Annotated in this window: 835 protein-coding genes, 12 tRNA genes, 1 other RNA gene, 12 pseudogenes and 2 riboswitches (2 of these 862 cut by a window edge); of the genes and pseudogenes, 403 read left to right on the plus strand and 457 right to left on the minus strand. The window is 62.5% G+C overall.

Annotated features, from left to right (window positions below; genetic code table 11):
• The 5 genes in view from P3R38_RS14280 to P3R38_RS14300 are tightly spaced (at most 29 nt apart) and all read right to left on the minus strand, a layout consistent with a single transcriptional unit that may run on beyond the window.
• Window positions 1–219: the start of a cyclin-dependent kinase inhibitor 3 family protein gene (locus P3R38_RS14280; RefSeq protein WP_277686317.1), read on the minus strand. The gene continues 285 nt to the left of window position 1, outside the view; only the first 219 of its 504 coding nucleotides appear in the window; it begins with the start codon at window positions 217–219; the stop codon falls past the left edge of the window.
• A gap of 4 nt (window positions 220–223) precedes the next feature.
• Complete coding sequence (arsH, locus tag P3R38_RS14285; RefSeq protein WP_238066185.1) at window positions 224–937, minus strand: arsenical resistance protein ArsH; 714 nt, start codon at window positions 935–937, stop codon at window positions 224–226.
• A 23-nt stretch (window positions 938–960) separates the two neighbouring features.
• The gene (locus tag P3R38_RS14290; RefSeq protein ID WP_238066184.1) at window positions 961–1,431 is read right to left on the minus strand and encodes an arsenate reductase ArsC; all 471 of its coding nucleotides are present in this window, start codon (window positions 1,429–1,431) and stop codon (window positions 961–963) included.
• Between the two features lie 14 nt (window positions 1,432–1,445).
• A complete protein-coding gene (locus P3R38_RS14295; protein WP_277686318.1) occupies window positions 1,446–2,729 on the minus strand; it encodes an arsenic transporter in 1,284 nt (427 codons plus the stop codon).
• A gap of 29 nt (window positions 2,730–2,758) precedes the next feature.
• Window positions 2,759–3,115 carry a metalloregulator ArsR/SmtB family transcription factor gene (locus P3R38_RS14300; protein WP_049695271.1) on the minus strand — a complete coding sequence of 119 codons (357 nt, stop codon included), beginning with the start codon at window positions 3,113–3,115 and terminating at the stop codon, window positions 2,759–2,761.
• A 177-nt stretch (window positions 3,116–3,292) separates the two neighbouring features.
• Here P3R38_RS14300 and arsN2 point away from each other — a divergent pair, with 177 nt between their 5' ends.
• The gene (gene arsN2, locus P3R38_RS14305) at window positions 3,293–3,787 is read left to right on the plus strand and encodes an arsenic resistance N-acetyltransferase ArsN2 (RefSeq protein WP_277686320.1); all 495 of its coding nucleotides are present in this window, start codon (window positions 3,293–3,295) and stop codon (window positions 3,785–3,787) included.
• Between the two features lie 179 nt (window positions 3,788–3,966).
• Here the strand turns inward: arsN2 and P3R38_RS14310 are convergent, their stop codons facing one another.
• Window positions 3,967–4,353, minus strand: a complete 387-nt coding sequence (locus P3R38_RS14310; RefSeq protein ID WP_277686321.1) for a GFA family protein — start codon at window positions 4,351–4,353, stop codon at window positions 3,967–3,969.
• Between the two features lie 240 nt (window positions 4,354–4,593).
• Between P3R38_RS14310 and P3R38_RS14315 the strand changes: the two genes are divergently transcribed.
• Entirely contained in the window at window positions 4,594–5,580 is a 987-nt protein-coding gene (locus P3R38_RS14315) for a LysR family transcriptional regulator (protein WP_177429950.1), read from the plus strand.
• A 19-nt stretch (window positions 5,581–5,599) separates the two neighbouring features.
• Here the strand turns inward: P3R38_RS14315 and P3R38_RS14320 are convergent, their stop codons facing one another.
• Complete coding sequence (locus P3R38_RS14320; RefSeq protein WP_058133611.1) at window positions 5,600–6,061, minus strand: RidA family protein; 462 nt, start codon at window positions 6,059–6,061, stop codon at window positions 5,600–5,602.
• A 208-nt stretch (window positions 6,062–6,269) separates the two neighbouring features.
• Here P3R38_RS14320 and P3R38_RS14325 point away from each other — a divergent pair, with 208 nt between their 5' ends.
• Window positions 6,270–6,956 carry a hydrolase gene (locus P3R38_RS14325; protein WP_084296595.1) on the plus strand — a complete coding sequence of 229 codons (687 nt, stop codon included), beginning with the start codon at window positions 6,270–6,272 and terminating at the stop codon, window positions 6,954–6,956.
• Window positions 6,957–7,123: 167 nt separating this feature from the next.
• Complete coding sequence (locus P3R38_RS14330) at window positions 7,124–7,504, plus strand: AraC family transcriptional regulator (RefSeq protein ID WP_104881656.1); 381 nt, start codon at window positions 7,124–7,126, stop codon at window positions 7,502–7,504.
• Window positions 7,505–7,849: 345 nt separating this feature from the next.
• On the opposite strand, the gene P3R38_RS14335 is transcribed toward P3R38_RS14330, so the two are convergent.
• Complete coding sequence (locus P3R38_RS14335; protein WP_277686322.1) at window positions 7,850–8,806, minus strand: DJ-1/PfpI family protein; 957 nt, start codon at window positions 8,804–8,806, stop codon at window positions 7,850–7,852.
• Here P3R38_RS14335 and P3R38_RS14340 point away from each other — a divergent pair.
• The 7 genes from P3R38_RS14340 to P3R38_RS14370 all read left to right on the plus strand — a co-directional run bounded on the left by P3R38_RS14340 (window position 8,805) and on the right by P3R38_RS14370 (window position 16,169).
• Window positions 8,805–9,923 (plus strand): SLAC1 anion channel family protein, encoded by a 1,119-nt coding sequence (locus P3R38_RS14340; RefSeq protein ID WP_256584495.1) that lies wholly within the window; start codon window positions 8,805–8,807, stop codon window positions 9,921–9,923. The two genes, P3R38_RS14335 and P3R38_RS14340, sit on opposite strands and share 2 nt — an antisense overlap.
• Before the next feature lie 76 nt (window positions 9,924–9,999).
• On the plus strand, window positions 10,000–10,326 hold the full coding sequence (locus P3R38_RS14345) for a multidrug efflux SMR transporter (protein ID WP_277686323.1): 327 nt from the start codon (window positions 10,000–10,002) through the stop codon (window positions 10,324–10,326).
• 271 nt (window positions 10,327–10,597) lie between these two features.
• Entirely contained in the window at window positions 10,598–11,104 is a 507-nt protein-coding gene (locus P3R38_RS14350; protein ID WP_104881652.1) for a sigma-70 family RNA polymerase sigma factor, read from the plus strand.
• Window positions 11,101–12,099: a FecR domain-containing protein gene (locus P3R38_RS14355; protein WP_277686324.1), complete on the plus strand. Its 999-nt coding sequence runs from the start codon at window positions 11,101–11,103 to the stop codon at window positions 12,097–12,099. The genes P3R38_RS14350 and P3R38_RS14355 overlap by 4 nt, the downstream gene beginning before the upstream one ends.
• 80 nt (window positions 12,100–12,179) lie before the next feature.
• The gene (locus P3R38_RS14360; protein ID WP_277686325.1) at window positions 12,180–14,588 is read left to right on the plus strand and encodes a TonB-dependent receptor; all 2,409 of its coding nucleotides are present in this window, start codon (window positions 12,180–12,182) and stop codon (window positions 14,586–14,588) included.
• 352 nt (window positions 14,589–14,940) lie between these two features.
• The gene (locus tag P3R38_RS14365; RefSeq protein WP_023380921.1) at window positions 14,941–15,543 is read left to right on the plus strand and encodes an NAD(P)H-dependent oxidoreductase; all 603 of its coding nucleotides are present in this window, start codon (window positions 14,941–14,943) and stop codon (window positions 15,541–15,543) included.
• Between the two features lie 2 nt (window positions 15,544–15,545).
• A complete protein-coding gene (locus tag P3R38_RS14370; protein WP_277687222.1) occupies window positions 15,546–16,169 on the plus strand; it encodes a TetR/AcrR family transcriptional regulator in 624 nt (207 codons plus the stop codon).
• A gap of 346 nt (window positions 16,170–16,515) precedes the next feature.
• Here the strand turns inward: P3R38_RS14370 and P3R38_RS14375 are convergent, their stop codons facing one another.
• Both P3R38_RS14375 and P3R38_RS14380 read right to left on the minus strand, forming a co-directional pair.
• A complete protein-coding gene (locus P3R38_RS14375) occupies window positions 16,516–17,307 on the minus strand; it encodes a substrate-binding domain-containing protein (RefSeq protein ID WP_277686326.1) in 792 nt (263 codons plus the stop codon).
• A 222-nt stretch (window positions 17,308–17,529) separates the two neighbouring features.
• Entirely contained in the window at window positions 17,530–18,336 is an 807-nt protein-coding gene (locus tag P3R38_RS14380; protein WP_023380924.1) for an outer membrane protein OmpK, read from the minus strand.
• A 636-nt stretch (window positions 18,337–18,972) separates the two neighbouring features.
• On the opposite strand from P3R38_RS14380, the gene P3R38_RS14385 reads away from it, so the two are divergent.
• From P3R38_RS14385 to P3R38_RS14410, 6 genes are all read left to right on the plus strand, one after another.
• On the plus strand, window positions 18,973–19,992 hold the full coding sequence (locus P3R38_RS14385) for an ABC transporter substrate-binding protein (protein WP_104883612.1): 1,020 nt from the start codon (window positions 18,973–18,975) through the stop codon (window positions 19,990–19,992).
• Window positions 19,993–20,033: 41 nt separating this feature from the next.
• Window positions 20,034–21,059 (plus strand): aromatic ring-hydroxylating dioxygenase subunit alpha, encoded by a 1,026-nt coding sequence (locus tag P3R38_RS14390; RefSeq protein ID WP_023380926.1) that lies wholly within the window; start codon window positions 20,034–20,036, stop codon window positions 21,057–21,059.
• Between the two features lie 66 nt (window positions 21,060–21,125).
• Entirely contained in the window at window positions 21,126–21,974 is an 849-nt protein-coding gene (locus P3R38_RS14395; protein ID WP_277686327.1) for an ABC transporter ATP-binding protein, read from the plus strand.
• A 10-nt stretch (window positions 21,975–21,984) separates the two neighbouring features.
• Window positions 21,985–22,788 (plus strand): ABC transporter permease, encoded by an 804-nt coding sequence (locus P3R38_RS14400; protein WP_277686328.1) that lies wholly within the window; start codon window positions 21,985–21,987, stop codon window positions 22,786–22,788.
• Between the two features lie 16 nt (window positions 22,789–22,804).
• The gene (locus tag P3R38_RS14405) at window positions 22,805–24,235 is read left to right on the plus strand and encodes an amidohydrolase family protein (RefSeq protein WP_023380929.1); all 1,431 of its coding nucleotides are present in this window, start codon (window positions 22,805–22,807) and stop codon (window positions 24,233–24,235) included.
• A complete protein-coding gene (locus tag P3R38_RS14410) occupies window positions 24,232–25,176 on the plus strand; it encodes a PDR/VanB family oxidoreductase (RefSeq protein WP_104881646.1) in 945 nt (314 codons plus the stop codon). The genes P3R38_RS14405 and P3R38_RS14410 overlap by 4 nt, the downstream gene beginning before the upstream one ends.
• A 120-nt stretch (window positions 25,177–25,296) precedes the next feature.
• Here P3R38_RS14410 and P3R38_RS14415 read toward each other — a convergent pair whose 3' ends face one another.
• From P3R38_RS14415 to P3R38_RS14425, 3 genes are read right to left on the minus strand one after another with little or no spacing between them, the layout of a single operon-like run.
• Window positions 25,297–25,647 carry a hydroxyisourate hydrolase gene (locus P3R38_RS14415; RefSeq protein ID WP_104881645.1) on the minus strand — a complete coding sequence of 117 codons (351 nt, stop codon included), beginning with the start codon at window positions 25,645–25,647 and terminating at the stop codon, window positions 25,297–25,299.
• Window positions 25,644–26,150: a nucleoside deaminase gene (locus P3R38_RS14420; protein WP_023380932.1), complete on the minus strand. Its 507-nt coding sequence runs from the start codon at window positions 26,148–26,150 to the stop codon at window positions 25,644–25,646. Before P3R38_RS14420 ends, P3R38_RS14415 begins: the two co-directional genes overlap by 4 nt.
• Before the next feature lie 59 nt (window positions 26,151–26,209).
• The gene (locus P3R38_RS14425) at window positions 26,210–27,547 is read right to left on the minus strand and encodes a nucleobase:cation symporter-2 family protein (RefSeq protein ID WP_104881644.1); all 1,338 of its coding nucleotides are present in this window, start codon (window positions 27,545–27,547) and stop codon (window positions 26,210–26,212) included.
• A gap of 183 nt (window positions 27,548–27,730) precedes the next feature.
• Between P3R38_RS14425 and P3R38_RS14430 the strand changes: the two genes are divergently transcribed.
• A complete protein-coding gene (locus P3R38_RS14430; RefSeq protein WP_277686329.1) occupies window positions 27,731–28,645 on the plus strand; it encodes a LysR family transcriptional regulator in 915 nt (304 codons plus the stop codon).
• Between the two features lie 201 nt (window positions 28,646–28,846).
• On the opposite strand, the gene P3R38_RS14435 is transcribed toward P3R38_RS14430, so the two are convergent.
• The 3 genes from P3R38_RS14435 to P3R38_RS14445 all read right to left on the minus strand — a co-directional run bounded on the left by P3R38_RS14435 (window position 28,847) and on the right by P3R38_RS14445 (window position 29,973).
• The gene (locus P3R38_RS14435) at window positions 28,847–29,065 is read right to left on the minus strand and encodes a hypothetical protein (RefSeq protein WP_023380935.1); all 219 of its coding nucleotides are present in this window, start codon (window positions 29,063–29,065) and stop codon (window positions 28,847–28,849) included.
• 222 nt (window positions 29,066–29,287) lie between these two features.
• Window positions 29,288–29,584 carry a DUF6555 family protein gene (locus P3R38_RS14440; RefSeq protein WP_023380936.1) on the minus strand — a complete coding sequence of 99 codons (297 nt, stop codon included), beginning with the start codon at window positions 29,582–29,584 and terminating at the stop codon, window positions 29,288–29,290.
• Window positions 29,585–29,658: 74 nt separating this feature from the next.
• On the minus strand, window positions 29,659–29,973 hold the full coding sequence (locus P3R38_RS14445) for a hypothetical protein (RefSeq protein WP_027906722.1): 315 nt from the start codon (window positions 29,971–29,973) through the stop codon (window positions 29,659–29,661).
• A 305-nt stretch (window positions 29,974–30,278) separates the two neighbouring features.
• On the opposite strand from P3R38_RS14445, the gene P3R38_RS14450 reads away from it, so the two are divergent.
• Entirely contained in the window at window positions 30,279–31,400 is a 1,122-nt protein-coding gene (locus P3R38_RS14450) for a mechanosensitive ion channel family protein (RefSeq protein ID WP_277686330.1), read from the plus strand.
• A 51-nt stretch (window positions 31,401–31,451) separates the two neighbouring features.
• On the opposite strand, the gene P3R38_RS14455 is transcribed toward P3R38_RS14450, so the two are convergent.
• Window positions 31,452–32,339, minus strand: coding sequence for a MerR family transcriptional regulator (locus P3R38_RS14455; RefSeq protein WP_277686331.1), 888 nt, complete (start codon window positions 32,337–32,339; stop codon window positions 31,452–31,454).
• Between the two features lie 147 nt (window positions 32,340–32,486).
• On the opposite strand from P3R38_RS14455, the gene P3R38_RS14460 reads away from it, so the two are divergent.
• The 7 genes from P3R38_RS14460 (at window position 32,487) to P3R38_RS14490 (ending at window position 37,996) form a co-directional block, all read left to right on the plus strand.
• The gene (locus P3R38_RS14460; RefSeq protein ID WP_023380940.1) at window positions 32,487–32,933 is read left to right on the plus strand and encodes a PAS domain S-box protein; all 447 of its coding nucleotides are present in this window, start codon (window positions 32,487–32,489) and stop codon (window positions 32,931–32,933) included.
• Window positions 32,934–33,039: 106 nt separating this feature from the next.
• Entirely contained in the window at window positions 33,040–33,462 is a 423-nt protein-coding gene (locus P3R38_RS14465; RefSeq protein ID WP_104881641.1) for a nuclear transport factor 2 family protein, read from the plus strand.
• Window positions 33,459–34,211, plus strand: a complete 753-nt coding sequence (locus P3R38_RS14470) for an SDR family NAD(P)-dependent oxidoreductase (protein ID WP_023380942.1) — start codon at window positions 33,459–33,461, stop codon at window positions 34,209–34,211. Before P3R38_RS14465 ends, P3R38_RS14470 begins: the two co-directional genes overlap by 4 nt.
• A gap of 6 nt (window positions 34,212–34,217) precedes the next feature.
• Window positions 34,218–35,465 carry an FAD-dependent oxidoreductase gene (locus P3R38_RS14475; protein WP_023380943.1) on the plus strand — a complete coding sequence of 416 codons (1,248 nt, stop codon included), beginning with the start codon at window positions 34,218–34,220 and terminating at the stop codon, window positions 35,463–35,465.
• Window positions 35,462–36,271: a DUF1365 domain-containing protein gene (locus tag P3R38_RS14480; protein ID WP_023380944.1), complete on the plus strand. Its 810-nt coding sequence runs from the start codon at window positions 35,462–35,464 to the stop codon at window positions 36,269–36,271. Before P3R38_RS14475 ends, P3R38_RS14480 begins: the two co-directional genes overlap by 4 nt.
• A complete protein-coding gene (locus P3R38_RS14485; RefSeq protein WP_023380945.1) occupies window positions 36,246–37,508 on the plus strand; it encodes a cyclopropane-fatty-acyl-phospholipid synthase family protein in 1,263 nt (420 codons plus the stop codon). The genes P3R38_RS14480 and P3R38_RS14485 overlap by 26 nt, the downstream gene beginning before the upstream one ends.
• Window positions 37,508–37,996, plus strand: coding sequence for a DUF2878 domain-containing protein (locus P3R38_RS14490; protein WP_023380946.1), 489 nt, complete (start codon window positions 37,508–37,510; stop codon window positions 37,994–37,996). Before P3R38_RS14485 ends, P3R38_RS14490 begins: the two co-directional genes overlap by 1 nt.
• Here the strand turns inward: P3R38_RS14490 and P3R38_RS25120 are convergent.
• The 4 genes and pseudogenes from P3R38_RS25120 to P3R38_RS14505 form a co-directional block, all read right to left on the minus strand.
• Window positions 37,997–38,116, minus strand: a pseudogene (locus tag P3R38_RS25120) (DUF2256 domain-containing protein); the annotation flags it as partial.
• Window positions 38,113–39,639, minus strand: coding sequence for a cryptochrome/photolyase family protein (locus tag P3R38_RS14495; RefSeq protein WP_023380948.1), 1,527 nt, complete (start codon window positions 39,637–39,639; stop codon window positions 38,113–38,115). The pseudogene P3R38_RS25120 and the gene P3R38_RS14495, both read right to left, overlap by 4 nt.
• A gap of 42 nt (window positions 39,640–39,681) precedes the next feature.
• On the minus strand, window positions 39,682–40,224 hold the full coding sequence (locus tag P3R38_RS14500; RefSeq protein ID WP_027906726.1) for a DUF3833 domain-containing protein: 543 nt from the start codon (window positions 40,222–40,224) through the stop codon (window positions 39,682–39,684).
• Window positions 40,225–40,226: 2 nt separating this feature from the next.
• Window positions 40,227–40,766, minus strand: coding sequence for a chalcone isomerase family protein (locus P3R38_RS14505; RefSeq protein WP_027906727.1), 540 nt, complete (start codon window positions 40,764–40,766; stop codon window positions 40,227–40,229).
• 195 nt (window positions 40,767–40,961) lie between these two features.
• On the opposite strand from P3R38_RS14505, the gene P3R38_RS14510 reads away from it, so the two are divergent.
• From P3R38_RS14510 to arsJ, 3 genes are all read left to right on the plus strand, one after another.
• Window positions 40,962–41,318, plus strand: coding sequence for a metalloregulator ArsR/SmtB family transcription factor (locus tag P3R38_RS14510; protein ID WP_027906728.1), 357 nt, complete (start codon window positions 40,962–40,964; stop codon window positions 41,316–41,318).
• Between the two features lie 130 nt (window positions 41,319–41,448).
• Window positions 41,449–42,453, plus strand: a complete 1,005-nt coding sequence (locus tag P3R38_RS14515; protein WP_277686332.1) for an ArsJ-associated glyceraldehyde-3-phosphate dehydrogenase — start codon at window positions 41,449–41,451, stop codon at window positions 42,451–42,453.
• 9 nt (window positions 42,454–42,462) lie between these two features.
• On the plus strand, window positions 42,463–43,695 hold the full coding sequence (gene arsJ, locus P3R38_RS14520) for an organoarsenical effux MFS transporter ArsJ (RefSeq protein WP_023380954.1): 1,233 nt from the start codon (window positions 42,463–42,465) through the stop codon (window positions 43,693–43,695).
• A gap of 45 nt (window positions 43,696–43,740) precedes the next feature.
• On the opposite strand, the gene P3R38_RS14525 is transcribed toward arsJ, so the two are convergent.
• On the minus strand, window positions 43,741–44,163 hold the full coding sequence (locus P3R38_RS14525; protein WP_023380956.1) for a DUF6691 family protein: 423 nt from the start codon (window positions 44,161–44,163) through the stop codon (window positions 43,741–43,743).
• Window position 44,164: 1 nt separating this feature from the next.
• Window positions 44,165–44,602: a YeeE/YedE family protein gene (locus P3R38_RS14530; RefSeq protein WP_023380958.1), complete on the minus strand. Its 438-nt coding sequence runs from the start codon at window positions 44,600–44,602 to the stop codon at window positions 44,165–44,167.
• Between the two features lie 483 nt (window positions 44,603–45,085).
• Here P3R38_RS14530 and P3R38_RS14535 point away from each other — a divergent pair, with 483 nt between their 5' ends.
• Both P3R38_RS14535 and P3R38_RS14540 read left to right on the plus strand, forming a co-directional pair.
• The gene (locus P3R38_RS14535) at window positions 45,086–46,261 is read left to right on the plus strand and encodes a DUF2252 domain-containing protein (protein WP_347176215.1); all 1,176 of its coding nucleotides are present in this window, start codon (window positions 45,086–45,088) and stop codon (window positions 46,259–46,261) included.
• Window positions 46,262–46,399: 138 nt separating this feature from the next.
• Entirely contained in the window at window positions 46,400–47,431 is a 1,032-nt protein-coding gene (locus tag P3R38_RS14540; RefSeq protein ID WP_023380961.1) for a hypothetical protein, read from the plus strand.
• Here P3R38_RS14540 and P3R38_RS14545 read toward each other — a convergent pair.
• From P3R38_RS14545 to P3R38_RS14555, 3 genes are read right to left on the minus strand one after another with little or no spacing between them, the layout of a single operon-like run.
• Window positions 47,428–48,342 carry a transporter substrate-binding domain-containing protein gene (locus P3R38_RS14545; RefSeq protein WP_023380963.1) on the minus strand — a complete coding sequence of 305 codons (915 nt, stop codon included), beginning with the start codon at window positions 48,340–48,342 and terminating at the stop codon, window positions 47,428–47,430. The genes P3R38_RS14540 and P3R38_RS14545 overlap by 4 nt on opposite strands.
• Window positions 48,339–49,670, minus strand: a complete 1,332-nt coding sequence (gene potE, locus P3R38_RS14550; protein WP_023380964.1) for a putrescine-ornithine antiporter — start codon at window positions 49,668–49,670, stop codon at window positions 48,339–48,341. The genes P3R38_RS14545 and potE overlap by 4 nt, the downstream gene beginning before the upstream one ends.
• Before the next feature lie 55 nt (window positions 49,671–49,725).
• Window positions 49,726–50,919: a cation:proton antiporter gene (locus P3R38_RS14555; protein ID WP_027906732.1), complete on the minus strand. Its 1,194-nt coding sequence runs from the start codon at window positions 50,917–50,919 to the stop codon at window positions 49,726–49,728.
• Between the two features lie 271 nt (window positions 50,920–51,190).
• On the opposite strand from P3R38_RS14555, the gene P3R38_RS14560 reads away from it, so the two are divergent.
• Complete coding sequence (locus P3R38_RS14560; RefSeq protein WP_023380966.1) at window positions 51,191–51,763, plus strand: phosphoribosyltransferase family protein; 573 nt, start codon at window positions 51,191–51,193, stop codon at window positions 51,761–51,763.
• A 1-nt stretch (window position 51,764) separates the two neighbouring features.
• Here P3R38_RS14560 and P3R38_RS14565 read toward each other — a convergent pair whose 3' ends face one another.
• Entirely contained in the window at window positions 51,765–52,655 is an 891-nt protein-coding gene (locus P3R38_RS14565; RefSeq protein ID WP_277686334.1) for a universal stress protein, read from the minus strand.
• A 68-nt stretch (window positions 52,656–52,723) separates the two neighbouring features.
• Here P3R38_RS14565 and P3R38_RS14570 point away from each other — a divergent pair, with 68 nt between their 5' ends.
• Window positions 52,724–53,713 carry a universal stress protein gene (locus tag P3R38_RS14570; protein WP_041925688.1) on the plus strand — a complete coding sequence of 330 codons (990 nt, stop codon included), beginning with the start codon at window positions 52,724–52,726 and terminating at the stop codon, window positions 53,711–53,713.
• A gap of 55 nt (window positions 53,714–53,768) precedes the next feature.
• On the opposite strand, the gene P3R38_RS14575 is transcribed toward P3R38_RS14570, so the two are convergent.
• Window positions 53,769–54,260, minus strand: a complete 492-nt coding sequence (locus P3R38_RS14575) for a BCAM0308 family protein (RefSeq protein WP_023380971.1) — start codon at window positions 54,258–54,260, stop codon at window positions 53,769–53,771.
• Window positions 54,261–54,415: 155 nt separating this feature from the next.
• Between P3R38_RS14575 and prs the strand changes: the two genes are divergently transcribed.
• Window positions 54,416–55,375, plus strand: coding sequence for a ribose-phosphate diphosphokinase (gene prs / locus P3R38_RS14580; RefSeq protein WP_027906735.1), 960 nt, complete (start codon window positions 54,416–54,418; stop codon window positions 55,373–55,375).
• A 15-nt stretch (window positions 55,376–55,390) separates the two neighbouring features.
• Here the strand turns inward: prs and P3R38_RS14585 are convergent, their stop codons facing one another.
• From P3R38_RS14585 to P3R38_RS14600, 4 genes are all read right to left on the minus strand, one after another.
• Window positions 55,391–56,281 carry a universal stress protein gene (locus P3R38_RS14585; protein ID WP_023380973.1) on the minus strand — a complete coding sequence of 297 codons (891 nt, stop codon included), beginning with the start codon at window positions 56,279–56,281 and terminating at the stop codon, window positions 55,391–55,393.
• A gap of 28 nt (window positions 56,282–56,309) precedes the next feature.
• Window positions 56,310–57,929, minus strand: a complete 1,620-nt coding sequence (gene groL / locus P3R38_RS14590) for a chaperonin GroEL (protein WP_023380974.1) — start codon at window positions 57,927–57,929, stop codon at window positions 56,310–56,312.
• Window positions 57,930–58,039: 110 nt separating this feature from the next.
• Window positions 58,040–60,322, minus strand: a complete 2,283-nt coding sequence (locus tag P3R38_RS14595; RefSeq protein ID WP_027906736.1) for a heavy metal translocating P-type ATPase — start codon at window positions 60,320–60,322, stop codon at window positions 58,040–58,042.
• A 5-nt stretch (window positions 60,323–60,327) separates the two neighbouring features.
• Entirely contained in the window at window positions 60,328–60,582 is a 255-nt protein-coding gene (locus P3R38_RS14600; RefSeq protein WP_027906737.1) for an Lpp/OprI family alanine-zipper lipoprotein, read from the minus strand.
• A gap of 197 nt (window positions 60,583–60,779) precedes the next feature.
• On the opposite strand from P3R38_RS14600, the gene P3R38_RS14605 reads away from it, so the two are divergent.
• Genes P3R38_RS14605 through P3R38_RS14615 form a run of 3 tightly spaced genes read left to right on the plus strand, consistent with a single transcriptional unit; the run spans window position 60,780 to window position 63,749 of the window.
• Entirely contained in the window at window positions 60,780–61,427 is a 648-nt protein-coding gene (locus P3R38_RS14605; RefSeq protein WP_023380977.1) for a BON domain-containing protein, read from the plus strand.
• 27 nt (window positions 61,428–61,454) lie between these two features.
• Window positions 61,455–63,296, plus strand: coding sequence for an ATP-dependent zinc metalloprotease FtsH (ftsH, locus tag P3R38_RS14610; protein ID WP_023380978.1), 1,842 nt, complete (start codon window positions 61,455–61,457; stop codon window positions 63,294–63,296).
• Between the two features lie 27 nt (window positions 63,297–63,323).
• The gene (locus P3R38_RS14615; protein ID WP_023380979.1) at window positions 63,324–63,749 is read left to right on the plus strand and encodes a potassium channel family protein; all 426 of its coding nucleotides are present in this window, start codon (window positions 63,324–63,326) and stop codon (window positions 63,747–63,749) included.
• 7 nt (window positions 63,750–63,756) lie between these two features.
• Here P3R38_RS14615 and P3R38_RS14620 read toward each other — a convergent pair whose 3' ends face one another.
• The 3 genes from P3R38_RS14620 to P3R38_RS14630 all read right to left on the minus strand — a co-directional run bounded on the left by P3R38_RS14620 (window position 63,757) and on the right by P3R38_RS14630 (window position 67,259).
• Window positions 63,757–66,132 (minus strand): phosphoketolase family protein, encoded by a 2,376-nt coding sequence (locus P3R38_RS14620; protein ID WP_277686335.1) that lies wholly within the window; start codon window positions 66,130–66,132, stop codon window positions 63,757–63,759.
• A 39-nt stretch (window positions 66,133–66,171) separates the two neighbouring features.
• A complete protein-coding gene (locus tag P3R38_RS14625; RefSeq protein WP_023380981.1) occupies window positions 66,172–66,636 on the minus strand; it encodes a CBS domain-containing protein in 465 nt (154 codons plus the stop codon).
• Window positions 66,637–66,698: 62 nt separating this feature from the next.
• Complete coding sequence (locus tag P3R38_RS14630; protein WP_027906740.1) at window positions 66,699–67,259, minus strand: Hsp20/alpha crystallin family protein; 561 nt, start codon at window positions 67,257–67,259, stop codon at window positions 66,699–66,701.
• A gap of 194 nt (window positions 67,260–67,453) precedes the next feature.
• Between P3R38_RS14630 and P3R38_RS14635 the strand changes: the two genes are divergently transcribed.
• Window positions 67,454–68,185 (plus strand): hypothetical protein, encoded by a 732-nt coding sequence (locus P3R38_RS14635; RefSeq protein WP_023380983.1) that lies wholly within the window; start codon window positions 67,454–67,456, stop codon window positions 68,183–68,185.
• On the opposite strand, the gene fnr is transcribed toward P3R38_RS14635, so the two are convergent.
• Window positions 68,160–68,891: a fumarate/nitrate reduction transcriptional regulator Fnr gene (gene fnr / locus P3R38_RS14640; RefSeq protein ID WP_049818693.1), complete on the minus strand. Its 732-nt coding sequence runs from the start codon at window positions 68,889–68,891 to the stop codon at window positions 68,160–68,162. The genes P3R38_RS14635 and fnr overlap by 26 nt on opposite strands.
• A gap of 120 nt (window positions 68,892–69,011) precedes the next feature.
• Complete coding sequence (locus P3R38_RS14645) at window positions 69,012–69,425, minus strand: hypothetical protein (protein WP_158664635.1); 414 nt, start codon at window positions 69,423–69,425, stop codon at window positions 69,012–69,014.
• Here P3R38_RS14645 and P3R38_RS14650 point away from each other — a divergent pair.
• From P3R38_RS14650 to P3R38_RS14660, 3 genes are all read left to right on the plus strand, one after another.
• Complete coding sequence (locus P3R38_RS14650; RefSeq protein WP_158664634.1) at window positions 69,396–69,992, plus strand: universal stress protein; 597 nt, start codon at window positions 69,396–69,398, stop codon at window positions 69,990–69,992. The genes P3R38_RS14645 and P3R38_RS14650 overlap by 30 nt on opposite strands.
• A gap of 110 nt (window positions 69,993–70,102) precedes the next feature.
• Window positions 70,103–70,672, plus strand: a complete 570-nt coding sequence (locus P3R38_RS14655; protein ID WP_023380986.1) for a GNAT family N-acetyltransferase — start codon at window positions 70,103–70,105, stop codon at window positions 70,670–70,672.
• A gap of 95 nt (window positions 70,673–70,767) precedes the next feature.
• On the plus strand, window positions 70,768–72,135 hold the full coding sequence (locus P3R38_RS14660; RefSeq protein ID WP_027906743.1) for an erythromycin esterase family protein: 1,368 nt from the start codon (window positions 70,768–70,770) through the stop codon (window positions 72,133–72,135).
• A gap of 18 nt (window positions 72,136–72,153) precedes the next feature.
• Here the strand turns inward: P3R38_RS14660 and P3R38_RS14665 are convergent, their stop codons facing one another.
• The 5 genes from P3R38_RS14665 to P3R38_RS14685 form a co-directional block, all read right to left on the minus strand.
• Window positions 72,154–72,813 (minus strand): alpha/beta family hydrolase, encoded by a 660-nt coding sequence (locus tag P3R38_RS14665; RefSeq protein ID WP_252189403.1) that lies wholly within the window; start codon window positions 72,811–72,813, stop codon window positions 72,154–72,156.
• Window positions 72,806–73,510 (minus strand): phosphoribosyltransferase, encoded by a 705-nt coding sequence (locus tag P3R38_RS14670; RefSeq protein WP_023380989.1) that lies wholly within the window; start codon window positions 73,508–73,510, stop codon window positions 72,806–72,808. Before P3R38_RS14670 ends, P3R38_RS14665 begins: the two co-directional genes overlap by 8 nt.
• A 61-nt stretch (window positions 73,511–73,571) precedes the next feature.
• Window positions 73,572–74,180: a hypothetical protein gene (locus P3R38_RS14675; protein ID WP_104881632.1), complete on the minus strand. Its 609-nt coding sequence runs from the start codon at window positions 74,178–74,180 to the stop codon at window positions 73,572–73,574.
• 55 nt (window positions 74,181–74,235) lie between these two features.
• Window positions 74,236–75,603 carry an MBL fold metallo-hydrolase gene (locus P3R38_RS14680; RefSeq protein WP_023380991.1) on the minus strand — a complete coding sequence of 456 codons (1,368 nt, stop codon included), beginning with the start codon at window positions 75,601–75,603 and terminating at the stop codon, window positions 74,236–74,238.
• A 2-nt stretch (window positions 75,604–75,605) separates the two neighbouring features.
• Entirely contained in the window at window positions 75,606–76,520 is a 915-nt protein-coding gene (locus tag P3R38_RS14685; protein WP_277686336.1) for a universal stress protein, read from the minus strand.
• Between the two features lie 187 nt (window positions 76,521–76,707).
• Here P3R38_RS14685 and P3R38_RS14690 point away from each other — a divergent pair, with 187 nt between their 5' ends.
• Entirely contained in the window at window positions 76,708–77,256 is a 549-nt protein-coding gene (locus P3R38_RS14690) for a GNAT family N-acetyltransferase (RefSeq protein ID WP_023380993.1), read from the plus strand.
• 27 nt (window positions 77,257–77,283) lie between these two features.
• Here P3R38_RS14690 and P3R38_RS14695 read toward each other — a convergent pair whose 3' ends face one another.
• Entirely contained in the window at window positions 77,284–78,210 is a 927-nt protein-coding gene (locus P3R38_RS14695) for a universal stress protein (RefSeq protein WP_023380994.1), read from the minus strand.
• A 372-nt stretch (window positions 78,211–78,582) separates the two neighbouring features.
• Between P3R38_RS14695 and P3R38_RS14700 the strand changes: the two genes are divergently transcribed.
• From P3R38_RS14700 to P3R38_RS14715, 4 genes are all read left to right on the plus strand, one after another.
• A complete protein-coding gene (locus tag P3R38_RS14700) occupies window positions 78,583–78,831 on the plus strand; it encodes a hypothetical protein (protein ID WP_027906748.1) in 249 nt (82 codons plus the stop codon).
• 2 nt (window positions 78,832–78,833) lie between these two features.
• Window positions 78,834–79,655, plus strand: coding sequence for a helix-turn-helix domain-containing protein (locus P3R38_RS14705; protein ID WP_104881630.1), 822 nt, complete (start codon window positions 78,834–78,836; stop codon window positions 79,653–79,655).
• Window positions 79,640–80,881, plus strand: coding sequence for a DUF4010 domain-containing protein (locus P3R38_RS14710; RefSeq protein WP_023380997.1), 1,242 nt, complete (start codon window positions 79,640–79,642; stop codon window positions 80,879–80,881). The genes P3R38_RS14705 and P3R38_RS14710 overlap by 16 nt, the downstream gene beginning before the upstream one ends.
• Before the next feature lie 93 nt (window positions 80,882–80,974).
• On the plus strand, window positions 80,975–81,514 hold the full coding sequence (locus P3R38_RS14715) for a type 1 glutamine amidotransferase domain-containing protein (RefSeq protein WP_023380998.1): 540 nt from the start codon (window positions 80,975–80,977) through the stop codon (window positions 81,512–81,514).
• Window positions 81,515–81,771: 257 nt separating this feature from the next.
• On the opposite strand, the gene P3R38_RS14720 is transcribed toward P3R38_RS14715, so the two are convergent.
• Genes P3R38_RS14720 through P3R38_RS14735 form a run of 4 tightly spaced genes read right to left on the minus strand, consistent with a single transcriptional unit; the run spans window position 81,772 to window position 85,391 of the window.
• Window positions 81,772–82,896 (minus strand): carboxylate-amine ligase, encoded by a 1,125-nt coding sequence (locus tag P3R38_RS14720; protein WP_104883587.1) that lies wholly within the window; start codon window positions 82,894–82,896, stop codon window positions 81,772–81,774.
• Between the two features lie 7 nt (window positions 82,897–82,903).
• On the minus strand, window positions 82,904–83,857 hold the full coding sequence (locus P3R38_RS14725; RefSeq protein WP_104881627.1) for a class I SAM-dependent methyltransferase: 954 nt from the start codon (window positions 83,855–83,857) through the stop codon (window positions 82,904–82,906).
• Window positions 83,857–85,167 (minus strand): iron-containing redox enzyme family protein, encoded by a 1,311-nt coding sequence (locus P3R38_RS14730; protein WP_023381001.1) that lies wholly within the window; start codon window positions 85,165–85,167, stop codon window positions 83,857–83,859. The genes P3R38_RS14725 and P3R38_RS14730 overlap by 1 nt, the downstream gene beginning before the upstream one ends.
• Before the next feature lie 38 nt (window positions 85,168–85,205).
• Complete coding sequence (locus P3R38_RS14735; protein WP_104881625.1) at window positions 85,206–85,391, minus strand: hypothetical protein; 186 nt, start codon at window positions 85,389–85,391, stop codon at window positions 85,206–85,208.
• A gap of 232 nt (window positions 85,392–85,623) precedes the next feature.
• On the opposite strand from P3R38_RS14735, the gene P3R38_RS14740 reads away from it, so the two are divergent.
• Together P3R38_RS14740 and P3R38_RS14745 are read left to right on the plus strand one after the other, a co-directional pair.
• Window positions 85,624–86,124, plus strand: coding sequence for a DUF4142 domain-containing protein (locus P3R38_RS14740; protein ID WP_023381003.1), 501 nt, complete (start codon window positions 85,624–85,626; stop codon window positions 86,122–86,124).
• Between the two features lie 110 nt (window positions 86,125–86,234).
• Window positions 86,235–86,615, plus strand: coding sequence for a hypothetical protein (locus P3R38_RS14745; protein WP_023381004.1), 381 nt, complete (start codon window positions 86,235–86,237; stop codon window positions 86,613–86,615).
• A gap of 63 nt (window positions 86,616–86,678) precedes the next feature.
• On the opposite strand, the gene P3R38_RS14750 is transcribed toward P3R38_RS14745, so the two are convergent.
• Window positions 86,679–86,921 (minus strand): hypothetical protein, encoded by a 243-nt coding sequence (locus P3R38_RS14750; protein WP_023381005.1) that lies wholly within the window; start codon window positions 86,919–86,921, stop codon window positions 86,679–86,681.
• Between the two features lie 187 nt (window positions 86,922–87,108).
• Between P3R38_RS14750 and P3R38_RS14755 the strand changes: the two genes are divergently transcribed.
• The 6 genes from P3R38_RS14755 to P3R38_RS14780 all read left to right on the plus strand — a co-directional run bounded on the left by P3R38_RS14755 (window position 87,109) and on the right by P3R38_RS14780 (window position 95,656).
• Complete coding sequence (locus tag P3R38_RS14755) at window positions 87,109–91,221, plus strand: CheR family methyltransferase (protein WP_277686337.1); 4,113 nt, start codon at window positions 87,109–87,111, stop codon at window positions 91,219–91,221.
• A 133-nt stretch (window positions 91,222–91,354) separates the two neighbouring features.
• Window positions 91,355–92,272, plus strand: a complete 918-nt coding sequence (locus tag P3R38_RS14760; protein ID WP_023381007.1) for a DUF72 domain-containing protein — start codon at window positions 91,355–91,357, stop codon at window positions 92,270–92,272.
• Complete coding sequence (locus P3R38_RS14765; protein WP_277686338.1) at window positions 92,269–93,042, plus strand: endonuclease/exonuclease/phosphatase family protein; 774 nt, start codon at window positions 92,269–92,271, stop codon at window positions 93,040–93,042. The genes P3R38_RS14760 and P3R38_RS14765 overlap by 4 nt, the downstream gene beginning before the upstream one ends.
• Window positions 93,039–94,244: a cardiolipin synthase ClsB gene (gene clsB, locus P3R38_RS14770; RefSeq protein ID WP_027906751.1), complete on the plus strand. Its 1,206-nt coding sequence runs from the start codon at window positions 93,039–93,041 to the stop codon at window positions 94,242–94,244. The genes P3R38_RS14765 and clsB overlap by 4 nt, the downstream gene beginning before the upstream one ends.
• Window positions 94,241–95,188, plus strand: a complete 948-nt coding sequence (locus P3R38_RS14775; protein ID WP_104881622.1) for a lysylphosphatidylglycerol synthase domain-containing protein — start codon at window positions 94,241–94,243, stop codon at window positions 95,186–95,188. Before clsB ends, P3R38_RS14775 begins: the two co-directional genes overlap by 4 nt.
• 39 nt (window positions 95,189–95,227) lie before the next feature.
• Window positions 95,228–95,656 carry a hypothetical protein gene (locus P3R38_RS14780; RefSeq protein WP_023381011.1) on the plus strand — a complete coding sequence of 143 codons (429 nt, stop codon included), beginning with the start codon at window positions 95,228–95,230 and terminating at the stop codon, window positions 95,654–95,656.
• Between the two features lie 49 nt (window positions 95,657–95,705).
• Here the strand turns inward: P3R38_RS14780 and P3R38_RS14785 are convergent, their stop codons facing one another.
• Both P3R38_RS14785 and P3R38_RS14790 read right to left on the minus strand, forming a co-directional pair.
• A complete protein-coding gene (locus tag P3R38_RS14785) occupies window positions 95,706–95,936 on the minus strand; it encodes a metallothionein (protein WP_023381012.1) in 231 nt (76 codons plus the stop codon).
• On the minus strand, window positions 95,936–96,397 hold the full coding sequence (locus tag P3R38_RS14790) for a hypothetical protein (protein WP_023381013.1): 462 nt from the start codon (window positions 96,395–96,397) through the stop codon (window positions 95,936–95,938). Before P3R38_RS14790 ends, P3R38_RS14785 begins: the two co-directional genes overlap by 1 nt.
• A gap of 153 nt (window positions 96,398–96,550) precedes the next feature.
• Between P3R38_RS14790 and ligD the strand changes: the two genes are divergently transcribed.
• From ligD to P3R38_RS14835, 9 genes are all read left to right on the plus strand, one after another.
• A complete protein-coding gene (ligD, locus tag P3R38_RS14795; protein WP_277686339.1) occupies window positions 96,551–99,019 on the plus strand; it encodes a DNA ligase D in 2,469 nt (822 codons plus the stop codon).
• Window positions 99,019–99,267, plus strand: a complete 249-nt coding sequence (locus P3R38_RS14800; protein ID WP_023381015.1) for a hypothetical protein — start codon at window positions 99,019–99,021, stop codon at window positions 99,265–99,267. Before ligD ends, P3R38_RS14800 begins: the two co-directional genes overlap by 1 nt.
• Window positions 99,264–100,304, plus strand: a complete 1,041-nt coding sequence (locus tag P3R38_RS14805; protein WP_023381016.1) for an acyl-CoA dehydrogenase — start codon at window positions 99,264–99,266, stop codon at window positions 100,302–100,304. Before P3R38_RS14800 ends, P3R38_RS14805 begins: the two co-directional genes overlap by 4 nt.
• Entirely contained in the window at window positions 100,301–101,056 is a 756-nt protein-coding gene (locus tag P3R38_RS14810; protein WP_023381017.1) for a PIG-L family deacetylase, read from the plus strand. Before P3R38_RS14805 ends, P3R38_RS14810 begins: the two co-directional genes overlap by 4 nt.
• A 9-nt stretch (window positions 101,057–101,065) precedes the next feature.
• Window positions 101,066–101,665 carry an SAM-dependent methyltransferase gene (locus tag P3R38_RS14815; protein WP_277686340.1) on the plus strand — a complete coding sequence of 200 codons (600 nt, stop codon included), beginning with the start codon at window positions 101,066–101,068 and terminating at the stop codon, window positions 101,663–101,665.
• A complete protein-coding gene (locus tag P3R38_RS14820) occupies window positions 101,662–102,321 on the plus strand; it encodes a glycosyltransferase (RefSeq protein WP_023381019.1) in 660 nt (219 codons plus the stop codon). Before P3R38_RS14815 ends, P3R38_RS14820 begins: the two co-directional genes overlap by 4 nt.
• A gap of 173 nt (window positions 102,322–102,494) precedes the next feature.
• Window positions 102,495–102,830: a stress-induced protein gene (locus P3R38_RS14825; protein ID WP_277686341.1), complete on the plus strand. Its 336-nt coding sequence runs from the start codon at window positions 102,495–102,497 to the stop codon at window positions 102,828–102,830.
• 134 nt (window positions 102,831–102,964) lie between these two features.
• On the plus strand, window positions 102,965–103,378 hold the full coding sequence (locus P3R38_RS14830) for a low affinity iron permease family protein (RefSeq protein WP_027906756.1): 414 nt from the start codon (window positions 102,965–102,967) through the stop codon (window positions 103,376–103,378).
• 134 nt (window positions 103,379–103,512) lie between these two features.
• Complete coding sequence (locus P3R38_RS14835) at window positions 103,513–104,370, plus strand: SDR family oxidoreductase (protein WP_027906757.1); 858 nt, start codon at window positions 103,513–103,515, stop codon at window positions 104,368–104,370.
• 225 nt (window positions 104,371–104,595) lie between these two features.
• On the opposite strand, the gene P3R38_RS14840 is transcribed toward P3R38_RS14835, so the two are convergent.
• The gene (locus tag P3R38_RS14840) at window positions 104,596–104,829 is read right to left on the minus strand and encodes a PLD nuclease N-terminal domain-containing protein (protein WP_023381023.1); all 234 of its coding nucleotides are present in this window, start codon (window positions 104,827–104,829) and stop codon (window positions 104,596–104,598) included.
• Window positions 104,830–105,022: 193 nt separating this feature from the next.
• On the opposite strand from P3R38_RS14840, the gene P3R38_RS14845 reads away from it, so the two are divergent.
• Window positions 105,023–105,526 (plus strand): CinA family protein, encoded by a 504-nt coding sequence (locus P3R38_RS14845; RefSeq protein WP_277686342.1) that lies wholly within the window; start codon window positions 105,023–105,025, stop codon window positions 105,524–105,526.
• Window positions 105,527–105,529: 3 nt separating this feature from the next.
• Here P3R38_RS14845 and P3R38_RS14850 read toward each other — a convergent pair whose 3' ends face one another.
• Window positions 105,530–105,943 (minus strand): cupin domain-containing protein, encoded by a 414-nt coding sequence (locus tag P3R38_RS14850; RefSeq protein ID WP_023381025.1) that lies wholly within the window; start codon window positions 105,941–105,943, stop codon window positions 105,530–105,532.
• Between the two features lie 37 nt (window positions 105,944–105,980).
• Window positions 105,981–106,724, minus strand: a complete 744-nt coding sequence (locus tag P3R38_RS14855; protein ID WP_023381026.1) for an SDR family oxidoreductase — start codon at window positions 106,722–106,724, stop codon at window positions 105,981–105,983.
• A gap of 242 nt (window positions 106,725–106,966) precedes the next feature.
• On the opposite strand from P3R38_RS14855, the gene P3R38_RS14860 reads away from it, so the two are divergent.
• The 3 genes from P3R38_RS14860 (at window position 106,967) to P3R38_RS14870 (ending at window position 109,962) form a co-directional block, all read left to right on the plus strand.
• Window positions 106,967–108,532, plus strand: coding sequence for a winged helix-turn-helix domain-containing protein (locus P3R38_RS14860; RefSeq protein ID WP_023381027.1), 1,566 nt, complete (start codon window positions 106,967–106,969; stop codon window positions 108,530–108,532).
• Between the two features lie 135 nt (window positions 108,533–108,667).
• On the plus strand, window positions 108,668–109,117 hold the full coding sequence (aroQ, locus tag P3R38_RS14865; protein WP_023381028.1) for a type II 3-dehydroquinate dehydratase: 450 nt from the start codon (window positions 108,668–108,670) through the stop codon (window positions 109,115–109,117).
• Complete coding sequence (locus tag P3R38_RS14870) at window positions 109,114–109,962, plus strand: shikimate dehydrogenase (protein ID WP_023381029.1); 849 nt, start codon at window positions 109,114–109,116, stop codon at window positions 109,960–109,962. The genes aroQ and P3R38_RS14870 overlap by 4 nt, the downstream gene beginning before the upstream one ends.
• Before the next feature lie 89 nt (window positions 109,963–110,051).
• On the opposite strand, the gene P3R38_RS14875 is transcribed toward P3R38_RS14870, so the two are convergent.
• Both P3R38_RS14875 and P3R38_RS14880 read right to left on the minus strand, forming a co-directional pair.
• Window positions 110,052–110,588, minus strand: a complete 537-nt coding sequence (locus P3R38_RS14875; protein WP_027906759.1) for a thioredoxin family protein — start codon at window positions 110,586–110,588, stop codon at window positions 110,052–110,054.
• Window positions 110,578–110,853, minus strand: coding sequence for a DUF2790 domain-containing protein (locus tag P3R38_RS14880; RefSeq protein WP_023381031.1), 276 nt, complete (start codon window positions 110,851–110,853; stop codon window positions 110,578–110,580). The genes P3R38_RS14875 and P3R38_RS14880 overlap by 11 nt, the downstream gene beginning before the upstream one ends.
• Before the next feature lie 1,375 nt (window positions 110,854–112,228).
• Here P3R38_RS14880 and P3R38_RS14885 point away from each other — a divergent pair.
• Window positions 112,229–113,085, plus strand: a protein-coding gene (locus P3R38_RS14885; protein WP_277686343.1) for an IS5 family transposase whose coding sequence is annotated in 2 segments (ribosomal slippage) — window positions 112,229–112,564 and window positions 112,567–113,085 — 855 coding nt in all. Because the reading frame shifts where the segments join, the coding sequence is not laid out codon by codon here.
• Between the two features lie 80 nt (window positions 113,086–113,165).
• Here P3R38_RS14885 and nikR read toward each other — a convergent pair.
• Window positions 113,166–113,591: a nickel-responsive transcriptional regulator NikR gene (nikR, locus tag P3R38_RS14890; protein ID WP_104881610.1), complete on the minus strand. Its 426-nt coding sequence runs from the start codon at window positions 113,589–113,591 to the stop codon at window positions 113,166–113,168.
• Between the two features lie 87 nt (window positions 113,592–113,678).
• On the opposite strand from nikR, the gene nikA reads away from it, so the two are divergent.
• From nikA to nikE, 5 genes are read left to right on the plus strand one after another with little or no spacing between them, the layout of a single operon-like run.
• Complete coding sequence (gene nikA, locus P3R38_RS14895; RefSeq protein ID WP_347176203.1) at window positions 113,679–115,253, plus strand: nickel ABC transporter substrate-binding protein; 1,575 nt, start codon at window positions 113,679–113,681, stop codon at window positions 115,251–115,253.
• Window position 115,254: 1 nt separating this feature from the next.
• Entirely contained in the window at window positions 115,255–116,196 is a 942-nt protein-coding gene (gene nikB / locus P3R38_RS14900) for a nickel ABC transporter permease subunit NikB (protein WP_104881608.1), read from the plus strand.
• Window positions 116,193–117,038, plus strand: a complete 846-nt coding sequence (nikC, locus tag P3R38_RS14905) for a nickel ABC transporter permease subunit NikC (RefSeq protein WP_104881607.1) — start codon at window positions 116,193–116,195, stop codon at window positions 117,036–117,038. The genes nikB and nikC overlap by 4 nt, the downstream gene beginning before the upstream one ends.
• Window positions 117,039–117,809, plus strand: a complete 771-nt coding sequence (nikD, locus tag P3R38_RS14910) for a nickel import ATP-binding protein NikD (RefSeq protein WP_104881606.1) — start codon at window positions 117,039–117,041, stop codon at window positions 117,807–117,809. It abuts the gene before it with no gap.
• Entirely contained in the window at window positions 117,806–118,621 is an 816-nt protein-coding gene (gene nikE, locus P3R38_RS14915; RefSeq protein WP_104881605.1) for a nickel import ATP-binding protein NikE, read from the plus strand. Before nikD ends, nikE begins: the two co-directional genes overlap by 4 nt.
• Before the next feature lie 114 nt (window positions 118,622–118,735).
• On the opposite strand, the gene P3R38_RS25125 is transcribed toward nikE, so the two are convergent.
• Complete coding sequence (locus P3R38_RS25125) at window positions 118,736–119,056, minus strand: DUF2946 family protein (protein WP_347176204.1); 321 nt, start codon at window positions 119,054–119,056, stop codon at window positions 118,736–118,738.
• A gap of 131 nt (window positions 119,057–119,187) precedes the next feature.
• On the opposite strand from P3R38_RS25125, the gene P3R38_RS14920 reads away from it, so the two are divergent.
• From P3R38_RS14920 to P3R38_RS14930, 3 genes are all read left to right on the plus strand, one after another.
• Window positions 119,188–119,592: a DUF2946 family protein gene (locus tag P3R38_RS14920; RefSeq protein ID WP_104881603.1), complete on the plus strand. Its 405-nt coding sequence runs from the start codon at window positions 119,188–119,190 to the stop codon at window positions 119,590–119,592.
• Between the two features lie 78 nt (window positions 119,593–119,670).
• Window positions 119,671–121,731 carry a TonB-dependent receptor gene (locus tag P3R38_RS14925; protein WP_277686346.1) on the plus strand — a complete coding sequence of 687 codons (2,061 nt, stop codon included), beginning with the start codon at window positions 119,671–119,673 and terminating at the stop codon, window positions 121,729–121,731.
• A gap of 108 nt (window positions 121,732–121,839) precedes the next feature.
• Window positions 121,840–122,292, plus strand: a complete 453-nt coding sequence (locus P3R38_RS14930; RefSeq protein ID WP_104881601.1) for a four-helix bundle copper-binding protein — start codon at window positions 121,840–121,842, stop codon at window positions 122,290–122,292.
• Window positions 122,293–122,581: 289 nt separating this feature from the next.
• Here P3R38_RS14930 and P3R38_RS14935 read toward each other — a convergent pair.
• Both P3R38_RS14935 and P3R38_RS14940 read right to left on the minus strand, forming a co-directional pair.
• A pseudogene (locus P3R38_RS14935) lies at window positions 122,582–122,808 on the minus strand (hypothetical protein).
• Between the two features lie 151 nt (window positions 122,809–122,959).
• The gene (locus P3R38_RS14940) at window positions 122,960–123,943 is read right to left on the minus strand and encodes a TerC family protein (RefSeq protein WP_104881600.1); all 984 of its coding nucleotides are present in this window, start codon (window positions 123,941–123,943) and stop codon (window positions 122,960–122,962) included.
• Between the two features lie 1,106 nt (window positions 123,944–125,049).
• Between P3R38_RS14940 and P3R38_RS14945 the strand changes: the two genes are divergently transcribed.
• The 5 genes from P3R38_RS14945 (at window position 125,050) to P3R38_RS14965 (ending at window position 129,596) form a co-directional block, all read left to right on the plus strand.
• On the plus strand, window positions 125,050–125,790 hold the full coding sequence (locus P3R38_RS14945; protein ID WP_023381041.1) for a response regulator: 741 nt from the start codon (window positions 125,050–125,052) through the stop codon (window positions 125,788–125,790).
• Window positions 125,787–127,073, plus strand: a complete 1,287-nt coding sequence (locus P3R38_RS14950; RefSeq protein WP_023381042.1) for a HAMP domain-containing sensor histidine kinase — start codon at window positions 125,787–125,789, stop codon at window positions 127,071–127,073. The genes P3R38_RS14945 and P3R38_RS14950 overlap by 4 nt, the downstream gene beginning before the upstream one ends.
• Window positions 127,074–127,219: 146 nt before the next feature.
• Window positions 127,220–127,840, plus strand: coding sequence for a ferric reductase-like transmembrane domain-containing protein (locus P3R38_RS14955; RefSeq protein WP_023381043.1), 621 nt, complete (start codon window positions 127,220–127,222; stop codon window positions 127,838–127,840).
• A gap of 14 nt (window positions 127,841–127,854) precedes the next feature.
• Complete coding sequence (locus tag P3R38_RS14960; protein ID WP_023381044.1) at window positions 127,855–128,349, plus strand: DoxX family protein; 495 nt, start codon at window positions 127,855–127,857, stop codon at window positions 128,347–128,349.
• 77 nt (window positions 128,350–128,426) lie between these two features.
• A complete protein-coding gene (locus tag P3R38_RS14965; RefSeq protein ID WP_277686347.1) occupies window positions 128,427–129,596 on the plus strand; it encodes a cupin-like domain-containing protein in 1,170 nt (389 codons plus the stop codon).
• Window positions 129,597–129,599: 3 nt separating this feature from the next.
• Here the strand turns inward: P3R38_RS14965 and P3R38_RS14970 are convergent, their stop codons facing one another.
• From P3R38_RS14970 to P3R38_RS15005, 8 genes are all read right to left on the minus strand, one after another.
• Window positions 129,600–130,298 (minus strand): putative DNA-binding domain-containing protein, encoded by a 699-nt coding sequence (locus tag P3R38_RS14970; RefSeq protein WP_023381046.1) that lies wholly within the window; start codon window positions 130,296–130,298, stop codon window positions 129,600–129,602.
• Window positions 130,279–131,124: a DUF692 domain-containing protein gene (locus P3R38_RS14975; RefSeq protein ID WP_277686348.1), complete on the minus strand. Its 846-nt coding sequence runs from the start codon at window positions 131,122–131,124 to the stop codon at window positions 130,279–130,281. The genes P3R38_RS14970 and P3R38_RS14975 overlap by 20 nt, the downstream gene beginning before the upstream one ends.
• Window positions 131,125–131,195: 71 nt before the next feature.
• Window positions 131,196–131,687: a hypothetical protein gene (locus P3R38_RS14980; RefSeq protein ID WP_023381048.1), complete on the minus strand. Its 492-nt coding sequence runs from the start codon at window positions 131,685–131,687 to the stop codon at window positions 131,196–131,198.
• A 172-nt stretch (window positions 131,688–131,859) separates the two neighbouring features.
• Window positions 131,860–132,417 (minus strand): DUF4174 domain-containing protein, encoded by a 558-nt coding sequence (locus P3R38_RS14985; protein WP_023381049.1) that lies wholly within the window; start codon window positions 132,415–132,417, stop codon window positions 131,860–131,862.
• Between the two features lie 229 nt (window positions 132,418–132,646).
• Complete coding sequence (locus P3R38_RS14990) at window positions 132,647–134,722, minus strand: NEL-type E3 ubiquitin ligase domain-containing protein (protein WP_277687223.1); 2,076 nt, start codon at window positions 134,720–134,722, stop codon at window positions 132,647–132,649.
• Between the two features lie 20 nt (window positions 134,723–134,742).
• Window positions 134,743–137,202 carry a DUF6543 domain-containing protein gene (locus P3R38_RS14995; RefSeq protein ID WP_277686349.1) on the minus strand — a complete coding sequence of 820 codons (2,460 nt, stop codon included), beginning with the start codon at window positions 137,200–137,202 and terminating at the stop codon, window positions 134,743–134,745.
• 80 nt (window positions 137,203–137,282) lie between these two features.
• Window positions 137,283–139,643, minus strand: a complete 2,361-nt coding sequence (locus P3R38_RS15000) for a DNA polymerase II (protein WP_277686350.1) — start codon at window positions 139,641–139,643, stop codon at window positions 137,283–137,285.
• Between the two features lie 343 nt (window positions 139,644–139,986).
• Window positions 139,987–140,907, minus strand: coding sequence for a LysR substrate-binding domain-containing protein (locus P3R38_RS15005; protein ID WP_023381052.1), 921 nt, complete (start codon window positions 140,905–140,907; stop codon window positions 139,987–139,989).
• Between the two features lie 162 nt (window positions 140,908–141,069).
• Here P3R38_RS15005 and P3R38_RS15010 point away from each other — a divergent pair, with 162 nt between their 5' ends.
• The 8 genes from P3R38_RS15010 (at window position 141,070) to P3R38_RS15045 (ending at window position 146,935) form a co-directional block, all read left to right on the plus strand.
• Complete coding sequence (locus P3R38_RS15010; RefSeq protein WP_023381053.1) at window positions 141,070–141,846, plus strand: YqcI/YcgG family protein; 777 nt, start codon at window positions 141,070–141,072, stop codon at window positions 141,844–141,846.
• Between the two features lie 2 nt (window positions 141,847–141,848).
• Window positions 141,849–142,475 (plus strand): LysE family translocator, encoded by a 627-nt coding sequence (locus tag P3R38_RS15015; RefSeq protein ID WP_104883579.1) that lies wholly within the window; start codon window positions 141,849–141,851, stop codon window positions 142,473–142,475.
• Between the two features lie 42 nt (window positions 142,476–142,517).
• Window positions 142,518–143,612 carry a hypothetical protein gene (locus tag P3R38_RS15020; protein ID WP_277686351.1) on the plus strand — a complete coding sequence of 365 codons (1,095 nt, stop codon included), beginning with the start codon at window positions 142,518–142,520 and terminating at the stop codon, window positions 143,610–143,612.
• A 158-nt stretch (window positions 143,613–143,770) separates the two neighbouring features.
• Window positions 143,771–144,466, plus strand: coding sequence for a sel1 repeat family protein (locus tag P3R38_RS15025; protein WP_277686352.1), 696 nt, complete (start codon window positions 143,771–143,773; stop codon window positions 144,464–144,466).
• Between the two features lie 76 nt (window positions 144,467–144,542).
• Window positions 144,543–145,244: an AzlC family ABC transporter permease gene (locus P3R38_RS15030; RefSeq protein WP_023381057.1), complete on the plus strand. Its 702-nt coding sequence runs from the start codon at window positions 144,543–144,545 to the stop codon at window positions 145,242–145,244.
• On the plus strand, window positions 145,241–145,555 hold the full coding sequence (locus tag P3R38_RS15035) for an AzlD domain-containing protein (RefSeq protein WP_023381058.1): 315 nt from the start codon (window positions 145,241–145,243) through the stop codon (window positions 145,553–145,555). The genes P3R38_RS15030 and P3R38_RS15035 overlap by 4 nt, the downstream gene beginning before the upstream one ends.
• Complete coding sequence (locus P3R38_RS15040; protein ID WP_027907061.1) at window positions 145,552–146,454, plus strand: AraC family transcriptional regulator; 903 nt, start codon at window positions 145,552–145,554, stop codon at window positions 146,452–146,454. The genes P3R38_RS15035 and P3R38_RS15040 overlap by 4 nt, the downstream gene beginning before the upstream one ends.
• Window positions 146,455–146,707: 253 nt before the next feature.
• Entirely contained in the window at window positions 146,708–146,935 is a 228-nt protein-coding gene (locus P3R38_RS15045; RefSeq protein WP_023381060.1) for a hypothetical protein, read from the plus strand.
• Window positions 146,936–146,969: 34 nt separating this feature from the next.
• On the opposite strand, the gene P3R38_RS15050 is transcribed toward P3R38_RS15045, so the two are convergent.
• The 5 genes from P3R38_RS15050 to P3R38_RS15070 form a co-directional block, all read right to left on the minus strand.
• Entirely contained in the window at window positions 146,970–147,449 is a 480-nt protein-coding gene (locus P3R38_RS15050) for a copper chaperone PCu(A)C (protein ID WP_277687224.1), read from the minus strand.
• A gap of 5 nt (window positions 147,450–147,454) precedes the next feature.
• Window positions 147,455–148,063 (minus strand): SCO family protein, encoded by a 609-nt coding sequence (locus P3R38_RS15055; RefSeq protein ID WP_023381062.1) that lies wholly within the window; start codon window positions 148,061–148,063, stop codon window positions 147,455–147,457.
• Between the two features lie 224 nt (window positions 148,064–148,287).
• Entirely contained in the window at window positions 148,288–148,872 is a 585-nt protein-coding gene (gene nfuA / locus P3R38_RS15060) for a Fe-S biogenesis protein NfuA (protein ID WP_027907063.1), read from the minus strand.
• Window positions 148,873–148,930: 58 nt separating this feature from the next.
• A complete protein-coding gene (locus P3R38_RS15065; RefSeq protein ID WP_277686353.1) occupies window positions 148,931–149,965 on the minus strand; it encodes an acyltransferase in 1,035 nt (344 codons plus the stop codon).
• 154 nt (window positions 149,966–150,119) lie between these two features.
• Window positions 150,120–152,429 carry a fatty acid cis/trans isomerase gene (locus P3R38_RS15070; protein WP_186598172.1) on the minus strand — a complete coding sequence of 770 codons (2,310 nt, stop codon included), beginning with the start codon at window positions 152,427–152,429 and terminating at the stop codon, window positions 150,120–150,122.
• Window positions 152,430–152,596: 167 nt separating this feature from the next.
• On the opposite strand from P3R38_RS15070, the gene metH reads away from it, so the two are divergent.
• The gene (metH, locus tag P3R38_RS15075) at window positions 152,597–156,304 is read left to right on the plus strand and encodes a methionine synthase (RefSeq protein WP_104883571.1); all 3,708 of its coding nucleotides are present in this window, start codon (window positions 152,597–152,599) and stop codon (window positions 156,302–156,304) included.
• A 130-nt stretch (window positions 156,305–156,434) separates the two neighbouring features.
• Entirely contained in the window at window positions 156,435–156,653 is a 219-nt protein-coding gene (locus tag P3R38_RS15080; RefSeq protein ID WP_023381068.1) for a DUF2970 domain-containing protein, read from the plus strand.
• Window positions 156,654–156,920: 267 nt separating this feature from the next.
• Here the strand turns inward: P3R38_RS15080 and P3R38_RS15085 are convergent, their stop codons facing one another.
• Window positions 156,921–157,997 (minus strand): ABC transporter substrate-binding protein, encoded by a 1,077-nt coding sequence (locus tag P3R38_RS15085; protein ID WP_023381069.1) that lies wholly within the window; start codon window positions 157,995–157,997, stop codon window positions 156,921–156,923.
• A 215-nt stretch (window positions 157,998–158,212) separates the two neighbouring features.
• On the opposite strand from P3R38_RS15085, the gene P3R38_RS15090 reads away from it, so the two are divergent.
• Window positions 158,213–159,865 (plus strand): nitrite/sulfite reductase, encoded by a 1,653-nt coding sequence (locus P3R38_RS15090; RefSeq protein ID WP_023381070.1) that lies wholly within the window; start codon window positions 158,213–158,215, stop codon window positions 159,863–159,865.
• Entirely contained in the window at window positions 159,849–160,343 is a 495-nt protein-coding gene (locus P3R38_RS15095) for a DUF934 domain-containing protein (RefSeq protein ID WP_023381071.1), read from the plus strand. Before P3R38_RS15090 ends, P3R38_RS15095 begins: the two co-directional genes overlap by 17 nt.
• 66 nt (window positions 160,344–160,409) lie before the next feature.
• Here the strand turns inward: P3R38_RS15095 and P3R38_RS15100 are convergent, their stop codons facing one another.
• The gene (locus tag P3R38_RS15100) at window positions 160,410–164,453 is read right to left on the minus strand and encodes a leucine-rich repeat domain-containing protein (RefSeq protein ID WP_277686354.1); all 4,044 of its coding nucleotides are present in this window, start codon (window positions 164,451–164,453) and stop codon (window positions 160,410–160,412) included.
• Window positions 164,454–164,648: 195 nt separating this feature from the next.
• Between P3R38_RS15100 and dkgB the strand changes: the two genes are divergently transcribed.
• From dkgB to P3R38_RS15115, 3 genes are all read left to right on the plus strand, one after another.
• The gene (gene dkgB, locus P3R38_RS15105; RefSeq protein ID WP_104881592.1) at window positions 164,649–165,452 is read left to right on the plus strand and encodes a 2,5-didehydrogluconate reductase DkgB; all 804 of its coding nucleotides are present in this window, start codon (window positions 164,649–164,651) and stop codon (window positions 165,450–165,452) included.
• A 156-nt stretch (window positions 165,453–165,608) separates the two neighbouring features.
• On the plus strand, window positions 165,609–166,790 hold the full coding sequence (locus tag P3R38_RS15110; protein WP_023381074.1) for an MFS transporter: 1,182 nt from the start codon (window positions 165,609–165,611) through the stop codon (window positions 166,788–166,790).
• 212 nt (window positions 166,791–167,002) lie between these two features.
• Window positions 167,003–167,467, plus strand: coding sequence for a DUF1348 family protein (locus P3R38_RS15115; protein WP_023381075.1), 465 nt, complete (start codon window positions 167,003–167,005; stop codon window positions 167,465–167,467).
• Here P3R38_RS15115 and P3R38_RS15120 read toward each other — a convergent pair whose 3' ends face one another.
• Window positions 167,468–168,754, minus strand: coding sequence for an ATP-binding protein (locus tag P3R38_RS15120; RefSeq protein ID WP_023381076.1), 1,287 nt, complete (start codon window positions 168,752–168,754; stop codon window positions 167,468–167,470).
• Between the two features lie 65 nt (window positions 168,755–168,819).
• A complete protein-coding gene (locus tag P3R38_RS15125; RefSeq protein WP_023381077.1) occupies window positions 168,820–169,527 on the minus strand; it encodes a response regulator in 708 nt (235 codons plus the stop codon).
• Window positions 169,528–169,693: 166 nt separating this feature from the next.
• Here P3R38_RS15125 and P3R38_RS15130 point away from each other — a divergent pair, with 166 nt between their 5' ends.
• The 8 genes from P3R38_RS15130 to P3R38_RS15165 all read left to right on the plus strand — a co-directional run bounded on the left by P3R38_RS15130 (window position 169,694) and on the right by P3R38_RS15165 (window position 174,249).
• Window positions 169,694–170,476: a VacJ family lipoprotein gene (locus P3R38_RS15130; protein WP_023381078.1), complete on the plus strand. Its 783-nt coding sequence runs from the start codon at window positions 169,694–169,696 to the stop codon at window positions 170,474–170,476.
• Window positions 170,469–170,717 (plus strand): hypothetical protein, encoded by a 249-nt coding sequence (locus tag P3R38_RS15135; RefSeq protein WP_023381079.1) that lies wholly within the window; start codon window positions 170,469–170,471, stop codon window positions 170,715–170,717. The genes P3R38_RS15130 and P3R38_RS15135 overlap by 8 nt, the downstream gene beginning before the upstream one ends.
• An 83-nt stretch (window positions 170,718–170,800) precedes the next feature.
• Window positions 170,801–171,193 carry a sulfurtransferase complex subunit TusD gene (tusD, locus tag P3R38_RS15140; protein WP_027907070.1) on the plus strand — a complete coding sequence of 131 codons (393 nt, stop codon included), beginning with the start codon at window positions 170,801–170,803 and terminating at the stop codon, window positions 171,191–171,193.
• A 1-nt stretch (window position 171,194) separates the two neighbouring features.
• Window positions 171,195–171,554: a sulfurtransferase complex subunit TusC gene (tusC, locus tag P3R38_RS15145; protein ID WP_023381081.1), complete on the plus strand. Its 360-nt coding sequence runs from the start codon at window positions 171,195–171,197 to the stop codon at window positions 171,552–171,554.
• A complete protein-coding gene (gene tusB, locus P3R38_RS15150) occupies window positions 171,554–171,850 on the plus strand; it encodes a sulfurtransferase complex subunit TusB (protein WP_023381082.1) in 297 nt (98 codons plus the stop codon). Before tusC ends, tusB begins: the two co-directional genes overlap by 1 nt.
• Entirely contained in the window at window positions 171,847–172,182 is a 336-nt protein-coding gene (locus P3R38_RS15155) for a TusE/DsrC/DsvC family sulfur relay protein (protein WP_023381083.1), read from the plus strand. The genes tusB and P3R38_RS15155 overlap by 4 nt, the downstream gene beginning before the upstream one ends.
• Entirely contained in the window at window positions 172,179–173,195 is a 1,017-nt protein-coding gene (locus P3R38_RS15160; RefSeq protein WP_277686355.1) for a glycosyl transferase family protein, read from the plus strand. The genes P3R38_RS15155 and P3R38_RS15160 overlap by 4 nt, the downstream gene beginning before the upstream one ends.
• A gap of 94 nt (window positions 173,196–173,289) precedes the next feature.
• Complete coding sequence (locus tag P3R38_RS15165; protein ID WP_023381085.1) at window positions 173,290–174,249, plus strand: glutathione S-transferase family protein; 960 nt, start codon at window positions 173,290–173,292, stop codon at window positions 174,247–174,249.
• A 32-nt stretch (window positions 174,250–174,281) separates the two neighbouring features.
• Here the strand turns inward: P3R38_RS15165 and cysG are convergent, their stop codons facing one another.
• From cysG to P3R38_RS15195, 6 genes are all read right to left on the minus strand, one after another.
• Entirely contained in the window at window positions 174,282–175,673 is a 1,392-nt protein-coding gene (gene cysG / locus P3R38_RS15170) for a siroheme synthase CysG (RefSeq protein WP_277686356.1), read from the minus strand.
• On the minus strand, window positions 175,674–176,954 hold the full coding sequence (gene serS, locus P3R38_RS15175) for a serine--tRNA ligase (RefSeq protein ID WP_023381087.1): 1,281 nt from the start codon (window positions 176,952–176,954) through the stop codon (window positions 175,674–175,676). It lies immediately after the preceding gene.
• Window positions 176,955–176,982: 28 nt separating this feature from the next.
• Complete coding sequence (crcB, locus tag P3R38_RS15180) at window positions 176,983–177,357, minus strand: fluoride efflux transporter CrcB (RefSeq protein ID WP_023381088.1); 375 nt, start codon at window positions 177,355–177,357, stop codon at window positions 176,983–176,985.
• Complete coding sequence (locus tag P3R38_RS15185) at window positions 177,354–178,679, minus strand: replication-associated recombination protein A (RefSeq protein WP_023381089.1); 1,326 nt, start codon at window positions 178,677–178,679, stop codon at window positions 177,354–177,356. Before P3R38_RS15185 ends, crcB begins: the two co-directional genes overlap by 4 nt.
• Before the next feature lie 12 nt (window positions 178,680–178,691).
• Window positions 178,692–179,315, minus strand: coding sequence for an outer membrane lipoprotein chaperone LolA (lolA, locus tag P3R38_RS15190; protein WP_023381090.1), 624 nt, complete (start codon window positions 179,313–179,315; stop codon window positions 178,692–178,694).
• 61 nt (window positions 179,316–179,376) lie between these two features.
• Entirely contained in the window at window positions 179,377–181,839 is a 2,463-nt protein-coding gene (locus tag P3R38_RS15195; RefSeq protein WP_277686357.1) for a DNA translocase FtsK, read from the minus strand.
• Window positions 181,840–182,187: 348 nt separating this feature from the next.
• Here P3R38_RS15195 and aat point away from each other — a divergent pair, with 348 nt between their 5' ends.
• The 3 genes from aat (at window position 182,188) to infA (ending at window position 183,954) form a co-directional block, all read left to right on the plus strand.
• Complete coding sequence (gene aat, locus P3R38_RS15200; protein WP_023381092.1) at window positions 182,188–182,868, plus strand: leucyl/phenylalanyl-tRNA--protein transferase; 681 nt, start codon at window positions 182,188–182,190, stop codon at window positions 182,866–182,868.
• A 56-nt stretch (window positions 182,869–182,924) separates the two neighbouring features.
• The gene (locus tag P3R38_RS15205; RefSeq protein ID WP_023381093.1) at window positions 182,925–183,632 is read left to right on the plus strand and encodes an arginyltransferase; all 708 of its coding nucleotides are present in this window, start codon (window positions 182,925–182,927) and stop codon (window positions 183,630–183,632) included.
• Window positions 183,633–183,735: 103 nt separating this feature from the next.
• The gene (gene infA, locus P3R38_RS15210) at window positions 183,736–183,954 is read left to right on the plus strand and encodes a translation initiation factor IF-1 (RefSeq protein ID WP_002553999.1); all 219 of its coding nucleotides are present in this window, start codon (window positions 183,736–183,738) and stop codon (window positions 183,952–183,954) included.
• A gap of 83 nt (window positions 183,955–184,037) precedes the next feature.
• Here the strand turns inward: infA and clpA are convergent, their stop codons facing one another.
• Together clpA and clpS are read right to left on the minus strand one after the other, a co-directional pair.
• Window positions 184,038–186,308 carry an ATP-dependent Clp protease ATP-binding subunit ClpA gene (gene clpA, locus P3R38_RS15215; RefSeq protein WP_023381094.1) on the minus strand — a complete coding sequence of 757 codons (2,271 nt, stop codon included), beginning with the start codon at window positions 186,306–186,308 and terminating at the stop codon, window positions 184,038–184,040.
• Window positions 186,309–186,338: 30 nt separating this feature from the next.
• Window positions 186,339–186,701, minus strand: a complete 363-nt coding sequence (gene clpS, locus P3R38_RS15220) for an ATP-dependent Clp protease adapter ClpS (RefSeq protein ID WP_013973290.1) — start codon at window positions 186,699–186,701, stop codon at window positions 186,339–186,341.
• 230 nt (window positions 186,702–186,931) lie between these two features.
• On the opposite strand from clpS, the gene cspD reads away from it, so the two are divergent.
• The gene (cspD, locus tag P3R38_RS15225) at window positions 186,932–187,189 is read left to right on the plus strand and encodes a cold shock domain-containing protein CspD (protein ID WP_023381095.1); all 258 of its coding nucleotides are present in this window, start codon (window positions 186,932–186,934) and stop codon (window positions 187,187–187,189) included.
• Window positions 187,190–187,323: 134 nt separating this feature from the next.
• Here cspD and icd read toward each other — a convergent pair whose 3' ends face one another.
• Entirely contained in the window at window positions 187,324–188,580 is a 1,257-nt protein-coding gene (gene icd / locus P3R38_RS15230; protein WP_023381096.1) for an NADP-dependent isocitrate dehydrogenase, read from the minus strand.
• A gap of 511 nt (window positions 188,581–189,091) precedes the next feature.
• On the opposite strand from icd, the gene P3R38_RS15235 reads away from it, so the two are divergent.
• The 11 genes from P3R38_RS15235 (at window position 189,092) to P3R38_RS15285 (ending at window position 202,032) form a co-directional block, all read left to right on the plus strand.
• On the plus strand, window positions 189,092–191,317 hold the full coding sequence (locus P3R38_RS15235) for an NADP-dependent isocitrate dehydrogenase (RefSeq protein ID WP_023381097.1): 2,226 nt from the start codon (window positions 189,092–189,094) through the stop codon (window positions 191,315–191,317).
• Window positions 191,318–191,452: 135 nt separating this feature from the next.
• Window positions 191,453–191,893: an NUDIX hydrolase gene (locus tag P3R38_RS15240; RefSeq protein WP_023381098.1), complete on the plus strand. Its 441-nt coding sequence runs from the start codon at window positions 191,453–191,455 to the stop codon at window positions 191,891–191,893.
• A gap of 58 nt (window positions 191,894–191,951) precedes the next feature.
• Window positions 191,952–193,076, plus strand: coding sequence for a tRNA 2-thiouridine(34) synthase MnmA (mnmA, locus tag P3R38_RS15245; RefSeq protein ID WP_027907077.1), 1,125 nt, complete (start codon window positions 191,952–191,954; stop codon window positions 193,074–193,076).
• Window positions 193,073–193,699 carry a high frequency lysogenization protein HflD gene (gene hflD / locus P3R38_RS15250; protein ID WP_023381100.1) on the plus strand — a complete coding sequence of 209 codons (627 nt, stop codon included), beginning with the start codon at window positions 193,073–193,075 and terminating at the stop codon, window positions 193,697–193,699. Before mnmA ends, hflD begins: the two co-directional genes overlap by 4 nt.
• 238 nt (window positions 193,700–193,937) lie before the next feature.
• Window positions 193,938–195,308, plus strand: a complete 1,371-nt coding sequence (purB, locus tag P3R38_RS15255) for an adenylosuccinate lyase (RefSeq protein WP_104882355.1) — start codon at window positions 193,938–193,940, stop codon at window positions 195,306–195,308.
• A gap of 81 nt (window positions 195,309–195,389) precedes the next feature.
• On the plus strand, window positions 195,390–196,556 hold the full coding sequence (locus P3R38_RS15260) for a cupin domain-containing protein (protein ID WP_277686384.1): 1,167 nt from the start codon (window positions 195,390–195,392) through the stop codon (window positions 196,554–196,556).
• Window positions 196,549–196,977 (plus strand): GNAT family N-acetyltransferase, encoded by a 429-nt coding sequence (locus tag P3R38_RS15265; protein ID WP_023381103.1) that lies wholly within the window; start codon window positions 196,549–196,551, stop codon window positions 196,975–196,977. Before P3R38_RS15260 ends, P3R38_RS15265 begins: the two co-directional genes overlap by 8 nt.
• Before the next feature lie 170 nt (window positions 196,978–197,147).
• The gene (locus P3R38_RS15270; RefSeq protein ID WP_277687225.1) at window positions 197,148–199,094 is read left to right on the plus strand and encodes a DNA topoisomerase III; all 1,947 of its coding nucleotides are present in this window, start codon (window positions 197,148–197,150) and stop codon (window positions 199,092–199,094) included.
• Between the two features lie 147 nt (window positions 199,095–199,241).
• Window positions 199,242–200,531, plus strand: a complete 1,290-nt coding sequence (locus tag P3R38_RS15275) for an FAD-binding oxidoreductase (RefSeq protein ID WP_277686385.1) — start codon at window positions 199,242–199,244, stop codon at window positions 200,529–200,531.
• Between the two features lie 14 nt (window positions 200,532–200,545).
• A complete protein-coding gene (locus tag P3R38_RS15280) occupies window positions 200,546–201,103 on the plus strand; it encodes an XRE family transcriptional regulator (protein ID WP_023381106.1) in 558 nt (185 codons plus the stop codon).
• 98 nt (window positions 201,104–201,201) lie between these two features.
• Window positions 201,202–202,032: an alpha/beta hydrolase gene (locus P3R38_RS15285; RefSeq protein ID WP_023381107.1), complete on the plus strand. Its 831-nt coding sequence runs from the start codon at window positions 201,202–201,204 to the stop codon at window positions 202,030–202,032.
• 90 nt (window positions 202,033–202,122) lie between these two features.
• On the opposite strand, the gene P3R38_RS15290 is transcribed toward P3R38_RS15285, so the two are convergent.
• Window positions 202,123–202,776, minus strand: coding sequence for an oxygen-insensitive NAD(P)H-dependent nitroreductase NfsB (locus P3R38_RS15290; protein ID WP_023381108.1), 654 nt, complete (start codon window positions 202,774–202,776; stop codon window positions 202,123–202,125).
• Window positions 202,777–202,879: 103 nt separating this feature from the next.
• Here P3R38_RS15290 and P3R38_RS15295 point away from each other — a divergent pair, with 103 nt between their 5' ends.
• The 3 genes from P3R38_RS15295 (at window position 202,880) to P3R38_RS15305 (ending at window position 205,319) form a co-directional block, all read left to right on the plus strand.
• Window positions 202,880–203,770: a LysR family transcriptional regulator gene (locus P3R38_RS15295; RefSeq protein ID WP_277686386.1), complete on the plus strand. Its 891-nt coding sequence runs from the start codon at window positions 202,880–202,882 to the stop codon at window positions 203,768–203,770.
• 84 nt (window positions 203,771–203,854) lie between these two features.
• Entirely contained in the window at window positions 203,855–204,685 is an 831-nt protein-coding gene (locus P3R38_RS15300; RefSeq protein ID WP_277686387.1) for an AraC family transcriptional regulator, read from the plus strand.
• Window positions 204,686–204,734: 49 nt separating this feature from the next.
• Window positions 204,735–205,319 carry a LysE family translocator gene (locus P3R38_RS15305; RefSeq protein ID WP_027907082.1) on the plus strand — a complete coding sequence of 195 codons (585 nt, stop codon included), beginning with the start codon at window positions 204,735–204,737 and terminating at the stop codon, window positions 205,317–205,319.
• A 64-nt stretch (window positions 205,320–205,383) separates the two neighbouring features.
• Here P3R38_RS15305 and P3R38_RS15310 read toward each other — a convergent pair whose 3' ends face one another.
• Together P3R38_RS15310 and calA are read right to left on the minus strand one after the other, a co-directional pair.
• Window positions 205,384–206,583 (minus strand): sugar transporter, encoded by a 1,200-nt coding sequence (locus tag P3R38_RS15310; RefSeq protein WP_027907083.1) that lies wholly within the window; start codon window positions 206,581–206,583, stop codon window positions 205,384–205,386.
• A 171-nt stretch (window positions 206,584–206,754) separates the two neighbouring features.
• Complete coding sequence (gene calA, locus P3R38_RS15315) at window positions 206,755–207,807, minus strand: vanillin reductase (protein ID WP_023381113.1); 1,053 nt, start codon at window positions 207,805–207,807, stop codon at window positions 206,755–206,757.
• A gap of 179 nt (window positions 207,808–207,986) precedes the next feature.
• Between calA and P3R38_RS15320 the strand changes: the two genes are divergently transcribed.
• Complete coding sequence (locus P3R38_RS15320) at window positions 207,987–208,895, plus strand: AraC family transcriptional regulator (RefSeq protein ID WP_104881588.1); 909 nt, start codon at window positions 207,987–207,989, stop codon at window positions 208,893–208,895.
• A 53-nt stretch (window positions 208,896–208,948) separates the two neighbouring features.
• Here P3R38_RS15320 and thpR read toward each other — a convergent pair whose 3' ends face one another.
• Window positions 208,949–209,491 (minus strand): RNA 2',3'-cyclic phosphodiesterase, encoded by a 543-nt coding sequence (gene thpR / locus P3R38_RS15325; protein ID WP_277686388.1) that lies wholly within the window; start codon window positions 209,489–209,491, stop codon window positions 208,949–208,951.
• A 169-nt stretch (window positions 209,492–209,660) separates the two neighbouring features.
• Between thpR and lpxO the strand changes: the two genes are divergently transcribed.
• The 4 genes from lpxO to P3R38_RS15345 all read left to right on the plus strand — a co-directional run bounded on the left by lpxO (window position 209,661) and on the right by P3R38_RS15345 (window position 214,089).
• Window positions 209,661–210,560 carry a lipid A hydroxylase LpxO gene (lpxO, locus tag P3R38_RS15330; RefSeq protein WP_023381116.1) on the plus strand — a complete coding sequence of 300 codons (900 nt, stop codon included), beginning with the start codon at window positions 209,661–209,663 and terminating at the stop codon, window positions 210,558–210,560.
• A gap of 52 nt (window positions 210,561–210,612) precedes the next feature.
• On the plus strand, window positions 210,613–210,957 hold the full coding sequence (locus tag P3R38_RS15335; protein ID WP_027907085.1) for a carboxymuconolactone decarboxylase family protein: 345 nt from the start codon (window positions 210,613–210,615) through the stop codon (window positions 210,955–210,957).
• 75 nt (window positions 210,958–211,032) lie between these two features.
• Window positions 211,033–211,602: an N-acetyltransferase gene (locus P3R38_RS15340; protein WP_023381118.1), complete on the plus strand. Its 570-nt coding sequence runs from the start codon at window positions 211,033–211,035 to the stop codon at window positions 211,600–211,602.
• 51 nt (window positions 211,603–211,653) lie between these two features.
• Window positions 211,654–211,860, plus strand: a riboswitch (cobalamin riboswitch).
• Between the two features lie 108 nt (window positions 211,861–211,968).
• Window positions 211,969–214,089 carry a TonB-dependent receptor gene (locus tag P3R38_RS15345; RefSeq protein ID WP_277686389.1) on the plus strand — a complete coding sequence of 707 codons (2,121 nt, stop codon included), beginning with the start codon at window positions 211,969–211,971 and terminating at the stop codon, window positions 214,087–214,089.
• Window positions 214,090–214,153: 64 nt separating this feature from the next.
• Here P3R38_RS15345 and P3R38_RS15350 read toward each other — a convergent pair whose 3' ends face one another.
• The 3 genes from P3R38_RS15350 to P3R38_RS15360 all read right to left on the minus strand — a co-directional run bounded on the left by P3R38_RS15350 (window position 214,154) and on the right by P3R38_RS15360 (window position 217,452).
• Window positions 214,154–215,047, minus strand: a complete 894-nt coding sequence (locus tag P3R38_RS15350) for a PA4780 family RIO1-like protein kinase (protein ID WP_023381120.1) — start codon at window positions 215,045–215,047, stop codon at window positions 214,154–214,156.
• A gap of 84 nt (window positions 215,048–215,131) precedes the next feature.
• Window positions 215,132–216,052, minus strand: a complete 921-nt coding sequence (locus tag P3R38_RS15355; protein ID WP_277686390.1) for a DUF2950 domain-containing protein — start codon at window positions 216,050–216,052, stop codon at window positions 215,132–215,134.
• A complete protein-coding gene (locus P3R38_RS15360; protein ID WP_202675436.1) occupies window positions 216,049–217,452 on the minus strand; it encodes a DUF3300 domain-containing protein in 1,404 nt (467 codons plus the stop codon). Before P3R38_RS15360 ends, P3R38_RS15355 begins: the two co-directional genes overlap by 4 nt.
• 230 nt (window positions 217,453–217,682) lie before the next feature.
• Between P3R38_RS15360 and P3R38_RS15365 the strand changes: the two genes are divergently transcribed.
• Window positions 217,683–217,934 carry a lipoprotein gene (locus P3R38_RS15365; RefSeq protein ID WP_023381123.1) on the plus strand — a complete coding sequence of 84 codons (252 nt, stop codon included), beginning with the start codon at window positions 217,683–217,685 and terminating at the stop codon, window positions 217,932–217,934.
• Here P3R38_RS15365 and P3R38_RS15370 read toward each other — a convergent pair.
• Entirely contained in the window at window positions 217,924–218,559 is a 636-nt protein-coding gene (locus P3R38_RS15370) for a glutathione S-transferase (RefSeq protein WP_023381124.1), read from the minus strand. The genes P3R38_RS15365 and P3R38_RS15370 overlap by 11 nt on opposite strands.
• Before the next feature lie 176 nt (window positions 218,560–218,735).
• On the opposite strand from P3R38_RS15370, the gene P3R38_RS15375 reads away from it, so the two are divergent.
• The gene (locus P3R38_RS15375; protein WP_023381125.1) at window positions 218,736–219,266 is read left to right on the plus strand and encodes a GNAT family protein; all 531 of its coding nucleotides are present in this window, start codon (window positions 218,736–218,738) and stop codon (window positions 219,264–219,266) included.
• 100 nt (window positions 219,267–219,366) lie between these two features.
• Complete coding sequence (locus tag P3R38_RS15380; protein ID WP_023381126.1) at window positions 219,367–219,684, plus strand: DUF2388 domain-containing protein; 318 nt, start codon at window positions 219,367–219,369, stop codon at window positions 219,682–219,684.
• 106 nt (window positions 219,685–219,790) lie between these two features.
• Here P3R38_RS15380 and glcC read toward each other — a convergent pair whose 3' ends face one another.
• Entirely contained in the window at window positions 219,791–220,555 is a 765-nt protein-coding gene (gene glcC / locus P3R38_RS15385; RefSeq protein WP_023381127.1) for a transcriptional regulator GlcC, read from the minus strand.
• Between the two features lie 222 nt (window positions 220,556–220,777).
• Between glcC and glcD the strand changes: the two genes are divergently transcribed.
• From glcD to P3R38_RS15405, 4 genes are read left to right on the plus strand one after another with little or no spacing between them, the layout of a single operon-like run.
• A complete protein-coding gene (gene glcD / locus P3R38_RS15390) occupies window positions 220,778–222,277 on the plus strand; it encodes a glycolate oxidase subunit GlcD (protein ID WP_027907088.1) in 1,500 nt (499 codons plus the stop codon).
• On the plus strand, window positions 222,277–223,329 hold the full coding sequence (gene glcE / locus P3R38_RS15395) for a glycolate oxidase subunit GlcE (RefSeq protein WP_027907089.1): 1,053 nt from the start codon (window positions 222,277–222,279) through the stop codon (window positions 223,327–223,329). Before glcD ends, glcE begins: the two co-directional genes overlap by 1 nt.
• Window positions 223,330–223,338: 9 nt before the next feature.
• Window positions 223,339–224,574 carry a glycolate oxidase subunit GlcF gene (gene glcF, locus P3R38_RS15400; protein WP_202675438.1) on the plus strand — a complete coding sequence of 412 codons (1,236 nt, stop codon included), beginning with the start codon at window positions 223,339–223,341 and terminating at the stop codon, window positions 224,572–224,574.
• Window positions 224,567–224,965 (plus strand): heme-binding protein, encoded by a 399-nt coding sequence (locus P3R38_RS15405; RefSeq protein ID WP_023381131.1) that lies wholly within the window; start codon window positions 224,567–224,569, stop codon window positions 224,963–224,965. Before glcF ends, P3R38_RS15405 begins: the two co-directional genes overlap by 8 nt.
• Before the next feature lie 25 nt (window positions 224,966–224,990).
• Here P3R38_RS15405 and P3R38_RS15410 read toward each other — a convergent pair whose 3' ends face one another.
• A complete protein-coding gene (locus P3R38_RS15410; protein ID WP_023381132.1) occupies window positions 224,991–225,566 on the minus strand; it encodes a flavin reductase family protein in 576 nt (191 codons plus the stop codon).
• 228 nt (window positions 225,567–225,794) lie between these two features.
• On the opposite strand from P3R38_RS15410, the gene P3R38_RS15415 reads away from it, so the two are divergent.
• Together P3R38_RS15415 and P3R38_RS15420 are read left to right on the plus strand one after the other, a co-directional pair.
• Entirely contained in the window at window positions 225,795–226,133 is a 339-nt protein-coding gene (locus P3R38_RS15415) for a hypothetical protein (protein WP_023381133.1), read from the plus strand.
• Between the two features lie 133 nt (window positions 226,134–226,266).
• A complete protein-coding gene (locus P3R38_RS15420; RefSeq protein WP_277686391.1) occupies window positions 226,267–227,700 on the plus strand; it encodes a PLP-dependent aminotransferase family protein in 1,434 nt (477 codons plus the stop codon).
• Here P3R38_RS15420 and P3R38_RS15425 read toward each other — a convergent pair.
• Entirely contained in the window at window positions 227,693–228,889 is a 1,197-nt protein-coding gene (locus tag P3R38_RS15425) for a CynX/NimT family MFS transporter (protein WP_104883559.1), read from the minus strand. The two genes, P3R38_RS15420 and P3R38_RS15425, sit on opposite strands and share 8 nt — an antisense overlap.
• Window positions 228,886–229,344 (minus strand): nucleoside deaminase, encoded by a 459-nt coding sequence (locus P3R38_RS15430; RefSeq protein ID WP_023381136.1) that lies wholly within the window; start codon window positions 229,342–229,344, stop codon window positions 228,886–228,888. The genes P3R38_RS15425 and P3R38_RS15430 overlap by 4 nt, the downstream gene beginning before the upstream one ends.
• A 207-nt stretch (window positions 229,345–229,551) precedes the next feature.
• Between P3R38_RS15430 and P3R38_RS15435 the strand changes: the two genes are divergently transcribed.
• Window positions 229,552–229,989, plus strand: a complete 438-nt coding sequence (locus P3R38_RS15435) for a carboxymuconolactone decarboxylase family protein (RefSeq protein WP_023381137.1) — start codon at window positions 229,552–229,554, stop codon at window positions 229,987–229,989.
• On the opposite strand, the gene P3R38_RS15440 is transcribed toward P3R38_RS15435, so the two are convergent.
• Entirely contained in the window at window positions 229,990–231,009 is a 1,020-nt protein-coding gene (locus tag P3R38_RS15440) for an AraC family transcriptional regulator (protein ID WP_023381138.1), read from the minus strand.
• A 169-nt stretch (window positions 231,010–231,178) separates the two neighbouring features.
• Here P3R38_RS15440 and P3R38_RS15445 point away from each other — a divergent pair, with 169 nt between their 5' ends.
• From P3R38_RS15445 to P3R38_RS15455, 3 genes are read left to right on the plus strand one after another with little or no spacing between them, the layout of a single operon-like run.
• Window positions 231,179–232,363, plus strand: coding sequence for an acetyl-CoA C-acyltransferase family protein (locus P3R38_RS15445; protein ID WP_023381139.1), 1,185 nt, complete (start codon window positions 231,179–231,181; stop codon window positions 232,361–232,363).
• Between the two features lie 13 nt (window positions 232,364–232,376).
• Complete coding sequence (locus P3R38_RS15450; protein WP_104883558.1) at window positions 232,377–233,225, plus strand: 3-hydroxybutyryl-CoA dehydrogenase; 849 nt, start codon at window positions 232,377–232,379, stop codon at window positions 233,223–233,225.
• Between the two features lie 12 nt (window positions 233,226–233,237).
• Window positions 233,238–233,819: a TetR/AcrR family transcriptional regulator gene (locus tag P3R38_RS15455; protein WP_023381141.1), complete on the plus strand. Its 582-nt coding sequence runs from the start codon at window positions 233,238–233,240 to the stop codon at window positions 233,817–233,819.
• A 250-nt stretch (window positions 233,820–234,069) separates the two neighbouring features.
• Here the strand turns inward: P3R38_RS15455 and P3R38_RS15460 are convergent, their stop codons facing one another.
• From P3R38_RS15460 to P3R38_RS15480, 5 genes are read right to left on the minus strand one after another with little or no spacing between them, the layout of a single operon-like run.
• A complete protein-coding gene (locus P3R38_RS15460; RefSeq protein ID WP_023381142.1) occupies window positions 234,070–234,447 on the minus strand; it encodes a response regulator in 378 nt (125 codons plus the stop codon).
• Between the two features lie 44 nt (window positions 234,448–234,491).
• Window positions 234,492–235,718, minus strand: coding sequence for a hybrid sensor histidine kinase/response regulator (locus P3R38_RS15465; protein WP_023381143.1), 1,227 nt, complete (start codon window positions 235,716–235,718; stop codon window positions 234,492–234,494).
• On the minus strand, window positions 235,688–236,287 hold the full coding sequence (locus P3R38_RS15470; RefSeq protein WP_023381144.1) for a chemotaxis protein CheB: 600 nt from the start codon (window positions 236,285–236,287) through the stop codon (window positions 235,688–235,690). Before P3R38_RS15470 ends, P3R38_RS15465 begins: the two co-directional genes overlap by 31 nt.
• Window positions 236,284–237,105 (minus strand): protein-glutamate O-methyltransferase CheR, encoded by an 822-nt coding sequence (locus P3R38_RS15475; RefSeq protein ID WP_023381145.1) that lies wholly within the window; start codon window positions 237,103–237,105, stop codon window positions 236,284–236,286. Before P3R38_RS15475 ends, P3R38_RS15470 begins: the two co-directional genes overlap by 4 nt.
• The gene (locus P3R38_RS15480) at window positions 237,102–240,569 is read right to left on the minus strand and encodes a response regulator (protein WP_277686392.1); all 3,468 of its coding nucleotides are present in this window, start codon (window positions 240,567–240,569) and stop codon (window positions 237,102–237,104) included. Before P3R38_RS15480 ends, P3R38_RS15475 begins: the two co-directional genes overlap by 4 nt.
• A 257-nt stretch (window positions 240,570–240,826) precedes the next feature.
• Between P3R38_RS15480 and P3R38_RS15485 the strand changes: the two genes are divergently transcribed.
• On the plus strand, window positions 240,827–241,177 hold the full coding sequence (locus tag P3R38_RS15485) for a response regulator (protein ID WP_023381147.1): 351 nt from the start codon (window positions 240,827–240,829) through the stop codon (window positions 241,175–241,177).
• 36 nt (window positions 241,178–241,213) lie between these two features.
• Here the strand turns inward: P3R38_RS15485 and cobF are convergent, their stop codons facing one another.
• Together cobF and P3R38_RS15495 are read right to left on the minus strand one after the other, a co-directional pair.
• Window positions 241,214–241,963, minus strand: coding sequence for a precorrin-6A synthase (deacetylating) (gene cobF, locus P3R38_RS15490; protein ID WP_027907094.1), 750 nt, complete (start codon window positions 241,961–241,963; stop codon window positions 241,214–241,216).
• A 271-nt stretch (window positions 241,964–242,234) separates the two neighbouring features.
• A complete protein-coding gene (locus tag P3R38_RS15495) occupies window positions 242,235–243,524 on the minus strand; it encodes an OprD family porin (RefSeq protein WP_023381149.1) in 1,290 nt (429 codons plus the stop codon).
• A gap of 357 nt (window positions 243,525–243,881) precedes the next feature.
• Between P3R38_RS15495 and P3R38_RS15500 the strand changes: the two genes are divergently transcribed.
• The 3 genes from P3R38_RS15500 (at window position 243,882) to P3R38_RS15510 (ending at window position 245,334) form a co-directional block, all read left to right on the plus strand.
• Window positions 243,882–244,241: a histone-like nucleoid-structuring protein, MvaT/MvaU family gene (locus P3R38_RS15500; protein WP_023381150.1), complete on the plus strand. Its 360-nt coding sequence runs from the start codon at window positions 243,882–243,884 to the stop codon at window positions 244,239–244,241.
• Window positions 244,242–244,466: 225 nt separating this feature from the next.
• Entirely contained in the window at window positions 244,467–244,994 is a 528-nt protein-coding gene (gene gloA, locus P3R38_RS15505) for a lactoylglutathione lyase (RefSeq protein ID WP_027907095.1), read from the plus strand.
• A 97-nt stretch (window positions 244,995–245,091) separates the two neighbouring features.
• Entirely contained in the window at window positions 245,092–245,334 is a 243-nt protein-coding gene (locus P3R38_RS15510; protein WP_104881577.1) for a hypothetical protein, read from the plus strand.
• A gap of 54 nt (window positions 245,335–245,388) precedes the next feature.
• Here the strand turns inward: P3R38_RS15510 and P3R38_RS15515 are convergent, their stop codons facing one another.
• Window positions 245,389–246,210 carry a shikimate 5-dehydrogenase gene (locus P3R38_RS15515; protein ID WP_023381153.1) on the minus strand — a complete coding sequence of 274 codons (822 nt, stop codon included), beginning with the start codon at window positions 246,208–246,210 and terminating at the stop codon, window positions 245,389–245,391.
• A 252-nt stretch (window positions 246,211–246,462) separates the two neighbouring features.
• Here P3R38_RS15515 and P3R38_RS15520 point away from each other — a divergent pair, with 252 nt between their 5' ends.
• The 3 genes from P3R38_RS15520 to pbpG all read left to right on the plus strand — a co-directional run bounded on the left by P3R38_RS15520 (window position 246,463) and on the right by pbpG (window position 249,022).
• Window positions 246,463–246,645: a hypothetical protein gene (locus tag P3R38_RS15520; protein ID WP_023381154.1), complete on the plus strand. Its 183-nt coding sequence runs from the start codon at window positions 246,463–246,465 to the stop codon at window positions 246,643–246,645.
• Window positions 246,646–246,863: 218 nt separating this feature from the next.
• Complete coding sequence (glsB, locus tag P3R38_RS15525; protein WP_023381155.1) at window positions 246,864–247,772, plus strand: glutaminase B; 909 nt, start codon at window positions 246,864–246,866, stop codon at window positions 247,770–247,772.
• A gap of 323 nt (window positions 247,773–248,095) precedes the next feature.
• Entirely contained in the window at window positions 248,096–249,022 is a 927-nt protein-coding gene (gene pbpG / locus P3R38_RS15530; RefSeq protein WP_023381156.1) for a D-alanyl-D-alanine endopeptidase, read from the plus strand.
• Window positions 249,023–249,077: 55 nt separating this feature from the next.
• On the opposite strand, the gene P3R38_RS15535 is transcribed toward pbpG, so the two are convergent.
• On the minus strand, window positions 249,078–249,512 hold the full coding sequence (locus P3R38_RS15535) for a hypothetical protein (protein ID WP_277686393.1): 435 nt from the start codon (window positions 249,510–249,512) through the stop codon (window positions 249,078–249,080).
• 199 nt (window positions 249,513–249,711) lie between these two features.
• On the opposite strand from P3R38_RS15535, the gene P3R38_RS15540 reads away from it, so the two are divergent.
• The 9 genes from P3R38_RS15540 to P3R38_RS15580 all read left to right on the plus strand — a co-directional run bounded on the left by P3R38_RS15540 (window position 249,712) and on the right by P3R38_RS15580 (window position 257,282).
• Window positions 249,712–251,040 (plus strand): SidA/IucD/PvdA family monooxygenase, encoded by a 1,329-nt coding sequence (locus P3R38_RS15540; protein WP_023381158.1) that lies wholly within the window; start codon window positions 249,712–249,714, stop codon window positions 251,038–251,040.
• Window positions 251,041–251,213: 173 nt separating this feature from the next.
• On the plus strand, window positions 251,214–252,413 hold the full coding sequence (locus P3R38_RS15545) for a PepSY domain-containing protein (RefSeq protein ID WP_023381159.1): 1,200 nt from the start codon (window positions 251,214–251,216) through the stop codon (window positions 252,411–252,413).
• Window positions 252,410–252,949, plus strand: a complete 540-nt coding sequence (locus P3R38_RS15550; protein ID WP_023381160.1) for a hypothetical protein — start codon at window positions 252,410–252,412, stop codon at window positions 252,947–252,949. Before P3R38_RS15545 ends, P3R38_RS15550 begins: the two co-directional genes overlap by 4 nt.
• Complete coding sequence (locus tag P3R38_RS15555; protein ID WP_023381161.1) at window positions 252,946–253,266, plus strand: hypothetical protein; 321 nt, start codon at window positions 252,946–252,948, stop codon at window positions 253,264–253,266. The genes P3R38_RS15550 and P3R38_RS15555 overlap by 4 nt, the downstream gene beginning before the upstream one ends.
• Before the next feature lie 11 nt (window positions 253,267–253,277).
• Window positions 253,278–253,847, plus strand: coding sequence for a DUF6162 family protein (locus P3R38_RS15560; RefSeq protein WP_023381162.1), 570 nt, complete (start codon window positions 253,278–253,280; stop codon window positions 253,845–253,847).
• An 18-nt stretch (window positions 253,848–253,865) separates the two neighbouring features.
• Window positions 253,866–254,768: a metal ABC transporter substrate-binding protein gene (locus P3R38_RS15565; protein ID WP_023381163.1), complete on the plus strand. Its 903-nt coding sequence runs from the start codon at window positions 253,866–253,868 to the stop codon at window positions 254,766–254,768.
• Entirely contained in the window at window positions 254,765–255,511 is a 747-nt protein-coding gene (locus P3R38_RS15570) for a metal ABC transporter ATP-binding protein (protein WP_023381164.1), read from the plus strand. The genes P3R38_RS15565 and P3R38_RS15570 overlap by 4 nt, the downstream gene beginning before the upstream one ends.
• Window positions 255,511–256,410: a metal ABC transporter permease gene (locus P3R38_RS15575; protein ID WP_023381165.1), complete on the plus strand. Its 900-nt coding sequence runs from the start codon at window positions 255,511–255,513 to the stop codon at window positions 256,408–256,410. The genes P3R38_RS15570 and P3R38_RS15575 overlap by 1 nt, the downstream gene beginning before the upstream one ends.
• 2 nt (window positions 256,411–256,412) lie before the next feature.
• Window positions 256,413–257,282: a zinc ABC transporter substrate-binding protein gene (locus tag P3R38_RS15580; RefSeq protein WP_027908140.1), complete on the plus strand. Its 870-nt coding sequence runs from the start codon at window positions 256,413–256,415 to the stop codon at window positions 257,280–257,282.
• 81 nt (window positions 257,283–257,363) lie between these two features.
• Here the strand turns inward: P3R38_RS15580 and P3R38_RS15585 are convergent, their stop codons facing one another.
• The 5 genes from P3R38_RS15585 to P3R38_RS15605 all read right to left on the minus strand — a co-directional run bounded on the left by P3R38_RS15585 (window position 257,364) and on the right by P3R38_RS15605 (window position 260,563).
• Window positions 257,364–258,431: a DUF1615 domain-containing protein gene (locus P3R38_RS15585; protein ID WP_041925514.1), complete on the minus strand. Its 1,068-nt coding sequence runs from the start codon at window positions 258,429–258,431 to the stop codon at window positions 257,364–257,366.
• Between the two features lie 11 nt (window positions 258,432–258,442).
• Window positions 258,443–258,994 (minus strand): hydrolase, encoded by a 552-nt coding sequence (locus tag P3R38_RS15590; protein ID WP_023381168.1) that lies wholly within the window; start codon window positions 258,992–258,994, stop codon window positions 258,443–258,445.
• 57 nt (window positions 258,995–259,051) lie between these two features.
• Window positions 259,052–259,771: an alpha/beta fold hydrolase gene (locus P3R38_RS15595; protein WP_277686394.1), complete on the minus strand. Its 720-nt coding sequence runs from the start codon at window positions 259,769–259,771 to the stop codon at window positions 259,052–259,054.
• Window positions 259,768–259,989 carry an MbtH family protein gene (locus P3R38_RS15600; protein ID WP_003256222.1) on the minus strand — a complete coding sequence of 74 codons (222 nt, stop codon included), beginning with the start codon at window positions 259,987–259,989 and terminating at the stop codon, window positions 259,768–259,770. Before P3R38_RS15600 ends, P3R38_RS15595 begins: the two co-directional genes overlap by 4 nt.
• Before the next feature lie 172 nt (window positions 259,990–260,161).
• Entirely contained in the window at window positions 260,162–260,563 is a 402-nt protein-coding gene (locus tag P3R38_RS15605; RefSeq protein ID WP_023381170.1) for a hypothetical protein, read from the minus strand.
• A gap of 260 nt (window positions 260,564–260,823) precedes the next feature.
• Here P3R38_RS15605 and purU point away from each other — a divergent pair, with 260 nt between their 5' ends.
• From purU to P3R38_RS15635, 6 genes are read left to right on the plus strand one after another with little or no spacing between them, the layout of a single operon-like run.
• Window positions 260,824–261,690, plus strand: coding sequence for a formyltetrahydrofolate deformylase (gene purU / locus P3R38_RS15610; RefSeq protein WP_027908144.1), 867 nt, complete (start codon window positions 260,824–260,826; stop codon window positions 261,688–261,690).
• Complete coding sequence (gene folD, locus P3R38_RS15615; RefSeq protein WP_023381172.1) at window positions 261,687–262,598, plus strand: bifunctional methylenetetrahydrofolate dehydrogenase/methenyltetrahydrofolate cyclohydrolase FolD; 912 nt, start codon at window positions 261,687–261,689, stop codon at window positions 262,596–262,598. Before purU ends, folD begins: the two co-directional genes overlap by 4 nt.
• Entirely contained in the window at window positions 262,580–263,821 is a 1,242-nt protein-coding gene (locus P3R38_RS15620) for an FAD-dependent oxidoreductase (RefSeq protein ID WP_023381173.1), read from the plus strand. Before folD ends, P3R38_RS15620 begins: the two co-directional genes overlap by 19 nt.
• 11 nt (window positions 263,822–263,832) lie before the next feature.
• Window positions 263,833–264,138: a sarcosine oxidase subunit delta gene (locus P3R38_RS15625; protein WP_023381174.1), complete on the plus strand. Its 306-nt coding sequence runs from the start codon at window positions 263,833–263,835 to the stop codon at window positions 264,136–264,138.
• Window positions 264,135–267,038 (plus strand): 2Fe-2S iron-sulfur cluster-binding protein, encoded by a 2,904-nt coding sequence (locus P3R38_RS15630; protein ID WP_027908145.1) that lies wholly within the window; start codon window positions 264,135–264,137, stop codon window positions 267,036–267,038. The genes P3R38_RS15625 and P3R38_RS15630 overlap by 4 nt, the downstream gene beginning before the upstream one ends.
• Window positions 267,039–267,041: 3 nt before the next feature.
• Window positions 267,042–267,647: a sarcosine oxidase gene (locus P3R38_RS15635; protein ID WP_104881512.1), complete on the plus strand. Its 606-nt coding sequence runs from the start codon at window positions 267,042–267,044 to the stop codon at window positions 267,645–267,647.
• Between the two features lie 156 nt (window positions 267,648–267,803).
• Here P3R38_RS15635 and tenA read toward each other — a convergent pair whose 3' ends face one another.
• From tenA to P3R38_RS15650, 3 genes are all read right to left on the minus strand, one after another.
• Window positions 267,804–268,481, minus strand: coding sequence for a thiaminase II (tenA, locus tag P3R38_RS15640; RefSeq protein ID WP_023381177.1), 678 nt, complete (start codon window positions 268,479–268,481; stop codon window positions 267,804–267,806).
• A complete protein-coding gene (locus tag P3R38_RS15645) occupies window positions 268,478–269,125 on the minus strand; it encodes a TenA family protein (protein WP_104883496.1) in 648 nt (215 codons plus the stop codon). Before P3R38_RS15645 ends, tenA begins: the two co-directional genes overlap by 4 nt.
• Window positions 269,126–269,203: 78 nt before the next feature.
• Window positions 269,204–269,309: riboswitch (TPP riboswitch) on the minus strand.
• 27 nt (window positions 269,310–269,336) lie between these two features.
• Complete coding sequence (locus P3R38_RS15650; RefSeq protein ID WP_177429841.1) at window positions 269,337–270,263, minus strand: LysR family transcriptional regulator; 927 nt, start codon at window positions 270,261–270,263, stop codon at window positions 269,337–269,339.
• Between the two features lie 231 nt (window positions 270,264–270,494).
• Here P3R38_RS15650 and P3R38_RS15655 point away from each other — a divergent pair, with 231 nt between their 5' ends.
• The gene (locus P3R38_RS15655) at window positions 270,495–271,484 is read left to right on the plus strand and encodes a zinc-binding dehydrogenase (RefSeq protein ID WP_104881511.1); all 990 of its coding nucleotides are present in this window, start codon (window positions 270,495–270,497) and stop codon (window positions 271,482–271,484) included.
• 84 nt (window positions 271,485–271,568) lie between these two features.
• On the opposite strand, the gene P3R38_RS15660 is transcribed toward P3R38_RS15655, so the two are convergent.
• The 6 genes from P3R38_RS15660 to P3R38_RS15685 all read right to left on the minus strand — a co-directional run bounded on the left by P3R38_RS15660 (window position 271,569) and on the right by P3R38_RS15685 (window position 278,611).
• On the minus strand, window positions 271,569–272,303 hold the full coding sequence (locus tag P3R38_RS15660) for a hypothetical protein (protein ID WP_277686395.1): 735 nt from the start codon (window positions 272,301–272,303) through the stop codon (window positions 271,569–271,571).
• Window positions 272,304–272,549: 246 nt separating this feature from the next.
• Window positions 272,550–273,791: a cytosine deaminase gene (codA, locus tag P3R38_RS15665; protein ID WP_027908148.1), complete on the minus strand. Its 1,242-nt coding sequence runs from the start codon at window positions 273,789–273,791 to the stop codon at window positions 272,550–272,552.
• Between the two features lie 4 nt (window positions 273,792–273,795).
• On the minus strand, window positions 273,796–275,013 hold the full coding sequence (locus P3R38_RS15670; protein ID WP_104883494.1) for a PucR family transcriptional regulator: 1,218 nt from the start codon (window positions 275,011–275,013) through the stop codon (window positions 273,796–273,798).
• On the minus strand, window positions 275,010–276,275 hold the full coding sequence (gene codB, locus P3R38_RS15675; RefSeq protein WP_023381184.1) for a cytosine permease: 1,266 nt from the start codon (window positions 276,273–276,275) through the stop codon (window positions 275,010–275,012). The genes P3R38_RS15670 and codB overlap by 4 nt, the downstream gene beginning before the upstream one ends.
• A 225-nt stretch (window positions 276,276–276,500) precedes the next feature.
• Entirely contained in the window at window positions 276,501–277,217 is a 717-nt protein-coding gene (locus tag P3R38_RS15680; protein ID WP_023381185.1) for a glycosyltransferase family 25 protein, read from the minus strand.
• Window positions 277,218–277,240: 23 nt separating this feature from the next.
• On the minus strand, window positions 277,241–278,611 hold the full coding sequence (locus tag P3R38_RS15685; RefSeq protein WP_277686396.1) for an oligosaccharide flippase family protein: 1,371 nt from the start codon (window positions 278,609–278,611) through the stop codon (window positions 277,241–277,243).
• 541 nt (window positions 278,612–279,152) lie between these two features.
• On the opposite strand from P3R38_RS15685, the gene P3R38_RS15690 reads away from it, so the two are divergent.
• A complete protein-coding gene (locus P3R38_RS15690; RefSeq protein WP_277686397.1) occupies window positions 279,153–279,776 on the plus strand; it encodes a hypothetical protein in 624 nt (207 codons plus the stop codon).
• A gap of 39 nt (window positions 279,777–279,815) precedes the next feature.
• Here the strand turns inward: P3R38_RS15690 and P3R38_RS15695 are convergent, their stop codons facing one another.
• Window positions 279,816–280,115, minus strand: coding sequence for a hypothetical protein (locus P3R38_RS15695; protein WP_027908150.1), 300 nt, complete (start codon window positions 280,113–280,115; stop codon window positions 279,816–279,818).
• Window positions 280,116–280,294: 179 nt separating this feature from the next.
• On the opposite strand from P3R38_RS15695, the gene P3R38_RS15700 reads away from it, so the two are divergent.
• Complete coding sequence (locus P3R38_RS15700) at window positions 280,295–281,296, plus strand: 5'-nucleotidase (protein ID WP_023381188.1); 1,002 nt, start codon at window positions 280,295–280,297, stop codon at window positions 281,294–281,296.
• Here the strand turns inward: P3R38_RS15700 and P3R38_RS15705 are convergent.
• A pseudogene (locus P3R38_RS15705) lies at window positions 281,235–281,430 on the minus strand (GlxA family transcriptional regulator); the annotation flags it as partial. The gene P3R38_RS15700 and the pseudogene P3R38_RS15705 sit on opposite strands and share 62 nt — an antisense overlap.
• 60 nt (window positions 281,431–281,490) lie before the next feature.
• Here P3R38_RS15705 and P3R38_RS15710 point away from each other — a divergent pair.
• Window positions 281,491–281,634, plus strand: a complete 144-nt coding sequence (locus P3R38_RS15710) for a hypothetical protein (protein WP_277686398.1) — start codon at window positions 281,491–281,493, stop codon at window positions 281,632–281,634.
• Complete coding sequence (locus P3R38_RS15715) at window positions 281,631–282,638, plus strand: zinc-binding alcohol dehydrogenase family protein (RefSeq protein ID WP_277686399.1); 1,008 nt, start codon at window positions 281,631–281,633, stop codon at window positions 282,636–282,638. Before P3R38_RS15710 ends, P3R38_RS15715 begins: the two co-directional genes overlap by 4 nt.
• A gap of 7 nt (window positions 282,639–282,645) precedes the next feature.
• On the opposite strand, the gene P3R38_RS15720 is transcribed toward P3R38_RS15715, so the two are convergent.
• Window positions 282,646–283,563, minus strand: coding sequence for a LysR family transcriptional regulator (locus tag P3R38_RS15720; RefSeq protein ID WP_277687226.1), 918 nt, complete (start codon window positions 283,561–283,563; stop codon window positions 282,646–282,648).
• 242 nt (window positions 283,564–283,805) lie between these two features.
• On the opposite strand from P3R38_RS15720, the gene P3R38_RS15725 reads away from it, so the two are divergent.
• Window positions 283,806–284,576, plus strand: a complete 771-nt coding sequence (locus P3R38_RS15725) for an SDR family NAD(P)-dependent oxidoreductase (RefSeq protein ID WP_277686400.1) — start codon at window positions 283,806–283,808, stop codon at window positions 284,574–284,576.
• A 106-nt stretch (window positions 284,577–284,682) separates the two neighbouring features.
• Here P3R38_RS15725 and P3R38_RS15730 read toward each other — a convergent pair.
• The 4 genes from P3R38_RS15730 to uvrY all read right to left on the minus strand — a co-directional run bounded on the left by P3R38_RS15730 (window position 284,683) and on the right by uvrY (window position 287,885).
• Window positions 284,683–284,758: transfer RNA gene (locus tag P3R38_RS15730), tRNA-Gly, on the minus strand.
• A gap of 64 nt (window positions 284,759–284,822) precedes the next feature.
• Complete coding sequence (gene pgsA / locus P3R38_RS15735; RefSeq protein WP_023381192.1) at window positions 284,823–285,383, minus strand: CDP-diacylglycerol--glycerol-3-phosphate 3-phosphatidyltransferase; 561 nt, start codon at window positions 285,381–285,383, stop codon at window positions 284,823–284,825.
• 33 nt (window positions 285,384–285,416) lie between these two features.
• The gene (gene uvrC / locus P3R38_RS15740; protein ID WP_023381193.1) at window positions 285,417–287,240 is read right to left on the minus strand and encodes an excinuclease ABC subunit UvrC; all 1,824 of its coding nucleotides are present in this window, start codon (window positions 287,238–287,240) and stop codon (window positions 285,417–285,419) included.
• A 6-nt stretch (window positions 287,241–287,246) separates the two neighbouring features.
• Entirely contained in the window at window positions 287,247–287,885 is a 639-nt protein-coding gene (gene uvrY / locus P3R38_RS15745) for a UvrY/SirA/GacA family response regulator transcription factor (protein ID WP_023381194.1), read from the minus strand.
• A 739-nt stretch (window positions 287,886–288,624) separates the two neighbouring features.
• Here uvrY and P3R38_RS15750 point away from each other — a divergent pair.
• The 12 genes from P3R38_RS15750 (at window position 288,625) to P3R38_RS15805 (ending at window position 303,518) form a co-directional block, all read left to right on the plus strand.
• Window positions 288,625–289,932 carry a UDP-glucose/GDP-mannose dehydrogenase family protein gene (locus P3R38_RS15750; RefSeq protein WP_027908154.1) on the plus strand — a complete coding sequence of 436 codons (1,308 nt, stop codon included), beginning with the start codon at window positions 288,625–288,627 and terminating at the stop codon, window positions 289,930–289,932.
• 184 nt (window positions 289,933–290,116) lie between these two features.
• Window positions 290,117–291,646, plus strand: a complete 1,530-nt coding sequence (locus P3R38_RS15755) for a glycosyltransferase (protein ID WP_277686401.1) — start codon at window positions 290,117–290,119, stop codon at window positions 291,644–291,646.
• Between the two features lie 32 nt (window positions 291,647–291,678).
• Window positions 291,679–292,842 carry a PilZ domain-containing protein gene (locus tag P3R38_RS15760; RefSeq protein ID WP_104881506.1) on the plus strand — a complete coding sequence of 388 codons (1,164 nt, stop codon included), beginning with the start codon at window positions 291,679–291,681 and terminating at the stop codon, window positions 292,840–292,842.
• Window positions 292,843–292,861: 19 nt separating this feature from the next.
• On the plus strand, window positions 292,862–294,313 hold the full coding sequence (locus P3R38_RS15765) for a sel1 repeat family protein (RefSeq protein ID WP_027908156.1): 1,452 nt from the start codon (window positions 292,862–292,864) through the stop codon (window positions 294,311–294,313).
• Window positions 294,310–295,764, plus strand: a complete 1,455-nt coding sequence (locus tag P3R38_RS15770) for an alginate export family protein (protein WP_277686402.1) — start codon at window positions 294,310–294,312, stop codon at window positions 295,762–295,764. The genes P3R38_RS15765 and P3R38_RS15770 overlap by 4 nt, the downstream gene beginning before the upstream one ends.
• Window positions 295,765–295,778: 14 nt before the next feature.
• Entirely contained in the window at window positions 295,779–297,206 is a 1,428-nt protein-coding gene (locus P3R38_RS15775; protein WP_027908157.1) for an MBOAT family O-acyltransferase, read from the plus strand.
• Between the two features lie 9 nt (window positions 297,207–297,215).
• Window positions 297,216–298,310 carry an alginate O-acetyltransferase gene (locus tag P3R38_RS15780; RefSeq protein ID WP_023381201.1) on the plus strand — a complete coding sequence of 365 codons (1,095 nt, stop codon included), beginning with the start codon at window positions 297,216–297,218 and terminating at the stop codon, window positions 298,308–298,310.
• A gap of 18 nt (window positions 298,311–298,328) precedes the next feature.
• Window positions 298,329–298,967: an alginate O-acetyltransferase AlgF gene (locus P3R38_RS15785; RefSeq protein ID WP_104881502.1), complete on the plus strand. Its 639-nt coding sequence runs from the start codon at window positions 298,329–298,331 to the stop codon at window positions 298,965–298,967.
• Between the two features lie 28 nt (window positions 298,968–298,995).
• Window positions 298,996–300,396 (plus strand): alginate biosynthesis protein AlgX, encoded by a 1,401-nt coding sequence (locus P3R38_RS15790; protein WP_277686403.1) that lies wholly within the window; start codon window positions 298,996–298,998, stop codon window positions 300,394–300,396.
• A complete protein-coding gene (locus tag P3R38_RS15795; RefSeq protein ID WP_277686404.1) occupies window positions 300,387–301,514 on the plus strand; it encodes a polysaccharide lyase in 1,128 nt (375 codons plus the stop codon). The genes P3R38_RS15790 and P3R38_RS15795 overlap by 10 nt, the downstream gene beginning before the upstream one ends.
• A gap of 3 nt (window positions 301,515–301,517) precedes the next feature.
• Window positions 301,518–302,972 (plus strand): right-handed parallel beta-helix repeat-containing protein, encoded by a 1,455-nt coding sequence (locus tag P3R38_RS15800; RefSeq protein WP_023381205.1) that lies wholly within the window; start codon window positions 301,518–301,520, stop codon window positions 302,970–302,972.
• Between the two features lie 162 nt (window positions 302,973–303,134).
• A complete protein-coding gene (locus P3R38_RS15805) occupies window positions 303,135–303,518 on the plus strand; it encodes a hypothetical protein (RefSeq protein WP_277686405.1) in 384 nt (127 codons plus the stop codon).
• Window positions 303,519–303,621: 103 nt separating this feature from the next.
• Here P3R38_RS15805 and P3R38_RS15810 read toward each other — a convergent pair whose 3' ends face one another.
• Both P3R38_RS15810 and P3R38_RS15815 read right to left on the minus strand, forming a co-directional pair.
• Window positions 303,622–304,053, minus strand: coding sequence for a GNAT family N-acetyltransferase (locus tag P3R38_RS15810; RefSeq protein ID WP_023381207.1), 432 nt, complete (start codon window positions 304,051–304,053; stop codon window positions 303,622–303,624).
• Window positions 304,043–304,429, minus strand: coding sequence for a DUF488 family protein (locus P3R38_RS15815; RefSeq protein WP_027908160.1), 387 nt, complete (start codon window positions 304,427–304,429; stop codon window positions 304,043–304,045). The genes P3R38_RS15810 and P3R38_RS15815 overlap by 11 nt, the downstream gene beginning before the upstream one ends.
• 128 nt (window positions 304,430–304,557) lie before the next feature.
• Between P3R38_RS15815 and P3R38_RS15820 the strand changes: the two genes are divergently transcribed.
• Window positions 304,558–306,174: an inorganic phosphate transporter gene (locus P3R38_RS15820; protein WP_104881496.1), complete on the plus strand. Its 1,617-nt coding sequence runs from the start codon at window positions 304,558–304,560 to the stop codon at window positions 306,172–306,174.
• 113 nt (window positions 306,175–306,287) lie between these two features.
• On the opposite strand, the gene P3R38_RS15825 is transcribed toward P3R38_RS15820, so the two are convergent.
• The 3 genes from P3R38_RS15825 to P3R38_RS15835 all read right to left on the minus strand — a co-directional run bounded on the left by P3R38_RS15825 (window position 306,288) and on the right by P3R38_RS15835 (window position 309,044).
• Window positions 306,288–306,983: a glutathione S-transferase N-terminal domain-containing protein gene (locus tag P3R38_RS15825; RefSeq protein WP_023381210.1), complete on the minus strand. Its 696-nt coding sequence runs from the start codon at window positions 306,981–306,983 to the stop codon at window positions 306,288–306,290.
• Window positions 306,984–307,056: 73 nt separating this feature from the next.
• The gene (locus P3R38_RS15830; protein ID WP_023381211.1) at window positions 307,057–307,554 is read right to left on the minus strand and encodes a PaaI family thioesterase; all 498 of its coding nucleotides are present in this window, start codon (window positions 307,552–307,554) and stop codon (window positions 307,057–307,059) included.
• Window positions 307,555–307,661: 107 nt separating this feature from the next.
• Window positions 307,662–309,044 carry an amino acid permease gene (locus tag P3R38_RS15835; protein WP_104881495.1) on the minus strand — a complete coding sequence of 461 codons (1,383 nt, stop codon included), beginning with the start codon at window positions 309,042–309,044 and terminating at the stop codon, window positions 307,662–307,664.
• Window positions 309,045–309,467: 423 nt separating this feature from the next.
• On the opposite strand from P3R38_RS15835, the gene P3R38_RS15840 reads away from it, so the two are divergent.
• Window positions 309,468–310,718 carry an aspartate aminotransferase family protein gene (locus tag P3R38_RS15840; RefSeq protein ID WP_027908163.1) on the plus strand — a complete coding sequence of 417 codons (1,251 nt, stop codon included), beginning with the start codon at window positions 309,468–309,470 and terminating at the stop codon, window positions 310,716–310,718.
• 3 nt (window positions 310,719–310,721) lie between these two features.
• On the opposite strand, the gene P3R38_RS15845 is transcribed toward P3R38_RS15840, so the two are convergent.
• On the minus strand, window positions 310,722–311,024 hold the full coding sequence (locus tag P3R38_RS15845) for a hypothetical protein (RefSeq protein WP_023381214.1): 303 nt from the start codon (window positions 311,022–311,024) through the stop codon (window positions 310,722–310,724).
• A 207-nt stretch (window positions 311,025–311,231) separates the two neighbouring features.
• Here P3R38_RS15845 and P3R38_RS15850 point away from each other — a divergent pair, with 207 nt between their 5' ends.
• Entirely contained in the window at window positions 311,232–311,657 is a 426-nt protein-coding gene (locus P3R38_RS15850; protein WP_023381215.1) for a hypothetical protein, read from the plus strand.
• Window positions 311,658–311,730: 73 nt separating this feature from the next.
• A complete protein-coding gene (gene fusA / locus P3R38_RS15855; protein ID WP_023381216.1) occupies window positions 311,731–313,845 on the plus strand; it encodes an elongation factor G in 2,115 nt (704 codons plus the stop codon).
• A gap of 111 nt (window positions 313,846–313,956) precedes the next feature.
• Here fusA and P3R38_RS15860 read toward each other — a convergent pair whose 3' ends face one another.
• Window positions 313,957–315,399: a SulP family inorganic anion transporter gene (locus tag P3R38_RS15860; protein WP_023381217.1), complete on the minus strand. Its 1,443-nt coding sequence runs from the start codon at window positions 315,397–315,399 to the stop codon at window positions 313,957–313,959.
• Between the two features lie 135 nt (window positions 315,400–315,534).
• Here P3R38_RS15860 and P3R38_RS15865 point away from each other — a divergent pair, with 135 nt between their 5' ends.
• The 16 genes from P3R38_RS15865 to nuoN all read left to right on the plus strand — a co-directional run bounded on the left by P3R38_RS15865 (window position 315,535) and on the right by nuoN (window position 334,430).
• Entirely contained in the window at window positions 315,535–316,299 is a 765-nt protein-coding gene (locus P3R38_RS15865; RefSeq protein WP_238346386.1) for a secretin N-terminal domain-containing protein, read from the plus strand.
• Between the two features lie 495 nt (window positions 316,300–316,794).
• Window positions 316,795–318,120, plus strand: coding sequence for an isocitrate lyase (gene aceA / locus P3R38_RS15870; RefSeq protein WP_023381219.1), 1,326 nt, complete (start codon window positions 316,795–316,797; stop codon window positions 318,118–318,120).
• A 307-nt stretch (window positions 318,121–318,427) separates the two neighbouring features.
• Window positions 318,428–319,081, plus strand: coding sequence for a lysoplasmalogenase (locus tag P3R38_RS15875; RefSeq protein WP_277686407.1), 654 nt, complete (start codon window positions 318,428–318,430; stop codon window positions 319,079–319,081).
• 393 nt (window positions 319,082–319,474) lie between these two features.
• Window positions 319,475–319,888, plus strand: coding sequence for an NADH-quinone oxidoreductase subunit A (locus tag P3R38_RS15880; RefSeq protein WP_011534614.1), 414 nt, complete (start codon window positions 319,475–319,477; stop codon window positions 319,886–319,888).
• A 10-nt stretch (window positions 319,889–319,898) separates the two neighbouring features.
• Window positions 319,899–320,576 carry an NADH-quinone oxidoreductase subunit B gene (locus P3R38_RS15885; protein WP_023381221.1) on the plus strand — a complete coding sequence of 226 codons (678 nt, stop codon included), beginning with the start codon at window positions 319,899–319,901 and terminating at the stop codon, window positions 320,574–320,576.
• Window positions 320,577–320,655: 79 nt separating this feature from the next.
• Window positions 320,656–322,437: an NADH-quinone oxidoreductase subunit C/D gene (gene nuoC / locus P3R38_RS15890; RefSeq protein WP_023381222.1), complete on the plus strand. Its 1,782-nt coding sequence runs from the start codon at window positions 320,656–320,658 to the stop codon at window positions 322,435–322,437.
• A 2-nt stretch (window positions 322,438–322,439) separates the two neighbouring features.
• Complete coding sequence (gene nuoE / locus P3R38_RS15895; RefSeq protein ID WP_003251433.1) at window positions 322,440–322,937, plus strand: NADH-quinone oxidoreductase subunit NuoE; 498 nt, start codon at window positions 322,440–322,442, stop codon at window positions 322,935–322,937.
• Entirely contained in the window at window positions 322,934–324,298 is a 1,365-nt protein-coding gene (gene nuoF / locus P3R38_RS15900) for an NADH-quinone oxidoreductase subunit NuoF (protein ID WP_023381223.1), read from the plus strand. The genes nuoE and nuoF overlap by 4 nt, the downstream gene beginning before the upstream one ends.
• 130 nt (window positions 324,299–324,428) lie before the next feature.
• The gene (nuoG, locus tag P3R38_RS15905; RefSeq protein WP_277686408.1) at window positions 324,429–327,143 is read left to right on the plus strand and encodes an NADH-quinone oxidoreductase subunit NuoG; all 2,715 of its coding nucleotides are present in this window, start codon (window positions 324,429–324,431) and stop codon (window positions 327,141–327,143) included.
• Window positions 327,140–328,147, plus strand: a complete 1,008-nt coding sequence (gene nuoH, locus P3R38_RS15910; RefSeq protein ID WP_023381225.1) for an NADH-quinone oxidoreductase subunit NuoH — start codon at window positions 327,140–327,142, stop codon at window positions 328,145–328,147. The genes nuoG and nuoH overlap by 4 nt, the downstream gene beginning before the upstream one ends.
• A gap of 11 nt (window positions 328,148–328,158) precedes the next feature.
• Window positions 328,159–328,707 (plus strand): NADH-quinone oxidoreductase subunit NuoI, encoded by a 549-nt coding sequence (gene nuoI / locus P3R38_RS15915; RefSeq protein ID WP_003251442.1) that lies wholly within the window; start codon window positions 328,159–328,161, stop codon window positions 328,705–328,707.
• Window positions 328,708–328,717: 10 nt separating this feature from the next.
• Entirely contained in the window at window positions 328,718–329,218 is a 501-nt protein-coding gene (nuoJ, locus tag P3R38_RS15920) for an NADH-quinone oxidoreductase subunit J (protein ID WP_023381226.1), read from the plus strand.
• Between the two features lie 3 nt (window positions 329,219–329,221).
• A complete protein-coding gene (gene nuoK / locus P3R38_RS15925) occupies window positions 329,222–329,530 on the plus strand; it encodes an NADH-quinone oxidoreductase subunit NuoK (protein WP_008096201.1) in 309 nt (102 codons plus the stop codon).
• Window positions 329,527–331,380, plus strand: coding sequence for an NADH-quinone oxidoreductase subunit L (nuoL, locus tag P3R38_RS15930; RefSeq protein ID WP_277686409.1), 1,854 nt, complete (start codon window positions 329,527–329,529; stop codon window positions 331,378–331,380). The genes nuoK and nuoL overlap by 4 nt, the downstream gene beginning before the upstream one ends.
• 40 nt (window positions 331,381–331,420) lie before the next feature.
• The gene (gene nuoM, locus P3R38_RS15935) at window positions 331,421–332,953 is read left to right on the plus strand and encodes an NADH-quinone oxidoreductase subunit M (RefSeq protein ID WP_023381228.1); all 1,533 of its coding nucleotides are present in this window, start codon (window positions 331,421–331,423) and stop codon (window positions 332,951–332,953) included.
• A 7-nt stretch (window positions 332,954–332,960) separates the two neighbouring features.
• A complete protein-coding gene (gene nuoN, locus P3R38_RS15940) occupies window positions 332,961–334,430 on the plus strand; it encodes an NADH-quinone oxidoreductase subunit NuoN (RefSeq protein WP_023381229.1) in 1,470 nt (489 codons plus the stop codon).
• A 43-nt stretch (window positions 334,431–334,473) separates the two neighbouring features.
• Here nuoN and P3R38_RS15945 read toward each other — a convergent pair whose 3' ends face one another.
• Entirely contained in the window at window positions 334,474–334,779 is a 306-nt protein-coding gene (locus P3R38_RS15945) for an ogr/Delta-like zinc finger family protein (protein WP_238546528.1), read from the minus strand.
• A gap of 201 nt (window positions 334,780–334,980) precedes the next feature.
• On the opposite strand from P3R38_RS15945, the gene P3R38_RS15950 reads away from it, so the two are divergent.
• Window positions 334,981–335,373, plus strand: coding sequence for a helix-turn-helix domain-containing protein (locus P3R38_RS15950; RefSeq protein ID WP_027908168.1), 393 nt, complete (start codon window positions 334,981–334,983; stop codon window positions 335,371–335,373).
• On the opposite strand, the gene P3R38_RS15955 is transcribed toward P3R38_RS15950, so the two are convergent.
• Genes P3R38_RS15955 through P3R38_RS15965 form a run of 3 tightly spaced genes read right to left on the minus strand, consistent with a single transcriptional unit; the run spans window position 335,370 to window position 336,364 of the window.
• Complete coding sequence (locus P3R38_RS15955) at window positions 335,370–335,732, minus strand: hypothetical protein (protein WP_023381232.1); 363 nt, start codon at window positions 335,730–335,732, stop codon at window positions 335,370–335,372. The genes P3R38_RS15950 and P3R38_RS15955 overlap by 4 nt on opposite strands.
• A complete protein-coding gene (locus P3R38_RS15960) occupies window positions 335,729–336,106 on the minus strand; it encodes a head completion/stabilization protein (protein WP_081669752.1) in 378 nt (125 codons plus the stop codon). The genes P3R38_RS15955 and P3R38_RS15960 overlap by 4 nt, the downstream gene beginning before the upstream one ends.
• Window positions 336,107–336,115: 9 nt before the next feature.
• A complete protein-coding gene (locus tag P3R38_RS15965) occupies window positions 336,116–336,364 on the minus strand; it encodes a helix-turn-helix domain-containing protein (RefSeq protein ID WP_023381234.1) in 249 nt (82 codons plus the stop codon).
• Window positions 336,365–336,593: 229 nt separating this feature from the next.
• Between P3R38_RS15965 and P3R38_RS15970 the strand changes: the two genes are divergently transcribed.
• Window positions 336,594–338,654 carry a TonB-dependent receptor gene (locus tag P3R38_RS15970; protein ID WP_277686410.1) on the plus strand — a complete coding sequence of 687 codons (2,061 nt, stop codon included), beginning with the start codon at window positions 336,594–336,596 and terminating at the stop codon, window positions 338,652–338,654.
• A gap of 11 nt (window positions 338,655–338,665) precedes the next feature.
• Here P3R38_RS15970 and P3R38_RS15975 read toward each other — a convergent pair whose 3' ends face one another.
• Window positions 338,666–339,730, minus strand: coding sequence for an AI-2E family transporter (locus tag P3R38_RS15975; RefSeq protein ID WP_023381236.1), 1,065 nt, complete (start codon window positions 339,728–339,730; stop codon window positions 338,666–338,668).
• Window positions 339,731–339,860: 130 nt separating this feature from the next.
• Between P3R38_RS15975 and yegQ the strand changes: the two genes are divergently transcribed.
• The 4 genes from yegQ (at window position 339,861) to P3R38_RS15995 (ending at window position 343,253) form a co-directional block, all read left to right on the plus strand.
• Window positions 339,861–341,195 (plus strand): tRNA 5-hydroxyuridine modification protein YegQ, encoded by a 1,335-nt coding sequence (gene yegQ, locus P3R38_RS15980; protein WP_277686411.1) that lies wholly within the window; start codon window positions 339,861–339,863, stop codon window positions 341,193–341,195.
• Window positions 341,196–341,313: 118 nt separating this feature from the next.
• A complete protein-coding gene (locus tag P3R38_RS15985; RefSeq protein WP_023381238.1) occupies window positions 341,314–341,742 on the plus strand; it encodes a DUF411 domain-containing protein in 429 nt (142 codons plus the stop codon).
• Complete coding sequence (locus P3R38_RS15990; protein WP_023381239.1) at window positions 341,742–342,179, plus strand: YqaA family protein; 438 nt, start codon at window positions 341,742–341,744, stop codon at window positions 342,177–342,179. Before P3R38_RS15985 ends, P3R38_RS15990 begins: the two co-directional genes overlap by 1 nt.
• Before the next feature lie 75 nt (window positions 342,180–342,254).
• Window positions 342,255–343,253: an alpha/beta hydrolase gene (locus P3R38_RS15995; RefSeq protein ID WP_277686412.1), complete on the plus strand. Its 999-nt coding sequence runs from the start codon at window positions 342,255–342,257 to the stop codon at window positions 343,251–343,253.
• Window positions 343,254–343,384: 131 nt separating this feature from the next.
• On the opposite strand, the gene P3R38_RS16000 is transcribed toward P3R38_RS15995, so the two are convergent.
• From P3R38_RS16000 to P3R38_RS16035, 8 genes are all read right to left on the minus strand, one after another.
• Entirely contained in the window at window positions 343,385–343,966 is a 582-nt protein-coding gene (locus tag P3R38_RS16000) for a DinB family protein (RefSeq protein WP_023381241.1), read from the minus strand.
• A gap of 12 nt (window positions 343,967–343,978) precedes the next feature.
• Window positions 343,979–345,085: a cell division protein ZapE gene (gene zapE, locus P3R38_RS16005; protein WP_023381242.1), complete on the minus strand. Its 1,107-nt coding sequence runs from the start codon at window positions 345,083–345,085 to the stop codon at window positions 343,979–343,981.
• A 71-nt stretch (window positions 345,086–345,156) separates the two neighbouring features.
• On the minus strand, window positions 345,157–345,549 hold the full coding sequence (rbsD, locus tag P3R38_RS16010; protein WP_104881487.1) for a D-ribose pyranase: 393 nt from the start codon (window positions 345,547–345,549) through the stop codon (window positions 345,157–345,159).
• A complete protein-coding gene (gene rbsK / locus P3R38_RS16015) occupies window positions 345,546–346,451 on the minus strand; it encodes a ribokinase (RefSeq protein ID WP_277686413.1) in 906 nt (301 codons plus the stop codon). Before rbsK ends, rbsD begins: the two co-directional genes overlap by 4 nt.
• 9 nt (window positions 346,452–346,460) lie before the next feature.
• The gene (locus P3R38_RS16020; protein WP_023381245.1) at window positions 346,461–347,483 is read right to left on the minus strand and encodes a LacI family DNA-binding transcriptional regulator; all 1,023 of its coding nucleotides are present in this window, start codon (window positions 347,481–347,483) and stop codon (window positions 346,461–346,463) included.
• A 4-nt stretch (window positions 347,484–347,487) separates the two neighbouring features.
• Complete coding sequence (locus P3R38_RS16025) at window positions 347,488–348,483, minus strand: ABC transporter permease (RefSeq protein ID WP_023381246.1); 996 nt, start codon at window positions 348,481–348,483, stop codon at window positions 347,488–347,490.
• A complete protein-coding gene (locus P3R38_RS16030) occupies window positions 348,480–350,033 on the minus strand; it encodes a sugar ABC transporter ATP-binding protein (RefSeq protein ID WP_027908172.1) in 1,554 nt (517 codons plus the stop codon). The genes P3R38_RS16025 and P3R38_RS16030 overlap by 4 nt, the downstream gene beginning before the upstream one ends.
• A 21-nt stretch (window positions 350,034–350,054) precedes the next feature.
• Window positions 350,055–351,011, minus strand: coding sequence for a sugar ABC transporter substrate-binding protein (locus P3R38_RS16035; RefSeq protein WP_027908173.1), 957 nt, complete (start codon window positions 351,009–351,011; stop codon window positions 350,055–350,057).
• Between the two features lie 318 nt (window positions 351,012–351,329).
• On the opposite strand from P3R38_RS16035, the gene P3R38_RS16040 reads away from it, so the two are divergent.
• Both P3R38_RS16040 and P3R38_RS16045 read left to right on the plus strand, forming a co-directional pair.
• Complete coding sequence (locus tag P3R38_RS16040) at window positions 351,330–352,418, plus strand: asparaginase (protein ID WP_023381249.1); 1,089 nt, start codon at window positions 351,330–351,332, stop codon at window positions 352,416–352,418.
• 181 nt (window positions 352,419–352,599) lie between these two features.
• Window positions 352,600–352,842: a DUF1654 domain-containing protein gene (locus P3R38_RS16045; protein WP_023381250.1), complete on the plus strand. Its 243-nt coding sequence runs from the start codon at window positions 352,600–352,602 to the stop codon at window positions 352,840–352,842.
• A gap of 38 nt (window positions 352,843–352,880) precedes the next feature.
• On the opposite strand, the gene P3R38_RS16050 is transcribed toward P3R38_RS16045, so the two are convergent.
• The 4 genes from P3R38_RS16050 to P3R38_RS16065 form a co-directional block, all read right to left on the minus strand.
• A complete protein-coding gene (locus tag P3R38_RS16050; protein ID WP_023381251.1) occupies window positions 352,881–353,306 on the minus strand; it encodes a hypothetical protein in 426 nt (141 codons plus the stop codon).
• An 88-nt stretch (window positions 353,307–353,394) separates the two neighbouring features.
• Window positions 353,395–353,967, minus strand: a complete 573-nt coding sequence (locus P3R38_RS16055) for an SPOR domain-containing protein (RefSeq protein ID WP_023381252.1) — start codon at window positions 353,965–353,967, stop codon at window positions 353,395–353,397.
• Window positions 353,968–354,108: 141 nt separating this feature from the next.
• Window positions 354,109–354,185: transfer RNA gene (locus P3R38_RS16060), tRNA-Val, on the minus strand.
• A gap of 793 nt (window positions 354,186–354,978) precedes the next feature.
• Window positions 354,979–355,055, minus strand: a tRNA-Val gene (locus tag P3R38_RS16065).
• A gap of 201 nt (window positions 355,056–355,256) precedes the next feature.
• On the opposite strand from P3R38_RS16065, the gene P3R38_RS16070 reads away from it, so the two are divergent.
• On the plus strand, window positions 355,257–356,540 hold the full coding sequence (locus P3R38_RS16070) for an FAD-binding oxidoreductase (RefSeq protein ID WP_023381253.1): 1,284 nt from the start codon (window positions 355,257–355,259) through the stop codon (window positions 356,538–356,540).
• A 78-nt stretch (window positions 356,541–356,618) separates the two neighbouring features.
• On the opposite strand, the gene P3R38_RS16075 is transcribed toward P3R38_RS16070, so the two are convergent.
• Complete coding sequence (locus P3R38_RS16075) at window positions 356,619–357,281, minus strand: peptidase C39 family protein (protein WP_023381254.1); 663 nt, start codon at window positions 357,279–357,281, stop codon at window positions 356,619–356,621.
• Between the two features lie 213 nt (window positions 357,282–357,494).
• Between P3R38_RS16075 and P3R38_RS16080 the strand changes: the two genes are divergently transcribed.
• On the plus strand, window positions 357,495–357,674 hold the full coding sequence (locus P3R38_RS16080) for a hypothetical protein (protein WP_023381255.1): 180 nt from the start codon (window positions 357,495–357,497) through the stop codon (window positions 357,672–357,674).
• Window positions 357,675–357,722: 48 nt separating this feature from the next.
• Here P3R38_RS16080 and P3R38_RS16085 read toward each other — a convergent pair whose 3' ends face one another.
• Both P3R38_RS16085 and P3R38_RS16090 read right to left on the minus strand, forming a co-directional pair.
• On the minus strand, window positions 357,723–358,475 hold the full coding sequence (locus tag P3R38_RS16085; protein ID WP_023381256.1) for a TerC family protein: 753 nt from the start codon (window positions 358,473–358,475) through the stop codon (window positions 357,723–357,725).
• 24 nt (window positions 358,476–358,499) lie between these two features.
• Window positions 358,500–358,739 (minus strand): hypothetical protein, encoded by a 240-nt coding sequence (locus P3R38_RS16090; RefSeq protein WP_023381257.1) that lies wholly within the window; start codon window positions 358,737–358,739, stop codon window positions 358,500–358,502.
• Window positions 358,740–358,874: 135 nt separating this feature from the next.
• On the opposite strand from P3R38_RS16090, the gene nhaR reads away from it, so the two are divergent.
• From nhaR to P3R38_RS16105, 3 genes are all read left to right on the plus strand, one after another.
• A complete protein-coding gene (gene nhaR, locus P3R38_RS16095) occupies window positions 358,875–359,768 on the plus strand; it encodes a transcriptional activator NhaR (RefSeq protein ID WP_277686414.1) in 894 nt (297 codons plus the stop codon).
• A gap of 128 nt (window positions 359,769–359,896) precedes the next feature.
• Window positions 359,897–361,108: a serine/threonine transporter SstT gene (gene sstT / locus P3R38_RS16100; RefSeq protein WP_023381259.1), complete on the plus strand. Its 1,212-nt coding sequence runs from the start codon at window positions 359,897–359,899 to the stop codon at window positions 361,106–361,108.
• 132 nt (window positions 361,109–361,240) lie between these two features.
• Entirely contained in the window at window positions 361,241–361,888 is a 648-nt protein-coding gene (locus P3R38_RS16105; RefSeq protein ID WP_023381260.1) for a DUF480 domain-containing protein, read from the plus strand.
• Window positions 361,889–361,893: 5 nt separating this feature from the next.
• Here the strand turns inward: P3R38_RS16105 and P3R38_RS16110 are convergent, their stop codons facing one another.
• From P3R38_RS16110 to P3R38_RS16150, 9 genes are all read right to left on the minus strand, one after another.
• Entirely contained in the window at window positions 361,894–362,082 is a 189-nt protein-coding gene (locus P3R38_RS16110; protein WP_277686415.1) for a hypothetical protein, read from the minus strand.
• Between the two features lie 129 nt (window positions 362,083–362,211).
• Window positions 362,212–363,774, minus strand: a complete 1,563-nt coding sequence (ahpF, locus tag P3R38_RS16115) for an alkyl hydroperoxide reductase subunit F (protein WP_277686416.1) — start codon at window positions 363,772–363,774, stop codon at window positions 362,212–362,214.
• A gap of 199 nt (window positions 363,775–363,973) precedes the next feature.
• Window positions 363,974–364,537 carry an alkyl hydroperoxide reductase subunit C gene (gene ahpC, locus P3R38_RS16120; RefSeq protein ID WP_023381267.1) on the minus strand — a complete coding sequence of 188 codons (564 nt, stop codon included), beginning with the start codon at window positions 364,535–364,537 and terminating at the stop codon, window positions 363,974–363,976.
• A gap of 257 nt (window positions 364,538–364,794) precedes the next feature.
• Entirely contained in the window at window positions 364,795–366,150 is a 1,356-nt protein-coding gene (gene gorA, locus P3R38_RS16125) for a glutathione-disulfide reductase (RefSeq protein WP_027908178.1), read from the minus strand.
• Window positions 366,151–366,247: 97 nt separating this feature from the next.
• Window positions 366,248–367,087, minus strand: a complete 840-nt coding sequence (gene galU / locus P3R38_RS16130; RefSeq protein ID WP_023381269.1) for a UTP--glucose-1-phosphate uridylyltransferase GalU — start codon at window positions 367,085–367,087, stop codon at window positions 366,248–366,250.
• Between the two features lie 49 nt (window positions 367,088–367,136).
• The gene (locus P3R38_RS16135; protein WP_277686417.1) at window positions 367,137–368,498 is read right to left on the minus strand and encodes a UDP-glucose/GDP-mannose dehydrogenase family protein; all 1,362 of its coding nucleotides are present in this window, start codon (window positions 368,496–368,498) and stop codon (window positions 367,137–367,139) included.
• A gap of 89 nt (window positions 368,499–368,587) precedes the next feature.
• Window positions 368,588–369,502, minus strand: a complete 915-nt coding sequence (locus tag P3R38_RS16140; RefSeq protein WP_104881480.1) for a c-type cytochrome — start codon at window positions 369,500–369,502, stop codon at window positions 368,588–368,590.
• Complete coding sequence (locus P3R38_RS16145) at window positions 369,499–370,149, minus strand: c-type cytochrome (protein ID WP_277686418.1); 651 nt, start codon at window positions 370,147–370,149, stop codon at window positions 369,499–369,501. Before P3R38_RS16145 ends, P3R38_RS16140 begins: the two co-directional genes overlap by 4 nt.
• A 145-nt stretch (window positions 370,150–370,294) precedes the next feature.
• Window positions 370,295–370,654, minus strand: coding sequence for a hypothetical protein (locus tag P3R38_RS16150; RefSeq protein WP_104881478.1), 360 nt, complete (start codon window positions 370,652–370,654; stop codon window positions 370,295–370,297).
• 161 nt (window positions 370,655–370,815) lie between these two features.
• Here P3R38_RS16150 and P3R38_RS16155 point away from each other — a divergent pair, with 161 nt between their 5' ends.
• The 8 genes from P3R38_RS16155 (at window position 370,816) to csrA (P3R38_RS16190) (ending at window position 376,562) form a co-directional block, all read left to right on the plus strand.
• A complete protein-coding gene (locus P3R38_RS16155; RefSeq protein ID WP_023381274.1) occupies window positions 370,816–371,118 on the plus strand; it encodes a DUF1883 domain-containing protein in 303 nt (100 codons plus the stop codon).
• A 7-nt stretch (window positions 371,119–371,125) separates the two neighbouring features.
• The gene (locus P3R38_RS16160; RefSeq protein WP_023381275.1) at window positions 371,126–371,296 is read left to right on the plus strand and encodes a hypothetical protein; all 171 of its coding nucleotides are present in this window, start codon (window positions 371,126–371,128) and stop codon (window positions 371,294–371,296) included.
• A 43-nt stretch (window positions 371,297–371,339) separates the two neighbouring features.
• Window positions 371,340–372,413: a nitronate monooxygenase gene (locus P3R38_RS16165; RefSeq protein ID WP_277686419.1), complete on the plus strand. Its 1,074-nt coding sequence runs from the start codon at window positions 371,340–371,342 to the stop codon at window positions 372,411–372,413.
• An 86-nt stretch (window positions 372,414–372,499) separates the two neighbouring features.
• Complete coding sequence (gene modA, locus P3R38_RS16170; protein ID WP_277686420.1) at window positions 372,500–373,258, plus strand: molybdate ABC transporter substrate-binding protein; 759 nt, start codon at window positions 372,500–372,502, stop codon at window positions 373,256–373,258.
• Entirely contained in the window at window positions 373,258–373,938 is a 681-nt protein-coding gene (modB, locus tag P3R38_RS16175) for a molybdate ABC transporter permease subunit (RefSeq protein WP_277686421.1), read from the plus strand. The genes modA and modB overlap by 1 nt, the downstream gene beginning before the upstream one ends.
• A 1-nt stretch (window position 373,939) precedes the next feature.
• Window positions 373,940–375,031, plus strand: a complete 1,092-nt coding sequence (gene modC, locus P3R38_RS16180) for a molybdenum ABC transporter ATP-binding protein (RefSeq protein ID WP_104881477.1) — start codon at window positions 373,940–373,942, stop codon at window positions 375,029–375,031.
• A gap of 57 nt (window positions 375,032–375,088) precedes the next feature.
• Window positions 375,089–376,111 (plus strand): DNA topoisomerase IB, encoded by a 1,023-nt coding sequence (locus tag P3R38_RS16185; protein WP_104883476.1) that lies wholly within the window; start codon window positions 375,089–375,091, stop codon window positions 376,109–376,111.
• A gap of 253 nt (window positions 376,112–376,364) precedes the next feature.
• On the plus strand, window positions 376,365–376,562 hold the full coding sequence (gene csrA / locus P3R38_RS16190; protein WP_023381281.1) for a carbon storage regulator CsrA: 198 nt from the start codon (window positions 376,365–376,367) through the stop codon (window positions 376,560–376,562).
• A 54-nt stretch (window positions 376,563–376,616) separates the two neighbouring features.
• On the opposite strand, the gene P3R38_RS16195 is transcribed toward csrA (P3R38_RS16190), so the two are convergent.
• The 4 genes from P3R38_RS16195 to P3R38_RS16210 all read right to left on the minus strand — a co-directional run bounded on the left by P3R38_RS16195 (window position 376,617) and on the right by P3R38_RS16210 (window position 379,956).
• A complete protein-coding gene (locus tag P3R38_RS16195; RefSeq protein WP_023381282.1) occupies window positions 376,617–376,970 on the minus strand; it encodes a response regulator in 354 nt (117 codons plus the stop codon).
• A gap of 3 nt (window positions 376,971–376,973) precedes the next feature.
• Window positions 376,974–378,419: an ATPase domain-containing protein gene (locus P3R38_RS16200; RefSeq protein WP_023381283.1), complete on the minus strand. Its 1,446-nt coding sequence runs from the start codon at window positions 378,417–378,419 to the stop codon at window positions 376,974–376,976.
• A gap of 5 nt (window positions 378,420–378,424) precedes the next feature.
• Window positions 378,425–379,585: a PAS domain-containing sensor histidine kinase gene (locus P3R38_RS16205; RefSeq protein WP_104881475.1), complete on the minus strand. Its 1,161-nt coding sequence runs from the start codon at window positions 379,583–379,585 to the stop codon at window positions 378,425–378,427.
• Window positions 379,586–379,665: 80 nt separating this feature from the next.
• Complete coding sequence (locus P3R38_RS16210; RefSeq protein ID WP_023381285.1) at window positions 379,666–379,956, minus strand: hypothetical protein; 291 nt, start codon at window positions 379,954–379,956, stop codon at window positions 379,666–379,668.
• A 201-nt stretch (window positions 379,957–380,157) separates the two neighbouring features.
• Between P3R38_RS16210 and P3R38_RS16215 the strand changes: the two genes are divergently transcribed.
• Both P3R38_RS16215 and P3R38_RS16220 read left to right on the plus strand, forming a co-directional pair.
• Window positions 380,158–380,242, plus strand: a tRNA-Leu gene (locus P3R38_RS16215).
• A gap of 102 nt (window positions 380,243–380,344) precedes the next feature.
• Complete coding sequence (locus P3R38_RS16220) at window positions 380,345–380,758, plus strand: DoxX family protein (protein ID WP_023381286.1); 414 nt, start codon at window positions 380,345–380,347, stop codon at window positions 380,756–380,758.
• A 1-nt stretch (window position 380,759) separates the two neighbouring features.
• Here the strand turns inward: P3R38_RS16220 and P3R38_RS16225 are convergent, their stop codons facing one another.
• The 3 genes from P3R38_RS16225 to sohB all read right to left on the minus strand — a co-directional run bounded on the left by P3R38_RS16225 (window position 380,760) and on the right by sohB (window position 382,480).
• Window positions 380,760–380,954: a hypothetical protein gene (locus P3R38_RS16225; RefSeq protein WP_023381287.1), complete on the minus strand. Its 195-nt coding sequence runs from the start codon at window positions 380,952–380,954 to the stop codon at window positions 380,760–380,762.
• Window positions 380,955–381,232: 278 nt separating this feature from the next.
• Window positions 381,233–381,306, minus strand: a tRNA-Cys gene (locus tag P3R38_RS16230).
• A 154-nt stretch (window positions 381,307–381,460) separates the two neighbouring features.
• A complete protein-coding gene (sohB, locus tag P3R38_RS16235; RefSeq protein WP_023381288.1) occupies window positions 381,461–382,480 on the minus strand; it encodes a protease SohB in 1,020 nt (339 codons plus the stop codon).
• A 198-nt stretch (window positions 382,481–382,678) separates the two neighbouring features.
• On the opposite strand from sohB, the gene P3R38_RS16240 reads away from it, so the two are divergent.
• The 4 genes from P3R38_RS16240 (at window position 382,679) to P3R38_RS16255 (ending at window position 385,828) form a co-directional block, all read left to right on the plus strand.
• Window positions 382,679–383,389: a histidine phosphatase family protein gene (locus tag P3R38_RS16240; protein ID WP_023381289.1), complete on the plus strand. Its 711-nt coding sequence runs from the start codon at window positions 382,679–382,681 to the stop codon at window positions 383,387–383,389.
• 52 nt (window positions 383,390–383,441) lie between these two features.
• Window positions 383,442–383,759, plus strand: a complete 318-nt coding sequence (locus P3R38_RS16245; RefSeq protein ID WP_023381290.1) for an SCP2 sterol-binding domain-containing protein — start codon at window positions 383,442–383,444, stop codon at window positions 383,757–383,759.
• 210 nt (window positions 383,760–383,969) lie between these two features.
• Window positions 383,970–385,037: a phosphotransferase family protein gene (locus P3R38_RS16250; protein WP_027908181.1), complete on the plus strand. Its 1,068-nt coding sequence runs from the start codon at window positions 383,970–383,972 to the stop codon at window positions 385,035–385,037.
• Window positions 385,038–385,060: 23 nt separating this feature from the next.
• On the plus strand, window positions 385,061–385,828 hold the full coding sequence (locus P3R38_RS16255) for an SDR family oxidoreductase (protein WP_023381292.1): 768 nt from the start codon (window positions 385,061–385,063) through the stop codon (window positions 385,826–385,828).
• Here P3R38_RS16255 and P3R38_RS16260 read toward each other — a convergent pair whose 3' ends face one another.
• From P3R38_RS16260 to P3R38_RS16270, 3 genes are all read right to left on the minus strand, one after another.
• Window positions 385,829–386,650, minus strand: coding sequence for a class I SAM-dependent methyltransferase (locus P3R38_RS16260; protein WP_104881473.1), 822 nt, complete (start codon window positions 386,648–386,650; stop codon window positions 385,829–385,831).
• Window positions 386,651–386,685: 35 nt separating this feature from the next.
• Entirely contained in the window at window positions 386,686–387,036 is a 351-nt protein-coding gene (locus tag P3R38_RS16265) for a hypothetical protein (RefSeq protein WP_027908182.1), read from the minus strand.
• A 68-nt stretch (window positions 387,037–387,104) separates the two neighbouring features.
• Entirely contained in the window at window positions 387,105–388,265 is a 1,161-nt protein-coding gene (locus P3R38_RS16270; RefSeq protein ID WP_277686422.1) for a diguanylate cyclase, read from the minus strand.
• Between the two features lie 226 nt (window positions 388,266–388,491).
• Here P3R38_RS16270 and P3R38_RS16275 point away from each other — a divergent pair, with 226 nt between their 5' ends.
• The 4 genes from P3R38_RS16275 (at window position 388,492) to P3R38_RS16290 (ending at window position 392,659) form a co-directional block, all read left to right on the plus strand.
• Entirely contained in the window at window positions 388,492–388,671 is a 180-nt protein-coding gene (locus tag P3R38_RS16275; RefSeq protein WP_023381296.1) for a hypothetical protein, read from the plus strand.
• A gap of 72 nt (window positions 388,672–388,743) precedes the next feature.
• Complete coding sequence (locus tag P3R38_RS16280; RefSeq protein WP_023381297.1) at window positions 388,744–389,127, plus strand: glycine zipper domain-containing protein; 384 nt, start codon at window positions 388,744–388,746, stop codon at window positions 389,125–389,127.
• 138 nt (window positions 389,128–389,265) lie between these two features.
• Complete coding sequence (locus P3R38_RS16285) at window positions 389,266–391,095, plus strand: SLC13 family permease (RefSeq protein WP_104883475.1); 1,830 nt, start codon at window positions 389,266–389,268, stop codon at window positions 391,093–391,095.
• Between the two features lie 139 nt (window positions 391,096–391,234).
• Entirely contained in the window at window positions 391,235–392,659 is a 1,425-nt protein-coding gene (locus tag P3R38_RS16290) for a GGDEF domain-containing protein (protein WP_027908185.1), read from the plus strand.
• Window position 392,660: 1 nt separating this feature from the next.
• On the opposite strand, the gene P3R38_RS16295 is transcribed toward P3R38_RS16290, so the two are convergent.
• Window positions 392,661–393,422 carry a TSUP family transporter gene (locus P3R38_RS16295; protein WP_023381300.1) on the minus strand — a complete coding sequence of 254 codons (762 nt, stop codon included), beginning with the start codon at window positions 393,420–393,422 and terminating at the stop codon, window positions 392,661–392,663.
• Between the two features lie 99 nt (window positions 393,423–393,521).
• Between P3R38_RS16295 and P3R38_RS16300 the strand changes: the two genes are divergently transcribed.
• Both P3R38_RS16300 and P3R38_RS16305 read left to right on the plus strand, forming a co-directional pair.
• On the plus strand, window positions 393,522–394,442 hold the full coding sequence (locus P3R38_RS16300) for a LysR substrate-binding domain-containing protein (RefSeq protein ID WP_023381301.1): 921 nt from the start codon (window positions 393,522–393,524) through the stop codon (window positions 394,440–394,442).
• Window positions 394,443–395,165: 723 nt separating this feature from the next.
• Window positions 395,166–395,351 (plus strand): hypothetical protein, encoded by a 186-nt coding sequence (locus P3R38_RS16305; RefSeq protein ID WP_277686423.1) that lies wholly within the window; start codon window positions 395,166–395,168, stop codon window positions 395,349–395,351.
• Between the two features lie 90 nt (window positions 395,352–395,441).
• Here the strand turns inward: P3R38_RS16305 and P3R38_RS16310 are convergent, their stop codons facing one another.
• A complete protein-coding gene (locus P3R38_RS16310; RefSeq protein ID WP_277686424.1) occupies window positions 395,442–397,604 on the minus strand; it encodes a methyl-accepting chemotaxis protein in 2,163 nt (720 codons plus the stop codon).
• Here P3R38_RS16310 and P3R38_RS16315 point away from each other — a divergent pair.
• Both P3R38_RS16315 and chrA read left to right on the plus strand, forming a co-directional pair.
• Window positions 397,519–397,776 carry a hypothetical protein gene (locus tag P3R38_RS16315; protein ID WP_277687237.1) on the plus strand — a complete coding sequence of 86 codons (258 nt, stop codon included), beginning with the start codon at window positions 397,519–397,521 and terminating at the stop codon, window positions 397,774–397,776. The two genes, P3R38_RS16310 and P3R38_RS16315, sit on opposite strands and share 86 nt — an antisense overlap.
• Before the next feature lie 151 nt (window positions 397,777–397,927).
• Entirely contained in the window at window positions 397,928–399,238 is a 1,311-nt protein-coding gene (gene chrA / locus P3R38_RS16320) for a chromate efflux transporter (RefSeq protein ID WP_277687227.1), read from the plus strand.
• Window positions 399,239–399,657: 419 nt separating this feature from the next.
• Here the strand turns inward: chrA and P3R38_RS16325 are convergent, their stop codons facing one another.
• The gene (locus tag P3R38_RS16325) at window positions 399,658–401,112 is read right to left on the minus strand and encodes a TrkH family potassium uptake protein (protein WP_023381306.1); all 1,455 of its coding nucleotides are present in this window, start codon (window positions 401,110–401,112) and stop codon (window positions 399,658–399,660) included.
• A gap of 183 nt (window positions 401,113–401,295) precedes the next feature.
• Complete coding sequence (locus P3R38_RS16330) at window positions 401,296–401,712, minus strand: RidA family protein (RefSeq protein ID WP_023381307.1); 417 nt, start codon at window positions 401,710–401,712, stop codon at window positions 401,296–401,298.
• A gap of 150 nt (window positions 401,713–401,862) precedes the next feature.
• Here P3R38_RS16330 and P3R38_RS16335 point away from each other — a divergent pair, with 150 nt between their 5' ends.
• Window positions 401,863–402,408: a hypothetical protein gene (locus P3R38_RS16335; protein WP_023381308.1), complete on the plus strand. Its 546-nt coding sequence runs from the start codon at window positions 401,863–401,865 to the stop codon at window positions 402,406–402,408.
• A gap of 42 nt (window positions 402,409–402,450) precedes the next feature.
• On the opposite strand, the gene P3R38_RS16340 is transcribed toward P3R38_RS16335, so the two are convergent.
• The gene (locus P3R38_RS16340; protein WP_023381309.1) at window positions 402,451–403,086 is read right to left on the minus strand and encodes a hypothetical protein; all 636 of its coding nucleotides are present in this window, start codon (window positions 403,084–403,086) and stop codon (window positions 402,451–402,453) included.
• 297 nt (window positions 403,087–403,383) lie between these two features.
• Here P3R38_RS16340 and P3R38_RS16345 point away from each other — a divergent pair, with 297 nt between their 5' ends.
• Window positions 403,384–403,923 carry a TetR/AcrR family transcriptional regulator gene (locus tag P3R38_RS16345; RefSeq protein ID WP_023381310.1) on the plus strand — a complete coding sequence of 180 codons (540 nt, stop codon included), beginning with the start codon at window positions 403,384–403,386 and terminating at the stop codon, window positions 403,921–403,923.
• A 47-nt stretch (window positions 403,924–403,970) separates the two neighbouring features.
• Window positions 403,971–404,954, plus strand: a complete 984-nt coding sequence (locus P3R38_RS16350) for an MDR family oxidoreductase (protein WP_277686425.1) — start codon at window positions 403,971–403,973, stop codon at window positions 404,952–404,954.
• Window positions 404,955–405,240: 286 nt separating this feature from the next.
• Here the strand turns inward: P3R38_RS16350 and P3R38_RS16355 are convergent.
• Window positions 405,241–405,328 (minus strand) — tRNA-Ser (locus P3R38_RS16355).
• A gap of 134 nt (window positions 405,329–405,462) precedes the next feature.
• On the opposite strand from P3R38_RS16355, the gene P3R38_RS16360 reads away from it, so the two are divergent.
• From P3R38_RS16360 to P3R38_RS16375, 4 genes are all read left to right on the plus strand, one after another.
• The gene (locus P3R38_RS16360; protein ID WP_023381312.1) at window positions 405,463–406,134 is read left to right on the plus strand and encodes a Bax inhibitor-1/YccA family protein; all 672 of its coding nucleotides are present in this window, start codon (window positions 405,463–405,465) and stop codon (window positions 406,132–406,134) included.
• Between the two features lie 115 nt (window positions 406,135–406,249).
• The gene (locus P3R38_RS16365) at window positions 406,250–407,629 is read left to right on the plus strand and encodes a uracil-xanthine permease family protein (protein ID WP_023381313.1); all 1,380 of its coding nucleotides are present in this window, start codon (window positions 406,250–406,252) and stop codon (window positions 407,627–407,629) included.
• 205 nt (window positions 407,630–407,834) lie between these two features.
• Entirely contained in the window at window positions 407,835–409,070 is a 1,236-nt protein-coding gene (locus tag P3R38_RS16370) for an MFS transporter (RefSeq protein ID WP_023381314.1), read from the plus strand.
• Between the two features lie 38 nt (window positions 409,071–409,108).
• The gene (locus tag P3R38_RS16375; RefSeq protein ID WP_027908192.1) at window positions 409,109–409,882 is read left to right on the plus strand and encodes a helix-turn-helix transcriptional regulator; all 774 of its coding nucleotides are present in this window, start codon (window positions 409,109–409,111) and stop codon (window positions 409,880–409,882) included.
• Here the strand turns inward: P3R38_RS16375 and P3R38_RS16380 are convergent.
• The 3 genes from P3R38_RS16380 to P3R38_RS16390 all read right to left on the minus strand — a co-directional run bounded on the left by P3R38_RS16380 (window position 409,867) and on the right by P3R38_RS16390 (window position 412,597).
• The gene (locus P3R38_RS16380; RefSeq protein WP_023381316.1) at window positions 409,867–410,838 is read right to left on the minus strand and encodes an aliphatic sulfonate ABC transporter substrate-binding protein; all 972 of its coding nucleotides are present in this window, start codon (window positions 410,836–410,838) and stop codon (window positions 409,867–409,869) included. The genes P3R38_RS16375 and P3R38_RS16380 overlap by 16 nt on opposite strands.
• A 15-nt stretch (window positions 410,839–410,853) precedes the next feature.
• Window positions 410,854–411,819: an ABC transporter substrate-binding protein gene (locus P3R38_RS16385; protein ID WP_277686426.1), complete on the minus strand. Its 966-nt coding sequence runs from the start codon at window positions 411,817–411,819 to the stop codon at window positions 410,854–410,856.
• A 127-nt stretch (window positions 411,820–411,946) separates the two neighbouring features.
• The gene (locus P3R38_RS16390; protein ID WP_023381318.1) at window positions 411,947–412,597 is read right to left on the minus strand and encodes a CerR family C-terminal domain-containing protein; all 651 of its coding nucleotides are present in this window, start codon (window positions 412,595–412,597) and stop codon (window positions 411,947–411,949) included.
• A gap of 94 nt (window positions 412,598–412,691) precedes the next feature.
• Here P3R38_RS16390 and P3R38_RS16395 point away from each other — a divergent pair, with 94 nt between their 5' ends.
• From P3R38_RS16395 to P3R38_RS16415, 5 genes are read left to right on the plus strand one after another with little or no spacing between them, the layout of a single operon-like run.
• Complete coding sequence (locus tag P3R38_RS16395; protein WP_023381319.1) at window positions 412,692–413,714, plus strand: efflux RND transporter periplasmic adaptor subunit; 1,023 nt, start codon at window positions 412,692–412,694, stop codon at window positions 413,712–413,714.
• A complete protein-coding gene (locus P3R38_RS16400) occupies window positions 413,714–415,474 on the plus strand; it encodes an ATP-binding cassette domain-containing protein (RefSeq protein ID WP_023381320.1) in 1,761 nt (586 codons plus the stop codon). The genes P3R38_RS16395 and P3R38_RS16400 overlap by 1 nt, the downstream gene beginning before the upstream one ends.
• Window positions 415,471–416,604 carry an ABC transporter permease gene (locus tag P3R38_RS16405; RefSeq protein WP_104883463.1) on the plus strand — a complete coding sequence of 378 codons (1,134 nt, stop codon included), beginning with the start codon at window positions 415,471–415,473 and terminating at the stop codon, window positions 416,602–416,604. The genes P3R38_RS16400 and P3R38_RS16405 overlap by 4 nt, the downstream gene beginning before the upstream one ends.
• A 1-nt stretch (window position 416,605) precedes the next feature.
• Window positions 416,606–417,721 carry an ABC transporter permease gene (locus P3R38_RS16410; protein ID WP_023381322.1) on the plus strand — a complete coding sequence of 372 codons (1,116 nt, stop codon included), beginning with the start codon at window positions 416,606–416,608 and terminating at the stop codon, window positions 417,719–417,721.
• A gap of 12 nt (window positions 417,722–417,733) precedes the next feature.
• Entirely contained in the window at window positions 417,734–419,230 is a 1,497-nt protein-coding gene (locus P3R38_RS16415) for an efflux transporter outer membrane subunit (protein ID WP_027908194.1), read from the plus strand.
• A 133-nt stretch (window positions 419,231–419,363) separates the two neighbouring features.
• On the opposite strand, the gene P3R38_RS16420 is transcribed toward P3R38_RS16415, so the two are convergent.
• The 14 genes from P3R38_RS16420 to P3R38_RS16485 form a co-directional block, all read right to left on the minus strand.
• Entirely contained in the window at window positions 419,364–420,059 is a 696-nt protein-coding gene (locus tag P3R38_RS16420; RefSeq protein ID WP_023381324.1) for a response regulator, read from the minus strand.
• Window positions 420,056–422,710: a sensor histidine kinase KdpD gene (locus P3R38_RS16425; RefSeq protein WP_023381325.1), complete on the minus strand. Its 2,655-nt coding sequence runs from the start codon at window positions 422,708–422,710 to the stop codon at window positions 420,056–420,058. The genes P3R38_RS16420 and P3R38_RS16425 overlap by 4 nt, the downstream gene beginning before the upstream one ends.
• Before the next feature lie 154 nt (window positions 422,711–422,864).
• The gene (gene kdpC, locus P3R38_RS16430; RefSeq protein WP_023381326.1) at window positions 422,865–423,416 is read right to left on the minus strand and encodes a potassium-transporting ATPase subunit KdpC; all 552 of its coding nucleotides are present in this window, start codon (window positions 423,414–423,416) and stop codon (window positions 422,865–422,867) included.
• A 10-nt stretch (window positions 423,417–423,426) separates the two neighbouring features.
• Window positions 423,427–425,481, minus strand: a complete 2,055-nt coding sequence (kdpB, locus tag P3R38_RS16435) for a potassium-transporting ATPase subunit KdpB (protein ID WP_023381327.1) — start codon at window positions 425,479–425,481, stop codon at window positions 423,427–423,429.
• Window positions 425,482–425,491: 10 nt separating this feature from the next.
• Window positions 425,492–427,186, minus strand: a complete 1,695-nt coding sequence (gene kdpA / locus P3R38_RS16440; protein ID WP_277686427.1) for a potassium-transporting ATPase subunit KdpA — start codon at window positions 427,184–427,186, stop codon at window positions 425,492–425,494.
• Between the two features lie 9 nt (window positions 427,187–427,195).
• Window positions 427,196–427,285, minus strand: coding sequence for a K(+)-transporting ATPase subunit F (gene kdpF / locus P3R38_RS16445; protein WP_041925515.1), 90 nt, complete (start codon window positions 427,283–427,285; stop codon window positions 427,196–427,198).
• Between the two features lie 141 nt (window positions 427,286–427,426).
• Window positions 427,427–428,479 carry an AI-2E family transporter gene (locus P3R38_RS16450; RefSeq protein WP_023381329.1) on the minus strand — a complete coding sequence of 351 codons (1,053 nt, stop codon included), beginning with the start codon at window positions 428,477–428,479 and terminating at the stop codon, window positions 427,427–427,429.
• Window positions 428,480–428,491: 12 nt separating this feature from the next.
• Window positions 428,492–429,295, minus strand: coding sequence for a DUF4892 domain-containing protein (locus tag P3R38_RS16455; protein ID WP_277686428.1), 804 nt, complete (start codon window positions 429,293–429,295; stop codon window positions 428,492–428,494).
• Between the two features lie 109 nt (window positions 429,296–429,404).
• On the minus strand, window positions 429,405–430,259 hold the full coding sequence (locus P3R38_RS16460; RefSeq protein WP_023381331.1) for an alpha/beta hydrolase: 855 nt from the start codon (window positions 430,257–430,259) through the stop codon (window positions 429,405–429,407).
• Complete coding sequence (locus P3R38_RS16465) at window positions 430,256–431,044, minus strand: alpha/beta hydrolase (RefSeq protein ID WP_023381332.1); 789 nt, start codon at window positions 431,042–431,044, stop codon at window positions 430,256–430,258. Before P3R38_RS16465 ends, P3R38_RS16460 begins: the two co-directional genes overlap by 4 nt.
• A gap of 88 nt (window positions 431,045–431,132) precedes the next feature.
• Complete coding sequence (locus P3R38_RS16470; RefSeq protein WP_023381333.1) at window positions 431,133–431,516, minus strand: hypothetical protein; 384 nt, start codon at window positions 431,514–431,516, stop codon at window positions 431,133–431,135.
• 98 nt (window positions 431,517–431,614) lie between these two features.
• Entirely contained in the window at window positions 431,615–432,073 is a 459-nt protein-coding gene (gene sixA, locus P3R38_RS16475; RefSeq protein ID WP_023381334.1) for a phosphohistidine phosphatase SixA, read from the minus strand.
• The gene (locus tag P3R38_RS16480; protein WP_023381335.1) at window positions 432,070–432,417 is read right to left on the minus strand and encodes a DUF4389 domain-containing protein; all 348 of its coding nucleotides are present in this window, start codon (window positions 432,415–432,417) and stop codon (window positions 432,070–432,072) included. The genes sixA and P3R38_RS16480 overlap by 4 nt, the downstream gene beginning before the upstream one ends.
• Before the next feature lie 36 nt (window positions 432,418–432,453).
• Window positions 432,454–433,479 (minus strand): NAD(P)H-dependent glycerol-3-phosphate dehydrogenase, encoded by a 1,026-nt coding sequence (locus tag P3R38_RS16485; RefSeq protein WP_023381336.1) that lies wholly within the window; start codon window positions 433,477–433,479, stop codon window positions 432,454–432,456.
• 336 nt (window positions 433,480–433,815) lie between these two features.
• On the opposite strand from P3R38_RS16485, the gene P3R38_RS16490 reads away from it, so the two are divergent.
• The 5 genes from P3R38_RS16490 (at window position 433,816) to fabB (ending at window position 440,737) form a co-directional block, all read left to right on the plus strand.
• Window positions 433,816–435,963, plus strand: a complete 2,148-nt coding sequence (locus tag P3R38_RS16490) for a TonB-dependent receptor (RefSeq protein WP_177325249.1) — start codon at window positions 433,816–433,818, stop codon at window positions 435,961–435,963.
• A complete protein-coding gene (locus tag P3R38_RS16495; protein ID WP_277686429.1) occupies window positions 435,963–436,853 on the plus strand; it encodes an ABC transporter substrate-binding protein in 891 nt (296 codons plus the stop codon). Before P3R38_RS16490 ends, P3R38_RS16495 begins: the two co-directional genes overlap by 1 nt.
• Window positions 436,850–438,781 carry an ATP-binding protein gene (locus P3R38_RS16500; RefSeq protein WP_277686430.1) on the plus strand — a complete coding sequence of 644 codons (1,932 nt, stop codon included), beginning with the start codon at window positions 436,850–436,852 and terminating at the stop codon, window positions 438,779–438,781. Before P3R38_RS16495 ends, P3R38_RS16500 begins: the two co-directional genes overlap by 4 nt.
• Before the next feature lie 208 nt (window positions 438,782–438,989).
• Window positions 438,990–439,505, plus strand: coding sequence for a 3-hydroxyacyl-[acyl-carrier-protein] dehydratase FabA (gene fabA, locus P3R38_RS16505; RefSeq protein WP_003251509.1), 516 nt, complete (start codon window positions 438,990–438,992; stop codon window positions 439,503–439,505).
• A gap of 11 nt (window positions 439,506–439,516) precedes the next feature.
• A complete protein-coding gene (gene fabB, locus P3R38_RS16510) occupies window positions 439,517–440,737 on the plus strand; it encodes a beta-ketoacyl-ACP synthase I (RefSeq protein WP_023381340.1) in 1,221 nt (406 codons plus the stop codon).
• Between the two features lie 112 nt (window positions 440,738–440,849).
• Here the strand turns inward: fabB and P3R38_RS16515 are convergent, their stop codons facing one another.
• Window positions 440,850–441,851, minus strand: a complete 1,002-nt coding sequence (locus P3R38_RS16515; RefSeq protein WP_277686431.1) for an amidohydrolase family protein — start codon at window positions 441,849–441,851, stop codon at window positions 440,850–440,852.
• A gap of 115 nt (window positions 441,852–441,966) precedes the next feature.
• Between P3R38_RS16515 and P3R38_RS16520 the strand changes: the two genes are divergently transcribed.
• A complete protein-coding gene (locus P3R38_RS16520) occupies window positions 441,967–442,830 on the plus strand; it encodes a pirin family protein (RefSeq protein ID WP_027908199.1) in 864 nt (287 codons plus the stop codon).
• 118 nt (window positions 442,831–442,948) lie between these two features.
• Here P3R38_RS16520 and P3R38_RS16525 read toward each other — a convergent pair whose 3' ends face one another.
• From P3R38_RS16525 to P3R38_RS16540, 4 genes are all read right to left on the minus strand, one after another.
• Complete coding sequence (locus tag P3R38_RS16525) at window positions 442,949–443,674, minus strand: dienelactone hydrolase family protein (RefSeq protein WP_023381343.1); 726 nt, start codon at window positions 443,672–443,674, stop codon at window positions 442,949–442,951.
• A gap of 59 nt (window positions 443,675–443,733) precedes the next feature.
• A complete protein-coding gene (gene htpG / locus P3R38_RS16530; protein ID WP_023381344.1) occupies window positions 443,734–445,638 on the minus strand; it encodes a molecular chaperone HtpG in 1,905 nt (634 codons plus the stop codon).
• Window positions 445,639–445,708: 70 nt separating this feature from the next.
• A complete protein-coding gene (locus tag P3R38_RS16535) occupies window positions 445,709–446,191 on the minus strand; it encodes a PaaI family thioesterase (protein ID WP_023381345.1) in 483 nt (160 codons plus the stop codon).
• On the minus strand, window positions 446,188–446,664 hold the full coding sequence (locus P3R38_RS16540; RefSeq protein ID WP_023381346.1) for a PaaI family thioesterase: 477 nt from the start codon (window positions 446,662–446,664) through the stop codon (window positions 446,188–446,190). Before P3R38_RS16540 ends, P3R38_RS16535 begins: the two co-directional genes overlap by 4 nt.
• Window positions 446,665–446,818: 154 nt before the next feature.
• Between P3R38_RS16540 and P3R38_RS16545 the strand changes: the two genes are divergently transcribed.
• The gene (locus P3R38_RS16545; protein WP_023381347.1) at window positions 446,819–447,103 is read left to right on the plus strand and encodes a hypothetical protein; all 285 of its coding nucleotides are present in this window, start codon (window positions 446,819–446,821) and stop codon (window positions 447,101–447,103) included.
• Window positions 447,104–447,170: 67 nt separating this feature from the next.
• Here the strand turns inward: P3R38_RS16545 and P3R38_RS16550 are convergent, their stop codons facing one another.
• The 11 genes from P3R38_RS16550 to sdhC form a co-directional block, all read right to left on the minus strand.
• A complete protein-coding gene (locus tag P3R38_RS16550; protein WP_023381348.1) occupies window positions 447,171–447,920 on the minus strand; it encodes a DUF599 family protein in 750 nt (249 codons plus the stop codon).
• A 214-nt stretch (window positions 447,921–448,134) separates the two neighbouring features.
• Entirely contained in the window at window positions 448,135–449,448 is a 1,314-nt protein-coding gene (gene brnQ / locus P3R38_RS16555; RefSeq protein WP_023381349.1) for a branched-chain amino acid transport system II carrier protein, read from the minus strand.
• A gap of 375 nt (window positions 449,449–449,823) precedes the next feature.
• On the minus strand, window positions 449,824–450,708 hold the full coding sequence (sucD, locus tag P3R38_RS16560; protein ID WP_023381350.1) for a succinate--CoA ligase subunit alpha: 885 nt from the start codon (window positions 450,706–450,708) through the stop codon (window positions 449,824–449,826).
• Entirely contained in the window at window positions 450,708–451,874 is a 1,167-nt protein-coding gene (sucC, locus tag P3R38_RS16565; protein ID WP_023381351.1) for an ADP-forming succinate--CoA ligase subunit beta, read from the minus strand. The genes sucD and sucC overlap by 1 nt, the downstream gene beginning before the upstream one ends.
• A gap of 172 nt (window positions 451,875–452,046) precedes the next feature.
• The gene (gene lpdA, locus P3R38_RS16570) at window positions 452,047–453,483 is read right to left on the minus strand and encodes a dihydrolipoyl dehydrogenase (RefSeq protein WP_023381352.1); all 1,437 of its coding nucleotides are present in this window, start codon (window positions 453,481–453,483) and stop codon (window positions 452,047–452,049) included.
• A gap of 92 nt (window positions 453,484–453,575) precedes the next feature.
• Complete coding sequence (gene odhB / locus P3R38_RS16575) at window positions 453,576–454,802, minus strand: 2-oxoglutarate dehydrogenase complex dihydrolipoyllysine-residue succinyltransferase (RefSeq protein ID WP_027908202.1); 1,227 nt, start codon at window positions 454,800–454,802, stop codon at window positions 453,576–453,578.
• A 42-nt stretch (window positions 454,803–454,844) separates the two neighbouring features.
• Window positions 454,845–457,676, minus strand: coding sequence for a 2-oxoglutarate dehydrogenase E1 component (locus P3R38_RS16580; protein WP_023381354.1), 2,832 nt, complete (start codon window positions 457,674–457,676; stop codon window positions 454,845–454,847).
• Between the two features lie 244 nt (window positions 457,677–457,920).
• Window positions 457,921–458,625: a succinate dehydrogenase iron-sulfur subunit gene (locus tag P3R38_RS16585; protein ID WP_023381355.1), complete on the minus strand. Its 705-nt coding sequence runs from the start codon at window positions 458,623–458,625 to the stop codon at window positions 457,921–457,923.
• An 11-nt stretch (window positions 458,626–458,636) separates the two neighbouring features.
• Window positions 458,637–460,409: a succinate dehydrogenase flavoprotein subunit gene (gene sdhA / locus P3R38_RS16590; RefSeq protein WP_023381356.1), complete on the minus strand. Its 1,773-nt coding sequence runs from the start codon at window positions 460,407–460,409 to the stop codon at window positions 458,637–458,639.
• Between the two features lie 3 nt (window positions 460,410–460,412).
• Window positions 460,413–460,781 carry a succinate dehydrogenase, hydrophobic membrane anchor protein gene (gene sdhD / locus P3R38_RS16595; protein ID WP_023381357.1) on the minus strand — a complete coding sequence of 123 codons (369 nt, stop codon included), beginning with the start codon at window positions 460,779–460,781 and terminating at the stop codon, window positions 460,413–460,415.
• Window positions 460,775–461,161, minus strand: coding sequence for a succinate dehydrogenase, cytochrome b556 subunit (sdhC, locus tag P3R38_RS16600; RefSeq protein WP_077068487.1), 387 nt, complete (start codon window positions 461,159–461,161; stop codon window positions 460,775–460,777). The genes sdhD and sdhC overlap by 7 nt, the downstream gene beginning before the upstream one ends.
• A gap of 352 nt (window positions 461,162–461,513) precedes the next feature.
• Here sdhC and gltA point away from each other — a divergent pair, with 352 nt between their 5' ends.
• On the plus strand, window positions 461,514–462,803 hold the full coding sequence (gene gltA / locus P3R38_RS16605) for a citrate synthase (RefSeq protein ID WP_023381359.1): 1,290 nt from the start codon (window positions 461,514–461,516) through the stop codon (window positions 462,801–462,803).
• A gap of 89 nt (window positions 462,804–462,892) precedes the next feature.
• Here the strand turns inward: gltA and P3R38_RS16610 are convergent, their stop codons facing one another.
• From P3R38_RS16610 to P3R38_RS16650, 9 genes are all read right to left on the minus strand, one after another.
• Entirely contained in the window at window positions 462,893–463,498 is a 606-nt protein-coding gene (locus P3R38_RS16610; protein WP_023381360.1) for an START domain-containing protein, read from the minus strand.
• Window positions 463,499–463,531: 33 nt separating this feature from the next.
• Window positions 463,532–463,786 carry a YkgJ family cysteine cluster protein gene (locus P3R38_RS16615; RefSeq protein ID WP_023381361.1) on the minus strand — a complete coding sequence of 85 codons (255 nt, stop codon included), beginning with the start codon at window positions 463,784–463,786 and terminating at the stop codon, window positions 463,532–463,534.
• A 132-nt stretch (window positions 463,787–463,918) separates the two neighbouring features.
• Window positions 463,919–464,398 (minus strand): hypothetical protein, encoded by a 480-nt coding sequence (locus P3R38_RS16620; protein ID WP_277686432.1) that lies wholly within the window; start codon window positions 464,396–464,398, stop codon window positions 463,919–463,921.
• A gap of 61 nt (window positions 464,399–464,459) precedes the next feature.
• Window positions 464,460–465,902 carry a PLP-dependent aminotransferase family protein gene (locus P3R38_RS16625; RefSeq protein WP_023381363.1) on the minus strand — a complete coding sequence of 481 codons (1,443 nt, stop codon included), beginning with the start codon at window positions 465,900–465,902 and terminating at the stop codon, window positions 464,460–464,462.
• A gap of 193 nt (window positions 465,903–466,095) precedes the next feature.
• Window positions 466,096–466,908: an OmpA family protein gene (locus P3R38_RS16630; protein ID WP_023381364.1), complete on the minus strand. Its 813-nt coding sequence runs from the start codon at window positions 466,906–466,908 to the stop codon at window positions 466,096–466,098.
• On the minus strand, window positions 466,905–467,258 hold the full coding sequence (locus P3R38_RS16635) for a DUF4398 domain-containing protein (RefSeq protein ID WP_023381365.1): 354 nt from the start codon (window positions 467,256–467,258) through the stop codon (window positions 466,905–466,907). Before P3R38_RS16635 ends, P3R38_RS16630 begins: the two co-directional genes overlap by 4 nt.
• A 9-nt stretch (window positions 467,259–467,267) precedes the next feature.
• Window positions 467,268–468,095, minus strand: a complete 828-nt coding sequence (locus P3R38_RS16640) for a transporter substrate-binding domain-containing protein (RefSeq protein WP_277686433.1) — start codon at window positions 468,093–468,095, stop codon at window positions 467,268–467,270.
• Between the two features lie 153 nt (window positions 468,096–468,248).
• Complete coding sequence (locus P3R38_RS16645; protein ID WP_023381367.1) at window positions 468,249–469,178, minus strand: FAD-binding protein; 930 nt, start codon at window positions 469,176–469,178, stop codon at window positions 468,249–468,251.
• The gene (locus tag P3R38_RS16650; RefSeq protein ID WP_023381368.1) at window positions 469,179–469,928 is read right to left on the minus strand and encodes an electron transfer flavoprotein subunit beta/FixA family protein; all 750 of its coding nucleotides are present in this window, start codon (window positions 469,926–469,928) and stop codon (window positions 469,179–469,181) included. It abuts the gene before it with no gap.
• 557 nt (window positions 469,929–470,485) lie between these two features.
• Between P3R38_RS16650 and P3R38_RS16655 the strand changes: the two genes are divergently transcribed.
• Window positions 470,486–472,150: an electron transfer flavoprotein-ubiquinone oxidoreductase gene (locus P3R38_RS16655; RefSeq protein WP_023381369.1), complete on the plus strand. Its 1,665-nt coding sequence runs from the start codon at window positions 470,486–470,488 to the stop codon at window positions 472,148–472,150.
• 73 nt (window positions 472,151–472,223) lie between these two features.
• Here P3R38_RS16655 and P3R38_RS16660 read toward each other — a convergent pair whose 3' ends face one another.
• From P3R38_RS16660 to P3R38_RS16675, 5 genes and pseudogenes are all read right to left on the minus strand, one after another.
• Window positions 472,224–473,900 (minus strand): hypothetical protein, encoded by a 1,677-nt coding sequence (locus P3R38_RS16660; protein ID WP_023381370.1) that lies wholly within the window; start codon window positions 473,898–473,900, stop codon window positions 472,224–472,226.
• Between the two features lie 125 nt (window positions 473,901–474,025).
• Window positions 474,026–474,142: pseudogene (locus tag P3R38_RS25130) on the minus strand (type II toxin-antitoxin system MqsA family antitoxin); the annotation flags it as partial.
• Window positions 474,143–474,229: 87 nt separating this feature from the next.
• Window positions 474,230–475,555 (minus strand): MFS transporter, encoded by a 1,326-nt coding sequence (locus tag P3R38_RS16665; RefSeq protein WP_023381371.1) that lies wholly within the window; start codon window positions 475,553–475,555, stop codon window positions 474,230–474,232.
• A gap of 69 nt (window positions 475,556–475,624) precedes the next feature.
• Window positions 475,625–476,110, minus strand: coding sequence for a response regulator (locus P3R38_RS16670; protein ID WP_023381372.1), 486 nt, complete (start codon window positions 476,108–476,110; stop codon window positions 475,625–475,627).
• Window positions 476,111–476,282: 172 nt separating this feature from the next.
• A complete protein-coding gene (locus P3R38_RS16675; protein ID WP_023381373.1) occupies window positions 476,283–476,756 on the minus strand; it encodes a sigma-70 family RNA polymerase sigma factor in 474 nt (157 codons plus the stop codon).
• 216 nt (window positions 476,757–476,972) lie between these two features.
• On the opposite strand from P3R38_RS16675, the gene P3R38_RS16680 reads away from it, so the two are divergent.
• The 3 genes from P3R38_RS16680 to P3R38_RS16690 are packed head-to-tail and all read left to right on the plus strand — an operon-like array spanning window position 476,973 to window position 481,535.
• Entirely contained in the window at window positions 476,973–478,151 is a 1,179-nt protein-coding gene (locus tag P3R38_RS16680; protein WP_104881459.1) for an efflux RND transporter periplasmic adaptor subunit, read from the plus strand.
• Window positions 478,152–480,116: a MacB family efflux pump subunit gene (locus P3R38_RS16685; protein WP_277686434.1), complete on the plus strand. Its 1,965-nt coding sequence runs from the start codon at window positions 478,152–478,154 to the stop codon at window positions 480,114–480,116.
• Window positions 480,117–480,119: 3 nt separating this feature from the next.
• Complete coding sequence (locus P3R38_RS16690) at window positions 480,120–481,535, plus strand: efflux transporter outer membrane subunit (RefSeq protein ID WP_277686435.1); 1,416 nt, start codon at window positions 480,120–480,122, stop codon at window positions 481,533–481,535.
• A gap of 101 nt (window positions 481,536–481,636) precedes the next feature.
• Here the strand turns inward: P3R38_RS16690 and P3R38_RS16695 are convergent, their stop codons facing one another.
• A complete protein-coding gene (locus tag P3R38_RS16695) occupies window positions 481,637–483,259 on the minus strand; it encodes a twin-arginine translocation signal domain-containing protein (protein ID WP_027908208.1) in 1,623 nt (540 codons plus the stop codon).
• A gap of 168 nt (window positions 483,260–483,427) precedes the next feature.
• Between P3R38_RS16695 and pvdM the strand changes: the two genes are divergently transcribed.
• The 5 genes from pvdM to P3R38_RS16720 all read left to right on the plus strand — a co-directional run bounded on the left by pvdM (window position 483,428) and on the right by P3R38_RS16720 (window position 491,326).
• The gene (pvdM, locus tag P3R38_RS16700) at window positions 483,428–484,780 is read left to right on the plus strand and encodes a pyoverdine-tailoring dipeptidase-like protein PvdM (protein WP_023381378.1); all 1,353 of its coding nucleotides are present in this window, start codon (window positions 483,428–483,430) and stop codon (window positions 484,778–484,780) included.
• Window positions 484,781–484,788: 8 nt separating this feature from the next.
• On the plus strand, window positions 484,789–486,069 hold the full coding sequence (locus tag P3R38_RS16705; protein WP_023381379.1) for an aminotransferase class V-fold PLP-dependent enzyme: 1,281 nt from the start codon (window positions 484,789–484,791) through the stop codon (window positions 486,067–486,069).
• A gap of 30 nt (window positions 486,070–486,099) precedes the next feature.
• A complete protein-coding gene (locus P3R38_RS16710; RefSeq protein WP_023381380.1) occupies window positions 486,100–487,020 on the plus strand; it encodes a formylglycine-generating enzyme family protein in 921 nt (306 codons plus the stop codon).
• Window positions 487,021–487,127: 107 nt separating this feature from the next.
• Window positions 487,128–488,777 carry a cyclic peptide export ABC transporter gene (locus tag P3R38_RS16715; RefSeq protein ID WP_023381381.1) on the plus strand — a complete coding sequence of 550 codons (1,650 nt, stop codon included), beginning with the start codon at window positions 487,128–487,130 and terminating at the stop codon, window positions 488,775–488,777.
• A 104-nt stretch (window positions 488,778–488,881) separates the two neighbouring features.
• Window positions 488,882–491,326 carry a TonB-dependent siderophore receptor gene (locus tag P3R38_RS16720; protein ID WP_023381382.1) on the plus strand — a complete coding sequence of 815 codons (2,445 nt, stop codon included), beginning with the start codon at window positions 488,882–488,884 and terminating at the stop codon, window positions 491,324–491,326.
• A gap of 83 nt (window positions 491,327–491,409) precedes the next feature.
• On the opposite strand, the gene P3R38_RS16725 is transcribed toward P3R38_RS16720, so the two are convergent.
• From P3R38_RS16725 to P3R38_RS16745, 5 genes and pseudogenes are all read right to left on the minus strand, one after another.
• Window positions 491,410–492,363, minus strand: a complete 954-nt coding sequence (locus tag P3R38_RS16725) for an alpha/beta hydrolase (RefSeq protein ID WP_277686436.1) — start codon at window positions 492,361–492,363, stop codon at window positions 491,410–491,412.
• A 62-nt stretch (window positions 492,364–492,425) separates the two neighbouring features.
• Window positions 492,426–504,266, minus strand: a complete 11,841-nt coding sequence (locus P3R38_RS16730; protein WP_347176205.1) for an amino acid adenylation domain-containing protein — start codon at window positions 504,264–504,266, stop codon at window positions 492,426–492,428.
• Window positions 504,263–510,736: a non-ribosomal peptide synthetase gene (locus tag P3R38_RS16735; protein WP_277686437.1), complete on the minus strand. Its 6,474-nt coding sequence runs from the start codon at window positions 510,734–510,736 to the stop codon at window positions 504,263–504,265. The genes P3R38_RS16730 and P3R38_RS16735 overlap by 4 nt, the downstream gene beginning before the upstream one ends.
• A 152-nt stretch (window positions 510,737–510,888) precedes the next feature.
• Window positions 510,889–513,951 (minus strand): annotated as a pseudogene (locus P3R38_RS16740) (amino acid adenylation domain-containing protein); the annotation flags it as partial.
• A 151-nt stretch (window positions 513,952–514,102) separates the two neighbouring features.
• Window positions 514,103–522,007, minus strand: coding sequence for a non-ribosomal peptide synthetase (locus tag P3R38_RS16745; RefSeq protein ID WP_277686438.1), 7,905 nt, complete (start codon window positions 522,005–522,007; stop codon window positions 514,103–514,105).
• A 166-nt stretch (window positions 522,008–522,173) separates the two neighbouring features.
• On the opposite strand from P3R38_RS16745, the gene P3R38_RS16750 reads away from it, so the two are divergent.
• Entirely contained in the window at window positions 522,174–523,145 is a 972-nt protein-coding gene (locus P3R38_RS16750; protein ID WP_023381388.1) for a siderophore-interacting protein, read from the plus strand.
• A gap of 84 nt (window positions 523,146–523,229) precedes the next feature.
• On the opposite strand, the gene P3R38_RS16755 is transcribed toward P3R38_RS16750, so the two are convergent.
• From P3R38_RS16755 to P3R38_RS16765, 3 genes are all read right to left on the minus strand, one after another.
• Window positions 523,230–524,621, minus strand: coding sequence for an aspartate aminotransferase family protein (locus tag P3R38_RS16755; protein ID WP_023381389.1), 1,392 nt, complete (start codon window positions 524,619–524,621; stop codon window positions 523,230–523,232).
• Window positions 524,622–524,799: 178 nt separating this feature from the next.
• Window positions 524,800–526,122: an ATP-binding protein gene (locus tag P3R38_RS16760; RefSeq protein ID WP_277686439.1), complete on the minus strand. Its 1,323-nt coding sequence runs from the start codon at window positions 526,120–526,122 to the stop codon at window positions 524,800–524,802.
• Complete coding sequence (locus tag P3R38_RS16765) at window positions 526,119–526,802, minus strand: response regulator transcription factor (protein ID WP_023381391.1); 684 nt, start codon at window positions 526,800–526,802, stop codon at window positions 526,119–526,121. The genes P3R38_RS16760 and P3R38_RS16765 overlap by 4 nt, the downstream gene beginning before the upstream one ends.
• A 178-nt stretch (window positions 526,803–526,980) precedes the next feature.
• On the opposite strand from P3R38_RS16765, the gene dsbD reads away from it, so the two are divergent.
• The 3 genes from dsbD to dsbG are packed head-to-tail and all read left to right on the plus strand — an operon-like array spanning window position 526,981 to window position 530,289.
• Window positions 526,981–528,693, plus strand: a complete 1,713-nt coding sequence (gene dsbD / locus P3R38_RS16770; RefSeq protein ID WP_023381392.1) for a protein-disulfide reductase DsbD — start codon at window positions 526,981–526,983, stop codon at window positions 528,691–528,693.
• Window positions 528,693–529,529: a TlpA disulfide reductase family protein gene (locus tag P3R38_RS16775; RefSeq protein WP_186598974.1), complete on the plus strand. Its 837-nt coding sequence runs from the start codon at window positions 528,693–528,695 to the stop codon at window positions 529,527–529,529. Before dsbD ends, P3R38_RS16775 begins: the two co-directional genes overlap by 1 nt.
• A 1-nt stretch (window position 529,530) precedes the next feature.
• Window positions 529,531–530,289, plus strand: coding sequence for a thiol:disulfide interchange protein DsbG (gene dsbG, locus P3R38_RS16780; protein ID WP_104883443.1), 759 nt, complete (start codon window positions 529,531–529,533; stop codon window positions 530,287–530,289).
• 212 nt (window positions 530,290–530,501) lie between these two features.
• Here dsbG and P3R38_RS16785 read toward each other — a convergent pair whose 3' ends face one another.
• Window positions 530,502–530,840: a phosphopantetheine-binding protein gene (locus P3R38_RS16785; protein ID WP_277686440.1), complete on the minus strand. Its 339-nt coding sequence runs from the start codon at window positions 530,838–530,840 to the stop codon at window positions 530,502–530,504.
• A gap of 360 nt (window positions 530,841–531,200) precedes the next feature.
• Between P3R38_RS16785 and P3R38_RS16790 the strand changes: the two genes are divergently transcribed.
• From P3R38_RS16790 to P3R38_RS16800, 3 genes are read left to right on the plus strand one after another with little or no spacing between them, the layout of a single operon-like run.
• Window positions 531,201–532,337, plus strand: a complete 1,137-nt coding sequence (locus P3R38_RS16790; protein WP_277686441.1) for a YcaO-like family protein — start codon at window positions 531,201–531,203, stop codon at window positions 532,335–532,337.
• Window positions 532,334–533,092 carry an ABC transporter permease gene (locus P3R38_RS16795; protein WP_049818824.1) on the plus strand — a complete coding sequence of 253 codons (759 nt, stop codon included), beginning with the start codon at window positions 532,334–532,336 and terminating at the stop codon, window positions 533,090–533,092. The genes P3R38_RS16790 and P3R38_RS16795 overlap by 4 nt, the downstream gene beginning before the upstream one ends.
• The gene (locus P3R38_RS16800) at window positions 533,092–533,802 is read left to right on the plus strand and encodes an ATP-binding cassette domain-containing protein (RefSeq protein WP_277686442.1); all 711 of its coding nucleotides are present in this window, start codon (window positions 533,092–533,094) and stop codon (window positions 533,800–533,802) included. Before P3R38_RS16795 ends, P3R38_RS16800 begins: the two co-directional genes overlap by 1 nt.
• Before the next feature lie 194 nt (window positions 533,803–533,996).
• Here the strand turns inward: P3R38_RS16800 and P3R38_RS16805 are convergent, their stop codons facing one another.
• Complete coding sequence (locus tag P3R38_RS16805) at window positions 533,997–546,950, minus strand: non-ribosomal peptide synthetase (RefSeq protein ID WP_277686443.1); 12,954 nt, start codon at window positions 546,948–546,950, stop codon at window positions 533,997–533,999.
• 339 nt (window positions 546,951–547,289) lie between these two features.
• On the opposite strand from P3R38_RS16805, the gene P3R38_RS16810 reads away from it, so the two are divergent.
• The gene (locus P3R38_RS16810) at window positions 547,290–547,820 is read left to right on the plus strand and encodes an RNA polymerase factor sigma-70 (RefSeq protein WP_023381396.1); all 531 of its coding nucleotides are present in this window, start codon (window positions 547,290–547,292) and stop codon (window positions 547,818–547,820) included.
• A gap of 106 nt (window positions 547,821–547,926) precedes the next feature.
• On the opposite strand, the gene P3R38_RS16815 is transcribed toward P3R38_RS16810, so the two are convergent.
• Both P3R38_RS16815 and P3R38_RS16820 read right to left on the minus strand, forming a co-directional pair.
• Complete coding sequence (locus P3R38_RS16815; RefSeq protein ID WP_023381397.1) at window positions 547,927–548,940, minus strand: GNAT family N-acetyltransferase; 1,014 nt, start codon at window positions 548,938–548,940, stop codon at window positions 547,927–547,929.
• A gap of 65 nt (window positions 548,941–549,005) precedes the next feature.
• A complete protein-coding gene (locus tag P3R38_RS16820) occupies window positions 549,006–549,806 on the minus strand; it encodes an ABC transporter substrate-binding protein (RefSeq protein ID WP_277687229.1) in 801 nt (266 codons plus the stop codon).
• Between the two features lie 163 nt (window positions 549,807–549,969).
• Between P3R38_RS16820 and P3R38_RS16825 the strand changes: the two genes are divergently transcribed.
• Both P3R38_RS16825 and P3R38_RS16830 read left to right on the plus strand, forming a co-directional pair.
• On the plus strand, window positions 549,970–550,521 hold the full coding sequence (locus P3R38_RS16825) for an exonuclease domain-containing protein (RefSeq protein ID WP_023381399.1): 552 nt from the start codon (window positions 549,970–549,972) through the stop codon (window positions 550,519–550,521).
• Window positions 550,522–550,598: 77 nt separating this feature from the next.
• A complete protein-coding gene (locus P3R38_RS16830; RefSeq protein ID WP_023381400.1) occupies window positions 550,599–550,883 on the plus strand; it encodes a pyrimidine/purine nucleoside phosphorylase in 285 nt (94 codons plus the stop codon).
• Window positions 550,884–550,987: 104 nt separating this feature from the next.
• On the opposite strand, the gene P3R38_RS16835 is transcribed toward P3R38_RS16830, so the two are convergent.
• A complete protein-coding gene (locus tag P3R38_RS16835; protein WP_104882349.1) occupies window positions 550,988–551,680 on the minus strand; it encodes an alpha/beta family hydrolase in 693 nt (230 codons plus the stop codon).
• A gap of 49 nt (window positions 551,681–551,729) precedes the next feature.
• Here P3R38_RS16835 and ccoN (P3R38_RS16840) point away from each other — a divergent pair, with 49 nt between their 5' ends.
• The 16 genes from ccoN (P3R38_RS16840) (at window position 551,730) to P3R38_RS16915 (ending at window position 567,528) form a co-directional block, all read left to right on the plus strand.
• Window positions 551,730–553,154, plus strand: a complete 1,425-nt coding sequence (gene ccoN, locus P3R38_RS16840) for a cytochrome-c oxidase, cbb3-type subunit I (RefSeq protein ID WP_277686444.1) — start codon at window positions 551,730–551,732, stop codon at window positions 553,152–553,154.
• A gap of 13 nt (window positions 553,155–553,167) precedes the next feature.
• A complete protein-coding gene (ccoO, locus tag P3R38_RS16845) occupies window positions 553,168–553,776 on the plus strand; it encodes a cytochrome-c oxidase, cbb3-type subunit II (protein ID WP_023381403.1) in 609 nt (202 codons plus the stop codon).
• Between the two features lie 5 nt (window positions 553,777–553,781).
• On the plus strand, window positions 553,782–553,973 hold the full coding sequence (locus P3R38_RS16850; RefSeq protein WP_023381404.1) for a cbb3-type cytochrome c oxidase subunit 3: 192 nt from the start codon (window positions 553,782–553,784) through the stop codon (window positions 553,971–553,973).
• Window positions 553,970–554,911, plus strand: a complete 942-nt coding sequence (ccoP, locus tag P3R38_RS16855; protein WP_023381405.1) for a cytochrome-c oxidase, cbb3-type subunit III — start codon at window positions 553,970–553,972, stop codon at window positions 554,909–554,911. Before P3R38_RS16850 ends, ccoP (P3R38_RS16855) begins: the two co-directional genes overlap by 4 nt.
• Window positions 554,912–555,515: 604 nt before the next feature.
• Window positions 555,516–556,958, plus strand: a complete 1,443-nt coding sequence (ccoN, locus tag P3R38_RS16860; protein WP_023381406.1) for a cytochrome-c oxidase, cbb3-type subunit I — start codon at window positions 555,516–555,518, stop codon at window positions 556,956–556,958.
• Entirely contained in the window at window positions 556,958–557,566 is a 609-nt protein-coding gene (gene ccoO, locus P3R38_RS16865; protein ID WP_023381407.1) for a cytochrome-c oxidase, cbb3-type subunit II, read from the plus strand. Before ccoN (P3R38_RS16860) ends, ccoO (P3R38_RS16865) begins: the two co-directional genes overlap by 1 nt.
• A gap of 5 nt (window positions 557,567–557,571) precedes the next feature.
• On the plus strand, window positions 557,572–557,769 hold the full coding sequence (locus P3R38_RS16870; RefSeq protein ID WP_023381408.1) for a CcoQ/FixQ family Cbb3-type cytochrome c oxidase assembly chaperone: 198 nt from the start codon (window positions 557,572–557,574) through the stop codon (window positions 557,767–557,769).
• Entirely contained in the window at window positions 557,766–558,743 is a 978-nt protein-coding gene (gene ccoP, locus P3R38_RS16875; protein ID WP_023381409.1) for a cytochrome-c oxidase, cbb3-type subunit III, read from the plus strand. Before P3R38_RS16870 ends, ccoP (P3R38_RS16875) begins: the two co-directional genes overlap by 4 nt.
• A 290-nt stretch (window positions 558,744–559,033) precedes the next feature.
• Window positions 559,034–560,449 carry a cytochrome c oxidase accessory protein CcoG gene (gene ccoG / locus P3R38_RS16880; RefSeq protein WP_023381410.1) on the plus strand — a complete coding sequence of 472 codons (1,416 nt, stop codon included), beginning with the start codon at window positions 559,034–559,036 and terminating at the stop codon, window positions 560,447–560,449.
• A 15-nt stretch (window positions 560,450–560,464) separates the two neighbouring features.
• Entirely contained in the window at window positions 560,465–560,992 is a 528-nt protein-coding gene (locus P3R38_RS16885) for a FixH family protein (RefSeq protein ID WP_023381411.1), read from the plus strand.
• Between the two features lie 122 nt (window positions 560,993–561,114).
• On the plus strand, window positions 561,115–563,559 hold the full coding sequence (locus P3R38_RS16890) for a heavy metal translocating P-type ATPase (protein WP_202675475.1): 2,445 nt from the start codon (window positions 561,115–561,117) through the stop codon (window positions 563,557–563,559).
• Window positions 563,560–563,572: 13 nt separating this feature from the next.
• Window positions 563,573–563,785: a cbb3-type cytochrome oxidase assembly protein CcoS gene (ccoS, locus tag P3R38_RS16895; protein ID WP_023381413.1), complete on the plus strand. Its 213-nt coding sequence runs from the start codon at window positions 563,573–563,575 to the stop codon at window positions 563,783–563,785.
• Window positions 563,778–564,461, plus strand: a complete 684-nt coding sequence (locus tag P3R38_RS16900) for a sulfite exporter TauE/SafE family protein (RefSeq protein WP_277686445.1) — start codon at window positions 563,778–563,780, stop codon at window positions 564,459–564,461. Before ccoS ends, P3R38_RS16900 begins: the two co-directional genes overlap by 8 nt.
• 161 nt (window positions 564,462–564,622) lie before the next feature.
• Window positions 564,623–566,005 (plus strand): oxygen-independent coproporphyrinogen III oxidase, encoded by a 1,383-nt coding sequence (gene hemN / locus P3R38_RS16905; protein ID WP_023381415.1) that lies wholly within the window; start codon window positions 564,623–564,625, stop codon window positions 566,003–566,005.
• 184 nt (window positions 566,006–566,189) lie between these two features.
• Window positions 566,190–566,924, plus strand: coding sequence for a Crp/Fnr family transcriptional regulator FnrA (gene fnrA, locus P3R38_RS16910; protein WP_015271145.1), 735 nt, complete (start codon window positions 566,190–566,192; stop codon window positions 566,922–566,924).
• A gap of 55 nt (window positions 566,925–566,979) precedes the next feature.
• Entirely contained in the window at window positions 566,980–567,528 is a 549-nt protein-coding gene (locus P3R38_RS16915; protein WP_023381416.1) for an adenine phosphoribosyltransferase, read from the plus strand.
• A 98-nt stretch (window positions 567,529–567,626) separates the two neighbouring features.
• On the opposite strand, the gene recR is transcribed toward P3R38_RS16915, so the two are convergent.
• From recR to dnaX, 3 genes are all read right to left on the minus strand, one after another.
• Window positions 567,627–568,229, minus strand: a complete 603-nt coding sequence (gene recR, locus P3R38_RS16920) for a recombination mediator RecR (protein ID WP_023381417.1) — start codon at window positions 568,227–568,229, stop codon at window positions 567,627–567,629.
• A gap of 89 nt (window positions 568,230–568,318) precedes the next feature.
• A complete protein-coding gene (locus P3R38_RS16925; protein WP_023381418.1) occupies window positions 568,319–568,654 on the minus strand; it encodes a YbaB/EbfC family nucleoid-associated protein in 336 nt (111 codons plus the stop codon).
• Window positions 568,655–568,718: 64 nt separating this feature from the next.
• Window positions 568,719–570,731: a DNA polymerase III subunit gamma/tau gene (gene dnaX, locus P3R38_RS16930; protein WP_277686446.1), complete on the minus strand. Its 2,013-nt coding sequence runs from the start codon at window positions 570,729–570,731 to the stop codon at window positions 568,719–568,721.
• A 125-nt stretch (window positions 570,732–570,856) separates the two neighbouring features.
• On the opposite strand from dnaX, the gene P3R38_RS16935 reads away from it, so the two are divergent.
• Window positions 570,857–571,624, plus strand: coding sequence for a transporter substrate-binding domain-containing protein (locus P3R38_RS16935; protein ID WP_023381420.1), 768 nt, complete (start codon window positions 570,857–570,859; stop codon window positions 571,622–571,624).
• Window positions 571,625–571,726: 102 nt separating this feature from the next.
• Here the strand turns inward: P3R38_RS16935 and P3R38_RS16940 are convergent, their stop codons facing one another.
• The 6 genes from P3R38_RS16940 to P3R38_RS16965 all read right to left on the minus strand — a co-directional run bounded on the left by P3R38_RS16940 (window position 571,727) and on the right by P3R38_RS16965 (window position 580,373).
• The gene (locus P3R38_RS16940; RefSeq protein ID WP_104883437.1) at window positions 571,727–572,230 is read right to left on the minus strand and encodes a hypothetical protein; all 504 of its coding nucleotides are present in this window, start codon (window positions 572,228–572,230) and stop codon (window positions 571,727–571,729) included.
• 231 nt (window positions 572,231–572,461) lie between these two features.
• Window positions 572,462–572,558: signal recognition particle sRNA small type (gene ffs / locus P3R38_RS16945), an RNA gene on the minus strand.
• A gap of 183 nt (window positions 572,559–572,741) precedes the next feature.
• Complete coding sequence (gene ligA / locus P3R38_RS16950; RefSeq protein WP_023381434.1) at window positions 572,742–575,072, minus strand: NAD-dependent DNA ligase LigA; 2,331 nt, start codon at window positions 575,070–575,072, stop codon at window positions 572,742–572,744.
• Between the two features lie 63 nt (window positions 575,073–575,135).
• Window positions 575,136–576,017, minus strand: a complete 882-nt coding sequence (zipA, locus tag P3R38_RS16955) for a cell division protein ZipA (protein ID WP_104881441.1) — start codon at window positions 576,015–576,017, stop codon at window positions 575,136–575,138.
• 204 nt (window positions 576,018–576,221) lie between these two features.
• Entirely contained in the window at window positions 576,222–579,710 is a 3,489-nt protein-coding gene (smc, locus tag P3R38_RS16960; RefSeq protein ID WP_277686447.1) for a chromosome segregation protein SMC, read from the minus strand.
• Window positions 579,711–579,713: 3 nt separating this feature from the next.
• Window positions 579,714–580,373 (minus strand): GntR family transcriptional regulator, encoded by a 660-nt coding sequence (locus P3R38_RS16965; protein WP_023381437.1) that lies wholly within the window; start codon window positions 580,371–580,373, stop codon window positions 579,714–579,716.
• A 269-nt stretch (window positions 580,374–580,642) separates the two neighbouring features.
• On the opposite strand from P3R38_RS16965, the gene xdhA reads away from it, so the two are divergent.
• From xdhA to guaD, 4 genes are read left to right on the plus strand one after another with little or no spacing between them, the layout of a single operon-like run.
• The gene (xdhA, locus tag P3R38_RS16970; RefSeq protein WP_023381438.1) at window positions 580,643–582,097 is read left to right on the plus strand and encodes a xanthine dehydrogenase small subunit; all 1,455 of its coding nucleotides are present in this window, start codon (window positions 580,643–580,645) and stop codon (window positions 582,095–582,097) included.
• Window positions 582,090–584,486 (plus strand): xanthine dehydrogenase molybdopterin binding subunit, encoded by a 2,397-nt coding sequence (xdhB, locus tag P3R38_RS16975; protein WP_277686448.1) that lies wholly within the window; start codon window positions 582,090–582,092, stop codon window positions 584,484–584,486. Before xdhA ends, xdhB begins: the two co-directional genes overlap by 8 nt.
• A 45-nt stretch (window positions 584,487–584,531) precedes the next feature.
• A complete protein-coding gene (gene xdhC / locus P3R38_RS16980) occupies window positions 584,532–585,377 on the plus strand; it encodes a xanthine dehydrogenase accessory protein XdhC (protein WP_023381440.1) in 846 nt (281 codons plus the stop codon).
• Between the two features lie 10 nt (window positions 585,378–585,387).
• Window positions 585,388–586,692: a guanine deaminase gene (gene guaD, locus P3R38_RS16985; RefSeq protein WP_277686449.1), complete on the plus strand. Its 1,305-nt coding sequence runs from the start codon at window positions 585,388–585,390 to the stop codon at window positions 586,690–586,692.
• A gap of 7 nt (window positions 586,693–586,699) precedes the next feature.
• Here guaD and P3R38_RS16990 read toward each other — a convergent pair whose 3' ends face one another.
• The 3 genes from P3R38_RS16990 to P3R38_RS17000 all read right to left on the minus strand — a co-directional run bounded on the left by P3R38_RS16990 (window position 586,700) and on the right by P3R38_RS17000 (window position 593,481).
• Complete coding sequence (locus P3R38_RS16990) at window positions 586,700–591,721, minus strand: DUF6543 domain-containing protein (RefSeq protein ID WP_277686450.1); 5,022 nt, start codon at window positions 591,719–591,721, stop codon at window positions 586,700–586,702.
• Between the two features lie 113 nt (window positions 591,722–591,834).
• Window positions 591,835–592,533: an aquaporin Z gene (aqpZ, locus tag P3R38_RS16995; RefSeq protein WP_023381443.1), complete on the minus strand. Its 699-nt coding sequence runs from the start codon at window positions 592,531–592,533 to the stop codon at window positions 591,835–591,837.
• A 192-nt stretch (window positions 592,534–592,725) separates the two neighbouring features.
• Window positions 592,726–593,481, minus strand: a complete 756-nt coding sequence (locus P3R38_RS17000) for a GntR family transcriptional regulator (protein ID WP_023381444.1) — start codon at window positions 593,479–593,481, stop codon at window positions 592,726–592,728.
• A 312-nt stretch (window positions 593,482–593,793) separates the two neighbouring features.
• On the opposite strand from P3R38_RS17000, the gene P3R38_RS17005 reads away from it, so the two are divergent.
• Window positions 593,794–595,113 (plus strand): NCS2 family permease, encoded by a 1,320-nt coding sequence (locus tag P3R38_RS17005; protein WP_238546561.1) that lies wholly within the window; start codon window positions 593,794–593,796, stop codon window positions 595,111–595,113.
• An 813-nt stretch (window positions 595,114–595,926) separates the two neighbouring features.
• On the opposite strand, the gene uraH is transcribed toward P3R38_RS17005, so the two are convergent.
• Window positions 595,927–596,280: a hydroxyisourate hydrolase gene (uraH, locus tag P3R38_RS17010; RefSeq protein ID WP_023381446.1), complete on the minus strand. Its 354-nt coding sequence runs from the start codon at window positions 596,278–596,280 to the stop codon at window positions 595,927–595,929.
• 397 nt (window positions 596,281–596,677) lie between these two features.
• Between uraH and puuE the strand changes: the two genes are divergently transcribed.
• The 7 genes from puuE to P3R38_RS17045 all read left to right on the plus strand — a co-directional run bounded on the left by puuE (window position 596,678) and on the right by P3R38_RS17045 (window position 603,716).
• The gene (gene puuE / locus P3R38_RS17015; RefSeq protein WP_023381447.1) at window positions 596,678–597,604 is read left to right on the plus strand and encodes an allantoinase PuuE; all 927 of its coding nucleotides are present in this window, start codon (window positions 596,678–596,680) and stop codon (window positions 597,602–597,604) included.
• Window positions 597,604–598,119, plus strand: coding sequence for a 2-oxo-4-hydroxy-4-carboxy-5-ureidoimidazoline decarboxylase (uraD, locus tag P3R38_RS17020; protein ID WP_023381448.1), 516 nt, complete (start codon window positions 597,604–597,606; stop codon window positions 598,117–598,119). The genes puuE and uraD overlap by 1 nt, the downstream gene beginning before the upstream one ends.
• A 107-nt stretch (window positions 598,120–598,226) precedes the next feature.
• Entirely contained in the window at window positions 598,227–598,730 is a 504-nt protein-coding gene (locus P3R38_RS17025) for an ureidoglycolate lyase (RefSeq protein ID WP_012315446.1), read from the plus strand.
• Between the two features lie 43 nt (window positions 598,731–598,773).
• Window positions 598,774–600,102, plus strand: coding sequence for a urate hydroxylase PuuD (locus P3R38_RS17030; protein WP_027907559.1), 1,329 nt, complete (start codon window positions 598,774–598,776; stop codon window positions 600,100–600,102).
• A gap of 198 nt (window positions 600,103–600,300) precedes the next feature.
• Window positions 600,301–601,656: a nucleobase:cation symporter-2 family protein gene (locus tag P3R38_RS17035; protein ID WP_104881436.1), complete on the plus strand. Its 1,356-nt coding sequence runs from the start codon at window positions 600,301–600,303 to the stop codon at window positions 601,654–601,656.
• 136 nt (window positions 601,657–601,792) lie between these two features.
• Window positions 601,793–602,578 (plus strand): outer membrane protein OmpK, encoded by a 786-nt coding sequence (locus P3R38_RS17040; RefSeq protein WP_104881435.1) that lies wholly within the window; start codon window positions 601,793–601,795, stop codon window positions 602,576–602,578.
• A gap of 355 nt (window positions 602,579–602,933) precedes the next feature.
• Window positions 602,934–603,716 (plus strand): outer membrane protein OmpK, encoded by a 783-nt coding sequence (locus P3R38_RS17045; RefSeq protein WP_104881434.1) that lies wholly within the window; start codon window positions 602,934–602,936, stop codon window positions 603,714–603,716.
• A gap of 96 nt (window positions 603,717–603,812) precedes the next feature.
• Here the strand turns inward: P3R38_RS17045 and P3R38_RS17050 are convergent, their stop codons facing one another.
• Window positions 603,813–604,727, minus strand: a complete 915-nt coding sequence (locus P3R38_RS17050; RefSeq protein ID WP_104881433.1) for a DUF808 domain-containing protein — start codon at window positions 604,725–604,727, stop codon at window positions 603,813–603,815.
• Window positions 604,728–604,859: 132 nt separating this feature from the next.
• Between P3R38_RS17050 and P3R38_RS17055 the strand changes: the two genes are divergently transcribed.
• A complete protein-coding gene (locus tag P3R38_RS17055; RefSeq protein ID WP_023381456.1) occupies window positions 604,860–605,471 on the plus strand; it encodes a TetR/AcrR family transcriptional regulator in 612 nt (203 codons plus the stop codon).
• 91 nt (window positions 605,472–605,562) lie between these two features.
• Here the strand turns inward: P3R38_RS17055 and P3R38_RS17060 are convergent, their stop codons facing one another.
• Window positions 605,563–606,003: a heme-binding protein gene (locus tag P3R38_RS17060; RefSeq protein ID WP_023381457.1), complete on the minus strand. Its 441-nt coding sequence runs from the start codon at window positions 606,001–606,003 to the stop codon at window positions 605,563–605,565.
• 257 nt (window positions 606,004–606,260) lie between these two features.
• Here P3R38_RS17060 and gcl point away from each other — a divergent pair, with 257 nt between their 5' ends.
• The 6 genes from gcl to P3R38_RS17090 all read left to right on the plus strand — a co-directional run bounded on the left by gcl (window position 606,261) and on the right by P3R38_RS17090 (window position 613,707).
• A complete protein-coding gene (gene gcl, locus P3R38_RS17065) occupies window positions 606,261–608,036 on the plus strand; it encodes a glyoxylate carboligase (protein WP_023381458.1) in 1,776 nt (591 codons plus the stop codon).
• A 54-nt stretch (window positions 608,037–608,090) separates the two neighbouring features.
• Window positions 608,091–608,873, plus strand: coding sequence for a hydroxypyruvate isomerase (hyi, locus tag P3R38_RS17070; RefSeq protein WP_027907562.1), 783 nt, complete (start codon window positions 608,091–608,093; stop codon window positions 608,871–608,873).
• A gap of 51 nt (window positions 608,874–608,924) precedes the next feature.
• Window positions 608,925–609,815, plus strand: a complete 891-nt coding sequence (locus tag P3R38_RS17075; RefSeq protein WP_023381460.1) for a 2-hydroxy-3-oxopropionate reductase — start codon at window positions 608,925–608,927, stop codon at window positions 609,813–609,815.
• A gap of 155 nt (window positions 609,816–609,970) precedes the next feature.
• Window positions 609,971–611,245, plus strand: a complete 1,275-nt coding sequence (locus P3R38_RS17080) for a glycerate kinase (protein ID WP_023381461.1) — start codon at window positions 609,971–609,973, stop codon at window positions 611,243–611,245.
• Entirely contained in the window at window positions 611,242–612,657 is a 1,416-nt protein-coding gene (pyk, locus tag P3R38_RS17085) for a pyruvate kinase (protein WP_023381462.1), read from the plus strand. The genes P3R38_RS17080 and pyk overlap by 4 nt, the downstream gene beginning before the upstream one ends.
• Before the next feature lie 174 nt (window positions 612,658–612,831).
• Window positions 612,832–613,707 (plus strand): urea transporter, encoded by an 876-nt coding sequence (locus tag P3R38_RS17090; RefSeq protein WP_277686451.1) that lies wholly within the window; start codon window positions 612,832–612,834, stop codon window positions 613,705–613,707.
• A 401-nt stretch (window positions 613,708–614,108) separates the two neighbouring features.
• Here P3R38_RS17090 and P3R38_RS17095 read toward each other — a convergent pair whose 3' ends face one another.
• Window positions 614,109–614,873: an RHS repeat-associated core domain-containing protein gene (locus P3R38_RS17095; protein ID WP_277686452.1), complete on the minus strand. Its 765-nt coding sequence runs from the start codon at window positions 614,871–614,873 to the stop codon at window positions 614,109–614,111.
• A 161-nt stretch (window positions 614,874–615,034) separates the two neighbouring features.
• Here P3R38_RS17095 and P3R38_RS17100 point away from each other — a divergent pair, with 161 nt between their 5' ends.
• Window positions 615,035–615,856, plus strand: a complete 822-nt coding sequence (locus P3R38_RS17100) for an ion transporter (protein WP_277686453.1) — start codon at window positions 615,035–615,037, stop codon at window positions 615,854–615,856.
• A gap of 217 nt (window positions 615,857–616,073) precedes the next feature.
• Entirely contained in the window at window positions 616,074–617,072 is a 999-nt protein-coding gene (locus P3R38_RS17105; RefSeq protein ID WP_023381466.1) for a sulfate ABC transporter substrate-binding protein, read from the plus strand.
• Window positions 617,073–617,094: 22 nt separating this feature from the next.
• Here P3R38_RS17105 and P3R38_RS17110 read toward each other — a convergent pair whose 3' ends face one another.
• Both P3R38_RS17110 and P3R38_RS17115 read right to left on the minus strand, forming a co-directional pair.
• Window positions 617,095–618,021, minus strand: a complete 927-nt coding sequence (locus P3R38_RS17110; protein ID WP_104881429.1) for a class I SAM-dependent methyltransferase — start codon at window positions 618,019–618,021, stop codon at window positions 617,095–617,097.
• A gap of 110 nt (window positions 618,022–618,131) precedes the next feature.
• Window positions 618,132–619,028: a DMT family transporter gene (locus P3R38_RS17115; RefSeq protein WP_023381468.1), complete on the minus strand. Its 897-nt coding sequence runs from the start codon at window positions 619,026–619,028 to the stop codon at window positions 618,132–618,134.
• 133 nt (window positions 619,029–619,161) lie between these two features.
• Between P3R38_RS17115 and P3R38_RS17120 the strand changes: the two genes are divergently transcribed.
• The 3 genes from P3R38_RS17120 to P3R38_RS17130 all read left to right on the plus strand — a co-directional run bounded on the left by P3R38_RS17120 (window position 619,162) and on the right by P3R38_RS17130 (window position 622,400).
• Window positions 619,162–619,599 (plus strand): Lrp/AsnC family transcriptional regulator, encoded by a 438-nt coding sequence (locus P3R38_RS17120; protein ID WP_023381469.1) that lies wholly within the window; start codon window positions 619,162–619,164, stop codon window positions 619,597–619,599.
• A gap of 523 nt (window positions 619,600–620,122) precedes the next feature.
• Window positions 620,123–621,655: an NCS1 family nucleobase:cation symporter-1 gene (locus P3R38_RS17125; RefSeq protein WP_277686454.1), complete on the plus strand. Its 1,533-nt coding sequence runs from the start codon at window positions 620,123–620,125 to the stop codon at window positions 621,653–621,655.
• Between the two features lie 16 nt (window positions 621,656–621,671).
• Window positions 621,672–622,400, plus strand: coding sequence for an aspartate/glutamate racemase family protein (locus P3R38_RS17130; protein WP_023381471.1), 729 nt, complete (start codon window positions 621,672–621,674; stop codon window positions 622,398–622,400).
• A 93-nt stretch (window positions 622,401–622,493) separates the two neighbouring features.
• Here P3R38_RS17130 and P3R38_RS17135 read toward each other — a convergent pair whose 3' ends face one another.
• The 10 genes and pseudogenes from P3R38_RS17135 to P3R38_RS17180 all read right to left on the minus strand — a co-directional run bounded on the left by P3R38_RS17135 (window position 622,494) and on the right by P3R38_RS17180 (window position 628,922).
• Complete coding sequence (locus P3R38_RS17135; RefSeq protein ID WP_027907564.1) at window positions 622,494–623,687, minus strand: D-amino acid dehydrogenase; 1,194 nt, start codon at window positions 623,685–623,687, stop codon at window positions 622,494–622,496.
• A 49-nt stretch (window positions 623,688–623,736) separates the two neighbouring features.
• On the minus strand, window positions 623,737–624,075 hold the full coding sequence (locus P3R38_RS17140) for an FKBP-type peptidyl-prolyl cis-trans isomerase (protein ID WP_023381473.1): 339 nt from the start codon (window positions 624,073–624,075) through the stop codon (window positions 623,737–623,739).
• 86 nt (window positions 624,076–624,161) lie between these two features.
• The gene (locus tag P3R38_RS17145; protein ID WP_104883428.1) at window positions 624,162–624,569 is read right to left on the minus strand and encodes a GFA family protein; all 408 of its coding nucleotides are present in this window, start codon (window positions 624,567–624,569) and stop codon (window positions 624,162–624,164) included.
• 75 nt (window positions 624,570–624,644) lie between these two features.
• Window positions 624,645–624,779, minus strand: coding sequence for a hypothetical protein (locus tag P3R38_RS17150; RefSeq protein ID WP_277686455.1), 135 nt, complete (start codon window positions 624,777–624,779; stop codon window positions 624,645–624,647).
• A gap of 144 nt (window positions 624,780–624,923) precedes the next feature.
• Window positions 624,924–625,538: a hypothetical protein gene (locus tag P3R38_RS17155; protein ID WP_277686456.1), complete on the minus strand. Its 615-nt coding sequence runs from the start codon at window positions 625,536–625,538 to the stop codon at window positions 624,924–624,926.
• Between the two features lie 385 nt (window positions 625,539–625,923).
• Window positions 625,924–626,652: pseudogene (locus P3R38_RS17160) on the minus strand (RHS repeat-associated core domain-containing protein); the annotation flags it as partial.
• Window positions 626,653–626,785: 133 nt separating this feature from the next.
• Entirely contained in the window at window positions 626,786–627,169 is a 384-nt protein-coding gene (locus P3R38_RS17165; protein ID WP_277686457.1) for an Imm10 family immunity protein, read from the minus strand.
• Between the two features lie 11 nt (window positions 627,170–627,180).
• Window positions 627,181–628,113 (minus strand): annotated as a pseudogene (locus P3R38_RS17170) (RHS repeat-associated core domain-containing protein); the annotation flags it as partial.
• A gap of 245 nt (window positions 628,114–628,358) precedes the next feature.
• A complete protein-coding gene (locus tag P3R38_RS17175; protein ID WP_277686458.1) occupies window positions 628,359–628,808 on the minus strand; it encodes a hypothetical protein in 450 nt (149 codons plus the stop codon).
• Complete coding sequence (locus tag P3R38_RS17180) at window positions 628,809–628,922, minus strand: toxin C-terminal domain-containing protein (protein WP_252189408.1); 114 nt, start codon at window positions 628,920–628,922, stop codon at window positions 628,809–628,811. It lies immediately after the preceding gene.
• Window positions 628,923–628,969: 47 nt separating this feature from the next.
• On the opposite strand from P3R38_RS17180, the pseudogene P3R38_RS17185 reads away from it, so the two are divergent.
• Window positions 628,970–629,144: pseudogene (locus tag P3R38_RS17185) on the plus strand (transposase); the annotation flags it as partial.
• Here the strand turns inward: P3R38_RS17185 and P3R38_RS17190 are convergent.
• The 4 genes and pseudogenes from P3R38_RS17190 to P3R38_RS17205 form a co-directional block, all read right to left on the minus strand.
• A complete protein-coding gene (locus P3R38_RS17190; protein WP_104881419.1) occupies window positions 629,141–629,722 on the minus strand; it encodes a hypothetical protein in 582 nt (193 codons plus the stop codon). The pseudogene P3R38_RS17185 and the gene P3R38_RS17190 sit on opposite strands and share 4 nt — an antisense overlap.
• Window positions 629,723–629,967: 245 nt before the next feature.
• Window positions 629,968–630,453 (minus strand): annotated as a pseudogene (locus P3R38_RS17195) (RHS repeat-associated core domain-containing protein); the annotation flags it as partial.
• 193 nt (window positions 630,454–630,646) lie between these two features.
• The gene (locus tag P3R38_RS17200; RefSeq protein WP_202675491.1) at window positions 630,647–631,234 is read right to left on the minus strand and encodes a hypothetical protein; all 588 of its coding nucleotides are present in this window, start codon (window positions 631,232–631,234) and stop codon (window positions 630,647–630,649) included.
• Window positions 631,231–631,806, minus strand: a complete 576-nt coding sequence (locus P3R38_RS17205; protein WP_277686459.1) for an RHS repeat-associated core domain-containing protein — start codon at window positions 631,804–631,806, stop codon at window positions 631,231–631,233. The genes P3R38_RS17200 and P3R38_RS17205 overlap by 4 nt, the downstream gene beginning before the upstream one ends.
• Window positions 631,807–631,883: 77 nt before the next feature.
• Between P3R38_RS17205 and P3R38_RS17210 the strand changes: the two are divergent.
• Window positions 631,884–632,480, plus strand: a pseudogene (locus P3R38_RS17210) (IS630 family transposase); the annotation flags it as partial.
• A 198-nt stretch (window positions 632,481–632,678) separates the two neighbouring features.
• Here the strand turns inward: P3R38_RS17210 and P3R38_RS17215 are convergent.
• From P3R38_RS17215 to ccmA, 16 genes and pseudogenes are all read right to left on the minus strand, one after another.
• The gene (locus P3R38_RS17215) at window positions 632,679–633,011 is read right to left on the minus strand and encodes a hypothetical protein (RefSeq protein WP_104881417.1); all 333 of its coding nucleotides are present in this window, start codon (window positions 633,009–633,011) and stop codon (window positions 632,679–632,681) included.
• Complete coding sequence (locus tag P3R38_RS17220) at window positions 633,012–637,688, minus strand: RHS repeat-associated core domain-containing protein (protein ID WP_277686460.1); 4,677 nt, start codon at window positions 637,686–637,688, stop codon at window positions 633,012–633,014. It lies immediately after the preceding gene.
• Window positions 637,689–637,738: 50 nt separating this feature from the next.
• Window positions 637,739–637,957, minus strand: a pseudogene (locus P3R38_RS17225) (type VI secretion system tip protein VgrG); the annotation flags it as partial.
• A gap of 81 nt (window positions 637,958–638,038) precedes the next feature.
• Window positions 638,039–638,557: an Hcp family type VI secretion system effector gene (locus P3R38_RS17230; protein ID WP_023382567.1), complete on the minus strand. Its 519-nt coding sequence runs from the start codon at window positions 638,555–638,557 to the stop codon at window positions 638,039–638,041.
• A 509-nt stretch (window positions 638,558–639,066) separates the two neighbouring features.
• Window positions 639,067–639,855, minus strand: a complete 789-nt coding sequence (locus P3R38_RS17235; RefSeq protein WP_023381486.1) for a PhzF family phenazine biosynthesis protein — start codon at window positions 639,853–639,855, stop codon at window positions 639,067–639,069.
• 50 nt (window positions 639,856–639,905) lie between these two features.
• The gene (locus P3R38_RS17240; protein WP_027908251.1) at window positions 639,906–640,844 is read right to left on the minus strand and encodes a 2-hydroxyacid dehydrogenase; all 939 of its coding nucleotides are present in this window, start codon (window positions 640,842–640,844) and stop codon (window positions 639,906–639,908) included.
• Between the two features lie 108 nt (window positions 640,845–640,952).
• The gene (locus tag P3R38_RS17245) at window positions 640,953–641,369 is read right to left on the minus strand and encodes a hypothetical protein (RefSeq protein ID WP_023381488.1); all 417 of its coding nucleotides are present in this window, start codon (window positions 641,367–641,369) and stop codon (window positions 640,953–640,955) included.
• Window positions 641,370–641,381: 12 nt separating this feature from the next.
• On the minus strand, window positions 641,382–642,563 hold the full coding sequence (ccmI, locus tag P3R38_RS17250; RefSeq protein ID WP_277686461.1) for a c-type cytochrome biogenesis protein CcmI: 1,182 nt from the start codon (window positions 642,561–642,563) through the stop codon (window positions 641,382–641,384).
• The gene (locus P3R38_RS17255) at window positions 642,556–643,032 is read right to left on the minus strand and encodes a cytochrome c-type biogenesis protein (RefSeq protein ID WP_023381490.1); all 477 of its coding nucleotides are present in this window, start codon (window positions 643,030–643,032) and stop codon (window positions 642,556–642,558) included. The genes ccmI and P3R38_RS17255 overlap by 8 nt, the downstream gene beginning before the upstream one ends.
• Window positions 643,029–643,565, minus strand: a complete 537-nt coding sequence (locus P3R38_RS17260; RefSeq protein ID WP_023381491.1) for a DsbE family thiol:disulfide interchange protein — start codon at window positions 643,563–643,565, stop codon at window positions 643,029–643,031. The genes P3R38_RS17255 and P3R38_RS17260 overlap by 4 nt, the downstream gene beginning before the upstream one ends.
• Window positions 643,562–645,535: a heme lyase CcmF/NrfE family subunit gene (locus P3R38_RS17265; protein ID WP_177429864.1), complete on the minus strand. Its 1,974-nt coding sequence runs from the start codon at window positions 645,533–645,535 to the stop codon at window positions 643,562–643,564. The genes P3R38_RS17260 and P3R38_RS17265 overlap by 4 nt, the downstream gene beginning before the upstream one ends.
• 11 nt (window positions 645,536–645,546) lie before the next feature.
• Window positions 645,547–646,002, minus strand: a complete 456-nt coding sequence (gene ccmE / locus P3R38_RS17270) for a cytochrome c maturation protein CcmE (RefSeq protein WP_023381493.1) — start codon at window positions 646,000–646,002, stop codon at window positions 645,547–645,549.
• A complete protein-coding gene (ccmD, locus tag P3R38_RS17275) occupies window positions 645,999–646,175 on the minus strand; it encodes a heme exporter protein CcmD (protein WP_023381494.1) in 177 nt (58 codons plus the stop codon). Before ccmD ends, ccmE begins: the two co-directional genes overlap by 4 nt.
• Entirely contained in the window at window positions 646,175–646,939 is a 765-nt protein-coding gene (locus tag P3R38_RS17280; protein ID WP_023381495.1) for a heme ABC transporter permease, read from the minus strand. The genes ccmD and P3R38_RS17280 overlap by 1 nt, the downstream gene beginning before the upstream one ends.
• Before the next feature lie 46 nt (window positions 646,940–646,985).
• The gene (gene ccmB, locus P3R38_RS17285; protein ID WP_008096270.1) at window positions 646,986–647,654 is read right to left on the minus strand and encodes a heme exporter protein CcmB; all 669 of its coding nucleotides are present in this window, start codon (window positions 647,652–647,654) and stop codon (window positions 646,986–646,988) included.
• The gene (gene ccmA, locus P3R38_RS17290) at window positions 647,651–648,283 is read right to left on the minus strand and encodes a cytochrome c biogenesis heme-transporting ATPase CcmA (protein WP_277686462.1); all 633 of its coding nucleotides are present in this window, start codon (window positions 648,281–648,283) and stop codon (window positions 647,651–647,653) included. Before ccmA ends, ccmB begins: the two co-directional genes overlap by 4 nt.
• Before the next feature lie 203 nt (window positions 648,284–648,486).
• Between ccmA and P3R38_RS17295 the strand changes: the two genes are divergently transcribed.
• The 3 genes from P3R38_RS17295 (at window position 648,487) to P3R38_RS17305 (ending at window position 653,222) form a co-directional block, all read left to right on the plus strand.
• Window positions 648,487–650,043 (plus strand): flagellar hook-length control protein FliK, encoded by a 1,557-nt coding sequence (locus P3R38_RS17295; protein ID WP_104881409.1) that lies wholly within the window; start codon window positions 648,487–648,489, stop codon window positions 650,041–650,043.
• On the plus strand, window positions 650,040–650,378 hold the full coding sequence (locus P3R38_RS17300; RefSeq protein WP_023381499.1) for an EscU/YscU/HrcU family type III secretion system export apparatus switch protein: 339 nt from the start codon (window positions 650,040–650,042) through the stop codon (window positions 650,376–650,378). The genes P3R38_RS17295 and P3R38_RS17300 overlap by 4 nt, the downstream gene beginning before the upstream one ends.
• An 81-nt stretch (window positions 650,379–650,459) precedes the next feature.
• Entirely contained in the window at window positions 650,460–653,222 is a 2,763-nt protein-coding gene (locus P3R38_RS17305; RefSeq protein ID WP_104883419.1) for a DUF6543 domain-containing protein, read from the plus strand.
• Window positions 653,223–653,256: 34 nt separating this feature from the next.
• Here the strand turns inward: P3R38_RS17305 and P3R38_RS17310 are convergent, their stop codons facing one another.
• From P3R38_RS17310 to P3R38_RS17660, 71 genes are all read right to left on the minus strand, one after another.
• Complete coding sequence (locus tag P3R38_RS17310) at window positions 653,257–653,652, minus strand: DUF2802 domain-containing protein (RefSeq protein WP_027908246.1); 396 nt, start codon at window positions 653,650–653,652, stop codon at window positions 653,257–653,259.
• A gap of 1 nt (window position 653,653) precedes the next feature.
• Window positions 653,654–654,133, minus strand: a complete 480-nt coding sequence (locus P3R38_RS17315) for a chemotaxis protein CheW (RefSeq protein WP_003254393.1) — start codon at window positions 654,131–654,133, stop codon at window positions 653,654–653,656.
• A gap of 40 nt (window positions 654,134–654,173) precedes the next feature.
• Window positions 654,174–655,079, minus strand: a complete 906-nt coding sequence (locus tag P3R38_RS17320) for a CheW domain-containing protein (RefSeq protein WP_023381502.1) — start codon at window positions 655,077–655,079, stop codon at window positions 654,174–654,176.
• Window positions 655,079–655,867: a ParA family protein gene (locus P3R38_RS17325; protein WP_023381503.1), complete on the minus strand. Its 789-nt coding sequence runs from the start codon at window positions 655,865–655,867 to the stop codon at window positions 655,079–655,081. The genes P3R38_RS17320 and P3R38_RS17325 overlap by 1 nt, the downstream gene beginning before the upstream one ends.
• A 92-nt stretch (window positions 655,868–655,959) precedes the next feature.
• A complete protein-coding gene (motD, locus tag P3R38_RS17330; RefSeq protein WP_023381504.1) occupies window positions 655,960–656,817 on the minus strand; it encodes a flagellar motor protein MotD in 858 nt (285 codons plus the stop codon).
• A gap of 3 nt (window positions 656,818–656,820) precedes the next feature.
• Entirely contained in the window at window positions 656,821–657,561 is a 741-nt protein-coding gene (locus P3R38_RS17335) for a flagellar motor protein (protein ID WP_023381505.1), read from the minus strand.
• Complete coding sequence (locus P3R38_RS17340; RefSeq protein ID WP_023381506.1) at window positions 657,561–658,694, minus strand: chemotaxis response regulator protein-glutamate methylesterase; 1,134 nt, start codon at window positions 658,692–658,694, stop codon at window positions 657,561–657,563. The genes P3R38_RS17335 and P3R38_RS17340 overlap by 1 nt, the downstream gene beginning before the upstream one ends.
• Window positions 658,695–658,739: 45 nt before the next feature.
• Window positions 658,740–660,980, minus strand: a complete 2,241-nt coding sequence (locus tag P3R38_RS17345; protein ID WP_277686463.1) for a chemotaxis protein CheA — start codon at window positions 660,978–660,980, stop codon at window positions 658,740–658,742.
• Between the two features lie 12 nt (window positions 660,981–660,992).
• Window positions 660,993–661,781 (minus strand): protein phosphatase CheZ, encoded by a 789-nt coding sequence (locus tag P3R38_RS17350; RefSeq protein ID WP_023381508.1) that lies wholly within the window; start codon window positions 661,779–661,781, stop codon window positions 660,993–660,995.
• 19 nt (window positions 661,782–661,800) lie between these two features.
• A complete protein-coding gene (locus P3R38_RS17355; protein WP_104881405.1) occupies window positions 661,801–662,175 on the minus strand; it encodes a chemotaxis response regulator CheY in 375 nt (124 codons plus the stop codon).
• A 103-nt stretch (window positions 662,176–662,278) separates the two neighbouring features.
• Complete coding sequence (gene fliA, locus P3R38_RS17360; protein WP_023381510.1) at window positions 662,279–663,019, minus strand: RNA polymerase sigma factor FliA; 741 nt, start codon at window positions 663,017–663,019, stop codon at window positions 662,279–662,281.
• The gene (gene fleN, locus P3R38_RS17365) at window positions 663,016–663,849 is read right to left on the minus strand and encodes a flagellar synthesis regulator FleN (protein WP_016393812.1); all 834 of its coding nucleotides are present in this window, start codon (window positions 663,847–663,849) and stop codon (window positions 663,016–663,018) included. The genes fliA and fleN overlap by 4 nt, the downstream gene beginning before the upstream one ends.
• 93 nt (window positions 663,850–663,942) lie before the next feature.
• Window positions 663,943–665,250, minus strand: a complete 1,308-nt coding sequence (gene flhF, locus P3R38_RS17370) for a flagellar biosynthesis protein FlhF (protein ID WP_023381511.1) — start codon at window positions 665,248–665,250, stop codon at window positions 663,943–663,945.
• Between the two features lie 11 nt (window positions 665,251–665,261).
• On the minus strand, window positions 665,262–667,391 hold the full coding sequence (gene flhA, locus P3R38_RS17375; RefSeq protein WP_023381512.1) for a flagellar biosynthesis protein FlhA: 2,130 nt from the start codon (window positions 667,389–667,391) through the stop codon (window positions 665,262–665,264).
• 219 nt (window positions 667,392–667,610) lie between these two features.
• Window positions 667,611–668,753, minus strand: coding sequence for a flagellar biosynthesis protein FlhB (gene flhB / locus P3R38_RS17380; protein ID WP_023381513.1), 1,143 nt, complete (start codon window positions 668,751–668,753; stop codon window positions 667,611–667,613).
• Between the two features lie 2 nt (window positions 668,754–668,755).
• On the minus strand, window positions 668,756–669,532 hold the full coding sequence (fliR, locus tag P3R38_RS17385) for a flagellar biosynthetic protein FliR (RefSeq protein WP_023381514.1): 777 nt from the start codon (window positions 669,530–669,532) through the stop codon (window positions 668,756–668,758).
• 7 nt (window positions 669,533–669,539) lie between these two features.
• A complete protein-coding gene (gene fliQ / locus P3R38_RS17390) occupies window positions 669,540–669,809 on the minus strand; it encodes a flagellar biosynthesis protein FliQ (RefSeq protein ID WP_023381515.1) in 270 nt (89 codons plus the stop codon).
• A 21-nt stretch (window positions 669,810–669,830) separates the two neighbouring features.
• Entirely contained in the window at window positions 669,831–670,598 is a 768-nt protein-coding gene (gene fliP / locus P3R38_RS17395) for a flagellar type III secretion system pore protein FliP (RefSeq protein WP_023381516.1), read from the minus strand.
• Window positions 670,598–671,038, minus strand: a complete 441-nt coding sequence (fliO, locus tag P3R38_RS17400; protein ID WP_041925711.1) for a flagellar biosynthetic protein FliO — start codon at window positions 671,036–671,038, stop codon at window positions 670,598–670,600. Before fliO ends, fliP begins: the two co-directional genes overlap by 1 nt.
• A 12-nt stretch (window positions 671,039–671,050) precedes the next feature.
• Window positions 671,051–671,515: a flagellar motor switch protein FliN gene (gene fliN, locus P3R38_RS17405; RefSeq protein WP_023381518.1), complete on the minus strand. Its 465-nt coding sequence runs from the start codon at window positions 671,513–671,515 to the stop codon at window positions 671,051–671,053.
• Window positions 671,516–671,562: 47 nt separating this feature from the next.
• Entirely contained in the window at window positions 671,563–672,531 is a 969-nt protein-coding gene (gene fliM / locus P3R38_RS17410; RefSeq protein WP_023381519.1) for a flagellar motor switch protein FliM, read from the minus strand.
• 9 nt (window positions 672,532–672,540) lie between these two features.
• Window positions 672,541–673,038: a flagellar basal body-associated protein FliL gene (gene fliL, locus P3R38_RS17415; protein ID WP_023381520.1), complete on the minus strand. Its 498-nt coding sequence runs from the start codon at window positions 673,036–673,038 to the stop codon at window positions 672,541–672,543.
• Between the two features lie 298 nt (window positions 673,039–673,336).
• Window positions 673,337–674,668 (minus strand): flagellar hook-length control protein FliK, encoded by a 1,332-nt coding sequence (locus P3R38_RS17420; RefSeq protein ID WP_023381521.1) that lies wholly within the window; start codon window positions 674,666–674,668, stop codon window positions 673,337–673,339.
• 72 nt (window positions 674,669–674,740) lie between these two features.
• A complete protein-coding gene (locus P3R38_RS17425) occupies window positions 674,741–675,088 on the minus strand; it encodes an Hpt domain-containing protein (RefSeq protein ID WP_277686464.1) in 348 nt (115 codons plus the stop codon).
• Window positions 675,089–675,148: 60 nt separating this feature from the next.
• Window positions 675,149–676,840, minus strand: coding sequence for a fused response regulator/phosphatase (locus tag P3R38_RS17430; protein WP_023381523.1), 1,692 nt, complete (start codon window positions 676,838–676,840; stop codon window positions 675,149–675,151).
• An 8-nt stretch (window positions 676,841–676,848) separates the two neighbouring features.
• Complete coding sequence (locus tag P3R38_RS17435) at window positions 676,849–677,154, minus strand: STAS domain-containing protein (RefSeq protein ID WP_023381524.1); 306 nt, start codon at window positions 677,152–677,154, stop codon at window positions 676,849–676,851.
• A gap of 132 nt (window positions 677,155–677,286) precedes the next feature.
• Window positions 677,287–677,739: a flagellar export protein FliJ gene (gene fliJ, locus P3R38_RS17440; protein WP_023381525.1), complete on the minus strand. Its 453-nt coding sequence runs from the start codon at window positions 677,737–677,739 to the stop codon at window positions 677,287–677,289.
• Between the two features lie 6 nt (window positions 677,740–677,745).
• Window positions 677,746–679,104 (minus strand): flagellar protein export ATPase FliI, encoded by a 1,359-nt coding sequence (fliI, locus tag P3R38_RS17445; protein WP_027908241.1) that lies wholly within the window; start codon window positions 679,102–679,104, stop codon window positions 677,746–677,748.
• Window positions 679,094–679,855 carry a flagellar assembly protein FliH gene (gene fliH / locus P3R38_RS17450; protein WP_023381527.1) on the minus strand — a complete coding sequence of 254 codons (762 nt, stop codon included), beginning with the start codon at window positions 679,853–679,855 and terminating at the stop codon, window positions 679,094–679,096. The genes fliI and fliH overlap by 11 nt, the downstream gene beginning before the upstream one ends.
• A gap of 161 nt (window positions 679,856–680,016) precedes the next feature.
• Window positions 680,017–681,036 (minus strand): flagellar motor switch protein FliG, encoded by a 1,020-nt coding sequence (gene fliG / locus P3R38_RS17455; protein WP_023381528.1) that lies wholly within the window; start codon window positions 681,034–681,036, stop codon window positions 680,017–680,019.
• Complete coding sequence (gene fliF / locus P3R38_RS17460; RefSeq protein ID WP_027908240.1) at window positions 681,029–682,807, minus strand: flagellar basal-body MS-ring/collar protein FliF; 1,779 nt, start codon at window positions 682,805–682,807, stop codon at window positions 681,029–681,031. The genes fliG and fliF overlap by 8 nt, the downstream gene beginning before the upstream one ends.
• A 16-nt stretch (window positions 682,808–682,823) precedes the next feature.
• Complete coding sequence (gene fliE, locus P3R38_RS17465; RefSeq protein WP_023381530.1) at window positions 682,824–683,156, minus strand: flagellar hook-basal body complex protein FliE; 333 nt, start codon at window positions 683,154–683,156, stop codon at window positions 682,824–682,826.
• Between the two features lie 107 nt (window positions 683,157–683,263).
• Entirely contained in the window at window positions 683,264–684,640 is a 1,377-nt protein-coding gene (locus P3R38_RS17470; RefSeq protein WP_023381531.1) for a sigma-54 dependent transcriptional regulator, read from the minus strand.
• The gene (locus tag P3R38_RS17475; protein ID WP_027908239.1) at window positions 684,640–685,857 is read right to left on the minus strand and encodes an ATP-binding protein; all 1,218 of its coding nucleotides are present in this window, start codon (window positions 685,855–685,857) and stop codon (window positions 684,640–684,642) included. Before P3R38_RS17475 ends, P3R38_RS17470 begins: the two co-directional genes overlap by 1 nt.
• A gap of 347 nt (window positions 685,858–686,204) precedes the next feature.
• Window positions 686,205–687,680 (minus strand): transcriptional regulator FleQ, encoded by a 1,476-nt coding sequence (fleQ, locus tag P3R38_RS17480; protein ID WP_023381533.1) that lies wholly within the window; start codon window positions 687,678–687,680, stop codon window positions 686,205–686,207.
• 166 nt (window positions 687,681–687,846) lie between these two features.
• A complete protein-coding gene (locus P3R38_RS17485) occupies window positions 687,847–688,143 on the minus strand; it encodes a hypothetical protein (RefSeq protein WP_023381534.1) in 297 nt (98 codons plus the stop codon).
• A 13-nt stretch (window positions 688,144–688,156) separates the two neighbouring features.
• Entirely contained in the window at window positions 688,157–688,552 is a 396-nt protein-coding gene (gene fliS / locus P3R38_RS17490; protein ID WP_027908237.1) for a flagellar export chaperone FliS, read from the minus strand.
• Between the two features lie 200 nt (window positions 688,553–688,752).
• Window positions 688,753–690,168, minus strand: coding sequence for a flagellar filament capping protein FliD (fliD, locus tag P3R38_RS17495; protein ID WP_277686465.1), 1,416 nt, complete (start codon window positions 690,166–690,168; stop codon window positions 688,753–688,755).
• Window positions 690,169–690,251: 83 nt separating this feature from the next.
• Complete coding sequence (locus P3R38_RS17500; RefSeq protein ID WP_023381537.1) at window positions 690,252–690,605, minus strand: flagellar protein FlaG; 354 nt, start codon at window positions 690,603–690,605, stop codon at window positions 690,252–690,254.
• Between the two features lie 70 nt (window positions 690,606–690,675).
• Window positions 690,676–691,530, minus strand: coding sequence for a flagellin domain-containing protein (locus P3R38_RS17505; RefSeq protein ID WP_023381538.1), 855 nt, complete (start codon window positions 691,528–691,530; stop codon window positions 690,676–690,678).
• A gap of 217 nt (window positions 691,531–691,747) precedes the next feature.
• Window positions 691,748–691,996 carry a hypothetical protein gene (locus tag P3R38_RS17510; protein ID WP_104881400.1) on the minus strand — a complete coding sequence of 83 codons (249 nt, stop codon included), beginning with the start codon at window positions 691,994–691,996 and terminating at the stop codon, window positions 691,748–691,750.
• The gene (locus P3R38_RS17515; protein ID WP_023381540.1) at window positions 691,993–693,285 is read right to left on the minus strand and encodes a 6-hydroxymethylpterin diphosphokinase MptE-like protein; all 1,293 of its coding nucleotides are present in this window, start codon (window positions 693,283–693,285) and stop codon (window positions 691,993–691,995) included. The genes P3R38_RS17510 and P3R38_RS17515 overlap by 4 nt, the downstream gene beginning before the upstream one ends.
• 53 nt (window positions 693,286–693,338) lie before the next feature.
• Window positions 693,339–694,283, minus strand: coding sequence for a ketoacyl-ACP synthase III (locus tag P3R38_RS17520; protein WP_023381541.1), 945 nt, complete (start codon window positions 694,281–694,283; stop codon window positions 693,339–693,341).
• 278 nt (window positions 694,284–694,561) lie between these two features.
• Window positions 694,562–695,614, minus strand: a complete 1,053-nt coding sequence (gene pseI / locus P3R38_RS17525; RefSeq protein WP_023381542.1) for a pseudaminic acid synthase — start codon at window positions 695,612–695,614, stop codon at window positions 694,562–694,564.
• A 3-nt stretch (window positions 695,615–695,617) separates the two neighbouring features.
• Entirely contained in the window at window positions 695,618–697,093 is a 1,476-nt protein-coding gene (gene pseG / locus P3R38_RS17530; protein ID WP_277686466.1) for a UDP-2,4-diacetamido-2,4,6-trideoxy-beta-L-altropyranose hydrolase, read from the minus strand.
• Window positions 697,090–697,815 carry a pseudaminic acid cytidylyltransferase gene (gene pseF, locus P3R38_RS17535; protein WP_023381544.1) on the minus strand — a complete coding sequence of 242 codons (726 nt, stop codon included), beginning with the start codon at window positions 697,813–697,815 and terminating at the stop codon, window positions 697,090–697,092. The genes pseG and pseF overlap by 4 nt, the downstream gene beginning before the upstream one ends.
• On the minus strand, window positions 697,808–698,989 hold the full coding sequence (gene pseC / locus P3R38_RS17540) for a UDP-4-amino-4,6-dideoxy-N-acetyl-beta-L-altrosamine transaminase (protein ID WP_277686467.1): 1,182 nt from the start codon (window positions 698,987–698,989) through the stop codon (window positions 697,808–697,810). The genes pseF and pseC overlap by 8 nt, the downstream gene beginning before the upstream one ends.
• The gene (pseB, locus tag P3R38_RS17545) at window positions 698,986–699,987 is read right to left on the minus strand and encodes a UDP-N-acetylglucosamine 4,6-dehydratase (inverting) (RefSeq protein WP_023381546.1); all 1,002 of its coding nucleotides are present in this window, start codon (window positions 699,985–699,987) and stop codon (window positions 698,986–698,988) included. The genes pseC and pseB overlap by 4 nt, the downstream gene beginning before the upstream one ends.
• 146 nt (window positions 699,988–700,133) lie before the next feature.
• On the minus strand, window positions 700,134–703,037 hold the full coding sequence (locus P3R38_RS17550; RefSeq protein WP_277686468.1) for a TIGR00180 family glycosyltransferase: 2,904 nt from the start codon (window positions 703,035–703,037) through the stop codon (window positions 700,134–700,136).
• Between the two features lie 54 nt (window positions 703,038–703,091).
• Window positions 703,092–703,826 (minus strand): cephalosporin hydroxylase family protein, encoded by a 735-nt coding sequence (locus tag P3R38_RS17555; RefSeq protein ID WP_023381548.1) that lies wholly within the window; start codon window positions 703,824–703,826, stop codon window positions 703,092–703,094.
• Window positions 703,827–703,832: 6 nt separating this feature from the next.
• On the minus strand, window positions 703,833–704,918 hold the full coding sequence (locus tag P3R38_RS17560; protein ID WP_027908233.1) for a class I SAM-dependent methyltransferase: 1,086 nt from the start codon (window positions 704,916–704,918) through the stop codon (window positions 703,833–703,835).
• Window positions 704,908–705,765 carry an NAD(P)-dependent oxidoreductase gene (locus tag P3R38_RS17565; RefSeq protein ID WP_027908232.1) on the minus strand — a complete coding sequence of 286 codons (858 nt, stop codon included), beginning with the start codon at window positions 705,763–705,765 and terminating at the stop codon, window positions 704,908–704,910. Before P3R38_RS17565 ends, P3R38_RS17560 begins: the two co-directional genes overlap by 11 nt.
• Before the next feature lie 5 nt (window positions 705,766–705,770).
• A complete protein-coding gene (locus P3R38_RS17570) occupies window positions 705,771–706,994 on the minus strand; it encodes a class I SAM-dependent methyltransferase (protein WP_027908231.1) in 1,224 nt (407 codons plus the stop codon).
• The gene (gene rfbC / locus P3R38_RS17575; protein WP_023381552.1) at window positions 706,991–707,551 is read right to left on the minus strand and encodes a dTDP-4-dehydrorhamnose 3,5-epimerase; all 561 of its coding nucleotides are present in this window, start codon (window positions 707,549–707,551) and stop codon (window positions 706,991–706,993) included. Before rfbC ends, P3R38_RS17570 begins: the two co-directional genes overlap by 4 nt.
• Window positions 707,548–708,630, minus strand: coding sequence for a CDP-glucose 4,6-dehydratase (rfbG, locus tag P3R38_RS17580; RefSeq protein ID WP_023381553.1), 1,083 nt, complete (start codon window positions 708,628–708,630; stop codon window positions 707,548–707,550). The genes rfbC and rfbG overlap by 4 nt, the downstream gene beginning before the upstream one ends.
• Window positions 708,612–709,385 carry a glucose-1-phosphate cytidylyltransferase gene (gene rfbF, locus P3R38_RS17585; RefSeq protein ID WP_023381554.1) on the minus strand — a complete coding sequence of 258 codons (774 nt, stop codon included), beginning with the start codon at window positions 709,383–709,385 and terminating at the stop codon, window positions 708,612–708,614. The genes rfbG and rfbF overlap by 19 nt, the downstream gene beginning before the upstream one ends.
• 316 nt (window positions 709,386–709,701) lie before the next feature.
• Window positions 709,702–713,283: a glycosyltransferase gene (locus P3R38_RS17590; RefSeq protein WP_277686469.1), complete on the minus strand. Its 3,582-nt coding sequence runs from the start codon at window positions 713,281–713,283 to the stop codon at window positions 709,702–709,704.
• 119 nt (window positions 713,284–713,402) lie between these two features.
• Window positions 713,403–714,977 (minus strand): flagellar hook-associated protein 3, encoded by a 1,575-nt coding sequence (locus P3R38_RS17595; RefSeq protein WP_023381556.1) that lies wholly within the window; start codon window positions 714,975–714,977, stop codon window positions 713,403–713,405.
• Window positions 714,978–714,990: 13 nt separating this feature from the next.
• Window positions 714,991–717,039 (minus strand): flagellar hook-associated protein FlgK, encoded by a 2,049-nt coding sequence (gene flgK, locus P3R38_RS17600; RefSeq protein ID WP_023381557.1) that lies wholly within the window; start codon window positions 717,037–717,039, stop codon window positions 714,991–714,993.
• A 12-nt stretch (window positions 717,040–717,051) separates the two neighbouring features.
• A complete protein-coding gene (gene flgJ / locus P3R38_RS17605) occupies window positions 717,052–718,221 on the minus strand; it encodes a flagellar assembly peptidoglycan hydrolase FlgJ (protein ID WP_023381558.1) in 1,170 nt (389 codons plus the stop codon).
• A 12-nt stretch (window positions 718,222–718,233) separates the two neighbouring features.
• On the minus strand, window positions 718,234–719,349 hold the full coding sequence (locus P3R38_RS17610; protein WP_023381559.1) for a flagellar basal body P-ring protein FlgI: 1,116 nt from the start codon (window positions 719,347–719,349) through the stop codon (window positions 718,234–718,236).
• A gap of 6 nt (window positions 719,350–719,355) precedes the next feature.
• On the minus strand, window positions 719,356–720,051 hold the full coding sequence (gene flgH / locus P3R38_RS17615; protein WP_023381560.1) for a flagellar basal body L-ring protein FlgH: 696 nt from the start codon (window positions 720,049–720,051) through the stop codon (window positions 719,356–719,358).
• Between the two features lie 53 nt (window positions 720,052–720,104).
• Window positions 720,105–720,890, minus strand: a complete 786-nt coding sequence (gene flgG / locus P3R38_RS17620) for a flagellar basal-body rod protein FlgG (protein WP_023381561.1) — start codon at window positions 720,888–720,890, stop codon at window positions 720,105–720,107.
• Between the two features lie 47 nt (window positions 720,891–720,937).
• Window positions 720,938–721,678 (minus strand): flagellar basal-body rod protein FlgF, encoded by a 741-nt coding sequence (flgF, locus tag P3R38_RS17625; RefSeq protein WP_023381562.1) that lies wholly within the window; start codon window positions 721,676–721,678, stop codon window positions 720,938–720,940.
• Between the two features lie 224 nt (window positions 721,679–721,902).
• The gene (locus P3R38_RS17630; protein WP_104881393.1) at window positions 721,903–722,088 is read right to left on the minus strand and encodes a hypothetical protein; all 186 of its coding nucleotides are present in this window, start codon (window positions 722,086–722,088) and stop codon (window positions 721,903–721,905) included.
• Window positions 722,089–722,139: 51 nt separating this feature from the next.
• Window positions 722,140–723,492 (minus strand): flagellar hook protein FlgE, encoded by a 1,353-nt coding sequence (gene flgE, locus P3R38_RS17635; RefSeq protein WP_023381564.1) that lies wholly within the window; start codon window positions 723,490–723,492, stop codon window positions 722,140–722,142.
• A 33-nt stretch (window positions 723,493–723,525) separates the two neighbouring features.
• A complete protein-coding gene (flgD, locus tag P3R38_RS17640) occupies window positions 723,526–724,236 on the minus strand; it encodes a flagellar hook assembly protein FlgD (protein WP_023381565.1) in 711 nt (236 codons plus the stop codon).
• A 15-nt stretch (window positions 724,237–724,251) separates the two neighbouring features.
• Window positions 724,252–724,695 (minus strand): flagellar basal body rod protein FlgC, encoded by a 444-nt coding sequence (gene flgC, locus P3R38_RS17645; RefSeq protein ID WP_023381566.1) that lies wholly within the window; start codon window positions 724,693–724,695, stop codon window positions 724,252–724,254.
• Window positions 724,696–724,697: 2 nt separating this feature from the next.
• Entirely contained in the window at window positions 724,698–725,105 is a 408-nt protein-coding gene (gene flgB / locus P3R38_RS17650) for a flagellar basal body rod protein FlgB (protein ID WP_023381567.1), read from the minus strand.
• Between the two features lie 388 nt (window positions 725,106–725,493).
• Entirely contained in the window at window positions 725,494–726,321 is an 828-nt protein-coding gene (cheR, locus tag P3R38_RS17655) for a protein-glutamate O-methyltransferase CheR (RefSeq protein ID WP_277686470.1), read from the minus strand.
• Window positions 726,322–726,373: 52 nt separating this feature from the next.
• Complete coding sequence (locus tag P3R38_RS17660; protein WP_023381569.1) at window positions 726,374–727,303, minus strand: chemotaxis protein CheV; 930 nt, start codon at window positions 727,301–727,303, stop codon at window positions 726,374–726,376.
• Window positions 727,304–727,367: 64 nt separating this feature from the next.
• Between P3R38_RS17660 and flgA the strand changes: the two genes are divergently transcribed.
• From flgA to P3R38_RS17685, 5 genes are all read left to right on the plus strand, one after another.
• On the plus strand, window positions 727,368–728,120 hold the full coding sequence (gene flgA / locus P3R38_RS17665) for a flagellar basal body P-ring formation chaperone FlgA (RefSeq protein ID WP_023381570.1): 753 nt from the start codon (window positions 727,368–727,370) through the stop codon (window positions 728,118–728,120).
• A 152-nt stretch (window positions 728,121–728,272) separates the two neighbouring features.
• On the plus strand, window positions 728,273–728,587 hold the full coding sequence (gene flgM / locus P3R38_RS17670; protein WP_023381571.1) for a flagellar biosynthesis anti-sigma factor FlgM: 315 nt from the start codon (window positions 728,273–728,275) through the stop codon (window positions 728,585–728,587).
• Between the two features lie 51 nt (window positions 728,588–728,638).
• Window positions 728,639–729,106 (plus strand): flagellar protein FlgN, encoded by a 468-nt coding sequence (locus P3R38_RS17675; RefSeq protein WP_023381572.1) that lies wholly within the window; start codon window positions 728,639–728,641, stop codon window positions 729,104–729,106.
• A gap of 80 nt (window positions 729,107–729,186) precedes the next feature.
• Window positions 729,187–729,930, plus strand: a complete 744-nt coding sequence (locus tag P3R38_RS17680) for a flagellar brake protein (protein WP_023381573.1) — start codon at window positions 729,187–729,189, stop codon at window positions 729,928–729,930.
• 178 nt (window positions 729,931–730,108) lie between these two features.
• Window positions 730,109–730,678, plus strand: coding sequence for a hypothetical protein (locus tag P3R38_RS17685; RefSeq protein ID WP_023381574.1), 570 nt, complete (start codon window positions 730,109–730,111; stop codon window positions 730,676–730,678).
• 46 nt (window positions 730,679–730,724) lie between these two features.
• Here the strand turns inward: P3R38_RS17685 and P3R38_RS17690 are convergent, their stop codons facing one another.
• From P3R38_RS17690 to bkdR, 3 genes are all read right to left on the minus strand, one after another.
• The gene (locus tag P3R38_RS17690) at window positions 730,725–732,065 is read right to left on the minus strand and encodes an MFS transporter (protein WP_277686471.1); all 1,341 of its coding nucleotides are present in this window, start codon (window positions 732,063–732,065) and stop codon (window positions 730,725–730,727) included.
• 129 nt (window positions 732,066–732,194) lie between these two features.
• On the minus strand, window positions 732,195–733,436 hold the full coding sequence (locus P3R38_RS17695) for a glutamine synthetase family protein (protein WP_277687230.1): 1,242 nt from the start codon (window positions 733,434–733,436) through the stop codon (window positions 732,195–732,197).
• A 234-nt stretch (window positions 733,437–733,670) separates the two neighbouring features.
• Entirely contained in the window at window positions 733,671–734,156 is a 486-nt protein-coding gene (gene bkdR / locus P3R38_RS17700) for a Bkd operon transcriptional regulator BkdR (RefSeq protein WP_023381577.1), read from the minus strand.
• Window positions 734,157–734,353: 197 nt separating this feature from the next.
• Between bkdR and P3R38_RS17705 the strand changes: the two genes are divergently transcribed.
• From P3R38_RS17705 to P3R38_RS17725, 5 genes are all read left to right on the plus strand, one after another.
• Window positions 734,354–735,586 carry a 3-methyl-2-oxobutanoate dehydrogenase (2-methylpropanoyl-transferring) subunit alpha gene (locus tag P3R38_RS17705; RefSeq protein WP_023381578.1) on the plus strand — a complete coding sequence of 411 codons (1,233 nt, stop codon included), beginning with the start codon at window positions 734,354–734,356 and terminating at the stop codon, window positions 735,584–735,586.
• Between the two features lies 1 nt (window position 735,587).
• Entirely contained in the window at window positions 735,588–736,646 is a 1,059-nt protein-coding gene (locus tag P3R38_RS17710) for an alpha-ketoacid dehydrogenase subunit beta (protein ID WP_023381579.1), read from the plus strand.
• Window positions 736,647–737,918 carry a dihydrolipoamide acetyltransferase family protein gene (locus P3R38_RS17715; protein WP_023381580.1) on the plus strand — a complete coding sequence of 424 codons (1,272 nt, stop codon included), beginning with the start codon at window positions 736,647–736,649 and terminating at the stop codon, window positions 737,916–737,918.
• Window positions 737,919–737,920: 2 nt separating this feature from the next.
• Entirely contained in the window at window positions 737,921–739,300 is a 1,380-nt protein-coding gene (gene lpdA, locus P3R38_RS17720) for a dihydrolipoyl dehydrogenase (protein WP_104881392.1), read from the plus strand.
• Window positions 739,301–739,524: 224 nt separating this feature from the next.
• Window positions 739,525–740,088, plus strand: coding sequence for a hypothetical protein (locus P3R38_RS17725; RefSeq protein WP_023381582.1), 564 nt, complete (start codon window positions 739,525–739,527; stop codon window positions 740,086–740,088).
• Between the two features lie 86 nt (window positions 740,089–740,174).
• Here P3R38_RS17725 and P3R38_RS17730 read toward each other — a convergent pair whose 3' ends face one another.
• The 4 genes from P3R38_RS17730 to phnN all read right to left on the minus strand — a co-directional run bounded on the left by P3R38_RS17730 (window position 740,175) and on the right by phnN (window position 742,801).
• A complete protein-coding gene (locus tag P3R38_RS17730) occupies window positions 740,175–740,897 on the minus strand; it encodes a TylF/MycF/NovP-related O-methyltransferase (protein ID WP_012315576.1) in 723 nt (240 codons plus the stop codon).
• Window positions 740,894–741,760: a hypothetical protein gene (locus P3R38_RS17735; RefSeq protein WP_023381583.1), complete on the minus strand. Its 867-nt coding sequence runs from the start codon at window positions 741,758–741,760 to the stop codon at window positions 740,894–740,896. The genes P3R38_RS17730 and P3R38_RS17735 overlap by 4 nt, the downstream gene beginning before the upstream one ends.
• 255 nt (window positions 741,761–742,015) lie before the next feature.
• Window positions 742,016–742,092: transfer RNA gene (locus P3R38_RS17740), tRNA-Arg, on the minus strand.
• Between the two features lie 121 nt (window positions 742,093–742,213).
• A complete protein-coding gene (gene phnN, locus P3R38_RS17745) occupies window positions 742,214–742,801 on the minus strand; it encodes a phosphonate metabolism protein/1,5-bisphosphokinase (PRPP-forming) PhnN (RefSeq protein ID WP_023381584.1) in 588 nt (195 codons plus the stop codon).
• A gap of 346 nt (window positions 742,802–743,147) precedes the next feature.
• On the opposite strand from phnN, the gene P3R38_RS17750 reads away from it, so the two are divergent.
• Window positions 743,148–743,474: an Arc family DNA-binding protein gene (locus P3R38_RS17750; protein WP_003254499.1), complete on the plus strand. Its 327-nt coding sequence runs from the start codon at window positions 743,148–743,150 to the stop codon at window positions 743,472–743,474.
• Window positions 743,475–743,564: 90 nt separating this feature from the next.
• Here P3R38_RS17750 and mgtE read toward each other — a convergent pair whose 3' ends face one another.
• The 22 genes from mgtE to acs form a co-directional block, all read right to left on the minus strand.
• On the minus strand, window positions 743,565–745,007 hold the full coding sequence (gene mgtE, locus P3R38_RS17755) for a magnesium transporter (protein WP_023381585.1): 1,443 nt from the start codon (window positions 745,005–745,007) through the stop codon (window positions 743,565–743,567).
• Between the two features lie 426 nt (window positions 745,008–745,433).
• Window positions 745,434–745,510: transfer RNA gene (locus P3R38_RS17760), tRNA-Arg, on the minus strand.
• A 72-nt stretch (window positions 745,511–745,582) separates the two neighbouring features.
• Window positions 745,583–745,659, minus strand: a tRNA-Arg gene (locus tag P3R38_RS17765).
• 73 nt (window positions 745,660–745,732) lie between these two features.
• A tRNA-Arg gene (locus tag P3R38_RS17770) sits at window positions 745,733–745,809 on the minus strand.
• A gap of 73 nt (window positions 745,810–745,882) precedes the next feature.
• Window positions 745,883–745,959 (minus strand) — tRNA-Arg (locus P3R38_RS17775).
• A gap of 75 nt (window positions 745,960–746,034) precedes the next feature.
• Window positions 746,035–746,125 (minus strand) — tRNA-Ser (locus P3R38_RS17780).
• A 72-nt stretch (window positions 746,126–746,197) separates the two neighbouring features.
• A complete protein-coding gene (gene csrA, locus P3R38_RS17785; protein ID WP_003254503.1) occupies window positions 746,198–746,386 on the minus strand; it encodes a carbon storage regulator CsrA in 189 nt (62 codons plus the stop codon).
• A 167-nt stretch (window positions 746,387–746,553) separates the two neighbouring features.
• Window positions 746,554–747,789: an aspartate kinase gene (locus P3R38_RS17790; protein ID WP_023381586.1), complete on the minus strand. Its 1,236-nt coding sequence runs from the start codon at window positions 747,787–747,789 to the stop codon at window positions 746,554–746,556.
• 85 nt (window positions 747,790–747,874) lie between these two features.
• Window positions 747,875–750,499: an alanine--tRNA ligase gene (gene alaS, locus P3R38_RS17795; RefSeq protein WP_277686472.1), complete on the minus strand. Its 2,625-nt coding sequence runs from the start codon at window positions 750,497–750,499 to the stop codon at window positions 747,875–747,877.
• Window positions 750,500–750,835: 336 nt separating this feature from the next.
• Window positions 750,836–751,843 (minus strand): succinylglutamate desuccinylase, encoded by a 1,008-nt coding sequence (gene astE / locus P3R38_RS17800; RefSeq protein WP_023381588.1) that lies wholly within the window; start codon window positions 751,841–751,843, stop codon window positions 750,836–750,838.
• A 10-nt stretch (window positions 751,844–751,853) separates the two neighbouring features.
• A complete protein-coding gene (locus tag P3R38_RS17805; protein ID WP_023381589.1) occupies window positions 751,854–752,141 on the minus strand; it encodes a hypothetical protein in 288 nt (95 codons plus the stop codon).
• A 14-nt stretch (window positions 752,142–752,155) separates the two neighbouring features.
• Window positions 752,156–753,505: an N-succinylarginine dihydrolase gene (astB, locus tag P3R38_RS17810; RefSeq protein WP_023381590.1), complete on the minus strand. Its 1,350-nt coding sequence runs from the start codon at window positions 753,503–753,505 to the stop codon at window positions 752,156–752,158.
• A gap of 23 nt (window positions 753,506–753,528) precedes the next feature.
• Window positions 753,529–754,992: a succinylglutamate-semialdehyde dehydrogenase gene (gene astD / locus P3R38_RS17815; RefSeq protein WP_023381591.1), complete on the minus strand. Its 1,464-nt coding sequence runs from the start codon at window positions 754,990–754,992 to the stop codon at window positions 753,529–753,531.
• The gene (astA, locus tag P3R38_RS17820) at window positions 754,993–756,021 is read right to left on the minus strand and encodes an arginine N-succinyltransferase (RefSeq protein WP_023381592.1); all 1,029 of its coding nucleotides are present in this window, start codon (window positions 756,019–756,021) and stop codon (window positions 754,993–754,995) included.
• A gap of 55 nt (window positions 756,022–756,076) precedes the next feature.
• The gene (gene aruF / locus P3R38_RS17825; RefSeq protein WP_023381593.1) at window positions 756,077–757,096 is read right to left on the minus strand and encodes an arginine/ornithine succinyltransferase subunit alpha; all 1,020 of its coding nucleotides are present in this window, start codon (window positions 757,094–757,096) and stop codon (window positions 756,077–756,079) included.
• 144 nt (window positions 757,097–757,240) lie between these two features.
• Window positions 757,241–758,461 carry an acetylornithine transaminase gene (locus P3R38_RS17830; protein ID WP_023381594.1) on the minus strand — a complete coding sequence of 407 codons (1,221 nt, stop codon included), beginning with the start codon at window positions 758,459–758,461 and terminating at the stop codon, window positions 757,241–757,243.
• A 488-nt stretch (window positions 758,462–758,949) separates the two neighbouring features.
• Window positions 758,950–759,930 carry a transcriptional regulator ArgR gene (gene argR / locus P3R38_RS17835; protein ID WP_202675504.1) on the minus strand — a complete coding sequence of 327 codons (981 nt, stop codon included), beginning with the start codon at window positions 759,928–759,930 and terminating at the stop codon, window positions 758,950–758,952.
• 99 nt (window positions 759,931–760,029) lie between these two features.
• The gene (locus P3R38_RS17840) at window positions 760,030–760,794 is read right to left on the minus strand and encodes an ABC transporter ATP-binding protein (RefSeq protein ID WP_023381596.1); all 765 of its coding nucleotides are present in this window, start codon (window positions 760,792–760,794) and stop codon (window positions 760,030–760,032) included.
• Between the two features lie 22 nt (window positions 760,795–760,816).
• A complete protein-coding gene (locus tag P3R38_RS17845) occupies window positions 760,817–761,515 on the minus strand; it encodes an ABC transporter permease (RefSeq protein ID WP_023381597.1) in 699 nt (232 codons plus the stop codon).
• On the minus strand, window positions 761,512–762,201 hold the full coding sequence (locus P3R38_RS17850) for an ABC transporter permease (RefSeq protein WP_023381598.1): 690 nt from the start codon (window positions 762,199–762,201) through the stop codon (window positions 761,512–761,514). Before P3R38_RS17850 ends, P3R38_RS17845 begins: the two co-directional genes overlap by 4 nt.
• 88 nt (window positions 762,202–762,289) lie before the next feature.
• Window positions 762,290–763,075, minus strand: coding sequence for an ABC transporter substrate-binding protein (locus P3R38_RS17855; RefSeq protein WP_023381599.1), 786 nt, complete (start codon window positions 763,073–763,075; stop codon window positions 762,290–762,292).
• A 535-nt stretch (window positions 763,076–763,610) separates the two neighbouring features.
• A complete protein-coding gene (gene acs, locus P3R38_RS17860; RefSeq protein WP_023381601.1) occupies window positions 763,611–765,572 on the minus strand; it encodes an acetate--CoA ligase in 1,962 nt (653 codons plus the stop codon).
• 417 nt (window positions 765,573–765,989) lie between these two features.
• On the opposite strand from acs, the gene P3R38_RS17865 reads away from it, so the two are divergent.
• The gene (locus tag P3R38_RS17865) at window positions 765,990–766,250 is read left to right on the plus strand and encodes a DUF2790 domain-containing protein (protein ID WP_023381602.1); all 261 of its coding nucleotides are present in this window, start codon (window positions 765,990–765,992) and stop codon (window positions 766,248–766,250) included.
• A gap of 58 nt (window positions 766,251–766,308) precedes the next feature.
• On the opposite strand, the gene P3R38_RS17870 is transcribed toward P3R38_RS17865, so the two are convergent.
• Window positions 766,309–767,868 carry a sigma-54-dependent transcriptional regulator gene (locus P3R38_RS17870; protein WP_104883411.1) on the minus strand — a complete coding sequence of 520 codons (1,560 nt, stop codon included), beginning with the start codon at window positions 767,866–767,868 and terminating at the stop codon, window positions 766,309–766,311.
• Between the two features lie 254 nt (window positions 767,869–768,122).
• Here P3R38_RS17870 and phhA point away from each other — a divergent pair, with 254 nt between their 5' ends.
• The 4 genes from phhA (at window position 768,123) to P3R38_RS17890 (ending at window position 770,998) form a co-directional block, all read left to right on the plus strand.
• The gene (gene phhA / locus P3R38_RS17875) at window positions 768,123–768,911 is read left to right on the plus strand and encodes a phenylalanine 4-monooxygenase (protein ID WP_023381604.1); all 789 of its coding nucleotides are present in this window, start codon (window positions 768,123–768,125) and stop codon (window positions 768,909–768,911) included.
• A gap of 39 nt (window positions 768,912–768,950) precedes the next feature.
• Entirely contained in the window at window positions 768,951–769,307 is a 357-nt protein-coding gene (locus P3R38_RS17880) for a 4a-hydroxytetrahydrobiopterin dehydratase (RefSeq protein WP_003254532.1), read from the plus strand.
• A gap of 264 nt (window positions 769,308–769,571) precedes the next feature.
• Window positions 769,572–769,700 carry a hypothetical protein gene (locus P3R38_RS17885; RefSeq protein WP_256583288.1) on the plus strand — a complete coding sequence of 43 codons (129 nt, stop codon included), beginning with the start codon at window positions 769,572–769,574 and terminating at the stop codon, window positions 769,698–769,700.
• A gap of 98 nt (window positions 769,701–769,798) precedes the next feature.
• Window positions 769,799–770,998 carry an MFS transporter gene (locus P3R38_RS17890; RefSeq protein WP_027908220.1) on the plus strand — a complete coding sequence of 400 codons (1,200 nt, stop codon included), beginning with the start codon at window positions 769,799–769,801 and terminating at the stop codon, window positions 770,996–770,998.
• A 107-nt stretch (window positions 770,999–771,105) separates the two neighbouring features.
• Here P3R38_RS17890 and P3R38_RS17895 read toward each other — a convergent pair whose 3' ends face one another.
• On the minus strand, window positions 771,106–774,126 hold the full coding sequence (locus P3R38_RS17895) for an FAD-binding and (Fe-S)-binding domain-containing protein (RefSeq protein WP_023381607.1): 3,021 nt from the start codon (window positions 774,124–774,126) through the stop codon (window positions 771,106–771,108).
• 152 nt (window positions 774,127–774,278) lie between these two features.
• Between P3R38_RS17895 and P3R38_RS17900 the strand changes: the two genes are divergently transcribed.
• Entirely contained in the window at window positions 774,279–775,163 is an 885-nt protein-coding gene (locus tag P3R38_RS17900; protein WP_023381608.1) for a LysR substrate-binding domain-containing protein, read from the plus strand.
• A 121-nt stretch (window positions 775,164–775,284) separates the two neighbouring features.
• Here the strand turns inward: P3R38_RS17900 and P3R38_RS17905 are convergent, their stop codons facing one another.
• The 6 genes from P3R38_RS17905 to P3R38_RS17930 all read right to left on the minus strand — a co-directional run bounded on the left by P3R38_RS17905 (window position 775,285) and on the right by P3R38_RS17930 (window position 781,704).
• On the minus strand, window positions 775,285–776,703 hold the full coding sequence (locus P3R38_RS17905; RefSeq protein WP_162144470.1) for an amino acid permease: 1,419 nt from the start codon (window positions 776,701–776,703) through the stop codon (window positions 775,285–775,287).
• A 638-nt stretch (window positions 776,704–777,341) separates the two neighbouring features.
• The gene (gene rluB, locus P3R38_RS17910) at window positions 777,342–778,406 is read right to left on the minus strand and encodes a 23S rRNA pseudouridine(2605) synthase RluB (RefSeq protein WP_023381611.1); all 1,065 of its coding nucleotides are present in this window, start codon (window positions 778,404–778,406) and stop codon (window positions 777,342–777,344) included.
• Between the two features lie 213 nt (window positions 778,407–778,619).
• On the minus strand, window positions 778,620–779,363 hold the full coding sequence (gene scpB, locus P3R38_RS17915) for an SMC-Scp complex subunit ScpB (RefSeq protein ID WP_023381612.1): 744 nt from the start codon (window positions 779,361–779,363) through the stop codon (window positions 778,620–778,622).
• Window positions 779,350–780,075 carry a ScpA family protein gene (locus P3R38_RS17920; protein WP_162144471.1) on the minus strand — a complete coding sequence of 242 codons (726 nt, stop codon included), beginning with the start codon at window positions 780,073–780,075 and terminating at the stop codon, window positions 779,350–779,352. The genes scpB and P3R38_RS17920 overlap by 14 nt, the downstream gene beginning before the upstream one ends.
• A 125-nt stretch (window positions 780,076–780,200) precedes the next feature.
• Window positions 780,201–780,830, minus strand: coding sequence for an L-threonylcarbamoyladenylate synthase (locus tag P3R38_RS17925; protein WP_023381614.1), 630 nt, complete (start codon window positions 780,828–780,830; stop codon window positions 780,201–780,203).
• A gap of 13 nt (window positions 780,831–780,843) precedes the next feature.
• Window positions 780,844–781,704: a PHP domain-containing protein gene (locus P3R38_RS17930; protein ID WP_023381615.1), complete on the minus strand. Its 861-nt coding sequence runs from the start codon at window positions 781,702–781,704 to the stop codon at window positions 780,844–780,846.
• A gap of 67 nt (window positions 781,705–781,771) precedes the next feature.
• Here P3R38_RS17930 and P3R38_RS17935 point away from each other — a divergent pair, with 67 nt between their 5' ends.
• The 6 genes from P3R38_RS17935 (at window position 781,772) to P3R38_RS17960 (ending at window position 785,893) form a co-directional block, all read left to right on the plus strand.
• Complete coding sequence (locus P3R38_RS17935; RefSeq protein WP_023381616.1) at window positions 781,772–782,365, plus strand: septation protein A; 594 nt, start codon at window positions 781,772–781,774, stop codon at window positions 782,363–782,365.
• A 1-nt stretch (window position 782,366) separates the two neighbouring features.
• Complete coding sequence (locus P3R38_RS17940; RefSeq protein WP_023381617.1) at window positions 782,367–782,666, plus strand: YciI family protein; 300 nt, start codon at window positions 782,367–782,369, stop codon at window positions 782,664–782,666.
• A 175-nt stretch (window positions 782,667–782,841) separates the two neighbouring features.
• Window positions 782,842–783,228 carry a hypothetical protein gene (locus tag P3R38_RS17945; protein ID WP_023381618.1) on the plus strand — a complete coding sequence of 129 codons (387 nt, stop codon included), beginning with the start codon at window positions 782,842–782,844 and terminating at the stop codon, window positions 783,226–783,228.
• Window positions 783,229–783,235: 7 nt separating this feature from the next.
• Window positions 783,236–783,913 (plus strand): response regulator transcription factor, encoded by a 678-nt coding sequence (locus P3R38_RS17950; protein WP_023381619.1) that lies wholly within the window; start codon window positions 783,236–783,238, stop codon window positions 783,911–783,913.
• Between the two features lie 162 nt (window positions 783,914–784,075).
• The gene (locus P3R38_RS17955; protein WP_023381620.1) at window positions 784,076–784,492 is read left to right on the plus strand and encodes a Spy/CpxP family protein refolding chaperone; all 417 of its coding nucleotides are present in this window, start codon (window positions 784,076–784,078) and stop codon (window positions 784,490–784,492) included.
• Window positions 784,493–784,552: 60 nt separating this feature from the next.
• Entirely contained in the window at window positions 784,553–785,893 is a 1,341-nt protein-coding gene (locus P3R38_RS17960) for a HAMP domain-containing sensor histidine kinase (protein WP_027908215.1), read from the plus strand.
• 85 nt (window positions 785,894–785,978) lie between these two features.
• Here the strand turns inward: P3R38_RS17960 and P3R38_RS17965 are convergent, their stop codons facing one another.
• Entirely contained in the window at window positions 785,979–786,536 is a 558-nt protein-coding gene (locus P3R38_RS17965) for a nitroreductase family protein (protein WP_277686473.1), read from the minus strand.
• A gap of 102 nt (window positions 786,537–786,638) precedes the next feature.
• Here P3R38_RS17965 and P3R38_RS17970 point away from each other — a divergent pair, with 102 nt between their 5' ends.
• Window positions 786,639–788,093 carry a TrkH family potassium uptake protein gene (locus P3R38_RS17970; RefSeq protein WP_023381623.1) on the plus strand — a complete coding sequence of 485 codons (1,455 nt, stop codon included), beginning with the start codon at window positions 786,639–786,641 and terminating at the stop codon, window positions 788,091–788,093.
• On the opposite strand, the gene P3R38_RS17975 is transcribed toward P3R38_RS17970, so the two are convergent.
• On the minus strand, window positions 788,050–789,111 hold the full coding sequence (locus tag P3R38_RS17975; RefSeq protein WP_023381624.1) for an AraC family transcriptional regulator: 1,062 nt from the start codon (window positions 789,109–789,111) through the stop codon (window positions 788,050–788,052). The two genes, P3R38_RS17970 and P3R38_RS17975, sit on opposite strands and share 44 nt — an antisense overlap.
• Window positions 789,112–789,266: 155 nt before the next feature.
• On the opposite strand from P3R38_RS17975, the gene P3R38_RS17980 reads away from it, so the two are divergent.
• Entirely contained in the window at window positions 789,267–789,578 is a 312-nt protein-coding gene (locus P3R38_RS17980; RefSeq protein ID WP_023381625.1) for a DUF962 domain-containing protein, read from the plus strand.
• A gap of 60 nt (window positions 789,579–789,638) precedes the next feature.
• Here the strand turns inward: P3R38_RS17980 and P3R38_RS17985 are convergent, their stop codons facing one another.
• Complete coding sequence (locus P3R38_RS17985) at window positions 789,639–790,445, minus strand: UDP-2,3-diacylglucosamine diphosphatase (RefSeq protein ID WP_277686474.1); 807 nt, start codon at window positions 790,443–790,445, stop codon at window positions 789,639–789,641.
• 127 nt (window positions 790,446–790,572) lie between these two features.
• On the opposite strand from P3R38_RS17985, the gene P3R38_RS17990 reads away from it, so the two are divergent.
• Both P3R38_RS17990 and P3R38_RS17995 read left to right on the plus strand, forming a co-directional pair.
• Window positions 790,573–791,340, plus strand: a complete 768-nt coding sequence (locus tag P3R38_RS17990) for an AraC family transcriptional regulator (RefSeq protein WP_277686475.1) — start codon at window positions 790,573–790,575, stop codon at window positions 791,338–791,340.
• A 143-nt stretch (window positions 791,341–791,483) separates the two neighbouring features.
• A complete protein-coding gene (locus P3R38_RS17995) occupies window positions 791,484–792,374 on the plus strand; it encodes a DMT family transporter (RefSeq protein WP_277686476.1) in 891 nt (296 codons plus the stop codon).
• Here the strand turns inward: P3R38_RS17995 and P3R38_RS18000 are convergent, their stop codons facing one another.
• Complete coding sequence (locus P3R38_RS18000) at window positions 792,375–792,656, minus strand: SelT/SelW/SelH family protein (RefSeq protein ID WP_023381629.1); 282 nt, start codon at window positions 792,654–792,656, stop codon at window positions 792,375–792,377.
• A 67-nt stretch (window positions 792,657–792,723) separates the two neighbouring features.
• On the opposite strand from P3R38_RS18000, the gene P3R38_RS18005 reads away from it, so the two are divergent.
• On the plus strand, window positions 792,724–794,910 hold the full coding sequence (locus P3R38_RS18005) for a patatin-like phospholipase family protein (RefSeq protein WP_023381630.1): 2,187 nt from the start codon (window positions 792,724–792,726) through the stop codon (window positions 794,908–794,910).
• Between the two features lie 61 nt (window positions 794,911–794,971).
• Here P3R38_RS18005 and P3R38_RS18010 read toward each other — a convergent pair whose 3' ends face one another.
• Both P3R38_RS18010 and recQ read right to left on the minus strand, forming a co-directional pair.
• On the minus strand, window positions 794,972–795,409 hold the full coding sequence (locus P3R38_RS18010) for a MarR family transcriptional regulator (protein WP_023381631.1): 438 nt from the start codon (window positions 795,407–795,409) through the stop codon (window positions 794,972–794,974).
• Window positions 795,410–795,547: 138 nt separating this feature from the next.
• Window positions 795,548–797,692 (minus strand): DNA helicase RecQ, encoded by a 2,145-nt coding sequence (recQ, locus tag P3R38_RS18015; protein WP_023381632.1) that lies wholly within the window; start codon window positions 797,690–797,692, stop codon window positions 795,548–795,550.
• 246 nt (window positions 797,693–797,938) lie between these two features.
• Here recQ and P3R38_RS18020 point away from each other — a divergent pair, with 246 nt between their 5' ends.
• Both P3R38_RS18020 and P3R38_RS18025 read left to right on the plus strand, forming a co-directional pair.
• Window positions 797,939–798,526: a YecA family protein gene (locus P3R38_RS18020; protein ID WP_023381633.1), complete on the plus strand. Its 588-nt coding sequence runs from the start codon at window positions 797,939–797,941 to the stop codon at window positions 798,524–798,526.
• 7 nt (window positions 798,527–798,533) lie between these two features.
• Window positions 798,534–798,899 (plus strand): YbaN family protein, encoded by a 366-nt coding sequence (locus tag P3R38_RS18025; RefSeq protein WP_023381634.1) that lies wholly within the window; start codon window positions 798,534–798,536, stop codon window positions 798,897–798,899.
• 194 nt (window positions 798,900–799,093) lie between these two features.
• Here P3R38_RS18025 and P3R38_RS18030 read toward each other — a convergent pair whose 3' ends face one another.
• Complete coding sequence (locus P3R38_RS18030) at window positions 799,094–806,737, minus strand: retention module-containing protein (RefSeq protein WP_277686477.1); 7,644 nt, start codon at window positions 806,735–806,737, stop codon at window positions 799,094–799,096.
• Window positions 806,738–807,204: 467 nt separating this feature from the next.
• On the opposite strand from P3R38_RS18030, the gene P3R38_RS18035 reads away from it, so the two are divergent.
• From P3R38_RS18035 to P3R38_RS18050, 4 genes are all read left to right on the plus strand, one after another.
• A complete protein-coding gene (locus tag P3R38_RS18035; protein ID WP_023381636.1) occupies window positions 807,205–808,578 on the plus strand; it encodes a TolC family outer membrane protein in 1,374 nt (457 codons plus the stop codon).
• A 77-nt stretch (window positions 808,579–808,655) separates the two neighbouring features.
• Window positions 808,656–810,791 carry a type I secretion system permease/ATPase gene (locus P3R38_RS18040; RefSeq protein WP_023381637.1) on the plus strand — a complete coding sequence of 712 codons (2,136 nt, stop codon included), beginning with the start codon at window positions 808,656–808,658 and terminating at the stop codon, window positions 810,789–810,791.
• 9 nt (window positions 810,792–810,800) lie between these two features.
• The gene (locus P3R38_RS18045; RefSeq protein WP_081669692.1) at window positions 810,801–812,153 is read left to right on the plus strand and encodes an HlyD family type I secretion periplasmic adaptor subunit; all 1,353 of its coding nucleotides are present in this window, start codon (window positions 810,801–810,803) and stop codon (window positions 812,151–812,153) included.
• Between the two features lie 548 nt (window positions 812,154–812,701).
• On the plus strand, window positions 812,702–812,995 hold the full coding sequence (locus P3R38_RS18050) for a DUF3757 domain-containing protein (RefSeq protein ID WP_023381639.1): 294 nt from the start codon (window positions 812,702–812,704) through the stop codon (window positions 812,993–812,995).
• 55 nt (window positions 812,996–813,050) lie between these two features.
• On the opposite strand, the gene P3R38_RS18055 is transcribed toward P3R38_RS18050, so the two are convergent.
• Window positions 813,051–813,671, minus strand: a complete 621-nt coding sequence (locus P3R38_RS18055) for a DTW domain-containing protein (RefSeq protein WP_023381640.1) — start codon at window positions 813,669–813,671, stop codon at window positions 813,051–813,053.
• 140 nt (window positions 813,672–813,811) lie between these two features.
• Here P3R38_RS18055 and P3R38_RS18060 point away from each other — a divergent pair.
• Window positions 813,812–814,225: pseudogene (locus tag P3R38_RS18060) on the plus strand (HlyD family efflux transporter periplasmic adaptor subunit); the annotation flags it as partial.
• A 52-nt stretch (window positions 814,226–814,277) separates the two neighbouring features.
• Here the strand turns inward: P3R38_RS18060 and P3R38_RS18065 are convergent.
• From P3R38_RS18065 to P3R38_RS18095, 7 genes are all read right to left on the minus strand, one after another.
• Entirely contained in the window at window positions 814,278–815,009 is a 732-nt protein-coding gene (locus P3R38_RS18065) for a proteasome-type protease (RefSeq protein WP_023381642.1), read from the minus strand.
• Window positions 815,006–815,803: a transglutaminase family protein gene (locus P3R38_RS18070; protein WP_023381643.1), complete on the minus strand. Its 798-nt coding sequence runs from the start codon at window positions 815,801–815,803 to the stop codon at window positions 815,006–815,008. Before P3R38_RS18070 ends, P3R38_RS18065 begins: the two co-directional genes overlap by 4 nt.
• Window positions 815,800–816,750: an alpha-E domain-containing protein gene (locus P3R38_RS18075; protein WP_023381644.1), complete on the minus strand. Its 951-nt coding sequence runs from the start codon at window positions 816,748–816,750 to the stop codon at window positions 815,800–815,802. The genes P3R38_RS18070 and P3R38_RS18075 overlap by 4 nt, the downstream gene beginning before the upstream one ends.
• Window positions 816,751–816,753: 3 nt before the next feature.
• Window positions 816,754–818,163 (minus strand): circularly permuted type 2 ATP-grasp protein, encoded by a 1,410-nt coding sequence (locus P3R38_RS18080; RefSeq protein WP_023381645.1) that lies wholly within the window; start codon window positions 818,161–818,163, stop codon window positions 816,754–816,756.
• A gap of 266 nt (window positions 818,164–818,429) precedes the next feature.
• Window positions 818,430–819,032: a DTW domain-containing protein gene (locus tag P3R38_RS18085; protein ID WP_023381646.1), complete on the minus strand. Its 603-nt coding sequence runs from the start codon at window positions 819,030–819,032 to the stop codon at window positions 818,430–818,432.
• A 76-nt stretch (window positions 819,033–819,108) separates the two neighbouring features.
• Entirely contained in the window at window positions 819,109–820,674 is a 1,566-nt protein-coding gene (locus P3R38_RS18090; RefSeq protein ID WP_023381647.1) for a PAS domain-containing methyl-accepting chemotaxis protein, read from the minus strand.
• A 139-nt stretch (window positions 820,675–820,813) separates the two neighbouring features.
• Window positions 820,814–821,707 carry a LysR family transcriptional regulator gene (locus P3R38_RS18095; RefSeq protein WP_023381648.1) on the minus strand — a complete coding sequence of 298 codons (894 nt, stop codon included), beginning with the start codon at window positions 821,705–821,707 and terminating at the stop codon, window positions 820,814–820,816.
• A 225-nt stretch (window positions 821,708–821,932) separates the two neighbouring features.
• Here P3R38_RS18095 and speB point away from each other — a divergent pair, with 225 nt between their 5' ends.
• Together speB and P3R38_RS18105 are read left to right on the plus strand one after the other, a co-directional pair.
• Window positions 821,933–822,883, plus strand: coding sequence for an agmatinase (speB, locus tag P3R38_RS18100; protein WP_023381649.1), 951 nt, complete (start codon window positions 821,933–821,935; stop codon window positions 822,881–822,883).
• 178 nt (window positions 822,884–823,061) lie between these two features.
• Entirely contained in the window at window positions 823,062–824,441 is a 1,380-nt protein-coding gene (locus tag P3R38_RS18105) for a sodium:solute symporter (RefSeq protein WP_023381650.1), read from the plus strand.
• A gap of 154 nt (window positions 824,442–824,595) precedes the next feature.
• Here P3R38_RS18105 and P3R38_RS18110 read toward each other — a convergent pair whose 3' ends face one another.
• Entirely contained in the window at window positions 824,596–824,724 is a 129-nt protein-coding gene (locus P3R38_RS18110) for a PA1414 family protein (protein ID WP_023381651.1), read from the minus strand.
• Between the two features lie 128 nt (window positions 824,725–824,852).
• On the minus strand, window positions 824,853–825,746 hold the full coding sequence (locus P3R38_RS18115) for a LysR family transcriptional regulator (protein ID WP_104881381.1): 894 nt from the start codon (window positions 825,744–825,746) through the stop codon (window positions 824,853–824,855).
• A 106-nt stretch (window positions 825,747–825,852) separates the two neighbouring features.
• Here P3R38_RS18115 and P3R38_RS18120 point away from each other — a divergent pair, with 106 nt between their 5' ends.
• On the plus strand, window positions 825,853–827,025 hold the full coding sequence (locus P3R38_RS18120) for an MFS transporter (RefSeq protein ID WP_277686478.1): 1,173 nt from the start codon (window positions 825,853–825,855) through the stop codon (window positions 827,023–827,025).
• Between the two features lie 62 nt (window positions 827,026–827,087).
• Here the strand turns inward: P3R38_RS18120 and P3R38_RS18125 are convergent, their stop codons facing one another.
• Complete coding sequence (locus P3R38_RS18125) at window positions 827,088–828,014, minus strand: DMT family transporter (RefSeq protein WP_023381654.1); 927 nt, start codon at window positions 828,012–828,014, stop codon at window positions 827,088–827,090.
• Window positions 828,015–828,251: 237 nt separating this feature from the next.
• Here P3R38_RS18125 and P3R38_RS18130 point away from each other — a divergent pair, with 237 nt between their 5' ends.
• Entirely contained in the window at window positions 828,252–828,527 is a 276-nt protein-coding gene (locus P3R38_RS18130; RefSeq protein WP_023381655.1) for a hypothetical protein, read from the plus strand.
• A 129-nt stretch (window positions 828,528–828,656) separates the two neighbouring features.
• Here the strand turns inward: P3R38_RS18130 and P3R38_RS18135 are convergent, their stop codons facing one another.
• Window positions 828,657–829,979 carry a DEAD/DEAH box helicase gene (locus P3R38_RS18135; RefSeq protein WP_023381656.1) on the minus strand — a complete coding sequence of 441 codons (1,323 nt, stop codon included), beginning with the start codon at window positions 829,977–829,979 and terminating at the stop codon, window positions 828,657–828,659.
• Window positions 829,980–830,124: 145 nt separating this feature from the next.
• Here P3R38_RS18135 and P3R38_RS18140 point away from each other — a divergent pair, with 145 nt between their 5' ends.
• The gene (locus P3R38_RS18140) at window positions 830,125–831,426 is read left to right on the plus strand and encodes a mechanosensitive ion channel family protein (protein ID WP_277686479.1); all 1,302 of its coding nucleotides are present in this window, start codon (window positions 830,125–830,127) and stop codon (window positions 831,424–831,426) included.
• A 56-nt stretch (window positions 831,427–831,482) separates the two neighbouring features.
• On the opposite strand, the gene P3R38_RS18145 is transcribed toward P3R38_RS18140, so the two are convergent.
• The 3 genes from P3R38_RS18145 to P3R38_RS18155 form a co-directional block, all read right to left on the minus strand.
• Complete coding sequence (locus P3R38_RS18145; RefSeq protein ID WP_023381691.1) at window positions 831,483–832,349, minus strand: carboxylate/amino acid/amine transporter; 867 nt, start codon at window positions 832,347–832,349, stop codon at window positions 831,483–831,485.
• Between the two features lie 278 nt (window positions 832,350–832,627).
• Complete coding sequence (locus P3R38_RS18150; RefSeq protein WP_023381692.1) at window positions 832,628–833,227, minus strand: FMN-dependent NADH-azoreductase; 600 nt, start codon at window positions 833,225–833,227, stop codon at window positions 832,628–832,630.
• Window positions 833,228–833,337: 110 nt separating this feature from the next.
• Complete coding sequence (locus P3R38_RS18155; RefSeq protein WP_023381693.1) at window positions 833,338–833,652, minus strand: hypothetical protein; 315 nt, start codon at window positions 833,650–833,652, stop codon at window positions 833,338–833,340.
• A gap of 48 nt (window positions 833,653–833,700) precedes the next feature.
• Between P3R38_RS18155 and P3R38_RS18160 the strand changes: the two genes are divergently transcribed.
• The 4 genes from P3R38_RS18160 to P3R38_RS18175 all read left to right on the plus strand — a co-directional run bounded on the left by P3R38_RS18160 (window position 833,701) and on the right by P3R38_RS18175 (window position 837,897).
• Window positions 833,701–834,624, plus strand: a complete 924-nt coding sequence (locus P3R38_RS18160) for a LysR family transcriptional regulator (RefSeq protein ID WP_023381694.1) — start codon at window positions 833,701–833,703, stop codon at window positions 834,622–834,624.
• Between the two features lie 13 nt (window positions 834,625–834,637).
• Window positions 834,638–835,450: an alpha/beta hydrolase gene (locus tag P3R38_RS18165; RefSeq protein ID WP_277686480.1), complete on the plus strand. Its 813-nt coding sequence runs from the start codon at window positions 834,638–834,640 to the stop codon at window positions 835,448–835,450.
• Entirely contained in the window at window positions 835,444–836,001 is a 558-nt protein-coding gene (locus P3R38_RS18170; RefSeq protein ID WP_023381696.1) for a peptidylprolyl isomerase, read from the plus strand. Before P3R38_RS18165 ends, P3R38_RS18170 begins: the two co-directional genes overlap by 7 nt.
• Window positions 836,002–836,064: 63 nt before the next feature.
• Entirely contained in the window at window positions 836,065–837,897 is a 1,833-nt protein-coding gene (locus P3R38_RS18175; RefSeq protein ID WP_023381697.1) for an ABC transporter ATP-binding protein, read from the plus strand.
• A gap of 23 nt (window positions 837,898–837,920) precedes the next feature.
• Here the strand turns inward: P3R38_RS18175 and P3R38_RS18180 are convergent, their stop codons facing one another.
• Window positions 837,921–839,048 (minus strand): GNAT family N-acetyltransferase, encoded by a 1,128-nt coding sequence (locus tag P3R38_RS18180; protein ID WP_023381698.1) that lies wholly within the window; start codon window positions 839,046–839,048, stop codon window positions 837,921–837,923.
• A gap of 262 nt (window positions 839,049–839,310) precedes the next feature.
• Here P3R38_RS18180 and P3R38_RS18185 point away from each other — a divergent pair, with 262 nt between their 5' ends.
• Entirely contained in the window at window positions 839,311–840,555 is a 1,245-nt protein-coding gene (locus P3R38_RS18185) for a putative porin (protein WP_023381699.1), read from the plus strand.
• 131 nt (window positions 840,556–840,686) lie between these two features.
• On the opposite strand, the gene P3R38_RS18190 is transcribed toward P3R38_RS18185, so the two are convergent.
• Together P3R38_RS18190 and hrpA are read right to left on the minus strand one after the other, a co-directional pair.
• A complete protein-coding gene (locus P3R38_RS18190) occupies window positions 840,687–841,808 on the minus strand; it encodes a beta-ketoacyl-ACP synthase III (RefSeq protein ID WP_023381700.1) in 1,122 nt (373 codons plus the stop codon).
• 198 nt (window positions 841,809–842,006) lie between these two features.
• On the minus strand, window positions 842,007–845,912 hold the full coding sequence (gene hrpA / locus P3R38_RS18195) for an ATP-dependent RNA helicase HrpA (protein WP_023381701.1): 3,906 nt from the start codon (window positions 845,910–845,912) through the stop codon (window positions 842,007–842,009).
• 480 nt (window positions 845,913–846,392) lie between these two features.
• On the opposite strand from hrpA, the gene P3R38_RS18200 reads away from it, so the two are divergent.
• A complete protein-coding gene (locus P3R38_RS18200) occupies window positions 846,393–847,757 on the plus strand; it encodes a glutamine synthetase family protein (protein WP_027907441.1) in 1,365 nt (454 codons plus the stop codon).
• A gap of 32 nt (window positions 847,758–847,789) precedes the next feature.
• Entirely contained in the window at window positions 847,790–849,097 is a 1,308-nt protein-coding gene (locus P3R38_RS18205) for an FAD-binding oxidoreductase (RefSeq protein WP_023381704.1), read from the plus strand.
• A gap of 85 nt (window positions 849,098–849,182) precedes the next feature.
• On the opposite strand, the gene fadD1 is transcribed toward P3R38_RS18205, so the two are convergent.
• Entirely contained in the window at window positions 849,183–850,880 is a 1,698-nt protein-coding gene (gene fadD1, locus P3R38_RS18210; RefSeq protein WP_023381705.1) for a long-chain-fatty-acid--CoA ligase FadD1, read from the minus strand.
• 328 nt (window positions 850,881–851,208) lie between these two features.
• Window positions 851,209–852,897: a long-chain-fatty-acid--CoA ligase FadD2 gene (gene fadD2, locus P3R38_RS18215; RefSeq protein ID WP_023381706.1), complete on the minus strand. Its 1,689-nt coding sequence runs from the start codon at window positions 852,895–852,897 to the stop codon at window positions 851,209–851,211.
• Window positions 852,898–853,123: 226 nt separating this feature from the next.
• On the opposite strand from fadD2, the gene P3R38_RS18220 reads away from it, so the two are divergent.
• A complete protein-coding gene (locus P3R38_RS18220; protein ID WP_277686481.1) occupies window positions 853,124–854,068 on the plus strand; it encodes an alpha/beta hydrolase in 945 nt (314 codons plus the stop codon).
• 33 nt (window positions 854,069–854,101) lie between these two features.
• Window positions 854,102–854,572: a MaoC family dehydratase gene (locus P3R38_RS18225; RefSeq protein ID WP_023381708.1), complete on the plus strand. Its 471-nt coding sequence runs from the start codon at window positions 854,102–854,104 to the stop codon at window positions 854,570–854,572.
• Between the two features lie 104 nt (window positions 854,573–854,676).
• Here P3R38_RS18225 and P3R38_RS18230 read toward each other — a convergent pair whose 3' ends face one another.
• The 7 genes from P3R38_RS18230 to P3R38_RS18260 form a co-directional block, all read right to left on the minus strand.
• Entirely contained in the window at window positions 854,677–855,915 is a 1,239-nt protein-coding gene (locus P3R38_RS18230; RefSeq protein ID WP_104881376.1) for an RNA polymerase sigma factor, read from the minus strand.
• Window positions 855,915–856,400 carry an SRPBCC family protein gene (locus tag P3R38_RS18235; RefSeq protein ID WP_023381710.1) on the minus strand — a complete coding sequence of 162 codons (486 nt, stop codon included), beginning with the start codon at window positions 856,398–856,400 and terminating at the stop codon, window positions 855,915–855,917. Before P3R38_RS18235 ends, P3R38_RS18230 begins: the two co-directional genes overlap by 1 nt.
• Window positions 856,401–856,421: 21 nt before the next feature.
• A complete protein-coding gene (locus P3R38_RS18240) occupies window positions 856,422–856,766 on the minus strand; it encodes a YciI family protein (RefSeq protein ID WP_023381711.1) in 345 nt (114 codons plus the stop codon).
• Window positions 856,767–856,810: 44 nt separating this feature from the next.
• The gene (locus tag P3R38_RS18245; protein ID WP_023381712.1) at window positions 856,811–857,236 is read right to left on the minus strand and encodes an SgcJ/EcaC family oxidoreductase; all 426 of its coding nucleotides are present in this window, start codon (window positions 857,234–857,236) and stop codon (window positions 856,811–856,813) included.
• A 103-nt stretch (window positions 857,237–857,339) separates the two neighbouring features.
• Window positions 857,340–857,816 (minus strand): GyrI-like domain-containing protein, encoded by a 477-nt coding sequence (locus P3R38_RS18250; RefSeq protein ID WP_023381713.1) that lies wholly within the window; start codon window positions 857,814–857,816, stop codon window positions 857,340–857,342.
• Window positions 857,817–857,957: 141 nt separating this feature from the next.
• Complete coding sequence (locus P3R38_RS18255; protein ID WP_027907438.1) at window positions 857,958–858,602, minus strand: LysE family translocator; 645 nt, start codon at window positions 858,600–858,602, stop codon at window positions 857,958–857,960.
• Window positions 858,603–858,730: 128 nt separating this feature from the next.
• Window positions 858,731–859,696: a threonine dehydratase gene (locus P3R38_RS18260; protein WP_277686482.1), complete on the minus strand. Its 966-nt coding sequence runs from the start codon at window positions 859,694–859,696 to the stop codon at window positions 858,731–858,733.
• A 91-nt stretch (window positions 859,697–859,787) separates the two neighbouring features.
• On the opposite strand from P3R38_RS18260, the gene P3R38_RS18265 reads away from it, so the two are divergent.
• The gene (locus P3R38_RS18265; RefSeq protein ID WP_277686483.1) at window positions 859,788–861,131 is read left to right on the plus strand and encodes a PLP-dependent aminotransferase family protein; all 1,344 of its coding nucleotides are present in this window, start codon (window positions 859,788–859,790) and stop codon (window positions 861,129–861,131) included.
• A gap of 67 nt (window positions 861,132–861,198) precedes the next feature.
• On the opposite strand, the gene P3R38_RS18270 is transcribed toward P3R38_RS18265, so the two are convergent.
• Entirely contained in the window at window positions 861,199–861,456 is a 258-nt protein-coding gene (locus P3R38_RS18270; protein ID WP_023381717.1) for a DUF2790 domain-containing protein, read from the minus strand.
• A 360-nt stretch (window positions 861,457–861,816) separates the two neighbouring features.
• On the opposite strand from P3R38_RS18270, the gene P3R38_RS18275 reads away from it, so the two are divergent.
• Window positions 861,817–862,206, plus strand: coding sequence for a GNAT family N-acetyltransferase (locus tag P3R38_RS18275; protein ID WP_051376143.1), 390 nt, complete (start codon window positions 861,817–861,819; stop codon window positions 862,204–862,206).
• Here the strand turns inward: P3R38_RS18275 and def are convergent.
• From def to P3R38_RS18290, 3 genes are all read right to left on the minus strand, one after another.
• Window positions 862,140–862,676 carry a peptide deformylase gene (gene def, locus P3R38_RS18280; protein WP_023381719.1) on the minus strand — a complete coding sequence of 179 codons (537 nt, stop codon included), beginning with the start codon at window positions 862,674–862,676 and terminating at the stop codon, window positions 862,140–862,142. The two genes, P3R38_RS18275 and def, sit on opposite strands and share 67 nt — an antisense overlap.
• Complete coding sequence (locus P3R38_RS18285; RefSeq protein WP_023381720.1) at window positions 862,673–863,632, minus strand: YihY/virulence factor BrkB family protein; 960 nt, start codon at window positions 863,630–863,632, stop codon at window positions 862,673–862,675. The genes def and P3R38_RS18285 overlap by 4 nt, the downstream gene beginning before the upstream one ends.
• A gap of 174 nt (window positions 863,633–863,806) precedes the next feature.
• Complete coding sequence (locus P3R38_RS18290) at window positions 863,807–863,986, minus strand: CsbD family protein (protein WP_023381721.1); 180 nt, start codon at window positions 863,984–863,986, stop codon at window positions 863,807–863,809.
• A 243-nt stretch (window positions 863,987–864,229) separates the two neighbouring features.
• Between P3R38_RS18290 and P3R38_RS18295 the strand changes: the two genes are divergently transcribed.
• Window positions 864,230–865,702, plus strand: coding sequence for a NosD domain-containing protein (locus P3R38_RS18295; protein WP_023381722.1), 1,473 nt, complete (start codon window positions 864,230–864,232; stop codon window positions 865,700–865,702).
• A 122-nt stretch (window positions 865,703–865,824) separates the two neighbouring features.
• Complete coding sequence (locus tag P3R38_RS18300) at window positions 865,825–866,205, plus strand: hypothetical protein (protein ID WP_023381723.1); 381 nt, start codon at window positions 865,825–865,827, stop codon at window positions 866,203–866,205.
• Here P3R38_RS18300 and P3R38_RS18305 read toward each other — a convergent pair whose 3' ends face one another.
• Complete coding sequence (locus P3R38_RS18305) at window positions 866,206–867,042, minus strand: S1-like domain-containing RNA-binding protein (protein WP_023381724.1); 837 nt, start codon at window positions 867,040–867,042, stop codon at window positions 866,206–866,208. It abuts the gene before it with no gap.
• Between the two features lie 134 nt (window positions 867,043–867,176).
• Between P3R38_RS18305 and P3R38_RS18310 the strand changes: the two genes are divergently transcribed.
• The gene (locus tag P3R38_RS18310) at window positions 867,177–868,040 is read left to right on the plus strand and encodes a DUF6279 family lipoprotein (RefSeq protein ID WP_027907434.1); all 864 of its coding nucleotides are present in this window, start codon (window positions 867,177–867,179) and stop codon (window positions 868,038–868,040) included.
• 16 nt (window positions 868,041–868,056) lie between these two features.
• Here the strand turns inward: P3R38_RS18310 and aceK are convergent, their stop codons facing one another.
• Entirely contained in the window at window positions 868,057–869,772 is a 1,716-nt protein-coding gene (aceK, locus tag P3R38_RS18315) for a bifunctional isocitrate dehydrogenase kinase/phosphatase (protein ID WP_023381726.1), read from the minus strand.
• A 214-nt stretch (window positions 869,773–869,986) separates the two neighbouring features.
• Between aceK and P3R38_RS18320 the strand changes: the two genes are divergently transcribed.
• The 18 genes from P3R38_RS18320 (at window position 869,987) to P3R38_RS18405 (ending at window position 887,283) form a co-directional block, all read left to right on the plus strand.
• A complete protein-coding gene (locus P3R38_RS18320) occupies window positions 869,987–870,865 on the plus strand; it encodes a DMT family transporter (protein ID WP_023381727.1) in 879 nt (292 codons plus the stop codon).
• 319 nt (window positions 870,866–871,184) lie between these two features.
• A complete protein-coding gene (locus tag P3R38_RS18325) occupies window positions 871,185–872,030 on the plus strand; it encodes an ABC transporter ATP-binding protein (RefSeq protein ID WP_023381728.1) in 846 nt (281 codons plus the stop codon).
• Window positions 872,031–872,061: 31 nt separating this feature from the next.
• Window positions 872,062–873,063: an ABC transporter substrate-binding protein gene (locus P3R38_RS18330; protein WP_023381729.1), complete on the plus strand. Its 1,002-nt coding sequence runs from the start codon at window positions 872,062–872,064 to the stop codon at window positions 873,061–873,063.
• A gap of 28 nt (window positions 873,064–873,091) precedes the next feature.
• Complete coding sequence (locus P3R38_RS18335) at window positions 873,092–873,868, plus strand: ABC transporter permease (RefSeq protein ID WP_023381730.1); 777 nt, start codon at window positions 873,092–873,094, stop codon at window positions 873,866–873,868.
• Entirely contained in the window at window positions 873,868–874,632 is a 765-nt protein-coding gene (locus tag P3R38_RS18340) for an SDR family oxidoreductase (protein WP_023381731.1), read from the plus strand. The genes P3R38_RS18335 and P3R38_RS18340 overlap by 1 nt, the downstream gene beginning before the upstream one ends.
• Before the next feature lie 14 nt (window positions 874,633–874,646).
• Window positions 874,647–875,186 carry a cupin domain-containing protein gene (locus P3R38_RS18345; RefSeq protein ID WP_023381732.1) on the plus strand — a complete coding sequence of 180 codons (540 nt, stop codon included), beginning with the start codon at window positions 874,647–874,649 and terminating at the stop codon, window positions 875,184–875,186.
• A 16-nt stretch (window positions 875,187–875,202) separates the two neighbouring features.
• Window positions 875,203–876,039, plus strand: coding sequence for an alpha/beta hydrolase (locus P3R38_RS18350; RefSeq protein WP_023381733.1), 837 nt, complete (start codon window positions 875,203–875,205; stop codon window positions 876,037–876,039).
• Window positions 876,040–876,044: 5 nt separating this feature from the next.
• Window positions 876,045–876,857: an IclR family transcriptional regulator gene (locus P3R38_RS18355; protein ID WP_027907431.1), complete on the plus strand. Its 813-nt coding sequence runs from the start codon at window positions 876,045–876,047 to the stop codon at window positions 876,855–876,857.
• A 1-nt stretch (window position 876,858) separates the two neighbouring features.
• Window positions 876,859–877,656, plus strand: coding sequence for an SDR family oxidoreductase (locus P3R38_RS18360; RefSeq protein ID WP_023381735.1), 798 nt, complete (start codon window positions 876,859–876,861; stop codon window positions 877,654–877,656).
• Complete coding sequence (locus P3R38_RS18365) at window positions 877,649–879,331, plus strand: thiamine pyrophosphate-binding protein (RefSeq protein ID WP_023381736.1); 1,683 nt, start codon at window positions 877,649–877,651, stop codon at window positions 879,329–879,331. Before P3R38_RS18360 ends, P3R38_RS18365 begins: the two co-directional genes overlap by 8 nt.
• A gap of 10 nt (window positions 879,332–879,341) precedes the next feature.
• Complete coding sequence (locus P3R38_RS18370) at window positions 879,342–880,145, plus strand: aspartate dehydrogenase (RefSeq protein WP_023381737.1); 804 nt, start codon at window positions 879,342–879,344, stop codon at window positions 880,143–880,145.
• A gap of 10 nt (window positions 880,146–880,155) precedes the next feature.
• A complete protein-coding gene (locus P3R38_RS18375; RefSeq protein ID WP_277686484.1) occupies window positions 880,156–881,646 on the plus strand; it encodes an aldehyde dehydrogenase in 1,491 nt (496 codons plus the stop codon).
• Window positions 881,643–882,611 carry a VOC family protein gene (locus tag P3R38_RS18380; protein ID WP_023381739.1) on the plus strand — a complete coding sequence of 323 codons (969 nt, stop codon included), beginning with the start codon at window positions 881,643–881,645 and terminating at the stop codon, window positions 882,609–882,611. Before P3R38_RS18375 ends, P3R38_RS18380 begins: the two co-directional genes overlap by 4 nt.
• A gap of 10 nt (window positions 882,612–882,621) precedes the next feature.
• The gene (locus tag P3R38_RS18385) at window positions 882,622–882,849 is read left to right on the plus strand and encodes a recombinase-like helix-turn-helix domain-containing protein (protein WP_023381740.1); all 228 of its coding nucleotides are present in this window, start codon (window positions 882,622–882,624) and stop codon (window positions 882,847–882,849) included.
• Window positions 882,850–882,869: 20 nt separating this feature from the next.
• Window positions 882,870–883,904, plus strand: coding sequence for an aromatic ring-hydroxylating dioxygenase subunit alpha (locus P3R38_RS18390; protein WP_023381741.1), 1,035 nt, complete (start codon window positions 882,870–882,872; stop codon window positions 883,902–883,904).
• Between the two features lie 8 nt (window positions 883,905–883,912).
• The gene (locus tag P3R38_RS18395; RefSeq protein WP_202675512.1) at window positions 883,913–884,872 is read left to right on the plus strand and encodes a PDR/VanB family oxidoreductase; all 960 of its coding nucleotides are present in this window, start codon (window positions 883,913–883,915) and stop codon (window positions 884,870–884,872) included.
• A 385-nt stretch (window positions 884,873–885,257) separates the two neighbouring features.
• Window positions 885,258–886,487: a hypothetical protein gene (locus P3R38_RS18400; protein ID WP_277686485.1), complete on the plus strand. Its 1,230-nt coding sequence runs from the start codon at window positions 885,258–885,260 to the stop codon at window positions 886,485–886,487.
• A gap of 325 nt (window positions 886,488–886,812) precedes the next feature.
• Entirely contained in the window at window positions 886,813–887,283 is a 471-nt protein-coding gene (locus P3R38_RS18405; protein WP_027907428.1) for a DUF4265 domain-containing protein, read from the plus strand.
• A gap of 4 nt (window positions 887,284–887,287) precedes the next feature.
• Here the strand turns inward: P3R38_RS18405 and P3R38_RS18410 are convergent, their stop codons facing one another.
• The 3 genes from P3R38_RS18410 to cysK all read right to left on the minus strand — a co-directional run bounded on the left by P3R38_RS18410 (window position 887,288) and on the right by cysK (window position 890,656).
• Window positions 887,288–888,169: a DMT family transporter gene (locus tag P3R38_RS18410; protein WP_104883394.1), complete on the minus strand. Its 882-nt coding sequence runs from the start codon at window positions 888,167–888,169 to the stop codon at window positions 887,288–887,290.
• A gap of 415 nt (window positions 888,170–888,584) precedes the next feature.
• Window positions 888,585–889,520 (minus strand): aspartyl/asparaginyl beta-hydroxylase domain-containing protein, encoded by a 936-nt coding sequence (locus P3R38_RS18415; protein ID WP_023381746.1) that lies wholly within the window; start codon window positions 889,518–889,520, stop codon window positions 888,585–888,587.
• Window positions 889,521–889,681: 161 nt separating this feature from the next.
• Window positions 889,682–890,656, minus strand: a complete 975-nt coding sequence (cysK, locus tag P3R38_RS18420; protein ID WP_277686486.1) for a cysteine synthase A — start codon at window positions 890,654–890,656, stop codon at window positions 889,682–889,684.
• 130 nt (window positions 890,657–890,786) lie between these two features.
• Between cysK and P3R38_RS18425 the strand changes: the two genes are divergently transcribed.
• The 3 genes from P3R38_RS18425 to P3R38_RS18435 all read left to right on the plus strand — a co-directional run bounded on the left by P3R38_RS18425 (window position 890,787) and on the right by P3R38_RS18435 (window position 894,080).
• Window positions 890,787–891,860 (plus strand): DUF748 domain-containing protein, encoded by a 1,074-nt coding sequence (locus P3R38_RS18425; protein WP_023381748.1) that lies wholly within the window; start codon window positions 890,787–890,789, stop codon window positions 891,858–891,860.
• Window positions 891,861–892,043: 183 nt separating this feature from the next.
• Window positions 892,044–892,889 carry a MoxR family ATPase gene (locus P3R38_RS18430; RefSeq protein ID WP_023381749.1) on the plus strand — a complete coding sequence of 282 codons (846 nt, stop codon included), beginning with the start codon at window positions 892,044–892,046 and terminating at the stop codon, window positions 892,887–892,889.
• A 12-nt stretch (window positions 892,890–892,901) separates the two neighbouring features.
• Complete coding sequence (locus tag P3R38_RS18435) at window positions 892,902–894,080, plus strand: VWA domain-containing protein (protein ID WP_023381750.1); 1,179 nt, start codon at window positions 892,902–892,904, stop codon at window positions 894,078–894,080.
• A 57-nt stretch (window positions 894,081–894,137) separates the two neighbouring features.
• Here P3R38_RS18435 and P3R38_RS18440 read toward each other — a convergent pair whose 3' ends face one another.
• The 4 genes from P3R38_RS18440 to P3R38_RS18455 are packed head-to-tail and all read right to left on the minus strand — an operon-like array spanning window position 894,138 to window position 897,816.
• Window positions 894,138–895,055: a biotin-dependent carboxyltransferase family protein gene (locus P3R38_RS18440; protein ID WP_277686487.1), complete on the minus strand. Its 918-nt coding sequence runs from the start codon at window positions 895,053–895,055 to the stop codon at window positions 894,138–894,140.
• Complete coding sequence (gene pxpB, locus P3R38_RS18445) at window positions 895,052–895,747, minus strand: 5-oxoprolinase subunit PxpB (RefSeq protein WP_023381752.1); 696 nt, start codon at window positions 895,745–895,747, stop codon at window positions 895,052–895,054. Before pxpB ends, P3R38_RS18440 begins: the two co-directional genes overlap by 4 nt.
• Window positions 895,744–896,523 (minus strand): 5-oxoprolinase subunit PxpA, encoded by a 780-nt coding sequence (locus P3R38_RS18450; RefSeq protein WP_027907425.1) that lies wholly within the window; start codon window positions 896,521–896,523, stop codon window positions 895,744–895,746. The genes pxpB and P3R38_RS18450 overlap by 4 nt, the downstream gene beginning before the upstream one ends.
• A 9-nt stretch (window positions 896,524–896,532) precedes the next feature.
• Complete coding sequence (locus P3R38_RS18455; protein ID WP_023381754.1) at window positions 896,533–897,816, minus strand: MFS transporter; 1,284 nt, start codon at window positions 897,814–897,816, stop codon at window positions 896,533–896,535.
• Window positions 897,817–897,945: 129 nt separating this feature from the next.
• Between P3R38_RS18455 and P3R38_RS18460 the strand changes: the two genes are divergently transcribed.
• Entirely contained in the window at window positions 897,946–898,857 is a 912-nt protein-coding gene (locus P3R38_RS18460) for a LysR family transcriptional regulator (protein ID WP_023381755.1), read from the plus strand.
• Window positions 898,858–898,917: 60 nt separating this feature from the next.
• Here P3R38_RS18460 and P3R38_RS18465 read toward each other — a convergent pair whose 3' ends face one another.
• From P3R38_RS18465 to P3R38_RS18475, 3 genes are read right to left on the minus strand one after another with little or no spacing between them, the layout of a single operon-like run.
• Entirely contained in the window at window positions 898,918–899,439 is a 522-nt protein-coding gene (locus tag P3R38_RS18465) for a DUF2937 family protein (RefSeq protein ID WP_023381756.1), read from the minus strand.
• Between the two features lie 9 nt (window positions 899,440–899,448).
• On the minus strand, window positions 899,449–900,222 hold the full coding sequence (locus tag P3R38_RS18470; protein WP_023381757.1) for a class II glutamine amidotransferase: 774 nt from the start codon (window positions 900,220–900,222) through the stop codon (window positions 899,449–899,451).
• A gap of 14 nt (window positions 900,223–900,236) precedes the next feature.
• A complete protein-coding gene (locus tag P3R38_RS18475) occupies window positions 900,237–900,734 on the minus strand; it encodes a hypothetical protein (protein ID WP_023381758.1) in 498 nt (165 codons plus the stop codon).
• Window positions 900,735–900,892: 158 nt separating this feature from the next.
• On the opposite strand from P3R38_RS18475, the gene P3R38_RS18480 reads away from it, so the two are divergent.
• Together P3R38_RS18480 and P3R38_RS18485 are read left to right on the plus strand one after the other, a co-directional pair.
• The gene (locus tag P3R38_RS18480) at window positions 900,893–902,935 is read left to right on the plus strand and encodes a S9 family peptidase (protein WP_277686488.1); all 2,043 of its coding nucleotides are present in this window, start codon (window positions 900,893–900,895) and stop codon (window positions 902,933–902,935) included.
• A gap of 117 nt (window positions 902,936–903,052) precedes the next feature.
• Window positions 903,053–903,520 carry a cyclic nucleotide-binding domain-containing protein gene (locus P3R38_RS18485; protein WP_023381760.1) on the plus strand — a complete coding sequence of 156 codons (468 nt, stop codon included), beginning with the start codon at window positions 903,053–903,055 and terminating at the stop codon, window positions 903,518–903,520.
• Here the strand turns inward: P3R38_RS18485 and P3R38_RS18490 are convergent.
• Window positions 903,517–903,795 (minus strand): hypothetical protein, encoded by a 279-nt coding sequence (locus P3R38_RS18490; RefSeq protein ID WP_023381761.1) that lies wholly within the window; start codon window positions 903,793–903,795, stop codon window positions 903,517–903,519. The genes P3R38_RS18485 and P3R38_RS18490 overlap by 4 nt on opposite strands.
• Before the next feature lie 131 nt (window positions 903,796–903,926).
• On the opposite strand from P3R38_RS18490, the gene P3R38_RS18495 reads away from it, so the two are divergent.
• Both P3R38_RS18495 and P3R38_RS18500 read left to right on the plus strand, forming a co-directional pair.
• Window positions 903,927–904,298, plus strand: a complete 372-nt coding sequence (locus tag P3R38_RS18495; protein ID WP_023381762.1) for a YajD family HNH nuclease — start codon at window positions 903,927–903,929, stop codon at window positions 904,296–904,298.
• 71 nt (window positions 904,299–904,369) lie between these two features.
• On the plus strand, window positions 904,370–904,840 hold the full coding sequence (locus P3R38_RS18500) for an RNA methyltransferase (protein WP_008095669.1): 471 nt from the start codon (window positions 904,370–904,372) through the stop codon (window positions 904,838–904,840).
• 24 nt (window positions 904,841–904,864) lie between these two features.
• Here the strand turns inward: P3R38_RS18500 and P3R38_RS18505 are convergent, their stop codons facing one another.
• Window positions 904,865–906,082 (minus strand): hypothetical protein, encoded by a 1,218-nt coding sequence (locus tag P3R38_RS18505; RefSeq protein ID WP_027907423.1) that lies wholly within the window; start codon window positions 906,080–906,082, stop codon window positions 904,865–904,867.
• A 41-nt stretch (window positions 906,083–906,123) separates the two neighbouring features.
• A complete protein-coding gene (locus P3R38_RS18510; RefSeq protein ID WP_023381764.1) occupies window positions 906,124–906,573 on the minus strand; it encodes a YcgN family cysteine cluster protein in 450 nt (149 codons plus the stop codon).
• 144 nt (window positions 906,574–906,717) lie between these two features.
• Here P3R38_RS18510 and P3R38_RS18515 point away from each other — a divergent pair, with 144 nt between their 5' ends.
• Entirely contained in the window at window positions 906,718–907,311 is a 594-nt protein-coding gene (locus P3R38_RS18515) for a nitroreductase family protein (RefSeq protein ID WP_023381765.1), read from the plus strand.
• A 76-nt stretch (window positions 907,312–907,387) separates the two neighbouring features.
• Here the strand turns inward: P3R38_RS18515 and P3R38_RS18520 are convergent, their stop codons facing one another.
• From P3R38_RS18520 to P3R38_RS18540, 5 genes are all read right to left on the minus strand, one after another.
• A complete protein-coding gene (locus P3R38_RS18520) occupies window positions 907,388–908,320 on the minus strand; it encodes a D-2-hydroxyacid dehydrogenase (protein ID WP_023381766.1) in 933 nt (310 codons plus the stop codon).
• A gap of 78 nt (window positions 908,321–908,398) precedes the next feature.
• Window positions 908,399–908,692, minus strand: a complete 294-nt coding sequence (locus tag P3R38_RS18525; RefSeq protein WP_023381767.1) for a YcgL domain-containing protein — start codon at window positions 908,690–908,692, stop codon at window positions 908,399–908,401.
• Window positions 908,689–909,822 (minus strand): ribonuclease D, encoded by a 1,134-nt coding sequence (gene rnd, locus P3R38_RS18530; protein WP_023381768.1) that lies wholly within the window; start codon window positions 909,820–909,822, stop codon window positions 908,689–908,691. Before rnd ends, P3R38_RS18525 begins: the two co-directional genes overlap by 4 nt.
• 124 nt (window positions 909,823–909,946) lie before the next feature.
• Window positions 909,947–911,584, minus strand: coding sequence for a phosphoethanolamine--lipid A transferase (locus P3R38_RS18535; protein WP_277686489.1), 1,638 nt, complete (start codon window positions 911,582–911,584; stop codon window positions 909,947–909,949).
• A 164-nt stretch (window positions 911,585–911,748) separates the two neighbouring features.
• Window positions 911,749–912,114, minus strand: coding sequence for a 5-carboxymethyl-2-hydroxymuconate Delta-isomerase (locus P3R38_RS18540; protein WP_202675518.1), 366 nt, complete (start codon window positions 912,112–912,114; stop codon window positions 911,749–911,751).
• Window positions 912,115–912,230: 116 nt separating this feature from the next.
• Between P3R38_RS18540 and P3R38_RS18545 the strand changes: the two genes are divergently transcribed.
• Window positions 912,231–912,467: a YdcH family protein gene (locus P3R38_RS18545; protein WP_023381771.1), complete on the plus strand. Its 237-nt coding sequence runs from the start codon at window positions 912,231–912,233 to the stop codon at window positions 912,465–912,467.
• A gap of 52 nt (window positions 912,468–912,519) precedes the next feature.
• On the opposite strand, the gene P3R38_RS18550 is transcribed toward P3R38_RS18545, so the two are convergent.
• Complete coding sequence (locus tag P3R38_RS18550) at window positions 912,520–913,704, minus strand: aminotransferase class I/II-fold pyridoxal phosphate-dependent enzyme (protein ID WP_202675519.1); 1,185 nt, start codon at window positions 913,702–913,704, stop codon at window positions 912,520–912,522.
• Between the two features lie 129 nt (window positions 913,705–913,833).
• Between P3R38_RS18550 and P3R38_RS18555 the strand changes: the two genes are divergently transcribed.
• Entirely contained in the window at window positions 913,834–914,295 is a 462-nt protein-coding gene (locus tag P3R38_RS18555; RefSeq protein ID WP_023381773.1) for an Lrp/AsnC family transcriptional regulator, read from the plus strand.
• A gap of 69 nt (window positions 914,296–914,364) precedes the next feature.
• Here P3R38_RS18555 and P3R38_RS18560 read toward each other — a convergent pair whose 3' ends face one another.
• A protein-coding gene (locus P3R38_RS18560) for an FdhF/YdeP family oxidoreductase (protein ID WP_023381774.1) crosses the window boundary here: on the minus strand, window positions 914,365–916,256 show its 3' portion. Its footprint extends 439 nt past the window's final position; only the last 1,892 of its 2,331 coding nucleotides appear in the window; its start codon lies beyond the right edge, outside the window — the gene reads right to left on this strand; the stop codon is at window positions 914,365–914,367.

A 916,256-nucleotide genomic window follows, 5' to 3' on the forward strand; every position in this document is an offset into this window, starting at 1 on the left:
CAATCCATGCTGCTTGGCCGCGATGCCAAGCTCGCCGACGCCGTTTTCCTGAAGCTCTGCGTCCGACATCAGCGTAACCAGCGCTACGGCACCGGCCTGCTTGAGCGTTTCCAGGCTTTCAGCGAGAGCGCTGCTCTGGGTGCCCGGACAAGGCGTGAAAATCAGTACGCCCGGAGCATGGGGCAACGATTTCAACGAGTAAGGATGCGACATGCTCATGACCTCAAATGGACCGAATATTGACTCTCTTGGATAGGTCTTCCGCCGACTCTTTGCGCTCGGAGTAGCGGTCTACCAAATAATCCTGGCGATCACGCAGCAGGAGCGTGAACTTGGTCAGTTCCTCCATTACGTCGACCAGTCGATCGTAGAAAGAAGACGGCTTCATGCGCCCGGCCTCATCGAACTCCAGGAAGGCTTTCGGCACCGACGACTGGTTCGGGATGGTAAACATACGCATCCAGCGGCCAAGCACACGCAGTTGGTTCACCACGTTAAAAGACTGAGAGCCTCCGCAAACCTGCATCACGGCGAGGGTCTTGCCCTGGGTTGGGCGAACGGCGCCCATGGCCAGCGGTACCCAATCGATCTGCGCCTTGAAGACAGCACTCATTGAGCCGTGACGCTCGGGCGAGCACCACACCTGCCCCTCGGACCATTGCATCAGCTCGCGGAGTTCCAACACCTTCTCGTGGGAGTCCGGAGCGTCATCCGGCAGAGGCAGGCCGGAAGGGTCGAAAATACGGGTTTCGGCGCCGAACTCTTCCAGCAGGCGCGCAGCTTCCTGGACCATCAAGCGGCTGAATGAGCGTTCTCGGGTCGATCCGTACAGCAGCAGTATGCGCGGTTTGTGCGTGGAAGGATCTTTCGGGGCCAGCCGCTCCAGCGACGGCAGATCAATCAGTTCTGGTTGGACATTTGGCAGGTGGTCGTTCATTTCGGTCTCCATTGATCCAGGGCCTACAGCGCACCGATGCGCGCAAGTTCGGCTTTCAGTTCGTCCTGGCTCAGTTGCGAGAAAGGCAGCGCAATGAAGGCGCGCACGCGCTCATCGATCTTCGCAAGTGTGGTCTGGAAGGCTTCTTCGATTTCTGCCTCACTACCGGTGACCGCCGTTGGGTCGGCCAGGCCCCAGTGGGCTTTGAGCGATTGACCGAAGAAGATCGGGCAGGCTTCGCCGGCAGCGCGGTCGCACACGGTGACAACGATGTCGGGAGGAGAGCTCTCGAAGGCATCCGAGGCCTTACTTGAAAGACTAGCGGTGGGGATACCGGCGGCTTCCAAGGTTTTCAGTGCACGCTCATTGACCTTGCCGCTTGGGAAGCTGCCCGAGCTCACAGCTTCCATACCCTCGGGGGCCAAGTGATTGAACAGCGCCTCGGACAGGATGCTGCGGCAGCTGTTGTGGGTGCACATGAACAAGACTTTCATCTGGTATCTCCGGTTCAAAAGCTCAGGCGGATGGCCAATGCGGCCAAGGTGGCAAGCAGGATCGGCAGCGTCAGGACGATGCCGGTGCGGAAGTAGTAACCCCAGGTGATGACGATGTCCTTGCGGGCCAGCACGTGCAGCCACAGCAAGGTGGCCAGGCTGCCGATGGGGGTGATTTTCGGACCGAGGTCACAACCGATGACGTTGGCGTAGACCATGGCCTCGCGCACGATGCCGGTGGCATCGGCGGAGTGGATCGACAAGGCCCCTACCAGCACAGAGGGCATGTTGTTCATGACCGACGACAGGCCAGCAGCGAGCAGCCCCGTCCCGAGGGATGCGCCCCAGATCCCGTAGCCGGCGAAAACATTGAGGATCTGCGTCAGGTATTCGGTGAGGCCCGCGTTACGCAGGCCATAGACCACGAGGTACATGCCAAGCGAGAACACCACAACCTGCCAAGGCGCGTCCTTGAGCACCTTGCGGGTTGAAATCACGTGCCCGCGCGCGGCGATCAGGTAGAGGATCAGCGCACAGGCAGCAGCGATGGCGCTGATAGGAACGCCCAGCGGCTCGATGGCGAAGAAGCCGACCAGCAACAGAGCAAGCACCCACCAGCCGGCAACGAACGTCGCCTTGTCGCGGATAGCGGCTTCGGGAGCCTTCAGTTGGTCGAGTTCATAGGTACGCGGCAGGTCCTTGCGGAAGAACCACAGCAGCATCCCCAGGGTGGCGGCGATGCTGACCAGGTTCACCGGCACCATGACCGAGGCGTACTCGCTAAAGCCAATGCCAAAGTAGTCGGCGGAAACGATGTTTACCAGGTTGGATACCACCAACGGCAAGCTCGCGGTATCGGCGATGAAGCCAGCCGCCATGACGAATGCCAGCGTCGCCGCTGGGGAGAAGCGCAGGGCCAGCAGCATGGCGATGACGATCGGGGTCAGGATCAGTGCCGCACCGTCGTTAGCGAACAGCGCCGAGACGGCGGCGCCCAGCAGGATGATGAAGGCGAACAGCTTGCGGCTGCTGCCATTGCCCCAACGGGCCACGTGCAATGCAGCCCACTCGAAGAACCCCGCCTCATCCAGCAGCAGGCTGATGATGATGACGGCGATGAAAGTGGCGGTAGCGTTCCAGACGATCTGCCAGACCACGGGGATATCGGACAGGCTCACGACGCCCGCCAGCAGCGCCACGCCGGCCCCCAGTGCGGCGCTCCAGCCCACGCCCAGGCCTTTGGGCTGCCAGATGACGAGAACGATCGTCACCAGGAAAATCAAAAATGCGATCAGCATGACTACAACTCAATCAGCGAAGGGAAGTCTCAAGCGCAAGCAACAGGGCTCTGCGGCCGCTCGCCCATTTCGGCAAGGCGCAATGCATCGGGGCTCAACCATTCCTGGTTCGCATCGACCACTCCCTTCAACATCGCGTCCACCCACTGCGGCAGTTCGGGGTGCAGTCGGTAGTACACCCACTGACCCTTGCGGCGATCCATCAGGATTCCCGCCTCGCGCAACTGGGCCAGATGCCGGGAGATCTTCGGCTGGCTCAGCTCCAGCGCGTGGGTAAGTTCGCAGACACAGAGTTCGCCTTCACGGGCGATCAGCAGGGTCATCCGGGCCCGGGTGTCATCAGCCAGGCATTTGAAAACGATGGGGGGAGTCAGTGTTTCCCGCATGTGACCTCCTGGGGAATGCGCGTACGGCCAATATCTGGAAATTCGAATATATGACTATTCAAATATGCGGTAAAGCAGATATTTACTATCGCTTCGCCTTACGGGATGTCATAAAACTGGAAAAAGCCCGCGCTCTGGGCCCTATACTGGGCGTCAATACCACCCCCAGAGACGCCAATGAACCAGTCTGATATTTCTGTCCGATTGCTTGGTACCGATCAAATCCAAGGCCTAGCTGCGTATCTGACTGCAGCGGGCTTGCCGACCCAAGACCTTTTGCAGCCCGGTCGAATGTTCTATTCCTTTCATCGGGGAGAAACGGAGCTGGGATACGGGGGCATTGAAGGAAGCGGTCGGACTCGTCTTATTCGCTCACTGGTTGTCGTACCGGCCCAGCGAAAGTCAGGGATCGGTACCCTGCTGCTCAGAGCACTTGAGCGAATAGCGGGAGCTGACGGAGCCCAAAGCCTTCATCTGCTGACCACAACAGCACCCGACTTCTTCGAGGCTCGGGGATATGAGCAGAGAGACCGATCCCAAGCCCCAAAGGAAATTTCCAGTTCGGAGGAGTTCAAAAGCCTCTGCCCGACGTCTGCGGTTTACATGGTGAAGGAGCTTGGCGACATAAACTCGGTGTCGCCACAGGTAACTCGCCTCCACGGACGTCAGTGAGTTCGTTCTCAGGTGTCCCAGGAAAGAGTCCTGCGCCCCCCCGAAAGATGTCGAACTGAATCGACCTCGGTTTCGTAGACTCCTCGAACGGCTGCAAAGGGTCGTTAGCAGTCATTCGCGATAGACCGCTTTCGACCCATAGCGGACGTTCACTATTGGCTGCATCCGGCACCATGCCGTCAGTCGCTTGCTGGCGTGTACCAATGGGCTGCGGCGTCAGCATGTACATGTTTTTGCTTATGGGGAATGAAGGGTGTGTCGAGCGTGCCCAAGGCTATCGAAACCCAGTCGGCAAACTCCCCGTGCGATCGTGACCAGAACAAGGTCGAACCACACTCCATGCAGAACTCACGCACGACCTTCTGTGAAGAGGCATAGGCTTTGATCTGGCTGGAACCTTCTAATACTCGAAGCGCGCTGCGAGGAACGCTGCCGTACGAAGCGAACAACGCTCCGTGCCCTTTTCGGCACTGGCTGCAATGACAATGACTTACTGCTTTAGGTGGACCGATTAGCTCGAATCTGACCTTCGCACATAAGCAACTCCCCTGATAGATCTCAGCCATACGCCCATCCGTGCACGCAAAAGAACGCCAGCTTAATCTTCCGCATCCGATCAGTCGACTGACTGCTATTGGCCGATTACTGCCCTGCACGAAGGGCCGCTATGGGTCGAAGGCGGACGCTCGCGATTGACTGCGTTCAAAATAAGCTGGCATATGTCTCGGATTGAATGAGTGTGACTTACTCCCAGAATGGTGGGCAGACTAATCCCCTTCTCGTATCATTGCTCCTCCTCATCTGGAATGATTTTCGTGAAGCCTTCACCTGGAAGTGTCTCGCCGACCCAATCGAATTCTAATGGACCGAAATGGGATGCCGGAGAAGCTGTAAGCCAGCTTTCCTGGGACGACTTGCGTATCATCAAAACGCTGAGTGACTGTAGCAACCGCGCGGCCACGGCCAAGAAGCTCGGCATCAATGTGTCCACCGTCTCGCGCCGGGTCGCGCAGGTTGAGAAGACGCTTGGGGTCGCGCTGTTCGATCATCGTAAGGCGGGGTATCTGCTGACTGCCGAGGGTACCGAACTGCGTGCACTGGCCGAGCGCGTTGAACTGGACATCGTCAGTGTCACCCGCAGGGTTTCTCGCGCCGGCCAAGGCCCGCTGGGGAAACTGCGAATCACCACCAGCGACTCGCTGCTGCTGTACTTTCTAACGCCGATCATCGCGGACTTCAAAGCCCTCAATGAGGGGATCACCGTTGAGGTATTAGTCGGCAACCAGACGTTGAGTTTGGCGAGGGACGAGTCGGACATTGCGATACGTGCGACCAAAAAACCGGCAGATACCCTAGTGGGTCGCAAGCTCGCCAACATCGCCTGGGCGCCGTATCGCAGCGTCAAGCAGGCAGCGATTGCCGACCCCTTCGCTGAGGGGCAGTCGTGGGTATCCTACTCGGGAGGCCTGTGCGGATTGAAGGCAACGAGCTACGTCGAATGTCGGGTGCCCTCTGAGTTCATCTCCTACCGCACCGATTCCGTGGCGGCTGCGAGCGCGGCTATTGCAGCAGGTCTCGGTTTTGGCTTCCTCCCCTGCATGCTGGGCGACATTACCCCAGGATTGGTTCGGGCAGGCCAAGTAGTTCAGGAGCTTCAGGATGAGCTATGGTTGCTTACCCACCAGGACATCAGGAAATCCTGGCGGGTGAAAGCATTCATGACGTTCTGCGCCGCTGCCGTGGCCGACCTCAAACCGCTGGTCGAAGGTCAGCAGGCCATCCCGGTTTCATAGCGGAAACCGGGAGCACCGTTCATTTGGCGTGGGCGCCGATGACAGCTCGACACACGATCTCAATCAGCTGGGGACGCTGGGCGAGCCGCGATACACCGATGATATTGCTGGCCGCCTGCGGGCGTTCTGTGCCGTAAGCTGCCTTACGCACCTTGCCGACGACCGCAAAAGCAGCGTCCATGTCCAGCACATATAGCGTTTCCTCAACGACATCCTGCATCGTGGCGCCATACAGGGCGAGCAACTTGGCAATGTTGTCGTAGGAAACCCGCATCTGTTCGCCCATTGACGAAAAATCGCTCGGACGACCGTCAGCATCTAGTGGCGCCGGCGCTACCAGGTTGCCTTCTTCGTCATGGTTGAACTGCCCCGAGATGAAAATCTCGTTCCCGACTCGCCGCGCCTGCGGATAGCCGTAGCCCTCTTCCCATGGAACGCCCCAGTAGGCGGTGTCGTCGTTGAAAGGTCGTGAAGCGGCCATTGGATTCTCCTTGGCGAAAAATGGATCGACGTGATCCGACTGGCCGAGATCCTAGCACCGGATTGGACGCTACCCGTGGTGCAGTTTTGCTCCCTCAAGAGCGCAACAATGCGCCACCGTTTCACTGAGTGTTTCGCTATCTTGTGCTGGCACTCGGCGACAACCCGCCGGGGAAACTCTCGCCACCGTTCAACAAAAGGGAAGAACAATGAGCAATCCACACACTGAAGTCCTGACCCCGCTCAACAGCCAACTGATCTTCATCGATCAGCAACCGCAGATGGCTTTTGGCGTACAAAGCATTGACCGGCAGACGTTGAAGAACAACACCGTGGGCCTGGCCAAAGCAGCCAAGATCTTCAATGTCCCCACCATCTTCACCACGGTCGAAACCGAGAGTTTCTCCGGCCATACCTACCCCGAACTGCTCGCGGTATTCCCTGATGCGCCGTTGCTGGAGCGCACCTCCATGAACTCCTGGGACGACCAGAAGGTTCGCGACGCGCTGAAAAAGAACGGTCGGAACAAGATCATTGTTTCGGGCCTGTGGACTGAGGTCTGCAACACCACCTTCGCACTGTCCGCCATGCACGATGCGGGCTACGAGATCTACATGGTTGCCGACGCTTCCGGCGGCACGACCAAGGAAGCACACGACTACGCCATGCAGCGCATGATCCAGGCGGGCGTAGTGCCAGTAACCTGGCAACAGGTGCTGCTGGAGTGGCAGCGCGACTGGAAAAACCGCGACACCTACGATGCGGTCATGGAACTGGTCAAAGAGCATTCGGGTGCCTACGGCATGGGCGTCGACTACGCCTACACCATGGTGCACAAAGCGCCAGAGCGTGTTCAGCACGGTCCTACCTTGGCGCCCGAGGCCGCATCGATCTGAGACCTGATCAGCCCCAAAGTTGATTTTATGCTCAACAAGCGGGGCCGGAACGAACCGATCCGGGCGATCAGTCATGACGGAGTGTTTGAAGCTTCAGAAGATGCTTCACCGAATAGTGCCGCCCGGATCAATTCATCTTCAGATTTTTTCAGGACGAGTTGATCTCCATGAACAGTGCTAAAGGCATCGTTATAGCCTCCGTCGCGATTAAGTCGACGGGGCGGCTTAAACCATGGCAAGTCAAAACGGCCAAGCAGCTGATGTTGGATCATCTGGATATCGGCATTTCGGTCACCGCACTTGCGGAAGCATGCGGACTGTCGCGCAGCTATTTCTCGCGCAGGTTCAAGGAATCCAGACAGGTCTCTCCTCAGCAGTGGTTGCGTGAGCAGCGGCTGAGGAAGAGTAAAGAACTGCTAGAGACATCGACGATGATGCTCGCCGAGATCGCCCTAGAGTGCGGCTTCTACGATCAGCCACATTTCTGCCGAGCGTTTATGAAATCCGAAGGCCTAACGCCTCAGGCATGGCAGCAACAGGTGGCTTAGCCGGAACTGTGTGCCGCTAAATTCGGCGTATACTGCCTTCGTAGATTTCGCTTGCTAGCTCTCCTTTCCGGCATAGATGTGGTACTAAGGTACTACGGTTCTCCAAGACAATTTCCTGAAGGACCGCTATGGGTCGAATGCAGCCGGTCGTGGGTGACCACTTTCGACCCATAGCTGCCGGTCAGATACTGAAGAATTCGGCCAGACGCGGACATTGAAATACTGGCCCGATACAGTTGAGTTCCGTGGAGCCAAGGCATCATTGAACGCACGTGTCGATGACTATCACAACGTCACATTGGCTGTTCCATCAGTACCTTTGGATTTTAACGGCCCCCTTCTACATCACATTGAAGAAAACCGCTTTCGATAGTCACTCGGACCGACCCCGAGACGGCGTGTGAAGGCTCTTCTGAAACCATCGGTATTGGCATAACCCACGGTGTCGGCCAGGCGCTTGAGGGATACGTCTGAATCCTCGATCAAGCGCCTGGCGGCATCGATGCGCGCCAGCTCCACGAACTCGGCCGGCGTCGTGCCGGCTTCGGCCTTGAAGGTCCGGGCAAAGTTACGTTCGCTCATGCCGGCGCGTGCGGCGAGGGTGGGGACGCTAAGGTCGGCCTTCAGATGCTGCACCACATAATCCTGCACATCCCTGATCACGCTGCGTTCGGCTGTCTGGGCGGCCAACTGCGCGCTGAACTGCGATTGCCCGCCCGGTCGTTTGAAGAACATCACCATCTCTCGCGCCACACTAAGCGCCAGTTCCCTGCCGTGATCCTCTTCGACCAGTGCCAGGGCTAGATCCATGCCCGCGGTGACCCCCGCCGAGGTGTAGAGGTTGCCGTCCTTGATGAAAATGCTGTCGGCGTCGACTTGGGTGTGCGGGTGCTCTTTGGCGAGTTTCGCACTGGAGTTCCAGTGGGTCGTGACACGACGGCCGTCGAGCAGGCCGGCGGCGGCCAACAGGAACGCGCCGCTGCACACCGAGCCAATGCGGCGCACCGTCGTGGCCTGTTTGCGCAGCCACTGCTGCAAGGCAGGGTTGAGCGCGATCTCGTCGATGTGCGGACTGCCGGCCACAAGCAAGGTATCGATCCTGCCTTTATAGGTTTCGAAGGTCTCGTCGATGGCTAGCTTCAAACCGCTTGAGCCTTTGATCATGCCTTTTTCGGTGGCGATCACTTCGACCCGGTAGGCCCGTGGATTGCCCAGTTGCTTGGCCGCCTCGGCAAAGACATCAGCCGGACCGACCACATCCAGCAGCTGCACGCGGGGGAAGGCAAGGAGGGTGATGCGCATGATGTCTGTACTCGTCGAAATAATGGCTGAATACGTCGTAACGCGGCTGTTTCGGCCAAAGCATGTTTGGCTGAAAATAACCTCAACAGCAAATTCAGTCAAACGGGAGACTGCCATGAACACTGCATCCACCCCTAACATCGCTGTGGCTCAATCGGTAACCATCAGCACGACTTCCATTAAAAACCTGCCCATCAATTTGTTTGGCTCAGTCATGGGCCTGGCTGGCCTGGGCCTGGCCTGGCGCTTAAATGGCCACTACTTCGGTATCGGCGGCCAGCTGGGTGAGGCGATAGGCGCGTTTGCCGGGCTGGTATTCGTGTTGCTGACCCTAGGTTACCTGACCAAATGGTTCAAACATCCTGAAGCGGTGCGGGGCGAATTCAATCACCCGGTTGCAAGCAACTTTTTCGGCACCGTCACCATCGCGTTGTTGCTGCTTTCAGCCGTGGCGGCGCCTCACAGCAGGCTGCTCGGCGAAGCACTGTGGATATTGGGCAGCGTACTGACCGTACTGCTCGCCGGCCTGGTGGTTTCGCGCCTGTTGTCGGGCGCGCAGGACCCCTTGAATGCAGTCCCCGCCTGGTTGATCCCGGGCGTTGCCACCCTTGATATCGCGGTCACCGGTGCGCATATGCCGATGGTCTGGGCTGCCGAGTTCAATATGTTTGCACTGGCCGTGGGTGCGGTGCTGGCACTGGTTTTCTACACCCGGATCTTCTCGCGCCTGGTCCATCAGGCCCCCCTGGCCAAAGGCATGGTGCCTTCGCTGATGGTCCTGATTGCACCCTTTGAAGTCGGTTTCCTTGCGTACACCAACGTGTTTGGCGAGATCGACCGGTTTGCCAGCGTGCTGTTCTACTTCGGCCTGTTCCTGTTCGTGGTGCTGAGCTTCAAAGTGTTCCGTCGCGATGTGCCTTTTGCCCCTTCGTGGTGGGCAATCAGCTTTCCCATCGCGGCCCTGAGCAATGCGGCGCTGAAATACGCACATGCCCAGGACAACACTGTGCTGATGGTCATCGCTGTACTGATCCTGCTGTTCCTCACCATGGCACTGAGCGTGCTGACTTTGAAAACACTGTCCAGCCTGGTGCGCGGCAGACTGTTGGCCAACTGACGTTTCATCTCCGTTTACCTCCCCTTTGGCGAGCCCTCGGTGGCTCGCCTTTTTTTGCCCTGAAAGGTCTCGCCCCATGACTAACACCGCCTCCTGGTTACTGCTGATCGTTGCCGGGTTCCTAGAGATTGCCTTTGCGATCGGACTCAAATCCGCCAATGGCATGGAGCGGCCCTGGTTGCTCGCCGGCACCTTCGCGGTTTTGGCCGGCAGCTTGTCTTTACTGACGATGGCCCTGCGGGTCCTGCCCGTTGGCACCGCCTATGCGGTGTGGACCGGCATCGGCGCCGCAGGCACGGCCCTCGTTGGCATGTATTGGTTGGGTGACGGGGTTTCGTTCTGGCGGTTCTTCTGGATTGGCTTGATCCTGCTGAGTGTCGCCGGGCTACACTGGGGCGCCTAATCAGGTCGAACCAACTTTCATACTTTATGAGAAAGGAAAATAGTCGACGGTTGGTTTGAAATGTCAGCAGCGGTTCATACTGAACAGAAAGCTTTGTGTCGATTTCTGTCTGTCGCAACGGGCAGCTAAGGGTCGTTTGCTGGTCTGAAAGCGTATAGCGACAGTGAAGGTATGACCGTCGCTACACGATCCTAAGCAGACATTCTGCGTTCTTGTCGGCAGCCCAATAGTCACATATGATACTACGTCTCATTTGCATCGACTCAAACTCATGGCATCCGTCGACAATGCTCAGCTCACGGCTCTTTACGAACAGCAACACCGCTGGCTGCGTCGCTGGCTGTATCGGCAATTGAGCTGCTCACACCGCGCCGCTGATTTGATGCAGGACACCTTCATGCGCCTGTTGCTCAGCAAAGAGGCGTTGGAAGTCCGACAGCCTCGACCGTTTCTGGCGAAGGTTGCACGCAGTGTCTTGTCAAACCACTACCGCCGCACACGCCTGGAAAAAGCCTATCTGGATGCAATTCAGACGGATGACGAAAACGTGCTGCCGGATCTGGCTACCCAATTGATTATTTTCGAGACGCTGGTTCGACTCGACGAAGCACTCTGCAAGTTGGATGTCGCCGTCAAAAAGGCATTCCTCTGGTCGCAACTGGATGGGCTCAGCCATGGGGAAATTGCCGAGCGGCTGGGTATTTCAATCGCTACCGTCAAACGCCACATCATCAAGGCAGGTGCGCAGTGCATGCTGGTCACGGAAGCGCTGGGATGACGATCACCGAAAACGCCTTTACCCCAGAACCCGCGCCATCACCGAAAATGTGCGAGGCGGCGATGGCGTGGTGGCTCGATATGCAGGAAGCTCACTTTGATTCACCCGCACAGGCCGCCTTCATGGCATGGCGTAGTGAACACCCCTTGCATGAGCTGGCCTGGGAAAGGGCCTTAGCCCTGGCTGCGCAGCTAGACTCAATACGTACCCAGGGCGATCCAAACCTTGCCCGACAGGCCCTGTTGCTTTCTTCTCAGGAAGGGTTGAGCAGACGACGGGCTATCAAGGGCCTGGCCCTGCTGCTTACCACAGGCGCGGGTGCATGGTTGGCCGGAGGCAGCGAAGTGGTTTCGCGCTTGAGCGCCGATTACGTCACGGGCGTTGGAGAGCAGCGACGCGTCGCGCTGAACGCCAATCTGTCGTTTGATCTCAATACCCACAGCGCGATAAATGTTCGTCATACAGATCATCGCTGGCACCTTCGATTACTCAGCGGCGAGATCCTGGTCGACACGGTTTTGAACCAGGCACTCTCCATCGAAGCCCCTCAGATCCGCGCGCAGGCGTCCTCGGCGCGCTTCACGGTACGCCAATTTGAGAATGGCTCGACTCAGTTGGCGGTCTATCGTGGCTCGCTTCAGGTAAAACCGGCAAAAGCGAGCACGTGGACTCCCTTGCAGGCCGGGCAACTGGCTCGTTTCGGGCCGCTCGGGCTGCTCGATCAGGATGCACTGCAAGCAAACGCTCCGGCCTGGGCAGAAGGCATGATCGTCGCCAACGGCCAACCGCTCCAGGCTTTCCTGGATGAACTGGGTCGTTATCGTCATGGGCATCTCGGGTGCGACCCCGCATTGGCCAACCTGCGTGTATGGGGATCCTACCCGCTGACAGACAGTGATCGAATCATCGATGCCATTGCCCAGACACTGAAACTGGATGTCCAGCGTTTCACTCGCCTATGGGTCAACTTGCGCGCCTTGCCAGCAACCGTTTGAACTATTTTCGTCTTCGATGAGCCGTTTTGATTTCTGGCGAGACTTATAGGCCAAACATCAAAAACATCGGGGAACTTCACATGCATCACCGCAGTATTTCGTCGTGCTACGCAACCCCGCTCGCCAGCACCCTGGGTTGCGCCGCGGCGGTTCTGATTGCCAGTTCATCGCCAGTGTGGGCAGCCGCCGATAGCAGCGTGCAACACTACGAAATCCCCGCGGCGCCACTGGGCACTGCGCTCAATCACCTGGGCCAGCAAGCCCATTTGTTGTTGTCGTTTCCCAATGAATTGATTGCCGGACAAACCATCCCTGGCTTGAAGGGTGATTACACGGTCGACGGTGCGTTACAGGCGCTGCTTGAGGGCAGCCAGCTCATAGCGGTGCGCCAGCCGGATGGGCGATACACCCTCCAGCGAGCGCCGGCCTCTAACGTGCTGGAGCTTCAAAGCATTTCAATTTCGGGCAAAGCGCCCGGGTCGACTACAGAAGGTACCGGGCTCTATACCACCTACTCATCCAGCAGTTCGACCCGTCTGAACCTGACCCCCAAAGAGACCCCGCAGTCGCTGACCGTCATGACCCGCCAGCGCCTGGATGACCAGCGCCTTACCAATCTAAGCGATACCCTCGATGCCACACCGGGCATCATCGTGTTGCGCGACGGGCTGGGTGCCGAATCCGATGGTTACTTCTCACGCGGCTTCGAGGTTCAGAACTTTGAAATCGATGGTGTGCCCACCGTCAAGCGCATGGACAATTACACCCAGAGCATGGCCATGTATGACCGGGTGGAGGTGGTGCGCGGTGCTACCGGCCTGATCAGCGGCCTGGGCAGCCCTTCAGCGACGATCAACCTGATCCGCAAGCGTCCGACCTCCGAGGCTCAGGCCAGCGTCACCGCAGAAGCGGGTAACTGGGACCGCTACGGAACTGGCTTTGATGTATCTGGCCCGCTGACCGAAACCGGCAACGTACGCGGTCGTCTGGTCGCCGACTTCAAGACAGAGCAGTCATGGGTAGACCGCTACAAACAGGACTCGCAGCTGATCTACGGCATTACCGAGTTCGACCTGACTGAAGACACCCTGCTGACGATGGGCTTCAGTTACCAACGCACAGACGTTGACTCGCCCATGCGCTCCGGCCTGCCGACCCGCTTCACCGACGGGTCTCGCACCAACCTCAAACGCTCACTCAATTCGGCTCAAACGTGGTCTTACAACGACCATGAGCAAACCAGTTTTTTCACCTCGATCGAACAGCAGTTCGCCAATGGCTGGAGCGGAAAGATCGAGCTGACCCACTCCGAAAACAAGTTTGATGAAGTCTTCAACTACGTCAACGGCAGCCTCAACCCGGACGGAAGCGGCACCACACAGTTGCCCGTGCGCTTCTCCGGCATCCCCCGCCAGAACAACATCGATGCCTACCTGACCGGCCCGTTCAGTCTGTTGGGCCGCGAGCATGAATTGATCGCCGGCGTGACCTTATCCAACTACTACGAGGACGTGCCAAGCTACGGCGGCTGGAAATACGACTATTCCGGCTCTCCGGCTGGCGCAATCGATAACCTGTTGAACTGGAACGGCGGCTCGGTCAAACCGGAATTCGACGTCACTGGCAAATCCACTGCCGACGAAACTCAATACGCCGCTTATCTCGCCACGCGCCTGCACGCCACCGACGATCTCAGTGTCTTGCTGGGTAGCCGCGTGATCGATTGGCATCGCGACACCGAGGATAAACCCTACAACGCCGAGCAAACCAAGACCAAGGAGTCGGAAACCGGTGTCTACATCCCGTATGCTGGCGTGGTGTATGACGTCAACGATACGTGGTCGCTGTATGCCAGTTATACGAAAATCTTCAACCCACAATCGTCCTGGGTTCGCGACATCGACAACAAACCACTGGATCCGATGGAGGGCACCGGATATGAAGTCGGCGTCAAGGGAAGCCACTTCGACGGCAAGCTGAACTCCAGCGTCGCGCTGTTCAAGATCGAGCAGGACAACTTGGCAATCTGGATCGATACTCCAGGCGGTAACACGTACAAGTCGGAACAGGGAACCACTACCAAAGGCGCTGAATTCACCCTGGACGGAGAGCTGGCCGAAGGCTGGCAGGCATCTGCCGGTTATGCCTATGCGGTCAGCACCGACGCTGACGACCAGCGTATCGTTACCACCCTGCCTCGCCACAGTCTCAAGACTTTCACCCGCTATCGCCTGCCGGGGATTCTGGACAAGCTCACCCTTGGCGGCGGTGTGAACTGGCAGAGCAAAACCGGTGCCGACCTGCACACCTTCACCCAGGGTAGCTATGCCGTCACCAACCTCCTGGCTCGCTACGACTTCAACCAGCATCTAAGTGCGTCAGTCAATCTGAACAACGTGTTCGACCGTGAATACCTCAGCTATGCCGGCGACCACGGTATGTACGGTGCTCCAAGAAACATCATGACGGGTTTCAAGTACAACTTCTGACGTTCGCGCGCTTCGTGCTGGGCGATGGGTCGATAGCAACGACCGCCTTACAGGCCGAGCATGGCATGCCTGCCAAGTTGGGTAAAAATGCCGGAGAGTGCGCAATGGACGGTGGGAGAGCAGGTTCGCCCACGAAGCAGGCCGCGCGGTGAATGGCGAGGGCTTCGCCCGTGTTTGCGGGTGAACCCGTTCCTACAAAGATTACTGCCGACCTCACAGACCTCTGCAGTATGAAAAATTCACGGAGTAGCATACCGAACTGGAAAAGCTACTATCAGTAGGTTACCTTTAGTAGCTAAAGCGCGGTCGCTTCTACATCGAGGACCACGCGTCCTCTGTCGGAGAACCGATCATGCACAGTTTAATCGTCGTCGCCCATCCCGATCCGCGTTCTTTGACCCATGCCATCGCCCAGCACATCGTCCACGGCATCACGGCCTCTAACCCACACAACAGCGCAGAGTTTGCCGATCTCGTCGCCGAGGGCTTCGACCCGCGTTTCAACCTGGCGGACCAAGCGCTATTTCACAAGCAGGCAGAGCCACCCGCCGACGTTGCTGCCGAACAAGAACGACTGGACCGTGCAGACGCTTTGGTCTTGGTCTACCCAGTCCATTGGTGGTCCTTCCCTGCCCTGCTCAAGGGTTGGATCGACCGCGTCTTCTCCCAGGGTTGGGCCTACGACGACAGCGACGGTAAGGTTGTGAAGAAGCTCAAGCGCCTTAACGTTCACCTGGTAGCCATTGGCGGCGCCGATGAAGGTACCTATACGCGGCACGGCTACACATCCGCCATGAAGACCCAGATCGAGCACGGCATTTTTGATTACTGCGGCGCACAGGTGCACAGTTCAAGCGTACTGCTTCCTTCGGAAAAGGGTTATCCGCAGGCTCATCTGGAAACAGCACAGGCCATCGGTGCCGGTATCTTCGCTTCACACACGCAGGGGCGTTGAGCATGACAACGCCAAGTGACGCACCTTCCCGTCGACGCCTGCCCAGAGCTGCACGCGCCCGCCAGTTGCTAGAAACATCCTGGATGCTGATCGCCGAAGAGGGCACGGATGCTCTGACCCTAGGTCGCCTGGCCGAAGCGGCGGGCGTAACCAAGCCGGTGGTCTACGACCACTTCGGTACCCGCGAAGGCCTGCTGGCTGCACTGTACGAAGACTATGACGCTCGCCAAACCGCCCTCTTCGACGCCGCGATCGCGGCGGCTGAGTCCACCTTGCAGGATAAAGCGACTGCCTTCGCCAGCGCCTATGTCGATTGCGTGATGACCCAGGGGCGGGAGATTCAGGGTGTGCTGGCAGCCCTGAGCGGTTCACCGAAATTGGCCATGTTGAAACGTCAGTATCAAAAGGCCCTGATCACGAAGTGCCTCGGGATTTTTGCACCTTTCGCCCAGCCTGCTGGTATTTCCAACGCCTACCTCTGGGGCATGTTGGGGGCGGCCGATGCATTATCGGATGCAGCCGTGGCAGGAGACATCACTCAGGCCCAGGCGAAGGAAGAACTACGACAAACGCTACTGGGCGGCATTGAGCGCAACACGCCGCAGAGTAGGCGACCGACCGAGTAGGTGTCATGACGATGCGGGCCGGTAACCGTCTCCTGCCAATCACGCTTACTGCCCGAGGTGCCACTGCGTATGACCCAGTGGGCGGTGCTTGAGAGGGTGCTCTGCTCCCAGGAGTGATCTTTCTGCTACTGCGCCACCTTGCCGGGCAATCCCGTTCCCCAGACTCCATCGCTTTGCGCGTTCAGGCGATCAATCCCAGTGGCAGGCCTTTCAAGGTAGCGGTCGCCCGGGTCGAGCATTCCAGGAAGGACCCGAGCGCACCTAGCGGCAGATCACATCATCTGCAGCAAACCGTCGAACCGCACTAATCGCGCACGCTACATGAAACCAGGCATCGCCCCTGGTTTCAGCCGGCGTTGTGAATCAATGGCTTCAGGCCGCTGTCCTCGATCGCCGCGTCCGCTTGTGGCGAGGCCAGGTAGTCCAGTAGTGCCTGGGCCGCGGCATGGTGCGGGCTCTTGCTGACGATGGCGCCCGAATACATTGTCATTTTCTGCGCCTGGGCCGGGATCAGGCCAACGATGTCGATGCCCTTCACGGGCTTGAGTTCGCTCAGTTGTTGGAAACCGATCTGCGCTTGGCCACGGGCAACCACGGCCCCGACCGGCTCGGCAGGGATCATGTGGGCTTTGGCATCGAACGCTGTGCCCAATTGCATGCGCGGGAAAAGAGTCTTGGAAAGGTACACGCCGCTTGCACTGTCGGAATAGGCAACCGACTTGCTGTCGAGCAGAACCGTACGCAAGCCCTGCAGGGTGCTGATGTCCGGCTTCGGTTCGCCTTTGCGCACAGCCATGGCAATGAAAGACTTGCCCAGGTCGACTCGGCTGGCCTTGTCCGCCTGGCCGTGGTCGACCAACTTATCGAGCGCCGATCCGACCATGAGCACGACGTCTGCCGGCTCGCCGCGAGCCAGTCGGTTCGGCACGGCTTGCGGGGTCTCGCCCATCGACGGAGCAGCCACGACGTTGAGCTTGACGCCGAATTTCTTTTCATACGCGGGGGCCACTTCGCGGATAGCGCCCATGATTCCGCCAGAACTGAGCACCGTCAGAGCCTCCCCCGAGGGCGCCGCGTCAGCCGCCGAGCAGGCGAACGTGGCCATCAACAGGACAGTGCAAGACAGCATCCGAAACATTGTGGGTTCTCCGCAAATTCATGAAAAACAGAACCTTACCGAAGTGCGGAGACAGCCATGGTTAATCAGTCGTTAAGAATGTTTCATATCCCAAGCCGTACGGGCGATGCGAACGTGAGTCGGCGCGCCGTCATCCTCGGCCACAGCGTTACCGATGCGCCGCCTGGACGGCGCTCGGTGCTCAGGGACATGCACAGGACGGCACTGGACCGACCCTGCTCTTCAGAAATGAACCTTGAGCAATGCGCTCAGCGCATTCTGGTCGGTTGCAAAGCCGTGACTGTCCTCGATCCCATACTTGTCCGACCAGTAATCCCACTCTACCCCCACGTAGAACTGCTTCGGGTTGTGCCCTAACGCCTTGCCAAGGTCGTACTTGATCTGCGGATTGAAGTGGAAACTCTTGGCTACATAGTCCGACGTGCCCTTGCGGCCAACGTCGTTCACATACCATTCCAGGTAACCATCGAACAGGATGTCCGACCGCCCCAACGGAAGGGTCATCGCCCAGGTCGGGTTGATCTGCCACTGCCCCGATGCCTTGCCGGTGATGCCGTCGGGCTTGCGATAGTAGGTGTTGAGCGAAAAGCGGTCGAATCCAGGCAGCAACAGGTCCACCGCTGGCCCCAACAGGTACCGGCGAATACGCCCCTCCCCGCGCTCGTAGGTGGCGGCAATCAGCACATCCTTGATCACGCCGTAACGCAGGTTCTGCCCGCTGACCTTGCCCAGCGACAAGCGCGGAGAAAACTCGCCATAGTAGGTATACCCATCACTGCCGGATAAACCGTTCGACCACTTGTTGTCGACGAACAGAAACACATCCCCCCAGCTCCAGCCGCTGGCATGTTCGAAGGTGACGGTCTGCTGGATGTCATTGCCGGTGCCATCGACCTTGTAGTTATGGCCGTAGAGATAACTGAGGCTGTTGTCGCTCCACATCAACGGGCCAGCCTGGGCGCTGGCGCTCGCCAGGGCGCAGACGGGCAGGAAGCTGTGGAAGAACCAGGCAAATGGGCTGAGTTTCATGGGCATCCCTTGGGTTGAGGTCGGTGAAATTCACCCGCAAGGGATAGGCGGACAGACCTCGTCTCTGGCCACGGAGCAAACCGTGGCGCCACCCCTGCCGGGTGTGCGGCGTGATGCCGCCAGAGCAATGTCCCATGCCATTTCCAGGCACTGACCGCTTCTACTCCCATGATCCCTAGCAGGGTACGTGCCAGCTAATCGAATACAGTAATACGCATGGATTGTGAGCAATAAATCCGACAAATGAATACTCACCAGTCACGATATTGCGCACTCAAATAGCGCTGGCGCATGCCTCGCTGCACCGTATCGATCCACTGCCCTGACCTCGCAACGCCCCGGCCAGGCTCCGCCAGCCCTGTTTCAGCGGCTCTCAGGAACTGGCACGCTTCTGGCTTCGTGTACGGTCGAGTAGAAGCGGTCAGTGCCGGTGGACGGCATGGGGCATTGCTCTTGCGCCTTTGATCAGGCGTACATCCGAGTGGATGTTTGCACGCGGCCAATCGGCCATGGGCAAGAGAACAATGTCAGCCGAGAACACTCACCCTGCTCCTGCCGCGTTGTTTCTCCACTCGGTCTTCTCGTTGAGGTGCCCACAGGCACCCTGCGGATTTCGAATCGAGGTGGAGAACAATCATGAAAAACCGCTTTGGCTTGACTCAACCGCTGCGCTCGCTGGCGGCAGCGCTCAGCGTGATGCTGGCGGGCACGTCCCTGGCCGTGGCCAACGACAAGGTCGTGCTGCTCACCTCCTGGTACGCCCAGGCCGAACAGGGTGGCTTCTACCAGGCCCTGGCCGAGGGTCTGTACGAGAAGGAAGGCCTGGATGTGACCATCCGCATGGGTGGCCCGCAGGTCAATGGCATGCAGTTGCTGGTCAGCAAACAGGCCGACTTCATCGTCAACTACGACCTGCAGATCCTCAAAAGCGTGGAACAAGGCCTCCCAGTGGTTGCGGTAGCCGCCCCCTTTCAGGGCGACCCACAGGGCCTGATGACCCACGCTGACATCCAAGGCCTCGACGCGCTGAAGAACAAGCAGGTGCTGGTGTCTACCTCCGGCCAGCAAACCTGGTGGCCGTGGCTCAAGGGCAAGTACCAGCTCCAGGACAACCAGGCGCGCCCCTATACCTTCAACCTGCAGCCGTTCCTCGCCGGCCCGGATACCACCCAGCAGGCCTACGCCAGCTCGGAGTTGTTCCAGGCAATCAAAGCCGGCCAGCAGCCGAATTTCTTCCTGTTCGCCGACGCAGGCTACCCACCCTACGGTTCCACCTTGGCCACCCGCCAGGACATCATCGATGAACATCCGCAGCGCGTCGCGGGGTTCGTCCGAGCCTCGCTCGAGGGCTGGAAGCGCTACCTGGAAAACCCCGCCGCCGGCAATGCGCTGATCAAGCGCGATAACCCCAACATGACTGACGAACTGCTGGCCTGGGGCCTCTCGACCCTCAAGCAACACCAATTGCTGACCCGCGGCGATGCCGCGACCCAAGGCATCGGCACCATGAGCGACGCCCGCTGGCAGGCCACCCGCGATTTCATGGTCGAGGCCGGCCTGCTCGGCGCCGCCGCACCGTGGCAGCAAGCCTACACCACTCGCTTCGTGGACGACCTGAGGGTGCTGCCCGACGCGCCCCAGGCCGCTAGCCGCTGAACGAATAACGACAACTTCAAGCCGTGTGAGGAAACTGGATCATGTTGGTCACCAAACAACCTGTATTGCGTCGCTTCTGGTACGCCCTGCTGCCCCTGACCGCCCTGGACGACGGGCCAAAGCCGTTCACCCTGCTCGGTGAAGCCCTGGTCCTGTGGAAACGCCCCGACGGCACGCCGGTGGCGATGCGCGACCGTTGCTGCCACCGCACCGCCAAACTGTCCAAAGGCTTTGTCAGCGAGGCCGGCAACATCGCCTGCGGCTACCACGGCTGGGAATATGACTGCACCGGCGCCTGCGTGAAGATCCCGCAGAACCCGACCGGCGCGATTCCACCCGGTGCGGCGGTCGAGACCTTCCACTGCCAGGCGCGATACGGTTATGCCTGGGTGGCACTGGACGATCCGCTGCAGCCGATCCCCGACTTCCCCGAGGACGGTGCCCCTGGCTATCGCCGAATCTTCCAATTCTACGAAGAGTGGAAAACCAGCCCGCTGCGGGTCATGGAAAACTCTTTCGACAATTCGCACTTCTCCTTCGTGCACAAGGCCAACTTCGGCCTGTTCGACCAACCGCAACCGGCCAGCTACGAATTTCGCGAGACCGACTACGGCTTCGAGGCCGAAACACGCGTCCCGATTCGCAACCCAGAAGAAAGCTTCGCCATCACCGGAACCCGTGCGCCGATCACCGAGCGCCATCTGATCAACCGTTACTACCTGCCGTTCTCGCGCCGCTTCGGCTGCATGTACCCCGATAGCGGCATTCACCACATCATCTACAACTGCGCCACACCCATCGACGATGGCCGCCTGATGCTCGTGCAATGGCTGTACCGCAACGACAGCGAAGAACAGTGCTCGACCCAGGCGCTCATCGACTGGGATGCGGCGATCACCGCCGAGGACCGCGACATCCTCGAAGCCACCGACCCCGACGCCTGTGTCGATACCCGTCGGCGCGTCGAGCTGCACATGCCCTCGGACAAGCCTGGCCTGGTGATCCGCCGGCAACTGCTGGGGCTGCTCGAAGCCCATGGCGAAAGCGAAGTGTTCGCCAGCCACTGACTACCTGTTCGACGCCCCGGTGCGCCGGGGCATACGCAACCGCTCAATGTCCCACGGGAGAGCGCCATGTTGATGCAGACCTTATCCGAAGCCAACGCCCGGCTGCAGGCCCCCATCGGTGCCGACGCCGTGAGCGCCGACACCCCGCTGTTCGCCAATCAGGTCGAGAAGACCTACAGCAATGGCACCCATGCCCTGAGCCGAGTCAAGCTGGCGATCCAGCGCGGCGAATTCGTGTCGTTGCTGGGCCCCTCAGGCTGCGGCAAAAGCACCTTGTTGAAGATGTTCGCCGGACTGGAACAGCCCTCCGCCGGCCACGTGCGCTGGTGGGGCAAAGAGGCCCCCGACAGCGACAGCCGCGGCACTGGCCGCCGCCTGGCAATGGTGTTCCAGGAAGCGACCTTGATGCCCTGGGCCAAGGTGCAGGACAACGTGCGCCTGCCCCTGGACCTGGCCGGCGTGCCGCGGGCCGACAGCCTGGCCAAGGTGCAGGCCGCACTTGAACGGGTAGGCCTGGGCGCGTTCGGCGAGGTTTATCCGCGTGAACTCTCAGGCGGCATGCAGATGCGCGCATCGATCGCCCGGGCGCTGGCCACCGAACCCAACCTGCTGCTGATGGACGAGCCGTTCGGCGCCCTGGACGAGTTCACCCGCAACAAGCTCGACAGCGACCTGCGCCAACTCTGGGCCGAGCGCGACCTGACGGTGGTGTTCGTCACCCACAGCATCTTCGAGGCGGTGTACCTGTCGTCGCGTGTCGTGGTGATGGGCGCCCGCCCCGGTCGGGTGATCGCCGATGTCGCCATCGACGGGCCACGGGAGCGCGACGAAGCCTACCGCACTTCCCCCGCCTTCATCGCCCAGTGTGCCCACCTGTCCCAGCTGCTGGCCAAGGCCAACGGCGAGCCTTCCTGAGAGCCCCGACATGAGCCGAACCTCTACGCCCTGGCTACACAACCCAGCCCTGTTGCGCATCGCCTCACCATTGGTGGTCGGCGCCGCGTTGCTCGCACTCTGGCAACTGGCGTGCATCGCCTGGCAGGTACCGGTGTACCTGGTGCCCTCACCCGCAGATATTGGCCGCACGCTGATTGCCGACGGCCCGATGCTGCTGGGTGCACTGTGGATGACCTTGAAGATCACCTTCCTGTCGTTTGCCCTCGCGGTGGTCATCGGCACCCTGGCAGCCTTCCTGTTCGTGCAGAGCCGCGTCGTGGAAGCCAGCCTGTTCCCCTACGCCATCCTGCTGCAGGTCACGCCAGTGGTTGCCATCGCACCACTGATCATCATCTGGTGCAGCGACACCACCCTGGCCCTGGTGATCTGCGCCACGTTGGTCGCGGTGTTTCCGATCATCGCTAACACGGTCCTGGGACTGCGCAGCGTCAACCCGGGGCTGCTGAACCTGTTTCGGCTCAATCGCGCCAGCCGCTGGCAGGTGCTGCTGCGTCTGCGTGTTCCCAGCGCGTTGCCATGCTTCTTCGCCGGCTTGCGGATTGCCAGCGGGCTGGCGTTGATCGGTGCAGTGGTGGCCGAATTCGTTGCCGGCACAGGGGGGACGGGCGCCGGGCTGGCGTACCAGATCCTGCAAGCGGGCTTTCAGCTGAACATCCCGCGGCTGTTCGCCGCCTTGGTGTTGATCGCGCTGACCGGCGTCGCGCTGTTCAGCCTGATGGCCGTGCTGGCTCGCCTGAGCCTTCGCCATTGGCACGAAAGTGAATTGGGCTAAGCCTATGGAGACCCACATGAAGCATTCAGACAGCTGGCTGATCCGCAACGCCAGCGCCATTCTCACCGGCCTGCGTGGCGTGCCAGCGCGTCATGCCGGGCCGGACATCCGCATCAGCCAAGGGCGTATCGCAGCCATCGGCACACTGCGGCCGGAGACAGGCGAACCCGTGCTCGACGCTACCGATTGCGTCGTCTATCCCGGCTGGGTGAATACCCACCACCACCTGTTCCAGTCGCTGCTCAAGGGTATTCCGGCAGGGATCGACCAAAGCCTTGGGGCGTGGTTGGGCGCGGTCCCGTATCGCTACCGCGGGCTGTTCGATGAGCACAGCTTCCGCTTGGCCGCACGTATCGGCCTGGTTGAACTGGCTCGCTCCGGCTGCAGTACGGTTGCCGACCACCATTACCTTTACCTGCCAGGCATGGGCTTCGATAGCGCACAGATCCTGTTCGAGGAAGCACAGCAGCTTGGCCTGCGCTTCGTGCTGTGCCGCGGCGGCGCGACCCAGGTGCGCCAGGCCGAAGGCCCGGCAAGTGCGGGGCCGGAGACCTTGGAGCAGTACCTGGATGACGTCGAGCGGTTGGTACGCACCTACCACGACCACGCCGCCGACGCCTGGCGCCGGGTCGTAATGGCGCCCACCAGCCCACCTTATTCGATGCCACCCGAGCACCTGCGTGAAACCGCCCGCGCCGCCCGCAAGCTGGGCATCCGCCTGCACAGTCACTTGAGCGAAACGGTGGAGTACCAGAACGAAGTCCAGCGTCGCCATCAGCTCTCACCGGTTGCCTTCTGCGCAGAACACGAATGGCTGGGGCCGGATGTGTGGTTCGCCCACCTGGTCAAGCTCAGCGCCGAGGAAATCCGGCTGTTGGGCGCGACCGGAACCGGCGTTGCCCATTGCCCCCAGAGCAACGGCCGGCTGGGCAGCGGCATTGCCGACATCGTCGCCATGGAAGCTGCTGGCATGGCGATCTCGATCGGTGTGGACGGGGCGGCCTCCAACGAAGCCTGCGACATGATCAGCGAAACCCACGCCGCCTGGCTTATGCAGCGGGCCAAGGGCGGCGAGCGGGCCTTGCCTGGTTACGCGGGCGGCACGCTGGAGGGGGGTGCCCATGTCGCCTGTGTGGAAGACGTGGTGCGCTGGGGCACGGCCGGCGGCGCCCAGGTGTTGGGGCTGGATGCGCTGGGCACGCTGGAAGTCGGCATGGCGGCGGACCTCGCCTTGTACCGGCTCGACCAGCCACGCTACTTTGGCTTGCATGACCTCGGAATCGCGCCAGTGGTCGGCGGCGGGCGACCGACGTTGCGGGCGTTGCTGGTCGGCGGCCAGCTGCGGGTGGAGAACGACGCCATCCCTGGCCTGGACCTTGCCGAACTGGGCTGCCAGGCCCGCGAGGCCGTGGTGCGCCTGCAACGGGCGGCGGGAGTACGCGCATGAACTGGACGTCCCTGCAAGTACGTGCCTTGCGCCTGGAAGCCGACGATGTGCTGGGTGTCGAACTGGGCACACCGGGCGGCGGCGCCCTGCCCTTCAGTTGGGCAGCCGGCGCCCACGTCGACCTGCGCCTGGGCAACGGCGTGGTGCGCCAATACTCCGTGGCCAGCCTGCCCGATGAGGGGCATCTGTACCTGGGCATCAAGCGTGAACCCACTTCACGGGGCGGTTCGAAATGGCTGCATGAGCACCTGCGCCTGGGTGCAAGAATAGAGGTAAGCGCGCCGCGCAACCTGTTTTCCCTGCAACCTGGCAACGGCCCGGTGACGCTGCTGGCGGCGGGCATCGGCATCACGCCGCTGCTGCCCATGTACCGGCAATGCCAGGCACAGGGGCGTGCGGTGCGGCTGCTGTATTTCACCCGGCACTTGCACCAGGCGCCCCTTGTCCAGCACCTGGGTCCGCACGTCGAGGTGTTCAGAGGCTTGCGCGCGGCGCAGATCCGTGACTGCCTGCATGAGCAACTGCCCGACTGGCAACATCAAGCCAGCGTGTACTGCTGCGGGCCTGCGGGGTTCATGGAAAGCGTCGAGCAGATCGCCCTGGCTCGCGGCTGGCCGGCTTCGGCGCTGCACCGCGAGCACTTCAGGCCGGCTGAGCCACTCGATCAAGCCGGCGCCAGCAGTGTGCTGGTTCTGCAGCGCAGTGGGCGTGAAGTCCAAGTGCACGCGGGCGAAAGCCTGGTCCAGGCTGCCGCGAGAGTTGGGGTGGCGCTGCCCATCTCATGCGGCATGGGTATTTGCGGTGCTTGCGTGTGCCGGGTCATCGAGGGCGAACCGCAACACCGTGACGAATGCCTCAGCGAGGCACAGCGCAACAGCGGTGAATGGATCGCGCCATGTGTCTCGGTCGCGCGGGGTCCGCACCTGGTGCTGGACGCCTGAGGCCGGGCAACCAGTGCCCGATAACCTGACATCCAACGGGTTGGCGAGGTTACAGGGGCGGGCGCACCCGCAATGCTCGATCGCCAACCCTGCCAGGCTTAAGCTTGGCAGCGATGCAGCTCAAGCGCCTCCACGAAAACAGCTGACACCCCAGGCGGTGATCTTGAAAGGCAGGTGATAGTGCGCCTGCGCCTCGCCGATGCCGAAGCGATACACCAACTCGTCCAGGAAGGGTATGGCGGGCAATTCGGTGCCGAGCTGGCGATAGAACTGCGCCACCTGCAGGCGCAGTTCGTAGACGCCGACGCCAAATCGCTCGTTCAGCGCAGCCAGAGCCGGCCACTGGCCGCGGGCGTCGATAATGCCTTCGGCAAACGCCGCCTCGCCAACTGCCCCGATGCTCACCCGCAGCCCATGCGCGGCGCGCCCGCTGGCGATGTCGACGACATGCACGGAAACGCCGCCGTTCATGACCAGAACCCTTGGTGAGCTCGCGCCGCCTCATCCTCCAGCACTGGCCCATGCACCTTCACGATGCGCTGACCACGGGCGAACACTTCGCGGCATGGCAACGAGAACGTAGGGTTTTCCGGGTGGGCGCCGGTCAAACCCAGCAGGGCATGCTCCGACAACGCATAGACTACCCTGCCGATACCGGTCCAATACACCGCCCCGGCGCACATGCAGCAGGGCTCGGCGCTGGTGTATAGCGTGCAGGACGCGAGTTGCTCAGGTGTCAGCAGCTTGGCTGCCTGCGCGGCCGCCACGAGCTCGGCATGCTGGGTCGGATCGCCCTCGGGGGGCATGGAATTGTTGCCAGCGCTGGCGATGATGCGGCCCTGGGCATCGGCGACGAGTGCGGCGAATGGATGTCGGCCATCCCTGCGCGATTGCTCGGACAGGCTGATCGACTGGCGCAGCAGGTCAAGGTCCAGCTCGGACAGGTCGGTGGCATGGGGGGTGGACAGCGTCATGGCGGTTGCTCCCTGAGAGGCAGTTGAAAGCGCGCCGACGGGCGCGCGTGAAGAAAGGCTCACTTGGCCAGTTTGGAGTCGATGGCGTCCTGAGTGCTTGTCTCGGCTTCACGATTGAGCAGCAGGTTGAGCACAATGGCACTGACTGCGGCGAGGAAGATGCCGCTCTCCAGCACCAGTTTCAGCGGACCGCTGACATGCTCGAACAGCGCCGGCATTGACATCGGCAATACGCCAATGCTGACCGATACCGCCACCACCAGGCCGTTGCGAGTCCCCTCGAAGCGCACCCGCGACAGTTCCTGGATCCCCGCCACGGTGGTCATGCCAAACATCACGATGGCGCAGCCACCGAGCACGGGTGTCGGCACGCTGGCGATCAGAGCACCCAGCTTGGGAAACAGCCCCATCAACACCATGATGGCGCCTGCGGCAGCGACCACGTAACGGCTCTTGACGCCAGAAAGCGCAATCAGGCCAGTGTTCTGGGTAAACGCGTTGTAGGGGAAGCTGTTGAACAACCCGCCCAGCATGGTCGACAAACCATCGGCACGAAACGCGTTGCCCAGGGTTCGCGGGTCGGCAGGCTTGCCGGTCAGCTTGCCGATGGCCAGGCAGTTACCGGTGGTCTCGGCCATGATCACCAGCATGGCCAGGAACATGATCAGCACCGGCGTCAACGAGAACTGCGGAACACCGAACGCCATTGGCGCACTGAGCTCGAACCACGCCGCCGCCCCCACCCGGCTGAAGTCGGTCATGCCGCATGCCGCCGCCGCCAAGCTGCCGACGATCAGCCCCAGCAGCACGCTGAGATTGCCGATGAAACCGCGAAAGCGGGCATGGATCACCAGGGTTATCGCCACCGTCGCCAGGCCCAGCAACAAGTTGGCCGGTGCGCCGAAATCCGGGGCACCTGGCTGACCTCCCCCGAGCCAGATCGCTGCCGCAGGCATCAGCGAGATGCCAATGACCGTGATGAGGCTGCCGATCACCACCGGCGGGAAGAACCGCAGCAGGCGGCTGAACAGCGGTGCTATGGCCATCGTGAGTGCACCGGCGGCGATCACCGCACCGAACACATGGGGTAGACCGAATTCCTTACCGATCATGATCATCGGTGCCAAGGCGATGAACGAGCAGCCCTGGATCAGCGGCAAGCGCGCACCGAAGCACCTCAGGCCGAGGGTCTGGAGCAAGGTCGCGATTCCCGAGGTGAGTAGGTTGGCATTGATCAACGTGACCACCTGGGCATGGCTCAGTCCCAGGGCGCTACCGAGAATCAATGGTACGGCGACGGCACCGGCGTACATCACCAGCACATGCTGCAGGCCGAAGGTGAACAGCTCCCGTGGAGGCAGTACTTCGTCCACGGGGTGGATCAGAGATTGGCTCATGTTGTGACGCTCCTGAAGTGCGGCTCTTTTTATTGTTGAAGGCGCCCGGAGTGACATGCAGCACAGGAAAGCATGGGCAGCTGTCGCCGATGTCGACGGGGAGCATCCTGTTAATTCAACGATGGAGCAAATGATTAACCATCGCTAATATCGATGGTTGGACCGTTTGGGAAGGATCAGGCGATGCGCTTTTCACTGGAACAACTTCAGGTGTTCGTCAGCGCCGTGCAGGCAGGCTCATTTTCTGCCGCGGCGCGGCGACTGGGGCGCACGCAATCGACGGTCAGTGCGGCGATCAGCAACCTGGAAACCGACCTTGGCGTGCAGCTGTTCGACCGCTCCAGCCGCATTCCTGGTCTGACACCCGCTGGCCACAAGCTGCTGCTGCGGGCCGAAGGCATCCTCGAACGCTGCTATGCCCTGGAGGGCAGCGCCGGCAGCCTGGCCGGCCAGGTCGAAGCGGCACTGACATTAGCCATCGAAGTCCCGTATGGCCCACTGATACCGCCGTTCAAGGGCTTCGACGCAGCGTTCCCCTTCGTCGATCTGCTGATCCGCCACCCGCTGCACGGCGATGTCAGCGAGATGATCCTCACCGGCGAAGCTGACCTTGGGGTGACATTCGCCCAGCCCGACTACCCGCCTGAGCTTGCCTTCCAGCAGTTGGGCAAGCTAATCATGACCCACGTCTGCCATCACCAGTTCGCCCTGGCGCGACAATCACCGGTCAGTTTCGCCGACCTCAACGCCCATCGCCGGCTGGCCTTCTTTGCCCATGCCGACAAACTGCCCAGCAGCGAGTATCTGCGTGCGGGCCAGCTATGGCGTGCGGAGAGCTACCTGGCACTGGTCGAGATGGTCTGCGCAGGGCTGGGCTGGGCGACCCTGCCGCGCCTGCTGGTGCAGCGCGAATTGGAGAGCGGCCAATTGGTGGAGTTACAACTGGAAGCCTACCCACACACCGACTGGCTGGTGGGGGTGGACCTGCTGTGGCATCGCAGCCGCCAAGCGGGGCCGGCGGCGAGCTACCTGCGCGAGCGCCTGCAGCACAGCAAGGTGTTCGAGCTGGATCGACTTGGGCGGGCAACGACTTTATAGAAGCGTGTCCGTGGGGTGGCGGCGGAAATCGCCTGCCGCTGAAGGCCAGGCGCTCAGTGCCCGCAACAGCGTCTGCACGAGCTGAGGTGAAGCCCCGATACGTCCCGCAACCGGGTATGCCACCTGGAGAACGCTGTCGCGTGGAGAACCTGGAACGGGGGCAACGGTTCATCTACGGGCACGACGCTGCTGGCGAACGGTCTATCCACTGCGCCGCTCGCCCGCGCAGGCGTGAGGCTTGATCATCAAGGTGAAACTGCCGGTCAACTTGGCACGCAGTTCCTTGGGCATGAAATAGGCGAAGTGGACGAGCCAGGTGCCATCACCCAGCAGATATGATTCTCCCCGGTAGTGTTGGACTTGTGATTCGCTGATGTCGATCAAGGTCGCAACTTCCTGGTTGGTGGGCTCGTTGGGCATGGTTGAAGCTCCTCCTCTGACTCACGCTGATGGCCCTGCATGAACAGCTGAGTGTCATACCTTCGTATTCGTTCAAAGGTTTTAGGCTCTGTGCGAAAAGCCCTGATACCGGGTGATGCTGCGTTGAACCAGCCTCGGAATGCTCATTTACAACCCGTAAAGGGGTTGCAACAAAAAAGCCAGGGCAAATCGCCCTGGCTCATCGTGCCCGTCTGCAAGGCTTCACGTGTCGGCAGTGCCGCTATTAGAGAACTTCTTCATATCGATAAGCGGCGCGACGAACTCCGGACCTTGCCCCGATACCCACCACCGTACGTTGGCGATACCGTACCGCTCGGCCATGGGCCGGCTGACCTTCTTGATCCTGTGCTGGCCAAACCTGGGGATGATGCCAACCCCCGCATCGCAGCTCGCCCAGTGCCAGGCCTGAGCATTGTCCATACGCTCCTGGCGGATGATGAACGTGCGAAACTCCCCGTGAAGCTCATATTCGATCACATACAACTGCTGTCCTGCCATTGGACTCTCCTCCTTCGATTCAAGCCAATGGAGCGAGTCGAGGCAGAAAAGATTCAGTTAATTTGACCGATTGGTCACTGTTGTTGGCCAAGCGAACCGCCAGCGGCCTCGGCCCTGACGGCATCACCTGCGACCGCGACTCGCCTGGCATATCCCACGCCCCATACCAATGCCCGGCTCATGGTTTCTCCGGGGCGTCGGCTGTAGACCCGCTCGCGCACCACCGAGCCATCGCGTCGATAGACACCAATGAACAACTGCGTTTCTCCCGTGCGTGACAGACGCGTCTGCACTTCCAGACAGGTGCCATCGTCGAGGGTCTCCTCATGGGCCTGATGATGCAGGATCGGGTCACACCACTGTCGATAGGTCTCGCCTCTGTGCTTCATCTGCTGGCCCTCGCCGCTGTTGTCGTCGGTAGATCCTCTGATCGGCGCTGCCGATCGAAAAAAATCGACGCCGTCGGACAACCGGCCAGGCCTCTACAAAACGACTGACGCTGTACAACCACCGGTCATCGGCCGTGCGCGAATGAGCCACCCCCTCTGCGTCCCGCCCGTCCTTCCCACTGAACGCGCCGAAACATTCGGCGCTATCGCTCGGTTGATGAAATCCAATCGACCTGTAGCGTCTGCCGGACGTCCAAGACAAGGAATTGCACACCTATCGATGGCAACCAGGAGGCGAGCCACTGATGAACGATCACATCATTGCACTGTTCACCGACACCACCGTATTCGGTATTTCCATTCTCAACGTGTTGTTGGCGCTGACCACCACCCTCGTGACCTTCCTGGTCGCCCGTGCGGCGATCAGCTTCCTGCTGCACCGGGTCCGGCGCTGGTCAATGCACGATGGCGCCTTGAGCCAAGTGCTGGCCAAGGTGCTGGCTGGCACCAGCAATTTCCTGCTGTTCCTTGCCTCCTTGCTTGTAGGCTTGAGCCTGCTCGACCTGCCCGAGCGCTGGCTCAGCCGGGTCAGCAGCCTGTGGTTCGTGGTCGCCGCCCTGCAGATTGGCCTGTGGGCCAACCGCGCCATAAGCCTAGGCCTTAGCCGCTACTTCGCACGCCACAGGGCCGATGGCCTGAACCAGGGCAGCGCCTTGGCCACGCTCTCGGCCTGGGGCGCGCGGGTGTTACTGTGGTCGGTGGTGTTGCTGGCGATGCTGTCGAACCTGGGCGTGAACATCACTGCCTTCGTTGCCAGCCTGGGTGTGGGCGGGATCGCGGTGGCGCTGGCCGTGCAGAACATCCTCGGCGACCTGTTCGCCTCGCTGTCGATCGCCGTGGACAAGCCGTTCGAAGTCGGCGACTTCATCGTCATCGGCCCGCTGGCGGGCACCGTGGAGCATGTCGGTCTTAAAACCACGCGTATCCGCAGCCTTGGCGGCGAGCAGATCGTCATGGCCAACGCCAGCATGATCAGCAGCACCATCCAGAACTACAAGCGGTTGCAGGAACGCCGCATCGTGTTCGAATTCGGCCTTTCCTACGACACACCCACCGAGGCGGTGAAGAAGGCGCCGGGCATCGTCGAAGAAGCGATCAAGGCGCAGGATCAGGTGCGTTTCGACCGTGCTCACCTGCGCGGTTTCGGCAAGGAGGCGTTGGAGTTCGAGTGCGTGTATATCGTCAAGGACCCAGGCTACAACCTGTACATGGATATCCAGCAAGCGATCAATTTCCGTCTACTGGAACGCTTCTCCCGGATCGGCGCCACATTCGCCGTTCCGGTACGGGCAATCAAGGTCACCGCCTTGCCAGAGGCCAACGTTGAGTCTGCAGGGCGCGAAGGCCGTGGCTTCAGAGGAGCCTGAATGCACAAGCCCCAGGGAAGGCGTCGCCAGCCAAGGCGTCTTCCCTCTCCGTCACAGGTCCAGCGCACCGCTGAGCAGCGCTTCCAGGACACCCGCCACATTGCTCTGACGCTCGTTCAGCAGGCACAGCGGAATACCCTGCAAAACCCCCAGGGAATCGTCCAGGCCCTCGCCCACCACCGCCAACGGGCAAGCGACGTCCATCTGCAACGACCGCAGGCGCCTGGCCAGCACAGGGGTAACAGGCTCCCGTACGGCAATCACCACCGCCGCGGGCTGGATCGCCGCGCACAGCAGGGCCAGTTCTTCGAGGGGTTGGCCACCACCGAGCACCTCGATGCGCTGGCGCTCGCCACTGAGCAGCAAACCGGTACTAAGCAACTCAAGCTCGGCATGGTCCTCCAAACCAGCCAGCAGGACCCGAGGGGCATCGGGCTGATTCATCTGCAGGCGCAGGAGTAGCCTGGCGCGCAGGAAGGTATCGAGGAAAAGCCACTGGCTGCGCTCCCCGAAACCACTACCGGATGCCAGACCACGCCAGACCGGCATCAGCACGTCATGCATCACGCTGGCCTTGGGAAAGAGCGTGAACAACTGGCCATGGATACCTTCCAGCGCCTGGCTATCGAATGTTCTGGTTGCGCGCACAACGGCCGTACGCCATTCATCGAAGGCATCGTCGCGCACAAGGCTGGTCTTGCTTTGCCCCGCGAGCATTTCGCCGACCTTGCTGATCGGCAGGCCATTGGCGGTCCAGCGCAGGATGTCGCGGATTCGCTGCACGTCCGTGGCAGTGTACAACCGGTGGCCGCCATCGGTACGTTGTGGGCGGATCAGGCCATGGCGCCGCTCCCAGGCACGCAAGGTAACGGGGTTGATGCCGGTCATGGTGACCACATCGCGCATGGGAAAAAGATCAGGTGGGGTGGCTTCAGTCATCGTGGGGCATCCGTGAGATAACACATTCTAAACCCCTGCACATCTTCTTGGGCGAGCATCATTGAGTCATCATTCGACGAACCGCACCGAAGCTCTCGACAGTAGAGCTACGCTGCGCATACTGAACATGAATCCGTGGGTGGCTAAATGATCAACGCAAAACTCCTGCAACTGATGGTCGAGCATTCCAACGATGGCATCGTCGTCGCCGAACAGGAAGGCGACGACAGCATCCTTATCTACGTCAACCCCGCTTTCGAACGCCTCACAGGCTATTGCGCCGCCGATATCCTTTATCAGGACTGTCGCTTCCTCCAAGGCCAGGACCACGACCAGGCAGGGCTCGTTGCCATCCGCCAGGCCATCGCCCAAGGGCAGCCCTGCCGTCAGGTGCTGCGCAACTACCGCAAGGATGGCAGCTTGTTCTGGAACGAACTGTCCATCACGCCGGTGCATAACGAGGCGGACCAGTTGACCTACTACATCGGGATCCAGCACGACGTCACGGCACGAATGGAAGCCCAGCAAAGGATCCGGGAACTGGAAGCGCAAGTCGCTGAATTGCAGGGCAAATTGGGCGAGCTCGAAGCTTGATACAAAAAAAGCTGTACAAGGACGTTGACTTGTACAATTTTAGACGTAGTCTTCAGCTATACCTGTACAAGATTCATTATCTGTACAGGCCTGCCTGGAGACTCGCATGTCCGCCTACCTGCAGCAATTCGCGCAACGCTTCGCGCGGCTCGACGCGCACAATATCGATGCGCTGGTAAACCTGTACAACGAAGAGGTCACTTTTCGCGACCCCCTGCATCAGATTCAGGGTCTTGAGGCACTGAAGGCCTACTTCTCCCAGCTTTACGCCAACGCGCAGGACATCCGCTACACCTTCACAGGCGCCGATGAGGTAGGGCCTGGTCAAGGCTATTTGCGTTGGACCTTGCAGTTCCGCCACCCTCGCCTGTCCGGCGGACGGCCGATCGCCTTGCAAGGTTGCAGCTACCTGCAATGGCAGGACCGGGTGCATCTGCATCAGGACTTCTTCGACGCAGGAGCCCTGCTCTACGAGCATGTTCCGGTCATGGGCGGCGCTATCCGCTGGCTCAAAGGCAGGTTGGCATGAGCCGTTGCTGGCTGACCGGCGCGAGCAGCGGGATCGGCGCCGAACTTGCGCGATGCCTGCTCGAACAGGGGCACCAAGTGGCACTCGGCAGCCGTCATGCCGAGCGGCTGTCACCCCTTGCCGAACAGTTTCCTGGCCAAGTGCTGCTGGCCATCGGCGATCTCGACGACCCACGCCAGGTAGCCCAGGTCGCCGCCTGCATCGAGCAGGCCTGGGGTGGCCTGGACATGGTCATCCTCAACGCAGGTACCTGCGAATACCTGGAGCCCGGCCGATACGACCCGCAGCTGGTCGAACGCGTGATCCGCACCAACTTCCTCGCGCTGAACCATTGCCTGGCAGCCGCCCTGCCCTTGCTGCGCGCTGGGGAGCGCCCGCACCTGGTGGTGATGGGCAGTTCGGTTACCTGGCTGGCCTTGCCTCGGGCGGGAGCTTATGGCGCATCCAAGGCGGCTGTACGCTACCTGGTGGAATCGCAACGCATCGACCTGGCGCGCGAGGGTATCGACGTGACCTTGGTGAGTCCGGGGTTCGTCGACACGCCGCTGACCCGCCGCAACGACTTCCCCATGCCCCAGATCTGGCCAGCCCAGCGCGCCGCCAGCCATATCGCCAAGCGCCTGCCCCGGCGCCCGCTGGAGATCAATTTCCCCGGCCTATTCACCTTTGTCCTGCGCCTGCTCGGTGCTTTGCCTGCGCGTCTGCGCCTGGCGATTGGCCGACGCCTGGCACGCCATGAACAGGAATGATGCCCCATGCGCATAGCGATCATCGGCAGCGGTATCGCAGGTTTGACCTGCGCCTACCTGTTGTCGCGCAAACACGAAGTGACAGTGTTCGAGGCCGAGCAATGGATCGGCGGGCACACCCATACCCTGGATGTGGACTGGCAGGGCCAACGCTATGCCATCGACACTGGCTTCATCGTCTTCAACGACTGGACCTACCCCCATTTCATACGCCTGCTCGGTCAGCTCGGGGTCGCGTCGCAACCAACGCAGATGAGCTTTTCGGTCCATGACCCGCTCACTGGCCTGGAATACAACGGTCACGACCTCGATACCCTGTTCGCCCAACGCAGAAACCTGTGGTCGCCGGGCTTCTGGGGGATGCTGCGCGACATCCTGCGCTTCAACCGGCAGGCACTGGCCGACCTGGACAACCAGCGCATCGATGCCTCCACCACCCTGGGCAGCTACCTCACGACCCATGGCTATGGGCAACGCTTCATCGAACACTACATCGTACCGATGGGGTCGGCCATCTGGTCGATGTCCCGCGCCGACATGCTCGACTTCCCGCTGCGGTTCTTCGTGCGGTTCTGTCGCAACCATGGCCTGCTGTCGGTCAACGATCGCCCGCAATGGCGGGTCATCCAGGGCGGCTCGCGTAGCTACATCGAGCCGCTGTGCCGACCGTTCGCCGATCGTATTCGCCTTGGCACCAAGGTCCACCGGGTCAGCCGCGACGAGGGGGGGGTGAGCGTTTTCACCAGCGCCGGCACCGAACGCTTCGAAAGCGTGGTGTTTGCCTGCCACAGCGACCAGGCCCTCGGGCTGCTGGAAGCACCCAGCGCCCAAGAGCGCGCCGTGCTAGGCGCCATAGGGTACGCCGAGAACGACGTGGTGCTGCACACCGACATCCGCCTGTTGCCGCGCCGCAGGAAAGCCTGGGCCAGTTGGAACTACCGCTTGGGCGGCGCCGAGCATGCCCCGGCCGCGGTCACCTACAACATGAACATACTCCAGGGTATCCAGGCGCCGGCGACCTTCTGCGTCAGTCTCAACCAAACCGCACTCATAGACCCGGCACACATCATCGCCCGCCTGCGTTACGCCCACCCACAATACAGCCTGGCCGCCTCCACCGCGCAGGCAAGGCAGGAACAGATACAAGGCCATCTGCACAGCTACTTCTGCGGTGCCTATTGGGGCAATGGTTTTCATGAAGACGGCGTGGTGAGCGCGCTGCAGGTGGCGCGCCACTTTGGAGAGCAGCTGTGAACAGCAGCCTTTGCCTGGGCTGGCTCAGCCACCGCCGCCTGGCGCCACGCCCCCACGCGTTCCGTTACCGGGTAGGCATGTTCTTGCTGGACCTGGACGAACAAGCCGCATGGCTGGGGCTGTCGCGCTGGATCGGACGCTGGCGCCTGGCCCCTCTGAGCTGGCGCGACACCGACTACCTGCCCGCCCTGACCCGCCAAGGTACACCGCTAGCCGAAGCTGCCCGCACATTGGTCGGTCAGGCCACCGGCCGCACACCCACTGGACACGTCCAACTGCTGACGCAATTGCGTTGCTGGGGGCTGTCGTTCAATCCGGTGAGTTTCTACTTCTGCCATGACCACGACGGGCAGCTGGCGGCGATCCTGCTGGAAGTCCGCAACACTCCCTGGCGCGAGCGCTACCACTATGTGCTGCCGGTAGAGGGCAACCTGGCGACGTCCTTCACCCTGGCCAAGGCCTTCCATGTGTCGCCGTTCATGCCGTTGAACATGGACTACCGCCTGCACTTTCGCCTGGCGGCGACGCAAGTACGCATTCACATGCAGAACTGGCAGGACGGCCAGAAAGTCTTCGATGCCGATCTCGCCCTGCAGCTTCAGCCCCTGGATAGGCGCGCACTGCGGAGGTACATCCTGACCTTCCCCTGGATGAGCTTGCGCACCGTCTCGGCCATCTACTGGCAGGCGCTGCGCCTTCTACTCAAACGCACGCCCATCCATGACCACACCGAACGCCAGGGCGACCTGGTACTCGGCCAACCCTGCGAGGACCCCAACCATGCCCAACCCCACTCTGAGCGTTAGCAAGTCCGCAGGCCTGGCGCCCTTGCTCGGCACATTGGCACGTAACGCCCTGCTCGCCCAATTGGGCAAGTTACGCCACGGCCACCTGCGGCTGCTCAGCCATGGGCGGCAGTGGAACTTTGGCGATGCCGCCAGCCCGTTGCAGGCCGAGGTGGAGATTCTCGATGACGCAGCCTGGGGCATGATCGCCGGGAATGGCTCGATTGGCGCCGGCGAGGCGTATATCCATGGCTACTGGCGCAGCCCGGACCTTGCACGGGTGACCCGCCTGTTCGTGGCCAACCTCGACGTACTGGACGCCCTGGAAGGTGGCCTGGCACGTCTTGGCCGACCAGCCCTGCGCCTGCTGCACCGGTTGAACCGCAACAGCCGGCGCGGTGCCCGGCGCAACATCCTGGCCCACTACGATCTGGGCAACGCACTGTTCGAGCAGTTGCTGGACCCGACCATGATGTATTCCGCGGCCAAGTTCGAGCATCCAGGGCAAACCCTGGAACAGGCGCAACTGAACAAGCTGGAGCGCATCTGCCAGAAGCTCGAACTCAGCCCGAACGACCACCTGCTGGAAATCGGCTGCGGTTGGGGCAGCCTGGCCATCCATGCCGCAACCCGCTACGGCTGCCGAGTCACCACCACCACGCTGTCGCAAGCGCAGTACAGCTATACCTTGCAGCGGGTCCGGGACCTTGGCCTGGAGCAGCGCGTGACCGTACTGCAAGACGACTACCGCGACCTGGTCGGCAGCTACGACAAGCTGGTGTCCATCGAAATGATCGAGGCCGTGGGCCACCGCTACCTACCGACCTACTTCCGCCAGTGCGCCGCCCTGCTCAAGCCCGACGGGCTGATGCTGCTGCAGGCCATCACCATCCGTGACCAGCGCTATGCCCAGGCGCGGCGCTCTGTGGACTTCATCCAACGCTACATCTTCCCCGGTGGCGCCCTGCCGTCGCTGAGCGTGATGCTCGACACCGCCAGCCGGCAGACCGCGCTCAACCTCGTGCATCTGGAAGATTTCGGTGTGGACTATGCACGCACGCTGGAGCATTGGCGCGACAACCTGCGCCAGTCACGCACCACGCTGGCCGCGCTGGGATACGACGACACGTTCCAGCGCTTGTGGGAGTTCTACCTGTGCTATTGCCAGGGCGGTTTCGAAGAGCGTGCAATCGGTGTATCACAATTGCTGTGGGCAGCCCCCTTGGCCCGGCGTGCGCCGTTGCCAGCACAGCCATGATGCCCAGCGCCTGGCTGGTGGCCAACGCCCTATGGTTGCAGGGCGGCTGGTGGCTTTGCGTGCTCGGCGCAAAATACCCGTGGCTGTTGCTACTGGTGCCGATCGGGCTGGCCGTGCACCTGTACCTGTGCGCGGACCTTGCCGCCGAGACCAAGGCGTTGTGGCGGGTCACACTGGCCGGCTGCGTCATGGACAGTCTGCTGGGATCGTTGGGCGTTTTCGATTTCGGCACCTGGCCACTGCCCCTGTGGCTGGGGCTTTTGTGGTTGGTGCTGGCCAGCGGCTTGCGCCACAGCTTGGCCTGGGCTGGCAGCCCATTCTGGCGTGGCGCACTGCTGGGTGCTCTGGGCGGCCCGGCGGCTTACCTGGGCGGTGCCGGGCTGGCTGATGTGGCGCTACCCTTGGGGTCACTGCCCACCGCGCTGTTGCTGGCCCCGATCTGGGCGCTGGCCTTCCCCCTGCTGGTGCGCATCGCCGCGTGGCGCTGACCTTCGGCAGCGCTGCGAGCAGTACCGCACCTGGTCCCAACACCGCGCCCAGCGCTTGCGCCAATCGAATGGGCGACCACACACCACGCAAACCTTGCTCGGCAATAAACCCTTCTTCATAGCGCCTCCCCGGCATCCAGCCGTGCCAACAACTCCTGGCCACGCTCCCACACCGCTTGGCGACGCGCCGGTGACATGTTGTCGAGGCTTCCATAGACCAGGCGCAGGCGCGGATTGGCAGATAGCTGGGCACGATGCCGAATCAGAAAATGCCAGTACAGCGCATTGAACGGGCAGGCATTCTCCTCCGTGACCTGCCCGACCTTGTAGCTGCAGGCCTGGCAATGGTTGGACATCCGCTGGATGTATCGACCACTCGCGCAATAGGGTTTGGAGCCCAGATAGCCGCCATCGGCGTGCATCACCATGCCCAAGGTATTGGGCAGCTCGACCCAATCGAACGCATCGATATACACCGCCAGGTACCACTGGCAAATGGCGTCTGGTGCGATGCCGGCCAACAGAGCGAAATTGCCAGTGACCATCAGCCGCTGGATATGGTGCGCGTAGCCAAGCCGCAGGGTCTGCCCAATGGCCTGCGCCATGCAGCGCATGCGCGTATCCCCGGTCCAGTAGAACGTCGGCAGCGCGCGATCGTTGCCCAGGTGGTTCAGCCCAGCATACTCGGGCATGCGCAACCAGTAGATGCCCCGCACGTATTCGCGCCAGCCGATCAACTGACGAATGAAGCCCTCAGCGGCATTGAGCGGTACCTGGCCGCTGCGCCAGGCGTGGTCGACATCCGCGCACAACTGCCGGACATCCAGCAGCCCGACATTCAGGGCCGCACTGATGCGTGCATGGAACAGGTACGGTTCGCCTTCGGCCATGGCGTCCTGGTAATCGCCGAATGCCGCCAGGCCAAAGTCGAGAAAATGCTGCCAGAGCTGCTGGGCCTGACCATGGGTCACGGGGTAATCGAAACCGTCCATGGCACCGTAATGATCATTGAAACGCTGCCGGACCAAGTCCACCACCGTTTGGGTGATCGCATCCTGGTCGAACTGCGCCGGAATCGGCCCGCGCAGGCCTCGCGGCAAGGATTTGCGATTGTCGGCATCGAAGTTCCACGAGCCGCCTGCCGGACTGCCGTCGGGCTCCAACAGCAGGCCACAACGCTTGCGCATGCCTCGGTAGAAATGCTCCATGCGCAGTTGCGTGCGCCCTTGCGCCCAGCGCGCGAATGCCTCGCGCGAGCACAAGAAGCGGGTATCGCGATGCCACACCAGCGGCAGCCCGGCATCGCGCAGCGCCTGTTCCAGACGCCACTCGCCGCATTCGGTCAGGTGAATTTCGCTCGCACCGAGCACCTTGCCCCAGCGCCGCAGCTCGCCGGCGATGCTGCCGCTGTTGCCTTCGGCATCCAGCTCGACGTAATGCACCTGCCACCCACGCTCGCGCAGGGCCTGGGCGAAATGACGCATGGCGCTGAAGATGAACATGATCTTGTGCGGATGATGCGGCACATAGCGGGCCTCCCCCTGGACTTCGGCCATGAGGACGGCGTCCTGGGTCGGGTCCAGCGCCGCCAGGCTCGCCAGGTCGAATGACAGCTGGTCACCGAGCACCAGGCCGAGACGCATTGCGTTGGTCACCATTGGCTGGCCATGGTCAGAGGCCCTTATTCAGTTGCAGGGAGCGCCTTCCGGCAGACGGCGGAAGAACAAGGTGATCTGCCCGAGTTCCACGCCCAGTTTGCTCATGCGCGAGCGATTGATCAGGGTGTCGTCGTCCATCAGGTACATCCAGTCGTCCAGGTCGACCTCCCAGTGCCGCCCGTCCACGGGCAGATCCAGCTGGTAGCGCCAGCGCAGCGCATTGCCCGCCACCTCGCCGCGGGCCTCGCCAATCACGTCCGCCGCGGTTCCGCGCCAGCGGCCAGGGCCGTCTGGCACGAGGGTCCAGACGCGCCGTTGACGCGTGCCATCGCTGTAAAGAAAACGCTCGTCGAGGATCAGCCGCTCACCGTCCCGCCGGCTGGCGATGCACACGTGAAAACGCTTGACCACTTCCCCGGAGCGCTTCTGGAACATGCCCCAGGCCTGCACCGGCTGCGAGAAGAAACTCGCCAGGTCTAATTTCGGCTGCTCCGAGGCGTAGCGCTCGACGCCAACATTGCCACAGCTACCCAATAAAACGCAGGCCGCCAACACCAGTGCCCTGTACATGCTCATGCTCCTTCGTCGTCGCTAACCTGCCCCAGCAAGCGCAGGCGCAGTCGAGGGTCTCTGGCCCGAGGGTCGAGCCATATCGCAAAGAACGCCCGCGCAAAGGCCGGGTCGGCGATTTCCCGGTGGAGCGTGCCGTCGACATAGAAGCGGCATCCCTCACCCGGCAAGTACAAACCGGTGATGCGCATTCCAGGGCGCACATCCACGAATGCCGTTTGAATCAGCTCGGCCCATGCAGCGATCTGCTCCGGCGTCACGGCCCCCGTGTTCAGTCGGCGAATCTCATCCATGCTGGCCTGGACCAGAGTTTCGCGGGAAATCGGTCGGTGGTAGAGCAGCTCCAGCGCAAAGGGCTGTCGCCAATCCTGTACAGGTCCGTTGGTCCAAAGCCTGGCGCTGTAGACACGCAACCCGAACCAGGTGAACTCACCGCTGCCCAGTCGCTGTGCCGTGGGCAGCGCTGTCCGCCAGTCGGCTGCTGCCGCTTGCAGGCAGATCAACAGGAACCACAGGCAGGTCCAACGCGCAGCGTGCGTCATGCTGACCTCCAGCTCACTCAATCCTGTACAAGAAGATACATTTGTACAACTTTACGAAGGAGATGTACAGCTTCTGACGAAACCTGCCCTCACGTCCGACTTGCAATACATCCGGAAAATCGTATATTCGGAAAATCATATACGCTCAGTGCACCCCTGCGGGCTGGCAGTGAAACCCAGCCACCGAGACACGCCATGACTGACCCGCTGTCACCCCTCCAGGTTTTCAAATGCCTCGCCGATGAGAATCGCATCCGGATGATGCTGCTGATCGCCCGCGAGCAAGAGCTCTGCGTCTGTGAGCTGACCTGCGCACTGGAACAAAGCCAACCCAAGGTTTCCCGCCATCTGGCGCAACTGCGCACCTGTGACCTGCTGGAGGACCGCCGGCAAGGCCAATGGGTCTATTACCGCCTGCATCCAGCGCTGCCCGCCTGGGTGCGAGAGGTACTGGCAATCACCCTCGAGGCCAATCGCGAATGGCTGAGTCGCACTGCCGATCGGCTGGACGCCATGGGGGATCGCCCACGGCGCGTCGCCACCTGCTGCTGATGCCATCGGATGGAAGAACCTCCTTCGCCTTCACCCTGAACAAGACCGACGTCCGCTGCATCGGTCATCGAGCGGCCATTGCCGCCCTACCCCTATGAGCGCTCTCTGAGCACAACCTGAGTACAACGACATGGCAATCAAAGTAGGCATCAACGGATTCGGACGTATCGGCCGCCTGGCGCTGCGCGCATCCTGGGAATGGCCAGAGTTCGAATTCGTCCGGATCAACGACCCAGCCGGCGACGCCAAGACACACGCCCATCTGGTCAACTTCGACTCGGTCCACGGCCGCTGGCACCGCGAAGCCAGCGCAGACGGCGACTCGGTGGTAATCGATGGCAAGCGCATCAAGGTCAGCGCGAACAAAACCCTTGCAGAAACCGACTGGTCCGACTGCGACCTGGTGATCGAGGCCAGCGGCAAGATGAAGTCGGTGGCCGTGCTCCAGGCCTATCTGGATCAGGGCGTCAAACGCGTGGTGGTGTGTGCGCCAGTCAAGGAAAAGGGCGCGCTTAACGTGGTGATGGGTGTCAACCAGCACGTGTTCGACCCGGCCCTGCACCGCATCGTCACCGCTGCTTCCTGCACCACCAATTGCCTGGCTCCGGTGGTCCAGGTAATTCATCAGCACCTGGGCATCCGCCACGGTTCGATCACCACCATCCACGACCTGACCAATACCCAAAGCATCCTCGATACGCCACACAAGGACTTGCGTCGCGCCCGGGCCTCAGGCATGAGCCTGATCCCCACCACCACCGGCTCGGCCACTGCGATCGCGGAAATCTTCCCTGAGCTGCGCGGCAAGCTCAATGGTCACGCCGTGCGTGTCCCGCTGGCCAATGCCTCGCTGACCGACTGTGTGTTCGAGGTTCAACGCGCGACCACCGCCGAAGAGGTCAATGCCCTGCTCAAAGCGGCTGCCGAAGGTGGGTTGAAGGGCATCCTGGGCTATGAAGAACGGCCATTGGTGTCCATCGACTACCGCACCGATCCACGCTCCTCGATCATCGACGCGCTGTCCACGCTGGTGGTCAACGGTACCCAGGTGAAGATCTACGCCTGGTACGACAACGAATGGGGCTATGCCAACCGTGCAGCAGAACTGGCCCGACTCGTCGGCATGGCGGAGTAGACAACGATCATGAAGGCGTTGTCAGCCCTGTCCGGGGACGTGCGTCAATACCTGCTGGTGACCGGCAATTACTGGGCCTTCACGCTCACCGACGGCGCGTTACGCATGCTGGTGGTCCTGCACTTCCATGCACTGGGCTATACGCCGCTGCAGATCGCGGCGTTGTTCCTGTTCTATGAGGTGTTCGGCGTGATCACCAACCTGACGGGGGGCTATCTTGGCGCACGCCTGGGGCTCAATCGCACCATGAACATCGGCCTGGGCATGCAAGTCGTGGCCTTGATGATGCTGACGGTCCCGGCGGCCGGGCTGACGGTGCCCTGGGTGATGGCTGCCCAGGCGCTGTCCGGCATCGCCAAGGACCTCAACAAGATGAGCGCCAAAAGTTCGATCAAGCTGTTGGTGCCGGACAGCCAGCAAGGCACCCTCTACCAGTGGGTGGCCATCCTCACCGGCTCGAAGAACGCGCTCAAAGGCGTGGGCTTCTTCCTCGGTGGAGCGCTGCTCGCGCTGCTTGGTTTCACCCACGCGGTGCTGTCCATGGCGGCCGTGTTGGCAGCGGTTTGGATCGGCAGTTTGCTCCTGCTGAAAAAAGACCTTGGCAAGGCCAAGGCCAAACCGAAGTTCCGCGACATGCTGTCCAAGAGCCGGGCGATCAACATCCTCTCGGCTGCACGGCTGTTCCTGTTCGGGGCTCGCGACGTGTGGTTCGTGGTGGCGTTGCCGGTCTATCTGAGCGCCACTTTCGGCTGGGACTTCTGGATGGTCGGCGGTTTTCTGGCCGCCTGGGTCATCGGCTACGGCATCGTCCAGTCGTTCGCCCCTTACCTCACCGGCAAGAAGCAAGGCCATGTGCCCGACGGCCGAGCCGCCTTCACCTGGGCCATCGCCCTGGCCGGGCTGCCCCTGCTCATGGCACTGGGCCTCACAGCCGGTGGCTCGGCCCAGATCGTGCTGCTGGGCGGGCTGATGTTGTTCGGCGTGCTGTTCGCGGTGAACTCATCGCTGCACAGCTATTTGATCGTGAGCTATGCCAAGGAGGATGGCGTTTCCCTGGACGTGGGCTTCTACTACATGTCCAACGCCCTGGGACGGCTGATGGGCACGCTGCTTTCGGGTTGGGTATTCCAGGCCTATGGCCTGGAGGCCTGCTTGTGGGTTTCCAGCGTTTTCGTCCTGGCTGCGGCACTCATCTCGGTCGGATTGCCAAGGCACGGCAACCGGGTACGACAGCACGACTGAGCGGCGCCGAACAGCGCAGGCTGTGGGGCCTGCGCTGTTCGGGTTCTACCGACGGGCGCGAATCGCTTCGATGCCATTGAACACCAGCATGCCCAGCAACATGGCTGCCACGAACAGCCAGGCCTGCCAATAACCACCCGGCAACAGCACCAGCGCAGGGCCCGGGCATACGCCAGCCAGCCCCCAACCAATGCCGAACAGCAGGCTTCCGCCTACCAGGCGACGGTCGATGTCGCGCCGGGTGGGCAACTGCATCGTGCCCCCCAACAGCGCCACCGACTGTCGGCGCGCCCAGGCCATCGGCACCAACGCTGCGCCAATGGCACCGACCATGACCAATGCAAGCGAAGGATCCCACTGCCCGGCCAGGTCGAGAAATCCAAGCACCTTGGCGGGATTCGCCATGCCGGACAGCAACAAGCCCAACCCGAACAGCAACCCTGCGATGAAACCAGTGATCCGCGTCATGTCACACACCCGCCAGAAGATGCCGAGCGACGAACACGGTGGCGAACCCGGCCGCCATGAAGCACAGCGTCGCCACTGCCGAACGGGGTGACAGCCGCGACAGGCCACACACCCCGTGACCGCTGGTGCAGCCGCCGCCGTAGCGAGTGCCCAGGCCGACCAGCAGCCCTGCGACCATGAGAACCCAGGGTGCACGGGTGAACTCCACGGCGGGAAGCGACACGAACACCTGCCACAGCAGCGGTGCAGCGATGATGCCCAGCAGGAACGCAGCTTTGTCGCCACGCCCCTCCCCTGACCGCTGCAACATCGAAGCCAGCAACCCACTGATACCGGCTATCCGCCCGTTGGCTGCAGCGAACAGCCCTGCGGCCAGACCAATCAGCACGCCTCCTCCGAGCGCCGACCATGGCGTGAAGGCATTCATGTCAACAAGCATCGCAACGCTCCAACTCAAGAGAAAGGGGTGGGCATGCCCTTATTCTAGCCCTGGGCCAGCAGGGTTGAAATCCGAGTCTGCGGCAGCCCGCCGTGGCTTGGGGATAGGTGAATTACTGCTACGCTTTTCAGAGGCTGGCCGGTAATCCTCGTTGCTGCATTGCCAGTTCAGCACCGATGAGTTCCATTGTCGTTCGGGCCCACCCTTTGCGCATGACCTTTGCTCAACAAAGGTGCCGACATGGCTGACTTCAAGAAGCATTCGACCAAGCGGTTGTCCAAGGTGAAAGACGACTTCCGTGAAGAAAAGAATTTCCATTCGCGCAAGGAGAGACTGGAGGCCGGTAAACGTCTGCGAGACGTCGTTCCGCGGGCGGCTCATGCAACGTGGAAATCCAAGCCCAGGCAGCGTGATCCCGTCGGTTTGCTCGAACTGTCCAACCGTGACCGCCATCCGGCACTGGTGCCTGTCCGTTATGGGCGAATGCTGCGCAGCCCATTCACCTTCTTGCGTGGCTCGGCCGGCCTGATGGCACGCGACCTCGCCCCGCTGCCTTGTACCGGCGTACACGTCCAAGCCTGCGGCGATTGCCACCTGCTCAACTTTGGCTTGTTCGCCACCCCCGAACGTAACCTGATCTTCGATATCAACGACTTCGACGAGACACTTCCCGCGCCGTGGGAATGGGACATCAAACGGTTGGCAGTCAGCTTTGCCGTCGCCGCCCAAGACAATCGGCTGAACGACAAAGAGGCCGGACAATTGGCCATGGCCTGCGTGGAGGCCTACCGCAAGCGCATGCGTGAATTGTCGGATATGAGCCCGCTTGACGTCTGGTACGACCGCCTGGACGCTCAGGCCATCATCGACATGGCCCCCAACGAGAAATACCGCAAGGCGCGCGAAGCATTGATGACCAGGGCCAGAACGCGGATCGGGGACTACCTGTATCCCCAGATCAGCGATGAAGTGGGCGGTAGGCGACGCCTGGTCGACCAGCCTCCGATCCTGTTCCATATCCAAGAAGCCGGTTTCGCCAAGCGCGTGAAGCTTGCACTTGAGGATTACCGCCGTTCATTGCTACCCGAGCGCAGAGTGCTCTACGACCGCTATCGCCTGGAGGACTTCGCAGTGAAAGCCGTGGGCATTGGCAGCGTGGGCACGTTCTGCTTCGTCGGCTTGTTCTTTTCGGCCGAAAACCATCCGCTGCTGCTGCAATTCAAGGAAGCCTGCCCGTCCGTGCTGGCGCCCTATGCCGGCAAAAGCGAGTTTGCCAATCAAGGTCAGCGAGTGGTTACCGGCCAGCGCCTTTCGCAATCCGCCAGCGACATTTTTCTGGGCTGGACCGAAAGCACCAAGGGCCGGCAGTTTTTCGTCCGACAGCTACGCGATATGAAGATGTCATTGCCAGTGGAAGGTGCGACCTTCGAGCAGATGAACATGTATGCGCAGGTGTGTGGCATGACGTTGGCGCGGGCGCATGCCAAGTCAGGGGACGCAGCGCTGATCAGTGGGTATCTCGGCAAGTCGGACGCCTTCGATCAAGCCCTTGGCAAGTTCGCACTGGCTTATGCCAAGCAAAATGCCATGGACTACGCGGCGCTGGTCAATGCCGAGAAAAAGGGCAGGATCAAGGCACTTCGCGAGGAAGACGATTGAGCACTGCCATGGCCTATGCCATGGGGGGTGACCTAACTGCATTCATCTGGATTCAAGAAGATGCATGACCCTCGTTTTCCCCCAGCGCGTTCAAGATCGTCTCGTTTCCACGGGGCCGTTCTCGTCGCGACCATACTGATGCTGACCGCCTGTTCAACCCTCGGTCCCTCCACCATCGAGCGCGACAGAAGCGATTACGCGACCGTCATAGCCACGACCTGGAAAGAACAGACCCTGTTGAACATCGTCAAGTTGCGTTACGCCGATGCCCCCGTCTATTTGGAGGTGTCATCGGTGATCAGTTCCACGGCCATCCAAAGTCAGGTGAACCTCAGCGCCAGTTGGTTCAGCGGTTCGCCCGCTGAGGGTAACAACCAGACCTTGGGCGCTTCAGGCCTCTACACAGATCGCCCTACCATCAGCTACACACCGTTGTCCGGCGAACGCTTCTCCCGTTACCTGCTCACGCCCCTTTCGCCAGCGGCTATATTCTCGCTCGTCCAGGCGGGCTATCCGGTCGATCGTGTGCTGCACCTGACCACGCGTGCCGCAAACGGCTTGTACAACAGGTCAACCTCCCCGTCTCGGCTGCGTGCAGCAGACCCAGAGTTCTATGCGGTGCTGGATGCGCTTCGGCGGATTCAGCGTTCGGAAAAGCTGGGCATGCGAATCAGCCAACGTGCCGGGACTGACAGTGAACTGCTGCTGATCGCCGACACCCGGTCGGAAATCGTCGAAACCGATCGCCGACTGGTGCGCCAGTCGCTGCACCTTCGACCCGACGCGGAGATACTGAAACTCACCTTCGGCTCGGTGCAGAGGGACGATACCGAGGTGGCCTTGCTGACACGTTCGATGTCGGAGATCTTCTCGGAGATCGCCGCCACCATCGAAGCCCCGCCCATCCATGTGCAAGAGGGTCGGGCAAACCCCGAACCCGCCCTTCCCAAGGTTTCCAACGAATGGGACACGCCACTGGTGCGTATCCATTCAAGCGAGCGAAAGCCAGACAATGCCTATGCCGCCGTGCACTACCGCGATCACTGGTTCTGGATAGACGATCGCGACCTGAAGTCCAAGTCCGAGTTCCTCTTCATTCTCGTGCTCTTGTCCCTCGCCGAAACTGGCGTAGCCCCGGAAACACCGGTCATCACGATCCCCGCCAACTAGTCAGGCAGCGGATACAGGCTTTGCAGCAAACGATCCTGCGCGGACAGGGGACCTAGATGGCGAACGAACAGGGCCTCGCCTTGTGGGCCCGAAAGTGCCTGGCTCAAGGCGGTATCCACCAACAAACGGAAATCGTCGTCTCCTCTTGGCATCGACAACGCCACCCGGCTCATGACGAACAAGTGATCCGGAACCCACAGCTGGTCGCGCTCAGCTTGCCGGGCCTGATAGGCCAGCAGGACCACCCTGTCTCCCAGGAGCGCGTCGACCTTGCGGTCGACCACCCGCTGCACCCCTTCCGCGTACGTCGACACTTCCTGGAGCGTGGATTGCAAACCAAGCTGGCGGATCCGCTCATGGGCCCAGCGACTGCTCAAGGTGCCACGCAGGACGGCAAAGCTGTGCTTGCTCAACCCCGCGTTGATCGTCGCGCGCCAGCGCGGGCTGGTGTCCTGCGCGCCACCGCTGAGGGGGCCGAGCAAGGTATTCGGTGCATCACGCCTGACCAGAGCCGCAAGGCCGGAAGTAAAGACCGCGATGGAAAAGTCCAAGGTGCCCCTTCTGGATAGGGTTTCCACCATCGGTGTACAGAGCAGGTCGACCTGCCCGTCACCCACGGTGCGAACAGCCTCCGGCTCTGCCAGGGAGCGCCAGCGTACCTGCAAGCCCGCGAGCCCGGGCGACTCCCGAAGGCGTGCGACGACTGCCTGGCAAAGGTCGATGGAGTACCCCTCCGGTGCCTGTTCGCTGCCAGATGAGAAGGGAGCGAACCCCTCCACGAATCCGAGATTGAGCACCTGCCCTTGCCTTAACCTGCTCAATACGTCCGCAGCGGCGACAGTGCTGTCTGCTACCGCGCACAACAGCAAACTGGCAAGACACCAACCGGTCGCTTTCAATGAACGCTTCATGGCGCACCTCCGATCATGTCCAACGCCTTGACGAAACGCTTGGCAATGAAACCGAACAGCAGGTAGCCCAGCGCCATGATCAGAGCGGCACCGAATACGGCTTCCAGGCCCGAGGCGTACAGTGCGTAGAAGCAATAGCACACCGCGACCACCATGACCGCGCTGTTACGGCGAAAAATGGCTGCCTGAACCTGGGCCTTGTACATGATCACCAACAGCCCGGTCAGCGAGGTGATGTAGGGAATGATGTTGGTCACGGCAGCCAGGTTGACCAGTTTGCTGAACTGGGCGCTGGCATTGGGCGAGAGCGTCGACAGGGCAATGAGGCTCTGCAGCACGGCGCAGGTCAGCATGCCTATCAATGGCACACCACGTGCCGTGGTGCGCGTGAACAGCGTTGGGAAAAGCCCCTGCCCGGCAGTCACTCTGGCGGTTTCAGCCAAGGTGAATTGCCAGCCGAGCAACGAACCCACACAGGCGATTACCGCCAAGGCCATGATGACATTGCCGACAGCGTCATTGAACATCTGCGCATAGACCAGGGCGAAGGGCGCGCTGGCGTTTGCAAGTTCCGGGTTCGGCACGATGCCCTGGATGACACTGGTCGAAAGAATGTAGATCACCGCTGCGCCAAGGGTGCCGAGCAAGCACGCCAGAGGCACATTGCGCTTGGGGTTTTCCACCGCGTCGGAGTTCTGCGCAGCCGATTCCATGCCCAGGAACGCCCACAAGGTCAGCGGAATACTGTTGGTAATGGCCTGGGCGACCGGCATTTGACCCGGGTTCCAGGCATCCTGGAAGGTCGCGGGGCTGAACCAGTGCCACCCGATCAGGCTTAAACCGGCAACCGGGACAATGACGCCCCACACGCTGACAGCGCCAATACGACCGGTAACTTCGGCTCCCCCCAGGTTGGACAAGGTGGTAAACCAGATCAACGTCACCGCTCCAACCAATAGCGGCCCACCACCAGTTCCAAGCCAGGGAATGAAAGGCGTGAGGTAGCCAACGGCAGAAATGGCGATGGCTACATTGCCAATCATCAGCGACAGGAAGTAAAGGTAGGAGCACAGAAAGAAAGCAGACTTGCCATGGGCTTGTTCACTGTAGGCAGACATGCCGCCCGATTGCGTGCAGTAGATGCCGCATTGGGCGAAACAGTAGGCGATAGCCATCGAGCCGATGGCCGTAATCACCCAGGACAGCAGCGAGACGGCGCCGATCTGCGCCATGCTTGCCGGCAGCATGATGATGCCCGAACCCATCATATTCACAGTGACCAGTGTCGTCAGTCCGACCAGGCCCATTTTCTTTGCTTTATCACGCATGGCTGCCACCTCCGCGAAAGCCTGTCGAAGAACCGATCGCTCATGTGCCACGCCTTCACTTTCGAGCCCTGCGCCCCAACCGCCGGGCACCGGGTGCAGCGCTTATGCCATGCAATATCACGCTGAGCACGACGCAGGCGATGGTCGTGGCGATGATCGTGCTGCCCTCTTGCAGCGGCGCATCGAGTACCAGCACGGCGAAGACGATAGACGCTAGACCACGCGGTCCGAACCAGCCAATGAACAGACGGCTCTCGGCAGCCAGCTCGCTGCCGGCCAGGCTCACCCAGACAGGCACCATACGCACCAGCGACAGGCTCAGCAGTGCATAGAACCATACCGAGGGCGACAGGATTTGCGAGGCCTTGGGCGCTACGTAGGCACCGAACACCACCCAGGTCAGCAGCGAAAGTGCTTCACCGCAGGATTCGCCGGTCTTAAGCAGCGGCTGCGTTTCCCGATTGAACAGGTAACCGGTCAACACACCTGCACAGAACGCTGCGATAAAGCCGCTACCGCCCATTGCCTGGGCGCTGGCGAAGCTCAGCAACGCCAGGGCGGGCATCACCAGTTGTTGCCAAGAGTCCATTTGCAGGCAGCGGCGTTGGGAAAGACGCAGCAGCCCTCCCACCACCAGCGCCAGCACTGCCCCCGTCAGTACGCCAATGCCCAACTCCTCCAGCAAGAAGTATCCCGCCAGGGCAAAGGGCATCGTCGAGCGACTTTCCATCAGCAATGCCAGCAGCAAGAGCAGAACCGGCACGCAGATGCCGTCATTCAGTCCGCTTTCGACGTTCAGGCTTTCACGCACATTGGCCGGCACCAGGGGGTTACTCACCACTGCCTTGCCAAGGGCGGCATCGGTGGGCGCCAGGATCGTCGACAACAGGGCCATTTCCAGCCAGGGCATGCGTGGAAACATCAGCCACGCAGCAAGCCAACCGGCGACCAGGGTCAGCGGCAAGCCAATCGTCAGCAGACGCAGTGGCAGGCTACGGTGAAGGCGCAATTGAGCCAGATCAGCTTGGGCAGCATCGCTGAACAGTACGATCGCCAGGGTAAGCTCGGCCAGCAGCCGAAGATCATGACGATCCAGGGAAAGGTTCAGCACCCCAAGCCCAGCGGGGCCTGCCACCAGCCCCGCCAGCAAGAACAACAGGGGGCCATTGATAGGTTTGGATTCGAGCGCGCCGGCCAGGTTGGCGTACAGCACCAGCAAGGCAGCCAGGACAGCCAGATTCTGATACATGACAACCCACCGTGATCGCCACGACTGTATGAATACGCTACCACTGCGTTCGTGGCGCGACGATCCAAAAGGCGGCGCAAGTTATCCTAGGTCAACAGTTGAGGTAATAAACCTGCAAGACCGCTGTGCATCAGGTGGTACCTGCCCCAAGGCCTTCGCCAGCGACCGCGGGGATCATCGTGGAAATGACCTGTGCTTGGCTTTTATCAAGTCGAGCAGGTGGCAGCGGTATAGGTTGCCAATGACCCTTGGCCGACCACGGAAAACAATCATGAACCGCCCCGCCCCCTCACGCGCTCGCCTGTATGACGAACAAGACCTCGACAGCGTGCTGCGTAGCATGGCGCAGCAGGCCCTGGCGTTCATGACTGCCCAACCCACGGTGCTGGTGGGGATTCAACGCCGAGGGGAGCCTTTGGCGCGCCGCCTGCAACTGCACTTGCACCGACTGACCGGGGCGGCGCCATTGCCACTCTACCCGATCAAGGTCAAGCGCTACGCCGACGACCTCAGCATCCTGCATGCCTATACGCAGCTTACCGAGAACCCTGAGTTGGCCAAACTGGATCTGGCCGATACCACCTTGCTGGTGGTCGATGACGTGCTGTACGAAGGGCACTCCCTGCTGCGTACCTGCGCCTACCTGGCTGAGCTTGGCGCGCGACGGGTATTCAGCGCGGTGCTCGTTGACCGTCACGTCTGTCACCAACCCGTGCATGCGCAGATCGTGGGTATACACCTGCAGGTCGCCGAGCAGGACATCGTCGAATGTCATGTGCCACCTTTCGAGGCGGATTTCAGCGTGGAAGTGGTTCGCCACGGCCGAGCTGGCGACACCGCCTGAATCAATCCGCGGACGCGGACCGGACCGTCAGAAGGCTGCACGGCGCATGGTTGAGGAGCCGTTCGGTGGTGTCGCCGATCAGCTTGGCCCAGCGCCTGGGCTGCACCACGCCGACCACCACCACGTCGATCTTCAGCGTGGCGACCAGAGACTGGATCACGCGCAGCGGCGCACCTTCGATGAAGTAGCGCTGCGCATGGACAATGCCATGGATATCGGCCAGCTCATCGAACGGTGCCTGGAGCGACTCGCGCACTTGCTCCGCCCAAGGCGCTGCAAGGTCGGGATTGGCCAGCATAGCCATGGGCAGGTCGTACGCCGACAGTAAATGGACCTGGCCGTTGCATGCGCTACCCAGTTGTCGACCTGCCTCCACCAGCGCATGGTTCAGCGCTTGCTGCGCAAGGTCCGCCTTGGCCACATCCACGGCGACCAATATGCTCGCGGGCATGGCCGGGGCCTCGGCAGGCACCAGTTGCAAAGGCACCTGACACGTATGCAGCAACGCACGGTCAACCGAGTACTTGTCGATCAGGCCACGTACCGGACTGGCGGAAAGCCCCTTGATCACCAAGTCAGGCGCACAACGCGCGATGCATGCCGGTAGGAGGTCACCCGCCGTGGCGGTTTCCAGCGCTTCGAAGGTGATGTGCAACCCTGTGGGCGCCTGCTCATCGAGCAATGCCTTGAGCCCGGAGGCGAAATGCGCGAATGCGGCTGACGGTTGGGCAGCTTGCCGCCCTTGATCGGGCACGCCACGTTCGGCGGGCGTATGGATGCCCAGTACATGCAACGAGGCACCTGACGCTTGAGCCAATGCCAGGGCCCGACGCAGCGCTGCATCGACCTGGACCTGGGTCATGACCAGAAGCATCCGACGGTACAGGCTCATCAGCCACCTCCTGGCGCGAATGGGGGTGCCGCACCGCTGTCATTATCGAAGCTGGCGGTCAGCCAATCTTGATAAATATCAAGGCCATCAAGCCCCACTGCGTCACCCTTGGCCTGAACCGGTGGGCCTTCATCGAGGCTGCCATCGCCGTGGAGGCCATCATGAATGCTTACTCGCGACTGCTACTGATCTGCCATCCAGACCTGCACCCCTCGCCTGCCCTGACGCGTGCCCAGGCGCTGGCCAGCACGACTGGCGCCACCTTGCACCTGGTGGTGCTCAGTCAACTCCCCTCACGTCTGGCCACCCTGGACCAAGTGCTGCGCGCCAATGCCCGCAAGCAGGACGCCGAGCACCGCAAGGCTTGGCTGGCCGACCAGGTGAAGGCGCTGGGCGAACTGGGCATCAGCGCCTACGCCGAGACACTGGACGATGAAGACCCGCTCAAGGATTTGATCCGGCTGGCCCAGTTGCACCGGGTAGAGATGGTGATCAAGGACATCAAGCACGAAACCGCCTTGAGCCGTGCACTGCTCACGCCTTTGGACTGGCAACTGCTGCGCCGTTGCCCGATCCCGCTGCACTTGGTGGCCCAGGCGCAGACCAACTTGCCAGCGCGCATACTTGTCGCCGTCGATCTGGTCGAGCACGACCCTGTGATCGACAAGCTCAACGACCACATCCTGCAATCGGCACAGGCCCTGGCACAGCGATGCAAGGCGCAACTGCATCTGCTGCAGGCCTATGAACCCAGTGCAAGCTTCGTTGCCTATGCCGCCGCCCCCGTCGCCTGGACTGACAAACTGGTCGAGGAAATGTCGGGTCGTGCGCGCGAGCGCATGGCAGCGTTCGGCGGCCGCTACGGCATCAAGCCAGATCATCTGCACCTGGTGAGAGGCGCTGCCCGTAACGTGGTCAGCGAATACGCCAACCAGCATGGCTTCGATGTGGTGGTGATGGGCACGCTGTACCATGAGGGGGTGAGCAAGGTGGTCGGAAGTACCACCGAGCAAACCCTGTACAAGGTTCACTCCAGCATTCTGGCGATCCACGGTTGAACGATCGCTCGCCTGGTTTCACCTCCTCCCTGGAGTGAAACCAGGCCAGGCGACCTCAGTCTCGATGCCAATCGACACTCAAGTACACATCGCTGTCGCTATAGCGGTAGCTGCACGCGCCATCGTAGGCGGCCTCCAGTTCATGACCAATGCGGTTGGCCAGGTGCGTGCCAGTGGTGGTTGCCACCAGTTGGCCCTGCTGGTAGTCGATCGCGATCAAGCGCTCAAGAACATGCGTCTGCCTTTCCTGTTGCTCCACGTTGTGCATGAGTTTGCGAATCTCCTCTTCATGCGCTGCCAGAAAACGGCCCGACACCCGCACTTGTCCGGCAGCGGCACGGTCTTCGATGCGCCGGCATGCCGGGCAGACGATCGACTCAACCGGCCCTGGCCCCGTCGCCCCATGGGCGTGCCACTCGCCTCCATGGTAGGCAGCGCCACATTGCGGACAACGCGCACTGCCAGCAGGACGATGCGCCGTGGCATAGGGGTCGAACGGATGCGGCTTGAACAGTTTGTCCTTGTGGCTTTTCTGGTATTTGTCCATTGGCGTACTCTCCGTGCAGGGTGTAGGGGGCGCAGGCCATTGCATGCTCTGACATGCCCAGTGTCCGCCCGCTGGCTATGCTCGACTTGATAATCGTCAAACCGCGCAGTGGCATGCCGCTTATGTTGCTGTGAACGACCTCTGGAGCGCAGGGCATGAATGACACACCACCGTTACTGTTCGCCTTGCAACGCAGCCAGGCCTATGGTCATGCCGTGGCGCAACGATTGGGCTGGAAGCTGTCTGCGCATGAAGAGCGCGACTACGAGGATGGAGAACACAAATGCTGGCCTGCCGAGTCGGTCGACGGTCGATCGGTCATCGTCTTCCATTCTCTCTTTGGTGACGCGCACCACAGCGCGCACGACAAGCTGTGCCGCTTGCTGTTCTTCTGTGGTGCGCTCAAGGACGCCGGTGCCCGCCAGGTGACGGCCGTCACGCCTTACCTGTGTTATGGCCGCAAGGACCGCAAGGTGGAGTTTCAGGACGCGACCATTACCCGCCATGTAGCCCGGCTGATGGAAAGCTGCGGCATCGACCGCGTGGTCGCGCTGGACGTACACAATCCCAGCGCCTTCGACAACGCCTACCGAATCCCGAGCTGGAACCTGCAATGCACCCAGCTATTCGCCCAACACCTGGCCCCGCTGCTCGGAGAAGAGGCTGTCACGGTCGTCTCGCCGGATATCGGTGGTATCAAACGCGCCGAGCAGTTTCGCCAGGTCCTGGCGGACCTGCTGGCGCGCCCGGTTTCGGTGGCCATGATGGAAAAGCATCGCCAGCCGACGGGCCTGAGCGGCGAACATCTGGTTGGCAATGTGGCAGGCAGCACCGTCATCGTGTTCGACGACCTGATCAGCACGGGGCAGACGCTGCTCCGCGCTGCCCACGCCTGCCGGCAGGCCGGCGCCACCCGCATACTGGCCGCAGCCACCCATGGCCTGTTCACTACAGGTGGCGAGCTGTTCGACAGCTGTGCGTTCGAACGAGTACTGGTGACCGACAGCATCTCGCCCTTTCGCCTACCCGTGCGATGTCTGGAACAGCTGGATATCGTCGATACCAGCGCCCTGGTTGCCGAGTTGCTTGCCTGCCGCCGGGGCTTGGACGCATGACTCCGGCGCCGGGCCTTACACCGCCAGGATATTGCAGGGAATCTGGTACAACACATGCTCCGTGGTGCTGCCGAACAGTCGGTCCAGTCCCCGGGCGAGCGGCCTGCCCATGACGATCACGTCCACCGGATGGGTTTCGACGTATTCGCTCAGCACCGCGACCGGGCGGCCCAGTATGAAGTGCCTGCGCTCGGCCGGAGCGCCATAGCGGTCAGCCACCGCCTTGAAATCCTCCTCCAGTGCCTGGCGCAGGGACTCGCCGACGTCGCCAATGGCCCAGGCGCCATATCCCATGTCGCCCATGTAGGCCATGGTCAGGTCGCACGCGAACAGCAGGTCCAGTTGCGCGCCGGTCTGCAACGCGAGCGCATTGGCCTGCTGGACGATGCTGTCATTGCGCGCCTGGCCCTCGGGCGATGGATCGGCCACGTCTACCGCCGCGACGATCTGGCGAGGCAAGGCCGGTCTGGCTGCGCCCAATAGGTAGACCGGGATCGGGCAATGCCGCAGCAACTGCCAGTCCAACGGGGTAAAGAAGGCCCGCTTGAGCACCGGTTCGCGCTCGACCTGCTTGAGCAGTACATCCGGCTGCATCTCCAGGGCATGTTCGAGAATATCCGCCTGCAGATCGCTGCTCCAGGCGACTTCCGTCGTCACTTGCACACCCGATGCCCGCAGCACCTGGGCCTGCGCTTCGAGCTGCGCCTGCTGGGATTGCAGGTAAGCCTGCCGCTCGCTCTGATGGTCACCTGTCTCCAGGAACCTGAGCTTGTCCAGCGATTCCAGCAAACCCACGATGTGCAGGCTGGCCGAACTTGACCTGGCCAGGGCGGCCGCCTGTTCCAAGGCACAGGACTGGCGCAATGCAGGGCGCAGGATCAGCAACAGGCGTTGATAGTGGCTCATGGTAGCCTCCGACGATCGGTTCGCCTGATCACTCAGGCAATGGGGGTTGCATCAAAGGTGCTGTCTTTTCCGGGATATCGGTCATGGTTGCCTCGGTCAGCAGCAGGATGCTGGCGACTGAGACTGCGTTCTCGAGGGCGATGCGTACCACTTTGGTGGGGTCGATGATGCCGGCCTCGTACAGGTCGACGTAAGTGTTGGCCGCCGCGTCGAACCCGATGCTGCCCGTTTCGGCGAGCATGCGTGCCACCACCACGCCCGCGTCCACCGCGGAATTTTCGGCAATCATCCGCGCTGGGGCCTCCAGCGCACGGCGCAGTATCTGCAAGCCGGTGCGTATATCACCTTCGCTGCCCGCCTCTTCAGCGAGCAACGCAGGCACCGCCTTGAGCAAAGCCAGGCCACCGCCAGGCACCATGCCTTCGGCGATGGCCGCGCGGGTGGCGGCCAGGGCATCATCCAACGCGTCCTTGCGCGCTTTCATCTCCGCTTCGGACGGTGCCCCGACGCGGATCACTGCCACACCACCCGCAAGCCTGGCCAGGCGTTCATGCAGTTTTTCCCGGTCGTAATCGCTGGTGCTGGCCTCGATCTGGGCGCGGATCTGCGCAACGCGGGTAGCCACCGCTTGCTGGGTGCCCTTGCCACCGATCAACGCCGTACTGTCTTTCAACACCACCGCACGGTGCACCTGGCCGAGCTGGGACAACTGCAACTGATCGAGATTGATGCCAAGCTCCGCCGACACCAGGGTCGCCCCCGTGAGCACCGCGATGTCCTGGAGCATTTCCTTGCGCCGGTCGCCATACCCAGGAGCCTTCACGGCCACCGCTCGCAGCACGCCGCGGATCTGGTTGACCACCAGCGTGGTCAAGGCCTCGCCGTCGATGTCTTCGGCGATCACCACCAGCGGCTGACCGCTTTTCGCCACTTGTTCCAGCAGGGGCAGCAGATCGTTGAGTGCGCCGATCTTGTGATCGCACAGCAAGACACAAGCATCGGTCAGCTCGACCTGCATCTTCTCGGTGTCGGTGACGAAGTAAGGCGACACATAGCCCCGGTCGAAGCGCATGCCATCCATGATTTCGACCACGGTTTCGGTGGTCTTGGATTCCTCCACGCTGACCACGCCTTCCACGCCGACCTTCTCCAGGGCATCCGCGACCAACTGGCCAATCAACGGGTCGTTGTGCGCCGATAACGTCGCCACCTGGGCTTTTTCCTTGGCAGTGCTGACCTGGCGTGACTGCGCCAGCAGCGATGTCATGACCAACGCCAGCCCTCTGTCCAGGCCTCGCTTGAGGTCGATGGCGCTGGCCCCGGCCACCACGTTGCGCACGCCGTCGGCCAGGATCGCGTGGGCGAGCACTGTCGCGGTACTGGTGCCATCCCCCACCGCTTCACCGGTGCGTTCGGCCGCCTGGCGCAGCATCTGGGCGCCAAGATTTTCCTCCGGGTCCTGCAGATCGACCCGTTTGGCGATGGTGACTCCATCGTTGCAGACGGTCGGCTTACCCCAACTGCTCTGCATCAGCACCGATTTCGATTTGGGCCCTAGCGTAACGCGCACGGCATCGGCGAGCTGGGTGGCGCCACTGAGAATTTTCTCCCGCGCTGCAGAGCGGAACAGCATTTTGCTGTGGGGCATGGTATTGCCTCCCGTGTAGGCCAGGGCATGAAACAGCTGCTGCCAGCATCCCGCTCCACCACATTGGGTGCTTGATTTTTATCAACCCTACAAGGCGCTGAACGCTGCGCTCAGCGTTGATCCAGGTACCGGTAAAGGGCCTCTTCCTGGTCGAAGTGCAACTTTGCCAAGGTGTCCAGGCGTATCAGCTGGTGCTGGATGTCATCTGCGCTCGGGCTCGCTGCCGCCTGACTGAAATCGTGGTTCATGCAGGACAGAAGATGGATGAGGCGGAAAATTTCCCGGTGGGTATGGCTCATCGCCGACAACGGGTCTTCGCCGGGCATGAAGCGGCTCAGCAGCGGGTACAGACGACGCTCGTCATCGCGCTCGTGGCGCTCCAGAAGGTCATGCAGCCCGGTGACCAGCCTGCCGAGGTCAGCCCGCGCCTGCTCGATGGGACGCTTGGCGAAGTCGCAGGCCATCTGGCTCAGTTCCGTCAGCAACCCGTCGAGTTGCCGATGCTCGTCCTGCAACCGATCCAGGTCCTCGACGGCAAGCCCGCTGCGTTGCCTGGCCGTCAACGGGCCTAGCGCACGCAAGGCGTTGACGATGATCAACAGGTCGATACCTTCCTGCAACACCGCCCCCAGCAATGCCGGCAGGTAGCCGGCGGCTGCAACCACCATCGCCAGCAACGACAGGCTCATCCCCACCCATACTCCCTGCCGGGCGATGTACACGGCATGCCGGGCGATATCCAGGGCCTCGACCAAGCGATCGAGCCGATCGACCAGCAACACCACACCGGCCGCCTGGGCGGAGGCCGTCACGCCAGAAGCCCCCATGGCAACCCCGACATCGGCCGCCGCCAATGCCGGTGCGTCGTTGATGCCGTCGCCGACCATCAGCGAGGGGGCCGTACGGCAGCCCTCCTGCACCAGGCGAATTTTGTCTTCTGGCGAGAGCCCTGAGCGAAGCTCGTCGATACCCGCCGCCAGCGCGACCATTTCCGCGGTTTCCGGGCGGTCACCGGTGAGCATGACCACCTTGTCGATCCCTCGCGCCCGCAGGCGTCGCAGTGTCTGGGGGGTTTCCCGGCGCAGGTCATCGGCCAGCCGCAGTACCGCTTTCAACTCACCGTCAACCGCCACGAAACTGCCGCTGTTGGCCAGGTAGTCCAGTTGCTGCAAACGCTCCTGTGCCCAGTGCCCATCGTCCTTCTCCTGCTGCACATAGGCCAGTGCACCCAAGCGTACAGCCTTGCCGTGCACAACCCCGGCGAGCCCCTGGCCGGGGCTTTCCTCCACCTGCTGGGCGGCGGTCAGCGTCACGTTGCGCAATCGGGCAGCATGAACAATGGCCTGGGCAATCGGATGGGTCGATGACTGGGCCAACGAAGCGGCCAGCTGCAGCATCTGCAAGGGCGCGCCCTGCCCCCTCACCTCGATCGACTGCAACTGGGCATGGCCACTGGTCAAGGTCCCGGTCTTGTCGAGGAACACCTGGCGCACGCCGGCGAGGGCTTCGAGCACCTCGCCGTCACGCACCAGTATGTTGCGCCGTGCAGCCCTCGAAATGCCTGAAATGATGGCAATCGGCACAGCCAGTATCAGCGGGCAAGGCGTGGCGACCACCAGCACGGCGAGCACCCGCTGCACATCGCCACTGGCCCACCACGCCAGCGCAGCCATCAGCAATGTCAACGGGATCAGCGCCAGTGCGTAGCGGTCGGCCAGGCGCACGAACGGTGCCCGTGACTGACGTGCCGCTTCGGCCAGTCGCACGATGCCCGCGTAAGTGCTTTGCGCTGCGGTACGGGTGGCCAACAGGAGCAGCGGCGCGCCTGTGTTGGTCACGCCGCTGGCCACCGGCTCACCGGCATGGCGGGTGACGGGCAACGATTCGCCGGTCAGCGCAGCTTCGTCCAGAGTCGCCTGCTCAGACTGCAAGTACCCGTCCACTGGCACGATTTCGCCCAGGCGCACCAGGACGCGGTGGCCAGCGCGGACTGCGTCGACCGGCACCTCACGCAAGCCCTCCTGCTCCTGAATCCAGGCCCGCTGTGGCGCCCGGTCGATCAGTGCGCGCAATTCGCGCTCGGCGTGACGCAGGCTGAGCGTCTCCAAGGCACGCCCCGTGGCCAGCATCAGCGCAACCACGGCGCCCACCAGCATTTGCTCCAGGGCCAGGGCCGCGCCAATCGACATCAGCGCGATCAGGTCGATGCCCGCCTCACGCCTGGCCAGGCGCTGGACCATTTCCACCGCCAGCACCACTGCCATGAGCGCGCTGCCGCCGGCCCAGATCAACGCCGCCCAAACCGGCTGTTGCGCGGCATAGACCAGCCCGCCCAACAGCAGGGACAGGACGCAGACCAGCAACAGGCTTGGGTCCAGCCATCGACGTGACATGGCCGTTACTTGCGTTTGGCCTGCTGGAGCAACTGCTGGACCTGTTCCTGGGCCTGTGTCGCTCTACGCAACGCCTCGTTGGCGGTCTGCTCGACCATATCGATGCGGTAGCACACCTGGTCGGCCCGCAAGCGCGCGGTCGCCGCGTTGTTCTCGGCCGACTCCAGCCGTGCGTCGTATTGCTCAGCGTGCCATGGCGTGCATCCCGAAACCAATACCAGCAGCAGGCTGGACAAGCCGGCAAGCAGATAGCGTTGCATGGTGGTGCCCTCGCGCATGCTCAAGACACCCCTAGTATCGGCACCGGCACTCACCGCAGCCTGACATTTATCAATCTCGCCAGGCGTACGGTAGCGCGCCGGTTTTGACCTTTGTCAATCGCGTGGTACCGCTGGAGGGTAGAAACATGGGCTGAGGGCATCTCGGCCCACCTTTCCAATGGATAGCGGAGACCATCATGAACGACCTTGATTTGCGCGACCTGGTGCTTGAAGAGTTGGCGTTTCAACCTGACATCAATGCCGCCAGCATCGGTGTGACGGTGCAGGATGGCGTGGTCACACTGTCCGGCCACGTCAGCAGTTATGCCCAGAAGATCAGTGCCGAGCGCACCGTCAAAGCCATGAAAGGCGTGCGTGGGCTGGCCGAGGAAATCGAAGTCCGACTGAACAAGCTCGAAGGTACTGCCGACGATACCATTGCCAGCCGCGCCCTGAAGATCATCGCCTGGAGCTCGGATGCCAATGTCGAGGGCATCAAGGTCACCGTTCACAAAGGCACGGTGACCTTGGAAGGCGAACTGGACTGGCAATACCAGAAGGAAGTGATCGAGCAAGCGGTTTGGCGTCTGTCGGGCGTGGTCGGCGTGCACAATCGCATCACCTTGAAGGCGCGGGCCAATGCCAGCGATATCCGCCATCGCATCGAACAGGCCCTCAAGCGCAGCGCCGAGATCCAGGCCGAGGGCATCCGCATTACCGTCAACGGCGGTGTGGTCCGGCTGGAAGGCAAGGTGCACTTGCTTCGTGAACGGGAAGTGGTCGAGCGCGCTGCCTGGGCAGTGCCTGGCGTAAGCAAGGTCGAAGACTACCTGTTGATCGCCTAGCCCGGCGGCCCACCAGGAGAGACGGTCATGAACAAAGATCAGCCCTGGACACTGTACCTGCTGGCAATCGGCCTGGCCGTGCTCGCCGCCATCCAGTTCGGCCTGTTCAACCGAGCGGCCGTTCAGACCATCTCCTATAGCCAGTTCCTGCAATTGCTCGAACAGCAAAAGGTCAGTGAGCTGCGGATCGAACATGACCGCATCCTGGGCACATTGCAGGAACCGATCGCCGGGCGTTCGGTGTTCTCCACGGTGCGGGTCGACCCGCAGTTGAGCGAGCAATTGGGCCGTACGGGCGTTACCTTCACTGGGGTAGCCGAGGACAGCAACCTGGCGAGCCTGGTGGGTTGGCTGATGCCGCTGATGATGATGCTGGCGCTGTGGTTCTTCCTGTTTCGTGGCGTGACCGACAAACAGGGGCTGGGCGGGTTGATGAGCGTGGGCAAGTCACGTGCGCGCGTCTATGTCGAGCGCGATACCAAGGTCACCTTCGCCGATGTGGCGGGCATAGACGACGTCAAGGGCGAGCTCACCGAAGTGGTGTCCTTTCTCAAGAACCAGGCGTTCTATGCCCGCCTGGGGGCGCATGTGCCCAAGGGCACGTTGCTGGTCGGCCCCCCTGGCACCGGCAAGACCCTGGTCGCCAAGGCCATCGCCGGAGAGGCGGCGGTACCGTTTTTCTCGATCTCCGGGTCGGAGTTCGTCGAGATGTTCGTCGGCGTGGGCGCGGCGCGGGTGCGCGACCTGTTCGACCAGGCCCGGCGCGCAGCGCCCTGCATCATCTTCATCGACGAACTGGACGCCCTGGGCAAGATGCGTGGTATCGGCAGCCTGGGCGGCAACGACGAGAAGGAACAGACCCTCAATCAACTGCTGGCCGAGCTCGATGGCTTCGATCCACGCGAAGGTGTCGTGCTGCTGGCAGCGACCAATCGCCCTGAGATACTGGACCCGGCGCTGCTGCGCGCCGGACGCTTCGACCGGCAGATCCTGATCGACCGCCCCGACCGCAAGGGCCGCCTGGCGATCCTTAAGGTGCACCTGCACAAGATCGTCTACAAGAACGACCTGGACTTGGAACGCATTGCCGAGATCACCCCTGGCCTGACCGGCGCCGACCTGGCCAACCTGGTGAACGAAGCCGCCATCGTCGCCACCCGGCGCGCCAGCCAATGGGTTGAGCTGCAGGACTTCACCGCTGCCGTCGAACGCCTGGTGGCAGGCGTGGAGCGCAAGGGCAACGTGCTGCGCGACGATGAACGCCAGGTTGTGGCGTACCATGAAATGGGCCACGCACTCGCGGCAAGCAGCCTGCCGGCGATGGACCCGGTGCACAAAGTGTCGATCATCCCCAGAGCCGCTGGCTCGCTGGGGTTCACGCTGCAACGGCCGACCGATGACCGCTACCTGATCAGCGCGCAGATGCTGCGCGACCGGATCGTCGTACTGATGGCCGGGCGGGCCGCCGAAAGCCTGGTATTCGGCCAGGTGTCCACCGGAGCCGCTGACGACTTGGGACGCGCCACCGACATCGCCCGCCAGCTGATTACCCGCTTCGGCATGAGCACGGAGCTGGGCCAGGCAGTGCTGGAGCGGCAGCAGGCCAGCTACCTGGGCGAATCGTTGTTGCGCCAGGAGCGCAAGGACTACTCGGAGCAGACCGCAAGGGAAATCGACCTGGGTATTCGCGGCTTGCTGGAGGAAGCCTACGCCCGTGCCCGGACGTTGCTCGAACAGCGACGTTCCGACCTGGACGCTGGGGCACGCCTGTTATTGGCCAAGGAAACCATCACCCCGGAAGAATTCCCCGCGCTGCTGCCCCTGGCCAAGGAGCCTGCCACCTATAATCTGGTCGATGCGGCCAAATGACAGACCGATCCAATCCGAGTACCGACCATGCTCACCGTCACATTGATCAACATGCTGGTGGTGATCCTGGTGGTGATCATCCACTACGAATGCCTGCTTCGCCTGAACGACTGGCTACCGCGGCTGAAGCTGTGGAGCCGGTTCCGGATCGTCGCTGGCGTGTTTGGCGCGCTGCTGGCCCATGCCTTGGAGGTCTGGTGTTTCGCCCTGGTGTATTACCTGATGGCCCACGCCGAGGGCTGGGGCACGCTCAGTGGCAACTTCGACGGCAGCTTGCTCGATTGCGTGTACTTTTCCTTTACCACCTACACCACGATAGGCTTTGGCGACATCGCCCCTACCGGTCATCTCAAGTACCTCACCGGCCTGCAAGCGTTGACAGGCCTGGTGCTGATCACCTGGACCGCGTCGTTCCTGTTCCTCGAAATGCAGAAATACTGGAAAGCCAAATAGCGCCGGTTCAGGCGTCTGGGTGCGGTGTCCAGTGCCATTGCGCAACCTCAGGCATGTCTTCGCCATGCTCGATCAGGTACAGCTTGTGCTTTTCCATGGTCGACCAGTAGCGGGTTCGCGCCCGCTCCACCTGCGCTTGCAGGCGAGGCACGCGTTCGAACACATCCAGCACCAGCTGGTAGCGGTCGAGGTTGTTGATGACCGCCATGTCGAACGGCGTGGTGGTCGCCCCTTCCTCACGAAAGCCATGCACATGGAAACGCTGCGGGTTGGCACGCTTGTAGATGAGGCGGTGAACCAGGGCCGGGTAACCATGGAAGGCGAAGATCACCGGCTGCTCTTCGGTGAACAGCGCATTGAAGTCACTGTCGGGCAAGCCGTGCGGATGCTGTAGCGGTGATTGCAGTGCCATCAGGTCGACCACGTTCACCACCCTGACCCGCAGGTCGGCGACGTCGTCACGAAGCAGGGTTACCGCCGCCAGCACTTCCAGCGTCGGCACATCGCCTGCGCAGGCGAGGACCACCTCCGGCAGGTCATCGTCATGGCTGGCCCATGCCCAACGCCCGATGCCAGCCTGGCAGTGCAGGTTCGCCGCCTGCCCATCCAGCCACTGCCACTCCAGTTGCTTGCCGGCAACGATCACATTGATGTAGCCACGGCTGCGCAGGCAATGGTCAGCCACGGACAGCAGGCAGTTGGCGTCCGGGGGCAGGTAGATACGCGCAAGATCGGCCTTCTTGTTCGCCAGAAGGTCCAGCAGACCTGGGTCCTGGTGCGAAAAGCCGTTGTGGTCCTGACGCCAGACATGCGAGGTCAGCAGGATGTTCAACGAAGCGATCGGCTTGCGCCACGGCACTTCGGCGGCTGTCTTGAGCCATTTTGCATGCTGGTTGATCATCGAATCGACGATGTGGATGAACGCTTCATAACACGAAAACAAGCCGTGGCGGCCGGTCAGCAGGTAACCCTCCAGCCAACCTTCGCATATCTGCTCGCTGAGAATCTCCATCACCCTGCCATCTGGACCGAGGTGGTCATCCTCGGCACCGTGGGGGTCCAGCCAGACCTTGCAGGTCGCCTCGAATACCGCATCCAGCCGGTTGGAAGCCGTCTCGTCAGGGCCGAACAGGCGGAAATCGCGGGACACCAGGCTGTTCTTGATCACGTCGCGCAAGTAGCTGCCCAGAACCCGGGTCGCCTCTGCGCGTACGCGTCCAGGCCCGTCCATCTTCACGCTGTAGTCGCTGAAGCGCGGAAGGTCCAGCGCTCGCAACAGCAGCCCGCCATTAGCATGTGGGTTCGCGCTCATGCGCCGCCGCCCGGTCGGGACCAGCGCGGCCAGTTCCGGCAACAACGCGCCCTGGGCATCGAACAATTCATGCGGCCGGTAGCTTTCCAGCCATTGCTGCAACTGCTGCAAGTGCAGTGGCTTGCGAAGGTCTCCCAGGGGCAGTTGATGGGAGCGCCAGGTTCCCTCTACCCGCTGCCCATCGACGAACGTCGGCCCCGTCCAGCCTTTTGGGGTGCGCAAGACCAGCACCGGCCACAATGGCCGGTCGATGGCTGGGCCCGCCTCGGTGTGCCGGGCAAGCCGCTGGATCTGGCAGATTTTCTCGTAGATCACATCCAGCGTCCTGGCCAACGCCCGATGCACCTCCATCGGTTCGTCGCCCTCGACGAAATAAGGATCATAACCGTAGCCATACATGAGGCTGGTCAACTCGTCCTCGCTGATCCTCGACAGCACCGTCGGGTTGGCGATCTTGTAGCCATTGAGGTGCAGGATCGGCAGTACCGCACCGTCGCGCGCGGGATTGAGGAATTTGTTGCAATGCCAGCTCGCCGCCAGCGCTCCGGTTTCCGCCTCGCCGTCGCCGATGACGCAGGCCACGATCAGCTGCGGATTGTCCAGGGCTGCGCCATAGGCATGGACCAAGGCATAGCCCAGCTCGCCACCTTCGTGCAGAGAACCCGGAACATGCGGGCCGACATGGCTGCCAATGCCGTACGGCCAGGAAAACTGACGAAACAACCGCGCCATTCCCTGCGCGTTACGTTCTATCGCAGGGTTCAGCTCGGTGTAGGTGCCATCCAGGTACGCCTGGGCAACCATGGCCGGGCCGCCATGGCCAGGGCCGGCGACGAACAACATGTTCAGGTCGTAATGGCGGATCAGCCGGTTCAGATGGGTGTAGATCAGGTTGAGCCCTGGCGACGTGCCCCAGTGCCCCAGCAACCGAGGCTTGATGTCGGTCAGCTTCAGCGGCGTGGCCAGCAAGGGATTGCCCTGCAGGTAGATCTGGCCAACGGTAAGGTAGTTCGCGGCCCGCCAGTAGGCATCCAGCCATTCCAGTTCCTCGGTGCCTGGAAAATCGTTCATGATCGCCCCCTCTGTCGATGGCGCGCACGCGCATGGGGTTCAGATGTCCCCGGCGCGGATATCTTCTTCCCGCCGGCTCTGCTGACGGATCAGCAACGTCAGCTCGTGCAGGTGGTCGGCCAACAGCCCCACCAAGTCGTCCGCGGTGACGATTCCGACCAATAGGCCAAAGTCATCGACCACCGGGATCCGCCTGATGTTGGCTCGCCGCATGTTCAGAATCACATCGAACAGGTCTTCGTTCTGGTTCGCGGTGATCAATGGACGTGGCAGCACGTCGATGGCCTGCAGGTCTTCCTGGTCAGGAGGGTTGCGGGCGATGATCCTCAGCGCAAGGTCACGGTCGGTGATCAGGCCGATGGGCCGGCAACGGTCGCGGTCGACAGGCTCGGCCAGCACCAGGTCCCCGACGTGGTACCGGCTCATCATCCGCGCCGCGGCGTAGATGGAAATGCTGGGGGGCGCTGTGACCACATCCCGGTTGCAGTATTTGCCAATGGACATGATGTTCTACCTTTTGGAATGCGAAGGCGGAGCGTCCCTGCTCCTGAAATCGGTCGGGTCAATCACTTGCTGCTTTTGATAGGAATCACTTTTTCAGGGTGAATCGCTTCGGCGCGCTTGGGCAGGTGCACCAGCAGTACGCCCTTGGCAAACTGGGCATTGATCTTTTCAGCGTCGACTTCACGGGGCAGTTGGAAGACCCGCTCGAAGCTGCCGTAATGCCGCTCCGACAGGTGGTACTCCTTACGCTTTTCGTCGACCTCTTCCTGCTTCTCGCCGCGAATCACCACATTGCCATTGACCAGCTTGATCTCGATGTCCTTGTCGTCCACACCTGGCAGTTCGGCACTGATGCGAAACTCATCGGCCAGTTCGCTGATATCCATTGCCGGCATGCCATGGGCGAACAGCTCACGGCGCCAGAACGGCTCGACATCGAATGGGGTGTGGCTGAACGGCATGCGCAATGGCCGGCGCCCGAAATCGTCGAACAGGCTGTCGATCTGGCGCCGCAGCTGCTGGAACGGCCGCCACAGGTCCGACGGCTCGGTGCCGGGTGGAGAAGCCTTGGCAGGTTGGGTGGCTGCGGGAGTGACAGGTACTTTCTTGGCTGCTTCGGACATGGCGACCTCCTCGAATGAGTAATGCCTCCCAGGGAGACACCTCGATCGTGCGCGGGCAGGCAACCCCGCGCTTGACCTTTATCAATCAGCGCGCTGCTGCCATCGCTTGTCGGTTTGATCCTGATCAAAGTCCCGTTCTGGCAGACGCCTAGCTTGAAAACAGTGCGGTCCATCCAGACACTATCGAGGCGACTATGGAGCGGGACGACGGCAAGCGTGTCCGCTTGCTGGAAACCTTCCCTGGCCCGGGTATTCAACAATGCCTGCGCCTGGCACAGTGCAGCCCGCAATTCACCGAGGCGATGCCAGGCCAGTATTGCCTGCTGGCCAATCGCACCGAGCGCTGGCCATGCAGCTACGTCAGCCTGCCCGGAGTGGATGGACGGTTCGTGGTGACTACCCACGGTGCGCACCCGCTGGGGCAGCCAGGCGAGCTGCTGGGGTATTCAGGCCCGTTGGGCAGCGGCTGGCCAGTGCCCTTGCAGAGTGCGCGCCTGCTGGCGATCACACGGGGCGAAGGGATATTGGCGCTATTGTGCATGCTCGATGAGGTCCGCTGCTGGCTGCCTTGGGTACAGGTGCGCTTGCTACACGAGGGCTTGGCGCTGGAGCACCTGCCCGCTGAATGCCGGCCATGGCTTCGCGCGCAAACGACGGCGCCGCGCGACCCCTCAAGCGGATGGATGCAACTGACACAGCAACTGCAAGCATTCAGGCCAGACACGGTCTACTGCTGCGCGCCGCCCCAGGTGGCTCGACAAGCAGCACGCCTGTGTTGGCAAAAGGGGATATCGCCACAGCGCATCTGGCTGCGGACCGACCATATGCCTCGGCCAACCTGGGGGGATCACTGTCCACTGGGAGGGCCGGTCCAGCGCTATGACAGGGTCCTGGCTGCGCTCAAGTGGGTTCCTCCAGCCGGCTGAGGTTCAGCAGGCTTTGCAAGTCGACCAGCCGAACTTCCCGCCCGACGCATTTCACGAACCCTGCCTGGGTGAAACGGCTGAACAGCCTACTGACGGTTTCCAGGGTAAGGTCCAGGTAGTTGGCGATATCGCCACGGGACATCGGCAGGTTGAAGACGTCTGCGCGCAGGCCGCGTTCGTGATAACGCGCCGACATGCCGAGCAGGAATATCGAAAGCCGCTGTTCGGCTCGGCCGTGGCAGCAGCGCAAGTGCTCATCCTTGCCCTGAATCCCCATGCTCAGCATATGCAACAGCTGGTAACGCAAGCCTGGGATCTGCCCCGACAGGTCGACCAGCTGATCCAGCCTGATGGAACACACCAGCGAAACCTCCAGCGCCAGGGCATAGCTTCGATAATGCCTTGCACCAATGGCGTCCAGCCCCAGCATCTCCCCCGGCAGGACGAAACCGGTAATCCGCTCGTTGCCCTCGGTATCGAGCAGGAAACTCTTGATCGCCCCTGAGCGTAGGGCGAACACGTGCTCCATCGGCTCATCGGCCTTGAACAGATACTCGCCCCTCTTCAACGGGCGGTTACGGCGCACGATTCGCTCCAGCTTGTCCACTTCGTCGGCACTGAGGCTGGCGGGCAGGCAAAGCCGGCTCAACGAACACGCAAGGCACTTCACATGGGGCCTTGCCCCCATATCCAGTGAGCCTGACATGACCATGCCTCCGCTAATGTGCATGGGGGGTATTAATACAAATTAGCTGGTTCCCCCGGCCTTTTCGCGCCCTCCGACCAAGGGTCACACCGTCCTGCTCAAGGCTTGATGAAGATCAAGTCAGGTCTGCGCGCTGCTCTCATGCTCGACTGTCGGCAGGTTGCAAGCAGCCAGTGCGGCTCGATCGATGCTCAGTCCAGACAGAAGGCCCCATTTATGAAAATCAATCACTTGCTTTTGATCGCCCCTTGCGATGATCGATACAGCCCGGCGGTTGAGCAAAGCGCCGAATTGGCAATGGCCTTGGACGCCAGTGTTTCGCTTGCCGCGCTGCGTGCCCCATCCCTTGGCGGGCAGAAACCGTCCGTCGAGTCGTACCTGAAACAGCGGGCCTCCCATCTTGCGTCCAGGGGCCTTCGTGTCAGTCCTGATGTCACGGTACTCAAACCCACGGCAAACGGCGTCGCGGCGCAAGTCACGCGCTGTGGCGCGGACCTGGTGGTCATGGACCATGCCGCCGACGAGGCGGCGCATCAGGCCAACCTGGACCTGCAACTGCTGGAAAAAGCTCCCTGCCCGGTGCTGTTCGCTCGCGAACAGGTGGCGCCCAACCTGGAGAAGCTGTTCGTCGCCGCGCCAGCAAGCTGCGAAGACCTCGACGAACGGGCATTGAATGCCCACGTCATCGAGGTAGCCAAGGCCGTATGCCAGGCCCGCAAAGGCAAGATGCACCTGTTTTCGGTCTACGACCAGGCGGCGCTGCTGCGCCATAGCGAGCACTACAGCCTGGCAGAAATCCCAAGGTACGAAACCTTGGCCGCCACGTTCAAGGCATTTGCTGGGCAGCTTGGGATACCGACGCTTCACCATCACCTGATCGTCGGCTCTTGCGCCCATACCCTCTGCGCCTATGCCAATCGGTGCGAATACGACCTGGTGGTGATCGCCAATGCCTATAACCTGCGCCAGCACGAGACACTGCGCTATTTGCTGAGCCACCTCACCTGCAGCCTTTTGGTGGTCAACGCACCGAACAGGGCAATGCAGCCAGCGACCCAAGCCTGGGCGAGCCTTGACGATCCGCTGTTGTTCCCTGCCTGACAGGTGACACCCGCTGGAGGGCAGGCAATTGACAACTATCAAGTCCGCGCAGGGCCAAGCGTCGAAACTGAAGCTCCATTGTTCATTCCCGACACACGAGGATTATTGCCATGGCTCCTACAGAACCCTCCCGCCAATACACCGCGCCCTCGTTTCCCAAGCCTGCGGGCGAGCATTGGATCGAAGCCCTCGACAATGGCACCCATGTGCTGATCAGACCGCTGCAAGCCAAGGACCGGGAGCGCGAGAGGGCCTTCATCGAACGGCTGTCACCGCAGTCGCGGCATTTTCGCTTCCTGTGCCAGATCAAGGAGCCCGGTGAGGCAATGCTCGACCAGTTGATGGCGGTCGACCAGGACCGCCAAGCGGCCTACGTCGCCCTCGCCCATGTGGACGGCGAGCTGCAAGAGGTGGGCATTTCCCGTTACGCCGCCATTGCCGGCAAGGATGAATGCGAATGCGCCGTGACCGTGCTCGACAGCTGGCAGCACCATGGTCTGGGTCGACTCTTGCTCAAGCACCTGACCGATCATGCCCGGGCCAAGGGCCTACGACAGATGTATTCGATCGACTCGGCCGCCAACCAGGCGATGCGTGACCTGGCCAAGGCGGCAGGATTCACCACCAGCACCGACCCGGATGACCCGACCCAGGTCATCCATCGCCTGAACCTGACCTGAAGCGTCGTTGCGCCAGCGCCTGGGGTGGCCACAGCGCTGCCCCACCCGCTCTTCGCCCCACGACCTGCGGCCACATCCGCACGAGGAGGGTATCCATGAACGGTAACTCGCGCAAACTGATGGAAATGCTCTACGGCAAGCAATACCAGGTCGACAGCGCGGAGATCGCCCCCCTGCTGCATCAATTCGCCGAACCCTTGCCCGACCTCGAGTCCCCCGCCTTCGCCGCGCTGTTCGATCGCTACGCCGACGCCCGTGTGGTGATGCTGGGCGAGGCAAGCCATGGCACCAGCGAGTTCTATCGCGCCCGTGCAGCCATTACCCGGCGGCTGATCGAACAGCACGGCTTCAACATCGTGGCCGTCGAAGCCGACTGGCCGGATGCAGGGCACGTTGACCAGTACGTGCGGGGCTTGGCTCATTCGGCATGGAAGCGCCATATATTCAGCCGTTTCCCAACCTGGATGTGGCGCAACAGCGAGGTCAAGGCATTCGCCCACTGGCTGCATGGGCATAATCGCCTGCTCGCCGTCGACCGCCGCGTGGAGTTTCGCGGCCTGGACGTCTACAGCCTGCGCAACTCCATTCACGAAGTGCTGGCCTTTTTGGACCGGACAGATCCGCACCTGGCCCGCGAAGCGCGCCGACGGTATGGTTGCCTGACGCCCTGGCAGGATGACCCGACACTGTATGGCCACTTCGTCGAACGGGGTGGCGTCATGCCCTGCGAGCAGCCTGTGGTCGAACAACTGAATGTGATGCTGGCCGATCAGCTGTCGGGCCTGATCCGCAATGATGAAGCGTTTTTCAATGCCACCCAGAACGCACGCGTGATCATCGCCGCAGAACAATACTATCGGGCGATCTACCGAGGCTCGACTGCCTCGTGGAACCTGCGCGACCGGCACATGTTCGATACCCTGCGCGCACTGCTGGAACATCGCGGGCCACACGCCAAAGCCGTGGTCTGGGCACACAACTCTCACATCGGCAACGCCGATGCCACGGAAATGGGCTGGAAAGGCCAATTCAACATCGGCCAACTGTGCCGCCACGCGTTTGGCCGGGACGCCGTGCTGATCGGCATGGCCACCGACCGCGGACAAGTGGCCGCCGCCAGTGACTGGGATGGCGACATGCTGATCAAGGACATCCGTCCTTCGCGGTCGGACAGTTGGGAGCACCAGTTCCGCCTGGCAGGCGTACCGGCTTCCTTGACCGACTGGCGAGACCCACAGCGCAAGGAGCTTCGTCGCATCTTGTCAATGCCACTGCTCGAACGCGCGATCGGCGTCATCTACCGACCGGAGAGCGAACGGCTGAGCCATTACTTCGAAGCAGTGCTGGCCGAGCAATTCGACGCCCTGCTTTGGATCGAACAGACCCAACCGGTTGACGCCCTGCCTCTGCCGAAACAACAACACCTTGAACCGGAGGACGAAACCTATCCGTTCGGCGTCTGAACATCCGGCCTGCAAGGCTCAAGGGGATGGGTCTTGCAGGTGGGTGACGAACCAGTCACCCGCCAGAACGGCGACTTCGGTCAGGGTGCCAGGCTCTTCGAACAGGTGCGAAGCACCTGCTACTACCTCCAAGCGATGCTCGCAAAGCAGCATCCGACTGGCCTGACGATTGAGTTCCAGGACCTGAACGTCCCTGCCACCAACGATCTGCAGGGTCGGGGCTTGTACCCGCTTGAGCGCTTCGCCTGCCAGATCGGTGCGCCCTCCCCGGCTGACCACCGCCGCCACCACCTCCGGGCGCTCGGCCGCCGCACACAAAGCCGCCGCTGCACCCGTACTGGCGCCGAACACGCCAATGCGCAAGCTAGCAAGGTCGGGGTCCTGGCCAACCCAATCGATGACATCCGTAAGCCGCTTCGCCAGCAGCGGAATATCAAAGCGCAGCGCGGCGGTCTGGTTGTCCAGTCGCTGCTCCTGCTCGGTCAAAAGGTCAAACAGCAACGAGCCGAGGCCGCGACTGGCGAGCACGTCCGCCACATACTGGTTTCTGGCGCTCAGCCGACCGCTACCGCTGCCATGGGCGAAAATGACCAAGGCCTGGGTGTTGGTGGGTAACCGTAGGTCCGCGAGCAGTTCGACGCCGGGCCATTTCATCGAGCGCAGCACTACCTCAGTCATCTTCAGCCTCCCCGCCACGGCCCCCGGACGACGCTGCGATCCCGGCCTTGTCCATCAGCGCCATGACCTCCTCGTCCGAGGTCTGCGGAAAGTCCTGGTACCAATAGCCGACCGAAACCATCCGATCGGGCACCAGCGGGCAGATCACCTCGTCCACTTCGCTCCACAGGGCCTCTAGCGTTTCCGGTGGCGCGACCGGCACCGCGACCACGATCCGCGCTGGCGATTGGGCACGCACCGCCTGGATGGCCGCCATCATCGAGGCCCCGGTTGCCAGGCCATCATCGACCAGGATCACGGTCTGGTCTTTGAGCCGAAGCGGAGGTCGGCCACCCCGATAGGCGCGCTCACGACGTCTCAGTTCCTGTGTTTCCCTGGCTATCACGCTCTCAAGCAGGGCCCGATCGACCGGATAGGCCCGCAATGCATCGTCATTGAGAATCTTCACCCCTCCCCCAGCGATCGCGCCCATGGCATATTCCGGGTGCGATGGCATGCCAAGCTTGCGCACCACCAGCAGGTCCAGGCGAACCTTGAGGGCGATGGCGACCTCGTAAGCCACCGGCACCCCGCCCCGTGGCAAGGCGAGCACGATTACATCAGCCCGTTCGGCGTATTGGCTCAACGGCGCCACCAGGCAGCGACCGGCTTCAGCGCGGTCGGGGTACAGGGTGCGACGCGCAAGATCATGTGACATGGAAACCTCCCGCGCCGAGACGGCGCCTGTCGTTTCACCTACTGGCAAGCACTACCACCCTTCAAGGCGCCGTCGCCCGGGCTTCTTCAGGTAGCAGGTCGAACTGCTCGAGACAGCGCTGTTCATCGTCCGCCGTCAACGCCTTGTATGCGCTCACTTCCCGCATCGGCGTTTCGAACAAGGCCAGGCGGATCACGCCATTGCGATCGAGGAACGTTTGCGCCAGGCAGGTACACACCGGCTTGCCGACCAGTGCCGTGAGCTTCTCATCCCCTGGGGTGTTCACCTGGGCCTGCAAGTTGTCTGCGCAATTCTCCACGATACGGTCCACCGAGCGCCCCGCCAGCCAAAGCGTGCCGCCAGCGAGCAACGCCAGCAGCAGCAACAGGCCTAAAAGAACATTCGACTCCTGGGTGACCGAGCGCAGGAAGGCAAGCCGAGCCTGCCAGCCCGTGGCCTGACCATTGAAAATGGTCTTGCCGACCGTGCGCTTGACGCCACGCTGCACCACCCAGCCCAACGCCACGCACAAGGCCAGCAAAGCCAGCAGCACGAACGGGTGTTGCATGGGCAGACGCCAGCTTGGGCTCAACGACCGGTAGGTAGCGGCCACCATGAGCAATGCCAAGATCGCCACGATCCACCCCAGGCTACCCCGTGGCCGATGCATCCAGGCCCGGAGTTTCGCCCTCGCTTGTGTTTCCATGACAGCCTCCCGGCCCACGCTAGCGCACTGGGTCAATGGCAACGGTTTCCTGGTACTCGGGCACGCAGACCTGCCAACCGAGCTCGATGCTGATCCGCCGTCGCAGCGTGTCGGCGGCATGGGGCTCGCCATGGATGACGTAGGTCTGGCGTGGCGGGCGGGCGAATCCGCGCAGCCACTCCATGATCTCGTCGGCATCGGCATGCGCTGAAAGGTTCTCCATGGCATGCACCTGGGCCCGGATGGGCACGTCTTCGCCATGCAGGCGGACGTTGTGTGCACCGGCGACGATATCAGCCCCGCGCGTACCACCGGCCTGGAAACCCGAGAACAGGATGCTGTTGCGTGGGTTGGGGGCCAACGCCTTGAGATGGTGCAGCACCCGTCCACCAGTCGCCATGCCACTGGCGGCGATGATCACCGAAGGTTCCCGCAGCTGATCCAGATGCCGGGACTCATCGACCGTACGGATGATATGCGTGCCCCTGCACATTGCCGCGCATTCCGTGGACGTCAAGCGATGCTCGCTTCTGAACTGCTGGTACAGGGCGGTTGCATCGGTGGCCATCGGGCTGTTGAGGTAGACCGGGATGTCGGGTATCAGGCCATCGCGCTTGAGCTTGTACAGGTAGTACATCAGCAACTGGGCACGACCGACGGCGAATGACGGTACCAACGTGATGCCATGGCGCAGGAGGGTCTGGTTGATGACCTGGGCAAGGTATTGCTCGGTTGATTCGGTTGGGTGCTGGCGATCGCCATAGGTGGATTCCACCAGCAGCACGTCTGCCGTCCTGATCAGTTCCGGCGCGCGCATGATCGGGTCCTGTGGCCGGCCAAGGTCCCCGGAGAAGACCAGCGTCTGGCCATCGACCTTGATCTGCACCGTTGCCGCGCCAAGTATGTGCCCGGCCGTGCGCAACAGCAGCTCCATGCCTTGCACGACCATGATCGGGTGATGCAACTCCACAGGGCGCAGCAGTGCCAAGGCGCGCTTCGCATCCTGCTCGGTGTACAGCGGGCGTGCCGGTGAATGCTTGGAGTAGCCGTGGCGGTTGGCATGCTCGGCCTGCTCTTCCTGCAATCGGGCACTGTCGAGCAGCAGGATCTCGGCCAAGGCGCAGGTGGCCGGGGTTGCGTAGATCGGACCGGCATAGCCTTCCCGTGCGAGCACTGGAAGATAACCACTGTGGTCGAGATGGGCATGGGTCAGCACCACCGCATCGAGTGCATGAAGCGCCGCCGGAAGCGGTTCCCAGTTGCGCAGGCGCAGTTGCTTGTAACCTTGGAACAGTCCGCAGTCGATCAGCACACGGCTGCTGTCGCGGGTCAACAGGAACTTGCTGCCGGTCACGGTCCCGGTACCACCGAGAAATGTCAGTTGCATGGCTAGGGCTCCAGGGTTTCGACCGCTTGAGGGTGAACCGCCAGGACACTGCACGGTGGACGGCTGACGATGCGCTCGGTGGTATCGCCCAGCAGCTTGTCCAGCCCTTTGGGCTGCACCACACCCATGACCACCGCGTCGATATCCAGCGCAGCGACCTGCTCGCGAATCACTTGCACCGGGCCACCTTCCATGAAATGGCGGCGATTCGCCGCGACCCCCTCAGTGTCCGCCAAGGTGTCGAACGGCTCCTTCAAGGCGTTGCGCATCTCATCGATCCACGCCTGGGTGACGTTCATGTCCGAGGCGAATACGCCGGCCAGGTTGTAGGCCGAGAGCAGGTGCAACTGTGCATCGCATTGCAGTGCCAGCGCCTGCGCGGCACGGATCAGCCCACGATTGAAGGATGCCTGGACCTCGGGGGTTTCGCTGAAGGAAGTGTCAACGGCGACCAGCACGCGCTGGGGCAGCGACACCGCTGCCGCCGGCACGAAGTGCGTGATGCCCTTCAGGCCCCGCATCAAGGCGCAATCCAGGGGCGTGCTGAACAGTCGCACAATGGTTGGCGTCGCTTCGCTGTCCTTGATGACCATGTCGGGCTGCAGTTCGCTGATGTAGTCGAGGGCCTGGCTGCGGATGTCGTCCGCCTGCAGGCTGTCGACCGTCAAGGCGACACCGCTGCCACGGTGACGCTCGACCAAACCTGCCAGCCGTACACGGTAGTGGTCGAACTGGCGCTGGATATCGGCCTCGTTCAATCGCTCTTCACGCAACAGGTGCTCCTGCGTCGGTTCGAACAAGCCCAGTACATGCACGCTGGCACCACTGACATGCGCCAGGGCCAGGGCCCTGCGCAGCGCGGCCGAATGCGGATCGACCTCGGTGAGCAGCACCAGCAGTTGTCGATATTGACCCATGGCGAACCTCCGGGCTTGCGCGGCTGGCGTGATGATGTAGGCGATTGTCCGGAGGCAGGCTGATGCGCGCTTGATGCAGATCAGAAAAACCACCTGCCGCGCCTGAACTTGACGATTGTCAGAACCGGCGCCGCCCAGCACGGTACAACGGCTGCAGCAAGCATCGACCAGGTAATCGGGAGGCGACATGAACAAGCAGCAGGCTGACCAGCCAGATACGGGCGAGCATTGGATCGAGAAGCTTTCGGACGGCGCTGCCGTACTGATCCGTCCGCTGCGAGAAGAGGACCGCGAAAGGGACCGCCGCTTTCTCAGCACGATCGCCTACGAAGCCCGACGTTTCCGCTTGATCGCTGGGCTCAGTGGCGGCGTGCCAAGCCTGGATGCGCAGCAAATGCCAGTGGATCACCACCAGCGCGAAGCCTACGTTGCCCTGGTCCATGCAGATGGCCAGTTGCACCAGATCGGGGTAAGCCGGTATGCCAGCGTGCCCGGCAGCCGCCTCTGCGAATGCGCCGTCGCCGTGGACGAACAATGGCAGCGCAAGGGGCTGGGCCGGTTGCTGATGCAGCACCTGATCGCAGCCGCCAAGCGCAACGGCTTTCACTGCATGATTTCCAGGGACCTGGCGAACAACTATGCCATGCACCGGCTGACCAAGGGCCTGGGCTTCAGCTCACGCTACTTGGGTGGCGATGTCAGCGAGATCATTCACGAACTTGACCTTCGCACCTGAAGACAAGGCCCTTTGGGGCCTTGTCTCTCAGCCTTGGGAATGCTCCGGTGAAATCACCAGCACGCTGCTGGACAAGCGATTCAACACCCGCTCGGCAGTGCTGCCGATGAACCAGCCGATGCCGTGATGGTGGTAGCTGCCCATGACCAGTACGTCGATATCGTTGTTCTCCATGAACAGCGCCAGCACCTTGGCCGGGTCTCCCAAGCGCAGGTGGCGGTGTTCGGCGGCGATTCCATTGCGCTCGGCAAGTGCCTGGAAGGCATCGCTTTGCGCCTCGTGCAGTGTCTGGGCCAGGTTGGAGTCGAACAGGAATGAATGCTCGCGGCTGCCGCCGGCGTCCAGGTACATCGACCCCATGTCGTAGGCATATAGCAACTCGATCTGGGCATTGCACTGTAATGCCAGCTTCAGCGCCTCGCTGATGATCTGGTCGTTGAAGCCCTCGAACTGGTCTTCCGGGCGCGACAGGTCCACGGCCGCCAGAATCTTGCGCGGCAGCGCATGGCTGGCCTGGTGAACCAGGTGCAGGGGAATGCGGGTTTCCCGCAGCAACTGAATGTCGAGCGAGGTGAACATTGCCCGTGCCCACCAGGGTTCATGCTCGAAGGCCTTGATCAGCATGGCGAAAGGCTGCTCGCGCAGGTGCACGAGTATCTCGTCCAGCGGATGCTGGACCCATACCACTTCGGTGGTGACCGTCACCCCATTGCGGCGCATCGACAGCGCTTGGGTTTCCAGCCATTCACGGTGTTGCTGTACATAGCCTTCGCGCATCACCGCCAGGGCCTGGTCGTTGACCAAGCCCGCGGTGGCAAGGCCTTCGAGGTAGTCAAACGCCACGATATGCAGGGCCATGCCCTTGGCCTTGGCCAGCGCCGCCGCACGGTCGTAGACCGGGGTGCGCCGCATCAGAGGCGAAGCGATCAGCAGAAGTCTTTGCGGGTTGTCCATGGCGCACCTCAGCGTTTGGGAAGTGTCCCTGGATCATCCCTGAACCGCCCTATGCGGACTTGACGTTTATCAACTGAACCACTGGACGGACAAACGGCGATGCCAGCTGCGCGAGAATTTGATGCGGATCAAAGCTTCCTGGCGTTTACGGCGCAACCTGACTCTATACCAACAACAATCATCGAACTCCCTGGAGGCGTGCCATGACGCTCATGACAACCTGCGAAGTCGGCCATGAATCATTCGCCAACCCGCCCAATGGCGTGACGAAAATGGCCAATACGCCCTGAACCACCCCTGTTGCTGGCAGGGATGCCTTCGTTTCGCATGGATTTGCAGTTGGTTTGCTCATGCATGCTTCTGGAGGCTTCCATGAACATCTACGTCGAAACAAGCCCTGAACAGAACCGCTGGTGGGTCCGCATGGACGACTGCCGGGTGAGCTTCACGACGCCCGACGAAGCGCAAGCCTTCGTCGATCGGCTTAACGCCCGTCTCAATGCACCCCATTCACGCGACATGCTTGCCGACTGGTCACCACGCCCCGGCATGGGCAGCACGGGTAAAGCCAATGCTCGGATGGCCACTCAGGCAGATCTCCGATGCGCGAAGGAGGCCTGAAAATGACTGGCCTACTGAACGTGACCTTGCTCGACCAACCGCCAGCGTCGAGTCCCGCGACGCCGATCCACCTGAAACCGCTCACGACCCTGTGCACCGAGTGCCGTGTCAGCGGGTTGTGCCTGCCCACCGGTCTTCCGGTGCAAGACAACAGTTGCCTGGGCGCCCTGATCGGCCCACGCCTGCGTGTTCGCAAAGGCGCCGCGCTGTTCAACGCCAATGACCCGCTGACAACGCTCTATGCCGTGCGCTGCGGCAGCTTCAAGACCAGCCTGAACAGTGCCGAAGGCCAGGGCGTGGTGATCAATTTCTGGATGCCGGGCGATGTGCTTGGCCTCGACGCCATCGCCACCGAACACCACGTATGCGATGCCATTGCCCTGGAAGACAGCGAGGTGTGCCCTGTCCCCTACCGCCGGCTGCAGGCCCTGGCACACGACTTTCCCGTCCTGCAGCAAAGCCTGAACCGTTTGATGAGTCGGGAAATCGTGCGCGAGCATGAACGGGTGTTGATGCTGTGCAACCTCACCGCCGAGCAGCGCCTGGCCAGCTTCCTGGTGGGGTTGTCACGGCGCTTCGTCAGCCGGGGCTATTCTGCCCACGGTTTCATGCTGCGCATGTCCCGGGAAGACATGGCCTCGTACCTGGGACTGCGGCTTGAGACCGTCTGTCGTTCGGTCGCCCGCTTGCGTGCGCTGGGTATCGTCAGCATGCGTGGCAGGCTTGTCGAGATACTCAATCTGCCAGCCTTGATAGCCCTTGAGCAAGGCGGCGCGGACGTCGCGCCCAAGGACAACCCGAAGGCGCCATGCTCGACGCGGTGAATATCAGCCACGGCGCCGTGGCATTGGGCATCGGCATGCTGGTGGGGCTTGAGCGCGAGCGCAAGAAAGGCCGCAATGAAGACCATGCCGCCGCCGGCCTCCGGACCTTCGCCATCACCGCCCTGTTGGGCTACGTCAGCATGTTGCTGGCCGGGCCCATGCTGGTCGGGTTCGCCAGCCTTGGCCTGGTACTGATGTTGTGCATGCATTACCACAAACATGCCGACAGAGACCCCGAAGTCACCAGCGAAATCGCCCTGCTGCTGGTGCTGACCCTCGGAGCACTGAGCCTCGAGGAACCAGAACTGGCCACCGCTGTCGGCGTGGTACTGACCCTGCTCCTGGCACTGCGCCGCGAGCTGCATCATTTCGTGCTCCAGCAACTGAACGAGCAAGAGCTGCGCGATGGCTTGATGCTGTTGACGATGGCGCTGGTGGTGCTGCCGTCGACACCGGACAGGTTCATGGGGCCGTATGGCGCACTCAACCCTCGCACCCTCTGTACGCTGGTCGTGCTGCTGATGACCGTCGGTGCGCTGGGGCACATTGCCTTGCGTCTGGTCGGCCCACGCTACGGCTTGCCCCTGAGCGCCATCGCATCCGGCTTCGCCTCGGGCACGGCGACGATTGCGCTGCTTGCCCATCAAGCCCGTCAACGCGTCGCTGCCGTAAAATCCCTGGCCGCCGCGGCCGTGTTGTCCAACCTCGCCAGCATCGCGCAATTCGCCTTGGTACTGGGCATCGTCGACCGCCGCCTGTTGAAACCTTTCATGGCCTCGATCGGGCTCGGTGTAGGGGTTACGGTGGTTTACGGAACCTTGTTACTGGCACCTTGGCGCAACGACCAAGGCGCGTGCCCGGCACCTCAGGGCGATGGCGCCTTCAACCTCTGGACAGCCTTGATCATCACCCTGGCGCTGGCCGGAATCGCCTTGTTCTCGGCATTCCTGCTTCACCACCTGGGCCACAGCGGCGTCAGTATCGCGGCCTTCCTCGGCGGGATGGGCGATGCCCACGCAGCCACCGCATCGGTAGCCTCGCTGGTTGTGGCAGGACAGCTGGGGACAGCCGATGTCGTGGTACCAGGGATGATGGCAGTGACGGGCAATAGCCTGACCAAATGCGTACTGGCGTTCAGCAATGGCGGCTTCGCATTCGCACGTTACCTCGCCCCGGCACAGTTGATCATTCTTGGCGCGATGTGGCTGGGGCTTTTAGTGACCTGACTTGTCGAACGCCACTCGGGCATTGCGCAGGAACTTTGCACCCGTCGGACAGGCCTCCTGTTCCAGGTCTATCGAAAAACGGAGATTATGACGATGAGTGCACCACTCAATGGCAAGCGCGTGGCCTTTCTGGTCACCGATGGATTCGAACAAGTCGAGCTGACCGGCCCCCGCGAAGCATTGCAAAACAATGGCGCCGTGGTCGATATCCTGAGCGACAAGGAAGGCACTGTGCGGGGCTGGAACCACGACAAGCCCGCTGACGAATTCGCCGTCGATGCCACCTTCGAGAATGCGCATCTGGATCTGTACGATGCGCTGGTGCTGCCCGGCGGCGTGCAGAACTCCGATACCATTCGGCTGATTCCCGGCGCGCAGAAACTGGTCAAAAGCCATCAATCGGCCAACAAGCCGTTGGCAGTGATCTGTCATGGCGCCTGGCTGTTGGTGTCGAGCGGTTTGGCCAAGGGCAAGCGGATGACCAGCTACAAGACACTGCAGGATGACATTCGCAACGCAGGCGGCACCTGGGTGGACGAAGAGGTGGTGGTGGATGGCAACCTGATCAGTAGCCGTCAGCCCGATGACATTCCCGCGTTCAACGACCAGTTGGTCCGCGCCCTGGCCGTTTGAGCTGCGCGTTGACACCGCCGCTGCAAGTGAATTGAACGTCGCGCGCGGCCCCATGACCTAAAGAGGTACCCATCCGCTACTGGAGGTACCTCGTCATGCACGATCCCAATGCCCCAGACCCATATGTCGATGACGTCCCCCACAACCCAGGTGAACCGATGCCTGCACCAGACTCCGAAACCGAGGCGCCGGACTGGCCAGAGGACCAAGTCCCGCCAGAAGAGCAATCCGATGGTTGAGTGACGGGTTCGCCGGCGTCAACCTGTGGCCGGCGTCATCTCGCCCACCACTTGGTCGACCACCGCCCGGAAGGCCTGGCGCCGGTCTCTCCCCTGGGCGAGGGCGCGCTCGAAGGCGGCCAGTTGGCGTTGAGCGCTACTGCCGTCCTGGAGGATACGCGCAGCGTGGCCGAATGCGTGCTCGGCATCCTGGGTGTCGGCGGGTACCAGGCCCTGCAGCTGTGCCAGCCAGCCATGGGCGGTCACCGGTTGCCTGTCGTGCGCGCCTATGAACATGCCATTGCCGCCATGGCGGAGCGCCCTCCAGTAGTTCTCCTGGATGATCCAACGTTGCTCGGGGCCGAGCGGCTGCCAATGCTGACGAACCCGCAGCGTCTGCTCTACCAGGTGACGGAACAGCCCGGCGATGGCCAGGCCGTCTTCCAAGCGTGGGCACGCATCACAGATGCGCAACTCGATCGTCGGAAATCGCCGCGACGGGCGGATCGCCCACCAGAAGTCGCCGTCTTCGGCAAGCCCGCCTATACCTTGGAGCAGTGTTCTGTAGCGCAGGTAGGCATTCCAGTCAGCCAGCGGCTCTGGCATGTCCATGTGCGGCCACTCCCCGCAGACCACGCGTCGGTAACTTTGGTAACCGGTCACTTGGCTGCACCAGAACGGCGAAGAGGTGGTCAGGACGAGCAACAGCGGCAACCAGCAGAGCATCTGGTTGATCAGCTGCATGCGGTCGATCTCCGGCGCCACCCCCACGTGCACATGCAGCCCCGAGAGCAGGCTACGGCGGGCGACCATTTGATAGTCGTCGAATACCTGGCGGTAGTGATTCTGGTCCCGGGCATGCTGGCGTTGCCACCGCGCGGTGGGATGGCTGGCAGCGCCATAAAGGGCCACCCCCTCCTGCGCCAGCGCGCTGCACAGATTGTGTCGACATTCGGTGAAATAGCTGCGCGCTTCATGCAGGTTGGCCAACACCGGTGAAGCGACCTCGATCTGGCTGTAGAACATTTCCTCGGCGAAATGCTCGCCCACCACTTCACGGCAACGGCGCGCCACTGCGTGCGACGGCCTGGCCAGGACGTCGCCACGGGTAACGTCGACCAGCAAGTATTCCTCTTCGATGCCGAACCCTTGCGCCCTGACCATCGTGCACTCAGGCGATGCGAGTCAGGGTCAGTGCTACTGCGGCGATGCGTTCGACATGCGCGTAGCCTGGTTCGAGCAGTTGCTCACCGAATACATCCGGGTCCAGCTCACGGTAATGCCAACTGAAGGCAGGCCCGGCCAGGCGTAGGCGCACAGCGTCCAGCAAGGCATCGCGACCGTCGACGATCGCGACCCCGGTGTACAGCAACAACGTGCCACCCATGACCAGGCGTTCGCGCGCCTGTTCGATGATGCGCAGGGAAAGCTCGGCTCCGAGCGCACCGCCACCATGGCGATAGGCGCGCTGCTGGGCGTCGAGCATGTAAGGCGGATTGGCAACGATCAGGTCGAAGTTCGCGCCGATGCCATCGAGCAGGTCACTGGGCTCGACCGACACGTTGGCCACCCCCGCCAGTGCAGCGTTGATGGCGGTATAACGCAACGCCAAAGGGTTGATGTCCACCGCGCAAACCTGCGCATGGGGGGCTGCACGGGCGATGATCAGCGCGCCGATGCCGGTGCCACAGCCAAGGTCGACCGCATGTTCCACGCGCCGGGGACTGTGCTGCAGAAAGTCCTGTATCACCTGGGCGAATCGGTAGCTATCGGGACCAAAGAACACCGCGTCGTGGCTGTCGGTCGGCCACGCGGAATGGACCAGCAACAGGTTGTCGAGGCTCGACCAACGCACCGCGCTGCGCAATAGCTCACCCTGCGCCTGCACCACACCAGCGGTTTTCAACTGGGCCAACTCGTCACTGCTGATCAGCGAGGCCGGGAACGGCCGGCTCCAGCCGAACACATCCCGCAGGTCGTGGGCCTGCTGGGCGGCGGTCCGGTCGTTGACGCGAGCATGGGTAGCTGGGGTCACGCAGGTGAAACGATAACCGTCGGCGCTGAGGCGCCGACCCAGGTGCAACAGTGCCTGGTCGGCATAAGCTTGGTTCTGGTCAAGCAACATCAGCACTCTCCTGCGTGGGTCAAGCCGGTGGCAAGGATGAAATCGCGGGTGGCGCGCAGTCCATCGGGCTCGGCGTGATGGTTACCGGACATCCGTTCGATCATGCACTCGACACGAGGCAGCCCTTGCGTGGCCGGCCCGCCCTCTTCCAAGGCCAAACCCTGCTCCCAGTGCCCCGGTGCGACGCGCCGATACGGCACGCCGGCCCTGTCACCGGCAATCCAGTCATGCCAGAGCTGCTTTTCGTAAGCGGTGAAAACCCCAAACATCGCGGCATGCGGTCCGTCGATCAAGGCCCAGAACCGGCTATTCGAAGGCGCCTCGCCTCGTTGCACCCACTGTTGCGTTTCAAGGGCGCGCAGGAAGCCGGGTAACGCGCTGGCATCGGCCAGCCATTGGTTGATGGTCCGACCTTGCAGGCGGCAACGGTCACTGTGCATGAACTGGCCGTATACCCGCTTGCGTTGCAAGGCGGCCAACAACTCCGTTTCCAGGTCGAAGGACGCAATCAGCGAGGCCGTGTCGAGCCCAAGATCGTTGAGACGATAGCCCCTGCGCACTCGCTCGTAGCAGGCTTTTTCCGACGGCCCCGGCATCAGCAGGAACAGGCTTTGCAATGCGCGACGAGCATGACCGCTGGCGGCATTGTCGATCGTGACGTGCAGCTGAAAGTAATGAGCATCGATGCCCAGTTCGGCCAACTCGTGGGTGGTGATCAGCAAGTGCAAAGGCGGCTGTTCATACCCCAGGTTGTAGCCAATGACCTCCGGCAAATACTGCTCGACGTTGCGCCCCAAGGCCAACTGCACCGCGCCTTGCAGGTACCGCGACGGGTCCAAAGGCAGCCCTTGGTCACAACCCAGGCGGCTCAGCAATCGCTGGTAGATCAACACATGGTTGCAGCGGGGGTCACCATCGCCCAGTTCTTCTAGGAAGGTACGGATCAGCCCATGGAACCGTGGATCTTGCCAGTGCTTGAGCGTTCCGTGCAGCCAAGCGCCATCCACCTCTTTGGTCGGGGCGACCTGTTGCAGGAACCACAGGGCCTGTGCCCGGTTGGCGAAGAACCGCCGTGGTGCGCCCTCACGCCGCTGCGCCAGGTAACGCGCATGCTCTGCGGCGACCCGGGCGGCATGATCGACCGACCACTGCGCCAAATCCGCGGGATCGTCCGGCAAATCATCGGTCATCGATATCGTCCGCTGAAGTTGACCGGCCAACCACTCCCGCGCGTCATAGCCACCCGACTGCAGCATTGCCGAGTACTGCCGCTGCGGATCGTCCGGCACAACCCGGACTGACTGCTGCATGATTTCTAATGGTATCAACCTCATGGGCCGCACCTCGCTCAGGGATTCTGGGGCTTGGTCTCGGGGCTCGGATGAGTGGTGGGTGTATCGGGTTGCTCCATCTGCAAGGACGGCTTGCTGGGGTCCGCATCCTTGGCGGGATGATCTGAATCACGGTCGAAACAGCCGCCGAGCAGCGTCAGGCTGGCGCCGAGCAGCACCGTGGGGAGCAGGGTGTATTTCATGTCGGGCTCCGGTTGTAGTTGCGAGGGTTCATAACGAACGAGTGCGCTCGACGCGGCTGGATTCGTTTTTTTTACCCTGCAGTGGATGAACGGCGCTAAATACCGGGGCGGGGTGCATCGGGAGGCGCGGGTAGCCATCACGATGATCGAAGAAAAACTAAACCTTCCCGCCCTCGCCTGGCTCAACCGAATGCGACATCGAGGTCGCGCCAACTGAACGAAGGAGTCAGACATGAGCCAACCCTTCTTGAAACTCGCAGGCGTCACGTTGTTGATGAGCCTTGCTTCGCTGCAGGTCCAGGCGGCCTCTTCGGACGATTTCGTCGACGCGGCGATCGAGGCAGGCATCGCCGAGGTGGTCACCAGTAACCTTGCCCAGGAAAAAAGCCAGAACGCCGACATCAAGAAATATGCCCAGCAGATGGTCACCGACCATACCAAGGCCAACCAGCAGCTGGGCGAAATCGCCCGCAAGCTTGACATCAGCGTGCCCGACGAAGCGGCGCTGACCGACAAGGTCAAAAAAATGATCCTCGAATGGCGCGAAGCGTCCTTCGACCGTTCCTATGTCAACAACCAGGTCGATGCGCACGAAAAAGCCGTGGAGCTGTTCAAGAAGGAGTCGACATCCTCCGACAAACCAGAGCTGAAGGCCTTCGCCAGCGAAAAACTGCCGACGCTGGAACATCACCTCGAGCAGGCCAAAGCTTTGCAGACGACTCACGGCAAATAACCCAGCCGACAGGCCAGGCGACGGTAGGCCCGACGCCAATGGGGCAGCCATCCTGCCCCATTGATCAACGGTTCTGTGACCTTGTATCACTCGAACGCGGAGAGAACAGCATGCCACGTGGAGACAAAGACAAATACACCGACACCCAAAAGCGCAAGGCTGAACACATCGAAGAGCGCTACGAGCATAAAGGCCTGTCCAAGGACGAAGCCGAGGCGCGCGCCTGGGCAACGGTCAACAAGCAATCGGGCGGCGGCGAAAAGCCAGGCGGCTCGGGCAAAGCCGCCTCGTCGAAGGCCCAGTCCACCGCCCGTTCGGATTCGGCCAAGCGGGCGGCGCAAACACGTCAGGGGCACTCACGTACATCGAGTACGTCGCTGAACACGCAAACCAAGCAGAGCCTTCTCAAGGAAGCGCGGAGCAAGAACATCAAAGGCCGCTCGACCATGAGCAAGGCAGAACTGGTCGAGGCGTTAGGCAAGCATGGTTGAGATGCTCGACGCACGTCGGCGGCCTGCTTGGGTTTGACGGATGCTGGCCAGCTCCTTGAGCGGTCATGCATCCGGATCGCTCACATGGGCCTGCACGGCATCTTCAAGCGCCCGCACGTGGGCTTCATCGGCCAGCGCCTTGAGTGCCAGCCAATCGTCCCAGTCGATGGCGCCATCGTCACGCAAGGCCTCGGCGGTGCGGACCAAAGCGTGGTGGTAGGCATCCGGCGACTCGGTGCGGTAGCTGGTGTCGTCGTACTGGGCGTACCAGGCTTCAAGCTCTGGGATGCTGCGTTCGATGCTCATGACAAGACTCCTCGGTGCTCATTGCAGTGAGAGTCCATCCGCCGGGCGACGTTCACCCGGATCGGGCGAGGATCGTCATCGCGACGTCGCCAAACCCTCGTCGCTCGGATGATGTGAAGCCTATAATCGCTGCCAATGCCCATGATTCATACAGGGACCCTACCCGGTCCGCACAAGGTTCGTGCCCATGAAGTCGTCCAGCAAGACTACACTCGCAGCACCGCACAACCCGGCGCTCAGCCCCAGCCATCTGGATTTCCCGGTCGTAGGCATCGGCGCATCGGCTGGCGGGTTGGAGGCGATCCAGACGTTCTTCCAGCACATGCCGGCCGACTGCGGCGTCGCGTTCGTCGTCGTATTGCACCTGTCGCCGGATCATCAGAGCCAGGCCGACCGCTTGATCCAGCGGGTCACCCGCATGCCCGTCTGTCAGGTGAGCGAGCCGGTGCCGATCGAGCGCAACCATGTCTATGTGATTTCTCCGGCCAACCGGTTGTCCACCAACGACGGCTACCTGCGCGTCAGCCCAGCCAGGCGCAGTCGCGGCGATCATGTCGCCATCGACCTGTTCTTCAGGGACCTGGCCGATGTGCACAAGGATCATGCTTTTTGCGTGATTCTTTCCGGTAGCGGCAGCGATGGCGCAGTGGGTTTGTCGCGAATCAAGGAGCAAGGCGGTGTGACCCTGGTGCAGGCACCCGACGATGCGCTGTACGCCGACATGCCCAAGGCGGCGATCGACACCGGCATGGTCGACCTGGTGCTTCCAGTGGCCCAGATCCCTGGGAAGCTGGTGGAACTGTGGCGCACGGCACGCGAGGTCAAACTGCCTGAAATAGACGACGACAGCCTGCCCCCTGCCCTGGGCGAGCGCTCAGGCGACCCACAGCAAAGCGATCCGCTCCTGGACGACATCCTGGCCCGTCTGCACGCCACCACCGGGCATGACTTCCAGCACTACAAGCGCGCAACGGTTTTGCGTCGGCTTGAACGGCGCCTGCATGTCACCGCGCAGACCGACCTGGCCGGCTATCGCGACTACCTGGAGCAACACCCCGAGGAGAGCCGTGCCTTGCTCGCCGACATGCTGATCGGGGTGACCAATTTCTTCCGCGACCGTGACGCCTTCGAGGCGCTGCAACAGCATGTGATGCCCGGCCTTAGCCATGACCAGAGCGGCGAAGATCCGCAGCGCGAAGTGCGCATCTGGTCGGCAGGCTGCTCTTCCGGCGAGGAAGCCTACAGTCTGGCGATGCTGGCCACCGAACAACTGGCGCGGGAGCAACGTAGCGCCAGGATTCAGGTGTTCGCCACCGACCTTGACGAACGCGCTATCAATGTCGGCCGCCTGGGTGTTTATCCTGATGCCATCGCCACCGATGTGCCTACCGCACGGTTACGCCAGTTCTTCATCAAGGAAGACCAGCACTACCGGGTGCGCAAGGACATCCGCGAAAAGGTCTTGTTCGCCCGCCATAACCTGCTGTCCGACCCACCCTTCTCCCAACTCGACCTGGTCGTGTGCCGTAACCTGCTCATCTACCTTGACCGGGAAGTGCAACACGAAATCCTGCGAATCTTTCACTTCGCCTTGCGCAAAGGGGGCTACCTGTTTCTGGGTTCATCGGAGTCGGCGGATGCGGCTGCCGATCTGTTCATTCCGGTGGACAAACGCCATCGTATCTTCAAGGCCAGGGAGGTGGAGCCTGCGCGTCGCACCGCCCGCCTGCAGGCGCCCGAGTCGCAGGTGGCGCGGGTCAAGACCAGGCCCGTTCGCAAGCTGTCCTATGCCGAGATCCATCACCGCGCACTGGCCAGGCGCACGCCACCAAGCCTGATCATCGACGCCGACGGCAACATCTTGCACATGAGCGAAGGGGTCGGCCGCTTTCTGCGCCACCCAGGGGGAGAACTCAGTCACAACCTGCTGAACCTGGTGCTGGTGCCGCTTCGACCGACCTTGCGCAGTACCGTGCTACAAGCCCAGAACACCGGCCAACTGGTCACCTCAGGCCCGGTCATCGTCGCTGTCGATGAGCAGCGTATCGAAGTAAAGATGCAGGTCCAGCCACACCAGGACGAGCCCAGCGGCAGCGAATGCCTGCTGGTCGTCTTCCAGGTGAGCGAAGCCGACGCGCACGGCCCGGCCATTGCCGAGCAGACCGACGGCATGGTGTTGAACACCCTGGAGCGCGAACTTCAGCGAACCCGCCAACAGTTGCAGGAAACCATCGAGCAGTCAGAGATCTCCAGCCAGGAGCTGACCGCTTCGAACGAGGAAATGCAGGCGATCAACGAAGAACTGCGCCTTGCCAGCGAAGAGCTGGAAACCAGCAAGGAAGAACTGCAGTCGATCAACGAAGAGTTACTGACGGTCAACTACGAGCTCAAGTCCAAGGTCGATGAAACCGACAAGATCAACGATTACCTGAGCAACCTGATCGCCTCCACCCAGATCGCGACAGTGTTCGTCGACCGCAGCCTGCGCATCCGTTGGTTCACCCCCCGGGCCACCGATATCTTCAGCATGCTGCCGGTCGATACCGGCCGCTCGCTGCTCGACATCACCCACCGCCTGGACTACCCAGGGCTGGCGGACGACGCGCGCGCGGTGATCGAGCGCGAGACCACGCTAGAGCGCGAGGTGATCGGCAATGACCAGCATTGGTACCTGGCCCGCCTGTTGCCCTATCGGGCCAATGAACAGAACGTCGATGGCACCGTGCTGACGTTCATCGACATCACCAAGAGTCGCGCTGCCGAAGAACGTTTGCGACAAGGGGAAGAGCGCATGCGCCTGGTCGCGGAGAGCACCCACGACTTCGCCATCATCCTGCTCGACGAACACGGCTTGATCATCGACTGGAACACCGGCGCTGCGCTGATATTCGGTTACGCCAAGGACGAAGTGCTGGGCCAGCACTTTTCGCTGCTCTTCACCGAGAAAGACCGCGAGAACGGGGTGCCGGAGCGTGAACTTCGCACCGCTCGCCTGCAGGGTCGCGGCCAGGACGAGCGCTGGCATGTGCGCAAGGGCGGCAGTCGCTTCTATTGCAGCGGCGAAGTGTCGCGCCTGAAGGGCAACAGCCTGCGCGGCTACGTCAAGATCGCCCGCGACCTGACAGGGCACAAGCGGCTTCACGACGAGCAAAGCAAGCGACTGGCCGAGTCGCAGGTCACCAGCCACATGAAGGATGAGTTCTTCGCGGTCATGTCCCATGAGCTCAAGCATCCGTTGAACCTCATCCAGCTCAATGCCGATATCCTGCGACGTCTGCCTCCGGTCAAGAGTACCAGCGCGGCGAACAAGGCCGTCAGCGTGATCTGCGAAGCGGTCGCCAGCCAGGCGCGTATCATCGACGACCTGCTCGATGTCGCACGCATACGTACGGGCAAGCTCAAGCTCCAGACCCGGCCGGTCGACCTGTGCGCTGTGCTGCAGGGTATCCACTCGGTGGCCTGCAGCGAACAACGCGGTTGTAGCGTGCGCCTGACGCTGCCAGCCAATGGCGCGCCGGTGTATGTCATGGCAGACAGTACGCGCCTGGAACAGATTATCTGGAACCTGCTGAACAACGCGCTGAAATTCAGCCCCGCCGATGGCGAGATCCTGCTGGTGCTCACGCAGTTGGACGAGCATGCGCAACTGCAGGTGATCGACCACGGCATTGGGCTTGCCGAAGAATCGCTGGAAAACATCTTCGAACTGTTCAGCCAGGCCGCCCCCACCAGCCATGGCCGCGAAGGCCTCGGCATCGGCCTTTCCCTGGTACGCCAACTGGTCGAGGCCCATGGCGGTAACGTGCGCGTACAGTCACCAGGGCTTGGCCAGGGCTGCACCTTCACCATCACCCTGCCGTTATGCGAATACACTCAGCAAACCCAGGAACAGGCTAGCGATGCAGTGCCTGAGGGGCGGCTCGCCGGTATCCGCATATTACTGGTGGATGACTCGGTCGATGTGTTGGATGTGATGGAGCAGTTACTGCTCATGGAAAATGCCGAAGTCGATGCCTACAGCGATCCACACCTGGCCTTGGCCTCAGCGGCGGATGCGCGATATGACGTGATCATTTCCGATATCGGCATGCCCGGCATGGATGGACACGCGCTGATCAAAGCACTGCGTGGCCTTGAGCATCTTCGCTACGTTCCGGCCATTGCCCTGACCGGCTACGGCGCCAGCGCCGATCAACACAAATCGCGACAGTCCGGCTTCGACCGACACTTGAACAAGCCTGTCGGTTACGAGGACCTGATCGAAACCCTTGAACGCCTGAACGGCGCGCAAACCCGCTGATCGCGCGGCTGGCGCCTGGCCTGTGCCGCACGAGTCTACCTGCTGTCCCGGCGGCCCGCTCGTCAATCGTGGTGAACCCTTGCACCCCACCACGGGTCGCTAGAGGTGAGTCCACGAATGCAGGGGAGCTGGCGTGAGCGAGATTCGCATTGGTATTTCCGGATGGCGCTATGGTCCATGGCGCAAGGACTTCTACCCCAAGGGGCTGCGCCAGGACGATGAACTGGCGTTCGCCTCGCGGGCGGTCAACAGCATCGAGATCAATGGCTCGTTCTATGCGTTGCAGACACCGGAACGCTATTGCCATTGGCGTGACCAGACACCGGACGGGTTCGTGTTCTCGGTCAAGGCGCCGCGCTACATCACCCATGTGCGCAGGCTGCGCGACATCGACGAGGCGCTTGCCAACTTCTTCGCGTCCGGCCCGTTGTTGCTGGGCGACAAACTGGGCCCATTCCTGTGGCAGTTTCCCGCCACGCTGAAATTCGACGCCCAGCGTTTCAGCGACTTCCTCGGCAAGTTGCCCCGTGATCGCAAGGCTGCCCGCGAATGCGCAGGGCAAGCTGCCGCGCGCCTCAAGGACAATGGCGGTACCGCCATTGGCGGCAATGCCCGGCTCCGTCATGCCGTGGAAATCCGTCACCCAAGCTTCCTGTGCGACACCTTCATCAACCTGCTGCGTCGACACAAGGTGGCCCTGGTAGTGGCCGACAGCGCCGGCAAATGGCCGTACGTCGAGGATGTCACCGCCGACTTCGTCTACCTGCGCCTGCACGGCGATGTCGAACTCTACAGCAGTGGCTACACCGCCAAAGCCCTGCGCCGTTGGCGCTTGCGTATCGAGGCCTGGGCTGCCGGTAGCCAGCCAGATGATGCCGAGCTGGTGATGCAGCGCGCACCGGCCAGACGCGCCTCTCGCGATGTGTACTGCTATTTCGACAACGACCAGAAGGTGCATGCCCCGTACGATGCGCGCCGCCTGCTGGGTAAACTCGGCCTGGACGGTGAGCTTGTGACCGAGCCTGGCGTCGAACCGCAGGTGCAGTCATGAACCGGACCCTACCTACCGCAAGCTGCGTGATCGACGAGGCGAGCGCGGTGCATCGCCTGACAGTGCTCACCCTGAACGTGCATAAAGGCTTCACCCTGTTCAACCGCCGCTTCATCCTCCCTGAGCTTCGCGAAGCCGTGCGCGCTACCGGTGCCGACCTCGTGTTCCTGCAAGAAGTGCATGGCAGCCATCAGTGGCATGCCGAGCGCCATCCAACCTGGCCGCAGGAACCCCAGTACGAATTTCTCGCCGACAGCATGTGGCCTGAGTTCGCCTACGGTCGAAATGCGGTCTATCCCCATGGCGACCATGGCAATGCCCTGCTGTCGAAGTTTCCGATCCGCGCCTACGACAATCTCGACGTGTCGATCCACGGCAACGAGCAGCGCGGCCTGCTGCATTGCCAACTGGAAGTGCCCGGCCATGAGCGAATGCACGCCATCTGCGTGCACCTGGGTTTGCGCGAGGAGCACCGTCAGCGCCAGGTCGGCCTGCTCCTGGGGTTGCTCGACAGCCTGCCAGCGGACGAGCCGGTCATCGTCGCCGGTGACTTCAACGACTGGCGACTGAGGGCCGATGCACTGCTGTCCGGGCACCTGGCCGAAGCTTTTGGCAAACCGGCGCGCAGCTTCCCTGCCCGCCTGCCGCTGCTGCGCCTGGATCGCATCTACCTGCGCAATGCCAAGGCCAGCGAACCGCGGGTGCTGTCCCGATACCCTTGGTCGCATCTTTCCGACCATGCCCCCCTGGTAGCGGAGGTGACCCTGTGAAACACACTTGGAGCGACGGCAACCACGTCGAACTGCTGATCAACGGCGAGCAATATTACCCTCGGGTGTTCGAGGCCATGGCCCAGGCACGGCACGAGATCCTGCTGGAAACCTTCATCATCTTCGACGACAAGGTCGGCCAGTCCCTGCGTCAGGCGCTGATCGACGCGGCCCGACGAGGCGTGCGGGTCGAGGTGGCGGTGGACGGCTATGGCACCGCCGACCTGCCCGATGACTTCATTTCCTCCATGACCGAGGCCGGGGTGCGCTTCCATGCGTTCGATCCCCAGCCCAAGCTGGCCGGCATGCGCACCAACCTGTTCCGCCGCCTGCACCGCAAGGTGGTGGTCATCGACGGTCAGCGCGCCTTCCTCGGCGGCATCAACTACAGCGCCGACCACCTGGGCGACTTCGGGCCGCAAGCCAAGCAGGACTATGCCGTGGAGGTCGCAGGCCCGGTGGTGGCGCAGGTGCATGCATCCAGTTGCCGGTTGCTTGCGCCCGTGCTCGAAAGCATCAGCCAGTTGCCCTCGGCCAGCCCCCCTGCCGGCACCGCCAGTGCCTTGCTGGTGGAACGCGACAACCGTCACCACCGCAACGATATCGAGGTGTGCTACCTGCAGGCCTTTCGCGAGGCCAAGCACCGCATCATCGTTGCCAATGCCTACTTCTTCCCCGGCTATCGCCTGCTGCGCGAACTGCGCAACGCCGCACGGCGCGGCGTTGACGTCACCCTGATTCTTCAGGGCCAACCGGACATGCGCTGGGTTCGTAGCCTATCGCGCCTGCTCTACAACTACTTGTTGCGCGACAATGTGCGCATCCGCGAGTACTGCCAGCGGCCTCTGCATGGCAAGGTGGCCTTGGTGGACGACCACTGGTCCACCGTCGGTTCCAGCAACCTTGACCCGCTGAGCCTGTCGTTCAATCTCGAAGCCAACCTGCTGATCCGCGATCGTGCGTTCAACCATGGCTTGCACGAGCACCTGAGCGAACTGGCCAGCAAGCATTGCAAGACCGTGACCCTCGAACGGATGGTACGCGGCTACTGGTGGCGTGCGCCGCTGATTTTCCTCGGCTTCCATATCACTCGCTACTTCCCGCGCATCGCCGGTTGGTTCCCGGCACACCGCCAGCGCCTGCAGTCCGTGCAAGTGGACCTCACGGCGCCGGTGGATTACCGCGGAGGCAAAACCGGATGAGCGGGCAACGTTGGAAGACCTGGGGCAAGCGTCTGTTGACGCTGCTGTTCGTGGTGCTGATCCCGGTACTGCTGTTCACCCTGGCGCGCAACCTGGACTGGTCCGAAGTTCGCCAGTCACTGCTGGCCTACCGGCCCTCGACCCTGGCCCTTGGCCTGCTACTGGCACTGTGCAGCTACCTGGTGTTCGCCAGCTACGACCTGCTGGCCCGTGCCTACACCGGCCACCACTTGCCAGCCCGACAGGTACTGCCAGTGGCGTTCGTCTGCTATGCGTTCAACCTCAACTTCACCACCTGGGTTGGCGGTGTGGCCCTGCGCTACCGCCTGTACAGTCGATTGGGACTGGATACGGCGACCATCACGCGCATACTGACCCTGGGCCTGCTCACCAATTGGATGGGCTATATGCTGCTGGCCGGCACGGTGTTCGCCTTGAGCCTGGTCAAACTGCCTGAAAGCTGGGCACTGGGTACCCTCGGCCTGCGCCTGGTGGGCGTGCTCATGGTAGCGATCGCGGTGGTCTATCTGCTTGCCTGCGCCTTCGCCAAGCGCCGGACGTGGCACCTGCGAGGGCATGAGATCGCCTTGCCGAGCCTGCGCCTGGCGGTGTGCCAACTGGTGCTCGGCGCCAGCAACTGGGCCCTGATGGCGGCGCTGATTCATCTGTTGCTGCCACCTGAGCTGTTCTACCCCTCGGTACTGGGTGTATTGCTGATCAGTTGCCTGGCCGGCGTGGTTGCGCATATTCCGGCCGGGCTAGGGGTATTGGAGGCGGTGTTCCTTGCCCTGCTGCACGGTCAACTCGGCCAAGGCACGCTGGTAGCCGCCCTGCTGGGCTATCGGACGTTGTACTACCTGATACCGCTGGTGCTGGCGGTGATCACCTACCTGATCCTGGAAAAGCGCGCCAGGACCCTGCGCCAGCAGGCCGGGCAGGCCTGAGGCAAGCGTCGATGGGCCGTCTGGCCCGGGAGGTACATCATGCGATGCTTATTGTGTGTGGCACTGCTGGGCGCCCTGGCCAGCGGAGATGCGCTGGCCGAAGGCTGCGAGGTGGTCACCCGGTCTTCCAGCGAAGCGGTCAAACCGGTGCAACAACGTACCTGCTACACCTTCGGCAACATGCCTTCCGAAGCGATTGCCTGGTCTTGCAGCAATGAAAGCAAGGAAATGCTCAACAGCCAGAAGCGCAAGGTCGAGCGCTGCAGCGACGGCAGCGTTGGCAGTTGCATCGCGCCGCTGACTCAGGAGACCTTGGCCAACCCGGACGCCGCGGGGCGCGATGAACCCTCGACCCGCCCGCAGGTGCCGAAGGATGCGCGGATCATCACCTACTACTACGACACCCCAAGCCTTGGCCAGGCGCGCAGTGACTGCGAGCGCAACAATGGTATCTGGCAGACTCACTGAGGTGATCAGGGCGGGGCGAACCGGTACACGGCTTGCCCCGCGCCGCGCCTCAAGGTGAGATCGGGTCGCTCGCCGGGAAGGTTTCATCCAGGGCGTTATCGACGCTGCTTTCCTTTGGCTGGGTGGCTTCGCCACATTTGCATTCGGCCACGCGGCAAGGCTCACCGTTACGGTGACCCGTCGCGCACGCTTCACAGCAGTAGGCCTTGCCATCCTGGACCACGGCATTGGCGTCGACGGTGCAGGAACAAGGGTTGCAGGAACAGCGTTGCTCGTTCATCAGGGCGCTCTCCGGTCGTCTTCAGGTGTGACTTCATCGGTCCACGGCTCGCCGTCCAAGGGTGCCGAGCGCGCCAGTTCAGCCTCGTCCAAACCAATGCCACCGCCAATTTCATGGGCCTGGACCTGACGCAAGGTCTTGTCCGCCGGGCCGCCCCCCGTCCCCGGCTCATGGGGATCGCGGGCGCCAGTTTCGTCCAGCAGCGTATCGGGGCTCAGGTCATCGAGGGTGACATTGTCCTCGTGCAGGCTGTCACTGAGGGCTTCGCCACCGGTCATGCCGCTTTCGGCGACGCGCCGGGGCGGATAGTCCTCGTGCACCTCCCGCGCCGGACGCTCGTCGCCGATGCGACCCCTGCGCTCATCGCGGCGCTCGCTGAAATCCAGTTCATGGACACTGCCCATACGGTCTTCGGTGTCGTCTATTTCGACCTGAGGTCTTGGGTCATCGGGTGTAGCCATGAGGGTTCTCCGTCTGTGGGCTTCATTCGGTCGACTACCCTCATGGGTAAATGATTCAGAGTTTCTGGCTGTGCGCGCCTCGCTTTTTTTGGAACTCCCCGTTCCTGCGCCCTCTCCCACTCTAGAGACCCGCGAATCGTTTCGGAGCCCGCCATGGCCAAGCCCCTGCAGGAGTACCAGCGCAAGCGCGACTTCAACGCCACCCCCGAGCCGGCTGGCAAGCGCGCACGCGCACGCCCCGCCCATGGGCTGCAGTACTGCATTCAGAAGCATGACGCCAGCCACCTGCATTATGACTTTCGCCTGGAACTCGATGGCACCTTGAAAAGCTGGGCGATCCCCAAGGGCCCCTCACTCGACCCCAAGGTCCGGCGCCTGGCTGTGCATGTGGAGGATCACCCGCTGGACTACGCCAATTTCGAAGGCCACATCCCCGAGGGACACTACGGTGCCGGGGACGTGATCGTCTGGGATCGGGGCATCTGGGAGCCCGAGGGCGACCCGCGCGAAGCCTATGCCAAAGGCAAGCTGCGCTTTGCCCTGCAAGGCGAGAAGCTGTCGGGTGTCTGGAACCTGTTCCGCACCCATCTGGCCGGCAAGAAAGAGCAGTGGATGCTGGTCAAGTCCCATGACGACCAGGCCCGCAGCGAAGCCGATTACAGCATCGTCGAGGCCCTGCCGGACAGCGTGCTCAGCGACCGTACCCTGCTGCCGCGGCGCCCGACCAACGCCAGACCCGCCAAGCCCAGGCGCAAGGCCAAACCCAGCGCCCTGCCGGACAAGCTTCAACCCCAGTTGGCCACCCTGGTCGATTCGCCCCCCAGCGGCGACTGGCACTATGAAGTGAAGTTCGATGGCTACCGCATCCTGGCCCGCATCGACGCAGACGATGTGCGCCTGTTCACCCGCAATGGTCACGACTGGAGCGCCAAGCTATCGCGCCAGGTCGAGGCACTCAAGGCGCTCGGGCTCGATTCGGCTTGGCTGGATGGCGAGATGGTAGTGGTCGACGAGAACGGCGGCACCGACTTCCAGGCCCTGCAGAACGCCTTCGACACCGAACACGACGACAACATCACCTATTACCTGTTCGACTTGCTGTACCTGAGCGGCAAGGACCTGCGTGAACTGCCCGTGCAAGACCGCCGGGCAACCCTGGCCAAACTGCTTGAGCACAACACATCGGACACGCTTAAGTTTTCCGAGGACTTCAACCAACCGGTCGACTCACTGCTCGCCAGCGCCTGCCGGCTCGGACTGGAAGGCCTGATCGGCAAACGTGCCGACAGCGTCTACATGAGCCGGCGCAGCAGCGACTGGATCAAGCTCAAGTGCAAGCAGCGCCAGGAATTCGTGATCGTTGGCTACACCGATCCCAAAGGCAGCCGTCACGGCTTCGGCGCCCTGCTGCTGGCCCTGCACGACAAAGACAGCGGCCAGTTGCGCTACGCCGGCAAGGTAGGCACCGGTTTCAGCGCCGCCACCCTGGCGAGCATCCGCGACCGTCTGAAACCACTTCAGACCGCCACGCCACCCTTGCCCAAGCCGCCGACCGGGGCCGATGCCCGCGGCGTGCACTGGCTAAAACCGCGCCTGCTGGCCGAGGTCGCCTACGCCCAGATGACCCGCAGCGGCATCGTGCGCCACTCGGTATTCCACGGCCTGCGCGACGACAAGCCTGCAACCGCCATCGACCTGGAGCGCGCCGTGCCCGCCAAGACCGCAACGACGGCTCAGCCGAACGGGCTGGGCAAATTACGCCTCACCCACCCCGAACGTGTCATCGACCCGACCAGCGGCACCACCAAACGCCAGATCGCGCAGTACTACGCACAGGTCGCCGACTGGCTGCTGCCACAACTCAAGGACCGTCCCGTGGCGCTGGTTCGCGCACCGGACGGTCTTGACGGTGAATTGTTCTTTCAGAAGAACGCCGGTCAGTTGCACATTCCCCATGTCGTCAGCTACAGCAAGGCCGAAGCCGGCCAGGCGGCGATGGTGCTCAACCGCGCCGACAGCCTGCTGGGAGCGGTGCAGATGAACATGCTGGAACTTCACACCTGGAACGCCACCGACAAGGACTTCGACCGCCCCGACCGCTTCGTCCTGGACCTGGACCCTGACCCGGCACTGCCGTGGAAAGCCATGCTCGAGGCCACCCAGCTGACCCTCACCCTGCTCGATGAGTTGGGCCTGAAGACGTTCCTCAAGACCAGTGGCGGCAAGGGCATGCACCTGGTCGTGCCGCTGACCCGCAGAGCCGGATGGGAGCACGTGAAGGAGTTCAGTCACGCTATCGTCGAACACATGGCGAACCTCTTCCCGGATCGGCTCAGCGCCGTGTCCGGGCCCAAAAACAGGGTGGGTAAGATCTTCATCGACTACCTGCGCAACGGCAAAGGCGCCACCACCGTGGCCGCCTATTCGCTGCGCGCGCGCGAAGGCCTGCCGGTGTCGGTACCGATCTGGCGCGAGGAATTGACGCAGCTCAAGGGGGCCAACCAATGGAACATCGGCAACCTGCACGAACGGCTGGCGCAGGTGGACGACCCGTGGGCCGAGATGAGCAAGACCCGGCAGTCGATCACCGCACGCATGCGCAAGCAACTGGGGCTCGCTTGATGGGGGGGCTGATCGACCTGCTGCAATGGCCGGCGATGCTGCTCACGCTCGCAGCGGCCTGGTGCATCGGCTCGCGCCAACCCCGTCGGCGACGCATGGGATTCTGCTGCTTCATTGGCAGCAACGTGCTCTGGGTGGCATGGGGCTGGCAGGTGCAAGCCTGGGCATTGATCGTCCTGCAGTTCTGTCTGTGCGCCATGAACCTGCGGGGGTGGAAGAAGAATGTGCAAGGAGGGAGCAGCCCATGAGTCTCGACCCGGATTTCGACCCAGGCCATCTCGACCGGCTGCTGCAGCGCTTCGGCGCACGACCGCGCCCTATCGACCTGGCAGGTTCGCTGCCAGCGCTGTTGCATGCCTTGCAGGCCGACCACCTGGACTTGCTGCCGCTCCCAGGCCAAGGCAAGACCCTGCAACGCTGGCAAGCCCTGGCGCGGGTGGCGGCTTGCGATCTAGGTCTGGCGAAACTCTACGAAGGCCATACCGATGCCCTGGCGATCCTTGCCGAATGTGGCGCGGCGCAGCTTACGCAAATGGGCATCTGGGGCGTTTGGGCGGCCGAACCGCCGAATGCCCGGACCCACATCGTCCAGCGCACTGGCGATCAGGTACGCCTGCAAGGCCGCAAGGCCTGGTGTTCGGGCGCGCTGCAAATCGACCGTGCGCTGATCACCGCCTGGGCACACGACCAGCCACAGCTGGTCGTCATCGAGATGGCGCACCCCAGCCAGCAGGTTCAGGCCGATCACTGGCAAGCCGTGGGCATGGCCCATACCGCCAGTGTCACCGTCACATTCGACGACTCGCCGGGGCTGGCCGTCGGCTTGCCGGGTCAATACCTGTCGCGACCGGGCTTCTGGCACGGCGGCGCAGGCATCGCGGCCTGTTGGTACGGTGCGGCCGAGGCGCTGGCCGAGTACCTGCGCGAACAGTGCCGCAAGCCTCGGCCCGATCCGCACGCCGACGCTCACCTGGGAGCGGTCGATGCCGCCTTGCAGGGGGCCCGCGCCGCGCTTCGCGAATGCGCGGCCTGGATAGACAGGCACCCCCAGGCCGACGCCAGCGTCGAGGTGCGCCGTACCCGCGCCCAGGTCGAGCAGGCGGTCGAACAGGTCATTCACCACGTTGGCCGGGCACTGGGCGCTACGCCGTTCTGTCATAGCAGCCACTTCGCCCGGCTCAGCGCGGACCTCCCGGTCTACCTGCGTCAAAGCCACGCCGAACGAGACTTGGCCGAATTGGGCCGGCAAGTGACCCACCTTCCGCCAGGAGCATGGCACTTATGAGCGAAAACTTGATTCAGGCAGCCTCCGGCACGCCGTGGAGTGAATGGCAGCATTCCGCGCACCTGGCACGCGCGAGCTGGCTGACGCCCGAGCAGCTGTGCCCTCCTGGCCGGCGCCTGGTGCTGCTGGCGCCGCATCCAGACGACGAAATCCTCATGGCGGGCGGGCTGCTGGCGAGCTTTCGCGGGCGCGAAAACGAGCTGGTGCTGATATCCGCCACCAATGGTGAGGGCAGCCACCGCGATTCCGCGTACTGGACCGAGCACCGCTTGCGTCACCAGCGCCCGCTGGAGAGTCGACATGCCTTGCAGCACCTGGACCTGGACCTCACCCGCCTTGACTGGCGACGGCTCAACCTCAAGGACGGAGCCCTGCCGCGCGATGAAGCCTTCCTGGTCAACCACCTGGAGCAGCTACTGGAACCCGACGACCTGTTGCTGACCACCTGGCGCGGCGACGGCCACTGCGACCATGAGGCCGCTGGCCGCGCCGGTGCGCGGGCAGCCCTGTCGCGCCGGGCACAACTGGCCGAAGCGCCGGTGTGGGCCTGGCACTGGGCCGAGCCTGACGACCCTCGCCTGCCCTGGCCTCGGGCGCATCGCCTGCAGGTGGACGAAGCACGCCTGGCACGCAAGCGGGAGGCCTTGGCCGCGCACGCCAGCCAACTGCAGCCCGATGGCGATCGTCCTCCAGTGCTGCCAGCGCCTTTGCAGACATGCCTACTGCAACCCTTCGAACTGCTTTTCCTATAAGGAGTCGCCATGAGCCTCGACGCGCAGTACTTCGCCGAGTTGTATGCCGCCAGCGATGACCCATGGGCCTTCCGCACCCGCTGGTACGAGCGCCGCAAGCGTGACCTGGTGATGGCCTGCCTGCCTCGCCAGTGCTACGCGCACATCTTCGAACCGGCCTGCGCCAACGGCGAGCTCAGCGTGCTGTTGGCCGAACGCTGCGCCAGCCTGCTGTGCCAGGACATCGACAGCACCGCCGTATCCCTGGCTCGCCATCGCCTGACGGGCGCACCCCACGCCCTGGTCGAACAGGGGCACTTGCCGGGCGACTGGCCAGGCGGGACATTCGACCTGGTGGTACTGAGCGAGATCGGCTACTACCTAGACCCGACCGACTGGCTGCAAGTGATCGAACAATCGGTGGCGAGCCTTGCCAACGAGGGGGGGTTGCTCGCCTGCCACTGGCGCCATCCTATCGCCGGTTGTCCGCAAGATGGTCGCGAGGTACACGCCCTGCTGGCCCGTCACCTACCGCTCTACCCCCTGGTGCGCCACGAAGAGGCGGACTTTCTGCTCGAATACTGGTCATGCCAGCCCAGCGTGGTGGACCTGCAAGAGCGCTGCCAATGATCGCCGTCATTGTACCCGCCCACAACGAGGCCCGGCGCCTGGGACGCTGCCTAAGGGCGATCAAGGCTGCGGCTGCACGCGCTGAAGCGGCTGGACTTGCCGTCGAGGTGCTGGTGGTGCTGGACCGCTGCAGCGACACCAGTGCGCTTATCGCCCACCGCCATGGCGTGCAAACCCTTGCACTGCAAGCCGGTAATGTCGGCATTGCCCGGCGAGCGGGCGCGGCGCGGATGATCGCCCGGGGCGCCCGCTGGCTGGCATTCACCGATGCCGACAGCCGCGTTCCGGAGCACTGGCTGGTGTCGCAACTGCAATGGCATGCCGATGTGGTCTGCGGCACGGTGCACATCGAGCGCTGGCACCCCTGGCACAGTCACGCGCTGCGCGAGCTGTACCGTAGCGGCTACCAGGCCCTGGAGGGTCATCGGCATATTCACGGAGCCAACCTCGGCGTGTGTACCGAGGCCTATCAGCACGTCGGCGGTTTCCAACCGCTACCGGCCCATGAGGATGTGCAGTTGGTGCTGGCGCTGGAAGCCAGTGGCGCGCAGATCGTCTGGACCGCAGAACACAGCGTGGCGACCAGCAGCCGGCGGGATGGCCGGGCGAAGGGCGGCTTCGCCGACTACCTCACTCGCTTGGAACGTCAGCTGTGATGACGGCGCGCCAGGGTCTGCGCAAGACCCCGGCTTTTACGACGCAACCCATTGAGCGCTGGGTATTTCGTGCACCCTGTCTGCTCGTTCGAAAGTGAGTGGAGCAATCGCCTGCTGCCTGATCTCACACGTAAACACAGTCTTTTCTGTGTGAACAAACGAGGTTCAAGACCATGGCTAACGAACAAGATAGAAGTGGACAGCAAGGTGGTACCTCCCAGAACGCCCAGGGCAGCCGCGCCAACGACCCTGGCCGCACGTCCGAGGCAGGACAAAAAGGTGGCCAAACGACCGGAGGCAGGCCTGAAGAGCGGCAGCAGGGCGGCCAGGGATCGTGGGAGGACAAACAGCGTGGCGACCTTGAGCGTGCGAGCGGTGCGAATCAGCAAGGCGCAAAAGGTGGGCACGGGGCCGACACCCAATCCGACAATCGTCGTCCCCAGGACATGGAAGACAACTCACAAACCGTCCAGGACGAAGACAGCGGCATGACCGACGACAACCGCTAAACCACGTAGGCCGAGGCGAAGGATCGCCTTGGCACTGGGCCTACGCATGACATGCCATCGCCGCACAGTCCGAAAAATAAGACTCAGCGCTCCCACGGAGGTCAGATTCTGTAGATCCTCGTGGAGTCAACACCATGAAATTCGCGCAGTTCTGCCAATGGCTTTCCCACCATGCCGGTAAACCGAGCACCTTCTTCACCGCTCTATTGCTGATCGCCCTGTGGGCTGCAACCGGACCATGGTTTCACTACAACGATACCTGGCAACTGATCGTCAATACGTCGACGACGATCATTACCTTCCTGATGGTCTTTCTTATCCAGAACACCCAAAACCGCGACAACGACATCATTCATGTGAAGCTCGACGAGCTCATCCGCGCCACGAAATCGGCTCAACGCTCGGTGCTGGACCTCGAGGACCTGGACAACCGGCAGATCCACAAGCTGCGCGAAGCTTACCAGGCCATGGGCTGCCAGGGTGAAAACGAAACAGACAGCCCTGAGGCGCCACCCCGGGATGCAGCTGGCGACGACGCGCAGCGCTGATCCCAGGCGCCGTCGCGCTGTAGCCGGCGGCCGGGGGAGTACCACTCGTCGAGTCGACTGCACATCGGAGCCAACGCGCCGCGGGCCGGTGTTTCGAACAGGTATGAGCCTTCTCAACCGCAGGAGTTTTTACCATGCACCCCTACCCTACTCCCCCCTTTCCCTCCCAACCGCAAAACGTGCCAGGTTCGCAACGAAAAATGGACCCGTATCCCGACTGTGGCGAGCAGTCCTATACCGGTCACGATAGACTGAGCGGGAAGGTGGCGTTGATCACCGGAGCCGATAGCGGTATTGGCCGGGCTGTGGCCATCGCCTATGCCCGCGAAGGCGCCGACGTTGCCCTCGCGTATCTCGACGAACACGAAGACGCCAAGGAAACCGCGCGCTGGGTGGAGAACGCCGGTCGACAATGTCTGCTGCTGCCGGGAGACCTGTCCCAAAAGCAAACTTGCCGTGACATCGTCGAGAAGACCGTCAAGCAGTTCGGTCGAATCGATATCTTGGTCAATAACGCGGCGTTCCAGATGTCCCACGAGACCTTCGAAGAAATCGACGATGACGAGTGGGTGAAGACCTTCGACACCAACATCACCGCCATCTTCCGAATTTGCCAGGCGGCCTTGCCTTCCATGCCCGAGGGCAGCTCGATCATCAATACCAGCTCGGTCAACTCCGACGACCCCTCGCCAAAACTACTGCCCTATGCCACCACCAAGGGTGCCATTGCCAACTTCACGGCTGGGTTGGCGCAGCTGCTCGCCAAGCGTGGGATTCGCGTCAACAGCGTAGCCCCAGGCCCGATATGGACGCCCCTGATCCCGGCCACAATGCCGGACGAAGCTGTCAGGAACTTCGGTTCTGGCTATCCCATGGGGCGGCCAGGTCAGCCTGTCGAGGTCGCACCAATCTACGTGCTGCTTGGCTCGGATGAAGCCAGCTACATCAGCGGGTCGCGCTATGCTGTCACCGGGGGTAAACCGATCCTGTGAGAAACGCAGGCTCGCCTTTGCGGCGAGCCTTGCCACCCAACCACAGGGCCCATTTCAGCGTTTGGGTCGACCCTGTCCACGCGCGGCTTTCTGAGCGGTGGAGTCGTGGGAGGTGCCCGTCGAGCCGTCTGGACGTAGTGCGTCGTTATCCCTCTCCTGCTCGCCTTTGGGGTTTTGCTGGGTGTCAGTGTTTTGCGACGGGTCTGCCTTGCTCATGCTGCACTCCTATCCCTTGCTGTGTTCGGGGGACGTTGGTCCGGTGCCGCGCTTGATTCCGCGCGGCCCGGCCACGCCCCAGAGGGCGAGCCCGACTATCGGCAGCGCCACGAGAATCAAGGACCACACCACCTTGGTCGTATCTGACTTGTCGCTACGAAAAACACTCACGATTGCCCAGAGGTCGACCAGCAGGATGATCACGGCGACGGCAATCCAGAAATAAGTCACAGGGGCATTCATGGCGCGCTCTCCTTCTTTGTGCGCAACTGGCCGCATCGCTGTGCAGCGATTGCTGCCTATTACACAGAGGAAGCCGCCAGTGGCAACAAGTTCAGGCCGATCCGTATGCAAGGGATGATCGGGGCCAACGAACGCTGAACCAAATAGCCCTGGATGGCGTCCACCGCACAACAACAGACGAGTCGATCCCCTGATGGAAACCGAACCTGTATTGGCCACGCTCGGCTATCTCAAGGATCATCGGTTGATCCTGACCACAGCTGAGTCCTGCACGGCGGGTTGCATGGTGGCCTTGTTAGCGGCAGTGCCCGGCACCGGAGAAGTACTCGAAAGCGGGTATGTGGTCTATTCCCCGACTGCCAAGAAACGCTTGCTCGGCGTCGCCCCCAGGACCATCGAACGATACGGCCTCACCAGTGAGGCAGTGGCATGGGAAATGGCCCTGGGCGCCCTGCGCGACAGCGACGCCAATGTGGTCATCGCCACCACTGGCGTGGCCGGGCCCGAGCCACAGGACGGTGTTGCGCCAGGCACCCTGTGCTTTGCCTGGGCATTCGCCGGGGAACCCGTGGCTGTTTTCACACGAACCCAGCGGTTCTTCGGAGATCGCTCCAAGGTCATGCAGCAAGGCGCGCTATTCGGGCTGACCCGGCTCGCGCACTACCACCAGCGCTGGCTTCGCGGCGAGCGCGCCTGAGGCTTACTTCTCGCTCGGCGTCACCAACACTGTCTCGCTGCTGTCGAGCACGAACACGGCCATCAGCTTGGCGGGCTTGCTGTCGCTGGCGTTGGCGCTGACACCATGAAACGCCCCTGGCGCCTCGTACCAGTTTTCACCGGGTTTGTAGACCTTGGCTGGTTCACCATTCACACTGCTGCGTACTTCACCTTCGAGCACCGTTGCATAGATGAACGCGGATTTCGGGTGTCGGTGGGCTGGGGACGCGGCGCCCGGGGCATAATCGACGATCACCCCGCGCATGCTCTTGCCCGGCACGTTCGGCAGTGGGTGGTCAAAGACCACGGTGACTTTACTGACCGGCCGTTCGGCGGCCAGTACCGGGGTGAGGGTCAGCGCGGTGAACGCGGCGACCAGGAGAGTGCGACTGAACATGGCGAAGCTCCTTCTGTTCGGTAGGGGTTGCATGGGTTCACTGGCGCGCCAGCCAGTCTTCAAAGCGTGTCTTGCCAAGCCGCGCCCCCTTGCCAGGGGTCAGCGACTTGTCATCGAGTTCGGCGCCGAAGTAGCGTGCGTGGACGTCCGCCACCACCTTGCGCGCATCGCCTTTGAGCCGCAGGAAACGGCGTACCAACTCATCCAGCGGAGTGGCTTGGGGACCGGCGATCTCCAGCGTGCCATTGGCTGGCGCCGCCAGCGCGACGTCGGTGAGCGCCTCAACCACATCGTCCGCCGCCATGGGTTGGAACAGTGCCGGTGACAGGCGAATCTCCTCACCCACCGCTCCCGACTGGGCAATGCCTTCGACGAACTCGAAAAACTGGGTGGCGCGCACCACGGTGTAGGGCACCCCAGACTGCTCGATCAGCGCCTCTTGAGCGACCTTGGCACGGAAATAGCCGTTTTCCGGCAACCGCTCGCTGCCCACGATCGACAGCGCGACATGGTGTCCGACCCCTGCCGCCTTCTCGGCGGCCAACAGGTTACGGGTGGACGTCTCGAAGAACGCGAGTACGGCCTGGTCCTCCCAGGACGGCGCGTTGGCGACATCCACCACCACATCCGCCCCGTTCATCGCTTCGGCCAGCCCCTCGCGGGTGATGCTGTTCACCCCTGTGCTCGGTGCTGCGGCGACGGCCTGATGGCCTCGCTCGCGCAGGCCGTTGACAAGCTTGGAACCAATGAGACCGGTGCCTCCGATGACCACGATTTTCATGGCGCTCTCTCCGCGTGCTCGACCGCAACCTTTGCCGTCGTCAGGCATGCAGTGTGTGCCGTCGCCGCGGCAAAAGCCTTGCTGGCAGGCTGGATTTGCCTCCAGGCACGCTTGAATTTGCGTCCAAACCGTTCAAACCGCGCCCAAGCATGTGCAGCCGGCGATGCGCTGCCGTATCATCGAACAACCCCCATGAACAGTCGCCTCGGACACCGAGCCTAGGGCGCGCGCGAGGACATCACGTGCCATTCGAGTTTGACGACTATGTGCTCGACGAGCAGCGTCGGGAGCTGACTCAGCGCGGACAGGCCGTGACCATCGGCCCGCAGGTGTTCGACCTGCTGCTGCAACTGGTCAGCCACCGCGACCGGGTGCTGGGCCGCGATGAATTGCTGGCCCGCGTGTGGAACGGCAAGATCGTCTCCGAGTCGACCATCACCAGCCATATCAATGCCGTGCGCAAAGCCATCGGCGATACCGGTGAGGAACAACGTCTGCTGCGCACCGTGCCGCGCAAGGGCTACCGCTTCGTGGCCCGGGTCCGCGAAGCCTGCAGCACCGAAGCGCCTGTTCCCACCGGGCCTGTGAGCGCCCCTGTCGGGCCCAGCCTCCCCGAGAAACCCTCGATCACGGTGCTGCCGTTCCAGAACCTCAGCGGCGACCCCGAACAGGACTACTTCGCCGATGGCATGGTCGAGGACATCATCGCCGCCCTGTCGCGCATCCGCTGGCTGTTCGTCATCGCCCGCAACTCAAGCTTCACCTTCAAGGGCCAGCGTGTCGACGTGCAACAGGTCGGCCAGGCCCTGGGCGTGCGCTACGTCCTCGAAGGCAGCGTGCGCAAGGCTGACAAACGGCTGCGCATCACGGGCCAGCTGATCGACGCCACCACCGGCGAGCACCTGTGGGCCGAGCGTTTCGAGGGACGGCTAGACGACCTGTTCGAGCTGCAGGACCAGATGGCTGAAAGCGTGGTGGGCGCCATCGCCCCACAGCTGGAACGGGCCGAGATCGAGCGTGCCAAACGCAAGCCGACCGACAGCCTGTGCGCCTACGATTACTACCTTCGCGGCACGGCGAAGCTGCACAACGGCACCCGCGAGGCCGTCGACCAGGCGCTGCCCTTGTTCTACCAGGCCATCGAACGGGACCCTGATTTCGCCTCGGCCTATGGCATGGCAGCCTGGTGCTACTTCTGGCGCAAGCTCAACGGCTGGATGGGTGATCGTACCCAGGAAATCGCCGAGGGTGCGCGCCTGGCGCGCCTGGCCGTGGAGCTTGGCCGCGACGATGCCGTGGCGCTCACCCGCGGTGGGCATGCCCTCGGGCACCTGGCAGGTGACCTGGACGGTGGCATCGCCCTGCTCGATCGGGCGCGCCTGCTCAATCCCAACCTGGCGCCTGCCTGGTTCCTGGGCGGGATGCTGCGGGTACTGCGGGGTGAGACGCAGACCGCCATCGACAACCTCAACCACGCGGCACGGCTGAGCCCGCTGGACCCCGAAATGTTCCGCATGGAGGTGGGCATGTCGTTGGCGCATTTCTTTGCTGGGCGCTTTGACGAGGCGGTGGAGTGGGCGGAGAAGGCACTGGGGAATCTGCCCAGCCTGCTTGCGGCGGTGGCCCTGCTGGCCGCCAGCCATGCGCTGAGCGGGCGCATGGACAGCGCGTACAAAGCCATGCTGCGCTTACGCGAACAGGACCCTGGGTTGCGGGTTTCGGCGTTGCGCCAGTGGATGCCAATTCATCGCGACGAGGACTTGGCACTGTTTGCCGAGGGCCTGAGGCTCGCCGGGCTGCCAGAATGATCGCCCGATCAGGGCATCGCGCGTTTGGGGTTCGATAATCGCACACTTTTCCACGCGGGGCAGCGCTTCGAATTGACGTAATTAACCACCTGGTACAAACATAAGCACATCCAAAAACAACAAAGTGATGCTGCTATGAAGCCCCTCATCCTGGTACTCAACGGCCCCAACCTGAACATGCTGGGCACCCGTGAACCTGCCCAATACGGTCGTGAAACCCTCGCCGACCTCGCCCAGGGTTGTGCTGACAGCGCCCAGGAACTGGGCCTGGACCTGGAGTTTCGCCAAACCAACCATGAAGGTGAGCTGATCGACTGGATTCATGCCGCCCGTGGCCGCTGCAACGGCATTCTGATCAATCCAGGCGCCTGGACCCACACCTCGGTGGCTATCCGCGACGCCTTGGTCGCCAGCGAATTGCCGGTAATCGAGGTGCACCTGTCGAATGTCCACAAGCGCGAACCGTTCCGCCATATTTCATTCGTCTCGTCCATCGCCGTCGGTGTGATCTGTGGCCTTGGCAGCCAGGGCTATCGCCTGGCCCTGAGTCACTTCGCGGAACTGTTGCAGGAGCAGGCAGCATGAATCAGCAAGCCATCCTTGCCGGACTGATCGGCCGTGGTATTCAACTGTCGCGCACCCCTGCCCTGCACGAGCACGAAGGTGATGCCCAAGCCCTGCGTTACCTGTATCGCCTGATCGACGCCGACCAGCTGGACGTCCAGGACAGTGCGCTGGCGCAATTGCTTGAGGCGGCGCAACTCACAGGCTTCACCGGCCTCAATATCACCTACCCGTTCAAGCAGGCGATTCTGCCACTGCTCGATGAGCTGTCGGATGAAGCGCGCGGCATCGGCGCGGTCAATACCGTGGTGCTCAAGGACGGCAAGCGGGTGGGACACAACACCGACTGCCTGGGCTTCGCCGAAGGTCTGCGCCGTGGGTTGCCCGACGTCTCACGACGCCAGGTGGTGCAGATGGGTGCCGGTGGTGCAGGATCGGCGGTGGCCCATGCCCTGCTGGGTGAAGGGGTCGAGCGACTGGTGCTGTTCGAGGTCGATGCTGCCCGCGCACAAGCGCTGGTGGACAACCTCAACGCGCACTTCGGCGCGGGCCGTGCGGTGGTAGGTACGGACTTGGCTAGCGCGCTGGCCGAGGCCGATGGCCTGGTGAATACCACGCCCGTGGGCATGGCCAAGTTGCCGGGCACCCCACTGCCTGTAGAGCTACTGCATGAGCGGCTGTGGGTGGCGGAAATCATTTACTTCCCGCTGGAGACCGAACTGCTGCGCGCAGCACGGGCGCTGGGCTGCCGTACGCTCGATGGCAGCAACATGGCCGTGTTCCAGGCGGTGAAGGCCTTTGAGCTGTTCACCGGGCGCCAGGCCGATGCGGGACGGATGCAAGCGCATTTCGCCAGCTTCAGCTGAATCGGCCGCCCCCTTCATCGTCGGCAAGCCGGCACCCGCGCCAACCCGGTAGGTGCCGGCTGCCGGCGATGAAAGCCGACACATTGCCATCAGCCCTTCTCATCCAGCAACGCCCTGATCACCCGCGCCTGACCGTCATAATCACCCTCGCCAAAGTGCACATGCCGCACCTGCCCCTTGCGATCGACGAAATAATGGGCGGGCCAGAACTGATTGCCCCAGGCATTCCAGACCTTGTAGTCGTTATCCACCGCAACCGGATACTCGATACCAAGGCTGGCAACCTTCGACTTGAGCGTCCCCACATCATGCTCGTAGTCGTATTCCGGGGTATGTACGCCCACCACGACCAGCCCCTGGTCGGCGTACTGGCGCGCCCATTCGTTCACATGCGGCAAGCTGCGCTGGCAGTTGATGCAGTCCCAGGTCCAGAAATCCACCAGCACCACCTTGCCCTTGAGCGCCGAGGCGTCCAGCGGTGGCGAGTTGAGCCACTGGTTGGCACCGGCCAGCGACGGCATGGCCCCAAGATCGTCATGGGTCCAGGGCTTCGCGGCTAGGCCCAGGCCTACCAAGGCCAGGGCCACACCGCCTATCTTCAGCCAGTGGCGCCGATCAATTCTCATGGCAACCGCCGGTAGCGTACGTACGGTACTGCACGCTCTGGTGCTGACCTTTCGAATCGAGGTAGTCCATGCGGGTGTTCACCAGGCCGCAGGCATTGCCCTGGTCGTCCTGTACCGACAGCACTTTCTTGATATCGAGCGTGTCGCCGTAGCGGTACTGCATGACACCGGCATCGCTCATCGGTGCCGTGGCGGCCTGGGCGGCGATAGTGCCGAGGCTCAGCACGGCGAACAGGCTGGCGCTGGCGAAGGTCTTGAAGTTCATGGCATCTCTCCTGTGCAACGTTCAGGTGTGGGGAGTGTTGCTCCCCGGTCGAGAGCCATTTCACCGCTGCCAGGTATCCTGGATGTGTCGTTGCACGTTGCTATATGCCTCTTCCTGTATCTGAGTCCGGTACAGTGACGCATTGAAAAATCAGATAAAACCCTTTAAATACATGATGTTAAGGAATAATCCAGCACCCGAGATGGGCGCCAATCTTGTACAAACGGATACAATGGCATCAGGACGTCACGTATGCATTTTGAGAAAGACCCTCGTCTGCTCTGCCATCTCCAATGCGTCATCGACTTCGATGCCTAGGCTCTGTGTGAAACGTCTTGAGACGAAGGTCAGGCAAGGCGAAAACAGCCGAGGAAGCGGAGTTTACGGGTTGTAAATGAGCATTCCGAGGCTGTTTTCAACGCAGCATCACCGAGTATCAAGGCTTTTCGTACAGAGCCTACGGGCTTGCTCCCGGGAGGACCGCGCTGAACGGCCCCTCCTGGGCCGCAGCGCTTGACGGGCATCCATGCCCGTCACCTCCCTACGCTCGGCCTACTGACGTCGCAATTTGCAGCGTCTGGGATATCGCGCATTAAAAGCAAAAGCGGAGCATGAAATACCAAATCCGAACAACAACAGCTAAACCAGCCGCACATTCAACATTAAAACTATAAATTCGAGGCGGACTTTCTTTTGCTTCGCTTTGCTCTTGCTTCTAGCGCGCGGTAGTTCAGGCGCCACCTAATGCGACTTCAGGAGGCCGAGCGCAGGGCTTGCGCAGGGAGGTGACGAGCATGGATGCCCGTCAAGCGCTGCGGCCCAGGAGGGGCCGTTCAGCGCGGTCCTCCCGGAGCAAGCCCGGAGCGAGGGAACCCCGGAGCGCAGCGCAGGGGCCGGATGATAGGAGCCAGACTTTTTTGGTTACTTTTTGGGGCGTCTGCCAAAAAGTGACCCGCTGTAAGAGCGGAAAGGTGATTGAGCGTCACCTTGGCAAATGGATATCCATTCGCCATGGAGGCGCTCATTCACCTTTTCGCCTTTACGGCGACCTACTTTTGCTCTTGGGCAAAAGTAGGCAAAAACCGCTGGCTCCTATCATCCGGCCCCTACGCTTCGCTTCGGGGTTCCCTCGCTACGGGCTTGCTCCCGGGAGGACCGCGCTGAACGGCCCCTCCTGGGCCGCAGCGCTTGACGGGCATCCATGCCCGTCACCTCCCTGCGCAAGCCCTACGCTCGGCCTACTGACGTCGCAATTTGTAGCGTCTGGGATATCGCGCATTAGGCTCTGTCTGAAATCCCAAGAAACTGAAATGTGGCCCCCGGAACAGCCGGGGTTCTGTACAGTCGCCGGCCATCTGCGGAAAGGAATTCTGTGATGGCAAAGCGTTATGAACTCTCGAATGAAGCGTGGGCAGTGGTCGCCGATCTCTTTACGGCAGCCCACGTCAGGGGCAGGCCCCGCAGCAGTGATCGCTTGATGCTCGATGGTGTGCTCTGGGTGCTGTGCTCAGGAGCAGCCTGGCGAGATATGCCCGAGCGCTTCGGGTCTTGGGCGACGGTCTATCACCGCTTCCGGGTCTGGCGAAACCGCGGAACATTCGATCAGATGCTCAGACGATTGCACCTCAGACTCAATGACAAAGGCTTGATCGATCCCCACACCTGGATGATCGATTCGACCGCTGTTCGAGCAACCCGTGCTTCATCTGGAGCGCGGAAAAAAGGGGGCCTGACGAGCCTACCGATCACGCTCTAGGCCGCAGTCGCGGCGGACTGACAACCCAAATTCATATGCTCTGCGATGCCAACGGGATACCGTTGCGCTTCCTTCTCTCCGGCGGCCAAGCCAGCGACATCAGCTATGCCCAGCCGTTACTTGATGATGTCAGCATCCCGACAAACCAGCGTGGTCGTCCACGCAAACGATGCAAATGGTTGCTGGCTGACAAAGGCTACGACGCCGAGGCCTTGCGCCGTTACTGCGATCGATATCGGATGCAGCCGGTCATTCCGCTGCGCTCAATGAAACACAAGCCCAAACCCGGCTTGCCAAGACTGTTTGACCGCCCAAAATATCTACAGCGCAACATCATCGAACGCATGTTCGGCTGGCTAAAAGAGAACCGCCGAATCGTCACGCGCTTCGACAAGCTCGCAAAAAGTTATGCCGCAATGGTCTCGCTGGCTTGTGTCATGCGGTGTATGCGACGGCTTTTTTCAGACAGAGCCTAGGGCCATAGGCATCACTGATGTCCGCTTGGGGTCGATAGCCGCCATTCGCGACTGACCGCTATCGACCTATAACTTTTCGCCTATTCGTCGGAGGGGCTCCGATAGGACTGCGGTGCTGGGATGAATTGCACCTGCCCATGTTCCACTCCACGCTCGACCATCAATTGGTGAGACAACTCGCCGATCCGCCCACTTGGGCCTTGAAGCACCGAGACTTCTAAGCAATGGCCGGCGTCCAGGTGCACGTGCAACGTCGAACGGGTCAGATCATGGTGGGCGTGCAAAGTCTGGTTCAGGCGCTTTGGCAGTTCACGCGTGGAGTGGTCGTACAGGTAGCTGACCACTGCCACACATGGGACATTTTCTGACAAAGCCTCAGCCTCGCGCAGGCCGCTGCGCAACAGGTCGCGAATGGCCTCCGAGCGCCCTTGATAACCCTGCACTTCCACCCGCCGATCGATGAGATCAAGCAGCTCTTCGTCCAGCGTGATGGTAATCCGTTGCATTTTGTTACTTCCAGTAAGATGATTTTGCGTAGACATCATACCCGCCGCTCTTTAGCCTACGGCCTCCGTCGAAGTGGGGAACGCAGTGTGAAGCAGCAGCCAGGCAAACGAAAGCCCGCCCTGTTGGGCACCTTTTTCCTAGCGGCGAGCGCCTTCGCTCAGGCCGCCGACACCACGGCGTCAAGCCCGAGATTGGTGTACTCCTGGCCCGTCAACGCTGGCCCGCTTGACCCGCGCGGCTACTCGCCCAATCAGATGTACGCCCAGGCGATGGTGTACGAACCGCTGGTTCGCTACACCCAGGCAGGTACTGTCGAGCCATGGCTGGCCACAGCCTGGAAGGTCTCCGATGACGGCAAGACCTATACCTTCACCCTGCGCGACGGGGTGCGCTTTAGCGATGGCTCCGCGTTCGACGCCGCTGCCGCAAAGGCCAACCTGGATGACGTGCTGGCCAACAGTCAACGCCACCGCTGGATGGAGCTCGTCAGCACCCTCGACTATGTGGATGCACCCGATCGTCTAACCTTGCGCCTGGTGCTCAAGCATCCTTATTACCCGACCCTGATGGAGCTAGCCCAGGTCCGCCCGCTGCGCTTCGGCGCGCCCACCGCCGAGCCTGGGCACCCCGTCGGTACCGGGCCTTGGGTACGTTCCGAATCACGTCTGGGTGAATTCGACCGTTTCGTGCGCAACCCGCTGTACTGGGGGCCGGAGCCGGCCTACGGCGAGGTCATGGTTAAGGTCATACCCGACCCCAACAGCCGTGCCCTGGCATTGCAGGCGGGTGAAGTGGAGTTGATCCAGGGCGCTGCTGGCGAAATCACCGCTGCCACCTTCGTGCGACTGGGTGAACTGGGCTACGCCACTGCGCTGTCGGCCCCACTTGCCACCAGAACCCTGGCCATGAACACCGGCCGTGGTGCCACCCGCGACCTAGCGGTGCGCCAGGCGATCAACGAGGCGGTGGATAAACAGGCGATCATCGACAAGATCCTTTACGGCCTAGAGCCCAAGGCCGACACGTTGTTCGCCAGCAACATGCCGTACGCCGACATCGGCCTGAAGCCTTATCCGTACGATCCGGCTCAAGCGATACTGGCACTGGAATCCGCAGGCTGGGCCCTCGCTCCCGGAGCGTCCGTGCGCAGCAAGAACGGCGAGCCGCTTTCGATCGAGCTGGTATTCCTCGGCACAAGCGCCCTGCAGAAGAGCCTCGCTGAAGTGCTGCAAGGCGAGCTGGCCAAGGTCGGTATCCATATCGAGCTGCGCGCCGTGGAAGAAGGCGCCCTGGTCCGCCGCCAGCGCGACGGTGATTTCGGCATGATCTTCGCCGACACCTGGGGCGCCCCTTACGATCCGCATTCATTCATCAGTTCCATGCGCTATGCCGGCCATGCCGACTACATGGCCCAACGCGGCCTCGCGATCAAGGACGAGCTCGATAAGCGCATCGGCCAGGTGCTGGCCAGCACCGACCAGCAACAACGGGCCGAGCAGTACCGTTTCATCCTCACCACCCTGCACGAACAGGCGGTGTATCTGCCAATCTCGCACCTCACCGCGATCAGCGTGCGTCGTGATTCGGTGGCCCACGTGCAGTTCGGCAGCACCCTGTTCGATGTGCCGTTCGAGGCCATGACACCCAAGCAGGAGCCCTGACATGCTGCGCTACATCTTGATGCGCCTTGTGATGCTGGTGCCGGTGATGTTCGGCGTGTCGCTGCTGGTGTTCGTGCTGCTGCACCTGGGCAGCACGGACCCGGCGCTGGATTACCTGCGCCTGTCGCACATCCCGCCAACCGATGCGGCCATCGCCGAAGTGCGCCACACCCTGGGGCTGGACCGGCCCTTGCACGCGCAATACCTGACTTGGCTGTGGAACGCCCTGCACCTGGATTTCGGAATTTCCTACCTCACCGGTCGGCCGGTACTCGATGACCTGCTGTACTACCTGCCCGCCACCTTGCAACTGAGCGGACTGGCCCTGGCCTGCACACTGTTGATGTCGATACCGCTGGGGTTGCTGGCGGCACGCTGGCAAGGCCGCTGGCCCGACCAAGCGGTGCGAGCGGTGACCTTCCTGGGAGTGTCGATGCCCAACTTCTGGTTGGCATTCTTGCTGATCGCGCTGTTCTCGCTGTGGCTGGGCTGGCTGCCGCCACTCGGGCGCGGCACGGCCGGGCACTTGATCATGCCGGTGCTGGCCATCGCGCTGATGTCGATGTCGATCAACGCCCGCCTGCTGCGCGCGAGTCTGCTCGAAGCCAGCGGCCAGCGGCATGTCACCTATGCCCGCGCCCGCGGCCTGCCCGACCGCCAGGTGTGGCGTGACCATGTGTTGCGCAACGCCTGGCTGCCCTTCGTCACCGCCACCGGCATGCACGTGGGCGAACTGATCGGCGGTGCGCTGGTGATCGAGACCATCTTCGCCTGGCCCGGCGTGGGCCGCTTCGCCGTCTCGGCAGTGCTCAACCGCGATTTCCCGGTAATGCAGTGCTTCACCCTGCTGCTGACCGGCCTGCTGATGGTCTGCAACCTAGTGGTGGACGTTTGCTATGCCTGGCTTGACCCGCGCAGCCGCCTAGAGGGCGCAAGCGCATGAGCGTTCTCTCGACGATTCGTCGACCGGTACTGGCCGGTCAAACGGGCCTACTCCTCGGTTCGTTGCTGGTCGGCTTGCTGGTAGTGCTGGCCGTGTTCGGCCAGTGGCTGACCCCGCACGATCCTGACCTGGTCGACCTCAGCCAGCGCTTGATGCCGCCAAACGCGAGCCACTGGCTGGGCACTGATCACCTAGGCCGCGACCTGCTTTCACGTCTGATCGTCGGCACCAGGCTGTCGCTAGGCAGTGTGATGCTGACCCTGGCGCTAGTCCTGGCCCTCGGGCTGGCCGTTGGCGGTGTGGCCGGCTTTATCGGCGGGCGCACCGACCTGCTGCTGATGCGCCTGTGCGACATGTTCATGACGTTCCCGACCTTGGTGCTGGCGTTCTTCTTCGTCACCCTGCTCGGCACTGGCCTGACCAACGTGATCGTCGCCATCGCCCTGTCCCATTGGGCCTGGTACGCACGCATGGTGCGCGGCATGGTGATCGCCCAGCGCGGGCGCGAATACGTGCTGGCCGCACGGCTAGCCGGCGCTTCGCGCTGGAGCCGCCTGCGCCAGCATGTGCTGCCCAACATTGCCGGCCCGCTGCTGGTGCTGGCGACCATGGACATCGGGCACATGATGCTGCACGTCTCGGGCTTGTCCTTCCTCGGCCTGGGGGTGACACCGCCGACCGCCGAATGGGGTGTGATGATTAACGACGCCAAGGAGTTCATCTGGACCCACCCGCAGTTGCTGCTGTTGCCGGGACTGATGATCTTCTTCTCAGTGATGGCTTTCAATCTGTTGGGCGATGCCCTGCGCGACCGCCTCGACCCGACCCGAGGGCACAACTAGATGACCCCATCGATCCTCGAAGTCCGTGGCCTGCGCATCGAGGCCCAAGCCGGCCTGCTGGTGCAGGGCGTCGACCTGCAACTGCGCCGCGGCGAAGTCTGCGCTCTGGTCGGCGCCAGTGGTTCGGGCAAGTCGCTGAGTTGCCTGGGCATGCTCGACCTCTTGCCGGCCGGCCTTGTGCGCACGCACGGCCAGTTGCTGCTCGACGGCCAGCCAGTGAGCGCCGCTAAGACACGCGGCCGCCTGGCCAGCCTGGTGCTGCAAAATCCGCGCAGCGCCTTCAACCCGGTACGCGACATGGCCAGCCATGGGCTAGAGACGCTACGCCTGCGCGGCACCACCGGTGCCGCCGCCCGCGAGCGCATGGCCGACTGCCTGAGCGCCGTGGGCCTGGCGGATCACGCGCGCATCCTGCAGGCGTTCGCCTTTCAACTGAGCGGCGGCATGCTGCAGCGCATGATGATCGCCCTGGCGCTGATGGCCGAAACCCCGTTCCTGCTGGCCGACGAGCCCACCAGCGACCTCGATGCCGTGAGCCAGGCGCGTTTTCTCGACCTGCTGATGGAGCTGGTCGAACGGCATGGCCTGGGCGTTTTGCTGGTCACTCACGACATGGGCGTGGTCGCCCGCTGCGCTGGCCAGGTGGCGGTGATGGAGGCAGGCCGCATCGTCGAATTTCAGCCCGTGCACGCACTGTTCGAGCAGCCTGCAAGCAGCACCGCCCGAACCCTGCTCGACGCCCATCAGACCCTCTCCGGGAGCTACCTATGAGCCTGCTGCACGCCCACCAACTGAGCCACCGCTACCGCACCGGCGGGCTATTGCGAAAACGCGGCTGGCTGCAGGTGCTCGATAGCATCGACCTGCAACTTCAGGCCGGTGAATCGGTCGGCCTGCTGGGCGGCAGCGGCAGTGGCAAGAGCACCCTCGCCCGCTTGCTGCTCGGGCTGGAAACGCCAAGCCAGGGCCAGGTGAGCTTCGCCGGGCAAGCCGTCAGTCAGTTGCGCGGCGAACAGGCACGAGCCTTCCAGCGTACCGTGCAGTTGGTGTTCCAAGACGCGCCGGGCGCATTCAACCCGCAGCGCAGCATCGCCTGGAGCATCGCCGAGCCCCTGCGTCACCTGAGCGATCTGGATGAAACCGCCCGCCACAGGCGAACTGTTGAGCTGCTGGAGCAGATGGGGCTGGACGCCGAACATGCCGAGCGCCTGCCCCAACAGCTCAGCGGTGGTCAGTTACAACGGGCCAACATCGCTCGAGCCCTGGCAATCTCGCCAAAGCTGGTGGTGCTCGATGAGGCGCTGTCGAACCTGGATCGCGTGCTGCAGCTGCAACTGCTGCAACTGCTCGATGCACTGCGTCGCGACCAGGGCACAGCCTTTGTGCTGATCACCCATGACCTAACCCTGGTGCGCTACTTCTGCCAGCGGGTTGTGGTGCTGGACGCAGGAAGCATCGTCGAGGACCGCACAGTGAGCGGAGATCTGTCGTTCGAGCATCCGACCGGCAGGCAACTGCAAGCCGCTGTGCTGCCTGAACGCCCGACAAAGACCTGCGCTCGGGTCAGCACATCTCTCGCATGAACAATTGAGCGCATTAGCGCTCATCACCAATGGGTCGAGAGCAGGCGATCAGGCTTGCAGAATCTGAGGAGATGCCCGACGGTTGGCCGAGGGCCAGGAATAGCGAAGCGGTGCCTAGCAACGCGACTCCTGGCCTCCGAGGTTTGCAGGTATGAGCCGCGGCCAGGTCAACGCAAAGAGTGCCAACAACACCACGATGGCGCATCTGCAAAGCGGACACGGGGCCTGCTCTGAGTTCAAAGAATCATGGCTGCCTGCGATGTCCTTCATCGGCGCAGGCAACGCGTTATGTTGAAGGGAACAAAACTGCCCGCCGGCGCCATGCAACGAAGGCGCACTAATCTGGCCATGGGCAAAACCGCACGACAATAGGTTAAAGAGGACGCAAGCATAGAGCGTCCAGGCAATCAACGGGCGTAAGCGGTAGCTGTTCATCGAGGGAATGTCGCATTGACAGACGGTTCCGAGCCACTTGAACAGCTCTGCGTCAAAATGGCGCGCCCCTGAACTTTTACAGATTTACGGCGATACGGCTTAATGCCCCCATCCCCGCTCAAGGACGATTCATGCGTTTGCGCATTCGCACCCAGCTGTTGCTCCTCGCCTGTTTTGCAGTGATGTTTAACCTGCTGGCGATGCCGCTCGACCGTGCGTTGCGGGAGTCTACCGTCGATGAGTCGCTGATCCTGGGCAGTTTTTGCAGCCTGCACGGTGTTCAGAGCCTGCCTAAGTCCTTGCTGGCTCAGCTCAAGCTTGATCAGTCCGACCTTTCCAATCATGCCGACATCAAATCGCAAGTAGGCGACTGCTGTTGCGGTCATGCTGGTCAGGCTGCTTTGCCAAACGATTATTTCAAACACCTGTATCCGCGCTTTTGGCCGGACACCTTACTCTTGGGCGAGGATCCAGATTTACCGCTGCCTCGTCAGCTATGGCCCGCCATTCCCCCGCGCGCATCCCCCTTGGCCTGATACGTCGCCATTTCACGCCTCGCTGCCCTTTAATTGGGAGCAGGCTGCACCCGACTGTCCAGCCAGGAACCGCTTTCAATGAATGCGTCCCGCACTACCGCACGCGCCGTCCTGCCCGTGCTTGCCCTAACCTGTGTCTCCACGCTTAGCCCGCTCTCACGCGCAGTGGCCGAAACGCTACCCAGTGAAAACTCTACCCTGACCTTGGGTGCCGTCACGGTTAGTGGCACATCTGCCGGCCCGCTGGCGACCAGCAGCGTGCTCAGCTCCGTGGACATCCTCGGTGGCGATATCATTGAAAAGATGCCCGTCGCCTACAGTTGGGAGCTGTTCAGTCGCGCACCGGGCGTCATGTTGACTGAATTCAACCAAGGTACGACTTCAGGCAAGCTGTCGTTCCGAGGCTTCAACGGCGAAGGCGAAGTCAACGCCGTGAAGCTTTTGATCGACGGGATCCCCAGCAACACCAACGACGGCAACATGCCTTTCATCGACTCGGTGTTCCCCATGGACATCGACAGCATCGAGGTGGTGCGTGGCACGAGCGATCCGCGCTATGGCCTGAACAACATCGCTGGTAACGTCAACATCAACACCCATACGGGCGGCAACTACAACAAAGCTCGCCTGCGCTACGGCAGCTTCAATACCCGGGAAGTGCAACTGGCGAAGGGCATCGAGACCAGCAACTGGACCCAGAACTACTTCTTCGCCCGCCAACTGATCGATGGCTACCGCGACCACGCCGATACCGAACGCTATAGCTTCAGCGGCAAATGGTTCTACACCCCAGACGATGCCAGCTATCGACTGGGTTTGATCGCCCGTCACTACGAAACCGAAGCTCAGGAAGCCGGCTACCTGACCAAGGATGATGCCCGCCATTACCCACGCATGAGCAACGACTACAACGCCACCGACAAGGGTACGCGGCGGATGAACCAGGTCAGCCTGCATTTCGATACTGAACTGGCTGACACCCTGTCCTGGTCGACCAAGACCTACGTGAATACCTTCGATGACCGGCGCTGGACGCAATATTGGCGCACCAGCTCGCAGCAAGAACGTGATGCCTACGAGACTCAGTATGGGGCGATCACGTCACTGACCTGGCGCCCGGAGGTGGACTGGCTGCATGCCTTTGCCCTCGAAGGCGGCAGCGACATGCAGAAGCAGGAGAACCGCAGCGAGCGCTATCGCACGATCAGCCGCGTACGGCAGGCGCAGACCCGTGACCAGGATTTCGATTTCAACACTGTCGGGGCGTATGTCCAGGCCGAAATCGAGCCGTTCGAGGCGCTGAAGATTGTCCCGGCATACCGCGTCGACAAGATCAGCGGCGATTTCACCAACAAGATGACCGGGCAGGATTCGGACATCAACGACTATGGGCTGATCAAGCAACCCAAGCTCAGTATTGTCTACTCGCCATGGAAGTTCGCCAGCGTCTACGCCAACTGGGGCCGGACCTTCCAGGTGGGTACTGGCGCCGCAGCTTACAAGGTACCGCCGCGCAACGAAGATCTGGAGCCCTCGATTAACGAGGGCTGGGAAACGGGAGTGAAGTTCACCCCGGCCAGTTGGATCGACGGGCGCGTCGCCTATTGGCGCCAGGATGCCACTGGGGAGGTCAGCCGTCGCTTGAACGATCCGAGTGGGGAATCCGACAACGTCGGCGAAACGCGCCGGTGGGGCTATGACCTGCAAGTGAATCTGCACCCGGACGAACGTGCCGAGGTTTGGATGTCGTATTCCTGGCAATACTCCAAGATCTTGGAGCCAAGCAGCGCGCTTCCAAGTAGCAAAGGACAGGAAATCGACCACGTTCCGCATCATCTATGGAACACCGGTATCAGTTATCAGGCCACCCCAGCATTGCAGTTGACCGCGTGGATGAATGGCCAGACTAACTACTACTTGGAGCGGGAAAACACACAAGGCACCTATGGCGGCTATGTCCTCATGAACATTGGAGCGTCCTACAGGCTGAGTAAGTCATTGAGTGTGGATCTTCAATTGAAAAACCTGACCGACCGTTACTACGAATACGTCTGGTACGACCCGGACGGGGCGGGCGCATCCTTGCATTCGCCGGGAGATGGCCGCGCAGTTTATGCAGGTTTAACGTTCGATTTTTGAGAGCCGGGAGCTTTCAGTTTTCTCATAATCATTCTATGTTTGGATCGGTCGGGGCAGCATGCGGAAGCTCCGGCGGCGCCCTGCCGACTCCATTCAAAGGAACGATCGATGCAACGACGTGAAATGCTGAAAGCTGTTGCGGGAACTGTTGCCGTGGCCATGACCACTTCTGTGATGGCAGCAGGGGAAAAACATGAGCACCACCACGAACTTGGGGCATCTGGCGGTAAGGACCATGCAGGTCTGATCAACACCAACGCGGATTGCTTGAAAACAGGGGAAGCCTGTCTTGCTCATTGCATAAGCTTGTTGGGTCAGGGCGACAAAGAGATGGCTGCCTGCGCTCAATCGGTTAGCGAGTTACTCGCCACCTGTGATGCTCTTTTGAAGCTGGCAGCTCAAAATTCCCAATTTACTCCAGCGATGGCTAGGGTCACCGCTGACGTCTGTGCCAGTTGCGAGAAGCAGTGTCGGAAATATGAGAATCAGCACGCAGAATGCAAAGCTTGCGCTGACTCGTGCGCGGCTTGCTTCAAAGAGTGCCAGGCAGTAGCGGCATGACACGTCTGTACATACGGTGATTGGCAATTGTTTGGCCGACTGCTGCCGCGAGGGAACGGCAGCTATGGGTCGATAGCGGCCATTCCTGCTCGGCCCTAGCGTATCTAGGCGGAGACCTTCGAAAGACGGTCATATTCACGGTCACACTGTTCGCCAGCTATTCGGGCACGGTCATCAGCTGTCGACAGTTCTCCCGATCACTCAGCCCGTGCGAGCAGGTCGCAGAGTACCCTGGCGGCGCGGGTGGCTATCGCACACTAGTTACAGTGCTGATCCGGCAATCGCTAACCTAGTGCCGTGGGGGCAAATCCTTCCCGGGAGCCTTCCCTATGGACACGGAACAGGTGGCCAGAAACCGACTCAACCAGTGGGCTCCGCCAGCAGCCAATGGCGCTCCACCTCTTCTGGATGAGCGCCATGGTCTTGGGCGTGGTGGTACTTGCGCATGGCATCAAAGGACTTTTGAATCAGCTGCTCGCCAGCCTCGACCATCCCTATAAAGCTGTGCTTATCCACGGTACCGCTCCGATCATCTGACCAGCGCATTATAGGACTTTCCTCGGCACTGTCCGGCGAATCCAGCATGGTCATTGCGCAAACTCTCTCGCTCAATGATCCACCCAAGCAAAGGGGCCGGAGGGTACTCTTGCACACTTTCAATGGAAAGTTAATCAGCCTCTTTAGGCAATTTAGTTTTCCAAAGCGAAACCACAACCCCACCCAGCAGAAGACCTATTGTCACGCTTAAAGATAGCTCTGCCGGGACTTTACCAACTATATCATGAAGGAAAATTTTTGCGCCAATGAATACGAGCACCAGTGCCAACGCATACTTCAGATAAACAAAACGACTTATCATGGCTGCCAGCGCAAAATAAAGGGCTCGCAAACCGAGAATAGCAAAAATATTAGATGTATAGACTATGAAAGGATCTTGGGTAATGGCAAATATAGCAGGCACACTATCAACAGCAAACACCAAGTCGGCGCACTCGATAAGAACAAGCGCAAGGAAAAGCGGCGTCACCCATAAAACATTTTTACCTCTTGCGTCTGGCAAGCTCACCAGAAAACTTTGCCCGTGCAGCTCCTTGGTAACGCGGAGATGACTACGCAAATACTTGACAAAACGGTTATTTTCTAGATCCGGGGCATGATCGACACGCGCAAACAGCATTTTTATACCCGTAAATACTAGGAAAGCACCAAACAAGTAGAGCACCCAACTGAATTTCGCGATGAGCGCCGCACCAAGGCCGATCATGATAGCTCTCAGTACGATCACCCCCATGATCCCCCAGAATAGGACCCTGTGTTGGTACTGCCGTGGTATAGCTAGAAAGCTAAATATTAGCGCGATCACAAAAACGTTATCCATGGACAAGGATTTCTCAATCAAGAAACCTGTCACATAGTCCATACTGGCATCGCTTCCCTTCTGGAAATAAACCCAAATTGCGAACAGCAGCCCCATGCCAATATAGCCTGCAGAGAGCATTAGGCTTTCTTTGACCCCAATCTCACGATTGCCGCGATGAAGAACTCCTAGATCAAGAGCCAACAGGGTCAAGACAACGGCAAAGAAAGACAGCCAGAGCCATAGATCAGTACCAAAAACATCTTGAGAGAGATAAGCACTGAGGGCAGACATAGGCCCCTCCTCGACAGTCGTAGTTTAACAACTATGACTCCGACATGGCGGCTGTTAACCGTCAGAGGGGCCCGGCGTCACGAGCCAATATTTTATCGAGGCTTTTAAGCTCGCAAGTAGAATTGATTTACAAAACATGTCATAACCAAATTAGATAATCTAAAGAAAATTGATAAAAACATTATCGAGATGGATTTTAATAGGGCGTTCCTATTAGCTATCCCCCCCCAATCGCACAGGCAGGGCTACCAGCTGAACTCTATGTATTTGAAGTGGAAGCCATCAACAGCCGCATCCGTTGTCCGGGTGGTTAATCACCGCTCTCAGCAAAAGGACATTTTCATGGAGGCCATGGCTAGGGTCTTTATGAAAAGTCTTGAGACGAAGGTCAGGCAAGGCTGTTTTCAACGCAGCATCACCGAGTTTCAAGGCTTTTCGTCCAGAGCCTAGCCCTTCTCACTGGCCAGCACCGGCAAGACATTCTCTCTTTCAGGTTCAAAGACGAGGTGGAGGGTTTCCTGCAGGTAGTTAAGTCGAAGACAGGAGCCAGGCTCAGGATCAGCATCACGCTGGGGCGCATAGGCCTGAGCCTAGTTGAGGTGATACGACGTTGTCGTGACAGGGTGGTTGCAAAGCAGCTGGCGCACCATCACCGAACAGTCGCTCGCGTCAAAGCGGGCGCAACGATCATGCCAGACACCATCAGCAAAGAGTTCGCGGCAGCTCGAGACCGGGCGGTAGCGAAGCTGGGTTTGGTACTGGGGAACAGCCCACCGCCATTCCATGAACAGGGGTCGTTGGCTGCACGGCTCCATGAACAAGAAGGCCGGGATGCCCAGCGGCGACTCGGACACCATATTGCCAAAATGACCGATATGTACCTCGATAGCCGGGGCTCTGCAGGGATCGATTTCGCCTGGTTTTGTATTTTAGTTTTGGGGATATATTGGGGGAAGATTTCTGGAGGCCAGTCAATCTCCTTTAAATTCAGTACCTTAAGCCAGTTACTGTATCTGGTACAGATACACTGCAATACAAAGCGCCGCAGGCAAGTACGCAAAGGCTCGGTACACTGCGCCCAACCCTTCTGAACAGGAACGCTTTAGATGGAACACGTCGATCACATCCTGGTCGTCGACGATGACCGCGAAATCCGCGAGCTGGTCGGCAACTACCTGAAAAAGAGCGGCCTGCGCACCAGCATCGTTGCCGATGGCCGGCAGATGCGCGCCTTCCTCGAAGCCAACAGCGTCGACCTGATCGTGCTCGACATCATGATGCCCGGTGACGACGGCCTGCTGTTGTGCCGCGAACTGCGTGCCGGCAAGCACCGCAATACCCCGGTGCTGATGCTGACCGCCCGCAACGACGAGACCGACCGCATCATCGGCCTGGAGATGGGCGCAGACGACTACCTGACCAAGCCCTTCTCCGCCCGCGAACTGCTCGCTCGCATCAACGCGGTGCTGCGTCGGACCCGCATGCTGCCGCCCAACCTGACCATCAGCGAAAGCAGCCGCCTGCTCGGCTTCGGCCAGTGGCGCCTTGACACCACCGCACGTCACTTGCTCGACAGCGAAGGCACCCTGGTGGCGCTCAGCGGCGCCGAGTACCGCTTGCTGCGGGTGTTCCTCGACCATCCGCAACGGGTGCTGAGCCGCGAGCAGTTGCTCAACCTTACCCAGGGCCGCGAGGCGGACATCTTCGACCGCTCCATCGACCTGCTGGTCAGTCGCTTGCGCCAGCGCCTGGGCGACGACGCTCGGGAGCCCAGCTGCATCAAGACCGTACGCAGCGAAGGCTACGTCTTTTCACTGCCCGTGCAGCTGCTCGAGTCACCCTCATGAAATGGCCCCGCACCCTGGCCTCGCGCCTGGCCCTGATCTTCTTCACCGGATTGGTACTGGCCTATGGGCTGTCGTTCAGCCTGCAGGCCTATGAGCGGTTCGTCAGCAGCCGCTCGATGATGCTCAGCAATCTGGAACAAGACGTCGCCACCTCGGTAGCCATCCTCGACCGCCTGCCTGCGGCCGAGCGCGCCAGCTGGCTGCCTCGCCTGGAGCGGCGCACCTACCGCTACCGGCTCGACCCGGGGGAGTCGGGCGAAGCGATGCCAACCGAGAACCCGCCGATGGCCGCCGATTCGATCGTAAAAGCCATCGGCCATGACTACCGCCTGACCTTCCAGGATATCCCTGGCCCGAATGCGCACTTCCAGGTCCATTTACGCCTGGCGGATGGCGCGCCCTTGACCATCGATGTCACGCCGGCACCGGTGCCCATGGCTACCTGGCTGCCAACGGTGCTGCTGATCCAGTTGCTTGTCCTGTTGCTGTGCACCTGGATGGCCGTGCGCCTGGCCATCGGCCCACTGACCCGCCTGGCCCAGGCCGTAGACAACCTGGACCCGGACAAACCTGGCGTGCAACTGGACGAAAGCGGCCCGCGAGAAGTTCGCTACGCCGCGGCTGCGTTCAACGCGCTGCAGGCGCGAATCGCCGCTTACTTGAAGGAGCGCATGCAACTGCTGGCCGCGATCTCCCATGACCTGCAAACCCCCATTACCCGCATGAAGCTGCGGGTCGAGGTCATGGACGATGGCGCCGATAAGGACAAGCTGTGGAGCGACCTCAACGCCATGGAGCATCTGGTGCGTGAGGGCGTCGCCTACGCCCGCAGCATGGACAGCAGCACCGAAGCGCCTTGCCGGATCAACCTCGACGCCTTCCTCGACAGCGTGGTGTTCGACTATCAGGACAGCGGCGCCCAGGTCGCCCGGCATGGCACCACCGATAGCCTGCTGGAGACCCGTCCCCATGCCCTGCGCCGGGTGCTGGTGAACCTGATCGACAACGCCCTCAAGTTCGCTGGCGCCGCAGAGCTGGAAGTGTCCCGCGAGGGCGGCAGTACGCTGATCCGCGTGCTCGATGACGGCCCCGGCATTCCTGCTGATGAGCTGGATGACGTGCTCAAGCCCTTCTACCGGGTGGAAGGCTCGCGCAACCGCAGCACGGGCGGCACCGGGCTGGGCCTGGCGATCGCCCAGCAGCTGACCCAGGCCATGGGTGGCCAGCTGACCCTGAGCAATCGCGCCTCTGGCGGGCTGTGTGCCCAAATCGAATTGAAGTGAGTCTGGCCAGCGCCCGCGCTGGCCCATGACTTTGCCCACGATCCAGATCGCTACAGTCCGATACACAAACGCCCCTTCACCGACACACTGCAGATACCCCCCGCCTTCACACTCTCGGCATACCACCACAACCGGGAGCGCCCTCGATGAAATCCCTCACCCTGCCCAGCGGCTGGAAGCTGTTCGCCGCCCTTGCCGGCCTGACTTTGGCCATGACCGCCGTGGTACTTGCCAGCCACCCCATTGGCTCGGATGGGCTGCGCAGCGCGATACGCGCCACTGCGCGCAGTTCGTTCGCGTTGTTCCTGCTGGCCTTCCTGGCGTCGACGCTGGTGACCTTCCTCCCCGGTAGTGGCAGCCGCTGGCTGATACGCGAACGACGGTTCCTGGGCCTGGCGTTCGCTTTCTCGCACACCGTGCATGGCCTGTTGATCTACCGCTATGCCCAGCAGTTCCCCGAGTTGTTCTGGGCCGGTCGCACGGTAACCTCCAGCCTTCCTGGCAGCGTGGGCTACCTGTTCCTGCTGCTGCTCACCCTGACCTCGTTCAAAGCGCCGATGCGCCTGTTGGGCGGGCGTGCCTGGAAAACCTTGCACAGCACCGGAATGTGGGTACTGGCGGGTGTGTTCTGCTTCTCGTTCTACAAGCGCGTCCCCCTGGGCGGCTGGTACCCGGTGGCATTCGCCATCATGTTCGCCGCCCTTGCCTTCAAGCTCACCGCCAAGCTGGCCCAGCGCCAACGCCGCACCACCACCGCCCTTTCCTGAGATGAGCCCTGACCATGACGACCCTGACCCGCGCCCTGACCCTTTTCGACCGTTTCGGTACCTGGAGCGCCGACCTGCCGCTGCGGCTGTTCCTGGCCTGGGAGTTCTTCGAGTCCGGCCTGGAAAAATTCAACGGCAGCAACTGGTTCGGCGACCTGCAGGCAAGCTTCCCCTTCCCCTTCAATCATCTGCCGGCGCAGTTGAACTGGCAGCTGTCGATGTGGGCCGAGCTGATCCTGCCACTATTGCTGCTGTTGGGCCTGGGTACGCGGCTGGCCTCGGCAGGCTTGATGGTGGTGACGGTGGTCGCCATCGCCGCCGTGCACTGGCCGGCGCACTGGTCGAGCCTGGCTGAACTGGCCCAGGGCTATGCCATTACCGACCAGGGCTTTGGCAACTACAAGTTACCGCTGATCTACCTGGTCGCACTGCTACCGCTGCTGCTCAAGGGCGCCGGACGGTTGAGCCTGGACCAGTGGCTGAGCCAGCGCTTTCTTCGCCACGCTTGAGTGCCACGCCCGGTCCCGATAAATTTCCCGGCGCGTCGCTCGTTTTCTGTTCAGATCAATGACCAAGAGAACGCGCCGTGGACCTGCAGACCCTTCTGGGCAAGCTGTTCGCCAACGCTGGGAGTGTCGGCCTGACCGGCACCTTCCAGTTCATCTTCGATGCCACTCACGCGTGCTGGTTCGAGGCCGGCGGCCGAGGCGGCAGTGGCCGTCATGCTGCCCCGGATGTCACCATCGAAGTGGCCACGCCCGACTTCATGGGCATCATGGGCGGCCAGGCCAATGTCGAGGAACTGTTCGCCACTGGCCGCCTCAAGATCGACGGCAATCTTGGCCTTGCCACTTTGCTGCCTCAGGCCATCGACATGGCGCTCAATGGCGTCAGCGCCCCCAGGGTCGAGGCCAACCGCCGTTACCCTCCACGTCCCCGTCTGAGCGATGCCCTTTCAGCCAGCCAGCCGCCCTTGCTCAGCGTGGAGCGTCGTGCGCACAGCAGCCTGTCGGTCGAGGCGTTCCGTGAACGTTACATGCTGCATGGCATTCCTGTGGTGATCAGCGATGCTTTGCAGGACTGGCCTTTGTTCACCATCGGTCGCCAGGCTTCGCTGGAGCTGTTCGCCAATCTGCAAGGCATCACCCGCCATGGCGACTACGTGAAGAAAACCTTCTCCACCGAACGCGACTTCCGCTCGACCTCGATGGCCGAATTCATCGCCAGCCTGGATGCACCCGCCCCGCCAAGCAGACACGGTCAGCCGCCGGCATACATGGGCAACAACATTCTGCCTGCGCAGTTGCTCGAACACATTCGCTATCCGCGCTACTTCAACGCGGCGCAGTTCATACCACCAAGGATCTGGATCGGCCCGAAGGGCACGCTGACGCCCTTGCATCGCGATGACAGCGACAACTTGTTCGCTCAGGTGTGGGGGGAGAAGTCGTTCATCCTGGCCGCTCCCCATCATCGCGATGCGCTCGGCTGCTGGGCAACATCGCCCGACGGGGGACTGGAGGGTTGCGATGTGGACCCAAAGGCGCCGGATCCGCAGCGTTTCCCGGGCTGCCAGGCGGTGCATTTCATGGAGGTGGTGCTGCAGGCGGGGGACTTGCTGTTCTTGCCGGAGGGTTGGTTCCACCAGGTGGAGTCTCGCTCCACCTCGCTGTCGGTGAACTTCTGGGTCGACTCGGGGCGCGGCTGGAGAAACTCGCCCTTGCCCGGAATGACCGGCCAGCACGCCCCCGTCTGAAGATCAACGAGTGCCTACGATCACACCTTGCTCGCGCAGTGAAGTGAGCAACGCCAGGCCTTGCAGGTCTACATCACCCAAGGCCTGAAGGCGCGCGCGGCCAGTGCCTGAAACCACGGCCAGCAGTTGATAGGCCATGGCTGTCAGCCGGGCGAAGCGCACCTGCAGGTCAGCATCGCGGTAGACCAGCAGCAAGGTTGGCGCGGCGGGCGCTTGCTGGGGCTGAAACGGCGGGCCGATCTGCTCTACCGGCCATTGATAGGCCAACACCCTGGCCGTGCAGGACAACAGCGGCTCACCTTCGAGCAGATCACCCCTGGCGTCATGCGGCGGGTCCTGTGCATCGCTGAGGTACAACTGCGCTTCGACCCACTCGTAATGGGCCAGCTCCAGCTGCCAGGGTGCGTCGAGTTCGATGCCTTGCAGATAGTCGATGAAGGCTTCGGCAATTTCGGTGAACAAGGGCGTCTGGCAGCGGTAGTTGGCATAGAAGTGATGCACCCGCGCATGCCAGGCGGCATCGCCCAATGTCTCCCTCATTACCGGGAAACTCCCCGCCAGCAAGCCCTCGATGGAACCGTAGAACAGATCGCGGTACACCTTGAGCCGCCTCGCCTCGATGCCCGGTGGTGGCGCATGCACCTTCGGGTCACGAAGATGCCGGGCCAGGCGCCATTGCTGGTCACGCAGCGTCTCGTTCATCACGGTCCTCCTGTGCTGCCTGTTGCACGGCGCGTACCCGCGCGGTTTCCGCCAGCAGCTCGGCCAGCGGCGGGTAGTTGAAATCCCGTTCCAGCAGCGTCGGTTGCGTACCGAAGCGCCGACAGGCAGCGTGAAACAGCGACCAGACAGCCTCTTTAACGGGCGCCCCATGGGTATCGACCTTGAGGTCATCCGCCTCGTCATAGTGCCCGGCCACATGCATGCCGGTTACTCGTGCCACCGGCAAGCCATTGAGGAAGCCCGCTGCGTCGTAACCGTGGTTACAGGCATTGACGAACACGTTGTTGACGTCGAGCAACAGGTCGCAATCGGCTTCATCGAGCACCGCATTGATGAACTCCAGCTCGCTCATGGCTTGGTAGGGCGCGGCGTAATAGCTGATGTTCTCCACGGCGATACGCCGTTGCAGGTGGTCCTGAACCTGACCAATTCGCGCGGCCACGTGGTGCACGGCCTCGTCGGTGAACGGTATCGGCATCAGGTCGTACAGATGGCCATCGTCGCTGCAGTAGCTCAAGTGCTCGCTGTACAACCCGACGTGGTAGCGGTCGAGAAACTGGCGGGTCTGGTCGAGAAAAGCACGGTCAAGCGGCAGGCTTCCGCCCAGGGACAGGGACAGACCATGGCAGGTGATCGGAAAGCGCTCGGCCAACCGTGCCAGCCCCTGGCCATAGGCCCCCCCGACACCGATCCAGTTTTCCGGCGCGCATTCCAGGAAGTCGACCGCGCCGTCTTCCATTACCAGCAGGTCGCGCAGCAATCCGCGACGCAGGCCCAGGCCGGCACGCATTGGGTTGTGATTCATGGCGGTCACTCCATAAGGCACGACGCCCGCCTGCCCGGCAGGGAGCGTCGTGGGTAACGCAAGGGTGAGGGTCAGGACTTGCCGGCCAGGTGGCTGAATAGCCCGTCAGGCATGGCCTTGCCGTTGGCCTGGTAGATCGACTTCAGATGATCGTAGGCTTCCTGCTCGGAGATGAAACCATCGTGGTTGCGGTCGATCTTGTCGAAGTCGGCGGCACGGTCCTTTGCCACCACCAGAAACTCCTGGCGCGAGACCTTGCCGTCGTGGTCGGTATCGGTTCGAGCGAAGGAGGCATCGCCACATTTACCCTCCCCGCATTTGCCCTCTGCCCCGGCCTTGGTGCTGGCGCCACATTTGCCCTCGCCGCATTTACCTTCACCGTGAGTAGCCTTGGCACTGCCACCACACTTGCCTTCGCCGCACTTGCCTTCGCCTGGGACCTTGGCTGAAGCCAGTTGATAACCCTGGGCCAGCGGTTCGGCCGCGAACGCAGTGCTGCCAAAGGCCATGCTACCGATCAGTGCAGCGCCGAGCAGTCCGAGAGTATTGCGTGCATGAGTCATGGTGTTGCTCCACTTGTGGTTGGGAAGTGGAGCCATTAAGCCGCTTGGATGTGTCGCAGGTGTATCACCACAATCTGCGTTTGGTATGAGAATGCGTCTGTTGCCGTGACAGATACACAGCGATACATTCAGACCCCGTCAGCTGGCGGCAGTCGAGGTCCGTGCAGGGTGGTCAGTCTTCCAGCGGCTTGGGGGGCGCCGCCGGCTTGGCCGGTTTCGCCGGCTTGCTGTCCTTGGCCTTGGGCTCGGGTGCAGCTGCAGCCGCTACCGGCTCCGGCGCAGTGATGGTCTTCTCGCTGGCCGGCAGGTCGTCGACGGCCTTGAGGATCACCTGTGGGTCGATCTTCTCGCCGGTGTCGTCGTCCTTGAGCATATGACGCTCGCCATCCTTGCCCACCAGAATGACCTTGGTCCCCTTGCTTGCCCCAAGCTTGAGCTCGCGGATCAGGGCCATGGTGGTCTGTTGCTCGAGGTTCTTGTCCTCGCGCTTGCCCATCATGTTGGCGACGCTGTACAGCACCAGGCCGCGTTCCTTGAAGGCAGCCTGGGTCGCGGGGTCCTTCAGTGCCTCGTTCAGCCCCCGCAAGGTCGGGTCGGCTGAACTCGGGGCAATGATCACCAAGGGCCGTGCCTTGCCCAGTTCCTTGGCCAGTGGCGCGTCGCTGTCGGCGGCGAACACAGGGCCTGTGACGGCGAGCAAGGTGGCGAGGGTCAGTGACCGGACGAGCATGCGCATCTCCTTAATGTTTCGATAAACCAATGACTACAGATCACGGAGAAAAATCCGATCCGGAGCCTAAACCAGTTCCAACGCCCAGTGGCCAAGGAAAAGTAACTGACAGTTTCCAGCCCTGCGTCAGACTCGGACGTCGAGCCCTTCAGAAAGTGCCGATACCCTGACTGAGCATAGTCCAAAGCCACGGGCGCGCAGGGGCTCAATGGTTTGCGCCGGGCCGCGGTCAGACGTCGATCCCGGGGTCTTCCGGGCCGATTTCCATGGCCCTGAGTGTGATGTCGAGCATCAAGGCGCGCCGGGCGGCACGCTGCTCCTCAAGGGTCGCATCCGACTGATCACGCCGCTGTTCATCAGTCAGCGTGTCATCGTCGAGCACCGTTTCAAGCCGTTGCCTGAATGGCTCGTCGACCGACGCGAAGCGATCAGGATAGGTGCGCTCCAAATGCTCTCGCCAGAAGGCACGATCCACCAGCGAGCGTGCGACGTCGTCTACGTTCTGCTCCCAGGCGAGAATCCTGGTTTCAGCCTCTGCCAAGGCTGCTTCATCGACGCCTGACAACAGGCGAAAGCTCATGCTACCCACCGTAATCGGCAAACCCAGCCGGTCGCGAAGACCAACCCGATAAGCCAGCCCGACCTCGCTCTCATCTGGATTGCCACCCCGTTGTTGCCGTAAGCGGATCTCCTGCGCGGCATACCGATCAACGGCATCCTGACGCCATAAACGCCTGCCCAGCGCGAGCAGACTGCGCTCTGGGTTTCCCCCGACCCGGGTCCGAGCACGCCAGGTCAGCACATTCAGCTCCAGGTTGCTCAGGCACCAAGTGGCGCCGTCCTGGCAACCCCACTCGTCATTGGCCACGACGAACAGTTCGTCACGCAGCGAGGCATCCATCGCCATCGCCTGCAGAAGGGCCAGCACCCGGTTTGCGAGGGACGGGGCATCGATGTGGAAATCGGCTGAATGCACCAACTGCTGCAGCACCCGGAACAACCGCTCCGACACGGCGCCCTGATCGACGGTTTCCCAGGCCGCCATCAGCAGGCCGCGTAACCGTGGGCCGATGGCATCCCCCCACACTTGACGTGCGTGAGCGAGCTGTTCATTGCGCAAGGCTTCGTCCACGGGTTCGGAAATATCCATGAGCGAAGCATGCAGACGCATCATTTCTGCCTCGCCCAGCGGGTTACCGGCCAACCTGATACTGCGCCGGGTACGGAGCGAGGCCTGGTAGAAGCGCTCGGGTATATGCCTGATGCGATTCTCACGCAGATCCACGTAGACCAGCTCATGGTTGAGCAGGCCGCTGGGAAACTGCCTGATGGCCGTGCTGCGCAAATTCAACCAGCGAAGTCGGGTCAACCCAGCCAAGGTGAACGCGCGCCCCAGCGGGTTGTAGGACAGATCGACGTACTCCAGGTTGCCACAGCTGGCCAGCATGGCGGATTGCGCCATATCGAGGACGATCTCGTTGTTGGTAAACGTGAGATGACGCAGGTGTTGCATCTGCAACAACGACTGCGGCAGGCGGGTCAGGTAGTTGCCGCCCAGGTCCAGGACCTGCAAGCGAGGGAAAGCCAATAGAAAGCTCGAAGGCAGGTCCTCCAGATCCATGCGCAGCAATGACATTTCGGAAACATGGGCAAAGCTGACCTGCGCCGGTATAGGCGGCAGCTCACCGAGCCTGGAGTTGTAGGTCATGATGCGGTAGTCCTGGTCGGTATTGAGTTGCGACTCGCCAACCGAAACCGTTCGACGCCAGCAGTCGATCATCGTCGTACGAAAACTGTCCCGATCCTCCCAGACATCACCCTCGACCTCGCCCACCCAGGCGCTCAGGGTGTTGCGCAAGACGGTCAGCTGCTGCTGCAGCGTGCTCAATACCGTCTCGACCCGGCGTCCGGACCGCTGCACATGAGTGATCCAGGCCTCCACCTGCTCATCGGTGAACGTGGGGTACAGCTCACGCAACATTGCACTGAGCGAACGATCGGCACCTCGCAATTCGCCCGAACTGCACCCGCCCAGGGGGTAGCCGAGGCGACCGTCGGCCAAGCGCAAGGGCAAGCGGGTCGCACCCGGGCGCAACGGACTGAGCAAGCGCTTGACCTCGGCTCTTCGCTGCGCTGCTTCAAGTCCCAGGATCACCCGAAGGTTGTGCGCGAAAGGTTCGGCGATTGCCATGGCTTCACGCTGACTCGCGCCATAGGCCCTGGCCATGACGTCGAACAGCTCCCCTGGCTCACCCAACAGCACGCCGTGGGTGTCGCGCAGTTGGAAGGCGCCGTTGGTGTGCACCAAGTCGAACGCTTGCTGCCCTAGCTCGTCGAGGCTAGCAATGGCCCCTGAAAATAACCCTCGAACAAGCGCCAGCGGATACCCTGCTCGCCACCTGGCAGGTGCTTGAGCATCCCCAGCGCGACGCGCGCCAGGTCTGCGTTTTGCGGTGTATCGATGTTGAATGCCTCGAACACCCGCGCGGTACGAATGCCCAGCACACAGCGCCGCGCCGCCTCAGCCAGACGCAATGGCACCCGGCCGTGCTCCAGCAGGGTTCGGCGGTCCTGTACGTTGGCTGCCTCGACAAGCGCTTGCGCGGCTCGCGGGTACAGCCCCGTGAAGACCCGGCGCAGCGTGGCGCTGCCCGGGCTTTCTACGGGCTGCTGGGCCTCGTACAAACGTCCCAGCAACAGCCGTCGCTGAGTCCAGGCAAGCTCAGCCAACGCTTGGTCGGACAGGCTTTGGGCGCCTGTCAGCCCGCGGGCCTGGTCCAGCACCATCGGATCGTCGACCACCTCACCACCACGCAAACGGTTGATCGCTCGTCGAATACGCTGGTCAAGGCCGATGCGCTGTGCACTGTCGAGCATTCCAGGCTCAGGCGCCAGGCCATAGACATGCAGGGCCCGTACATGGTCACCATCCATACCTTGGAACAGCAGTACCTGATCGATTTGTTCGTCGTTCAGTTGATTGAGCGGCTCACCCAGCCGGCGGAACATCCGATGGGTGTCGCGCCAGTCTGCCGGCTGCTCGCTCCAAAGTCGCCAGGCGCCGGCACCATTGCTTCGCAGGGCCGGGCCATGCCCGTTATGCGGACGCAACTGCCACTGCCCTTCGCCACCTTGCTCGACCACCGGATAATGATGCCCGTCCATCTCGATCCAGGCGTGATCGCCCAAGCGCCAGATGCCCTGCGCATCCCGGGTTGCCGCCGCGCCAGGCGATGTGCTGCGGTAGGGCATCAGGTCCTGCTGCCAGAGCTTGGTACTGCCGTTTTCCAATTGCGCGGGCACCATGGCATCGACCAGCGAAGAGCGCGTCCACAACCGCCGTACGACCACTCCCCCGACAGCCACGGCACCAATGGCCGCAAGGTCGATGGCCACGTTGGTCAAGTGGTCGAGCGCCTCCTGGTGGTCGCCATCACGCCACGCTTCGATACCGTGATAAACCTCGTCCAGCAGTTCCCACACGGCCACTGCCAGCAAGGCGGCACCGATGACAGGAACGAACAGACCTGCCACGTTGAGCAGTGTCCAGCCCTGTGCTGCCAGGCGTTCGTCATGGGCCCTTTGGACTTCACGATCGAGTTCGGCGACCGGCATGGCGATGACGGCGGCATCGTCCTTGATCTGGCGGACGCGGGCATGGGCGAGGCTATTGAACAAGGGTGCCGGGTAGGCGCGTAAGCGCGGCTTGAGGTCCAGCGTCGCCCATGCGGGCAAATCGGCGTAATCGGGAATGATCGTGGAGAAGAATGCCTGGCTGTCACGGCGGCGCACGAAGCGGGTGAAGAATCGCTGGTAGGACGGCTCACGCAGCCGATTGCCAAGCGCGCGCGCAAGCTCATCCATGCTTGCGAAGGCACTCCAGGCTGCCACCGGATCACCCGGGACATGCATCAGCAGACGCCGGGTCGTGTCCAGCAGCGGCCCCTGGTCGATGACTTGCAGCACGACGATCTGCTCCAGCTCGCACCCCAGCAGGCTCAAACGCCTGGCAACCACCAGATCGCCCGCCAGGCGCAGCAACTTGCCGTCGATGCACATGGCCACCAGCAACCTGAGCTCGCTGTCGTCCAGCTGTTGCTCCTGTCTGGCCTTGTAGGCGTCGACCAGCATGCTGAAGCGGCTGGCGTCACGCAGCAAGGCCTCCACGCGCTCGTCGCGGTCGCCGGGCGAAAGGATCGAGTCCAGGTGGCGTTGGTAGGCCTCACCCAGATCGAGCTCACGGCACAGGGCCGCGAACTCGATGGCCGTGGGCGGCTTCACCGAACCCTGGCGCGGCATCAGCAGACGGTTGCCCACCGGCTGGCCGCCTGCCAGCGCCTGTTCGGCGGTGAAGTTGCGCAGTGCGACCTCGAGCAACGGTTTTTCTTCGTACACCACTTTCGTCAGGTGCGCGCCTACCGGTTGCTCGTTGATGACAGGTTCGCGGCGCCCCTCCAGAAACCGCATGCGGCGCAGGTTAGCGGTGATGCCGTAACGGTCCTGCAATGCGGTTGCCAAGGCCGACTCGACGAAACCGTCGATATCCTGCAGGCGCGTCAGCAGTCTGTTCAGTTGCTGCCGGCAGGCAAGGCTCTGGGCCAATGCCTTGCCGATCTCGGGTAACTGTGCGACCGGCGCATCGCGCAGCCATCCAGGCAACCGCCTGCCAATGATTCCGTCCTGGTAGGCCCTGCTCGCCTTTCGATAGGTTTCGAAACGCTGGGCTTCGACCGTCACATTGTCTTGCGTGGCGGTTGGTGTGTGTGGCGATGGTTTCGTGCCCATGCTCGCGGCCTCGTGGTCGACAAAGACCGCCAGCCTAGGCAGCAAGGGTGTTTCAGGGCACTAGATAGGTAATACCCGCCTCAGAACAGCAGTAGCTGGCGATCGGTCAACGCCGAGAAGTCATCGCCGACAAAGGGCAGGATGGCGTCTGCCACGGGTTGAAGCTGGCGACTGAGGTAATGGTCGTAGTCGATGGGCGACTGCAGGTTTTCCAGCGGTTCCGGGCCTGCGGTGGTGATCACATAGCTGATCCATCCGCCATTCTGGTATTGCCGCGCGCGCCCCAGGCGGCTGTTGTAGTCGTCGGCCATGCGTGCGGCGCGCACATGGGGTGGCACGTTGCGCTGATAATCGGTCAGTGGCCGACGCAGGCGTTTGCGGTAAACCAGCAATGCGTCCTGCTCGCCTGCCAGGGTGCTTCGCACGAACTCCCGGACATACTCGCGATAAGGCTCGCCGCGGAAGATGCGCCCATACAGGGCCTGCTGGAATTGCTGGGCCAAGGGCGACCAGTCCGTGCGTACCGACTCCAGTCCCTTGTACACCACATCGTCACTGCCATCGGTGCGCTGGACCAGGCCGGCGTAGCGCTTCTTGCTGCCCTCGTCGGCACCACGAATGGTGGGCATGAGGAAGCGCCGGTAATGCGTTTCGAACTGCAGCTCAAGGGCACTCTCAAGGCCCATGGTCTCACTCAGGTGATGGCGCCACCACTGATTGACCTCAGCCACCAGCGCGCGACCGATTCGGGCCGCAGCCTCCTCGCCATGGGCCCCTTTGAGCCAGACGAAGGTGGAGTCGGTGTCGCCGTAGATCACGTCATAACCTCGCGCCTCGATCAACGCGCGGGTCTGGCGCATGATCTGATGGCCGCGCAGGGTGATTGACGATGCCAGGCGTGGGTCGAAGAAGCGGCAACCATTGGAGCCGAGCACGCCGTAGAACGCATTCATGATGATTTTCAGCGCCTGGGACAGCGGTGCATTGCCTTCACGCTTGGCCGCCTCCCTGCCCTGCCACACCCGCGCCACGATAGCCGGCAAACAATGCTGGCTGCGCGAAAAGCGCGCGCCCCGAAAGCCTTCCACCGAGTGTTCCTCGTCCGGCTGGCGCAAGCCCTCGACCAGTCCCACCGGGTCGATGAGGAAGGTACGGATGATCGAGGGGTACAGGCTTTTGTAGTCCAGTACCAGCACCGAGTCGTACAGGCCAGGGCGCGAGTCCATGACGAAGCCACCGGGGCTGGCTTCGTCCGGGCGACTGCCCAAGTTGGGGGCGACGAAGCCCAGGCGATGCATGTGCGGAATGTACAGATGACAGAACGCGGCCACCGACCCGCCACTGCGATCCACCGCCAAACCGGTGACGGACGAGCGCTCCAGCAGGAATTCCAGCAGCCGCGTATGGGCGAAGATGCGGGTGACCAGTTCGCAATCCTTGAGGTTGTAGCGCGCCAGCGATGGCTTGTCCTGGGCGAACATGCGGTTGATTTCGTCCATGCGCTGGTAAGGGGTCTCGATGGCCTTGCCCTCCCCTAGCAGAGTCTGGGCGACGTTCTCCAGGCTGAACGAAGGGAAACTCCAGGTTGCCGAACGCAGCGCCTCGATTCCGTCGATCAGCAGGCGACCGGGGGCATCGGCAAACACATGGCCCCGGCTGGCCTGGGCGCGCAAGCTCAGGACAGCGCCATTGCGGCCCAACGCCAGTGGCACGTCCAGTTGCTTGGCATGTTCGTGCAACAGCCGCAGGTCGAACTGCACCAGATTCCAGCCGATGATGGCATCGGGGTCGTGGGTGGACAACCACTGGTTGAGGCAGGTCAGCAGTTCGGTGCGGCTGTCGCAGTAGTGCAGGTCGAAGTCCAGGTCTTGAACATCGCCATTGGCTGGGCCGAGCATGTAGACCTGTCGCTGGCCACAGCCTTCCAGTGCGATGCTGTAGAGCTCGCCGCGCTCGCTGGTTTCGATGTCCAGCGAGACCAAGCGCAGGTTTGGGCGGTAGTCCGGCGAGGGTTTGAGCTGGGCGTCGCACAGGACCCCTTGAGCGTCGGGTTTGCCGGTGAACTGCACGGGAGCGGTGATGAAGCGCTCCATCAGGTAGCGCTCGGGGGGGCGTATGTCGGCCTCATGGACCTCGATCCCGGCGCTGCGCAGGCGTTGTTCCAGTTGCATCAGCTGGCGGTGCTGGCGGGTGTACAGGCCCATCACCGGTTGCTGCTCGAAGGTTCGCAGGTCCAGCGGTTTGAGTTCGACAGTCGTTTCATTGGCCAGCAGTGCGCGGGTGCGGTCGGCGTCTTCGCTGGCGATGAAGGCGATTGACGCCTGAGGGGCCAGGCGTACCTGGCGGGGGCCTTGTTCGGTAGCCAGCCAGAATTCCACGCAGGTGCCTTGGGGGGTGTCATGCCAGTGTCGGGTCAGGACGAAGCCCTGCTGCACATTCACTGCGTTGTCCTCAGAATGGCTGTTCGATTCAAGAGGTGATTCTACCTCCAGTCGCCGATGGGAGGTTCGACAACGGCAGAATTCGCGAGTGCGCACCCGTTCAAACACACCCGGTTGCGACTTCAGGAAGTTTAAAAGTGATGACGCGTCGCCTTGGCAAATGGATGCTCACGCATCCAGAAACCAACACGCCAGACGTCAGGTCACTAACGTAGGCGCGGCATTCAAACCGCGCGAGGGTCCAACCGCTGCCTCCGGTCTCCCGGCCTCCTGTCGTGGCAATCGGCTGAACCTGAACTTGCGCACACGAGAAGCAAAGAAGAGCAAGAGCGACACCGAGAAATCACCCGTATAGGTAATTGATATCCTTGTAGGCCAACGCTGGCACCTGCCCCAGCAGGAACTCACGCAGCTTGCCCATCTGCCGGGCCTTGGGACTCGCCTTGAGCCAGGTCATGTAATAACCATCCCCCGTCGCCACCGCATGCTTGAACGGCGTCACCAACCGCCCCGCCGCCAAGTCAGCACTGGCCAACACCAGGTCCACCACCGAAATCCCCAACCCTTGCTGCGCCGCGGAAATCCCCTGGTCGAGCGTATCGAACACCTGACCATGGTCGATGCTGATATCCAACGCATCCATACGCGCCAACCAGCGCCGCCAGTCTCGCCTATCCGGTGACGGATGAAGGAATTCACAGTGACGCAGATCCCCCAGGTCCGGCTGCGGGTTATCCAGGTAATCTGGGTGACACACCGGGATCAGCCACTCATCGAACAACTTGAAACTCTCGACATCGGCCGGAAAACGCCCATTGGCCAGCAAAATCGCGCAATCGTAGGGCTCGGAATAGAAATCCACCGTGTCGATGTCCATCCACACGCTCGACAATTGCACGCTGCAACTGTCATCGACCTTCTTGAACGCATCCAGCGCCCTCAGCAGCCAACGCACCGTCAAAGTCGATGGCGCTTTCAAACGCAGGCCATAGCGGTCCTGACGCAATAACGCACATGCATTCTCGATGATCTTGAAGCCAACCTTGAGCTCCTGGGCCAACAACCGCCCGTGCTCGGTCAGGCGCAACTTGGGACCTCGGCGCTCGAACAGGTCGCAGCCGAACATCGCTTCCAGGGTCTTGATGTGGTGACTGACCGCCCCTTGGGTCAAGGCCAGTTCCTCCGCCGCCCGGGTGAACGACCCGTATCGAGAAGCCACCTCGAACGCACGCAGCGCGTGCAAAGCCTGAATCCGTTCCGACATGGGGTCTTCCGAAGCATGAGTGAGACTAATAGTAGGTCATAGTTCCACGCGTTTTACAACCTGAGGGCCGTCTCAGAAAATGCAGGTAAATAACAAAGATAAACAAACAAACTGCCTGCATATGACTGGAACGTCCACTTATCTTAAACGCCTGGGGAAATCATGTTTACAGGTTATGGAAACTGCTATCGCCTGGATGCGCTAGACGCGGCCTCTGAACATGTCCGGAATTCGCAACACTGGACCTACACGACCATACAACACTTCAAAGGCGTCCTTGCCAACCCCGAATTTCCTTGCCTGTTCGGGCGCAAGGCAGTGGCTGCCGAAACCTGCCACATCCTCTTCGCACGCGCCGAATACCTGGCTGACGACATGGCCAAGGGGCTTGCCGACTATGTCGTGAACATCAAGCACGTGCCGGTCAAGCAACGCATCGGCAGCCCCCTGGTGGTGTTTCTCGAAACGGCCAGCGAAATGACCCTTGCCGAACAACAGGCCTTGGCCTGGAAAGTCTTGCGTGGCGTTCACGCGCGCGACCCTCACCCCTGGCCCCAGGCCATCCCGACCGACCCTGACGACAGCGGTTGGTCGTTTTGCTACGCCGGCATGCCGCTGTTCATCAACATGAACTTTCCCGGCCACCAGCAGATGAAAAGCCGCAACCTCGGCGCGCACATCACCTTCGTCATCAACCCGCGGGAAAACTTCGACGAAGTCGCCAACGCCAGTACTGAGAGCGGCAAGCGCATCCGCGCCCGCATCCGCGAACGCGTGCACCATTACAACGATGGCGTCGTACCCGACACCCTCGGCTTCTTCGGCCAGGACGACAACTACGAGTGGAAGCAATACCAGCTTCAGGAGCAAGGCTCGCTGAACCCACCACGCTGCCCCTTCCACGCCCTGGCAACCTCTGAATCATTGATCGAGAACTGACCGTGAATACCGCACTGACGCTGACCTACGCCCTGACCGTCCTGCTGCTGATCGCCACCCCAGGCCCGGTGGTGGCACTGATCGTCAACACTGCCGCGGCCTCAGGCTCGCGCAAGGCCATCTTTACCGCTGTCGGCACCAACTGGGCATCGCTGGTACTGATCGGCGCGGCAGCTTGGGTCATTCTGACCAGCGCCGCCATCGACAAGACCTGGCTCAGCGCCATGAGCCTGCTGGGGTGCCTGTTCATCGGTCATATCGCCGTGGGCACCCTGAAAGACGCGCTGCAAGCACCGGCTGCCGAGGCATCCGGCGAGGCATCCAAGGCTGGACGCGGAGGCTTGTGGCAAGGGTTCATGGTCGGCATTTCCAATCCCAAGGACATCATCTTCTTCATCGCCTTCTTTCCCCAGTTCATCCAGATCACCGAATCGTTCGGCAAGAGCATGGTGGTACTGTCGCTGCTCTGGGTGTTCATCGACTTCGCGGTGCTCAGTCTCTACATCTTCGCCATTGGCAAGATCGCCTCGCAGCGTAGCAACCGCCTCATCAGCTTGGCCTCGGGCGTCGCCCTGCTGCTGATTGCCACCGGTGGCCTGCTGTACAACCTCAAGGAGCTGGCCTCCTGACACAGGCGAGCCAACCCCGTCGCCCCAGAAAGAGGAATGCCCATGACGACGACCGACACAGCCAACGACGCGCCGGACATGCCCTCTTCCCTGCAGCAGGACTATCAGCATTTCCTGTTGATGGGTAACCAGCGAGCGCCGCACACCTTGCAGGTGCACGAGCGCGGCTATCGCTCGAGCACCATCAACACCGATGCACTGGGCTTTCGCTACAGCCATTTCGCTGGCAAGCGCTTCTCGGCGGCCGAACGTGGCCCGGCAGGACGTGTCAACCTGCTGGTCGGTGGCTCCGCCGTATTGGGCATTGGAGCCAGCTCCGACGAGCACACCGTGGCCTCGCACCTGTCGATGCTCACCGGAGAGGTATGGCTGAATCTGGCCAGTTGCGGACTCAACGCGAGCCAGGAACTGCTGCTGTTCCTCACCCATCAGCACCGCTTCGGGCAGATCGGCCACGTGGTGGTTCTAAGTGGCCTGAACACCTTGGCCCACGAAGGCTTGAGCGAAGTCCTCGACGGCCTGCTCGACCCACAGCATGCCAAGGCCCAGCAGGCATTTCTCGACAGTTTCAAGGAAGGGGTTCAGCCCCCGGCCTCGCCGACCAACCAGTCCTTGTGGCGCCGCCTGGGGCAAGCCCTGGCGCCGCGCAGACCATCTACCCCGATCAACTGGACACTCTCCTCGCCAGAAAAACGCATGGCCCGCGCCGCCGACACCATCGGCCGCACCCTGCGCCAATGGGAGCGCATGCTAGCCGACAGCCACGCCACGCTCACCTTCATTCTCCAGCCACTGCTGCCCTGGTGCCGGGACACGGTACCCGCTGGCGAGCAAGCAATGCTGGCAGCCCTGGAGCGTCGACCGGCGAACTTCGACAAGTTGTTGGAGGATGCATTCGACAGCCAACTGCACATGGCCTACTTCCGCCGTATCAAGCGCCAGGCCGACCCGGTTCCCTGCTATGACATGAACAGCATGCTCAGCAGCTCACCTGTATTCGCCGCCGAGCTGTTCGTCGATCGCCTGCACCTCAACGACCTGGGCAACAATGCAGTAGCCAAGGTGATCACCGCCAAACTTGGCCTGGCCCAGGAAAAACACGCTCCGCGCAAGGTCACACCGATCAAGCTCGTCTGACAGTTGCCCTTGGGCCTTCCGGCAAGCGCCTGGGCATGGCTAGAATACGTCGTCGTTCCGTTATGCCTGAGGCACCCTGTACCGGCCATGAACCTCGTAGTCCTGCATCAGACCCTGCCCGCTGGCCATGACCGCTGTTCGTCGTGCGAGGGCAGCCTGTGAGTCGCGTCCGTCCCCTGCCTGCGCTGTTGTTCGCCCTGTTACCGCTGGCCGCGCAAGCGCTCGATGTGCGCATCGATCCCCATGCCGACCTGCTCTATCGCCAGGCCCTGCCACTGCTCGAACAGGCCGATACCCAGGAAGACAACCCTAGCCACCTGCGCACCGCCCTGGGCAGCGACCCTGAGTTGACCCGCCAGGGCGAGGCCATGGCCCGCACGTTGCCGACGGCCGTGGCATTGCTGAAGAAGTCCGTGGAATTGGGCCACCCGGTGGCGCAGTACCGACTGGCCCTGTACTACATGACCTACTTGCCGGCAGCACAGATTCCGGATGCCGCCTGCCCATTGCTGGAGGACAGTCTCAAACAAGGGTTCGCCCCTCCTGCCTCGGCCATTGCCAGCTTGTGCGCGCCGTACAACACCAGCCCGACCTACCGCCAGGAGCTGGAAGCCATTCCCAGCATGGCCACGCTTTACGCACCCTACTACCCGCAACCGGCCTTGCGCCTGGCCTGCAATCGCAGCCAACCACAGGGCCTGCAGATGCAATGGGGGCGTCAGCGCGACTACCAGGCCGAGGTCTACCGGCTGTTGAGCGACCTGGATCCGCAGCAGCGTCAAGCCCTGTTGCAAAAGGCTATCGAGATCAATGGCTGCGCCACCGCCCAGCAGCGTTTGGCCAGCCACCGCTGACAGAGCAAGATCGTTCAAGCCATCGGCTCCCTCGCTCTGGCATGCTGGCCTGCCTAATCGACGTGTCGTCATCGCCATGCCCAGCAGCCTTCCCATTGCCCGTCAAGCCTTTCTCCACGGCGCCATCGCCATTCTCCCGCTGTCCCTGGCCGTGGCCCCGTGGGGGTTGCTGGCAGGCTCCATGGCCATCGAAGCCAACCTCAGCGCCTGGGAAGGCCAGGGGCTTTCGGCCATCGTCTTCGCGGGCGCGGCACAACTGGTGGCCATTGGCATGCTCAAGGGCGGCGCCAACCTGGCGTCGATCCTGCTCACCACCCTGCTGCTGACTTCTCAGCACTTGCTCTATGGCCTGTCCATGCGCCCGGTGCTGTCGAGTCAGCCGCTGCGCTGGCGGCTGGGTCTGGGCTTTCTGCTCACCGACGAGTTCTTCGCGCTGACCAGCCATTACGACCAGCAGCAGTTCAACCGCTGGTACGCACTGGGTGTGGGCCTGACCTTCTATATAGCGTGGAACCTGTTCACCCTGGCCGGGATCATCCTCGGCCAGAACATCCCGCACCTGGATCAACTGGGTCTGGACTTCTCCATCGTCGCCACCTTCGTCGCCCTGATTGCGCCGCTTGTACGCAGCCTGGCGACAGTCGTCTGTGTGGCGGTATCGCTGTTCTGCTCGGTGCTGTTCAGCTACTGGCAGTGGGAAACTGCGCTGGTGGCTGCAGGCCTGCTAGGCATGGCGGCGGGCTTTATTTGTCAGAAGTTTTCCGGAGGCCGCGCATGATCTGGTTGCTGATATTCACCATGGGCGCGGTGGTATTCCTCAACCGCTATGCCTTCCTGGAACCTCGCCTGCCCCTGCGCCTGAGCTCCAATGCCCGGCAGTTCCTGGGCTTCGCCGTGCCCGGCATGCTCACGGCCATCTGCGGGCCGATCATCTTCCTGCCCGACCACCAACTGGACCTGAGCCCGCTCAATCCTTACCTGCTTGGCTCGCTGGTGGCCATCGCACTCGTGCTCTGGACGCGCAGCGTATTGTTGAGCATGCTGGTGAGCATGTTGATCTTCTTTCTTCTGCGTAGCTGGCTGGCATGAGCAGACCCCTGCGCGAACAGACCCACCTCTGGCAAGCGCCTGCCCTGGGCGATGTGGAGATGCTGCATGCGCGGTATTTCCAGCAACGCTTTGCCCCGCACGTGCATGAGGGCTACGTATTTACCGTGATCGAGTCCGGGGCCCAGCGCTTCTGGCACCGAGGCAGCGAGCATCTGGCACCGGTCGGCAGCATGGTACTGATCAATCCCGATGAGCTGCACACCGGGGCCACCGCCCATGAAGCCGGTTGGCGCTATCGCGGTTTCTATCCGGAGCACGAGCGGGTCACCGGCGTGCTGGACGAGCTAGAGCTTGGCCGCCATGGCATGCCGCATTTCAAGGAAAGTGTGATTCAGGACCCGGCCCTGGCCTTGGCGTTCAGCCAACTGCACCAGCTGTCCGAATCCGGCGCCAGTGCCCTCGAGCAGCAAACCGCCTGGCGCCAGGCGGTACTGGCCCTGGTGCAGCGCCACGGGCAATGCGCCGAACCGGCAGCACCGGGTAATGAGCCACTGGCGGTGGCCCGTGCCCGTGAACTGCTGGAAAGCCAATTGGCCGCTCCACCGTCGCTCGAAGCGTTGGCGGCGGCGGTCAACCTGTCGCCATTCCATTTCGCCCGAGTGTTCCGCCAGGCCACCGGGCTGCCGCCCCATGCCTGGTTGAAGCAACGCCGCCTGGCCCGGGCGCGGGAATTGCTCAAGCGTGGCGAGACCGCCTCGGAGGTGGCGTTCGCCCTGGGCTATGCCGACCAAAGCCACCTGAGTAGGCAGTTCAAGCAGGCCTTCGGGGTGCCCCCTGGGACCTACCGAAAGGCATGCATCAGCTCAAATATGCCAGCAGAATCGCTCACAAGGCCAACTCGAATTGCAATGGATTCAGCAGATCCCGTCGAATCCTGACGGCGACACCAACCAGGCGCACGGCTCGCTCCTGCCGCTTGCTTTCCCACAGCATTCGACACAGCCCCCGCATGACCTGCGGCTGTAAAGCCAGGGCGGGCGCTTGGCACTTCGAAGGAGCGACACCCAAAAGCCGTCAACTGCAGCCGACCGCCACTGCAGCCCTTTTCTGCCGGCTCGGCGCCTCCCGCACAGGCAGCAGAGCCCCGTCAAGCCTCTGCTACACTAACAGAGCTAAATGGAGGGTCCTGCCATGTCCGAAAGAGAGCTCACCACCCTGCTGTCGCTGATGAACCAGCGCCAGGCCTGCCTCAGTAGCGCCTGCAAGGAGATTGCCGACTGGATCGACCGGCAGGGCGATATGCCCGCCGCTGGCAAGATCCGCGCCAGCCTGAAAGCCCTGGAAGCCGACGAAGCCCAGGTCCGCAAGACGTTGACTTCGTTAACGCTGGACCGGCCGTTGCCACGCTTTCGTAGCTGAATGAAGGGGGGCCGCATTGGCGGCCCCTGGGGAATCAGTGATTCATGTGCATGTGATCGTGCCCGCCCATCCCGGCGGTCAGCGCACGTACCTCGGCTTGCACCTGGACCGTTTCCCGGCTGCCCTTGGCATCCTTGACGGTCAGGGTCAGAGGCACCTTCTCGCCTTCCTTGAGCTGCTGGCTCAAGCCCATCAGCATCACGTGATACCCATTAGGGTCCAGGCTGATCGGCTTGCCCGCTGGCAGTTCGACCGACTTGACCTCCTTCATGCCCATCACATCACCGTTCATGGTCATCTCGTGCACTTGCACGGTCTTGGCCACGGGCGAAGCCACGCCAACCAGCTTGCTGTCGGCACTGGCGGTCAGGGTCATGAAGGCACCGGTGGACTGCTGGTGCGGCACACTGGCGCGTACCCACGCATCACTCACCGTGGTCTGAGCCAGAGCCGGCAAGGCGAGGCCCATCAATGCCAGCGTGGCCAGGCCGCGCTTGAACGGTTGCAGTGAAATAGCCATTAGCAAATCTCCATCAGGGTAACCAGGTCTTCGGCGCATTCCTGGGCGGTCAGGGAATGGCCCAGGCTCAGGCGTAGCGTGCCGCGCGTATCGTAGACATAGCTGGTGGACGAGTGAGAGACGGTATAGGTATCCCCGGTCGGGACCTTCTCGTAGAACACCTTGAATTCCTTCGCTACCGCGGCGATTTCCTCGGGGGTGCCGGTAAGCGCGGTGAACGACGGGTCGAACGCCTTGACGTAGGCATCGAGCACTTCCGGCGTGTCGCGCTCCGGATCCAGGGTAATCAGCACCACCTGGAACAGGTCGCGATCGCGGCCTTTGAGCAGCTTGCGGATTTGTGCGGCGCGCGCCAGCGTAGTCGGACAGACCGCCGGGCACTGGGTAAAGCCGAAGAAGATCATCGGCATGCTGCCGTAGAAGCTCGACAAGGTGACGTCGTTGCCACGGGTATCCTTGAGGCGGAACTTGCGCCCGAGGATTTCGTTGCTCATGTTCTTGCCGTACTTGAACTCGAGCCCCCGGGCCGGGCTGCAGCCTGCCAGCAGGCCGAGCCCGAGAACGCCCATCCCGGCGACGACCGCGCGCCGGGTAAACAGATCATTCATGGAACCATCCTTTACAGGGAAGGTGCCGGCCCTAGGGACAGGCCGGCCGAAAAACCGGGGCATTCTGGCATGACACCCCCAGGGCATCTACCCGACGTTGGAGGTGCAGGCCTGCAGCCCTTTAAATACGGGCTGCGGCCTGTTGTCGCAGGGGTTGAATCCGTAACAGTTTGTTGCTAGGGATCAAGGTTCTGGCAGCGCCAACCTGAATCGCCCGAGACGTCTCAGTAGTACGCGTTTTCTTTCTGGCTGTGGTCGGTCACGTCACGTACACCCTTGAGCTCAGGAATGCGCTCGAGCAGGGTACGCTCGATGCCGTCCTTGAGGGTGACATCCGCCTGGCCGCAACCCTGGCAACCGCCGCCGAACTGCAGCACGGCGATACCGTCGTCGACCACGTCCACCAGGCTGACCTGACCACCGTGGCTGGCCAGCCCCGGGTTGATCTCGGTCTGCAGGTAGTAGTTGATGCGTTCGTTGATCGGGCTGTCTTCGTTGACCATCGGCACCTTGGCATTCGGCGCCTTGATGGTCAGTTGGCCACCCATGCGATCGGTGGCGTAGTCGACCAGCGCGTCCTCGAGGAACGGTTCGCTGACCGAATCGATGTACGCGGTGAAGCTCTTGAGCCCCAGCGCGGTGTCGTCAGGCTTCTCTTCGCCCGGCTTGCAGTAGGCGATGCAGGTCTCGGCGTACTGGGTGCCCGGCTGGGTGATGAAAATGCGGATGCCGATGCCAGGCGTGTTCTGCTTGGACAGCAGATCGGCCAGGTAATCATGGGCGGCGTCGGTAATGGTTATAGCGCTCATGGAAGTTCCTCACAGACTTGCGGCCAAGTGTACGCCAACCTGGCCTTCGAACAAAGTCCTAGTAATTGACTCGGGAAAGCGCATATGCCTGGCTTTGCTCCCGTGGCGCCGCCAGCCAGGCGTGCATCCGTCGGTACAGGCCTCGCTCAAGCCACTGGTAGCTGAACCAAGACATTAGTCCAATGGACGGCACGCAGAAGGCGAAGACCAGGTAAGGGTTCAGCTTCAGCCGCTGGCTGACGAACCAGCCGCCGTAAAGCACCAGCACATGGATCAGGTACACCGAATAGGAGCAGTCGCCCAGCATCTTGAGCAGTCGATTGCCTTTGAACCAGGGCTCTAACGCAACGAATGCCAGCACCACCAGCGCGCTCGGCAGCCCCCAGTGCAGCAGGCGCTGGGAAGCGTCCAGGTGAAACAGCGCATACCCCGCCACCGCCAGTACTACCAGCGGCAGCCATCGCCCCTCGCGAATGAGTCCGCGGCGGTACAGCACACCCAGGCCAATACCGAGCAGGAACTCGTAGATGATGTCGTTGTTGTAGAAACGGCTGACGACACCCAATCGGCCCAGCAACTCACTCACCACCAGCAGCGCGGCGGCCACCAGCAACAGGTGGTGACGCTGGCGGGCCATAAACGCGAGGCCGAACAACGCGTAGAAGAACATTTCGTAATTCAGCGTCCAGCCAACGTTCAGGGTCGGATACAGCCCATAACCTCCCGGGTTTTCGGCCGGAATGAACAACAGCGACAACAGCAAGTGTTGCCATTGGAACACCTGGTGGGGCATCCATTGGCTGGCGACGAGTAGCAGCGTGGCCATCAGCGCCGTGTAGAACCAGTACGCCGGGACGATGCGCAGCAGTCGATTGAGCAGGAACTGCCCAGGGGCGATGGCTTTGTCTCGGGTTGAGAGGTAGATCACCAGGCCGCTGATCACGAAGAAGATGTCGACCCCCACGGCGCCTCGTTCGCTGAGCAGGCGGCCGACAGGGCCGGTGGCATGGAAGTCGAAGAAAATTTGCATGAAGTGGTGGCAGACCACCACCCAGGCGGCGAGCGCCCGCAGTGCCTGAAGCGAATACAGCATGAAATACCTGCGATCAGCCGGTGCATTGAGGCCTCGCCCGCCCGGCTCCCGCAGCACCTGCAGGAGCCGGCTTGTCGGCGATGGGGCTGCAAGCCAGCCCCTGGCCACCCGACCTTTGGGACCGCAGTGAGTCCGCAAAGGTCAGTCCGGCCGATCAGAGGTTCTCGTAGCGGTTCATGTCCAGTACGCCCGCCTCGACCGGATCGGTCTGTTCGATGAAGGTGTTCAGGTCATGGAAGTAGAACCAGAACCGCGGATGGCTACGCCGCACGCCCCAGCGCATGACGATGCGTTCGAACTTGGCCGGGTCGTCGCGTGCCGCCTCCATGTCCTCGACGAACTCCGGCACGTTCGACGCCGGGATGTTGAAGATGAAGTTCGGGTAGCTGCTGAGCACCCCCGGGTACAGGGTCAGGGTATCCAGACCTGGCTGGTAGCGGTACGCCTCGCCCAGCAAGAAGGCCACATTGCTGTGGGCCCTGTTGCGCAACAGGCTGTAGACCTGACGGCGGCCGCCCTCGCCTTCGATGCGCAGCATGGTCGCCTCGGGCAGTTGGTTGATCACCTTCAGCCCCGCCGCCGGACGCGACACCAGTCGGCTGAGCGACTGCTCTACATCGCGGAACTCGGCATCCATCTCCGGCCGTGAACAATAAGCGCCCTTGCAGCGGTTGATCGGGTCTGGCGCTGCGTTGAGGCTGCCGGTGCGCTGCAGCAGTTTCAGGCCAAAGTCGCGCGTCGGGTCGCGAGGGTCGAGTTTCAGCCCGCTTGGGGTGTCGGTGTCGATGTCCTCGTAGTCCATCCACATCTTCACCTTGCCGCTGTTCTGGTACCAGTTGCTGAGCACCTTGCCACGCTGATCGGCCGGCATCAGGCGCAGGAAGTTGACCTCGGCGCCGTTGCGGATCAAGTCGAAGTACAAGCGCGTCTGCAACTGGTGCGAGACGTTGCCAAACACATCGAAGTTGACCGCCAACTGATAATAAGTGCGCTCGAACAACGGGTAGTCGAACAGCCAGGTGGTCAGCGGCACATCGCCGATCAACCCCTTGGTCACCGAAGCACTGTCAAAGTGGCGGAAGATGGTCAGCAAGGCATTGTCGTTGCCCGCCCACAGGGTCGACCAACTCGGCGGCGCCATCTCGGCGTAGGCCTCGCGGCGCAGCTTTTCATATTCATTGCGCTTGTCCCGGTAGGCGTGCCACAGGGTGAGCACGCTGCCCACGTCATCGATCTGCCCAGGCATCGCCAACAGCGGCGTGGCTTCGCTGCGGTATTTGGCATCGGTGATGTAGCGGTCATGCGCTGGCTCCTGGAACAGCGCCCAGAAGTTGTCGCGGATCACGTCGGTGGCGATTTGCCCACGGCAAACTGGGCCGCGGATGAAGGTCCGCACGAAGTACTCGGCGTTATCCAGCATGAACTGATAGCGCGCCACCGCCGGAATCGCCTCGAAGGTCTCGAACGGGTTGGCCCGGTGACGTGGGCCGTAACCCGGCAGCGCGGTGGCATGCCAGTCGCCCGCGTAGAACAACTGCTTGACCCGCTTGAGCTTCTGCGGACCCATGGGGTACGTGATGTGGGTCTTGTGCACGATCACGCCCTGCACCGGCACCAGGCGGTAGTAGAAGTCGGTGCCCGGCGGGTCGTTGGGGCGGCGAGTGGCGATCAGGTCGACCGGCTGGCCGCTCGGCGTGCGCGAACGTACCCATTGGAAGAAGTGGCCTTGTTCGCCGCCGACGAAATAAATATGCGCGAGGAACAGGTGCTCGTACAGCCAACGACCCACCAATGCTTCGGTGGAACCGGGACGGTTGAGCAGTTCTTCCCACTCGGCGATCTGCCTGGCTTCGACCGGGCTGGGCTGGATCGGCTGGTATTCGACTGGCGCACCGGCGGCCAGCCAGGCGCGCATGGTCTGGTACTCCTGGTCGGTCAGACCGGTGACGGCCAGCGGCATGCCTTCCTTGGGATGCGCGCCGGCATAAGCGTCGAACTCATGGGGCAACGGGCACATGTTGGTGCGGTTGAGCCCAAGCACGATCTCGTCGGGCAATTTGGCATTGGGCGTGAGCGGGGTCTTGTGACCGAGTTCGAGCATTCGAGCCATCAGTGCGGCCTGGCTGCCCTGGTTGTCGAGCACCGAATAAAAGCCCTTCTTACGCCATTCGGCCTCGCTATGGGCGTCGTAGAACAGCCGTGTGGTGGGCACCGCCTTGCTCCGGTCGCCTTGGTACACCGGCACCTTGGAGGCACCGCGCACTGCACCTTCGGGGCTTTCCAGCTTGAGCTGGCACGCGGCGTCGTTGCACGCATGGCAGGCCACGCATTTCTCGGTGAAGATCGGTTGAATATCCCGGGTGTAGGAGATGCCCGGACTCGACTGGGGGCCCTGCCCAAAGGCTACGCCACTGACGAGCAGCGCGAAGCCACAAGCCAGGGCAATAAAACAGCGATGCACCATGTGCGCGAAATCCTGGTTACAGAAAGCCATCACGTTAGCCTGGTCGTCCTTGGATGCTCATCGACCCAACATGAACAGAATTCATGCAAATGGGCAGCGCGCCTAAAAACCGCGCAGCTTTGTTATGATTCGGCACCTTCTGATTTTTGCCCGACCAGGTAGTTCCTATGTCCGACCGCAGCGCTCGTCTCCAAGCACTCCAGAACGCACTCAAAGAGCGCATCCTGATCCTCGACGGTGGCATGGGTACTATGATCCAAAGTTACCGCCTCGAGGAACACGACTATCGTGGCACGCGCTTTGCCGATTGGCCAAGTGACGTCAAGGGAAACAACGATCTGCTGCTGCTCAGCCGCCCCGATGTGATCGCCGCCATCGAGAAGGCCTACCTGGACGCTGGCGCCGACATCCTTGAAACCAACACGTTCAACGCCACGCAAATCTCCCAGGCCGACTACGGCATGGAGTCGCTGGTGTACGAGCTGAACGTCGAAGGCGCCCGCATCGCCCGCCAGGTGGCCGACGCCAAGACCCTGGAAACCCCGGACAAACCGCGTTTCGTCGCCGGCGTGCTCGGCCCTACCAGCCGTACCTGCTCGATCTCCCCGGACGTCAACGACCCCGGCTACCGCAACGTCACCTTCGACGAGCTGGTGGAAAACTACATCGAGGCCACCCGTGGCTTGATCGAAGGCGGCGCCGACCTGCTGCTGATCGAAACCATCTTCGACACCCTCAACGCCAAGGCCGCGATCTTTGCCGTGCAGCAAGTGTTCGAAGAAGACGGCGTCGAACTGCCGATCATGATCTCCGGCACCATCACCGATGCCTCCGGCCGAACCTTGTCCGGCCAGACCACCGAAGCCTTCTGGAACTCGGTGCGACACGCCAAGCCGATTTCCGTCGGCCTGAACTGCGCCCTGGGCGCCAAGGACTTGCGTCCGTACCTGGAAGAACTGGCGACCAAGGCCGACACCCATGTTTCGGCGCACCCCAATGCCGGCCTGCCCAACGCGTTCGGCGAATACGACGAAACCCCGGCGGAAATGGCTGCCGTGGTCGAGGAGTTCGCTGCCAGCGGTTTCCTCAACATCATTGGCGGTTGCTGCGGCACCACCCCGCCGCATATCCAGGCCATCGCCGAAGCTGTGGCCAAGTACAAGCCGCGGGCCATTCCCGATATTCCCAAGGCTTGCCGCCTGTCGGGCCTGGAACCGTTCACCATCGATCGTCAGTCGCTGTTCGTCAACGTCGGCGAGCGGACCAACATCACCGGTTCCGCCAAATTCGCCCGGCTGATCCGCGAAGAGAACTACACCGAAGCGCTGGAAGTCGCCCTGCAGCAGGTAGAAGCCGGCGCCCAGGTGATCGACATCAACATGGACGAAGGGATGCTCGACTCCCAGGCTGCCATGGTCCGCTTCCTCAACCTGATCGCTGGCGAGCCGGATATCTCCCGCGTGCCGATCATGATCGACTCCTCCAAATGGGAAGTGATCGAAGCGGGCCTCAAGTGCATCCAGGGCAAGGGCATCGTCAACTCGATCTCCATGAAGGAAGGCGTCGAGCAGTTCAAGCACCACGCACGCCTGTGCAAGCGCTATGGCGCCGCCGTGGTGGTGATGGCCTTCGACGAAGTCGGCCAGGCCGACACTGCCGCACGCAAGAAGGAGATCTGCCAGCGCAGCTACGACATCCTGGTCAACGAGGTAGGCTTCCCACCGGAAGACATCATCTTCGACCCCAACATCTTCGCCGTGGCCACTGGCATCGAAGAGCACAACAACTACGCCGTCGACTTCATCGAGGCCTGTGCCTACATCCGTGACCACCTGCCTTTCGCGCTGTCGAGCGGTGGTGTGTCCAACGTATCGTTCTCGTTCCGCGGCAACAACCCGGTGCGCGAGGCGATCCACTCGGTGTTCCTCTACCACGCCATTCAGAACGGCCTGACCATGGGTATTGTCAACGCTGGCCAGCTGGAGATCTACGACGAGATCCCGCCTGTCCTGCGCGAGAAGGTCGAGGACGTGGTACTCAACCGTACCCCGCACGGCACCGATGCATTGCTGGCCATTGCCGATGACTACAAGGGCGGTGGCGCGGCCAAGGAAGTGGAAAACGAAGAGTGGCGCTCGCTGCCGGTGGAAAAACGCCTGGAGCACGCGCTGGTCAAAGGCATCACAGCCTTCATCGTCGAAGACACCGAAGAGTGCCGTCAACAGTGCGCGCGTCCTATCGAGGTCATCGAAGGCCCGCTGATGAGCGGCATGAACGTGGTCGGCGACCTGTTCGGTGCTGGCAAGATGTTCCTGCCCCAGGTGGTGAAGTCAGCCCGCGTGATGAAACAGGCGGTAGCCCACCTGATCCCCTTCATCGAGGCGGAAAAAGGCGACAAGCCAGAGGCCAAGGGCAAGATCCTGATGGCCACGGTCAAAGGCGACGTGCACGACATCGGCAAGAATATCGTCGGCGTGGTGCTGGGCTGCAACGGCTACGACATCGTCGACCTGGGCGTGATGGTGCCGGCGGAGAAGATCCTGCAGACCGCCCGTGAACAGAACTGCGACATCATCGGTCTATCCGGCCTGATCACCCCGTCGCTGGACGAGATGGTCCACGTCGCCCGTGAAATGCAGCGCCAGGATTTCCACCTGCCGCTGATGATCGGTGGCGCCACCACCTCCAAGGCCCACACAGCGGTGAAGATCGAACCCAAGTACAGCAACGATGCGGTGGTCTATGTCACCGACGCCTCCCGCGCCGTGGGTGTCGCCACCCAGCTGCTGTCCAAGGAGCTCAAGCCAGGCTTCGTCGAGAAAACTCGCCAGGACTATGAAGAAGTGCGCGAGCGCACCGCCAACCGCAGCGCCCGCACCGAGCGCCTGAGCTACGCCCAGGCAGTGGCCGCCAAACCGAAGTACGACTGGGCCGGCTACCAACCGGTCGTCCCGTCCTTCACCGGCGTCAAGGTGCTGGAAGACATCGACCTGCGCACCTTGGCCGAGTACATCGACTGGACCCCGTTCTTCATCTCCTGGGACCTGGCCGGCAAGTTCCCGCGCATCCTCACCGACGAGGTGGTCGGGGAAGCCGCCACCGCGCTGTACAAGGATGCCCGCGAGATGCTCGACAAGCTGATCGACGAAAAGCTGATCAGCGCCCGTGCCGTCTTCGGTTTCTGGCCAGCCAACCAGGTGGCCGACGACGACATCGAAGTGTACGGCGAGAACGGCCAGACGCTGGCCACCCTGCACCACCTGCGCCAGCAGACCATCAAGCCGGACGGTAAGCCGAACTTCTCCCTGGCCGACTTCGTCGCACCAAAGGACAGCGGCGTCACTGACTACATGGGCGGCTTCATCACCACCGCTGGCATCGGTGCCGAGGAAGTGGCCAAGGCCTACCAGGACAAGGGCGACGACTACAGCTCGATCATGGTCAAAGCCCTGGCCGACCGCCTGGCCGAGGCCTGCGCCGAATGGCTGCACGAGCAGGTGCGTAAAGAGCACTGGGGTTATGCCAAGGACGAGCACCTGGACAACGAAGCGCTGATCAAGGAGCAGTACAGCGGCATCCGCCCTGCCCCAGGCTACCCCGCGTGCCCGGATCACACCGAGAAGGCCACGCTGTTCCGCCTGCTCGACGGCAGCGCCATCGGCGAAACCGGCCCAAGTGGCGTATTCCTCACCGAGCACTTCGCGATGTTCCCGGCGGCAGCGGTCAGCGGCTGGTATTTCGCCCACCCGCAGGCGCAGTACTTTGCCGTGGGCAAGGTCGACAAGGACCAGATCGACAGCTACAGCGCGCGCAAGGGCCAGGAAGTAACCGTAAGTGAGCGTTGGCTGGCACCTAACCTCGGTTACGACAGCTGACAGTTCATCGCCGGCACGCCGGCGCCTGCAACGATGGCGCAGAGCCTGCAGGAGCCGACTTGCCAGCGATGAGGCCAGTACCTATCACCTACACTGTCCTTGTATGCCTCTGCATTGATCAGGAGCCCCCATGGACGATTCCAGCCAAGGCAAGCCGCCCACCTTCTGGCAGATGCTGCACAGCATCCTGGCCGCAGCGTTCGGCGTGCAGAGCGGCAAGAACCGGGCACGCGACTTCACTCACGGCAAAGCCAGCCACTTCATCGTGCTGGGCACGTTGTTCACGCTGGTGTTCATCCTGGTGCTGATCGGCCTCGTGCAACTGGCCGTGCACCTCACCGCCCGCTAAAACGCAATCCGCCCGCGGAAATCCCTTCCACGGGCGGCTCAGGTTGAGTCACGGTCTGAAGACTAAGGCTACTGGTGGCTGACCCAATATACGGCAGTGACCACCACCAGGACGATCAGGCAGAGGATCGCCCAGGCATCGACGCTGCTGTCAGCTTTGCGGACCTTGGTTGAGTTTCCCATTGCATTGCCTCTTGTAGTGGTTATGGGAATGCACTTCACAACCAGCAGTTAAGACGAGCGATGCCCTTCTCTCAAGCAGGGTTTTTCAATAGTCGACGGGTGACGCAAGAAACGGATACTGGAAACCGGCCGGGCGCCCTTCGGCGCTGTAACGCTGGAAATCGATCCCGTAGTCGTCCCGATCCAGCAGCTTCAGCCAACGCCGGGCCTTGTTCTCGTCGATCGATTGCAGCGCCGGCGCCCGGTACTCATGCAGGCCATCACGATCCATCGACACCCCTTGGGCATCATCATGCAGCATCACCATGGCCCAGCCGCCCAAGGTGAAGTGCCCGCCCATCAATACCCCCAGGCGTCCATCGATTCGTGCCCGCAGTGCCTCGGGGGAGCTGTTGATCGCGCTGAACACCACGTCCCGGCCCGGCTTGCGCCCAGCCGCTTCGAACGCCTGCATGGCGCCAAAAGCCATTTCGTCATTGGCTGACCAGACCAGCTTGATGTCCGGATATCGCTCAAGCAGCACCTGGGCCTGTTCGAAGGCACGCTGACGGTTCCAGCCACCGTACACGACCTGACGCAAGCGCACCTGGGGAAAGTCCGCCAACGCCCGGCGCATGCCCTGCTCGCGCAATTGCGAGGCTGGCGTGCTCTTGACCCCGGCGAATGCCACCAGGTCCACGGGCTCGTTGCTACGGGGCAGCAAAGCGACCATCTGGTGCAGCATCTGGTAACCGGCCTGTTCGTCATTGGCGGTTAGGGTACCCAACAGCTGTGCGTATTTCTCCGGCTGCGCCTTGATACTCTGGGCCTGGCTGGCGGTCAGGCCATTGTTGACCAGGAACAACTTGACCCCGGTGCCCTGGGACAGCCGGATGATTTCCGGCGCCACGTACTGCTCGTTGACCAGCACCAGGTAGTCGGGTCGCTGCGGCCCCTGGAGAATCGTCCGGGCCTGAACCAGCGCACGCTCGGCACTGCGCTCGCTGTACTCCACCCGAAGGGTCATGCCCAGGTCGTCGGCCGCCGCCTGCATGAAACGCGAATAGCTGGTCCAGAACGCTTCGCTGGACAGGCCTGGGTTGAGAAATACCACCGAAGCAGCCTGCGCACTGGCTACCAGCGGCAGGCTCAGGCACAGGCTTTGGCACAACGCCTTGAGCATGCGGTTACACCCGTCGAAACAAAGTCGCGAGTATAAACATGTCGGCGCACGGGCGAACAAATGCCAGTCAGTCTCACATAGTCCGTTTAGTTCTTTTCATATGCAAAAACATCACTTTAGCGCATAACTACAACCTGATATCGTTCCCCGGCTCCGAAACCGGAGTGCGCGGCCGTGCGCGCGAATAGCTGCATGCAGCCTGAGACAGGACTTTTATGTACGTATACGACGAGTACGATCAGCGGATCATCGAGGACCGCGTCAAGCAGTTCCGTGATCAGACCCGCCGCTACCTGGCCGGTGAGCTGAGCGAAGAAGAATTCCGCCCTCTGCGCCTGCAGAACGGCCTTTATATCCAACGTTTTGCCCCGATGCTGCGCGTCGCCGTGCCGTACGGCCAGCTGAACTCGACCCAGGTCCGCTTGCTGGCCAAGATCGCCCGCGACTACGACAAGGGCTATGCGCACATCAGCACCCGGCAGAACGTGCAGTTCAACTGGCCTGCGCTGGAAGATGTTCCAGACATCCTGGCCGAGCTGGCCACCGTGCAGATGCACGCGATCCAGACCAGCGGCAACTGCCTGCGCAACACCACCACCGACCAATTCGCCGGTGTGGCTGCCGACGAAGTCGTCGACCCTCGCCCCTGGTGCGAAATCATCCGCCAGTGGACCACCTTCCACCCGGAATTCGCCTACCTGCCGCGCAAGTTCAAGATTGCGGTCAACGGCTCGCAGGAAGACCGCGCGGCCATCGAAGTCCACGATATCGGCCTGGAGCCGGTGCGCAACGAAGCCGGCGAGCTGGGCTTCCGCGTGCTGGTCGGCGGTGGCCTGGGCCGTACCCCGGTGGTCGGTTCGTTCATCAACGAATTCCTGCCATGGCAGGACTTGATCAGCTACCTGGACGCGATCCTGCGCGTGTACAACCGTTACGGTCGCCGTGACAACAAGTACAAGGCGCGCATCAAGATCCTGGTCAAGGCACTGACCCCTGAGGTGTTCGCCGAGAAGGTCGAGGCCGAAATGGTCCACCTGCGTGGCGGCAGCACCACCCTGACCCAAGCGGAAGTCGACCGTGTGTCGCGCCACTTCGTCGACCCTGACTACAAGGCGCTGGAAAACGTCGACTACAGCGCACTGGACCAGGAGCACCCAGGCTTCGCCCGCTGGCGCTCGCGCAACACTCGCGCCCACAAGAAGCCCGGCTACGTGGCCGTGACCCTGTCGCTCAAGCCGACCGGTGTAGCACCAGGCGACCTGACCGACAAGCAGCTGGACGCCGTGGCGGACCTTGCCGAGCGCTACAGCTTCGGTTTCCTGCGTACTTCCCACGAGCAGAACATCATCCTTGCCGACGTCGAGCAGCGTCAGCTGCACACGCTGTGGATGGAGCTGCGCGAGAACGGCTTCGCCACGCCGAACATCGGCCTGCTGACCGACATCATCTGCTGCCCGGGTGGTGACTTCTGCTCGCTGGCCAACGCCAAGTCGATCCCGATCGCCGAGTCCATCCAGCGCCGCTTCGACGACCTGGACTACCTGTTCGACATCGGGGAAATCGACCTGAACATTTCCGGCTGCATGAACGCCTGCGGCCACCACCACGTGGGCCATATCGGCATCCTCGGCGTGGACAAGAAGGGTGAGGAGTTCTACCAGGTTTCCCTGGGCGGCAACGCCGCGCGCGGCGCGAGCCTGGGCAAGATCCTCGGCCCGTCCTTCGCCCAGGAAGACATGGCCGATGTGATCGAGAAGCTGATTGCCGTGTACGTGGAACAGCGTACCGAAGAAGAGCGCTTCATCGACACTTACCAGCGTATCGGCATCGACCCCTTCAAGGAACGCGTCTATGCAGCGAATCATTAAGAACAACCAACTCGTCGACGAAACCTGGCACCTGCTGCCCAAGGAAACCACCCTCGACGAGCTGACCAACTGCGACGACTACATCGTCCCCCTGCAGCTGTGGCGAGACCATGCCCACGTGCTCAAGGCCCGCGACGGTGGCCTGGGTGTGTGGCTGGACAGCGACGAAGAAGCCGAGGAGATTGGCGACGACGTCGACCAGTTCCAGGTCATCGCCCTGAATTTCCCGGCCTTCACCGACGGGCGCAGCTACTCCAATGCGCGCCTGCTGCGAGACCGCTACAAGTTCAAGGGCGAACTGCGCGCCATAGGCGACGTGCTGCGCGACCAGCTGTTCTTCATGGCCCGCTGCGGCTTCGATGCCTTCGCCATCCGCGCCGACAAAGACCCGGAAGATGCGTTGCAAAGCCTGAAGGACTTCTCGGTCACCTACCAGGCCGCCACCGACGAACCGCTGCCGCTGTTCCGCCGCCGCTGATTCGACCGTGTTTGCCACAACGGCCCGCCTCCTTGGCGGGCCGTTGCATTTCCGCAGGCCGCTTCTTCAAGCGTGGCTGCGGCCTTGTCGACTGAGCGTATCGAGTTGCAACTGGACGGCTTGCAACCGGGCCATGGCTTCAACATCCAGCGGATTACGAAAAAGATTCAGTCGGGTCGGGTGATTTCGAATCCACTGCAGCGCCTGCTGACTCAGATCGACGATCAGGTTCTCGGCAAGGTCGACATACAGGTCAGGATGACGTTCGAGGAAAGCGAGCGGCAGCTCGGTCAGGCCAGTGGCGCGCAACGACAGGTGGCTAAGGTGATCCAGGTTGCGCAGCGCGGGAACAGTGCCGATCGGGTTGCCCCCCAGGTGCAGGGTTCGCAGTGCACTGAACGCTTCCAGGCGCTGGGCACCCGGCCCATCTATGACGATCTGGTTGCCTGTCAGGTACAACTCCTGCAGTTTCCTCAAGCGCTCCAAACCCTCGGGAATGGCGGTCAGCTGGTTGTCACGCAGGTCCAGAACGCTCAGCTGGCTTAGCTTGGCGAGGTCCCCAGGCACACGGATCAAGCGGTTGTCGCCTACATTCAACTGCCTGAGTCGGCTCAGCTCTCCCAGCCCTTTTGGCAGCTCGGCAAGCTGGTTATAAGAAAGGTCCAGCTCGAGCAGCCCTGTCATCTGCTCGATCCCGGCAGGCAGACTTTCGAATCGGTTTCCACTGAGGCTCAGGTACTGCACGCGCACGAGTCTGTGAATCGAATCAGGCAACCGGATCAGTCGGTTGTCGCTGAGGTCCAGACGAGTCAACAGGGTCATCTGTTGCAAACCCTCGACATCAGCCAAGCGGTTGCGCTGTAGATCCAGCCGCGTCAACCGCTGCAGGCCCCCCAACTCAGGTAATGCAACCAGCTCGTTGTCGTTGGCGATCAACTCGGCCAGGCCGGTAAGTTGCCCCACACCGTCGATGGCCGTCAGTTTGTTGAACTGCAAATCGAGCGTGTTCAGATGCCTCATGCCATCAAGCCGGGGCACGCCGACCAGTTTGTTGCCGCCCAGTTGCAACTGGCGCAGGTTGGGGAAGCGACTCAGAAATGCGTCATCCAGCGACTTCAGGGCCACATTGACCAAGCTCAACCGGTGTATGTGCTTGAACGCGAGGTCCGCTGGCAGCTCTGGCCAGGTGCCCATGGGCAGGTTGCGCACCACCAGTTCGCTGACACCATGCGGCCCGAAAAACTCCGGTTCCCAAGCCTCGCGAATCAACTGCCCCGCTTGTTGCCGACTGCGGTACGCAGGGTCCAGGTACACGCCTCGCCAGGCCCTGAGGCTCGACTCCAGCCTATCCACCTGCCTGGCCAGTTCGCTGAAGGCAACCCAGATCGACTGCCCGGGCCTTCGCGCCAACTGGAAAATCAGCCAGTGGATGTCCGCGGCAGAGCGGTGCGGAAACAGGTGCCATACGCCGGCACGAATCGACTGGCGCGCCTGGGCAGCGCCGGCATTGACTGCCTCGCCCCTTGGCAGCCAGCCAATCTCCCCGCCACTGAGCGGATAGCCCAGCCGGCCATCACCCAGGCGTACCGGCGGACGCACTCCCAGAGCACTCGGCGCCATGCCCAGCAGGTGAGCGGCCCGCTCGCGTTGGTCAGAGGCCCTCAGGGCAAGGGCCTGGCTCAAGGACTCGGGCGAGCGGCCCGCCTCCCCCAAGTCATGTTTCTGGGCATCGACCAACTGCAGCCACAACGCTTTGAATAAGCTGTCGTCCACCTGCGCCGAAGGCAACCCGGTGCCATGGCCATCCACTGCCTGGTAGCCCTGTCCACGTTTGATGATGTAGCCCACCTGCGTGGCATCCTGGGCAGCGCTGCGCGCTCGAAGCTCTCCAGCGACGCCGCCCAGGCGAATTTCGATGCGCAGCGTGTCCGGCCAGGCTGACCAATGGTCAATCAAACCCAGTGCCAAGCGTTCGCTGTCAGGGTTGATCGCGTCCGCCTGGTAGAAACCGACACAAGCCCGATCCAGGCGGCTGTCGCGCAGCGCCCAACGCGCCTGGGTGGCCAGCGGCAACGGAACACGGCCGCTGTTGACCAGGGTTTCGATCTGCTGCGTGCCGGCGTGCTCGACGATTTCCTGCGCGGCGCGCGCCGACAAGCCCGGAAAATCCCTACGCAACAATTGGGCAGCTGGCGTCGGTGCGGCCTGCATCGCGGCGAAGTGCTGCTCGAACGCCTCGCCGATCAGGCCAGGCTGGCGCTCGTGCAACTGGTAGCGCTGCAAGGCATCCCACAAACGCGCAGGTGCAGGCGCATGCTCCAGGTGCAACTCGCGCAGCCGGTCCTCGTCGAAACCGGCAATATGCATGACCCGTTCGGCTGTCTGCCGGTCGAGTGTGGCCCATTCACTGCCCAACCGCTGCATCAGGTAGTGCGGATCCTGCCAGTCCCGTGGCGTTTCCAACTGATGGCGCCAGCCGCCCTCACCGTTATCATCGAGCCAGGGCGAGTACGCAGACGACCTGCGAGGGTGCTGGATGCGAAAACCGCCGTGCTCCTCACGTACCTGATAAGTCGCCTGCAGGGTACGCACCCTCGTCGTGCCCGCCACCTGGGTGCGTTCACCGACCGCCACGTCCTGATCAGGCACTGCGTAGCCCGGCAGGCTGGGGTCGATCAGCCGGACCTGCTCGCCAGCCGTCAGCACCGGAACCAGCCTGTCCACCTGGGCAGAACGCTCGATCAGCCTGGCCGCAACCTGTCCAGCGCCAGCCAGGGTAATGCCTGCGGCTACGTTTTCGGCCACACCCCACACATGCTTCAAGGCCCCTTCCCGGTCACCCAATTGCCAATCCTCATAGCCTTCGAAGACCGCATCGGCGATCTGCAGGGCCGCGATGCCCAACAGGGGCAGGCCCAGGGCTGGCACGAACAGGCTAGCCAGCCCCAGTACGTTCAGGCCTGCGTTTGCGTATTCGGACATTCGCTGCTCGCGTTCGGCCTTGGCCGCCTGCGCGCTAGGGACAGCCAGAAGCGCTGCATCGTCCAGCATCGTGTCCACGCGAACCTCGCGCAGATGTCGAAACAACGGCGCATTGATCCGGTGGCTGCGGCCATCGAGTTGGATCGCCCCATGGCCTGCGGCACTTCGGATCAAGCCATCGAGTGCCTGGACGAACCCTGGACGGTCGCGCTCACTGATGAACCGCGCGAAGAAGGCCGCATAGTCCGGCGCCTTGAAACGCCGCCCAAGCCCCTGCCAGAGGGCCGCCCAGGTGTCGAAGCGTTGCAACGCGCCATGCGGATCGTCCGGAACCCACAGCACTACCCCCTGCAGCGGCGCATCCGACTGGAGGCCATGGCGAATCTCGAATGCCACGCCACCACGCACTCGCTTGCCGAGCACGCGAAAGTCGAACGGCACGGCGCGCCCGGAATTCGGGCCGACGATGGGCGCCACCGAGATGATAGGCAACAGCGAGTAGTAGGTTGCCCGGTCGATTCCGCCACTGAGCAGGGCCAGGCGCACGGAGGCCTCCAGCGCCGCACGGGCGCCCTCTTCCAGCAAATGGCGCATGTCGGCCGGCCTCGCAATAACCTCATCGAGGTGGCGTTGATAGGCATCGCCAACATCCACCTCGCGGCAAAGCTGCATGAAGGCGGCAGGTTGCAGCGCCAACGGCTCATCCTGCGCATCGACGATCACCGAGGTGTGCAGCGCGCCGGACGGCGCTGTTTCGTGTTCGGCGAAATTCTGCAGCGCAGCCGCCAGTAAAGTCACCTCACTGACCTCTTCCACGCGCCGGCCCAATGCGCCCGGAGCGCCCTGTGCGGGAACCACGATCCGGGTGTGGCGCAGTTTGGCCCTGCGGACATCCGTTCGCGGCCACGCGCGCGCTGCCAATGCCTGCCCAAGCAGCGCTTCGCCGAAGGTATCCAAAGGCGCCACCCTGGCGAAGCGAGCCGCCAGTTGGTGCTGGATGCGTTGCTGTTGCAACAAACTCGTACGCAACCTGCTCAGATCATCCAGCGAGGCAGCGGTGAGCCATTCCGGCAACCTGCTGGCGATCAGGGAGTCGACATCGTGTGGTGGGGAGGGTTCGAAGGTCATGGAGGCGGTCCTTTGGGTGAAAACCCAAGCTAAACAGGCTACCGCTCCACCCAAGCACTACTTATGTGATGCACCGGCGATTCGTGACTGCAAGTCAAATATCCTTGGCCGCGCATGCCCTTAATCATTTCCCGGGAAACCCGCACACTGCTCGCCACTGGCAACAACGACGAACTTCATTGATCAGGAGCCTACATGAGCATTCCATCCTTCGGCCTCGGCACATTCCGTCTTACCGGCCAGGCCGTCATCGACTCGGTCACCTCCGCCCTGGAGCTGGGCTATCGGGTGATCGATACCGCGCAGATCTACAAGAACGAAGCCGAGGTCGGCGAGGCCATCGCCAAGAGCGGCGTACCTCGTGACGAGCTGTTCATCACCACGAAGATCTGGGTCGAGAACTATAGCGCTGAAAAGCTGGTTCCCAGCCTGCGCGAAAGCCTGAGCAAACTGCGCACCGCGTACGTCGATCTGCTGCTGATTCACTGGCCGGCCCCCGGCAACGGTGTCGAACCGAGCGAATACATGACGGCCTTGGCCGAGGCCAAGAAACTGGGCCTGACCCGCCAGATCGGCATCTCCAACTTCAACATCGAGCTGACCCGACAGGCAATCGAGGTGGTCGGCAAAGGCGAGATCGCCACCAACCAGATCGAACTGAGTCCTTACCTGCAAAACCGCAAGCTCGCGGCGTTCCTCAAGGAACAGGGTATTACCGTCACTTCCTACATGACACTGGCCTACGGCAAGGTCTTGAAAGACCCGGTACTGTCCGAGATCGCCAACAAGCACAAGGCCACCGTGGCACAGGTGGCATTGGCCTGGGCCATGCAACTGGGATATGCGGTGATACCGTCGTCCACCAAGCGCGAGAACCTGGCAAGCAACCTGCTGGCCCGCAGCCTGCGCCTGGACGATGACGATATGGCGCGCATCGCTACCCTCGAGCGCAACGGCCGAGAAGTCAGCCCGGACAACCTGGCGCCCGCCTGGGACTGAAACCAGCAGCGAGCTGGGCCGCGAAGCACGCTGCGCAGTGGGTGGCACGGGCAGTGCCCGTGTTCGCGGGCAAGCCCGTTCCTGCAGTGATCACGCTCGCTTTCAGACGACACCGTTTCACCTGCGATCTTCCCTATTTTCAAACCGGAGCTGCCGATGAGCACGCTTTCCTCCAAACGGGTTCTGTTCGCCCTCGCCATCGGCGCATTCGGCATCGGAACCACCGAGTTCACCCCCATGGGCCTGCTGCCGGTGATCGCTGACGGCGTTGGGGTCAGCATTCCCAGCGCGGGCATGCTGATTACCGCCTACGCCGTGGGCGTCATGGTCGGTGCACCGATCATGACCCTGCTGTTCAGCCGCTTCGGCAAGCGTGCCGCATTGATGGGGCTGATGAGCATCTTCACCCTGGGCAACCTGTTGTCGGCGCTGTCGCCGGACTACTACACGCTGCTGGCCTCGCGCCTGGTCACCAGCCTCAACCATGGTGCCTTCTTCGGCCTGGGCGCAGTGGTGGCCGCCAGTGTCGTACCCAAGGACAAGCAAGCGAGTGCCGTGGCCACCATGTTCATGGGCCTGACCATCGCCAACATCGGTGGCGTGCCCGCCGCCACGTGGGTGGGCCAGCAGGTCGGTTGGCGCATGGCCTTCGCTGGCACCGCCGTGCTCGGCCTGCTGGCGATGGCGACGCTGTGGTATGCACTGCCCAAAGGTGAACGCGGCAGTGTGCCTCACGTGCGCAAGGAGTTGGCAGTGATTGCCCGCCCCAGCGTGTTGCTGGCCATGGCCACCACCGTATTGGGCGCAGGCGCCATGTTCACCCTGTACACCTACGTAGCGCCGGTACTTTCCGAGTTGACCGGGGCCTCGCACGCCTTCGTCACCCTCGCCCTGGTGCTGATCGGCGTGGGTTTCACCTTTGGCAACAGCCTCGGCGGACGCCTGGCCGATTGGTCGCTGGACGGGGCGGCGAAAATCTTCCTGGGCGTGCTGGCCGTGATCATGCTGCTGATGCCCCTGGTGCTGGCCAGCCATGTCGGCGCCGCTGCCGCCCTGCTGATCTGGGGGGTGTTCACCTTCGCCGTGGTCCCACCGCTGCAAATGCGGGTGATGATCGCCGCCAGCGAGGCGCCAGGACTGGCATCGTCCATCAACGTGGGCGCCTTCAACCTGGGTAATGCGTTGGGTGCGGCATTGGGTGGGGCGGTGATCAGCGTGGATCTGGGCTACGCTGCAGTGCCCATGGCGGGTGGTTTGTTGGCAGGCGCCGGGCTGCTGCTGGTCTGGCTTGGCCAGCGTGGCAAGGCCGGCCAGGCCTCCCTGAGCGACGCCGCGTAAACCGCTGGCGGGGGCTGCGTTACCCGCGCAGCCCCGGCTGGTCATCCTCGCAAGCAACCGCGCATTATTCCACCGGCCGCAACTATGAAGTGCCGGTCGCGCGGATTCTCCGCCAGCGTGCGCAATAGTAGCCTTCATCGTGCCGATCGACGAAATGGCCACACATCGTCGCCAACAGATCCGTTCCTTCCCTTCATTAGAGGAATACCACGATGTCCCGTCCTCCACTGCCACCGTTCACCCAGGCCTCGGCCATCGAAAAAGTCCGTCTCGCCGAAGACGGCTGGAACAGCCGCGATGCGGCGAAGGTCGCGCTTGCCTATACCCCGGACACCCGCTGGCGCAACCGCGTCGAGTTCGCCACCAACCGTGAACAGGCCCAGGCCTTCCTGACCCGCAAATGGAACCGCGAACTGGAATACCGCCTGATCAAGGAGCTGTGGGCGTTCACCGGCAATCGCATTGCAGTGCGTTACGCCTATGAGTACCGCGACGACAGCGGCCAATGGTTCCGTGCCTACGGCAACGAGAACTGGGAGTTCGCCGAGGACGGGCTGATGCAGAACCGCCACGCCAGCATCAACGAAATGCCCATTGCCGAAGCGGAGCGCAAATTCCGCTGGCCACTGGGCCGTCGCCCGGACGATCACCCAGGCCTCAGCGACCTGGGGCTCTGATCAATCGATCGGCAACGTGACCCTGACCTGCAGCCCACCCTCTGGGCGGTTGGTCAGGGTTACGCTCCCCCCTTGCTCAAGCACGATCGCACGCACCGTCGCCAACCCAAGCCCCACCCCTCCGGTAGTCTTGTTACGCGAGCCTTCGATACGGAAGAACGGCGCGAAGACCTGCTCATGCAATTGCGGGGCGATGCCTGGCCCACGGTCGAGCACTTGGATTTGCAACTCATCAGCGCTCACGCGCAATTCAAGCCTCGGCTCCCGGCCATACTTGGCGGCGTTGTCGATGAGGTTGACCAGCACTCGCTTGAGCGCAATCGGCCGCCCGACGTAAACCCAGTGACGCGGGCCGTCGAAAGCTACCTCCACACCGGCATCCTTGTAATCGTCCACCACCGTCTGCAGCAACTCGCCCAGGTCGAATGCCGTGGTCTGCTCGAACCGCGCATCGTCCCTGAAGAACTCGAGTGCGGCGTTGACCATGGACTCCATTTCGTCCACATCCTTGAACAGCTTCGCCTGCAATTGGCTGTCTTCGACGAACTCGCCACGTAGTCGCATCCGGGTCAACGGCGCCCGCAGATCATGGGAAATGGCGGCCAGCAGCTGCGTGCGGTCATTGAGAAAATGCTTGAGTTGCGCCTGCGTGGCGTTGAACGCGAGTATCGCCTGGCGCAGGTCATGGGGGCCGACCACCGGAATGGGCGGTGCGTTGAAGTCCTTGCCGAATCGCCGCGCACCTTCGGCAAAGCGCTCCAGTGGACTTGCCAGGTAGCGGCCAGCCAGCACGGCCACGGCAACGCTGGACGCCAGCATCAGTACGAGGATTATCAGGTAGCGGGGCAACTCATCCAGCCCCCAATTGCGCGAGGGAGCGCGAAACACCACCCATGAACGATCCGACAACTCGATCATCAGCGCATAACCCTGCCCCGCCAGCTCGGGCGGCAGGTTCGGTGGCCCGTAGGCTTCGATCCTGGCATCGGGCCGACCCAGCAACGCACGCAAGATCGGCTCGCCCTCGGGAAAGCCTGCATCCCTCACCCTGGGGATACCCGCGTCGGCATGCCGCTGCAGCCATTGCACGCGGTAGGTAGTGTCACCGGCCGCTTGGGCAATCGTCGCGCGCTGCTCCACAGGCGCGACGTCGAGGATGCGAGTGACGGAAGCGATTCGCTCGATGATTCCGCTTTGCAGCAAGGGCGGTTGCGCCCAGGTTTCCAGCACGAGACTGAGCAGGCCACGCACGGCCAGCAGAGCCAGCATCGCGACCAGCGTCGTCATCGCGATCCAGCGGGTGATGGTGATGCGGGGACGCCACCCTTTCTGACGGTCTAGCGCCCTTGCCTTCACCGCCTTACCACCGTTGGCGTGAACAGGTAACCGACGTTGCGCAGCGTGCGGATGAGCGGTTCGACCTGGCTATCGGTCTCCAGCTTGCGACGCAAGCGACTGACCTGCACATCGACGCTGCGGTCATACGCTTCATGCGTCTCACCGCGCGCAAGGTCGAGCAGTTGCTGACGGCTCAGCACTCGCCGTGGGTGCTCGGCGAACACCAACAGCAATTCGAACTCGCCATTGGACAGCGGTATCATCACCTGCTGGGGAGAGCGCAGTTCGCGCCTCACCACGTCCAGCTGCCAGCCCGAGAATTCAAGAATCGTGCGCGAATTGCCCGCCGGCACCGGGGCTTCACCGGCACGGCGCAAGACCGCCCTGACCCGGGCCAGGAGCTCGCGAGCGGCGAACGGCTTGGTCAGGTAGTCATCCGCGCCCAGCTCCAGCCCTACCACGCGATCACTCAGCTCGCCCATGGCGGTGAGCATGATCACTGCCAACTGGTGCTCGGCGAGCAGTCGCTGGCACAACACCAGGCCGCTTTCGCCGGGCAGCATGACATCGAGGATGACCAGATCCGGTACCCGTCGCGCCAATGCCCGCCACAGGCCTGCACCATCGCTGGCCACCTCCACGTCATAGCCGTGCTGGCGGAGGAATTTCTGCAGCAGGTCCAGCACTTCGACATCGTCGTCGACAATCAGCAAATGACTCACACAAAGGCACCACGGGAATAGGCAAGATGGCGTATTTAAGACCATCCGACCGGTGCCGTCATATATTTCAACCCGGAAACAATGCATCAGGCCGGAGACAAAGCGGACATGCCCAGGCAAAAAAGCACCCGCAGCATCTGCACCCGTTCTCGTCAGGAATGCATCCATGTCTGCTTCTGTTTTGCTATCGGCATCTGCCCGCAGTGCGCTGCTGGCCCTCCTGTTGCTCAGCGCCGGGGGCTGTAGCCAACGGGCCGCTTCAACGACCCTCGCGTGCAGCGACACCCGCTACCAGATCAGTGACCCCGCCGAGCCGGCCAACCGCGCGGTGTTTGCCTTCAACCGAGGCGTCGATGACTACATCGCGGCGCCGGTCGCCCGTGGCTATACCCAACTGCCCGAGGCCGCCCAGCAGGGCGTGCACAACTTCGTCGCCAACTTCGGTGAACCCAAGGTATGGGTAAACGACTTGCTGCAAGGCAATGTCGAACGCTCGATGACTACCCTGTCGCGGTTCATCTTCAACACCACCTTCGGCCTGGCCGGCCTGATCGACGTTTCCGGAAAGATGGGCCTGGAGCGCCACAGCGCGGACTTTGGCCAGACCTTCGGCGTCTGGAGCATCGGTGCCGGGCCTATCGTGGAACTGCCGCTGCTGGGCTCGCATAACCTGCGCGACGCCACGGGACGCGTACTGAGCCTGGCCATCGACCCGTTCGGCGACAACAGCGACACGGTCCAAACCCTGAACACCGTTGCCATGACCGGTGGCGCAGTGGCAGGACGCGCCCAGGCGCTTGCGCTGACCGACGTGCTGCAAGAGGCGCCGGACTATTACCGCGCCGTGCGCGACTACACCGCGATGGTGCGCGCCCACTATGTGGCCGAGGGCAAGGCCGGCAAGCACATTGCGTGGGTTCCTAGCTGCCGGGAGCAAGGCGATGAGTGACCCAGCCAATGCGTCGATGTTGCTGTTCAGACGCCTGGAACGTGCCGCATCGGAGTCCGTTCTGCTGCATGAATTGCAAGCCAGGGTGTCCGACGATGGCCAACACCTGATCGTGAGCCGCTACCGGGAGCATCGCACCGCTCAAGGCCGTCCGCACTGCCGCGAGGTTCATCGCAGCGTGCCGATCACTGCACTGCTCAAGTGGATGGCCAAGCAAGGCGCGGTTTTGAACAGCCTCTAGAACCCGCCACAGGGCCCAGCCCGCCCCAACAGGTGCGGGCTGTTTTGCATTATCATGGCGTCATTCCTTTACACGAGTTGCCCATGAAATTCGCAATTGCGGTGTTTTCCCCGGCCCACGCGCCCTCCTCGCGTCGCGCCCTGCGCTTTGCCGAGTCGGTGTTGGCGGGCGGGCATGAAATTGTCCGACTGTTTTTCTACCAAGATGGCGTGCACAGCGCCTCGGCCAATATCGTCGCACCCCAGGATGAACTGGACTTGGCCGGCCAATGGCGCACCTTCGTCGAGCGACACCAGCTCGACGCCGTGGTGTGCATCGCCGCCGCCCTGCGTCGCGGCGTGCTCGACGATGCCGAAGCCAACCGGTACCAGCGTCCGGCGGTCAACCTGCCCAAACCCTGGGCATTGTCGGGCCTGGGCCAGTTGCACGAGGCCGCTCAGCTCGCCGATCGCCTGATCTGCTTCGGAGGCGACTGAGATGAGCAAGTCCCTGTTGATCATCAGCCGCCAGGCACCTTGGAGCGGGCCCTCGGCCCGAGAGGCGCTGGACATTGCACTGGCCGGCGGCGCGTTCGACCTGCCATTGGCCATGCTGTTTCTCGACGATGGCGTGTTCCAGCTCACCCCAGGCCAGCAACCGTCCACCGTGCAACAAAAAAATCTTGCCGCCAACCTGCAGGCCTTGCCGATGTTCGGTGTCGAAGCGCTTTTCGCCTGCGGCCATAGCCTGAACCGGCGCGGCCTGAGCGACCAAGCCTTGGCGCTGCCAGTGCAAGTATTGGAAGACGAGGCCCTTGCTGAACTGATCGCCCGTTTCGACCTGGTGGTGACCCTCTGATGACGACCCTGCATGTTATTGCCCACTCCCCCTTTGGCGATGACCGCCTGAACAGTTGCCTGCGCCTGCTGGGTGCCGGGGATGGCTTGCTGCTGTGCGGCGACGCGGTGTACGCCCTGCGCCCGGGCAGCGAACCCTATGCTGCGCTGCAGGCCAGCGGCCTCGGACAACGCCTGTTCGCCCTCGAAGAAGACCTGCAGGCGCGCGCCCTAGATAGCGACCTGGCCAAGCCTGTCGATTACCCGGCTTTCGTCGCGCTTTCGCTGGAATATGACAAGGTCAACAGCTGGCTATGAGTACCCTGACTGTCGGTGATCGCGACATCGCCCTGGACAAAGACGGCTTCCTGGTCGACCTGCAAGACTGGTCGCAGCCGGTTGCCGAAGCCCTCGCTAGCCGCGAAGGCATTTCCCTGACCGCGGATCACTGGGAAATCCTCGCTTTGCTGCGTCAGTTCTATGAGGAATACCAGCTGTCCCCGGCCACCCGCCCGCTCATCAAGTACACCGCGCTCAAGCTGGGCCCGGAGAAGGGCAACAGCCCGCACCTGAACCGCCTGTTCAATGGCACGCCCGCCAAACTCGCCGCCAAGCTGGCGGGCCTGCCCAAGCCGACCAACTGTATATGACCGAGCCGATGACCAACAGCCCGCGCCCACTCACTCTGCAAACCCCGGCCGAGCACCCTTTCGCCGAATTCGTACGCATTCTGGGCAAGGGTAAGCGCGGCGCCCGTAGCCTGACCCGTGAGGAAGCCCGCGCCGCGATGGCCATGCTGCTCGAAGGCCAGGTCGAGGACACTCAGCTGGGTGCATTCCTGATGCTGTTGCGGCACAAGGAAGAAAGTGCCGAGGAGCTGGCCGGTTTCACCGAAGCCCTGCGGGCACACCTGCAAGCACCCTCGATAGCCGTCGATCTGGATTGGCCCAGCTATGCCGGCAAGAAGCGCCACCTGCCCTGGTTCCTGCTGTCGGCCAAATGCCTGGCCCAAAACGGTGTGCGCATCCTGCTGCACGGCGGCGGCGCGCACACTGCCGGACGTCTGTACACCGAGCAACTGCTCGACCTGCTGCACATTCCGCTGTGCCGCGACTGGGCAGCGGTGTCCAGTGCCCTGGACCAGCAGCAACTGGCGTTCATCCCACTGCAAGACTGGGCCCCCCAGTTGCAACGCATGATCGACCTGCGCAACACCCTTGGCTTACGCTCACCGATTCACTCCCTGGCCCGGGTGCTCAATCCTTTGGGTGCCCGCTGTGGCCTGCAGAGCATCTTCCACCCCGGCTACCAGGCCGTGCATCGCGAGGCCAGCCGCCTGCTTGGCGACCATGCCGTGGTCATCAAGGGCGATGGAGGCGAAATCGAGGTCAACCCCGATGTCATCAGCCACTTGTACGGCACCTCCGCCGGCGAGGCATGGGACGAGGAATGGCCGGCACTCAGTGAGCGCCGTCATGTCAAGCCAGCCAGCCTGCAACCGGAACATCTAATGACGGTATGGCGGGGCGAGGCACAGGACAGCTATGGCGAAATGGCCGTGGTCGCGACGATGGCCTTGGCGTTGCGAGGGCTTGGACAATCGCGGGAGGAGGCCTTCGAAACCGCTCGCCACTACTGGACCGCGCGCAAACAATCGAAATAGCCGATCAAAGACCCCCAGTCTTTGCGCTATTTATTCGAACGTTTTCACCTAGACTGGGCTCCAACGACAAACACTTTGTTCCGAGGAGCTCAGCATGGGCCTTTTGATCGACGGCCGCTGGCACGACCAGTGGTATGAAAACGGCAAGGACGGCGCCTTCAAACGTGAAAACGCCCAACGCCGCAACGCGCTACCCGCTCCTGAAGCCGGCCGCTACCATCTGTATGTCTCGCTGGCCTGTCCATGGGCCCATCGCACCCTGATCGTACGCGCCCTCAAAGGGCTCGAACCCCTGATCGACGTGTCGGTGGTGAGCTGGCTGATGGGCGAAAACGGCTGGACTTTCGACGTCCAGAACGGCTCCACCGGCGATCACCTGGACGCACTGAGCTACCTGCACCAGCGCTATACCCAAGACGATCCGCATTACACCGGGCGCGTCACCGTGCCTGTGCTGTGGGACAAACAGCAAAAGCGCATCGTCAACAACGAGTCGTCCGAGATCATTCGGATCTTCAACACGGCGTTCAACGAACTGACCGGCAACCTGCTGGACCTGTATCCCGAGCCGCTGCGCCCGACCATCGACGCACTCAATGCCCGTATCTACCCTACGGTGAACAATGGTGTTTACCGCGCAGGCTTCGCCACCACACAAGAAGCCTATGAGGCTGCGTTCGACGATGTGTTCAATGAACTGGACGCCCTGGAAGACCTGCTAAGCCGCCAGCGCTACCTGGCCGGTGAGTACCTGACCGAAGCCGATGTGCGCTTGTTCACCACGCTCATACGTTTCGATGCGGTGTACCACGGCCACTTCAAGTGCAACCTGCGTCGTCTGGCCGACTATCCGAACCTGTCCAACTGGCTGCGTGAACTGTACCAATGGCCCGGCGTTGCGCAGACGGTGAACATGGAGCACATCCAGAAGCACTATTACATGAGTCACAAGACCATCAACCCGACAGGCATCGTGCCAAAGGGGCCGCTGCAGGACTTCAACCTGCCACACGATCGGCAACGCTTGGTGGGTAAAGGCATCTGGAAAGACTGAAATAACGGGGGCCGCTAAGCGGCCCCGGTTACTCAATCTTGCTGCGACCCTTCGAACCAGGCCAGCTTCTCACGCAATTTCACCACCTCCCCCACGATCACCAGGGTCGGCGCATGCACTTCGTGCCGGGCCACAAGCTCTGGCAGATCTGCCAGGGTGCCGGTGAACACCCGCTGATTTCGCGTAGTCCCCTGCTGCACCAGCGCCGCAGGCGTGCTGGCCGCACGGCCATGGCGAATCAGTTCGGCGCAAATGGTCGGCAACCCCACCAACCCCATGTAGAACACCAGCGTCTGGGCAGGCGCGACCAAGTCATTCCAAGGCAGGTTGCTGGTGCCGTCCTTGAGATGGCCAGTGACGAAGCGCACCGATTGCGCATAGTCACGATGGGTCAACGGAATACCGCCGTAGGCAGAGCAACCACTGGCCGCGGTAATGCCCGGTACTACCTGGAACGGGATACCCTGTTCGGCCAGCTCCTCGATCTCCTCGCCACCGCGGCCAAAGATGAACGGATCACCGCCCTTGAGCCGCAGTACACGCTTGCCCTGGCGGGCCAGATCGACCAGCAGGCGGTTGATCTGGTCCTGCGGCACGGCATGGTCGGAGCGGCGCTTGCCCACGTAGATACGCTCGGCATCACGCCGGCACATCTCGATGATCGCCGGGGCCACCAGACGGTCGTACAACACCACATCGGCTTGCTGCATCAGGCGCAAGGCACGGAAGGTCAGCAAGTCTGGATCGCCAGGACCGGCCCCCACCAGATACACCTCACCACCCTGCTGCACCGGCGCGCCCTCGACCATGGCCTGCAGCAGGCGCTCGGCCTCGGCGCCCTGCCCGGCCAACTGGCGCTCGGCGATGGGGCCTTGGAACACCGTCTCCCAGAAGCCCCGACGCTGATTGACATCCGGATACAAGCCCTTGACCTTGTCACGGAACCGCGCAGCCAGGCCAGCGAGTTCGCCATAGGCCGACGGAATCCAGGCCTCGAGCTTGGCGCGGATCAACCGCGCCAGCACCGGGGCATCGCCGCCACTGGAAACCGCCACCACCAGGGGTGAGCGGTCGACGATCGCCGGGAAGATCACCGTGCACAGCGCCGGGGCATCCACCACGTTGACCGGCAGGCTGCGTGCCTGGGCATCGGCCGAGACCTGGGCATTGAGCCCAGTGTCATCGGTCGCGGCAATAACCAGACGGCAGCCGTCCAGATCGCTCATGCGATAGCCACGCACCTGCACCTCGCCGCCACCTTCATGGGCCAGCGCGGCCAACTGGCTGTCGACCTCGGGCGCGACCACCCGCAGCACGGCGCCGGCATCGGCCAGCAGGCGCGCTTTGCGCAAAGCGATTTCGCCACCGCCGACGACCAGTACGCGGCCGCCTTGCAGCTTGTGGAACAGGGGCAGGAAATCCATTTAGCGGATGACCTCGACACCACCCATGTATGGCTTGAGCACCTCGGGCACGCGGATCGAGCCATCGGCCTGCTGGTAGTTCTCCAGAACAGCCACCAGGGTGCGGCCGACCGCCAGGCCAGAGCCGTTGAGGGTGTGCACCAGCTCAGGCTTGCCGGTTTCCGGGTTACGCCAGCGCGCCTGCATGCGTCGGGCCTGGAAGTCACCGCAGTTGGAGCACGAGCTGATTTCGCGGTACTTGTCCTGGCTAGGCACCCACACTTCCAGGTCGTAGGTCTTCACCGCACCGAAGCCCATGTCGCCGGTGCACAGCGCCAGCACGCGATAGGGCAGTTCCAGCAGCTGGAGCACGCGCTCGGCATTGGCGGTCAGGCCTTCCAGCGCTTCCATGGACTTGGACGGCTCGACGATCTGCACCATCTCGACCTTGTCGAACTGGTGCTGACGGATCATGCCGCGGGTGTCGCGGCCGGAGGCGCCCGCTTCACTGCGGAAGCAAGGCGTGTGGGCAACCAACTTGAGCGGCAATTGCTTGGCATCAAGAATCTGGTCGGCCACCAGGTTGGTCAGCGACACTTCGGCGGTAGGAATCAGGTAGAAGTCGGCTTCGCCATCGCGGCTGATCTTGAACAGATCTTCCTCGAACTTCGGCAACTGACCGGTACCCTGCAGGGCCGGGGCTTGCACCATGTACGGGGTGTAGTGTTCCTCGTAGCCGTGTTCACCGGTGTGCAGGTTGATCATGAACTGCGCCAGGGCGCGGTGCAGACGGGCGATCGGGCCACGCAGCACGGCGAAGCGGGCACCGGACAGCTTGGCTGCGGCTTCGAAGTCCAGGCCTTTGCTGATTTCGCCCAAGGCCACATGGTCCTTGATTTCGAAATCGAAGGCACGCGGCGTGCCCCAGCGGCGCACTTCGACGTTGTCTTCTTCGCTCGCGCCGACCGGTACGCTGGCATCCGGCAGGTTGGGGATGGTCAGAAGAATGCCGTCCAGCTCAGCCTGGATACCATCGAGTTCAGCCTTGCCAGCGGCCAGCTCGTTGGCCATGCGCTCGACATCGGCCATCAGCGGCGCAATGTCCTCGCCCTTGGCCTTGGCCTGGCCAATGGACTTGGAGCGGGCATTGCGCTCAGCCTGCAGTTGCTCGGTACGGGTCTGCACCGCCTTGCGGCGCTCTTCCAGTGATTCGATGCGCGCGACATCCAGGCTGAAGCCACGGGAGGCCAGGCGATCCGCCACTTCCTGAAGTTGGCCGCGTAACAGTTTGGCATCGAGCATATCGTTCTCTCGTTATGTTTAGGTTGGTTCAGAATCGAGTCAGGGACAGGCCGGCCCAGGTTGCGAGCAAGCCCCCCATCACGCTAATACCGGTATAGCCCAAGGCGAGCGGTACCTGCCCGCTTTCCATCAGGCGCACGGTATCGAGCGAGAAAGAGGAAAAAGTTGTAAGGCCGCCGAGGAAGCCGACAATCAGCCCGGCGCGCAGCTCGACCGGCGCCAGCGGCTTGTGCAGGAACAGGCCGTAAAGCAGGCCGATCAGCAGGCAACCTACCAGGTTGACCGCCAGCGTACCGAGATAGAAGTGCCGTGGCCAGTGGGCCGATACCCAGTTCGAGGTGGCGAAGCGCAGCAGTGTGCCAGCGATGCCACCCGCACTGACGGCGGCGATGAGTGCGATCATGGTTTTCTCCGCTGCCGTGGGCTGTTGCGATCCAGGTCAGCCAGATGGCGAAGCTTTTCGCCGATTTTCAGTTCCAGGCCGCGGGGCACCGGCTGGTAATACTGGCGGGGTTCAAGCTGCTCGGGGAAGTAATCTTCACCAGCGGCGTAAGCATCCGGCTCGTCATGGGCATAGCGGTACTCTTCGCCATACCCCAGTTGTTTCATCAGCTTGGTCGGCGCGTTGCGCAGGTGCAGCGGCACCTCCAGCGAGCCATGCTCGGCGGCCTCACGCAACGCCGTCTTGAAGCCCATGTAGACGGCGTTGCTCTTTGGCGCGCAGGCAATGTAGGTGATGGCCTGCGCCACCGCCAGCTCACCCTCGGGACTACCCAGGCGTTCCTGGACATCCCAGGCCGCCAGGCACAGGCTCAGCGCACGAGGGTCGGCGTTGCCGATGTCCTCACTGGCCATGCGCACCACCCGGCGTGCGATGTACAGCGGGTCGCAGCCGCCGTCGAGCATGCGCGCGAACCAGTACAGGGCCGCGTCGGGATTGGAACCACGCACCGATTTGTGCAGCGCCGAAATCTGGTCGTAGAACGCCTCGCCGCCCTTGTCGAAACGGCGACGGCTGTCGCCGAGCAGGCTTTGCAGCAGGTCGACACCGATCTCTCCACCGTCCTCTGCCAGGTCCGAGGCGTTTTCGAGGAAATTGAGCATGCGTCGGCCATCGCCATCGGCGGCCGCCATCAGCATCTTGAAGGCATCGTCGCCTACCCGCAGGTTGCGCTTGCCCAGGCCGCGCTCTTCACTCAACGCGCGGTCAACCAGCTTGCGCAACGCCGGCTCGTCAAGGCTCTTGAGCACATACACCCGCGCCCGCGACAGCAAGGCGTTGTTCAATTCGAAGGACGGGTTCTCAGTGGTAGCGCCGATGAAAATCAGCGTGCCATCTTCCACATATGGCAGGAAGGCGTCCTGTTGGGACTTGTTGAAGCGATGCACCTCGTCGACGAACAGGATGGTGCGCCGACCGTACTGCCCCGCCTGCTGCTTGGCCACCTCAACCGCCTGACGGATCTCCTTGACCCCGGCCAGCACCGCGGAAACCGTTTCGAAATGAGCATCGCAGAACTGCGCCAGTAACCGCGCCAGGGTGGTCTTGCCCACCCCGGGCGGTCCCCAGAAAATCATCGAGTGCAACGCACCCTGCTCCAGCGCCTCGCGCAGCGGCTTGCCGCGCGCCAGCAGGTGCTCCTGGCCGACGTACTCGTCCAGGTTCGCCGGACGCAGGCGGGCCGCCAGGGGCTGGGCGACGGGTTCGCTTCGAAACAGGTCCATGGCGGGCTCTGGTTACTCCTTGATGACGTCCGCGCCTTTCGGGACGTCGAACTTGAACTTGCTGTCCGGCACCGCCTGGTTGGCCTTCACCCCGTTGAACAGGATATTGGTGCGCTGGCCGACACTGTCGATCAGTTGCATGTCGTTGACCAAACCCTTGCGGAAAGAAATACGCAGGGAATCGAACAGGGTGTCCTTGGTCTTGGGCTTCAAGGTGAAGTCCATGACTTCGCCCTGCTCCTTGGAGGTGATGTCGAAACTCTGGCTGATCTTCGACACATCACCGGACAGCAGCAACGCCGGGGTCTGGTTCAGGCGCACGTCGAGCTTCTTGATGGTCGCCTGCTCAAGGTCAGGGTCCCACAGGGTGACGTTCTTGCCGTCGGAAACCACCACCTGCTCCTGGGGTGCGTCGGTGTGCCAGTAGAACAGGCCGGGACGTTTTACCGTCATCTTGCCGCTGGTTTCCTGCAGGCTCGTGCCACTGGCATCCAGGGTCAGCTGAGAGAAGTTGGCCTCGATGGTCTGGGACTTCTCCAGCAATTGGGTCAGACGCTGTACATCCTGCTCACCAGCGTAAGCCGACAGGGAGCCCAGGGTAAGGGCAGAAACCAACAGCATGCGAATCGCGCGCATGGGAATCCTCATTGAGCATTGAATAGGCCGGATGCCACCGTTGGCACCCGGCAAGGTGTGATCAATCGCGTGGGCCGCCCGGGGCAATCACTTCGCGGGAACCGTTGCTGTTCATCGGGGTGACGACACCGGCCATTTCCATCGCTTCGATCATACGCGCGGCACGGTTGTAACCGATCTTCAGCTTGCGCTGCACCGCCGAAATGGAGGCGCGCCGGCTCTCGAGCACGAACTGCACGGCCTCATCATACAAGGCATCGCTTTCCGAATCGTCACCGTCGCCGCCACCGCCGCCGCCTTCGAAGCCGCTGCCGGCTTCTTCGACGCCGTTGAGGATGTCGTCGTTGTAGTCCGGCGCCCCTCGGAGCTTCCAGGCCTCTACCACCCGATGCACTTCATCGTCGGAGACGAACGCACCGTGCACGCGGATCGGCAGGCTAGTGCCCGGAGGCATGTAGAGCATGTCGCCGTGGCCCAGCAATTGTTCGGCGCCACCCTGGTCGATGATCGTCCGCGAGTCGATCTTGCTCGATACCTGGAACGCCATGCGGGTCGGAATGTTGGCCTTGATCAAGCCGGTGATCACATCCACCGACGGGCGCTGGGTCGCGAGGATCAGGTGAATGCCCGCGGCACGTGCCTTCTGGGCAATACGGGCGATCAGCTCTTCGACCTTCTTGCCGACGATCATCATCATGTCGGCAAATTCGTCGACGATCACCACGATGGTTGGCAGGGTCTTCAGCGCTGGTGGCTCGTCGTCCATGCTCTCGCGACGGTACAGCGGGTCATGGATGATTTCGCCGGCTTCCTGGGCGTCCTTGATCTTGCGGTTGAAGCCCGCCAGGTTACGCACGCCCATGGCCGCCATCAGCTTGTAGCGCCGCTCCATCTCGGCCACGCTCCAGCGCAGGGCGTTGGCGGCGTCCTTCATGTCGGTGACCACCGGGCACAGCAGGTGCGGGATGCCTTCGTAGATCGACAGCTCAAGCATCTTCGGGTCGATCATGATCAACCGCGCGTCTTCGGGGCTGGACTTGAACAGAATCGACAGGATCATCGCGTTCACACCGACCGACTTACCGGAGCCGGTGGTACCGGCCACCAGCAGGTGTGGCATCTTGGCCAGGTCGGTGATCACTGGCTTGCCGCCGATGTCGTGACCCAGGGCCAGGGTGACCGGCGACTTCTGCTCATCGTACTGCGGCGTGGCGAGAACCTCGGAGAACCGCACCATCTGCCGGTTTTCGTTGGGGATCTCGATACCCACGGTAGTCTTGCCAGGAATGACTTCGACCACCCGCACGCTGGTTACCGCCAGGGAACGCGCCAGGTCCTTTGCCAGGTTGGCGATACGGCTGACCTTGACCCCGGCCGCAGGTTGAATTTCGTAACGGGTAATGACCGGGCCCGGGTGGATCGAGTCCACCGAGACTTCCACGCCGAATTCCTTGAGCTTGATTTCCAGCAGTTGGCCGACACCGGCCAGGGACTCTGGCGAATACTCGATCTTCTTCTGCTCGGCCGGGTCGAGAATGGAAATCGACGGCAAGGTGCCTTCCACGGCGCTGTCGACGAACAACGGCGCTTGTTTTTCCTTCATCACCCGCTTGCTCGGCTCTGCTGGCTTGGCCGGCGTTGGCGCAATGATCACCGGTGCCGTTGGCTGCTCGCGCGACACTGCGGGCTCACGCGCCAGCACGGGCCGAATCGGGGTCTCGTCGCGTTCGACGCTGCGCTCGCGCGGTTGCGGTTGTGGTTGTGGTTGTGGTTGCTGCGGTTTGGCCGGCTCGCGCTTCTCGGCGGCCATCGGCGCCACATCGAAGACTGGCTCGTCGACCTCACGCAGTTGCGCCACCAGGCGCTTGCGCTCGTTGCGGGCTTCCCACCAGCGATTGGCTGCGCCCTGCACCAGCTCGAACAGGTCAAGGGTGATCTTACCGGTCATGTCCATCACCTTGAACCACGACAGGTCGGTGAACACGGTCAGGCCGAACAGGAACAAGGCAATGAACATCAGCGTGCTGCCCTGCACATTCAACAGATTGCGCGCCAGGTCGCCGAGGCTTTCGCCCAAGGCCCCACCCGCGGAAAACGGCAGGCTCTCGGGCGGATGGAAATGGATATGCGCCAGCGCCGCACCGGACAGCACCAGGAACACCAAACCGATCAGGCGCCAGGAGAACAGCCAGCCGCTCCACTGCCAGGGCTGGTGGCGCTCACGGAAGATCTGCCAGGTCTTGATCGCCAGCAGCAGCGGGAAGATATAGGCGAAATAACCCAGCACCATGAACAGGATGTCGGCGAAGTAGGCACCGGCGCGCCCAGCGGCATTCTGCACCTGCTCGACGTTGCTGGTGTGGCTGAAGCCCGGGTCCGAGGTGTCGTAGGTCAGCAGGGCCATCCACAGGTACAGGCACAGGGCGCCGACAGCGATCAACGCACCTTCCTTGAGGCGGTAGTGCAGCTGCTGCCGCCACTGGGGCACTGGCAAAGGGGCTGGAGTTGCGGTGGATTTCTTCAAAACGCGTCTATTCCTGCGCGTGGTGCGCGTCCAATAGTGATCGGCCGGTCACTGGCCAATGAACCACTACTTTTAACATTACTGCCCGCCTGCCGCCATGGCGGCACGCCGTATGGCCGGCTTAGCGGGCGACTTTCGTATAGGTGCAATTTGAGCACGCATTTTCTTTCGTGACAAAGGCTTATGCTGTGTTTTTGCACAGGTGTGACAGCAAATGTGGTGGATGGTGCCGATGGGAACATGAATGTGTAGGAAATTACCGGCAGCCCAGCCAGACAGCGCTGGCATTGACCCCATACGCCTGGCGCGCCATGCTGCCCTCTCCCCTCCCCCACCGCACGATAGACCATGCTGACCTGGCTGACCCGCGACTCGCTCACCTTCCCTCCCCTGGAAAAGGCCCTGCATGACCCCAATGGCCTGCTGGCCGCCGGTGGCGACCTGAGCCCCGAGCGCCTGGTCCAGGCTTACCGACATGGCTGCTTCCCGTGGTACCAGGATGGCCAGCCGATCCTGTGGTGGTCGCCCGACCCCCGCACGGTGCTGTTTCCAGACGAGCTGCACATCTCCAGGTCCCTGGCCAAGCTGATGCGCCAAGGCCGCTACCAGGTGAGTTTCGACACCGACTTTCCTGCCGTCATCGCCGCCTGCGCGGCACCTCGGGATTATGCCGACGGCACCTGGATCACCGACACCATGCGCGCCGCCTACTGCGAACTGCACCGGCGCGGCATCGCGCACTCGGTGGAAGTGCGCCAGAACGGCGAGCTGGTGGGTGGCTTGTACGGCCTGGCCATGGGTCGACTGTTTTTCGGGGAGTCGATGTTCAGCCGTGCCGACAACGCCTCCAAGGTCGGTTTCGTGACGCTGGTCAACCACCTGCGCCAGGCCGGATTCGTGCTGATCGACTGCCAGATGCCCACCGACCACCTGCATAGCCTTGGCGCCCGCGCCATCAGCCGCGCCGAGTTCGCAAGCTACCTCAACCGCCACCTCGACCAGCCCAACAGCGCCACCTGGGTTCCCTAGGCGAGTTCTGCCAGCTGGCTTACACTTAAAGCAAAGTCTCACCGAGGGGGTTGATCATGACAGAGCTGGCGCGGTTGAAGTTTTATGCCACTCAACCCCACTCCTGCAGCTACTTGCCGGACGAGCAGGCGACAACGCTGTTCCTCGATCCCAGCCAGCCGATGGACGTGCATGTCTATGCCGACCTGTCGGAAATGGGGTTTCGTCGCAGCGGCGACCACCTCTATCGCCCCCATTGCCAGAACTGCAATGCCTGCGTGCCAGCGCGCATCCCTGCCGCCCGCTTCCTCCCCAATCGCCAGCAGCGGCGCATCCTGAAGCGCAACGCAGACTTGACCGTGACCGCGGCGCGCCCGGCGTTCAAGGAAGAGTATTTCGACCTGTACCGACGCTACATCGAAACCCGACACGCCGATGGCGACATGTACCCACCGAGCCGTGACCAGTTCTCCACCTTCCTGGTACGCGACCTGCCTTTTTGCTGGTTCTACGAATTCCGCCTGGGCGAACGCTTGCTGGCTGTGGCGGTATGCGACCTGCTACCCAACGGTCTGTCAGCCGTTTACACCTTCTACGAACCTGAGGAAGAGCGCCGCAGCCTTGGCCGATACGCCATCCTCTGGCAGATCACCGAAGCGCTTCGCCAGAACCTTGAAGCGGTTTACCTGGGGTATTGGATAAAGAACTGCAAGAAGATGAACTACAAGACCCAATATCGCCCTATCGAGCTGCTGATCAATCAGCGCTGGGTCACCCTCAACTGAAAGCATTGGCTTGACACACAGTTATCGGGCATAATCCACGCCACTTTTTTGCCCGGTGCAGTCATTGCGTCGGGCCAACACTGGATACCGAGGGCTTTACTGCATGTCGAAAGAAGACAGCTTCGAAATGGAAGGTACTGTCGTCGACACCCTGCCCAACACCATGTTCCGCGTGGAGTTGGAAAACGGGCACGTCGTAACCGCGCACATCTCCGGAAAGATGCGCAAGAACTACATTCGCATTCTGACTGGTGACAAGGTCCGCGTCGAACTGACGCCATACGACCTGAGCAAGGGCCGCATCACTTACCGTGCGCGCTAAGCTCAAGCCATGAAAAAGCCCGGCCATGTGCCGGGCTTTTTTGTACCTGCCAGTTTGGCAAGGGCCGCTGCGCGACCCCGCTTTCACGCCACCTCTGCCGTGGTCTCGAAGTCGAACACCAGTTCGCCATCGCGCAGGTCGATGTGCACGACACCGCCATGCTCGGCCAGCTCGCCAAACAAGATCTCCTCGGCCAGCGGCCGCTTGATCTTGTCCTGGATAAGCCGCGCCATCGGCCGCGCACCCATCTGCACATCGTAGCCGGTGGTAGCCAGCCAGCCGCGAGCGGCATCGCTGACTTCCAGCAGCACACGCTTGTCCTCCAGTTGCGCCTGCAGTTCGATGAGGAACTTGTCGACGATGCTCTTGATCGTCTCGTGGCTCAGGCGGCCGAACTGGATGATGGTGTCCAGGCGGTTGCGGAACTCCGGTGTGAAGCTCTTGCGAATGACTTCCATCGCGTCGGATGAGTGATCCTGGTGCGTGAAACCGATCGAGGCCCGCGCAGCGGTTTCTGCACCGGCGTTGGTGGTCATGATCAGAATCACGTTGCGGAAATCGGCCTTGCGCCCGTTGTTGTCGGTCAGCGTGCCGTGGTCCATCACCTGCAGCAGCAGGTTGAAGACTTCCGGGTGGGCCTTCTCGATTTCATCGAGCAGCAACACGCAATGCGGCTGCTTGGTAATCGCCTCGGTCAGCAACCCCCCCTGGTCGAACCCGACATAGCCAGGTGGCGCACCGATCAGGCGCGACACGGTGTGGCGCTCCATGTACTCGGACATATCGAAGCGTACCAGCTCGACACCCAGCGCCTTGGCCAATTGCCGCGCCACTTCGGTCTTGCCGACACCGGTCGGACCTGCGAACAGGAACGAGCCGACTGGCTTGTCCGGCGCCTTGAGGCCCGCCCGCGACAGCTTGATGGCCGTGGAGAGCGAGTCGATCGCCGCATCCTGGCCGAAAACGGTCAGCTTCAGGTCACGCTCGAGGTTGCGTAGCAGTTCCTTGTCGGAGCTGGTGACGTGTTTGGGCGGAATACGCGCGATTTTGGCGACGATGTCCTCGACCTGCGGCACATCGATGCGCTTGACCCGGTTGGCTTCCGGCTGCAGACGCTGATAGGCGCCGGCCTCGTCGATCACGTCGATGGCCTTGTCCGGCATGTGCCGGTCATTGATGTAGCGCGAGGCCAATTCGGCGGCGGCGCGCAGCGCTTCGTCGCTGTACTCGATGTTGTGGTGGCTTTCGAAGCGCCCTTTCAGGCCACGCAGAATGCCCACGGTATCTTCGACCGATGGCTCGGAGACATCGACTTTCTGGAAGCGCCGCGCCAAGGCACGGTCTTTCTCGAAGATGCCACGGAATTCCTGGAAGGTGGTCGAGCCTATGCAGCGGATGTCACCCGAAGACAACAGCGGCTTGAGCAGGTTGGATGCATCCATCACCCCACCCGAAGCCGCACCGGCACCGATGATGGTGTGAATTTCGTCGATGAACAGAATGGCCTGGGGACGCTTGCGCAGTTCGCCGAGCAACGCCTTGAAGCGTTTTTCGAAGTCGCCGCGGTATTTGGTCCCGGCCAGCAGCGCACCGAGGTCTAGCGAATACACCACGCTTTGCGCCAGCAGGTCGGGCACCTGGCCGTCGACGATGCGCTTGGCCAGGCCTTCGGCGATGGCGGTCTTGCCGACACCCGCCTCACCCACCAGCAACGGGTTGTTCTTGCGACGGCGAGCGAGGATCTGCGCAACGCGCTCGACTTCCTGCTCACGCCCTACCAGCGGATCGATGCGTCCGGCCCGGGCGAGTTCGTTCAGATTGCTGGCATAGGCATCCAGCGGGTTGCCCGAGGCCGACGTTTCGCCGCCCTCTTCGTCCTGCATTTCCTGGTCGTTCTCGGTGTGCGAACCATGGCCCGGCACCTTGGAGATGCCGTGGGCGATGTAATTGACCACATCGATCCGGGCCACGCTCTGCTGTTTGAGCAGAAAGACTGCCTGGCTTTCCTGTTCGCTGAAAATCGCCACCAACACGTTGGCACCGGTCACTTCGCGCTTGCCCGAGCTTTGCACATGGAACACGGCGCGCTGCAAAACGCGCTGGAAGCCCAAGGTCGGCTGAGTTTCGCGATCTTCGTCATTGACCGGAATCAGGGGTGTCGTGGAGTCGATGAACTCTTGCAGGTCGTGCTTGAGTTTGTCGAGATTCGCGCCACAGGCGCGCAGAACGGTCGCGGCAGCCTCATTGTCAAGGAGTGCTAGCAGCAGGTGTTCGACGGTCATGAACTCATGACGCTTCGAACGAGCCTCCTTGAAGGCCAGATTGAGGGTGACTTCGAGCTCGCGGTTTAACATAGCTTCACCTCATACCCAAGTGGTCGGCGATTAACCGTCCTTCTCGATTTCACAGAGTAGCGGATGCTGGCTTTCCCTGGCGTATTGGTTGACCTGCATGGCCTTTGTCTCGGCGATGTCACGGGTAAACAATCCGCACACTGCCCGCCCTTCGGTATGGACGGTCAGCATGATCTTGGTCGCCAGCTCGCGGTTCAGATTGAAGAACGTTTCGAGCACTTCGACGACGAAATCCATCGGTGTGTAGTCATCGTTGAACAAAACCACCTTGTACATCGGTGGCGCCTGCAGGATCGGCTTGGCTTCCTGAACCGCAAGACCTGAGCCGTCGTCCTCATTCGATTGCGGGCGATCCTGATTGAATGTTAGTCGAATCTCACTAGGTGCATGCATGGAAAGAATTTCATCATGATCGACAAGTTAAGGTTGTGGGTTGACCGCACAGGCCGCCAACAGCGCACGCGCCGGCTGACCTTGACTATCGGCAAAACGGTGTTACAACCAATAAGAACCCACCGTGGTCGATAAAGATCCGCGCAGTCAACCAGATTTTTCGCACGGTTCGTATGCGGATGAAGTGGATGATACTCCAGTGATGGAGTCCTTTGCAGAGGGACATAGGGATGGCAAGCGGTAAAGTCAAGTGGTTCAACAATGCCAAGGGCTATGGATTCATCAATGAGGAGGGCAAAGACGAAGATCTGTTCGCCCACTATTCGGCGATCCAGATGGACGGCTACAAGACGCTCAAGGCCGGACAGGCCGTGACGTTCGAGATCATCCAGGGCCCCAAAGGCTTGCACGCGACCAACATCAGCAGCGCTGGCGCCACCCCCTCACCCGGCATACAGACCACGACCGACGATACCGTGAATGCCTGACGCACCCTACTCTGCCGGTAGACGAACAAGCCGGCCGCTTCTTTGAACGGAAGCGGCCGGTTTTCATTTAACCATCCCCCTGCAGGAGCCGGCCCGGTGATGGTGCCGGCAGCCCAGCCCCCCAGGGCACAGCATTACATGTGCTTGATCATTTCATCACCGAAACCTGAGCTGCTCACCAGCGTCGCCCCCTCCATCAGGCGCTCGAAGTCATAGGTCACGGTCTTGGCCGCAATGGCGCCATTGGTGCCCTTGATGATCAGGTCGGCCGCCTCGGTCCAGCCCATATGGCGCAGCATCATTTCGGCCGAAAGGATCACGGACCCTGGGTTGACTTTGTCCTGCCCGGCATATTTCGGCGCAGTGCCATGGGTAGCTTCGAACATGGCCACGGTATCCGACAGATTGGCCCCCGGCGCGATACCGATACCGCCCACCTCGGCCGCCAGGGCGTCGGAGAGGTAATCGCCATTGAGGTTAAGCGTGGCGATCACGTCGTACTCGGCCGGGCGCAACAGGATCTGTTGCAGCATGGCATCGGCGATGGCGTCCTTGACGATCACTTCGCGGCCGGTCTTGGGGTTCTTGAACTTCATCCATGGGCCGCCGTCCAGCAGCTCGGCGCCGAACTCGTCCCGTGCCACTTCGTAGCCCCAGTCCTTGAAGGCCCCTTCGGTGAACTTCATGATGTTGCCCTTGTGTACCAGAGTCAGCGACTCACGGTCGTTATCCACCACATACTGCAAGGCCTTGCGCACCAGACGCTTGGTACCTTCCCTGGAGACCGGCTTCACGCCGATGCCGCAATCCTGGTCGAAGCGGATCTTGGTGACGCCCATTTCCTCCTTGAGGAACTTGATCACCTTGTTGGCTTCCGGCGAGCCAGCCTTCCATTCGATACCGGCATAAATGTCCTCGGAGTTCTCACGGAAGATCACCATGTCGACATCGCCAGGCTTCTTGACCGGGCTGGGCACGCCCTGGAACCACAACACCGGGCGCAGGCATACATAGAGGTCAAGCTGCTGGCGCAAGGCCACGTTAAGCGAGCGGATGCCGCCACCGACCGGGGTGGTCAGCGGCCCCTTGATCGACACCACGTAATCGCGCACCGCATCCAGGGTTTCCTGGGGGAGCCAAGTGTCCTGATCGTAGACCTGGGTCGCCTTTTCGCCGGCGTAGACTTCCATCCAGGCAATCTTGCGCTTGCCGCCATAGGCCTTCTGCACGGCGGCATCGACCACCTTGATCATCACCGGCGAGACATCCACGCCGATACCGTCGCCCTCGATGTAAGGAATGATGGGGTTGTCGGGAACGTTAAGCGAATGGTCGGCATTGACGGTGATCTTGGCGCCGTCGGTCGGAACCTTGATTTTCTGGTATCCCATGCTTGCACTACTCCGCTGTCGGGTGTGATTGGACATCATGCGATCCACTGAGCCTAAACCACATCCGCTGACCTGCAAGGCGTTGCGCGTGCGTCGACGAGACAGGGCACGTCGCCGGGCAGCCCGTTTCCCGCAAGAAATCCGCCGCACCGCACGGCCTTGCAGGCCCCGTACGAGCCTGCGGCAACACGCCACATTGCCCCTACGTCTTTGGTCTTATAAATGCGCAGATATCACTTCGCCTTGCTGAATAGCCCGCATGGTTTGGTATACTGCGGCGCGACCGTAGGGTCATCGGGGCGAACCCTTGGAAAAATGCGGCTCGCCCTTGGCCATCGACGGCCACTAAGCCTGGGTTGTTACCGCAGCTCAGCACTTGACGCTCGACTGATGCATCCACCATCACCGCTCGCAGCCTCTCGACTATCCGCTCATGGCGTTGCCAGGGCGATGCGCCTACCCTGCGCACCTCGAGACTCGAGTACGCTCAGCACATAGAGAGTTAACCCGCATGCCCACCCGTTCCAAGATCATCTACACCTTCACCGACGAAGCTCCCGCCCTCGCCACCTATTCCCTGCTGCCGATCATCGAAGCGTTCACCGCATCGGCCGATATCGCCGTCGAAACCCGCGACATCTCCCTGGCCGGCCGTATCCTCGCAGCCTTCCCGGAGCAATTGGGCGCCGAGAAGCAGGTAGGCGATCACCTGGCGGAACTGGGCCAGCTGGCCACCACCCCCGAAGCCAACATCATCAAGCTGCCGAACATCAGCGCCTCGGTACCGCAGCTCAAGGCCGCGATCAAGGAGCTGCAAGGCAAGGGCTTCAACATCCCTGACTACGCCGACGAGCCGGCCACCGAAGCCGAGAAAGAATCCCGCGCCCGCTACGACCGCATCAAGGGTAGCGCCGTGAACCCGGTTCTGCGCGAAGGCAACTCCGACCGCCGCGCCCCGCTGTCGGTCAAGAACTACGCACGCAAGCATCCGCACAAGATGGGCGCCTGGGCCGCTGACTCCAAGTCGCATGTTGCCCATATGACCCAGGGCGACTTCTACGGCAGCGAGAAAGCCGCACTGATCGAAGCTGACGACAGCCTGCGCATCGAGCTGGTCGGCAAAGACGGCACCACCACCGTCCTGAAAGAAAAGACCGCGGTCAAGGCCGCCGAGGTCATCGACTGCGCCACCATGAGCCGCAAGGCCCTGAAAGCCTTCATCGCCGAACAGATCGCCGATGCCAAGGCCTCCGGCGTACTGCTGTCGGTGCACCTGAAAGCCACCATGATGAAGGTCTCCGACCCGATCATGTTCGGCGTGATCGTCGAAGAGTTCTACAACGACGTGCTGACCAAGCACGCCACCGCATTGGCCGAAGTCGGCTTCAACGCCAACAACGGCATCGGTGACCTGTACGCCCGCATCAAGGACCTGCCCGCCGAGAAGCAAGCCGAGATCGAAGCCGACATCCAGGCCCTGTACGCCGTGCGCCCAGCCCTGGCGATGGTCAACTCCGACAAAGGCATCACCAACCTGCACGTTCCGAGCGACGTCATCGTCGACGCTTCGATGCCGGCCATGATCCGCGACTCGGGCAAGATGTGGAACACCGCTGGCGAACTGCAAGACGCCAAGGCCGTGATCCCGGACCGTTGCTACGCTGGCATCTACCAGGCCGTGATCGAGGACTGCAAGGCCAACGGTGCCTTCGACCCGACCACCATGGGCAGCGTACCGAACGTCGGCCTGATGGCCCAGAAAGCCGAAGAATACGGTTCCCACGACAAGACCTTCCAGATCAAGGCCGACGGCGTCGTGCGCGTGGTCGATGGCAAGGGCAACGTCGTTCTGGAACAGAACGTCGAAGCTGGCGACATCTTCCGCATGTGCCAGACCAAGGACGCGCCGATCCAGGACTGGGTCAAGCTGGCCGTCAACCGCGCCCGCCTGAGCAACACCCCGGCGGTGTTCTGGCTGGACCCGGCTCGCGCCCATGACGGCGTGATGATCGAGAAGGTGCAACAGTACCTGAAGGACCACGACACCTCCGGCCTGGACATCCGCGTCCTGGCTCCGGTCGACGCCATCAAGTTCTCCCTGGCCCGCATCCGCGAAGGCAAGGACACCATCTCGGTAACCGGTAACGTACTGCGCGACTACCTGACCGACCTGTTCCCGATCATGGAACTGGGCACCAGTGCCAAGATGCTGTCGATCGTGCCGCTGATGAACGGCGGCGGCCTGTTCGAAACCGGCGCCGGTGGTTCGGCTCCGAAACACGTGCAGCAACTGGTCGAAGAGAACTTCCTGCGCTGGGACTCGCTGGGTGAGTTCCTGGCCCTGGCCGCTTCCCTGGAGCACCTGGGCAACACCTACGACAACCCGCGCGCCAAAGTCCTGGCCAACACCCTGGACCAAGCTACCGGCAAGTTCCTGGACACCAACAAGTCGCCATCGCGCAAAGTCGGCGGTATCGACAACCGCGGCAGCCACTTCTACCTGACCCTGTACTGGGCCCAGGCCCTGGCCGCTCAGACCGACGACGCTGCGCTGCAGGCGCGCTTCGCCCCGCTGGCCAAGACCCTGACCGAGAACGAAGCGACCATCGTCGCCGAGCTCAACGCCGTTCAGGGCAAGCCGGCCGACATCGGTGGCTACTACGCCCCGGATGCCGAGCTGACCGCCAAGGTGATGCGTCCAAGCCAGACCCTGAACAGTGCCATTGCCGCCCTGTAAGGCTCGCTTGAAGTAACCACACAAACCCCGGCCACGCACCGGGGTTTGTGCTTTTCGGGTACACACCCAGAATCCGCAGGCGCCAGATTGCCGGCGAGGGCAGCGCAGCGGCCCCAACGATCGAAGGACCCCACCATGACCTGGCAACCCCACATCACCGTCGCCACCATCGTCGAGCACGAAGGCAAGTTCCTCCTCGTCGAAGAATTCAAAGCCGGCCAGCACGTCTTCAACCAGCCTGCTGGCCACCTCGAACCCAATGAGACCCTACCCCAGGCCGCCCTGCGCGAAACCCTCGAGGAAACCGCCTGGGAAGTCGAGCTGACCGGCGTGGTCGGCATCTACCTCTACACCGCCCCGAGCAACGGCGTAACCTACCAGCGCATCTGCTTCGCCGCCCGCCCCGTGCGCCACCACGCCGACCTGGCGCTGGACAGCGATATCGTCCGCGCCGTCTGGCTCACCCGCGAAGAATTGCTGGCCGACTCCACGCGCTGGCGCAGCGAGTTGGTACCACGCTGCATCGACGACTACCTGGCCGGACCACTGCACAGCCTCGACCTGCTGCGTGACTGACGTACGTGCGCGGGTTTGATAGAATCGGCGCTTTTCCCCCTGAAACACATCGGTAGCCATGACCAGCCCAGCACTCAAAGACCCCGCCAAGACCCGCGTCATCGTCGGCATGTCCGGCGGCGTGGACTCTTCCGTCTCCGCCCTTCTGCTCATGGAGCAGGGGTATCAGGTGGAAGGTCTGTTCATGAAGAACTGGGAAGAAGACGACGGCACCGAATACTGCACTGCCCGCGAAGACCTGGCCGACGCCCAGGCGGTGTGCGACCGTATCGGCATCAAGCTGCATACCGCCAACTTCGCCGCCGAATACTGGGACAACGTGTTCGAGCATTTCCTCGAGGAGTACAAGGCCGGCCGTACGCCGAACCCGGACATCCTCTGCAACCGCGAAATCAAGTTCAAGGCGTTCCTCGACTACGCCCTTTCCCTGGGGGCCGACCTGATCGCCACCGGCCACTACGTGCGCCGCCGCGATACCGGCGACCTCACCGAATTGCTCAAGGGCCTGGACCCGAACAAGGATCAGAGCTACTTCCTGCACGCGGTCGGCGGCAAGGAAATTGCCCGCACCCTGTTCCCGGTCGGCGAACTGGAGAAGCCCGAAGTCCGTGCCATCGCCGAGAAACACGGCTTGGCCACCGCCAAGAAAAAGGACTCCACCGGGATCTGCTTCATTGGCGAACGCCGCTTCAGCGACTTCCTCAAGCAGTACCTGCCCGCTCAGCCTGGCGATATCGAGACCACCGAAGGCGAGGTGATCGGCCGCCATCACGGCTTGATGTACCACACCATCGGCCAGCGCCAGGGCTTGGGAATCGGCGGCTTGAAAGATGCCGGCGACGAGCCGTGGTACGTGCTGCACAAGGACCTGGCTCGCAACGTGCTGGTGGTGGGCCAGGGCAACGAACATCCGTGGCTGTTCTCCCGCGCCCTGCTCGCCTCGGAAATCTTCTGGGTCAACCCGATCGACCTGAGCAGCCCGCGTAAACTCACCGCCAAGGTCCGTTACCGCCAGAGCGACCAGCAATGCACCCTGGAGCGCACCGAGACCGGCTACCGCGCAGTGTTCGACGAGCCGCAACGGGCTGTCACTCCAGGCCAGTCGGTGGTGTTCTATGACGGCGAGGTCTGCCTCGGCGGCGGTGTGATCGAAACCGCCGAGCCGTGGAGCCCGCGCGCATGAGCAACCTGCAGGAGCAACTGGTCGCCCTGGGCGGCGTGTTCCAGGCCGCGGTGCTGGTCGACCGCATCGCCCGCACCGGGCAGGCCAGCGAGGCCAACATTGGCTGCATGATCGGTAGCTTGCTGGTCCGCGACCCGAAGGACACCCTGGAAGTGTTCGGCGGCGACGACCTCAACCTGCGCGATGGCTATCGCGCCCTGGTCGGCGCCCTGGAGCGCGACCCCAGCAGCCTGCAGCGCGAGCCCCTGCGCTATGCCCTGTCGATGCTGGGCCTGGAGCGCCAGCTGAACAAGCGCGGCGACCTGCTCGACACCATCGGCAACCGCTTGCCCCAGATCCAGTCGCAGGCCGAGCATTTTGGCCTGGTCCACGAAAACGTCATCGCTTCCAGCGGCGCGTTGTACCAGGACACTCTGAGCACCCTGCGCCAGCGCATCCAGGTGCATGGCGACATGCGCTTCCTGCAGCAGGCCAGCAATGCCTCGAAAATCCGCGCCCTGCTGCTGGCTGGCATCCGCGCCGCGCGCCTGTGGCGCCAGCTGGGCGGGCACCGCTGGCAATTGGTGTTCAGCCGGCGCAAGTTGCTGAACGAACTGTACGACATGATGCGCAACCCTTCCTGAGGGGGGGGTTGACCGTTCCGGCCCTCATCCCGGCAAGCCAGCTCCCACAGGAACCGCACTCGCCTCGAGCGCGGTGCAAGTCCTGTGGGAGCTGACTTGCCAGCGAGAGGGCCGGAACAGGCAATACGCAATGCCGCACCTGATAAATGGCCTGACCTTTGGTCAGCCACCCGACCTGAGCGCATTTTTCATGTATGATATGCGCCCTTCCAAAAGCCTGACTGTCCGAGAACACCCCATGCAGCTCTCTTCGCTCACTGCGGTTTCCCCTGTAGACGGCCGTTACGCCGGCAAAACCCAGGCCCTGCGCCCTATTTTCAGCGAATACGGTCTCATCCGTTTCCGCGCCCTGGTCGAAGTCCGCTGGCTCCAGCGTCTGGCCGCCCACCCGCAGATCGGCGAAGTGCCGGCGTTCTCCGCCGAAGCCAACGCCCTGCTGGACAGCCTGGCCACCGACTTCAAGCTCGAGCACGCCGAGCGCGTCAAGGAAATCGAGCGCACCACCAACCACGACGTCAAGGCGATCGAATACCTCCTCAAGGAGCAGGCCGCCAAGCTGCCTGAGCTGGCCAAGGTCAGCGAGTTCATCCACTTCGCCTGCACCAGCGAGGACATCAACAACCTGTCCCACGCCCTGATGCTGCGCGCCGGTCGTGACGAAGTGCTGCTGCCGCTGATGCGTCAGATCGCCGACGCCATCCGCGCCCTGGCTCATCAGTACGCCGACGTGCCTATGCTATCGCGTACCCACGGCCAACCGGCATCGCCGACCACCCTGGGCAAAGAGCTGGCCAACGTCGTGTACCGTCTGGAGCGCCAGATCGCCCAGGTTGCCGCCGTACCGCTGCTGGGCAAGATCAACGGTGCCGTGGGCAACTACAACGCCCACCTGTCGGCCTACTCGCAGATCGACTGGGAAGCCAACGCCCGCGCCTTCATCGAAGACGAGCTGGGCCTGGTGTTCAACCCCTATACCACCCAGATCGAGCCGCACGACTACATCGCCGAGCTGTTCGACGCCATCGCTCGCTTCAACACCATCCTCATCGACTTCGACCGTGACGTCTGGGGCTACATCTCCCTGGGCTACTTCAAGCAGAAGACCGTCGCTGGCGAAATCGGCTCCTCGACCATGCCGCACAAGGTCAACCCAATCGACTTCGAGAACTCCGAAGGCAACCTGGGTATTGCCAACGCACTGTTCCAGCACCTGGCCAGCAAACTGCCAATCTCCCGCTGGCAGCGCGACCTGACCGACTCCACCGTGCTGCGCAACCTGGGCGTGGGCTTCGCCCACAGCGTCATCGCCTACGAGGCCAGCCTCAAAGGTATCGGCAAGCTGGAAATCAACACCCAGCGCATCGCCGCCGACCTGGACGCCTGCTGGGAAGTCCTGGCCGAGCCGATCCAGACCGTCATGCGTCGTTTCAACATCGAGAACCCCTACGAGAAGCTCAAGGAGCTGACCCGTGGCAAGGGCATCACGCCTGAAGCGCTGCTGACCTTCATCGATGGTCTGGACATGCCAGCCGAAGCCAAGGCCGAGCTCAAGCAGCTGACCCCGGCGACCTACATCGGCAACGCGGCAGCCCAGGCCAAACGCATCTAAGCTGAGCGTCGCGTACAACGCCCGGCTTGGCCGGGCGTTTTTATTCCCGTACGAAAATTACGTTTTTTCAATAGGTTGAACATGAATCCTGATACTCCACTGCAGCTGCTCGGCGGCCTCACGGCCCGCGAATTCATGCGCGACTACTGGCAGAAGAAGCCCCTGCTGGTGCGCCAGGCGTTCCCGGACTTCGAAAGCCCTATCGACCCCGACGAGCTGGCCGGCCTGGCCCTGGAAGACGAAGTCGAGTCGCGCATCGTCCTCGAGCACGGCGCGCACCCATGGGAGCTGCGCCGGGGCCCGTTCGAGGAGGAAACCTTCGCCGAGCTGCCGGAGAAGGATTGGACCCTGCTGGTGCAAGCCGTCGACCAGTTCGTTCCGGAAGTCGCCGAGCTGCTGGAGCACTTCCGCTTCCTGCCAAGTTGGCGTATCGACGATGTGATGATCAGCTTCGCCGCCCCCGGAGGCAGTGTCGGCCCACACTTCGACAACTACGACGTGTTCCTGCTGCAAGGCCACGGCCAGCGCAACTGGAAGATCGGCCAGATGTGCAACAGCGACAGCCCGCTGCTGCCGCATGCCGACCTGCGCATCCTCGCCGAGTTCGAGCAAAGCGGCGAGTGGACCCTGGAACCGGGTGACATGCTGTACCTGCCACCGCGCCTGGCCCACTACGGCGTGGCCATGGACGACTGCCTGACCTACTCGGTAGGCTTCCGCGCCCCGAGCGCCGCTGAGGTCCTGACCCACTTCACCGACTTCCTCGGCCAGTTCCTGCCCGACGAAGAGCGCTACAGCGACGCCGACGCGGAGCCTGCCAGCGACCCACACCAGATTCAGCACGATGCCCTCGACCGCCTCAAGGCGCTGCTCGACAAGCACATGGGCGACAAAGACCTGCTGCTGACCTGGTTCGGCCAGTTCATGACCGAGCCACGCTATCCGGAACAGGTCGTCGGCGAAGAGTTGTCCGAAGACGAGCTGATCGAGGCCCTTGAAGACGGCGCGATCCTGATCCGCAACCCGAGTGCACGCATGGCCTGGTCCGAGCTCAACGACGACCTGATGCTGTTCGCCAGCGGCCGCAGCTGCCCGCTGCCGGGCAAACTGCGCGAACTGCTGAAACTGGTGTGTTCCGCCGACGCGTTGCATATCGACAACCTTGACCAGTGGCTGCAGGACGAAGATGGCCTTATGCTGGTACAGCAGTTGGTCAAACAAGGAAGCCTGGGGTTTGCCAATGAATAAGATCAGCGTTCGCCTGGCCGACTGGCACAAAGACAACGCCGATATCCGCCGCATTCGTGAGGCGGTATTCGTCGCCGAACAGCACATCCCGCCGGAGCTGGAGTTCGACTCCGAAGACCAGGACGCCCTGCACTTTCTCGCCCTGGAAGGCGACTACCCGATCGGTACCGCCCGCCTGCTGCCCGACGGCACCATCGGACGCATTTCAGTGCTCAAGGACTGGCGCGGACTGAAGGTTGGCGATGCGCTGATGAAGGCCGTGATCGCCGAAGCGCAGAACCGCGACCTCAAGCAACAAATGCTCAGCGCCCAGGTCCATGCCACCCCCTTCTATGAGCGGCTGGGTTTCCGCGTGGTCAGCGAAGAGTTCCTCGAAGCGGGTATCCCGCACGTGGACATGGTCCGCGATTCGCGCGCCTGATGCACAACCGGCAGCGGCCCTATCACGGGTTTACCCGCGAAAGGGCCGCTGCCGGCCAAAGACATGCCTGCCCGACACAAAAACCTGTACATCCATCCAGATAAAGCTTGCCTGCGCGCCCTCGCTTGCGCATCCTAGTGCCCATCTTTCCCGATGAAGCGTTCCCGGCCATGCGCCTGTTCCTCTGTGAAAAACCCTCTCAGGCAAAAGACATCGCCAAGGTGCTAGGTGCCAATCGCAAGGGCGACGGCTGCTGGCAAGGCACCGATGTCTGCGTGACCTGGTGCATCGGCCACCTGCTTGAAACCGCACCGCCCGACAGCTACGACGCTCGCTACAAACGTTGGAACCTGGCCGACCTGCCGATCATTCCGGAAAAATGGAAAATGCTGGTCAAGCCCAAGACCGCCAGCCAGTTCAAGGCGGTCAAGCGCCTGCTGGGAGAAGCCCGGGAGCTGGTGATCGCCACTGACGCCGACCGTGAAGGCGAGATGATCGCCCGCGAGCTGGTCGAGCACTGTCGTTATCGGGGTCCGATTCAACGCCTATGGCTGTCGGCCCTGGACGATGCGTCGATTCGCAAGGCCCTGGCCCGGCTGCTGCCGGGCCAGGACACGTTCAGCCTTTATCACTCGGCACTGGGCCGCTCGCGGGCCGACTGGCTGATCGGCATGAACATGAGCCGGCTGTTCACCCTGCTCGGTCGCCAGTCCGGCTACCAGGGCGTACTGCCGGTAGGCCGTGTACAGACGCCGACTTTGCGTCTGGTGGTCGACCGCGACCGCAGCATCGCCGACTTCGTACCCGTGCCGTTCTGGTCCATCGACGTGCAGCTGGAACACGCCGGCCAGCACTTCAACGCCCAGTGGCGCGCTCCAGAGGATGCCTGCGACGATCAGGGCCGCTGCCTGAACCCGGCATTGGCACAACAAGCCGCCGCCGATATGGGCAACTCAGGCACCGCGCAGGTGCTGAAGGTAGCCACTGAGCGCGTGCGAGAAGCAGCGCCCCTGCCCTTCGACCTTGGCACGCTGCAGGAGCTGTGCTCGAAGAAGTTCGGACTCGGCGCCCAGGAAACCATCGACATCGCCCAGGCGCTGTATGAAACCCACAAGCTGATCACTTACCCGCGCAGCGACTGCGGCTACCTGCCCATGAGCCAGCACAGCGAGGCTCCGGCAATCCTCGCCGCGCTACAACGCGCCGACGCCAGTTTGGCCCCCTTGCAGCCATACCTGACGCCCCAGCGCCGTTCACGGGCCTGGAACGATGCCAAGGTCAGCGCTCACCACGGCATCATCCCCACCGCGGCCGCCAGCGACCCGTCCCGCCTGCCGGCCAAGTACAAGGCGGTCTACACGCTCATTCGTGCCCGCTATCTGGCGCAGTTCCTGCCCAATCATGAATTCGACCGCACCCAAGCCGAATTCGATTGCGCCGGCCACGCGCTGCGTGCCGTGGGCAAGCAGATCGTCGAGCCAGGTTGGCGCCGCGCCCTCCCCGAGGCACTGACCCCGAACAAAGGCCGCGAGGCGCCACCGGCCCAGGTGCTGCCAGTCCTGTCTGAAGGCCAGGTGTGCAACGTGCACGATGTGCAACTGAAGGATCAATGGACCCAGCCCCCCAAACCCTTCACCGAAGGCGACCTGATCAAGGCCATGAAGAACGTCGCCAAACTGGTCGACGACCCTCGCCTGAAACAAAAGCTCAAGGAAACCACCGGCATCGGCACCGAGGCGACCCGTGCCAGCATCATCCAAGGCCTGCTCGACCGCGGGTACCTGGTGAAGAACGGCAAGGCGCTGAGCGCCACCCCGGCAGCCTTCAGCCTGATCGACGCCGTCCCCCGCGCCATTGCCGACCCCGGTACCACGGCGATCTGGGAGCAGGCCCTGGACATGGTGCAAAGCGGCGAAATGAGCCTGGAGGAATTCGTCGCGCGGCAATCGGCCTGGATGGGCAAGCTGGTGCAGCGCTGCAGCGGCATGCAACTGACCATCAGCGGACCGGCGGCAGGCAAGGCAGCGACACCGTGGAAGAAGAAGCGCCGGAGCAGCGGGAAAGGCAAAGCGAGCGCTGGCAAACCGAAGCAGCCTCGGCGCAAGGCATCGACATAGCCGGAGGATTGATCGTTGCCTCCTCCTCATCGCCACCCTGCGTAAGAGCGGTAGCCGCGAATCTCCCATAAAAGAAAGCTGGCGCCGTGAAAAAATAATGCTACATTTTCATGAAAATAAGCACTATGAATTTCACGAGGCATCTGCATGTTCAAGCAATCCGCCCAGCATATTGCCAGCTACTACGCCCAGACCTTCCCCACCCCCATCCCCTTGCGCCCTACCCTGCAAGGCCAGCATGACACCGATGTAGTGATCGTTGGAGCTGGCTTCAGCGGCCTGCACACTGCCCTGCGCCTGGCCTTGGTCGGTAAGCGCGTGACCTTGCTCGAATCCAGTCGTGTGGCATGGGCTGCCTCCGGGCGCAACGGTGGCCAGGCATTGCTGGGTTGGTCGTGCGACATGCCGCCGCTGGAAAAATCCCTTGGCACAGAACGCGCACGTCGGCTGTGGGACAGCATGTGCTGGGCGGCAGAAGAGATGCGTGAACTGCCCCTGCGCCACGGTTTCGACATCGACTACCGGCCCGGCAGCCTGTGGGCGGCGGTACTGCCTCGCCGTGTGAAGATGCTGGAAGAAGCCCTGCACGAGGCCGAAGAAAAATGGGGCTACGACGGCTTGCGCCTGATTGGCCGCGACGAGCTGGCGCAGTGGATCGGCAGCCCGCGCTACCAGGCTGCGCTGTACGACGGCAAGGGCGCGCACCTCAACCCGCTCAAGCTCGCCCAGGGACTGGCCATTGCCCTCGAAGCCGCGGGCGGGGGCATCTTCGAACAAAGCCAAGTGGTCGACTACCAGCAGACCAACAACGGTTATCGCGTCCGCACCGAGCGCGGCGAAGTGCGGTGTGACGTGCTGGTGCTGGCCTGCAATGCCTACATCGACCGCCTCGACCGCACGCTCTCACGCAGGCTGTTGCCAGTGGGCTCGTACCAGGTCGCCACCGCGCCGCTTGACCCTGCACTTGCCGCATCGCTGCTGCCGCGCAACAGTTGCGTGATCGACAACCAGTTCGTCCCCGACTATTTCCGCCTCACCCCGGACCACCGCTTGCTGTTCGGCGGTGGCTGCACCTACCTGGGCGGCATACCCAAGGACGTGGCCAGCGCCACCCGCCCCTACCTGGAACGGGTCTTTCCTCAACTGACGGGCGTGACCATCGACTACGCCTGGGGTGGCCATATCGACTGCAGCATGCGGCGCACCCCGGACGTTGGCCGGGACGGCCAGCGCTACTGGCTGCAAGGTTTTTCCGGCCATGGTGTGCTGCCGACCCTGGCGGCGGCGAAAGCAGTCAGCGATGCGATCCTGGGTGACGATGACCTGTTGGCACTTTACCAGGGCATCGACAATGGCCGCTTTCCCGGCGGCGACACCCTGGCCGCGCCCCTGGAGGCAGCCGCCAAGGCGTGGTACCGGCTGCGGGACCATTTCTGAAGCGAGGCTGGCACATGAACATGCAGGATGAGATCGAGGGGCTTGCGATTCTGGTACGTGACCTGCGCAAGCACCGTGGCCTGACCCTTGACGACCTGGCGGCGAGGATCAACCGCTCGGTGGGCTTCCTCTCCCAAGTCGAGCGCGGGCTGTCGCGCCCCACCGTCGCCGACCTGACCGCAATCAGTGAAGCACTGAAGGTACCTACCACCTACTTCTACCACGTCAGCAAGCCCAGGGCGCTGGACTGGGTCACCCGCCCGGACGAGAGACGTACGCTGTATTACGCCGCCGGCATCACCGACGTACTGGTATCACCCAAGCTCAACGGTGGGTTCTCGATGCTGGACAGCCACCTGGCGCCAGGCGCCAGCAGCGGCGATGGGCATTTGAACGACAGCGCCGAACAAGGCGGCTTCGTGCTCGAAGGGGAGCTCACCTTGTGGCTCGATGGCCACGACCAAGCCGTCACCCTGCGCCCCAACGACAGCTTCCAGCTCCCCCCGCACAGCCAGTTCCGCTACGCCAACCTGTCCGACCGGGCGACCCGCGTGCTCTGGGTATTCCGATAAGTCACCGCCCCAAAATCTTCTATGCCTGGCGAAATCTCTCCTATTCTCAATGGTTCATTCGACTCTGCCTGATACACCCCTACGGAGGAGAAACAACCATGAGCTACGTAACAACCAAAGACGGCGTTCATATCTTCTATAAGGACTGGGGGCCGCGCGATGCACCCGTCATCCACTTCCACCACGGCTGGCCACTGAGTGCCGACGACTGGGACGCGCAAATGCTGTTCTTCCTCGCCAAAGGCTTCCGAGTGGTCGCCCATGACCGCCGTGGCCACGGACGTTCCAGCCAGGTTTGGGAGGGCCATGACATGGATCACTACGCCGCTGACGTGGCTGCGGTGGTCCAGCACCTGGGTATCCAAGGGGCTGTCCATGTCGGTCACTCGACAGGCGGCGGCGAAGTGGTGCACTACATGGCCAAGTACCCCCAGGACCCGGTGGCCAAGGCCGTCCTGATTGCCGCGGTACCCCCGCTGATGGTGAAGACGCCGGCTAACCCGGGCGGCCTGGACAAGTCGGTGTTCGACGGTTTCCAGGAACAGGTGGCCAGCAACCGTGCACAGTTCTATCGCGATGTCCCGGCCGGACCGTTCTATGGCTACAACCGGCCTGGCGTACAGGCCAGCGAGGGCGTCATCGCCAATTGGTGGCGCCAGGGCATGATCGGCAGCGCCAAGGCCCATTACGACGGCATCGTCGCCTTCTCGCAAACCGACTTCACGCAGGACCTCAAAGGCATCAAGCAACCGGTACTGGTCATGCACGGCGATGATGATCAGATCGTACCCTATGAAAACTCAGGGCCGAAGTCGGCAGAGCTGCTGCCCAACGGCACGCTGAAAACCTACAAAGGCTTCCCCCATGGCATGCCTACCACCCATGCCGACGTGATCAATGCCGACTTGCTGGCGTTCATCCAAAGCTGACGTGGCGGCCCTGCACGGGGTCGGGCTAGGCCCTGGCACCTGAACGCCGGCACCTCTGATGGGGCCGGCTTTCAGCGCTCAGGCTGCCGCTCAGAGGAAGGTAAAGACGGTCGAGGCTGGCAGACGCGACTTGTTCAACCCCGCATTGAAGTCTGCGTCGCTGCGATAGCCCAGGCTCAGCACCACCACGCTGGTGAAACCGCGCTCACGCAGGCCCAGCTCGGCGTCCATGACCTTGCTGTCGAAACCCTCGATCGGCGTGGCGTCCAGGCCATGTGCGGCGGCACCGAGCAGCGCGGTACCCAGGGCCAGGTAGGTCTGCTTTTCCATCCAGTGCTGCAGGTCTTTCTGATCGTATCGGTGCAGATTCACATAGTGGCGGCGGCTCTGGTTCTGCGCGGCGCGGGCCTGCTCGTCACGGAATCGACCATTGGCCGCTTCCTGATCGAGCACGGCATCGAGGTGCGCTTCGGTCATCTCGGTGCGGGTGCAGAAAACGATGACATGGGACGCATCGAGGATCTTTGGTGTGTTGTACGCAAACCCTCCCACCGTGCTCTTGGCCAAACGCGCCTTGCCTTCGGCGCTGTCGGCAACGATGAAATGCCAGGGTTGCGAGTTCACCGACGACGGGCTGTGACGCAATTGCTCAAGCAGCGCGTCGATGGTGGCCTGTGGGATCTTGCGCGAGGCATCGTAGGCTTTGGTGGTGTAACGGCGTTTGGCGAGCGCAACGGTATCCATGAATCGACTCCTGGTGGTGGCACGGGTTTGCCACGCATCTTATCTGTCCGTAGAAAAAGAAAAACAGGCACAATGCAGCAACACTTTCATCTTTGGAGTGAAAATGCTGCGTATCGCTGATCTGGAATTGTTCGTTCGCAGTAGCGCCTTGGGCAGCTTCACCGCTGCCGCCCAGGAGGCCGAAGTGCTGCCCGGGCAGGTGGCCGCCGCCATCAAGCGCCTGGAGCGCGAACTGGACGTACGTCTGTTCGCCCGCACCACCCGCAGCCTGCGGCTGACCGCCGAGGGTGAGCTGTACCTGCCCACCGCGCATACCGTCCTGGAAAGCCTGCGCCAAGGGCGGGACAACCTGCACGGCGCCCACAGTAGCCTGCGCGGTGTGCTACAGGTATCGGCGCCGTCGGACCTGGGCCGCAACATGTTGTTGCCATGGCTCACGGAGTTTCGCCGCGAACACCCCGACCTTAACTTGCGCATCCTCCTTTCCGATCAGCTCGCCGACTTCTACCGCGACCCGGTCGACGTGGCCATCCGCTATGGGACCAACGACGATGCCAACTACATCGCCTTGCCTCTGGCGCCTGCCAATCGCCGTGTCGTGGTCGCCTCGCCGGCCTATCTGGCCCACCATGGACGGCCGACCACACCCGAGGCGCTGCATCACCATGCGTGCCTCCTGTACCCACAACAAGGCCGGGTCTATGACAAGTGGCGCCTGGGAGATCGCACAGTACAGGTCAAGGGTTCGCTGTTCAGCGACGACGCCGACCTGGTCAGGCGCTGGGCGCTGATGGGCGAAGGCATTGCCTATAAATCGTGGCTGGATGTGCGTGCCAATGTGGCCGCCGGCGAGCTGGAGGTCCTGTTGCCCGACCACCCTGGTGAACCGACGCCGGTGCCCCTGGTATGCCCGCACCGCAAACAGCTGTCGCCTGCGGTTTCTCGCCTGCATGTGTGGTTGCGTGACCGGTTCGCGGCGCTGGACCCGCGATGACCTGACTTTCTGCACAAATGTTCTAAGCCGGGGCAGGACCTGCGAGTTACAGTGGCAAGCCTATTTCCACAGCAGCACCCGGCCATGAGCAATTGGATCGACCTCAAGCAGGACGCCGACACCGGCATCGAGTCGGTGCGTGCGCACTTCACCGGTCACGCCTACGACCCACACTGGCACGACACGTACCTGGTCGGGGTGACCGAGCAGGGTGTGCAACAGTTCAAATGCCGCCGCGAGCAACACAACAGCACGCCTGGGCAGGTGTTCTTGCTCGAACCCGGTGAATTGCACGACGGCCACGCGCCCACCGATGACGGCTTTACCTACTCGACCTTGTACCTGGACCCGAACTGGCTGGAAGCCGAAATGCGCGCGCTGTTCGGACAGGCCCCGGCCGGCTGCCTGCCCAGCTTCAAAGGCACGCTTTGGCGCGACGAGCACCTGTCCCTAGCCACGTTCCGCGCCTTCCAGGCATTGCACGGCGAAGAATTGCGCATGGTCCGCCAGACCGCTACGGATGACCTGCTCAGTTGCCTTACCCGGCACCTGCACTGGCGCAAACGGATCAACCCCGACCCGCGCCTGCCCCTGGTCGCCCAGGTGGCCCGCGACTATCTGCATGCCCATCTTGACCAGGACATCGGCCTGGACGACCTGGCCCATGTCTGTGCTGTCGACCGCTTCCGCCTGACCCGCGCCTTCAAGGCTGCATTCGGCCTGGCGCCGCACGCCTACCTGATCCAGCTGAGGGTGGCCCGTGCCCGGCGCCTGCTTGCCAAAGGCCAGACGCCAGCCGAAGTGGCCTCGACCTTGGGTTTCGCCGACCAGAGCCATCTCGGCCGCTGGTTCCGCCGCGCATATCGACTGACCCCGGCCGACTACCGTCGACGTTGCTCAAAGCTTCCAGACTGAAGCACCGCTGACAGCGAGGATGGTGCTCCGATTCATTGGAGTACTCGTCATGTCGTCGTCCCTGTTGCCTTTCATCCTCTTTGCCCTGGTCGCCAGCATCAGCCCAGGACCGACCAACCTGCTGATCCTTGCCCACAGTGCCCGCCTGGGCCTGCGAGCCAGCGTGGCGCCGATCGTAGCGGGGTGTGGCGCGGCCGCAGGGGTGGTGCTGATGGTCGGCCTGGGTTTGGGTGATTGGCTGACTCGCCACCCCCTCGCCCAGCAGTTGATGAGCTGGGCTGGAGTGATCTGGTTGAGCTGGCTGGCGTGGCAGATGCTGCGCAGCGCTGACGAACCGCTGCACAGTCTCACTGGCAAGCCCTTCAGCGCCTTCAGCGCTGCGTCGTTGCAACTGGTCAACCCAAAGGTGTGGATGATGGCGGTGGCGGTGATCGGCGTGTTCGCCGCGCCGTCACTGCCAGTGTGGCAGTTGGCGCTGGTGTTCCTGCTGGTTGCCCTGCCGTGCATGACCGTCTGGGCGATGCTGGGCGTGGGGAGCGCCCGCTGGTTGCATTCGCCGCAGCGGCTGCGTGGGTTCAACCGGGGACTTGCCGGGTTGTTGCTGGTGTCGGCAGGGTTGGCTGTCCTGGGTTGAGACTTACGCCCTCATAGCCGGCAAGCCGGCTTCAACCGATGCGGTGATGCCTTTACAGGAGTGCTCAGGCCCCCAGCGCTTCCCGGAAGCGCCGGGTGCTGGCCAGCGCCAGCAGCAACCCCGCCACGGCTACGCTACCGCCCACCAGGCCGATGTCCGCCACGCCCATCTGGCTGCTGACGATGCTGCCCAGCAGCGCCCCACCACCAATGCCGATGTTGTAGATGCCAGAGAACAACGCCATGGCCACGTCGGTGGCGTCGGAGGCCAACTTCAGGGTCTTAGATTGCAGCGCCAGACTGAAACTCAGGATCGCCACGCCCCAGAACATGCTCAACGCCGCGAACCCATAGAAGTTGCCCGACAGTGGCAGCAACAACAGCAGGCAAGCAGCCAGCAGGCTGATCGAGCCAATCAGGAAGCCATGGGGGAAGCGGTCGCTGTAACGGCTGAACAGCAGCGAACCGAACACGCCAGCGCCACCGAACAGCAGCAGTACCAAGGTGGTACGTTCGCCGCCGATCTGCGCCACATGCAGGGCGAACGGCTCGATGTAGCTGTAGGCGGTGAACTGCGCGGTAATCACCAAGGTCACCAACAGGTAGGTGATGACCAGCGCTGGACGCTTGAACAGAATCGGTAGGCTGCGCAGCGAGCCGGAGTTCTGGCTGGGCAACAGCGGCAACGACTTCATCAGGCATAGCATGGTCGCCAGCGCCACCCCGGCGATGCTGAGAAAAGTGGTGCGCCAGCCCAGCGCCTCACCCACCACGCGGCCCAGCGGAATGCCCAGCACCATCGCCAGTGTGGTACCGGTGGCCAAAAGCCCCAAGGCCTTGGCCTGCTGCCCCGGTGGCGCCACACGCACCGCCAGCGATGCGGTGATGGCCCAGAACACGGCATGGGCCAAGGCGATACCGATCCGGCTGACCAGCAACATGGCGAAACTCTGCGCCAGCCACGACAACAGGTGGCTGACGATGAACACCGCGAACACCATCAGCAGCAGACGCCTGCGCTCGATGTTGCGGGTCATCAGCATCATCGGCAACGACGCCAGCGCCACCACCCAGGCGTAGATGGTCAACATCAGCCCGACTTGCGCGGTGGTCATCTCGAAGCTGCGACCGATGTCGCTGAGCAATGCCACCGGGACGAATTCGGTGGTGTTGAAGATGAAGGCCGCCAATGCCAGGGCAATGACGCTCAACCAGCTGCCATTACCCGTAGTGGTGGGTAGGTGGGTAGGAATGGGTCCGTTCATGGGTGGATATCGTTACTCCGGAAACGAGGCAACAGTCGGCGCGCCTGGCACACGCGGGCACGGTGCTGACGTACGGTCTGTTATTGGAAGGAATGCCGGGCATGGTACGCGTCAGCCCAGCCCCTCACAACCACAGGCGTCCCAGATTCATCGCGCCGACCTGGGGTTCGATCAACCCTGCAGCGTCGCCATGTCGATGACGAACCGGTACTTCACATCACCGGCGATCATCCGCTCGTAAGCCTGGTTGATGTGACGAATATCCAGCAGCTCGATGTCGCAGCGGATATCGTGCTCGGCGCAGAAGTCCAGCACTTCCTGGGTCTGGGCTATACCGCCGATCAACGAGCCAGCCAGCACCCGACGCTTCAATACCAGGTTGGCCGCATGCAGCGCCGGGTCTACCGGTTCGATCAGACCGACCAGGATGTGCACGCCGTCGAACCTGAGGGTTTCCAGGTACGGGTTCAGGTCGTGCGGCACCGGGATGGTGTCGAGCAGGAAATCGAAGCGCCCGGCGGCAGCACGCATCTGCTCAGCATCGGTGGACACGATCACATGGTCGGCGCCTTGGCGGCGCGCCTCCTCGGCCTTGGCCTGGGAGCGGGTGAACAGCGTCACTTCGGCACCCAGCGCCTTGGCCAGCTTGATGCCCATGTGGCCCAGGCCGCCCATGCCGAGAATGCCGATCTTGTGGCCTGGGCCGACGCCGTGGTGCTTGAGTGGCGAGTAAGTGGTGATACCCGCGCACAGAATCGGCGCGGCACTGGCCAGGTCCATGCCCTCGGGAATACGCACGACGAAATGCTCGTCGACCACGATGCTGTTGGAGTAGCCGCCCATGGTATTGCTGCCGTCCACCCGGTCGGGGGTGGCGTAGGTCATGGTCGGGCCTTCCAGGCAGTACTGCTCCAGATCCTTGGCACAGGCTTCGCAGTGACGGCAGGAATCGACCATGCAGCCGACGCCGACCAGATCGCCCGCCTTGTACCGGGTAACATTCGCCCCCACGGCGGTCACCCGGCCGATGATTTCGTGGCCCGGCATCAGTGGATAGACTGCGATGCCCCATTCGTTGCGGGCCTGGTGGATGTCCGAGTGGCACACGCCACAGTAGAGAATCTCGATAGCGACATCGTCCGGGCGTGGGCTGCGACGTTGGAAGGTCATCGGCGCGAGGGGGCTGGTGGACGTCTGGGCGGCGTAACCGATAGCGGTGTACATACGGTACCTCATGGGAAGTGAAACGATTCAGGCGACGCATTCTGCGCGCCTCGAATCGCTGAGCCCACAACCGATTCTCCGGCATCCATGCCTGATTCTACGGAACTAACAGCCAAGCTCTGGCGCTAGACCGTCAATCTGCGATGATGCGACTGTCTGATTCTCTGCCCTGGTTCCTCATGCAACTGACCCGCCACGTCGACGCCAATGCCACCCTCTGCGCCCTGATCCGCAGACTGACCACACGCCCCGGTTTCGTACCCACCGCCCTGCCCCAGGTGAACGTCCTGAGCTGGGACCACTACGTGGCCAGCAGCCCGCAGATCTACGAGCCGAGCCTGATGATCCTGGCCCAGGGCAGCAAGCTTGCTCGCCTTGGGCCACGCACGCTGGAGTATGGCGCCGGCCATTACCTGGTGCAGGCGCTATCGGTGCCCTTTATGTGCGAAACCTTTGCCACTCCCGATGCGCCTCTGCTTGGCGTAGCCGTGGACATCGACCGCGCGGTGCTCGGTGAGCTGGTGCAAAGCATGGACCTGCCCCCCGACGCCACAGTGCAGGCGCAAACTCCGCAGTCGATGACGTCGGCGGCTTTGGATGCGCCGATGCGCGACAGCGTCGAACGCCTGCTGCAGTGCCTGCAAAACCCGCTGGACGCCAAGGTTCTTGGCCCGGCACGGGTACGCGAAGTGCTCTACACCGCCCTGCGCGGCCCCCAGGCCAATGTCCTGAGGGCACTGGTCGAACAGCAAGGTCACTTCGCCCGCATCGGCGCGGCCCTGGCCCACTTGCGCGAGCATTACACCGAGCCACTGAGCGTCGAAGACCTGGCGGCGTGCGCCAACATGAGCGTTTCGACTTTTCATGAGCATTTCAAGCGTTGCACCGACATGGCACCGATGCAGTACCTCAAGCGTCTGCGGCTGCTCAAAGCCCAGCAAATGCTGATCGGCGAAGGCCTTGGAGTGGCGCAGACAGCGCACCGGGTGGGGTACCAGAGCACCTCGCAGTTCAGCCGCGAGTACAAACGCCAGTTTGCCCGCAGTCCAGGGGACGAAAGTGGCCGCCTCCTGTCATACCCCGTTTAGTGCGTCATTTCTGAGGCAGCCATTTCGCGACGCCAGGCCGCGCCCACCGTGCTCTACAACAACGGCCACTCGGCCAGCGGCCAGTAGCGCCCCTTGCGTGACTCGTACAAGGTGAAATGCCGGGCCGCGATAAAGAACTCCGGGGCCACCGTCGCTTCAGGCAGCTGCCCGCGAAAATCCCGGGACAAGGTAAGGTGCGGCCGGTACTCGCGTGCCTGCTCCTGGAACCCCAGGGGCAGCAGTGCCTGCTGCAGGCCATACACCAGCTGACGGATCCCCGCAGGCGTTTCCTGAGGCTCCAACACCAGTGCATTGGCGCGGTTCCAGACCTGCAACCGGTCAAGCAGCAACCGCAGCGGCGCCTCGGGCCGCGCCAGATTGTCTACCACGGCGCAAATGGCAGGCACCTGTGCGGCGTCCACATCGCCAAGAAACAACAAGGTCAGGTGGAAGTTCTCGCTGGGCACCGGCTTGCCACTGCGCAGGTTCAGACCGCGCCGCCATTGGGCAATGTCACTGCGCTGGCTGCCTTTTACCGGTAGTGCGAAGAACAGTCGCTTGAACGGGGCGCCACTTGGGCGAACATCCTGGGGCATGGGATCTCCATAGGGCTGAATCCACTTGAAACGTTTGCGCAAAGCATGGGCCATTACACCTAAGTCGTCCTGATTTCACGTAACAATAAGTACAAAGTCCCTACATGATTGTTTATGCTGGCGTGCTAATGCCATGTCGCATGGCCATTTCTTCGACAAGTAAACGTCCATGAAAATTGCACTCGTACTCCTTTTCGTCTTCTCGATCGCCTATGTTCACCTGCGCGGTCGGGTACGCCACAAGCTGACCCGTCAGCTGGGCGACCACTCCAGTTTCCTCGCCCCGATCAATAGCTTCCTCTACCTGTTCTCCAAGCATCCAGCCAAGCCCTACCTGCCGGTCGAGGCGTTCCCGGAACTGCAACCGCTCAAGGACCACTGGCAGGAAATCCGTGAAGAGGCCCAGCAACTGCTGCATGCCGGTGCCATCAAGAAATCCGAGAATTACGACGACGTTGGCTTCAACTCGTTCTTCAAGACCGGCTGGAAGCGCTTCTACCTGAAGTGGTACGGCGAAAGCCACCCCTCGGCCATGAGCCTGTGCCCACGCACCACCGAGTTGCTCCAAGGCATCGGCACGGTCAAGGCGGCGATGTTCGCCACCCTACCGCCGGGTGCGAAACTGGTGCGCCACCGCGACCCCTACGCCGGCTCCTACCGCTACCATCTGGGCCTGGATACACCGAACGACGACGGCTGCTACATCGATGTGGATGGCGAAAAGTATTCCTGGCGCGATGGCGAAGCGGTGGTGTTCGACGAAACGTACATCCACTACGCCGCCAATACCACCGATCACAACCGCATCATCCTGTTCTGCGACGTCGAGCGTCCGCTCAAGTACCGCTGGGCGACCGCCTTCAACCGCTGGTTCAGCCGCAATGTCATGGCCGCCGCCGCCGCGCCGAACACCGCCAACGACAAGACCGGCGGCATCAACCGTCTGTTCACCCGCATCTACCGGATCCGTGAGCGCGGCAAGGCGCTGAAGAAGCGTAACCGTACCCGCTACTACCTGGAAAAGTGGGCCGTGGTCGCGGCACTGCTGCTGGTGTTCATCTATATCTGAAGGCTTGGACTACCCTGAAAGCTCCTGCCCAAACCCCAACAAGGTGAAGACGATGAGCATGATGGACTGGGACGCCTACCGTAAGCAGTTGATGGCCGGCATCGGCGATCTCAAGCAACTCTCCCCCGACACCGTGGCCGGCTACATGACGGCCAGCGGTGCGGGTGCCAAGACCAACCACCTGGACGCCAAGACTCGCGAGTTGATCTCCCTGGCCGTGGCGGTCACCACCCGCTGCGACGGCTGCATCGCCGTGCACTCGCAGCAAGCCGTCAAACACGGCGCCACCCGCGAAGAAATCGCCGAAGCCCTGGGCGTGGCCGTCGCCATGAATGCGGGTGCCGCGCTGGTCTACTCGGCCCGGGCACTGGATGCCGTTGGCAAGGCCGACAGCTGAGGCCTGGCGGCGCCGCCCTTGCGCGACGGCGCCGCGTTACTCAGACTGGGCACCTCAGCCCTTGCAGGAACCCGCATGATCCACATCCGCCCCATGACGCCCGAAGACTTCGAGCGCTTCTGGCCAACCTTCCAGGCCGTCATCCAGGCCCGCGAAACCTACGCCTACGACCCTGCCCTCACTTTCGAACACGCCCGGCAACTGTGGCTGGAACTGCCCCTGCATACCCTGGTTGCCGAAGCGAACGGCGAGGTGCTCGGTTCGTATTACCTCAAGGCCAACGCGGCAGGTCCCGGCGCCCATGTGGGCAACTGCGGCTATATGGTTTGCGAAGCCGCCCGCGGGCGCGGCGTGGCGCGGATGATGTGCGAGCACTCGCAAAAGCTGGCACGCCAGGAGGGCTTCCTGGCCCTGCAGTTCAACTCGGTGGTGGCCAGCAACGAAGTGGCCGTGGCGCTGTGGCGGAAACTGGGTTTCGAAACGGTCGGTCGCCTGCCCAAGGCCTACCGCCATGCCCGTCTTGGGCTGGTGGATTGCCTGGTGATGTACAAATGGCTGGCCGACGAACCGGTGGTGGAGAAACCGCCGCTGCTGATCGGGCGCAAGAACATCGAAGCCCGCGTATCACGCCGCCGGGGTCGATAGCGCCATCGGCAATACCGCGCAATCCATTGACGCAGAGCCGTTTCGATGGTCAGATGCGCGCCAGTTTCAGGTGCCCTGCGCCGCCGCGCGCAGGGTGAAACGGGAAGCCGGTGAGTCGAGCTACACGACAAGTCCGGCGCTGCCCCCGCAACGGTAAGCGAGCGAACCCTTCGAAATACCACTGTGCAAACGCATGGGAAGGTGAAGGCTTCACGACCCTCGCAAGCCCGGAGACCGGCCTGGAGCTTCACTTGGCAACCCGCGGTGGGCGGGCGCAGGCCGGTTTGCGCGTGCGCGCCTGCGTGCGTGGCTCACCTTTGCGTGTTTTCCACCGGGATCCATTCATTCCTGCAGCCGTGGAACGACATGTCCCGTATTTACAAGCTTCACACACTGGCGGCCTGCCTGGCCGTGACTTTTCCTGCCCTGGCCGACGAACGAAGTGCCCTGGCCCTGCCCTCCACGGCCATCACCGGCACCCACGATGACGCCGCCGTGGACCTCGCCACCCCGACCCAGGCTGGCTCGCGCCTTAACCTCAGCGCCCTGGAAACCCCGGCCAGCACCAGCAGCATCAGCGCACAACAGATCCAGCAGCGCAACAACCTCACCGTTCAGGATGCAGTCAGCCGCTCGCCCGGCATCTCCTTCATCGGTACCCCAGGCGACGGCGGCACCGGTCTCTCGGCCAGGGGCTTTACCGGGCATGGATCGGTGATGACCCTGTTCGATGGCACACGCCTGTACACGGGCGCGGGCACCCAGACTTTTCCGGTAGACCCGTGGCTGGTCGAGCGTATCGACGTGATCCGTGGCCCGGCCTCGGTGCTGTATGGCGAGGGCGCAACCGGCGCGGTGGTCAACGTGATCCCCAAAAAGCCATTCAGCGGCCAGGTGCAGAACCATCTGCGCCTGGGCTATGGCGCCTGGGACCGTCAGCAACTGGGCCTGGACAGCGGCGGCAGCATCAGCGAGCGCCTCAGCTACCGGGTGACCCTCAACCGCCAGGCAAGCAACGGCTGGGTCGACCGCACCGACTCGCGCAGCCTGGCCCTGGGCGCCGCGTTGCGCTTCGACGCCAACGACGACCTCAGCTTCACCCTGGCCCACGAGCGCGGCGATGCCGAGCCGGCCAACGACTTCGGCACACCCTTGATCGACGGCCACTACCGCTCCAGCCTGCGCAAGAAGAACTACAACATCGACGATGACGTGCAGCGCTACCGTGATGCGTGGACTCGTTTCACCACCGACTGGACCCTCAGCGACCACCTCAGTGCCAGCAACCAGCTCTACTACATCAAGAGCCGCCGCCATTGGCGCAATGCCGAGGCCTACAGCTGGGATGCCGACCGTGACCAACTGCTGCGCCAGAGCTACCTGCAGATCAAGCATAATCAGGAGCAGATCGGCGACCGCCAGACCTTCACGCTCGACCACCGCCTGTTCGGCTTGGCCAGCACCACCCTGGTCGGCGCCGAGTACAACAAGATTCGCTTCAACGTCGACAGCAACTCACCCTACGACGATGTCGGTGGCGACTACGTCGACCCATGGCACCCAACTGCGGCGACGTTCCACAGCAACTCGCCGCTGCGCCCGCAGACGCTGTCCACCACCCACACCTTCGCCCTGTTCGCGGAAAACCGCCTTCGGGTCACCGAGCGCCTCTCGCTGGTGACCGGCGTGCGCCGCGACCAGAACCATATCGACCGCGACAACCTGGTCGACGGCACCCGCAGCGACCACAGCCTGCAAGGCGGCAACTGGCGCGCCGGGCTGGTGTTCGCAGTGAACGATGACCTGTCCCTGTACGGTCAGTACGCCACCAGCGAGGACGGGGTGAACGATTTGATCAGCCTCAGCCCCGGCCAGATGCACTATGACCTGACCGAGTCGAAACAGACCGAACTGGGCCTCAAGCAACGTTTCTGGGAGGGGCGCGGCGAGTGGACCCTGGCGGCTTACCACATCGTCAAGAAAAAGCTGCTGGTGGACGACCCTGTCAGCCACGACAAACAACAAGCCGGCCAGCAGACCTCTGACGGGCTGGAGGCCAGCCTCGAACTGGCCTTGCCCCACCAGTGGCAGGTCTCGGCCAACGCCGCCGTGGTTCGCGCCACGTACGACGACTTCGATGACGTGGTCGGTGGCGTAACCCAGGACCGCGCCGGCAACCGCCCGGCCAACGTGCCGCGACGCACCGCCAACCTATGGGTGAGCAAAGGCTTCGGGCAGGCCGTGGAAGCTGGGCTGGGCTTGCGCTACGTCGACCAGCGCTACGCCGACAGTGCCAATAGCCTTCAAGTACCCGGCTACACCGTGGTCGACGCCAACCTGGGCTGGCAGGTGGTGCCGGACGTACGCCTGGGCTTGCAACTGAACAACCTGTTCGACCGTGACTACGTGTCCTCGGCCTACAGTGGCGAACAATGGCTGATGGGCACACCCAGGTCGTACTTCGCCACGCTGGACTACCGTTTCTGACCGCAGTCCCTCGACGTGACGCCAATGTCCGCCTCGCGGGTCGCCCACGTCGGCGATGATAACCCTACTGCATCCAGGGTGGCGTCGGTTCCACCGCGTTGAGCGGCCCGTGCTCCGCCTCGGCACGAGCCGCTCGGCGACGGGCATCGTCGAGCCGTGCGGCATCGATCTCGCGCAGCACGCCCTGGACGTCGGCGTCGTACTCATCGTCCTCGAACTGCCCGGTCAACGGGCTGTCGGGGCGTAATTCCCCGGCCTCGTACAGGGCCCACATTTCCTCTGCGTAACGGGTGCGCTTGAGCTCTGGTGCGAAGTGCCCGAAATAGCTGGCCATGTTCGCCACATCACGCTGCAGCATGCTGAAGGCGTGGTTGTTGGCGGCGGCGTCCACCGCTTGCGGTAGGTCGATGATCACCGGGCCTTGCGGCCCGAGCAGCACGTTGAATTCCGACAAGTCGCCATGCACCATGCCGGCACAGAGCATCAGGACGATCTGGCGGATGACGAAGGCATGGTGCTCGCGGGCTTCTTCCGGCTCCAGGTGAACATCGTTCAGACGTGGTGCAGCGTCACCGTCGGCGTCGGTCACCAGCTCCATCAGCAACACACCATCCTGAAAGTCGTAGGGCTTAGGCACCCGCACACCGGCATTGGCCAGACGGAACAACGCGGTCACCTCGGCATTCTGCCACGCGTCCTCGGCTTCCTTGCGGCCATACTTCGAGCCCTTGGCCATGGCCCGAGCCTGGCGACTGTTGCGGACCTTGCGGCCCTCCTGATACTCGGCGGCCTGGCGGAAACTGCGCTTGTTGGCCTCTTTGTAGACCTTGGCGCAGCGGATCTGCCCTGCGCAGCGCACCACATAGACGGCTGCTTCCTTGCCGCTCATCAATGGCCGCAGTACTTCGTCGACCAGTCCGTCTTCGATCAGTGGTTCGATTCGTTTTGGCGTCTTCATCAGGCTGGGTTCTTGGGTCCTGGCTGGCCGATCGGCCGGAATGGACATCCTCTCACAGGCTGATGCGTATTGCTTGGTTGTCTGCTACTGGCCAATCGCTGGCGTGCTGGCGCCTGCCGGGGGGGCCCCTACGTCGTCGGCGACCACCTGCCAACTGTCATCCGGATCGAAGCGCTTCATGGCCTTGGCCTCTGCCTCCCCATTCGGCCCAAGGTCCTTCTCGAACACCTGGCCGTCATGGCTGATCATGAAGCTCATCACGCCGGTATCGTTGTACTTCGCAGGCCAGGCGATCAAGGCAAAACCACGGCTCATCTGGTTGCCGATCAGATAGCTGTAGGCCCCACCCGGTGCCGAGGGTCCCTGGCCGTCGAGGATGCGGAAGTGATAGCCATACCAGTCGTCGCCCATCACGTCATTGCCGAACAGCGGCCCCAGCGGACTGACCTGGCCGTCGTTCTCGTCTTCCCAGAACAGCCCGTCATGCTTGCCTGGGGAACTGAAGATCTTTTGCGCGTATTCCAGCGCGCCGTTGCCGTTGCGGTCCTGGGAGGCGTACTCCATCTGTGCGTCGTGGTACGCCAGCACGGACTGCAGCGCGGCCAGTTCATTGCGACCAATGCGCCGTGCTCGAATTTCGGCGCTGCCGGCCTTCAGGTCGAACGTCCAACCCTGCGCGCCTTTTACCAGCGGGATGGGCAACGTCCAGTGCTGGCTGCCCACCGCCAGAATCGCGTTACGGTCTCCTTGCGCCTGGACACGGTGCTGCTCGCGGTACTGCTGCAAGAACGCGTCGACATCGCTGCGCTGCACACCCCCGCGGGGAATATAGGTACGCCAGTCATCCCCAAGAAGCTGCGCCAGACGCGCCTCATCGGCGTGCGTTTCGCCCAATGCCGCAACGAACGCCTCCACTGCCTTTTCCGGTGTGGGGAATGCCTGCTGCGCCATGGCCAGACCCGACCAGGTCAGGCCCAATGCCAGTACCGCTGCCTTTGCATTCATCGACGGCCTCCTGCGCTACGGCGCACGCCTGCACTGGAGGGCCGGGAAATCTGGTGCCCGGCCGCCCGCGAGGCATTGGGCCGCTGGGCGAAGCTCTGGCTGGTCCGCCCGCGGGTGGCTTGCAGGGTGCTGCGCGACGGCGAGCGAACCCCTTCGAAGGCATTGTTGCGCGCTCGTCCGGCGCTACGCTGCTGCAGGGCCCGCCCTTCACCAGGCCGGGCTTGGCCGGCGTCCCGGGTGTTGCGCAGTTCCTGCCTGCGATCATGGGCACGTGGCGCGTCCTGCCGTGCCTGCACCCGGTTACCCGGGCTGTTGCCCGCCTGCACCTCGCGTACCCGGTCGCGGGCTTCGCGATTGCTGGTGGCCGGGCGCTCGATGCCATGGCGATCCATCGACGCCCGGGCCTTTTCCCGCGCCTGCGCCCGCTGGGCATCGTCACCACGAAAAGCCGTGCGCTGGGCGGCACCGTCGAGCTGGCGGCCAAACTGCTCACGGCTACGGCTGTCTCGGTAAGGCACCCCGTCACGGTGCACGGCGTTGTGCTGCCATTTGTTCTGGTTGTTGGTGATGCGGTTGTTGGCGTTGATGTTGTTGTAGCGATTGACGTCGATGTCGATGTCGTTGTCGCCCCAGTCGCAATCACCCCACAGCGAATCGATGATCGCCACCCCCGCCCCGAACGCCAGCCCGGCGATCAGGGCGGAGCCAGCGTAATACAACGGCGATGGCGGGTAATAGACCGGTGGCGAGGCCGGGTAGGCCCAGGTGCCATAAGTCGTGCTCGGGTTGTAGCTGGGCACGTACACCACCTGCGGGTCGGCTGGCTCGATGATGATCGTGGTCGACGATGAACTGGCCGCTGGGGATGCACTGCCAGTGGCGGGCGCCGCCTGGACCGTCACGTTCTGGTACTGGTTGCTTTGCAGGTTGCCGGCGGCCTGGGCCTGGTGGCGCAAGCGCTGGACGCTGTTCATCACATCGTCGGGCTGGGCGAGGAACGCATCCCCCAGACGCTGCACCCACACCGGGTCCTGGCCAAGCGTGACGAGCACCTGAGGGAAGGCCACCAGTGCCTGAACACTGGGGTCCCAGGATTGCTTGGCCACTTGCCTCACAGCCTCGTCGCCCTGGGCCTTCGGATTGGCCTTGGACCAGGCCACCGCCTCGGCGACTTCGCCGGGGTAAGTGGCGGCCATCAGTACCTGGGCCAGCAGCGCGTCGGGGTAAAGCGCGAGGGGAGCGAGCATCTGGTCCAGTTGCGCCTGGGTGAACACCGCGTCCTTAGTCGCAGCTGCCGGCGTCGCAGGTTCAGGCGCTGGGGGATCTGCAGCCTGCAGGCGGTTGGGCAGGACGTTCAGGCACAGCACCATCGACACAACACAGCACATTGGAATGCGCATGGCATTTCCCCATGTGTTCGGCTTGCGTGAAAGGAGTGAACCGCCACTGGGCAGTTGGAGCGTGAATAAGGTTAGCAAAGCGCTCGTCGTCAGCAACAAGCGCGCGTTCTCTTGGTCCTGGGGTTGGCTCGATAGTCACTATCGACAATGCCAATTTCTATCGCGCGGCGCCGCTCAATAAGCTGGGGCCATCGACAAGACACCTGCCCCGCCGCCCCTGGAGCCGCCCAATGAAAGCCACGACCCGAATATTGATCACTGCCCTGAGCGCCCTCGGCGTGGCACTGCTTGGCGGCTGCGCCAGCCACCCGGAACTGCGCCCTTACACGGCGCAGGAAACCCTGCAACTGCAACTGGAGGCCCTACAGCGTCAAGGCCTTTCCATGGATGAGTACGAACAACGCCGTCGAGTGATTCTGCGCGCCGCCACCCCGCAAGCGGTGACTGAAGTGACCGGCGCGCAGCCTGCGATCAGCGGCTGACCGGCAGCGCCTTGGGCATCAACTCGTAGGGGTGCTTCCACCCTGGCAATGCCTTGATGCGCGCCTTCCAGGCTTGGATGTGGGGATAATTTTCCAGCTCGATGCCGGTGTCCTCAGGCATGTACACGTAACCCGCCAACGACAGGTCGGCAATGGTAACGCGCCCGCCCACCATGAAAGGGGTCTTTTCCAGGTGCGCATCGACCACGCTGTAGGCCGCCTTGGCCCGCTCGCGCAGGAAGTGGGTCACGTCCGTTTCACCGGTATTCTTCAGACAGAACAGAAAACGCAGCGCCGCGTAGTAGCTGGTGAACTTGTGGTTGTCGAATAGCATCCAGCGCCAGATTTCGCGTTTTTCGTCCTCGTTACGGGCAGCGAACTGGCCCGTGCGTTGCGCAAGGTAATCAAGAATCAGCGCCGACTGGGTCAACGTCTGCCCAGCGTGCTCGAGCACTGGTACTTCGCCCTGCTCGTTGACCTCGTCTCGCCAGGCCTGCTCACGGGTCTGGCCATTGAAGAAGTCGACGAATACCGGTTGCCAGTCCTGGCCGGTCAGTTCAAGCATCAGCGCAGCTTTGTAAGCGTTGCCGGATTCAGCGAAGCAGTGCAGCGTGTATTCGGACATGGCGGACCTTCATTTTCCCTTGAATGATCTGTGATCGGGTTCGCACCCGAGCCAGGGAGCAAATCATGCCCTGGTCGCCAGCGTCAATGCATCACTGATGCAATCGAGCCCACAGGTGAACCGTTGCGCCCGTTATGCTTAGATACAGCCCAGCACACTCCGCCAGGATGGCTCCGATGCCCTGCCCTTCATTGCCCCGCGCCGTCACCACTCAACGCACCCGGCTCAGTCGTCCGACCCCGGCCATAGCCTCCCAATTGCACAGGGCACTGCTGCGCAGCTACGCACTGCACCAAACCTTCCTGGCATGGGCCAAGGACGACTGGACGCTGGATGAAGTCCGCGACAGCCTGGAAGTGAGCGCCGAACAGTTTATCGACCCTGATGCTGAGAAACGCTACTTCGTGCTGACCCCGGACAACGCCGAAGTGGTCGGCTGCATCGGCCTGCGCCCCGGTCAGGATGGGTACGAGGTGGGTTACTGGGTCAGCCAGGACCACTGCGGACAAGGTTTGATGCGCGAGGCACTGGCAGGCCTGCTGGATGCCGTGGAGGTGCCGCTCTGGCTGACGACCGATCTGGCCAACAGCGCCAGCCAGCGCCTGGCCGAGCGTGTGGGATTCAGACGCGAGGGTTGCGTGCAAGTCGGACAGGCCCCTGGCACACCGCACGCGCTTTACCGCCGTCCGCCCACGGGTTGCCGCTGAGTCACTTGGCAGGATCGCCAACGGAACTACTGCCGGGCCCGCACCCTCTTAAGGATTGAGCGCCAACCCCTTTTGGCTGCACGCTTTTGGAGAACACGCTATGCGCAAACTACTCCTTGCCCCTGCACTGCTGCTCCTTCTGCCTGCCGGGGCTGCCCTGGCCAGAGTCGATGCCGGAGACGTCGCCACCTCGGCCGGTATCTCCGCGTCGCTGTATTCGACCTTCAAGGATGACAAACGCATCATCCCTGCCCGCGACGAGCTTTCGGCTTTTGTCGCCAGCGGTGGCGCGATTCGCGGCGCCTACGTGGAGTCGGCGCTGGAGCAGGCCCGCAAGGACCATCCAGGCCTGCAGGCCAGTGATGAAGAGCTGGCGCGCGCAATTCTGTCCCAGGATGACCCGATCGCCGAGCATTGATCGGCGCGGTGCGAACCCTGTAAGCGTCGGCTCGCCGGCGCTTGCGGGGCAGCCGGGGTCATCGCGGCCCACATAGCGCTCGAATCTCTAGAGGGCGATTCCACGCCTACCCCCACCCATCCATGCGCATGGTCGCCCGCACCAGGCGTTGTTCCTCTTGCTCGATCTCGCGCAGGCTGTCGCGTATGCCGTTGATGTGCTCGCGCGCCGCTCGCTGCGCCTGCTCGGGCAGTTGCTCCATCACGGCGTGGTATAGCCGCGCGTGTTGGCGGTCGATCTGACGCTTCTGCGCTGGCCGGCAGTACAGGTTGTTGACCGAGGCGAATACCGTGCTCAAGGTCAGGTCGCTGAGCGTCTGCAGGGTGTGCACCAACACCGGGTTGTGCGATGCCTCGCTGATGGCTCGGTGGAAGGCGTGGTCGCGGCGGGCGTGCTCGCGTGGGTCGTGGGCGTCAGCCGCCTCATGGGCCGCCAGCATCTCTTCGTAACGACGACGAATCAGCAGACGGTCGATCTCGGTGGCGCGCAGGGCCGCCAGGCGGGCCGACTCACCTTCCAGCAGCGCACGCACCTCCAGCAGGTCGAACAACGTACGCGGTTGCGAACTGAACAGATGCATCAATGGTGTACTGTTGGCCGAGCCGGTGAGGTCGGCCACGAACGAGCCACGCCCCTGTTCGGTGTCGATGATGCCACGCCCGCTCAAAAGACGCAGGCCCTCGCGCAGCGCCGAACGGGAACAGCCGAGCTTCTCCACCAGGCGTCGCTCCGACGGCAGCGCCTGACCGACCTTCAATACTCCCTCCACGATCAACCGCTCGACCCGCTCGGCCACCTGTTCGGCGACCTTGGCCTTGCCTTCAGTAATCATACGTATCCTCTGACTGGTAGGACCACATGTACTGCATGCCGCAATCTAGCCATGGAGCGCCACGAATCACCAGCTTTCGTGCGAAAAACTGGTAGGACCAGCTGCCCGAAGGCTCGACCGAACGCCTCCGTCGGCGCAGGCTGAAAGGGTGATGGGTTAACCGTGAGCGCGCGCCTGCCACAGGTGCGCGATAACAACAAGAATTGCCTCTGAGTGAGCCTGATGAGCATCCTTTACGACGAACGTGTCGATGGGGAACTGCCCGCCATCGACCTGCCTGCCCTGCTGTCGGCCTTGCGCGAGGCGCTACCCGACCTCGATATCCTGCACCGCGCCGAAGACCTCAAGCCGTACGAGTGCGATGGTCTCTCGGCCTACCGCACGCTCCCGCTGCTGGTGGTGTTGCCTGAACGCCTGGAACAGGTGCAAACCCTGCTCAAGCTCTGCCATGCATGGGGAGTGCCTGTGGTTGCACGGGGCGCCGGCACCGGGTTGTCGGGCGGCGCCCTGCCCCTGAGCAAAGGCATCCTGCTGGTGATGGCACGCTTCAACCGCATTCTCGAAGTGAACCCACAGGGCCGCTTCGCCCGTGTGCAGCCTGGGGTGCGTAACCTGGCGATTTCCCAGGCGGCGGCGCCCCATGGTCTTTACTACGCGCCGGACCCGTCCTCGCAGATCGCCTGCTCGATTGGCGGCAATGTCGCCGAGAATGCCGGTGGCGTGCACTGCCTGAAATACGGCCTGACCGTGCACAACCTGCTCAAGGTCGAAATCCTCACCGTCGAGGGCGAACGCCTGACCCTGGGCGGCGATGCCCTGGACAGCCCGGGCTTCGATCTGCTGGCCCTGTTCACCGGTTCGGAAGGCATGCTGGGTATCGTCACCGAAGTGACCGTCAAACTGCTGCCCAGCCCCCAGGTGGCGCGGGTGCTGCTGGCCAGTTTCAACCGCGTCGAGGATGCCGGTCGGGCGGTCGCCCAGATCATCGCCGCCGGGATCATCCCAGCCGGCCTGGAAATGATGGACAACCTGGCGATCCGCGCCGCCGAGGACTTCATCCACGCTGGCTACCCGGTGGATGCCGCCGCGATACTGCTGTGCGAACTCGACGGGGTCGAGGCAGACGTGCACGACGACTGCGAACGCGTCGCAGCCGTGCTACAACAGGCCTGTGCCCGCGAGGTACGCCTGGCCTGCGACGAGGCCGAGCGTGCGCGTTTCTGGGCCGGGCGCAAGAACGCCTTCCCGGCGGTGGGCAGGCTCTCGCCGGACTACTACTGCATGGACGGCACGATTCCGCGTCGCGAGCTACCACGGGTACTCAGGGGCATCGGCGAGTTGTCGCAGGAATACGGCCTGCGCGTGGCCAACGTGTTCCACGCCGGCGACGGCAACATGCACCCACTGATCCTGTTCGACGCCAACCTGCCAGGCGAACTGGAACGCGCCGAGGCCATGGGTGGACGGATTCTGGAGCTGTGCGTCGCGGTGGGTGGCTCCATCACCGGTGAGCATGGCGTGGGGCGCGAGAAGATCAATCAGATGTGCGCGCAATTCAACAGCGACGAAATCACCCTGTTCCACGCAGTGAAGGCCGCGTTCGATCCGAAGGGTTTGCTCAACCCCGGCAAGAACATCCCGACCCTGCATCGCTGCGCCGAGTTTGGGGCGATGCATGTGCATCATGGCCAACTGCCCTTCCCCGAACTGGAGCGCTTCTGATGAGCATGGATCGCGACCTCAGCCAGGACCTGCTGGAACAGGTCAACCAGGCGCTGAACCTAGGCAGCGCGCTGCGCATCCAGGGCAGCAACAGCAAGGCCATGCTTGGCCGAGCGGTGGCCGGCGAAGTCGTCGACACCCGTGGCCACCGTGGCATCGTACGCTACGACCCGACCGAACTGGTGCTCACCGCCCGCGCCGGTACACCGCTGCGCGAGATCGAGGCAGCGCTGTACGAAGCCGGGCAGATGCTGCCCTGCGAACCGCCGCACCTGGGTACCGAGGCGACCCTTGGTGGCATGGTCGCGGCGGGGTTGTCCGGGCCACGACGGCCCTGGGCCGGTTCAGTGCGCGACTACGTCCTGGGCATACGGATGATCACCGGCCACGGCAAGCTGCTGCGCTTTGGTGGTGAAGTGATGAAGAACGTGGCCGGTTACGATGTCTCGCGGCTGATGGCTGGCAGCTTCGGCTGCCTGGGCTTGCTGACCGAGGTGTCGCTGAAAGTGCTGCCACGTCCACGGCAATGCCTGAGCCTGCGGTTGCCCATGACCCGCCACCAGGCGCTGGCAGAGCTGGCCGAATGGGGCCAGCAACCCTTGCCGATCAGCGCCGCCTGCCACCACGGCGACGCACTGTACCTGCGCCTGGAAGGCGGCGAAGGTTCGGTGCAGTCGGCCCGTCAACGGCTGGGGGGCGAGGAACTCGATAGCCGCTTCTGGAGCGACCTGCGTGAACAGCGCCTGGGCTTCTTCGCTGCCCCAGCGCCGTTGTGGCGCGTGTCGCTGCCGATTGCCACCGGCGAACTGGAGCTGCCGGGCGAACAGCTGATCGACTGGGGCGGTGCGCAGCGCTGGCTCACCTCCACGGCCCCAGCGGCGCTGATTCGTGAGCAGGTCGCCCAGCGCGGCGGCCATGTCACAGGCTATGCAGCGGGCGATGACAGCAGCGCACCACTGCCCGCCGCGCTGATGCGCTACCACCGCACCCTGAAGCAACAGCTCGACCCCCAGGGGGTTTTCAACCCCGGTCGTCTGTACCCGGATCTGTGAGGCCACGCCATGCAAACCAACCTGAGCGAAACATCCAAGCGCCTGGCCCGCGCCGAAGAGGCCGAAAGCATCCTGCGCGCCTGCGTGCACTGTGGTTTCTGCACCGCCACCTGCCCCACCTACCAACTGCTTGGCGACGAACTGGACGGCCCGCGCGGACGTATCTACCTGATCAAGCAGGTGCTCGAAGGCGCGCCAGTCACCGCCAGCACCCAAGAGCACCTGGACCGCTGCCTGACGTGCCGCAACTGCGAAACCACCTGCCCCTCGGGGGTGAAGTACCACGATCTGCTGGACATTGGCCGCGCCGTGGTCGAGCAGCAAGTGCCGCGCCCCCTCGGCCAGCGCCTGCTGCGCCAGGGTTTGCGGGCGGTGGTGCCTCGGCCGGCCCTGTTCAAGGCCCTGAGCTGCACCGGCCAGGTGTTGCGGCCGCTGTTGCCGGCCACACTCAGGCATAAGCTGCCGGTGCATGTCGCCGATCCAGGCAAGCGCCCGGCACCACGCCATGCCCGCCGGGTGTTGCTGCTCGAAGGCTGCGTACAACCCGCGCTGTCGCCCAACACCAACGCGGCCGCGGCAAGGCTGCTGGACCGCTTGGGTATCAGCGTCGAGCCGGCGTTCGAAGCCGGCTGTTGCGGCGCCGTGGATTATCACCTCAACGCCCAGGAACGCGGCCTGGAACGCGCACGACGCAACATCGATGCCTGGTGGCCGGCCATCGAAGCAGGCGCCGAAGCCATCGTACAAACCGCCAGCGGCTGCGGCGCGTTCGTGCGCGACTACGGTCACCTGCTGGAAAAAGACCCACGCTACGCCGCCAAGGCCAGACGAGTCAGCGACCTGTCACGCGATCTGGTGGAGATCCTGCGCGACGAGCCGGTCGAGCAACTGGGCCTGTGCGCCGAACAGCGTCTGGCCTTCCATTGCCCGTGCACCCTGCAGCATGCCCTCAAGCTCGGCGGCGCGGTGGAGCGCCTGCTGACACGCCTGGGTTTCTCCCTCACTGCAGTGCCGGACGGCCATTTGTGCTGTGGCTCGGCTGGCACCTACTCGCTGACCCAGCCGGCATTGTCGCAACAGCTGCGCGACAACCGCCTGGACGCCCTGGAAAGCGGCAAGCCGCAGATCATCGCCACCGCCAACATCGGTTGCCAGACCCACCTCGACGGCGCCGGGCGCACAACCGTGCGCCATTGGATCGAAATCGTCGAAGCTGCCCTGAACCCGGAGACCAACCATGCATAGCAAGCCCGTGATCGGCCAGGCCGAAGTCCATCGCCTGCTCAGCGCCGCCCGGCAACACGCACAGGCCAACCAGTGGAACGTGACGATCGCCGTGGTCGATGATGGCGGCCACCCATTGGCCCTGGAACGCATGGACGGCTGCGCCCCGGCCAGCGCCTACATCGCCGTTGAAAAGGCCCGCACCTCGGCGCTGGGACGCAAGGAAAGCCGCGATTACGAGCAAATGGTCAACGGTGGGCGCACCGCATTCGTCACCGCGCCCTTGCTCACCAGCCTGGAAGGCGGCATACCGCTGAGGATCGACGGCCAAGTGGTGGGCGCCATCGGTGTGTCCGGGGTCAAGTCCGAGCAAGATGCCGAAGTGGCCAAGGCCGGGGCCGCTGCATTGTGACGGCGTCGTTGCCAGAAGCCAGACGTCAGTCCGGCACCACCACCGGCTCACCGATTGCGTAGAAATGCCCACCCGCCACGTAATGCAGGCTGCGCCACTGCGGGTCGGCATGCTCATAGGCCCAGTGCCCATCACGGAACACCCGATCGTCCGCCCAGGCTGCCACCACTTCACCGATGAACAGGTCATAGGTGTTCTGGTTGTGCGGCTCGTCGATCACCCGGCACATCAACCAGGCCGAGCAGCCCTGCACCAAGGGTGGCGCGTAGCCCTGGACATGGGCCAACTCGACGCCAATGCTGGCCAGCTTGTCGGGGTGGTCGAACAGGCTGCGCGTGCCGACTTCGTGGGTCAGCTCAGCCTGAGCAGCCGTCGGCACCTGGATCACGAACCAGCCACTGCCTTCTACCAATTGCCGGGTGCGGGCCGTCTTGTCGAGCACCACCGTGACCTTGGGTGGGTCGAAGTCCAACGCACAGGCCCAGGCAGCAGCCATGACGTTTTCCACGCCCGCATGGTGCGCGGACACCAGCACGGTCGGCCCGTGATTGAGCAGGCGATAAGCCTTGTTCAGGTCGACGGCTTGAAAATGGCTGTTCATCGGGACGCCTCGGCTATGCGATTTAGCGAGACATTGTGCCGCAGTGCCATAGGGCGGTACCAGCCTGACCGATGGCGCCAATAGCGATAAATTCGGAAATTTCCCACGGACAGAACGGATGTGCCTTACTTGTCGCAGCCACCCGGCGAAAACATGATCGGCACTGGATGACGAAGGGCCGCAAGGAACTGGTGGCCCGACCCCGCTCGCGATCCGAGGAGGTTCCCCATGCTGAAACACCTGCGCACCACCGCCGAACTGCGCAGCGCCCTGCGCGAACTGCTGGACCACGACATCAGCAACCCTGATGACGACCCGCACCTGTCCGGCGTGCTGTTCTTCTGCTCGACCGATGAACGCACCCGGCAACTGGTCGAACAGATCGAGCTACTGGCCAGTGAAGTGTTCTTCGATGCCAGTGGCCGCGCCATCAGCCACCGCATGAGCGCCGTCGCCGTGGAAGGGGTGCGCATCAAACAGAAGCGCAAGGCACCGGCTGACGAGACGGTGATCCGCATCGCCCTGCCGGACAAAAGGTACATCACCGTGAGCACGGCTCGATTCTAGTGTGGTGTTTCAGAAATACCACACTAGGTAACCCGCACGGTGGCGCTGCCATGCCCTGTAACAGCGATCTCGGGGTGCACGTTGACCAGCGGTATCCGCTATCCTGAGCAATTCTGCGCTGCGGACCCCCACCATGGAATTGCACATCCGCCTGGACGGCCGCAAAGGCTTGGCCGACCAGCTCTATCGACAACTGCGTGCCGGTATCGACAGTGGCCACCTGGCCGCGGGCACCCAGCTCCCCCCCTCCCGGCTGCTGGCCGAACAACTGGGGGTTTCGCGCAAGACCGTGGCCGAGGCCTATTCCCGTCTGACCTACGACAACTTGCTCAGCGGTGTAGTGGGTCGCGGCACCTTCATCACCCCACGGCAACCGGTGAGCGTGAGCGATACGCAGGCCATTCCCCTGGCCGCCGCCGACTCGCTGCAACGCTGGCAGCAGCGGGCCACGGTGCTAGCCAGGCGCACGCTGCAAGCGCCCTCGCGCTATGACTTCGTTGGCGGCGCCTCGACCAAGGCGCAGTTTCCCTTCGACCAGTGGCGCAGTTGCCTGAACTACGCGTTGCGTCGCAGCCAGCGCCATCCCGAGCGGCAATTCCCGGCCCAGGGGCTGCCAGAGCTGCGCGAAGCCATTGCCCACCACATCGCCTACGCCCGCGGCGTGCACTGCAGCGCGGCGGATGTGCTGGTCTGCAACGGCGCCCAGCAAGCACTGGACCTGATTGCCCGCGTGCTGGTCGAACCCGGCTGCCAGGTGGCCATGGAAGACCCCGGCTACCCACCCGCACGGCAACTGTTCCTGGCCCTGGGTGCCCGCCTGCAATCGGTACCGGTGGACGACCAAGGCATGTGCGTCGAGCAGATCGCCCAAGGCACGCGGCTGATCTACGTCACCCCTTCGCATCAGTTTCCGTTGGGCATGCCGATGAGCGAAGGCCGCCGTCAGGCTTTGCTGGCCCACGCCGCAGAGCTGGGTGCACTGATCATCGAGGACGACTATGACTGCGAATTCCGTTACCACGGACCGGCGTCGGACGCCCTGCAGCGCCTCGACCGACACGGTCTGGTGGCCTATGTCGGGACCTTCTCGAAAACCTTGCTGCCCGAGCTGCGCCTGGGCTACGCGGTGCTACCGGCCGCAGTACTGCAGGCGGCCTGCGTGGCCAAGCACCTGACCGACTGGCACAGCCCCACGCTGCTGCAGTGGGCATTGGCACGCTTCATCAGCGAAGGACACCTGAACAAGCACATACGCCGCTGCCACGACATCTACAGCGCCCGCCGCGAACGGATCCTGTCACGCCTGGAAGGCGACCTGGCCCCATGGTTCCGGGCCGTGCCCGCCAGTGCTGGTTTTCACCTGAGTGCGCTGGCGCAGCCGCAGGTCGATGTGGAGCTTCTGGCCAACCTGGCCCGCAAGGTCGAAGTAGGCCTTTACTCACTGGCCCCCTTCTACCACGAAGTCCCGGTGCGCCCTGGCTTGTTGATGGGCTTCGGTGCGATCGAGCTGCTGGACATCGACCCGGCCCTGGACCGGGTGGTCGATACCCTGCAACGACTCAGTTGACCGCAGGCGCCCGGTCGACCCGCTGCGCTCGGGCGATTGCGACCGAATAGCCGCGCGGGGCAAAACACAGGGTGACCAGCAGCATCGCCAGCACAGTGAGCGCCAGCAACGACCAGGACGCCTGGAAGTCACCGCTCACATCACGCAACCAACCGGTGATGTAGGGCACGATGCCGGTGATGATGAAACCGATCCCCTGCACGAAGGCTGCCAGGCTGCCCGCCTCGGCCGGAGTCTTCAGGTGCTCCAGGGTCAAGGTCAGGCTCAGGCTGAAGCATGCACCCAGGCCGAAGCCGATCATCGCCACCCAGGCCCCCATGGCCTGCGTCGGCGCCAGCAACAACCCCAGAAAACCGACCAATTGGATCGACAAGGCCATCCACAGCCCTGGGCGACGATCGAGCCAACGCCGCAATAGCAATGGCAGTCCCAAGGCACCGGCAACCTGGAAGAGGGTCATCAACCCGACCAGGTCACCACCGCCCTGAGCCGTGCCACCGTGCTCCAGGTGGTAGGCCGGCAGCCAAGCGACCATGCTGGTATAGCCACCATTGATCAGTCCGAAGTACAGCGCCAGCAACCAGGCCCGACGGTTGCTGAACCAGTGCCCGTCGGCGGTACTGGACCGTTTCGGTACAGCCTGGCGGGGGCGCAGCGAACCCCAGGCGAGTGCCGCCAGCACCGCGGGAATCGCCCACAACCCAAGGCCTGCCTGCCAGCGCCCGAAGTACTCACTCAGATGCGGCCCGAACACCGCCGCCAGCCCTCCTCCACTCATCAGCGCCGCCGAGTACAACCCCATGGTTGCCGCCAGGCGGCTGGGGAACCAGCGGTTCACCAGCCCCGGCATCATGCCCTGGACCACGGCCACGCCTAGCCCGGCAAGCACCGCACTGGCGACCAACGCGGCGGCGCTGTCCAGTTGCAGACGCCACAGGCAGGCCAAGGCAATGGCCGACAGCCCGACCAGCATGCCACCGTGCTCACTGAGCCAACGCCGCAGCCAAGGTTGCAGCAATGGCACCAGTCCCATGCACAGCACCGGCAACGCGGTCAGCAACGCAGCCTGTTGGTAGCCCAGGCCCGTGCTTTCGCGCATCGGTTCGAGCAACGGGCCGATACTGGTAAGGATGGGCCGCAGGTTCAACGCCAGCAGCACCACCAGCAACACGTTCAGTGCACCTCTCATTGTGTGCTGGCCTGCTTCCATTGTTGATAGAGGCCGGCCTCACCCGAGGGCTTGAAGGGGCGAAGCGGTAGACATTGCTGCTGCGGGGGCCGGGCCATCTGGGCATAGACAGCCGCCGTGGACAGTCCATAGGGCTCGCCTTCGTCATTGTCATAGGCGAACCAGGCTCGCTCGATGCCACACAGGTGCATGGCGGCCAGGCACATTGGGCACGGATGGCCGCTGGCATAGATCTGCGCACCGTCCAGGCGCGCTTGCCCCAAGGCCTTGGCCGCCTGGCGAATGGCCTGCATTTCGGCATGGGCGGTGGGGTCCTGGGTGCAGTGGATCTCGTTGACCGCACGGGCCACGACCTTGCCCTGGTACACCAGCACGGCGCCGAAGGGCCGGCCGCCGGCCTGGATATTGGCACGAGCCAGCTCAAGGGCTTCGCGCATGTAACGTTCTTCGGGCATGGACACGTACTCCTGATGCAAGACCCGGTCATTATCCCGGCAGACGCTTGCCGGCTGAAATGAAGAGATTGGATGCCTGCCAGTGGCTACCCAAATGGGGCCATTGGCCTCCCTTGAAAGCGCGGGATTGGCTATCGGGTGAGCGCACGGGCACGGCTAAGGTAGCTGCATGTCCACACCCCTTCACACTTGAATACGGAGACTGTCATGCAAGCGCGCATCGAATGGGCCAAGCACGCCCCGCAAGCCTACAAAGCCATGGTCGGCCTGGAGCAGGCCCTGGCCAACAGTGGCCTGGAAAACTCACTGCTGGAGCTGGTGCGCCTGCGCGCATCGCAGATCAACGGCTGCGCCTACTGCGTGAACATGCACGCCAATGACGCGCGCATGGCCGGCGAAACCGAAGCACGCCTGCAAACCTTGAGCGTATGGCGCGAAACCCGTTACTTCACGCCACGCGAACGTGCAGCACTGGCCTGGGTAGAAAGCCTGACCCGCCTCGCCGAACACGGCGCACCGCAGGCGGAATACGACGCGCTGTTCGAACACTTCGAAGCCGAGGAAGTGGCCAACCTGACGCTGGCGATCGCCACCATCAATGCCTGGAACCGCTTCGGTGTTGGCTTTGCGATGGTGCCGGCCTGATCACTCGGTTCTGGCTACCGCCAAGCGCGCCCGGTAGGTACCCGGGCTCTGCCCCGTCCACTTCTTGAACGCCCGGTGGAACGCACTGGGCTCTTGAAAACCGGCCTGCTCGGCAATTTCGGCAATGCTCAAGGTGCCGTCGCGTAGGCGCTCGAAAGCCATGGCGCGACGTACCTCGTCCTTGATCTGCTGGTACGAGCGCCCTTCGCGTTCCAGTTGTCGACGGAAGGTGCTGGCACTAATGCCTTGCTGATCGGCCAGCGCTGCCAATGTCGGCCATTGCCCGTATCCCCGCGCGCGCAGGTGACGGTACACCTCGGCCACCAGGCCGTTCTGGTTGCGAAAGCGAATCACCAGCCCCTGGGGCGCACTGCGCAGAAAGGTCTTGAGACCGGCCAGGTCCTGTACCACCGGCAGACGCAACCAGGCGCTGTCGAACTCCACTTCGGTACGGCCGCTGCCCAGGCGCAGGTCCGGCCCCCACAGCAACAGGTCATCTTCCTGGGCCGGGCGCGCCACCGAGAGCTCGGTTCGGTCGATGGCAATGCGCTGACCGGCCAGCCAGCACGACAGACCGATCATCAGCACCAGGTAGGTTTCCTCGGCGTACACCCGGGTCAAAGGGTCGACGATGCTCGACTGTACGCTGATCACCGCCCGGCCGCCGCGTACCGTCAGGCTGCCGTGCAGGTCACGCAGGAACAGACTGAAATTGGCCATGCACTGGCGCAAGGCCTTTTCCAGGTTCGGTTCCTGGATCAGCCCACGGCAGATCAGGGCAAAACTGCCCAGCGGCATGCCGTGGCTGTCGAGACGGAAAAACTCATCGTCGAGCAGTTGAATCAGCTCTAGCCACAGCTGCGCGAAAGCCTTGGCCGGCACCCGCGCCTGGGGTTGCCCGAGCAGCGCCGGGTCGATGCCCACGGCACGCAGACGCGCATCGCGTTCATCGGGGCGATCACGCAAGGCATGAAGCATGGCATTGAGAAAGTACACCGCGACCGAATCGCTCTCGCGCATGGCGTTTTTCGCTGTCTATGCTGAGTGGCAAAAAATGCCAGGTTGACTGAACAGTTCCGGCATAGGCTCAAGCCCGGCCTTTGCCTAGACTCGGACCTAACCGACGGATCACCGGCCATTCTCGCAGAGCCTGGCCCGGTCCCGCCATGCCTTCGCAATCGGAGCCCCTATGAGCAGCGCAGAAATCTACGTCGTCAGTGCCGTCCGTTCAGCCATCGGTGGCTTTGGCGGATCCCTCAAGGACCTGCCGCTGGCCGACCTGGCCACCGCCGTGACCCGCGCCGCGATCGAGCGCTCGGGCGTGGCCGCCGACCAGATCGGCCATTTGGTGATGGCCAACGTCATTCCGACCGAGGCACGTGATGCCTACCTCAGCCGAGTGGCTGCGCTGAACGCGGGCCTTCCCAAGGAGACCCCCGCGTTCAACGTCAACCGCCTGTGCGGCTCCGGCCTGCAAGCCATCGTCTCGGCGGCCCAGTGCCTGCTGCTGGGCGATGCCGACGTCGCCGTGGCCGCGGGCGCCGAGTCGATGAGCCGTGGACCGTACCTGCTGCCCCAGGCCCGCTGGGGCGCACGCATGGGCGACCTGCAAGGCATCGACTACACCGTTGGTGTGCTGCACGATCCCTTCGAGCACTTCCACATGGGCATCACCGCCGAAAACGTCTCGGCCAAGCACGGCATCACCCGCGAAATGCAGGATGAACTGGCCCTGACCAGCCAGCGCCGCGCAGCGCGTGCCATCGCCGAAGGCCGTTTCGCCAGCCAGATCGTCCCGCTGGAGCTGAAAACGCGCAAAGGCAGCGTGCAGTTCAGCGTGGACGAGCATGTGCGCGGCGATGTGACTGCCGAGCAACTGGCCGGTATGAAGCCGGTGTTCAAGAAAGACGGTACCGTCACCGCTGGCAACGCCAGTGGCATCAACGACGGTGCTGCCGGCCTGGTCCTGGCTTCCGGCGAGGCGGTACGGCGCCTGGGCCTCAAGCCGCTGGCGCGCCTGGTGGCGTATGCCCATGCAGGCGTCGAGCCAGAGCTGATGGGCCTGGGCCCAATCCCAGCCACCCGCAAGGTCCTGGAAAAAGCCGGCCTGAACGTCAGCGACCTGGACGTGATCGAGTCCAACGAAGCCTTCGCCGCCCAGGCCTGTGCCGTGGCGCGTGCGCTGGACTTCGACCCGGAAAAGGTCAACCCGAACGGCTCAGGTATCTCGCTTGGCCACCCCGTCGGCGCCACCGGGGCAATCATTGCCACCAAGGCCATCCATGAGTTGCATCGCATCCAGGGCCGCTATGCCCTGACGACCATGTGCATCGGCGGCGGCCAGGGTATCGCCATCGTCTTCGAACGCGTCTGAGGGAGCCAGGAACATGAGCATTGAACGAATCGCCGTGATCGGCGCTGGCACCATGGGCAATGGCATTGCCCAGGTTTGCGCAGTGGCGGGCTACCAGGTGCTACTGGTGGACGTTTCCGACGCAGCGCTGGAACGCGGTGTGGCGACCCTGAGCAAGAACCTCGAACGCCAGGTCAACAAAGGTACCTTGACCGCCGACCAGGCCCAGGGGGCGAAAACGCGTATCCGCACCAGCACCGACTACGCTCAATTGAGCGGTGTACAACTGGTGGTCGAGGCCGCCACCGAGAACTTGCAGCTCAAGCAACGCATCCTGCAGCAGGTGGCTGCCAATGTGGCTACCGATTGCCTGATCGCCACCAACACCTCATCGCTCTCGGTCACCCAGCTGGCCGCGTGCATCGAGCACCCGGAACGCTTCATCGGCGTGCACTTCTTCAACCCGGTGCCGATGATGGCGCTGGTAGAGATCATTCGTGGCCTGCAGACCAGCGACAGCACCTATGCGCAGGCCCTGGTAGTCACCGAGAAGCTTGGCAAGACGCCGATCACCGCAGGTAACCGCCCAGGTTTCGTGGTCAACCGCATTCTGGTGCCGATGATCAATGAGGCGATTTTCGTGCGCCAGGAAGGCCTGGCCAGTGCCGAGGACATCGACACCGGTATGCGCCTGGGCTGCAACCAGCCGATCGGTCCGCTGGCGCTGGCCGACTTGATTGGCCTGGATACCCTGCTGGCGATCATGGAGGCCTTCCACGAGGGCTTCAACGACAGCAAGTACCGCCCTGCTCCGCTGCTCAAGGAAATGGTCGCGGCCGGTTGGCTGGGCCGCAAGAGCGGTCGTGGTTTCTTCACTTACTGAGGAGCGAATGCCATGCCACCTGTCACTGCCGAAATGCGCTGTAGCAACTTTGAAGAGCGGCGTGACAGGGCCATGGCACTGTTTGCCGAGAAAGGCTTCGGGCAGGTCAGCATGCGCGAACTGGCGGCGCACGTGGGGCTGACCGCAGGCTCGCTGTACCATCACTTTCCCAGCAAGCAGGACCTGCTGTACGACTTGATCGAGGAGTTGTACGAGGAACTGCAGGCGACGCTGGACCTGGGCCGTCGGGCCATGGCCCGGGGAGCATCGGCGCTGTCGTGCCTGATTGCCGCGCACTGGGAGCTGCATGTGCAGCGGCCCATGCAGTTTCGCCTGGCCGAACGCGATTTCTGTTGCCTGAGCGAGGCGCAACAGGCGCGCTTGAACGTGCTGCGCAAGCGCTACGAGTCGGGTTTGCTGCGCTTGATTGCGCCTCGGGCAACGCTGTCGGGGGACGCCCTGGCGGCGACGGCCCACGTGCTGGCGACCTTGCTCAACCAGTTGCCAGCACTTTTGCAGGCATTGCCACAGGAGCAAGGGCTGGGGTTGATGGAGGACCTGCTGGTGGGGGGGATAGAGCGCACATTGCGCTAAGCGCTGTACGAAAAGCCTTGAAACTCGGTGATGCTGCGTTGAAAACAGCCTCGGAATGCTCATTTACAACCCGTAAACTCCGCTTCCTCGGCTGTTTTCACCTTGCCTGACCTTCGTCTCAAGACTCTTCATACAGACCCTAGGCTGCTGTTTTTGAGTTACGTGCGGGTCTCTTCGCGGGTGAACGCGCGCCCTCAGAGCTGCCACAGCCCTGGTGAGAGCGGGTTTCTCTACGCAGAGGCCCGTCGCATCAGCGCAAAAGCGCTTGGATCTGCTCGCGCAGCGTATCCAGGTCGAACGGTTTGGCCAGGATCGGCGCCTTGCGCGCGATCGGGCTTCCTGATTCGAGAATCTCCGCCGGGTAGCCGCTGATGAAGATCACCTTCAAGTCCGGTCGCAACTTCACCGCAGGCTCGGCGATCTCAACGCCGGAGATGCCGCCCGGCAGGCGAAAATCGGTCACCATCAGGTCCAGGTGCGGTTTGCTCGCCAGAATGGCGAACGCTTGCTCACCATCCTCGGCCACCAGCACGTGGTAACCCTCGCCTGCCAGGTAGTCGCGCAGGATCATGCGAATCGCCGGTTCGTCCTCGACGATCAGTACCACATCTTGTGCATCTTCACTCATGACAACGCCTTGAAATTCTTTAAGTTGGCCTTCTGACCCCTGGCTCAGGCAGAGGTTGCCCGCAGCGGGTCGTTTTGTTCGGTCGTACGCGCCAGCGGCAATTGCACACTGAAGGTGGCACCCTGGCCTTCCTCGCTTTCGACCAGGATCCGCCCGCCATGGGCCTGGACGATCTGCTCGGAAATGTACAGTCCCAAGCCCAACCCACCACTGGCCTGATGCGCGGCAACCCGCTCGAACTGGTGGAAAATCCGCTGCTGGTTGTCCGCACTGACGCCGATACCCTGGTCCTGTACCTGCACCCAGGCCATGCCGTCCTGAGCGTAGACGCGCACCTGCACGGGGCGCCGCTCACCATAACGCAATGCGTTGGACAACAGGTTGGCCACCACTTGCTCAATCCGAAATTCGTCCCACTCGCCCTGCAGGGGCTCGCAGCGCAGCAGTTCGATGTGAGTGTCCAGGGCAGCGGCCTGGGCCGCGAAGTTTTCGACCAACCCACGCACCAACTGGCTCAGGTCGAACGGTTTGGGCCGCAGCGACAGTTTGCCGGTGCGAATGCGCGACACATCGAGCATGTCTTCGATCAGCCGGATCAGACTGTTGATCTGCCGCTCGTCGCGCTCGACCATGGCCTGCAGCTTGTCGGCGGTAAACGCTTCGAGCTTGCCTCGCGCCAGGTGCATCTTGCGCAACTGGGTTTCGAGGATCAGGCCATTGAGCGGGGTGCGCACTTCATGGGAAACGATCGACATGAAGTCGTCGCGCATGCGCACCGCCCGCTCCAGCTCTACCCGGGCCGTTTGCAGCTGGGCCAGCAGCACCTCCTGCTCCTGGCGGCTGCGCTCGAGGGCCTGCAACTGGCGGTCGAGGACCTTGCGTTGGCGGAACAGGTCGACGAAGACCGAGACCTTGCTCTTGACCGCCAGGGTATCGAGCGGTTTGTGCAGGAAATCCACGGCACCGCTTTCATAACCCTTGAACGCGTAGTTCAGTTCACGACCCGCGGCGCTGACGAACACGATGGGGATGTTGCGGGTCTTGTCGGTGCCGCGCATCAGCTCGGCCAGTTCGAAGCCATTCATGCCCGGCATCTGCACATCGAGAATCGCCAGGGCGAATTCGTGCTCCAGCAGCAGCGACAGCGCCGCTTCAGCCGAACGGGCCTGGTGCACTTCACGATCGTCGCCCTGGATCAGGGCTTCGAGGGCCAGCAGGTTTTCCGGCAGGTCGTCGACGATCAGCAGTTTGGCGATGATGTTGCTTGACATGCGCTGGGTTCCAGGTTGGCGAGCAACTGCTCGATACCGCTCAAAGGAAGAATCAGGTCCGGGCGATGCAAAGCCAGTGCGGCTTCCGGCATCAACGCCACCTGTGCGTCATCGGGGTCCTGGACCACGGTCCGGCCTCCGGATTGTTTGATGTAGGCAAGCCCTTCGGCGCCATCTTCGTTGGCGCCGGTGAGCAACACGCCGAGCAGCCCGGCACCAAAGGCATCAGCTGCCGACATGAACAAAAAATCTATCGCCGGCCGCGAGAAATGCACCGGGGCTTCCTGGCTCAGCGACAGGCTCAGGTCACGTTCGACCGACAGATGGTAACCGGGCCCGGCGACATAGATCTGGCCGGGGCGGATGGTCTGCTTGTCGCAAGCCTCATGCACCGGCCGCTGCAATCGTCGTTGCAACACTTCAGCCAAGTGACTGTGGCGGTCACCCGGCAGGTGCAGCACGCACAAAATGGGTATGGCGAAGTTTTTCGGCAGTGCGCCAAGCACCTGCAACAGCGCCGTGACGCCTCCCGCCGAGGCCCCCATGACCACCGCTTGTACGCCCTTCATGATTTACGGTAGATCCGTTCGGGCTTGACCAGCGGCTCGAACCGGTCGCTGTAAGCCGAAAAGTCCACCGATTCCTTGCTGCCGAGCAACAGGAACCCCCGGTGACACAAGGACTCATGAAACAGGCCCAGGGCCCGGTCCTGCAATTGCTTGTTGAAGTAGATCAGGACGTTGCGACATGACACCAGCTGGGTTTCCGAGAACACGCTGTCGGTGGCCAGGCTGTGGTCGGCGAACGTCACGTTCTCGCGCAGGCTACTGTCCATGATGGCGTTGCCATAGGCTGCGGTGTAGTACTCGGAAAAATCCCGGCGCCCACCGGCCAGGCGGTAGTTCGCTTCGTACTCGCGCATGCTCTTGATCGAGTAGATGCCCTGCTTGGCCTTCTCTAGCGAGTGCGGGTTGATATCGGTGGCATACAGGATGGTGCGGTCGAGCAGGCCCTCCTCGCGCAGCAGGATGGCCATGGAGTAAACCTCCTCGCCTGTGCTGCAACCGGCGATCCACACCTTGATCGAAGGCCAGGTGCGCAGCAGCGGCACTACTTCGTTGCGCAAGGCCAGGAAGTGCTCGGGGTCGCGAAACATCTCGCTGACAGGGATCGTCAGGTACTGCAGCAACTGCATGAACATGCCGGGGTCGTGCAGCACCCGCTCCTGCAGCGCCGATACGGTCATGCACTCGAACTGGCGCAGCGCATGGAGGACCCGGCGCTTGATGGAAGCGCCGGAGTAATTGCGAAAGTCATAGCTGTACTTGAGGTAGATCGCCTCGATCAGCAGCCGGATCTCGATATCGGTGTTGCGTTCGCTAGTCAAATTCGCTCCAGTTGCGGCAGCCAGACACGAATCAGCGAGAACAGTCGGTCCAGGTCGATCGGTTTGGCCAGGTAGTCGTTTGCACCCGCCTGCAGGCAACGCTGCTGGTCATCCTTCATGGCCTTGGCGGTCACGGCGATGATCGGCAGCTTACGCCAACGCGGCTGCTGGCGAATCAGCCGGGTGGCTTCAAAGCCGTCCATTTCCGGCATCATCACGTCCATCAGCACCAGGTCGATGTCGTCGTGCTGCTCCAGGCGCTCGATGGCCTCACGCCCGTTGCGGCCGATCTCGACGATCGCGCCCTTGTGCTCCAGGGCACTGGTCAACGCGAAAATGTTGCGCACATCGTCGTCCACCAGCAACAGCTTGCGCCCCTCGAAGACTCTGTCGCGGCTGCGGGCAGTCTTGAGCATGCGCTGGCGTTCATGTGACAACTGCGACTCGACTTTGTGCAGGAACAGCGTCACTTCGTCCAGCAGACGTTCCGGAGAACGCGCGCCCTTGATAATGATCGAGCGCGAGTACTTGAGCAGGTCGGCTTCTTCCTCGCGCGTGAGGTTGCGTCCGGTATAGACGATCACTGGCGGGAAACTGCGGATGTCCTCGGCGGTCATGCGTTTGAGCAACTCGTTACCTTGCATGTCCGGCAGCTTCAGGTCGATGATCATGCAGTCGTAGATGTTCTCGCGCAACAGCTCCAGCGCTTCCTGCGCCATGGCCACGGCGGTGATCTCGACATCGTCGTCGCCGATCAACCGGGCAATGCTCTCGCGCTGCAGGTCATCGTCCTCGACCAGCAGGATGTGCTTGAGCTTCTGGGTCAGCTTGGCTTCCAGGCGGGCGAACACCTCCTTGAGTTCATCACGGCTGGTGGGCTTGACCGCATACCCCACCGCGCCCATGTGCATGGCCGCCTCGACCCGGTCTTCCACCGAGATGATATGCACCGGAATGTGCCGGGTCATGGCCTGTTCCTTGAGACGCTGCAGCACGGTAAGGCCGGAGTGGTCAGGCAGCCGCATGTCCAGCAGGATGGCATCGGGGATGTACTGCACCGCGAGCTCGAAGCCTTCATCGGCCCCCTGGGCCACCAGGCAGCTGTATCCGAGCTCGTGCGCCAGGTCGAAGAGGATGCGGGCGAAGTTCGGCTCATCCTCGATCACCAGGATGCAACGATTGTCGAACGGCGCTTGTCCACGGTCATCGTCGAACGCCGGTTTCGGGCGCTTCGGCGCGCTGGGTTGACTGACCTGGGGCGCAGGTGGCAGCGCATCCACCGCCGGGCGCAGGCTTTGCGGCTCGATCACCTGATCCTGGGCCTCATAGCGCTCAGGCAGGATCAGACTGAACACACTGCCCTGGCCTGGGCTGCTGTCGACGCTGATCTGCCCACCCAGCAGATGCGCCAGGTCGCGGGAAATCGACAGACCGAGGCCAGTGCCACCGTAGCGCCGGTTGCTGCTGCCATCGACCTGGTGGAAGGCGCCGAAGATCGCCTCTTGCTGATCGGCGGCAATGCCGATGCCGCTGTCGCGCACCGCGAAGACGATGCCGGTGCCCGCCTGGTGGCTGATGTCCAGGCTGACCTGACCGTGATCGGTGAACTTGATGGCGTTGGACAGCAGGTTCTTGAGGATCTGCTCCAGACGCTGGCGGTCGGTGAACACGGTGACCGGAACCGACGGCTCGACCCGCACGGCAAAGGCGAGGCCTTTGTTCTCGGCCAGCGGCAGGAACATACCTTTCAGGCCGTCTACCAGGCGCTCGACCTGGGTAGTTTCGGGACGGACTTCCAACTTGCCGGCCTCGACCTTGGCGATGTCGAGAATGTCGTTGATCAGGTTCAACAGATCGTTGCCGGCCGAATAGATCGATTCGGCGAACTTGACCTGCTCTTCGCTGAGGTTGCCCTCGCCGTTCTCGGCCAGCAGCTTGGCCAGGATCAGCGAGCTGTTGAGGGGCGTACGCAGCTCGTGGGACATGTTGGCGAGGAACTCGGACTTGTACTTGCTCGAGCGCTGCAGATCATCGGCACGGGCTTGAAGCTCCTGCTGGGCCTGGTTCAGTTCATCATTCTTGCGGTTCAGCGCGTCGGTTCGCTCGGACAGCTGTTCGTTGGTCTGTTCCAGTTCCGCCTGCTGGGTCTCCAGATACGCCTGGGACTCCTTGAGCACGCGGGATTGCTCTTCAAGCTCTTCGTTGGCGGTCTTGAGCTCTTCCTGCTGGACTTGCAACTCTTCATTGAGCTGCTGGGTCTCGGCCAGCACCTCCTGCAAACGTTGACGATAGCGGGCGCTTTCGATGGAGATGCCCAGGTTGCCGCAGACGCGATCGAGCAACTCGTCATCCCGCGTTTGCAGCGGACGCAAAAAGCCCAGCTCGATCACGCCGTTGACCCGGCCATCATCGCTGGTCGGCATCAGCAACGCACTGCGCGGCAGGCCGCTGCCCAAGCCGGAACTGAGACGGTAGTAATCGGCAGGCAAGTCGTCCAGGCGCAACAAGCGCCCTTGACGCACTGCCTGGGCCATCAGCCCTTCACTGTCGCCCAGCACCTGCTCGCGGGCCTGCTCCTCGGCATCCAGGCCGTAGCTGGCCACGCGGATCAGCCGCCCATGCTCGTCTCGCACGTACACCGCACCGACCACACTGCCCAGGTACCTGGCGAAAAAGCGCAGGATATTGTCGCCTAGCATCGGCAGGGTCAACTGCCCCAGCACCTGCTCGGCCAACTGGGTCTGGCCGTTGCGCAGCCAGGCCTGATGTTCGAGGCGTTCAGCCGAGCGCTGCTGTGCCAGCAGGTTATCGTTGTAACTGGTGGACAGCGAAAGCAGGTCACGCCTGCCCAGGTAGGCCAACAAGGCAGTGAGCCCGACGATCAGCAGCACGAACGCGGATATGGCCGTCACCGTGACGGTACTGACCTTTTCGTTGCGTGCCGAGCGCAACTGCTGTTCGGTGAGAATCAGGTCATCGAACTCCCTACGGATCTCGTCAGTGATGCGCTTGCCGCGACCACTGCCTATCAAGGCCTGGTAATTGCCCTGATCGCGACGCAACGCGATCATTCCACTGCCGAATTCGTTCCAGGCCTGCTGCAGGGCGATCAAGCGGTCGATGCGATCGACCTGCTGCGCGTTGTCCCCGACCAGTTCGCGCAAACTTTTCAGGCTACCCAGAACGCGTGGCTTGGCCACCTCGTAGGGATCGAGGAAACGTTCTTCACCGGTCAGCAGAAAACCCCGCATTCCAGTTTCCATGTCGATCGAGAGCTTGAGCGTTTCATTGGCATTGCCAATCACTCGGTCGGTATGCTCCACCCATTGCATGGCCGACAGCAGGTAGTTGATCACCGTGACGAAGGCCACGGCGCCCAGCAGGCCTACGCCCAAGGGCAGGCTGATGTTACGAGCCAACAGTTTGCGGAAACTTTTCTGGTCCATGGAGGCGGCCTGAGTCATGAGATAACGCCCGAGCAAAAATTAAAGTCCATTGAAACGGTGTAGCGGCCAGTTTCCATTATCTCCAGCCACTTTGCTCACCAGTTACAGCGAGTCTAACCAGCTTTGCCCAGTCTGGCAGGGCATTTAGCCAGTATTTGAAGGTGACGAACACGAATCGTTCCCTCCCATCGCGTCGGTCGGTATCCTCGGGGGAACTTCTATCATCGCCCGATGAACAGATATACAGACACTCCCCTCTCAACAGGACCTGAACCATGCCCCTATTGGTAGTCGAAGACGACGACATCGTACGTTTGCTGATCGTCGAAGTGCTCGACGAAATGGGCTACACCATCGTTCAAGCGGCAGATGCCACCGAAGCCCTGCGCGTGCTTGAAGATGACGGTCAGCCGCTGGATCTACTGATGACCGATGTCGGGTTGCCGGACATGCGTGGCGAAGATCTGGCGAAACAAGCCCGCAAGATCCGGCCCTCCCTGCCGGTGTTGTTCGCCAGCGGTTATGCCGAAAGTGTCGACGTGCCCGAGGGCATGCACTTGATTGGCAAGCCCTTCAGCATCGATCAGTTGCGTGACAAGGTGATGGCGATTCTGGGCGCGCCCTGACCTCGAATTCAAGGTGGCCGTCCAAGCGGCACCTGTTCAACATTCCCGACGCAGCAGATAGGTGTCCATGATCCACCCCTTGCGCATGCGCGCTTGTTCTCGCACTCGCACAATCTGCCCTTTGACCTGCTGCAGCGGGCCCGCGATCAGCAGCTGATCCTCGGTGCCCAAGTAGGCCCCCCAATAAATCGTCAGTTCGGGGTCATCGAGCGTGGCGAACGCGCACTGTCCATCGAGCATGACCACCACGTTGTCGATCCTTGCCTGTTCGGCCAGGCGTCTGCCTGGCAGCACTGTCAACGGCTCGCCGATACGATTGAGCGGAATCTGGTGGCTGGCCGCCAAAGCCTGAACACTGCTGATGCCGGGGATGACTTCCAGCGACAATGCCACACCGAGCTGGCGAACCCGGTCAAGGATGCGCAAGGTGCTGTCGTACAGGGTCGGGTCCCCCCACAGCAGGAACGCGCCGATATCACCTGGGCGCAATTGGTCGCGCAGTGTACGGGCATACAACTGCGCACGCTGTTCATGCCAGTCCTGTACAGCCGCGGCATAGTCGGTGGCTTGGTCATCGCGCTGCGGGTCATCCATCGACACAAGACGATAACTACCGGCCGCAGCGTGCTGCTCAAGGACACGCCTGCGCAACTGCACCAATTCATCTTTGTCCGCGCCCTTTTCAAGCACGAAGAAAACACTGGCGCGTTTGAGCGCATCGATGGCCTGCAGCGTCACCTGGCGCGGATCACCCGCCCCAATGCCAATCAGCAGGAGTGTATGCATCGTCTTTTCCGCCGAGTTTTCCACATGGTAGTGGAAAAACAAGGCCTGGAGGCAGTGCAAACTTTTCGGGCTATCTACTATGTCGACCTATTGGTCAGCCCACAAACGCCTTAGGCTCTGTACGAAAAGCCTTGATACTCGGTGATGCTGCGTTGAGAACAGCCCCGGAATGCTCATGTCCGGAAACTCAGCTTCCTCGGCTGTTTTCGCCTTGCCTGACCTTCGTCTTAAGACTTTTCACACAGCGCTAGAGCATCAGGCCCGTCGTACATCACCAGAGCGAGAAGTTGTAGCTCACAATCACCCGTGTCTCATCCATATCGCGCGCCCACTTCTCGTAGTTGCTGCGATAGGTGGAGTTTCGCAGGCGCACGCTGACATCCTTGAAAGTGCCGCGCTGTACCTGGTATTTGAGCTCGGTGTCGCGCTCCCATTCCTTACCCTCGGCATTGCTGCCTGGGACCTTGATGCTGTCACCGTTGATATAGCGGGTGAAGAACGTCAGCCCGGGCACACCCAGGGCTTTGAAGTCATAGTCATAACGCACTTGCCAGGACCGCTCCTGGGCGGCGGCGAAGTCATTGACCTGGGCGTAGTTGACCAGGTAGGGGTTGCTGCCGTCGAGGTACGGCATGGCGCTTTCGCCATACATCCGCTGCCAGCCGGCGCTGACCTTGTGTCCACCCAGGCTGTAGCCGAGCATGCCGCTGAAGGCGCGGTGGTCGATTTCGCCGGCGCGGGCATTGCCGATATCGTCGCTCTTGATCACCCGCAGGTCGGCCGACAGGCTGCCCACCGACAGGGGCTGGTTGGCCACTACGCCGAGGAAGTGCTGGCGATAGATGTTTTCCAGCTTGGACACCTGGTAGGTAGCGGTGACCCGGTCATTGAAACGGTAGTCCAGACCGGCCAGATCGAAGTGGTCGGCCTCGATATCGCAGGCATAACGCTTGTTCTTGCAATGCACGCGGATATCCTGCCGGTCGGTGGAGTCCCGTGCGGTGTAAGTGTTTAGGCGGGCCAGGGTGAACTTCAGGTCGCGCACTTCTTCGGAAGTCAGCATGAAGCCGTGGAACAGGGTCGGAAGCAGACGGCCATCGTTGTACTTGAGCAACGGCATATCGGGCATCATGGAGCCGTACTTGAGCACGGTATTGGATACCTTGACCTTGGCCGCGAGCCCCATCTTTGCATACTGATCGGCAGAGTGGCGTGGGTCGTGGCCAGAGGACGGCATCAATCCGCTGTTGCTGTCCGCCGGACTGGAATCGAGCTTGAAGCCGACCATGCCCAGCGCATCCACGCCAACACCAACCGGCCCTTGGGTATAACCGGACTGCACATTCAGGATGAAGCCTTGCGCCCACTCTTCACGCTTGGAAGCGCCCTGGCTGGAACTGCTGTGACCATCGCGAAAATCCCGGTTGAAGTAGACATTGCGTGCTTCGACCTTGGCACTGCTGTCTTCAAGAAAACCGGCGGCCTGGGCATCGACGCCGGCACACAGAAGAAACAGGCCGGCAACACGGCGCCCGGGGGCGAGAGGAAAAGGGGCAAACATGCGGGGGAACATCCAGAAATAAGGCGAAAACAATCCGCGAGCAACAAGCGACGCGGCAATGCGCAATGGCCAAACATTGGGCGGCCATCATCTGAAATGGTCACGTAACCGCTCTGGTACGCACCATTGGACCATGGTCTAAAAGGCCCCGCAGAGCACGCCAAAAGCGTTAAAGATCGCGGTTCAAAAAACGTGTAAAGTTCCCACCTTACTTATAAAAAGTTTGCGGTTTACCCACTAGCAACGGGTGCTACACTCGTTATCAGCGAACAGCTGATACCCACCCACGTGGCCGGCGTTTATCTTTCTCCCATGTTCGTCACGCCCCGCCACGAATGACGTACAGGAGTGAAAACAGTGTCCAGACTTGCAGAGTTTCGTGCTGCCGAAAAAGCGCTCCAGGAACAGATGGCTCAACTGGAGGCGCTGAAAAAGGATGCCGGCCTAAAACGCGAAATCGAATTCGAGCAGAAACTAGTCGGCCTGATGAAAAGCTATGACAAAAGTCTGCGCGATATCATCGCCATCCTTGACCCCAAAGCCGTTACCCGGGTTTCGAGCGCAGCGCCGAAACAGCAGCGCCGCCCCCGCGTGGTGAAAGTCTACGAAAACCCGCATACCGGCGAGCTGATCGAAACCAAAGGCGGCAATCACCGAGGCTTGAAGGCTTGGAAGGAGCAATACGGCGCCAGCACGGTGGAAAGTTGGGTGCGCTGATGAAACGTCCACGCGCCCTTCACGCTTTTTTCACATCGACTCCCCCAGTATCGAGACAGCTAAAGGACTAGCGACCCCATCACGCGCCCGCACATGCGGGCCTCTAATTCCAGCGCCCTGCCTCGTGCAGGGCGCTTTCATTTGCGCAATCGGTTCACTGCCGTATCATGACACCCTGTCTGTTTTTCGCTGGTGCCTAGCCGCCAGCCCGTCTCAGGAGTACCTATGAGCCTGCACGAACTGCACTCGCTGCCCGGCGTTACCGCCCGGCCAGACGCCGCTACCGCCAACTTCGTCTTCAACCACACCATGCTGCGGGTCAAGGACATCGAGAAGTCCCTAGACTTCTACACCCGCGTCCTGGGCTTTAGCCTGGTGGACAAGCGTGACTTCCCGGAAGCCGAATTCAGCCTGTACTTCCTGGCCCTGGTCGACCCGGCGCACATCCCAGCCGACGATGCCGAACGCCACCAGTGGATGAAGTCGATTCCAGGCGTTCTGGAGCTGACCCACAACCACGGCACCGAGAGCGACCCGGCGTTCGCCTACCACAACGGCAACACCGACCCACGCGGCTTTGGCCACATCTGCATCTCGGTGCCGGACGTGCGCGCAGCCTGCGAACGCTTCGAAGCGCTGGACGTTCCGTTCCAGAAGCGCCTGAGCGACGGGCGCATGAAGCACCTGGCCTTCGTCAAGGACCCCGATGGCTACTGGGTCGAAGTCATCCAGCCGACCGAACTCAAGGACTGATCTTTCGTCGGTTCGCGCTCGTCGGGCCGGGAACTCCCGGCACCTTGCTGTGGTATATGAAGGTAACGGCTTCACATGCCACAGCGAGGTAAGGACGATGCAAACCCTTCACTGTGAATACCGCGACCACACCATCACCGCCAGCGTGATGCCCCACCCCGACTCTCCCCTGCCCTACGCGGCCGGATGCCTGATCACAGATCCCGAAGGCCATACCAGCCGACGCATTTCGATGCCGATGAAGTTCTTTGCCGACCTGGACAACGCCCAGCATGTGTCACTGGCCCATGGCAAGGCATTGGTGGACCAGCGGCTGGATGAAGGCCACAAAGCATTTTGATCGAATGCCGGCTCCTGCAGGCGCGCGGGACGCCTGCGGGAGCTTGCCGGCGACTTAAAGGTCCCGCGCGTAAGCCACTGCTGCCTCGACCTGAGCCTTCGACGGTCTTACGCCCGTGTACAACACGAATTGCTCCAGCGCCTGCAGGGCGATGACCTCCAACCCAGTGATCACCGGCTTGCCCAATGCTTCAGCGCGGCGGATCAGCGGTGTGCGCGCTGGCATCGCCACCACGTCGAACACTCGCTCGGCCGCGGCGATGGCCTCTTCGGAAAATGCCAGTTGCTCAGCCTCGGGACCACCTGCCATGCCGATCGGCGTCACATTCACCAACATCGGAGGGCAGCGATCGCCCAGTTCGGCCAGCCAACGATAACCGCAGGCATCGGCCAACTGCCGACCGGCCTGCTCGTTACGGGCAACGAGGGTGCCCTGACGGAAACCGGCATCACGCAGCGCATGGGCCACCGCCTTGGCCATGCCGCCACTGCCCCGCAGCGCAAACGCCGTGCCGGGGTCGACCTGGTGCTGTTCCAGCAATTGCCGAACGGCGAGGTAATCTGTGTTGTAGGCCTTCAGGTAGCCCTTGGTATTGACCAGCGTATTGACCGACTCGATGACGGCGGCGGAAGGGTCGACTTCATCCACCAATGCCATGCAGGCCTCCTTGTATGGCATGGACACCCCACATCCACGGATGCCCAGCGCACGAATACCCGCCACCGCCGCCGGCAGGTCATCGGTGGTCATGGCCTTGTAGTAAAAGTCCAGGCCCAGTTGCTGGTAGAGGTGGTTGTGAAACCGCACGCCAAAGGTACCCGGTCGCCCGGCCAGGGAAATGCACAACTGGGTGTCTTTGCTGGGAGATGTCGCCATTACCGGCTCCTTACTCGTCACTGAATCGGTTATGCAGCCTAACAGAGACCTGTGGTGGCGTCCCTTACACAACCTTTACCGTCTCCCTGCGCTCAGCTGACAGTCGCCTGGGTCATAGTGGAGGTACACGCCCCCCTGAACCGTCAGGTCGCCGGTGATCGTTGATAAAGCTAATGACCACTATCGAGGAAGTTGATTTCAAACCTCTCTGGCTGCTGCGTAAGGTAGGGCCATGTTTTACAGGAGGTCCACATGGCCACTATCCAGATCATGTCCGTCGTCGGCAGCGCCGTCCCAAGCGCATTGCGTGAGCAAGGCCTGCTGGCCTGCTGGTACCTGGTACGCAATGGCGAAGCCGTCAGCGGCCCACTGATGACTCGCGCCTCGGCCCAGGCCCTGGCCCAGCGACTGCAAGCAGACACGCTGCTCGCCTGACCCTATTTGTTGTGCGTTGCTCCCTACGCCCTTCTGGCCCGCCTATGGCGGGCTTTTTTTGCCTTCATGGCCCGGCGGATGGGGTCACCTGCTTTCTGACACCTACAATGCCGATCGCTCGGGCCATTTCATCATGAATGTGTGATCTGTGCCGATGAGCCTGCGTCTGAAACGCTACCCCTCGCTTGTCGTCTGGGGAAGTGATTACAGGGCTTTCCATGCAAACGCTGTTGAACGAGATTCTCGACGAAGTGCGTCCCTTGATCGGCAAGGGCAAAGTGGCTGACTACATTCCCGCGCTGGCCGATGTGCCTGCGCAGCAGTTGGGCATCGCCGTCTATGGCAACGATGGCAGCTATTACTGCGCAGGTGACGCCCTGGTGCCGTTTTCGGTGCAGAGTATTTCCAAGGTGTTCAGTCTGGTCCAGGCGATTGGCCATTCAGGTGAAGCCATCTGGGAGCGTCTTGGCCATGAGCCCTCAGGTCAACCGTTCAACTCGCTGGTACAGCTGGAGTTCGAACGCGGGCGCCCACGCAACCCCTTCATCAATGCGGGCGCGTTGGTGATCTGCGATATCAATCAGTCGCGCTTCGCCGCGCCCACCTTGTCGATGCGCGACTTCGTACGGCGGCTATCGGGCAACCCCCGTATCGCCATCGATGCCCGCGTCGCGGATTCGGAGTACCAGTTCCGCGCGCGCAACGCCGCCATGGCGTACCTGATGCAGTCATTTGGCAACTTCCATAACGAAGTCGAGACAGTGCTGCGCAGTTACTTCAGTTACTGCGCACTGCAGATGAGCTGCCTCGACCTGGCCCGTGCCTTCTGCTTCCTGGCCAACGATGGGTTCTGCAAGCACAGTGGCGAGCAAATCCTGACCCGACGCCAGACCCAGCAGGTGAACTCGATCATGGCCACCAGCGGGCTGTACGACGAAGCGGGGAATTTCGCCTACCGCGTGGGCTTGCCTGGCAAGAGTGGCGTAGGTGGCGGAATAGTGGCGATCGTGCCGGGTCAATTCACCGTTTGCGTGTGGTCGCCGGAGTTGAATACGGCGGGCAACTCGTATGCCGGGATGGCGGCGCTCGAGTTGCTCAGTTCACGGATCGGATGGTCGGTGTTCTGACCCGCGGGTGGTGTCGCCTGGCCGTCAGGCTGGCCTGCGCCCCAAAGCTGCCTTGGCGTCAGCAGTGAGCGCTGCGGGAGCGCCGCCGACCTCGCAGGCCCCTTCGGGTCGAATAAGGCCGGTCGTGGATGTTCCATCGCAAACCGCACCGCCTACGCGCTTGGGGAAATCAAAAATGGCGTACCGGATTAAATTTCCTTCACGTTGCGCCCTTTAGATATAAGGCATTCGACAGCTGTTCAGCCATACTCCAAAATGCAGCGGTTTTTTGGGGGAAAACCCTTGCACAGCCAACGACATACCAACATTTAGTGAGCCTCAACGTGAAAACATCCCTGTCCATCCTCAGCCTGATGCTGTTGCTCACAGGAACCGCGACCCTCCCGTCGACCGCTGCTGCACAACCCCCGGCCCAGGTTCAACGCGACCCTTCCAAGCTGCACCTGGCCTCTGGCAGCGCCCTGCTGATCGACCTGAACACCAACCAGGAACTGTATTCGAGCCACGCCGACCGCGTGGTACCCATTGCCTCGGTGACCAAACTGATGACGGCGATGGTGGTGCTGGATGCCAAGCTGCCCATGGATGAAATGCTCACCATGACCATCGCCAACAACCCGGAAATGAAAGGCGTCTATTCGCGTGTGCGCCTGGGCAGCCAGCTCAACCGCCGCGAAACCTTGCTGATTACCCTGATGTCGTCGGAGAACCGTGCCGCGACCACGTTGGCCAACTACTACCCAGGAGGCTACCCGGCCTTCATCAAGGCCATGAACGCCAAGGCCCGTAGCCTGGGCATGGCGCACACCCGCTACGTCGAGCCAACGGGCCTGTCGACCCAGAACGTCTCGACCGCCCGTGACCTGGCCAAGCTGCTGATGGCTTCACGCAAGTACCCGATGCTGAGCGAGCTGTCGACCACCCGGGAAAAGACCGTGGCGTTCCGCAAGCCCAACTACACGTTGGGCTTTCGCAACACCGACCATCTGGTGAACAAAAGCAACTGGGACATCAAGCTGACCAAGACGGGCTTCACCAACGAGGCCGGCCATTGCCTGGTGCTGTTGACCCGGATGGACAATCGCCCAGTGGCCATGGTGATTCTCGACGCCTTCGGCAAGTACACTCACTTCGCCGATGCCAGCCGCATGCGCCAATGGCTGGAAACTGGCGCGGCCAAGCCGGCACCGGCGGTGGCCATGCAGTACAAGTCCGAGCGCCAGAACAAAGGGCGCGTGGCGGCAGACTGAGTATCGATTGGGCTGACAGCAGCAAGTCAGCCCTTTTCACTGCCAGCAACGCCCCTCAAGCCTGGGTGTTGACGATACCGCCCGCGCTGCTGCCACCGGTTTCCTGAAGCGCTTCGAGCAACTGTGCGGTGGCCCGCAGGATCTCACCATTGATCGTGGTGATGCTGGCCTGCTTGGCACTGGCCTGCGCAAGCTTGGCGCTCTCGTCCATATCCTTGGCCATGATCGCGGCCAGTTGCTTCTGCTGCTCGGCCAATTGCTTCTGCAAGTCCTTGATCATTTGACGCAGTTGCTTGATGGCAGCCGACTCGCCGCTGCCCTCGCCGCCCTGGGCCCCTTGCGCACCCTGCGCCTGGCCATTGCCGGTGATTTTTGACGTGTCGACCTGAGTGGTCGAGCGGTCCTCGGTTGCGGCTGTTTCGCTGCTTTGATTGGCAGCCTGGGCCTGAGCCGAAACGTTGTTGACGGTGACGGCGCTGATTCCGACCATGAGATTTCCCTGCCTTTGAAGTGGGTCCTTGGGTTGGCCTACCTATCGGCCCAGCGGCTCAGAACTTTAGGCCGGCGCGCAAACACCCTACGCCGCCTTAAGTAAATTCCTCCACACGTGGCTCGTTCCAACCCATGTACTCGCGCAGGAGCCGGAGCCCCGGCGGGCGTCCACATTCGACCATTATGGAATCGCAGCCATGAGCCAGTCTTCAAACCCGGAAACAATCAAAGACCTGATAGGCGTGGGCTTCGGCCCGTCCAACCTGGCCCTGGCCATCGCCCTGGAGGAGCTCGCCCAGACCCAGGGTCACGCCCTGGATGCCCTGTTCATCGACAAGCAGAAAGACTATCGCTGGCACGGTGAGACCCTGGCTACCCAGAGCGAGTTGCAGATCTCTTTCCTCAAGGACCTGGTGTCCCTGCGCAACCCCACCAGCCCTTACAGCTTCGTCAACTACCTGCACCAGAAGCAGCGACTGGCCGACTTCATCAACCTCGGCACCTTCTACCCCTGCCGACTGGAGTACAACGACTACTTGCGCTGGGCTGCCGAGCATTTCGCCACTCAGGCGGCCTATGGCGAGGAAGTGCTGCGCATCGAGCCTGAAGTGAATGCCGGTCGAGTCGAACACCTGCGTCTGGTGTCTCGCGATGCACAGGGCCGCGAATACAGTCGCCGCACGCGCGCGGTGGTGGTCGGCAGTGGCGGCACGCCAAAAATCCCGGAGAAATTCGGCGCGTTCAAGGACGATCCCCGGGTCTTCCACCACTCCCAGTACCTGAGCAGTCTGAACCAGCTGCCTTGCACCGAAGGCAAGCCGATGCGCATTGCGGTGATCGGCTCGGGCCAGAGCGCCGCCGAAGCCTTCATCGACCTCAACGACAGCTATCCGTCGGTCAAGGTCGACATGGTGCTGCGCGGTTCGGCACTCAAACCGGCCGATGACAGCCCGTTCGTCAACGAGATCTTCTCGCCGGACTACACCGACCTGGTCTACAACGAACCGGCCGACCAGCGCAGCAAACTCTTGGGCGAATACCACAACACCAACTATTCGGTGGTCGACCTCGATCTGATCGAGCGCATCTACGGCATTCTCTATCGCCAGAAGGTGTCCCACCAGTTCCGCCACAATGTGCTGTGCCGCCGCAATGTGGAAGCCGTGGTGGCCACCCGCGAGGGCATCGAACTGACCCTGCGTGACCTGGCCACCGGCCAGCAGCAGACCCACCGCTACGATGCGGTGATCCTCGCCACTGGCTACGAGCGCCGCTCGCACCGCGACCTGCTGGCACCCTTGGCTGGCTACCTGAACGACTTCAGCGTCGACCGCAACTACCGCGTACTGGCCAGCCCAGACCTGCAAGCCTCCGTCTACCTGCAAGGCTTCTGCGAAAACAGCCACGGCCTGAGCGACACGTTGCTGTCGGTGCTGCCGGCCCGCGCGGCGGAAATCGGCCAGTCGCTGTACCAGGACCTGGCCCGCCAGTACGGCAGGACACACGCGGCTGCCGCCAGCGCCTGAACCTCGCCATAGGCCTTAGCAGCCGGCATGTCGCCTCCGCGCGCATGCCGGCTCGTGTTTTCTGAAACATTTGCTTGCATTTAAATCTTCAGGATTTCGATTCTCATTCGTCCTTATTAATGCAGCCCTTTGGTTGGGCCTGTGCTCGACCCTCCTTTTCAGAAGACCGACCGATGGCCAAATCTCCCAAAAAATCCAAGTCCAGGCTGTGGTTCCTGGTACATAGCTGGCTCGCCCTGCCGATCTGGTTCTTCGTGCTGATCGTCTGCTTTACCGGCATGCTCGCCGTGGTCAGCCAGGAAATCGTCTGGCTGGCCAACCCGGACGTGCGCGCCAGCAAGCCCGATGACGTGACTGAACGCTTGAGCTACCAGCAAGTACTCGACGCCTTGCACAAAGCCGAGCCGGACATGGTGGTGCGCACGTTGCGCCAGCCGGACGGTGCGCACTTCGCACTCAATGCCTCGGTGGTCTTCCCGGACGGCACTAGCCCGACGCTTTACGTGAACCCCTATACCGGCGTGATCCAGGGCAAGAGCCCTGACTTCAATTTCGAGGCGTTCACCCGCGCCTTGCATGGCTGGTGGCTGGTGCCCTTCACCAATGGTTACAGCTGGGGCTGGTACCTGGTGTCGCTGCTGGGCCTGCCGATGCTGGCCTCGTTGGTGACTGGCCTTGTGGTCTACAAGAAGTTCTGGAAAGGCTTCTTCAAACCCATCCGCACCGGTCACGGCTCACGTATTTTCTGGGGTGATCTGCACCGCCTGGCCGGCGTGTGGTCGATCTGGTTCATCGCAGTCATCTCCATCACCGGCACCTGGTTCCTGATCCAGGCCATACTTGCCGACAACCACGTCACCGTATCCACCGAACCGGTGGTGCCGGTCATTTCGCGCGAGGATGTGCCACCCACTCGCGATGGCAGCCCGGCACCGCGCATCGACCTGGACGAAGCGGCGCGCATCGCCGGCCAGGCGATCCCGGGGCTGGATATCGATTTCATTTCACTGCCTGCCACCCACTACAGCCATATCAACCTGGGCGGGCGTGGCTGGTATCCATTGATGTACCAGACCGCGGCCATCAACCCGTACACCCGAAACGTCGACAGCCAGTTCCTGCTGGCCGACCGTTCGGCCCTGGAGTTCGTCACCGAATCCATGCGCCCCTTGCACACCGGCGACTTCGGCGGCCTGCCGATCAAGCTGATCTGGTTCTTCTTCGGCCTGGTTCTCACCCTGATGGTATTCAGCGGCCTGCTGATCTGGACCAAACGCACCGCCCAGGCCACCGCAGCCGCCCTCAAACGCAGCGAGCGCACGCCCCGCCTACACGCTGGCCACAACGACACCACTGCCGAGGTCCATCCATGAGCCAGGTCCATAGGGTGCCCGTCAGCCCGCTGAAGCAGTGGTGGCTGAAGTGGCGCTTTCACCTGAACATCCTTTTGATCCTCATACCGCTGGGCTTCATGCCCAAGTACTTCGCCGACGCCAAGCTGTTGCGTGGCGATGCCGGCCTCGGCGTCAACCCGATCAGCGCCATCCAGGTCGGCCCCTACACCGTCGACCTGGCCGAGTTGCGCAACGAGGCGCCGCGCGCCGACGGCCCCGCAGGCCACTTCAAGGCGTTCAATGCGGCCTTGTGCAAGGCGTGCATCGGGGACGTCAAGGCCATCTACCTGCGCATTGGCAAACCACGCAACCTGCGCGCCGCCGGCAGCATCTTCTTCGGCGCACCCTACCGCATGAGTACCAATCTGCCAGTCCCTGCCCGCACCCGCCCCGACGCACGGATCTGGATCACCCTCGAAGGCTGGGACGGCAGCATGCACCAAGGCTCCGTCGCGCTGGCCGACGCATCCCCCGCCACCGTGGCCTGGCTGAAGAAACAAGGAGGCAAACCATGAAACATACGATCCGCAGGCTCGTCCTGCCACTGATGGCCCTTGCCGCCGGGCCAGCCTTGGCGCACAACCCGATGTGCGAATGCGAAGAGGTCGCCGGCGGCCAGATCAAATGCACTGGAGGGTTCTCCGACGGCAGCGGCGCGCCTGGCGTGACGCTGGACGTGATCGGCTACGACGAACAGGTGCTGGTCGGCGGCAAGCTCGCGCAGGACTCGACCTTGACCTTCCAACGCCCCGATGGCGAGTTCTACGTGTTGTTCGACGCCGGTCCCGGCCACGTGGTGGAAATCGACCACGCCGACATCGCCCAGCCATGAGCAAGCCCTGCATGAGTCACGCCCAGGTAGTACGCCCGGCCGGTGCCGGGTACGAAACGCTCTACGTTCTGCTCGCCAGCCTGCTGATCGTGCTGCTGGCCTCCACGGTGGTGCTGATGCGCGGTGAGCGCGAGGACGAACAGGCCATCGCCCGCCATCAGATAGATGCCCGGCGTGACCTCACTGCCGCCGAACAGGGCATCTACACCGACCTGCGGGTGGCCTTCGACGAGATCCAACTGCTGCGCGAAGAAAACGCCGTTGCCCCGAGCGTCGACGACCTGGTCGAAGAGGGCCTACCGCCCTTCGTCGTCGATGCCGGCAGCCAAAGCCGTGGCCGCCATCACTGGCAATGGCTGCAAAGCGGCGCCTACCTGGGGCGCAGCCAAGCCCCGGAAATCGCCGGCAGCTTCCTGTTGATCCTGCCTGGCGACGCCGCCGGGCCATCCGATGTCTGGCTACGCCGCGACAGCACTGCCCTGCTCCCGGACGACCTAGGCCAGGCGGCCTTGATCGCTGCCGGCTGGCAGCAGGTGGTTAGCCACTACGACGCCGGGGTCACCCGCGAACACCGTCACTGAACCCAAGGAATCTCCCCCATGCTCCGCTTCGTCCTTGCGCTGCTCCTGGCCTGCGCCCTGCCAGCCCTGGCCCTGGCCGACAACGCCAAGCCGCTGCGCATTGGCATCACCCTGCACCCCTACTACAGCTACGTCAGCAACATCGTGGGCGACAAAGCCGAGGTGGTACCGCTGATTCCGGCGGGCTTCAACCCGCACGCCTACGAGCCACGAGCCGAGGACATCAAGCGCATCGGCACGCTGGACGTGGTGGTGCTCAACGGCGTGGGCCACGACGACTTCGCCGACCGCATGATCGCCGCCAGTGAAAAACCGGGCATCGCCACCATCGAAGCCAACCAGAACGTTCCGCTGCTGGCTGCCACCGGCATCGCTGCTCGCGGCGCGGGCAAGGTGGTCAATCCGCACACCTTCCTCTCCATCAGCACCACCATCGCCCAGGTCAACAACATTGCCCGCGAACTGGGCAAGCTCGACCCAGACAATGCCAAGCTCTATACCCAGAACGCCCGCGCCTACGCCAAGCGTTTGCGCGCCCTGCGTGCCGAGGCTCTGGCGCAGGTCACCGAGGCGCCCTCGGCGACCTTGCGCGTCGCCACCATCCACGCGGCCTACGACTACCTGGTGCGCGACTTCGGCCTGGAAGTGACCGCCGTGGTCGAGCCGGCCCACGGCATCGAGCCGAGCCCCGCACAACTGAAGAAGACCATCGACCAGCTCAAGGCCCTGGACGTGAAGGTGATTTTCTCGGAGATGGATTTCCCTTCTGCCTACGTCGAAACCATCCAGCGTGAATCGGGCGTTCGACTGTACCCGCTGACGCACATCTCCTACGGCGAGTACACCAAGGACAAATACGAGGTGGAAATGAAGCGCAACCTCGACACAGTGGTGCGGGCCATCCAGGAGAACCGCGCATGACCGCCGCCGCCACGCGCATGCCCGCCCGCGGGCCGCGCATCGAGTTCGTCGGCATCGACCTGACCCTGGGCCGTACGCGCATCCTCGAACAGGTCGCCTTCAGCGTCGCCGCTGGCAGCGTGCATGCCATCGTCGGCCCCAATGGCGGCGGCAAGAGCTCGCTGATCAAGACCTTGCTGGGGCAGATGCCGCACCAGGGCCAGTTGACCCTTCACTGGCCGACACAAGCCAACGTGATCGGCTACGTGCCCCAGGCGCTGGAGTTCGACCGAGGCCTGCCAATGACCGTGGACGACTTCATGGCCGCCATGTGCCAAAGGCGCCCCGCGTTCCTGGGCCTTTCGCGGCGTATCCAGCCGGCCATCGACGCAGCGCTGGCACAAGTCGGCATGCTCGACAAACGCAAGCGTCGCATGGGCGCATTGTCCGGTGGCGAGCGCCAGCGGGTGCTGCTGGCCCAGGGCCTGATCCCCGAACCCCAGTTGCTGGTCCTGGACGAGCCGATGTCGGCCCTCGACGAAGCGGGCATCCAGGTGTTCGAAGCGCTGCTACAGGGCTGGCGCCAATCCGGTACCACCGTGCTGTGGATCGAGCACGATCTGCAGGCCGTGCTGCGCCTGGCCGACCGGGTCACCGGCCTGAGCCGCCAGGTGCTGTTCGACGCCGCGCCCGCCCAGGCCCTGACCCCCGAGCGTCTTCTCAACCTGTTCTCCGTTCACCCGCGCAGCGAGAGCCTCGCCTGATGAGTTATGAAGCCTTCCGTCAACTGGTCCAGGACTGGGCCAGCGCCGGCTACCTGCCCGAGGCCCTGGCCTATGGGTTCGTGATCAATGCGTTACTGGCCGGTCTGATGATAGGCCCGGTGCTCGGCGGCCTGGGCACGCTGGTCGTGGTCAAGCGCTTCGCGTTCTTCTCCGAGGCTGTGGGCCACGCCGCGCTCACGGGCGTAGCCATTGGCATCCTGCTCGGCGAACCCTATACCGGCCCCTATGGCAGTCTGTTCGGCTACTGCCTGCTGTTCGGCATCCTGCTGAACTACCTGCGCAACCGCACCGGACTGTCGCCGGACACACTGATCGGGGTGTTCCTCTCGGTGTCCCTGGCCCTAGGCGCGAGCCTGCTGCTGATGCTGGCCGGCAAGATCAACGTGCACATCCTCGAGAACGTGCTGTTCGGCTCGGTGCTGACGGTCAGCGCCCACGACCTGCTGGTGCTGGGCATCGTCGCGGTGCTGGTGCTGAGCCTGGCCCTACCGCTTTACAACCGCATCATGCTGGCCAGCTTCAATCCGCAACTGGCCGCGGTGCGCGGGGTGGCGGTGAAGACCCTGGACTACCTGTTCGTGGTCCTGGTGACCTTGGTCACCGTGGCCTCGGTGAAAGTGATCGGGGCGATTCTGGTCGGTGCCCTGCTGGTGATTCCGGCCGCCGCCGCACGCCTGGTCAGCCAGTCGCTGAAAGGCTTTTTCTTCCTCTCGGTGCTGATCGCCACACTGAGCACCCTGCTCGGCATCCTGTTGCCGATCGTACTCGACCTGCCGGTGCCGTCGGGTGCCGCGATCATTCTGGTCGCCGGCCTGTGCTTCGCCCTCGCCGCGCTGGCCCGCGCCCTCGTCCCACGCCTGCAAGGAAACCCGGCATGAATCTGAATATCAAGCAGCTGACCCTGGCCATCGCCCTGGTGGGCCTGCCTTCGCTGAGCTTTGCCACCCAGGTGCTCACCACCTTGCCCGTGACCCACAGCCTAGCCGCTGCTCTGCTTGACGGCACCTCGGTGCAGCTCAAGCGCGCGGCTCCAGCCAACCTGCCGGCAAGCCGCCAGCCGTCGTACTTCAGTGGTCGTGGCGGTGCCGGCCTGCAGAAGGCCGCGCAACAGGCCGATGCGGTGATTGGCGTGCGCTCGATCTGGCGGGACGACCCGCTCTACCCAATGGCGCGGCGCAGCAATATCCGCATCGTCGAGATCGATGCCGCACGGCCAGTGGATGGCGCATTGCCGGGCATTGCCGTGACCGGCGATGAGGCCTATGCCGCTTATCCCTGGCTCAGCCCGACGAATCTTGGGCGCATGGCCGATGTGGTGGCCAATGACCTTGAGCGGCTCTCACCGGCTGACAAGGCGAAGATCCAAGGCAACCTCACCGCTCTCAAGCGCCAGTTGCTGGAGCTGACCGCCAGCAGCCAGACACGCCTGGCCGAAGTCGACAACTTGACCGTGGTCAGCTTGTCGGATCGCCTGGGTTATCTGGCCAGCGGGCTGAACCTGGACGTGGCGCAGCAGGCGCTGCCGCCCGAGGACAAGTGGGATGAGGCCACGCTCAAGGCGCTGGGTGAGAACCTCAAGACCCAGGATGTGGCTTTGGTGCTGCACCACCGCCAGCCGGAGGCTGCGGTAGCCGAGGTGATCAAGGCATCCGGGGCCAGGTTGCTGGTGGTCGACAGCGACCCGGAGGATGCCCTGGCGGGGTTGAAGGCCAGTGTCGAGCAAGTGGTGGATGCCTTGGGTCAGGGTTGAGGTTCGCTTCACCGGCCTGTTCGCCGGTACACCCGCCCCCGGGGTCGGCGCCACGGCCAGACTTTGGGGAGCGGGTTTGCCCTACCGCTTCATGCAGCGCTGGTAACGCTCATCCACACGACCTGCGAACCACGCCGTGGTCAACTTGCGGGTAATCTTCGGGCTCTTGAGCTCGATTCCCGGCAATACTGCACGCGGCACCGGCTTGCCGGCCGCCGCATCGGCCAGGGCGAACACGCCGCGGTACAACCGGGTGTCCTCGAAGGCCAGGCTGTCACCCTGCTCCAGTTGGCTGCGAATCTGCGGGTTGCGCAAGCCAAGCTTCGCCCCCAGTTTGCGCGCCGCCTGTTCGGTGGTTCCGGGCATGATCGCCCCTGGCGCCACCAGGTCGCCATCCAGCGCCAACTTCACCCCGGTTGCCCGGCTCAACGCTGCCTGGAAAGCGGCATTGCGGCTGGCGTACCAACCCGCATTGAAATCGGCGAAGCGGTACAACGGCCGCTCGTAGTTCGCTGGGTAGCCCAGCAGGTGGGTGATGCCGAAGTACAAACCGCCACGGCGGGTGAATACCTCCTGCCGGATCGTGCCTTCATAGCGGTAGGGGTAACCCTTGGCGTGCTGCTCGGCAAAGTCGATGCTCACTTGCATCGGCCCACCGGTATGCACCGGGTTCAGCCCGCCCAGCAGAGTCTTGCCCAAGGGCAGGCCGGCAATGAAATCATCGTACAGCGTGCTCAACTGTTTCTCGCTGCGTACCGCCAGCAGCCTCTGCTGATAGGTCTTGCCACTGCCGGAACTGGTATTCAGGGCACCGTCGACCAGCAGCTTGGGGATATGCAGACGCGCCGCGCGCCGGTCGATTTCTGCTCGGGCGATGCGCCCGAGGTTCGGCACCTGTGGGTCGGCATTGAAGGTCGACTCCTGCTCGGTGACGGCCAATACCGCGCACAGGTTGCTTTTGCTTGGGGCAATGCCCTGGGCTTCGAAGGCCACTTGGATATCCTGGGCCCACCCTTGCCGGTCCTTGGCTTGCGCCGGCAGCAGTCGCATCAACTGTGCTCGCACTTTGGTGGGGTCGGTTTCCACTGCTTCTTCGCGGCGCCCGGCGCAACCTTGCAGCAGGGCCAGCGCCACCAGCCCTGCCGCCATCAGCCGCGCGTTCAGGGCTGCTCACCGACCAGGTAGGTCTTGCTGATATGGCGAAACAAGGGATGGCTGGCGCTGCCCATCAGTTCGAACAGCACCATCTCACGGGTCACCACCTGCGCCCCGGCATCACGCATGCGCGCCAGGCCCGCGGCCTTGCTGGCCGGGGTACGGCTGTCGCAGGCATCCTCGACCACGAACACGTGCTTGCCCAGCGACAACAGGCCCAGCACGGTCTGTAGCACGCAGACATGGGTTTCCATACCACAGACGATCACTTGCTCGCGGCGCAGCAGGCTTTCCGGCAGGCACTCGGCAGCCACACAGGAAAAATGCGTTTTCTCCACCACCTGGGCTGCCGGTGCGGCAGTGGTGAGCGCTGCCAGGGTGTGCCCCAGGCCTTTGGGGTACTGCTCGGACATCACGATTGGCAATTGCAGCTCGGCGCTGGCCGCCACCAGCCAGCGCGCACGCGCTCGGGTGCCCTCGGGGTCGCTCATGGCGCCTATGAGCTTTTCCTGGATATCGACGACCAGCAGCGTGGCCTGGCGAGGGTTGATCAGCATTGTCGGCCTCTTGCCTGGGGAAAACCCTAGCCTCCCCCAGGCAAGCGATGACGTCAATCAGGCAGAACGCCGGTACGGCTCCAGCGACGCGGCCACCACACCGAGCACGCGGTGCTCGTGCTCATGGATGAAGAAGTGGCCGCCGGGGAACATTTGCAGCGAAAATTCCCCCGAGGTTTCACGGCGCCAGGCCCTGAGTTGCTCTTGCGTGGCCCGGTCGGCCTCACCGCCGAGGACGTGCAGCGGACATTGCAGCAGCGACCGCTGACGATAGGCATAACGGCCGCACAGCAGGAAATCATGGCGCAGGATGGGCAAGGTCAGGCTCATTAGCTCGGCGTTGGCCAGCACCTCCTGTGGAGTACCGTCGAGCGCACGCAGCTCGTTGATCAGCTCGGCGTCGGTCTTGGGTTCGGACCAGTGCTTGCCATCGTAGTCTTCGCGACGGGTCGGTGCCGCGGTACCGCAGGCGAACAACGCGCGTGGCGCCGGGCAGCCCAGCGCTTGCAGTTCATGGGCCAGCTCGAACGCCAGCAGCGCGCCCAGGCTGTGCCCCAGCAATGCATAGGGCGCGCTGGCGGCCGTGCGCTGCTCGGCCGCCAGTTGCCGGGCCAGCGCCTGCATGTCGGTCTGCAGTGGTTCACTCAGGCGCGCGCCACGGCCCGGCAGCTCCACCGGGCGCAGCTCAAGCCAAGCCGGCAACGTGCGCCGCCAGCGGCTGTAGACCATGGCACTGGCGCCGGAGTAAGGCAGGCACAGCAGCTTCATCCCGCTCACTGCGCCGCGGCTTCAGCCATCTTCTGACGTAGGCTCAGAGGGCGCATGTCGGTCCAGACCTCGTCGATGTAGGCCAGGCAGTCCTTCTTCAGGCCGCTCTTGCCCACGGCGCGCCAGCCGTTGGGGATGGCCTTGTAGTCGGGCCAGATGGAGTATTGCTCTTCGTGGTTGACCACTACCTGGAACTGAATATCGTCGCGGTCGAAAACGGAAGTCATTGCCTGTCTCCTTGAGTGATGAATGCCGATACGCACTTGGCGTGGGGCGGCTCTCAGGTAGACGTTGGAGCCGTTGGGAAAATTAGTCTGGGTGAGGCTGGAGCAGGCTGGCGGGAGTCCGCTGTTGGGCGGCACTCGATCTCGACAGCGCCGTGCGGCTCAAGACGACCCCTCAAGCGTTCCGCAACAGATCATGCGCATCCAGCAACCGGAACGCGACCTGCGGGTTACGCTCCAACCCCCGCCGAATCGCAGCCGGAATCGACTGTCGGGTCTTGCGGCACAACCCCACCTGCTCGTCCAGTTCGATGACGATACCGCGCATGGTGCGCACTTCGTTGAACCCAGGGGCGATGTGCACGCGAATGCCGAGGTTTTCGTACATGCGCTGCTGCAGGCGTTGCAGATCCTCCAGGTCCTTGAGGTTTTCCAGGCGCTCGAGCAGGCGTTTTTCTTCCTGGCGAGTGAGCAGCAGGATTCGCTGGGCGGCCTGGGGGTGATCGGCCAGTTGTTCGCGGCCACACACACAGGCGCCGGGGGGGCACGGTTGGCGTAATGGAGGGGTGTTGGTCATGGGGCAAGCATAGCCAGTTTTTGGTGTCGGCTGCACTGGGGATGTCGCCGGCCAGCCGGCGCCTGCCAGGGGCCACCTCGATCACCAGAGTTTCCCGTCAGGATAAAAAATTTCACAAACCTCTGGACCACCACCCACCTCTTCGCCTATAAATCGCCAAAAGGAAATTTATATTCCTGATAAGAAACACCGCTTCGCCAGCCGCGAGGCCATTTCGCCCTTGTGCCCGACCTGCCCCACCCCACCACGAGGACCTCGACATGCACCCCGCTCCCGACCATTTCATCCTGCGCGTCAGCTGTCCGGCCGTGTCCGGCATCGTCGCGGCGGTGACCACCTACCTGGCCGAGCACGGTTGCTACATCAGCGAGATGGCGCAGTTCGACGACGAAGACAATGGCCGCTTCTTCATGCGCGCCGTGTTCCGTTACAACACCGGTATCACTGGTGACACGCCGCAGCTGGAAGCGGGCTTCGCCGACGTGGCGCAGCGCTTCGCCATGGACTGGAGCCTGCACAGCAGCGCCCGCCCGATGCGCGTGCTGCTGATGGTGAGCAAGTTCGACCATTGCCTGAGCGACCTGCTCTACCGCCACGCCAAAGGTGAACTGGAGATGCAGATCACCGCCGTGGTTTCCAACCACCTGGACCTGCGGCCCATGGCCGAGCGCCAGGGCATCCGCTTCGTCTACCTGCCGGTAACCAAGGAAACCAAGGCCGAGCAGGAAGCGGCGCTGATGCGCATCGTCGAGGACACCGATACTGAACTGGTGGTGCTGGCGCGCTACATGCAAATCCTCTCCGACGACCTGTGCCGTCAACTCTCGGGCCGGGCCATCAACATCCACCACTCGTTCCTGCCGGGTTTCAAGGGCGCCAAGCCCTATCACCAGGCCTACCAACGCGGGGTCAAGCTGATCGGCGCCACTGCCCATTACGTCACCAGCGACCTGGACGAAGGCCCGATCATCGAGCAGGAAGTGCAACGTGTGGACCACGCCTACGCGCCTGACGATCTGGTCGCCATCGGCCGCGATACCGAAACCATCGCCCTGTCCCGCGCGGTGAAGTACCACCTCGAACACCGCGTGTTCCTCAACCACGACCGCACGGTGATCTTCAAATGAATGCCATCCCCAGCGTCAAGCTGATCGACGGCAAGGCCACGGCGGCGCGGGTGCTGGCCGAGGTGCGCGAGCAGGTCGACACCCTGCGCCAGGGCGGCGTGCAACCGGGCCTGGCAGTGGTGCTGGTGGGCATGGACGCGGCTAGCCAGGTGTATGTGCGCAACAAGGTGCTGCGCGCCGAGGAGGTGGGTATTCGCTCGCTGGAGCACCGTCTGCCAGGCGACACCACCGAGCACGAGCTACTGACCCTGATCGACCGGCTCAATCGCGATACGGCGATAAATGGCATTCTCGTGCAGTTGCCCTTGCCCGCGCATATCGACGAACACCGCGTCTTGCAGGCCATCAGTCCGCTTAAGGACGTGGACGGTTTTCACAGTGAAAACGTCGGCGGCCTGGCCCAGGGTCGCGATGTACTCACCCCTTGCACGCCCAGTGGCTGCATGCGCCTACTGCGTGATGCCTGTGGCCCATTGCGGGGCAAGCACGCGGTGGTGGTCGGCCGCTCCAACATTGTCGGCAAGCCCATGGCCGCCCTGTTGTTGCAGGCCGACTGCACGGTGACCGTGGTGCATTCGCGCAGCCGTGACTTACCGGCACTGTGCCGCGAAGCGGACATCCTGGTCGCCGCGGTCGGCAAGCCTCGGCTGATCGGCGCCGACTGGCTCAAGCCGGGGGCAGTGGTCATCGATGTGGGTATCAACCGCATCGAAGAGAACGGCCGCAGCCGCTTGGTGGGCGATGTCGACTTCGACGCGGCCCTGCCCCAGGCCGCCGCCATCACCCCGGTTCCCGGAGGCGTCGGGCCCATGACCATCGCCTACCTGATGAAAAATACCCTGCTCGCCCTCGACCTGCAGCAACAGGCCGCCCAACAGGAGCGCACCCCATGCCCTTCGCCCTGCTGAAATACGGCCTGAGCGCCGACTACCCGGTGGAGGTCGACCTGCCGCCACCTTGCGAACTCAAGCCACGTTACGACGTGGTGATCATCGGCGGCGGCGGTCACGGCCTGGCCATTGCCTACTACCTGGCCAGATACCATGGCGTGACCAATGTCGCAGTGCTGGAGAAAGCCTATCTGGGCGGTGGCAATACCGCGCGCAACACCGCGGTGATCCGCTCCAATTACCTCACCAGCGAAGGCGTGCGCTTCTACGCCGAATCGGTGCGGATGTTCCAGCACCTGTCGAACGAATTCGACTTCAACATCATGTATTCCGAGCGTGGCCAGCTCACCCTGGCGCACACCGATGCCACCGTGCGCGCCTTCCGCCAACGGGCCGAAGTCAACAAGCACTTCGGCGGGCGTACCGAAATGATCGACCGCCAGCAGATCCGCGAACTGGTACCGACCCTGAATCTCGACCCCGGCCACTTGCCGGTGCTGGCCGGGCTCTGGCACATCGACGGCGCCACCGCGCGCCATGACGCGGTGGCCTGGGGTTACGCCAAGCAAGCGGCCAAACGCGGCGTGGAAATCCATCAGTTGACCGAAGTGCAGGACCTGGTGATTCGCAATGGCCGGATCGAAGCGGTCAAGACCAACCGTGGCACCGTCCAGTGCGGCTGCGTGGTGCAGGCGGTGGCTGGCGCCAGCTCGCTGTTGATGGCAAAGGCGGGCATTCGCGCGCCGATCCACACCTACCCGCTGCAGGCGATGGTTACCCAGCCGTTCAAACCGTTCCTCGATCCGCTGGTCAGCTCGTCCGCCCTGCACTGCTATGTGCAACAGACCAGCCGTGGCGAGATCGTCTTCGGTGGCGGCTCCGATCCCTACCCGCTGTACAACACCCGCTCGACCCTGGACCTCAAGGAAAGCCTGCTGGCCCACGCCATCGAAATGTTCCCGTTCATGGCCAACGCCAAGCTGATGCGCCAATGGGCCGGTATGACCGACATGACCCCGGATTACAGTCCGATCATGGGCCTGTCGCCGGTCGAGAACTACTACCTGGATGCTGGCTGGGGCACCTGGGGCTTCAAGTCCACGCCCATCTGCGGCAAGACCATGGCCGAACTGGTCGCCAGCGGCGGCAAGGTGCCCGAACTGATCGCCCCTTTCGCCCTGGAGCGCTTCAGCCGCTTCCAGCAAGTCAACGAAATGGGCGCCACGGCGGCCAGCCACTAGAGGAACGCACGATGAAGATCCTGACCTGCCCCTTGAACGGCCCGCGCAACATCAGCGAATTCACCTACGGCGGCGAGTTCAAGCAGATGCCCGACCCAAGTCGCTGCAGCGACGCGGAGTGGGCCGACTACGTGTTCAACAGCGACAACCTTGCCGGGGTGGTCGTCGAATGGTGGCTGCACAACGCCTCCAGCTACTGGTTCCTGGCCGAACGTCACACCGTGAGCGACCAGGTACTGCGCACCTTCGATCCAAAGGACGTATTCGTCCGCCGCATCGACTTTGCCCCCACCGCCACGCCGGAGACCGCAGGATGAACAGCCTCACTCGCCTCCCCGCGCCCATGGGCCTGCTGATCGACCGCGACCGGCCCCTGCGCTTTACCTTCGACGGCCAGAGCTACCCTGGCTTTGCCGGCGACAGCATCGCCAGCGCCTTGCTCGGCAACGGTCGCTGGCTGCTGTCGCGCTCGTTCAAGTACCACCGCCCACGCGGCCCCTTGAGCCTGGCCGGGCAGGACGCCAATACCCTGGTGCAATTGCCCGACGAACCCAATGTGCTGGCCGACATGCAGGCCGCACAGGATGGCCAGGTGGTCGAAGGCCAGAACTTCAACGGCAGCCTGGACAACGACCGCGATGCCTACCTGGGCACATTCTCGCGCTTCATGCCGGTGGGCTTCTACTACCGTGCGTTCTACAAACCCAAGGGTATGTGGAAGGTCTGGGAGCCTCTGATCCGCAAGAAGGCCGGACTCGGCGTGCTCGACCTGAGCTTCAGGCCGCAGTACTACGACAAAGCGTATCTATTCGTTGACATCGCCATCATCGGGGGCGGTCCAGCCGGCTTGCGCGCGGCCCTGGATGCCGCCAACGGCGGGGCCAAGGTGCTGTTGATCGAGCAGCAGCCGGTGCTGGGTGGTTCGCTCACCTATGCCCGTTTCGACATCGCCGGCACCCGTGCCACCAGGCTGCGCCAGGAACTGCTGGCGGCGGTCGAAGGCCACCCGAACATCCAGGTATTGCTGGAGGCCACCTGCAACGGTTGGTTCACCGACAACTACCTGCCGGTGATCCAACACAAACGCATGTACAAGGTACGCGCTACTCGCTGCCTGGTGGCGGCCGGCTCGTTCGACCAGCCGGTTGTGTTTCGCAACAATGACCTGCCCGGTGTGATGCTGACCAGCGCGGCCCAGCGACTGATGAAGCTGTATGCGGTCAAGCCGGGCCAGCGTGCGGTGATCCTCACCGGGCATGACGATGGCTACCTGGCCGCGCTCGACCTGCAAGAGCAAGGCGTGGCCGTGGCGGCGGTGGTAGACATGCGCGCCGCTCCCGCCGATGCCACGCTGGCGGCCGAGCTCAAGCGCCGCGACATTGCCCTGCACCTTGGCAGTACCGTCTACGAGGCCCTGCACGAAGCCGGCATGCGCCATGTCAGCGGCGTGGACATTCGCCCCATCACCGGTCAAGGGAAGGTGAGCGAGCATGGCCTGCGCCTGGCGTGCGACCTGCTGTGCATGTCGGCAGGCTACATGCCGGTGTACCCGTTGCTATGCCAGGCCGGCGGCAAGCTGGCCTACGACGTAGGTCGCGACGAGTTCGCCATCAGCGGCCTGCCCGCTGGGCTTGATCTCGCAGGCTCGGTGAACGGCCGCCACCAACTGGACAACGTGCTAACCGACGCCTCGCGCGGCGCCGCCGAAGCACTGACCGCACTGGACCTGCCGCCCCCGGTGCTGCCGGCCTTCGTCGCCGAAGCCAAGGTCAACTTCCCCTGGCCGATCTTCCCGCACCCCAAAGGCAAGGATTTCGTCGATTTCGACGAAGACCTGCAAGTGCGTGACATCGTCAACGCCACCCGCAGCGGCTACCGTGATGTACAGCTGGTCAAGCGCTTCTCAACGGTGGGCATGGGCCCGTCCCAAGGCCGCCACTCGGCACTGCCCACCGCTCGCCTGGTGGCCCAGGCTACTGGGCGCAGCATCAGCGAAACCGGTGTGACCACCGCTCGCCCACCATTCCAGGCCGAGAAACTGGCGCACGTCGCGGGCCGTGCGTTCGACCCCTATCGCCAGACACCCATGCACCGCCGTCACCTGGAAGCCGGGGCGAAGATGATGCCTGCTGGCATCTGGCAGCGCCCCGCTTACTACGGCACGCCGGACCAGCGGGAGCGCTGCATGCAAGAAGAAGCCCGCCACGTGCGCGAGCAGGTCGGCCTGATCGACGTTTCCACCCTTGGCGGCCTGGATGTGCGCGGCCCGGATGCCGCCGAACTGCTCGAACGGCTCTACACCTTTGGCTTCGCCAAGCTTCCGGTCGGGCGCACCCGATATGCTCTGATGACCAACGAGCACGGCGTGGTGATCGACGATGGCGTCTGCGCACGCCTGGCCGACCAGCACTTCTACGTCACCGCCACCACCAGCGGCGTGGACCGCATCTACCAACAGATGCTCAAGTGGAACGCGCAATGGCGCCTGGACGTGGACATCACCAACGTCACCGCCGCGCTGGCTGCGGTGAACCTGGCCGGGCCACTGTCGCGACAGGTGCTGGCCAAGGTGTGCAACGATGTCGAACTGTCGGCCGAGGCCTTTGCTTACCTGGGCGTACGCGTGGGCACGGTGGCCGGCATCCCGGCGCGTATCCTGCGGGTCGGCTTCGTCGGCGAGCTGGGCTATGAAGTGCACGTGCCTGCGCGCCATGCTGAACGCCTGTGGGATGCGCTGATGCAGGCCGGTGCGGGGCTTGGCATCCGCCCGTTCGGTGTCGAGACCCAACGCCTGCTGCGCCTTGAGAAGGGCCATGTGATCATCAGCCAGGACACCGACGGCATGACCCACCCGGCCGAGATCGACATGCAGTGGGCGATCGGCCGCAAGAAGCCGTTCTTCGTTGGCAAACGCTCGATCGAGATCCTCGAAGGGCAGCCGCTCAAGCGCAAACTGGTCGGTTTCACCCTACCCAAAGGCAGCCCACAACCGCTGGAGGGGCATCTGGTGCTGGACGGCCAGGACATCAGCGGCAACGTCACCTCCTGCGAGTACTCCCAGACCCTGGGACAGATCATCGGCCTGGCCTACGCCGGGGCGCACCAGGCCACCCCCGGTATGCACATCCCGATCCGCGTGGAGGGCGGCGTGATGGTCAACGCCCTGGTGGTGCAACTGCCCTTCTTCGACCCCGACAACCAGCGCCAGGAGCTCTGATTCATGTCCAGCCTCAATGCCGAAGCTTTGATCGAACGCAGTCCGCAGGCCGGGCTGCTCAATACCTGTGCGCTGACCAACCTGACTGACCTGCCGCGCGTGGGCTTTCGCGGCAGCGACAGCGCAGCCTACCTGCAGGCGCGGGGCTATCGCCTCCCCGAGCGGCCCAACCAGGCGCTGCGCCAGGATGACGGAGGGTGGGTAGCTCGGTTGTCACAAAGCGAATACCTGCTGCTCGGCAGCCTTGCCGACGAAGGCGAGCGGGTCGCCGCCGAGGAGGCCAACTGGGCACAGGACGCCCGACGCAATTACCTGCTGCCGCGTCAAGACAGCCATGCCTGGCTGCAACTGTCAGGGCACCGAGGGAGCGCGGTGATGGCCAAGCTGTGTGGCGTCGACCTGAGACCGGAGGCGTTTCCCGTCGGGGCGGTGGCCCAGACATCGGCGGCGCGGATCAATGTGATCGTGATCAATGTTGGGAGCGCGACGTTGCCGGCTATGCACATCCTGTTCGACCGGGCATCGCTGGCTTACTTTAGCGGTGCCATGCTCGATGCAATGGATGAATTCGACGGCGCGATGGTGGCGCTGGGCGCGTTGCTGGATTGACCTCCCGGCAGCCCTCCCTGTGGGAGCGGGTTTACCCGCGAATTCGGCAGTGAAACCACTGCCCTTTTCACGGGTAAACCGCTCCTATCGGAATGGGCCGTGCCAGGTGATTTGGATGCAGCGCCAGATCCTGAGGCACTCCAACTGCGTCCCCGATTACAGTGATGCAGGTCGTGCGCCGTCCAGCCCCATCTGCCAGAAGTCGGCTTCCAGCCTAGAAGCTTGGGCGAAGATCGCCGCCAGCTCCGTGAAGCGTTGTTCAGTCATGCTGCGGGCAGCCAGTTCGTCCAGGTGCCTGCGCGCGCCCTGGGCAACCCCTTGGTAAGCCTCGCCGGCATACTCACCAATCCATTCGCGGTATGGGTGGCTGGCCATGTCGCCGATAGCGCCTGCCAACCGACTACCAATTTCAGCGTAACCGATCACGCAAGGCGCCAGCGCGACGTGCAGGTCGAGCAAATCGCCGGCCGCGCCGCAGTCCAGGACGAAACGGGTGTAGGCCACGGTCGCCTGGAGCTCCGGCGCCGCTTCGATATCAGCCTGACTAAGGCCCCAGCGCGCGCACAAGCGCACATGCAGGTCGGTTTCGTCGAGAATCGCCGCCAGCCCGGCCTGGGCGGCGCGGATGTCGGAAGGGCGACGGCTTTTATAAGCAGCCAGCGCCCAGGCGCGGGCGAACTGGATAAGGAACAGATAGTCCTGTACCAGATAGGTGCGGAAGGCCCCCTCCGACAACGTGCCGTCACCCATCTGGCGCACGAAGCTGTGATCAACGTAGCTGTTCCATTCCGGCAGTGCAGCGGCCTTGAGGCGGTCGAAGATATCCAGGCTCATTGTTGCTCCTCGTACACGGCCTCGAAGAAGGCCAGTTCCAACGCGACGGTGCGCAGGTAGAAATCGGCAGCCCGCTCAGCGTCCTGCGGGCCGACCCGGTCCAATTCGGTTTGCAGGAAGGCAACAAATTCACTGAACGCCGGGTTGTCGTGCAGGGTGATCCACTCGGCATGGACGAAATTCGCTGGAAGCGGCTTGGGTGCCTTGGTCGCCCAGTCCAGGTACAGGCCTTCGGCGACATTGAGCACTGCCAGCGCTGCGGCGTAAGAACGGGTGGCGGCGGCTTCGCGCATGATCGCCTTGAAGCCCGCGGTGGGCACGGTGTCGGCCGGTGCCTGGCGCTGCTCGGCGCTAACGTCCAGGGCCTCGAAAGCGCGCAGGAAATAGGTATTTTCGTCGCTGCTGATCATGCCGGCGAAACGCCCGAAACGCAGGCGGGCTTCGAAGGTGTCCGCCGTGGCGATGGCCGCGCCGAGCAAGGTCAGGAAGCTGTCGAGGAAGCGGTGGTCCTGTACCAGGTAGCGGACCATCACCACGTCCGGCAGGCTGCCGTCGCACAGTTGGGTGACGAAGCGGTGTCCAACGGCGGCGGACCAGGTCGGCTCGCTCTGACGGCGCAGGGTGGCGGTGAAGCGTTCGGTCATGGTGCTGTCCTTTCTAGGCTGACAGCGAGACCGGTGCAGTGATACATGGAACGACCTCGCAGTGAGGCCGGCAAAAAGGCAGGTCTGCAGTCCCATCCCTTCGCCGGCATGATCCGGATCAGGTTCGAAGGGTCACCGCGCCAGCGGTTTCTCAGCCCGTTGCCGGGCTCCCCTTGGTGGCGTCATGTATACAGCAGTGGTTGCGCCCGCATCAACTGAAATAGCGTGTGTCCAGATGTTCGACCAGAAAGTCGATGAACACCCTCACCCGCTGCGGCAACTGCCGGCCCGGCCCAATGAACACGGCGTGCAGCACGTCCTGCTGGTCGTCGCTTTCAAAACCGTCCAGCAATGGCACCAACCGTCCCGCGTCGATATCGGCGCCCACATGGAAATTGGCCAGACGAGCTACCCCCGCCCCGCCCAGGCACAGCTGGCGCATGCTCTCGCCGTCATGCACCAGCAGGTTGCCCTCGGGCTCGACCTCCACCCGCTCACCGTGCTCGTCACGGTAGACCCACGCCTGGGCGTGGCGATGAAAGCCAAAACCGAGCCGGTTGTGGCGGGCCAGCTCTGCTGGCGTGCGCGGCCAGCCATGGCGCGCCAGGTAGCCCGGCGAGGCGACGGTGCGCAAGCGGCTGCGGCCCAGGTGGCGCTGCACCAGGCGCGACGCCTTCAACGGGCCCGAGCGGATGGCGATATCGGCGCGGCGCTCCAACAGATCGACCACCATGTCGGTCAGCTCAAGATTCAGGGTGATCTGTGGGTAGGTCTCAAGAAATCGGGGAATCAACGGCGTCAGGCAATGCAAGCCGAATGGCAGGTTGCTGTTGATATGGATGACGCCGCTTGGGCAGGCCGCATTGGCCACGTCACGTTCGGCGTTGTCGATCTGCTCGAGGATGCGCAGGCTTTCGACGTGAAAACGCTCACCTTCGGCCGTCAGTTCCAGGCGTCGAGTGGTCCTATGTAGCAGGCGTGCACCGAGACGTTGTTCGAGGCGGGCAATCAATTTGCTGACCGCCGAGGGCGTCATGTCCAGGCGACGTGCCGCTTCCGAGAACGTGCTGGCGGCCACCACCTCGGCGAACACCTCCATTTCGCCGGAGCGGTTGATGTCCTTGATTCGGCTTTGCATGACTTCGATTCACAGCTGGCTTGAATTGTACGAGTCTACATCACAGGCCTGTGAGCTCGTATCGTCTGCCTCATCGTTGTCGTGCCGCCTTTTCCTTGGCCTTTCGCCGCGCAAGCTAGGCGAAGCAAGCTTTCTGTGACGTGGATTCACCACAGTTTGGCCTGGCGGCGGCTGTTTCAGCCTGCGCCGATCCGCTAGCCTCCAGGCAGATTTGTGCTCAAGGAGACCTTCATGTCCAACGATTACAACGCCTGGGCCTGGACCCCAGGCGCCGGTCTTGACGGCTTGCAACTGGTTCGCAAGCCCCTGCCTAACCCTGGCCCCGGCCAAGTGTTGGTCGCCAACCGCGCCATTGCCCTCAACCCGGTGGATTGGAAGATCTGCCAATGGGGCCATCCGGACTGGCACCAAGGGACCGTGCCTGGGGTGGATGGTGTCGGTGTGGTGGAGGCGCTGGGCGATGGTGTGGATTTGCCACTGGGTACGCGCGTCGCTTACCACCAGACGCTGTCTCGCGATGGCAGTTTCGCCGAGTACTGCCTGGTGGATGCCAATCTGCTGATGTACCTGCCGACCAACCTTGACGACAGCGCTGCCGCCGCTGTGCCCTGCCCCGCGCTCACTGCCTGGCAGGCCTTGGCCAAGGTGCCCGCTGGCGCAAACTGCGATGTGCTGGTGATCGGGGCTGGTGGAGCGGTGGGCTGGTATGTCGCGCAATTGGCGGTGCAGCGTGGGTTGAGGGTCTGGGCCACTGCCGGCCAGCATCATCACGCGGCGCTCAAGGCCCTGGGCGTGATCGAAGCCTACGACTACCAAGCGAGCGATTGGCAGGCCCGCTTGCAGGCCGCCCTTGGCGAGCGCCCGCTGCACGCGCTGTTCGATACGGTCAGTGGCGCCCATGCCGCCAGCCTTGCCCACCTGCTTGGCTACAACGGCCATCTGGTATGCATTCAGGACCGCCAGGAAAACGCGCCCCTGCCCGCATTCAGCACCGCGATCTCGTTGCACGAAGTGGCACTGAACAGTATTCATGCCCATGGCCGCTTGCTCGACCGCCAAGCGCTGCGGGTGGCGGGAGAACAACTCTTGCAGGCCGTCGCCGAGGGTCGGTTGCTGTCACCACAACGGCGCAGTTTCGACTTCCAGACACTGCCTCAGGCGTTACGCCAGTTGAAGGATGGCCGTCTGGGTGGCAAGTGGGTCGCTCGGCTGGTCCAGTGACCTCAAGGGAGGTGCATTTCACCCTGTGGGCCGATACTGCGCCAGGACCTGGCACTGCAGGATCAGGGAGCCTTGCCCGTCAGCTCAGGATGGTAGGACCGGCGCACGACGCCGCCACAGGCAGATACAGCCAAGCCCCAGCACGCTCAGCCCCAACACCCCCAGCAGTGTGACCAACTCGCGGCTGTACCGGGCCACTTGCGCGGGAAACCCCACATACTCGCGGTAAACCTGCACATCGGCCAGGCCATCGGCATGGCTTATGCTGATACCGCCCTGGCGGATCTGGGCGTAGTCGGCATCGAAATACACCCAGACCTTGCACAGGCCACCCGGCTCGAGGGTGGGAATCTCGACCGTCGACGTCGAAACCTCGACGATGTTGTCGTTGCCCTGGGCATCGCGAACCTGTACCAGGCCCTTGGCCGGCAAGTTGACCTTCACGTTGCGCACCAGCGCATCGCCCGTGTTGCGTAGGTCGACCAGCAAACCGGTGCGGTGATCCACCAGGCCTGCCTCGAAGGGCTTGGCGAACAGTTGCGCATAAGGGGCCTGGGCCAGGTCGACCAGCTTGTCGACTTGCTCGTCGCTGAGCCCACCTTGGCCGATGCTGCGAATGCGCCGATGCAATTGCTCGTACTTGAGCAGCTCGCTGGCCTTGCTGATGCGCTCGCTGAACTGGCTTGGGTAAGTGAGATAGGCGTAGGTCAGCGTGGCCTCCAAACGCGGACGGCTCTTGAGGAACCCATAGGCCACCAGCACGACCAGCAGGCCAATCAGCACAGCGACCAGAAGCTTCCCGACTTTGTCCCAACTCAACGGTGTGTTTCCTTCAGCCAAGGCATGGACCATTCACGCGGTCCAAGGGTGCCAAGTTCGACGCCCCCAGGCAAGCGTTCAACGTGCCAGCAACACAGGCAGCGCTGCCAACCCGGACCAGGTCAGCACCACCGGCGAAACGCCGCCTCGCGGACGTCCAGCTACACCCGGGTACTCACGGCAAGCCAGCCCCTACAATGACCGGGCCACTGCTGCACCGTAGGGGCCAGCTTGCCGGTAAAGGCGTCAGGCAAACCGCTCGACCTGCGCAGGCGTACGACGCATGAGCACCTTGCCATTGCGCACCGACACCAAGGCATGCCCCTGGCTGCGAACCATTTCGTAGTCATCAGGCGCAGACAGCAGCAACAGGTTGGCCGGCCGCCCGACGTCGATGCCGTAGCGCTCGCCCAGGTTGAGGGTACGGGCGCTGTTGTCGGTGATCAGGTCCAGCCCGCGTTGCAGGTCTTCGTAGCCAAGCATATGGCAGATGTGCAGCCCGGCTTCGAGAATGCGCAGGATGTTGCCGTTGCCCAGCGGATACCACGGGTCGACGATCGAGTCCTGGCCGAAGCACACGTTCATGCCCGCACGGTCGATTTCGGCCACGCGGGTCAGGCCGCGGCGCTTGGGGTAGGTGTCGAAGCGACCTTGCAGGTGGATGCTCTCGGTTGGGCACGACACGAAGTTGATGCCCGACAGCTTGAGCAGGCGGAACAGCTTGGAGCAGTAGGCGTTGTCGTAGGACCCCATGGCCGTGGTATGGCTGGCGGTGACCCGTGCCCCCATGTGCCGCACACGGGCCTCCTCGGCCAGTACCTCGAGAAAACGCGACTGTGGGTCGTCGGTTTCGTCGCAGTGCACGTCCACCAGGCAGCCGGTACGCTCGGCCAGGTCCATCAGGAATTTCACCGATGACACCCCTTGATCACGGGTGTTTTCAAAATGCGGTATGCCGCCGACCACATCGGCACCGATGGCCACCGCCTCCGTCATCAAGGCCCGGCCATTGGCATACGACTCGATGCCCTCCTGGGGGAAGGCAACGATTTGCAGGTCGATCAGGTGACGCACCTCTTCGCGCACTTCGACCATGGCCTTGAGCGCAGTGAGCTTGGGGTCGGTCACATCCACATGGGTACGCACGTGCTGGATGCCATGGTTCACCAGCATGTCGATGGTCTTTTTCGAGCGGTGCTTGATGTCGTCGTGGGTGGTGATTTCCTTGCGCTCGGCCCAGCGCTCGATACCCTCGAACAAGGTACCGCTCATGTTCCACTTCGGCTCACCGGCGGTAAGGGTGGCATCCAGGTGAATGTGCGGCTCGACGAAGGGGGCTACCACCAGGTTCTGCTTGGCGTCCAGGTCATCGGGGCTGCCGAGCGCCGCCACATCGGCCTGTGGCGCGATGGCTGCGATGCGGTCGCCGTTCAGTTCGATGCGAAACAGGCCCGACTTGCCACGCAGACGTGCATTGATGATGTTCATGACATTACTCCTTGCCTTGGGCTTCGCTCATGCGCCATACCAGCATGGCGACCGAAGCGTTCATACGAAACAGCGGGTCGTCCAGAGACTGCCCGCTCAGTTGTTCGATGCGTTGAATTCGTTGGTTGATGGTATTGCGGTGCAGGCCCAGACGCTGGGCAGCCTTGAGGCCATTGCCATTTTCCTTGAGCAGCGCATCGAGGGTATGCACCAGCATATGGGGCTGCTTGCGACCAGATGCGATCAGCGGGCCCAAGGTTTGCGCGACGAAGTCGTCGATCAGTGAACGGTCGGCGATGCCCTGCAGCAGGCGCAGCACGCCCAACTCGCTGAAGTCGCAGAAGCCCGTGACCGGGCGCAGGTTCTGCGCCACCTCCATGGCCTGACGTGCTTCGTTGAGCGCCTGGCGATAGTGGGCGCAATCTTCGGCCAGGCTCGACAAGCCCATGGCAAGACTCAGCTCCCCTGCCGCAGCGGCCAACTGCCGGTGCAGCGCGGCCAGGGTGACCTGCAAGTCCGGCGCATCCGCCAGCAACAACACGAACAGGTCGCCCGGCAACTGCGCCGTCACCGTCCCCGGGCGGCCATGGCACCAGGCCTCCAGCCGATCTTCCAGCGCCTGGCGGATGCCCTGCCACACCCGCTCGCCCTGGGCCAGCCCGTGGCGTTCGAACAGGCTATCGACGCCAGACAAGCGCAGCGCAACCAGGCGGCGTGGCGCGTCCAACGCCAGGGCCAGGTGCGTGGCCCGCTGTCGGGCGATGGCCAGGCTCGGGTAATCGCCGGTCAGCAACTGGCCGAGGATGTCGTTGCGCGAGCGCCGCACCTGGGTCATCTGAACCAGAGCCGTGCCGATCAAGTGGGTAACGACCACCATCTTCAGCGCGTAAGGCTGTTCGATCAGTGGCAGCCCCAGCTGCTCGGCCCGCTCGATCACCGCCGGCGGAATACGTTGGATGAAGCTGCCGCCAGTCAGGATCACCATACCGGCAATACCCACGGCGTCGCCGTCTTCCACCAGGCTCAGCAAGTTGGCCTCACCGCGAGGGTGATTGATCCCGGTAACGAACACCAACTCGCCGCCCATCACCCACTCGGCGATACCTTCGTTTTCCGCCACATACGGCCAACGCACGCGCCGTTGCAGATTGCGCGCGCCCGCACGAACGGTCATTTCCTGCAGGCCTGGCAGGTGAAGGATTTCGTCAAGCGCCAGGCTCACGGTTCGACACCTGCCTGCCCCAGTGCCCGGCGCTGGCCGCTCAGTTCAAGCATGACGATGTAGCACAGGGCCGAGGCGCCGATGCCTACCAGTGGCGCGACCCACGGCGACGCATAGGCCAATACCGCGCCGACCGCATAGGCGAACAGCCCCATCAGGTTGTAGCGGGGCAGGTTCACACTGGCCAACGCAGGGTACTTGCCGCGGTGGCGGTACCAGAAGTCGGCCATGATCACCCCACCCACCGGCGGGATGATCGAACCGAGCAATACCAGGAACGGAATCAGCATTTCGTACATGCCGCCAATGGCCAGCACGATCCCGACGCCTGCCGCCACCAGTGTCGCCGTGCGGCGGCGTTCGCTGCGCAGCAGGTGGCACGCGGCTGCCGACACGTTGTAGATGGTGGGCCCCTGAATGGTCCATAGGTTCAGGCACAGCATCACCACTGCGGCGAACGACAGGCCCTGCAGCATCATCACCTCGACGATGTCGGCTTGCTGGTAGACCATGGCGCACCAGGCCCCCGCCACCACCATCAACCCGTTGCCGAGCAAAAACGCGACGACGCTGGCGACTACCGCCACCCGTCCGCTGCGCGCCAGGCGGGTCCAGTTGGTGGCCTGGGTGGCACCACTGGCGAACGTGCCAAAGACCATGGTCACTGCCGCTGAAAAGGTCAGGCTTTCATGGGGTACCACTGCAGCCAGCCCGGCAAAGCCACCGGCATCGCGAGTGGCGATGTACATCGAGATCACCAGCAGCGCGAACATCAGCGGCACCGACACCCGCGACAACAGGTCCAGCCCTTTGAAGCCGATGATGGCGGTGATGCTGAAGCCCAGACCGAACAGCACCATCAACGGCATCGTGTAACCTTCCGCCAGCCCCAGCAATTTGACCAGCACGATCGCCACGGTGGCAGTGCCCCATGCATACCAACCCAGCTCGGCAAAGCCCAGCAGAAAGTCGGACAACCGGCTGCCCGCCTCACCGAAGCAGAAGCGCCCCATCAGTACGGTATTCAGCCCGCTGCGCGAGGCGATGAATGCCAGGGCTGCGGCATACAGGGCCAGTAAGGTGTTGCCGATGGCGGCGACCCACAGCATGTCGACAAAGTTGAAGGCCATGCCAAGCTTGCCGCCGGCGAACATCGTGCCGGTGAAGAAGGTAAAGCTGAACAGGACCATGGCAATGGGCAACAGGCCCTTGCGGGAGGTCTGAGGGGCTTCGGACAGCGGGAATTCGGTGGGTGAGCTCATTGCACGGTGCTCCGGGTTGTAGGTGGGAGCAGGCAGAGCAATATGCGGGCCGCTTTTGCACCGGCTGAAAAGGCAAAAATAGCGGGCGAACGGCACAAGCGCCAATGTGCATCATGCACACTCAAAAGCCAACGTTGTCGATTCAATGTGTGCGCCGTGACTTAATTTGAGGCGGTTGTGCACCAAGACGGAACAGGGCTGGGTAGTTTCCACCCAGCCCATGCATCAGCGTGTTCTGCGCAGTTTTTCTGCCTTGAGCCTGCGATAGACAGCCATCAATGGCCGGAACACCGCCAGGCGGTCAAAGATCGAGAGCGCATGCAGGTCGGTGCGCGAAGGACGCTGGTAGCCAAGGTTCCAGGTGTAATAGTACGCCTGGATGTCCTTGCGGGTTCGAATCAGGGTATTGAGGGCCGCGTCGTAGTGCATCGGCCCGCCATCCGGGTGACCGGGGGGGCGTTCGAGAATCTGGGTGAGGAAGTCCCGCAGCTTGGCAACGCTCTTGCCGTTCACGGCATAGAAATGGGACAGGTGAATCGGTCGGTCGACCACCTCCCAACCGGGTGTATCCGAGTTACCTTCATAGGGGTGACCGAGGTAGGCGATGTCCCAATCCATGCCCTGCAACGACTCGATGGCCTGTTTGCCGAACGCGGCGATGCGCCGGGAAAACTGGATATCATCCTCCATGATCAGGATGTTCTTCACATTCAGGCGCATCGCTTCTTCGAGGATGTGCAGATGGCTGAGAAAGCAGCCTCTGGCGCCGATGCTGGGAAACCCCTCCTGCGCCGTGGGCGTAACCGCGGCGAAGAAGCCTATCTTGTCGTCGTCGATATGGAAGCCATTGCGGGCGAACTCGGCTTCGGTTTCCACCCGACGGTCCGTCCGGTACGGGATATTGATGATTCTGGTTCGATCAAAGTAGTCGATCACATTCATCGGTCAGGTCCTTGGGCAACGACTCAGGCGAACAACTGGGTGACGAACTCTCCACACAAGGCACCAATCACCATCACCGGCAAGACCACCAGCTCACGCTTGATGCTCAACATGCCCAGTTGGTGGCTGACCTTGAAGATCAGGATGAGGGTGAAGAAGCTATGCAGGGCCACGCCCCATAGCGCATAGGTCACGCCGCCAATGGCCAACAGCAGCGGCATCAAGGTGAACAACGCCACGACCCGGATGATGTTGTCCATGGCCATGTACTTGGTGAGCCCCAGGGCCATCCAGATTTGCTGGGTCAGGCCATAACGGAGCGTGAACAGCGACAACGACAGGATCGCCATCATCTGCCCCGCGTTGGCATAACGATCATCGTACAGCCAGTGGATGATCAGCGGGCTGGCGGTGAACAGGAAGCCACAGGTGAACAAGGTCAGCACATCGAAAATCAGCCTGAAGCGCCAATACAGTCGACGCAGACGTTCTTTGTCGCCACTTCTGGCCGCCTCGCTGAAGGCCGGCAGCGCGACGGCGCCGGCCAGGCGCTGCAGGCTAAGGGTGAATGCCTGCAGGATACCCACGGCAATCGAGTAGACCCCCAGTTGAGCCACTGTCATGCTGCCACCGAACCAGATGCGATCGCCTTGCATGGCCAGCACGCCAACGGCGGACGACAGCAGCACCCAACGGCCGTAACTGACGATCTCGCGCAGCGCTTCCGGGTCCCATTGCGGACGGTCCTTGTGCCCTGGGAACATCACGTGGCTGAGCACGGTGGTGACCAGGGTACTGACCAGGCCCGCGGCCACCAACGCCCAGATGGAACGGGTGAGGTAACCGATAACCAGCATCACCAGCAGACCGGCGATTTGCGAAACCAGCTCGACCACGACCACTTTCTTTTGCTGGAACGCACGAACGGCCACGTCCATCTTGGTCGATTGGAAGGCGAAGATGATCGCGAAGAAGCCTGTTATGGCCAGCACACCGGGCAGTTCCGGGGCAGCATAGGTGGAGTGCGCCGGCCACAGTTCCAGATGTTGGCTGAACCAGGAGCACAGCGCGATCAATTCCATCACGACGAACAGCACCATGCCGCGAATGATCTGCACCGACCAGACCGTGTTGAGGAACAGCGGCTCCTCGCCGCGCGCGCTCTGGACGATGTTCTGCCGCAAGCCGACATCGGACAGTAACAGCAACAGCACCGACACCGTGGTGGCGATGGCCATCAGGCCGAACATCTCCGGCACCAGCAACCGGGTGATGATCAGGTTGCCGCCTAATCGGATGACTTGTGAAGCCACGATGGACCCGATGTTCAGGGCCCCTGCCACCAGCACGCGTTTGCGAAGGCTTTGCGGGGACGACAACTCGATCGTAGGCATGGCACCATCCCTGATCTGGTTTTTTAGACGTTACTATAGTCTCAATCTGCCATGCCGCTAGGGCGCCCGTCGCGCCCCACCAACGACGCCAGCCAGGCCGACCCGTGTGAACCCTGCACGGATCTCTGCCCTTGACCTGACCTGCACCTACTACGAAACGCGACGAGCGGGCCGAGACTAGAACGGCAGCGCCATCACCACAATGGCTTGGGGGCTGGAAACACCACCTTTGGGAAATGGACTACAAGATTTCCGCCCAGTCGTGACTTAACGATTCGCCTGAAACCCCGGCGACCGATCGAGGGCATACCCTGGGACCTGTGTTCGCAGACCACGGCAAACGCAGGTCTGCGCAGTGTCGATGGCAGATATGCCACTTCGCCATCAGCGCTGTACGGAGGGCCCAAGAAGCGGTGATAGCAAATGGCCTGCTGAAAAGCCTTATAGCGCCTGTCCTAGGAAAGTGAGTACCATGGCCATTTTGCCACATACCCCAGCGTAGAATCGCGCTAGCCATGGCCATCATCCAAGGAGGGAGCTCATGAGATCCGTACTCGTCCTCGCCGCATTCGCGAGCCTGTTCAACACTGCTGCCTGGGCACAATCCGGCACGTCCGAACCTGCCCCAGCCTGGCCGAAAGAGCCAAGCGCGTTCCTGGGCATCGACATCGAAGGCAACTTCATGGAGCAGGTACCGACCTGTCCAGCCTTGCCCGCCAGCCCGGCCAGCCTCTGCCGTGTGGCCACCGCCACTGCCGATCGCTTCGAAGTTCGCGGGCTGCCGTATCTGCCGATTTCTCCAGGCTATGAGCTGGTGGTGGTCGCACCCAACGGCAAGATCAAAGAGCTGGTGTTCAGCGGCAATGCCAACAGCCTGTACCTGGTCAGTGAAATGCTCACCGAAGATTTCGGCGAACCCGGCGAGCGCACCAACCATTGGGTCAAACTGTCCTCCGGTGCTTCCTACCAGACCGAAGTGTACAAATGGCAAGGCCAGAAAGTGGGCATGCGCTTCCAGCGCCAGGAAAACGACCTGGGTCGCTATGCGGTCACCGTGTCTACCCTGGCGGGGGACGATGTGATCGCCGACGACGATGTCGACACCCGCAGCGTGCCTTCTGAGATCACTACCAATAGCCAGGACGAGAGCACTTCGACGCTCTGACGGCAGTGGCGCGGCCCAGGCGCCAAAACCGTTACCCGCTCACTTTGCGCAGACGAACTGCTCCACGGCAGGTACGGCATCCGTCGCGATGCGCCGGGCGCGCCCGACACCCCAGGCCAAGGCCCGGGTCATGGACTCTCCCGGCCGTGACTGCACCGATTCTTCGTGAATGGGCATACCCGAGGGGGCATAGACGCCGATGAACATTTGGGTACCACCGGCTGGCGACAGCCTGACCTGCACGTCGATGAGCGTGCCGTCATTGAGGGTTTCGTCATGAGTGCGATGGTGAAGCGTCGGGTCAGCCCAGGCCCAGAAAACATCACCGCGCATTTTCATGCCACTCTCCTACGACTTTAGTCTTATATGGGTGGTGTAATGCCACCATAGACAAAGCACGTCGGTAATCAACCGCGAAGACCCTTTTTTTGATTCAATCGGACAGCCGGACAAGAAGCTCGGGCCTGCTACTTGCCCTGTAGAAATGCCCCCACAGTCCGTCTTCAGGAGAGGCCCCAATGCCCTACCCCATCGAACAGAAACTGGTCGTTGGCGTCGCCTCCAGCGCCCTGTTTGACCTGACCGTGTCGGATACCATCTACCAGGACGATGGCATGGAGGCGTACCGCCTGCATCAGGAGCAGAATCTGGACGTTCCCTTCCCCAAGGGTGTGGCGTTCCCTTTCATCCGCCGCTTCCTGAGCATCAACAAAGCCTTCCCCGAGCAATTGCCGGTTGAAGTGGTGTTGCTGTCGCGCAACTCGCCAGAAACCGGCCTGCGGGTATTTCGCTCGATCGACCATTACGGCCTGGACATCACCCGCGCAGCGTTCATGTCCGGCCGCTCGCCCTACGAATACATTCCTGCCTTCAACGCATCATTGTTCCTGAGCGCCCATGAAGGCGATGTGCAACGGGCCATCGACGCCAACTATCCCGCCGGTCTGGTACTGCCCACACGCATCTACGATGACGAGATCGACACCGAACTGCGGGTAGCCTTCGACTTCGATGGCGTGATTGCCGATGACGAGGCTGAAAGCGTGTACAAGCAGCGGCTGGACCTCTCCGAGTTCCAGGCCCATGAGCATGCGCGCAAGGCCGTCCCTCACCAGCCGGGGCCGTTGGCCGACCTTTTCCGCAAGCTGTCGCACATTCGCACGCTGGAAGACCGTAAACTGGCACAGGACCCGGGCTACCAGCGCATTCTGCGCATCGCCATCGTCACCGCGCGCAATGCGCCTTCCCATGAACGGGTAGTGACGACCCTGAAGACCTGGGGCGTTTCTCCGGACGAGTCATTCTTTCTGGGCGGCATGGAGAAGGGCCGGGTATTGTCCATCCTACGGCCGCACATGTTCTTCGATGACCAGCGCAGCCATCTGACCTCGGCGGCGGGGAACCTGCCAATGGTGCATGTACCGTTCGGGGTGGCTAACCAAGTGCCAACCCTCAGGTTCACTCCACCCGACGCGCATCCCGACGCACCGCCTGCGGGGGAACGCCAAAAACCCGCATGAATACCTCACGCAGGTGACGCCGGCCCCTGCCCTCCCGTTACCCTGGCCACCACATCCAGGCAATGACGGCTCCTGTTCGATCATTGCCGTGCGGCCTCCAGCCTCAGGCTCTCCACCGGCTCGCCCCCGCTACGCTGACATTAAAGCCAATCGAATGCCGAAGCACCCGTCGCAGCCGGCAGGTGCTGCAGCGGATGCGCGCAGCCCTCGCCCAATCCGACACGCAAGACTTTCGCCAAAACGACGAAAGTCTTGCGGTGATTACCCTGTTTCTGCATCAGACCAACATGGATAGCCTGACATCACGTCTGAACCTCTGTGAAGGAAAAACCCCATGAAAGCCATCGTCTTCAGCCAGCCCGGCTTGCCGATCCAAGACCCGCAATCGCTGTACGAAACCACACTGCCCCAACCCACGCCTGGCCCACGCGACCTGCTGGTGGAGGTCAAGGCCATCGCCGTCAACCCGGTCGATACCAAGGTCCGCGCGCGCAGCAGCGGCCACGGCCCGCAAGTGCTGGGTTGGGACACTGTCGGCATCGTCCGCGAGGTGGGTGCCGACGTTTCGCTGTTCCGACCTGGCGACGAGGTGTTCTACGCTGGCGCAATCGACCGCCCTGGCAGCTACAGCGAATATCACCTGGTGGATGAGCGCATTGTCGGGCACAAACCCCGCACCCTTGACAACGCCAGCGCCGCCGCCCTGCCACTGACTTCCATCACCGCCTGGGAACTGCTGTTCGATCGGCTGGGTGTCAAGGAGAACGGCGGCAAAGGGCAAAGCCTGCTGGTGATCGGTGCCGCGGGCGGGGTCGGATCGATTCTCGTCCAGCTGGCTCGTCGGCTCACGCAACTGACCGTCATCGGCACCGCGTCGCGCCCGGAAACACAGCAGTGGGTGCAGGTAGCCGGGGCTCACCACGTGATCGATCACTCAGCACCGATCCCGCACCAGTTGGAAACGCAGCAACTGAGCCCGGTCGACTATGTGATCAGCCTGACCCACACCGACAGCTACCTTGAGCAGATCGTCGAAGCCCTGCGTCCCCAGGGCAAACTCGCACTGATCGATGACCCTGAACACCTCGACATCATGCCACTCAAGCGCAAATCGCTGTCTGTCCATTGGGAGCTCATGTTCACCCGATCGCTGTACCACACCGACGACATGATCAAGCAGCATCAGCTGCTCGAACGGGTCGCCCGGTTGGTCGACGAGGGTGTGCTGAAAACGACCCTGGGCGAACATTTCGGCAGAATCAGCGCAGAAAACCTCAAACGCGCCCATGCGCTGATCGAAAGCGGCAAGGCCAAGGGCAAGATCGTCCTGGAGGGATTCTGATAGCGGGTCAGTGCCCTGCGATGGACGTGTTGATGTAATGCTCACAACGCTCGGCCAGGAAGGTCCGCAACACCTGCAATGCGGGCGTGAGCGACGTGCGATGTGCGCATACCAATTGAAGCGGCGCTGGCTGGCCATGCTCGGGCGGGAAGATTTCCACCAACTTCCCCCTGCGTATGTCGTCCATGACGTCGAGCTTCGACTTGTACACCACGCCCAACCCGGCGACCGCCCAGCGTCTGACGATGTCAGCATCGTCACTGATGCGGTCGCCGGTTACCTGAAGGGTTTTCACTCCGTCAGGCGTGTGGAAATGCCAACGTTCGTAGGTTTGCTCACCCATGACATAGCGCAGACAGTTATGCCTGCTCAAGTCCTCCAGCGTCTGGGGCCGCCCGTGGCGGGCGATGTAGTCGGGAGACGCGCAGACGGTGCGGCGGTTGGAGGGTGACAGCATCAGCGACACCAGGCTCGAATCAGCGAGCTGCCCATAACGGATGCTGGCGTCCAACTGTTCGCCGAACAGATCGGCAACCTGATCACTGACACGCAGCTGCAAAAGAACCTGCGGGTGCAGTTGCTGAAACGCATCGAGCCATGGCAGCAGGACGTTGCGGCCCAGGTCCGATGGCATGGACAGGCGCAGCGGGCCGGCGATTTCATCGCGACCCTCGGTCAGTGCCAACTCGCCCAAATCCAGAGACTCCAGGGCCTGGCGGGCGTGAGGCAAATAGCGTACACCATCTTCCGAGAGGCGTAGCCGGCGAGTTGAGCGGATGAACAGCCTCACCCCCAGGCAGGTCTCCAGGCGCTGGATCGCGCCACTGGCCAGGGCCGGCGAAATGTCCAGCAACCTCGCGGCTGCGGAGAAGCTGCCGACCTCAGTGGTGGTGAGAAAGATCTGCAGGTCGTCGACGCGGGGGATTTTCTTCAAGGGTGCAAAGTCTGTGACGGAGGAAGAGAGGTTTCAGCGTAAAGGGAATGCTGAGCATTGGACAGCCACTGAGGATGATTCAGCGCGCCGGCCCTGGGCAAGCATCGAAATCGCTAGGCAAAAGATTTGGCCGCAGGTGCCTACACTGCTTGTACGAGGTAAACGGCAGACCGGCACCGCCGCCAAATGGTGCTTGAACCGCTCACGTCGAGGATAACTGCGCGAGGTGCTGCATGACCCTGATTCCCCATCTGTCTGGCAAGGCCAATGTGCTGGTATGCGGCGCAAGCCGGGGTATAGGGTTGGCGCTTTGCGAGGCGTTGTTGGCTCGCGAAGATGTTTCCCGGGTCTGGGCCGTGTCGCGCAACGCCACGCACGATGACAGGCTTGCGAAGCTCGGGCAGCTCAACAATCAACGCTTGGTGCCGATAGATTGCGACGCACGCGACGAGCAAGCGCTTGCGGCGCTTGCCGGACAGGTGGCGCGCGGTTGCGATCACCTTCACTTGGTCATCAGCACGCTGGGCATCCTTCATCAGGGCGGCGCAAAGGCAGAAAAATCGCTGGCGCAACTGGACCTGGCTGGCCTGCAGGCGAGCTTCGCCACCAATGCATTCGCGCCGATATTGTTGCTCAAACACCTGTTGGCGCTTTTACGAAAAGGGCCGACTACCTTCGCAGCGCTGTCGGCCAGGGTTGGCTCGATTGGCGACAATCGGCTGGGCGGTTGGTACAGCTACCGGGCGAGCAAGGCGGCGCTGAACCAGTTGCTGCACACGGCAAGTATCGAGCTCAAACGCCTGAACCCCGCAGCCACGATTCTGGCACTGCATCCGGGTACGACCGACACCGAGCTGTCGCGGCCGTTTCAAGGAGGGGTACCCGCTGGCAAACTCTTCGAGCCTGCGTTTTGCGCGCAGTGCCTGATCGAGCTAGTGGGACGGTTTGGGCCGCTGGACAGCGGAGGCTTCTGGGCATGGGATGGGCAAGCGATCGAGTGGTGAAGCCTTCGGGCAGGTTACCGGCGAGATCGCGGAAACGAAAAAAGGGCCCTAAGGCCCTTTTTTCACGACTTACAGATCCCATTGCGAAACCTGTAGATCTTTAATTTGGAGCGGGAAACGAGACTCGAACTCGCGACCCCGACCTTGGCAAGGTCGTGCTCTACCAACTGAGCTATTCCCGCGTCGTGATGGGTGCCATTCTAGCGATATCTAAAACGGCGTCAACCCCTTGATTCGAAAAAACTTTTATTTCTGCTCCGAGCCTTCGCGCAGATGCGGCCAGGCTGCCAGCAGGTAGTGTGCCATGGACCATAGGGTCAAGGCGGCCGCCACCAGCAGCAGTGCGTAGCCCAGGATCACCCAGAAAGTGACCAGCGGCGGGTTGGCCAGCAGAATCACAAGCGCCAGCATCTGCGCCGCAGTCTTCCACTTGCCGAGGTTGGACACCGCCACATGCGCCCTCGCCCCCAGTTCGGCCATCCACTCTCGCAGGGCCGACACCACGATTTCGCGACCGATGATCACCGCCGCTGGCAGAGTCAGCCAGAAGTTGGCGTGCACTTGCACAAGCAGCACCAGGGCCACGGCCACCATCAGCTTGTCGGCCACGGGGTCGAGGAAGGCGCCGAACGGCGTGCTCTGCTGCAGACGACGGGCCAGGTAGCCATCCAGCCAGTCGGTGGCGGCGGCGATGGCGAACACACTGCTGGCGGCTGCATAGCTCCAGTGATAGGGCATGTAGAACAGCAGAATGAAGATCGGAATGAGCAGGACGCGTAGAACGGTGAGCAGGTTTGGAATATTCATCGGTACGACTGGCTGCGGGTTGAGTCGGGCATTCTACTCGCTATGCAGGCTGGCATAAATCGACTCGGCAAGCTTTTTACTGATACCGGGCGCTTTGGCGATTTCATCGACACTGGCGCGGTTGAGCTCCTGCAGGCCGCCGAAGTGCTTGAGCAGGTCTCGACGCCGCTTGGGCCCTACCCCGGCCACATCCTCCAGGCTCGAAACGCGGCGAGCCTTGCCACGGCGGGCGCGATGCCCCGTGATCGCGAAACGGTGAGCCTCGTCGCGGATCTGCTGAATCAAATGCAGCGCCGGGTTGTCGCCCTTGAGGGTGAATTCATGGGCTACGTCGTTCAAATACAGGGTCTCGAAACCCGCCTTGCGGGTCACGCCCTTGGCCACACCGAGCAGGGTCAGGTCGGTGATGGCAAGTTCCTGCATCACCTCCCGGGCCATGTTCAGCTGGCCTTTGCCGCCGTCCACCAGCAACACATCGGGCAGCTTGCCTTCGCCGTCCTTGATACGGCCATAGCGCCGAGTCAGCGCCTGGTGCATGGCGGCATAGTCATCGCCAGCGGTCACGCCTTCGATGTTGAAGCGACGATAGTCGGACTTGAGCGGACCTTCCGGGCCAAACACCACGCAACTGGCCACGGTGGCCTCGCCGCTGGAGTGACTGATGTCGTAGCACTCCAAGCGCTGTGGCACTTCATCGAGCCCCAGCACCTGGGCCAACGCCTCGAAACGCGCAGCCATGTGCTGGCGGTTGGCCAGGCGGGCGTTGAGCGCCTGCTCGGCGTTGGTAACCGCCAACTGCTGCCAGCGGGCACGGGTGCCACGCACGCGATGACTGATCGCGAGCTCACGACCACGCAAGCTGTGCAAGGCCTCGCGGATCGCGTCGAAGTCCTCGTGCAGCACGTTGACGATCAGCTCGCCCGGCAACTCGCGCTCGGCATTGCCCAGGTAATACTGGGACAGGAACGCAGCCATCACATCAGCAACCTCTTCCTCGATGCCCACCTGAGGGAAGAAGTTCTTGCTACCCAACACCCGACCGCCGCGCACGCTGATCAGGTGCACACAGGCCCCACCGGGGTTGACGAAGGCGGCGACCACATCGACGTCGCCCGAGCCACCCTCCATGTATTGCTGGTCCTGCACCCGGCGCAACAGGGCTATCTGGTCCCGCAGCTCCGCGGCCCGCTCGAAATCGAGGGCCATGGCGGCCTTCTCCATCTCGGCATTGAGCTCGTTGCCCAACTGCTGACTGCGCCCCTCGAGGAACATCACCGAGTGGCGTACATCCTCGGCATACTCCTGTGCATCGACCAAGCCAACGCACGGCCCTTTGCAGCGCTTGATCTGATACTGCAGGCACGGCCGGGTACGGTTGGCGTAATAGCTGTCTTCGCATTGGCGTACCGAGAAGGCCTTCTGCAACAGGCTCAGGCTTTCACGGATAGCCCCTGCGCTGGGGTACGGACCGAAATAACGCCCCTTGGCCTTCTTCGCCCCACGGTGGATCCCCAAGCGGGGGAATTCGCCATCGGAGAGAAACACATAGGGGTAGGATTTATCGTCGCGAAGCAGAATGTTGTAGGGTGGTCGCCACTCCTTGATCAGGGTCTGCTCCAGCAACAATGCCTCGGTCTCGTTGGCGGTGATGGTGGTTTCGACCTGGGCGATGCGGCCTACCAAGGCAGCGGTCTTCGGCGCCAGCCCCGTCTTGCGGAAGTAGCTGGCCAAGCGTTTCTTGAGGTTCTTGGCCTTGCCCACGTAAAGCAGACGTGCCTCGGCATCGAACATCCGGTACACGCCCGGGCGGCCGCTGCAGGTTGCCAGGAATGCACTGGCATCAAAAATCTGGGACATGGGTCTTTACAGGCTTGCGTCGACCATACCGTGGCGAACGGCCAGCAACGTCAGCTCGACGTCGCTGGTGACGGAGAGTTTTTCGAAGATCCGATAGCGGTAAGTATTGACGGTCTTGGGCGACAGGCACAACTTGTCGGAGATGATCTGCACCTTCTGGCAACCGACGATCATCAGGGCGATCTGGATTTCCCGCTCGGACAGGGCATCGAAAGGCGACCCCTGGGGCTGGAAGGACTTGAGCGCCAGTTGCTGGGCAATCTGCGGGCTGATGTAGCGCTGCCCGGCGAAAGCCAGGCGAATGGCCTGGACCATTTCGTCCAGCCCTGCGCCTTTGGTCAGGTAACCGGCGGCGCCGGCTTGCATCAGGCGCGTGGGGAATGGGTCTTCTTCGCACACGGTCACTGCCACCACCTTGATGTCAGGGTGGCTACGCAACAGCTTGCGGGTGGCCTCCAGGCCACCGATCCCAGGCATTTTCACGTCCATCAGGACGACGTCCGGCTTGAGTTCGCGGACCTGCTTGAGCGCCGACTCGCCTGAATCCGCCTCGCCCACCACCTGCAAGCCGTCGATGTCGGCCAGCATGCGGGTAATACCGGTTCGTACCAGATCGTGATCGTCGACCACTAGGACCCTAATCAAGCACACACCTCGTCAACAGGGCGATTGGATCCCGCCACCTTAACAAAATTTTTCGTGGCGGACCTAGCGTAAAACTTCTGTCAGAAACGTCTGGCGCTGCTGCGCGGACGACCTTGCCGTTCCACGGGCGCAGTCTTGACCTGGTCACTGCCCCAGCATCCACCCGGATGCCCTGTGGCCGGAAGCCGGCAGTCAACGAAACCCAATAGCATCATGCGCAATTAGATATCTAAATGCCACTATGGCCCTCCCCTTCGATTGTCGCAACCCAGGGTTTCATCTGTATGCCACCACCGCCTGCCCCGACAATTAAATCAACGGGGAGGCAAATCCTTGAAAAGCAATCACACCAGCAGGGGAAGATCAATTAACCGGACATTCTCCGGCCCTTTTAGGCGTGGCGAAAACACCGCAAAAAGCCGAAAAGACGCAGATTTGACGTCATTTTACCGCCCCTTCAACAGCAAACAATTTTTTGACGCCTAACTATCATCAAACTTTAACTATTTGATTTTTAACGGTTTTATAAACTTAACGAGAAACCTTTTAGTTATTTTCAACTTTAAGAACACCAACACTTGCAGCAAAAATAAAAACCCCCTTAGGATGTAAATAGACAACTAAGAAACAGCCTGTTACGCCACTTCCGAGCGCGGCTAACTTCTGCGCGTCTGCCGATCGAAAACTAACCAAACTGAGTATCTCGGCCGGCGTTGCCGCGCCCGAGGAAGAGGGATCTATGAACATCAGTATCTTTGGACTTGGCTATGTAGGCGCAGTCTGCGCGGCGTGCCTGTCGGCACGTGGCCACACCGTGCTGGGGGTAGACATTTCTCCAGCGAAAATCGACCTCATCAACCAGGGCAAGTCGCCCATCGTCGAGCCTGGCCTCGAAGCGTTGCTGCTCGATGGCGTCAGCAAAGGCCGACTGCGTGGTACCACCGATGTCCAGGCCGCGATCTTCGCCACCGACCTTTCCCTGCTATGCGTCGGCACACCAAGCAAGAAGAACGGTGACCTGGACCTGGTATACATGGAAGCGGTCTGCCGCGAGATCGGCACGGCCCTGCGCGACAAGGCTGGCCGCCACACCGTGGTGGTACGCAGCACCGTGCTGCCGGGCACGGTGAAAAACGTGGTGATCCCGATCCTGGAAGCAGCTTCAGGCAAGAAGGCCGGTGAAGATTTCGGCGTCGCGGTGAACCCCGAATTCCTGCGTGAAAGCACCGCCATCAAGGACTACGACTTCCCGGCCATGACCGTGATCGGCGAGCTGGACAGCCAATCAGGCGACCTGCTGGCTTCACTGTACGAGGGCTTGGACGCACCGGTGATCCGCAAGTCGGTGGAAGTCGCCGAGATGATCAAGTACACCTGCAACGTCTGGCACGCCACCAAGGTCAGCTTCGCCAACGAGATCGGCAATATCGCCAAAGCCTCGGGCGTCGATGGCCGCGAGGTGATGGACGTGGTCTGCCAGGACTACAAGCTCAACCTGTCGCGCTATTACCTGCGCCCCGGCTTCGCCTTCGGCGGCTCGTGCCTGCCCAAGGACGTACGCGCCCTCACTTACCGCGCCAGCCAGTTGGACGTCGAGCACCCGCTGCTGGCGTCGATCATGGCCAGCAACCGCAACCAGGTGCAGAACGCCCTGGACCTGATCGAGCGCCAGGACAAACGCAAGATCGCCCTGCTCGGCCTGGCCTTCAAGGCCGGCAGCGACGACTTGCGCGAAAGCCCGTTGGTGGAACTGGCCGAGCGCCTGATCGGCAAAGGCTATGACCTGCGTATCTTCGATGCCAACGTCGAGTACGCACGGGTCTTCGGGGCTAACCGCGATTACATCGAATCGAAGATCCCTCACGTCTCCTCCCTGCTGCACAGCGACCTCGACCAGGTGATCGACGACGCCGAGGTCATCGTCCTGGGCAACAACGACGCACGCTTCGCCCAGGCCCTGGAGGCCAGTGATGGCAAACGGGTGATCGACCTGGTCGGTTTCATGCCCCAGACCAGCGACGCGCAACGTCAGGGCATCTGCTGGTAACCGGCAGCGTGCCTAACCCGCCGTCCCGTGGGAGTCGGCGGAGCCAGCGACGCAATTAGTTGCGTCCGGGGGCTGCTATGCAGCCCTTCGCAGGCTCCGCCAGCACCCACAAGCCCCGAGTTCCGTCGACGAAATCACCTTCGTTGATCGACATCGGGCACCCGACAACAGGAGTTGAAGCTACATGGATCGACAGCAACAGCATCCCTTCGAGGCACCCGGCTACCTGCGTGCAGGCGCCAGCTTCTTCGCCTGGGCATGCCTGGCCGGGCTGATCGCGCTGGCGTCGGAGATGGTCGCGCCGCAGTACCTGGACCCGAACCATCACCTGTTCATCTTCATCATCGGCACGCTGGGCATGTGGCGCTACGGTAACGCGGTCGTCCACTACGTGCGCGGCATGTACTTCCTGCACCTGAAGTTCCCACGCCTGCGCCGCCAGGTCGAACGCATGGGCGATGCGGCCCTGCCCTCGCACCTGTTCATGGTGGTGACCAGCTTCCGCATCCCGACCCTGACCACCTTCAAGGTCTACCAGTCGGTGTTCCAGGAAGTGCAACGGCTCAAGGTGCCCTGCACGGTGATCGCCTCGATTGTCGAGAAAGGCGACGAGACGTTCATCAAGGACATCCTGCGCAACGAGGTCAAGGACCGCGACGATATCAGGCTGGTGATCGTCCGTGCACGCGGCACCGGCAAGCGCGATGGCCTGGCCCACGCCTTCCGTGCCCTGTCCCGGCAGATGCCGCTGGACGATGCGGTGGTCGGCGTGGTCGACGGCGACACCATGATGCTGCCCAGCTGTGTGGAGCGCGCGGTCAAGCTGTTCGCCCTGCTGCCGAATGTCGGCGGGCTGACCACCAACGAGTTCTGCGAAGTCGAAGGCAGCCGCTGGATGCGTCAGTGGCACTCAATGCGCTTCGTGCAGCGGCATATCAACATGTGCTCCATGGCACTTTCGCACCGGGTCCTGACCCTCACCGGGCGGCTGTCGTTCTTCCGTGCCAGCGTGATGACCGACCCCGAATTCATCCGCGACGTCGAGGCCGACTTCCTCGAACACTGGCGTCTGGGCCGGTTCCAATTCCTCACCGGTGACGACAAGTCGAGCTGGCTGAGCCTGATGCGCGCCGGCTGGGACACCTTCTACGTGCCCGACAGCCACACCCTGACCGTCGAGCACCCGCCAAGCGACAGTTTCTGGGTCGCCACCCGCCAACTGATGTTTCGCTGGTACGGCAACTCACTGCGCCAGAACTTCCGCGCCACCGCCCTGCTCGGGCGTGCTCGCCTCGGGCTGTTCACCCTGTACGTCCTATTGGACCAGCGCATCTCGATGTGGACCTGCCTGATGGGCCTGACGGCTTCGGTGATGGCGGGGCTGATCTTCGGCATCCAGTACCTGCTGGTGTACCTGTTCTGGGTACTGCTCTCACGCAGCCTGGTGACCGTGCTGTTCGTCTTCGCCGGCCACCCGGTCAGCCCGATGTACCCCTTCGTTCTCTATTACAACCAGATCGTCGGTTCGCTGATGAAGGTCTACGCGATGTTCCACATGGACCAGCAAAGCTGGACGCGGCAGAAGACCACCCTGAGCACCGGCAACGTCGACTTCGATGCGACCCTCAACCGCTGGTCCTCGAAGGCGATGCTGTGCTCCTCGATCGCCATCTTCTTCGGGGTCATCACCGTTCTCCTCGAAGTTTCCCGATAACTCAACGCAACGTTAAGGAAAGGCGCCTGCACATGAGTAGCTCGAACATTCCCGTGGCCCCGGGCAAGACAGCGGCCAACATCGTTCATGAGGCGATCGACGAACGCCAGCATGTACGCACCCGCATGAACGCACGTGTGCGTTTATCCGCCGCAGGTCAGGCAGCGTTCGAAACGGCCCTGCAGGACATTTCCCTGGGAGGCATGGGCCTGCGTCACGAAACGCCGCTGAAGATCGGCGCGCTGTACGACGCCTCGATCCGCCTGCGCCTGAACCAGGTCGACCTGAGCATCGACAGCAAGATCCGCATCGTCTCGCAGCGCGGCAGCGAAGTGGGCGCGCAGTTCGTCGAGCTCGACGCACAGAAGCGCGACATCCTGCGCTACCTGATCAGCGCCTACCTGTCGGGTGAAATCGCCGACATCAATGGCCTGTTCAACGTCATGCAACGGGAAAACTACATCAAGGAGCGCAAGCAGAAGTACGCCACGGCACGTACCCCCGGTGCCCGCCTCAAGGCCTTTACCGGCACCCTGCTGTACACCGCCGCAGGCTTGGCGGCGCTGGCCTTCGTCGGCTACAAGGGTTACCTGTTGTTCTTCCGCATTCCGGCGGTCCAGGCGCAGGTGTCCACCCACGCCCAGGTCATCAGCATGCCCGACAACGGCTACGTGAAGTACCTGCTGCCTGCCGGCGCCACCGAAGTGCAAGCCGGCCAGCCGCTGGCCAACGTGTCCACCCAGCTGGCAACCAGCTTCACCAGCCCGGCCGACATGAAGGCAGTGGCCGACCTCGCCCCGGGCGATCTGCAAGCCTTGCTAGGCCGCGCCACCCTCGAAACGGTGATCAACAGCCCCTGCGACTGCCAGGTGTACTACCCGACCCAACGCCTGGATGGGTACGGCTACAAGGATGCGCCGCTGATGCACCTGCTGCCCAAGGACCAAGGGCTCTTCGTGCGCGCCAATGTGCCGTTCGACAAGCTGGCCGATGTCGACCGCGTGCGCTCGGTGGACATGCAGGTGTTCGGCCTGGACCAGCACTACAGCGGCAAGGTGGTCGATGCCCGGGTCGATGAAGTCAATCGCAACCTGGCCCTGACGATTCAGCCAGACAGCCCGCTGCCAGCCTCGGCCTATCAGAAGGCAGTCGCGGTCGACCTGTACCTTGGCCTGCCCTTTGGCCGTGCCAATTGAGCCTGTCGAGGACAATGCCATGACCCTGATGACGCCCACGCGCTTGCTGCTGGCCAGTCTCACCCTGGCTTGTGCGGGCAGCGCGACTGCCGGCCAGAGCCTGGAGCAGGTGCGCTATGCCCTGTTCAAGGATCCCAGCGCCGATGTGAGCGCCGATTTGCGTGAACTGGCACGGCGCGGTGATCTGGCCAGTACGCTGCTGCTGGGCGATGTCCTGGCCAGCCGCGAGGATGTCAGCCGTCAGGAGGTGGTTGCGCTCTATCACACCGCGTTCGGCGATGGCCAAGGCATGGTTCCGGCACTGGCCTCGTTGGCCCGGCTGATCGACCGCACCCCCAGTCTTCGCGAAGCACAACGGCCATGGTTCGAGCGCGCCCTGACCCGCTACCAGAGCACACTCGACCCACGCAACGCCAGTACCACACTGGAAGTGTTCCTCACCTATCCGCAACTGGTGAGCGTCGACCAGGCGGCGGAACTGCTGGAACTTTACGAGCGCTCGTGCTTGCTCAACTGCCGCCCGCAGCTGTACCGGGCGGTGCTTGCCGAGCGCCAGGGCGACCAGGGCGCGGCCGAACGCTGGTACCGCGAGGCCGTGCGCTTCGATGCGCGCGCGATCGACCGCTACTACGCCTTCCTCGGTGATCGACAAGACCAACTGTTCCCGGCTTTCGCCACTTCACTGGAGGCGCAGCGCAGTCAATTACCAGTCGATATCGTGCACCGTATCGCCTCGCTGCTCGACAACATCGCCAGTGTTCAGCGCGCCGAGCAGGAAGCCGACCGTATCGAACGTCAGAGCCGCGAGCCTGACACGCCGCCCGTCGCACCGACGCCCGAACAGCAGGCCCGTGACAAAGCCCAGGCCGATGCCTTGGCGATCGCCACCGCACAGGTGCAACGCTGGCGTGACGAGGCCGTCGCCAGGGGCTTCGTCCCGGCCATGGTGTCCAAGGCCAACTTCATGATCTCCAACCCCACCGAGCACAACGCCGAGGAAACCCAGGCGCTGATCGATCAAGTCCGCCTGCGCGAGCCGATGCGGGCCAAGGCGTTGCAGGCCTCGTTCTACATGGTCAACAACTGGCTGACCCTGGACCCGGAGAAGGCCCGGGCCCTGATCGACGAACTGCGCGCCAGCCAGTATCCCGGTGCCGGCCTGCTGCTGGCCGACTACTACAGCAAGGGCGTGCAGGACCAACCCGACCAGGACAAAGCCCTGGCGCTGTTCCAGGAAGAGGCTGCCAAGGGCTCGACCGCCGCCTGGTACCGCATGGCCACGTTGCACGCCTATGGCCGCGCCCTTTGCCATGACCCGGTCAAGGCCTACACCTATGCGCGGATCGCGCTAGACCTCGGCGAGCGCAGCGCCCGTAGCTTGGTCCGACGCCTGGAAAAGACGTTACCCAAGGATGACATCGAGCGTGCCCTGGCCGCGCGCAACGATCTGCTGAAGGAGGCCACGCTGTGAAAACCCACCATCCCCTGTTCGCTGCCCTGCTCACCCTGACGCCGCTGTCCGTGGTCCTGGCCGCCGAAGAAATCACCGGCCCCGAAGCCGACAGCAACGCGCCGGTGCGTGTTGCCGCAGCCGATGGCAGCGAGCCGCTGATCACCTCGGAATTCTTCAACAAACTCACCGTGCAGACCGGCTACGGCCCGGAAGACTCGCAAGTCGGCAGCGATCGCGAAATGTTTTACAGCTTGCGCTACGAGCCATCATTTGCCTGGTATTCGCCCGAAAAGCGCTGGGCCAAATGGATGGTCTACGGCCGCCTGTGGCTCAACTACGACTCCAGCGAGTCGAGCAACCTGACCAACGAAGCCACCAACAGCAGCGAACGCGAACAGCCCGAGGGCTGGTACGCCGAGCTGCGCGAGCTGTACGTCAAGCGCAACCTGATCGGCGACGACCCGCGGTATTCCGCGTCACTTGGCCGGCAGCGCTTCTACGACGACTACGGCATCTGGTGGGACGACAGCCTGGAATCGCTGCGCTTCAACTACCAGGACACGTTCTCCGAGGCGTTCATCGCCGTTGGCCAGAAGTTTCACAACTACAACACCGATGTGAACAGCCTTGCCGATAGCGAAGCGCGCACCACCTACGTGATGGGTCAGTATGCCTACCGCTGGAGCCCGAACAACCAGGCCGGCGTGCGCCTGATGCACGAGAACGACCACAGCGGCCACGACGCCGAAGACCGCTACGACTTCAAGGGCCTGCGCTACGGGTTGTTCTTCATGGGCGACAACCTGGGCCTGCCGGCGCTCAGTGACTACCACCTGGAGCTGGCCGCCCTGGATGGCAAGATGGACAACACCGACGGCAATGGCACGACCACAACTGGCCACGGCAGCAAGGGCTGGGCCGCCTTGGGTGAGGTCGGCAAACGCTTCGACACGCTGCCCTGGACGCCACGTATCGCATTGCGCGGCGGCCTCACCGACAAGCCAAGCGACGAGAACGATGGCTTTCGCCTCAATGCCATCCAGTCGGACCGCATCACCCGCAGCGGGTCCTACAGCACGCGCCTGACCAGCTCGTTCGTTGCCCTGGACCTGCGCAACCTCAGCTACTACGGCATCGCCGTCGAGACCAAGCCCACTTCCCGCAGCGCCCTGGACCTGCGCGTGACCCAGCTCGACCTGCGCGATGAAGACGGCACTTTGCCCATCCGCATGAACGGCGACCAACGGGCCGAGCGCAACCGTGCAATCGCCCAGGGCAGCAATGGCAATGGCCGCAATGTCGGGCAGATGGTCGACCTCAATTACTACTGGAAGATGTTTCCGCTGGCACTCGACGGCAAGCACCTGGATGTCAACGCACTGGTCAGCGCCAGTTACCTCAATGCCGGCAGTGCATTGGCAACCGGCGACGACTACCAGCTGAGCGTCGGCGTGGTCATCAGTTACTAAGGACGGGCAGCGCCATGATCTTCGCCTCCAACGTGTTCCTGTTTCTCTACCTGCCGCTGTTCCTGGCCGTGTATTTCCTGGCCAGGGCGCAGTGGCGCTCGACGGTGATCGTCGTCGCCAGCTACCTCTTCTATGCCTGGTGGCGACCGGACTTCCTGTTGCTGTTCGTCGGCATCACCTACTGGAACTACTGGTTCGGCCTGCGCATCAAGGCGCGCCTCGACGCGGCGGACAAACGTTGGGCGCTTCGTCTGCTGTGGATCGGTGTAGCCGGCAACCTCTCGACCCTGGGCTACTTCAAGTACGCCAACTTCGGCGCCGAAGTGCTGGCCCTGCTGCTGGCGCCACTGGGCATCGACACCTGGACCCTGGAAAACATCTTCCTGCCCCTGGGCATCTCGTTCTATGTGTTCCACGCCCTGAGCTACATCGTCGACATCTACCGCAAGGACGCCACGCCGACGCGCAATTTCATCGACTTCGCCGCCTTCGTCGCATTGTTCCCGCACCTGGTGGCCGGACCGATCCTGCGCTACAGCCAACTGGCGCCGCAGCTGCGCGAACGCACCCATTCGCTGGAGCTGTTCTCGCTGGGCGTGTGCCGCTTCATGCTCGGCTTCATCATGAAAGTACTGATCGCCGACCGCCTGGCGCCGATCAACGCGCTGTTCGTCAGCGAAGGCACCCTGCAGTTCAGCGACGCCTGGTTCGGCCTGGTGGTCTCCACCCTGCAGTTGTACTTCGACTTTGCTGGCTACAGCCACATGGCCTTGGGCCTGGCCTTGATGATGGGCTTTCGCTTCCCGGAAAACTTCAACCAGCCCTATGTGTCGCAGAGCATCACCGAGTTCTGGTCGCGCTGGCACATGACCCTGGCGCACTTCCTGCGCGACTATGTGTACATGCCCCTGGTACGCAAGCGCGTGGCCGGCGCATTGCCGGCGCTCATCTGGACCATGCTGCTGTCCGGGTTGTGGCACGGGGCGAGCTTCGCCTTCATCTGCTGGGGACTGTTCTTCGGCGTGGGCATGGTACTGGAACGCAAGTTCAACCTGGCGACCAAAGTCAGCACCCCATACCACCTGGGCCGCAACCTGCGCACCGGCCTGCTGATCGTGCTGAGCATGCCACTGTTCTTCACCATGGACCTGCGCCACAGCATCGACATCTACAAAGCGCTGTTCGGCTTCAACGGCTTCGGCTCGCTGGAGCTGTACGTGCTCGGCGCCTCGAAAATGGCCATGGCCTTCGCCCTGGTGGCCTTGGCCTGGCTGGTCCTGGCGGGCATCAACAATGTGCGCTTCTACGCTGGCAACAAGACGGGGTACTTCATGCGCCATGTCGGCGCGCTGCACAGCGTGTTGCTGTGGGGCGGTTTCCTGTTGGCGCTGAGCAGCCTGGCGGCCAATTCGTTCTCGCCCTTCCTGTATTTCCAGTTCTAGGAGACGGCCATGTATCCGGTGATGAATTCGGCCAGCAAGGCCAATGGCATTCTGTTCGCGCTGGCACTCGGGGCGATGTTCGTCTACTCGCTGCCACCGGTGTTCAGCTTCGCCCGCACCCAAAGCGATGCCTGGAACCTATTCGTCGACGGCAAGCTGCTACGCAAGTTCGAGCAGGTGTACGACAAGCGCTTCTTCCTGCGAGCCCCCTCCGTGACGCTGTGGGCCGACGCGCAGTTCCAGCTGTTCGGCGAAGGTACCAAAGGCGTGGTGCTGGGCAAGGATGGCTGGCTCTACACCAACCAGGAATACCGCGTGCCCAATGACCTGGACGCCAACCTGACGGGCCAGCTGGAGCAGATCGTCAAGGTCCGCGCGCAATTGGCCGAACACGGCAAACAACTGGTGGTACTGCCGCTGCCAATGAAGCTGGATGTGTATGCAGCGCACGCCGAGCATGCGTTCGACCCCAGGGTGACCGGCCTGTACGACCGTTTCGTAAGCGAGCTGCAACGACACCAGCTGGACGTGGTGCCGCTGCGCAGCGCGTTCCTGGCCAACCTTGGCGGCCCGAAGCTGTTCCTGAAATCCGACACCCACTGGAGCCCAGAAGGTGCGCGCCTGGCCGCCTACGAACTGGCACGTCAACGTCCGCAATTGCTGGGTGATCAGGTCTACCTCTCGCACCCGTCCGGGGAGAAAAGCATCAAGGGCGACCTGATGAACTACATCCAGTTCGACCATGCTCGCCTGGCGCCGCAGTTCGGAGCCAACCCGATCAAGCTGTACGAAACCCTCAAGGCCGAACAAAGCAGCGATGACCTATTCGCCGAGCAGGAGCAGAGCCTGCTGCTGGTAGGCACCAGCTACAGCAAGATCGACGACTGGAACTTCGTCGGCTTTCTCAAGGAGGCACTCAACCGCGACCTGCTGAGCATCGCCGTCGAGGCCCGCGGCCCGTTCGAAGCCATGAACCAGTTCCTGGCAAGCGATCAACTGGCCAACCCACAGATCGAAACGGTGGTATGGGAATTCCCCCTTCGCACCTTGCTCGCCCACCGTCCCGGCGCGCTCAGCCGCAGCGCCGTGCCCCAGCATTTCTGACGAATCAAGGAGAACCTGATGAAACCTGCTCACCTGTTTACCGCCGTTGTCCTGGCCACCGCCAGCCAGGCGGGCTACACCGCCGAAGGCAATGCCGACCTGTACGATGCAGTAGCCCCTGCCGATTCGGCCTTCGTCCGCGTGCTGAACCTCTCGGACCGCAGCATCGACGTCACGTTGAGCGGCAAGGTCAACCCGCAGAAGGTTGCGCCCGGCCAGCTCAGTGGCTACCGCTTCACCTCAGCCGGCACCCACAAGATCGCGGTCGGCGGGCAATCCATCGAGCCGCAGCTGAAGGCCAACGCCGCCAGCACCGTGATCTACGACGGCAAGCAACTGAAGCTGATCGCCGACAAATACGTCAACGAGCCGAAGAAGGCACAGATCGCCTTCTACAACCTCACACCGGCACAAGCGGCGCTCAAGACCGAGGACGGCAAGCACGTGGTCGTCGACCCATTGGCCAACGGCCAGACCGGCAGCCGCATGGTCAACGAGCTCAAGATCGGTTTCGCCGCCTATGTCGCCGATCAGAAGGTGGCGGAATTCGACGATCAGTTCCTCAAGAAGGGTCGCTCGTACAGCTATGTGCTGCTGCCCCAGGGCAACGGCTACCGCAGCATGACCCAGGCCAACAGCATCGACCCCACCGAGTGACGCCCACGCTGCAAGGATGGATAGGTACATGAAGACCCTAGTAAGTGTGTCTCTAAGCGCAGCCCTGACCCTGCTGAGCCTGCCTGGCCAGGCCGCACAGGCGCCAAAAGCCGGCTGTGAGAACCTGCGGTGCATGGTCTGCCCGGCGCTCAGCGACCCACAGCGTTACACCGAGGGGCGCATGAAGCTGATGCGCGAAATCGTACCCGGCAAGGACCGCTGGCTATTCCGCTCGGCGGTGGACCTGACCAACGACTTCGGCATTCCCGCCCCTATGCGCCCGGAGTTCGCCCGTTTGATGCAGGCCTTCCAGCGCCAGGGCATCCACGTGGCCATGGCGGTCCAGCCCACCCGCGGGCTGATGCACCGCGACAAACTGCTCGAAGGCCAACTGCACGGTTTCGACTATGCCCAGGCCAGCGCCCACCTCAGTGCCTACCTTGGCCAGTTGCGCCAGGGCGGTGCGGTGGTGGCGCCGATGATGCAACTGGTGCAGCAGCCGCCTCAGGGCGAGTACTTCTTCCGCCGCGACCACCACTGGACCCCGGCCGGCGCCGAAGCCACTGCCAGACTGATGGCCGAAGAGATCCGCCGCCAGCCGTTCTACGGCGAGTTGACCAAGAAGCAGTATCGCACCGAGCCTGGGGTGATGGTGCCCAAGGATGGCACGCTGAACCTGGCGCTGAGCAACATCTGTGGCAACAACTATGGCTTCCAGTACGTGCGCGGCTTCCAGACCATCCCGGTGGCCGACAGCGCCGATGCGCTGTTCGACGAAGCGCCAGACCCGCAAGTGATCCTGGTGGGAGACAGCAACGCCGCTGCACGTGAAGACGAGAGCAAGCAGTTCAATTTCGACGGCTACCTCAAGCAATACCTGAGTGTGGATGTACTCAACTATGCCCTGCCGGGTGTCGGTGAGGACGGCTCGCTGCTGGCGTACCTGCTGTCGGAAGACTACGACCCCAAGGCCCCGCCCAAGTTGATCGTCTGGGAACTGCCGGCCAACTACCGGCTTGATTCGCCGTTGATGTATCGCCAGTTGGTGCCGGCGGTTCAGGGCGGCTGCTCGGCCAACAGGCAAGTGTTGGGGTCGAAGTTGCAACACCCGGCGCTGAAGGTTGGCGAGCGCATCGAGCTGCTGAGCAACGCGGGCAGTTCGCGCCAGTCGTTGAGTGGTTCGAAGGGGTTTCTCGACATCCGCCTGAGCGACAAGAACATCAAGGACTTCTACATCATCGTCTATTACGACAATGGCGCGCGCGACAAGGTGTGGTTCCGTCGCGAGGCAGCCGTCAGCGGCGGGCAGTACTACCTGGAACTGAGTAAGGACCCAGCGTTTGCCGGGGCCAACTTGCTGTCGGTGTTCATGGAACCGACCAAGGCGGGCACTGCGGCCACCGAGGTGGAGACTCGTCTGTGTCTTTGAAGATGCTCATCGGGGCTGCCTCGCTGCTTCCCCTGGCCCTGCTCCCCCCCCAGGCTCAGGCAGCCCAGTCGATCTGGCCTGCGCATCCCACGCCACAAGCGGCCATGATCGCCGACTACCACACCCTGGCCTGCAGCAAGGAGCCTCCGCCGCCCTATACCGGCAGCCTGCGCCTGCAGAGCAAGTACGACCAGCGCGACGTCAGCAAGTCGACCCTGCGCAGCAGCCCCGATGCAGGCAGCGAACGCATCGGCGAGCAGGTCAAACAGTTCGTCGGCGGGCTGATCTACGCCAGCAAGCGTTTCCAGCGGGCGAAAAAGCCGCAGGACGCCAACATGGCCCTGGCCTGCCAGGACCAATGGCTGCAAGACTGGGCCGAAGCCGGCGCACTGCTCAACCCGGATGCCAGCGGCACAGGTATGGCCGCGCGCAAATGGGCTTTGGCGGCAATGGCCGGAACCGTGCTGCTGACCCAGTCAGCCAGTGACGGCAAGGTGCGACTGAGCGAGGCTCAGCAGTCGTGGTTCACTCGCCTGGCCGAATTGGTGATCCACGAGTACGACCCACGCCGCGATGCCCCAGGCGTGTACTTCAACAACCACGACTACTGGGCTGCCTGGGCCGTAGCCGCCACCGGCATGCTGGTCGGGCGCGACGACTTCATCCAGTGGGCCGACGGCAACCTACGTCGTGGCCTGGCCCAGGCGGTGCGTTCCCGCGATGGCAGCTACGCCTACCTGCCGCTGGAAGTGGCGCGGGCCAAGCTTGCCGCCACCTACAGCCAGTACGCCTTGGTACCCCTGGTATTGCTGGCTGAATCGGCGCGCGTCAACGGCCTGCCGTGGAGCGCCGACGACCAACAGACCTTGGACCTTCTGGCCAACTTCGCCGCTCGCACGGTGCTTGACCCACGCGACCTGCCCGAACTCGAAGGCCAGTCCCAGGCGGATGTAGCGCCGTACAAACTGGCCTGGTTGATCCCGTTCCTGCAGCGCAATCCCGGCCACGCCCTGGCGCGCCAGCTGTACGACAGCGAAGACGGCGATGTGGACAACTACAGCCAGCTAGGCGGCCCTATCAAACCGTTTTACCCCTCATTGCCCGGATCAAGGAACTGACCCATGACTGCCCTCGCCCGCTTCCCCCTCGCCTGCCTGGTCACCTTGGGCCTGGCCGGTACTGCCCAGGCCGCCAGCCAGACGCTGACGGTCAACTACACCTTGACCACACTGACCCAGGAGCAACGCACGCACAAGGTCGACCAACTGCGCCAGCAGGTGCGCGAGGCAGTGACGTTCCATCAGGCAGAACGCCCGCGCCCGGCGGGCCGCGCCAGTGTCAGTCTGCAACCGATGTTCTCGTCACAGGCCGGCAGCTGGCCCTTCGAGCCATTCGTCAACAACGGCCTGTTCCGCGCCATCGCCGGCTACCAGGCGCATCATCCTCAGGTAGTGCTGGTGCGCGCGGGCAGCATCACCCTGGCGCAGTTGCACGATGCGCTGAACGATACGCGCATCCTGAGGCGCTACAAGGACGGTTACCTGCTCAGCTACCCGTTGATGATCGGTGCCGACGCCGGGTTGGTGTTGGAGGGCACCCGCCTTTACTTGTCGAGCCATTCGGGCACAGCGCTGATCAACCAGGGATGGCTGGGGTTGAACCAGTCCAGCCTGCAAAGCCTGGCCGGTGACCGACCAGGCAACACCGACCGCGCCTGGCGGCCGTTCGTGGTGGCCTGGGCCGGCAGCCATACCCAGGTGATTGGTTCGACCCTCAAGCGCCTGGGCTACAACGCCAACCTGTCCCGCGGACTGACCACTGCCCTAAGTGCCCAGCAAGCCGCGAACACACCTGCCGCCACGGTGATCATCCGCGACAGCCACTTCAGCGAGATGTCCAGCGCGGTGGAGTTGCAGCACAGCCAGGCGACCATCACCGCCAGCCAGTTCGAAAAGTCGCAGCAATACGCCATCGACGTGCGTGACAGCCAGGTCAAACTGCAGGACAACCAGCTACGCGGCATCGACAACAACAGCGGCGTGCGCCTGCGTGGCCAGACCCGCGCCCAGGTCGATGGCAACCTCATTCTGGGTGCGGCAAAGGCGGCCATCGAAGTCAGCGAACAACAGGGCGCGGTGCTGCTGGCCGGCAATCGCATGGGTGACAGCCGAGGCAATGGCATCCAGTTACGCAACCTGGCACCCACCACCGCTGCCCCGCTGGTCGTCGAAGATAACCTGCTGGCCAGTAGCCAAGGCAGCGCGGTGGATGCCAGCGAAGTCAGCGCCTTGGCACTGCTCGACAACCGCATCGGCAATACCCAGGAGTATGCCGTCAGCCTGCGCAATGCCACACCGCTGGCAGGGCCGCTGGTACTCAGTGGCAATCGCCTGGGCCAGGTCGGCAAGGCACTGGTACGGGTCGAGGGGATGCGGGATGTCGTGATGGGCGCTAATCGTTTCGAAGGTAAGCCCTTGTTGCAGAATTTATTGATCGGGGATCTGCTGCCGGTGCAGGGGCAGTTGCTCGACGCTACGGTTCGTCAGGGGGCGACGGTGCAGGTGCAGCAACAGTGAGTCCAGGCATGTGCGGGACTTCGCCTTTTCTATGCCACCTTCAAACTCGCCCACATGAAAAGGTCACACGGCATATAAGAGCGCGCCCTATCATTTTACCAGTACCCCTTGGATACTTCTTTCGCTACATTTAAGCCTCACTCAAAAATCGAGGACTTAACAATGAGCAATACTGAGACACAATGGATCGAAAACCGATTTGTTATCGAATTCAAAAGCACGGGCTTAAAATATGAAACAGACAAACTCGATTCCCACAGCACCTTGATCAAAGGCACCTTCTCTTTAGCCTCAGGCAATTATGTGGTCGCTATCGAGACGAGGACCGCAAGCTTTACCAAAGGCAACTGGGTAGTCCCAGATCAACTAGATGTAACCCTTTACCCACCAAATGGCCGAATCATAGCCACTCAAGGCGAGGTACACATTACTCAACGAGTGGGTCAAGAGGTATGGGGGAGGATCGACGTGAGCTATCCGCTAGAAGACGATAAGAAAGAAACGGTCACCGGTCGATTTAAGACAACACTCCGAGTAACTGACTGATACACCAAGACGCCTTCCAATCAACCTTGGAGGCCTTCGTCTCATAACCTATCAGCGCTCTCGCTTTCACTGACGTAGCCGGCGCTTCTGCGAACCCGCTACGTTAGTCTATTTCTCGCTGCAGTTGCCAAAAACAATCCGCCTCCCCGACTTTTAGAAAGCCATGGCGCAAGTATAAGTATCGCGCCGGGTTACTCCTGAATACCATCAACCTCAACAATGGCAAATGCCGCAGCGACGCCCAGTCGGCCAGTTGCTCCAGCACACAACTCCCCACGCCCCGGCCGCGATGTTCTGGCGACAGGTGCAGTTCGCGAATGAACAGCGCCTGCCGGTCCTGGCTCAGGCTACAGAACCCCAGTACGGTATCCCCCTCCACCACTAGCCATTGCTCGCGCCAGGCCCACGCCTGGTCGAACGCTTCCTCGATCCACAGCAAGTCGAACTCGCGGTAGTACGGCAACATCGCCCGCCGCGTCAGATCGCGCGCGAACGTACGATCGGCGTCGGTCGCGGCTTTCAGTTCAATGGCCATAGCACACCGGCGAGCTTGCCGGCCCATGTCGGTCCAGTTCATCCTCCAGCCATTGCGCCAACACCCGTGCGTTGTTGTGGCGCGTGTCCTTGCCGGCATAGAGCAGGGTCAGGTCCCCCTTGGCCGCCAGGTCCAGCAGGGGGTACCAATGCTCGGGATGCGCCGCCAGCTCTTGCCGGTAGCGCTGGCTAAAAACGGCAAAATCCAGCTCACCCCGATGGAATGCCTGGCGCAGCTCGACGGAAGGCGCGACCTCGCGCAACCAGGTTCCCTGCAGGTCATCCTTGCGTTTGTTGCGCGGCCACAGGCGGTCGACCAGCACACGTTGGCCATCGCTTGCCTGCGCCGCATCGTAGACACGCTTGCAGTGAATCATGGGTTTCTCCTGCGCTGACCGTTCGTCCCTGGCCTAGCGAGTTCTTTGACAAAGATCAGTCTAGCGTCCCGAATTGTTTCTATGCTCAGGGGCCTCGGCAACTTCGCCCAACGCCAACCGGAGCCCCCATGGCAACCCCGTCACTGGCCACCCAGACGCACCTGGCCCAGCGCGACGCCCGCCCGCAATTATCCCACAAGCCTGGGCGCGCCACCCTGACCTTGTTCTTTGGCCTGCTATTGGCGGGCATCGCCTATACCGCCTGGAGCCTGAGACAGGACGTCACCGCCAGCGGTACGGTCATCACCACTGTCACCCCCTTTCTGCTGCTGGGCCTGGCTTTGCTGATCGCTCTAGGCTTCGAGTTCGTCAACGGTTTCCATGACACCGCCAATGCTGTAGCCACCGTGATCTACACCCACTCTTTACCTGCGCCAGTGGCAGTGGTGTGGTCTGGGCTGTGCAACTTCCTGGGGGTGCTGCTTTCCAGTGGCGCGGTGGCCTTCGGCATCATTGCCTTGCTACCGGTGGAGCTGATACTACAGGTCGGATCTTCGGCTGGCTTCGCCATGGTGTTCGCCCTTTTGCTGGCGGCGATCATCTGGAACCTTGGCACCTGGTGGCTGGGCCTGCCGGCCTCATCGTCACATACGCTGATCGGCTCGATCATCGGCGTGGGCGTAGCCAACGCCCTGATGCATGGCCGCGATGGCACCAGTGGTATCGACTGGAGCCAAGCCAGCAAGGTCGGTTATGCCCTGCTCTTTTCCCCGCTGGTCGGTTTCGCCTGCGCGGCATTGCTCCTGCTGGCCTTGCGCGCACTGGTCAAGCGCCGGGCGCTGTACCAGGCACCGGAAGGCCAGACCCCACCGCCCTGGTGGATCCGTAGCGTGTTGATCCTGACCTGCACCGGCGTGTCCTTCGCCCATGGTTCCAATGATGGTCAGAAAGGCATGGGGCTGATCATGCTGATTCTGGTCGGCACATTGCCCATGGCGTACGCCCTGAACAAGACCATGCCGAACGAGCAGGCCTTGCAGTTCTCCGCTGTCGCTGAAGTGACGCGCCAGGCGCTGGTACGCAGCGACCCGCAGCCAGCGCCGGCCGATCCGCGCCGGGTGCTGACTGCGTTCATTGCCGAGCCCAGGACCAACCCGCAACTGGTGCCCGCCCTGGCAGCACTCACCGGTATGATCGGCGAGCAAGTCAAAGGCTATGGGTCGCTCAAGCGCGTGCCAGCCGAGGCCATGGCCAACGTGCGCAACGACATGTACCTGACCAGCGAAGCCATTCGCCTGCTCGACAAGCACCGCCTGGCCACCTTCGATGCTGCCACCCGCAGCCAGGTACAGATGTTCAAAGGCCAATTGGACGATGCCACGCGTTACATCCCGCTGTGGGTCAAGGTGGCCGTGGCCATCGCGCTGGGATTGGGCACCATGGTGGGCTGGCGGCGGATCGTGGTGACGGTGGGCGAGAAGATCGGCAAGACCCACCTCAGCTACGCCCAGGGCGCTTCGGCCGAGGTGGTGGCAATGTGCACCATCGGTGCTGCGGACATGTTCGGGCTACCGGTATCCACCACCCATGTGCTCAGTTCAGGGGTAGCCGGGACCATGGTGGCCAACGGCTCGGGCATTCAGAAACGCACCCTGATCAACCTGCTGATGGCCTGGGTGCTGACACTGCCGGCGGCCATGTTGCTGGCGGGGTGCCTGTACTGGATTCTGAGCCACGTGTTCTGAATCCGGGGCACTGGCCCCTCCCACACGGACAGCGCAGATCCTGTAGGCGGCGGCTTGCCGGCGATGACGCCGGTACAGTCAAGACGACGCCGTTACCCGTCCATTCAAATACTTCAACCCGGAATTTTCAGCCCACGCTGCACCGCTGGGCGTTCGAGGAACCGAGCCAGCGCACGCTGCACTTCCTTGAACTCATCGAACCCCACAAGCTCCCGGGCGTTGTAGCGCTCCACCAGGTTGCGCACCCAGGGGAAGATGGCGATATCGGCAATGCTGTACTCATCCACCATCCACTGCCGCCCTTCCAGGTGTCGGTCGAGCACGCCGAGCAGGCGCTTCGATTCGTTGACGTAGCGGTCGCGAGGGCGCTTGTCTTCGTATTCCTTGCCCGCGAAGAAGTGGAAGAAGCCCACCTGGCCGAACATCGGACCAATGCCGCCCATCTGGAACATCAGCCATTGCAGGGTCTGGTAGCGGCGGGCCGGGTCGTCGCTGAGCAACTGGCCGGACTTTTCCGCCAGGTACTGCAGGATCGCCCCCGATTCGAACAGCGGCAGCGGCTGGCCGCCCGGACCGTTCGGGTCGAGAATCGCTGGGATCTTGTTGTTGGCGCTCAGGGAAACGAACTCGGGAGTGAGCTGGTCGTTGCTGTCGAAGTTGACCTTGTGCACCTCGTACGGCAGCCCGATCTCTTCCAGCATGATCGACACCTTGACGCCGTTGGGGGTGGGCAACGAATACAGTTGCAGCCGCTCAGGGTGTTTCGCGGGCCACTTTTGAGTGATCGGGAATGCGCTCAGATCGGTCATGGTCAACCTTGCCTGGGGAATGGTCCTGCCACTCTAGAGGCATCGCGGTCGGCTGACCATCATCCCGTGGCCTTCAAGCCTGTCCGTGGGCCTTGAGCTTGAGCTTGTCGGTATCGACTCGTACGAACACCGAATCAGCGGTCACTGTCAGCACATCGCCAGCCCAGACTTCACAGATCACGCGGCTCTTGCGTCCCACCTCGCCCTCTACACGCGCCTTGAGCAATAACTCCACGCCCATCGGGGTCGGCTTGAGGTAGGTGAGGTTGAGCGTGCCGGTGACGCAGTCGATGCGCGGCAAGCTGCCCGGCTCGCGACCTTCGGCACGGTAGTGATAGGCCATGGCGGTCCAGTTGGAATGGCAGTCGACCAGCATGGCCAACAGGCCACCGTAGACTAGGCCGGGCCAGCCGCTGAACGTGCTGTCAGGTGTGTGCCGGCACGACAGATGAATGCCATCGGCGTCCCAATGGCTTTGCACGTGCAGACCGCTGGGGTGGGCGCAACCGCAGCCATAGCAGGTGCCGTCCGGCGCGGCCAGGGCTTGAAGGGAAAGGGTCTGGTCGTTCATGCGCTTCCTGTGCTTGTTGGAATGGGAAGAAATGCCTGCCTCGATGGTAACGCTCGAATCTGTCAGCGCCAATCGCAAAACGGGGGCGCACCGCGCCCCCTGGAGGATCACGCCGTCTGAGCGACTACCTTGCCCCGACGCTGGGTCAGCGACACCAGCAGGATGAACAGCGTCACCCCGGCAGTCATCAGCGTCTCGTAACGGTAGGCATCACTGAGCAGCATGTAGCCCAGGACCATGACGATGGTGCCGATCACCAGCCAGGTCAGCCATGGGAACAGCCACATCTTCAGTTCCAGCGGACGGCCTTCGCGCTCGGCACGGGCACGCATGCGCAACTGCGAGACGGCGATCACCAGGTACACCAGCAAGGCGATGGCGCCCGTGGTGGATAACAGGAAGCCGAACACCTTGCCGGGGAATACATAGTTGACGAAGCAACCCGCAAAGCCAGCCAGGGTCGAGAGAATGACCGCAACGGTTGGAACACCCGAGCCGGAGACACGCTTGGTGATGCCAAGCGCCTGGCCACGGGCCCCCAGGGAATACAGCATCCGTGACGCGGTGTAGAGGCCAGAGTTCATGCAGCTGGTCACGGCCACCAGTACCACTACGTCGACCAGTAGCTTGGCGCCCGGCACGTTGAGTACCTCCAGCGCCCGCTGGAACGAACCCACTGCCTTCAGGCCCGGATCGTTCCAGGCGACCAGCGATACCACCAGGAAGATCGACGCCAGGTAGAAGATTGCGATGCGGTAAACCACCAAGTTGGTGGCGCGTCGGATCTTGTCTTTCGGGTTGGCCGTCTCGTCAGCTGCAATGGTGACGATCTCGGCACCGAAGAACGAGAAGATGGTGATCAGCACGCCACCGAGCACAGTGCCGAAACCGTTGGGCATGAAGCCACCGTTGTCCCACAAGCGGCTGACACCAGACACCTCGGCCAGCGGCCAGACGCCGAATACGGCGAGGCTGCACACCACGATGAAGGCGATGATGGCAAGCACCTTGACCAGCGCGAACCAGTACTCGAAGGCGCCGAAGTTCTTCACGCTGATCAGGTTGGTGCCCGACAGCACGACCATGATCAGGAACGCGAACAGCCATGACGGCACGCCCGGGAAATAGGCATGGAGAATATCCGCGCCGGCAATTGCCTCGACCGGGATGATCAGCACCCAGAACCACCAGTACAACCAGCCGATGGTGAAGCCCGCCCAAGGGCCGATGGCCTCGCCAGCATAGGTGGAAAACGAGCCGCTGTTAGGATTGGCGATGGCCATTTCACCCAGCATGCGCATCACCAGCAGCACCAGCAGGCCAGTCATGGCATAAGAAATGAGAATCGCCGGGCCAGCGGTGGCGATGGCATTGGAGGAACCGATGAACAGGCCTGCGCCGATGATGCCGGCAATGGAGATCATGGACACCTGACGTGAGGTCAGGCCGTGCTGCAAGGAACGCTGTTTCTTGTTGTGTAGCGAAGCCATGGAGAACCCTCGAATGGGTTGGCCGCCGCAAGGGCGGCTGAAAGTTGGAGCAGAATTCTGGTAAGTCCGTAGTGCTCGTTCTTGTTGTTGTGAAGGCGCCGGTAGCGGATATTTCCCTCCTCTTCGCACGACCGGTTGTCAACGTTGTTCCAGGCCAGTATCAATCCATCGGCGTGGGTCAACAAACGACCTTTTCGAAACACATGATTCCATTTGAGAATGAACTTCTGAGGTTTCTGCTCGGTACCAGTCCACAGCGCCCAAACGGCAGACAGCACGATCCATTTCACCGTTGCCCTAAAGAGGCTAGCGAATCCGCCAGTTCACGAATCCATGGAATGATCGCAATCCAATAATTCGTTTGCGGTCTCACACCTTTGCACGCTTGGATAGGGGGAAAATTGAACAAAGGTTTGCGTGCCCATGCCTCAGGAAAGTATCAGCCAGTCCATTGCCATCGTTCATCCGATCACACTTTCCCATGGCCGCAATGCGGAAGTTTGGGACACGGACGGCAAACGTTATATCGACTTCGTCGGCGGTATCGGCGTACTCAACCTGGGCCACTGCAACCCGGCCGTGGTCGAGGCGATTCAAGCGCAGGCCGCGCGCCTGACCCACTATGCCTTCAACGCCGCCCCCCATGGGCCGTACCTGGCGCTGATGGAGCGCCTGAGCCAGTTCGTACCCGTCAGCTACCCATTGGCCGGCATGCTCACCAACAGTGGCGCGGAAGCGGCGGAGAACGCCCTCAAGGTCGCCCGCGGTGCCACAGGCAAGCGCGCCATCATCGCCTTCGACGGCGGCTTCCACGGTCGCACCCTGGCAACCCTTAACCTCAACGGCAAGGTCGCCCCTTACAAGCAACGGGTCGGTGAGCTGCCCGGCCCGGTTTATCACCTGCCCTACCCCAGCGTCGACACCGGCGTGACCTGCGAGCAGGCACTCAAGGCCATGGACCGCCTGTTCAGTGTCGAACTGGCGGTCGAAGACGTGGCTGCATTCATTTTCGAGCCGGTTCAGGGTGAAGGCGGCTTCCTCGCCCTCGACCCCGGATTCGCCCAGGCCTTGCGGCGCTTCTGCGACGAACGGGGGATCTTGATCATCATCGACGAAATTCAGTCAGGCTTCGGTCGCACCGGCCAGCGCTTTGCCTTCCCGCGACTAGGGATGGAGCCAGACCTGCTGCTGCTGGCCAAGAGCATCGCCGGCGGCATGCCGCTGGGCGCGGTGGTCGGACGGCAGGACCTGATGGCGGCCTTACCCAAAGGTGGCCTGGGCGGCACCTACTCGGGCAACCCGATTGCCTGTGCGGCGGCCCTGGCCAGCCTGGCGCAGATGACCGACGAGAACATCGCCACCTGGGGCGAGCGTCAGGAACAGGCCATCGTTCGTCGATTCGAGAAGTGGAAGGCGGCAGGTCTGGGTGGGTGCATCGGCCGCCTGACCGGCGTGGGCGCCATGCGCGGGATCGAATGCGTCGATTCCGACGGCAACCCTGCGCCAACCCGGCTGGCCAAAGTGATCGAAGCAGCCCGGGCCAAAGGCCTGCTGCTGATGCCCAGCGGCAAGGCGCGGCACATCATTCGCTTGCTGGCACCATTGACCATCGAGGCCGAAGTGCTCGAGGAAGGACTGGATATCCTCGAGCAGTGCCTGGCCGAGTTGGCCTGAGGCTTACAAGCCCAGTTCAGCGGGGGTCAGCATGTCCGACTCGAAGGCGATCCAGCCGCCTTCGAGCTCGGCATGGCCGTTGACGATAGGGCCATAGTAGGTCAGGCCATTCTCCAGGGTCACGCAGATATGCGTGGCCGATTTTTCCGGGGCCGCGAGCGTACCGACGAAATGCACCTTCTTCAGCACTTCGGTCACGGCTTCGAGACCGACACGCATGTTGGGGTTTTCCGACGCCTCGACGTCACCGCCACGATCTTCGGCGCTGACAGTGATGGTGGCGATGTACGGGTACTTGTTGCTCAAACGGGGTTACCTCGATTGATGGATGTAGGCAGGCGCGTAGAGTACGGTAGCCGTTACCGGTTGTCTCTACTGCCCGACTTCAGCACGATCTGCGGTCCAGGCGGGAACCGCTTGCCAGCGACTAGGCCAGACCTGCAACAGGTGATCTGAAGGCCCCGATCTGTTAGGGTGCCCGCCGATACATGCCCCACCACCCGAGGATTTAGCGTGAGCGCCGAACACCCCCTGATCGCCGACCTGTTCGAGGTCGACAAACGCCTGACCCTCAAGCCCGTCGTGGACTTCAACAGCTACCTGCGCAATGCTTTCGGCGAGGGCTCGTGCCGCTGCCATCGCTGCTCCGAGGGCAACGACCCAAGCACCTATAGCCACCAGCACACGTTCACCCTCGAAGGCCGCCAACTGCATCGCCGCTTCGCCAGTACCGCTGGCAGTGACGTGCTTCAAGTGCTGAAGAAAGCCTGGCTGTCCTACACCAAGGCCGACCTGCCCCCCATCGGCGTGCTGGATCTGACCACGCTCAAGACCTTCACCGAGCCCAGCCTGCACGCCCGCCTGCTGGCCCTGCTGCCTGCCAGCGGCCTGGCCCGGGAAGTCGACGGCCAGTGGATGCTGCAAGCCCAGGCCGATTGATGGCCCGGCGGTAAAGCAGGATTCTTCCGGTCTGCTACCTTGGGAGAATCCGCCCATCCGCAGGTAGACCGTCATGGCCCGTACAACGCCCATCGAGCTGTACCGCAACATCGGCATCGTCGCCCACGTGGATGCCGGCAAGACCACCACCACCGAACGCATCCTGTTCTACACCGGGGTCAACCACAAGATGGGCGAGGTGCATGACGGCGCCGCCACCATGGACTGGATGGCCCAGGAACAAGAGCGCGGCATCACCATTACCTCGGCTGCCACCACCGCCTTCTGGCAGGGGTCGACCAAGCAGTTCGCCCACAAGTACCGCTTCAATATCATCGACACCCCCGGCCACGTCGACTTCACCATCGAAGTCGAGCGCTCGCTGCGCGTGCTCGATGGCGCGGTCGTGGTATTCAGCGGCGCCGACGGCGTCGAGCCACAGTCCGAGACGGTGTGGCGCCAGGCCAACAAGTACCATGTCCCACGCCTGGCCTACATCAACAAGATGGACCGACAGGGCGCCGACTTCCTGCGCGTGGTCAAGCAGATCGACCAGCGCCTGGGCCACCACCCGGTACCCATTCAGCTGGCCATCGGTGCTGAGGAAAACTTCATCGGCCAGGTCGACCTGGTGAAAATGAAGGCCATCTACTGGAACGAAGCCGACCAAGGCACCAGCTATCGCGAAGAGGAGATTCCGTCAGAACTCCTGCCCTTGGCCAACGAGTGGCGGGCACGCATGGTCGAAGCGGCGGCCGAGGCGGATGACGAGCTGACCATGAAGTTTCTCGAAGGCGAAGAGCTGACCACCGAAGAAATCAAGGCCGGCCTGCGCAAGCGCACGCTGAACAACGAGATCGTCCCGACCATCCTGGGTTCATCGTTCAAGAACAAGGGGGTACCGCTGATGCTCGATGCGGTCATCGACTACCTGCCCGCCCCCTCGGAAATCCCGGCGATCAAGGGCACCGATCCGAACGATGAGGAGAAGCACCTGGAACGCCATGCCGATGACAACGAACCGTTCTCGGCCCTGGCCTTCAAGATTGCCACCGACCCCTTCGTCGGCACCCTGACCTTCGCCCGGGTATATTCCGGCGTGCTCAGTTCAGGCAATGCAGTGCTCAACTCGGTCAAAGGCAAGAAAGAAAGGATCGGCCGCATGGTGCAGATGCACGCCAACCAACGCGCCGAGATCAAGGACGTCTGCGCCGGTGATATCGCGGCACTGATCGGTATGAAGGACGTCACCACCGGCGACACCCTGTGCGACATGGACAAGCCGATCATCCTTGAACGCATGGACTTCCCAGACCCGGTGATTTCCGTGGCCGTCGAGCCCAAGACCAAGGCCGACCAGGAAAAGATGGGCATCGCCCTCGGCAAACTGGCCCAGGAAGACCCTTCGTTCCGGGTCAAAACCGACGAAGAAACCGGCCAGACCATCATTTCCGGCATGGGCGAGCTGCACCTGGACATCATCGTGGACCGCATGCGCCGCGAGTTCAACGTCGAAGCCAACATCGGCAAGCCGCAGGTGGCTTACCGCGAGAAAATCCGCAATACCTGCGAGATCGAAGGCCGCTTCGTGCGCCAGTCCGGTGGGCGTGGCCAGTACGGCCATTGCTGGATCCGCTTTGCCCCAGGCGAAGAGGGCAAGGAAGGCCTCGAGTTCGTCAATGAAATCGTTGGCGGCGTGGTACCCCGTGAATACATCCCTGCCATCCAGAAAGGCATCGAGGAGCAGATGAAGAACGGTGTACTGGCCGGATACCCGCTGATCAACCTCAAGGCTGCGGTATTCGACGGCTCATACCACGACGTCGACTCCAACGAGATGGCCTACAAGATCGCCGCGTCCATGGCTACCAAGCAGTTGTCGCACAAAGGCGGCGCGGTACTGCTGGAGCCGGTGATGAAGGTCGAGGTGGTTACGCCCGAGGAGTACCAGGGCGACATTCTGGGTGACTTGAGCCGGCGCCGTGGAATGATCCAGGACGGCGACGAGACCCCTGCGGGCAAGGTCATACGGGCGGAAGTGCCTTTGGGCGAGATGTTCGGCTATGCCACCTCGATGCGCTCGATGACCCAGGGGCGGGCCAGTTTTTCGATGGAGTTCACCCGATATGCCGAGGCACCGGCGAGTATTGCCGATGGCATAGTGAAGAAGAGCCGCGGGGACTCCTGAGCCGCCGTCTCATTGCCGGGGCAGCCCAGGCAATTCGTGTGTCGTTGCTCCAACCCAGGGGCCGCGTTGCGGCCCTTTGGCGGCGCCAGGCCGCTCTCACGGGTTGGGCCGTCAGTCCTGCTCCCCAGCCCGTTTCAGCAGTTTCTTGCAACGCTCGGAAAGATGCACCACCCGCAGTTGCTTGCCCGCCTTGGCATAGCGCTCGCGCAAGGTCTTCAACGCTGCGACCGCCGAGTAGTCGACGAAGCTCAGGTGCTGGCAGTCCAGGGTCACCTTGGCCGGGTCATTGGCCGGGTCGAACTGGTTGAGGAACGGCGTGGTGGAGGCGAAGAACAACGTGCCGTGCACCTGATAGCGCTTGCCGCCCTCTCCGTCGTCATGGCTGTCGGCATACAGCTCCCGCGCATGTTGCCAGGCGAAATTGACTGCCGCGATCACGATGCCGAACAACACTGCCATGGCCAGGTCCGTGAGCACAGTGACCACCGTCACCGCAATGATCGCCAGGACATCGCTCACCGGCACCTTGTTCAGCACCCGCAACGATGCCCAGGCGAAGGTCTGCTGGGCCACCACGAACATCACCCCGACCAGCGCCGCCAGCGGAATCCGTTCGATCAGAGGCGACAGGAACAGCACGAACAACAGGATCATGCCACCCGCCACGACGCCGGACAGTCGGCCACGGCCGTTGGAACTCAAATTGATCACCGTCTGCCCGATCATCGCGCAACCGCCCATGCCACCGCACAACCCGGAAACCATGTTGGCCGCGCCCAGGGCCACGCACTCCCGATCCGGGAAACCACGGCTCTCGGTGATTTCGTCGGTGAGGTTCAGCGTCAGCAGGGTTTCCAGCAGGCCAACCATGGCCATCAGCACGGCATAGGGGGCGACGATCTCCAGGGTGTCCAGGTTCCACGGTACATCTGGCAGGGCCAACTGCGGCAGGCCACCTGCAATGTGCGCCATGTCGCCGAGGGTGCGGGTGGGAAGATCGAGCAGGTACACCAGCAAGCCGACACCGAGAATCGCAACCAGCGCCGGCGGCACGGCGCGGGTCAACCTGGGCAAGACGTAAACCACCAGCATGGTCAGCGCCACCAGGCCGATCATCAGGTACAGCGGTGCGCCAGCGAGCCAATGTTCGCCCTGCTTGAAGTGCTCGAGCTGCGCCAGGGCGATGACGATCGCCAGACCGTTCACGAAGCCCAGCATTACCGGATAGGGCACCAGGCGTACCAGCTTGCCCAGACGCAGCGCGCCGAACAGGATCATCACCACCCCACCGAGCAGCACGGTGGCCAGCAGGTATTGCACACCATGCTGTACCACCAGGGCGACGATCACCACGGCCATCGAACCCGCTGCGCCGGAAATCATGCCAGGACGGCCACCGAACAGCGCCGTCAGGGTGCAGATGATGAAAGCACCGTACAGCCCCATCAGCGGATTGAGGTGGGCCACCAGGGCAAAGGCGATGCACTCGGGCACCAGGGCAAAAGAGGTGGTCAGGCCGGCGAGTATGTCGGCGCGGAGTCGAGCGGGCTTCATGGCAATCCTACGGCGGTGCCCTTGAGGGCGATGCAAAACACAAGGAGCGCGATGTTACGGAATTTGTCCTACAGCAGCCACCACCACGCAGAACCTGTGACCCAGACCCGGCACAACGCGAACAAATTTGCCATCATGAACATTCCACCCGCGGAGATCATGGACATGCCGCTACGCCCCCTCATTACCTCCTTGCTGATGGCCGCAAGCTTCACCACCCAGGCCGCCACCGAAGTGCTGCCGCTGCAGCATCGCAGCAGTGCCGAACTCCTGCCCACTGCCCAGTCCTTTCTCGGCAGGGACGGCACGGTCAGCGCCTTCGAGAACAAGCTGATCGTCAACGCCAGCCCCGAGCGTATCGACGACCTGCGCTCGCTGCTGCAGCAGCTGGACACAGCGCCCAAGCGCCTACTGATCAGCGTCGACAACACCGACCACAACTTCCAGGACAACCATGGCAACGCCCGAATCATCCAGTACGGCACCGCCAACCGTGAGGGTGGCATGCAGCAGATCCAGGCCAGCGAAGGCAAGGCCGCGCTGATCCAGATCGGCCAGAGCATACCGGTGACCAGCACCAGCACCGATGGTTACGGCGGCTTCCAGAGCAACACTGAATACCGCAACGTCACCCAAGGTTTCTACGTGACGCCAAGCGTGAGCGGCGACACGGTTCGTCTGCAAATCAGCACCAATAATGACCGCATCAGCCAGGAACGCGCCGATGTAGTGAAAGTTCAAAGCACCGACACGACAGTCACTGGCAAGCTCGGAGAGTGGATCACACTGGCGGGCTTCAACCAGGACAGCCAGTCCGAACGCAACCCGTCAACCCTCACTTACAGCACCCAGCGCGGCGAAAACATGACTTTGCGTGTCAAAGTCGACCTTCTGGACTGATCCCAGGCAAATCAAGGCCTCGACCAAAGGCCTTGAAACTGACCAGCAAGTCGCATTAGACCAAAGATGTAGTAAGTGGAAAAAAGCACTACAAAACATTTGACAGGCACTTTTTCCCAAGGGCATGATGGCCTCGCTCCCGCTAATCAGAGGCCCTGGCAAGGGTCTTCGAAGCGCGCTCCTCCCACCCCTGGAGGCGCTTCGTGTCCATACGGCCCACAAGGCGGTTCGACGGGATTGCGACTGCAACGAAGAAGTTGTCCCGAGGGACGGAAGCGCATCACCGCAGTCACCCGGCAAGCCATGTCGCACCGCAGCAAGGCATCCACGAGCCAACCTGCCCGCCGCACCTTGCCCACGCTGCAGCCCCCTTCCTCTTCGAGCCTTCCTCGTCAGCCGCGCAATCCCCGCCGAGCAGGACCGCCGCCAGGCTTCTGATCGCTGCCCGAGCATCAGCACAATTACCCCAAGATCGATGCGACGAGGTTTATTTCCATGGCACTGACACGCGAACAGCAAATTGCAGCCCTCGAGAAAGACTGGGCCGAGAACCCGCGCTGGAAAGGCGTGACCCGTACCTACACCGCCGCTGATGTCGTTCGCCTGCGTGGCTCCCTGCAACCGGAGCACACCCTGGCCCGCCTGGGTGCAGAAAAACTGTGGAAGCTGGTCACCGAAGGTGCTCACCCCTCTTTCCGCCCAGAAAAAGATTTCGTCAACTGCATGGGCGCCCTGACCGGCGGCCAGGCAGTGCAACAGGTAAAAGCAGGCATCCAGGCCATTTACCTGTCCGGCTGGCAAGTAGCCGCCGACAACAACTCGGCCGAGTCGATGTACCCTGACCAATCGCTGTACCCGGTCGACTCGGTACCGACCGTGGTCAAGCGCATCAACAACGCCTTCCGTCGCGCCGACCAGATCCAGTGGAAAGCCGGCAAGAACCCAGGCGACGACGGCTACATCGACTACTTCGCACCCATCGTAGCTGACGCCGAAGCCGGTTTCGGCGGCGTACTGAACGCCTACGAGCTGATGAAGAACATGATCGAGGCAGGCGCTGCCGGCGTTCACTTCGAAGACCAGCTGGCCTCGGTGAAGAAGTGCGGTCACATGGGTGGCAAGGTACTGGTACCAACCCAGGAAGCCGTACAGAAGCTGGTTGCCGCACGTCTGGCCGCCGACGTTTCGGGCGTACCGACCATCATCCTGGCCCGTACCGACGCCAACGCCGCTGACCTGTTGACCAGCGACTGCGACCCGTACGACCAGCCGTTCGTGATCGGCGAGCGCACCCGTGAAGGCTTCTACAAGGTCCGTGCCGGCCTCGACCAAGCCATCGCTCGCGGCCTGGCCTATGCGCCTTACGCCGACCTGATCTGGTGCGAAACCGCCAAGCCAGACCTGGAAGAAGCGCGCCGCTTCGCCGAAGCGATCAAGAAGGAGTACCCGGACCAGATCCTGTCGTACAACTGCTCGCCTTCCTTCAACTGGAAGAAGAACCTGGACGACGCGACCATCGCCAAGTTCCAGCGCGAACTGTCGGCCATGGGCTACAAGCACCAGTTCATCACCCTGGCCGGTATCCACAACATGTGGCATGGCATGTTCAACCTGGCGCACGACTACGCCCGCAACGACATGACGGCCTACGTGAAGCTGCAGGAGCAGGAATTCGCCGACGCCAGCAAAGGCTACACCTTCGTCGCGCACCAGCAGGAAGTGGGCACTGGCTACTTCGACGACATGACCACCGTGATTCAGGGTGGCGCTTCGTCGGTGACTGCACTGACCGGTTCGACCGAGGAAGAGCAGTTCCACTGATAGTGGGTTGCCGCTGAATAAAGCCCGGGGCTTGTGAAAGCCCCGGGCTTTTGTTTTTGCCTGCACCGGCCTTGGTTTTTGCGGTGTTGCGTAGATCGGTCGCGCGCCTGTCACAGGCGTTATTGGCCGTAAACAAACGTAGGAGCGAGCCTTGCTCGCGATGCGCCGCGCGGGCGGCGCTCGATCTCACAGGCGCTGCCTCCCGTTCGCCACACCCATGTCCCACACCCCAAACACCCCACAAGCATCACCCACAAACCCCAAAAACAGGTCTATGCTTGAGGCAGCCCAGCCGCAAGGACCGCTCATGCCTCGTCCAAGCCACCTGATGATGCTCGCCCTGATCGCCGCCGCCCTCTATATATATGCACTGGCCAGCGACAACACCCTGCTCGCCCTGCTGGCCAAACCGATACCCGTGCTGACCCTGATCGCCTGGCTACGTAGCGCCCCTGCCACACCTTATCGCCGCCGAATCACCTTGGGCCTGGCATTCTCGATACTCGGAGACATCCTGCTGGCCATTCCCGCCGACCTGTTCGTGTTCGGCCTGGTCGCATTTCTTTGTGCCCACCTGGCCTACCTACGCGCCTATTGCGGCCAAACCTTGCGCCCCGCCCTAGCCACTCTCCTGTTCAGCGCCCTCACCGGCATCACCCTGTTCGGCGTGCTCGCCAACCACGGCCTGGGCTCGCTGCTGATCCCGGTTGCGTTCTACGCCCTGGCCATCAGCACCATGCTCTGGCGCGCCCTGGCCTGCGGTGGCCTGGCCGCGCTCGGTGCTGGCCTGTTCGTGTTCTCCGACAGCCTGATCGGCATCGACCGCTTCGTTAGCCCGTCTGCCGCCGCACCGTACCTGATCATCCTCACCTACTGGCTCGGCCAATGGGCGATCGCCTCATCTGTAGGCCATCGCCCAACCGACAAAGTATTGATCCAGAGCGGTGCAAGCGGCGCTTGAAGCTGCTAGAACAAGCGTTTTTCGCATTTGCAAGTAGAGGGAATCGCCCAATGAACTTTACCAGGCGCAGAACAGCCAAATTACAGGGCAACAGTTCAAATGATATCAATTATCATTTCGAAGTTTGTGATTCGTTACCAGCCGCAAGAAACATAATTAACAAAACCGCATGCAATGCCCGAATTTCAAGGCTTTCAGCCAGTTACGAACGCTTGTTGTTCTTAATCCTACGAATAAATTTGCCACAGAAATTTTACTTGCATCGGGTTTACCCATAAAATCAGCCCGATTGATTCAGCTGCGACATTTGGTCACTGCACCTGCGACGCCAAGTCGCCGCTCTACTTAATTTCAGACTGCAGAGCTGGGTCTCTGTGTATAAGGATTTCTAGCATGTCCGATTCGGCAGGACTCATCGCCCACAACTGGGGCTTTGCCATCTTCCTTCTGGGTGTCGTCGGCCTGTGTGCCTTCATGCTCGGCCTGTCCAGCCTGCTCGGTAGCAAGGCCTGGGGTCGCGCCAAGAACGAACCCTTCGAATCCGGTATGCTGCCCGTCGGCAGCGCCCGTCTGCGCCTGTCCGCCAAATTCTATCTGGTCGCGATGCTGTTCGTGATCTTCGATATCGAAGCCCTATTCCTGTATGCATGGTCTGTGTCCGTCCGCGAAAGCGGCTGGACCGGATTCGTCGAAGCACTCGTTTTCATAGCAATTCTGTTGGCTGGTCTTGTCTACCTATGGCGCGTCGGGGCACTTGATTGGGCTCCCGAAGGTCGCCGCAAGCGGCAAGCGAAGCTGAAACAATGAGGCTTTGGCAATGCAATACAATCTCACCAGAATCGATCCGGATGCGCCCAACGAGCAGTACCCGGTCGGTGAACGGGAAACCGTCACCGATCAACTGCTAGAGGACCAGGTCCACAAGAACATCTTCATGGGCAAGCTTGAAGATGTGCTGCGTGGCGCGGTCAACTGGGGTCGCAAGAACTCCCTCTGGCCGTACAACTTCGGCCTGTCCTGCTGCTACGTGGAAATGACCACGGCCTTCACGGCACCCCATGACATCGCCCGCTTCGGCGCCGAAGTCATCCGGGCCTCGCCGCGTCAGGCCGACTTCATGGTCGTCGCCGGTACCTGCTTCATCAAGATGGCGCCGATCATCCAACGCCTGTACGAGCAGATGCTCGAGCCCAAGTGGGTCATCTCCATGGGTTCGTGCGCCAACTCCGGTGGCATGTACGACATCTACTCGGTCGTTCAGGGGGTCGACAAGTTCCTCCCCGTTGACGTGTACGTGCCTGGCTGCCCGCCGCGCCCCGAAGCATTCCTGCAAGGCTTGATGCTGCTGCAGGAGTCGATCGGCCAGGAGCGACGCCCACTTTCCTGGGTCGTTGGTGATCAAGGCATTTACCGTGCCGAGATGCCCGCCCAGAAAGACCTGCGTCGCGAACAGCGTATCGCGGTAACCAACCTGCGCAGCCCCGACGAAGTCTGATCCAGCGACCTGCCGCCCGCTCCCGAAGGAGCCGGCGGCCTGGCTTCATTCTCTACGTTGACTCAAAGCGACCGAGACCATGACAGCGGACACCGCTATTTACATTCCGCCTTACAAGGCTGACGACCAGGATGTGGTCGTCGAACTGCACAACCGTTTTGGCGCCGACGCATTCGTCGCCCAGGAAACCCGCACCGGCATGCCGGTCCTGTGGGTGAACCGTGCCCAACTCAAAGAAGTCCTGACCTTCCTGCGCAACGTCGCCAAGCCGTACAGCATGCTGTACGACCTGCACGGCGTCGACGAGCGCCTGCGCACCCAGCGCCGTGGCCTGCCGGCCGCCGACTTCAGCGTGTTCTACCACCTGCTGTCGGTGGAACGTAACAGCGACGTGATGATCAAGGTCTCGCTCAGCGAAGGCGACCTCAACCTGCCGTCGGTCACCAGCATCTGGCCCAACGCCAACTGGTACGAGCGCGAAGTCTGGGACATGTTCGGCATCGACTTTGCCGGCCACCCGCACCTGTCGCGTATCCTCATGCCGCCGACCTGGGAAGGTCACCCGCTGCGCAAGGACTTCCCGGCCCGTGCCACCGAATTTGACCCGTACAGCCTGAACCTGGCCAAGCAACAGCTTGAAGAGGAATCGGCACGCTTCAACCCGGAAGCGTGGGGCATGAAGCGTCACGGCGCCAATGAGGACTACATGTTCCTCAACCTCGGCCCGAACCACCCTTCGGCACACGGTGCCTTCCGTATCGTCCTGCAACTGGACGGCGAAGAAATCGTCGACTGCGTACCGGACATCGGCTACCACCACCGTGGCGCCGAGAAGATGGCCGAGCGCCAGTCCTGGCACAGCTTCATCCCCTATACCGACCGTATCGACTACCTCGGCGGGGTGATGAACAACCTGCCGTACGTACTGGCGGTAGAGAAGCTGGCTGGCATCAAGGTGCCACAGAAAGTCGACACCATCCGCGTGATGCTGGCCGAATTCTTCCGTATCACCAGCCACCTGCTGTTCCTGGGTACGTACATCCAGGACGTCGGCGCCATGACCCCGGTGTTCTTCACCTTCACCGACCGTCAACGCGCCTACACCGTGATCGAGGCAATCACCGGCTTCCGTCTGCACCCGGCCTGGTACCGTATCGGTGGCGTCGCCCACGACCTGCCGCGCGGCTGGGACAAACTGGTCAAGGACTTCGTCGAATGGCTGCCCAAGCGCCTGGACGAATACGAGAAGGCCGCCCTCCAGAACAGCATCCTGCGTGGTCGTACCATCGGCGTTGCCGCCTATAACACCAAGGAAGCTTTGGAGTGGGGCACGACCGGTGCCGGCCTGCGTGCCACCGGTTGCAACTTCGACCTGCGCAAAGCCCGCCCCTACTCCGGCTACGAGAACTTCGAGTTCGAAGTACCGCTGGCCCACAACGGCGATGCCTACGATCGCTGCATGGTCCGTGTCGAGGAGATGCGCCAGAGTATCCGCATCATCGACCAGTGCCTGCGCAACATGCCGGAAGGCCCGTACAAGGCGGATCATCCGCTGACCACGCCGCCACCGAAAGAGCGCACCCTGCAGCACATCGAGACCCTGATCACTCACTTCCTGCAAGTCTCGTGGGGCCCGGTCATGCCGGCCAACGAGTCGTTCCAGATGATCGAGGCGACCAAGGGCATCAACAGTTACTACCTGACGAGCGATGGCGGCACCATGAGCTACCGCACCCGGATCCGTACCCCGAGCTATCCGCACCTGCAGCAGATCCCTTCGGTGATCAAAGGCAGCATGGTCGCCGACCTCATTGCGTACCTGGGCAGTATCGACTTCGTTATGGCTGACGTGGACCGCTAAGCATGAACAGCACGCTTATCCAGACTGACCGTTTCGCCCTGAGCGAAACCGAGCGCTCGGCCATCGAGCACGAGATGCATCACTACGAGGACCCGCGCGCGGCGTCCATCGAAGCCCTGAAGATCGTCCAGAAGGAACGTGGCTGGGTGCCGGACGGTGCCATCCACGCGATCGGCGAAGTGCTGGGCATCCCGGCCAGCGACGTGGAAGGTGTAGCCACCTTCTACAGCCAGATCTTCCGCCAACCGGTCGGCCGCCACATCATCCGCGTCTGCGACAGCATGGTCTGCTACATCGGCGGTCATGAGTCGGTGGTCAGCCAGATCCAGAGCGAGCTGGGCATCGGCCTGGGCCAGACCACCGCCGACGGCCGCTTCACCCTGCTGCCCGTGTGCTGCCTGGGCAATTGCGACAAGGCCCCGGCGCTGATGATCGACGACGACACCTTCGGCGACGTTCAGCCGGCTGGCGTTTCCAAACTGCTGGAGGGTTACGTATGACCATTACTTCCTTCGGCCCGGCCAACCGTATCGCACGTTCGGCCGAAACCCACCCGCTGACCTGGCGTCTGCGTGACGACGGCGAGCCGATCTGGCTGGACGAGTACCAGGCCAAGAACGGCTATGCCGCTGCCCGCAAAGCGCTGGCAGAAATGTCCGCCGACGACATCGTGCAAAGTGTCAAGGACTCCGGCCTCAAGGGCCGGGGCGGCGCAGGCTTCCCCACTGGCGTGAAGTGGGGCCTGATGCCCAAAGACGAATCCATGAACATCCGCTACCTGCTGTGCAACGCGGACGAAATGGAGCCCAACACCTGGAAGGACCGCATGCTGATGGAGCAACAGCCCCATCTGCTGGTCGAGGGCATGCTGATCAGCGCCCGCGCCCTGAAGGCCTACCGCGGCTACATCTTCCTGCGTGGCGAGTACACCACCGCGGCGAAGAACCTCAACCGCGCCATCGAGGAAGCCAAGGCCGCCGGCCTGCTGGGCAAGAACATCCTCGGTTCGGGCTTCGACTTCGAGCTGTTCGTGCACACCGGTGCCGGTCGCTACATCTGCGGTGAAGAAACCGCACTGATCAACTCGCTGGAAGGCCGCCGCGCCAACCCGCGCTCCAAGCCGCCCTTCCCTGCCGCCGTTGGCGTGTGGGGCAAGCCGACTTGCGTGAACAACGTCGAGACCCTGTGCAACGTTCCGGCGATCGTCGCCAACGGCAACGACTGGTACAAGTCGCTGGCCCGTGAAGGCAGCGAAGACCACGGCACCAAGCTGATGGGCTTCTCTGGCAAGGTGAAGAACCCCGGCCTGTGGGAACTGCCGTTCGGCGTCACCGCCCGCGAGCTGTTCGAGGACTACGCCGGGGGCATGCGCGACGGTTACAAGCTCAAGTGCTGGCAACCAGGCGGTGCCGGTACCGGTTTCCTGCTGCCTGAGCACCTCGATGCGCAGATGTACGCCGGCGGCATCGCCAAGGTAGGCACCCGTATGGGTACCGGTCTGGCCATGGCGGTCGACGACAGCATCAACATGGTCTCGCTGCTGCGCAACATGGAAGAGTTCTTCGCCCGCGAGTCCTGCGGCTGGTGCACCCCCTGCCGTGACGGCCTGCCGTGGAGCGTGAAGATGCTGCGCGCGCTGGAAAAAGGCCAGGGCCGCGCCGAAGACATCGAGACCCTGCTGGGGCTGGTCAACTTCCTCGGCCCGGGCCGCACCTTCTGTGCCCACGCACCGGGTGCCGTCGAGCCATTGGGCAGTGCCATCAAATACTTCCGCTCGGAATTCGAGGCCGGTGTCGCTCCAGCAAGCGCTGCCGACGCCCTGCGCCCGAACCTGGCGAAGCCGATTGTGGTCGGCGCATAACAAGATGAAACGCGGGTGGTCCGTGCCACCCGCTGGCCTTGCAGGCACGCGCAGTCCTGACGCGAGCCGCGGGCCCACCGATTTCCATTAGCCACGCCTGCTCACGCGGGCCAACGAAGAACTTTGAACCATGGCCACTATCCACGTAGACGGCAAAGCGCTCGAAGTCAACGGTGCAGACAACCTGTTACAGGCCTGTCTGTCGCTCGGCCTCGACATCCCTTATTTCTGCTGGCACCCGGCGCTCGGTAGCGTCGGCGCCTGCCGGCAATGTGCGGTCAAGCAGTACACCGACGAAAACGACACCCGTGGTCGTATCGTCATGTCCTGCATGACCCCTGCCTCCGACGGCACCTGGATCTCCATCGACGATGAAGAGTCCAAGGCGTTTCGCGCCAGCGTCGTCGAGTGGCTGATGACCAACCACCCGCACGACTGCCCGGTGTGCGAGGAAGGCGGTCACTGCCACCTGCAGGACATGACGGTAATGACCGGCCACAACGAGCGCCGCTACCGTTTCACCAAGCGTACCCACCAGAACCAGGACCTCGGCCCGTTCATCGCCCACGAGATGAACCGCTGCATCGCCTGCTACCGCTGCGTGCGCTACTACAAGGACTACGCAGGCGGCACCGACCTGGGCGTGTACGGCGCCCACGACAACGTGTACTTCGGTCGCGTTGAAGACGGCGTGCTGGAAAGCGAGTTCTCCGGCAACCTGACCGAGGTCTGCCCGACCGGTGTGTTCACCGACAAGACCCACTCCGAGCGCTACAACCGCAAGTGGGACATGCAGTTCGCCCCGAGCATCTGCCACGGTTGCTCCAGCGGCTGCAACATCAGCCCGGGCGAGCGCTATGGCGAACTGCGTCGGGTCGAGAACCGCTTCAACGGCTCCGTCAACCAGTACTTCCTGTGCGACCGTGGCCGCTTCGGCTACGGCTATGTCAACCGCAAGGACCGTCCCCGCCAGCCATTGCTGGCCGATGGCACCAAGCTGAGCCTGGACGCAGCCCTGGACAAGGCCGCCGACCTGCTGCGCGGCCGTACCATCGTCGGCATCGGCTCGCCACGCGCCAGCCTGGAAAGCAACTACGGGCTGCGTGAGCTGGTCGGCGCCGACTACTTCTACTCGGGTATGGAAGCGGGTGAACTGGCTCGCGTACACCTGGCCCTGAACGTGCTGAACAACAGCCCGCTGCCAGTGCCGACCCTGCGCGACATCGAAGACCACGACGCAGTGTTCGTGCTCGGTGAAGACCTGACCCAGACCGCCGCCCGTGTCGCCCTGGCCGTTCGCCAGGCCACCAAGGGCAAGGCCGAAGCCATGGCCGAGGCCATGAAAGTGCAGCCTTGGCTGGATGCTGCGGTGAAGAACATCGGCCAGCACGCGCTGTACCCGCTGTTCATCGCTTCGCTGGCTGAAACCAAGCTGGACGACGTCGCCGAAGAGTGCGTGCATGCCGCCCCGGCCGACCTGGCCCGCATCGGCTTCGCCGTTGCCCACGCCATCGACCCGAGCGCACCAGCCGTCGCCGGTCTGGACCAGGAAGCACAAGCCCTGGCCCAGCGCATCGCCGACGCCCTGGTCGCGGCCAAGCGTCCACTGGTGGTCGCGGGTACCTCGCTGGCCGACCCGGCGCTGATCGAAGCCGCCGCCAACATCGCCAAGGCCCTGAAGCTGCGCGAGAAGAACGGCTCGCTGAGCCTGGTGGTGCCCGAGGCCAATAGCCTGGGCATGGCGATGATGGGCGGTGAGTCCGTCGACGCTGCCCTGGATGCCGTCATCAGCGGCAAGGCCGATGCCATCGTGGTCCTGGAAAACGACCTGTACACCCGCGTACCGGCCGCGAAGGTCGATGCCGCCCTGGCCGCCGCCAAGGTGGTCATCGTTGCCGACCACTCCAAGACCGCCACCGTCGACCGCGCCCACCTGGTACTGCCAGCGGCCTCGTTCGCCGAAGGCGACGGCACCCTGGTCAGCCAGGAAGGCCGTGCCCAGCGTTTCTTCCAGGTGTTCGACCCGCAGTACCTGGACAGCAGCATCCAGATCCACGAAGGCTGGCGCTGGATGCACGCCCTGCGTGCCACCCTGCTGAACAAGCCGGTCGACTGGACCCAACTGGACCACGTCACCAGCGCCTGCGCCGAAGCCGCGCCGCAATTGGCCGGCATCGTCAACGCCGCACCTTCGGCCGCATTCCGCATCAAGGGCATGAAGCTGGCGCGTGAGCCGCTGCGCTACTCGGGCCGTACCGCCATGCGCGCCAACATCAGCGTGCATGAGCCACGTACCCCGCAGGACAAGGACACCGCGTTCGCCTTCTCCATGGAAGGCTATTCGGGGTCGGCCGAACCGCGCCAACAGGTGCCGTTCGCCTGGTCGCCGGGCTGGAACTCGCCGCAAGCCTGGAACAAGTTCCAGGACGAGGTCGGTGGCCACCTGCGCGCGGGTGACCCTGGCGTACGCCTGATCGAGCCGCAAGGTGACAAGCTCAACTGGTTCACCACCATTCCGGGCGCCTTCAATCCGGCCCGTGGTACCTGGACCGCAGTACCGTTCTTCCACCTGTTCGGCAGCGAGGAAAGCTCGTCGCGCGCCGCCCCGGTGCAGGAGCGTATCCCAGCTGCCTACGTGGCCCTGGCCAAGTCCGAAGCCGATCGCCTGGGCGTCAACGAAGGCGCGCTGCTGAGCCTGACCGTTGCCGGTGTTTCGCTGCGCCTGCCGCTGCGTATCAATGAAGAACTGGGCGCTGGCCTGGTTGCCCTGCCCAAAGGCCTGGCCGGCATCCCGCCTGCCATCTTCGGTGCATCCGTCGAAGGTCTGCAGGAGGCAGCACAATGAGCTGGTTCACCCCCGAAGTGATCGATGTGATCCTCACCGTGGTCCGGGCCATCGTGGTCCTGCTCGCGGTGGTGGTCTGCGGCGCGCTGCTCAGCTTCGTCGAGCGTCGCCTGCTGGGCTGGTGGCAGGACCGTTACGGTCCTAACCGTGTCGGCCCGTTCGGCATGTTCCAGATCGCCGCCGACATGCTGAAGATGTTCTTCAAGGAAGACTGGAACCCGCCCTTCGTCGATCGCATGATCTTCACCCTGGCGCCGGTCGTGGCCATGAGTGCCCTGCTGATCGCCTTCGTGGTCATCCCGATCACCCCGCTGTGGGGCGTGGCGGACTTGAACATCGGCCTGCTGTTCTTCTTCGCCATGGCCGGGCTTTCGGTGTATGCCGTACTGTTCGCCGGCTGGTCGTCGAACAACAAGTACGCCCTGCTGGGCAGCTTGCGTGCGTCGGCACAGACCGTATCGTACGAAGTGTTCCTGGGTCTGGCGCTGATGGGCGTGGTGGTTCAGGTAGGTTCGTTCAACATGCGCGACATCGTTGAATACCAGGCCCAGAACCTGTGGTTCATCATTCCGCAGTTCTTCGGCTTCTGCACCTTCTTCATCGCTGGCGTCGCCGTGACCCACCGTCACCCGTTCGACCAGCCGGAAGCGGAACAGGAACTGGCCGACGGCTACCACATCGAATATGCCGGCATGAAATGGGGCATGTTCTTCGTCGGTGAGTACATCGGCATCATCCTGATCTCGGCACTGCTGGTGACCCTGTTCTTCGGCGGCTGGCACGGCCCATTCGGCCTGCTGCCACAGGTTCCGTTCCTGTGGTTCGCCCTGAAGACCGCGTTCTTCATCATGCTGTTCATCCTGCTGCGCGCTTCGATTCCGCGCCCGCGCTATGACCAGGTGATGGACTTCAGCTGGAAGTTCTGCCTGCCGCTGACCCTGATCAATTTGCTGGTGACCGCTGCGATCGTGCTCTACAACACGCCAGCCGTCGCGGCCCAGTGAGGATTTGACCCATGTTCAAATATATCGGCGACATCGTTAAGGGCACCGGCACCCAGCTGCGCAGCCTGGCAATGGTGTTCTCCCACGGGTTCCGCAAACGCGACACCCTGCAATACCCAGAAGAGCCTGTGTACCTGCCGCCGCGCTACCGCGGCCGCATCGTCCTGACCCGCGACCCCGATGGCGAGGAGCGCTGCGTAGCGTGCAACCTCTGCGCGGTGGCCTGTCCGGTTGGCTGCATCTCGCTGCAGAAAGCCGAGACCGAGGACGGGCGTTGGTACCCTGAGTTCTTCCGCATCAACTTCTCGCGCTGCATTTTCTGCGGCCTGTGCGAAGAGGCGTGCCCGACCACCGCGATCCAGCTGACTCCGGATTTCGAAATGGCCGAGTTCAAGCGTCAGGACCTGGTGTACGAGAAGGAAGATCTGCTGATCTCCGGCCCCGGCAAGAACCCTGACTACAACTTCTACCGTGTTGCGGGTATGGCCATCGCTGGCAAGCCGAAAGGCTCTGCACAGAACGAAGCCGAGCCGATCAACGTGAAGAGCTTGCTCCCATAAGGACAGAAAGATGGAATTCGCTTTCTACTTCGCATCCGGGATCGCCGTGGTCTCCACCCTTCGGGTGGTGACCGGCACCAACCCCGTGCACGCCCTGCTCTACCTGATCATTTCGCTGATTTCCGTGGCAATGATCTTCTTCGCCCTGGGTGCGCCGTTCGCCGGCGCACTGGAAGTGATCGCTTACGCCGGCGCCATCATGGTGCTGTTCGTGTTCGTGGTGATGATGCTCAACCTTGGGCCGGCGTCGGTCGCCCAGGAAAGGGGCTGGCTCAAGCCCGGTATCTGGGCCGGGCCGGTAATCCTGGCTGCCCTGCTGCTGCTGGAGCTGCTTTACGTGCTGTTCGTCGCCCCGAGCGGCGCCGGTATCAGCGGCACCACCGTGGACGCCAAGACCGTGGGCATCAGCCTGTTCGGGCCGTACCTGCTGGTTGTCGAACTGGCCTCGATGCTGCTGCTCGCCGCAGCCGTCACCGCCTTCCACCTGGGCCGCAACGAGGCGAAGGAGTAAATCATGGGTGCTATCCCTCTTGAGCATGGCCTGGCGGTAGCCGGGATCCTGTTCTGCTTAGGTCTGGTTGGCCTGATGGTCCGCCGCAACATCCTTTTCGTACTCATGAGCCTGGAAGTCATGATGAACGCCTCTGCCCTGGCGTTCATCGTCGCCGGTGCCCGTTGGGTCCAGCCCGACGGCCAGGTGATGTTCATTCTGGTGATCAGCCTGGCAGCCGCCGAGGCCAGCATTGGCCTGGCCATTCTGCTGCAGCTGTATCGCCGCTTCCACACTCTCGACATCGATGCTGCCAGTGAGATGCGCGGATGAACCTTATCTTCCTGACTTTCGTCTTCCCCCTGATCGGCTTCCTGCTGCTGTCGTTCTCGCGCGGGCGGTTCTCGGAGAACCTGTCCGCGCTGATCGGCGTTGGCTCGGTGGGCCTGTCGGCCGCCGTGGCCGCCTATGTCATCTGGCAATTCAACGTTGCCCCGCCTGAAGGCGGCGCATACAGCCAGCTGCTGTGGCAGTGGATGTCGGTGGACGGCTTCGCGCCGAACTTCACCCTGTACGTGGACGGCCTGTCGGTCACCATGCTCGGCGTGGTCACCGGTGTCGGCTTCCTGATCCACCTGTTCGCCTCTTGGTACATGCGCGGTGAAGCCGGTTACTCGCGCTTCTTCTCCTACACCAACCTGTTCATCGCCAGCATGCTGTTCCTGGTGCTGGGCGACAACCTGCTGTTCATCTACTTCGGCTGGGAAGGCGTGGGCCTGTGCTCGTACCTGTTGATCGGTTTCTACTACAGCAACCGCAACAACGGTAACGCGGCACTGAAGGCCTTCATCGTCACCCGTATCGGCGACGTGTTCATGGCCATCGGCCTGTTCATCCTGTTCGCCCAGCTGGGTACCCTGAACGTGCAGGAACTGCTGGTGCTGGCTCCGCAGAAATTCCAGGCGGGCGACACCTGGATGGTCCTGGCCACCCTGATGCTGCTGGGCGGTGCGGTCGGTAAGTCGGCCCAGCTGCCGCTGCAGACCTGGCTGGCGGACGCGATGGCTGGCCCTACCCCGGTATCGGCACTGATCCACGCGGCAACCATGGTGACCGCGGGCGTCTACATGATCGCCCGTACCAACGGCCTGTTCCTGCTGGCACCGGACATCCTGCACCTGGTGGGCGTAGTGGGTGGCGTCACCCTGGTCCTGGCGGGCTTCGCAGCCCTGGTCCAGACCGACATCAAGCGTATCCTCGCCTACTCGACCATGAGCCAGATCGGCTACATGTTCCTGGCCCTGGGCGTCGGCGCCTGGGACGCGGCAATCTTCCACCTGATGACACACGCCTTCTTCAAGGCCCTGCTGTTCCTTGCCTCGGGTGCGGTGATCGTTGCCTGCCACCACGAGCAGGACATCTTCAAGATGGGCGGCCTGTGGAAGAAGCTGCCGCTGGCCTACGCCAGCTTCGTGGTGGGTGGTGCTGCCCTGGCGGCCCTGCCGATCCTGACCGTGGGCTTCTACTCCAAGGACGAGATCCTCTGGGAAGCCTTCGCCAGTGGCAATACCGGCCTGCTGTATGCCGGGCTGGTCGGTGCGTTCATGACCTCGCTGTACACCTTCCGCCTGATTTTCATCGCCTTCCACGGCGAAGCCAAGACCGAAGCCCACGCTGGCCACGGCATCAGCCACTGGCTGCCACTGGGCGTGCTGATCGTGCTGTCGACCTTCATCGGCGCGTGGATCCACCCGCCGCTGGCTGGCGTTCTGCCTGAAAGTGCCGGCCACGCCGGTGGTGAAGCCAAGCACGCGTTGGAAATCACCTCGGGCGCCATCGCCATTGCCGGCATCCTGCTGGCCGCGGTGCTGTTCCTGGGCAAGCGTCGCCTGGTCTCGGCCATCGCCAACAGCGGCATCGGCCGCGTCCTGTCGGCCTGGTGGTTCGCCGCCTGGGGCTTCGACTGGATCTACGACAAGCTCTTCGTCAAACCTTACCTGCTGATCAGCCACATCCTGCGCAAGGACCCGGTTGACCGCAGCATCGGCCTGATTCCTCGGATGGCCCGTGGCGGCAACGTCGCCATGAGCAAGACCGAGACCGGCCAGCTGCGCTGGTACACCGCCTCGATCGCCGTCGGTGCCGTGCTGGTCATCGGCGCCGTGGTAGTGGCCGCGGTATGACTATGAATCTTGCGACTTTGCCAAAGGAAACCAACCCGTCATGATTTTGCCTTGGCTGATCCTGATCCCCTTCATCGGCGGCTTCCTGTGCTGGCTGGGTGAGCGCTTCGGCGCCACCCTGCCGCGCTGGATCGCACTGCTGACCATGTCCCTGCTGCTCGGCATCGGCCTGTGGCTGTGGGGCACCGGCGACTACACCCTGGCCCCCGCTCCGGGCGCCGAGCCTGCCTGGGCACTGGAATACAAGGTCCAGTGGATCCAGCGCTTCGGCATCAGCATCCACCTGGCCCTGGATGGCCTGTCGCTGCTGATGATCCTGCTCACCGGCCTGCTCGGTGTGCTGTCGGTACTGTGCTCCTGGAAAGAGATCCAGCGTCACGTCGGCTTCTTCCACCTCAACCTGATGTGGATCCTGGGCGGCGTGGTCGGTGTGTTCCTGGCCCTGGACCTGTTCCTGTTCTTCTTCTTCTGGGAAATGATGCTGGTGCCGATGTACTTCCTCATCGCGCTCTGGGGTCACAGCTCCGCGGACGGCAAGAAGACCCGGATCTACGCCGCGACCAAGTTCTTCATCTTCACCCAGGCCAGCGGCCTGATCATGCTGGTGGCGATCCTGGGCCTGGTGCTGGTCAACTACACCAACACCGGTGTGATCACCTTCAACTACAGCGACCTGCTCAAGGCCGAACTGCCAGCCGGTACCGAGTACCTGCTGATGCTGGGCTTCTTCATCGCCTTCGCGGTGAAACTGCCGGTGGTACCGTTCCACTCCTGGTTGCCTGACGCACACGCCCAGGCACCGACCGCAGGTTCCGTGGACCTGGCCGGTATCTTGCTGAAGACCGCGGCCTACGGCCTGCTGCGCTTCGCCCTGCCGCTGTTCCCGAACGCCTCGGCCGAGTTCGCGCCCATCGCCATGACCCTGGGTCTGATCGGTATCTTCTACGGTGCCTTCCTGGCCTTTGCCCAGACCGACATCAAGCGTCTGGTCGCGTTCTCCAGCGTTTCGCACATGGGCTTCGTGCTGATCGGTATCTACTCCGGCAGCCAGCAAGCCCTGCAGGGCGCGGTGATCCAGATGCTGGCCCACGGTCTGTCGGCCGCCGCACTCTTCATCCTGGCCGGCCAGTTGTACGAGCGCCTGCATACCCGTGACATGCGTGAGATGGGCGGCCTGTGGCACCGCATCGCCTACCTGCCCGCGATCAGCCTGTTCTTCGCCGCCGCCTCCCTGGGCCTGCCAGGTACTGGCAACTTCGTCGGCGAGTTCCTGATCCTGATCGGCAGTTTCGTGCATGTGCCTTGGATCACCGTGATCGCCACCACCGGCCTGGTGTTCGGCTCGGTCTACTCGCTGATCATGATCCACCGCGCCTACTTCGGCCCGGCCAAGTCCGACGCCGTCCTGGCTGGCATGGACGGTCGCGAGCTGGTCATGGTCGTGGGTCTGGCGGTGCTGCTGATCCTGCTGGGCGTGTATCCACAGCCGTTCCTCGACACCTCTGCCGCCACCATGAGCGGTGTGCAGCAGTGGCTCGGTTCCGCTTTCACTCAACTCGCTTCGGCCCGGTAAGAGCGCTATGGAATTCACCACTCAACACTTCATCGCATTGGCGCCGATGCTGATCACCACCATCACCACGGTGGTGGTGATGCTGGCGATCGCCTGGAAGCGCAATCACTCGCAGACCTTCCTGTTGTCCACCGTGGGGCTGAACCTGGCCCTGCTATCGATCCTGCCAGCATTGAAAGTCGCGCCGCTGGCGGTCACCTCGCTGGTCACCATCGACAAGTTCGCCTGCCTGTACATGGCGATCATCCTGGTGGCGACACTGGCCTGCGTAACCCTCGCCCATGCCTATCTGGGCGAGGGTTCCAAGGGCTTCCCGGGCAACCGAGAAGAGCTGTACCTGCTGCTGCTGATGTCGGCCCTCGGTGGCCTCGTGCTGGTCAGCGCCAACCACCTGGCTGGCCTGTTCATCGGCCTGGAGCTGCTGTCGGTGCCGGTCTACGGCCTGGTAGCGTATGCCTTCTTCAACAAGCGTTCGCTGGAAGCCGGTATCAAGTACATGGTGCTGTCGGCCGCAGGTTCGGCCTTCCTGCTGTTCGGCATGGCCCTGCTGTACGCCGACGCTGGCAGCCTGAGCTTCGACCTGATCGGCAAGGCCCTGGCTGCTACCGGCAAGCCAAGCCTGGTGGCCCAACTGGGCCTGGGCATGATGCTGGTTGGCCTGGCCTTCAAGCTGTCGCTGGTTCCGTTCCACCTGTGGACCCCGGACGTATACGAAGGCGCCCCGGCGCCGGTAGCCGCCTTCCTGGCCACCGCCAGCAAGGTCGCGGTATTCGCCGTGGTCGTGCGCCTGTTCATGCTCTCCCCTGCTGCCAGCAGCGGCGTCCTGAGCACCGTCCTGGCAGTGATCGCGGTCGCCTCGATCCTCATCGGTAACCTGCTGGCGCTGACCCAGAGCAACCTCAAGCGTCTGCTGGGTTACTCGTCCATCGCCCACTTCGGTTACCTGGTGATCGCGCTGGTGGCCAGCAAGGGCCTGGCCCTGGAAGCCATGGGCGTGTACCTGGTCACTTACGTCATCACCAGCCTGGGCGCCTTCGGTGTGATCACCCTGATGTCCTCGCCTTACGGCGGTCGTGACGCCGATGCCCTTTACGAGTACCGCGGCCTGTTCTGGCGCCGTCCGTACCTGACTGCGGTGCTGACCGTGATGATGCTGTCGCTGGCGGGTATCCCGCTGACTGCCGGCTTCATCGGCAAGTTCTACATCATTGCCACCGGCGTCGAGTCGCAACTGTGGTGGCTGGTCGGTGCCTTGGTTCTGGGCAGCGCCATCGGCGTGTACTACTACCTGCGCGTCATGGTCACCCTGTACCTGGTGGAGCCTAACCTGCGTCGCCACGATGCCCCGCTGAAGTGGGAACAACGCACCGGCGGCGTCATGCTGCTGGCAATCGCCCTGCTTGCCTTCGTGCTCGGCGTGTACCCGCAGCCGCTGCTGGAACTGGTTCAGCAAGCCGGCCTGCAACTGCTCGGCTGACCGAACCGGTAAAACAAACACCCCGCACATGCGGGGTGTTTTTTTATCTGCGTTTTGTAGTTATCTGAACGGGCTTGGCCGATCGAAGGTTTTCGGGCGAGGCCGCACTGCCATCCTTGAGTGCCGACTTGCGCAGTTCAGTGCCGGCCGATGGCAGGTGGACCTCAGGGTTCGGCATGCCGCTGGGTGACAGCTCATGGGTCATTTCGAACTCGGCTCTCACTGACCAGCCACACGCCTCGGTGGTGCACTGCAGGTACGCGATACGCAGGAAAATGTGCCGTCCTTCGCTGGTACGGATGCGCATTCGACTGTTGCAGTGAGGACAGACCAGCTTGTATGTACTCACGCCAAATACCTGCATGCGCTAATTGCACAGATATGCTGTAAGAATGCTCCCCCAAGTGCATCAGTATTGACTACGGAAAAGGAAGGGTTTTTCATCATGCTGCTCCTCATGTCAGGATATCTCCTCAAAATGCAGGGCTACTATTCGTAACAAGTAGTTTAAGCCCAAGTAACGTCGTTAAACCAGTCGTGGATATTTGTTATGAGTAGCCCTTTATTTGCATCAGTGCTGGCACGTCTCAAGCTGCTGACCGGCTCGGAGACCGATGTGCAGCTGGCCAGGGCCCTTGCGGTAAGCCCGCAGACCCTGAGCAGTTGGAAGGTGCGTGGCAGCATTCCCTACGCACTATGCATAGACATCGCCCGCCAGCGCGGCTGCTCGCTCGACTGGCTATTGCTGGGTGAGTACCAGGACGGCCCGTCGGGCTTGGCAAACGAGACTTGGGAGAGCGACATGCTCGCGCGTCTTCGCGCGCTTTCAGTTGCCGATCGCCAGGCGATTCAATTGCAGATCGAAGACAAGCAACGAATCCACCAACTGGAGCGCCAGGTGCGCGAGCTGACGCTGCGCATGCCCACTCCAATCGAAGGCTAGCCACGACGGCGCCAGCGCTGAAGCAGCTCGCGCAGGTCCACAGAATCCAGCCAGACCATGACCTTGAGGCTGATCGGAATCACCACCACCGCCGCCACGAAGGCGGCCATGCCGCGTGACAACATGGGCACCAAGGAATGCAACAACGGCTCGAACAGATAGCCTACGCCCAGCGTCAGAAACACCAGCAGCATCTGCTTGCGGGTCGACAGGCGCTTGCGCGAGACGATGATCAAGCGATCTCGCGCGGCACTGACCAGCAAAGCTCCCAGCAACGCACCGAACAGCGCCCTGCCCTCTGTATTGAGCACCTCACGAAAAGCCGCGCTGGCCGCCTCCAGCAGGTAGCGTTCGCTCATGATGGCGTTCTCCACACCACCTGCCCGCCGGGCTTGGTATAAAGAGTACGCATCACGGCGGCCTCGACGAAACGCCGATAGCAGACCGACAACGCCCTTCCATGGTCATGCCCTGCCACGTCCTCCAGACGCTTGTAGCCACGCCCTCGCAGTACGGCGCGCCAGTGCGCGAACTCCGAAGCAGCGTTGATCGCCGCACAGCGAGCCGCCAGTGCCAGGCGCGCCTCGCTCACCTGACCGCCAAGGCGCAAGCGCTCTCGTAGCGAACACAGTTCGATGCGTGGCCAAAAAGGATCATCGCCATCGGGAAAACGTGCCCCCTTGACAGGCAACGCGGGTGGCGGCGGTAAATCTTCCATACGCTCTGATGACATGATCCGCCCTCACTGCTCGGACAACATGCCGTAGCGTATGGCCTTGATCACAGCCGCTACACGCGTGGGGACATCGAATTTGCGCAGGATATTGGACACGTGGAAATTCACCGTCGACTCCTTGCACTGCAGAATTCGACCGATCTCCCACGAGCTCTTGCCGTATGCACACCACAGCAGGACCTGATGCTCGCGGGGCGTCAGGCGAATCGGTGTGTCCGCAGCATGTTCTGGTTCCTGCCGTACGTTGGTTTTCATCATTGAACTCCACAAGTAATCGCCAGTTGCGACAGCCGGATGTGCTGTCGCCATGGGCCCACCTTACGAAGGGCGATGTGCTGGCTCCACTCGCGGGGTTTGTAAACGCGCTTCCTACACAACCGTCTTCCATTGGCGCGGTGCAATTAACTGAAATTCCCCGTGCTCTGGACGGTATTTCTTTCGTCACAACGCGGTTGCCTGTTCGCTTTTCGCCTGGAGTTGTAGGATGCGCCCCGTTTTGCCCCTTTCGTCTTGCCTTGGCCTGCTGGCCGCTTTCACCCTGAGCCAGCAAGCCACTGCTGCTCCAGCCGTTGAACTGGGCGAGGTGCTGATCAATGACGAGCAGCAAAGCGAGCTGGACGACGCCCGCGAACGCCTGCAGGCGGTGCCGGGGGCCAGCAACCTGGTGGACATGCAGCGTGTTGGTCAGGGCCGGGTGGCCAGTAATCAGGATGTGCTGGCTTACCAGCCTGGGGTATTCGCCCAGTCGGCGGGCAACGATGGCATCAAACTGTCGATTCGCGGTTCAGGCATCAACCGTGCACCGGGGGCACATGGCTCCGGGGTGTACACGATGTTCGACGGACTGCCCCTGACCGGTCCCGGCGGCACACCCTACGAACTGTTCGAACCCCTGTGGCTGAGCCGGGCCGAAGTGCTGCGCGGCGCCAATGGTTTCGACCAGGGTGCCCTGGCGCTGGGCGGCGCGATCAACTATGTGACCCACACAGGCTACGATGCAGCGCCGCTGCAGGTGCGCTACGAGGTTGGCAGCCGTGGTTACCAGCACCGGCATATCAGCTCGGGCCAGGTGCTGGGTAACCTGGACTACTACGTGGCGCTGACCGATTCGGAATACGACGGTTATCAGAAGCACAGCAGCGGCAGTGCCAAGGGGATTGCCGCCAATGTCGGCTACCGTTTCAATCCCAACCTGGAAACCCGCTTCTACCTGCGCTACCGAGAAACCGAAAACGCGTTGGCCGGCCGCTTGACCAAAGCGCAGATCAAGCATGATCCGCGGGCTGCCAATCCAGGTTACTTGTCACGTAATGACAGCCGTCCGCAGCCGGGCAGCACCTGGGTGGGCAACAAAACCACCTTCTTCCTGAACGACGACTCACGCCTGGAAGCAGGGCTGGTCTATCACGACTACCCGATGGACTTGCGTGAAGGCGCAATGCGCCTGAAGGTTGCCTACACCGATGTCAGTGGCACGCTCAACTACTTCCGTCGGGACACCTTGTTCGGCCATGAGAGCAAGACGACCATCGGGTGGCGCACCACCAAACACCTGCCCAACAGCGGCGCATCACAATTCACGCGGGTGAACGATATAGTTGGCGAGCGCACGCGCGACTTCAGCTATCAGGGCTCGGACACCGTGCTGCATGCCGGCAACGACCTGGAGCTGGTCCCGGACCTCTGGCTGACCACTGGCCTGGCGATGATCTATACCCGACGCGAGAGCGATGTGACCTATCCTGCCGAAGGCGGGAAGGTCAGCCAACACGACTGGGACTATGCACCACGTGTAGGCCTGCGCTACGACATTCGTCCTGACTTACAGGTCTATGGCAACCTCAGCCGCTCGGTTGAGCCGCCACATCCGTGGTCGCTGATCTGGAGCGCACCGACCAAGACGCAACCGATCGAGATGCAAAACCAGACAGCCACAACACTGGAACTGGGTGCTCGTGGCGACTCGAGAATCGGTCGTTGGGAGCTGGCCTGGTACTACGCCCAGGTGCGTCACGAACTGCTGGCAGTGGAACTGGCCCCCGGCATTACCGCCGAATACAACGCCAGCCCCACGGTCCACCAAGGTGTCGAAGCCGCATTGGACAGTATCCTCTGGGAACAATCCGGCACCGGCAAGTTGAGCCTGCGCCAGGCCTACACCTTCAGCGACTTCCACTACCGCGATGACGACACGTTCGGCGACAACCGCCTGCCCGGCATCCCGATGCATTATTACCAGGCCGAACTGCGTTATGACTGGCCAGGCGGCTTCTACGCCGGCGTGAACACCCAGATGGCCTCGAAGGTGCAGGTCGACTACGCCAACAGCTACCCCGCCGATGCCTATGCCCTGCTCGGTGCGCGCCTGGGCTGGGATTCGCCCAAGCAGGACTGGCAAACCTGGCTTGACCTGCGCAACCTGACCAACAAACGTTATGCCGCCACGGTTACACCAGGCTACGACGACGCAGGACTGGACAAGGCCCGCTCCACACCCGGCGAAAGTTTCAGCGTGTATGCAGGCGTTTCGTACAGTTTCCGATAATTCGGCCTGCCCTACTGCGGCAACTGCACCTTCGGCTTGGTCGATGCGAAAATCGCCCAACTGGAGACGAACAAGGCCGCGATCAACGGCCCGATCACGAACCCATTGAGCCCGAACACCGCCAGCCCGCCCAAGGTGGACACCAGGATCAGGTAATCGGGCATTCGGGTGTCCTTGCCCACCAGAATCGGTCGTAGCAGGTTGTCCACCAGGCCAATCACCAGCACCCCGAATGCCGTCAGGATCGCGCCCTGCAGAATCGCTCCGGTCAGCAGGAAATACGCCGCCACCGGTGCCCAGACAATGCCCGCGCCCACCGCCGGCAACAACGACAGGAACGCCATCAACACCGCCCATACCAGCGCACTGGGAATGTCCAGCACCCAGAAGATGAATCCGCCCAGCGCCCCCTGGGTGATCGCGACCAGCACGTTGCCCTTGACCGTCGCCCGTACCACGCGGTTGAACTTCAGTTGCAGACGGCGCTTCTGGTGCTCGGGCAACGGCACCGCAAGCCGTACCTGACGAGCCACCTCCGGCCCCTCGCGCAAGAAGAAGAACAGCAGGTACATCATGATGCCGAAGCTGATCAGGAATTCGAAGGTGCCTTGGCCGAAGTTGAACGCCTGGCTGGCCAGTACCTGACTGCCCTGGGTGGCCCATTTGGTGATTTTCTCGCGCAGGCCGTCGAAGTTACCCATGCCCATCCTGTCCAGCCCTTGCTGGGCGAAGGCGGGCAGCATGTCCCGGCCGCGCTCGACATAGCCGGCGATGTCCAGTTGACCGCTCTCGATGCGCTGGTACAACGCCGCCCCCTCCTGCACCAGCAATGCGCTGGTGATGATCACCGGCAAGATGGCCACCATCAGGCATACCAGCAAAGTGGCCGCGGCGGCCAGGTTACGACGCCGACCGAAGCGGATCAGCAGATGGCGCTGCAAAGGCGCGAAGAGGATGCCGAGAATCACCGCCCAGAAGATGGCGCCGTAGTAGGGCAGTAGTATCCACGCGAAAGCGACCGACACCAACGTCAGGAGTACGGCCAGGGCTCTGTTCTGGAGGGCGGTTTCGTTCATGGTGATTCCTTGAGTGTCCTGGTTGTTAGTGCAGGCCATCACAGGAAAAGTGCCACCCTGGCGTTGATTCAAATCAATACGCAGCCGCGAGCCGAGCCTTAGCATCCGCCGCTTTTGCCCCGGTGCGCACATGACCTCCTTCGCCAAGCCCGAATTGCTGGCCCCAGCCGGCACCCTCAAGACCATGCGCTATGCCTTCGCCTATGGCGCCGATGCGGTCTACGCCGGCCAGCCGCGCTACAGCCTGCGCGTGCGCAACAATGAATTCGACCACGCCAACCTGGCCTTGGGCATCCAGGAGGCGCACGCCCGGGGCAAGCGCTTTTACGTGGTGGTCAACATCGCCCCGCACAACGCCAAGCTCAAGACCTTCCTCAAAGACCTTGCGCCCGTGATCGACATGGCGCCCGATGCGCTGATCATGTCCGACCCGGGCCTGATCATGCTGGTGCGCCAGCACTTCCCGCACATGCCGGTGCACCTGTCGGTACAGGCCAACACGGTCAACTGGGCCAGTGTGCAGTTCTGGCAGCAATTGGGCTTGAGTCGGGTCATCCTGTCCCGTGAACTGTCGCTAGAGGAAATCGCGGAAATCCGTCAGCAGGTGCCGGAGATGGAACTGGAAGTGTTCGTCCACGGTGCCCTGTGCATGGCGTACTCTGGCCGCTGCCTGTTGTCGGGCTACCTGAACAAGCGCGATGCCAACCAAGGCACCTGCACCAATGCCTGCCGCTGGAAGTACGACGCCCAGCCGGCCACTGAAAACGCCACCGGCGACATCGTGCAACTGGTCGAACCGACACTCGGCCTGGGCACCCCTACCGACCAGCTGTTCCTGCTGCAGGAGAGCAACCGCCCGGGCGAGACGATGCCCGCCTTCGAGGACGAGCACGGTACCTACATCATGAACGCCAAGGACCTGCGCGCTATCCAGCATGTCGAGCGGCTGACCGCCATGGGGGTGCATTCGCTGAAAATCGAAGGCCGGACCAAGTCGCACTTCTACTGTGCCCGCGCGGTGCAATCCTATCGCCAGGCCATCGACGACGCGGTGGCCGGCCGACCCTTCGACCGAAGCCTGATGGGCAACCTCGAATCCCTTGCACAGCGTGGCTACACCGAGGGTTTCCTGCGCCGCCATGTTCACGACGAGTACCAGAACTACCAACGAGGCAACTCGGTGTCCGAGCGCCAGCAGTTCGTTGGCGAGCTGACGGGCGAGCGCGTTGATGGGCTGGCCGAGGTCAAGGTGAAGAACCGCTTCGCCGTGGGCGATCACCTGGAGCTGATGACCCCGCGTGGCAATTATCATTTCGATCTCCATCGCCTGAACAACCGGCAGCAACGGGCCATCGACGTGGCGCCGGGGGATGGCCACATCGTGTACCTGCCCATTCCTGAACAGGTCCCATTGTCGTTCGGCCTGCTGATGCGTGACCTTGGCCAGGACGAGCAGGCGAGCTGACGACGTGCGCGCTGCGCCGGGAGGCGGCTTACGCTATGCTGCTGACCTACCGCCGGGCCTGGAACCGACGCCTGTGATGACAGGCATGCGGCTGCGTCTTAGAAGGAGTTGAACCCTCATGCTGCGTAAACACTTGATCACCCTGGGACTGCTGGCCTTCACAGGCCTGGCCCAGGCAGCCGAAACCATCGACGTCTACCGCGACCCCAACTGCGGCTGCTGCAAAGCCTGGATCAGCCACCTTCGCGACAACGGCTTCACCGTCAATGACCATGTCGAGCCGAACATGAGCGCGGTCAAGCAGCGCCTGGGCGTCGCACCGCGCCTGGCGTCGTGTCACACCGGGGTGATCGACGGCAAGTTCGTCGAAGGCCATGTGCCGGCCGAGCAGGTGCGCCTGCTGGCCAAGCGCACTGACCTAAAAGGCCTGGCAGTACCCGGCATGCCCATGGGCTCGCCAGGTATGGAAATGGGCGATCACAAGGACCCTTACCAGGTCATCGGGGTGACCCAGGACGGCAAGGACACCGTGGTCGCCAACTACTGATGCTCAGCCTCTGGGCGCTGTTTCTCAGCGCCTTTGGCGCAGCGACCCTGCTGCCTCTACAGTCGGAGGCCGTGCTGGTGGGGTTGCTGCTGCGCCAGCCCGACACCTGGGCGACCCTCCTTGCGGTGGCAACCTTGGGCAATGTGCTCGGTTCGGTGGTCAACTGGCTGCTAGGCCGCGCCATCGAGCACCTGCGCGAGAAGCGCTGGTTCCCTTTCAGCGCCGCGCAACTGGAGCGTGCCCAGCAGCGCTACCAACGCTGGGGACAATGGTCGCTGCTGCTCAGTTGGATGCCCGTGATTGGCGACCCGCTGACATTGATCGCCGGCATCATGCGCGAACCCTTCTGGCGTTTCCTGTTGCTGGTGACCCTGGCCAAGGCCGGTCGCTACACCGTGTTGGCGATGATCACGCTGGGCTGGTTTCACGCCTGGTAACACCTTTAACGTTTCATCAGGGCAAGCGACTGCTACAGTCGCCCATTCCTACATGGCCCTACACGGAGTGCCCCCATGCTGCGCGCAACCGCCCTGGCCCTGGCCTGCCTGATGACGGGCCCGGCCCTCGCCGCTGAAATGCCCACCTACGGTCAACAGCTCGAAGGCTTCCAGTACCCCTACCCGCTCAGGCATTTCGACTTCACCTCCCAGGGGCAGCACCTGCAGATGGGGTACATGGACGTGCCTGCCAAGGGGCAAGCCAATGGCCGCAGCGTCGTGCTGATGCACGGCAAGAACTTCTGCGCCGCCACCTGGGAAACCACCATCGACGCCCTGAGCCAGGCTGGCTACCGGGTCATCGCGCCCGACCAGGTCGGTTTCTGTAGCTCCAGCAAGCCTGCCCACTACCAGTACAGCTTCCAGCAACTGGCCGACAACACCCAGGCGCTGCTCGCCCAGTTAGGCATCAAGCAGGCGGTCATTCTCGGTCATTCCACAGGCGGCATGCTCGCCACCCGCTACGCCTTGATGTACCCACAGCAAGTCGAACGCCTGGCCATGGTCAATCCCATTGGCCTGGAGGACTGGAAAGCCCTAGGCGTGCCTTACCGGACGGTCGATCAGTGGTACCAACGAGAGCTGAAGCTCGATGCCGACGGTGTGCGCAAGTATGAGCGCAATACCTATTACGCCGGGCGCTGGAAGCCCGAGTACGAACGCTGGGTGCAGATGCTGGTGGGGTTGAACACAGGGCCTGGGCATGAACGTGTGGCATGGAACTCGGCGCTGATCTACGACATGATCTTCACCCAACCGGTGTATCACGAGTTCAAGGACCTGAAGATGCCGACGTTGCTGTTGATCGGCGATCAGGACACCACGGCCATCGGCAGCGATATCGCGCCAACGGATGTAAAAGCCAAGCTTGGCCAGTACAAAGTGCTGGGGCCGCAGGTGGCCAAGATGATCCCCCAAGGCGAACTGGTGACCTTCGCCGGGCTGGGACACGCGCCACAGATCGAGGAGCCGGCGCAGTTTCACAAGGCGTTGATCGAATGGCTGGGGCGTTGACCCGGTAAACGCAGACGCCTGTGGGAGTGGCTAACTGTCACGATCGAGCGGCAAGGATTCTCACTCCGCCCGCTACGCCGTGGGGCTGCCGGGCGGGCCTTTCGCGATGCAAGGCCCCTCCCACGGGCGGCTCAGTTCTTCCAGATCTGTGCTTCGGTCCAGCCAAGTTCGGCAAAATCCTCCGCCCGCAACCCGGCTTCCTCCTCGCAGAAGAACTCGTCCAGCTGGGGCGGTCTCACCGAGGTGTTGCTAAGCATCCCGTGCACTTGGCCACGGTGATGGATCTGGTGCTCGAACAAATGCGCCAGCAGGCGCAACCGAGGCTCGCGTTGCATGCGCTGGGGACGGGCAATGTTCACATACCGGGCCAACTGGTCATCACGCAATCCCTGGCAATAGCTGATCAACCGATGGTCTGCCTGGGCTTGCTCGGCATGCAGGTCAGCGCAGGTGGCGAACGGCTGTTCCGGCTCGAAAAAGCGCTCTGCATCCGGGGTAGGTGTTTCCCCGCGCTGCTCGCATTCGAGCATGTGCAAATAGAACCAGTCCACCGTCAACAGATGGTTGAGGGTGGACTTGATCGATGGGAAAAAACTGCAACGCGGGGCGACGAATTCGTCCTGGGTCAGTTGCAGGCAAGCCTTGTACAGGCGGTGATTGGCCCAGGCATTGTTGTAGGCCTGGGTCAGCAGATGATGCGACAGCGGCTCCATGATTCGGCTCCTTCAGGCGAAGCGTTGCAGTTGCATCTCCCGTAGCCGGCTGAGGGTCCGTTGATACGGGAACGCCAGATACCCTTGAGTGTAGAGTGCTTCGAGCGGTACCTGCGCTTCCAGGTACAAAGCCACCTTGCGGTCATAGCACTCATCGACCAGGGCGATGAAGCGGCGCACCGCATCGTCCTTGGGCGACAGCATCGGCAATTGGCGATCGCCAGCCTCGACCCGGGCCGCTGCATCTTCGGTACCGCGAGCGATACGCCCTGCCCGTTGCTCTCCACCCAGGGCCGGGATGCCCTCCACCAAAATGGCCGAAAAGCGATCGCACAATGCCATGAACTCCATGGCTGCCAGGGGCTGCTCGCACAAGTCGGCGAAGCGGCACCAAATGGCCTGCTCGCTACGGCGTACCACGTGAATCTGGCGGCTGCCCAGCGTCAGCGGTTGATCCGTGCCTGGCTCGTGCGCACTGAGCTGTTCGAAAACCCGCGCAAGGGCAGTGCTGCCGCCCGCCTCGGCCACCCAGTAGCGTTGCCGCGCAGCCCCTGGGTGCAAGCGGTGATCCTGCTCGCCGGCCACCGAGAGCACCTTCATGTGCCGCTCGATGGCGGCTATCGCCGGCAGGAAGCGCTCGCGGTTGAAGCCGTCGCGGTACAGCTGGTCCGGCGGCTGGTTTGAGGTGGCCACGATGACCACACCCTCATCGAACAGCACCTGGAACAAGCGCCCCAGGATGATCGCATCGCCTATGTCGCTGACGAACAGTTCATCGAAGCACAGCACGCGGATCTGCCCGGCCAGCTCACGTGCCAGTGCATGCAACGGGTCGGCAGTGCCGTTGAGCTGGAACAGCCGCTGGTGCACCCAGGCCATGAAGTGATGGAAGTGCTGCCGTCGGGCAGGCACTTGCAGGCAACGGTGGAACAGGTCCATGAGCCAGGTCTTGCCACGCCCGACTGGCCCCCAGAGGTAGATACCCTGGGCGTGTCTGCCTTGTCGCAGGCTGTCGAAGCACGCCTGCAGGGCGATGGCAGCCTGGGCCTGGGCAGCGTCGGGAACGTAACCTTGGTCGCTAAGGGCCTGTTGGTAGAGCGTTTGCGGATCTGGGTGCATGGTTCATCGCATTGGACGGTCAGCGAGCATTGTCCGCAACGGCCTCATCGCCGGCAAGCCGGCTCGTACAGCTAGAAGGTGACGCCGGCTATCAGGGCGATGTTGCTGTAAGGCTTGCACTCCCCCGTGCGCACCACGGCCTTGGCCTGACGGCTGAGGCGTTTGAACTGTTCGTGGGGCATCAACTCACGCCGTTCCAGCGGCAAGCGTGCCACTTCCGCCAGCGCAGGTGGCGACACGTCCAGCATTTCTTCTGCTACCACATAACGCTCAACTTGCATCTCGCTCAGCACGGTACGTAGCACACTGGCGAAATCCGGAATGCCTGGCGTCACCGCCAGGTCGATCAGCTCGACGCCCGGCGGTACCGGCAACCCGGCATCGCCGATCACCAGGATGTCGCCATGCCCCAGGCCTGCAATGGTGCGTGACAAGGCGATGTTGAGCAGTGCGGTCTTCTTCATGGCAGCTCCTTGAGGTACGGGATGGACGGCTGCGCACCCGCGCGGGTAACGGACAGCGCCGCGGCGCGTTGGCCGAAAGCGATGGCGGCATCCTCCGTCAGGCCACGCACCAGCGCGGCGGCGAACCCGCCAATGAAGGTATCGCCGGCGGCGGTGGTATCCAACGCCTTGACCTTGGGCGCGGGGAAGTGCCGGCTGCCTTGCGCGCAAACCAGCAGGGCCCCGTGCGCGCCCAGCGTGATGATCACCTTGCGCACCCCCAGTTGCACCAGGCGCTCACCCGCACGCCGGGCGCTGTCGAGGTCGCTGACTGGCACGCCGGTCAGCGCTTGGGCCTCGCTTTCGTTCGGGGCGAGGTAATCGATGTGGGCCAGCCATTGTGTCGGCAACGGGCCGGTGGCCGGCGCGGGGTTGAGAATCACGGTCTTGCCAAGCTCACGCCCCCGGGCCAGGGTCCAGGCCACGGTGTCGGCCGGCACCTCGAGCTGGCAGATGATCACTTCGGCCGCCTGCAACAACCCATCGAACTGCTGCACGGCCTGTGGCGTCAGCAGGCCGTTGCCACCGGGAATGATGACGATGCAGTTCTGGCTGGCGGCATCCACGGTAATCAGCGCCACGCCGCTGGAAACGCCCTCGCATACCTTGACTGCCTGGCAGTCGATACCTTCGACCTCCAGCGCTTGGCGCAGCTGCTGGCCATAGGCGTCATCGCCAACGTTGCCGACCATCGCCACAGTGCCGCCCAGTCGGGCGACGGCCACCGCCTGATTGGCACCTTTGCCCCCAGGCACGGTGAAAAAGTTTTCGCCGGCCAGCGTTTCGCCCGGACGCGGCAGGCGTTCGGCGCGGGCCACCAGGTCCATGTTGAGGCTACCGACCACCACTACCTTGGCCTTCATGGCTGCTCCTTAGCGGTAATCATTGAACAGGTCCGGGCGTGGCCCGGTGGACTCGCGGGCAACGATACGCGGTGCAACGATACGCTGCTCCGAAGCCCCCAGGCGCGGTGTGGCGATGCGCGACAGCAGCAGCGCCGCAGCGCTTTCGCCCAGCTCGCGGATCGACTGGCCCACGGTGGTCAGCGGTGGGTACACATAACGGCTCAGTTCGATATCGTCGAAACCGATCACCGACAACTCGCCTGGCACGTTGATGTTGCGTTCGGCGGCGGCACGCAGCACGCCGAAGCCAATCATGTCATTGCCGGCGAAGATCGCCGTGGGTCGGTTGCCATCGAGCAGCGTCGCCGCCGCCGCATGGCCACCGGGGCTGGTGAAGTCGCAGTGCAGGACACGGCCGGGCTCCACCGGCGCCTGCGCCTGGGCCATGGCCCGGCGAAAACCGGCCAGGCGCAGTTGGCTGACACCGGTCTGCGCGGGGCCGCCGATGTAGGCAATATCACGATGGCCCAGTTCGAGCAGGTGCACGGTCGCCAGGTAGGCACCCTGTTCATGATCGATGCGCACCAGGTCGGCATCGACCCCCTCCAGTTCGCGGTCGACGATGACCATTGGCGTCCGCACACCGGCAAGGCTCTGCAGCAGGTCGCTGTCCTCGCCCACCGACGCCACCACCAGGCCATCGATGCGCTTTTCCAGCAGCACGCGCAGATAGCTGCGCTGCTTCTGTGGGTTGTCATCCGAGTTGCACAGGATCACGCAGTAACCATTGCGCTCGCAGGCATCCTCGATACCCCGCGCCAGCTCGGCGAAGTACGGGTTGACACTGTTGGGCACCAGCAGGCCGATGGTCGCCGTACTACGTGCCTTGAGCGAGCGGGCCACCGCACTGGGTACATAGTCGAGCTCGGCGATGGCCGCCTCGACCTTCAGCCGCACCTGTTCACTGACCGGGCGGGTCTTGTTCAGTACATGAGACACCGTGGTATAGGAAATACCTGCGAGTGCCGCGACGTCTTTGATGGTTGCCATAAATTCAGTTCCGCCGACTTGCGCGCCGGCTGCGGTAGGTGTCGAGCACCACGGCGATGACGATGACCGCCCCGGTGATGATTCGTTTGGTGGGCTCGGAGGCGCCGATCTGCGCCAGCCCCGCGGCCAGTACCGAGATGATCAGCACGCCGAAGAAGGTGCTGATGACCGAACCACGCCCGCCCATCAGGCTGGTGCCACCGATGACCACAGCGGCAATCACCTGCAATTCAAGGCCCGAGCCGGCGTTGGGGTCTGCCGCCTCGAGGCGCGAGATCTGGAATAGCGCGGCCAGACCAGCCAAGAGCCCCATCAAGGCGAACACCACGACTTTGTAAGGGCGTGGGTCGATGCCGGCCAGGCGAACAGCCTCTTCATTGGTGCCGATGCCGATCAGGTAGCGCCCGAACACCGTGCGGGTCAGCACCAGCTGGGCCGCCAGAATCACCAGCAAGGCCAGGATGAACGCCGGCGAAATGCCAAAGGCAATCGGGTTGGAGAACCAGGCGTAGGCATCGCCGATGTAGGCGGTGCGCGAGTCGGTGAACTGGTAGGCCAACCCACGGGCCATCTCCAGCACGCCAAGGGAAACGATGAACGAGGGGATCCGCCAGGCCACGGTAACGGCCCCGGTGATGCTGCCCGCCAGCGCGGCCACGGCCATGCCGAGCAAGGCGGCGGGCAGCACCGACCACCCCCAGCCGAGGATCGCCACGCTGACCGTCGACGCCGCCAGCGCCAGCACCGAGCCCACAGACAGGTCGATGCCGCCGATGATCAGCACGAAGGTCATGCCCACCGCCAGCACCATCAGGTCGGGAATCTGGTTGGCCAGGGTGCTGAAGGTGGCATAGGACCAGAAATGGCTGCTCAGCAACGAGAACAGCACGATCATCGCCAGCAAGGCGCCGGCCAGGCCCAGGTAACTGCCCAGGCCGAAGTAGCTGCCGCCGCGGCGCACTGGTGTGCTGCCCGGGGTATCGAGGGGGGTGGTTTTCATGCATCAGTCCTGGGAGCTGCGTCGTGCAGCAGTGCGTCACGTTTCTGATAGCCAGCGAAGGCAGCGGCAAGAAGCTGGTCCTGGCGCCAATGTTCGCGTTCGAAGGTGTCGATCAGTCGCCCAGCGGAAAGGACCGCGATACGGTCGCAGATCAGCATCAACTCGCGCAGGTCGCTGGACACCACCACCAAGGCCTTGCCTTGACGCGCAAGGTCGGCCAGCAGGCCATAGATGTCGAACTTGGCGCCGACATCGATCCCCCGAGTCGGCTCGTCGAACAGCAGCACCTGGCAGTCCCGTTCCAGCCAACGGCCGATCACCACTTTCTGCTGGTTGCCCCCGGAAAGTTCACCGACCGCCTGGTCCTGGCCCGCACTGCGGATGCGCATGGCATTGATCTGCCGCTCGGCCAGAGCTTTTTCGGCGTCGCCGTCGAGTAAGCCGGCCTGGGAAACCGCGCTGTAGTTGCCCAAGGCGATGTTGGCAGCGATCGACTGCGACAACAGCAGGCCTTCGCCCTTGCGATCCTCGGTGATCAACGCGATGCCCGCTTGCACGGCAGCCTTGGGCGAGTCGATGGTCACGGCCTTGAGCGGCTGGCCGATCTCGATGCTGCCACTGTCGGCGACGTCGGCGCCGAAGATCAGGCGCAGCAACTCGGTGCGGCCTGCGCCAATCAACCCGGAAATACCGAAGATCTCCCCTGCCCTGACCTGGAACGACACATCGCGCACCTTGTCACCCCGAGACAAACCGTCGACCTTGAGCAAGGGCGCACCCAGCGTGCGACCACCAAGGTCGATGTGTTCGCCCAATTCCCGGCCTACCATCAGGTTGACCAGCTCGGCACTGCTGTAGCGTTGGATGGGCTCATCGCACACCAGCTTGCCATCGCGCAGCACGACGATGCGCTGGGCCACGCGCTGCAGCTCTTCTAGGCGGTGGGAGATATAGACGATCGCCACGCCGCGCTGGCGCAAGCGTTCGATCTGCACGAACAGCAATTCGACCTCGCGGGCGGTGAGCATGGCGGTAGGTTCATCGAAGATCAGCACGCGGCAGTCGCCGATCAGGTTGCGGGCGATTTCGACCATCTGCTGGTGGCCGATGCCCAGTTGCCCAACCGGGGTGTCCGGGTCGATGGCGTCCAGCCCCACCTGGGCCATGGCCGCAGTGGCCAGCTGGCGCAGGCGCTTCTGGCTGATCCAGCCGAACCGGCTGGGCAGGTTGTCGAGGAAAAGATTCTCGGCCACGGTCAGGGTCGGCAGCAGGTTGAGCTCCTGCATGACCATGCGCACGCCCAGGCGCTCGGCCTCATTGCGGCTGCCAGGCGCATAGGCCTGGCCGCGATAGGTCATCTGCCCGGTGGTGGGTACCTCCAGGCCACTGATGAGCTTGGACAAGGTGCTCTTGCCAGCGCCGTTTTCACCGGTAAGGGCCAGCACCTCACCACCACGCAGGCTCAGGCTGACGTCGCCGAGCACTGGCTGGGCGTAGGTCTTGCCCAGCCCCGTTGCAACGAGCACCACTTCATTGGCCGATGCCGACATGGCCACGTCTCCTGCTGGGGGTCAAGGCTGGGTGATGAGTTGGACCGGGGTCTGGATGACATTGTCAGCATCCACATCCGGTTTCTCGCCCTTGAGCATTTTCAACGCTGCCTGGATGCCATACACCGCTTGCTGGCTGGCGGCCTGGTCGAGGGTGGCGAGAACCCGGCCATCCTTGAGCATCGGCTTGATTGCATTGATGTTGTCATAGCCGACCACCTGCACCTGACCGGTCTTGCCGGCGGCTCGCACAGCCGACACAGCGCCCAGGGCCATGCTGTCGTTGCCCGCAAGCAGCGCCTTGATATCGGGGTATTCGTTGAGCATCGAAGCGGCAACCGCGTTGCCTTTGTCGATCTCCCAGTTGCCGGACTGCACCGAGACGATCTTCACCTGCGCCGCTTCCATGGCGTCCTTGAAACCGGCGGTACGTTGCTGGGCATTGGTGGTGGTAGGCACGCCTTCGATGATACCGACCTGGTCGCCAGCCTTGAGTTTTTCCTTGGCCAGGTAGTCGCCGACCAGGCGAGCGCCCTTGCGGTTATCAGGGCCTACGAAGGGAACGCTGATGCCCTTGCTCTTGAGTACGTCCGGGTCCAGGCGGTTGTCGATGTTCACCACGGTGATGCCAGCATCCATGGCCTTCTTCAACACCGGTACCAATGCCTTGGAATCGGCCGGAGCGATGACCAGGGCCTTGGCGCCAGTGGCGATCATCTGCTCGACGATTCGGATCTGGTTGCCGGTATCGGTTTCATCCTTGATGCCGTTGGCCACCAGTTCGAACTCGCCCGGGTGGTCTTTCTGGTACGCCTTGGCGCCGTCCTCCATGGTGCGGAAGAACTCGTTGGCCAGGGACTTCATCACCAACGCAACCTTGGGCGCATCTTCGGCGTGGGCGGCAGACAGCGGCAGAGCGAGGGAAAGCGTGGAGGCGACAGCGAGGGCCAGCAGACGGCCAGTGAACGGCAGCTTCATGGGGAATGACTCCGAATCTTGTGATTTTTATCGGGTCGCAAACGTTTGCGGTTCCTAACTATGGAAACAAGACCTGCGTTTGTCAAATCCGTTTCGATGCCGGGGTCAAGGCGTGTGCGCGACGGATTATCCGGAATTTTTCCGATAAACCGAACACCTTTTGCTGATTTTGTTCGGAATCCCGAATAAGCGCAGCTACCCAAGCGCCCACACCCCCCGCAGGCGCTGGCTTGCCGGCGATGGGGCAGCTGGTACGAAAACTGCCTCACGTGCAAGGCGACACAGCAAAAATCTCATTAGGAAGAGAGCACAATAATCATGAATGCTGCATTGAAGACCTTCGCCCCCACCGCGCTCGCGCTGCTGCTGGCGCTGCCCGCCACCGTCTCGGCGAAGGAAGCCGAAACTCAACAGAAACTCGCCAACGTAGTGATCCTCGCCACGGGCGGCACCATTGCCGGCGCCGGCGCCAGTGCTGCCAACAGCGCTACCTACCAGGCCGCCAAGCTGGGCGTGGACAAACTCATCGCCGGCGTGCCGGAACTGGCCGGACTGGCCAACGTTCGCGGTGAACAAGTGATGCAGATCGCCTCGGAAAGCATCAGCAACGATGACTTGCTGAAGCTGGGCAAACGCGTCGCCGAACTGGCAGACAGCAAAGATGTCGACGGCATCGTCATCACCCACGGCACCGACACCCTGGAAGAGACCGCGTACTTCCTCAACCTGGTGGAGAAGACCGACAAGCCGATCGTGGTGGTGGGCTCGATGCGCCCAGGCACCGCCATGTCCGCCGATGGCATGCTCAACCTGTACAACGCTGTGGCCGTGGCCAGCGACAAGCAGTCGCGCGGCAAAGGCGTGCTGGTAACCCTGAATGACGAGATTCAATCCGGCCGAGACGTGAGCAAAGCGGTGAACATCAAGACCGAGGCCTTCAAGAGCGCCTGGGGCCCCATGGGCATGGTGGTGGAAGGCAAGTCCTACTGGTTCCGTTTGCCAGCCAAGCGCCACACCGTCAACTCGGAATTCGACATCAAGCAGATCAGCAGCCTGCCCCAGGTGGACATCGCCTACGGCTATGGCAACGTAACCGACACGGCCTACAAGGCACTGGCACAAAACGGCGCCAAGGCATTGATCCATGCCGGCACTGGCAATGGCTCGGTATCGTCGCGAGTGGTACCGGCCCTGCAGCAACTGCGCAAGGACGGCGTACAGATCATTCGCTCTTCCCACGTGAACCAGGGCGGCTTCGTACTGCGCAATGCCGAGCAGCCGGATGACAAGAACGACTGGGTCGTGGCGCATGACCTGAATCCACAGAAGGCGCGGATCCTGGCGATGGTGGCGATGACCAAGACCCAGGACAGCAAGGAACTGCAGCGCATCTTCTGGGAGTATTGATCGCATGATCCCCGCGGGAGCGGCCTACCGGCGCAACGCCGCTCCCGCGGGAATCGCGCCAGCCCGCTGCAAGTCAGCCGCAAACCCTTTGGAAGGCGGCTTGGCGGCGATGAAGCCAGTTGCGAAAATTCTTGTGGTGAAATACTGTACGTACATACAGCAACAACAAGGAAAGCGCTCCATGGCCAGCACCGCCACCGCAACCCCTAGCAGCTACGAACAACTGGGCCTTCGCGTCCAGAAGATCATCAACAATCCTCTCGCCCAGCGCAGCCGTGCCGCCCTGATCTTCCGGCTGGAACATGAGTCGGTGGAGGATTGGGAAACCCTGCTTGAGGAAATCGCCGAGAACGACAATGTCACCCTCGCCCACCGCGATGACGGCGGCGTGCAGATTTTCTGGACTGTGCCCAAGGAAGATTGACCCAGCAGGCACGTCTCGCGTCGGCCTGTGACTGCCATTCACGCCAGTGCCTGCAAGTAGGCACTGGCCTCCCGATAACGCGCCAGGCGCGCCAGGTCGGCAGGGCCTGGGGTGGCAATGCGGGTAAGATCACTGTTATCGGCAAGATCGGCCAGCTTGACCGTGCGGGCCAACGGGTCATCACCCAGGCGCACGACGAAATCCTGGTAGCTTTCGCCTTCACGCCTGCTCAATGCCAGCAAGGCCGCCAGGATCTTCAATGCGAACCCCTCACGGGCGAGGTCCGACAGCGTCAACGGGGTGTCTTCGAGCACATCGTGCAGCACCGCGACAATGCGCTGCTCAGGGGTCGCAACGCGCATCATCACCCGCAACGGGTGGAGAATGTACGCCGCCCCACCCTTATCGAATTGCCCTTCATGCGCCCTGGCGGCCACGACGATGGCCCGTTCCAGCGTAGACATGAGGCCCTCTCCGTTCAGCATCTCCTTTGTCCAAGCATAGCCGGGACCGGCGCGCCATGGCCACCCGCAGACTCGCCTAGCTCGCCGCCTAGCGCTCGACGCCGTGCTGGATGACGATCGAGTCAGTGCCGAGCTTGGCCATGACTTCAGCCTTGCGGGCCTCGGCTTCGGCCTTGGTGGGGAATGGCCCCATCAACACCACCGGCTTGCCATTGCGGTATTCCACCGAAGACGGAATACCCTTCTCGATCAGGCGTGCGGTCATATCGCTCAGTGCGCCCATGTTGGCGCCTTGAATCACTTCGACATCCCAGCCTTCAGGGGCCGGCTGATCGGCCAGGGCTTCGGCGCGGCGCTGCAGCTCCGCGCCACCGCACATTTCGCGGATACGCAAGTTGTTGCCGGTGTCATCGACGATGATTTCGTATTGGCCAGCGTCGCGCTTGATAGCGACGTAGCTGCGGTAGGCTTCGTACTGCCCGGCATCGTCCTTGCCACGCACCTGGCCGCAGATGGTGCCCTGGGTGTCGATCCGCACGTTGCCGAACTTGGCGGTCTTGGGGTTGTGCAGATGTTCGGCCACCTGCTTGTGTACGCCTTCGACCTCGTTCTCACAGCCCGCCAGGGCCAGCACTGCCATTACCACTGCCAGTTTGCGCACGCGTCCACCTCCAGATTCGAAGGGGCGGATTCTAGCATGATGGCCTTGCGCACGGGCCGCGACCATAGGTTACGGGCTGCAACAGCGTGGAAACGCGCAAACGAAAAAGGGCGACCCTATCGGATCGCCCCTCTTCAGATTTGGTAGGCACAATTGGACTCGAACCAACGACCCCCACCATGTCAAGGTGGTGCTCTAACCAACTGAGCTATGTGCCTGTCGTGTGGCGCGCATATTAAGGGGGATGCGCATGGCTGTAAAGCGTTTTTTTCAAAAAAATCAAAAACTTTCGGTTCTGGGGAGTGTTGAGTGGCAGGCCAGGGGGGTTGGCGCTCATGCGATCGAGCGCCGCCGGCGCGGCGCATCGCGAGCAAGGCTCGCTCCTACGGTGGTGGCGGGCCAATGTTGTCTGCGGTTGGCGCGCGCGAACGCCTGGCCTGGATGACTCGAGATCGAGCCGTGCAATAACGCGCAACTGTAGGAGCGAGCCTTGCTCGCGAGAGGTGGATCCTGCGCGACCGAGCGCCGCCGGCGCGGCGCATCGCGAGCAAGGCTCGCTCCTACGGTGGTGGCGGGCCAATGTTGTCTGCGGTTGAGGCGCGCGAGCGCCTGGCCTGGGTGACTCGAGATCGCGCCGTGCAATAAAGCGCAACTGTAGGAGCGAGCCTTGCTCGCGAGAGGTGGATCCTGCGCGATCGAGTGCCGCCGGCGTGGCGCATCGCGAGCAAGGCTCGCTCCTACGGTGGTGGCGGGCCAATGTTGTCTGCGGTTGAGGCGCGCGAGCGCCTGGCCTGGATGACTCGAGATCGCGCCGTGCAATAACGCGCAACTGTAGGAGCGAGCCTTGCTCGCGATGCGCCGCACAGGCGGCGCCCTTCTGAAGCCCCGCGAGATCTATGGCAGCTGCCCTGCCTCCACCACAGACGAGCACGCATGAACTTTTCTTGCACAAGCAAAAAGGGCGACCCCTTCGGATCGCCCTTCATGTGCCCGGAAGCCGGGACTTTTGTTTGGTAGGCACAATTGGACTCGAACCAACGACCCCCACCATGTCAAGGTGGTGCTCTAACCAACTGAGCTATGTGCCTGTCGATGTGGGCGCATTCTACGCGTTCCGAAACCGGTGTCAACTGTTTTTTTCCCGCTAACCCACTGAATCTTAAAAATATTTAGAGTCCAGGCGCTGGCAATGCGAGTAAAGGATTTTCAACGGACGACTAGCGGGTGTTTATTATTATTGATAGCATCGGTACATTCGTTAAAAATATAAAACACGAGGTTCCTCGAGCATGGCCAATACCCCCTACCCCCAGTCCTACTACGCCGCCTCGGCTAACCCGGTGCCGCCACGTCCGGCGCTGCAGGGTGAGGTGGAAACCGATGTGTGTATCATCGGTGCCGGCTACACCGGCCTGTCCAGCGCGCTGTTCCTGCTGGAAAACGGCTTCAAGGTGAGCATCGTCGAAGCCGCCAAGGTCGGCTTCGGCGCTTCGGGCCGCAACGGCGGCCAGATCGTCAACAGCTACAGCCGCGACATCGATGTCATCGAACGTACCGTCGGCCCCAAGCAAGCACAGTTGCTGGGCCAGATGGCCTTCGAAGGCGGCCGCATCATTCGTGAGCGCGTAGCCAAGTACAACATCCAGTGCGACCTGAAGGACGGTGGTGTTTTCGCCGCCCTCACCGCCAAGCAGATGGGTCACCTGGAATCGCAAAAGCGCCTGTGGGAACGCTTCGGTCACACCCAGCTGGAACTGATGGACCAGAAGCGCATTCGCGAAGTCGTGGCGTGCGACAACTACGTCGGCGGCATGCTGGACATGAGCGGCGGCCACATCCACCCGCTGAACCTGGCCCTGGGCGAAGCCGCCGCGGTCGAGTCGCTGGGCGGCATCATTTATGAGCAAACCCCGGCCGTACGTATCGAACGTGGCGCCAATCCGGTCGTACACACCCCGCAGGGCAAAGTGCGCGCCAAGTTCATCATCGTCGCCGGTAACGCCTACCTGGGTAACCTGGTCCCGGAACTGGCCGCCAAGTCGATGCCATGCGGCACCCAGGTGATCACCACCGAACCGCTGGGCGACGAGCTGGCGCGCACCCTGCTGCCGCAGGACTACTGCGTCGAGGACTGCAACTACCTGCTCGACTACTACCGCTTGACCAGCGACAAGCGCCTGATCTTCGGCGGCGGCGTTGTCTACGGTGCACGTGACCCGGCCAACATCGAAGCGATCATCCGTCCGAAGATGCTCAAGGCGTTCCCGCAACTGAAGAACGTCAAGATCGATTACGCCTGGACCGGCAACTTCCTGCTGACCCTGTCGCGTCTGCCGCAGGTCGGCCGTATCGGCGACAACATCTACTACTCGCAGGGTTGCTCGGGCCATGGCGTGACTTACACCCACCTGGCAGGCAAGGTGCTGGCAGAGGCCCTGCGAGGCCAGGCTGAGCGCTTCGATGCCTTCGCCGGCCTGCCCCACTACCCATTCCCGGGTGGCCAGATGCTGCGCGTGCCATTCAGCGCCATCGGCGCCTGGTACTACAGCCTGCGCGATCGTCTGGGCTTCTAACGGTTCATCGCCGGCGCACCGGTTCCTACAGGTTTCGCGTAACCCTGTAGGCGCCGGCTTGCCAGCGATCAGGCCACGTTACCTGCCCAGGCTGCTCACCGCCTGCTTGGCTGCAAGCTCCTGGCCTGCCCGAGCCAGTTCATCTGCCGCCTGCAACCAGCGTTGGCGGTCCACTTGGGCCGGCAACTGCCGCGGTGGCTGCACCAGCACCGCCCAGCTCCCCTCCTTGACCCAGGCCGCCTCGAAATCATCGAACGCCATCAACTCCCGGCGATGCATGCCTGAGCGCAGCAGCACCCGTTGTTTGTAACGGTCATAGCCGATCAGCACCGCGTAACGCGGCTCGCCCCACCAGGCCGCACCCTCCTCGTAGCGCAGCAACACCGGATTACCCGCAGCCACCTGCACCAGCAAGGCGTCCAGGCGCTTGTCCAGTGGATAGACGACCATGCCGTAATCCCTGGCAACGCGAGGAATGCCGGTATCCAGCGACTCGGCGGCCTGGGGCAGGTTCAAGGGCTTGTCCAAAAGGCCTGGCGTGATCGGTGCGCCTTGCTGCGAGAGCACCGCCGCCAGGGCCATGGCGCCGCTGTGGTTGGCATTGCCACGGTAGAACGGCACGCTGCTGATTTCGACACGCTGCGGCAAGCCCTTGAGAGCGGCCGGTGGCGCACTGGCACAGCCCGTCAGGCTGACGGCCAGCAGACACGCGGCCAGCCATTTGAAGGATTTTTGCTCCATGGACACTCACTTGTTCCAGCGCCGGACAGGCACGCCCGGCTGTGGTCGTCGATCATAGGTCGGACAGCCTCGCGGGTATAGTCCGACCCACCGTAGGAACGAATCGGACCAAGCAATAGACTTAAGGTCAATGGAACGTCACAGGGCGCGAGCTAGACTAAAGCAGTGTCTGGAAGGCAAAGCCTTGCGCTGGCCCGAGAGAAGGAGGCACCTATGAGCCTGACCATGGCAATTCTCATGCTGGTGGGCATGTGGCTGAGCGTCGCAGCCGCCATGCTGTGGGGTGTACTACGAATCGTGCGGCGTCGTGCCCATCATCACCCTCTGCCGCCGCACACCTTGCCCACGCCACAGCCGGCCCGGCGCGCGCGCCGCCATGCTGGAGCGCACTGACCTGCAGATACGTCGAGGCCCGCTCACCGGCGGGCCTCGGTCCATGCATCAGCCTTCAGCCATCTCACGCTTGACCCGCGCACGGCGAGCCATGATGTTGAGGATCTCGATCAGCGTCGAGAAGGCCATCGCCGCATACACATAACCTTTCGGTACGTGGGCGCCCATGCCCTCGGCGATCAGCGTCATACCGATCATGATCAAGAAGCCCAGCGCAAGCATCACCACGGTCGGGTTGTCGTTGATGAACTTGGCCAACGGGTCGGCTGCCACCAGCATCACGATCACAGCACTGATCACGGCGATGATCATGATTGGCAAGTGTTCGGTCATGCCCACGGCGGTGATGATGCTGTCGACCGAAAACACGATGTCCAGCAGCAGGATCTGCCCGATCGCCGCAGCGAAGCCCAGCGTCACGGTGGAGCCCGCCTTGGCTTCTTCCTTGGCGCCGCGCGGGTCGACGTTCTCGTGAATTTCCTTGGTCGCCTTCCACAACAGGAACAGGCCACCGGCGATGAGGATCATGTCTTTCCACGAGAAGCTATGGCCGAACACATCGATCACCGGCTCGGTGAGCTGGACGATCCAGGCCACGGTGCTCAGCAACGCCAGGCGCATGACCAGGGCCATGCTGATACCGATGCGCCGCGCCTTGGAGCGATACTCCACCGGGAGCTTGTTGGTGAGGATGGAGATGAAGATCAGGTTATCGATACCCAGGACGATCTCCATCGCCACCAGCGTGGCCAGGGCGACCCAGGCGGTTGGGCTTGCGACGAGTTCCAGCAAATATTCCATTTTTCAATCCTGCTCGGGTCTGGGTCAGATGTCCTGGGTCTTTGCGTCGGGCTCGGTGCTCTTGGGCTTGTGCCCTTCGGAACCGATGGCTTCATGCAGCGCCTGCTGGGCCGCTTCGTTGGTCTTGTCGATGGCTTGCTTGGCCGACTCTGCAGCCTGGTCGAGCATTTGCTGGGCGGATTTCTCGGCCTGATCGCACCCGCTCATGGCAAACAGTGCCAACACCAGCACCAGGGGCGTACCGATGGATTTGAGTTGCAGCATGGGTTCCTCGCTTGTCGAAAACCGGGCGGCGCGCACTGCGCCTGATGGGGTCGCATTCTAAAGAGTGCGATACATCAGAAAAATTCGTATTTTCAGCAGTTATACTTCGGTTTTTACGAATATTGGAAATACCCCGTGCTCAACTATCGCCAGTTGCATTACTTCTGGGCCGTGGCCAAGACCGGCAGCATCGCACGTGCCAGCGAACAGCTGAATCTCACACCCCAGACCATCAGCGGCCAGATCAGCCTGTTCGAGCAGACCTACGGCCTAGAGCTGTTTCAGCGCGTCGGACGCCAGCTGGAACTGACCGAAACCGGCCGCCAGACCCTGGCATACGCCGAGCAGATGTTTCAGATCGGTGGCGAGCTGGAGGCGCTGCTGCGGGCAGGCCCGCAAGAGCAGATCCTGTTCCGTGTCGGCGTGGCGGACGTGGTGCCCAAATCCATCGTCTATCGCCTGCTGGCACCGACCATGGAATTGGACAACGCACTGCGTATCAACTGCCGCGAAGACAAGCTGGAACGGCTATTGGCGGACCTGGCGATCCAGCGTCTGGACCTGGTCATTTCCGACAGCCCGATGCCCAATCACCTGGATATCAAGGGTTACAGCCAGAAGCTGGGGGAATGCGGGCTCAGCTTCTTCGCCACACCGGCATTGTCCCAGCGCCACAAGGGGCCCTTTCCTGCATGCCTGCAGGACGCGCCGCTGCTGATTCCGGGCCAGGAAACGGTGGTGCGCAGTCGCCTGATGCGCTGGTTGAGCGAGCAGCAGGTGCAGCCGCGGGTCATCGGCGAGTTCGATGACAGTGCACTGATGCAGGCCTTCGGGCAGTCGGGTAGCGGTATTTTCGTGGCCCCGAGCGTGATCGCCGATGAAGTATGCCGCCAGTATGGGGTCGAGCTGGTTGGCCAGACCGACGCGGTGCACGAGTCGTTCTACGCGATTTCAGTCGAGCGCAAGGTCAAACACCCTGGGATCGTGGCGATCACCGAAGGCGCGCGGCGAGAGCTTTTTCACTGGTAGAAGGCGCTGCACCCCAGTGCGGCAAACCGACGCGCGGCCGTTATCGCCGGAGCCGGACTGCCGGCGATAACGGCCAAACGGTCTGTGGTAAAGTCGCGCCCTTTCACAATAACGAGATACTGCTTCACATGACCCCTGTTCTTCGCCTACTCAACCGCACCAGCCTGGTGACGCAGATCGTCATCGGCCTGGTTGCCGGTATCGCTCTGGCGCTGCTTGCACCAGCCATCGCCCGCGACCTGGCTTTCCTCGGCAAAGTGTTCGTCAGCGCGCTCAAGGCAGTGGCGCCGGTGCTGGTGTTCATCCTGGTCATGGCTTCGATCGCCAACCACCGGCACGGCCAGGAAACCCACATCCGCCCCATTCTCTGGCTGTACTTGCTGGGCACCTTCGCAGCCGCAGTTGTGGCCGTGGTTGCCAGCATGCTGTTCCCCTCGCAACTGGCATTGAGCACCGGCGAGGCAGCGCTCAGCGCCCCGGGCGGCATCGGCGAAGTGTTGCAGAACCTGCTGCTGAGCGCTGTCGACAACCCGATCAATGCGCTGCTCAACGCCAACTTCATCGGCATTCTGACCTGGGCCATCGGCCTGGGCGTGGCCCTGCGCCATGCCGGCGACACCACCCGTACGGTGGTCGAGGACCTGTCCAATGGCGTGACCCTGATCGTACGCGTGGTGATCCGCTTCGCACCACTGGGCATCTTCGGCCTGGTCAGCTCCACCCTCGCCCAATCGGGGCTGAGCGCCCTGCTCGGCTACCTGCACCTGCTGGCGGTGCTGATCGGCTGCATGCTGTTCGTGGCGTTGGTGATGAACCCGCTGATCGTGTTCTGGAAGATACGCCGCAACCCATACCCGCTGACCTTGCTGTGCCTGCGCGAAAGTGGCATCACGGCGTTCTTCACCCGCAGTTCGGCGGCGAACATTCCGGTGAACCTGGCATTATCCGAGCGTCTTGGCCTGCATGAAGACACCTACTCGGTATCGATTCCGCTGGGTGCGACCATCAACATGGCCGGCGCGGCGATCACCATCACCGTGCTGACCCTGGCAGCGGTACACACCCTGGGAATTCCTGTCGACCTGCCGACCGCCGTGCTGCTGAGCGTGGTCGCGGCCATCTGTGCCTGTGGCGCCTCCGGGGTAGCGGGCGGTTCGCTGCTGCTGATCCCGCTGGCATGCAGCCTGTTCGGCATTCCCAGCGAGATCGCCATGCAGGTGGTGGCGGTCGGCTTCATCATTGGCGTGCTGCAGGATTCAGCCGAGACCGCGCTGAATTCGTCGACCGATGTACTGTTCACGGCTGCCGCGTGCCAGGCAGAAACGCAACGCAGTGCATGAATGACGCTGGGCCGCCATGCGGCCCAGCGCCTACAGGTTCGGTTGATGCTTGGCCGACGATGAAGCCAGTGATTGCCTAAGCCTGGCGCTTTACCTACGCTAGTGGCCCTCCCCCAGTAATGAGACAGGGTCATGTCAGAACACGAAACCGCAGGCGCAGGCCGCTTCAACAGCGTCGAGATCCGAATCCTCGGCTCGTTGATCGAAAAGCAGGCCACCAGCCCGGAAAGCTACCCGCTGACCCTCAACGCCCTGGTTCTGGCGTGCAACCAGAAGACCAGCCGCGAGCCGGTCATGAATCTGACCCAAGGCCAGGTTGGCCAGGCCCTGCGCGCCCTCGAAGGCCAGGACATGACCCGCCTACAGATGGGCAGCCGTGCCGACCGCTGGGAACAGCGCGTGGACAAGGCGCTGGAACTGGTACCGGCACAGCTGATACTGATGGGACTGATGTTCCTGCGCGGCCCGCAGACCCTCAACGAGCTGCTCACGCGCAGCAACCGCCTTCACGACTTCGACGATACCGAGCAGATCCAGCACCAACTCGAGCGTTTGATCTCACGAGGCCTTGCCCTGCACCTGCCGCGCCAGGCTGGCCAGCGCGAAGACCGATACACCCATGCGCTGGGCGACCCGGCGGAAATCGAGGCGATACTCGCCGCACGCCAGCAGGAAGGTGGCGGGCGTGGCAGCGCCAGCAACGTATCGGAAGAGCGGATCGAAGCCCTGGAAGCCCGGATTGCCGCTCTGGAAGCGCGCCTGTCCGAACTTGGCGGGTGATCCGTTCAATTATCCGGTTCGGGGAAGTTGCGACAACTCTTGCGCTCAGCAAGCTCGCGGTCGCTCGGGCGCTGGTCGACGAACACCGTGCGTCCGTCGGCGTAGATTTCCAGATAGCCCCAGTGCAGGTCATGCTCTTTCTGGCCGGGCTTGGGTGGCACGAGCCACCAGGGTTCGCGGCTGATCAGGGTCATGGCTGAGATTCCTGAGGGTGTCTGCGTTAAATGATAGACACCCTCGTTCACCACGAGCCACATCGCCGACAAGCCGGTTCCTACTGGTCCCTGTAGGAGTCGGCTTGTCGGCGATGTGTCGTTACAGGCTTACGCCGGCGCAGACGTACGGATCAAGTGATCGAAAGCCGCCAGTGAGGCCTTGGCGCCCTCACCTACTGCGATGACGATCTGCTTGTACGGCACTGTGGTCACGTCACCGGCAGCGAAGACGCCGGGGATGTTGGTCGCGCCCTTGGCATCGACGATGATCTCGCCACGCGGCGACAGTTCGACGGTACCCTTGAGCCAGTCAGTGTTCGGCAGCAGGCCGATCTGCACGAAGATGCCTTCCAGCGCCAGCTCGTGCGACTCGTCGGTGCTGCGGTCCTTGTAACGCAGGCCAGTGACTTTCTCGCCGTTGCCCAGCACTTCGGTCGTCAGGGCGCTGGTGATGACCTTGACGTTCGGCAGGCTGTGTAGCTTGCGCTGCAGAACGGCGTCGGCACGCAGCTGGCTGTCGAATTCGATCAGCGTTACCTGGGCAACGATCCCCGCAAGGTCGATGGCCGCTTCAACACCCGAGTTGCCGCCACCGATCACCGCCACACGCTTACCCTTGAACAGCGGGCCGTCGCAGTGCGGGCAGTAGGCCACGCCACGGGCGCGGTACTCCTGCTCGCCCGGCACATTCATTTCGCGCCAGCGGGCGCCGGTGGCCAGGATCACGGTCTTGGCCTTGAGCGAGGCACCGCCTGCCAGGCGTACTTCGTGCAAACCGCCGTCGGTGGCCGGAATCAACGCTTCACCGCGCTGCAGGTTCATGATGTCGACGTCGTACTGCTTGACGTGCTCTTCCAGCGCCGTGGCCAGTTTCGGCCCCTCGGTTTCCTGTACCGAGATGAAGTTCTCGATGGCCAGGGTATCGAGCACCTGACCGCCGAAACGCTCGGCGGCGACACCGGTACGGATGCCTTTGCGGGCGGCATAGATCGCTGCCGAGGCGCCAGCTGGGCCACCGCCGACCACCAGCACGTCGAACGCGTCCTTGGCGTTGATCTTCTCGGCCTGGCGGGCACCGGCATTGGTGTCGATCTTGCCGAGAATCTCTTCCAGGCCCATACGGCCCTGGCCAAACACTTCGCCGTTCAGGTAAATGCTAGGCACCGCCATGATCTTGCGGGCTTCGACTTCATCCTGGAACAGCGCACCGTCGATGGCCACGTGGCGCACGTTCGGGTTGAGTACCGCCATCAAGTTCAGCGCCTGGACCACGTCCGGGCAGTTCTGGCACGACAGCGAGAAGTAGGTTTCGAAAGTGAACTCGCCTTCAAGCGCCTGGATCTGCTCGATCACTTCGGCGCTGGCCTTGGATGGGTGGCCACCGACTTGCAGCAGCGCCAACACCAGCGAGGTGAATTCATGGCCCATTGGGATGCCGGCGAAGCGCAGGCTGATATCGGCACCCGGGCGGTTGAGCGAGAACGAGGGACGACGGGCGTCATCACCATCCGCGCGCAGGGTAATGAGGTTCGACAGGCCGGCAATTTCCACCAGCAGGTCGTGCAATTCGCGGGACTTCGCGCCGTCGTCGAGGGAAGCAACGATCTCGATCGGCTGGGTGACCCGCTCCAGGTAGGTTTTCAGTTGCGATTTAAGCGTGGCGTCCAACATACGGGCGATTCCTTTTTCAAACTTCGGATACAAAAACGCCCAGGCGATGGCGCCCGGGCGTTTGACGGGGCAGTGAGAACTTCAGCTATGGCGGCTGCTCACCGCCCGCGACGGGTGCATGAACCTTTATCCGTTCGAGAAGTGCCAAGCCTGTTTTCGACGCAGCATGGTCGTCGCGCTGGCACTCATCGGGCGAACATTAGATCTTGCCGACCAGGTCCAGGGATGGCGCCAGGGTCGCTTCGCCTTCTTTCCACTTGGCCGGGCAGACTTCGCCTGGGTGGGCAGCCACGTATTGAGCAGCCTTGACCTTGCGCAGCAGTTCGCTGGCGTCGCGACCTACACCACCGTCGTTGATTTCGACGATCTTGATCTGGCCTTCCGGGTTGATCACGAAGGTACCGCGATCAGCCAGGCCAGCTTCTTCGATCAGCACATCGAAGTTGCGGGAGATGACGTGGGTCGGGTCACCGATCAGCGGGTACTTGATCTTGCCGATGGTTTCCGAAGTGTCGTGCCAGGCTTTGTGGGTGAAGTGGGTGTCGGTGGACACGCCGTAGATTTCCACGCCGAGTTTCTTGAACTCTTCGTAGTTGTCAGCAAGGTCACCCAGTTCGGTCGGGCAAACGAAGGTGAAGTCGGCCGGGTAGAAGAACACGACAGACCACTTGCCTTTCAGGTCGGCTTCGCTGACCTGAACGAATTCGCCGTTGTGGAAAGCGGTGGCATTGAACGGTTTGACCTGGCTGTTGATGATAGGCATGAGAGACGCTCCTTCATGGGTTGAAATCAGTTGACGGAGAGAATCCTAACCGCTCATCCCCATAAAGGCTCATTGGCAAAGCTCATGCTTGCGATTGGTTTTGGCTATAACCGAGGTTTATTAATAGAAGGGATTGCGCTGAGCAAAGGAGTGCGCGATACGCCGCGTGGGCCGTGGGAGCAGGTTCACCGCGAGCACCGGCAAAGCCGGTGCCCAACACTGCGTCGAAGGCTGCGTGGGGAACCCGCTCTAACACGTCAGCGCGTGGCGGTACGCAAGGTCACGAACTCTTCGGCCGCCGTCGGGTGCACGCCGATAGTCTCGTCGAATTGCTGCTTGGTAGCCCCGGCCTTGAGCGCAATACCCAGGCCCTGGATGATCTCGCCTGCATCCGGCCCGACCATGTGGCACCCCAGCACTTTGTCGGTCTCGGCGTCCACCACCAGCTTCATCAGGGTTTTTTCCTGGATGTCGGTCAGGGTCAGCTTCATCGCCCGGAAGCGGCTCTCGAAGATTTGCACCTTGTGCCCGGCCGCCAGGGCCTGTTCCTCGGTAAGGCCCACCGTACCAATCGGCGGCTGGCTGAACACTGCGGTAGGAATGTTCTGGTAATCCACTGGGCGATACTGCTCAGGCTTGAACAACCGCCGGGCCACGGCCATGCCTTCGGCCAATGCTACCGGGGTCAGCTGGACGCGGCCGATCACATCGCCAATCGCCAACACCGAGGGTTCGGTGGTCTGGTACTGCTCGTCAACCCGGATGTAGCCACGTGGATCCAGCTCCACACCGGTATTCTCCAAGCCCAGGTTGTCCAGCATCGGGCGACGTCCGGTGGCATAGAACACGCAGTCGGTGAGCAGCTCGCGACCATCCTTGAGCGTGGCCTTGAGGCTGCCATCCTCCAGCTTGTCGATGCGCTGGATGTCGGCATTGAACTGCAGGTTCAAGCCGCGCTTTTCCAGCTCCTCCTTGAGGTGGGTCCGCACCGATCCATCGAAGCCCCGCAGGAACAGATCGCCCCGGTACAGCAGCGTGGTATCGGCGCCAAGGCCCTGGAAGATCCCGGCAAATTCGACCGCGATGTAGCCGCCGCCAACCACCAGAACGCGGCGCGGCAGGTCCTTGAGGTAGAAGGCCTCGTTGGAAGTGATGGCCAGCTCCTTGCCCGGAATGTCCGGCACCTGCGGCCAGCCGCCCGTGGCAATGAGGATGTGCTCGGCGCTGTAGCGCTGGCCTTCCACTTCCACCTCGTGGGCACCGGTCATGCGCGCATGCCCTTGCAACAGGTTCACGCCACTGTTGACCAGCAGGTTGCGGTAGATGCCGTTGAGCCGCTCGATTTCACGGTTCTTGTTGGCGATCAGCGTGCCCCAGTCGAAATGGCCTTCTTCCAGCGTCCAGCCGAAGCCGGCAGCCTGTTCCAACTCATCGGCCACGTGGGCGCCATACACCAGCAGTTTTTTCGGCACACAGCCGACGTTGACACACGTACCGCCCAGATAGCGGCTCTCGGCCACCGCCACTTTCGCGCCGAAGCCTGCAGCGAAACGCGCGGCACGCACACCGCCGGAACCGGCGCCAATCACGAACAGATCAAAATCGTAGGCCATGTATTCAGTCTCCTTGGCTGGCGTCCAGCATACCCCCGTTGGCCGCCGCAAACAAAAAAGCCACCCCGGAGGGTGGCTTCTGGACCTGCCAGGCTTATCAGTAAGCCTTGCCAGTCTTGTAGTAGTTCTCGAAGCAGAAGTTGGTCGCGTCGATATAGCCTTCGGCGCCACCGCAGTCGAAACGCTTGCCCTTGAACTTGTACGCAATCACGCAGCCATTCTGCGCCTGCTGCATCAGGGCGTCGGTGATCTGAATCTCGCCACCTTTGCCAGGCTCGGTGTTGGCGATGATGTCGAAGATGTCCGGCGTCAGGATGTAGCGACCGATGATCGCCAGGTTCGACGGCGCGTCTTCGGGCTTGGGCTTCTCGACCATGTTGGTGACACGGAAGATGTCGTCGCGAATCATGTCACCAGCGATGACACCGTACTTGTTGGTTTCCTGCGGATCGACTTCCTGGATGGCGACGATCGAGCAACGGAACTGGTTGTACAGCTTGACCATCTGGGTCAGAACGCCGTCACCTTCCGGGTTGACGCACAGGTCGTCGGCCAGCACCACGGCGAACGGCTCGTCGCCGATCAGCGGACGGCCGGTGAGAATCGCATGGCCCAGGCCCTTCATCTCGGTCTGACGGGTGTAGGAGAACGAGCACTCATCCAGCAGGCGACGGATACCGACCAGATACTTTTCCTTGTCGGTGCCCTTGATCTGGTTTTCCAGCTCGTAGCTGATGTCGAAGTGGTCTTCCAGGGCGCGCTTGCCACGGCCAGTGACGATGGAGATCTCGGTCAGGCCGGCGTCCAGGGCCTCCTCGACGCCATACTGGATCAGTGGCTTGTTGACCACCGGCAGCATTTCCTTGGGCATGGCTTTTGTAGCAGGCAGGAAGCGGGTGCCGTAGCCGGCGGCCGGGAACAAGCATTTTTTGATCATATACGTCCTTAAACAAAGGCAAGGCCTGTTGGAATTCGGCGCAGTCTAATCAGGCGGCAGTCACCTTACAATGCCCCGCCTGTGGCCGACCGATGCCATGATAGAGATAACCCAGTGTAGATAGTTCCAGCGGATCGTAAATATTACGCCCATCGAACACTACCGGCATGCGCATCAAGCCCCGTACGCGGGGGAAGTCCGGCTGTCGGAACTGCTTCCATTCGGTCACCAGAACCAGCGCATCCGCCCCTTCGACACAGGCGTACGGGTCATCGTGCAGACGTAACTGGCCGCTGGCTACGGCCCACGGGTAGCGCTCGGCAACCGCCGACAGCGCTACCGGATCGCAGGCCTGGATCCGCGTGCCCGAGGCCAGCAGGGCATCCAGCAACACCAGGCTTGGGGCTTCGCGCAAATCGTCGGTGCCTGGTTTGAATGCCATCCCCCAAAGCGCTACCACCCGCCCTCGCAGGAAGCCACCGAAGTGCTGGTGCAACGCACTGTACAGCAGGGTTTTCTGCTGTTCGTTGCGGGCCTGCACCGCCTGAAGGATTGCGCACGGGTAACCTTGCTGCTCGGCGGTATGAATCAGCGCACGCACATCCTTGGGGAAGCATGAGCCGCCGTAGCCGCAACCCGCGTAGATGAAATGGCTGCCGATGCGCCGGTCGCTGCCGATGCCACGGCGTACCTGTTCGATGTCCACGCCCAGGCAGGCGCACAGGCCGGCCAGTTCGTTAACGAACGAGATCTTGGTCGCCAGGAACGCATTGGCTGCGTACTTGGTGAGCTCGGCGGCGCGCGGCGTCATTATCAATATGCGCTCATGGTTGCGCACGAACGGCGCGTACAGGCGCTGCAACAACTGGCGGGCAGCCTCACTGTCACTGCCGATGACGATACGGTCCGGGCGCATGAAGTCGTCCAGGGCGCTGCCCTCCTTGAGAAACTCCGGATTGCTGGCCACCTCGACGGCAAAGCCCGCACGACGCTCACGCAAACCCAGCGCAATCTGCGCGGCCACACGCTCGGCAGTGCCCACCGGCACCGTCGACTTGTTCACCACCAGGCAAGGGCGTCGCAGGTGCCGACCCAGGCTGTCCGCCACTGCCAGGACATGCTGCAGGTCAGCCGAGCCGTCCTCCTGGCTAGGCGTGCCGACCGCGATGAACACCACGTCGGCCCGGGCCAAGGCCTGCTGCCAGTCGTCGCTGAAACTCAACTGGCCGCGGCTCAGGCCGCTCTTGAGCAGCACCTCCAGACCGGGCTCGTGAATGGGGCAATGTCCCTGGCGCAACTGCGCCAAGCGCTGCTGGTCGCGTTCCAGGCACACCACCCGGTTACCCATCTCGGCAAAACAGGCCGCCGTCACCAGGCCCACATACCCCGCTCCGATCACACAAAGCTCCATGGCCGCGCTCCTTCGACATGAACGCAGCCATTGCTACCTGTCGGTGGTTACAGTGCCGTGATACAGGTGTGACAGGACGGGGATGCGCCTCAGCTACCGGTGCCTTGCCCAATCAGCACACCGTCCACCTTCTGCCCATACAGGTTGACCCCATCATTGGCGTGGAACTTGACCCGCGTCTTCTCCACCGAGCCCTCGATCAAACGTGGATCCTGTGGCCGTTCGTGCCGGTTGACCCAGGCCGCTACGTCCCAGGCCTGCTGATCGCTCAGGCTGCCGGGCTTGCCCAAGGGCATGTTGTATTTGATGAAGGAGGCCGCCGTGTTGATCCGATGCATGCCGGCACCCCAGTTGTAGGAATCCTTGCCCCAGAGCGGCGGCATGACATACTCGCCCGCCACTTTCTGGCCCTCTCCGTTATTGCCGTGGCAGATCGCGCACTGTTCGCGGTAGACCTGCTGGCCTCGGGTGAAGTCATAGCCGCCCTTGGGTTGCGGCACCTCGGGGTAACCACGCCCGGCGATCTCGACGCCGGTTGGCGCCTTGCTCGACAGCCAGTAGGAATACACCGAAAGCGCCGTCATCTGTGGGCTGTCGGCCGCTGGCGGTGTACCGTTCATGCTGAACTGGAAACACCCCTGGATGCGTTCGGCATAGGTGTTGACCTTGTCGTTTTTCTTGCGATAAGCCGGATACATCGGGTAGGCGCCCCACATTGGCGCAGAGTGGGCCAGACGGCCCTGATCGAGGTGGCAGTTGCTGCAGTTCATGCCATTGCCCACGGCTTCGGGCATCAGCCTGCGGGTATCGACGAACAGTGCATGTCCCTCGCGTACCATCTTGCCGAAGGCGTTGTCCGGCAGTGTGCTTTCCGAAGGCGGGACGAACTGTGGCGAGGACTGGGCGTCGGGCACCTTCAGTTGCGACTGGTCTTCCATGGCAACAGGGGCGGCGTGGGCGTTGCACATGACCAGCAGCAACGCGATTGGCATCAATGGTCTCATGGCTTGACCTCCTGGCGAGCTGGACGGGCGAAGAACTCAGCGATAGCCGTGACCTCGTCATCGGTCATGGCCTTGGCCACACCGACCATCAGCTGGTTGGGGTCATTGCTGCGACTGCCGTCGCGCCAGGCGTTGAGTTGCGCGGCCAGATAACCGGCCGGTTGCCCAGCCAAGGGCGGGAAATGTTCGCCAACCCCACTGCCCCCTGGGCCATGGCACTGCACGCAACCGGGGATCTGCCGACGCCAGTCACCGTAAAGCGCCAGGCGGGTAACGCTGTCGTTGGCGATCTGCTGGCGATGCAGTTCTGGGGAAGGGTCGCCGGGCAGGCCAGCCAGGTAGGTGCTGACCGCCTCGATCTCGGCCTCGGTCAACGCTTTGGCCAGGGGTTCCATGACTGGCTGCTTGCGGCTGCCGGCGCGCCAGTCATGCAGTTGCTTGCTCAGATAACCGGCGGGCAGCCCGGCCAGACGCGGGAACCCAGCAGCGGCAATGCCCTTGCCGTCTGCACCATGGCAGCCCAGGCAGGCCATGGCGGCGGGATTGGCCCCACCCTGGGTGAAGACTTTCTGGCCATCGGCGGCATGCGCCGCGGGCCAGGCCAGGATCAGCAGGCTGCCGATCACGACGCGACTCAACGGGGTCATCACGAATCTCCATTTCTTTTGTTATAAGCTTAGGCTTAAAAAACATAAGCAAATGGATACTAGCCCTGCAGGGAAAGTCGCAACAACGCCCAGGCCGACCAGAGGATGGCAATTAGCCTGCTAACCGCGTTTTACTTGAGCCAGGTCAACTGCCGGAGATGCATTGCGTCGCTGCCGTGCGCACGTCACCCAGGCGCAACGGGAAGTTGTTGAGGCGCTCGCGCAACTTGATGCTGCTGCCGCTGCCACGCTTGTCGATATCGACCAACGCCGCCGGGCCGACACCGGCCGAGAGCTTCTGCGGCACGATCAGGCGCAGGCCGTCGCCATGCGCTTCCTCGGCCAGGGGGTCTCGGCTGTCTGCCAGCTTGTGCTTGACGCAATCAGCATACTCACGGGGTGTCTTGCCAGAAATGACATCCAACGTCTCGTGCGATTGCTCCAGTTCCGTCACACTGACACAACCACCGAGTGCCAAGGTCAACGCCGCCACCAACCACTTCATCTACTGCACCTCTGCCATCAGGAACCGCGTTGGACAACGGCCAGGCGGTTTTGCTCCCTGCTTTGGCAGATTTATCTGCAGCCCGACCATCGAGCACGGCAGCGCCGCCCGCCATCGTGGTATTGTTCGCGTTTGCAGAATTACACCTTGCGGGGCCCCCCATGAAATTCATTCACCAGCGCGAGCACCTCAACGAAGACGACATCGTGGTCATCGAGTGTTCCCAGCGCTGCAATATTCGCCTGATGAACGACGCCAATTTCCGCAGTTTCAAGAACGGCGGCCGCCACACCTACCATGGTGGCCACTTCGAGCGTTTCCCGGCCAAGATCACCGTACCCAGCACCGGTTTCTGGAATATCACCCTCGATACCGTGACCTCACGCCCGATCTCGGTGACGCGCAAGCCGACCTTCACTCACAAGATCAAGATCATTCGCCGCTCGTCGTCGAAACTCGGATAAGGCTGCCATGACCCAGACCATCAAATACGTCATCAAGTACAAGCTCGACGGCCAGCGCCGCTGGGACTTCGCCCTGATGCCCGACAACTCCCAGGAGCAAGCCCTGGAAGCCCTGCGCAAGATCCATGGTGACGACGCAGACAAGATCAGCGACATTCAAGTCAGCAAGGCACTCTGAGGCCTGAACCCAGCCCCCATCGCACACTCGCAAGGAGAGCCCCATGAGCCACTGGCCCGACCGTCGTATCCTCGATCTGCTGGGCATCCGGTTGCCCATTCTCCAGGCACCGATGGCCGGGGCTTCAGGCTCGGCCATGGCGATCGCGGTGGGCAAGGCCGGTGGTTTGGGTGCCCTGCCCTGTGCCATGCTCACCGAGGAGCAGCTACGGCGTGAGATCGAGACGTTTCGCGCAGCCTGCCAGGGCCCGTTGAACCTCAATTTCTTCTGCCACCAACCACCGGTGCCAGATGCGCAGCAGGCCGCTCGCTGGAAGCAGGCGCTCAAGCCCTATTACGACGAACTGGGCGTCGACTTCGAGGCACCGACCCCCGTGTCAAACCGTGCCCCGTTCGATGAACAGAGCTGCAAGCTGATCGAGCAGTTGCACCCCGAGGTGGTCAGCTTCCACTTCGGCTTGCCAGCGCCCGAGCTGCTGCAACGGGTCAAGGCCAGCGGTGCCAAGGTACTGTCCAGCGCCACCACTGTCGAAGAAGCGGTATGGCTGCAGGCCCATGGTTGCGATGCGATCATTGCCATGGGCTATGAAGCAGGCGGCCATCGCGGCATGTTCCTGACCGACGACATCAACAGTCAGATCGGCACCTTCGCCCTGGTACCGCAGATCGCCGATGCGGTGCAGGTACCCGTGATCGCCGCCGGCGGCATCGGTGATCACCGTGGCCTGGTCGCTGCACTGGCCCTGGGTGCGTCCGCCGTACAGATCGGCACCGCCTACCTGTTCAGCCCTGAAGCCAAGGTGACCCCGGCCCATCGTCATGCCCTGGACAACGCGCCGGCCAGCGACACCGCGCTGACCAACCTGTTCACCGGGCGCCCTGCCCGAGGCATCAACAACCGCATCATGCGCGAGCTGGGCGCCATGAGCGAACTGGCCCCACGCTTCCCCCTGGCAGGCGGTGCGCTGATGCCGTTGCGGGCAGTCAGCGACCCACGAGGCGCCAGCGACTTCAGCAACCTGTGGTCAGGGCAGGCCTTGCGGCTGGGCAGGCCGATGCCGGCCGAGCAGTTGACCCGCGAGATCGCCGAGAAGGCACTGGCGCTGATTACCCGCTGAATCCCCCAACACGCCGGCCTCTTCCACGCGAACAGTTTATCGCTATATAGTTCAGGCTATAACGATAACCCTCTGGAGCCGTCTTCATGCGTATCCGCCTGTCCCACCTGGCTGTCACCGCCCTGGCCAGCCTGGTCTCACTCAACAGTGCCTGGGCCGATGAGGTCCAGGTGGCGGTGGCAGCCAACTTCACCGCGCCTATCCAGGCCATCGCCAAAGACTTCGAGAAGGACACCGGGCACAAGCTGGTCGCCGCCTACGGGGCGACTGGCCAGTTCTACGCCCAGATCAAGAACGGCGCACCTTTCGACGTGTTTCTGTCGGCCGACGACAGCACACCGGCCAAACTCGAACACGAACAGGAAATCGTCCCAGGCTCGCGTTTCACCTACGCCGTGGGCACCCTGGCACTGTGGTCGGCCAAGGAAGGCTACGTGGACGCCGAGGGTGAAGTGCTGAAGAAGAACGACTTCAAGCACCTGTCCATCGCCAACCCCAAGACCGCGCCTTATGGCCTGGCCGCCACACAGGTGCTGGACAGGCTGGGGCTCAAAGAAGCCACCCAGGGCAAGATCGTCGAGGGCCAGAACATCACCCAGGCCTTCCAGTTCGTCTCCACCGGCAACGCCGAACTGGGTTTCGTCGCGCTGTCGCAAATCTACAAGGACGGCAAGGTGAGCAACGGTTCGGCGTGGATCGTACCGTCCAACCTGCACGCTCCGATCCGTCAGGACGCGGTCATTCTCAAAAAAGGCAAGGACAACGCAGCCGCCAAGGCGCTGGTCGCGTACCTGAAGGGCCCGAAGGCAGCAGCGGTGATCAAGTCCTACGGATATGAAATCTGATGCCACTGGACGCCAGTGACCTGGGTGCCCTCTGGCTGACCGTCAAACTGGCCAGCCTGACCACCTTGATTCTGCTGATCCTAGGCACCCCCATCGCCTGGTGGCTGGCGCGCACGAGCTCGTGGCTGCGCGGGCCGGTAGGCGCCGTGGTGGCACTGCCCCTGGTATTGCCACCCACGGTCATTGGCTTCTACCTGCTGATTGCCCTCGGTCCGCACGGCTGGCTCGGCCAGGCTACTCAGGCGCTTGGCCTGGGCAGCGTGGTGTTCAGCTTCAGCGGGCTGGTCATCGGCTCGGTGGTGTACTCCATGCCGTTCGTGGTGCAGCCGTTGCAGAACGCCTTCAGCGCCATAGGCCAGCGCCCGCTGGAAGTGGCCGCCACTCTGCGTGCCAGCCCTTGGGACACCTTCGTGCACGTTGTGCTGCCGCTGGCACGCCCTGGCTTCGTCACCGCCACTATCCTCGGCTTCGCCCATACCGTCGGCGAGTTTGGCGTGGTGCTGATGATCGGCGGCAATATTCCGGACAAGACCCGCGTGGTCTCCGTTCAGATCTTCGATCACGTCGAAGCCATGGCCTATTCGCAAGCGCACTGGCTGGCCGGGACCATGCTGGTATTCTCTTTCCTCGTGCTGCTCTTGCTGTACGCCGGGCGCCGCAGCAAAGCGGGCTGGAGCTGACATGAGCACGACGATCGTGGCGCGCCTCGAGCTGGCCCGCGGGGACTTCACCCTGGATGTCGACCTGCACCTGCCGGGGCGCGGGATCAGTGCACTGTTTGGCCACTCCGGGTCTGGCAAGACGTCGTGTCTACGCTGCCTGGCGGGCCTGGAGCGCGCCGCCAGCGCCTACATCGAGGTCAATGGCGAGATCTGGGAAGACAGCGCTCGCGGCTTTTTCCAGCCTCCCCACCTGCGCCCGGTGGGCTACGTGTTCCAAGAAGCGAGCCTGTTCCCGCACTTGTCGGTGCGCGGCAACCTGGAATTCGGCTGGCGCCGGGTGCCCGCGGGCGAACGCAAGGTCGGCCTGGAGCAAGCGTGCCAGTTGCTGGGCATCGGCCCTTTGCTTGCGCGCAAGCCAGCCACCTTGTCGGGTGGCGAGGCGCAACGAGTCGGCATTGCACGCGCCTTGCTCAGCAGCCCGCGCCTGTTACTGATGGACGAGCCGCTGGCGGCCTTGGACGGGCCTCGCAAGCGTGAGATCCTGCCGTATCTTGAGCGCCTGCACGATGAACTGGACATTCCCCTTGTGTATGTCAGCCATGCTCAGGACGAAGTGGCACGGCTGGCGGACCACCTGGTACTCCTGGAGCAAGGCAAGGCAGTCGCCAGTGGCCCGATTGGCGAAACCCTCGCCCGCTTGGACTTACCGTTGGCGCAGGGCGAAGAGGCCGGGGTGGTCTTCGAAGGCCGGGTGGTCGGTCACGACGCGCATTACGATCTGCTCGACCTGCGCCTGCCCGGCAGCGATGGCCCTGTGCTGCGCATCGCGCATCCGCCCCACGCACTGGGCAGCACGCTGCGGGTCAAAGTTCAGGCCCGTGATGTGAGCCTCGCGCTTGGCGCAGACAGCACGTCCAGCATCCTTAACCGGCTGGCGGTGCGCGTGCGCGAATGTCGCCCTGCAGACAACCCTGCGCACGTGCTGGTGAGCCTCGATGCTGGCGACAACGCCTTGCTGGCGCGCATCACCCGGTTTTCTGCCGACCAACTCGACCTGCATCCAGGTCAGGCGTTGATTGCCCAGATCAAATCGGTAGCACTGTTGGGCTGAGCATCCGTCGCACGCCTGCTGTCCATTGGTCATAGCACTGATCGAGGCCTGCCAGCGATGCTCGACCACCCCCTGCCCGCGACCTTGCACTACGTCGACGACACCCAACCAGGACTGACCAGGCGCAAATGGCGTGGTCGGTTCATCTACCTGGACCCAGAGGGCCAGCGGGTGCGCGATGGCGAGACGCTCGCGCGGATCGCCGCCCTGGCCATCCCCCCCGCCTATACCGATGTGTGGATATGCCTGGACCCACAGGGCCATCTGCAGGCCACTGGCCGCGACGCCCGTGGCCGCAAGCAGTACCGCTACCACACTCAATGGCGCGAGCTGCGCGACCAGCACAAGTTCGGGCGCATGCTGGCCTTCGCCAGGGCCCTGCCCAAGCTGCGCAAGCATATCGACAGCCACTTGGCGCGCCCGGGGCTGGATCGAGAGAAAATCATCGCCTTGGTGGTGAGCCTGCTCGACAGCACCCTGATTCGCATCGGCAACCCACAGTACCTGCGCGATAACAAGTCGTATGGCCTGACCACCCTGCGCAATCGCCACGTCACCGTCGAAGGGAGCACCATACGCTTCCAGTTCCGCGGCAAGCGCGGCGTCGAGCATGATGTGACCCTGCGCGACCGACGCCTGGCGAACCTGCTCAAGCGCTGTATCGAGCTGCCTGGGCAGACACTGTTCCAGTACCTGGATGAGCAAGGCCAGCGCCGCAGCATCGGCTCAAGCGATATCAACCAGTTCCTCCAGCAATTGACCGGCGCCGACTTCACCGCCAAGGACTATCGCACCTGGGCCGGTAGCAGCCTTGCCCTGAGCCTGCTCAGGCCTCTGGCCTGGGAGCCGGAAAGCGAAGCCAAACGCCAGGTGGCAGCCATCGTCAGGCAGGTTGCCAGCCGGCTGGGTAACACTCCCGCGGTGTGCCGGCGCTGCTACATCCACCCGGCGGTACTGGAGCATTTCCATCTCGGGCAACTGGCTGCATTGCCCCGCAGCCGCAACCGGCAGGGACTGGAGCCTGAGGAGGTAGCCTTGCTGCTGTTCCTGCAGGCGCTGGAAAATTCGCAGGCCCATTGAGCCTTGCTATCTGGCCCATCATGCAAGGAAATTTCCCATCTGCCTCGAAGCCCCCTATTCTTGCCAGCGAGCACCTTCGCCGACGCTGCCAAAGCAGATTTCGTCGGCACCTGCGACTAAAGACACGCTACAGAATTTGTATTCCGGGGAATTACTATCCGCCGAAAGCGTCTTTAATGAGAAGGAAGAGGGACCAGCTCCCACCGCCTCGCCAAATGGCCACGCGGACATCGACACCACCAAGGAGAACTACATGCTGATACTCACCCGTAAGGTTGGCGAAAGCATCGTCATCAACGATGACATCAAAGTCACCATTCTGGGCGTTAAAGGGATGCAGGTGAGGATTGGCATCGATGCACCGAAGGATGTACAGGTTCATCGTGAAGAAATCTTCAAACGCATCCAGGCTGGCAACCCAGCACCGGAAAAACACGACGACTCGCACTGAGTCGCGTTGCCTCAAGTCGCACGGACGCGCTTGATCTGACGGCACGCGCCCGCCTCAGGTGCCCAGGAGTTCGCGCACCTTGGCGATCATTTTGTCCATGTCGAACGGTTTGTCGAACACCGCGGCGAACAGTTCCGGGCGTCCTTGGCTGGCCTGAGCGCCGCTCATGAGGATCACTGGCAGGTCGTGCAGCTGCAGTTCGTCGCGAATCGCCCGCACCAACTCCTCGCCATTGAGCACCGGCATCATGTAGTCGGTGATCACCAATTCCACGCGTTTGTCCTGAAGCGCCTCCAGGGCCTTACGGCCATTGCTTGCCTTTTCCACCAGGAAACCCTCGTCCTCCAGGGCGAAACCGAGGATATCGGCAATCAGGTACTCGTCATCGACGATCAGGATGGTGTTCATGGCCTACCCACTCGCCGGCGGCACCGGCGTGCCCGAGAGCACCCCGCACGCGCCCTCGAAGGCCTTGCGCAGAGAGACCCCCTGCGGCCCCATGCGCATCTCGTGCAGCGCGGGGTCATGATGGCTGTCGCGCACCTTGAGAATCGACAGCATACGCCGCAATTGCGAATCCAGTTCGACGAAGCGCATGAGCATGAGGTTGTCGACGATGCTCGATAGGTCCGGCGCCGGGGCGGTGATCTCCGAGCCGAATATATCGCGCATTTCCCAGGTCAGCAGGACGCTGATGTCGCGAGCACGCAGCTCTCCGGTCAAGGCCCGGAAAAAGGCGTTGAGCCGGGCCGGGTCGATGGCCAGGCGACTGAATGCCCCCAGGCTGTCGATCAGCACCCGCTTGGCCCCCAGCGCCTCCACCTGCGCGAGCAGGCGTGCGCCCACCTGGTCCAGCAACCCTTCGGTGGTGGGCTGCCAGCACAACTGCAGGGCACCGTCGCGCTCCAGCGCTGCAAAATCGTAGCCCAGCGATGCCGCCTTCAGGCGCAGCCGCTCTGGCGTCTCGTAGAAGCCGAAGTGCAGGCCCGGCGCCTGCGCACTGCTGGCGGCGAGAAACGCCAGGCCCAACGATGTCTTGCCGATCCCCGAGGGCCCCATCACCAGGCTGACCGAGCCTGAGGCCAGGCCACCATCGAGCATTTCATCCAGCGTTGGCACCCCGCTGGTCACGCGACTGAGGCTGGCAGCGCCGGTATGGCTGGGACGACTGAACAGTGACTCCAGGCGCGGATAGACATGCATCCCGGCCTCGTCGATCAGGCACTCGTGGCGCCCCGACAAGGCGCCGCTCCCTCGGGTCTTGCGCAGTTGTATATGCCGCACCGCACGGCTGCCTACCAGTTGCTCACCCAACTCGATGACACCATCGACCATGGTGTGCTCGGGGCTACCCTCATCGAGTCGGGCACTGGTCAGCAGCAGCACCGTGCAACCAGCGAACGCTGCATGCCCCTGCAATTCAGACACGAACTTCTTGGTTTCAAGCGCCGAGTCCGCCCGCGCCCGGGCATTGAGCACGCCATCGACGATCAGCAAACTGGCCTGATGCCGGCCGATCTCCTGGCGCAGCAGCCTGACCACGGCTTCGAGCCCTTCCTGCTCCAGGGTATCGAAGGCACTGACGAACTGGATCTGATCACCCACCAGAACCGGGTCGAAGAACTCGAGGGTTCCCATGTACTGGAACAGCCGTTCGTGGGACTCGCTGAGCAATGTCACTACCAGCACACGACCGCCGTTGAGTACATGCCCGCAAGCCAGCTGATTTGCCAGGATGGTCTTGCCGGCACCAGGCGGCCCCTGAATGATGTAGGAGGCCCCGGTGACCAGGCCGCCCTTGAGCAGGGCATCGAGCCCCGCGATACCCGTCACCAACCTGCTCAGAGACTGGACCATGGCGCTTACCTGTCAGTTGTAGGTTCCGCTTCGTGTTGATACACCGGCAAGTAAAGGCTCATGCATGTGCCCTGACCGGTCGCGCTTTCCACGCAGATTGCGCCGTTGCTTTGCTTGGCAAAGCCATACACCTGGCTAAGGCCAAGCCCGGTGCCCTTGCCAAACGCCTTGGTGGTGAAAAAAGGCTCGAAGATGCGCGGCAACGTCTGTGGGTCAATGCCCGCGCCAGTATCCCGGACTTCGAATCGCACGTAGCGCCCGCGCAGCCCCTCCACTTCACCGGCAAGCTCCACGGCATCCACCTCGATACTGATCTGACCCGGTCCTTCGATGGCATCGCGCGCGTTGAACAGCAAGTTGAGCAGCACCATCTGCAATTGCCCGGCGTCGACCTCGATCAACGGCAAGTCAGGTTGCAGGCGCTCGTTGAGCTCGATGTCGCTGGGCAAGGCATGCTCCAGAAGACCTCGGGTGGAGGCGATCAGTTCAGCAGGGGCAATGCGCGTGACATCCAGCTGACGGTGACGAGCGAAACTGAGCAGTTGCTGAGTCAGCTCCGTGCCGCGCTTGCCCGCGTCGAGAATATGCTCCAGCATCCGCTGGACCCGTTTCGGGTCCTGACTGACCAGCGCCATCCGGGCCGAGTTGAGAATGATGGTCAGCAGGTTGTTGAAATCATGGGCCAGGCCACCCGTCAACTGGCCCAGGGCTTCGAGCTTCTGCGCCTGGAACAGCTGGGCGCGCATGGCATCGAGCTGCAAGGCCGAGTCGCGCCGGTCGGTGATGTCCCGCGTGACCTTGGCCAGGCCGACCACTTGCCCTTGGGAGTCGCGGATCACGTCCAGCGCGGCCAGCGCCCAGAACTGGGTACCGTCCTTGCGCACACGCCAGCCTTCATCCTGCGCAACGCCCTGCTCCAGCGCCTGGCGAAGCAACACATCGGGACGCCCTTGCGCACAATCCTGCTCAGTGAAGAACAACGAGAAATGCTGGCCGATCACCTCTTCGGCACGGTAACCCTTGATCCGCTCGGCACCGGCATTCCAGGACACCACGTGCCCGGTGGGGTCAAGCATATAGATGGCATAGTCGACCACCGACTGCACCAACTGCTCGTAGCGGTTGGCCGGCATGACGGGATGGTTGAAGGGGGCAGCTGAAACCATGCGGACTCCCAGGCAGCCACAGCGGGATGTTTATAGTGAATCTAGCCAAGCATGCCTGTTTCCCCTGCTGCTGTAACTACCTATTGACGATCACGCTCGACCAGTACGGGAACCAGCCGCCGAGGCATTGCGACTTTCAGCAGCCACAGGCTTACCAGCAGAATCAGGCCACCACCTGCCAGCGCCATCAGACGCTGCGCTTGGGAGTGCTGGTCGTCAAATCCCACCATCAACAGGAAACCGCCAAGGCACAACAGGCTCACATACAAAAAGCCTCCCATGAGCAGCACCTGGATGAACACTAGACGCCAGACCAGCCGAGGGCGGACGAGGCGAGCCTCATCAACAGCGGTGGGTGCGGCCCGAACCATGGCATTTCCCTCTTTGGATCCAATAATCAGGCGACAGCGGCCTAATGACATCCCTGTGTCAACGACCTGTGCGACCGACCTGTATCTTTTTGAGAGTAGGCTCTGCAGTTGACTCAACTATAACAATGGGTTATAAAGCGCGCTTGATTGTCAGGCCCTTCTGCCTAGAAGCGCGCCGGTCGCCACGACCCTTTCAAGCGTGCGAGTGTGGTGGAATTGGTATACACAGCAGACTTAAAATCTGTCGGCGTGAGCCTTGCGGGTTCGAGTCCCGCCACTCGCACCAAATTCCAGAAAAGGCGCCCTTGCGGCGCCTTTTTGCTGCCCGCCGGAAAACCCCAGCGCAACTGCTAGAGTGGAGTGTGTCACCGTCCACTGGAATGCCACCATGCGCTACACCCTGTTCGATGGTCAACGCGACCTCATCATCCTGATTGCCCGCGTGTTGCTGATGATCCTGTTCGTGCTCTCTGGCTGGAGCAAACTGACCGGCTTCGAGGGTACCGTCGGTTACATGACATCACTGGGCGCCCCTGCCCCGATGCTGGCAGCGGCCATAGCGGTCATCATGGAGTTCTTTGTCGGGATCGTGCTGATCCTGGGATTCTACACCCGTCCGCTGGCCTTCCTGTTCGCCCTGTTCGTACTGGGCACGGCGCTTCTGGGGCACCCGTTCTGGAACATGGTCGACCCCGAGCGCAGTGCCAACATGACTCAGTTTCTGAAAAACCTCAGCATTGTCGGTGGAATGTTGCTGCTGGCCGTGAGCGGCCCGGGGCGCTTCTCGTTGGACGGTCGCTGATTCAATCGTCTTCGCAGTCGTCGTGCCAGGCTGGATGATCGCGCTCTTCATCGTCGAGATCATCCAGCATGTCTTGCTCGGTCTCGTCCTCGGCGCCTTGGGCATCGGCCTCAAACGCGTCGCCTTCGTCATAGAGGAATTCGTGGTCGAGCAAATGGTCGTGCTCGGGTTCGTGCAGATCGTCTTCGTCGCGCATGGGAGTTCTCGGTGCAATGGAGAGAGGACTTAACGCTGGGTTAACCGGCAGGCACCATCCTACAGGCTCTCCCTTCAATACGTTGATTGCCCGCCGCCTGGCGGGCTTTTTTTTGATCGATGACCTTGCAACCTGCGCTTCACGAAATTCTGACAACGCGCGGGACAGACTGCAGGCTCTCCGTACGTTCTTTCAGCCCGCCTATTCGGCGGGTTTTCTTTTTTGGACGCACACAAGAAAAAACCCCGCAGATTTTCATCTGCGGGGCTTTCGAATAGTGGAGGCCGAGGTCGGAATCGAACCGGCGTAGACGGATTTGCAATCCGGAGCATAACCACTTTGCTACTCGGCCTCAAAGTTCGGATCTAGCTGCTTTCGCTTTGCTATCTCCTTGAAACACTGAACCTTTTTCAAAGTTCGCTGCGTTTCGATGGGCGCCATTATGTCTGCATTCTTTGCGCCTTGCAACCCCCTGAACAGAAAAAATATTCAAGGGGTTCAACGTGTTAGCGCAGACGGCCAAGTTTGCTCCACAACCCGACCACGGCATTCTCAACCGTGCCGCTGGCCGCCATGCCGATGCGCTCCTGCAGGCTCTTGCGCTCGGCGTAATGCACATGGAACAGGTTGGCCTCGCGAGCACACTCACTGAGGTATTCGTCGCTGGTCTGCAGCGTATCCACCAACTTGCGGTTCAACGCCGCTACGCCCAGCCACACTTCGCCGGTCGCCACTTCATCGATGTGCAACTGCGGGCGATAACGAGAGACGAAGTCCTTGAACAGCTGGTGGGTGATATCCAGGTCTTCCTGGAATTTCTCCCGGCCCTTTTCGGTGTTCTCGCCGAAGACGGTCAGGGTGCGCTTGTACTCGCCGGCGGTCAGCACCTCGAAGTCGATGTCGTGCTTCTTCAGCAGGCGATTGACGTTAGGCAGTTGCGCCACCACGCCGATCGATCCAAGTACGGCGAACGGTGCACTGACGATCTTCTCGCCAATGCAGGCCATCATGTAACCACCACTGGCCGCCACCTTGTCGATACACACGGTCAGCGGTATGCCGGCCTGACGGATACGCGCCAGTTGCGATGCCGCCAGCCCATAGCTGTGCACCAGGCCGCCGCCGCTTTCCAGACGCAGCACCACTTCATCTCGTGGCGTGGCGAGGGTCAGCAGCGCGGTGATCTCATTGCGCAAACTTTCGGTGGCCGAAGCTTTGATATCGCCATCGAAGTCGAGCACGAATACCCGACGCTTCTCTTCGGCCTTGCCCTTCTTCTGCTGTTTTTCCGCCTTGGCCTGCTGCTTGCGCAACGCCTTGAGCTGGGCCTTGTCGAGCAGACCAGCCTCCAGGCGCTCGCGCAACTCTTTGTAGAACTCGTTGAGGCGAGTGACCTGCAACTGCCCACCCGACTTGCGCCGCCCTTTGCCGCGCATGCCGGCAATGGCGGACAACACCACCAGGATGGCAATCACCAGGGTGGCGGTTTTAGCGAGAAAGCTTGCGTATTCGGCAAGAAACTCCACGTTGACTCCTTGATAGAACAGCGCCTGAACGACGCGACACTGATGCAAGCATACCGACGAGCCTAAGGCGCTGCCAGCCGGGGTAAAGGCTGGCAACATCTTTCAAACAACCTTTTCAAACGCTTGTATGTTTTTTCGTTGACAGCCTGTGTGCCGCATCCTAACCTCCCAGCAACCTCCAACCGGCCGGATACCTCTGTGGGCAACCTCTATCTGATCCGACATGGCCAAGCCTCCTTCGGTGCCGACGACTACGACGTCCTCTCGCCCGTCGGTGTGCGCCAGAGCCAGGCATTGGGCGAGCATCTGGCTCAGCTCGGTGTGCGGCTGGACCGCTGCATAGCCGGTAGCCTGCGGCGCCAGCAAGATACCGCGCGCCTGGCGCTCGAAGCCTTGCAGGGTCATGGCAGCCAGGTCCCGGCGGTAGAAACCGATGATGCGTTCAATGAATTCAATGCCGATGGCGTCATCCGCGCCCTGCTCCCTAGCCTGATGGCTGTGGAACCAGAAGCGCTGCATGTGCTGCGCAACCCTACGCAGAATCGCAGCGAGTTCCAGCGTTTGTTCGCGCTCATGGTGCAGCGCTGGCACGATGGCGACCATGAATACGACGGCCTGGAAACCTGGCAAGCCTTCACCGCTCGCGTCAACGGTGGGCTGCAGCGCGTACTGGAGGGCGCTGGCAGCGGCGACAACATTGCCGTGTTCACTTCCGGCGGTACCATTGCCGCCCTGCTCCACCTGGTCACCCGGATAACCCCCAGCCAAGCCTTCGCGCTGAACTGGCAGATCATCAACACATCGCTCAGCCTGCTGAAGTTTCGCGGCAACGATGTGTCACTGGCTTCCTTCAACAGCCAAGCCCATGTGCAGCTGTTGAGGGCGCCGGAGCTTGTCACCTATCGATGAGCCCGGTTTGTTGTCCCTTGGGACGCGAATATTACTTAACAAGGAATACACCATGAGCGATGTAGCTAAAGCCGTCGAAGCGATGAAAGCAAAGTTCAATCCGGCAGCCGCCGCCGGTCTTGACCTGGTGTTCGGCTTCAACATCACCGACGAAGACAAGCACTACGCACTGCTCGTCAAGGACGGCACCTGCGAAATCCAGGAAGGCGAGAACGCAGACGCCAACTGCACCCTGGTGCTGGACAGCGAAACCCTCAAGGGTATCGTCAGCGGTGACACCGATGGCATGCAGGCCTTCATGAGCGGCAAGCTGCGCGTCGAAGGCGACATGATGCTGTCGATGAAGCTCAGCGAGCTGTTCCCGGCCTGAGTGGCGGGTACATCAATCGCGACGAAAACCGAAGCCTGCCGGGCTTCGGTTTTTTTTTGCCTGTGTCTCACAGGGAAGCATCAGATGCCTATCAGGGGGATTGATCGGCCGGCAACACCCGTACCTATATGACACTTGGCACGCTTGTTCCACGGCCGACAGGCCATTAGATTAGCCAATAGTCCTCGCGACCGAAAATAAGGAAAACGCATGACGCTCACTGACCAGTCCACTCAGGTACGCCCCGGCGAAGAACTCGACGCGGCCGTCATCGACCCTTACCTCAAGGCCAACATCGGTGGGCTGGATGGCGTACCGACGATCAGCCAGTTCCCCGGAGGCGCCTCCAACCTCACCTACCTGGTCACCTACCCTGGCCGCGAATTCGTGTTGCGCCGTCCACCGTTCGGCCAGAAGGCCAAGTCGGCCCACGACATGGGTCGTGAATTCCGCATTCTCAACCAGCTCAACAGTGGCTTCCCCTACTGCCCGAAAGCGTACGCGCATTGCACCGATACCTCACTGATCGGCGGTGAGTTCTATGTGATGGAGCGGGTGAACGGCATCATCCTGCGCTCGGACATTCCCGCCGAATTGAACCTCGATGCGGCGCGTACCGAAGCCCTGTGCAAGAGTTTCATCGATCGCCTGGTGGAACTGCACCAAGTCGATTATCACGCCTGTGGCCTGACCGACCTGGGCAAACCGGAAGGTTACGTGCAACGCCAGATCGAAGGCTGGACCAACCGCTACGAAAAGGCCCTGACCCCCGATGCACCGCGCTGGGAACAGGTCATCGCCTGGCTTCGGGAAAAGATGCCGGCCGATCACCCACGCCCTGGCATCGTGCATAACGACTACCGCTTCGACAACGTCATTCTCGATGCCGAAAACCCCATGCGCATCATCGGCGTGCTGGATTGGGAAATGGCCACCATCGGCGACCCGTTGATGGACCTGGGCAACAGCCTGGCCTACTGGATCGAGGCCAGCGATCCGGCGCCGGTTCAACTGATGCGGCGCCAGCCAAGCAACGCCCCCGGCATGCTCACCCGTCGCCAGTTCGTCGATTACTACGCCGAGCGCGCTGGCATCAGCCTGGACAACTTCGACTTCTACTATTGCTACGGCCTGTTCCGCCTGGCCGGCATCGTCCAGCAGATCTACTACCGCTTCTTCCATGGCCAGACCCAGGACAAGCGCTTCGCCCAGTTCATTCACATGAACCGGCTGCTGGAGCAGATGAGCCTGCAGGTCATCGCCAAGTCCACGCTCTGACGACAGACAACAAGGAAAACAGCATGTCCAAGACCCACCTGTTCGACCTCGACGGCAAGATCGCCTTCGTTTCCGGCGCCAGCCGCGGCATCGGCGAGGCCATCGCGCATCTGCTGGCCCAGCAAGGTGCCCATGTGATCGTCTCCAGCCGAAAGCTGGACGGCTGCCAGCACGTGGCCGATGCCATCATCGCGCAGGGCGGCAAGGCCACTGCGGTGGCCTGCCACATTGGCGAGATGGAGCAGATCCAGCAGGTATTCGCCGGCATCCGCGAGCAGTTCGGTCGCCTGGACATCCTGGTCAACAACGCCGCCACCAACCCGCAGTTCTGCAACGTGCTGGACACCGACCTCAGCGCATTCCAGAAGACCGTGGACGTGAACATTCGTGGCTACTTCTTCATGTCGGTGGAGGCCGGCAAGCTGATGCGCGAGCATGGCGGTGGCAGCATCATCAATGTGGCATCGATCAATGGCGTATCACCCGGCCACTTCCAAGGCATCTACTCGGTGACCAAGGCTGCCGTGATCAACATGACCAAGGTCTTCGCCAAGGAGTGTGCGCAGTTCGGTATCCGCTGCAATGCCCTGCTGCCCGGCCTGACCGACACCAAGTTCGCTTCGGCACTGGTCAAGAACGACACTATCCTCAATGCCGCCCTGCAGCAGATCCCGCTCAAGCGCGTAGCCGACCCCAAGGAGATGGCTGGCGCCGTCCTGTACCTGGCCAGCGATGCGTCCAGCTATACCACCGGCACCGCGCTCAATGTGGACGGTGGCTACCTGTCCTGATCAGGCCTTGATCGCCTGCAAGGTGTAGCTCAGGGGTAGCCGTTCGGGAGACTGACGCAAGCGCCACTCTCCATCGGCCCCCTTGTCCATCTGCCCTGGCAGGGCCTCCCAGGGAATGCTCTGGTGCTCTACCAGCGAGGAAAGTTGCAACCCATTGGCCAGCAAAGCGCTGATCACCTCGCCGAGGCCATGGTTCCATTCATGGGTCTCGGTTTGAAGCAGACGCTGGTCGCTCTCGACATAGGTCTGGTCGGTATGCCATACCGTCGGAGACTCCTGCTCAAAGTAGGTGTACTCCAACTGCAGGCGGTCCCGATGGTCTTCATTCACCGCCATCAGCATTGGATGCCCATCACGCAGAAACAGCCGCCCGCCGGGTTTGAGCAAGGCCGCTACGGTGCGCGCCCAAGGCTCGATACGAGGAAGCCAGCACAATGCGCCGATGCCCGTATAGACCAGGTCGAAGGTGCTGACAGGCAGTACCCGCTCCGCCTGATAGACATCGGCCTCGAAATACTCGATGGCCGCGCCGCAACGCTCGGCCAGGCGCCGCGCCTCAAGCAGGGAAGCCGCCGAGTAATCCAGCCCACAAACCTGCGCGCCAAGCCGTGCCAAAGACACGGTGTCGGTGCCGATATGGCATTGCAGGTGCACCGTGCGCAGGCCACGCACATCACCCAGCCGTGGCACGTCGAAGCGCACGGTTTCGCTCAGGTGCTTGGGCTGACTGACCAGCACCTCGACTTCATAGTCCCTGGATGCGGCATGCAACGGTGCACGCTCATCCCAGCTCGCGCGATTGAGCAGTAGCGATCGATCCATAACGTGCTTCCTTGCCACGACGTGAGCGATACAGCTTAGAGGCAGGTCGCCGCGGCTGCACGGCGTTGCAGGGCCAGGCTGTCATTCTTTTGCGCATAGTAATCGACGCGCGTGCCTCCGGCCTGTGGGTAGACGTCCACGAACGACTCGGCCTCACGGGTGTAGACGGTGAAGCCGCCTTGCTTGCGCGGCTCAAGATATCCGCTGGCATCGACCCCGAACACCGACTCTTCCTGCCAACTGAACTGGATGCACTGGGACACCAACTCAGGTGCCTTGTGCGAGTCAAGTTGCGCGGTGGGCTTGGCGCTGCGCGCCGCATCCATGGTTGCTGACGCACAGCCGGCCAGCATCAGCACAACGGCCATCGGCACAATTGCTCGCATGTTCCATCCTCAGGGCAAAAAAGAACGCGACTCTAGCACTGGCGAGCGGCAGGCGTGAATGGCCTGCTTCAACCCGTATCCACCAGCACCGCCATATGCACGGCATTGCGTCCACCGGCCTTGGCCTGGTACAGCGCCACGTCGGCCTGGGCCAGCAGACTGGCGGTATTGTCATGCGGTCCGGGAATGCCGCACCACAAGCCCACGCTGAAGCGCAGCGCAATTTCGTCACCGGCAAAACACGCCGGGCTGCGGGCGATGGTTTCACGCAGGCTTTGCAAGGTGGCCATCGCGCCTTCGCGGTCGGTACACGGCAACAGCAACAGAAACTCCTCACCGCCATAACGCCCAAGGCTGTCACTCAGCCGCAAGCGCATTTGCAGTTCACGCACGCAATGGCACAACACTTCATCGCCGGCCAGGTGCCCATGCAGGTCATTGATGCGCTTGAAGTGGTCGATGTCGATCATGGCGACCGCCAGGCTGCTGCGCTCGTTTCGGGCACGGTCCAGCTCAACGGCGAAGCGTTCGAGGATCGCCCTGCGGTTGAAGGTGCCCGTCAACACATCACGCAGGGCCAAGTGCTGCAAGCGCGACTCACTGCGCTCCTTGGCCATCAGCACCAGGCCGATGGAATACATCATCACCGTGACCGTGCCGATGGCCACGGAAATGCTCTGCTTGAGGTTGCTGACGTCATAGCGCATTTCGACAGCATGACCGTTGACGACCGCCAGCGCCCGCATGCCCAGGCCGATCAGGCTGATCATGGCGCCGATCTCCAGCAGCAAATGCGCCCTGCCGGGCCGCTCGACGTAGCGTCTGGACCAATAAAGGATCATCGAACACTGCACCACCAACACCAGGGTCGCCAGCAACATGCGTGGCTCAAGGGTGTCGAGCAGCAGCATCAACCCGGTCAGCATGATGACTGGAATGATGAACAAAAGCCGCCAGGGTACGACCTGCTCGCGAATGCGGAACAGGCTGGCCGAATAGAACGCCAGCGCCAGGGACAACAAGCTGTTGCCCAGCCCGTAGGAAAGCCACAGCGGCGCATGGCCGTAAACGGTGTAGCAAACGTACGCCAAGGCGTGGGCGAGCAGCCCACAGCCGGTCAGCAACAAGTTGTCGCGCCGATTGGACTGGCCAACCAACAGCAAACAGAACGCCAGGATGATCGCGACCAGGGCAACGGCGGCGAACAGCGTGGGAGTGTGGGCGATCATCGTGATTCACCATGTTGGCAACTGGCCGTCTTCGCTGCGGCCTGTGTTGAAGTCTAAGGGTCGGCCGGCCGACAAGCCATGACCGAGCGGGACATAACAGCAACCGCAAAGCACGCCGCTCATCGACTGCACCACAAAAATATTGCGCGGCAAGGAAACCAAATGAACCGACTCCAGTCTCAGGGAGTGCACCGTAAACCTTTGCGGATCAAGGACCTATACCGTGATGACTCGCCTTGCAAGCCTCTCGCTGATCGCCGCCGTCCTGCTCGTCGCCGGCTGCCATAGCCACCATTACCGTGACGACGATGGCTGGCGCGACGACGACCGTGGCCACCGTCACCACCATCGCCATGATCGGGACGACGACGATGATCGTCGCTACCGTGACCGCTACTACCGCTGAAACGTCTTCCAACCCTGACCCGCCACCCGTTGCGTGGCACCTAACCCCGATGATTCCTTTGAGGTTCAAATCATGCGTCTAACTCTGCCTTCCCTTGCCCTTGGCCTGCTGCTGTGCCAGGGCGCTTTCGCCGGTGACGGTACTGCCGCCATTGGCGGTGGTCTGGGTGGTGCCTTGGGCAACGTTGTCGGCCAGTCGATCGGCGGCAGGACCGGCGCAGCCATTGGTGCTGGCCTGGGTGGCGCAGCGGGTAGCGCCGTAGGGGCACGCAAAGGCAACCGTACCGAAGCCGCTATCGGTGGTGGCCTGGGCTCGGCGGGCGGTTCGCTGCTGGGCGGTGCGGTCGGCGGCAGGACCGGTTCGACCGTCGGTGCCGGCCTGGGCGGCGCGGCCGGTGGTGCCATCGGCAACCACCTGGGTGACAACAACCGCAAGCACCACCGTCACCGTCACTGATCCGGTTCGTCTGGGGGCCTACCCGGCCCCCTGTCCGCGCAAAACCCTGCAGCACATCAACACCCCTTCCTCTGCGGCTGGCACACTGACTGCTACTGTCTTACGTGCCCCCTTTGTGTGAAGGAACGCCCTCTCCCCATGAACCAAGAGCTGCTCTGGGTCCTCGGCCTGCTGGCCCTCGTCATTATTCTTTTCGTCGTCAACCGCCCACGCATGGACGTGGTGGCCCTGATGGTGATTCTTGCCTTGCCGCTTTCGGGCATCCTCACGGTGGAACAGGCCTTGGCCGGTTTCAGTGACCCCAACGTGGTGCTGATCGCCGCCCTGTTCGTCATTGGCGAGGGCTTGGTACGCACTGGCATCGCCCTGCGCATCGGTGAATGGATGAGCGAACGGGCCGGAAACAGCGAAACCCGCCTGCTGGTGCTACTGATGGTGGCAGTGGCCGGTTTGGGTTCGGTGATGAGCTCGACCGGGGTGGTGGCGATCTTCATCCCGGTGGTGCTGAGCATCGCCGCGCGCCAGAAGCTGTCGCCCAGCCGCCTGATGATGCCTCTGAGCTTCGCGGGCCTGATCAGCGGCATGCTCAGCCTGGTCGCCACACCGCCCAACGTGGTGGTACACAGCGAACTGGTGCGCGCTGGCGAGCAGGGGTTCAGCTTCTTCAGTTTCACCCCATTCGGCTTGGTCGTGCTGGTGCTCGGCATCGGCTACATGCTGCTTACACGTCACTGGCTCAACGGCGAAGTTCGCAAGGATGGCCGAGTGGAAAGCCGTCGTACCCTGCTTGACCTCGTGCTGGACTACAAACTCAACGGTCGCGAACGGCGCCTGCGCATCCGCCCCCACTCCCCGCTGATTGGCCACACCCTGGGCGAGCTGGAACTGCGGACCCGGCACGGCGCCAACGTGATCGGCATCGAACGCCAGCACAAGTTCACCACCCGGGTGTTCTCTGCCGATTCCGGCACCGTCCTGCACCAAGGCGATGTGCTGCTGCTCGATCTGTTCGCCAACCGCGACGACTTGCGCAGCCTGTGCCAGACCATGCAACTGGAACCCTTGCATTTCAAGGCGGCCTATTTCATCGACCAGTCCCAGGAAATCGGCATGGCCGAAGTTTCCTTGCCACCGGGTTCGCAACTGATCGGCCAGAGCATCCTGGAACTGGCCTTCCGTTCGCGCTATGACCTGAACGTGGTGGGTCTGCGGCGTGAGCAAGCGGCCATCGAAGAACAGTTGGTGGAGGAAAAACTGCGCCTTGGCGACACCTTGCTGGTGGTTGGGCCCTGGAAGGCCGTGCGCCAGTTGCAAAGCCAGCCACGCGACTTCCTAGTGCTCAGCCTGCCCGCGGAAATCGACCAAGTGGCCCCAGCCCGCTCCCGTGCGCCTTATGCCCTGATCAGCCTGGCCGTGATGGTCGGGTTGATGGTCAGCGGCGTCGTGCCCAACGTCATTGCCGCCCTGATCGGTTGCCTTTTGATGGGCGCGGGCCGCTGCATCGACATGAACAGCGCCTACCGGGCCATCCATTGGCAAAGCCTGGTGCTGATCGTCGGCATGCTGCCATTCGCCCAGGCCCTGCAGAAAACCGGTGGCATAGACCTGGCCGTTGGGGGGTTGGTCAACGTGCTGGGAGGCGCCGGTCCCATGGCCATTCTCGCCTGCCTGTTCGCCGTCACCGCGCTGATCGGCCTATTCATTTCCAACACCGCTACGGCAGTCCTGATGGCGCCAGTGGCCATCAGCACCGCCAGCCAACTGGGCATGTCACCCTACCCGTTCGCCATGACCGTGGCCTTGGCCGCATCGGCGGCGTTCATGACGCCAGTGTCGTCCCCGGTCAATACCCTGGTACTGGGCCCGGGTCAGTACCGGTTCAGCGACTTCGTGAAAGTAGGTGTGCCATTCACCGTGCTGGTGATGCTGGTAACCGTGGTGATGGTGCCGTGGTTCTTCGGACTGTGACGCGATCAGGAGGAGAATGAAGTCAATCTGGCATCATTCCCCAGGATCGCGGCAGATTGACATCAACGACCCTCCCGAAACACACTGATACGTTATTGCCCCAGGTGCTTGCAGCCGTTGTCCTGGATTCCGTTCCTGCTTGCCGGTCGAGCTCATGGTTTATCCAGCCCATTCGCGCTTGTTGCCCTATGCCGCTCTGTTCTGCCTGACCTTTGCCCTTACGTTGGGTGGAATCCTGGCCCGGCCCATCGAATCGCTGTCGCTGTTCTGGCCGGTCAATGCGGTTCTGGCGGGCGTGCTGCTGCGTAACCCACGCCAGGCTAACCTGGTCGGCTTTGCCCTGATCTGGGTGGCCATGGTCACGGCAGACATTGCCAGTGGCAGTGCCTGGACGCCGGCGCTATGGTTCAACTTGTGCAACCTTGGCGTGGTGGTGACAGTCTGGCGATTGCTTTCCCGCCTGCCTCGCGTGCACTGGCGCATGCGCACACCGCACGGCGTGCTGTGCCTGTTCGGCGCCTGCGCGGCCGGTGCCGTGGTGGCAGCCAGCATGGCATCGGCCATGGCCACGCCGTGGTTCGAGCAATCGTTGCGCTCGACGTGGCTGGCCTGGTTCAGCGAGCAGTTCTCTACCAGCATCCTGGTGCTGCCGGTGCTGCTTACCGCGCCTTCCGCGCGGGCGTTGCCCCGAAGCCGCACCCACGCCATTCGCCTGGCACCCTTGCTGGTGCTGCTCGCCTCCCTGGCCCTGAGCATTGGCTTCGGTGGGCCGGGGGCCATCGCGTTTCCAATCGCGGCGCTGCTGTGGTGTGCCTGGACCTACTCGCCCTTTTTGGTGTCCCTGCTAGCGCTCACCGCTGGCAGCACACTGATCGTCGCCGTGGCACAAAACCTCATGCACTTCAGCCTGCCGCAGAGCGAACTGGGGGTGACCACCCTGATGTCGGCGCGCCTGGGTATCGCCATGCTGGTACTCGGACCGCTAGTGGTGGCCTGCGTCAGCCAGGCCAATCGCAGCCTGCTCGCTCGCCTTGCGCATCAGGCTACCATCGACCACCTCACCGGCGTACTCACCCGCAGCGCCTTCACCCGCCGCGCCAACGCCTTGCTCGAAGGACGCCAACAACATGCCCAGGCGTTGCCACTGACACTGATGATGCTCGACATCGACCATTTCAAGTCGATCAACGACAGGCATGGTCACGGGGTGGGAGACGAAGTGCTGCGCCAGTTCGCTCGCACCCTGCAGGACCAACTGCACGAAGGCGAACTGCTGGCGCGCATGGGCGGTGAAGAGTTCGTGGTCATTGTCCCAGGCCTGGCCCCGGATCGCGCACGCTTCACCGCCGAGCGTCTGCGTCGCGCCGTGCAGGACCTGCATGTGGTGAAGGCCGATGTACGCTTGCAGATCACTGTCAGCATCGGCCTGGACGGCTGCGCCGCAGACGCACCCGCCCCTAGCCTCGACGAACTGCTGGCCCGCGCCGATCTGGCGCTGTACCGGGCCAAGGCCCATGGTCGCAACCGCGTCGAACAGGCCGAGCCGCTGCGCGATCAGGGCTGAATCAGGCCGCCAACAAGTCCCAGGACAACTTAGCGATCAGCACGCACAGCAAGATCAGGAATAGCCCGCGCACGAAGGACACCCCTTTGCGCACCGCCAGCCAGGTGCCGGTCAGCGCCCCCAGGATATTGCACGCCGCCATGGGCAGGGCAATGGCGTATAGCACATTGCCCGAGGGCACGAAGAACACCAGCGCAGCGAGGTTGGTGGCGATGTTGACCACCTTGGCCGACGCCGAGGCATGCAAAAAATCCAATGCGAAGAAACGGATGAACAGGAAGATCAGGAAGCTGCCTGTACCCGGCCCGAACAGCCCATCGTAGAAACCGATCGCTCCCCCGATCAGCACCGCCAGGCATTGCTCCTTGCGACCGATGCGTGCGGGCTTGTGCAGGGTGCCGAAGTCCTTCTTGAGGAACGTGTAGATCGCCATCAACACGATCAGCACCAGCACCGCCGGACGCATGACGCTGGGCGGTACCAGCGACACCGTGGCGGCACCGGCGAACGACATGACGAAAGCACTCAGCGCTGCCGGCACGATGAGCCCCCAGTCCAGGGTCACCTTGCGAATGAACGAGCGCGCGGCGAAGGCTGTGCCGCACACCGACGCCAGTTTGTTGCTGCCCAACAGCGCAGCCGGTTGTGCCGTGGGCAGCACATTGAACAAGGCCGGAATCTGGATCAGCCCACCACCCCCCACTGCGGCATCGATCAGTCCGGCGGCAAAAGCGAACACAGAAAGCACAGCAATATCCATCATCACGCGGTTCCAGGCAGTGGGGGCACGCTGCAAGGCTAATCAAAGCGCGGCACTTGTGGTGAAATGCCATATTGCGAAAACTGCAATGAGGTCACTGCCATGGCACTGGACATGCTCAGGGAAATCCAGGCATTCGTCAGCGTTGCGCACAAGCGCAGCTTCGTCGCCGCCGCACGCGCCCTGGGCCGCTCGCCGAGCGCGGTAACGCGGGCGGTACAGACGCTGGAGGACAACGCAGGGAGCAAACTGCTGAACCGCAATGCCAATGTCGTGACCCTCACCGAGGCCGGTGAGCGACTGTTGCCCCATGCCGAGCGCTTGCTGGATGTGCAACGTGATGCCGCCGACGAGTTGGCGGCGCTTAGCGGTACCGCCCAGGGATGGATACGCCTCGCCGTGCCAAAACTACTGGCCGAACACGTGCTGCCAGACGTACTGGCGACGTTCTCGGCCAAGCACCCACAAGTCACCCTGGACGTGCAATACAGCGATGAAGCGCTAGACCCGGTGGTGGGCAAGTTCGATTTCGTGGTGCGCGGTGCGTTTCCCCAATCCAGCGAACTGATCGGTTATCCCTTATGGTCCTACCGCCGCCACCTCTACGCCAGCCCGGCGTATTTGGCGCGCGCCGGCACGCCACAGAGCCTCGAAGACCTGTCCAGCCACTCGCTCGTCCTGCACACCGCCCCGCGCATCCTCAAAGCCTGGCACTTCTGTCGCGACGGCCAGATCACCAGCCTACGGACGCATCCACGCCTGCGCCTGGACTCAGGTGATGCAGTGCTTCACAGCACCCTGGCGGGTGCCGGCATAGCCCGGCTGGCGGACTGGGTCGGGGAACCTCAGGTCAAGACCGGGCGGCTGGTGCGGGTGTGCCCGCATTATCGGCTGACTTCCAGCACCGGGCAGGACCCGCAAATGCACGCCCTGTACGCTGCAGGCGAATTACCCGCTCGGGTTCGTGACCTGCTGAAGGCCTTGCGCCATGCAGGTAAATCGGTTGCGGGGGCGCCCCGGTAAGGGCTGTTCAAAATCTGCTCAATTTAACAGAGGCCGCCGCCAGCTTGGCTTACAGCACTTTATCCACAGACCTACCCACGTTTTTTGTGGACAGATTTCCCCGTGCTGGGAAGGTGGCGATACCACCGCAAGCCAGGGTGGCCCATCTGCGCAAGGCGATGGGCCGTGGGTGAAAGCAGGTCAGCTTGGCGGAATGGTCCCCAAGATGCCTACCAGAATGGTCAGAAGCAGAAAACCACCCAGAAACAGCGCAAGCTTACCCATCGGAACCTCTACAGTGTGTTGTCGGGACGAAGAGCATTGTCGGACTTTGACTGATACGGTTACAGATTCAGGTTCGTCGAAAAAAACCAGATCAGATGGCGCACCGCCGTTGATTTGACCGCGCCGTACACCTGCTCCCAGCCACTGCACCCGCTTCACCTCGGGACGAATTGCTACATAACATTTCGTCTTTCGCGGGCAAGGCTCCTTCTCCCCGCCAAAAGCGCCGCCCGGCCCAAACGCCAGCAAATCCAGCAGAGACCGGCGCCGGTCGGCCTTCTTGCGCACATAAATAGAAAAAGACTCGCGCCAGGTTTGTAGGATGCATTACCGGTGAGCAGTAGGAATTTTCTAGCTCTCGTCGCAAGCCTGTATGAAACCTCAGTTTCATCCGAAAGATTGAGCTGTTACGGTCCAGTTTTCCTACAACGGCACGGATGCCTTCAGCACGAGAGAAACATGGAACCGTTCAACTCATCTGCCCTGGCACTGCAAAAGAACCTACTGAATCTGCGCCGGGAGCGTGATCGCCTGCGGGCGCAGGGCGACGACCAGAAAGCAGCGGAGTTGGCGGAGCAAATAGCCAGGATCGAAGCAGTGATCGGCAATCTACCCAAGACCATGAAGCCGCCGACCTTGCAGTGAGGGCTGGTCCATCCCTGAAAGCGAGTCGGCGGGGACGCTACTTCTCCCGCCAGCTCGACAGCCTAACTTGAACAAGCACCTGGCTGCGCTTCAAGCAGCCGCCCGCCCGTGCTTACCGGTCACCTCGAACTGCCCCACCAGCTTCTGCAGTTTGTTGGCATTGACCTTCACGGTTTCCGCACTGCTCTGCAGCACCACCACCGTCTGACGCATTTCTGCCGAGCACTGGTCGACTTTCTCGATGGTCTTGCCACACGCCAGGCTGCGTGCATTGAGCTGCTGGATAATGGTGAACATGCCTTCCACCGCCTGGTGCAACTGGACGTTCTCCGACGAGGCATCTTCAGCCAGACGCAAGCTGTCATCCACGTCCTTGACGCCCTCCTCCATCAAACTGACCGCCTTTTGAGTCTCATACTGCAAGCCTTCGATCTGCTGGCGAATATCCTCCGCTGCTCGCGAGGTGCGCGCCGCCAGGCCACGCACTTCATCGGCCACCACGGCGAAACCGCGCCCATGCTCACCGGCACGCGCCGCCTCAATGGCTGCATTGAGCGCCAGCAGGTTGGTCTGGCTGGTGATTTCGCTGATCAACCCGGTGATGTTGCCGATCTGAGTCATGCGATTGTCGAGCAACTGCACGCTCGACGACGAGCGCTGCACCACGTCGCGAATCGACTGGGTGCCCTGCTGTACGGAGGCGAACTGCTCACGGGCGCGGCTGACCACTTCATCCATGGCCTGTTTCATCTGCTCGGCACTGGCAGAGGCTTGCTGGATTTCGCCTAATTGGTCTTCGACGATGAGCATCATCTGGTGCACGGCTTCGGCCACCTCGCCGGAAGTCAGCCCGGCTTGCTGGCTACGCCCAAGCATCATCTGGTTGGTCGAACCGACATTGCGACTGGCCTTCACCACCTGGCCCACCACCGAGTCGAGCCGGTCGATGAAACTGTTGATCCAGCGCCCCATGTCACCGGTTTCATCATTGGCCATGGCGGTAATATCCAGCCGCTGGCGCAAGTTGCCTTCACCCTCGGCGATGGCTCTCAACACCTCGGTCATGCCGCTCAACCGTGCGGCCAGACGCTTTGGCCCCAGGGTGCGGAAAAGCGCAGCGGCGCACAAAAGGCTGGCCAGCATGACCACGTCCTGCATGCCCTGCGACAGCCCGGCGTAGTGCTGGACCAACACATTGCAGCCAAACAACCCGGCCATGGTGGCGATGTAGGGTTTCATCAACCCATGGGTGAGAGAGCGTCGGCGGTAGACCTCCTCCAGGTCGGCTTCGCACATCATGCCCCAACGATCCGGTGAGCCTGGCAACTGGAAGGTAATGCCTTTGCCCACCACCGGAATATGGCGGTAATCCGAGTACCCTGGGTACGTCACGAAGAGGTTGGAGCCGCAGCGGATGGTTTCGCGCACACCGGGGTGCAGTTGCTGGGTCGCAGGGTCGGTAAAGCGCAGTTCCAGCTCGGTGTGGCGCTCGATGCGCACCGTGGACCAGGGCGTGTGCACGCCGCTCTTGAGGTTCTCGCCATGGGTGAAGGTGCCGTCCTCGAAACGCGAACGGGACAGCGCCGTACCTGGCTCTATGCTCGGGTCGAAACACGACTGCGCCATGAACAGGTAGTTGTCGCCCGACTCGGTGAAAATGTGCCCGGCTTCACGCTGGATAAGATCACCCAGCACATCGTTGGGCACACGACCGCAGAGGCAGCCAAGGGTTTTGCCGGCCACTATCAGCGGCTGGTAGAACATCAATGTCACGGCATCATGGAAGCGGGACGACGAGGGGCCGATCTGCAACGTCAGCGGATCGCTGTAGGGCCCATGCAGGAAAGCGCCCTTCAAACCCTGCGCCAGGGCGTCCGTGCGCTCCAGCTGCGAGCTACCGCGCTGCGCCCAGGTCGATGCGATGACGGAACCGTGGCGATCGACAACGAACAGTTCGGAAAAGTCTTCGGCCTGACCGAGCTTGTCGACCAACGCTGCCCGGTCGAGCTGGGCAAGATCGCCGTCCACCCGCTCGGCCAGTTCCGCCAGGTGATCCCACTGCTCGCGCGCCCAACTCTGCAACAAACGCACACGGGTTTGGGCGATGGCTTCGAAGGTCTGCTCGATCACTGGGTAGCTCGTCCTGTTGAGCCGGCAGGCCCAACCCATGGAGAGCTTTCCGGTCTTGCCGAACCAAGGTAACCAGCGTTTTTCGCTAGCGGACAACGCCATGGAATTGCTTGCAAGCGACATTTATATCCCCATCCGCGACATGATAGTGGCGAAGCGACAGCAATTAGCGCGCCAACTCGTGAGCTTGCTAACTGATTTGCTCCAACGAACCACCGAGGGGCCATTGCAGCGACAACGCCGCGGGCTGAAGGGTTTGCTGCGCACACCGGCGCGCATCGAATCGGTGCAGTGACGTTCGCGCGCACCAAGGCGGAGCGCATGGCGTGGCCTGCTGAGATCATCGTCCTTCAGGTAAGATCGCGGGCGGCCGTCCAAACTCGACAAGGGGAATCCTCGACGTGACGCAATCCGATGCGCATAACGCTCAACACCCCGCCCGGCAAGTGAGCCTCTGGCAAGCCCTGGCCTTCTGGCTGAAGTTGGGCTTAATCAGTTTTGGTGGCCCAGCGGGACAGATTTCGATCATGCACCAGGAACTGGTGGAGCGCCGTCGCTGGATTTCCGAACGCCGTTTCCTGCACGCCCTGAACTACTGCATGCTGCTGCCCGGCCCGGAGGCGCAACAATTGGCCACCTACCTGGGTTGGCTGATGCACCGTAGTTGGGGCGGCGTAATTGCCGGGGTGCTGTTCGTCCTTCCCTCGCTGTTCATCCTGATTGGACTGTCCTGGGTCTATATCGCCTTCGGTGAAGTGCCCATCGTGGCCGGGGTGTTCTACGGGATAAAACCCGCCGTCACCGCCATCGTCGTCCAGGCCGCTCACCGCATTGGCTCGCGCACGTTGAAAAACAGCTGGCTTTGGGCGATCGCGGCGGCCTCGTTCGTCGCCATTTTCGCCTTCAACCTCCCCTTCCCGCTGATCGTGCTCGGTGCGGCAATCGTCGGTTACTTCGGCGGGCGACTGGCACCACAGCGATTCAGCCACGCTGGCGGCCACGGCAAAGCCAGCGCATCAGCCGGCCCCGCGCTGATCGACGACGACACCCCGCCCCCTGAGCATGCTCGGTTTCGCTGGTCACGCCTGGCCATGCTGATCGCCCTCGGCGCAGCCCTGTGGGGGCTACCCATGGCTGTGCTCAGCGCGCTGTTCGGGTGGCAAGGTTCCCTGACGCAGATGGGCTGGTTCTTCACCAAGGCTGCCCTGCTGACTTTTGGTGGGGCCTATGCGGTTTTACCCTATGTGTACCAAGGTGCGGTGAGCCACTACGGTTGGCTGACCCCAACGCAGATGATCGATGGCCTTGCCCTGGGTGAGACCACGCCAGGACCACTGATCATGGTGGTCGCCTTCGTCGGCTTCGTGGGAGGCTACGTGCAGCCGATGTTTGGCGCCAATCAGGCCTTTCTGGCCGGTGCGGTGGCGGCTTGCCTGGTGACATGGTTCACTTTCCTGCCGTCGTTCCTGTTCATACTTGCCGGCGGCCCGTTGGTGGAATCGACCCATAACGAACTGAAATTCACGGCACCGCTGACGGCAATCACCGCGGCCGTCGTCGGCGTGATCCTCAATCTGGCGCTGTTCTTCGGCTACCACGTGCTCTGGCCGCAAGGGTTGGCAGGGGCCTTGGACTGGCCATCGGCTTTGATTGCCGTGGCCGCGGCGGTGGCCCTGTTCCGCTTCAAGCGGGGCGTGATTCAGGTGCTGATGGCCTGTGCGCTTGCCGGGTTGGCGGTGCACTTGGTGCGAGGTTGAAAGGACTGTGCAGATTCTGCGCGCCACTTGCCCTGTTGCATCCTGACAGGGCAAATGGCAATTGCGGTACTGACTGGCCTTAGCGAGGACCGCCGCCAGGCCCGCCACCCATGCCGAATCCGCCAGGGCCACCATGCCCACCGCCATGCCCACCGCCGCCGCCCGGGGGCATGAACATCCAGCAGCCCGAAAGCGTGGAAACGAGGGCGGCTACGAGAGCTGCGCGGACAATTTGATTGAACTTCATCAAAACGCTCCAAAAGGCAAAGACGCTGCCACCAGGGGTACAGGGGGCAGCGCCGCGATTCTAGAGGGCGCAAAGATGGGCCGGTAGCTGGCCACTACGACCTTTTCAATACCTTTACAGTGCCGTCACGCCAGACGTGGTGTGAACCGCCATGCCACGCTCGGCACGCAGCTCAATATCTCCAGAAAACTGGAGCTACAAGTACCAATACAGTCAGGATTTCCAACCTGCCCAGAAGCATTCCAACGGTCAGTAACCATTTGGCGGCATCCGGTAGCGACGAGAAGTTGCCTGCCGGTCCAATGATGGTGCCCAGTCCTGGCCCGACGTTACATACCGCCGTAGCGGCACCGCTCAACGCCGTTGTCCAATCAAGGCCAATGAGCGACAAGCCCAGCGCGATGACGGCAATCGTGATGGTGAAGAAAAACGAAAAGGTCAAAAGTGAGCGCACGATCTCTTCGTCGATAGGATGGCCATTGTACTTTTTCTGAATCACGGCTCGAGGATGAATCAACTGCTTCAAGTTGCTGAGCAGCAGAGCCGCTGCAACCTGAAACCGGAAGATCTTGAGACCGCCTGCCGTTGAACCGGAGCAGCCACCGACGAACGTCAAATAAAAGAACAGCAAGACTGCGAAGCTTCCCCATAAGGTGTAGTCGCCAACCGCAACGCCGGTGGTCGTCACGACCGAGGTCACATTCACTGCCACGATACGAAATGCATCCCACCATCTGTAGTCGCTGTGAAAATACAGCCAGGTACCCACAGCCAGCGACGTAACCAACAAGAAACCAAGGAATCCGCGCACCTGGTGATCCTTGAGCAGCGCGCGCCGATTGCCCCGCAATGTCGTGACGTACAAAGTGAATGGCAGGCTGCCCAGAATCATGATGACGACCGCCACCCAATGGATCGCTGGTTGCACCCAGTGGCCAAGGGAGGCGTCCGAAGTTGAAAATCCTCCAGTGGAGATTAGCGACATCGCATGGTTGACCGCCTCAAATGGCGTCATTCCAGCGAGCCAGAGCGCCAACGCGCCGATGCTCGTCAGCCCGAGATAGAGCAACAGAATATATTTGGCGGCCACATGGGAGCGTGGCGTCACTTTATCCGACCAGTCCGAGGACTCTGTCTGGAACAGACGCATGCCACCCACTCGCAACATGGGAAGGACCGCCACCGCCATGCCGATGAATCCGATGCCACCCAACCAATGCAGCATGGAGCGCCAGATCAGCAAGCCGGGCGACGAACTATCCAGGCCCGTGAGGACCGTCGAACCAGTGGTCGTGATGCCGGACATCGTCTCAAAGAATGCGTCGGTGTAGCTAATATCGCTGATGAACACCATTGGTAGCGCTGCGAAAGTACATACCACTACCCAGCTTCCGGTAGTCAGCAGGTACATGTCCCTGGGGCGAAGATGAGCAGTGTCTGGGCGCCCCCGTATGATCAAAAGAAGACCACAAATGAGGGTAACCAAACTCGACCTGAGGAAAGCCGAGAGATCGTCGCTACGCTCATAGACCACCAGTGTGATCATCGGAATGGCCATGCTTACGGCCAGTGTGACCAGAAAAATACCCAAGATGAAGCCGATAAGCCGAATTGCTGCCAGGGACATCACAGGAGAGCTCCGAATTAGCACTGCGCAGTATCGGATGCGCCCATTCAAATTCGAGTAAATTCTGCGTAAAACTTTTATGGGCAATTCGTCAGGCGGCGTAACGGGTTAAGATCATACGGGCCAAGCGACTCGCCGCTCATAAAGCGAACAGTCATCGCCTTCGCTGACTGGATGGGCCCTTTAGCTGCACGCAGCCACCGCATCGATCTCCACAAGCATTCCATCCAATGCCAGCCGAGGCACCGGAATCAGAGTGCAGACCGGATGCCCTTCCCGCCAGACCCGGTTCGCTTCCGTCACCCAATCGTGTAGGCGATGCTCATCATGATCGACAATCAACAAGGTCAACTTGAACACCTGTTTCAAGCTCGATCCTTGTGATCGAAGCGCAGTGTCCAGGTTAGCCAGCGCCTGCCTGGCCTGGTCGGAAAACGCCGCAGGCAGACGCCCTTCGACGTCCTCACCACCTTGCCCGGCGATGAACAACAGCCTGGCGCCAGGGGCCACTGATGCGACGTGGGAATAGCCGTTGTTGCTCGGATCATACAGGCCAGGCGGATTGGACAGCTCGAACGCGGGGCGAGATTTTACGGACATGAGACGACTCCAGGTGAAAGAGAACGGGAGTCTGCAACCTCAAGTGAACTCGAGGTCAAGGGTGCTCTGGCGATTTATAAGCCGGCCACTTGATGGCATATAGCCATCTGTCGATAATCCTGCTTTCCACATCTCACGCAAGGACCCGCCGTGAAGAAGTTTTACCTGACCCTCCCGCTGTGCGCTGTGTTTTTGCAGGGCTGCGGTGTGACCATGGCCCGTTATGAGCCAAATTATCAAAACGTCCAACAGCTCAAGCAAAATGCCCCACTGCAGCCTGTGCAACAGGCCCAGGTGAAAGCCGACGCCGGACAAGGGTCGTTGATGGTACGCCTGAACCCGATATCCTCCCCCGAAGGGAGCGTCCCCCTGCATGTCCAAGCCGCGATCAATGACGAACTCCGCCATGCCGGACTGCTTGATCCTCGCGCGGATCGGCAACTGCAGATTCAATTGATCAAGAGTCAACTCAACTCCGGTGTAGCCAACGGCCATGGTGAGCTCGCTGCTCGATTCACCGTGCGCAAAGGTAATGACGTACTGTACGAAACCACCAAACAGGTGGAGCATGACTGGAATAGCAGCTTCTTCGGACCGATCGCCATCCCCGCCGCGGCGAACAATTACAATCCTATGCTCAAAGACTTGCTCAAGCACCTGTATAGCGACCCGCAGTTCATCCAGGCATTGAAGTGATCAACGAAAGAGAGCCGCCATCGCGGCTCTTTTTCCATGGGTTCAGCTGCGCGGGGTATATGCCTGGACAGCGGAGTATTTAGTGCGGTTGCTGTCGAGCCAATTCTTCAGCAGTCCATTGACCTGCCGGTTGAAGGTGTCGGTGACCGCGGCTTTCGGCGTGTTACCCACCAGCGGAAGGAACCAGATTCCCATCCAGGTATTGACCGCATCATGGTTGGTACTCTTGCCCAGAGACTGGCCTCGGTCATCCAGGGTTTCCAGGCTCATGGTGTACTGATCCGTTGCCAGTGCCGGGATGAGGGTGAACGTGAAACCACTGATGAAAGCGAGCACCATCTGCCCACCGCCGGGCGCGTGGTTATAGACCTTCAGTCGAAGGTTGTAGTCGCCAGGCTGCTTCTCGAATTCATCGAAGGTCACCCGGCCAAAGAGGCCTGACTCGTTGAAAACACGCTTGAGCTCGGGTTTGAGCATATCGCGAGCTTGTGGCACCTCATTGGCGTTGGCGGTGTCCGGGTCTCCCTGGAAAAAGTCGAAGTCCACGTAGACGTTCGGCTTGTTCGAGTAGCTCGCCATCGAAGGCAAATCCACCGGAGCCACTTCGTCCTTGGTGAAGCTGGCGCATCCCCCCAGGGCTACTGCCAAGGCGAGGCCAAGGGATTTCACAAATCGCATATCAACTTCCTTGCGTGATCATTACGTGTGCTTCACATGAAGGCGATGCGGATTCTAGAGAAATCCGGTCGATTTCAAAAGGCCATCACTTGTTTGCTCTCCTCCATGCTCCAGCACAAGCGGCTGAACATCCCAACGTGATGGTCCCGGGGATCGGGTTGCTCGGTGGTTGACATTAGAGACAATCAGTCTAAATTAAAACGCATGAACAGCGCCCAACCTATCCCTCGAAGGGGCCGCCCCCCCAAAGTCGCACGTGAGCATGGCGAAACGCTGGAGCTTCTGCTGCGTTGTGGCATGGAAATCCTCACCGAACAGGGTTTTGCGGCTACCGGCATCGACACCGTGCTCAAACGCGTGCAGGTGCCCAAAGGCTCGTTCTATCACTACTTCGACAGCAAAGAAGCATTCGGCCAGGCGGTGCTGCAGCGCTATGCCGACTACTTCGCTCGAAAACTCGATCGCTGTTTCAGCGACCTGAGCGTGTCACCGCTGCGAAGACTTTCCAACTTCGTCGAAGAAGCGAAGGTCGGGATGGCCAAGTACCAGTTCAGAAGGGGCTGCCTGGTAGGTAACCTTGGCCAGGAGGTATTGGTACTGCCCGACAGCTTCCGTGAACAACTGGAACGGACCCTGCAGGACTGGGAGCAACGCTTGTCTGCCTGCCTGGAGGAAGCGGTCAAGCTGGGCGAAGTGTCTTGCGAGCATGACTGCAAAGCCCTCGCGGCCTATTTCTGGGTTGGCTGGGAGGGTGCCGTGCTTCGGGCACGACTGACGCAGCATGTCCGCCCCCTGGAGATTTTTTTCCAAGGTTTTCTGACGGGAATCACTCGGTGATTTCGATCGAACCATTTAAAGACAACCGGTCTAAACGAGGATAAGCAATGTTCAAAGCCATTGTCATCGAGAAGCGGGAAGACACGTATTCGGCCCGACTCGCCGAGCTGCAGGATGATCAGCTACCCACCGGGAACGTGACGGTGAACGTGGCCTACAGCACCTTGAACTACAAGGACGCACTCGCAATCACCGGCAAGGGGCCAGTCGTTCGGCAGTTTCCGATGGTGCCGGGCATCGACCTCGCGGGCACTGTCGAAGCGAGTGACGATCCGCGGTACCAGCCGGGCGATCGCGTATTGCTCAATGGTTGGGGGGTGGGTGAAAGCCATTGGGGCGGACTTGCACAAAAGGCGAGAGTGAACGGTGACTGGCTGATTCCTCTCCCTGATCGCCTGAACGAACGCCAAGCGATGGCCGTCGGTACCGCTGGATACACCGCCATGCTGTGCCTGATGGCCCTTGAGCGCCATGGGTTGACACCCGCACATGGGCCGGTGCTGGTCACAGGCGCCACAGGCGGCGTCGGTAGCTTCGCCATCAGCCTTCTGGCGGGTGCCGGGTATAACGTCACTGCCGCAACCGGCAAAGCTAGCGAGGACGCCTATCTGAAAAGCCTGGGGGCAACCACCATCATTGACCGGACCGAGCTTTCAGCTCCGGGGCGTCCATTGGCAAAAGAAAAATGGGCAGCCGTGATCGATTCGGTCGGCAGCCATACGCTGGCCAATGCGTGCGCAAGCACAATGTCTGAAGGATTGGTGGCTGCATGCGGATTGGCTCAGGGGATGGATTTCCCGGCAACCGTCGCACCGTTCATTCTCCGAGGGGTAAGCCTGCTTGGTATCAACAGCGTCACTCAGCCATTTGAGCGACGCGTGGAGGCTTGGGAAAAGCTCTCCGATCAGTTGAACCTCGACGCACTGTCATTGATGAGCAAAGAAATCAGCCTGGAGAGCGCGATTGCCGCCGCCTCGGACCTGATGGACGGGAAGATTCGTGGCCGGTTGGTTGTGGACGTGAACGCCTAGGAGGGTCGCCTGATGCTTGGGCGAACGCCGCAACAATCGACCAAGGGCAACGAGTGAGACTGAGGCCTTGGCGAACGCTAGCAAGCTACGCGGCCACACCGAGAAGCGGATCACGCCGGCTGTTTACTGGCGCGCCTGAGAGATCGTGATAACCACCCGATGAAATCCTTTTCACTGCAGTGGTGCGGTACACCATCGAAACGCTGCGGGGAAATTGGCCGTTCCAGCGTCAGGTTTTCCGCCCTCCAAAAACGCAAAAAGCCCTGAATAATCAGGGCTTTGAATATGGCGGAAGCGTAGAGATTCGAACTCTAGGATAGTTGCCCATCGACGGTTTTCAAGACCGTTGCCTTAAACCACTCGGCCACGCTTCCAGCTCGTTTTGCGGCGGCCATAATACCGTAATGAAACACGCTGTCAAACTCTCTGTGTCGCGGGTTGCAGGAGCTCTGTTAGACTCGTTGCATCTGAATGTCTCATCACCACAGGTTCACCAAGGAGTGTCGCCATGCGCGAACAGGATTACGCCGTACACCACGGCCAGCAGGTCGAGCAGCAGGAGATCAGCAAGGTCCTGCGCAACACGTACAGCCTGCTGGCACTCACCCTCGCCTTCAGTGGCATCATGGCCTTCGTTGCCCAGCAGATGCGTGTCGGCTACCCGAACGTGTTCGTCGTGCTGATCGGCTTCTACGGCCTGTTCTTCCTCACCGCCAAGCTGCGTGACTCCGTCTGGGGCCTGGTTTCCACGTTCGCCCTCACCGGCTTCATGGGCTTCATCCTCGGCCCTATCCTCAACCGCTACCTGGGCATGAGCGGCGGCGCCGAAGTGGTCAGCTCGGCCTTCGCGATGACCGCACTGGTATTCGGCGGCCTGTCGGCCTACGTGCTGATCACCCGCAAGGACATGAGCTTCCTCAGCGGCTTCATCACCGCTGGTTTCTTCGTCCTGCTGGGTGCCGTTGTGGCCAGCTTCTTCTTCCAGATCAGCGGCCTGCAACTGGCGATCAGCGCCGGCTTCGTCCTGTTCTCGTCGGTCTGCATCCTGTTCCAGACCAGCGCCATCATCCATGGCGGCGAGCGCAACTACATCATGGCGACCATCAGCCTGTACGTGTCGATCTACAACCTGTTCGTCAGCCTGCTTCAGCTGTTCGGCATCATGGGCCGCGACGACTGATCAGTCACGCCCGCACTTGAAAAGCCCGCTTCGGCGGGCTTTTTCATGCCTGTTCGCCCCAGACGGGCGATCACTGTAGAATGCGCTCCTTTTTTCTTCCGGGACAGCTTTAGCAATGAGCTCACACGAACACAGCCCAGGCGCACCGGCGCCTGCCAATGAACTGGTGCTTGGTCTTGAGGACAAGCCACGGCTGTTGATCGGCCTGCTGGCAGCACTGCAGCACTTGCTGGCGATCATCGTTCCCATCGTCACCCCCGGCCTGCTGATCTGTCAGGCCCTGGGCGTCTCGCCACGGGACACCAACTTGATCGTGTCCATGTCGCTGGTGATTTCCGGCATCGCCACCTTCGTCCAGTGCAAGCGCTTCGGGCCGTTCGGCGCGGGCTTGCTGATCGTGCAGGGCACCAGCTTCAACTTCGTCGGCCCGCTGATTGCCGGGGGTGCACTGATGGTCAAGCAAGGCACGCCGGTCGAAAGCGTGATGGCGGCAATCTTCGGCGTGGTGATCGCGGGCTCATTCGTCGAGATGGGCGTGTCGCGTATCCTGCCGTTCATCAAGCGCCTGATCACCCCGCTGGTGACCGGTATCGTGGTGCTGATGATCGGCCTCACCTTGATCAAGGTCGGCCTGATCAGCATGGGGGGTGGCTTCACCGCCATGGCCAACGGCACCTTTGCCAACGGCGAGAACCTGCTGCTGTCGGGCGTGGTGCTGGCGATCATTGTGATCCTCAACCGTATTCCACTGGTGTGGATGCGCAGCTGCGCCATCGTTATCGCCTTGGCCGTGGGCTATGCATTGGCCGGCTACCTTGGTCGCCTGGACTTCACCGGCATGCATGAAGCCGCGCTGTTCCAGGTGCCGACGCCACTGCACTTCGGCCTGAGCTTCTCCTGGGCGCTGTTCATCCCGATGCTGGTGATCTACCTGGTGACTTCACTGGAAGCCATCGGTGACGTCACCGCCACCAGCAAGGTCTCACGCCAGCCGGTCGAGGGCCCGCTGTGGATGCAACGGATCAAGGGCGGGGTGCTGGTCAACGGTGCCAACTCGCTGCTGGCGGGGCTGTTCAACACCTTCCCGAGCTCGATCTTCGCCCAGAACAACGGCGTGATTCAGCTGACCGGCATCGCCAGCCGCCACATCGGCATCTGGATCGCCCTGATGCTGGTCGTGCTGGGGTTGTTCCCAAGTGTCGCCGGGGTGATTCAAGCGGTACCGGAGCCAGTACTGGGCGGCGCCGCGATGGTCATGTTCGGTGCCGTGGCAGCCTCGGGTATCAATATCCTGGCCAGCACCCGACTGGATCGTCGCGCCCTGCTGATCATTGCCGTGTCGCTGGCGCTGGGCCTGGGCGTCGCCCAGGTGCCGGAATTCCTCGCGCACATGCCGGCAGCCTTGCGCAACGTGCTGGAGTCGGGCGTGGCCACTGGCGGCATCTGCGCACTGGTGCTGAACTGGTTCCTGCCCGAGAGCAAGGAACACGCCTGATCGCAACAAACACCGGCAGGCGCGTCGCGGCGACGATGCACCTGCTGGCGGGCGAGCTCGCTGCAAGCATGCCCGAATCGCGACAGTGAGTGTCTGTACGACGTGAGACAGGCAAAGGCCGCCCTGGATACCCTCCTTTGGCACTGCCTTGTTGCGGTCTGCCCCCAGGCCGCAGTGTCCTCACTCGACAAAAGAAACTTCGCCCATGACGACTTCTGCCGCCACCTTGGCCCGCCCCACGGCCCACGTCGATCAACCTCAGGGTTTCCTGGTTCGTATCGTCGGCGCCGCCGCCTTCGCCCACTTGCTCAACGACCTTATCCAGGCCGTCCTGCCCTCGATCTACCCGATGCTCAAACAAGACTTTTCCCTGAGCTTCGCCCAGATCGGCTGGATCGCGCTGGTGTTCCAGGTCACCGCCTCGCTGCTGCAACCCTGGGTTGGCCTGTACACCGACAAGCACCCGCAACCTTACCTGTTGCCAGGCGGCATGTTGATTACTCTGATCGGCATCGCCCTGTTGGCAACGGCAGGCAGCTATGAAATGTTGCTGGTGGCATCTGCCGTGGTCGGCGTAGGCTCCGCCACTTTCCACCCCGAGGCCTCGCGAGTGGCGAGGATGGCCTCTGGCGGGCGCTTCGGCACGGCACAGTCCACCTTCCAGGTGGGCGGCAACACCGGTTCGGCCATCGGCCCGTTGCTCACCGCGCTGATCGTGATCCCTAACGGCCAATCGGCCATTGCCTGGTTCATGGTGGCTGCTGCACTTGCTGTATGGGTGCTGTGGCGGGTCACCGGCTGGACGATTCGCCACGGCCAGCATCGGCTCAAGAGCATTGCCGGGCAACAGGCACCCGCACTCTCCAACGGTGCGATTTGTCGCGCAGTGGGGGTGATCGCGCTGCTGATGTTCGCCAAGTTCGTCTATATCGCTTCGTTCACCAACTACTTCACCTTCTATCTCATCCAACATTTCGGTTTGAGCGTGCAGCAAAGCCAGCTGTACCTGTTCGCTTTCCTCGCGGCCGTGGCATTAGGCACCTTCGCAGGGGGGCCGGTGGGCGATCGCATTGGCCGCAAGGCGGTGATCTGGGTTTCCTTCCTTGGCGTGGCGCCGTTCGCCATGGCCCTGCCCTACGCCAACCTGGCCTGGACCGCAGTCCTGGCTGTGGCCATCGGGCTGGTGATGTCTTCGGCGTTCGCCGCCCTGGTGGTTTACGCCCAGGAAGCGGTACCGGGCCGAGTCGGCATGGTGTCCGGGGTGATGTTCGGCCTGATGTTCGGCATCAGCGGCATCGGTGCGGCTGGCTTGGGCGAATTGGCTGACCGACATGGCATCGAGTGGGTGTATCAGGTGATCTCGTTCCTGCCCCTGTTGGGCCTGGCAACGGCCCTGCTGCCGGCGACCCGCGCCAAAGCCCACCCGGCCACCTGCTGCTAAGATGGCCACGCGGAACACCTAGGAGGCGCACGATGGCACTGATCAAGCCGATGGAGCAAATGCTGGTGGAGGTCGACGAATGGACCTGGGAGGTGGGCAGCCGTGCCACGGACTACCCACCGGACTGGTTCATCGCCCCCCACTCCCATGCCAAGCATCAGCTGATCTATGCCATCAAGGGCCTGATGATCGTGCAGTCGCGGTCCGAGCGCTGGACCGTGCCGCCGAGTCGCGGCGTATGGATGCCCTGTGGCCAGGAACACGCGATCCGCTGCGTGGGCGATGTGAAGATGCGCAGCGTGTTCGTGCGCCCGGACGCAGCAGCGAACCTGCCATCACAGAGCAAGGCCATCAGTATCTCGCCGCTGCTGAGCGAACTGATCAAGGCCTCGGTGGACTTCACCGGCCCGTACGCCGAGGACTCACGCGAATCACGGATCGTGCACCTGATCCTCGACGAGATCAGCGTGCTGCCAACCCTGCCGTTGAAGCTGCAGCAGCCCGGCGACAAGCGTCTTCAGGTCATCTGCTCGGCACTGCACGAGCGCCCCGAGGACAACTCGACGGTGGCAGACTGGGGTCTTCACCTTGGGGTGGATGAAAAAACCATCCAGCGTCTGTTCCGCAAGGAAACCGGCATGACCTTCGGCCAATGGCGCCAACAAGCGCGGCTGATGCAAGCCCTGGAGCGGATCGCCCTCGGTGAGCGGATCATCGACGTCGCGGGGACGCTCGGCTATGACAGCCCAAGCGCCTTCGCCAGCATGTTCAAGCGCCAGTTCGGCACGACGCCGAGTCAATTCTTCAGATGAGCGGCCCCTGGCTCGAACACGGTTACCGCTCGCGCATCCACGGCCTTCGGCAGCAGGCCTTCGCGGTAGAATGCATCGGCTATTCGCTGTTGCTCGGCCAGGTTGTCCAGTTTCACCGGCTGCACGTCATAGCTGCGCCGAGCATTGGCCTGCTGCACCGTGACGCTGTCCAGATTACCCCACAGTGGCCCCAGCACCCGGGCTGCGGCGGCCGGGTTGGCCTTGGTCCAACCGCCAATTTCACGCAGCGCCTGGTACACCTGATCCAGCACCTGCGGGTGCGCCTTGGCGTATTCACTGCCAGCCAGGTAGTAACGCTGGTAACTAGCCAGTTCGGTGCCATCGGCGAGAATTCGCGCGTGCTGCTGACGCTGGGCACTGGCCACGTAGGGATCCCAGGTTACCCAAGCGTCGACCTTGCCGTTTTCGAAAGCTGCGCGTCCGTCGGCGGGAATCAGGTAGGCCGGGCTGATGTCCTTGAAGCTCAGTCCCGCCTTGGCCAGCGCCTGGATCAGCAGGTAGTGGCTGCCAGCGGCCTTGGTCACCGCCACGCGCTTGCCCTTGAGGTCGGCAAGGGTCTTGAGCGGCGAGTTGGCCGGCACCAGGATGGCCTGGGCCGCCGGCGACGGCGCCTCCCGGGCAAAGTACGTCAGTTGCGCACCAGCGGCCTGGGTGAACACGGGAACGGTGTCGGCCACATCTGCAGAAAGGTCGACGTTACCCAGGTTCAACGCTTCGAGCAGCGGCAAGCCGCTGGGGAACTCGTGCCAGCTGACTCGTATACCCTCAGCCTGCAGGCGTTGTTCGAGGGTGCCGCGTGCCTTGAGCAGGGTCAGCAGGGTCGAGGACTTCTGGTAACCGATACGCAGGGTCTGCTCGGCGCTGGCCAGGGACGGTAGCACGCCGCCGATCAACAGGCCCAGCGCAAGATGGCGCAGCCGTTTGGGATATGCCATGAAGATTCTCCGGAATCAGTGTTGGGCAGTCAGAGGGTCGGTGGCGGGTACGCTGAAACCCGAAGCGAAGGTCGGCGCTACCTCCAGGCGCTCGCTCATCAGGCCATGGGCTTGGTAGAAGTCCGCGGTTTCCTGTTGCTCAGCGATGGTCTCGCCGTCGATCGCCTGCCAGCGAAGTTGGCGACGTTCGAACTGCAGTCGCGCCGCTTCCACGGGGAAGCCAATGATGGCGGAAAGCGTCCTGGAATAGGTGTCCAGATGCTGGTTGGCCCAGACCTGGGCACCAGCCAGACGGGCAAGATAGTCCTGCAACGCCGTGCGGCGTGCAGGGTCTTCGAGAGCCTTGTCGGTGGCCGCGAGGAAACTGTTGCCGGTGGACAGCCCTCTGCCGTTGACCAGCACCCTGCCTTGCCCGTTAAGTTCGGACAGGGCCGTATAGGGCTCCCACGTCGACCAGGCGTCCACCGAACCATTGGCAAGGGCAATCTTGGCATCGACCGGTCCCAGGAAACGGAACTCCACGTCCTTCTCCGTCAGCCCGACCTGGTCCAGCGCCTTGAGTGCCAGGTGATGGCCGATGGAACCACGGCCGGTGGCGATGCGCTTGCCCTTGAGGTCCGCCGCGCTGTGCAGCGGCGCGTCAGGGCGCACCAGCAGCGCCGTGCCGTAAGGGTCGGACTTGTCCGCGGCGATCGCTTTGACTGGCGCACCTGATGCCAGCACGAACAACAACGGCGCATCGCCGATGATGCCGGCATCGATAGCGCCAGCATTCAGTGCTTCAGCGAGCGGCGCAGCTGCCGGAAACTCGGCCCACTGAATGTCGTAAGGCACATCGCGCAAGGCGTCTGCCGCTTCCAACTGGGCACGCATGTTGCCTTTCTGGTCGCCGACACGCAGGGTCAGGCGCTCGGCGGCGATGGCCTGGGTGGCCAGCAATGAGGCTACAAGCAACAACGATAGACGGCGACGGCTGGACATCCTGTGCTCCTTCAAAGCATTCCTGGAAAGGCCAGGTGGCATGCCACCTGATGCCGGGACACTTTATCGAGCACCTATAAATTAATGAAATTGATTTTAGTGCTAACCTAATATGCAAAAATCAGGACTACATCACCGCATCGAGCCCTGCCAGGGCGAACCGCACCAAGTGTTCTGCCAACGCCTCTTCCGACTGTTCGAACAATCCCGATAGCGGTGTCGTGATGTCGCGGCTGATCACCTGCAACATCATCACCGGTGCGATGACGCTGAACAGACAGCGCAGCAATGCCGGGTCCTCCACGGGCTTACCCGTGAGCTCACCCAGCAGGCTCAATACCAGTCGCGACTTGGGCATCGCCTCTTCTGCGATCAACTCGCTCACATACGGCGACGGGGTCAGTAACTCGCGGCTCCACAACCGGGCTTGCCACCGTTTGCCGTTGATGACGTTGAGGGTCAGTGCCCTGATCAGGTCGACCAAGCGTTCACGGGCTGGGCGGTCGCTGCAGGCCAGTTGCTGCAACTGCTCCAAGCTGATCAGGTGTTGGTGCATCTCCTTGAGTACTGCGCGGTAGAGGCCCTCGCGACTGCCGAAGTGGTAGTTCACCGCGGCCAGATTGCACTGCGCCAGGGCGCAAATGGCCTTGCTGGTCGCCTCGGCATAGCCACGTTCGGCAATCAGCTGGCCGGCGGCATCGAGGATGCGCTGCCGGGTGATGTCGCCATCCGGGCGGCGCCCACGCGGCTTACTGGAAGGGGCTGGTTCGCGGCTCATGCCAGGCACTCGTGGTGTTGTCTCAAATCAAATTCTAATTTGAATTCTGTGACTATGCTTGCTCCATGTCAGTGATCGATCACAGGTCGTCATCATGCAGAAAAAGCTCGTCATCGCCCTGTTGGCGGCAACGCTGGTGGGCTTTGGGGCGTGGTACTACGTGCACACCCGGGGCGACCAGGGGGGCGACCTGGTGCTCTATGGCAACGTCGATATCCGCCAGGTCTCGCTGGCATTCACCGGCAGCGAGCGCATCGGCGAAATGCGCGTGGAGGAAGGCGACACCGTCAAGGCCGGGCAGGTGCTGGCTACCCTCGATAGCCGTGCGTTGAAGCTGCAGATCGACCAGGCCAACGCCCAGGTCGCCGTCCAGCAGGCCAACGTCCTGCGCCTGCGCAATGGCAGCCGCCCCGAGGACATCGACCGCGCCAGTGCCCAGGCAGCAGCCAGCAAGGCCCAGGTCGACCTCGCCGCCACCCAGTTGCGCCGCTTGCAAACCATCCGCGCCAACAGCAGCGGCGGACGGGCCGTGAGCCAACAGGACCTGGACAATGCCGCTGCGCAACTGAAGGTGCGCCAGGCCCAGTGGGAGGACAGCCAGAAGGCCCTGCGTCTGGCCAGGATTGGCCCCCGGGCCGAAGACATCGCCCAGGCCGAGGCCCAGCTGCAAAGCGCCCGCGCGCAACTGGCACTGCTGCAGCACAACCTCGACGAAACCGAACTGCGTGCACCGCAGGATGCCACCGTCCGCTCGCGCATGCTCGAACCAGGCGACATGGCCTCGCCGCAACGGGCGGTGTATGCCCTGGCCATTACCACGCCAAAGTGGGTACGGGCCTATATCAATGAGTCGCAACTGGGCCACATCCGACCGGGCCTGCCCGCCAGGGTCACGACCGACAGCCACCCGGACGCTCCCGTGCAGGGGCAGGTCGGGTTCATTTCCGACGTTGCCGAATTCACGCCCAAGGCCGTGCAAACCGCCGAGCTACGCACCGCGCTGGTGTACGAGGTGCGCATCATCGTCGACGATAAGGACAACCGCCTGCGCCTGGGAATGCCGGCAACCGTTCGATTTGCCCAGGCGGACCTGGTGAACGACGGGAAGGCCCGGTAATGGAGTTGGTCATCGAGGCCAAGGCTGTTGCCAGGCGGTTCCTGGTCAAGGCATCGGGGCAGGCCGTCCAGGCATTGCACGGCTTGGACCTGACACTGCGCAAAGGCACCCTCACCGCCCTGGTCGGGCCCGATGGCGCCGGTAAAACCACATTCCTGCGCCTGGTCGCGGGGCTGTTGCAAGCCGATAGCGGGGAGTTGAACGTGCTCGGCGTCGACGTCAAGGCGCACCCGCAGAAGGTCCAGGACCTGATCAGCTATATGCCGCAGCGCTTTGGCTTGTATGAAGACCTGAGCGTACAGGAGAACCTCGATCTCTACGCCGACCTCCATGGCGTAGGCGCCAACCTGCGTCGGCAGCGCTTCGAGCGGCTACTGGCGATGACCGACCTGACGCACTTCACTCGCCGGCCAGCAGGCAAGCTGTCTGGTGGCATGAAGCAGAAGCTCGGCCTGGCCTGCACCCTGGTGCGGTCGCCGCAACTGCTGTTGCTGGATGAGCCGACCGTGGGGGTCGACCCGCTGTCACGTCGTGAACTGTGGGAGATCGTCCAGCAACTGGTGCGGGAAGAGAACCTCAGCGTACTGCTCAGCACCTCCTACCTGGACGAAGCCGAGCGCTGCTCGGAAGTGTACATGCTGCACCAGGGTGAACTGCTGGCCCAAGGCATGCCACAGGACATCCGCCGCCACGCCGATGGCCTTTGCTACCTCGCCACACCGCCCGCCGGGCAGCCGGCGCGCACCCTGCAGGCCCGTCTGCTGGGCAACACGCACACCATCATCGATGCGGTGCCGCAATCGGGTGAGGTGCGTTTCATGCGCCAGCCTGATGCCGACCAGCAGACACTCGACACGCTGCTGGGCGGCGCTCCGGTACGCCCGGTGGAGGCCAGGCTGGAAGATGGCTTCATGTTCCTGCTGCGTGCACGCAGCGATGCCGAGCACGTCGACATGGAAACACTCAAGACCAGTGCCCCGAGCGACCCACACAGCAGCGAACCGGCCATCGAAGTGAAGGACCTGGTGCGCACGTTCGGCGACTTCACCGCCGTGGCCAGCACCAGTTTCAGTGTGCGCCGGGGTGAGATCTTCGGTCTGCTGGGGCCCAATGGCGCTGGCAAGACCACCACCTTCCGCATGCTCTGCGGCCTGCTGCCCGCCTCGTCGGGCAGCCTGCAGGTGGCCGGCGTCAATCTGCGCCATGCACGGGCGAAGGCTCGCCGCCGGGTGGGCTATGTGTCGCAGAAATTCTCCCTGTACGGCAACCTCTCGGTCCGCGAGAACCTTGAGTTCTTCGGCGGCGCCTATGGGTTGCCCGGCAAGCAGTTGCAGCGGCGCATGGACGAAGTCGCCCAGCAATTCGACTTGTCCGGACACGAGAGCGACCCCAGCGGCCAACTGCCCGGCGGCTTCAAGCAACGCCTGGCCATGGCCGTGGGCCTGCTCCACGAGCCGGAAATCCTCTTTCTCGACGAGCCCACCAGCGGCGCCGACCCCCTCGCCCGCCGAGGTTTCTGGCAACGCATCACAGCACTGGCGGCTGCCGGCACCACGATCATCATCACCACCCACTTCATGGAAGAGGCGGAGTACTGCGACCGCATCGTCATCCAGGACGCTGGCAAGCTGATCGCCATGGGCACGCCGCAGGAAGTCCGCGAGCAGGCCGCAGGCAAGGGCAGCACGCTGAACATGGAACAGGCCTTCATCGCCATCGTCGAGCAGGAGCGCCAGCAACAGCAGGTGACGCCGGCATGAGCACCGCGACGCTCGGTGCCTTCTGCCGCCGACTGGTGTCACTGACCCGCAAGGAAGTGCGGCAGATGCTGCGTGACAAAAGCAATCTGTTGATCGGCATTGGCTTGCCCATCGTGCTGATTCTCATCTTCGGCTACGGACTGTCGCTGGACGTGCGTCACAGCGTGGTCGCGGTGGTGCAGGATGACCCTGCGCCGCAAGCCCACGACCTGCTGGCCAGCATCAGCCATTCGGCCTACCTGGAACCGCGGCCTGTGAAGTCCTTCGAGCAAGGCAGGCAATGGCTGGCTTCGCGTGAAGTCGATGCCCTGGTGTACCTGCCGGGCGATTTCAGCCGTCGCCTGCAGGCGGGCGACGCCCAGGTACTGGTGCTGGTACAAGGCTCAGACGCGACGCGTGCTTCGGGGGTCAGCAACTACCTGAACCAGGCCCTGGCCTTGTGGGGCCAGAAGCAGAGTTCGCGCAACGGCGGCTTGCAGGCTGGTGGAGTGCAGATCGAGCAACGCATGTGGTTCAATGCCGCCAACACCAGTACCTGGTACCTCGTGCCGGGGTTGATCGTATTGATCATGACGCTGGTGGGGGCTTTTCTCACCGCGCTGGTGATGGCCCGCGAATGGGAGCGCGGCACCCTGGAAGCGTTGTTCGTGACGCCCGTGCGGGCTGCGGAGATTCTCCTGGCCAAGGTCATTCCCTGCTTCGTCGTCGGCCTGATCGGACTGGGGTTGTGCCTGCTGGCAGCGCGTTTTCTATTCGATGTGCCGATGTATGGTTCGCTGTGGGCGCTGGTGATCTGCTCGATGCTGTACCTGCTCGTGGCACTGGGGATCGGCCTGCTGATTTCGGCGGTCACCAAGAACCAGTTCCTGGCCAGCCAGATTTCCCTGCTCGTCAGCTTCCTGCCGGCGATGATGCTTTCAGGCTTCATCTTCGACCTGCGCAACGTACCCACCGCCGTGCAGGTAGTCGGAAACCTGCTGCCCGCCACCTACTTCATGCAAGTGGTGAAGTCGCTGTTCCTGGCCGGCGACTTCTGGCCATTGATCCTGCGCAACAGCTTGATTCTCACCGGTTACGCCGTGGCCTTGCTGGGGCTGGCGCGCCTGGCCACGCGCAAGAGGCTCGATTGACATGGCCACGTTCCTGGAACTGCTGCGTCGCCTGGTCAACCTGTGGCGCAAGGAACTGCTGGTGATTTTCAAAGACCCGGCAAACCGCATCGTACTGATCGCACCGGTGCTCATGCAGAGCCTGCTGTTCGGCTATGCCGTGACCTTCGATCTCAACGACGTGCCCTACGCACTGCTCGACCATAGCCACAGCGAATCGTCCCAGCGCCTGGCCAGCCGCCTGGACGGCAGCGGCATCTTCCACCGCGTGCAGACCCTCAACTCCAGCCGCGACATCGCCGAGGTGATCGATGCGCAAGAGGCATTGCTGGTGGTGCACATCCCACCTGATTTCGAGGCCCGCCTTACCCGAGGAGAAACCGCACCGCTGCAGGTGATACTCGACGGCCGTAACTCGACCACCGCAGGCTCCGCCGCAGCGGGCCTTGCCAGCATCGTGAACGACTTCAACCGAGAACGCGGTCTGGCGCAAGCACCGATCAACGTGGTTACCCGCGCCTGGTACAACCCCAACCTGGAAACCCGTTGGCCGCTCATTCCGGCGTTGATTGCTTCGCTGAGCATGCTGCAGACACTGGTGCTCACCGCCTTGTCGGTGGCGCGCGAACGTGAGCAGGGCACGTTCGACCAATTGCTGGTCACCCCCTACTCGCCGATGGAGATCATGATCGGCAAAGCCATACCGCCCATTCTCATCGGCCTGGTGCAAGCCTCGTTGGTGCTATTGATGGCGCTGTTCTGGTTCCGCATTCCCATGGCCGGCTCCCTGCTCGACCTGTACGGCGGCCTGCTGGTGTTCATGATCTCCAGCGTCGGCCTGGGCATGTCGATTTCGGCCATATCGCTGAACATGCAGCAGGCCATGCTCTATACCTTCGTGCTGATCATGCCGATCATGCTGCTGTCGGGCCTGGCCACGCCGGTGCGCAACATGCCCGACGCCATGCAACTGGCCACCTGGATCAATCCCCTGCGCTTTGCCATCGACCTGATTCAACGCATTTATCTCGAAGGCGTCAGCCTGTTCGACGTGGCACACGACCTGGTCCCCATGCTCGCCGTAGCCGCCGTCACTCTGCCGCTGTCTGCCTGGCTGTTCCGCAATCGACTCGCTTAACCGGAGGCTGCAATGTCGTCGCCGCTCAACGCCTTTTGCCTCACGCCGTTGCTACTGGCCCTGATGGCCTGCAGCGCGGTCGGGCCTGACTACCAAGCGCCGCAGCCGGTTACCCCGAGCGACTGGCACGCGGCCCATAGCGGTGACCCCACGCTCCTGAACACGCGCTCGGCCAACCAGGCCATTGCGACGCAATGGTGGACCCAGTTTGCCGACCCGACGCTGAACTACCTGCAGCGGCGCGCCATTGCCGCCAGTCCGGACCTGACCAACGCCGCCCTGCGCTTTGCACAAGCGCGCATGCAACGGCAGATGGTCGCGGCGCAGCGTGGCGTGAACGTCGACGGCAGGGCCGACATCCAGCGCCAGCGTCAGAGTGAGCGCGGTGCCAGCGCGAAGATGATCGACAGCTTCGCACCGGGCAACAGCGACGAGCTGACCAAGGCCCTGGCGCAACCATTCACCCTTTATGAAGCAGGCTTCGACGCATCCTGGGAGGTCGATTTCTGGGGCCGGGTACGCCGCTCCGTCGAGGCCGCGGACGCCCGTGTCGAGCAGCAGCGCGCTTTGCTTGAGCAGGCACGGCTGGTGGTGGCCAGCGAAGTGGCGCGCGGGTATTTCGAATTGCGTAGGGTGCAACAGTTGATCGGCGTCACCGAGCAAGACCTGCGAGCCACCGAGGAGTCGCTCGAACTGGTGAAAGCCCGCGCCGACGGCGGCCTGGTCGACGATTTCGACCTGGTCCGTCAACGCGCTCAACTCGAACAACTGAGTGCCACCCTGCCCTCACTGCAGGCGGCGCAGACCCAGGCCATCAACCAACTGGGCGTGCTGGTCGGCGCGCAACCGGGCGAACTGCAGGCTCAGTTGCTGCTACCTACAGCCACGCCTCCCACCCTACCCGACCTGAGCCCTGGGCTGCCCTCGGACGTGGCGCGCAAACGCCCGGATATCCGCGCCGCCGAAGCCCAGCTTCACGCGGCAACGGCCAACATAGGGGTGGCGGTCGCCGAGTTGTATCCAAGCATCCGCCTGGGTGCCAGCTTTGGGTATTCCTCGTTCGAAAGCGGCAAGTTTTCTGACTGGGGCAGCCGCCAGTGGGCGGTAGGGCCGAGCTTGAGCGTGCCGATTTTCGACAATGGTCGGCGCCGCGCTCAAGTCACTTTGCGCACGCTCGAACAACAGGAGGCAGCGGTCAACTACCAGCAGACGGTACTCAAGGCCTGGCAGGAGGTGGATGATGCGCTGAGCAGTTATGGCGCCGAACGCCAGCGCAACGACCAGCTCAAGGCACGCCTGGGCAGCGCCGGGCAAGCCTATGACATGGCCAAGGCACGCTATGCCGGTGGACTGACTGACTTTCTGGTAGCGCTCGACGCCCAACGCAACTATCTGCAGGCGCGCCGAGATGTGGTGGACAGTGACAACCAGTTACGCCTGGGCCTTGTAGCGTTGTACAAGGCTCTGGGGGGCGGTGCTCCAGTGGGTGCGCGCGAGGTGCAGCAATGATGGACAAGCGCCGCCTGCGCGGCGCATCGCGAGCAAGGCTCGCTCCTACGTCTGATCTGGGTCCGTAAGGTGTGCAGCCGCCGCGAACCGCTGTAGGAGCGAGCTTTGCTCGCGATGCGCCAGTATCCTGGGCTTATCCAGCCGGCGCCACCAACCGATACCCCACCCCCGCCTCGGTAATGATGAACCTCGGCGCCGTCGGGTCATCGCCCAGTTTCTGCCGCAGGTGCCCCACCACGATCCGCAGGTAGTGGGTATCGTCCACATGAGTCGGCCCCCAGATATCCTTGAGCAACTGCTGCTGGGTGATCACCCGCCCAGGATGCCCGGCCAGTTGCGCCAGCAGCGCATATTCCTTGCGGGTCAGCGCCACCTCGACACCGTCCAGGGTCACCTTGCGAAAGGCAAAGTCGACCGTCAACGGCCCGAAGCTCGCCAATGCCTCCCCGCCACTGGCCTGTGGCGCCTGACGCAGCAGGGCGCGGATGCGTGCCAGGAACTCCTGGATACCGAAGGGCTTGGTCACATAGTCGTTGGCACCACCATCGAGCGCATCCACTTTCTGAACTTCACTGGCGCGCACCGACAACACCATTACCGGCACCGAGCTCCACTCGCGCAGCTCACGCAGCACGTGCTGGCCGTCCATGTCTGGCAAACCAAGGTCGAGCACCACCAAGTCCGGCTTGGCCAGGGCGGCCTGCGTCAGGCCCTCGGCACCTGTGGCGGCCTCGATCACCTTGTACCCCTGGGATGCCAGGCTGATGCGCAGAAACTTGCGGATCTGCGGTTCGTCGTCGATGACCAGGAGGGTCGCGTGCTGGCTCATGGGGCTTCGCTTTCGGCTTCAGGTTGATCGGGCAGCGGCAAGCATAATGTGATGCAGGTGCCCTGGCCATCGATGCCTTCGCTGACCAGAATTTGCCCGCCGTGGGCGCCGACCATGCCTTGGCAGATGGCCAACCCAAGCCCCGTGCCCTGCCCGCCCCGATCCCCCCGGGCAGCGGTGTAGAACATGTCGAAGATCTTGTCCCGCTCCGCCACCGGAATGCCAGGCCCCTGGTCGCTTACCGCGAAGTGCAGTTGCTGGTCGTGCACGGACACCTCCAGTTCCAGCCGTCCCTGCGCCGGCGAAAAGCGGGCGGCGTTCTCCAGCACATTGACCAGGGCCTGTTCGATCAATGCCGCATGCACGAACAACAAGGGCAACGCGGCCGGCACCTCGGTGTGCACGCGCAACGGCGCCAGCACGGCGCGCAGGCGGTTCAGCGCACTGCCGACGATGTCCGCCGGTGCCACCCAGTCGCGAGCAAGCTTCAGCCCACCATGGCCCAGGCGGGTCATGTCGAGCAGGTTCTGGATGTAACGGTCCAGGCGTTCGGCCTCGTTGCGCGTGCCTTCGAGCAACTCACGCCGATCAGCGGGCGCAATGGCCTCGCCCAATGCCAGCAGGCTGTCGATGCTGCCGCGCATGGCGGTCAGCGGTGTACGCAGGTCATGGGATACCGATGCCAGCAAGGCACTGCGCAACTGCTCGGTTTCGCCATGCAGGCGCGCCGCTTCCAGTTGCTCGGCCAGCCGCGCCCGGGCCAGGGCCTGGGCCAAAGGTTGCCCCAAGGCCATCAGCAGGCGACGGCGCTGGGCGCTGAGCGGCTCGCCGGAGTGCGGCCGCACGCCAAGCAGCGCCAGCGGCTGCTCATCAACCGCCAACGGCCACCACCACCAGCGCCCATGGGGCAAGGTATCGCTGCCATGGCCGGCAGCCTGGCCGTGTTGCCAGGCCCACTCGGCAGCGGCCCGTTCGTTGTCGGTGAGGGCTTGCGCCTCGCCACTGACCCGATGCAACAGGCCCTCTGCATTGCGCTCGAGCAGGCATACCTGCATGTCCTGCAAACCGTTCAAATGCTGGCCCGCTGCATTGAATACCGCCTGACGGTCGGTAGCCACGGTCAACCGTCGAGAAAGGTCGAGCAACTGGCTGGTCTGCGCCTGAGTCTCGCGCAGGGCCTGCAACTGCTGGCGTTGCCGCGCTGCGAGATTGCCGGTCAGGGCGGCCATCAGCAGGAAGAACACCAGCGTCAGCACGTCTTCCTCGCGCTGGATGGTGAAGGAGAAGTTCGGCGGTATGAACAGAAAGTCGTAGGTCAGGAACGACAACGCCGCACAGGCCAGGGCTGGCCCAAGGCTGCTGCGTACGGCCACCAGCAACACCGCGGCCAGGAACACCAAGGAAATATTGGGCAATGCCAACACGCCGGCCACCGCCCAGGACAGACTTGCCGCCAACGCAGTCGCCAGCACGGCCAGCAGATAATGGCGCCACACCCAAACGCGCTTGACCGACATGCTGGGTGTGGCGGGTTGGGCATCGCGGTCGAGCACGTTGACTTCCAACCCATGGCTTTCACGCAGCAACCGAGCCGCCACCCCGGCACCGAACAAGCGCCGCCGCAGGCGATCACGCGACTGCCCGACCAGCACCAGACTGGCCCTGCGTTCGGCAGCATGCTGGATCAGCGTGCGCGCCACCTCCCCGGCCCGCAACACCACCACTTCGCCTCCCAGCCGCTCGGCAAGCTGCTGCGCAGCCTGCAGGCGATGACGGGCGGTTTCGTCGAGCAACCGGCCATTGTCCACATGCACCAAGCTCCAGGGCAGGTGTCGACGCTGGGCCACCCGACAGGCATGGCGCACCAGACGCTCGGCCTGATCGTCACCGTCGACCCCGACCAGCAAACGCCCACGCAAGGCCGGTGCCTCCTGGCCACGCTGGCGGTAGCCGTGGGCCAGGTCGGCATCCACCTGCGCAGCCGCCGTCTGCATGGCCAGTTCGCGCAGGGCCGTGAGGTTGGTCTGGGAGAAGTAGGCATCGATGGCCGCCCGCGCCTGCTCGGGCACATACACCTTGCCCTCACGCAGACGGGCGAGCAGGTCGCGGGGCGGCAGGTCGATCAGCACCAGCTCGAAGGCCTCCTGCAGTACCCAGTCGGGCAAGGTCTCGCGCACCTGCACGCCGGTGATGTCACGCACTTTGTCATTCAGGCTTTCCAGGTGCTGGACGTTGACCGTGGTGTAGACGTCGATCCCGGCGGCCAACAGTTCCTGGACATCCTGCCAGCGCTTGGCGTGGCGGCTGCCAGGCGCATTGGTGTGGGCCAACTCATCGACCAGGGCCAAGGACGGGGATGCCTTGAGCAGTCCGTCGAGGTCCATTTCCTCCAACGTGACGCCACGGTACTCGCTGCGCAGCAAGGGTTGCTGGAGCATGCCGCCGAGCAAGGCTTCGGTCTCGGCCCGGCCATGGGTCTCGACCACCCCGGCCAGCACCTGCACGCCTTGGCGTTGCTGGGCGTGAGCGGCTTGCAGCATGGCGTAGGTCTTGCCCACCCCAGGCGCGGCACCGAGAAACACCTTGAGCCTGCCGCGCCCTTCACGCGGCAGGTTGGCCAACAGCGCGTCTGCGCGGGCGGAATCACTCATGAGTCATCCTTCATCTGCTGTGCAGAAAACACGGGCCGCAATATCGGCATGGCACGTGCAGGAACGGGTTCACCCGCGAATACGTCGGTGAGCTCACCGCACCCTTCGCGGGCAAACCCGCCCCCACAGGCCTTTGCTGGTAACCGGCCTTGAGTCAGTGACCAATACTGCCAAGCGCCCGGTTCAGGGCCAGCACATTGACCACAGGGGGGCCGATCAGTGGCTGCAGGGTGGCCTCTTCCACCAAGGCTTGCAAGCGCTCGACTGACATCTGCCGGGCTGCCGCCACGCGCGCGATCTGGTAGGCCACGGCCTCAGGCGGCAGGTGCGGGTCCAGGCCGCTGCCCGAGGTGGTCAGCAACGCCTGGGGTACGCCCCCCTGCCCAGGTTGGTAGAGCGCTGCCGCCTCCCCTTTCACCCGTTCGGCCAATGCCGGATTGCTGGGGGAAAGATTGCTCGCACTGCTGGCCACGGTGGCATAGGCACCGGCCGACGGACGCGAGTGAAACCAGCCATCACCCTGGAAGTCCTGGGCGATCAATGCCGAGCCACGCACCTGGCCATGGTCGTCACGCACCAGGCTGCCGTTGGCCTGCTCGGGAAACGCGACCTGGGCTATGCCGGTTACCGCCAAGGGGTACAACGCGCCGGTGACCAGGGTCATCAACAAGGCCAGGCTCAATGCCGGGCGCAGATAGGTGTTCATGTCGGCCTCCTCAGACCAGGTGCAATGCATTGAGCAACATGTCGATCAGCTTGATCCCGGCAAACGGCACGATGATCCCGCCCAGGCCGTAGATCAGCAGGTTGCGTCGCAGCAACTGGGCCGCGTTCGCTGCCTGCACACGCACACCGCGCAAGGCCAAGGGAATCAGCGCGATGATGATCAGCGCGTTGAAGACGATCGCCGACAGAATCGCGCTCTGCGGGCTGGCCAGGTGCATCAGGTTGAGCACGCCCAGCTGCGGGTAGATGGCGGCGAACAGCGCCGGCAGAATGGCGAAGTACTTGGCCACGTCGTTGGCGATGGAGAAGGTGGTGAGCGCCCCGCGCGTGACCAGCAACTCCTTGCCCACCTGGACCACGTCCAGCAGCTTGGTCGGGTCGCTGTCCAGATCGACCATGTTGGCCGCCTCACGCGCCGCCTGGGTACCATCGTTCATGGCCATGCCCACATCTGCCTGGGCCAGCGCCGGTGCATCATTGGCGCCGTCACCGCACATGGCGACCAGACGCCCGTCGTTCTGTTCCTGGCGAATGCGCGCCAGCTTCTTCTCGGGCGTGGCTTCAGCCAGCACATCGTCCACCCCGGCTTCGGCGGCGATGGCAGCAGCGGTCAGCGGGTTGTCGCCGGTGACCATCACCGTGCGGATACCCAGCTTGCGCAGCTCAGCGAAGCGCTCGCGAATGCCGGGCTTGACCACATCCTTGAGGTGGATCACGCCCAGCAAGCGCTTGTCGACACACACCAGCAGGGGCGTACCGCCGCTCTGAGCGATGCGTTCGACTTCACGGGCCAGTGCCGGCGGCATCTCCAGTCGCTGCATGCCGACGAAGGCCAGCACCGCATCGACCGCGCCCTTGCGGTAGTGACGCTGCTGAAAATCGACACCGGAAAGCCGCGTCTCGGCGCTGAAGGCAATGGGTACCAGCTGCTGGGCGCTTGGTTCAATGAACGCGTGCAATTGACGCAGGTACTCGACGATCGACTTGCCCTCGGCAGTATCATCGGCCAACGATGCCAGCAACGCGCCCTCCCCCAACTCCTTGGCCGTGACCCCCGGCGCACTGTGCAGCGCACTGCAACGACGATTGCCGAAGGTGATGGTGCCGGTCTTGTCGAGCATCAGGGTGTGCACATCACCGGCCGCCTCCACGGCGCGGCCCGAGCGAGCGATGACATTGAGCCGCACCAGGCGGTCCATGCCAGCGATGCCGATGGCCGATAGCAGTCCGCCGATAGTGGTGGGGATCAGTGTCACCAACAACGCTGCGAGGAAGATCAGCGGCAGGCTACCGCCTGCGAAGTGGGCGAACGGCTGCAAGGTCACGACCACGATCAGGAAGATCAGGGTCAGGCCGATCAACAGAATATCCAACGCGATCTCGTTGGGCGTCTTCTGCCGCTTGGCACCTTCAACCAGGGCAATCATGCGGTCCAGGGTCGACTCGCCAGGGTTGCTGGTGATGCGGATCAGCAGCCAGTCGGATACCAGGCGGGTGTTGCCGGTGACGGCCGATCGGTCGCCACCGGACTCTCTGATCACCGGGGCCGACTCGCCAGTAATGGCCGCCTCGTTGACCGCTGCAATGCCCTCGAGCACTTCGCCGTCGCCGGGGATCAATTCACCGGCCACCACCTTGACCACATCGTCCTTGCGCAACTGCGAGGCAGGCACGGTCTCGAAGCCGCCTTGGCGGGTGCGGCGCTGCGCGGTAAGGCCCTGGCTGCCGGCCTTGAGGCTGTCGGCGCGGGCCTTGCCGCGCCCTTCGGCCAGGGCTTCGGCAAAATTGGCGAACAACACGGTGAACCACAGCCACAGGGCAATCTGCACCGCCACGCTGGTGCTCACGCCACTGCCCGGTGCAAAGCACAGCACAGTGGTGAGCACAGCCGTGAGGGCCACGACCAGCATCACCGGTGAACGCTTGAGTTGACGCGGGTCGAGTTTGACGAAGGCCTGCACCATGGCCGGGCGCCAGAGTGCGGCGAAACGGGTCTGGTCCTTGGCGCTGGAGTGGGCTTTCACTTCGGGAATGGGCATGTTCATGGTTCGCTCCTCAGAAGCCCAGGCTCAGGTGTTCGGCGATCGGCCCAAGGGCCAGGGTTGGCAGGAAGGTCAGGCCGCCCACCAGCAGGATGGTCACCACCAGCAAGGTGGCGAACAGTGGCCCGTGGGTCGGGAAGCTGTTCAGCCCTTGCGGCGCGGTTTTCTTCGCAGCCAAGCTGCCTGCCAGGGCCAGCACCGGCAGGATGTAGCCGAAGCGGCCGATCAGCATGGCCAAGCCGATCATCAGGTTGTGGAACACGGTGTTGGCACCGAAACCGGCGAAGGCCGAGCCGTTGTTGGCGGTGCCGGAGGTGTAGGCATACAGCAGCTGGCTGAAGCCATGGGCGCCTGGGTTGCTCACCGCCCCCGCAGGGCCTGGCAGGCTGGCGGCGATGGCGCCGAGCACCAGCACGCCCACCGGCATCACCAACAAGGTCGCCACCAACAACTGCACCTCACGGGCTTGCAGCTTCTTGCCCAAGTATTCCGGCGTGCGCCCAATCATCAGGCCTGCCAGGAACACAGCGATCAGCACAAACAGCAACATGCCGTAGAGCCCGGCACCGACGCCGCCGAAGATCACCTCACCGACCATCATGTTGGCCATGGCCACCATACCCGTCAGCGGGTTGAGGCTGTCGTGCATGGCGTTGACCGAACCGTTGGACGCAGCGGTGGTGGTCACGCTCCAGAGCACCGAACCGGTGGTGCCGAAGCGGCTTTCCTTGCCCTCCATCGGCGCGCTCGACTGTACCTGAACGCTTTCCAATGCCGGATTGGGTTGGTATTCCGCCCACAAGGCGGTACTGCCACCGATCAGGAACAGGGCAAGCATGCAGGCGATGATGGCGCGGCTCTGGCGCAAGTCCTTCACGTAGTGGCCAAAGGTGAACACCAGGGCAGCCGGGATCAGAATGATCGACGCCACCTCGAACAGATTGCTCCAGGCCGTGGGGTTCTCGAACGGGTGCGCCGAGTTCACGCCGAAGAAACCACCCCCGTTGGTACCCAGTTGCTTGATGGCGATCTGGCTGGCAGCCGGTCCAAGCGGGATGACCTGGTCAACGCCTTGCAGGGTCACAGCATGGGCATAATTGGCGAAGGTCTGGGGCACGCCCTGCCACACCAGCAGCAGCGCCAGCACCAGACACAACGGCAAGAGCCCGTAGAGGGTGCCCCGGGTCATGTCGACCCAGAAGTTGCCCAGCGTTGCCGTAGAGCGCCTGGCAATGCCACGGCAGAGTGCAACCAATACGGCCAGGCCGGTGGCAGCGCTGACGAAGTTCTGCACGGTCAGGCCAAGCATCTGGCTCAGGTAGCTGACCGAGGCTTCGCCGCTGTAGGCCTGCCAGTTGGTGTTGGTGACGAAGCTTACCGCTGTGTTGAATGCCAGCGACCACTCCTGGCCTGGCAAGTGCTGCGGATTGAGCGGCAGATAGCCCTGCAGCAACAGCACGCAGAACAGCAGCACGAACCCGGCCAGGTTGAAGGCCAACAAAGCCAGGGCGTACTGCTTCCAATTCTGCTCCTGCTCGGTGCGCACGCCCGCCAGCCGGTAACAGCCCTGCTCCAATGGGCCGAGTACTGGGCTGAGCCAGGTACGCTGGCCTTCCATCACCTTGTAGTAGAAACGCCCCAGCCAGGGTGCAGGCAGCAGCACGATGGCAAAGAAGGCCAACAGCAACGCGTAGTCGTAACTGTGCATGACCGCTCCCTAGCTGCGATCGGCGCGCAGCAGCGCCGTAAGCAGGTAAATCGCCAACGCCACTGCCAGCAGCAGTGACAACCCTTCGAGCACATTCATCGGTGGTTCTCCCCATCCATGCGGCGTTGGCCGCTTTGGGGAAATTGTCCGAGGGTGCGACGTAAAGGGGCGAGATCGAGGGACAGGTCAGCGCATAAAGAATGCGTAAAGATGCAGCCCGTTGCCGGGCCGCGGGTGATATCAGCGTTGCGGCGTCTGCTGCCCTGCGTTGCGGCTCCAGTCCAGCAACAGGCTGTAGCCCACCGCCAGCAGTGTCGGCCCGATGAACAGGCCGATGAAGCCAAACGCGATCAGGCCACCGAACACGCCAAGCAGGACGATCACCAGTGGCAGGTTGCCGCCGCGGCTGATCAGGTAGGGCTTGAGCACGTTGTCAACGCCACTGATGACGAAGGTACCCCAGATACCCAGGAACACGGCCATGCCGTACTCACCTTTCCATACCAGCCAACCGGTGGCCGGTATCCAAGCCAGCGGCGGCCCCATGGGAATGAGGCTGAGCATGAAGGTCACCAGGCCGAGGATGATGGCGCCCGGCACACCGGCGATGAGAAAGCCAATCAATGCCAGCAGGCCTTGGGCCGCGGCGGTGCCGATCACGCCGTTGACCACACGTTGCACGGTGCCGGCCACCAGTTCCAGGTAATACTCGGCACGGTCGCCCATCAAACGCTGCAGCAGGCGCAGGACGAACGCCGCCAATCGCGGGCCGTCGCGGTAGAAGAAGAACACGAACACCAGGCTCAGGGTCAGTTCGAGCACACCACTGCCCAATTGCGCACTGCGTGCCAGTAGCCAGTTACCAACCTGACCCAGGTGGGGTCTGACCGAGGCCAGCAGCATCGCGCCCTGTTGGTCCAGCGACTCCCACCAGCTGACCAGGCGCCCGCCGACCAGCGGGACACCGGCCAGCCAGTCCGGGGCGTCAGGTAAACCATCGACCTGTACATCGCGAATGAACGCCGTGGCGTCGCGAATGTGGTCCGCCAGGTTGAACCCAAGCCAGACCAGCGGCAAGGCCACGACCAGAATCCAGACACCGGTCAGCAAACCTGCCGCGAGGGTCTCGCGATCCCCCAGCACGCGGGTCAGCAGGCGCATCAACGGCCAGCTGGCAAAGGCCAGGATGGCCCCCCACAGCAGTGCCGAAATGAACGGCGCCATTACCCACAGCCCCGCGCCCAACAGCGCCAGCAGAAGAATCTGGATCAACAGACGATCATTGTTGGCCATGGTGGCGCTCGATCAACGAATCAGTTCAAGGTGCAGGCCATCGGTAGGGGCGTCCCCGACTTCCAGCCGGCTGCTGCGCACGCCTGCCTTGATCAGCTCTTGGCGCCAGGCTTCGGCCTCGGCTCCACTGAGGCTGGCACGCAGGGTGCTGTCAAGGTTCAGGCTGCGTCCGAGCAGGGTCACCCAGGTGGCTTGCGGTGCGCCCAGGTCAGGGTAGTCCAGCTTTCCGGTGTCGCGCATTTCGCGCAGCACGGTCGCTGGCGTGGGTAGCAGTTCGCCCAGCGGGCTGCCCGCGACGAACTCTTCGACGTGCAAGTACGCGCGGCGGTTGCCACGGGTGACGCTGTACAACGCCACCAAGGTGTCGGCCTCTTCGGCCGAACGGCGCAACAGGATGAATGCCTGCTGCTCGTCGCCGCCATTGAGCCGGGCATTGCCGAACACATCGTTGGCCCACAGGCTGGCTTCGCCGCAGTCACGGCCCTGGCACCAGAACAAGGGGTAACCGCCGTCACGCTGCAATTGTTCGCGGGCGCTGGTGAACGCCTCACGAGCGGTGCGTTCGACGGGCAGTTCGTAAGTGACCGAGCTGACCTGGCCACGGCTCTCGACCTTATCATCGACCCGCAGGCGACCGCTGATCTTGCGCAGCGGGCCCAGGGGGTAGACGCGTTCCTGTTCTACGGCGGGGCGTTGGTCGACCACCTTGCCATCTTGCGGCACCGGCAGGCTGCCCGCCCAGGAAGCGGCGCTGACCAGCGCGACGCAGGTGACGAAGGTGACGAAGGTGACGCGGATGAAAACGGATGCGCTCATCGGCCACCCTTGGGGCAGCGGGTGGCGGAGCGAAGGTCCAGGATGTCTGGCATTTGCATGGTTGTCTCCCTGTTCAACCCGCCAAGCCTCGGCACTTGTCCGGTACAAGTCAAGAAAAGCCAAAGAAGCGATTGAAACAGTCTGCGACAAGGATCGCACCCTGCTCATCGTTCAGGTGCAGATGATGCCCACCTGGCAGCACCACTCGCTCAAAGGGTAGCTGCTCCAGCAACTCGGTGTGGCGCACCAGCATGCCATCGGCGGCCACCACCAGACAGCCCGGGCAACCGACCCGGTGCACGTACGCCATGGCCTGGGCCGGGTTCAGGCGCGCCGGCGATGGTAAGGTCAGTCGGCTGTCGCTGCGCCAGCTGAACCCGCCCGGGACCGGCATCAGTCCGCGCTGGGCCAGCAACTGCGCAGCTTCGTGGCTTACCGCGACCATCCCCTTCATGCGAGCCTGCACGCCGTCTTCGACCGAGGCGTAAACCGACTTGCGCTTGCCATCCAGGCGCAACTGCGCCTGCAACGACATGCCCAACCGCTCGGCCGCATCCTGCTCGGCACCGGTAGGCGGGATCACGCCGTCGATCAACGCCAGGTGGCTGACCCTGTCCGGCAAGGCCCCAGCCAACTGCACCGAGATGATGGCGCCCAGCGAGTGACCAAGCAGGGCGAATCGTTGCCAGCCAAGCTGCTCGGCGACCCGCAACACGTCATGGGCGTAATCGGCCAGGGCATAGCCGGCCCCTGGCGGGCGGTGTTCGGAATAGCCATGGCCGGCCAAGTCGAGCGCGACGATACGCAAGCCCTGTAGACGGGGTGCCAGGCGCGCGAAACTGTTGGCGTTGTCCAGCCAGCCATGCAGTGCGATCACCGGCAACCCGTCCGCTGGCCCGAACAGGTGCGCGGCGAGTTCGATATGGCCCAGGCTCAGGCGCACTTCTTCGACGGGCAGGCTCATGCCTGGCTCCAGCGATCGAACAGGCCCTTGATCAGGCTGGCGGTATCAGTGGGGCGCTCCAGCGGGAACATATGGCCACCCGGTACGCTGTGGTACTCACCCGTGGGCATGCCACGCACGGCAAACGCGTGGTGACGACGAATCACCCGGCTACGGTCGCCACGCACCATCGCCAACGGCACCTGCAAATGCCGGGCAGGTGCCGGGCTGGCATGGGGGATGCTGCGATAGATACTGATCTCGGTGGCCGGGTCGAAGCGCAAGCGCAGCCCCTCCTCTGCGGTTTGCAGACCATGTTCCAGATACGCCTCGAGGCACTCGGGGTCGAAATTGCGGAACAAGGTCTTGCTGGCGAAATATGTCCGCGCGCTGTCACGATCGGCGAAGGCCTCGCGCCGCCCTAAGGTGCGGCCTGCAGGCGTGATGCGATCGATGAAACCGAAACGCTTGGCGGTGCGGATCAACCACTGGTCGGCACGGGTCAACACCGGCGAGTCAAGCATTACCACGCCCCGGTACAACTCTGGGCGGCGCAGCGCGGCATGCAGGTGCAGCACACCGCCCAGGGAGTGACCGACGCCCCACACGGGCTGATCCTGCTGAGCCAGATGGTGCAACAGTTCATCGACCAGGTTCCGCCAATTGTCATCGACCGGAAACCTTGGGTCGTGGGCGTGTTGGGCCAGGTGCGTCACCTGGTAGTCCGGCGCGAGCGCGGCGAACAGCTTGCCGTAGGTGGCCGAGGGAAATCCGTTGGCGTGGGCGAAGAAGATCCGTTGCGACATGGCGCCAGGTCCGAACCGGGGATGGTTGCCCATTGTCGGCATCGTGGCGGCGCTCGGCAATGTCCGGAAAGGTCATCGCGCAGGGCAATCAGGACAGGTCGAAACCGAGCAATGAACGGCGCAGGCAGGCTTGCAGGTAGGCCAGCTGGCTTTCGAGCGCCTCGCGAGCCAGGCGCTGATCCTTGTGGTCGAGCTGTAGCCGGCGTAACGCCAGGCAGCTGGTCTGCACCAGGTGGGATACGCGCTGGCAAGCGTCCTGCAGCCTGCGCAGGTCTTCCTCTCCTTGTATCCGGGTGGCGAGGTCCGGGCAGCCACGGCCTTGGAGCCTGCCCATCAGGTGATACAGCTTGGCATCAGCGGCCTCACGCAGCAGGCTGTACTCGGCAAAATCCAGCGCCCCGCTGGCCTGCACTTTATCCAACGTTGGCTGCAAATCGGCACAGCGAACCAGATCCAACCTTCGACCACCCATCCCGCACTCCTGATTCTTCCCTGCCTGTACCGCCTCGATGCAACGCTAGCAACGCCCTGCCAGAGGCGGCAACTGACAAAAATGCCAGTTGCCCGGTTTCAGTCGGGTGAATTAATCGCGCGCACGGTCATCAGGCCTGCCAATGGCCAATCCCCTTCCAACTCTGCAAGGCTGGCGGTACTCATGGGGGCTGGTCGCTGGCCATGCCCGTGCTCGAGCCTTCCAACCAATGTGCCCACCAGCGGCTGGTGGCTGACCAGCAGCACATGCTCAAGGCCCAGTCGCTCGATTTCGCCGATGACCTGTTGCACGTCGCTGTCGGGGGTCAACCACGGCACTGTGTGCACCGGCTCGGTGAAACCGAGGGTGTCATGCACCAGTGCCGCGGTCTGCTGGGCGCGCACATAGGGGCTGGCCAGGATGGCTTGCAGTGGCTGGCCCAGCAAGCGCGCCGCGCTGTGCAGCACTTGCTCGCGGCCATGGGGCGTCAGGCGCCGCTCGGCGTCGGTATTGGCCCGCGGTTCGGCCTCGCCGTGGCGCAGAACCCAGAGCTTCACAGCTTGGGCTCCTCGTCGCGCACCGGGTGCGCTGCCGGTGCCACGGCGTGAGGCGCCTCGCCTTCCGGCGCCCGCGGGGCCGGCCAGTCGGCGAATGGCCAGGGCTTCTGGTCGCTGTGGAAACTGCCGAAACGACCGATCTGCGCCAGGTACTGACTGAGGCTGTCGCCGAAGTTCATCAGGCTGGCGCTCGGGGCGCCATACACCAGTCGGTAGATGAGCTGCACCAGCACCAGGCCACCCAGCAGCAGCTCGGCCAGTTGCCAGACCACCAGGAACACCAGCATCCACAGCACCCGCAGGATGATCGACTCGCGCTGCGCGCGCTCGGGGGTATCGTTCATGTATTGCTCCTTGCTCTGTTCAGAACCCACGAAGGCTCAGTTGAAACCGCTTGTGGAAATGAAATCGACGTCGGTCTTGGGCTCGGCGCGCATCAGGTGTTCGATGACCTGGTTCAGCGTGCGGCCTTCGAACAGGATCGCGTGCAGGCCCGCCACCAGCGGCATGTACACCTGCACTTCCTGGGCCTTGGCCTTCAGTACCTTGAGGGTATTGACCCCCTCGGCCACTTCGCCCAGGCGGTTGACCGCCTGTTCCAGGCTCAGGCCCTGCCCCAGCGCATGACCCACCTGATAGTTGCGGCTCTTGGGTGAAGAGCAGGTGACGATCAGGTCGCCGACACCGGCCAGCCCCAGGAAGGTCATCGGATTGGCGCCTTGGCTGACGGCGAAACGAGTCATCTCGGCCAGGGCACGGGTAATCAGCATGCTCTTGGTGTTTTCACCCATGCCCAGGGCAACGGCCATGCCAGCCATGATGGCATAGACGTTCTTGAGGGCACCGCCCAGTTCGACACCGAAGCGGTCGGTGCTGGCGTACACCCGGAAGGTGCGCCCGTGTAACACCGCCTGCACGCGTTGGCACAGGTCTTCATCTTCGCTGGCGACCACAGTGGCGGTCAGCGCATGTTCGGCGATCTCGCGGGCCAGGTTCGGGCCCGACAGCACGCCAATACGTGCCTGGGGGGCGATTTCCTCAAGGATCTGGCTCATCAGCTTGAAGCTCTGCGCCTCGATGCCCTTGGTCAAGCTCACCAGTCCCTTGCCGCGCAGCAACTCGGCATGCGGGGCCAGCACGCTGCGCAGGGCGCTAGACGGCAGGGCCACGAAAATCAGCTCGCAAGCCTGCAGCGTCGCCAGCAGGTCGTTGACCGGCTCGACACCGTCGTGCAGGCGGATACCTTTGAGGTAACGCGGATTCTCGCGATTGATGCGCATGGCCTCGGCCTGCTCGGGGTCGCGCATCCATTGGCGCACTGGCACGTTGTTTTCAGCCAGCAGGTTCGCCACGGCGGTGCCAAAGCTTCCGCCTCCCAGAACTGCAACAGGTTGCTGTTCAGTCATATTCAATCCGTTAATGCCAAAATGTGAGTGGCGACCGGACCATTATACGGTGCGGATGCGACAGGGCCAGTGCATGGCTTGCGTGGCGGGTTGGGTTGGCGATCGCGTGGCGCATCGCGAGCAAGGCTCGCTCCTACGTTTTTCGGGCCATGCCAAAGCGGTCGCGCGCAAATCCCACAGGCATAACTGGCCCGAAAAAAGCGTAGGAGCGAGCCTTGCTCGCGATGCGCCGCGCGATCTCGACACCACCCGAAAACCACCGGCAAGCCTTTCCCTCACCCCCACACCTCGCAAACTCGCGCCCCACCACTGGCAAAAGGTCCAAGGTCAGTTAACATGCCTGTTTCATCTTTGATACAAGGCCGTATCGTGTTCCCAGGCACGCCCCCTTACCCGCGTCTGTTATTGCTGACCGCCCTGCTCGGTGGCCCGGTCATGGCCGATGACCTGTTCATCGACAACACTGACTTGCCGCAGGTTCTGACCGCCACGCGCCTGAAACAATCCCCGGCGGCGGTGCCGGGCAGCATGACCGTGCTCGACAGCGAACTGATCCGTGCCAGCGGTGCCCGCGATATTCCCGAACTGCTGCGCCTGGTGCCAGGCATGATGATCGGCTACGGCGCCGGCAACCAGCCAACCGTCAACTACCACGGCAGCAACGTCAACGAAGCCCGGCGCATGCAAGTGCTGATCGACGGCCGCTCGGTGTATCGGGCCGGCCTTGCCACGGTGGACTGGAGCGATATCCCGGTGGCCCTGGAGGATATCGAGCGCATCGAGGTGTTCCGCGGCCCGAACACCGTCAGCTATGGCGCCAACGCCTTGATGGCGGTGGTCAACATCCTCACCCGCAACCCCGCCGACAGCCATGGCACACGGGTCAAGCTCACCCGTGGCCAGGATGGCATCAACGATTACTACGCCAGTCATGGATTCGGCTGGGACGGCGGTGATCTGCGCCTGTCGGTGTCGGGACAGCAGGACGACGGTTTCGACAGCGACCAGTTCGGCAACGACTACCGCGACAGCCGCCGCCTGAACCGCGTCAACCTCAGCGCCAGCCACAACCTCGCGCCCGACCAGACCCTGGAGTGGCAACTGGCGGCCAAGGAGGGCAGCAACCAGCGGCCGTACACCTACCAACCGGTGTTCGGCAAGTATGCCGCAGGCACCGACGCAGATGTCAACGCCAAGGATTACGCGGGCTCGGTACGCTGGAACATCGATATCAGCCCAGAGCACAGCTTCTACATCCAAGGGTCGGCTCAACACTTCGATCGCCAGCAAGTCTGGCTGGCGTGCGACGCGCTGATGGCGTTCAGTCCGGCGTTGACCCAGTTGTGGCAACTGAACCCAGACTTCGCCGAGAAGGTGGCACGCAACCTGTCGACCGGAAACCTGCCGACAACCACGGACCCGACGCTCAGCGCCCTGCTGACCCAGGCCCAGACTCAATGGAACAACGGCGGCAAAAGCACGGTCTGCGGCGATGTCGATCAAAGTACCCGCGAAACCCGCTACGACCTGGAGATCCAGGACACCCTGAGCCTGACCGACAACCTGCGCCTGCTCAGCGGTATGAACTACCGCTATGATCGCGCCGACTCGCAGACCTACTTCAACGGCAGCATCGACGACCAGACCTGGCGCGCATTCGGCCAGCTGGAATGGCGTGCGGACGAACACTGGATCATCCAGGGCGGTGCGATGTTCGAGGACTCGCGTCTTTCGGGCAGTTCGCTTACCCCGCGCATGGCGGTGAACTACCTGATCACCCCGCGCCACGGTTTGCGAGCGGTGTACTCCGAAGCGGTCCGCTCGCCCGACATGTTCGAGAACAACGTCAACTGGAGCTATACGGTCAAGAACCTGACGCCCAACGACTTCGGGCTGCAGAACGGCGAATATTTCGTCAAGACCCGAGGCCCTGGCAACCTCGATCAAGAACGCATGCGCTCGCGGGAACTGGGCTACAACGGTTACTTCAGCGACATCGACTTGAGCATGGATGTGAAGTTGTTCTATGACGAGATCACCGGAATGATCAGCGAGCCCCTGAGGAACAACCAGTACATCGCCAGCAACGCCAACAAAGCGCGGTTCAGTGGCAGCGAGGCGCAAGCCGACTGGCGCGTGACCCAACGCGACCGCCTGCGCCTGACCTACGCCTATGTCGATGCCTGGGCCAGCAACCCGTTGGACAGCGCCAACACCGCCCGCAACAGTGGCTCGGCCGGCTGGATGCGCGATTGGGGCGACGGCTGGTCCAGCGCTCTTTTCTACTACGGCGACGACGCACTCAACCAGTACCGCTACGAGCGTCTGGACCTGCGTGTGGCCAAGCGCTTGCGTATCCAGGGCAGCAACCTGGAGCTGGCCGCGCTGTGGCAGCAGCGCCTGGACGATGAACCGACCACGACGATCCAGAACCGCTACGACAGCCGTCACCGCCTGAGCGTCAGCGCGGAGCTGGAGTTCTGATGGCCCGCCTGCTGCGCCTGCTGCTGATCTTTCTCTGGCCCATGGGATCGCTGTCCGCTAGCGAAATCCTGTTGGTCGGTGGTGAAGATCAACCCGGCATTCGCAGCTTCGTGGCGGCCCTGGAGAGCCGTCGCAGCCACGACGTGGTGCGTTTCAAGACCACCTCGACCCTACCCCGCCCCGGCCAGCTGAATGCCGACCTGCGCCTGATCCTGCTCGATAGCGCTGCCCTGGACTGGCGGCTCGCCGAGCCCGCCGGCCCCCCGGCACTGGCGATGCGTATCAGCCGGGTGCAGGCGCAGCAGCGCCTGGGCAAATCCCGTCCGGCCTACCTGTGCCTGCTGTGGAGCGACCCGCCCCTGGCACGGCAGCTACGCCTGGCACGCTACCTGCTGCCGCAGGCGCAGCGCATCGGCGTGCTGTATGGCGAGCACAGCCACTTCCTGCTCGAAGAGTTGCGCCATGCCGCCCGCCCGTTGGGCCTGGAGATCGTTGCCCAGGACTGGCCCGATCAACGGGACAGCCGACCACTGCAGAACCTGCTGCTCAACAGCGACGTGCTGCTGGGCCTGGACGACCCCGACCTGTACAACTCGAAGACCGCCAAGAACCTGTTGCTCAGCAGCTACGGCCGACAGATGGCGCTGATCGGGCCGAACGCCGGTTTCGTGCGCGCTGGCGCCCTGGCCAGCAGCTACAGCGACCAGGATGATTGGCTGGCGGTTCTCGACCAGTTGCTCGACCAACCGCCCTCGCGCTGGCCGCGCAGTCTTTACCCGACGCGTTTCGGCGTCAGTGGCAACCAGCAAGTCGCCCGTGCACTGGGCCTGGAACCCATCGATCCGAAGGCCGCTGCCCAGGCCCTGGCCGCAGGAGAACCCAACCCATGAGCAAACGCCTGAGCTGGGATATCCACACCCGCACCCAGATGATCAGCCTGGGTCCTGCACTGCTGCTGACCCTGCTGCTGATCAGTTTCTTCACCTTCGTGCGGATCCAGGACTTGCGCCAGGAGCTCAACCACACCGGGCAGTTGATCGCCAACCAACTGGCCCCGGCGTCCGAGTACGGGGTGATCTCCGGCAACAATGAGGTGCTCGAAGGCCTCATGAGGGCCACCCTGAGCATTCCACACGTGCGTTTTTTGGAGGTGCAGGACAGCCGCAACCATATTCTGGTGTACGTCGAGCAGTCCGATGAAAGCAGCAACCGCGCCCGGCGCGTGGAAGTGTTCCAGGCCCCCATACGGCTGCAGCAGATCCGCCTGGACAGCGACTTCCTGCAACAGGGCAAGGCCCCCACCCCCGCCATCGGCGACGATTACCTGGGACGGGTGATCGTCGGTATGTCCGATGATGCGTTCAGCCAACGCCAGCAGGAAATCGTTATCAAGGCTGGCATTCTTGCCTTGTTCGCCCTGTTGTTCACCTTCCTGCTCGCCCGCCGCCTGGCCACCAGCCTGGCCAAGCCGATCAGCGACATGGGCCATGCGGTGAAGGCGATCCAGCAGGGCGAGTACAATGCCCCGTTACCGGTGGTGGACGACAGCGAGCTCGGCCACCTGGCGCGCCATATCAACAACCTGGCCAGCGCCCTGGAGCAGGCCAGCGCCGAACAGAAGCAGGCCATTGCCCAGTTGATCCAGGCCCGTGAGGAGGCCGAGCAAGCCAACCGCGCCAAGTCCGACTTCCTGGCGATGATGAGCCATGAGTTACGCACGCCGATGAACGGTGTGCTGGGCATGCTGCAGTTGCTCGAAACCACCCAGCTGACGCCCGAGCAGGCCGACTATGCGGCGGTCGCTAGCGAATCCACGGGCCACTTGCTCAAGGTCATCAACGATATCCTCGACTTCTCGCGCATCGAACGCACCACGCTGGAACTTGAGCAGATCGACTTCAACCTCGGCGAATTGATCGCCCACAGCGTGCAGTCGTTCCAGCACAGCGCCCAGCAGCGTGGACTCGACCTGCAACTGCAGATGCCGGCCGGCATGGAACAGCTGGAAGTCAGCGGTGATCCGACTCGAATCCGCCAGATCCTGCTGAACTTGATCGGCAACGCGTTGAAGTTCACCGAACGCGGCCAGGTCCAGGTGCATGCGCGCTGGCAGCCCCTGGACCGGCAGCTGATCTGGTTGACCTGCAGTGTGCGCGATACTGGCATCGGCATCGACAGCGAGCGCCTGGAGACCATGTTCGTGGCCTTCCAGCAAGCGGACAGCTCGATTTCCCGGCGCTATGGCGGCACCGGCCTGGGCCTGTCGATCGCCCGCACCCTGGCCGAACGCATGGGTGGCAAGCTGCGCGGGGAAAGCCGCGAAGGGCTGGGCTCGACCTTCACCCTGGAAATTCCCCTGACCCTGGCCAGCATGGCGCCCCCGGCCCTGCCCGGCAGCGTCGCGCAGGGCAGCCTGGGTACCGAGGGCGGGCGAATCCTGCTGGTAGAGGACAATCCGGTCAATCAAAGCGTCATCGAAGCCATGTTGCGCAGCCTTGGGCTGGAGGTGAGCGTGGCGCTGGATGGCCTCCAGGCCGTGGAGCAGGTCAGCCAGCAGCGCTTCGCCGCGGTACTGATGGACTGCCGGCTGCCGCGGCTGGACGGTTACGAAGCCACCCGGCGCATCCGCCAACTGCCCGATCGCGACAGCCTGCCGATCATCGCCTTGACGGCCAATGCGTTGCAGGGCGACCGCGAGCGCTGCATGGCCGCCGGCATGAACGATTACCTGAGCAAACCCTTCCGCCGCACCGAATTGCAACGGGTATTGCAGCGTTGGTTACCCGGCCGGACAGCCGCGACTGGCGATAAATGCTAAAGTGCGGCAGTCTTAAGGACTGGACAGGACCTTCGTCGGACCTGAAAATAGCCGTTTCAGTGCACACCTGTACTTCTTTTTGCCAGGTGCGCTGTGACTTTCACCACAACGCAATAGTCTACCTGTAGGCTGCCGCCCCGGACTCAACACACTCCGGGCCGGCCGGGAAGATTCATCCCCTGCCGCAGGGGGTTATTGAGGAGCTCGCATGACCAAACAACACGCCTTTACTCGGGAAGACCTGCTGCGCTGCAGTCGCGGTGAGCTGTTCGGCCCAGGTAATGCGCAACTGCCCGCGCCGAACATGCTGATGGTCGATCGCATCACCCACATCAGCGAAGAAGGCGGCAAGTATGGCAAAGGTGAATTGGTCGCCGAGCTGGATATCAATCCGGACCTGTGGTTCTTCGCCTGTCACTTCGAAGGCGACCCGGTAATGCCAGGCTGCCTGGGCCTCGACGCCATGTGGCAGCTGGTCGGTTTCTTCCTCGGCTGGCAGGGCCTGCCAGGCCGTGGTCGCGCCCTGGGTTCGGGCGAAGTGAAGTTCTTTGGCCAGGTATTGCCCGAAGCCAAGAAAGTCACCTACAACATTCACATCAAGCGCGTCCTGAAGGGCAAGCTGAACATGGCCATCGCCGATGGCTCGGTCAGCGTCGACGGTCGCGAGATCTACACCGCCGAAGGCCTGCGGGTCGGCGTGTTCACCTCCACTGACAATTTCTAAGGGTTATTCGCATGCGCCGCGTCGTTATCACTGGTCTGGGCATCGTTTCGTGCCTGGGCAATGACAAAGCTACTGTCACCGAAAACCTGCGCAACAGCCGTCCGGGCATTCGTTACAACCCGGAATACAAGGAAATGGGGCTGCGTAGCCAGGTTTCCGGTTCCATCGACCTCAACCTCGAAGAACTGATCGACCGCAAGGTCTACCGCTTCGTCGGCCACGCCGCTGCCTATGCCTACCTGGCGATGCAGGACGCGATCAAGGACTCCGGCCTGACCGAAGAGCAGATTTCCAACCCGCGTACCGGCCTGGTTGCTGGTTCCGGCGGCGCCTCGACCCTGAACCAGATGGAAGCGCTGGACACCCTGCGCGAGAAAGGCGTCAAGCGTGTCGGCCCTTACCGTGTCACCCGCACCATGGGCAGCACCGTATCGGCGTGCCTGGCCACTCCGTTCAAGATCAAGGGTATCAACTACTCGATCTCCTCGGCCTGCGCCACCTCGGCACACTGCATCGGCACCGCTATGGAGCAGATTCAGTGGGGCAAGCAAGACATCGTCTTCGCCGGTGGCGGTGAAGAAGAGCACTGGAGCCAGTCGTTCCTGTTCGATGCCATGGGCGCCCTGTCGACCAAGCGCAACGAAACCCCGGAACTGGCCTCGCGCGCCTACGACGCCGACCGTGACGGCTTCGTCATCGCTGGCGGCGGCGGCATGGTCGTGGTCGAAGAACTGGAACACGCACTGGCCCGCGGCGCGAAGATCTACGCCGAAATCGTCGGCTACGGTGCCACGTCCGACGGCTACGACATGGTCGCACCGAGCGGCGAAGGTGCCATCCGCTGCATGCAGCAGGCGCTGTCCACCGTCGACACCCCGATCGACTACCTGAACACCCACGGCACCTCGACGCCGGTCGGTGACGTTGCAGAAATCAAGGGCGTGCGTGAAGTGTTCGGTGACAAAGCGCCGAAGATCAGCTCGACCAAGAGCCTGTCGGGCCACTCGCTGGGCGCCGCTGGCGTGCACGAGGCGATCTACTGCCTGCTGATGATGGAAAACAACTTCATCGCCGGCTCCGCCAACATCGACGAGCTGGATCCGGAAGTCGCTGACATGCCGATCCTGCGCAAAACCGAAGAGAACGCCAAGATCGACACGGTCATGAGCAACAGCTTCGGCTTCGGCGGCACCAACGCCACCCTGGTGCTCAAGCGCTGGACTGGCAAGTAAGACGCTGATGCGGTAATTGAAAACGCCCCGACTGGTTCGGGGCGTTTTCATGTGTGGCGTGCAACCCTGTGGGATTGGGCGCACTCGGGATGAGGCCAACCCTTCCGAGGCACTACCGCCTGGGCAACACCGCCAGGAAGTTATCCCGCGCTACCTTGTTCGCCACCTCCTCAGGCAAGGCATCGAGAAATGGCCTGAAACCGTGCAACTGTTCTCCCAGGCCGCCAAATTTGCCCACCACATCCGAGCCCAGCATGAAGCGCTGTGGATGCTTGACGACCACATCGATCCACGCCTTGCGCGGCACGCCTCGCTCATCCAGCAGGTAGGGCGTAAGCACACTCCAGGAAAGATCCACATACAAATTCGGGTAATCCTCCAGCAGCCGCGTCAACACCGGCAACAGGAAGTCCATCTGCGTCTGATGCCGGTGAATTTCCATGCTGGTGCCGGCGTGGGCCCAAATGAAACGGGTATGTGGATGATTGCGCAATGGCTCTTCGATCTCCGCCAGATACAGCGGGTTGCGTTCGCGCTTCGAGGTGATGTTCGAGTGCAACAGCACCGGCAGGTCGCGCTCGGCCGCCAAGTGGTAGATACGCGTCATGGCCTCGTTGTTGGCGCGAGGCGTATCGCCACTGGTGAGCGCGGTCAGGTCGTCATGACGGGTGAACACTTCACCGATCCCCTGCCAAAGCCCTGGGTACAGCTCAAGCATGCGCTCGATGTGGCTGACGGCATTCTTGTCCACTGGGTTGAAGCCAGTGAGAAAGGGATGGAACCTGCGTCGCTGCTCGGCAGGCAGCTTTTCGAGAGCTGCCGCCACATACAGGTCGGTGGCGCTGTACCAATAGGCATCAGCATCGTCGCCTGCATAGTAGCGCGGCCGCTTGGGCTCGTCCTCATGCCACTTCTTGGCCACCGGAATGCCGGAAATCATCGAGTGCTCGATGCCTGCCCTGTCCATGGCCTCGATCAATGCAGGCATGCCCTCGCTCTCCTGGAAGAAATCGACGTAGTGCAGGTGGGCGTCGCTGTAAGCGTAATCACGTGCTTGCGCCGCATGGCCTACCCAGGCAGACAATAGTAAGCAACCCAGCACTCTGACCATCATCGCTGTATTCCTTGTCCCGTTACGAACACGGTAGACCGGCAAGCGTGCCCGGCGGTTCAGCAACGCCTGGCGAACCGCTATGCTTGGGGCATTTCCATCCAGCCTGGAGCCCAACATGAGCAGCCCCCTGGTCATCCGCCCGCGCGCCGAATCGGTCGAGGGCCAGCCGATACTGCGCCCCTTGCCATCGGCACAATGCCGAAGCGTCGGCCCCTTCGTCTTCTTCGACCACATGCTGGAGACCGAGTATGCACCCGGCAGCGGCATGGACATCCGCCAACACCCGCACATCGGCCTGTCTACCCTGACCTACCTGTTCGAGGGTGAAATCCTGCACAAGGACAGCCTCGGCTCCGAACAGCGCGTACAGCCCGGCGATGTGAGCTGGATGACCGCTGGCAGCGGCGTTGCGCATGTCGAACGCACCCCAGCCGAGGCCTTCACCGACGGCTCCCGACTGCATGGCCTGCAGGTTTGGCTCGCATCGCCCCGCGAGCTTGAGCAAGGTCCGGCGAGCTATAGCCATCATCCAGCGGCCAGCCTACCAGTGAGCGATAGCATGGGGGTTCGGATCTGCATGATTGCCGGCCAGGGCTTCTGCCTGGAGTCGCCGGTACCAGTGCTCTCCCCTACCCTCTATGCCCATGTGCACATGCAGCCGGCCACAACCTTGCAGGTACCGAACGAGCATGCGCAGCGGGCGCTTTACCTGCTGGAAGGCGAATTGCTGATGGAGGATACAGAAGTCGAGCCGCGCAGCCTGGTGGTGCTACCGGAAGGTGAAGAGGTCACCCTTTACGCCGAGGGTGATTGCCAGCTCGTTTTGATCGGCGGCGCTGCGCTGGATGGGCCGCGGCGGATGAACTGGAATTTCGTGGCAAGCGATCCGCAGTTGATCGAACAGGCAAGGGCCAAATGGGCTGCAGGTGATTGGCCCACGGTGCCGGGGGAGAGTTCGCGAATTGAACTGCCTCGCTGACAGAGGGCCGCCTGACGGCCGATCCCCCTGCTGGAGCGGGTATACCCGCGAGCACGGGCAAAGCCCGTGCCCTCTACCGCATCGAGTTCTTCGCGAGTAAGCCCGCTCCTACAGGCGATCAGCGCGGGAACACTTCGGTCAGCAGATTGTGCATCGCACGGAAAGCCCGCTCGGAGGTCCGCCGATCGTATTGCATCTTGCCCGGCACATTGGCATTGGGGTCAGTGAACGAATGCACCGCCGCGCCATAGCTGACCAATTGCCAGTCGACCTTCGCTGCGTTCATTTCGTCCTCGAAGGCCGGCAGTTGCTCCTTCGGCACCAGCGGGTCGGAAGCACCATGCAGCACCAGCACCGAACCCTTGATGCGCTTGGCATCTTCCGGATTCGGCGTATCGAGCGTGCCATGGAACGACACCGCCGCCTTCAGGTCAGCCCCTGAGCGGGCCAGCTCAAGGGCACAGCAACCGCCGAAGCAGAAGCCGAAGGTGGCCACCTGGCCAGGCTCCAGCAACGCCTTCGACTGGCCCAGCAGTTGGGCCAGCGCCTCCTGCATACGCTTGCGCAGCTCGGCCCGGTCATTCTTCAGGGGCATCATCGCCGCCCCAGCCTCATCGGCATTGGAAGGACGCACCGACTGCCCATACAGGTCGGCAATCAGCACCACGTAGCCCTTCTCGGCCACCTCCTTGGCGATCCGCTCGGCCCCCTCGCCAATACCCATCCAGTTCGGCGCCATGACCAGGCCAGGCTTGGGCAACGAGCCCGGTTCATACACCAGGCGGCTCTCGTACGCCTTGCCGGACAGGTGATAAACCAACGACTCGACGATTACCTTGCTCATCAAATTCCTCCTTGCACCATTAAAAAAGCCCGCCGAAGCGGGCTTTCCTTTGCATCAACTCAAGCAGACAGTTCGACCAACAGCTTGTTCAGGCGACGAACGTAAGCCGCCGGATCCTTCAAGCTGTCACCGGCTGCAAGCGCGGCCTGGTCGAACAGGATATGCGACAGCTCGGCGAAGCGGTCCTCGCTCTGTTCGTTGTCCAGCTTCTCGATTAGCGGGTGGGTCGGGTTGAACTCGAAGATCGGCTTGGACTCAGGCACCTTCTGCCCGCTTGCCTCAAGGATCTGGCGCATCTGCAGACCCAGGTCCTGCTCACCAATGGCCAGGATGGCCGGCGAGTCGGTCAGGCGGTGGGAAACACGCACCTCGGCCACACTGTCACCCAGCGCACCCTTCAGGCGCTCGACCAGACCTTCTTTTTCCTTGGCGACTTCTTCCTGGGCTTTCTTGTCTTCTTCCGAATCCAGCTTGCCAAGGTCCAGGTCGCCACGGGCGATGTCGATGAAGGCTTTGCCATCGAACTCGCTGAGGTAGCTCATCAGCCATTCATCGATGCGATCGGTCAACAGCAGCACTTCGATGCCTTTCTTGCGGAAGACTTCCAGGTGCGGGCTGTTCTTGACCTGCGCGTAGGACTCGCCGGTGAGGTAGTAGATCTTGTCCTGACCTTCCTTGGCGCGCGCCAGGTAGTCGGCCAGGGCAACGGTCTGTTCGCCGCTGTCGTCCTGGGTGGAGGCAAAGCGCAGCAGGCCGGCGATCTTCTCCTTGTTGGCGAAGTCCTCGGCCGGGCCCTCCTTGAGCACCTGGCCGAAGTTTTTCCAGAAGCTCTTGTACTGCTCGGGCTCGTTCTTGGCCAGCTTCTCCAGCATGTCCAGCGCACGCTTGGTCAGCGCCGACTTCATCGAGTCGATGATCGGGTCCTTCTGCAGGATTTCCCGCGAAACGTTAAGCGACAGGTCGTTGGAGTCGACCACGCCCTTGATGAAGCGCAGGTACAACGGCAGGAACGACTCAGCCTGGTCCATGATGAACACGCGCTGCACGTACAGTTTCAGGCCGCGTGGCGCTTCACGCTGGTACAGGTCGAACGGTGCGCGGGCCGGCACGTACAACAGCGAGTTGTACTCCAGCTTGCCTTCGACCTTATTGTGGCTCCAGGCCAGCGGATTCTCGAAATCGTGGCCGATGTGCTTGTAGAACTCCTGGTATTCCTCGTCCTTGATCTCGGTACGCGGACGGGTCCACAGGGCGCTGGCGCGGTTGACGGTTTCCCACTCGACAGCTGGCTTCTCCTCGCCTTCGGCGCCAGCCTGCTCCTTAGGCAGTTCGATCGGCAAGGCAATGTGGTCGGAGTACTTCTTGACCAGGTTGCGCAGGCGCCAGCCATCGGCGAACTCTTCCTCACCTTTTTTCAGGTGCAGGACAATGCGCGTGCCGCGCTCGGCCTTGTCCACGGTAGCGACTTCGAACGAGCCTTCGCCCTTGGAGGACCAATGCACGCCCTCGGAAGCCGGTTGGCCAGCGCGACGGCTGAACACATCGACCTTGTCGGCGACGATGAATGCGGAGTAGAAGCCCACGCCGAACTGACCGATCAGGTGCGAGTCCTTCTTCTGGTCACCACTAAGGTTCTTCATGAAGTCGGCGGTGCCCGACTTGGCAATGGTCCCCAGATGCGCGATGACATCTTCACGGCTCATGCCGATACCGTTGTCTTCCAGGGTAATGGTGTGGGCGTCCTTGTCGAAGCTCAGGCGAATCTTCAGATCGGCGTCACCTTCGAGCAAATCAGGCGTGGCCAGCGCTTCGAAACGCAGCTTGTCGGCGGCATCGGAGGCGTTGGAGATCAGTTCACGGAGGAAGATCTCCTTGTTCGAGTACAGCGAGTGAATCATGAGGTGCAGCAGCTGCTTTACCTCGGTCTGGAAGCCCAGGGTTTCCTTTTGTGTTTCCACAGTCATGGTCTTCAAAACTCCGATCTGATGGCAGTTGGCGCCTGGCAGCCGAATCGGCCTGCATTAACGGCGGATGTCATGCAGATGGGGGCTGCCCGGATGATTTCAAGGGCTTTTCCGGTTCGATCTTGAAATGCGCACGAGCCGTGGCAATCGGCGACTGGCGATCGCCCTGCCAGGCGGTGATGGCGACATTGGTCACGCGACGGCCCTGGCGCCACAACTGACACTGCGCATAGGTATCGCGAAAATGCCCGGCACGCAGGTAGTCGATGGAGAAATCGATGATCTTGGGAATGCTCGCGCTCTCGCTGTAGATCAGCAGGTAAAGTGCCGCGGACAGCTCCATGAAACCTGCGATCACCCCACCATGAATGGCTGGCAGCAAGGGGTTCCCGATGTTGTCCGGATTGGCTGGCAGGCGAAACAGCAGGTCCTCGCCGTCGCGCTGGCATTCGATGCCGATCAGGCCAGCGTAGGGGATCAGGGCCAGCAATGGCCGGTAGTCACCCACGGCATGGGCCTCGTTCAACCGCTGGCGGACATCCCGTGGAATCATGCGTCTTTCTCCCTGAGGCTGTTACCGAAATGAAGCCCGCCTTTTATGTCCTGCCCAAGGCGCATGAAGGTACCCACCACCTGGCAGATAGGTCGGTCGGGATCATCCTGGTAGGCAGTGCCCCGGGTGAAGATCACGTCACGGGTCACGCGGTAGCACTGGGCATGACCATGGATGTCCTTGCCCGCCGCGGCTGGGTGCATGTAGTCGATTCGCAGGTCCAGGGTCGGACAGACTTCGAAGCGCGGAAGGACGCACAGCGTGGCCATGCCGCACGTGGTATCCATCAGGGTGGTCAGCGCGCCACCGTGTACGGCGCCGGTCTGCGGATTGCCGACGATGGCCTTCGACCAGGGTAATACCAAGGTGATGCCGTCGCTGTCGGCATGCGCAACCCGCATCTGTAAAACCTGGCAATGTTTCAACGCCGAAAGAAATCGCTCGGCCATGGCCATCAAGGTTGTATCGCTCATAGGCGCAGTCCATGATCAATGCCGCAGCGGCATAAAATCGGTAAAAAGTCTATATGGAACAAACTTTTATATATCTGTAACCTTTGCGGAACTTATTCCGCACCGTTGAACTCGAAGGAACAAGTCACTTATTCCACCAAGGAGAAACACCCCCATGCGTAAACCTTTTGCTTTTGCTCTGATGCTGGCTGCTGCCATGGGCCTGGCTGCTTGCGATAAAGCGAGCGAAGACAAAGCCCAGGACGCACAGCAACACGCCGAGCAAGCCCAGGAAAAAATGGGCGAAGCTCAGGATAAGATGAACGAGGCTGCCAAGGAAAACGCCGAAGCCGCCAAAGATCAGGCCGAAGCTGAGCAGAAAGCTGCTGAAGAAGCCGCTCCTGCCACCCCGGCTCCAGAAGCTGCGCCTGCTACCCCGGCCGAACCTGCCAAGCAGTAATCGGTCCCAACAAAAAAACCCGACACTGTCGGGTTTTTTTGTATGTATCTTTTATGGATTAAACGTTTCAGGCACTGGTAGTGGAACTTTCTTTACCCACTTCTACCGGGGCGCTTTCCGTCGGCGTGAATACCATCACTTCCAATACATCGGAATGAAACTCTCGACGGTACAGAATCAACACAACCCCCACACTCATGACCATGAATAACCACGGGCTGATGAACCAGCTGAGCATGGCCATGCCGAAGTAGTAAGAGCGCAGACCAAAGTTGAACTGGTTGGCCGCCAGCGACAGCACGCGTGCGGCACGCGAAGCAAACGCCTTTCGCTCCAACTCGTTGACCAGGCGCTCACCGATCATCGGTGCCGAGCCGACGAGTACGGCGGCAAAGTTGTACTGGCGCATGCACCAACTGAACGTGAAGAATGCATAGACGAACACCATCGCCAGGCATAACAGTTTGATTTCCGACATGCCTTGCGATGTCTGCTGGACCAACGGCAGGTCGGCCAGCAACGACAGCGCCCGATCCGACGCCCCGAGCACCGTAAGGATGCCGGCCAGGATGATCAGCGTACTGGAGGCGAAGAACGAGGCATTGCGCTCAAGATTGCCGATCACACTGGCGTCCGCGATACGGTTGTCACGCAGCAGCATGCGGCGCATCCAGTCCTCGCGATACAAATGCAGGACACTGGCCAGGCACGCCGTATCACGGCCCTTCCAGATGGCGTAACGGGTATAGCCTCCCCAACACAGGGCAAACCAGCCGATGGCCAGCAGGTTGTAGATGTTGCTTTGAATGAAGTTCATGCAGAGTTCCCGAACGCCAGGTGCACAAAGAATAGAGACGGCATTTCGACGCCTGCAAGCCCGGAAAGGCACACCGTCGGGTCAAAATGTTTTTCTGCCGATGCCACTCGATGCAAACAAAAGCCCCGCATCCTCTCGGACACGGGGCTTCAGGTCTGGGCCTCTGGCAACACCCTATGGCTTGTGGCCGGTGCCGCGATCAGGCTTCAACACATCAGGCCAGCGCCTCGCGCGGCTTGCCCAGCATACGGTCGCAGACCACGGCGCCTGCCAGGGTCAGGACCGAAGGCACCAGCCAGGCCATGCCCTCGTCGCTGAACGGCAGGTGAGCCATGAAGTCCGGCAGTACGTGGGCGATGCTGCTGCCTTTGATTGCATCGACGATACCGAACACCAGCGATACCAGCATGACCGGCGCCAGGATGCGAGTCGGCGAATTCCACAGATCCTTCACGAAGCTCAGGCCTACCACCACGATGCACGGTGGGTAGATCGCGGTCAGCACCGGGATCGAGAACATGATCAGCTTGGTCAGGCCAAGGTTGGAGATCAGCAGCGAGAAGCCCGCCAGGATCACCACCAATGCACGGTACGACAACGGCAGAATCTGGCTGAAGTACTCGGCACACGCACAGGTCAGGCCGACCGCGGTCACCAGGCACGCCAAGGCGATCAACACGGCCAGGAAACCGCTGCCCAGCGAGCCGAAGGTGTGCTGCACATAGGCGTGCAGTACCGCCGCACCATTGGTGGCGCCCGCCGCGATCTCATGACTGCCCGCACCCAGGCGGAACAGGCTGACGTAGACCAACGCCAGGCCGACACCGGCGATAAGGCCCGCAATGATGGCATAGCGAGTGATCAACTTAGGCGACTCGACACCACGCGAGCGAATGGCGTTGACGATCACGATACCGAACACCAACGCACCGAGGGTATCCATGGTCAGGTAGCCATCGGAGAAGCCTTTGGAGAACGCGGCAGCGGCATAGGCGGGCTGCGCCTCACCGATGGTGCCGGCCGGCAGCGCGAACGCGGCGATGCCCAGCACCGCCAGGGCAATGATCTTCAGCGGGGCGAGGAAGCGGCCGACCGTGTCGAGCAACTTGCCAGGGTACATGGACACGGCCAGTACCACCACGAAGTACACCAGGCTGTAGATGAACAGCGCCATGGGGCTTTCACCGGTCAGCGGCGCCACGCCTACTTCGAACGACACTGTCGCGGTGCGCGGGGTGGCGAACAGCGGGCCGACCGACAGGTAGCAGACGGCTGCCAGCAAGCCACCGAAGAACTTGCCGATCGGGCTGCTCAGCGCGTCCATGCCACCACCGACCTTGGCCAGGGCAACCACGGTGATCACCGGCAGGCCAACCGCTGTAACCAGGAAGCCCAGGGCCGCCATCCATACATGCGGACCCGACTGCAGGCCGACGATGGGCGGGAAGATGATATTGCCGGCGCCTACGAAAAGCGCAAACGTCATAAAGCCAAGCGCCAGGATATCCTGGCCTTTTAACACTTTCATTTTAAGGAAGTACCACACTGCTGAAATCGGGATTCGAGAGGGGATTTCCCAATGGGTGAGGGAAATGCTGCCCGGCTTGGTAGGCCAGACCCGTTTAGCGTGTCGTTCCCTTTTGGGGTACGGGCACAGAGTGAGCGCGTAGATTAACCGTTTTACCGGGCAAACGCACTGATACAGTGCTGCTTGTCCGATGTGCGTATGTGTTTGTCGTCTGGATATCTGTCTCAGGCGATAATTTATTGCTGAATCGGGCAAATGTCTGGTGGAAAAACCTGATCGAGGCGATCGAATTTTCCGCACCGAGAAAAGACCTCCCCCTCATAACGACAAAGGCCACCCGAAGGTGGCCTCTGTGCGCGTGGGGGGTAAAGCGTATTACTTCTTCATTTCCCAGCCAGTCAGCTCGGCCAGGGCCTTGCCGATGTCAGCCAGGGAACGCACGGTTTTCACACCTGCGTCCTGCAGGGCGGCGAACTTCTCGTCCGCAGTGCCCTTGCCGCCGGAAATGATGGCGCCAGCGTGACCCATGCGCTTGCCCGCAGGAGCGGTAACACCAGCGATGTAGGAAACGACAGGCTTGGTGACGTTGGCCTTGATGTAGGCAGCAGCCTCTTCTTCAGCCGAACCGCCGATCTCACCGATCATGACGATCGCTTCGGTCTGCGGGTCTTCCTGGAACAGCTTCAGGATGTCGATGAAGTTCGAGCCTGGGATCGGGTCGCCGCCGATACCGACGCAGGTCGACTGGCCGAAGCCGGCGTCGGTGGTCTGCTTGACCGCTTCATAGGTCAGGGTGCCGGAACGGGAAACGATACCAACCTTGCCTGGCAGGTGGATGTGGCCTGGCATGATGCCGATCTTGCACTCGCCCGGGGTGATGACACCTGGGCAGTTAGGGCCGATCAGACGTACGCCCAGCTCGTCGCACTTGACCTTGGCGTCCAGCATGTCGAGGGTAGGGATACCCTCGGTGATGCAGACGATCAGCTTGATGCCGGCGAAGGCAGCTTCCAGGATCGAGTCTTTGCAGAACGGAGCCGGAACGTAGATCACCGAGGCTTCGGCGCCAGTGGCTTCGACAGCGTCCTTGACGGTGTTGAACACCGGCAGGCCCAGGTGGGTAGTGCCACCCTTGCCCGGAGTAACGCCGCCAACCATCTTGGTGCCGTAGGCGATGGCTTGTTCGGAGTGGAAAGTACCCTGCGAGCCAGTGAAGCCCTGGCAGATGACTTTGGTGTCTTTATTGATCAGGACGCTCATTACTTGCCCTCCGCAGCTTTGACAACTTGTTGAGCAGCGTCGGTCAGGCTGGTGGCCGCAATGATGTTCAAACCGCTTTCTGCCAGTACTTTAGCGCCCAGTTCGGCGTTGTTGCCTTCGAGGCGAACGACGACCGGAACCTTAACGCCTACTTCTTTCACTGCACCGATGATGCCTTCGGCAATCATGTCGCAGCGAACGATGCCGCCGAAGATGTTGACCAGAACGGCCGCGACATTGCTGTCCGACAGAATGATCTTGAACGCTTCGGTCACGCGCTCTTTGGTGGCGCCGCCGCCAACGTCCAGGAAGTTGGCTGGCTTGCCACCGTGCAGGTTGACGATGTCCATGGTACCCATGGCCAGACCGGCACCGTTGACCATGCAGCCAATGTTGCCTTCCAGGGCTACGTAGTTCAGTTCGAACTTGGCAGCGTGGGCTTCACGGGCGTCGTCTTGCGACGGGTCGTGGAAGGTCTTCAGCTTAGGCTGACGGTACATGGCGTTGGCATCGATGTTGATCTTGGCATCGAGGCAGTGCAGGTCGCCGTCGGCCTTGATGACCAGCGGGTTCACTTCCAGCAGGGCGAGGTCGTGATCCTTGAACAGCTTGGCCAGACCGACGAAGATCTTGGCGAACTGTTGAACTTGCTTGCCTTCCAGACCCAGCTGGAACGCCAGCTCACGACCCTGGAACGGCTGAGCGCCGACCAGCGGATCGATGGTAGCCTTGAGGATCTTCTCAGGAGTTTCGTGAGCGACTTTCTCGATGTCCACGCCACCTTCGGTGGAGGCCATGAACACGATACGACGGCTCGAGCGATCGACGACAGCGCCCAGGTACAGCTCTTTGGCGATGTCAGTGCAGGATTCGACCAGGATCTTGGAAACTGGTTGACCGTTGGCGTCAGTCTGGTAGGTCACCAGATTCTTGCCCAACCACTGCGCAGCGAACGCCTTGGCGTCTTCCTTGCTGCGAACCAGCTTTACGCCGCCCGCTTTACCGCGACCGCCAGCGTGGACCTGGGCTTTGACGACCCACTCCGAACCGCCGATCTTGTCGCAGGCTTCTGCAGCTTCTTCAGGGGTGTCGACAGCGAAACCCTTGGAAACTGGCAGGCCGTATTCAGCGAACAGCTGCTTACCCTGATACTCGTGAAGATTCATGCTTTTTACCGTCTTCGTTAGGTACTGCGCTTCGGCGCTGCGCCATTGCTGGCGCCGCACCACCTGTGACCGTTAACCCCGGGTTATCCCATGTAGTTCGGTCCGGCGGACGTTCCGCGGTGAGTCATGCACGCAAGACTCACGACGGGCAGCCCGCCGTGGTTTCTTATAATTAACGCTTCTTACGGTTGGCCACGTGAATGGCGCCGCCATTCACTGCCAGCGCTGCTTCATGCAGCGCTTCGGACAGGGTCGGATGGCTGAAGACCATCATGCCCAGATCCTCGGCACTGGTGCCGAATTCCATCGCGATTGCGCCCTGCTGTACCAGTTCGGCAGCCGATGGGCCAATCACGTGCACGCCCAGGACGCGGTCGGTCTTGGCATCGGCGATGACCTTGACGAAACCACCGGTGTCGTTGGCTGCCATTGCACGGCCGCTGGCCGCGAACGGGAAGGTGCCTACGTTAACCTCAACACCCTCGGCCTTCAAGGCTTGTTCGGTCTTGCCGACCCAAGCGATTTCCGGGTGGGTGTAGATGACCGATGGAATCAGGTCGTAATTCATCTGGGCTTTGTGGCCCTTGATGCGCTCGACGACCATGATGCCCTCTTCCGAGGCCTTGTGTGCCAGCATCATGCCGCGCACCACGTCACCGATGGCATAGACGCCAGGAACGCTGGTGGCGCAGTAGTCGTCGACGAAGATGTAGCCACGCTCGTCGATGTTCACACCGCAGTCAGCCGACAGCAGGTCGGTGGTCACAGGACGACGGCCGACCGCGACGATCAGCTTGTCGAAGGTGATCTTCTGCTCGCCGTTGGCGTCGGTGTAGGTCACTTCGACTTCGTTGCCGTTGACTTTCGAGCCGGTGACGCGAGCGCCCAGCTTGATGTCCAGGCCTTGCTTGGTCAGGGTCTTCTGGGCTTCTTTCGAGACGGCGGTGTCGGCAGCCATCAGGAAGGTGTCCAGGGCTTCCAGGACGGTGACTTCAGCGCCCAGGCGAGCCCAGACCGAACCCAGTTCCAGACCGATGACACCGGCGCCGATCACGCCCAGGCGCTTAGGCACAGCTTGGAATTCCAGGGCGCCGGTGGAGTCGACGATGACGTTCTGGTCGACCGGAGCCGGCGGAATGTCGATCGGACGCGAGCCAGAGGCCAGGATCACGTTTTCGGCTTCGATGACTTCGGTGGTGCCGTCAGCCTTGGTGACTTCGACTTTCTTGCCAGCCAGCAGCTTGCCGTGGCCCTGGATCGAAGTGACGCCATTGGCCTTGAACAGCGTGGCAACGCCACCGGTCAGGTTCTTGACGATGCCAGCCTTGCGGCCAACCATCGCGGCGACGTCCATCTTCACTTCACCCGTGGAGATACCGTGGACGTTGAAGCTCTCTTTGGCTTCCTTGTATTTCCAGGAGCTGTCCAGCAGCGCCTTGGAAGGAATGCAACCTACGTTCAGGCAGGTGCCGCCCAGGGCCAGCTTGCCCTCGGCGTCGGTGTACTTCTCGATACAGGCAGTCTTCAGACCAAGTTGTGCGGCCTTGATGGCAGCCACATAGCCGCCAGGACCTGCACCAATTACCACTACGTCAAATTTCTGGGTCATAAAAGATTCCTTATCAGCTACAAGCTACAAGCCGCGAACCGCGCGGCCCTGCTTCTCTCGAAGCCGGGGCCGAACGGTAAGCAGCCAGAGGGTTAGATGTCCAGCAGCAGGCGAGACGGATCTTCCAGCAGGTTCTTGATGGTCACCAGGAAGGTGACCGCTTCCTTGCCGTCGATCAGGCGGTGATCGTAGGACAGTGCCAGGTACATCATCGGGCGAATGACCACTTGGCCGTTGATGGCCATCGGACGCTGGATGATGTTGTGCATGCCGAGAATCGCGGCCTGCGGCGGGTTGACGATCGGGGTCGACATCATCGAGCCGAAAGTACCACCGTTGGTGATGGTGAAGGTGCCGCCGGTCATCTCTTCGATGGCCAGCTTGCCGTCACGGGCTTTCTTGCCGAAGGTGGCGATGCCGTTCTCGATTTCAGCCAGGCTCATCGACTCGGCGTTACGCAGGACCGGAACCACCAGACCACGGTCGCTGGAGACGGCAACGCCGACGTCAGCATAGCCGTGGTAGACGATGTCGTTGCCGTCGATCGAGGCGTTGACGGCCGGGAAGCGCTTCAGGGCCTCGGTGGCAGCCTTGACGAAGAAGGACATGAAGCCCAGGCGCACGCCGTTGTGGGTCTTCTCGAACAGGTCCTTGTACTTCGAACGCAGGGCCATGACTTCGGTCATGTCGACTTCGTTGAAGGTGGTCAGCATGGCCATGCTCGACTGGGCTTCGACCAGACGCTCGGCGATCTTGGCACGCAGGCGGGTCATCGGTACACGCTTCTCGGTGCGGTCGCCAGCAGCGACGACGACCGGAGCAGCGGCAGCGGCAGCCGGCTTGGCAGCCGGAGCAGCGGCAGGAGCCGACTTCTTGTTGGCAACTGCGGCAACTACGTCTTCCTTGGTGATGCGACCGCCTTTGCCGGTGCCGGCAACGGTAGCCAGGTCGATGCCGTTCTCTTCAGCCAGCTTGCGTGCGGCAGGTGCGGCGACCGGGTCGTCTTCACCCGCATCGGCTGCAGCGGCGGCAGGGGCAGCGGCGGCGGCCGGAGCAGCAGCCGGAGCGGCGGCGGCAGCGCCACCTTCAACGATCGAACCCAGCACTTCGTCGGACAGGACGGTGTCGCCCTCGCCCTTGACGATGGCACCCAGCACGCCGTCGGCGGTGGCCAGGACTTCCAGGACCACCTTGTCGGTTTCGATGTCGACGATCAGCTCGTCACGCTTGACGGCGTCGCCCGGCTGCTTGTGCCAGGTAGCAACGGTGCCGTCGGCGACCGATTCCGGGAAGGTTGGGGCTTTGATCTCGATAGCCATTATCAGTGTTTCCTTAAATTCGGTTTCGTGTGCGCGATGGCGTTAGACAGTGAAGGCGTCTTGCAGCAGTTTTTCCTGCTGTTCGGCGTGCTTCGATGCGTAACCACAAGCGGGTGCGGCGGAAGCGTCGCGACCTGCGTATTCCAGAACCAGTGCCTTGTTGTGGCGGCCCAGGATACGGCGCATGTGGTGCTGGCTGCTGTACCAGGCGCCCTGGTTCATCGGTTCTTCCTGGCACCAGACCGCATGCTTGAGGTTGGTGTACGGCGCCAGGATTTCCACCAGGTCATCCTCAGGGAACGGATACAGCTGCTCGATACGCACGATGGCGATGTCTTCGCGGCCTTCGGCACGGCGTTTTTCCAGCAGGTCGTAGTAAACCTTGCCACCGCACAGAATCAGGCGCTCGACCTTGGCCGGATCGAGGTTGTCGATTTCCGGGATCACGGTCTGGAACGAGCCTTCGGCCAGGTCTTCCAAGGTCGACACGGCCAGCTTGTGGCGCAGCAGCGACTTCGGTGTCAGCACGATCAGCGGCTTGCGCAGCGGACGAATGACCTGACGACGCAGCAGGTGGTAGATCTGGGCTGGAGTGGTCGGTACGCAAACCTGGATGTTGTGCTCGGCGCACAGCTGCAGGTAACGCTCCAGACGCGCGGAGGAGTGCTCCGGGCCCTGCCCTTCATAGCCGTGTGGCAGCAGCATCGTCAGACCGCACAGACGGCCCCACTTGTGCTCGCCACTGGTGATGAACTGGTCGATCACCACTTGCGCACCGTTGGCGAAGTCACCGAACTGGGCTTCCCAGATCACCAACGCGTTCGGCGTGGTGGTCGAGTAGCCGTATTCGAAGGCCAGAACGGCTTCTTCCGAAAGGAAGGAGTCGTACAGCTCGAACTTCGGCTGGCCTGGGAACAGGTTCTTCAGCGGTACGTAGGTGCTGGCGTCCTTCTGGTTGTGCAGCACTGCATGGCGGTGCGAGAAGGTGCCACGGCCGATGTCCTGGCCGGTCATACGGATTGGGTGACCTTCGAACTGCAGGGTGGCGTACGCCATGGTCTCTGCGTAACCCCAGTTGATCGGCAAGCCACCGGCCTGCATCTTCTGGCGATCTTCGTAGATCTTCGCTACCTGACGCTGAACCACGAAGCCTTCCGGCAGCTCCAGCAACTTGGCCGACAGCTCCTGCAGGGTCTTGAGGTCGAAGCGGGTGTCGTGACGCGCGGTCCAGGCGTGGCCCAGGTACGGACGCCAGTCGACGAACAGCTCGCGGTTCGGCTCCTTGACCAGGCTCTTGACCACGTGCAGACCGTTGTCCAGGGCGTTGCGGTACTCGTCGACCTTGGCCTGAGCGCGCTCGGCGTCGATGCGACCAGCCTGAATCAGGGCATCCGCATACAGCTCACGGGTGGTGCGCTGCTTGCTGATCTGCTGATACATCAGCGGCTGGGTACCGTTCGGCTCGTCGGCCTCGTTGTGGCCGCGACGACGGTAGCAGACCAGGTCGATGACCACGTCACGCTTGAACTGCATGCGGTAGTCGATGGCCAGCTGGGTCACGAACAGCACGGCTTCCGGATCGTCACCGTTCACGTGCAGGATCGGCGCCTGGATCATCTTGGCGACGTCGGTGGCGTACTCGGTGGAACGCGAGTCCAGCGGGTTGCTGATGGTGAAACCGACCTGGTTGTTGATCACGATGTGCACGGTACCGCCGGTCTTGAAACCGCGGGTCTGCGACATCTGGAAGGTTTCCATGACCACGCCCTGACCGGCGAACGCAGCGTCACCGTGGATCGAGATCGGCAGAACCTTGTCGCCCACGGTGTCGTTACGACGGTCCTGACGGGCGCGCACCGAACCTTCCACCACTGGCGAGACGATTTCCAGGTGGGACGGGTTGAACGCCATGGCCAGGTGAACTTCGCCACCGGGGGTCATCACGTTGGAGGAGAAGCCCTGGTGATACTTCACGTCACCGGAGCCCAGCTCGTTCATCTTCTTGCCTTCGAACTCGTCGAACAACTCGCGCGGGTTCTTGCCGAAGGTGTTCACCAGGACGTTCAGACGGCCACGGTGGGCCATGCCGATCACAACTTCCTTGGTGCCATAGGAGCCGGAACGCTGGATCATTTCGTCCAGCATCGGGATCAGGCTTTCACCACCTTCGAGGCCGAAACGCTTGGTGCCCGGGTACTTGGTGCCCAGGTACTTCTCAAGGCCTTCACCGGCGGTCACGCGCTCGAGCAGGTGAGCCTGCACGTCGGCGGAGAATTCCGGACGACCGCGGACGCTTTCCAGGCGCTGCTGGAACCAGCTGCGCTGCTCGGAATCGACGATGTGGGTGAACTCGGCGCCAATGGTGCGACAATATGTCTTCTGGAGCGCCTCGAAAATTTCACGTAGGCTCGCTTCCTCTTTGCCGATGAACAGGTCGCCGGCACGGAAGGTCGTATCAAGATCGGCATTGGTCAAGCCGTAGTGATTGATCGACAGGTCTACGGGCGCAGGGCGCTGCCACAACCCCAAGGGGTCGAGCTTGGCAGCCTGATGGCCGCGCATACGATAGGCCTGGATCAGTCGCAGAACTTCAACCTGCTTCTTCTCGTGTTCACTGCTCACGCTCCCGGCGGACACCGGTTGGGCGCGGCGCTGGTTCTTTGCCAGCAGTACGAAATGGTCGCGGATTGTCGAGTGCGATACATCAGTAGCGGTGCTGCCGTCGGCGGGCAACTTCTGGAAGTAAGTGCGCCACTCTTCTGGCACAGCGTTAGGGTCGTGCAGGTAGAGCTCATAAAGCTCTTCCACATATGCAGCGTTACCACCTGAAAGGTGGGCGCTTTCCCACATGCGCTGCATCACGCTTTCTTGCATGCTTGGTCACCCTCGGTTAGGGGACTGATCGGCGAGAGCCACAGCAAACCTGGAAAAGTCCGAACACAGCGACTGAACCACGCCACCTGGATCCTGCTGATTTTCCGGGTACCAGCCCGGAAGCCCCTGCTGGTCTCATATCTTCATAGGTAATGAGCGCGGGCTTTTTGAGCCCTTGCTCGGGTTTTACCTCAGTGCGGGCTCACCACCCGCACCTCGGCTTACTGCAGGTACAACGTTTGGATCAGGTGCCGCTTTGCAGCAGCATGTTACGTACGTGACCGATCGCCTTGGTTGGGTTCAGACCCTTCGGGCAAACGTTTACGCAGTTCATGATCCCGCGGCAGCGGAATACGCTGAACGGGTCATCCAGGGACGCCAGGCGCTCCTGAGTCTTGGTGTCACGGCTGTCAGCCAGGAAGCGATAGGCCTGCAGCAAAGCGGCGGGACCCAGGAACTTGTCCGGGTTCCACCAGAACGAAGGACAGGAGGTCGAGCAGCACGCGCACAGGATGCACTCGTACAGACCGTCCAGCTTGTCACGCTCTTCCGGCGACTGCAGACGCTCGATGGCCGGAGCCGGAGTATCGTTCTGCAGGAACGGCTTCACCTTCTCGTACTGCTTGTAGAAGATGCTCATATCGACGACCAGGTCACGGATAACCGGCAGACCTGGCAGCGGACGCAGAACCAGCTTGTTACCTTTTACGACAGAGGACAGCGGCGTGATGCACGCCAGGCCGTTCTTGCCGTTGATGTTCATGCCGTCGGAACCGCAAACGCCTTCACGGCAGGAGCGACGATAGGAGAAACCTTCGTCCTGCTCCTTGATCAGTGCCAGTACGTCCAGGACCATCAGATCCTTGCCACCGGTGTCGACCTGGAAGGTCTGCATCTTCGGTGCCGAATCGGTGTCCGGGTTGTAACGATAAACTTCAACTTGCAACATGGCGGCCACCCTTAGTAAGTCCGGACTTTTGGTTCGAAGGCCGGTACGGTCTTCGGCGCGAAGTTGACTGCACGCTTGGCAACGCGCTTCTCACCCGGGTAGTACAGGGTGTGGCACAGCCAGTTCTCGTCGTCACGGTCTTCGAAGTCTTCACGGGCGTGAGCGCCGCGGGACTCTTTACGGGCTTCGGCCGCGATGGCGGTAGCTTCAGCAACTTCCAGCAGGTTCTGCAGCTCCAGCGCTTCGATACGCGCGGTGTTGAAGGCCTGGGACTTGTCGTTGATCTTGACGTTGGCGATGCGGTCACGCAGACCAGCCAGCTGCTCGATACCCTTCTGCATGTATTCGCCAGTACGGAACACACCGAAGTAGTTCTGCATGCAGCTCTGCAGCTCGCGCTTGAGGCTGGCGACGTCTTCACCGGTGGTGCGCTCGTTCAGCTTGCTCAGGCGGTTCAGTGCAACATCGACGTCGGTGTCGCTGGCATCGCGGTACTCGACGCCTTCGGTCAGCGCCTTCTCCAAGTGCAGACCGGCAGCGCGGCCGAATACCACCAGGTCGAGCAGCGAGTTGCCGCCCAGACGGTTGGCACCGTGAACCGATACGCACGCCACTTCACCTACGGCGAACAGACCTGGGATGATCTGGTCGTTGCCTTCGGCATCCATGGTGATGGCCTGGCCGTGGATGTTGGTGGCGATGCCGCCCATCATGTAGTGGCAGGTCGGGATGACCGGTACCGGCGCGACCACAGGGTCGACGTGGGCGAAGGTCTTGGACAGTTCGCAGATACCTGGCAGGCGGCTGTGCAGCACCTCCTCGCCCAGGTGGTCCAGCTTCAGCAGTACGTGGTCCTTGTTCGGGCCCACGCCATTGCCGGCGATGATTTCCTTGACCATGGAACGGGCGACCACGTCGCGGCCAGCCAGGTCTTTGGCGTTCGGCGCATAACGCTCCATGAAGCGTTCGCCGTGGGCGTTGATCAGGTAACCACCCTCACCGCGGCAACCCTCGGTGACCAGTACACCGGCACCGGCGATGCCGGTCGGGTGGAACTGCCACATTTCGATGTCCTGCACCGGCACGCCAGCACGCAGAGCCATGCCCACGCCGTCACCGGTGTTGATCAGGGCATTGGTGGTGGAGGCATAGATACGGCCTGCACCGCCAGTGGCCAGTACGGTGGCCTTGGACTTGATGTACAGGGTTTCGCCGGTTTCGATGCAGATCGCGATCACACCCACGAACGCGCCGTCTTGGTTCTTCACCAGGTCAACGGCGTAGTATTCGTTGAGGAAGGTGGTACCGGCTTTCAGGTTGCCCTGGTACAGGGTGTGCAGCAGCGCGTGACCGGTACGGTCGGAAGCGGCGCAGGTACGGGCAGCCTGGCCACCCTTGCCGAAGTCCTTGGACTGGCCACCGAACGGACGCTGGTAGATACGGCCGGTTTCGGTACGCGAGAACGGCAGACCCATGTGGTCCAGCTCGAAGACCGCAGCCGGGCCTTCCTGACACATGTATTCGATAGCGTCCTGGTCACCGATGTAGTCGGAGCCCTTGACGGTATCGTACATGTGCCAGCGCCAGTCGTCGTTCGGGTCGGCCGAAGCGATCGCACAGGTGATGCCACCCTGGGCGGAAACGGTGTGCGAACGGGTCGGGAACACCTTGGTGACCACGGCAGTCTTGTGACCGCCTTGCGCCAGCTGCAGCGCTGCGCGCATGCCGGCACCGCCGCCACCGATGATGATGGCGTCGAAGGAAATAGTAGGAATGCTAGCCATGGATCAGATACCCCAGAGAATCTGCACACCCCAGACGAAGTAAGCGAACATCGCAACGCCGCATACCGCCTGGAACAGGAAACGAATCGCAGTCGCCGACTTGCCGAACGACATCGGCGTCAGGTAGTCGGTGGCGATGGTCCACATGCCGACCCAGGCGTGAGCGCCCAGGGCAACGAGGGCCAGCAGACTGAAGATCCGCATCGCGTTGTTGGAGAACAGACCGTGCCACTGGGCATAGTCCATGCCTGGGTGAACAACGATGTACCCGATCAGGAACAGGAAGTAAGCCGCGAGAACGACCGCCGAGACGCGCTGCGCCATCCAGTCATAGAGGCCCGAACGCGACAGGTTCGTGACATTGGTTACCATACCCAAACTCCCACCAGAACGATCACCACCACGGAGATGACAATCACGATTTTCGAGCCCAGCTTGCCGCCTTCCAGCGTCTCACCGATGCCCATGTCCATGATCAGGTGGCGTACGCCTGCCACCAGGTGATACAGCAGGGCGGACAGCAGGGCCCAGGTCACCAGTTTGGCCAGCGGGCTGGTCAGACACGCCTTCACCTCGCCGAAGCCTTCCTCCGAACCCAGCGACTTGCCCAATGCATAAAGCATGATGGCAAGGCCCAGGAACAGGATGACGCCGGAGATACGGTGCAGAATGGACGTGTACGCGGTGATTGGGAGCTTGATGGTCCTTAGGTCTAGGTTTACAGGTCGTTGGCTTTTCACGGCTTTTTTCACACTGAAGAGCCCCTAGCGAATCAGGGCAAAGTTGTTGGTAAGTGTACTGGTCAGGTACCCACCACCCAGGGAACGGCGACCCCCAGCAAATCAGGCTTGCAAGCCCTTGGCGGTCGGGTGCCGAGTATAGACAGTTAGGCTGCTTATGACAACGTGACGGGGTAGCCCAAATAGCGCATTGCCTTTAGCGAGCAAAAGGCGTAAATGGGCGAGAATTTCGAGAAAAATCAGGCCTCAGAGCCGCTTTCAACCAGCCTTTAGGCAAATTGACATTCGAATTTATCCCTCTATAGTGGTGCGGGCCCTGCGTGGGGGGTCTGTCTGATGATTTCAAGCATTAATAGGAGGCCACATGGCTGACAAAAAAGCGCAGTTGGTCATCGAGGGCGCTGCCCCCGTCGAGCTGCCCATTTTAACCGGCACCGTTGGTCCTGATGTAATCGACGTCCGCGGGTTGGGGGCCACTGGTCACTTCACCTTCGACCCTGGTTTCATGGCGACTGCCTCGTGCGAGTCGAAGATCACCTACATCGATGGCGACAAGGGCGTGCTGCTGCACCGCGGCTACCCGATCGAACAGCTCGCCGAGAAATCCGACTACCTGGAAACCTGCTACCTGCTGCTCAACGGCGAGTTGCCCAACGCCGAGCAGAAGGCCCAGTTCGTCAGCACCGTCAAGAACCACACCATGGTTCACGAGCAGCTGAAGTCCTTCTTCAACGGCTTCCGTCGCGACGCTCACCCGATGGCGGTGATGTGCGGCGTGGTAGGCGCCCTGTCGGCGTTCTATCACGACTCGCTGGACATCAATAACCCGCAACACCGCGAAATTTCCGCGGTGCGCCTGGTCGCCAAGATGCCGACCCTGGCCGCGATGGTTTACAAGTACTCCATGGGCCAGCCCATGATGTACCCACGCAACGACCTGTCGTACGCAGAAAACTTCCTGCACATGATGTTCAACACCCCGTGCGAGATCAAACCGATCAGCCCGGTGCTGGCCAAGGCAATGGACCGGATCTTCATCCTCCATGCCGACCATGAGCAGAACGCTTCCACTTCCACCGTCCGTCTGGCCGGCTCTTCCGGCGCCAACCCGTTCGCCTGTATCGCCGCCGGCATTGCCGCGCTGTGGGGCCCGGCGCACGGCGGTGCCAACGAAGCCGTACTGACCATGCTCGATGAAATTGGCGATGTTTCGAACATCGACAAGTACATCGCCAAGGCCAAGGACAAGAACGATCCGTTCAAGCTGATGGGCTTCGGTCACCGCGTCTACAAGAACCGCGACCCGCGCGCCACCGTGATGAAGCAGACCTGCGACGAAGTGCTGAGCGAACTCGGCATCAAGAACGACCCGCAGCTGGAACTGGCCATGCGCCTGGAAGAGATCGCCCTGACCGATCCGTACTTCATCGAGCGCTCGCTGTACCCGAACGTCGACTTCTACTCGGGTATCATCCTGAAGGCGATCGGCATTCCGACCAGCATGTTCACCGTGATCTTCGCCCTGGCACGTACCGTTGGCTGGATCTCGCACTGGAAGGAAATGCTCTCCAGCCCGTACAAGATCGGCCGTCCGCGCCAGCTGTACACCGGCCACGAGAAGCGCGACATCGTCGACCTGAAAGACCGCAAGTAAGCCCCCTGGCCGAACGCAAAAAGGCTGCCCTCGGGCAGCCTTTTTCATTGCAGATCCTGCGACCACCTCACAGAGGCGGCACCAAAGCCTCAGTGCTTCTCAGCCCGCTCGCGCAAGTTCTTCAGCGTATTGAACGGCGCCTCCACCACGAACTTGTTGGCCACCATTGCAGGCACACTACCACCCGGCTCAGTGTGCACCTGGTAGGTCACTTCTGTGCTGTCTCCCTTGGGCACCAGCTTCCAGAAGCCCTCGACCTTCGCCACCCGCACGAAGCCCTTCTCCTCGGGCACGTAGGTCGGCTCTCCCACCAGTTTGCGCACCACACTGCCATCAGCCTCCTTGGCGGTGGTCACATGCAGCACCGAATCGCGCGGCGTCACCGGCCAGGGAGTATTGAACTGGGTGTAGGTCCAGATCTCGCCACCTTCCTGCTTGAGCAGCTTCTGCAACTTGCACTCATGCACCCAGGCACAGGCGCCTACCACATCTTCCTGCAGCGCCTGCACCTTGGCCAACGGCGCCTTGATCAGGGTCACGCCACGATAGGCCTTGTACTTGGAGCCTGCCACTTCGCTCAGGGACACCTTGATCCCCTCCTCGTCCTTGGCCACCTGCCAGTCTTCAGCCCAGGCAACCGGCGCCAACAGAACACTCACGCCACACAGCAGTGCAATACGCTTCAATGATCTCATCATGCTTATCCTTGTTGTCGAAGATCCCGCTTGTCACGCCGCCGTCATCTGCTCCAGCCAGCCCAGAATCCTGATCGCTTCGTCACGACTCTGCCCACATACCTCGGGTTCTGCCCGGAAGCCACCGCAAACTGCCGGACGCTCGGGCTTGCCGAACAGGTCGCAGAGATTTTCCGTGGTCAGGTGCAGGCAGCGCTCGCCTGCCGGCTTGCCTTCAGGCATGCGCGGCATCGGCGAACTGATGGATGGCGCGATGCAGCAGGCACCGCAACCCTCACGGCAATTCATGGCTATTCACCGACATCAGGACTCCCTGGAACAAAACGGGACGAACGTCCCTGGATAGTAACCGCTCAAACAGACGTTTGAAATTGCTGGCCGGATGAAATCTGCGATGACCCGGCAGTCAGTTACACGAAGCTACTGACGAAACTCGAAGTCGATCGCCGCCCCTTCTACATCGCGGCGGCTGTCGTTGCGCAACTGAAGCTGCATTTCGTTGTTGATCAGCCGACCATTGAGCTGGAAAGGGCTGTCATCGTCCTGGGGCTTCTCGCTGAACATTGCTGGCAGCAAAGGTTTGCGCCTGACCGGCGCCTTGCCGACATCCGGCTCGAGGTTCTTGACCATGTCGGCAGGCAAACTCAAGTCCAGCTTGGTCTCCGGCAGCGGCTGGCGAACCGCTTTGCTGATCGATTTGTGAGCCGACCTGGCCTTGGACTTGGCCTGCGCTTCGCGCTTGACGGCAGGCTTGGCCGACTTGTTCGCCACCGACTTGTGACTGACCTTGCCCTTCACCGCCGGCGCCTGACTTGCCGGCTGTGCAGCCTCGACCCCACCGACAGGCAGAAAAAGCGGCAGAACGCACAACGACAGGGCAAAGCAGCGCAACAGTTTCATGGATTCGACAGGCAGGCCGGAAAGGTGCGTATGCTCTCTGTTCCGCGAGCGCCTGACAAGCCTACAAAAGCGCGCTCGTCGTCTCCCTGCACAATTGCTGGGCCAACAACCCGAGCGTGATCACCGCCCGCTCGGCCTCCTTGTTCCACGGAATGCCGCAATTGAGCCGGATACAGTGGTTGAACTGCTCGGTATTACTGAAGATAAGGCCTGGCGCGATACTGATGCCCTGCTCCAGCGCTCGCACATGCAACTCCTGGGTATTGACCCGCCCCGGCAAGCTCACCCACAGAATGAAGCCGCCTGTCGGACGGGTCATCTGGGTGCCTTCGGGGAAGTGCTGCTGCACCGCCAGTTGGTAGGCACTGAGGTTCTTGCGATACTCCTGGCGGATATAGCGCAGGTGCCTGTCGTACCCGCCGTTTTCGAGGTAGGCCGCCACACCCATCTGGGTCACGCTGCAGGCCGAGTGCGTGGTGAAGGTTTGCAGGCGCTGGATCTCGTCCTGATAACGCCCCGCCACCATCCAGCCAACCCGCACACCCGGCGACAGCGTCTTGGAGAAACTCGAACAGTAGATGACCCGATCAAGCCTATCGAATGCCTTGAGCGCCTTGGTTCGCCCCTGCTCGAACATGAGTTCGCCATAGATGTCATCTTCGACGATCTGGATATCGAAATCGGATGCCAGGCGCAGGAGCTGTTTCTGCCGCTCCTCGGGCACCGTTCCGCCCAGGGGATTGCTCAAGCGTGCGGTCAGCACCAAGGCCTTGATCGACCATTGGTTGGCCGCCAGTTGCAGCGCCTCGAGGCTGATGCCAGTCGAGGGGTCGCTGGGAATTTCGATGACCTTCAACCCCAGCAGGTCCGCCAGCTGCAACAGACCATAGTAGGTCGGCGACTCGGCCGCGATCAGGTCGCCAGGCCGCGTCAGTACCCGCAGCGACATCTGCAGCGCATCCACGCAACCATGGGTGACGATGATCTCGCGCGGGTCGACCAGCACACCGGCATCACGCATGCGAATGGCGATCTGCCGACGCAGCGGCTCGAACCCTGGGCTGAACATGTAGCTGAACGCCCGGGGACTGTGGAAGCGGGTGACCTTGGCGATCTGCTGATGCAGGGCCCGAACCGGCAGGTAGTCGACATGGGGCACCGCTGCCCCGAAGGGGAACACGCCATCACGACGCGCCTCGGTCAGCACCTGCTGGATGATACTGGCACGGGTAACCAGCCCCGGACGCTCGACCCGTGCAATGTCTGGGGTCTGCGCCGTCAGTGCGGGGGTCTGGTGGACATAGTAGCCCGACTGCGGCCGGGCACGAATCAGGCCCTGGTCTTCGAGATTGGCATAAGCCTGCAGCACCGTGGCGTGACTGACGTTGAGCTGGGCGCTCATCTTGCGCACGGACGGCACGCGCTCACCCGGTTGATAGACACCGCGACGGATGTCATCGGCCAGTTGCTGGGCGATACGCTGATACAGCAGCAGGTTGGTCATGGCGATATCTCGACGCTCGGACGGGCTCGTTGTTCTTATGCTGCAATCTGGCAGCAGAGCATACCGTAACAGTTGCCAAGTGTACTGGGACAGATTGCAGAATAGCCAACATTACTGCGGCGTGACAGTGCCCCTGATCGCCGGCAAGCCGCCCCCACATGAGGGTCGACGTGCCAGCGATCAGATCAAAGGGTCAACGGGCGGGTGCCAACTTGCCTTTGTCATCGGAGAACACGATCTCGACGCGGCGGTTCTGCGCCCTACCCCGCTCCGACGCGTTAGCCTCGATCGGATACTGGTCGCCGTAGCCCAGCACTTCGAGGCGCTTCTCGTCGATGCCCAGATCGACCAGCATGTCGGCCACCGCCTGGGCACGATCGCGTGACAGCTTGAGATTGTCTTCAGGCGCTCCGGTGCTGTCGGTGTAACCTTCGATGCGCACCACGCGCCGCGGGTTCAGCTGCAGGAACTGGACCAGCTTGAGCACCGTGCGGCTGGCGGAGTTCTTCAGGTCGGCACGGCCGGTATCGAACAGCACGTCGCCCAACGTCATCACCAGGCCACGGTCGGCCTGCTCGGACGCCATTGCGGCAATCTGCGCCTCGACCCACTTGCCCTGCTGCTGAACGCTGGCGAGTTTGGCTTCGCGCAGGGCCAACTGAAGGCGCTGACGCTCCAGGTCGAGCTTGGCGATGCGCTCCTGGTTCAGTGCAAGCTTGGTGTGCTCGCGGGCGATTTCGCTATAGCGCTGGCTCAGGTAAGCGTAGTGACGCACATCGGCACCGGTGCCGATGTAGCTGGACAGCCGTTCGGCGCGGGCCAACGATTCACCGGCTCGGATCACGTCACGCGGTGCACTGCGCAGCACGTCGGAGTCATCCTTGACCTTCTGGAATGCCGAACTGGCTTCATCCAGCGCAACCTCGCTGCGATGGCTGGCACAACCTTGCAAGCCAGCAGACAACGCCAGCACCATCAGGACGGACACGGGCTTGAGGCGCATCATGGCTGCACCTCCAACTGCTTGCGCAGGCGCTTGACGCGCGACTGCAAGCGTTCGAGTTGCTCATCGCTTTTCTGGTTCAGCACCCGCGCCTCGGCCAAACGCGCATCCAGCTCGGATTGTTCGGCGCGCATGCGTGCATCGCGATAATCCTCGGTCAGCATGTTGGTCTTGGCGCGAGCCAACTTGTCTTCGGCCATCTTGAACTCTGGCACCTGCTCGGTAGCGCCAACGGCCTTGGCCTGCTCCAGCGCTTGCTCGGAAAGACGCATCTGCTCATTGGGCGCCGGATCGTTGGCGCAGCCGGCCAAGCCAAGCATGGCCAGGGCAAGGATCAGTGGTTGGGTTCTCACGCAATCTTCCTACTGTTTGGGGGCATCCAGCGGCGCCTGCATCTGTACCTTCCAGCGCTCGACATTACGCTGTAGCACGGCCTCGGACGCACCGGAGATCGGCAATTCTGTCAGTTTTTTCGCTAATTGCCCACGCAGCCACGCGTCATTGCAGGCCGAGTTGTGAGACACGGCCAGATACAGCCCCGGGCGGTCCACCGGCAGCCCGCGTGCGATCAGGTCATTGCTCATGCCCAGGCTCTGGGCCATGGCCATTCCCGCGTAGCGACCCGCCAGCACATAGTCCACCTGCCCCAGCACCAACTTCTGGAATGCCTGGGTCAGGTTCTGCGCGGGCAGCAGCTTCAGTTGCGCCTTGGCGAAGGCTTCGAAGGCCGGCGTAAGCCGCGCCCGCTCCGACAGACCACCCTGGTACTGGGCAAGGTCGGCCGGGCCGTCAAACACCAGGCTGGCATCATGGCGAGTCCAGACCAGGTACTCATTGAGCTGCAAAGGGGGGTGGATGTAGTCGAGCGCTGTCAGCTGGCCGACCTGCATCGGCGTGTCGAGCAACAGGTCCATCCGGCCACTGCGCACCTCCTCCAGAGCCTGGTCGCGCTTGCCGGCATACAGCACCTCGAGTTTCACGCCGAGTTCGCTGGCCACCTGGCGCAACAGGTCGACGTTGGCACCGATCAGGTGTTCAGGGTCCTTTGGGTCCTGCCAGGAATACGGCGGCGCATCAGGGCTGCCGGTCGCCACCAGGCGCTCGCACTTGCCTGCCGCCATCGCCATCGCCATCGGCGACAGCATCGCAACCATGCATGCCAGTATCGCGCGCGCTCCGCGAAGCCTCATCCTCTCTCCTTGCCTTGTTCTTGAGGGCCCACTTGCCCGCACCACCGGCACGCGCCTCCTGCAGGCGCCGGCCGGCGATAAGCCCGCAACGGGCATGAAAAAGCCCGACCCCCTCAACGAGGGCCGGGCTTCTTTATAAGTGAAGCAGCCGGATCAGACCAGCTTTTCCAGCTCTGGTACCGCTTCGAACAGGTCAGCGACCAGGCCGTAGTCGGCCACCTGGAAGATCGGCGCTTCTTCGTCCTTGTTGATCGCAACGATCACCTTGGAGTCTTTCATACCGGCCAGGTGCTGGATGGCACCGGAGATACCGACGGCGATGTACAGCTGCGGCGCGACGATCTTGCCGGTCTGGCCGACCTGCATATCGTTCGGCACGAAGCCTGCGTCGACCGCGGCGCGCGAAGCACCGACAGCGGCGCCAAGCTTGTCGGCCAGGGCGTACAGGTGCTTGAAGTTGTCACCGTTGCCCATGCCACGGCCGCCGGATACGACGATCTTGGCAGCGGTCAGCTCTGGACGATCGGACTTGGCCAGCTCTTCGCCGACGAAGGCCGAGATACCGGCATTGTGAGCAGCCCCCACCGCCTCAACGGCAGCCGAGCCGCCTTCGGCGGCGACGGCGTCGAAGCCGGTGGTACGCACGGTGATGACTTTTACAGCAGCGCTCGATTGCACGGTGGCAATGGCGTTACCGGCGTAGATCGGACGCTTGAAGGTGTCGGCGGACTCGACCGAGATGATCTCGGAGATCTGGTCGACGTCCAGCAGCGCGGCAACGCGCGGCAGGATGTTCTTGCCGTTGGTGGTGGCTGGGGCCAGCACGTGGCTATAGCCTTTGGCCAGCTCGACGATCAGCGGCGCGACGTTCTCCGGCAGGACGTGGGCGTAGGCTGCGTTGTCAGCAACCAGCACCTTGGCCACGCCAGCGATCTTGGCGGCGGACTCGGCAACGCCACCGACATTCTGGCCAGCGACCAGTACGTGGATATCGCCACCGATCTTGGCGGCTGCGGCGACAGTGTTCAGGGTGGCCGGGGCTACGGCACCGTTTTCGTATTCAGCGACAACCAGGATAGTCATTTAGATTACCTTCGCTTCGTTCTTCAGCTTCTCGACCAGTTCGGCCACCGATTTGACCTTGATACCCGCGCTGCGGGCAGCAGGCGCTTCGACCTTCAGGGTCTTGTTGGTGGAGGCGATGGAGACGCCCAGCGCGTCTGGAGTAACGGTCTCCAGCGGCTTCTTCTTGGCCTTCATGATGTTCGGCAGCGACGCATAACGTGGCTCGTTCAGGCGCAGGTCGGTGGTGACGATCGCCGGCAGGTTCAACGCGACGGTCTGCAGGCCGCCGTCGATTTCGCGGGTGACGTTCAGCTTGTCGCCAGCCACTTCCACCTTGGAGGCGAAGGTGCCCTGCGCGAAACCGGTCAGCGCGGCCAGCATCTGGCCGGTCTGATTGTTGTCACTGTCGATGGCCTGTTTGCCGAGAATGACCAGCTGTGGCTGCTCTTTGTCGACAACGGCTTTCAGTGCCTTGGCCACGGCCAAGGAGTTCAGTTCGTCAGCTGCTTCGACCAGGATGGCACGGTCGGCACCCAGGGCCAGGGCGGTACGCAGTTGCTCCTGAGCAGTGCTCGGGCCGACGGAGACGACGACGATCTCGCTCGCAACGCCCTTTTCTTTCAGGCGCACGGCTTCTTCCACGGCGATTTCGCAGAAGGGGTTCATGGACATCTTGACGTTTGCAAGGTCGACGCCGGAGTTGTCCGCTTTGACGCGAACCTTGACGTTGTAGTCGACCACTCGTTTGACAGCTACAAGAACCTTCATGGATTCCTCGTTACTCTCCGGTGAATAGAATGTCGCCTGGGGCTTGCCCGGCGATTGCGCGTGGGTACAAGGGCACCTCTAAAAACGTTCCGGCTCGAGCGAACTTCACAGTGACCAATCAGTCCTGTTCAGACTGTTTCGGCAAAACCCGCGGGTCATTTTCTGTCGTGGCGTGTAGACTCCACTACAAAACGGGTTTCGGCCCGAAAACCTTGCTCTACGCCTGGCCTTTAGGGGTGCACCTGCGCCCGACGGTCAGCCTACGGCGAGCGTAAAACCGCTCGTATCTTGACCGTAACACCCAATCCGGTCAATACGGCAAATCGGCCACCCTCAAGCCGCGTTCCTGTGATTTTACTGGCCTGCGGCAAATTCAAACAAACGTTTGTATTGGACCCGCCAAGTGGTGTAGATATAATGCGCGGCCAAGACAAAACGGTGTAGTTCGTCATTCACGCGGCTACAGGGCTACAGACACCTGAACAGCCTCCCGTGACCACCCCCGCACCCAATAAGACAAAGCAACAGCACGAGCCTTGATGAGTAGGAGAGTACCAGTGGAACGCGAATACATGGAATTCGACGTGGTCATCGTCGGCGCCGGCCCGGCGGGCCTGTCCGCCGCCTGCCGCCTGAAGCAGAAGGCCGCCGAAGCCGGTAGCGAGATCAGCGTCTGCGTGGTCGAGAAAGGCTCCGAAGTCGGCGCCCACATCCTCTCCGGCGCGGTCTTCGAACCCCGCGCCCTGAACGAGCTGTTCCCCGACTGGAAAGCACTCGGCGCGCCACTGAACACCGAAGTGAAGCGTGACGATATCTATGTGCTCAAGGATGCCGGCAGCTCGACCAAGGTCCCTGACCTGTTCGTGCCTAAAACCATGCACAACCAGGGCAACTACATCATCTCCCTGGGCAACCTGTGCCGCTGGCTGGCCCAGCAGGCAGAGAACCTGGGCGTGGAAATCTACCCAGGCTTCGCCGCACAGGAAGCGCTGTTCGACGAAAACGGTGTGGTACGCGGCATCATCACTGGCGACCTGGGCGTCGACCGCGAAGGCAACCCCAAGGACGGCCTGTACACCCCAGGCATGGAACTGCGCGCCAAGTACACCCTGTTCGCCGAAGGTTGCCGCGGCCATATCGGCAAGCAGCTGATCAAGCGCTTCGACCTGGACAGCGAGTCCGACGTGCAGCATTACGGCATCGGCTTGAAGGAAATCTGGGAAATCGACCCTGCCAAGCACGAGCAGGGCCTGGTGGTGCACACCGCCGGCTGGCCGCTGGACGTGATGAGCAAGGACAACACCGGCGGCTCGTTCCTCTATCACCTGGAAAACAACCAGGTGGTGGTCGGCCTGATCGTCGACCTGTCCTACGCCAACCCGTACCTCTCGCCGTTCGATGAGTTCCAGCGCCTGAAGCATCACCCGGTGATGAGCCAATACCTCGAAGGCGGCAAACGCATCAGCTACGGCGCCCGCGCCATCTGCAAAGGCGGCTTCAACTCGCTGCCCAAGATGGTGTTCAACGGTGGCGCGCTGATCGGCTGCGACCTGGGCACCCTGAACTTCGCCAAGATCAAGGGCAGCCACACCGCCATGAAGTCGGGCATGCTCGCTGCTGAGGCAGTTGCCGACGCACTGATCGCCGGCAGTGAAGGCGGTGACCAGCTCAACGGTTATGTCAGCGCCTTCAAAGCCAGCTGGCTCTACGAAGAGCTGTTCGCCAGCCGCAACTTCGGCCCGGCCATGCACAAGTTCGGGCCGATCCTGGGCGCGGCGTTCAACTATGTCGATCAGAACTGGTTCGGCGGCAAGCTGCCGTTCACCCTGCACGACACCAAGCCGGACTACGCCTGCCTCAAGCTCGCCGCCGATTCGCAGAAGATCGACTATCCGAAACCCGACGGCAAGCTCAGCTTCGACAAGCTCAGCTCGGTATTCCTCTCCAGCACCAACCATGAAGAGGAGCAACCTTGCCACCTGAAGCTGACCGATCCGAACGTACCGATCGCCAACAACCTGCCACTGTACGACGAACCGGCGCAGCGCTACTGCCCGGCCGGCGTATACGAAGTGGTCACCCAGGAAGACGGCAACAAGCGCTTCCAGATCAACGCGCAGAACTGCGTGCACTGCAAGACCTGCGACATCAAGGACCCGGCCCAGAACATCACTTGGGTCACGCCTGAAGGCGCTGGCGGGCCGAACTACCCGAACATGTAAGCCCTGCCCCCGAGGCAGGAAAAAGCCCCCTGGCCGCGTGGCCCGGGGGCTTTTTCGTTGTGCCCGGAGGCAATCATTCCGCCTGCTTGCCGCTGTGGAACGCGACCGTCGTCCGCGTGGTATCCAGCCCCAATTGGGCAAGTCGCTCGCGCACATGGGCGAGGCATGCACCGCCATCCGGCACATAGTGCCCCGACGCATCGTTGATCATTCCCAGGATATCGTGGACCGCCACGCCCGCCCCCATGCGGACGATCGTCATTTCACCCGCGCATACCACGGGGGCGCCCATACCCAGCTGGCTGTGAGTGATGTAATGAGCCCGCGGCGCCGCCTTGTCCCAGCGCTTTACGATAATGCTCCCCTGTGGCGTGTACACCCAGGTGTAGGAGTCGTTTGCCGTGTTGGGCTCAAGATAAACAGGACGCTGGCCGACCAGCTCGAACCCCAGCACCCTACCGTCCTGCTCACCGATCAACTGGCAAACTCCTTCGATGTTCGAGACGTCGTAGCTGCGCCAGTACAGCCAGTCGCTCAGCAGGGGTCGCCAAGTGACCGGGTACGTACGCCCGGTAAAATCCAGCGGTGTCTCCTTGCCCTTCAAGCGCCAGTCCAACCAGTTCACGACGCCCTTCCAACTCGCCCCTCTCGCCGGCAGCAGCCAAGGGCTTTCGGCAACCAGTAGCCGGTTGGACAGTTCATCGTTGACCACCAGATCCAGAGATTGCATGCGCCACGCAGGCCCGTACCCTTCGCCGCTCACTTGGTACAGCTCGACACTGTGGAGCTCATCGGCAACCAGCTGACGCCCCGCGAACATGCTCGACAGATCGACATCGACCTGAAGCAATGAGCCACGATCGAAGTTGCGTGCCAGCAATTGCCGGTGCGCGCTGCCGTTGACGGAAAAATACACAGCATCACTGGTCCCGGACCTCAAGTCATTGGAGACCTGCACATGAATGGCCAGCGTGCTGATACGCAACGCGCTGCCCCTGTTACGCCTCGTCTGCCCCGGCATTTGCACCTGCCATAGCCCCTCTGGTGACTCTGCCACGTGTGCCTGAAGCCATACATCGCCATTGCCGGGGTCGGCGCACAAAGCGCGTTTCTCTTCGCCATAGAACAACACGCCTCGGGCGGACAAGTGCCAGCGGTCTCCGTCCTGCGCGGCAGGTTTGCAGCGCACGCCCAGGCCCAGTACCTGTTGGGTGGCAACATGGGTCAGCTCGCCATCCTGATACATCCACTGCATCGCCAGCGGATCGGGCAAGGCGGCAACGCGAACCCCTGACTCGTCCGCCATCAGAAAATCGCGCCCATTGCGCAGACAGAAAGGAATGCCAACCGGCATTCCTTCCAGTGAGGTCTCACGACCTACTCTACCATCGAGTCCGTCGAGCAGAAGATGCGAGATCTCGACCTTGCGCGCTTTCTCATCGACCAGCACCCAGGCAACACCGCTTGGCGCCGCTTGAATGTCCATGACATGCCGAAAATGAGGCAACGGATGCGCGCCGGTCAGTTGCTCCCCGTCACCGTAGACAACCAGCCAGGCAGCGTCGTGATGCTCGTTGTCGTCGAACACGCAGCCAAGGCTGTTGTTGCCCCAGGTGATTACGGGCGTAACGGCTTGCTCGAAGTCGCCATCAGGCCCCGGGGCATCATGGTGCGTTCCTGAAAAGAGCATGGTCGCCGGAATGGGCGGCAGCTGACGGCGCGTCAGCCATTTCACATGAAATCCGTACATGGCGCCTGTTTCCTGAAATGTGGATGCGGGAGCAATCTACATTCATGTACAGTCGCCTTCTGTGCGCCTTGTAGCCTTGATTTGCGTGAACCGTTGGCACCGGCTGTAGGCTGTTGCAGCCCGACTCAGGGTGTCCTTATCTCTTCGAACAATTCTGGGCGACGATCGAGCAGTTTGAATAGCTCGATGAGTGCAACCGGTGGCCGCATCTTGCCATTTTCCCAACGGGAAAATGCGTTCACCCGCCACCCTAGACCGCGTGTGCAGTCATCGCTGAACACATCAGGAATGACCGTGGATTCTGCCTCGATGCCCCTGCTCCTCTAGGCTCATTTGTCAGCGCACATGACCGGCATAGGCTCGACGGCGAACGCCAAGGGCTCGCGACGCCCGAAATACAACGCAGTGAGCAATCCGACGGTGCCCATGATCAGACAAAAGCCGACACACACCCACGGGCTCCACGGCATCAGCGCGATCAATGCCAGCGGCGTGGTACTGGCCCACAGGGCATAGGCGACGTTATAGGTGAAGGAAATACCCGACACGCGGATCTGCGCCGGGAATAATCCGACCATGATCGACGGCACCACCCCCACCACGCCACAGCAAAGCCCTGCCAGCGCATAGGCGGCCCACACCGCGCCCCACTGCCCCACCAGGCTTGCGTACAGCACGCCGACACCCAATGGCAGCAACAGGCTGTAGACCATCAGCGCACGCCAGCCACCCAACCGGTCGACCAACAGCCCCGCCATCACGCAGCCTATATTGAGAAAGACGATGCCCACGCTGCTCAAGGCGAAGGTATGCCCGGCACTCATGCCGAAACGCTGCTGCATCACGGTCGGGGTGATCACCACCAGCACCACCACCGCCGAGGTCAGCACGCAGGTCAGCAATGCCGCCGGGATCAGCGCACGGCTATGCTCTGCCAGCACCCGTCGCAGCGGGAAGGCCACTGGCTGCTCCTGGCGCTCGCGCAGGGCCAGAAACACCGGGGTTTCACTCAGCCAGCGACGCAGCCACACGCCGATCACACCGAACACGCCACCCAGCAGGAACGGATAACGCCAGGCGTAATCGAGGATTTCCTGCGCGGTGAAGACCTGCGCCAGCAAGGTTGCGGTCAAGGCACCCAGCAGGTAGCCAAAGGTCAGCCCGGCCTGCAGGAAGCCCAGTGCATATCCCCGTCGCCCTGGCGGGGCGTGCTCGGCGACGAAAGTCCAGGCACTGGGCACCTCGCCTCCCACCGCGGCCCCCTGCAGGATGCGCAGCGCCAGCAGAATGAGCGGGGCGGCGTAGCCGATGTCGGCGTAGGTCGGCATCACACCGATCAACAGGCACGGCAGGGCCATCATCAGGATGCTCAGGCTGAACACCCGCTTGCGGCCCAGATGGTCGGCAAAATGCGCCATGAGAATCCCACCCAGCGGGCGGGCCAGGTAACCGGTCACGAAGATCCCGAAGCTTTGCAGCAAGCGCAGCCATTGCGGCATCTCCGGTGGGAAGAACAGCTGGCTCAGGGTCAACGCGAAGAACACGAAGATGATGAAATCGTAGATCTCCAGGGCGCCGCCCAGTGCCGCCAGACCCAGGGTCCGGTGGTCGCTGCGGCTGAACCGGGGCGCAGGAGCGGTGTGGTTGGCAGTCATGGCAGGGGTCCGCAAATCGGCAAAGGGCAAGAGGATAGCAAATGCTTACCCTTGGGTACCCCTTCAGGTTCAATGGGTCCGGCTGAATACGGTCGACGGGAAATGCTGGCGAGCGCGCGGAAATGCCAGATGGCTGGCGACGCTCGAAGGCAGGCCAAGCTTGCCGACCAACACTGGCGCATCGATGATCGCCATGAAAGAACCCAGCGCTTCGTCGTCCGGCACCTGGGGCAGGCTGATGCTGACCGCCTGGCGCTCGGCCGGCGGCACGTCTGGAACCGTCACAGACTGTGAGTGATAGAGCAAGGCGTGCTGAATCTGTGCGTTGACCCGACAAAAGCGCTCAAGGTCGACCCCGCAGTGACTACCCAACTCGATATTGCCGACCAACAGGTTGAAAGGTTGCAGCGCGCACTGCACCAGGCGCTGCAGCTCTTCGAAGCTTTGCACCGGCGCGATCCGGAAATAGCCCAGGCCATTGAGCAGTCGCTCAAGGTGCAAGCGCTGGCTGGGGTGCTCGTCGGCGATAAGGATGCGCATCGTTTTGTTGGGCATCATCGGACCTGGGCAGTTAGCTAGTTAAGGGAAACTCCCTGACCAAACTGCGCCGACGAGGCAACTGCCGAAACCATGAATTCGGCAGGGTCTTCATTGATAGTTGTCGGGAACTTTCCAGAAATCAAGTTGCCGCGTACAGAATTTTCATTCGTGTTTCACCGGCTTTTCACTATTCCCATTGCCGCATGCGCAAGCGGCAATGCTTCATGGCGTTGACGATATGTTTTTCCACCATGCTTCGGGAAACGCCCAGCCGCTCGGCGATCTGCTGGTGTGAAAGGCCCTCGAGCTTGCGCAACAGGAAGCTGTCGCGGCAAGGCTTGCTCAATTCGTCCAGGGCCCTTTGCATCAGTGCCAGGCGCTGATCGAGCTGCATTTCCTGGGACGGTGCCTGAATGTGCCAGCGCTCGTCGCTGTCCAGCACGTCCAAGGGTTCGGCCTGGCGCACACGCTGACGCCGATGACGGTCTACCACCAGGTTGAGCGCGGTCCGGTACAGGAAGGCGCGCGGATGCTCGATCTGCTGCGCGTCGGTGCGCTCCAGTACCCGCAGGTAGGCATCGTGGGCAACGTCCTCCGCCGCCTGGCGACTGCCAAGGCGTGCGGAAAGGAAACTCACCAGTTCACGATAGTAATGTTCCACAGCGGCACCTGGCGTCGCCCTGCCCTGCCACAGGTGTGCGGGGACGCGGGAATATGTGATATCAGCGTGCAATCTTACAAATTATAATTATTCTCAGCAACACACAGCGGTACCCCCAACCTGGGTAAATCCCGCATGCTGATCTTCGTCTAACTGGGACCTCCCTGCGCGCCTCGACTGGCTGCGTGTGGCCATCACCCCTGGCTGGAAGTCCGCATGAGACGCTTACCCAACACTCGCCGCCGCATCCTCCTCGGTGGCCTGGGCCTGCTTGGCCTGGGCAGCCTGCTGGCCTGGAAGACCTTGCCATTCGACAACCAGCCGGCCAGCACGGTAACCGTCACCCGCGCCGATATCGAAAGCAGCGTCACCGCCCTGGGCACCCTGCAACCTCGTCGCTACGTCGATGTCGGCGCCCAGGCCTCGGGGCAGATCCGTCGCCTGCATGTCGAAGCGGGCGACCAGGTTCACCAGGGCCAGTTGCTGGTCGAGATCGACCCGTCAACCCAGCAGGCCAGGCTCGACGCCGGCCGCTACTCGATCGAGAACCTCAAGGCCCAGTTGGCCGAGCAGCGCGCCCAGTACCGCTTGGCCCAGCAACAGCTCAAACGCCAGCGCGACCTGGCCGCCGCTGGTGCCACCCGCGAGGAAGACGTGCAGGCTGCCGATGCCCAGCTCAAGGTCACCCAGGCCCGCATCGACATGTACCAGGCGCAGATCCTTCAGGCCCAGGCCAGCCTGCGCAGCGACCAGGCCGAACTTGGCTACACGCGCATCTACGCGCCCATGGACGGCACCGTGGTCGCCGTGGACGCCCGCGAGGGCCAGACCCTGAATGCCCAGCAACAGACGCCCCTGATCCTGCGCATCGCCAAGCTGTCGCCGATGACCGTCTGGGCCCAGGTCTCCGAGGCCGATATCAGCAAGGTCAAGCCCGGCATGAGCGCTTACTTCACCACCTTGGCTGGTGGCAAGCGCCGCTGGACCAGCACCGTGCGCCAGATACTGCCGATTCCGCCCAAGCCGCTGGAGCAGTCCAGCCAGGGCGGCGGCAGCCCGACCAGCGCCACCTCCGGCACGACCGGCAGCCAAGTCGTGCAGTACACCGTGCTGCTGGACGTGGACAACCCTGACGGGGCACTGATGGCCGAGATGACCACCCAGGTGTTCTTCGTCGCCGGCCAGGCCAGCCAGGTACTGACCGCACCGCTGGCGGCGCTGGACGACAGCGATGGTGACGGCCTGCGCATGGCCCAGGTACTCACCCGCGACGGCAAGGTCGAGCAGCGCCAAGTGCGCACCGGCCTGAGCGACCGGCTGCGGGTACAGATCCTCGACGGTGTCCGCGAAGGCGAACGCCTGCTCATCGGCGCCCCTGCCGCCAGCGGAGGTTGAATGTCCGCCCCCCTGATCGAGCTTCGCGACATCCGCAAAGTCTACGGCGGCCTCGACACACCCAAGGTCGAAGTCCTGCGCGGTATCAGCCTGCGCGTGCACCCCGGCGAATTTGTCGCCATCGTCGGCGCGTCAGGGTCTGGCAAATCGACCCTGATGAACATCCTCGGCTGCCTCGACCGCCCCAGTTCCGGCTGCTATCGCTTCGCCGGCAAGGACGTGGCCGAGCTGGACACCGACGAGCTGGCCTGGCTGCGACGCGAGGCCTTCGGTTTCGTGTTCCAGGGCTACCACCTGATTCCTTCGGGCTCGGCCCAGGAAAACGTCGAAATGCCAGCCATCTATGCCGGCTTACCGGCCAGCGAGCGCCGCGCCCGCGCCGCCGCCCTGCTCGAACGCCTGGGCCTGGCCAGCCGCACGGGCAACCGCCCGCACCAGTTGTCCGGCGGTCAGCAACAGCGCGTTTCCATCGCCCGCGCGCTGATGAACGGCGGCCACATCATCCTCGCCGACGAACCCACTGGAGCCCTCGACAGCCACAGCGGCGCCGAAGTCATGGCCCTGCTCGACGAACTGGCCAGCCAGGGGCATGTGATCATCCTTATCACCCACGACCGCGAGGTGGCGGCACGCGCACACCGGGTGATCGAGATTCGCGACGGCTTGGTGATCAGCGATTCGGCCGACGACCAGCCACCGGTCAATCCGCACCGAGGCCTGCAGGCCGAAGACCTGCGCGAACGCCTGGATCGCGGCGCCACTGAGCGTGGCGCCTGGAAGGGCGAGCTGGTCGAAGCCTTGCAGGCAGCCTGGCGGGTCATGTGGATCAATCGCTTTCGCACTGCCCTGACCCTGCTCGGCATCGTCATCGGCGTCGCCTCGGTGGTGGTCATGCTGGCTGTGGGCGAAGGCAGCAAACGCCAGGTCATGGCACAGATGGCCGCCTTCGGCTCGAACATCCTCTACCTCAACGGTCGCCACGCCACCCTGCGTGAGCCCGCCGGCGTGGTGACCCTGGACGATGTTGCGGCGATTGCCGAACTGCCCCAGGTGACGCGGATCATGCCGGTGATCGGGGACGACGTGATGGTGCGCCACGGCAACAACAACCAGAAATTCTACGTCGGCGGCAACAATATCGAGTTCCCCTACATCCTCAATTGGCCGGTGGTCCAGGGCAGCTTCTTCAGCGACAGCGACGAACGCACTGGCGCCGCCGTCGCAGTGATCGGCCAGAAGGTACGCGACACGCTGCTCGAACCTGGCAGCGACCCGATCGGCCAGTACCTTCTGCTCGGCAACGTACCGTTCCAGATCGTCGGCGTGCTGGCCGGAAAAGGCGCCAGCTCCGGCGACCAGAACAGCGACGAACGCATCGTCGTGCCCTACTCGGCAGCGTCCATTCGCCTGTTCGGTACCCAGGACCCGGAATACGTGATCATCGCCGCCCGAGATTCGGCACGAGTGGCCGAGACCGAAGCAGCCATCGATCACCTGATGCGCCAGCGTCACCAAGGCAAGCAAGACTTCGAGCTGACCAACGACGCCGCACTGATCCAGGCCGAAGCCCGCACCCAGAACAGCCTGTCGCTGATGCTGGGGGCGATCGCCGCGATCTCCCTGCTGGTCGGCGGCATCGGGGTGATGAACATCATGCTGATGACCGTGCGCGAACGCACCCGCGAGATCGGTATTCGCATGGCCACCGGCGCCCGCCAGCGCGACATCCTGCGCCAGTTCCTCAGTGAGGCGGTGATGCTGTCGATGGTCGGCGGCCTGACCGGCATCGCACTGGCCTTGGGCATCGGCGCAGGCCTGATGCTTGCCGGGGTCGCCGTGGCCTTCGCCCTACCCGCCATCCTCGGCGCCTTCGCCTGCGCCGTAGTCACCGGCATCGTGTTCGGCTTCATGCCGGCCCGCAAGGCGGCGCGTCTCGATCCGGTCAAAGCCCTTACCAGCGAATAACCCATGACATTGCCAAGCCGCATCAGCCTGCTGACCCTGACCCTGAGCCTTTGCCTCGCCGCCTGCAGCACACCGCCACCGCCCGAAAGCGGCATCGCACCACCGGATAACTGGCAAGGAGAGACCGGTGCTGCCGGGCTCACCCTGCCACAGACGAAGTGGTGGAAAGCCTTCGCCAGCCCCGAACTGGACCGTCTGGTTGAACGTGCGCGGCGCAACAGCTACGACCTGGCGGCTGCCACCGCACGTGTACGCCAGGCCCAGGCCCGCGCCGTGATCGCCGGTGCGCCACTGCTGCCGGCGTTGAACTTCGGGTTTGAAGGCAGCCGACAGCACCTGCTACGGGGCGACGGCAGCGACCAGCTCGATGTCAGCAGCAGCGAACGCACCAGCACCTCGTTTGGCACCACGCTCAACGCGACCTACGAGATCGACTTCTGGGGCGGCCTGCGCGCCGCACGCGACAGCGGCCTGCATGGCCTGGACGCCAGCCGCTTCGACCGCCAGACTGTGGAACTGACCCTGGTCAGTGCCGTTGCCGATAGCTACCTGCAAGGGCTGGCACTGGATGAGCAACTGCGCATCGCCCGCCTGAACCTGCGCAATGCGCGGGATGTGCTGGGCCTGGTCGAGGTGCGGCAGCGCTCTGGCTCGGCCACGCGCCTTGAGTTGGCGCAACAACGTAGCCTGGTGGCCGCCCAGGAGCGCCAACTGCCGCTGCTTGAGCAACGCCAGCAGGACAACCGCGTCACGCTGGCCACCCTGCTCGGCGACCCCGTGCAACATTTGCCCGGCAGCGACGAGCGCATCGACACGGTGCAGTGGCCGGCAATTGGCAGCGGTATGCCCAGCGACCTGCTGACCCGCCGGCCAGACATCGCAGCCGCCGAAGCGCGCCTGGCGGCCGCCAGCGCCAATGTGCAGGTCGCACGGGCCGCCCTGCTACCAAAGCTGACCCTCGGCGCCGAGTTCGGTTCGGGGGCCCGCACCCTGCCCCAGGTCTTCGACAGCCCGTACTACACGCTGACCTCCGGCCTGGTCGCGCCGATCTTCAACAACGGCCGACTGCGGGCCTCGCGTGAATTGGCCGAGGCAGAGCAAGAGGAGTTGCTCGAGGCCTATCGCAGCAGCATCCTGGCCGGCTTCGCCGACGTCGAGAAAGCGCTCAACGCCATCCATGGCGTCGACCGGCAACGGCAATGGCAGGATGAGCAAGTGCAACAGGCCCGCCTGGCCTTCGACCTCGCCCAGCAACGTTACGGTGCCGGAGCCGAAACGCTGCTGACGGTGTTGGAAACCCAGCGCACGCTGTACGAGGCACAGGATCAGCAGGCGCAGTTGCGCTTGGCGCGATTGCAAGCGAGCGTGGCCCTGTACAAGGCACTGGGTGGCGGCTGGCACGTGAAAACAGCCCAGTGAGTACACACGGGGCTGCTGTGCAGCCCTTTCGCGACGCCTGGCCGCTCCCACGAATAGTTCGATGCCACGAAGGTTGGAGATCAATCCAACCCATGGCGCACTCAGGCCAGCAATCCCTTCAATGAAAGATGCCGCGCATACCACGGCCGTTTCGGCACCTGGCGCATGAACCCGGCCAACTTGCCTTCGTCCTCGCCAAAGATGATGCGCAATGCCAGCTTCATGGTCTCGACATCCATCTCCACCGACCTGCCCGGCCTTACCCCAGGCACTGTACTGCAGCCATGGGTATCCGGCCCCAGCCAGGGGTCAGCCACCTCCACCCAGCGCCCCGGCGCAAACCACGGCACGCCGTTGACCTGCATCCGGCTGACTTCGCCCGGGTGAAAACGCTCATGGGCGGCGAACCAGTCCTCCACGCGATCGTCGATCCAACCATGAAACCGCCAGAACACCGGGTGCACATGGGACGAGAACGGGTCGCCCAAAAAGTCGTTTTCCGCTGCATACCAACGCGGCGCAAAGTCATCCAGCTCGCGGGCCAGCGGCACCGGCGCGCCGTTGGAGGGGTCGCGCGGCACCGACGCCCAGCGCATGTGCAGCCAGTCGTGCAGGCCCAGCTCCATCTCCGAGCCCAATTGCCCCAAGGTCATCCGCGACAAGTAACGCGGGTCGCGATACCGAGACTCCCATACCGCGAAGTTGCCATGGAACGTCTCGGCACGCTTGATGCCGTTGACCCACTCGCTGAACGCATCGTCCCCCGGCGCCAGCCAGGTCGGCGGCACCGAGCAGCCGTCGAGGTTATCGAAGTAACGGGCAAAACCCAGGCGGTCGCGTTCAAGCTCCGGCTGCGGCAACGGAAAGCTCGACCACGACGGCAGCGGCTGCAGCGCACGGGCCGCAGCGAGCATGTGCCGGTGCATGAAGAAAAAGTCCTCGCCCGAGCCGTTGCGGTCCTTGAGTTTGCCGCGCGCATCACGCTCGCGCTCACGAGGGCCAGGTTGCCACCCCAGGCCGCGCAGGGCATTGCGCTTTTCCTCCGAGAGGTTGTGCCACTTGTCACGCGAGGCATGCCACAACTGGTGGAACAGTCGGTGCTCGGGGGAAATCAGCCAGTCCAGCAAGGCCGGCTCAAGGCCAATGGTCTGGCGCGCTTCGGGGAAGCGCTGGCCAATGGCGACGAAGCGGTTGTCCTGCAACGGCAGCGCCAGGGACCGGTCCAGTGCGGCAATCTGCCCACTCAGGGTCTCGCTGCCGGCATTGCCGAACTCGCCCCACACCTGATCCAGGGTGATCGCCATTTCATAACCTCGATGGCTCGCATCCGTTGGCATCAGGCGCCAGTAAAGGCGATTGGAATCGGACTCGGCCAGGTCACCGATCAACTGGTAACGCGGCGCCTTTTCGCTGCGCAGCCGTTGTGCCGTGTCAAGGCAACCGCGCACGCCACGTCCTCGCGCGGCAACGTCGATGAACAGTTCAAGCTGCTGAGCCGGCAGACCCGCAAGCCCGGCATCGGCCCCTTCGAAGCGGATAGCCCAGATACCGCGCAGGCGGTTGCCCAGGCGTTGGCCGGCGGTGTCGGCAAGCTCCACGCTGGCCTCCCCCGGGGTGACCGGAAACTCATCCCTGGTCAGCTCGCGGTGCGCATAGTGGACCGCCGGCAGGGCCGCGCCCGCCAGGGCCACACCGGTCATGAAACCTCGTCGAGAAATCGTCATTACCCTACCTGTGTCCGCCATGAAGCAGGCGCTGTCCCAGCAAGGACGTATGCTCCCCGGCGAAATTTAGCCAGGTCGTCGCTGCCCCTCGCTAAATTTCCTCCCGCCACGCTCGTCCCTCCCAGACAGCCCAAGCCCCGGCATTCGCGGACCTGAAACGAGATGGCAATGACACAACCTCGCTGGAAGAAAACCTTGTACATCGGTGTGCCCCTGGCCCTGCTGCTCGGTGCCGGTGGCTACCTGGCCTGGAACCAATGGCTGAACCCCGCCCCGCACTACCCGCGCGAGGTGATCAAGCAGGCCGACGAGCTGCAGGATCGGCTGATCTCCTTCGACAGCCACATCACCCTGCCGCTGGACTTCGGTACCCATGGCCAGGAGGCAGACAAGGATGGCGACGGCCAGTTCGACCTGGCCAAGGCCGCCAAAGGACGATTGTCCGGCGCCGCCTTGACCCTCTTCGGCTGGCCGGAAATCTGGAACGGCCCCGATGCACCGCACCGGCCGACCGCAGGGTTTGTCGAGGAGGCCCGTAATCAGCAGGAGGTGCGCTACAAGATCATCTCCGGCCTGGTGCGCGACTTCCCCAACCAGGTCGGTATCGCCTATACCCCCGACGATTTCCGCCGCCTGCACGGCGAAGGCAAGTTCGCCATCTTCATCAGCATGCTCAACGCCTACCCGTTGGGCAACGACTTGAACCTGCTGGACAAGTGGGCCGCACGGGGCATGCGCATGTTCGGCTTCAGCTACATCGGCAACAACGACTGGGCCGACTCCTCGCGCCCGCTGCCGTTCTTCAACGACTCACCCGACGCCCTGGGTGGTCTCTCACCCATCGGCAAGCAGGCCGTGCAACGGCTCAATGACCTGGGGGTGATCATCGATGTCTCGCAGATGTCCACCCAGGCCTTGGAACAAGTCAGCGCCCTGAGCCGCGCGCCCATCGTCGCCTCGCACTCTGCGCCACGGGCGATGGTCGATATCCCACGCAACCTCAGCGACCGCGAGATGCAACTGATCAAGAACAGCGGCGGCGTGGTGCAGATCGTCGGCTTCTCCGGCTACCTGCGCCCGCTCACGCAAAAGACCCAGGACAAGCTCAACGCCCTGCGCGCCAAGTTCGACCTGCCACCGCTGCCCAACCTGGCCATGGCCCTGATGCCCGGCGACCCGATCATCGCCGCCTGGCCCGAGCAGCGTTTCGGCAGCTACGCCAGCCAGCTGTACGCCATTCTCGACGAAGAACCCAAGGCCAGCCTCAAGGACCTGGGCGATGCCATCGACTACGCCGTGCGCAAGATCGGTATCGACCACGTCGGCATCGCCTCGGACTTCAACGAAGGGGGTGGCGTGCGAGGTTGGGAGGATGTGAGCCAGGTGCGCAACGTCACCGCCGAACTGATCCAGCGTGGCTATAGCGAAGCCGATATCGCCAAGCTGTGGGGCGGCAATTTCCTGCGTGTCTGGGCCCAGGTTGAAAAGGCCGCCAGCCCTTCTCTTTCCTCTACCCGGTAAGCGCAACCATGAGCGACCGCCGTACTTTTCTCAAACAGGCCAGCCTGCTCGCCGTTGCCCTGCCCTTTGGCGGCGGCCTCGGCCAAGCCCTGGCCAATCCAGCAAAACCATCGACCCAGGGTAACCAATGGACGCAGCTGCGTCAGCTGTTCAACCAGGACCCGGACTACCTGCATCTTTCGAACTTCCTGATCACCTCGCACCCTAAACCGGTGCAGGACGCCATCGATCGCTACCGCGCCAGCGTCGATCGCAACCCAGGCCTGGTCATGGACTGGGACCGCCAGGAACCCTGGCAGCACGAGGCCCGGGTTCGCGCGTGGGCGGGCAAGTACCTGCAGGCACGCCCCGGCCAGATCGCCCTGACCGGCAGCACCACCGAAGGCCTGGCGATTATCTACGGTGGCCTGCACGTGCGCCCGGACCAGGAGATCCTGACCACCGTCCACGAGCATTCCGCCGCCGAGGCGGTGCTTGACTTTCGCACCCAGCGTCAAGGTACCCAAGTGCGCCGAATCCGCCTGTTCAAGGACCCGGCCAAGGTCAGCACCGACGAGATCGTCGGCAACATCGACCGCGCCATTCGCTCCAACACACGGGTGCTGGGCATGACCTGGGTACAGTCGGGTAGCGGCGTGAAGCTACCCCTGGCGGAAATCGGCGCGGTGGTCGACCGGCACAACCGCGACCGCGCCGAGGTCGATCGCATCCTCTATGTGGTCGACGGCGTGCATGGTTTTGGCGTGGAAGACCTGAGCTTCCCGCAGATGAACTGCGACTACTTCATCGCCGGCACCCACAAGTGGATGTTCGGCCCGCGTGGTACCGGCATCGTCTGTGCGCGCAGCGAACAACTCAAGGACATCACGCCGCTGATCCCGACCTTTTCCCAGGACACCGATTTCGCCACCAGCCTCACCCCTGGGGGTTACCACGCCTTCGAGCACCGCTGGGCATTGGACGAGGCGTTCAAGCTGCACTTGCAACTGGGCAAGGCCGAGGTCCAGGGCCGTATTCACCAGCTCAACAGCTACCTCAAGCAGCGCCTTGGCGAACACCGCCAGGTCGAACTGGTCACCCCGATGGCTGCGCAACATAGCGCAGGCTTCACCTTTTTCCGAGTCAAGGACCGCGACAGCGACAAGGTCGCCGCCGCCTTGCTGCGGCAGAAGGCGATCGTCGATGCGGTGTACCGCGACGTCGGCCCGGTCATCCGCACCGCACCCGGCCTGCTCAACGACGAAGCGCAGATCGACCGTTTCATGACACTGCTCAGCGCCCAGCTGTGACGCCCGAATTCCCTTCGCACGAGACGACTCATGAACCCTGAACCCCACGTACGCCACCGCCGCACCCTACCGGTCCTCGCGCCGCTGGCACTGCTCGCCCTGCTCACCGCCAGCGCCTGGGCTCAGGCGGGCACGCCCAAGCCCGGTACTGTCTTCAAGGACTGCGAGAAAGACTGCCCGGAGATGGTGGTCCTGCCCACCGGCTCGTTCATGATGGGCACCCCCGATGACGAAGTCGGACGCCAGGCCGATGAAGGCCCGCTGCACAAGGTCACCTTCACCAAGCCCTTCGCTATCAGCCGCTTCCCCATTACCTTCGCCGAGTGGGACGCCTTCATCCAGGCCACCGGCTACATGATGCCCAGCGGTGACGAACGCCCTGGCCGCCTGTGTCAGGCCGGCACCGCCACCCAGGGTGGCCGCCCCACCTATGGCGGCAACTACCCGGTGACCAGCCGCCACCCTGCCGTGTGCATGAACCTCAAGGAAGCCCAGGACTACGTCGCCTGGCTGTCGAACAAGACCGGTAAGCCCTACCGCCTGCCCAGCGAGTCGGTCCGCGAGTACGCCGCCCGTGCTGGCAGCACCGGCCCGTTCCCCTTCCCCTTCGACGAAGGCAAGGAGTACAGCATCGCCAAGCACGCCAATACCTACGGGCCGGCCGACGGCTACAGCTACACCGCGCCGGTCGGTAGCTTCCCGGCCAACGCCTTTGGCGTGTACGACATGCACGGCAACATCTATGAGTGGACCGCCGACTGCAAGCACGACAACTATGTTGGCGCGCCGAGCGATGGCAGCCCATGGCAAGAGAAAGACTGCAGGTTCCAGAGCATTCGCGGCAACGACTATGGCGAGGCCCCGGTGTTCTCTCGCTCCGGTAATCGCAACGACCTCTACCCCAACGAACGCGGCGATTGGATCGGCTTTCGTGTAGTACGCGATCTCTGAACGACAAAGGGGCGCAAGGCGCCCCCCCAGAGGCGCGCTAAATTCCCCTGCCCACCAGTCGTCCTACAGGGAGCCCACAGCCATTTTCCAAAGCGGAACCCTGCCCCATGACTCAGCCTCCCCGCGGCGCCCTCAGCGAACTGTTCGCCCTGCTCAGACCCTTCTGGCCCATCGTTGCCCTCTCCATCGTCCTGGGGATGGTCGGTGGCCTTAGCGTCACCGCGCTGCTCGCCAGCATCAACAACGCCCTGCATAGCGGCGGCAACATCACCAGCACCGCCATCGCAGCCTTCGCCGGCCTGTGCCTGCTGGCCCTGACCTGTTCGATCAGCGCCGACATCGGCACCAACTACGTCGGCCAGAACATCATCGCCAAGCTGCGCAAGACGCTGGGCGAGAAAACCCTCGCCGCCCCCATCGAGCAGATCGAGCGCTACCGCAGCCATCGCCTGATCCCTGTGCTGACCCACGATGTCGACACCATCAGCGACTTCGCCTTCGCCTTCGCCCCGCTGGCCATCTCGATGACCGTGACGCTCGGTTGCCTGGGCTACCTGGCCATGCTGTCCTGGCCAATGTTCCTGTTGATGGTGGTGGCCATCGCCATCGGCAGCGCCGCCCAGTTCGTCGCCCAGGCCAGCGGCGGTCGTGGCTTCGCCACCGCCCGTGAAGCCGAGGACACCCTGCAGAAGAACTACAGCGCCATCGCCGAAGGCGCCAAGGAACTGCGCATCCACCGTCCTCGCCGCAACCGCATGTTCAGCCAGGGCGTGCAGGCCACCGCCGACTTCATCTGCAAGACCCAGATCAAAGCCATCAACACCTTCGTGGTGGCCAAGACCTTCGGCTCGATGCTGTTCTTCGTGGTCATCGGCATGGCTTTGGTGCTGCAGTCGCTGTGGCCCAGCGACGACAAGACCGTGATGAGCGGCTTCGTGCTGGTGCTGCTGTACATGAAAGGCCCGCTGGAACACCTGATCGGCACCCTGCCCATCGTCAGCCGCGCCAAGGTCGCCTTCGCCCGCGTCGCCCAGCTGTCCGAGCAGTTCTCCTCGCCCGAGCCGCACCTGCTGCTCGACGCCAAGGCCAGCAAGCCCGAGCCGGTGCACAGCCTGGAACTGTTCAACGTAGGCTACGCCTTCCCGCCGGTCGAAGGCAGCGAGCCGTTCCGCCTGGGTCCGGTCAACCTGCGCATCGAGCAAGGCGACATCGTTTTCATCGTCGGCGAGAACGGCTGCGGCAAGACGACCCTGATCAAACTGCTACTGGGCCTATACGCCCCGCACCAGGGCGAGATCCGCCTCAACGGCAAGGCCATAGACCCGAGCAACCGCGACGAATACCGCCAGCTGTTCACCACCATCTTCGCCGACTACTACCTGTTCGACGACGTGGTCGAAGGCGACCTGCACATCCCCGACGACGCCAACCGCTACCTGCAACGCCTGGAGATCGGCCACAAGGTCAGCGTGCGCGACGGCAGCTTCACCACCACCGACCTGTCGACCGGCCAGCGCAAGCGCCTGGCCCTGATCAATGCCTGGCTAGAAGAGCGCCCGGTACTGGTATTCGACGAGTGGGCGGCAGACCAGGACCCGACCTTCCGCCGCATTTTCTACACCGAGTTGCTGCCCGACCTGAAACGGCTGGGCAAGACCATCATCGTCATCTCTCACGACGACCGCTACTTCGATGTAGCGGACCAGTTGGTGAGGATGCACAGCGGCAAAGTGAGCTCATCCCCCGTACCGGCCTGAGACGACAAGAAAAAACAGCGACAGGTTCTTCCGGAATTTGTCGCTGAATGCGTCTTCTTATCAACAACCAAAAAATCTGCCGTTCACTTACATGAGCATTTGAAATGTCGCCCGTCCACAAACCCTTCAGCCTCGCCAGCCTCGTCATGCGCTGCACCCTGCGCTTCAAGCCTCTGCCTCGCTTCGGCCTGCTCCTTGCACTGCCCATTGCCGCCCAGGTCCAGGCCCAGGAAGCCAGCTTCGACATCCCGGCCCAGTCACTGGCCAGCGCCTTGCAAACATTCGGTCGCCAGGCCGACATGCAGATCCTGTTCAACCCCGATGACGTCAGCGGACTCACCAGCCAGGCGGTGAAACAACGCGCAGAACCGGCCCGCGCCCTGGCCCTGTTGCTGGGCGGCACCGGCATGACCTTCACCCTGCAGGGCAACCCGCAGGTGATCCTGCTGCGCAAGGGCAACAGCGCCGACCTGGAACTGGCACCGACCAACATCAGTGGCGCGTCCCTGGGCGAGACCACCGAGGGCACCCACGCCTACGCTACCGGCCGCTCCAGCACCGCCACCAAGCTGCCGATGTCCCTGCGTGAAACGCCGCAGTCCGTGACCGTCGTCACCCGCCAGCGCATGGACGACCAGAACATGCAGAACCTCGACGACGTGATGAAGAACGCCACTGGCATCACCATCGTCAAGAACGGCGGCGAGCGTTCGATCTACCAGGCTCGCGGGCAGTCGGTGGACAACCTGCAGATCGACGGCGTACCGACCAACATCGGCAACGCCTACTCGATGGATGCCCAATCCAAGCCAAACACCGACATCTACGACCGCGTGGAGATCGTGCGCGGCGCCACTGGCCTGATGGAAGGCGCGGGCAACCCCTCGGCCTCCATCAACCTGATCCGCAAGCGCCCGACTGCCGAGCGTCAGGCCCTGATCGAAACCTCGGTCGGTTCCTGGGACAACTACAAGACCATGGTCGATGTGTCCTCGCCACTGAACGAAGCCGGTACCCTGCGTGGCCGCTCGGTGATCTCGTACAACAATGCCAACAGCTACTTGGACACCGCCCAGAAGGAAAACCAGCTGTTCTACGGCATCCTGGAGGCTGACCTGGACGAGTCGACCGTGGCCACCTTCGGCTTCACCTACCAGAAAGAACGCAACTCCGGTTACGACTGGTCGGGCCTGCCGACCAAGGAGAACGGCGAGTTCTACCCAATCTCCCGCTCCACCTCGCTGACCGGCGACTGGAACCACCTGGACAAGCGCAACACCACCCTGTTCGCCGATGTCCAGCACACCTTCGACAACGGCTGGAAAGGCGTGATCGCCGTCAACCAGATGTGGGCCAAGTCGGACTTCCTGGGCAACTACACCTTCCCTGGCGGTGGCACCGACCTGTATACCCTCAACCCTCGCCTGTTTCGTTACGACGACACCCAGACCAGCATCGACGGCTACTTCACCGGTCCGTTCCAGCTGCTTGGTCGCCAGCATGACCTGATCGTCGGCGGTAACTGGAACAAGGACGACTTCGACTACCATGGTGGACGCGATGCCACCTACCGCTACATCGTCGACATGAACAACCTCGGTGCGTTCGACCCGCCAAAGCCGGAAAACCTCAACGTCAACCAGTGGAAGTACAACCGTACCCAGGAACAGAAAGGTATTTATGTCGCCAGCCGCTTCAGCCTGACCGACACCACGAAGTTCATTCTCGGCAGCCGCCTGAGCTGGTACAGCTTCGACACCTTGACCGACACCAATGGCATCCGCGAAGACAGTGACCATGGCCACTTCTCCAAAAGTGGCGAAGTCACGCCATACGCAGGCCTGATTCAGGAGCTGAACGAAAACTGGTCGGCTTACGCCAGCTATACCGAAATCTTCAAGCCGCAAGACAATCAGGCTGCCGACGGCAGCATGCTCAAGCCGATGACTGGCAGCAACTACGAGATCGGCCTGAAGGGCGAATTCTTCGACAAGCGCCTGCAGACTTCCATCGCAATCTTCCAGGCTGACCAGACCGGCCGTGCCGAACTGGTCGCTGAAACCATTTGCCCCGACGGCTGCTACCGCGCCTCCGACAAGGTCCGCAACAAGGGTATCGAGCTTGAGCTCAACGGCGAGATCCTGCCGGACTGGAACCTGTCCGCGGGCTACACCTACACCCAGTCCAAGTACATCGGCGGCGAGCAGAAGGGCGAAGACTTCAACACCGCCTCGCCACGTCACCTGTTCAAGCTGGCCACCGACTACCGCCTGCCAGGCGCGCTCAACCACCTGCGTGTGGGCGGCAGCTTCTATGCGCAGAGCAAGATGACCCAGACCGAGGTCGGCGAGACCTACAAGATCCAGCAGGACGCCTACCACCTGACCAACTTGCATGCGATCTACGAGATCAACAAGAACCTCGAAGTCCAGTACAACCTGGATAACGTATTCGACAAGAAGTACTACCAGACCCTCGGTAACCCGAACTACTGGAACTTCTACGGCGAACCGCGCAACTTCAACCTGGCACTGCGCGCCAAGTTCTGATCAACGCTTGAACCCTTCGGGGCCGCCCTGCGGCCCATCGCAGGCTTGGCCAGCGATGGGCTGCAAAGCAGCCCTCTTGAACCTTAACCGACATGCATCAACCGCCGCTGCAACGCCTCGGCGATCACCTCCAGCGCCTCCTGCGCTTCGTCCACCAATGCATCCATGCGCATGAAGTCATGGGTCATGCCTTCGTACACCCGCTCCTGCACCTCGACTCCCGCTGCGCGCAGGTGCGCGGCATAGGCGCGGCCTTCATCGAACAGCGGGTCGCATTCGGCGAGCAACAGCAACGCCGGCACGCGCAGCCGCTCAGGTGCTTCCAGTAGCGGCGAGAAGCGTGGGTCGAAGCGGTCGTCGGCGCTGCGCTGGTACTGCTGGTAGAACCACTCCAACGTGTCGGCCTCCAGCAAGTGGCCAGTGGCGTAGCGTTGAACCGAAGCGTGCCAGCGGCTGGCATCGGTGACCGGGTAGATCATCACCTGCAGGCATGGCGCCACCGGCGCGTGATTGGCCACCACCGCCGCCAGGCTGCCTCCGACACTGTCACCGGCGATGGCCAGGCGCTCCCCGTCGATGCCGATACTGGCGCCCTGGTCCAGCAACCAGTGCCAGGCATCCAGTGCGTCGTGCACCGCGGTTGGAAAACGCCACTGCGGCGCCAGCCGGTAGGCCACCGACAGCACCACGCACCCGGACAGCGCTGCCAGGGTGCGGCACAGGGCATCGTGGGAGTCCAGGCTGCCGACCACGTAGCCACCACCATGGAAATACAACACTCCAGGCTGCAGGCGCTCACGGTCGATGCCGTGGGCACTGTACAACCGCGCGTGCAGCGGTGTGCCGTCGCGGGCGGGAATCTGCAACGCCTCGATGTGCTCAAGGTCGTCGCCGCCCGTACTCATCAACAATGACGATTGGTCGAACGCTTCGCGGGCTTGTTCAGGGCTGGCAGCGTGCATCGCCAACGTCTTGCCTTCGGCGCGGCCGGCTTCGATCAGCTGCAGGTAGGCAGCGATATCAGGGTTCAGGGACATGGGAATGCTCCAGGCCGGTCGGCGCAAGGCACGACCGGCGGTTGAGAGGAAAAAGGAAAGGGTCAGCAGAGCGTAACGGGCAAGGTCAGGGTATCCAGGGCATCTTCGAGCGCCGTGAGCAAGGCTGCCTCACGGGGGATCTCGAAATGCCCGCACGGCAGCACGTCACCGGCCAACGGCTGACCGATCTGCTGCGCCAGGGCCTGACGCTCGGCATCGCGACCCGGCACCCACCAGCTGACGGGTTCTACCCCCACTTCGCGGCAGCGCGGCAACTGCACCGACAACTGCTTGAGCTTGCGGGCCACCACGAACACATTGGCCAGCTCGTCACTGCCCAACGCCGCATAGGCCGACCGGGCCGCCTCACTGCCGTCGCGCTGGACGACCATCTGCGCCATCAGCCGGCGAATGGTCTCCGGGCTTTCTGGCCCGTCCGTGGCCGGTACCGTGACACCTGGCAGCATCACCCCGGCGAAGGACTGCAAGTCCTCCAGCCAGTCGTCGTGCTCGCCGTGGCGGGCAGACGGCACGAAGCTGTCGAGCAAGCCGACGAAGGCCACCTGCTGGCCCTGCGCTTGAAGCTCGGCCGCCATCAACAACGCCAGGGTCCCACCCAGCGACCAACCGGCCAAGTGATAAGGCCCCTGGGGCTGGGCCTGACGCAGGTAAGTGACGTAGTCCCGCGCCATGCTCTCCAGCGAGTCGTCCTGCCACTGCGCATCGAGCAGCATGCGGTTGCTGATGGCGACCAGCGTGCGTTTGCCATTCAGGCGCCGGGCCAGCGGCTCGTAGTCGAACACAGTGCCGAATCCTGCGTGCACGCAGAACAACGGCGGCACCTGCTCGACAGCACTGTTGAGGGTCAGCAGCGGCGACGCCGAGGCACTGTCGCCTGCCCCCGTCAGCTGGCCGATGGTCGGCTTCTGCACCAGGTCGCGCAGCTTCAGGTTCAACCCCAGCGCTTTCAGGCGCCGCGCCTTGGCGATCACCTGCAAACTCAGGATCGAATCACCGCCCAGGTCATAGAAGTTGTCCGTCAGGCCGACTCGCTCGACTTTCAGCACGGCTTGCCAGATCTCGGCCAGGGCCGTTTGCAGTTCAGTCCGTGGCGCGACGAAGTCATCACCCTGGCACACGGATTCAGGTGCTGGCAGCGCCTTGCGGTCGACCTTGCCGTTGGGGGTCAGTGGCAAGCGCTCAAGCACCACCCATTGGGCAGGCACCATGTAGTCCGGCAGGCTGCGCTGCAGTTGCGCCCGCAGTGTCTCGCCCAGGCCCGTTGCCTGACCGCTGCCCGCCACCACGTAGGCGACCAGTTGCTTGCCGCTCCCCCCCTCGCGGGCCACCACCACGGCATCGGCCACGGTCGGCGCCTGGCGCAGGCACGCCTCGATCTCGCCCAGCTCGATGCGGAAACCGCGAATCTTCACCTGGTTGTCGATACGGCCCAGGTAGTCGTAGACGCCGTCGGCGCGCTGGCGCACCAGGTCGCCGGTGCGATACAGACGGTCGCCGGGGCCACCGAACGGGTCGGCGACGAAACGCTCGGCGCTTTGTCCGGCACGGTCCAGGTAACCACGGGCCAGGCCCTCGCCGCCCAGGTAAAGTTCACCGGCAGCGCCGACCGGCAATGGGTTAAGGTCCTGGTCGAGCACATACCCGACCCGCGCCCCGACGCAGCGCCCGATCGGCGCATAGGCCGCGTCGCACGCCTGGCCTTCGGCCGCCTTCCACAGCAGTGGCGTCACCACCGTTTCGGTCGGGCCATAGCCGTTGATGATGTAGCGCGGCTGCAAAGCGCGGCGCGCCTGGTCGTAACTGGACTGTGGCACGGCGTCGCCACCGAAGCAGTAGACCCGCACCGCCGGCGGGTGACCGGCCTGCTCAGCATGATCTGCCAGCTGTTGCAGGTAGGCCGGTGGGAACGCAGCCACGGTGACCCCGTGGCGTTGCATCGCCTGGTAGGTCTGCTCCGGCGTCCACAGCGCGTCGTCGCGCAACAACAGGCTGCCGCCATGGGTCAGGGTAGTCAGCCATCGCTCATGGGCACCGTCGAAGGCAAACGACATGAAGTGCAGCTCGCAGTCCTGCGGGCTCATCTCGTACAGCTCGCCGATGGCCCGGCAATGCATGGCCAGCGGGCCATGGCTGACCGCCACGCCTTTGGGCTTGCCGGTAGAGCCGGAGGTATAGATCACATAGGCCAGGCTATGGGCGTGCAGTTCGACCTGCGGCGCCGTGTGCGGCTGTGCGTCCAGTGCCAGGGTATCGAGGCTCAGCACCTGCAGCGTCGCGGGCACCGGCAAACGCGGCAGCAAAGACGACTCGCTCAGCAGCAAGGCGATGCCCGAGTCGTGGATCAGGTACTCCAGGCGCTCACGCGGATAGCTGGCATCCAGCGGCACATACGCCGCGCCAGCCTTGAGCACCGCCAGCAAGGCGATCACCTGCCCGGCGTTGCGCGGCATCGCCACGCCTACGCGGATCTCGGAGCCAACGCCACGGGCAATCAGCGCATGGGCCAGGGCATTGGCACGGCGGTCGAGCTCGGTGAAGTTCAGTACCTGCTCGCCAACTCGCAACGCCGGCTGCTGTCCCTGGCTCAGGGCCAACTGGGCGATACGCTGGTGCACAGGCACGAAGGCCGGCTCGTCCGACGGCGCTGGCATGCGGGTCGCAGCGAGCTGGTCCGTGCCTTCGGGCAGGCCGATCTCGCCAAGCAAGCGATCGGCGTCGCTGGCCAGCCGTGTCAGCAAGCCCTGCATGTTGGCCCGGATCGACGCCACTGCCGCCTCGCTGAAGTGCTCGCGCATGTACATGTATTCGATCACCAGGCCTTCTTCGAGGGTGACCATCAGGTCCATCGGGAAGTTGGTGACACCCGCGCTTTGCAGGTCGCCGAAACGCAGCGATTCGCCGCTCCCTTCGCGCAGGGTGCGATCCACCGGCTGGTTCTCGAACACGATGATGCTGTCGAACAACGACTGGCCCCCACGGCCCGACCAGCGCTGGATGTCGCTCAGCGGCGTGTATTCGAACTCGCGCATCTCCAGGTTGTAGTCCTGCAACGCGCGCAGCCACTGGCCGACCGACTGGCCTGGCGCAATTTCCTGGATCACCGGCAAGGTGTTGATGAACAGGCCAAGGATACGCTCGCTGTGTGCCAGGCTCGCCGGACGACCGGCCATGGTGGCACCGAAGGCCACGGTGCGCTGCCCGCTGTAGCGGCTGAGCAGCAACAGCCAGGCGCCCTGCACCAGGGTGTTGAGGGTGACCTGCTGGGCCTTGGCGAACGCCTTGAGCCGCTCGGTGGCGGGGGCATCCAGGCGGGTGTACAGCGCATGATGGCCCTGCCCTGCTGGTTGCACCGGGAAGCCGTTGACCAGGTAGGTCGGCTCGTCCAGTCGCGCCAACTGATGGCGCCAGAAGCCTTCGGCAGCGTCGGCGTCCTGGGCGCGCAGCCAGGCGATGTAGTTGCCATAGGCGACCACCGGCTCGAGCGACTTCCCAGCGTAGTGGGCCAGCACCTCGCCCATCAGCTGCGAAGTGCTCCAGCCGTCGATGAGGATGTGGTGATAGGTCCAGATCAACTGATGGCTGTCCTCGCCAGTGCGCACCAGTACCAGGCGCTGCAACGGCGGTGACTCGAGGGCGAAGCCACGCTTGCGCTCGGCCTCGGCCAGCGCCTGGACCCGCGTCTCGATGTCGTATTCGCTGCGCCAGTCGTAGCGGGTCAACGGTACCGGCAGCTCGGCCATGACGAACTGTAGCGGCGCTTCCAGGTCCTGCCACAGGAAGCCCGTGCGCAGCACCGCGTGACGCTGGCTGACGGCGGCCCAGGCGGCGGCGAATCGCTCGGCATCCAGACCCTGCACAGGAATGCTCAATTGGTTGACGTACAGGTCAGCTTCTGGGGTGTTCAGGCCTAGGAACAGCATGCCCTTCTGCATCGGCGACAGGCTGTAGAGTGCCTCGACTCGCCCATGCTCGATCGGCAACGCCGCCACCTGCGCCTCGCTCAGGTCATGCAGCACCAACGCCGGGGCTTGCGTGTCCGCCAGCGGGTCACGGCAGTCGCAGCACAGCGCCAGTTTCTCGATGGTCTGCTGCTGGAACAGGTCCTTGGCGCTGAAGGCAAGACCCGCCTGACGCGCGCGGCTGACCAACTGGATGGAGATGATCGAGTCGCCGCCCAGGGCAAAGAAATTGTCGGTGACACCGACGTGCTCCAGCCCCAATACGTCCTGCCAGATCTGCACCAGGCTGGCTTCCAGAGCGTTGCGCGGCGACACCTGGGCAGCAGCGCCTGCGCTGGAATCCGGGCGCGGCAAAGCCTTGCGGTCGAGCTTGCCATTGGGGCTGAGCGGCATGCGCGCCAGCACCAAGGTCTGGGTCGGCACCATGTAGTCCGGCAGGTCACGCGCCAACGCCTGGCTAAGCGTCTCGTGCAACTCCAGCTGTGCCTGCACATCGTTCAGCAGGTTGGCGTCGCTGGGCACCAGGTAGGTGACCAGACGCTTGCTGCCATTGAGGTCGACGGCGAGTACCACGGCCTCGCGAACCTGCGGTTGCTCCAGCAGTCGCGATTCGATCTCGCCCAGTTCGATGCGCAAACCGCGCATTTTCACCTGGTGATCGCTGCGGCCCAGATACTCGATGACCCCATCAGCGCGCTGACGGCACAGGTCGCCCGTGCGATAAAGGCGTGCACCGGACACGAACGGGCTGGCCACGAAACGCTCGGCGGTCAGGGACGGGCGGCGGTGGTAGCCACGGGCAAGCCCAGTACCGGCCAGGTACAGCTCGCCAGTCACACCAACCGGCACCGGTGCCAGTTCACCGTCGAGCACATAGGTGGCCAGGTTGGCGATGGGCTGGCCGATGGGCACGGTGTCGGCACCTTCGTCGCGGCAGGTCCAGTGAGTGACGTCGATGGCCGCCTCGGTCGGACCATAGAGGTTGTACAACCCCACCTGAGGCAGGCGCTCGAATACCCGCTGCTGGGCATCGACCTGCAACGCTTCGCCACTGCACATGATCTGTCGCAGGCTGGCGCAGCCGGACAACTCAGGATGCTGCATGAAGGCCTGGAGCATGGAGGGGACGAAGTGCAAGGTGGTGACCTGCTGCGCCTCGATCAGTGCTACCAGGCGCGCGGGATCACGATGATCGCCAGGCGCCGCCATTACCAGGCGCGCGCCGGTCATCAGCGGCCAGAAGAATTCCCACACCGACACGTCGAAGCTGAACGGGGTCTTTTGCAACACGCAGTCCTGGGCCGTCAGTGGGTAGGCTTGCTGCATCCAGTACAGCCGGTTGCCCAGGCCACGGTGGGGGTTACCGGCGCCTTTTGGCTTGCCGGTGGAGCCGGAGGTGTAGATCACATAGGCAAGGTTCTCAGGGCTTAGCACGACTTGGGGGTCGCCGAGCTCGACGCCTTCGTGCAGCTCGGCACACCCTTCCAGCGTCAGCACGCGCAACGCATCGCCAACCGGCAGGGTGGCGAGCAGATGAGCCTGGGTCAGCAGCAGCTCGATGCCGCTGTCCTCGATCATGTAGGCCAGGCGGTGCTGGGGGTACTCGGGGTCGAGCGGCACGTAGGCGCCGCCGGCCTTGAGGATGGCCAGCAGGGCGATGACCATTTCCAGGCTGCGTTCGGCAGCCACGCCGACCAGCACGTCAGGGCCAACGCCGCTGGCGGTAAGGTCCAAGGCCAGCCGGTTGGCACATTGGTTGAGTGCGTGGTAGCTCAGGCTGTGCGCTCCACTGACCACGGCGATCGCCTCGGGCTGCACCTGGGCTTGACGCTCGAACAGCCGGTGCACGGCGAATTCCTCGGGGTAACGCACCTCAGTGGCGTTCCACTGACGGATGACACGCTCGTGCTCATCGGCCTCCAGCACCTGGAATTCGCCCACGGCCCGCCCGGGGTTGCCAGTCATCTGCGAGAGCAGGCGCGCCATTTGACCAAGCAAGCGCTCGACGCTGGCTTCACCGACACAGGCGCGGTCGTAGTTGATGTTGAGCGACAGGGTGTGGCCCAGGTTCACTGCCAGGGTCAGTGGGTAGTTGGTCTGTTCATGAACGTCCACCTCGCCGAAGACTAGGCTTTGCGGCGCCCCTTCCTGCAAGGCTTGCGCCACCGGGTAGTTCTCGAACACCAACAGGTTGTCGAACAGCGACTGTCCTTCCAGGCCGGCCCAGCGCTGCACGTCGAACAGCGCGGTGTGCTCATGCTCACGCAGGGCCAGGTTGTCGTCCTGCAGCGCCTGCAGCCAGGCGCTCAGGGGCATGTCCGGGCGAATCGGGGCAATCACCGGCAGGGTGTTGATGAACAGGCCGATCTGGTGTTCGACGCCCTTGAGCTCTGCCGGGCGGCCCGCCACGGTGGCCCCGAAGACCACGGTGTCGAGGCCAGTGTAGCGCTGCAACAGCAGCAACCAGGCAGCTTGCACCAGGGTGTTGAGGGTCACCCGCTGCTGGCGGGCAAAGTCGGCCAGTTGCTGGGTGCTCGCCAAGTCCAGCAGGCGGGCGCAGTGACCCTGGCCACTCAGCCCAGGCAACTTGCCCCCGGCCATGGCCGGCACCAGCCGGGTTGGCTCGCCTAGGTGGCGCAGTCGCCCCTCCCAGAACGCCTTGCCACGCTCCGCGTCACGCTGCTGCAGCCAGGCGATGTAATCGCGGAAACGCCCCGGCTGATGCTGCGCGGGCTGGCCGGAATAGTCCTGCAGCACCTCGCCCAGCAATTGCGAGTTGCTCCAGCCGTCCATCAGCACGTGGTGGTTGGTGTAGATCACCTGGTAGCTGTCCTCGCCGGTGCGTACCAGCACCAGGCGCAGCAAAGGTGCCTGGGCGACGTCAAAACCGCGTTCACGCTCGCTGGCCAGCAATGCGGCCAGGCGCGCTGGCTGGTCGGCCTCCTGGCGCCAGTCGTGCTCGGCGAATGGCAGTTGCAGGTGCTTGCGCACCACCTGTACCGGCTGCTCGAAAAGCCCACCCCAGACAAAGCCCGTGCGCAGAATGTCGTGACGATCGAGCATCGCCTGCCAGGCCTGGACGAAACGCTGCGGATCGAGCCCGCGCACTTCCAGGCACAGTTGATTGATGTAGTGCCCGTCGCCTTGTTCATAAAGGCTGTGGAACAGCATGCCCTGTTGCATCGGCGACAGCGGGTAGATGTCCTCGATCTGCCCGGCCTCCAGGCCCAGGCTGTCCAGCTGCGCCTGGCTCAGTCGGGCCAACGGGAAGTCCGATGGCGTCACGCCCTGGCTACCGGCCTGGCAGCAGTGCTCGACCACCCGCCGCAAGGCCGCGCCATAGGCATCGGCCAGCGCCTGCATGTCCTGCCGTTCGAAGCGCTCACCGCTGAAACACCAGTTAAGGCTCAACTCACCGTCATAGACACGACCATTGACGGTCAGCCAATTGCCCAGCGGCGCCGATGGACTTTGCTCTTCGCCCGCCGACTCAGGCGCTGGAGTGAACAGTGCGCCCTGCTCGGCATCGAAACTGCCGTCGAACCGGCCGAGGTAGTTGAACGTCACCCGCGGCACCGGCAGCGCCTCGATGGCCTGACGCACCTCAGCGTCGGCAAGGTAACGCAGGACGCCAAAGCCCAGCCCCTTGTCGGGCGCGGCGCGCAGTTGCTCCTTGATGCGTTTGATCGAGCTGCCCATGTCGGCGGCCGGGGTCAAGTGCACCGGGAACACACTGGTGAACCAGCCCACGGTGCGGGTCAGGTCGATATCGTCGGCCAGTCCCTCACGACCATGGCCCTCGAGCTGGATCAACGCCGAGGCGTCCCCGCTCCAGTCGCACAGCACCTGAGCCAGGGCGGTCAGCAGCAAGTCGTTGACCTGGGTCCGGTAGGCCGCCGGGGCACGTTGCAGCAGTTGGCGGGTGAGCGGCTTGTCGAGCACGGTATGCACGCTCACCGCGTGGCGTTTTTCCTGACTGGCCGCCGGGTTGCGGCACGGCAGGCCTTCAGGGGCGCCCTGCAGGCGCTGTTGCCAGCCTTCGAGCTCCTGCAGCAACCGTGGGCTGCGGGCATGCGCTTGAAGCTGGGCGGCCCAGGCCTGGTATGCACTGGTCTTGGCCGGCAGGCGCACCGCCTGGCCTTGGACGAGCTGCTGATAGGCGCTTTGCAAATCCTCGAACAGGATACGCCAGGACACCCCATCGACCACCAGGTGATGCACGGCCAACAGCAGTCGCTGACTGCCATCGGGCAACGTCGCCAGCACTGCTCGCACCAGCTCGCTGCTGGCCAGGTCGAGGCTGGCCTGGGCCTGGTTGGCCACGGCGTCGAGCGCTTCCAGCGACTCCGGGCTGACCTGCCACAGCAGTTGCGGGCGCGGGCCCGTCTCGCCATGGCTGGCACTCCACACCCCGTCCCGCTCGACAAAACGCAGGCGCAGGGCATCATGGTGATCGAGCAGCGCGTCCAACGCCCGGCCCAACGCTACAGCGTCAAGCGGCTGGCGAGGTTGCAGCAGCACGGCCTGGTTCCAGTGGTGACGTTCGGCCATCGGCTCGGCGAAGAACGCCTGCTGTACCGGCAGTAGCGTGAGCGGGCCGGTCACTGGCCCTTGGTCGACCCGGGCACTGCCATCATCGACCAGAGCCACCGTCGCCAGGCCTTCCACGGTCTGGTGCAGGAACAGGTCCTTGGGCGTGAAGCGAATGCCGATTTGCCGCGCCCGGCTCACCACCTGGATGGAGATGATCGAGTCGCCGCCCAGCTCGAAGAAGTTGTCGCTCAAGCCGACCCGTTCAAGCTTGAGCACCGACTGCCAGATCTCGGCGATGCGCAGCTCAAGCTCGGAGCGCGGCGCCACATAGCTGTGTTGCAACATGCTGGCGTCCGGCTTGGGCAAGGCCTTGCGGTCGAGCTTGCCGTTGGGCGTGACCGGGAAGTGATCAAGGAACAGTATGTGGGCCGGCACCATGTAGTCGGGCAGCAGCGCCTTGAGCTGGCTGCGCAGGCGCTCGGCCAATCCTTCGCGAGCGGTGCCAGGCTGGACGATCGCATAGCCGACCAACTGCTTGCCGGTATTGCCGTCCTGGGCCGCGACCACGGCGTCGGCAACTTCGGCCAAGCCTTGCAGACGCGCCTCGACTTCACCCAACTCGATGCGGAAACCACGGATCTTGACCTGGTTGTCGATCCGGCCGAGGTAGTCGAACACGCCATCCTGGCGCTGGCAGACCAGGTCGCCAGTACGATACAGGCGCCCGCCCTGCCCATCGAACGGGTCGGGTACGAAGCGCTCGGCGGTCAGCGAAGGCCGGTCCAGGTAACCACGGGCCAGCCCTTCCCCGCCCAGGTACAGTTCGCCCTTGGCACCGGGCGGCAGCAGGTTCAGTTCAAGGTTGAGAATGCAGGTGCGCCGGTGGCCAATGCGCGTACCGATCGGCGCATACGCCGCCGCACACACATCGTCGGCGGCAGCCTTCCAGATCAGCGGCGTGACCACGGTTTCGGTGGGGCCGTAGCCATTGATGATGTACCGCGGGCGCAGCACCCGCTTGACCAGTTCGAAACTCGCCTGCGGTACTGCATCGCCACCAAAGCAGTAGACCCGCACCGCCGGCGGGTTGCCTTCGCGCTCGGCATGTTCGGCCAACTGCTGCAGGTACACCGGAGGGAACGCTGCCACGGTCACGCCATGTTGGTGCATCTGCCGGTAGGTCTGTTCAGGGGTCCACAGGCTGTCGTCACGCACCAGCAGGCGCGCGCCGTGGGTCAGGGCGGTCAGCCAGCGCTCCTGGGCACCGTCGAAGGCGAACGACATGAACAGCAGCTCGCAATCGTCGGCACCCATCTCGTAGCGCTCACCGATGGCGCGACAGTGCATGGCCAGTGGGCCGTGGCTGACCGCCACGCCTTTGGGCTGGCCGGTGGAACCGGAGGTGTAGATCACATAGGCGAGGTTGCGCGGGTCGACGTCGACCTCGGGTGCCAGGGATGGCATGGCGCTCAGGTCGAGGCAGTCGAGCAGCAGCACGGCGGCCTGCTCGGGCACCGGCAGTCGCGCTTGCAGGCGGCTATCGGTGAGCAGCAGGCTAATGCCGGCGTCGCCCATCAGATAGGCCAGGCGCTCGCGGGGGTACTGGGTATCCAGTGGCACGTAGGCGGCACCGGCCTTGAACACCGCCAGCAGCGCCACGATCATCTGTTCACTGCGCGGCAAGGCTACCGCCACCCGGGTTTCAGGACCGACGCCCCGGGCGATCAGCGCATGTGCCAGGCGGTTGGCCTGTTGATCGAGCTGGGCGAACGAAAGGGTCCGCCCGCCAAACACCACGGCAGGCGCATCCGGGCTCAGCCGCGCGTGTTCGGCGATGCGCTGGTGCACCAGCGGCGCCTGGACGTCGCTGGGTGGCTGGCCATCCAGCAGGAGGGTGCGCTGTTCGTCGTCGCTGAGCAGCGGCAAGGCTCCCAAGGTTTGACCAGGGTTGGCAGCGATGCCATGCAGCAGGTTGAGCCAATGATCCACCAGGCGCTGGGCGGTCGCCGGGCTGAACAGGTCGGTGGCGTAGATCAGCTTGGCCGACAGCCCCTCGGGACCTTCCACGGTGTCCAGCGTAAGGTCCAGGTGGGCACTGCGAATCTCCCACTCCAGGCCCTCCACGCTCAGGCCCGGTAGCCGGCCCAGTGACTGGCCGGCGCCGTTGCCTGCGCTCTGGTGGTTGTACATCACCTGGAACAGCGGGTTGTAGCTGAGGCTGCGCTCAGGCTGCAGGGCTTCGACCAACTGCTCGAATGGCAACTCCTGGTGCTGCTGGGCCTGCAGGGTGGTGGCGCGTACCTGTGCGAGCAGGTCGAGGAAGCTCATCTCGCCCTGCAGTTCGGCCTTGATGACCTGGGTGTTGACGAAAAAGCCGATCAGGTGCTCGGTTTCCACCCGGTTACGGTTGGCCAACGGCACGCCGATACGGATGTCCTGCTGGCCGCTGTAGCGGTACAACAGGGTATGGAACGAAGCCAGCAGCACCATGAACAGGCTGGCGCCCTGCGCCTGCGCCAGGGCCTTGAGCTGGTCGCTGAGTACACGGCTGAAGGGTACCTGCAAGCGTGCGCCCTGCAGGCTCTGCACTGCCGGGCGCGGGTAGTCGGTCGGCAGCTCCAACACCGGTTGGGTCGTACCAAGCTGGTCGCGCCAGTAGCTCAACTGGCGCTCCTGCTCACCGGCTTCCATCCAGTGACGCTGCCAGATGGCGTAGTCGGCATACTGGATCGGCAGCGCCGGCAAGTCGATGCTGCCACCACTGCTGAGCGCGGCGTACACCCGGACCAGCTCGTCTACCATGATCTGCATCGACCAACCATCGGAGACGATGTGGTGCTGGGTCAGTACCAGCACATGATCGTCAGCGGCCAGGCGCAGCAGCTTGACCCGCAGCAAGGGGCCGGTGCCGAGGTCGAACGGCCGCAGGGTTTCCGCTTGCACCGCGGCGCGAATCTGTTGGTCGCGCTGCGCGGGGTCGGCCGAGCACGCCAACGGCTCGGCGACGATGTTCGGCGCGCTCGGCTCGGCGATCACCTGTATCGCCTGGCCATCGTGTTCGTGGAACGTGCTGCGCAGCGGCTCGTGACGGGCGATCAGGTGGGCGAAGGCACCTTCGAGCGCTGCAAGGTCCAGGGTGCCATGCAGGCGTAGCGCGCGCGCAATGGCGTAGGCGCTGCTGTGCGGTTCCAGCTGCCAGATGAACCACTGGCGCTGCTGGGCGAACGACAGCGGTACATGCTCGAAGTGGCCACGGGTGCGGGGGATGGGCAGGTTGGCCGGGGAAATGCCCTCCTGAGCCATTTTCTGCAAGTAGATCCGGCGTTTTTCCAGCGGTAGCAGGATGAAGCGCTCGGCGATCTTCAGTGCAGCTGCGTTATTGTCCATCATGCTTCATCCACCTCATCCAGCAAACTTTCCAGTCGATTCAAACGGTCCGCATCCAGCACGCCAGCGGGCGGCTCCAGGTGATCGACGAATTCATTGAGTACCGGGAACTGGAACATCAACTGCGGTGCGGCGCTGATGCCCAGCTCCAGTTGCAGGCGCGACAGCACGCCCATGACCAAAAGCGAATGGCCGCCCAGTTCGAAGAAGTTGTCGCCCAGCCCTACCCGCTCGACCTTGAGCACGTCTTGCCAGATCTGCGCGACCTGTTCCTGCAGCGGGGTCTGTGGCGCCAGGTACGCCACGTGGGCGGCGTCCAGATCCGGGGCTGGCAGGGCCTGGCGGTCGAGCTTGCCGTTGGCGGTCAGCGGCAAGGCCGCAAGGTTGACCACATGGGCCGGGATCATGTGTTCGGGCAGGTACCGACGCAGGTAAGCCTGCACGTGCTCGCGCAGCCCGCCGGCCTCTGCCGACGCCACCACGTAGGCCACCAGTTGCTGGCCCTGCTGGGTGTCGCGGGCGACCACGGCGGCATCGAGCAACTGCGCCATCCCGCGCAGGCAGGCGGCGACTTCAGCGGGTTCGACCCGGTAACCGCGGATCTTCAGCTGATCGTCGGTACGACCAAGGGTATGGATAGCGCCGTGGTGGACACGCACCCGGTCGCCGGTGCGGTAAAGCCGCTCGCCCTGGCGAGCCTGCGGGTCGGGGACGAAGCGTTCGGCGGTCAGCCCAGGTCGCCCCAGGTAACCGCGGGCCAGGCTTGGCCCGCCTACGTACAACTCGCCATGCACCCCTTCGGCCACTGCATTGAGCTCAGCATCCAGCAGTTGCAGGCGCACGTTGAACAGCGGGCGCCCCAACGGCACGGGCTGCTGGTGCGCAGCGGCCGGCAGTTCCATGGCAAGCACACCGATGGTGGTTTCGCTAGGGCCGTAGTGGTTGACCACCCGGCACGCTGGCGCCAGTTGCCGAACCTGGGCAATCAACTCGACACTGCTGGCTTCGCCTCCCAGCACCAGGCAGCGACGCGGCAGCACCGTGCCCGGCTCTGCCACCTTGAGCAACGATTGCAGGTGCGAAGGCACCAGCTTGATCAAGTCGATCGCTTCGCGACTCATGTAGTGCGCCATGCCCTGCGGGTCCATGGCCAGTTGCTCGTCGAGCAGGTGCAGGCTGCGGCCGCTGCACAGGGCCGCGAACAAGGTGGTGTAGCCCAGGTCGGCGGCCAGGGTGGAGGCCAGCGCCATGTGCTCCACCTCTTCCAGTGGCAGCACCGCCAGCGCCGAAACCAGGTAGTCGGCCAGCGCCCCCTGACTGACCAGCACACCTTTGGGGCGACCGGTGGAGCCTGAAGTGAAGATCACGTAGGCAGCCATGTCGGCATCACGCGGCACGGCTCTCGGTGAACTGCCCTGGGGCAACTGGGCTATCTGTTCGAAGGCAAGGCTGCGCAGGGCGGGCAAGGTGGCGTGTTCAGCCAACCATGCGGCAGGGCCCAGCAACAGACACGCCTGGCTGTCCTCAAGCATTTGCCCGGTACGCGCAGGTTGTGCCCGCATGTCCAGCGGCAGGAATGCGGCACCGGCCTTGAATGCCGCCAGCAGGCCGACCACGAAGTGCGCCGAGCGCTCGGCGGCAATCGCCACCACGGTTTCCGGGCCGACACCGTTGGCTTGCAGGTACACGGCCAGGTCGCCGGCGCGCTGGTCGAGTTCGCCGTAGCTCAGGCGCTGCGCGCCCCACACCAGCGCGACCCTGGACGGATTGGCCCGTGCCTGCGCTTCGAACCGCTGCACGACCTGAAGCGCCTGGCTGTCTGCGCGCACCTCGCCCTGGCACAGGGTGGCCAGCGAGCGACGCGACGCCTCGCTGCCCAGCTGCACCGCGCCGACCGGCTGGGCAGCGTCGGCCACCATCGCCTGCAACAGGCGGTGCCAATCGTCCAACAGGCGCTCGGCGGTGTCACTGTCGAACTGGTCGGCAGCATATACCAGGGTGGCGATCACGCCTTCAGGGGTTTCGACAGTTTCAAGGTTGAGGTCGAACTTGGCCTCCTGAACGTCGGCGGCCAAGGGTTCGATGTTCAAGCCATCGACCACCGGGACCTGCGCCTGGGTGGCCTGGGCGCGATGGTTGAACAGCACCTGGAACAACGGGGTATGGCTCAGGCTGCGCTCAGGCTGCAGGGCTTCGACCAGTTGCTCGAACGGCAGGTCCTGGTGGTCCTGGGCCTGCAAGGTGGTCTGGCGTACCTGCTCGATCAGTTGCCCGAGAGGCAGGCGGCCTTCGACATGGGCACGCATGACCAAGGTGTTGATGAACACGCCGAGCAGGCCTTCGGTTTCCTGGCGGTTACGGTTGGCCACCGGCACACCGACGCGGATATCGTCCTGGCCGCTGTAGCGGTGCAGCAGCGCCTGGAACCCGGCGAGCAAGACCATGAACACCGTCGCCTGATGGCGCTGGGCAAGCTGGCGCAGGCCTTCGCACAACGGTGCCTCCAGTCGCAGTTCACGCTGGCCGCCACGCAGGCTCGGCTGCGCCGGGCGAGCACGGTCGCCCGGCAGTTGCAGCACGGGTTGGCGCTCACCCAGTTGTGAACGCCAGTACTGCAACTGCCGCTCGCGCTCGCCACCCTCCATGCGGTGGCGCTGCCATAGGGCGTAGTCGACGTACTGGATCGGCAAGGCGGCAAAGCCTGGATCACGGCCTTGGACCTCGGCGGCGTAGCTGCGCACCAATTCATCGACCATCACCTGCATCGACCAGCCATCGGACACGATGTGGTGCTGGGTCAGCACCAGCAGGTGGTCCTGCGCGCCCAGCGGCAACAGCGCCACGCGCAGCAACGGCCCACTGACCAGGTCGAACGGCTGGCGCACCTGCTCGTCGATGAAGCGGCTGATTTGCACACTATCATCGACCTGGGCGCGGGCATGGACCTGAAGCTGCACGGGCAGCGTGGCATGCACCACCTGATGCACGCCGTCGGCGTCATGGGCGAAGGTGGTCCGCAGCGGCTCGTGGCGGGCGACCAGCGTGTCGAAACTGGCACGCAAGGCCGGGATGTTCAATGTACCGCGCAGACGCAGGGCACGCGGTAAGTGGTAGGCGGCACTGTAAGGCTGCATCTGCCAGAGGAACCACAGACGCTCCTGGGCATACGACAACGGCAACGCGCCTTCGCGCGGTGCACGGGTGATTGCGGGGCCGCCCCTGGTCTGCAAGGCGTCGAGCATGGCGGCCTGGGCTTGCAAGGTGCTGGTTTCGAAGACCTGGCGCAGGCTTGCCTCGCGGCCCAGTTCGTCACGGATGCGCGACACCAGCTGCGTGACCAGCAGCGAGTGCCCGCCAAGATCGAAAAAGTTGTCGTGCAGGCCGACCCGCTCGAGCTTGAGCAAGGTTTGCCAGATCACAGCCAACTGCTGCTCCAGCGCGGTACGCGGCGCCACATAGTCCTGTTGCGATTGGCTGGCGTCCGGTTCAGGCAGCGCCTTGCGGTCCAGTTTACCGTTTGGGGTCAGCGGCATGGCCGCCACGAACATCACTTGCGCCGGCACCATGTACGCCGGCAACTGCGCCTTGAGCTGGCCTTTGAGCTGCTCGCGAACGGTGTTTTGGGTGATGCTGTCGGCGTCGACCAATGCGGTATCGTGCACCACGACATAACCCACCAACTGATCGCCGCCGATACCAGGCTGGGCGAGCACCGCTGCCTCGCGCACCGCCTCGCAGGCCAGCAAGGCCGATTCGATCTCGCCCAGTTCGATGCGAAAACCGCGAATTTTCACTTGGTGGTCGGCACGACCGATGTACTCGTACTCACCGGCAGCACTCACCCGCGCCACGTCCCCAGTACGGTACAACCGCTCGCCCTGGTTGGAGAACGGGTTGGGCAGGAAGCGCTCGGCCGTGAGCGAGGCGCGATGCAGATAACCACGGGCCAGGCCCTGGCCACCGATCATCAACTCACCCGCCACACCCGCGGGTACCGGGCTGAAGTCGGCACCGACCACGTACAGCTGGGTGTTACCGATCGGCTGACCGAGCAGCGGCCGTGGGTGCTCGGCGTCCAGCCGGTAGCGGGCCGACCAGATGGTGGTCTCGGTCGGTCCATAGAGGTTCCATACCGGGCCGATGGCTTCGAGCATGCGCGCAGCCAACGCTGGCGACAGGGCTTCCCCCCCACACAGGCACTTGCAGCCCTGAAGCGCCTGAGTGTCGCCATGGTCGAGCAACATGCGCCAGGTCGAGGGCGTGGCCTGCAGGGCCGTCACCGACCAGCGCCGGGCAAGCGCCAATGCAGCGGCCGGGTCCTGGGCGATGTCCTGGCCGGCCAGCACCACCTGGGCGCCACGGGTCAACGGCAGGTACAGCTCCAGGCCAAAGATATCGAACGAGAAGGTCGTCAGTGACAGCATCCGGTCACCCGCCTCCAGGCCAGGTTGCTGCGCCATGCTGGCGACGAAGTTGGCCAAGGCCTGGTGACTGACCACCACGCCCTTGGGGTTGCCGGTAGAGCCGGAGGTATAGATCACGTAGGCCGCCGATTCGGCAGGCGGGAGCAGTGGCGGGTCATCCTGTGCCAGCGTTGCCTCGGGCAGTCGGTCCAGGCACAGCAACTGCGGGCCACGGCCCTCGAAGCGGGGGGCCAGGGCCTGGTGGGTCAGTAATAGGCCCATGCCGCTGGCGTCGATCATGTAGTCCAGGCGCGCCTGCGGGTAGGTCGGGTCCAGTGGAATGTAAGCCCCCCCTGCCTTGAGAATCGCCAGCAGGCCCACCACCAGGTCCAAACCGCGCTCAACCGACAGGCCTACCCTCACCTCGGGCCCCACACCCAGCGCGATCAGGCGGTGGGCCAACTGGTTGGCGCGCCGGTTGAGTGCTGCATAGCTCAGCAGGTTATCGTCGAACGCCAGCGCCGGTGCATCCGGGGTACGCACCGCCTGCGCCGCGAACAGTTGATGTACCGTCAGTGGCGGCACGGCCAGGGCGGTAGCGTTGTTGCCATCGATCAACCGTTGCAGGTCGTCGGCATCGAACAGCGGCAAGGCATCGACCCGCGCCGAGGCGTCGGCCAGCAGTCCGTGCAGCAGGTTCTGCCAATGGCGGCCCAGGCGCTCTACCGTGGTGCGGGTGAACAGGTCGCTGGCAAACACCAGCGAGGCACCTAGGCCCTCAGGCGTTTCGACGGTTTCCAGGGTCAGGTCGAACTGGGCGGTCTGCTGGCGGGCCTCGAAGTTGCTCACCTCAAGGCCAGGCAAGCGGGTGACCGATGCCGGGTCGACGTCCTCGCCGCGGTGGTTGTGCATGACCTGGAACAGCGGGCTGTGGCTCATGCTGCGTTGCGGCTGCAGCAGTTCGACCAGTTGTTCGAACGGCAGGTCCTGGTATTGCTGGGCCTGCTGGGTCGCTTGGCGCACCTGGGCCAGCAGCTCGGTGAACGGCCGGCTGCCATCGACCTGCGCACGCAGCACCTGGGTATTGACGAAAAAGCCGATCAGGCGCTCGACCTCGGGCCGGTTGCGCCCGGCCACCGGCACCCCGACCCGCACGTCCTGCTGGCCACTATAGCGGTACAGCAGGGCCTGGAAGGCAGCCAGCAGCAAGGTATAAAGGGTGACGCCTTCGCGCCGGGCCAGCGCCTTGAGGCCCTGGGTCAGCGCCATGGACAGCCGGAAATCCACGCGTTCGCCGCGATAGCTTAGGGCCTGGGGCCGTGGGAAGTCGGTGGGCAGCTCCAGCACCGGCTGCTGACCGCCGAGTTGTCGCTGCCAATAGGCCTGCTGGCGGTCGCGTTCGCCGGCATCCATCCAGCTACGCTGCCACAGGGCGTAGTCGGCGTACTGCACCGGCAGAGGCGCTAGTACCGCCGGAGTACCCGTCACCCGGGCGCGGTACAGCGTGATCAGCTCGTCGATCATGATACGCATCGACCAGCCATCGGAAACGATATGGTGTTGGACCAGCGACAACACATGCTGCTGGTCATCCACGCGCAGCAATTTCACCCGCAGCAGTGGCCCCTGGCGCAGGTCGAAGGGCTGCTGGCCGTGAGCCTCGACCAGTTCGGCCACACCTGCCGGGTCAACCACCGTCTGCTGCTCGACCAGGATGCGGGCGTGGGCATCGACCAACTGCACGGCCTGCCCGTCGACCTCGGTGAACCGGGTGCGCAGCGATTCGTGACGAGCGACCAGTTCGTCGAAGGCAGCCTGCAAGGCATCACCATCCAGCGCACCTTGCAGACGCAGCACCGACGACATGGTGTAGGCGCTGCCCTGCGGGTCCAACTGCCAGAGAAACCACAGACGTTCCTGCGCATAGGACAAAAGCAGTGGCTGGGAGGCATCACGCTTGAAGATCGGCGCTATGCCGAACAGATTGATCCCTTTCTTCCCAAGCATCACGGCGAGGGCTTTCCTCTCGGTCAAGGACAGCCCTTCCACCGACTCGATCAACTTTTGCACGCGCAACCCCCAAACTAGGAAATCAGACTTTCAAGCTCTTGTGCTGATAGACGTTTGAGGGCCTCCAAGGATTTAGCCAACTCGTCTTCGACGGGCTGGACGTCTGTTTGCAACTGCTTCACCTGCTCGGCGAACTGCTCGAGGCTGTCACTCTGGAACAGGACCTTGAGTGGCACGTCGAGCCCCAGCTGCTGGCGGATCTGCATCAACATCTGGGTCGCCAGCAGCGAATGGCCGCCGAGGTCGAAGAAGTTGTCGTGCAGGCCGATCCGTTCGAGCTTGAGCAGGGTCTGCCAGACCTGCGCCAACTGTTCCTGCAAGGGGGTCTGCGGCGCCACATAGGCCTGTTGGCGCAGGCTGCTGTCGGGTGTCGGCAAGGCCTTGCGGTCGAGCTTGCCGTTGGGGCTCAGCGGCAGGCTGGTCAGCAGCACCAGGTACGTGGGCACCATGTAGTCAGGCAGCAGACTGCGCAGACGCGCCTTGAGCTGCTCGCCCAACTGCAGCGAATCTGGCTGGTGCGCCACCACATAGGCGGCCAGCTGCGTGTCGGCACCGCTGCCGACCGCCAGCACCGCCGCTTCGCGGACTTCGTCCTGCTCCAGCAGGCGTGCTTCGATCTCGCCCAGCTCGATCCGCAAACCACGAATCTTCACCTGGTGGTCGATGCGCCCCCTGTACTCGATCACCCCGTCGGCGCGCTGGCGGGCCAGGTCGCCGGTGCGGTACAGGCGCTGGCCGGTGCCGAACGGGCTGGCGACGAAGCGCTCGGCGGTCAGCCCCGGACGGCGGTGGTAGCCTCGCGCCAGGCCTTCGCCACCCAGGTACAGCTCGCCCACCAGCCCCGGTGGCAGCGGCGACAGATCGTCGGCCAGCACGTAGGCGCTGAGGTTGGCGATCGGCTGGCCGATGGGCACGCTGTCCAGGCCTTCGTCGCGGCAGGTCCAGTGGGTCACGTCGATGGCGGCCTCGGTCGGGCCATACAGGTTGTACAGTGCAGCGTTGGGCAGCTTGGCGAACACCTGCTGCTGGGCATCGACCTGCAATGCCTCGCCACTGCACACGATGCGCGACAGGCTGGTGCAGCGCGACACCCCTTCATCCTGCAGGAACACCTGCAGCATCGACGGCACGAAGTGCAGCGTGGTGATGCCCTGCTGCTCGATCAACCGCACCAGGCGCGCCGGCTCGCGGTGATCGCCCGGCGCGGCAACGACCAGGCGGGCGCCGACCATCAGTGGCCAGAAAAACTCCCACACCGACACATCGAAACTGAACGGGGTTTTCTGCAGCACGGCATCCGTGGCATCCAGGCCATAGGCCTGCTGCATCCAGCACAGGCGGTTGCTCAGGGCCTTGTGACGGTTGCCGGCCCCCTTGGGTTTGCCGGTGGAGCCGGAGGTGTAGATCACGTAGGCCAGGTTTTCTGGCTGCGGCTGTACGCCGGTAGCCTCGGTGGAGCACGCAAGGTAGTCCTGCTCATCCACATTCAGGACACGCATCGAGGTCGGCACCGGCAGTTGAGCGCGCAGGTGCGATTGAGTCAGCAGCAATGCGATACCGCTGTCCTCGACCATATAGGCCAGGCGCTCGCGCGGGTATTCAGGGTCCAGCGGCACATAGGCGCCACCGGCCTTGAGCACCGCCAGCAGGCTCACCACCATCTCGACACTGCGCTCCATGCAAATACCGACGAGCACATCGGGGCCGACGCCATGCTCGATCAGTCGGTGCGCCAACTGGTTGGCCTGCTGGTCCAGCTCGCGGTAGCTCAACTGGCGGTCGCCGAACACCAACGCAACCGCATCCGGGGTGTTCTGCGCCTGAGCTTCGATCAAGTTGTGGACGCAGGTGTCCGACGGGTAATCGACGACGGGGGCGTTGATGCCCTGCACCCACTGCTGCAACTCGCTGGCATCGCACAATGGCAAGGCTTGCACCCGTTCGCAGGGGTTGGCCACGATGCCCTGCAGCAAGTTGTGCCAATGACCTAGCAGGCGCTCGGCGCTGCAGCGGTCGAACAGGTCGGTGGCATAGGTCAGGCTGGCCACCAGCCCGGTGGGGCTTTCGACGGTATCCAGGCTCAGGTCGAACTGTGCCGAGCGCTCATCGCGAGTCACCTGCCGCACTTTCAGTCCCGGCACTGCCAGGCGCTGGCCAGCGCCCTCCAGTTGATGGTTGAACATCACCTGGAACAGCGGGCTGTGGCTCATGCTGCGCTGCGGCTGCAGCGCCTGGACCAGTTGCTCGAAGGGCAGGTCCTGATGAGCCTGGGCCTGCTGGGCCGCTTCGCGCACCTGCGCCAGCAAGGCTGTAAAAGGCTGCAGACCGTCGATGCGCGCCTTCATCACCTGGGTGTTGACGAAGAAGCCGATGAGTCGCTCGGTCTCCATTCGGTTACGGTTGGCCACCGGCACGCCCACAAGGATGTCAGCCTGCCCGCTGTAGCGGTGCAACAGTAGCTGGAACGACGCCAGCAACAGCATGAACAGACTCACATCCTGGCGCTGCGCCAACGCTTTGAGCCCATCCAGCAATGCCGGCGCAACGTTCAGGTCGAGCACCGCGCCCTGATGGCTGGCCTGGGTCGGACGTGGCCGGTCGCTGGGCAGGGTCAACACTTCAGGCGCCTCGCCCAGGTGGCCCTTCCAATAAGCCAGCTGGCGATCCCCCTCCCCCGACTCCAGCCATTGGCGTTGCCAGGCGGCATAGTCGGCATACTGGATCGGCACATCGTCCAGTGGCGCGGGCTGGCCGTGCAAGCGGCTGGCGTAGCAGGCAAGCCACTGTTCGACCAGCACGTTGACCGACCAGCCATCGGCGATGCTGTGGTGCAAGGCCAGCACCAGCACATGGTCGTCCGACCCGACGCGCAGCAGATTGATCCGGACCAGCGGCCCCTGCATCAGGTCGAATGGCTGGCCGGTGCAATGTTCGGCATAGGCCTTGATCGCTGACTCGGTGTCTTCGTTCGCGCCCAATTCATCGACCACCAGCGTCAGGCGCAGTGCCTCGTCGATCACTTGGCAAACCTGTCCCTGATGCTCGATGAAGCGTGTGCGCAAGCTGCCCTGATGACGCACCAGGTCGTCAAGGCCGGCCTGCAGCGCAGCCCTGTCGAGGGCACCGTGCAAACGCAGCACTGCCGGGATGTTGTAAGCGCTGCTGGTCGGCTCCAGCTGCCACAGGAAGTGCTGGCGCTGCTGGGCGTAGGACAGCGGCTGCGGCCCCTGCTCCAGAGCCGGCACGATCGGCAGGCGGGCTACGTTGACACCGGCCTGGGCCAGCTTGGCAAACAGCTGCCGACGGCGCTCGCCATCGAGGTTGCGCAGGCGCGCCACCAGTTCCTCTGTACGGTCCTGCTTGTGCTCAGGCATTGCTTTCCTCCAGTTCATCGAGCGCGCCGAAGATCAGGTCGAGCTCATCGGCCGCCTGCCCGGCATCACCTTGCAGATGCGTCGCCAGCTGCCCGAGCTGGCGCAGTTCGTAGAATTCCTTGACCGGCAGCTCGACGCCGAATGCACCGCGAATGCGCGACAGCAGCATCACCGCCTGCAGCGAGTGGCCACCAAGGGCGAAGAAGTCGTCATCCAGGCCAACCCGCTCAAGGCCCAGCACCTCCTGCCAGATCAACGCCAGTTGCCGTTCGAGTTCAGTCTGCGGAGCACGGAACCGTGCACACGTCGGTGCAGCATCGACCGCAGGCAGGGCCTTGCGGTCGAGCTTGCCGTTAGGGCTCAGCGGCAGGCTGGTCAGCAGCACCAGGTACGTGGGCACCATGTAGTCAGGCAGCAGACTGCGCAGACGCGCCTTGAGCTGCTCGCCCAACTGCGGCGAATCTGGCTGGTGCGCCACCACATAGGCGGCCAGCTGCGTGTCGGCACCGCTGCCGACCGCCAGCACCGCCGCTTCGCGGACTTCGTCCTGCTCCAGCAGGCGTGCTTCGATCTCGCCCAGCTCGATCCGCAAACCACGAATCTTCACCTGGTGGTCGATGCGCCCCCTGTACTCGATCACCCCGTCGGCGCGCTGGCGGGCCAGGTCGCCGGTGCGGTACAGGCGCTGGCCGGTGCCGAACGGGCTGGCGACGAAGCGCTCGGCGGTCAGCCCCGGACGGCGGTGGTAGCCTCGCGCCAGGCCTTCGCCACCCAGGTACAGCTCGCCCACCAGCCCCGGTGGCAGCGGCGACAGATCGTCGGCCAGCACGTAGGCGCTGAGGTTGGCGATCGGCTGGCCGATGGGCACGCTGTCCAGGCCTTCGTCGCGGCAGGTCCAGTGGGTCACGTCGATGGCGGCCTCGGTCGGGCCATACAGGTTGTACAGTGCAGCGTTGGGCAGCTTGGCGAACACCTGCTGCTGGGCATCGACCTGCAATGCCTCGCCACTGCACACGATGCGCGACAGGCTGGTGCAGCGCGACACCCCTTCATCCTGCAGGAACACCTGCAGCATCGACGGCACGAAGTGCAGCGTGGTGATGCCCTGTTGCTCGATCAACCGCACCAGGCGCGCCGGCTCGCGGTGATCGCCCGGCGCGGCAACGACCAGGCGGGCGCCGACCATCAGTGGCCAGAAGAACTCCCACACCGACACATCGAAACTGAACGGGGTTTTCTGCAGCACGGCATCCGTGGCATCCAGGCCATAGGCCTGCTGCATCCAGCACAGGCGGTTGCTCAGGGCCTTGTGACGGTTGCCGGCGCCCTTGGGTTTGCCGGTGGAGCCGGAGGTGTAGATCACGTAGGCCAGGTTCTCTGGCTGCGGCTGCACCTGTGGCGCCATCAGCGGGTAGCCCAGGTGCCCCTGCTGGTCGAGGCACAAGGTGGGCAAGCCTGCTGGCAGCGGCAGTTGTGGCAGTAGCTCGGTTTGAGTCAGCAGCAATGCGATACCGCTGTCCTCGAACATATAGGCCAGCCGCTCGCGCGGGTACTCAGGGTCCAGCGGCACATAGGCAGCGCCGGCCTTGAGCACCGCCAGGAGGCCAAGGACCATCTCCACGCTGCGCTGGGCGGCGATGCCCACCAGTACGTCAGGGCCTGCGCCCTGCTCGATCAGTCGGTGCGCCAGCTGGTTAGCCTGCTGGTCCAGCTCGCGATAGCTCAGCTGGCGGTCGCCGAACACCAGCGCAACCGCATCCGGGGTGTTCTGCGCCTGAGCTTCGATCAGGTTGTGGACGCAGGTATCCGACGGGTAATCGACGAAGGTGGCGTTCCACTGTTCGACCACCTGCGCTTGTTCGAGCGGCGCAAGCATGTCCAGCTCGCCCAGTGTGCGCTGCGCATCCTGCGCCAGGGCGACCAGCAACTGGGCCATATGGTCGTTGATACGGCGAATGCGCTGCGCAGTGAAGTGCGCCAGGTCGAAGCTGTAGTGCAGCGCCAGTCGCTCGCCCAAGGTGACCCCCAGGGTCAGCGGATAGCTGGTCAGGTCGCTGTGCCTGGCCGGGCCAAAGCGCAGGCCCTGCGGCGCCCCATGCTCCAGCGCCTCGGAGACCGGGAAGTTCTCGAACACCAGAATGTTGTCGAACAGCGCCTCGCCGCTGTGACCGACCCAACCTTGCACTTCGAACAGCGCGCTGTGCTCATGCTCGCGCATGGCCAGGCTGAGGTCCTGCAGGCCGCGCAACCATTGCGCCACGGTCTGTTGCGCACGCGGGCTGGCGGCCAGCGGCAGGGTGTTGATGAACAGGCCCAACTGGCGCTCCACGCCAGGCAAGTCGACCGGGCGACCGGCTACGGTCGTGCCGACGGTCACGCAGTCCTGGCCGGTGTACCGCTGCAACAGCAACAGCCAGGCCGCTTGAACCAGGGTGTTGAGGGTGACTTTCTGCTGCCGGGCGAAGGCGTTCAGGCGCTGCGTCGCGACCGTGTCGAAATCATGATGGAACAGTGCGTGGCCGCTGCCGCTAGCCGGCTCGTCGCCTGCCTTGGCCAACAGCGTCGGCGCCTCGAATGCCGCCAGACGTTCTTTCCAGAAGCGTTCGCTGCTCCGCGCATCGCGCTGTTGCAGCCACTGGATGTAGTCGCGGTAACGCCCAACCGGGCGTTCAGACGCCTGGCCGTGGTAACGCTGCATCACCTCGCCCAGCAACTGCGAACTGCTCCAGCCGTCCATAAGGATGTGGTGGTGGGTGAACATCAGGTGATGACTGTGCTCGCCGGTACGCACTAGGGTCAGGCGCAGCAGGCCGGGACACGACAGATCGAAACCTCGGGCGCGGTCCTGCTCGGCCAGCACTTGCAGGGCGGCAGCCAGGTCGTCACGACCCCGCCAGTCGAGGCGGTTGAAATCCAGCGGCAGCTGGCGGTGGATGATCTGCAACTGCTGCCCAGCGCCTTGCCAGGCAAAGGCACTGCGCAGGATGTCATGGCTGTCCATCGCCGCCTGCCAGGCAGCACGAAAACGCTCGACCTCAAGGCCGTCGACATCCACGCACAACTGGTTGATGTACTCACCACTGCCCTGCTGCAGCAGGCTATGGAACAGCATGCCCTGCTGCATCGGCGAAAGCGGATAGATGTCCTCGATCTGGCTGGCGGGCACGGGTAGCGCATCCAGCTGGGCCTGGTCGATGTTCGCCAGCGGGAAGTCGGACGGCGTGAGGCCCATGACCTCGGGCTGACAGCAATGCTCGACCACCGCACGCAACTGCCTATCGAAATCCGCGGCCACGCGGTCGATGGTGGCCGTGTCGAACTGCTCGCCGCTGAAAGTCCAGCGCATTTCCAACTCACCGTCGTAGACCTGGCCCTCCACTTCCAGCCAGTTGCCCAGCGGCGCGTCTTCGCTCAATTCGGCACCCGCGCTTTCACGGGCCGGCAGCAACAGCGCATCAGCGTCGAAGCTGGCGTCGAACTGCCCCAGGTAGTTGAAGGTCACGCGCGGCTGCGGCAAGGTTGCCAGCACATCGCACCCAGGCTGCGCCCCCAGGTAGCGCAGTACGCCGAAGCCCAGCCCCTTGGCCGGTACGCCGCGCAGCTGTTCCTTGATGCCCTTGAGGCAGGTGCCCAGGTCCTCGTGGGCGGTCAAACGCAGCGGGAACAGGCTGGTGAACCAGCCAACGGTGCGGCTCAGGTCGACATCGTTGAACAGGTCTTCACGACCATGGCCTTCGAGCTGGATCAGCACGTCGCTCTGGCCAGTCCAACCACGCAGGGTACGGGCCAGGGCGGTCAGCAGCAGGTCGTTGACCTGAGTGCGGTAGGCGGCAGGCGCCTGTTGCAGCAACTGGCGGGTGCCCTCGCGGTCGAGGCGGCTGCGCACGACCTGGCGATGACGGCTTTGCACGCTACCCTGTGGGCGATCGCAGGGCAGGTCGAGCGGGACATCACTCAGTAGGTCGGTCCAATAGCCCAGTGTTTCCTGCATGGCCGGTGCCTGGGCGAGAGCGTGCAGGCGCTCGGCCCAGGTCTGGAGCGAACTGGTCTTGGCCGGCAGTTGCGGCGAGCGGCCCTGGATCAGCTGGGTATAGGCCTGCTGCAAGTCCTCCAGCAGGATGCGCCAGGACACCCCGTCCACCACCAGGTGATGAATCGCCAGCAACAGGCGCTGGCTGCCATCGTTCAAGGTCGCCAACACGGCACGCAGCATTGGCCCCTGGGCAAGGTTCAGACTGGCCTGCGCCTGACTGTTCACTTCACCAAGCTGCTCGACGCTGAGGCCTTCACGGCACCACAACAGGTCATCAGCGCACGCGCTCGGCTCGGCGATCTGCGCCTGCCAGCGCCCGTCCTGCGCCACGAAACGCGAACGCAGGGCATCGTGATGGTTGACGATCGCGCCGAGTGCCTGGCGCAAGGCCCCTGCCTGCAATGCCTGTTTCGGCTGCAGCAGCAACGCCTGGTTCCAGTGATGGCGCGCTGGAATCGCCTGGGCAAAGAAATCGCTCTGGATCGGCAACAAGCCAAGCGGCCCGTGAACCGGCCCCTGGTCGACCACCGCACACGCCTCACCGCGACGAGCGACACTGGCCAGCCCCTGCACGGTCTGGTGCTGGAACAGGTCCTTTGGGGTGAACAGCAACCCGCCCTGGCGCGCTCGGCTGACCACCTGGATCGACATGATCGAATCGCCGCCCAGCTCGAAGAAGTTGTCGGTGATGCCCACCTGCTCACGCTTGAGCACATCCTGCCAGATGCCCGCAATTTGCTGTTCCAGCGCGGTGCGCGGTGCAACATGGTCATGCTGCAGCTGGCGGGTGTCAGGGCGTGGCAGGGCCTTGCGGTCGAGCTTGCCATTGGGGCTAAGGGGCAACTGGGCGAGCAACAGCACCTGTGTCGGCACCATGTAGTCGGGCAGCTGCTCTTGCAAACCAATGCGGATGGTTTCACGCAGCGCAGCTTGGGGGGCTGGGCCTGCATCGACCAACGCGCGGTCGGTCGGCACCACGTAGCCGACCAGTTGCAGGCCGTTGGCCCCCGGCAGCGCCAGCACCAAGGCATCGGCGACTTCTGCGCGCTCCAGCAGCCGGGCTTCGATCTCGCCCAGCTCGATGCGGAAACCTCGGATCTTTACTTGGTGATCGATCCGGCCGGCGTACTCGATCACCCCTTCGGCGTTGAACCGAGCCAAATCGCCGGTGCGGTACAGGCGCGCACCGCACCCACCGTAGGGGTCGGGAATGAAACGCTCGGCGCTCAGGCCTGGGCGCTGGAAGTAACCCCGCGCCAGCAGTTCGCCACCGATCACCAGTTCGCCGACTACACCCACCGGTGCCGGCAGACCGTTGTCGTCGAGCACCAGGATGTTGCGCCCGGGCAGCACGGTGCCGATCGGCAAGGTCAGCGGAATCGGCCGCTGGCCGCTTACATAGTCGTCGCAATCCAGGGTGGTGGCGGTAACCGTCGCTTCGGTCGGGCCATAGGTATTGAGCAGACGCACATGGCCCAGTCCGGCCTGACGCCAGGCCAACAACCCTTCCGGCGGCATTGCCTCACCGCCGCCATGTACCTGGCGCAGCACGCCGTAATCACGCGGGCCGACCGCGGCGAACTCCTTGGCCAGCATGTGCCAGTAGGCTGTGGTCAGGTCCATCACGCTGATGCGCTGCTCGATCAGCTGGCGGTAGAGGGTTTCGCTGTCCCAGATTTCGCTGCCGCGGATCACGACCGAGGCGCCGCAGATCAGGGCCGGGTAAAGCTGCTCGACGAAGCCGTCGAAGTTGAAGGTCGCGAACTGCAGCACCCGGTCAGCGGCGCTGAGGTTGAAAAAACCCAGCGACACGTGGGCGTGGCGCACCAAGGCACGGTGGCTGATACCGACGCCCTTGGGTCGGCCGGTGGAGCCAGAGGTGAACATGACGTAGGCGAGGTTGTCGGCCAGGGCCAGGTTGGGCAGGTCGCTGTCGTCGTCGTGAGCCCAGGCTTGGTCGTGGTCCAGGCACAGAGTCTGCACGCCCTGTGGCAGCGGCAAGCGCTGCAACAGGCTGTCCTGGGTCAGTATCAGGCGGCTGCCGCTGTCCTCGATCATGCATTGCAGGCGGTCGGCCGGGTATTGCGGGTCGAGCGGCACATAGCCGCCTCCAGCCTTGAGTACCGCCAGCAAGCCGACCACCATGTCCAGGCCTCGCTCGAGGGCGATGCCCACCAGTACCTCGCGACCCACACCGCGCTCGACCAGGGTTCGGGCCAGTCGATTGACCTGGGCGTTGAGCTCGCCGTAGGTCAGTCGCCGGCCCTCGAAGATCAAAGCGACCGCGTCTGGCGCGCGCGCCGCCTGGGCCTGGAACAGCTCATGCACTGTCAGCTCGTTCGGGTATCGGGCCTCGTTGCGCCCCCAACCTTCGACCACCTGGCGGTGTTCCTGCTCGTCCAGCAGGGCGATCTCCCCGATACGTTGGCCCGGGTTGCCGACCATCGCCTGCAACACCCGCAGCCAGTGCCGTGCAAAGCGCTCGATGGTGGCTGCCTGGAACAGGTCGCAGGCATAGGTGAAGGCCGCATTCAGCCGCCCCCCCTGCTCGTAGGTGTCCAGGCTCAGGTCGAACTGGGTGGTGCGGCTTTCCCATTCGATGACGCTCAGTTCCAGGCCCTGACCGACGTTCAGGCGAGTGACGTCGGCCACTTCCGGCTGGTGGTTGTACATCACCTGGAACAGGGGGTTGTAGCTCAGGCTGCGTTCGAGCTTGAGGGCATCGACCAGGCATTCGAACGGCAGGTCCTGGTGGTCCTGGGCGCCCATCGAGGCGGCTTTGATTTGGGCCAGCAGCTCGGCCACCGTGGTCATGCCATCCAGCCGGGTGCGCAGCACCTGGGTGTTGACGAAGAAACCGATCAGACCCTCGACTTCGTTGCGATTGCGGTTGGCAATGGGTACGCCGATGCGCAAGTCGCCCTGGCCGCTGTAGCGGTGCAGGACAATGTTGAATGCCCCCAACAGCAGCATGAACAGGGTCACCCCCTGCTGCCGCGCCAGCGCGCGCGCCTGCTCGACCCACTGCGCATCGAGGGTCAGTTCATGGCGACGGCCCTGGTAGGTCGGCTGCACTGGGCGCGGGTGGTCGGTGGGCAGTTCCAGCACCGGGTGTTCGTCGCCCAACTGCGCCTTCCAGTAATCCAACTGGCGTTGCTGTTCGCCTGCCTCCAGCCAGCGACGTTGCCACAGGGCGTAGTCACTGTACTGGACCTGCAGCGCCGCCAGTTGCGGCTGGATGCCTTGGTCGTGTGCGTCGTAGAAACGGCAGAATTCATCGATCAGCACGCTCATCGACCAGCCATCGGAGACGATATGGTGCAGGGTCAGCAGCAGCACGTGCTCCTGCTCGTCAAGACGCAACAGGCGCACCCGCAGCAGCGGGCCCTGGGCCAGGTCGAACGGCTGCAGCGCCTGGGCTTCGGCCTCGGCCGCGACTTCGGCTTCGCGCTGCTCGGGCGACCATTGGCCGAGGTCGCGCCAGGCAATGCTCAACGCCTGCTCGCACGGGACCTGGCACAGGCTGTCGTCCGGCATCTGGCGGAACACCGTACGCAGGGTTTCGTGACGCTCGACCAGGCTGGCGAAGGCCTGCTCGAGGGCCTGACGGTTGAGCACGCCCTTCAGGCGTACCGCAGCCGGCAAGTTATAGGCGCCGCTGTGTGGGTCCAGGTGCCAGAGAAACCACATCCGCTGCTGGGCAAAGGACAGGGCTTGGCGGTCTTCGGCAGGCACATCACAGGGAATCGGGAACTGGGAGAAGTCCACCCCTTCCTTGCGCAACGCCGCCAGAAATACCTGGCGTTTTTCCACGGGCAGACCGATGAACCGGCGAGCGAGTTTCAGGGCGTCTTCAGCATTCATTTCTTGGCATCCGGAGCGTGGGTCGAATGACCCGATGACAGGTCGTCCCTATAGAACGAACCCAGACCGGAAAAATTAGCGCCGGCCTCTCGGTGGGCCGCGTAACGGTTAAATTGCCGGGCGCACGACTCGTCCACTCGGTGAACCCGATGCCAAAGGACCGACCATGGCCACCCCCTCCTCCCTCGCCAGCGCCATGCAGCGCGGCCTGCGCAAACTGGCTGGCGGGCTGGGGCAGAAACCCAGCCCCTACCGGCTGTTCGACCTGCAACTGGTGCACAGGATCGAGCTGAGCCCTTCACTGTGCCGCCTGGTGTTCACCGGGCCCGATGTGGCCAGCATGAACTGCGCCGGGCCCGACCAGCGGGTCAAGCTGTTCTTCCCCGCGGCGGACGGCAGCCTGCCGGCCCTGCCCCATGACAGTCACTGGAACGAGGCGCGCAAACAGCTCCCGGAGGCCTCCCGCCCGCCGATGCGCACCTACACCATTCGAGCCCTGCGCCGGGCCCAGGCGCAGGTGGACATCGACTTCGTCATGCACGGCGTCAACGGCCCCGCCTCAGCCTGGGCGACCCGCGCCCGCAGCGGTGACTGCTTGCAGATGCTGGCGCCCAACCTGGCCTACCCCAAGGACCCCGGCGGTTACGAGTGGAACCCACCTGCCGGCGTCGGCCGCGTGCTGCTGGCGGGCGACGAGACCGCCCTGCCGGCCATCGCGTGCATCCTCGAAGACCTGGCGGCAACCCAGCAGCCAGCGAAGGTGCAGGCATTCATAGAAGTACCTTTGCAAGCGGACTGCCTGGACCTCCAATGCCCCCGCGATACCCATCTTCACTGGCTGCCGCGCGACGCACTGGGCAGCGAGCCCGGGGCCGCCCTGCGTCATGCCGTCGAGCACCTGGCCGACCTCCCGCAGGTAAAGACACTGGGCACGGCCTGTCATCTGGAAGCGATCGACATCGAGCAACGCCGGCCCTGGGAGCTGGCCCAGGCACGACACGGTGATTTCTATGCGTGGGTAGCCGGGGAGTCCGCCACGGTGATGCAGGTCCGTCGGCACCTGATCAACGACCGACACATGGATCGCGCCTGCCTGACGCTGATGGGCTACTGGCGTCGGGGGCGTTCGTTCGAGTGATGGTTTCGGGTGCCGTACACCCTGTATCGCGCCTGTAGTCGCCGGCTTACCGGCGAAGGGGCTGCCATGCAGCCCAAGGCACTATCAGAGCGCCGCAGCCAAAGCCTCGGCGAATCGCTGGGCGACCTCGTCGATCTGTTCGGCGCTGATGATCAGCGGCGGCAGGAAGCGCACTACCGCTCCATGACGCCCACCCAACTCCAGAATCAGCCCACGCTTGAGGCATTCGCGCTGCACCTTCGGCGCCAGTTCGCGGTGGGCCGGCGGGTGGCCCAGCGCATCGGCCCGGCCATGCGGGTCGACCAGTTCCACCCCCAGCATCAGACCGCGGCCACGAATATCGCCCAATTGCGGGCAGTCCCGCTGCAGACGCAGCAGATGGCCCCGCAGGCGCTGCCCCATGGCGTCAGCATGTTCGGCCAGACGGTGCTCGCTCAGGTAGTTGATCACCGCCGAGCCCGCTGCCATGGCCATCTGGTTGCCACGGAAAGTACCGGCATGGGCGCCTGGCTTCCAGGTGTCCAGCCAGTTGCGGTACACCACCACCGCCAGCGGCAGGCTGCCGCCGATGGCTTTGGACAGGGTCACCACATCCGGAACGATGCCGGCGTGTTCGAAGGCGAACATTCGCCCGGTACGGGCGAAACCACTCTGGATTTCATCGACGATCAGCGCCACGCCGGCCTGCTCGGTGATGCGGCGTACACCCTTGAGCCATTCGATATCGGCCGGAATCACCCCGCCCTCGCCTTGCACCACTTCCAGAATGACTGCGGCAGGCAACGGCACACCGCTTTCCGGGTCGAGCAGCAGGTTTTCCAGGTAATGCAGGTTGGCTTTCACCCCTGCCTCGCCGCCCAGGCCGAAGGGGCAGCGGTAATCGTAGGGGTACGGCATGAACTGCACGCCATTCCCCAGCAGCGCGCCCAAGGGCTGTTTCGGGCCGTGGCTGCCCATCAGGCTCAGCGCACCCTGGCTCATGCCATGGTAGGCACCGTGAAACGCCAGCACCGTACTGCGTCCGGTGGCCGTACGTACCAGTTTCAGGGCCGCTTCCACCGCATCGGTGCCGGTCGGGCCGCAGAACTGCACTTTCGCTTCACGGCGCAGCGCCTCTGGCAGCACGCCGAACAGGTCCTGGACGAAGCGGTCCTTGACCGGGGTGGTGAGGTCCAGGGTGTGCAGCGGCAGTTCGTCAGCCAGCACGCGCTGGATCGCTTCGATCACCACCGGGTGATTGTGACCCAGGGCCAAGGTGCCGGCTCCGGCCAGGCAGTCGATGAACTGGCGGCCTTCAATGTCCTCGACGTGAATGCCACGGGCGCGCTTGAGCGCCAGCGGCAGGCGTCGTGGATAGCTGCGGGCATTGGATTCCTGCTGTTGCTGGCGCTGCAGCAAAGGGGAATCGGCGAACTCATACAGGGGTTGCGGCGCGCTGGTCGGTAGGACCTGGGCAAGGCTGGAAGCGGTCGACATCGGTAAATCCTCGCAAGCAAGCGAATGTGCCCCGTCACGCCCCTGTAACCGGATGTGTGTCGGGTAGTAGTCGCTTGGGAAACGCTTTGGCGCGAGGAGGATTTAGCGTTTGATGTGCGAAATTGTGCAGGGTTCGACGGTCTCATCGCCGGCAAGCCGGCGATGAGGCCAAGGAAGATCAGCTACCCGAGCGTGCTGGCACCTGCAGCAGCACCCGCAGCCCATCGCTGCGACTGTCGAACCTGAGGCTGCCGGCACAACGCTGAACGATCGCCTGCACGATGGCCAGCCCCAACCCGCAGCCGCCGCTCTTGCCAGTGCGCCAGAAACGCTCGGTCAGGTGCTCCAGGTCCTGCTCGGCAATGCCCGGCCCGTGGTCGCGGACCATGAAACCCACCTGTCCATCGGCCATGTGGACATCCAGCTCCACCGCCGCCTCACCGCCATGGCGCAGGGCGTTGTCCAGCAGGTTGCGCAGCGCCGCCACGGCCAGCGGCGCGGGCATGCCCAGGTAGATCTGCGCGGCTTCATCGGGCAGGCGCAAGACGATGCGCCGATTGTCCCCTCCCCCAGCATCCTGCACCGCTTGGCGGGCCACTTGCTCGGCGCTGCACTGCACGCCATCCTCGAATGACAGGCTGCCTTCCACCCGGGCCAGCATCAGCAGTTGCTCCAGCGTGCGGTGCATGCGATCGGCGCCCTGCTCGGCGTGCTCCAGCGCCTGCTCGCGAACCGCGCCATCGGTCATCCGCGCCACCTGCAGGTGGGTCTTGATGGCGGTCAGCGGGCTGCGCAGTTCATGGGCGGCATCATCGGTCAGGCGCCGCTCGCGCTCGATGGTCTGGGCGATACGCAGGAACAGCTGGTTCTGCGTCTCCAGCAAAGGTTGCAATTCGCTGGGCAAGCCCGCCACCTGAAGCGGCTCGACACTGTCGGCGCGACGCCTGCGCAAGGCATCGCGCATGCGGTTGAGCGGCTCCAGGCCCTTGCCCAAACCGATCCACAGCAAGCCCAGGCTGCCGAGCAATGCCATCAATACCGGCGCTGATGCCGCCAGCAGAATCGACTGGTTCAGCGCCTCACGCTCCTGATGGCGATCGGCGGTGGTGATACGTATGTCGCCGTGGTTATAGGTGAAGGTACGCCACGAAGCTCCGTCGATGGTCTGATCGCGAAAACCACTGCGCTGGTCATCCATGGCGCCGTCGTGCTTGTGGTTGCTGGCGAGAATCTCCCCTCGCAGCGAACTGACCTGGCAGGCCATGCCGTCCGGCACGCTGAACTGATCGGCCGAAAAATGTGCATCTTCGCCCTTGGCGGTCAGAGGCTGCGGCAACTGGTCGACCAGGCCGGCGACCATCCGCGCAGACGCCACCAGGCGCTGGTCGAGGGAGAACATCATCTGCTGGCGCAGGTCTCGCAGCATCCAGGCGGCAGCCAAGGCCCAGATGATAATGAAAGCGCTGCCCAGGATCAGGCTCAGGCGCACGCGCAGGCTCATGGCGCAACCTCTTCAGGCGCCTGGGCCGGCCCCAGACGGTAACCCAGGCCACGCACGGTTTCGACGATGCCATTGCCGAGCTTGCGACGCAGGTGATGGATATGCACGTTCAATGCGTTGCTTTCGACCTCGTCGCTAAAACCGTACACGCAATCCTTGAGCTGCTCGCTGGACAACACCCGACCGGGGTTCTGCAGCAGCGCCTGGAGCAAGGCCTGCTCGCGCCGCGACAGATCCACCGATTTGCCGGCCAGGGTCGCTTCGCAGCTGCTGGGGTCATACTGCAGCGGACCATGCTCGATGACATTCACTGCGCGCCCGGCCACCCGTCGCAGCAGGGTATGCAAACGCGCAGCCAGCTCACGCAGGTCGAAGGGTTTGAGCAGGTAGTCGTCGGCACCGGCCTGCAGGCCGTCGACCCGGTCGGTGACCGCATCGCGCGCGGTGAGCACCAGCACGGGCAGGTTCTCGCCCTGCTGGCGCAGGCGACGCAGCAACTTCAGGCCGTCTTCGTCAGGCAGGCCTAGGTCCAGAATCATGACGTCGAACTGCGCGGCCTGGAGCATGGCACGGGCGCCAGCTGCGTTGGCCACTCGGTCCACGGTCAGGCCCTGGGCGGTGAGGCCGGCGCAGATGCCGCTGGCGATCAGATCGTCGTCCTCGCAGAGCAGAACGTGCATGGTGGGGCTCCCAGGATGGTCTAACAGGCATTGCACTATGGCGCGATTAAGAGGGGATTATGGACCTTGGGTTTTCCGGCGGCGATAGCGGGTTGTCGCGCCGGCTGGGCTACGTTAACCCTTAGTTAATAAACCCAGGCCAGCATGGCTGCATCCCAAGCATTGCCAAGGCGAAGACATGCGCGTTCTCCTGCTCTTCCTGACATTTCTCCTGGCTGGCCCGCTGCAGGCCAACCCGTTTGACGTCAAACCCGACTTTCTGCCGGTCGACCAGGCCTTCGTCCTGACCCAGGACCGCCAGGCCGATGGCCAGATGCGCCTGTTCTTCCAGATCAAGCAGGGCTACTACCTTTACCAGAAGCGTCTGAAGTTCGACGGCCTGGCGGCCGACCAACACCCACAATTGCCCCCTGCCCTGAACCACCACGACGCGTTTTTCGGTGACAGCGCGGTGTATCGCGACCAACTGGAGCTGCTGATCCCGGCCAGCGCCAAGGGTGAGCTGCGCCTGGGTTGGCAAGGCTGCGCCGATGCCGGCTTGTGCTACCCGCCACAAACCACGGCCATAGACCTTGGCGGCAGCGCCACGGCCGTGGCCGATCAGGCCAGCGACCAGGCATTGGCCAGCAACCTGCAGCAAGCTGGCCTGGCCTGGAGCCTGCTGGCCTTCTTCGGCCTTGGCCTGTTGCTGGCCTTCACCCCGTGCTCGTTGCCGATGCTGCCGATTCTGGCTGGGTTGGTACTCGGCAACGGTGCAAGCGTCCGCCGTGGCTGGGTACTGGCGGGGGTATACGTGCTGAGCATGGCGCTGGTGTACGCGGCGCTTGGCGTTGTCGCCGCGCTGCTGGGTGCCAGCCTGCAAGCCTGGCTGCAACAACCCTGGTTGCTGGGTAGCCTGGCGGGGCTGTTCGTGATCCTTGCCCTGCCCATGTTCGGCGCATTCGAACTGCAACTGCCTGCCGCGCTGCGCGACCGCCTGGACCGTGCCGGGCAAGGCACCCGTGGCGGCAACCTGTACGGCGCCGCGCTGCTGGGCGCGCTTTCCGGGTTGCTGCTGGGCCCATGCATGACAGCTCCACTGGCCGGCGCGCTGCTGTACATCGCCCAGAGCGGCGATGTCATCGAAGGCGGTCTGGTGCTGTTCACCCTGGGTTTGGGCATGGGTGTGCCACTGTTGCTGCTGGTGACGCTGGGCAACCGTTACCTGCCGCGCCCCGGCGCCTGGATGAACCGCGTCAAAGGCGTGTTCGGCTTCGTGTTCCTGGCCATGGCGCTGTACACCGTGCGCAGCTTGCTGGCTGAAACGCTGGTGCTGGCGCTGAGCGGTGCCTGGCTGATCGCGCTGGCCTGGGCCGCCTGGCCAGCCTTGCAGCGCCTGCCTGCACTGCGCGCGGTACCCTTGCTTGGCGCGCTATGGGGCGGCCTGCTACTGGTCGGTGCCGCCGCCGGTGGTGACGACCCATGGCAACCGCTGCGACCCTTTACCGTAGGCACCGCCGTGAGCGCGACACCGCACAACGCGGATACCTTCACCACCGTAAGCCGCCCCGAGGACCTGCAACGCGAACTGGATGCCGCCAAGGCGCGTGGCCAGTGGGTAATGCTCGACTACTATGCCGACTGGTGCGTGTCGTGCAAGGTCATGGAGAAACAGGTATTTGCCCGTGGCGATGTGCGGGCCAGCCTGGCCGGAGTGCACCTGTTGCGCCTGGACGTGACCGCCGACTCACCGGCCAGCCGCGAACTGCTGCAACGCTACCAGGTACCCGGCCCGCCCAGCATCATCTGGATTGGTCCGGAAGGCCAGGAACGTCGCGCCCGGCGTATTACCGGTGAAGTGGACGCGCCGGCATTCGTGCAACACTGGACCCAGACCAGGAGCCAAGGTTGATGCTGACCATCACCCTCGGGCCGTTGACCATGGCCCTCAACCATCTGCTGATGCTTGCCGCCCTGGCCGTTGCCTGTCTGATCGGCTGGTGGGTCGCCCGGCGTGGTGGCCAAAGCCCCGAGTCGGCGCTGTTCAACCTGTTCCTGATCGGCCTGCTGTGCGCACGCCTGGGCTTCGTCCTCGCCTATTGGCCGATGTACCGCGATGACTGGGTGCAGATCATCGACATCCGCGACGGCGGCTTCCTGTTCTGGTCCGGTTTGGTCGGTATCGTCCTGGCCGCCCTGTGGCAGGGCTGGCGCCAGCCTGGTCTACGTCGCCCGCTGGGTTGGGCATTGTTCAGCGGCGCGCTGTTCTGGGGCATGGCCAGCTTGGGCAGCCACCTGTACAGCAAGGGCACGGAGTTGCCGGATCTGAGCCTGAGCAATGCCGGCGGGCAAGCCGTGGCGTTGCACAGCTACCGAGGCAAGCCGCTGGTGATCAACATCTGGGCCACTTGGTGCCCGCCATGCCGCCGGGAAATGCCGGTGCTGCAGCAGGCCCAGGGCGACTATCCGCATGTGACCTTCCTGTTCGTCAACCAGGGCGAGACGCCGGAAAACGTCAGCACCTTCCTCGCCACCACCGGCCTGAGCCTGACCCACGTGCTCTTTGACGGCACCGGCCTGCTGGCCCAGCGGGTCGGCTCCATGGCCCTGCCCACCACGTTGTTCTATGACGCCGATGGCCGGTTGATCGGCAGCCACCTGGGCGAGTTGTCGCGCGCCAGCCTGCGCCATGCCCTGGAACCTTTCGAACGGGCCAGCGCGCCCGCCCCTGCCGCACAAGGAAAATGACATGCGATCGACTGCACTGCTGCCCCTGAGCCTGGCCCTTCTGGCCGCCCCGATCCTGCAGGCAGAAGAGCTGCCCAAGGCGATCCAACAGATCCAGGCCAAGGGCGCCGAGATCAAGGGCAGCTTCGACGCCCCCAACGGCCTGCGCGGCTACGCCGCCGAATACCAGAACAACGGCTTGGCCCTGTACCTCACCCCTGATGGCAAGCACGTGCTGGTCGGCAGCCTGTTCGACGAACAGGGCAAGGACCTCAGCGCCGAGCCTTTGCAGAAGCTGGTCTATGCGCCGATGAGCAAGGAAATTTGGGTGAAGATGGAGAAAACCGCCTGGATCGCCGATGGCAAGGACAATGCGCCGCGCAAGGTGTACCTGTTCAGCGACCCCAACTGCCCGTACTGCAACATGTTCTGGGAACAGGCGCGGCCCTGGGTCGAGTCGGGCAAGGTGCAGTTGCGCCATATCATGGTCGGCATCATCCGCGAGGACAGCCCGGGCAAGTCAGCTGCATTGTTGGCCGCCAAGGACCCGGCCAAGGCGCTGGCCGAGCACGAGAGGGCCGGCAAGGGCAGTACGCTCAAGCCGTTGGAGAACGTGCCTGAGAAGGTACAGAAGCAGTTGGAGGCGCATCTCGCCTTGATGGAGGAAATGGGGTTGCAGGCTACGCCGGCGATTTTCTATCAGGACGAGCAAGGGAATCTGCAGAGCCAGCAAGGGGCGCCGCGGCCGGAGATGTTAGGGAAGATTCTGGGTAAGCGGTAAATGCGTAGAGGGGGGGCTGTGCGGCGCTTGCCCTGGGTTTGGTGGTGTTGCGCAAATCGAGCGCCGCCCGCGCGGCGCATCGCGAGCAAGGCTCGCTCCTACGCTAGTTTCGGGCCAATAACGCCTGCCACAGGCGCGCGCGACCGCCGTGATATCGAAGGATGCACGCATGAACATACGCCAATGAAAAGGGGCGCCAAGCGCTCCCCACCTTAAAGCCCCTCCAGCTCCACCATCAGATCACTCAGCCGGTCGACCTTGTCGTCATCAAGCGCACTGTCGCGCAGCCTTTGCACATACTCAGCCAACGCCTCCACCGTGCTGCACTCGAACATCGCCCGCAGTGGCACGTTCAATTGCAGCTGCTTCTGCACCCGCGAAGCGATCTGCGTGGCCAGCAGCGAATGCCCGCCCAGCTCGAAGAAGTTGTCGCACACCCCTACCCGTTCGGCCTTGAGCACATCGGCCCAGATGCCGGCCAGCACCGCTTCCAGCTCAACCCGCGGCGCCAGGTAGGCCTGGCTGTGGTGCCCGAACGGGCTTCTAAACATTTTGAAACAATGATGATCGAGTAAACATCACATCAACCCCTTAGAAAACGCTGAACAACCGACGCAACAAAAGCCACTATTCTTACTGCACAAAGTAAATTTTCACACAATAAAAAATCATAAACCCCACAAAAAATTAAACTCTTCGCACTAATAACCGGCAACAACCATCTGAGGTAGGAACTTTCCACTGGAAGCCCCCTACACTGGCCTTCCAAGCCACACACAGCGTTGTTTTTTATACATCAATCCTAGGCTGTCGCAACATTGACAATAAAAGCTTGAAGTTCTAAACCTGCAGATACCCGCACATGCCGAGCAACAACAAAAACAACCAAGGGGACACGATGGAAAATCAATATGGCATCAGCATCCTTGATGCTTACCTCTCACAATGAGTGCGATATGGACTCTGAGTTTTTTGGGGGTCTGGCGGCGCTGGTGGTTGCGGGGGCAGCGGTGGCGGCCGAGCGCAAGCACTTCTACCTAGACATCCCGGTCAACGATACCAAGAAACTTGCTGATGGTCTGAGCGCTCAAGAAATCGTTGATTTCACGGACGCTTTCGCGCAGACATCGGTCTATGGCACAGACATAAAACTCGACTCACATTTCTTTGATCGCACAAACGTACACAGAGTTATCGACTTCACCTCCTGCAAAGTCCCAACTGCATGCCTCTCAATAACAGAATGCAGAAACAACATTGATAATAGTTACTACCCAATGCGAGACACCTGTGGTTGCAGTGCGCACGACAATATTGAAAGCGCCATTACTGGCGCCCTAAAAGAAAGTCTCGAACGGCAATTTTTACTGCGTTTCTGGCTTACCCTTAAATATAACAAACGCCATACCTACCAAGAAGCATGCGCCCTACTAGAACTCCGACCTAGTTCTACGCTCTTTCGTGAGTTAGGCAAGTCTGGCGACATACTCGTACTTGACCTCACTGACGGGCGCTTCCCGGGAGCCTGCATCCTTGTCTGTTACGGCAACATGCGCCGCGGCGCCAAAGTACATTATTGCGCAGGCATGTCATACGCAGACACTGCAAGCAATGCGCTCGAAAAAGCGATCTTGGAACTCTGGCAAACATTTCGCTATATGCAATCGATTGATCACGACAGCCATCTGACCCGCGAGCCTCAAGACCCTTATCTTAAGCATTTCCTTGCCTGCAACAACTATGAAACCTATCAAGAAATCTCCAAAGGCACACCTTACGAGAGCAGTGACGGCCTTGCCCTTAACTGCCAACCCTTCAACTGCCAGAGCCTTTTGAGCACACTCAGACGTTTAGAACTAAACGGCTACCTCTATACCTCTCAATTAGCCTCTACTCGATCAAAAATTTACTTTTGTAAATATTTTTCTCCCAACCTATTTCTTCACATGAACAACTCACACCACTTCAATCTCAAAAACAGGTACTCCACCCCCTTCCTCGATCACGTTATCGCACACCAACTATCCCGCATGGTACCCTTCCCATGAATAGACACTTGAAGCCCATAATCGTCAACACACAAAAAATAGCGCACATTGCTCGAATCTTAACCCTAGAACAATTAAGAGAACCTACAGCCCTTCTATGGTCAGCCATCGCACCTTGCCTTCTATTTCTGTTGACAAGGGGTCACACTGATGCAACTCCCGGCCGTGACGACGCCTATATACACTCCGCATCGTGGTTTTTCTCGTACATCTCTGCTAACGTCGCCTTTTTTGGCTTCAGCTTTTACCTCGTAGGAAGAAGAGAGAGTGGCTTCACCAGATCTTTCATTTACCAGCGCGGCGCCATTGGGCGTTTTTTAGTCTCACATTTTGTCAGTTATTCTGTAGTGAGCGTGCTCTATGCACTGCTATTTTATCTTGTCACCAAGTGGCTATACGGACAGTACCTGATTATTGAGTTGCTCTACGTGATTGCATGCTTTTACACCAGCTTCATGATATTCAGCTGCATCGGGCTTGCTGTAGCCGCACTGCCTATCAAATTCAATACAGCCAGCACACTATTTTCACTTCTTTCGTTTCTCATGTTGCTTTCAGGCTATTTAGGTGCCACTCAGATGCGCCTCTCACCACAAAGCGTTGTTTCTTTCAACCCGCTGCACCTGAACCGCATGATCTTCACCAATGAAATACCGTTGCTGGCGTCCTTTTGCATGGCGCTCGCGGCGTTGCTTACTGGTCTTTACATCACCGGACGGCATTTTAGAATTCAACCGGTGTGGAGCAGATACTGATGGACGTTATGAAATTAATAGAGCTGTCTTTCAGCTATGGGAATATGCCACTGATGAAGGATATCTCACTCACTCTCAAGGCGGGTGAGCTGATAGGTATTCTAGGCAGCAATGGCGCGGGCAAAACAACACTATTCGACCTCATCTGCAAATTAAAAACACCTTCAAGCGGGCGTATCCTCACCTCGGCAAAGCGACTTGTTTATCTTACGCAAATCCTAACACCACCTCCTTTATTACGCATGGGCGAAACAGGCGAGCTCATAAGGCACTTGAACTCAAACACCCACCCCAACCAAAGTGAAATGCTGGCCCGCTTGGCCAAATGGTCACCATTACTGTATAAACGGTACAATCTAATATCCCAAAAAAAGATTGCTCACTGCAGCTACGGTGAGATCCGCAGCTACTTAACCCTGACCCTCTTGCTGCTGCAAAGTGAATTAATCATCCTCGACGAGCCGACTGCAGGTGTGGATGCAGAATTCCGGCATTACATATGGCTAGCCATTAACAGTGCACGCCAAGAAGGTGCGAGCGTGCTGGTATCGTCCCATTACACCGAAGAGATCGCGGCAAATTGTGACCGCTTCTACATGCTTGCAAACCAGCGGCTGGAGGCGTTCGAAAGTGGCGGAGTATTTATGTCGCGTTTCAACGCTTTCTCACTCGATGAGGCATTCATCAAAGCGTCCTCTCATGAGGATTGACAAGGCAAGCTGCAGAGCTAGCGAGGGCACCGAGGCCGGGGCTGCTCGGGAAGAGTCTCGGCAAGCGCTGAGTTTGAGACCACTGGGGTTGCTTTGCAGCCCTATCGCGACACATGGCCGCTCCTACAGGAATACGCAATCCCCTGTGGAAGCGGCCTTGTGTCGCGATAGAGGCGCAAAGCGCCCCCGTCGGTCTACAGTCCTTCCAGCTCCGCCATCAGATCACTCAGCCGGTCGACCTTGTCGTCATCAAGCGCACTGTCGCGCAGCCCTTGCACATACTCAGCCAACGCCTCCACCGTGCTGCACTCGAACATCGCCCGCAGTGGCACGTTCAATTGCAGCTGCTTCTGCACCCGCGAAGCGATCTGCGTGGCCAGCAGCGAATGCCCGCCCAGCTCGAAGAAGTTGTCGCACACCCCTACCCGTTCGGCCTTGAGCACATCGGCCCAGATGCCGGCCAGTGTCTCTTCCAGCGGATTGCGCGGTGCAACATAGGCCTGGCTGTGCTGGCCGCCGATATCGATAGCCGGTAGGGCCTTGCGGTCAAGCTTGCCGTTGGCGTTGTGCGGCAAGCTGTCGAACCAGCCCCAGTGCAGCGGCACCATGTATTCCGGCAGTTCGCTGCGCAGGCGCTGCTTGACCTGCTCAAGCAACGCAGCGTCGGCGACGACGCCTTGATGGGCGACCAGGTAGCCGACCAGGTGCTTGCCGTTGACGCCGTCCTGGACACCGACAGCGGCATCTCGAAGCTCGGCCTGCTCGTGCAGACGCGCCTCGATCTCGCCTAGCTCGATGCGGAAACCGCGGATCTTCACTTGGTGGTCGATACGCCCGACATACTCGAACACGCCATCCGGCCGCTGGCGCGCCAGGTCGCCGGTGCGGTACAGGCGCTCACCCGGCGCGCCATAGGGATGCGGGACGAAGGCCTGCGCTGTGCGCACCGGGTCGCTCACATAACCACGACCGACGCCGGTACCGGCAACACACAGCTCACCCACCGAGCCCAGTGGCGCCAGTGTCAGGTCTTCTCCAAACAGGTACAGACGGTTGTTGTCAGTCGGCGTTCCGATGGGCAGGTAGCTACCGCGGGCGGAGTCAGCATCGACGCGGAAGAACGCCACATCGTCCGAACACTCCGCCGGGCCGTAGGCGTTAACCAGGCCAATGGCCGGGTAACGCTGCAGCCACTGCGCCGCCAGCTCCGGTGGCATGGCTTCGCCAGTGGGCAGCATCCAATGCAACCCATCCAGGGCCTGGTGGTCGTTGGCCAACATGCCCTGAATCAACGAAGGCACGCTTTCCAGCACAGTGATACCGGTGGTTTGAACGTGGGCCAGCAAGCCTTGCGGGTCATGGGCAATGGCATTCGGCACGATCTCGACCCTGGCCCCGAACAGCGGCGCGGCCAGGAACTGCCAGACCGAAATGTCGAAGCTCTGCGAGGCAGTCTGGGCGATCACGTCCTGCTCGCTCAGTGCCAGGTACGGCACCTTGCTCAGCTGGTTGTTGAGCATGCCGCGCTGCTCGACCATCACGCCTTTGGGCAAACCGGTGGAACCGGAGGTGTAGATCACATAGGCCAGGTTGTCCGGCCCGCTGTGAATGCCGGGGTTATGACTGGCGACACGGCTGGCTTGCACCTCTTCCCAGACCAACAGCTTCGGCCGCATCACGCCGCCCAGCTCATCGAGCAACTGACGCGCCTGCTCGGCACAGGCCGCGCTGCACACCAGCACCGGGGTGCGGCTGAGTTCAACGATGCGCTGCAGCCGCGTCGTCGGCAGGCCCGGATCCAGCGGCAGGTAGCCTGCCCCGGCCTTGAAACTGCCGACGATCATGCCCAGCAGCGGCAAGCCGCGCTCGGCCAACAGGGCCACTGGCTGGTCGATGGCCACGCCGACGGCGACCAATGCATGGCCCAGCCGGTTGGCCGCCAGGTTCAGGCCGGCGTAGTCGTACGACGCCTCCAGGCAGCGGGCGACGGTTCGCTCAGGGCTGGCGGCGACCTGAGCCTCGAACAGCTCGACATAGCTCTGATCAAGGGCGTAGGCACGCTCGGTGCGGTTGCAGTCTTCAAGCAGGAAGCGCTGCTCTTCGACCCCCAGCAACGGCAGCTCGCTGACATCGCCTTCGAAGCCCTCGACCAAGGCCAGCAGCAGACGCTTGAACTCGGCCAGCAGGCGTTCGACGGTCGGATAGTCGAAGTAGCGCTGGTCGAACGACAGGTGCAGGCCCAGGTCATCGCCTGGATAGCACACGGCGGTCAGCGGGAAGTTGGTGTGGGTGCGGCCCGAGTCGGAGCTGGCATTCAGGTGCTGGGCGTGGTCAAGCACGGCGGTTTCCACCGGGGCGTTCTCGAACACGAACAGGCTGTCGAACAGCGGCTGACCCTTGGGCAGTTCGCTGCATTCCTGAATCGCCACCAACGGCAGGTACTCGTACTCGCGCAGCTCCATGTTGCGCTCAAGCAGCCCTTGCAGCCACTGGCGCACGCTGCGGCGCTGGCCCGCGTCGGGCAGCTGTACGCGCAGGGCGATACTGTTGATGAACAGGCCAACGGTGCGCTGCATTTGCGGCATGCTCACCGGGCGTCCGGCCACGGTCACGCCAAAGGCGACGTCGCGGTCGCCGCTGTAGCGCGCCAGCACCAGGGCCCAGGCCGCCTGGGCGAAGGTGTTGACGGTAAGCTGATGGGCTTGGGCCAGCTCACGCAGGCGCACACCTTCGCCGACCTCAAGGCGGGTGTAGCAATCGCCTACCACCATGCCGTCGCCGGCACGATCATGGCGCAGCGGGCGATCGCTCGGGATGGCGGTGGCGCGCTCGAAGCCGGCCAGGTTGGCCCGCCACCAGGCACGGGCTTCGTCCAGGTCCTGGCGCTGCAGCCAGCCGATGTAGTCGCGGTAGCGCGGCGGTACCGGTAATTGGGCCTGGCGACCTTCGCCGAGGGCCTGGTAGAGCTCGAAGAAGTCGTTCATCAGCAGCGAACGGCACCAGGCGTCGATGAGGATGTGGTGGTTGCTCATCATGAACCAGTAGCGCTCGTCGGCAACCCGCACCAGACGCAGGTGGAACGGCGCCTCGCGCAGCAGCGCGAAACCGGCCTCGCGCTCCTGCTTGTGCAGGGCGTGCAAACGCGCCTCCTGGGTGGCGTCGTCCAGGCCACGCCAGTCTTGGTAATCCACCGGCGTTCTGGCGGGTTTGTGGATGATCTGCAGCATCGCCTCGCCAGCGTTCCAGCTGAACGATGCGCGCAAGGCTTCGTGGCGCGCCACCACGGCCTGCCAGGCCTGGGTGAAGCGTTCAGGGTCCAGCGCGCTGTTAATGCGGTAGCGGTCTTGCATGTAGTAGATGCCGGTGCCGGGTTCCAGCAGCGTGTGCAACAGCAGGCCTTCCTGCATCGGCGTCAGCGGGTAGACGTCTTCGATCTCGTCGGCGGGTACCGGCAAGGCGTCGATCTGCTCCTGGGTCAGGCGAGCCAGGGGGAAATCTGATGGGGTGAAGCTGCCGTTGCCATCGGCCAGGCAATGCTCGACCAGTGCGAGCAACTCTTGGCGATAGGCCTCGACCAGACGGGCGATGGTCGAATCGTCGTAGCGCTCGGCGCTGTAGGTCCAGCGCAGTTGCAAGGCGCCGCCATAGACCTGGCCGTCGACGCTGAGCCAGTTCGGCAGCGGCGCATCGAGGTCATGGGCCAGGCCCGCTGGCGCATCCAGCGGCTGGAATAGCGCGGCGGCATCGAACTGCTGGTCGAACTGCCCGAGGTAGTTGAAGGTGATGCGTGCCTGCGCCAGGGCCGCCATGCGCTCGCGCCCGACGTCATCGGCAAGGTAGCGCAGCACGCCGTAACCCAGACCTTTGTGCGGTACCTGGCGCAGTTGTTCCTTGATGTGCTTGATGGACGTGGCGCGGGCGCTTTCGTCGTCGCCTACCGCTGGCTTCAGGCACAGCGGATAGGCGTTGGTGAACCAGCCGACGCTGCGAGTCAGGTCCATGTCCTCGAACAGCCCGTCACGGCCATGGCCTTCGAGCTGCACCAGTACGGTTTCGTCCTCGCTCCAGCGGCACAGGACACGGGCCAGCGCGGTCAACAGCAGGTCATTGACCTGGGTGTGGTAAGCCGCCGGGGCCTGCTGAAGCAACCGACGGGTCTGCTCCACGTCCAGGCCGATGGCCAGCGTGCGCGCATGCCGGTTCAGGTTACCGCCCTGAGGGTGATCGCATGGCAACTCGTGGCGCACATTGCCGAGTTGCCCCTGCCACCAATCCAGCTCGTCTCTTAGCGAGTCACTGCCGGCGTAGCTGGCCAAGCGTGCTGCCCAGTCGCCCATGGCATGGGTCTTGGCAGCGAGCGTCTGGCCACGGTAGAGCGCTTGCAGGTCTTCGAGCAAGACACGCCAGGACACACCGTCGACCACCAGGTGGTGGATCGCCAGCAACAGGCGCTGTGCGCCCTGCCCATCGCTCACCAACAAGGCGCGCAGCAGTGGGCCTTGGTGCAGGTCGAGGCTGCGCTGCACGTCGGTGTACAGCGCCTGGCAGTCGTCGAAGTCGCTGACCGTGGCGGTCCACAGCAACTGCTGGCTGGCCGACGCCGCATACTCGGCTTGCCAACGGCCATTGGCCTGGACGAAGCGCAGGCGCAGGCTGTCGTGGTGTTCCACCAGGCCGGCCAGGGCGCGCTCCAGCACCGTGCTGTCCAGTGCTTGGCGAGCTTGCAGCAGCACAGCCTGGTTCCAGTGTTGTGGCTGGGTGACCTGGCTGTCGAAGAACCAGTGCTGGATCGGCGTCAGGCCACTACGCCCCTGCCGCAAGCCCTGCTCGATGTCGCTTGGCGCTGCGCTGCGGCTGACCACGGCGGCGAGGGTCTGGATGGTCTGGTGCTGGAACAGGTCGCGCGGGGTGAACTGCAGGCCCAGCTGACGGGCACGGCTGACCACCTGGATCGACAGGATCGAGTCGCCGCCCAGTTCGAAGAAGTTGTCCTGCACGCCCACGCGGGCAGCATTGAGCACCTCACACCAGAGCTGCACCAACTGTGCCTCGACTTCGTTGCTCGGGGCCAGGTAATGCTGTTGGGCTTGCTGGAGATCCGGCAGCGGCAGTGCGCGGCGATCGAGCTTGCCGTTGCCCGTCAGTGGCAAGCTGTCGAGCAGCACCAGGTGCGCCGGTACCATGTAGTCCGGCAGGTGCTGGCGGGCATCGGCCTTGATCGCTTCGCGCAGCGAGGCCTGGGCCTCGGCGCTCGCCGTGGCCTGCCTGCACACCAGGTAGCCCACCAGTTGCTTGCCACCGGGCAGGTCGATTGCCAGGACCACCGCGTCGTCGACATCGGCATGCTCCTGCAGGCGGCTCTCGATCTCGCCAAGCTCGATGCGGAAACCGCGGATCTTCACTTGCTGGTCGGCACGCCCGATGTACTCCACACACCCGTCGGCACGCAGGCGCACCAGGTCGCCGGTGCGGTACAGGCGACCGCCATCATGGCTGAATGGGTCGGCGACGAAGCGTTCGGCAGTGAGCCCGGGGCGGTCGTGGTAACCCTGGGCCAAACCCGCACCACCGATGTACAGCTCGCCGATGCCGCCCTGGGGCAGGAGCGCCAGGTCCTCGTCGAGAATGTACGCGCTACGTGCGCCGATCACCCGGCCGATCGGCACGCTGCCGGCATCGGCGGGCAGGGTCTGCGGCGCCAGGCGGGCCAGCGGCATCACCACCGTTTCGGTCGGCCCGTAGGCGTTGAAGAACTGTTGCGGCGCGAAGGCCTGGCGAATGCGTTGCAGGTGCTCGCCGGTCAGCGCCTCGCCGCCGGTGATGACCAGGCGCACCGGCAGTTGCTCGCCCCGCCCCGCCAGGTACTGGGCCAGCTGGCTACCATAGCTCGGGGTGAAGCCCAGCACGCTCACCTGTTGTTCGCGCACCAGTTGGCAAATGTCCTCGGCGCCCCACTGCCCCTGTGCGCGCAGCACCACGCGGGCACCGCACAGCAGCGGCACCAGCAGGCGCTCGCTGGCTGCGTCGAAGTTGATCGAATAGAAGTGCAGCTCGCAGTCGTCGCTACGCATGCCGAAGGCGGCGATCACCGCCTGGCAGTGCATGGCGATTTCACCGTGGCTGACCACCACGCCCTTGGGCTTGCCGGTAGAGCCGGAGGTGTAGATCAGGTACGCCTGGTGCTGTGGCAGGTTGAGGTTGTCCAGCGGCGCATCGCTGTAGGCGGACAGGCTGACGGCATCATCTTCGAGGCTCCAGCGGGCCACGCCATCGGGCAGCTCGCCGAGCGCCTCCAGCAGCGTGCGCTGGCTCAGCAACAGGCCGATGCGGCTGTCCTCGATCATGTAGTGCAAACGGTCGAGCGGGTATTCGGGGTCCAGCGGCACATAGGCACCGCCGGCCTTGAGAATGGCCAACAGGCCGACGACCATCTCCAACGAGCGCTCGAGGGCCAGGCCCACCCGTACCTGCGGGCCGACACCGCGCTCGCGCAGGGCCCGGGCCAGGCGGTTGGCCCGTTGGTCCAGCTCGGCGTAGCTCAGGTGCTGGCCGGCGAAGGTCAGTGCCAGGGCTTGCGGGGTACTGGCGGCCTGGATGGCGAACAGGCCGTGAAGGGTCTGGTTGAGTCCGTGGTCCGGCTCGCCCTGCAAATGGCCCACCAGCACCTGCTGCTCGGTGTGGCTCAGCATCGGCAACTCGCACAGACGTCGTTGAGGATCGTCGAGCAGGCCGACCAGCAACTGCTGCCAGTGCTCGGCCATGCGCGCGATGCGCGGTTCGTCGAACAGGTCGCGGCTGTAGGTCAGGCAGCAGCCGAGGCGGCCGTCCAGGTCGGTGACCTCCAGATAAAGGTCGAACTTGGTGGCACTGGCGTCGTTGACCAGGTAGTCCACCTGCATGCCCGCCAGTTCGCGGCGCTGCTGAAAGGCCCAGCGCTGGACGTTGCACATGACTTGGAACAGCGGGTTGTAGGCACTGCTGCGCGGCGGCTGCAGGGCTTCGACCAGTTGGTCGAACGGCAGGTCCTGGTGCGACTGGGCCTCGATGGCGACCTGGCGCACCTGATCGAGCAGCGCGGTGCCGGTCATCTGTCCGTCCATCTCGCAGCGCAGCACCTGGGTGTTCAAGAAGGCGCCGATTAGCCCCTCGCTCTCGGGACGAATACGGTTGGCCACCGGCGCGCCGATGCGCAGGTCGCGCTGGCCACTGTAGCGGTGCAGCAATGCGGCCAGCGTGGCGGTGATGGTCATGAACAACGTCAGGCCACGTTGGCTGTTGAAGGCATGCACGCGGGCCACCAGCGCCGGGTCGAGGTCGAAGCGATACAGCTCCCCCCGGTGGCTCTGCACGGCCGGGCGCGGGCGGTCGGACGGCAGGGCCAGCACCGGGTGTTCATCGCCCAGGCGGGCTTTCCAGTAGGCCAGCTGACGGGTGCCCTCACCGCTCTCCAGCCACTGGCGTTGCCACACGCTGTAGTCGAGGTACTGCACCGGCAGCGGCGCCAATGGCGATTCGCGCGCGTCGACAAAGGCCTCGTACAGCTCGCCCAGCTCGCGGGCGAAGATGTCCATGGCCCAGCCTTCGGTGACGATGTGGTGCAAGGTCAGGACGAAGAAGTGCTCGTGCACCTCAGTCTTGGCCAGGCACGCACGCAGCAACGGGCCGCGCTCCAGGTCGAACGGCTGGTGCGCCTGGGCATCGGCCAGTTGCTGCAAACGATGCTGGCGGGAATCGGCAGGCAAGGTGCTGAAGTCTTGCCAATCGAGCTGCAGGCCGCTGTGCTCGGCAACGCACTGGTACGGCACGCCGTCGATGCTCGGGAAGGTGGTACGCAGGGTTTCATGGCGCACGATCAGCGCCTGCAAGGCACGCTCGAAGGCCTCCACATCCAGAGTGCCACGCAGCCGGGCCATACCACCGACGTTATAGGCCGGGCTGTCCGGCTCCATGTGCCAGAGGAACCACATGCGCTGCTGAGAGTAAGACAGCGGCACGGCCTGACGGCGGTCGACACGTGCGATCTCGCCTTGCAGGTTGCGCTCGCCAGCCTCGCGGATGCGAGCGATCTCGGCGCAGAAAGCGCCCAGCTCGCTGGCTTCGAACAAGGCTTTGAGCGGCAGCTCGACATCGCAGGCCTGGCGGGTGCGGGAGACGATCTGGGTAGCCAGCAGCGAGTGGCCGCCAAGGTCGAAGAAGTCGTCCTGCAGGCCGATACGTGGCAGGTTGAGCACCGCGCGCCAGATCGCCGCCACCTCCTGCTGCAACGCAGTTCGTGGCTCGATATGTTCGCGCTGCTGCCAGACCGGCGCTGGCAAGGCCTTGCGATCGACCTTGCCGCTGGGGCCCAGCGGCAGGTGCGCCAGCGCAATCAACTGCGCAGGGACCATGTAGGCCGGCAACCGCTCTGCCAGGGCCGCCACCAGCGCTTCAGGCTGGGCGGTGCCACTGTAGTAGCCGACCAGTCGTGCACTGATCCCATCCTTGTGGATGAGCACCAGGGCCTGGTCGACACCGGACTGGCTCAGCAGGCAGGCCTGGACCTCTTCGGGCTCGACGCGGAACCCGCGCACTTTCACCTGCTGATCGAGGCGACCCAGGTACTCCAGCGCCTGGACCTGCATCTGCCAGCGGGCACGGTCGCCACTGCGGTACAAGCGTTCGCCGTTACCATCGACCTGGGGCACGAAGCGTTCGGCGGTCAGGCCCGGACGGCCCAGATAGCCCCGCGCCAGACCCGCACCGCCCAGGTACAGTTCGCCCGGCACACCCGGGGCGGTCAGTTCCATCTCGTCATCCAGCACCCGGCAGATCACATTCCCCAGCGGGCGGCCGATGGGTGAACGCTCACCATCCTCTGCCTGGCAATGCCAGTGGGTAACGTTGATCGCAGTTTCGGTCGGGCCATAGCGGTTGTGCAACTGCACCTGCGGTAGCACTTGCAGCACACGGTCACGCAGGTTCGCCGACAGCGCCTCGCCACCGGAGAACACTCGCCGCAGGCTGGTGCAGCCGGCAGTCAGCGGCTCTTGCACGAACACTTGCAGCAACGGCGGGACGAAGTGCAGCGTGGTCACGCCATGCTGCTGCACCAGCGCCGCGATGCGGTGCGGGTCGCGATGCTCGCCGGGGCCGGCCAGCACCAGGCGGCAGCCGGTGACCAGCGGCCAGAAGCACTCCCACACCGACACATCGAAACTGATCGGCGCCTTTTGCATCAGCACGTCGCTGTCGTTCAGGCCGTAGGTGGCCTGCATCCATTGCAGGCGTTCGGCAAGGGCCGCGTGGGTATTGCCGACGCCCTTGGGTTGTCCGGTTGAGCCGGAGGTGTAGATCACGTAGGCCAGGTTATCCCCATCCAGATGCAGGCCAGGCGCCTGGCTTGGCCAACTGTCCAGGTGCAGTTGGTCGAGTGCAATGGCGCTGACGCCGTCCACCTGCGGCAGCCTGTCGAGCAGGCCACTGTGACTGAGCAGCAGGCCGGCCTTGCAGTCTTCGAGCATGTAGGCCAGACGCTCGGCCGGGTAATCGACATCCAGCGGCACATAGGCGCCACCGGCCTTGAGAATGGCCAACAGGCCGATCAGCAGTTGCGGTGAACGCTCGATGGCAATGGCAACGCAGGTGTCCGGGCCGACGCCTTTGTCGCGCAGGTAGTGGGCCAGCCGGTTGGCCTGCTGGTGCAGTTCGGCGTAATCGAGGCTACCGCCCTCCCACACCAGCGCCGTGCGCTGCGGGGTCAGCCGGGCCTGCTCGTTCAGTTGCCCTAACAGCAGGCTCTTAGGGGCTGGCATCGGGGCCTGGCCCCAACCCAGCAGTTGCTCGCGGCCCTGCTCATCCAGCAAACGGACCTCGCCCAAGGCCATCCGCGGTTGGGCGCAGACTTGCTCCAACAACGCCAGCAGGTGCTGGGCCAGGCGCTCGATGGTGCTGGCTTCGAACCGTTCGGCAGCGTAGTCGAACGCCAGGCTCAGGCGGCCCTGGTGGTCTTCCTCGCTGTGCAGTTGCAGGTCGAACTTGGCTTCGCGGCTATGCCACGGCAGCTCTTCGGCCAGAAGGCCGGGCAGGCGGCGCAGGGCAGACAGGTCGCGTTGCTGGTGGTTGAACATGACTTGGAACAGGCCTTGCTCGCGCGCTTCGGGCAAGGCTTCGAGCAGTTGTTCGAACGGCAGGTCCTGGTTGGCCTGGGCTTCAAGGGTCGCTTGGCGCACCTGCGCCAGCAACTGCTGGAACGGCAGACGGCCATGGAGCTTGGCGCGCAGCACCTGGGTGTTGATGAAGAAGCCGACCATGCCCTGGGTTTCCAGGCGCGGACGGTTGGCATTGGGCACGCCGACGCAGAGGTCGTTCTGGCCGCTGTAGCGGTGCAACAGGCCTTGCCATGCCGCCAGCAGGACCATGAACAGACTCGCCTGCTGCTCTCGGGCCAGGCCTTTGATGGCGTCGCCCAACTTGGCCGACACCTTTAGGTTGAGGCGCGCGGCGCGCCGGTCGCGCAGGGCGGAGCGCGGATGGTCGGTGCACAGGTCGAGCACCGGCAGTTCATCGCCCAGACGGGCCTTCCAGTACGCCAACTGGCGCTGCGCCTGGCCATCGGCCAGCCACTGCCGCTGCCAGTTGCCGTAGTCGGCATAGCCTAGCGACAGGGGAGCGAGGTTGGCTTGCAGGCCCTGGCAATGTGCGGCATACAACTTGGCGAACTCATCGAGCAGGATGTTCAGCGACCAGCCATCGGCAATGATGTGGTGCAGGGTCACCCACAGCTGATGGTCCTCGTCATCCAGGCGCACCAGGGTCACCCGCAACAGCGGGTCGCCGGTCAGGTCGAACGGATGCTGGGCCTCCTCCTCACGCAGCCTCGCCACGTCATCGGCGCTCAGCCCTTGGAGGTCCACGCGCTTTAGAGTGAACGGTCGCTCGGGCAGGATCCGTTGCAACGCCTGGCCGCCTTCTTCGCTGAACAGCGTACGCAGCGATTCATGGCGGGCCACCAGGGCCTGGAACGCAGCTTCCAGTGCAGCGACGTCCAGCTCGCCGCGCAAGTGCAGGCCGGCGGGAATGTTGTAGGCCGCCGACTGCGGCGCCAGCTGCCACAGCAACCACAGGCGGTTCTGCGCCAGCGACTGTGGCAGCGCCTGGCCACGGCTCAGGCTGCTGATAACCGTCGCCTTGGCACTGCCCTGGGCAAGGATGGCCGCCACGGCAGCACGGTAGTCCGCCAGGATGGGCGCTTCGAACAGCGTGCGCAGCCCCAGGTCGATGCCCAACTCGTCGGCCAGGCGTGCAGTCACCTGGGTAGCAGCGATGGAGTTGCCGCCCAGCAGCAGGAAGTGATCGTCCGCGGCCACCGCTTCGACCTTGAGCACCTCGCGCCAGGCTGTCGCGATGCGCGCCTGCAGAGCGTCGCCAACGGCCGTGGCGATGGCCGGCTCGGCAGGTGCCGGGTAACGCGCATAGCAGTCCAGGCTACCGTCGCTCATGCGCAGACGGCAGGCCGAGCGTTGCAGCTTGCCGCTTGAGGTCTTGGGCAGCGCGCCGGGATTGAGCAGCAACACCACGGCGGGGGCCTGACGGCAGGCATCAGCGATCACCTGGCGCAGGGCCTTGATCAGTTCGTGAGGCTCGACGGCCTTCTGCACGCTGCGGCTGACCTCTACCGCAACGCCAATGCCCTCCTCGCCCTGATCGTCGACGGCGAACACCGCTACGCGACCTTTGCGTAGCACCGCCACTTCACGCTCGAGGGTTCTTTCCAGATCTTGCGGGTACAGATTCTGCCCACGGACGATGAGCATGTCCTTCAGGCGACCGGTGACGAACACCTCGCCATCGCGCATGAACCCCAGGTCGCCGGTGCGCAGCCAGGTCTGGCCGTCCGCCTCGACGAAGGTCCGGGCAGTGGCCTCACGGTTGCGCCAGTAGCCCAGGGCGATGCTCGGGCCACCCGCCCAGATCTCGCCCACCTGGTTGTCACTCAGCACCTCGAGCCGTTGTGGCTCGACGATACGCACAGCGTGTCCAGGCTGCGGATAACCACAGCTCATCAGCACACTGCCCTCGCCCGGCTCGGCGCGGTTGGCGGCAAACGCTTCGGCGTCCAGTTCCAACGCAGCGATACCCTGGCCACGACGGCTGCCGCTGACGAACAGCGTGGCCTCGGCCAGGCCGTAACTGGCAAAGAAGCTGCTCGGTTGGAAACCGCAGGACTGGAACTTGTCGGCGAAGGTGGCGAGGCTGTCCTGGCGGATGGGCTCGGAGCCGGAATACGCCACGCGCCACCGGCTGAGGTCGAGCCCGGCCAGGGCCGCCTCGCTGACCCGCTCGCTGCACAGTCGGTAGGCGAAGTCAGGGCCGCCACTGATGGTGCCGCCGTACGCGCTGATCGCCTGCAACCAACGCAGCGGCCTGGCGAGGAAGTAGCCTGGCGACATCAACACACACGGCACACCGCTGAAGATCGGCTGCAATAGGCCGCCGATCAGGCCCATGTCGTGGTAAAGCGGCAGCCAGCTGACGATCACATCGTCCGGGTTCAGGTCGATGCCGAAACCATGGCGAATGAGTTGCTCATTGGCCACCAGGTTGCCGTGACTGACCTGGACCCCTTTGGGCAGGGCGGTGGAGCCGGAGGTGTACTGCAGGAAGGCGATGTCATCGCACGCCAGCGCAGGTTCGCGCCAGGACGCCGCCAGCGCAGGGTCCAGGCTGTCCACCGCCAACAGTGCCGGAGCATTGTCCGCGCTCAAGGCTTCCAGGCCCTGCAGGCTGTCGTGCAGCGCAGTGACGGTCAGCAGCAGGCGCGGCTCGGCGTCGTCGATGATCGACAGCAGGCGCTCTTGATGATGGCGGCGCGATGACTCCGGCGGGTAGGCCGGAACGGCGATGACGCCGGCATACAGGCAACCGAAGAACGCCGCAACGTAATCCGGGCCGCTTGGGAACAGCAGCACGGCGCGGTCCCCTCGTGCGGTTCGCGCCTGCAGGGCGGCGGCTATGGTGCGAGCGCGCGCGTCCAGGTCCCGGTAGCTAAGCACGGCCTGCTCGCTGGGGTCATCGGCCAGAAAGCGCAAGGCGATGCGGTCCGGTGTCTGCGCGGCGCGTTGCGCCAGGGCCTGGACCAGCGTGAGCGGGAGTTCGAAGGCGTCCGTCATGGGGGGTTCCTGCCAGTGTCTGGGTAAGTCGGGCCAGCTGCCCACGCGGTGGTCGGCGGGCAGCGCTCGGCGGCCGGATGTACACAGGTGAACGGATTGGTGGGGGAAGAAATTAGCGTCGGGAGGGATGGAGATAGGGCGCGGGCAGAGCACCGCCCACGGCGCATCGTGAGCACGCTCGCGCCCACGGCGGCTTCGTAGCGGATATTCCCGAAGGTTATATTTACTAATTACGTTTCGTATTTGACATTAATTATCATTACGAATAGCTTGTCGCACGTCGTAGGAAGCTACCCCACATGGGGTGCGACCTCTCCCATCTGAGACAAGGTGATTTCCATGGCGGAACAACTATCCACAAGTAAGTGCGATTCACCATTACTCCAGGCATTCGTCGACAATCGCAGCATTCTGGTGAAGATCGCCGCCCGCATCACGGGTTGTCGCTCACGCGCTGAAGATGTCGTACAGGACGCTTTCTTCCGTCTGAGCGCTGCTCCGCAGATCACCTCGTCATTCAAGGCCCAGCTCAGCTACCTGTTTCAGATCGTGCGTAACCTGGCCATCGACCACTACCGCAAGCAGGCGATGGAACTGAAGTACTCCGGGAGTGAAGAGGAAGGCCTGAATGTGGTCCTCCAGAACGCCTCGCCGGAAGCTACGCACATCAACCTCGCCACCCTGGAGCACATTGCCGATGCGCTCAACGAACTGCCGCAGCGCACTCGCTACGCCTTTGAGATGTACCGCCTGCACGGCGTGCCACAGAAGGACATCGCCAAGGAACTGGGCGTGTCGCCAACGCTGGTGAATTTCATGATTCGCGACGCCCTGGTACATTGCCGCAAGACGGCCAGCCGACAGGCCTGAGTTTTTCAGGCCGTTTTCCGCCCCCCGGGGAGCGGCCTCTTCGCGATAAAAGGCCGCTCCCACCCGGCGCTCCCACCCGGGCTGCGCAGTTCTTGTTGAGATACCGTCAAACCAGCTTGCAATGATCGAAAAAGCGCTCGCGCCCCAGGATCATCAGCGCCGCACGCTTGTGCGGGAAGTCGAACTCTTTCTCGCAGTGGAAGCACTGGTCGTGCATGTAGCCGATCATCTTGCCATTGTCGGCGCGTGGTTCGGCCACCACCCGCTGGGTACGCGGGTCGTCCAGGAACAGGTAATGCACCAGGGCCGATAACCAGCTCGCGACCTTGTGCGGCCCTCGGTGCGTCTCCTCGCCCACCAGCATATGCACGCCTCGATCGTAATCGTCAGCAGGGTAGAACGGAGCGATGCGGTCCTCTTTCGCCCAGTAGGCTTCGAAGTAGGCAAAAGGCTGGTCATCGAAACAGCCGATCAGCGTCAGGGTATGAGGGTCGGCGTCGAGCTTGGTCAGGTATTCGCGATGCTGCTCCAGGGAGCCGCCCTCCTGCCAGAACCGCTCGACGCGCGGATTGTTCTGCCAGCGGTTGAAGCGCTCCAGGTCCTGGTCGATTTCCAGGGTGCGCAACGATACCCAGCTGCCCAGGCGGGCATCGAAACGGCGATACACCTCACCACGGGGTTTCGGTGCACGGCGGGGGTGACGCTTGCCATGGCTGATCTGCATCTGCTGCGGATAGGGCTCGCTGGCGACCTGGCCCAGCCAGGGCTGGGGCAATTGCCAGAACAGGGTGCGTTCGCACAGGTAGTGCCCCGGCTGGTCGGCACTCAGCAATAGGCCGCTGGTCAATGCCTGCGGCACAGGCTCGGGCAGACGCCAGGCCAGGCGCTGGCGCGCGGGGTCGCGCGACAGCAACCAATAGCACGCGGCCCACAAGGCTTGGTACGGACGCTCCGGGCAAAGGCGTTCGAGGTGAACGTGCAGGGTTTCAGCCGGCTCCAGGCGCACCCGGATCAACGGGCGACCTTCAAGGGTCAGGCTCAGCCAGCAGTCTCCCTCATCGGCGCTCAGGCTGCGCCAGCGTGGCAGGGACAAGGGCTGCGAAGCGGCATCGAACGGCATGGTCATGGCTCACAGGTAGAGAATAGAAAGGCTCACACCTGAAAACGTGACCACGCTGCAAGAATTTAGTCGCCGGGGGTTTCCACGGTAATGCGGTATGGCTGGAAGATCCGCGACAGTTCGCCGGTCTCTCGCAGGTCACGTAGCAACCCGGCGAACGCCTTGTCGCTGATGGGGGCATCGGGGCGGAGCAACGCGTAGTGGTGGTAGACCTGGTCGACCCGCTCCGAGGCCATCAACTGCGCCAGGCTTTCCGGGTTGCGCACCATGAAATCGCTCAGGTAGGAACGGGTCACCAGGGCGATGTCGGAGCGGCCGGCCTGAACCATCAACAGGTTGCTGTCATGGGAATAGGTCAGCGTCGCGTTGTAGGTCTTGCGTAGGTAGTTCGGGTCGGGGTTGAAAGCGGCGAATGCGTAGTGGTAGCCATTGAACAGCGCCAGCCGCTTCCCCCTCAGGTCATCGAAGTAGCGCTGATCACGGTTGTCGAGCCTCTTGGCGACGAATACCTCGGCATCCTCGAGGCCCATGTCCACGGTCTGATGCGGAATGCTTTGCCAGCCCCATTGCGGGTTCTCGAAAATCGCCATGTCGGTGCGACCTTGCTGGAAGTCGCCGAAGCGCCGCTGAATGGAGGTCGGCACCAGCACGAAGCGGTAGTCCTGCTGCAGCCGGTTGAGCGCTTCCACCAGTTGTGGCAGCAAGCCGGTGTCCGCGCCCTGCTCGGGGCGGACCGTATAAGGAGGGAAATGCGCGGCGCCGATCTTCACTTCGATGGCCCCGGCAACGCAGGCAGGCGTGACCAGCCACAGCGCGGCGAGTACCAACAGGGAAGACAACACTTTTAGGCCGGGCGCTGGAGTCAAGACGGACACTCATCACGGTTCGTACCTGGATGCGCCTAAACTAGGCGTTTTCCCAGCGGCGCACAACCGCTGGTTATGCCAAAGTGACGGCATTTTGCCAGGGGATGCCGTGGGGGCAGACATTGGCTACGCTGCTTTGGCATGAATGGCAAGGGAGCCTGGTATGGGCCACTGGTTGGTGATCGACCTGGAAGCCACCACCGATGACGGTGGCTGGCCGGTCACAGAGATGGAAGTCATTGAAATCGGCGCCAGCCTGGTGACCCGCGAAGGCCGCGAGGTCGACCATTTCCAGCGCTTCGTGAAGCCCAGACGGCGCCCGCAGCTGACGCCGTTCTGCCGAGAGCTTACGCACATCAGCCAGGCCAGCGTGGACAGCGCCGCCGGTTTCGCCGAAGTGTGGGTCGCTTTCGAACGCTGGCTGGGGCACCATCGGGGCCAGCTGCAGGCCTGGGTCAGCTGGGGCGACTACGATCGCCAGCAATTATTGCAGGAATGGCAACAGCACAAGGTCGACAGCCTGCTGCGAGACCTGCCGCACATCAACCTCAAGCAACGCTTCGCCAAGGCTCGCCACCTGCAGCGGCCGACCGGGCTCAACGGTGCCTTGCAACTGGCCGGGCTACAATTTTGCGGTCAACAGCACCGGGCCCTGGAAGATGCGCGCAATACGGCGCGCCTGCTGCCCCTGACACTGCCGGCCCACGGCACCTGAAAGCAGATGACGGCGCCAGTGGCCTTGGGCATACTGGCCAGCCCTTTTTCATCCCCCCTCATTTCAGGAGTCGCCCTATGTTCAAGGTCAATGAGTACTTCGATGGCACCGTCAAGTCGATCGCCTTCGAAGGCACTGAAGGTCCGGCCACGGTTGGCGTCATGGCACCGGGCGAATACGAGTTCGGCACCGCCAAGCGCGAGATCATGCATGTCGTTTCCGGCGCCCTGACCGTCAAGCTGCCAGGCAGCGACAACTGGGAAACCTTCAACGCTGGCGACAAGTTCAACGTGCAGGCCGACAGCAAGTTCCAGTTGAAAGTGGCGGTGGACACTGCCTACCTGTGTGAGTACCGCGACTAAGCGTTAGTCCGCACTGGCCTCATCGCCGGCAAGCCGACTCCTACAGGGATCGCGCCGACTTCGGAAAAACTGTAGGAGCCGGCTTGCCGGCGATGAAACCAAGACTATCCCTTCAGAAACCCCGCCACCCGCTCAGCCGCCGCCTGCAAATGCTGCTCATGGCTGAACCCGGAAGCCTTAAGCGGCTTCAAGTCATGATCCGCCGCCACCAGCCAGCTCACTTCGATCGAAGGCGACAGCGCATACCCCTGCACCGCTTCACGATTACCCAGCGCATCCCGCTCGCCCTGCACGATCAGCGTTGGCGTACGCAACCCAGCCAAGTGCTCGACCCTGGGCTTTTCCGGCTTGCCCACGGCATAGAACGGATACCCCAGGCATACCAGCGCATCGACCCCCAGTTCGTCGGCCAACAGACTGGCCATGCGCCCGCCCATCGACTTGCCGCCAATGGCCAACCTGCCCGCGACCAAAGGTCGCACCTGCTGGTACACCTCGCGCCAGCATTGCAGTAATACCTTCTGAGGATTGGGCGGTCGTTTGCCGCCACTCACCCTGCGCTCGGCCATGTAGGGAAACTCGAAGCGGATCACGCCTACCCCAAGCGCCGCCAGCCTTTGCGCGATGTCCTCCATGAACGTGCTGTCCATTGGCGCGCCCGCGCCATGGGCCAGGATCAGGCCGCCCGCGGGGCCTTCACCCAGCCCTGGGCGCGGAGGATTGCAGCGCAAGCCTGGGACATTTCCGATATTCGCCCATTGATCCCCGTCAATACCGGCACTTTGCCCATTACTCATGCTTGCCTCGCTGTATAGCCTGCCAATAACCGTGGATGGGAACCCATACATGAACACAACCAGCAGTACCGCCTATAACTACAAGGTGGTCCGCCAATTCGCCATCATGACGGTGGTGTGGGGAATCGTCGGGATGGGGCTCGGCGTCTTCATCGCCGCCCAGCTCGCCTGGCCTTCCCTCAACTTCGACCTCCCCTGGACCAGCTTCGGCCGCCTGCGACCCCTGCATACCAATGCGGTGATCTTCGCCTTCGGCGGCTGCGCGCTGTTCGCCACCTCCTATTATTCGGTGCAACGCACCTGCCAGACCACCCTCTTCGCTCCGGGCCTGGCTGCGCTCACCTTCTGGGGCTGGCAACTGGTGATCCTGCTCGCGGCCATCACCCTGCCGCTGGGCTACACCAGTTCCAAGGAGTACGCCGAACTGGAATGGCCGATCGACATCTTGATCACCATCGTCTGGGTCTGCTACGCTATCGTGTTCTTCGGCACGCTGATCAAACGCACCACCAAGCACATCTACGTGGGCAACTGGTTCTTCGGGGCGTTCATCCTCACCGTGGCGATGCTGCACATCGTCAACAACCTGGAACTGCCGGTGAGCCTGACCAAGTCGTACTCGGTGTACGCCGGTGCCACCGATGCGATGGTGCAGTGGTGGTACGGCCACAACGCGGTGGGCTTCTTCCTGACTGCAGGCTTCCTGGGGATGATGTACTACTACGTGCCCAAGCAGGCCGAACGCCCGGTGTATTCCTATCGCCTGTCGATCGTGCACTTCTGGGCGCTGATCACCCTGTACATTTGGGCCGGTCCGCACCACCTGCACTACACCGCTCTGCCCGACTGGGCACAGTCGCTGGGTATGGTGATGTCGCTGATCCTGCTGGCACCAAGCTGGGGCGGCATGATCAACGGCATGATGACCCTGTCCGGTGCCTGGCACAAATTGCGCAGCGACCCGATCCTGCGTTTCCTGGTGGTATCCCTGGCGTTCTACGGCATGTCCACCTTCGAAGGCCCGATGATGGCCATCAAGACGGTCAATGCCCTGTCCCACTACACCGACTGGACCATCGGCCACGTCCATGCCGGCGCCCTCGGCTGGGTCGCGATGATCTCCATCGGCGCGCTCTACCACACCATTCCCAAAGTGTTCGGCAAGCAGCAGATGCACAGCATCGGCCTGATCAACGCGCACTTCTGGCTGGCGACCATCGGCACCGTGCTGTACATCGCCTCGATGTGGGTCAACGGCATCGCTCAGGGCCTGATGTGGCGCGCGGTGAACAGCGACGGCACGCTCACCTACTCGTTCGTCGAGACCCTGGTTGCCAGCCACCCAGGCTTCATCGTTCGCTTCGTCGGTGGCGCGATCTTCCTCAGTGGCATGTTCCTGATGGCCTGGAACACCTGGCGCACCGTGCGCGCGCCGGCTGCTGAAGCCACCCCTGCCAACGCCCAGCTGGCCTGAGGAGACCTGCCTGATGAAACATGAAGTCATCGAGAAAAACGTTGGCCTGCTGGCCTTGTTGATGGTGTTCGCCGTCAGCATCGGCGGCCTGACCCAGATCGTCCCGCTGTTCTTCCAGGACGTTACCAACAAACCGGTCGAAGGCATGAAGCCCTATACCGCGCTGCAGCTGGAAGGCCGCGACATCTACATCCGCGAAGGTTGCGTCGGTTGCCACTCGCAGATGATCCGCCCGTTCCGCGCCGAGACCGAGCGCTATGGCCACTACTCGGTCGCGGGTGAGAGCGTCTGGGACCATCCGTTCCTGTGGGGCTCCAAGCGCACCGGCCCGGACCTGGCCCGCGTCGGCGGTCGCTACTCGGACGACTGGCACCGTGCGCACCTCTACAACCCACGCAACGTGGTACCTGAATCGAAAATGCCGTCGTACCCATGGCTGGTCGCCCAGCAGGTCGACAACAGCCATACCGACACCAAAATGCGCACCCTGCGCACCCTCGGCGTGCCGTACACCGACGAAGACATCGCCGGTGCCCGTGACGCAGTGAAGGGCAAGACTGAGATGGATGCCCTGGTCGCCTACCTGCAGGTGCTGGGCACCGCCATCAAGAACAAGAGGTAAGTGCGATGGAACTGGACATCGGCATGATCCGCGGCTTGGGCACCCTGGTGGTGATGATCGCCTTCATCGGCCTCTCGCTCTGGGTATTCAACCGCCGCCGCGACCGTGATTTCGCCGAAGCGCGCCTTCTGCCCTTCGTCGACGACCGCCTGCCCCCGGCCGGGCAGGAACCTGCCATGAGGAATGAACGGCAATGACCACCTTCTGGAGTACCTACATCAGCGTACTGACCCTTGGCAGCCTGGTCGGTCTGGCCTGGCTGCTGCTGGCCACCCGCAAGGGTCAGAGCAACAACACTACCGACCAGACCATGGGCCACAGCTTCGATGGCATCGAGGAGTACGACAACCCACTGCCCAAGTGGTGGTTCTATCTGTTCGTCGGCACCCTGGCCTTTGGCGTGGGGTACCTGATCCTGTATCCGGGCCTGGGTAACTGGAAAGGCATCCTGCCCGGTTACGAGAACGGCTGGACCGGCGCCAACGAATGGCAGAAGGAAATGGAAAAGGCGGACGCCAAGTTCGGTCCGATCTTCGCCAAGTTCGCCGCGATGCCGTTGGAAGAAGTGGCCAAGGACCCGCAGGCCCTGAAGATGGGCGGTCGTCTGTTCGCCTCCAACTGCTCGGTTTGCCATGGCTCGGATGCCAAGGGCGCGTATGGCTTCCCCAACCTGACCGACAAGGACTGGCGTTGGGGCGGCGAGCCGGAGACCATCAAGGCCTCGATCATGAACGGCCGTCACGGCGTGATGCCGGCCTGGGCCGAGGTGATCGGCGAGCAAGGCGTGGCCGATGTGGCGGCCTACGTGCTGACCAACCTCGACGGCCGCAGCCTGCCCGAGGGTATCAAGGCCGACGCAGCCAAGGGCAAGGAGATCTTCGCCGCCAACTGCGTGGCCTGCCACGGGCCTGAGGGCAACGGTACTCCCGCCATGGGCGCGCCGAACCTGAATCATCCGCAGGCATTCATCTACGGGTCGAGTTTTGCCCAGTTGCAGCAGACCATTCGCTATGGTCGCCAGGGCCAGATGCCGGCGCAGGCCGAGATCCAGGGCAACGACAAGGTGCATCTGCTGGCGGCTTATGTGTACAGCCTGTCGCAGGGCAACGGTACCGAAACGGTGAGTGCCAAGTAATTACCTTGCGGGAAATCTCGCGCCAGTGAGATCGAGTGCCGCCCGCGCGGCGCATCGCGAGCAAGCCTAGCACCCACGTCTGCGACATCGAGCCAAGCGCCATAGCGTCCCCGCGCAACCCTCGCGGGAATAACTGGCCTGAAACAAACGTAGGAGCGAGCCTTGCTCGCGATGCGCCGCGCGGGCGGCGCTCGATCTACGCCTCTCAGCAAAAACCAAGCCCCCTCTCTCCTTCCCCTTCCCCTTCCCCTTCCCCTTCCCACGCCCCAAGCCGCAGCCCCTCCCTTGCACCCCCTCCGATCAGAACTAAGCTTGTTGCCTCAGTAGCCCTCGCTGCCAATCCAGCGAGACAGACGCGACGCACAGCCTGACGCCGCCAGCAGAAAAAGCTTGACCGTTCGATCAGAAAAAAGCGAAAAACGGTACACATTACAAATATTTATTTGTGTACAATCGACCAAGCCCCAACACCGCGGGACATCGGTGGACGGGTGTGGACACGGGTCGGCGCAAGGATCCTTGCGTTGCCATAACCCAGGTGGTTATCGATACTGGCGCCGATTTTTTCAACCAACAAGAACACCAAAACCGTGGAACCTTAGCAATGAGCACAGCAATCAGTCCGACTGCTTATAACTATAAGGTCGTCCGCCAGTTCGCCATCATGACGGTGGTCTGGGGGATCCTTGGCATGGGGCTTGGGGTGTACATCGCCTCGCAGCTGGTATGGCCACAGCTGAACCTCGACCTGCCCTGGACGAGCTTCGGCCGCCTGCGCCCCCTGCACACCAACCTGGTGATTTTCGCCTTCGGCGGCTGTGCACTGTTCGCCACCAGCTACTACGTGGTGCAGCGAACCTGCCAGACGCGGTTGATCTCCGACAGCATGGCCGCCTTCACCTTCTGGGGCTGGCAGGCAGTGATCATCGGGGCACTGGTGACCTTGCCGATGGGCTACACCACCACCAAGGAATACGCCGAGCTGGAATGGCCGATCGCGATTCTGCTGGCCATCGTCTGGGTCACCTACGCCTTGGTGTTCTTCGGCACCATCGTCAAGCGCAAGACCAAGCACATCTACGTCGGTAACTGGTTCTACGGTGCCTTCATCGTGGTCACCGCGATGTTGCACATCGTCAACCACATGTCCCTGCCGGTAAGCCTGTTCAAGTCGTACTCGGCCTACTCCGGCGCCACCGATGCGATGATCCAGTGGTGGTACGGCCACAACGCGGTGGGCTTCTTCCTCACCACCGGCTTCCTGGGGATGATGTACTACTTCGTGCCCAAGCAGGCCGAGCGGCCGATCTACTCGTATCGCCTGTCGATCGTCCACTTCTGGGCGCTGATCACCCTGTACATCTGGGCCGGCCCGCACCACCTGCACTACACCGCCCTGCCGGACTGGGCCCAGTCGCTGGGCATGGTGATGTCGATCATCCTGCTGGCACCGAGCTGGGGCGGCATGATCAACGGCATGATGACCCTCTCCGGCGCCTGGCACAAATTGCGCACCGACCCGATCCTGCGTTTCCTGGTGGTATCGCTGGCGTTCTATGGCATGTCCACCTTCGAAGGCCCGATGATGGCCATCAAGACCGTGAACTCGCTGTCGCACTACACCGACTGGACCATCGGCCACGTCCATGCCGGCGCCCTTGGCTGGGTAGCGATGATCTCTATCGGCGCGGTCTACCACATGATCCCCAAACTGTATGGCCGCGAGCAGATGCACAGCGTCGGCCTGATCAACGCGCACTTCTGGCTGGCCACCATCGGCACCGTACTGTACATCGCCTCGATGTGGGTCAACGGCATCACCCAGGGCCTGATGTGGCGGGCGATCAACGACGACGGCACGCTCACCTACTCGTTCGTCGAAGCCCTGCAAGCCAGTCACCCGGGCTACATCGTCCGTGCCCTGGGCGGTGCGTTCTTCGCCTCCGGCATGCTGCTGATGGCCTACAACGTGTTCCGCACCGTACGCGCCGCCAACCCGGCGCAGGCTGAAGAAGCCGCCAAGATCGTCGTCGTGGGAGCGCACTGATGAAGCATGAAGCAGTCGAGAAGAACATAGGCCTGCTGGCCTTCTTCATGGTCATCGCCGTGAGTGTCGGTGGCCTGACCCAGATCGTCCCGCTGTTCTTCCAGGACGTCACCAACAAACCCGTTGAGGGCATGAAGCCGCGCACCGCGCTGGAACTCGAAGGCCGTGACATCTACATCCGCGAAGGTTGCGTCGGTTGCCACTCGCAGATGATCCGCCCGTTCCGCGCCGAAACCGAACGCTATGGCCACTACTCGGTCGCAGGCGAGAGCGTCTGGGACCACCCGTTCCTGTGGGGCTCCAAGCGCACCGGGCCGGACCTGGCCCGTGTCGGCGGTCGCTACTCGGATGATTGGCACCGCGCGCACCTCTACAACCCACGCAACGTGGTGCCTGAGTCGAAGATGCCCTCTTACCCGTGGCTGGTGGAGAACAAACTCGACGGCAAAGACACCGCGAAGAAGATGGAAGTACTGCGCACCCTCGGCGTGCCGTACACCGATGCCGACATCGCCGGCGCCCGCGACGCGGTCAAGGGCAAGACCGAGATGGACGCGATCGTCGCGTACCTGCAAGGCCTTGGCACCATCATCAAGAGCAAACGGTGACGCTGATGGATATCGGGATGATTCGCGGCCTGGGCACCGTCGTGGTGATGGTGGCCTTCGTGGGCCTGGCGCTGTGGGTATTCAGCCCACGGCGCAAGCGGGAGTTCGACGAGGCGACCCTGTTGCCCTTCGCGGATGATCCAGAGGCCACCCGGCACGTCGAACAAGCGCAAGAGAAAGCTTCTGGGAGCAAACAACAATGACAACCTTCTGGAGTCTGTACGTCACCGTCCTGACCCTGGGCACCATCTTCTCGCTGACCTGGCTGTTGCTGTCGACCCGCAAGGGCCAGCGCGAAGAGGTCACCGACGAGATCGTCGGACACGCCTTCGATGGCATCGAGGAATACGACAACCCACTGCCCAAGTGGTGGTTCTGGCTGTTCGTCGGCACCATCATCTTCGCCCTCGGTTACCTGGTGCTCTACCCGGGGCTGGGCAATTGGAAGGGCGTGTTGCCAGGCTATTCATACCTGGATAACGACAAGAAGACCGAGTTCGCCAATGGCCAGGCAGGCTGGACCGGCGTGCACGAATGGGAAAAGGAAATGGCCAAGGCCGATGCCCGCTTCGGGCCGATCTTCGCCAAGTTCGCCGCGATGCCCATCGAGGAAGTGGCCAAGGACCCGCAAGCGTTGAAAATGGGCGCGCGACTGTTCGCCTCCAACTGCTCGGTGTGTCACGGCTCCGACGCCAAGGGCGCCTACGGCTTCCCCAACCTCACCGACAGCGACTGGCGCTGGGGCGGCGAGCCCGAGACCATCAAGACCACCATCATGGGCGGCCGCCACGGCGTAATGCCGGCCTGGGCCGAGGTGATCGGTGAGCAGGGCGTGGCCGACGTGGCCGCATTCGTGGTCAGCAAACTCGATGGCCGTGCGTTGCCTGAAGGTGTCAAAGCCGATGCAGAGAACGGCCAGAAGATCTTCGCCGCCAACTGCGTGGCCTGCCACGGGCCTGAAGGCAAGGGTACACCGGCCATGGGCGCGCCTAACCTGACCCACCCTCAGGCGTTCATCTACGGTTCGAGCTTCGCCCAGCTGCAACAAACCATTCGCTATGGTCGCCAGGGACAGATGCCGGCCCAGGAGCAGTTGCAGGGCAATGACAAGGTGCACTTGCTGGCGGCTTATGTGTACAGCCTGTCGCACCAAGCGGAACCGGCCAAGGCTGAATAAGCAATAAGCAGGGCTGGCCTCTTCGCGGGTGAAACCGCTCCCACAGGGATCGTGCACACCCGCGAAGAGGCCGCCGCAGGTACCGCATTTCTAGCAAGCTGATGATCTGGATCAATTGACACCCGCCATAACACGATTCATACCACGAACCCAACGCGACTAAGTGTCGCAGCGCGACCCCGGCGCGCCATCAGCGGCGTATCATGGGGCGCAGAGCGCTAGCAGAATGCGCGAGACCGCGGCCGGCAAGCACTGGCCGAGGCATTTCTCCACTGCCGTGGGACTTGATGATGAGCAAGCAAATTCCGGTACATGACGTCACCCCGCCTGCCAGCAAAGGGAAGGATTCCGTCGACCTCTACGCCTCCCGAGAGAAAATCTACACCCGCGCCTTCACCGGTGTGTTCCGCAGGCTGCGCATGGTTGGCGGCGCGGTACTGTTCCTGCTGTACTTTGGCACCGTGTGGTTGAACTGGGGCGGGCACCAGGCCGTGTGGTGGAACCTGCCGGAGCGCAAGTTCTACATCTTCGGCGCTACCATCTGGCCGCAGGATTTCATCCTGCTGTCGGGGATCCTCATCGTCGCTGCCTTCGGCCTGTTCTTCATCACTGTGTTCGCCGGCCGGGTGTGGTGCGGCTACACCTGCCCGCAAAGCGTGTGGACCTGGATCTTCATGTGGTGCGAAAAAGTCACGGAGGGTGACCGCAACCAGCGCATGAAGCTCGACAGGGCGCCGATGAGCGGCAACAAATTCCTGCGCAAGTTCGCCAAACACAGCCTGTGGCTGCTGATCGGTTTCGTCACCGGCATGACCTTCGTCGGCTATTTCTCGCCGATCCGCGAACTGGCCGTTGAATTCTTCACAGGCCAAGCCGATGGCTGGGCCTACTTCTGGGTCGGGTTCTTCACCCTGGCCACCTACGGCAACGCCGGCTGGCTGCGTGAGCAAGTCTGTGTGTACATGTGCCCCTATGCGCGCTTCCAGAGCGTGATGTTCGACAAGGACACCCTGATCGTTTCCTACGACCCGCGACGCGGCGAAACCCGCGGCCCGCGCAAGAAGGATATCGACTACAAGGCCCAGGGTCTGGGCGACTGCATCGACTGCACCATGTGCGTCCAGGTCTGCCCTACCGGTATCGACATCCGTGACGGCCTGCAGATCGAGTGCATCGGCTGCGCCGCCTGCATCGACGCCTGCGACAGCATCATGGACAAGATGAACTACCCCAGGGGCCTGATCAGCTACACCACCGAGCACAACCTCTCGGGTCAGAAGACCCACATGCTGCGCCCACGGTTGATCGGCTACGCCGTGGTGCTGCTGATCATGATCGGCGCCCTGGCCACGGCGTTCGCCACCCGTTCGCTGGTCGGATTCGACGTCAGCAAGGACCGGGTGCTGTACCGCGAGAATGCCCAGGGCCGGATCGAGAACGTGTACAGCCTCAAGGTGATGAACAAGGACCAGCGCGACCATGTGTATGTGCTCGATGCCGCTGGCCTGCCGGACCTGAGGCTCGAAGGCCAGCGCGAAATACGTGTGGCCGCAGGCGATATCGTCAGCCTGCCGGTGCAGTTGTCGGTCGCACCCGAGAAACTGCCATCGACCACCAACGAAATCACTTTCATCCTCAAGAGCGCCGACGATAGCGCCAGCGAGGTTGAAGCCAAGAGCCGCTTCATCGGCCCCCAGATCCGCTGAGAGAGAACCACAAAAATGCCTGCCGCCACCGCCGCCAGCCCTTGGTACAAGCACCTCTGGCCCTGGATCATCATCGGCATCCTCACCACCTCGGTGTGCCTGAGCCTGACCATGGTCAGTATCGCCGTGCGCAACCCGGACAACCTGGTCAACGACAACTACTACGAGGCAGGTAAAGGCATCAATCGCTCCTTGGACCGCGAACTGCTGGCCCAGACCCTCAACCTCAAGGCCAGTGTGCACCTGGATGAGTTGACCGGCGAAGTCGAGGTGCGCCTGACCGGCAACAGTGACCCGCAGCAGTTGGAACTGAACCTGATTTCACCCACCCAACCGGACAAGGACCGCAAGGTGCTGCTGAGCCGTGCCGAGGTCGGGCGCTATATCGGCCAGTTGGATGACAAGGTCGATGGACGGCGTTTCGTCGAATTGCTGGGCAGCCAGGACGAGCATGTATGGCGCTTGTTCGAAGAAGAGAAGGTGGAGCATGGCCTGACCTTGCAGCTGGGCGACGAGGCCCTGCAAGGGGCCGAGCACCAGTAATGACCCGGCACACGACCGGGGGCGCTCTGAGCGTTGCGCGCGATCATTCGTGGGAGCGGCCCTGTGTCGCGAAAGGGCCGCGAAGCAGCCCCAACCCTGTCAAGACATAAGACTGCCCCAAGATGACCCACCCCACCCCTTGCTACCACTGCGCCATGCCCGTCCCCGCCGGCAGTCGATTCACTGCCGTGGTCCTTGGGCAATCGCGGCAGTTCTGCTGCCCCGGTTGCCAGGCGGTAGCCGAGTCCATCGTTGCGGGGGGCCTGGAGCATTACTACCAACACCGCAGCGACAGCAGTTCCAACCCCGAAGCGCTGCCAAAGCAGTTGCAGGATGAGCTGGCGCTATACGATCGTAACGACGTACAACAGACCTTCGTTCGCCATGCTGGGGAACTGGCCGAGGCCACCTTGCTGGTCGAGGGCATCAGCTGCGCCGCCTGTGGCTGGCTGATCGAAAAACACCTGGGCAGTCTGCCTGGAGTCGCCGAGGCGCGGCTGAACCTGTCCAACCACCGCCTGCTGCTGAGCTGGGATGACCACCAGCTACCGTTGTCGCGCCTGCTGGCCGAGTTGCGCCTGATCGGCTACGCCGCCCACCCCTATCAGCCCGACCAGGCCGCCGAACGCCTGGCCCAGGAAAACCGCAGCGCCCTGCGCCGCCTGGGTGTGGCCGGGCTGCTATGGTTCCAGGCGATGATGGCGACCATGGCCACCTGGCCGGAATTCAACATCGACCTGTCACCCGAACTGCACACCATCCTGCGCTGGGTGGCGCTGTTTCTGACCATTCCCATCGTGTTCTACAGCTGCGCGCCGCTCTTCAAAGGGGCCGCGCGAGACCTGCGCACCCGTCACCTGACCATGGATGTTTCGGTCTCGCTGGCAATCGCCCTGGCCTTCGGCGCTGGGATCTGGACCGCCATCACCGGCAGCGGCGAGCTGTACTTCGATACCGTCGGCATGTTCGCCCTGTTCCTGCTCACTGGCCGCTACCTCGAACGGCGCGCCCGCGAGCGTACCGCCGCGGCGACTGCCCAGCTGGTGAACCTGCTGCCGGCGTCATGCCTGCGACTGGATGCCAGTGGCAAGACCGAGCGCATTCTGCTCGCAGAGCTGCAATGCGGCGACACCGTGCAGGTCCTTCCCGGCGCGGTGATTCCCGCCGACGGGCGCATCGTCGAAGGCCGCTCCAGTGTCGATGAATCGCTGCTCACTGGCGAATACCTGCCTCAACCCCGTAAGCCGGGCGAGCGGGTGACCGGCGGCACCCTGAACGTCGAGAGCACCCTGAACGTGCAGGTCGAGGCCCTGGGGCATGACTCCCGGCTGTCGGCCATCGTCCGCCTGCTGGAGCGGGCGCAGACGGAAAAACCGCGCCTGGCGGAAATCGCCGACCGCGCCTCGCAAGGCTTCCTGTTGTTCAGCCTGGTAGCGGCGGTGGCCATCGGACTGTGGTGGTGGCACCTGGACCCAAGCCGGGCGTTCTGGATTGTCCTGGCCATGCTGGTGGCGACCTGCCCTTGCGCACTGTCCCTGGCCACCCCCACCGCCCTGACCGCCGCTACCGGTACCCTGCACAAACTTGGCCTGCTGGTGACCCGTGGCCATGTGCTGGAGGGCCTGAACCAGATCGACACGGTGATCTTCGACAAGACCGGCACCCTCACCGAAGGCCGCCTGGCGCTGCGCAGCATCCGCCCGCTGGGCTCACTGCCCGCCGACCGCTGCCTGGCCCTGGCGGCCGCCCTCGAAAACCGCTCCGAACACCCCATCGCCCGCGCTTTCGGCCGCACCGCCCGGTCGGCCGACGACGTGCAGACCGTGCCTGGGCTTGGCCTGGAAGGACGGGTGGACGGTCAGCGACTGCGGATCGGCCAGGCCACCTTCGTCTGCGCCCTGAGCGGCGCCGAGATCCCCGGCGTCCCAGAGCCCCGCGGCCAATGGCTGCTGCTGGGGGATCGCCAAGGCCCGCTGGCCTGGTTTGGCCTGGACGACCGCCTGCGCGAGGACGCCGCTGACCTGCTGGCCGCCTGCAAGGCTCGCGGCTGGCGCACCCTGCTGCTGTCCGGCGACAGCTCACCGATGGTCGCCGAAGTGGCCGCGCAACTGGGCATCGACCAGGCCATCGGTGGTCTGCGTCCGGACGACAAGCTGGACCGCCTCAAGGCACTGCAGTCAGCAGGCTGCAAGGTGCTGATGCTGGGTGACGGGGTCAACGACGTGCCGGTGCTGGCTGCCGCCGACATCAGCATCGCCATGGGCAGCGCCACGGACCTTGCGAAAACCAGCGCTGATGCCGTGCTGTTGTCCAACCGCCTGCAGGCCTTGGTGCAGGCCTTCGACCTGGCTCGCCGCACTCGCCGCAACATCATCGAGAACCTGCTCTGGGCAACGCTGTATAATGGCCTCATGTTGCCGTTCGCCGCGCTCGGCTGGATCACTCCGGTATGGGCCGCCATCGGCATGTCGGTCAGCTCGCTGATCGTGGTCCTCAATGCCCTGCGCCTGACCCGGCTGCCAGGCAGGCCGGCCGCCAGCAGCCATCCGCAACCCGCCACGGCCTGACCAGGAGCCCACCATGCCAGCCCTCTATGTCATGATCCCGGCCGCCCTGCTGCTCGTTGGCGTGGCGGTGTACATCTTTTTCTGGGCGGTGGACAGCGGCCAGTACGACGACCTCGAAAGCCCGGCCCACAGCATTCTTTTCGACGACCAGGACCCCCGTCACCAGGCTGCCGTGAAGGGCGACGAGGCGCATATCGACGACAAGGAACCACCTTCCCGTGCCTGAACTGCTTCCCCTGCTGGGCTCGGCACTGGTGCTGGGACTGCTCGGCGGCGGCCACTGCCTGGGCATGTGTGGCGGCCTGATGGGCGCCCTGACTCTGGCGATTCCGCCAGAACAGCGCGGTCGTCGCCTGCGTTTGCTAATGGCCTACAACATGGGCCGGATTCTCAGTTATGGCTGTGCCGGCCTGCTGCTGGGCCTGGCCGGCTGGGCCGTGGCCAGCAGCCCTGCCGCCCTGGCGTTGCGGGTGATAGCAGCGCTGCTGCTCATAACGATGGGGTTGTATCTGGCCGGCTGGTGGAGTGGACTGACCCATATCGAAGCGCTGGGGCGTGGCCTGTGGCGGCATATCCAGCCAGTCGCCTCACGCCTGATGCCCGTCTCCAGCGTACCCCGCGCCCTGCTGCTGGGGGCACTGTGGGGCTGGTTGCCGTGCGGTCTGGTGTACAGCACCTTGCTGTGGTCGGCCAGCCAAGGCAATGCCGGTTACAGCGCAGCCTTGATGCTGGCATTCGGAGTCGGCACCTGGCCGGTGCTGCTGGCCACGGGTTTGGCGGCAGAACGTGTGAACGGGCTGTTGCGACGACGCAGTGTGCGTGTGGCCGGCGGTGTACTGGTGATCGTGTTTGGCCTGTGGACCTTGCCCGGGCCACATCAGCATTGGCTCATGGGGCATTGATCGTCAGCAGCCCCAGCGGGAACGCGCTGACGCTGTAGGAACGAGCTCGCGGGCAAGTAGGCCGCACGACGCGCCCCCATGGCCCTTGATACAAATCAACACAGTTTCCTACAGACGCCCCTAGACTCCGGACACTGCTGCTCTTTCCGGGGACTGCCCACATGCTCGACGACCTACGTTGGGATTCCGACCTGATCCGCCGCTACGACCTGGCCGGACCACGCTACACCTCCTACCCGACCGCCGTGCAACTGCACAGCGAAGTGGGTTCGTTCGACTTGCTGCACGCCCTGCGCGAAAGCCGCCGAGCCGTGCGCCCGCTGTCGCTCTATGTGCATGTGCCGTTCTGCGCCAACATCTGCTACTACTGCGCCTGCAACAAAGTCATCACCAAGGACCGCGGCCGTGCCGCGCCTTACCTGCAGCGCCTGGAGCAGGAGATCCAACTGATCGCCTGCCACCTGGACCCTAAACAACGTGTTGAACAGCTGCACTTCGGCGGCGGCACGCCGACCTTCCTCAGCCATGTGGAATTGCGCCAGCTTATGGCTACCTTGCGCCAGCACTTCCACCTGCTGGACGACGACTCGGGCGACTACGGCATCGAGATCGACCCACGCGAGGCCGACTGGTCCACCATGGGCTTACTCCGCGAGCTGGGCTTCAACCGTGTCAGCCTGGGCGTCCAGGACCTCGACCCGGCCGTGCAACGGGCCGTCAACCGTCTGCAGAGCCTGGAGCAGACCCGCACCTTGATCGAAGCGGCGCGCACCCTGCAGTTCCGCTCAGTGAACCTGGACCTGATCTATGGCCTGCCCAAGCAGACCCCCGAAGGCTTCGCCCGCACGGTCGAGGAAGTGATCCGCCTGCAGCCCGATCGCCTGTCGGTGTTCAACTACGCCCACCTGCCCGAGCGCTTCATGCCGCAACGGCGCATCGACAGCAACGACCTGCCCAGCCCCGCCGCCAAGCTCGAAATGCTCCACGCCACCATCGACCAGCTCACCGCCGCCGGGTACCGCTACATCGGCATGGACCACTTCGCCCTGCCCGACGACGAACTGGCCATCGCCCAGGAAGAAGGCACCCTGCAGCGCAACTTCCAGGGTTACACCACCCATGGACACTGCGACCTGATCGGCCTGGGAGTTTCGGCCATCAGCCAGATCGGCGACCTGTACTGCCAGAACAGCAGCGACCTCAACACCTATCAGGACGCCCTTTCCAATGCACAGCTGGCCACCCAGCGCGGCCTGCTGTGCAACCAGGACGACCGCGTGCGCCGCGCAGTGATCCAGCAGCTGATCTGCCACTTCGAACTTGACTTCGCGCCCATCGAACAGGCCTACACCATCGATTTTCGTGGGTACTTCAATGACCTTTGGCCACAGCTGCTGACCTTGCAGCGGGACGGCCTGATCCGCCTGGACGACAAAGGGATCCGTATCCTGCCGGCAGGCCGCCTGCTGGCGCGCTCGGTGTGCATGGTGTTCGACGCCTATCTGACCCTGCACAACCACCAACGCTTTTCACGGGTCATCTGAACAGACGAGTCGCATTACCACATGGACAACCTACCTTGCCAGGGACACTATGGGCAGATCGCGAGCCAAGGCATACCCCGCTTAGGCTGCACCAGTTCGCACCACAACTGCGCACACTGGCCTACAACCTATGCCGTGAGTTACCCTTACGGCTTATGTGTGTTTCCCACAAGGATCGATTCAAATGTCCGAGCCAGTCAAACTGCGCCCCCACAACCAGGCCCATTGCAAGGATTGCAGCCTGGCCCCTCTGTGCCTGCCTCTTTCGCTCAATCTGGAAGACATGGATGCACTGGATGAAATCGTCAAGCGTGGGCGGCCGCTGAAGAAAGGCGAATTCCTGTTCCGACAGGGGGACAATTTCGGTTCGGTCTATGCAGTACGCTCCGGCGCCCTCAAGACGTTCAGCCTGAGCGACAGTGGCGAAGAGCAGATCACCGGCTTCCACCTGCCCAGCGAGCTGGTCGGCTTGTCGGGCATGGACACCGAGGCGTACCCGGTGTCGGCCCAGGCCCAGGAAACCACCTCGGTCTGCGAAATCCCGTTCGAGCGCCTCGACGAGCTTTCGGTGCAGCTTCCACAGCTCCGCCGCCAGCTGATGCGGGTGATGAGCCGCGAAATCCGCGACGATCAGCAGATGATGCTGCTGCTCTCGAAGAAAACCGCCGATGAGCGCATCGCCACCTTCCTGGTCAACCTGTCCGCCCGCTTCCGCGCCCGTGGCTACTCGGCCAACCAGTTCCGCCTGAGCATGTCGCGCAATGAAATCGGCAACTACCTGGGCCTTGCCGTGGAAACCGTGTCGCGGGTGTTCACCCGCTTCCAGCAGAACGGCCTGATTCGCGCCGAGGGCAAGGAAGTGCACATCCTCGACCCGATCCAGCTTTGCGCGCTGGCCGGTGGTGCAATGGAGGCCTGAGGTCGCAGCTAACGAGGTATACTTGCGCATTCGTTTTCCCAGGATACCTGCAACAATGCACAGCGATGCCTTCGACCTCAAAGCCCTGATCCGCCCGGTAGTGGACTTCCCCAAGCCGGGCGTGATCTTCCGCGACATTACCCCCTTGTTCCAGTCGCCGCGCGGGCTGCGCTATGTCGCCGACCAGTTCATCGAGCGTTATGTCGAGGCCGAGTTCAGCCATATCGGCGCGATGGATGCACGCGGCTTTTTGATCGGCTCGATCATCGCCCACCAGTTGAACAAACCCCTGATCCTGTTCCGCAAGCAGGGCAAGCTGCCGGCCGACGTACTGTCAGAGGGTTACCAGACCGAGTACGGCGAAGCCTTCCTTGAAGTGCACGCCGACAGCCTGTGCGAGGGTGATTCGGTGTTGATCTTCGATGACCTGATCGCGACCGGCGGCACGCTACTGGCAGCGGCGAACCTGGTACGTCGCACTGGCGCGCAGGTGTTCGAGGCGGCGGCGATCATCGACCTGCCGGAGCTTGAAGGCTCGCGCAAGCTGCAGGCGGCTGGGGTGCCGACCTTCTGCCTGACCGAGTTCTCGCTGAGCGAATACTGAGTCGGGGCACCACGACAAGCCGGCTCCCACACTGTCCGGATCACCGCCGTACCTGTAGGAGCCTGCTTACCCGCGAACACGGGCAAGCCCGTGTCAGATCACAACGAAATCGGCTTGCGCCCGGCGAAGGCATGGGCCAGCGTCCCGCCATCCACCAGCTCCAGTTCGCCACCCAGCGGCACGCCATGGGCAATGCGCGAGGCCACCAGGCCCTTCTCGGCTAGCAACTGCGCGATGTAATGGGCCGTCGCCTCCCCTTCCACCGTAGGGTTGGTCGCCAGGATCACCTCGGTAAACGTCCCCTGCTCTTCGATGCGCGCCATCAACTGCGGCACGCCGATCGCCTCTGGCCCCAGGCCATCCAGTGGAGACAAATGCCCCTTGAGCACGAAGTACCGGCCGCGGTAGCCGGTCTGCTCGACCGCATACACATCCATCGGCCCTTCCACCACGCACAGCTGGGTATCGTCGCGACGTGGGTCGGCACATTGCGGACACAGTGCCTGCTCGGTGAGCGTACGGCACTGCTGGCAATGACCCACACCTTCCATGGCCTGGCTCAGAGCTTGCGCCAGGCGGGTACCACCGCTGCGGTCGCGCTCAAGCAGTTGCAGGGCCATGCGCTGGGCAGTTTTCTGGCCGACACCCGGCAGAATGCGCAAGGCGTCGATCAGTTGGCGGATCAGGGGGCTGAAGCTCATGTGTGCAGGCCTGTGAATTCAAGAAACAGAACGAACAAGGGAGCAACGACCCAGCGGCCGTTGCTCCCCAATTTGACGCAAGAGCCCGATCAGAACGGCATCTTGAAGCCCGGCGGCAACTGCATGCCGGCCGTCATGCTGCCCATTTTTTCCTGGCTGTTCTGCTCGACCTTGCGCACGGCGTCATTGAGCGCGGCCGCGATCAGGTCTTCGAGCACTTCCTTGTCGTCTGCGTCGGTCGACATCAGGCTCTGGTCGATGCTGACGCGCTTGACGTCGTGACGACCGGTCATCACCACGCTCACCAAGCCGCCACCGGACTGGCCGGTGACTTCGGCGTTGGCCAGCTCTTCCTGCATCTTCTGCATTTTTTCCTGCATCTGCTGGGCCTGCTTCATCAGGCCGGCCATGCCACCTTTCATCATGGGGGTATACCTCGATTGGGTCGTGTGATGCAGCCCGACGGGTGGCCGGGCGCATGGTTATCCGTTACTGGCCCTGGCTGACCAGGGCGTCTACAGGCTCAATAGTATCGTGCCGGACCGTGGCACCGAACAGTTTGATCATCTGCTGGATCAAGGGGTCCTGCTCGATCGACACCACCGCCTCATGCTGGCGCTCGGCGCGCTTGCGCGATGCGGCTTGGGCGGGCGTCTCCTGCTCGGGGCGCACCAACTCGATCCTAAGGTTCAGGGTACGCCCCAGGTGCTGGTTGAGCGCTTCGTTCAAGCGGCGCTGCTGAGTGCTGTTGAACAGCGCGCCCTGCCCGGGATCCAGGTGCAACAGCCAGTCATCACCGTCTGCCGCGATCAGCGTACAGTTTGCCGCGATGTTGCCTGTCATACCGGAGACAGGCAACTGTGGGAATAATTCCAGCCATTGCAAGGCCAGACCGGTGGCTGGCTGGGCAGCAGGCAACGGCTCTAGGGCTGCGACAGGCTGGTCTTCCTGAACGTGTTCGGCCAATTCGTCGAGGTAGCTGAAGCCCATCGGCTCGCTGTCGCCAGCATAGTAGTCGTCGTCCATCGGCGGCTCATCGTCACGGTCCATGCCTGCTGGAGCATAGGCATTCGGATCGAACGGTGGCGCCTCGAAGGCTGGCGGTGCGCTTGGTGGCTCGGGCTTCACAGGCACAGGCGCCGGAACGGGCTCGATGGCCTTCGGAGCTGGCTGGGCCGCGGGCTCCTCCCACGGCAGGTCGACAACCTCTTCTACAGGTGCAGGCTCCGAATGAGCCACTTCTGGCTCAGCTTCCGGCGCCGGCTCCGCGACCACCTGCTCGACCGCAGGCGCCGGCGGCGCCTCGACAACGGGCGACGCAACAGCAACCGCCGCCGCTGCCACCGGTTTCGCAGAATCAGCTGTGGCCTGGCTGATCCCCACCGGCTTTAGTACCGGTTTCGGCGCATCATCGGTATCGGCCGGACGGAACGCCAGCATGCGCAACAGCACCATCTCGAAGCCGCCCCGAGGGTCCGGCGCCAACGGCAGGTCACGACGGCCGATCAGGCCCATCTGGTAATAGAACTGCACGTCCTCGGCGGGCAACGCCGCCGCCAGGGCCAGCACTCGCTCACGATCGCCCTGGCCATTGTCCACCGCCTCTGGCAAAGCCTGGGCGATGGCCACCCGGTGCAACACATTGAGCATTTCAGCCAGTACGCCACTCCAGTCCGGCCCTTGCTCGGCCAGGTTGCGCACCGCTTCGAGCAGGGCACGGGCATCGCCTTCCAGCAACGCCTGGAGCACGCCATAGACCTGGCCATGGTCAAGGCTGCCGAGCATGGCACGCACGTCAGCGGCCAGCACCTTACCCTCACCGAAGGCGATGGCTTGGTCGGTAAGGCTCATGGCGTCGCGCATCGAGCCATCGGCGGCACGTCCGAGCAACCACAGCGCATCCGGCTCGAACGGCACGTTCTCGGCCGTGAGCACGTGACTCAGGTGCTCGACCACCCGCTCGGGGCTCATGTTCTTCAGCGAGAACTGCAAGCAACGCGACAAGATTGTGGCCGGCAGCTTCTGCGGGTCGGTGGTGGCCAGGATGAACTTGACGTAGGGCGGCGGCTCTTCCAGCGTCTTGAGCAAGGCGTTGAACGAGTGAGTGGACAGCATGTGCACTTCGTCGATCAGGTAGACCTTGAAGCGTCCGCGGCTTGGCGCGTACTGCACGTTATCGAGCAGTTCGCGGGTGTCTTCCACCTTGGTTCGGCTGGCGGCGTCGATCTCGATCAGGTCGACGAAACGGCCCTCGTCGATCTCACGGCACACCGAACAGGTGCCACAAGGCGTGGACGTGATGCCGGTTTCGCAGTTCAGGCATTTGGCTATGATGCGCGCAATGGTAGTCTTGCCGACCCCGCGGGTGCCGGTGAACAGGTAGGCGTGATGCAGGCGCTGATTGTCCAGCGCGTTGATCAAGGCCTTGAGCACATGGGTCTGGCCGACCATTTCGCGGAACGAGCGCGGACGCCATTTACGTGCAAGAACCTGATAACTCATCGAAAAACCATCGTAGCCTGATCGAGCGAAGGATCGCTAATCCTAGCGGAGCGGGGGCAAAATTGCACCCTGCGCGGTTCGTCTAAGCTAAGGAACTGGCGCAGGAAGTTCCGGGAGGAAAGCCCTTGCGAAGACTGCTGGCCCTGTTGTTGTTCTGGACCACCCACAGCCTGGCCGAGCAGCCAGTGCTGCGCTTCTCCGTCGTCGAGAGCTGGAGCATGCCGCTGATTCGTACCGAAAAGGGTCGGCCGGTGGAGGGCATGCTGTACGACCTGATGCAGGCCCTGGCCCGCGAAGCCGGTGTCCGCCCTGAATACCACCTGATGGCCCGCCTACGCTTGCAGCAGGCGATGAACGACGGCGATATCGACGTGCGCTGTTACGTCAGCACCCTGTGGTTCAATGACCGCCCTGGAGATTTCGTCTGGAGCATTCCTCTGTTCACCCAGCGCGATGTGCTGGTCGGCCGCCCCGGCGAGCGCAGCCCTGCCAGTGTGGAGCAGTTGCCACCGCAAGCCATCGGCACGGTGTTGGGGTACACCTATGCCTCGCTCGAGCCCCTGTTCAAGCAGCAGCGCCTGCACCGTGAAGACAGCCGTAACCAGGTGCTGGTGCTGCAGAAGCTCGAGGCGGGTCGCTATCGGCATGCGGTGAGCAACCTGATGTCACTGCAGTGGTTCAACCAACGCTTGCCGGCCGAGCAGCACCTGAAGGCAGTGGCCGTGCTGGAAGAGCAGTCCCTAGGCTGCATGGTGCGCAATGATCCGGCGATACCGACCCAGGGGTTGCTCCGGGCGCTGGTGAGGATGAAGCAATCGGGAGAGATCGAACGGATCACCCGGCGGTATGGGGCCGTGGAATATCCGGGAGACGCCTCGGCGGCTCTACCTTGATGCGGTGGGCACTGGGCTCGCCTTGATTGGGGCACGGCTGCGCCATACCCCCTCTACCAAGAAGAGATCAGCCACCGGGATGCCAGAGGGGTTGCCCTGGGCTCAGCGAGACGGCGCAGCCATGTGTTGCTGATGCTGCATCATCTGCTCCATCATCATCTGCTGCATGCCCATGTACCTGTCCATCATGTATTGATGCTGCTTCATCTGCTCGGGCGTCATCTGCGAGTAATGGCTGCCCATTTGCCCCCAGCCCATCTTGTGGCCGCCGCCCATCATAGGCCCGCCCATCTTGCCGCCTGCACAGCATCCCATCATGCCCGCACCCCACATCCCGGACATCATCTGCATGCTCTGCTGCATCATTGCCTGGTGCTCCTGCATCAGCTTCTGCCGCTGAGCAGGGTCGGTGGTTTTCTGGATAAGGCTCATCTGCTCCTGCATCTTCTTCAGATTTTCCTGGGCCTTGGCCATCTGTTGATCGAACTTCTCGACACTCATGGACTGCTCGGCCGGCTTGGCGACGCCAGCGTCCTGCTGGGCATAGATCAGCGCCGGGAAAAGCACTGCTGCCAAAGCGATAACGGCGAATTTGGAGGCTTTCATGGTTCAGCTCCTTGCGCGCAAGGTCAGGGTAGGGAGTGGAGCGCCACTGTCCAATCTAATCCTGGCCGCACACCCGAAACTGATCTAAATCAACCACGCAACCTATCGCGACGCACAGGCGATAGCAGCCGCTCAGCGACCACCACTGGGGCGTACCAATACGTTGTTCGACTCTGGGGATGCTGGAGCGAGAAATCCTTGAGAATTCAAGGACTTGCGTAATGGAGGCGGCCCCACCAGCCACACCCCGGCACTCGATGTCACCGCTACGGCTGCTCCCTTCCGGGCCTGACCGGGTTAACGGTTAATCAATGCGGGGGGACCGATGGGGCCACCACTACGCGGCTCGCCATGTGACGAGCCGCGCCATTGTACCGGTCTGGGGCGAACTTACAACCTCTGCGGCGAGAAAAAGTCATCATTTCTCAATGACTTGTCCTGACGCGCCTGACTCGTCGCCGCTAAGCCGGCCGCTACACGGGCCGCGGCGCCCCAGGATCACGGCAGGCCCCTAGATAGCAATACCCTGATCGGCCAAGAACGCAACAAATGCATCCTCATCCAGCACCCTCACCCCCAGCTCACTGGCCTTGGCCAGCTTGGAACCGGCACCGGGACCGGCAACCACGCAATGGGTCTTGCCGGACACCGAGCCGGCTACCTTGGCGCCCAGGCTTTCGAGTTTTTCCTTGGCGATGTCGCGACTCATGCGCTCCAGGGTCCCGGTCAGCACCCAGGTCTGACCGGCCAGCGGCAGCCCTTCGGCAACTTTTTTCTCATTGCTCCAGTGCATGCCGAACTCCAGCAACTGAGCCTCGAGAGCCCGTGCAAGCTTCTGGTTGGCCTCGTCGCGGAAGAATTCGCGCACCGCATCGGCCTGCTTGGTGTTCAAGACCTGGCGCAAGTCGATGCCGTCGGCTTCGATGATCTTGTCCAGGCTGTCGAGCTTGGCCACCAGCTTTTCCGCCCCCGTCGGGCCGACCGAGGCGATATCGAGCTTGGCGATCATGCCGGCCAAGGTGGTGCTGGCCGCGAACTCCGCTGCCACCTCGCCCTCGTCCTGCAACTGCATGCCGCTGGCGAACAGTTGCTCGATGACCTTGCGGTTGTGGTCGTCTTCAAAGAAGTTATGAATCTCATAGGCCACTTCGAGCCCGATGTCCGGCAGGTAGGTCAGCACCTGCGGCAGCGCCTTCTGAACCCGCGCCAGGCTACCCAGCGAGCGAGCCAGGACCTTGGCGGTCTCCTCGCCCACATCCGGAATGCCCAAGGCATAGATGAAGCGTGCAAGGCTCGGGCGCTTGCTGGCCTCGATGGCGTCCAGCAGCTTCTTGCTGGAGACCTCAGCGAAACCTTCCAGACCAACGATCTGCTCGAACGCCAGCTTGTACAGGTCCGCCGGCGAGCCGATCAGCCCCTCATCCACCAACTGCTCGACGCTCTTTTCACCCAGGCCGTCGATGTCCATGGCGCGACGGGACACGTAGTGAATGATCGCTTGCTTGAGCTGGGCACCGCAGGCCAGGCGACCGACACAGCGATACACCGCGCCCTCGCTGGTGGTTTCCTTGCCCTTGCTGCGCTTGACCAACTGGGTGCGCTCGACCTGCGAGCCGCACACCGGGCATTCGCTAGGCACCTCCACCGGACGGGCATCTTCGGGACGACGCTCGAGCACCACCTGCATCACCTGCGGGATAACGTCACCGGCGCGGCGAATGATCACCGTGTCACCGATACGCAGCCCCAAGCGCGCAATTTCATCCATGTTGTGCAGGGTGGCGTTTGACACGGTCACGCCGGCGACCTTGACCGGCTTCAGGCGTGCCACGGGAGTGACCGCTCCGGTACGACCGACCTGGAACTCGACATCCAGCACTTCGGTCAGCTCTTCCATGGCGGGGAACTTGTGGGCCACGGCCCAGCGCGGCTCTCGGGCGCGGAAGCCCAGCTCGCGCTGCGCGGCCAGACTGTTGACCTTGAACACCACGCCGTCGATTTCGTAGGCCAGGCTGCTACGCCGCTCACCGATGTCGTGGTAATAGGCCAGGCACTCTTCGATGCCCGCCGCGTGCTTGAGTTCGCGGCTGATCGGCAGGCCCCATTGCTTGAGTTGTTCGAGGATACCAATGTGGCTTTCGCCGATGCTCTCGGAGACCTGCCCCACGCCATAGCTGCAGAATTCCAGCGGGCGACTGGCAGTGATCTTCGGGTCCAACTGACGCAGGCTGCCGGCCGCCGCGTTGCGTGGGTTGGCGAAGGTCTTGCCGCCAGCAGCGGCCTGGACAGCGTTGAGTCGGTCGAACCCGGCCTTGCTCATGTACACCTCACCGCGCACTTCAAGCACGGCAGGCCACCCCTGGCCCTGGAGCTTGAGCGGGATATTCCGCACGGTGCGCACGTTGGCGCTGATGTCTTCGCCGGTGGTGCCATCACCTCGGGTCGCGCCTTGCACCAACTGGCCATCACGGTACAACAGGCTGACCGCAAGGCCATCGAGCTTGGGCTCGCAACTGAAATCGACCGCACCGGACTGATCGAGCCCTTCGGCCACGCGCCGGCCGAACTCGCGCAGGTCGGCCTCGTCGAAGGCGTTGCCGAGGCTGAGCATCGGCACTTCGTGACGGACCTGGCTGAATGCCGCCAAGGCATGACCACCGACGCGCTGAGTCGGCGAGTCGGGCGTCACCAGGTGCGGGTATTCGGCCTCCAGCGCCTTGAGTTCGTTGAACAGGCGGTCGTACTCGGCATCTGGGATGCTTGGCTCGTCGAGCACGTAATAGCGGTAGTTGTGCTGATCGAGCTCGGCTCGCAGTTCGAGAATTCGGGTTTCGGCAGTCATTTTTGGCTCTCTTGCAAAGCAAAAAAGCAGCCAACAGGCTGCTCTTTCGTTTGGATCCTTCTGTCAGCGCTTCTGAGTCAACGCACGGCGCTCGAACTCGACGATACGCTGGCGGTAGTGCTCGATGGTCTGGGCGGTCAGCACGCTGCGCTGGTCGTCCTTGAGCTCGCCATTGAGCTCATGGGCCAGCTTGCGTGCCGCGGCCACCATCACATCGAAGGCCTGCTTTGGATGGCGCGGGCCTGGCAGACCGAGGAAGAAACTCACGGCCCGGGTGCTGAAGTGGTCGATGTCGTCCAGGTCGAAGACGCCTGGCTTGACCGCGTTGGCCATCGAGAACAGCACTTCGCCGTGACCGGCCATGCTTTCGTGACGGTGGAAAATATCCATTTCACCGAAGCGCAGGCCGCTCTCGAGAATGTTCTGCAGCAGCGCCGGCCCCTTGAAACCACCTTCGTCACGGGAGATGACACTGATCACCAGCACCTCTTCGACAGGTGGCAGCTCTTTGGCCGCGTTGCCGCTGGCAGCAAAACCGCTGTTGCGATTGTTGTCCGCGGCCAGACCTTCATCGGCATCGTCGAACAGATCGGGCTCGCGCTGCTCGGCAACCAGGTTCAGGTCACCCTGTTGGGCTTGCGCGGTACGCTTGCCGCGCTTGTTGGCCTTGGCAGGCTTGGGTTCGCGCTCACGCTCACGCTCGGGCGCACTGACCGAAGGCAGGTCGCTCTCGTCCAGCTCCGGCTCCTTGTGGGTGTCCAGCACCCGCGATGGGCCAAGCACCTCGGCACTGCCTTCGTCGTCCGGCAGGTTGGAGTAGCTGCGATCCAGACGGAACTTCAACTTGCCTTTACCGCCGCGCATGCGGCGCCAGCCGTCGAAAAGAATACCGGCGATGACAATGATGCCGATGACGATCAGCCACTCGCGCAGACCGATTTCCATGTAATCCCGTGCCTCTATAAAAATATGCTTGAAAACAAAGGGTTCAAAGCCCTTTAACACGTGGCGCCAACTCTATGTTCTGACAGGCGTTTTACCCACGCAAAAAACGAGTGACATTAAGCTAGCACGACCAAAGACAACTTTACACCGTCTGTCGCACATGACGGGGGCATTTGCCCACACATTCTGCCCTATCTTCGCTCATCAGGCGTCGACCATGGCCAGAGCCTCCTCCACATCAACTGCAACAAGACGTGAGCACCCAGGCTCATGCATGGTCACCCCCATCAATTGATCGGCCATCTCCATGGCAATCTTGTTGTGGGTGATGTAGATAAATTGCACGCTTTCACTCATGTCCTTGACCAAACGGGCGTAGCGCCCGACGTTGGCATCGTCCAGCGGTGCATCGACTTCGTCGAGCATGCAGAACGGTGCGGGGTTCAACTTGAAGATGGCAAACACCAGCGCCAATGCGGTCAGTGCCTTTTCGCCGCCGGACAGCAAATGGATGGTGCTGTTCTTCTTGCCCGGCGGACGCGCCATGATCGTCACCCCTGTATCGAGTAAATCTTCGCCCGTCAGTTCCAGATACGCGCTGCCGCCACCGAAAACTTTTGGGAAAAGCGCCTGTAATCCGGCATTTATCTGATCAAAGGTATCCTTGAAGCGGTTGCGGGTTTCCTTGTCGATCTTGCGAATGACGTTCTCCAGGGTCTCCAGAGCTTCGACCAGGTCGGCGTCCTGAGCATCCAGATAGCGCTTGCGCTCGGACTGCTGCTCGTATTCTTCGATCGCCGCCAGGTTGATCGCGCCCAGGCGCTGGATGCGCGCCTCCAACTGCTCAAGCTCCTGCTCGGTGCCCTGCTCGCTGGCCTCAGGTTCCAACGTGGCGAGCACGCCCTGCAAATCATAGCCATCGGCCAGAAGTTGCTCCTGCAGCGTCTTGCGGCGCACGTCCAGGCCCTGGCACTCCAGGCGCAACTGCTCCAACTGGCCACGCAGCAACTGTGCCTGCTGTTCGGCCTGGGTACGGCGCTTCTCGGCCTCTCGCAGTTCGCGGTCGGCCTCATCCATGTGCAGACGCGCCTGGCGCATTTCCTCGTCGACGCTCATGCGCCGCTCCAGCAACTCCTCCAGCTTCAGACGCAGTTCTTCGAGCGGCGCTTCGCCCTCCTCCAGATTGAGGCTCAATTGCTCCTGGCGCTCGCCAAGGCGCGCAGCCTGCTGCTCCAGACGCTCCAGAGCCTGGCGAGTGGAGTCGTGCTGGGCGCGCAACGAACCCAGGCGCACGGCGAGTTGGTGGGCATGGTCCTTGTGCTGACGGGCCTCCTGTCGCACACGGTCGAGACCCTCGCGCAAGGTATCGCGCCGGGCCATCAGCGCTTCGCGCTGCTCGGCGTCCTGTGCCATGAGGTCCAGCGCCTCTTGCAGCAACAGGCGCGCTTCGCCCAATTGCTCATGCTCCACGGCGCGTTGCTCCTGCAACTCGACCAGCTCTTCGTGCAAGCGGCCGCGGCGCAGTTCCAACTGCTCGGCACGCGCACGGGCGGCCGACAGGCGCGAGTTGAGCTCGCCGTGCTGTAGGGTTTGCTCCTGGGTGCGGCGGCGCAGTTGCTCTCGCTGCTCTTCGTGGTCCAGTTGCTGCTCGCGCAGGGCCTGCAACCGTTGTTCGAGCACCTCGAGCGCCGCCTCCTGCTCAGCCTGGTCGAAGCCCAGGCGCTCGATTTCCTGGCCACGGGCCAGCACACCACCCTGGGCGTCTCCACCACGGCTGATGCGCAGGAAGTGCCGGCCCACCCAGTAGCCGTCGCGGCTCACCAAGCTCTGACCTTCGCCCAGGGAGGCGCGCAGGGCCAAGGCTTGCGCGAGGTCCTCCACCGGCTTGACCTGGGCCAGCCACGGGGCCAGGTCGGTACGACCTTCGACCTTGTCCAGCAGGCTGCCGGCCGGGCGCGCACCCTCCTCGTCGGCCAGCAGCAAACGCAGCTCGCCCTGCTCGAGGTGCGTGAAATCAAGCCCGGCGAAGTCATTGACCAACACCGCTTGCAAGTCAGCTCCGAGCACCGTCTCCACGGCCAGCTCCCAACCCGGCTCGACACGCAAGCCCTCGGCCAGCCGGGGCTGGTGCGCCAGGCCTTGTTCGCTCAACCACTGCGCAATGCCTGCGCCTGGCTCGAGGGCGGCCTGCTGCAATGCCTCGAGCGAGGCCAGGCGTCCGCCCAGCCGCTGCAGATCGCCCTGCGCCTGCTGCTGCGCTTGGGTCGCCTGCTGCAACTGCTCACGCACGCCCTCAAGGCTGTCGACCAGTTGCTCTTCCGCCAACTGCAGCGCTTCAAGCTGTACTTCACTGCCTGCCAACTGCTCGCTCAAGGCCCGCATGTCGGCATCCTGCGGGTCGGCGCCCAGCTGCTCGCCTTCCTCGGTCAGTTTGCGCTGGCGTTCGCTCAGGCGCTCCAGGCTGGCTTCAAGCTGCTGCAGACGCGACTGCTGGACCTCGGCCTGGCGCCGAGGTTCGGCAGAGCGGGTATTGAAGCTGTCCCACTGCTCTTGCCAGCCGTGCATGCCTTGCTCGGCTTCTTCCAGGATGGCGGCAGCCTCCTCGGCCGCGGCCAGGGCCAGCTCCTGCTCGGGCAGCAGCCTGTCCAGCTCTTCGCCCAGCGTGGCCAGCAGGGTGCGATCGTGGCCCAGGTGCGACTCGGTCTCCAGTCGCGTGCGCTCGGCCTCCTTGAGGTCGTCCTGCAACTGACGAAGGCGTTGCTGGCCGTGCTGAATGCTCTGCTCGACCCGGGCGATATCGCCGGCCACCGAGTAGAAACGCCCTTGGACCTGGTTGAAGCGTTCGGACAGCTCGTGATGACCGTCGCGCAGGCGCTCGATGGCGGCGTCGGCATTGCGTTGCTCGGCCACCAACGCCTCATGGGCGACGTCCTGATCGCCAATCACCCCTTCACGCTGGCGCACTCGGGCATCTAGGTCGCGCCAGCGCAAAGCCGACAAACGCGCCTTGAACTGGCGCTCCTGGGCTTTGTACTCGCGGTATTTCTCGGCGGCCTGGGCCTGGCGATGCAGGCGCTCCAACTGGCGCTCCAGTTCTTCGCGCAGGTCGGTCAGGCGCGCCAGGTTTTCCTGGGTGCGGCGAATGCGGTTCTCGGTCTCGCGGCGGCGCTCCTTGTATTTGGATATGCCAGCGGCTTCCTCGATGAAATTGCGCAGCTCCTCGGGCTTGGCCTCGATCAGCTTGGAGATCATGCCCTGTTCGATGATCGAATAGCTGCGCGGGCCCAGGCCGGTGCCGAGAAAAATATCGGTGATATCACGCCGACGGCACTTGGCACCGTTCAGGTAATAGGTGTTCTGCCCGTCGCGGGTCACCTTGCGACGGATGGAAATCTCCGCATAGGCGGCGTATTCGCCCACCAGGGTATTGTCACTGTTGTCGAACACCAGTTCGATGCTGGCCTGGCTGACAGGCTTGCGGCTGGTGGAGCCGTTGAAGATGACATCGGTCATCGACTCGCCACGCAGGTTCTTCGCCGAACTTTCGCCCATCACCCAACGCACCGCGTCGATGATGTTGGACTTGCCACAGCCGTTGGGGCCGACCACGGCCGCCATGTTGCTGGGGAAGTTGACCGTGGTCGGGTCGACGAACGACTTGAACCCGGCCAGGCGAATGCACTTTAGGCGCATCGGTCAGACTCGGGCCAACGCAGCCAGCACCAGTTCGCAACTACGCTGGCCGTAGGCGGTAAGCACTTCGCGAATGCGCGGCAGGTCTCGGGCGACCACGGCGTCGAGCAAGCGGGCGAACAGCTCCAGGTAGTCGTTCATGTTGGCCTGGCGCTGATCCAGTGACAGGTAGTAGGCACGGCTCATGGCCGGCTGCAGGTTCTCGACGGTTTCCTGGAGGAACGGGTTGTCGGCAAACGGGTAGGCCGCGCGCATCACGGCAAAACTTTCGGCGACGAAGGTCTTGATGTCCTTGTTGGCGCACGCTTGCTGCAGGCGCTGCTGAATGCCCAAGAATGGCAACAGGTCGCTCTCGACGCGCCATTTCTGCGCAACCGCGTTGCCCAGCAGGATGTAGAACTCGCTCATCAAGGTGCACAGGCTGCGCACGCTGCGTTCGTCCAGTTCGGTCACATGGGCACCACGACGCGGCAAGATCGCGACCAGATGCCGACGTTCGAGGATCAACAGGGCCTCACGCACCGAGCCACGGCTGACATTGAGCGCCTGGGTGACCTTCTGCTCCTGGATACGTTCTCCCGGCGCGAGTTCGCCACGGATGATCCGCTCGGCCAGGTAGTCGGCAATCTGCTCTGAGAGGCTGTCCGGCGCCTTGAACGTCATGGTTTTCCTTCAGAATCATTGAACTGGAGACAAGGGCGGGATTGTAGCGCACTTGCAGCCCAATCGAGCAGGGGGACTACAGCCTTTGTTGACATCGCCCAATGCCCTCGATGACGGCCCGATCTATGCTTAGGAAAAGGACGGGTTCGGTGGAATCGGCGTAGGCATGAATAATTTCCTGACCTTTGAGTCAGAAAAATATTGACCTTCAGGTCAGCCCTGCTTAGAGTCCGCCCGAACAACAATAAAACCATTGCGAGGCCTTCCCCGTGATCCAGTTTCTCGTCAATCAGGAGCTGCGTAGTGAGCACGCCCTGGACCCGAACATGACGGTGCTGCAATACCTGCGCGAGCACCTGGGCAAACCCGGCACCAAGGAGGGCTGCGCCAGTGGCGACTGCGGCGCCTGCACCGTGGTGGTCGGCGAACTGACCCAGGACGCTGCCGGCAACGACACCTTGCGCTACCGCAGCCTCAACTCGTGCCTGACGTTCGTTTCGTCGCTGCACGGCAAACAGCTCATCAGCGTCGAAGGCCTCAAGCACCAGGGCAAGCTGCACAGCGTGCAACAGGCCATGGCCGACTGCCACGGTTCGCAGTGCGGCTTCTGCACCCCTGGTTTTGTCATGTCGCTGTTCGCTCTGCAAAAGAACAGCGAAGGCCACGACCTGCACCAGGCGCAGGAAGCACTGGCTGGCAACCTGTGCCGTTGCACCGGTTACCGCCCGATTCTCGACGCGGCCCAGCAGAGCTGCGCCCAGCCCTGCCGGGACCAGTTCGATGCCCAGCAGGCCCAGACCATCAGCCGCCTCAAAGCCATTGCCCCGACCCAGACCGGCGAGCTCAACAGTGGCGACAAGCGCTGCCTGGTGCCGCTGACCGTGGCCGACCTGGCCGACTTGTACAGTTCCCACCCCGAGGCACGCCTGCTGGCCGGTGGTACCGACCTGGCGCTGGAAGTCACCCAGTTCCACAAGACCTTGCCGGTGATGATCTACGTCGGCCACGTCGCCGAACTCAAGCGCATCGAGAAAACCGCCAGCCACTTGGAAATCGGCGCCGCCACCCCGCTCACCGACTGCTACGGCGCGCTCAACGAGGAATACCCTGACTTCGGCGCCCTGCTCCACCGCTTCGCCTCGCTGCAGATCCGCAACCAGGGCACCCTGGGCGGGAACATTGGCAACGCCTCGCCGATTGGCGACTCGCCACCCTTGCTGATCGCCCTGGACGCGCAGATCGTGTTGCGTCAAGGCCAGCGCCAGCGCACTCTGGCACTGGAAGACTATTTCATCGACTACCGCATCACCGCACGCCAGGACAGCGAGTTCATCGAGAAGATCATCGTGCCCCGCGCCAGCGCTGACTGGGCGTTCCGCGCCTACAAAGTGTCCAAGCGCCTGGACGACGACATCTCCGCCGTGTGCGGGGCGTTCAACCTGAGCATCGAAAATGGCGTGGTCAGCGGTGTGCGCATTGCCTTCGGCGGGATGGCCGCCATTCCCAAGCGTGCCCGGGCCTGCGAAGCCGCACTGCGCGGCAAGCCTTGGAACCAGGCCAGCATCGAACGCGCCTGCCAGGCGCTGGCCGAGGACTTCACCCCGCTCAGCGACTTCCGTGCCAGCAAGGAGTACCGCCTGCTGACCGCGCAGAACCTGCTGCGCAAGTACTTCATCGAACAGCAATCGCCATACATCGAGACCCGGGTGACCGCTTATGTCTAACCATCACGCAGCCAAGAGCCAGGCCGAGATGGCCGAACTGTTCCGCCAGGACCTGACCACCGGTGTTGGTCGCAGCATCAAGCACGACAGTGCCGACAAGCATGTGTCCGGCGAGGCGGTGTACATCGACGATCGCCTGGAGTTCCCCAACCAGCTGCACGTGTATGCCCGCACGTCCGACCGCGCCCACGCACGCATCCTGCGCATCGACACCACGCCCTGCTATGCCTTCGAAGGTGTGCGCATCGCCATTACCCACGAAGACATTCCCGGCCTGAAGGATATCGGCCCGGTGGTTGCCGGTGACCCGCTGCTGGCCATCGACAAGGTCGAGTTCTTCGGCCAACCGGTACTCGCCGTGGCCGCCCGCGACCTCGACACCGCGCGCCGTGCGGCCATGGCCGCCATCATCGAGTACGAAGACCTGGAACCAGTGCTGGATGTGGTCGAAGCGTTTCGCAAGAAGCACTTCGTGCTCGACAGCCACACCCACCAGCGTGGCGATTCGGCCGCAGCCCTGGCCAGCGCTGCGCACCGCCTGCAAGGCACCCTGCACATCGGCGGCCAGGAGCACTTTTACCTGGAAACCCAGATCTCTTCGGTAATGCCTACCGAAGATGGCGGCATGATCGTCTACTGCTCGACCCAGAACCCCACCGAGGTGCAGAAGCTGGTCGCCGAAGTGCTGGACGTGCCGATGAACAAGATCGTGCTCGACATGCGCCGCATGGGCGGCGGTTTCGGAGGCAAGGAAACCCAGGCGGCCAGCCCGGCGTGCCTGTGCGCGGTGATCGCCCGCCTGACCGGCCAGCCGACCAAGATGCGCCTGCCGCGCGTCGAAGACATGACCATGACCGGCAAACGTCACCCGTTCTACGTCGAGTACGACGTGGGCTTCGACGATGACGGCCGCCTGCATGGCATCACCTTCGACCTGGCTGGCAACTGCGGCTACTCCCCGGACCTGTCCGGTTCGATCGTCGACCGCGCCATGTTCCACTCCGACAACGCCTATTACCTGGGCGATGCCACCGTGCACGGCCACCGTTGCAAGACCAACACCGCCTCCAACACCGCCTACCGTGGCTTTGGCGGTCCGCAGGGCATGGTCGCCATCGAGCAGGTGATGGACCACATCGCCCGCCACCTGGGTCGCGACCCGCTGGAGGTACGCAAAGCCAACTACTACGGCAAGACCGAGCGCAACGTCACCCATTACTACCAGACGGTCGAGCACAACATGCTCGAAGAGATGACCGCCGAACTGGAAGCCAGCTGCGACTATGCCGAGCGTCGCGAGTCGATCCGCCGCTTCAACGCCAACAGCCCGATCCTGAAGAAGGGCCTGGCGCTGACCCCGGTCAAGTTCGGTATTTCGTTCACCGCCACCTTCCTCAACCAGGCCGGTGCGCTGATCCACATCTATACCGACGGCAGCATCCACCTGAACCACGGCGGCACCGAAATGGGCCAGGGTCTGAACACCAAGGTCGCCCAGGTGGTCGCGCAGGTGTTCCAGGTCGACTTCAGCCGTATCCAGATCACCGCCACCAATACCGACAAGGTGCCCAACACCTCGCCGACCGCCGCCTCCAGCGGCGCCGACCTCAATGGCAAAGCGGCGCAGAATGCCGCCGAAATCCTCAAGAAGCGCCTCACCGAATTCGCCGCACGCCACTATCAGGTGACCGAGGAAGACGTCGAGTTCCGCAACGGCCATGTACGGGTGCGCGACCAGATCGTCAGTTTCGAGCAACTGGTTCAGCTGGCGTACTTCGCCCAGGTTTCGCTGTCGAGCACCGGTTTCTACCGTACGCCGAAGATCTACTACGACCGCAGCCAGGCGCGTGGCCGGCCGTTCTACTACTTCGCCTTCGGCGCGGCATGCGTGGAGGTGATCGTCGATACCCTGACCGGCGAATACAAGATGCTGCGCGCCGACATCCTGCATGACGTCGGTGACTCGCTGAACCCGGCCATCGACATCGGCCAGGTGGAGGGCGGCTTCATCCAGGGCATGGGCTGGCTCACCACCGAGGAACTGGTGTGGAACGCCAAGGGCAAGCTGATGACCAACGGCCCGGCCAGCTACAAGATACCGGCAGTGGCCGACATGCCGCTGGACCTGCGCGTGAAGCTGGTGGAGAACCGCAAGAACCCGGAAGACACCGTGTTCCACTCCAAGGCCGTGGGCGAGCCACCGTTCATGCTCGGCATCGCTGCCTGGTGCGCGATCAAGGATGCCGTAGCCAGCATCGCCGACTACCGCGAGCAGCCGAACATCGACGCGCCAGCGACGCCGGAGCGGGTGTTGTGGGGCTGTGAGCAGATGCGCAGGGCGGTGGCCACGCAACCGGCCGAACCGCAACTGGAAACAGAGACTCAGTAACACCGCCCCCAAAGCGGGCCGAGCTACCTGAAGAGGAATTGGATCATGCACCAATGGATCAACGCCCTCGCCGACCATCAATCCCGTGGCGAAGCCTGCGTGCTGGTGACCATCATCGAAGAGCGCGGCTCCACGCCACGCAACGCAGGCTCGAAGATGGTGGTCAGCGCCGACGGCCTGTTCGACACCATCGGTGGCGGCCACCTGGAATACAAGGCCCTGCACATCGCCCGGCAGATGCTCGAAGCGCAACGCACGACCCCGCATCTGGAGCGCTTCAGCCTGGGCGCCAGCCTCGGCCAGTGCTGCGGCGGCGTCACTGTACTGCTGTTCGAACCCATGGCCGCGGTGCAGGCGCAGATCGCTGTGTTCGGCGCGGGCCATGTCGGCCGCGCTCTGGTACCCTTGCTCGCCGCGTTGCCCTGCCGAGTACGCTGGATCGACTCACGCGAGCAGGAGTTTCCCGAGGTCATCCCTAACGGTGTGACCAAGGTCGTCAGCGAGGAACCGGTCGACGAGGTGGCAGAGCTGCCAGCAGGCTGCTACTGCATCGTCATGACCCACAACCACCAGCTCGACCTGGAACTGACCGCCGCCATTCTGAAGCGCAACGATTTCACCTGGTTTGGTCTGATCGGCTCGAAGACCAAGCGCACCAAGTTCGAGCACCGTCTGCGCGAGCGCGGCTATGACGACGCCGTCATGGCACGCATGCGCTGCCCGATGGGCCTGGCCGAGGTCAAAGGCAAGCTGCCGATCGAGATCGCCGTGTCCATAGCCGGGGAAATCATTGCCACTTACAACGCCTGCTTCGGCCAGCACGACGCTGCCGCCAATGCCGGCCCCATTGCCCAGTTGCTGCCGCCTTCACGGCGCAGCCAAGCCCTTTGACGAGCGTTTTATGACTGCTACCCGTAAAGCCTACCGCGCCGCCATCCTGCACAGCATCGCCGACCCGGCCGAAGTTGGCCTGGACGCCTCCCACGAATACTACGAGGATGGCCTGCTGGTAATCGATGATGGCCGCATCAGCGCCGTTGGCCATGCCAGCGAGCTGCTGCCGACCCTGGACGCCGACATCGAGGTGGTGCACTACCAGGATGCCCTGATTACCCCAGGCTTCATCGACACCCATATCCACTTCCCGCAGACTGGCATGATCGGTTCCTACGGCGAACAGCTGCTGGACTGGCTAAATACCTACACCTTCCCCTGCGAGAAGCAGTTTGCCGACAAGGCCCATGCCGACCAGGTGGCGAAGATTTTCCTCAAGGAGCTGCTGCGCAATGGCACCACCACCGCCCTGGTGTTCGGCAGCGTGCACCCGGAATCGGTCAACGCGCTGTTCGAAGAAGCTGAGCGTCTGGACCTGCGCCTGATCGCCGGCAAGGTGATGATGGACCGCAATGCGCCTGACTACCTGACCGACACCGCCGAGTCGAGCTACAGCGAAAGCAAGGCATTGATCGAACGCTGGCATGGCAAGGGCCGCCTGCACTACGCGGTCACCCCGCGTTTCGCCCCTACCAGCACCCCGGAACAACTGACCATGGCGGGGCAACTGCTAAAGGAACACCCCGGCGTGTACATGCACACGCACCTGTCGGAGAACCTCAAGGAAATCGACTGGGTCAAGTCGCTGTTCCCTGAGCAGAAGGGTTACCTGGACGTCTACGAACACTTCGAACTGCTGGGCGAGCGCTCGGTGTTCGCCCACGGCGTGCACCTGTGTGACGACGAGTGCCAGCGTCTGGCAGAAACCGGCTCGGCGATCGCCTTCTGCCCAACCTCCAACCTGTTCCTGGGCAGCGGCCTGTTCAACCTGCCCCAGGCCGAGCGTTTCAAGGTCAACGTTGGCCTGGGCACCGATGTCGGCGCCGGCACCAGCTTCTCGCTGCTCACTACCCTGAACGAGGCCTACAAGGTGATGCAACTGCAGGGCGCTCGCTTGCACCCCTACAAGTCGCTGTACCTGGCGACCCTCGGCGGTGCCCGTGCCTTGCGCCTGGACGACCGCATCGGCAGCCTGCGCCCAGGCAACGATGCCGACTTCGTGGTGCTCGACTACAAGGCCACGCCGCTGCTGGACTACCGTATCCAACAGTCCAACAGCATCGAAGAGACCCTGTTCGTCCTCACCACCCTGGGCGACGACCGCACCGTGCGGGAAACCTACGCGGCCGGTCGTTGCGTGCACCAGCGCTGAGGCGCGATCAGAAATCGGCCAGGCGCGTCACCGCGACCTGGCCACTGTAAGGCCCTGCCCCTACGCGCAAGGTCACCAGCAAGCGAACCAGACGTCCTTGCTCGACCGCCTGCTGCAGAGCCTGGCGCGCTTGCGCGCCGATCTGCGTGTGCCACTGCGCCAGCCAAGCCTGGGACAGCACTGATCCTCCCAGGTCCGGGGCCACATCGATAACCGCCTCTTCGCTGACGGCCACCAGCACGAGGTAGACCCTGCCTGTCGACGACTGCCCATACTGGACGACATTGCCGATACGCTGCTGGTGGCTCAATCCATAACGCCTGAGCATATCGTCGACCACGTTGATGGCGTGCTGGCGCATGCGTCTGCCACTGACAGTGCCGAGCAATTGCTGGCTGTGGGCATCCACGGCTCGCAGGTAGTACACCGGAGGCCTGGCTGCCGGAGCATCCAGCGCCAGCGTCAACCGCCACCCCCTCTGCCCCTCCAGCTGCAAGGGCCGCTGCGGCGCGAGCAACAACAGCGGGTCGGCGAGATCACCCAGGCCGCGGGTATCTCCCAACCAGCCATTGAGCACCTGCTCAAGGTGCAACAACCGCGCATGCTCGCTGCCCTGGAACCCTTCGAATACCGTACGGGCGACGTTCTGCGCACTCTGTTGGGCCAAACCTGGACGCGCACGGCTAACCTGGTAATCCAACGGCAGGGTGAACAGCGCCCGCCGCACCGACCACCCCTGCTGGTTACGCACCACCAACCAGGGCTGTTCGCCGTAGCGCTGACGCACACAGCGTTGCAGGTCATCGAAACGCAACGGTGCAGGTAGCTGCTGCGTCCGGGTAAGCACAATGGCGCTGTTGCTTTCCACCGGAAAGATCGGCACCCAGCGCCCTTCGATAGCGACCCCTTGGACCAACGCTTCGCCTTCGGCTCCATAAAGCCCTGAGCCTGGTACTCGCTCGATGTCCGCCATCGTGAGCTCACGCGAGCTGTGTCGCCAGCTCCGTCCTTGCGGGACCGTGGGATTCTCGCGCAGCTGGAAATGGATACGCTGCCAGACCAATTCGGTGGTGTGCGGCCCCTCGAAGTGCACGCCGCCCAGCACTGGCCGCAGCAATCGTTGCTGGCGGGCCGTGCGCAGCGCGGCAGCGACCGGCAGTGTCAAGCGGGAGATCAGTTCGTCCAGCCAGACTTCACCGAACAGCACCATGCCGTTGCGCCCCATCAGCGATACCCGCCCCAGCGCCAGATGCTGCAGCAGCACATACACCTCCCGATGCCCGGGCCTCACGAAGATGAACAGGCAACGCCCTTGGTGGCCACCCTCCTGGAGAATCCGGTAACCTCGGTCGACGATGGCCCGCCTGATGCCTGCCTGGAATGGCTGCAAGGTCGGCTGCCCCACAGCGCTGCGCAGCGCATCGGCTTCGGGACGCGCGAGCATCCAGCGCCACTCGTACGTCTGGGTGCCGAGGACGTCTCGGTTGACCGCCACTTGCAGATTGTCGACGATGCGCTCGTCGATTATCCGCAGCGGCTCGGAGGTCGCATCATCCAGCCAGTGATCCAGATCCTCCAGCGTGATCGAACTCCATCCATGGCGGCGCCGGGCATTCCTGAACAGCGTCTCGCCCATTACCTGCCGGGCGTTGGCATTCATCAAGGGATAACGCCGGGCAAGCCGTGCACCGAAGGTTTCGGCAAAACCACCCAACACTTCAGGCGCCTCGGCGGCGTGCTGCCCCAGTCGGACCCGCACCGGTCCGAACCCTTGTGCGATCCCGTCATCGAGATCGACCAGCCGTTCGGGCTGCCAGCCCGGCTGGACGATGAAACGCACCCGACTGGAGGCCGACCCTTCAAGTATTGGGTAATAGTTACCCTCGACACGCACACCGAGCGCCGAGGTATCCGACTGCCCCCCGAAATGTACACTGACTTCGCCCCCGGACCTTGCGATCACACGGTCTTCGCCATGAAGCGCCCAACGCCACTGCTGCCAGGGCTGGGAAGGCCTGGTGACCGGCACACCCGCCGAGCTGCCTGGGCCAATGAGGTAGGTACGCGACCAGGCTGGCGCGACACCATCGGCCAGGTAGGACAATACGAACTCCACCCGCTGCTCTTCACTTCGAAAGGCGTAGTTGGCGAGGATGCGCCGTCCCCGCGCCAAGGCGGTCTGCGGGCTTGCCCCGGCGAACGGCTGGTGCCGGCTGCGCGGCCCCGCATATTTCAGCAGCCCTTCCGATTCGGTCAGTTTGCCGCCGCCACCGCGCAGGCCGACCTCGGCATGCACGACCCAACGCCCACCCTCCCTGCGCACTGGCGCCTCGTAGCGCCGCATGGTGGTTGCACGCAAGCGTAGCGTGTGCTCCCCGGCTCGCCGGTAGACGGCATAGAGGCGACCGTCCTGCTGGATGTACTGCTGGCCGGCATGCAGCCAAAGCCCCTCGTCGCCCCCCTGCAAGCGAGCCGCGCCGCGCAGTCGTGGTTGTACCTCATAGCCGGCCAGCGGGCGGCTGGCGCTGAGTTGCCGCAGGCGCAGGCGCACGGCCCGGCGCAGGCTCCACAGCCCACCGGCGACAGGAACGGCGGTTAGCAGGATGTCGGCCACGGCACCCGCCACGCTCAGCGCAGCCCAACCCAATGAGTCGGCATCCCGTGCCCGCCAGGCGCTACCGATGGCCTGGACACTGTGCTGGATATCCTGCAATGCGACGACCACGTTCACACCCGGCACTATCGCCAGGCCAGCCCTGAGATAACCGATGTGGCGCTCATGCGCCTGCTGGTCACGGCTGATCCTGATACCCAGCTGATTGCGCCCTTGCTGGCGCGCCAGACTCATCAGGCGGTTACGCCGGTCCGTCAGCTGCAGGCCGATGAGCGTCTGGTCGATTGCCGCTGGGGCATTCAAGAAGCCTTCATAGCCCTTGCTGGCCGCCTGGCGGAAATAGCTCAGGAGCCGGTCGGGGTCGTCGGTGCAGCGCTGCGCAACATAGTCGGCTACATCCGTGCGGGTGCGGATGGCCAGCCGCAGATGAGCCAACGCCTGTTCAAGGCTATCGCGCTCGATCAAATTGATGTCTTCTGGCGCACCGGGCAAAACCAGCACGGTTAGGCCTGAATCGGTCCTGACCAGCGCACCGGCACCGCGGATTTCGCTACCCAGGGCCTGGTTGCTGTTGATGGTCAACCAGTGAACTCGCATCCTTGCTTGCGCCAGTGCCGCAGTTGAAGTCACCTGCGCCGCGGTGTCCAGCATGTCCACGGCAGGTTGGCTGAGCGCCTGACGCCAGTGTTGTACGCGGGCCAACAGTTGCAGTTCGAGTCTGTAAGGTCGACGCAAGCGCTGGATATCCGCCTCCTGCGACGGGTCGAATGTCACAGCCAGAGTAGTCTCGAATTGCCTCAGCGGGTCGAGCGAGACCAAGGTGTCGGACAGATACTTCGCCGAGATGCCCGCTACCCGCCACTGGGCCATCTGCAGGCGTCTAGTCTCGGCGTCGTCCTGGCCATCGAAGCCTTCGCAAGCCAGTTGCGCGACCGTCACATCCTCCCATTCGTCGCTTGCCACCCATGTCATCGACGCCTGCGCCGCGTGTAATGGAGCGCCGGAAAAGCCGAACTCGCCGCCAGGGAAGGGCTCGATGACTGTACCTTCGCCCAACCAGTGAAAGCCGACCGACACCGGCCGATGCAGCAGCACGGTGTCAGGGGTCAGCGTGATGCCCAGGTCCTGCTGGATTCGATCGCAGAGCAACTGACCGGCGAATGTGACAAATGGCGGTAATTGTTCTTCAAGCCAATCTTCCAGCGCCCAGGCTGCCTGTTGGTACTCCCTCAGCCAGGCGGCAAAGAGCTCGCGCTCATCTTCGCTTCGCGCCAGCAGCCACTGTGGCAGGTGTTGGGCCAACGTATCGGCTGCCCACAGTTGCTCGAGCACCGCCACCGCCGCCTGCCGACAACTGTCGACCGGCATCGACAGCGCCGTGCGGGCAAGCTCCCGACGCCGCTCGGCCTCCTGATCGGGCGTCAGTTGTGCCAGCGGGCCATTGGCTGGCGGAGCGTCCCCCAACTGCCCCGACCAGTGATCCAGCAGGTCCTGTACAAGACCGGTGAGGCCTTGCGGAGCGGGCACGAACTGCAATTGAGCCTCATCCTCGGGAACCAGCGAGGATACTGGCAGGCGTGCGTTGGCCAGGGTGAAGGCCAGGCGCTCGCGCAGTTGTACCTGGACCTCCAGGCAAATCAGCCCTCCGCCTTCGCCATGAACCCAGACCAGCAGGGGGGCATCGAGCAAGCCAGAGGCCCATGCACTGGCTTGGACCATCGCCCACACCCCAGGCAGTGGCTGTTCACCCACCTGCACCGAAAGCCACTGCACGGGGTGCTGATCATCGGGCGAGAACAATTGGTCGCGAGCCTGATGTGTGATTTGCCCCTCAAGCACCTGCAGGCTTGCCTCGGCATCCATGGCCGCGAGGATTGCTGCTTGCAATGGCCCCGACTCGCGCCACGGCCCTTCCCCCGTCAGCGCCTGACGCGCCTGCTCGGTCGCTTTATGCCGGGTGCTTTGCAGGCTTATCCAAGGCGCCAGTGCCTGTCGCGCTGGCGCCGTCGCGCCGAAACAGTCCAACAGCCGCTGAAGGTGCTGTGCCCGGTAACGGTCACGCAGACGCTCGGGGTAGCTGTCCGGCAAACTGCCTAATGGCAACAGGTCGGCATAAACCTGCGCTTGGGCCTCCAGGGCTTCCTCCAGCACGCTGAACCACTGCGGTTCGGCGGACTCGATGTGCCCTGCCTGCAAATCGAGCCCAGCGGGCAAACGTTGCCGCCATTGCGTATCGCCAGCCGACCTGGCCCGCCGTGCAACCGATGCCTGGTTGAGCCAGTCCACGGGATCGGGCGCATCGGCAAGCAGTGCATGCAGTTGCACCCTGGCCTGCTCCAGGACCGGGTCGGGGGCGCTTGTCGATTCAACGCTGTCGAGGGGTACGGCATCGAACAATTCGGCCGGTAAAGTCATGTAGGTAGCTCCTTATGAAGAGCCACCAGTCTGCGCAGGGGGACCGTCGAAAAGCGGTACATTCATATTCACAGCCCATCGGCGCCCCTGCGCCCCCAGCCTGTAAACCGGCTTTATGGCTCGCGGGCCAAGCCACGGTACAGCGCACCACCGATCGCAGCGCCAATCAACGGTGCCAGCCAGAATAGCCACAACTGCTGCAAGGCCCAGCCGCCGACGAACAATGCCGGGCCGGTACTGCGTGCGGGATTGACCGAGGTGTTGGTCACCGGGATCGAGATCAGGTGAATGAGGGTCAGGGCCAGGCCGATGGCGATAGGGGCGAAACCTGCCGGTGCGCGTGCGTCGGTGGCGCCCATGATGACCACCAGGAACATCGCCGTCATCACCACTTCGCTGACAAAGCCGGCCGCCAGCGAATAGCCGCCGGGCGAGTGATCGGCATAACCGTTCGAAGCCAGACCAGATGCCAGTTCGAAACCGGCCTTGCCGCTGGCGATGAAGTAAATCACCGCCGCCGCCAGGATCGCGCCGATCACCTGGGCGATCACATAAGGCAGCAGTTCCTTGGCCGGAAAGCGCCCACCCACCACAAGCCCGAACGACACGGCAGGGTTGAGGTGGCAGCCGGAGATATGGCCGATGGCGAACGCCATGGTGAGCACGGTGAGGCCGAAGGCGAAAGCGACACCAAGCACGCCAATGCCGATGGGGGAACTGGCTGCGAGTACTGCACTGCCACAGCCGCCAAGCACTAACCAGAAGGTGCCGACCAGTTCGGCGCCCATACGTGTACCCAGGGAGATGCTCATGATTCCTTTCCTCAAGTAGTTGAACGCAATGAATGCGCAAGCCCAACTGCTTGATGAAGGTTTGCCCACAAGAATTTAGCAGACCTTGGGTTAATGGCCAGTCAAGGCCACGGGACCGCTGCGCGACACGAGGCCGCGCCCTCTCGGACGGCGCGGCGCTGGAGAAAACTCAGGAGACCGGCGCGGGAAGGATCAGCCCTTGACGGAGGCCTTGGGCTTTTTCAGGAGGTGCGAAAACACGGCATGCAAGTCGTCCGAGGCACTCTCCTCGTCCAGGTTGAGCTTGCTGTCGATGTGGTCCATGTGGTGCATCATCAGGCTCACTGCCTGCTCGGCATCGCGCGCCTCGATGGCGTCGATCAACTGCATGTGCTCGTCGTACGAGCAATGCGAACGGTTGCCGCTTTCGTACTGGGCGATGATCAGCGAGGTCTGGGACACCAGGCTGCGCTGGAAGCTCACCAGCGGGGCATTGCCAGCCGCTTCGGCCAGCTTGAGGTGGAACTCGCCGGAAAGACGGATACCCGCACCCCGGTCGCCGCGCGAGAAGCTGTCCCGCTCTTCACGCACCATCTGGCGCAGCTCGTTGAGTTGCTCGGCGGTAGCGTGCTGCACGGCCAGTTCGGTGATAGCGCGCTCGACCATACGCCGCGAGAAGAACACCTGACGCGCCTCTTCCACCGTCGGGCTGGCCACCACCGCGCCGCGATTGGGTCGCAGCAGCACCACACTTTCATGGGCCAGGCGCGACAAAGCGCGGCGAATGATGGTACGGCTGACACCGAAGATCTCGCCCAGCGCTTCCTCGCTCAACTTGGTGCCCGGTGCCAGACGCTGCTCGAGGATCGCCTCGAAGATGTGCGCATAGACGATGTCGTCCTGGGTACCACTGCGGCCAGCCTTGCCAGCGCGTGCAGGTTTCTTCAGAGGTTGCAGCTGTTCGTTCATGGGCTCTCGAGGCACGAAGGAAAGTATGGCGCCATTGTACACAGGCTGAGCCGTTTCTGCAGGAGGCCTTTTCGCTATATAGCCATCGAGCGACAGTTTGTGCACACAAAAGATAAAACATTATTTGCATTCTTTGTACACAAAAGGATAATCCAGCGAGCAACTTCTTGACCCATAAGTCAACAAACGGTCGGACGTCTGCCTTCCCTCTTGGAGCCGCCAAGCGCTTTTGCGCAGGACGAAGGCTCCACAACAACAAGAAAGACTTGAGGAGTACTCGCTGTGGAAAGCCGCAAATCCGAAGCCCCTACGCTGGATCTCGCGCCGCCGCTCGAAACGAGCTGGCTGGAGCGGATTTTCAAACTCAAGCAACACGGCAGCACTGTCCGAACCGAGCTGATCGCCGGGGTGACCACCTTCATCACCATGGCGTACATCATTTTCGTCAACCCCAACATCATGGCCGACGCAGGTATCGACCATGGCGCGGCCTTCGTCGCCACCTGCATCGCCGCCGCCCTCGGCTGCCTGCTGATGGGCCTTTACGCCAACTGGCCGGTGGGCCTGGCACCGGGCATGGGGCTTAACGCCTTCTTTACCTACACCGTGGTCGGGACCATGGGCTACAACTGGGAAACAGCGCTCGGGGCCGTGTTCGTCTCGGGCGTGCTGTTCATGTTCCTGACCTTGTCGAAGGTTCGCGAATGGTTGCTCAACAGCATCCCAGTGAGCCTGCGACATGCCATGGGTGCCGGGGTCGGACTGTTTCTCGGACTGATCGGCCTCAAGACCGCAGGGATCATCGTCGACAGCCCGGCCACACTGATCAAGCTCGGCTCGCTGCACGAGCCTGGTCCGCTGCTGGCGGCGGTGTGCTTCCTGATGATCGCCATCCTCAGCTACAAGCGGGTGTTCGGCGCCATCCTGATCAGCATCATCGGCGTCACCGTCGCTGGCTGGGGCTTGGGTCTGGTGAAGTTCGGTGGCGTGATGTCGATGCCACCGAGCCTGGCACCCACCTGGATGGCCATGGATGTGGCGGGCGTGTTCAACGTCAGCATGATCAGCGTGGTACTGGCGTTCCTCTTCGTGCACATGTTCGACACCGCCGGCACCCTGATGGGCGTAGCCCAGCGGGCCAACCTGGTGGCAGCGGATGGGCGTATCGAAAACCTGTCGAAGGCCCTGAAGGCCGACAGTGCCTCCAGTGTGTTCGGAGCGGTGGTCGGCGTGCCACCTGTGACCAGCTACGTGGAGAGTGCCGCGGGTGTCGCGGCGGGTGGCCGTACTGGCTTGACTGCAGTGGTCGTCGGCGTCCTGTTCATCGCCGCGATGTTCTTCGCGCCACTGGCCGGGATGATCCCTGCCTATGCCACTGCTGGTGCACTGATCTATGTAGCGATGCTGATGATGGGCAGCATGGCGCACATTCACTGGGATGAAGCCACCGACAGCATTCCAGCGATCGTTACCGTGATCATGATGCCGCTGACCTTCTCGGTCGCCGATGGTATTGCCCTGGGCTTCATCAGCTATGTGGCATTGAAGGCAGGCACTGGCAAGTACAAGGAAATCTCTGCCAGCCTTTGGGTACTGTGCGCGATTTTCATTGCCAAGTTCGTGTTTCTTTAATTCGTGAATGGCTTGGCTTTAGCTTTTTAGCGATTGCGAGATCGAGCGCCGCCCGCGCGGCGCATCGCGAGCAAAGCTCGCTCCTACGTCTGTTTCAGGTCGGTCTTCCTGTTTGAGGCGCACGACCGCTGTGTTGCATGGCTCGCGATGCGCCGCGCAGGCGGCGCTCGATTTCAAGCCCACCCCAAATCCGCGCCCTACACCACACGCCACCCTCCTCTTTTTTCACCGTGGCCGAAGGGTATGCCCCAGGTTCCGGTAGCTTGGCTTGAGCTTTCTAGCAATTGCAAGATCGAGCGCCGCCCGCGCGGCGCATCGCGAGCAAAGCTCGCTCCTACGTCTGTTTCAGGTCGGTCTTCCTGTTTGAGGCGCACGACCGCTGTGTTGCATGGCTCGCGATGCGCCGCGCAGGCGGCGCTCGATTTCAAGCCCACCCCAAATCCGCGCCCTACACCACACGCCACCCTCCTCTTTTTTCACCGTGGCCGAAGGGTATGCCCCAGGTTCCGGTAGCTTGGCTTGAGCTTTCTAGCAATTGCAAGATCGAGCGCCGCCCGCGCGGCGCATCGCGAGCAAAGCTCGCTCCTACGTCTGTTTCAGGTCGGTCTTCCTGCTTGAGGCGCACGCCCGCTTTGCTGCATGGCTCGGTAGGAGCGAGCCTTGCTCGCGATGCGCCGCGCAGGCGGCGCTCGATTTCAAGCCCACCCACATCCGCGCCCGACACCACACGCCACCCTCTTTTTCTGCAGACGAAAAAAAGCCCGCCAGTGTGAGAGCGGGCCAAGGACCTACGAAGATTCTTCTAGCGACCCACTAGCTTCCACGATAGGTCGAATAGCTATACGGCGAGATCAACAGCGGCACGTGGTAATGCTCCTGCTTCTCGTCGATGCCAAAGCGCAGCACAACAACATCCAGAAACGCCGGCTCCGGCAACTGCACGCCGCGAGCACGGTAATAAGCGCCCGCACTGAACTGCAACTGATAGACACCGGTACGGTAATCGTCGCCTTGCAGCAACGGTGCGTCGACCCGCCCATCGCTGTTGGTCAGCGCAGTGTTCACCAGCTCCAGCTGCTGGCCTTCTACGCGATAGAGCTCGACCTTGATCGAGCTGCCTGGGCAGCCGTGCGCGGCATCCAGTACGTGTGTGGTCAAACGTCCCATTGCTTGTCGCCTCTTGTGCAGATCGTGGGCAGAAAATACTCGGCATGGCACCAAAATGGACCTCGCCGTATGCGGGAATGCAGTCATTAAGACATTTTCACGAAAGATTGTACACAATTTTCTAAACCCTTCCTTCGCCCTCCTCCCTGCGCCCCGACAAACCGGCCACCAGTCGCAAATACAGGCCCAGCGCAGACGTCAACGTCATTAACTGACCAAGTGGGCAGGTTTCTTGCAAAGACTTAACCGGCAAGGCTCATGCGACAAATGGGAAGAAATGCGGAAAAACAGGCTTACAAAAGATTTCAGAAGTTGTATACAATCAGCCCATCCGGTGGTGCGACATCCCGACGCGGCCCGCCCACCCCCGCACAAACGCACAAGAAGGAAGACTGCAGTGAGCGCTGACTACCCTCGCGACCTGATCGGTTACGGCAACAACCCACCTCACCCGCAATGGCCGGGCAACGCCCGTATCGCGCTGTCTTTCGTGCTCAACTACGAAGAAGGCGGCGAGCGCAACATCCTGCACGGTGACAAAGAGTCCGAAGCCTTCCTCTCCGAAATGGTTGCCGCCCAGCCACTGCAGGGTGTGCGCAACATGAGCATGGAGTCGCTGTACGAGTATGGTAGCCGCGCCGGTGTCTGGCGCCTGCTCAAGCTGTTCAAGGACAGCGGCGTACCCCTGACCATCTTCGCCGTGGCCATGGCCGCCCAGCGCCACCCGGACGTCATCCGCGCCATGGTCGAGGCCGGCCACGAGATCTGCAGCCACGGTTACCGCTGGATCGACTACCAGTACATGGACGAGGCCCAGGAGCGCGAGCACATGCTCGAAGCCATCCGCATCCTCACCGAGCTGACCGGCGAGCGCCCGCTGGGCTGGTACACCGGCCGCACCGGCCCAAACACCCGTCGCCTGGTGATGGAGGAAGGTGGCTTCCTCTATGACAGCGACACCTATGACGACGACCTGCCCTACTGGGAGCCAAACAACCCCACCGGCAAACCGCACTTGGTGATCCCCTACACCCTGGACACCAACGACATGCGCTTCACCCAGGTGCAGGGCTTCAACTGCGGCGAGCAGTTCTTCCAGTACCTCAAGGATGCCTTCGACGTGCTGTATGCCGAAGGCGCCGAAGCGCCGAAGATGCTCTCCATCGGCCTGCACTGCCGCCTGGTCGGTCGCCCGGCGCGCCTGGCTGCGCTCAAGCGCTTCGTCGACTACGCCAAGAGCCATGAGCAGGTCTGGTTCGCCCGTCGCGTGGATATCGCCCGCCACTGGCACGCCACCCACCCGTACAAGAAAGAGAACGCCTGATGACTGCCTTCAAGACCCTCAAGCCCTCCACCCTGGACCGTGACGCCTTCGTCGAGGCCTTCGCCGACATCTACGAGCACTCGCCGTGGGTTGCCGAAAAGGCCTACGACCTCGGCCAGCTGGGTGAGCTGGACGAGATCGAAGCCCTGCACCAGCGCATGAGCGATATCCTGCTCAGCGCAAGCCACGCAGAGCAACTGGCCCTGATCAACGCTCACCCGGACCTGGCCGGCAAGGCCGCCATCCAGGGCGAGCTGACCGAATCGAGCACCAACGAGCAAGCCGGTGCCGGCATTCACCAGTGCACCGCCGAGGAGTTCGCCCGGTTCACCGAACTGAACGATGCCTACAAAGCCAAGTTCCAGTTCCCGTTCATCATGGCGGTTAAAGGCAGCAACCGGCACCAGATCCTGGCCTCGTTCGAAAAACGCATTCACAACGATGCCGAAGCAGAGTTCAAGGAAGCCCTGGCACAGATCAACCTGATTGCCCTGTTCCGCCTGCTGCAGCTTTAAGGACCGAGCGCAGCCGTGGCCCGAGTGCGTGACGCGTCCGTACCCAGGGCCTGGCCTGCAAGCCGGTCCACCTATTCAAGAACAACGAACATAGAAGAGATAACCGCATGCGCACCCTGATGATCGAGCCCCTGACCAAAGAAGCCTTCGCCCCCTTCGGTGACGTGATCGAAACCGACGGCAGCGACCACTTCATGATCAACAACGGCTCGACCATGCGCTTTCACAAGCTCGCCACGGTCGAGACCGCAGAGCCTGAAGACAAAGCGATCATCAGCATCTTCCGCGCCGACGCGCTGGACATGCCGCTGACCGTGCGCATGCTGGAACGCCATCCGCTGGGCAGCCAGGCTTTCATCCCGCTGCTCGGCAACCCCTTTCTGATCGTGGTCGCGCCCGTTGGCGATGCACCTGTATCAGGCTTGGTCCGAGCCTTCCGCAGTAATGGCAGGCAGGGCGTTAATTACCATCGCGGCGTCTGGCACCACCCGGTGCTGACGATCGAAAAGCGGGATGACTTCCTGGTGGTTGATCGCAGTGGTTCCGGCAACAACTGCGACGAGCATTACTTCACCGAGGAACAGATGCTGATCCTCAATCCCCACCAATAAGAAAAGGTCGGTCATCGTTCGGTGACCGGCAGAGGTACATACTGTGGAAGCACACCTTCACGAATGGCTGAACCTGAGCATTCGCTGGGTTCACATGATCACCGGTATCGCCTGGATCGGTGCATCGTTCTACTTCGTCTGGCTTGAAAACAACCTGAACCGGAGCAATCCGCGCGAGGGGCTGTCGGGTGACCTATGGGCCATCCACGGCGGTGGTATCTACCACCTTGAGAAGTACAAGCTGGCACCGCCGAAAATGCCCGAGAACCTGCACTGGTTCAAATGGGAAGCCTACTTCACCTGGATGTCCGGTATCGCCTTGCTGTGCGTGGTGTTCTACTGGAACCCGGCCCTGTACCTGCTGGCCCCTGGCAGCACCCTGAGCGGTGCCGAGGGCGTGGCCATCGGTATCGGTTCGCTGATCGCCAGCTGGTTCATCTACGACTTCCTGTGCGACTCGCCCCTGGGTAAAAAGCCTGCGCTGCTCGGTGCCGTGCTGTTCGTGCTGATCATCGCCGCCTGCTTCGGCTTCAGCCAGGTATTCAGCGGCCGTGGGGCATACCTGCATACCGGCGCGATCATCGGCACCATCATGGTCGGCAACGTGTTCCGGATCATCATGCCGGCCCAGCGTCAGCTGGTGGCCGCGATCGAAAACAACACCACCCCTGACCCGGTTCTGCCGGCCAAGGGCCTGCTGCGTTCGCGCCACAACAACTACTTCACCCTGCCGGTGCTGTTCATCATGATCAGCAACCACTTCCCGAGCACCTATGGCAGCCAATACAACTGGCTGATCCTGGCTGGGATCGCAGTGGCCGCGGTACTGATCCGTCACTATTTCAACACCCGCCATGACAGCAATAAGTACGCCTGGACCCTGCCTGTCGGTGCCCTGGCAATGATCTGCCTGGCCTACGTCACCGGTCCCAAGCCGATGGCTGTAGCGCCTGAACAAGCCGCGGCGAAGATCGAGTACCAGCCTCTGCCGGAAACCGCTGTCGGCGGGAAAACCGCAGCCGAGAAGCGTGCCGAGGAGGCCGCCAAGGCCGCCGAAGCGCCTGCGGCGGCTGCGCAAGCCCCGGCCCAGGCCACCGCCCAGGCCGTGACCGATGGATTCGAAAAGATCCATACCGTCATCCAGGAACGCTGCACCGTGTGCCACTCGTCCAAGCCGACCAGCCCACTGTTCAGCGCCGCCCCTGCCGGCGTGATGTTCGACACCCCACAGCAGATCCAGGCCCAAGCCGCGCGCATCCAGGCGCAAGCGGTCGCCAGCCAGATCATGCCACTGGGCAACATCACCCAGATGACCGTGGAAGAGCGCAAGCTCGTCGGTGACTGGATCGCCAAGGGCGCGCCGGTCAACTGATCCAACGGGCACACCCCGCGCCTCCTGGGGAGCGGGCTCGCCCGCGAAGAGGCCGGTAAACCCGGCCTCGGTTTCAAGGCAATACGCAAGCATCGAGCGCTCGGGCCTCATGCGGGAACCCCAGGTCTTCTTCTGAAGACCTGCCGCCTGCAGCCCGGCGCTTGGATCCGAGAATAAAAACAAAACTCGAGGTGCTGCATGTCCGAGTCACGCAAGGCGTACATTCCCGTTGCGCCGCCGCGACAGCCTCTGCCCCTGTTCCAATTGATTCTGGTAGGCCTGCAACACGTTCTGCTGATGTATGGAGGCGCGATTGCCGTGCCTTTGATCATCGGCCAGGCTGCCGGGCTGTCTCGCGAAGAAGTCGCCTTCCTGATCAACGCCGACCTGCTGGTTGCCGGCGTCGCCACGATCATCCAGTCGTTCGGGATCGGCCCAGTGGGCATCCGCATGCCGGTGATGATGGGCGCAAGCTTCGCAGCCGTCGGCAGCATGGTGGCCATGGCCGGCATGCCCGGCGTCGGCCTGCAGGGGATCTTCGGGGCGACCATCGCCGCCGGGTTCTTCGGCATGCTGATCGCGCCGTTCATGTCCAAGGTCGTGCGCTTCTTCCCGCCCTTGGTCACCGGTACGGTGATCACTTCCATCGGCCTCTCGCTGTTCCCGGTCGCGGTCAACTGGGCCGGCGGTGGGCACGAAGCGCAAACCTTCGGCTCGCCGATCTACCTGCTGGTGGCCGGCCTGGTGCTGGCAGTGATCTTGCTGATCAACCGCTTCATGCGCGGGTTCTGGGTGAACGTTTCCGTGCTGGTGGGCATGGGCCTGGGCTACATCCTGGCCGGCTCGATCGGTATGGTCGACCTGTCCGGCCTGTCCGAAGCTCCGTGGTTGCAAGTCGTTACCCCGCTGCACTTCGGCATGCCGACCTTCAGCCTGGCGCCGATCCTGTCCATGTGCCTGGTGGTGGTGATCATCTTCGTCGAGTCCACCGGCATGTTCCTGGCCCTGGGCAAGGTCACCGACCGCGAAGTCACCCCCGGCATGCTGCGTCGCGGCCTGTTGTGCGATGCCGGCGCGTCGTTCGTGGCGGGCTTCTTCAACACCTTCACCCATTCATCCTTCGCCCAGAACATCGGCCTGGTGCAGATGACTGGCGTACGCTGCCGCTACGTCACCGTGGTGGCAGGCGCGCTGCTGATTCTGCTGAGCCTGCTGCCCAAGGCGGCCTTCCTGATCGCTTCGATCCCGCCCGCGGTGCTGGGCGGCGCGTCCATTGCCATGTTCGGCATGGTCACCGCCACCGGGATCAAGATTCTCCAGGAAGCGGACATCGGCGACCGTCGCAACCAGTTGCTGGTTGCGGTCAGCGTCGGCTTCGGTCTGATCCCCGTGGTCCGCCCGGAGTTCTTCGCGCAGATGCCCCATTGGATGGAACCGATCACCCACAGCGGGATCGCCATGGCAACGGTCAGTGCGCTCGTGCTGAACCTACTGTTCAACATCCTCGGGGGTGCTGATCGGGCGGTGCACAACGACGCCTGTCACCAGCATTGAACCAGGGGGCGGCATGCTGCCGCCCCTTTTTCAAGCAAGCAACGACCTCCACCGTCGGCCCGCCGGAATGGGCCGCCCGGGGCGCTTGTGCGCCGAAAAAACCGCTAACAAAAACAATAAGTCCGGGAATCACAACATGAAACGCATCACCTCGTCCCTGCTGCTGGGCAGCAGCCTGTTGGCTACCCTTCCGACGCACGCAGGCGAATGGCTGCAGTGGCATGGCGAAAGCCTGACCTACTTGTACGGCAAGGACTTCAAGGTCAACCCAGACATCCAGCAGACGATCACGTTCGAGCACGCCAACAAATGGAAGTACGGCGATACGTTTCTTTTCGTCGACAAGATTTTCTACAACGGCAAGGCCGACCCCAGCAAAGGCGTGACCACCTACTACGGTGAGTTCAGCCCGCGCCTGTCGTTAGGCAAGATCACTGGCCAGAGCTTCGCGTTCGGCCCGATCAAGGACGTGCTGCTAGCCATGACCTACGAGCGTGGCGAAGGCGACAACGAAGCCTACCTGATCGGTCCGGGCTTCGACCTGAACGTTCCCGGCTTCAACTACTTCACCCTCAATTTCTACCTGCGCAACACCGAAGGCAGCCGCCCAGGTGACAACGTCTGGCAGATCACACCGACGTTCTCCTACACCATCCCCGCCGGCAAATCCGACATTCTGATCGACGGCTACATGGACTGGGTGGTGGACAACGACCAGACCCGACGCGGCACCTACCATTCCAACCTGCAGTTCAACCCGCAGGTCAAGTATGACCTGGGCAAGGCCATGAACCTCGGCGCCAAGCAGCTCTATGTAGGCTTCGAGTACAGCTATTGGAAGGACAAGTACGGCATTGACAGCCAAGGCAATGTGCAGAGCAACCAGAGCGTGTTCAGCGCACTGGTGAAAGTGCATTTCTAAGAAGCTGACCAAACGCCCAAGTTTGTATCACTGTGCTCCAGGACGGAGCACTTGAGACAAGGCGCGCAAGTGAGTAATCTGCGCGCCCCCTCGATCAAGGCAGGATGGATTCTGCCTGCGTTTACTGACCGCTCAGTCAATGAATTCGGGCGGTTGGCCAACGTGTTGCCAGCCTGAAATACCCTTTTCATCCGTTCAGAAAGACGTCGAGCAGGATGGTTGCGTCCAACCCGGAAAAGTTGGCGCAGCTCTTGCCAAACAACTGTGGCTAATCGAAAAAAACTGACTCAAAAGACAAAAAAAAGCGCCAACACCACGCGCTGACAACAATCCAATCAAGGGAGCGACACTCGCAATGCGTACCATCAACAGCCTGATTCTCGCGGGCGGCCTAATGGCCTGCGGCACCTCCTTCGCCGGTGACCTGCTGCAGTGGCAGAACAACAGCCTCACCTATCTGTGGGGCAAGAACTTCAAGGTCAACCCAGAGATCCAGCAAACCGTCACCTTCGAGCACGCGGACGCGTGGAAGTACGGCGACAACTTCATCTTCGTCGACAAGATCTTCTACCAGGGCAAGACGGACGCCAACAATGGCCCGAACACCTACTACGGCGAGATCAGCCCTCGCCTGTCGTTCGGCAAGATCTTCGACCAGAAGCTGGAGTTCGGCCCGGTCAAGGACGTGCTGCTGGCCATGACCTATGAGTTCGGCGAAGGGGACAGCGAGTCGTACCTGATCGGCCCAGGCTTCGACCTGGATATTCCAGGCTTCGACTACTTCCAGTTGAACTTCTACCAGCGCACCACCGACGGCAGCCGCGCCGGTGACAATGTCTGGCAGATCACCCCGGTTTGGTCGTACACCATTCCCGTGGGCTCGTCCGACATCCTGATCGACGGCTTCATGGACTGGGTAGTCGACAATGATGAGAATCGCCGCGGCGAGTATCACGCCAACCTGCACTTCAACCCGCAGGTGAAATACGATCTGGGCAAGGCCCTGCACCTGGGCGAGAAGCAGTTGTACGTCGGCTTCGAGTACGACTACTGGAAGAACAAGTACGGGATCAAGGATTCCGATGCGTTCACCACCGACCAGAACACTGCAAGCTTCCTGGTCAAGGTTCACTTCTGATCATCGGGGCCGCATTGCGGCCCATCGCCGGCAAGCGAGCTCCCACTGTCATTGGACATAACCCTTAGGAGCCAGCTTGCCGGCGATCCATGCCACTCAGCGCGAAGGCCGGACAGCGCGCCACAGCTTCCCAGCCACCGCGACCGCTGCCAATACCACGCCCCCCGCCACCACGCCGGCCACACCATTGAGCAACGCGCCGGTCAGCGCCCCACCGCGCCCTTCACTGAACGCTTCGATGGCGTGATGCAACGGCGCGATGCCGTGTACCAGGATCCCGCCGCCGACCAGGAACATTGCCGCGGTGCCGATCACCGACAGGCTTTTCATCATGTAAGGCGCCGCGCGCAGGATGCCATTGCCGATAGCCTGGGCCATGCGCGACGTTTTCTGAGTCATCCACAGCCCCAGGTCATCGAGCTTGACGATACCGCCCACCAGCCCGTACACGCCGATGGTCATGACGATGGCAATGCCCGACAGCACGATGATCTGCTGGGTCAGCGGCGCATCGGCGACGGTACCCAAGGTGATGGCGATGATTTCGGCCGACAGAATGAAATCGGTGCGCACCGCGCCCTTGATCTTGTCCTTCTCGTACGCCACCAAGTCGACGTTGGTATCGGCCACCGCCTCCTTGAGCGCATCGTGCCCGGCGGCGTCCTCCTCCTTGCTGTGCAGGAACTTGTGCGCCAGCTTCTCGAAACCCTCGAAGCACAAGTAGGCGCCGCCGACCATCAACAGCGGCGTAACCGCCCATGGAATGAACGCACTGATCAGCAGCGCCGCAGGGACCAGGATCAGCTTGTTGACCAACGACCCCTTGGCCACCGCCCACACCACAGGGATCTCTCGCTCGGCACGTACGCCAGTGACCTGTTGGGCATTGAGCGCCAGGTCGTCACCCAGCACGCCCGCAGTCTTCTTCGCCGCGACCTTGGTCATGACCGAGACGTCATCGAGCACCGTGGCGATGTCGTCGATCAGCACCAGTAGACTGCTTCCTGCCATGATTGCCGGTTCCGAATAAGTTGAATGGGCCAGATTCTAGCCGAAAGTCGCTGCCTTGAGCGCCCATTGGGGCCGGTGCTACCATGCCCGATCCCTCTTAGAGGTGGCCAGACACGAGGAAGAGCCCCGACAATGAGCACCATTCGCGAGCGCAACAAGGAACTGATCCTGCGCGCGGCCAGCGAGGAATTCGCCGACAAGGGCTTCGCCGCCACCAAGACCAGCGATATCGCGGCCAAGGCCGGCCTGCCCAAGCCGAACGTGTATTACTACTTCAAGTCCAAGGACAACCTCTACCGCGAGGTCCTGGAAAGCATCATCGCCCCGATCATGCAGGCGTCGACGCCGTTCAATGCCGATGGCGACCCCAGAGAAGTGCTGAGTTCCTACATTCGCTCGAAGATCCGCATCTCCCGCGACCTGCCGCACGCTTCGAAAGTGTTCGCCAGCGAGATCATGCATGGCGCACCGCACCTGTCGCCGAGTCAGGTAGAGCAATTGAACGAGCAGGCACGCCACAACATCGAGTGCATCCAGCGCTGGATCGACCGTGGGCAGATCGCCCATGTGGATGCGCACCACCTGATGTTCAGCATCTGGGCCGCGACCCAGACCTATGCCGACTTCGACTGGCAGATCTCGGCGGTGACCGGCAAGGCCAAGCTGGCCGACAGCGATTATGACGCGGCGGCGGAGACTATCATCCGGATGGTACTCAAAGGCTGTGAGCCTGAGGTGGCCTGAACCACCTGGCGCCATTCGCGGACAAGCCCGCTCCTACAGTCTCTGTGGGAGCAGGCTTGTCCGCGAATAGGTCAGAGCCGGCAATCGAGATTCAGGCAGCTACCCCGGCATCCGCCTTCAACCCGATCTCTTCGATCGCACTGATCGCGCACTGCTCGTCGATATCCGACGTATCTCCACTGATCCCTACCGCCCCCAGCACTTTCCCGTCCTGATCACGAATCAGCACGCCACCTGGAGCCGGCACCACCGGCCGCTCACCCAACCCATTCAATGCCGCGAAAAACGCTGGGCGCTGCTGCGCATCCAACGCCAGCAAACGCGAGCCCTTGCCCAGCGCAATCGCGCCCCATGCCTTGCCCATGGCTACCTCCGGGCGAATCAGGCTCGCCCCATCTTCGCGCTGCAACGCCAGCAGGTGCCCGCCGGCGTCCAGCACCGCCACCGTCAGCGGCGCGGAATTGATCTTGCGGCCCGCAGCCAGCGCGGCGTTCACCAGGCTGACAGCGGCTTTGAGGTTCAAAGCGTTCATGGAAAGGTCCTCTTCTTGTTGTGAGAAGCCCTGAGGGCAGTTGAAAACCGATAGGACAAATAGAACACAACCGCGAATATTTTTGTATACAATAATTTGAAACGATCGTATGCGATCACGCAAACAGCCGTTTTCACGGGCGCTCGAACGAAAGCGAACTGCCCCGATGAAAATCCATTGACCTGAGCCGCCAGGCGTGAATACACTCTGGCACAAAGCAAGTTGTATACAATTACAAAATCAATGAGGCACAAACCATGAGCAAAATGAGAGCAATCGATGCAGCCGTTCTGGTCATGCGCCGTGAAGGTGTAGATACCGCGTTCGGCATCCCGGGGGCAGCCATCAACCCGCTGTACTCGGCCCTGAAGAAAGTCGGTGGCATCGATCACGTCCTCGCTCGTCACGTCGAAGGCGCCTCCCACATGGCCGAGGGCTACACCCGCGCCAATCCGGGCAACATCGGCGTGTGCATCGGTACGTCCGGCCCTGCCGGCACCGACATGGTCACCGGCCTGTACAGCGCCTCGGCCGACTCCATCCCGATCCTCTGCATCACCGGCCAGGCGCCGCGTGCCCGCCTGCACAAGGAAGACTTCCAGGCCGTCGACATCACCAACATCGTCAAGCCGGTCACCAAGTGGGCCACCACCGTTCTGGAACCCGGCCAGGTGCCTTACGCCTTCCAGAAGGCCTTCTATGAAATGCGCACCGGCCGCCCAGGCCCAGTGCTGATCGACCTGCCGTTCGACGTGCAGATGGCCGAAATCGAATTCGACATCGACGCCTACGAGCCGCTGCCAGTCCACAAGCCGTCCGCTACCCGCGTACAGGCTGAAAAGGCCCTGGCCCTGCTCAACGACGCCGAGCGCCCGCTGCTGGTGGCCGGTGGCGGCATCATCAACGCCGATGCCAGCGACAAGCTGGTCGAGTTCGCCGAGCTGACCGGCGTGCCGGTGATCCCGACCCTGATGGGCTGGGGCACCATCCCGGACGACCACGCACAGATGGTCGGCATGGTCGGCCTGCAGACCTCGCACCGCTACGGCAACGCCACCCTGCTCAAATCCGATCTGGTGTTCGGTATCGGTAACCGTTGGGCCAACCGCCACACCGGTTCCGTCGACGTCTACACCGAAGGCCGCAAGTTCATCCACGTCGACATCGAGCCAACCCAGATCGGCCGCGTGTTCACCCCGGACCTGGGGATCGTTTCCGATGCCGGCAAGGCGCTGGACGTGTTCCTGGAAGTCGCCCGCGAGTGGAAAGCCGCTGGCAAGCTCAAATGCCGCAAAGCCTGGCTGGAAGACTGCCAGGAGCGCAAGGCCACCCTGCAGCGCAAGACCCACTTCGACAACGTGCCGGTCAAGCCGCAGCGCGTCTACGAAGAAATGAACCAGGTCTTCGGCAAAGACACCTGCTACGTCAGCACCATCGGCCTGTCGCAGATCGCTGGCGCGCAGTTCCTGCACGTCTACAAGCCACGCCACTGGATCAACTGCGGCCAGGCCGGCCCGCTGGGCTGGACCATCCCTGCCGCCCTCGGTGTGGTCAAGGCCGATCCAAAGCGCAAAGTGGTTGCGCTGTCGGGTGACTACGACTTCCAGTTCATGATCGAAGAACTGGCCGTGGGCGCGCAGTTCAACCTGCCATACGTCCACGTGCTGGTGAACAACGCCTACCTGGGTCTGATCCGCCAGGCTCAGCGTGGCTTCGACATGGATTACTGTGTACAACTGGCGTTCGAGAACATCAACGCCACCGACGCCGCCACCTACGGTGTCGATCACGTCGCCGTGGTCGAAGGCCTGGGCTGCAAGGCCATTCGCGTGTTCGAGCCGGGTGAGATCGCCCCTGCCCTACTCAAGGCGCAGAAAATGGCCGAAGAGTTCCGCGTGCCGGTGGTGGTCGAAGTGATTCTCGAGCGTGTGACCAACATTTCCATGGGCACCGAGATCAACGCGGTCAACGAGTTCGAAGACCTCGCCCTGGTCGGCAACGACGCACCGACCGCCATCTCGCTGCTGGACTGATCGCCTGACGCCCCCAGGCTTGAACTGGGGGCCTTCATCGCAAGGAGACCACTCATGCCTCGCTTCGCTGCCAACCTGTCCATGCTGTTCACCGAACAGGACTTCCTGGCCCGCTTCAAGGCTGCCGCCGACGCTGGCTTCAGCGGCGTCGAATACCTCTTCCCGTACGACTTCAGCGCTGCCGAAATCAAGCAGCAGCTCGATGCCCACGGCCTGACCCAGGTGCTGTTCAACCTCCCAGCGGGCGACTGGGCGAAGGGCGAGCGCGGTATCACCTGCCACCCTGATCGGGTCGAAGAATTCCGTGCAGGTGTCGACAAGGCCATCGAGTACGCCAAGGTGCTGGGCAACACCCAGGTCAACGCCTTGGCCGGCATTCGCCCGCAAGGTCCGGACTGCGCCACTGTGCGCAAGACCTTCGTCGAGAACCTGCGCTACGCCGCCGACAAGCTCAAGGCCGCCGGTATTCGCCTGGTCATGGAAATGATCAACACCCGCGACATTCCAGGCTTCTACCTGAACAACACCCAGCAAGCCCTGGAAATCCAGGCCGAGGTGGGTAGCGACAACCTGTTCCTGCAATACGACATCTACCACATGCAGATCATGGAAGGTGACCTGGCTCGCACCCTGGAAGCCAACCTGAAATTGATCAACCACATCCAGCTGGCCGACAACCCGGGCCGCAACGAACCCGGTACCGGCGAGATCAACTACCGCTTCCTGTTCGAGCACCTGGACCGCATCGGCTACCAGGGCTGGGTGGGCGCGGAGTACAAGCCGCTGACCACCACCGAAGCTGGCCTGGGCTGGCTGAAAACGCACAACGCGATCTGAATCCTTTGCTCCCACCGGGAATGCGAACAAATATAAAAGAGGTAATTTCTCATGGCTAAAATCGGTTTCCTCGGCACCGGCATCATGGGCAAACCCATGGCCCAGAACCTGCAAAAAGCAGGTCACAGCATCTTCGTTTCCACCCACCACGACGCCGCCCCTGCCGACCTGATCGCCGCTGGCGCAGTGGCCCTGGCCAACCCGAAGGAAGTGGCCCAGGAAGCCGAGTTCATCATCGTCATGGTGCCGGACACCCCACAGGTCGAAAGCGTGCTGTTCGATGAGAACGGCGTTGTCGAGGGCGTAGGTCCAAACAAGGTAGTGATCGACATGAGCTCGATCTCGCCCACCGCGACCAAAGTCTTCGCCGAGAAGATCAAGGCCACCGGCGCTGCCTACCTGGACGCGCCGGTATCCGGCGGTGAAGTCGGCGCCAAGGCCGCGACCCTGAGCATCATGGTCGGTGGCTGCCCGAAAGCCTTCGAGCGCGCCCTGCCGCTGTTCGAAGCCATGGGCAAGAACATCACCCGCGTCGGCGGTAACGGCGACGGCCAGACCGCCAAGGTCGCCAACCAGATCATCGTCGCCCTGAACATCCAGGCCGTTGCCGAAGCCCTGCTGTTCGCTGCCAAGAACGGCGCGGACCCTGCCAAGGTCCGTGAAGCTCTGATGGGCGGCTTCGCTTCGTCGAAGATCCTTGAAGTGCACGCCGAGCGCATGATCAAAGGCACCTTCGACCCAGGCTTCCGCATCAACCTGCACCAGAAGGACCTGAACCTGGCCCTGCAAGGCGCCAAGGAACTGGGCATCAACCTGCCCAACACCTCCAATGCCCAGCAAGTATTCAGCACCTGCGTGGCGCTGGGCGGCGGCAACTGGGACCACTCCGCGCTGATCAAGGGCCTGGAGCACATGGCCAACTTCTCGATCCGCGACCTCTAGGAGCGAGCGTAGCTCGCGATGAAGCACACGCTGCCTGACCTGCGACCACAGGCCAGGCAGTGACCCGAGCAACACCCGCCCCTGGTTCGGCCTGCACGGAGGCAGTTCCAGGGGCGTTTTCGATTCTGCAGAACAAAAACAATTGGGAGCCTGCCATGTCGGTCGATCCGCAAAAACTTCTCCGCGAGCTGTTCGACACAGCCATCGCCGCCGCCCACCCGCGCCAAGTCCTCGAACCCTACTTGCCCACCGACCGTAGCGGTCGGGTCATCGTCATCGGCGCCGGCAAGGCCGCAGCCGCCATGGCCGAAGTGGTCGAAAAGAGCTGGCAGGGCGAAGTCTCCGGGCTGGTCGTGACTCGCTACGGCCACGGCGCCAACTGCCAGAAGATCGAGGTGGTCGAAGCCGCCCACCCGGTCCCCGATGCCGCCGGCCTCGCCGTGGCCAAGCGCGTGCTCGATCTGGTCAGCGACCTGACCGAAGACGACCGCGTCATCTTCCTGCTATCCGGCGGCGGCTCCGCCCTGTTGGCCTTGCCGGCCGAGGGACTGACCCTGGCCGACAAGCAACAGATCAACAAGGCACTGCTCAAGTCCGGCGCTACCATCGGTGAGATGAATTGCGTGCGCAAGCATCTGTCGGCGATCAAGGGCGGTCGCTTGGCCAAGGCCTGCTGGCCGGCCACCGTGTACACCTATGCCATCTCGGACGTGCCGGGCGACCTGGCCACGGTCATCGCTTCCGGCCCCACCGTGGCGGACCCGAGCACTTCGGCCGATGCCTTGGCCATCCTCAAGCGCTACAACATCGAAGCCCCCAAGGCCGTCATCGACTGGCTCAACAACCCGGCCTCGGAAACGGTCAAGGCCGATGACCCGGCCCTGGCACGCAGCCACTTCCAACTGATCGCCAGACCCCAGCAGTCACTGGAGGCCGCAGCGGTCAAAGCTCGCCAGGCAGGCTTCAGCCCGCTGATCCTCGGCGACCTGGAAGGCGAATCGCGCGAAGTGGCCAAGGTGCATGCCGGTATCGCCCGACAGATCGTCCAGCATGGCCAACCGCTCAAGGCGCCCTGCGTGATTCTCTCCGGCGGCGAGACCACCGTGACCGTACGCGGTAACGGCCGTGGCGGGCGCAATGCCGAGTTCCTGCTGAGCCTCACCGAAAGCCTCAAAGGCCTGCCGGGCGTGTACGCCCTGGCCGGCGACACCGACGGCATCGATGGCTCGGAAGAAAACGCCGGCGCCATCATGACCCCGAGCAGCTACGCCCGCGCCGAGGCGCTGGGCCTGTCGGCCAGTGACGAGCTGGACAACAACAACGGCTATGGCTACTTCGCCGCGCTGGATGCGCTGATCGTCACCGAGCCGACCCGCACCAACGTCAACGACTTCCGCGCCATCCTGATTCTCGAGACTGCCCAATCATGACGCCTGATAAAAAAGTTAAGATCCTCGCCACCCTCGGCCCTGCGATCAAAGGCATCGACGACATCCGCCAGCTGGTCGAAGCCGGGGTGAACATCTTCCGCCTCAACTTCAGCCACGGCGAGCATGCCGACCACGCCCTGCGCTATCAGTGGATTCGTGAGGTCGAGCAGCAGCTGAACTATCCGCTGGGCATCCTCATGGACCTGCAAGGGCCTAAGCTTCGTGTCGGCCGCTTTGCCGAAGGCAAGGTCCAACTGCAACGCGGCCAGGCGCTGCGCCTGGACCTGGACAAGGCCCCGGGCGACAGCCGTCGGGTCAACCTGCCGCACCCAGAGATCATCGCAGCCCTTGAACCGGGCATGGACCTGCTGCTGGACGATGGCAAGCTGCGCCTACGCGTGACCGCCAAGCACAGCGATGCCATCGACACCGAAGTCCTGGCCGGTGGCGAGCTGTCCGACCGCAAGGGTGTCAACGTGCCGCAAGCGGTGCTCGACCTCTCGCCACTCACCGAAAAGGACCGCCGCGACCTGGCCTTCGGCCTGGAGCTGGGTGTGGACTGGGTGGCCCTGTCGTTCGTGCAGCGCCCTGAGGACATCGTCGAAGCGCGCCAGCTGATCGGCGATCGCGCCTACCTGATGGCCAAGATCGAAAAGCCATCGGCAGTCGAACAGCTGCAAGCCATCGCAGAGCTTGCGGATGCGATCATGGTGGCCCGTGGCGACCTGGGTGTGGAAGTGCCGGCCGAAAGCGTGCCGCAGATCCAGAAGCGCATCATCGGCACCTGCCGCCAGCTGGGCAAACCGGTGGTGGTGGCCACGCAGATGCTCGAATCCATGCGCTTCTCGCCCGCGCCGACCCGTGCCGAAGTCACCGACGTGGCCAACGCCGTGGCCGAAGGTGCCGATGCGGTGATGCTGTCGGCCGAGACCGCCTCGGGGGACTACCCGCTGGAAGCCGTGCAGATGATGAGCAAAATCATCCGCCAGGTGGAGAACGGCCCGGACTACCAGGCCCAGCTCGACGTTGGCCGGCCGAAGGCCGAGGCCACCGTGTCGGACGCCATCAGCTGCGCCATCCGCCGTATCAGCGGCATCCTGCCGGTAGCGGTGCTGGTCAACTACAGCGAGTCGGGCGCCTCGACCCTGCGCGCGGCACGCGAGCGGCCACGGGCACCGATCCTAAACCTGACACCGAACCTGAACACCGCGCGGCGCCTGAGCGTAGCCTGGGGCGTACACTCGGTGGTCAACGACCGCCTGCGCCAAGTGGATGAGATCTGCTCGACCGCACTGGAGATTGCCCAGGCGCAAGGCATGGCCAGCCGTGGCGACACGTTGCTGATCACTGCCGGCGTGCCTTTCGGCAAGCCCGGGTCGACTAACACGCTGCGGATCGAGACCTTGATCTGACAGCCCATCGCCGGTACGCCGGCTCCTACAGGATTTTCGCGATACCCCTGTAGGAGCTGGCGAAGCCTGCGATGGAGGGCAAAGCCCTCCCCATACACAAATACAACAGACATGCGGAAAACCGAGGCCCAAAAGAGGCCCACCGCCCTCCCATCAACCTCACTGACTGCCCCGATGTACACCAAAAATTTCGTCAACCCGTGCCCTGACTGGGCCACGGCGTTACTCAACGGCTTCAGCCAGGTGCTGCTGCTGCGCAACCCCCTGTGCGGCCTGTGCTGCCTGCTGGCCATACTGCTGACCGCCCCGAACCTGGTCGGTGGTGCCCTGCTCGGCGCCCTGGCCGGGCTGCTCACCGCGCAAGCCCGCGGCTACGACCGTGCCGACCGCCAGGCCGGGCTGTACTGCTACAACGGCGTGTTGATCGGCATCCTGATCACCGCCGTGCTGCCCTGGTCAGCCATCCTGCCGCCACTGATCATCGCCGCCGGCGGCCTGTCCAGCATCATCACCCACCAGTGGCGCAAGCGCGGCGGCAAGCTGCTGGTCGCCTACACTGCACCCTTCGTGCTGCTGGGCTGGGCCACACTGCTGATCGCCAGCCCCTCGCCCAGCGGCTTCGTCGAGGCCGACCCGCTGTACGCGTTGGCGCGCGGTGTGGGCCAGATCTTCCTGCTCGACCAGCCGCTGGCTGGCTTGCTGATCATCGTCGGCATGTTCATCGCCAACCCTTATGCCGCGCTGTGGGCAGTGATCGGCTCGGCCATCGGTGGCGGCGTGGGACTGCTCGCCGATCAAGCTCAGGCCACATGGTTTGGCCTTTATGGTTTCAATGCCGCACTCGCGGCATTGGCCTTTAGCCGACAGGGTGAAAAACCGTGGGTGACACTGCTGGCGATTGCCCTGGCCCTGTTGCTGCAAGCGCTGTTGAACGTGATGCCCATTTCAGGACTGACAGCCCCTTTTGTACTGGCCTGCTGGCTAATGCATTCAGGTAACCAGCTCTGGCAACTTTTGCTGCGTCGTAACTCCTTGCGTCTACCCAATTGATGGCTTAGGCACATCGGATGTGCCAGGCTCTCACAGACAAGCAGTCATATTTACCAGGGTCTGTATGAAAAGTCTTGAGACGAAGGTCAGGCAAGGCGAAAACAGCCGAGGAAGCGGAGTTTACGGGTTGTAAACGAGCGTTCCGAGGCTGTTTTCAACGCAGCATCACCGAGTTTCAAGGCTTTTCGTACAGAGCCTAGGCCTCACCGAAAGCAAACACCCGATCTACAATTGCCTGCAGTTCCCGCTGCTCCCTGACTTTGCCTCATCCTATGCTCCACTTCGCCAATTTCACTGCTCTGGGTACGCTGGTGATTGGGAATCATCTGGTCCATGCTCATCGGTTGAGTACCCGGCCGGTCAATAGCAAAGGCATCCCCAGTTGAACAGTATGCTGGCTGCTAACTATGAGGTGATGTTCCGGGTCGCCCTTTACGTATGGCAGCTGCCAGCCCAGGCAGGGTCAGTTTCGAATAATCAGTCATGCCTGAATCGTTGATGACAATCGTGTCGGGAGAATATTTCAGTTCGCTATTTTCTCCCATTCGTACGCATCTCGGATTGACTGTCATCAGCGTGAATCCTTCCTCAGTGAACTTTTTGATAGCTTTAAATGGTTCTAAACCAATACCCTCGGCAGAAACAAGATGCTCACGGATGAATAGGCGTCGATCCCCACTTACATAGAATCTTCCACGGAACTCCGCATCCGGATCCAGACGCTCCCAAACCTTTCCATTTAACGATTTTGCAACAAATGACTGGATGCGTTTGCCCTTGGGAGCTGCTGGGTCATATGAAAAACCCCGAATTCGATATTTACTGTTATCGATTTGTTGGAAAGCCGGTTCGAAAGCCGTCCAATTACTTTTATATCGATGACTACCTTGGGGGTCGATGAAATTGACCGGATCGCCTCCACAATATGCATAAGCATTGACCCCTCCGGCCTTGAAGGGGCTCAATACATCCGGACTGCAGAAACGCATCAGAACCGGGCTGTATACTCGGTTCCCGTTCCCCAGCAGATACCCTTGTACTGCGCAATCCAGTAACTGCCCGTTGTAACCCAGTCGATGACCACGTATGTCGTTACCCAAGTAGCCATAGACTGAATAGGCTGATGAATTGATTGACCTTTGGGCTGTGCCGATCCTATCGTTCATTTCCTTCTCCAAAAGCAGCTTCGCCTTTACACTTATACTGAATCGCAGGGCAGATAAACGAAACTGGCACTTCTACCAGGTTGGCTCCGATCTTCGTTATGTTGCTAGCCCAGACAAAGACCATCTAGGCTTGAATTTCATGTCACCGGAATCTTCTTCACATGCCCAGCCCGCAATCCTTACGCGAACGCCTCTACATCATGGTCTTCCAGACCGACACCGTAGCCGGCCGGCGCTTCGACAAGATCCTCCTGCTGATCATCCTGGCCAGCCTGGTCACCGTCATCCTTGACAGCATCGACGAGGTGCATCAGGGCTACGCCGGCCTGCTGGCCGGCATCGAGTGGGGCTTTACCGCGATCTTCCTGGCCGAGTACCTCACCCGCCTGTACTGCTCGCCCAAACCCTTGCGCTATGCCTTCAGCTTCTATGGCCTGGTCGACCTGCTGGCGATCGTGCCGGGGATCATCGCGCTGTACTACAGCGATGCCCAATACCTGCTGATCATTCGGGTGATCCGGATGCTGCGGATCTTCCGGGTGCTCAAGCTCAGCCCCTACCTCAAGCAGGCCCATTACCTGATCGAGGCGTTGCGGGGCAGCAAGCAGAAGATCATCGTGTTCCTGGTCAGCGTGTCGACCCTGGTCACGGTGTTCGGCACCTTGATGTACGTGATCGAAGGACCCGAGCATGGCTTTACCAGCATTCCCAAAGGCATTTACTGGGCCATCGTTACCCTGACCACGGTGGGCTTTGGCGACATCGTGCCGAAGACGCCGCTGGGGCAAGTGGTGTCGTCCCTGGTGATGATCATTGGTTACTCGATCATCGCCGTGCCAACCGGGATCTTTACCGCCGAACTGGCCAATGCCATGCGCGGGGAGCAACTGCAGCACGATTGCCCGACCTGCAGCAAGAAGAGCCATGAGCATGGCGCGGCGTTCTGTTCCCGGTGTGGGAATGTGCTGTTTCCCAAACAATGAGGTTGCCTGGACCGACCCTTTCGCGGGTAAACCCGCTCCCACAGGATCACCACAGGCCCAAACTGCGCGCGGCCCCTGTAGGAGCGGGTTTACCCACGAAGAGGCCGGCACTGGCAAAAGCATAACCAAAGTCGTTTTTGTTCTTTAACCCCTACAAACCCACCCGTTATAGTCGCTGGCAATCTGCCCCGATAATCTTCAAGAACAAGGAAGCAACGTGAAAAGACTCTTCACCGCCTCGCTGCTCGCCGCAGGCCTGGCCTTGGGCAACCTCGCCCAGGCCGCCCCCACCCTGCTCAACGTGTCCTACGACGTGATGCGCGACTTCTACAAGGACTACAACCCGGCCTTCCAGAAGCACTGGGAAGCCGAGCACAAAGAGAAGGTCAACGTGCAGATGTCCTTCGGCGGTTCCAGCAAGCAGGCACGTGCGGTGATCGATGGCCTGCCGGCCGATGTCATCACCATGAACATGGCCACCGACATCAACGCCCTGGCCGACAACGGCAAGCTGGTGCCGGACAACTGGGTGACCCGCCTGCCGAACAACAGCGCGCCGTTCACTTCGGCTACCGTGTTCATCGTGCGCAAGGGCAACCCCAAGGCACTGAAAGACTGGCCCGACCTGCTCAAGGACGGCGTGCAGGTGATCGTGCCCAACCCCAAGACCTCGGGTAACGGCCGCTACACCTACCTCTCGGCCTGGGGCTACGTGCTCAAGCAGGGGGGTGACGAAACCAAGGCCCGCGATTTCGTCGGCAAGCTGTTCAAGCAGGCACCGGTGCTCGATACCGGTGGCCGCGCCGCGACTACCACCTTCATGACAAACCAGATCGGCGATGTGCTGGTAACTTTCGAGAATGAGGCGGAGATGATCGCCCGCGAATTTGGCCGCGACCAGTTCGAAGTGGTTTACCCAAGTGTGTCGGCCGAAGCCGAACCACCAGTCAGCGTGGTGGACAAGGTAGTGGCCAAGAAAGGCACCCAAGCCGTGGCCGAGGAGTACCTGAAGTACCTGTGGTCGCCAGCGGCCCAGGAAATCGCCGCGCAGAACTACCTGCGCCCGCGTGACGCCACGGTACTGGCCAAGTACACCGACCGCTTCCCGAAAGTCGACTTCCTCTCGGTGGAGAAGACCTTCGGTGACTGGCGCACAGTCCAGAAGACCCACTTCAACGATGGTGGCGTGTTCGACCAGATCTACACTGGCCAATAACCGATTGCAGGCCCTGACACCGTCATCCCTGACGGAACACCAGTGCCTTCAGCCCACCCGCCGGGTCCGCATCCGGAAACTCCGGCGGGTTGTCCAGCCGCTCCACGAACTGCAGCCTCGGCGCCTGTTCGGCCATCCCTTGAATGAGAAACTCCGGCCCAATGCCCGGGTCGTTGACACAGGCGAGCACAGTGCCGCCCTCGCTCAACATCTCAGGCAAACGCCGCAGGATCTTCGCGTAATCCTGGGTCAGCACGAAACTCCCACGCTGGAAGGTAGGCGGATCGATGATGATCAGGTCATACGGCCCGTACTTGCGCACCTTGCCCCACGACTTGAACAACTCATGCCCCAGGTATGCCACCCGTGAAGCATCGTGGCCATTGAGCCGGTGGTTGTCGCGGCCGCGGGACAAAGCGGACTTGGCCATGTCCAGATTCACCACCTGCTGGGCCCCGCCGGCAATGGCCGCCACGGAGAAACCACAGGTATAGGCAAACAGGTTCAGCACCCGCTTGCCGGCGGCCTGTTCGCGCACCCAGCGCCGGCCGTAGCGCATGTCCAGAAACAGTCCGTTGTTCTGCCGCACACCGAGGTCGAGCAGGTAGGTCAAACCGTCCTCGATCACTTCGCGCTGTTGGCAAGGTTCGCCCACCAGCCACTGGCCAGGGCTGTCCGGCAGATAACGGTGCTGAATGAGAATGGCCTGGCCTGTCCACTGTGGGCGTTCGGCAAGCGCTTGCAGCATGGCTTGCAGTTCCGCGAGCTGACCTTCAGGCGGCTCGCGGAACAGTGCAACCGAGAGCACGCCTTGCAACCAGTCGACCGTGATCTGCTCCAGGCCCGGCCAGCACCGACCACGGCCATGGAACAGGCGACGGGTTTCCTGGGGGGCTGGGTCAAGGGCGCTGAGCAGATGCTGTTCGAGGGTGTGGATCGGCGAAGTCATGGCGGGTCGCAAGCGAATAAAAGGAGCCATTCTACCGCTGCCGACCGCTTCGCGGGTAAACCCGCTGCCACAGGACCGCTACGTACCCGCGAAACGGTCGGCAACGCACCTCATTCTTTTACCGCGACCTGCGCCGAACGGAACCACCACCCCTGCTGCATCCCCGCCGCCGCCAGCAGAATCAACGCCACACCCAACCATTGCAACGGCGCCAGCCGGTGCCCGAAGGCCACCCAGTCAACCAGGATCGCTGCAATCGGGTAGATGAACGACAACGCCCCAGTCAATGCCGTGGGCAGACGCTGGATCGCGCTGTACAGCAGCACGTACATCAGCCCGGTGTGAACGATGCCCAAGGTCACCAGGCTACCCAACGCCGAAGGCTCGCCAGGCAACCCACCCATCCCCACCCAGGGCGCCAGCAGCAGTACCCCAGTGGCCACCTGGATCAACGCAATCAGGTGGGGCGGCGTGCCGCTCAGGCGTTTGATGATCAACGCAGCGATCGCATAGAGCAACGCTGCGCCCAAAGCCAGGGCAATCCCGAGCAGGTACTGATCACCGCTGGCCTGCCCCGCACCGTGGGCACTGACGATAGCCAACATGCCCAGGAACGCCACACTGAGCCAAGTCACCTTGGGCAAGGTGATTTTCTCACCTAGGAACAGTGCCGCCAGCCCCACCAGCATGAAGGGCTGCACGTTGTACACCGCTGTGCCGATGGCGATGGAAGCTCGCGAATAGGACGCGAACAGCAACACCCAGTTGCCAACGATGGACACCCCACTGGCAATCGCCAACACAACGGCAGTACGGCTGATGACTCCCGGCCTGAGAAAACCGAACGCCGCGCAAATCACCAGTAACGTGCCGGTGCCGAACACACAGCGCCAGAACACCACCTCCAGCACCGGTTGCCCGGACACCAGCACGAACCAGCCAATGGTTCCCGAAATCAGCATGGCGGCGACCATTTCCAATGAGCCGCGGCGTAGTGAACTGTCCATCTCACACCTCCGGTTGACGATGGCGACAGTATGCAGAGGGCGAACGATGACCTTCCAGCGGTTATCCAAGGCAAATCCATGAGAACGCCTTTACTATCAAGGCAAGATCTCAAGAAAACCTTACGAGGCAAAAATGACCGACGCCATCGACCAATGCTTGATCAACGCCTTGATGGAGGACTCCCGCCGCTCGCTCAAGGCGCTGGCGCAGCTCAGCGGCCTGTCGGCCCCCAGCGTCAGCGAACGCCTGCGCCGCCTCGAAGAGCGCGGTGTGTTGCGTGGCTACACCGTGGACGTCGACCCGCGCTGCTTCGGTTACCAGTTACAGGCCATCGTACGCATCCGCCCGTTGCCGGGGCAGCTGCAAGAGGTGGAGCGCCAGATCATCGCCATTCCCGAGTTCACCGAGTGCGACAAGGTCACCGGTGAAGACTGCTTCATCGCCCGGCTGCATGTGCGCTCGATGGAGCAGCTCGACACTGTGCTCGACCGTATCAATGTGCTGGCTGAGACCAACACCGCGATCATCAAGAAAAGTCCGGTGAAACGGCGGCTGCCGCCCATGGAATGAGCATCCTCATCGCCCGCCAGCCGGCCCTCGGCGGACGACGGCGAACCTGCAGGAGCCGGCTGCCGTTGAAAAGGCCACCGCAAAACCTGACTATTTTTTGTACACAATAATGTAACCATAGGTGCCATTTTTGTGTGCACTTTATTAAGTAACGCCCCAATACGTTACACAACACCAACCCCTGAATTTGACCACTCGATCAACTAACTAGTGCTGAAAAAAAATAAAACTGTTCAACTGGTCAACTTATAAATCTTTATTTTCATCAAGTTACGGCTCAGTTTCGTTACTTCTATTAAGCATCATTCCTGGCGTTGACTTTTGCCTGGCACGGAACTCGCTTTTGTGTGCTTGTGCTTTGTATACAAACGATGCAAAACATAAATACACAATAACCCGCGACGCCGGTCCAAACCCGTCTGTCGCGCCCAGAACCCAGTGATGCCAACGCTGCACCGACGAGATGGCGAGCCCGTGCGCATGCCCGCTCATCGCAGTCCACGCGCATCAGGAGCCTGCCGGAATGAGTACCAGCCTCGACCTTGCCCCTGAACTATCCGTTGTCAGCGCCAACCCTCCCTCCCCTGTTGCCGGTGGTGCGCCGGCAATCGAACTCAGCCCACGCCTGCACAATCGCGACTTGGCTCCGACGCGAGCCGAGGGTCGGCGCTGGGGCGGGTACAGTATCTTCGCGTTGTGGACAAATGATGTGCACAACATCGCCAATTATTCCTTTGCCATGGGTTTGTTCGCCCTGGGCCTGGGTGGCTGGCAAATCCTCCTGTCGCTGGCGATCGGTGCGGCGCTGGTGTACTTCTTCATGAACCTGTCCGGCTACATGGGACAGAAAACCGGCGTGCCTTTCCCGGTCATCAGCCGTATCGCCTTCGGCATCCATGGCGCGCAGATTCCGGCACTGATCCGCGCGGTCATTGCCATCGCCTGGTTCGGCATCCAGACCTATCTCGCATCGGTGGTCCTGCGTGTGCTGCTGACGGCCGTCTGGCCGCACTTGGCGGCCTACGACCACGACAGCATCCTGGGGCTGTCGAGCCTGGGCTGGGTATGCTTCGTGGCGATCTGGCTGGTGCAACTGGTGATCCTCGCCTACGGCATGGAGATGGTTCGCCGCTATGAGGCTTTCGCCGGCCCGGTGATCCTGCTGACGGTCGCGGCCCTGGCCGTGTTCATGTACTTCAAGGCCGACGCTCGCATCGCCTGGTCGGTGGCCGAACCGCTGTCCGGCTACGAGATGTGGCGCAACATTTTCGCTGGCGGTGCGCTGTGGCTGGCGATCTATGGCACCCTGGTGCTGAACTTCTGCGACTTCGCTCGCTCTTCGCCGTGCCGCAAGACCATCCGCGTGGGCAACTTCTGGGGCCTGCCGGTGAACATCCTGGTGTTCGCCGCCATCACCGTGGTGCTGTGTGGCGCGCAGTTCCAGATCAATGGCCAGATCATCGACAGCCCGACCCAGATCGTCGCCAGTATCCCCAACACTCCGTTCCTGGTACTGGGCTGCCTGGCCTTCCTGATCGTCACCGTGGCGGTGAACATCATGGCCAACTTCGTCGCCCCGGCGTTCGTGCTCAGCAACCTGGCCCCACGCCACCTGAACTTCCGCCGCGCCGGGCTGATCAGCGCCACGCTGGCGGTGCTGATCCTGCCGTGGAACCTGTACAACAGCCCGCTGGTGATCGTGTACTTCCTGTCTGGCCTCGGCGCCCTGCTCGGCCCACTGTACGGCGTGATCATGGCCGACTACTGGCTGCTGCGCAAAGGCCGCATCAACGTGCCGGAGCTCTACAGCGAGAACCCGACCGGCGCCTACCACTACAGCAAGGGCATCAATCTACGCGCCGTTGCCGCCTTCACCCCGTCCGCACTGCTGGCCATCGTCCTGGCCCTGGTGCCCAACTTCCATGGCATCGCGCCCTTCTCCTGGCTGATCGGCGCCGGCATCGCGGCCGCGCTCTATCTGCTGATCGCGCCGCGCAACGGCCAATACCACGATGTCAGCGGTGAGTGCATCGCCGTCGACCACAGCAGCCATTGATCAAGGAGGATCGTCCATGCGTATTCTGATCGCCAACGTCAACACCACCGAAGCCATCACCGAGGCCATCGCCGAACAGGCTCGCAGCGTGGCCGCGCCCGGCACCGAGATCGTCGGCCTGACCCCCTGGTTCGGCGCCGAATCGGTGGAAGGCAACTTCGAGAGCTACCTGGCCGCCATTGCGGTCATGGACCGCGTGCTGGCCTATGAAGGCCCCTACGATGCGGTGATCCAGGCTGGCTACGGCGAGCATGGCCGCGAAGGCCTGCAAGAGCTGCTGAACGTGCCGGTGGTGGACATCACCGATGCCGCCGCCAGCACCGCGATGTACCTGGGCCATGCGTATTCGGTGGTCACCACCCTGGACCGCACCGTGCCGCTGATAGAGGACCGCTTGAAGCTTTCCGGGCTGTACGACCGCTGTGCGTCGGTGCGCGCCAGTGGCCTGGCAGTGCTTGAGCTGGAGGCCGACCCGCAGCGTGCAGTGGAGGCTATTGTCGAGCAGGCCGAACGCGCCGTGCGCGAGGACAAGGCCGAGGTGATCTGCCTGGGTTGCGGCGGCATGGCCGGGCTCGACGAGCAGATCCGCCAGCGCACCGGCGTGCCGGTGGTCGATGGTGTGAGCGCGGCGTTGACCATCGCCGAATCGCTGGTGCGGATGGGGTTGAGCACGTCCAAGGTGCGGACCTACGCGACGCCGCGGGTGAAGAAGGTGGTGGGTTGGCCGATGCGGCTCGGGCGCTGACAGATCGGCTGTCGGTACTGGCCCTATCGCCGGCAGGCCGGCGCCTACTGGCATCTCATTGGCGCCGGCTTGCCGGCGATAGGGCCGGTAACTTCAAACCAACATCCGCGCCAGCCGCTCCCCGCTACCGCAGGCCAAGGTAAAGCCCAAGGCCCCATGCCCGAGGTTCAACCAGAGGTTGCGATAAACCGTTGCACCGATGATCGGCACCCCGGTCGGTGTCGCAGGACGCATCCCCGCCCACTCCACCGCCTGGCCATAATCGGCCGCCCCAGGCAACGTGCTGCGGGCCATCCGAAGCATGCTCTGAAACCTGCGCGCATCCACGGACTCGTCGAACCCAACGATATCCACCATCGCCGCGACGCGCAGTTGCTCATCCAACCGTGCATACACGATCTTGCGCTCATAGTCGGTGATGCTCACCTGTGGCGCTCGATGGCTCGGCGCAATCGGCGCGGTCAGGCTGTAGCCCTTCAGTGGATAGATCGGCAGTTTCAACCCTGGCAAAGCCAGCCCTGGGCTGCGATACCCCGCGCATAAAACCAGGTGCTCCACGTCCAACTGCTCATGACCGAGTTGCAACCCGATCACCTTATCATTGCGCCTGATCAAGCGGCTAACCGGCTTGCCCAGTAGAAAACGGCACAACCCCGAGGCACGTAGACGCTCGGCCAGTCGTTGGCAAAAACGATGACAATCGGCGACCTCCTCATCTGGCGTATACACCCCCCCGATGAAAGGTGTTTCGAGCAGTGACGGCTCGAGCGCCCGCAGTTCTGTGGCCCCCAGCACCTGCTGGCGTGTTGGGTCCAGCAGATGATCACGCCCAAGGGTAAAAGCGCGCTCGCTACGAAAAGCGACCAGCTTGCCATTGCGCCGCCAGGCAAAATTCGCCAGTCCGTCTTCCTCACGCCAGCGCTGCAGCGCGGCCTGGCTGTGCAGGGCCAAATCCAGCAGCACGTGGGCATTGCGCCGGTTCACCGAACGCCGACAGGCCAGCATGAACGCGGCCAGCCAGCGCCATTGCGCCGAGTCCAGTCGCAAGCGCAGGCGCAAGGGCGAGTCTCCTTGAAGCAACCAACCCAGTGCCTGCCAGGGCACCCCCGCATCGGCCAGCGGCGCGACATAGCGATAGGACAGCTGCCCGCCATTGGCAAAACTCGTGGCACTGGCCAGGCTGTCACGTGCTTCGATCAGGTCGACCGACAAGCCCTCGCGCACCAACGCATAGGCCGTCGCCAGGCCAATCACCCCACCGCCGATTATCGTTACTCGTTGGCTCATGCCGCTTCCTTGCCAGACATCCGAATCCAATTGCGCGATTGCCTAGGTATCAATCATCCCGCGTCAGCACTTCCAGCAACTCGATCTCGAACGTCAGGTCCGAGTTCGGCGGAATCGCGCCAACGCTACGCTCGCCGTAGCCCAGATGGGCCGGCACTTGCAACTTGCGTTTGCCGCCAACGCGCATGCCCATCAGGCCTTGATCCCAGCCCTTGATCACGCGGCCGGTGCCGATGACGCACTGAAACGGCTTGCCACGCGACCACGATGAGTCGAACTCGCTGCCGTCGGCCAGCCAGCCGGTATATTGGGTGGTGATCAATGCGCCCTTGACCACGGCTTTGCCGTCGCCTTGTTCAAGGTCGATGATCTGCAGTTCGCTGCTCATGGCATGCTCCAACGGTAAAAATCAAAGCCGCCCTTTTCTCAGGAATGCAGTGGTTTGGCAAGCTCGCGAGTATTGCACGGTACGGGTCAGCCGAGCTGTTCGAAGGCCTGCTCGCCGGTCAGCTCCTTGGTCTGATTGGCGAAACAGTACCAGGCTGGTTTCTGTTCGACGAAAATCTGCAGGTCGAAATCCCAGGTCTCATCGCCATCGAGCAAACCGACCGGCACCGCATAAAAGTCGTTTGCCTTGAGTCGGTAGTACAGGTGCGTGCCGCACTGGCCACAGAAACCGCGCTGTGCCCACTCAGAAGAGTCGTAGACGCTAGGAGAGCGTCCTTCGAATGTCGGTGGCTGGCTGCAGTGAACCACCAGCAGCGGACCTCCGGTCCACTTGCGGCACATGCTGCAGTGGCAGGCGCTGATATGGGTGTTATCGACCGTGACGCTGAGGCGGGTGGCACCACAGAGGCACGTGCCTTGTTTTTCGAGGGCCATGGGTGCAGTCCTTTGGACGGAGGCTGGGCAGGTGAGTATAGATGCCTGTACCGGCTTCATTGCCGGCGAGCCGGATCAAATGAGGTTGCCCGCTTCGTCATGGAACCATTGCAGCTTGCTGTCGGCATTGATGGCCTGGATCAGCTTGCCGTTGCCGTCGTAGGCAAAGGTTTCTTCCTGGCGCTGGTCGCCCTGGCGGGCCGAGCCCATTCACTTATAGCCTTGGCGTGGGCGCTGCTGCCATCCCCTTCCAGATTCATGCCGCGATATAGACATGGTACAGCCCACTTGCGGCCAAAAAACTTGATCGCTAAGTAGTTGGCTACGCCCATCTTACTCTAACCCGCTAAAATATTACCGCAGAGGAATAGGCAACCGCCTTGTCAACGGTCGCAACTGTTCCCTGTCATCCCATAAACCCGGAAATATCTCAAATTTCAAATCATCTCGATTGATTCCAGCATCATAATAGCGCGACAACCTATCAGAGAGATCTTGATCACCCCACATATTTGTCAACTCATGAGCCTCGATAATATCCCGATCATCCCGAACAGAAAGGTCATGCTTTATAACCGGAGCCCCATATGTCTCCGGATTATCTCCCACCCCTACATCTATAAGCTTTCCACCATAGAATGAAAACTTATCACCTCCTCCTTTGAAGTGATCACCATCCGCCACACTGTATGGCTTAATCCAGTATCGTTGCGGGACAACAATATCAGCACCCCATCCTTCGACAGAGAACTTCCTGACACCTAATTTTTTTTGGACCACACTACCTACAAAAACTTGAAATAGCGGCCTAACTTTTCTCCAATCCACATCACTCCATTCGTCCTCAGTGCGAAACACATCGAACACACATAAAACTGTCTTACCAACCATATTGGCGACTGTATAAAGCCCATCTCTAACCTGCAGAACTAAAAAATCCCCTACTTTCCACACAATCCGTTTATTCATCTTCACCCCCTCAAATTGCACATACTACTCCACTAATGGCCACCTGCGAATCGAGATGATTCTTGGCAGCGACCGTGTACTCTGTACGACGACCGTTCTTTTCTCCAACTGGATTTTGTCGGTTCGCAGCTCCCTCAAGACCGCCGTTCGCTAGGAAATAATGCTGTTCCAAACCACGAGCTGTATCTTTACCATCTTGACCATAACCGCGATATAAAACTTCAGGCGCAGAACCACCAAAACGCTCATAGTTCCCACCATATCTGTATTTTACAACTTCCGGGGCCGACTTATCACCAGGCATACTGGCGTAGCCTACATACGGCTTACCCGTTGCTTGATCAATGGCCTGATAAGTGACATGGGTCGAGTTAGCGGGGTTTCCCGCCAACCCCAGAGGATCAGTCCAGACCGTTGGGTTTACAGTGTATGCATAGAGGTTCAGGCCGCCAGCATAACTAATAGGGTCCTGAGCAATGAATCGCCCAACCCTCGGATCATAGTACCGATAACGGTTGTAATGCAGCCCGGTTTCGTGATCGTGGTACTGCCCCTGGAAGCGAATCGGGTTACTCATCCCAACCTGCTTGGCCCACTCCGAGCGCACCTCGCGCACGTCACCCCACGCCTTGTACTGCCCCGCCCACGCCACCTCTCCGTGGTGGTCGGTCAGCTCCATCGGCGTGCCGAGGTGATCGCACTGGTACCAGGCAATCGCATCGATCGGCTGCGGCTTCACTTCGTGCTGCCACAGCGGGTCCTGGTCGATGTCGTATTCGCGTCCACGCCAGTCCGGCTGCCGTAACAGGCGAATCGGTGCCTTGCGCAGCGCCTGCGCGACGGGCACGAAGCTGTCCGGTTCGTACAGGTAGTGCACGGTCCGCCCGGTCTCGCCTTCGTCCTGCGGCGGCGAGCTTTCCCAGGCGAGGTTGTCGCCATCCCAGCCGTACAGGGTGTAACCGCAACCCAGTTCGCGCTGGCGCTTGGCGCGTTGCATCTGGTTCCAGCCACTGCCCGCACGGGGATCGTCGTAGTGATGCGCGGTCGAGTGTTTGTGCAGGCGACGGCCCAGGGCGTCGTAGCTGTACGCGACGCTGAGCTTGCCATCGTCGAAGCACCTGGCACCAACTCTGACTGTAAGCCCCCGAAATAGTTAAAAAATGAGTCTGAGCAGCGCAGTTTTTCCTCCTGGTGGCTTAACTAGCGCTGTGTTCCAATTACCAAACGCCGCCTCATTTTAAAAGTCATTAAAAACGAACGAGAGGCGTATCCCCATGGAAGATTTTGCTCAAAGCGCTATATATGTCATTCACACCTTCTGAAACCCCAGAAGTATTCACCTCAATTGCCTTTATAGGCTTAACCCAATCACAAGAGCCTACAAAGTTAAAAATAATTCTATCTGAAAAAATCTCTACTCTGTCCACCCCCCCATAACCTGCAACGCCAGGGTTTCCAATTTCAACATAGTAAGTATCTAGCCCTAACTCCTGATCCTGCTCATCCACCTCATCAGATCTTTGGAGGATAATAAAGTCCACTGGATCCTCAGAATCATCTGCAAGGCCGACCGTTAACACATCATACTCATGATCCGCATGAAAGGTATTTGCTGAAAACTTTTTGTCCATAGTCACCCTCGTTACCGCCCTTTACCGGCGATCCATGTTTTAGTTTCACCGTTTTCTGACCAGGTATACTTGATTATTGCTCCTGACGTTGCTGAAGCCTTGTTCATTTTACCTTTGCACGAAGGACATGGAGGGTACTGCCCATCAATCACCATAACATCCCCCTGCTGCAGTGGTATCTGTTTTACTGCTCTAGCCTCCGTATGTTTGGCCAGAGAACTTCTTGGAAATCCTAAGGCTCTTTCTTCCTCAGTCATGTTTCCACTGTAAAGAACACATGAGACAATGTTGTGTTGACCTTCAGCATCATGCACATTTACCACTGCAGTGTGAACGCCTTTGCCACTGCCGAATTTGTTGAGCCCCAGTGGATCAATCCACTCCACAGGGTTCGGCGCATAGGCATACAGGTTTAAACCGCCGCCGTAGCTGATCGGGTCCTGGTTCACGAACCGCCCAGCCCTCGGATCATAGTACCGATACCGGTTGTAATGCAGCCCGGTCTCATGATCGTGGTACTGCCCCTGGAAGCGAATCGGGTTGCTCATCCCAACCTGCTTGGCCCACTCCGAGCGCACCTCGCGCACGTCACCCCACGCCTTGTACTGCCCCGCCCACGCCACCTCTGCGTGGTGGTCGGTCAGTTCCATCGGCGTACCGAGGTGATCGCACTGGTACCAGGCAATCGCATCGATCGGCTGCGGCTTCACTTCGTGCTGCCACAGCGGGTCCTGGTCGATGTCGTATTCGCGTCCACGCCAGTCCGGCTGCCGTAACAGGCGAATCGGTGCCTTGCGCAGCGCCTGCGCGACGGGCACGAAGCTGTCCGGTTCGTACAGGTAATGCACGGTCCGCCCGGTCTCCCCTTCGTCCTGCGGCGGCGAGCTTTCCCAGGCGAGGTTGTCGCCATCCCAGCCGTACAGCGTGTAACCGCAACCCAGTTGCCCGCTTCGTCATGGATGCGATACAGATGGCCCTGGATATCGTAGTTGTTCATCATCACTGAGCACGATTTCTTGCGAACTCATAACACCACCCCACGTCCTGGCTGACCCTGGAAGAGTAGTCAAATAGAAAATTTTTTTTGAGACAGAACACTAGGGGCGGTGGCTTATTGCAGGCGACCAAATAGAAATTTACACACTGACAGTCCCGCCGCGGCCACAGAACTACGATGGGGCGAAAGGCCCTATATATAAGGCGACTCAAAATCCTCGACATTTAACTCCGTGGGCACCCCTTTCAATAGCTCCGGCAGCTCAAAGGGGCATATGACATACATATAATAATCATAACCAAAATGGAACTCTACCTTCTCAGAGACAAGCTCACACCATATCTGCTCACGCAAAACCTCTCTCACCACATTCAGCGCATCTGGTAAAACGATTTTCTGACCATCTTTGTAATTAGTTTCTTCGACGAATACCTCCAGCTCTTGGACTTCCAACCGATCCACGTGTGAAAGCTTGCACACGTCTCGGACAAACCCTACGTACTGACCTTCAATAATCAAATATTCTTCGAGGCCGACCTTAGCGCCAACATCTAAGTAACTTGCCCATTCACTTTCGGGAGAAGACAAACCACCAGCGCTGCCACCCCCTTTATATTTAGTGACTCTGTACGAATTACCCATTTAATCACCAATTCTATTCAAGTCTATATCATAGGTCCCGGAGCGCGTCCTTCGGCTGCCGAGTTTTTTAACACTGTCCGCACCTTTCCAAACCCCACCGTTATGTTTATCCACATCCGGCGTTCTTGTTTCTATCTTTCCCGGGATTCCGTGAAGAACCTTTTTATAGGTCCAAGTACCGACAACGCAACATCATCGAGCGCATGTTTGGCTGCCTGAAAGAAAACCGCCGCATCGTGACACGCTTCGACAAACTCGCGAAAAGCTATGCGACCAAAGTCTCGCTGGCATTGTTCCATGCGGTGTTTGCGACATCTCTCTTCGTACAGAAACTAATCCAGGACAACTTTAAATCTATCACTTCCTGAACAACGTGTCAGAAACTCACGACACACCTTCTCATTTCCATTCAAGGCAATACAACCATAGCCCACATCTTCATGAGGATAAATTGCAACACTCAAGGATGGATTAATATAGAAACACTGACATCCTATTACACCCGAGTAACACATCATCAACCTTGAAAGATCAATGAAGTCAGCATAATCAAGACTAAAGCTTAGAGAGCTTGCGACCAAGGGAGCCTCCCCAAACCTAAAACTTTCATACTCGTTAGTCATTGGCAAAAGCAATCGCCTAGATTTCATCTTTTCATAAATACGCTGATACCTTCTGATTACCTCCTTATCTTTCTCTCTTTTGTCATCGAACGAAAGCGCGGTAAGAATCACAACCCTTTCATTGCTTGCCCCAAAAAAGCCCTCAAATAGTGAAACAGCCTCATCTACCAGCGAGAGCGAGAAACCATGTTTCTTTTCAAAATACCCCACCCAATTAGCCGAAGCACTAAATCCGCCGAAATTGATATCGCTTAACGAAAAGCTATTTTTCAATTTTGATAACTTTTGCATCACTCATCCCTACTGTTATTTTTTCTTTCGCTCTGGCTCAGATCTTCCTATACCAACCTTCCACTCGCCTTGCTTGTCGCTATGAGACGTATCACTCTTGCTCCATATCTCATTCGTCTTACTATTCTTATAGTCTCCCCCCTGAGCTTCACAAAGTCTTCAGGATGGGTTGATGGCGTCCTGACGATATCCCCTACCTCTGCACTATTCACTTTCTTCTTAGGGTTATCCAAGAAGCACATGGAAAGACCGAATGGATCAATCCACTCCACAGGGTTCGGCGCATAGGCAAACAGGTTTAAACCGCCGCCGTAGCTAATCGGGTCCTGACTCACAAACCGCCCGACCCTCGGTTCATAGTACCGATAACGGTTGTAATGCAGCCCCGTCTCATGATCGTGGTACTGCCCCTGGAAGCGAATCGGGTTGCTCATCCCAACCTGCTTGGCCCAGTCCGAACGCACCTCGCGCACGTCACCCCACGCCTTGTACTGCCCCGCCCACGCCACCTCTCCGTGGTGGTCGGTCAGCTCCATCGGCGTACCGAGGTAATCGCACTGGTACCAGGCAATCGCATCGATCGGCTGCGGTTTCACTTCGTGCTGCCACAGCGGGTCCTGGTCGATGTCGTATTCGCGTCCACGCCAGTCCGGCTGCCGTAACAGGCGAATCGGTGCCTTGCGCAGCGCCTGCGCGACGGGCACGAAGCTGTCCGGTTCGTACAGGTAATACTTGGCAGATCGGAGAAGGGGGAGCATCCCAAAGGCCCCGAGGATCCGCACGCATACCCGGCGTATTACTGACCCTTCATCCTGGAGCGGTGGGATTGCCCAAGCGCTGCCGCCAGGATTTCACACGTTTTCGCTTTCCATTTGAGATAGATGATGGCTATCAAATTGATCCCCGGAAGATCGTTCCATCCAGCTATCGCAAAGTCTGCCGACTCTCAAAATAATTAACCAATCGATGAAAAACAGCAACCTTACCCCGACCATCCTCCACCATTTTCGAAAGAGGGGACATGGACCGTCTTATCGAACTCACAGCAGCGCCTTCACTATAAGAACCTTGACCCGACTCCAACTCTCGAACCTCATACGCTGTCCCTGCGCGATTAATAGAAAACCTCATTACCGAGCAACAATCGATCACCAATGCCCCATCAAGCATGTTCTCAAAAAAGTAGCACTCCAAGCTTACATCCTGCAAAAAAAGCCTTTTCAGCAAGGGGGCTAATCGCACCCCCGGCGACAGGGAAATTCCACAACCGCTTTCTTTTTCATTGAAAAAATATCTTTTCAGCGTAACATCAACGGACCGCTTAAAATGAATAGCCAGAAAACTCTTTTCATAGAGGTGAAAGTCATCGCAATCGCCAATCATATCAAAACCTTCTGACTTAAGATCGGCCGCACTGAAGCTCGGCAGAGCAAAAATCTTAGGAACGATATTTGAGGCATTCATCACATACTTCAAGCATAGCTCTTGAGCATTACATTCTAGGTAATTCATCCGCCTTGCCTCTTGATCGGATTTGTTCCATTGTCGTGATGTGCTTGTAAAATACCCTTGACCTGTGAAAGCTCGCCCACACGATTGGACTTAGGGTTTTCATCAATACCTGCCTGCGCCGACTTAGCAAGTCGATCTACATTTTTCGAGTCCTCAAGATGTTTTGAGATGGATCCACATGCATTACGCCATTGAGAAGGTGACATATCTCTAGTAGCTTTATCAGCAGGCGCAAGCTTTACGCTTTTTCCATCAGCATCAGGTTGCAATGTGATATGTCCACCTTTTCTGGGCAACCCTGGCCCATCAACATTCACATGCACGCCACGGGCGAGCACATCTTTACCAGCGGTGTTGGCTCCCACATTGTATTTACTTTTGGCTAGACCCAAAGGGTCCATCAAGTCAATTGGATTAGCAGCATACTCGAACAGGTTTAAACCGCCGCCGTAGCTGATCGGGTCCTGGCTCACAAACCGCCCAACCCTCGGATCATAGTACCGATACCGGTTGTAATGCAGCCCCGTCTCATGATCGTGGTACTGCCCCTGGAAGCGAATCGGGTTGCTCATCCCAACCTGCTTGGCCCACTCCGAGCGCACCTCGCGCACGTCACCCCAAGCCTTGTACTGCCCCGCCCACGCCACCTCTGGTGCTCTGCTGCGATGAAAAGAGCCAGGTTCAAGCCTTGCAGCGCACACAGCCAGGCTTGCCATTGGGCATCGGCCATATCCGTACGCAAACTCATGACTATGTCCGTCACGGCACGCTCACGCTGTTCGCAGCCATGGATTATCTGCAAGGTCGGCTGATCAGCAGCATCGAAACACAGCACCGGCATCAGGAGTGGCTGGCCTTTCTGAAAAAGATCAACCGGGAAACACCCAAAGGCCTGCAACTGCACTTGATCGTGGACAACTACGCCACTCACAAGCATCCCGTCGTCAAGGAGTGGCTCAAGCGGCATCCACGGTTCCATATGCACTTCACTCCGACTTCAAGCTCCTGGATGAACATGGTTGAGCGCTTTTTCCGGGATATCACCGTTTACCTACGCGACGGCAGCTTCAGCTCGACACGCGAATTGGCCAGTTCCATTACCACGTTTTTAGCGCTGCACAACGCTCAGCCCTGCCGGTATGTCTGGAACGCAAAAGGTGAAGACATCTTGCGCAAGATCCAGCGTGCCCGAGAGGCCATGACAGGCGAGAGCGAAGAGAACGTTTTATCGAAGACAGAACACTAACAGCAAGAGGCAATTTTAAAGGAAAATTACACCATGCCGCCTGCGCTCGTTTTACGATAGCTCAGGAACCAAATCCAGCACTATACGCAACACTTCCAGAAAGCACTAACTCTATAAATTAATCGGTGTCTATTTTTTCACAACTAGCTAACCTAGGCTCAAGCACCTACTGGTTAGCCAGTCTAGAAAGCAGCGCAGCTAGAGTTTCTTCGCACGAATATCCATCAAAGCCTTCTCAAGAGATCTTAAGTCATCTGGGTCTTTGAATCTTGCCTTTGAGCGCAACCACTTATCGACTGCATTATTACGACCACTTGATAGCAAATCGCCCTCCGCGGTAATTTCGCTACTCATAATCACACGCTTTACTAATTTCCCGCTCTCATCACTTACCCGACAATTCAAAAGACCATTACTTTCCATGAACAAAAATAGGTTCTCAAGAGCTCTACCAATGCTTGCATGCCACTCTGGTATATTAGCATATGCTTCAAGCACACCATCTATATCCCATACTGGATAGTCGCTCATTCAATCTCTCCTAACGACCTCTGAAATGCCCGCCACAGGTACTAGTTTCCCAGTGGAGCGATCTTTAACAAATTTACCACCCGTCGCTAATATTCGACGCTCTTTAAGAATCTGGTCCGTTTTATCAGCCGTCATACTCGTAACCTCGTAGGTTTTGGCCTCTCCGCTCTCGATCACAACTGTGTCTACCCGCCGGCGTTCACCAGTATGAGGGTCTTTGACTGACTTCCCGCTTGCATCCCGCAGATAACACTCACTCTGAATAGTCGCATTTGGATGCTGAGTTTTAATTTCCGCATTGAATTCCTGATGGCGGCGATCCCCATCAATCGCATTCTTGATCCGCTTCAGTCCCCACGGATCGATCCAATCAATAGGGTTCGGAACATACTCATAGAGGTTGAAACCGCCGCCGTAGCTGATCGGGTCCTGGCTCACGAACCGCCCAACCCTCGGATCATAGTACCGATACCGGTTGTAATGCAGCCCGGTCTCATGATCGTGGTACTGCCCCTGGAAGCGAATCGGGTTGGTCATCCCAACCTTCTTGGCCCAGTCCGAACGCACCTCGCGCACGTCACCCCACGCCTTGTACTGCCCCGCCCACGCCACCTCTCCGTGGTGGTCAGTCAGCTCCATCGGCGTACCGAGGTGATCGCACTGATACCAGGCAATCGCATCGATCGGCGGCGGTTTCACTTCGTGCTGCCACAGCGGGTCCTGGTCGATGTCGTATTCGCGTCCACGCCAGTCCGGCTGCCGCAACAGGCGAATCGGTGCCTTGCGCAGGGCCTGCGCGACGGGCACGAAGCTGTCCGGTTCGTACAGGTAGTGCACGGTCCGCCCGGTCTCGCCTTCGTCCTGCGGCGGCGAGCTTTCCCAGGCGAGGTTGTCGCCATCCCAGCCGTACAGGGTGTAACCGCAACCCAGTTCGCGCTGGCGCTTGGCGCGTTGCATCTGGTTCCAGCCGCTGCCCGCACGGGGATCGTCGTAGTGATGCGCGGTCGAGTGTTTGTGCAGGCGACGGCCCAGCGCGTCGTAGCTGTATGCCACGCTGAGCTTGCCATCGTCGAAGCGGACCAGACGGTCGAACAGGTCCCAGGTCAGGCGGGCCTTGTCGCCGTTGTGCAGGCGGTGGATGAGGTTGCCGCGTTCGTCGTACTGGTAATGCGTGCCGGCGTACTCGCGCAGCAGGTTGTCCATCAGCTTGTTGCGACGCGGGTCGCTTTCCAGCGGGCGGTTGAGTTCCTGGGTCTTCTGGTCCAGCAGGTTGCCGGCCGGGTCGAAGGCGAAGGTCTCGACACCCAGGCGACTGGTGGCTTGCAGCAGGCGGCCCACCGGGTCGTACTGATAAGCCAGGTGACCACGGCGGGTGTCGTGGATGTCGGTCAGCTGGCCGACGGCATCGTATTGATACTGGCGCTTGAGCAACGTGGACTTGCCGTCGTGGCTACCCAGCCATTGCTCCTGCAGGCGACCCGCCGGGTCCCACGCCTGGGTCTGCATCAGCTGGTTGCCCTGGTGCCGGACCACCTCACGGTGCAGAGCATCGCGCTCATAGGCCAGCAGCTCATGCTGGTCAACGGTCATGCCCAGCACGTGACCGCTGCCGTAGGTGAGCGTGCTGACCTTATGGCCATCGGGGCGAATCGTCGCCGTGCGCAGGTTCAGCGCGTCATACTCGTGCTTCCACACCGCGACCATCGGCACAGCGGTCTTGAGGTAGTACTGATGCTCGCGAGTGAGGTTGCCCGCTTCGTCATGGAACCATTGCAGCTTGCTGTCGGCATTGATGGCCTGGATCAGCTTGCCGTTGCCGTCGTAGGCAAAGGTTTCTTCCTGGCGCTGGTCGCCCTGGCGGGCCGTGCGCGAGGCCAGACGCCCGACGGCATCGAAGGTGATGTCGATCCGGCGTTGACCGACCTGGGTGCTGGCCAGTCGACCGCTGTCCGGGTCGTACTGGTAGCGGGTGACCAAACCATCGAAGCCCTTTTCTTCCAGCAGGCGACCGACCGGGTCGTACAGGAACGTGGCCTTGCTGTCGTTCTCGTTCTCCAGCCCGATCAGGCGGCCCAGCTTGTCCCAGCGGTAGCGCAGGCTGTGCTCGTTGGCGTCGACCCGTTCGACCAGTTTGCCGGCCGCGTCGTAGGACCAGGTAGTGCAGCGGTCCAGCGCGTCGACGTGGGCCAACAGGCGGCCTTCGGCATCGCGTTCGAAACGCTCTTCGGTGTTGTCGGGGTGGGTGACTTTCGCCAGCTGACCGGCCTTGTACGCGTAGGTGGTCTTGTTGCCCGCCGCATCGGTGAACAGCACCAGACGACCGACGTCGTCGTACTCCCATTGACTGGTCTTGCCCGAGCAGTCGGTGTACTCGATCAGCTGGTCCGCCGCGTTGTACGCCAGCTTCTTCTCGTTGCCGTTGGCATCCTTGATCGCCTTCACCAGGCCCGAAGGCGTGTAGGCGAATTCGGTCTTGTTGCCCAGCGGGTCGGTGGTTTCGACCAGGTTGCCTTTCTGGTCGTAATCACGCAGCCACAGGCCGCCTTCTGCGTCGCGGATCTTGATCGGGTGACGACGGTCGTCGTAGGCAAAGTGCGTCTTGCTGTGGTCGGCACGGATATGGCGAATGACGCTGCCTTGATCGTCGTAGTCGTAGCGGTCTTCGCTGCCATCGGCGTGCACGTGGCGCAGGAGCTTCTTGCGCTCATCGCGGAACAGCCACTCGGAGCGTTCGTCCGGGTAGCGGATGCGATACAGGTGGCCCTGGATATCGTAGTAGTACCAGGTCTCCTGGCCGTGAGCGTCGGTGACGTAGGTCAGGCGGATGTTCTCGTCCCACGCCAGACGCGTGTCGTAGCTGCCGTCGTCGGCCCATTCATGGATCGCCTTGGCCTGGGCGCTGCTGCCCTCCCATTCCAGGTTCATGCCGCGCCCGGTGCGGTCGGTGTAGCGGGTAACCAGGTGGTGCTGATACTGGTAATGCCAGGCGGCGCCGTTCTCGTCCTGGGCGGCGATCAGGTCGCCCTGTTCGTCATAGTGATAGGCGCAGAGCTGGCGTAGCGGCTGACCGTCGCGCATTTCCCACAGGCCTTTGATATGGCCGTGATCATCGATCAGGGTGCCGAGGTGACGTAGGACGTTCTTCGCATCACCCTGGAAGGTGATGATGTCGGACAGCACGGGGCGGCCTTCGTGGCGATGCTCGTAATGCAGCATGCAGCCGGCGTCGTTCTCCAGCAGGATCTTGCGCAGGTAATAACGTTCGCCCACGCGCAGGTAGTATTCCTTGCGCACGAACCCACGGCAGATCACCAGTTCGCTGTCGGTGCTGCGCACCAGCAGCAAGTCTTCGATGGCGTTGAACAGCGCCTTGCCGACCTTGGGCAGCTCGAATGCGTGGCTGCGGCCGTCGAAGTCGTGGAACAGCACGCCTTTGCCGACAATGTCGATGCGGGTGGTGAACTCGGTTACCCAACGAGCGCCCAGGCTGCCCTGGTCGTACTCGGCCAGGCGCGAGTGGTAGATCCGCTCCCACTCGATGGGAAATGGGCCTGGCAAGCTGAAATCGGTGTGCTGAATGAATTCCGAGCCCAGCGAGAAGCTGATGCTGTGGCCGGTACGGGCCTTCGGTTCAGCGGGGCACGGTGGACGCTTGGGGCTTGGGGTCTGCTCGGCTGGGGCCTGTTTACCCACGACAGCAAGCTCACCCTTGCTCTGCTCCCGCTCCACCTTGGTCACGGTATCCGGCTTGGCCACCCCTGGCTGGCCGTTCTTGTGGCGGCTGCGGAAGCCTGCCACCGCCCCACCCAGCACCGTCAGCATCCAACCGATGCTCATCTGCGTTGCAGGATCGGACAGCTTGTTCAGCTGCGTGGCCATTTCCCCGCCCAGCGCTCGCAGCTGCCCGGTATTGGCCAGCACGCTGTTCTTGATGTCATCGGGCAACAGCTTGCTGGTAGCGCTGTTGGCCATGCCTTTACCAGCCGCCTTGCAGGCGCTGTGCACCGCCCCGAAGAAGTTGCTGATCGCCGCCTTGGGGTCGTTGAGCAACTGGTCGCTGGCGGCTGCCATCTGCTTGCTCGCCGCCGCCTTGTCGCCCTGGGCGTCGAGTTGGCCGAGCACGACTTTCTCCAGGCCCGTGGCAATTTCGCCAGTCACCTTGGTACCCAGATCGCCCGCGTCCTTGAGAATGCCGGCGATCTTTGGCTGTGCCTGGGTCACAAAGTCGTCGAGGGTCCCGGCGATGGTGGCGTTGAGGTGGCCCATCAGCACCGTGATCAGCGAGTCGCCCAGCAGCATCTTGGCGCTGTTGCGCAGCTCCTGGCGGACCAGGAACAAGGTCGGGCGCAAGCTCATGCGGGCGGCGGCCATGGTCGGCGGCGCTGGCAATACGCCGATCAGGTTGATGCCCAGGCTGACCCAGTCGAGCACCTGGCGGTGCTTGCTCTTGACCAGGGTGACCACATCGCCCAGGGCGTCGACCAGGGCCATGATGTTGCCCACCACCGGCAAGGCACCGGCCACGGTCTTGATCCGTTCGAGGGTGACGTAGCCGCTGCTGACCGACTGCAACCAGGCGTCGAAGGCGGCGGCGCCGCGGCCCACGTCCTTGGCGTCGATGGTGTTGAGTGGGGCGACCGCGACTTGCGCTTCGCGTTGCTTGGATTCGCCACTCATGCCAGCACCTCACTGCCCAGCGGGCGCTTGGCCGGGTTGGCGGGAGGGCTCAGGCCGTGCAGGCCACGGCCGGCATCGCCGAGCTGGAGGAAAGCGGGTTTGTGCAGCAGGCGTTCCAGGTCCAGCGAAGGGCGTTCGCTGACCAGCTCGAGGTCAATGGCATAGGCGTGGCTGATGGCTTCCGTGCCGTTGAAGGCGAGGACCTGGAAATCGTGCTCCAGGCCGTCGATGTGCAAGCTGAAATGGGTCTGGTTCGCGGCGGCAAACATCCCTGTCCTCCTTTAGGAAAACGTAGTGAAAACGACCGCAGCCCGCCGCGCGAACGCGGCAGGCAGCGGTGTGATCCAGGTTTAGCCTGCGACCGGAACGCGCCAGTCGTCGGAACCGGAAGTCCCGGAGACCTCGTGGGTCCAGGTGATCTTGCGGTAGGTGAAGTACACGTCTTCCAGGTGGGTGAAGTGGGCGTTGGCCGGGTCCTGGCAGTTGTGCATGTAGTCCTTCATGTCGACGATGATCGCGTCTTCCAGGACGGTGGTGTAGTAGTGCTCCTGGGTGCCGGCCGCCGAGGTGCGGTACCACTTGATCTCGACCTTGGTCATGCGCTCGCCGGAGGTCAGGGCCGCCAGCAGCAGTGGCGAGGCCTTGTCGAAGACCTTGGTGATCTTCACCGGCTTGTGCACGCGCTGGCCGGTCGGTTGGCCGGACTGCGGGTCACGGGGGATGATCACTTCGTGTTCGAAGCCCTGGACCATCACCTGGTCTTCGTGGCCTTCCTGGTAGGTGTTGCCCACCGAATCGGCGGTGAACGCGCCAGCGGTGATCAGGCCTTGTTTTTCGCCGGTGACGGACATGTACGCGGGTGTTGCCATGGTGCTGCTCTCCTTGCTGTGGATAAGTGCCTTTTTCGGCAGCTAATTGCCGGTCAATCGGATCTTGATATGACAAAAGTCGTGCCAACTTGAGGAAAAGCCTTGTAGATCAAGGCCTGCAGCGATCCACGCTGAAAATCGGGGAGCTTTTTCGGAAAAAACCACGGGAAAAGTGCGCAACTTCTTGCGCAGTGGTGTGCAAAAAGTTGCGCAGTTGCCTGTACGCCATATTTCTCAAGGCCTACAGGAATGTGTGCACAGGTTTATCCACATTTGAGTGCGCAACTTCTTGCGCAGTTGACTGGAAAGTCAGGTGACAGGAAGCAGGCCAATACGGGTGATCTCGGGAGGGGCGGAGAATGGGACTCTACGAGAGCCCGCACTCCCGACGAACGGCCATTCGAAGGCTGCCGGGTGCCTGCCGGGAAAAAAGCGCCGCCCGCGCGGCGCATCGCGGATAAATCCGCTCAGGGATGGCTTGCACTTTCAGGAACGGTGCGGTCTGCCAGTCAGATGAACACGCGACCCTTGAGGTAGAGCGCCGCCCGGCCGCTGATGATCACCCGGCCATTGCCAGGCACTTCACAATGCAGCTGACCCTTGCGTGCCCCGCCCTGCTCGCAGCTCAGACTGGTCTTGCCCAGGCGTTCGGCCCACAACGGCGCCAGCGAGGTGTGGGCCGAACCCGTGACCGGGTCCTCGTTGACTCCGACCCGCGGGCCGAACCATCGAGTGACGAAATCATAGCCACGACCCGGAGCAGTGACAGCGATACCGCGTACATCGAAGGCTGACAATGCGACGAAATCTGGCTTGAGCGGTTCAAGCAGCGAAGCGTCATCGATCATCAGCACGAAGTCATCACTGCGGTAAAGCTGCCCCGCTACGTTCAGACCCAGGGCTTGCAGCAAACCTGCGGGGGTGTCCACCGCGACCGGCTGCCTGGCCGGAAAGTCCATCGCCAGCAGTCCGTCGGCGCCACGGCTGACCCGCAGTTCGCCGCTGCGGGTATTGAAGCGCAGCACTTGTGCCTGTTCGCCCAATTGCTCGAACAGCACATAGGCCGACGCCAGCGTGGCATGCCCGCACAGATCGACCTCGACCGCCGGGGTGAACCAACGCAGGTCGTACGTCTCGCCATTGCGGACGAAGTAAGCGGTTTCGGATAGGTTGTTCTCTTCGGCAATGCGTTGGAGCCTGTCGTCCGGCAGCCAGCTATCCAGCGGAATCACCGCCGCTGGGTTGCCCCCGAAAGGCTCAGCACTGAAGGCATCGACCTGGAATATCTCGAGTTGCATCAAACACTCCTTGAGGCCCGGTCACCGCCGGGCGGAATCGAAAGCGAAGGTTACTGACGCACCGGCGTCAGCACGGGCTCGCCGGCAAAGAAGGCCTGCAGGTTGCGCAATACCAGGGACACAGTATCCCGCGCGGCCTCCGGCGACTGGCCAGCTACATGGGGCGTCAGCACGGTGTTGCCGAGGGCCTTGAGCGCATCGGGCACGGCAGGCTCGTCATCGAACACGTCCAGCGCGGCACCGGCGATCTGCCCGCGCTCGAGTGCTGCGACCAAGGCCTGGGTATCCACCACACTGGCACGGGCGATGTTAACCAGGTAGCCCTCGGCCCCCAGCGCCTCCAGCACCTGGGCATCGACCAGGTGTCGGGTAGTGGCGCCCCCCGGCGTGGCGACCACCAAAATGTCCACGTCCCGGGCCAGGCTCAGTGGGCTGTCGAACCAGGCGTAGGGCACGTCCTGGCGAGCCGTGCGGCTGTGGTAGCTGATGCTCATGTCAAAGCCCAGGTGGGCACGCTTGGCAATCGCTTGCCCGACTGCACCGAGACCGAGGATGCCCAGGCGTTTGCCGCTGACCGAGGGGCTGATTACCCGGTTCCATTCGCCTCGGCGGGTACCGGCGTCGGCGCGAGGGATATCGCGCAGCAGCGCCAGCAGCATGGCCAAGGTATGGTCGGCGACTGCCGTGGCGTTGGCTCCGGCGCCATTGGTGACGGTAATACCACGCGCGGCGGCGGCGGCCAGGTCGACCTGCTCATAGCCGGCACCGATCACGCAGATGATCCGCAGCTGGTGTAGCGTGTCGATCTCGGCGGCGGTCAAGCCAAGCGGGCCACGGGTGAGTACCGCGTCGATCTCATGGGCATGGTTGGCGATGGCATCGGCACGTAGCGAGGGCGACGGGGCTCGGATCAGCCGATAGCCTGCCTCTTCCAGCAAAGGCAGGTAATCGTCGACGGTCTCCACCAGTACCAGAACTGTTTTGCTCATGCCGCCTCCGAGTTCGTTCGAAGGGGCATTATGCGGAGTTACCGTACAGTACAGTCAATCGATAAATCGAGGTTCAACTGTACTGTAATGGTGGTTTGCCCCAAGGACCTATTGGGCGAATGCCCTGCCAAGACCGCCGGGCACACCACTGCTGTCGGTTTCCTGCCACGGCCCATCAGGGCTCAGCGACCAGCTCCAGCCCCCATCCCAGCGGTAATAGGTGCGCTGTCTGTAGAAGGTATTAGGTTTTTTCTCTAGCACGTATACACCCAGTTTCGGGTCCCAGTGGCTGGCACCGCCCGGTGGCGGCGCGAAGCTCGCGGAGGTGCGCGGCATCGGTTTGGGTATCGACGCCGGCTTGCTCGGCTGGGTAGACGGTCGACTACCCGGCAATGGCTTTACCGCCGGCCCCTGGTGCGGCGGCGTCTCGATGCGAGGTTCGGGCTGCTCGTACGGCTCGTGCACCGTACACGCAGACAAACCCAGGGCCAGGGTGATCAGGGTCAGGCGGACGGTGCTGTGCATGGCGTGGTTCTCTTACAAATCGGGGCTGTCGATGATCAGGTGCTGGGTAGCCTGGGTGCCTTTGGCCAATGGCGCGCCTTGGCCGATCCACTCGCCGCGGGTCGGTTGGCCGGCACGTGAGACACGGGCAACCAGTTTGACTTCAGCAAAGTCGGACAGTTTCATCTGCGGCATCATCGCATCGGCGTCGGACAACTCCACTTCGATCGGTAACTGTGCGACCGTCACCCGCTTGGCCGCCAGAGGCATCGGTGGGCCGTTCAGGGCACGGGCGAAGATGAACACCGTGTCGTCAGGCTTGACCTTGTCCTTGAGCGCAGCGGCCAGCTCCACACGCACTTTCACCCGTGCTGCCACGGGTGCGGCGGGCTTGCCACCGAGCCGCTCGGCGGCGCGGTCGATGCCGCCCTGCAGAGCCGCGCGCGAGGCATCACCCTCCGGCAACAGGGCAAGCAGTCGCTGCCAGTAGTCGATGGCTTCCTGGTAGCGCTCGCCCTCGAACGCCGCGATGCCTCGCAGGCCCAGGCTGGTCACTTCCTTCGGATCGGCTTGCAGTGCTTCGTCGGTAAGCGCCTGCAATGGCGCGCTCCATTGCTTGTCGGCGGCAAAGTACAGCGCCTGGGCCCACTGGCCGAGCAACTCGGGCTGGCGCCCGGCCAAGGCTACGGCACGCTCGAAGGTACGCGCTGCATCGGCTGGGCGCTGCTCGGCCATATAGGAACGGCCCAGAAAGTACAGGCCCTCGGCAGAGTCTGGCTGGGCCTGGACAGCGCGCTCCAGGCGCGAGGTCATCTCTTGCAGGGTCTTGGGCGCCTCGGCGAACTCCTCGGTCAACTCGACCTTGTCCGCTGCACCAAAGTGCAGGTACAGCCCCAATGCCATTACGGGAACAAGTACCGCCGCCAGCAACGGCAAGGCTTTGCCCAGATAGCCCTGACGCTGCGCCTCGCCACCTTCGGTGTCAGCCAGCAGTTCACGGGCCGCTTCGTCACGCCCACTAGCCAACTGCCCTTCATCGAGCACACCGGCCGCCTGCTGGGCAGCCAGTTCGGCGACCCGTTCCTGATACAGGGCCACGTTCAGTGCGGTACGGTCTTCTTCCTGCTGGCGACGGCGGCCACGCAGGATCGGAATCAGCAAGAAGCCGAGGGCGGCGAGCAGCAGCAGGCCCGCACTAAGCCAGAATTCAGTCATGGGTCTGTTCTTTATCCAGCAGTTTGGCGAGACGCTCGCGTTCTTCGACGGACAGCTCCTTGGCACCCTGCGCGGCAGGGTCACGGCGTCGACGGACCATCACCGCCAATACCACGAAGCCACCGGCCAGCAGAATCCCAGGGCCAAACCACAGCAGCCAGGTCCGCCCACTGAGCGCCGGCTTATAGCGCACGAAATCGCCATAGCGGTCGACCATGAAGTCAATGATCTGCTGGTTGCTCTTGCCCTCGCCCAGCATGCGGAAGATTTCGCGGCGCAGGTCAGCGGCAATCGGTGCGTTGGAGTCGGCGATGTCCTGGTTCTGGCATTTGGGGCAGCGCAATTCCTTGGTCAGTTGCTGGTAACGCTCGCGCTCTGCCTCATCGCGGAACTGGTAGGTGTCGATGGCCGCCTTGGCCACGCCGGCCAGGCTCATGCCCAGCACGGCGGCTGCAAGCCAGCGCCTCATGGCTTGGCCTCATCGACCAGCCCTTGATACAGCGGCGCCAGTTGCTCACGCCAGACCGTGGCGTCGACGACACCGACGTGCTTGTAGCGGATGATGCCCTGGGCATCGATCAGGAAGGTTTCCGGTGCGCCATACACACCAAGGTCCAGCCCCAGCGTGCCCTGCTGGTCACGGATATCGAGCTGGTAAGGGTTGTGGAACTCCGCCAGCCACTTCTGCGCGGCGGCATTGTCGTCCTTGTAGTTGACCCCATGGATCACCACACCCTGCTGGGCCAGTTGGTTCAGGTACGGGTGCTCGACCTTGCACGATGGGCACCAGGTCGCCCAGACGTTGACCAGCGCCGGGCGGCCAAGCAGATCGGCCTGGGTGAGATTGCGATCGCCTTGCACCGAGGCGAGGGAGAACGCCGGGAACGGCTTGCCGATCATCGCCGAAGGCAGCTCGTCGGGCTTGAGGAACAGCCCCTTGTAGAGAAACACCGCCACCAGCAGGAACACCGCCAGGGGTACTACCATGATCCAACGCTTCATACAGCTGCTCCAGACACGCCCAGGACATCACGCACCCGGGTCTTGACCTTGACGCGGTAACGTCGGTCCAGGGCCGCCAGCAATCCGCCCAGACCGGTCAGCAGACCGCCCAGCCAGATCCAGCGGACGTAAGGCTTGATGTGCACACGCACGGCCCAGGCGCCGTTCTCCAGCGGCTCGCCCAAGGCAACGTACAGGTCACGGGTGAAACCGGCATCGATACCGGCTTCGGTCATCATCGACTGCTGCACGGTATACAGGCGCTTTTCAGGGTGCAGCGTGGTGATCTCGCGGCCCTCGCGGGACACCACCACCGTACCCTTGTCGGAGATGAAGTTAGGGCCCTCGAAGTGCTTGGCGCCCTGGAAAAGGAAGTGATAACCGCCCAGCTCGATGCTCTCGCCCGGAGCCATGCGCAGGTCGCGCTCGGCGCTGTTGTTGCTCGACAGCACCACACCCAGGGCGCAGACCGCCAGGCCCAGGTGCGCCAGCTGCATGCCCCAATAGCTGCGGCTCAGGCCGCGCATGCCCTTGACCAGGCCTTTGTGACGGGTCTTGTCGACGATATCGCGCAGGCCAGCCAGCACAACCCAGGACGCCAGGGCGAAGGCGCTCAAGGTCGGCCAGTCGAAGTCGTCGACGATCAGGCCCGCAACCGGTGCAAGCACTGCGCTGCCGATCAACACCGGGGTCATCATGCTGACCAGCCACGTGCCAGGGGTGTCCTTCCAACGCACCACCACGCCGACGCCGAGCACCACCATCAGCAACGCCATCAAGGGCAGGAACAAGGCATCGAAGTAAGGGGGGCCGACCGATAGCTTGGCCCCGGTCAGCGCGTCGAGCACCAGGGGGTACAAGGTACCCAGCAGGATCATCGAGGCTGCCACCACCAGAATCAGGTTATTGGCCAACAGCAATGTCTCGCGCGACCATAGGGCAAAGCCGACCTGGCTTTTCACCACCGGTGCGCGCAGGGCGAACAGGGTCAGCGAACCGCCGACCACGCACAGCAGGAAGATCAGGATGAACACGCCTCGGGACGGGTCGGCGGCGAAGGCATGCACCGAGGTCAGCACCCCGGAACGGACCAGGAAGGTTCCCAACAGGCTCAGGGAGAACGCGGCGATGGCCAGCAGTACCGTCCAGCTTTTGAAGACACCACGTTTTTCGGTCACCGCCAGCGAATGGATCAGCGCCGTACCCACCAGCCACGGCATGAACGAGGCATTCTCCACCGGGTCCCAGAACCACCAGCCGCCCCAGCCCAACTCGTAGTAGGCCCACCACGATCCCAGGGTGATACCCACCCCGAGAAACGCCCAGGCAACGATGGTCCAGGGCCGCGACCAGCGTGCCCAGGCCGCATCGAGACGGCCACCCAGCAGAGCGGCAATGGCGAAGGCGAATGCCACCGAGAAGCCGACATAGCCCATGTACAGCATCGGCGGATGGACGATCAGGCCGAAGTCCTGCAGCAACGGGTTGAGGTCGCGTCCGTCGGTCGGCACCTGCGGCAGCAGACGCTGGAAAGGGTTGGAGGTGATGATCAGGAATGACAGGAAACCGACGCTGATCATGCCCATCACCGCCAGTACCCGGGCCAGCATCACGTGCGGCAGTTGCCGCGAGAACACCGATACGGCAAAGGTCCAGCCACCGAGAATCAGCGCCCACAACAGCAACGAGCCCTCATGGGCACCCCACACCGCGCTGAACTTGTAGTACCAGGGCAAGGCACTGTTGGAGTTGCTGGCCACATAGGCGACCGAGAAATTGTCGGTCATGAAGGCGTGGGTCAGGCAGGCGAAAGCGAACGCCAGAAACGCGAACTGCCCCCAGGCCGCCGGGCGCGCCAGGCTCATCCACAGGCTGTCGCCACGCCAGGCCCCCAACAACGGCACACTGGCCTGCACGACGGCGAAGCAGATCGCCAGGATCATCGACAATTGTCCCAGCTCAGGGATCACCAACGCCGCATTCATGGCTTGGACTCCGCACCAGTGGCGGCCTGGCCGCTTTCCTTCAGTGCCTTGGTGACTTCCGGCGGCATGTATTTCTCATCGTGCTTGGCCAACACCTCGTCGGCCACCACCACACCGTCGGCATTGAGCTTGCCCAGGGCAACGATGCCCTGCCCTTCGCGGAACAGGTCAGGCAGGATGCCGCGGTAGGTGATCGGCACCGACTTGTTGAAATCGGTGACCACGAAACGTACGTCCAGCGAGTCGGACGAACGCTGCACCGAGCCTTTTTCCACCATGCCACCGGCACGGATGCGTGTGTCCAGCGGTGCTTCGCCGTTGGCGATCTGGGTCGGTGTATAGAACAGGTTGATGTTCTGCTGCAGGGCGCTCAAGGCAAAGCCGACGGCAACGCCGACACCGGCCAGCAGGCCGAGGATAAGCAACAGGCGTTTCTTGCGCTGCGGATTCACTGGTTGTTCTCCCGGCGCAGACGGCGCGCCTCTTCTTGCAGGTAGCGGCGACGGGCCAGCAAGGGCATGGCGACATTGACCGCCAGCACCGCCATGCAGATGCCGTATGCCGACCAGACGTACAGGGCATGATGACCCATGGCGAGGAAGTCGCCGAATGAAGCAAAGCTCATCACGCCACCCTCCGACCCAGGCTGTTCAGGACTTCTTCACGTACCCAACTAGCCCGCGCCTCGCGCTTGAGCACTTCCAGGCGCATGCGCAGCAGCAGCACGGCACCGAAGAAGCAGTAGAAGCCCAGCGCCGTGAGCAACAGGGGCAACCACATCTCGGCGGGCATCGCCGGTTTTTCCGTCAGGGTGAAGGTGGCGCCCTGGTGCAGGGTGTTCCACCACTCCACCGAGTACTTGATGATCGGGATGTTCACCACTCCGACAATGGCCAGCACCGCGCACGCCTTGGCCGCGCTGTCTCGGTTACTGATCGCCTGGCCGAGGGCGATGATGCCGAAGTACAGGAACAGCAGGATGAGCATCGACGTCAGCCGCGCATCCCACACCCACCAGCTACCCCAGGTCGGCTTGCCCCAGATGGCCCCAGTAACCAGCGCCACGGCGGTCATCCAGGCGCCAATGGGGGCTGCGCACTGCAGCGCGACATCGGCCAGCTTCATCTTCCACACCAGCCCCACTACCCCGGCCACTGCCAACAGCACGTAGCAGGACTGCGCCAGCATGGCCGCCGGTACATGGATATAGATGATGCGGAAGCTGTTGCCTTGCTGGTAATCCTGCGGGGCGAAGGCCAATCCCCAGATCACGCCGGTGACCAGCAGCAAGATGGCGGAGACGGTCAGCCACGGCAGCATTCGACCGCTGATGGCATAGAACCATTTTGGGGAGCCCAGCTTGTGGAACCACGTCCAGCTTATTTTCATCAGGGTACATCCAGGGTATTTGCCGGGCTTGAAAGCCCGGGACTCGTTATTCGCCGACGCTGATCTTGAGGCCGGCGGCGATCGCAAAGGGTGCCAATGTCACTGCCAGGGCAGTCAGGCTGGCAAGCCAGAGCAGATGGCCGGTTGCCGGCATATTCTGCAACGCCGCTTGCAACGCACCACTGCCCAGGATCAATACTGGGATATACAACGGAAGAATCAGCAACGCCAGCAGCAAACCACCTCGCTTGAGCCCGACGGTCAAGGCAGCCCCCACCGCGCCCAGCAGGCTCAGCACGGGAGTACCCAGCAGCAGAGAACCCAGCAGCACCGGCAGGCAGTGGCTCGGCAGGCCCAGCATCAACGCCAGCAGTGGCGCCAACAATACCAGCGCCAACCCAGAAAAGATCCAGTGCGCCAGTACCTTGGCCAGCACCAGCATGGCCAGGGGATGCGGCGACAACACCCATTGCTCCAGCGAGCCATCCTCGAAATCGCTGCGGAACAGGCCATCGAGCGACAGCAACACCGCCAGCAGCGCCGCGACCCAGACCAGACCTGGCGACAAGGTTTGCAACAATTGACTTTCAGGGCCTACCGCCAGCGGAAACAGCGCCACGACGATGGCGAAGAACACCAGCGGGTTGGCCAGCTCGGCCGGGCGGCGAAACAGCAGACGCGCTTCTCGGCGCAACAACAGGATGAATACACTCATGCCGCCCATTGCCCCAGGTTCAGTTCTCGGTAGCCGGAGGGTTTGCGCTCCAGGGTGTGGTGAGTGGTGAGCACCACTGTACCGCCCTGCTCGCAATGGGCCGCAAGGTGCGCCTCCAGTTGCGCCACGCCCTGCTTGTCCAAAGCCGTGAAGGGTTCGTCGAGAATCCACAGCGCTGGGCTGTCGAGGTACAACCGGGCCAGGGCCACACGCCGCTGCTGCCCTGCGGACAGGGTATGGCAGGGCACGTCTTCGAAACCGCGCAGGCCGACGGCCTCCAGTGCATTCGAGATGGCCTCCTCGCTGGCCGGTCGGTGCAAGGCGCACAACCAGGTGAGGTTTTCCTCGGCGGTCAGCAGGTCCTTGATACCAGCGGCGTGACCAATCCACAACAGAATGCTGGCCAAGGCATGGCGCTGCTCGGCCAATGGCTTGCCACCCAGCAGAATCTGCCCGGCAGTAGGCTGCATCAGTCCGGCCAGCAGGCGCAGCAGGCTGGTCTTACCGCTGCCGTTGGGGCCGCTGATCTGCAGCATGTCGCCAGGCCGCAGTTCGAAATGCAGGTGCTCGAACAGCAGGCGCAGGTCGCGCTCGCAGGCAAGGCCCACGGCTTGGAGGTGAAGGGTCACAGGTTCGCCTTATCCAGTTTCGGGATCCTGTTCGGTGTCGTCTTCTTCACGGGTGAACCCGCGATGGAGACGACACCGAACCTGACCCCGGAGTCTCAAGTCGCCCGCCTCGCTGCCGTTATACTGGCAGTGGCGGACGAGCGGCATTATTACATGCGGCGCCTCGCTGCCAAGAGGGCGGGTTCGACAGGTTGTATACAATCATGACTGAAATCAATAGTCTCGGCACACAAACCGCGATCAACCCGCAAGCGATCAAAGCGGCCATGACCGGCGAACTGCTGAGCCTGCTGCAAGCCCAGCCGGGGTTGCTCAAGCCAGGCGAGACCGCGCAGGCCGAGGTGGTTTCGTTGCGCCAGGTGGGCCAGGACTTCCAACTGGTGCTGCGCATTCTTCAGGCCAACGGCAACCAGACCCAGGTGCAGGCCAGCGCCAGCCAGCCACTGCCCCAGGGCAGCCAGATCACCGTGAGCCAGCCAGAGAGCAATCGCCTGGCGGTGATGGTGCAGCAGGCCGGTGCCAGCAATATCGCCACCCTCACCCGCCTGGACACCAGCAAGGTCCCGGTCGGTACTCTGCTGCAAGGCAAGGTGCTGACCAATCAGCCCTTGCCACAGGCTCCGGGTCAGACGGCCAACTTCCGCTCGCTGGTGAGCCTGCTCAACAGTGCCCAGGCCGGGGCCACCCTGACCATCGACAGCCCTCGCCCGCTACCGGTGGGCAGCCTGCTGAGCGCGCTGGTGCAGGGTGACCAGTCGCTGAAGTTCGTACCCCTGAGCGGTCGTCAGGATCAACTGAGCATTGCCCAGCAACTCGTCACCCAGCAAAGCCGCCAGGCCTCGTTGCCAGGCCTGCTCAACGCCTTGCAGCAGATCACCCGCGACCCTGGCAGCAATGGCGAGGTACGCGCCATCGCCGAGCGCGTGCTGGCCAACTTGCCTGAAGTGCGTCAGCTCGGGGATGTGAAAGCCATCGCCCAGGCGCTGGGCAACAGCGGCGCCTTTCTTGAAGCGAAACTGCTAAGCGGGCAGCCCGCCGGCGTGGCCACGGACCTCAAGGCGCAACTGGTCAGGCTGGTGGCGCAAGCCTCCGCGCAAGCGCCCATCGCGCCTTCGACCAGCGCCTCGACACTGGCCCAGGTCATGCCCGCCGTCGCCCGTGGTGCCCTGGGCATGCTTGAGCGTGTCACGCCAAAACCGCCACCTGGGGCCTTTCCGCTGCCTTCTCGGCTGATGCAGGCGATGGAGGACGAAAGCGACCTGCAACAGCTGCTACGCCTGGCCGCAGCCGCCATCTCGCGAGTGCAGAGCCATGCACTGAGCAGCCTGCAACAAACCGGCAACCTGGAAAATGGCAACCTGCAGACCACCTGGCAGACTGAAATCCCGGTTCGTCACGGCCAGGAGTTCATTCCTTTGCAGGTGAAGCTGCAACGCGAGGAAACCCCGCAGCAGCAAGCCGACCGCCAGCGCGAGCCGCAGCCCCTGGGTGAAGCCTTGTGGCGTATCGAGCTGGCCTTCGACCTTGCCCCATTGGGACCCTTGCAGGTTCAGGCCCAACTGAGCCGGGGCCGGCTTTGCGGGCAATTGTGGGCAGAACGTGAGCGGACCGCCCAGCTGATCGACAGTCAACTGGGTGAGCTGCGCGCGCGCCTTCTGGCGCGTGGCGTGGATGTCGGCGACCTGGAGTGCCACCCGGGCATTCCACCGCACGGGCCACGTACCCGCGTCGAACAACGTTGGGTGGACGAAACCGCATGAGCTACCCGCAACCACGCCAGGCTATCGCCCTGAGCTATGACGGCCAAAACGCCCCTACCCTCAGCGCCAAGGGCGAAGACGAACTGGCCGAGGCCATTCTCGCCCTGGCCCGCGAACACGAAGTACCGATCTACGAGAACGCCGAACTGGTGCGCCTGCTGGCACGCCTGGAGTTGGGCGAGCAGATTCCCGAGGCACTGTACCTGACGATCGCTGAGATCATCGCCTTTGCCTGGCAGCTGCGCGGCAAGGTGCCCTATGGTTTCGACGATTCTCCTCCGGGCGAGCGTGACGTGACCGAAGTGCTGCCGGGCCTGCCTGCTCCAGGCCACTGAGTTGTCGGGCAAGCATTATCTACCGTTGCGCTGGCGCTGAGTCGGTCGATGCTATGGCTTTTCACAGCCACGGAGATCGACATGCCCAGCTCTCGGATCAACACTGCCGGCGTCCAGTTCGTACGCGACCATCTGGCCACTGTTCCTCGACCCGATCGCGAGGCCAGCCGCGCGATTGGCGACTGGCTATCGGCACAAGGTGTGGACCTCGACCCTGATCAGGTCGATGTGGTAACGCTGCATGTCCATCCAGATGGCGTCGCCAGTTACCAGGCCGTTGTCGTGCAATGCATAAGCCTCACTCAGGCCGTGCTGATGAACTGGCAAGGCGAGACCAACAACGATTTTTTCGGTGGGCTGTTCAACCAGCCGTGGGCCGGCAAGCTTCCTGGCGATGGCCCGATTACTATCGTCGATCGGTTACCAGCGCAACCCTTGACCGATAACGGCGCGTGGTACCAGGTGTTCAACGGCCTGTTCAGGCGCACCACACCCGCCCGTTACGACCACTCGACACTGCTCGACGTGCGTGCCGAAGCACTGCAACGTCACATCGAGGCGCTGGATTTCCACAGTCGCTACACGGCATTGCTGGATGCGTACTGGCGGGACCATCTGCCAGGCTACCGCCTGTGCTGCAAACTCAATTTCATCGCCGCCTGCAACAAGCAGATTGCTGAAGGCAGCCTCAGCGATGCAGCACGCAAGCTCGCCTGGCGCGCCGCAGGCCTGATTCCCCGTGGCAAGGGCTTGCGCCTGAGCACCTTGAACATCTATGGCTATGCCGCCACCGACCTGCTGTACCTCAACGACGCCAGCTCCGACCTGACCCTGCTCTATGCACCCGGCAACAGCTCGCCTCTGCTGGAGTTCGCCAGTGAAGAGCTGCTCAAGGACTGGGTGGGCCAGCAGTGCAGGAATGCCGCCAGCCGCCAGGCCCTGAAACGACACTTTCGCTTGGCCGATGGCCCTCAAGGTATCGACTTCAGCGGCCTGGACACCGCCCTGGAAGGGCTGGGGGTCTACCCGCTCAACCACAGGCTTCCCCCGGAACATGGTTACTTCAACGATGACGGTCGCTGGCCGCCGCGCACCTACGTCAACTACCGACCAGGCAAGTACAACCCGAGGATCACCGGCGACCTGTTCCAGGCGCTGGCCGAGCGCCAGCGTCAACGCACTTATGACGATGCCGATTTCATGATCACCAGCAACGCTGAGGTGACCAAGTCCAAATGGGCCAGTTACCTGAACGCCACCCTCAACTTCGTGGCCCCCCTCACTTTCGTGGTGCCAGGGCTGGCACCCTTGCTGGCCGTAGGGGGCATCGCACAGATTGCCCTGGGTCTGGATCGGGCTATCAACGGCAGATCCCTTCGGGCCAAGCAAGCCGGTGTCGGCAGTGTGGCCTGGGGGCTATTGAACGCCGCGCCCGCAGTAGCGCATGCAGCATCCCAGGGCGGTAAGCTGTTCAGTTTCAAATCGGGCGATTTCGTCAGACCGGTGCGAGTCAACGAGCAGTGGGGATACCCACTTAGCCCCATGGATCCGCCGCACCTGCCGGAACTGGACGTGGCGCCGTTCTTCGAGGCTGGACCAGCGCGTGCAGAGCAATTGCCTGCAGCAGAGGTCTTTCCGGTCGGTCGTTCGGTGGACTGGGCGACCAAGACACAAGTCATCACTGGCAGCTATGCCGTCGATGGCTACCTGGTAGAGCTCGACCTTGTCTACGATATCGAGTTCGATGTGTTCGTCGAAAAAAGCGAACTGAACAGTGTCGAGCCGACTGTGTATGAAGCCCGCCCAGGTGATCCGTTGGTGCGTCGGGTCATGCCTGGCCCACGCCATGTGACCGACGACATGCGCATGGCCACGCTGCGCAGACTTGGCGTAGACTTGCAGTTGCCGCTGCACATCCCCGACACACCAATTGGCGCACGCCCGATTCCAAAGAAGATTTCGTCGCTGTGGGTCGGCGACAAGGTGATCGCCCCGAACCTGGTGGAAAACCTCGCCAGAAACGCCAGGCGCTTGAATAGCACTCAGTACCAGTACCGCTTGTTCCTTTCCAACGCCCATCCCCAGGTCTATGAACAAAACTTCCGCCAGCTGACCGAGAACGCCCCTGGCTTGCGGGTGGAACCGCTCGAGGAGCAGCCGTTCTTTCAGACGTTCAGCACCAGCAAGCATTACCCGCAGTATCGAGCTGCACTGGAGGGCAATGGCGGCGTCGCCACCAACTACAGCTCAGCCTCGGACGTGCTGCGCTATCCCATGCTGTATCAGGAGGGTGGTCTTTACATGGATGTCGACGATGAGCTGCTCGAGGCGGGTGGGCAGCATTCCGGATGCATAGGCACCGACGCATGCACCGCGCAAACCCTGGACGATGTCGTGCTAGCCACTACCGATGATGGGCTGTTGCTGCACCCTCCCCTGAGCAACAACCTGCTCGACATGGAAATTCAATACAACACCAGCATGATCGGAAGCCACCCTGGCAATCCGACGCTGCTGGCCATTTCCGAGGAGATGCATGCCCGCTACCAACGCCATCCTGACTTCTACCGCGTCAGGCCCGACCGCGCCCAGGACCCGGAGGCATTCCACGCCTACACGCGACGCCTGAGCCAACTGACCGGGCCGGCAATGATGAACGATGTGATCGACCGCTTGCTGCCAGACCTCTACCGACTGCGGCAGATCGAAAGGCTGATGAAACTGCCGGTCATCAACGGCCGTGCCTATGTCGACGTTCAACGCTGGAGCACCGCCGAGCGCGCGCTGACGCCCCTTGGGCGGTTCGCGCGGGTTGGCAGCGCGCAATCCTGGATCAGCCACTGAACGAAGAAGGCGACCTCTCGGTCGCCTCCCTGTATCACTCGGTGCGGTGCAGCTTGCTCATCAGCTCCGCCTCGGCCTGGGTCAGCCCACAGGTCTCGGTCAACTCGGCAACGCTCGCCCCCATGCCCACCAGCTTGGCGGCCTGGGTGAAGGTGACGTTGCTGGGATCACGCTGCTCCAGCCGCTCCAGCCGGTCAGGCAGGGTCGCCACGGCCGCACGGATTTCGTGGATCGCTTCGCCCATGCGCACGGTGACGTTCTGGTAATCGTCCAGGCGCTTGGCCAGGTCCTTGATGCGCTGGTCGCGCAGTGCATCGCCCTGGGCCTGCTGGGCAGCCAGTTCACGCTGACGCTTGCTGTAGTTGAGGAAGAACCACAGGCTCAACGCCCAGAGCAGCGCCAGGAAGATGACAGCAACCTCGAAAATCAACTCAGATGTTCTCCAGCTCGGACCACTCTTCCTCGGTCATCATCTTGTCCAGCTCGACCAGAATCAGCAGTTCGCCGTTCTTGTTGCATACGCCCTGGATGAACTTGGCCGACTCTTCGTTACCGACGTTTGGCGCGGTTTCGATTTCAGACTGGCGCAGGTAGACCACTTCGGCAACGCTATCGACAAGAATGCCGACCACCTGCTTGTCGGCCTCGATGATCACGATACGGGTGTTGTCGGTGACCTCGGTAGGCATCAGGCCGAAGCGCTGACGGGTGTCGATCACCGTCACCACGTTGCCGCGCAGGTTGATGATACCCAGTACGTAGCTCGGGGCACCTGGCACCGGGGCGATCTCGGTGTAGCGCAGGACTTCCTGCACCTGCATGACGTTGATGCCGTAGGACTCGTTATCCAGACGGAAGGTTACCCACTGCAGAATCGGATCTTCAGAACCCTGTGCGGACGACTTTTTCATTCCCCTACCCCTCGAAATCCGCCAACGGCGGTGTGTTCTGTCATTTATGTTTAGCGTGCATCTGCTTCACGGCGCCGCTGGCGATCAACTCAGCCAGTTCGGCGACGTCGAGCAAAGCACACATGTGTTCGATCACCGTGCCAGCCAGCCAGGGGCGCTGGCCACGTTGGCTGCGCCACTTGATTTCGGCCGGGTCCAGACGCAGGGAACGGCTGACCTGGTGCACGGCCAACCCCCATTCGTAGCCCTGGACGGAAATCACGTACTGCAGGCCCTGACGGAAATCATCGCGGTAGCGATCAGGCATCACCCAGCGTGCGGTATCCAGCACCTTGAGGTTGCCCGCCTGGCAGCTGAGGATCCCGAGGAACCAGTCCGGCTGGCCGAACAACGGCGTCAACTCCTGACCGGCCAGGCTGTAGATCGAGCCTAGGCAGACAAGGGGTACCGCCAAGGTCAAGCCGGCCACGTCGAACAGCAAGCACTCGAACGGCTCGGCCGCCCAGGCGGGTCTTCCGTCGAGGGTGGCAGGTGGTACGGGCAGGTTCGGCGCTGGCAGATGCACATCGACCAACGGTGCCACCGGCTCGACGGCCGACTCGGTCAGGACCGGAACGCTGGCTTCGGCCACCACTTCGGTCTCGACCACGGTGACAACCGGCGCCTCGACCGGCAAAACCGTTGGCAAGACCTTGGCCTTCGGCTCGGCGAATGGCCTGGGGGCGACGCTGGCTAGCGCTGCTGGTGCCGGCTGCTGCCGCGCATCCCGGGCCTGCTCCTCGCGTACGGCAGCGGCGAATTCGTCGCTGGGCTGCGCGTCGGCCACCTTGGCGGCCGGCGCTTCGTGAATGTCTTCTACCTCGGTGGCTTCCTGCAGCAGGCCATCAAGATAGGATTGCAGGGCCAGTTGTGGCCGGGTGCTGACTGGCTGGGCATGTTGCGTCATCAGGCCACCTGCAATGCGGATTTGTAGGTCAGCAAGTGCTTGAGCAGTGCCCGGTAGGCGATAACGCCGCGGCTCTTGCCATCGAACTGCGAAGGCGTGACGCCATTGCGGCTGGCATCGCGCAGGCGCGTATCGACCGGGATATAGCCTTGCCAGACATGCTCCCCGTAGGTATCGCGCAGCAGTTTGAGGGTACCCAGCGAAGCTTGGGTACGACGGTCGAACAGGGTCGGCACGATCTGATAGGGCAAGGCTTGCTTACGTGAGCGGTTGACCATCGCCAAGGTACCGATCATCCGCTCCAGGCCCTTGACGGCCAAAAATTCGGTCTGCACTGGAACGACCAGTTGCTGGCTCGCGGCCAGGGCGTTGACCATCAGCACGCCGAGCAAGGGCGGGCTGTCGATCAAGGCAAAGTCGAAATCCTGCCACAGCTGCGCCAGACTCTTGGCGATGACCAGGCCCAGGCCACTCTGCCCCGGCGACTGGCGCTCCAGCACCGCCAGCGCGGTGCTCGATGGCAGCAGCGAAATACGCTCGTCGCTGGTCGGCAGCAGCAATTGCCCCGGCAGCCCCTCAGGCACCGTGCCCTTGTGCAAGAACAGGTCGTAGCAGCTGTGCTCCAGCGCATCGGGGTTGTGCCCGAAGTAACTGGTCATCGAGCCGTGCGGGTCGAGGTCGACCACGACCACGCGCTTGCCCGCCTCGGCCAGAAGGCCGGCCAGGGCAATGGTGCTGGTGGTCTTGCCGACGCCACCTTTTTGATTGGCTACTGCCCAGACTCTCATAGGACAACTCTAGACTCATTGATGCCGCAGAAACCCCGTGGAAGCCGGCTCGCCGGCTCCTACAGGGCTAGCGGTGACAGAGAATTGACGATTCACTGCCCCGCCGCCGTTACTGGTGTTGCCGGTGCACTTTGTGTGCCAGCGCGGCGCAATGCAGCGTCCGGCGTGGCGTTGGCGCTGCCTGAACCGGTCAGGCTGCGACGCACTTCAAGGTTGCGGGAAATCACCAATACCACCCGACGATTACGCGCACGCCCCTCGGCGGTGTCGTTGGTGGCCACAGGCTGATACTCGCCATAGCCTACCGAGGCCATGCGTGCGGGATTGACGCCTTCCATGGCCAACAGCCGGACGATGCTGGCCGCCCGGGCCGACGACAGTTCCCAGTTGGTCGGGTATTGCGCGGTACGGATCGGCTGGTTGTCGGTGAAGCCCTCGACATGCACCGGGTTGGCGAACGGTTTGAGGATGCGCCCCACCTTCTCGATGATGTCGAAGGCCTTGTCGCTGGGCATGGCATCGCCACTGCCGAACAGCAGCGAGGAGTTCAGCTCGATCTCCACCCACAGTTCGTTGCCGCGCACCGTCATCTGGTCGGACTTGATCAAGTCGCCAAAGGCATCACGCACATCGTCGCTGATGGTCTTGAGCGGGTCGCTGTTGGTCTGCGCGAGGCCCGCATCGGTCTGCTCGCTGTCTTTGATCAGCGGTTCGGCAGGCTTGACGCTCAGCGGTTGCTCGTCGCCGATGGGGATCGGCTTCATGCTCCGCTCAGGGTCGTTGAACACCCCCAGCAACGCTTGCGAGATGACCTTGTACTTGCCCTCGTTGATCGAGGAAATCGAATACATGACCACGAAGAAAGCGAACAGCAAGGTGATGAAGTCGGCGTATGACACCAACCAGCGTTCGTGATTCTCGTGTTCCTCGGTATGACGACGGCGACGCATGGGTTACTCCATGAAGCCTTGCAGCTTCAGCTCGATGGAGCGTGGGTTTTCACCTTCGGCAATCGACAGCAAGCCTTCGAGCAGCATCTCGCGATAGCGCGACTGACGCATGACGATGGACTTGAGCTTGTTGGCGATCGGCAACAGGATCAGGTTGGCGCTGGCCACACCGTAGATCGTCGCGACGAACGCGACCGCGATGCCATTGCCCAGCTGCGACGGGTCGGCCAAGTTGCCCATTACATGGATCAGGCCCATCACCGCACCGATGATACCGATGGTCGGCGCATAGCCACCCATGCTTTCGTAGACCTTGGCGGCCTGGATATCGCGGCTTTCCTGGGTCAGGAAGTCCACCTCCAGGATGCTGCGGATCGACTCGGGCTCGGCGCCATCCACCAACAGCTGCAACCCTTTGCGGGCATAAGGGTCCGGCTCGGCATCAGCCACGCCTTCCAGGCCCAGCAGGCCCTCCTTGCGCGCGGTCAGGCTCCAGTTCACCACACGGTCGATACCGCCAGGCAGGTCGACCCGAGGCGGGAAGAAAATCCAGCGCAGGATCTGCAGCGCCCGCTTGAATGCCGACAATGGCGACTGCAGCAACGCCGCCGCCAGGGTGCCGCCCAACACGATCAGCGCCGCCGGGCCGTTGAGCAGGGCACCAACATGGCCACCTTCGAGGAAGTTGCCGCCGACAATGGCGACGAAGGCCAGGATCAGGCCGATCAGGCTTAGAACATCCATCAGACGCAGGCCTCGACCAAGTGCTTGCCGATCTCATCCAGGCTGTACACCGCATCAGCCAGATTGGCCTTGACGATGGCCATTGGCATGCCATAGATCACGCAGCTGGCTTCATCCTGGGCCCACACCGTGCTGCCGCCCTGCTTGAGCAGGCGCGCCCCTTCGCGACCGTCGGCACCCATGCCGGTGAGCACCACGGAGAGCACCTTGTCGCCATAGGACTTGGCCGCCGAACCGAAGGTGATGTCCACGCAGGGCTTGTAGTTCAGACGCTCGTCGCCCGGCAGGATCTTCACCGTGCCACGTCCGTCGATCATCATCTGCTTGCCGCCTGGGGCCAGCAGAGCCAGGCCTGGGCGCAGCATGTCGCCGTCCTCGGCCTCTTTGACGCTGATCTTGCACAGCTTGTCCAGACGTTCGGCGAACGCCTTGGTGAAGGCGGCCGGCATGTGCTGGATCAGCACGATCGGTGCCGGGAAGCTGGCCGGTAGCTGGGTCAACACCCGCTGCAGCGCGACCGGTCCACCGGTGGAGGTGCCGATGGCGACCAGCTTGTAGGGCTTGCGCTTGGGGGCTGGCGAATGGGCAGCTGCGGGTGCCGTCGCGGCTGGACGGACTGGCGCAGCGGGACGTGCCGGCGTGGGGCTGGCAAGACTGCTGGTTGGCGCGTGGCCAATGGCTGCTGGGGCTGGCGCGGTGACCGGCACCTGACTTGCGTAGCTGCCAAGGCGGCGGTTGCTGCGCGAGATGGTATGGACCTTCTCGCAGAGCAGTTGCTTGACCTTTTCCGGATTGCGGGAAATGTCTTCGAAATTCTTCGGCAGGTAATCCACCGCGCCAGCATCCAGCGCGTCGAGGGTAACCCGGGCGCCTTCGTGGGTCAGCGAGGAGAACATCAACACCGGCGTCGGGCAACGCTGCATGATGTGCCGTACCGCGGTGATGCCATCCATCATGGGCATTTCATAGTCCATGGTGATGACATCGGGTTTGAGCGCCAGTGCCTGGTCGATCGCTTCCCTGCCGTTGGTCGCGGTACCGACGACCTGGATCGTCGGGTCCGCCGAAAGGATTTCCGAAACGCGGCGGCGGAAGAAACCGGAATCATCCACCACCAGGACCTTGACTGCCATAAACACTCCATTAGGTGGCGCAACCGCCAGGCGGCGCCACCGAAATCAATAACGCCGGGCGGCGTAACGCTTGAGCATGCTCGGAACGTCGAGAATCAGCGCAATGCGCCCGTCACCGGTGATGGTGGCACCGGACATGCCCGGTGTGCCCTGCAGCATCTTGCCCAGCGGCTTGATCACCACCTCTTCCTGGCCCACCAACTGGTCGACCACGAAGCCGATACGTTGAGTACCGACCGAAAGAATCACCACATGGCCTTCGCGCTGCTCCTCGTGCACCTGGTCCTGGACCAGCCAGCGCTTGAGGTAGAACAGCGGCAATGCCTTGTCGCGCACGATCACCACTTCCTGGCCGTCGACCACGTTGGTACGCGACAGGTCGAGGTGGAAGATCTCGTTGACGTTGACCAACGGGAAGGCGAACGCCTGGTTGCCCAGCATCACCATCAGGGTCGGCATGATCGCCAGGGTCAGCGGCACCTTGATGACGATCTTCGAGCCCTGGCCCTTGGCCGAGAAGATGTTGATCGAGCCGTTGAGCTGGGAAATCTTGGTCTTCACCACGTCCATGCCCACGCCACGGCCGGACACGTCGGAGATCTCGGTCTTGGTCGAGAAGCCTGGGGCGAAGATCAGGTTGTAGCAGTCCGACTCGCTCAGGCGATCGGCCGCGTCTTTGTCCATCAGGCCCTTTTCCACGGCCTTGGCACGCAGGATGCTCGGGTCCATGCCCTTGCCGTCATCGGAAATCGACAGCAGGATGTGGTCGCCTTCCTGCTCGGCGGACAACACCACCCGGCCGGTCCGGGCCTTGCCTGCGGCCTCGCGTTCGTCGGGCATTTCCACGCCGTGGTCGACGGCGTTGCGCACCAGGTGCACCAACGGATCGGCCAGGGCCTCGACCAGGTTCTTGTCCAGGTCGGTCTCTTCGCCGACCAGCTCCAGGTTGATCTCTTTCTTGAGCTGGCGAGCCAGGTCACGGACCAGGCGCGGGAAGCGGCCGAAGACTTTCTTGATCGGCTGCATGCGGGTTTTCATGACCGCGGTCTGCAAGTCGGCGGTGACCACGTCGAGGTTCGACACGGCCTTGGACATGGCTTCGTCGCCGCTATTGAGGCCCAGGCGCACCAAGCGGTTACGCACCAGTACCAGTTCGCCGACCATGTTCATGATCTCGTCCAGACGCGCCGTGTCGACCCGCACGGTGGTCTCCGCTTCGCTGGCCGCATGCTTGTCGGCGGCAGGCGCTGGGCTGCGGGCAGGGGCTGCAGGCTTGGCGGCCGCCGCAGGTGCAGCGACGGGCGCAGCAGCCGGGGCCGGCTTGGCTGCCGGCTGGCTCTCGGCCTTGGCCGCTACCGGCGCTGCGACAGCGGCAGGTGCCTCTGCGGCGACGCTTTCACCCGAGAACTTGCCTTTGCCGTGCAACTGATCGAGCAGCGCTTCGAACTCGTGTTCGCTGATCTCGTCACCGCTGGCAGTTGCCGATGCCGCTGGGGACTGGGCTGCGGGCGCGGCTGCCGAAGGCAAAGCGTCGGCCTGGAACGAGCCTTTGCCGTGCAACTGATCGAGCAGCGACTCGAATTCTTCGTCGGTGATTTCATCGCTCGCCGGTGCGCTGGCCGCCGCTTGCGGCTCGGCGGCGGCGAGCTCGGGCGAGAACTGGCCCTTGCCGTGCAACTGATCGAGCAACGATTCGAATTCGGCATCGGTGATTTCATCGCCACTGCCGGTCAGCGTTTCGCCCTGCAGCTGCTCGGAAGCGGCCTCGGCCTGGGCTTTCACGGCATCGAGCGAGTCGAGCAGTTGTTCGAATTCGGTGTCGGTGATATCGGCTTCGGCGACGGCCTGTTCGGCCACCGGCGCGGCTTCGACCACCGGCGCGGCGACCTCGGCCCCGGCCGGCTCGGCCAAGCGCGAGAGCGCCGCCAGCAGTTCAGACGTGGCTGGCGTGATCTCGCTGCGCTCGCGCACCTGGCCGAACATGCTGTTGACCGTGTCCAGGGCTTCCAGGACCACGTCCATCAGTTCCGCATCGACCCGGCGCTCACCTTTGCGCAGGATGTCGAACACGTTCTCCGCGATATGGCAGCACTCCACCAGCTCATTGAGCTGAAGGAAGCCGGCGCCCCCTTTTACAGTGTGAAAACCGCGAAAGATCGCATTGAGCAGGTCAGCATCGTCAGGCCGGCTTTCCAGCTCGACCAGTTGCTCGGACAGTTGCTCAAGAATTTCGCCGGCTTCTACCAGGAAATCCTGAAGGATTTCTTCATCGGCGCCGAAGCTCATTAAACGTGCTCCCTAAAAACCCAGACTGGACAGCAGATCATCGACATCGTCCTGACCGGACACGACGTCTTCACGCTTATCGGCATGAATCTGCGGACCTTCACCCCGGGTTGGATGTTTTTCTTGATCTTTTTCAGCGCGCAGCTGCTGGTGGTCATGTTCGATACCGGCAAAACGGTCGACCTGACTGGCCATCAGCACGAGCTTGAGCAGATTGCTTTCTACTTCGGTGACCAGTGCGGTTACCCGCTTGATCACCTGGCCGGTCAGGTCCTGATAGTCCTGAGCCAGCAAGATATCGTTGAGGTGGCCGGCGACCTTGCGGTTCCCGTCGGCGCTATGCGTCAGGAAACTGTCGACGCGCTTGACCAGCTCACGAAACTCCGGTGCTGCCACCTCGCGGCGCATGAACCGTTGCCAGTCAACGCTCAGGGCCTGGGCCTCGGCGGACAGCTCGTTGAGTACCGGCGTGCTCTGCTCCACCAGGTCCATGGTGCGGTTGGCCGCACCCTCGGTGAGTTTGACCACGTAGGACAGGCGCTCGGTGGCGTCGGTGATCTGCGAGACCTCCTCGGCCTGCGGCATGCGCGGGTCGATCTGGAAGCTGACGATCGCGCTGTGCAGCTCGCGGGTGAGCTTGCCGACTTCCTGATACAAGCCACGGTCGCGGGTCTGGTTCAGCTGATGGATCAGCTGCACCGCATCGCCGAAACGTCCCCGTTCCAGGCTCTCGACCAACTCCTCGGCATGTTTCTTCAGGGTCGATTCGAACTCGCCCAAAGACGTATGTGATGGTTCCATGGCGCCCCCCTTACGTGCCTCAGCCGTTAACGCGCTCGAAGATTTTCTCGATCTTTTCCTTGAGCACTTGGGCAGTGAAAGGCTTGACCACGTAGCCATTGACGCCGGCCTGGGCCGCTTCGATGATCTGGTCGCGCTTGGCTTCGGCGGTCACCATCAGCACCGGCATCCCCTTGAGGCGATCATGGGCGCGCACTTTGCGCAACAGGTCGATCCCGGACATGCCCGGCATGTTCCAGTCGGTCACCAGGAAATCGTAATGGCCACTTTCGAGCATCGGCAGCGCCGTGGTGCCGTCGTCGGCTTCATCGGTATTGGTGAAACCCAGATCACGCAACAGGTTCTTGATGATCCGCCGCATCGTCGAAAAGTCGTCAACGATGAGGATTTTCATGTCTTTGTTCAATTAGACCTCCAAGCAGTCTCAAACGCGCTCGGCCCCGAGCACGCATTCAATCAATTCGGTACAACGTGAAACGACTGCAACGACCCCAGGCTCAACGTGCCCGCCATTCCCCAAGACGACTGCGCAGGCGCGCCGCGCATTGGCTGTGCAGCTGGCTGACACGCGATTCGCTGACCCCAAGCACCTCACCGATTTCCTTGAGGTTCAGCTCTTCGTCGTAGTACAGCGCCAGCACCAGCCGCTCACGCTCCGGCAAGTTGGCGATCGCATCGGTCAGGGCAGCCTGGAAGCGTTCGTCCTCCAGATCGCGCGACGGCTCGATCTGGCCGCTGGCCCCATCCTCGTGCAACCCTTCGTGCTCGCCGTCCTGCAACAGGTCGTCGAAGCTGAACAGGCGACTGCCCAGGGTATCGTTCAAAATCCCGTAGTAATCATCGAGACTCAATTGAAGTTCGGCAGCAACTTCGTGATCTTTAGCGTCGCGACCTGTTCTGGCTTCAACAGACCGCATCGCGTCACTGACCATGCGCGTGTTTCGGTGCACGGAACGCGGCGCCCAATCGCCCTTGCGCACCTCGTCGAGCATCGCGCCACGGATTCGAATACCCGCATAGGTTTCGAAGCTTGCGCCCTTGCTGGCGTCGTATTTGTTGGCCACTTCCAGGAGGCCGATCATGCCGGCCTGGATCAGGTCCTCCACCTGGACATTGGCTGGCAGACGGGCCAGCAGGTGGTAGGCGATGCGTTTGACCAGTGGCGCATACCGCTCCACCAGTTCGTACTGGGCATCCTTGGACGCCCTGCTGTACATCTTGAAACCGCTCGCGTTCATAGGACCGGCCCTGCGCTGGTGGGCTGCACCAGACGCTCGACGAAGAATTCCAGGTGCCCGCGGGGGTTGGCCGGCAGCGGCCAGCTGTCGACCTTCTGCGCAATGGCCTTGAACGCCAGGGCGCACTTGGACCGCGGGAAGGCTTCATACACGGCGCGCTGTTTCTGAACTGCCTTGCGCACGCATTCGTCATACGGCACGGCGCCGACGTATTGTAGGGCGACGTCAAGGAAGCGATCGGTGACCTTGGTCAACTTGGCGAACAGATTGCGCCCTTCCTGCGGGCTCTGCGCCATGTTGGCCAGCACACGGAAACGGTTCATGCCGTAGTCACGGTTGAGCAGCTTGATCAGCGCGTAGGCGTCGGTGATCGAGGTCGGCTCGTCACACACCACCAGCAGCACTTCCTGGGCGGCGCGCACGAAGCTGACTACCGAGTCACCAATACCCGCAGCAGTGTCGATCACCAGCACGTCGAGGTTGTCGCCGATCTCGCTGAATGCCTGGATAAGCCCTGCATGCTGGGCAGGCGCCAGGTGCACCATGCTCTGCGTGCCTGAGGCCGCTGGCACGATCCGCACACCGCCTGGGCCTTGCAGCAGGACATCGCGCAGCTCGCAACGCCCCTCGATCACATCGGCCAGGGTGCGCTTGGGCGTCAGGCCCAGCAGTACGTCGACATTGGCAAGGCCCAGGTCGGCGTCCAGCAGCATGACCCGCCGACCAAGCTCAGCCAGCGCCAGGGACAGGTTCACTGAAACGTTAGTCTTGCCGACGCCACCTTTGCCACCGGTTACGGCGATCACCTGTACGGGATGCATGCTACCCATGTCTGTTGTTTACCTTGTCTCGCTTGGACCCAAACCCCACGGGAGGCAATTCTGCGGGCCCCTTGGTGTAGGTACTGTGCACACGCTGCATCATCAACCCGCTCGCCGAGGGTTGTGATAGAGATCAGCGAACATGTCGGCCATGGCCTCTTCGCTGGGCTCGTCCTGCAACTGCACACTGACCGCGCGGCTGACCAACTGGTGCGCGCGCGGCAGGTGCAGGTCGTCAGGAATGCGCGGGCCATCGGTAAGGTAGGCCACGGGCAGTTCATGACTGATGGCAAGGCTCAGCACATCACCGAGGCTGGCCGTTTCATCGAGTTTGGTCAGGATACAACCGGCCAGCCCGCAGCGCTTGTAGCTGTGGTAGGCGGCGGTCAGCACCTGCTTCTGGCTGGTGGTTGCCAATACCAGGTAGTTCTTGGCGGCAATGCCACGACCGGCCAGGGTTTCCAGTTGCATGCGCAGGGCCGGGTCGCTGGCTTGCAGGCCGGCGGTGTCGATCAACACCACGCGCTTGCGCAACAGCGGCTCCAGCGCCTGGGCCAGCGACTGGCCTGGATCGACGTAGGTCACCGGTACATTGAGGATACGACCCAAGGTCTTGAGCTGCTCCTGCGCGCCGATACGGAAGCTGTCCATGCTCACCAGCGCCAGGTTCTGCGGGCCGTACTTGAGCACGTAGCGGGCGGCCAGCTTGGCCAGGGTGGTGGTCTTGCCCATGCCGGCCGGGCCGACCATGGCGATGACACCGCCCTCCTCGATCGGCTCGACCTCGGGCACTTCGATCATCCGTGCCAAGTGCGCCAGCAGCATGCGCCAAGCCTGGCGCGGCTCTTCGATTTCGCCCGTCAGATCCAGCAGCTCGCGAGCGATCGGACCGGACAGGCCAATACGCTGCAGTCGACGCCAGAGGTTGGCCTGCTGCGGCTTGCTGCCCTGCAACTGGCTCCAGGCCAGCGAGCCAAGCTGCACTTCCAGCAGCTCGCGCAGCCCCGACAGCTCCGAGCGCATGGCATCGAACAAACGCGGGTCGACCGGCGCCGGCGCAGGTGCCGCGGCAGGGGCCGGCATGTCGACGTGAGGCTCGATCAAAGGCTCCGAGGCAGTCAACGACTGCCCGGCGAACAATTGGCGATTGCCTTCGGCTGTGTCATCACGGTTGTCCAGCTCAGCCTGGACGTTGGCAATGCGCGACTGGGTCTTGCGCAGCTCTTGCTCAAGCTCGGCATTGGGCACACGCGGAGCCAGGGCCGACAGTTTGTAGTCCAGCGCAGCCGTCAGTTCGACACCACCGGCAATACGGCGGTTACCGATGATGGCGGCATCGGAGCCAAGCTCATCCCGGACCAGCTTCATGGCCTGACGCATATCGGCGGCGAAAAAACGCTTAACTTGCATAACCCACTACCTCAGCCGTTAGGGCCCACAGTGGCAACGATGGTGACTTGCTTGTTATCCGGTATTTCCTGATACGCCAGAACATGCAAATTCGGTACAGCCAGACGACCGAAGCGCGACAGCATGGCTCGGATCGGGCCCGCTACCAGGAGGATGGCCGGCAGGCCTTGCATCTCTTGGCGCTGGGCAGCTTCGATCAACGAACGCTGCAGCTTTTCGGCCATGCTCGGTTCCAGAAGAACACCGTCTTCCTGACCTTGTCCGGCCCTTTGCAGACTATTGAGCAAAATCTGTTCCAACCTTGGCTCAAGGGTGATGACAGGCAGCTCGGACTCAACGCCGACAATGCTTTGCACGATGGCGCGACACAATCCGACGCGCACTGCAGCCACCAATGCGGCGGTATCTTGACTCTTGCTGGCATTGTTGGCGATGGCCTCGGCAATACTGCGAATGTCACGCACCGGCACCTGCTCGGAAAGTAATGCCTGCAGGACCTTGAGCAACCCCGACAAGGAAATGACACCCGGGACCAACTCCTCGGCAAGTTTAGGCGATGCCTTGGCCAACACCTGCAAGAGCTGCTGGACTTCCTCGTGGCCGATCAGCTCGTGGCAATGTTTCTGCAGGATCTGGTTGAGATGGGTGGCGACCACGGTACTGGCGTCCACCACGGTGTAGCCCAGCGACTGCGCCTGGGCACGCTGGCCGATGTCGATCCACACCGCTTCCAGGCCGAATGCCGGGTCACGTGCGGCGATACCATTGAGCGTCCCGAACACCTGACCGGGGTTGATGGCCAGTTCGCGGTCCGGGTAGATCTCGGCTTCGGCCAGGATCACCCCCATCAGCGTCAGGCGGTAGGCGCTGGGCTGCAGGTCCAGGTTGTCGCGAATATGCACGGTAGGCATGAGAAAGCCCAGGTCCTGGGAGAGCTTCTTGCGCACGCCCTTGATCCGCGCCAACAACTGGCCACCCTGGTTGCGGTCGACCAGCGGAATCAACCGATAGCCGACTTCCAGGCCGATCATGTCGATGGGCGTGACATCGTCCCAGCCCAGTTCCTTGGTCTCCAGTGCACGCTGCGGCGACGGCAGCAGGTCCTGTTGACGCTGCACCTCTTCCTGGGCCTTGATCTTGGCCTTCTGCTGCTTCTTCCACACCAGATAGGCACCCCCGCCTGCCAGCAGCCCGAGGCTGAGGAAGGCGATGTGCGGCATGCCCGGGACCAGGCCCATGACGATCATCAACGCACCGGAAACCGCCAGGGCCTTGGGCGAATCGAACATCTGCCGGTTGATCAACTTGCCCATGTCCTCGGAGCCCGAGGCACGGGTAACCATGATCGCCGCCGCCGTGGACAGCAGCAGTGATGGCAGCTGCGCCACCAAACCGTCACCGATGGTCAGCAGGGCGTACACCTTGCCGGCGTCGCCGAACGACATGCCATGCTGCAGCATACCGATCAGCATGCCGCCGATCAGGTTGATGAACAGGATCAGCAGACCGGCGATGGCGTCGCCGCGCACGAACTTGCTGGCACCGTCCATCGAGCCATAGAACTCGGCCTCCTGCGCCACCTCGGCGCGGCGCGCCTTGGCCTGGGCCTGGTCGATCAGGCCGGCGTTGAGGTCGGCGTCGATGGCCATCTGTTTGCCGGGCATCGCGTCCAGGGTAAAACGCGCGCTGACTTCGGAGATACGCCCGGCACCCTTGGTCACCACCACGAAGTTGATGATCATGAGGATGGCGAACACCACCGCACCGACCACATAGTTACCACCGATCACCACTTCGCCGAAGGCCTGGATCACCTTACCGGCAGCGCCATGTCCCTCCTGGCCGTGGAGCATGACCACCCGGGTGGAAGCGACGTTGAGCGCCAGGCGCAGCAGCGTGGCGACCAGCAGAATGGTGGGGAACGCGGCAAAGTCGAGCGGGCGCAGGGCGTAGACGCAGACCAGCAGCACGACGATCGACAATGCGATGTTGAAGGTGAAGAACACGTCGAGCAGGAACGGCGGGATCGGCAACATCATCATTGCCAACATCACCAGCAACAGCAGCGGCACGCCCAGGTTGCCCCGACCGAGACCGGCCAGGTTGTTGCGGGCGTTGCTGATTAACTGAGTGCGATCCACCGCGATTCCTCTTCAAGCAAAACTTTGACGCCCAAGGGGGCGCTTGGGCGTGGCTTTGCAAGAAGCTTTCCAACTTTGCGGGTTTTGCCTATGGCTCGGGGAATTCAGCGTTTTTAGGACCCAGCGCCGCCCGCGCGGTGCATCGCGGAGCACGGCGCCTAGAAACGCAGGGGCGGGACAGCGCTCGACCTCACTCCCAGTCCCATCACCAATCCCAGCTCAGCTATCGCGCCGCAGGTCCGGCGGAATCGGCAGGTCGTCCTTGAGCGGATCCGGCCGCTTGCCCTTGCCCGCACGGTACTGGCGGATCTGGAATACATAGGCCAACACCTGCGCGACCGCCAGGTACAACCCTGCAGGGATCTCCTGCTCAAGCTCGGTAGAGTAGTAAATGGCTCGGGCCAGAGCGGGCGACTCAAGGATCTGCACCTTGTGCTCGATACCGATCTCACGAATCTTCAAGGCAACGAAATCAGTGCCCTTGGCCACCAGCAAGGGCGCTACTCCACCCTTCTCGGGGTCGTACTGCAAGGCCACCGCATAGTGCGTCGGGTTGGTGATGATCACGTCAGCCTCTGGCACCGCCGCCATCATGCGCCGCTGCGATATCTCCCGCTGCAGCTGACGGATACGCTGCTTCACCTCCGGCTTGCCTTCGGTGTCCTTGTACTCGTCCCGCACTTCCTGCTTGGTCATCTTCAATTTCTTGTGCGTCTGGTACAGCTGGAACGGCACGTCGACCGCGGCGATCAGCAATAACCCCGCCGCCATCCACAAGGCACTCCACCCCACCACCTGAACGCTATGGATGATCGCCTGGTCCAGCGGCTCGTTGGCAATCGACAGCAAGGCCTGGCGGTCAGACGCTAATACCAGCAGCGCCACGACCAGAATCACGAAAAACTTGGCAATCGCCTTGAGCAATTCGGTAAGCGCATGCATCGAGAACATCCGCTTGATCCCCGCCAACGGGTTCATTCGGCTGAACTTGGGTTGCAGCAGGCTGCCGGAGAACAGGAACCCGCCCAGGGCAATGGGCGCGACGAACGAGATGACGAACAACAGAATCAACACCGGCTGGCTCGCCCAGATCGCCATCTTGCCCGAGGCCAGCAGAAACGCGCCCATCGAACGCTCATCGACGATCACCTCGCGGGTCAGGCTGAAGTTCAGGCGCATCATTTCGAGCAAGGTCTCGGCCATGTAGCCGCCGAACGCCAACAATCCGCCGGCCCCGGCCAGGGTCACGGCCACGGTGTTCAGTTCCTTGGAACGGGCAATCTCACCTTTTTCGCGCGCGTCGCGCTTGCGCTTGTCGGTGGGTTCTTCTGTCTTGTCCTGACCGCTCTCGCTCTCAGCCATGCTCAGCGCGCCCTTGCCAGCTCACGCAGCCATTGCAGCGCTTCGCTGGCCAATGCCTGGTAGTGGGAAAGAATATCGGCTAGACCCACCCAGAAAATACCCATACCCAGCACCAAGGTGAGTGGGAAGCCGATGGAAAAGATGTTCAACTGCGGCGCGGCACGGGTCATCACGCCGAAGGCGATGTTCACCACCAACAAGGCGGCGATTGCCGGCAGGATCAGCAACAAACCCGCACCGAACACCCAGCCCAGCCGGCCAGCCATTTCCCAGAAATGAGTGACGACCAGCGCGTTGCCCACCGGCAAGGTGGTGAAGCTCTCGGTCAAGACCTCGAACACCACCAGGTGGCCGTTCATCACCAGGAACAACACACTCACCAGCATGGTCATGAACTGGCTGACCACCGCTACGTTGACGCCGTTGGCCGGGTCCACCATCGACGCGAAGGCCATACCCATCTGGATCGCAATGATCTGACCGGCGATCACGAACGCCTGGAACAACAGCTGCAATGAGAAACCGAACAACGCACCGACAATGATCTGCTCGCCACACAGCAGCAGGCCACGAAGGCTCAAAGGGTCGAATTCAGGCAGCGGCGGCAGACCCGGGACGATCACCACGGTGATGGCCAAGGCAGCGTAAAGACGCACCCGCGCCGGCAGCATCCGCGTGCCGAAGATCGGCATGGTCATCAGCACGGCCGTCACGCGAAACAGTGGCAGGACGAAGGTGGCGACCCAAGTGCCGATCTGCGCGTCGGTCAGCTCCAGCATGCCTGCCTCACCCGATCAGTTGCGGAATGCTGGAGTACAGGCCGGTGATGTACTCCATGAACTTCTGCACCAGCCATGGCCCGGCGACGATCAGCGTCACCAGCATCACCAGCAGGCGCGGCAGGAAGCTCAGGGTCTGTTCGTTGATCTGGGTGGCAGCCTGGAACATCGCCACCACCAGGCCGACCAACAGGCTCGGCACCACCAACACGGCAACCATCAGCGTGGTTAGCCAGAGGGCATCGCGAAACAGGTCGACGGCTACTTCTGGGGTCATGCAAGACTCTCCTTGACAGCGTCAGACGCCGCCGAAACTGCCGGCCAGTGTGCCCATGATCAGCGCCCAGCCGTCGACCAGCACGAACAGCATGATCTTGAACGGCAACGAAATGATCAGCGGCGACAGCATCATCATACCCATGGCCATCAGCACGCTGGCGACCACCATGTCGATGATCAGGAACGGGATGAAGATCATGAAGCCGATCTGGAACGCGGTCTTGAGCTCGGAGGTGACGAAGGCTGGCACCAAAATGGTCAGCGGCACCTGGTCGGGGCCTGCGATGTCGGTCCGCTTGGACAGGCGCATGAACAGGTCCAGGTCGCTCTGCCGGGTCTGTGCCAGCATGAAGTCCTTGAGCGGCCCCTGGGCCTTGTCGATGGCCTGCTGAGCAGTCATCTGCTCGGCCAGGTAAGGCTGCAGGGCATCCTTGTTCACCCGGTCGAACACGGGCGCCATGATGAACAGGGTCAAGAACAGCGCCATGCCCGTCAGCACCTGGTTGGACGGCGTCTGCTGCAGGCCCAGGGCCTGGCGCAAGATGGAGAAGACGATGATGATCCGGGTGAAGCTGGTCATCAGGATGACGAACGCTGGAATGAAGCTCAGCGCCGTCATGATCAGCAGGATCTGCAGGCTGACCGAATACTCCTGCTGCCCGTCAGGGGTGTTGGACAGGGTGATGGCCGGAATCGACAGCGGGTCGGCTGCCACGGCCAATGGCGCAGCCAGCAGCAGCGCCACTGGCAACAGAATGCTCAACAGTAAGCGCAGTGCGCCGGTCATCACTTCTTGTCCTTCTGATCCTTGCCCATCAGCTCCAGAAGGCGCTGGGCAAACTCGGGTGCCGCCGCACGTGCGTCAGCGGGCACATCCACAGGTTCGGCCATGACATGCAAGGTTTCGATGCTGCCGGGGCTGTGGCCGATCAGCACCTGTTCCTTGCCAATCTGCACCAACAACAGCCGGTCACGCGGACCGATGGAACGACTGCCGACGATCTCGATCACCTGCCCGCCCCTGGGCGCAGCGCCCTGCAGGCGTCGCAGCAGCCAGGCCAGAAAGAAGATCAGGCCAACCACCAGCAACAGGCCGAATACCATCTGTGCCAGTTGACCACCCAGGCTACCGGGCGCGGCAGCCGCTGGCGATACAGGGGTCGGCGTTGCCGCGGCAATCGCCACCTCGCTGGCGAGCAAGGTGGCCAGGGCCATGACAGCCCGCATCATGCCCTTCACTCAGCGCAGCTTCTTGATACGTTCGCTGGGGCTGATCACGTCGGTCAGGCGAATGCCGAACTTCTCGTTGACCACGACCACCTCGCCATGGGCGATCAGCGTGCCATTGACCAGCACGTCGAGCGGCTCACCGGCCAGGCGGTCGAGTTCGATCACAGACCCCTGGTTGAGCTGCAGCAGGTTGCGGATGTTGATTTCGGTGCTGCCCACTTCCATCGAAATGCTCACCGGAATATCCAGGATCACATCCAGGTTCGGGCCGTCCAGGCTGACGTTCTCCTTGGGTTTGGGCGAGCTGGCGAACTCCTCCATCGGCAGGCGACCGGCGCCACCGTTGCCGCTGTCGCCGCCGAGCAAGGCGTCGATGTCGGCCTGACCGGCGTCGCCGGACTGCTCCAGGGCAGCAGCCCACTCATCGGCCAGGGCCTGATCTTCTGGGGAGGTGATCTCGTTTTCGTTAGCCATGATGTCCTCGACAGGCATTCAATTCGTGGAGAGCGACCGACGCGCCTTCAGCGGCGCTCGATCGGGTCGATGATCTGCAGTGCCAGGTTGCCTTTGTGCGAGCCCAAGCGGGCCTTGAACGACGGCACGCCATTGGCACGCAGCACCAGGTGTTCAGGCAGTTCCACCGGAATGACGTCACCGGGCTGCATGTGCAGCACATCGCGCAACTTCAACTGGCGACGGGCAACCGTGGCGCTCAATGGCACGGACACATCGAGCACGTCTTCGCGCAAGGCCTTGACCCAGCGCTCGTCCTGGTCGTCCAGATCGGATTGGAAACCGGCGTCGAGCATCTCGCGCACCGGCTCGATCATCGAATAAGGCATGGTCACGTGCAAATCGCCGCCGCCACCGTCCAGTTCGATATGGAAGGTCGACACCACCACCGCCTCGCTCGGGCCGACGATGTTGGCCATGGCCGGGTTGACCTCCGAGTTGATGTACTCGAAGTTGACCGGCATGATCGCCTGCCAGGCTTCCTTGAGGTCGACGAAGCACTGGTCCAGCACCATGCGGACCACGCGCAGCTCGGTCGGCGTGAATTCACGGCCCTCGATCTTGGCGTGACGACCGTCACCACCGAAGAAGTTGTCCACCAGCTTGAATACCAGCTTGGCGTCGAGAATGAACAACGAGGTGCCACGCAACGGCTTGATCTTCACCAGGTTCAGGCTGGTAGGCACGTACAGCGAATGCACGTACTCGCCGAACTTCATCACCTGCACGCCACCGACGGCCACGTCAGCCGAGCGGCGCAGCAGGTTGAACATGCTGATGCGGGTGTAGCGGGCAAAGCGCTCGTTGATCATTTCCAGGGTCGGCATGCGACCACGGACGATCCGATCCTGGCTGGTCAGATCGTAGCTCTTGATGCTGCCGGGCTCGGCAGCGCTCTCGGTCTGTACCAGCCCATCGTCGACGCCATGCAACAGGGCGTCGATTTCATCCTGGGACAGCAGGTCCTGTACGGCCATTGCGGACTCCTACTGCAATACGAAATTGGTGAACAGCAACTGGTCGACGACCGGTTTGCCGACTTCCTTCTGGGCAACTTCCTGCACCACCGCGGTGGCTTTCTGGCGCAGCATCTCCTGCCCCACGGGGCTGCCGGCCAACGTGTCGAAGCCCTGTCCGGAGAACATCATCACCAGGTTGTTGCGGATCACCGGCATGTGCACCTTCAGTGCATCCAGGTCTGCCTGGTTGCGACCTTGCATGGTGATGCTCACCTGCATGTAGCGCTGGCGGCCGTTCTGGTTGAAGTTGACGACAAAGGCAGGGGCCAGTGGCTCGTAGATCGCGGCAGGCTTGATGTTGCTCGCGGTCGGCTCGGCGGCCGGTGCGGGTTCGCTCTTGTGCATGATGAACCAGGTGGCACCTACAGACAGGCCAACCGCCAGCAGCAAGGCCAGCACCAGCAGCAAGATCAACTTGAGTTTGCCTTTAGAGGCGGGGTCTTTCACTGCGTCGCTCTTCGCCATGCCAATAATCCGTCGTCCATCAGGGTTTCAAATGAGGATGACGTGGCTTGAGCAAGTGTTATGCCAGATTTGACATAGCGGGCATGACGGATGCCAGACGGGGGATGGAGATCGAGCGCCGCCCGCGCGGCGCATCGCCAGCAAGGCTCGCCCCTACGTTTGTTTCGGACCCCTGATTCCTGTGGGATGTGCGCGCGACCGCTTTGGTGCTCGGCGCGATAACGCGTGCGTCTGCAGGAGCGAGCCTTGCTCACGATGCGCCGCGCGGGCGGCGCTCGACCTCACCCCACCACAACCCTCAGGCGTAGTAGTCGACCGCACTGTCGCCGATGACAACCTGCTGCTCAACCGGGCGTGAAGCCTCGGCAATCTCACCTTGCTCAGCGCCACCCTGGCCACGCCGCGCCGCGACCCCGGACAACTGCGACCCCTGCTGCTGAGCCTGCTGTTGCTGCTGCCCACGCGACTGGTCGGCCACGTTCACATCCGGTTGCGCCAGCCCCTGCTGGGCGAACAGCTCGCGCAAACGGTGCACCTGACTGTCCAATGCATCACGCACGCCGGCATGGCCACTGATGAAGGTCACCTGGGTCGACTGGTCCGCCGCCACATTGACGCGAATGTCCAAGCGCCCCAGCTCAGCAGGTTCCAGCTGGATATCCGCCGACTTGAGATTCTGGCTGGACAGGTACATGACCCGGTTCACCAAACCTTCGGTCCAGGCGCTCTGGTGCATGGCCAGCGGCTGGTGCAGCGGGCTGCTGGTCACCGGCACCGCATTGGCGGTCTTGGCCGTGGCGGCCTGGGTCAGGTTGGCCAGGCGGTTGGCAAAATCGTCCACACGGGTATCACTGCTGGCGCCCTTGGTGTCTTTCAACCCGTCTTCGAGCAGTGCACTGAATGCCTTCTCACCGGTTTCCGACTGCCCGCTGTCAGCCTCCGGCTTCTCGACCATGTTCGCCAAGGTATTGACGGCCACCTGACCATCATCACTCTGCGCCTGAGACGCATCGGCAGCCGGGGCGGCATGTGCCGACACCGTGCCTTTGGCCTGCGCGCTCTGCTCAAGGGCCAGGCGCAGGGTCGGCAAGTTGGCCAGCGGGTCGACCTCTGGATCGAACGCTTGCATCTCTGGTTCTTCCGGCAATGGGCTGACCAGCTGCGGTTTGACAGGCTGCGCCGCAGCCTGCAGCACCGGTGCCACCGCTTCTGCCTGGGCCTGGATCAGTTGCGCGCCTGGCTGTGCGTCGGTGACCTGGCCAGCGACCAGGCTCGCGTCCAGCACGCTCAAATCATTGACTGGCGCAGCATTCGCCTCGGCATCGACATTAGCACCGGCCTGGCTTTGATCGTCCGCTGGCAATTTATTGCCGCCATCGGCAACACCTGGCTTGTCGGCAGTTTCTTTCTTGCCGTCCTGGGTCGCCTCAGGCTTGTCCTTCGGCTTGGCTGCCGCAGCCTTGTCATCTCGGGCAGGCACGGTGTCACGGCCCTGCTTGGCCATCACCTGGTCAAAGCCGCCGCCCTGCCCGCCCGCCGCCTGCGGCGACTTGTCGACCACCGAGCCGACCCCGCGCGACGGCTTGCCCACGGCGTTGGCTTGCAACAAAGGATTGGATGCGACAGGCATCGAGAGGTCTCCGCGCCGAATACAAAAAAAACGTCTGGGCAAAGACAGGCAAAACTCGCGCCAAGTCGCAATTCAACCGGCGGAAACGCGCGCGCGCTCACCACGATAGAAGCGTTGAACCTCCAGGTATTCCTGGTCGATTCGATTGATCAGGTCTTCGATGCCATACAACGGCTGCTGCCTGACCCGCTCTTCCAGCTCATGGCACAAGCTCGCCAGGCCGACCGCGCCCATGTTGCTGCTACTGCCCTTGAAGCTGTGAGCTGCAATACCGAGCTCATGGGCATTCCTGGCCTCGTGCAGCTGGCTCAACCGTCGTTCGGAGTCTTCCAGGAAAGTCTCCAGCAATTGCAGGTAGCCATCTTCCATGACCTCCTGCAAATCGCTGAGCACCTTGAAGTCAATATGCATGTCAGTCACTTGTTCACTCCTTGATCAAGCTGGATTATGCCTGAGCCGTCCCACGACTCACCATTGGGCTTACCAGTCGAAGCAGACCCGCGCGCAACGCCCACCCTCGATCCATTGGGCACTGTCACCCAGCCGCTGCACCAGCCCCAGGCCGCGACCGCTGAGCCCCTGCTCCTGGGGCGTGCGGGACAACACCTGGCAAACATCGAAGCCCGCGCCAGTGTCACGCACCTCAATGGTCAGACGCCCGCCACGCTCCAGCGGCTCAACCCGCAGGTCGATCCGCACATGGCCTTCGACCAACGAAGCCAATCGCCGGGCGCGTTCCTGATAATAGTTGGCAAAACCCTGAACATCACGCTTGAGCCGCGAATCCAGGCCCAGCACACCATGTTCCAGGGCATTCGAATACAGCTCACTGAGCACGCTGTGCAAACGACCGGTACTGGGCCGAAGGCCATGGATCTCTTGCAGCAATTGGACCAGGTATGGCACCGGATTGAACCGCTTGAGGCTTTCACCCCGCAGCTCGAACCCCAACGACCAGTCCAAAGGACTGGAACGCCCGCTGTCAGAGTACAACGTCGGCGCAGGCACCTTCTCGCCTGGGGCGAACATGCGGATGTCGCACAGACTGATGTCATCCCTGGGCCGTCCGCCAAAGCGTTTGAGCGCCTGCATGACCTCTTCGAACAGCAGGCTGGGGTCACGGTTGTCGGCCAGCACCTGACGCAGGCGCTGCACACCGAACAGACGCTCTTGGTCATCGGCCGTATCGACCACGCCATCGGAGAGCAGCAACAAGCGCTCGCCCGGCGCTAGCGGAAGCACTTCGGTACTGTCGTCGAAACGCTCTGGAGCCAGAATGCCGAGCGGCAGGTGACGCGAGCTGAGCACCGATAGCACCTCGCCACTAGCCGACAACCGGTAACCGTCAGGCATACCGCCGTTCCAGACTTCCACCAAACCGCGCTGCACGCTGAGACTGAGCAACAGCACGCACGCGAACATGTCCACTGGCAGGATACGCTTGAGCTTGGCGTTCATTTCGCGCAGGGTCTGCGCCAGCCCATAGCCCTTGGCGGTCATGCCATAGAACACCTCTGCCAGTGGCATGGCGCCGACGGCAGCGGGCAGGCCATGGCCAGTGAAGTCCCCCAGCAATACATGCATGTCACCGGAAGGCGTGAAGGCCGCCAGCAACAAATCGCCATTGAACAAAGCGTAGGGCGATTGCAGGTAGCGAATGTTGGAAGCGGACAGGCAGCCGGAGTGCGCCACCTTGTCGAACACCGCCTTGGCGACCCGCTGTTCGTTCAGCAGGTGATGGTGATGGCGGGCGATCTGGTCGCGCTGTTCAAGCACCGTGGCCTGCAGGCGACGCAGGCGGTCCATCGCTCGGATCTTGGCGCCGAGAATCACCGCGCTGTACGGTTTGGCCATGAAGTCGTCGCCCCCGGCCTCCAGGCAGCGCACCAAGGCATCCTCCTCACTCAACGAGGTGAGAAAGATGATCGGCACCAACGCCTCTCCCGCCAGGGCCTTGATCTGCCGCGCGGCCTCGAAGCCATCCATCACCGGCATGAGTGCATCGAGCAACACCAGTTGCGGTCGCCGCTCGATGAACAGCGCCACCGCCTGCTCTCCGTTTTCAGCGGTAAACACCTGGTGCCCCTGGCGCCGGACGATTTGCGCGAGCAGCAGACGATCGGCCGCGCCGTCCTCCGCCACCAGCACGGTCAACGCCTGATCAGTCGCCATCGCGACACTCAACTGATGTCGAACAGTTTTTCGAAATTGGAGATCGCCAGAATCTTGCGCACATCATCGCTGGCGTGCACTACTCTCACGTCCGATTCGTCGCCGCCGGCGTGGTCACGCAGCAACAGCAGCATGCCGAGCGCGGAACTGTCCAGGTAGGTAGCGTCCTTGAGATCGACGACCACCGAGTCGGGTCGACGATCCTGGCGCTCGTAAGCATCCCTGAATTCCTGATGCTTGCCGAAATCGAAGCGCCCCTTGATCTTGATCGTCAGTTTTTTTCCGTCCTGCGAAAAATCACTCTCGACTGCCATGCTAGCGATTCCTTCGATGATGGCGAATGCAACTCTTCAATGTTTAGCAGCCACTGGCAAGGGGTGCAAGGCGCCCGGTCTTTTCAGCGCCCCACGCCGGCACCGACCTGCTGGCGACAAGACCGGTACCACCTACGAATGCCCCTGCCTTGGCAGCCGCTGCGACAACTCATCCAACAGCCTCTGCTCACGCTTGTCCTCGGCCCGCCGCGCCTCGTCCATGTACCGCTGGACCAGCTTGCGCAGCCCTTCCACTCGGGCATAGGCCTGCTGCCAGGTACCACGGGCATTGTTGAGGTTGGTCTGATGCCAGTTGAGACTCTGGCGCTGCTGGGTCATGGCCGTTTCAAGCTGCCCCAGGAAGCGTTGATAGTTCACCAGCCAACTGCCGTTGACACCCTGGCCACCGCGATTGATCCACTGCGCCTGGTAGCCCTCACGGAAACTTTCGAGCTCGGCCAGCTTGGCCTGGGCCTGGGCCACTTGTTGCTGGAAGTGCCCAAGGCGCTGGGCAGCCTTGCGCTCGGCCTCTTCGGCCATTTCCACCACCGGCGCCAGGCGCGCGGCTCGGCTAGGGGAGGCCATGGTCTATCAACCGGCCGCCGGGGGCGTGAAAATCATCCCCAGCTGTTCGCGGCTCTGGGTCATGCCGACGTTTTCGTCCAGCCCCTGGCGCAGGAAATCCACCAGCTTGGGCTGCAAGGCAATGGCCAGGTCCGTCTCAGGATCACCGCCAGCCACGTAGGCGCCCACGCTTATCAGGTCGCGACTTTGCGACAGGCGCGACCACAACTGCTTGAACTTCTGCGCCTGGCGCAAATGGTCAGCATCGACCACCTGGGGCATGACCCGGCTGATGGACGCTTCGATATCGATGGCCGGGTAATGCCCCTCCTCCGCCAGGCGCCGCGATAGCACGAAGTGACCGTCCAGCACGCCGCGCGCCGAGTCGGCGATCGGATCCTGCTGGTCATCGCCTTCGGAAAGCACTGTATAGAACGCGGTGATGGAGCCACCACCCGGCTCACCGTTACCCGCCCGTTCCACTAACTTGGGCAGCTTGGCGAATACCGATGGCGGGTAGCCGCGAGTCGCCGGCGGCTCACCGATGGCCAAGGCGATTTCCCGCTGGGCCTGGGCAAAGCGAGTCAGCGAATCCATGAGCAACAGGACGTTCTTGCCCTTGTCACGGAAGTATTCGGCGATCCGGGTGCAATACATGGCGGCGCGCAACCGCATCAGGGGGGCATCGTCGGCGGGTGACGCCACCACTACCGAGCGCTTGAGGCCTTCTTCGCCCAGGATGTGCTCGATGAACTCCTTCACCTCGCGGCCCCGCTCGCCGATCAGCCCGACCACGATGATTTCGGCCTCGGTAAAGCGGGTCATCATGCCCAACAGCACCGACTTACCGACACCGGTACCGGCAAACAAGCCAAGACGCTGGCCACGGCCAACCGTGAGCAGACCGTTGATGCTGCGGATACCGACATCCAGCGGCTGGCTGATGGGGTCGCGGTTCAGCGGGTTGATCACCGGGCCATCCATCGGCACCCAGTCTTCGGCCTTCATGCCGCCCTTGCCATCGAGCGCACGACCGGCGCCGTCAAGCACCCGGCCGAGCATGCTCATGCCCATGGGCAGCCGTCCGCTGTCATCCAGCGGCACCACCCGCGCCCCCGGGGCGATACCCGCGATGCTGCCCACTGGCATCAGGAAAACCTTGTTACCGGCAAAGCCCATGACCTCGGCTTCGACCTGCACCGGGTGGTAGCTGTCGTCATTGATCACCAGGCAACGACTGCCCACGGCAGTGCGCAGGCCTTCGGCCTCCAGGGTCAGCCCCACCATTCGCAGCAGGCGGCCCTCGACCACCGGCTGGGCAGGCAGCTTGATCGCCTCGGCATAGCTGCCCATGCGCTTGCCGAAACTGGTGCGATCAAGGCGCATCGTTGTCGCCCAGCTCGATGCTGAGGTCCGGCGTCGCCGGATGCAGCGACTGGTCATGCAACTGGTCGAACAGCTGCGCTACCGCTTTCTCGATGCGAGTCTCCATGGTCGCGTCGATGCGACTGTGGGCCGTCTCGATACGACAGCCGCCCGGCAGCAGGCCCTCATCCTCCAGCAGCTTCCAGCTTTCCTCGTGACGCTCGCGCAGGGCCTTGGCCAGCTCGAAGTCCTGGGGATTGAGGTGAATACGGATGTTGTCGGCGCCCATGGGCAGCAGTTTGAGCGCCTCGCGCAGCACGTGGGTGATCTGGCTGGAGTCGGTGTGCAGCTCGCGCCCGATCACCTGCCGGGTCATGTGCGCGACCAGGTGCACCAGGCTTTTTTCGATCTGCGTGTCCTGCTCGGCAATCGGCTCGAGCAGGTTGCTCATCAACTGCTCCAGGGTCGCCAGCTTGGCCGACAAGGCTTCTTCGGCCTCCTGGCGCACCTTCAGCTGGGTGCTGTGAAAACCTTCGCGCTCGCCGGTGGCGAAACCTTCGTTGTAGGCTTCCTGGCGGATCGCTTCGAGTTCTTCGAGCGTCAGTGGCTGGACTTCTTCCAGCGGCACCTCTTCGACCTCTTCCTCGATGATTTCTGGCTCGGGTTCAGGCTCTGGCTCGGGCTGCGGATCGAAGCTGGGCAACGCCCAGACATCGACGCCCTCGAGGTCGCGGGCGCGGATCAGGTCGCTGGGGTGTTCAGTGGTGGACATGCCGTCAAATTCTCAAAAACATGTTCAGCCGATGCATTCGCTGCAGGCGCGGGTTCACCCGCGAATGCGTCGGCAAGGGCAACCTCATCGGCTGGCCTGGTGCATTCGCGGATAAACCCGCGCCACAGGGGCAGCACCAGCCAGCATGAACCGGCAACCTTTTAAATCATTTCCTCGGCGCCCTTGCCGCCAAGCACGATCTCGCCGGCTTCGGCCATACGACGGGCAATGGTGAGGATTTCCTTCTGCGCCGTTTCCACGTCGCTGACGCGCACCGGGCCCTTGGCCTCCAGGTCGTCGCGCAGCAGCTCCGACGCACGCTTGGACATGTTCTTGAAGATCTTGTCCTTGACCCGCTCGTCGGCGCCTTTGAGCGACACCACCAGCACGTCGGAGGATACCTCGCGCAACAGTGCCTGGATGCCCCGGTCGTCGACATCGGCCAGGTTGTTGAAGACGAACATCAAGTCTTCGATCTGCTCCGACAGGTCGTTGTCGATTTCGCGGATCGAGTCCATCAGTGCACCTTCCACGGAGCTGTCGAGGAAGTTCATGATGTCGGCTGCACGCTTGATACCGCCCAAGGTGGTCCGCGCGGCGTTGGAGTTGCCCGAGAACTGCTTCTCGAGGATCTGGTTCAGCTCTTTAAGCGCCGCCGGCTGCACGGTGTTGAGCGACGACACACGCAGGATGATGTCCAGACGCACCTTGTGGTCGAAGTTGCTCAGCACTTCGCCAGCCTGGTCGGGGTCGAGGTAGGCCACCACGATCGCCTGGATCTGCGGGTGCTCGTAGCGGATGACGTCGGCCACGGCTCGCGGCTCCATCCACTTGAGGCTGTCCAGGCCGCTGGTGTTGCCACCGAGCAGGATGCGGTCGATCAGGCCGTTGGCCTTGTCTTCGCCCAGCGCCTGGTTGAGCATCTTGCGGATGTAGCCATCAGAGCCAACCCCCAGGCTGGTCTGGTCGCCGACGATGTCGACGAACTCGCTCATCACCTGCTCGACCTGCTCGCGATGCACATTGCCCATCTGCGCCATGGCCACACCGACCCGCTGCACTTCCTTGGGCCCCATGTGTCGCAGGACCTGGGCGGCATCGGTTTCGCCCAGGGACAGCAGGAGAATGGCCGCTTTGTCGACGCGGCTCAGCTTGGCGGCAACGGCTCGGTTATCACTCATCGGCGTTAATCCACTCTTTCACGACCTGAGCCACACGGCCCGGATCTTCGGCCACCAGGCCCTTGATTGCGTTGAGCTGTGCCTCATACCCTTCGGAAGGGCTTGGCAACAGAATGCTGCTCGGGCCACCCAAGCTGACGCGGTCGTTGGCCAACTCGCCATCCAGACCGATCATGCCGCCCAGCTCCATGTCGCTGTCCGTGGCAGCCTGCTTGCCGCCGCCGGTAATATTGTTGAGCACCGGACGCAGCACGCCGAACACCAGCACCAGGATGAACAGTACACCCAGGACCTGCTTGACGATGTCCCAGAACCACGGCTGCTGGTAGAACGCGATGTCGGCGATCTCTTCGCCACGGTCGGCAGCGAACGGTACGTTGATCACGGTCACGCTGTCGCCACGGCTGGCGTCGAAGCCTACCGCGTCCTGCACCAGGCGGGTGAACCGCGCCAGGTCCTCGGCCCCCCAGGGGGTGCGGGTGCTCTCGCCGCTGGCGGCGTCGACCTTGACCTGGTCGTCGACCACCACGGCCACCGACAGGCGGGTCAGGCGACCTTGTTGTTGACGGGTGTGGCTGATGGAGCGGTCAAGTTCGAAGTTCTTGGTGGTCTGCTGCCGCTTGTCGGCCGGGTACGGCGCAAGCATCGGCTGGCCGGTGGCCGGGTCCATGATCTGCTGACCATTGGCATCCACCAGGGGCTGGCCCGGCTGGATGGCGCCGGCAGCGGGTGCGGCAGCGGTGGCATTCTCGGGCGCCGAGGCGCCTGCCGGCGGCTGATTGCTCAGCGCACCCGGCACACCCTGCGGGCCCTGGCTGCTGCTGCGCTGCTCGTTGACCGACTGCTCGCTGCGCAGCGCCGGTTGGTCCGGGTTGAACTGCTCGGAGGTGGACTCCACCGCGCTGAAGTCAAGGTCAGCGGACACTTCGGCCTTGTAGCGGTCGTTGCCCAGGACCGGCTGCAGGATATTGTGCACGCGCTGGGTCAGCATGCTTTCCATGCGGCGGCTGTAGTCGAACTGCTTGCCGGCCATGGTCAGGGCGGTGTCCTGCAACTGGTCGGACAGCAGGTTACCCTTCTGGTCGACCACGGTGACCTGCGACTTTTCCAGTTCCGGTACGCTAGTGGCGACCAGGTTGACGATGGCCATCACCTGACCCGCCTCCAGGGCACGGCCTGGATACAACTCGACCAGTACCGACGCACTTGGCTTGCGCTCGTCACGGACGAACACCGAGCTTTTAGGGATCGCCAGGTGCACACGCGCCGCTTTGACATTGTTCAGGCTGGAGATGGTCCGCGCCAGCTCACCTTCCAGGCCACGGCGGTAGCGAGTGGCCTCCATGAACTGGCTGGTGCCCAGGCCTTGCTCTTTGTCGAGAATCTCGAAGCCTACATTACCGTCGCTTGGCGCCACGCCGGCAGCAGCCAGTTTCAGGCGCGCACGGGAGAGGTCGTCGGCCTTGACCAGTAGCGCACCGGAGTTAGGCTCGACGTTGTAGGGAATGTCGGCAGCCGCCAGCACGTCCATGACCTGCTTGGTGTCCATGCCGGCCAGGCTGCCGTACAACGGACGATAGTCAGGCTGTTGCGACCAGAGCACGACGGCGAAGCCGATCGCCACGCTGGCTGCCAGCCCGACCAACAGGCCGACCTGACGCAGCATGGGCATCTGCGAGATGTTTTCCAGGAACGCCATGCCGAACAGCGGCGGCTTGGCCACTGGCGGGCCACTTTTGGCGGGGGCGTTATCGACGACTGCTTCGGCCATGACTTAACTTCCGTCCTTAAACTGGCATCTGCATGATGTCCTGGTACGACTGAACCAGCTTGTTACGTACCTGCGTCAGGGCCTGGAAGGACACCGAGGCTTTCTGCGAAGCAATCATCACGTCGGTCAGGTCGACGCCGCTCTTGCCGATCTCGAAGGCATTGGCCAGCTGGGTGGACGCCTGCTGGGTCTCATGCACCTTGTTGATGGCCTGGCCGAGCATGTCGGCGAAGCTGCTTTGGCCTGGCGCCAGCTCTGCGGCGACCGACGCCTTGGGCGCGGACATGGCTTCGGCCTGCATGGCACGCATGTCCAACATCAGACGATTGAATTCAACACCTTGGCTCATGGACTTCTCTCTCCGGCGGCCGCATTTTTTTGACACTGATGCAGCGGATAGCCTGGAGCTAGCAACAAGAGTGCCAGCCCGCACACCATCCTGCTAATTCGTGGTTTTCAACCGTACAGACTGGCTTCTACATCGAGCCCGGCATCCCGCATCTGCGCCAGCTTGTAGCGCAAGGTGCGTGGGCTGATCCCCAGCCGCTCGGCAGCTTCCTTGCGGCGCCCACGTTCGGCGCGCAGGGTGTCGATGATCATCTGGAATTCGTGACGACGCATGTCATCACCCAACCCAGAGCCCTCGACCGTCAAATCTTCAGATAATGGCGCAGTAATGGCACCGCCCGAAGTCGCCAAGGGTATGGCGCCAGCCAGGCAGAAATCCGCCGCCTCGATGACCCCGCCTTGCTGCAGGATCAAAGCCCGCTGCAGCGCATTGTCCAACTCTCGGACGTTGCCGGGCCAGGCATAACCCTGCAGGCAAGCCCGCGCATCGGCGGACAGCCGCACCGGCGCATGCTTCATCTTCGCCACATGGCGCGCCAGCAGACGCTCGGCCAGCGGCAGGATATCGCCACTGCGTTCGCGCAGCGGCTGCCACGCCAAGGGGAATACCGAAAGACGGTAGTAAAGGTCCTCGCGGAATCGCCCCGCCGACACTTCACCCGCCAGATCACGGTTGGTAGTGGCCAGTACCCGAATATCCAGCGTGACCGGCTTGCGCCCACCTACCCGCTCCACCTCGCGCTCTTGCAGCACGCGCAGCAACTTGGCTTGCAACCCCAGCGGCATCTCGGAAATCTCATCGAGCAGCAAGGTGCCGCCGTTGGCCTGCTCGAACTTACCCTCCTGGGCGGCGATCGCACCGGTGAAAGCGCCTTTCTCGTGACCGAACAAGGTCGCTTCGAGCATGTTGTCCGGAATGGCCGCGCAATTGATTGCCACGAATGGCTGCGCCGCACGCAACGACTGCTGGTGAATGTAACGCGCCAGCACTTCCTTGCCGGTGCCCGACTCACCCGAGATCAACACCGTGGAGTCGCTGCGCGCAACCCGCGCCGCCAACTCCAGCAATTGCCGGCTGGCCGGCTCGCAAGCCACTGGCCCGTCTTCGTCAGCCGGCCCCACCCGCCCTGCGGCATGGCGCTCCACCAGGCTTAGCAACGCCTTGGGCTCGAACGGCTTGACCAGGTAATCGACAGCGCCCTGGCGCATCGCATCGACGGCGCGCTCCACCGCAGCATGAGCGGTCATCAGCAGCACCGGCAAATGGGGGTGATGACGGCGCAACTGCGCCAAGAGTTGGTGACCGTCCATGCCCGGCATGTTCACATCACTGACCACCAGGCTGAACGCCTCGCCGCTTGCCGCTTCGAGCGCCTCTTCGGCACTACCGACCGCGCGGTAGCCATAGCCGCCGATTTCCAGGGTGTCGCCCAGCGCCTGGCGCAACACGCGGTCATCCTCGACCAGCAGCACCTTGATCTGCATTACATGACCTCCACTGGCTGCCCATCGATCAATGGCAGCTCTACCCTGACACAGGTGCCTCGCCCCACTTTCGAACGCAGGCACACGCGCCCTTGGTGCGCACGCACGACCGCCTTTACCACCGCCAGGCCCAGCCCGGTGCCAGTGGCCTTGGTGGTCACGAACGGCTCACCCAGACGTTCGAGCACATCAGCCGCGATACCGCAGCCGGCATCGCTGACACACAGGTGCAGCACCTGCTCTCGCCGATACAGGTGCACCTTGATCCGAGCCTGGCCACCACTGGCCTGCAAGGCATTTTCAAGAAGGTTGAGCAACGCGCCGACCAAGGTGTCGCGATTGCACAGCAACTCCCCCAGATGACTGTCACACTGCCAACGCACGGCATGCCCCTGGACATGCGACTGCGCCGCCTGCTGCAGCGCCTGGAACAACCCCTTGGGCGTGATGCGATCCCCCAACGGCAACTCGCCACGGGCAAACACCAGCATGTCGCGCACCTGGTGCTCCAGTTCGTGCAAGCGCTCCTTGAGATTGCTGGCGAAGCGATGCCGCGTCTGCGGCGCAAGGGTTTGGCTATCGTCCGCCAAATGACTGGCGTAGAGCATGGCCGCCGACAACGGCGTACGAATCTGATGAGCCAGAGAAGCGACCATGCGCCCGAGGGACGACAGGCGCTCGTGACGGGCCAACTGGTCCTGCAGGCGCCGAGTTTCGGTCAGGTCATTGAGCAGTACCAACTGACCGGGCTCAGCGTCCAGCGAGCGCGTGGCGATGGACAAGCGCCGCCCATCGCGCAGGGACACCTCGTGGCCGTCATCCTTGCGCGGGGCGAAACTGCGAGCGATCACTTCGCGCCACAATTGTCCCACCAGCGGCTCACCCAACAGGTCGCACGCGGCCGGATTGGCCTCGCTCACCAGCCCCTGCCCATCGATCACGATGATCCCGCCCGGCAGCAAGTCCAGCAGATTCTGCAAACGATTGGCCAAGCGTTCCTTCTCTCCCAGCTCATCCATGCGCTGCGCACTGACGACCGCCAACTCGCCACGCAGCTCGCTGACGCGCGCCTCGAGCATGTTGTAGGACTCGTTGAGCTGAGTGGATACCTGATTGAACAGAGCGAAGGCCTGCTCAAGCCCCTGTCGACTCTCCTGTTCGACCGAGGCACCCCCTTGCGGATTCGGGGTTCGGGAAAAGTGGGCGGCCTGGGGCATCGTGCTCTCTCGCGTGGCTGACCGTCATAAAAACGGTATGGTGCCAGCGGTGTAGCAATAGCCGTGCCGGAGATGGGGGTTTGTGCAGTGTACGCCCTTGGGATTTGCGGTGCGGCGCATCACGAGCAAGACACGCACGTTGTTTCAGGCCAACTATGTCTGCGCGATAGCGAGCCCCACGAACAAGGCGGTCGCGCGCGCCTGTCACTGACGTTACTGGCTCGAAACAGACGTAGGAGCGAGCCTTGCTCGCGATGCGCCGCGCGGGCGGCGCTCGATGTTCGCCACACCGCACAGCGCAAGGCTTACGCAAGGCTTACGCCAGCCTTACGCAAGCCTTACCCCAATCAATCCTCAGCCTGATCCTCGCCCCCCTGGCGACTCATGCCGTACTTGCGCATCTTCTCCACCAAGGTGGTCCGACGAATACGCAAACGTTCAGCCGCTCGCGCAACGATACCGTTGGCATCGTCCAATGCCTGCTGGATAAGCCCTTGTTCGAGGCTACCCAGGTAGTCCTTCAGATCCAGCCCTTCAGGCGGCAACATGGCATGGTTGGCGAAGTTCGGCGTATGGCCATTGATGGCGACGCGCTCTTCGAGGTCGCTGCGCAAGCTGTCGACCAACTGCTCGTCTTCATCGTCGACGTAACGGAACTTCTTCGGCAACTCCGAGACGCCAATCACCCCGTACGGATGCATGATCGCCATGCGCTCGACCAAGTTGGCCAGTTCGCGGACGTTACCCGGCCAGCCGTGACGGCACAGCGACATGATCGAGGCCGAGTTGAAGCGGATCGAGCCACGCTTTTCGTGCTCCATGCGCGAAATCAGCTCGTTCATCAGCAGCGGGATGTCTTCAACACGCTCACGCAGCGGCGCCATTTCGATGGGGAATACATTGAGTCGGTAGTACAGGTCCTCGCGGAAGGTCCCGTCCTCGATCATGGTCTCGAGGTTCTTGTGGGTTGCCGCGATGATGCGTACATCGATGCTCTGGGTCTTGTTGCTGCCAACGCGTTCGAAGGTACGTTCCTGCAGCACGCGCAGCAGCTTGACCTGCATCGGCAACGGCATGTCACCGATTTCGTCGAGGAACAACGTACCACCATTGGCGAGCTCGAAGCGCCCGGCGCGGCTGGTGATGGCCCCAGTGAAGGCGCCCTTCTCGTGGCCGAATAGCTCGCTTTCGAGCAGCTCGGCTGGGATCGCGCCGCAGTTGACCGGCACGAAAGGCGCTTCGCGACGCTTGGAGTGGTAGTGCAGGTTGCGCGCCACCACTTCCTTGCCGGTGCCGGACTCACCCAGGATCAGCACGCTGGCATCGGTGTCAGCCACCTGCTGCATCATCTGCCGCACATGCTGGATCGCCCGGCTGGTACCCACCAGGCTGCGGAACAGGTTCGGCTCACGCTGCCGACCACGCTCGCGCGCCTGGTCGTACATCTCGCGATAGACCTGGGCACGGTGCAGGGAATCGAGCAACTGACTGTAGCTTGGCGGCATTTCCAGGTTGGACAGGACTCGACGGCGCAGGTCTTCCGGGAACTCCGCGGAAGAAATTTCACCTAAAAGCAAAACAGGAAGGAACTCATCCCAACCTGCCACGGTCTTAAGGAGCCCGAGCACTCCACCAGGAGCTTTTACAGTACCGATCAGCACGCACAGTACTTCGCGACTCGACGACAATGGCTCGACCACCCGCTGCCAGTCCTGGCTGGAACATGGGAGGTTTTCTTCGCCGAGGAAGTTCAGAACCACCGCCAGATCGCGGCGGCGCTCGCTGTCGTCATCGATCAGGAGAATTTTGGTTTCACGCCACATGCAATAGCAACTTCCCTAGTCATATCGGCGCCCTTAGGCGTGCTCGAGATCATTCCGACTGAATGGTCAGTGTTCGGACGTCTGAAATTCGAAAACAGCCACTAGTAAAGTCAAAAAACAGCACGTAGTCAAATTAATGGCGCACGGCTTTTTTGCACATCTGTGGTCAACTGAACAGATGGTATACCTTGGCGGCACTTTTCGCCTGACGGATTTGCGTCATCTCGTCGACTATTGATTGACGCTCGCCACTTGCAACCTCGATTAGCTGCTGATAAACGCCCAGCAGACTTTCCAGGCTCGAACGTACCGCCGCCTCATTGCTGAGCGCCTCGGCCAGCACATCCTCGACACAAATACGGCACTCAAGGTCGAGCTCGCTGACCACATTCCAGTCACGGCTGGCCAAAGCTGCCTGCAATGCATCGCGGGTTCGCTCGATACGTTCGATCACCTCGCTCATACAACCTCCCGGCTCAGGGTGCCGTCGACTGATCGCCGATCGCGTCCCAGCCTTCCTTGACCGTGGTCAGCAAGTCCCTGACCTCGTCGAGGATTGCCGGATCATTATGGATATTGGCCTCGCTCAGACGGCGAGTCATGTACAGGTACAGGTTGTCGAGGCGATTGAGGTCGTCGGTCATGTTGTCCCGATCCAGGCCTTCACGCAGCCCGCCAATGATGCCGATAGCCTTGCCGATCGCGATGCCTTTGCCGGCGATGTCCTTGCGCTGCATCGCACCACTGGCCTGAGCGATACGGTCCAGGCCGCCTTCCATCAGCATCTGCACCAGACGATGCGGGCTCGCCTCGGAGGTCTGCGCCTGGGCGCCGATCTTTTGATATTGCCGAAGGGCTAACATTGGATTCATGGGGTACCTCGTCACCACGGGGTTGCTGTATGACCGGGCTATCGGCGCGGCGTCAAAAAACTTTAGGGAGAATACAAAAAGCCCAACGAAGCGTCACGCTTCGTCGGGCTTTTGGCGTCGGCTCTACCACACCCCATCGCCTCATCAACCGGACAACTCGAAGGAAGATGCCAGGTCCTTGCCATGAAGTGCCGGGTGCGTCAGGAGTTCTTCTGCTGGGCCGACATCGCTTCGAAAATCGAAAGCACGCTGTCGCGCTGGGCGTTGAGCTGACCCACCAAGGTGTCCATGGTGTTGTACTTCTTGGTCAGCGAGGCCTCGAGATCCTTGATGCGAGCGTCGAGGGAACTCTGCTCCAGGCTCAAGCTCTTCTTGGCGGCCTCGAGCGACTTGTTGCGCTCGTCCAGCACGCCACCGGAGGCCGAGAACGGCTCCATCGCCTTGGTCATGCGGTCGAGCAGACCACCATCACCATTGAACAGGTTCTGTACCTCGCCACCGAGCTTCTGATCATTGATCGCCTTGGTGAACTTGGTGCTATCGAACTCGAGTAGGCCGGTACCCTGAACGGTGTTGATCCCCAACTGCGAGAGAACGGTCAGCTGGCCCGAGCCACCCGTACCCGGCACCACCAGCTCGTTGCGCAGGGCCGACTGCATACTGCGAATCGCCGAATCGCCCGCCAGCGCCGGAGAGGTCCAGGTACCGTCCGACCCTTTGACCGACACACTCACGGTATTGATGGTGGTGACCAAGGCGTTATAGGCGTCGACGAACGACTGTACAGACTTCTTCAGGCCATCGGTGTTCGCGGCCACGGTGATGGTCACCGGAGAAAGCGCGTCAGTCTTGGACACCAGTTCGAACGTCATGCCACTGATCGCATTGTCGACCTTGTTCGACTTGCTGGTGAGGCTCATGCCATCGATAGCGAACTGGGCATCCACTGCCAGGTTACCGATGCGGCCAGCACCACCCGCGTCGGTCATCTGCGTAGCGGGGTCGATGGTCAGCTCGGCAATGCCCGAGGTGGAAATATCCGAGCCTGCACCCATGGTGTCGGAGCTCAACACCAGACGCGAACCGGTTCCGTCATTGACGATGTTGGCAGTGAAGCCTTTCGACGTCGCCTGGGCATTGATCGCGTCACGCGCCTGCTGCAGCGTGGCGTTGGCAGGAATGGTGACATCGACATTAGTGCCGTTCTGGGTGATGGTCAGCGTACCGCCGCTGGCAGACACCACCGAGCTGCTATCGGTAAAGCGCTGGCTGGCCACGCGCGATGCCGTTGCCAACTGATTGACCTGGATCGAATAGCTACCATTGACCGCCGAACTGCCAGCGGTGGCCTTGACGTACTTGTCATTGGAGGTCGATGCCACGGAACCAAGGAACGCCGGGTTGGCACTGTCGTTGAGCTTTTCCAGCGCCGTCTTGTAGGCAGTCAGCGCGCTCTTGAGGCTGCCGACCGCCGAAATGGATGCCGTGTTCGCCGTGGTTCGACGATCGAGCTGACTCTGCTTGGGGGTTTTCTCAGCATCAACCAGGGCCTTCACAATGGACGCGGTATCGAGACCGGAACCCAGTCCCAAACTCGGTAGAATTGGACTTGCCATTACATCCTCCTTCTCTGGTTAACGCCGAAAAGCTGAGCTGCCTCGTCAGTATCGGTGCAAAAATTCAAATGACCTGCCAGCCTTCAGGCTTTCTCATCGAAGAGCAGACTGTTGACGTCGTGCAAGCTCCGAGCCAGTTCCAGTGCAGTTTCCGATGGGATCTGACGAATCACCTCGCCACTGTCGCGGGCGACAACCTTGACGACCCACGTACCGGTGGAATCATCCACCGAAAATTCCAGGTTGCGCTGCAACGACTGGACAAAATCCTGTATTTCCTTCACAGCCGAATGCAACTCGGCCTCGCTCTTGGGAGCGTCTTCTTGCGATGTCTTGCGAACCTGCCCGTAGGCTTTCTCGGCCGCATCATCCTTGTGGGTATTGCCGGCCAGCGGCGACACCGGATACGACGGGCTCGACTTGACGCTTATGTCCATCGCACTTCACCTCTAAAAGTAAAAAGCGAGAGAGTGCCCAGGCACTCCCTCGCCAAACTTCATCGCGCTATTACTGAAGCAGTTTCAGTACGGCGGACGGCAGCTGGTTGGCCTGAGCCAGAACTGCGGTCGAAGCTTGCTGCAGGGTTTGCTGCTTGGTCAGCTGAGCGGTTTCTGCGGCGAAGTCGGTGTCCTGAACACGGCCCATGGCGGCAGCCGAGTTCTCGTTCATGCTTTGCAGGTTGTTGATGGTGGACTGGAAGCGGTTCTGGATAGCACCCAGGTCCGACTTCTTGTTGTCAACGGTTTGCAGAGCGGCGTCGATCGCGGTGATGGCGGCGTCAACCGAGGTGTGAACAGCGGAGTCGGAAGTACCCGAGATCGCCAGGGTGCCGGTGCCGACAGCCAGGGTCGATGCAGCGAACGAGGAGGTCATCGAAACGCTCAGGATCTGGCTGGTACCAGTCATTGCGCCGACCTGGAACTCCATGGTGCCAGCGGTGCCGTTCAGCAGTTGCTTGCTGGTACCGAAGGTGGTGGAGGTGGCGATACGAGTGATCTCGTCGGACTTGGCAGCGAACTCTTTGTTCAGAGCAGCGCGTTCAGTGGTGCCGTTGGAGTCGTTACGTGCCTGCAGAGCCAGCTCACGCATACGCTGCAGGATGTTGGTGATTTCCGACAGCGCGCCTTCAGCGGTCTGAGTGATCGAGTTACCGTCGTTGGCGTTCTTGATGGCAACGGTGGTACCGGTAACCATGGTCTGCAGCTTGTTGGCGATCTGCTGACCAGCGGCGTCGTCCTTGGCGCTGTTGATACGCAGGCCGGAAGACAGACGGGTCATCGAGGTGCTCAGAGCGTCGGAAGCTTTGTTCAGGTTCTTCTGCACGCCCAGCGAAGTGGTGTTGGTGTTTACGGTTAATGCCATGACGAATTCCTCGTTGGATGGATACTACGGCTTCCGGCCCTGGCATCCGCCGGGTGTGGCCTAGAGAACCTTCGTAATGGTTATCGTCGGGTTTGCAAGTTGCTTTAGCGGTTTTCCAAAAAAAAATGCCATCACCGCGCCACCCCTTGCAAATCGGGCCTTTCAGCCCCGCACTCCGGCATCCCGCTCACCAGCCCCCTGTGAACCACGTCACATTTCAGCGCGAGGCGCCCTGCTCGATCAGGTGCACCAGCTCGTATTCGAGGTAATCAGCCAGCGCCAACCAGTCCTGGCGCTGCTGCGCATCGAGCATGGCCTGCAGAACCACCGCCCCCGCCTCAGCGTCGACCTGCGCCAGCACTGCATCGAACAACTCGACCATGCGCACCGCCCCCTCCACATCCCGCCCGAGACGCAACAACGCGGCACACTCACGGGCGGCCCCCACCTGATTGGCAGCAGTCATGGACAGAACTCCGGGTCGAAGGTGGTGCCGGCGATGTGCGCGCCGGCCCGGCTGGTATTGTGGAACCGCACCTGAGGATGGCGCGCGATGAATCGCTCCAGCTCGATCAGGTAGCCACGGAAGTTCAGCTGGGTGCGTACCCGCTGACCATGGCCATCGAGCACCCAATGCTGCGCAGCCGCAAGAGACGGACCGAGCACGCCGTCGTCCCAACCGGTATGGGTGCGGTTACCCGGGAAGGCGAAATCGGCGCCAAACAAAGTAATGCACGCCGCCCCCATCTTCACCGCCAGGTCCGTTGCCGGGTGAATCACGCTGCCGCCGACGAACAACTCGGCGCGCGGTATCTCTTGTCGCACCTGGGCATACAGCGCGCTGGCGGAATAGCCAGCGTAGCGCGGCCCACGCCAGTTGCCCAGCAACTCGACGTCCAACATCGGCATGTACACCAGTGCGGTTGTCGCGGAGTCGTCCGGCGGCAAGTGGTGCAAGCGGATCTTGTGATCGACACTGACCACGATGTCAGGCTGGATGCCGGCCCGCAGCAGCGGCAGGTAGGCAGTGTCGACACAGATGAACAGTGGCCGCTCAGCCTGGGCACGCACCCGCGCCAGGGCTGGCAGGTGCCCAGCCAGGGACGGCCCAGTGGCGATCACATAGCAGTCTCGTCCGGCCTGGGTGCCGAACAGGTCGGCCACATCAGGGTCCTGACGCAGCAACGGCAAACTGTCTTCGAGCAGCTTCTGCAAGCGCGGGTCAGCCGCATCGAAGGCGCGATTGTTGTCCGCCAGGTGCGCCTCACTGATCAGCCGGTCGCGAATCTTCGCGTTGAAGTCATCGGCCAGCACACGCTCGGATGGCAAAGCGAAGAATGGCAGGGCAATTTCCGCACTGTCACCGGCGTAAGCCAGTTCGACCCGAGGGTCTGCCAGCCAGTCGGACTGATCGAGCAGTTGCAGCACCAGCTTGAACAAGGCGCCATTGAGCAGGTACACCTGCAGCCGGACCAGCTCCGGCCGCTCCAGCAGCACGCGCTGCAGGTCACCCAGACCGGTACCGTAGAGATGGAGGATGGCACTGTCGACCGGCAAGCTCGCCGCCTGCAGACGTGCTTCGGCGAGCCGGTCGTGCCGACTGGTGAGCTGAACGCCGGACACGCTCAAGGTCGAGCCCAGGCCCTCCACCAGTTCGACTTCGAGCGCGCCGTCCGCCTCGCCCTGCAAGCGCTCGAACAGCGCTGGCCAGCGGGCCTGCAGCACTTCAGCATTACGCTGGAAAAACTCGCTCATGGGTTGAGCTTCCCTTACCTGCGAAACGCCGAAGAGTAACCTACTGGCAGCGCTTATTCAGCCTTGTAGAGAATCGCCGAACCCCACGACAGGCCGACGCCGAAGCCGCTGATGGCAACGCGCTTCCAGGTGCTGTCGAACATGTGCTTCTGCAACAGCAGCGGAACGCTCGAGGACACGGTGTTGCCGGTCTCGAGCATGTCCTTGATGAACTTGTCGGCCTGGGACTTCTCGGGATCTTCCTCGAAGCGTCGCGCCACGGCATCGACGATCGCAGCGCTGCCCTGGTGAATGCAGAAAGCGTCGATGTCGCTGTTCTCCAGACCTGACTCGCCCAGCAGTTCATGCAGGTGCGCCGGCACCTTGATCAAAGCGAAGTTGAAGACCTGACGACCATTCATGTAGAACTCGCCATCGGTGACCTTCAGGTGCGGCGCGCCGCCACCGTCGGTGCCGAACTTCGCCTTGCCCAGCTGCCAGGTGGCGCTCTCGCCCATCCAGGTAGCGGTGGCGGCATCGCCGAACAGCATGGTGGTGTTGCGATCTTCCGGGTTGACGATCTTCGAGTACGGGTCGGCGGTCACCAACAGGCCGTTCTTCAGGCCTGCGGCCTCCATGAAGCCTTTGAGCGCATAGATGCCATAGACGTAGCCCGAGCAGCCCAGGGAGATGTCGAAGGCCGCGACATGGGTCGGCAAGCCGAGCTTGTGCTGGACGATGGCCGCCGTGTGGGGCAGGCCTTCCTCGTCACCGTTCTGGGTGACGACGATCAGCGCGTCGATCGACTCGCGCTTGAGTTGCGGATTGGCGGCGAACAGGTTGTTGACCGCTTCGACGCACAGATCGGAGGTTTCCTGTTCATCGTCCTTGCGGGGCAGGAAGCTCGCGCCGATCTTGCCGAACATGAACGCTTCGTCCTTGCCGAATTTAGCGCCTTGTACATAGTTGTCCAGGCCGGCAGCGGGCACATAGCTCGCGATGCTTTTAATGCCGATCATCATGGCTTCCCAATAAATAACAGCTCAATACCACCGTCCGCATGACTCGAACGGCGCCTGAAAACGGGATCCACCACCCGGTGGACTGGGCGGCAGGCGGGGCAGGCGTGCAACAAATGCAGGCCTGGCCCATTAACGGTTACAGAGAGAGATGCCCGCTCTGACCGATAGGTCACGAATATTTCAAGACAATCGCATATTTTGCCAGGACTCGTCACCTCGACGATGAGGTGAGACGCGTCCGGTGCAAGGCAAACCAGTCGCAGTGAGGGCGGACCTCAGTCGAGCAGCGACCAGTCCAGCGCGGTGCCCCGCTTGAGGGGTTGCCGGGCCTTGCGCCCGAGCACCGCATCGAGATGGCCAGGCGCCAGCCCGAGACCCGGACGGATGGCCCGGACATTGCTGCGATCGAACACCTCGCCAGCGGCCATGTCGCGCACCACGTACAGCGAACGCCGGAATCGCCGCGAAGCTTCCTCGGCCGCTGTCGCGCCATAGTGCACCCGCCCAAGCGACTGCCAGGCACGTTCGGTTTCCAGCACCAGCGCCGCCATTTCCCGAGGCTCCAGGGAAAACGCCGCGTCCACACCGCCGTCGGCACGGTCGAGGGTAAAGTGCTTCTCCACCACCGTAGCCCCCAGCGCCACCGCCGCCACCGCCACGCCGACGCCCATGGAGTGGTCCGACAAACCAACCTGGCAGCCGAACAGCTCGCGCATGTGTGGGATGGTCAGCACGTTGCTGTTCTGCGGGCTAGCCGGATAGGTACTGGTGCATTTGAGCAATACCAGGTCACGGCAGCCCGCCTCTCGCGCCACCTGCACGGTGCGCTCGAGCTCCGCCAGGCTGGCCATGCCTGTGGAGATGATCATCGGTTTGCCGGTGGCCGCCACCTTGCGGATCAGCGGCAGGTCAGTGTTCTCGAAGCTGGCGATCTTGTAGGCCGGCACCTCGAGGCCTTCCAGAAAATCCACCGAGGTTTCGTCGAACGGCGTGGAGAAGACCAGCAATCCCAGTTCACGAGCGCGCTCGAAGATCGGCCGGTGCCACTCCCAGGGGGTATGGGCCTTTTCGTACAGCGCATAGAGCGAAGAGCCATCCCACAGGCTGTTCGGGTCGGCGATGAAGAACTCGCCATGGGCCAGGTCCAGGGTCATGGTGTCGGCAGTGTAGGTCTGCAGTTTCAGCGCATGGGCACCCGCCGCCGCCGCCGCCTCGACGATCTCCAGCGCGCGCGCCAGCGACTGATTGTGATTGCCGCTCATTTCCGCGATCACCAGCGGCGGCTGGTCCAGACCGACACAACGGTGCCCGATAGTGAAACTGTTCATGGGTTACTCCTGGAAAACCCGCTCGAACGCGCAGGGAGACTGCACGTAGCCAGCATCGATGAATAATTGCAATGATGCCTGATTGTCGGGCAACACCTGAGCGTCTATCGCCTTCAAGTCTGGCCACCGTTCACGCACGAAAGCCTCGCCACGGGCGAGCAGCGCCCTGCCCCAGCCCAGGCCGAAACGCCCTGCGAACAGGTACAGCGATACCCGCGCGCGTCGCCCCGGCAAGCGGTCGTAGCGCACACTTCCCACTGGCCCGTCGGCAGCCTCTGCGATCAACAGCAGGCGTTGCGGATCGGCCAGCGTCGCGGCCAGCCAGGCCTGATGCCCTGGCCAATCCAATGCCTGTCCCTGCTGCGAACGGCGCCGCACCTCGGGGGCGTTGCGCCCGTCGAACAACACCCGAGCATCTTCGATCCGGCCCTGACGCAACACCAGCCCCTCACCCAGCAAGGCCACAGCCATTCGCTGCGCCCCCCGCCCATCGACCAATGCGCGACTGCGTTCAGCGAAGCTCTGGCGCAGGGCCTGATTATCCAGCAGTAAGCCAATCGCTTGACGCAGCGCCGGCACATCGACGTGCGCGGCGTCGCCCAGATACAAGTGCATGCCCGCCCGAGCCATCGCCTGTGCATTGGCTCGCTGATTGTCCGCCACGCTCACGCACAGGCTCGGCAAGCCCAACGCGGCGCGCTCCCAGGTCGTACCACCACCGGCGCCGATGAATACGTCCGACGCGGCCATCCGCGCCGGCAGATCGTCGACGTAGGCGTGCAGCTCCCAACCGGGGCGCATGCTGCACAGCTGGGCAAGCATCCCGCGCTGCGGGTGCCCGACCCCGGCGATACACGTCACTTGCACGTCTTCGATGCAGGACAGCGCCTGCAAGGTCTTGGGCAGCATACCCGCCACATCGAATCCGCCGAAGCTGACCAACACTCGCCGGGCCTGGGGCGCGATCGTAATCGCCGGCTGCTGCAAGGCTGGCCGTACCAGTGCGTACCGTGGCCCCAGCAAACGTCGGCAGGTCGGTGTCAACAAGGGAGCGTAAAGCGCCTCGCTAGCGTTGAAATTCTGATCCAGCAGCAGGTCGGCCACGTGGGCGCGGTCGGCCAGGTCGTCGATCACCGCGACGAGCTGGGCCACTACCCGGGCAGCCTGCTCCCAGCGCGCATCCAGGGCATAGTGGTCGACAACCACCCAATCGAATCCAGCGCGCTCCGGCAACACCTCGCGCAGCGCGGCGATATCCGCCGCCCAAGGCTCGACGCCAGGCTGTTGCGGAGGCTGCTCCCAGGCAAAGACCTCGAAGCCTTCCTGTTCAATGGCCTCCCGCCGATGACCGTCGAGCAGGCAGCAGGCAAAACTGACCTGCGCTCCCCGCTCACGCAGGGCGTTGGCCAAGGTCAGGCAACGTGCTATGTGACCGACACCCATCGTCGAGGAGGCGTCCGCCCTCACCAGCACCCTCATGGGGCCAGCTCCCCGCCGGCCTTCAGCGCCGCATAGAGGTATTGCGCGCGCAGCCAGTCATCCTCGGTATCGATGTCTTGAACCAGATGCCGCGGAATGATCACCGGCAAGCTGCGCTCGGAATACAGCACCTCGTGCCGCAACCAGGCATCCACACGCCCCCAGTAGAACTGTCCGGCATCCTGGTAAGCCGGCGTCAGGTCCTGCGATCGGGTTTCACGGAACTGCGGGTACAACGGCACCAGCGCCCCCTGATCGTCCAGGGTCAGCGCCCGTTGGACGGGAAAGCCGAAATTGCATACAGAAAAGGCGAAGGAGCGCTCGGGGTGCTGCCGCAGCAATGCCAGCCCCTCTTGCAGGTAGCGCTGCTGCACGAAAGGTGCGGTGGCGTAGATGCAACACGCATGGGTCAGGACGTGCCCCTGGCTTGCCAGGGTCTGTAGGGCATGGCTGACCACGGCATGGGTAGTCGCATGGTCGTCGGCCAGGGAAGCCGGCCGCCGAAACGGCACCTGTGCGCCAAATTCCCGTGCCACCGCTTCGATTTCCGGATCGTCGGTACTGACCACTACTTGTTCGAACAGGCCACTGGACAGTGCTGCCCGGATCGAGTGGGCAATGATCGGCAACCCGGCGAAGGTCTTGAGGTTCTTGCGCGGGATCCGCTTGCTGCCACCGCGAGCGGGAATGATCGCGACATTACCTTGCGGACGCTCAGTCATACGCATTGGCCCTGGACGCGTCAAGCAGCCTGTACAGGCTGTCGACCACATGGTCCTGCTGAGCATCGGTCAGGTCCGGGTACATCGGCAGGCTAAGGGCCTCCGCGTAATAGCGTTCGGCCTGCGGGAAGTCCCCCAGGCTGAAACCCAAATCGCGGTAATACGGCTGCAAGTGAATGGGGATGTAATGCAGGTTGACCCCAACCCCCGCGGCCCGCATGCCCTCGAACACCGCTCGATGCGAACACTGCAGACGATCACTCTTCAGACGAATCACGAACAGGTGCCAGGCGGACTCGGCTTCCGCCTGGGGCGCCTGGACAGTCACCCGCAAGTGCGCCAGCAGACGCTGATAGCGAGACGCCAGCTCGCGGCGACGGGCAAGGAACGCATCGAGTCGCGTCAGCTGGGAAAGCCCCAGAGCGGCTTGTAGGTCGGTAATGCGGTAATTGAACCCCAGCTCCAGTTGCTGGTAGTACCAACTGCCGTGGCTCTCCTCGGTCATCTGGCTGGCGTCACGGGTGATCCCATGGCTGCGCAGCAAGCGCAAGCGCTGGCCCAGGTCGGCTCGATTGGTAAGGACCATGCCGCCTTCGGCCGTGGTGATGATCTTCACCGGGTGAAAACTAAACACCGTCATGTCGGCAAATTCGCCGCAGCCAACCGGCGCCCCCGCATAGCGCGCACCGACTGCATGGGCCGCATCCTCGATCAGGGTGAAACCATACTGCCGGGCCAGCGCCGCGATCGCACGCATGTCGGCGCTTTGCCCGGCGAACGCCACCGCGACCACGACCTTGGGCAAGCGCCGTTCCCGGGCAGCCTGCTCGAGCTTGACCGCCAGTGCTCCGGCATCGATCGTCCAGGTGTACGGGTCGATGTCGACGAAGTCGACGCTGGCCCCGCAATAGCGACCACAGTTCGCCGACGCGACGAAACTGATGGGGCTGGTCCACAAATAGTCACCGTCTCCCAGACCTGCGGCGAGACAGGCCAGGTGCAAGCCGGCGGTGGCGTTGCACACCGCCACCGCGTAGCCCGCAGCACAGCGCTGCGCGATAGCCTGCTCGAAGCGCTCGATCAGCGGGCCTTGGGTCAGCCAGTCGGACTGCAGCACCTCGACGACCGCGGCAACGTCCGCCTGGTCGATGTTCTGCCGGCCATAGGGAATCATGCTGGCAACCCGGCATGCAGGTCGGTCAGTTGCTCCACGGTCAGGAAAGCGGGGTTGGTGTCGGAGCGATACTCGAAGTCTTCGGCAACCCAGCGACCGGTTTCACCGACGCGGTCGACAGCGAAATCGACATCCATATGGTTGAAGCGAATCGACGGCACGATGGTGAAATGATCGCCAAATTCGAGGGTCATCCGCGCATCGTCCAAGGGGATCATCAATTCGTGCAGCTTCTCGCCCGGACGGATGCCAACCACATTCTGCGGCAGGTGCCCGGCCATGCCGCTGGCCAGGTCGACGATGCGAATGGAGGGAATCTTGGGCACGAACACTTCGCCGCCGTGCATGCGGGCAAAGCTGTCGAGCACGAATTGCACGCCATGGTCCAGGGTGATCCAGAAACGCGTCATGCGAGGGTCGGTGATCGGCAGCTCGCGGGCCCCCTCCTCGATCAAACGCTTGAAGAACGGCACCACCGAGCCCCGCGAGCCGGCGACGTTGCCGTAGCGAACCACCGCGAAACGGGTGTCCTGCTGCCCAGCGAAATTGTTGGCGGCCACGAACAGTTTGTCCGACAGCAGCTTGGTCGCGCCATACAGGTTGATAGGGCTAGCGGCCTTGTCGGTGGACAGCGCGACGACTTTCTGAACACCGTTCTCAATCGCGGCGGCGATGATGTTCTCGGCACCATTGACGTTGGTACGGATGCACTCGGTGGGGTTGTACTCGGCAGCAGGTACATGCTTGAGCGCCGCGGCATGAACGACATAGTCGATGCCGCGCATGGCCTGACGCACACGCTCGGCATCGCGCACATCGCCCAGGAAGTAACGCATGCACGGCGCATTGAAGCGCTGCTGCATCTCGTACTGCTTCAGTTCGTCCCGGGAGAACACCACGACGCGTCGCGGCCGGTAACGCTCAAGCAGCCGTTCGATGAAGCGACGCCCGAACGAACCGGTTCCCCCGGAAATGAAAATGGACTTGTCGTCGAACATACCTGGATCCTAGGTTGGGCGCCCTCGTCTGACGAGGTCACCCGGTTGCAGTGTCAGGCCAGGCGCACAGCGTACATATTTCTGACTCGCGCCCCCTATGATCCAGCCCGAAGCAAGATGCAGGCCAGCCCCATGGGGGCGCGAGATCAGCCGACCAAGCCAGCCCAGTCCAGCGCCGCCTTATCCAGGGCAAGGTCCGTGCCTTGGATACCACCCTGCCATTGCGCCGACCATTTGGCGCGCAAGGCCGCCAGTGCTACCTCATCCTCTACGAGCGTGCCTGGGTGGATCACCTGGACCTGCGGTGTCCACACCGTCAGCAGGCCGGCTGCGGCGGCTTTCAGACACAGGTCGACATCACCGTGAGCGTGGGCGAAGACCGCCTCGTCCAGGCCTTCCAGGGCGCGGAAGACTTCGCTACGAATCATCAGGCAGCTCGCCGAGACTGCCGGACAGTTCTGCTCGACCGACAGCCGGTTCAGGTAGCCACCGGCCTCTGCGGACTCGCCGGCGAAGGCTGGCACAACCCTACCTTCAGCCTCCAGCCGCAGGCCGGCCTGGCTGAGCTTGCCAGAAGCATCGAGCAATTTGCCGCCGACCACGCCCACTTCCGGACGCTGCGCCTGGTTCAGCAGGGCCTCGATCCAGTTGGCGTTTACCACCTCGGCATCGGCCGCCAGCAGCACCAGGTACTCGCCCTTGGCCTCGGCACAGGCCGCATTGCACAGGGCGGCGGGGCTCAGGCGCTCGGCACTTTGCAGCACGCGCACCTTGCCACCGCCTTGCTGAAGCTGCGCCAGCCAATCCAGCAACCCTGGCGATTGGCTGGCGTTGTCGGCGATCAGCACTTCGTAACGCAGGTACCGGGTACGCTGCAGGATGCTTTCCAGGCAACGCTGGAGCTCGGCAAAGTTGTCCTGGCTCTGCAGCACGATGCTCACCAGCGGTCGCTCGATGTGACGGTAATCGATACGCAGGGTACCCACGCTCGGAGTGCTGACCTGGGCCTTGTAGCCACGGGTCGCCAGATGCCGGACCAGAGTCTGGCGCGCATGTTCGTTGTCGCTGGCATTCGGCACCGGGGTGATCAGCAGTGGCTCGTCGAGGTGGGCCAGGCCATTGAGGCCGCCCTGCTCGATCAAGCGCAACAGCAGGTCGAACTCCAGGGCGTCTCGGTACTGGTTGTCAAAGCCACCGGCTTCCACCAACGCTTCGCGGCGCAGCAACCAGTGACGCGCCATCAGCGCAGGATTTGTCTGCAGCAGGTCAAGGTTGACCCCAGGGCGCCGCAGTTCACGCCAGGCTCCATTGGCCTGTTGCTGGATCTCGTCCACCGCGACAGCACGGCAATCCGGCGCGTTCAATAGTTCGAGGCTCGCGCGCAAGAGGCCAGTGGCGGTGAAACGATCACCAGCCTCGGCCAGCAGCAGCCATTCGCAGGCGGTCTGTCGGGCGATCTGGTTGATCCGCTCGACATAGTCTTCACGGCTGACCTTGATGAAATGCAGGGTGTTGTGCAGCGAGGTGACCATCGGTGGTTCGCCGGTGGTGAACACCATGATCCGGAATGCGTTGCTCAAGCCCCCCAGCAAGCTGTCGAAGGTTTCCTGCAGCCTGGACATATCGTTTTCCAGGTCCAGCAGCAGAATGCCGAACTGCGGCCCGCCCTGGTGCAGCGCCAAATGCTCGTTGATTGCGCTCAGCGCCGCTGCGTCGGGCTTGCGCGCCTCCAGCCAATCGAGCAGGCGCCCCGAGCGCATGTTGCCAAGCAACTCTCGCCCTGACTGCTCCGACACCTGCAAAAGACGCATCAGCCAGGCCGCGAACAGCTCCGCCTCTTCGACCTCACCGGACGCTCGCAGCTGCTCGACCAGTCTCTGAATGACCTTGCGGTTAAATCCGTTGCACTCCAGCGCCTGCCACAAGCGCCCCTTGAGGGTGGCCTGGGTATCGCCGTCCTGCAATTGGAGCAGATATTCCTGACGCAACAACAAGCCCTCGAGCTGCTCCAATTGCAGACGCCCGGCAGGCATGGCGTGAACCAGGAATTCCAGCTCGGTCAGGCGATCGAAGAACGCCTGGTTGTAGAAAGGCATCTCCACATATTGCGATGGCAGGAAGCTACGCACTGGCGGCTTCAGCGGATCGGCCCAGCTGGAGGTCCACACCTTTTCCAAAGTCAGCGCCCGGCGCTGGAACAGGCTCTGGGCCATGGCCGCGAAGCTGTCCAGGGCATGCTGGCGCAACGCCTCGCGGCTCAGTCCTTCAATGGCCGTCGGCAGACCGGCGAGGAAGTCGGCGAATGCTTCACGCCCAGCCACCGACTTGGCGTCGGTGAAACTGAGCACGTGGATCACTTCGGTCTTGTGCTCGGAGCTGCCGTAGTTGGCCTCGCGCACGGCATAGGGAACCGGCAGGATCCGCGCCTTGGCGTTGGCCAGCAAGAAGTACACATGACCGATCTCCTGCCATTCGAAGCTGGTGCCCTCGGGCAGCAGTTCGAACCAGCGGCGCAGCAGCTCGGTGCGGGTAACGGCAAAGAACGGCGGAATGAACTCGTCCATGTAGTCCATCACCCGCTGTTCCGCACGCGGGTGGCCGTAGTCCTCGCTGACCTTCTTGTCCCGGCGGAAGTAATTGATGCGGGTGGCCTCTGCCAGGTACATCATGCTGTAGCCATGGCACATCCCGTAGTCCGGGTTGGCGTCGAGAAAATCCAGCGATTGGTTCAGGCCGTCCTGTAGCAGGAAGTCGTCGTCGGCGGCGAAGGCCATGTAAGGCGTGCGTACCAGGCTCACGCCATGGGTCAGCTTGGCCTGGAAGCCCAGGTACGAGTACTGCGGCAGGTGCAGGTACTCGACACCCGGGAACTGTGCAGCGATAGCCGCGGCAGACTCGGTAGAGGAATCGAGCACGAGGATCGAGCACGGATAGCTGCTGTAGTACTGCAACGTGCGGTGCAGGAATACCGGACGGTTGTGGGTCATCAGCACCAGTGTGAATCGCTCGCGCAGCGTGGCTGCCTGGTCTGCTGCGAAATTGCCTTGCATAGTCTTCACCACCATTGGCGTTGCCGCCGAAGAAATCGAACCCTGTTGAATGTCTCAGCGAACCCGGCGCAGGTAGCCGTCCGGCGCCACGGTCACCAACAGCTTGTTCTGCAGCTGATAGTCGATCTCGAAGCTGTCGTTGCCCTTGAGGTATTCCCAGACCGCGGTCTTGGGGTTATCACCGTGGCCCCATGGGCGATCGGGGAAGAAATCGGCCGGCATGTCCTCGACCACGGTGTCCATCACCACGCAGTAGCTGCCCACGGCCACCAGTGGCGCGTACAGCTCAAGCTCCTTGAGCACGTGTTCGTGGGTGTGGTTGGAGTCGAGCACCAGGATCACCTTCTTGCCTTCGGCAATGGCCTTGACCTGCTCGGCGATGGCAGCATCGATGCTGGACCCTTCGATCATGCGCACGCGCTTGCTCATCGGGTGCGCCTCGATAGCCTCGCGGTTGTGCGGGCGGATATCGATGTCGATGCCCAGCACCTCACCGTGGCCCTGCAGTTCCAGCAGCGAGGCGTAGTAGAGAATCGAACCACCGTGGGCGATACCGCATTCGATGATCAGGTCAGGCTTCACCTGCCAGACAATCTCCTGCATCGCCATCATGTCCTGGGGCAACTGGATGATGGGCCGGCCCATCCACGAAAAGTGGTAGCTGTACTTGTGCGCGGCAGACTTGTTAAAGAAGTCGCGGGACAGCTGCTGCAGCTCCTTGTCTTCACCCTGGGCGGCAATTTGCGCGTTGCATTCGGCTTCGAAGGCTTGGATAGGCGTGTCGGTCATTGTGCTTCACTCGGTTGGCAGGTCAGTGAAATCGGCGCTGTCGACGGCGTGATAGACGAAACGATCGTCGGTCATGCGGCGGATTTCTTCGAGGTAGTTGGAATTCATCACGAACAGCTGCGCGCCCTGCGGCAGGGCCGCGAGCGCCTCCTGCGGCGAGGACACCCGCGCCCCGCTCAGGGGCAGATAGCGGCCTTGCTTGGCCGGGTTGATGTCGATCACCCAGTCCACCGGCGCGCCGGCGCGCTGCAGGAACAGCGAATAGATCACGCCCTTGGACGAGGCGCCCCAGATCGCCGAGCCACGCTGGCCATCGCGCTGCACGATGTGCACGGCGCGCTCCAGGCTGGCGCTGAAGTCGGCAGGCAGCGTCAGCCTGGGCACCGGTTCAAGATCGGTACGCAGGCTGGCAAGGTCGGCCACGATGTACAGGTACTGGCCGTCGAACAGGTGGCCGGCTTCGGCGACGGTACCGAACAGACGGCGCAGATCGCTTAGGCGGAAATAGTTGACGTGCTCGTAGAACAGGTCGAACCAGGCCTTGTGCTCGATGATCCAGTCCAGGCACGGCACTTCGATGTAGATCTGTCCCGCCCCGCCATTGGCCTCGGCAATCGCCACGAGGAAGGACACTGGGTCTTCGATGTGTTCGAGCACATGGCGCAGCACGATGGCGTCGGCCGAGCGGTTCAGCTCACGGGTGAACGGGGCCTTGACCACGTCCGGGTTGTCGCCTTCGTAGGCTGGGTCAATGCCGGTGACGGCATAGCCGCGTTCGCGCAGCAACTCCAGGAACCAGCCCTTGCCGCAACCGACTTCGATCAGGCTCTGGCCCTTGAAGTAGCGGGCGATGACGCCTTCCACGTCGTCCAGGTGGCGCTGGAAACGCGCCGAGTGAGCCTGCTCGTTCTGGTAGTCACTGTCGTAGCTGAGCCGGTCTGCCTCGAAGGCGTCGTTATAGACCAAACCCGTACGGCTGTCCTGCACGAGGCGCATGTCGGCACTGGCCGAGGCGCGTGCCGACTCGGCATCGGCGAAGGTGCGGTTCTGCAGCACCGGCAGGCCAGTGGCGCGGTACAACTCATGCTTCATCACAAGCTCCCAGCTGGGCCCGCAACCGACGGGCATCGCCCCAGAACGCCATCGGTTCGTGGGCCGGATAAGGGTAGTGCCCCAGGTTCAGCGCCATGCGTGCACCACGGCGGGCGATATGGGTCTCGACCAGCGTGCGAACCGATATCGGCTGACCACTACAGCAATTGACCACACCGCTGAAATCACCCTGGCCAAGCAACTCGGCCATGTAGCCGACGGCGGTCTCGATGGGCAGGAAATCGCGCAACTGCTCACCACCCGACATATCGAAGCGCGCCAGCCCGTCATCGATGGCCCGGTCCAGCGCCGCCAGCAGGCTGCTGGGGTTCTGCCCTTCGCCGAACAGGTAGAACAGCCGAACCCACTGCAAAGCGAAGGGCTGCTGCCGGGCCAGGCTTTCCAGGAACAGGCGCAGGCTGTGCTTGGCCAGCCCGTAGGGGTTGGCCGGCTGGCACGGCAGCGACTCATGCAGCGCACCGTTTTGCAGGCCGTATTCAAAACAGGTACCCGTGACCTGGACCCGGGCAACCCCGCGCTGAACCACGCGCTGGATAAAGCCATAGTCAGCCATCAGGTTGTGCTCGAAGTGAAACAACCCCTGGTAATTAGGCAACCCAGGCCAAGCCAGGTGCACCAATGCGTCGACACCGTCGCACAGCGCGTCGATCGGCAGTTGCGGGTCATGGATATCGGCGCTGACGAACTCGACTTGGTCGAACCACGCCATCGTCCGGGCGATTTCCGGTCTGCGCGCGACGGCGCGCACCTGATGCCCGCGAGCCAGAAGTGCACTGACCAGATGCCGGCCAACGAAACCGGTGGCCCCTGTGACAAGCACGTTCAAGGCACTCACAGGATGGTCAGCTCCGGCACGGCGATGACGAACCGCCCACCCCATTCATGGACTTGCGCCTGCTGCTCGCTGATCTCCTTGAGCAGGTTCCAGGGCAGTACCAGCACGTAATCGGGCTGTTCGATGGCCAGGCGCTCAGGGGCAACCACTGGAATCCGACTACCTGGCAGGAACTTGCCCTGCTTGTGCGGGTTGGCGTCGGCGACCCAGGCCAGCAGATCAGGCTTGACCCCGGCGTAGTTGAACAAGGTATTGCCCTTGGCAGCTGCGCCATAGCCGACCACGCGCTTGCCTTCGGCCTTGGCCTGCAGCAGGAAGCGCAACAGCTGGTGCTTGATGCGTTCGGCCGCAGGCGCCAGGGTGCTGTAGAACGCCGCCGTACTCACACCCACACCCGCCTCGATGCCGAGCAGGTCATCGACGCTGGGCTGGCGCACCTGCGGGCCACCAGCGCGCTGCGCGAACACGCGCAGCGAACCGCCATGGGTGGGCAGTTCGCTGACATCGAAGATCTCCAGGCCGTTGCGCGCGCACAAGGTATTCACCGCGGTCAGCGACAGGTACGAATAGTGCTCGTGGTACAGGGTGTCGAACTGATGCTCGGCCATCAGGCAGAGCAGGTGTGGAAACTCGAAAGTGGCCACGCCGCCTGGCTTGAGCAGGGTGGCGAAACCGCTCAGGAAATCGTTGATGTCCGGCACATGGGCCAACACGTTGTTGGCTGCCATGAGGTCGGCCGACCAGCCTTCCTTGACCAGCTCGCGGGCGGCTTGCTGACCGAAGAACACTTCACGGATCTCCAGCCCCTTGTCGCGTGCTGCCTGGGCAGTGCTGCGGGTGGGTTCCACACCCAGGCAAGGAATGCCGCGCTCGGCCACATATTGCAGCAGATAACCATCGTTGGCGGCGATTTCCACTACACGGCTGTGCGTGGTCAGCCCAAAGCGCTCGACCATCTGCCCCACGTAGTCGCGGGCATGAGCCAGCCAGGAGCTCGAATAGGAGCTGAAATAGGCGTAGTCGGCATCGAACAATGCATCGGCGCGTGTGTAATCCTCGGTCTGCACCAGCCAGCACTGCTCGCACACCGCCACTTTCAACGGCACCCAGGCCTCGGCCGCGGCCAACTGCTCGGCGCGCAGGTAGGCATTGGACGGCGGCGCGGTGCCAAGGTCGATCAGGGGCAGGCTCAGGCAGGTACCACAGCCACGGCAGTTCATGGACATACTCCGGTGAACGATGGGGTCAGCCAGGGGTGCTCGGCATCCCTGGCTGACAGATTCTTGACAGGCAGCGGCCAGGCGATGGCCAGTTTCGGATCGTGCACCGACAACCCGCCTTCGCGGCCCGGCGCATAGTCGGCGCTGTGCAGGTAAAGCAGTTCGGCTTCCTCGCTCAGCACCTGGAAGCCATGGGCAAAGCCCGCTGGGATCAACAGGCTGCGGCCATCGCCGGCACGCAGGTGCTCGGCGTGCCACTGCAGGAAGGTGGGCGAACCCTGGCGCAGGTCCACGGCCACGTCCCAGACTTCACCGCGCAGGCAGGTGATCAGTTTGGCTTCCGGGGTATCGCCAAGCTGGTAGTGGAGGCCACGTACGCTGCCCTGACCGAGGGTGTGCGAGTGGTTGATCTGACGCACCTGGAACGGTGTGCCCAGCTCGCCCAGGCTGGTTTCGCAGAACAGCCTGGCGAACTGGCCACGCGCGTCGCCATGACGCTTGTGCTGGACGCTGAACAGGCCGTCGAGGGGCAAGGCTTGCAGTCGCAGATCAGTCACGACAGCTCCGCATACAGGTTCAGCTGGTCGAGGGTGAAGGCACGCATGTTTTCGCCGCGCTGCCAGGCAAGGTGCCAGTCGAGGGTGTGACCAAGGCACTCGCGCAACGTCCAGCGCGTGCGCCACCCCAGCACCTGGCGGGCGCGGGAGCTGTCCAGGCGCAGCAGGCCGGCCTCGTGCAGCTCGCTCGGCTCCACCTGCAGCCCAGGCGCTTCGGGCCATTGGCGGGCAAGGTAATTGACCACTTCGCCAACGCTGCACATGTCCTGCTCGCCTGGCCCGAAGTTCCAGGCGCCAGCATAGGCCGGGCCTTCCTGGTACAGGCGCTCGGCCAGAAGCAGGTAGCCGGCCAGTGGCTCCAGCGCGTGCTGCCAGGGGCGCACGGCGTGGGGATAGCGCAGGGTTACCGGCTCACCTGCTGACCAAGCCTTCAGCACATCGGGGACCAAGCGGTCGGCGGCGAAATCGCCACCGCCCAACACGTTACCGGCGCGGGCGGTCGCCAGGGCCAGGCCGTGTTCGGCGTGCTTGGCCGCCGGGAAGAACGAGGCGGCATAGGATTGTGCCAGCAGCTCGCAGCAGGCTTTGCTGCTGCTGTAGGGGTCGTGCCCGCCGAGGGCTTCGTTCTCGCGGTACGGCCACGGCCATTCCTGGTTGGCGTAGACCTTGTCGGTGGTCACCAGCACGCAGGCGCGCACTCCACCAACCTGGCGCACGGCTTCCAGCAGGTTGAGGGTGCCCATGACATTGCTGGAATAGGTGCCCAGCGGGTCCCGGTAGGCTTCGCGCACCAGCGGCTGCGCCGCCAGATGCAGGACGATTTCAGGCTGCACTTCGGCCACGACTTCAAGCAACGCCGCCAAGTCACGCAGGTCGCCGCGCACATCAGTGATATCGCTGCCGACCCGGGCCAACTCGAACAGACTGGGTTCGCTGCCAGGGTCCAGGGCGAAACCCGTGACCTGCGCGCCCAGCTCACGCAGCCAGAGCGCAAGCCAACTGCCCTTGAAGCCGGTGTGACCGGTCAGCAGGACACGCTTGCCCTGCCAGAACGCTGGGTTCAGGCCCACTGTTTCCATGGTGCCTCCCCGTTCTGCCAGAGGTGTTCCAAGTGGTTCTTGTCGCGCAACGTATCCATCGGATGCCAAAAGCCATCGTGCTGGAAGGCGTGCAACTGCGACTCGGCAGCCAGCCGCGCGAGCGGTTCGGATTCCCAGGAGGTCTGGTCATCGGCGATGTAGCCAAGCACCTTGGGCGAGAGCACGAAGAAGCCACCGTTGATCCAGCCGCCGTCGCCACGGGGCTTCTCGACGAAACCGCTGACCCGGTCGCCATCGCGCGCCAGTGCACCATAGCGTCCTGGGGGCTGTACGGCGGTGACGGTGGCCAGCTTGCCGTGGGCCAGGTGGAAATCGACCAGGGCGCCGATATTCAGGTCCGAGACGCCGTCACCATAGGTGAAGCAGAACGCTTCTTCGCCCTCCAGGTAGCGCGCTGCGCGGCGCAGGCGACCACCGGTCATGGTCTCCTCACCGGTGTCGACCAGGGTGACCCGCCATGGCTCGCTGTAGTTCTGGTGTACGTCCATGCGGTTGGCGCGCATGTCGAAGGTGACGTCCGAGGTGTGCAGGAAGTAGTTGGCGAAGAAATCCTTGATCGCGTACCCCTTGTAGCCCAGGCAGATCACGAAATCGTGGATGCCGTGGGCCGAGTACTGCTTCATGATGTGCCAGAGAATTGGCTTTCCACCGATCTCGATCATGGGCTTTGGCTTGAGGTGGGACTCTTCGCTGATACGCGTGCCCAGTCCACCCGCCAGAATTACCGCCTTCATGTAGTCCCCTCTTGTTCGTCACCGGCCATGGGTCGTGTGGCTGCACGATTTATGGCGATATGACGGGGGACTTGCAGGAAACGCGCCAAATGGCGTCTTTCACCCTAGGCTCTGTGTGGAAAGTCTTGAGACGAAGCCCAGGCAAGGCGAAAACAGCCGAGGAAGCGGAGTTTACGGGTTGTAAATGAGCATTCCGAGGCTGTCTTCAACGCAGCATCACCGAGTATCTAGGCTTTTCGTACAGAGCCTAACCTGCGCAGATGGCGAGCTGTTCGCAGACGCCACGCCATCCGCGAACAGCCCTGGAAAGCCTCGATCAGCCTGGCATCCACCCGCTGTACCAATGCTGCACATGCTCTTCACGCAGCACATAGTCACGCAGCACTTCCTGCTTCAGTCGGTCACCCATGCGGAAACTCTCGTCCGGGTCGGCCAGGTGCATGCGAATCGCCTCCAGCCACTCCGCCGTGCTGTTGGTCTTGATTCGCGTGCACGGCAGGTAGCCTTCGTAGGCGCGGGTGTCGGTGACGATCACCGGGTACCCACAGGCGCCGTACTCAAGCAGGCGCAGGTTGCTCTTGCAGTCGTTGAAAATGTGGTACTCCAACGGCGCCAGGGCCAGGTCCAGGTTCAGGCTGGCGAGCTTGGCCGGGTACAGCTCCAGCGGTACCGGCGGATGGAACTCGCTGATGTACGGCCGCAACGCGGGCGGACACATGCCGAAGAACACCCAGTCGACCTCGTTCGCCAAGGTCTTGACCACATCGGCAATCACCTCCAGGTCACCTGTGTGGCTGGTGCCACCACCCCAACCTACCCGCGGCTTGCGCGAGGTGCGACGGTGGCTGCGCAAGCCTGTCCAGAGCTGCTCGGCAAGCATGTTCGGCATCACCCGGATATCACTGTGGGTGTCATGCAGCGCATCCGCCAGGGCCTGGGTCGACACCACGAGGCGGTCACAACGCTCGATACCTCGACGCAGCGATCTTTCCAGATCCTTGGGCGTGTGCTTGAGGTGACCATTCTTCTTCGGCACGTTGATCACGTAGTCGTCCAGTTCATAGATGCAGAAGCCCTTGGAGAAGGTCTTGAGCCGTTCGATTTCCTTGACGAAACCTTCCGTGTAACGCCCTTGCAGAATCGCGACATCTGGCGAGCAGCGCTCCAACTCGACGTTGGTCGGGATCTCGAAATACTGCTGCTGGGTGACCCAGCCGGCCTTCTCCAGCTCTACCACCGGCTGGATTACCCGATAATGCCCAACCGCCGTCTTGTTCATCGGCAAGGCCAGCACATGGGGCAATGGGCGACCGACGAAGGGCGTCCAGGCCGCCTTGAGGCCCGGGTCCAGGCAGAAGCTAGAACCATTGAGTGACAGGTTGATGTTGTAGGCCGGGTCGCGCGCCACGACCGGCATCCAGGCGCGGAAGAAGGCATCATGCTGTTCCGCCAGCCGAGCCTGGCGCTCAGCTTCGCGCTGCGGGTCGACCGCCGCCGCTGGCGGAGGGTCGAGCACCAGCCGGGCATCCGGCGCCCAGACCACCAGGTAACCAGCCTTGCCCAACCGCAGCCCCAGGTCGACATCGCTGAACGCCAGGTCGAAGACGCTGTCGTCGAGCCCTCCCAGTTCGATAAAGAGCTGCTTGCGCACCAGCAGGCAATCGGCGCCGACAACTGAATAATTCTGCGCCACCTGCAAGCGCTGCATGTAACCGCCCGCCTCCATCGGCTCACCGACGAATGGCGAACCCACCGCTCCACGCAGGCCAAGCACGCCACCGGCATGGACGACAAGGCCGTGGCCATTGCACAACTTGGCACCCACCGCGCCGACTTCATGGCGCTGCCCGTGACTGAGCAACGCATCGAGCCAGTCTGGCTCGGTGGCAACGACGAACGGACTCAACATCAGCAGGTAGTCGCCACGGGCATGTTGCGCGGCCAGGTTCTGCACAGTCGCGAAGCTGGTTTCCTCTTCCAGCTTCAGCACCCGTAACTTGTCGCCGCCCATCTGCTGCAGGGCTGCCAGCCAGGCATGGGTGTCGGCGCCCTGGCTGGCATTATCGACGATCAGCACTTCGTAGTGGCTGTAGGCGGTCTTCTCCAGCACGCTTTCCAGGCAACGCTCGAGCGCTGGCAATTGATCCCGGGCACTGATCACCAGGCTCACCAATGGCTGCGTGGCATGCAGGTAACGCACATGGTTGATCGCGCCGCCGTCATTCTGTAACCGATAGGCCACGCCCAATCGCTTGAGGTGCGCATCGAGCAGGCGAGGATTTTCCTCGATCACGTCCGTCGAGGACAACCAGGCGGCATAGCTCAACGTGGTTTCAGCCAGGACTTCTGGAATGTGCTCGATGGTCTGCGGGCCACGGCTTTCCACCAGGCGCCAGAGCAAATCGTGGGGCGCCAGCTCGCGGTAACCCGCGGCAAAACCACCCAGCGTTCGAATGGCCTCACGGGAGTACGCCAGCATGCGACCGGTGTAGGGGTAGCCGCGCATCAGGTCGAGGTTGAAGTCGGGCTTGAATACAGGTTCCGCTGAGACCCCCTCCCGAAGACTACCCTCATCGCCGTAGCAGCAGGCCATTTGTGGACGAGCGACGATCCGTTCGGCCAGCAGCATCAGACTGAACGCATTGAGCCGATCACCGGCGCGCAGCAGGTAGATCCAGTCCACGCCCTCCAGCTGGTCGACCAGGCCGTTCAACTGCTCGGCCCAATCAGCCTGCAACAGCTGGCCGATCACCCGGCCATCCTGCAGTACCGCCGTAGGCGCGCTGGAGAGAACCAGGGTGGTATCGGCGCCATAGGACTGATGCGCGATACTGTCCAGGGTCACTTGCAGGGCCTGGGCATCGCCCTCGCGGTCGATCACCACCGGCACGATGCGCGGGCGCGTCGGCCAGTGCTCGCTCAGGCGCATCAGCCGCGCCAGCACCAGAGGGTCCTGGCGGCAGGCCAACCATTTGCCATAAAGCTCGGCAAAACTGTCGCTGTCACTGCCGACATGGGACTCGTGAATTGCCTGAAGACAGCGCAAGGTGTGGACCAGGAACAGGTTTTCCCAAGTACGCTGACCAGCACGTTCGTCCGGGTGCAGGATCTGCACCCGTACCCAACCGGAGAACGGCTCGCGCTCGGCGGTGCGCGCCGCGAACATGTCACGCAGGTGCTGCGCTTCCTGAACAGCCGCGGCCTTCACATGATCCTGGCGACGCAGCTGGTCGGGATGAACCCGCTCCACACAATGTACCCCGGCGGTGACGCCCAGGTGCCCTCGGCGCAGCAGGCACACGAACAGGACAAAGTCGAGCAGGGCCACGAAGCCCGGTGCCAGCGCCGGCAGCAGTTCGCGCAGATCACTGGCGCGCAGCAGCACGCTGCTCAGTCCGCCGATGAAATTGAGTTGACGGGTCTCGAAGAAATCCAGCAGGTCGTCGCCATTGAACAGGGTATCGCCAAAGGTAACCGGGCTGGTCTCCAGACGCTGCGGCAAGATGTGATCTTCGGCATCCACCAGATAACGTCTGGCCGCGACCAGACTGACATCGTCATGAGTTTCGAACAGGCGTACCTGGTTGGACACGCAATCGGCCATCAGGCGGTCATCGTCACAGAGGAACTTGATGTACTGCCCCTGACTTTGCTCTAGCCCAAGCTGCAGGTTCCCGGCAAAACCCAGTGGCTGCCGGTTGCGTACATAGACCAGCGGGTGACGCGCCAGGCTGCGCAACTCCTCGACCACCGCCTCGATCTGCGCCCCACGGCTGTCGTCGCAGACAATGACCTCGAGGTTGTCGTAGTCCTGAGCCAAGGCACTGACCAAGGCCGCTCGGAAGTAATCAGGATTGCAGGCAGGGATGACGAGGCTGACTAGAGGGACTGGGTTCACGGGGGAATCTCTCGACCGATGACTGCCCGCAGGGAATTCAGAACAGTCGACAACACGGGAAAAACAGCGCGCCTGCTGCGCTCACCCCTGGCGGGTGGCGCAGCAGGCGGCGGGCTTGATCAACCGATGGCGTTGAACAGGCTCAGTTGGCTGATACGCGCGAAGGCTGCCTGGGACGCTTCGAGCATGGTCTTCTGTTGAGTCAGGCGAACCAGCACGGTGGCAGGGTCGGAATCGCGGATCGACGATTGCGTGGTGGTATTGGCGATACCCAGGCTCTCGTTGGTGTTCTGCTGGATTTCCAGCGCCTTGCCCCGCGCACCGATATCGGTGACCGAGCGGTTCAGCTGATCCTGACCACTCTGGATGTTGGCAATGGCCGAGTCCAGGTCGGCACGCAGTTGCTGGTAGGCCGCGTTGTCGCCGTCGATCGGCTTGCTCAAGGCCGTGCGCAGCTGGGCAACGGTGTCCAGCACGTTCTGGGTCTGGTGGTTGTCGACATTCACCATGTACTGGTCGCCGGACTGCTGCGGCGGCGTCGTGGTGAAGGTGAAATCGACCCCCGCGGCCGAGGCGACGTTACCCGCCATGGTGCCACTGGCCACCGGGCGGCTGTCGGCGGTCAGCGGCTGGGCATACAGCTCGAAATCCGTGGCGCTGGTGAACTTGATCACCGCACCGCCGCTGGGGAACATGGCCTGGTACTTGGCCGGGTCGGTGACGCTGACGGAAGACACCTGAGCGCTGGAAGAGTTGCCCGGGCTGCGAGTGGCCGTGATGGTGTCAGGCTTGCTCTGCAAGGTGAAGGTATGACCCGCCACCGCCGTGTCCGGAACGTCGCCGTCCTGAAGATTGATGTTCAGGCGCAAGTCGACCCCACGGAAGCTGATCATCGAACCACCTGCGGTGTTCGGATCGAAGGTGCCGCCCTGCGTGGCTTCGGCGGTCACGTCGTTGCCCAGACTGTCAGTGATGCTGTACTGCGTACTGCTGAGCATGGTGATGGTATACGGCTGGCCGCTACGGAAACGGTCATTGTAGGTCACGCTGCCGGACACCTGGCCGTTGGACAGCTTCACACGCCCATCATCCACCACCGGGTTGGTCATGGTGGTCTGGGTACGACTGGTATTGAGCGCCTGTTCGAACACGCTGTAGCCGGTGCTGTTGCCAGCCATCTTGAGCATGTCGCCGACCTGCAGTTCAAGCTGGGTCTGGTCGCCCTGGTAGCTGTAGGTGCCATCGGCATTGCGTACGAATGGCGCGGTGTCGGTCTTGGAGCCAGCGAACAGGTACTGACCGTTCTCGTCACGGCTGTTCATCAAACTCAACAGCTGGTCTTCCAGCTGACTCAGCTCGGCTGCCTTGGCCTTGCGCTCGGTATCGGTGTAGCCGGCGTTCCCCGACTCGAGCGCCAGCTCGTTGACCCGCGTCAGGATCGTGTTGATCGAGTTGAGCGTGGTTTCGGCCTGGTTCAACGAGTTGGTGATGTTGGTCGCGTTGGTCTTGTACTGCGCCAGCATGTCCGCCTGGTTGCCCAGTTGCAGCAGACGTGCGGCACCCACCGGGTCATCGGCGGCGGTGTTGACTCGAACGAAGGAGCTGGCCTCCTCGTTGGTCTTGATCAGGTTGGCATAGTTGCGCTGGTAGTTCGCCGCGCTGGACTGGTAGAACTGGGCCGTGGAAATACGCATGGATCAATACTCCTTAAAGCGCGGCGATCAAGGTGTTGAAGATTTCCTGAGCAGCTTTGATGATCTGCGAAGAGGCCGTGTAGTACTGCTGGTACTTGACCAGGTTGCCGGCCTCTTCGTCGAGCTGCACACCAGACAAGGAATCACGGGCACCGGTCGCCTGGGTCAGGATGACACCGGTTGCCTCGCTGTCCATCTGGCCTTGCTTGGCCTGGGCACCGACGCTTTCCACCAGTTTGCCGTAGGCGTCGGTGATGCTGATGCCCTTGGTCGAACCGATGTCCATGGTCTGCTTGGTCTGCAGCTCCTGCAGGGACAGCGCATTGCGGTTGTCCGAAGAACCTGCGCCGGTCAGCGAGACGGTGTAGCTGTCGCCTTGCTTGGGCGAACCGGCGACATCCATCTCGAAGCTGAAGGTTTTCTGCACACCACTGCCGTCGGTGATCGGGTTGCCCGCGGAGTCGATCATCGGCACATCGAACTTCAGGGTGTTGTTCTGCCCCGGAACGAAGGTGCCGGTGCCGATGCTGTTGCCCTTGGCATCGAACGCTTCATAGGTTTGCGGCGAGGTGGTTTCATCACCGAACACCAGGCGCACCGGCGTGGAATACTTGATGCCGGTCTGCAACTCAAGGCGCTGGGTCGGGTCGGCGATATCCAGCACCGAGGTCAGGACAGGTTGAGCGATCACACCGGTACCGGTATTGCCGCTACCGGACGTCGCGGTCAGCGGCGCGGCCAGGGCCAGGCGCTTGGCGTCGGTAAGCACCACGTCGATTTCCGCCGCAGCATTGCGGGTCGGGGTGATCTTGAAGCTATCGCCCACCGCCGCGGTACCGCTCTTAAGGTCGATGCTGAAGCCGTCGATCACAGGGGCCGGGTCGTCGTTGGTGCTGTAGGTGCCCATGTCGGTGCCATCGGGCAGCTTCTTGACCTGGTACTTGTCGGCGGTCGGCCCGACGAAGGTCACCTGGTAATCGCTGGTGCTCAGCTTGCCAGTATCGCGGATGACCACGTTCAGGTCGGCGGAGCCCGAGTTGCCCACCTTGGGCGTGCTGCGTGCGGACATCGCCTTGTCGCTGTTCAGGTCGTTGAACAGCGCGGCACCGAACTCTCCGTTCTTGTCGATACCCTGGCCGAGCTGCGAGTTGATTTGCTGCGACACCACCAGCGCGATGCGGCCCAGTTCGTTCATGGCCGGCGCCAGGGTCTCGCTGCGATAACGCAGCAGACCGCCCATTTCGCCGCCCGTGATGCTACTGGTGACGTCCATGGTGGTGCTACCACGGTCGAGCTTGATCGAATACTGGGTCGGGTCGGTGGCGCTTGGCTCGGCGCTCATCTTGTTGGTGGTCTTGCCCAACACCAGCGACTGGCCGTTCTTCAGGTAAACGTCGATGCTGCCGTCACGCTCGACAGCTTGCACACCCACCAATTCGTTGAGCTGGCGGACGGCTTCGTTACGCTGGTCGAGCAGGTCGTTCGGCTGGCCGGTGACCGCCGAGACCTTGGAAATCTGCTCGTTGTACTGGGCAATGCTGGAGGTCAGCTCGTTGATCCGCGCCGTCATCGAGCTGAGGCTGCCGTTGATGTTGGTATTCTGCTCCTTGAACTGCGCGGCCAGGCTGTTGAAGCGGTTGGCGAGCGCGTCGGCATTGCTCAGCAACAGCTGGCGGGAAGCGTCTTCGGTCGGCTTGTTGGCAGCGCTCTGCAGGGCGGAGAAGAAGTTGGTCAGCGCTCCGGTAATACCGGTGTTGCTGTCGGACAACAGGTTGTTGAGCGGCGTGACCTGATTCAGGTAGGCAGTGCTGTCGCTGTTGAGCGACGTGGCGGTCTGCAGTTGCGCATCGAGGAAGGCGTTGTACACCCGGCGCACGTCCGCCAGTGTTGTCCCGGTGCCCATGAACACCTGGCCTTCCTGGAGCGAACCCTTGGACCGCTGAACATTCTGCTGGCGAGAGTAGCCGGCGACATCGGCGTTGGCGATGTTGTTACCGGTGGTATGCAGGCCCGCCTGGGAGGCCGACAGCCCCGACATGCCAATATTGATCAAACTCGCCATGGTTTCCTGCCCTTAAAGTTTCGTTGTGTTACCGAGCGATGCATAGCTCTCGTACGACTTCATCTGTCTTGCGATCTGCGAGATCTTGCTGGCGTATTCCGGGTCGGTGGCGTAACCGGCCTTCTGCAGCTCTCGCACGAACTGTTCTGGCTTATCGGCAGACTTCACCGCTTCTTGATAGCGGGAATTGTTCTGCAACAAGCTGACCAGATCATGGAAACTGTCCTGGTAAGAGTCGTAGGAACGGAACGCTGCCGTCTCCTTGACGAACTTGCCGTCACGGAACTCGCTGGTGATCGCCCTCGCCTCGCCACCTTCCCAGTTGCCGGTCGCCTTGATGCCGAACAGGTTATGGCTGCTGGTGCCGTCACTGTTGCGCATGACCGATTTGCCCCAACCGGTTTCCAAGGCTGCCTGGGCGACCAGGTAACGGGGGTCGACGCCAATGCGCTTGGCAGCCTGCTCGGCCATCGGCAGCATGGTGGCGACGAAGGCGTCGCTGTCGGCGAAGGCTTTTTTCGGCGCAAGCGGCGGCTGCGCCACGGCGCGGCCCAGGATGCGCATGCCACGCTCGGGCGCGGCGAAGGTCTGCGCAGCACCTGCTACCACCTGCCCTTCACGGGGTGGCACCGCAGCGGTATTGGTGGTTGCCGCGGCGTTGCCTGCCGATGGCACGATACCGGCCAGCAGGCGATCGGTGAGCTTGCTCGGTAGCGCCAGGCGCCGCGAATTGAGCGCGGCCACATCATTGCGCGTGGCGGTCGACTGGGTCGCGTGCACAGGCTCGGCCACTTTGTTGCCCCACAAGGCCGGGGCGTGGCCGTCGATGCGCGGGAATGGGCTGGTGTTGGCCGGCGCGGCCTTGTTCTTCGACAACTGGCGAACCAGCACGTCCTGCAGGCCGATACCTCCACCCTCGCGGGACATGCTCACGGCCAACTGCTGGTCGTACATGTCACGGTACTGCTTGACCGTCTCGGAATTCATCGGGTTGTCGTCGGCCAGCACATCGCTGGCCTTGCGCGAGGCTTTGAGCATCTCACTGATGAACAGCGACTCGAACTCCTGGGCCACCTTGCGCACGTTGGCGTCGCTGTCACGATCGCCATGCTTGAGCGAATTGAGACGATTGAGGTCGGTGTACGCACCGCTGTCGGCACCGCTGGAAACTTTGGTATTCATCAGTCGGCGTCCTCAGATGACGATCAGGTCGGCTTGCAAGGCGCCGGCCTGCTTCAGTGCTTCGAGGATGGCCATCAGGTCGCTGGGCGCAGCGCCCACCTGATTCACTGCCCGCACGATTTCATCCAGCGTGGTACCCGGGCCGAACTTGAACATCGGCTTGGCTTCCTGCTGCGCATTGACTTTCGAGCGCGGCACAACGGCAGTCTGGCCATTGGAGAACGGCCCCGGCTGACTGACGATCGGGTCTTCGGTAATGGTCACGGTGAGGCTGCCGTGGGTCACGGCGGCAGGTGAAACCTTCACGTTCTGGCCGATGACGATGGTACCGGTACGCGAATTGATGATGACCTTGGCCACGGCCTGGCCTGGGTCGATCTCAAGGTTCTCTAGAATCGACAGGTAATCGACACGCTGGCTCGGGTCCATCGGCGCGGTGACCCGCACCGAGCCGCCATCGATTGCCTGGGCCACGCCTGGGCCGAGCAGGTCGTTGACCTTGTCGACGATGTGCTTGGCCGTAGTGAAGTCCGGGCGATTGAGGTTCAAGGTAAGGCTGTTGCCCTGGTTGAAACCACTGGGTACCGCCCGCTCGACGGTAGCACCACCAGGAATACGGCCGGCCGACGGAACGTTGACGGTAATCTTCGAACCATCACGCCCTTCGGCATCGAAACCGCCCACCACCAGATTGCCCTGGGCGACGGCATAGACGTTGCCGTCGATACCCTTGAGCGGCGTCATCAACAGGCTTCCGCCACGCAGGCTCTTGGAGTTACCAATGGACGAGACGGTGATATCCACTACCTGGCCGGGCTTGGCGAAGGCCGGCAGGTCGGCATGCACCGACACCGCGGCAACGTTCTTGAGCTGTACGTTGCCGGAACCGGCCGGCACCTTGATGCCGAACTGCGACAGCATGTTGTTGAAGGTCTGCAGGGTGAACGGGGTCTGGGTGGTCTGGTCACCCGTACCGTTGAGCCCCACCACCAGGCCGTAGCCGATCAACTGGTTGGAGCGCACGCCAGAAATGCTGGCGATATCCTTCAGGCGTTCGGCATGGGCACCGAAGGTGCAGGACAGAAGCAGGGTCGCGGCAAGCAGCTGCCTTACGTTGAACATGGTCATCCGCACTCAGAAGGGCCAGAGCGGGCTGACGAAGAAGCGATCCAGCCAGCCCGGCTGACTGGCATCGGCGAAGGAGCCGGTGCCCGAATAGGTGATGCGCGCATCGGCCACACGGGTCGACGGCACGGTGTTGTCGGTGGCGATATCGTCAGCACGGACCAAGCCCGCAATGCGCACCAGTTCCTCGCCGGTGTTCAGGGTCATCCACTTCTCGCCGCGCACGGCGATGATGCCATTGGGCAGCACGTCGGCGACGGTGACAGTGATCGAACCGGTCAGGGTGTTGCCCTGGGTGGCCTTGCTATCGCCCTTGGTGGCACGCTCACCGCTGTAGCCCGCCTCGAGGGAAAGGTCGCCACCACCGAACGGGTTGTTGGTATTGGGCGTGGTCCCGAACAGCGAGGTCAGGCCAATGTTGGCATTGCTGTTCTTCTGAATCTGGGAACCTGCGTTCTTGCTGGCCGAGGTGCGTTCGTTGAGGGTGATGGTGATGATGTCACCGACCCGGAACGCCTTGCGGTCGCTGTACAGGTTCTGATCGAAGCCCGCCTGGTAGATCGAACCGTTGTTGGCCGCTGCCGGCAACGGGGTGCGCGGCAGGACCGGCGCGTAGTACGGGTCGTTGGGCTTGGGTGTCGGAGCGACACAACCTGCCATCAACACCGCCCCCCCCAGGGCGAAAACGGACAACAAACGATTCATGACACTTACCTCATGCTGCAACTGAACTAGGAGCTAGGAACCAGAAGCCGGCGTTACAGCTGCTGAGTGACGAACGACAGCATCTGGTCGGCAGTGGAGATGACCTTGGAGTTCATCTCGTAGGCGCGCTGGGTGGTGATCATGTTCACCAGCTCTTCCACGGTGCTGACGTTGGAGTTCTCCAAGGTCTGCTGCAAGGTGGTACCGAAACCGTTCAGGCCTGGGGTACCCACCTGTGGGGCGCCACTGGCGGCGGTCTCCAGGAACAGGTTGTTGCCCATCGCCTGCAGGCCGGCCGGGTTGATGAAGTCAGCGGTCTGAATGTTGCCGATGACCTGGGCGGCCGGGTTGCCGGCGGTGGTGATCGACACGGTGCCGTCCTGGCCGACGGTGAAGGTCTGGGCGTCGTTTGGCACGACGATGGCCGGCTCCAGCGCCAGGCCATCGGCGTTGACGACCTGACCATCAGAGTTCAGGTGGAAGGTACCGTCACGGGTATAGGAAACGGTGCCATCGGGTTGCAGGATCTGGAAGAAACCACGGCCGTTGACGGCGATGTCCAACGGGTTCTCGGTGGTCTGCAGACTACCGGTCTGGAAGTTCTTCTGGGTGCCGACGATGCGCACACCGGTACCGACCTGCAGACCCGACGGCAGTTCGCTGTCCTGGGTGGACTGCGCGCCCGGCTGACGCTTGATCTGGTAGAGCAAGTCCTGGAACTCGGCGCGATCACGCTTGAAGCCGGTGGTCGAGACGTTGGCCAGGTTGTTGGAAATGACGGTCAGGTTGGTGTCCTGGGCGGACAGGCCGGTTTTAGCGACCCAAAGAGCCGGAAGCATCAGTGTTCTCCTCGTGCGCCTGTTTTACGGCACCCTTTCAAATGTGATTAGCCGATTTGCAAAACACGCGCCATGGCTTCATCGCCTTCCTTGGCCGCGTTCATCATCTTGACGTGCAGTTCGAATTGACGGGACAGCGCGAGCACCGAAGTCATTTCTTCGACGGCATTGACATTGCTGCCCTCCAGGAAACCGGACACCACGCGCACATTGACGTCGGCGTCGGCCGGCTGGCCATTCTGGGTGTGGATCAAGCCATCCAGGCCTTTGGTCAGGCCCTTGGTGTCGGGGTTGACCAGTTTGATGCGATCGACCTCGGCCATCACCCGGGGGTCTTCACCCATGGCACGGATACTGATGGTGCCGTCGGCGCCCACTTCCACCTTCTGCTCTGGCGGAATGGCGATCGGACCACCGTTGCCGATCACCGGCATACCGTTGCCGGCGCGCAGCACGCCCAGCGCATCGATGTTCAGGCTGCCGGTGCGCACGTAAGCCTCGCTGCCATCTGGCGCCTGCACGGCGATGAAGCCCTGCCCCGCGACTGCCACGTCCAGTTCACGCCCAGTCTCGACCATCGGCCCTTCGCTGAAGTCGGTCGCGGGACGCTCAGTCATCGCGAACGCACGCGCCGGAAAGCTGTCACCGAACACCGGCATCGAGCGCGCCTGCTCCAGGTCACGCTGGAAACCGTTGGTGGAAACGTTCGCCAGGTTGTTGGCATGGGCCTTCTGCGCCAGCGCGTTCTGGCTGGCGCCGGTCATGGCCACGTAAAGCATCTTGTCCACAGTCATCCTCCGCTGCACTGGCGATCATTTGCCGCTCGCCGTTGCTGTGCAGGCTTTAAAGCAAGTTCCGAACCAACTTTCTTAAATCGTGAAAAAGCCCGTAAATACGGGCTTTCGAGGGGCTGGTGACCGGCACTGACGTCGGTTATCCGGCGCCGGGTTGCCGCTGGCGGCAAAGACGATGGCTTGTTAAGACCTCGTCGCCGGCAAGATCCCAAGTGGCGCTATGGCTCCCTGCAGCCACCATTGGTGTATGGCCCGGCGAACTTCTTCCAGCCATCACCCGGCGACCATTGCGAACAGACCAGCCGGCCATCCGCCTGGCTCTCCCAGCGCCACCAATAAGCGGTGCCAGCCTGGACCTGGGCAAGGCAAAAAACGGCGACCAGCGCAATGAGCCACTTGTTCATGCTAACTCCATGAAGCGGGGCCGCCCTGCAGCCCCTACCCTCAATCCAGCATCAGGTCATCTGGATGATGGTCTGCATGATGGTGCTTTCGGTGGAGATGGTCTTGGCGTTCGCCTGGTAGTTGCTCTGCGCCTTGATCAGCTCGACCAGCTCTTGCGTCAGGTTGACGTTCGAGGCTTCCAGCGAGTTGGACTCGACGCTACCCAGAGTACCGGTCTTCGGCGAGTCAATGCCCGGAATACCCGAGGAGTAGGTCTCGGTCCAGCGAGTGCCGCCAATCTGCTGCAGACCCTGTTCGTTGGCGAAGCTGGCCAGGGCCACCTGGCCGATGGCGCGCGACTGCTGGTTGCTGAAGCTTGCGAACATCACGCCGGTGGAGTCGATCGACAGGCTCGACAGGATACCGGTGGCGTAGCCGTCCTGGGACTGCGACATGCGCGCGGTTTCCGTGTTGTAGGACGTGGTGCTGTTCATCGACAGGCGCATGCCCGCAGCGTTTTCCGCAGAACCGTTGGAGGCCCAGTTACCCGAAGCATCCTTGGCGGCTGGAATCCAACCCTTGAGGGTGAAGGTATTGTTGGTCACGTCCCACTGGGCACCGGCCGGAGCACCCACAGGAATGCTGGCAGGGTCGGTCGCCATCGACGCCACGCTACCGTCGGAGTTGAAGGTCATGGACGCCTCCAGCGGGGCAGCCGACGTCGGGTCCATCGGATTGCGGCCATCGATCAGGGTGTACATGGTCCACTGGTTCGTCCCGGTCTTGCGGTAGAACTGCTCCATGGTGTGCTCGTTACCCTGACTGTCATACACCTTGGTCGGGAACGACTTGGTATAGGTAGTATCGTCGGCCGGGTCGAACGCCGGACCGGCAGGCGTGGCGCTCGGCAGCGGAATGATGTCCGCCTCGGAGTTCAGGTTGATGCCCTGGTCGATCAGGGTGGTGGCCTTCGGCGCCAGCGAGGAGGTATCGATCTTGAGATCGGTCAGTACGCCACGCTTGATGTTGCCGTTCTCGTCGGCGGCATAGCCTTGCAGGCGCAGGCCGTCCGAGGTGATCACGTAGTTATCCTTGCTGTTCTGGAAGGCACCGGCACGGGTGTACACGCGCGCACCGTTGTCAGACAGGATGAAGAAGCCCTGGCCTTGGATACCCATGTCCAGTACGTTGCCGGTGTTGTTGACGTCGCCCTGGCTGAACTGCTGGGAGATCGCTGCCAAGCGCACACCGTTACCCACCTGGTTCTTGCCCACGCCCAGGCGGTTGGCCCCCGCGTATACGTCTGCGAATTCGGCACGGGAGGATTTAAAGCCGGTGGTGTTGACGTTGGCGATGTTGTTGCCAGTGACGTCCAGTTGCTTGTTGGCCGCGTACAGACCGCTAAGGCCGATATTGAAAGACATGTAGTTGCTCCTTTTCTTGCCGTTCTATCGGCCTTAGATACCGATGGTTTGTACGTCGGACAGCGAAACCTTGCCGACACCCGCCAGGTTCAGCACCATCTCGCCGGTGGTGTTGAAGCTGACGCTGGTGACCTTGGCTGGCAGCAAGGTATTCATCTGCACCGCCTTGCCGTCCACCGTGGTAGTGGCGGTAAAGGTGTAAGTGCCCGGATCGACCTTCTCGCCCTTGCTGTTGGTACCATCCCAGATGAAGTCGGCATAACCGGCCTTCTGCTCGCCCAACTCGATGGTCTTGACGGTGTTGCCATCCTTGTCGGTGATAGTGATCTTCGCTTCGCTGATGGCTTGGGGCACCACGAACTGCGCGTTGAAGCTCTCAGTGGTGTCGACGATGGCCTTGTCGTTCTGCACGATCACCGAACGACCGACCAGCGAGGACGCCTGCAGCGCTTGCGACGAAGCCATGGCGCTGGTGATGGCGCTGACCGACTCGTTCAACGAGGTGATGCCTTCGAGGCTACTGAATTGCGCCAACTGTGCGACGAATTCGCTGTTGTCCTGCGGATCCAGCGGGTTCTGGTTCTGCATCTGGGTGACCAGCAACTGCAGGAAGGCATCTTTGCCCAACGTCTGGTTGCCGGTCGCAGCGCTGGTAGTCGTGGTCTTCTTGGCGCTGCTGGTGGTGACACCTGACGCCGCGATGACGTCATTGAGGTTCACACCACTGGTGCTATCGACTGCCATGGTCTGGATTCCTTATCACTGACCCAGGGTCAGTACTTTCTGCATCATGTTCTTGGCGGTGTTCATCAGTTCGGCGTTGGTCTGGAACGCACGGCTGGCGGAGATCATGTCAGCCATCTCCTCGACCACGTTGACGTTGGGGTAGTAGACGTAACCGTCCTTGTTCGCCGCCGGATGGTTGGGCTCGTAGCGCGCTTCCAGGTTGCTCTGGTCTTCGATGATGCCCTTGACCTGAACGCCTTGACCGGCTTCACCCTGGTCTTCGAACAGCGACTGGCTGACGCCGCTCTGCGCGTTCTGGAACGTGGTGGCGAACACCGGGTGGCGAGCGCGGTAGGTCTGGTCGATGCTCGACGAAACGGTCTCGGCGTTGGCGATGTTGGAGGCCACGGTATTGAGACGCGTGTTCTGCGCGCTCATGCCGGAGCCTGCGATGTTGAAGACACTGGACAGGGACATGGTTACTCTCCGCGCAGGGCCGAAACCAGCCCTTTGAATTTACTGTTGAGCAAGGTGAAGCTGGCCTGGAAGCCCATGGCGTTTTCCGTGTAGTTGGCCTGCTCTACCTGGGCGTCGACGGTATTCTGGTCGATCGACGGCATCGCAGGCGTACGGTACTGGAGGGTATCGTCCGCCATGGCCAGGCCTTCGGCCTCGATGTGCCGGCTGTTGGTACGCTCCATGGCGAAGCGCCCGCTCTGCTGCTTCTGACTCTCGGCGGCGAGCACCGACGAGAAATCCATGTCACGCGCCTTGTAGTTGGGCGTGTCGGCGTTGGCGATGTTGTTGGCCAGCACTTCGGCACGCTGGGCGCGGAAGCCCAGGGCCTTTTCGTGAATGCCAAGCGCCTTGTCGAAACTGATGCTCATGTCAGGGAACCTTCAAAGGTTGACCAGCGTGTGGTTGCCAAAGCTTTAGCAAGTGCTGTGCCAAACCTGTAGAAGCCCATGTTTGCGGGGTTTTTGCGGTTACCGGCAGCGCCGGCATGCCAGAAAAGCGGCAAAGTGCTTCCGCCTGGAGATGCCTGAGCGGCAATTGCCGGACGGCAAAAGCGGCAAAACAAAAAATTGACGTCAGAGGGCAGATGGCGGGGCGATGGGAGTTGGTCGGGAGCGCTGCGGCGGTCGCGCGCGCGCGCCACAGATGTTATTGGCCGTGAACAAACGTAGGAGCGAGCCTTGCTGGGGATGCGCCGCGCGGGCGGCGCTCGATCTCACAGGCGCCACACCCCACAGACAAGCACCCGCCCCCTCCTGATCACTTGGCCTGGTAGATGATCCCCGGGCTGCACTGCACCATCTGGTAATGATCCGGCAGCCCGTTCAGCGCCTCGGAAGCGCCAAGGAACAGATAACCACCCGGTTTCAAGGTGCTGTGAATGCGCATCAAAATGTCTTTCTTCACCTGCGCCGAGAAGTAGATCAGCACGTTGCGGCAAAACACGATGTCGAACTTGCCCAGCGCCGCATAGCTGTCGAGCAAATTGAACGAACGGAACTCGACACGGCTACGAATGGCCGGCTTCACCGCCCAACGCCCTGGCCCCTTGGTGTCGAAGTAACGCTGCAACCGCTCCTGGGACAAACCACGGGCAATCGCCAGGCTGTCATACTCACCCGTCTTGCAGTTGTTCAGCATCGAACCGGACAGGTCGGTGGCGACGATCTGCGCTCCCATCTTCAACTGTCCGAGGTTGCTGCGCTCGAACTCGTCCAGCGCCATGGAGATGGAGTAAGGCTCCTGCCCCGACGAACAGGCCGCCGACCAGATGCGCAGACGCTGACCCGGATTGTTCTTGATGAACTCCGGAACCACCTTGTTCTTCAACACTTCGAACGGATAGGTGTCGCGAAACCACAGGGTCTCGTTGGTGGTCATGGCATCGACCACCTGCTCGCGCAGCCCACTACGCGGCTGCGTCTGAATACGCTGGACCAGCTCGCCCAAGCTCTTGATGCCCTGCTGCTCCATCAGCTTGTTGAGACGGCTGGAGACCAGATACTGCTTATTCTCGCCCAGCAGGATGCCACAGGCTTTCTCCAGGAATACCCGGAACTGTTCGAAATCCAAATTACCCGTAGACACTAACGCCGCCTCTTTTCAATCACTGGTGTCGGGAGCTGTCCCCCCAACTGCTTCAATGCGTTGCCTTGATCCGGTCGACCACGCGCTGGGCAAGGTCGTCCGGCTTGAATTTGGCCAGGAAGTCATCGGCGCCGACCTTCTTGACCATGGCCTGGTTGAACACCCCCGACAATGAAGTATGCAGGACGATGTGCAACTTTTGCATACGCGGGTCACTGCGAATCTCCGCAGTCAGCGTATAGCCATCCATTTCCGGCATTTCAATGTCCGAGATCATCATCAGGAACTCCTCCTCGGGTCGCTTGCCCTCGTCCACCAGCTTGCGCAGGTAATCCAGGGCCTGACGACCATCGTTGAGCGCCACCACCTCGACACCGACCGTCTGCAGGCAACGACTGACCTGCTTGCGCGCCACCGACGAGTCGTCGACAGTAAGCACCCGAAGCAGCACGGCCTTGTCCTGCACCTCGGCATCGACCACGCCGGCGGACACCGACTCGGACGACGGCGCCACTTCGGCCAGCACCTTCTCCACATCGATGATCTCGACCATGCGGTTGTCCACCCGGGTGACCGCCGTCAGGTAGTGATCGCGCCCAGTCCCCTTGGGTGGCGGATGGATCTCTTCCCAGTTCATGTTGACGATGCGCTCCACCGAGTGCACCAAAAAGCCCTGAGTCTTGGTGTTGTACTCGGTGATGATCACGAAGCTGTTGCGCGTGTCTTCCGTAAGGCCGGGCAAACCGGTCGCCATCGACAAGTCGAGGATCGGGATGGTCGCCCCGCGAATATTGGCCACACCACGCACCACCGGATGGGACTTGGGCAGCAAGGTCAGCTCCGGGCACTGCAGCACTTCCCTGACCTTGAATACGTTGATGCCGTAGAGTTGCTCGCCGTTGAGGCGGAACAACAGCAACTCCAGGCGATTCTGCCCCACCAGTTGCGTGCGCTGGTTGACCGAATCCATAACACCAGCCATGCCAGACTCCTTTACTTGTCAGCCTATGTACCGAGTCGGCACGGGCTTTGCTTTTTTGAGTGCCATGTACACGAAAACGACATTTTTCCGACGATTGACCCGCCTGCTGAGCAGCACGCTCGCCGCGCTGTGCCTGCTGGCACCCGGTGCTCGTACGCTGGCGGACGCGTTCACCTTGCCTGAACAGCTTATCGGTGTCACCCAAGGGTTTCTTGAATTTACCGTTGAGGATTACCTGGCCACGACCCAGACCGCGGGCCGCTACGACATCCAGGTCAATTCGCTCGACCCGCGCCTACGCATGCCACTGTGCAGCCAGGCCTTGGACGCTTCGCTGGAAAGCCCGGCCCAGCCGCTGGGCCGGGTAACGGTGCGCGTACGCTGCGATGGCAGCGCCCCCTGGACGGTATTCGTGCCGGCCACCGTGCGGCTGTATCGCGACGTGGTGGTGGCCACCCGCCCACTCAAGCGCGGCAGCACGGTCGGCGAGGGTGACGTCGCCCTGCGCGAACGGGATGTCGGAACGCTGAACCAAGGCTTTCTCACCGAACTCGACCAGGCGCTTGAGATGAAAGTGCTGCGCCCCACGGTGCTCGACCAGGTCTTGACTCCCCAACACCTGGAACAGGCCGACGTCGTGCGCAAGGGCGACCACGTGGTGATCGTTGCGCGCAGCGGCACCCTGAGCGTGCGCATGCCAGGCGAAGCGCTCAGCAAAGGCGGCATCGGCGAACAGATCCGCATCCGCAACCTGAACTCCAAACGCGTGGTAAAAGCCCGGGTCACAGGCCCAGGGCAGGTGGAGGTCGCCATGTAGAATGGACTGGCAGTGAGGAACTGCTTTTCCTAAACTGTGTCAGAAATCGGGTTCGCGAGCGCGCTGCCAGGCGGCTATGCATTTGTGCCTAAAGTTTCTTTCGGGTTGGCCGAAAACAAGGCAAGCGTCCAAATACCCAGAGGTTTCTGATCATGGTCATCGACTTCAGTCGTTTGAATAACTCTCCGTCCATCACGGGCGGCGTACGCGGCAACACCGCGTCCGGTAGCGCCGACAAAACCGGCGAAACCCAAGAGGCGCCGAAAAGCGCCAGCGCCAGCGGAGAAGCGGTACACCTCAGCCAAGAGGCTCAGCAGTTGCAGAAGATCAGCGACAAGCTGCGCGATCAACCCGAGGTCAACAGCGCCCGTGTGGCCCAGTTGAAACAGGCGATCGCAGACGGCAGCTACCAGGTCGATGCCGGCCGGGTCGCCAGCAAACTGCTTGATTTCGAAGCCCAGCGCTAACCTTACGGCGCGCTGACTTCACGGACGCTAATAAAGGCCTAAGAGTTAGCCATGCACGATATCACTCTGCTGCAACTGATCGAAGACGACATCGCCCCCACTCAGGAGCTGCTCGAGCTTCTTGAAAAGGAAGCGCTGGCCCTGCATGGCCGCGACATGATGGTGCTGGAGCACATTCTGGCCCGTAAGCAGTCTTTGATCGTCTTGCTGGAGCAGCAGGGGCAGCGACGCAACCAGTTGCTCACCCAGCTGGGCCTGAGCCCCGACCGTGCTGGCGTGCAAGCCCTGGCCGCACAATCGTCCAACGGCGAAATCATCATGCAGCAGCTTGATGTACTCGGCCAATTGCTGGATGCCTGCAAGAAGGTCAACGAGACCAATGGCCGTATCATCCAGATGCAACAACACACCACGGCCAACCAGATCCGAATTCTCAACGGTGGCGACTCTCCGTCCCTGTATGACAGCCGTGGCACTACCTCGCCAATGAACAAGCCCCGGGCGCTCAGCCAAGTGTGATTAGTTCTATCAAGGCACGGAACATAATGGCAAAATGCCGTAACTTGCGTGTGCCGTTTTTGCCTGGAGATTGATAACCCGTGTTCAATGAAACCGACGCTCCGCAGCCACCAAAGGTGCTGACCACGCCTTTGGAGATCGCGGCCAACCTACGCCAGTTGCAGGAAAGCCACGATCCTCTGATCATCACCTTCCATGAGCGTAGCCAGCGGTTCCAGAGTTACGTGGTGCAAGTGGACCGCGATAGCGATGTCCTGGCCCTGGATGAAATGATCCCGCGCGATGGCGAAAAATTCATCGAGAACGGCGAACCCTTCCGCGTCGAAGGCTTCCACGATGGCGTGCGCATCGCCTGGGAATGCAACGATCAGCTGCGAATCAGCGAAGTCGATGGTCACCGCTGCTACCGTGGCGGCCTGCCGAGGGAGATGACCTACCACCAGCGTCGCAATGCCTTTCGCGCTGCGCTGAAGCTCTCGCAACTGGTCGACGTCATCCTTGACGGCACCCACCTCAAGGGTAACGGTGCCCTGCGTGGCAAACTGCTGGATATTTCGGCCACCGGCTGCAAACTGCGTTTTGAAGGCGACGTTTCCGAGCGCCTGCAGCTGGGCCAAGTGTACGAACGGTTCAAGTCCGGCAACCCCCTGGGCCTGGTGGATACCATGGTCGAGCTGCGCCACCTGCACTTCGAAGAGCGGATCAACACCACTTTCGCGGGCGTGCGCTTCCATAACCTGAACGGCCAGGCGCAACGCAAGATCGAAAGTTTCGTTTACCAGCTGCAGCGTGAAGCGCGCCGGTTCGACAAAGACGATTATTGATCGCTCGCCTCCTCCGCGAACGCCACCCAATGGGTGGCGTTTTCGTTTTTCCGCCCGGATGACTTGCAGCCTAACAAGCAGCTCCCCTTTGCTGCAGCGTTTCCAGGTTACCGGCCAAAGCCCGACCGTTTAGTGTGTCCCGCACCGCGCCAAGAACGCTTCGAGCCGAGGACACACGATGCTGCATCGCACATTTACCGCCGAATTACATTGCCAGCACGGCCGGGTAGGCGTTGTCGAAACACCGCTGGCAGCGCACCCGCTTTACGCCGCCGACCAGGACGGCTGGCTGTGCACCGAAGATTATCGAGGCGCAACGCTGAGTTTCAGGCCGATCACGTTCGAATTCGTGTTCATCGAGGAAAAACATGACCGCACCCTTTACCGCATCCAGTGCGCGGACACCTGGGAGTATCGAGGTGCGAGGCTCCAACAGAACAAGAACGGCTGGCTTGGCCTGTACGGGACGCACGTGGCAGGAAGGATCATCGACGCGCTGAATCCTGTGAACCTGCTGCCCACCCGCCAGACGATCTGGAAAATCGAAACGCTACAGCCATGGGATGGCGACATCCAGAGCGCCGAGAACATCGAGTTCTACCTACGCGACAAGGACGGCTACAGGGTGGCACACATCAAAAGCGTCTACACGAGGAACAAACCGCATTTGCATCACTGGTTTCTCAACGCCGGGAACATGGACGGCGAGATATTGAGATTCCAACTGCGTAACATCACGGTTGCCTGAGGCGATCCGCGATGGCCCCACCGGCCACTGCGGATTGCTCACCGCGTCAAACCGAACGGTCCATCTCTGCCTCAGGCTTGACGCCATTGGCCCTTGGCGCCTGATCTTCCTCGGTATCCTCCGCCGCTACCGGCGCCTGCATCATGTCCTGCACGGTCTGTTCGTCAACCCGCGGGTCAAGTGCCGCCGACAGCGGCGAGCCCGCCGCCGGCATCGCCACGTGACCCAGCGGCGCGTCCTGCACCTGATGCAGACCGGTAACCGCTTTCGGTCGGATCCGCCATACCAGTACCAACGCGAAGAACACGAAGAAGGCGTACAGCATTTGCGCGCCCAGCACCTTCATGAGCACCCCCGCTGCCAAGGGCCCTATGCACGCACCCACGCCGTAGGTGACCAGCAGCATGGCGGTCAATGAAACCCGTCGCTCGCTTTCGACGTGGTCATTGGAGAATGCCACTGCCAACGGATACAGGCAGAACTGCAACAGAGAAATCACGAAGCCAATGCCGAACAGCAACTCCAGCGGCACACTGGGCAGGAAGGCCAAAGGTGCCGAAGCCAGCGCCAGCCCCACGGCGACGCTGCGGATCAGCACCGCGCGATCGTAGCGATCTGATAGCCAGCCCAACGGCCACTGCACCAGCAGGCCGGCAAAGATGCAGCTACCCATGAACAGACCGATCTGTTCGGTAGACAGCCCTTGGCTGGAGGCATACAGCGGCGCCAGGCCGTAGAACGAACCGACGATCAGGCCCGAACCCAACACCGTGCTCAGCGACTGCGGTACCCGCTTGATGAAGAACTTCGGCTCCATCGGTGCCGGGCGCAGCGGCGCCGGGTGAATCCGCCGGGTCATGGCAACCGGAACCAGGCACAGGGCAAAGCACATGGCGACCAGCATCAGCAGCTCAGGCCCCAACTGCGGGTGCACCACCAGGATCAACTGACCGAGTACCAACCCCAGGTACGAGGCGATCATGTAGCCACTGAACACCGCACCACGGTGCTTGGCATCCGCCTGCTCGTTGAGCCAGCTTTCGATCACCATGTACTGGCACATCATGCCCAGGCCGACGATCATCCTCAGCCCGACCCAGACCGGCAGCCAATTGGTCAGGCCGTGGCCCAATACCGCCGCACCTACGATTCCGGCACAGGTCGCGTAGGCACGAATGTGCCCCACCCTGCCGATCAGTCGGTGACCGACCTTGCCGCCCACCGCCAGGCCAAAATAGTTGGCCGCCATCAGCGCACCCACCCACAGGCTGTCGACATGATCGGCCGCCAGGCGCAGGGCCAGGTAGGTACTGAGCAGGCCTGAGCCGATCAGCATCATCAAGGCCGCGAAATACAGCGACTGAAACGGCTTCCAGATGTTACGCATACGTCCCGTCTAGCTCCCTGGTCAGGTGGCGTTGGTTGCAGGCAAGCATAAAAGTAAATCGGCCACGGCGCAGGCCCTTGAAGGTGAAATACCTGGTCAAAGGCGCATCCAGTCGTGCTTGTGTCGCGTTCAGGCCTGTGTCGCAAGCACTCGCCGCTCCCAAGGCGTGATCTCATCAAAGAAATCCGTCAGCTCCATCGTCTTGGTGGCCAGGTAACCCTCGATGAACTCATCCCCGAACAGCTCCCGCGCCAGCCCACTGCGCTGGAGGCGCTCCAACGCAGCGTGCAGCGTGCAGGGCAGACTCAGGTGTTCCGGCACCTCGAACTCGCCCTGGATGGCCGGCGTCGGCTGCAGGCGCTGCTCGATACCGTGCAGGCCCGCCGCAAGACTGGCGGCAATAGCCAGGTAAGGGTTGGCATCCGCACCTGGTAAACGGTTCTCGACCCGCCGCGCCGCCGGCGCGCTGGCGGGAATGCGCAAGCCCGCGGCGCGGTTGTCCTGCGACCAGCAGGCGTTGTTCGGCGAGGCATACGGGTGGCACAGGCGCTGATAGGAATTGACGTTGGGCGCGAACAACGCGGTGAAGTCGGCCAGGCAGGCCTGCAAGCCACCGATGAAGTGGTAGAAGGTCTCGGTCGCCTGGCCCTGGCCATCGCTGAACACAGTGCGCCCTGTGTCGATCTGCACCAGGCTCTGGTGGATGTGCATCGAGCTACCAGGCGTCCTGGCCAGTGGCTTGGCCATGCAGACCACGGTCAGGCCATGCTTGAGCGCCACTTCCTTGAGCAAGTGCTTGAACAGGAAGGTCTGGTCAGCCAGCAACAGCGGATCACCGTGCAACAGGTTGATCTCGAACTGGCTGACGCCCATCTCGTGCATGAAGGTGTCACGCGGCAGGCCCATGGCCGCCATGCACTGGTACACCTCGGCGAAGAAAGGCCGAAGACCGTGGTTGGAGCTGACGCTGAACGCCGAGTGACCAAGTTCGCGGCGGCCATCCTTGCCAAGCGGCGGCAAGAAGGGCTGAACCGGGTCACTGTTGGCGGCGAAGACGAAGAACTCAAGCTCGGTCGCCACTACCGGCGCCAGGCCCAGGCTAGCGTATCGGGCGATGACTGCTTTTAGCAGACCGCGCGTGGACAAGCCTGACGGATTGCCACTCAGCTCGTTGGCGTCGCAAATCGCCAAGGCCAGCCCCCCGTCGCTCCAAGGCAGACGATAGATGTGAGCCGGGTCTGCAGCAAGGGCCAGGTCACCGTCGTCGCTTCCGTAGAACTTCGCCGGAGGATACCCCCCCATGATGCATTGCAGCAGGACTCCGCGCGCCATCTGCAAGCGCCGGCCTTCGAGAAAACCTTCGGCGGTCATCACCTTGCCGCGCGGAACGCCGTTGAGGTCGGGGGTGACGCATTCGATCTGGTCGATGCCCTTGAGGCGCTCGGTGAGCGAGCGCGGGCTGGCGGTGGTCATGACGCGGTCCTTGTTGTTATCAGCTGAAACAACATTAGGCTGGGGGTGTTTAAAATATCAAGCACCTACGGCAAGGTGCTTGCCTGCCACAGTCATCGCCGGCAAGCCGGCGTCTATCCCATTACAGGCGCCCTATTCCCGCAACGTCATCCCGTTGGCCGGCAACGGCAATGCGGTCTTGTATCGCACCTGCTTCAACGCGAAGCTGGAACGAATATTCGCCACCCCCGGTAAACGGGTCAGGTAATCGAGAAACCGCTCCAGCGCCTGGATGCTCGGCAACAAGACCCGCAGTAGATAGTCGGGATCTCCCGTCATCAGGTAGCACTCCATCACTTCCGGCCGCTCGGCAATCTCCTCTTCGAAGCGATGCAGCGATTGCTCCACCTGCTTCTCCAGGCTGACATGGATGAACACGTTCACATCCAGACCAAGCACTTCAGGCGCCAGTAACGTCACCTGCTGACGAATCACGCCCAGCTCTTCCATGGCCTTGACCCGGTTGAAACAGGGCGTGGGCGAGAGGTTCACCGAGCGCGCAAGCTCGGCGTTGGTGATGCGAGCGTTTTCCTGAAGGCTGTTGAGAATGCCGATATCCGTACGATCGAGTTTGCGCATGAGACAAATTCACCGGTTTTTTGTGTTTATGCGGAATGTTTATCTTCCCCGCACTGCAAAGGCAATCAACTTGAGAGAAAAATTCTTCCGCCGTGCCTCTAAGATGTAAATGACGCTGACTTACCAGTCACAAGCCGGTATTCAGCGGCGGCCGCTTCAGAGCTCACAAAAACAACATCCGAGCGAGCGTAAAAAGCATGAACGAGTACGCCCCCCTGCGTTTGCATGTGCCCGAGCCTACCGGCCGGCCAGGCTGCCAGACCGATTTCTCCTACCTGCGTCTGAACGATGCGGGTCAAGTCCGTAAACCACCGATCGACGTCGAACCTGCCGACACCTCAGACCTGTCCTACAGCCTGATTCGTGTGTTGGACGAACAGGGCAATGCCCTGGGTCCATGGGCCGAGGACATCGATCCGAAGGTATTGCGTCAAGGCATGCGCGCCATGCTCAAGACGCGCATCTTCGACAACCGCATGGTGGTCGCCCAGCGCCAGAAGAAGATGTCCTTCTACATGCAGAGCCTGGGCGAGGAAGCCATCGGCAGCGCCCAGGCCCTGGCCCTGAACCGCACCGACATGTGCTTCCCCACCTATCGTCAGCAGAGCATTCTGATGGCCCGCGACGTGTCGCTGGTGGAGATGATCTGCCAACTGCTGTCCAACGAGCGCGACCCGCTCAAGGGGCGCCAGCTGCCAATCATGTATTCGGTGCGCGAAGCGGGCTTCTTCACCATCAGCGGCAACCTGGCCACCCAGTTCGTCCAGGCCGTTGGCTGGGCCATGGCCTCGGCGATCAAGGGCGACACCAAGATCGCCTCTGCCTGGATCGGCGATGGCGCCACCGCCGAGTCGGACTTCCACACCGCCTTGACCTTCGCTCACGTCTACCGTGCGCCGGTCATCCTCAATGTGGTCAACAACCAGTGGGCGATCTCCACCTTCCAGGCCATTGCCGGTGGCGAGTCGACCACTTTTGCCGGACGTGGCGTAGGCTGCGGTATCGCGTCGCTGCGCGTCGATGGCAACGACTTCCTGGCCGTTTACGCCGCCTCGCGGTGGGCCGCCGAACGTGCTCGCCGTGGTTTGGGGCCGACCCTGATCGAGTGGGTTACCTACCGCGCCGGCCCGCACTCGACTTCGGATGACCCGTCCAAGTACCGCCCTGCCGATGACTGGAGCCACTTCCCACTGGGCGACCCGATCCTGCGCCTGAAACAGCACTTGATCGCCATCGGCCAATGGTCCGAGGAAGAACACCAGGCTGTGACCGCAGAGCTGGAGGCCGCCGTCCTGGCCGCGCAGAAGGAAGCCGAACAATACGGCACCCTGGCCAACGGCCATATTCCAAGCGCCGCCTCGATGTTCGAGGACGTGTACAAGGAGATGCCCGATCACCTGCGCCGCCAACGCCAGGAACTGGGGGTTTGAGATGAACGATCACAACAACAGCATCAAACCGGAAACCGCCATGGCCACCACTACCATGACCATGATCCAGGCCCTGCGCTCGGCCATGGATGTCATGCTCGAGCGCGATGACAACGTGGTGATCTACGGCCAGGACGTCGGTTACTTCGGCGGCGTGTTCCGTTGCACCGAGGGCCTGCAGAACAAGTACGGCAAGTCGCGGGTGTTCGACGCACCGATTTCCGAAAGCGGTATCGTCGGCACCGCCGTGGGCATGGGCGCCTATGGTTTGCGGCCAGTGGTGGAAATCCAGTTCGCCGACTACTTCTATCCTGCCTCCGACCAGATCGTCTCGGAAATGGCACGCCTGCGCTATCGTTCCGCCGGTGAGTTCATCGCCCCGCTGACCCTGCGCATGCCCTGCGGCGGCGGCATCTACGGCGGCCAGACCCACAGCCAGAGCCCTGAGGCGATGTTCACACAGGTGTGCGGCCTGCGTACCGTGATGCCGTCCAACCCCTACGACGCCAAAGGCTTGTTGATCGCTTCGATCGAATGCGACGACCCGGTGATCTTCCTCGAGCCCAAGCGCCTGTACAACGGCCCCTTCGATGGCCACCACGAACGCCCGGTAACGCCCTGGTCGAAACACCCGCAGAGCGCCGTGCCGGACGGTTACTACACCGTGCCGCTGGACAAGGCCGCCATCACCCGCCCGGGCAACGATGTCACCGTGCTGACCTACGGCACCACCGTCTACGTCGCCCAGGTAGCCGCCGAGGAAACCGGCGTGGACGCCGAGGTAATCGACCTGCGCAGCCTTTGGCCGCTGGACCTTGAGACCATCGTCGAGTCGGTGAAGAAGACCGGCCGTTGCGTGGTGGTGCACGAAGCCACCCGCACCTGCGGCTTCGGCGCCGAACTGGTTTCGCTGGTCCAGGAGCATTGCTTCCACCACCTCGAAGCCCCCATCGAGCGTGTGACCGGCTGGGACACTCCCTACCCTCATGCACAGGAATGGGCTTACTTCCCAGGCCCTTCTCGGGTAGGCGCGGCATTGAAACGGGTCATGGAGGTCTGAATGGGCACGCACGTCATCAAGATGCCGGACATCGGCGAAGGCATCGCACAGGTCGAGTTGGTCGAGTGGTTCGTCAAGGTCGGTGATGTCATCACCGAAGACCAGGTGGTGGCCGATGTCATGACCGACAAAGCCACCGTGGAAATTCCCTCACCAGTGAGCGGCAAGGTGCTGGCCCTTGGCGGTCAGCCTGGGGAAGTGATGGCGGTCGGCAGCGAGCTGATCCGCATCGAAGTGGAAGGCAGCGGCAACCATGTGGATGTACCGCAGCCCAAAGCGCTTGAAACACCGACAGTGGCGGCGCCGGCTGCCATTGAGCCGCAACCGCACGCAAAGCCGGTGGCCAGCCAGCCCACTGCCGCTTGTTCGGCGGCCCCCATCGTGCCGCGCCAGGCCAATGAGAAACCACTGGCCTCCCCCGCCGTACGCAAGCGGGCGCTGGATGCGGGCATCGAATTGCGTTACGTGCACGGCAGCGGCCCGGCTGGGCGTATCCTGCACGAAGACCTCGATGCGTTCATGAGCAAACCGCAGACCAGCGCCGGACAAGCACCGATGGGCTACGCCAAGCGCACTGACAGTGAACAGGTGCAGGTGATCGGCCTGCGCCGCAAGATTGCCCAGCGCATGCAGGATGCCAAGCGCCGAGTGGCGCACTTCAGCTATGTCGAGGAAATCGACGTCACCGCGCTGGAAGCCCTGCGCCAGCAACTGAACCAGAAGCACGGTGAAAGCCGAGGCAAGCTCACCCTGTTGCCATTCCTGGTTCGTGCGCTGGTCGTAGCCCTGCGCGACTTCCCACAGATCAACGCCACCTACGATGACGAGGCCCAGGTCATCACCCGTCACGGCGCGGTGCACGTCGGCATCGCCACCCAGGGCGACAACGGCCTGATGGTGCCGGTGCTGCGTCACGCCGAGGCCGGCAGCCTGTGGGGCAATGCCAGCGAAATCGCGCGCTTGGCCCTCGCTGCCCGCAACAACAAGGCCAGCCGCGAGGAGCTGTCCGGCTCGACCATCACCCTGACCAGCCTTGGCGCCTTGGGCGGCATCGTCAGCACGCCGGTGGTCAACACCCCGGAAGTCGCCATCGTCGGGGTCAACCGCATCGTCGAGCGGCCCGTGGTGATCGACGGCCAGATCGTGGTGCGCAAGATGATGAACCTGTCCAGCTCGTTCGACCACCGCGTGGTCGATGGCATGGATGCCGCTTTGTTCATCCAGGCCGTGCGCGGCCTGCTTGAGCAACCCGCCTGCCTGTTCGTGGAGTGAGCATGCAACAGACTATCGATACCACACTGCTGATCATTGGCGGCGGCCCTGGCGGTTACGTGGCCGCCATCCGTGCCGGGCAACTGGGCATCCCCACCGTGCTGGTGGAAGGCCAGGCCCTGGGCGGTACCTGTCTGAACGTCGGCTGCATACCCTCCAAGGCACTGATCCACGTGGCCGAGCAGTTCCATCAGATGACACGGCACACCGAACAGTCGCCGCTTGGCATCAGCGTAAGCTCGCCAACCCTGGACATCGGCCGCAGCGTGGCGTGGAAAGATGGCATCGTCGACCGTCTTACCACCGGCGTGGCGACCTTGCTGAAGAAGCATGGCGTGAAGGTGATCCATGGCTGGGCGAAGATCCTCGACGGCAAGCATGTCGAGGTCGACGGCCAGCGCATCCAGTGTGAACACCTGTTGCTGGCCACTGGCTCGAACAGCGTCGAGTTGCCGATGCTGCCACTGGGTGGTGCCGTCATCTCGTCCACCGAAGCCCTGGCGCCCACGACCCTGCCCCGGCATCTGGTGGTGGTCGGCGGCGGCTACATCGGCCTTGAGCTGGGCATCGCCTACCGCAAGCTGGGCGCCGAGGTCAGCGTGGTCGAGGCACGCGAGCGCATCCTGCCGACCTACGACAGCGAACTGACCGCACCCGTGGCCGAAACCTTGAAGAAACTGGGTGTCCGGCTGCACCTTGGCCACAGCGTCGAGGGCTATGCCGATGGCTGCCTGCTGGCCCGCGACAGCCAGGGCGCGCAGTTGAGCCTGGACGCCGACCGGGTGCTGGTGGCGGTCGGACGCCGTCCCCGTACCCAGGGCTACAACCTGGAATGCCTGGACCTGAAGATGAACGGCGCGGCCATCGCCGTCGACGACCGCTGCCAGACCAGCATGCGCAATGTCTGGGCCATCGGTGACGTGGCGGGCGAACCCATGCTTGCCCATCGCGCCATGGCGCAAGGTGAGATGGTGGCCGAAATCATCGCCGGCAAGGCACGGCGTTTTGAGCCTGCGGCCATTGCGGCGGTGTGTTTCACCGACCCGGAAGTGGTGGTGGTCGGCAAAACCCCCGAGCAGGCAACCGCGCAAGGCCTTGACTGTATCGTCGCGCAGTTCCCGTTCGCCGCCAATGGCCGGGCCATGAGCCTGGAGTCGAAAAGCGGATTCGTGCGGGTGGTGGCGCGTCGCGACAACCATCTGATCCTTGGCTGGCAAGCGGTTGGCGTGGCGGTCTCCGAGCTGTCCACCGCCTTTGCCCAGTCACTGGAAATGGGTGCGCGACTGGAGGATATCGCCGGCACCATCCACGCCCATCCGACCTTGGGCGAGGCGGTGCAGGAAGCAGCACTGCGCGCCTTGGGCCACGCACTGCATATCTGACACTGAAGCGGCTACGGCCGATGTTGGCCCGCTGCGCCCCAGGCGCCGCGGGTCTTTTTTCATCCCGTGCTTGCCGCCTGCGGCAAGGTCATTCCGCACAAGGGCAAGCATGTTCCGAGCAAATGCCCGCCGGAAATGGCCAAAGCGCTCTACGTTCGCGCTTTTCGCGCCTGGCACAGCTTTTGCGACCCCTCTCCTGTCCTATACCTTTCCAAGGAGGAAACATGCTCATTACATCCAACGGCCTGGGCTGGCAGGCGAACATCCAACAGCAGCGAGTCAGCAATGAACAGGCACTGGCCGAAGTCGTGCAGACACGTCCCCCGGTAACCACCAGCAATACCTCGGCTCAACAGAACAGTCAGGGCAACACTGCACAGCAAAACGCCGAAGATGCCCGCGAAGAGGCCTTCGCCAAACTCAAGGTGCTGCTGCAAAACCCCGACATCGCGGCGCGCCAGCAGGCCAGCATCAACTCGCAGGACACCAGCAATGCCCTGCAGGAATTCCGTGAGTACATGGCCAAGACACCGGAAGAGAAGGTGCAGGAGAAGGTTCTGGCAGAACTGGGCCTGACGGTCGAGGAGTTCGAAGCCCTGCCGCCGGAGCAGAAGCAGAAGATCGGTGAGCAGATCGCCCAGCGGATCAAGGAAGATATCGAGATGAACACCCAGGCCAAGGTGCAACAACAGGCGCTAAGTGAAGCGCGGGCCCAGGTAGGCGCTGACGTGGCGACATCGCAGAGCGCACAGGACCGCGAGAAGGCCCTGGAAGCGATGGAGGTCTGATCCTCCTCGCCTTTATCCCGGTCAAGGAGAACCGCACATGAAAGGGCCGACGCCCAGGTCGTGCCCTCTCATGCCGATGGTTCACTTCAGACGCGGAAGTACCCCACCGACGAGTCGAACGGCAGGCGCTTGAGCTCGATTTTGTTCAGGTCCAGCACGTCACGCAGAGCGGCAGTCTCGCCTGGGAAGTTGCGATAGGCGACTTCATCCAGCACCACGATCGCACCCTTTGGCATGTATGGCAGGAACGTCTCCAAGGCGACCTTGGTCGACGAGTACAGGTCGGTGTCGAGGATCAGCATCGCCACCACCAGGTCAGGACGGGTTTTCACGAAAGCCGGTACGGTCTCCAGGATGTCGCCCTTGACGATCTCGCAACGGGGGATACGGTTGACCGGACGGATCAGGTCGTTGGCCTCGATCATGTCCTGGATCAGGGTCTCGTCCGTATCGGAGAACATGCTCTCGTTGATGTCGGCTGGATCCTGCTCGGCGTCGATGCTGGCAAAGCCGCCGAAAGTATCGAAACCGATGATCGAACGGTTGATCGCGTAAGGTTCCAGGATCATCGAAAGCTGCATGTACAGCATCAGCGAGTTGCCTTTGTACACACCGCACTCGACGATGGCGCCAGGGATGTCCTGGACCATCTTGAACAGCTCGATGCGCGACAGCGCGGCGGTCACGGCGATACGGTTGGCAAACACGAACGGCGCATCCGCCACGTATTGGGCATCGACACGGCTCAGCACGCTAGCGCGCTTTTCGTTGTACTCGACCTCGGCAGCAGTCAGGCGACGCTTGGTCATGGGTTAACTCCCTGGAATTGCGAAAAGTCGCTGGCATTGAAAAAATCTTTGAAGCCGGCCTCTGCATCCGAACAGCCATTGTCGACGTTCGGCGCGCCGCGCTTGTGCAGCAGGTCTTGCAGGTGGATCAGGCGAAAGTCCACGCTGAAGCGCACCTTGTCGGTGAAGTTGGCCACGGTGCCGTGCAAATGGGAACCGGAGAATATCAGCATCTCGCCGCTGTTGGCGGCCACGCGCAACTCGGCGCTGGTGTCGATGTCCTCCAACGGCACCGGGTGCACGCGGGTCTCTTCGGTGATGTTCTGAGAAGCCTTGTGCCGTTGCACATTGATCCAGTCGTTCAGGCTCCATTGGGCGGAGCTGTTCTGCACAGGACGGTCGAAGTAGGCCGGGTTGATCATCATGGTCTGGTCGGGCTCGATGCTGTACACCGGCATCCAGGTGTTGACCTGGCTTTCCACACTGCCGTACCAGGTATCGCGGTGCGGCTTGTAGGCGTAGCTCACGCCCGCGTGCAGATAGTCATAGTTGGGTACCACACGTACCCGAGGCACGTCGAAGATGTAGTCCTTCGGGTCGGCCCCGATCTCCCGAATGAAATCGCGGATCAGCGCCTTGGCCTCAGGGCCATTGGTGAACTGGCGCTTGAGTGCGGTGACACGCTCGACGAAGGTTTCCACCGGCATCATCTTGTGCAGCGACTGGTGATCGGTTTCGCCATCGAACGCAGCGGTGATGCTCTGCCGGGCCAGGGCGCACAACTGGTGCGCATTGCCAAGGCCGGTCTCCAGGAAAATGTCGCCCTTGAACAGCGAGCCCCGGTAGTCCGGCTTGTTTTTCACCTGGTTGACATAAAAATTCATACTTGCCCCTTCAGAACTCATTGTGACCAATGCCCACCGCGGGCTGCGTCGACCAGCAGCGGGGCATGAATTGAAGTGGACGCAAGGCGACGCACACTGCCGCTGAAGGCAGCAACTTCAACCATTGGCGATACGGATGCATTGCCCGTATCCAGTGACCAAGTGATCGGCATGCTGACAGGAAACTTTAAGCGTGGATGTACCGGCGATCCGGTTGCCACGCTTGGTGCAAAGGTAATTTGTTTGGGCTTTGAGTGGCGTCCCAGGCAGGAATTGAACCTGCAACCTTCCCCTTAGGAGGGGGATGCTCTATCCAATTGAGCTACTGAGACACAAGAGCCGGCAGCGAGCGCTACACGGCAGGACGGCAAACATGTTAACCAGCGCAATGCCGTTTGTCATGTCTCTGTCGGGCTTTTTGCACGTAGGCGATTTCCGATGTTGGCAAAACGCTTAGTCCAGCAGGCGCTCTTGTCTCAAAAGCGCCAGCAGCCCTTCGACGGCCATTTCCAGCGAAGTGGAGTTATCCAGCACATGCACACCCGGCTCCTGCCCGGTCTGCAACTGGGCATTGCGCGCCAAGCGCTGCTCGACCTCTTCCGACGTTTCACGCCCCCTGGCTAGCAAACGCTGGCGCAACACCTCTGGCCGCACGGCAATGCATACCGCCACCATGTCGGGGTAACGCTGCCGCGCCAAAGGCAGGTAGGCGCGCGAACCATTGACCAGCACATGCCGGCCCTCACTGAGCCATTGGTCCACTTGCGACGGAATACCGTAATCCAGACCATTGGCTCGCCAATGCATGGCGAACGCTCCAGCCTTGCGCATCTCCTCGAAGCGCTCGGACGTGACACCGTGCGCCGCCTCGCCCTTGGACTCAGCAGATCGCGTGATGACCCGACGGGCAATTTCCACCCCAGCGGCGGTCAATTGCGCACGCGATGCATCGATCAGGGAATCTTTTCCTGAACCTGATGGTCCTACCAGGTAGATCAGGCGGCCTGAGGGAGTATTGCGGGCGCTTGCGTCATGTTGCATAGCCACTATGCTCAATGTAGGAAACCCGCGCATTCTAGGTGTTTTCCCGACCCTTTGCTGCGATTTACCAGTTTTTGACGGCAAAGGTCTGACGGTGTGGCGTGCCGGTACATGCAAAACTTTTCAAACCAGTGCTCATTTCTGATAATTGGTACTGGCAAAAAGCCTTTATCCGGCTCACTATTTGTCACAGAATTGACGCCAAGGAAACGGCGACCTTGAGGCAAGATGAGCACCCAATTTTTCACGACGGTTGAACATTTTGTCGTCGCCACGGTCGTACTTCCACCCCGTGCGGCCAATTTGAGAACCGCTTCCCCTGAACCAAAAAATCCGGTCAATTTATATGCGCCCAATGAAACAGGCTATCTATTCGAGCCGCACCGCTGACAAGTTTGTCGTCCGCCTGCCAGACGGAATGCGTGAGCGCATTGCCGAGGTAGCGCGCAACCACCACCGCAGCATGAACTCTGAAATCATCGCTCGCCTGGAACAAAGCCTTATCCAGGAAGGTGCGCTGGGCGACGAGCTAAGCATGCGCCTGGACAGCCCTGAACTGTCCCTGCATGAGCGCGAGTTGCTGCAACGCTTCCGCCAGCTCTCCCACCGCCAGCAGAATGCGCTGGTCGCCCTCATCGCTCACGATGTGGAAATGGCTGCCGACGCCTCCTGAGGCTTCGAGCAAGCATTGAAAAGCCAGCGTAAGCTGGCTTTTTTTTGCGTCGCCATGGGCTGCCTAAGTCAGCCCATCGGCAACCCCTTCCTACATCAGGAACAGCGTTGCCAATCCCAGGAAAATGAAGAAGCCACCACTGTCGGTTACCGCAGTGATCATCACGCTAGAGCCCATGGCAGGGTCGCGCCCCAGACGGGTCAGGGTCATCGGGATCAACACCCCCATCAGCGCTGCCAGTAACAAGTTCAGGGTCATTGCCGCGGTCATCACCAACCCCAGCGACCAACTGCCATATAGCCAGAAGGCAACCGCCCCGATCACGCCGCCCCAGATCAGGCCATTGAGCAGAGAGACCGCCAATTCCTTGCGCATCAAGCGCGCGGTGTTGCCCGGAGACACCTGATCGAGCGCCATGGCCCGCACGATCATGGTGATGGTCTGGTTACCGGAGTTACCGCCAATGCCTGCCACGATCGGCATCAGCGCCGCCAGCGCAACCAGCTTTTCAATCGAGCCTTCGAACAGACCGATCACGCGGGACGCCAGAAACGCCGTGATCAGGTTGATCGCCAACCAAGCCCAGCGGTTGCGCAGCGAGCGCCAGACCGAGGCGAAGATATCTTCCTCTTCGCGCAGACCGGCCATGTTCAGCACTTCGCTTTCGCTCTCCTCACGGATCAGGTCGACCATCTCGTCAATGGTCAGACGACCGATCAAACGGTCGCTCTTGTCCACCACCGGAGCGGAAACCAAATCGTAACGTTCGAAAGCCTGGGCCGCGTCGTAGGCGTCTTCCTCAGGGTTAAAGGACACGGGGTCAGTCGCCATGACCTCCGCCACCTTTTTCTCCGGGTCGTTGACCAAAAGACGCTTGATGGGCAATACGCCTTTGAGTTTGCCGTCATAGTCGACCACGAACAGCTTGTCCGTGTGGTTCGGCAGCTCCTTGAGCCGGCGCAGGTAACGCAGCACCACTTCCAGGCTGACGTCTTCGCGGATGGTGACCATCTCGAAGTCCATCAGCGCGCCGACCTGCTCTTCGTCGTAGCTCAGTGCCGAGCGTACGCGCTCACGCTGCTGGGCATCGAGGCTTTCCATGAGCTCGTGAATGACGTCTCGCGGCAACTCTGGGGCCAGGTCGGCCAGCTCGTCGGCATCCATCTCCTTGGCGGCAGCCAACAGCTCGTGATCGTCCATATCGGCGATCAGGGTTTGCCGCACGGCGTCGGAGACTTCAAGAAGAATGTCGCCATCGCGATCCGAGCGCACCAGCTGCCAAACCGTCAGACGGTCTTCCAGTGGCAATGCTTCGAGGATGTATGCAATGTCGGCAGGGTGCAGATCGTCGAGCTTGCGTTGCAGCTCAACCAGGTTCTGACGGTGGACGAGGTTTTCCACCAGGTCATGGTGGTGACCTTCCTGGCGGTGCGTCAGGTCTTCGACCACTCGTTGGCGCTGCAGCAGCTCGACCACCTGGGCCAGGCGATCCTGCAGGCTCTCTTGGCCTTTTTTTACTTCTACTTCAGTCATAGGCGAACTCCACTCCCAGCAGCGGAGCACGCCGGGAGAATCAATCGGTCAGATCTTTCTGTATGAATCTTCTTAAGGAGTAACTACTGGGTAAGTCCATGGTGGTATTCCACAAGCCCCGGCGGGGCTGACGGGCGCAATCATACACTGCCTAAGCTGTCAGATCGCTTAAATTTTTGGCCAGAACAATCGTTTGCGCGATAAAGCTAGGACAACGCTCGAAGCTATCAGTGCGACGGCTGCTCTGACGTTAAAAGCACATTTATCATGCGCCTGTAGGCTTTCAGTTCGTGAAGGGACTGGGCTGCTGCGCAACCCATCGCCGGCAAGCCGACCCTTACCCGAAAGCTTAGTTGCACATTGCTGACAATTCAGCGACAACGAAAAACAAAAAGCCCGCTCGATTTGAGCGGGCTTCTTGATGTATGGCGGACTCAGGAGGATTCGAACCTCCGACCGCTCGGTTCGTAGCCGAGTACTCTATCCAGCTGAGCTATGAGTCCGTGATGGTAGTTTTAGACCAGATTACCACTGGTTGACTGAAGCCGCCTTGGTAAACAAAGCCACTTCAAAAGTGGCGGACTCAGGAGGATTCGAACCTCCGACCGCTCGGTTCGTAGCCGAGTACTCTATCCAGCTGAGCTATGAGTCCGTAGATGGTAGTTTTAGACCAGATTACCACTGGTTGACTGAAGCCGCCTTGGCAAGCAAAGCCACTTCAAAAGTGGCGGACTCAGGAGGATTCGAACCTCCGACCGCTCGGTTCGTAGCCGAGTACTCTATCCAGCTGAGCTATGAGTCCGTAGATGGTAGTTTTAGACCAGGTTACCACTGGTTGATTGAAGTCACCCTGACACACAAAGCCACTTCAAAAATGGCGGACTCAGGAGGATTCGAACCTCCGACCGCTCGGTTCGTAGCCGAGTACTCTATCCAGCTGAGCTATGAGTCCGTGTCTTGCTGCGCATGCTAGGTCGCTGAACGATCTGGCTGAAGCCTGATCAGCTACAGCGCCCTAAGCGAATAATGGCGGTGAAGGGGGGATTCGAACCCCCGATACCCTTATGAGGTATACTCCCTTAGCAGGGGAGCGCCTTCGGCCACTCGGCCACCTCACCGCAACACGAGGCGAATATTAAACAGGCTCTTCCTCGTTTGCAACCCTTTTTTTTGAAAAAACTTCAAAAAAATTAAAGGCTTGGCTCCTCGTCCTTCTCTTTCTTGATCCGCAGGTAGATTTCTTCGCGGTGAACGGCCACTTCTTTAGGGGCGCTGACGCCGATACGCACCTGGTTTCCTTTGACGCCGAGCACCGTCACGGTGATCTCGCCGTCTCCAATAATCAGGCTCTCGGCGCACCGACGAGTCAGAATCAACATAGCTTTCTCCTTACGCAAAACATTCAGGGATAACAGTCATTGGTATCAAGGCCGGTTCGAGGACATGCGACACGGCCTTTGGTTGAGCGCTGCGCAGGCAGGACAGGGGCTGCCCAACGCTCAGAAACGCGAAGGGCGCGGCAAGCCGCGCCCCTCCAGGCAGCGCCTTACTCGCCCTGTCGGGCAGGAGCGTCGAGCTCGAACGCGGTGTGCAGCGCGCGAACGGCCAGCTCCAGGTACTTCTCTTCGATCACCACCGAAACCTTGATTTCGGAAGTGGAGATCATCTGGATGTTGATGCTCTCTTTTGCCAGGGCTTCGAACATGCGGCTGGCGACGCCTGCGTGCGAGCGCATGCCAACGCCGACGATCGAGACCTTGGCGATCTTGGTGTCGCCGATCACTTCACGGGCACCGATTTCGCGAGCGGTGTTTTCCAGCACGCTATGGGCCTTCTCGTACTCATTGCGGTGTACGGTGAAGGTGAAGTCGGTGGTGTTATCGTGCGAGACGTTCTGCACGATCATGTCGACTTCGATGTTCGAAGCGCTGATCGGGCCGAGGATCTTGAAGGCAACGCCCGGGGTATCCGGCACGCCGCGGATGGTCAGCTTGGCCTCATCACGGTTGAAGGCGATACCGGAAATGATCGGCTGTTCCATGGATTCCTCTTCATCAATGGTAATGAGGGTACCTGGACCCTCCTTGAAGCTGTGCAGCACGCGCAGCGGAACGTTGTACTTGCCGGCGAACTCCACCGAACGAATCTGCAGCACCTTGGAACCGAGGCTGGCCATTTCCAGCATCTCTTCGAAGGTGATCTTCTCCAGGCGCTGGGCCTGCGGCACGACGCGCGGGTCGGTGGTGTAGACACCATCGACATCGGTGTAGATCTGGCACTCGTCAGCCTTCAGGGCAGCCGCCAGGGCTACGCCGGTGGTGTCGGAGCCACCACGGCCGAGGGTGGTGATGTTGCCGTGCTCGTCGACGCCCTGGAAGCCCGCGACCACCACTACACGCCCTTCCTTGAGGTCGGCGCGAATCTTCTGGTCGTCGATCTGCAGGATGCGCGCCTTGTTGTGCGCACTGTCGGTGAGGATACGCACCTGGTTGCCGGTGTAGGACACCGCTGGCACACCACGCTTGATCAAGGCCATGGTCAGCAAGGCAATGGTGACCTGCTCGCCGGTCGACACGATCACGTCCAGCTCACGCGGAACCGGCTGATCGGTGATCTGCTTGGCCAGGTCGATCAGGCGATTGGTTTCACCACTCATGGCCGAGAGCACAACCACCAGGTCATCGCCCGCCTCACGGTGTTTCTTGACCTTTTCGGCTACCTGCTCGATCCGCTCGATGGAACCGACAGAGGTGCCGCCAAATTTCTGTACGATCAACGCCATTTCAATGGTGCCTCAGCCCATACAGGGCCCCAAAAAAACCATCCAACATGCAGGGGCGGCCGACTAGACCAGCCGCCCCCGCATCTCAAAGTCCCTGCTCTGCGAATGGCACGGCCAGCGCCAGGGCCTGGTCCAGTGCCGCGACGTCGACGCCGCCACCCTGTGCCATGTCCGGACGGCCACCGCCCTTGCCACCCACTGCCGCAGCGGCTTGTTTCATCAGGTCGCCAGCCTTGAGTTGGCTGGAGAGGTCCTTGGTCACGCCGGCCACCAGCACGACCTTGCCCTCATGCTCGCTGCCCAGCAGGATCACTGCGTGGCCGAGCTTGTTCTTCAACTGATCGACCAGGGTCAGCAAGGCCTTGCCATCCTGCCCGTCCAGGCGGGCGGCGAGCACCTTGGCGCCCTTGACCTCAACAGCCGCGTTGGAGAGATCGTCCCCGGCGGCGCTGGCGGCCTTGGCCTGCAGCTGCTCCAGCTGCTTTTCCAGCTGACGGTTGCGCTCGAGCACAGCCGACAGCTTGTCGATCAGGTTGTCGCGGTTACCTTTGACCAGTTGCGCGGCTTCCTTTACCTGCTCTTCGGCAGCGTTCAGGTAAGCCAGCGCTGCTTCGCCGGTGACCGCTTCGATGCGGCGCACGCCCGAGGCCACGCCGCCTTCGCTGATGATCTTGAACAGACTGATATCGCCGGTGCGCTTGGCGTGGATACCGCCGCACAGCTCGACCGAGAAATCGCCACCCATGCTCAGCACGCGCACGGTATCGCCGTACTTCTCGCCGAACAGGGCCATGGCGCCCTTGCGCTTGGCGGTTTCGATATCGGTCAGCTCGGTTTCCACCGCGGTGTTCTTGCGCACTTCGCGGTTGACGATGTCTTCCAGGGCCTTGATCTGCTCCGGCTTCACCGCTTCGAAGTGGCTGAAGTCAAAACGCAGGCGCTGGCTGTCGACCAGCGAGCCTTTCTGCTGCACATGATCGCCCAACACCTGGCGCAGCGCTTCGTGCAGCAGGTGGGTAGCCGAGTGGTTCAGCGAGGTTGCGTGCTGCACATCGGCATCGACCTTGGCCGCCACAGCAGCGCCGACGCTCAGATTACCGCTGGCAACCACGCCATGGTGCAGGAACGCACCACCGGTCTTGGTAGTATCACGCACGTCGAAGCGCACGCCACCGGCCTGCAGGTAGCCGGTGTCACCGACCTGGCCACCGGATTCGGCGTAGAACGGGGTACGGTCCAGAATCACCACGCCCTGCTCACCTTCGGCCAACTGCTCGACGGCCTGGCCGTCCTTGTACAGTGCGATGACCTTGCCCTGCCCTTCGGTGGCCTCGTAGCCAAGGAACTCGGTGGCGGTGTCGACCTTGACCAGGCTGTTGTAGTCCATGCCGAAGGCGCTGGCGGAGCGGGCACGCTCACGCTGGGCCTCCATTTCGCGCTCGAAGCCAGCTTCGTCGATGGTCAGCTCGCGCTCACGTGCGATGTCGCCGGTCAGGTCCATGGGGAAGCCATAGGTGTCGTACAGCTTGAACACCACGTCGCCCGGAACCACGTTACCCTTGAGTTGGGCCAGATCCTGCTCGAGGATGCGCAACCCTTGCTCCAGGGTCTTGGCGAACTGTTCTTCTTCAGCCTTGAGCACGCGCTCGATGTGCGCCTGCTGGTTCTTGAGCTCGGGGAACGCCTCGCCCATCTCGGCCACCAGTGCGGCGACGATCTGATAGAAGAAGCTGCCCTTGGCGCCCAGCTTGTTACCGTGGCGACAGGCGCGACGAATGATGCGGCGTAGCACGTAGCCACGGCCTTCGTTGGATGGCAGCACGCCGTCGGCAATCAGGAAGCCGCAGGAACGGATGTGGTCGGCGACCACCTTAAGCGACGCCTGCGCATCGTTGCTGCAACCGATGGCCTTGGCCGCGGCCGCCAGCAGGTTCTGGAACAGGTCGATCTCGTAGTTCGAGTGCACGTGCTGCATGACCGCACTGATACGCTCCAGGCCCATGCCGGTGTCGACCGACGGTGCTGGCAGCGGGTGCAGTACGCCATCGGCGGTGCGGTTGAACTGCATGAAGACGTTGTTCCAGATCTCGATGTAACGGTCGCCGTCTTCCTCCGGGGAACCGGGTGGGCCACCCCAGATGTCCGGGCCGTGGTCGTAGAAGATTTCGGTGCACGGGCCGCACGGGCCAGTGTCGCCCATGGTCCAGAAGTTGTCGGAAGCGTAGGGGGCGCCTTTGTTGTCACCGATGCGAACCATGCGCTCGGCCGGCACGCCGACTTCCTTGGTCCAGATGTCGTAGGCTTCGTCGTCGCTGGCGTAGACAGTGACCCAGAGCTTTTCCTTCGGCAGGTTCAGCCACTTGTCGGAGGTCAGGAAGGTCCAGGCGAAGGTGATGGCATCGCGCTTGAAGTAGTCGCCGAAGCTGAAGTTGCCCAGCATCTCGAAGAAGGTGTGGTGACGCGCGGTGTAACCGACGTTTTCCAGGTCGTTGTGCTTGCCGCCGGCGCGCACGCACTTCTGGCTGCTGACCGCACGGGTGTAGGCGCGCTTTTCCTGGCCGAGGAAGCAGTCCTTGAACTGGTTCATACCGGCGTTGGTAAACAGCAGGGTCGGGTCATTGCCCGGAATCAGGGAGCTGGAGGCAACTCGGGTGTGTCCCTGCTCTTCGAAGAAGCGAAGGAAGGCTTCACGGATTTCTGCGCTTTTCATAGGTTCTTCCACGGAAACGGCGGCCCTTGGGGCAAACGCGTCGACGAAACGACGGCAAAGGGCCGCATTATATCGGTCCTGCAGTCTCGATGCAGTGTGTTTATACGATAGAAACCGTCGTTTGGACGGTTTTTCGGGCTAATGCATTGGAAACGACATGGCCGGATGCTAAATCCTGCGTTTCGCTACTGGCAAGCCAATTACCGCTTACAGGGAGGGAAAATGGAACAGGCGGTGAATTAAAAGTGTTTCATGACCCGTGGGATCGGCTAGCCGTGCCGCCTGCCCCACGGGCAAACCTGCTCGCACAGGGAATGAGAGCAGGTGGCGCCGGCCTCAAACCAGATGCTGGCCCGAGTCCGGCACGATCAGGATTCCCGCCCGCAGGCCATTCTTGACCTTCGGATTAGGGAAGATGATCCGCGCCCCCTCCTCCTCGACCACCCAGCGCGTCTCGGCCAGGTCTTCGGCCAGCAGGTAGCCCTTGCTTAGCTCGGAGAAGTTCTCGATGTCCGCCGGCAGGTGCAGGTGGAAGCTATCACTGTGCTTGATGATCTCGCGGGACACGCTGAACAGTTTCAAGCCATCGAGGGCGTCCTGGGTCTCGGGCTCGGTGCCTTCGATGATCTGGACCAGGCGAGCTTCCAGGCGACTCAGATTGACCTGCTCGTTCTGGCCAAACGGACGGGCCTTGCCCAGTTCCAGCGTGAAGGCTTCCGCCTCCAGCTGCTCGTAGGTAAAGGCACTGAAGGTGATCGACGACTTGCTTTGCAGCAGCACCGCCTCCATGCCTGCGGCCGCCAGCCGGGCCAGCTCACGGCGTGAATGCTTGCGCCCCTCCTTGAACGGATAAAGCGCGAACTGCTCGATCTTCGAACCGCGGATCGCAGTATGCAGGTCGTAGTGCAGGCGGGCACGCCCCGGCAGGCTGAAGAACACCCGGGCAAACTGCTCGAGCTCTGCCGCACGCAGCGCTTCATCGCCGCTGGAAAGCTCGTGACGGCCGTTGAACAGGCGATTGATATCCTGCTCGACGAAGCGCTCGCCCCGGCGGATCGCTTCCGGGTTGCCGAACAGGAAGAGAATGCGCACCTGCGGCTTGATCTTGCCACTGGCGATGCCGTGCAGCAGTTTTTCCAGCAACTCGATCGGCGCGGTCTCGTTGCCATGAATCCCGGCCGACAGCAGCAAGTCAAGTTGCTTGTCCTGCGCCTCGGGCGGACGCACCTCGAGCGCGCCCTCCCCCAGCCAACGCAAACGCACGCCCCCGACCGTTACTTGCGTCTTCTCGGCCGGTTCGTGATCGGCCAGGGTCAGGTCAAGCAATTTACCGAGGGCGAGCATAGGCGCTTCCTTAGTGGTGGTGGCCGCAATCCGGACCGTGCACGTGGTCGTCGTCACCGATTTCGGCCGGCTCCATTTCAAGCTGCAGGCTGACCAGGTTGGTGGCCATCGGGCGCAGCAAGAGGTTGGCGTACTCGGTGTCGTCTTCCTCGACGTCCACACCGATCAGCAACTGGCCGCGGCCGTCCTGCTGGATCCACACTTCCTTGCCTTGCCAGACCACGGCAAAACGGGTGCAGGAGGTTTCCAGCTGGGTGCCGTCGTCGTCTTCCAGGATCAGGCGCAGGGCGTCGGTCATTGCAAATTCTCTCTTCAAGGTTGGCGTTGGAACGGATAGACCGAGCCCAACTTAAGGATCTGGGTCAACTCATCCAGCGCGGTACGGCATTCGACCAGCAGTTGCGGGTCGGCAAGGTCCGCTTCGCCGAGGCGGTCGCGGTAGTGCTTGTCGACCCACTGTACCAGCGTGTCGTACAGCGGGGCGGTCATGATAACGCCTGGATTGACCGCCGCCAGCTCCGATTCCTTCAATGCCACGCGCAGACGCAGGCAAGCTGGCCCACCGCCGTTCTGCATGCTCTGCTTGAGGTCGAACACCTTGACCTCCTTCACCGGGCCGCCCTGGCTGGTCAACTGGTTCAGGTACGCCCAGACGCGCTCGTTGTTACGGCACTCTTCGGGCACCACCAGCAGCATCGAACCATCGTCACGGCTGAGCAACTGGCTGTTGAACAGGTAGGAGCGCACTGCGTCCTCGACCGTCACCTGTGCCCGAGGCACGCAGATGCCCTGGAAGTTACCGCCCTTGTTGGCCAGTTTAGCCTGCAGTTGGCCAAGCACCGCGCCCGTCTCCAGGAACGCATCCTCGTGATAGAACAGCACCTCGCCATTGCCCACCGAAATCACATCGTTGTGGAACACGCCCTGGTCGATCACCGCTGGGTTCTGTTGAGCGTAGACCACACCATCGTCACTCAGGCCATGCAGGCGGGCCACGGCCTGCGAGGCTTCCAGAGTCTGGCGCGCGGGGTACTTCTGCGGCGCCGGGTAGCGGCTGTCGAACGCGCTGCGACCATAGACGAAGAATTCGACACCGGCCTCACCATAGTTGCGGCAGAAGCGCGTGTGGTTGGCCGCGCCTTCGTCACCGAACTGCGCGACCGCAGGCAGCGCCGCGTGGTGGGCGAAGTGCTTGTCATCAGCGAACATCGCCGCGAGTACGCGACTGGTGGTCGGGTGCTCGATGCTGCGATGGTATTTGCAGTTGAGGTTGGCAGCCGTGAAGTGCACGCGGCCATCGGCCGTGTCGGCACTGGGACTCACGGTGGCAGCGTTGGCCACCCACATGCTCGACGCCGAGCAACTGGCCACCAACAGCGGCATGGCTTCTTTGGCTGCACGCTGGATGACCTCGGCATCACTGCCAGAGAAGCCCAGACGGCGCAGCGCGGCCACATCCGGACGCTCCTGCGGCGCCAGCACGCCTTGCTTGAAGCCCATGTCGGCCAGGGCCTTCATCTTGGCCAGGCCCTGACGCGCCGCCTCACGCGGGTTGGACGTCTGCTGGCTGTTGCTCTGCGAAGCCACGTTGCCGTAAGACAGGCCGCCATAGTTGTGGGTTGGCCCCACCAGGCCATCAAAATTCACTTCATAGGATTTCATCGGCTAGGCTCCGTGACCTGTTGTTATAGAGTGACGCCCGGCGTCAATGTCGCCGGCAAGGCAAGGCTGGCGGTCTCCAGCGAAGCCACGGGGTAAGCGCAGTAGTCGGCTGCGTAATAGGCACTGGCGCGGTGGTTGCCACTGGCACCCACCCCTCCGAACGGCGCGCTGCTGGCGGCCCCGGTCAGCTGCTTGTTCCAGTTGACGATACCGGCCCGGCTACGCAGCCAGAAATACTGGTAACGGGCATGGGAGTCGGACAACAATCCGGCGGCAAGGCCGTACTGGGTGTTGTTGGCCTCATCGATGGCAGCATCGAAATCGGCGTAGCGGATTACCTGCAGCAGCGGGCCGAAGAATTCTTCGTCCGGACGCTCAGCCACGGTCGTGACATCGACGATGCCCGGCGTCAGCAGCGCGGCCTCGGCGCGTGGCTGGGTCATTTCCAGCAGGCTGGTGGCACCTTTGCCAAGCAATTCGGCCTGAGCCGCAAGCAGCGCGCGAGCGGCCTGCAGAGAAATCACCGACCCCATGAACGGCGCCGGCTGCTGGTCGAAGGCGCCGACACTGATGCCCTTGCACACCTCGACCAACCGGGCAAGCAGCCTATCGCCCCAGGCCCCTTGCGGCACCAGTAGACGCCGGGCGCACGTGCAGCGCTGGCCAGCCGAGATGAACGCCGACTGGATGATGGTGTACACCGCGGCGTCGAGGTCCTTGACCTCGTCCACCACCAACGGGTTGTTGCCCCCCATTTCCAGGGCCAGGATCTTGTCCGGACGCCCGGCGAATTGCTGGTGCAAGAGGTTGCCGGTGCGACTGGAACCGGTGAAGAACAGACCATCGATACCTGGGTTGGCCGCCAGCGCCACGCCCGTCTCCCGCGCCCCTTGCACCAGGTTCAACACACCGGCTGGCAGACCAGCGGCAATCCAGCAGTTGACGGTCAGTTCAGCGACCTTGGGCGTCAGCTCGCTGGGCTTGAACACCACGCAGTTACCTGCCAGCAGTGCCGGGACGATATGCCCGTTAGGCAGGTGGCCCGGGAAGTTGTAAGGGCCGAACACAGCGACCACGCCATGGGGCTTGTGTCGCAGCACGGCAGTGGCGTCCGCCAAAGGGCCGCTTTTCTCGCCCGTACGCTCGCGGTAGCTCTGCACCGAGATCGCGACTTTGTTGATCATGCTGGTGACTTCGGTGGCCGACTCCCACAGCGGTTTGCCGGTTTCCTCACCGATGCAGTGGGCCAGCGCCTCGGCGTGCTGCTTGAGCTGCTCGGCGAACTTCTCCAGCACATCGATACGCGCTTCGAGGCTCAGTTGGGCCCAGGCTGGGAATGCCTGGCGAGCGGCCTGCACGGCGGCGCCCACCTGACTGGCGTCTGCGCCCCGCCCTTGCCAGATCACGGCCTGGGTGACCGGGTTCAGCGATTGCAGGGCTTCACCCTGGCCAGCCTGCCACTGGCCGGCGATGTAATGCGTGGTCATTTACTTGGCCTCCCGGCTTGCCGATAGCGGCACGGCACGAACGTTGTCACCGGCGCCCATGCGCAGGCGCTTGGCGGTCAGCGGGTCGACCACCAGGGTGCCCGCCGCCAAGCGCGCTGGCGCTGCCGTGATACGGCAGTCTTCGCGCTTGCGGTTGTGAATGATGTAGGGGGTGGCATCGTCACCCGGCGTACCGACGGCCAGCACCAGCGTCTGACTTTCGCGCACGGCGCGAATCTTCGAGGTTTCGCATTCGATGGCGGGACCTGCGTCGAAGATGTCGACATAACCCTGGTAGTTGAAACCTTCCTGCTTGAGCATGGCCAGCGCCGGCTCGGTGTCGGTGTGCACGCGGCCGATCACGGCGCGCGCCGCCTCGGACAGGAAGCAGGTATACAGCGGGAACTTGGGCATCAGCTCAGCGATGAACGACTTGTTTCCGACACCCGTCAGGTAGTCCGCCTGGCTGAACTCCATCTTGAAGAAGTGGCGTCCGAGGCTTTCCCAGAACGGCGAACGACCGTGTTCGTCGGACATACCGCGCATTTCGGCGATGATCTTGTTGCCGAACAGTTCCGGGAACTCCGCGATGAACAGCATGCGTGCCCGCGACAGCAGGCGACCATTGAGGCCGGAACGGTAGTCCCCCCGCAGGAACAACGAACACAACTCGGAGTTGCCGGTCAGGTCGTTGGCCAGGAACAGCGTGGGAATCTCCCGGTAGATGTTCAGTTCCTGGGAGGCGCTGACCGTCAGGCCGACCCGGTAGTTGTACCAGGGCTCACGCAACCCCACGGCTCCGGCGATGGCACTGATGCCTACCACCAGGCCTTCGTCGTTCTCCAGTACGAACAGGTAATCGGTATCACCGCGCTCGGCTTCGCCGCGGAAGCTTTTTTCGGCCCAGCCGACACGATGCCCAAGGCGCTCTTCATTGGCCGGCAGGGTGGTCAGGCCAGTGGTGCCGGTACTGCGAGCCAACTCGATCAGCGCGGGTAAATCGCTGCTGCGTACAGGACGAACGATCATGCTATCTCCTTGTGCAGCAGCCTGCGCCACCGCGAAACTCTTTAATGCGAAGGCCTCAAACGGCAACCAGACGCACGCTGGCGCCCTCACCAACACCCAAGGCGTCGGCCGCTTCGGCAGTCAGGCTGACCGGCTTGCCCGGCACCCAGTCCAGCTCCAGCAACACCGCACGGTAGTCCTGCAACAGGCCGTTGCACACCAGGTACGGACGCCCGCCCTTGATCGGCGCATCGTCGAGCTTGACCGGCACTACACGGCTCTGGGCGATGGAACGGATGCCGGAGGTGCGTGCATGCAAGGTCGGCCCGCCATCGAAGATGTCGATGTAGTGCTCGGTCTCGAAGCCTTCACGCATGAGGATGTCGAAGGTGATCTGCGCACGCGGGTGTACCTGCCCCATGGCCTCCTGGGCCTCATCGGGCAGCAGGGGCACGTAGATCGGGTAGTGCGGCATCAGTTCGGCGAGGAAGGTCCGGCTCTTCAGGCCGCAAAGGCGCTCGGCCTCGGCGTAGTTGAGGTCGAAGAAGTTGCGGCCGATGGCGTCCCAGAACGGCGACTCGCCCTGTTCGTCGCTGTAGCCGACGATCTCGGTGACCACCGAATCGGCGAAACGCTCGGGGTGCGACGCCATGAACAACAACCGTCCTCGCGAGTTAAGTTCTGCCCAGGCACTGTTAACCAGCTCTGGCAAGACATAGAAGCTGGTCAGCAGGCTGTTGCCAGTCAGGTCATGGCACAACGACAGTACATGGATCTTGTTGTGGATCTTCAGTTCGCGAGAGGCATGCACGAAGGTTTCGTTGCGGAAGCTGTAGAACGGCTCGGAGTACCCGGCCGACGCGACGATCGCGGAGCAACCGGCCAACTTGCCGGTGGCGCTGTCCTCAAGCACGAAGAAGTAGCTCTCTTCGCCATTGAAGCTGACTTCAGCGGCAAACGAAGTCTCGGACGCAGCGATCTTGTCGCCCAGGCGGGCGGTATCATCCGGCAGCGAAGTGACACCAATGGGGCTGTCGGCAGCCATGCGCTGCACTTCGTTGAGATCAGCCATTTGCGCGGGGCGCATCACCAGCATGGTGTCACTCCTTTGGGAAAACGGGCCGTTCACGACGGCGCGAAAAAACGGCAGGTGCGCAATCGCGCTTGCAAGCGCACACCCGCTCTGGAATTCAGGTATCGCTGGCCGAACAGCGGGGCCAGCGAAGCGACCGTCGGCCGATCAGCCCTTGGTCAGTTGCGCCACGGCGCGCTCGAAGCGGTTCAGGCCTTCATCGATGTCGGCATCTTCAACCACCAGGCTCGGGGCGAAGCGCACCACATCCGGGCCAGCTTGCAGCACCATCACGCCTTCTTTCTCGGCGGCGTTGAGCACGTCCTTGGCCTTGCCTTTCCAGGCCTCGGTCAGTACGCAGCCAATCAACAGGCCGACACCACGCACCTTGGAGAACAGGCCGTATTGCTGGCCGATCTGCTCCAGGCGGGACTTGAAGCGTTCGTGCTTGGCCTTGACGCCATTCAGGGTTTGCGGCGTGTTGACCACATCGAGCACGGCGCAGGCCACTGCACAAGCCAGCGGGTTGCCGCCATACGTGGTGCCATGGGTGCCGACGGCCAGGTGCTTGGCGAGTTCGCTGGTGGTCAGCATGGCGCCGATCGGGAAACCGCCGCCCAGGCTCTTGGCGCTGGTCAGGATATCCGGCGTCACGCCGTAGTGCTGATAGGCGTACAGCGAGCCGGTGCGGCCAACGCCCGTCTGCACTTCGTCGAAGATCAGCAAGGCGTTGTGCTCATCGCACAGTTTGCGCGCGCCTTCGAGGTAGGCCTTGTCGGCCGGAACCACGCCGCTCTCGCCCTGGATCGGCTCGATCACCACCGCACAGGTCTTGTCGGAGATCTGCGCCTTGAGCGCTTCCAGATCGTTGTACGGCACATGGCTGATGCCGGTGATCTTCGGGCCGAAACCGTCGGAGTACTTGGGCTGGCCACCGACGCTGACAGTGAACAGGGTGCGACCGTGGAAGCTGTTCACGGTGGCGATGATTTCATGCTTCTCCGGGCCGAAGCGGTCATGGGCGACACGACGGGCCAGCTTGAAGGCAGCCTCGTTGGACTCGGCGCCGGAGTTGCAGAAGAAAGCACGCTCGGCGAAGGTCGCGTCCACCAGCTTGTGGGCCAGGCGCAGCGCCGGCTCATTGGTGAAGACGTTGGAAACGTGCCAGAGGGTGTTGGCTTGCTCGGTCAGCGCCTTGACCAGCGCCGGGTGGCAATGCCCCAGGGCGTTGACGGCGATACCGCCGGCGAAGTCGATCAACTCGCGGCCCGATTGATCCCAGACTCGGGAACCCTCGCCTCGCACAGGAATGAAGGCCGCCGGAGAATAGTTGGGAACCATGACCTGGTCGAAATCGGCACGTTGCACCGGGGCTTGCTCAACGGACATCTGAGTCTCCTGAAGAGGAACGCTGGCCTGGAAGTGGCGAGCGATGGGGGGGATTGTAAGGACTGATCCGCGCCTGTCCTTGCGGCCAAGCGACAACTTGTTACAGCGCTAAACCTTGTTTCAGCAAGGTTTTCGGCAATGCGACAAACACTGTCGCAATCGCGCAGTGTAACGGTAGAGATGGGCTGGGTGAACGGGGTTGGTTTTTGCAGTGCGGCCGAAATCGAGCGCCGCCCGCGCGGCGCATCGCGAGCAAGGCTCGCTCCTACACTTGTTTCCGGCCAATTATGTCTGTGCCAGACGCGCGCGACCGCCTTGTTTGTACAATCCAATATCGCGCCGTGCACCCAAGCGGTTGCGCGCAAATCCCACAGGCATGATGGGCCCGAAACAAGCGTAGGAGCGAGCCTTGCTCGCGATGCGCCACGCGGGCGACGCTCGATTCACGCCCCCTCAAACCCAAGGCATGCGCCCCACCCCAGAAAAATTCAGCCTTTTTCGGCAGGCGCCGAACTCAGCTCGAACGGGCTGCTGCTACGCCGCTGATTGCGGTCTTCGCGCGGAGTGGCACCAAAGAAATTTCGATAGGCGCTGGAGAAATGCGGGCCCGACGAGAACCCGCAGGACAGGCCGATCTGGATGATCGACTTGCTGGTCTGCATCAGCATCTGCCGCGCCTTGTTCAGGCGCAGCTCCAGGTAATACTGGCTAGGTACCCGGTTGAGATACTGCTTGAAGATCCGCTCCAACTGCCGGCGCGAAACGCACACATGCTGTGCGATCTCGTCGGTGGTCAGCGGCTCCTCGATATTGGCCTCCATCAACACCACCGCCTGAGTCAGCTTGGGATGACTGGAGCCCAGGCGATTCTGCAACGGAATACGCTGGCGCTCACCACCCTCGCGGATGCGCTCGACGACCAGCTCTTCGGACACAGCCCCGGCGAGCTCCGCACCATGGTCACGCGCCAGCACCGCCAGCAGCAGGTCGGTCACCGCCATGCCACCGCAGGCTGTAAGGCGATCGCGATCCCAATCGAACAGATGGCTGGTGGCGATCACCTTGGGAAAACGCTCGGCGAAATCATCCTGCCAACGCCAGTGCACCGCCGCACGGTAACCATCGAGCAGCCCAAGCTGGGCCATCGGATACACCCCGGCGGACAATCCGCCCATCATGCAACCGCTGCGCGCCAGCTGCTTGAGCGCGGACGACAAGGCAGAGCCCACGACCTGCGGCGGCTCGTCCGCCAGCAGGAACAGCTTGTGGCAACCTTCGAGTCGACCGCTCCAAGGCTCGCCAGGAAGGCGCCAGGCGCCCTCCGGGGCCGGCTCCGCCTGCAGGAAGACCGTCTCATACACCACATCCGGATGCACCCGCTGCGCCACCTGCAACACGTCCTCGGCCAGCGCCAAAGTCAGGGGCTTGGTGCTGGGCCAGATGAGAAAACCGATTCGCTGGGTGGTCATAGGGTACGGTCCGAAACCTGAGGTTCTTCGAGTCTGTGGCGCCGGGTCAGGCTGCGCTTGCCGCGCAGCATGCCCTATTCTGGTGCAAAGGTGCAGCCTTTACTTCAGGCTGCCGGAGAGAAACTGCTGCAGGCGCTCCGATTTCGGGTTGGCCAGCACTTCACGCGGGCAACCTGTCTCCTCCACCAGCCCCTTGTGCAGGAACACCAGCTGGTTGGACACCTCGCGGGCGAAGCCCATTTCGTGAGTCACCACCACCATGGTGCGGCCTTCCTGGGCCAAGGCCTGCATCACCTTGAGCACGTCGCCCACCAGCTCCGGGTCCAACGCCGATGTCGGCTCGTCGAACAGCATCACCTCGGGCTCCATTGCCAAGGCACGGGCAATCGCCACGCGCTGCTGCTCACCACCGGACATATGGCCTGGGAAGGCATCCTTGCGATGGGCAACACCCACCTTGGCCAGGTAGTGCTCGGCTTTTTCAAGGGCTTCTTTCTTGCTCACCCCAAGCACATGCACCGGCGCCTCGATGACGTTCTCCAGCGCAGTCATGTGCGACCACAGGTTGAAATGCTGGAACACCATCGACAACCGCGAACGCATGCGCTGCAGTTGGCGCGGATCGGCAGCCTTCAGCGCGCCATCCTTGCCAGCGACCATCTTCAGCTCTTCGTTGTTGAGCAGGATCTTGCCGGCATGGGGCTGCTCGAGCAGGTTGATGCAGCGCAGGAAGGTCGACTTACCCGAGCCACTGGAGCCGATGATGCTGATCACATCGCCTGCCTTGGCCGCCAGGGACACACCCTTGAGCACTTCATGGCTGCCGTAGCGCTTGTGCAGGTCTTGGACTTCTAATTTGTACATGCTTTCGGTTCTCACAGAGCGATCAGTGCTTGCGCGGCGCCAGGTAGCCGAGCCAGCGGCGTTCGGCCATCTTGAACAGGCGCACCAGGATGAAGGTCAGGCACAGGTAGAACACGCCCGCCGTGATGTAGGCCTCGAAAGGCAGGTAGTACTGGGCATTGACCGTGCGCGCGGCACCGGTGATGTCGATCAGGGTCACGATGGAGGCAAGACTGGTGGTCTGCAGCATCATGATCACCTCGTTGCTGTACTGCGGCAGCGCACGGCGCAGGGCCGAGGGCAGCAGGATGCGTCGATACATCTTCATGCGCGACATGCCCACCGCCTTGGCAGCCTCGATCTCGCCATGGGGCGTGGCCTTGAGGCTACCGGCGATGATCTCGGCGGTATAGGCGCTGGTGTTGATGGCAAAGGCCAGGCACGCACAGAACGTCGCGCTCGACAGCCATGGCCAGAAGATACTCTCCCGCACCGCTTCGAACTGCGCCAGGCCGTAGTAGATCAGGAACAGCTGCACCAGCATCGGCGTGCCGCGGATCACATAGGTGTACAGCCAGGCCACGACATTCACCAACGGCTGCTTGGAGACCCGCATCAAGCCCAGCGGGATGGCCGCCAGCAGGCCGAACAACAGCGACAGCGCCAACAGTTTCAGGGTGGTCAGCAATCCACCGAAGTACAGCGGCATCGCCTCCCAGACCACGTTGTAGTCGAAGATCATAGTTCAGCCACCTTGACGCCTACCGAGTAGCGTTTCTCGAGATACCGCAGGGCCAGCAGCGAGACACTGGTGATCACCAGGTACAACGCCGCCACCGCCAGGAAGAAGGTGAAAGGTTCACGGGTGGCATCGGCAGCCTGCTTGGCCTTGAACATCATGTCTTGTAGGCCGACCACCGAAATCAGCGCCGTCGCCTTGGTCAACACCAACCAGTTGTTGGTGAAACCGGGAATCGCCAGCCGGATCATCTGCGGCACCAGGATGCGGAAGAAGACCTGGCGATTGCTCATGCCATAGGCCACGCCGGCTTCGGCCTGGCCCTTGGGAATACCGAGGAAGGCGCCACGGAAAGTTTCCGAGAGGTACGCCCCGAAAATGAAGCCCAGCGTGCCGATACCGGCGACCAGCGGGTTCAGATCGATGTAATCGTCGTAGCCAAGCAGCGGTGCCACGCGGTTGATGATGTCCTGACCGCCATAGAAGATCAGCAGGATCAGCACCAGATCCGGAATACCACGGATCACCGTGGCGTACATGTCACCCAGCCAGGCCAACCAGCGCACCGGCGACAAGCGCAGCGCCACACCGATCAGACCGAGCACGATGGCCAGGGCCATCGACGACAGGGCGAGCTGCAGCGTCAGCCACGCCCCGTCGAGGATGACTGCCCCGTAGCCTTTCAACATGATGAGGTCCTCGACCTAGAGAAATAAAAATGGTGCAAACCTCAGAGCCTCTGCTGTTTGCACCATTGCACAGGTGAAACCCGACGTCTTACTTCGAGTCTGGACCGTAGATGTCGAAGTTGAAGTACTTGGCTTCAATTTGTTTGTATTTGCCATTGGCCCGGATAGCGTCGATGGCGGCGTTGATCCGATCGGCGTTGGCCTTGTCGCCCTTGCGCACGGCGATGCCGACGCCATCACCAAAGTACTTCACATCGGTAAACGATGGGCCGACGAAGGCGAAGCCCTTGCCAGCATCGGTCTTCAGGAAGCCGTCTTCCAGCAAGGTGGCGTCGGCGACGGTGCCATCCAGGCGGCCAGCGGCGACATCCAGGTAGATTTCGTTCTGGGTACCGTAAGGCACGACGGTGGCGCCCTTCGGAGCCAGGACTTCCTTGGCGAAGCGGTCGTGGATCGAGCCACGCTGCACACCGATTTTCTTGCCTTTGAGCTCATCCAGGCTGTCGCTGACGGTGGTGCCTTCCTTCATCACCAGGCGAGCTGGGGTCAGGTAGTAGCGCTTGGTGAAGTCCACCGACTTCTTGCGGTCTTCGGTGATCGACATGGACGACAGGATGGCGTCGATCTTGCGCACTTTCAGCGCTGGGATCAGGCCGTCGAACTCCTGCTCGACCCAGGTGCACTTGGCTTTCATTTCTTCGCACAGGGCGTTACCGATGTCGTAGTCGAAACCGGCGATGCTACCGTCGGGTTGCTTGAAGGCGAAGGGTGGGTAGGCGGCCTCGATACCGATTTTCAGCGGTTTTTCATCGGCCTGCGACACCAGGGAAAACACGGACAGCGCCAGGGCGCCAAGCAGTGCAAGCTTCTTCATCAGGTAACTCCATCGGTACGGGGCAATACGAGGCAGGAGGTAACAGCTGCCCGATATGCGAATGGGTACAACGCGAGCCGCGCAGGTTTCGACCAAGGTCGCAGACCACGAGCGAGTGAGTGGCATTTTAACGACAGCCCGAAAGCCGATATTTCTTCAAAGCGACAACTACTTACAGAAGCGCTTGAAACGGCATCGAGCGATGTTGACAGCCATTGCAAAATATGCAAAAGCGCAAGGAATAGAACCTATTGACCTAGCAATTACCGGGCCTATTATTGGCAAAGCCTTGTAGTACGGCAAGTGCAGCGTGCCGACTTGCAAAAAATGCCTACGCAAATGCACCAAAACCGCACGAACCTGTTTCTTCTTGCCCCGGCCTTGTGCGAAATCGGTGACAAAGAGGGTTACCGATGAAAGTCGGGTAACAGGATGTAAGTAAAGCAAAAACCCCGCCGGTTGCCCGGACGGGGTTTTTATTGTTCACAAGGACCGCAGAGCGGCCCCATCGCCGGCGAGCCGGCCTTTGCACGATTTACGCTGAAGCCAGGCTCATCGACTTGTGGGTGTCGATCAGGTGCTGCACCACCCCTGGATCGGCCAGTGTCGAGATATCACCCAGCGCGTCGTACTCGCCGGTAGCGATCTTGCGCAGGATACGGCGCATGATCTTGCCCGAACGGGTCTTCGGCAGCCCTGGCGCCCACTGGATGACATCCGGCGAAGCGATTGGACCGATCTCCTTGCGCACCCAGTTCTTGAGCTCCAGACGCAGTTGCTCGCTGGGCTCGATGCCCGCATTGAGGGTGACATAGACATAGATGCCCTGCCCCTTGATGTCATGCGGCACCCCCACCACCGCCGCCTCGGCGACCTTGGAGTGGGCAACCATCGCACTTTCGATCTCGGCGGTACCCATGCGGTGCCCGGACACGTTGAGCACATCATCCACGCGCCCCGTGATCCAGTAGTAGCCATCTTCATCGCGACGCGCACCGTCGCCGGTGAAGTACATGCCTCGGAAAGTCTTGAAGTAGGTGTCGACGAAGCGATCGTGATCGCCAAACAGCGAGCGCGACTGGCCCGGCCAGGAGTCGAGGATCACCAGATTGCCCTCGGCGGCGCCCTCGATCAGGTTGCCCAGGTTATCCACCAACGCGGGCACCACCCCGAAGAACGGACGGGTCGCCGAACCGGGCTTGAGGCCGGTAGCCCCTGGCAGCGGACTGATAAGGATGCCGCCGGTTTCGGTCTGCCACCAGGTATCGACGATCGGGCAGCGCTCTTTGCCAACGGTCTTGTAGTACCAGTTCCAGGCTTCCGGGTTGATCGGCTCGCCCACCGAACCGAGCAGGCGCAGGCTGGAACCATCGGCGCCCTCCACCGCGGCCTGCCCTTCGGCCATCATCGCGCGGATGGCGGTAGGCGCAGTGTAGAGAATGTTGACCTTGTGCTTGTCGACGATCTTCGACACGCGGGTGATATCGGGGTAGTTCGGCACGCCCTCGAACAACAGGGTGGTGGCACCGTTCGCCAGAGGGCCATAGACGATATAGCTGTGACCAGTGACCCAACCGACGTCCGCCGTGCACCAGTAGACTTCGCCCGGGCGGTAGTCGAACACGCGCTCATGGGTCAGTGCGGCATACACCAGGTAGCCGCCGGTGGTGTGCAGCACACCCTTGGGCTTGCCGGTGGAACCCGAGGTATAGAGGATGAACAGCGGCTCCTCGGCCCCCATTTCCTTCGGCGCGCAGTGGCTGGAGGCCACTTTCATCAGGTCTTCGTACCAGATATCGCGGTGCTGGTGCCAGGCGATGTCGCCACCGGTGCGCTTGCATACGATGATCTTTTGCACGCTATTGGTTTCGGGGTTGGTCAGGGCCAGGTCGACGTTGGCCTTGAGCGGCGTGCGACGGCCACCGCGCACACCTTCGTCGGCGGTGATCACCACCTTCGAGCGGCAGTCGATGATGCGCCCGGCCAGCGCTTCCGGCGAGAAGCCGCCGAACACCACCGAGTGAATGGCGCCGATACGGGCGCACGCCAGCATGGCCACCACCGCCTCTGGAATCATCGGCATGTAGATGGTCACCACGTCACCACGGTGCACGTCCTGGCCGCGCAGAGCGTTGGCGAACTTGCACACCTGCTCGTGAAGTTCGCGATAAGTGATGTTGCGGTGTTCGGAAGGGTCGTCGCCCTCCCAGATGATCGCCACCTGGTCGCCGCGCGTTTCGAGGTGGCGATCCAGGCAGTTGGAGGAAACGTTCAGAGTGCCGTCGGCGAACCATTTGATATCGACGTGGTGGTCGTCGAAAGAGGTCTGCTTGACCTTGGTGAAAGGCTTGATCCAGTCGATTCGCTGGGCCTGCTCACGCCAGAAGCCGTCCGGGTTGATCACCGATTGCTGGTACATGGCCTTGTAGGTGGCCTCGTCGGTCAGGGTAGTGGCCGCAACCTCGGGACGAACGGGATACAGTGGAGCCGCACTCATCTGTGTTACCTCGGTGTAATAGTTGTTGTTGTATGGATTCGTTTGTAACTGTACCAGAGCGGCAAAAGCCATTCGACGTTGGTAGTAGCGGGGCCCGATTTTCCCTGAAGGTTTTTTCACAAACGCTCTAGCCCGCGCCCGGCGGCCCTGCCAGAGGAAAAAACCAAGGAGGTTGCCCAGGGATTGTTACAGATTCTGTCAAAAGGCAAAAAAACTTTATCAAAACACGCTCTGTTTCACCCCACTACCTGGGCATAAACTTCACCTCGCCAACAACGGCAAGGCGATTAACTACTGGTAACAGCCCCCACGAAGGCAACTGTTAATCTCCCTCTAACTGATAGTTGAAACTTAGCAGTACTCGCGGCGCCAAAAGCGCCGCGCACCCCCTCACGACCTTAGAAAGGTAAAATGAAAATGAAAGCGTTACTGGCATTGGTACTTGGCAGTGTTGTTTGCAGCGCAGCGATGGCGGGCGAAGTTGCAAAAGAGGCCGAGCAGATTCCGGTTGAACAATACAGTTACTCGCAGCACCTGGACATCGCCCGCGTGATCTCCATGAGCGAAGTGCCTAATGTCTGCGAAGTAGTACCTGCCCGCATGACCTACGAGGACTCCAAGGGCCAGAAGCACGTTCTCGAATACCGTGTGATGGGTAACGGTTGCTCTAACGGCTAAGTTTCTCTGGCGTTGCGAGCTGGAATGGGGCCCCACTGGGTCCCTTTCGCGTTCTTGACTATTCACCCGACTTGTTGAGCGAATAATCACGCAACTTATTGGCAATCGTCGTGTGCGAAACCCCCAGTCGTTTTCCCAATGCCCGACTGCTTGGGTATTCGGCCATCAAACTTTCCAGTACGGCTTTTTCAAAGCGCCCGACAATCTGCGAAAGGTCCCCGTCCAGGGAAAACTCACCCAACGGTTGGCGCACGCCATAGTCCGGCAAACGAATATGTTCGCTTTTCACCACCCCGCCCTCGCATAACGACACGGCCTGGAACAGCACGTTCTCCAATTGCCGCACGTTGCCTGGCCAATGGTACTGGCCGAGCTTGTCCATCGCCGCTGGCGCCAGACGCGGCATCGCACAGCCAATCTGCCGGCTGGCCTGGTCGAGAAAATGCTGCACCAAGCCCTCCAGCCCGTCCATGCACTCACGCAGCGGCGGAATATGCAACGACAGCACGTTGAGGCGGTGGTAGAGGTCCTGGCGGAACTCGCCGCGCGCGCACAATTCAGACAAATCCACCTGGGTTGCACAGATGACCCGGACATCCAGGTACACCTCTTCATCGCTGCCAACACGACGGAAACACCCGTCCTGCAGAAAACGCAGCAGTTTCACTTGAAGACGCGGGCTCATTTCCCCTACCCCGTCGAGGAACAGCGTGCCGCCCGCCGTCAGCTCCAGCAGCCCAAGCTTGCCCTCGGCCCGCGCGCCCTCGAAAGCGCCGGGCCCGTAGCCGAACAATTCGGTCTCCGCCATGGACTCCGGCAAGCCGGCACAATTGAGTGCCATCAACGGCGCTTGGCCACGCGGGCTGGCCAGATGGCAGGCACGGGCCAGCAACTCCTTGCCGGTTCCGGTCTCTCCCTCGATCAACAGGGGCGCATCGAGCGGCGCCATGCGCCGCGCCTCACGCACCACCGCAGCCATCAAGCGTGAACTCTGGAAGATGCTGTCGAAGCCACGCAACTCCTGCTTGCGCACGTTGTAGATGCGCTCGCCGATACGGTCGGCGCGATGCAGGGTCAGCACCGCACCGGCAAGCGCCTCGCTGTCATCGTGCTCGGACTGCAAGGGCGCGATGTCAGCAAGGAATACATCACCCTTGACCTTGACGCGCATGCCGTTGATACGCGATTTGTTGGCTCGCACCAGCTCCGGCAGGTCGAAATCCTCGACGTAGCGTGCCAATGGCATGCCAGGCACCTCATCGACCCGCACCCCCAGCAGCTGTGCAGCGGTGCGGTTCGCGGCGACGATGCTGCCACCCATGTCGATCGACAGCACCGGAAAATCCAATGCGCCGAGCAACGCGTTGAGCTCCATGTGCCGGCGCTCGCTGGGCATCAGCCCCACGCGCTTGACCCCGAACACCCCGGCGATGGACTCGAACTTTGGCCTCAGCGCCTGGAACTGCAGGTTGATCAGGTTGGGACAGTGCAGGTAAATGGCGTTGCCATGGTCACCCCCCACCTCCCCGCGCAGCACGTTGATGCCGTATTCCACCAGCAGGTTGAGAATGTCCCGAAGGATGCCGATGCGGTTTTGGCAATGGACTTTGATACGCATGAAAGCTCTCGAAGCGCCGAAGTTTTTCACCTGCGCGCGGAAAAGTCGTAAAGATAAGCTGACAAATTCATCGAATTCTCCAGCCTGACGCTGCGGATTTTCAGGCAAAGCGCTGATTTTGTAAAATTATCGTTACAACAACGAGACGAAAAGCGCTAGTCGCAGCCAGGACACACCGTGCAATCGAGCGGATGAAGGGATATTCCTAGGGTATGTCGTGGACATAACAAGAAAAGCCCTACTAGGAGAGCCACATGAAACAGACGCAGTACGTGGCACGCGAGCCCGATGCGCACGGTTTTATCGACTACCCGCAGCAAGAGCATGCGGTGTGGAACACACTGATCACTCGCCAGATGAAGGTCATCGAGGGCCGTGCGTGCCAGGAATACCTGGACGGCATCGATCAGTTGCAATTGCCGCATGACCGCATTCCACAACTGGGCGAGATCAACAAAGTGCTGGGAGCCACCACCGGCTGGCAAGTCGCCCGCGTGCCCGCACTGATCCCCTTCCAGACCTTCTTCGAACTGCTCGCCAGCAAGCGCTTCCCGGTAGCGACGTTCATCCGCACCCCGGAAGAGCTCGACTACCTGCAGGAACCGGACATCTTCCACGAAATCTTCGGCCACTGCCCACTGCTGACCAACCCCTGGTTCGCCGAATTCACCCATACCTATGGCAAGCTCGGCCTGGCCGCGACCAAGGAACAGCGCGTCTACCTGGCCCGTCTGTACTGGATGACCATCGAGTTCGGCCTCATGGAAACCCCGCAAGGTCGCAAGATCTATGGTGGCGGCATCCTCTCCTCGCCGAAAGAAACCGTCTACAGTCTCTCGGACGAGCCAGAACACCAGGCCTTCGACCCGATCGAAGCGATGCGCACCCCTTATCGTATCGACATTCTGCAACCGATCTACTTCGTGCTGCCCAACCTCAAGCGCCTGTTCGACCTGGCCCATGAAGACATCATGGGCATGGTTCACCAGGCCATGCAGCTGGGCCTGCATGCGCCGAAGTTTCCACCCAAGGTCGCTGCCTGAGCGACCTTGCCGATAACAACTCAAACCGGAAAACAACCCATGAATGCCTTGAACCAAGCCCATTGCGAAGCCTGCCGAGCCGACGCGCCGAAAGTGACCGACGAAGAACTGGCGGAGCTGATTCGCGAGATCCCGGACTGGAACATCGAAGTGCGTGACGGCCACATGGAGCTGGAGCGTGTGTTCCTGTTCAAGAACTTCAAGCACGCGCTGGCCTTCACCAACGCTGTCGGCGAAATCGCCGAAGCCGAAGGCCACCACCCAGGCCTGCTGACCGAGTGGGGCAAAGTCACCGTGACCTGGTGGAGCCACTCGATCAAAGGCCTGCATCGCAACGACTTCATCATGTGCGCACGCACCGACAAAGTTGCCGAGACGGCTGAAGGCCGCAAGTAACCGCACGCCGTCCAAAAGCGGGGGGCGCTTGCCCCCTTTCGCGACGCAAGGCCACACCCACGCAGTGCACGCCCACCCTGTCGGCGGGGCGCAGCGCCTCTGCCTGCGCCCTGGATTCAACGCCCGATATCCGCCCGCAAAACCGACAGTTGACCGGCAAAAAGTTCAAACTGTCATCCCGAGTGCTGTATCCTGCCCCAGCTTTTCGAAGCCACTCACGCGCCTGGCGCAGTCTTTTCACTCACTCTTGCGAGGAACGACGAGATGCATGAAATCCCGAATCTTCCCTTCCCAAGCCTGAACCCCGAAGAGCAATCCGTTGCCGCCCACACCGAACCGACGCCTGGCGTCGAGCAGGATCGCGACGATAAATCCAGCGCCGACCAGGAATAACCGCGCACGCCCTCCGACAGTGTGAAAACGGCTGACCCGCGGTCTACCCTTGTCATCGCGTTTTCACACCGTCCAGAACCTCTGCCACGAAGGCCCCCATGCCAGATTCACCGCGACCTCTTGCGGTCACCCAGCAAGTCGTCTCCATCGTTCTCTTCACTTTCATCGGCTACCTGAACATCGGCATCCCCCTGGCCGTGCTGCCCGGCTATGTGCATAACGACCTGGGCTTCAGCGCCGTGGTCGCCGGCCTGGTGATCAGCGTCCAGTACCTGGCCACCCTGCTCAGCCGCCCCACCGCCGGGCGCATCATCGATAACCTCGGCAGCAAGAAGGCCGTCATGTACGGCCTGTTCGGCTGCGGCCTGAGCGGCGTGTTCATGCTGGCTTGCGCCTTCCTCAATGACCTGCCGTGGCTGAGCCTTGCCTGCCTGTTCGTCGGCCGCCTGGTACTAGGCAGCGCTGAAAGCCTGGTGGGCTCCGGCTCCATCGGCTGGGGCATTGGCCGGGTCGGCGCCGAACATACCGCCAAGGTCATCTCCTGGAATGGCATCGCCAGCTATGGTGCTCTGGCCGTCGGCGCACCGCTGGGCGTGCTGATGGTCAAGAGCCTGGGCCTGTGGAGCATGGGAGCGAGCATCCTATTGCTGGGCATCATCGGCTTGCTGCTGGCCTGGCCGAAGCGCGCCGCACCTGTCGTCAGTGGCGTTCGCCTGCCGTTCATGCGGGTATTGGGCAAGGTCTTCCCCCATGGTTCCGGACTGGCGCTGGGCTCGATCGGCTTCGGCACCATCGCCACCTTCATTACCCTGTACTACGCCAGCCGCCAATGGCCCAACGCAGCACTGACCCTGAGCCTGTTCGGCGCGAGCTTCATCTGCGCACGGCTATTGTTCGGCAACATGATCAACCGGCTTGGTGGTTTTCGGGTGGCCATTGCCTGTCTTTCGGTGGAGACCGTGGGCCTGCTCATGCTGTGGCTGGCGCCAAGCGCGGAAATGGCCCTGGCGGGCGCCGCCCTCAGTGGCTTCGGGTTCTCGCTGGTGTTTCCAGCGCTGGGCGTGGAAGCGGTCAATCAGGTCTCGGCGGCCAACCGTGGCGCAGCGGTGGGGGCCTACTCGCTGTTCATCGACCTGTCGCTGGGGATCACCGGCCCCTTGGTCGGTGCTGTGGCGTCGGGGTTCGGATTCGCTTCGATGTTTCTGTTCGCGGCGGCGGCGTCCTGCTGCGGACTTGCGTTGAGCCTGTACCTTTACCAACAGGCGCGGCGAGCCCGCAAAATGCCGCGATCATCCTGAATCGCCAACGCCCTCTTCGCGCCAAAGCCGACCCCACAGATAAGGGCCGCATCAGCCCATGGTTGTGAGTTCATCCACGAAGAGGGCGCCCCGTCTGCGCCCGCGGATCAGCGCTGCGCGTACTGCAACACCACCTCCAGCGGGTGGCGCATCTGCCGCTCGGTCATGCGCTTGACCTGGCTGCGGCACGAATAACCAGTCGCCAGCGCCTCACCTTCCTTGTCCAGCTTGGTCGCCCAGGACTGCTCGAAGATGGTCCGCGAGGTCTGCTGATTGCGCGCCTCATGCCCATAGGTGCCGGACATGCCGCAGCACCCGGTGGCCTCGGTCACCAACTTCAGGCCCAGACGGGCGAACACCTGCTCCCACTGCTTGGTGCTGGCCGGCACATTGGTCTTCTCGGTGCAGTGGGCCATCAGCCGGAAGGTGCCTGGCGCGACCACCGCCTGCTCCGGCAACACCTCCATCAACCACTCCTGGGGTAACAGCACTTTCGGGCACGCGTCCAGGCCAGGCACCTTCTGGTATTCCTGGCGGTAGACCAGGGTCATCGCCGGGTCCAAGCCCACCAGCGGCACGCCACAGTCGGCCAGCGCCTTGAGCTGGGTAGCGTTGCGGATCGCAGCCTTGGCGAAGGCACCCAGGAAGCCTTGCACATGCAGCGGCTTGCCATTGGCACTGTAAGGCGCCAGAAATACCCGATGGCCCAGGCGGTGGGCCAGCTCGATGAACGATGCCAGCAGCGGTGTCTCGAAGTACCGGGTGAAGGCGTCCTGCACCAGCACGATGCTGCGCTCGCGTTGGGCCGGGGTGAGCTCACGCAGGGCCGGTACGCTGGCCACACCCACCCGGCAGCGAGTCAGGGTCGACTGGAAGTTGAAGCGGCTGATCAGCGGGCTGTCGACCATCCCAACCTTATCGGCCAGCAGCTTGCTGACCCATTTCGAGCCCATCACCGCGTTGTAAATCCCTGGCGCATGAGCCAGGTACGGGATGGTGAATTCCAGCGAGCCGATCAGGTAGTCACGCAGCGGACGCTGGTAGCGACCGTGGTACAGCTCAAGGAAGCGCGAGCGGAAGTCTGGAACATTGACCTTGATCGGGCACTGACCCGCGCACGACTTGCACGCCAGGCAACCGGCCATGGCGTCGTACACCTCGTGGGAAAAGTCCGCCTGCCCCTGCTGACGGGCGCGATTGTTGCGCAGGCGTGCCGGCAGGCCCTTGAGCCAGGACACCTTGTTGCGCGCCACCGCCAGCACGTCGACATCGGCTTCGCCTTGCAGGCGCAGCCACTCACGCATCAGCGAGGCACGGCCCTTGGGCGAGTGCTGGCGCTCGCGGGTGGCCTTCCACGAGGGGCACATGGCGTCGTTGGGGTCGTAGTTGTAGCAGGCGCCGTTGCCGTTGCAGTGCACGGCGCTGGGGAAGTCCTGCCACACGCGCTCGCTGATGGTACGGTCGAGATCGCCGCGCAAGGTCACACCATCGACCGGTGTCAGGCCTTCGGCGCTGTCCGGCGGGGTGCAGATCTTGCCTGGGTTGAGCTGGTTATGCGGGTCGAAGGCGCCTTTGAGGCGCTGCAGCGCCGGGTAGAGTTCACCAAAGTACTCCGGCACGTATTCCGAGCGCAGGCCTTTGCCGTGTTCGCCCCACAGCAGGCCACCATAGCGTTTGGTCAGCGCCGCCACGGCGTCGGAAATCGGCTTGACCAGCGCCGCCTGGGCTGGATCTTTCATGTCCAGCGCCGGACGCACGTGCAGCACCCCGGCGTCGACATGGCCGAACATGCCGTAGGACAGGCCATAGCCATCGAGCAGGGCACGGAAGTCAGCGATGTAGTCGGCAAGCTGCTCTGGCGGTACCGCGGTGTCTTCCACGAAGGGCTGCGGGCGCACTTCGCCCTCGACGTTGCCCAGCAGGCCCACCGAGCGCTTGCGCATGGTGTAGACCCGCGTGACCGCGTCGCCCCCCTCAGCCAAGGTGTGGCCCAGGCGTTCGACGCTGGTGTCATTCTGAAGGTGCTCGATGAACGCCTGCACCCGGGCGTTGACCTCGGTTGGCTCGTCGCCGCAGAACTCCACCAGGTTGATGCCCAGGGTCGGGCGCTCGGGGTCGGCGGGGAAATATTCAGCCACGCTGTGCCAGACGATGTCTTTCATCGCCAGCATCAGCACCTTGGAATCCACCGTCTCGATCGACAATGGCTTGAGCGCCATCAGCGCATTGGCATCGCGCAGGGCATCCATGAAGCTGGTGTAGCGAACGTTCACCAGCACCGCATACTTGGGAATCGGCAACACGTTGAGCTTGGCCTCGACCACGTAGCCCAGCGAGCCTTCGGCACCGCACAGCACGCTGTTGAGGTTGAAGCGGCCCTGTTCGTCGCGAAGGTGCGCCAGGTCGTAGCCGGTCAGGCAGCGGTTGAGCTTGGGGAAGGTACTTTCGATCAGCTCGGCCTGGGTTTCCTGGATTTCGCGAGCCATGCGGTACACCTCGCCCACCCGGCCAGGTGCGGCGCAGGCTTGCTCCAGCGCCGCATCATCGATCGGCAGGCTGTGCAGGCGCTCACCGCCAAGCAGCACGCTGTGCAACTCCAGGACGTGGTCGCGGGTCTTGCCGTAGGTGCAACTGCCCTGGCCGCTGGCGTCGGTATTGATCATGCCGCCGACAGTGGCACGATTGGAGGTGGACAGTTCAGGGGCGAAGAACAGACCGTGGGGCTTGAGCGCAGCATTGAGCTGGTCCTTGACCACCCCCGCCTGAACCCGCACCCAACGCTCCTGGACGTTGATTTCCAGAATCTTGTTCATGTGACGCGACAGGTCGACGACGATGCCGTCGGTCAGCGACTGACCGTTGGTGCCGGTACCACCGCCCCGCGGGGTCAGCTTGACCTGCTGGAAGCGTGGCTCGCCCATCAGTGTAGCGACCCGCGCCACGTCGTCGGCGTCCATCGGGAACACCGCCGCCTGGGGCAGGCGCTGGTAGATCGAGTTGTCGGTGGCCAGCACGGTGCGCGTGCCGTAGTCGGCACTGATCTGGCCACGGAAGCCGCTGCTGCGCAGGGCTTCGAGAAATTCGGGGTAGTTGGCGGCCGGCGCGCGGGTGGGCAGCTGGGCGATCATCGAAGGATGGCCTCTTGATATGGGCTAATTCACGGAAATCCTGTCTTTCCGGCATGGTTCGCTGTATGCACGGATGACGAATAGGCCCATGTTCCTGTACTTTCGCCCCAGGGGCAAACGGATAATCCTGCCGCTATCGATGACTTTTATGAATGAATTACCGCCACCTGACCCCTTCGATGTCGCTACTCCTGGCCTTCGAAGCTGCCGCCCGGCATGAAAGCTACACCCGTGCCGCCGCCGAGCTGTCCCTGACGCAGAGCGCGGTCAGCCGGCAAGTGCAGGCCTTGGAGCAGCAGCTTGGCCTGACGCTGTTCCGGCGCGAGGGCAGACAGGTGCAGCTGACCGACGTTGGCCGCCTGTACCAGCGCGAACTGAGCGAGGCGTTGGGGCGCATCCGCAACGCGACCTTGCAGGCCCTGGCATACCAATCCGGCGTCGGCACCCTGCGCCTGGCAACCCTTCCCACCTTCGGCTCGAAATGGCTGCTACCTCGCCTGCATGCGTTCTACAGCGCGCACCCAGGCATGCTAGTGCATATACATTCACGCATCGAAGCGATCAACTTCGACACCAGCGAGATCGACGCGGCCATTGGCGTGGCCAGCCACGACTTGCCGGGCCTGATCTGCCATCGCTTGCATGCCGAAGAGCTGGTGGTGATCCTGCCGTCCGAAGCCGGCAACGACGCCCAAGGCTGGGAGCCGGCGCGGATCAGTGAAGAAGTGCTGCTTAACGTGGCCAACAACCCGCACGCCTGGGGCGAATGGTTCTCGCACCATGGCCTACCCCACCGGGCCATGCGCCTGGGGCCCAGCTTCGAGCTGACCTCACACTTGATCCAAGCGGTACGGGCCGGAATCGGCATCGGCCTGGTGCCGAGAATCCTGGTGGAGGAGGAACTGGCCAAGGGTGAGCTCTTCAGCCCAGGGACCGCCTTTGCCAGTCAACGCAGCTACTACCTGATCTACCCGCCGAGAAATGAGGCGCTGCCGTCGTTGCGGGCGTTTCGCGGGTGGTTGCTGGAGCAGATCTGATGGGCGGGTTGCCTGCAGCGACCCTCAACGTCGGCAAACCGCCTTTGACAAGCAGTGACGGACATCAAAAAACCCGACACCTGTGACCGGATGTCGGGTTTTCATTCATGCCATCAGGCGGTTACTTGGTAATGGTCCCAGCCTCGCCGACGGCCTGCGCCCCACGCTTGCCCTTAGCTACGTAGAACACATACATCACCACCAGCCACACCGGAATCGCGTACACCGACACCTGGATCCCAGGAATCTGCAGCATGACGCCCAGGATCAGCACCACGAAAGCCAGGCAGATGTAGTTGCCATAGGGGTACCACAACGCCTTGAACAGCGGCCTTTGGCCAGTGCGATCCAGATGCTGGCGGAACTTCAAGTGCGAGTAGCTGATCATCGCCCAGTTGATCACCAGGGTCGCGACCACCAGCGACATCAACAGCTCCAGCGCATTCTGCGGAATGAGGTAGTTCAGCAGCACGGCGATCAAGGTCACCGCCGCCGAAACCAGAATCGAACGAACCGGCACACCGCGCTTGTCGACCTTTGCCAGCGCCGCAGGTGCATCGCCCTGCTCAGCCATACCCAGCAGCATGCGGGCGTTGCAGTAGGTACCGCTGTTGTAGACCGACAGCGCTGCAGTCAGTACCACGAAGTTCAGCAGGTGCGCAGCCACATCGCTGCCCAGCAACGAGAACACCTGGACGAACGGGCTGCTGCCGTAGCTGCCGCCAGAGGCGTCGATGCTGGCGACCAGATTGTCCCAAGGGGTCAGCGACAGCAGGACCACCAGCGCACCGATGTAGAAGATCAGGATGCGGTAGATGACCTGGTTGATCGCCTTGGGGATGACGGTTTTCGGCTTGTCGGCCTCGGCCGCGGTGAAACCGAGCATTTCCAGGCCACCGAAGGAGAACATGATGAATGCCAAGGCCATCACCAGGCCGCTGACGCCATGCGGGAAGAAGCCGCCATGCGCCCACAGGTTGGTCACCGAGGCCTCGGGGCCGCCGCTGCCGCTGGTCAACAGATAGGCACCCAGGCCGATCATGCCGACGATCGCCGCGACCTTGATGATTGCGAACCAGAACTCGGCCTCACCGAATACCTTGACGTTCATCAGGTTGATGAAGTTGATCAGCAGGAAGAAGCCCGCTGCCGTGACCCAAGTCGGGATCTCCGGCCACCAGTAGTGAATGTACTTGCCAACCGCGGTGAGCTCCGACATGCCGACCAGGATGTACAGCACCCAGCAGTTCCATCCCGACAGAAAACCGGCGAAGCCCCCCCAATATTTATGGGCAAAGTGGCTGAACGAACCGGCCACCGGCTCTTCGACGATCATTTCGCCGAGCTGGCGCATGATCATGAAGGCGATGAAGCCGCAGATGGCGTAGCCAAGGATCATCGACGGGCCGGCGGATTTCATCACGCCTGCCGAGCCGAGGAACAGACCGGTACCAATCGCGCCGCCGAGGGCGATCAATTGGATATGGCGGTTCTTCAGGCCCCGCTTGAGCTCGCCTGAATGCATGTTTTGTCCACTCATGAACGAAGTCACCTGCATTGTTTTTATCTGTGACGGAATCGGACCCACCGCGCTCGTGGCGCAGCGGAATGGGGCAAGGTGGTTACCTTGGGTTTCTTGGACACAGGCTCCGCCGGGGCGGATCAGCCGGGCGTGGCCAAGAGTGCGCGGTACGCATAAGGGTCACAGGTAAAACGCGGCGCACTGTATACCCCCGCGAACGCGCAGGCGTCAACGCGTTGCGTCGTTTCCTGGGGAAAAAACGCACCGGTCCTGTGGTGTAGGCCTTCAAAGGCGAGGTGATCGGCGTACATGGCGCCTCCATTTGTTGTTCTGTATGCCCAGCTCTGCGGAGGGGCTTCTTGCACGCGGCAATGCTCGCTATATCAGCGTGGGGCGGGGGTTTGGGCAATAGGCCGGCGGGGACAGGGCAGGTTCGAGGAGGTGCTTGTCGGCAAGTTCTGTTTACAGAAAAAGGTGGCGGTCAGGGAAATCGGATGATTTCGTACAATTTTCTTTACAAGGCGGTTTGAAAACTTGCCAGTCGTCGGAAAATTTCTTTTCGTTCAAGATCTTGGCTGAGCGTTGCATGGCGCGACCGCATCGTGCAGACATGAAAAAGCCAGCCCGAAGGCTGGCTCTTTGATCAGCAGTGCAGATCAACCACGCGGCTTGCCACGACCACGCCCGGTTGGCTTGTCGCCTTCCGGCCTTGCAGGACGCTTGCGCATCTCGCTCGGGCGCTCGGCGACAGTGCTGCCGCGGCTGCCTTTGCGCGGGGCTTCTTCACGTGGCTGACGCGCAGGACGCTCGGCAGCGCTGCCCTCGTGCGCCGGGCGAAGGTTGCGTACGCGCTCGTTGCGGCCCAGTGGACGGGTCGACTTGCGCTGCATGCGCTCCATCTTGTCCTTGGCCTTGAGGTTCATGGCTGGCAGCGCTACCGGCTGCAGGCCCACTTCAGCGGCCAGGATGTCGATTTCGCCCTGGGTCATTTCGCGCCAGCGGCCCATCGGCAGGTCGGAATTGAGGAACACCGGGCCGAAACGTACGCGCTTCAGTCGGCTGACCACCATGCCCTGGGATTCCCACAGGCGACGTACCTCACGGTTACGCCCTTCCATTACCACGCAGTGATACCAGTGGTTGAAGCCTTCACCACCGGGGGCTTTCTGGATGTCGGTGAACTTGGCCGGGCCATCCTCGAGCATCACGCCGGCCTTGAGGCGTTCGATCATCTCGTCGTCCACCTCGCCACGCACACGCACTGCGTACTCGCGGTCCATCTCGTAGGAGGGGTGCATCAGGCGATTGGCCAGCTCACCGTCGGTGGTGAACAGCAACAGGCCAGTGGTGTTGATGTCCAGACGGCCGATGTTGATCCAGCGGCCTTCTTTCGGGCGCGGGAGGCGATCGAACACGGTCGGACGACCTTCGGGGTCGTCACGGGTGCAGATCTCGCCATCGGGCTTGTTGTACATGATCACCCGGCGAGTGGCCTCGGCGGCCTCTTCGCGCTTGATCAGCTTGCCATCGACCGTGATCGCATCGTGCAGGTCGACGCGCAGGCCGAGGGTGGCTTCGACGCCGTTGACTTTGATACGGCCCTGGCTGATCCAGGCCTCGACGTCACGGCGCGAGCCGACGCCAATGCGCGCCAGCACTTTCTGCAGCTTTTCGCCGGATGGAGGGGTGGGTTGGCTGTCTTGCAGGTCTTGCTCACTCATCTGGGCACCTCCCGGTGTAGGAATGAATCAGGGTTTGGCGACGAACGTGCCAAAAGGGCGCGTATCATACGCGGTTCCGGACGCGAGCGCACTGTAGCGCAGTGGGTTTTCTGCCCAATGGCTTATGCGCTGACCGAAGCTGCCTGATTGCCGGCAAGTCGGCAACGACACGGGACCCGAGGCTTGCCAGCGGTGGCGTCAGCGCAGACGACTTCAGGGTTCGAGCTTGCCCTCTTCCTCACGCAAATCCTCGAAGTCAGTCTTCAACCCCTCCTCCATGGCATCGAGTTCCACCAACAAGCTGCGGAAACTGGTCTCTTCCTTCGGCTCGACAACCGCTTCCTCACCCAGGCTGGCATCGGCCAACGCCTGCAAATGCGCTGGCACTGGCGCATCGTCGGGGTCCAGAAAGGGTGCAGGCTCCATCTCGCGCAACTCCGCCAACGCCGGCAGCTCTTCGAGGCTCTTGAGATTGAAGTGATCGAGAAATCCCTTGGTGGTGGCGAACATCGCTGGTCGACCGGGCACCTCACGGTAGCCGACCACGCGTATCCACTCCCGCTCCATCAAGGTCTTGATGATATTGCTGTTCACCGCCACACCCCGCACATCCTCGATCTCGCCACGGGTGATGGGCTGGCGGTAAGCGATCAATGCCAAGGTTTCCAGCAACGCACGGGAATAACGTTGCGGGCGCTCTTCCCACAGCCGCCCTACCCAGGGCGCGAAGTCCTCGCGAATCTGCAGGCGGTAGCCGCTGGCCACCTCCATGAGTTCGAATGCACGGCCAGCGCAGGACTTGCCCAGCACCTCCAGGGCCTTCTTGAACACCTTGGGTTCGGGGCGCTCGGCCTCTTCGAACAGTTCATACAAGCGTTCCAGGGATTGTGGCTTGCCCGAGGCCAGCAAAAACGCCTCGATCAGCGACGCCAAGTCGCGTGGGTCATTCAGATTCATCGGATTCTTCGACAGTTTCGGCCCGCATTCGGACATGGATCGGGGCGAAAGGCTCATTCTGCACCAGTTCGATCAGCGATTCCTTGACCAGCTCCAGAATCGCCATGAACGTCACCACCACACCCAGCTTGCCCTCCTCGGCGCCGAACAATTCGACAAATGGCACGAAGCCACCGTCCTTGAGGCGCTCCAGCACCTCGCTCATGCGTTCGCGGGTAGACAGGGCCTCGCGGGTGATCTGGTGACTTTCGAACAGGTCGTTGCGGCGCATGACCTCGGCCATGGACACCAGAAGCTCCTCCAGGCTGACCTGGGGCAACAGCTTGCGCACCTTGGCCTGGGGGGCGTCCAGGCGCGGCACGACGATATCGCGGCCAACCCGCGGCAGCTCGTCGATGCCTTCGGCAGCGGCCTTGAAGCGCTCGTACTCCTGAAGACGGCGAATCAGTTCGGCGCGCGGGTCGCCCTCTTCTTCCTCGACCTCCGACGAGCGCGGCAACAGCATGCGCGACTTGATCTCGGCCAGCACTGCGGCCATCACCAGGTACTCGGCGGCCAGCTCGAGGCGCACGCTCTTCATCAGTTCGACATAACCCATGTACTGACGGGTGATCTCGGCTACCGGGATGTCGAGGATGTCGATGTTCTGCTTGCGGATCAGGTACAGGAGCAAGTCCAGCGGGCCTTCAAAGGCTTCGAGGATGACTTCCAGCGCATCCGGCGGGATATAGAGGTCCACCGGCATCTCTGTAAGTGCTTCACCATAGACCAGCGCCAGCTGCAATTGCTGGGGCAACGCGACTTCGCTGACCTGTGCCTGCGGTGCGTCTACTTGGCTCACGCGTGGACCATGAACGGCGCTGGGTCGCCACAGCCTTCGCGAATCAGCTCAGGCGACTCGCCGGACAGATCGATGATGGTGGAAGCCTTGAGGTCGCCAAAACCGCCATCGATGACCAGGTCGACATGGTGCTCCAGTCGCTGGCGAATCTCGTACGGGTCGGTCATCGGCTCGGTGTCACCTGGCAGGATCAGGCTCACGCTCATCAGTGGCTCGCCCAGCTCGGCAAGCAGGGCCAGGGTGATCGCGTGATCCGGTACCCGCAGGCCGATGGTGCGACGCTTTTCGTGCAGCAGCAGACGTGGCACCTCGCGGGTGCCATTGAGTATGAACGTGTAGGGGCCGGGCACATGGGCCTTGAGCAGGCGGAAAGTACCGGTGTCGACCTTGGCGTAAAGACCGAGCTGGGACATATCGCAGCACATCAGGGTGAAGTTATGGCTCTTGTCCAGGCCACGCAGGCGTCGCACCCGCTCCACCGCGCTCTTGTCGCCAATCTGGCAACCCAGGGCATAGGCCGAGTCGGTCGGATAGACCACCACGCCACCCTTGCGGATGATCTCAACCGCCTGGCGGATCAGCCGCGGCTGCGGATTCTCCGGATGAATCTGGAAAAATTGGCTCACGTAGTCGTCCTGTTCATACCGCCAAAGGCTGTTCATGGCTGAATCGGCGCCACAGAGGTGGCAGGTCCTCGGGCAATGGCCGGTAGGCACCGATCTCGCCCCAGGTGCCAGGGCCGTGGAAATCACTGCCGGCGCTCGCCAGCAAGCCGAACTCTCGGGTAAGGATGGACATCGTGCCCACTTGCTCGGCCGGCATCATCCCATTGACCACCTCAAGTGCCTGCCCGCCTGCCTGAATATAGTCTGCTATCAGCCTTCTGCGCTTGCTGCGGGTCAGATCGTAATGCATGGGATGAGCCAGGCTCACCCAGGCATTGGACTGGCGCAGGGTCGCGACGGTTTCCTCAAGCGTCGGCCAATGCAGCTTGACGTCGCCCAGCTTGCCGGCGCCAAGCCACTTGCGAAACGCTTCGCCGCGGTCCTTGACGTGGCCCGCACGCACCAGGAACTCGGCAAAGTGCGGACGCGCGGGAGCGTTGCCGCTGTCACCCAGTTCTTGCTGCACCGCCCGCGCACCGTCGAGTGCGCCGGGCATGCCCTTGGCCGCCAACCGCTTGTCGATTTCCTCGGCGCGCAGCCAGCGCCCCCGGTGCAAAGCTTCGATGGCCGCCAGCAGCGGCGGCGCATCGAGCGGGAAGTCATAGCCCAGTACATGGATGGTCGCACCACCCCAGGTGCAGGAAAGCTCCACCCCGCTGATCCAGCGCATCCCTCGTGCATGGCAGGCCTGCCGGGCCTCTGGCAGGCCTTCGATGGTGTCGTGGTCGGTCAGCGCCAGTGCTTGCACCCCGTGATCGAAGGCCCGGGCGACCAGGGTCGACGGCGACAGGGCGCCATCGGAGGCCGTGCTGTGACAGTGCAGATCAACATTCATGGAGGAGCGCTTTCGCTGGAATCGATGTTTGTTATTATGCCGTCACATCCCGATTCTGGCTGCCATTGTGAAACAATTCATCGATTTCATCCCGCTGCTGCTGTTCTTCATCGTCTACAAGCTCGACCCGCGCCCCATGGAAGTGGCCGGTCACAACTTCGAATTCGGCGGTATCTACAGCGCCACGGCGATGCTGATCCTCAGTTCGCTGGTGGTGTACGGCGCCCTGTTCCTGCGCCAGCGCAAGCTCGAAAAAGGTCAGTGGCTGACCTTGATCGCCTGCCTGGTGTTCGGCGGCCTGACCCTCACCTTCCACAGCGAGACATTCCTCAAGTGGAAGGCACCCGTGGTCAACTGGCTGTTCGCCCTGGGCTTCGCCGGCAGCCATTTCATCGGTGACCGGGTTCTGATCAAGCGCATCATGGGCCATGCCCTGAGCCTGCCCGATGCCATCTGGAACCGCCTGAACATCGCTTGGATCGGTTTTTTCCTGTTCTGTGGTGCCGCCAACCTGTTCGTCGCCTTCACCTTCCAGGACTTCTGGGTCGACTTCAAGGTGTTCGGCAGCCTCGGCATGACCGTGATTTTCCTGGTGGCACAGGGTGTCTACCTGTCCCGCCACCTGCACGACGAACCTTCCACCTCCAAGACCAAGGAATGACATGCTCTACGCCATCATCGCCAGCGACGTCGCGAACTCCCTGGAAAAACGCCTGGCCGCACGCCCGGCGCACATCGAGCGCCTGCAGCAACTGAAGGCCGAAGGCCGCGTGGTACTGGCCGGCCCGCACCCGGCCATCGACAGCAATGATCCAGGTGAGGCTGGCTTCAGCGGCAGCCTGATCGTCGCCGAGTTCAACTCCCTGGCCGATGCCCAGGCCTGGGCCGACGCTGACCCGTACATCGCCGCCGGCGTGTACGAAAAGGTCATCGTCAAGCCGTTCAAGCAAGTGTTGCCCTGATCTAAACAGCGTCCCTTTTTCGCAGGTGAACCCGCTCCTACAGGCACTGCACAGGCCCTGAAGCGTGCAAGTGGCCCATGAGAGCGAGTTCACCCGCGAACGGGCTGGCGCGAACGCTAAGCAATTCCGACCAACGGCCGACAACCTCCAGAATCGATAGGAATCAGGAGTTCCCATGCGCCAAGGTCAGATCGCCCTGCTGTTTTGCCTGTTGTTAGTCCCCTGCTTCGCCTACGCCGAGCAACCGTTGTCACTGGAGGCCGGTGCGCGCATTACCGAGCTTCAGCAGCGCCTGGACGACAGCGAAAAGCAACGTGCCATCCTTGCCCAGCAACTGCAGGACGCCGACAGCGAACGGGAAAGCGCCCAGCTGGCGCGCCTGCGCCAGGACAACCAGCGGCTGAAGATGGCGATCAGGGAATTGCAGGCCAGTCCCCAGCCCCGCCTGCTTACCGACCAGCAACAATGGTTTCTGATTGGTTCAGCCGTTGCACTCTTGTCGGCAGTCTGCGGTATCTTTGCCAGTGGCGGACATAGAAGACGCCGTCAATGGTTGAATTGAGTGAGTCATGAGCGAGCTGTTACTGATTGATGATGACCAGGAACTCTGCGAGCTGCTCGGCAGCTGGCTGACCCAGGAAGGGTTCTCTGTCCGCGCCTGCCACGATGGCCAGAGCGCGCGTCAGGCGCTGGCAGAGCATTCGCCGGCAGCGGTGGTGCTCGACGTGATGCTGCCCGATGGCAGTGGCCTGGAACTGCTCAAGCAATTGCGCAGCGACCACGCTGAACTGCCTGTGTTGATGCTTTCGGCCCGTGGCGAGCCGCTGGACCGCATCCTCGGCCTCGAACTGGGTGCCGACGACTACCTGGCCAAACCCTGCGACCCGCGTGAACTCACGGCGCGCCTGCGGGCAGTGCTGCGCCGCAGCCACCCGACGGCCACCACCACCCAGGTGGAAATTGGCGACCTGACCTTCAGCCCGGCGCGTGGCGTGGTCAGCATCGACGAACGCGAAATGACCCTGACCCTCTCCGAAAGCCGCATCCTCGAAGCACTGCTGCGCCAACCCGGCGAACCGCTGGACAAGCAGGACCTCGCGCAGATCGGTTTGGGTCGCAAGCTGACCCTGTATGACCGCAGCCTGGACATGCATGTCAGCAACCTACGCAAGAAGATCGGCCCGCACCCCGACGGCCGTCCGCGGATCGTGGCGCTGCGCAGCCGGGGCTACTACTACAGTCTGTAAGCACGCCGGGGCCGCTTTGCGGCCCCAATTGCAACGGCCCGCTCGCGCAAAGCACGGCCGCCCCTCTTTACCGAGTCTTTACCCTCCACTGACTGCGCTTGACCTTGATCTCCCTAGACTGGGCTCATCCGGTAACCACCGGCCCCTGAAAGGAGAAACACCATGCGCAAGACCCTTATCGCCCTGATGTTCGCCGCCGCCCTGCCGACCGTAGCCATGGCCATGCCTGAAGGCGGCCCGCGCCACGACGGCCCGCATCATCGCGGTGACGCGCCTTTCGCCCAACTGGACCTGAGCCGCGACCAACGCCAGCAGATCGGCAAGCTGATGGGCGAGCAGATGAAGCAACGTCGCGACATCACCGAGCGCTACCTGAACAAGCTGCCAGCCGCCGATCAAAAAGCCATGAAGGATGAAATCAAGGCCAGCCACGACAAGACCGATAGCCAGATCCGCGCCCTGCTCAAGCCAGAACAGCAGAAGCAGTTCGACGAGTTGAAGAAAGAGCGCGCCGCGAAGCAGGCTGAGTGGCAGGAGTTCCAGGCCTGGAAAGCTGAAAAAGACGCCAAGGCCCAGTAAGCTGTCCCACCGATGCCCGGCCCGCTCTCATGCGGGCCGGGCTTTTCCCGCTTGTAGGAGGTGCACTTGCGTTCACTGTTCTGGCGCATCCTGGCCAGTTTCTGGCTGGCCATCACACTGGTCGCCGGGCTGTCGATCCTGCTGGGCCATATGCTCAACCAAGACGCCTGGATTCTCAGCCGCCACCCAGGCCTGAACACCTTGGCCAGCCACTGGGCCCAGCACTACGAGCAAGAAGGCATGGAATCGGCGCAGCGCTTTCTGGAGCGGCGCAAGCAGCGCTTCAAGATCGACGTACAAGTGCTCAATGACAGCGGCGAGGCGGTAGTGCCCGGCACTTTCCCCCGCCGTGCGGCGGCCTTCGAGGCTCGCCAGCACAACGACGACCGCCGCCTGCCCTGGCGACGGCTCACCGAGGAGTACACCAGCCCCCAGAGCGGCGAAACCTATCTGCTGATCTACCGGATTCCACACCCGGAGCTGGACGCTTGGCACCGCGAGAGCCTGCTCTGGCCGCTCAGCGCACTGGGCATCGCCCTGGTGGTCCTGACCTTGTTCAGCCTGCTGGTGACCCTGTCCATCACCCGCCCATTGAGCCGATTGCGCGGTGCGGTGCATGACCTAGGGCAGACCAGCTATCAGCAGAACAGCCTGGCGCGGCTGGCGGCCCGCCGCGACGAATTCGGTGTGCTGGCCAACGACTTCAACAAGATGGGCGCCCGCCTGCAAAGCCTGATCGGCAGCCAGCGCCAGTTGCTGCGCGATGTGTCCCACGAACTGCGCTCGCCTCTGGCACGCCTGCGCATTGCCCTGGCCCTGGCCGAACGTGCCGAACCCGAGCAACGCGAAACGTTGTGGCCACGTCTGACCCGCGAATGCGACCGTCTGGAAGACCTGATCAGCGAGATCCTTGCCCTGGCCCGCGTCGATGCCGAGCAGGCGCATGCCGAGCCGGTCGACCTGAATGCATTGCTTGGCAGCGTGCGCAAGGATGCCCAGCTCAGCGCACCGGAGCAGGAGGTCAAGCTCGAAGCCCAGCCAGGCCTGACACTGCAAGGCTGGCCGACGCTGATCGAACGAGCGCTGGACAACCTGCTGCGCAATGCCTTGCGTTTCAATCCAGTGGGGCAACCGATCGAGATTCATGCCGAGCGTGAGCAGGACCGTATCGTGCTGACTGTGCGCGACCACGGGCCTGGGGTGGCACAGGAGCATCTGGCACAGCTGGGTGAGCCATTCTTCAGGGCGCCAGGACAGAGTGCAGCGGGGCATGGCCTGGGGCTGGCCATTGCGCGCAAGGCAGCGGAGCGCCACGGGGGGACGCTGGTGTTGGCCAATCATCCACTGGGGGGCTTCGTGGCCCGGTTGGAGCTGCCGGTGGCCGAGGTGAACGGCAACTGAGTCGGGGCTGGTTGTCCCGGCCTCGTCGTGGGTAACCCCGCGAAGAGGCCGGAAGTCTCACTGCACAGGGCCAGCCAGGCCGACTTCACTCACCCCAGGCACTGACGAAGTCGGCCGTTTCCAGCACCGGCGCGGTACGCGGCTCGGTCATCGGGGTACCGACATACAGGTAGCCGACCAACTCTTCGTTCTCGGCCAACCCCAGCCCTTTGAGCACGTGGGCATCGAAGGCCATGTCACCGGTGCGCCACACCGCACCGATTCCCTGGGCATGAGCGGCAATCAGGATGCCATGGGCCGCGCATCCGGCCGCCAGCCGCTGCTCGGACTTGGGCACCTTGAAATGGTCCTGCAGCTTGGCGATGACCACGATCAGCAGCGGCGCGCGCAGCGGCATGGCGCGAGCCTTGTCCAAGGCCGCCTGGCTGGCGTCACCTTTGATTTGCAAGGCTTCGGCGAACAGTTCGCCCAGCTTGTTCCGGCCTTGACCTTCGATGGTCAGGAAGCGCCATGGGCGCAGCTGGCCGTGGTCCGGGGCGCGCAGCGCGGCCTGGAACAGTGCCTCGCGCTGGGCGGCGTTGGGCGCCGGATCAGTCAGGCGTGGCACGGAAACACGGTTGAGCAATGCGTCGAGAGCCTCCATCGGCTACCCTCCTGGCAGTTAAATGTGCGGCCATTCTAGCGTTTACATCACCAGACCCATAGGTAGAATGGCGCCCTTCCGTTCAGAGTCAGAGCAGATCACATGGCGTTGCCGACCTTAAGGATCATTGGTTTCATCATCGGCATCTTCCTCATCACCCTGGCGGTCAGCATGGTCGTCCCCATGGCGACCCTGGTGATTTTCGATCGCACAGGCGACCTGCCGTCATTCCTGTGGTCGAGCCTGATTACCTTCATCGCCGGCCTGGCCATGGTCATCCAAGGCCGCCCTGAGCATGTGCACCTGCGCCCGCGCGACATGTACCTGCTGACGGTCAGCAGTTGGCTGGTGGTGTGCGTATTTGCAGCCCTGCCCTTCCTGCTGACCCAGCACATCAGCTACACGGACGCCTTCTTCGAAAGCATGTCCGGCATCACCGCCACTGGCGCCACGGTCCTCAGCGGCCTGGACACGATGTCGCCGGGCATCCTGATGTGGCGCTCAATGCTGCACTGGCTAGGCGGCATCGGCTTCATCGCCATGGCAGTGGCGATCCTGCCGCTGCTGCGCATCGGGGGCATGCGCCTGTTCCAGACCGAGTCTTCGGACCGCTCCGAAAAGGTAATGCCGCGTTCGCACATGGTGGCCAAGTCGATCGTCATGGTGTACGTCGGCTTCTCGGTGCTAGGCGGCCTGGCATTCTGGTGGGCCGGCATGAGCCCGTTCGACGCGATCAACCATGCCATGTCGGCCATCTCCACCGGCGGGTTCTCGACCTCTGACCAGTCCCTGGCCAAGTGGGATATTCCGGCCGTGCACTGGGTGGCGGTGGTGGTGATGATCCTCGGCAGTCTGCCCTTCACCCTCTACGTCGCTACCCTGCGCGGCAACCGCAAAGCGTTGATCCGCGACCAGCAAGTCCAAGGACTGCTGGGAATGCTGCTGGTCACCTGGCTGGTGCTGGGCACCTGGTACTGGGCCACCACCAACCTGCACTGGCTGGATGCCCTGCGCCATGTGGCGCTGAACGTGACCTCGGTGGTTACCACCACCGGCTTTGCCTTGGGCGACTACAGCCTGTGGGGTAATTTCTCGCTGATGCTGTTCTTCTACCTGGGCTTCGTCGGCGGCTGCTCCGGTTCGACGGCCGGCGGCATCAAGATCTTCCGCTTCCAGGTTGCCTACATCCTGCTCAAGGCCAACCTCAATCAGTTGATCCACCCGCGTGCGGTGATCAAGCAGAAGTACAACGGCCACCGCCTTGACGAAGAAATCGTGCGCTCGATCCTGACGTTCTCGTTCTTCTTCGCCATCACCATCTGCGTCATGGCCCTGTTGCTGTCGCTGCTGGGAGTGGACTGGATGACCGCACTGACCGGTGCAGCGGGCACCGTATCCGGCGTGGGACCTGGCCTGGGCGAGGTGATCGGCCCGTCCGGCAACTATGCCTCGCTGCCGGATGCAGCCAAGTGGATCCTGGCCGGCGGCATGCTGCTGGGGCGCCTGGAAATCATTACGGTGCTGGTGTTGTGTATGCCGGCGTTCTGGCGTCACTGAAAGGTTCGCCTTCCGCTCCTAGCCGGGCGCGATACTCGCTCGGCGTGGTGTCGAACCAACGGCGAAATGCCCGGTAAAAGTTGCTGGGGTCGGCAAAGCCCAGCAGATAGGCAGTTTCCAACAACGTCATGCCCGGCTGTGCCAAGTACTGTTCGGCCAGCTCGCGGCGAGTGTCGTCAAGCAAGGTCTGGAAACTGGTGCCCTCCTCCTGCAGCCGCCGCTGCAAGGTGCGCTGCGACAGGTGCAGGGCCTGGGCAAGGGTTTCACGCTTGGGTTCCCCCTGCGGCAGGATGCGGCATAGCACCTGGCGCACACGGTGCGTCACCCGGCTCTCCGAGAAGCGCGCGAGGTATTCGCCGGCGAAGCGATCATGCAGCACCGCCATCGCTTCATTGGCTGTCGGCAGGGGCGCTTCCATGTCGGCGCGTTCGAACACCAGCGCATCATGGGGCGCGCCGAACACCAGCGGTGAATGGAACGCCACCTTGTACGGCTCGACATCTTTTGGCTGCGGCCCCTGGATCAATACCCGTCGCGGCTGGATTGGCCGCCCGCTGAGCCACTTGCACAGCGCCAGGGCGCACGCCAGCGACGCTTCGGCGCTGTGCCGGGTCGGAGGCAGGTGGTCACCGTGTACGGTAAGAATCAGTGAATAGCCCTCGGGCCCGAGGACGAAGCTCAAGTCGGAACTCTCGGCGATGATTCGCTGGTAACGCACCAGTCGCTGGAAGCCCTCGGCCAGGGTGCGACTGGACATCAGCGCATAGCCCACCACGTGAAATGAAGCCGGGCGCACGACCCGCGCCATGTTCAGGCCAATGGCTTCATTGCCGGACAGCTCCACGGCCAGCTGCCAGAGTCGGGTCATGGAATCTTGAGGAAAGCGTGCGTCAGGGTCGTCCAGGGCGGCAAAATCCAGTCCGAGCTGCTTGAACATGGCCTGACAATCGAGCCCTTCCAGCTCAAGTGCCTTCACAATCCCTGATGCCCAGCTGGCTGACGTGGTTCGTTCACTCATGACAGGCTTCTTATGCTGACCGCTTCGTGCGGTGAACTCCAAGGATACTCAAATGGCGCCTATTGTCACTGGCCGGCCCCGCCAATCACTCTAGACTCGATTCAGGCTCCACGCCGTGTATCCTGTCAAGAAGTGTTAATCCTGGAAGCATAGCCATGACCAGCACAGCGCAGTTTCGCAGTTTTGCCGAGTTCTACCCCTACTACCTGGGCGAGCACAGCAACCCCACCTGCCGGCGCCTGCACTTTGTCGGCACCAGCCTGGTGATCGCCTTGCTGGCGTATACCATCGGCAGCGGCAAATGGTTGCTGTTGTTGGCGGTACCCGTGGCGGGCTACGGCTTTGCCTGGGTCGGGCATTTTTTCTTCGAGCACAATCGGCCGGCGACCTTCAGCCACCCCTTCTACAGCCTGATCGGCGACTTCGTGATGTTCCGCGACATCCTTCTAGGCCGGATCACCTTCTAGAACTCCAGGCCATACCCCGACGCACCTGCTGGAGCCGGCTCGTCGGCGATCGGCTGCCACTCACGCTGGCTCGCGCGACACCGCCATGCGGGCGTTCTGCTGCGCCTCGGCCAGCCGATACAGCGTAATGCTGCCGTCCCAGTGCTCGATCAGCGCTGTACACGACTCGACCCAGTCCCCACAGTTGAGGTACTCCACCTCTCCCACCTTGCGGATCTCGGCATGGTGGATATGCCCGCACACTACCCCGTGAAAACCGCGCCGCGTGCATTCGTGGGCGATCGCATCCTCGAAATCGCTGATGAAGTTCACCGCCCCCTTGACCTTGTGCTTGAGGTACGACGACAGCGACCAGTAACCATAGCCGTATCGCGCCCGCCAGTGATTGAGCCAGCGGTTGAGCACCAGGGTGGTTTCGTACGCGCGGTCACCCAGGAAGGCCAGCCAACGGTGGTAACGCGTGATGACATCGAACTGATCGCCATGAATCACCAGCAGTCGCCGACCATCCGCCGTCAGGTGCTCAGCCTCGTCCACCAGCTGGATATTGCCCAGCAACAGTTTGGAGTAGCGGCGCAGAAATTCGTCGTGGTTGCCGGTCACGTAGACCACTTCGGTACCGCGCTTGCTCATGGTCAGCAGCCGGCGAATGACGTTGGTGTGCGCTTGCGGCCAATAGATGCCTGCACGAAGCTTCCAGCCATCGATGATGTCGCCGACCAGATAGACCTTGTCAGCCTGGTAGCCCTTGAGAAACTGCGACAAGTGCTCGGCCTGGCAGTCCCGGGTGCCCAGGTGGACATCGGAGATCCACAACGTGCGAACGCGCTGTTTACGCGACGGGCGAGAGAGTTCGACAGGGGTCATGGGGCTGGCTCCGGCGCTGTTTGCTGGAGACTGGCAGGCGCAGATGACAGGTTGGTGGCAACGGCATGACGAGTGATGGTGCGACGTGAATCAGGCACAATGAAACCCTGCCCCGCGAGGACCGCCCATGACCGTCGGCCGCATTCTTTCCCTGCGCCATTACCGGCACGACCTGATCGCCCATAGCCACGAGCACCCACAATTGGTGTTCGGCCTGCGCGGCCGTCTTGATTTCGAGGTCCAGGGGCATGGCGCGCGAATCGACCGCCAAGGCCTGATGGTGGTACCTGCCGGTGCCCACCATGCCTGCGGCAGCGATGCCGGCAGCCATTGCCTGGTACTGGATGTACCCGGGGATCATTGGTTGCACGAGCAGCTCGGTGAACACGCCGATGCCAGCCGGCGCCTGCTGGACAACCCCGGCGCGCGGAACCTCGATGCCCGCCAGCAGCAACTGGTGGACTGGCTGGCCAACAGCCCGGTAGACGATCCGCTCATTGCCCGGCAGGGCGCGGTGCTGCTGTTGGCCAGCCTCAACCCCACGGCGGCAGCGGCCATCGCACCCAGCCACCGACTACCTTATGCGGCCTTCGACGCGCACATCGAGCGGCACGCGGCCTATCCGCTGCAGGTCGCCGACTTGGCGCGCCTGGCCGGGCTGTCCAGCGCCCGGCTGCACGCACGCTTCATCGCCGAATGCGGCATGACACCGATGGACTACATTCGCCAGCGCCGGTTGCTCATGGCGCGGCAATTACTCAAGCAGAGTTCGCTCGCGGTGGGCGAAATCGCGGCGCGGGTTGGCTACGGCTCGCAAAGCGCGTTTTCGGCAGCCGTGCTGCGGATGTTCGGGTGCACGCCCCTGGCCTTGCGGCGAGAGCCTGGCGACAAATGACGCGAGGGTCGCGACAGACTAGCGAGAGTCTGGCGTCTTACACTGAACCTGTTCCAATGCCTACAAGGACTGCACGTCACCAGTAGGACCCCGCTCGCCAGCGATAGGGCCGGGGCTGACTTTTCAATTGCTCAAGGACCATCATGAACCACCGCACCGCCCTCGGCGCCCTACACATTGGCGCGCTGTTCTTCGGTCTGACTGGCGTATTCGGCAAGCTCGCTGCCAGCGCCAGCCCGGCGATCATCGTGTTCGGTCGCGCCGCCTTTGCCGTGCTCGCCCTCGCCCTGTTCGCCAGCCTTGCCCGCCAGGGCTGGTACTCGCTCAAAGGCCAGGACATCCGCCGCCTGCTGCTCGGCGGCGTTTTGCTGGCTGGCCACTGGGTAAGCTTCTTCATCGCGGTCAAGGTCGGGGGCGTGGCCATCGCGACACTGGGCTTCGCCAGCTTCCCGGCGTTCACCGTGATACTCGAAGGCCTGCTGTTTCACGAACGTATCCGCCGCAACGAAACGCTACTGGTGCTTTTAGTGAGTATCGGACTGGTGCTGGTCACCCCATCGTTCGACCTTGCCAGCGAGGCCACCGGGGGCCTGCTTTGGGCTTTGCTGTCGGGCTTGCTGTTCTCGCTGCTGTCACTGACCAATCGGGCCGGCTCGGGGCGCTTGCCAGCGGTCCAGGCGGCCTTGTGGCAAAACCTGGTGGTCACCCTGTGCCTGCTACCGGTGGCACTGCCAGGCCTGGCTGCCGTGGCACCGATGGACTGGCTATGGATCGCCCTGCTCGGCATCTTCTGCACAGGCGTCGCCCACAGCCTGTTCGTCGCAAGCCTGGCAGTGATCAAGGCGCGCACCGCCGCCGTGGTGTTCGGCATGGAGCCGGTCTATGGCATCGCCGTGGCCTGGGCGATCTTCGCCGAAACACCCACACCCCGCATGTTGCTAGGCGGCGCACTGATCATCTTCGCCATCGTGCTGTCCAGCCGCCTCGCTGCGCAACAGCCGGCAAGGCAGCGGCCACTGGCCGAAAACACTTGATCAACGATCGTTGTGGCCCAGGTCACGCTGCGGGTCGATCTGATCCCTGACCCGCTGCTTGAGCACCTTGGCCTCGGGGAAGCCACCATCGGCCTTGCGCTCCCAGATCTGCACGCCATCGCAGGTGATCCGGAACACCCCACCGGTACCCGGCTCCAACGCCACCCGCCCCAGGTCGTCGGAAAACGTAGTGAGCAGCTCCTGGGCCAACCAGGCGGCGCGCAGCAGCCACTGGCACTGTGTGCAATAGTTGATAACGATTTCCGGTTTGCTGTTGGCCATGGCGAGGCATCTCCAGGTAAGGGGCCGCTTATACTAGCGGTCTTTACGCCAGTATTTGAGACTCACGATGCGCCGCCTGCTGTTCTGCCTTTTGCTGATGCTCACCTCCGTTACCGCCCTCGCCACCGAGCAAGCCAGGCCCAAGGTTGGCCTGGTGCTCTCCGGTGGCGCCGCCCGTGGCCTGGCTCACATTGGCGTACTCAAGGCCCTGGAGGAACAGGGCGTACGCATCGATGCCATTGCCGGCACCAGCATGGGCGCGGTGATCGGCGGTTTGTATGCCTCGGGCTACAGCGTTCAGGAGCTGGAGAAACTGGCCACCACACTCGACTGGCAACAGGCGTTGTCCGACGCCCCACCGCGCAAGGACGTGCCGTTTCGCCGCAAACAGGACGACCGCGACTTTCTGGTCAAACAGAAACTGAGCTTTCGCGACGACGGTAGCATCGGCCTGCCCTTGGGCGTGATCCAGGGCCAGAACCTGTCCCTGCTGCTGGAAAGCAAACTGGCCCACACTGCCGACACCCGCGACTTCGACAAACTGCCGATCCCTTTCCGCGCCGTGGCCACCGACATCGCCAGCGGCGAGAAAGTGGTGTTCCGCCGTGGCCATCTGCCCCAGGTGATCCGTGCCAGCATGTCGATACCCGCGGTGTTCGCGCCTGTCGAGCTGGACGGACGCCTGCTGGTGGACGGCGGCATGGTCGACAACATCCCCGTGGATGTGGCCCGCGACATGGGCGTGGACCTGGCCATCGTCGTGGACATCGGTACTCCACTACGTGACCGCAAACAGCTGGCCACGGTGGTCGATGTGCTCAACCAGTCGATCACCCTGATGACCCGGCGCAATTCCGAGGAGCAACTGGCCAGCCTGCACCGCGACGACATCCTGATCCAGCCGCCGCTGGCTGCCTATGGCGTCACCGACTTCGGCCGCGCCCATGACATGATCGACGCGGGCTACCGCGCCACCCGCCTGCTCGATTCGCGCCTGGCCAGCCTACGCCAGCCCGACGGCGATGCAGGCCTGGCCGCGGCCCGCTCGCCCCGCCAGCGCACGCCGGTCATTACCCGGATTCGGATAGAGAACGACGCCAAGGTCAGCGACGAGGTCATTCGTTCCTACATCCGCCAGCCGATCGGCGCGCCTCTGGAGCTGGACCGTCTGCAAACCGACATGGGCACCTTGTATGGCCTGGACTACTTCGACCGGGTGCAGTACCGCGTGGTGCACAAGGGCGACGATAATACCCTGGTGATCAACGCCCGCGGGAAACGTAGCGGCACCGACTACCTGCGCCTGGGCCTTAACCTGTCGGATGACCTGCGTGGCGACAGTGCCTTCAACCTGGGCGCCAGCTATCGGGTCAACGGTATCAACAGCCTGGGTGCCGAATGGCTGACCCGCGCACAGATCGGCGACCTGCAGGAGCTTTACAGTGAGTTCTACCAACCGCTGGACGTGGGTTCACGTTACTTCGTGGCGCCGTACCTGGACTTCGGCTCGCAGAACATCGAGGCGACGCTGGACAACGACCCCATCGCTGAATACCGCCTCGAACGTTATGGTTTCGGCCTGAATGTCGGCCGTCAGATCAGCACCAATGGCGAAGTGCGCCTGGGCGTGGGCAAGGCCTGGGGCGAAGCTGACGTGCGCGTCGGCGACCAGGACCTGCCCAAGGTCAGCTTCAACGAGGGCTTCTATGAACTGAAGTACTCGTTCGACACACTCGACAATGTGTACTTCCCTCACCACGGCGAAGATATTGGCCTGACCTTGCGCAAGTATGATGCCTCGCTGGATTCGGACCAGGACTACAGGCAATGGCAGTTCAACCTGGACAAAGCCATGAGCAGCGGGCCGAATACCTGGGTGCTGGGCGGCCGCTACGGGCGCACGCTGGATGACGCCGAAGTGGTCACCTCGAGTTTCGTCATCGGTGGTGCGCGACAGCTCTCGGGCTTTCGGCAGGACTCGGTGTCAGGGCAGAACATCAGCCTCCTGCGCATGGTCTACTACCGTCGCCTGACGCCCAGGGCCTATGTGCCGTTGGATTTCCCGCTGTACATCGGCGGCTCGCTGGAGCGTGGCCGAGCCTGGAACAACGACAATGAATTCGACAGTGGCTACATCAATGCGGCGAGCATCTTCCTGGGGCTGGAGACACCGCTGGGGCCGCTGAATTTGAGTTACGGGGCGAACGATGCGCATCAGAAGGCGGTGTATCTGAACCTGGGGCATACCTTCTGACGCGCCAGGGCCGCGCTGCAGCCCAATCGCCAGCAAGCCGGCGCCTGCATTTGCCTAGGGGTCAGGACTTTTCGAGGTTCGCCAGAATCTTCGCATGCACGCGCATGCACACTTCCAGGTCCGCTTCCTCCACCCCGGTGAACAGCTCCTGGCGCAAGGCATTGGCGATGGTTTCGATCTGGTCGATCAGCGGTTTGGCCGGTGGGCACAGCAGAATCTTCTTCGCACGCCGGTCCTCCATCACCGCCTGACGGCGCACCAGCCCCTGGCTTTCCAGACTATCGAGCAGACGCGCCAAGGTCGGCCCTTCGACCCCGACACTCTGGGCCAGCTCACGCTGGGTGGGAGCTTCGTCGAAACGCGCCAGATGCAGCAACACCAGCCACCGAGCCTGGGACAAGTTGAGCCCGGCCAGGCGGCGGTCCAGTTCGGCACGCCAACCCCGGGACATCTGGGCCAGCTGCATGCCAAAACGGTGTTGGTTGTCGGTCAGGGGCATAAGCAACTCATTGACTAGAACTAATTATTAGTCAGCTAACCATGCTCGCTGCCATCAAGCAAGGCTGCGCCGCGCGGAAACGTCCGATTATCGTCAAAAAGCATGACAAAGGTCAGCCGTTGGGCGAAATGCCTGCGATCAGAGCTCGAACTCCGCCGCCAGCGCCGCCCGGACGCAATAGAGCACCCCCTCCGGCACCCGCGCCCCGAACATTGGCGCAATCGCAGACACCGGAGGCAACTCGCCCTCACCGTCGAGAAAGGCGTCCTGAACTTCCATGAGCAGGTCTTCGGGAAGATCCAGGGCCTGCTCCAGGCTCAGTTCCTGACGACCCAGCGCTTCGGCCAGGAGGCTATAGACGTTCTTCTCGCTGCAGTTGAGCTGGCCGGCGATTTGCGCAGGTGTCATGCCGGCACGGGCCAGGCTGACCAGTTCGTGGCGCAAGTCGAGCACCACCTTCGGCGCCTCAGCCGTGCCGCCCGCGCCATTGAGCACCTCGAGGAAGGCCTGGCCGTAGCGCTCCAGTTTACGCGCACCGACGCCGCTGACCTGGGCCATGTCGCTGAGGCTGGCAGGCTGGCTGCGCAGCATCTCCAGCAGCGTCGAGTCGGGAAAGATGACATAAGGTGGCACGCTGTGCTCCTCGGCCAGCTTGCGCCGCAACGTGCGCAGCGCTTCCCACAGCTCGCGCTCCTCGGCGCGCACCAGTTGGCTGGCAGGGCTGCCAGCGCTGGAGGACGTCTTGGCCACCGTCTGGGGCTTGAGGTCGCGGCGCAACTGCAAGGTCACTTCGCCGCGCAGCAGGGGCCTGCAGCTGTCGGACAGACGCAAACCGCCATAACCCTCCAGGTCGATGTCCACCAACCCGCGTGCGACCAGTTGACGGAACAGCGAACGCCACTCGGCCTCGGCCAGCGCCTTGCCTACCCCGAACACCGAAAGTTTCTCGTGGCCGAAGTTGCGCACCTTTTCGGTGTCCTTGCCCAGCAAGACATCCACCAGATGACCGACACCGTAGCGCTGACCTGTGCGAAATACCGTCGACAGCGCCTGGCGCGCCGGTTCCGTGGCATCCCAGGTCTGAACCTGGTCGACGCAGTTGTCGCAATGGCCACATGGCTGCTCGAGGATTTCATCGAAATAAGCCAGCAGGGCCTGACGCCGGCAGCGGGTTTCTTCACACAGGGCCAGCATCGCGTCGAGCTTGTGCTGCTCGATGCGCTTGTGGCGTTCGTCGCCCTCGGAGTTCTGCAGCATCTGCTTGAGCATCACCATGTCCTGCAGGCCGTACGCCATCCAGGCGTCGGACGGCAACCCGTCACGGCCGGCGCGGCCGGTTTCCTGGTAGTAGGCTTCAAGCGACTTTGGCAGGTCCAGGTGAGCCACGAAACGCACGTTGGGCTTGTCGATGCCCATGCCGAAAGCAATGGTGGCGACCATGATCAACCCTTCCTCGTTGAGGAAGCGGTGCTGGTTGGCTGCCCGTGTCTCGGCAGCCAGGCCGGCGTGATACGGCAGCGCCGGGAAGCCCTGCTCACACAGGAAGGCAGCGGTTTCGTCGACCTTCTTGCGCGACAGGCAGTAGACGATGCCAGCGTTGCCACGACGCTCGCCCAGGAATGCCATCAGCTGCTTGCGCGGCGCCTCCTTAGGGACGATACGGTAGAAGATGTTCGGCCGGTCGAAACTCGACAGGAAACGTTCAGCCCCCTGCAGGTGCAGGCGCTGGACGATTTCCTCCCGGGTGCGCATGTCGGCGGTGGCCGTCAGCGCAATGCGCGGTACATGCGGGAACAATTCGGCCAACTGGCCCAGTTGCAGGTATTCAGGGCGGAAGTCATGGCCCCACTGCGAAACGCAATGGGCCTCGTCGATGGCGAACAGGGCGATGTCCAGGCCTCGCAGGAACTCCAGCATGCGCGGCTGTACCAGACGTTCAGGCGCCAGGTAGAGCATCTTCACTTCGCCGCGGCGCAAACGCCCGGCCAGGTCGCGCTGCTGCTCGGGGCTCAAGGTCGAATTCAGCGCGGCGGCCGCAACGCCCAGCTCATCGAGAGTAGCGACCTGATCGTCCATCAGCGCGATCAGGGGCGACACCACCACAGTCAAGCCCGTGCGCAGCAATCCGGGCACCTGGAAACACAGCGACTTGCCGCCACCGGTGGGCATCAGCACCAAGGCATCGCCACCTTTGGCCACGCATTCGATGATCGCGGCCTGACGCCCGCGGAAACTGTCGTAGCCGAAGATATCCTTGAGAACGCGCTGAGCCTGTTCGAGCATGTGCAACTCCACCAATCGCCGTACCATCCTGGACACAGGCTGGACGAAAAACCCGCTGCGCACACAGCAAATGCGTAAGCGGCTTTTGCCAGATGACCGGGAAAACCCGCCCCTGGATGAAAAATCGCGGAGTATACCGCAGTGCATCGTGGCACAGGGTGCCCTGGTGACAGACGTTCCCTTTGCACCGTCGCCGCTGCAAGGTGCTAGAATTCACTATCGTTTATTCCCCAAGGTAGCCCTGTAATGTCCTTCGCCGAGCAACTGACCCGCCTGCAAGCCTTCCTCGACGCCGATGAGCTGCACGAAGAAGCGCTGGACTACGTCGCCGCCCATGGCTACCTGACCGCGCTGTCGATCTGCTCGGAAGAAGTGCCCGAGCGCGAATGGATCGACGCGCTGTTCGCCGAAGAGCCCCATTACGCCAGCGATGCCCAGCGCACCGAGATCGAGGCGACCCTGGTGGCACTCAAGGCCCACATCGCCCGCCAGTTGGCCAGCGACGAAGAGTTCGACCTGCCGTGCGACCTGGACCTGACCGATGAGCCGGATGACTCCGACCTGCGTGGCTGGTGCATCGGGTTCATGGAAGGCGTCTTCCTGCGCGAGGAAGCCTGGTTCGAAAACGCCGAAGAAGAAGTCAGCGAGATGCTGCTGCCGATCATGGTCGGCTCTGGCCTGTTCGACGAGCAGCCCGAGTTCAGCGACATTGCCAGTAACGCCAACCTGCAGGACGACATGATCGTGCAGATTCCCGAGGCGCTGAGTGCATTGTTCCTGCTGCTGCACGCACCTGACGAGAAGCCGGCACTGCTCAAGCCACGCCACCACTGAGTCGGTCATGCGCTACCTGCTGCTGGCCATTGGCTGGCTCAGCGTTGCGCTCGGGGTGTTGGGGATCTTCCTCCCGGTGCTGCCCACCACCCCGTTCCTCCTGCTGGCAGCAGCCTGCTTCGCCCGTAGTTCGCCGCGCTTTCACGACTGGCTGATCAACCATCCTACGCTGGGGCCGTGGATTCGAGATTACCTGAGCGGCGAAGGCATTCCGCTCAAGGGCAAGGTCTATGCGATCGGCTTGATGTGGGCGAGCATCAGCCTGTCCTGTTACCTGGTACCGCTGTTCTGGGCACGCGCTTTCATGCTGACCAGCGCGGTGTTGGTCAGCGTGTACATCCTCAAACAGAAGACCCTGCGCCGGCCTGGTTGAGGACTGCGTGGCTGGCTCCCGAGGACCGCTGCGCGCTCCCTTTCGCGACGCAAGGCCGCTCCCACGAGAAACAGCCAAGCCCACCATCCCGTCATTACCGCCGCGCACGTACCGACAGCGAATGCGCCCGCCAAGCACCGCACTGTTGTCTGTGGGACCCAAACGGCCCCAGCAATCCGACCACGCCAGTCATTTCACACGGTATCCACCTTCAGCGAATGATCATTGAGCATGCCATTGATGATCGTCGCTGTGTCCGGCCCCGCCGAAATCACGCCGCCCGCCCCCGCTGTCACGCCATAATGCTGGGCCAGATCCACCCCCGCCAAATCGATGGTCTGGGTGGGTGGCGCCCCCGCCACACTGCTGACTTCGATGGTTGAAACCACATTCGTGCCCGTACCACTGACCTTGAAGTGCAAGTAGTCATCCAGTGACGCCGCAGTAGCATGCTCGCCCTGCAACAACTGCGACAGGTCGAGATGGTCACTGCCCGGCGTGAAGTCGGTGACCGTATCGTGGCCTGCGTCGCCCTTGTGCCAGACGAAGGTGTCGTTGCCAATGCCGCCCGTCAGCGTGTCGTTGCCTGGGCCGCCGATGAGGGTGTCTTGGCCACTGCCCCCGTTGAGCATATCGTTGCCCAAACCTCCATCCAGCACATTGTCACCGCTGCTGCCGATCAGCGTATCGCCATAATCCGAGCCAATCAGGTTCTCGATACGCGCCAGGGTATCGACCCCAGCCCCATCTGTGTTCTGGGCACCATCCATGCTCAGGTTCACAGTGATCGGTCCGGTAGCGCTGGCATAGCTGGCGGTGTCGATACCATTGCCGCCATCGAGCACGTCATTGCCCGCGCCGCCGATCAACAGGTCATCGCCATTACCTCCGTACAGACTGTCATTGCCTGCCCCGCCCACCAGCACATCGTGCCCGTTGTTGCCGTTCAGGGTGTCGTTGCCCTCCCCGGCCAACAACACATCGTTGGCTGACGACCCATTGTGCGTCGCGTTGCCCTGGTAGGTGAGGTCGAGCGTACCGCTGGCACCACTGCCGTGGTGCTCACTCATCGTGTATCCGCTGTGCTGGGCCCCGTTTTCAGCATTGGCATAGTCGACCACCAGGCTCAGCTTGTAATTTTCGGCCGCCTTGCTGTTGCCAGACGCGTTGGATGGGTTGACCAGGTGGATGCTGTAAACCCCGTCATGGCTGGCAGTAAAGCTGCCGCCGTCGGCAACAGGCTGGTAGCTGCCGCCGGCATCCTTCCATTCCATGGTCAAGTTGCCGTCCGGGCGGTCATGGTCCAGCTTCAAGGTTTCGCCCTTGCGCAAGCTGACGGTAAACACATCTTCGGCGTTAGCATTGCCAACCGGGCCCAGGTAGCCAAGCACCACCAGTGCAGCGGTCATGACGCCAGGCGTAGTGATGAACGCACTGCGATCCAAAGCCTTGACCTGGCTTTCGAACACCAGGCTGTTGTTGCCATTCTTGTCTTGACCCGAGCCATTGCCAAGCGTTTGGACGCCTTCATCCCCGCACACCTGCCCGTTCTTGTCCTGTACGTTGATGGTGATGGTCGTGGTGCTTTCATCACCGTCGGCGTCGCGGATGGTGTAGACAAAGGTGTCAGTAGCGCCGGCTTTTGAGACGCTGTTGGAATAGGCGTGGTAGACGCCATTGCCATCGGCATCGAGGGTCAAGTAGCCATATTGGCCATTGACGTTGGTCCCCACTCCACCACTGGCCGAGGTGGAGGTATCGTGGCCTGCACGCACGCCAACCACATACTTGCCGTCGCCCAAGGTATCGGCACCGACTACATCATTCCACAGCACGTTCCCCGTCACCGAGCTACCTTCGTACACCGAGACAGTGTCGCAGTGGGCTTTCGGTACATCGTCGACGACAGTGATGACGATGGTGCTCGTCACGCTATTGCCCAGCGCATCGGTGGCCTTGTAGGTGAAATGCTCGACCGTTTGCTCGGCACCGGGCGTATTGGCAGGGGACGTCAGGTTGTAGGTGTAGGTGCCATCCGGGTTGACCTGGATATGGCCGTACTGGCCGGTGGCGTTGCCAACGAGGCTGTAGGTCAAAGGGCCGACACCACCACTGACCGACCCGACCAGGCTGCCGGACGCCGTTTCGGCGGTCGACGCCGGATTGCTGCCGGTGTTCAAGGCATTTTCGTACACCGTAATGTCGCCATCCTTGCACGCCACCAGGCAAACGCCCTGCACGTTGATGGTGATGGTCGCGGTGCTTTCATCGCCATCGGCATCGCGGATGGTGTAGACGAAGGTATCCGTCGCTCCAGAGCCTGCCACGCTGTCGGGGTAAGCGTGGTAGACGCCATTGCCGTTGGCATCCAGGGTCAGGTAACCGTACTGGCCGTTGATGTTGGAACCGAGTCCACCACTGGCCGAGGTGGAGGTATCGCTGCCGGCGCGTACACCGACCACGTATTTGCCATCGCCCAGGGTGTCGGCGCCGAAAGTGTCGTTGTACAGCACGTTGCCGGTCACCGTGCCGCCTTCGTGAACGGCGGCAGAGTCGGCAACTGCCTTCGGTACATCGTCGACGACAGTGATGACGATGGTGCTCGTCACGCTATTGCCCAGCGCATCGGTGGCCTTGTAGGTGAAATGCTCGACCGTTTGCTCGGCACCGGGCGTATTGGCAGGGGACGTCAGGTTGTAGGTGTAGGTGCCATCCGGGTTGACCTGGATATGGCCGTACTGGCCGGTGGCGTTGCCAACGAGGCTGTAGGTCAATGGGCCGACACCACCACTGACCGACCCGACCAGGCTGCCGGACGCCGTTTCGGCGGTCGACGCCGGATTGCTGCCGGTGTTCAAGGCATTTTCGTACACCGCAATGTCGCCATCCTTGCACGCCACCAGGCAGACGCCCTGCACGTTGATGGTGATGGTCGCGGTGCTTTCATCGCCATCGGCATCGCGGATGGTGTAGACGAAGGTATCCGTCGCTCCAGAGCCTGCCACGCTGTCGGGGTAAGCGTGGTAAACGCCATTGCCGTTGGCATCCAGGGTCAGGTAACCGTACTGGCCGTTGATGTTGGAACCGAGTCCACCACTGGCCGAGGTGGAGGTATCGCTGCCGGCGCGTACACCGACCACGTATTTGCCATCGCCCAGGGTGTCGGCGCCGAAAGTGTCGTTGTATAGCACGTTGCCGGTCACCGTGCCGCCTTCGTGAACGGCGGCAGAGTCGGCAACTGCCTTCGGTACATCGTCGACGACAGTGATGACGATGGTGCTCGTCACGCTATTGCCCAGCGCATCGGTGGCCTTGTAGGTGAAATGCTCGACCGTTTGCTCGGCACCGGGCGTATTGGCAGGGGACGTCAGGTTGTAGGTGTAGGTGCCATCCGGGTTGACCTGGATATGGCCGTACTGGCCGGTGGCGTTGCCAACGAGGCTGTAGGTCAATGGGCCGACACCACCACTGACCGACCCGACCAGGCTGCCGGACGCCGTTTCGGCGGTCGACGCCGGATTGCTGCCGGTGTTCAAGGCATTTTCGTACACCGTAATGTCGCCATCCTTGCACGCCACCAGGCAAACGCCCTGCACGTTGATGGTGATGGTCGCGGTGCTTTCATCGCCATCGGCATCGCGGATGGTGTAGACGAAGGTATCCGTCGCTCCAGAGCCTGCCACGCTGTCGGGGTAAGCGTGGTAAACGCCATTGCCGTTGGCATCCAGGGTCAGGTAACCGTACTGGCCGTTGATGTTGGAACCGAGTCCACCACTGGCCGAGGTGGAGGTATCGCTGCCGGCGCGTACACCGACCACGTACTTGCCATCGCCCAGGGTGTCGGCGCCGAAAGTGTCGTTGTACAGCACGTTGCCGGTCACCGTGCCGCCTTCGTGAACGGCGGCAGAGTCGGCGACTGCCTTGGGCACGTCGTCGACGATGTTCACATCCAGGCTGCCAGTGGCGGTGCTGCCATCGACGTCCTTGGCGATGACCTGGAAGTGCTCGCTGAAGCTGTTGGTGCCATCGCCATTGGCGTGGCTTTCATTGTCCGTCAGGGTGTAGCTGTAGCTGACTACACCGGTAGCGGGATCATAGCCGGTGATGGTCAGGGTATGCCCCTCCGGGGTCACCACCGATTGCGGGAAGCCGGCAGGCACGCCACCGGTGACCACGGCGATACCGCCCACGCTCAGGCTCTGCAGGCCATCCGGCGCCGTGACCTTGAACGTGCCCTGCTGGGTCAGTTCCGACGCATTGGGCGCCGAGCCATCGCCCAGATGTTTCTCGTAGACGTTCAGCTCACCACCCTGTACCTCCAATCCATCGAGTGTCACCGGGTCGTTGAGGTTGCTGATGTTCAGGGTCAAAGTCGCGGAACTGGTGTCGCCGTCGGCGTCCTTGATCGTGTAGGTGAAGTGCTCGAGACCATTACCGCCACCCCCCAGGTTCTTGAAGTCCGGGTCGTTGGTGTTGAGCGTATAGGTGTAGGAGCCGTCTGCGGCCAGTACCAACGTGCCGTAGGTACCGGTGAAGGTACCGGCGATGACCGGGCCGCCGACCACACGGTCGGCACCTTGCACGTCATTGCCCAGCACGTTGCCGGTCAGCGCGGTGTGCTGCTCGGTGGCAGTGACGGCGTTGCTGTCGTCATAAGCCTTGGGTAGGTCGTCGACGATTGTGATTGCGATAGTGCTGGTGACGCTGTTGCCCAGCGCGTCGGTAGCCTTGTAGGTGAAGTGCTCGACCGTTTGCTCAGCACCGGGCGTATTGGCGGGTGACGTCAGGGTGTACGTGTAGGTGCCGTCCGGGTTGATCTGGATCTGGCCGAACTGCCCTGACGCATTGCCAACCAGGCTGTAGGTCAATGCCCCAATGCCACCGCTGACCGAGCCGACCAGGGTGCCGGATGCTGTTTCACCAGTTGAACTCGGATGGCTGCCAATGACTGTCCCGGGGGCAAGATCGTTGCCGTCCTTGCTGGTGTCCAAGGCATTTTCGTACACCGTAATGTCGCCATCCTTGCACGCCACCAGGCAAACGCCCTGCACGTTGATGGTGATGGTCGCAGTGCTTTCATCGCCATCGGCATCGCGGATGGTGTAGACGAAGGTATCCGTCGCTCCAGAGCCTGCCACGCTGTCGGGGTAAGCGTGGTAGACGCCATTGCCGTTGGCATCCAGGGTCAGGTAACCGTACTGGCCGTTGATGTTGGAACCGAGTCCACCACTGGCCGAGGTGGAGGTATCGCTGCCGGCGCGCACACCGACCACGTACTTGCCATCGCCCAGGGTGTCGGCGCCAAAAGTGTCGTTGTACAGCACGTTGCCGGTCACCGTGCCGCCTTCGTGAACGGCGGCAGAGTCGGCAACTGCCTTGGGCACGTCGTCGACGATGTTCACATCCAGGCTGCCAGTGGCGGTGCTGCCATCGACGTCCTTGGCGATGACCTGGAAGTGCTCGCTGAAGCTGTTGGTGCCATCGCCATTGGCGTGGCTTTCATTGTCCGTCAGGGTGTAGCTGTAGCTGACTACACCGGTAGCGGGATCATAGCCGGTGATGGTCAGGGTATGCCCCTCCGGGGTCACCACCGATTGCGGGAAGCCGGCAGGCACGCCACCGGTGACCACGGCGATACCGCCCACGCTCAGGCTCTGCAGGCCATCCGGCGCCGTGACCTTGAACGTGCCCTGCTGGGTCAGTTCCGACGCATTGGGCGCCGAGCCATCGCCCAGATGTTTCTCGTAGACGTTCAGCTCACCACCCTGTACCTCCAATCCATCGAGTGTCACCGGGTCGTTGAGGTTGCTGATGTTCAGGGTCAAAGTCGCGGAACTGGTGTCGCCGTCGGCGTCCTTGATCGTGTAGGTGAAGTGCTCGAGACCATTACCGCCACCCCCCAGGTTCTTGAAGTCCGGGTCGTTGGTGTTGAGCGTATAGGTGTAGGAGCCGTCTGCGGCCAGTACCAACGTGCCGTAGGTACCGGTGAAGGTACCGGCGATGACCGGGCCGCCGACCACACGGTCGGCACCTTGCACGTCGTTGCCCAGCACGTTGCCGGTCAGCTCGGTGTGCTGCTCGGTGGCAGTGACGGCGTTGCTGTCGTCATAAGCCTTGGGCACGTCGTCGACGATGTTCACATCCAGGCTGCCAGTGGCGGTGCTGCCATCGACGTCCTTGGCGATGACCTGGAAGTGCTCGCTGAAGCTGTTGGTGCCATCGCCATTGGCGTGGCTTTCATTGTCCGTCAGGGTGTAGCTGTAGCTGACCACACCGGTGGCAGGATCATAGCCGGTGATGGTCAGGGTATGCCCCTCCGGGGTCACCACCGATTGCGGGAAGCCGGCAGGCACGCCACCGGTGACCACGGCGATACCGCCCACGCTCAGGCTCTGCAGGCCATCCGGCGCCGTGACCTTGAACGTGCCCTGCTGGGTCAGTTCTGACGCATTGGGCGCCGAGCCATCGCCCAGGTGTTTCTCGTAGACATTCAGCTCACCACCCTGCACCTCCAATCCATCGAGTGTCACCGGGTCGTTGAGGTTGCTGATGTTCAGGGTCAAAGTCGCGGAACTGGTGTCGCCGTCGGCGTCCTTGATCGTGTAGGTGAAGTGCTCGAGACCATTACCGCCACCCCCCAGGTTCTTGAAGTCCGGGTCGTTGGTGTTGAGCGTATAGGTGTAGGAGCCGTCTGCGGCCAGTACCAACGTGCCGTAGGTACCGGTGAAGGTACCGGCGATGACCGGGCCGCCGACCACACGGTCGGCACCTTGCACGTCGTTGCCCAGCACGTTGCCGGTCAGCGCGGTGTGCTGCTCGGTGGCAGTGACGGCGTTGCTGTCGTCATGAGCCTTGGGCGCATCGTCACGGATGTTCACATCCAACGAACCTTGCGCAATGTCGCCGTCGCGGTCACTCACCAGAACCGGGAAATGTTCGTGCACCGTGCGAACCCCTTCGCCAGTGCCATGCTGCTCGGCCCCGGTAAGGGTGTAGCTGTAGGTCACCACACCGGTGGTAGGATTGTAACCGGTAATGGTCAGGAGGTTCCCCTGAGCGGTGATGATGGATTGGCCAACGCCTGTGACAACGCCAGCGGTCACGACATTGATGCCACCCACACTGAGATTGAACACGCCATCCTGCGCCACCACGGTGAAACTGCCGGATTGGGTCAACGCGGAAGGGTCACTGGCCGATCCGTCGGCGAGGTTGGCTTCGCTGAAAGTCAGTTCGCTCGGTGCAAGATCCAACCCCTGCAGTTCGACAGGATTGTTCTCATCCTGCGGCGGCGTGGGCCGCAGCACATCACCATTGTCATCACTGCTGGGATCCGTCCCGGCAATCTCGCGCGTGGCCAGCTCGGGAATTAAATTGAAACCTGCCGTTGGGAAGCCGACCGTTGGGTCGACCCGCGCGGCCACCTCGGTCAACATCACGAAGCTGTGGCCGCCGCCCAGGGCGCCGGGTGCGCCACTACTGGATGGGCCAGCAGCCGTGGCTTCGGCGGACTGGGTAGGGTCATCGCCTGCGGCAATGGCCTGCTGAATGCGTTCTACATCACTGAGCTGCGCATCACTCGGCGCCGTGCCGTGGTCCTGGGCGTGAGGCGCCTGGTTGGCCAGCAGGTCGGAGGTCATGGTCAGGCTGCTGTCACGCCCCAGGGTCAGCTCGGCGCCATTGTGCAAACGCACGGCCACGGCCCCGGCTGCGCCAGTTTCCAATTGCTCGCCGGCAAACAGGCGGTCGCCCTCCACCAAGGGCCGTCGCCCACCGTCGCTGCCGACCGCGAACACCTGCCCGACCACCTTGCTGACCACACCGACTAACTTAGCCATGAGCGCACGCCTCCCCTAACCGATAGGCTTTTACAGCCAATGACAGGGCGCAGCGCAGATCAAGGAGTCGAGCTCAAGCGTGGTCGCGGTGAGCATCGATCCTTCAGGTGACTACTTTGGCGATAGTATTAATGTAAGTTGGCCATTATTTTGTGCCAAAAAATTGTCGCCAAATACCACCTGTGCCTAACCGTCCTGCGTCTTTAGCTGTAAAAAATCTGGAACTCACCGCGATGCCTGAAAACCGTGGCCTACCACGAGTTTCAAATTCACCTGAAAGAAACAATGTCTTGGTTTGCATAGACCGCATAAGTTTTTTTTCGCATAGGTATTATGAAAAAATCTTCTTAGCTCGCGCCCTAAATGTTCTTAGCTCTGTTGTTACAAACTTGAAACGGTTTGAAGCATAAATATCGTCATTTTTTTGGCGAAAAGCAGGACTTTTTTGGACCAGGGAGATGTACCCCATGCGCGTGTTAACCCCCATCACCAGTGCAGTGCTGTTGGCCATGGCGTGTGCCAACGTTCAGGCGATGTCAATCAACGAGGCCGTCCAGAACGCCGTGGACCAACATCCCGAGATCAGCGCCAGCCGCAATAGTCGACTGTCGGCAGACGAGGATGTGAAGTTCGCTCGCGGGGGGTACTACCCAACTGTCGACCTGGTGGCCGGTTATGGCCGCCAACGTTCCGACAACCTCAATACTCGTGGACTCAACGCTGACGGCACCAGCAACCACCGCAAGGAAACGCTCAACTACACCCAGTCGGAACTGCGTCTTCGGCAGATGCTGTTCGATGGCTTCAACACCCCCAACGAGGTAGGCCGCACCGAGGCGGTGGCCAACTCGCGGGCCTACTACACCCAGGCCACCGCCGAGACGGTTGCCCTGCGCGCCATCGAGGTGTACCTGGAGGTGCTCAAGCGCCGTGAGCTGGTGACCTTGGCGAAAAACAACCTGCAGGCCCATCTGCGGGTCAACGACCAGATCGGCCTGCGCAGCGAGCGTGGCGTCGGCAGCACCGCCGACCTCGACCAGTCCCGGGCCCGTCGCGCGTTGGCGGAGAACAACCTGGACACCGCCGAAGTCGACCTGGCGGACGCCGAGGCCAACTTCTACAGCGTCATCGGTCGCATGCCCGACGAACTGGAAACCCCGTCCACGATCAAGGGCCAGGTACCTGCCAATCTGGATGAGGCACGCAAGGGCTTGCTGGAGAACAACCCCTACCTGAAATCGGCCCAGGCCGATGTGAATGCCGCCGAGCAGCAGTACGAAGTGGCCAAGTCGCCTTTCTATCCGCGCCTGGACGCTGTGCTGGCCACCGGCGCCAATAACAACCTGGGCGGAGAAAAAGGCCACAGCAACAACGACTGGCAGGCCGGCGTAGAGCTCAGCTACAACCTGTTCCGCGGCGGTAGCGACAAGGCCCGGCTGCAATCGGATGCGCACAAGATCAACCAGGCCATGGACATCCGCAACAATGCCCTACGCGAGCTGAACGAGAACCTGGCCCTGGCCTGGAACGCCATGAACAACGCCCGCAAGCAAGCCCCGACCGCTCGTGAATACGCCGAAACCACCCAGCGAGTACGAGCCGCCTACCAGGACCAGTTCGGCCTGGGTCAGCGAACCTTGCTGGACGTGCTGGACAGCGAAAACGAGCTGTACAACGCCAACCGCCGCTACACCGAAGTACGGTACACCGAGGAGTTCTCGATGTATCGGGTCCTGGCGACCATGGGCGAACTGCTGAGCAAGCAACGCATCTCGCTGCCGCCAGAGGCCATTGCCAAGAGCGATGTGCGCAACGAGGCAAGACTGCCCGACATGCGCTAGGTACAGCCGCAGGCAGATCCGGTTCGCAAGGCGTTGCACCCCATCCAACGTCGCGGGAGTAGTCCATCGTGACCAGTATGCAAAGCGCGCAGCCGCGCCCGGATGTCGATGACCCACTGCTCGATGGCCTGCTGATCCTGTGTCGCCTGCATGGTCGCCCGGCCAGCCGTGCCAGTCTGTGCAGCGGCTTGCCCCTGGCCCAGCAGCGCCTGGGCCCGGCACTGCTGCCACGAGCAGCCGCCAGGGCTGGCCTACAGGCGCGCGTCCTGCCCCGTGGCCTGGCTGACATTTCGCCCCTCAACCTACCGGTGTTGCTGTTGCTCAACGACGGCCGCAGCGCCGTGCTGCAGCGCTGGGGCGATGACGGCCGTGCGCTGATCCTGCCCTGCGAAGCCGAAGGCGGTGAGCAATGGGTCGAGCGTGAAACGCTGGACCAGGCCTACAGTGGCAACGCCCTTTTCGCTCGCCCCCGACACACCCTGGAAGACCTGCGCTCGCCCTTGCTACCCAGGGTCAACGCCTGGTTCCGCGACACACTGCGTCACTCACGCTGGCTGTATGGCGATGCCTTGTTGGCCAGCCTGCTGATCAACTTGCTCGGCTTGATGGTACCGCTGTTCGTCATGCAGACCTACGACCGCGTGGTGCCCAACCAGGCTGTATCGACTCTGTGGGTACTGGTCGCTGGCCTGTTCATTGGCACTGCGTTCGAGTTGGTGCTGCGCATGGTCCGCGCCCACTTGCTCGATCAAGCCGGCAAGAAAACCGACCTGATTCTGTCTGCGACTTTGTTCGAGCGCATCACCGGCATGGCGATGAAGGCCAAGCCCGCCACCATTGGCGGCTTCGCCCAAAGCATCCACGACTTTCAGGGGCTACGCGAATTTCTCACCGCCGTGACCCTGACCAGCATCATCGACCTGCCCTTCGTTGCCCTGATGCTTCTGGTGATAGGCCTGCTCGGCGGCTGGCTGGTGCTGATTCCCTTGATCGCCTTCCCCGTTGCGGTGGGCTTCGCCCTGCTGATCCAGGCTCGTCTGCGTGACACCGTACAAAAGAGCCTGAGCCTGGGCGCGGTGCGCCAAGCGCTGCTAATCGAAACCCTGGGTGGCCTGGAAACTCTCAAAGCCTGCGGCGCCGAAAGCGAACGCCAGTACCAGTGGGAACACACCAACGGCGCCATCGCCCGCCTCGATGCCCACGCCCGCAACCTCTCCTCCCTGGCCAGCAACGGCACCCTGTTCATCCAGCAGTTCTGCGGCATGGCCACCATCGTGGCCGGGGTCTACAGCATCATCGCCGGCAACCTCAGTGTCGGCGCCCTGGTGGCCAGCTACATGCTCGGCAGCCGAGTGCTGGCACCGCTGGGGCAGATCGCCGGGCTGATCACCCGCTACCAGCAGGCTCAGCTCACCATGCGCAGCACCGACGCGCTGATGGCCCTGCCTCAGGAGCGCCAGGCCGAACAGCAAGCGCTGGAGCACACCACGCTCAAGGGTGGCCTGGCACTGAGCCACGTCAGCTTCCGCTACCCAGGGCAAACCCATGCCGCGCTGCATGACGTCAACCTCAGCCTCAGCCCTGGCGAGCGCATTGGCATCATCGGCCGCAGCGGCTCGGGCAAGAGCACCTTGGCACGCCTGTTGATGGGCTTTCATCACCCTGACGAAGGCCAGGTGCTGCTGGATAACCTCGACCTGCGCCAACTGGATATTGCCGACCTGCGTGGCCAGATCGGCTACGTGGCCCATGACCTGCCGCTGCTGGCCGGTTCCCTGCGCGATAACCTCACCCTCGGCGCACGTCACGTCAGCGATGCACGCATGCTCGAAGTGGCCGAACTGACCGGCGTCAGCGAGCTGGCCAGGCAACATCCCAGTGGCTTCGACCGCCCGGTGGGCGAACGAGGCCAGCTGCTGTCCGGTGGCCAGCGCCAGGCCGTGTTGCTGGCCAGGGCCCTGCTGCTGGAGCCCCCGATCCTGATTCTCGATGAACCCACCAGCCACATGGACAACAGCAGCGAGGAACAACTGCGCCAGCGCCTGATGGCCTGGGTGCCAGGCAAGACGGTACTGCTGGTGACCCACCGCACCTCGATGCTCAGCCTGGTGGACCGTCTACTGGTGCTGGACAACGGCAAGATCGTCGCCGACGGGCCAAAGGACGCGGTCATCGACGCCCTGCGCAAAGGCCGCATTGGCGCGGCAATGTAGGAGTTCACCATGCCTCTCATGCAAAGCGTGCGCAGCAACCAGGGCAACGACAAACGAGCCGAGCGCGACTATATGCCGGAGCTGGCCGGCGCCACTTTGCAAGACTCACCCCGCCTGTCGCGCCTGACCGTGTGGCTGGCCGCCGCACTGCTGCTGGTGGCGTTGGCCTGGGCCAGCCTGGCGGTGCTCGATGAAGTGACGGTAGGCGAAGGCAAGGCTATCCCGTCGAGCAAGGTACAGGTCGTGCAGAACCTGGAAGGCGGCATCGTCACCGAGATCTTCGTACGTGAAGGTCAAATGGTCGAGAAAGGCGCCACCCTGCTGCGCCTGGATGACACCCGTTTCAAGTCGAACAAAGGCGAGAGCGAAGCGGATCGGTATGCGTTGACCGCCCAGGTCGAGCGCCTCGCCGCCGAGTCCGAGGGGCGTCCCTTCGAGCTGTCGGATGAAGTGCGGGCCAAGGCTCCGCAAGTTGCCGAAGACGAAATCGCGCTGTATGAATCCCGCCAACGGCGCCTGGCCAGCGAAAAACAGACGCTCAACGAACAGCTGCGGCAAAAGACCCAGGAGCTCGCCGAATTCCGCTCGAAGGTCGAACAGTACCGCTCGGCCCTGGGCCTATTGCAGCAGGAGCTGAACATGTCGACACCGCTGGTGGGCACTGGGGCGATCTCGCCGGTGGAAATCCTGCGTCTGAAACAACGTACCGTCGAGGCGCGCGGCCAGCTCAATGCCACCAGCCTGGCCATTCCCCGGGCGGAGGCGGCGGTGGCGGAAATCAAGAGCAAGATCCAGGAGTCCGACGCCACCTTCCGCTCCGAAGCAGCCAAGGAGCTCAACGACAAACGCACTGAACTGTCGAAGATCACCGCCACCAGCATCGCCATCGACGACCGGGTCAACCGCACCACCGTGGTGTCGCCGGTGCGTGGTATCGTCAAGCTGCTCAAGGTCAACACCATTGGCGGCGTGGTGCAGCCGGGCAGTGACCTGGTGGAGATCGTGCCGATCGAGGACAACCTGCTGATCGAGGCCAGGGTGCGGCCGCAGGATGTGGCGTTCCTGCATCCGGGGCAGCCGGCGATGGTCAAGTTCAGTGCCTATGACTACACGATTTACGGTGGGTTGAAGGCCAAGCTCGAGCTGATCAGTGCCGACACGGTGACCGATGACAAGGGCAATGCGTTCTACCTGATCCAGGTGCGCACCGACAAAAATCACTTGGGTGGGGACAACAAACCGTTGCTGATCATCCCGGGGATGGTGGCCACGGTGGACATCATCACCGGCCAGAAAAGCGTGCTGGATTATCTGCTCAAGCCGGTGCTCAAGGCACGGACCGAGGCGCTACGCGAGCGGTGAAGGGTTTGGATTGCGTGATGTCGCCACATTTTCAGCGCCTGTGAGATCGAGCGCCGCCCGCGCGGCGCATCGCGGGCAAGCCCGCCCCTACCTTGATTGGTGTGAAACAACCGTAGGAGCGAGCCTTGCTCGCGATGCGTCGCGTAAGCGGCGCTTGATCCTACACCGGCCCCATATCGGCGAACAAAAAGAGCATCGCGAGCAAGGCTCCCACAGTCTGTTTCGGGCGAGTCTCTCCTGTGCCAGTTAGGCTGGCCGCCTTGATGCATGACTGAAGACTGATGAAAAGCGGTTGCGCCCACCTCAATATCGAAACGAGCAAACACGGCGGACAGTGGAGCCTCCACAGGAGTGATTGGCCCGGGAACCGCAAGCGGCAAGTCCTCTTCTATTAGCCACAAAACCTGTGGGAATTCGCCCTCTCCACTCCTGATAACGGCAGCCTTGCTGCCGTGTCGTGTTGCTGAAGGCCTAGCATTTTTGCCAGTAGAAACAAATGGCGAAGGATTACATCCTGAAGGCTCCAATTACCTGAAGGAGCAGATCACATGCGATTTTTTGCGATTGTAGGTATTGCAGGCGTTCTGGCTGTGGGGAACGCACTTGCGGCTACATGTCCGGAGCCATCCAGCATCAGCCAAAAAGCTGATACACAAGACGACATGGATGGGATCGCTTACAGCGCCACGAATGAGGATGGTCAATGGTCGGGTTTCACACCCAATGCAAAAGAATCGAAGGCCGATGAATTCAAACTGCTAAATCAGAAAGAGACCACGACCTCAATCATTTGCCGATACGAGAGCGACGACGAAGGCATCAGCTTGGCATTGAAAAAATGATGCCCTGAGGCCGTCAGCCAGAGGCACGACCGTCCTTGTCATGGGAAGTCGCATTTCATGATCGGGGCGGCGTGCTGCTTGAGCAACCATGATTTCGCTCGAATACATCAACACCCATCGCCTTGATCTGCCCTTCGATCAACGCCTCGAATGGCCGTAGCAGCTCATCGAAACTGGCTGGCTGCTCCAGCACGTTCAACGCCTGTGCCACTGCCTCGATGGTCGACACCGCGCCCGGCTCCGGTGCCTTGCGCAGGCGGTAGCGAGAGGGCGCGACCTCGGCCAGTGTCACCCTGGGCAGCGCCTCCAGCAACGGGTTCATGTACAGCAGCTTACGGGCCTTGCGCCAGGTGCCGTCGGGGACGATCAGCATGAATGGCCTATCGTCCGTTTCGTCGTAGGCTGCCAGCGCTTGTGCCTGCTCGCCCGGGAACAGCAGCACGGGCCGATAGCCCGGTTTGGCCAACAGCTCGGCAAGATCGGCGAACACTTCCCCAACCCGCAGCTCGGCATTGACCAGGCCCAAGGCGGCCAGTCGAGCGGTGTTCAGCGCGTGGTCGGTTTCACTGGGATGCTGCAGCAGGGCCACGCGGGTGCGGCTGTCGAGGCTGGGAATCAGTGGGCAGAGGCAATGGTCAAGCGGGCGCTGGCAGCGTTCGCAGCGAGGTCTGGGCATGGTGTTCTCCGTTGGCGGAGTATTTTGCCATAAGCCGATATGCTGGGCCCGCTTTGCCGGCGATGGGCTGCCAAGCAGCCCCAACGGCCTCAGCGGTTAAACCGCTCCGCCAGACTATGCAGGTATTCGGCCATGCGTTCGAGGTCAACACCATTGGCGGCGTGGTGCAGCCGGGCAGTGACCTGGTGGAGATCGTGCCGGTCGAGGACAACCTGCTGATCGAGGCCAGGGGGCGGCCGCAGGATGTGGCGTTCCTGCATCCGGGGCAGCCGGCGATGGTCAAGTTCAGTGCCTATGACTACACGATTTACGGTGGGTTGAAGGCCAAGCTCGAGCTGATCAGTGCCGACACGGTGACCGATGACAAGGGCAATGCGTTCTACCTGATCCAGGTTCGTACCGAGCAGAATCACCTCGGCAGGGACAACAAACCGTTGTTGATCATTCCGGGGATGGTGGCCACGGTGGACATCATCACCGGCCAGAAAAGCGTGCTGGACTATCTTTTGAAGCCAGTGCTCAAGGCGCGGACAGAGGCGATGCGCGAGCGTTGAGTCGCCCGCAGGCCGGCTCCTACAGCGCTGCATGCAGGAACCGGCCCAGGCTCTACTGGACGTATGCCGCAGGCGGGTCCGGCAACGCTGCGAGCAAATCCCGCAAGCCATCGGACCATTGCGACCGGATACGCTGAAAGTAAGGGTCATGGGCCGTGATACGGTGGCATTTCACCTCATCCAGGCAGTCTTTGCGGTACACCAGCAGATCCAGCGGCATACCCACCGACAGGTTGCTGCGCATGGTCGAGTCGAACGAGATCAGGCCGCAGCGCAGTGCCTCGCCCAGCGGCGTGTGGTAGAGCAGGTTGCGATCGAGTATCGGCCTGCCGTACTTGCTCTCGCCCAGCTGCATGAACGGCGTGTCCTCCGTTGCCTGGATGAAGTTGCCTTGCGGATAGATGTTGTACACGCCCATGGGCTGGCCCAGGATCTGCCCCCCCACCAGGAACGAACAGCTCAGGTCCACCTTGCCAGACAGCTTGGTGCAGTCCCGGTTGATCACCTCTCGAATGGTGTCGGCCACCAGCGCCGTGGCGTCGTACAGCGTCGGTACGTTCAACAGATGCGCGCCCTCACTGTCACAACGCTGCCTGAGCAAACTCACCACCGACTGCGAGGTCGCAAGGTTGCCGGCCGTTTGCAGCACGATCAGGCGCTCACCCGGCACATTGAACACGAACAACTTCCGGAACGTGGAGATCTGGTCGATTCCGGCATTGGTCCGTGAGTCCGATATGAAGACCAACCCGTCCGCCAGGTGCATCGCAACGCAATAGGTCATTGCTGTTGTGCCTGTGGTAGCGAGCTGACCTGCACCCGCGCCAGCATCGACTCCGCCCCGCCGCCACGGCGCATGCCACGCACCGGGCAGGCATCGAGATAATCATGCCCCACCGCCAGCTTCAGGTGCCGTTCCGGCCTGGCCAGGCGGTTGGTGACATCGAAGCTGTACCAGCCATCGCCCAGCCAGGCTTCGGCCCAGGCGTGGCTTGCCAGGTGGCTTTCGTCCTCGGTGCACAGGTAGCCCGACACGTAGCGCGCAGGGATGCCCAGGCTACGCGCGCAGGCCAGGAACGCATGGGTATGGTCCTGACAGACGCCGGCGCGGTTGGCGAAGGCTTCCGCCGCCACCGTGTCCACCGCGGTTGCGCCAGGGGTGTAGGCAATGTGATCGGCCAACCCGTTCATCAGATCGATCAGCGCCGTCCGGTCGCGTCTGGCGCCACAGTGTCGAATGGCGAAGCCCCGCAGTGCATCGTCGATGGCGGTCAGTTTGCTCGAACGCAGAAATGGCAGCGCGGACTGCGTGTCGTGCTCCACTTCCAGCGTCTGGTCGATGTCCACGTCCCCATGGGCACTGAGCATCAGGGCGTCATGGGGTTCGTCGATGGTCAGCAAATGCAGGACATTGCCATAGGGATCCAGCTGGCTACCTACCGGACGTGGCAGATCCAGATGCCATTCCAGTATCTGCTGGCGTTCACTGCTCTTGGGTGTGAGGCGCAGCAACTGGATGCTCATGCACACGTCGTTGGAGTAGTGGTAGGTGGTGTCGTGGCGGATAGACAGTCTCATACTACCTCCAGGTAGGATTCGTGAACGTTCTGTCCCAAGTGATTGATCTGGCCGATGTAGTGGGTCAACCACTGATGCAGCCCAGACTCAAGGATCTCTTCGATACCAGTGAAGCGCAGACGGGCACTGAGTTCGGCTGCCAGACGTTGCGCCGGACGCCCGTTTTCACCCGGCAAACCGGCCAGCAACTGCGCCAGCTCCTCGACGCAGGCATGCAGCGAGCGTGGTACATCCGCGCGCAGCAATAGCATTTCGGAGACCTGCTCGGCCGCCGGTGCGCAGCGGTAGATTTCGTTGAACGCTTCAAAGGAGGACAGCGCGCGCAGCAAGGCGCTCCATTGGTAGTAGCCGCGTGCGGAGTTGTCGCTGACTTCTTCCGATTCCTCGCCGAACATTTCGTAGCGCGCGTCGAGCAAACGCAGGGTGTTGTCCGCCCGCTCCAGGAAGGTGCCCAGGCGGATGAACCCATAGGCCTCATTGCGCATGATGGTGCCAGCGGTGGCACCGCGGAACAGGTGCGACCGCTCCTTGACCCATTCGCAGAAGTGGTTGATACCGTAGCGTGCCAGGCCTTTGTTGGCGATGTTGCGCATCTCCAGCCAAGTGGCGTTGATGTTCTCCCACATGTCGGCGGTAATTCGCCCACGCACCGCGTGTGCATTGCTGCGCGCGGCCCGCAGACAGCAATAGATGCTGCCGGGGTTGGTCTCGTCCAGGGCGAAGAAATGCAGCATGTGCTCGACATTGAGCTCGCCGTAACGGCGGTTGTAGTCATCCAGCGTGCCCGCCGCCAGCAATGACATCGCTAGCTCAGGCCGCCCATCGCTGCGCCCAGCCTGGGGCATCAGCGAAAGCGAATAGCTGACCTCGAGCATGCGCGCCAGGTTCTCCGCGCGCTCAAGGTAACGAGACATCCAATACAGGTCCGAGGCAGTCCTTGAAAGCATGATTCAGTCCTCCACAACCCAGGTGTCCTTGGTGCCGCCGCCCTGGGACGAGTTCACCACCAGCGAGCCTTCGCGCAAGGCCACCCGCGTCAATCCGCCTGGCACCAGGCGGGTTTCCTTGCCTGACAGCACGAACGGGCGCAAGTCGATGTGCCTTGGCGAGATGCCGTTTTCCACGAAGGTTGGGCAGGTCGACAGACACAGCGTCGGTTGGGCGATGTAAGCCTCCGGCCGGGCCTTGATCCTGGCACGGAACTCTTCGATCTCCGCTCTGCTCGCGGCCGGCCCGACCAACATGCCGTAACCGCCCGAGCCCTGGGTCTCCTTGACCACCAGTTCCGGCAGGTTGGCCAGCACATGGGACAGTTCGGCAGGCTTGCGGCACTGCCAGGTCGGCACATTCTTGAGAATCGGCTCCTCTGAAAGGTAAAAGCGGATCATGTCGTCGACGTAGGGGTAGATCGACTTGTCATCAGCCACCCCGGTACCCACCGCGTTGGCCAGCACCACATTGCCGGCACGGTAGGCCGTAACGAGCCCTGGCACGCCAAGCAGGGAGTCGGGATTGAAGGACAGCGGGTCGAGGTAGGCATCGTCGAGGCGTCGGTAGATGACATCGACCGCACGTGGACCAGAAGTCGTGCGCATGAAGACATGGTTGTCGCGCACGAACAGGTCAGCGCCTTCGACCAATTCCACACCCATTTCACGGGCCAGGAAAGCGTGTTCGAAATAGGCGCTATTGAATCGACCGGGGGTCAGTACAACGGTTGTCGGGTTATCCAGCGGGCTCGAACTCTTCAGGGTATCGAGCAACAAGTTGGGATAATGGTCGATGGCTGCGACGCGTTGAGCAGCGAACAACTCGGGGAACAGACGCATCATCATCTTGCGGTCTTCGAGCATGTAGCTCACGCCGCTTGGGGTTCGCAAGTTATCTTCCAGTACGTAGTAACTGCCATCGCCATCACGCACCAGGTCGACGCCGGCGATGTGGGCATAAATACCGCGATGCAAATCCAGGCCTTGCATGGCCACCTGGTAACCATCGTTCGCCAGGACCTGCTCGGGTGGAATGATGCCCTCCTTGAGAATCCGTTGCCCGTGGTAGATATCGTCAAGGAACAGGTTCAGTGCCTGGACACGCTGGATACAACCGCGCTCCACGGTTCGCCATTCACTGGCCTTGATACTGCGAGGAATGATATCGAACGGAATCAACCGCTCGGTGCCTTGTTCATCCCCATACAACGTGAACGTAATGCCTGCGCGATGAAACAATAAGTCCGCTTCACGACGACGCTGATCGAGCAACTCCAAGGGGGTATTCGCCAGCCAACGCGCAAACTCTTGATAATGCGGACGACACTCACCGGCCGCATCATACATTTCATTGAAAAAGGCCCGAGGCATACGCAACTCCCCACACACTAAGTACAACTGTTATCCCTGCAGTCGTTACCTAGCAATAGCGATGCCGAAACAGGCGCCACCCCGCAAACCGTGGCCTCTCGCGGTGCAGGTTCACCTAGGTTGTCAAGGTAAACGCACTCAATAAGGGCTCGTTGTAGCGTATTGAATAAGGCGTGAACCAAAACAGGGAATACAGGCCTTGGAATGCAAGTAGTAAGTGGGCCGCTTATCGCCGGCAAGCCGGCGCCTTCAGGCGCGCTCCTGGCCTATTGGTCTTGACCATGGTTGCGCTGGAATGTCTCCCGGCCCATTGCAGCTATCTGCCCTTCGATCAGTGCCTCGAACGGTTGCAGCAACGGGTCGAAACACTCTGGTGCTTCCAGTGCATTCAACGCCTGCACCACCGCCTCGATGGTCGACAGCGCCCCAGGCTCCGGCGCCTTGCGCAACCGGTAGCGTGAAGGCGTCACCTGCCCCAGCGTCACACGCGGCAAGGCCTGCAGCAATGGGTTGAGGTAGAGCAGCTTGCGCGCCTTGCGCCAGGTACCGTCCGGAACGATCAGCAGCAGCGGCGTGTCCTGTGCATCGCCATAGGCGCTCAGCGCTTCGGCGCCATCCCCTGGAAACAGTATTACCGGCCGGTAACCGGGAGTGGCGAGCAAATCGGCCAGATCCTCGAACACCTCGCCGACCCGTAATTGGGCGTTCGCCAGCCCCAATGCGACAAATCGGGCTGTATTGAGGGCGTGGGTGGTTTCGCTCGCGTGCTGCAACACCAGGACGCGGGTGCGGCTGTCGAGATGAGGGATCAGTGAGCAAAGGCAATGGTCTTGCGGACGCAGGCAGCGTTCGCAGCGGGGTCTGGACATCGGGTTCTCCTGGCTGGCGCCAGTGTGCCATAGCCACCCGATAAAAGGCCCACATCCCTGTGGGAGAGTCGTGGGTTCAGCGGTTGAAACGCTCCGCCAGACTGTGCAGGTATTCGGCCATGCGTTCGAGGTCCTGGCTGATCTCGGCACCTTGCTTGGCCTGCCCGGCGCTCTGGTCACACAACTGGGCGATACGCACGATCTGCTGGTTGATGTCTTCGGCGACGTGGCTTTGCTGCTCCGACGCGGTTGCCATCTGCTGACTCATACCGGTGATGCGGCTGACCGCCTGGACAATCCCGGCCAACGCCGACTGCACCGCTTCGACGCTCTGCATGCTGTCACGGGAAATTTGCTCGCCACGACTGGCGGTGCTCACCGCGCGTTCGGCGCCAGCACGTAGCGACGCGATGATGTGGTGGATTTCATCCGTGGACGACCGCGTGCGTTGGGCCAGGGAGCGCACCTCATCGGCCACCACGGCGAACCCCCGGCCTTGCTCGCCAGCGCGGGCCGCCTCGATGGCCGCATTGAGCGCCAGCAGGTTGGTCTGCTCGGCGATCGAGGTGATGGTGTCCACCACGCTGCCGATGCTCTGGGTCTGCTCGGCGAGGGCATTGACGGCCTGGCCGATGTCGCTTACCGCAACGCTCATGCTGCCCATGGCCTTGAGGCTCTGCTGCGCCAGCTCGCTGCCCTGTTGGGCCAGCTGGTCGGCATCGCCGGCGGCATGGGCGGTGCTTTGCACGTTATGGGTGACCTCCTGGATGGTCGCGGCCATCTGCGCGATGGCCGTGGCCGACTGGTCGGTTTCGCTACGCTGGCGGTCGAGCATCTGCGCCTGGGCATCGGACAGGTCGGCGGACTGGGCCGCCCGTGACTTGACCCCGACCCCGGCATCCACCAGCCGGGTCAAGGCGGTCTGCAGGCGCGCCTCCTCGCTGATGATTGCCAGGTCCAGTTGCCCCTGCAGCCCTGGATTGTCACTGTAGGTCAACGCCACCAACGGGCTGGTAAAGGCCTTGGGATGCTCGTCCAGGGTGCGGCGTATGGCCAGGTTTTGTCGATGCTCGACCCAGTACCAGGCAACCAGCAGGCTGGCCATCAGAACACCTAATGCGGCGTAGGTGGGCAACCAGAGGTAACCGGCAGCCGAGAGCACGCCGGCTCCGATCAATGGCCAGCCATGCCCCAACCCATGCCCCAAACGCGCCGCCCACGACACGGGCGAACGGCCTGCGCGCAGTCGCGCATACAGCGCTTCGGCGCGGCGGATCTGCTCACGGGTAGGCACCGAGCGCACCGACTCATAACCACTGACCCGGCCATTTTCGTAAATCGCCGTGACATAGGCGCTGACCCAGTAGAAATCGCCGTTCTTGGCGCGGTTCTTGACCACGCCCATCCAGGGCTTGCCTTGCTTGATGGTGTCCCACATATGCCCGAAGACCGCAGGCGGCATGTCCGGGTGCCGCACCAGGTTGTGCGGTTGCCCGACCAGTTCATCGTAGGTGAACCCGCTGATGGCTACGAAGGCGTCGTTACAGTAGGTGATTCGGCTGTTTAGGTCCGTGGTGGAGATCAGGCGCTGTTCGCTGGGGAAGGTTCTTTCATGCTCAGTGACGGGCAAATTCATGCGCATCTTGGGCGATCCTTGCTTGTGTAGATGAAGGGGAAAATCATCAAAGCAAGTAGAGGTTTAGCAGAGAGCCACCATGGTAGTGGCCAGGTTGTGCAGGAAAATGGCTCGTCCCGACGGAATGTCCGAAATGTCGTCTGACTCAGCCGACGATGAGCTGGCTCTTGAGCAGGTCACGGAACGTCTGGATCAAGGGTTCGCGGCTGCGACCGCGACGAATGATCAAGGAAAATGGCGCCTGATAGCCAAAGGTCGCCGGCGACAATACCCGCAGGTCGCCTTTGTCCACCCAGGCCTGGGCATAATGTTCGGGCAGGTAACCGATGTAGGCGCCTGAGAGAATCAGAATCAGCTGCGCCTCCATGCTCTCTACCGTTGCCGCACTGTGCTTGAAGCCATGGCGGGCCAGCTCCGCCTGGCTCCAGTAGCCACGCCCGACCATGCGCTGCTGGGTCACCACCTGCTCGGGGATGCGCCGTTCGGCGAACAACGGATGTCGGCTGCTGCAGTACAGCCAGTGCTGCTCGCGGTACAGCGGCTGGTAGACCAAGCCGCTCATGCGCGACGAAAAGGCGCCAATGGCAAGGTCCAGGCGGTTGTCCTGCACCCCCAGTTGCAGCTCGTAAGGGCTGGAAACCGACAGGTGCAGGTGGACCGCCGGGTGCTCCTGGCTGTAGGCGCCGATCGCTTCGGCCAACGGCAGCGCCCGATCGCCGACGGTCGAGTCGATCACCCCCAGGTTGAGCGTGCCACGCAGTTCGCCCTTGAGGGCGGCGGCGTATTGCTCGAATCCATCCAGTTCGGCCAGCAGGCGCAATGTCTCCTGATGGAACAGCTCGCCCTTGCTGGTCAGGCTGAAACCGCCTCGCCCGCGGTGACACAGCACGATCCCCAACGCCCCTTCCAGTTGGCTCATGTAGGTGCTGATGGCTGATGTCGACAGGTTCAGCTCACGCTGGGCATTGGCGAAGCCCTGGTGGCGCACGACGCTCACGAAGATGCGCAGCAGTTTCAGGTCGGGCAGTGTCGAGGCCATGGTGCAACGGTTCCGCAGGAGAATTTTCGCGCAGTCTAACCGGTCTTGCGGCCATTAGTTCAGAAATTCCTGAAGTAAGTATTTGCCGGTAGCGATTCTTCCCGCGCACAGCCTTGAGCAGACTTGGCCGAAATGTCCCTGCCCGCCAGCAGAACCACACTATCGAGGCGCGCGGCGGCACAGGTTCGAACAAACAGAACAATCGACCGACTGATGAGGCCCACCGTGGACAAGATTCTCCACCAACCACTGGGCGGCAACGAAATGCCGCGTTTCGGCGGCATCGCCACCATGCTCCGTCTTCCCCACCTGCAAAGCGCCGAAGGCCTGGATGCCGCGTTCATCGGCGTACCGCTGGACATCGGCACCTCGCTGCGCTCCGGTACCCGTTTCGGCCCACGGCAGATCCGCGCCGAGTCGGTGATGATCCGCCCGTACAACATGGCCACCGGTGCCGCCCCGTTCGACTCGCTGTCGGTGGCCGACATCGGTGACGTAGCGATCAACACCTTCAACCTGCTTGACGCCGTGCGCATCATCGAAGAGGCCTACGACGAACTCCTCGAGCACAACATCATCCCGCTGACCCTGGGCGGCGACCACACCATCACCCTGCCGATCCTGCGCGCACTGCACAAGAAGCACGGCAAGATCGGCCTGGTGCACATCGATGCCCATGCTGACGTCAACGACCACATGTTCGGCGAGAAGATCGCCCACGGCACCACGTTCCGCCGTGCCGTGGAAGAAGGCCTGCTCGATTGCGACCGCGTGGTGCAGATCGGCCTGCGCGCCCAAGGCTACACCGCCGACGACTTCAACTGGAGCCGTCGCCAGGGCTTTCGCGTGGTGCAGGCCGAAGAGTGCTGGCACAAATCGCTGGAACCGCTCATGGCCGAGGTGCGTGAAAAGGTCGGCGGTGGCCCGGTGTACCTGTCGTTCGACATCGACGGTATCGACCCGGCCTGGGCGCCAGGTACCGGCACGCCGGAAATCGGCGGCTTGACCACCATCCAGGCGATGGAGATCATTCGCGGCTGCCACGGCCTCGACCTGATCGGCTGTGACCTCGTCGAAGTCTCCCCGCCTTACGACACCACCGGCAACACCTCGTTGCTCGGTGCCAACCTGCTGTTCGAAATGCTCTGCGTGCTGCCGGGCGTCGTGCGTCGCTGATCAACGCTGCACTGCTGGATCGTGGGAGCGGACAGCACGCGGCGATGGACTGATAGGACTGGCAGGAGCCATCTGGGAGGGCCATAGAGGCCCGCCAACACAAGACAAGACCGCCGGGCGCCGTGAACCCGCCCGCGTGGTCGATCTCGCCATAATAAAGATAATCGGGAGACCCCCAATGGCCTTGGACATCATCGTTGTACTGATCTATGCCGCCGGCATGCTCGGGTTGGGCTGGTACGGCATGCGCCGTGCAAAAACCCACGAAGACTACCTGGTGGCCGGGCGCAACCTCGGCCCGACCCTGTACATGGGCACCATGGCAACCACCGTTCTCGGCGGCGCCTCTACCGTAGGCACCGTACGCCTGGGTTATGTCCACGGTATCTCCGGTTTCTGGCTGTGTGCAGCCTTGGGCCTGGGCATCATCGCCCTGAACCTGTTCCTCGCCAAACCGCTGCTGCGCCTGAAGATCTTCACCGTGACCCAGGTTCTGGAGCGCCGCTACAACCCGATGGCGCGCCAGGCCAGCGCGGCGATCATGCTGGCCTACGCGCTGATGATCGGCGTCACCTCGACCCTGGCCATGGGCACCGTGTTGCAGGTGCTGCTCGACGTGCCGTTCTGGATGGCCCTGCTGTTCGGTGGTGGCGTGGTGGTGGTGTATTCGACCATCGGCGGCATGTGGTCGCTGACCCTGACCGACATCGTCCAGTTCGTGATCAAGACCGTAGGCCTGATGTTCATCCTGCTGCCAGTGTGCCTGTACAAGGCCGGTGGTTGGGACACTCTGGTAGCCAAGCTGCCGGCAGCCAGCTTCAGCTGGACCACCATCGGCTGGGACACCATCATCACCTACTTCCTGATTTACTTCTTCGGCATCCTGATCGGCCAGGACATCTGGCAGCGGGTGTTCACCGCCCGGGACGAGAAAGTCTGCCAGCGCGCCGGTACCACTGCTGGTGTCTACTGCGTGCTGTACGGCCTGGCCTGCGCGCTGATCGGCATGGCCGCCCATGTGCTGATGCCGGACCTGGCGAACCCGAACAACGCCTTCGCCGAAATGATCAAGAGCCAGTTGCCCGATGGCATTCGTGGCCTGCTGATGGCGGCTGCCCTGGCCGCGATGATGTCTACCGCCAGTGCCGGCCTGCTGGCTGCCTCGACCACCCTGACCGAGGACCTGCTGCCTAAACTGCGTGGTGGCAAGCAGTCGAGCCTGGGCGTCAACCGCCTGTTCACCCTGCTCACTGGCCTGGTGGTACTGGCTATCGCGCTGGCGGTGAACGATGTGATCAGCGCCCTGACCCTGGCCTACAACCTGCTGGTCGGCGGCATGCTGATCCCGCTGATCGGTGCCATCTTCTGGAAGCGTGCGACCACCGCAGGGGCCATCGCCAGCATGTCGCTGGGCTTTGCCACCGCACTGTTCTTCATGTTCAAGGATGGTCTGGATGCCAACACGCCGATCTACTACAGCCTGGCCGTCGGTCTGGTGAGCTTCGTGGTGGTGAGCCTGATGTCGCGCAAGTCGGTGGCGGCGGCAAAGCTGGCGTGAGCCTGTAACGCGGGTTGGCCGCGATCGCCGGAAAGCCGGTTCCTGCAGGGTTGGTGCTTGCAGGGACCGGCGACACGGCCACTACGAACACCACGCCCCCCCAGAATCAAAAAGGCCGCGGCATCGGCAAGTGATGCAGCGGCCTTTTTTTCATTCAGCGACGACGCGGTTGGCGCTTGCGTTGTTCTTCGTCGGTCGGGATCGGCACTGGCTGCAGCGGCGGAGGGAGCAAGCCCAAGGCGACAGCGAGGTCGTGGAGCCAGTTGTAAAGTCGGTCGTTCATAAATGCCCCCTTTTACGGGTCAGCCTCACGGCAATTTCAAATCTTGCGATGTTTCATACAGATCATAGTCCGATGTCCTGTATTACGCATGCCTCTGCCTTTACAGATAAGGGCCAGTTTGACCCGGATCAAGCCGAAATGCCGTATTCCGACGACTGGTTAATCGTTTCGCTTTGTTGCAAATCGATCCACGCCTGTAAATTCGCGCCGCGCATGCCCTGACGCCACATCAACCAGGTGACCGCCTCATCGAATGGCGCCTGCAAGCGGTGCACCCGCACACGGTCGCGCCCTGGCAGACTGTCGAGCATCGAGCGGGCCATCATGGCCACCCCTGCCCCGGCAATCACGCAGGCCAGCATGCTCTGGTACGACTCGATCTCCATCACGCGCCCCATCGGCGTGTGGGCATGGGCATACCACGCTTCCAGCCGCATGCGGTAGGAGCAGCCCTGGCGGAAGGTGAACACCGCCTTGCCAGCAACGTCCTTGGCGGTGTGCACCACGGGGTGCTCCGGGCTGGTGATCAGCACCAACTCTTCTTCGCACAGCGGTATACCGTCCAATCCGGCCAGGTTCAGTGGGCCGTCTACCAGCGCGGCGTCCAGGCGATGGCTAAGCAGTCCTTCGAACAACTCGCCACTGGGTGCAGCTCGTACCTGCAGGTTCACCGCCGGGTAGGCCTGGTGATAGCGGGCCAGCAGCGCCGGTAGATGGGTGGCCGCCGTGCTGTACATGGTCCCCAGCACGAAGTCGCCGGCCGGCTGCCCGCCCTGCACCGCCGACAGCGCTTCGTCATGCAACGCAGCCAGGCGGTTGGCGTAGTCCAGCAGCACCTTACCGGCGGGCGACAGTTGCAGGCGCTGGCGCTCGCGCAGGAACAGCTCCACACCCAGTTGCTCCTCGAGTTGCCGCAGGCGCGTGGACAGGTTCGAAGGCACTCGATGCAGGCGCTCGGCGGCACGGGTCACCGATCCTTCCTCGGCCACAGCCTGGAAGATGCGCAATTGGCTGAACTCCATTGCATTCTCCAAAACAGAATAACTTCATCATCATTATTCAATTTTATTGAAAGTCAATCAGCCCTACCCTGCCATCCATCGCTTACATTCGCGCAGGAGTATCCTCATGTCGCCGCTCGTACAACTGCTGGCCAGTGCCGTGGCCCTGATGATGGCCATGGGCATTGGCCGCTTCGCCCTCACCCCGCAACTGCCGCAACTGATCGCCGAAGGCCAGTTCGACCTCACCGCCGCCGGGCTGGTTGCCGCCGCCAACTACCTGGGCTATTTCCTCGGCGCGGTGGATGCGATGTTCGCCCGCAAGCCTGCACAGGTTCGCCTGCGCCTGCACGGCGGGCTGTGGCTGTGCGTGCTGCTGACCTTGGCCTCATGGGCCACCGATGGGTTCTGGAGCCACTTGGCATTGCGCTTTGGTACCGGCGTGGCCAGCGCCTGGGTGCTGGTGATGATCACCAGCCTCAGCCAACAGGTCGCCAATGCGCACGGGCAGCAACGGTACGGGGCTCTGGTGTTCGCAGGGCCAGGCCTGGGGATCGCCCTGACCGGTCTGCTGGCACTGGCTGCGCACCTGTCGGGACTCGGTTCGGCAGCGTTGTGGATGATCTATGCCGTGGCTGCGCTGATCATGTTGCTGGCCGCCCGGCCCTGGCTACCCCAGGCGCTGCAACCGGCGCTAGCGCCCGCGGTGCCTCAACCAGGAGCCAACCGCAGCGCTGGCATTGGCCGACTCGGCCTGGTCTATGCCTTGTATGGCATCGGATACATCCTCCCGGCCACCTTCTTGTCGCAAATGGCCAGCCAGCAGTTTCGCGGACACTGGATGGCCGACCTGTTCTGGCCAGCGTTCGGCCTGGCCGCGGCACTGGGGGTGCTGCTGGTGAGCTTGCGTCGCCCTGGGCGGACCTCGGCCTGGCTAACGGCCACGCTTTGGTTGCAGGGGTTCGGTGTGCTTGCATGCCTGCTGGGCGATGGAATCGGCCTGGCACTGGGCGTGGTGCTGTGCGGCACCCCGTTCCTGGCCTGCATGCAACTGGTGATGCAACGTTCCCGCGAGCTGGCGCCGCAAGCGACGCAGCGTAATGCCGGTCTGCTCACGGCGTGCTTCGCCTTGGGCCAGTTGAGCGGACCTCTGCTGGCAGCGGTCAGCAGCCACTACAGCGCCAGCCTGGCGCCAGCACTGGTGCTGGCAGCGACGGGGCTGGGCCTGGCGGGGGTACTGGTGCTGATGGAGGGCCGGCGTCTGCCATCCTGCCCGCCGAAGGCCCAGACAGCCTCCTAAGACCCGAGCCGGAATACCTGTAGGAGCCGGTTTGCCGGCGATGGAGCCCGTACCGCCAACCGCTACCCGACCCACTTGCGCAATTGCAGCTTCACCCACGGCTCGGCACTCACCAGGATCACGCCCAGCAAGACCATGACAGCCCCCAGTACAAAATTGGCACTCAATGGCTCACCCAGTAGCACCACCCCGAATGTCACCCCGAACAACGGGGTGATGAACGAGAACACCGCCAGGTTCGAGGCCAGGTACTTGCGCAGCAACCAGAACCAGGTGAGGTAACTGATGAACGACACGACGATCCCCTGGAACAGCACACTACCAAGTGCCAACGGGGTCCACGTCACTGCCGCGATTTGCCCACTGAGCAAGGCGATCAGCACCAACCCGACACAGCCGACTGCCAATTGATAGAACAACGTCAGGGTCGCGGGCGCCTCCGACAACCGAGAGCAGCGCACCACCACCGTGGTCGCGCCCCAAGCCAGTCCGGCCAGTACCCCCATGGCGTCGCCCAACAAGGTGCGTCCATCCATCTGCTCGAACGACATGCCACCGGCAAAGGCGGTGGCTATTCCGCCGAACGCCAACAGGATGCCCAGCCACTGCAACAACCGCAGCCGCTCGCTGGCCAACCTGAAATGCAGCCCCAACGCGGTAAATACCGGTGCGGTATAGAGGAATACCGACATATGCGCCGCCGAAGTCAGCTTGAGCCCCTCGGCGATGAACAGGAACTCCAGGCCAAACAACCCACCCGCCACCGCGCCGGCTTTCCAGGTGCTTCCCAACTGCTCCCAGCCACCACGCCAGCAGACCAGCAAGCCAACCAGCACCGCGGCAATGAAGTTGCGCATGGCGGCCTGCATCACCGGGGCGATGTCGACCGCCGCCGTCTTGATCAGCACTTGCTGGCAGCCCCAGATGAGGCACAACCCCAGCATGACCTGGAAGGCGAAGGCGTCGGGATTCTTGCGGGTCGCGCTCATGGGCGCGACCCTGTTGCTGTGAAAGTCATGGATTCGAACTCGGCAGTGGACACGGAAGACCGATTATCGGATTTCAATGGTCGCTCATGCCACCCTTAAAACGACCTTGGGCTATCTGCATCAGTGGCGGTGCTCCACAGCCGAGGCAACCGTCTGCACACCCACCGGTCGTTGACGCTGAACTAAACGCCGCGCAGATACCTCCACCGGGCACCACCATCGCCGGAGGGAGAAAGGATGAAACCGCTGCTGCGCATCGTTTGTGCGACTGCCCTGTTCTGCAGCCTGCCCGCCTGGGCCTGCACACCGGAAGAAGCGACTCAGAAACGGGAGGAACTGGCCGGGCTGGTCAGCCGATTGACCGAACAGAACCCGCAAAAGGCCAAAGAGATCAATGACGAGCTACAGGGAATGGACCTGGGCACGGCGAGCAAGGACTTGCCCGATAAATGTCAGCTGATCGACAAGCGGATCAAGGAGCTCAAGGAGGCGCAGAACAAGGCTGAATCGTAACGGTCGGGGCCGGCAGAGCCGGCCTCATCGCGGGTAAACCCGCTCCTACCGTAAACGCGCACTGATCAGGATCGTGGCAGTTCAGCATTGCGGCTGCCAACCACCCGCGAAGAGGTCAGTGCAGCCGCGTTACTCAGCCACAGGCTTGCGCTTTTTCAGCGGCGCCATGCCATCGCTGCTGGCCAGCGGTGCCTTGGCCTTCGGCTTGGCGGCCGGCTTGCGTTTGGCAGCGGCCTTCTTGTCGCCAGTCTTCTTCTCGACCTTTTTCTTCTTGGTACCAGCCGCCTTGCCCGATGCCTTGACCTTCTTCGGCCCGTTGTAGGTGCCTTTCACTTCCTTGATCACACGGCGCTCGAACTGCTGCTTGAGGTAGCGTTCGATGCTCGACATCAGGTTCCAGTCGTTGTGGGTGATCAGCGAGATCGCCAGGCCTTCACCACCGGCACGGCCAGTGCGGCCCACGCGGTGAACGTACTCGTCACCACTGCGCGGCATGTCGAAGTTGATCACCAGGTCCAGGCCTTCGATGTCCAGGCCGCGGGCCGCCACATCGGTGGCAACCAAGACCTTGGAACTGCCCTGCTTGAAGCGCTCGATGGCCAGCTTGCGGTCTTTCTGGTCCTTCTCGCCGTGCAGGACGAAAGCCTTCACATCCTTGGCCACCAGGTGGCCGTAAATGCGGTCGGCCAGCGCACGGGTATTGGTGAAGATGATCGCCTTGTCGAAGGTCTCGTTGGCCAGCAACCACTGAACGATCTGCTCTTTGTGCTGGTCGTGGTCGGCGGTGATGATCTGTTGGCGAGTGCCCTCGGCCAGTTGCGAGACGCTGTTGAGCATCAGGTGCTCCGGGTCCTTGAGCACCTTGCCAATGACATCGCGCAGGGCCGCACCGCCAGTGGTGGCGGAGAACAGCAAGGTCTGCTCGCGGTTCTCGCACTCCTTGCACAGGCGCTCCATGTCCTCGGCAAAGCCCATGTCGAGCATGCGGTCGGCCTCGTCCAGCACCAATACCTGCACATGAGACAGGTCGAGGTTGCCGGCGTTGAGGTGTTCGAGCAGACGGCCCGGGGTGCCGACCAGCACGTCTGGCACCTTGCGCAGCAGCGCGGCCTGTTCCTTGAAGTCTTCGCCGCCTGTCACCAGGCCCGACTTGATGTAGGTGAACTGGGAGAACAGCTGCACTTGCTTGAGGGTCTGCTGGGCCAGTTCACGGGTCGGTAGCAGGATCAGCGAGCGGATCTCCACCCGAGGCGCACGCAGGTCGACCAGGCGGTTAAGCAGCGGCAGGACGAACGCGGCGGTCTTGCCGCTGCCGGTCTGTGCGGTAACACGCAGGTCGCGCCCTTGCAGGGCCAGGGGGATGGCCGCAGCCTGCACCGGAGTTGGCTCGACAAATTTAAGCTCGGCCACGGCTTTAAGCAGGCGTTCGTGCAGGGCGAATTGGGAGAACACGGAGGTAACCTCAGGCAAGTGCGGGGAAATTCAGTTGCATAGGGTAACGTTTTCTGCCGTTTTAGCCGAATTTCTTTTGGCATCAGGGCGGTCATGCGCGTTCTAATGGCCCTTCGTTTTGCAATAAAGACCTGCTTGTACGCTTATGGATATTCAACAAATCTGGCGCGATACCCTCGATCTGTGGGGCACCCTCGATCAACACCCCATTCTCCACGCCGCCCTCGGCCTGGTGGTGTTGCTGATCGCTTCCCTGGTGGTTGGTCGCCTGGCCCGCTTCTTCGTGCTGCACGCCACACGCCTGCTGGCGCGCCAGAGTGCCCTCAGATGGTTCGATGACCTGCGCCACAACAAGGTGTTCCAGCGCCTGGCCCAGACCACCCCCTCGCTGGTGATCCAGTTCGGCCTGAAACTGGTACCGGAACTGTCCGACACCGCCCAGCACTTCCTCGGCAACGTCGCCCTGGCCTTCACCCTGCTGTTCATGACCTTGGCGCTGTCGTGCCTGCTCGATGCGCTGCTGGACATCTATGCCCGCACCGAACACGCTCGCACCCGCTCGATCAAAGGCTACGTGCAACTGGCCAAGATGATGCTATGGATCTTCTCCGTGATCATCATCGTCGCCACCCTGATCGACCGCTCGCCACTGTTGTTGCTTTCCGGCCTGGGCGCCATGTCGGCGGTCCTGCTGCTGGTGTACAAGGACACCCTGCTGTCGTTCGTCGCCAGCGTGCAACTGACCAGCAACGACATGCTGCACGTGGGCGACTGGATCGAAATGCCCCAGGTCGGCGCCGATGGTGACGTGGTGGACATTACCTTGCATACGGTCAAGGTGCAGAACTTCGACAAGACGATCGTCTCGATTCCCACCTGGCGCCTGATGAGCGAATCGTTTCGCAACTACCGGGGTATGCAGCAATCCGGTGGACGGCGCATCAAGCGCAGCCTGTTCATCGACGCCGCCGGCGTGCGCTTTCTGACACGCGAGGAAGAACAGCGCCTGACCCAGGTACGCCTGCTCGGTGACTACCTGGCTGGAAAACGCCAGGAACTGCAAACCTGGAACGAGGCTTTGGGGCCGGTGGCTGAGCTGTCGGCCAATCGACGCAAGCTGACCAATATCGGTACCTTCCGCGCCTTTGCCCTGGCCTACCTGAAGAATCACCCCAACGTGCACCAGGGCATGACCTGCATGGTCCGTCAGATGCAGACCACTGCCGAAGGCGTGCCGCTGGAGATCTACTGCTTCACCACCACTACGGTGTGGGCCGAGTACGAGCGGATCCAGGGGGACATCTTCGACTACCTCCTGGCCGTGCTGCCGGAGTTCGGCCTGAGCCTTTATCAGCAGCCCAGTGGCACTGACATGCGGGTGGGGCTGGCGGCTCGGAGCCACCTGGCGCCGGCAGTGCACGGCCTGAGAGAAATGAGCGACGCCTGAAACCGTGGGGGCGGCTTTGGGCAAACCCAAGCCGCCCCCACCCGTTCACCGCCTCTTCAGGGATGAACCGCCTTGCGGAGCCCGCCCAGGCGAGTCATCCATACCGAGGCCAGGATGATCGCGCCGCCGATGAACAGCCTTCCCAGCGGCTCGTGCTGGTTCCAGATCAGCAAGTTGAGCAGCAGCCCCACCGGCACATGCAGGTTGTTCATCACCGCCAGCGTCGCCCCGGAAACCAGGCACGCGCCCTTGTTCCACCAGTACAGGCCCAAGGCGGTCGGACACAGGCCGAGGAACAGCAACACCAACCACTGCACGTCGGTGCTAGGCAGGTGCTGGGCATTTCCGAACAAGAGGAACGCGGGCAGCACCACGATCAGCGCGCCCAGGTAGAAATAGCCGAAACGCTTGTAATGCGGCAGGTCGCTAGGGTGTCGAGCAACCAGGTGACGGTACAGCACCTGGCCGGTGGCATAGGTGAAGTTGGCCAATTGCAGCAGCAGGAAGCCGATGAAGAACTCGCCGCTGATGGTGTCGAAGCGGATCACTGCGGCACCGGCCACCGCGACCAGGGCAGCAAACAGCGCCCAGGGGTTGAAGCGGCGGTTCAGGGCATCTTCGATCAATGTCACATGCAGGGGTGTGAGGATGGTGAACAGCAGCACTTCTGGGACGGTGAGCACGCGAAAGCTCAGGTACAGGCAGACGTAGGTGATGCCGTACTGCAGCGCGCCGATCAGCAGCATCGAGCGGATGAAGCGCGGCTCGACCTGGCGCCAGCGGGTCAGCGGCAGGAACACCAGCCCCGCCAGCACGACCCTTGCCAGCACGGCAAAGTAGCTGTCGACGTGTCCGGCCAGGTACTCGCCGATCAAGCTGAAGGAAAACGCCTGGATCAGCGCGACGATTATCAGGTAGCCCATGGTTGCCTCTCGTGGATCAAGGCGGCGACCTTAGCGGGTTGCAGCCGGTGAGTTCAACCATGAGGAATGTGAGGAAGGTGCCTGGCCCAGGTCTTGAGGGGGGCGCGTCAATCGGCCTATCGCGAGTAAGGCTCACGCCTACGATCCGAAACTGAGGGGGCTCGATCTGACGAACGACGATAATGTCATGACGGGCGCAAAAAAAACCCGGCCATCGAGGCCGGGCAGGTACACCCAAAGGAGCAACAAAGGTGTCAGGGTTGGGAATGCGCTACGACTCAGGCCACCGAGGCCAGCTTGGCCTTGGCCTGGTTGATGCCCTTCTCGTGGAAGTCACCGCTCATGTTCAGGCCTTCGGCATGGATGAAGGTCACGTCATGGATGCCGATGAAGGCCATCACCTGGCGCAGGTAAGGTTCCTGATGGTCGCTGAGGGCACCGGCATGGATGCCGCCACGGGCAGTCAGGACGATGGCGCGCTTGCCAGCCAGCAGGCCTTGCGGGCCGGTCGGGGTGTATTTGAAGGTGATACCGGCGCGCAGCACATGGTCCAACCAGGCCTTGAGGGTGCTGGGGATGGTGAAGTTGTACATCGGCGCGGCCATCACCAGCACGTCAGCGGCCAGCAACTCATCGGTCAGTTCGTTGGAACGGGCCAGAGCTTCCAGTTCGGCGGCGCTGCGCTGCTCCTCGGGCTTCATCCAGCCACCCAACAGGTTGGCATCCAGGTGCGGCACCGGGGTCACGGCCAGGTCGCGTACGGTGATCTCATCGGCGGGGTGCGCAGCCTGCCATTGCTGAATGAAGTCGCGGGTCAGTTGACGGGAAACGGAATCCTGCTGGCGGGCGCTGCTTTCGATGATCAGTACGCGGGACATGGGGTGCCTCCATCGGCAAAAAGGGTTGCGATTCGATGGAGGGAAGATTAAGGCTTGACCTATCGATAAAAAAGCGTAAAAAGTGGGTGCAATCTATCGAACAATCAGTTTTATTGAGCGTTGCAGTCCAAGGTGATGCGCAGTTTGATGATCTCCCGGTTGAACTTGGCGGTGACATCCACGCTTTTACCTGCCGGAACGTTCACCCGGCGCACCCGTGGCGCTTCCGGGCCATTGCGAAACATCACCTTGCACGCCGCCGGTACCTGCCCATAGTTGTTCAGGGTAATGGCACCGATGTCATAGGCCGTGTCGTAGGCGGTGTAGTCGAGTTTGACCCCCGTCAGTTCCTTCTCCACGTCGATGGGATAAGCCATGGCCCCGAGGGGCAGGCACATCAGTAAAGCCGCACAACATTTCTTCATGGGGCGCTCTCCTTGAAAGAGCGCAGCTTAGGACAACAGGAGCCAAAGATGAAAGCGCCGCGCGTGACCCTGGATCAGTGGCGAACCCTGCAGGCAGTGGTCGATCACGGCGGGTTCGCCCAGGCTGCCGAGGCCCTGCACCGCTCGCAGTCGTCGGTGAGCTATACCGTGGCACGCATGCAGGAACAATTGGGCGTGCCCCTGCTGCGCATTGATGGACGCAAGGCGGTGTTGACCGAAGCGGGCAATGTGCTGCTGCGCCGTTCCCGCCACCTGGTGAAGCAGGCCAGCCAGCTCGAAGACCTGGCGCACCACATGGAACAAGGCTGGGAGGCCGAGGTGCGCGTGGTGGTCGATGCCGCCTACCCCAGCGCTCGTCTGGTGCGTGCCCTGGCCGCCTTCATGCCGCAGAGCCGCGGTTGCCGGGTGCGCCTGCGCGAGGAAGTGCTGTCCGGTGTCGAGGAAGTCATGCATGAAGGCATTGCCGACCTCGCCATCAGCAGCTACAGCATCGGTGGTTACCTGGGCAGCGAGCTCAGCGCGGTGGAGTTCATCGCAGTCGCCCACCCCGAGCACAGCCTGCATCGTCTGGGACGGGAAATCACCTTCCAGGACCTGGAAAGCCAGTTGCAGGTGGTGATCCGCGACTCCGGGCGCGCCCAGCCGCGCGATGTCGGCTGGCTGGGCGCCGAGCAGCGCTGGACCGTCGGCAGCCTGGGCACCGCCGCGACCTTCGTCAGCAGCGGCCTGGGCTTCGCCTGGCTACCACGGCACATGATCGAACGGGAGCTGCGTGAGGGCGTGCTCAAGCCGTTGCCACTGGATCAGGGTGGCAGCCGCCATCCACTGTTCTACCTTTATTCGAGCAAAGAGAAGACCCTGGGCCCGGCTACGCAGATCCTCATCGAATTGCTGCGCAACTTCGATACCGCGCCACTGGACGTGCCCTTCGCAGCCCCCCCACAAGCCTGAGAGGACCGCGCCCATGGCCTATTTCGAACACCAGGGATGCGCACTGCATTACGAGGAATATGGCCAGGGCGCCCCCCTGGTGTTGCTGCACGGACTGGGGTCTAGCAGCCAGGACTGGGAACTGCAGGTACCCGTGCTGAGCCTTCATTATCGCGTGATTGTCATGGACATCCGGGGCCACGGGCGCTCCGACAAACCCCGCGACGGCTACCAGATCGCCACCTTCAGCGCCGACCTGCTGGCCCTGCTCGAACACCTTCAGACCGGGCCGGTGCATTTCGTCGGCCTGTCCATGGGCGGCATGGTCGGCTTCCAGTTCGCCGTCGATCATCCGCAATGGCTGCGCAGCCTTTGCATCGTCAACAGTGCCCCCGAAGTCAAGCGCCGTACCCGCAGCGACTGGATCTGGTGGCTCAAGCGCTGGGGCCTGGCGCGCATCCTGAGTGTCGAAACGGTCGGCAAGGGCCTGGCCGAGCGGCTGTTCCCCAAACCCCAGCAAGCCGAGCTGCGTCAAACCATGGCCCAACGCTGGGCTCGCAACGACAAACGCGCCTACCTCAAGAGCTTCGACGCCATCGTCGACTGGGGTGTACAGGAACGCATCGGGCAGATCCGCTGTCCTACCCTGGTGATCGCCGCCGACCAGGATTACACCCCGATACAACTCAAAGAGCGCTACGTCGCCCTGATGCCCCAGGCAAAGCTGGTAGTCATCGACGATTCCCGGCACGCTACACCCCTCGATCAACCCGAGGTCTTCAACCAGACCCTGCTGCACTTCCTTGCAGCCGCCTCAACCTCTCAAGGATCTTTGAGCCCATGCTGAAAAAACTCCTGCTCACCGCCTGCTCGGTCGCGTTCGCCACAAGCGTCATGGCTTCCGACAAGACCCCTCACGTGTTGCTCGACACCAGCTTCGGCCCGGTCGAAATCGAGCTCAATGCCGAGAAGGCGCCGATCAGTACCAAGAACTTCCTCGAATACGTCGACAGCGGCTTCTACAACAACACCATCTTCCACCGTGTGATCCCAGGCTTCATGGCCCAAGGCGGCGGCTTCACTGACCAGATGGTGCAAAAGAGCACCCGCGCGCCGATCACCAACGAAGCCGGCAATGGCCTGCAGAACACCCGTGGCACCCTGGCCATGGCCCGCACCTCGGACCCGAACTCGGCCACCAGCCAGTTCTTCATCAACGTGGCCGACAACGATTTCCTCAACCCTGGCCGTGACCGCGGCTACGCCGTGTTCGGCAAGGTCACCAAGGGCATGGAGGTGGTCGACCAGATCGTCAACTCGCCGACCACCATCAAGAAGGGCATGCGCGATGTCCCGGCCGACCCGGTGTACATCAAGTCCGCCAAACGCATCGACTGACCCCAGGCTTCACAGGGACGTGAAACCGCCTGAGGGTCGGATGGAACAGGAGTGCCGTCACCCATGCTGTATCGCCGTTTCGAGCAACTGATCGATATCTTCCGCGAGGCGCCGAGCGAGGCGCCTCCCAGCCAGGTCTGGCCGTTCTACCTGTACTACCTGCGCCAGGTATGGCCGAGTTTCCTCGCCCTACTGGTGGTCGGCCTGGTCGCCTCGGTCATCGAAGTGGCGATGTTCAGCTACCTGAGCCGCATCATCGACCTGGCCCAGGGCACTGCCAATGCTAACTTCTTCAGCGAGCACAGTGGCGAACTGATCTGGATGCTGGTGGTGATCCTGGTGCTGCGGCCGCTGTTCTTCGGCCTGCACGATCTGCTGGTGCACCAGACCATCAACCCCGGCATGACCAGCCTGATCCGTTGGCAAAACCATACCTATGTGCTCAAGCAGAGTCTGAACTTCTTCCAGAGCGACTTCGCCGGGCGCATCGCCCAGCGCATCATGCAGACCGGCAACTCCCTTCGCGATTCAGCCGTGCAGGCGGTGGATGCCCTATGGCATGTGCTGATCTACGCCATCAGCTCGCTGGTGCTGTTCGCCGAGGCCGACTGGCGCCTCATGCTGCCACTGCTGGCCTGGATCGCCTGCTACATCGCCGCGCTCTGTTACTTCGTGCCACGGGTCAAGGAACGCTCGGTAATTTCCTCCGACGCCCGCTCCAAGCTGATGGGCAGAATCGTCGATGGCTACACCAACATCGCCACCCTGAAGCTGTTCGCCCACACCGACTTCGAGCAGCAGTACGCCCGCGACGCCATCCGCGAACAGACCGAGAAAACCCAGCTGGCCTCCCGCGTCATCACCAGCATGGACGTCGTCATCACCAGCCTCAATGGCCTGCTGGTGGTCACCACCACCGGCCTGGCACTGTGGCTGTGGAGCCAGTCGCTGATCACTGTCGGCGCCATCGCCCTGGCCACGGGCCTGGTGATTCGCATCGTCAACATGTCAGGCTGGATCATGTGGGTGGTCAACGGCATTTTCGAGAACATCGGCATGGTCCAGGACGGCCTGCAGACCATCGCCCAGCCCGTGACCGTCACCGACAAGCCCAATGCGCCCGCGCTGAAGGTCAGCCGCGGCGCCGTACGCTTCGATGACGTCGACTTCCATTATGGCAAGGGCCGCAACGTGATCGATGGGCTGAACCTGGACATTCGCCCAGGAGAAAAGATCGGCCTGATCGGCCCCTCCGGCGCTGGCAAATCCACCTTGGTCAACCTGTTGCTGCGCCTTTACGACGTGCAGGGCGGGCGCATTCTCATCGATGGCCAGGATATCGCCGAAGTGAGCCAGGCCAGCCTGCGGGCGCAGATCGGCATGATTACCCAGGACACCTCGCTGTTGCACCGATCGATCCGCGACAACCTGCTGTATGGCCGCCCCGATGCCAGCGAGCTGGCGTTGCACGAAGCCGTGCGCCGCGCCCGCGCCGACGAGTTCATACCGCAGCTCTCGGACGCCCAGGGTCGCACCGGCTTCGACGCCCATGTCGGCGAGCGCGGGGTCAAGCTCTCAGGCGGTCAGCGTCAGCGGATCGCCATCGCCCGCGTGCTACTGAAGAACGCTCCTATTCTGATCATGGACGAAGCCACCTCGGCGCTGGACTCGGAGGTCGAGGCGGCGATCCAGGAAAGCCTGGAAACCTTGATGCAAGGCAAGACCGTGATCGCCATTGCCCACCGGTTATCGACCATCGCGCGAATGGACCGGCTGGTCGTGCTGGACAAGGGGCGTATCGTCGAAAGTGGCAGCCACAGCGAGCTGCTGGAACAGCAGGGCCTGTACGCGCGCTTGTGGCATCACCAGACCGGAGGATTCGTCGGCGTCGACTGACCGCGCCCACAGAGCTGATGCGATCAATCCCGCCGATACGGCAACATGCCCCGTGCTTCCTCGGCATAGGCCCTCACCCCTAGCCGTTCCTGCCCGAGGAAGTCCTCTACCGCGCGGCGCAGGCCCGGATGCAGCAGGTAGTGCCACGACCGCGTCAACACAGGCTCAAAGCCTCGGATCAACTTGTGCTCCCCCTGCGCGCCAGCATCGAATCGCTGGAGTCCCTGGGCCATGGCAAAGTCCATGCCCTGGTAGAAACAGGTCTCGAAATGCAGCCGGTCGAATTCATCCAGGCAACCCCAGTAGCGACCGAACAGGCTGTCACCACCGACCAGGCTCAGCGCCATGGCCACGTCACGCCCGCCCTGACGAGCCATGACGACCTGCACCGACGCCGGCATACGTTCCGCCAACAGGCTGAAGAATTCCCTCGTCAGGTAGGGCGCACGCCGACGCACTGCGTAAGTATTGGCGTAGCAGCGATAGACGAAGTCCCATCGCGCCTCGTCCAGTTCATCGCCCCGATACCACTGAAAATCAATGCCCTGCCCGGCCACCTGCTCACGCTCCTTGCGCATCTGCTTGCGCTTGCGTGAACTCAAGGTATCGAGAAAGTCCTGAAAGTCCCGATAACCCCGGTTGCGCCAGTGGAACTGGCAACCCAACCGCTCCATCCAGCCCGGCAAGCCGGCGATCTGCTCATCCAGCGCGGGCTCGGTAAAGTTGATATGCGCCCCGGACAAGCCGCCCTTGCCCAGGTACTCCGGCAACGCCTGAAGCAACACCAGGCCATCGTCGGGCGCGCTGGCGAGCAGGCGCGGGCCACTGACCGGGCTGAACGGCACGGCACCGAGCAGTTTGGGGTAATAGGCGATCCCGGCTCGCTCACAGGCATCCGCCCAACCATGGTCGAACACGTACTCACCGAACGAATGCCATTTGCGGTAGGCCGGCAGCAGCGCCCGCACCTTTCCATCACGCTCCAGCACCAGGTGCTCGGCAGCCCAGCCGGTGCTGGGTGCGACGCTGCCGCTGTCTTCCATCGAACTCAAGAATGCATGGCGTAGAAAGGGCTGGCCTGCAGGCACCAACGCATCCCAGGTGGCCGCTGGCAAGTCACGCAAATGGGCAAGGCTGTAGAGGCTGGTCACGGTATCGACTCTCGGTTTGAGGGGGCCAGTATCTCGGAAAGACGCACTGTCGCTCAAATGGTGCAGGCCCCCGCTTATCCTTTCATTCTCAATTACTTAACCACAGTGCCACTAATTAGACATTAATCTGTCATTCGCCCCCGCAATACTTGCGCCTGTTTTCCGGAACCTCAGAACCTGTCTATTCAGGCCCTTTCCGAAGACATGCCAACATAGGGGCGGGCGCAGAGCCTCCCCCATTTTTTTCAGTAGGGAGAACCTTATGCGTCTTGTTTCTACACTTACCGGAGTGAGCCTCACCGGCATGATGCTGGCTCTGAGTACTCCGGCCAGTGCTGCTGTCGACGCCAAGCTGCTCGAGATGCTCCGCGCCAATGGCTCGATCAATCAGGCGCAGTACAACGAACTGCAGGGCGACCTGGCAAAGGAAACCAAGGAAAAGGCCGACCAGAAAGCTCAGTCCGACCGCCTGAGTTCTTTCGAACAGAAAGTGGCATGGGCCGCCAAGACCCAGATCAAAGGTGATGTACGCCTGCGCTACGAAGACGTCAACGTCGACGATCCGAACAGCAGCAGCGGCAACCAGGATCGTCAGCGCGTCCGTGCCCGCGTTGGCTTCTACAGCGAGATCAACCCGCAAGTCGACGCAGGCGTGCGTATCGCCACTGGCAGCAGCGCCGACCGTCGCTCGACCAATCAGAGCTTCGACAACTACTTCGACAAGAAGTCGCTGTGGGTCGACCAGGCTTACCTGGACTGGCACCCTACCGGCGTGCCGAACCTGCACCTGATCGGCGGCAAGATGCAGCAGCCTTGGGTGAGCATGGGCGACATCATCTGGGACAGCGACATCAACCCGGAAGGCTTCGCCGCCACCTACAAAACCGATCTGGGCGGCGCCGAAGTGTTCGCCAGCGCCGGTCAGTACACCCTCAAGGACAACGTCGATGGTGACGGCGTGCAATACAAGCACGACGCCCAGGTCTACCACGGCCAGTTGGGGACCAAGTTCGCGCCGGTCGATGCCCTAAAAGTCACCGTGGGTGCGAGCATCTACGGCTATGACAACGACAAGGAAGCCGCCATCCTCCAGTCGTTCGGCAACACCACCAACGAGTTCAACCTGGTCGAAGGCTTCGGCCAGATCGACTTTACCGGCTTCGCCATCCCGCTGTCGGCTTACGGCCAGTACGTGAAGAACACCGAGAGCACCGACGGCGAAGACCAGGCCTGGCTGGCCGGTCTGAAGACCAAGCTCGGAGCCTGGAGCCTGGACTACAACTACCGCGATGTGCAGCGCAACGCCGTGGTCAGCCTGTTCACTGATTCCGACTTCGGCAACGGCTACACCGGCTCGCGTGGCCACAAGTTCAAGGTCGGTTACGAGATCGACAAGAACTTCTCGCTGGGCGCTACCTACCTGATGGCCAAGACCGACCTGTCGCAGTTGCCGAACAGCAATGCTGACGTCGACACCCTGCAGGTCGACCTGGAAGCCAAGTTCTAAGGGTTCGCTCTACGTCCAGGCGAGAAATGCTGACCCCATCCAGCATTTCTCGCCTTTTTCATGCCGGGTAGAAATGCACCGGTCTCTTCGCGGGTTGACCTGCGAAGAGACCGGTTCCGTCAGCCCAAGACTCAACGCTTGCGCAGAATCACGCTACCAATCGAATACCCCGCGCCGAACGAGCTCAGCACGCCCAGCGAACCTGGGGCCAGATCATCCTGATACAGGTGGAAGGCAATCACCGAGCCTGCCGAACTGGTGTTGGCATAGCGGTCCAGAATCACCGGTGCCTCTTCTTCAGCGACCTCACGTCCCAACAGCTTCTTGACGATCAAGTGGTTCATGCTCAGGTTGGCCTGGTGCAGCCAGAAGCGATTCACATCGCTCGGCTGAAGGCCATTTTCTTGAAGGTGAGCACCAACCAGTTCGGCCACTTTCGGGCACACCTCGCGGAACACCTTGCGGCCTTCCTGGATGAACAATTTGTCCGCAGCGCCCTCGCCTTCTTCCGCCGCGCGGTTGAGGAAGCCGAAGTTGTTGCGGATGTTGTTGGAGAACTCGGTCCACAGCTTGCTGCTGACAATCTCGAACTGGTGGCTGGAGGTAGCCTGGTCGGCACGTTCGATCAGCACCGCAGTGGCGGCATCACCGAAGATGAAATGGCTATCGCGGTCACGGAAGTTCAGGTGACCGGTGCAGACTTCCGGGTTGACCATCAGCACCGCCCGGGCCTGGCCCAGTTGCACACTATTGGCGGCGGTCTGGATGCCGAAGGTGGCCGAGGAGCACGCCACGTTCATGTCGAAGGCAAAACCCTGAATCTCCAATGCCTTCTGCACCTCGATGGCGATTGCCGGGTACGGGCGTTGCAGGTTGGAGCAGGCGACGATCACCCCGTCGACATCCGCCGCCGTACGACCGGCGCGCTTCAGGGCCTGTCGGGCTGCGGCCACGGCCATTTCGCAGAGGATCGACGGCTCGTCATTGCTACGCTCCGGCAGCCGCGGCTTCATGCGCAAAGGGTCGAGAATGCCGGCCTTGTCCATGACGAAGCGGCTCTTGATGCCCGAAGCCTTTTCGATGAAAGCTGCATCGGAAAGCGGTGCTGCCTCGACCTCGCCACGCTCGATGGCCGCTGCGTTATCGTGGTTGAACTGCTGCGCCCAGGTGTTGAACGACGCCACCAGTTCTTCGTTGGAAATGCTCTGGGCCGGGGTATACAGGCCGGTGCCGCTGATCACGACGTTATGCACGGTCGTTCCTCTGGTCAAAGGCCATCGCCACGGGGCGCTGGCTGGAAACATGACAGATAATGGCACTTTAGTGCCAACTTAAAGACAAAGGGTTACACACTCGTCGCGGCCAAACCCCGCTCCTTCAGGAGCGGGTTGCCCGCGATAGGCCGCTAAACGGCCCAAAAATTCACCCAAGTGTGCCACAAACAGGGAAGTTTAGCCCTCTACCTGACTCCACTGTTTGCTTAATCGCTTGTCGGAAATTGGCACCTTGGTGCCCAACTGCTGGGCGAACAACGATACGCGATACTCTTCCAGCCACCAGCGGTACAGCGTCAGTTGCTCGTCACGCTTGCCCTCCTGGGCATGCTTGTCGGCACGCGCCTTGTACTGTGCCCACAGGTTGCCCAGCTCGCCGCTCCAGACCCTGTCCTTCTGCACCTGGGCGCCCAGCTTCTCGAGACGCAGCTCGACGGCCTTGAGATAGCGCGGCAACTCCTTGAACCAGACTCCCGGTGTTTCGCGCACGAAGCCTGGATACACCAGGTTGCTCAGTTGCTGCTTGATGTCGTTGAGCGACACCGCCTGGCTGAGGTCGATCTTGCCCTTGAAGCGCTTTTGCAGGCCGTGCCACAACTTAAGCACCTCCAGGGCCTGGCGGGCCAGACGCTCGGCATGCTCGGCCCAGCTACCGCGCTTGCGTTCGGCCAGGCCGGCCAATGCGGCGCCATCGCGCGGCAGCGGGTCTTCCCCTTCAAGGATGCAACTGTCGAGACTGGCCAACAGAATGTCCTCGACCAGCGCCTCGATACGGCCCAGTTCGCGGTACAGCAAGCCCAACTCGGTCAGCCCTGGCAACTTGCCACGTAGGTACTTGGCGGGTTCGGCCAACTGCTGCAGCAACAGACGCTGGAGGGCGCGACGATGCTGGAACTCAGCCTCGGCCAAGGTCGAGAAGCGCGCCTCGCGCACGGTGCCGTTCGCTTCGACCAGCGCCGGGTAGACCGTCATCGACAACCCCGCGATCTTCTGCTGGGCGGTTTGCGCCACTTCGCTGAAAGCCTTGGCCTGCACCGGCTGCTCGGTTTTGTCGTTGCGCGGTACGGCCAGCGCTGCCTGGCTGGCGGCAGCGAAACGTGCCGTCAGCTCGGCCAGGTCACGCCCTTCGCCGAGGAACTTGCCTTGGCCATCGACCACTTCGATGTTCATCCGCAGGTGCCCTTCGACCAGGCGCACCGACTCGTCCCAGGCCTCATCGGACACCCGAGCGCCCGTCATGCGCAGCAACTCCTGGCCCAACGCCTGGGGCAATGCGCCTTGGCCGAAAGTCATGCGGGCAAGCGATGCCTTGACGAAGTCGGGTACCGGCACGAAATTCTTGCGCAGGGCCTTGGGCAGGTTACGCACCAAGGCCACGCACTTGGCTTCCAGCAAGCCCGGCACCAGCCACTCCAGGCGCTCGCCCGGCAGGCTCGGCAGCAACGGCGCGGGCACCCGCACGGTCACGCCATCGCGCGGGTGGCCTGGCTCGAAGTGGTAACTCAACGGCAAGCGCAGGTCACCCACCTGCAAGCTGTCGGGGTATTGCGCTGCGGTGACCTCGCTGGCTTCACGGGCCAGCACGTCTTCCTCGCGCATGATCAACAGGTTGGGGTCCTTCTGGCTGCCCATGCGGTACCAGCTGTCGAAGGTTGCGGTCTGGTGGATCTCTGCCGGTAGCCGCGCTTCATAAAAGGCGTAGAGGGTCTCTTCGTCGGCCAGGATGTCACGGCGGCGGGCCTTGGCTTCCAGCTCGTCGAGTTCTTCGAGCAGGCGCTTGTTGGCCGACAGGCACTTGGCCCGCGACTGGATCTCGCCACCAACCAGCGCTTCACGAATGAACAACTCACGCGAAGCCACCGGGTCGATGGGCCCGAAGTGCACCGGACGGCGGCCCACCAGGATCAGCCCGTACAGGGTGATCTGTTCGTAGGCCACCACCTGCCCGCGCTTCTTCTCCCAATGCGGTTCGAAATGGTTCTTCTTGACCAGGTGCGTGGCCAGCGGTTCGATCCAGTCGGGCTCGATCTTGGCCACCATCCGCGCATACAGCTTGGTGGTTTCCACCAGTTCGGCGGCCATCACCCACTGCGGGCGCTTGCGGCCCAGCCCCGAGGACGGATGCACCCAGAAACGCCGCTGGCGGGCGCCCTGGTAGTCGCCATCTTCGGTCTTGTGGCCGATCTGACTCAGCAATCCGCTGAGAATGGCCTTGTGCATCCGCTGATAGTCCGACGGATCCTTGTTCACCGCCAATTGCAGGTCGCGGCAGATCAGCGCCAACTGGCGATGAGCATCGCGCCATTCACGCAGACGCAGGTAATTCAGGAAGTTTTTCCGGCACCAGTTGCGCAGCGGGTTGGCGGTCAGCGCCTGGCGCTGCTCCTCGAAACCGCGCCACAGATTGACCAGGGCAGCGAAGTCGGAGTCGACATCCTTCCACTGGGCATGGGCCTGGTCGGCGGCTTGCTGTCGCTCGGGTGGGCGTTCGCGGGGGTCCTGCACCGACAATGCACTGGCGACGATCAGTATTTCCTGCAGGCTGCCCTGGCGCGCGCCTTCGAGCAGCATACGGCCCAGTCGCGGGTCGATCGGCAAGCGCGCCAGCTGGCGGCCCAGCGGCGTCAGCTGGTTCTCGCGGTTGACCGCCGACAGCTCCTGCAGCAGGTTGAAGCCGTCACTGATGGCCTTGCCATCCGGCGGTTCGATGAACGGGAAGGCATCGATGGCGCCCAGGCGCAGGTGCAGCATCTGCAGGATGACGGCCGCCAAGTTGGTGCGCAGGATTTCCGGGTCGGTGAACGCTGGCCGGCCGTTGAAATCCTCTTCGCTGTAAAGACGCACGCAAATACCCGGCTCGACGCGGCCGCAGCGGCCTTTGCGCTGGTTGGCGCTGGCCTGGGACACGGCCTCGATCGGCAAGCGCTGCACCTTGGCGCGGTAGCTGTAGCGGCTGATGCGTGCAGTACCGGTATCGATCACGTAACGAATACCCGGCACCGTCAGCGAGGTTTCGGCCACGTTGGTCGCCAGCACCACCCGGCGCCCGGTATGGGGCTGGAAAATGCGCTGCTGCTCGGCCGGGGAAAGCCGGGCATACAGCGGCAGGATCTCGGTGTGGCGAAGCTGGGCCTTGCGCAGGATGTCGGCGGCATCGCGAATCTCGCGCTCACCTGGCAGGAACACCAGCACATCGCCCGGCCCCTTGCCTTCGCTGCGCTCATGCTGGGCCAGCTCGTCCAGGGTAGCGAGAATCGCCTGGTCGACCGTGAGATCGTCCTCGACCTGGTTGCCTTCCTCGTCCTGCTCGCTGGTCAACGGGCGGTACCAGGTTTCTACCGGGTAGGTACGGCCGGACACCTCGATGATCGGCGCGCCGTCGAAGTGCTTGGAGAAGCGCTCCAGGTCGATGGTCGCCGAAGTGATGATCAGTTTCAGGTCGGGACGACGGTGCAGCAGCGTCTTGAGGTAGCCCAGGAGAAAGTCGATGTTCAGGCTGCGCTCGTGAGCCTCGTCGACGATGATCGTGTCGTAGCGTTCGAGGAAGCGGTCGTGCTGGGTTTCAGCGAGCAGGATACCGTCGGTCATCAGCTTGACCAAGGTGTTGCTGTCGCTCTGGTCTTCGAAGCGCACCTGATAACCCACCAACCCGCCCAACGGCGTGCCCAGCTCTTCTGCCACCCGCGCGGCAACGCTGCGCGCAGCGATTCGCCGAGGCTGGGTATGGGCGATCAGGCCATGGCTGCCACGGCCAAGCTCCAGGCAAATCTTCGGCAGCTGGGTGGTTTTGCCCGAGCCGGTCTCACCTGCGATCACCAGCACCTGGTTTTCGGACAGGGCTTTCTTGATTTCGTCGCGCTTGGCGGCAATCGGCAAGCTGTCGTCGTAGCGGATGTGCGGCACGCTCTGCTGGCGTGCGGTGACCTGGGCGCAGGATGCCTGGACCTTTTCCACCCATTGCGCCAGCTTGGCTTCGTCAGGGCGCTTGCGCAGCTCATGGATCTGCCGCCGCAGTCGATGGCGGTCGGCGATCATGGCGTGGTCGAGGTTTTTCAGCAATTGGTCGATGGCGTGGTCTGTCATGGGGCTTTTTAATCGTGCAGGTGAGCCTGCTTTTTCATGATCGGCATGCGAGAGATGCGCGATTGTCGCAGATTTGACGGTTGTTTGCTGTCTGCACCGGTCCCAGCGCCGGTAAGCAGGCTCCGATGGCTATCGCGGCGTCCGCGCGCCTGCGAATGTTTAGCGAAGCCAGATGTGAAGGTTGCCATTCACTGCTTTAATCAACCTTACGCCGCATGTGAGTATCGAAGGCATGACTTGCGTCCAGCTCCTCGCCCCACCGTCCTCCCGCCCTTCGCTGCCGAAGGCCCGAAGCTGTGCCGGTGAAAATCCGCTGGTCCACATCATCCTTGCCTTCTGGGCCCTGTGGCACTGCCGTCACGCACGCCCACCGGATACTTCGCTCACGCTTGACTGATCCGAACCGGCCCCTATCGGCCGATTGACTCAGCTCGACCGCCCGCATGCGCGGCGGTCCTGTGCGCCCATGAGCGAACCAATATGCACTTTGCACACCCAGAGCAGGCCAGCCGCTTCCTGGCTGAAAACCCCGATATCGAGCTGTTCGAACTGTTCATCCTCGACGCCAATGGCGTGCCCCGCGGCAAGCTGCTGCACCGCGATGAGCTGATGGCCGTCTATGCCAGCGGTCGCCCACTGCCCAGCACCATCCTTGGCCTAACCCTCAACGGCGACGACGTGGAAAACTCCGGGCTGGTGTGGGATGTCGGCGACATCGATTGCCGCGCCTACCCCTTGGACGGCTCGCTGGTGCGCCTGCCCTGGCGCCGCGTACCGACCGCCGCGGTGCAGGTCAGCATGCACCCTACCGAGGGCTTGCCTGCCAGCGTTGCCGACCCCCGTCATGTACTGCTGCGCACCCTCGATGCGCTGAAGGCCGACGGCTATTACCCGGTGATGGCCTGCGAGCTGGAGTTCTACCTGCTTGACCAAAAGCGCGATGCCCAGGGACGCCCGCAACCGGCGCTGGATGCCGATGGCGGCAGACCGCGTACCACCCAGGTCTACGGCCTGCGTGAACTGGAGCAGATCGAGCCGTTCCTGGCCGACCTGTACGCCGCCTGCAAAGCCCAGGGCATTCCGGCACGTACCGCGATTTCCGAGTACGCGCCCGGCCAGGTGGAAATCACCCTGGAACACGGTGACGCCCTGACCGCCATGGACCAGGCTGTGCGCTACAAACGCCTGGTCAAGGGTGTGGCCCACGCCCATGGTATGCAGGCCTGTTTCATGGCCAAGCCATTCGCCGAACTGGCCGGCACGGGCATGCACATGCACCTGAGCCTGGCCGATAGCGCTGGCAACAACCTGTTTGCCAGCGACGACAAGGCCGGCACCCCCCTCTTGCGCCAGGCCGTGGCCGGCATGCTGCGCCACTTGCGCGAGTCGTTGCTGCTGTTCTGCCCCAATGCCAACTCGTTCCGACGCTTCCAGGCCAACAGCTATGCGCCGCTGGCCCCCACCTGGGGGGTGGACAACCGCACCGTGAGCCTGCGCGTGCCAGGCGGCCCGGCCAACAGCCGGCATGTCGAGCACCGCATATGCGGCGCAGATGCCAACCCTTACCTGGCCGCGGCGGCCATTCTGGCTGCCACCCACCGTGGTATTCGCGAGCAGCTGGACCCCGGTGCGCCGATCGAAGGTAACGGTTATGCCCAGGCCACCGAATTCCTGCCCACCGACTGGCTGACCGCACTGGACAGTCTGGAACGCTCTGACTGGGCTCGCGAAGCGCTGGGCGAGGCTTTCCTGGGGGTCTATCTGAAGGTCAAACGCGCCGAGTATCGCCAGTTCATGGCCGAAGTCAGCGAACAGGACTGGCGCTGGTACCTGCACCAGGCCTGAGCCCTACCCTATTGAAGAACAAGGAACACCCAATGAACGCAGCAGTGAAGAACGGGCCAGCCCAGCGCGCGCCGTCCTATTACAGCGCCACGTTGAACGACCACACGCAGTACCCGACCCTCAAGGGCACGGTGGAGGTCGACGTGGCCATCATCGGCGGCGGGTTCACCGGCGTGGCCACCGCCGTGGAGCTGGCCGAGCGTGGCCTGAAAGTTGCCATTGTCGAAACCAATCGCATCGGCTGGGGTGCCAGTGGGCGCAACGGCGGCCAGGTCACCGGCAGCCTGTCCGGTGATGAGGCCATGCGCGCGCAGATGCGCAAACGCCTCGGCAGCGAGGTCGACGACTTCATCTGGCACCTGCGCTGGCGAGGGCACCAGATCATCGAACAGCGCGTCGAGCGCTATCGAATAGATTGCGACCTCAAGCGTGGCCACCTGCATGCCGCCATGAAGCCCTCGCACATGGCAGAACTGCGTGGGTTCGAAGCTGAAGCCCAACGTCGTGGCATGGGGGACCAGGTGCAACTGCTCGACCGCCAGGCCGTCTCCCGACACCTGCAAAGCCCGCTGTACCTGGGTGCGCTGAAGAACCGACGCAACCTGCACCTGCATCCGCTCAACCTGTGCCTGGGCGAAGCCCGTGCCGCCCACAGCCTGGGTGCTCTGGTCTTCGAAAACTCCGAGGTACTGGAGATCGTCCATGGCCCGCGTCCGGCGGTGGTCACCGCCGAAGGGAGGATCGAGGCCCGCCAGGTGATGCTGGCCGGCGATGTCTACCACAAGCTGGAAAAGCGCCAGCTCAAGGGCAAGATCTTCCCAGCCATGGGCGGCATCGTCACCACCGCGCCGTTGGGCGAGCTGGCCGAGCAGATCAACCCGCAAGACCTGGCGGTGTACGACTGCCGATTCGTGCTCGACTACTACCGTCTGACGGCTGACAAGCGCCTGCTGTTCGGCGGCGGCGCCAACTATTCGGGCAAGGATTCGCGTGATATCGAGGGCGAGCTGCGCCCTTGCATCGAGCGGACCTTCCCGGCACTCAAGGGCATCCCGATCGAGTTCCAGTGGAGTTGCGCCATGGGCATCGTGGTCAACCGCATTCCACAGCTGGGCAAGCTTTCGGACAACGTGTGGTACTGCCAGGGTTATTCCGGGCATGGCATCGCCACCAGCCACATCATGGGCGAGATCATGGCCGAGGCATTGACAGGAACGCTCGAAAAGTTCGACACCTTCGCAGCGTGCAAGCACATCAGGGTGCCAATGGGCGATCTGCTGGGGAATCCGCTGTTGGCGGCGGGGATGTGGTACTACCAGATGCTGGAAAAAATGCGCTGAAGCATGCACGGATAAACCCGCTTCAACAGGGCTCTTGCGATACCTGTGGAAGCGGGGTTACCCGCGAAGTGGCCAGAGAAGTCGTTCAGGCGATCTTCTTCAGCCCTTGCTTCTTCAACTCTTCATCGCGCAGCTCACGCCGCAGGATCTTGCCCACGTTGGTGGTCGGCAGCGCATCCCGGAACTCGATGTAGCGCGGCACCTTATAGCCGGTGACATTGGCACGCATGTGCTCCATCACCTGCTCCTTGGTCAGGGTCATGCCTGGCTTGACCACGATGAACACCTTGATCACCTCGCCCGACTTCTCGTCCGGCACGCCGATGGCCGCGCACTGCAGCACGCCCGGCAAACTGGCGAGCACATCTTCCAGTTCGTTGGGGTACACGTTGAAGCCCGAGACCAGGATCATATCCTTCTTGCGGTCGACGATGCGCATGTAGCCATCTTGCTGGATCAACGCGATGTCACCGGTCTTCAGCCAGCCCTCGCTGTCGAGGATCTCGGCGGTGGCATCTTCCCGCTGCCAGTAGCCCTTCATCACTTGCGGGCCCTTGACGCACAGCTCGCCCACTTCGCCCAGCGGCAGTTCCTGGCCATTGTCGTCGATGACCTTGCACAGGGTCGACGGCACCGGGATGCCAATGGTGCCGACCTGGTTGGCGTCCGCCGGATTGACCGCCGCCACCGGGCTGGTTTCGGTCATGCCGTAGCCTTCGCAAATGGCGCAGCCGGTAACGGTCTTCCAGCGTTCGGCCACGCTCAATTGCAAGGCCATGCCACCGGACAGGGTGATCTTCAGCGCCGAGAAGTCCAGGGCACGGAACGCCTCGTTGTTGCACAGGGCCACGAACAGCGTGTTCAGGCCCACGAAGCCACTGAACTTCCACTTGCCCAGTTCCTTGACCATGGCGGGCAGGTCACGCGGGTTGCTGATCAGCACGTTGTGGTTGCCGATCAGCATCATGGCCATGCAATGGAAGGTGAAGGCATAAATGTGGTACAGCGGCAGCGGGGTGATCAGGATCTCGCAACCTTCGTGCAGATTCGAGCCCATCAGCGCGCGGCACTGCAGCATATTGGCCACCAGGTTGCGGTGAGTCAGCATCGCCCCTTTGGCCACGCCGGTGGTTCCGCCAGTGTATTGCAGCACGGCCACATCGTTAGGTTGTGGATTGGCTTCGGTTACCGGCTGGCCCTTGCCCAGCGCCAAGGTGTCGTTGAAGCGCACCGCGCCCGGCAGGTTGTATGCCGGCACCATCTTCTTCACGTACTTGATCACGCTGTTGATCAACAGGCGCTTGAGCGGCGGCAGCAGGTCGGCCACTTCGGTGACGATGACGTGCTTGACCTGGGTCTTGGGCACGACCTTCTCGGCCAGGTGGGCCATGTTGGCCAGGCACACCAGCGCCTTGGCGCCGGAGTCGTTGAACTGGTGTTCCATTTCCCGCGCGGTGTACAACGGGTTGGTGTTGACCACGATCAGGCCGGCACGCATGGCGCCAAATACCGCGACCGGATACTGCAAGACGTTGGGCAACTGCACGGCAATGCGATCACCCGGTTTCAAGTCGGTATGCTGCTGCAGCCAGGCGGCAAAGGCGCCAGACAGCGCATACAACTCGCCATAGGTGATGGTCTTGCCCAGGTTGCTAAAGGCCGGTTTATCTGCAAAGCGTTGGCAGGATTGCTTCAGTACCGCCTGGATGTTGGGGAATTCGTCAGGATTGATTTCCGCCGTAATCCCGGCTGGGTACTTATCCTTCCAAAAATTTTCGATCATGGAAGCCCACTCCTTCAGCAACAGCGAAGTTCATTTACGCGTAGATGCGTTTATTATTGATATGCGATGACGGTTCATTGCAAACCGAATCACCTGGAAGCGCGCCGAGAGTAACAGCTTTGAATAGGGTCGCCTAGAGCCCAAAACGGCCTCAATGGTCACAAAAATGACTCAATGAACGATACAGGTCATTTTTAGAGTATTTATCCAAAATGTCGCAAAATGCGCATGAAGGTGCATTCTAGAGCGGCTCCACGGCATACGCGGGTAAACCCGCCCCACCATTACCCAGGGGAGCGGGTTCTGCCGCGAAGAGGCCACCCTGGAATCAGGCGATGTCACGCAGCTCCCGCCGCAGAATCTTGCCCACAGGGGTCATCGGCAGTGAATCTCGCAGTACGATGTGCTTGGGCACTTTGTAGCCCGTGAAGTTGGCCTTGCAGTAGGCCTTGAGTTCGTCGACGCTCAACCCCTTTTCCCGAGGGACTACGAACAGTTTCACCGCCTCCCCCGAGCGCTCGTCCGGCACGCCGATAGCGGCACAGTTGGCTACCTGCGGGTGCCCCATGATCACGTCTTCGATCTCGTTGGGGTAAACATTGAAACCCGAGACGATGATCATGTCCTTCTTGCGGTCAACGATGCGGGTGAAGCCATCCGGGTCGATCACCGCAATGTCACCGGTCTTGAACCAGCCCTCCGCATCCAGGGCCTGGGCGGTGGCTTCAGGTTGCTGCCAATAACCCTTCATCACCTGCGGCCCCTTGATGCATAGCTCGCCCCGCTCGCCCAGCGCCAACTCGTTGCCGTCATCGTCGATGACCTTGAATGCCGTGCCGGCCACCGGAATTCCCACGGTGCCAAGGCGCGCCATCTGGCCATAAGGATTGGTACTGGCAACCGGCGAAGTCTCCGTCAGGCCATAGCCCTCGACGATGCGGCAGCCGGTGAGACTCTCCCAGCGCTCGGCGGTGGCCTTGACCAGGGCCGTACCGCCAGAGTTGGTGACCTTCAGTGCGGAGAAGTCGAGGTTCTTGAACCCTGGGTGGTCCATCAATGCCACGAACAGCGTGTTCAGCCCCAGCAGCGCCGAGAAACGCCACTTGCCCAACTCCTTGATGAAGCCAGGGATATCACGCGGATTGGTGATGAGTACGTTATGGTTGCCGGTGACCATCATGCACATGCAATTCGCGGTAAAGGCATAGATGTGGTACAGCGGCAGCGGCGCGATCATCACTTCCTGCCCGTCCTTGATCAAGCGCTGGCCATCCGGGCCATGCTGGGAGAAGCAGGCCAGCACCTGAAGCATGTTGGCCACCAGGTTACCGTGGGTCAGCATCGCGCCCTTGGCCAGCCCGGTCGTGCCACCGGTGTACTGCAGCACGGCGATATCGTCCAGCCCCTGCTCCACCGGCTTGTGGGTCAGGTCGCGCCCCTGGCGCAGTACCTGGCGGAACGGCACGGCCTGAGGTAACCGATAGGCCGGCACCATCTTCTTGACCTTGTCGACCACGGTGTTGATCAACCAGCCCTTGGCTGCAGGCAGCAGGTCGCCCATCCTGGCTTCGATCAGGTACTCGATAGCGGTATCGGGCAACACTTCCTGCACACGCTTGCCGAACATGTTCAGGTACACCAGCGCACGGGCGCCGGAGTCCTTGAACTGATGGCGCATCTCGCGTTCGGTGTAGAGCGGGTTGGTGTTCACCACGATCAGGCCGGCCCGCAGCGCGCCGAACACGGCGATGGGGTACTGCAAGACGTTGGGCATCTGCACGGCGATGCGATCGCCCGGCTTCAGGTCGGTGTGGTGCTCGAGCCAGGCGGCGAAGGCTGCCGAGTGCCGCTCCAGCTCTGCGTAAGTCAGGGTCACTCCCAGGTTGCTGAACGCCGGACGGTCGGCAAAGCGCTTGCATGAGCGCTCGAAGACTTCGACGACAGACTTGTAAGCATTGAGGTCGATGGTGGATGGCACGCCCGCCGGGCGTTTGTCATTCCAGAATTCGGCTTGCATTTATTATTGTTCCTCTGCCTTGACCCACGATGTGGCGCGTTGTCCTTTAGTCCCTTGTCCCTTCCGCCCGGAGGCGAAACGGCATTGATCTGACGTTAACAGGTAAGTTCAAGGTGGCATACACGCCAAGTGTCGCCATTAACATTGTGAATCTTATTTGTGCCCTTCCTGCAATCTGGCCGGTTGTGCATAAACTGTGCTCTGACCCCCGCGCAAAGGACCCGCCATGCCTTACGACGCCTTCTGGCTCCCCGCCAGCGAGCATTGCAGCCTGTATGTGCACCAATGGTTGCCGGCCACGCCGGTCAAGGCCGCCGTGCTGCTGGTGCATGGCATGGCCGAGCACGCCGGCCGCTACCAGCGCCTGGGCCAAGCGCTGTGCAACGCAGGTTTTGCCTTGTTCGCACCGGATTTGCGGGGCCACGGCCGTACTGCCGAAGGGGGTAACTTTGGCCTGTTCGCCAAGCAACATGGCTGGAATGCCGTACTCAACGACCTGGGCGTGCTTACCCAGCACATCGGCCAGCAATACCCCGGTACCCCCCTGTTCATGCTGGGACACAGCATGGGCAGCTACATCGCCCAGGCTTACCTGTTGCACCACAGCGCCAGCCTTCAGGGGGCGATCCTGAGCGGCTCCAATTTCCAGCCAGCGGCACTGTATCGCGCGGCGCGCCTGATCGCCCGCCTGGAAGCCTGGCGCCAAGGCCCATTGGGCAAGAGCGCGCTGATCGACTGGCTGTCGTTCGGCTCGTTCAACAAAGCGTTCAAGCCCAATCGCACCGCCTTCGACTGGCTCAGCCGCGACCCTTCGGAAGTCGACCTGTATGTGAATGACCCGCTGTGCGGCTTCCGTTGCACCAACCAATTGTGGCTCGATCTGCTGCAGGGACTGGCACAGATCAGCCAGGCCAAGCACCTGGCGCAGATCGACCCGAACCTGCCGATACTGGTCATGGGCGGCGAATGTGATCCGGTGAGTGCTGGCAAGCGTCTTACCCATCTGGCTGACGCGCTGCGCGCGACCGGCAATCGACATGTGCAACTGCGCGTGTATGCTCAGGCGCGGCACGAAGTACTCAATGAAACCAATCGTGACGAGGTTACCGCCAATCTGCTCGGCTGGCTGGAACAAGCGCTGGTCCTGGACCGCCCTGCCCGCAGTGAATGAAAGCCGCCTCGTCCGTCCATGAAGGAAGCCCCGATGACCCAGGTCACCAACACGCCTTACGAAGCCCTTGAAGTCGGCCAGAAGGCCAGCTACGAAAAGTCCGTGGAAGAACGCGACATCCAGCTGTTCGCCGCGATGTCAGGTGACCACAACCCGGTCCACCTGGATGCCGAGTTCGCCGCCAAGAGCATGTTCCGCGAGCGCATTGCCCACGGCATGTTCAGCGGCGCCCTGATCAGCGCCGCGGTGGCCTGCACCCTGCCTGGCCCTGGCACCATTTACCTGGGCCAGAAAATGAGCTTCCAGAAGCCGGTGAAAATTGGCGATACCCTGACCGTGCGCCTGGAAATCCTCGAAAAGCTGCCTAAGTTCAAGGTGCGCATCGCCACCAACGTGTACAACCAGAACGATGAACTGGTGGTCGAGGGTGAGGCCGAGATCCTGGCGCCGCGCAAGCAGCAGACCGTCGATCTGGTGTCGCCGCCGAACTTCGTGGCCTGCTGATCGGGTAAGTCTGCGATAGCCTCATCGCCGTTAAGCCCGCGCCTACACCCTCATCGTTTCGACCTGTAGGCGCCGGCTTGCCGGCGATAAGTCCAGCAACGCCATCACCCAAGCGAGCGCAGGCGACTTTCTATATGCCGCCGCTCTGGCTCCTGCCGCGTTAGCGCCAGTGCTTGCTTCCAGGCCGCGCGAGCCTGCTCCACGTGCCCCAACTGCTGATGCAGTTCAGCCCGCGCCGCATGCGCCAGGTGATAGTCCTGCAACGCCCCGTCGGCCAGCACCGATTCAAGCGCCCGCAGTCCGGCCTGCGGCCCATCGCGCTTGGCCAGCGCCACCGCGCGATTGAGCCCAACCACAGCCGACGGCCATCGCCGCAGCAGTTCATCGTAAAGCCCGACAATCTCGGCCCAGTCGGTCTGCTCTGCCGAGGTAGCTTCGGCATGCACCGCGGCAATCGCAGCCTGCAAGGTATAAGCGCCAAAAGCCCGGCTGCGCAGCGCTTGACGCACCAGGGCACAGCCTTCGGCGATCTGCTGGTGGTTCCACAAGCGGCGGTCCTGTTGTTCCAGCAACACCAGGTTGCCTTGGGCATCGCTGCGCGCCTGCTGCCTTGATGCCTGCAACAGCATCAAGGCCAACAGGCCGATCACCTCAGGGTCGGGTAACAGATCGACCAGCAGCCGCCCCAAGCGGATCGCCTCATCGGTCAGTTCCTGTTGCAGCAGCCATGCACCGGATGACGCCGAATAGCCTTCGTTGAACACCAGGTAGATCACTCGCAGCACGCTTTCCAGACGCTCGGGCAGTTCGTTCAACGCCGGGACCTGGTAAGGGATGCCAGCATCGCGGATCTTCGCCTTGGCGCGCACGATGCGCTGGGCAATCGTCGCTGGGCTTAGCAGAAAGGCCCGGGCAATCTGCTCGGTGGTCAGGTCGCAGACTTCACGTAGGGTCAAGGGTACCTGAGCGTCGGCAGCCAACGCCGGGTGGCAACAGGTGAAGATCAGCCGCAAGCGGTCGTCGGCGAGCAACGCGTCCTCACTGGGGTCCTGAACCTGGCCTTCGATGAGCATGATGAGGTCTGCCTGGGAGCGGTCGAAACGGGCACGCCGGCGCAGGGCATCGATGGCCTTGAAACGACCGGTCGACACCAGCCATGCCCGCGGGTTGTCGGGAATGCCCGCCTGCCGCCAACGGTCGACGGCGATGAAGAAGGCCTCGTGCATGGCCTCCTCGGCCAAGTCGAAGTCACCGAGCAAGCGGATCAGGGTGGCCAGGATGCGCCGTGAATCGCGCCGGTACACCGCTTCGACTTCGGCACGGACCTGCGCAAGCTCGACCATCAGTCCGGCATCCGCTGAGTCACAACCTCCACCAGCCGGTCCAGGCTTTCTCCCCAGCCCTGATGAAAGCCCATCTCTTCATGGGCCAGGCTATCGGCTGCACTCCAGTGCCAGGCGCGTGCGGTGTAGCGGGTCTTGCCCTGTTCCTCGTCGAAGGTCACCACCGCTGTCATGAATGCCTTGTCCGACGGTACCCAACCCGGTCCGAAGGCATCGGTGAACACCAGGCGTCGGGGTGCTGCGATTTCGAGGAACACCCCCTGGGTCGGGAACTCGCTGCCATCGGGTGCGCGCATCAGGGTCCGGAACAAGCCGCCCACCCATAGCTGCATCTCGCACTGCGGGGTGGTCATGCCGTGCGGCCCCCACCACTGCATCAACCATTGAGGTTCGGTCCAGGCACGAAACACTTTGGCCGGCGGGGCATCGATCAGGCGGCTGATGGAAAGTTCGTGTTTCGCTTCTGCAAGGGGTGCCAGCGTCATTATTGTTGTACTCCGCTCAGGTCAGGGTTGCAGATCACGCACCGGTCGCACTTCCACGCTGCCGACCCGCGCCGCCGGGATACCCTTGGCGATATTCAAGGCTTCGTTCAAGTCCCGGGCATCCACCAGGTAAAAACCCGCCAGTTGCTCCTTGGTTTCGGCGAACGGCCCATCGGTCAGGCTCATGCGGCCGCCTCGCATGCGTACCGTGGTGGCGGTCTGCACAGGCTTGAGTGCCTCGGCCGCCAGCATGCGCCCGGAGTGCTGCAATGACTGTGCGTAAGCCATGCATTCGGCGTCTTCGGGGCTGTCGGGCAGGCTGTGCAACAGCCCTTCGTCACAATAGACCAGGCACAGGTATTTCATGGTCGCCTCCAGGGGATGGGCGCAGTGCGTTTGGCGATATCGACTCAGGGCTTGAGATCGAACAGTGCTTTTTGCGTTTCCATGTCGAACGGCGCCGACCAGTGCTCGTGAATAACCTGCCATTGCCCGGCGCGCCGACGATAGGCGACCGTGGCACGCATGAAGCCACATTGGTTTTCATCGTCCGATGGCCCGCAACGGTTGAGCCAGTGGGCCACGCCCAGGTCACCGTCTGCGTGTACGGTGAGTTCGGCACACTCGAAGATCATCGGCCCGGTGCAAAAGCCCATGCACATTTCCCAGTGCGCCCGGTAGGCAGCCTTGCCCTTGAACTGCAGTTCCTTGATGGCATCGAAGGCGACGATATCCTCGGCATAGGGCGCGGCAATGCCATCCAGGTCGCGGTCGCGAACGGCCTGCATCCAGGTGTCGATGAGTTGACGGATTTCGGTTTCAGCTGCGCTGTTCATCGGCGAACTCCTGCGCTCGGTCATGAGCATTTTGGCGCAGGTATCTCCTGCGCCTTCACCTCTTGGTCGAACGGTAGCGGGGGAAATCGACAGGGCGATGAATTTATTTGCGTTGCAACGGCACCCAGATTTCCATCGCAGCGTTTGGGTCCGTCGGGTCGAAACCTGCCGGGTAGCGCTCGAACAGCGCCGCATCGGCCTGCTGCAGGCCGGACTGGGCCAACCAGGCAAACAGGCCCTGGAAGGTCCCCTTCAGCGCTTGCAGGCTGCCATGATGTTCGAACACAGCGTAATGCTGCGGTGCCAGTGCCAGCGTCGTGAATCCTGGCGCAAGGGTCCTGTCGGTACTCAGTTCGACCGCCGCCAGGTAGTCGAAACCGCCACGTTCGTCGGGGTGATAGCACACACCGTAACTGTCTTTGCCGAGCAGCCACGGCGTATCGCCACCGTGATCGACGAAACGCTGCCACAGCAAGGGCAGCCCAGCAAGATTGCTCAGGTTGAAACGCTCGCACAAACCCACAAGCGTCAGCGCCCGGCCATCCTCGTAGCGTACGGGGGGAATCGGTAGTGTGCTCATGTCCATCACCTCATTGATCGAGCCCAGGCAAGCATGCCTGGCCCGTGCTGGTTCGATAGCGTAGCGCAGATCCGTCACCTGGCACTTGACCCATGCCCCTGCCCTGCCACCGGCTGTCCGTTCGCACCCAGGCTCGACGGTTTACAAGGGGGGGCTTGCCAGGATGAATTCGCGGTAGCCGGAAACGACCACATACACCGCGAAATAACAAAAGATCGCCGCTGACAGCAGGTAGGACCAGGTCAACAAGCGGTCGCCCAGCAGGCGTCCGCCATGACTGGCGATACCACAGAGGGTCAGGCACCAGACCAGGCCTGCAGCGAGGAAGCCACCAAGGAACAACCCCGCCTCCAGCGCAGTACCGCCCCCGGAACGGGAAATCAGCACCCCGCCCACTGCCGCGAACCACAGGATGGCGCTGGGCGACGACATGGCCAGGAAGATCCCCCGCAGGAACTCCCGCCAGCCCGATTCCACCACCACTTGCCCTCGCGCCTCCATGTGCCCGCCACGCCAGGCTGCCAGCAACATTTTCAGCGCGAACCACACCAGCAAGGCCGAGCCCCCTAGCCACAAGGCCCAGCGCACGGCTTCGAACTGCAACAGAACGGTCATCCCGGCCAACGCCGCCACGGCATAGATCAAGTCGCCCACGCAAGTGCCAAGGCCCAGCCAGAAGCCCTGGAGAAAACCACGCTGCATGGCGAGTGTGATCATGGCGATGTTGGCCACCCCGATATCCAGGCACAGGGACAGGCTCAGAAGAAAACCGTTGGAGAAAGGCATCGGAAACTCGACTACAGGTTGAAGACAGGCGCGTTCACGGCGCGCACACTGGCGCACTGTATGGGAAGCCATGGCGCTTGCTCAAGCCAGATTGGCTTGCCCTTGAATACCCTGGACCTGCCATGGGCTCAGAGTTGCTCGATGCCAGCCAGAGCCCGCGCATACAGATCGCGGTCCACATTCGCCCCACTGAGCACTACCGCCACACGCTTGCCAGCCTGCCTGCCCCGCTCCTGCATCAACGATGCCAGTGGCGCGGCTCCAGCACCTTCGGAGGTATTGTGGGTCGCTTCGTGGTACAGGCGCATCGCCTGGGCGATTTCACTGTCGTCCACGCGCACGATACGTGCCGCATGCTCGCGCACCAGGGCGAGGGCATCGGCATTGGGAACCCGGCAGGCCATGCCATCGGCGAAAGTATTGGCAGTGGCGGTGGTAACGATGCGTCCTTGCTCGAAGCTTTGTGCATAGGCATCGGCCGCACTGGAAACCACACCTACGATCTCGGTCTTCAAGCCAAGCAGGTTGCGCGCCTGGATCAGCCCGCAAATGCCCGAGCCCATGCCGATCGGCACATACACGCAGTCCAGCTCAGCCACCGCTTCGAACAGCTCCAGAGCGTAGGTCGCCACCCCGCGCACCAGCTCCGGGTGGAACGCGGGCACCATGGTATAGCCACGCGCCGCGGCTATTCGGCTGGCCTCTTCGCGGGCCACGTCGAAGTCCGCGCCGTGCTCGACCAGCTCGGCGCCAAGTGCTCGCATGGCAGCGTTCTTCTCCCTGGAATTCCCCTCCGGTACCACGATCACCAACGGCAAGCCTGCCCGTCGCGCCGCCATCGCCATGCTCTGGCCATGGTTGCCACGGGTCGCAGTGACCAGGCCTTGAGGTGGGTTGCCGCAGGCCAGCAACGAGCGCACGTACACCAGCCCGCCGCGCACCTTGAATGCCCCGGTAGGCGCATGGTTCTCATGCTTGACCCATACCTCGCACCCCAGCCGGGCAGCCAGCAAAGGCCAGGCATGCTGCGCGGTGGCGGGGATATGCTGGTGGACGAATTCAGCGGCTTCACGCAGGGCGGCTAGGTCGAACATGACGGTCATCCTTTAGGGTCAAGAGGTTGATCCGATCCTATGCGCCGGGCATTGTATGGGTAAATCCTTATATTGCATGGGCAGCAATTTCATGTGGGTTCCTGAACTCGTCGAGGATGGCCGCCCCCGTTACCTGGCGCTGGTCGACGCCATCGCCAGCGCCATCGAATGTGGAACGCTCAAGGTCGGCGATCGCCTGCCTCCCCAGCGTCGTCTGGCCTGGAAACTGGGCTTGAATCCCAGCACCACGCAGCAGGCCTACCGTGAAGCCGCCGCTCGCCACCTGGTGGCGGGCGAGGTCGGCCGTGGCACTTACGTGCTGGCCGGTAGCCAGGAAGCGACGTTGTTTCGCCTCAAGCAGCATGACCCGCACGGCACGCTGATCGACCTGTCGACCAATGTGCCGGTGGCCGACCCGACCAACCAGGACCTGCACCTCAGCCTGCAAGCCTTGCTGGCACAGCGCCAGAGCCAATTGCTCGACCATTACCTCGGGCCGCAGCAGTTGCTGCTGGGCAGGCTCCAAGGCGCCCGCTGGCTGGCCAATCGCGGCCTGACACTGGCGGCTGACGAGTTGCTCCTGTGCGCAGGCGCCCAGCACGGGCTCACCTTGCTGCTGCAGTCGCTCTGCCAGGCCGGCGAGCCGGTCATGCTCGAGGCTTTGACCGCGCCGGGCATCAAGGCGGCGTGCCGCCAGTTGCGCTTGCCGGTGCACGGTGTGGCGCTGGACACGCAGGGCCTACGGCCAGATGAACTGGACCGGGTTGCCCGTGCCAGCGGCGCACGGGTACTGGTGACCACACCGACCCTGCACAACCCCACCGGCGCCTGCATGGCCGACGCGCGTCGCCAGGCAATTGCCGAGGTGGTCAAACGCCTGGGACTGCTGGTGATCGAGGATGATGTCTATGGCGCCCTCAGCGACCGCCCACCGCTCTACCCGCTGTTGGGCGAGCACGGCGTCCTGATCAGCAGCCTGTCCAAGACGGTGGCCGCGGGACTGAGGCTGGGCTGGATCGTGGCCGACCCTCGCCTGCTGGAGCAGGTCGACCCCCACGCCAAGGCCAGTCACTGGTCGATTTCGCCCCTGAACCTGCAGGTTGCCTGCCAGTGGATCGAAGACGGTACGGCAGCCCGACGCCTGGCCTGGCAGCGCACGGAAGTCTGCGAGCGCTGGCGCCTGGCGCGCAAGGTGCTGGGCAGTGCCTTGTGCAACGCCAGCGAACCTGCCCCCCATGCCTGGGTGGCCGCTTCACGAGGGGCTGACGGGGTGGTAGCGCAGTGTCGCGCACAGCACGTGGAGATCGTGCCGGCGAGCGTATTCGCCGTGGGCGCGGGCCAGGAGCAGGCGGTGCGTATCAGCCTGTCGGCGGCGGGTAGCCGTGCTGAACTGAAGGAGGGGTTGGAACGGGTGTGTCGCGTGTTGGCAGGCTGAGGGCTTGCGCTCCCGCAGACCCAGTTCGGTCCGCGGGAGCAGGCTTGGCCGCGAAGGGGCGGGGCAATCAGCCTTGCTGGCAGCCCTCGCCCATGGCGCGGTACTGAATGGTATGCACCTGGCCCTGATGGTCTTCATAGGTCATGGTCGCCGGCACCACTTCGCAGACATTCGGAAGGGTCGACAGACTGATCACCCGTTTGATGTCCAGGTTCATGGAATAGTCGTACTGCTGGGCGACAGGCTCGGTGGAGACAGGTTTGGCCTCATCGGCAAGGGCGAACGAGGACATACCGACCAATGCAAGAATCAGTAATGGTTTCATGTGAGTTGGCCTTTAAAGCAATCAAGCTGATCGATTGACTTCAATATGCCGTCAATGGCGCGGAGAAGTTGTCATCTCCAACGAAGATGACACGAAGTACCGATCCCGCTTCGTCATACTGCTGGGGGATGTCTGAAAGTCTACTCCCGCCTTTGAATAGTTGAACCCCGAAGTCAGACATTCACCCTTGCAGGATTTGCAACAATCTGCGACAAAATCGCCTCAAGAGGCTGGCGTAGAGCCATCCCGGCCGTTTTTCGACTCGACTTTGGAATGCGCATGCCCCTGCTGCACTGCACCCAACTGACCGCCCTCGAGCGCCGCCTGCTCGACCACTTCTACCGCCAGCACGGCTCACGCATGCGGGCTGCCAGCGATGGGGAACTGTGGGTAGCCCGGCGTACCGAAATCATCGCAGGGCTGAGCTTGGCGCCCATCGAGAATGGCCATTGGCTCACAGGGCTTTTCGTCGCCCCGCAGCAGCGCAAACAGGGCGTGGCGGGGCAATTGATCGATGCCGCACTGGCAGGCGGACGCGGCCCGATCTGGCTATTCTGCCACCCCGACCTGGCGCCCTTCTATCAACACCTGGCCTTCGAAACCGCCGCCCAGTTGCCAGAAGCCCTCGCCGCTCGGCTGGCGCGCTACCAACGCAGTAAACGCCTGGTGGCCATGGTGCGCGGTCAGTCGTCGCTGGCATCCAGCCCAGGGAACAGCACCTCGGTGAACCCGAACTTGGCAAAGTCCTGAATGCGCGAGGGGTACAACCGCCCGATCAGGTGATCGCACTCATGCTGCACCACGCGGGCATGAAAACCGTCCGCAAAGCGGTTGATCGGATTGCCCTGAGGGTCGATGCCTTCGTAACGAATATGCTTGTAGCGCGGCACCACCCCGCGCAGGCCGGGCACCGACAGACAGCCTTCCCAGCCGTCCTCGATCTCGGTCGACATGGGCGTGATCACCGGGTTGAGCAGGATGGTCTGCGGAACTGGCTCGGCATCCGGATAACGCTCGCTGCGCTCGAATCCGAAGATGACCAGTTGCAGGTCGATGCCTATCTGTGGCGCGGCCAGACCCACGCCGCCTACATGGGCCATGGTCTCGAACATGTCGTCGATCAGTTGCTGCAGTTCGGCACTGCCGATCAGTTCGTCAGGCACCGGTGGGGCGATGCGTAGCAGGCGCTCATCGCCCATCTTGAGAATGTCGCGGATCATCGGGGTGTCGGCTCGGAAGGTCGAGGCTCGCTCGATATCGGGTGTTCATGGCCCAGCACTGTCAGGGTCTCCCTGGACTTGTCACCGCCGAAATCCTTTTCGCCAGGGTTCTTGCCCTCTGTCGACATGTGCTCGATCACGGCGTTCATTTCCGCCCCCAGCAACAGCACGGCTGCGGAGATATAGAAATACAGCAACAGCACGATGATTGCACCGATACTGCCGTACATCGCGTTGTAGTCGGCGAAGGTCTTCACGTAGTAACCAAAGCCCAGGGAAGCGATGATCCACACCACCACCGCCAGCACCGAACCTGGCGTGATGAAGCGAAACTTCTGCTTCACGTCCGGCATCACGTAATAGATCAGCGCCACCGCCACCATCATCAGGATGATGATCGCCGGCCAGCGCAGGATGGTCCACACCGTGACGATCACCTCTTGCATGCCGATCTGGGCGGCAATCCACTCCATGACCTGCGGCCCCAATACCATCAACGCCGCCGCTGCCAGCAGCATCCCAGCGATGCCCACCGTGTAGATGATCGACAGCGGAATGCGCTTCCAGACCGGGCGTCCCTCGGGCACGTCGTAGGCGGCGTTCATTGCACTCATCATCAGGCGCACGCCAGCCGAGGCAGTCCACAGCGCGATCACGATACCCACTGAAAGCAAGCCGCCCTTGGACTGCTGCAGTTGGTCGATCACCGGGTTGACCTGTTCCAGCGCCTGCGGCGGCAACACCAGTTCCGATTGCAGGCGGAGCCAGGAGAAAAAGTCCGGCAGATGCAGAAAACCGATCAAGGCGATCAAGAACAGCAGGAAAGGGAACAGCGAAAACAGCATCTGGTAGGCCAGCGCCGAGGCATAGGTAGACATCTCGTCATCGAGAAATTCGCTGACGGTACGCACCAGCACGCGGTGCAGGGGCAGGCCGCGCAGGTCGGGGAAAATCATAGCGTCTCCTTTCGCCGCTTGATCAGTACAGGGGAAAGTCTAATAGACCACGCAACTGATGTACCGCTCCCTGCCGACTTTCAGAAATAATCGCCTGCAGGGCCCCATGCAGGGCCCTGCAGGTGCAGCTTGCCGGCGATGAGGCCAGCCAAGGCACGATCATTCAGGGCTCATTCAGGGCTTCTTGATCGCGTCCTTGACGTCCCCCTTCACCTGCTGCGCCTCGCCCTTGAGCTCCTGGGCCTTGCCTTCAGCGCGCAGCTTCTCGTTGTCGGTCGCCTTGCCGACGCCTTGCTTGACGTTGCCCATGGCTTCGTTGGCCATACCTTTGACTTTGTCTTTAGTGCCGCTCATGGCAAATCTCCTGCAAGTGGAGACACGTGAATCGTGTCGACAGTGGGTTGACCGGTCGTCTTCTGCAAGAGTTTCACCGGATTCACACACGGCGTGCCGGGCGGTGATTCGGGGCGAATACCGCACCGAATTGGCCACCAGGCTCTGCGCAGCGCCGCCCCTGCCCCCTTAGAATCACCGGCGAATGGCAACCCCAAGCAGGCTGCCTTCGATAAGAACAATCGTTTTCGGAAGGTCCGCCCCATGCGTTTGATGCCCCTCCTGGCCGCCTTGCTGCCGCTGCTCCCCCTGCCCGCTCTTGCCGCCGCACCGGCCAGCAGCGAAACCCTTCGCGTCGACCGCTACAACGACGATGGCCAGCCCGGCAGCCTGCGCTGGGCGATCGAGACCAGCAACCAGAACCCTGGCCGCTACCGGATCGACATTGCCCCAGTGGGTAAACCACCCTATGTCATCCGTCCGACTCGCCCGCTGCCGGAAATCAAGGGCCCGGTGCGCATCACTGGACTGTCGTGGGCCCAAGACGGCCAATACATCGCCATCGACGGCTCCGGCTATATCAAGGACCAGGGCGTTCATACCTGCCCCGGCGCCCTACCCGGCCAATACGGCACCAATGTGCGTACCACCACCCACCCCGGCCTGGTGCTGCGAGACACCCAAGGCGTGCACCTGAGCGGTCTTGAAGTGCGTAACTTCTGCATCGGCATCCTGGTCAATCGCGCCAGTGGCAACGTCATCGAAGACAACCGCATCGTGGCCAACAAAGGCGGGGCCGGGATCATGCTCACCGGCGACGACGGTGCCGGCAATCCGACAGCGACCACTACGGTCAACAACAAGGTGCTGCGCAACCAGTTGGTCGACAACGGCGACGGTCTGGAGCTCACCCGGGGCGCGGCCTTCAACCTGGTGGCCGACAACCTGTTCCGCTCCACACCCGCCAACCCGGAGCCGTCCCAGGGCATCGAGATTCTGCTGGGCAACGACAACAGCGTGGTACGCAACCGCTTCGAGAACTACTCCGACGGGCTGCAGATCAACTGGGGCAACCGCAACTACCTCGGTGCCAACACCTTCACAGGCAACTCCAACGGTGTCAGCGTCACGGGCGACGGCAACATCCTCGATGGCAACCTGATTCACGGCAACCGCATTGGTGTGGCGCTGCGTCCGGAGCCGAACGTCACCGCCACCCGCCTGACCGCCAATCGGATCTGGGGCAACAGCCAGGACATTCGCCGCTGCGAGGCCGGCGGCTCGTGCGTGCCTGACCAGCGCACCGGTGCAATCGTCTTTGGCGTACCGGCCCAGGCCCATGCGCTGTACGTAGGTTCACGAGGGATAGGTGCAGACCTGGCGAAGAAAGACCAGGCCATCATTTGCGATGGCAATGGCCAACCCAAGCCATGCCAGCCGTTGCCCAACCACAACCAGCCAGCCCCCCGCCTGACTGCCCTGCAAGGCGAACAGTTGCAAGGCGAAGTTAGCGGGCCGGCATCCAGCCTGTTGCGGGTCGAGGTGTTCGGGAATGCCGAGGCCAACGGAACCGAGGCGCAGCAGTATCTTGGCCAGGTACTGGTGAGCAGTGACAAGGACGGCAAGGCGACATTTGCCCAGACGCTGGAGAACGCCGCGGAACTCCGCAGCTTCACCGCGACGGTAACCACCGCCGAGGGTGCGACGTCGGAGTTGAGCCGGCCACTGAGTCGCTGAACCCATTGGCCCTGTCGCCAGCAGGCCGACTGCTGAAAGCGATAGGGCCATCAAACCTTGCCCCGCTACCGGCCACCCCTCACAATGCAGGCCTTATCACGCGTCAACCCGCAGGAACCTGCATGAAACTCGACAAACCCGCCGCCATCGCCCGACGTAACCAGGCGCTGGACAAGCCGGTGCTCAACAGCACCAATACCCTGTTCGCCATCCTCGATCGCAAACGTAACCTGTGGTGGTTCGAAGTACCGGTAGCCTTGCTGCGCAAGGGCCAGCCCGACTGGGTCAACCTGCTGCTGCACACCCCGGAAAACGACGACTTGCAGCACCTGAAGGTGCCGACCAACTTCCTGCGTGCCCATCAGGAGCAGATGGAAGTGCGCAACCCCGGTAAGCGCCGCTCGACCATCAGCCTGGCCCTGAGCGCCGACCGCGACTCGCTACTGCGCGACACCCGCCCGGGCGGCGAGCAGCTGGATTTCAAGGCATTCGTCCAGGCCTGATCAGGCCCGTTCGATGCGATCGTCATGGATGACGATCCGACCTTGCTTGAACAACGCGCCGATGGCCTTTTTGAAGTTGCCCTTGCTGACGTTGAACAGCTGGCTGATCACCTCCGGTGCGCTCTTGTCGCACACGGCCAGTACCCCGCCCTCTGCCTCCAGACGCGCCATGATCTGCTCTTGCAAGTCATCGCCCAGCGCCTTGCCGACCGGTTGCAGGCTCAAGGCGATCTTGCCGTCGTGGCGCACCTCCTTGATGAAGCCTTCCACATGCATGCCCGAACGCAGGAACTTGAATACCTCGTTCTTGTGAATCAGGCCCCAGTGGCGGTTATTGATGATGGCCTTGTAGCCCATGGGCGTCTGCCCGGCCACCAGCAGCTCGACCGGCTGACCGACCGAATAGTCCGCCGGAGTGCGGTCCAGGTAGCGATCCAGCCGGGCGGTAGCGGTGATACGGCGGGTGCGTTTGTCCAGGTAAGCATGCACCACGCAGTAGTCGCCTATTTTCAATGGCCGCGACTCTTCCGAATAAGGCATGAGCAGGTCCTTGGACAGGCCCCAGTCGAAGAAGATGCCAGCATTGTTGATGTCCTTGACCTTGAGGCTGGCGAAGCCACCCACCTGAACCTTGGGCTGCTCGGTGGTGGCGATCAGCTGGTCTTCACTGTCCAGGTAGATGAACACATTGAGCCAGTCATCGACCTCGGTCGGCGTGTCCTTGGGAATGTAACGCCTGGGCAGCAGGATTTCGCCGTCGGCACCGCCGTCCAGGTACAGGCCGAAGTCCACGTGTTTCACGATTTGCAAACTGTTGTAACGCCCAAGCAGAGCCATTTCCGATGTTCCTCAAGACAAGGCGGCTATTCTACACCTGAAGCCACCGCGCTGCCCGACCGCTGATTCGTTCGTCGCAGTCGCCGTGGCCTGTTCATATTCATCGACTGGCCAACCCCTGCAAGGACTCGCCCATGCACGTTCGCCTGCTCAAAGTCTTGCTCATTGCCATCGGCTCGCTCCTGGCGCTGGTGGCGTGCAACCGTATCGACCTGGCCTACCGCAACCTGGACCGACTGGTACCCTGGTCACTGGCCGACTACCTGGACATGAACAGCGACCAGAAGGCCTTGCTCGATGAGCGCCTCAAGCAGCACCTGGCCTGGCACTGCAAGACCCAGCTGCCCGGCTACCTTGACTGGCTCGACCGGGTGCGCACGATGGTCGCCGAAGACCAGGTGACCGACCAAGCGCTGCAGCAACGCACCCAGGAAGCCCGCCAGGCCATCGGCCGCGTCACCGAGGCCATTACCCCTTCGGCGGCCGAACTGTTGCGGGGGATGAGCGATGCCCAGGTGGAAGAGATGCGCGAGGCGTTGCGCGAGGACATCAGCGAACGCCAGAAAAAGTACGTGGATACGCCGCTGGAGCAACAGATCACGCGGCGCACCGAGCGCATGGAAAAGCGTCTGAGGCCCTGGTTCGGCGACCTCAACACCGCGCAACGCCAGCGTATCCAGGCCTGGTCCCAGTCGCTGGGCGACCAGAACCGCGAATGGATCACCAACCGCGCCCACTGGCAGCAGCAACTGATGCTGGCGATGAACCAGCGCAACGACGCCAGCTTCGAACCCCGCCTGGCGCAGTTGCTGCAACGCAAGGAGAGCCTGTGGACGGAAAATTACCGCATCGCCTATCAGAACACCGAACGGCAGGCGCGCAGCCTGCTGGTCGACCTGATGCACCTGAGCACGCCTGCCCAGCGCACGTTCCTGCAGCAACGCCTGGCTGAAGTGCGGACCGACTTCAGCGAGCTCAAGTGCCTGCGCAGCCCCTGACAGCGCACATCATTATTCACCGTACCTTGCGCCGATACGGAAACACATCGATCACCTTCCCATCGCGGATCTTCGCCTGCAATCCCTTCCAGTAATCGGCGTCGTACAATTCCCCATGCAAGCGGCTGAACAGCCGTCGCTGACCGATATCGGCAAACAGGAACGGCGGAAACTCCTCGGGAAACACATCGTGCGGCCCGATCGAGTACCACGGCTCGCCCGACATCTCGTCTTCCGGGTAACGCGGCGGCGGAATGTGGCGGAAGTTCACCTCGGTGAGAAAGCTGATTTCGTCATAGTCATAGAACACCACGCGGCCATGGCGAGTTACCCCGAAGTTCTTCAGCAGCATGTCGCCGGGGAAAATGTTCGCCGCCGCCAGCTGCTTGATGGCCAGGCCGTAGTCCTCCAGCGCCTCGAGCACCTGGGCGTCGCTGGCATGCTCCAGGTACAGGTTGAGCGGCGTCATGCGGCGTTCGGTCCAGCAGTGACGAATCAGCACGGTGTCGCCCTCCAGGGCGACCGTGGACGGAGCCACCTCCAGCAGCTCCGCCAGGCAATCGGGTTCGAACTTGGCCTTGGGAAAGCGAAAATCGGCGAACTCCTGGGTGTCGGCCATGCGCCCCACGCGGTCGACACTCTTCACCAGACGGTACTTGTCGATGACCGTGGCGCGGTCGACGGTCTTGGACGGCGAGAAGCGGTCCTTGATGATCTTGAACACCGTATTGAACCCCGGCAGGGTGAACACGCTCATGACCATGCCGCGAACGCCCGGGGCCATGATGAAGCGGTCTTCGCTGCCGGCCAGGTGGTTGATCAGCGCCCGGTAGAACTCCGACTTGCCGTGCTTGTAGAACCCAATGGAGGTGTACAGCTCGGCGATGTGCTTGCCGGGAAGAATGCGCTTGAGAAAGTTGACGAACTCCGCTGGCACCGGCACATCGACCATAAAGTACGAACGGGTGAAGGAAAAGATGATCGACACCTCGGCCTCGTCGGTGATCACGGCATCCGCTTCGATGCCGTGGCCTTCGCGGTGCAGCAAGGGAATCACCAGCGGCCATTGTTCGTCCAGTGTATGCAGGCGGCCCACCAGGTAGGCGCCTTTATTGCGGTACAACACCGGCCAGAACAGCTCCACCGCCAGGGCCGGGTCCTTGCATACCCAGTCCGGCAGGCTTTCGCGCAGCTGCTCCTCCAGTCGTGCCAGGTCACCCTCCAGGTCTGCGTAGGGCACATCGAACGGGTAATCGGCCAGGATCGAACGCAGCAGGCCCTTGAGGCCGCCGTGCGCCGTGTAGGTGTGGGTTTGTGCCGCGCGCTCGCGGTTGCGCAACGAGGGCCGGGTGGTGTGGATGAACATGCAGCCATCACTGATCTGGTCATGACTGAACAGGCTGCAGAACAGCGAGTTGTACCAGGTTTCCGACAGCTCATCGTCAAGGCGCGGGTCGATCAGGCTGATGTAGGCGCTCTTGACCAAGGGCCACTGGCCTACCTCCAGCAGCACCTCTTCATCGAAACCGTCGCGCAGCCAACCGTTGACCTCGCCGACTTTCTGCTCGTACAGGTTGATCCGCGCGGCCGCGGCCAGTTGGATATCCTGCCAGCGGGCCTGCTCGAAACGTTCGCGGGCCCCGAGGGTGATGCGGCGAAAATGCTCGCGGTAGTCGTCGAAGCCATCGAGGATCATGCGGGCGATCTCGTGGGCCGGCCAGTGCTGGGTCATGCGCGGACACCTAGGTGCGGGGTGAGATAGACAGCTTAGTCGCCCCTTGCAATTTGCGATGCCCGCCTTGGCGCATGGCCGGCGAGTCGGCGGTCCCTGATTCGCGCCGATCCACTGCGGCCCCTGCGATAGCGGATTTACACCGCAAGAAAGCACAAGAAACGCCCCGCCCCGTGACGTACACTCGCGCCCTGCCTTGTATCCGGAGATCGTTGTGAGCCCCATCGCCCTAGCCCGCCTGCTGACCCTTGCCGCCGTCTGGGGGGCGAGCTTTCTGTTCATGCGCATCATCGCGCCGGAGTTGGGGACCGTGCCCACCGCGTTCTTCCGGGTTTCGATCGCCTGCCTGGGGTTGATCGCCATCCTCGCCGTGGCCCGAGTACGCTGGAACTTCCAGGGCAAACTGGGGGCCTGCCTCGTGCTGGGGATGATCAATTCAGGGATCCCGGCCACCTTCTATTCGGTCGCTGCCCAGGTGCTGCCCGCCGGCTATTCGGCCATTTTCAACGCCACCACGCCGCTGATGGGCGTGCTGATCGGCGCGCTGTGCTTCCGTGAGCCGATGACCTTGCCCAAGCTGTGCGGCATTTTCCTCGGTCTGCTCGGCGTAGGCATTCTCAGCGGCGCCGGCCCCGTTGCCTTGGATCTGGCCTTGCTGCAGGGCGCCCTGGCGTGTCTCGCCGCTACCACCTGCTATGGCTTTGCCGGCTTTCTCGCTCGGCGCTGGATCAGCGGGTTGGACAGCCGCCTCTCGGCCTTGGGCAGCATGCTCGGCGCCACCCTGATGATGACGCCGCTGTTCGCCTGGAGCGCACTGACTCAGCCGCCAGCCAGTTGGGGCGGCTGGCAGGTCTGGTGGTCGCTGTTGGGGTTGGGGCTGGTGTGCACGGCATTCGCCTACATTCTTTACTTCCGCCTGCTGGCCGAAATCGGACCGGTCAAGGCCAGTACCGTGACCTTCCTGATTCCAGTGTTCGGTGTACTGTGGGGCGCCTGGCTGCTGGACGAGTCGTTGTCCATGGGGCACCTGTACGGCGGGCTGCTGATCGGTGTGGCTTTGTGGCTGGTGCTCAGGCCTGCGCGGCGATCCTGAGCGCTGCGGCGCGGCCCAATCGCCGCAAGCGGGCGCTCACCTGCGACAAAGGGGCTGTTTCACCCGCGAAACCTCGCACACGCCCGTTACCCAAAATGCCCAACTCCCTCGCATTCGACACCTTTCGTGCGCGGTTGCTGGGCATTTTCGTGCCATATAGAAAACTCTGTTTCATATATAAAACATGCTGGAAAACACTGCATATCTGTAACTTAATAATAAATAAGGGATTTCTTATTATTTAAGAGAAATGACACACCTGGCATTGTTCATGCACTAAACGGCGTATCACCTATAAAACAGACCAGAGACTAATCCCATGGCTGTGAAAGAGATGTACGCAATCGCCTCGCAGTGGAATGCACCACGCCCCGACCCGGCACCGACTGAAATCGAATTTCGCAATGTCGGCAAGGCGTTTCCCACCAAAGGCCAGACCGAAGCGCCGTTCGCCATTCGCGGCGTGAACTTCCAGATTCGCCGCGGTGAAGTGGTTTCGATCATCGGCCCTTCCGGCTGCGGCAAGAGCACCATCCTCAACATGGGTTCGGGCCTGTACAGACCAACCGAAGGTGAAGTGCTGGTCAGCGGCGAACGGGTCGACGGGCCGGTGAGCAAGGTCGCCTTCATGTTGCAGAAGGACCTGCTGATGCCTTGGCGCAGTATTCGCCGCAACGTCGAATTGGGTCTGGAAATCCAGGGCATGGCGGCTTCACAGCGCAAGGTGATCGCCGAGAACCTGCTCAAACGCTGCCACCTGCAAGGCTTCGCCGATCACTACCCGTTCCAGCTCTCGGGGGGCATGCGCCAGCGTGCCGCGCTGGCCCGCACGCTGGCCATCGACCCGCAGGTGCTGTTCCTGGACGAGCCGTTTTCGGCCCTCGACGCCCAGACCAAGATGATTCTCCAGCAGGACCTGGCGCGAATGCTGTTCGAAGAGAAGAAGACCGCGCTGTTCATCACCCATGACCTGGTCGAGGCCATCGCCCTGTCCGATCGCCTGCTGGTGATGAGCGCCCGCCCCGGCACCATCATCGAAGAAATCGAGATCGACCTGCCGCACCGCGACAACCCGCTGGAGCGGCGCAAGCTTCCGGAGATCGGCCCTCTGGCAGGCCGCCTGATGGAACTGCTGAAGGTCGGCGAAGACCACGACCTGCACTGACCGACGCCTCACTCACCTCTTGGGAGTTAGCATGTTCACCACTACCTTCAAGCGCGTGGCGCACGCAGCTTTGGCCGCGCTCGCCCTGAACCTGGCCGCACAGGCCCAGGCCGAACCGACCAAGGTCACCTACCTGCTGCCGGCGCCGCCCAGCCTGCCTGCGTTCGCGCCATGGATCATCGCCAAGGAAAAAGGCTACTACCAGGCCCAGGACCTGGACCTGACCTTCATCGCCGCCAAGGGCGGGGTCGACGTCGCCAAGCAGATTGGTGCCGGCAATGCACTGGTCGGTGGAGCCATCGGCGATACCCCGATCATCGTGCGCCCCAACGGCATTCCGGTGCGCGCGGTGGCGGTGCTCGGTGGCGGCGGCGTGACCATGATCGCCACCAATGCGGGTGAGAACATCCGCTCGGTCAGCCAGCTCAAGGGCAAGACCCTGACCGTGATGTCCTACTCCGACACCACCTATTACGCCCTGCTCGCGTCGCTGCGCAAGGCTGGGCTGAGCAAGGACGATGTCGACATCCAGGCCGCCGGCCCTTCGGGCGTGTGGCAACTGTTCTCGGCCAACAAGGCCCAGGCCATGGCCGGCGTGCCGGACTGGGTGGTCAACGCCGAGGACGCGGGCCTGAAATATGCGCTGATCCCTCGCGAACAGGTATTCGAGAGCATGGCCCAGGCGATTCTCGCCTCCGACGACGCCATCGCGCATCACCCGCAGATCGTCCGTGGCGTGGTCCAGGCCACCCTGCGTGGTCTCAAGGACATCATCGACGACCCCAAGGCCGCCGCTGCCAGCTTCGCCCGTGCGGTACCGGCCTACGCCGGCAAGGAAGCCTCGCTGGAGAAGACCCTGCGTCTGTACGTGGAGTACGTCTATGCCGGCCAGCCGGTGCCCGGACGCGTGGACCCGGCCCGCCTGGAGGCAGTGCGCAAGTTCTATGTCAGCGAAGGCATCGTCCCCCGCGAACCCAAGCTCGACGACCTGTACAGCAACCAGTTCATCGAAACCACGACCGCGGCCCAGTGACGGCCCAGCAATCACAAGGTAACGCCCGATGAGAAACCTCAATCCATCCGTAGCCGGCAGCGTTGGCCTGCTGGTCCTGTTCCTGGTGCTGTGGCAATGGGGCCCTGGGTTGGTCGGCATGCCCGAATTCGTCATGCCGCAACTGAGCCGCGTGGCCCAGGAGAGCCTGCTGATGTGGCAGTCCGGCAACCTGTTCGAGCACACCCTGATCACCGCCTTCGAGATCATCGTCGGCTTCGCCCTCGGCGCCCTGCTTGGCGTGGCGATCGGTGTGTCCCTAGGCCTGTCGCCATCGGCCGAGGCCATGCTGTCGCCCTACATCCTGGCCCTGCAGATCGCGCCGAAGGTGGCTTTCGCGCCGCTGTTCGTGATGTGGCTGGGCTACACCATCTACCCGAAGATCCTGATCGCCATCCTGATCGTGTTCTTCCCGGTGATGATCAACGTGCTCTCGGCCATTCGTACCGTCGACCCGGACATGATCAACCTGGTGCGCACCATGAATGCCAGCCGCTGGCAGATCTTCCGCCTGGTGGAGTTCCCCTCGGCCATGGCCGCGCTGTTCTCGGGCCTGCGCATCGCCTCGACCCTGGCGGTGATCGGCGTGACCGTCGGTGAACTGGTCGGCGGCAACCAGGGCCTGGGCTTCCTGTTGGTGGACGCTGAAGGCCAGGGCAATACCGCTGGGGTGTTCGTGGCCATCGTCATGCTCACGCTGATCGGCGTACTCGCCTACGGCGCTGTGGTCTGGGCCGAGAAGCGCGTTCTTCACTACCTCCCCAAAGCCATGCTGAGCAGCCAATGATGAGCACCTTCCCCAACCTTCTCCAAGGCCGTCGTGTGCTGGTCACCGGTGGCGCCCGTGGACTGGGCTATGCCTTCGCCCAAGCCATCGCCCAGGCCGGTGCCCGCGTGGTGATCGCCGATGTGCTGGCCGGCCGCGTGCAACAGGCCGCCTGCGAACTGAGCGGCATGGGCCTGGACGTCAGCGGCGTGAGCCTGGACCTGGCCAGCCCCGAGTCGATCGACGCCTGCATCGAACGCACGGTCAAGCGCCTGGGTGGCCTCGACGGCCTGGTCAACAACGCCTCGATCACCAACTCCGGCGGCAAGAGCTGCGAGGAGCTGGACATCGAGACCTGGGACCAAGTCATGCAGGTCAACGTGCGCGGCACCTGGCTGATGACCCGTGCCGCCCTGCCCGCCCTGCGCGAGAGCGGCCGAGGCGCGATCATCAACCTTGCCTCCGACACACCACTGTGGGGCGCGCCCAACCTGCTGGCGTATGTCGCCAGCAAGGGCGCGGTGATCGCCATGACCCGCAGCCTGGCCCGTGAACTGGGTAACGCCAACATCACCGTCAATGCCATCGCCCCAGGCTTGGTGCTGGTCGAGGCCACTGCCTACGTGCCCGAGGCCCGCCACCGCCTGTACACCGAACAACGGGCCATCCAGCGCCCGCAACTGCCCGACGACGTCAGTGGCGCGGTGCTGTTCGCGCTGTCCGACCTGTCGCGCTTCATCACTGGACAAACCCTGCCGGTCAACGGCGGGTTCGTCATGCCCTGAGCAAGGAGACCTCCATGACCGACCTTTCCATGCAGAACGACGCCCCGAAATCCTGGGACCGTCCCGCCGGCGCCGACCTCGCCAGCTGGATGCAGACCCGCATCGCCCGCTACGAGACCCGTCGCTACGACTGGGACGCGCTGAAGTTCCAGGCCGACTACGACCCCAAGTTCCGCCGCGCGCAGATGCGCTACGTGGGCACCGGCGGCACCGGCGTGGGCAGTGACATGAACACCATCGCGTCCGAGCACTTCACCTTCTCGACCATGGTCATCCCGGCCGGCCACGAAGGCCCACCCCACTTGCACACCGACGTCGAAGAAGTGTTCTTCGTGCTGCGCGGCAAGCTCAAGGTGGTCATCGAGAAAGACGGCGAGCGCTTCGAAACCGTGCTGACCGACCGTGACCTGATTTCGGTACCGCCTGGGGTGTACCGCGAAGAGATCAACATCGGCGACGAAGATGCGTTGATGTGCGTGATGCTCGGTGCCAAGAAGCCGGTGACCCCGACCTACCCGCCAGCGCACCCGCTGGCCTCGATCAAGCGCGGGTAAGCCGATGATACCGCTCATGCCCACCCCCTCCCTGCTCGATCAGCGCTTCGCCGAACGTCTGCTGCGCCTGGATGGCGGCCAGTTGGCCGTGCGCCAAGCCGGCGACGGTGACGCCGTGGTGCTGCTGCACGGCATCGGCTCGGGCGCGGCCAGCTGGCTGCACGTGGCCATGGGTTTGAGCGAGCGGGCTCGGGTACTGGCCTGGGACGCACCGGGCTATGGCCAGTCCTCGCCTTTGCCGATGGCTGCGCCCAGCGCACGGGACTATGCCGGACGCCTGCTGCAGGCACTGGATACCTTGGGTATCGAGCGTTGCGTGCTGGTCGGCCACTCCCTCGGGGCACTGACCGCCAGCGCCTTCGCCCAGGCCTGCCCTGAGCGCGTCAACCGCCTGGTACTGATCAGCCCGGCGCGCGGATACGGCGCTGTGCCGGATCAGGGCCGGGCGGTGCGCGCCGAGCGCCTGCACAACCTTGGGCAACTGGGCATCGAACGCATGGCCCGCGAGCGCAGCGCACGGTTGCTGTCGGCAAACGCCAGCGCCGAGGCGCAGGCCTGGGTGCACTGGAACATGGCGCGGCTCAAGCCCCATGGCTACCGCCAAGCCATCGAATTGCTGTGCGGCGACGACCTGCTGCGCTACGCGCCCCTGGCGGTTGCGTGCCAGGTGCACTGCGGCAGCGCAGACGGCATCACCCTGCCCGAGGACTGCGCGGCACTCGCCGCTGCACTGGCCGCGCCCTTCGACCTGATTGCCGGCGCCGGCCATGCCTGCGCCATCGAACAACCTGACACGGTGACGGGCCTGCTGGCCCGCGCCCTCGACGCCTCTCTGACAGGTAGCGTGCTATGAACGAAATGGATCCGTTGAAGGAAAACCAGGACAAGTACATCGTCCCGGGCCTGGAGCGCGGCCTGCTGTTGCTGTGCGAATTCAGCCGGCAGAACCGCACCCTGACCGCCCCCGAACTGGCCCGGCGTCTGTCGCTGCCACGCTCGACCATCTTCCGCCTGCTGACCACCCTGGAAACCATGGGGTTCGTCACCCGCAGCGGCAACGAATACCGCCTCGGCATGTCGGTGCTGCGCCTGGGCTTCGAGTACCTGGCCTCGCTGGAGCTGACCGAGCTTGGCCAGCCGTTGCTGGCGCGGCTGTGCGATCACCTCAACTACCCCAGCAATCTGGTGGTACGCGATGGCCGCTCAATTGTCTACGTGGCCAAGGTCTCGCCGCCTTCGGTGTTCTCCAGCGCGGTCACCGTGGGTACCCGCCTGCCAGCCCATGCCACCGTGCTCGGACGTATCCTGCTGGCCGACCTGAGCCTGGCCGAACTGCGTGAGCTGTACCCCGAAGAGCATCTGGAGCAGTACTCGCCGTGCACGCCCAAAACCGTGCTGGAGCTGTTCGACCTGGTGCAGGCCGACCGCCTGCGTGGCTATGTCAGCGGCGAGGGCTTCTTCGAGTCGACCATCTCCACGGTGGCGGCGCCGGTGCGCGATGCCAGCGGCCAGGTAGTCGCAGCCCTCGGCCTGACCATCCCCACGGTGCAGATCGGCCACGTCAACTTCGACAACCTGCTCGGCCAGGTGCGTGGCAGCGCCGACGAACTGTCGCGCCTGCTCAACTACCGACCCGGCAGCGGCCATGTCACCGCGTTGATGAGGGACTGAGATGAACCCCTATCGACTTCACGACAGCACGGTGATCGTCACCGGCGGCTCGTCCGGCATCGGCTACGCCTGTGTCGAACTGCTGCTCGAAGCCGGCGCCCGCGTAGCCTTCTGCGGCCGCAACGAAGAGCGCCTGCGCAGTGCCGAAGCACGCCTGCGCGAACGCTTCCCCGAGGCCCACTTGCTGGCTCAGGTGTGCGACGTGCTGGATGCCGGCTCGGTGCAGGCATTCGCCGCCGCCAGCCTGGACGCGCTGGGCCCGGCCCAGGCACTGGTCAACAACGCCGGACAAGGCCGTGTGTCGACCTTCGCCGACACCACCGACGAGGCCTGGAACGAAGAACTGCAGCTCAAGTTCTTTTCCGTCATCAACCCGGTGCGCGCCTTCATGGCGCAGCTGCAGGGCCAGCAGGATGCCTCGATCGTCTGCGTCAATTCGCTGCTGGCAAGCCAGCCCGAGCCGCACATGGTCGCCACCTCCGCGGCCCGCGCCGGGCTGAAGAACCTGGTGCGTTCGATGGCCTTCGAGTTCGCCGAACACGGCATCCGGGTCAACGGCATCCTCATCGGCCTGGTCGAGTCCGGGCAATGGCGCCGCCGCTTCGAGGCCCGCGAAGAACGCGACCTGAACTGGTCGCAATGGACCGCGCAGCTGGCGCAACGCAAGCACATACCCCTGGGCCGCCTTGGCCTGCCGAAGGAAGCGGCGCAGGCCATCCTGTTCCTGGCTTCGCCGCTGTCGGCCTACACCACTGGCAGTCATATCGATGTATCCGGAGGCCTGTCCCGCCATGCGTAACGAAAACACCGTCACCGTCGGTGCCGTCATCACCGCGTTCCTCGAACAATGCGACGTCAAGGCTGCGTTCGGGGTGATTTCGATCCACAACATGCCGATCCTCGATGCCTTCGCCGTACGCGGCAACATCCGCTTCGTCATGGCCCGTGGCGAAGCCGGCGCCACCAACATGGCCGATGCCTATGCCCGCAGCAGCGGCGGCCTGGGCGTCTGCCTGACCTCCACCGGCACCGCCGCTGGCAACGCCGCTGGGGCCATGGTCGAGGCACTGACCGCCGGCACGCCATTGCTGCATATCACCGGGCAGATCGAGACCCCCTACCTGGACCAGGAACTGGCCTACATCCACGAAGCCCGCGACCAGCTGACCATGCTCAAGGCCGTGTCCAAGGCCGCGTTCCGTGTGCGCAGCGTGGAGACTGCACTGAGTACCCTGAAGCTGGCCGTGCAGACCGCCCTCACCGCCCCGACCGGCCCGGTGAGCGTGGAAATCCCGATCGACATCCAGTCGGCTTTCATCCCCATGCCGACCGACCTTTCACCGCTGCCGATTCCAGTCGCCGCGCCTGCCGCCGAAGCCCTCGACCTGGTCGCCGAGCGACTGGCCAGCGCCCGCCGTCCGCTGTTGTGGCTCGGCGGCGGCGCCCGCCATGCCGGGGCGCAGGTCAAGCGTTTGCTGGCGATGGGCGTCGGCGTGATCACCTCGACCCAGGGCCGTGGCGTGGTCAACGAAGACGACGAGCGTTGCCTGGGTGCGTTCTCGCAGAACAAGCTGGTCGAAGGCTTCATGCAGACCTGCGATGCACTGGTGGTGGCCGGCTCGCGCCTGCGCAGCAACGAAACCTTCAAGTACGCCCTGAAGCTGCCACGCACCACGCTGCGCATCGACGTCAACCCGGCCATCGAAGGCCGCAGCTACCCCAGCGACCTGTTCGTTTGCGGCGATGCCGCCCTGGCCCTGGAAGGCCTGGCCGATCGTCTGCAGGGCCGGTTGAACATCGACCCGAACTTCATCGACGAGCTCAAGGCGGTGCGTGCCCAGGCTCGCCAACAATTGGTGGCCGACCTCGGCCCGTACTCGGCCATGGTCGAACAACTGCAGGCCCAGACCGGCCGCAACTTCACCTGGGTACGCGACGTCACGCTGTCCAACAGTATCTGGGGCAACCGCCTACTCAACCTGTACCACCCGCTGTCAGGCGTGCACGCCCTGGGCGGTGGCATTGGCCAGGGCCTGGCAATGGGCATTGGTGCGGCGGTAGCCGCCGCTGAAACCGCGCCGGGGCGCAAGGTCTTCGCCCTGGCCGGTGACGGTGGTTTCATCCTCAACCTGGGCGAACTGGCGACCTTGGTCCAAGAAAAGGCCAACGTGGTCATCCTGCTGATGAACGACCAGCGCTACGGCGTGATCCGCAACATCCAGGACGCCATTTACGGCGCCCGCCACGCCTATGTCGATCTGCATACCCCCGACTACAGCAAGCTCGCCGAATCCCTTGGCCTGCGCCACGGCCTGGTCAAGGACCTCAAGGATTTCAGCAGCGTCCTCGGTGGCGCCCTGCAGACCAACGGCCCATTCCTGCTGGAAGTGGACATGCTCAGCGTCGGCGGCTTCGCCACCCGCTTCGCCGGCCCGCCCAACAGCGAAACCAAGGCGCAGAAGGCCACGGCCTGAGGACCCCGTCATGCTCAACATCACCATGATCGGTTGCGGTGCCATTGGCATCAGCGTGCTCGAACTGCTGGAGAAAGACCCGCAGTTGCACGTTGACGCGGTGATCGCCTCGGCCGGTTCCGAAGACCTGGTGCGTCAACGCCTGGCCAGCTTCCGTCAGCCGCCGACAGTGCTCACGGCGCTACCGGCCGACGCCCGTCCCGACCTGCTCGTCGAGTGCGCCGGCCACAAGGCCATCGAAGAGCATGTGCTGCCGGCACTGGAGCGTGGTATCGCCTGCCTGGTGGTCTCGGTCGGGGCGCTCTCGGAACCTGGCCTGGTCGAGCGCCTGGAAGCGGCAGCGGCACGAGGTAACACCCGCATCGAGCTGCTGCCTGGCGCCATCGGTGGCATCGATGCGCTCTCGGCCGCCAAGGTCGGCGGCCTGGACACGGTCGACTACATCGGCCGCAAGCCGGCTCGGGCGTGGAAGAACACGCCTGCCGAACAGGTCTGCGCACTGGACGAGCTGCGCGAGCCAACGGTGATCTTCCACGGCAGCGCCCGAGAAGCCGCACAGCTGTACCCGAAGAACGCCAATGTCGCCGCGACCCTGTCGCTGGCTGGCATCGGCCTGGACCGCACCCGGGTGACGCTGATCGCCGACCCGCTGAGCGAGGACAACGTCCACCACTTCGAAGCCCGTGGCGCCTTCGGCGGTTTCGAGATGAGCCTGCGCGGCAAGCCGCTGGAAGCCAACCCGAAAACCTCGGCGCTGACCGTGTACAGCGTGGTCCGCGCCTTAGGCAACCACGCCCACGCCATATCCATCTAGGGGACTGTCAATGACTCTGGAACAGACCTTACCCATTTGCATCGCCGGCACCTGGCGTCTGGGCGGCGGCGAGCGCTACGCCACCTGCTACCCAGCCACGGGCGAGCCGGTGGCCTGGCTCAACGCCGCCAGCCTGGACGACGTCGAGGCCGCCGTGCAGGGCGCGCATCAGGCCTTCCTGCACAGCGGCTGGGCACAGCGCAAACCCCACGAGCGCGCAACGGTGCTGTATCGCATCGCGGGGCTGATCCGCGAACGCGCCGAGGAGCTGGCACAGTTGCAGCGCCAGGACAACGGCAAGCCAATCGGCGAGACCCGCGCCCTGGTCGCCAGCGCCGCTGGCACCTTCCAGTTCTTCGCTGCGGCCTGCGAAACGCTGGAAGAAACCATCACCCCATCACGCGGCGACTTCGTCAGCATGAGCGTCTACGAGCCGATGGGCGTAGTCGCGGCGATCACGCCATGGAACTCGCCGATCGCCAGCGAAGCGCAGAAGGTGGCCCCGGCCCTGGCCGGTGGCAACGCCGTGGTGATCAAGCCGGCGGAAATCACCCCGCTGCTGGCCCTGCAACTGGCGCGTATCTGCGAGGAGGCCGGGCTGCCTAAAGGGCTACTCAGCGTGTTGCCGGGCAAGGGCTCGGTGCTGGGCGACGCCCTCACCCGCCACCCGCTGGTCAAGCGTGTGTCGTTCACCGGTGGCACCCGCACCGGCAAGCACATCGCCCATATCGCCGCCGACAAGATGATGCCAGTGTCCCTGGAACTGGGCGGCAAATCACCGACCATCGTCCTCGACGACGCCGACCTCGACCACGCGGTGGCCGGGGTGCTGTATGGCATTTTCAGCTCCTCGGGCGAAGCCTGCATCGCCGGTTCCCGGCTGTTCGTCGCCCGCCCCTTGTACGAGCCGTTCATGGCACGCCTGACTGCCGCTGCCGCACAACTGCGCGTGGGCGACCCGGCCGACGAACGTACGCAGATGGGTCCGCTGATCAGCGCCGCCCACCGCGAATCGGTGGAGCGCTACGTCGCCCTGGGCCTGGCCGAAGGTGGCCGCCTGCGACTGGGTGGCGAACGCCCCGCAGGTGGCGTGTTCGACCAAGGCCACTTCTACCCACCGACCATCCTCGAGGGCCTGGGCAATCACCAGCAGGTCTGCCAGGAAGAAATCTTCGGTCCGGTGCTGGTGGCCATGCCTTTCGACAATGAAGAAGCGCTGATCACTCAGGCCAACGACAGCCTGTACGCCCTCGCCGCCGGTATCTGGAGCCGTGACTACAAGCGCGCCTGGGCACTGGGCCGCAAGCTGCAAGCCGGCACCGTGTGGATCAACACCTACAAGCAATTTTCCATTTCGACCCCCTTCGGCGGCTGGCGCGACAGCGGCCTGGGCCGCGAAAAAGGCCGCCTCGGCATCCTGCAATACATGGAACAGAAGAGCCTTTACTGGGGCATGAACGATCAACCGCTGGCCTGGGCCGGACTGGAGACAGGACAATGAGCGTACTGGGCATCGACGAAGTCACCTACGGCGTGGAGGACCTCGCCACCTGCGCACGCTTCTTCACCGATTGGGGCCTGACCCAGGTCAGCGAGCACGACGATGAAGTGATCTTCGAAACCCTCAACGGCTGCCGCGTGGTACTCGCCGCCCACGACAAGCCGGGCTTGCCACCGGCCATCGAGCCTGGCTCGACCGTGCGTGAGGTGGTCTGGGGTGTTGAGAGCCAAGCCGACCTTGCGCTGTACAGCCAGCGTATCGCCAACGACCCAGGCTTCGTCGAGGGCAACGGCCGCATCGGCTGCACCGACCCCAACGGCCTGGCCATCCGCTTGCAGGTCACTCGCAAGCGTGCGCTGGACATCGAGTGCAGCGGCCACAACACCTGGCAGACCAAGGGCCGCATCAACAAGCCATCGCCCATCTACGACCGCGCCACGCCGATCGAGGTCGGCCATGTGGTGTTCTTCGTCAAGGACGTCAACGCCTGCGAAGCCTTCTACCACGAGCGCTTCGGCTTCCAGGCCTCGGACCGCTACCCCAACCGTGGTGCCTTTCTGCGTACTGCCGAGGAAGGCGGTCATCACGACCTGTTCATGCTGCAACTACCCGCACCGCGCGCCGGACTCAACCATGTAGCGTTCACCGTGCGCGACCTGCACGAGGTATTCGGTGGTGGCATGCACATCTCCCGCTGCGGCTGGGCCACCGAAATCGGCCCCGGCCGCCACCCGGTGTCGTCGGCCTTCTTCTGGTACTTCAAGAACCCGGCCGGCGCCTTGGTCGAGTACTACGCCGACGAAGACCAGCTGACCGGCGAGTGGCAACCACGCGAATTCGAACCGGGCCCAACGGTCTTTGCCGAATGGGCCATTGCCGGCGGTATCGACGGCAACACCCGGCGCCAGCAGCACGTCGAAGCGCCACAAGGCAAATTCCTCACCGACAAGCCAAAGAACAACTGAGGTGCATTCCATGAGCACGACCGAGGTTTACCTGCAGCCGCACCAGGCGCGCAAACGCCCCAACACGCCGTTCGAGGACCTGCTCGGCGACTCCATCGAACGCGCCTACGGCAATGGTGTGAGCGAACTGGGCGAGCTGCTCGCCCACCTCAACCTGGCCGGCCCGCCCTGCCCGCTGACCAGTGGCGAGTGGACCGAAGACGCTTTCAAAACCCTGATGGCTCGGCTGGGCGAGTGATCCGCTGGAGGTAGAACAAGATGAACATGCACGTAACCGTCGATCCTGTTGAGCAACACCTGGCCAACGGCCTGAAAGACCTCTGGTTCCCGGTTTTGCCGTCGGAACTGCTGGGCGAGAAACCCGTCTCGATTCGCCGCCTGGGCTACAAGATCGCCCTGTGGCGCGACAACGATGGCAGCGTCCATGCCCTCGAAGACCACTGCCCGCACCGTGGCGCGCCGCTGTCCCAGGGGCCGGTGCTGGGCGATCGCCTGCAATGCCCTTACCACGGTGTGGAAGTGCGCTGCGACGGCACCGTGACCAAAGTGCCCGGCAGCCCCGGCTGCAAGCTCGAAGGCAGCCGCCCGACGCGAATGTTCCACACCCGCGAGGCGGCGGGCGCGATCTTCCTGTTCAACGCCGCCGACCCGCATCTGGAAACGCCTCCGGCGCTGGTACTGCCCGAGCAGTTGACCTCGCCCGAGTGGAGCAGCTTCCTCTGCTACACCGAGTGGAAAGGCGATTATCGCTATGTGCTCGACAACGTCATGGACCCAATGCACGGCACCTACCTGCACAAGATGTCCCACTCCATGAGCGAAGGCGAAGCCACCGCCAAGTTCGTCACCCGCGACACCGAGCAAGGCTTCTTCTTCGAGAAGGAGGGCCAGCGCGGGGTGAATTTCGACTGGACCGAATTCCTCGACAACGGCTGCCACTGGCTGCGCCTGGAAATCCCTTACCCGAAGACCGGCGGACCTGGCGGCAACTTCACCATCATCGGCAGCTACACCCCCAGCAGCCGTGCCCTGTCCGCCGTGTTCCACTGGCGCGCCCGTCCACTGACCGGCTGGCAGCGCGACACCTGGCGCTTCCTCTACAAGAACCGCCTGGAGGCCCGCCACTGGGCGGTGCTGGAGCAGGACCGGGTGCTGCTGGAATTCATGGAGCCGGACGCCAACCAGCGCGAGAACCTCTACCAGCACGACCTGGGTGTGGTGCGCCTGCGCCGTTACCTGAAGAGCAAGGCCAAGGAACAACTGGCCCTGATCGAAACCAAGCAACTGGGCTGAGGTGACCGATGTCCAACTCCTCCACCATCAGTGCCTTGGTGCACACCCTGCGCCATGAAGCCGAAGGCATCATCAGCGTCGAGCTGCGCCCTTGGGGCGACACGGTGTTCGCGCCGTTCGAGGCTGGCTCGCACATCGACCTGCACCTGCCCAACGGCCTGGTGCGCAGCTACTCACTGCTGAACGCGCCGAGCGATCAGGGCCGTTACGTGGTCGGTATCCTGCGCGACCGCGCCAGCCGCGGGGGCTCGCGCTACATCCACGAGCAACTGCGGGTGGGCATGCAATTGCAGATCTCGCAGCCGCGTAACAACTTCGCCCTGGACACCCGCGCCAGCCACAGCGTGCTGGTGGCCGGTGGCATCGGCATCACGCCGATCTATTGCATGTTCCGTCAACTGTTGGCGCTCGGCAGGTCGGCCGAGCTGATCTACTGCGCCCGTTCGCGCAAGGAGGCAGCGCTGCTGGAGGACATCGCCGGGCTTGGGGCGAAGGTGGTCTACCACTTCAATGACGAAAAGGGCTGTCTGCCGGACTTGGCGGGCTACCTGGCCGGGCGCCCGAGCGACACGCACTTCTACTGCTGCGGACCGACGCCGATGCTCGATGCCTTCGAGCAGGCCTGCGAAAACCTGGGCTACCCCCATGCCCACATCGAACGCTTTACGGCTGTGGAAGTGGCGCCGTCCGAGGATGCCCAGGTCAGCTACAGTGTCGAGCTGAGCCGGTCGGGCAAGACAGTCACCGTCGAGCCTGGGTTGAACCTGCTGGATGCACTGCTCGAAGCAGGCTGCGACATCGACTACAGCTGCCGCGAAGGCGTGTGTGGTTCATGCGAGACACGGGTCATCGAAGGCGAGATCGACCATCGTGACGGTGTGCTGACCAAGGCCGAGCGCGCCGCCAACGGTTCGATGATGGTGTGTGTGTCCGGGTGCAAGAGCCGGCGTTTGGTGCTAGATCTTTAAAGTAAATCTCGTGCTTGCTCACGCGTCGTTTGAACCGGCCCTCGCGGCCGGTTTTTTTTGCGCCTGGTTAGGGGGGCGTGCATTTAGCGGGTTCACCCGTGAAGAGGCCTGAACGGGCAACAGAACCACGCTGGTGCACATTCGCCCATTCGCTGGGCAGATCGGTAACCCAACTTCCGGGCTGTTCCAGATACGGCACAAAATAATGCGTTTCAAATATAAATAACTGTTTTACATGGATATTTTACAACTTTAAAACACTGGCACAAAACCTGCTCCATTCCCTGTGCAAAACAACATATCACCCCTGAAACAAAAAACCCGCAATCCAGGGCGACGCTCCCTTATTGCCTGGGGAAAACTACTTAATCTTGCAGGGCATGGCATGAACAAATATGTGATAAGCCTCGGTTTCATTCTCGGCAGTTGCGCAAGTCTCGCCTCCGAACCCGGCCCCGCCGCCCCCGACCAGCCGCCAGCGGTCAAGAAGCCGTTCCCACACATCGCCTGGCGCAGTGACGATGGGCAAAGCAGCCTGGATATCGGCGGAGCCCTGCGCATCAACTACCGCGACGAGCACTGGGATACCACCGAGAACAATGGCCGCTTCCTGTTCGACACCTTCCGCCTGGATGTCCAGGCCAGCCACCGCCAGTTATTCAGCGATGTCGGCTACTGGTTCCAGGATGACGGCAAACGCTCCATCGACCGCGGCTTCGTCGGCTACCGCCTCAGCCCGCAAGCCAACCTGCAACTGGGCGCGCCGTTCAAACCCTTCGGCCTGGAACCCTACCCGCAATTTGGCTGGAGCTATCACATTCCATTTTTCATGGGCTACGGCGTGAGTGCCGGTACGGGCCTCAAATACAGCTACAAGGATGATCGATGGGACCTGCAGTTGGGGTACTTCCCGCGCATGTTGCCCTCCAGCCTGCGTTACTCGCCAGAAGTCGGGCGCTATGCCGACTTGAACGACAACGCCGTTCCCTTCACCCAGTCTCGCCAGGACAACGAAAAGCGCCACCAGATCAACGCGCGCGTGGCCCGCACGTTCAGTGGCGAAGGTTGGAAATCCGAACTCGGCGCGTCGCTGGCAGCGGCTGAACTGTACAACGCCACCACTGACGATGACGGCGACTACTGGGCTGGCGGCGTGCATGCCCTGTTCAATCACGGGCCATGGACAATCACTGGCCAGGCGATCCGCTATGCGTACGACCCGAAGAACCCGGCAGGGGTCAGTGACGACGCCGTATTGATGGGAGGCAATGGCCTGACGCCGGCCTACCTGATTGCCTCGAAGGCGACCATCGGTGCGGTGAACGTCGGCTACGACGTGTTCACGCCCAACCTGGGGCAATTGAAGAAGATCAAGTTCTACACCGACTACAGCCGGATGATGAAAGATAAAAACGGTTGGGACGACTCGCAGATGTTCACGGTCGGCGCCCAGTTCCTGGCCATGCCGATCATGGCCTGGGTCGATTTGACCTGGGCACGCAATGCCAACCCTTTCGGCGGCGCGGAGAACGGGACCGGTTGGACCAGCACCCGCTCGGTGGGTAGCAATGACTGGTATTACCGGACCAATATCAATATTGGGTATTATTTTTGATGGGCTTGTCGGTGGCATTGTGCCGCTTTTGAGATCGAGCGCCGCCCGCGCGGCGCATCGCGAGCGCCTACGTTTGTTTCGGGCCAATTATGCCTGCGCGAATTGCGCGCGACGTACACACAAGGCGGTCGCGCGCACCTGTCACAGGCGTTTTGGCCGAATACAAACGTAGGAGCTCGCGATGCGCCGCGCGGGCGGCGCTCGGTTTCGAATACGCAACAAAACGCTCGGCATGCCCCAGGTGGCCCCTACCCAATCTCAATCGGTACAGACACCCAAGCCAAACCGCATTACGATAGGCAGCCCTCCCGACACGTAACGCCCCATGCCCCCCGAGCAAACCCCAGCCTACAAGATCGTGCTCTGGCGCCTGGAGCAGGATGCCCAAGGTTACCCACCCGCGTCGGTCGAAGGCCTCTGGGCAAAGCCCACCGTAGCTGGCTACAAGGTCGACAGCATTCCCTTCTATGCCTACGGCATCGCACCCGGCGACACCATCAGCATCCGTGAAGACGGCGAACAATGCTGGTTCGAAACCCTGCTGCACGGCGGCGGTGCTTCGGTGTTCCGCATCCTGGTAAAAGCCGCAGGCGACCTGGAACAAGTGCGCGCAGCGCTCGAGGATTTTGGCTGCCCCTGCGAAGTCGAAAAGGCGGTAAGGATGCTGGCCGTCGAAGTCCCGCCTGCACGTTCACTCGACACCGTGCTCTACTATCTGCTGACCCAGCGCGAAGCCGGCACACTGGACTTCGAGGAAGGCGTGCTGCGCCACACCATCCCCGAAGAGTTCCGCTAAGCGCTTACGCCTCGGCCAACCGTGCCGCCGGCTTGCGGAACACGAACAGCAGACCGACCACGATCAGCCCCATGCCCAACAAGCTGAGCGGCGCCAGGCGGTTACCGAAGATCAGCAAGTCCATCACCGCCGTCACCGCAGGCACCAGGTAGAACAGGCTGGTGACGTTGACCAGGTTACCCCGCGCAATCAGCCGGTACAGCAGTAAGGTGGCCAGCAACGACACCACCAGCCCCATCCACAGCAGCGCGCCGATGAAGCCACCGCTCCATTGCACATGCAGCGGTTGCAGCGGTGCGAATAGCCCGCACAGGGCAAAACCGGCCAGGTACTGCAGCGGCAAGGTGCCCATGGGGTTGTCGGTGATGCGCTTTTGCAGGATCGAACCCAACGTCATGCTGGCCAGCGCCAGCAATGCGAACAGCATGCCGGCCAGCGATACCCCGCCCAGGTTGATGCCCTGAAACACCACCATCACCAACCCGCCAAGCCCCAGGCCCAGACCGAACAGCCGGCTCCAGGAACGCTGGCGTTCCATGATCACCACGGTGAGGATCGGTTGCACGCCCATCACCGTGGCCATCACCCCAGGGGTGACGTGGGTGTCGAGCGCCAGCAGGTAGAAGATCTGGTAGGCGCCCAGCAGCACGCAACCGGTGCCCAAGGCCCGCAGCACCGCCGCACGGCCTCGCGGCCAACGCAGTCCGAGCAACGGGCTGATCAGCAGCAGACCGGCCAAGGCCAGCGCCGAGCGCAGCAGGAGAAAGGCAAACGGGCTGGCATGGGCCAGACCGAGCTTGGAAACGATCGCACCGCTGCTCCACAGCAGGACGAACAGACTGGTCGTGGCCGCCGAGGCCACGGACGCTTTGGAAAAGACAGACATGTATGCCACCTGTAATCGGGCAAAAAAGCCGAACGGAGGGCGTGTGCTTCAGTGAGGGAAGTCGCCGACCGTGTTCAGTAGGTTGCGGGTGCGAAGGGAGACGGCCAGAAGCCGATCAGCCCAGCACGACCCCGCAGCGAGGCGGAGCTACGCCGCCTACGACGCCACTGACAGGTGGTGGGTAATGACTGATCATGACCGGCTGCTGACTGCCACGCACGCCCCTGCCCGCGACTGGCGCGATGGCGAAGCATGTGGTGGTAGGGATGGCAGGCATGAACAGGGTCTTCGAGGAAATGACTGCGAAGGACTATAGCGGTGGATTGTTCCTGCGACAAGCACTCGATGAGCGGTGGCAGCGGCCTTGTGTCGCGAAAGGGCCGCCACGCGGCCCCAGGGCGACCTTTCGCAACAATCAGAACAACCAGCGATACAGCAAGTACGCCACCACCACTGCCAGCACTGGCCGCAGGATGCGGTAGGCCTTGGGGTTGGCGCGTTTGAACTGCTTCATGCGGGTGCTGATCTTGTTGCTGAAGCGCTTGCTCCAGGCGTACGCCTGGTTGATGCCGCCAACACGCTCGTCATCGGTGTTCTGCGGCGCGGTGGCACGCCCGAGGAAGGCGCTGACCTTACGGTTGATGCGGGTCATCAGCGAGCTGCTGAGCGGGCGCTCGATGTCGCAGAACAGGATCACGCGGGTGACGTCGGTTTCATTCTTGACCCAGTGCACGTAGGTCTCGTCGAACATCACGTCCTCACCGTCACGCCAGGCATACACCTGCCCGTCGACATAGATACGGCAGGCATCGGAGTTCGGCGTGGACAGCCCAAGGTGATAACGCAGGGAGCCGGCGAACGGGTCGCGGTGCGGGTTCAGGTGGCTGCCTCCGGGCAACAGCGCAAACATCGCGCCCTTGACGTTTGGAATGCTGCTGACCAGCTCGACGGTCCTGGGGCACAGTGCCTCGGCCGATGGCAGCGGCTTGTCGTACCACTTCAGGTAGAAGCGCTTCCAGCCTTTCTTGAAGAACGACCCGAAGCCAGCGTCGTTGTCCTTCTCGGCAGCGCGAATGTAGCCCTCGTCGAACAGGCGCATGGCCTCTTCGCGGATTTCCTGCCAGTTATCCTTGAGCACATCCAGCTCAGGAAAGCGTGTGCGGTCCAGGTAAGGCTTGGACGGCACTCCGGAGAACAGGTACATCAGCGCGTTGTAGGGGGCGAACAGTGCCGAATGGTTGACGAACTGGCGCAACACCGGGAGCCGCGCCTTGCCACGCAGGTGCACGAACAGCACGCTGCCGAAGAACACCAGCAGCACACCTGCCTTGGCGACGAAGGAAAAGGTCATGCAACACTCCTTGCTGAGCAGCAGGCCAGCGCTGCCTGATGCTGACGAAAATCATCCGGCCATCATAAACCGATCCCGCTCCGGTAAAAACAACCGGAACGGGATGGCTGTATTAAAGATTTTGTAATAAACCGGTTCGCCGAGTATTGCCCGGTGTCAGCTTACTGCTGGTTTTCCTGCTCGCTGAACATGTCGCTGAACAGCATGCTCGACAGGTAGCGTTCGCCGGAGTCGGGCAAAATCACCACGATGGTCTTGCCCTGCATCTCCGGCTTTTCGGCCAGGCGCACCGCCGCCGCCATGGCCGCGCCGCAGGAGATACCGCAAAGAATGCCCTCTTCGCGCATCAGGCGGATGGCCATGGCCTTGGACTCTTCGTCGGTGACCGTCTCCACCTGGTCGACGATCGACAGGTCGAGGTTCTTCGGTACGAAGCCTGCGCCGATGCCCTGGATCTTGTGCGGGCTGGGCTTGAGCTCTTCGCCGGCCAGGGTCTGGCTGATCAGCGGCGAAGCCACCGGCTCCACGGCCACCGAGAGGATCGACTTGCCCTGGGTGTGCTTGATATAGCGCGATACACCGGTAATGGTGCCGCCGGTGCCAACGCCTGCGACCAGCACGTCGATAGCGCCGTCGGTGTCGTTCCAGATTTCCGGGCCGGTGGTCTTTTCGTGGATCGCCGGATTGGCCGGGTTGTCGAACTGGCCGGGCAGGAAGTACTGATCAGGGTCGCCAGCGACGATTTCATTGGCCTTCTCGATCGCCCCCTTCATGCCCTTGGCAGGCTCGGTGAGCACCAGTTCGGCACCAAGGGCCTTGAGCACCTTGCGTCGCTCCAGGCTCATGGACGCCGGCATGGTCAGGATCAGCTTGTAGCCTCGGGCCGCTGCAACGAAAGCCAGGCCGATACCGGTGTTACCCGAGGTGGGTTCGACGATGGTCATGCCCGGCTTGAGCTTGCCGCTGCTCTCGGCGTCCCAGACCATGTTCGCGCCAATCCGGCATTTCACCGAATAACCAGGGTTGCGCCCTTCGATCTTGGCCAGGATGGTCACCCCACGCGGGGCGATGCGGTTGATCTGCACCAGCGGCGTATTGCCGATTGAATGGGCGTTGTCTGCGTAGATACGGCTCATGGCAGTGTCCTTGAACATGAGATGCAGGGAAAGACTTCAAGGTTAAGCCTGCCCCGGTGGCCAGTAAAGCCTGTTCGAACTCCCCCGCCAGCCCCGTGGTCCACCCTTCAACCTGCCCAGGAGAGCCCCAATGACCGCTCGCTACCGTTGGCCGCTGGTCGGCCTGGCCAGCCTGCTCGTGCTGCTGGCGGCCCTGCACCTGGCACTGCCTTACCTGGTGCGCGACTACCTCAACGAAAAACTTGCCGATATGGGCGACTACCGCGGCCAGGTCAGCGATGTGGACCTTGCCTGGTGGCGAGGGGCTTACCAGATCAACGGCCTGAAGATCGTCAAGACCACCGGCAAGGTGCCAGTGCCCCTGCTCGACGCCCCCCTGATCGACCTCTCGGTGAGCTGGCGTTCGCTGTGGTATGACCGGGCAGTCGTCGCTGAGGTCACCTTCGTGCGCCCCGAGCTTAACTTCGTCGATGGTGGCAACAAGCAGTCCTCGCAGACCGGCCAGGGTACCGACTGGCGTCAACAGCTGGAAAAGCTGCTGCCCATCACCCTCAATGAGGTACGTATCGAAGACGCCACCCTGAACTTTCATAACTTCAACTCCAGACCGCCGGTCGACCTCAAGGCCACCCAGCTCAACGCCAAGGTGCTCAACCTGACCAACGTACGCAACGAAAAAGGCCGTCGTGACGCCCGTTTCGACGGCAGCGCTCGCTTGCTGGGCGATGCGCGGGTAGAAAGCCGCGCGACCTTCGACCCGTTCAGCGACTTCGACAACTTCGAATTCCGCCTGCGTGCCACCGGCATCGAACTGCGCCGACTGAACGACTTTGCCAGTGCCTACGGCAAGTTCGACTTCAATGCCGGCCATGGCGACCTGGTGATCGAAGCCCAGGCCAGCGACGGCAGGCTAAGCGGCTACATCAAGCCGCTGCTGCGCGATGTCGATGTGTTCGACTGGCAGCAGGATGTCGAGAACAAGAACAAAGGCTGGTTCCGCTCGATCTGGGAGGTGCTGGTCGGTGCCAGCGAAACCGTGCTGAAAAACCAGCCCAAGAACCAGTTCGCCACCCGCGTGGAACTCAGTGGCAGCGTACACAAGCAGGATGTCAGCGCCTTCGAGGCCTTCCTGCAGATACTGCGCAATGGCTTCATCGAAGCATTCAATGCACGTTATGAGCAGCCTTCTCCTGATTCCGACTGAATATTAGCGCGACGCACCATTCAGAGACTGAATGCCCGGTCTGCGTTTCCAGCTGCCTGGGCGCGGGTTATAGTCGCTGGCAAATGACAAACCTGTGTTGTCCGTTTCGGCCCTGTCGCCGACAACCCGGCTCCCTCCGGTACGCCGCGAGGGCCAGTACGGACACCCACCGAGGAGCGGTTCATGAAGTTCGAAGGTACCCGTGAATACGTCGCCACAGACGATCTGAAACTGGCAGTCAACGCAGCGATCACCCTGGAGCGCCCGTTGCTGGTCAAGGGTGAGCCGGGTACCGGCAAGACCATGCTCGCCGAACAACTCGCCGCCTCCTTCGGCGCCCGTTTGATCACCTGGCACATCAAATCCACCACCAAGGCCCACCAGGGCTTGTACGAGTACGATGCGGTCAGTCGCCTGCGCGATTCGCAGCTGGGCGTGGACAAGGTCCACGACGTGCGCAACTACCTGAAAAAGGGCAAGCTGTGGGAGGCGTTCGAGGCTGACGAGCGGGTGATCCTGCTGATCGACGAAATCGACAAGGCCGACATCGAGTTCCCCAACGACCTGCTGCAAGAGCTCGACAAGATGGAGTTCTACGTCTACGAAATCGACGAGACCATCAAGGCCAAGCAGCGCCCGATCATCATCATTACCTCCAACAACGAAAAAGAGCTGCCCGACGCCTTCCTGCGCCGCTGCTTCTTCCACTACATCGCCTTCCCCGATCGCGACACGCTGCAGCAGATCGTCGACGTGCACTTCCCGAACATCAAGCAATCGCTGGTCAGTGAAGCGCTGGACGTGTTCTTCGATGTGCGCAAGGTACCGGGCCTGAAGAAGAAGCCGTCTACCTCCGAGCTGGTCGACTGGCTGAAACTGCTGATGGCCGACAACATCGGCGAAGCGGTGCTGCGCGAGCGCGACCCGACCAAGGCCATCCCGCCGCTGGCCGGGGCATTGGTGAAGAATGAACAGGACGTGCAACTGCTGGAGCGCCTGGCCTTCATGAGCCGACGCGGCAACCGCTGACAGGAGCCGGCCATGCTGCTCAACCTGTTCAATGAAATGCGCGCGGCCAAGGTACCGGTGTCGGTGCGCGAGTTGCTCGACCTGCTCAATGCCCTGCAAAAGCGTGTGGTGTTCGCCGACATGGACGAATTCTACTACTTGGCACGGGCCATCCTGGTCAAGGACGAGCGTCATTTCGACAAGTTCGACCGGGCGTTCTCGGCCTACTTCAAGGGCCTGGAAAACCTCGACCGACACCTTGAGGCGCTGATCCCCGAGGACTGGCTGCGCAAGGAGTTCGAACGCTCGCTCAGCGATGAGGAAAGGGCGCAGATTCAGTCCCTGGGCGGCCTGGACAAGCTGATCGAGGAATTCAAGAAGCGCCTCGAAGAACAGAAGGAACGCCACGCCGGCGGCAACAAGTGGATCGGCACCGGCGGCACAAGCCCGTTCGGCTCGGGCGGGTTCAACCCCGAAGGCATTCGCGTGGGCGAGGCCGGCAAGCGCCAGGGCAAGGCGGTCAAGGTCTGGGACCAGCGCGAGTACAAGAATCTAGACGACCAGGTCGAACTCGGCACCCGCAATATCAAGCTGGCCCTGCGCCGCCTGCGCAAGTTCGCTCGCGAAGGCGCCGCCGAAGAGCTTGATATCGACGGCACCATCGACCACACCGCCCGCGATGCCGGGCTGCTGAACATCCAGATGCGCCCCGAGCGGCGCAATACGGTCAAGCTGTTGTTGCTGTTCGACATCGGCGGTTCGATGGACGCCCACGTCAAGGTGTGCGAAGAACTGTTCTCGGCCTGCAAGACCGAGTTCAAGCACCTGGAGTATTACTACTTCCACAACTTCGTGTACGAGTCGGTGTGGAAGAACAACCTGCGCCGCACCTCGGAGCGCTTCTCCACTTTCGACCTGCTGCACAAGTACGGCGATGACTACAAGGTCGTGTTCGTCGGGGATGCGGCGATGGCACCTTACGAAATCACCCAGCCCGGTGGCAGCGTCGAGCACTGGAACGAAGAAGCCGGGTATGTGTGGATGCAGCGCTTCATGGAGAAATTCAAGAAGATCATCTGGATCAACCCCTATCCTAAGCAAGCCTGGGACTACACGGCTTCGACGCATCTGGTACGGGATCTGATCGAGGACAAGATGTACCCGCTGACCTTGCAGGGGTTGGAGGATGGCATGCGGTATCTGTCGAAGTAGGCTCGGTCGATAGCGGCCCTGTCGCCACGGGTCGTCGGGGCGACAGGGCCTTTGGCGTTACCCCCAACGGCGCAGGTAAGCCTGCTGCTCCCGCCAGGCATCCTCCTGAAGCACTGCCCTGAACCGCACCGTCGCCCCCGGCATGCACTGGGCCAATCGCGCCAGTGCCAGCGGCGTCAATGCCCCCAGTCGTGGATACCCACCAATGGTCTGACGGTCATTGAGCAGCACGATCGGCTGCCCATCCGGTGGCACCTGCACGGCTCCCAGGGGGATACCCTCGGAAATCATCGGCGCGCCCTGGTAGACCAATTGCGGTCCCAACAGGCGAATCCCCATGCGATCGGCGCGGCTGTCCAGCGTCCAGTCCGAATTGAACGCCTCGAACAGACTGGTGCCGCTGAAATCCCCGATCTGCGCGCCCATCACCAGGTCCAGAACAGGCTTTACGCCATAGCCTGGACGCAGCGTTTCGGGCACCTCACTCAAGGCCGATGCGCTGCCTTCGAACGTCAGCACCTGCCCCTTGCTCAAAGGCGCCCCGCAACCATCGACGCCGCCCAATGCTTCACGCACGACCGTGGCGCAGCTACCCAGGACAGCTTCGGCATCGACCCCACCGGGCACCGCCAGGTAGGCTCGAACGCCCTGTTTAGGCTGCCTGAGTGTCAGCCGCTGCCCTTTGGCCAGCGTGAACGCGCGCCAAGGCGATAAAGGTTGATCGTCAAGCCGCGCATCCAGGTCAGCGCCGGCCAGGGCCAGCACGCAATCCTGCTCGGCCAGGACGGTAAAACCGCCCAGCGCCACTTCGATTACCGGCGCGCCCAATGGATTACCCAGCAGCCAGTTGGCCCAGTACATCGCCACCCAATCCAACGCCCCGCCCTGGGTCACCCCCAGATGCCGGACGCCAAAGCGCCCTGCGTCCTGCACCTGGCACAGCGCGGTGCTGGTTTCGATCCTCAACTGCTTCATGCCTGTGCCTCCAGCGGGCTGTCATCGCCACCCAACGCCAGGAACCGGGCATGGGTGACCGCCACGAAGCGCACCCGGTCACCCGGTTGCAGCAAGCTGTAGCCCTCGCGTTGTCGGTCGAACAAACGAACCGGGGTGCGCCCGATCAAGTTCCAGCCCCCTGGCGATACTGCCGGGTAGGCCGCGGTCTGGCGCTCGGCAATACCGACGCTGCCCGCCGCCACGCGTTTGCGCGGAGTGCTCAGGCGTGGCGAGGCCAAGCGCTCGTCCACCAGCCCCATGAAGCCGAAACCGGGGGCAAAGCCCAAGGCGAAAACCGGGTATTCGCGCTCACTGTGCAAACGGATCACCTCGTCCTCGGACAAGCCGCTGCGGGCGGCCAGCACCGGCAGTTCAGGGCCGACACTGGCGTGGTACCACACCGGAATCTCATGCCGATACCCGCTGTTGCCTGTATCTGGCTGCACACCTTCCAGCGCGTGTACGATCAACCTCCTCGCCTCTGCCGGCGCCAGGTCGCACTGCACCATCAACGTGGTATAGGACGGCACCAGATCCACCAGGCGCTCACCGAAGGCCGCCCGAAGCCGCTGGCTGGCCGCCAGGATCCACGGCATGTTGGCTTCGTCGATGGCGTCGAACAGGCGCACCATCAGGCTGTCGATGGCCACGACCTCGATACGCACCTTCATGCGCGCTCCAGCGCATCGAGGGCTTGGCGAATCTGGCGCACGGCGGCCACGGAGCTGTCGTTGTCGCCGTGCACGCAGAGGGTGCTGGCGTTCAGGCGCAGCGCGCTGCCATCGCTGGCGACCAGGGCCTCGCCATGGGCCAGGTGCAGGGCCTGTTCGACCACCAGCGCCGGGTCGTGGTGAACAGCGCCCGGCAAGCGGCGGGAGACCAGATGCCCACTGGCGGTGTAGGCGCGGTCAGCGAACGCCTCGAACCACAGCGGCACGCCAATTTCATCACCCAGCGCCTGGGCCGCGCTGTCGTCGGCGGTGGCCATCAGCATCACTGGCAAACCGGCGTCATAGGCCGCCACGGCTTCGAGTACGGTGCGCAGCTTGATTGGGTCGGCCATCATGTCGTTGTACAGCGCACCATGGGGCTTCACGTAAGCCACCCGGCCGCCAAGCACCCTGCAGATGCCGTCCAGCGCACCGATCTGGTAATGCAACAGATCGCGGATTTCCTCGTTGCTGCAGGCCATCGACCGGCGACCGAAGCCAACCAGGTCTGGATAGGCCGGATGGGCACCGATGGTCACTCCGTGATCCAGCGCCATGGCCACGGTACGGCGCATGATGCTCGGGTCACCGGCATGGTAACCACAGGCAATGTTGGCGCAGTCGATGTAAGGCATGACGTCAGCGTCCAGGCCCATGCGCCAGTTGCCGAAACTCTCACCCATGTCGCAATTGAGTAGCAGGCGTTTCACCTTGCGTGCTCCCGTGTCGATGTTCATATGCCTACCTTAACGTGCCTGAAGCTGTTTGCCGCGGGTTTCCGGCAGGCTCAGCGCCGCCAGGATCACCACGCCGTACGAAACTGCGGAAAACACGCCAATGCCCAGCCCCAAGGGCACCTTCTGGCCGAGCAGCCCGATCATCAACGGGAACAGCGCGGCGATCACCTTGCCGATGTTGTAGCAAAAACCCTGCCCCGATCCCCGGATACGCGTGGGGAACAGTTCGGTCAGGAACGCCCCCATGCCGCTGAAGATGCCCGAGGCGAAGAAGCCCAGTGGGAAGCCCAACCACAACATCACGCCATCGCTGACCGGCATCTGCGTGTACAGCAGCACGATGACGAACGAACCCACGGCGAACAGGATGAAGTTCTTCTTGCGCCCCAGCAGATCGGACAGGTATGCACTGACCACATAGCCCACGTACGAGCCAACGATCACCATGGCCAGGTAACCGCCCGTGCCCAGCACGCTCAGGCCGCGCTCGTTCTTGAGGAACGTCGGCAGCCAGGAGGTAATGGCGTAGTAGCCGCCCAGGGCGCCAGTGGTCAGCAGGGAGGCTCGCACGGTGGTCCAGAGCATGCCGGGGGCGAAGATCTCGTAGAAATGCGCAGGCGCCTCGGCCTTTTCCACCGCCTTGGCCGCACGATAGACCTCCGGGTCCTTGACCAGACGACGGACGAAGATCACGAACACCGCCGGCACCAGCCCCAGCAGGAACAACGCCCGCCAGGCTTGCTCCGCCGGCAGCCAGGAGAACAGCAGCGCGTACAAAATCGCCGTGAGCCCCCAGCCGATGGCCCAGCCGGATTGCACCATGCCCACCGCCTTGCCACGGTCCTGGGCGCGGATCACTTCGCCGATCAGCACCGCGCCAGCGGTCCACTCGCCACCGAAACCGAAGCCCATCAAGGTACGGGCAATCAGCAACTGCTCGTAGTTCTGGGCGAAGCCGCACAGGAAGGTGAAGAAGGCGAACCACAGCACCGTCAGTTGCAAGGTGCGCACGCGACCGATGCGGTCGGAGAGAATACCGGCGATCCACCCGCCAATGGCTGAGGCGATCAGGGTGCTGGTATGAATCAGCCCGGCCTCGGTGGTGCTGATGCCCCACATCAGGATCAGCGTGGGAATGACGAAGCTGAGCATCTGCGTGTCCATGCCATCCAGGCCATAGCCGATCTTGCAGCTCCAGAAGGTGCGTCGTTGCTGTTTGTCGATGTCGCGATACCAGGCCAATGGCCCGGTCGAGCTGGGGGAAGACATCTGTTGCACGCCGGATGGGTTCATGCTTGCCTCGGCTTGTTGGTATTGTTTTATGGACGACGTCTGGCGTCGCGGCCTGTCACCATTGTTCAGAGGCCGTGCGGCTTGAGTCCAACGAGAAAAACCGCCGGTCTGGAACAAGAAAAACTGATCATGAACCTCCGTTTCCTCGAAACCTTCGTCTGGGTCGCGCGGCTCAAGAGCTTCCGCCTCACCGCGGACAAGCTGTTCACCACCCAGGCCTCGGTCTCCAGCCGTATCGCCGCGCTGGAGGCGGACCTTGGGGTTAAGCTGCTGCTGCGCGACTCGCGGGGCGTCAGCCTCACACCGGAAGGCAGCAAGGTGCTGGAGTACGCCGAGCACATGCTCGATACCGCCAAAGCGATGAAACAGTCGCTGGACAGCGACCGGACCAAGGTCGGGCGCATTCGCATCGGGGTGATGGACACGGTGATCCACACCTGGATGAGCGCGCTGGTGGCCGAGCTGACCGAGCGCTATCCGCACGTGGAAATCGAACTGGTGGCCGACACCGCGCTGAACCTGCGCGAACAGCTGCAAAAGGGCTTTCTCGACGTGATTCTGCAGACCGACCTGCTGCGCGAGCAGTCGATTCGCAGCCTGGACCTGGCCCGTTACCCGATGGGCTGGGTGGTGGCCACAGGCTCCAGCCACCACCGCGAATACGCCTCGCTCGCCGAACTGGGACGCGAACGGATCGTCACGTTTTCCAGAAATTCGCGGCCACATCAGGAAGTGCTCAGCCTCCTCCAGGGCGCGGGGTGCGAGATGCCCCGGTTGAACTGCGTGAACTCGGTGGCGGCGATTACCCGGCTATTGCGTGACGGCTTTGGTATTGGTGCGCTGCCGCCTGCGCTGGTGGATGCGGAACTGAGTCGCGGCGAGCTGGTGTTGATCGAAGGCCTGCAACCGCCGCCCAGCCTGGAACTGGTGGTGGCGTGGCAGACCGGGGTGGCCTTGGTCGACGAAGTGGTCAGGGTGTGCAGGCAAGTGCTGGAGGGCTATGCGCGGGATGTCGGCGGCCAGCGGATCGTGCTGGTCTGACGGTCTTGTCGCCCAAGACGCCCCTGTAGCGGGTGCGTTGCAGGCGCTGGCGACAATCGACTAGCGCCAGCTCTCTTTGACTGCCTTGCGCCGTCCACCCAGAATCACCCAGCCAAGCAGCACCAGCAGGCTCTCGACGGCAAACGCCAGCACGAATCCAGTGCCGATCCCCCAGCCAATCGCTTCAGGCACCAGCAGAAGCTGGTAGCTGTAGCCCTTGAGCGTCTCCTCGCGCAGTTGTGGCTCTGGCTGCACCAGCACATGCCAGGTGCGGCTCACCCACGAGCCTTGCAACGCCTGCCATTCATCCTCGAGCAACTGGTTGCGAATCAACAGGCTCTCGATGCTGTTGGCATCGCTGTTGAACACCGGGTCGTCGCTGCCGCGATAGTGCTTGAGCAATGCCTGCAGGTCACCGTTGAAGAACCGCTCGGCCGTCTGCTTGAAACCGTCGAGTGCCTGGCGCGACTCGAACAGGTGCGCCTCGACCCGCTGGGTGTAGTCCTTGACCAGCCCCGGAACCTGGATACCGGCCAGCAGGCCGAACGTGAACAGCAGCAACCGCAGATAACTTCTGAACATGCAGCGTCCTTAGCTCTGGCCGTGGGAAACGCACTCTCCGTGCCGCCACAACGCCCACTGGCCCGGCTCGTAGCGGTTCCAGGTTTCGTTTTCGGTGAGCGCTTCGGTGGCGATCACCGTGACCACGTCGTTGGGGGTGGTTTCGGTGTGAAAATCGACGATCAGGTCGACATCCTTCAAACGCGCGGCACCGAATGGCGCGCGACGGGTAATGTGTACCAGCTTGGTCGAACAGAAGCAGAACAGCCAGTCGCCGTCGCTGAGCAGGCAATTGAACACGCCCTTGCCACGGTAACCGGCACAGGCCTCCACCAGCACCGGCAGCAACTGCTCCACCTCCACAGGCTCGGGGAAAGCCGCACGGATGCGGTTGAGCAGGTCGCAGAAGGCCGCTTCGCTGTCGGTGTCGCCCACGGGCCGGTAGAACGTCGCCTCGCCCTTGAAGTCGCCCAGCTGGCCGTTGTGTGCGAAGCACCAGTTGCGCCCCCACATTTCACGGACGAACGGATGGGTGTTGGACAGGCAGACCCGGCCGACGTTGGCCTGGCGGATGTGGCCGATGACCACTTCGCTCTTGATCGGGTAGCGCTGCACCAGGTTGGCGACTTCCGATTCGCTACTCGCCGCCGGGTCCTGGAACAGCCGCAGGCCACGGCCTTCGTAAAACCCGATGCCCCAGCCATCACGGTGCGGGCCGGTACGCCCGCCCCGCTGCATCAGGCCGGTAAAGCTGAAGACGATGTCGGTAGGGACGTTGGCACTCATGCCCAGCAGTTCACACATGCTCGTCGCTCCGTTTACAAGCGCGGTTCTACCCGGCCACGGCCGGTCATCGGCGTTGGCGCCGGGTCGTCGCGGTAGCGGTCGCGGCGGTCGGCACCGAAGGCGGACTCGGACGCGACCTGCTCATCCTCGGCTGCCTGACGCTTGGCGGTAGCCTCGGCATTCGCACGGCGCTCGCGGGCGCGTTTTTCCAGTGGCCAGCGGACCAGCACGAACAGTGCATACAGCGCGAAGGCGATCATGCCGTACAGAGCGAAATCGGAGACCGCGCGCCAGGCGTTGTTGCCCACCTTGAAGGCAACGTCCAGGGTGGTGATGGCGATGGCCGGGGCGAAGCTTTCCTTGACCGGGTCTACGATGGTTGGGGTCAGCAGCAGCACCGCCAGGATCACCCGCAGCGGTTCACGCAGCCAGCGCCACATCCAGCCGGTGAGTTTGAAGCCCACCAGCAGGCAGCCCAGGGCGGCAAGGGCGTAGAGGCCCCAGGCGAGGGTATAGTCGTTCTCGGTCATGGTGATCGTGCAAGCCAGGCAAAGAGATGCCTATGATAAACACTTTTCAGGGCGCAGGCGCCCCCCGGCGACAGCGCTAGCCTGTTAGGGCCTCTTCGCGGGTTTCCCCGCGAGGGGGCAGGTACGCACACCGACAGCCCCCAGCCAAGAGATCCCCGATGCCCAGCAAACCTCAGCCCCCCATCGCCCGCCAAGACTCGGCAACCGACCCCTACGCCTGGCTGCAACAACGTGACACCCCTGAAGTAATGGCCTACCTGCAAGCGGAAAACACCTACCAGCAAGCCTGCCTGGCCGACCAGGCGCCCTTGCGCGAGCAGCTGTTCGAGGAGATCAGGGGCCGTATCCAGGAAACCGACCTGTCGCTGCCCTCGCCCTGGGGCCCGTACCTGTACTACACCCGCACCACGGCGGGCGACGAATACCCCAGGCACTATCGCTGCCCGCGCCCGGCGGACGACGCCAACACCGTCGATGAAAGCCGCGAGCAGCTGCTGCTGGACCCCAACGCCCTGGCCAATGGCGGCTTCCTGTCGCTGGGCGCGTTCAACGTCAGCCCCGACCACCGCTTGCTGGCCTATAGCCTGGATACCAGCGGCGACGAAATCTACACGCTGTACGTCAAGGACCTGGCCGACGAGAGCGTCACCACCCTGCCCTTCGACGACTGTGACGGCAGCATGACCTGGGCCAACGACAGCCAAACGCTGTTCTTCGCCGAACTGGATGACACCCACCGCCCGTGGCGCCTGCGCCGCCACACCCTCGGCGAGGCCTCGGCAGCGACGGTGTTCGAAGAGACCGATGGCCGCTTCTTCCTGCACTGCTACCGCTCCAGCTCCGAGCAGCAGCTGGTGCTGCTGCTCAACAGCAAGACCACCAGCGAGGCTTGGGTGCTCGACGCTAGCACCCCGCAAGCCGAATTCACCTGCCTGGCACCGCGCCAGGAAGACCACGAGTACTTCCCGGACCACGGCCAGCTTGACGGTGAGTGGCGCTGGTTCATCCGCACCAACCAGGATGGCATCAACTTTGCCCTGTACCACGCACCGGCCAGCCAGGTACCAACCCGCCAGCAATGGCAGGTGCTGGTACCGCATCGCGATGAAATCATGCTCGAAGGCCTGAGCCTGAACGCCAGCGCCCTGAGCCTGAGCCTGCGCGAAGGCGGCTTGCCGATCATCGAGGTTCGTCCACAGGGCCTGCAGCCGTACCGTGTCGAATTGCCCGATGCGGCCTACAGCCTGTATGTGCAGGACAGCATGGAGTTTTCCAGCCCCCGCATTCGCCTGCGCTACGAGGCCCTCAACCGCCCGGCCCAGGTACGCCAGCTGGAACTGGCCAGCGGTGCCCAGCAAGTGCTCAAGCAAACCCCGGTGCTAGGGCCATTCGACGCCGACGACTACGTGAGCGAACGCTTGTGGGCTATCGCCCAGGACGGCACCCGTGTGCCGATCAGCCTGGTGCGCCGGCGTACGGATGCCGGCAAGGTCGTGCCACTGTACCTGTACGGCTACGGCGCCTATGGCGAGAGCCTCGACCCATGGTTCTCACATGCCCGCCTGAGCCTGCTGGAGCGCGGCGTAGCCTTCGCCATCGCCCACGTCAGGGGCGGCGGCGAGCTGGGTGAGGCTTGGTACCGCGCGGGCAAGCAGGAGCACAAGCAGAATACCTTCAACGACTTCATCGCCTGCGCCGAGCACTTGATCGCCGAGGGCGTGACCTGTGCCGATCGCCTGGCCATCAGCGGCGGCAGCGCTGGTGGGTTACTGATCGGCGCCGTGCTCAACCTGCGCCCGGAGCTGTTCCGCTGCGCCATAGCCGAAGTGCCGTTCGTCGACGTTCTCAATACCATGCTCGACCCCGACCTGCCGCTGACCGTCACCGAGTACGACGAATGGGGTAACCCGCAAGCGCCAGAGGTGTATGAGCGGATCAAGGCCTACGCCCCCTACGAAAACGTGAAGGCCCAGGCCTATCCGGCCATGCTGGTGGTCGCCGGCTACAATGACAGCCGCGTTCAGTACTGGGAGGCCGCCAAGTGGGTGGCACGCCTGCGCACGCGCAAGACCGACGACAACCTGCTGCTGCTCAAGACCGAAATGGGCGCCGGCCACGGCGGCATGAGCGGTCGGTACCAAGGGCTCAAGGACGTGGCCTTGGAGTACGCGTTCGTGTTGAATGAGCTGGGCGTGGCGTAAATCGCGTTTTTTGTTGTCATACCCAGCGCAGCGCACCTGAAGGTCCTAACGCCGGCAATCCGGCTCCAGAAGGTGTGCCCCACGCTCTCGGACAACAGCCGCGAAGAAGAACGACACATGCCCGACCAAACCCTTCTGAACACCGAAATCCGCGACATGCTCATGGACTGCGGCCAGTTCGACAACCTGCAGCTCAGCGACTTCCAGGCCGCCGCTGGTTATTTCAGCCTGACCGAAATCCGTGAGGGCCATACCATCTTCAACGAAGGCGACGCCGGTACCTTCATGTGCATCCTGCACCAGGGCGTGGTCTCGGTGCGCAAGACAGACAGCACGGGTGCCCAGGTCGAAATCGCCACCCTGCGCAAGGGCCGCGCCTTCGGTGAAATGGCCGTACTCGACGGCGAACGGCGCTCGGCCAGCTGCATCGCCGCCAGCGACTGCCTGCTGTTGACCCTGGGCAAGGACTCGCTGGAAAAGATGCTCAATGAGGCACCCCGTATCGCCGCACGGATCATCCGCGCGCTGGCCGTGACCCTTTCGAAACGCCTGCGCATGCAGGATGGCCAACGCCTGGCACTTTAATCGTCGTCAGGCGGTGGTTTCACCGGTTCAGGGCGCAACCCAGGCAAAGGCTGGTCCTTGGGCGGTCCAGGCACCGGCATCGGTGGCAACAGCGGGCCACCTGGCTGGCTGTCATTCGCCTTGGGCGGCGTGCTCGGGGTGATTTGCGGGTAAGGCGTTGGCGTCGGCGTGCCAGGCGCTCCAGGCACGGGTGTGTTGATCCGCGGTGGCGTACCCGCGGCTTCGACTGTTGGCACCACGGCGAGCAGCAGCGCGGTGAGGATCGCACGGACCATCTGCAACCTCCTGTCGGGACCAATCTACAGGCTACGCCTTCCTGGCACTTTTTGCCTGTCCGAGGGCCCCGCAAGCGCGCTAGACTCAAGAGTAGAACCGTCATTTGCCTGATCAAGACAAAGGAAACACCATGAGTTCGGCCTCCACTTCCGCCGCCACCGCCCGCCTCGACCGCATCCTGGCCGACGCCAAGCGCGACAAAGAAATGGGCTACCGCGACAAAGCCCTGAAAATGTACCCGCATGTGTGTGGCCGCTGCGCCCGTGAGTTCTCCGGCAAGCGCCTGAGCGAACTGACCGTGCACCACCGCGACCACAACCACGACAACAACCCCCAGGATGGTTCGAACTGGGAGCTGCTGTGCCTGTACTGCCACGACAACGAGCACTCGCGCTACACCGACCAGCAGTATTTCAGCGAAGGGTCGACCAGCACGCCAAGCATCGCCAAGGCCACCCACAACCCATTCGCTGGGTTGGCGGGCATGCTCAAGAAAGACTGAACGTCGTTTCGCCCCCCACTGCCGCCGGGTAGCCCGTATAATCGCGCTTTTTTTGCGAAGGACCCCGGCACGTGGCAAACAAACGGTACAGCTGCATCGGCCTGTTCAATCCCAAATCAGCGGAGAACGTAGGTTCGGTGATGCGCGCAGCGGGTTGCTACGGCGTCAACTCGGTGTTCTACACGGGCAAGCGGTATGAACGCGCGCGTGACTTCGTCACCGACACCAAGCGAGTGCACTACGACATCCCATTGATCGGCATCGATGACCTGCAGCGCATCATTCCGCTGGGGTGCACACCCGTGGCGGTGGAGCTGGTCGAAGGCGCCCGCCCCCTGCCCGAGTACACCCACCCCGACCGCGCCATCTACATCTTCGGCCCGGAAGACGGCAGCCTGAGCGCCGATGTTCGGGCGTGGTGCGAAGAGACCATCTACATTCCGACCGAGGGTTGCATGAACCTGGCGGCGACGGTGAACGTGGTGCTGTATGACCGCTTGGCCAAGGGGTTGAATACCCGCTCCGGGCCCAAGTTCAAATAAGCGAACCGCGCTGGCGGCGGCCTATCAGTCGCCCGAAGCCAGGACCTTGCTTTGCAACGCCTCGGATCGGCGCCCCAGCACGTTTTCGCTGATCTGTACGAACGCCTCGGTGCTGACGCTCGGCAGGCGCATCAAGGCCCGGGCCACATCATCCAGCGAGCGCTTGGCCTGGGTGTGAAGACGGATCTCCTTGTCCAGCGCCTGCAACAACAGCACACCACGCGCCACCTGCGCCGGGGTCGCGTGCTCGCCGCCCAAGTGAGAGACCTTGGCCGCCTGCTTGTGCAGGCGCGCCTGCCAGGCCTGGTAACGGTCATCGCTGACACCGCCGGCCCGGCGTAACAATTCGCTGGCGTAGTAGTCGGTGAGGCTTTCGCCGATCCAGTCACTGTCCTCGTGGCCGTGGATCTGTGCGAACAACTGCACCAACTCGCGCAACAACGGACTGCTGCCGTTTTCGCCCACCATAGGTCTGGCGCTGTGCAGGTACAACGATCCCTGCGCCGCCATCGCCCCGCGCCACATGCCATCGCGGGCCCCCACCACCAGCAGCTTTGGCGGGTTACGCGGGAACACCGCCTGCAACTGCGGCCAGACGAAGGTCAGCAGCGTCAGGTTGTCCATTCGGCGCATGCCCTGTCCCACCGGAGCGGCGACAGTGACCTCGGTCTCGCCCAGACGAGCACGGCGGCTGCCCAGATTGCCCGCGAGCATCCAACCGGTCGGGCGGTCGAACAAGCGCGACACGTTGTCGATGCGAAATTTGTCCTTGCCGATACGCGGCCACGCCGTCTCGACGCTTTTCCAGCCGGCAGGCAGGTCGAATGCCAGGCGCGCCACCAGCTCGGTACCGTCCTGCTGGTCGAGGCGCGCCGACGGCACCAGTTGCTCGCCCTGGAACAATGCCCAGTGCGGGGTCATGCGCGATGAATACGCGCCACTACGCAGTTTCTGGTCCAGTTGCACCCGGTAGCTGAGGCTGGTCTTGCCCGCCGCCGGATGCCACACGCCACGCTCACCCTGCTGTTGCCATTGCCCATCGGCCTGAAAACCGCTGTACGCACCCGCCTTGCCCAAGTCGAAATCCAGCGAGCGTACGGCGCTGCCATCGCCCAAGGTCAGTCGCACTTCGGCCTGGCCTTGTTCGGGCAACAGGCGCACCTGGTAATCGAGATCGACCTTCTTGGCCCAGGCTGGGGCACAGGCCACGAGGCCCAACAGCAACAACAGCTGACAACGCATACAGAAACTCCTTGTTTCCCAGAGGCGACTGGGCGCGCCGTTCAGCTGGCGCGGAAAATCAGGTGGTCTTCCCAGTCGTCTTCATCCACATCATGCTCGCTGAGCATACGCCCGGACTGGGAAATGCGCTGTTCGTGGACTTGTTTGCGGTCACCGCACACCAGAGGGTGCCAGGCTGGCAGGTCCTTGCCCTCGCTGACCAGGCGATAGCCGCAGGTGCTGGGCAACCATTTGAACTGGTCGGCCTTGCCCGGCGTGAGCTGGATGCAGTCGGGCACATGGGCGAAGCGGTTGGGGTAGTCGCTGCACTGGCAGGTGTTCAGGTCCAGCAACTTGCAGGCGATGCGGGTGTAATAGACGCTGTTGTCGTCCTCGTCCTCGAGCTTTTGCAGGCAGCACAAACCACAGCCGTCGCAAAGCGATTCCCACTCCTGCGGGTCGAGTTGTTCGAGGGTCTTGCGCCGCCAGAACGGCGCGTCGTCAGCAATCATCACACGGGTTTCCTGCAGTCATCTTGAGTCCGCGGCGCGCGGCGGCGCCAGTCTAGAGCCTGGCCTTCGGCAAAGCCAGACCGCTTGTCAGTCCCGCGCGCAGGCAGTAGCGTGCGGTATTTCCCACCCATTGCAGGATCAGCCATGAGCGCCAACCCTCGCATCGCCGATTACGCCATCAACGAGCAGTTCATCAACCGCTGGTCGCCCCGCGCCTTCACCGCCGAGCCGATCAGCGAAGCAACCTTGCTCAGCTTCCTGGAAGCCGCACGCTGGGCGCCATCGGCCTACAACTCGCAGCCGTGGCGTTTCCTTTATGCACGCCGGGACACCGCGCATTGGGAGCGCTACCTGGACCTGCTGGTGCCGTTCAACCGCAGCTGGGCGCAACAGGCCTCCGCGCTGGTGCTGATCATCTCCAAGACCACATTCGCCGCACCCGGCACCCACGAAGAGAAGCCGGCCCTGTGGCACACCTTCGACACCGGGTCCGCCTGGGGCCACCTGGCACTGCAAGCCAGCATCAGCGGTTGGCACACCCACGGCATGGCCGGGTTCGATCAGGCGTTGGCCCGCGAAACACTGAAAATTCCCGAGGGCTACGAGTTGCACGCCATGGTGGCGATCGGCAAGCTGGGCGACAAGGCCAGCCTGGACGAAGCGCTGCAAGCCCGTGAAGTGCCGAGCCCACGCCGACCGCTGAGCGAGTTGGCGGCCGAGGGTGATTTCAGCCTCTGAGCCTTTGGCTGGCTTTCCGGCTTGATCGCCGGCAAGCCGGCTCCTGCGTGGGGTTGGCCGCAACGCTGCAGATAGTTCAGTAACCCCGGGCGAAAGCCACTTCGCCACGCAACCCCTCGCCCGCCTGATACCCGCGCACATTCTCGACGAACAAGCGCACCATCGCCACCGGCGACGTCGGTGCCGAGCTATGCCCGGTCAGCAGCAAACCCCAGGCGGTCCAGAACGGATGCCGCTGGGGCAAAGGTTCTTGCCGGCAGACGTCGATCACCGCACCCGCCAGGTGCCCTTGCTTCAACGCCTCGACCAGGTCGGCATCGACCACGGCCACACCTCGACCGGCATTGATGAACAACGCACTGGGCTGGAACCGCTGGAACAGCGCTGCGTCGTACACATCATGGGTCGCTGGGGTATCCGGTAGCAGGTTGAGCACGTAGTCGACCTGCCCCACCAGCCGCGGCAAGTCCTCCAGGCCAGCCACCTCGACGAACGGCGCCTGCTCGCGGGCACGGCTGGCAACGCCGTACAGCGTCACCCCGAACGGCTGGAGAAACTCGGCCACGCACTGGCCGATATCACCGGTACCGACGATCAGCACCTTGCGCCCTTGCAGCGAACGCCCAGGACGATCATCCCAGCGCCGCTCGACCTGGCTGACCAGGCGTGACAGCACTTCGCGCTCATGGACCAGCATATAGGTCAGCATGTACTCGGCCATTACCTGGCCAAAGATGCCCACCGCCCGGGTCAAACGGTAATCACGCGGCAGGCCCTGGGCCAGCAACGGGGTGATGCCGGCCCAGGTCGATTGCATCCAGTCGGGTTTGTGGCCCTGGCGCAGCAGGCTTGCCAGCAAGTCCGGCTGGCCCAGCCATACCGGGCATTCTGGCGCCTGGCGCGCCAGTTCGGCGGAATCGCCGCTGGTCAGGATTTCCAGATCCGGGGCCAACTCACTCAGCAGGCGGGCATAAGTGGCATGATCCTGTTCAGCGATCAGAACGCGCATCGACGTGACAACCTTGACAGATAACGACAGCGGCCCGATCTGCGGGCCGCCTGGCAAAAGTGGGTAACCGCGCCTGGGTCAGGCGGGATCGTTACGGCGCAGCAACTCTTCGGGCAGGTGCTCGATGTAGTCGTCTTCAGGTGGCGGCATCTGCAGGTGATAGCCCTGGTTCTCCAGGTTCTCCAGCACCTTCGCGATGTCTTCGCGGGCCAGTTTGCGCTCAGGGGTCAGCACCAGGTCGAAGGCGTGCACGGGGGTGCCGAAAAACGGCAGCAGGCCTTCGGGTACGCGCTCCAGGCCGTCGGCCTTGAGCACATAGAGGTACATTTCGTGCTTGCGGGGGCTCTTGTAGATCGAGCAGATACGTTTCATTGGGTCTCTCCGGCGCCCGCCAGGTTGTCCAGCAGGGCCTGGCCCATGCGCTGGCGACGCCAGCCGCGCAGCGAATCGGGCAGTTGATAAGGGCCATTGGGATAGCCGCTCTTGAGCAAGGCTTCCAGGGTCTTCTTGCGCAGCATCAGTTCCGGGGCGATGCCCAAGCGTTCGCCTTCGGCCTGGCCAACGGCGCGCAGGCGCTTGAGGATGCCTGCGGCTTCGATCGGCAGTGGTTCGGGCAGCGCCTGCGGCCATTGCTCCTTGGGCAGGCTGGCGGCACGCTTGATCAGCTGGATCAGGAACTCGCCGTCCTGCCGAATGGTGCGCGGGTGCATCTCGTCGATCTTGGCCAGGCCCGACAGGCTGTCGGGTTGGGTCCTGGCCATCGGCCACAGCGAGTGCTCCTTGAGGATGCGATTGCGCGGCACATCGCGGCTGCGGGCCTCTCGCTCGCGCCAGGCACAGAGTTCGCGCAACACCGCCAGTTGCTGGGGCGACAGCTTCCAGGCCAGCTTGACCTCACGGTAGAGGGTTTCAGGCTCGACCTCACGGCGCAGCTGAGCCACCAGCTCGGCACCGTCTTCCAGCACCCAGGCGTACTTGTCATCGGACAACCGCGGACGCAGGGCGGCGAACAGCTCGGCCAAATGCACGGCATCCTCGGCGGCGTAGCTCACCTGGGTTTCCGACAGCGGCCGCTGCAGCCAATCCGAGCGGGTTTCGCCCTTGGGCAGCTCGATGCCCAGCACTTCCTGAACCAGGCGCGAATAGCCCATGGAGAAGCCCAGGTTCAGGTAACCAGCCGCCAACTGGGTGTCGAACAGCGGCTGCGGCAGCTTGCCGGTAAGGCGCAGCAGCACTTCGAGGTCTTCGCTGCAGGCGTGCAGCACCTTGACCACGGCGCTGTCATCGAGCAGCTCGGCCAAGGGTTGCCAATTGCCGATCAGCAGCGGGTCGATCAAGAACGCCCGCTGGCCATCGCCGATCTGGACCAAACCGGCCTTGGGGTAAAAGGTGTCGACGCGCATGAATTCGGTATCGAGCGCGACGAACGGCAGTTCGCGCCAGCGCAGGCAGTGTTCGGCCAGGCTCTGGTCGTCACGAATCCAGTGTATTTCGATGGCCACGAGGCTCTCCCACTAACATTGGCGCGCAGTATATACGGCGCGGGCACTGCTGGTGAAACCTGCGCCATCCTTGAGGTCGATCAGTGGTGTCCTGGAAGCCTTGATGAGGGGGCTGGACATTCTCTCAGCGCTTGGCCGCCAGCCAAGGCCGGCAGCTGGCGAACATATCCAGCGACTGCTGGTAGACCTCGGTGTGCACCTGCAGCAGGCCGAGCATCGAGTGGAACAGGTTGTCCTGGGACAACGGCGCGTCCCTGAGCTTGGCCAGGCAGTCGTTGTCGATGCCGAAGTCTTCACGGTAGCTGTCGGAGAACCAGGTCAGCAGCGGCACATGCTTTTGCTGCTCCGGTGCCATCATGTAGGGCGTGCCATGCAGGTACAGGTTGTATTCGCCCAGCGACTCGCCATGGTCGGACAGGTAGATCATCGCGGTATCGACCTTGTCCTGCTTGCTGCGCAGGATGTCGATCAACGAGGCCAGCACCTTGTCGGTGTAGGCAAGGGTGTTGTCATAACCGTTGATGATCTCCTGCTGGCTGCACTGGTCCAGCGCATTGCTCTGGCACACCGGGCCAAAGCGACCACTGTCCGCCGGATAACGCTTGTAGTACTCCGGCCCATGACTGCCCATCTGGTGCAGCACCAGCACGGTGTCCTTGTCGAGGTTGTCGATCAGATCGCCCAGGCCCTGCAGCAGGATTTCGTCATGGCATTCGCCGTTGGCGCAGAGCGTCGGGTCCTTGAGGTTGCTGACATCGACGAACTGCACACGGTCACAGGTGCCCTTGCAGCCGGACTGGTTGTCGCGCCACTGCACGGCAAGACCCGCGCGCTGGAGGATGTCCAGCAGCCCTTCGCGATTCTTGGCCACCCGTGCGTCGTAATCCTTGCGCCCCATGCCGGAAAACATGCAAGGCACCGACACGGCAGTCTCGGTCCCACAGGAGTGCACATCGGAAAATGCTACCAGGCCCTGCTCCTTGGCAAGGCTCGGCGTGGTGTCGCGGTCGTAGCCGAGCACCCCGAAGTTCTCTGCCCGTGCGCTTTCGCCCACGACCAGGACGGTCAGCGATTTGCGCTCATGGTGCTGCCAGGCGGCATCGCGACGGGCATCTTCGCCGTAGTTCTCGAACGGCCGCGCAGCCGTACCGACCCGCTCGCTGACATAGCCAATGGAAGCACCGACGATGTTGCTGGGGGTCAGCATCAGGCGCAGTTCGTGATGGTTTCGAAACAGCGACGACAGCCCTTGGTAGTTGACCAGCGCCACCGAGCCCAAGGCCACGACACAGGCACCGCTGACCACCAGTTTGCCGAGCAGTTCTCGGTGCCAGGCGCGGCAGGCGATGGGGGCCTTCCACAACAGGACCGAAGGCAATACACCGAGCAAAAGTATATAAAGCGCAAACTTCAAGGAGAGCAAGTCACGCACTTCGGCAACATTGGTCTCGGCGATATTACGAAACATCCCCGAATCAATTAGCACACCATATTGGTTCATGAAGTAAGCGACCCCTGCGCCACTCATGAACAAGAGGATCAATAGCGGTTTTAATACGTAGCGGAAGGTAAACAGCGTCAAGATCAGATTGAAGGCGAACACCATCAGCAGGGCGAACGCCATCCCCAACCAAAGCCCAGTCATGCCCGGCGGCAGGATGTGCTCCAGGTGCTGCCAGAGGAAGGCATTGAAGCCGATCAACAGGTAAAGGCTGGCCAGCAGCGTAACCCATTCGGTCCGCAGGTATTTGAAGTTGAGCATCAGCGTTCGCAATCAAGAGTGATTATCAGCCAAGGCCTGAAAGGCACCTTGGTAAAGTTGGCGAAACTCTAGAAAGCGAACCATCAATTTTTCGTGAAAAAGACGCCAACAAATTCGTGAGCCAGCATCTTTTTCAAATTAGAAGCCGTTCATTCAGCTGTCATTCAGCCTGGCAGGTGGAGTTTGGCGTACGGCACTCGCTCGATGTCCAGTACCTCGACACACAGCTGAAGGTCCAGGCCGGGGTGCTGCGGGATGGCGTCGCGTAACACCTCGAGCAGACTGGCAGACAGTTGTGCCTTCACCTGGGGCGAACGTCCATCGAGGATGGCCAGCCGCACATGGGCGAAGGCCCGCTCACCCGGCGCGGTGCCGACCCGGTAGTGGGCAAACGCCTGGGCCCGGCTCTTGATGTCCCGTTCATCGGCGAACTGGCCACTCCCGACCAGCGCATGGTTCAGGCGCAGCAGCAGCGTATCGACATTCAGTTCACGCAGGTTGTCGCTGTATTCCAGGTTCAGATGGGGCATGGCGCAGGTTCCGGTTCGCCGAAGGGAGGCGACAGCCTACCCCAGTCCCCTACCTGCGCAAAGGCGGCTATCCTCAAAGGTCAGGACCTTACCGACAACCCGACAGAGGTGAAGAAATGCCAGTTCCGCACGATTTGCTCGCTGACCTGCACGTATCCGCCGACCAGTTCCAGGCACTCATCGACAAGGACCAGGAACTTCACAAGCTGCACAAGGAATACAACGCCAAGGACAAAGAAGTAGTGACTGCCGAAACCAACGGCACCAATGACGATGTGATCAATCGCCTGCGCAAGGAACGGTTACTGCTCAAGGACAAGATCGAACGGATCATTCATCCGCCCAAATCCTGATTCCACGCCCTATCGCCGGCAGGCCGGCTCCTGAACGGAGCCGGCCCAGCCTTCACACCGCAGCGGACGCCTTGAGCGCCCCGTCCAGATCCTCGATCAAATCGCGGTAATCCTCGATCCCCACCGACAGGCGCAACAGGTTTTCGCTGATCCCCATTTCGCCTTTCTGCGCCGGGCTCAGCGAATTGTGGGACATGCTCCAGGAATGGTTGATCATGCTCTCCACCCCGCCCAGGGAGTCGGCCAGGACAAAGATCCGCAACGCCTCCACCAGACGATTGAGCGCCGCCCGGTCACCCCCTTGGACCTTCATCGCCACCACCGCTCCGCCAGCGCGCATCTGACGCTTGCACAGCTCATGCTGCGGGTGGCTTTCCAGCCCCGGGTAATAGACCTTCTCGATCTGCGGGTGGCTTTCCAGAAAACGCGCCACCTGCAACGCATTGGCGCATTGACGCTCCATGCGCACGTCGAGCGTCTTTAGCCCCCGCAGGGCCAGATAGCAGTCGAACGGTCCCTGGATCGCGCCCACCGCCATGCTGATCTTGCGCAGGCGGGCCAGCAATTGCTCGTTGGCGGCCACCACCACGCCGCCGGTGAGGTCGGAATGGCCGCCGATGTATTTGCTCGCCGAGTGCATCACCAAGTCCACGCCCAGGGTGATCGGGCGCTGATTCCAGGGCGAACAGAAGGTGTTGTCGATGCAGGTGAGGATGCCGCGCGAACGGGCCAGGTCGCACACCGCCTTGATGTCGACCAGGTGCAACAGGGGGTTGGTCGGCGACTCGATCCAGATCAATTGGGTCTCGGGGCGAATCGCTTGCTCCACCGCGTGAATGTCGTTGAGGTCGACGTAGGTAGTGGTCAGCCCTGAGGTACGCCCGCGGTAGTCCTCCAGAATTCGGAACGTACCGCCATAGACGCCGTTCATAACCACCACATGGGCATCCTTGGGCAGCAGCTCGAGCACCGTGGCGGTAGCGTTCACGCCAGAGGCGCACGCCACTGCGCCAACGCCCTCTTCCAAGGCGGCGACACAGGTTTCGTAGGCATGCCGCGTCGGGTTGCCCACACGGCTGTAGGCGTACTCGGGGTTATCGTCCAGACTGCGCTTGATATACGAACTGGCGGTGTAGATCGGCGGGAAGATCGCATTGTCGGCGACGCTGGACTGTTCACCGGCGTGGATGGTACGGGTGGCGAAATTACGCGGCTTGTCGGACATGGTCGGGTCCATTGGTCGAAGGGAGACAGGTTGAAGAGCGCCACTATCTCACACCCGCGCAAGAGGCTCCTATAGCAGTATTTTTTGCTATTTCACGCTACCCTCGGAGAATAATTTTTCTCACTTGATCGCCAAAGGCCCATGGACAGTTTCGACCAACACATCCTGACCCTGCTCCAGCGCGACGCTTCGATTTCCCTCAAGGACCTGGCCGAGGCCGTCAACCTGTCCACCACCCCGTGCTGGAAACGGGTCAAACGGCTTGAAGAAGACGGCTACATCATTGGCCGCGTTGCGTTGCTCGACCCGCAGCGGCTAGGGCTGGGCTTGACCGTGTTCGTCCAGCTCAAGACCCAACGCCACGACAGCGCATGGCTGGAGCAGTTCGCCACGACGGTGAACGGCTTCGAGGAGGTGATGGAGTTCTACAGAATGTCCGGAGACTGGGACTACATGCTGCGTGTGGTGGTGGGGGATATCGCGGCATATGACCGTTTCTACAAGAAACTGATCAACAGCACCGACGGACTTTCCAACATCACTTCCAGTTTTGCCATGGAGCAGATGAAGTACACCACGGCGTACCCGGTGCATCGTTCGTGACAGGTGCCAGCCTCATCACCGGCACGCCGGCCCCTGCAGCATCAGCGTGACGGCGATGATGGGCTGTGTTCAGTCCGCTGCCAGCACGGTGCCGATCCGGTTAACGGCCTTGGCTTTCTCCAGTCGAATGGCCACGAATTTGGAGGTTGGCGTGTAGGTCCCTTCGCCGTAACTTTCCAACGGTACCAGCGGGTTGGTCTCGGGGTAGTAAGCCGCCGCCTGCCCCTCGGGCACGTCATAGGGCACCAGACGGAACCCCGCTACACGACGCTCGCGGCCATCCTCCCACAGCGACACCATGTCCACCTGCTCACCCGGCTCGAAGCCCAGGCGGCGAATGTCAGCCTCATTGACGAACACGACCTCGCGCAGGCCGAACACCCCTCGGTAGCGGTCATCCAGGCCGTATAGCGTGGTGTTGTACTGGTCGTGCGAACGCAGCGTCTGCAGGATCAGGTCCGGCTTGTCACCACGGGCCAGCACCTGGGCATTGACCAGGTGTTCAGGCAATTGGCTGGCGCTGAAACGCGCCTTACCAGTGGCGGTGCGCCAACTGCGCTCGGCGGCACTGTTGCCCAGGTGGAAGCCCCCCGGATGCTGCAGGCGCTTGTTGAAGTCGGCAAAACCCGGAATCACATCGGCGATCAGACTGCGTATGCGGCCATAGTCGGCGATGGCGTATTCCCAGTCGATGGGCTTGTTGCCCAAGGTGGCCTTGGCCATGCCGGCGATGATGGCCGGTTCTGAACGCAGATGGGGCGACCGTGGACGCAGTTGACCGTGGGAGAGATGCACCATGCTGAAGGTGTCTTCAACGGTAACACCTTGCGGACCGGTGGCCTGCAGGTCGATCTCGGTACGGCCCAGGCAGGGCAGGATCAGCGCATCGCGCCCGGTAACCAGGTGCGAGCGATTGAGCTTGGTGGAAATCTGTACCGTCAGCGCACAGTTGCGCAAGGCTGCATGGGTACGGGGCGTATCTGGCGTGGCTTGGGCGAAGTTGCCCCCCAACGCGACGAAGACCTTGGCCCGCCCCTCTTCCATCGCCTTGATCGCCAGCACGGCGTTGTGCCCAGGGTTACGCGGAGCGCGAAACTGGAAGCGCTTCTCCAGCGCATCGAGCAGCCCAGCCCTTGGTTTCTCGTCGATGCCCATGGTGCGGTCGCCCTGCACGTTGCTGTGGCCACGCACCGGCGACAGGCCTGCGCCCGGCTTGCCGACGTTACCGCGCAGCAACTGCAAGTTGACGATTTCCTGCACCGTAGCCACCGAGTGACGGTGTTGGGTGATCCCCATGGCCCAGCACATGATCACTCGCTCGGCCTTGCGGTACATACGTGCTGCCAACTCGATCTCGGCCAGGGTCAAACCCGACTGCTCGACGATATGCTCCCAGGAGGTGGCATCCACCGCGGCCAGGTAGGCCTCGACGCCACTGGTGTGCTCCGCGATGAAAACATGGTCGAACACGGGGGGTTCACCCTTGGCCAGGGCTTCGCGCTCCCACTGCAGAAGGAACTTGGCGATACCGCGCATGGCAGCCATGTCGCCGCCGAGGGCCGGGCGGAAATACGCGGTGTTGGTCGGCTCGGAGCCATTGCTGAGCATCTCGAAGGGATGCTGCGGATGCTGGAAGCGCTCCAGTCCACGCTCCTTGAGCGGATTGAAGCACACCACCTGTGCGCCACGCTTGACCGCCTCGCGCAGGGGTTCGAGCATCCGCGGGTGGTTGGTGCCAGGGTTCTGGCCGATGACGAAGATCGCATCCGCCAGCTCCAGGTCGTGGAACACCACCGTGCCCTTGCCCACGCCAAGGGTTTCGGACATGCCGGTACCGCTGGCCTCATGGCACATGTTCGAGCAGTCGGGGAAGTTGTTGGTGCCGTAGGCGCGCACGAACAGCTGGTAGAGAAATGCCGCCTCGTTGCTGGCCCGACCCGAGGTGTAGAACTCGGCCTCAT

The organism is Pseudomonas sp. NyZ480 (assembly GCF_029537255.1).
Lineage (GTDB): Bacteria > Pseudomonadota > Gammaproteobacteria > Pseudomonadales > Pseudomonadaceae > Aquipseudomonas > Aquipseudomonas taiwanensis.

Coding starts and splice junctions, on each gene's coding strand:
- P3R38_RS14420 (WP_023380932.1), bottom strand. CDS start 26,150: ATGACGCTGTCCACCCCCCATGCCACCGACCTGTCCGAGCTGGACCTT.
- cspD (WP_023381095.1), top strand. CDS start 186,932: ATGGCAAGCGGTAAAGTCAAGTGGTTCAACAATGCCAAGGGCTATGGA.
- sdhD (WP_023381357.1), bottom strand. CDS start 460,781: ATGGTAACCAATGTCACGAACCTGTCGCGTTCGGGCCTCTATGACTGG.
- P3R38_RS15840 (WP_027908163.1), top strand. CDS start 309,468: ATGCCTCAGGAAAGTATCAGCCAGTCCATTGCCATCGTTCATCCGATC.
- P3R38_RS16265 (WP_027908182.1), bottom strand. CDS start 387,036: ATGCGAGCAATTGTGCCGATGGCCGTTGTGCTGATGCTGGCCGGCTGT.
- P3R38_RS16105 (WP_023381260.1), top strand. CDS start 361,241: ATGTCAGAACACGAAACCGCAGGCGCAGGCCGCTTCAACAGCGTCGAG.
- zapE (WP_023381242.1), bottom strand. CDS start 345,085: ATGCACCCAGATCCGCAAACGCTCTACCAACAGGCCCTTAGCGACCAA.
- P3R38_RS16340 (WP_023381309.1), bottom strand. CDS start 403,086: ATGCGATTTGTGAAATCCCTTGGCCTCGCCTTGGCAGTAGCCCTGGGG.
- P3R38_RS16705 (WP_023381379.1), top strand. CDS start 484,789: ATGAGCGACCGCCGTACTTTTCTCAAACAGGCCAGCCTGCTCGCCGTT.
- P3R38_RS16450 (WP_023381329.1), bottom strand. CDS start 428,479: ATGGCCAACAATGATCGTCTGTTGATCCAGATTCTTCTGCTGGCGCTG.
- dkgB (WP_104881592.1), top strand. CDS start 164,649: ATGAGCATTCCATCCTTCGGCCTCGGCACATTCCGTCTTACCGGCCAG.
- rluB (WP_023381611.1), bottom strand. CDS start 778,406: ATGAGTGAGCAAGACCTGCAAGACAGCCAACCCACCCCTCCATCCGGC.
- P3R38_RS18155 (WP_023381693.1), bottom strand. CDS start 833,652: ATGAAGAAATGTTGTGCGGCTTTACTGATGTGCCTGCCCCTCGGGGCC.
- P3R38_RS14320 (WP_058133611.1), bottom strand. CDS start 6,061: ATGGCCGCTTCACGACCTTTCAACGACGACACCGCCTACTGGGGCGTT.
- P3R38_RS18220 (WP_277686481.1), top strand. CDS start 853,124: ATGCCTTACGACGCCTTCTGGCTCCCCGCCAGCGAGCATTGCAGCCTG.
- nuoJ (WP_023381226.1), top strand. CDS start 328,718: ATGGAATTCGCTTTCTACTTCGCATCCGGGATCGCCGTGGTCTCCACC.
- fliD (WP_277686465.1), bottom strand. CDS start 690,168: ATGGCAAGTCCAATTCTACCGAGTTTGGGACTGGGTTCCGGTCTCGAT.
- P3R38_RS14340 (WP_256584495.1), top strand. CDS start 8,805: ATGATGTCTGTACTCGTCGAAATAATGGCTGAATACGTCGTAACGCGG.
- P3R38_RS14345 (WP_277686323.1), top strand. CDS start 10,000: ATGACTAACACCGCCTCCTGGTTACTGCTGATCGTTGCCGGGTTCCTA.
- P3R38_RS15370 (WP_023381124.1), bottom strand. CDS start 218,559: ATGTCCGAATACACGCTGCACTGCTTCGCTGAATCCGGCAACGCTTAC.
- P3R38_RS14355 (WP_277686324.1), top strand. CDS start 11,101: ATGACGATCACCGAAAACGCCTTTACCCCAGAACCCGCGCCATCACCG.
- hrpA (WP_023381701.1), bottom strand. CDS start 845,912: ATGACAGACCACGCCATCGACCAATTGCTGAAAAACCTCGACCACGCC.
- P3R38_RS14970 (WP_023381046.1), bottom strand. CDS start 130,298: ATGAACGAGACGCTGCGTGACCAGCAATGGCGCCTGGCCCGGCATCTT.
- P3R38_RS18235 (WP_023381710.1), bottom strand. CDS start 856,400: ATGACGCTGGCACCCCTTGCAGAAGCGAAACACGAACTTTCCATCAGC.
- glcC (WP_023381127.1), bottom strand. CDS start 220,555: ATGATTACTGAAGGCAAGGCCAAGGTCGCCGAACAGGTGGCCGAGCGG.
- P3R38_RS16070 (WP_023381253.1), top strand. CDS start 355,257: ATGGCCAATACCCCCTACCCCCAGTCCTACTACGCCGCCTCGGCTAAC.
- P3R38_RS14800 (WP_023381015.1), top strand. CDS start 99,019: ATGGGGGGGCTGATCGACCTGCTGCAATGGCCGGCGATGCTGCTCACG.
- kdpF (WP_041925515.1), bottom strand. CDS start 427,285: ATGAATGTGCTCGAAGGGTTGTCACTGCTGCTGGCAGTGGCGTTGGCG.
- P3R38_RS15260 (WP_277686384.1), top strand. CDS start 195,390: ATGAATCCTGATACTCCACTGCAGCTGCTCGGCGGCCTCACGGCCCGC.
- glsB (WP_023381155.1), top strand. CDS start 246,864: ATGCAAACGCTGTTGAACGAGATTCTCGACGAAGTGCGTCCCTTGATC.
- P3R38_RS17340 (WP_023381506.1), bottom strand. CDS start 658,694: ATGGCAGTCAAGGTCCTGGTGGTGGATGATTCCGGTTTCTTCCGCCGC.
- P3R38_RS15240 (WP_023381098.1), top strand. CDS start 191,453: ATGACCTGGCAACCCCACATCACCGTCGCCACCATCGTCGAGCACGAA.
- P3R38_RS17555 (WP_023381548.1), bottom strand. CDS start 703,826: ATGACCGACACGCCTATCCAAGCCTTCGAAGCCGAATGCAACGCGCAA.
- lpdA (WP_023381352.1), bottom strand. CDS start 453,483: ATGACCCAGAAATTTGACGTAGTGGTAATTGGTGCAGGTCCTGGCGGC.
- P3R38_RS18525 (WP_023381767.1), bottom strand. CDS start 908,692: ATGAAACGTATCTGCTCGATCTACAAGAGCCCCCGCAAGCACGAAATG.
- P3R38_RS14530 (WP_023380958.1), bottom strand. CDS start 44,602: ATGCTTGTTGACATGAATGCCTTCACGCCATGGTCGGCGCTCGGAGGA.
- P3R38_RS17985 (WP_277686474.1), bottom strand. CDS start 790,445: ATGACCCCTGTCGAACTCTCTCGCCCGTCGCGTAAACAGCGCGTTCGC.
- tusB (WP_023381082.1), top strand. CDS start 171,554: ATGACGACCCTGCATGTTATTGCCCACTCCCCCTTTGGCGATGACCGC.
- P3R38_RS17470 (WP_023381531.1), bottom strand. CDS start 684,640: ATGCAGATCAAGGTGCTGCTGGTCGAGGATGACCGCGTGTTGCGCCAG.
- P3R38_RS16160 (WP_023381275.1), top strand. CDS start 371,126: ATGACCCAGACCATCAAATACGTCATCAAGTACAAGCTCGACGGCCAG.
- P3R38_RS14815 (WP_277686340.1), top strand. CDS start 101,066: ATGAGCCTCGACGCGCAGTACTTCGCCGAGTTGTATGCCGCCAGCGAT.
- P3R38_RS17965 (WP_277686473.1), bottom strand. CDS start 786,536: ATGGAGGCTCTCGACGCATTGCTCAACCGTGTTTCCGTGCCACGCCTG.
- P3R38_RS14830 (WP_027906756.1), top strand. CDS start 102,965: ATGAAATTCGCGCAGTTCTGCCAATGGCTTTCCCACCATGCCGGTAAA.
- P3R38_RS18080 (WP_023381645.1), bottom strand. CDS start 818,163: ATGCCTCGGGCCTTTTTCAATGAAATGTATGATGCGGCCGGTGAGTGT.
- P3R38_RS16800 (WP_277686442.1), top strand. CDS start 533,092: ATGGACGTTATGAAATTAATAGAGCTGTCTTTCAGCTATGGGAATATG.
- P3R38_RS17295 (WP_104881409.1), top strand. CDS start 648,487: ATGACTGAAATCAATAGTCTCGGCACACAAACCGCGATCAACCCGCAA.
- P3R38_RS14630 (WP_027906740.1), bottom strand. CDS start 67,259: ATGTCCGAAGCAGCCAAGAAAGTACCTGTCACTCCCGCAGCCACCCAA.
- gcl (WP_023381458.1), top strand. CDS start 606,261: ATGAGCAAAATGAGAGCAATCGATGCAGCCGTTCTGGTCATGCGCCGT.
- fliN (WP_023381518.1), bottom strand. CDS start 671,515: ATGGCTAACGAAAACGAGATCACCTCCCCAGAAGATCAGGCCCTGGCC.
- P3R38_RS15355 (WP_277686390.1), bottom strand. CDS start 216,052: ATGAATGCAAAGGCAGCGGTACTGGCATTGGGCCTGACCTGGTCGGGT.
- P3R38_RS15305 (WP_027907082.1), top strand. CDS start 204,735: ATGTCGTCGTCCCTGTTGCCTTTCATCCTCTTTGCCCTGGTCGCCAGC.
- P3R38_RS17080 (WP_023381461.1), top strand. CDS start 609,971: ATGTCGGTCGATCCGCAAAAACTTCTCCGCGAGCTGTTCGACACAGCC.
- kdpA (WP_277686427.1), bottom strand. CDS start 427,186: ATGCACAGTTACGACTACGCGTTGCTGTTGGCCTTCTTTGCCATCGTG.
- P3R38_RS16250 (WP_027908181.1), top strand. CDS start 383,970: ATGACGCTCACTGACCAGTCCACTCAGGTACGCCCCGGCGAAGAACTC.
- sdhA (WP_023381356.1), bottom strand. CDS start 460,409: ATGGCTAGCATTCCTACTATTTCCTTCGACGCCATCATCATCGGTGGC.
- P3R38_RS17145 (WP_104883428.1), bottom strand. CDS start 624,569: ATGGCCCTCGAAAAACAAGGCACGTGCCTCTGTGGTGCCACCCGCCTC.
- P3R38_RS14495 (WP_023380948.1), bottom strand. CDS start 39,639: ATGCGTCTCGGCCTGGTGCTCGGTGACCAGCTGTCATTCGACCTGGCG.
- P3R38_RS15775 (WP_027908157.1), top strand. CDS start 295,779: ATGATCTTCGCCTCCAACGTGTTCCTGTTTCTCTACCTGCCGCTGTTC.
- P3R38_RS16650 (WP_023381368.1), bottom strand. CDS start 469,928: ATGAAGGTTCTTGTAGCTGTCAAACGAGTGGTCGACTACAACGTCAAG.
- P3R38_RS17165 (WP_277686457.1), bottom strand. CDS start 627,169: ATGGACAAAAAGTTTTCAGCAAATACCTTTCATGCGGATCATGAGTAT.
- P3R38_RS18490 (WP_023381761.1), bottom strand. CDS start 903,795: ATGGTCCGTGCGATCCTCACCGCGCTGCTGCTCGCCGTGGTGCCAACA.
- P3R38_RS15575 (WP_023381165.1), top strand. CDS start 255,511: ATGAGTTATGAAGCCTTCCGTCAACTGGTCCAGGACTGGGCCAGCGCC.
- P3R38_RS16470 (WP_023381333.1), bottom strand. CDS start 431,516: ATGGGTGGTCGAAGGTTGGATCTGGTTCGCTGTGCCGATTTGCAGCCA.
- P3R38_RS17855 (WP_023381599.1), bottom strand. CDS start 763,075: ATGAAGAAGCTTGCACTGCTTGGCGCCCTGGCGCTGTCCGTGTTTTCC.
- P3R38_RS16715 (WP_023381381.1), top strand. CDS start 487,128: ATGACTCAGCCTCCCCGCGGCGCCCTCAGCGAACTGTTCGCCCTGCTC.
- P3R38_RS14535 (WP_347176215.1), top strand. CDS start 45,086: ATGCTGCGCAGCCCATTCACCTTCTTGCGTGGCTCGGCCGGCCTGATG.
- P3R38_RS18350 (WP_023381733.1), top strand. CDS start 875,203: ATGCCCACCCCCTCCCTGCTCGATCAGCGCTTCGCCGAACGTCTGCTG.
- sucC (WP_023381351.1), bottom strand. CDS start 451,874: ATGAATCTTCACGAGTATCAGGGTAAGCAGCTGTTCGCTGAATACGGC.
- P3R38_RS16550 (WP_023381348.1), bottom strand. CDS start 447,920: ATGAACTTCATTCAAAGCAACATCTACAACCTGCTGGCCATCGGCTGG.
- P3R38_RS17475 (WP_027908239.1), bottom strand. CDS start 685,857: ATGCCCCAGGCCGCCCACTTTTCCCGAACCCCGAATCCGCAAGGGGGT.
- phnN (WP_023381584.1), bottom strand. CDS start 742,801: ATGCAACATGACGCAAGCGCCCGCAATACTCCCTCAGGCCGCCTGATC.
- P3R38_RS14385 (WP_104883612.1), top strand. CDS start 18,973: ATGAAAAACCGCTTTGGCTTGACTCAACCGCTGCGCTCGCTGGCGGCA.
- ccmI (WP_277686461.1), bottom strand. CDS start 642,563: ATGACTGAATTCTGGCTTAGTGCGGGCCTGCTGCTGCTCGCCGCCCTC.
- P3R38_RS15825 (WP_023381210.1), bottom strand. CDS start 306,983: ATGACCGATCTGAGCGCATTCCCGATCACTCAAAAGTGGCCCGCGAAA.
- P3R38_RS15095 (WP_023381071.1), top strand. CDS start 159,849: ATGCAGCGAATCATTAAGAACAACCAACTCGTCGACGAAACCTGGCAC.
- smc (WP_277686447.1), bottom strand. CDS start 579,710: ATGCGCCTAAAGTGCATTCGCCTGGCCGGGTTCAAGTCGTTCGTCGAC.
- P3R38_RS18325 (WP_023381728.1), top strand. CDS start 871,185: ATGGCTGTGAAAGAGATGTACGCAATCGCCTCGCAGTGGAATGCACCA.
- P3R38_RS16425 (WP_023381325.1), bottom strand. CDS start 422,710: ATGAGTGATTCCGCCCGCGCAGACGCGCTGTTGGCCAACCTGCCGCGT.
- P3R38_RS18175 (WP_023381697.1), top strand. CDS start 836,065: ATGCTGTATCGCCGTTTCGAGCAACTGATCGATATCTTCCGCGAGGCG.
- P3R38_RS16755 (WP_023381389.1), bottom strand. CDS start 524,621: ATGTCGACCGCTTCCAGCCTTGCCCAGGTCCTACCGACCAGCGCGCCG.
- P3R38_RS15785 (WP_104881502.1), top strand. CDS start 298,329: ATGAAACCTGCTCACCTGTTTACCGCCGTTGTCCTGGCCACCGCCAGC.
- P3R38_RS17630 (WP_104881393.1), bottom strand. CDS start 722,088: ATGAACAAGTGGCTCATTGCGCTGGTCGCCGTTTTTTGCCTTGCCCAG.
- P3R38_RS16790 (WP_277686441.1), top strand. CDS start 531,201: ATGGCATCAGCATCCTTGATGCTTACCTCTCACAATGAGTGCGATATG.
- P3R38_RS14750 (WP_023381005.1), bottom strand. CDS start 86,921: ATGAGCATCGAACGCAGCATCCCAGAGCTTGAAGCCTGGTACGCCCAG.
- P3R38_RS16730 (WP_347176205.1), bottom strand. CDS start 504,266: ATGATGGACAATAACGCAGCTGCACTGAAGATCGCCGAGCGCTTCATC.
- P3R38_RS14955 (WP_023381043.1), top strand. CDS start 127,220: ATGAAATCCCTCACCCTGCCCAGCGGCTGGAAGCTGTTCGCCGCCCTT.
- aceA (WP_023381219.1), top strand. CDS start 316,795: ATGGCACTGACACGCGAACAGCAAATTGCAGCCCTCGAGAAAGACTGG.
- P3R38_RS15430 (WP_023381136.1), bottom strand. CDS start 229,344: ATGCCCGAAGAACGTTACATGCGCGAAGCCCTTGAGCTGGCTCGTGCC.
- P3R38_RS16205 (WP_104881475.1), bottom strand. CDS start 379,585: ATGGTTTCAGCTGCCCCCTTCAACCATCCCGTCATGCCGGCCAACCGC.
- P3R38_RS18170 (WP_023381696.1), top strand. CDS start 835,444: ATGCTGAAAAAACTCCTGCTCACCGCCTGCTCGGTCGCGTTCGCCACA.
- P3R38_RS16360 (WP_023381312.1), top strand. CDS start 405,463: ATGCGCGAACAGGATTACGCCGTACACCACGGCCAGCAGGTCGAGCAG.
- P3R38_RS14445 (WP_027906722.1), bottom strand. CDS start 29,973: ATGAAGCACAGAGGCGAGACCTATCGACAGTGGTGTGACCCGATCCTG.
- pxpB (WP_023381752.1), bottom strand. CDS start 895,747: ATGAAGGTGCGTATCGAGGTCGTGGCCATCGACAGCCTGATGGTGCGC.
- pyk (WP_023381462.1), top strand. CDS start 611,242: ATGACGCCTGATAAAAAAGTTAAGATCCTCGCCACCCTCGGCCCTGCG.
- zipA (WP_104881441.1), bottom strand. CDS start 576,017: ATGGAAATCGGTCTGCGCGAGTGGCTGATCGTCATCGGCATCATTGTC.
- P3R38_RS17845 (WP_023381597.1), bottom strand. CDS start 761,515: ATGATCTTCGACTACAACGTGGTCTGGGAGGCGATGCCGCTGTACTTC.
- P3R38_RS15055 (WP_023381062.1), bottom strand. CDS start 148,063: ATGAATGATCTGTTTACCCGGCGCGCGGTCGTCGCCGGGATGGGCGTT.
- P3R38_RS17705 (WP_023381578.1), top strand. CDS start 734,354: ATGAACGAGTACGCCCCCCTGCGTTTGCATGTGCCCGAGCCTACCGGC.
- P3R38_RS17345 (WP_277686463.1), bottom strand. CDS start 660,980: ATGAGCTTCGGCGCCGATGAAGAAATCCTTCAGGATTTCCTGGTAGAA.
- P3R38_RS15205 (WP_023381093.1), top strand. CDS start 182,925: ATGACAGAGCTGGCGCGGTTGAAGTTTTATGCCACTCAACCCCACTCC.
- P3R38_RS14375 (WP_277686326.1), bottom strand. CDS start 17,307: ATGTTTCGGATGCTGTCTTGCACTGTCCTGTTGATGGCCACGTTCGCC.
- P3R38_RS15100 (WP_277686354.1), bottom strand. CDS start 164,453: ATGACCTTCGAACCCTCCCCACCACACGATGTCGACTCCCTGATCGCC.
- P3R38_RS18540 (WP_202675518.1), bottom strand. CDS start 912,114: ATGCCCCATCTGAACCTGGAATACAGCGACAACCTGCGTGAACTGAAT.
- P3R38_RS17155 (WP_277686456.1), bottom strand. CDS start 625,538: ATGAATAAACGGATTGTGTGGAAAGTAGGGGATTTTTTAGTTCTGCAG.
- P3R38_RS15120 (WP_023381076.1), bottom strand. CDS start 168,754: ATGACGACGCTGGTCGCGATGCTGGCTCTGCTGGCCGTGCGTGGCCTG.
- P3R38_RS16185 (WP_104883476.1), top strand. CDS start 375,089: ATGCTCGACCACCCCCTGCCCGCGACCTTGCACTACGTCGACGACACC.
- P3R38_RS14435 (WP_023380935.1), bottom strand. CDS start 29,065: ATGCCCAACGAGCCCACCAACCAGGAAGTTGCGACCTTGATCGACATC.
- P3R38_RS15820 (WP_104881496.1), top strand. CDS start 304,558: ATGGCAACCCCGTCACTGGCCACCCAGACGCACCTGGCCCAGCGCGAC.
- P3R38_RS14310 (WP_277686321.1), bottom strand. CDS start 4,353: ATGGCTGAGATCTATCAGGGGAGTTGCTTATGTGCGAAGGTCAGATTC.
- P3R38_RS14680 (WP_023380991.1), bottom strand. CDS start 75,603: ATGCAACTGACATTTCTCGGTGGTACCGGGACCGTGACCGGCAGCAAG.
- P3R38_RS16710 (WP_023381380.1), top strand. CDS start 486,100: ATGAACCCTGAACCCCACGTACGCCACCGCCGCACCCTACCGGTCCTC.
- ftsH (WP_023380978.1), top strand. CDS start 61,455: ATGAACAAAGATCAGCCCTGGACACTGTACCTGCTGGCAATCGGCCTG.
- P3R38_RS16725 (WP_277686436.1), bottom strand. CDS start 492,363: ATGTCCCTGAACCCTGATATCGCTGCCTACCTGCAGCTGATCGAAGCC.
- P3R38_RS18360 (WP_023381735.1), top strand. CDS start 876,859: ATGAACCCCTATCGACTTCACGACAGCACGGTGATCGTCACCGGCGGC.
- P3R38_RS17695 (WP_277687230.1), bottom strand. CDS start 733,436: ATGACCGCCGAAGGTTTTCTCGAAGGCCGGCGCTTGCAGATGGCGCGC.
- P3R38_RS17350 (WP_023381508.1), bottom strand. CDS start 661,781: ATGGAACCATCACATACGTCTTTGGGCGAGTTCGAATCGACCCTGAAG.
- aqpZ (WP_023381443.1), bottom strand. CDS start 592,533: ATGAGCATCTCCCTGGGTACACGTATGGGCGCCGAACTGGTCGGCACC.
- P3R38_RS17485 (WP_023381534.1), bottom strand. CDS start 688,143: ATGAGCGAGGTGATCGAACGTATCGAGCGAACCCGCGATGCATTGCAG.
- yegQ (WP_277686411.1), top strand. CDS start 339,861: ATGACCTCCTTCGCCAAGCCCGAATTGCTGGCCCCAGCCGGCACCCTC.
- P3R38_RS16540 (WP_023381346.1), bottom strand. CDS start 446,664: ATGAGCGATACAACCTTGATGGCCATGGCCGAGCGATTTCTTTCGGCG.
- P3R38_RS18075 (WP_023381644.1), bottom strand. CDS start 816,750: ATGCTTTCAAGGACTGCCTCGGACCTGTATTGGATGTCTCGTTACCTT.
- flhF (WP_023381511.1), bottom strand. CDS start 665,250: ATGCAAGTTAAGCGTTTTTTCGCCGCCGATATGCGTCAGGCCATGAAG.
- P3R38_RS17175 (WP_277686458.1), bottom strand. CDS start 628,808: ATGGGTAATTCGTACAGAGTCACTAAATATAAAGGGGGTGGCAGCGCT.
- P3R38_RS17610 (WP_023381559.1), bottom strand. CDS start 719,349: ATGACCATGTTCAACGTAAGGCAGCTGCTTGCCGCGACCCTGCTTCTG.
- P3R38_RS18025 (WP_023381634.1), top strand. CDS start 798,534: ATGCGCTACCTGCTGCTGGCCATTGGCTGGCTCAGCGTTGCGCTCGGG.
- gltA (WP_023381359.1), top strand. CDS start 461,514: ATGGCTGACAAAAAAGCGCAGTTGGTCATCGAGGGCGCTGCCCCCGTC.
- P3R38_RS17325 (WP_023381503.1), bottom strand. CDS start 655,867: ATGAGAGTCTGGGCAGTAGCCAATCAAAAAGGTGGCGTCGGCAAGACC.
- P3R38_RS17890 (WP_027908220.1), top strand. CDS start 769,799: ATGCCAGATTCACCGCGACCTCTTGCGGTCACCCAGCAAGTCGTCTCC.
- P3R38_RS16810 (WP_023381396.1), top strand. CDS start 547,290: ATGGCGGAACAACTATCCACAAGTAAGTGCGATTCACCATTACTCCAG.
- fleQ (WP_023381533.1), bottom strand. CDS start 687,680: ATGTGGCGTGAAACCAAAATTCTCCTGATCGATGACGACAGCGAGCGC.
- P3R38_RS18255 (WP_027907438.1), bottom strand. CDS start 858,602: ATGCCTTTCTCCAACGGTTTTCTTCTGAGCCTGTCCCTGTGCCTGGAT.
- P3R38_RS18185 (WP_023381699.1), top strand. CDS start 839,311: ATGCGTCTTGTTTCTACACTTACCGGAGTGAGCCTCACCGGCATGATG.
- P3R38_RS14845 (WP_277686342.1), top strand. CDS start 105,023: ATGGAAACCGAACCTGTATTGGCCACGCTCGGCTATCTCAAGGATCAT.
- P3R38_RS16760 (WP_277686439.1), bottom strand. CDS start 526,122: ATGAGCCTGCGCGTGCGCCTGAGCCTGATCCTGGGCAGCGCTTTCATT.
- P3R38_RS15955 (WP_023381232.1), bottom strand. CDS start 335,732: ATGAGCGAACGCTACCTGCTGGAGGCGGCCAGCGCGGCTTTTCGTGAG.
- P3R38_RS18065 (WP_023381642.1), bottom strand. CDS start 815,009: ATGACCTATTGCGTTGCGATGCACCTGGCGGACGGGTTGGTCTTCATA.
- galU (WP_023381269.1), bottom strand. CDS start 367,087: ATGATCAAAAAATGCTTGTTCCCGGCCGCCGGCTACGGCACCCGCTTC.
- P3R38_RS18520 (WP_023381766.1), bottom strand. CDS start 908,320: ATGCGCGTTCTGATCGCTGAACAGGATCATGCCACTTATGCCCGCCTG.
- P3R38_RS14700 (WP_027906748.1), top strand. CDS start 78,583: ATGAACATCTACGTCGAAACAAGCCCTGAACAGAACCGCTGGTGGGTC.
- P3R38_RS15435 (WP_023381137.1), top strand. CDS start 229,552: ATGCAAGCGCGCATCGAATGGGCCAAGCACGCCCCGCAAGCCTACAAA.
- P3R38_RS14920 (WP_104881603.1), top strand. CDS start 119,188: ATGCGTTTGCGCATTCGCACCCAGCTGTTGCTCCTCGCCTGTTTTGCA.
- P3R38_RS17240 (WP_027908251.1), bottom strand. CDS start 640,844: ATGAGCAAAACAGTTCTGGTACTGGTGGAGACCGTCGACGATTACCTG.
- P3R38_RS15450 (WP_104883558.1), top strand. CDS start 232,377: ATGAGCATTGAACGAATCGCCGTGATCGGCGCTGGCACCATGGGCAAT.
- motD (WP_023381504.1), bottom strand. CDS start 656,817: ATGCGTCGCCGTCGTCATACCGAGGAACACGAGAATCACGAACGCTGG.
- P3R38_RS18090 (WP_023381647.1), bottom strand. CDS start 820,674: ATGCGCATGAATTTGCCCGTCACTGAGCATGAAAGAACCTTCCCCAGC.
- P3R38_RS14820 (WP_023381019.1), top strand. CDS start 101,662: ATGATCGCCGTCATTGTACCCGCCCACAACGAGGCCCGGCGCCTGGGA.
- P3R38_RS15440 (WP_023381138.1), bottom strand. CDS start 231,009: ATGCGCGAGAGCGATTCGGTCGCGGTGTACTTTCTCAATGCCATGCTT.
- P3R38_RS16030 (WP_027908172.1), bottom strand. CDS start 350,033: ATGTCGGCATCGGCCAATGAAGTGGTGCTCGTTGCAACGGGGCTGGGC.
- P3R38_RS17690 (WP_277686471.1), bottom strand. CDS start 732,065: ATGCGTAACATCTGGAAGCCGTTTCAGTCGCTGTATTTCGCGGCCTTG.
- P3R38_RS16310 (WP_277686424.1), bottom strand. CDS start 397,604: ATGTCGCTTGCAAGCAATTCCATGGCGTTGTCCGCTAGCGAAAAACGC.
- P3R38_RS15005 (WP_023381052.1), bottom strand. CDS start 140,907: ATGTCGGAACGGATTCAGGCTTTGCACGCGCTGCGTGCGTTCGAGGTG.
- P3R38_RS15760 (WP_104881506.1), top strand. CDS start 291,679: ATGAGTAGCTCGAACATTCCCGTGGCCCCGGGCAAGACAGCGGCCAAC.
- P3R38_RS17685 (WP_023381574.1), top strand. CDS start 730,109: ATGCTGCATCGCACATTTACCGCCGAATTACATTGCCAGCACGGCCGG.
- P3R38_RS14950 (WP_023381042.1), top strand. CDS start 125,787: ATGAAATGGCCCCGCACCCTGGCCTCGCGCCTGGCCCTGATCTTCTTC.
- P3R38_RS15690 (WP_277686397.1), top strand. CDS start 279,153: ATGAGATCCGTACTCGTCCTCGCCGCATTCGCGAGCCTGTTCAACACT.
- P3R38_RS18000 (WP_023381629.1), bottom strand. CDS start 792,656: ATGGCCAACAGCAAACCGGAAATCGTTATCAACTATTGCACACAGTGC.
- P3R38_RS18290 (WP_023381721.1), bottom strand. CDS start 863,986: ATGAGCGGCACTAAAGACAAAGTCAAAGGTATGGCCAACGAAGCCATG.
- P3R38_RS14945 (WP_023381041.1), top strand. CDS start 125,050: ATGGAACACGTCGATCACATCCTGGTCGTCGACGATGACCGCGAAATC.
- P3R38_RS17230 (WP_023382567.1), bottom strand. CDS start 638,557: ATGGCAACACCCGCGTACATGTCCGTCACCGGCGAAAAACAAGGCCTG.
- P3R38_RS15270 (WP_277687225.1), top strand. CDS start 197,148: ATGCGCCTGTTCCTCTGTGAAAAACCCTCTCAGGCAAAAGACATCGCC.
- P3R38_RS14695 (WP_023380994.1), bottom strand. CDS start 78,210: ATGGACAACCCGCAAAGACTTCTGCTGATCGCTTCGCCTCTGATGCGG.
- P3R38_RS17220 (WP_277686460.1), bottom strand. CDS start 637,688: ATGAGTGGCGAATCCAAGCAACGCGAAGCGCAAGTCGCGGTCGCCCCA.
- P3R38_RS17560 (WP_027908233.1), bottom strand. CDS start 704,918: ATGAAGCATGAGTTGTACCGCGCCACTGGCCTGCCGGTGCTGCAGAAC.
- P3R38_RS15710 (WP_277686398.1), top strand. CDS start 281,491: ATGCGCGCAGCCCTCGCCCAATCCGACACGCAAGACTTTCGCCAAAAC.
- P3R38_RS17090 (WP_277686451.1), top strand. CDS start 612,832: ATGTACACCAAAAATTTCGTCAACCCGTGCCCTGACTGGGCCACGGCG.
- P3R38_RS15960 (WP_081669752.1), bottom strand. CDS start 336,106: ATGTCATCAGAGCGTATGGAAGATTTACCGCCGCCACCCGCGTTGCCT.
- P3R38_RS15045 (WP_023381060.1), top strand. CDS start 146,708: ATGTCCGAAAGAGAGCTCACCACCCTGCTGTCGCTGATGAACCAGCGC.
- P3R38_RS16520 (WP_027908199.1), top strand. CDS start 441,967: ATGAGCAGCCCCCTGGTCATCCGCCCGCGCGCCGAATCGGTCGAGGGC.
- P3R38_RS15540 (WP_023381158.1), top strand. CDS start 249,712: ATGAGCCAGTCTTCAAACCCGGAAACAATCAAAGACCTGATAGGCGTG.
- P3R38_RS14545 (WP_023380963.1), bottom strand. CDS start 48,342: ATGAAGCGTTCATTGAAAGCGACCGGTTGGTGTCTTGCCAGTTTGCTG.
- P3R38_RS16275 (WP_023381296.1), top strand. CDS start 388,492: ATGACTCGCCTTGCAAGCCTCTCGCTGATCGCCGCCGTCCTGCTCGTC.
- P3R38_RS15950 (WP_027908168.1), top strand. CDS start 334,981: ATGAGTAGCCCTTTATTTGCATCAGTGCTGGCACGTCTCAAGCTGCTG.
- P3R38_RS16090 (WP_023381257.1), bottom strand. CDS start 358,739: ATGCTGCAACTCAAATCCATCGGTACGCCCCTGGTGCTGGTGTTGGCA.
- P3R38_RS17660 (WP_023381569.1), bottom strand. CDS start 727,303: ATGGCTGGTGTTATGGATTCGGTCAACCAGCGCACGCAACTGGTGGGG.
- P3R38_RS14675 (WP_104881632.1), bottom strand. CDS start 74,180: ATGCATCGGCCACGGGGTAGCCTGGGGTGGATCGTGGCGATCTTGGCA.
- P3R38_RS15755 (WP_277686401.1), top strand. CDS start 290,117: ATGGATCGACAGCAACAGCATCCCTTCGAGGCACCCGGCTACCTGCGT.
- P3R38_RS17955 (WP_023381620.1), top strand. CDS start 784,076: ATGCGCAAGACCCTTATCGCCCTGATGTTCGCCGCCGCCCTGCCGACC.
- nuoE (WP_003251433.1), top strand. CDS start 322,440: ATGAACAGCACGCTTATCCAGACTGACCGTTTCGCCCTGAGCGAAACC.
- P3R38_RS15790 (WP_277686403.1), top strand. CDS start 298,996: ATGAAGACCCTAGTAAGTGTGTCTCTAAGCGCAGCCCTGACCCTGCTG.
- lolA (WP_023381090.1), bottom strand. CDS start 179,315: ATGCGCGCGATTCGCATGCTGTTGGTTTCTGCCCTTACCCTGGGCTCC.
- P3R38_RS14690 (WP_023380993.1), top strand. CDS start 76,708: ATGAACAAGCAGCAGGCTGACCAGCCAGATACGGGCGAGCATTGGATC.
- P3R38_RS17120 (WP_023381469.1), top strand. CDS start 619,162: ATGACCGACGCCATCGACCAATGCTTGATCAACGCCTTGATGGAGGAC.
- P3R38_RS18245 (WP_023381712.1), bottom strand. CDS start 857,236: ATGAACAGCGCAGCTGAAACCGAAATCCGTCAACTCATCGACACCTGG.
- P3R38_RS14555 (WP_027906732.1), bottom strand. CDS start 50,919: ATGTATCAGAATCTGGCTGTCCTGGCTGCCTTGCTGGTGCTGTACGCC.
- P3R38_RS18125 (WP_023381654.1), bottom strand. CDS start 828,014: ATGAGCGCGACCCGCAAGAATCCCGACGCCTTCGCCTTCCAGGTCATG.
- P3R38_RS18425 (WP_023381748.1), top strand. CDS start 890,787: ATGACCGCTCGCTACCGTTGGCCGCTGGTCGGCCTGGCCAGCCTGCTC.
- dsbD (WP_023381392.1), top strand. CDS start 526,981: ATGCGCGTTCTCCTGCTCTTCCTGACATTTCTCCTGGCTGGCCCGCTG.
- nuoI (WP_003251442.1), top strand. CDS start 328,159: ATGTTCAAATATATCGGCGACATCGTTAAGGGCACCGGCACCCAGCTG.
- purU (WP_027908144.1), top strand. CDS start 260,824: ATGCACCCCGCTCCCGACCATTTCATCCTGCGCGTCAGCTGTCCGGCC.
- bkdR (WP_023381577.1), bottom strand. CDS start 734,156: ATGCGCAAACTCGATCGTACGGATATCGGCATTCTCAACAGCCTTCAG.
- P3R38_RS16660 (WP_023381370.1), bottom strand. CDS start 473,900: ATGTACGGATTTCATGTGAAATGGCTGACGCGCCGTCAGCTGCCGCCC.
- P3R38_RS17260 (WP_023381491.1), bottom strand. CDS start 643,565: ATGAAGCGTTGGATCATGGTAGTACCCCTGGCGGTGTTCCTGCTGGTG.
- P3R38_RS18045 (WP_081669692.1), top strand. CDS start 810,801: ATGCCTCTCATGCAAAGCGTGCGCAGCAACCAGGGCAACGACAAACGA.
- P3R38_RS15470 (WP_023381144.1), bottom strand. CDS start 236,287: ATGAAGGGCGTACAAGCGGTGGTCATGGGGGCCTCGGCGGGAGGCGTC.
- P3R38_RS16165 (WP_277686419.1), top strand. CDS start 371,340: ATGAGCCACTGGCCCGACCGTCGTATCCTCGATCTGCTGGGCATCCGG.
- kdpC (WP_023381326.1), bottom strand. CDS start 423,416: ATGAACACCTATCTGCGCCCGGCATTGAGCCTGGCCTTGTTGATGACC.
- codA (WP_027908148.1), bottom strand. CDS start 273,791: ATGAACATCATCAATGCACGTCTGCGTGGCAAGTCGGGCCTGTTTCGC.
- sucD (WP_023381350.1), bottom strand. CDS start 450,708: ATGAGCGTCCTGATCAATAAAGACACCAAAGTCATCTGCCAGGGCTTC.
- P3R38_RS18375 (WP_277686484.1), top strand. CDS start 880,156: ATGACTCTGGAACAGACCTTACCCATTTGCATCGCCGGCACCTGGCGT.
- P3R38_RS17595 (WP_023381556.1), bottom strand. CDS start 714,977: ATGCGTATTTCCACGGCCCAGTTCTACCAGTCCAGCGCGGCGAACTAC.
- P3R38_RS15865 (WP_238346386.1), top strand. CDS start 315,535: ATGAACATTCCACCCGCGGAGATCATGGACATGCCGCTACGCCCCCTC.
- P3R38_RS14785 (WP_023381012.1), bottom strand. CDS start 95,936: ATGAACGAGCAACGCTGTTCCTGCAACCCTTGTTCCTGCACCGTCGAC.
- P3R38_RS15715 (WP_277686399.1), top strand. CDS start 281,631: ATGAAAGCCATCGTCTTCAGCCAGCCCGGCTTGCCGATCCAAGACCCG.
- fliF (WP_027908240.1), bottom strand. CDS start 682,807: ATGGCCGAAGCAGTCGTCGATAACGCCCCCGCCAAAAGTGGCCCGCCA.
- P3R38_RS15725 (WP_277686400.1), top strand. CDS start 283,806: ATGACCCTGATTCCCCATCTGTCTGGCAAGGCCAATGTGCTGGTATGC.
- P3R38_RS14960 (WP_023381044.1), top strand. CDS start 127,855: ATGACGACCCTGACCCGCGCCCTGACCCTTTTCGACCGTTTCGGTACC.
- P3R38_RS18485 (WP_023381760.1), top strand. CDS start 903,053: ATGCCCGACCAAACCCTTCTGAACACCGAAATCCGCGACATGCTCATG.
- P3R38_RS16325 (WP_023381306.1), bottom strand. CDS start 401,112: ATGTCCCTGGCAGCAATTCGGCTTATCGGCTTCATCTTGGGTATTTTT.
- P3R38_RS15345 (WP_277686389.1), top strand. CDS start 211,969: ATGTCCCGTATTTACAAGCTTCACACACTGGCGGCCTGCCTGGCCGTG.
- P3R38_RS16585 (WP_023381355.1), bottom strand. CDS start 458,625: ATGTTGCAAGTTGAAGTTTATCGTTACAACCCGGACACCGATTCGGCA.
- fnrA (WP_015271145.1), top strand. CDS start 566,190: ATGTCCGAGCCAGTCAAACTGCGCCCCCACAACCAGGCCCATTGCAAG.
- P3R38_RS17980 (WP_023381625.1), top strand. CDS start 789,267: ATGACCAGCACAGCGCAGTTTCGCAGTTTTGCCGAGTTCTACCCCTAC.
- P3R38_RS18130 (WP_023381655.1), top strand. CDS start 828,252: ATGAAACCGCTGCTGCGCATCGTTTGTGCGACTGCCCTGTTCTGCAGC.
- P3R38_RS16500 (WP_277686430.1), top strand. CDS start 436,850: ATGAGCAAACGCCTGAGCTGGGATATCCACACCCGCACCCAGATGATC.
- nfuA (WP_027907063.1), bottom strand. CDS start 148,872: ATGAGCGCTATAACCATTACCGACGCCGCCCATGATTACCTGGCCGAT.
- P3R38_RS17110 (WP_104881429.1), bottom strand. CDS start 618,021: ATGACTTCGCCGATCCACACCCTCGAACAGCATCTGCTCAGCGCCCTT.
- P3R38_RS17880 (WP_003254532.1), top strand. CDS start 768,951: ATGAATGCCTTGAACCAAGCCCATTGCGAAGCCTGCCGAGCCGACGCG.
- P3R38_RS18380 (WP_023381739.1), top strand. CDS start 881,643: ATGAGCGTACTGGGCATCGACGAAGTCACCTACGGCGTGGAGGACCTC.
- P3R38_RS17305 (WP_104883419.1), top strand. CDS start 650,460: ATGCCCAGCTCTCGGATCAACACTGCCGGCGTCCAGTTCGTACGCGAC.
- pseG (WP_277686466.1), bottom strand. CDS start 697,093: ATGAGGGTGCTGGTGAGGGCGGACGCCTCCTCGACGATGGGTGTCGGT.
- P3R38_RS14500 (WP_027906726.1), bottom strand. CDS start 40,224: ATGTACAGGGCACTGGTGTTGGCGGCCTGCGTTTTATTGGGTAGCTGT.
- fadD1 (WP_023381705.1), bottom strand. CDS start 850,880: ATGATCGAAAATTTTTGGAAGGATAAGTACCCAGCCGGGATTACGGCG.
- sstT (WP_023381259.1), top strand. CDS start 359,897: ATGACCCCTGTTCTTCGCCTACTCAACCGCACCAGCCTGGTGACGCAG.
- P3R38_RS16085 (WP_023381256.1), bottom strand. CDS start 358,475: ATGGAATATTTGCTGGAACTCGTCGCAAGCCCAACCGCCTGGGTCGCC.
- P3R38_RS15275 (WP_277686385.1), top strand. CDS start 199,242: ATGTTCAAGCAATCCGCCCAGCATATTGCCAGCTACTACGCCCAGACC.
- arsH (WP_238066185.1), bottom strand. CDS start 937: ATGAACGACCACCTGCCAAATGTCCAACCAGAACTGATTGATCTGCCG.
- ccoN (WP_023381406.1), top strand. CDS start 555,516: ATGAGCACAGCAATCAGTCCGACTGCTTATAACTATAAGGTCGTCCGC.
- P3R38_RS17970 (WP_023381623.1), top strand. CDS start 786,639: ATGGCGTTGCCGACCTTAAGGATCATTGGTTTCATCATCGGCATCTTC.
- fliA (WP_023381510.1), bottom strand. CDS start 663,019: ATGAACGCGAGCGGTTTCAAGATGTACAGCAGGGCGTCCAAGGATGCC.
- P3R38_RS15590 (WP_023381168.1), bottom strand. CDS start 258,994: ATGCTGATCAACCCTCGCCAGGCCACGCTGCTGGTCGTCGATATCCAG.
- P3R38_RS16745 (WP_277686438.1), bottom strand. CDS start 522,007: ATGAATGCTGAAGACGCCCTGAAACTCGCTCGCCGGTTCATCGGTCTG.
- P3R38_RS16155 (WP_023381274.1), top strand. CDS start 370,816: ATGAAATTCATTCACCAGCGCGAGCACCTCAACGAAGACGACATCGTG.
- P3R38_RS14515 (WP_277686332.1), top strand. CDS start 41,449: ATGGCAATCAAAGTAGGCATCAACGGATTCGGACGTATCGGCCGCCTG.
- xdhB (WP_277686448.1), top strand. CDS start 582,090: ATGTCTAACCATCACGCAGCCAAGAGCCAGGCCGAGATGGCCGAACTG.
- P3R38_RS16300 (WP_023381301.1), top strand. CDS start 393,522: ATGGCACTGGACATGCTCAGGGAAATCCAGGCATTCGTCAGCGTTGCG.
- P3R38_RS16050 (WP_023381251.1), bottom strand. CDS start 353,306: ATGTCTACGCTGGAACGGGCCATCGTCGTGGCCGCCAGGGCGCATGAA.
- P3R38_RS15280 (WP_023381106.1), top strand. CDS start 200,546: ATGAACATGCAGGATGAGATCGAGGGGCTTGCGATTCTGGTACGTGAC.
- icd (WP_023381096.1), bottom strand. CDS start 188,580: ATGGGATACCAGAAAATCAAGGTTCCGACCGACGGCGCCAAGATCACC.
- pgsA (WP_023381192.1), bottom strand. CDS start 285,383: ATGAATATTCCAAACCTGCTCACCGTTCTACGCGTCCTGCTCATTCCG.
- P3R38_RS14980 (WP_023381048.1), bottom strand. CDS start 131,687: ATGACTCATGCACGCAATACTCTCGGACTGCTCGGCGCTGCACTGATC.
- P3R38_RS17895 (WP_023381607.1), bottom strand. CDS start 774,126: ATGATCGCCCAGCTGCCCACCCGCGCGCCGGCCGCCAACTACCCCGAA.
- P3R38_RS15510 (WP_104881577.1), top strand. CDS start 245,092: ATGCAAACCCTTCACTGTGAATACCGCGACCACACCATCACCGCCAGC.
- P3R38_RS18455 (WP_023381754.1), bottom strand. CDS start 897,816: ATGAACCCATCCGGCGTGCAACAGATGTCTTCCCCCAGCTCGACCGGG.
- P3R38_RS16665 (WP_023381371.1), bottom strand. CDS start 475,555: ATGACTGCCAACCACACCGCTCCTGCGCCCCGGTTCAGCCGCAGCGAC.
- P3R38_RS16135 (WP_277686417.1), bottom strand. CDS start 368,498: ATGGAGCTTTGTGTGATCGGAGCGGGGTATGTGGGCCTGGTGACGGCG.
- P3R38_RS15995 (WP_277686412.1), top strand. CDS start 342,255: ATGCTGCGCGCAACCGCCCTGGCCCTGGCCTGCCTGATGACGGGCCCG.
- glcD (WP_027907088.1), top strand. CDS start 220,778: ATGAGCATCCTTTACGACGAACGTGTCGATGGGGAACTGCCCGCCATC.
- P3R38_RS14335 (WP_277686322.1), bottom strand. CDS start 8,806: ATGCGCATCACCCTCCTTGCCTTCCCCCGCGTGCAGCTGCTGGATGTG.
- clpS (WP_013973290.1), bottom strand. CDS start 186,701: ATGCATGCACCTAGTGAGATTCGACTAACATTCAATCAGGATCGCCCG.
- P3R38_RS16525 (WP_023381343.1), bottom strand. CDS start 443,674: ATGAGCAAGGTAATCGTCGAGTCGTTGGTTTATCACCTGTCCGGCAAG.
- guaD (WP_277686449.1), top strand. CDS start 585,388: ATGACTGCTACCCGTAAAGCCTACCGCGCCGCCATCCTGCACAGCATC.
- P3R38_RS14710 (WP_023380997.1), top strand. CDS start 79,640: ATGCTCGACGCGGTGAATATCAGCCACGGCGCCGTGGCATTGGGCATC.
- P3R38_RS18250 (WP_023381713.1), bottom strand. CDS start 857,816: ATGAGCACACTACCGATTCCCCCCGTACGCTACGAGGATGGCCGGGCG.
- P3R38_RS14720 (WP_104883587.1), bottom strand. CDS start 82,896: ATGGTCAGGGCGCAAGGGTTCGGCATCGAAGAGGAATACTTGCTGGTC.
- P3R38_RS16295 (WP_023381300.1), bottom strand. CDS start 393,422: ATGATGGATATTGCTGTGCTTTCTGTGTTCGCTTTTGCCGCCGGACTG.
- P3R38_RS16400 (WP_023381320.1), top strand. CDS start 413,714: ATGGAGTTGGTCATCGAGGCCAAGGCTGTTGCCAGGCGGTTCCTGGTC.
- fliQ (WP_023381515.1), bottom strand. CDS start 669,809: ATGACCCCAGAAGTAGCCGTCGACCTGTTTCGCGATGCCCTCTGGCTA.
- fleN (WP_016393812.1), bottom strand. CDS start 663,849: ATGGGTAGCATGCATCCCGTACAGGTGATCGCCGTAACCGGTGGCAAA.
- modB (WP_277686421.1), top strand. CDS start 373,258: ATGCCACTGGACGCCAGTGACCTGGGTGCCCTCTGGCTGACCGTCAAA.
- P3R38_RS15160 (WP_277686355.1), top strand. CDS start 172,179: ATGACCGAGCCGATGACCAACAGCCCGCGCCCACTCACTCTGCAAACC.
- P3R38_RS15625 (WP_023381174.1), top strand. CDS start 263,833: ATGAAGATCCTGACCTGCCCCTTGAACGGCCCGCGCAACATCAGCGAA.
- P3R38_RS16415 (WP_027908194.1), top strand. CDS start 417,734: ATGTCGTCGCCGCTCAACGCCTTTTGCCTCACGCCGTTGCTACTGGCC.
- P3R38_RS15065 (WP_277686353.1), bottom strand. CDS start 149,965: ATGCTGTATTCGCTTCAGGCACTGCGGGCGCTCGCCGCCTGGGTGGTG.
- P3R38_RS14525 (WP_023380956.1), bottom strand. CDS start 44,163: ATGACGCGGATCACTGGTTTCATCGCAGGGTTGCTGTTCGGGTTGGGC.
- P3R38_RS16315 (WP_277687237.1), top strand. CDS start 397,519: ATGGAGAGCTTTCCGGTCTTGCCGAACCAAGGTAACCAGCGTTTTTCG.
- P3R38_RS15080 (WP_023381068.1), top strand. CDS start 156,435: ATGGACGATTCCAGCCAAGGCAAGCCGCCCACCTTCTGGCAGATGCTG.
- P3R38_RS17035 (WP_104881436.1), top strand. CDS start 600,301: ATGTCCGAGTCACGCAAGGCGTACATTCCCGTTGCGCCGCCGCGACAG.
- brnQ (WP_023381349.1), bottom strand. CDS start 449,448: ATGAAAGTGTTAAAAGGCCAGGATATCCTGGCGCTTGGCTTTATGACG.
- P3R38_RS16925 (WP_023381418.1), bottom strand. CDS start 568,654: ATGATGAAAGGTGGCATGGCCGGCCTGATGAAGCAGGCCCAGCAGATG.
- P3R38_RS17190 (WP_104881419.1), bottom strand. CDS start 629,722: ATGCAAAAGTTATCAAAATTGAAAAATAGCTTTTCGTTAAGCGATATC.
- P3R38_RS14370 (WP_277687222.1), top strand. CDS start 15,546: ATGACAACGCCAAGTGACGCACCTTCCCGTCGACGCCTGCCCAGAGCT.
- fliO (WP_041925711.1), bottom strand. CDS start 671,038: ATGCGGGCTGTCATGGCCCTGGCCACCTTGCTCGCCAGCGAGGTGGCG.
- uvrC (WP_023381193.1), bottom strand. CDS start 287,240: ATGTCCCAGATTTTTGATGCCAGTGCATTCCTGGCAACCTGCAGCGGC.
- P3R38_RS16535 (WP_023381345.1), bottom strand. CDS start 446,191: ATGATTCCACGGGATGTCCGCCAGCGGTTGAACGAGGCCCATGCCGTG.
- csrA (WP_003254503.1), bottom strand. CDS start 746,386: ATGTTGATTCTGACTCGTCGGTGCGCCGAGAGCCTGATTATTGGAGAC.
- P3R38_RS17730 (WP_012315576.1), bottom strand. CDS start 740,897: ATGACCAAGCGTCGCCTGACTGCTGCCGAGGTCGAGTACAACGAAAAG.
- P3R38_RS16695 (WP_027908208.1), bottom strand. CDS start 483,259: ATGACGATTTCTCGACGAGGTTTCATGACCGGTGTGGCCCTGGCGGGC.
- ccoP (WP_023381405.1), top strand. CDS start 553,970: ATGACCACCTTCTGGAGTACCTACATCAGCGTACTGACCCTTGGCAGC.
- P3R38_RS14780 (WP_023381011.1), top strand. CDS start 95,228: ATGCGATGCTTATTGTGTGTGGCACTGCTGGGCGCCCTGGCCAGCGGA.
- P3R38_RS18035 (WP_023381636.1), top strand. CDS start 807,205: ATGCGCGTGTTAACCCCCATCACCAGTGCAGTGCTGTTGGCCATGGCG.
- P3R38_RS17355 (WP_104881405.1), bottom strand. CDS start 662,175: ATGAAAATCCTCATCGTTGACGACTTTTCGACGATGCGGCGGATCATC.
- rbsD (WP_104881487.1), bottom strand. CDS start 345,549: ATGAAGAAGACCGCACTGCTCAACATCGCCTTGTCACGCACCATTGCA.
- P3R38_RS16405 (WP_104883463.1), top strand. CDS start 415,471: ATGAGCACCGCGACGCTCGGTGCCTTCTGCCGCCGACTGGTGTCACTG.
- P3R38_RS14560 (WP_023380966.1), top strand. CDS start 51,191: ATGAACCGCCCCGCCCCCTCACGCGCTCGCCTGTATGACGAACAAGAC.
- P3R38_RS15605 (WP_023381170.1), bottom strand. CDS start 260,563: ATGACCAACACCCCTCCATTACGCCAACCGTGCCCCCCCGGCGCCTGT.
- P3R38_RS17505 (WP_023381538.1), bottom strand. CDS start 691,530: ATGGCATTAACCGTAAACACCAACACCACTTCGCTGGGCGTGCAGAAG.
- ligA (WP_023381434.1), bottom strand. CDS start 575,072: ATGACTGCCGAAACCCGAATTCTCGAACTGCGAGCCGAGCTCGATCAG.
- P3R38_RS15375 (WP_023381125.1), top strand. CDS start 218,736: ATGCCCTGCCCTTCATTGCCCCGCGCCGTCACCACTCAACGCACCCGG.
- P3R38_RS16385 (WP_277686426.1), bottom strand. CDS start 411,819: ATGTCCAGCCGTCGCCGTCTATCGTTGTTGCTTGTAGCCTCATTGCTG.
- P3R38_RS15465 (WP_023381143.1), bottom strand. CDS start 235,718: ATGTCAAGCAACATCATCGCCAAACTGCTGATCGTCGACGACCTGCCG.
- P3R38_RS15805 (WP_277686405.1), top strand. CDS start 303,135: ATGAGCAATACTGAGACACAATGGATCGAAAACCGATTTGTTATCGAA.
- P3R38_RS15650 (WP_177429841.1), bottom strand. CDS start 270,263: ATGCAAAGCCGAATCAAGGACATCAACCGCTCCGGCGAAATGGAGGTG.
- P3R38_RS17255 (WP_023381490.1), bottom strand. CDS start 643,032: ATGAGGCGCTGGCTTGCAGCCGCCGTGCTGGGCATGAGCCTGGCCGGC.
- P3R38_RS14660 (WP_027906743.1), top strand. CDS start 70,768: ATGAACGGTAACTCGCGCAAACTGATGGAAATGCTCTACGGCAAGCAA.
- P3R38_RS18050 (WP_023381639.1), top strand. CDS start 812,702: ATGCGATTTTTTGCGATTGTAGGTATTGCAGGCGTTCTGGCTGTGGGG.
- P3R38_RS18390 (WP_023381741.1), top strand. CDS start 882,870: ATGAACATGCACGTAACCGTCGATCCTGTTGAGCAACACCTGGCCAAC.
- P3R38_RS14840 (WP_023381023.1), bottom strand. CDS start 104,829: ATGAATGCCCCTGTGACTTATTTCTGGATTGCCGTCGCCGTGATCATC.
- P3R38_RS14350 (WP_104881652.1), top strand. CDS start 10,598: ATGGCATCCGTCGACAATGCTCAGCTCACGGCTCTTTACGAACAGCAA.
- P3R38_RS15090 (WP_023381070.1), top strand. CDS start 158,213: ATGTACGTATACGACGAGTACGATCAGCGGATCATCGAGGACCGCGTC.
- P3R38_RS15485 (WP_023381147.1), top strand. CDS start 240,827: ATGCCCCTATTGGTAGTCGAAGACGACGACATCGTACGTTTGCTGATC.
- P3R38_RS17140 (WP_023381473.1), bottom strand. CDS start 624,075: ATGAGCAGCGAACTGCAGATCATCGACCTTGAACAAGGCGACGGCAAA.
- prs (WP_027906735.1), top strand. CDS start 54,416: ATGAATGACACACCACCGTTACTGTTCGCCTTGCAACGCAGCCAGGCC.
- astE (WP_023381588.1), bottom strand. CDS start 751,843: ATGCTCGCCCTCGGTAAATTGCTTGACCTGACCCTGGCCGATCACGAA.
- P3R38_RS17095 (WP_277686452.1), bottom strand. CDS start 614,873: ATGAACGATAGGATCGGCACAGCCCAAAGGTCAATCAATTCATCAGCC.
- astB (WP_023381590.1), bottom strand. CDS start 753,505: ATGAAATCCTATGAAGTGAATTTTGATGGCCTGGTGGGGCCAACCCAC.
- P3R38_RS18265 (WP_277686483.1), top strand. CDS start 859,788: ATGTGGGTTCCTGAACTCGTCGAGGATGGCCGCCCCCGTTACCTGGCG.
- P3R38_RS14880 (WP_023381031.1), bottom strand. CDS start 110,853: ATGAACTTCAAGACCTTCGCCAGCGCCAGCCTGTTCGCCGTGCTGAGC.
- P3R38_RS17130 (WP_023381471.1), top strand. CDS start 621,672: ATGCGTATTCTGATCGCCAACGTCAACACCACCGAAGCCATCACCGAG.
- P3R38_RS17865 (WP_023381602.1), top strand. CDS start 765,990: ATGAAAGCGTTACTGGCATTGGTACTTGGCAGTGTTGTTTGCAGCGCA.
- P3R38_RS15680 (WP_023381185.1), bottom strand. CDS start 277,217: ATGAATGTGATCGACTACTTTGATCGAACCAGAATCATCAATATCCCG.
- ccmD (WP_023381494.1), bottom strand. CDS start 646,175: ATGAGCTTTGCTTCATTCGGCGACTTCCTCGCCATGGGTCATCATGCC.
- modA (WP_277686420.1), top strand. CDS start 372,500: ATGCGTATCCGCCTGTCCCACCTGGCTGTCACCGCCCTGGCCAGCCTG.
- folD (WP_023381172.1), top strand. CDS start 261,687: ATGAATGCCATCCCCAGCGTCAAGCTGATCGACGGCAAGGCCACGGCG.
- uraH (WP_023381446.1), bottom strand. CDS start 596,280: ATGGGACGTTTGACCACACACGTACTGGATGCCGCGCACGGCTGCCCA.
- P3R38_RS18370 (WP_023381737.1), top strand. CDS start 879,342: ATGCTCAACATCACCATGATCGGTTGCGGTGCCATTGGCATCAGCGTG.
- P3R38_RS14380 (WP_023380924.1), bottom strand. CDS start 18,336: ATGAAACTCAGCCCATTTGCCTGGTTCTTCCACAGCTTCCTGCCCGTC.
- P3R38_RS15455 (WP_023381141.1), top strand. CDS start 233,238: ATGCCACCTGTCACTGCCGAAATGCGCTGTAGCAACTTTGAAGAGCGG.
- fliE (WP_023381530.1), bottom strand. CDS start 683,156: ATGAGCCAAGGTGTTGAATTCAATCGTCTGATGTTGGACATGCGTGCC.
- P3R38_RS17725 (WP_023381582.1), top strand. CDS start 739,525: ATGCTCATTACATCCAACGGCCTGGGCTGGCAGGCGAACATCCAACAG.
- P3R38_RS15425 (WP_104883559.1), bottom strand. CDS start 228,889: ATGAGAGGTGCACTGAACGTGTTGCTGGTGGTGCTGCTGGCGTTGAAC.
- P3R38_RS17520 (WP_023381541.1), bottom strand. CDS start 694,283: ATGATCGGCATTAAAAGCATCGCGAGCTATGTGCCCGCTGCCGGCCTG.
- P3R38_RS15600 (WP_003256222.1), bottom strand. CDS start 259,989: ATGACTTCCGTTTTCGACCGCGACGATATTCAGTTCCAGGTAGTGGTC.
- uraD (WP_023381448.1), top strand. CDS start 597,604: ATGACTGCCTTCAAGACCCTCAAGCCCTCCACCCTGGACCGTGACGCC.
- ccoN (WP_277686444.1), top strand. CDS start 551,730: ATGAACACAACCAGCAGTACCGCCTATAACTACAAGGTGGTCCGCCAA.
- P3R38_RS16390 (WP_023381318.1), bottom strand. CDS start 412,597: ATGAGCCGCGAACCAGCCCCTTCCAGTAAGCCGCGTGGGCGCCGCCCG.
- P3R38_RS14325 (WP_084296595.1), top strand. CDS start 6,270: ATGAGCAATCCACACACTGAAGTCCTGACCCCGCTCAACAGCCAACTG.
- P3R38_RS16395 (WP_023381319.1), top strand. CDS start 412,692: ATGCAGAAAAAGCTCGTCATCGCCCTGTTGGCGGCAACGCTGGTGGGC.
- P3R38_RS15480 (WP_277686392.1), bottom strand. CDS start 240,569: ATGACTCAGGCCGCCTCCATGGACCAGAAAAGTTTCCGCAAACTGTTG.
- P3R38_RS14470 (WP_023380942.1), top strand. CDS start 33,459: ATGAGCCGTTGCTGGCTGACCGGCGCGAGCAGCGGGATCGGCGCCGAA.
- P3R38_RS18395 (WP_202675512.1), top strand. CDS start 883,913: ATGTCCAACTCCTCCACCATCAGTGCCTTGGTGCACACCCTGCGCCAT.
- P3R38_RS16080 (WP_023381255.1), top strand. CDS start 357,495: ATGAGCCTGACCATGGCAATTCTCATGCTGGTGGGCATGTGGCTGAGC.
- P3R38_RS17710 (WP_023381579.1), top strand. CDS start 735,588: ATGAACGATCACAACAACAGCATCAAACCGGAAACCGCCATGGCCACC.
- P3R38_RS17430 (WP_023381523.1), bottom strand. CDS start 676,840: ATGGCGACTGATCAGGCGTTGACCGTGCTGGTGGCGGAGGACGGCGCG.
- P3R38_RS15300 (WP_277686387.1), top strand. CDS start 203,855: ATGAGCAATTGGATCGACCTCAAGCAGGACGCCGACACCGGCATCGAG.
- P3R38_RS17515 (WP_023381540.1), bottom strand. CDS start 693,285: ATGAGCGAGTTTTTCCAGCGTAATGCTGAAGTGCTGCAGGCCCGCTGG.
- P3R38_RS16490 (WP_177325249.1), top strand. CDS start 433,816: ATGCCTGTTTCATCTTTGATACAAGGCCGTATCGTGTTCCCAGGCACG.
- P3R38_RS14625 (WP_023380981.1), bottom strand. CDS start 66,636: ATGTCCATTGGCAAATACTGCAACCGGGATGTGGTCACAGCGCCCCCC.
- P3R38_RS14755 (WP_277686337.1), top strand. CDS start 87,109: ATGAAGTCGTCCAGCAAGACTACACTCGCAGCACCGCACAACCCGGCG.
- P3R38_RS14685 (WP_277686336.1), bottom strand. CDS start 76,520: ATGGGTCAATATCGACAACTGCTGGTGCTGCTCACCGAGGTCGATCCG.
- P3R38_RS17060 (WP_023381457.1), bottom strand. CDS start 606,003: ATGAACGCTTTGAACCTCAAAGCCGCTGTCAGCCTGGTGAACGCCGCG.
- P3R38_RS14740 (WP_023381003.1), top strand. CDS start 85,624: ATGAGCCAACCCTTCTTGAAACTCGCAGGCGTCACGTTGTTGATGAGC.
- P3R38_RS17280 (WP_023381495.1), bottom strand. CDS start 646,939: ATGAAAATAAGCTGGACGTGGTTCCACAAGCTGGGCTCCCCAAAATGG.
- P3R38_RS18115 (WP_104881381.1), bottom strand. CDS start 825,746: ATGGAGTTCAGCCAATTGCGCATCTTCCAGGCTGTGGCCGAGGAAGGA.
- P3R38_RS18440 (WP_277686487.1), bottom strand. CDS start 895,055: ATGAAGCAGTTGAGGATCGAAACCAGCACCGCGCTGTGCCAGGTGCAG.
- fnr (WP_049818693.1), bottom strand. CDS start 68,891: ATGTCAGGCTCACTGGATATGGGGGCAAGGCCCCATGTGAAGTGCCTT.
- ahpF (WP_277686416.1), bottom strand. CDS start 363,774: ATGTTGGACGCCACGCTTAAATCGCAACTGAAAACCTACCTGGAGCGG.
- P3R38_RS14835 (WP_027906757.1), top strand. CDS start 103,513: ATGCACCCCTACCCTACTCCCCCCTTTCCCTCCCAACCGCAAAACGTG.
- P3R38_RS15310 (WP_027907083.1), bottom strand. CDS start 206,583: ATGAACGGACCCATTCCTACCCACCTACCCACCACTACGGGTAATGGC.
- P3R38_RS15035 (WP_023381058.1), top strand. CDS start 145,241: ATGATCTGGTTGCTGATATTCACCATGGGCGCGGTGGTATTCCTCAAC.
- scpB (WP_023381612.1), bottom strand. CDS start 779,363: ATGAATCTGAATGACCCACGCGACTTGGCGTCGCTGATCGAGGCGTTT.
- nuoK (WP_008096201.1), top strand. CDS start 329,222: ATGGGTGCTATCCCTCTTGAGCATGGCCTGGCGGTAGCCGGGATCCTG.
- P3R38_RS16145 (WP_277686418.1), bottom strand. CDS start 370,149: ATGACCCCGTTGAGTCGCGTCGTGATCGGCAGCCTGCTGATCCTGGCC.
- P3R38_RS16045 (WP_023381250.1), top strand. CDS start 352,600: ATGGCCAGCACCGCCACCGCAACCCCTAGCAGCTACGAACAACTGGGC.
- P3R38_RS15965 (WP_023381234.1), bottom strand. CDS start 336,364: ATGAAAACCAACGTACGGCAGGAACCAGAACATGCTGCGGACACACCG.
- P3R38_RS17215 (WP_104881417.1), bottom strand. CDS start 633,011: ATGAGCGACTATCCAGTATGGGATATAGATGGTGTGCTTGAAGCATAT.
- P3R38_RS16545 (WP_023381347.1), top strand. CDS start 446,819: ATGCGTAAACCTTTTGCTTTTGCTCTGATGCTGGCTGCTGCCATGGGC.
- P3R38_RS16885 (WP_023381411.1), top strand. CDS start 560,465: ATGCCTGCCGCCACCGCCGCCAGCCCTTGGTACAAGCACCTCTGGCCC.
- P3R38_RS18070 (WP_023381643.1), bottom strand. CDS start 815,803: ATGAGACTGTCTATCCGCCACGACACCACCTACCACTACTCCAACGAC.
- P3R38_RS18010 (WP_023381631.1), bottom strand. CDS start 795,409: ATGCCCCTGACCGACAACCAACACCGTTTTGGCATGCAGCTGGCCCAG.
- dsbG (WP_104883443.1), top strand. CDS start 529,531: ATGCGATCGACTGCACTGCTGCCCCTGAGCCTGGCCCTTCTGGCCGCC.
- P3R38_RS15970 (WP_277686410.1), top strand. CDS start 336,594: ATGCGCCCCGTTTTGCCCCTTTCGTCTTGCCTTGGCCTGCTGGCCGCT.
- P3R38_RS18300 (WP_023381723.1), top strand. CDS start 865,825: ATGAAACTCGACAAACCCGCCGCCATCGCCCGACGTAACCAGGCGCTG.
- P3R38_RS18495 (WP_023381762.1), top strand. CDS start 903,927: ATGAGTTCGGCCTCCACTTCCGCCGCCACCGCCCGCCTCGACCGCATC.
- P3R38_RS15560 (WP_023381162.1), top strand. CDS start 253,278: ATGAGTCACGCCCAGGTAGTACGCCCGGCCGGTGCCGGGTACGAAACG.
- pseI (WP_023381542.1), bottom strand. CDS start 695,614: ATGAACAGTTTCACTATCGGGCACCGTTGTGTCGGTCTGGACCAGCCG.
- P3R38_RS14705 (WP_104881630.1), top strand. CDS start 78,834: ATGACTGGCCTACTGAACGTGACCTTGCTCGACCAACCGCCAGCGTCG.
- P3R38_RS16485 (WP_023381336.1), bottom strand. CDS start 433,479: ATGACTGAACAGCAACCTGTTGCAGTTCTGGGAGGCGGAAGCTTTGGC.
- P3R38_RS15420 (WP_277686391.1), top strand. CDS start 226,267: ATGGAATTGCACATCCGCCTGGACGGCCGCAAAGGCTTGGCCGACCAG.
- P3R38_RS16110 (WP_277686415.1), bottom strand. CDS start 362,082: ATGACCCTGATCAGCCGCGAACCCTGGTGGCTCGTGCCACCCAAGCCC.
- P3R38_RS15285 (WP_023381107.1), top strand. CDS start 201,202: ATGAGCTACGTAACAACCAAAGACGGCGTTCATATCTTCTATAAGGAC.
- P3R38_RS18515 (WP_023381765.1), top strand. CDS start 906,718: ATGAGCGCCAACCCTCGCATCGCCGATTACGCCATCAACGAGCAGTTC.
- ligD (WP_277686339.1), top strand. CDS start 96,551: ATGGCCAAGCCCCTGCAGGAGTACCAGCGCAAGCGCGACTTCAACGCC.
- ccoS (WP_023381413.1), top strand. CDS start 563,573: ATGCCAGCCCTCTATGTCATGATCCCGGCCGCCCTGCTGCTCGTTGGC.
- P3R38_RS15700 (WP_023381188.1), top strand. CDS start 280,295: ATGCCCTACCCCATCGAACAGAAACTGGTCGTTGGCGTCGCCTCCAGC.
- P3R38_RS16330 (WP_023381307.1), bottom strand. CDS start 401,712: ATGTCCGTAAAATCTCGCCCCGCGTTCGAGCTGTCCAATCCGCCTGGC.
- P3R38_RS18535 (WP_277686489.1), bottom strand. CDS start 911,584: ATGCTCAACTTCAAATACCTGCGGACCGAATGGGTTACGCTGCTGGCC.
- P3R38_RS16870 (WP_023381408.1), top strand. CDS start 557,572: ATGGATATCGGGATGATTCGCGGCCTGGGCACCGTCGTGGTGATGGTG.
- ccoP (WP_023381409.1), top strand. CDS start 557,766: ATGACAACCTTCTGGAGTCTGTACGTCACCGTCCTGACCCTGGGCACC.
- tusD (WP_027907070.1), top strand. CDS start 170,801: ATGAAATTCGCAATTGCGGTGTTTTCCCCGGCCCACGCGCCCTCCTCG.
- P3R38_RS18085 (WP_023381646.1), bottom strand. CDS start 819,032: ATGTCCAGACCCCGCTGCGAACGCTGCCTGCGTCCGCAAGACCATTGC.
- P3R38_RS16670 (WP_023381372.1), bottom strand. CDS start 476,110: ATGCCCAACAAAACGATGCGCATCCTTATCGCCGACGAGCACCCCAGC.
- P3R38_RS16680 (WP_104881459.1), top strand. CDS start 476,973: ATGAGACGCTTACCCAACACTCGCCGCCGCATCCTCCTCGGTGGCCTG.
- P3R38_RS18150 (WP_023381692.1), bottom strand. CDS start 833,227: ATGTCCCGCGTACTGATCATCGAAAGCAGCGCCCGCCAGCAGGATTCC.
- serS (WP_023381087.1), bottom strand. CDS start 176,954: ATGCTCGATGCCAAACTGTTACGCGGCCAACTTCAGGAAGTGGCGGAT.
- P3R38_RS17550 (WP_277686468.1), bottom strand. CDS start 703,037: ATGCAAGGCAATTTCGCAGCAGACCAGGCAGCCACGCTGCGCGAGCGA.
- P3R38_RS15830 (WP_023381211.1), bottom strand. CDS start 307,554: ATGAACGACCAGACCCTTTCCCTTCAAGCCCTGGCCGCGCCGGACGGC.
- P3R38_RS15335 (WP_027907085.1), top strand. CDS start 210,613: ATGAGCATGATGGACTGGGACGCCTACCGTAAGCAGTTGATGGCCGGC.
- P3R38_RS18335 (WP_023381730.1), top strand. CDS start 873,092: ATGAGAAACCTCAATCCATCCGTAGCCGGCAGCGTTGGCCTGCTGGTC.
- arsN2 (WP_277686320.1), top strand. CDS start 3,293: ATGAACCAGTCTGATATTTCTGTCCGATTGCTTGGTACCGATCAAATC.
- P3R38_RS14395 (WP_277686327.1), top strand. CDS start 21,126: ATGTTGATGCAGACCTTATCCGAAGCCAACGCCCGGCTGCAGGCCCCC.
- dnaX (WP_277686446.1), bottom strand. CDS start 570,731: ATGAGTTATCAGGTTCTTGCACGTAAATGGCGTCCGCGCTCGTTCCGC.
- P3R38_RS17075 (WP_023381460.1), top strand. CDS start 608,925: ATGGCTAAAATCGGTTTCCTCGGCACCGGCATCATGGGCAAACCCATG.
- nuoF (WP_023381223.1), top strand. CDS start 322,934: ATGACCATTACTTCCTTCGGCCCGGCCAACCGTATCGCACGTTCGGCC.
- P3R38_RS15410 (WP_023381132.1), bottom strand. CDS start 225,566: ATGAACAGCCATTTTCAAGCCGTCGACCTGAACAAGGCTTATCGCCTG.
- P3R38_RS15130 (WP_023381078.1), top strand. CDS start 169,694: ATGTCTGCTTCTGTTTTGCTATCGGCATCTGCCCGCAGTGCGCTGCTG.
- P3R38_RS18410 (WP_104883394.1), bottom strand. CDS start 888,169: ATGTCTGTCTTTTCCAAAGCGTCCGTGGCCTCGGCGGCCACGACCAGT.
- P3R38_RS15040 (WP_027907061.1), top strand. CDS start 145,552: ATGAGCAGACCCCTGCGCGAACAGACCCACCTCTGGCAAGCGCCTGCC.
- P3R38_RS15010 (WP_023381053.1), top strand. CDS start 141,070: ATGTTTACAGGTTATGGAAACTGCTATCGCCTGGATGCGCTAGACGCG.
- def (WP_023381719.1), bottom strand. CDS start 862,676: ATGATCCGCGACATTCTCAAGATGGGCGATGAGCGCCTGCTACGCATC.
- flgK (WP_023381557.1), bottom strand. CDS start 717,039: ATGGCGAGTTTGATCAATATTGGCATGTCGGGGCTGTCGGCCTCCCAG.
- phhA (WP_023381604.1), top strand. CDS start 768,123: ATGAAACAGACGCAGTACGTGGCACGCGAGCCCGATGCGCACGGTTTT.
- P3R38_RS18205 (WP_023381704.1), top strand. CDS start 847,790: ATGAACGCAGCAGTGAAGAACGGGCCAGCCCAGCGCGCGCCGTCCTAT.
- P3R38_RS18275 (WP_051376143.1), top strand. CDS start 861,817: ATGCGGGCTGCCAGCGATGGGGAACTGTGGGTAGCCCGGCGTACCGAA.
- P3R38_RS15380 (WP_023381126.1), top strand. CDS start 219,367: ATGCGCAAACTACTCCTTGCCCCTGCACTGCTGCTCCTTCTGCCTGCC.
- P3R38_RS16035 (WP_027908173.1), bottom strand. CDS start 351,011: ATGAAGCTGCCGTTCACTGGCCGTCTGCTGGCCCTCGCTGTCGCCTCC.
- P3R38_RS16625 (WP_023381363.1), bottom strand. CDS start 465,902: ATGACCAACCTGCTGCTGTATCAGCGTATCGCCCAGCAACTGGCCGAT.
- P3R38_RS16750 (WP_023381388.1), top strand. CDS start 522,174: ATGGCCACCCCCTCCTCCCTCGCCAGCGCCATGCAGCGCGGCCTGCGC.
- P3R38_RS15405 (WP_023381131.1), top strand. CDS start 224,567: ATGCATAGCAAGCCCGTGATCGGCCAGGCCGAAGTCCATCGCCTGCTC.
- P3R38_RS16200 (WP_023381283.1), bottom strand. CDS start 378,419: ATGGTCCAGTCTCTGAGCAGGTTGGTGACGGGTATCGCGGGGCTCGAT.
- P3R38_RS14665 (WP_252189403.1), bottom strand. CDS start 72,813: ATGACTGAGGTAGTGCTGCGCTCGATGAAATGGCCCGGCGTCGAACTG.
- P3R38_RS14565 (WP_277686334.1), bottom strand. CDS start 52,655: ATGAGCCTGTACCGTCGGATGCTTCTGGTCATGACCCAGGTCCAGGTC.
- P3R38_RS15495 (WP_023381149.1), bottom strand. CDS start 243,524: ATGTTTGCCCCTTTTCCTCTCGCCCCCGGGCGCCGTGTTGCCGGCCTG.
- fabB (WP_023381340.1), top strand. CDS start 439,517: ATGCGCCGCGTCGTTATCACTGGTCTGGGCATCGTTTCGTGCCTGGGC.
- P3R38_RS17750 (WP_003254499.1), top strand. CDS start 743,148: ATGCGCCCAATGAAACAGGCTATCTATTCGAGCCGCACCGCTGACAAG.
- P3R38_RS16480 (WP_023381335.1), bottom strand. CDS start 432,417: ATGAACGATACCCCCGAGCGCGCGCAGCGCGAGTCGATCATCCTGCGG.
- P3R38_RS14975 (WP_277686348.1), bottom strand. CDS start 131,124: ATGAATCACAACCCAATGCGTGCCGGCCTGGGCCTGCGTCGCGGATTG.
- P3R38_RS17975 (WP_023381624.1), bottom strand. CDS start 789,111: ATGAGTGAACGAACCACGTCAGCCAGCTGGGCATCAGGGATTGTGAAG.
- P3R38_RS14490 (WP_023380946.1), top strand. CDS start 37,508: ATGCCCAGCGCCTGGCTGGTGGCCAACGCCCTATGGTTGCAGGGCGGC.
- modC (WP_104881477.1), top strand. CDS start 373,940: ATGAGCACGACGATCGTGGCGCGCCTCGAGCTGGCCCGCGGGGACTTC.
- infA (WP_002553999.1), top strand. CDS start 183,736: ATGTCGAAAGAAGACAGCTTCGAAATGGAAGGTACTGTCGTCGACACC.
- P3R38_RS17040 (WP_104881435.1), top strand. CDS start 601,793: ATGAAACGCATCACCTCGTCCCTGCTGCTGGGCAGCAGCCTGTTGGCT.
- P3R38_RS16965 (WP_023381437.1), bottom strand. CDS start 580,373: ATGACGTTCAAGGCGCCGGACAGCCTCTCAGAGCAGATTGCCGACTAC.
- P3R38_RS17055 (WP_023381456.1), top strand. CDS start 604,860: ATGAGCACCATTCGCGAGCGCAACAAGGAACTGATCCTGCGCGCGGCC.
- potE (WP_023380964.1), bottom strand. CDS start 49,670: ATGCGTGATAAAGCAAAGAAAATGGGCCTGGTCGGACTGACGACACTG.
- P3R38_RS14450 (WP_277686330.1), top strand. CDS start 30,279: ATGAACGATCACATCATTGCACTGTTCACCGACACCACCGTATTCGGT.
- P3R38_RS18330 (WP_023381729.1), top strand. CDS start 872,062: ATGTTCACCACTACCTTCAAGCGCGTGGCGCACGCAGCTTTGGCCGCG.
- P3R38_RS16580 (WP_023381354.1), bottom strand. CDS start 457,676: ATGCAAGAAAGCGTGATGCAGCGCATGTGGGAAAGCGCCCACCTTTCA.
- P3R38_RS18435 (WP_023381750.1), top strand. CDS start 892,902: ATGCTGCTCAACCTGTTCAATGAAATGCGCGCGGCCAAGGTACCGGTG.
- P3R38_RS14300 (WP_049695271.1), bottom strand. CDS start 3,115: ATGCGGGAAACACTGACTCCCCCCATCGTTTTCAAATGCCTGGCTGAT.
- P3R38_RS15880 (WP_011534614.1), top strand. CDS start 319,475: ATGTCCGATTCGGCAGGACTCATCGCCCACAACTGGGGCTTTGCCATC.
- P3R38_RS16835 (WP_104882349.1), bottom strand. CDS start 551,680: ATGAGTAATGGGCAAAGTGCCGGTATTGACGGGGATCAATGGGCGAAT.
- P3R38_RS17045 (WP_104881434.1), top strand. CDS start 602,934: ATGCGTACCATCAACAGCCTGATTCTCGCGGGCGGCCTAATGGCCTGC.
- P3R38_RS18225 (WP_023381708.1), top strand. CDS start 854,102: ATGACCCAGGTCACCAACACGCCTTACGAAGCCCTTGAAGTCGGCCAG.
- P3R38_RS15860 (WP_023381217.1), bottom strand. CDS start 315,399: ATGAAGCCCGCTCGACTCCGCGCCGACATACTCGCCGGCCTGACCACC.
- P3R38_RS17205 (WP_277686459.1), bottom strand. CDS start 631,806: ATGAGCAACCCGATTCGCTTCCAGGGGCAGTACCACGATCATGAGACG.
- P3R38_RS18460 (WP_023381755.1), top strand. CDS start 897,946: ATGAACCTCCGTTTCCTCGAAACCTTCGTCTGGGTCGCGCGGCTCAAG.
- hemN (WP_023381415.1), top strand. CDS start 564,623: ATGCTCGACGACCTACGTTGGGATTCCGACCTGATCCGCCGCTACGAC.
- P3R38_RS14415 (WP_104881645.1), bottom strand. CDS start 25,647: ATGAACGGCGGCGTTTCCGTGCATGTCGTCGACATCGCCAGCGGGCGC.
- lpdA (WP_104881392.1), top strand. CDS start 737,921: ATGCAACAGACTATCGATACCACACTGCTGATCATTGGCGGCGGCCCT.
- P3R38_RS16805 (WP_277686443.1), bottom strand. CDS start 546,950: ATGACGGACGCCTTCGAACTCCCGCTCACGCTGGTCCAGGCCCTGGCG.
- P3R38_RS16815 (WP_023381397.1), bottom strand. CDS start 548,940: ATGCCGTTCGATGCCGCTTCGCAGCCCTTGTCCCTGCCACGCTGGCGC.
- flgE (WP_023381564.1), bottom strand. CDS start 723,492: ATGTCTTTCAATATCGGCCTTAGCGGTCTGTACGCGGCCAACAAGCAA.
- P3R38_RS16075 (WP_023381254.1), bottom strand. CDS start 357,281: ATGGAGCAAAAATCCTTCAAATGGCTGGCCGCGTGTCTGCTGGCCGTC.
- hyi (WP_027907562.1), top strand. CDS start 608,091: ATGCCTCGCTTCGCTGCCAACCTGTCCATGCTGTTCACCGAACAGGAC.
- odhB (WP_027908202.1), bottom strand. CDS start 454,802: ATGGCTATCGAGATCAAAGCCCCAACCTTCCCGGAATCGGTCGCCGAC.
- P3R38_RS15800 (WP_023381205.1), top strand. CDS start 301,518: ATGACTGCCCTCGCCCGCTTCCCCCTCGCCTGCCTGGTCACCTTGGGC.
- P3R38_RS17135 (WP_027907564.1), bottom strand. CDS start 623,687: ATGAGCCAACGAGTAACGATAATCGGCGGTGGGGTGATTGGCCTGGCG.
- P3R38_RS15975 (WP_023381236.1), bottom strand. CDS start 339,730: ATGAACGAAACCGCCCTCCAGAACAGAGCCCTGGCCGTACTCCTGACG.
- P3R38_RS15320 (WP_104881588.1), top strand. CDS start 207,987: ATGCAACTGACCCGCCACGTCGACGCCAATGCCACCCTCTGCGCCCTG.
- P3R38_RS16345 (WP_023381310.1), top strand. CDS start 403,384: ATGGAAATCCTCACCGAACAGGGTTTTGCGGCTACCGGCATCGACACC.
- P3R38_RS17500 (WP_023381537.1), bottom strand. CDS start 690,605: ATGGACATAAGCGTCAAGTCGAGCCCGTCGTATCCGGTGTCGCCGCTG.
- P3R38_RS14730 (WP_023381001.1), bottom strand. CDS start 85,167: ATGCAGCAGTCAGTCCGGGTTGTGCCGGACGATCCGCAGCGGCAGTAC.
- P3R38_RS15655 (WP_104881511.1), top strand. CDS start 270,495: ATGTCCAACGATTACAACGCCTGGGCCTGGACCCCAGGCGCCGGTCTT.
- P3R38_RS15565 (WP_023381163.1), top strand. CDS start 253,866: ATGCTCCGCTTCGTCCTTGCGCTGCTCCTGGCCTGCGCCCTGCCAGCC.
- aroQ (WP_023381028.1), top strand. CDS start 108,668: ATGAAGCCCCTCATCCTGGTACTCAACGGCCCCAACCTGAACATGCTG.
- pseB (WP_023381546.1), bottom strand. CDS start 699,987: ATGTTCGACGACAAGTCCATTTTCATTTCCGGGGGAACCGGTTCGTTC.
- fabA (WP_003251509.1), top strand. CDS start 438,990: ATGACCAAACAACACGCCTTTACTCGGGAAGACCTGCTGCGCTGCAGT.
- rbsK (WP_277686413.1), bottom strand. CDS start 346,451: ATGAAGGCCAAGGTAGTGGTGGTCGGTAGCCTCAACATGGACCTGGTG.
- flgG (WP_023381561.1), bottom strand. CDS start 720,890: ATGCTTCCGGCTCTTTGGGTCGCTAAAACCGGCCTGTCCGCCCAGGAC.
- P3R38_RS16000 (WP_023381241.1), bottom strand. CDS start 343,966: ATGGAGCCGCTGTCGCATCATCTGCTGACCCAGGCCTACAACAATGCC.
- P3R38_RS14985 (WP_023381049.1), bottom strand. CDS start 132,417: ATGCTCGTCCGGTCACTGACCCTCGCCACCTTGCTCGCCGTCACAGGC.
- P3R38_RS15585 (WP_041925514.1), bottom strand. CDS start 258,431: ATGGCGGCAGGGCTGGTGGCGCTGGCCCTGCTGCAAGGTTGCGCCGGG.
- kdpB (WP_023381327.1), bottom strand. CDS start 425,481: ATGAACATGCCCATTCCCGAAGTGAAAGCCCACTCCAGCGCCAAGGAC.
- P3R38_RS17715 (WP_023381580.1), top strand. CDS start 736,647: ATGGGCACGCACGTCATCAAGATGCCGGACATCGGCGAAGGCATCGCA.
- fliL (WP_023381520.1), bottom strand. CDS start 673,038: ATGGCGAAGAGCGACGCAGTGAAAGACCCCGCCTCTAAAGGCAAACTC.
- P3R38_RS15695 (WP_027908150.1), bottom strand. CDS start 280,115: ATGAAAATGCGCGGTGATGTTTTCTGGGCCTGGGCTGACCCGACGCTT.
- P3R38_RS16630 (WP_023381364.1), bottom strand. CDS start 466,908: ATGATGCGCCTCAAGCCCGTGTCCGTCCTGATGGTGCTGGCGTTGTCT.
- P3R38_RS14725 (WP_104881627.1), bottom strand. CDS start 83,857: ATGTTGCTTGACCAGAACCAAGCTTATGCCGACCAGGCACTGTTGCAC.
- argR (WP_202675504.1), bottom strand. CDS start 759,930: ATGACCACCCAGCGAATCGGTTTTCTCATCTGGCCCAGCACCAAGCCC.
- P3R38_RS17805 (WP_023381589.1), bottom strand. CDS start 752,141: ATGACCGACGCCCTGCGCCTGATCCTGGAAGACGACGACGGCACCCAG.
- P3R38_RS15810 (WP_023381207.1), bottom strand. CDS start 304,053: ATGGCCATTGAACTGAAAGCCGCGACCGACGCCGATCGTACGTTCGCG.
- nikB (WP_104881608.1), top strand. CDS start 115,255: ATGCTGCGCTACATCTTGATGCGCCTTGTGATGCTGGTGCCGGTGATG.
- P3R38_RS17510 (WP_104881400.1), bottom strand. CDS start 691,996: ATGACTGCTGCCAATCAGGTGGGGGCCGCCCGTGAGTGTGCCGCGTTG.
- P3R38_RS15365 (WP_023381123.1), top strand. CDS start 217,683: ATGAAAGCCACGACCCGAATATTGATCACTGCCCTGAGCGCCCTCGGC.
- P3R38_RS16410 (WP_023381322.1), top strand. CDS start 416,606: ATGGCCACGTTCCTGGAACTGCTGCGTCGCCTGGTCAACCTGTGGCGC.
- P3R38_RS16620 (WP_277686432.1), bottom strand. CDS start 464,398: ATGAAACTGTTGCGCTGCTTTGCCCTGTCGTTGTGCGTTCTGCCGCTT.
- flgJ (WP_023381558.1), bottom strand. CDS start 718,221: ATGAATACCAAAGTTTCCAGCGGTGCCGACAGCGGTGCGTACACCGAC.
- P3R38_RS16645 (WP_023381367.1), bottom strand. CDS start 469,178: ATGACTATCCTGGTTGTCGCTGAATACGAAAACGGTGCCGTAGCCCCG.
- P3R38_RS17300 (WP_023381499.1), top strand. CDS start 650,040: ATGAGCTACCCGCAACCACGCCAGGCTATCGCCCTGAGCTATGACGGC.
- groL (WP_023380974.1), bottom strand. CDS start 57,929: ATGCCCCACAGCAAAATGCTGTTCCGCTCTGCAGCGCGGGAGAAAATT.
- nuoG (WP_277686408.1), top strand. CDS start 324,429: ATGGCCACTATCCACGTAGACGGCAAAGCGCTCGAAGTCAACGGTGCA.
- gorA (WP_027908178.1), bottom strand. CDS start 366,150: ATGGCCTACGATTTTGATCTGTTCGTGATTGGCGCCGGTTCCGGCGGT.
- P3R38_RS18345 (WP_023381732.1), top strand. CDS start 874,647: ATGACCGACCTTTCCATGCAGAACGACGCCCCGAAATCCTGGGACCGT.
- P3R38_RS15020 (WP_277686351.1), top strand. CDS start 142,518: ATGACGACGACCGACACAGCCAACGACGCGCCGGACATGCCCTCTTCC.
- P3R38_RS15360 (WP_202675436.1), bottom strand. CDS start 217,452: ATGCGCATTCCAATGTGCTGTGTTGTGTCGATGGTGCTGTGCCTGAAC.
- P3R38_RS14615 (WP_023380979.1), top strand. CDS start 63,324: ATGCTCACCGTCACATTGATCAACATGCTGGTGGTGATCCTGGTGGTG.
- P3R38_RS14805 (WP_023381016.1), top strand. CDS start 99,264: ATGAGTCTCGACCCGGATTTCGACCCAGGCCATCTCGACCGGCTGCTG.
- P3R38_RS15165 (WP_023381085.1), top strand. CDS start 173,290: ATGGGCCTTTTGATCGACGGCCGCTGGCACGACCAGTGGTATGAAAAC.
- nuoC (WP_023381222.1), top strand. CDS start 320,656: ATGACAGCGGACACCGCTATTTACATTCCGCCTTACAAGGCTGACGAC.
- P3R38_RS17945 (WP_023381618.1), top strand. CDS start 782,842: ATGCGCCAAGGTCAGATCGCCCTGCTGTTTTGCCTGTTGTTAGTCCCC.
- P3R38_RS17830 (WP_023381594.1), bottom strand. CDS start 758,461: ATGTCCGTTGAGCAAGCCCCGGTGCAACGTGCCGATTTCGACCAGGTC.
- P3R38_RS17570 (WP_027908231.1), bottom strand. CDS start 706,994: ATGAACTGCCGTGGCTGTGGTACCTGCCTGAGCCTGCCCCTGATCGAC.
- fliM (WP_023381519.1), bottom strand. CDS start 672,531: ATGGCCGTACAGGACCTGCTGTCCCAGGATGAAATCGACGCCCTGTTG.
- P3R38_RS14870 (WP_023381029.1), top strand. CDS start 109,114: ATGAATCAGCAAGCCATCCTTGCCGGACTGATCGGCCGTGGTATTCAA.
- ahpC (WP_023381267.1), bottom strand. CDS start 364,537: ATGCCTATCATCAACAGCCAGGTCAAACCGTTCAATGCCACCGCTTTC.
- P3R38_RS15030 (WP_023381057.1), top strand. CDS start 144,543: ATGCCCAGCAGCCTTCCCATTGCCCGTCAAGCCTTTCTCCACGGCGCC.
- P3R38_RS17245 (WP_023381488.1), bottom strand. CDS start 641,369: ATGCACAGCACCGTCCGCCTGACCCTGATCACCCTGGCCCTGGGTTTG.
- P3R38_RS18160 (WP_023381694.1), top strand. CDS start 833,701: ATGAAAGCGCCGCGCGTGACCCTGGATCAGTGGCGAACCCTGCAGGCA.
- P3R38_RS15780 (WP_023381201.1), top strand. CDS start 297,216: ATGTATCCGGTGATGAATTCGGCCAGCAAGGCCAATGGCATTCTGTTC.
- P3R38_RS16640 (WP_277686433.1), bottom strand. CDS start 468,095: ATGAGGCTTCGCGGAGCGCGCGCGATACTGGCATGCATGGTTGCGATG.
- P3R38_RS14735 (WP_104881625.1), bottom strand. CDS start 85,391: ATGAAATACACCCTGCTCCCCACGGTGCTGCTCGGCGCCAGCCTGACG.
- P3R38_RS14540 (WP_023380961.1), top strand. CDS start 46,400: ATGCTGACCGCCTGTTCAACCCTCGGTCCCTCCACCATCGAGCGCGAC.
- P3R38_RS17420 (WP_023381521.1), bottom strand. CDS start 674,668: ATGCCTGTCGCATCCAATCCTTTGTTGCAAGCCAACGCCGTGGGCAAG.
- P3R38_RS14465 (WP_104881641.1), top strand. CDS start 33,040: ATGTCCGCCTACCTGCAGCAATTCGCGCAACGCTTCGCGCGGCTCGAC.
- P3R38_RS15135 (WP_023381079.1), top strand. CDS start 170,469: ATGAGTGACCCAGCCAATGCGTCGATGTTGCTGTTCAGACGCCTGGAA.
- P3R38_RS18545 (WP_023381771.1), top strand. CDS start 912,231: ATGCCAGTTCCGCACGATTTGCTCGCTGACCTGCACGTATCCGCCGAC.
- P3R38_RS16365 (WP_023381313.1), top strand. CDS start 406,250: ATGAGCTCACACGAACACAGCCCAGGCGCACCGGCGCCTGCCAATGAA.
- hflD (WP_023381100.1), top strand. CDS start 193,073: ATGAGCAACCTGCAGGAGCAACTGGTCGCCCTGGGCGGCGTGTTCCAG.
- P3R38_RS14485 (WP_023380945.1), top strand. CDS start 36,246: ATGCCCAACCCCACTCTGAGCGTTAGCAAGTCCGCAGGCCTGGCGCCC.
- P3R38_RS14850 (WP_023381025.1), bottom strand. CDS start 105,943: ATGTTCAGTCGCACTCTCCTGGTCGCCGCGTTCACCGCGCTGACCCTC.
- nikE (WP_104881605.1), top strand. CDS start 117,806: ATGAGCCTGCTGCACGCCCACCAACTGAGCCACCGCTACCGCACCGGC.
- P3R38_RS17790 (WP_023381586.1), bottom strand. CDS start 747,789: ATGGCGTTGATCGTACAGAAATTTGGCGGCACCTCTGTCGGTTCCATC.
- P3R38_RS18405 (WP_027907428.1), top strand. CDS start 886,813: ATGCCCCCCGAGCAAACCCCAGCCTACAAGATCGTGCTCTGGCGCCTG.
- P3R38_RS16825 (WP_023381399.1), top strand. CDS start 549,970: ATGGGCCACTGGTTGGTGATCGACCTGGAAGCCACCACCGATGACGGT.
- P3R38_RS17100 (WP_277686453.1), top strand. CDS start 615,035: ATGCCCAGCCCGCAATCCTTACGCGAACGCCTCTACATCATGGTCTTC.
- alaS (WP_277686472.1), bottom strand. CDS start 750,499: ATGAAAAGCGCAGAAATCCGTGAAGCCTTCCTTCGCTTCTTCGAAGAG.
- P3R38_RS16380 (WP_023381316.1), bottom strand. CDS start 410,838: ATGGCATATCCCAAACGGCTGCGCCATCTTGCGCTGGGCCTGTTGATC.
- P3R38_RS18260 (WP_277686482.1), bottom strand. CDS start 859,696: ATGTTCGACCTAGCCGCCCTGCGTGAAGCCGCTGAATTCGTCCACCAG.
- P3R38_RS16830 (WP_023381400.1), top strand. CDS start 550,599: ATGTTCAAGGTCAATGAGTACTTCGATGGCACCGTCAAGTCGATCGCC.
- P3R38_RS14940 (WP_104881600.1), bottom strand. CDS start 123,943: ATGTCTGCCCTCAGTGCTTATCTCTCTCAAGATGTTTTTGGTACTGAT.
- P3R38_RS16280 (WP_023381297.1), top strand. CDS start 388,744: ATGCGTCTAACTCTGCCTTCCCTTGCCCTTGGCCTGCTGCTGTGCCAG.
- P3R38_RS18355 (WP_027907431.1), top strand. CDS start 876,045: ATGGATCCGTTGAAGGAAAACCAGGACAAGTACATCGTCCCGGGCCTG.
- P3R38_RS16465 (WP_023381332.1), bottom strand. CDS start 431,044: ATGTCGCAACGGATCTTCTTCGCCCACGCCAACGGATTTCCCTCGGCC.
- P3R38_RS16990 (WP_277686450.1), bottom strand. CDS start 591,721: ATGACTTTACCGGCCGAATTGTTCGATGCCGTACCCCTCGACAGCGTT.
- P3R38_RS15445 (WP_023381139.1), top strand. CDS start 231,179: ATGAGCAGCGCAGAAATCTACGTCGTCAGTGCCGTCCGTTCAGCCATC.
- P3R38_RS16610 (WP_023381360.1), bottom strand. CDS start 463,498: ATGAGATCATTGAAGCGTATTGCACTGCTGTGTGGCGTGAGTGTTCTG.
- fliR (WP_023381514.1), bottom strand. CDS start 669,532: ATGCTGGAGCTGACCGACGCGCAGATCGGCACTTGGGTCGCCACCTTC.
- P3R38_RS15235 (WP_023381097.1), top strand. CDS start 189,092: ATGCCCACCCGTTCCAAGATCATCTACACCTTCACCGACGAAGCTCCC.
- P3R38_RS15545 (WP_023381159.1), top strand. CDS start 251,214: ATGGCCAAATCTCCCAAAAAATCCAAGTCCAGGCTGTGGTTCCTGGTA.
- P3R38_RS15460 (WP_023381142.1), bottom strand. CDS start 234,447: ATGAGTGAAGATGCACAAGATGTGGTACTGATCGTCGAGGACGAACCG.
- P3R38_RS14775 (WP_104881622.1), top strand. CDS start 94,241: ATGAGCGGGCAACGTTGGAAGACCTGGGGCAAGCGTCTGTTGACGCTG.
- arsJ (WP_023380954.1), top strand. CDS start 42,463: ATGAAGGCGTTGTCAGCCCTGTCCGGGGACGTGCGTCAATACCTGCTG.
- P3R38_RS18415 (WP_023381746.1), bottom strand. CDS start 889,520: ATGACCTTTTCCTTCGTCGCCAAGGCAGGTGTGCTGCTGGTGTTCTTC.
- P3R38_RS14315 (WP_177429950.1), top strand. CDS start 4,594: ATGATTTTCGTGAAGCCTTCACCTGGAAGTGTCTCGCCGACCCAATCG.
- P3R38_RS15110 (WP_023381074.1), top strand. CDS start 165,609: ATGAGCACGCTTTCCTCCAAACGGGTTCTGTTCGCCCTCGCCATCGGC.
- P3R38_RS15555 (WP_023381161.1), top strand. CDS start 252,946: ATGAAACATACGATCCGCAGGCTCGTCCTGCCACTGATGGCCCTTGCC.
- P3R38_RS18295 (WP_023381722.1), top strand. CDS start 864,230: ATGCGTTTGATGCCCCTCCTGGCCGCCTTGCTGCCGCTGCTCCCCCTG.
- P3R38_RS14620 (WP_277686335.1), bottom strand. CDS start 66,132: ATGAACGATTTTCCAGGCACCGAGGAACTGGAATGGCTGGATGCCTAC.
- P3R38_RS17000 (WP_023381444.1), bottom strand. CDS start 593,481: ATGAACGAACAGCTGCAACCTCTGAAGAAACCTGCACGCGCTGGCAAG.
- metH (WP_104883571.1), top strand. CDS start 152,597: ATGTCCGACCGCAGCGCTCGTCTCCAAGCACTCCAGAACGCACTCAAA.
- csrA (WP_023381281.1), top strand. CDS start 376,365: ATGCTGATACTCACCCGTAAGGTTGGCGAAAGCATCGTCATCAACGAT.
- flgC (WP_023381566.1), bottom strand. CDS start 724,695: ATGTCCCTGTCCAGTGTCTTCAACATCGCAGGCTCCGGCATGAGCGCG.
- P3R38_RS15295 (WP_277686386.1), top strand. CDS start 202,880: ATGCTGCGTATCGCTGATCTGGAATTGTTCGTTCGCAGTAGCGCCTTG.
- P3R38_RS18450 (WP_027907425.1), bottom strand. CDS start 896,523: ATGAACATCGACACGGGAGCACGCAAGGTGAAACGCCTGCTACTCAAT.
- P3R38_RS17995 (WP_277686476.1), top strand. CDS start 791,484: ATGAACCACCGCACCGCCCTCGGCGCCCTACACATTGGCGCGCTGTTC.
- cobF (WP_027907094.1), bottom strand. CDS start 241,963: ATGCATACACTCCTGCTGATTGGCATTGGGGCGGGTGATCCGCGCCAG.
- P3R38_RS17675 (WP_023381572.1), top strand. CDS start 728,639: ATGCACGATATCACTCTGCTGCAACTGATCGAAGACGACATCGCCCCC.
- htpG (WP_023381344.1), bottom strand. CDS start 445,638: ATGACTGTGGAAACACAAAAGGAAACCCTGGGCTTCCAGACCGAGGTA.
- P3R38_RS16195 (WP_023381282.1), bottom strand. CDS start 376,970: ATGAACACCATCCTGATCGTCGATGACGAGTACCTGATTGCCGATATC.
- fusA (WP_023381216.1), top strand. CDS start 311,731: ATGGCCCGTACAACGCCCATCGAGCTGTACCGCAACATCGGCATCGTC.
- recR (WP_023381417.1), bottom strand. CDS start 568,229: ATGAGCTTCAGCCCCCTGATCCGCCAACTGATCGACGCCTTGCGCATT.
- flgA (WP_023381570.1), top strand. CDS start 727,368: ATGTACACGAAAACGACATTTTTCCGACGATTGACCCGCCTGCTGAGC.
- aruF (WP_023381593.1), bottom strand. CDS start 757,096: ATGCTGGTGATGCGCCCCGCGCAAATGGCTGATCTCAACGAAGTGCAG.
- ccoG (WP_023381410.1), top strand. CDS start 559,034: ATGAGCAAGCAAATTCCGGTACATGACGTCACCCCGCCTGCCAGCAAA.
- P3R38_RS18285 (WP_023381720.1), bottom strand. CDS start 863,632: ATGATTTTCCCCGACCTGCGCGGCCTGCCCCTGCACCGCGTGCTGGTG.
- P3R38_RS14930 (WP_104881601.1), top strand. CDS start 121,840: ATGCAACGACGTGAAATGCTGAAAGCTGTTGCGGGAACTGTTGCCGTG.
- ccoO (WP_023381403.1), top strand. CDS start 553,168: ATGAAACATGAAGTCATCGAGAAAAACGTTGGCCTGCTGGCCTTGTTG.
- mnmA (WP_027907077.1), top strand. CDS start 191,952: ATGACCAGCCCAGCACTCAAAGACCCCGCCAAGACCCGCGTCATCGTC.
- P3R38_RS16890 (WP_202675475.1), top strand. CDS start 561,115: ATGACCCACCCCACCCCTTGCTACCACTGCGCCATGCCCGTCCCCGCC.
- P3R38_RS17905 (WP_162144470.1), bottom strand. CDS start 776,703: ATGAGTGGACAAAACATGCATTCAGGCGAGCTCAAGCGGGGCCTGAAG.
- P3R38_RS18340 (WP_023381731.1), top strand. CDS start 873,868: ATGAGCACCTTCCCCAACCTTCTCCAAGGCCGTCGTGTGCTGGTCACC.
- P3R38_RS17735 (WP_023381583.1), bottom strand. CDS start 741,760: ATGAATTTTTATGTCAACCAGGTGAAAAACAAGCCGGACTACCGGGGC.
- P3R38_RS16795 (WP_049818824.1), top strand. CDS start 532,334: ATGAATAGACACTTGAAGCCCATAATCGTCAACACACAAAAAATAGCG.
- P3R38_RS18365 (WP_023381736.1), top strand. CDS start 877,649: ATGCGTAACGAAAACACCGTCACCGTCGGTGCCGTCATCACCGCGTTC.
- P3R38_RS14410 (WP_104881646.1), top strand. CDS start 24,232: ATGAACTGGACGTCCCTGCAAGTACGTGCCTTGCGCCTGGAAGCCGAC.
- P3R38_RS17870 (WP_104883411.1), bottom strand. CDS start 767,868: ATGCGTATCAAAGTCCATTGCCAAAACCGCATCGGCATCCTTCGGGAC.
- lpxO (WP_023381116.1), top strand. CDS start 209,661: ATGAAAATTGCACTCGTACTCCTTTTCGTCTTCTCGATCGCCTATGTT.
- P3R38_RS17940 (WP_023381617.1), top strand. CDS start 782,367: ATGCTCTACGCCATCATCGCCAGCGACGTCGCGAACTCCCTGGAAAAA.
- fliJ (WP_023381525.1), bottom strand. CDS start 677,739: ATGGCCTCCCCTAGCCGAGCCGCGCGCCTGGCGCCGGTGGTGGAAATG.
- P3R38_RS14405 (WP_023380929.1), top strand. CDS start 22,805: ATGAAGCATTCAGACAGCTGGCTGATCCGCAACGCCAGCGCCATTCTC.
- P3R38_RS18505 (WP_027907423.1), bottom strand. CDS start 906,082: ATGCGTTGTCAGCTGTTGTTGCTGTTGGGCCTCGTGGCCTGTGCCCCA.
- P3R38_RS15350 (WP_023381120.1), bottom strand. CDS start 215,047: ATGAAGACGCCAAAACGAATCGAACCACTGATCGAAGACGGACTGGTC.
- flgM (WP_023381571.1), top strand. CDS start 728,273: ATGGTCATCGACTTCAGTCGTTTGAATAACTCTCCGTCCATCACGGGC.
- P3R38_RS16040 (WP_023381249.1), top strand. CDS start 351,330: ATGAATGCTGCATTGAAGACCTTCGCCCCCACCGCGCTCGCGCTGCTG.
- fliG (WP_023381528.1), bottom strand. CDS start 681,036: ATGAGTGATAACCGAGCCGTTGCCGCCAAGCTGAGCCGCGTCGACAAA.
- P3R38_RS18110 (WP_023381651.1), bottom strand. CDS start 824,724: ATGAACGACCGACTTTACAACTGGCTCCACGACCTCGCTGTCGCCTTG.
- P3R38_RS16020 (WP_023381245.1), bottom strand. CDS start 347,483: ATGGCAACCATCAAAGACGTCGCGGCACTCGCAGGTATTTCCTATACC.
- P3R38_RS18470 (WP_023381757.1), bottom strand. CDS start 900,222: ATGTGTGAACTGCTGGGCATGAGTGCCAACGTCCCTACCGACATCGTC.
- P3R38_RS18200 (WP_027907441.1), top strand. CDS start 846,393: ATGCACTTTGCACACCCAGAGCAGGCCAGCCGCTTCCTGGCTGAAAAC.
- P3R38_RS15185 (WP_023381089.1), bottom strand. CDS start 178,679: ATGGACCTGTTTCGAAGCGAACCCGTCGCCCAGCCCCTGGCGGCCCGC.
- P3R38_RS16255 (WP_023381292.1), top strand. CDS start 385,061: ATGTCCAAGACCCACCTGTTCGACCTCGACGGCAAGATCGCCTTCGTT.
- nuoN (WP_023381229.1), top strand. CDS start 332,961: ATGGAATTCACCACTCAACACTTCATCGCATTGGCGCCGATGCTGATC.
- P3R38_RS17320 (WP_023381502.1), bottom strand. CDS start 655,079: ATGACGCAACATGCCCAGCCAGTCAGCACCCGGCCACAACTGGCCCTG.
- P3R38_RS15070 (WP_186598172.1), bottom strand. CDS start 152,429: ATGGTGCATCGCTGTTTTATTGCCCTGGCTTGTGGCTTCGCGCTGCTC.
- P3R38_RS18230 (WP_104881376.1), bottom strand. CDS start 855,915: ATGGTCGAGCTTGCGCAGGTCCGTGCCGAAGTCGAAGCGGTGTACCGG.
- pvdM (WP_023381378.1), top strand. CDS start 483,428: ATGACACAACCTCGCTGGAAGAAAACCTTGTACATCGGTGTGCCCCTG.
- P3R38_RS17435 (WP_023381524.1), bottom strand. CDS start 677,154: ATGGCAGTCGAGAGTGATTTTTCGCAGGACGGAAAAAAACTGACGATC.
- P3R38_RS16025 (WP_023381246.1), bottom strand. CDS start 348,483: ATGAAAACCACCCCCCTCGATACCCCGGGCAGCACACCAGTGCGCCGC.
- P3R38_RS14455 (WP_277686331.1), bottom strand. CDS start 32,339: ATGACTGAAGCCACCCCACCTGATCTTTTTCCCATGCGCGATGTGGTC.
- P3R38_RS18400 (WP_277686485.1), top strand. CDS start 885,258: ATGAACAAATATGTGATAAGCCTCGGTTTCATTCTCGGCAGTTGCGCA.
- P3R38_RS16150 (WP_104881478.1), bottom strand. CDS start 370,654: ATGAAGTGGTTGGTGGCGGCGTTGACCTTGGCACTCGGTGGTTGTGTC.
- P3R38_RS18020 (WP_023381633.1), top strand. CDS start 797,939: ATGTCCTTCGCCGAGCAACTGACCCGCCTGCAAGCCTTCCTCGACGCC.
- glcE (WP_027907089.1), top strand. CDS start 222,277: ATGAGCATGGATCGCGACCTCAGCCAGGACCTGCTGGAACAGGTCAAC.
- P3R38_RS15885 (WP_023381221.1), top strand. CDS start 319,899: ATGCAATACAATCTCACCAGAATCGATCCGGATGCGCCCAACGAGCAG.
- P3R38_RS14650 (WP_158664634.1), top strand. CDS start 69,396: ATGGACCATGCCGCCGACGAGGCGGCGCATCAGGCCAACCTGGACCTG.
- P3R38_RS16225 (WP_023381287.1), bottom strand. CDS start 380,954: ATGCGCGACGAAGACGATCTGCACGAACCCGAGCACGACCATTTGCTC.
- nuoL (WP_277686409.1), top strand. CDS start 329,527: ATGAACCTTATCTTCCTGACTTTCGTCTTCCCCCTGATCGGCTTCCTG.
- flgB (WP_023381567.1), bottom strand. CDS start 725,105: ATGAGCATCAGTTTCGACAAGGCGCTTGGCATTCACGAAAAGGCCCTG.
- ccmB (WP_008096270.1), bottom strand. CDS start 647,654: ATGAGTGTATTCATCCTGTTGTTGCGCCGAGAAGCGCGTCTGCTGTTT.
- P3R38_RS14430 (WP_277686329.1), top strand. CDS start 27,731: ATGCGCTTTTCACTGGAACAACTTCAGGTGTTCGTCAGCGCCGTGCAG.
- P3R38_RS16775 (WP_186598974.1), top strand. CDS start 528,693: ATGCTGACCATCACCCTCGGGCCGTTGACCATGGCCCTCAACCATCTG.
- P3R38_RS16785 (WP_277686440.1), bottom strand. CDS start 530,840: ATGTTTAGAAGCCCGTTCGGGCACCACAGCCAGGCCTACCTGGCGCCG.
- fliH (WP_023381527.1), bottom strand. CDS start 679,855: ATGTCCACCACTGAACACCCCAGCGACCTGATCCGCGCCCGCGACCTC.
- P3R38_RS16305 (WP_277686423.1), top strand. CDS start 395,166: ATGGAACCGTTCAACTCATCTGCCCTGGCACTGCAAAAGAACCTACTG.
- tusC (WP_023381081.1), top strand. CDS start 171,195: ATGAGCAAGTCCCTGTTGATCATCAGCCGCCAGGCACCTTGGAGCGGG.
- astD (WP_023381591.1), bottom strand. CDS start 754,992: ATGACCACGCATTACATCGCCGGCCAGTGGCAGGCTGGCCAGGGTGAA.
- ccoO (WP_023381407.1), top strand. CDS start 556,958: ATGAAGCATGAAGCAGTCGAGAAGAACATAGGCCTGCTGGCCTTCTTC.
- P3R38_RS14585 (WP_023380973.1), bottom strand. CDS start 56,281: ATGAGCCACTATCAACGCCTGTTGCTGATCCTGCGCCCTGCATTGCGC.
- P3R38_RS16850 (WP_023381404.1), top strand. CDS start 553,782: ATGGAACTGGACATCGGCATGATCCGCGGCTTGGGCACCCTGGTGGTG.
- P3R38_RS14745 (WP_023381004.1), top strand. CDS start 86,235: ATGCCACGTGGAGACAAAGACAAATACACCGACACCCAAAAGCGCAAG.
- P3R38_RS16285 (WP_104883475.1), top strand. CDS start 389,266: ATGAACCAAGAGCTGCTCTGGGTCCTCGGCCTGCTGGCCCTCGTCATT.
- thpR (WP_277686388.1), bottom strand. CDS start 209,491: ATGCCCCAGGATGTTCGCCCAAGTGGCGCCCCGTTCAAGCGACTGTTC.
- tenA (WP_023381177.1), bottom strand. CDS start 268,481: ATGAGCCTGGATATCTTCGACCGCCTCAAGGCCGCTGCACTGCCGGAA.
- P3R38_RS14290 (WP_238066184.1), bottom strand. CDS start 1,431: ATGAAAGTCTTGTTCATGTGCACCCACAACAGCTGCCGCAGCATCCTG.
- P3R38_RS17930 (WP_023381615.1), bottom strand. CDS start 781,704: ATGAATGTTGATCTGCACTGTCACAGCACGGCCTCCGATGGCGCCCTG.
- P3R38_RS17840 (WP_023381596.1), bottom strand. CDS start 760,794: ATGTACAAATTAGAAGTCCAAGACCTGCACAAGCGCTACGGCAGCCAT.
- pseF (WP_023381544.1), bottom strand. CDS start 697,815: ATGACTGAGCGTCCGCAAGGTAATGTCGCGATCATTCCCGCTCGCGGT.
- xdhC (WP_023381440.1), top strand. CDS start 584,532: ATGCACCAATGGATCAACGCCCTCGCCGACCATCAATCCCGTGGCGAA.
- P3R38_RS16460 (WP_023381331.1), bottom strand. CDS start 430,259: ATGAGCCTGCCCGTCGAAGAAGTGCGCCTGAGCCTGGGCCATATCGAA.
- P3R38_RS16690 (WP_277686435.1), top strand. CDS start 480,120: ATGACATTGCCAAGCCGCATCAGCCTGCTGACCCTGACCCTGAGCCTT.
- P3R38_RS14475 (WP_023380943.1), top strand. CDS start 34,218: ATGCGCATAGCGATCATCGGCAGCGGTATCGCAGGTTTGACCTGCGCC.
- P3R38_RS18430 (WP_023381749.1), top strand. CDS start 892,044: ATGAAGTTCGAAGGTACCCGTGAATACGTCGCCACAGACGATCTGAAA.
- P3R38_RS15765 (WP_027908156.1), top strand. CDS start 292,862: ATGACCCTGATGACGCCCACGCGCTTGCTGCTGGCCAGTCTCACCCTG.
- P3R38_RS14510 (WP_027906728.1), top strand. CDS start 40,962: ATGACTGACCCGCTGTCACCCCTCCAGGTTTTCAAATGCCTCGCCGAT.
- P3R38_RS14505 (WP_027906727.1), bottom strand. CDS start 40,766: ATGACGCACGCTGCGCGTTGGACCTGCCTGTGGTTCCTGTTGATCTGC.
- cysG (WP_277686356.1), bottom strand. CDS start 175,673: ATGGATTTCCTGCCCCTGTTCCACAAGCTGCAAGGCGGCCGCGTACTG.
- P3R38_RS14440 (WP_023380936.1), bottom strand. CDS start 29,584: ATGGCAGGACAGCAGTTGTATGTGATCGAATATGAGCTTCACGGGGAG.
- P3R38_RS16350 (WP_277686425.1), top strand. CDS start 403,971: ATGTTCAAAGCCATTGTCATCGAGAAGCGGGAAGACACGTATTCGGCC.
- P3R38_RS14825 (WP_277686341.1), top strand. CDS start 102,495: ATGGCTAACGAACAAGATAGAAGTGGACAGCAAGGTGGTACCTCCCAG.
- nuoH (WP_023381225.1), top strand. CDS start 327,140: ATGAGCTGGTTCACCCCCGAAGTGATCGATGTGATCCTCACCGTGGTC.
- cysK (WP_277686486.1), bottom strand. CDS start 890,656: ATGAGCCGTATCTACGCAGACAACGCCCATTCAATCGGCAATACGCCG.
- P3R38_RS15085 (WP_023381069.1), bottom strand. CDS start 157,997: ATGCTCAAGGCGTTGTGCCAAAGCCTGTGCCTGAGCCTGCCGCTGGTA.
- P3R38_RS15535 (WP_277686393.1), bottom strand. CDS start 249,512: ATGGTCGGAATCAGCGCCGTCACCGTCAACAACGTTTCGGCTCAGGCC.
- P3R38_RS14600 (WP_027906737.1), bottom strand. CDS start 60,582: ATGCAACGCTATCTGCTTGCCGGCTTGTCCAGCCTGCTGCTGGTATTG.
- P3R38_RS18550 (WP_202675519.1), bottom strand. CDS start 913,704: ATGGACCCGACCATGTCCGACAAGCCGCGTAATTTCGCCACCCGTACC.
- P3R38_RS14425 (WP_104881644.1), bottom strand. CDS start 27,547: ATGAGCCAATCTCTGATCCACCCCGTGGACGAAGTACTGCCTCCACGG.
- P3R38_RS18270 (WP_023381717.1), bottom strand. CDS start 861,456: ATGAAACCATTACTGATTCTTGCATTGGTCGGTATGTCCTCGTTCGCC.
- P3R38_RS14875 (WP_027906759.1), bottom strand. CDS start 110,588: ATGAGAATTGATCGGCGCCACTGGCTGAAGATAGGCGGTGTGGCCCTG.
- P3R38_RS17150 (WP_277686455.1), bottom strand. CDS start 624,779: ATGGGCTCGGCCCGCCAGGGCGACCAGCGCCAGGAAGAAACCTTTGCC.
- P3R38_RS18555 (WP_023381773.1), top strand. CDS start 913,834: ATGGACAGTTTCGACCAACACATCCTGACCCTGCTCCAGCGCGACGCT.
- P3R38_RS16615 (WP_023381361.1), bottom strand. CDS start 463,786: ATGAATTGCCGTGAGGGTTGCGGTGCCTGCTGCATCGCGCCATCCATC.
- P3R38_RS17050 (WP_104881433.1), bottom strand. CDS start 604,727: ATGGCAGGAAGCAGTCTACTGGTGCTGATCGACGACATCGCCACGGTG.
- P3R38_RS17125 (WP_277686454.1), top strand. CDS start 620,123: ATGAGTACCAGCCTCGACCTTGCCCCTGAACTATCCGTTGTCAGCGCC.
- P3R38_RS16260 (WP_104881473.1), bottom strand. CDS start 386,650: ATGGATCGATCGCTACTGCTCAATCGCGCGAGCTGGGATGAGCGTGCA.
- P3R38_RS15155 (WP_023381083.1), top strand. CDS start 171,847: ATGAGTACCCTGACTGTCGGTGATCGCGACATCGCCCTGGACAAAGAC.
- P3R38_RS14765 (WP_277686338.1), top strand. CDS start 92,269: ATGAACCGGACCCTACCTACCGCAAGCTGCGTGATCGACGAGGCGAGC.
- crcB (WP_023381088.1), bottom strand. CDS start 177,357: ATGATCGCACTCATCGCCGCCGTCAGTGCGGGTGGCATCGCTGGCACA.
- P3R38_RS14790 (WP_023381013.1), bottom strand. CDS start 96,397: ATGGCTACACCCGATGACCCAAGACCTCAGGTCGAAATAGACGACACC.
- P3R38_RS16245 (WP_023381290.1), top strand. CDS start 383,442: ATGAGCGATGTAGCTAAAGCCGTCGAAGCGATGAAAGCAAAGTTCAAT.
- P3R38_RS17900 (WP_023381608.1), top strand. CDS start 774,279: ATGAATTACCGCCACCTGACCCCTTCGATGTCGCTACTCCTGGCCTTC.
- P3R38_RS15115 (WP_023381075.1), top strand. CDS start 167,003: ATGTCCCGTCCTCCACTGCCACCGTTCACCCAGGCCTCGGCCATCGAA.
- recQ (WP_023381632.1), bottom strand. CDS start 797,692: ATGCTCGAACAGGCTCAGCGCGTTCTCAAGGATATCTTCGGCTACGAC.
- astA (WP_023381592.1), bottom strand. CDS start 756,021: ATGATCGTTCGTCCTGTACGCAGCAGCGATTTACCCGCGCTGATCGAG.
- P3R38_RS18310 (WP_027907434.1), top strand. CDS start 867,177: ATGCACGTTCGCCTGCTCAAAGTCTTGCTCATTGCCATCGGCTCGCTC.
- P3R38_RS16940 (WP_104883437.1), bottom strand. CDS start 572,230: ATGAAAGCCTCCAAATTCGCCGTTATCGCTTTGGCAGCAGTGCTTTTC.
- pseC (WP_277686467.1), bottom strand. CDS start 698,989: ATGATTCCCTATGGCCGGCAGAACATCGACCAGGCGGACGTTGCCGCG.
- fliS (WP_027908237.1), bottom strand. CDS start 688,552: ATGAATCCAATGTTAGCCCTTCGGCAATATCAAAAGATCGGCGCCCAG.
- P3R38_RS14995 (WP_277686349.1), bottom strand. CDS start 137,202: ATGGGCACGAAACCATCGCCACACACACCAACCGCCACGCAAGACAAT.
- P3R38_RS18510 (WP_023381764.1), bottom strand. CDS start 906,573: ATGATTGCTGACGACGCGCCGTTCTGGCGGCGCAAGACCCTCGAACAA.
- P3R38_RS16495 (WP_277686429.1), top strand. CDS start 435,963: ATGGCCCGCCTGCTGCGCCTGCTGCTGATCTTTCTCTGGCCCATGGGA.
- P3R38_RS16720 (WP_023381382.1), top strand. CDS start 488,882: ATGTCGCCCGTCCACAAACCCTTCAGCCTCGCCAGCCTCGTCATGCGC.
- nikR (WP_104881610.1), bottom strand. CDS start 113,591: ATGCAACGGATTACCATCACGCTGGACGAAGAGCTGCTTGATCTCATC.
- P3R38_RS25125 (WP_347176204.1), bottom strand. CDS start 119,056: ATGAACAGCTACCGCTTACGCCCGTTGATTGCCTGGACGCTCTATGCT.
- P3R38_RS17850 (WP_023381598.1), bottom strand. CDS start 762,201: ATGTTGAAAGGCTACGGGGCAGTCATCCTCGACGGGGCGTGGCTGACG.
- P3R38_RS16210 (WP_023381285.1), bottom strand. CDS start 379,956: ATGGTTCGGGCCGCACCCACCGCTGTTGATGAGGCTCGCCTCGTCCGC.
- P3R38_RS14390 (WP_023380926.1), top strand. CDS start 20,034: ATGTTGGTCACCAAACAACCTGTATTGCGTCGCTTCTGGTACGCCCTG.
- codB (WP_023381184.1), bottom strand. CDS start 276,275: ATGAGCTCACCCACCGAATTCCCGCTGTCCGAAGCCCCTCAGACCTCC.
- P3R38_RS14330 (WP_104881656.1), top strand. CDS start 7,124: ATGAACAGTGCTAAAGGCATCGTTATAGCCTCCGTCGCGATTAAGTCG.
- P3R38_RS18055 (WP_023381640.1), bottom strand. CDS start 813,671: ATGCCCAGACCTCGCTGCGAACGCTGCCAGCGCCCGCTTGACCATTGC.
- P3R38_RS15265 (WP_023381103.1), top strand. CDS start 196,549: ATGAATAAGATCAGCGTTCGCCTGGCCGACTGGCACAAAGACAACGCC.
- P3R38_RS16515 (WP_277686431.1), bottom strand. CDS start 441,851: ATGATGGTCAGAGTGCTGGGTTGCTTACTATTGTCTGCCTGGGTAGGC.
- P3R38_RS16220 (WP_023381286.1), top strand. CDS start 380,345: ATGCGCTACACCCTGTTCGATGGTCAACGCGACCTCATCATCCTGATT.
- clpA (WP_023381094.1), bottom strand. CDS start 186,308: ATGTTAAACCGCGAGCTCGAAGTCACCCTCAATCTGGCCTTCAAGGAG.
- P3R38_RS17200 (WP_202675491.1), bottom strand. CDS start 631,234: ATGAATTACCTAGAATGTAATGCTCAAGAGCTATGCTTGAAGTATGTG.
- glcF (WP_202675438.1), top strand. CDS start 223,339: ATGCAAACCAACCTGAGCGAAACATCCAAGCGCCTGGCCCGCGCCGAA.
- P3R38_RS16765 (WP_023381391.1), bottom strand. CDS start 526,802: ATGCACGTTCTGCTCTGCGAGGACGACGATCTGATCGCCAGCGGCATC.
- purB (WP_104882355.1), top strand. CDS start 193,938: ATGCAGCTCTCTTCGCTCACTGCGGTTTCCCCTGTAGACGGCCGTTAC.
- flhB (WP_023381513.1), bottom strand. CDS start 668,753: ATGGCTGAGAGCGAGAGCGGTCAGGACAAGACAGAAGAACCCACCGAC.
- P3R38_RS18095 (WP_023381648.1), bottom strand. CDS start 821,707: ATGGCCTCGACACTGCCCGACCTGAAACTGCTGCGCATCTTCGTGAGC.
- P3R38_RS14635 (WP_023380983.1), top strand. CDS start 67,454: ATGGAGCGGGACGACGGCAAGCGTGTCCGCTTGCTGGAAACCTTCCCT.
- P3R38_RS14400 (WP_277686328.1), top strand. CDS start 21,985: ATGAGCCGAACCTCTACGCCCTGGCTACACAACCCAGCCCTGTTGCGC.
- P3R38_RS18165 (WP_277686480.1), top strand. CDS start 834,638: ATGGCCTATTTCGAACACCAGGGATGCGCACTGCATTACGAGGAATAT.
- flgD (WP_023381565.1), bottom strand. CDS start 724,236: ATGGCAGTCGATAGCACCAGTGGTGTGAACCTCAATGACGTCATCGCG.
- P3R38_RS16420 (WP_023381324.1), bottom strand. CDS start 420,059: ATGAGCCAGCACGCGACCCTCCTGGTCATCGACGACGAACCGCAGATC.
- acs (WP_023381601.1), bottom strand. CDS start 765,572: ATGAGTGCGGCTCCACTGTATCCCGTTCGTCCCGAGGTTGCGGCCACT.
- P3R38_RS18465 (WP_023381756.1), bottom strand. CDS start 899,439: ATGTTCAGAAGTTATCTGCGGTTGCTGCTGTTCACGTTCGGCCTGCTG.
- mgtE (WP_023381585.1), bottom strand. CDS start 745,007: ATGACTGAAGTAGAAGTAAAAAAAGGCCAAGAGAGCCTGCAGGATCGC.
- P3R38_RS15340 (WP_023381118.1), top strand. CDS start 211,033: ATGATCCACATCCGCCCCATGACGCCCGAAGACTTCGAGCGCTTCTGG.
- P3R38_RS15645 (WP_104883496.1), bottom strand. CDS start 269,125: ATGACCGAACGCTTCACCGCCACCCTGCGCCGTCAGAGCGAGCCGACC.
- P3R38_RS17235 (WP_023381486.1), bottom strand. CDS start 639,855: ATGCAACTCGAGATATTCCAGGTCGATGCCTTCAGTGCTGAGCCTTTC.
- P3R38_RS14575 (WP_023380971.1), bottom strand. CDS start 54,260: ATGGACAAATACCAGAAAAGCCACAAGGACAAACTGTTCAAGCCGCAT.
- P3R38_RS15290 (WP_023381108.1), bottom strand. CDS start 202,776: ATGGATACCGTTGCGCTCGCCAAACGCCGTTACACCACCAAAGCCTAC.
- nikC (WP_104881607.1), top strand. CDS start 116,193: ATGAGCGTTCTCTCGACGATTCGTCGACCGGTACTGGCCGGTCAAACG.
- P3R38_RS14855 (WP_023381026.1), bottom strand. CDS start 106,724: ATGAAAATCGTGGTCATCGGAGGCACCGGTCTCATTGGTTCCAAGCTT.
- P3R38_RS15515 (WP_023381153.1), bottom strand. CDS start 246,210: ATGGCGACATCTCCCAGCAAAGACACCCAGTTGTGCATTTCCCTGGCC.
- P3R38_RS14925 (WP_277686346.1), top strand. CDS start 119,671: ATGAATGCGTCCCGCACTACCGCACGCGCCGTCCTGCCCGTGCTTGCC.
- P3R38_RS14645 (WP_158664635.1), bottom strand. CDS start 69,425: ATGCGCCGCCTCGTCGGCGGCATGGTCCATGACCACCAGGTCCGCGCC.
- P3R38_RS17990 (WP_277686475.1), top strand. CDS start 790,573: ATGACCGTCGGCCGCATTCTTTCCCTGCGCCATTACCGGCACGACCTG.
- P3R38_RS15750 (WP_027908154.1), top strand. CDS start 288,625: ATGAACATCAGTATCTTTGGACTTGGCTATGTAGGCGCAGTCTGCGCG.
- P3R38_RS15685 (WP_277686396.1), bottom strand. CDS start 278,611: ATGCCTACGATCGAGTTGTCGTCCCCGCAAAGCCTTCGCAAACGCGTG.
- P3R38_RS14670 (WP_023380989.1), bottom strand. CDS start 73,510: ATGTCACATGATCTTGCGCGTCGCACCCTGTACCCCGACCGCGCTGAA.
- P3R38_RS18105 (WP_023381650.1), top strand. CDS start 823,062: ATGGCCTTGGACATCATCGTTGTACTGATCTATGCCGCCGGCATGCTC.
- P3R38_RS18030 (WP_277686477.1), bottom strand. CDS start 806,737: ATGGCTAAGTTAGTCGGTGTGGTCAGCAAGGTGGTCGGGCAGGTGTTC.
- P3R38_RS15815 (WP_027908160.1), bottom strand. CDS start 304,429: ATGATTCACTGCAAGCGTGTCTACGATGCGGCGCAGGCAAGCGATGGC.
- P3R38_RS18305 (WP_023381724.1), bottom strand. CDS start 867,042: ATGGCTCTGCTTGGGCGTTACAACAGTTTGCAAATCGTGAAACACGTG.
- P3R38_RS14460 (WP_023380940.1), top strand. CDS start 32,487: ATGATCAACGCAAAACTCCTGCAACTGATGGTCGAGCATTCCAACGAT.
- rfbG (WP_023381553.1), bottom strand. CDS start 708,630: ATGGAAACAGTGGGCCTGAACCCAGCGTTCTGGCAGGGCAAGCGTGTC.
- P3R38_RS17335 (WP_023381505.1), bottom strand. CDS start 657,561: ATGGATGTTCTAAGCCTGATCGGCCTGATCCTGGCCTTCGTCGCCATT.
- P3R38_RS15550 (WP_023381160.1), top strand. CDS start 252,410: ATGAGCCAGGTCCATAGGGTGCCCGTCAGCCCGCTGAAGCAGTGGTGG.
- P3R38_RS18120 (WP_277686478.1), top strand. CDS start 825,853: ATGTCGCCGCTCGTACAACTGCTGGCCAGTGCCGTGGCCCTGATGATG.
- P3R38_RS16915 (WP_023381416.1), top strand. CDS start 566,980: ATGCACAGCGATGCCTTCGACCTCAAAGCCCTGATCCGCCCGGTAGTG.
- flgH (WP_023381560.1), bottom strand. CDS start 720,051: ATGAATCGTTTGTTGTCCGTTTTCGCCCTGGGGGGGGCGGTGTTGATG.
- nuoM (WP_023381228.1), top strand. CDS start 331,421: ATGATTTTGCCTTGGCTGATCCTGATCCCCTTCATCGGCGGCTTCCTG.
- rfbF (WP_023381554.1), bottom strand. CDS start 709,385: ATGAAGGCGGTAATTCTGGCGGGTGGACTGGGCACGCGTATCAGCGAA.
- P3R38_RS18385 (WP_023381740.1), top strand. CDS start 882,622: ATGAGCACGACCGAGGTTTACCTGCAGCCGCACCAGGCGCGCAAACGC.
- P3R38_RS15520 (WP_023381154.1), top strand. CDS start 246,463: ATGGCCACTATCCAGATCATGTCCGTCGTCGGCAGCGCCGTCCCAAGC.
- P3R38_RS14715 (WP_023380998.1), top strand. CDS start 80,975: ATGAGTGCACCACTCAATGGCAAGCGCGTGGCCTTTCTGGTCACCGAT.
- fliI (WP_027908241.1), bottom strand. CDS start 679,104: ATGCGCCTTGATCGCACCAGTTTCGGCAAGCGCATGGGCAGCTATGCC.
- fliP (WP_023381516.1), bottom strand. CDS start 670,598: ATGACCGGCGCACTGCGCTTACTGTTGAGCATTCTGTTGCCAGTGGCG.
- P3R38_RS14365 (WP_023380921.1), top strand. CDS start 14,941: ATGCACAGTTTAATCGTCGTCGCCCATCCCGATCCGCGTTCTTTGACC.
- P3R38_RS15875 (WP_277686407.1), top strand. CDS start 318,428: ATGCCTCGTCCAAGCCACCTGATGATGCTCGCCCTGATCGCCGCCGCC.
- P3R38_RS17115 (WP_023381468.1), bottom strand. CDS start 619,028: ATGGACAGTTCACTACGCCGCGGCTCATTGGAAATGGTCGCCGCCATG.
- P3R38_RS18475 (WP_023381758.1), bottom strand. CDS start 900,734: ATGACCGAGAACGACTATACCCTCGCCTGGGGCCTCTACGCCCTTGCC.
- P3R38_RS18040 (WP_023381637.1), top strand. CDS start 808,656: ATGCAAAGCGCGCAGCCGCGCCCGGATGTCGATGACCCACTGCTCGAT.
- P3R38_RS14595 (WP_027906736.1), bottom strand. CDS start 60,322: ATGTCACGTCGATGGCTGGACCCAAGCCTGTTGCTGGTCTGCGTCCTG.
- P3R38_RS16140 (WP_104881480.1), bottom strand. CDS start 369,502: ATGAGACCATTGATGCCAATCGCGTTGCTGCTGGTCATGTGCAACGCC.
- P3R38_RS15985 (WP_023381238.1), top strand. CDS start 341,314: ATGCTGCGTAAACACTTGATCACCCTGGGACTGCTGGCCTTCACAGGC.
- P3R38_RS18480 (WP_277686488.1), top strand. CDS start 900,893: ATGCCCAGCAAACCTCAGCCCCCCATCGCCCGCCAAGACTCGGCAACC.
- P3R38_RS17950 (WP_023381619.1), top strand. CDS start 783,236: ATGAGCGAGCTGTTACTGATTGATGATGACCAGGAACTCTGCGAGCTG.
- gloA (WP_027907095.1), top strand. CDS start 244,467: ATGAGCCTGCACGAACTGCACTCGCTGCCCGGCGTTACCGCCCGGCCA.
- P3R38_RS16270 (WP_277686422.1), bottom strand. CDS start 388,265: ATGATCGCCCACACTCCCACGCTGTTCGCCGCCGTTGCCCTGGTCGCG.
- fadD2 (WP_023381706.1), bottom strand. CDS start 852,897: ATGCAAGCCGAATTCTGGAATGACAAACGCCCGGCGGGCGTGCCATCC.
- P3R38_RS15570 (WP_023381164.1), top strand. CDS start 254,765: ATGACCGCCGCCGCCACGCGCATGCCCGCCCGCGGGCCGCGCATCGAG.
- calA (WP_023381113.1), bottom strand. CDS start 207,807: ATGTACACCGCTATCGGTTACGCCGCCCAGACGTCCACCAGCCCCCTC.
- P3R38_RS18240 (WP_023381711.1), bottom strand. CDS start 856,766: ATGAAATACCTGTGCCTGGTCTATTGTGACGAAGGGCTGTTGCACAGC.
- aat (WP_023381092.1), top strand. CDS start 182,188: ATGCTGACCTGGCTGACCCGCGACTCGCTCACCTTCCCTCCCCTGGAA.
- P3R38_RS18005 (WP_023381630.1), top strand. CDS start 792,724: ATGCGCCGCCTGCTGTTCTGCCTTTTGCTGATGCTCACCTCCGTTACC.
- P3R38_RS14360 (WP_277686325.1), top strand. CDS start 12,180: ATGCATCACCGCAGTATTTCGTCGTGCTACGCAACCCCGCTCGCCAGC.
- P3R38_RS17885 (WP_256583288.1), top strand. CDS start 769,572: ATGCATGAAATCCCGAATCTTCCCTTCCCAAGCCTGAACCCCGAAGAG.
- P3R38_RS15630 (WP_027908145.1), top strand. CDS start 264,135: ATGAACAGCCTCACTCGCCTCCCCGCGCCCATGGGCCTGCTGATCGAC.
- nikD (WP_104881606.1), top strand. CDS start 117,039: ATGACCCCATCGATCCTCGAAGTCCGTGGCCTGCGCATCGAGGCCCAA.
- P3R38_RS14810 (WP_023381017.1), top strand. CDS start 100,301: ATGAGCGAAAACTTGATTCAGGCAGCCTCCGGCACGCCGTGGAGTGAA.
- P3R38_RS15835 (WP_104881495.1), bottom strand. CDS start 309,044: ATGGCTTCGCTACACAACAAGAAACAGCGTTCCTTGCAGCACGGCCTG.
- P3R38_RS14295 (WP_277686318.1), bottom strand. CDS start 2,729: ATGCTGATCGCATTTTTGATTTTCCTGGTGACGATCGTTCTCGTCATC.
- P3R38_RS14655 (WP_023380986.1), top strand. CDS start 70,103: ATGGCTCCTACAGAACCCTCCCGCCAATACACCGCGCCCTCGTTTCCC.
- P3R38_RS15635 (WP_104881512.1), top strand. CDS start 267,042: ATGTCCAGCCTCAATGCCGAAGCTTTGATCGAACGCAGTCCGCAGGCC.
- P3R38_RS17315 (WP_003254393.1), bottom strand. CDS start 654,133: ATGAAAAAGTCGTCCGCACAGGGTTCTGAAGATCCGATTCTGCAGTGG.
- P3R38_RS15990 (WP_023381239.1), top strand. CDS start 341,742: ATGCTCAGCCTCTGGGCGCTGTTTCTCAGCGCCTTTGGCGCAGCGACC.
- P3R38_RS16455 (WP_277686428.1), bottom strand. CDS start 429,295: ATGAGCGCATCCGTTTTCATCCGCGTCACCTTCGTCACCTTCGTCACC.
- P3R38_RS15620 (WP_023381173.1), top strand. CDS start 262,580: ATGCCCTTCGCCCTGCTGAAATACGGCCTGAGCGCCGACTACCCGGTG.
- P3R38_RS15415 (WP_023381133.1), top strand. CDS start 225,795: ATGCTGAAACACCTGCGCACCACCGCCGAACTGCGCAGCGCCCTGCGC.
- P3R38_RS18145 (WP_023381691.1), bottom strand. CDS start 832,349: ATGGGCTACCTGATAATCGTCGCGCTGATCCAGGCGTTTTCCTTCAGC.
- P3R38_RS14605 (WP_023380977.1), top strand. CDS start 60,780: ATGAACGACCTTGATTTGCGCGACCTGGTGCTTGAAGAGTTGGCGTTT.
- P3R38_RS17025 (WP_012315446.1), top strand. CDS start 598,227: ATGCGCACCCTGATGATCGAGCCCCTGACCAAAGAAGCCTTCGCCCCC.
- P3R38_RS16370 (WP_023381314.1), top strand. CDS start 407,835: ATGACGACTTCTGCCGCCACCTTGGCCCGCCCCACGGCCCACGTCGAT.
- aceK (WP_023381726.1), bottom strand. CDS start 869,772: ATGACCCAGCACTGGCCGGCCCACGAGATCGCCCGCATGATCCTCGAT.
- P3R38_RS16685 (WP_277686434.1), top strand. CDS start 478,152: ATGTCCGCCCCCCTGATCGAGCTTCGCGACATCCGCAAAGTCTACGGC.
- P3R38_RS18140 (WP_277686479.1), top strand. CDS start 830,125: ATGGATATTCAACAAATCTGGCGCGATACCCTCGATCTGTGGGGCACC.